Raw genomic sequence first — 918,012 nt, 5'->3', positions numbered from 1 at the left:
AAGTGATGGCATCCGGTCACAGGGCGACCGGGTGCGACCGTGATCCGGGCCCGGCGTCACCGGCTTGGCGTAGCGCCGTGACCGATACGCGCGTTGGGGGCCGGCGAAGGACCGGACGGTGCTACGGGCGGAAGCCGGAGCCGGAGCCGGAGCCGGAGCCGGAGCCGGAACCGGAGCCGGAGCCGGGCATCGGGGTCGGAGGCCAGGGCCAGGGCCGGGGATCGAGGTTCCGTCCGGGCCGGTGCGAGTCGGCGTACCGGCGCCCGGTTAGGGTCCGGGCTCATGGACGTACTCATTCATGTCTTCGTCGCCCTGCACATCATCGGCATCGCCGCCCTGCTGGGCGGCTTCCTCACGCAGATGAAGGCCATGGGCGACGGCACGGCCCGCTTCACCCCCGCCATGCTGCACGGCGCGCTGACCATGCTGGTCACGGGCGCGGTCCTCGTCGGCCTCAACCAGGCCGACGACCAGAGCGTCGACAACATCAAGATCGGCGTGAAGCTGGCCCTGCTGATCGTGATCCTCGGCCTCGTCTACGTGCAGCGCGACGAGGAGAAGATCGACAAGCGCCTGTTCGCCCTCGTGGGCGGACTGACCACGGTGAACATCTTCATCGCCCTGCTCTGGACCTGAACAGGACGATGAGGGCCGGGCACCAGGGGCCGTCCCCCCGGTGCCGGGCGCCGGTGGCCTACGTCGGTCGCACCACGCTGTGGATCGGCATGGAGTGGATCGACTCCTCGCGGACGTACGCGCCCGGCTTCGGGGCGTGGATCATCATGCCGTCGCCGACGCAGATGCCGACGTGGCTGATGTCGTCGTAGAAGAAGACGAGGTCACCGGGGCGGGCGCTGTCCACGGAGACCGCCGTGCCGGTCCCCACCTGGTCCCACGTCGTACGCGGAAGAGTCACGCCGGCGGCCTTCCAGGCGGCCTGGGTGAGCCCGGAGCAGTCGTACGAGCCGGGGCCGCTCGCGCCCCACACGTACGGCTTGCCGATCTGGGCGCGGGCGAAGGCGAGCGCCTCGGCGGCCTTGGCCGCTTTGACCGCCTGCCTCTCCCGCTCGATCGCGGCGAGCCGGGCCTCCTCCTCGGCGGTCAGCCGCGCGAGGATCCCGCGTGCCTCGGCGAGCTTGCGCTGCACGTCCGCCTTGGACGTCTTCAGCGCGTTCTCCGTGGTGGTGAGCGTCTCCAGGCCCTCGGACGCCTGCTGCCGCTTCGTCGTCGTGGCGGCCCGCCGTGTCACGTAGTCGTCGACGGCCTGCTTCTGCCGGGCGGTGAGCCGGTTCATCAGCCGGGTCCGGTCGAAGTAGTCCTGCGGGTTGTCCGCCGCCAGGAGCGCGGCGCTGTCGGGGGCGGCGGCGCCCGTGCGCTTCGCCACGTCGCCGAGGAGGGTGTCGACGCGCCGGCGCTGCCTGGTGGTCCGCTCCTTGGCCGCGTTGTACTTCTCGGTGGCCGTGACCGCCCGCTGGTAGAGGTCGTCGATCTTCTTCCGGACTTCCTCCGTGCTCGGCCGGGTGTTCTCCGCGTCCGGTGCGGGCTCCGCGGCCGGCGAGGCGTCCGCCGTCTGGGAGAGCAGGGCCACCGAGGCCGGTGCGGCGGTGGCGGGAGCCGGCGTCCGCATGCCCAGGGGACCGCTGGACCGCGCTCTGCGGTGTGGCGCCACGAGGGCGTCTCCTTCCGTCATCCGCCTACCGGGTTAGCTGTCGGGTTCGGGCGGGTGCTTCGGAAGGTTTGCCCTACGGCCCTGGTCCCGTGCGGGAGTCGGACCGATTCACCCCGTGATCGGTGGGTCCCCGGTTCCGGTGCCACGAGGGCGCACGGATTCGGCGGAGGGCGCCCGGCCCGGCGTTGTTCGCCGGTGCGGGTCGAGCGACCTGATCGAAAGTTAGCCAATTCGTGTGGCACCTGTGAAGTTTGATGTTCGATATGCCCGATACATTTTCGTGACCTGGGCTCCGAGTGTCGTTCGACGGCGGCGATTTGGCATGGTGTGCGATCGGTTGTCTTGGGTGGTGTGCGTGTGGGGCGTGCGTGTGCGGCGCGCGTACCTGTCCGCGGGTGCGTGGTGGCCGGTCGCGCAGTTCCGCGCGCCCCTTACCGATTTCCTTGGTCGCACAGCGTGGCCGGAGCGTAATTTTCGGTGAGGGTCTGGTGGGTGGGAGCGGGGTGTCGGTGGGGGCGCCTAGACTCGGAGAGCGATGAGCAGCCTCTTTGACGACAGCTTCCTGGCGGACCTCAAGCCCTCCCGGGCCCATGAGGAAGAGCCCCCGCCGCCACCCGAGGACGAGGCGCCGGACCCCGGCGCGGACGACCTGTTCGGCGGGCGCTTCGACGCGCCTCCGCCCAGGGACGGCTACTACCGCGACGGCGCCCCGAGGCCGCTCGTGGACCCGGCCGCGCTCCTGGACGGGCTGAACGAGAACCAGCGCGCGGCGGTGGTCCACCAGGGATCGCCCCTGCTCATCGTCGCCGGCGCCGGTTCCGGCAAGACCAGGGTGCTCACCCACCGCATCGCCCACCTGCTGGGCGAGCGCAAGGTGCACCCCGGCCAGATCCTCGCGATCACCTTCACGAACAAGGCCGCGGGCGAGATGAAGGAGCGCGTCGAGCAGCTCGTCGGCCCGCGGGCGAACGCGATGTGGGTGATGACCTTCCACAGCGCCTGCGTACGGATCCTGCGCCGCGAGAGCAAGAGGCTCGGCTTCACGTCGTCCTTCTCGATCTACGACGCCGCCGACAGCAAGCGCCTCATGGCCCTGGTCTGCCGCGACCTCGACCTCGACCCCAAGCGCTTCCCGCCGAAGTCCTTCAGCGCCAAGATCTCGAACCTGAAGAACGAGCTGATCGACGAGGAGGACTTCGCCGCCCAGGCGGCCGACGGCTTCGAGAAGTCCGTCGCCCAGGCGTACGCGATGTACCAGTCGCGGCTGCGCGAGGCGAACGCACTGGACTTCGACGACCTGATCATGACGACGGTCAACCTCCTGCGCGCCTTCCCGGACGTCGCCGAGCACTACCGCCGCCGCTTCCGGCACGTCCTCGTGGACGAGTACCAGGACACGAACCACGCGCAGTACTCCCTCGTCCGGGAGCTCGTCGGCAGCGCCACGGACCCCGCCGCCGGTTCCGCCGCGCATCCCGGGGACGTACCGCCGGGAGAGGTGCTGCCGGGGGAGGGCGACCTCCCGCCCGCCGAGCTGTGCGTCGTCGGTGACGCCGACCAGTCGATCTACGCCTTCCGCGGCGCGACGATCCGCAACATCCTCCAGTTCGAGGAGGACTACCCGAACGCGACGACGATCCTCCTGGAGCAGAACTACCGCTCCACGCAGACGATCCTCACCGCCGCCAACGCGGTCATCGAGCGCAACGAGTCCCGCCGCCCCAAGAACCTGTGGACCAACGCGGGCGCCGGCGCGCGCATCACGGGCTACGTCGCCGACACCGAGCACGACGAGGCGCAGTTCGTCGCCGACGAGATAGACCGCCTCACCGACGCGGGTGACGCGAAGGCCGGCGACGTCGCCGTCTTCTACCGTACGAACGCGCAGTCCCGTGTCTTCGAAGAGGTCTTCATCCGGGTCGGCCTGCCCTACAAGGTTGTCGGCGGCGTCCGCTTCTACGAGCGCAAGGAGGTCCGCGACGTCCTCGCGTACCTGCGCGTGCTCGCGAACCCCGAGGACTCCGTACCGCTGCGCCGCATCCTGAACGTGCCCAAGCGCGGCATCGGCGACCGCGCCGAGGCGATGATCGACGCGCTCGCCCAGCGCGAGAGGATCAGCTTCCCGCAGGCGCTGCGCCGCGTCGACGAGGCGTACGGCATGGCGGCCCGCTCGACGAATGCCGTCAAGCGGTTCAACACGCTGATGGAGGACCTCCGTACGATCGTCGAGTCCGGCGCGGGCCCGGCGACCGTCGTCGAGGCGATCCTCGAACGCACCGGCTATCTCGCCGAGTTGCAGAGCTCCACCGACCCGCAGGACGAGACCCGCATCGAGAACCTCCAGGAACTCGCCTCCGTCGCGCTGGAGTTCGAGCAGGAGGCGGCCGGCGGCGCTGGTGCGAGCACGGATGAGGGCGAGGACGGCGCGGGCGAAGGCGACGGCGGTGACGGCGAGACGCCGGCCGGGCTCGCCGCCTTCCTGGAGCGGGTGGCCCTGGTCGCCGACTCCGACCAGATCCCCGACGAGGACGAGGACGGCTCGGGTGTCATCACCCTGATGACCCTGCACACCGCCAAGGGCCTCGAGTTCCCGGTCGTCTTCCTGACCGGCCTGGAGGACGGCGTCTTCCCGCACATGCGCGCCCTCGGCCAGACCAAGGAGCTGGAGGAGGAGCGGCGGCTCGCGTACGTCGGCATCACGCGTGCGCGGGAGCGGCTCTACCTGACGCGGGCGTCCATGCGCAGCGCGTGGGGTCAGCCCTCGTACAACCCGCCCTCCCGTTTCCTGGAGGAGATCCCGGACGCGCACCTGGACTGGAAGCGCAGGGGCTCCATGGGATCGGTGGCTTCCGGTCCGGCGGCCGGGGTGGCGGCGTCCCTGTCCTCCTCCCGTTCCCGCTCGGCGGCCTCGGGCGCGTCCGGCTTCGCGACGCGGCGCGGCGCCCCGGACAAGCCGGTGGTGTCGCTGGCGGTCGGGGACCGGGTCACGCACGACCAGTTCGGCCTCGGCACGGTCGTCGGTGTGAAGGGCCTGGGCGCGAACGCGGAGGCGACGGTCGACTTCGGCGCCGAGAAGCCGAAGCGCCTGCTGCTGCGGTACGCGCCGGTGGAGAAGCTCTAGGCGGCTGCCGCTGCCGGCAGCCGGCAGCGGCAGGGAGCAGGACGAGAGCGGTGCGGGGCCGGAAGCCGGGACGGGGCCGCCGCCCGGGCGGCTCCACCGGTCCGTCGGTCGGTTCAGGTGGGGTCGACCGCGTGGCTGCGCAGCCACGGCAGCGGGTCGATCGCCGAACCGCCGCCGGGACGCACCTCGAAGTGGAGGTGCGGGCCGGTGGAGTTGCCGGAGCTCCCGGAGTACGCGATCGGGTCGCCGGCCTTCACGACGGTCCCCGAGGCGACCCGGTACGAGGAGAGGTGGCAGTACCAGGTCTCCGTGCCGTCCTTGGCCGTCACGATGATCATGTTGCCGTAGGCGCTGTTCAGCTGCGTACGGACGGTCCCGTCGGTCGCGGCCATCACCGTCGTGCCGTACGAGACCGGGAAGTCGATCCCGGTGTGCACGGACATCCAGTTGACGCCGGCCTGGCCGTAGTAGGCGCTGAGCCCGTGCCGCGCGACCGGCAGCGCGAACTTCGGGCGCAGCCGCTCCTTGCGGGCCGCGTCCGCCGCCGCCTTCTGCTTCTCGGCGGCCTGCTGGGCCTTGAGGTCGATACGCTCCTGCGTGCGGCTCGCCCGGTCGGCGAAGTCGCCCGCGTCCGCGGAGAGGTTCTCGAGCTGGGTGTCCAGCTTGTTGTTCGCGACGGACGGATGCACGGTGCTCGTGTCGGGCGCGGCGGCGGTCGTACGGGCCTCGGCCCCGCTCTCGCCGCCGGTCACGGACGCGGCGGCGATCCCGGCGACACCCATCACGCACGCCGAGGGCACGGCGATCGTCAGCAGTGCGGAACGCTTGGGCGGGGGGCGGCGGCGCGAGCGGGAGGCCGAACGGCCCGCCGCGCGGGACGCGGTACGCGTGGCCGGGGCGGGAGCGACCTCCTCGACGCCCTCCAACAGCGGGGTCTCGTCGTCGGCGTAGGCGTGGGCGTGGTTCTCGGAGTCCGCGTCGGCGGGGTCGTCGTCGGCCTGATCGGCGTGGCCGAACCCGTCCTGCGCGGTGCCCTGTTCCTCGTACGGAACCTGCTCGAACGTGCTGGTCGCCTGCTGGTCGAACGGGACCTGCCGGTCGTACGACTCGTGCTCCGCCTGCTGCTGCGGCTGCGACTGCGGGTGAGTCTGCGGATGGATCTGCGGGTGGAGTTCGGTGCGGGTCTGCGTCTGGTGCTGGTCGCCGCCGTCGGAGTTCCAGGCGGTGGCGTCGTACGTGCCCGTCTCGAAGGTCTGCGCGGTCCACTGCTGGGTGGGGTCGACCTGTTCGGCCTGCAGCCAGGCGTTCGCGTCCCACTGCCCGGTGCCGTCGTGGCCCGCGGCCTGCCCGGGGATTCCACCGAGCTGCTGGTAACCGTTCTCCTGCCAGACACCGCTCGTGTCGTAGCTGCCGGTCTCGTAGGCGGCGGCGTGGTGCTGGGCCGCGTACGGGTCGTGGTTCAGCGTCTGGTGACTGCCGGTCGCGCCGCCCCAGTTGCCGTCGGTTCCGTTTCCGTTGCCGGGCAGGTCGCCGAAGAGGGGATCGGAGGCGAAGGCGTTCGTCGTGTAGGCGCCGGTCGTGTCGTACGCGCCCGTCGTGTCGTAAGAACCGGTGGCGGCGGTTTCAAAACCGGTGGCGGGGTACGCGTCGTACGTGGTGAAGTCGCCGTACGGGGCCCCCTGCCCGCCATGGGACGCATGGTGCGCCGAGGCGGCCTCGTGGGCCGGAGCCGGGGGAGTAACGGTCCCCGACGGGTGACGGTCGTTCACCAACTTCTCTTTCGCCTCGACAACAGGGGCTGGCAGAGCAGTGCGGCGACTGTACCCGGCGGTATGCGGGCGCGACAATCTTCAGCAGGTTTCCTCCTCTCGGGAAACGGGCATTCGGCCGCCTTTCGGCGGTGCATGGGCACAGCTTTGGCCTGGCGTTCGATGAGTGTTCGAAGAAACGACGCTTCTGGAGCTGGCCGCGGAGGCCCCGAGGTTCCGGTTACGCGGGTTCGCGGCCACACAATCACGCGGTTTCGCGGCCACGCGATCACACAGTTACGTGGTCACTCAGTTGCGTGGTCACGCCACCGTGAGGCCGCCGCCGGTATGGGCGGCGGCACGGGCGGTCTCCTCCTCGGTGTCCAGGGCCTGACGGATGCCGGCCGCGACCGCCGGATGCACCGGCAGGGCGAGATGTCCGATGCCGCTCACCCGTACGTTCTGCACGAGCAGATCCGGGTGCGCGATGCACGCCGTCTCCAACGGGACCATCAACTGGTCGAGGTCGCTCCAGAAACTCACGAACCGCGTGCGGCAGTGCGGGGCCGGCTCGCACAACTCCCGCAGTACGCCGGAGCCCGGACGCATCTGGCGGACGATCGGGTGGGCGTTCGCCAGCGGCACGACGCGGGTGCCCGCGTGCGGTGTGCCCAGGGTGACCAGGGTCCGCACGCGCACATCACCGCCCAGGCGCTGCACGTAGTAGCGCGCGATCAGCCCGCCGAGACTGTGCCCGACGATGTCGACCTCTTGGCGGCCGGTGCGCTCGCAGATCTCCTCTATGTGCCGGCCGAGCAACTCGGCGGCGGTCCGTATGTCGCAGGTCAGTGGTGAGTAGTTGAGCGACTCGATCTGCTGCCGGCCGTGCTGGGCCAGTGAGCGGCGCAGCAGCACGAAGACCGAGCGGTTGTCGATGAAGCCGTGCAGCAGGACCACCGGGGGCCTGGTCGGAGTGGGCAGCCGGGGAGTGTCCGCCATGCCGTTCGCGACGTCGTCCGCGATGCCGTCCGTGGAGCCCGGACCCGGGGCCGGGGTGAGGTCCGCGTCGGGCAGGTGGGCCAGGGACTGGGGTGGGACCGGGGACGGACGGCGCTCCGGGGTCATGCCCGAGGGGTAGAGGACGAGATGGCCGGCGAGGATCGCGATCTCCAGGGCCGTCGCCTTCAGCAGGGTCAGCGAGAGTCCGGCCAGTCTGGTGGGGAGCAGGTGCTGACGGAGTGGAAGAAGGGGCAGCAGTGCCCTGGTGACCTTCATGGCCGACCTCCTGTCGGCGCACGGGAGGAACCCTCTGTCCCCCGTGTGCCCTCGTGGGAAGCCGGTGGGTGAGGAGACTGACGCTGCACGTGCGGCGTGGGTGGCACCGGTGGAGTGACGGGGTGCCCGTCGTCGTACGGTCGCCGACGTGCCGCACCACCCCGTCGCGCGGCTGACGGCGCGGAGGCGCGGATTCCTCGTAACGGTTTCCCTTGCGCTCGTCCCGCCTGCGCACCATGGGCGCGGTGTGCGGGATGAGTGCGCTGCGAATTTGTCCCATCTGTGATGTCCCCCTTGGTCCGCGCCGCGAAACTGCCGGTCGCGGTATGTCGGCGACAACGTGTGTTCATCCGGTGCGGATGTGTGCGAATGCGTGTGGACGCGTACAGATGCGTACGGATGCGTACGGATGCGTACGGATGCGTACGGATCGGGGGCGGCGGACAGGTCCGCGGGGCTGCCACGTCCGCGCGGCGGCCAGGTCCGAAGGCCCGGGTGGCGACGTGCGCGGTCAGGACGGGGTGAGTTCGGACTGCATCGTGGCTCTCAGGCGCAGGGTGGTCAGGAGACGCTGGAAGGATTCGGACCAGTAGCCTCCGGCGCCCGGGGCCGCGTCCTCCGCTTCGTCCGGGACGGCGGTCAGCGCTTCCAGGCGGACGGCCTCCGCCGGATCCAGACAGCGCTCGGCCAGCCCCATGACACCGCTGAAACTCCACGGATAACTCCCCGCGTCACGCGCGATGTTGAGCGCGTCCACCACGGCCCCGCCCAGCGGTCCTGTCCAGGGCACCGCGCACACCCCGAGCAGCTGGAAGGCCTCGGACAGCCCGTGCACGGCGATGAACCCCGCCACCCACCCGGCCCGCTCCGGGGCCTCCAGCGTGCTCAGCAGCTTCGCCCGCTCGGCCAGGGACACCGCGCCCGGCCCGCCCGCCTCCGGCGCCGCCGGTGTCCCCAGCAGCGCCCTGGACCAGGAGGGGTCGCGCTGGCGCACCGCCGCCCGGCACCACGCGGCATGCAGTTCGTCCCGCCAGTCGTCGGCCACGGGCAGCGCCACGATCTCCTCGGGCGTACGTCCCCCGAGCCGCCCCGGCCACGTGCCGAGCGGGGTCGCCTCCACCAACTGGCCCAGCCACCAGGACCGTTCACCCCGGCCGGCCGGGGCCTTGGCCACCACGCCGTCCCGCTCCATGCCGGGATCGCACTCGTGCGGCGTCTCCACCGCTATCGTCGGCGTGCCGTACGTATGGTCGACGGCGACGCACGCCCCCGCCCGCTCCGCCATCCGCCCGGCCAGCGCCGATCCGGGCAGCGCGGACAGCAACTCCGCCGCCGTGGAGCGCACATTGCGGCTCCGGTCCGCCAACGCCCGCTCAAGGAACGGCTCGTCCTCTCCGCACAGTCCGGTCCGCAACGAGTCGAGGAACATCAGCCGGTCCTCGGCCCGCTCCGACGCCCACGTCGTGCTGAGCAGGTCCCGCGCGGCCGCCGCGTCCCGGGCCCGTACGGCGGACAGCAGCGCGACCCGCTCGGCGAACAGCCCCTCCTCCCACAACTCCCGCATCCGCTCCGGCTCCTCGGGTCCGGGCAGGGCCGCACCGCCGCCCGGCGCCGCCCGCAGGGCGAACCGCCAGTCCGTGTTCAGCCGGGCCAGCCACAGGGCGCGCGGTCCCGCGAACGCCAGCACCGCCGGCCGCAGGTCCGTACGGCCCCTGGCCGCGTCCAGCAGGGCCGGCAGTGCCTGTGGGGGAGCCGCGTAACCGTGCCCGTTCGCCGTGGTGAGCCACTGCGGCAGCAGCTCCATGAGGTCGGGGGCCGTGCCCCGGCGGCCGCCGCCGCCGGCTCCCGGCCGGTCGGCCAGCAGCATCGTCAGTCTGCGCGCCGCCGCGGGCGGCAGCGCGGGGCGCGGGTCCCGCGCCGCGGGCTCGATCCGGGCCGCCGCCCGGCCCGCCCGCATCCCGGCCCGGCGCCGCACGGTCTCCACGGCCGCCGCGTCCAGCAGCGCCGTCGGCGCGTCACGGCCGGCCGGGACCCCGGTGGGCACGCGGCGCGCGGTCCCCAGCAGCGCCGCGGTCACGAGCTCCTCCCAGCGGCTCCCGCCGGGCGCCTGTGCGGAAGCGGGGGCGGGGACAGGAGCAGGGACAGGGGTAGGGGCACTGGTCATGAGCATCCCTTCCGGGGGAGGTCGATCCGTGCGGAGCAGATTCGGGCGGGGCCGAAGGAGCCGGAGGGCGGGCGCGTCAGCACAGGGTCACCGCCTCGCCCGGGCCCTGCGGCCAGGCCGTCAGCGGGGAGAAACCGAGGTGGCCGCACTCGCCGAAGACCGTCACCGGCGCGCCGCCCGAGAGCGCGATCAGGCGCCACAGGCCGGCACGGGACCCGGCGGCCGGGGTGAGGGGCAGGGCCAGCTCCCCGTCGGCGTCCGCCAGCTGCCAGCCTTCGCCGTCCGGGACCGGCACCACCCGGCCGAGCGTCACCGGCCGGGACTCCAGCCACGGGTCGTCCCGCAGCGCCTCGCCGTACTCGGCCACCGCCCGCGCCACGTCCACCCCGGGCGGCCGGAACTCCGTGGGCGCCGCGGGCGCGAACCGCTCGCCCAGTGCCGCCCGCGCCTGCCCCGCACCCGGATACGCCGACACCTCCGCGTCGAGCGCCAGTCCGACCGGCAGCGCCAGCTCCGGCGCACGCCCGGCAGCCCCGTAGGAGAGGAGCAGGACCGTGCGCCCCGACCCGGCCCCGTACAACCAGACCCGGCGGGTCGTGAGGCGGCTGTCCGCGGTGTCGTACTGGGCCAGGACCAGCCACTGGTCGCGCACCGGCGGACCGTCCGCCGAGGCGGGCAGCCCGATCCGGGAACGGACCGTCGCGGCCAGACCGTCCGGCAGCCCCTCACGGCGCAGCCACCCCTGGTCGAGGAGATGAAGCAGCGCGCACTCCTCCAGCAGCCGCACCGGCCAGCCGGGACCGGACGACGGTATCGCCCCCAACTCCCGCACCCGCGCGGCGAGACCGGGCGCCTGCGCGTCCACCATGCGGGCCGCCGTCTCCTCCCACAGCCCGTACCCCGCCTGCTCCGCCGAGGCCAGGCCGCTGCGCAGCAGATCCGCCAGGCGCTGCTCCAGCTCCGTCGCCCCCGCCGTGATCCACTCGGCCCGCCGCTCCGCCCTGCGGCGCGCCGCCTCCGGATCACCCGGGGACGGGGAACCGGCCGCGTCCGCCGCACGTTTGTCGTCCGCGCGTTTGCGACGGCCCTCGGTCCACTCCTCCGCCCAGTCCGGCGCCTGCCCCCGCGGCACCGAGCCGTCCTCGCCGGCCCAGAGCAGCAGCAGCCCCAGCGCGTGCTTGCACGGGAACTTGCGGCTCGGGCAACTGCACTTGTACGCGGGCCCGGTGGAGTCCGCGACGTCGATCACCGTCCGGTACGGCTTGCTGCCGCTTCCCCTGCACAGGCCCCACACCGTCCCCTCGTCGGAACTGCCCGCCTCGGACCACGGTCCGGCCGCGCCGAGCTTGCTGCCCGCCTTGCGTGACGCGGTGTCAGGCGCCAGTGCCAGCACCTGCTCCGCGGTCCAGCGCACCCCCTGCTCAGTCATGTGTCCGAAGGTAGGTCCCGCCACTGACAATCGCCTGCGACGGGAGCGTTTGTGCAGGTCAGGGCCGATTGTCAGTGGCGTGGTGCACGGTGGAACCAGATCCGAACCGGCCGAGCCGCAAGGGGGACCGCTCCATGTCCGTGTCCGTCGACCCGAACCACCACCAGTCCGAAGGCGTGCTCACGCCCTCGGTCCCGTCCGTGCCGGACAGGGGCGAGGAGCTGCGGCCGCACGCCGAGGACGCGTTCGCCGCCGAGCTCGCCGCGCTGGCCGCCCAGGACGACCGGCCGCGGCCCGCCCGCTGGCGGATGTCACCGTGGGCCGTGGCGACGTACCTGCTGGGCGGCACGCTCCCGGACGGCACGGTGATCACGCCGAAGTACGTGGGCCCGCGCCGCATCGTCGAGGTGGCCGTCACCACGCTCGCCACCGACCGGGCCCTGCTCCTGCTCGGCGTCCCCGGCACGGCGAAGACCTGGGTGTCCGAGCACCTGGCCGCGGCGGTCAGCGGGGACTCCACCCTCCTCGTGCAGGGCACGGCCGGCACACCGGAGGAGGCGATCCGGTACGGCTGGAACTACGCGCAGCTGCTCGCGCACGGCCCGAGCCGGGACGCGCTGGTGCCCAGCCCGGTGATGCGGGCGATGGCCGAGGGCATGACCGCCCGCGTCGAGGAACTGACCCGTATCCCCGCCGACGTGCAGGACACGCTGATCACGATCCTGTCGGAGAAGACCCTGCCCATACCGGAGCTGGGCTCGGAGGTGCAGGCCGTGCGGGGCTTCAACCTCATCGCGACGGCCAACGACCGAGACCGCGGGGTGAACGACCTCTCCAGCGCCCTGCGCCGCCGCTTCAACACGGTGGTCCTGCCGCTGCCCGCGAGCGCCGACGCCGAGGTGGAGATCGTCTCGCGCCGGGTCGACCAGATCGGCCGCTCCCTGGACCTGCCCGCCGTGCCCGAGGGCATCGAGGAGATCCGCCGCGTCGTCACCGTCTTCCGCGAGCTGCGCGACGGCGTCACCACCGACGGGCGTACGAAGCTCAAGTCGCCCAGCGGCACGCTGTCCACCGCGGAGGCGATCTCCGTCGTCACCAGCGGCCTCGCCCTGGCCGCGCACTTCGGGGACGGCGTCCTGCGCGCGGGCGACATGGCCGCGGGCATCCTCGGTGCCGTCGTCCGCGACCCGGCGGCCGACCGGGTCATCTGGCAGGAGTACCTGGAGGCGGTCGTCCGCGAGCGCGACGGCTGGAAGGACTTCTACCGGGCGTGCAGGGAGGTGAGCGCGTGAACGAGGACGACACGGAGAGCGGGGATGTGGCGATGGGTGGGTCCCGCCGGGCGCCCGGGCCCCTGCTGCTCGGGGTGCGCCACCACGGGCCGGGCTCGGCGCGGGCCGTGCGGGCGGCGCTCGACGCGGCGCGCCCGCGCGTGGTGCTCCTCGAAGGCCCGCCGGAGGCCGACGCGCTGATCGCGCTGGCCGCCGAGGAGGACATGCGGCCGCCCGTCGCGCTCCTCGCGCACGTCGTGGACGAGCCGGGACGGTCGGCGTTCTGGCCGTTCGCCGAGTTCTCACCGGAGTGGGTGGCCATCCGCTGGGCCCTGGAGCACGAGGTGCCGGCCCGTTTCATCGACCTCCCCGCCACGCACACCCTCGCCTGGGGCCGTGGGGAAGAGGAGAACGGGAAGCAGGACGAGAAGGAGGGGGCGCGGGAGGACGCGGAAGAGCCGGACGCTCCCGGCCCCGCCCCCGCCGAGGCCGTACGGATCGACCCGCTCGCCGTGCTCGCCGAGACGGCCGGGTACGACGACCCCGAGCGGTGGTGGGAGGACGTCGTCGAACACCGGGGGACCCACGGAGGGGACGCGTTCGCCCCGTTCGAGGCGCTCGGCGAGGCCATGGAGGCGCTGCGGGAGGTCTACGGGGCGGGGGGACACGACCGGGACCTCGTGCGCGAGGCCCACATGCGCCTGCAGGTGCGGGCGGCGCAGCGGGAGTTCGCGGACGACGTGGCCGTGGTGTGCGGCGCCTGGCACGTGCCCGCGCTGCGGCGGCGCACCACCGTCGCCGCCGACCGCGCCCTGCTCAAGGGACTGCCCAGGGTGAAGACCGACATGACCTGGGTGCCCTGGACCCACCGGCGGCTCTCCCGCTTCAGCGGATACGGGGCGGGCATCGACTCGCCCGGCTGGTACGGGCACCTGTTCGCCGTGGCGGACCGGCCCGTCGAGCGCTGGATGACCAAGGTGGCCGGGCTGCTGCGGGACGAGGACCGCCTCGTCTCGTCCGCGCACGTCATCGAGGCGGTGCGGCTCGCCGACACGCTCGCGGCGATGCGCGGCCGGCCGCTGCCCGGCCTCACCGAGACCACCGACGCCGTACGGGCCGTGATGTGCGAGGGCTCGGACGTCCCGCTCGCCCTCGTGCACGACCGGCTGGTCGTCGGCGACGTCCTGGGCGAGGTGCCCGAGGCGGCGCCCGCGGTGCCCCTGCAGCGCGACCTCACCCGGATCCAGCGACGGCTGCGGCTCAAGCCGGAGGCCTCGGAGCGGGAGCTGGAGCTGGACCTGCGCAAGGAGACCGACGGCGCCCGCAGCCGGCTCCTGCACCGGCTGCGCCTCCTCGGCATCGCGTGGGGGGAACCGGTCGTGTCCCGCGGCAGCACCGGTACGTTCCGCGAGACCTGGCGGCTGCGCTGGGAGCCGGAGCTCGCGGTGCGGGTCGCCGAGGCCGGGGTGTGGGGCACGACCGTGCTCGCCGCCGCGACCGCGAAGGCCGAGTCGGACGCCGTCGGCGCGAGTTCCCTGGCCGACGTCACGGGCCTCGCCGAACGCTGCCTCCTCGCCGAACTCCCGGAAGCCCTCCCCGTGGTGATGCGGATCCTCGCCGACCGCGCCGCCCTGGACACCGACGTGGGCCACCTCGCCCAGGCACTGCCCGCCCTCGTCCGCTCCCTGCGCTACGGCGACGTACGGGGCACGGGGACGCACGCCCTGGCCAAGGTCGCCGCGGGCCTCGCCGAGCGCATCTTCGTCGGGCTGCCCCCGGCGTGCGCCGCGCTCGACGCGGAGGCCGCCGAGGAGATGCGCGGGCACGTCGACGCCGTGCACGGCGCGGTGGGCCTGCTGGCGGAAGGCGGCGAGGACGGCTCCCGCACCGGCATACGCGGCCGGTGGCATTCCGTGCTGGGCACGCTCGGCGGACGGGACACCGTCCCGGGCGTCGTCCGGGGGCGGGCCGTCCGGCTGCTCCTTGACGACGGGGCACTGGAGCAGGACGAGGCGGCCCGGCTCATGGGGCTCGTCCTGTCGCCCGGAACCACACCCGGCGACGCGGCGGCGTGGATCGAGGGGTTCGTCGGCGGGGGATCCGGCGGCGGCATGCTGCTCGTGCACGACGAACGGCTGCTCGCGCTGGTCGACTCCTGGCTGACCGGCGTGCCCCGGGACGCGTTCACCGACGTACTGCCGCTGCTGCGCCGCACCTTCTGCGCGTACGAGCCCGGGGTGCGCCGCACCCTCGGCGAACTGGTCCGGCGCGGACCCGGACCACGCGGGGACGCCGCGGCCACCGTCGCGGGCGGTCCCGGCTTCGCGTCCGGTCTCGACACCGACCGCGCCGACGCCGTCCTGCCGGTGCTGCGCCTGCTGCTGGGGCTGGACGACGCGGACCGGACCGACAACGACCTCGTGGGGGCGAGCCGATGAGTACCGGCGCAGTGGACACGGGGGCCGCCGTGCATACGGGGACGGCCGATCAGGGCGGTGCCGGTGAGGGGGCCGGCGCGGGGGATGCCGCCGACGAGCGGCTGCGGCGCTGGCGGCTCGTGCTCGGCGGGGAGGACGCGGACGGCACCGGCCGCACGCTCACCGGGCGGGACGCCGCGATGGACGGGGCGCTCGACTCGCTGTACGGCAGGGGGCAGGGCGGCAGGGCGCGGGCGGGGCAGGACCGTTCGGCCGGGCTCGGCGCGTCCGCCCCGTCGGTCGCCCGGTGGCTGGGCGACATCCGGACCTACTTCCCGTCCTCCGTCGTCCAGGTCATGCAGCGGGACGCCATCGACCGCCTGGGCCTGTCCGCCCTGCTGCTCGAACCGGAGATGCTGGAGGCCGTGGAGGCCGACGTCCACCTCGTCGGCACCCTGCTGTCGCTGAACAAGGCCATGCCCGAGACGACCAAGGAGACGGCGCGGGCCGTCGTGCGCAAGGTGGTCGACGACCTGGAGAAGCGGCTCGCGACCCGCACCCGGGCGACCCTCACGGGAGCCCTGGACCGCAGCGCGCGGATCAGCCGGCCGCGCCACCACGACATCGACTGGAACCGCACCATCGCGGCCAACCTCAAGCACTACCTGCCGGAATACCGCACGATCGTGCCGGAGCGGCTCATCGGTTACGGACGTGCCTCGCAGTCCGTGAAGAAGGAGGTCGTCCTCTGCATCGACCAGTCGGGCTCGATGGCGGCGTCGGTCGTGTACGCGTCGGTGTTCGGCGCGGTCCTGGCCTCGATGCGGTCGATCGACACGCGCCTCGTCGTCTTCGACACGGCCGTCGTGGACCTCACCGACCAGCTCGACGACCCGGTCGACGTCCTCTTCGGTACGCAGCTCGGCGGCGGCACCGACATCAACAGGGCGCTCGCGTACTGCCAATCGCAGATCACACGCCCCGCCGACACCGTGGTCGTGCTCATCAGCGACCTCTACGAAGGAGGCATCCGCAACGAGATGCTGAAGCGGGTCGCGGCGATGAAGGCGTCGGGGGTGCAGTTCGTGACGCTGCTGGCGCTGTCCGACGAGGGGACTCCCGCGTACGACCGGGAGCATGCGGCGGCCCTCGCGGGGCTGGGCGCACCGGCGTTCGCCTGTACGCCCGACCTCTTCCCGGAGGTCATGGCGGCGGCGATCGAGAAGCGCCCCCTGCCGATACCGGACGCGGACGCGGGGAGCCCCGGGCGGTAGCGGCGATGGAAAAAGCGGACATGCGTATCCATCGGTAACAGGGGGCTTGCGCGACCTCGGGAGTCCCGTGCGAGGATCGGCGGGCTCTCGGGGCGTGCAGCGTCATGGCCGCGCCCCCTTTCGCTCCTCTCCGCCCCGTCCTGCTCTGTCCCGCTCTGTCCCGCCCCTCCGTACGGGAGGTTCCCCGCCTTGGCCCTGTCAGCCGCGTCGCCCGGTGCCGCCACGCGTGTGACGCGCGGGACGGCAGGGCGGCGTGTGCTGCAACTGGCGCTGCTGGTGGGCGGGTTGTTCGTGCTGGGACTCCTCTGCGGGGAGCGGTCCCATGCGGCGGACGGTGCCGCGTCGGCTCCGGTGGTGATCCCACCCGTGACCGGCGGGGTCCATGACATCGTCCGGCCGGTCACGGAACAGGTCGTCCGGCCGGTCACGGAACGGACGGAACAGGTCGTACGGCCCGTCGGTGATCTGGCGGATCAGATCGCCGCAGGGATCACCGGACAGCCCGTCCCGCCGCCGGTCCTGCCGGTCCTGCCGACGCTGCCGCCTCTACCGGCACTGCCCGAGGTACCCGCCCGGACACTGCCGGCCGGTACGGCGGAGCCGCAGCAGCCGGGCGGCGCGGCTGCTGTGCACCAAGCGGCCGGGGAGCGGACGGCCCGGAAGCAGCCGGCCCGGAAGCAGCCGGGCGGGACGCGGGAGGCCGGGAGCCGGCCGGCCGGGAAGCCGTCACGTGGCGCGGGCGGGGCGGTGGTGTTCGGGCCGCGGTCCGCCGGCGGTCCCGGGGCGGCCGGCGACGCCGTGCGCGACCACGCGTACGCGCACACGCACACGCAGACCTCCGCGGTCGCACGGATCGCGCAGGCGCCCGTGCACCGGGTTCCCGACGGTGACCCCTCGGGCGCGTTGCGGAACCGCAGCGCGGTCGACGGCGGATCGCCGAGGCACGGCGACCCGCAGGCCGTGACGCCGAACGAGGGAATCCGGCCGACGTCGGTACCCGCCATCGCCGCGGACCCCGCCACGTCCGCGACCCGGGACCGGCACCGGGACATCCCGGCGTCCCCCGGCTAGACCCTGCCGTCATGTTCCCGCCCGCCCGCGTGAACACCCGCCAGCCCGCCAGCCCGCCCGCCAGCCCGTCCGTCCGACCGTCGCCGTCCATCCGTTCGGTCGGCGAGGCCGCCGGAAACCCGTTCGCGGCATACGTGGCGCGCCGGACGCACCCGGTGACATCCGGCCGTTCCTCGTGAGGCTGGCCGTGGCGTCCGTGGCGTCCGTGGCGTCCGTGGCGGCCGTGGCGGCCGTGGCATCCGGGACGTGACCGGCTCGCCCGTTCCAGGACTCCGCAGGGCGCAGGCCCCGTACGGCCGGAAGCCGTTCGGTCCGTGTGGCCGGGAACCCTGCGGCCGGGGCGGCCGGTCCTCATTGGGGTGAGGACCGGCCGTTCCACGCCCCTGAGGCAGGTCTCAGGGGCTGATCGAGGGCCTCACCAGGCAAACCCCAGCCTGGTGAGGCCCTCAGGGCAACGCCCTGGTGGCTCCGCCACGGGGACCCTTCGGCGCCTTGCGATCGCACGCACCACACCCCGCTCCCCGGCCCGGATCACAACTCCGGACAGGCCCTGCGCCTGGCATTCTGTGACCGTAATCACCGCCCAGGTGTGATCTGCGATTTACGGGCCCGCCGCCTGCGGGGATAACCTGCGAGGCGGACATGCCGCGTGCCGGCCACCGTGCTCACGCCCTCCTTGTGACCGCGCAGTCACGTTGCCCTCGCGGCACGCCCACGCAGACAACGAACCGCGAATTACCTGATAGGGACGGACGCGCGTGGACCTGTTCGAGTACCAGGCGAGGGACCTCTTCGCCAAGCACGGTGTACCGGTGCTGGCCGGTGAAGTCATCGACACGCCTGAAGGAGCGCGCGCGGCGACCGAGCGACTTGGCGGCAAGTCCGTCGTCAAGGCGCAGGTCAAGGTCGGTGGCCGCGGCAAGGCCGGCGGCGTGAAGCTGGCCGCCACCCCGGACGAGGCCGTCGCCCGCGCGACGGACATCCTCGGCATGGACATCAAGGGCCACACGGTCCACAAGGTGATGATCGCCGAGACGGCTCCGGAGATCCTCGAGGAGTACTACGTCTCGTACCTCCTCGACCGCACGAACCGCACCTTCCTCGCCATGGCGTCCGTACAGGGCGGCATGGACATCGAGGAGGTCGCGGAGAAGACCCCCGAGGCCCTCGCGAAGGTCCCGGTCGACGCCGTCGAGGGCGTTTCGATCGAGAAGGCCCGCGAGATCGTGGCCCAGGCGAAGTTCCCGGCCGAGGTGGCCGAGAAGGTCGCCGAGATCCTCGTGACCCTGTGGGAGACCTTCGTCGCCGAGGACGCGCTCCTCCTGGAGGTCAACCCCCTCGCCAAGGTCGCCTCCGGTGACGTCCTGGCGCTGGACGGCAAGGTCTCCCTGGACGAGAACGCCGAGTTCCGCCAGGCGGACCACGCGGCGCTCGAGGACAAGGACGCGGCCAACCCGCTGGAGGCCGCCGCCAAGGCGAAGAACCTCAACTACGTCAAGCTCGACGGCGAGGTCGGCATCATCGGCAACGGCGCGGGTCTCGTCATGAGCACCCTCGACGTCGTCGCGTACGCCGGTGAGGCCCACGGCGGCGTGAAGCCGGCCAACTTCCTCGACATCGGCGGCGGCGCCTCGGCCGCGGTCATGGCGAACGGCCTGGAGATCATCCTCGGGGACCCGGACGTCAAGTCCGTCTTCGTCAACGTCTTCGGTGGCATCACCGCCTGTGACGAGGTCGCCAATGGCATCGTCCAGGCGCTGCAGCTGCTCGCCGACAAGGGCGAGGAAGTCACCAAGCCGCTGGTCGTGCGTCTCGACGGCAACAACGCCGAGCTGGGTCGCAAGATCCTCTCCGACGCCAACCACCCGCTGGTGCAGCGCGTGGACACCATGGACGGCGCGGCCGACAAGGCCGCCGAGCTCGCGGCCGCGAAGTAAGGGACGAGGGACAGAACAGCCATGGCTATCTTCCTCAACAAGGACAGCAAGGTCATCGTCCAGGGCATGACCGGTGCCACGGGCATGAAGCACACCAAGCTGATGCTCGCCGACGGCACCAACATCGTCGGCGGCGTGAACCCGCGCAAGGCCGGCACCTCGGTCGACTTCGACGGCACCGACATCCCCGTCTTCGGCACGGTGGCCGAGGCCATCGAGAAGACGGGCGCCAACGTGTCCGTCCTCTTCGTGCCGCCGGCCTTCTCCAAGGCCGCCGTCGTCGAGGCCATCGACGCCGAGATCCCCCTCGCGGTCGTCATCACCGAGGGCATCGCCGTCCACGACTCCGCCGCCTTCTGGGCGTACGCGAAGTCGAAGGGCAACAAGACCCGCATCATCGGCCCGAACTGCCCCGGTCTCATCACGCCGGGCCAGTCCAACGCCGGCATCATCCCGGGCGACATCACGAAGCCGGGCCGTATCGGCCTGGTCTCGAAGTCCGGCACGCTGACGTACCAGATGATGTACGAGCTGCGGGACATCGGCTTCTCGTCGGCCGTCGGCATCGGTGGCGACCCGGTCATCGGCACGACGCACATCGACGCGCTCGCCGCGTTCGAGGCCGACCCCGACACCGACCTGATCGTCATGATCGGTGAGATCGGCGGCGACGCCGAGGAGCGTGCGGCGGACTACATCGCGAAGAACGTGACCAAGCCGGTCGTCGGCTACGTCGCGGGCTTCACCGCGCCCGAGGGCAAGACCATGGGCCACGCCGGCGCCATCGTCTCCGGCTCCTCCGGCACGGCCGCCGCGAAGAAGGAGGCCCTGGAGGCCGCCGGTGTCAAGGTCGGCAAGACGCCGACCGAGACCGCGAAGCTGGCCCGCGCCATCCTCGCCGGCTGACTCGGCGGCGCCACTGTCCGTGGTTCGCCGTTCGTCGTACGCGGACGGGCCCGCACCCTCACGGGGGTGCGGGCCCGTCCGCGTCGCCGGGCGGTTCTCAGCGCGGTTGCGGCAGGAGCCTCTGCGGCCCCTCGCCGAACATGCCGTTCAGTTTGGCGCGCAGTTGCAGGTCCTGCACCGACAGCGGGGCGGGGCCGGAGCGCGGCGGAACCCCGGGCACCGTCGTGGCCGGCGCCTGCGGGGCCTCGTAGTGGTCGGGCGCGCGGTGCAGCGTGAACGCGGTCGAACCGATGACCAGCACCGTCAGGGCGACGGCCGCGCGGGTCCAGTGGCGGGCCCGGCGTTCGCCGCCCGTGCGCACGACGGCGGGCTTCAGGGCGGTCCGCAGCCGTTCCGTGCCGCCCAGCTCCTCGAGCCGCTTTTGGAGCTCGTCCTTCTCGGCCAGCTCGGGGAGGCGCGCGGCGATGGTGGCGCGCGCGTACAGCAGCCGGTTCGCCGCCGCCGGAGTGCTCGCCTCCGTCTCGGCCGCGGTCTCGGGCAGCCCGAGACCGAGCCCGTCGTGGAGGAGCAGGGTCCGCCGGTACGCGGGCGGCAGACCCGTCAGTACGTTCAGCAGCCGGCGGTCGTCCAGGGCGGCGGGCGGCGGTTCCGGGACCCGGTGGCGCAGCCGCAGCCGGTGCCAGGGGGACATCGCGTACTCGTACGCCGCCGCACGCACCCAGCCCGCCGGGTCACGGTCGACCGCCACCTCGGGCCAGCGCTGCCACGCCAGTTGGAAGGCCCGCTCCACGGACTCCCGCGCCAGCTCGCGCCGCCCGGTGAGGAGATACGCCTGCCGTAGGAGGGCGGGGGCGGCGAACGCGTAGAGGGCGTCGAAGGCCTGAGCGGGCGTCAGCGTGTCGGCGGGCGGCAGCGTGCCGGCGGGTGCCGCGGCGCCGGGCGACGGGTCGGCGGCGCCGGTATCGGCGGGGGCAGCTGTCTGCGTCACCGGACACCCTTCCGTACGTAAAAGCACATAAAACGTATATTGAGCGACACATCCGAGGTTCGCCTGTTACGACGGGAAAGCGCGTGTCGTTGGGAGCATGGCCGGGTGACCCAGATGACGGATCGAAGCCCGGACCGCAGCCCGTCGTTGCCGCCCCGCCTCGCCCGGCTGCGGAAGAGGTCGCCCGGACCGGCCACCGGTCTGCTGGGCGGGGCGCTGGCGGCGGGCCTGGGGCTGGGGGCGTTCGCCGTCCTCGTGACGGTCCTGTGGATCAGCTCCCCCTACCCGGACAGCGGCCCCCACGCGGCGCTGCACCTCGCCGCCGCGCTGTGGCTGCTGGCACACGGCGCCGAACTCGTCCGCAACGACACCTTGTCCGGCGTACCCGCACCCATCGGGGTGACCCCGCTGCTCCTGGTGACGCTGCCGGTGTGGCTGCTGCACCGGGCGGGGCGCGACGCGGCGGACGGCGACGGCACCTCGGTGCCGCCCCCCGCCCGGACGGCGTGGGCCGGTGCCGTCCTGGGCTACCTGGCGGTCGGCGCCGCCGCCGCGGTGTACGCCTCGGGCGGTGAGCCGTGCCCCTCGTGGACGTCCGTCGTCCTGTGGCCGCCGCTGCTCGTGGTGGCCGCGACGGGGGTGGGCGTCTGGACGGCGTACGGGCGGCCGTCCGGGCCGCTGCCGCCGTCCCTGCGCCGGGCCCTCGACGGCCTGCCGCTCGTCCCCCTGACCGCCGGGTCCCGGCTCCCGGCCGCCGCGCGGGCCGCCGCCGCCGGGGCCGCCGCGCTCGTGGGCGGCGGGGCCGTGCTGGTCGGCGCCTCGCTGGTGTGGCACGGGGGTGCGGCGCGGCAGTCGTTCCTGCAGCTCACGGACAGTTGGTCGGGACGGTTCACGGTGCTCCTGCTGGCGCTGGCCCTCGTACCGAACGCGGCGGTGTGGGGGGCCGCCTACGCCCTTGGCCCCGGGTTCACGCTCGGCGCGGGGCACGCGGCGGGGCCGCTCCTGTCGGACCCCGGTTCACGGCTGCCGCCCTTCCCCCTGCTGGCGGCCGTCCCGGACGCCGGCCCCGGCACACCCCTGCACTGGGCGGCAGGAGCCGTGCCGCTGGTGGCCGGGGCGGTGGTGGCGTGGTTCACGGTGGGGGCCGGGGTGAAACCGGGGCCGGCGGCCGGGGAGGAGGCGGCCGCCGCGGCCGCCCGGCGCGCGGCGGCCTGGTCGGGCCGGCGGACCGCCGAGACGCTGGCGCTCGCCGCGCTCCTGTGCGGCCTGGCCCTCGCGGTGCTCGCCGCCCTGGCGGGCGGGCCCCTCGGGGTGGCCGCACTCGCCGACTTCGGCCCCGTCTGGTGGCGGACGGGACCGGCCGCGGCGGGCTGGACCGCGGCGGTGTGCCTGCCGGCGGGCCTGGCCCTGCGCGCGTGGCGCCTGCGCGAGCCGCGGCCTCGGACGCGGAGTGCGACGGCGGCCGGCGCGGAGCCGTCCGGCGTGCGCGGCTTCTGGAGCCGGATGCCGTGGAGGCGCGCCGGTGACGACCAGCCGCCCGGGGAACAGCCGCCCCGAGCACGCGGGTCCTGGGTACGGGGGCCCTGGGCGCGGGGGACCTGGGTACGGGGACTCCGGGACCGGCGGCACAAGGTGCACGGGCGGCCGGGCGCCGGACGGGTGCCCCGGGGCCGGCAGGCCGAGGAGCAGTCGGTCTACGAGTTCCTGTCGGACGGCCCCACGTCCCACGGCCCCATGTCCCACGGGCCTACGTCCCACGGGCCTGTGGGGCGCCGCGCGAGCCCCGCCCCCGCCCCCGGCACCGCTTCCGCGCTCGACCCCGACGAGGCCTCGGACCCCGCCTTCGACCCCGCCTTCGATCCCGCCTTCGACCCCGATTCCGAGCCGTACGACTTCCTGCCGCTCTCCGACCCCGCCGGTTCCCTCTGGTACGACGACCTCTCGCGTGAGACCCGGCAGGAGGCGCTGAAGAAGGCGTCCGAGCCCGTCGACCCGCCGGAGTGACGGTCGGCCCGACGGGTCAGCGCGTCCCCAGCAGGCTCTGCAACTGCTCCGGCAGCAGGTCGTCGCAGGACTTCTCCGCCGTGTGGGTGAGGGAGTCGTTCACACAGGTGTAGTAGTCGCGGTATACGAGCTGCGCCGTGAACGTCGTCGCCACCAGCACGAGCGCGAGGGACGCCGTGACCAGGCCGCTGATCGCCGCGGTCGTCTGGGGCCTCGAACTCTGGGCGGCAGGCGCCGGGACGTCCGGGTCCGGGGAACGCGGCTTGGTGCGCAGGGAGCTGATCGCCCAGTAGAGGGCCAGCGAGCCGAGCAGCAGTGCCACGTACGGCCAGGCGAAGAGGGCGAAGAAGAACGCCCACATGCCGGACAGCAGTGCGTACCTGGCGCGCCGCTGTACGGGGTCGGTCGGGTCCCAGCGCGTACCGGAACCGGGGCCGCCGGGCCCTTCCGGACCACCCTGCCCGCCGGGGCCGCCCGTGGAGCCGGGCTTGTCGCCGAAGCGGCCGCCCTGCGCGGGCCCCGGCTGCCGGTCGCTCCACTGGCTGCCCCAGGAGGAGCCGCCGTCGTGTCGGCCGCTCCCGCCCTCCTGGTCCTGGCCGCCCGTGGGCTGCCGGGGCTGCCACGGCCGGTCGGGGGTGCCCTCCGGGGGCGGGGCGAAGGGGTTGTCGTCCGAGGGGGTCCCCGGCGCCCGGGGCGGCTCGGGGCGCTCCCCGGAAGCCGGCGCATCCGAGCCCTGGCCACCTGCGGAGCCCGGGCCACCCGCGGCGCTCTGGCCACCCGCGGCGTCCTGGCCGCCCGAGGAGCCCTGCCCGCCCTCGGGCACGTCGTCGCTCTCCCGCGGCGGAGTGGGAGAGGGGCGCCGCTCGCGCAGCAGGAGCTGGGGGCGTCGGAGACTTCGGTCCGGCATCAGGTGTGCGTCTTCCCCTTGGTGGTATCCGGCTGGTGGTGTCCGGCGGTGCTGTCCGGCGGTGGCGCTGTCGGTGGCGTCGGTGGTCGTGTGCGGTGCCGTTCGGCGGGCCGCCGTCGACGGAGCGGGTCACGCGTCCGGGGGTCGCTTCCCGGACACGCGTGCCTGTCCAGGTCAACGTCCCGTACGCGAAAGGCGTTCCCCCGCACGGACCGTCTTCCGGGGCGGGTCCTCCCCAGACGCTACCTTCCGGCCACGCCCCCGTCCCGTGGGGGCCGCCCCGTGTGCCGGTATCGTTGCCGGCGGTCGGCCGCTTCGTAGACTTCCCCGTATCCGGGGGCGCGAAGCATTCGTACGACCGTACAAAGGCACTCCCCGAGAAAGGGCCCCGCCGTGGCCAAGGCCAAGCGCCTCGTCGTGCTGGTCTCCGGATCAGGTACGAATCTGCAGGCCCTCCTCGACGCGGTCGCGTCGCAGGGAGCGGCCGCCTACGGGGCCGAGATCGTCGCGGTCGGCGCGGACCGCGAGGGCATCGCCGGCCTGGAGCGCGCCGAGCGCGCCGGGCTGCCGACCTTCGTCCGCCGGGTCAGGGACTACGGGACCCGGGACGAGTGGGACGCGGCACTGGCCGAGGCCACCGCGGCGTACGCGCCGGACCTCGTCGTGTCGGCCGGTTTCATGAAGATCGTGGGCAAGGAGTTCCTGGCCCGCTTCGGCGGCCGGTTCGTCAACACCCATCCCGCCCTGCTGCCCAGTTTCGCGGGGGCGCACGGCGTCCGCGACGCCCTCGCGTACGGCGCGAAGGTCACCGGGTGCACCGTCCACTTCGTCGACGACGGCGTCGACACCGGCCCGATCATCGCCCAGGGCGTGGTCGAGGTCCGGAACGAGGACTACGCGGACGATGGGTCCGCTCTCCATGAGCGCATCAAGGAAGTCGAGCGAAAGCTGCTCGTCGATGTCGTGGGGCGGCTCGCCCGCAACGGCTATCGCATCGAGGGACGAAAGGTAGTTATCCAGTGACCGCCGACAGCACAGGCAGCGCAGGCAGCGCCGGCAGCACAGACACGGCCGAGAGCAGCAAGCGGGTCATCCGGCGCGCGCTCGTCAGCGTGTACGACAAGACCGGGCTCGAGGAGCTCGCCCGCGGTCTGCACGCGGCCGGCGTCGAGCTGGTCTCCACCGGCTCCACCGCCGCGAGGATCGCCGCCGCCGGGGTCCCGGTCACCAAGGTCGAGGAGCTCACCGGCTTCCCCGAGTGCCTGGACGGCCGGGTCAAGACGCTGCATCCGCGCGTGCACGCGGGCATCCTCGCCGACCTGCGGCTGGAGGACCACGTACGGCAGCTGGCCGAGCTGGGCGTGGAACCGTTCCAGCTGGTCGTCGTGAACCTGTACCCCTTCCGGGAGACCGTCGCCTCCGGCGCCACCCCCGACGAGTGCGTCGAGCAGATCGACATCGGCGGTCCCTCGATGGTCCGCGCCGCCGCCAAGAACCACCCGTCCGTCTCCGTGGTCACCAGCCCCGGGCGGTACGCCGACGTGCTCTCCGCGGTCCGGGACGGCGGCTTCGACCTGCACGCCCGCAAGCGGCTCGCGGCCGAGGCGTTCCAGCACACCGCCGCGTACGACGTGGCGGTCGCCTCCTGGTTCGCCGGTTCGTACGCGCCCGCCGACGCGTCGGGCTTCCCCGAGTTCATCGGCTCGACCTTCGAGAAGCGCAGCACCCTGCGCTACGGCGAGAACCCGCACCAGGGCGCCGCGCTGTACGTGGACGCGTCGGGCGGCGGCCTGGCCGACGCCGAGCAGCTGCACGGCAAGGAGATGTCGTACAACAACTACACGGACACGGACGCCGCGCGCCGTGCCGCGTACGACCACGCCGACCCGTGCGTCGCGATCATCAAGCACGCCAACCCGTGCGGCATCGCGGTCGGCGCGGACGTCGCCGAGGCGCACCGCAAGGCGCACGCCTGCGACCCGCTGTCGGCGTTCGGCGGCGTGATCGCCGTCAACCGCCCGGTCTCCAAGGAGATGGCGGAGCAGGTCGCCGAGATCTTCACCGAGGTCATCGTCGCGCCCGCGTACGAGGAGGGCGCGCTGGAGGCCCTCGCCAAGAAGAAGAACATCCGCGTGCTGCGCGCCGACCGGGCTCCGTCCTCGCAGGTCGAGGAGAAGCAGATCGACGGCGGCCGGCTCCTCCAGGTCACCGACCGTCTGCAGGCCGACGGCGACGACCCGTCCTCCTGGACGCTGGCGACCGGCGAGCCCCTCTCGCAGGGCGACCTGGACGAGCTGGCGTTCGCCTGGCGGGCCTGCCGAGCCGTCAAGTCCAACGCGATCCTCCTCGCCAAGGACGGCGCCTCCGTCGGTGTCGGCATGGGCCAGGTCAACCGCGTCGACTCCGCCAAGCTCGCGGTCGAGCGGGCGGGCGCCGAGCGTGCCCGGGGTGCCTTCGCCGCCTCGGACGCCTTCTTCCCCTTCCCCGACGGCCTGGAGATCCTGACCGCGGCCGGCGTCAAGGCAGTGGTCCAGCCCGGTGGTTCGGTCCGTGACGAGCTGGTGGTCGAGGCGGCGAAGAAGGCCGGTGTCACCATGTACTTCACGGGGACGCGGCACTTCTTCCACTAGCGGCACCTCGTCCGGCGGCACCTCGTCGCCGGCGCCGGGGCGAACGCACCAGGGCCGTGTCCCCCTCGCGGGTGGGACACGGCCCTTGGTCCGTACGGACGGCGCTCGTGGAGACGCTACGAAGCTGACGTCCATGAGGCGTACGCCCATGAGGCAGACGCCTGCGGGGTGTCAGCCCTTGACGACGACCGAGCTGCACACCTTGTCGGCGAACGTCTGCTTCTTGGCGTCCCACAGCGGCCACAGCCAGCCGAGGTAGCAGGCGACGCTGTCGAGGAAGTGCGCGAGACGGCGGACGAACGCCATGCCGACGCCGAGCGGCTGACCGTCGGCCTCCCGCAGCAGGCGGATGCCGAGGGCCTTCTTGCCGACGGTCTGGCCGGTCCTGCCCTCCTGGACCAGCATCCAGACGGCCACGCCGATGATGGCGACGAGACTGATCAGGCTGAAGATCACCCTCGACGAGTCGCTGCCGATGGCCGCCCCGATCACCATCGGGACGTAGGCGACCATGAGGACGAGCCCGTCCACCAGCGTCGCGAGGAACCGCAGGCCCCAGTGGGCGTACGGGGGCCTGCCGCCGTACATCTGCTGCTGGGGGTCGGGGTATCCGGGGTACTGCTGGCCGGGCTGCTGCGGATAGCCGTAACCCGCCTGCGGCGGCACACCCTGCGGGGCCTGCTGCGGGTAGCCGTAACCGGGCTGGCCGGGCTGCTGCGGGTAGCCGTACGGCGGCTGTCCCCCCTGCGGCGGCGGCTGCTGCCCGTACGGGCCCTGCGGCGGCTGCTGCCCGTACGGGTTGTTCGGGTCGCCGAAGCTCATGACGGTTCCTCCGTTGGTGGTGCGGGGACGACGCGGCGGTACGGAGGAAAAGGTCGAGCGGCTTGCGGTCCGTCCCCCTGCACTGCCCGCGACACTGCGCGGCTTATGGTCTAAAAGCCCGGCCTCCTTGTCCAGCCGCAGCCTGGAGGAGTTGTGCAAGTGCAACATCGCTGACCACGGCGGACACCGGCGGGAGCGCCCGATCCGGGGCCTGATTGGAACCTGGGGCCGGTCATCCGCGAGGATGGGTCCATGACCGCCCAGATTCTCGATGGCAAGGCCACCGCAGCCGCGATCAAGTCCGATCTGACCGTCCGCGTGGCGGCTCTGAAGGAGAAGGGCGTCACGCCCGGACTCGGCACCGTCCTGGTGGGTGACGACCCCGGCAGCCAGAAGTACGTCGCGGGCAAGCACCGCGACTGCGCCCAGGTCGGCATCGCCTCCATCCAGCGTGAACTGCCCGCGACCGCCACGCAGGAGGAGATCGAGGCGGTCGTCCGTGAACTCAACGAGGACCCGGCCTGCACCGGGTACATCGTCCAGCTGCCGCTGCCCAGGGGCATCGACGAGAACCGCGTCCTCGAACTGATGGACCCGGACAAGGACGCGGACGGGCTCCACCCGATGAACCTCGGCCGTCTCGTCCTGAACGAGCCGGCCCCGCTGCCCTGCACGCCGAACGGCGTCCTCACGCTGCTCCGCCGGTACGGGGTGGAGATCAAGGGTGCCGAGGTCGTGGTCGTGGGCCGCGGTGTGACCATCGGCCGGTCGATGCCGCTGCTGCTCACGCGGCGCTCGGAGAACGCGACGGTGACGCAGTGCCACACCGGTACGCGTGACCTGGCCGCGCACCTGCGGCGGGCCGACATCATCGTGGCCGCGGCGGGCTCCGCGCACCTGATCCGCCCCGAGGACGTGAAGCCGGGAGCGGCCGTCCTCGACGTCGGCGTCTCCCGCGGCGCGGACGGCAAGATCAAGGGCGACGTACATCCCGGTGTGGCCGAGGTCGCCGGATGGATCTCGCCCAACCCGGGCGGGGTGGGCCCGATGACCCGCGCCCAGCTCCTGGTCAACGTGGTCGAGGCGGCGGAACGCAGTGCCGGCTGAGCGGGGGGTGCCCGCGGAGCGGGACGCTGTCGCTCCGGCCGGGGGCGTGGCTTCGGCCGACCCTGAGGCCGATCCTGCGACCGAGGCCGATCCTGCGACCGAGGCCGAGGCCGAGGCCGAGGCCGAGGCCGACGTCGGCGTCGGCGTCGGCGGTGAGGCTGAGACCGAGGTCGTGACCGAGAGGGCTGCGGCTGCGGCCGGGACGGATACCCCGGCCGGGACTGATGCCTCAGCCGGGGCCGACGCCTCAGCCGAGGCCGAAGCCGGTGGCGACGACGGCGGCGATGCCGGCAGTGACGGCGATGCCGGCAGTGGCGCCGGTGGTGGCGAGGACGAGCTCACCGTCCGGGACGCCGTCAGCGCGCCCGGACCCGACGGGCGGCCCCGGCGTGTCACACGGCGCTTCCCGTTGTTCACGCGGGACACCGCGCGGCCCGAGGGCGGCGGCAGGGCGGCCCCCCGTGACGCGCCCGCGCCGGTACGGCAGTGGCCGATCCTCGGGGTCACCGGCCTGGTCGGACTCGGTCTCCTGCTGACCGCGCTGGACGCGTTCAAGGCCGGCACCCTGCTGGTCGGCCTCGCGCTGCTCGCCGGCGCCGCCATGCGGTGGGTGCTCCCGGACGTGGGCATGCTCGCCGTTCGGTCCCGGTTCACGGACCTGGTCACGTACGGGGGCCTCGGGCTGATCATCGCGCTGCTCGCGCTGATGGCGCAGCCCGATCCGTGGCTGGAACTGCCGTTCCTGGACGACACGCTGCACTTCACCATCCGCACGTAGGCGCTCCGCTTCGGTCTCGTACGGGGTGGCCGGTGAAGCCGAGGGGTTCGGGGCCCCCTCGGGGGCCGGGAGCGGCGCCCGTCCAATCCCCCGGATCCGGAGGGGCGCCGCCTGCGTCCAGGGTCCGGGACGCAGGCGGGAGCCTTCAACGGGCGCCGGATGCCTGTGGCACGAAGGTGACGGTTCCGGGACGGCTTGCATGCGGAGAGCGGACTGGCAAGTACGCCGTACACGCCACCCCTTCCGTCGATAACCTGGCGGACCGGTGGCGGTGCGCGGTCGACGATCCGAGCTGCTCCTGGTGTGCGTGTGACCCCCCTGAAGACGCGAGTGACGCACGAGACCGTGCATGTGTTCCCCGCGTATCGATGTATTGACAAGTTCGAGGATGTGCGTCGATCACCCCCGAGACCATCGATATCGTGGCCAATCGGGACGCTCCGGGACGTCCCGCGCACCGACCGGGCCGTCTCGTCGGCCGTGAGGGAAGTCGGTGGGACACTGGACCGCAGACCAGCGGGCGTGCAACGGTGCATGCCCACAGGCCCGAATGCTCCCGCGCGCCCCCATCCCGGGAACTGAGATCCTGACTGGGTGCATCCCTGTAGATGCCCGGATCGGGACTCGGCAGAGGGCTTCACGCGCGGGAAAAGACCAGCACGTACGGGGGGAAGAGGGGGGTAGCAATGCCTCGTTGGAGGGCCTTGCCGGATGAACTCGATCCGCAGGTCAGGGAGTTCGCCAGCCAGCTGCGCCGGCTCGTCGACCGCAGCGGACTGAGCATCGCTGCCGTGTCCGACCGGACCGGGTACAGCAAGACGTCCTGGGAGCGGTATCTGAACGGCCGGCTGCTCGCGCCCAAGGGCGCGATCGTGGCGCTGGCCGAGGTGACCGGGACCAATCCCGTCCATCTGACGACGATGTGGGAGCTTGCCGAGCGGGCCTGGAGCCGTTCGGAGATGCGCCACGACATGACCATGGAGGCGATCCGGATCTCCCAGGCGCGCGCCGCGCTCGGGGAGTTCGGGCCGGCTCCGGCCAAGGGGGGCAAGAGCGGGAAGCAGGCGCGTGCCGGGGACGGCACGACGGCCGCGCCCAGGCCGGGTGTCGCCGGCCCTGCCGGGGTCTCGCCCACGCTGCCTCCGCAGGGTCCGGCGGAGCGGGACGGGCACAGGCCGTCGCACCGGGCCGGCGGGGGAGCCGGGGCCGGCGGTGGCGAGAGCGCCGGTGCGGGTGCGCGGAGTGGCGGCTGGGGAGTCGTCGCCTCGCCGCCCGGTGTGTCCGGTGGGGCCGGCTTCGGTCCGTCCCCGTCGGGGGCCTACGGGCCCACCGGTTCCGCACAGCCGAACGGTCCGGCCGGCCGGACCGGTTCTCCCGGCCCCTCCAGCCCCTCCGGCCCTCCCGGGGGCCCGCAGGACGCGCGTCCGCAGGCCGGCGGGTCGCCCGACGGGCAGCGCAAGCGGCGGCTCACCATGTTCCTGGCCGGGATCGTGGGCGTGCTCGTGCTGATAGCCGTGGCCCTGTACGTCACGACCTCCGGCGGTGGCGGGGAAAAGAACGAGGCCAAGCCGAGTCCGAGCCCGACGGTGAGCAAGAAACTGCCGGCCGGTGTCGAGTGCAGCGGATCGGACTGCACGGGCAAGGACCCGGAGGACATGGGCTGCGGCGGGACGCTGGCGCAGACCGTGGAGAAGGCCGTGGTGGGCACCGCCCAGGTCGAGGTCCGCTACAGCGAGACGTGCGGTGCCGCATGGGCCCGTATCACGGCGGCCGGAGCCGGTGACGCGGTCCGGATATCGTCGGGCTCGGCCGCCGCGCAGAACGCCGAGGTCGGCACGGACACCGATGCCTACACCCCGATGGTCGCCGTGAAGAACTCCACGGCGGCGAAGGCCTGCGCGACACTGCAGTCGGGCGTCAAGGGCTGCACGGAGTGACGGCGCCACGCGGCAACGCGTGACAACGGCGCAGAACGGGCCGTCCCCTCCGGTCCGAACCGTGTGAACGGGCGCCCGGCTCGACCGAGCCGGGCGCCCGTCCGCGTGCGGTACGCCTCACGGATTCCCGCCGCCCCCGGCCCCGTCCCCGGCTCCCCTCCGGTCCCATTTCGGTCCCGCTCCCGGGCCGTCCGCTGCCGGCCGGTGATCGCAGCAGGTCAGCGGTCGGTCGCCCTGGGTGGGAATGGCCGCGGCGCTTCCGGGCAGGCGGACCGTACCCCCACGGGACTCCGGCCCGTCGTCCGGAAGGCGTACGGCCCTCCCCGGCGACCGGAACACCCACCCGGCGGTCGTCGGCCCACTCTCCCGGATCGGCGGCCGCCTTCCCGTGCGTGCGGCCCGGCCCGGCGGCGCGACCGGGGTGCGCGACCGGGATGCGGGACCTGTGGGGTGGGCCACAGCGGACCCGGCCGTACGGGATCCCGGATGCGCGATAGCCTGACCGCTGGATCTCTCTTGACGCCAAGAGATCGATCATCGTGAGCGGTGATCGATCATCACGGCGCCGGGGCAGGGATCCCGCACCCCGGGGCAGGGACGCCCCACCGTCAGCTGCCATACGGAGAACGCCATGACCCGCACTCCCGTGAACGTCACCGTCACCGGCGCGGCCGGCCAGATCGGTTACGCCCTGCTCTTCCGCATCGCCTCCGGCCAGCTGCTCGGCGCGGACGTGCCGGTCAAGCTGCGCCTCCTGGAGATCACGCCGGCGCTGAAGGCCGCCGAGGGCACCGCCATGGAGCTCGACGACTGCGCCTTCCCGCTCCTGCAGGGCATCGACATCACCGACGACCCGAACGTGGCCTTCGACGGCACGAACGTCGGCCTGCTCGTCGGCGCCCGCCCCCGTACCAAGGGCATGGAGCGCGGTGACCTCCTGGAGGCCAACGGCGGCATCTTCAAGCCCCAGGGCAAGGCCATCAACGACAACGCCGCGGACGACGTCAAGATCCTCGTCGTCGGCAACCCGGCCAACACCAACGCCCTCATCGCCCAGGCCGCCGCCCCGGACGTACCGGCCGAGCGCTTCACCGCGATGACCCGCCTGGACCACAACCGCGCGCTCACCCAGCTCGCGAAGAAGACGGGCTCGACGGTCGCGGACATCCAGCGCCTGACCATCTGGGGCAACCACTCCGCCACCCAGTACCCCGACATCTTCCACGCCACGATCGCTGGCAAGAACGCCGCCGAGACCGTGAACGACGAGAAGTGGCTGGCCGACGAGTTCATCCCGACCGTCGCCAAGCGCGGCGCGGCCATCATCGAGGCCCGCGGCGCCTCCTCCGCCGCCTCGGCCGCGAACGCCGCCATCGACCACGTGCACACCTGGGTCAACGGCACGGCGGACGGCAACTGGACCTCGATGGGCATCCCGTCCGACGGTTCGTACGGCGTCCCGGAAGGCCTCATCTCCTCCTTCCCCGTCACCACGAAGGACGGCTCGTACGAGATCGTCCAGGGCCTCGACATCAACGAGTTCTCCCGCGCCCGCATCGACGCGTCGGTGAAGGAGCTCGAGGAGGAGCGCGAGGCGGTCCGCGCCCTCGGCCTCATCTAGGCCCCCGTCCCGTCCCGCCGATCCCCGGGCAACCGCCCGGGGATCGGTGCGTTCCGCCCCCCCCGAGCGGGGCGGCGAATCAGGAAGTCAGGGGATCAGCGGCTTCTCGAACCAGTACCCGGCGTGCGGGTTGGCGCCGTACGCCGGGATCTCCGTGTAGCCGCCCGTGCGGTACAGCGCCGCCGCCTCCTCGAGCACCACGTGCGTGTCCAGGCGTACGGTCCGGTGTCCGCGCCCGGCCGCCGTGCGCTCCAGCTCGGTCAGCAGCCGGCGGCCGAGGCCCAGTCCCCGGGCCTGTGGGCGCACCCACAGATGCCGGATCTCGGCCGTGTCCGTGTCGAGCGCGCACAGCGCCCCGCAGCCGACGGCACGCTCCTCCTCGTACGCGACGAGGAACGCGGCGATCCGCCCGGGCGGTACGAGGTCGGTCACGGCGTACCCCTCGGGGAACCGTTCGTCGAGCTCGGCGGCGTAACCGGCGAGGCAGGCACGTGCGTCGGGCGACGACGCCCCGACGGGCCGTACCGTGATCGCGGCCAGCCGCAGCAGCCGCTCGGCGACCGCGACGGCCTCGGTCAGCCGGCCCCGCTGGGTCTCGCTCAGCCCGCGCAGCAGCCCCTCGGCGAGGCCGTCCGCACGGCGGTTCTGCTCCGCCAGTTCGTCTCGCCCGGCCGCGGTGGGCTCCGCGAGACGCAGTCTGCTGTCCGCCGGGTGCACGGTGACCCGGACGAGCCCCTGCTCCTCCAGCGCGCGCACCATGCGGCTCAGGTATCCGGCGTCCAGGCCGAGCCGGGTCCGCAGCTCCCGCAAGGAGGCACCGGGCCCGATCTCGTACAGCAGCCGGGCCTCGCCGAGCGGCCGGTCCTGCCCGAGGTAGTGATCGTCGAGCGCACCGATCCGGCGGGTGAAGTAACGGTTGAAGCGACGCAGGGTGGTCACGTGCGCCGCGGACACCGACGTCGACTCCGCCTCCGAATCCGACTCCGCCTCCATGGTCTTTGACTTTAGTCAGAGGATGAAGGGGCGTACATGGGCGGGCATGGGCGTCCGGCCGGATCTTCCGTTGCTTTTCGGTGATCCGGAGCACTTCGGTGACCGGGTGCGCATGACATCCGGGCAGGGGGGCAGGTGCTCCCGGCCCCGGGAACGACACGCGTGTGACGGCGGGGTACGGATTTCAGGGACGGAAGGCGGCACCCGTATGTCGGGACACCAGACGCAGCAGACGATCCATGTGGGCGGGGAGTGGCGTGCGGCAGCCTCGGGCGCCACGCGGGACATCCTCGACCCGGCGGACGCGAAGCCGTTCGCGGTGGTCTCCGAGGGTGGCGTGCCGGACGCGGACGCCGCCGTCGAGGCCGCCCGGCACGCCTTCGACCACGGGGTGTGGCCCCGGACGCCCGTCAAGGAACGCGCCGCCCTCCTGCGCCGCGTCGCGGGTCTCCTCGTCCGCGACCGCGAGCTGCTCGGACTCCTGGAGAGCCGCGACGCGGGCAAGACGCTGGAGGAGGGGCGCGTCGACATCGACTGCGTCGCCGACGCCTTCCGGTACTTCGCCGACCTCGTCGTCGCGGAGGGCCGCGGACGGGTCGTCGACGCGGGCTCGGACGATGTCCACAGCGTCGTCGTGCACGAACCGGTCGGCGTCTGCGCGATGATCACACCCTGGAACTATCCACTGCTGCAGGCCAGTTGGAAGATCGCCCCGGCCCTCGCCGCCGGCAACACCTTCGTCGTCAAGCCCAGCGAGATCACCCCGCTGACGACCGTCGCCCTCATCGGGTTGCTGGTCGAGGCCGGGCTGCCCGCCGGGGTCGCCAACCTCGTCACCGGGCCCGGGCACAGCGTCGGCGCCCGTCTCGCCGAGCACCCGGGCGTCGACCTGGTCTCCTTCACCGGCGGGCTCGCCAGCGGCACGAAGGTCGCGCAGGCCGCCGCCGTCACCGTCAAGAAGGTCGCCCTCGAACTCGGCGGCAAGAACCCCAACGTCGTCTTCGCCGACGCCTGCGCCACCGAGGAGGGCTTCGACACGGCCGTCGACCAGGCCCTGAACGCGGCGTTCATCCACAGCGGGCAGGTCTGCTCGGCGGGCTCCCGGCTCATCGTCGAGGAGTCGGTACGCGACCGGTTCGTCGCCGAACTGGTGCGGCGCGCCGAGCGCATCCGGCTCGGCCGGGGCACCGAGCCGGGGGTCGAGTGCGGGCCGCTCGTCTCCGCCGAACAGCGCGAGAAGACGGAGGACTACGTGGCCGCCGCCCTGGCGGAGGGCGCGGTGCTGCGGACCGGCGGCGCCCGCCCCGACCCGTCGGCGGAGCGCCCCGCCACCGGCTTCTTCTACGAGCCGACGATCCTGGACCAGTGCCACCGCGAGATGCGCGTCGTACGGGAAGAGGTGTTCGGGCCGGTCCTGACGGTGGAGACCTTCCGTACGGAGGACGAGGCCGTCGCGCTCGCCAACGACACGGAGTACGGGCTCGCGGGCGGCGTCTGGACCGCCGACGCGGGGCGGGCCCGGCGGGTGGCCGGCCGGCTGCGGCACGGCACCGTCTGGATCAACGACTTCCACCCCTACCTCCCGCAGGCGGAGTGGGGCGGTTTCGGCAAGAGCGGCGTCGGCCGCGAGCTCGGTCCCGCGGGGCTCGCCGAGTACCGGGAGGCGAAGCACGTCTACCAGAACCTCGCGCCGAAGCCGGTCCGCTGGTTCGCGGGCTGACGCCCGGCCCCGCCGCTTCCGCGCAGCCTCGCGACTTCACCACCGCCCGGTGATCTCCCGCGGCGTCGCGTCGGCGTCGCGGCGGCGGCCCGCCCGCCGGGGCGGCCGGCGGAGCAGCCGCCGGCCGTCCCGTCAGTTGTGCCGGCCGGCCGTGTAGTGCCCGGGCGCCAGTCGGCAAGCCACGCCGAACCGGTTCCACGCGTTGATCACGGTGATCGTCGCGAGCAGCTGGGACAGCTCGGTCTCATCGAAGTGCCGGGCGGCGTTCTCGAACACCTCGTCCGGGACGAAGCCGTCCGTCAGGACCGTGACGGCCTCGGTCAGGGCGATCGCCGCGAGCTCCTTCCCGGTGTAGAAGTGCCGCGACTCCTCCCAGGCGCTGAGCTGCACGATCCGCTCCACGCTCTCGCCCGCCGCCAGCGCGTCCTTGGTGTGCATGTCGAGGCAGAACGCGCAGTGGTTGAGCTGCGACGCCCTGATCTTCACCAGCTCCGCCAGAACGGGATCGACACCCTGCGCCGCCGCCGCGGCGAGCTGGACCATGGCCTTGTAGACATCGGGGGCGAACTTGGTCCACTGGAGCCGGGGGGCCTCCTCGGGAGCGTACGAAGAGGTGCCCTGCGCCGCGTCGGCCGTCGCGTCGGCCGTCGTGCTCGTAGTCGTGCTCGTCGTCGTCATGACATCGACCCTACGAGCGAAGCTGCCCAGGGGTATGGTCCATTTCCATGGCCGAATCATGGGCCACTTTCGGAGTGGACCTGCACATCGACATGGCGCGTACCGGCTCCGGTCTGCGCAGGAGCCTCACCGACGCGCTGCGGGAGGCGGTGCGCGGCGGGCGGCTCGCGCCGGGTACGCGGCTGCCCTCGTCCCGGTCCCTCGCCGTCGACCTCGGCATCGCCCGCAACACCGTGGCCGACGCGTACGCCGACCTCGTCGCCGAGGGCTGGCTCACCGCGCGCCAGGGCTCGGGCACGCGGGTGGCACGGCGGACGGTCCCGGTCCCGGCCTCTGCCGCCCGGCCGCCCCGCGCCTCGCGGGGCCCCGCGTACAACCTCGTCCCCGGCACCCCGGACCTCGCCTCCTTCCCGCGCGCCGAGTGGCTCAGGGCCTCCCGCCGGGCCCTCGCGGCGGCCCCGAACGACGCGTTCGGTTACGGGGACCCGCGCGGCCGTGCCGAACTGCGCACCGCGCTCGCGGGCTACCTCGCCCGGGCCCGTGGCGTCCGCGCCGACCCCGAACACATCCTCGTCTGCTCCGGGTTCGTCCACGGGCTGACGCTGCTCGGATCGGTCCTGCGCCGACGGGGCGCGCGCACGCTCGCGGTGGAGTCGTACGGGCTGGACGTGCACTGGGACCTGATCGAGCGGGCCGGCCTGGAGTCGGTGCCGCTGTCCTTCGACGAACTGGGCACGCGAACCGATGAGTTGACGGCCACCGGTCCGGGCGGCGGCCCGGCCGCCGAGGGCCCGGACGGGGCCGTGGGAGCGGTGCTGCTGACGCCCGCCCACCAGTTCCCCATGGGGGTGCCGCTGCACCCCGACCGCCGCGCCGCCGTCGTCGACTGGGCGCGGCGCACGGGCGGGCTGATCCTGGAGGACGACTACGACGGGGAGTTCCGCTACGACCGGCAGCCCGTGGGCGCGCTCCAGGGCCTCGACCCGGACCGCGTGGTCTACTTCGGCACCGCCAGCAAGTCCCTCGCCCCCGGCCTGCGCCTCGGCTGGCTGGCCCTGCCGCCGGACCTGGTGCCCGAGGTCGTCGCGGCCAAGGGCGGCGCGGACTGGTCGTGCGGGGTGCTGGACCAGCTGACACTGGCGGAGTTCATCACCTCCGGCGCGTACGACCGTCATGTGCGGGCCTCCCGCCTCCGTTACCGGCGCCGCCGCGACCAGCTCGTCTCGGCCCTGGCGGCCGGCGCCCCCTCGGTGACGGCCACCGGGATCGCGGCCGGGCTCCACGCGGTGCTGCGCCTCCCGCCCGGCACCGAGCAGGCGGTGGTCCGCGCGGCGGCCTGGCACGGTCTGGCCGTCCAGGGTCTGGCCGGCCACCGCCACCCGGCCGCCACGCCCCCGCCGCTGGACGCCCTGGTCGTCGGCTACGGCACGCCGTCGGACAGCGGCTGGCCGGGAGCGCTGGAGGCACTGTGCGGGGCGCTGTCCTAGGGCGTTTCTTTTGGACCAGGTCGGATCGAGCCGGATCAGGTCGGATCAGGTCGGATCAGGTCGCGGTGTCCGGTGCGGTGCCTCGCGAGGCGGAGCATGATCCGCGTACCGGGCGTACCCGGGTCGTGAGACAACGCCGCGAGGTACCGTGTCGGCCGGGCGCCGCGGACCCGGGCCGATCCGAAAGAAACGCCCTAGGGACCGTGGTGCCGGCCGTCGCGGCCGAGGGTTTCCTCGGGGGTCGCGCCGGGGCGGGTCCACTGCGGCACGGGGCGGCCGGTCGGGCCCCACGTGGGGTTCCCGTCCGCGTCCGAACGCCAGGACCAGCACGCGCTCCGGCCCTCGGGCCAGCCCTCAGGCTTGTCCTCCCACGTCTCGCCGCGGCCGTAGGGGGTCAGGTCGAGCAGGCTGAGGGACCCGTTGACCGGCTCGTTGCCGCGGCCGGTCGTGGAGTAGGTGAGGAACACGCGGTCGCCGTCGCGCAGGAAGCAGGCGAGGTGCCCCATCGCCCCGCCGACCGGCGCGGCCACGTCGCGCACCGAGTACCAGGGCTGGGTGTAGCCCATGAACGCGACGTACGCGGCCACCTCGTCCCACCGGCCGGTGGTCAGGACGGCGAACGAGACGCCGCGGGCGTTGAGGTAGACCGCGTCCCGCAGGTGCCAGGCCGTGGTGGTGCAGCCCTCGCACTGCCCCTGGTGGGGCGTTCCGTCGTACCACATGTGCTGGTAGACCACGAGCTCGTCGCGGCCCTGGAACAGGTCCAGGAACGGTACCGGGCCGTCGGCCCCGACGACCTCGGCCGTCCCGTCGAACTCCACCATCGGCAGCCGGCGGCGGGCCGCGGCGATGGCGTCCCCCTCGCGGGTGTGCGCCTTCTCGCGGACCAGCAGCTCGTCACGCGCGGCCTGCCAGACGGCCGCGTCGACGACGGGCGGCCGCCCGGGCCGCGCGGCGCCCGGATCGCTCGAAGCGGCCGGGTCGTGCGGGGTGGTCGTCATGGTGTCCTCCGTGATGTCCGGTGCCAGGCGGTGTCGTACGGAGCGGCACGAAGCCGTACGACGGTCACCGGGGCAGACTCCCGGTCCGGCCGGAACTCATCGCCGGCCCCGCGCACACCGTGCCGGGCATCGCGAAGTGGCCGTATGGGAGGGCGGGTTCGGGGAAGCCGCATGTACAAGTGCGGTACGTGATCCTTACGCTGTCGGACTGACGGGCCCGCAGGGACGGGCCGGACGGGGGAGAGACATGGCTGAGCAGCGCAGGAGACTACGGTCGAGCACGGTCGTGCTGGGAGGGATGGGCCTCCTGGCGACGGCCCTCACCTCGTGCGGATCCGACCCGGACCGCCGGTGTGTGGACCGCGACAGCTACGAGTACACGGGCGGCTACAAGGTCGTCGCCGACAAGAACTGCTCGTCGGGCTCCGGCTCCGCGACGGGCAAGAACCGCGGCAAGGGCGGCACCGGCAGGAGCGGCACCGGCAAGGGCTCCACGGTCGACGCCGCCTGGTACTACGACGCCGACGTCTCCGCGGGCCGCGCCGACGACGGCACCTTCAGCCGCAGCGAGGCCGTCGACCGGGACGGGTTCGGCTGCTCGGGCTCCGGCAGCGGCGGCGGCTGACCAGGACGGACACCCGGACACCCGAACACACCGACGAACAGACACACGGACACACGGACACGCGATCGTGGAACGCCGCACCCTGGAACCCCGCCCCGACTGGCAGCGGACGGTCGAGGAGCAGGGCCTCATCTACCCCCTCACCCGCCACCCGGACGGCTCCCTGCGCCCGTACTGGGACGAGTCCGCCCACTACGTCTTCTCCCTGCCCGAGGTCGAGGCCCTGGAGGAGGTCGTGGAGGAACTCCACACGATGTGCCTCGCCGCGGCCGGGCACATCGTCACCGGGAACCGTCTCGCGGACCTCGGCATCACCGACCCGCGGGTGGCGGACGCGGTCACCGAGGCCTGGCACCGCCGCGCCGAACTGCCCTCCCTGTACGGCCGTTTCGACCTCCGTTACGACGGCACGGGCCCGGCGAAGCTCCTGGAGTACAACGCCGACACCCCGACCTCGCTCGTCGAGGCCGCCGGGCCGCAGTGGTTCTGGATGGAGGAACGATTCCCCGGCGCCGACCAGTGGAACTCCCTCCACGAACGGCTCGTCGACGCCTGGCGGAAGCAGGCCGGCCTCCTGCCGCCCGGCAGCCCCCTCTACTTCGCGCACTCCGCCGCCGACGAACTCGGCGAGGACCTCATGACGGTCGCCTATCTGAAGGAGACCGCGGAACAGGCGGGTCTCGACACCTCCTGGATCGCGATGGAGGAGATCGGCTGGGACCGCCTCTCCGGCCGCTTCGTCGACAAGCGGCTCCGCTTCATCCGCAGCTGCTTCAAGCTCTACCCCTGGGAATGGCTCACCACCGACCGCTTCGCCCCGCACGTCCTGGCCACCCTCGACAACGGCGGCGGCACGGGGACGACGATGTGGATCGAGCCGGCCTGGAAGATGCTGCTCAGCAACAAGGCCCTCCTCGCGGTCCTCTGGGAGCTGTACCCGGACCACCCGAACCTCCTTCCGGCCCACCTCGACGGCCCGCGCGAACTGGCGGCCGGCCGCGGATACGTCGCCAAGCCGCTCCTCGGCCGTGAGGGCGCCGGCGTCACGGTCCACGAGCCGGGCACGGACCCCGTGGTCCGTGACGAGCCCTGCTGCTACCAGGAGCTGGCCCCCCTGCCGTCCTTCGACGGCAACCGGGTGGTCCTGGGCGCCTGGGTCGTCGGGGACGAGGCGGCGGGCCTCGGCATCCGGGAGTCGGCCGGCCTGATCACGGACGAGTACGCCCGCTTCCTGCCCCACGTCATCCTCTGACCATCCTCCCGACCGCACACGCACACGCACACGCGGTCGGGGAGGGGCGGGGCGGGTGGGCGGTCGCTCGCATGGTGGACGGGAGACCCCCTCCCGCGACCGTGCCCGGTACGCTCGTCCACGGGCCGTGACTGGCGCGCTGGGATGGGATCGACCATCGGGGAGCGGCCCGCAACCGTGTGCCGTGCGCCTGGGCCGAACCGTGAACGCCGAACGCCACGTCCGGAGGCCGTCATGTCAGAATCCCCCGCGCCCCTCTCCACCGAGTCCACCGCCTTCCGCAGCGCCCTCGAAGTGATCCGTGCCGTCGAACCCCGGGTCGCCGACGCCATCGGGCAGGAGATCACCGACCAGCGCGAGATGCTCAAACTGATCGCCTCCGAGAACTACGCCTCCCCGGCCACCCTCCTCGCGATGGGCAACTGGTTCAGCGACAAGTACGCCGAGGGCACCGTCGGCCGCCGCTTCTACGCCGGCTGCCGCAACGTGGACACCGTCGAGGCCCTCGCCGCCGAGCACGCCCGGGAGCTCTTCGGCGCCGAGCACGCCTACGCCCAGCCGCACTCCGGCATCGACGCCAACCTCGTCGCCTTCTGGGCGGTCCTCGGCAAGCGCGTCGAGGTCCCCGCCCTGGAGAAGGCCGGCGTCCGCAACGTCAACGACCTCTCCGACGCGGACTGGGCCGGGCTGCGCCAGGCCTTCGGCAACCAGCGCATGCTCGGCATGTCCCTGGACGCGGGCGGCCACCTCACGCACGGCTTCCGCCCGAACATCTCCGGCAAGATGTTCGACCAGCGCTCCTACGGCACCGACCCCGCCACCGGCCTCATCGACTACGAGGCCCTGCGCGTCTCCGCCCGCGAGTTCAAGCCGCTGATCATCGTCGCCGGCTACTCCGCGTACCCCCGGCTGGTGAACTTCCGGATCATGCGGGAGATCGCCGACGAGGTCGGCGCCACGCTCATGGTGGACATGGCACACTTCGCCGGTCTCGTCGCCGGCAAGGTCCTGACCGGCGACTTCGACCCGGTCCCGCACGCCCAGATCGTCACCACGACCACCCACAAGTCGCTGCGCGGCCCGCGCGGTGGCATGGTCCTGTGCGACGAGTCGCTGGCCGAGCAGGTCGACCGCGGCTGCCCGATGGTCCTCGGCGGCCCTCTCCCGCACGTGATGGCCGCCAAGGCGGTCGCGCTCGCCGAGGCCCGCCGCCCCGAGTTCCGCGACTACGCCCGGGCGGTCGTCGACAACGCCCGCGCCCTCGCCGAGGGGCTGATGCGGCGTGGTGCCACGCTGGTCACCGGTGGCACGGACAACCACCTCAACCTGATCGACGTCGCCTCCTCCTACGGCCTCACCGGCCGCCAGGCCGAGTCCGCCCTGCTCGACTCGGGCATCGTCACCAACCGGAACGCGATCCCCGCCGACCCGAACGGCGCCTGGTACACCTCGGGCATCCGGATCGGCACGCCCGCGCTGACCACCCGGGGCCTCGGCGCGACCGAGATGGACGAGATCGCGGGTCTGATCGACCGCGTCCTGACCACCACGGAGCCGGGCACCACCAAGAAGGGCGCCCCCTCCAAGGCCCAGCACGTCCTCGACCCGAAGATCGCGGACGAGATCTCCCACCGCGCGACCGACCTCCTCACCGGCTTCCCGCTGTACCCGGAGATCGACCTCGGCTGACCGGCCGGCGGACCTTCCCGGCGTGACCCCGCGGCGGCCCGGACCGGTCCGGGCCGCCCCGCTCCGCCCCGGGGCGTACCGCCCGGACGCCCGTGACCGGCGGTGGCTGTCACACCGCCGCAGACGGATCGGACCCCACCTGTTCCCGACCAGTTCCGGACCCGGCCCCGACACCTGAGAGAATGATGAGCATGGCTCTCGACCGTCCCCGCGTGCTCTCCGGAATCCAGCCCACCGCAGGCTCGTTCCATCTCGGCAACTACCTCGGCGCCGTCCGCCAGTGGGTGGCCCTGCAGGAGTCCCACGACGCCTTCTACATGGTCGTGGACCTGCACGCGATCACCCTCCCGCAGGACCCCGCGGACCTGCGCGCCAACACCAGGCTGGCCGCCGCGCAGCTGCTGGCCGCCGGGCTGGACCCCGAGCGCTGCACGCTCTTCGTCCAGAGCCATGTCCCCGAGCACGCCCAGCTCGCGTGGGTGATGAACTGCCTCACCGGCTTCGGCGAGGCCTCCCGCATGACCCAGTTCAAGGACAAGTCCGCGAAGCAGGGTGCCGAGCGCGCCTCGGTCGGCCTCTTCACGTACCCGATCCTGCAGGTCGCGGACATTCTCCTGTACCAGGCGAACGAGGTTCCCGTGGGTGAGGACCAGCGCCAGCACATCGAGCTGACGCGTGACCTCGCCGAGCGGTTCAACGGCCGGTTCGGACCGACGTTCACCGTGCCGAAGCCGTACATCCTCAAGGAGACGGCGAAGATCTTCGACCTGCAGGACCCGACGGTCAAGATGAGCAAGTCGGCGTCGACGCCGAAGGGCCTCATCAACCTGCTCGACGAGCCGAAGGCCACCGCGAAGAAGGTCAGGAGCGCGGTCACCGACACGGACACGGTGGTCAGGTTCGACGTCGAGAACAAGCCGGGCATCAGCAACCTGCTGGGCATCTACTCCAACCTCACCGGGACCGGTATCGCGGAACTGGAGGAGAAGTACGCCGGCAAGGGCTACGGTGCGCTGAAGACGGACCTGGCGGAGGTCATGGTCGACTTCGTGACGCCCTTCAGGGAGCGCACCCGGCAGTACCTGGACGACCCGGAGACGCTCGACTCGATCCTGGCCAAGGGAGCCGAGAAGGCCCGTGCGGTCGCCGCGGAGACGCTTGCGCAGACGTACGGGAGGGTGGGTTTCCTGCCCGCCAAACACTGAGCGCGCGTACGGATCACAAGCGCCGTTCGCGGGTACCGGAGTCCGTACGGCAGCCGGGACGAGACCAGGACAACACCGGCACGGCATCCGGTACGGGGCCGTGCCGCCGTACAGTCGACAGTCGGCGGAAGCCCGCCGCGCGGAACACCGGAACATCACAGCACCGGAACACCGGAACAACGACAGGAGACGACGTGGGGACCGTAACGATCGGTGTGTCGATCGCGGTCCCGGAGCCACACGGCAGCCTGCTCCAGGAGCGGCGCGCGGGCTTCGGCGACCCCGCGGCTTCCGGCATCCCCACCCATGTCACGCTGCTGCCGCCGACGGAGGTCGAGGAGGCGGCGCTGCCCGCGATCGAGGCGCACCTCGTCGAGGTCGCGGCCGCCGGGCGGTCCTTCACGATGCGGCTGAGCGGGACGGGGACGTTCCGTCCGCTGTCCCCCGTCGTGTACGTACAGGTGGCCGAGGGGGCCGAGGCCTGCACCTGGCTGCAGAAGCAGGTCCGGGACGCCTCGGGGCCGGTGGCGCGCGAGCTGCAGTTCCCGTACCACCCCCATGTGACGGTGGCGCACGGCATCGACGACGCGGCGATGGACCGTGCGTTCGAGGAACTGGCGCAGTACGAGGCGCAGTGGTCGTGCACCGGCTTCGCGCTCTACGAGCAGGGGTCCGACGGCGTGTGGCGCAGGCTGCGCGACTACGCCTTCGGGGGCGCGGTCGTGCCGCCCCAGGCGGGGCACGTCGAGCGCGGCCAGCTCCCGGCCTGCTGACCGCGGTCCCGCGGTCATGCCGCCCGGGCGGCGGACGGGGCACCCGCCGGAGCGCCCTACAGCGGCAGGCGGCGGAACACCGCCCGCGGGGCGTGGCGCAGGGCCGACATGACCACGCGCAGCGCCCCGGGCACCCACACCACCTCCGAGCGGCGGCGCAGGCCCGTCTCGATGGCCGTGGCGACCGCCTCGGGGGTCGTCGCGAGCGGGGCCTCCTCCCTCCCCTGCGTCATCTTCGAGCGGACGAACCCGGGACGCACGACCATCACATGGACGCCCGTGCCGTACAGCGCGTCCCCCAGGCCCTGGGCGAACGCGTCGAGGCCCGCCTTGCTGGAGCCGTAGATGAAGTTCGCGCGGCGGGCCCGTTCGCCCGCCACCGAGGAGAGCACCACCAGGGAGCCGTGGCCCTGGGTCTGGAGGGCCTGCGCGCACACCAGCCCCGACGAGACGGCGCCCGTGTAGTTGGTCTGGGCGACCCGGACCGCGGCGCCCGGCTCGTTCTCGTCACGTGCCTGGTCGCCGAGGACGCCGAACGCCAGCAGGACCATGTCGATGTCGCCCTCGGCGAAGACCTTGCCGAGGACCGCCTCGTGGGCGCCGGGGTCGAGTGCGTCGAAATCGACGGTACGGACGTCCGCGCCGAGCTCGCGCAGCCCCGCGGCGGCCGCCTCCAGGCCGGGCGAGGGGCGGCCCGCGAGCCACACCGTACGGGTGCGGCGGGTGATGAGCCGGCGCGCGGTGGCGAGCGCGATCTCGGACGTGCCGCCAAGGACGAGCAGGGACTGCGGGATGCCGAAGGCGTCCTTCATGGGAACCGAACTCCAAGGGGGAGGGGGGACGGGCCGGGTGCGTGGGGCGGCCCGGGTCAGAGGCCGAGGCGCCGGGACAGGTCGGAGGTGAAGACGGACCGCGGGTCCAGCTCCGCGCGCAGCGCCCGGAACGCGCCGAGCCGCGGGTACATCGCCGCGAGCAGTTCGGGCCGCAGCCGGGAGTCCTTGGCGAGGTAGACCCGCCCGTCGGCCGCGGCGACCTCCCCGTCCAGCTCGTCGAGGAAGGCACCGAGCCCCGGCAGGTTCGCGGGGATGTCCAGGGCGAGCGTCCAGCCGGGCATCGGGAAGGACAGCCAGCCCGGGTCGCCCTCGCCGAACCGCTTCAGCACGGCGAGGAAGGAGGGGCAGCGCCGCTGCGAGATGCGGTGCACGATCCGGCGCAGGGCCTCCTCCTGCCCGTACCCGACGGCGAACTGGTACTGCACGAAACCGCCGCGCCCGTAGACGCGGTTCCAGTGCGGTACGCCGTCGAGCGGGTGGAAGAACGTGGACATCCGCTGCAGTTCACCGACCCGCGCGCGGGGCGCCTTGCGGTACCAGAGCTCGTTGAACAGGCCCACCGTCGTACGCCCCAGCAGCCCCTCGGGGACGAAGGAGGGAGCGGCGGGCAGCCGGCCCGGACGGAACTCCAGCGGGGCCCTGCGCGCACGCGTGCCGTCGGCCAGCGCCTCCAGCGGGGCGTGGTCGCCGCGGGTCAGCACCGAGCGCCCCATGGAGGCACCGCGGGCCAGCAGGTCGATCCAGGCGACCGAGTAGCGGTAGCGGTGGTCGGTGGCCGTGAGGCGGGCCATCAGGTCGTCCAGGTCCGTGGCGCGTTCCGTGTCGACGGACATCAGCGACGTCTCGACGGGCTGCAGCCGGACGGTGGCCGTCAGGATGACCCCGGTCAGGCCCATCCCGCCCGCCGTGGCGTCGAAGAGGGGGGTGCCGCTGCTCACCGTGCGGATCCCGCCGTCCGCGGTCAGCAGCTCGAAGGACAGGACGTGCCGCGCGAACGACCCCGACACGTGGTGGTTCTTGCCGTGGATGTCCGCGCCGATCGCCCCGCCGACCGTCACGTAGCGGGTCCCGGGGGTCACCGGCACGAACCAGCCCAGCGGCAGCAGGACCTCCATGAGGCGGTGCAGCGAGACACCGGCGCCGCACAGCACCGTCCCGCCGTCCGCGTCGACCGCGTGCACGCGGTCCAGGCCCGTCATGTCGAACACGGCCCCGCCCGCGTTCTGCGCCGCGTCCCCGTACGCCCGCCCCAGGCCCCGCGCGATGCCCCCGCGGGCCCCGCAGTCCCGGACGGCCGCCACGGCCTCGTCGTACGAACGGGGGCGCACCAGGCGGGCGGTGGTGGGAGCGGTGCGGCCCCACCCCGTGACGGAAACCGTGTCGGTAGGCATGCCGATGACCGTATCGGCAGAAAGTTACGGTTAGTTCTGCAACATCCCTTTCCTCCCCGAAATGGGTGATTAATGGGATGTCGCTCAATATTGCCGGAGGTATCGCCGTGTTGACGTGAACAGTGGGTCCCCATGGACCACCACGACGAGCGCCCCGACCTGGATCACCGCATCCTCACGGCTCTCCACGCGCGGGGCGCCGGCCCACGGGTCGCCGCCGCCGCGCGGACCCTGTCCCTGGCCGGCGAGCACGGCGCGCTGTGGATCGCGGCGGGCCTCGTGGGCGCGGCGGCCGACCCGCGGCGGCGCGGCGCCTGGCTGCGCGGCACGGCCCTGACCGCGGGCGCGCACCTCGCCAGCATGGGCGTGAAGCGGCTCGTGCGCCGGCCGCGGCCCGGCCACGTCGAGCCGCTGGTCCGCACCGCGGGCCGGCACTCCTTCCCCAGCTCGCACGCCACGTCCGCGACGGCGGCCGCCGTCGCCTTCGGCGCGCTCGGCGCGCGCGTGGTGCCCCCGCTGGCCGCCGCGATGTGCCTCTCGCGGCTGGTCGTCGGCGTCCACTACCCCTCGGACGTCGCGGCGGGCGCCGCCCTCGGCGCGGTGACCGCCCGGCTCGGTGCCCGCTGGATGACGGGAGGCCGTGACCATGGCTGACACGGCCCTCCTGGAGCGGACCCGCACGCAGCAGGTCCCGCCGCGCGGACCCGGCCTCCTGAGGGGGCTCCTCAGGACCGCCCGGCCGAAGCAGTGGGTCAAGAACGTCCTCGTCGTCGCCGCCCCGGCCGCGGCGGGCGAGCTCTTCTCGCGGCACGCCCTGATCCAGGTCGGACTCGTCTTCGTCCTGTTCACGGCCTGCGCCGCGAGCGTCTACCTGGTCAACGACGCCCGGGACGCCGACGCCGACCGCGCCCACCCGGTCAAGTGCCACCGGCCGGTCGCCGCCGGGCAGGTGCCCGTCCCGGTCGCCTACGCGGTGGGGTTCGTGCTCGCCGTCGTCGCCCCCGCCGCGGCCGCCCTCCTGTGCTCGCCGTTCACCTCGGCGCTGCTCACCGCCTACCTGGGCCTGCAGTTCGCGTACTGCCTGAGCCTCAAGCACGTCCTGGTCGTCGACCTCGCCGTGATCACCACCGGGTTCCTGATGCGGGCCATGATCGGAGGGTTCGCGCTCGGCATCCCGCTGTCGCGCTGGTTCCTGATCACGACCGGCTTCGGCGCGCTCTTCATGGTGTCCGCCAAGCGCTACTCGGAGGCCGTCCAGATGGCCGGGAAAGCGGGCGCCACCCGCGCGCTGCTCACCGAGTACACGGTCGGCTACCTGCGCTTCGTCTGGCAGCTCGCCGCCTCGGTCGCCGTACTCGGGTACTGCCTGTGGGCCCTGGAGGAGGGCGGGGTGCCGCACACCAGCGTGCTGCCCTGGCGGCAGCTGTCGATGGTCGCCTTCATCCTCGCCGTGCTGCGGTACGCGGTCTTCGCCGACCGGGGCACCGCCGGCGAACCCGAGGACGTCGTTCTGCGCGACCGCGCGCTCGCCGTGATCGGTGTGGCGTGGCTCGCGATGTACGGCCTGGCGGTGGCCGACTGGTGAGAGGGACGCACGGCACGGGAGCGACGCGGGCGGCGGGAGCGACGGGTGCGCCCGGCGCGTCCCGGCCACGGCCGCGGGAGGCTCCCCGGATCCGGACCCGGACCCGCACCCGGTCCCGGTCCCGGCCGCACCTGCGCGAGGTCCTCGGGTTCGCCGCCGCCGGGCTCCTCGCGTACGCCGCCGACCTCGCCCTCTTCCTCTGGCTGCGCGGGCCGGCCGGCCTGGACCCGCTGACCGCCAAGGCGCTGTCGTTCGTGGCCGGCTGCTCGGTCGCGTACGCGGGCAACGCACTCGGCACGTACCGCCACACGCGCGGGGGACCGCGCCGGTACGCCGTCTTCTTCGGGGTGAACGTCGCGGGCGCCCTGGTGCAGTTGCTGTGCATCCTCGTCAGCCACCACGGTCTCGGATTCACCTCCCCGCGCGCGGACGCCGTGTCGGGCGCGGGAATCGGCATGGTGTTCGCTACGGCCCTGCGCTTTTGGGGTACCAGGACATTGGTTTTCCGAGGCGAGGGCAGGGTCGGATCATGGACTGGCTGAAAAAGCTCCCCGGCGTGGGCCCGTGGATCGCCCGGCTGATGGTCACGCACGCCTGGCGCTCGTACGAGCGGCTGGACCGGGTGAAGTGGACACGGCTCGCGGCGGCGATGACCTTCATCAGTTTCCTCGCGCTCTTCCCGCTGATCACGGTGGCCGCCGCGATCGCCGCCGCGACCCTCGACGAGAAGGGGGTCCGAACGCTCGAGGACAAGATCGCCGAGCAGGTGCCCGGCATCTCCGAGCAGCTCGACATCGGCGTCCTCGTCGAGAACGCCGGCACGGTCGGGGTCATCGCGGGCGCGCTGCTGCTGTTCACCGGCATCGGCTGGGTGGGCTCGATGCGCGAGTGCCTGCGCGCGGTCTGGGAGCTGCCGGACGAGGAGGAGAACCCGATCCTGCGCAAGCTCGTGGACGGCGGCGTGCTCCTCGGCCTCGGCGGCGCCGCGCTCGTCACGATCGCCGCGTCCGCCCTGGCGTCGAGCGCGGTGGGCTGGTCGACCCGGCTCCTCGGTATCGAGGAGGGCGGCTGGGGCGGAGTGCTGCTGCAGACGGCCGCCTTCGCGGTGGCCGTCCTCGCCGACTTCCTGCTGCTGCTCTGCCTGTTGACGCTGCTGCCCGGCGTCCAGCCGGAGCGCCGCCGCCTGGTCGTCGCCGCACTGATCGGCGCCGCCGGCTTCGAACTGCTGAAACTGCTGCTCAGCGGCTACATCCAGGGGGTCGCCGCGAAGAGCATGTACGGGGCGTTCGGCGTGCCCGTCGCCCTGCTCCTGTGGATCAACTTCACGTCCAAGCTGCTGCTCTTCTGCGCCGCCTGGACGGCGACGCAGCACAAGACCCCCGCCGAGCAGGCGATCGCGGACGGCACCGCGGACGGCGCGGCGGACGTCAGCGGCGGCGGCGCATCAGCTCCGGCAGCGGCCAGCGGCGGTTGATCACGAAGACACCGGCGGCGAGCAGGACGAGGACGCCGCCGGCGATCGCCAGGGCGGTCCAGGCGCCGTTCGAACCGTCCGCGTGCGCCGACGCCGCGACGGGCTTCGCCGACCCCGAACCGTCGCCCGCGCCCCGGCCCTCGCCCGAACCGCCCGCCTCACCGGAGGCGTCGGCACCCGGCTGCGCGCCCGTGTCCGCGCTCTTCGGCGCCACCAGCTCACCCACCGGGGAGACCTTCCCCGACGCCTTGAAGCCCCAGTCGAGGAGCTTCGCGGTCTCCTTGTAGACCTGGTCGTGCTCCTGCTTCTCCGGGTTCATGACGGTGACGAGCAGCACCTTGCCGTCGCGCTCGGCGACCCCCGTGAACGTCGCGCCCGCGTTCGTGGTGTTGCCGTTCTTCACACCCGCGACGCCCGGGTAGGCGTCCAGTCCGTAATCACCGGTCAGCAGCCGGTTGGTGTTCTGGATCTCGAAGGTCCCGCGGGTGGTCTTGCCCTTCTTGTTCTTCCTGGTCTCGCCGGGGAACTTCGCGCGGACCGTCGAGCAGTACTCCCGGAAGTCCGCGTTCTGCAGCCCCGACCGGGCGAACAGCGTCAGGTCGTACGCCGACGACACCTGGCGCTTCTCGTCGTAGCCGTCCGGGGTGACCACGTTCGTGTCGAGCGCCTGCAGCTCCTCGGCGCGCGCGTTCATGTCCGCGACGGTCCGGTCGACGCCCCCGTTCATCGCGGACAGGACGTGCACGGCGTCGTTGCCGGAGCGAAGGAAGACGCCGAGCCACAGGTCGTGGACCGTGTACGTCTCGTCCTCCTTGACGCCCACCATGCTGGAGCCCGCGCCGATGCCCGCCAGGTCGGACGGCACGACCTTGTGGGTCTGCGTCTTGGGGAACTTGTCGAGCAGGGTGTCGGCGAACAGCATCTTCAGGGTGCTCGCCGGAGGCAGCCGCCAGTGCGCGTTGTGCGCGGCCAGTACGTCACCGGACTCGGCGTCCGCGACGATCCAGGAACGGGCGCTCAGGTCCTTCGGCAGGACCGGCGCGCCGGTGCCGAGGTTCACCCGGGTCCCGGCCAGGCCGAGCTGGGCGCCGCCCACCTTCGACATGCCCGGGGGCGGGGTCGCCGTCGGGCTGCCCGACGGCGAGGCCGAGGACGTCGCCGACGGGGACGGCGACGGCTTGTCGTCCCTGGCCGCGGCCGCGGCGGGCGAGGCGGCGGTCGCCGTGAGGGCGAGCGAGAACGACAACAGGGTGGCGGAGGTGACCAGCAAGGACGGCTTGGCGGTCTTTTTCATGGCGGGCACGGTCGGAAACGTACAGGGCACCGCGTGCGAAGTCGCGAGGGCCTCCCCACCCCGGGCGCCGGCCCCGTCCGGGGGCGGCGATACTGAACCCATGAAGCTCAGCCGTCCCCTCTCCTGGTTCCTGCTCGCCTTCGGAGTGTGGAGCTGGGTCATCTGGATCACTTTCATCAAAAACCTGTGGAAGGACGGCAGCGGGCTCGCCTTCGACGACGCGGGCGATCCGACCGGGTACTTCTGGGTGCACCTGACGCTCGCCGTCGTCTCCTTTCTCTTGGGGACGATCGTCGGGGGCATCGGGTTGCGCGGTGTCCGGGCCTTGCGCGGCACACCGTCGTCATCACGTCATACGTCATAACGGGAGAGCCGCCGCGTGGTCATCGTGTTCCTGGTCCTGGTCCTGGCCGTGTTCGGCGGACTCCACTGGTACCTGTGGCGCCGGCTGGTGCGCGACACGACCGCGCGGCCCGGGACCGCCCGGCGGGCCGGCACGGTCGCGCTGGTGGCGGGACCCGTACTGATGTTCGCGGCGATCACGGCGGAGCGGACGGGTGCGCCGTTCCGGCTGCAGCAGGTGCTGGCCTGGCCCGGCTTCCTGTGGATGGCCCTGACGGTCTACCTGCTGCTGGCGCTGCTGGTCGGCGAGGCGGTACGCCCGCTGCTGCGCAGGGTCTCGGAGCGGCGCTCGGCAGCCACGGCCGGGCGGGCCGCGCCGGCGGAGATATGCGGGTCCGCGCCCGTCGTGCCGGCGGAGGCGTCCGCCGTGCCCGCGGAGGCGCCCGCCGTGCCCGCGGGGGCGCCCGGCCGGAAAGCCGGACGGCCCGCCGAGCCGGAGCCGGAGCTGGAGCCGGAACCTGAGACGGAGCCGGTGCCGGCCCCCGCTCCTCCCCCTGCTCCGGCCCCCGTTTCCAGCCCTTCCCGGCGGCTGTTCGTCTCCCGGGTCGTCGGCGGGGCCGCCGCGGCCGCCGCCGTGGGCACCGTGGGGTACGGGACCTACGGCGTCCTGCGCGGGCCCAGGGTGAAGCGGGTCACCGTGCCGCTCGCCAAGCTTCCGCGCTCCGCGCACGGGTACCGCATCGCCGTCGTCAGCGACATCCACCTCGGGCCGGTGCTGGGGCGCGGCTTCGCCCAGAAGGTCGTCGACACGATCAACTCGACGCAGCCCGACCTGATCGCGGTCGTGGGTGACCTCGTCGACGGCAGCGTGAAGGACCTCGGCCCGGCCGCCGCGCCGCTCGCCCGGCTGAAGGCCCGGCACGGGTCGTTCTTCGTCACCGGCAACCACGAGTACTTCTCCGGCGCCGAGGAGTGGGTCGCGCGCGTACGCGAGCTGGGGCTGCGGCCGCTGGAGAACGCCCGCACCGAGCTGGCCGACTTCGACCTGGCCGGCGTCAACGACGTGGCGGGGGAGGACGAGGGGCAGGGCCCCGACTTCGCGAAGGCCCTCGGCGACCGGGACCGCGACCGGACGTGTGTGCTGCTCGCCCACCAGCCGGTGCAGATCCACGACGCCGTGGACCACGGGGTGGACCTGCAGCTCTCCGGGCACACCCACGGCGGGCAGCTGTGGCCCGGCAACTTCGTCGCGGACCTCGCCAATCCGACCCTGGCCGGTCTGGAGCGCTACGGGGACACCCAGTTGTACGTGTCGCGGGGCGCCGGCGCGTGGGGGCCGCCCACCCGGGTGGGGGCGCCGTCCGACATCACCGTCGTGGAGCTGGCCTCCAGGCAGGCCTGAACGGGGCGCCTCCGGCGGGAGCCCGACGGGTGGGGCTTCGACCGGCCGGCCGACCGACCGGCTGATTCCGGTCAGTCGGCGACGGGCCGGACACCGCCGTACGGCGGCCGGCCTTCACAGCGCTCGGCGGACGGCCGTACGCGAGGCGGTGTCCGGTCCGCCGCGGCGGGCCGCGATCCGGTTGCTGAGCTGCGAGGACGTGGGGGCCGGCCGGGTCCGGCGGACGGCGGTGGGCCTTCCGGTTGTGGAGCCCGGACCGGACCGGGCTCGCGGCGGCTTGACGCGTTCACGTGGGGTTGCAATTGCGGGGGTGACGCGCCGGGTCCGGGCCACGCAGCACCATGTGACGATGGCGTGCACGGGGTGAGGAGCAAACGTGTTGAGACGCAACTCGTTCCGACTGCCCCGGCACCCGGCGTCCGTCGGGCTCGCGCGGCGCCGGGTCCGTGACCACCTCTCGGACTGGGGGCACAGTGCGGGGGAGCAGGCGTTCGAGGACGTGGTGCTGCTCGTGTCCGAACTCGCGACGAACGCGGTGCGGCACGCGCCGCTGCTGGAGCGGGAGTTCGAGGTCGCGGTGACCACGCTGGCGGACGGGTCCTGCCTCATAGAGGTCTCCGACGAGAGCCCGGCGCAGCCGCGGCTGCGGCCGGTCCGGCGCGCGGACGAGGAGTCCGGGCGGGGCCTGCGGCTGGTCGAGAGCCTCACGACGGCGTGGGGCGTGTGGAGCCGGGGCCGGAACGGCAAGACGATCTGGGCCCTGGTCCCGGCCCCGACCGTGCCGTGACCGCACGGCCTGGCCCCCGGCCGCGGACGCGCTGTGACGTGGCGCCCCGGCGGGGGCCGTTCGCGCAGTTCCCCGCGCCCCTGAGGGGCCCTGGCCTGGGGTGCATTGTGACGTGGCGCCCCGGTGGGGGTTGATCGCGCAGTTCCCCGCGCCCCTGAGGGGGTTCCGGCCCGTGGGTGCGTTGTGGTGTGGCGCTCCGGTGGGGGTTGTTCGCGTAGTTCCCCGCGCCCCTGATGGGGCGGGTTCGGGTGCAGCCCGGCTGGTTTAGGGGCGCGGGGAACTGCGCGGCAAGCCCCCACCGGCCCGCAGCCGTGAAGCCACCGGTCGTGTCCCTCCTGGCCGAGGGAGGGGCCAGGAACTCACCCCCCGCACAGCCCGGAGGGCAGTGTGACCGTCACCGCCAGCCCCGCCCCCGGCGCCGTCCGCACCGTCACCTCACCCCCGTGCGCCACGGCCACCCCCTGCACGATCGCCATCCCCAGCCCGCTCCCCGCACCCCCGCCCGCCCGGAAGAACCGGTCGAAGACGCGCGCGGCGTCCTCCTCCGCCAGCCCCGGCCCCTCGTCCGCGACGCACACCCGCACCACCCCGCCGACCCGCTCCAGCCCAAGGGCGACAGCGACATCCGCGGGCGTGTGCGTCCGCACGTTCGCCACGAGATTCCCCAGCACCTGCCGCAGCCCCGACTCGTCGGCCCGTACGAGCAGCGCCCCCTCGGCGCTGACCGTCACCGGCCGCCCGGGCTGCTGCGCCCGCAGATCCTCGGCCGCGTCCCGCACCAGCCGGGCCAGGTCGACGTTGCGGAACCGCAGCTCGGGCCGCTGGTCCAGCCGCGCCAGGGTCAGCAGTTCGTCGACCAGCCGCCCCATCCGGTCGGCCTCCCCGGTCATCCGGTCCCAGGCCCGCTTGCGCTCGGCGGGCTCCCGCAGCATGCCCTTGTCGTACAGCTGGAGGTAGCCGCGTATCGCGGACAGCGGCGTACGCAGCTCGTGCGAGGCGTCCGCGACGAACCGCCGCAGCTGCGCCGCGCTCCGCTCCCGCGTGCGGTACGCCGACTCGACCTGGTGGAGCATCGAGTTGAGGGCGAGCCGCAACTGCTCGACCTCCTGAGTCGGATGGTGGCTGGACGGCACCCGCCGCGCCAGGTCCCCCTCCGCGATGGCCGACGACGTCTCCACCATGTCCTCCAGCGGCCGCATCCGCCGGCTCACACTGAGCGTCGTCAGCACGGCGAGCAGCGCCAGCAGCAGCACCCCGAAGAACAGGTCGAGCTTGAGGGCCTTGGCCATGCCCTTGTGCAGCGCGTCGGTCGACCCGGCGACCAGCACGACCGTGCCGTCGGCGAGCGAGACACCGACGACCCGGAACGCCGAACCGTCCACCGTCACCTCCCGCGGGTCCGCGTCACCGGTGAGCCCCTGCGGATCGCCCACCGCGGCGGCGAGCGCACGCTGGTTCGGGGTCGGCACGAGGGCCCGGAACGTGAGGGGCTCGCCCTTCGCGTCGACCACCGCGAAGAGGGTGTCCGCGTTCGGCGGGCCGAGCGCCTCCGGCACCTTCCCGTCGCGGATGAACGCCAGCGCGCTCAGCGAGTCGATCTGCCGCGCGGTCAGCTGCGTCCCCTGGAAGGAGTCCCGCGTCCTGAACAGTTCCGAGTCGATCTGGTCGAGCAGGTAGTACCGCATGCCCATCAGGCTCACCGCCGTCGCCATGACGATGCCGAGCGCCAGCAGCACCACGTTGGCCAGGGCCAGCTGGCCGCGCAGCGAGTGGACGCCGTGGCTGTGGCCGTGCCAGAGCCGGCGGATCATGCGAGTCCGTATCCGACGCCGCGCCGCGTCGTGATCACCGGGGCGCCGAGGGCGTCGAGCTTGCGCCGCAGATAGCTGATGTACGTCTCCACGACGGTCGACTCCGCCGGATGCTCGTACTGCCAGACGTGCCGCAGGAGCTGCTCCTTGGACACGATCCGCCCGCCGTTGCGCACGAGGAAGCGCAGCAGGGCGTACTCGGTGGGGGTGAGCTCGACCGTACGGCCCGCGCGGTGCACCGAGTAGGTCGTCTCGTCCAGCTCCAGGTCGCCGTAGCGCAGCGGCGGCCGCTCGGGCAGGACGTCGGCCGGGCGGGTGCGGCGCAGGACGGCGGTGATGCGGGCGATCACCTCGTCGATGTTGAACGGCTTGGTGATGTAGTCGTCGCCGAAGGCGAGCGCGCCGACGACCTCCGTGGGCGCGTCCCGCGCGGTCAGGAACACCAGGGCCAGATCGGGCTGTCGGACGCGCAGTTCACGGCCGAGCGCCCGGCCGTCGCCGTCCGGGAGCATCACGTCGAGGAGGGCCGCGTCCGGGCGCGTGCGCTCGGCCAGCGTCAGCGCCTGGCGGACGGTGCCGGCCGTCATCACCTCGAAGCGGTGGAAGCGCAGGGCGATCGTCAGGACGTCCGCGATGCTCGGCTCGTCCTCGACGACCAGCACGGTCGCCCCCTCGTGAGCGGTCATGCCCCCAGTATCGGCGCGGGCACCGGCAACGGGACCGGCCCGCCCTTTGGAGTTCCTTGTGAGTCATGGCCGGAACATGTCCACGGGCCCGCGCCGGCCCGATGCTGAGCCGCAGGACCCGGGGGAACCGACCGATCGACAACTGACGGACGAATAAGGGGCGTTGAGGCGTGACGACATTGGCACGGTGGTGCTACCGGCACCGGCTGGTGGTCCTGATCCTGTGGGTGGGGGCGTTGCTGGGGCTGGGCTTCACGGGTTCTGCCGCCGGCACGAACTACGTGGACACCTTCTCCCTTCCGAACACGGACTCCACACGCGCGTACGACCTGATGGAGAAGGCCTTCCCGGAGCGGTCGGGCGACACCGACACGGTGGTGTGGAAGGTCGACGACGGGACGGTGCGGGACGCGTCCGTACGCTCCCGGATCGAGCCCGCGCTCAAGGAGATCGGGCGCATGAAGGGCGTCGGCGAGGTCAGCAGCCCGTACGCCGGCCGGGGGGCCGCGCAGATCAGCGAGGACGGGCGGATCGCGTACGCCCAGGTCACCTTCAAGGAGCAGGCCAACGGCGTGCCGAAGGCGCTCGTCGAGGACGTCGTCGACACGGCGCAGGACGCCGAACGCGCCGGTCTCCAGGTGGAACTGGGCGGTCAGGCGATCACCCGGACCCAGGAACCGCCCACCGGCATCGCCGAGACGGTCGGCATCCTGGCCGCCGCGGTCGTGCTCTTCCTCGCCTTCGGCTCGCTCTACGCGATGCTGCTGCCCCTCGTCGTCGCGATCGCCGCGCTCGGCACCGGCCTGATGGCGACCGCGCTGCTCAGCCATGTCACCGACGTACCCGAGGTGGCGCCGCTGCTCGGCTCGCTGATCGGCCTGGGCGTCGGCATCGACTACGCCCTGTTCATCGTGACGCGGCACCGCCGGGGCATCCTGCGCGGCATGAAGCCCGAGGAGTCGGCCGTCACGGCCCTCAACACCTCGGGCCGCGCCGTGCTGTTCGCCGGCGGCACCGTGTGCATCGCGCTCGCCGGGATGCTGGTGATGAACATGCGCTTCCTGGACGGCGTGGTCGTCGCGACCTCGCTGACGGTGGTGCTGAGCGTGCTCGCCGCCACCACGCTGCTGCCCGCGCTCCTCGGAATGCTCGGCATGCGCGTGCTCAGCCGCAGGCAGCGCCGCCGGCTCGCCGCCGCGGGACCGGAGCCGGCGGAGGCGAGCGGACCGGCCGCGCGCTGGTCCGTCCTCGTGCAGAAGCGGCCGCGGGCCATCGCCGCCGGAGCCCTGCTCGTGATGACGGTGCTCGCGCTGCCCGTCCTGTCGATCCGCCTCGGCGCCACCGACCAGGGCAACCACCAGGACTCCACGACCACCCGGCAGGCGTACGACCTGCTGGCCGAGGGCTTCGGGCCCGGCTTCAACGGCCCGCTCCAGGTGGTCGTGGACGGCGGCGACGCGGACGCGCTCGTCTCGACGATCCGTTCGACCGACGGGGTCGCCCAGGTCGCCGCCGCGCCGCCCGCCCGGGGCATCACGGTCATCCAGGTCGTGCCCACCACGTCACCGCAGTCCGAGCGGACGGACCAGCTGATCGACCGGCTGCGCGACGACGTGATCCCGCAGTCCGGGGCGACGGCCCACGTGGGCGGGGTGACCGCCGTCTTCAAGGACTTCGCGGCCGTCACGGGGGACCGGCTGCCCTACTTCGTCGCGGCGATCATCTCGCTCGGCTTCCTGCTGCTGATGGTGGCCTTCCGCTCGCTCGTGGTGCCGCTGACGGCCGCCCTGATGAACCTGATCGCGGCAGCCGCGTCCTTCGGGGTGCTCGTCGCCATCTTCCAGTGGGGCTGGGGCACGGAACTCCTCGGCGTCGGCAAGGAAGGGCCCATCACCGCCTTCCTGCCGGTCATCATGCTGTCGCTGCTCTTCGGACTCTCGATGGACTACCAGGTGTTCCTGGTGAGCCGTATGCACGAGGAGTGGGTGCACACCAAGGACAACGCGCGCGCGGTGCGGGTCGGCCTCGCCGAGACCAGCCGGGTCATCAACTGCGCGGCCCTGATCATGATCTGCGTGTTCTCCGCGTTCGTGCTCAGCGGTGACATGGAGGGCGCGATGGCGGGCATCGGGCTCGCGGCGGCGGTCGCGCTGGACGCGTTCATCCTGCGTACGGCACTGGTGCCGGCCGCGATGCACCTGCTCGGCAACTCCAACTGGTGGCTGCCCGCCGGCCTGGAGAAGCGCCTTCCGCACCTGGCGGTGGAGCCCCGCGAGGAGACCGCTGCCGAGCCCCCCGCGGACGTGGCCGCCGACGGCGGCGGTTCCACCGTCATCCACGGCTTCGTCCGCACCCCGGACGGCGCGCCCGTCGAGGGCGCCGCGCTGACCCTGCTCTCCGAGGGCGGCCGCCAACTCGACCGGGTGACGTCCCTGGCCGACGGCTCGTACATCGTCTCGGTCCCGTCCCCGGGCCCGTACCTGCTGGCCGTGACGGCCGAGGAGCACCCGTCCCGGGCCCGCCACGTGCTGGTCGGCGCGGAACCGCTGGTGTACGACGTGGAGCTGGCGGAGGACGAGGTGGACGCGGTGAACTGACCGCGCGCCGCACCGCGAAGGTGCTACTTGCGCTTCGCGGACTTCCTGGTGGGGTCGGGCAGTGCGTTCGTCATCCCCGGCAGGAAGTCCGTGAACAGTCCGTGCACCTCGCGGACCAGCGGCCGCAGGACGCGGAAGCGGGCCAGCGAGACACCGAGCGAGGTGAGGCGGGCGCCGCGCTCGGCGAGGCGGTAGCTGCGCTCGCGGCCTTCCGTGCGGTCGAAGATCCAGTACAGGACCAGGCCCATCTGGGAGAGCCACAGCAGCTCGGGCAGCACCTCCCGCAGTTCCTCCGGGATCTTCGCCTTCGAACCGCTGAGCACCTCGCGGCAGACGCCGATGGCCTCCAGGCGCGCGTGCTCCGACTCCGCCGAGAACGGGCTGAGCGGGCTGTCCGGATCGGCGGCGTTCTTGAAGAACTGCACCGCGAACTCGTGGTACGGCGTCGCCACGTCCAGCCACGCCTTCAGGATCCCGGCGATCCGCGCCTCGAGGTCCTTCTCGTGGTCCAGGATCTCGCGGACCGCCTCCTGGTGCTCGGTGGCGACCCGGTCGTAGAAGCCCTGGATCAGGTGCTCCTTGCCGGCGAAGTAGTAGTACGCGTTGCCGACGGAGACCCCGGCCTCCTTGGCGATGGCCCGCATCGTCGTCTTCTCGTAGCCCCGCTCCCGGAACAGGCGCATCGCCGTCTCCAGGATCAGGGCCCGGGTCTGCTCGCTCTTGGCGGGCGTACGCGCGGAGCCGGAGCCCTCGGACGGTGCGGAGCCCTCGGGCACCGCGGGGCCCTCGGACGCTGCGGGGCCCTCGGGCGTCGCGGGGCCGTCCGGGTCGGAGGCGCTGTCTTTCGCTGCTGCTGGCACGGGACAGAGCCTAACGAGGCGGACAGGTGCCGCCGTCGCAGGCGGGCGGGTGGTAGGTCCAGCCCACGGTCCGGTCGTACGACCATCCGTCGGAGCCGGCGTACGTACTGCCGCCCCAGGCACCCTCCCGGCGGGCCCGCTGTCCCTCGCGCCACTTGGCGGCGGCGAGCACCGCGCCCCGCGCGAGGCGGGCCCCGGCCGGGGTACTGAGGCGGTGGGCCGTCGGGCGGTGGTCGGCGAGCGCCCACAGGGTGACGACCCAGGCGGCGCCGCCCCGGTAGACCTGGCCGGCGTCACCGACCACGGTGATCTCCTCCAGCGTGGCGGCGTGGTCGAGCCCGGGGAAGCGGCGCCCGGCCTCCTCCGACCCGGCGGCCACCAGCTCCAGGGGCACCAACTGGCGCTGCCGTACGAGCCAGTCGCGCAGGAAGGTGCAGAGCGGGCACCGCGCGTCGTACAGGACGGTGAGCCCGCGGACCGGGACGCGCGCGGCGTCCCGGCCCGGGCCTGCGGCGGTGGTCACCGCGGTCACACTCCGGCCGTCGGCGCGACCCAGCCCTGCGGCGGTACGGGCGGCTGCTGCTCGCGGTCCATGACGCCGCGGCGCCGGATCTTGTTGAGGACGTACACGTTGCCCAGGTGCATGGCGCCGAGCACCAGCAGCACCACACCGAGCTTGGTCGACAGGGCCTCGAACACCCCGCGGGCGTCGGCGATCTCGTCGTCCTGGTTCAGGTAGAGCGCCACGAAGCCGAGGTTCACCAGGTAGAAGCCGACCACCAGGAGGTGGTTGACGGCGTCCGCGAGCTTCTCGTTCCCGTGCAGCACATCGGCCAGGAAGATCCGCCCGTTGTGGCTGAGAGTCCGTGCCACCCAGACCGTCAGCGCGACGCTGATCAGCAGGTATATGACATACGCGACGACCGTGAGGTCCATGTCCCCACCCTTTCCCGATTTCTTGAACGCGTTCAAAACGCGCTGTCGAGAGAGAATGTAGACCTGTTTTTGAACACGTTCAAGTCGCGTGCGGAGGGTGTGGGTGTGACGTGCGGCTCAGCCGGTGCGGGCCAGCTCCGGCCGCTTGGTGTAGTCCGTGAAGCCGATGACGTTGCCCCAGGGGTCGGCGACCTCGACGGTCCAGCCGGTGGCCACGGAGAGGGGTGCGTCGAGGGGGCGGACGCCTGCCGCCGCGAGGGTGTCGGCCTTCTCCCTGGCGTCCCGCACCTCGAGCCACACCCGGGGCGTGGCCCAGGCCGGCGGCCGGTGCCCGAGCTCCTCCTCCAGGCGCAGCAGCACCCCGGGCGTCTCCTTGCCGACCTTCAGGACGGCGATCCCGGCCTCGTCGAGCCGGAACCCGACGACGAATCCGGCCCGCCGGTAGAAGTCCACGGCCTCGTCGAGGTTGCCGACGGGCAGGAGGACGTTGTCGAAGCCGAGCAGTTCGTACGACTCATCGTCTGACATGTCGTCAGATTAAGTCCCCGGGCGGGAGTGATGGGGGAAGCGGCGGGGAAGGCGGCGCGACGGTCACCCGTGTGGCGGCTTCCGCCTCGGTCACTCGTTCGGCTGAGCCGGTCGTCGTTGCCCCTGGGTACGCTGAACCCACAGGCGAGACTCCGTCCTATGGGAGCGACGATGAGCGCCGCATTCGAGAACGGGCTCGACGACGAGTCGGCGTACCGCTGGCCGATCCCGCCCCCCGAGGGCTGGACCGCGGACGACCTCGACCGGATTCCGGGCCTCCCGCCCCATACGGAGCTGATCGACGGGAGCCTCGTCTTCATGAGTCCGCGGACTCGATTCCACTCGCGCACAATGCGCCTGCTGGACAACGCCCTCCTGGACCAGGCGCCGGATCACCTGGACGTCGATCGGGAGATGACGATCAGGCTGGATGTGAAAAACCGGCCGGAGCCGGACATCCTGGTCCATGTGGCGGCGGCGGTGACCGGGCCGGATCAGACCTGCTACCGACCGGAGGACGTCCTCCTGGCGGTCGAGGTCGTCTCGCCCGACTCCCGTGAACGGGACCGCGAGGTCAAGCCCCGCAAATACGCGGCGGCCGGGGTGCCGCACTTCTGGCGGGTCGAGAAGGACGACGACAAGGGCTTCCCCGTCGTCTACGTCTACGAACTGGACCCTGCCACGCATGCGTACGGCCTCACCGGCATCTTCCACGACCGCCTCAAGGTGACGGCACCCTTCGACATCGAGATCGACCTGACGACGGTCGACCGACGTTCGGGCGCGTCGGGGGCGCGGCACACGGCTGACCGGGCCGCGGTCTGGCCAGGCGGCCACCGTGCTCAGGCGTCCGGCTTGTCGCCTGCCGCGGATATGCCGTGACGTGTGGCTGTCAGGAGGGCCGCGAGACCGGTGGTACGCAGGGTAAGGACCGCGGCGGGGTCGTCGGACTCGCGGAGGCGGAGGGTTCCGTCGGGGGCGGTGGCGAGTTCGAGGCAGTTGCTGGCCTCACTGCTGAACGAGGATTTCTGCCAGTGGAGTTCGGTCATGGCGGGCCTTTCACGCATCAGCGATGAGTCTGTGGATGAAGTCGCGGGATTTTGCGGCGTCCAGTGAGAGCTGCTCCATGCGGCTCATGATTGTTCGGTATTTCTCCAGCTGGGCGTCCGCGTGCAGGAACTCGGATCCGTGTTCTGTGTCCAGTTGCACGGTGTCCAGTTGTGGGTGCGGCCCTTCGGCGATGACCACCGTCTGGCCGGCTCCCGGGAAGATGCCTGCTGAGAAGGGGAGCGCGAGAACGGTTACGTCTTCACGCTCACTCATCTGCACGATGTGCGCCAACTGTTCGCGCATGACCTTCGAGCCCCCGAACCGCATGCGCAGGGCTGCCTCGTGGATGATCCCGGTGTACTGCGTCGGCTTGTCGCCGTAAAGGATCCCCTGACGCTTGATGCGGTGGGACAGGCGGTGCTCGATCATCGGGGGCGGCAGGGTCGGCACGTTCTGCTGGAAGACCAGACGGGCGTAGTCCGCAGTCTGGAGCAGGCCGGGCAGGTGGGTGAACTGAACCGTGCGCAGTGCCGTGGCGTGCTCCTCCATCTCCGACAGGTCCAGCAGGACCGGTGGGAGCAGATCCCGGTAATCGTCCCACCAGTTGCGGGAGCGTCCGCCCGTCATCGCCGCGAGCGCGTCGATGTAGGGCTCATCGGAACATTCGTACCCGTGGGCGAATGCTCGAACACGATCCGCGCTGACCCCGAACCGCCCGGACTCGATGTTGCTGATCCGGGCCGGATCGATGCCCAGTTTCTGTCCTGCCTCGCGGGAGTTGAGACCGGCGCGCTCGCGTAGTTTGCGCAGCTCGGCGCCCAGGCGCTGTTGCCTGACGGTTGCTGTGGCCCTTGGCGGCATCGCCATTCACTCCAAGAAGTTGCCGTGTTCGGTAGCAGCATTGTATTCATCTGCTCTACCTTGAGTATCCGATGGATCACCCAAGGTGACTGCGGGATTCAGGAAGCGCACCGTACCCACGACAGAGCCACCACCCGCATCACCCGACCTCACCCACCAACCCCTTCCTCACGCAGAGGAGTTACGGTCATGACCGAACTCGCCCTGAAACACCTCTCCGAGTCCCCGCTCGACGGCGACTGGGAGTACGCCCTCCGCATCCCCCACTCGCCCTTCGGACCTGGCATCGTCCGGGCCCACGTGCGGGCCGTGCTCAGCCGCCACCGGGCGAACCCCGCTGTTCTCGACAACGCGCAGCTCGTCGCCTCGGAGCTGGTCACCAACTCCCTCGCGTGTACGCGGGATTCCGTCGCCGTACGACTCGTACGGACCGACGGGCGGCTGCGGCTGAGCGTGTGGGACAGCAGTCCGTATCCGCCACCCCACTGGCCGGGACCCGCGGCTGCGCCGGAACCCGACGCCGAGAGCGGGCGCGGGCTCATGCTGGCGCGGGCCTGCGCCGACGACTGGGGGCACTACCTCCTGGTCAACGGCCGTCGCAACGGCGGCGGCAAGGAGGTCTGGGCGGAGTGGCGTACCCCGGGCGCATAGCCCCCGGCCGCAGGGCGGGGTGTCACGTCCGTTCCGTCGGCGGGGTCTGTTCCCGGTACCGTGTCCGACCCGGTCTCAGGTCGCGGTGGAGGAACCATGCCGTACCTCCTACGACCGCCCCGCAGGCCGTGGGCACGAGCAGCCACGGCAGGCCCGTCCATACGGTGGCCAGCCCCACGGCGACACAGGCGACCCCTGTGACGATGAGCAGCAACTTGCCGTACGGGCGCCAGGTGAAGAGGCCGGGGTCGCGCGGCCTGACCAGGCGCACCGCGCCGAACACCAGCGCCAGCGCCGCCAGCAGCCCCGCGAACGTGCCGATGGCGGCCGGCATCTGGGGCTCGTCGCGAGGCGCGTCGGAGGAGCTCTGCCGAGCGTTCCCCGCGGCGACCACCACGACGGCACCGCGCCAGACGGTACCGGTGACCCGGTCTTCCCGCTGAAGCCCGCTCAGCACGGGACCCGAGTCGCCGAACGGCACGACCACGGTGGGGAAGGGCTCCGGGCCGGTCAGGGTCGCCCGCATCCTCTTGGGAGTGCTTCGGGTGCTCTTCACGGTGAACGCGATCTGCCGCAGGCAGTCCTGCGACCTCGGTGGCACCGCACGGACGGGGCAGGCCCCGGCCCCCTGGTACTCCCGGTACAGGGCGCGGTCCTCGGGCAACCAGACGGCGAAAACGAAGGAGCAGGCCAGGGCGGCGGCCAGGGACAGGATGATCAGCGCGGCACCCGCCGGCCGGCCGCGCGCGGTCCCCGGCAGGGGCGACGAGGGTCTGTCCGTCCTTCGTGCGGTGCCGCCTCTCGTCGTGGACATCGCTTGTCCTTCTCCCTCGCCGTTCGCCCCGCGAATCCGAAGGGCACCAGTCCATCCGGGCGCGACGGAACGGACAAGGAGATCAACCGGCAGCGGAGGTCGCCCGTTCTTGCTCCGTCCGGGCAACGGGCCGCAGGAGACGCGCTTGTCCGCCCGGCCGGACCGGCTTCTCTGTCATGGGGTTTCTGCTGCAAGATGACCTGACTTGATTTCTATCCGTTCGCCTTCCCCTCCCCAGGAGCAGTCACCGTGAGCGAGCAACCGTCGCAGCCGCCGCAGCCCCCGAACCAGCCGCCCGGTTACGGCTATCCGAACTCCGGGGCCACGCCGCCCGGTTACGGCTATCCGAGCCCCGGCGCCACTCCGCCCGGGGGCACTGCGCCCAGTGACGCGAACCCGTACGCGACCGGTCAGCCCGGTTCCGGTCCGCAGCCGGGGCAGGGACCGGGGCAGCCGTACGGGTATCCGCAGGGCGGGTACCAGCAGCCCGGTGGTTATCCGCCGCCCGGCGGGTACCCTCCGCCCGGGGCCGGGGGCTACCCGCCGCCCGGCGCGTTCCCGCCCGGTGCCTACACCGGCGACCCCAACGCCCCGTACGGCTACGACCCTTACGGGCGCCCGTACTCGGACAAGTCGAAGATCATCGCGGGTGTGCTGCAGCTCGTGCTGGGCGGCCTCGGCGTCGGGCGGTTCTACATCGGCAGTGTCGGGATCGGGCTCGCGCAGCTCTTCACCTGCGGCGGGCTGGGGATCTGGGCACTGATCGACGGGATCATGCTGCTGACCGGCCACAACGCCACGGACGCCCAGGGCAGGCCCCTGCGTGGCTGAGCCGGGCCCCGCGGGTGCGGTGCGCAGGAACGCGTTGCGGCACCCGGCGGCGGCACCCCTCGCGGTGCTCGTCGCCGGGAGCGTCGGCGCGGCGTACCTCTACCGCACCGACCCGCACGAATCCGGACACCTCCTGCCCGCATGCCCGTTCCGCTTCCTCACCGGTCTGCTCTGCCCGGCCTGCGGCGGCACCCGCATGACGTACGACCTGATGCACGGCAGGTTCTCCGCCGCCTGGCTCGACAACCGGGCGCTGCTGCTCGTCGCGCCGTTCGCCCTCGCGCTGCTCGCGCGCTGGATGGTGGAGGGCCTGCGCGGACGCCACTGGCGTCCCGAACTCAGCCCGCGTGCCCAGGTGTTGGTGCTGGGGCTGGCGGTCGTGTGGACCGTGGTCCGCAATATCAGGGGCTGACTTCCGGCATACTTGATCACGGGATGGGAACGATAAAAGGTTTACCCTCCCCATACCCCCACGCCGCTCCGTACGCTCACACGGCACAGGGGGGACGGCGTGCGCGCGGTCACGTGATGACGTGATCCGTGGCAGGCCGCTGCACGGGTTCCTCCTGGAGTCTCTCCGGGGCGGTCCGCTCCGGTCTCATTCAGCAACCAGGAGCACGTCTCATGACCGTCCCCACTCCCGCCACCCCGTACGGTGTCGACCCGCAGGGCCGCCCCTACTCCGACAAGTCGAAGATCGTCGCGGGCATCCTGCAGATCTTCCTCGGCTCGCTCGGCATCGGCCGCTTCTACGTCGGCTCCGTCGGCGTGGGTGTCGCGCAGCTCCTGACCTGCGGTGGTCTGGGCATCTGGGCGCTCGTCGACGGCATCCTGTTCCTCACCAGCAACGACCGCACCGACAAGCAGGGCCGTGTGCTGCGCGGCTGACATCTGCCGCGTGACGTGCGAGGGCCCCGCTCCGACCGGAGCGGGGCCCTCGCACGTCACGCCGGGAACTTCAGAAGCGGCGCGTGATCAGCGCCCGCTTGACCTCCTGGATCGCCTTCGTGACCTCGATACCGCGCGGGCAGGCGTCCGTGCAGTTGAACGTCGTGCGGCAACGCCACACGCCGTCCTTGTCGTTGAGGATCTCCAGCCGCTGCTCCCCGGCGTCGTCACGCGAGTCGAAGATGAAGCGGTGGGCGTTCACGATGGCCGCCGGGCCGAAGTACTGGCCGTCGTTCCAGAACACCGGGCAGGAGGACGTGCAGGCGGCGCAGAGGATGCACTTCGTCGTGTCGTCGAAGCGCTCCCGGTCCTCCGCCGTCTGCAGACGCTCGCGCGTCGGCTCGTTCGTCTCCTTCGTGATGAGGAACGGCATCACGTCGCGGTACGCCTGGAAGAACGGCTCCATGTCCACGACCAGGTCCTTCAGCACGGTGAGGCCCTTGATGGGCTCGACCGTGATGGGCTTGGCCGGGTTGATGTCCTTGATCAGCGTCTTGCAGGCCAGCCGGTTCTTGCCGTTGATCCGCATGGCGTCCGAGCCGCAGATGCCGTGCGCGCAGGACCGCCGGAACGTCAGGGTGCCGTCCAGGTCCCACTTGATCTTGTGCAGCGCGTCGAGGACACGCTCCTTGGGATCGATCTCCAGCTGGAAGTCCTCCCACACCGCTTCGCCCGAGACCTCCGGGTTGAAGCGGCGGATGCGGAAGGTGGCCGTGATGTACGGGGAGTCGGCGAAGCCGGGCTCGGGCGTGCCGGCCTCGTCCGCCTTGTCCAGGGTCGGGGTTGCCATCAGTACTTACGCTCCATCGGCTGGTAGCGGGTCTGGACGACCGGCTTGTAGTCGAGACGGATGGACTCGGTGCCGTCGTCGCCGACCTCGCGGTACGCCATCGTGTGGCGCATGAAGTTCACGTCGTCGCGGTTGGGGTAGTCCTCGCGGTAGTGACCGCCGCGCGACTCCTTGCGGGCGAGCGCGGAGACGGCCATCACCTCGGCCAGGTCGAGCAGGTTGCCCAGCTCGACGGCCTCCAGGAGGTCGGTGTTGAACCGCTTGCCCTTGTCCTGGACGGACACGTTCAGGTAGCGCTCGCGCAGCTCGCCGATCTTCTCGACAGCCGTCTTGATCGTCTGCTCGGTGCGGAACACCATGACGTTGGCGTCCATGCACTCCTGCAGCTCGCGGCGGATGTCCGCCACGCGCTCGCTGCCCGTGGACGCCCGCAGCCGCTCGATCTGCCCGACGACCAGCGAGGCCGGGTCCTCGGGCAGCTCGATGTGGTCGACCGTGGCGGAGTACTCCGCCGCCGCGATGCCCGCGCGCTTCCCGAAGACGTTGATGTCGAGCAGCGAGTTCGTGCCCAGCCGGTTCGCCCCGTGGACGGAGACGCACGCGACCTCGCCGGCCGCGTACAGGCCCGGCACGACGCTGGTGTTGTCGCTCAGCACCTCGCCCTGGACGTTCGTCGGGATGCCGCCCATGGCGTAGTGCGCGGTGGGCTGGATCGGGATCGGGTCCGTGTACGGCTCGATACCGAGGTACGTGCGCGCGAACTCGGTGATGTCCGGGAGCTTCGCGTCGAGCTGCTCCGGCGGCAGGTGCGTGAGGTCGAGGTAGACGTGGTCGCCCTCGGGACCGCAGCCGCGGCCTTCACGGATCTCCGTGTAGATGGAGCGCGAGACGACGTCACGGGACGCGAGGTCCTTCATGACCGGCGCGTACTTCTCCATGAAGCGCTCGCCGTCCTTGTTGCGCAGGATGCCGCCCTCACCGCGGGCGCCCTCCGTCAGCAGGATGCCCATGCGCCAGATGCCGGTCGGATGGAACTGGAAGAACTCCATGTCCTCCAGCGGCAGGCCCCGGCGGTAGACCGCGGCCTGGCCGTCACCGGTCAGCGTGTGCGCGTTCGACGTCACCTTGAAGAACTTGCCGGTGCCGCCGGACGCGTAGATCACGGCCTTCGCCTGGAAGACGTGGATCTCACCGGTCGCCAGTTCGTAGGCGACGACGCCGGCCGACCGCTTGACGCCGTCGACCTCCACGAGCAGCTGGTCGAGGACGTAGAACTCGTTGAAGAACTCCACGCCCTCCTTGACGCAGTTCTGGTAGAGCGTCTGGAGGATCATGTGGCCGGTGCGGTCCGCGGCGTAGCAGGACCGGCGGACCGGGGCCTCGCCGTGGTTGCGGGAGTGCCCGCCGAAGCGGCGCTGGTCGATGGTGCCGTCCGGGGTCCGGTTGAACGGCAGGCCCATCTTCTCCAGGTCGAGGACCGCGTCGATGGCCTCCTTCGCCAGGATCTCGGCGGCGTCCTGGTCGACCAGGTAGTCACCGCCCTTGACCGTGTCGAAGGTGTGCCACTCCCAGTTGTCCTCCTCCACGTTGGCGAGCGCGGCGGCCATGCCGCCCTGCGCGGCGCCCGTGTGGGAGCGGGTGGGGTAGAGCTTCGTCAGCACGGCGGTGCGGCTGCGCTTCGTCGACTCGATGGCGGCGCGCATGCCGGCGCCGCCGGCGCCGACGATGACGGTGTCGTACTTGTGGATCTTCATGATTCTCGCAGCCCCGTGCCTAGCGGATGTTCGGGTCGAAGGTGAAGATCACCAGCGTGCCCAGCAGGATGGTGAACACCGTGGCGGTGTAGAGCAGGCCCTTGAGCCACAGCCGGGTGTTCGCACGCTCCGCGTAGTCGTTGATGACCGTGCGCAGACCGTTGGCGCCGTGCAGCATCGCGAGCCACAGCATCAGCAGGTCCCAGACCTGCCAGAACGGGGACGCCCAGCGGCCCGCCACGAAGGCGAAGCCGATCTTGGAGACGCCGCCGTCGAGGACGAGCTGGATGAGCAGGTGGCCGATGACCAGGACGACGAGGACGATGCCGGACAGGCGCATGAAGAGCCAGGCCTGCATCTCGAAGTTGCCCCGGGAGGACTTCGGCGTCTTCCTGGTCCGCTTGCGCGGGGGCTCGATCAGGGGGGCCGGGTTGTCGGCGTCGTAGAGGGACGCGCCCTCCACGGGGCCGATGCCGGATGCGGTCTTCTCGGTGGTGGACATGTGTGTCAGCTCCCGAAGACTTCACGAGCGGCGTGGCCGAGTACGGGGTACAGGGCGCCGATCATCAGCACGACCCAGACGCCGACGACGGTCCAGAGCATCTGCTTCTGGTAGCGCGGGCCCTTCGACCAGAAGTCGACGGCGATCACACGCAGGCCGTTGAGCGCGTGGAAGAGGATGGCGGCGACGAGGCCGTACTCCAGCAGCGCGACGACCGGCGTCTTGTAGGTGGCCACGACCTTGTCGTAGTCCTCGGGAGAGACACGGACGAGAGCGGTGTCCAGCACGTGTACGAACAGGAAGAAGAAGATGAGGACGCCGGTGACTCGATGAGCCACCCAGGACCACATACCTTCCCGGCCGCGGTACAGCGTTCCAGCCGGCACGGAAGAACCCTCCGAAAGCGGGGATTGGGGCCGCGCCGGCTTCTGTGTCGGTCGGGCCCGGCCGGGTACGGTCCACCGGCCCTGGCCATCGTAGCGACGTGTTGTCGGAACGTTTACGGCGGGCCTACCGATGTGATCGAACTGGCAGCCAAACAGGTCCGTACGGGCTATTACGGGCGGGCCGTCGGGGAGGCGAGGCCGGTCGCCCGGTTCCCCGCACCCCTGGGAGGCGCCCCTAGAGGCACGGGACCGCGCCGTTGCCCGTGGTGCCGAGCGATCTGGCCAGGCGGCCCCTGACCAGGCGGCGGAGTTCTTCCGCCGTGTGGGTCCGTTCCTCGTCCGGGTCGTTCGTCAGGCGGGAGCTGATGGCGGTCAGGACCAGGTCGGGGGAGTCCTCCGGGGACGTGTCGTCCAGGCAGATCACGAAGACGTGGCCGAAGCGGCTCTCGTACGCCGCGTGGGCGGCGCTCAGGGCCATGTGGGCGGCGGAGTACGCGCCGTCCGGGAGGAGGGTGAGGGATTCGCAGGCCAGGGCCTCGGCGACGTCCCCCGGAGTCAGGTCGTACGCCGCCTCGTCGGCCGCGGCCAGCAGCGAGTCCAGATCGGGGTAGGGCCGGTGCGCGGCGACCAGGCGGGCCCAGCGGTGGCTGCCGCAGCACGCGAGCAGGGCGCGCCCGGCCTCGTCGGCGGGCAGCGCGTTGAACCGCCTCAGCCCGGCGGGAACCGGTGGTTCGGACTGCTCCGGTGTACCGGAGGCCTGACCGGGGAGGCGGGAGGGGCGGTGCGCGGGCAGCGTGGGTTCCTCGGCGGTCCGGTGGCGCCCGGACGGGCGCCACGCATGGTTCGGCAGGGGATCGGGTGAGAGATGTGTCATCACGCTATCGAGGCTTGACGGAAGCCGTCCGAAGGATGCCCGAACTTCACCCGTAAGGGAGAGTTTGGGTACGGAAGGTGGACGGCGGCACCGGGTGACGGGGCTTAGGTTTCACAGCGGAAGTACAGCGTACGGGGAAGGAACCGGAAGGGTGGGCCCACTGTGGTGAACGGGCGTAGGCGCAAGGCACCGGCGAAGTCCCGCAGGAAGCCCCTGCTGGTCGGCGCGGCGGTCGCGGCGGTCGCGGCGGGCACCGCGCTGACCGTCGGACTCTGGCCGGGCGGCGACCCGGGTGCGCCCGCGGGCGGGCGGTCCTCCGGCCGGGGGGACGCCCTGGCCCCCGAGTCCTCCCCGAGCCCGTCACCGTCACCCGATCGTACGTATCCGATGTCGCGGGCTCCCCGCACGATCCCGGCCGTGCGCGAGCACACCCCCGCCCGCGGACCGGGCTGGCGGCCCGCGAAGGGCGGGCGCGTGGTCGTGGGCGACAAGGAGCTCGCGGACGAGGGGCGGCTCCTGGCGAAGGAGCTGGGACTGTCCTACGCGGGCGACGGGGAGCCGCGCGCCGGGGACGTCGGGCTGAGCCTGACGGACGAGGACGCGAACGCCGAGTCGTACACGCTGACCGTCGGGGACGGGCGGGTGCGGATCAGCGGCGCGCGGGAGGCGGGTGTCTTCTACGGCACGCGCACGCTCAAGCAGGAGGTCCACGGGAACGCCACGGCGCCCGAGGGGGTCGTACGGGACTCGCCGGCGAAGCCGCAGCGCGGGCTGATGCTGGACATCGCGCGCAAGCACTTCACCGCCGGGTGGATCGAGGACCGGATCCGTGAGCTGGGCGACCTGAAGTACAACCAGCTCGGGCTGCACTTCTCCGACGACCAGGGGTTCCGGATCGCCTCCGACTCGCACCCCGAGGTCGTCTCGCAGGAGCACCTCACGAAGGCGCAGGTGCGGCGCATCCTCGCGCTCGCCGCGAGCCGCCACATCACCGTCGTGCCCGAGATCGACTCGCCGGGCCACCTCGGCGCCGTGATCGCCGCGCACCCGGACCTCCAGCTGCGCAACACCCGGGGGGCCGCCACGCGGGGCGCGCTGGACATCTCGAAGCCCGCCGCCGCGAAGATCGTGGACGAACTGCTGGAGGAGTACGCCGGCCTCTTCCCCGGCCGGTACTGGCACCTGGGCGCCGACGAGTACCAGGCGCTGACGGTGGCGGACCCGGAGGCCTCCTATCCGCAGCTGGCCGCCGCGGCGACGAAGGCGTACGGATCCGGGGCCGGGATCGCCGACCTGGCGACCGGGTGGCTCAACGACCGGGCGGACACGATGCGCGGGCACGACCGGACCCTGCGCGCCTGGAACGACGGGATCTTCGCCGGGGGCACCGTCCAGGCCGACGAGGACCTCCAGGTCGCGTACTGGACCGGCAAGGAGATCGGCGCGCGGCAGCCGGCCGAGTACCTGCGGTCCGGGCGCGACCTGCTCAACTACAACGACGAGTACCTCTACTACGTCCTCGGGCAGCCCAACACCTTCGTCTACCCGACCGGGCAGCGCATCTACGAGCAGTGGACGCCCCTCGTCGTGCGCGGCACGGCCCCGGTGTCCCGGGAGTACGACGACCAGATCCTCGGCGCGTCCTTCGCCGTCTGGTGCGACCTCTCGGGCTCCCAGACCCAGGCCCAGGTGGCGGAGGGCATCCGGATGCCGCTGCGCGCGCTGACGCAGAAGCTGTGGGACCCGCGCAAGCCGTCCTCGTCGTGGACGGACTTCAAGGGGCTGGCGGGGAAGCTGGGCTGAGGGCCGCCGGCCGGCTGCGGGGCGGTCGGCTCGTACGGGCGGGCGATTTCGAGTGGACGGGCGGGGCGCCCGAACCGTATGTTCCGGAAGCCGCGCGAGGTCTCTGGGGAGAGGGCACGCCCGGCCTCTGTCCGCGCGCCTTCGGTGCGCCTCGTCACGCACCCCGGGGGACCGCTCACCCATGCTCTGCGCCCACTGCCGTCAGCCCACCGCGACACCGGGCGGCACGCTCTGCCCGAACTGCGCCGGCGCCACGACCCCGCCGGACCGGCCGGCCGGTCCGCCGGGGCCCGCGGGCGGGCCGGGTCCGCTGCCCACGGCCCCGCCCCTCACCGCCGCGGCCGCGTTCGGTCCGGCGCCGGCACAGACACAGACACAGACACAGACGCCGGGAGCGTACGGCGGTGTGCCGGCGCACCTGCCGCACGGGCTCGCCTGGCTGCGTTCGCCCGTCGGGCCCGGGAAGGCGGCCGCCGTGGCGATCGGGGCGGCCGTCGCCACCGACCTCTTCGCGCTCTGGTCCGACTTCCTGACGTACGACGTCGCGGACCGACTGGCGGGCGACGGGTTCGGCGCGGTACCCGAGGCGGACATCGACCGTGCGGACGTGCTCTACGGCGTGGCCGGGGTCGTACAGACGATCGCGGTCGTCGTGGCCGCCGTCCTCTTCCTGGTCTGGTTCCAGCGGGCCCGGGTCAACGCCGAGGTGTTCGACCCGTTCGGGCACCGGATGAAGCGCGGCTGGACCTGCTGGGGCTGGTTCGTGCCGATCGTCAACCTGTGGTTCCCACGCCGGATCATGGAGGACGTCTGGACCGCCAGCAGCCCGGCGGGGCGGGTGCCGCACGGTCTGGTCAACTCCTGGTGGACGCTCTGGATCATCGCGCTGATCGCCGACCGGTTGGGCTCCACCTCCTATCGCCGGGCCGGGACACCCGAGGAGATCCGGGACGCCGTCGGCCAGGTGATGTTCGCGGACGTGACCCACCTGGCCGCCGGTGTCCTCGCCGTCCTCGTGGTCCTGCGCCTCACCCGCATGCAGGACCGGAAGGCCCGCGGCGGCCCCCCTGTCCCAGCCGTGTAAGGGGGGCGGGTTGCGTGTTCCGGTGGCGAACTACCGTGCGTATGTGGTGTATTCGGCGCTGGCCGGAGGACGGTACGGCGGGGGGAGCGGCATGGGCTACTGGGGATATTTCGTCGTGGGCAGGAGCGAGCGGCCGCTCGCCGAACTCGGCGCGCTGGCGGGCGCGTCGGACCTGACCCTGCACGAGACGGCGGGCGACGGCTGGCAGGTGTGGGAGTACCCGAACGCCCCCGGGGGCGCCGCCGGTGACGTGGGGAACATGAACGACCTGGCCGAGGAGACGGGCGCGCCCGCGCTCTTCGGGTACGTCATGGACAGCGACTGCGTGGTCGTCGAGGCGGCCGCGCCCGGCAGCGGCGCCTGGACGGCCTGTCTGGCCCGCGACGCGATGGCCGGCTACCTGGGCGGCAACGAGGACGGGCTGGCCGTCGACGACTTCTTCCTGGAACCGCGGGACGCCGTCGCCCGCGCCCTCGCCTGGGCCGCCGAGTCGGGCCGGTCCGCGTCGGAGGAACGTCTCCTCGACGTGTTCACCTCGGACGCGGAGCCCTCGGCCGAGATGCTTTTCTTCCGGTTCCTGGACCGGCTGGGGGTCGTCCCCCTGTAGATTTCGGCCACCTCGCCGTGCCGAACCGGCCACATCGCAGTGACGGATCGGCCACGGTGCACGCAGTAAGGGGAAGTGCGGGCTCCGCGACCAGCGGCGGCCCCACCGAGGGAGGCGTGATGAGCCTGGTGGAACTGATCGGCCAGGCCGACGAGCTGGGTCTCGCGGCCGGCGGTCTGGCATGCCTGGACAGGTGCGTGCCCTTGTTGGGCGGCGACGACGAGATCCTGCGCCCCCTGTGGGCGAGCCTCGCCGGGGCCGAGTTCGGGTCCGAGCCGGGGGAGGGCGACCGGGACTGGGGCGAGGGAGTCGAGCAGGTGCGCGCCAAGCTGTACGTCTCCGGGGTGGCCGAGGGCGACGCGTCCGCCGGGGGCGACGGGTCGGCCGAGGGGGAGGCCGTCGCCCTGGCGCACCGCATGCTCGGCGCCGCCCCCGTCGAGCGGACCGGCGGCGGTCTGCGCGCGTGGTCCGACGCCTGCTCGGTCGGCGCACTGCGGATCCACCGGCTCCTCGACGGCTCGGCCGGTGCCACCCCGGGTGCCGCGCCCGGTGCCGGACCCGGCGCGGTGCCCTCGGTGACCGCCTGGCGCGAGGACCGTGCGCGGGACATGTCGCCGCTCGTCGCGGCCGAACTGCGGCGCCAGATCGGCGTCCTCGAAGTGGTGTCGGCCCACGGCCCGGCCGGCCTGCGCCAGGCGCGCGAGCTCACCACCGAGGGCCGGCGCGTGCTGCGCGCCGTGGTGTCCCGGCGGGCCCGCGGACGCGTCTGAACACCCGGCACCCCCCTACACACACATACACGGAAGGCCGGGCCCCGTACGGAACAGGGCCCGGCCTTCCGCATGCCGTGCGCGGTACGGGTGCCTACGGGGTCAGGACCTGCCCCAGCCGTGCCCCCGTCGCCGTGCCCAGCTGGGTGACGCCGTAGTACGCCGAGCCGGCGACGGAGACGCCCGAGGCCGTGCTCGGCAGGTGGAGGAGCGTGCCGTTGTACGCGTCCTCGCCCTCGGCGCCGATGAGCAGGTGCGCCCGGCCGTGCCCGGAGACGTCCGTCAGCGAGACGGAGGTGCCGAGCCGGTCGTTCTTCTCGGTGGAGCCCGGCACACCGGCCGTGTCCTGGGAGAAGGAGAGCGAGCCGGTGCCCGTGAGACCGGCCGAGGCGCCCTTGAGCAGCCAGACCGCGCCCGCGTCGGCCCTGTTGGCGCCGCTGCGGGTGATGTCCTCGTTCGGGGCGCCGGTGAGGACGTCCGCGTAACCGTCGGCGTTGAAGTCGCCGGTCGAGACCGACCAGCCCATCGCGTCGCCCGACTCGGCGGCGCCCTCGACGCCCGCGGTGCCCTGGTGGACCGTCGTCATCCCGGTGGTGGTGAAGCCGGTGGAGGTGCCCGGCACCACCGTGACCTGGCCGCCCGCCTTGGCGCCGGACTCGGCGGTGTACGGCTGGCCGATGACGATGTCGTCGTAGCCGTTGCCGTTGACGTCGCCCGCGGCGAGGGAACGGCCGCCCTTCACGGAGAGCGTGGACACCTTCGCCAGGCCGAGGGACCTGGAGCCCTTGAACCAGGTCACCTTGCCGGCGCCGGACTGGTCGAGGTACGTGAGCGCCACGTCCGCGTAGCCGTCCCGGTTGAAGTCGCCGGTGGCGGCGTCCGCGTAGGAGAGGGCGCCGTCGGCGGAGGTGAGGTCGCCGGCGACCTCGTGGCCGTCGTCGAACCGGGCCGCCCAGTTGCCGCCCGTGCCGGTGGCCGCCGTGAAGACGTCCGCCTTGCCGTCGGCGTTGAAGTCGCCGACCGCGACCGTCGCGCCGAACCGCGCGCCGGCCGGCTCGTAGTCGTCGCCCAGCGCCATGGTGTCGGCGCCGAGGTCGAACTTCGGGCCGTACAGGATCGTCACCGCGCCGCGGTCCTTGTGACCGGTCGTGTCGTCCTCGCCGGGGGCGCCGATCGCGATGTCCGCGTAGCCGTCGCCGTTGATGTCGCCCACGGCCGTGGCCGCGCCCCACCGGTCGCCGGACTCGGCGGCTCCGGGCACGTTGGCGGTGCCCTGGTTGAGCTTCACCCTGGCGGCGGACACGGGGCCGTTCAGACCGCCGGGCACGAGGGTGAGCCAGCCGCTGCCCTGCTCGGGCGTGCCGGCGACGAGATCGCTGATGCCGTCACCGTTGAAGTCGGCGGTCGGGACTGCGGAGTTCCTGGCCGGGCTGGAGGCGTACCGGCGGATCTCGCCGAGCTTCGCGTACAGGTTCTTGCCGGGGCACTCGGTGGCGAAGCCGTCGCGGTGGCCGGAGACGGTGTTCAGCGTGGCCTGCTCGCCCGCCTTCCACACGCCGGTGTCGGCGGCGGCGGTCAGCGTGACCTTGCCGCTCGGGTCGCCGCCGTACTGGCCGAGCTTCCACGCGGCGACCCGCGCCACGGACTCCAGGGCGGCCCGGGTCGGCCTGCCCGCGGCCTTCGCCGGGGTGGTGGCGGTCGCCGCGGCGCCCTCGAAGTCGCCGAGGACGGCGATGCCGGCCGAGTCGCCGTTGAAGCCGTACGTGTGGGCACCGCGCACCGGCAGGTCGATGCCGCCCCCGCGGCCCTCGAAGACCCGGCCGCACTTGTCGACCAGGAAGTTGTAGCCGATGTCGTTCCACTGCTCGGCCTGCACGTGGTACGCCATGATGCCGCGCACCAGCGCCGGGGACTCGGCGCAGCTGTAGTCGTTCGTGCCGACCGTGTGGTGCACGAAGACCGCGCTGACCTTCTCGACGTACTCCGGCGGGTCCTTGACCGTCGACTCGTCGGCGCCCCACTGGGCGCGGGGGACGATCACGGGCTGCGTCACGGTGGACGGCGGCGGGGACGGCACCGGGGCGGGCGTCGGGGAGGCCGGGGTGCTCTCCGGCGCGCTCGCCGGGGTGCTGCCCGCCGGCTCCGCCGGAGCGCTGCTCGCCGGCCCGGCGCTCGTCGGCTCCGGCGCGGCCGGGGAGGGGGAGTCGGGGGCCGCGCCCGTCGGATCCGCCGGTTGCGCGGAGCCGGTCGGGTCCTCGGCGACGAAGGCGGCGTTGGTCAGGGAGGCAGCCGTGGAGGCAGCCGCGGCCGTGGGGGTGCCCGCGGACGTGCCCAGCGCCTTGTTCCTCGCCTCGGCCGAGGTCACGCCCGGGTCCACGAGGGCGAGTTCGAGTCCCTCGGGCAGCCCGGAAGAGGCGCCCCCCGCGGCCACGACCCGGGCCTCGACACCGTCGCTCGGGCCGACCCACAGCGGATCGGACGCGCCGCGCGCCTCCTCCGCGCCCGGCTCCGCCTGGTCGACCGGGTGCGGTTCCAGGTCCAGGTTCTGCCAGCCGGTCCACCCGCCCGTGCCGAGGGCCCGGGTCCGGACCTGGGCGGTGCCGTCGAGTTCGGTCTTCGCTCCGGTCCAGGAGATGCCGAGCAGCGAGAACTGCCGCGTGCTCGTCCGCCCGACCTCGCGGCGGCCGGTGCCGGCGCTCTCCATCGTGAGCTCGTGCACCTTCACGGACCGCTTGGTGCGCGCGGCGTCGGCCGACGGACCGTCACTCGGGTTCGCGACGGCGTACGTCACGGCGCCCGCCCCGCCCAGGACCACGGCCCCGATCGTCAGCCACGCCCGCCGCTTCATGCTCAGCGGTTTGTACGCATGGGTCGTCCGGCGACTCAAATACCCCACCCCTAGAAAGACCTCAACTGGAAAGACCTCAACAAAAAACCCACCCGGCACAGGGGTGGCTTCTCATTCAGCGTCATGTCCGCGCCGAACATCACCCGACACAGGTGTGCGGTACATCACCCCAACCAGGACAAGACGCTTCGCGGGGGCGAATGGTTGTACGGGTTCCGGTGTTGTCCCGCATGACCTTTGTCACTGTGCCGACGTGTGATGTCCGGGACGGTCCGTCCGCTTGGTGTTGCGGAGCGGCCGTGGCTCTGGCGGCCGGACGTGACCGGGCAAGGGGGCGTGAGCGGTGGGAAGGACGAGCGCGAAGTCGGACGCGGAACCGGACGCGGAGCCGGAAAAGCGCCCGCGCGCGGTCCGCGGGCTGTCGGCGGACCTGCGGATGCGGCAGCACGCGGCACAGTTCGTACGGGACGTCACGGCGCGCAGCCGGCTGCCGCTGGACTACTCCGTCGCGAGCCTGCGCGTCGTCGACTTCATCGTCGACGGGCTGCGCAGGAGCGGCCGGGACCGCACGGCCGTGGGACACGTGCTGTTCGGACTCGGGGTGTACGCGGGGGAGGTGCTGGTGCGGCGGGCCGGCGCGGCGTGGGTCGAGTTCGACCAGGGGCAGCGGGAGTTGTTCGGGCAGCCGGTGGGCGTACGGATGCCGGACGGGCGGGTGTGGAACCCGCTGGGCAAGGTCGTGAAGCGGTTCGAGGCGGGGGAGCGGGAGTCGTTACGCACCCTCTACCTCCAACTGCACGGGCGGGCGCGGAGCGGGCTCCCCGGATGCGCGCGGACGGACGGCACGCCTGACGGGCTGTGACGTTTCCGCACCGTCAGGCGCAGATGACCTTGAAGGCGTGTGATCACTCGTGGTGTCCGTCGCGGCACCGGGAGTGCGCATTCGGGTCGGCCAGGGAAGGGGGGTCCCGTCGCGTGCGGTCGTCCGACGGGGACCTGGGCGCGGCCGTCGCGCGGGCGCAGCAGGGGGACGAGGCGGCCTTCGCGGTCGCCTACCGGATCGTGCAGCCGGGACTCCTCGGGTACCTGCGGGGGCTGGTCGGCGCCGAGGCGGAGGACGTGGCCTCGGACACCTGGCTGGAGGTGGCCCGGGACCTGGGACGGTTCCGCGGTGACGGGGCGGGGTTCCGCGGCTGGACCGCGACCATCGCCCGGCACCGGGCCCTCGACCACCTGCGGCGGCAGAAGGTGCGGCCGCGGGCCTCCGGGGTCGAACAGGACCTGCTCGGCCTGCCCGCCGCGCACAGCACGGAGGACCAGGCCCTGGAGTCCCTCGGGACGGACCGCGCCCTGGAACTGCTGGCGGGCCTGCCGCGCGACCAGGCGGAGGCCGTGCTGCTGCGGGTCGTCGTGGGCCTCGACGGTCCCACGGCCGCGCGTGTCCTCGGCAAACGCCCCGGCGCGGTACGCACCGCCGCCCACCGGGGCCTCAAGCGCCTGGCCCGGCACCTCGGGGCCGATGCTGTGACGGATGACGTGCCCAGGACGCCGGGGGAGTCGGGATGAAGGACGAGCGGCGCTCGGCCGGCGAGGCGGACTCGGACATGGGTGGACAGCAGGACGACGGCTCCCGCCTCGCCGCACTGCTCGCCGGCGCCGTGCGCGACGGCGCGGTGGACCCCGGAGCCGAGGAACGGGCGCTCGCCGCGTTCCGGCGGGCGCGGGACCGGGGAACGCACGGGGCGGTCCGGACGCGGCGGCGGGACGACTGGCGGCCCGCCGGGGAGCGGCGCCGCGGGTGGCCGGTGCGGACGACGCTGGTCGCACTGGCGGCGGGCGCGGCGCTCGGCGGGGTGGCCTTCGCGGCCATCGGCCCGGGCATCCCGGGCATGGGGGCACACCACGAGGGGGCCGGGCGGGACCGGCCCCGGCCGTCGAGCAGCGCCCCGGCCGGTCCCCGCCCCGGCGCCGGTACCGGTACGCCCGGCCCGTCCGCGCCGGGAACCACCGGCGGTCCCGGCGGTTCCTCCGACCGCCCCGCCGCCGCGCAGGACACCGAGGCGCACTGCCGCGCGTACGAGTCCGCCGGGAAGAACGGCAAGGTCCTCGACCCGGCCGCCTGGCAGCGCCTGATCCGGGCCGCGGGCGGCGCGGACGACGTCGAGGCCTACTGCGCCGCTCAGTTGAAGGAGCCCAAGAAGGCCAAGAAGTCGAAGGAGCCCAAGAAGGCGAAGGCGTCGAACGGCTCGACGGAGAAGAAGGAGAAGAAGGAAAAGGAGAAGAAGGAGAAGAAGGACACCGGCGACATCAAGCCGAGTAAACCGGCCAAAGTTTCGAAGTCCTCCGGCGGCAAGGGAGCCACGAAGGACCCGAAGAACACGTAGGACGCGGCGAGCGGGAGGAGCGCCCGGAGCACAGGCGGCCAAAACCGCGGGGCGGGCGCTCGCGCCGATGGCAACGGCCGCCGATGGCAACGGCCGGAGCCGCCACCCCCCACAGGAGAGGCCCCGGCCGTCGCGCGGCACGGGCCGCGCGGCGGCCCGTACTCTCCTCAGCGCCGACGGTGCGTTTTGTGTCACACCCACGCCGCAACGAGTTAGTTGCACATTGTACGGACGTGGACGCGCCCCGGTTTCAAGCCGTAACGTGCATTTCGCGCCGGATGCGGGGCAGGACCGCAACCGTCGATCGACCGATCGAGAGGCCACGACGCAGAGGGCCCGGTCCGCGAGAGCGGCGCCGGCTGGGCGCAATAAGGGGCGCGGTGCTGGGGGACGACGCGGAGCTGACCGCCGCGGTGCTTGCCGCACAGTACGGGGACGAGACCGCGTTCCGGACTGTGTACCGAGCCGTGCATCCACGGCTCCTGGGGTACGTGAGGACACTGGTCGGCGATCCGGACGCCGAGGACGTGACGTCCGAGGCCTGGCTGCAGATAGCCCGGGACCTGGAGCGGTTCAGCGGGGACGCGGACCGGTTCCGCGGGTGGGCGGCCCGGATAGCCCGCAACCGCGCGCTCGACCACATCCGCATGCGCGGCCGGCGCCCCGCCATAGGCGGCGACGAGACCGAACTCACCGGCAGGGCGGCCGAGTCCGACACCGCGGGCGAGGCCATCGAGGCCCTCGCCACCGGCCGCACCCTCTCCCTCATCGCCCAGCTCCCGCAGGACCAGGCGGAGGCCGTCGTGCTGCGCGTCGTCGTCGGCCTCGACGCGAAGACCGCCGCGGACACCCTCGGCAAACGGCCCGGCGCCGTCCGCACGGCGGCGCACCGCGGTCTCAAACGCCTCGCGGAGCTGCTCGGCGCGGATCCGGAATCTGCGGGCTCGCTGAGTTCGGTCCCCCCGCAGCGACCCTCGCACGAAGAGCCGCGTACCCGCGCGGTGACGTCCGCCGGTGTGACGCGTACGCCGTCGCGGACGCAGAAGGACATGTGATGGCCGACGAGCGCTGCGTCTTCCCGGGGGACGGTCCCCGGGCCCCCGGCCGGTGGCTGGACCGCGACACCGCGGAACGACTGCTGCGCGGAGAGCCGCTCGAAACCGCCGACGCAGGCGTCCGCGCCCAGGCCGACCGGCTCTCCGGAGCATTCGACGCCCTGATCGCGACGACCGCAGGCACCCCGTCCGCCGATACCGAACTCCCCGGTGAGGAGGCTGCGTTGGCCGCCTTCCGCACCGCGCGCACCGGCCGGGACGGCAAGGCGGCAGGGCAGGCCGAGCCGACCGGACAGGCGGGCCGGGCGGGACAGTACGGGCGGACCGGGCAGCCGGACCGTGGACCGCACGCCCGTACGAACACCGTCGCCCTCCCCCGGACCCCGGCACCGGGCACCTCCCTGGACGCGGGCCTGGTCCGGCTCGGCGGCCCCGGCCGGGAGCGCCGCGTCCCGTCGCTCTGGGGCCGCCCGGTGCGATACGGCCTCGCCGCGGCGCTCGCCGCCGGGATGATCGGCGGGGTCGCCGCGGCCGCGACCGCCGGTGTCCTCGCCTTCGGCGGCGAGGAACCGGAATCCGGCGCCTCCGCGACGGCGGCCGTCACCCCGGACCGTCCGTCGCGCACCCCGTCCCCCGCCGGGACCGACGGCGACGACCCGCGGTCCGGCGGCGCCGGCGCGCCGACGGCCGGGGGCGCGGCCCCGAGCGCAGGGGCGGAGGACGACACGGACCCGGGCACGGGCACGCAGCCCGGCTCCGAGGACTCCGGACGGGCCGGCCGGCCGGGTCAGCGGTCGGCCGGGCTCGCCGCCGCCTGCCGCGACCACCGCGACGGCGAGGACCTCGCCCCGGGGCGCAGACGCACCCTGGAGGACGCGGCCCACGGCGCCGCCCAGGTCGACGAGTACTGCAAGGGCCTGCTGAAGAACGGGGACCGCAAGGGCTCCGACGACGACTGGAGCGGCGTCGGGTCCGGGCGCGGCGGCCGAAGCGAGGACGGCGACGGCAGGAACGGCGACGGCGGCCAGGACGGCCAGGGCGGGGGCGCCGGCGGCGGTGCCGGGGCCGGCGCCGGGGGCGACGGCAAGGACCGCGGCGGCGACCGCGGCCACACGGGTCCGGGCACGTTCAAGGGTGACCGGGGCGGCCAGGAGGATCAGGGCGGCCGGGGGCACCGGGCGGGTGTGACGTTTTCAGCCGTCCCGACGCAGTACTGAACGAGCCGACTGGTCATCGGCTGGCGCACGAGCCGGGGTTCCCCCCGTACCCACGGCTCGGTGCACACAGGCGCGGGCGGGACACGTTCCCCCGGTCCCGCCCGCGCCCGCTCACCTCTCCCGCCGAGGGCGCGTCACCAGTAGACGACGACCTTGTCACCGTTCCTCACCTGCGAGAACAGTGCCGAGATCTTTCCCTTGTCGCGGACGTTCACGCAGCCGTGCGAGCCTCCGTAGTAGCCCGTCGCCGCGAAGTTCTCGGAGTAGTGGACCGCCTGGCCGCCGCTGAAGAACATCGCGTACGGCATGGGTGAGTCGTAGAGCGTCGACACGTGATGGCGCGACTTGAAGTAGACGTCGAAGACGCCCTCCCGGGTGGGGGTGTACTCCGTGCCGAAGCGCACCTCCATCGTCGAGACCGTACGGCCGTCGATCATCCAGCGCAGGGTGCGGCTGGTCTTGCTGATGCACATCACCCGGCCCGTCATGCAGCGCGGGTCCGGCCGCGCGGCCGGCTGGCCGCCCGACGCGTACAGGTCCCACTTGCCCGGTTCGCGGGTCATCCCGAGCAGCCGCCGCCAGGTCACCGAGTCCGTCGAGCCGGTCTGCGGCAGGCCCCGTTTGCCCTGGAAGCCCCGTACCGCGGCGGTCGTCGAGGCGTCGTACGTGCCCGTCGGTCCCTGGTAGAGCCACTGGACCTGACGCAGCCGGGCCTGCAGCTCCCGTACCTCCGCGCCCCGGTCGCCCGACGACCACAGGATTCTGGACGCCGGCTGCCCGGCGGGCTCCGGCCGCTTCGAGGGCTTCGCGTCGTCGGGGCCGGCGGGGGAGCGGCCGGCCGGAACCGACGACGTACCGGCCGGTGACCTGCCCGCCTGGTCGGCGGTCTGGATGGTGCAGCCGCTCATGGCCGCGAGCGCGGCCACCGCCGCCACCGCGGTCGTCGCCGCGACCGACATCCTCATGCCCGTTGTACGCATCCGAACTCCCCGCCACTCACCGGACTGGTTCCCCCACGGACCCGATCGCGAACCACGCGGCATTGTGTCGTACCCGAGTGCGACACTGCTTCCCATGCTTGGTGTGACCGACCTCCCCACCTATCTCGTGGGTCTCGTGCTGATCGTGCTGCTGCCGGGACCGAATTCGCTCTATGTGCTGTCCGTCGCCGCGCGCCGGGGCATCAGGACCGGGTACCGGGCCTCCGCGGGCGTCTGGTGCGGCGACGCCGTGCTGATGACCCTGTCGGCGGCCGGTGTCGCGTCGCTGCTGCAGGCCAACTCCCTGCTGTTCGGGATCGTCAAGTACGTGGGCGCCGGATACCTGACCTGGCTGGCGTTCGGGATGCTGCGGGCCGCGTGGCAGATGTGGCGGACCCGGGGCGAGCGGGACGAGGCCGCGCAGGCCGCCGCCCCGGCCGTCGCGGAGGAGCGGCCCTTCCGGCGGGCGCTGGTCATCAGTCTGTTCAACCCGAAGGCGATCCTGTTCTTCGTCGCCTTCTTCGTGCAGTTCGTGGATCCCGGATACGCGTACCCGGCCCTGTCCTTCGTCGTGCTCGGCGTCTTCGCCCAGCTGGCGAGCTTCCTCTACCTGAGCGCGCTGATATTCGGCGGGACGAGGCTGGCGGCGGCCTTCCGGCGGCGCCGGCGGCTCTCCGCGGGAGCCACCTCCGCCGCCGGCGCGCTCTTCCTGGGCTTCGCCGTCAAACTGTCCCTGGCCTCCTCGGTCTAGCCCCGGTCCGCTCCGGGTCCGCTCCCGGTCCGGCCCCTGGCCTCCTCGGTCCGGGCGGAGTTCCCGGCGGGGCCGGGGAGCGCGAGGCCCACGAGTGCCGCGTACCGCGCGAGTTCTCGGGCGGACCCGCCCGCCCAGCCCACGTACCCGTCGGGCCGGACGAGGAACAGCCCGGCCCCGTACGCCTCGTACGCGGGAACGCGGACCGTGCGGGCGCCGGGGAGGTCCGGCACCCCGGTGTCCGTGCCGACCGCGAGCAGCGTCCAGTGCGGGCCCCGGAAGGCGTCGAAGAGGCGGACGCCGCCGCGGATGCCGTCCGGCGCGCGGTCGCCCGCACGCAGGGCCTCCTCCGGCAGGTCGGTGCGCGTCTCCACCGTGAGCGGGGAGCCCCGGTAGCCGAGGCCGAGCTGCTGGGTGGCCGCCCCGCGCCGGACCTCGCCGCGGTGCACGCCGGTGGACAGGCCCAGCATCTGCGCGGCGACGGGCCGCCGCTCCTCCTCGTACGAGTCGAGGAGGGCGGCCGGGGCGTTCCCGCGCAGTACGGCCGCGAACTTCCAGGCCAGGTTGTAGGCGTCCTGGACGCTGGTGTTGAGGCCCTGGCCGCCGGCCGGTGAGTGGATGTGGGCCGCGTCGCCCGCCAGGAACACCCGGCCCTGCCGGAAGCGGTCCGCCAGCGCGGCGCGCGGCCGGAAGTCGGAGGCCCAGCGGACCTCGGTCACGTCGTCCTCGGTGAGATGGGTCCGGGTGGCGACCAGCTTGCGGATGCCGTCGAGGGACAGGTCCGGCTCGGCGGCCGGATCCGCGAAGCCGGCCATCAGCTGGAAGTCCTCGGTGCGGGGGAGGGGGCAGATCGCGAGGAGGCCGGCGTGACCGCCTCCGCTGCCGCCCGTGCCGCCTCCGCCTCCGCCGCCCGCGCCTCCGCCCGCGCCGTCGGTGGGCGGGAAGAAGTGCCAGTTGTCGCGGTCGAGTCCGGTGACGCGGATGTCCGCGACCAGGGCCGGGGCCGGGTCCACCGTCTCGCCGGTCATGCCGATGCCGAGGGCGCGCCGGACCGCGGAGCGGCCGCCGTCCGCGGCGACGGCGTAGCGGGCGCGCACGGGGGCGCCGTCCGTGAAGGTCGCCGTCACGCCGTCGGCGTCCTGGACGAGACCCGCCAGTTCCCGGCCGAAGGCGACGCTCCCGCCCAGCTCCTCCAGCCGGGCGAACAGGATCTCCTGCGTCCGCCACTGCGGCACCATCAGCGCGCTGCCCGCGTACGGTTCGGCCTCCGTCGCCGCCACCTCGTCGAACATCCGGTGCTCGCCCTGCCGTCGGCCGTCCTTCCAGATCATGCCGACGGGGTACTGGCCGCCGCTCGCCCGCAGCGCGTCCAGTACGCCGAAGTCGTCGAAGACCTCCTGCGTGCGCGGCTGGATGCCCTTGCCCCGCGAGCCCGGGAAGAGGGCGGCGGACCGCTCCACGACGAGGGCGCGCACCCCGTGCCGGGCGAGGTCGAGCGCGAGGGCGAGTCCGGTGGGTCCGGCGCCCACGACCAGGACGCCGACCGGTTCCTTAACGCTGTTAAGTTCCATGGGTCGAGGATGTACTTAACGGCGTTAAGTTGTCAAGGGGGGACCGCCGGATAGGGTGCGAGCGTGGCTGTGGGGAAGATCGACCGAGCGCTGGTGGCCGACACGGCGTTGCGTCTGCTGAACGAGGTCGGCCTCGAAGGGCTCAGCCTGCGGGCCATCGCCCGGGAGCTGGACGTCAAGGCGCCGGCCCTCTACTGGCACTTCAAGGACAAGCAGGCGCTGCTGGACGAGATGGCGACGCTCATGTACCGGCGGATGATCGCCGGCACCTCGATCCCGCCGGACGCGGACTGGCGCGAGCGCCTGGTCCTGGCCAACCGGGGCCTGCGCACGGCGCTGCTGGGCTACCGCGACGGGGCCAAGGTGTTCAGCGGCTCCCGCTTCACCGGCACCGAGCACGCCGTGCAGATGGAGGAGAACCTGCGCGCCCTGGTGGACGCCGGTTTCACACTGCGGCAGGCGGTGCACGCCTTCACCACCGTGTACCTGTACACCCTGGGCTTCGTCACCGAGGAGCAGGGCGTGTATCCGCTGCCGGGGGAGCGCCGCGAGGGGTTCGACGTGGCCGCCCGCGCGCGGATGCTCGCGGACTTCCCCCTGTCGGCGGCCGCGGGCACCACGATCTTCGAGGGCTACGACGAGAACTACGAGGAAGGCCTCATGCTGCTGCTGACCGGAATCGGGGCCCGCTATGGCATCGGCTGAACCGGACCGCCCGGACCCGGCCCACCCGGCCCACCCGGCCCACCCGGCCGACCCGCTGGCCGGGTTCGTGCCCGACCCCGCCGCTCGGGCCGAGCTGGCGCGGCGGATGTCCGAACTCGCCGGCCTCGTCGAGGAGGCCGGCGACGCGCTCGGGGAGATCCTGGCGGAGGTTCAGCGCGTGGGCGACGCCGGGGACGCCTCGCGCGGACGGGACAGCGCCGAGCGCAGCCGGGGGGCCAGCCGGTCCTCCACGTAGTGGTTCAGCAGCCACGCCAGGACCAGCATCGTCACCACCGTGAGCGGCGCCGTCGCGTACGACGGGATGCCCAGGCCCTGGTGGTAGGCCCTGATGGCGACCCAGCCCAGGTGCTCGTGGACCAGGTAGAAGGGGTACGTCAGCGCCCCGGCCACCGTCAGCCAGGGCCAGTCGGCCCGGTTCAGCCGGCCCAGCGCGATCGCGGCGACCGCCAGGAAGCCGAGCGTGACGACGAGGATGATCCCGGCCGAGGTCCGGTACGAGAAGAACCGCGGATCCGGCGCGTGCCACAGCTCCGCCACCGCGTAGTGCTGGCCGATCAGCCAGCTGACGCCCACGACGCCCCAGGCGTACGCGTCCCGCCGGTCGCGGTGGACCAGGTAGAGGCCGATGCCGCCGATGAAGAACGGCGCGTACTGGGGCATCAGGACCAGGTCGAGCAGCGGTTCGTGCGCGGCCTGCGCGATCGCCGCTGCGAGCGTCCAGCCCGCGCAGAACAGGATCACGCGCTGCCGGGTCGCCCCCGGCAGGACGACGCACAGCGCGAACAGCGCGTAGAAGCGGACCTCCGCCCACAGCGTCCAGCAGACCCCGAGCACCCGGTCGGCGCCGAGCGGCTGCTGCATGAGCGTGAGGTTCACCAGCGCGTCGCTGGGCGAGACGGCCTCGTACGCGACCACGGGCAGTGCGAAGACGGCCGTGACGAGGACGACCGCCGCCCAGTACGACGGCAGCAGCCGTGAGGCCCGCGAGGCGAAGAACGAGCGCAGGGTCCGCCCCCAGCCGCTCATGCAGATCACGAAGCCGCTGATCACGAAGAAGACCTGCACGCCCAGACAGCCGTACGCGAACCACGTGTGCAGCGTGGGGAACTGCAGCCGCGCCGAGCTGCCCCAGGCCCCGGTCACCTCGCCGCCCCGGCCGCCGTAGTGGTACGCGGCGACCATCAGCGCGGCGATCAGCCGGAGCCCGTCGAGCGCGCGCAGCCGCGGTACGCGCTTCGGCGGGAGTATCCGGGGCGGGACGGGTGGACTGTCGCCGGCCTCGGTCCCGGCGCAGGACGCGGGGGCGGGCGGCGAGTTCACGGTGCTCATCCGAGCGTCGCCCTCTTGAAGGACCGGGCGCGCTTGGCCACCCGCCGTACGGTCGCGTTGCGCGGGATGAAGGCGAGCTGGGCCGGCACCGCGCCGGGGAGGCCCAGCGAGGTGAGGCGCCGCCGCTTGAAGTACCGCCAGGTGTCCGCGTCCAGACGGCGCGTCAGGTAGCGCTCGGCGTCCGGCCGGCTGTCCGGGTAGATCTTGGGCTGCATCGCGAAGCCCACGGCCCGTACCAGCTCGCCCAGTTCGTCCGGGCCCATGCCCGGGCGCTGCCCGGCGACCGCCGCGCGGTCGGTGAGCTCGGGCAGCAGGGCGTCCACGATCGTGACCGGGACGCGGTTGCTGTTCTCGTACGGGGTGAGGCGTTCGAGGAGCGGCTCCGTGCCGATGCGGGCGACGGGCAGGCCGTACAGCGCGGAGGCGGTGAGCAGCGCGGTGGAGAAGCAGCCGACCACCAGCGCGGGACGCATCCGCTGGTAGAGCACCTCGGCGAGGACCGGGGTGTCGAGCACCGTGAGGTCGGCGCCGATCCGCCCGGCCTCCTTCTCCAGGGCGCGCGACCAGCGGGCCGGCGCGCTGGGGTGCGGCTTGAACACCAGGCGCTCGTGGCCGAGCGCGACGGCGCCCTGGAGCATCCGGACGTGCAGGTCCTCCTCCTCCTCGGCGGTGAGGATGCCGAGGGCGGAGAGGTACTGGCCGAGCAGCAGGGCCGGTTCGTCGACGGCGGGCAGTTCGTCGCCCGTCCTGACGAGTTGCGCGAGGACGTCGGTGAAGGCGGCCGTGGGCACGATCTCCGGCCCGACGCCGAACTCCGTGAGCAGCAGCGGGGTGAGCCCCGGCACCAGGTCGAGGTGGAGCAGGCGGTCGATGCGGGTGCCGACCAGCGGGTCGATCTTGCTGCGGGTGGGGCCGTAACTCATCAGGCCGTCCGCGTAGACGGTGACGGGGGCGCCCGTGAAGATCTGCGTCACACCGAGCGCCGGGTTCACCTGGATCGACTCGACGACCAGTTCCACGTCGTCGTCGCCGAGCCCCCAGGCGAGCCGCAGGTGCCGCTCCCACAGGGGTACGTCGTCGGGCCGCGGGGCCCAGCCGCCCGGGTGGAACGGGGAGATGGTCTCGTTCCACGAGACCACGTCGTCGAACCGGCCGCGCAGTTGCGTGAAGCCGGGCATCTCGTCGACGCCGGGTGTCGTCTCGGGCGTCGCGGAGTTGTTGGAGACGAGCAGCACGCGGCGGTCCGCGGGGCGGAAGCAGCCGGCGTCGACGGCCGCGGCGAGCGTCGCCGTGCCGTACAGCGTCGACGCCATGAAGATCTGGGTGCTCACGCGGACACCCCCGCCGCCGCGGGACGGCGGCGCAGCCGGCGCAGCCGCGTCGCGCGCTGCAGGTCCATGGAGTCGAGGGCGTCGTCGAGGACGTCCTGCGGCATACGCCGCAGTGCGACGGCACTCATCGACTTCAGTTTCCGTGCCACGGCCGGCTCGAACCTTTCGATGGATCCCAGGTGATGGGAAATAATTGCACAGTAGGTCCGCACGGCTTTCGGCAGGAGTTTATCGGCGTCCCGGTCCTGCGCGGTTTCGCTTATCACCTGGTCGAACGCCCGAATGAAATCCAGCTGCCGTACGTCACCGATCTGCGTCAGTGAGGAGGCGACACCGCGCCGGTAGAACACACCGAGCAGCCCCACCGTGGCGAACGACTCCGCCTCCCGGTGCAGCTTCCAGATCCACGGCCGGTCCTCGGCCGTGCGCAGTCCGTCGGTGAAGTGCAGCAGGCCCCGGTCGGCCAGCCGGCGGTGGTAGATGCCGGCCCACGCGTACGCGTAGTCGACGGACGTGGAGCGGTCGGCGGGCAGGATCGCCTCGCGCGGATCCAGCACGACACCGCGTCTGCCGTACGGCACGCGGTGGACGCTGCGAGCCCGCGCGGTGCACTGGACATGGTCCGTGCGCACGAAGTCGCAGCCCAAGCCCTCGATGGAGGCGAGCAGTTGACCGTAGTAGCCGGGGGCGAGCCAGTCGTCCCCGTCGAGGAACGTGAGGTACTCGCCACGCGCCGCGTCGATCCCTGTGTTGCGCGCGGTGGCCAGCCCTCCGTTCTTCTCGTGTCGGACGTGCACCGCGCCCGGGAGCTCGCGCTCCGCGCGCGCGAGGATGTCCGGCGTCCCGTCGCGGGAGCAGTCGTCGACGAGGATGAACTCGAAGTCGTCACGTGCGTTGGCACGCAGACTCCTCAGGGTGTCGGGCGCATATTGCTGCACGTTGTAGAACGGCACGATGACGGAGAGCTTGACCACCCGTGTGACGTTAGGCGGCGCCCCGGCATTCGTCTCGACCGGTGGTGGGATACCAGGTGAACGACGCGTGGCGGAATGGTGAACCAGACCTTATTGCGGACGGATCGGGGGCCGTGACGCCATTCGGCGATGTGCTGTTAACCCTTTGTTGTATTCCGGTTGGGCCGGGGATCGAAATAGCTTCCTAGCGTCTTCGGTGTGCCAGCAAGTACCGCGAAACCCCTGCGAGTGGCCGTCCTCGCCGATTCCGACACCCGGTGGAAATGGGGCGCGCTCACCGCGAACCGCATCGCACCGGCCGATGCGGACATCACGCTCGACGGCTACCTCCTGAGGGGCCGTGCCACCCCGACCGCCCGCCAGCTCGACGAGGTCGGCGTCCGCGCGGACTCCCTGCGGGAGGTCACCGCCGTGGAGTTCCTGCGCGAGATGGCCCGCGAGGACGCCGCGTACGACGTCCTCGTGCTCTCCCTGGTGGGCGGCGGCGTCCAGGCGATGCTGCACGGGCTCTCCCACCAGTGGCGGGAGAGCGCGGCGACGGGACGCACGAAGCGGCCCGTGGTCGTCACCGGCTACGTCGGCGTCGTCTACGAGAAGCTCGCCGACGGGCTGCTCCTGCGGCACGGCGCGGACCTCGTCCTCGCCAACTCCCGCCAGGACGCGGACCGGTTCACCGCCGTGTACGAGGGAGTGGGCGCCGACGCCTCCTCGGTGACCGAGGTCGCGCTGCCGTTCCTCGGCGGCGACCCGTACGAGAAGCACGACCCGTACACGGTCGTCTTCGCCGCGCAGCCCTCCGTGCCGGAGAGCCGCAAGGACCGTACGTACCTGCTGAACCGGCTCGTCCGGCACGCCAGGCTGCACCCGGAGCGCGAGGTCCTGCTGAAGCTGCGGTCCAGGCCCGGCGAGCACACCACGCACATCGAGGAGCAGCCCTACCAGCGCCTCGCGGAGCGGATCCCGGGCGGCCCGCCCGCCAACTTCCGCCTCGTGTACGGCCACATGGGCGAGGTCCTCGACCGTACGGACCTCCTGGTCACCGTCAGCTCCACGGCGGCGCTGGAGTCGCTGCACCGCCGCATCCCCACCGTGGTCCTCACCGACCTCGGGGTGCGCGAGTCGCTCGGCAACCACCACTTCGTCGGCTCCGGCTGCCTCGCCTCCTGGGACCGGCTGGACGACGGGCACGTCCCGGCGCCCGACGAGCGGTGGGTCGCCCGGCAGGGCGTCGCCGCCGGCGGTTCTGCCGCGGAGGGCGGCTCGTACGCGACGGCCTTCGACGCGGCCCGCGAGCGCATCGCCGAGCTGCTCGCGGGCGAGCCGCTGCCCGCCCTCGCCCCCTACTACACGCCCGCCACCGCGCCCGGCTACCTGCCCGGCATCCTCGCCCGCCACCACCTCGCGCCGGACGGCAGCCCGCTGCCGGGGGCGCCCGACGCGGACCGGGAGCCGGGGCCCGTCCGGCAGATCGTGCGGCGGGCGGCCCGCGGTGCCTACCGGCACGGGGTGCAGCGGGTGGCCCCGGTCATCCGGCGGATGGGGGAGCTGTGACGGTTCGCTCCGCGGCGGATGCCGTTTCGGACCTGCGGGTGCGCCGTGGCCGGGCGCGCAGTTCCCCGCGCCCCCTTCGGGGCGCCGTACGCCAGCCCCTCATCAAGGAGTACAGCCAATGACCATCTCGGAAGCGGGGCGGCTCACGTCCGTGCCGCGTGTGCTCGCGGTGATCCCGGCGCGGGGCGGGTCCAAGGGCGTTCCCGCCAAGAACCTGCTCCCCGTCGGGGGCATACCACTGGTCGCCCGCGCGGTGCGCGAGTGCCGGGCGGCCCGGCTCGTGACGGACGTCGTGGTCTCCACCGACGACCAGGCGATCGCCGCCGCCGCCCGGCAGGCCGGCGCCGAGGTCGTGCTGCGGCCCGCCGCCATCGCCGGCGACACGGCGACCTCCGAGGCGGCCGTCCTGCACGCCATGGCCGCCCACGAGGCGCTGCACGGCTCCGCCGTCGACGCCGTGCTCCTCGTGCAGTGCACCAGCCCCTTCATCGTCCGCGAGGACATCGACGCGGTGGCGGGCGCGGTCGTGGAGAACGGCGCGGACACCGCGCTGACCGTGGCGCCCTTCCACGGGTTCGTCTGGCGCGACGCCGACGACGACCCGGCCGCGGTGGACACCGGGGCCATCCGGTCCGTGGGCGGCGGCACGGCCGTCGCCGGCGCCACCGCCACCGCCACGGACGGCGGTTACGGGGTCAACCACGACAAGTCCTTCCGGCCGCGCCGCCAGGACCGCCCCCAGGACCTCCTGGAGACCGGCGCCGCGTACGCCATGGACGCGGCCGGCCTGCGCGAGCACAAGCACCGCTTCTTCGGGCGGACGGAACTCGTCCGCACCGACCCCGCGCGGGTCCTGGAGATCGACGACCCGCACGACCTCGCCCGTGCCCGGGCCCTCGCGCCGCTCTTCGACGCGAACAGGCCCGGCACCCTTCCGACCGCGGCCGACATCGACGCGGTCGTCCTCGACTTCGACGGCACCCAGACCGACGACAGGGTGCTGATCGACTCCGACGGAAAGGAGTTCGTCTCCGTGCACCGCGGCGACGGACTCGGCATCGCGGCCCTGCGCAGGAGCGGCCTGTCGATGCTGATCCTCTCCACGGAGCAGAACCCGGTCGTCGCCGCCCGCGCACGCAAGCTCAGGATCCCCGTGCTGCACGGCATCGACCGCAAGGACCTCGCGCTGAAGCAGTGGTGCGAGGAACAGGGCATCGCGCCCGAGCGCGTGCTCTACGTCGGCAACGACGTCAACGACCTCCCGTGCTTCGCCCTCGTGGGCTGGCCCGTGGCGGTCGCGAGCGCCCACGACGTCGTACGCGGCGCCGCGCGCGCGGTCACCACCGTCCCCGGTGGCGACGGCGCGATCCGAGAGATCGCCAGCTGGATCCTCGGCCCCTCTCTCGACTCCCTCGACAAGTAAGGAACGTCTCCACCATGAGCACCAACTCCCGTCTGCGCACCTTCGGTTCGAAGACCGCCGGCCCCGGCCACCCCGTCTACGTCGTCGGCGAGATCGGCATCAACCACAACGGCGAGCTCGAGAACGCCTTCAAGCTGATCGACGCGGCCGCCGAGGCCGGCTGCGACGCCGTGAAGTTCCAGAAGCGCACCCCGGAGATCTGCACCCCGCGCGACCAGTGGGACATCGAGCGCGACACCCCCTGGGGCCGGATGACCTACATCGACTACCGCCACCGCGTGGAGTTCGGCGAGGACGACTACCGCAAGATCGACGAGTACGCCAAGTCGAAGAACATCGACTGGTTCGCCTCGCCGTGGGACACCGAGGCCGTCGCCTTCCTGGAGAAGTTCGACGTCCCGGCCCACAAGGTCGCCTCCGCCTCGCTGACCGACGACGAGCTGCTGCGCTCGCTGCGCGCCACCGGCCGCACGGTCATCCTCTCCACCGGCATGTCGACGCCGAAGCAGATCCGCCACGCGGTCGAGGTCCTCGGCAGCGAGAACATCCTGATGTGCCACGCCACGTCGACGTACCCGGCGCAGGCCGAGGAGCTCAACCTCCGCGTCATCAACACCCTGCAGGCCGAGTACCCGAACGTGCCGATCGGCTACTCCGGCCACGAGACCGGCCTGCAGACCACGCTCGCCGCCGTCGCCCTCGGCGCCGCCTTCGTCGAGCGCCACATCACCCTGGACCGCGCGATGTGGGGCTCCGACCAGGCCGCCTCCGTCGAGCCGCAGGGCCTGACCCGCCTGGTGCGCGACATCCGCACCATCGAGGCCTCCCTCGGCGACGGCGTCAAGAAGGTCTACGAGTCCGAGCTGGGCCCGATGAAGAAGCTGCGCCGCGTGTCGGGCGTCGTCGCGGAGGCCGAGATCGCCGCGGCCGCCGGCGAGCCCGTCGCGGTCTGAACCACCGCCACCCCTTCCGGCTCCCACCCTTCCGATTCCAGGGAAGCGACGGTCGTACGTCGATGAGTCCCCGCGCCGGGTCCACCGGCCCCCAGTCACCCGCCACGCTGGCTTTCGTCGAAAGCCCGGTGCAGCTCCTGAACGTCCTGGAGTGGGCGCACGCGCACGCCCTGAAGGCGGCCGCCGCCAGGAGCACGGGCGAGACCTCCGGACCCCCGGGCCCGGAGCTGGGGGCCGGCCGGCCCGGCACGACCGGCAGGTTCGGCCGCTCCGGCCGGCCGGACACGTCCGGCGACGCCGGAACCCCCGAGGACGGCAGCGGGCTCACCCTGGTCGTCCTGTCGCCCACCGACCCGATGACCCGCGGGCAGCTGCGCCGCATGGCCGAGCTGGCCCGGGACGAGGGCTACGAAGTGCGGTGGGAGGAGGCGAGGGGCGGCACGACCGCTCCCTTCCACACGGTCGGCGGGCTCGCGCCCCTGCTGCGCAGGGCCCGGCGCATCGTGATGGGCGACCCCTTCTCGCGGTACGTGCAGTTGCTGCTGACCATCACCCGCGCCCGCGACCTGGTCGTCGTGGACGACGGGACCGCGACGATGGAGTTCGTCTCCCAGCTGGCGCGCGGTGAACGCCTGGTGCGCTGGCACCGGCGCGGCGGGCGCCCCGGGGCCCGGGACCTGGTCTTCGCACCGGTCTCGGCCCGGGCCCGCCGCCGGCTCACCCCCGGGGCGGGCCGCCGGGTGGAGGTCTTCTCCTCCATGCCGATCGCCGACACGCCCGAGGGCGTCGACATCACGGCGAACGACTTCGCGTGGACGCGGGCCCGGTTCGGCCCGCCCCGCATCACCAAGGGCGCCGACCTGGTCGGCACGTCCCTGGTGGAGACCGGGGTCGTCGACCCCGACCGCTACCTGGAGGCGGTGCAGGGCCTGGCCCGCACCTACGGCGCCACCCGCTACTTCGCCCACCGCCGGGAGAGCCCCGAGAAACTGCACCGGCTGGCCGTCGAGACCGGCCTGGAGATCGTCCGGCCGGACCTCCCTCTCGAACTGATCGCCCGCCGCGGCCCCATCGGCCGCATGATCCTGAGCTTCCCGTCGACGGTGGTCCACACCCTGCCGCTCGCGCTGGCGGGTACGGACGTCAAGGTCGCCGTCTTCGACATCGACCCGGCCTGGCTCACGGAGAACGCCTCCCCCCGGGCCCAGGGCTTCCTCTCGGGCGTCACCGACACGGCCCGGGACGCCCACCGCCTCTCGGCGATCACCGCCACCTGACCATCCGGGGCTCCTCAGGGGTCCCTGAGAGGTCCCTCAGAGGTCCCTCAGGGGCACGGGGGCCTGCCCGGCCGGCCCCTCAGCCGGAGTCCCCGGTGACCGGCGGCTTGCGGGCCAGCAGGAAGGCGCGCGGCAGCTTCTCGTCCTCGTACGGCTGCCGTTCGACGCGGGCCCGCTCGGGCAGCCCCGCCTCCGCCAGCAGCCCGGCCACCGTCTCCGGGCGCCGCCAGTGGCAGTCGAGGGTGACGGCGCGGCCGAACCGCTCGGTGAAGCGGGCGTGCCCGGCGCCCGTCTGGAAGGCCAGCAGGACGTGCCCGCCGGGGGCCGGCACCCGGTGGAACTCCCGGAACACGATCGGGAGTTCGTCGTCCGGGACATGGATCGTGGAGTAGAGCGCCGCGACACCGCCCAGCACGCCGTCCGGCAGGTCCAGGGCCGTCATCGAACCCACCTCGAAGCGGAGTTCCGGGTACGCCTCGCGGGCCAGGGCCACCATGGCCGGGGACAGGTCGATGCCGAACACCGGCACACCGAGACCGCGCAGGTGGGCCGTCACGTGCCCGGGCCCGCAGCCGACGTCGGCCACGGGCGCCACGGGCGCGGCGGGCGCGGGCATGGGGGAGGCCACCGAACCGGCCGGCACCGCCGCCCAGGACGCGGGCCCCTGCGTCCGTACGAGTTCCCCGAACGCGGCGAGAAGCGCCCGGTCCAGGGCCGGCCCGGCGAACCGGGAGGGGAAGGCCCGCGCGTAGTCCGCCGCCACCGTGTCGTAGGAAGCACGCGCGTGCGTGAGGAAGTCGGGTTCGGCCACGGCCGGTGACCATAGCGCCCGGCCCCCGCGCGGCCCGGGCCGGGCTCCACCGCGACCGTGTCCGGAACCGGGACCATGTACGGCACGGGACCGTGTCCGGCAGGTGAACAGAACCGTCCGGGGGTCCGTATGCGTGGTATGCGTAGAGAGCCTGTTCCCGGAGACCCGGGAATGGGCATCGCTGTTCGGCGGTTGTCCCACAAGGAAGACCGCTTGGCGTCCTTCGGCCCAAAAAGCCGGGCGAGTTTACCCAAGCCAGTCGATTCCCATGCGCCGCGCGGTCAATTTTTCTTTCCCAACGGGTTGAAATTTTGTTGATCGTAGGTCGTCGGACCGTCGCGTCGCCCTACCCTTCAGAGGGTGAACCAACTGATGTCCGAAGAGTCCGAGGCCACGCCGTCCGGGGAAGCCCCGTCCGCGCAGGCGCCGCTCGCCGGTGAGCTGTCCGAAGCGCTGCGCGCCGAACTCGTCGCGTTCCGACGTGACTTGCACATGCACCCGGAGCTGGGCAACCAGGAGTTCCGCACCACCGCCGCGATCAAGGAGCGGCTGGAGCGGGCCGGTCTGCGGCCCCGCGTGCTCGACACGGGCACCGGGCTCATCTGCGACATCGGCGTGCCGGACCCCGCCCTCCCGATGCTGGCCCTGCGCGCGGACATCGACGGCCTGCCCATCCCGGACATGAAGACGGGCTGCGCGTACCGCTCGACGGTGCCCGACCGCGCCCACGCCTGCGGGCACGACGTGCACACCACCGTCGTGCTGGGTGCCGCCCTCGTCCTCGCCGACCTGCACGACAAGGGTCTCCTCGACCGGGCCGTCCGCCTGATCTTCCAGCCCGCGGAGGAGGTGCTCCCCGGCGGCGCTCCCCAGGTCATCAAGAACGGCGGCCTGGACGGTGTCGGGCGGATCGTCGCCGTCCACTGCGACCCGAGGGTCGACGCCGGGCGTATCGGCCTGCGGTACGGGCCCATCACCTCCGCCTGCGACCGCGTCGAGATCCACCTGGACGGGCCCGGCGGTCACACCGCCCGGCCGCACCTCACCACCGACCTCGTCACCGCCGCCGCCCGGGTCGCCGTCGACGTGCCGGCGGTCGTCGCCCGGCGGGTCGACGCGCGCTCCGGCCTCTCCCTGACCTGGGGCCGCATCGAGTCGGGCCACGCCTGCAACGTGATCCCGCAGCACGCCGAGCTCTCCGGGACCGTGCGCTGCCTGGACCTCTCGGCCTGGCGGATCGCCCCCGACCTGGTGCACGCCGCCGTCGACGAGGTCGCCACGCTGCACGGGGCCAAGTCGGAGATCAACTACGTACGCGGGGTGCCGCCGGTCGTCAACGAACAGGACACGACCGACCTGCTGCGCGACGCGATGACCGCCCGGCTCGGGGCCCACTCCGTGGAGGACACCGAGCAGAGCCTGGGCGGGGAGGACTTCTCCTGGTACCTGGAGCAGGTGCCCGGCGCCATGGCCCGCCTCGGGGTGCGCACACCGGGCGAGCGGACCGTGCGGGACCTGCACCAGGGCGACTTCGACGCCGACGAGTCGGCCATCAAGGTGGGCGTCGAGCTCTTCACCGCCGCCGCCCTCCTCGACGCCCCGGTCTGACACCGGACCGCACCGTCCGCAGGGGCGAAGGGGTGCCCGGCCGGTCCCCCTTCGTCCGCTTGTGTCACTCGTACGTAACCGGCGGCGGACGTTCGTAACGGGCCGTCGGCACGAATCGGTAACGGCAGTGATGAACCCCGTTCCCCTCCCCTTCTACGCGCGTTACTGTGCGCCGCAGTCAGCGTCGGCAACGGCGCCGTTGGGGAATGTAAGGGGTGCTCTCTCATGCGTCGGATCTCTCGGGTTTCTCGGAGGACAAGGCTTTCCCAAGCCGCTGTCGCCGTCGCGGTCGTCGTCCTCACGGCCGCCGGCTGCGGCGACACCAGCAACGAGTCGTCGGACGGCGACAGCGGGTCCGACTCCGGGTCCGGCTACCAGGGCAAGGGCATCGGCCTCGCCTACGACATCGGCGGCAAGGGTGACCAGTCCTTCAACGACGCCGCCTACGCCGGGTTCGAGAAGGCCCGCAAGGAGTTCAAGATCGGCGGCAACGACATCGAGCCGAGCGACGGCGAGTCGGACGCCGACAAGGTGCAGCGCCTGACGCAGATGGCGAAGGCCGGCTACAACCCCATCGTCGGCGTCGGCTTCATCTACGCGCCGGCGGTCAAGGAGGTCGCCGCCAAGTACCCGAAGATCACCTTCGCCGTCATCGACGACGCCCAGGTCCAGGCGAAGAACGTCGCCGACATGGTGTTCGCCGAGGAGCAGGCCTCCTACCTCGCCGGTGTCGCCGCGGCCAAGGCCAGCAAGAAGGACCACGTCGGCTTCATCGGCGGTGTGGACATCCCGCTGATCCACAAGTTCGAGGCGGGCTTCGTCCAGGGGGTCGAGTCGGTCGACCCGAAGATCAAGATCGAGAAGCGGTACCTCACCGAGAAGCCCGAGGACGGCGGGTTCGCGAACCCGAGCATGGGCAAGGAGGCGGCCAGCGGCCAGATCGAGTCCGGCGCCGACGTGATCTACCACGCGGCCGGCCTGTCGGGCCAGGGCGTCATCCAGGAGGCCGCGTCCGAGAAGGTCTGGGCGATCGGTGTGGACTCGGACCAGTACAAGCAGAAGCCGCTCGCCGCGTCCAAGGACTGGATCCTCGGCTCCGCTCTCAAGGACGTCGGCGGCGCCGTCTACGAGGTCGCCAAGTCCGTCGTCGACGGGAAGCCGCTCTCCGGCGAGCACCGCGGTGACCTGAAGTCGGGCGGCGTGGGCTTCGCCGACTCCAACCCGAAGTACCAGGCGATGACCGACGTCGTCGAGGCCGTGGCGAAGGCGAAGGAAGACATCGTCAGCGGCAAGGTGACGGTCAAGACCGAATAGCGCTGCCGCGGCCGGTCGGCCGACCGGGCGACCGGGCGGGGCGGCGGGGGTGCGCTGTCGGGTGCCGCCCGGTGGGGGTCGCCCGCGCAGTTCCCCGCGCCCCTTGGGCGCCGGGGGTGGCCGCCGACTCGTACGCCTCGGGTGGCCGTCCGGCCTGTACGGACCGGGTGGCCGCCGGCGCGGACACCCGGGCGGGGCGGCGGGGGTGCGCTGTCGGGTGCCGCCCGGTGGGGGTCGCCCGCGCAGTTCCCCGCGCCCCTTGGGCGCCGGGGGTGGCCGCCGACTCGTACGCCCCGGGTGGCCGTCCGGCCCGTACGGTCGGCCGCCCGAGCGATCGCCCGAGCCGCCGCCCGGCCCGCACGGACCGGATGGCCGCCGACGCGGACACCCGGGCGGGCCGTCCGGCTCGCGCTGCCGGTCGTCCGCGGGCGCCGGATCGCCGCCCGGCCCGGCTGCCCGACCGCTACGCCCCGGGCGCCCACCGACACGCGCACCCCGGGCGGCGGCCCGGTGGTCCCGGCGCGCGGTGAGCGGATTCACCGTGGGCGCCCGCGCGTACCCGTCGGTAGCTCCATGAGGAGACAGCTTCCCAGGTCGTACGCCCCTTGCCTCCCGCAAGGGGCGTACGACGTTCCGTAGTCTGTACGGCATCCGCGGCCACAGCTCGATAACGGACCGGACAGAAGGGGTTTTCCGTCTGGTCTACGCGCGTTACGCTGCGGCGGAACCAGCGCCTGGTACGGGCGCTTGCACTAAGGAGTCACGTTCCATGCGCCGGGTGTCCCGAATTGCTGTCGCGGGCGTTGCGACCGCTACCCTCACCGCCGCCCTCGCTGCTTGCGGCGGCACGTCCAACGACGCCGCCGACAGCGGCGACGGCAAGAGCAAGGGCGTAGCCCTCGCGTACGACGTCGGCGGCAAGGGCGACCAGTCCTTCAACGACGCCGCCACCGCCGGCATGGAGAAGGCCGCCGCCGAGTTCAAGTACGGCTCCAAGGCGGTCGAGCCCACCGACGGCGAGTCCGACGCCGACAAGGTGCAGCGCCTGGCGACGCTGGCCAAGGCCGGCTACAACCCGGTGGTGGGCGTCGGCTACGCCTACGCGCCGGCCGTCGCCGAGGCCTCCGAGAAGTTCCCCGACACGACCTTCGGCATCGTCGACGACGAGACGATCAACAAGAAGAACGTCGCGGACATGGTCTTCCACGAGGAGCAGGCCTCCTACCTCGCGGGTGTCACGGCGGCCCTCACCACCAAGTCGAAGACCGTCGGCTTCGTCGGCGGCGTGGACATCCCGCTGATCCACAAGTTCGAGGCCGGCTACAAGCAGGGCGTCGCGGACACGAACCCGAAGATCAAGGTCGTCTCGCAGTTCCTCACCGAGAAGGCCGAGGACGGCGGCTTCGCCAGCCCCGACAAGGGCAGGACCGCCGCCGAGGGCCAGATCGAGGACGGCGCCGACGTGGTCTACCACGCCGCGGGCCTGTCCGGCCAGGGTGTCATCGAGGCCGCCGCCGCCGCCAAGGTGTGGGCGATCGGCGTCGACTCCGACCAGTACAGCCAGGACGCCCTCAAGGCGTACAAGCAGTACATCCTCACCTCGGCCACCAAGGACGTGGCGGGCGCGGTCTACAACCTCGCCAAGTCGGTCCAGGACGGCAAGCCCGAGACCGGTGTGGTGCGTGCCTCCCTCAAGACCGGCGGCGTGGGCCTGGCGGACTCGAACCCCGACTTCAAGGGGAACGCCAAGCTGCAGGAGGCCCTGAAGAAGGCCACCGACGGCATCAACGACGGCACGATCAAGGTGAAGACCTCGTAGTAACCGTGGTCAATCAGGCGCTGTAATGGCAGCGTTACGGTCGCGAAAACGGGGTGTGGGAAGGATGGCCTTCCCGCGCCCCGTTCGCGCGGCGGATGATCCGGGTCTGCCCGGGAGGCATGGATATGCCTGGATGTGCCCGGAACATCCGACTCCGCAGCAGTAGTCGAAGCAGGGGCGCTACGCGCGTAGACAGGCCCCTTTTCCAAGGAGTACGCCATCGACGCGTCCAGCAGCCCCCCGCTCGCCGCACAGCCGGAGTCACAGTCCGCCGTGTCGGTCGAACTGGCGGGGATCACCAAGCGCTTCCCGGGTGTCGTCGCCAACCACGACATCCACCTGTCCGTCCGCAGGGGCACCGTGCACGCCCTCGTCGGCGAGAACGGGGCCGGCAAGTCGACCCTGATGAAAATCCTCTACGGCATGCAGAAGCCGGACGAGGGCACCATCGCGGTCGACGGCGAGCAGGTCGCCTTCACCAGCCCCGCCGACGCCATCACGCGCGGCATCGGCATGGTCCACCAGCACTTCATGCTGGCCGACTACCTCACCGTCCTCGAGAACGTCGTCCTGGGCAGCGAGAAGCTCTACGGCATCGGCGGCGCGGCCCGTCAGAAGATCGGGGAGATCTCCGAGCGGTACGGCCTCGGCGTGCGCCCGGACGCCCTCGTCGAGGACCTCGGGGTCGCCGACCGCCAGCGCGTGGAGATCCTCAAGGTCCTCTACCGCGGCGCCCGCATCCTCATCCTGGACGAGCCCACCGCCGTCCTGGTGCCGCAGGAGGTCGACGCGCTGTTCGACAACCTCCGCGAGCTCAAGGCCGAGGGCCTGTCCGTCATCTTCATCTCCCACAAGCTGGGCGAGGTCCTGTCGGTCGCCGACGAGATCACCGTCATCCGCCGCGGCACGACGGTCGGCACGGCCGTCCCCGCCGAGACCACCTCCCGGCAGCTCGCCGAGATGATGGTCGGCAGCGAACTGCCCACCCCGGAGACCGCCGAGTCGACGGTCACCGACAAGCCCGTCATCCAGGTCGAGGGCCTCACCGTGTACGCGGTCGGCGGCGCCTCGCTCGGCGAGACCGGGACCGTCGGTGACACCCCGGCCGTCGGATCCCTCGCGGGCGACGCGGCCGGCGGCGACGCCAAGCGCGTCCTGGACGACGTCACCTTCACCATCCACGCCGGTGAGGTCATGGGCATCGCCGGCGTCGAGGGCAACGGCCAGACCGAACTGGTCGACGCCCTGATCGGCCTCAAGAACGCCGACTCCGGCACCGTCCGCTTCCTCGGCGAGGAGATCACCTCCTGGCCCACCCGCAGGCGCCGCGAGCAGGGCGTCGGCTACATCCCCGAGGACCGCCACCGCCACGGCCTGCTGCTGGAAGCCCCGCTGTGGGAGAACCGCATCCTGGGCCACGTCACCGAGAAGCCCAACAGCAAGGGCTTCTGGCTGGACCCCAAGGGCGCCCAGGCCGACACCCGCCGCATCGTCGAGGAGTACGACGTCCGTACGCCCGGCATCGACGTCACCGCGGCCTCCCTGTCCGGCGGCAACCAGCAGAAGCTGATCGTCGGCCGCGAGATGAGCCACAAGCCCCGCTTCCTGATCGCCGCCCACCCCACCCGCGGGGTGGACGTCGGCGCGCAGGCCGCGATCTGGGACCAGATCCGCGAGGCCCGCCGCGAGGGTCTCGCGGTGCTGCTGATCTCCGCCGACCTGGACGAGCTGATCGGTCTCTCCGACACTCTCCGGGTGATCTACAACGGCAGGCTCGTCGCGGACGCCGACCCGGCGGCCGTCACCCCGGAGGAACTCGGTTCGGCCATGACCGGCGCCGCCTCCGGACACCTGGAGCACGTCGGGCACGGGCCCGCGGAGCGCGCAGAGCACGCACAGGAAGCCCCGGAGGACGAGGCCCGATGAAGAAGTTCGACAAGGAGCGGGTGCTCCTCGCGGTGGCCGGACCGGTCATCGCGCTCGTGGCGGCCGTGGTGCTGACCTCGTTCGTGCTGATCGCGTCGGGCAAGAGCCCGATCGAGCCGTACACCCTGATGTTCGAGCAGGCCGGATTCGCCGACGTCCAGGTCCTGATCATCAACCAGGCCGGCGTCTACTACCTCGCCGCCCTCGCGGTCGCCGTCGGCTTCCGCATGAACCTCTTCAACATCGGCGTCGACGGCCAGTACCGCCTCGCCGCCATGATGACCGCGGTCGTCGGCGCGCACGTCTCGCTGCCCGCCGCCCTGCAGATCCCGTTCCTGATGCTGATCGCCGTGCTCACCGGTGCCTTCTGGGCCGGTATCGCGGGTGTCCTCAAGGTGACCCGCGGCGTGAGCGAGGTCGTCGCGACGATCATGCTCAACGCGATCGCCACCAGCCTCATCGGCTACCTCACCCTCACCGAGGTCTGGGGGCAGCCGCTCGGCAACAACCAGACCACCGGCGTGATGAAGGAGTCCGGCTGGTTCCCGGGCTTCGACATGGGCGACGCGGGCGAGATCTACGGCTTCACCCTGATCGCCGTCCTCGCGGGCGTCCTGTACTGGCTGGTCCTCAACCGCACCCGCTTCGGCTTCGACCTGCGCGCCACCGGCGCCTCCGAGACCGCGGCCGCCGCCTCCGGCGTGGACGCCAAGCGCATGGTCCTCACCGCGATGCTGATCTCCGGCGGCATGGCCGGCCTCGCGGGCCTGCCGATCCTCCTCGGCGACGCCCACACCTACAGCCTGTCCTTCCCGACCGGCCTCGGCTTCACCGGCATCACCATCGCGCTGCTCGGCCGCAACAACCCGGTCGGCATCGCCTTCGCCGCCCTGCTGGTCGCCTTCCTCGACAAGGCCTCGCCCGCCCTCGACTACGCGACCCCGGTCGCGTACGACAAGGAGATCGCGGTGATCATGCAGGGTCTCATCGTGATCGCGGTCGTCGTCTCCTACGAGGCCGTACGCGTCTGGGGCCTGCGCCGCCAGCAGCGCCGGGTCGGCGCCGAACTGGCCGCTGCCGCCGCCAACGACAACTCCAAGAAGGAGGTGGCTGCCCGATGAGCACCTCGACCGTCGCCAAGCCGCAGGCGCCCAAGCCCGCCCGGGGCCGCCGCCGTATCTCGCTCCCGGTCCTGCTCCTGCTCGTCGCGGGCCTGCTGGTCCTCGTCTCCGTCGTCCGGCTCGTCACCGACGCCAACGGCATCACCTCGACCGGCCAGATGTCCACCGCCCTGCGCCTGGCCGTGCCGATCGGCCTCGCCGGCCTCGGCGGCCTGTGGGCCGAGCGCGCGGGCGTCGTCAACATCGGCCTCGAGGGCATGATGATCCTCGGCACCTGGTTCGGTGCCTGGGCCGGCTTCCAGTGGGGCCCGTGGGCCGGTGTCGCCTTCGGCATCGTCGGCGGCGCCCTCGGCGGCCTGCTGCACGCGGTGGTGACCGTCACCTTCAACGTCAACCACATCGTCTCCGGTGTGGCCATCAACATCCTGGCCCTCGGCGCCACCCGCTACCTGTCGACCTTCGCCTTCGAGGGCGAGGAGGGCGGCACGTCCAAGCAGTCGCCGCCCGTCGAGTCGCTCGGCACCTTCGACATCCCGGGGCTCTCGGACTGGCTGCAGACCCTCAACGGCAAACACTGGTTCCTGGTCTCCGACCTCGCAGGACTCATCGGCGGCATCTTCACCAACCTGTCGCCGCTCACCGTGGTCGCCGTCGCGCTCGTCCCGCTCACCTGGTGGGTGCTGTGGCGCACCTCCTTCGGCCTGCGCCTGCGCTCCTGCGGCGAGAACCCGGTGGCCGCCGAGTCCCTCGGCGTCAACGTCTACAAGTACAAGTACCTCGCCGTGGTCATCTCCGGCGGCTTCGCCGGCCTCGGCGGCGCCTTCCTCTCCCTCGTCGCCTCCAACATCTACCTGGAGGGCCAGACCGGCGGCCGCGGCTACATCGGCCTCGCCGCGATGATCTTCGGCAACTGGATGCCGGGCGGCCTCGCCCTCGGCGCCGGCCTGTTCGGCTACACCGACAGCCTCAAGCTGCGCGGCGGCGGCACCAACGTCCACGCGCTGCTCCTGCTCCTGGCGCTGCTGCTGATCATCGGCGCGGCCTGGTTCGTGTGGAAGAAGCGGTACGTCCACGCGGCGGTCACCGGGGTCCTCGGAGTCCTCGTCTTCCTCTGGTACGCGACCACCAACGAGGTCCCGAACCAGGTCGTCACCGCCACCCCGTACGTCGTCACGCTGCTCGTCCTCGCCCTGTCCGCGCAGCGCCTGCGGATGCCGAAGGCGGACGGCATGCCCTACCGGCGGGGGCAGGGCAAGTGACGGCGTCCGGGTCCGGTACCGCGGCCGTCGACTGGGAGGCCCTGCGGGAGGTGGCGCGCGAGGCGATGTCCCGTGCGTACGCCCCCTACTCGGGCTACCCGGTCGGGGTCGCGGCCCTGGTCGACGACGGCCGGGTGGTCTCCGGGTGCAACGTGGAGAACGCCTCGTACGGGCTCGGCCTGTGCGCCGAGTGCGGCCTGGTCTCGCAGCTGCAGAACACCGGGGGCGGCCGGCTCACGCACTTCACGTGCGTGGACGGCCACGGCGAGATCCTCGTCCCGTGCGGCCGCTGCCGCCAGCTGCTGTACGAGTTCGGCGGCCCCGATCTGATCCTGGAGACCCCGGCCGGTCTCCTCCCGCTCTCCGAGATGCTGCCGCAGGCCTTCGGTCCTGAGCACCTCACCAGGTAATTCATGTGCGGCCCCTCCGTATCGTGTGTCGTCAAGGACACCGGGAGGGGCCGCTGCACTTCTGAAGGGAAGCCACAGCCATGGACGCCATCTCCGTCATCCGCACCAAGCGGGACCGCGGCGAGTTCAGCGACGAGCAGATCGACTGGGTCATCGACGCCTACACGCGCGGTGAGGTCGCCGACTACCAGATGGCCGCCCTCAACATGGCGATCCTGCTCAACGGCATGAACCGCCGGGAGATCTCCACCTGGACGGCCGCGATGATCGCCTCCGGCGAGCGCATGGACTTCTCGTCCCTGTCCCGCCCGACGGCCGACAAGCACTCGACGGGCGGCGTCGGCGACAAGATCACGCTCCCGCTCGCGCCGCTCGTGGCGGCCTGCGGCGCGGCGGTCCCGCAGCTGTCCGGCCGGGGTCTCGGCCACACCGGCGGCACCCTCGACAAGCTGGAGTCGATCCCCGGCTGGCGCGCGCTCCTGTCCAACGAGGAGATGCTCTCCGTCCTGGACGAGGTCGGCGCGGTGATCTGCGCCGCGGGCGACGGCCTGGCCCCGGCGGACAAGAAGCTCTACGCGCTGCGTGACGTGACCGGCACGGTCGAGGCGATCCCGCTGATCGCGTCCTCCATCATGTCGAAGAAGATCGCGGAGGGCACGGGCTCGCTCGTCCTGGACGTGAAGGTCGGCACCGGCGCCTTCATGAAGACGATCGAGGACGCCCGCGAGCTGGCCGCCACGATGGTCGGCCTCGGCACGGACCACGGCGTGCGGACGGTCGCCCTGCTGACGGACATGTCGACCCCGCTCGGCCTGACCGCGGGCAACGCCCTGGAGGTCCGCGAGTCGGTCGAGGTCCTGGCGGGCGGCGGCCCGGCCGACGTCGTCGAGCTGACCCTCGCGCTGGCCCGCGAGATGCTGGAGGCGGCGGGCATCGAGGACGCCGACCCGGCGAAGGCGCTGGCCGACGGCTCGGCGATGGACGCCTGGCGCCGCATGATCTCCGCCCAGGGCGGCGACCCGGACGCCCCGCTGCCCACGTCGAGGGAACAGCACGTGGTGAAGGCGGGGGCCTCGGGCGTCCTGACCCGCCTCGACGCCTACGACATCGGCGTCGCCGCCTGGCGCCTGGGCGCGGGCCGCGCCCGCAAGGAGGACCCGGTGCAGGCCGCCGCGGGCGTCGAGCTCCACGCCAAGCCGGGCGACACGGTGACCGAGGGCCAGCCGCTCCTCACCCTCCACACGGACACCCCCGAGCGCTTCGCGTACGCGCTGGAGGCGGTGACGGGCTCGTACGACGTGGCGGCACCCGGCACGGCGTTCACGGCGGCGCCGGTGGTGCGGGAACGTATCGCCTGACCTGCGGTTTCCTTGTACGGGTGAACGGGATCGGTGGCCGGCCGCCGGTCCCGTTCGGCATGCTGTGATCGGTGACGTGCCCCAGGGTGACGTCTACCGGGTCCTGCACGCCGGAAAGTTCGGCGAACGGATCGCGTTGCCGGAGCCCTTCGACCTCAAGCTCGACACGAGCGCCTTTCCCGTGCACCGAGCGTCCGCCGGGCCGGGCGTCGGCTGAGGGACGTCACCCCAGCAGCGCCGCGATCACCACCAGTACCGGCACCGCCAGCATCGTCGACAGCAGGATCGACTCGCGGGCCAGGACCTCGCCGACCCGGTAGCGCGAGGCGTACGTGTAGAGGTTCTGCGCGGCCGGCAGCGCCGAGGTGACCACCACGTCGAGCAGGGGCTCGCCCCGCAGCCCGAAGACCCCCGCCGCCAGGGCCCAGGCCGCCAGCGGCTGGCCCACCGACTTGAGGGCGACGGAGAGCAGCACGGGCGCCCGGTCGGCCCCGCGGCCCGGCATCGTGCTGCCGCACAGGGAGATGCCGAAGGCGAGGAGCACCGCCGGCACCGACATGTTGCCGATCAGGGTCAGCGGGTCCATGACGGGACCGGGGACGGTGAGCCCGGTCGCCGAGACGGCCACCCCGGACAGCGAGCCGATGGCGATGGGGTTGCGGACGGGAACGGTCACCCGCCGCCAGAGCGACTGCTTCTCGCCCGCGCCCGACAGGTCGAGGACCGTCAGGGCGACCGGGGTCATCACGATCTGCTGGAACAGCAGGACCGGCGCCACGAGCGAGGCGTCCCCGAGGACGTACACGGCGATCGGGATACCGAGATTGCCCGCGTTGACGTAGCTGGAGCAGAGCGCGCCGATCGTCGTACGGCCCACACCCCACCGGCGTACGGCACCGACCGCGACGAAGATCCCGGCCACCGCGAACGTGCTGACCGCCGTGACCAGCAGCCGGCTCGACAGGATCACCGACAGGTCGGCCCGCGCGAGGGTGGTGAAGAGCAGCGCGGGCGTGGCGACATGGAACGCGAGCTTGGTCAGCACCTCCCGCCCGTTGTCGCCGAGATACCCCCGCCGCCCGATCAGGTAGCCGACCCCGATGACGACGGCGATGACCGCGAACCCGTTCAGCACCCCTTGCACGGCACCTCCCGGGGTTCCCGGAGTTCCCGGAGGAGATCTGGGGCCGGTGTTCGCGGTGCGGCGGGCGCCGGTTCGTGGGGCATACACCTAACCCTCCGGGTCAGGACATGCCCAGGTCAATGTGATCTTGCCCGGCCGAGCGATGAGTTCCGGCCGACCGCCCGGTCTACCGCACGTGGACGCCAAGACACCCGCCGTACTCGTACTGCCGGGCCCCGTCGCCAGGGACGAGGTGCCGAGGCTGTGCGAGGCCGTGCGCGCACGGCTGGAGCACACCGGAGCCCGCGTCGTGGTCTGCGACGTGGCCGGTCTCGGACCACCGGGCCTGACGACGGTCGACGCCCTGGCCCGGATGCAGCTCGCCGCCCGCCGCGCCGGAGGGCGTATCAGACTCCGCGCCCCCGACCCCGCGCTACGGGCGCTGCTCGCCCTCGTCGGCCTCCGCTTCGAGACGGAGGGGCAGCCCGAACAGCGGGAACCACCGCTGCGTGTCGAGGAAGCAGTGGAACCCGGTGATGCGCCCCTCTGAGATCTCCAGGACCTGCACGGCCCACGCCGTCCGCCCCCCGGTCTCCGGATCGGGCTTGTACTGGGCGAAGCCCGGCAGGCCGTTCACCGCCACCGGGACCAGGTGGGAGTGGGCGCAGGGCGCGCCGAGCGTCGTCATGAAGCCCGTGATGTCCTCGGGCCCGGTCAGCCACAGGTCGAACGGCGGCATCGTCATGACGGCGTCCTCGTGCAGGAGGGCCGTCAGCGCCGCCATGTCGTACCCCTCGAAGGCGGCCACATAGCGCTCCAGGAGCTTCTGCTGCTCCGCGTCGAGCGGATCGGAGGTGGCGGCCCGGGCGGCCGCACTCCCGCTGCCGCTCTCCGCGAGCGTCGCCCGCGCCCGCTGCAGCGCGCTGTTCACGGAGGCGACCGTGGTACCGAGCAGCTCGGCCACCTCGCTCGCCCGCCACGCCAGGACCTCGCGCAGGATGAGCACGGACCGCTGCTTGGGCGGCAGTTGCTGCAGGGCGGCCATGAAGGCGAGGCGCACCGACTCCTTGGCCACGGCGGCCTCGGCCGGGTCAGCGACCGTCGGCAGCACGCGCGCGTCCGGCATCGGCTCCAGCCAGGTGTTGTCCGCGCGCGGGGTCAGCGCCGCCCGCGCGAGCGGCGTCGACTCCGTCAGATCCATGGGCCGGGCCCGCTTGTTGCCCGCGGTCAGCATGTCCAGGCAGACGTTCGTCGCGATCCGGTACAGCCACGAACGCAGCGAGGAGCGGCCCTCGAACTTGTCGTAGCTGCGCCAGGCGCGCACCAGTGTGTCCTGGACGGCGTCCTCGGCCTCGAAGGACGAGCCGAGCATGCGGTAGCAGTACCCCGTCAGCTCGACCCGGTGCTTCTCCAGCCGGACGTCGAGATCCTCCGCCGTCGCCGTACCGTCGCTCATGGCCAACCCACCCCTGTGGCTCTGTCCGTTGCGCAGGAACCGCCGCATTGCGGCCCGGCACTCCGGAAGCTACCGCAGCCCACTGACAACGGCCCCCGGAGATGAAAAAGGTGCAGGTCAGGACAGTCGCTGTCCTGACCTGCACCCGGGTGTCCGCCGGTTGTCCCCGACGGATCCGCGCCGGCCCCGGTGTGTCAGTGCCGCACGGCCACCAGGTTCCGCCGGCGCTGCGTGCGGGCCGCACGCGTACCGGCCAGCGTGATCCCCGCGACCCCGGCCACCGCCAGCAGGCCGAGCGCCACCGTCCCGGCCCAGCCGCCGGAGTGGTAGGCGACCGCGCCCAGCGTGCCGCCCGCGCTGGAGCCCAGGTAGTAGGCGGACTGGTACAGCGCCGAGGCCTGCGCGCGGCCCTCCTTCGCCGTGTGGCTGACCGCGGAGGACGCCACCGCGTGACCCGCGAAGAAGCCCGCCGTGATGAGGACCAGGCCGAGCAGCACGAGCGGCAGCGAGCCGGACAGCGACACCAGCAGGCCCGAGGCCGTCGTGGCGCCCGCCAGGTACAGGGACCCGCGCCGGCCGAGCCGGTCCACCAGCCTCCCGGCCGTCGACGCCGAGACCGTACCGACCAGGTAGACGAGGAAGACCGAACCGATGATGCCCTGGGGGAGCGAGAACGGGGCGTCGGTGAGGCGGTAACCGATCACCGTGTAGACGGCGCCGAACACCGTCATGAACAGCGCGCCGATCGCGTACAGCCTGCGCAGCAGCGGGTTCGCGAGGTGGCCGCGGACCGTGCGGACCAGCACCGCGGGGCGCAGCGAACCGGCCCGGAAGTGCTTCGGCGCCGGGAGCAGCAGGCGGAAGGCCACCGCGCAGCCCACCGCGATCACCCCGATCGTGCCGACGGCGACCCGCCAGCCCCATTCCTGCGCGACCCAGCCGGTGATGATGCGGCCGCTCATCCCGCCGACGCTGTTGCCCGCGACGAACAGGCCGATGGCGGTGATCAGCGCCTTGGGGCGCACCTCCTCCGCCAGGTAGGCCGTCGCCGAGGCCGGCAGCCCGGCCAGCGCCGCGCCCTGGACGGCCCGCAGCGCGATCAGGGCGCCGACCGAGGGGGCGAAGGGCACGAGCAGCCCGACGGTCACGGCGACCACCAATGACGCCGTCATCAACGTACGCCGGCCGAACCGCTCGGAGAGCGCGCTCAGCGGCAGCACGAACAGGGCCAGCGCGCCGGTCGCCGCCGACACCGTCCAGCTCGCGGTGCTCGCCGTGACCCCGAAGTCGTGCGAGATCAGGGGGAGCAGGGCCTGCGTGGAGTAGAGGAGCGCGAAGGTCGCGACCCCGGCGAGGAAGAGGGCGAAACTCATCCGGCGGTAGCCGGGCCCGCCGGGCGTGAGCCGGCTGTCGACGGCCTCGGCGGGGACGGCCTCGGGGGGAGCGGTGACGGCGGAGGGGGCGACCACGACGGTGGACGCCCCGGTACTGGCGGAAGGCATGCTTCGAACCTAAAGTCCTCCCCGTCATCCGTCCAATGCATGAAACGGCCATAATCGTTCCCATGGCGCATCAGCAGAGGTCAGAGGGACGTCTGTCACCGTCCGGTGACACGGAAGACAGCGTGGGCATGTCGAGGTTGCTCGCCCCGCGCCTGGCGTACTTCGCCGGCGTGGCCCGCACCGAGCACGTCACGCGGGCCGCGCAGGAGATGCAGGTCCCGCAGTCGACGCTGTCCCGGGCGATGGTCCGCCTCGAACAGGACCTCGGTGTCGACCTCTTCGCCCGCCGCGGCCGCACGGTCTCCCTCACCCCCGCCGGGCGCACCTTCCTCGGCTCCGTCGAACGCGCCCTCGCCGAGATCGAACGGGCCGCCGACGAGGTGCGGGCCGACGCCGACCCGGCCACCGGCAAGGTCGCCTTCGGCTTCCTGCACACCATGGGCTCCGAGACCGTCCCGGCCCTGATCCGCGCCTTCCGCGTCGACCACCCCCGGGTGCGCTTCAGCCTCGTCCAGAACTACGGCGAGGCGATGATCGAGCGCCTGCGCTCCGGCGAACTGGACCTGTGCCTCACGTCCCCGGTGCCGGACGCGCCCGACCTGGTGGGCCGCCGCCTGGACGAGCAGAAGCTGCGCCTGGTGGTGCCGGCGGACCACCGGCTGGCCTCCCGCCGCCGCATCCGTCTCGCGGAGGCCGCCGACGAAACCTTCGTCACCCTGGAGCCGGGCTACGGCCTGCGCCGCATCACCGACGACCTCTGCAGCCAGGCGGGCTTCCGCCCCCGGGTCGCCTTCGAGGGCGAGGAGGCGGAGACCCTGCGGGGCCTGGTGGCCGCAGGCCTCGGGGTGGCCCTGCTGCCCCCACCGGCCGTCCCCCGTCCAGGAGTCGTGGAACTGACGGTCACGGCCCCGCGAGCGGCAAGGGAGATCGGGGTGGCCTGGCTGGACGGCCACCCGGACACACCGCCGGTGGCGGCCTTCAAGAAGTTCCTGCTGTCGAAAAGAGGAACGCTGCTCCCGGAGTGACCGTGACGGGGCCGTGTGCTCAGCTCTTGCCGGCGTACGCCACGAAGTCCGCCCAGGCCTGCGGCAGGAGCGCGAGCTGGGGACCGCCTATGTTCTTCGAGTCGCGGACGTGGACGGTGGCGGGGGCGGTGGCGATCTCGACGCAGGAGTCGCCCTCGCTGCCGCTGCTGTAACTGCTCTTGAACCATGAGAGGCCGGAGGCGTACCCGGCCGAGGTGTCGTGGATCATGTTTCCTCCAGCAGGTCCTCGATGAAGGCCACCGACTCACGTGGCGTGAGCGCCTGGGCCCGGATGATGCCGTACCGCAGTTCAAGCATACGGAGTTGCCTGGGCTCGGAGACCTGGAAACCGTTGGCCACGACCGGCGAACGTCCCACCGCCGAGCCGTCTGCGAACTTCAACAGCTGGATCCCGCCGTCCACCCCTGCGTGCTCCTCGCGATCCATCGGCATCACCTGCAGCTCGACGTTCCGCAACTGCGCCGTCATCAGCAGATGTTCGAGCTGACGGCGCAGAACCGCCTTCCCGCCGAGCGGACGCCGAAGCGTCCACTCCTCCACGACGAAACCGATCTCGGGAGCCGGATCGCGTGCGAAAACGGTCTTGCGGGCCACCCGCGCGGCGATGAACTTCTCCACCTCGTCCTGCGTGTACGCGGGGCGCCGCATCAGGAGGAGTCCACGCGCGTACTCCGGCGTCTGCAACAGCCCGTGGATGTTGAGGGGGTCGTACAGCTGGAGTTCGACCGCCCTGGCCTCGCCGTCCGCGATGTCCCGGACCTTCTTGGGATACCGGACCTTGGCCACGTCCTGCTTCATCGCCGCGAGCAGCCCCTCGGCTCCCAGCACCTCGTCCGCACGCTCCAGATACTCCGGCCGGGGAATCCGCATGCCCCTCTCGACCTTGTGGACCAGGTCCTCCCCGTACCCCACCGCCTCTCCGAACTCCGCCGCCCGCAACCCCTTCGCCTCGCGCCGCAGCTTCAGCTGCCGGCCCACGGTCGCGACCACCGCCAGGCCCCAGCCGTCGTCCGGGTCCACCTCCCAACCCGGCTCGTCCGTCTCGTCCTTGAGCTGTCCCGCGCCGCCGTCCACCTGCGTCATCCCGAACCCCTCCGTCGTCCCGCCTCGTCGCGATCACGGTAGGCATGCGCGACCACGCTGAGTGACGGATCCGGGGGAAGACACCCCGACCGTGCGACGCCGTCAGCGCACCAGCGGCAGGAACACCGTGTCGACGATCTCCTCCAGGACCCGGTCGTCCACGGGTGCGAAGGTCGCCAGGATCTCGTGGCGCAGCAGGTCGAAGGGGAGCGATTTGATGCGGTCGGTGAGGTGTTCCGCCGTGATCTCGCCGCGGGCGACGGCGCGGTCGAAGAGCACGTCCGCGGACTTCTCGGGGCCCGTGGGGACCAGGTCGCCGGGGCTGGTGCCCGTCTCCCGGTGATGGGCGGCCAGGTGCACGCTCATGACGGTGATGAGCTGGACCCGGGTCGCGTTGATCTCCCGCATGAGGGTGAGGACGTCCTCCCGCAGGCTCCCCGTGTCGGGAGCGGCGACGCGGTTCTCCCGGAGGACGTGGGCGACGGTCGCGCGGACGAGTGCGTCGCGGTCGGGCCAGCGGCGGTAGAGGACGGGCGGGCTGGTGCCCGCGCGCCGGACGACGGCGTCCATGGTGAATCCGGTGTAGCCGCCGGCCGTGAGCTCCTCCCAGGCCGCGTCCAGCAGCGCCTTCTCCAGTGCCGCTCCGCGGCGTCGCTCGGGCATCCCCGTCTCCCGTCTCTCTTCGATCTGCTAGATAGATTTGCCTATCTTATCTCGGCGCCCTACTCTGACCGCCGTAAGATAGAGTGCTGTATCTTAGGTGGTTGTCCGTGAACCTTTCCCGAAACCCCGGCCCCGGCCCCGGCCCTAGCCCCGACCCCGACCCCGACCGCGTGGACCCGGCCGTGTGGCGCACGGCGTTCACCGTCGTCGTGGGCGCCCTCGCCGTCGTCTTCGACACCACGATCGTCACCGTCGCCCTCGACGACCTGGCGAGAAAGCTCGACGCCCCGCTCGCCACCGTCCAGTGGGTGAGCACCGCCTACCTGCTGGCCGTGTTCGTCACCGTCCCGGTCGCCGGATGGGCCCAGTCCCGGCTGGGCGGCACGCGCCTGTGGATCGCCGCCCTCGGCACCTTCCTGCTCGGCTCGGTCCTGTGCTCACTGGCGTGGAGCGCGGGCAGCCTCATCGCCTTCCGCGTCGTCCAGGGCATCGGCGGCGGCATCATGATGCCGCTCATGGTCACGCTGGTCGTGCAGGCCGCCGGGGGCCGCGGCATCGGCAAGGTCATCGCCGCCGTCACCCTGCCCACCGCGCTCGGTCCGATCCTCGGCCCGGTCCTGGGCGGCGTCGTCCTGCACCTGGCCGACTGGCGCTGGCTGTTCCTCGTCAACATCCCCTTCTGCGCCGTCGGCGCCTGGCTCGCCCGGCGCAACCTGCCCGACGACCGGCCCGCACCGGGCGGCTCCCGGCCCCCGCTCGACGCCGTCGGCCTGCTCCTGCTGTCTCCCGGAGTCGCCGCCGTCGTGTACGGACTCTCCCGGGCCGGGGACAGCGCGGGATTCGTCACCGCCGGGGTCCTGATCCCGCTGGGCGCCGGACTCGTGCTGGTCGGCGGCTTCACCGTCCGGGCGCTGGCCCGCCCCGGCGGTGCCCTGGTCGACCTGCGGCTCCTGCGCCACCGCGCACAGGCCTGCGCCGCCGGTCTCGGCTTCCTGGCCGGCATCACCCTGTACGGGTCGATGCTGCTGCTCCCCCTCTACTTCCAGCAGGTCCGCGGCGAGGACGCCCTCGGCGCCGGGCTGCTCCTCGTCCCGCACGGCGTCGGCGCGCTGCTCGCGCGCACGGTGGCCGGCACGTACACCGACCGCGTCGGCCCCCGCGCGGTCGCCCTCGCCGGATTCGCCGTCGTCGCCGCGGCCACCGTGCCGTTCGCCCTCGTCACCGCCGACAGCGGCACGGTCCCGCTGCTGGCCGCCCTGCTCGTCCGCGGCATCGGCATGGGCGCCGTCATGATCGCGCTGGGCGGCGCGGCCTACGCCGGCCTGGAGCGCGCCGAGATCCCCGACGCCAGCATCGTCACCCGCGTCGCGCAGCAGGTCGGCGGCTCGGTGGGCACCGCCGTCCTCGCCGTCGTCCTCCAGCACGCCGCCGGGGGCACCCGCACCCCGGCCGCCGACGGTTTCGGCACCGCCTTCCGGTGGTCGGTGGCCTTCGCCGCCGCGGCCGTCCCCCTGTGTCTGTTCCTGCCGGGCCGGCCCGGTCCACCCGCTGCCCCTGCCTCCGCCCCCGCCGCCGGGCCGAAGGCGGACCCGCGCCCCGCCGCGACCCGTGCCGACGGCACCGAACGGCCCGGCTAACGGCCCGGCCGACGGCGGGGCGAGCGCCCGAAGCCGGAGGCGAGCGGCATCCGCAGACCCAGCGGCGGCGGAGCCGCCAGCGCGTCCTCCACGGGCCGGGAGAAGGTCCGCCCGAACAGCGCCCCCATCACGAAGTCCTCCGCGAGCGCGTGCACCTCGTCCCGGAACGCGTGCAGCGCGTGCCGGTCCGAGTGCACCTCGAACCGGCAGATGTCCCGGTTCGCCTTCTTCGCCCGCTCCGCGAGCCGGAACGACAACTCGGGGTCGGTGCGCTGGTCGTTGGTGCCGTGCACGAGCAGCACCTGCCGCCCCGCGAGCTGCTTCACCGGTTCGGGTGCCGTCGCGACGTCCTCCTCGGGCAGCCAGGGGGACAGTGCCAGTACGGAGTTGACGGCGTCGTGGCCCCCCGCGTGCAGGGCGGCCCGCCCGCCCATGTCCACCCCGGCGAGGCACACGGGCACGTCCCCGTACCGCCGCACCACCTCGTCCGCGGCCCACGCGGCGTCCCGTGCCAGATGTGCCTCACCGCCGTTCCAGCCGCGGAACCGGTAGTGCACCACGTGCACCGCCAGCCCCTCCGTACGTCCCGCGCGGCTGAGCCGGCGCCCCAACGCCCGTACGGACGCGGCCGCCAGCACCGGCGACGGCCTGCGGGCGGAGGTCTTCTCGCCGGCCGGCAGCAACAGCACCACGCCGCCCACCGCCGTCGGTTCCGTCCCGAACGCCCGTCCCAGCCGTGCCGCGCGAACCGGCGTCGCTTGCTGTGCCATGACAAAACAGTGTCAGAAGCGAGGGTGTATGCCATCGGTCCGCACGGTCACCGTTACATATCGACGGATCCGCACACCAGGATGTCTACGCGCGTAGGCGTTACAGTGCGGAGATGACGAGCCAGACCAAGAACACCCCGAGCTCGGAGCAGATCCGCCGGGCGCCGAAGGTCCTGCTGCACGACCACCTCGACGGAGGGCTGCGCCCCGGGACGGTCGTCGACCTCGCCCGGGACGCGGGCTACCCGGATCTTCCGGAGACGGACGCCGGCAAACTCGGCCTCTGGTTCCGGGAGGCCGCCGACTCCGGTTCCCTGGAGCGGTACCTGGAGACCTTCGCGCACACCTGCGCCGTCATGCAGACCCGTGACGCGCTGGTCCGCGTCGCCGCCGAGTGTGCCGAGGACCTCGCCGAGGACGGCGTCGTCTACGCGGAGGTGCGGTACGCGCCCGAGCAGCACCTCGAAGCCGGGCTCACCCTCGAAGAGGTCGTCGAGGCCGTCAACGAGGGCTTCCGGGAGGGCGAGCGGCGGGCCCGCGAGAACGGTCACCGGATCCGCGTCGGCGCCCTGCTCACCGCCATGCGGCACGCGGCCCGCTCCCTGGAGATCGCCGAACTCGCCAACACCTACCGGGACCTGGGCGTCGTCGGCTTCGACATCGCGGGCGCCGAGGCCGGGTTCCCGCCCACCCGTCACCTGGACGCCTTCGAGTACCTGAAGCGGGAGAACAACCACTTCACGATCCACGCGGGCGAGGCCTTCGGGCTCCCCTCCATCTGGCAGGCGCTGCAGTGGTGCGGCGCCGACCGGCTGGGCCACGGCGTGCGCATCATCGACGACATCCAGGTGCGGGAGGACGGTTCCGTGGAACTGGGCCGCCTGGCCTCGTACGTACGGGACAAGCGGATTCCCCTGGAGCTGTGCCCCAGTTCCAACCTGCAGACGGGCGCCGCCGACTCGTACGCCGAGCACCCCATCGGGCTGCTGCGGCGGCTGCACTTCCGGGCGACCGTGAACACCGACAACCGTCTGATGTCCGGCACGAGCATGAGCCGGGAATTCGAGCACCTTGTCGACGCGTTCGGTTATTCGCTCGACGACATGCAGTGGTTCACAGTCAATGCGATGAAATCAGCATTCATTCCTTTCGATGAACGACTGGCCATGATCAATGACGTGGTCAAGCCCGGTTATGCCGAGCTGAAGTCCGAATGGCTGTTCCAGCAGACCGCTTCCACCAGCGGTTCTGTGCGCGAAGAGAGCTGAGGGAGAAGGACGGGGAGCGGCCGGGTGGTGACGACCCGGCCGCTTTTCGATGTTTGCGGGGCGCGCCCGTACGTGATTACCGTTTCGGACCGCCCGAAATCCCCGTCACAGCATGCAAGGACGAAGATGAAGCAGTCTGCTGCCAAGACCCTCGGTGTCGCCGCTCTCGGTGCCGCCTTCGCCGCCGCCGGTGCCGGTGCCGCCAACGCCGCCCCCGCGGTTCCGGACGCCGCCCCGGCGCTCGGCGCCGCCACCAGTGCGCTGCCGGTGGACGGGCTCACCGACAAGCTGCCCGGCGGCGGCGAAGGGGTCGCCAACGGCCAGCGGGCGCTCGGCACTGCTGTCACCGCCGCCCAGCCGGTCGTCACGGACCTCCTCGCCCAGGGCCCGACCGCGCCCGTCGCCGGTCTGCTCGGCGGCCTGCCCCTCCAGGGCCTGCCCACCCAGGGCCTCCCCGTGAACGGCATCCCGCTGGGCTGACCCCGGCCCCCGTGGTTCCCGTACGCGCCGATGGGGCGCACCCCCGCTCGGGTGCGCCCCGTCGGCGTGCTCGCCGTCACTCACGAGCACGCGGGTCACCAGGCCGTGCGGGCCGCCTTGCCCTCCGAGGGGAAGAGGATCCACAGCGCTATGTAGAGCAGGAACTGCGGGCCCGGCAGCAGGCAGGACACCAGGAAGATCACCCGCATCGTGGTCGCGGAGGTGCCGAAGCGCCGGGCCAGCGCTGCACACACTCCGCCGAGCATCCGGCCGTCGGTGGGGCGGGCGAGGCGGTTCATTCGCGTCTCCTTCGTGAGCGTCGTCGGTGGGTCGGGGCTTTCGGTGAGACCGCCCCGTACGACATCCACGCTACGGACACGAAGGTGGTGCGGGCGTCGCCCTACGGAGCGATCCCGACCCTGGGAATCGTCGGGGTCAGACCCTGAGCCGACTCCTCCGCGGCCTCTCGCCTGCGCAGTGCGGCCGCCCTGTTCCGCGTCTCGGCCCGGCGGCGCAGCGCGGCCCGGGCGGCCGGCACGAAGGCGAGGTGCGCCAGCACCACGCCCACGGTGTTCAGCAGCAGCGAGTCGACGTCCACGACCTGGCCGGGCACCCCGGTCTGCAGCAGCTCGATGCCCATCGACAGCAGCGCACCGGCGGCGACCGTCCGCAGCAGGGACAGCAGCGGGGAGACGAAGAGCCGGCCGCCGGCCATCGGCAGCAGTACTCCGAGCGGGGCGAGCAGCAGCAGCCCCTTGCCGATGGCACGGGCCGCCGCCTCGGGGCCCATCGCCAGATCGGCCCTGATGCCGGCGAACGGACGCAGGTTCGCGGCGCTCACCCAGGGCACGTCCAGGGGCCGCAGCGTGACCCAGGCGACAAGCGCGAGATGTGCGACGAGGAGGAGACCTCCCGCCGCACGGACGCGGATCACGGCGGTTCCGCCGTTAGAGCCTTGACGCTGCACGATCCCCAAGACGCGGGCACCGGCAGGATCGGTTCCGTGTGACGGCGGCGCTTGGTCCGCACGGGTGAGGCGTGCGCCACAGACGGGCCGCGGCCGAGGCCCCGGGAAGGGGGTCAGGCCCCGTCGGTCCGCGTCGACGGCGGCGTCTCGGTGCCCGGCCGGGTGCGCAGGGCTTCCGTGCACTCGTAACGCCGCGGCGCGTCCGTGCCGGGGCCGCCGAGGGTCACCGTGCCGTCGTCGGAGGCGGCCTCGGAGTCGCTGAAGGTGCAGATGACCTGTGTCAGGGCGTACGGGGCCAGCTCCGGGGGCGCCGTGCTCAGGCGCAGCGTGTCACCCGGGTCGGCGGGCCGCGGACCGGTCACCGTCAGGCCCTTCGGGACGGCCGTCGTGTAGTTCGCCTGCTCCTCGGCCTCCGACGGGGGCGCGGCGAGTTCGTCGAGGAGCGCCTGTGCGGCACGCACCCGGTCCGTGTCCGGGGGCCCGGCCCCGATGCGTACGGTCCGGTCGACCGGCGCGAGCTGCGAGGAGCAGACGAGGAAGACCTGGACGAGGATGCCGCGCGAGGACTGCGTACCGATGTCGGGGCCGGTCAGCGCGCACGGCACGCGGGACGGCGCGGGGCCGAAGTCGGTCGGCACCTCCGTCGCCCGGATGCCGCAGCCGCCCAGCGCCACGGCGACGAGCGGCACGGCGAGCGCCAGCCGGGCCGCGCGCGCCACGCGTATGCCCCAGGTGCGCCACGTGCCCCACGTGTTCCGTTCGGACATCAGACGCCTCCCTCGGTGCGGTCGGCACCGCTGCCGGTTCCGGCGCGGCCCGTGTCCCCGGCCCCCGGGCTCCCCGCGTCCTGCGGATCCTCCGGGTCTTCCGGGTCCTTGGGCTCGGAGGCGTCGAGCGGCAGCCGCAGGGTGAAGACCGCGCCGCCCCCGGGCGAGTTCGCGGCCGTGATCTCGCCGCCGTGGATGTGGGCGTTCTCCCGGGCGATGGACAGGCCGAGCCCGCTGCCCTCCGAGCGCGGCCGGGAGGCGCTCGCCTTGTAGAAGCGGTCGAAGACGTGCGGCAGGACGTCCTCGGGGATGCCGGGGCCGTGGTCCTGCACCTCGATCACCAGGTCGGCGCCCTCCGCGCGCACGCGCACCCGCACCGGGGAGCCGCCGTGCTTGAGGGCGTTGCCGATCAGGTTCGCCAGGATGACGTCCAGGCGGCGCGGGTCGATGTGCGCCATGATGCCGCGCGGGGCGTCCAGTTCCACCGCGTCCAGCCAGGCGCGCGCGTCGATGCACGCGGTGATCTGGTCCGCGATGTCGACGGTGTCGGAGACGAGCCGGGCGGTGCCCGCGTCGAAGCGGGTGACCTCCATCAGGTTCTCCACGAGGTTGTTCAGCCGCCGGGTCTCGCTGACGACGAGCCGTACGGCGGGTTCGATCATCGGGTCGACGCTGCCGGTCTCGGCGTCGAGCTCCTCCTCCAGCACCTCGGTCACCGCGGTGATCGCGGTCAGCGGTGTCCGCAGTTCGTGCGACATGTCGGCGACGAACCGCCGGGAGGCCTCGTCACGGGCGCTCATGTCGGCGACGCGTTTCTCCAGCGACTCCGCCGTCCGGTTGAACGTCCGTGACAGGTCGGCCAGTTCGTCGGTGCCCGACACCCGCAGCCGGGTGTCGAGCTTGCCCTCGCCGAGCCGTCGCGCCGCGGTGCCGAGGCGGTGCACCGGCTTCAGCACGGTCGTCGCGGCGGCCTGCGCGAGCAGCGCCGAGCCGATCAGCGCGAGCCCGGTGGCGATCCCCAGCGACCAGGCCAGCGAGTTGAGGTCCTTGGCCTCCGGTTCCAGCGACTTGAGCATGTATCCGGTCGGCCCGCCGCCGATCACCTTCGCGCCGCCCACCAGGTACGGCTTGTCGCCCTGCACGGTGCGCTGCCAGTACAGGTGGTAGGCGTACTTGTTGTTCGAGGAGATCTTCTGTTCCCTGTTCACCGCCTTCTGGAGGGAACGCGGTACGTCCTCCAGCGTGAAGGTGTCCAGGTCGGAGTTGCCGCGGACGGTCCTGCCGTTCTCGTCCTCGGCGATCAGCAGCACGCTGAAGCGCTGGCTGCTGTTCGCCATCTGCCCGGCGGCGCGCTGCAGTTCGCCCTGCGAGGGGTGCTGCCGCAACGTGCTGGCACGGGTCTGCATCGCCTGCTGGAAGTCGCCGAGCACCGCGTCCTGGGTACGGGTGAGGACGGCCTCGCGGTTGAGCCAGTACGCGATCCCGGACGCCGACACGGCGGCGGTCAGCGCGACCAGCCCGAACACCACGACCAGGCGCAACCGCAGACTGGTGAAACGGATTCCCGCCATGACCGTACGGCGGGCGGCGGCCCAGCCGTGGAGCTTGTCCTGCGGTTCGGTCACTGAGGGTTGTCCAGCCGGTAGCCGACGCCGCGCACGGTACGGATCAGGGTCGGCGAGGACGGCACGTCCTCCACCTTCGCGCGCAGCCGCTGCACGCACGCGTCGACGAGCCGCGAGTCGCCGAGGTAGTCGTGCTCCCACACCAGCCGCAGCAACTGCTGCCGCGACAGGGCCTGTCCGGGCCGCCGGCTCAGCTCCAGGAGCAGCCGCAGCTCGGTGGGGGTGAGCTGCAGGTCCTCGCCGTTCTTCGTCACGGTCATCGCGGCGCGGTCGATCACCAGCGAACCGAACGTCGCCGAGTCGTTCGCCTCGCGCTCGCCGCGCCGCAGCACGGCCCGGATCCGGGCGTCCAGCACCCGTCCCTGCACGGGTTTCACCACGTAGTCGTCGGCGCCGGACTCCAGCCCGACCACGACGTCGATGTCGTCGCTGCGCGCGGTCAGCAGGATGATCGGCAACTGGTCCGTCCGCCGGATGCGCCGGCACACCTCGAATCCGTCGATGCCTGGCAGCATCACGTCGAGCACGATCAGATCGGGCCGCTGCTCGCGCAACAGCTTCAGACCGTCCTCGCCGGTGGCAGCGGTGGCCACCCGGTGACCCTGGCGCGTCAAAGAGAGCTCCAGGGCCGTCCGGATGGCGTCGTCGTCCTCGATCAGCAACAGGGAAGGCACGGATGTCATTCTGTCCCATGACGTGGGCGGGTATCGACTGTTGGAGCGCTCCCACACATGTCCCGCGTACGAGTGGGGGCCGGGCGCGTGCCGGGTGTGCCGGATGCGTAGCCGTGCGACGCTTCTGCGTGATCGGCCGGTGATGGGCCGGTGACCGCCCCGTGACCTGCCCGTGAGCCGCCGGGTCCGGGGCCCGCCCGGCCCCTGTGACAGGCCTGTGACAGTCGGCGGACACCGTCATGAAGTGGCCCCGGCAAGCTCTTCGTCACAGGCAGGGAAGCACCACAGCAAGTACCGGACGACCGGAACTCCACGACGGGGGGCGCGAGATGAACACGCTGCACAGCACCAGTACTGGCGCAGTTGTCACGCGGCTCCACGACGTCACGAGGAGCACCGAGAAGTCCGGTGCCGTGAGCGGGCGGGGGTGCGCTCGCGGCACCGGGCGTCAGCACACCGGGTCGTACATGACGGTGGTTGACGCACATGCGGGGGGAAGCGGCACGGGGGCCGCCCACGGGGGAACGGGGGCAGCGTACGGGGAGGGCACGGGGGAGCGCCGTTCGGCGTCGGAGGTGGAGTTCACCACCTACGTCCAGGAGCGCCGCGCCTCCCTGTACGCAACCGCCTACCACCTGACCGGCGACCGCTTCGAGGCCGAGGACCTGCTGCAGAGCGCCCTCTTCTCGACGTACCGGGCGTGGGACCGCATCAGCGACAAGGCCGCGGTCGGGGGCTACCTCCGCCGCACCATGACCAACCTGCACATCAGCGCGTGGCGCCGCCGCAAGCTGAACGAGTACCCGACCGAGGAGCTGCCGGAGACGGCCGGCGACACGGACGCGATGCGCGGCACCGAGCTGCGCGCGGTCCTGTGGCAGGCGCTCGCCCGGCTGCCCGAACTCCAGCGCACGATGCTGGTCCTGCGCTACTACGAGGGCCGCACCGACCCGGAGATCGCGGAGATCCTCGACATCAGTGTCGGCACGGTGAAGTCGAGCATCTGGCGGTCGCTCCGCCGGCTGCGCGAGGACGACGTCCTCAGCTTCGGCCGTGACGAGGAGGAGTCCTTCGGGGAGCTCGTCGCCTGAAGGCTGTGGGGGAGGTGTCCGTCACTTCGGGGGAGGTGGCGGGCGGTAGGGGGAGTCCACCGCTTCGGGGGAGGCGGCGGACGCAACGGGGAAGTCCGCGCACTCCGGGGGGAGGGGGCGGACGACTGCAGGAGAAGTTCGTCGCTTCGGGGGAGGCGGCGAACGGCAGGGGGCGGTCCGTCACTTCGGGGGAGGCGGCGGGCGGCCCGGGGGTTGCGGTACCGGGGGAGACCGACGGGGTCCGGGGGGACCACGGGGGTGCACGAGGAGCGGCGGGGCAGGACGGACCGGGGGGTCCGGCCGGCCCCGTCGCTCTTTTTTGTCCGCGGTCGTCCGCGGTCGTCCGCGGGCGTCTTGTGCGAGCGCCCCTGCAGGGGTGCGGGGAACTGCGCGCTCAGCCCCCACGCACCCGCAGCCGGTCCACGACCTCCGGCGCCGAGCGCCCGGTGGCGGCGGCCTCGAGCCGCCCCAGCGCCTCGTCCCGGTCGCACGCGTACGCGCCGAGCCCCGTCTGCCGGGAGACGATCGACCGCTCGTCGCGCATCAGCCGCCACCCCCGCCGGAGCAGGAACGGCACGGACTTGCGGCCCTCGCGCAGATCCCGCAGGAACCGCCGCCGGAACGTGGTCACGGCCCCCCGGCTGAGACACAGCGCGTCGGCCAGCAGCCCCGCCTCCCGGCACCGCTCCACGATCTCCGCCGCGAAGATGCCCTCGGCGATGAAGACCGGCGCCCCTGCGAAGTCGACGGTCTCGGACCCGGTCCGCGCGCTCAGCGAGATGTCGTACACGGGAACACTCGTACGTCCCGTCCCGCACAGCTGCGCTATCGCCGCGACGGCGGCGTCCGCGTCCCAGGACAGCGGATGGTCCCAGTCGATGTCCGCACTCTCCGCCACCTGCGGCAGCGTCGGGTCGTCGCCCTCCTTGTAGAAGTCGTCGAGCCGCAGCACCGGAAGGCCGGAGCGGGCCGCGAGGAGGGACTTGCCGGAGCCGGAGGGGCCGCACAGCAGGACGACGCGCGCGGTTGCCGCGGAATTCGGGAGATGGGAACTCACGAGACACCAGTGTGCGGCATCATCCGCTCCCGGCCGAGCCCGCGGGTCGTCTTTGGAGTGCGCGTCACACACCAACTACCCTACGTGTCGACCTGATTACTTTACGCGCCACGGCGCGTCAGAACGCACCAGAAGGCGGCAGCAGCCATGGCACGACACCAGGCCTCCCAGAATCCGACCGTCCGGCGCGCCGTGCTGGCCCTCACGACCGCGGGGATCGCGGTGGGCGCGGGCGCGGCCTCGGCCGCCGCGGACACGGACCCCGTGCTGGGCTCGGTCCACACCCGTCCGACCTCGCTGGGCAACATCGACCCGCAGGCCGGACTGCGGTCCGCGACCGGGGCCGTCGGATACATGACCGGGCCGGTCGCGGGGCTGAAGCCCAACCCGCTGGCGGGCACGGGTGTCGACCCGCTCGACAACGGGCTCGGCACGCAGGTGGCCGACTTCCCGCCGCTGGCGACGACCATGCTGACGGCGCCGGTCGCGCAGGCCCAGTCGCTGGGCGCCGTCCCGGTGGTGGGCCAGGCGACGGGCCTGCTGGCCAACTGACCCGTACGGGCGGACCGGCGTACGGGCTGCGGACGTACGCCGCGAGAGAGAGCCGCGCCTCCCCCGGACGGTGGGGAAGCGCGGCTCTCCCGTCCTGGTGGACCGGACCGCCTTCGTGCGGCGCCGGTCCGGCGGGTCCGGCGGGTCTAGTACGACGAGCCGGACACGCCCAGCGCGCCGGTCGGGTGCCAGACCGTCTTCGTCTCCAGGAAGGCCGTGAGGCGCTCGGTGCCCGGCGTGGCGAAGTGGTCCACAGGCTGTGGACGCAGAACCCGCTTGAGGTTGTCCGCGGCCGCGACCTCCAGCTCCTTCGCGAGTGCCTCGCCGGCACCGGCCAGGTCGATCGCGTTGACGTCCTGGTGGGCGGCGAGCGGGGCCGCGATCTCCGCCGTCCCGCCGGTCAGGATGTTGACCACGCCGCCCGGCAGGTCGGAGGTGGCCAGCACCTCGCCCAGCGACAGCGCGGGCAGCGGGGACCGCTCGCTCGCGATCACGACCGCCGTGTTGCCGGTGGCGATCACCGGAGCGACGACCGAGACCAGCCCGAGGAAGGACGACTCCTGGGGGGCGAGGACCGCCACCACGCCCGTCGGCTCGGGGGTCGAGAGGTTGAAGAACGGGCCCGCCACCGGGTTGCCGCCGCCCACCACCTGGGCGATCTTGTCGGTCCAGCCCGCGTACCAGACCCAGCGGTCGATCGTGGCGTCGACCTGCTCGGCGGCCTGCGCCCGCGACAGGCCCTCGGCGTCGGCCACCTCGTGGACGAACTGGCCCCTGCGGCCCTCCAGCATCTCCGCGACGCGGTAGAGGACCTGGCCGCGGTTGTACGCGGTCGCGCCGGACCAGCCGCCGAACGCCTTGCGGGCGGCGACGACCGCGTCACGGGCGTCCTTGCGGCTCGCGCGCGGCGCGTTGGCCAGCCATGTGCCCTTGGAGTCGGTCACCTCGTACACCCGGCCGCTCTCGGAACGCGGGAACTTCCCGCCGACGTACAGCTTGTAGGTCTTGAGGACGCTCAGGCGCCGGTTCCCGCCGCTCTCGCCCCTGTCGTCCTTCTCGCCCTTGTGCGGCTTCTTCGGCTTGTCAGACATCGAGGTAAGCCTCCAGGCCGTGGCGGCCGCCCTCGCGGCCGTGACCCGATTCCTTGTAGCCGCCGAACGGCGAGGTCGGATCGAACTTGTTGAACGTGTTGGACCAGACGACGCCCGCGCGCAGCTTGTTCGCGACCGCCAGGATCCGGGAACCCTTCTCGGTCCAGATGCCCGCGGAGAGGCCGTACTGGGTGTTGTTGGCCTTCGCGACCGCCTCGTCCGGGGTGCGGAAGGTGAGGACGGACAGGACCGGGCCGAAGATCTCGTCGCGGGCGACGGTGTGTGCCTGGGTGACGTTCGTGAAGAGCGTCGGGGCGAACCAGTAGCCCGCGGAGGGCAGTTCGCAGGCCGGGGACCAGCGCTCGGCGCCCTCGGCCTCGCCCTGCTCGACGAGCGAGCCGATGCGCGCGAGCTGCTCGGCGGAGTTGATCGCGCCGATGTCGGTGTTCTTGTCGAGCGGGTCGCCCAGGCGCAGGGTCGAGAGCCTGCGCTTCAGGGAGTCCAGCAGCTCGTCGTGGATCGACTCCTGGACCAGGAGCCGGGAGCCGGCGCAGCAGACCTGGCCCTGGTTGAAGAAGATGCCCGTGACGATGCCCTCGACGGCCTGGTCGATCGGGGCGTCGTCGAAGACGATGTTCGCGCCCTTGCCGCCCAGTTCGAGCGTGACCTTCTTCCTCGTGCCCGCGACCTGGCGCGCGATGGCCTTGCCGACGGCGGTGGAGCCGGTGAAGGCCACCTTGTTCACGTCCGGGTGCGCGACGAGCGCCGCGCCCGTGTCGCCGTAACCGGGAAGGATGTTGACGACACCCCGGGGAAGGCCCGCCTGGCGGCAGATGTCCGCGAAGAACAGGGCCGACAGGGGAGTGGTCTCGGCGGGCTTCAGGACGACCGTGTTGCCGGTCGCGAGCGCCGGGGCGATCTTCCACGCCAGCATGAGCAGCGGGAAGTTCCAGGGGATGACCTGGCCGGCGACGCCCAGCGGGCGCGGGTCCGTCCCGAAGCCGGCGTGGCCGAGCTTGTCCGCCCAGCCCGCGTAGTAGAAGAAGTGCGCGGCCACCAGGGGGAGGTCGGCGTCCCTCGTCTCCTTGATGGGCTTGCCGTTGTCCAGGGTCTCCAGGACGGCCAGTTCGCGGCTGCGTTCCTGGATGATGCGGGCGATGCGGAAGAGGTACTTGGCGCGCTCGGAGCCGGGCAGCGCGGACCACTTCACGAAGGCCCTGCGGGCGGCGCCCACCGCGCGGTCGACGTCCTCGGCGCCCGCCCGGGCGACCTCGGACAGGACCTCCTCGGTGCTCGGGCTGACCGTCTTGAAGACCCTGCCGTCGGCGGCCTCGGTGAACTCGCCGTCGATGAAGAGCCCGTACGACGGGGCGATGTCGACGACGGAGCGGGACTCGGGCGCCGGTGCGTATTCGAATGCGGAAGCCATGTGGATCAGTCCACCGTCACGTAGTCGGGGCCGGAGTAGCGGCCGGTGGCCAGCTTCTGACGCTGCATCAGCAGGTCGTTGAGGAGCGAGGACGCGCCGAAGCGGAACCAGTGGTTGGTCAGCCAGTCCGCGCCCGCGGTCTCGTTGACCAGCACCAGGAACTTGACGGCGTCCTTCGTGGTGCGGATGCCGCCGGCGGGCTTCACGCCGACCTGGACCCCGGTCTGCGCGCGGAAGTCGCGGACGGCCTCCAGCATCAGGAGGGTGTTCGCGGGCGTCGCGTTGACGGCGACCTTGCCCGTCGAGGTCTTGATGAAGTCCGCGCCCGCCAGCATGCCGAGCCAGCTCGCGCGCCGGATGTTGTCGTACGTCGACAGCTCGCCGGTCTCGAAGATGACCTTCAGGCGGGCGGCGCCCGAGGCCTCCTTCACGGCGACGATCTCGTCGTACACCTTCAGGTACCGGCCCGACAGGAACGCCCCGCGGTCGATGACCATGTCGATCTCGTCGGCGCCCGCGGCGACGGCGTCCCGCACGTCGGCCAGCTTCACGTCGAGCGCGGCGCGGCCGGCCGGGAAGGCGGTCGCGACCGAGGCGACCAGCACACCGGAGCCGGCGACGGCCGCCTTCGCGGTGGCCACCATGTCGGGGTAGACGCAGACGGCGGCGGTCGTGGGGGCCGTACGGTCCGTGGGGTCCGGGTGGACGGCCTTCGCGCCGAGCGCCCGGACCTTGCCGGGGGTGTCCGCGCCTTCGAGCGTCGTCAGGTCGACCATCGAGATCGCGAGGTCGATGGCGTACGCCTTCGCGGTCGTCTTGATCGAACGCGTACCGAGCGAGGCGGCACGCGCCTCCAGACCGACCGTGTCGACGCCGGGCAGCCCGTGGAGGAACCGGCGCAACGAGCCGTCTGACGCGGTCACGTCCGTGAGTGCGTGGGCTGCGGAGGATGCAGTGGTGGGCATGGTCACCACCCGAGCATATCTACGCGCGTAGCGGCTGTACACCCCCGGGGTTCGCCTCCGGCGGCCGCGGCGCGTGGCCCCCTGGCCTGCCCCGCCAGGGGCGCGGGGAACTGCGCGCTCGGCCCACACGTGGCCGCACCTGACGACGAATCCGGTCGGGGCGCCCCTTCAGAGGCGCGGGGAACCGCGCGCCCGGCCCTCACGTGGCCGCACCTGACGACGAATCCGGTCGGGGTGCTCCTTCAGGGGTGCGGGGAACTGCGCGCCCGGCCCGCACGGCGCCGCGGACCACAACGAATTCCGCCCGCGGGTCCGCGGGCCCGCGGACCCGCGGAGGCCGGGCACGCAGTTCCCCGCGCCCCCGGTGGGGCCCCGCGGCGCGGCCCGGCCACCCGGTTCGGGCAGAATCGCCACCATGACGACCCCGGACCACCAGCCCCCCTCCCCGGACACCCCGGACCCCCAGTACAAGGACCGCGCCTACCGGTCCCCCTCCGGCGTCGCCGGCGGCGTACTGCTGCTGGCGATCGCCGGCTGGCTCGGCATCGACGCCCTGGTCACGGGCGAGGGCCGGACCCCCTGGGTGTCCCTGGCCACGCTGCTCGTGCTGGTCCCGCTGGTCTCCGCCTTCACCCTCCGCCCCGCCGTCCACGCCAACGAGCGGCGGATGCGCATCCGTAACCCCTTCCGGGTGATCACGATGCCCTGGGGGACGGTCGAGGCGTTCCGGTCCGGCTACTCCAACGAGGTGTTCGACAAGGCCGGCACCAAGTACCAGGTGTGGGCCGTGCCGGTGTCCCTGCGGGCCCGTAAGCGGGCGGCCCGCAAGGAGGCCAGGGCGGACGCGCCGGGCACCCGCCGCGGCCGGTCCCCCCACCCCGCACCGGTCCCCGAGGGCCCCGTACGCGCCCAGGGTGACCAGATCATCGACGAGCTGCGCGAGCTGCTGGAGGCCAGGGCCGGGGATCCGCGCGCCCAGGGCGAGGTCTCGGTGCGGTGGGCGTACGAGGTCATGGCCCCCGCGGCGGCCGGAGCCGTCCTCCTGGCGATCCTCCTGTCCCTGGGCTGACGGAGCACCGGACCGACGAGCCGTCGGACCGACGAGCCGTCGGACCGACGAGCCGTCGGACCGACGCGCCGGACCGACCCGCCGGACCGGCGAAGCGCGCCGTACTTGAGGCGATGGCCCCCGCTGGGCCGTACGAGTGGGAGGCACCCGGTGACCGGGGCCGGGGCGTCCGCCGGTCCGGGCGGGCGTCCCGGTCGCTACTGTCACCACCGGTGCCGGACGCCGGTGTCGGCACCGGTGTCCCACGCGATCCGCGAGCCAGGAGTGCATGTGCCGTACGACGAGCCGCTGCGGCTGCCCGCGGCCGCGATACCCGACGACTGCCGGGACTGGACCGCCGGCCGGGCGGCGGGCTGGTCGGCCGCGCTGCCGCCGCGCTGGACGTTCCCGCGGGTGCGCAGGTCGATCGCCGGCGCGGTGACCACCCTCGCGTTCTGCGCGGGCGCCTGGGCCGCGATGCTCGGCGGACTCCGGCCGTTCGTCGCGGCGGGCTTCGCCGTGTACGCCCTGTGGGTGCTCGCGCGGCCCGAAGCGGTCTGGGCCGGGGCGCCCGCCCTGCTCCTCGGGCTCGCGGTGCAGGCTCCGTCGCTGCCGTGGCCCGTGACGGCCTTCGGGACGCTGGTCGTGGTGGCCTCCTGGGCCGCCGTCGCTGTACGCCTGCGGGCCCGCGGCGCCCAGCTGGAGCGGGCGGCCGAGGCGGCCGGTGACGGTACGGCACGCGTCCCGGACGCGGACGCGCCCGTGCGGCGCGGCCGCTTCCTGTTCCCGCTCGGCCTCGCGGTCCTCGCGCTCGGCGTGCTCACCGGCGCCACCGCGCACCTGTGGGGCACGGCCGACGACCACCGCGGTTCCTGGGTCATGGCCTTCTACCTGGCCGGGCTGGGCATGACCGCCCTGGTCTCGGCGTGGCTCGGCCGCCACCGGGCCCTCGCGCTGCGCCGGACTCCCGCGCCCGTCCTGCGCGTCCTCGTGCGCGACGACGCGCAGGGCACCACCGAGGTGTACGCGGCGGACGACCTCGCGGCACTGCGGCCGCTGTTCACGGTGGAGCTGACGTCGTACGACGACGAGCCCGGGCCGGACGCGGCGGACGCGGACGCGGGCGGGGACGCGGGCGCAGGTGCGGAAAGCCCTGCGGACATCGCCGACGCCGACGCCGAGGCGGAGGCCGCCGAGGAACTGGAGCGGCTCCTCGACGCGGTGGACGACGGCACTCCCGGGCCGGTCCGCGAGGCCGTCCTCTTCGGCGCCCCCTTCGACGGCGCCGAGGTCGTGGTCCTCAGCGCCGACGAGGACCCCGACCAGCCGCCGCTGACGGAGTGGTCGGCGGGACCGGTCCGCCCGCTCTCGCCGAGCGCGGGCATGCGGCGCACCGCCAGGGAGAAGACCCGTGAGGAGCGGAACCGCCAACTGGAGCGGCGGGCCCGGCAGTCGGTCGTGGACCGCGTCCCGGCACCGGTGCGGCGCTGGCGCGCGGGCTGGTTGGACTGGGTGGCCGCCGCACTGCTGGTGCAGTGGGGCGTGTGGCTCACCTGGGCCGGGTTCACCGACTCCGGCCTGTCCCCGTGGAAACTGGGCCTGGTCGCCGCACTCGGCCTCTACGGAGCCGTCCGCGTCGCCGTGAAACTCGCCTGGCGCATCACGGCGGACCGCTCGGGCCTGTGGGTCACCGGGCTGCGCGGCCCCCAGCACGTCCCCTGGGACGACATCCGCTCCGTACGCCGCCGGTCCTTCGAGCTGAAGCTGCGCTGGCGCGACGACAACTGGTCGGTCGCGGCGCCGCGCTGGGCCTGGTTCGAACGACGGCGCGGCCTGGTCCACCCGTACGACGCGCTGGCGGCCGAACTGTCGGCCATGCGCGAGGACCCGGCGCTGCGCCCCACCGGAGAGAGCACGGCCCCCGAACGGGGCCGCCCCCTGTGGCCGCTGGCCGTGCTGCTGGCCCTGGTGTGGGCGGCGGTGCTGGTGATGTGGGGCTGAGGGACGGGCGATGCGCGTCGAGGGACGGTGCGGGCTGCGGGACCGTACGGGCCGAGGGGCGGTGCGGGCCGGCGGGCGCCGAGAGCCGACGGGCGGTGGGACCGCACGGACGCGGGCCCCGTCGGGGCCCCGACGAGCCTGACAGGATCCCGCCTGGTCGGACCGGATCCCACCGGGCCGGACCGGGCCCCACCGGGCCGGACCGGATCCCACCGGGCCCGACCGGATCCCACCGGGCCCGGCGGGCCCGACCGGACCCCACCGGGCCCGACCGGACCCCACCGGGCCCGACCGGATCCCATCGAGCCCGCCGGGCCCGGCGGCCGCCACCGGACCGGCGGCGGCCTCAGATGCCCGCGGCCGCCGACAGGTCGCGCTTGATCGCCGACAGCAGCTCCGCCGCCTTCGTGCGGGCCGCCGGGAGTGCGTCGTGGCCGGACACCGGCACCACGACCTCCAGGTAGCACTTCAGCTTCGGCTCCGTACCGCTGGGGCGGACGACGACCCGGGCGCCGTCCAGCGTGTAGCGCAGGCCGTCCGTGGGCGGGAGCGAGGCCGTGCCCTCCGTCAGGTCCTCGGCCTCGGTGACGGGCAGGTCCGCGAGGCGCGTCGGGGGCCGCTCGCGCAGGCGGCGCATCGCGTCCGCGATCAGGGAGAGGTCGTCCACCCGCACCGAGAGCTGGTCCGTGGCGTGCAGGCCGTGCTCGACGGCCAGGTCGTCCAGGAGGTCCAGGAGCGTGCGGCCCTCCTCCTTGAGCTCCGAGGCCAGCTCCGTGAGGGCGAGGGCCGCCGTGATGCCGTCCTTGTCCCGTACGCCGTCCGGGTCGACGCAGTAGCCCAGCGCCTCCTCGTAGCCGTACCGCAGGCCCTCCACCCTGGCGATCCACTTGAAGCCCGTCAGGGTCTCCTCGTACGCCAGGCCCGCCTTCCGGGCGATGCGGCCGAGGAGCGAGGACGAGACGATCGACTCCGCGAAGGTGCCCCGCGCGCCCCGGCGGACCAGGTGCGCCGCGAGCAGCGCGCCGACCTCGTCGCCGCGCAGCATGCGCCAGTCGCCGGCGGCGTCCTTGACGGCCGCGGCGCAGCGGTCCGCGTCCGGGTCGTTGGCGATGACCAGGTCCGGGTCCGTCTCGCGGGCCTGCGCGAAGGCCAGGTCCATCGCGCCCGGCTCCTCCGGGTTCGGGAACGCGACCGTCGGGAAGTCCGGGTCCGGCTCGGCCTGCCCGGCGACGAGGACGGGGGCGGGGAAGCCGGCCCGGGCGAACGCCGCGAGGAGGGTCTCCTTGCCGACGCCGTGCATCGGCGTGTAGACCGTGCGGGCGGTGCGCGGGGAGCCGGGGGCCAGGACCGCGTCCGTACGCTCCAGATAGGCGTTCAGGACGCCCTCGTCGAGGGTCTCCCAGCCGGAGTCCGGGCGGGGGACGCCGGCGAGGCTCCCGACCGCGGCGATCTCGGCGGCGATCTCCGCGTCCGCCGGCGGGACGATCTGGGAGCCGTCGCCGAGGTACACCTTGTAGCCGTTGTCGCGCGGCGGGTTGTGGCTGGCCGTCACCTCGACGCCGGCCACCGCGCCCAGGTGCCGTATGGCGTACGCCAGGACGGGGGTGGGGAGGGGACGGGGGAGCACGGCGGCGCGCAGGCCCGCGCCCGTCATCACCGCGGCGGTGTCCCGGGCGAAGTCGGTGGACTTGTGGCGGGCGTCGTAGCCGATGACGACGAGGCCGTCGGTCTGACCCTTCGCCTTCAGGTACGCGGCGAGGCCGGCGGCCGCGCGGATGACGACCGAGCGGTTCATGCGCATCGGGCCCGCGCCCAGTTCGCCCCGCAGGCCGGCCGTGCCGAACTGGAGGGTGCCGCTGAAGCGTGCGGTGAGCTCCGCGGTGTCCTCGGCGTCGATGAGCTTGGCGAGTTCCTCGCGGGTCTCCGCGTCGGGGTCCTCGGCCAGCCATGCCTCGGCCCGTGCGATGAGTTCGTCCTGCACGAGGGTCGACCTCTCTTCGTCTCTTCGTCGTCCGTACGTGTTTGTCTACCCCGGTTTCCTCGCCCCCGCCGCCCCTTCCCGTCCCGACCTCGGGGGCTCCGCCCCCGAACCCCCGGTCCTCAAACGCCGGACGGGCTGAAAGCTGACGCCCGGCCCCGCGATGGCGGGGGTCCGGGGGCGGCAGCCCCCAGGGGGGCGGGGAACCTACAGCCGGTCCAGGACCTGGGTGAGGAGCGCTCCCATGTGCGTGGCCGAGTCGCGGCCCGCCTGGAGCACCTCCTCGTGGTTGAGGGGCTCCCCGGTCATCCCGGCGGCCAGGTTGGTCACCAGGGAGATGCCGAGCACCTCCGCCCCGGCCTCCCGCGCGGCGATCGCCTCGAGCGTGGTCGACATGCCGACCAGGTCCGCCCCGATGACCCGGGCCATCCGGATCTCGGCCGGCGTCTCGTAGTGCGGGCCGGGGAACTGCGCGTACACGCCCTCTTCGAGCGTCGGGTCGATCTCCTTGCACAGCGCCCGCAGCCGCGGCGAGTACAGGTCCGTCAGGTCGACGAAGTTCGCGCCGACGATCGGCGACGTGGCCGTCAGGTTGATGTGGTCGCTGATCAGGACCGGCTGCCCGGGCCGCATCCCCTCGCGCAGCCCGCCGCAGCCGTTCGTCAGCACGATCGTCTTGCAGCCGGCGGCCACGGCCGTCCGGACCCCGTGCGCGACGGCGGCGACCCCGCGGCCCTCGTAGTAGTGGGTGCGGCCCAGGAAGACGAGCGCGCGCTTGTCGCCGATCCGGTACGAGCGGACCTTGCTGCCCTGCCCCTCGACCACCGGCGGCGGGAAGCCGGGCAGGTCGGTGACCTGGAACTCGGCGGCGGGCGCGCCGAGGGCATCCACGGCCGGCGCCCAGCCGGAGCCCAGCACGAGGGCGACGTCGTGGGTCTCGGCGCCCGAGTACTCCCGCAGGCGCGCGGCGGCGGCGTCGGCAGCGGCGTACGGGTCGCCCTGGATGTCGTCCGGAAGAAGAGATGCGTTCACGCGCATGAGGGTAGCCGGTTCGGGCCTACGCGCGTAGATGTTGATGGTCACGGGTTCGCGATCGTTGTCTTGTTGTTTCCGCCGAGACCTGTCGAAGCCCGCCCGGGCCCGTCGGCGCCGGGTGCGGGTGCCCGTGTCCCGCGTGGGTCAGCAGGGACGCTTGCGCAGTTCCATCACGTAGTCGTGCGGGGCGCCCGCCGACTCCGCCGCGTCCGCCAGCTCGCCGAGGTAGCGGGCCGAGGGGAGCCCTCCCTCGTAACCGTTGAGGACGTACAGCCACGCCGACTCCTCACCCTCCAGGGTGTGGATCCGTACGCGCATCCGCCGGTAGACGTCGAGACCGACGCCCTCCCAGCGGTCCATGGACTCCTCGTCCGGCGGGGCGATGTCGTACAGCGCCACGAAGACCTGGGAGCGCGGGGCCTCGACGATGGTCGCCAGCGCGCCCTCCCAGCCCATGTGCTCGCCGCCGAACGTCAGCCGCCAGCCGTTGAGCCACCCCGTGGCGCGCAGCGGCGAGTGGGGAGCGCGGCGCGTCATGAGCCGCGGGTCGAGATTGCCGGCGTACGCGGCGTAGAGCGACATGGGACCGAGGGTACGGCAGCGAACCCGTGTGACTCCCCCGTGACCGCGGCCCCGGATCGTGCGCCCCGGGAACGCGCCGCGACGCGCACCCGCGACACCCGGACAGAGCCCCCGGGCGGAAGCACCTTGAAGCGTGCGGGACAATGGAGTACGTGACTCGGATCGTGATCATTGGCGGCGGACCCGGCGGATACGAGGCGGCCCTGGTGGCCGCCCAGCTCGGCGCGGAGGTGACCGTCGTCGACTGCGACGGCCTGGGCGGGGCGTCGGTGCTCACCGACTGCGTCCCGTCCAAGACCCTGATCGCGACGGCCGAGGTGATGACCACCTTCGACTCGTCGTACGAGGAACTGGGGATCATCGTCGCCGACGACACCCCGCACATCGACCGGCCCGCGCGTGTCGTCGGTGTCGACCTCGGCAAGGTCAACCGCCGGGTGAAGCGGCTCGCGCTCGCCCAGTCCCACGACATCACCGCGTCCGTGACGCGTGCCGGGGCGCGGGTGCTGCGGGGCCGCGGACGGCTCGAGGGCATGCAGGGCCTGGACGGCTCCCGCAAGGTCGTCGTACGGGCCGTGGACGGCAGCGAGGAGACGCTCACCGCCGACGCCGTGCTCATCGCGACCGGCGGCCACCCCCGTGAGCTGCCCGACGCGCAGCCGGACGGCGAGCGGATCCTGAACTGGACGCAGGTCTACGACCTGGACGAACTGCCCGCCGAGCTGATCGTGGTCGGCTCCGGTGTCACCGGCGCCGAGTTCGCCGGCGCCTACCAGGCGCTCGGGTCGCGCGTCACGCTGGTCTCCAGCCGCGACCGCGTGCTGCCGGGCGAGGACCCGGACGCGGCGGCCGTCCTGGAGGACGTGTTCCGGCGGCGCGGCATGAACGTCATGGCCCGCTCGCGCGCCGAGTCCGCCAAGCGGGTCGGGGACCGGGTCGAGGTGACGCTCGCCGACGGCCGCGTCATCACCGGCTCGCACTGCCTGATGGCCGTCGGCGCCATCCCGAACAGCGACGGCATGGGCCTGGAGGAGGCCGGGGTCAAGGTCCGGGAGTCCGGGCACATCTGGACCGACAAGGTCTCCAGGACCACCGCCCCCGGCGTGTACGCCGCCGGAGACGTCACCGGGGTCTTCGCGCTCGCCTCGGTGGCCGCGATGCAGGGCCGCATCGCCATGTACCACTTCCTCGGCGACGCGGTCGCCCCGCTCAACCTGAAGGCGGTGTCGTCGAACGTCTTCACCGACCCCGAGATCGCCACGGTGGGTTACACGCAGTCGGACGTCGACGGCGGTGTCATCGACGCGAAGGTCGTGAAACTGCCCCTGCTGCGCAACCCGCGCGCGAAGATGCAGGGCATCCGGGACGGCTTCGTGAAGATCCTCTGCCGTCCGGGCACCGGGATCGTCGTCGGCGGTGTGGTCGTCGCACCGCGCGCCTCGGAGCTCATCCACCCCATCTCGCTCGCGGTCGACAACAACCTGACCGTCGAGCAGATCGCCAACGCCTTCACCGTGTACCCGTCCCTGTCGGGCTCGATCGCCGAGGTGGCGCGGCAGCTGCACACCAGGAAGACCGCGGGCGAGGTCTGAGACGGCGGCGGTTCCCCCGCGGGGCGCGCAGACCGCCGTCCCCGCGGTAACGGCTGACGGCTGCTGACGACTGCTGGCGACTGCTGCTCACGACTGATAACGGCTGGTGAAGGCTTCGGCCGCGGCTCCCGGCGGGGCCGCGGCCACGGAGGGCGTCGACCATTCGCGCGGCATAGTCGGGGTGATTAGGCCCGTATACCACTCCGCAACCGGCCACGCGAACAACTTCTGCTATTCGGCGCAAACTGCTGAAAGCAGATGGTCGTTGGGGTTACTGTCAGTTTCGTGTTCGCTGCAGAACGTCGCCAATTGATCCTCGAAATGGTGCGAGCAAATGGAGCCGTGTCGCTCCGTGAGCTCGCCCGCGTCGTCCAGACCTCCGAAGTGACCGTACGGCGGGACGTGCGCGCACTGGAGGCAGAAGGACTCCTCGACCGCCGGCACGGCGGTGCGGTATTGCCGGGCGGGTTCACGCGGGAGTCCGGCTTTCCGCAGAAATCCCATCTCGCGACCGCCGAGAAGACAGCCATCGCCGACCTCGCCGCGGGTCTCGTCGAAGAGGGCGAGGCCGTCGTGGTGGGGGCGGGAACCACCACGCAGGAGCTGGCCCGCCGGCTCGCGCGGGTGCCGGGGCTGACCGTCGTCACCAACTCCCTCCTGGTGGCCCAGGCACTGGCCCATGCCAACCGGGTGGAAGTCGTGATGACGGGCGGTACCCTCCGTGGTTCCAACTACGCCCTGGTGGGCAGCGGGGCCGAGCAGTCCCTCCAGGGGCTGCGCGTCTCCCGGGCCTTCCTGTCGGGGAGCGGGCTGACCGCCGAGCGCGGCCTGTCCACCTCCAACATGCTGTCGGCTTCCGTGGACCGGGCGCTCGTCCAGGCGGCCGCCGAGGTCGTCGTCCTGGCCGACCACACCAAGCTCGGTACCGACACGATGTTCCAGACGGTGCCGACCGATGTGATCACCCGTCTGGTCACCGACGAACCGCCGGCCCAGGACGACCGCGCGGCCACCGAACTGCAGGCCCTGGCCGACCAGGGCGTACAGATCGCGGTGGCCGGAGCCGGTGGTTCCGGCGGGGATACGGTCCCGGCGGGGCGCCAGCCGTCACGCCGGGACGTACCGCTTCCCGGGCCCCGGCGCGGACAGGCGCCCGGTGCGGGACCGCAGTTGCGCAGTGCCGCGGCGGTTCTGGGGGAACAGCCCCAGAGCGAGCGGGCGCGCGTCGCCGACCTGCGCAGACGCTGACGCGACGACCTGCGGGTCCGCAGGCGCTCAGGCCTTCAGGTCCTCAGGCCTTCAGGCCGCGCACGGTCAGCGTCAGCATGCGGTCGGCCAGCTCCGGGTCACCCGGGGTCTCTTCGGCGGCCAGCGCGATCGCGTTGGTCAGCTGGAGCAGGTCGCCGATCGAGACGCCGGGGCGTACGGCGCCGGCCTCCTGCGCGCGCGTGAGGAGGGCGCTGCCCGCCTCGCGCATCGGGCCGCTGCACCGCGCGAGCGCCGAGGCGTCGTCGTGCGAGGCCGACATGAGCGCGCGTGCCAGCCCGCGGTACTCACTCGCATGAGTGATGACGGCGCGCAGCCACGTCACGAGCGCCGTGCAGGGGCGGGGATCGTCGAGCAGTTCGCGCGAGCGGACGAGCAGGTCGCTCACCGCGTCCGCGAAGACCGCGCTCAGCAGCGCGTGGCGGTTGGGGAAGTGACGGTAGAGGGTGCCGATGCCCACGCCCGCGCGTTTCGCGACGTCCTCCAGGGAGGCGTCGGCCCCGTTCCTCGCGAACGCCGTCCGTGCCTCTGTGACCAGGCGGTCCCGGTTGCGGCGGGCGTCGGCACGCATCCCTGCCGGGGGAGCGGGCATGGTGTGCCTCCCGTCTGCCGTGCGACCGCGGGCCGGTGGGGGCTGATCGCACAGTTCCCCCCGCCCCTGACGGGACGCATGTGACAAAGCGTGTGTGAGAAGGCGTGTGTGACACGGCGCGTGTGACACGGCGCGTGTGACACGGCGCGTGTGAAGGGGCGTGCCTCCGAGAGGCACGCCCCTTCACACGACGGCCGGTGTCAGTCCTTGATCTCGCAGATGACCGCGCCGGACGTGAGCGAGGCGCCCACCTCGACGGCCAGGGCCTTGACGGTGCCCGAGCGGTGCGCGTTGAGGGGCTGTTCCATCTTCATGGCCTCCAGGACGACGATCAGATCGCCCTCCTTGACCTCCTGCCCCTCCTCGACGGCCACCTTCACGATGGTGCCCTGCATGGGTGAGGCGAGGGTGTCGCCGGAGGCGGCCGGGCCGGACTTCTTGGCCGCGCGGCGCTTGGGCCTGGCGCCCGCGGCCAGTCCGGTGCGGGCCAGGGACATGCCCAGCGAGGACGGCAGGGAGACCTCGAGGCGCTTGCCGCCGACCTCGACGACGACCGTCTCGCGGCCCGGCTCGTCGTCCGTGTCGGTGTCCGCGGGAGCGGTGAACGCGGGGATCTCGTTGACGAACTCGGTCTCGATCCAGCGGGTGTGCACCGTGAACGGATCGGTGGAGCCGGTCAGTTCGGGTGCGAAGGCGGGGTCGACGACCACGGCGCGGTGGAAGGGGACGGCGGTCGCCATGCCCTCGACGGTGAACTCCTCCAGCGCGCGGGCGGCCCGCTGCAGCGCCTGCTCGCGGGTGGCGCCGGTGACGATCAGTTTGGCGAGCAGCGAGTCCCAGGCCGGGCCGATCACGCTGCCGCTCTCCACGCCCGCGTCCAGGCGCACCCCCGGTCCCGACGGCGGGGCGAACGTGGTCACGGTGCCGGGGGCGGGCAGGAAGCCGCGGCCCGGGTCCTCGCCGTTGATGCGGAACTCGAAGGAGTGGCCGCGCAGCGGCGGGTCGTCGTACCCCAGTTCCTCGCCGTCGGCGATACGGAACATCTCGCGCACCAGGTCGATGCCGGAGACCTCCTCGGTGACCGGGTGTTCGACCTGCAGGCGGGTGTTGACCTCCAGGAAGGAGATCGTGCCGTCCACGCCGACCAGGAACTCGACCGTGCCCGCGCCGACGTACCCGGCCTCCTTGAGGATCGCTTTGGAGGACGCGTACAGCTCGGCGACCTGCGCGTCGGAGAGGAACGGCGCGGGCGCCTCCTCGACCAGCTTCTGGTGGCGGCGCTGCAGGGAGCAGTCACGGGTGGAGACGACCACCACGTTGCCGTGGCGGTCGGCCAGGCACTGCGTCTCCACGTGGCGGGGCTTGTCGAGGTAGCGCTCCACGAAGCACTCGCCGCGGCCGAAGGCGGCCACCGCCTCGCGCACCGCGGAGTCGAACAGCTCGGGCACCTCTTCGAGGGTGCGGGCCACCTTCAGACCGCGGCCGCCGCCACCGAAGGCGGCCTTGATCGCGATGGGCAGGCCGTGCTCGCGGGCGAAGGCGACGACCTCCTCGGCACCGGCCACCGGGTCCGGCGTACCGGCGACCAGCGGCGCGCCGGCGCGCTGGGCGATGTGACGGGCCGCCACCTTGTCGCCGAGGTCGCGGATCGCCTGCGGCGGCGGACCGATCCAGGTCAGGTCCGCGTCGAGGACGGCCTGGGCGAAGTCGGCGTTCTCGGACAGGAAGCCGTACCCGGGGTGGATCGCGTCCGCTCCGGAGTCCTTGGCGGCCTGGAGCACCTTGGCGATGTCGAGGTAACTGCTCGCGGGGGTGTCACCACCCAGCGCGAACGCCTCGTCGGCGGCGCGCACATGCAGCGCGTCCCGGTCCGGCTCGGCGTACACCGCCACGCTCGCGATGCCCGCGTCCCGGCACGCCCGGGCGACACGGACAGCGATTTCGCCACGATTGGCGATCAACACCTTGCGCACGTTGGCTCCCTCTCCTTGAAACAAGCCGAGTTTAGGGACTGCCGACACGTCGTTTCGACCCGTCCCCGGTGGTGAGCTTGCCCACACGGAGCGTGATACAAGGCCTGCTCGCCCGTGAAATCCCTTGCGGCACCTCGGTACGCAGGGGCCTTGCCATGAACCCTAGCTCTCCGATGTGGGCAAGGTCTCTGTAAGACCGTGCTGCGCGCCACTCCGTTTCTTTGTGGAGACCCTACGAATGGCCCAACGATTCTTTGCCTTACACAGATCCCTTGTCCCAGGCTTTACTCGTTAGTAGCGTGCTGACCGACGTGAACGTACTTGGGGTAACAGCCCTTGCTCGGGTGGCAGTCGAAAGTGGGTGGGGGCCGGTGGTCCGCAGACCGGTGGCATGGGTGACCGCGATCGTGCTCTTCGCCGAGGCGGTGGGCATCGCGTCGGTCAACTGGTTCATGGGGGTCGTGGTCGACCGGCAGGACATGTCCCTGGCGGGGCTCGACCCGGACGTGATGTCCACGTCGTCGAAGGTCGCGGGGCTGGTCTTCGGCCTCTACTTCGCGCTCTGCGGCTTCACCGCCCTGCGCGTCGCCGTGCGCGACCGGGCGCCCGCCGGCCTCGGCCGCATCCTGCTGATCAGCGCGGCGGTGGTGCACGCCCTGCTCGGCGCGTTCACGGTCGGGCTGGTGGGCTGGGGGGCGTTCGCCTTCATGATGGTCGTGCTCGGGCTGATCGTGCTCATCTTCATGACGTACGACCGCCGGGAGGCGGCCCTGTCCGACGCGACGCGGGACGGGGGGCCCGGGTCCGGAGGACCCGGGAATCCCGAGGGGCCCACGGGTCCCGAGGACGCCGCCGGGGGTCCCGGGGGCGGTGTCGCGCCTCCGACCACCGCACCCTCGGCCTCCTGACGCGCACCCTCGGCCTCCTGGCCCGCACCTGATGCGTACCTGACCCGCGGCTGATCCGGCCCGACCCGGCCCGGCCCGGCGGCCGGCTCCCGCGTCACTTCTCGGGCGGGGCCCACAACCCGGTGATGCCAACGCCCAGTTCGGCCAGCAGGCGGCGTAGCAGCGGCAGCGAGAGGCCGATGACGTTGCCGTGGTCGCCGTCGATGCCGTCGACGAACGGGGCCGAGCGGCCGTCCAGCGTGAACGCCCCCGCGACGTGCAGCGGCTCGCCCGTGGCGACGTACGCGGCGATCTCGGCGTCGGTCGGCTCGCCGAAGCGGACCACGGTGGACGCGACCGCCGACGTGTGGCGGCCGGTCGCCGTGTCCCGCACGCAGTGGCCGGTCTGCAGGACGCCCGCCCGGCCGCGCATCGACTTCCAGCGCGCGGTCGCCTCCTCGGCGTCGGCCGGCTTGCCGTACGCCACGCCGTCCAGTTCCAGCACCGAGTCGCAGCCGATCACCAGGGCGCCGGCGACCTCGGGCCGCGCCGCCACCACGGACGCCTTCGCCTCGGCGAGGGCGAGCGCCAGTTCGGCGGGGGTCGGGGCGGTCACGGCGTCCTCGTCGAACCCGCTGACGACGACCTCGGGGTCGAATCCGGCCTGCCGCAGCAGTCCGAGCCGGGCGGGGGACCGGGAGGCGAGAACGAGCCGACGGCGTGGCTGATCAGTCATGCGCCCAGCGTATCGGCGGGGCCGGGGCGGCTCACATCAGGCCGAGGATGACCATGGCGAACACCACGGCCAGCGCGATGAGGACGCCGAGCCGCCGCAACATGTCCTGCATGTCGCGCAGCTCCTTCGGCGGCTCGTTCTCCGGGTCGGACCACAGCATGCTTCCGATCGTGGCTCCGGCACGGCTCCGGACGCCTGAGTACGCGTACTCATCTTGCCGGTCCCGGCCGCGGAGGAACGATCGGAGACGAACGATCGGAGACGAACGATCGCAGACGAACGGCCGGACTGGCCCTGTCGTCCCGTCCGCCGTCCCCGTCAGGATGGGGCGACTGTCCGGTACGAGACCGTCGACGCCCCCGGAGGGCCCATGAGACGCTCGCGCACACCTCTGGCGATCCGCGCCGCGGCCGTGATGGCCGTGGTCACCCCGCTGTGCGGCCCGGCCCCGGCGACCGCAGCCCCTCGCGTGCCCACGGTCCTCGGCGGCACCGTCCTCCACGGTTCCAACGGGGCGCAGTGCGTCGTGGGCTTCAACACCACCGGAGGCGCGGGCCGTCACGCGGTGACGCTGGGGCACTGCGCGGGCACCCCGACCACCCCGACCACCCCCACCACGTGGTTCGCCGACAGCTCACGCACCGTCCAGGTCGGCGTCTCCGCGGGCGGCTCCTTCCCCGTCGACGACTACGGAGTGGTCCGCTACACCACGTCGGCCCTGGTCCTTCCCGGCGAAGTGACCCTGGGCGGGGGAGCCGTCCAGGACGTGACCGGCTCCACGAGTCCCGCCGTCGGGCAGCGGGTCTGTCATGTCGGCCGGACGAGCGGCCTCCGCTGCGGGACGGTGACCGCGGTCAACGCCACGGTCAACTTCGCCGAGGGCGCGGTGCACGGCCTCTTCCGCTCCACCGCCTGCACCGAGGCCGGTGACTCCGGAGGACCGGCGTTCTCCGGCACCCTGGCTGTCGGTCTCGTCGTGGGAGGCAGTGGCAGCTGCGCCTCCGGCGGCGTCACGTACTACCAGCCCGTCGCGGAGGTGCTCGCGCGGTTCGGCCTGAGCGTGTACTGAACCGCCCGGGGGCGGGGCGGGCACCTGCCCGCCCCGCCCGGCTACGCCGGCCAGAAGCTGCGGGTCCAGGCGGTGGGCCCCGGGGCCGGCAGGTGCCTGCCCGCCACCCGGGACGGGTCCGACCAGGCGTCCCCCTCACGGTCCGCGCCGGGCGGGGGCGCTGCCGCCGCCGCGGCGCGGGCCCGGACCACCGCCAGGGCGGCGGCCAGTTCCTCGGGGGTCGGGTTGCCCCGTACAACCTTGATGTTCATGACCGCTCCCGTTCTCGACCGGCGTGCTAGAGGGGGATGTTGCCGTGCTTCTTCGGCGGCAGGGACTCCCGCTTGGTGCGCAGCGCCCGCAGACCGCGTACGACGTGCGAGCGGGTGTCGGACGGCAGGATCACGCCGTCGACGTAGCCGCGCTCGGCCGCCGTGTAGGGGTTGAGGAGCGTGTCCTCGTACTCCTGGATCAGACGGGCCCGGGCGGCTTCCCGCTCGCTCTCGGGGATGGCGGCGATGGTGCGCCGGTGCAGGATGTTCACCGCGCCCTGCGCGCCCATCACGGCGATCTGCGCGGTCGGCCAGGCGAGGTTGAGGTCCGCGCCCAGGTGCTTGGAGCCCATGACGTCGTACGCGCCGCCGAAGGCCTTGCGGGTGATGACCGTGATCAGGGGGACGGTCGCCTCGGCGTACGCGTAGATCAGCTTGGCGCCGCGGCGGATGATGCCGCTGTGCTCCTGGCCGACGCCCGGCAGGAAGCCCGGCACGTCCACGAAGGTGAGGACCGGGACGTTGAAGGCGTCGCAGGTGCGCACGAAGCGCGCGGCCTTCTCGGAGGCGTCGATGTCCAGGCAGCCCGCGAACTGCATCGGCTGGTTGGCGACGACGCCCACCGGACGCCCCTCGATGCGGCCGAAGCCGGTGAGGATGTTCGGCGCGAACAGCGGCTGCGTCTCGAAGAACTCGGCGTCGTCCAGGACGTGTTCGATCACCGTGTGCATGTCGTACGGCTGGTTCGCGCTGTCCGGGATGAGCGTGTCCAGCTCGCGGTCCTCGTCCGTCGGCGTCAGGTCCGCCTCCTCGGGGAAGGCGGGCGGCTCGCTCAGGTTGTTCGACGGGAGGTAGGAGAGAAGCGACTTGACGTACTCGATCGCGTCCTTCTCGTCCCCGGCCATGTGGTGGGCCACGCCGGAGACCGCGTTGTGGGTGCGCGCGCCGCCCAGCTCCTCGAAGCCGACGTCCTCGCCGGTGACCGTCTTGATGACGTCGGGCCCGGTGATGAACATGTGCGAGGTCTGGTCGACCATGACCGTGAAGTCGGTGATGGCGGGGGAGTAGACCGCGCCACCGGCGCACGGGCCGACGACCAGGCTGATCTGCGGGATCACGCCCGAGGCGTGCGTGTTGCGGCGGAAGATCTCGCCGTACATGCCGAGCGCCGCGACGCCCTCCTGGATGCGGGCGCCGCCCGAGTCGTTGATGCCGATGACCGGACAGCCGGTCTTCAGCGCGAAGTCCATCGCCTTCATGATCTTCTGCCCGAAGACCTCGCCGAGCGCGCCGCCGAAGACCGTGAAGTCCTGTGAGAACACGGCGACCGGACGGCCGTCCACCGTGCCGTAGCCGGTCACCACCCCGTCCCCGTACGGGCGGTTGTCCTCCAGCCCGAAGTCCGTCGAGCGGTGCTGCGCGAACTCGTCGAACTCGACGAAGGACCCCTCGTCCATCAGCAGCTCGATCCGCTCACGGGCCGTCAACTTGCCCTTGGCGTGCTGCTTCTCGACGGCGCGTGCCGAGCCGGCGTGCGTCGCCTCGTCGATGCGGCGCCGCAGGTCCGCGAGCTTGCCCGCGGTGGTGTGGATGTCGGTCTCGTGCTGCTGTTCCGGCTCGGACATCGGGATGCGGCTCCCTGCCTGCTCAGTGGGGACGTGAAAGGGGGTGCTCGGAGTGGGGTGCTCGGAGCGGGGCTCGGAGATCGGGTGCTCAGAAGGGGGGATGGCTACTCATCCGTAGCGTAGTGGGGTGCCTACCGTTCGGCAGTGCGGCGTTTACCACACCTAGGGTGGGTTGCATGACGCCGCGAGACGACTCAGACGCGAACAGCAATCGGTGGTCCGACCTGGACCGTCCGCCGCTCAACGGCATGGCGCTGCGCCGCGCGCTCGTGCGGGACGGCGGGCTCTGGTCCGACGTCCAGGTGGTGGCCCGCACCGGTTCCACCAACTCCGACCTCGTCCGCCTCGCCACGGACGGCAAGGCGGAGGAGGGCGCGGTCCTGGTGGCCGAGGAGCAGGACGCCGGACGGGGACGCCTCGACCGGCGGTGGACGGCGCCCGCCCGCTCGGGCCTGTTCTTCTCCGTCCTGCTCAAGCCCGCCGGGGTCCCCGTCGAGCGCTGGGGCTGGCTGCCGCTGCTCACCGGGGTCGCGGTGGCCACGGGGCTGTCGCGCTCGGCCGGAGTGGACACCGCGCTGAAGTGGCCGAACGACCTGCTGGTCACGGTGGAGGGCGCGGAGCGCAAGGCGGGCGGCATCCTCGCCGAGCGCGCCGGGGCCGACGCCGTCGTCGTGGGCGTCGGCATCAACGTCACGCTCCGCGCGGACGAACTGCCCGTGCCGGGCGCCGGGTCGCTCGCCCTCGCGGGAGCGGTGACGACGGACCGCGACACGATCCTGCGCTCCGTCCTGCGTTCACTCGAACAAGAGTTCGTGAAGTGGCGCGACATGCGGGGCGATCCCGCCGCGTCCGGCCTCCAGGACACCTACGCGGCGGGCTGCGCGACGCTCGGGCGCCGGGTGCGGGCGGAGCTGCCCGGCGACAGGTCGATCACCGGGGAGGCGGTGGCCGTCGACGGCGACGGGCGGCTGGTGCTGGCCACCGAGGAGGGTGTGCAGCAGCCGGTGGGGGCGGGCGACATCGTGCACCTGCGCCCGGCGGACGCCTCGCCGGATGCCCCGGCGGACTCTCCGGCGGACTCCCCGGACGGCGAGTGACGGACACCGGGCGGGTGACGGGCGGGTGACGGGCGGGCCCGGCCGGGAGAACCGGGCGCAAAGTGACGGAAGGGCCCAGCGGGGTACGTGGGGGAGGCGTGCCTGTTCGCGCTGGTGGTGAGCGCGGGACGTACCCGGGCCGTACGTCAGGGTGCGGTCCGCCGGAGGCGGGTGTACGGCAGGGGGCCACGGGCCGTCCGGCCCCGGCAGTCGGGAGTGAGCCACAGCACACCTGCCGTAGAGTTGAGCCCGGTCGATACCTGACCGCGGCAGATCGGAAGGGCAGCAGGCGTGACGGTCGACGACAGCGGTTCGGGCACGGGTGACCCCGCCTCCGACGGTGAGCCGGGGCGTACCTCCGGGTCTGTCGCCGACACGGCGGCCGCACGGGTCGACCGGCCCGAAGCACGCGCGCGCGTGGAGCGCGTGGAGAAAGAGGAACAGCACCCAGTGGACGCGCAGGACGGCCGCCCCGACAGTCCCCCCGAGGGCCGTACCGACAGCCGCACGGACGGTCGTACCGACAGCCGCACCGATCAGGCCGGCGCCGAGTCCGACGAGGACGACCCGCTGGCGCTCCGGCTCGAACAGCTGATCCTCGGCGCCGAGCGGCGCTACACCCCCTTCCAGGCGGCCCGCAGCGCCGGCGTCTCCATGGAGCTGGCCTCCCGTTTCTGGCGGGCCATGGGCTTCGCCGACATCGGCCAGGCCAAGGCGCTCACCGAGGCCGACGTGCTGGCCCTGCGGCGGCTGGCCGGTCTGGTGGAGGCCGGGCTGCTCAGCGAGGCGATGGCGGTCCAGGTGGCCCGTTCCACCGGCCAGACCACCGCCCGGCTGGCCGAGTGGCAGATCGACTCGTTCCTGGAGGGCCTCACCGAGCCGCCCGAGCCGGGCATGACGCGCACCGAGGTCACGTATCCCCTCATCGAGCTGCTGCTGCCCGAGCTGGAGGAGTTCCTGATCTACGTCTGGCGGCGCCAGCTCGCCGCCGCGACCGGCCGTGTCGTGCAGGCCGCGGACGACGAGGAGATGGTGGACCGGCGCCTCGCCGTCGGCTTCGCCGACCTCGTCGGTTTCACGCGCCTGACCCGGCGCATGGAGGAGGAGGAGCTCGGCGAGCTCGTCGAGGCCTTCGAGACCACCGCCGCCGACCTGGTCGCCGCGCACGGGGGGCGCCTCATCAAGACTCTCGGCGACGAGGTGCTGTACGCGGCCGACGACGCGAGTGTCGCCGCCGAGATCGCGCTGCGTCTCATCGAGACCATGGCCAACGACGAGACGATGCCCGAACTGCGGGTCGGCATCGCCTTCGGCACGGTCACCACGCGCATGGGTGACGTGTTCGGTACGACCGTGAACCTCGCGTCGCGGCTCACGTCGATAGCGCCGAAGGACGCCGTCCTGGTCGACGGGGCGTTCGCGGAGGAACTGATCCGGACGCAGGACGCGCCCGCGTCCGAGGCCGTGGCGGTCGAGGAGGCCGTCGCGGCGGAGAAGGAGGGCGAGGAGCCGCCGGTGTACCGCTTCGGCCTCCAGCCGATGTGGCAACGGGCGGTCCGCGGCCTGGGCGTGGTCGAACCGTGGCTGATGAGCCGGCGGGGCTGAGCCGGGCGCTCGGCGGGGACCGGCGAGGACCGGTGCGCGGCTGTGGGCCGCCCGTGGCCGGCCGCGCGGTTCCCCGCGCCCCTGAGAAGCGGGGCTGCGCCCCGGCTTTCCGTCCGGGCCGCAGCTCCGCTTCTCAGGGGCGGGAAACTACTCCCCGGGCCACTGCGGCCGCCGCTTCTCGTTGAACGCCGCGACCCCCTCCGCCCGGTCCCCCGAGAACGCCACCGACCGCCACGCCGCGTCCTCGACCTCTAGCCCCGCCCGCAGGTCGAGCCCGTGCCCGAGCCGCAGCGCCCGCTTCGCGGCCCGGAGCCCCACGGGCGAGTTCCCGGCGATGCGCGAGGCGAGCGCGAGCGCGGCCGCCCGGTCCTGGCCGTCGGAGACCAGTTCGTCCACCAGCCCCAGCTCACGCGCCTCCACCGCCCCCACCCGCCGCGCCGAGAAGATCAGCTCGGCGGCCCGCGCCGCCCCCACCCGCCGCGGCAGCAGCTGGGTACCGCCGCCCCCGGGGATGACGCCGACCGACACCTCGGGCAGACCCACCACGGCCGTGCCGTCCGCCACGATCAGGTCGCAGGCGAGGGCCAGCTCGAACCCGCCCCCGAGCGCGAACCCGTGCACGGCGGCCACGGTGGGCATCGCGAGCTCCAGCACGCCGGTGTACGCGGCCCGCGCGACCGGCCGCTGGCGGACCAGCTCGGCGTCCGTGAGGGAGTTGCGCTCCTTGAGGTCGGCGCCGACGCAGAAGGCCCGCTCATGGGTCGAGGTCAGCACCACCACGCGTACGTCCCGGTCGGCGGCCAGCGCCTCGCACGCGGCGGCGATCGAGCGGGCCATCGCGGACGACACGGCGTTCATGGCCTTCGGCCGGTCCAGGGAGAGCTCCGCGACGTACGGGGCGGGGCGCCGCACGGCCACGTACTCGCCGAACCGCCGCTCGGCGCCCGGCCCGCCCTGCCCGTCCGGCCCGCCCTGCTCCTCCGGGCCGTCCGGCCCGCCCTGCTGCGTCATGGCACTCTCCCGGTCCGGTTAACGTGGGTTAACTTCCGGGCCCGATCATTCCAGCCGGCCGTCGCCGGGGGAAGGCCCGCCCTCTGCTCGACGTCTCAAAGTCGTACAAAACTACCTAGCATAGTGTGATGGGTGGTGACGATGTGCGGCTGAGGGCCGTGGTGGCGCTGGCGCAGGGCATGGCCGCCGCGCACGCCCCGCACGAGTCGTGGCGCGCGGCGGCGGACGGCGCCTGCCGGGCGCTGGGCGGGAGCTTCGCCGCGCTGTCCGTGTGGGAGCGGCAGCTGGGGCGGCTGCGGGTCCTGGTGAACACGGGGGAGCGGGCCCCGGGCGAGGAGGAGTTCCCGGAGTCCGAGACGTACCCCGTGCACCGGTTCCCCGAGATCACCGAGTTCCTGCACGAGCGCTGGGTGGGCGGCGGCGAGCCCAACGCCTGGGTCGAGACGGCGGACGGCCCCACCGCGGGACGCGCCGAGTACTGCCACCAGAGGGTGGCCGCGCTCAGACGGCGCGGGCGCGGCTGCTGCGTCGTCGCGCCGATCGTCCTGCACGGCCGCGCCTGGGGGGAGCTGTACGTCGCCCGCCCGGCCGGCGCCCCCGTCTTCGGCCGGGCGGACTCCGACTTCGCGACCGTCCTCGCCTCCGTGGTCGCCGCCGGGATCGCGCAGACCGAACGCCTGGAGGAGGCCCGCCGGCTGGCCTTCACCGACGCGCTCACCGGCCTCGCCAACCGCCGGGCCGTGGACGTGCGGCTGGAGGAGGCCGTCGAGTGCCACCGCGCCCGGGGGGCGGTCGTCAGCCTCGTCGTGTGCGACCTGAACGGGCTCAAGCGCGTCAACGACACCCAGGGGCACGCCGTCGGCGACCGGCTCCTGGAACGCTTCGGGTCGGTGCTGTCCCTGTGCGGCGCCATGCTGCCCGGCACGCTCGCCGCCCGCCTCGGCGGCGACGAGTTCTGCCTGCTGGCGGTGGGCCCCGCCGCCGACGAGGTGGTCCGCGTCGCCGACGAACTGTGCCGCCGCGCCGCCGAGCTGGAACTCGGCGAGGGCGTCGCGTGCGGGGTCGCCTCCACCGGGGACCCGCTCGGGCCCGTCCGCTCGGCCCGCCGCCTCTTCCGCCTCGCCGACGCGGCCCAGTACCGCGCCAAGGCCGTACGCGCCACGAAGCCCGTGGTCGCCGGCCGCGAGGGCCCCGACGACCCCGTCGTACGCCTCGCCGACGCGCCCCCGCCCGCGGCGGCCGACCGCCGGAGGTTTCGCGGTCGGCGGTAAGGGCCCCACCCGGCATTCGCTAGTGACATCGCCGCATTCACTGCGTACGCTCCTGAATATGGATATGCACACTGTGGTGGTGGGGACGGCCGGGGTCACCGCGTCCGACGTGCTGGCCGTGGCGCGCGGGGGCGCCCGGGTCGAGCTCTCCGGCGAGGCGCTGGCGGCGCTCGCCGCGGCCCGCGAGATCGTGGAGGCCCTGGCGGCCAAACCGGAGCCCGTCTACGGCGTCTCCACCGGCTTCGGAGCCCTCGCGACCCGGCACATCAGCCCGGAGCTGCGGGCCCAGCTGCAGCGCAACATCGTGCGCTCGCACGCCGCCGGGATGGGACCGCGCGTCGAGCGCGAGGTCGTCCGGGCCCTGATGTTCCTGCGGCTGAAGACCGTCTGCTCCGGCCGCACCGGCGTACGGCCGTCCGTCGCGCAGGCCATGGCCGACGTCCTCAACGCCGGCATCACCCCGGTCGTCCACGAGTTCGGCTCGCTCGGCTGCTCCGGCGACCTCGCGCCGCTCTCGCACTGCGCCCTGACCCTGATGGGTGAGGGGGACGCCGAGGGCCCGGACGGCGAGGTCCGCCCGGCCGGCGAACTGCTCGCCGCGCACGGCATCGAGCCCGTCGAACTGCGCGAGAAGGAGGGCCTGGCCCTCCTCAACGGCACCGACGGCATGCTCGGCATGCTGCTCATGGCCCTCGCCGACCTCGACACCCTCTACAAGTCCGCCGACATCACGGCCGCCCTCAGCCTGGAGGCGCTCCTCGGGACCGACCGGGTCCTCGCGCCCGAACTGCACGCCATCCGGCCGCACCCCGGCCAGAGCGCCAGCGCCGCCAACATGCTGGCCGTGCTCAAGGGCTCGGAGCTCACCGGTCATCATCAGGACGACGCCCCGCGCGTCCAGGACGCGTACTCGGTGCGCTGCGCCCCGCAGGTCGCGGGGGCCGGCCGCGACACCATGGCCCATGCCCGGCTGGTCGCCGACCGCGAGCTGGCCGCCGCCGTCGACAACCCGGTCGTGCTGCCCGACGGCCGGGTCGAGTCGAACGGCAACTTCCACGGCGCCCCGGTCGCGTACGTGCTGGACTTCCTCGCCGTCGCCGCGGCCGACCTCGCCTCGATCGCGGAGCGCCGCACCGACCGGCTCCTCGACAAGAACCGCTCGCACGGCCTGCCGCCCTTCCTCGCGGACGACGCGGGCGTCGACTCCGGCCTGATGATCGCCCAGTACACGCAGGCCGCCCTGGTCAGCGAGATGAAGCGGCTCGCGGTGCCGGCCTCCGCCGACTCCATCCCGTCCTCCGCGATGCAGGAGGACCACGTCTCGATGGGCTGGTCGGCCGCCCGCAAGCTCCGTACGGCCGTCGACAACCTGGCCCGGGTCATCGCCATCGAGCTGTACGCCGCCTCCCGCGCCGTCGAACTGCGCGCCGGCCTCACCCCGGCGCCGGCCTCGCAGGCCGCCATCGGCGCGGCCCGGGAGGCCGGAGTGGCGGGCCCGGGCCCGGACCGCTTCCTCGCCCCGGACCTCGCCGCCGCGGACGCCTTCGTGCGCGGCGGCCACCTCGTCGCGGCCGTGGAACCCGTGACGGGTCCGCTGGCCTGACGGGAATTCGCTTCGTACGGGCGGGGCTGTCGTGTCTGTCACAGCAGCCCCGCCACATCGTGTGCTAGGGTTCATAGCGAAACGTTTTTGGTACCCATTAACTTGTGCGCCTGAAAGGATTCTCTCTCAGGCGCGTTTTGTTTTTCCGGTCATTTCCGGATGGGAGCCACACCTATCCAAGGAGAAATGACATGGCTACTGGCACCGTGAAGTGGTTCAACAGCGAAAAGGGCTTCGGCTTCATCGAGCAGGACGGCGGCGGCGCCGACGTCTTCGCCCACTACTCCAACATCGCGAGCTCGGGCTTCCGTGAGCTGCAGGAGGGCCAGAAGGTCTCCTTCGACGTCACGCAGGGTCAGAAGGGCCCGCAGGCGGAGAACATCGTCCCCGCCTAATTCAGGGACGCGCAGTACGCGAGCCGGGGCTCGCACCTTCGGGTGCGGGCCCCGGCTTGTGCTGTCCGTGTGTCCCGAGCACGGGGGACCGTGGGAACACGGAAACCGTGAAAGCACGGGGAACCGTGCGGCCCAGGAAGGAATTCCAGATCCAGCATGACTCGATCCGAACGTCCTGAACGACCCTCCGGCGGGCGACCGGTGAATTCCCGGGGTTCCCGCGGCTCTCGTGGCACACGCGGCGCGGGCCCGGCGGCCCCCGCCAACGGCGGCGGCAGGAACGCACGCAAGAAGCCCGTCGCGCAGGCCGCCCCGCCGCGCGAGTTCACCCTGCCGCAGACGCTCACGCCCGCGCTGCCCTCCGTCGAGTCCTTCGACGCGCTGGACATGCCGGCCGCGCTCGGCAAGACCCTCAGCGCCCAGGGCGTCACCGACCCCTTCCCGATCCAGGGCGCGACGCTGCCCAACTCCCTCGCCGGGCGGGACATCCTCGGCCGGGGCCGCACCGGCTCGGGCAAGACCCTCGCGTTCGGCCTCGCGCTGCTCGCCCGCACGGCCGGCCGGCGCGCCGAGCCCAAGGCGCCGCTCGCGCTGGTCCTGGTGCCCACGCGTGAACTCGCGCAGCAGGTCACCGACGCGCTCACGCCGTACGCCACCGCCGTGAACCTGCGGCTCGCGACGGTCGTCGGCGGGCTCTCCATCGGCAAGCAGTCCGCCCTGCTGCGGCGCGGCGCCGAGGTGCTCGTCGCCACGCCCGGACGGCTCAAGGACCTGATAGACCGGGGCGACTGCACCCTCGCGCAGGTCGGGATCACCGTCCTCGACGAGGCCGACCAGATGGCCGACATGGGCTTCATGCCCCAGGTCACGGCGCTCCTCAACCAGGTCGAGCCGGGCGGCCAGCGCATGCTGTTCTCGGCGACCCTGGACAAGAACATCGACAAGCTCGTACGGATGTACCTCACGGACCCCGTCGTGCACTCCGTCGACCCCTCCGCGGGCACGGTGACGACCATGGAGCACCACGTGCTGCACGTCGCCGACGAGACCGACAAGAAGGCCGTCGCGATGCGGATCGCCGCCCGCGACGGACGCGTGATCCTCTTCGTCGACACCAAGCGCTCGGCGGACCGCTTCACCAAGCGGCTGCTCGCCAGCGGCGTACGCGCCTCCGCCCTGCACGGCGGACGCTCCCAGCCGCAGCGCACCCGCACGCTCGACCAGTTCAAGACCGGCCTGGTGACCGCCCTCGTCGCGACCAACGTGGCGGCGCGCGGGATCCACGTCGACGACCTCGACCTCGTCGTGAACGTCGACCCGCCCACCGACCACAAGGACTACCTGCACCGCGGCGGCCGTACCGCCCGCGCGGGGGAGTCCGGCAGCGTGGTCACGCTGGTCCTGCCGGAGCAGAAGCGGGAGATGACCCAGCTGATGGTCAACGCGGGGATCAGCCCGCACACGGCCCGCATCAGGTCCGGCGACGACGAGCTGGTACGGATCACGGGGGCGCGGGAGCCGTCCGGGGTCCCGGTCGTCATCCCGGTCCCGGAACAGGCCGCCGCCCAGCCGTCCCAGGGGAAGCCGCGGGCGCGGCGCGGTGGCGGTGGCGGTGGCCGCGGTGCGGCCACCGGCGGCACGCGGTCCGCGACCGGTACGCGGTCCGCCGGCGGTACCGGCGGGGGCACGCGTGGCCGCGGCGGTGCGGGTGCGGGAACGCGTGCCGGCAGCGCCGGCAACCGCGGGACGCGGGGCGGACAGGGCGGCGGCGGTCGAAGGTCGGCCTAGGAGAGCACCGTCGCCTCGATCGAGAGATCGTCGGTGACGGTGACGGTGACGGTGAAGAGGAAGCGGACCCGCACCGGCCGCACCGCCGGCCGCACCGGGTCCTGCGCCGCGGTCCTCGGCGCTCGGGCGGGGCGGACGAACAGCTCCCGCAGGAACCTGTCCGCACCCTTCGGAGGCGGCCGGCAGGGCGTTCGGTGCTTCAGTACCCGGCCATGCGCTCCCGGCGGATCGAGAACACCACGAACCCCGCCCCCAGGCCCAGGAACAGCGTGCCGCCCGCCACGTACGGGGTCGTGTCGAAGCTTCCCGTGTCGGCCAGTCCGGTGTGCCGGCCGGCCGGGGTGCTGTCGGTCTCGGTCGTGGTCGTGCCGGTGGCGGACCGTGCCGACGCCTGTGACACCTCCGACGTGCCGGACGACGTGTGTGCCGCGGTGCGGACCACCGTGGTCGTCGCCGTCCGTGTTCTGTGCTGCGCGGGCAGGTCGTCCGTCGCCTTGGCGGACGGGACGAACCACAGGGCACCCAGGAGGGTCCCCGCGGCGGTGGCGGTCAGCAACGATCGACGTGCGGACACGGAATATCGATCCCCTTGTGACGCTGGCGAATTGGCCGTGTGGGGTGATGTTAGTGAAAGGTGCGGGTCACGGGAAAGTCACGGCGGCCATGAGTCGTACGATCCGGGGTATGAGCACACCTGAGACAGCACGTTTTGTGCGGTTGAACGTCGAATTGGTCATCGAGATCGACGACGAGAACGCCCTCACCAAGGCCGCACTGGAGCGTATGGCCGGGGACTCCGAGATCCCGGCCGAGGAGCGGGCCGACGCCGAGCGTACGGTGACGGAGGACACGGCCGAGGCGCTCGCGTACCTCGTCGACCCGTTCGACCTGATCGGCGACGTGCCCGGGGTCGAGCTCGCGCAGGCCTCGTGGAGCAGCGAGGAGATCGACTACGACCCCGATTCGCCGGACTGGGACCTGGACGAGGATGATGACGCCTCGGACGGGGAAGTGACGACCGGCTGACACCGCTGGGAAAATCGTGACCCCGGGCGGCAACCGCCACCCGGGGTTCCGTCGTCTCACGGGACGCAGTGACCGACACCCGCACCGGACGTGTCCCCGCGGAGCGACGTGGTGTGCCCCACACCTGTGAAGGATGTGGAACGGGACGAAGCGGTCGTAGCGTTTGAAGGTGTTACGGGGACTCTCGTGTTTTCGGGGATTCGGCAACGATGGAGAAGCGTGTGATGACGGACAGTAAGCGGCGCAGGGGCCTGACGGTCGCGTCCGCACTGCTCGGCGGGGTGCTGGTGCTCTCTGCGTGCAGCGGAGGGAGCGACGAGAACCCCAAGGGCGAAAGCGAAGGTGACGGCTCCTCGCAGTCCAAGGTCGACGAGGCGGCGGCCAAGGAGACCTCCGAGGCCCAGATCAAGATCACGCCCAAGGACGGCTCCGACAACGCCTCCATCAACAGCGCCGCCGCGGTCACCGTGACCAAGGGCACGCTGAGTGAAGTGACCATGAAGACGGCGGCCGGTGCCGCCGTCGCGGGCGAGATATCCGCGGACAAGAAGAGCTGGAAGCCCAGCGGCCAGCTGGAGCGTGCCACCGCCTACAAGATCGCCGCGACGGCCAAGGACTCGGACGGCCGCGCCGCCCACGAGAACGCGTCGTTCACGACGGTCTCCCCGGCCAACAGCTTCATCGGCAACTTCACGCCCGAGGACGGCTCCACCGTCGGCGTCGGCATGCCGGTCTCGATCAACTTCGACAAGGCGATCACGAACAAGGCGGACGTCCAGAAGGCGATCACCGTCTCCTCCACCAGCGGCCAGGAGGTCGTCGGCCACTGGTTCGGCGCCAACCGCCTGGACTTCCGCCCCGAGGAGTACTGGAAGGGCAACTCCACCGTCACCCTGAAGCTGAACCTCGACGGTGTCGAAGGTGCCTCCGGTGTCTACGGCGTGCAGCAGAAGACGGTCACCTTCAAGATCGGCCGCAACCAGGTCTCGATCGTCGACGCCAAGACGAAGACGATGAAGGTCACGCAGGACGGCAAGACCATCAGGACCATCCCGATCTCCGCGGGCGCTCCGGAGAACAAGACGTACGAAGGCCGGATGGTGATCTCCGAGAAGTTCAAGGAGACCCGGATGGACGGCTCGACGGTCGGCTTCACCAAGGAAGACGGCAAGGGCGAGTACGACATCAAGGACGTCCCGCACGCGATGCGCCTGTCGACCTCCGGCACGTTCATCCACGGCAACTACTGGGGCGCCAAGTCCATCTTCGGCAGCGTCAACACCAGCCACGGCTGCGTGGGCCTGTCGGACACCAAGGGTGCCAACGACACGAACTCCCCGGGCGGCTGGTTCTACAGCCACTCGATCGTCGGTGACGTGGTCGACGTGCGGAACACCGGTGACGAGACCATCGCCCCGGACAACGGCCTCAACGGCTGGAACCTGGACTGGGCGGCGTGGAAGGCCGGTTCGGCCGTCTGATCCGAACCCCCGTACGCAGGAGGGCGGTTGCTCGTACCGAGCGGCCGCCCTCCGGCGTTCCCACAGCGTGCTGAGAGCCCGCTTCCGGGGTCCGCACAGCCTTCTCATCCTTCTCTTATGCGGGGCTTATCCCGTCATCACACGCCGTCCCTACCTTGCGGCCATGTTCTTCACCTATCTCAGGCGCGAACTGCGCCGCCGCAGAAAGGCGGCGCTCGTCGTCGCCTCCGGACTCGCCCTGGGCATCGCCCTGGTCATCGTGGTCAGCTCCGTGTCGTCCGGCATGGAGAAGGCGCAGGGCAAGGTCCTCCAGTCGCTGTACGGGCTGGGCACGGACATGACGGTCACCAAGGCGGCCCAGGCACAGTCGGGCACGGGTGAGCGCCCGCGCTTCCAGTTCGACGCCCGGGGCAGCGACTCCGACGAGGAACAGAGCAGCGACCGGGTCATGGTGCAGGGCTTCCAGACCCTGGCGTCCAGCACGGTCTCGAAGGTCGGCACGCAGCAGGGCGTCTCGGACGCCGTCGGCGGGCTCAGCCTCCAGGTCATCAAGGTCAGCGGCCAGTTCCGGCGCGGCGAGTTCCAGCAGGACCAGCAGCAGGGCGGCGGGGGCGGCAACCAGGGCGGCCCCGGTGCCGAGACAGCAGGCCCCGCAGGGCCGGGTCGAGGGCGGCGGCGCCGACTTCGACGTCAACAACTACTCGGTCTACGGCACGGACGTCACCAAGCCCGGCCTGGGCCCGCTGACCTCCTCGAAGATCACCAGCGGCCGTGCCTTCAAGACCTCCGAGACCGACGCGAAGGTCGTCGTCGCCGACAAGTCGTACGCCAAGGAGAAGAAATACACCGTCGGTGACACCGTCACCGTCAAGGGCGTCAAGTACAAGGTCATCGGCATTGCGACGCCCGACAGCGGCGACGCGGCGGCCGACCTCTACCTCCCGCTCAAGCAGGCGCAGACGCTCAGCGACTCCAAGAACAAGGTCACCACGATCTACGTCAAGGCGTCCGACTCGCAGCAGATCGACGCCGTCAAGTCGACCATCCAGAAGAACATCGACGGTACGACGGTGACGACCTCCGCCGACCTCGCGGACACGGTGTCCGGTTCCCTGTCCACCGCTTCCGACCTCGCCTCGAACGTGGGCAAGTGGCTGTCGATCGCGGTGCTCGTGGCCGCGTTCCTGGTCGCGGGTCTGCTCACCTCTTCGGCCGTCTCCCGCCGGGTGCGGGAGTTCGGCACGCTCAAGGCGCTCGGCTGGAAGTCCGGCCGCGTCACCCGGCAGGTCGTCGGGGAGGCCGTCGTCAACGGCCTCGTGGGCGGCGTCCTCGGTATCGCCCTCGGCCTCGGCGGCGCGTACGCCGTCACCGCGATCAGCCCGACGCTCCAGGCCGAACTCGGCTCCGCGGGCGGGGGCACGGGCGGCCCGGGAGGCGGCGGAGGTCCCGGCGGCGGCGGTATGGGCGGCCCGGCCCGCCAGACGGCGTCCAAGGCCCTCGACGTGGCACTCACCGCGCCGGTCGCCCTCGGCACGATCGTCACGGCGGTGGGCCTCGCGGTGGCCGGCGGCCTCATCGCGGGCGCCTTCGGCGGCTGGCGGGCCTCCCGCCTCCGCCCGGCGGACGCGTTGCGCCGGGTCGAGTAGCCGAAACACCCCGCACCCCCCCCGCCCCTTCAGGGGCGCGGGGAACCCGCACTTCCCGCACGGCGCCGACCACCGCGCCCCTGAAGGGGCGCGGGGAACTGCGCGACCAGCCACAGCCGGCCCGCACCCTCCTCACCGCCCGGCAGAGTCGAACCGCGGAGCCAGACCCCAGGAGTCACACCATGTACGAGCTAAAAGGCATCACCAAGCAGTACCGGCGCGGCAAAGAGACCGTGGACGCCCTCGCCGGCATCGACCTGACCATCGCCGACGGCGACCGCCTGGTCATCCAGGGCCCGACGGGCGGCGGCAAATCCACGCTCCTCCAGATGCTCGGCTGCCTGGACCGGCCCACCGCCGGAAGCATCGAACTCGACGGAACGGATCTCGCCGGACTGTCCGAGACGCGGCTCACCAAGGTGCGCAGCGAGAACATCGGGTTCGTCTTCCAGAGCTTCAACCTCATCCCCACCCTCACCGCCCAGGAGAACGTGGAGACCGCCCTCGTCCCCCTGAAGGTGAAGGTGAAGGAACGCCGGGAAAGGGCCGCCGCCGCACTGGAGTCCGTCGGGCTCGCCGAGCGGTTCGGCCACCTGCCGGCCGAACTGTCCGGCGGTCAGCAGCAGCGCGTGGCCATCGCCCGCGCCCTGGTGAAGCAGCCGAAGGTCCTGCTCGCCGACGAACCGACCGGAAACCTCGACGAGTCCATGCGCGACGAGATCATGGACGTACTCGAAACCATGTGGAAGGAGCACGGGCTCACTTTCGTCATGGTCACCCACGATTCCTCGATCGCCAGGAAGGCCCCGCGGGTCGCCACGATCCGCAAGGGGCGGATCACGGTCAAGGAGAACGCCAACTGCTAGGCCAGGCAGCCCTATTGAGCACCTGATCACCCCCCGGCATACTGAGTGTTCCGGGGGGACGCGCACGACCATGCGTACGGGATGACCCCCGGTCGGACGGACCCGGATGGACCCGGACGAACGGGGATTCATCCCGGACCTGCTCTCCAGGGGGAGACTTGCGCAGACAAGTGAAAAGAGCGTGCGCGGCCACGATCGCCACGGCGGCAGCCGTGGCCCTGACGGCGGGCATGACCGGCCCGGCGTCGGCGGAGGCGGAGCGCACGGCGGCGGACCGGACCGGAGGGCTGGCCGCCGGGCCGGCCGGTGGACCGGCCGCGCAGACCGCGCCGAGGCACCGCGTCACCCTGATCACCGGTGACCGGGTGGTCGTCGACGCCAAGGGCCGCGTCATGGCCCTGGAGCGGGCCGAGGGCCGCGAAGGGATACCCGTCCAGATCCGCAAGGCCGACGGGCACACCCTCGTCGTGCCGGCCGACGCCGCCCGGCTCGTCGCCAGCGGCAGGCTGGACCAGCGGCTCTTCGACGTCACCGAGCTGAACCGGGCCGCCAACCGCAAGGCCCAGAAGCAGGGCCTCAAGCTGATCGTCGGCTACAGCGGCACGGCTGCGGCGGCGAAGGCGGACGTCCGGGACGCCGGCGGCACCAAGGTCCGCCGCACCCTCAGGACCCTCAACGCGGACGCCGTCCTGACGCCCAAGGGCGACGCGCCCGACCTGTGGGCCGCCGTCACCGACACGCGCGCCGGCGGCGCGCGGACGGCCTCCGGCATCGCCCACGTGTGGCTCGACGGAATCCGCCGGGCCAGCCTCGACAAGTCCGTCCGGCAGATCGGCGCCGACAAGGCGTGGGCCGCCGGGTTCGACGGCAAGGGCGTCAAGATCGCCGTCCTGGACACCGGTGTCGACGCGACCCACCCCGACCTCAAGGGCCAGGTCGTCGCCGAGAAGAACTTCTCCACCGCCGCCGACGCGACCGACAAGTACGGCCACGGCACGCACGTCGCGTCCACGGCCGCCGGTACCGGCGCGAAGTCCGCCGGCGCGTACAAGGGCGTCGCGCCCGGCGCCGAACTGCTCAACGGCAAGGTCCTCGACGACGACGGCTACGGCGACGACTCCGGCATCCTGGCCGGCATGGACTGGGCGGCCGAGCAGGGCGCCGACATCGTGAACCTCAGCCTCGGCGGCGGGGACACCCCCGCCATCGACCCGCTGGAGGCGCAGGTCAACAGGCTGTCGAAGGAGAAGGGCATCCTCTTCGCGATCGCCGCGGGCAACAGCGGCGAGTTCGGCGAGCAGACGATCGGCTCCCCGGGCAGCGCGGAGGCCGCGCTCACCGTGGGCGCCGTCGACGACAAGGACGAGCTGGCCTCGTTCTCCAGCACCGGCCCCGGCCTCGACGGGCAGATCAAGCCCGACGTGACCGCGCCCGGCGTGGACATCACGGCCGCCTCGGCCCCGGGCAGCGTGCTGGCCCAGGAGGTCGGCGAGAAGCCGGCCGGCTACCTCACCATCTCGGGTACGTCGATGGCGACCCCGCACGTCGCGGGCGCCGCGGCGATCCTGAAGCAGCAGCACCCCGACTGGACGTACGCCGAGCTCAAGGGCGCGCTGACCGGCTCCGCCAAGGGCGGCGCGTACACGCCGTTCCAGCAGGGCGCGGGCCGCATCCAGGTCGACAAGGCCGTCAAGCAGACCGTGGCCGCCGTCCCGTCCTCGGTGAGCTTCGGCCTCCAGCAGTGGCCGCACACCGACGACACCCCGAAGACGGGGAAGGTCACGTACCGGAACCTCGGGACGGCCGACGTCACGCTCAGCCTCACGGTGACGGCCACCGACCCGAAGGGACGGCCCGCGCCGGCCGGTTTCTTCACGCTCGGCACCAGAACGCTGACCGTCCCGGCGGGCGGCACGGCCTCCGCGGACCTCACGGCCGACACGAGGCTCGGCGGCACGCTGGACGGCGCCTACTCCGCGTACGTGACGGCGACCGGCGGCGGCCAGAGCGTACGCACGGCGGCGGCGGTACAGCGCGAGGTGGAGTCGTACGACGTCACGCTCAAGCACCTCGGCCGCGACGGCCGGCCCGCGCCGGGCTACCTCACCGACCTGATCGGTTACGCCGGTCTCGGCAAGGACCGGGGCTTCTCCGCGCCCGAGGGCGAGGGCACGGTGACCCTGCGCGTGCCCAAGGGGACGTACCTGCTGGACTCCTGGATCGCGAAGGACCTCGAAACGTTCGAGGGCGGCCTCGACTGGCTGCTCCAGCCCAAGCTGAACGTCGACAGGAACGTCTCGGTGGTCCTGGACGCGCGTACCGCCGAGTCGGCCGACATCACGGTGCCGGACGCCGGGGCGAAGCCGCTGTCCGCGACGGTCTCCTACTTCTACGGCCCTGCCGGGTTCGGCCTCGGAATGGGCCTCGCGTCGTTCGCCGATCTGCGCGTGGCGGGCGTCGGCGCGGACGTCACCGGTCTCTCCCAGACCTGGAGCGGCCAGTGGACCAAGGGGGCCGACGCCGAGTACGACGTGGCGACCACGGCCGAGGTCAAGCGGTTCCAGGGGGACAAGGTCCGGCATTACCGGGCAGGCGAGTTCGCCACGGTGAAGAACGATCTCGGTGCGTCGGCCGCCGGCAAGACCGGTGCGCTCATCCCGGTCGGCGAGCTGCCCGGGGACTTCACCTCCGGCGCCGCCTTCCCGCAGAAGCTGCCCGGCTCCCGGACGCTGTACCTGTCCACGGGTGAAGAGATCAAGTGGGGGCTGGAGTTCGAACAGTACGGCGCCGGTTCCGAGAACGGTGCCCCGCCCCTGGAGGCCTACTACACGCTGGGCACCCCGCAGACCTTCAAGGCGGGCAGGAGTTACGAGAAGACCTTCAACACCGCTGTCTTCGGGCCGCGCGTCGGTGCCGATTTCGGTGTCTACCGCGAGGGCAACGGCATCTACGGATACCTGCCGCTGTTCGCCGACGGCAAGACCCACGCCGGCTCCTCGCTCCACTCGTCGGTCACCACGAGCCTGTACCGCAACGGCACGAAGGTCGGCACGAACAGCGACCCCCTGACCGGCGGCATCTTCACGGTCCCGGCCGGTGACGCCTCGTACAAGCTGACCACCTCGGTCAAGCGCACCGTCAAGGTCGCCGCGGCCTCCACCCGCGTCGACGCCAGCTGGACCTTCCGCTCCAAGAAGGCCGACCTGGCCGAGCTGCCCGCGTCCTCGGTCCGCTTCGCCGCGGCCGTCGGCCTGGACAGCAGGGTTCCGGCGGACAAGAAGGTCTCCGTCCCGGTGACCGTCCAGGGTTCGGCCGCGGGCGCGAACCTGAAGTCGCTCGCGGTGTACGTGTCCTACGACTACGGCCAGACCTGGAAGAAGCTCACCGTGACCAACGGCAGGATCACGGTGACGAACCCGGCCAAGGGCAAGGGCATCTCGTTCCACGCCAAGATCGCCGACAAGAAGGGCAACAAGTCGACGATCTCGATCTACAACGCGTACTACGGGAAGTGACCGCGAGGTCCACTGATCGCTGATACGCACGAACGGCCCGCCGGAAGCAGTGCTGCCGGCGGGCCGTCCGGGTAGGCGAGGGGTATGACCGCCCACACCGTTGAGTACATCCGGTACCTCATTCCCGAGCAGCAGTCGGCGCAGTTCCTCGCCGCCTACAACCGGGCCGCCGCACACCTCGCGGCGGCTCCCCAGTGCGTCGACTACGAACTGGCCCGCTCGGAGGAGGACTTCGAGCACTTCGTGCTCCGCGTCACCTGGACGTCCACCGAGGACGACGCCGAGGGTTTCCGCGAGTCCGAGCTCTTCGCCGACTTCATCGCCGAGGTGGGCCCCTTCGCGGGGTTCATCGAGGAGATGCGCCACTACAAGCCCACGGCGGTACGGGGCACGGGGGCGGCCGTGCCCACGCTGTACGCCTGGGCCGGGGGCGCCGAGGCCTTCGCCCGGCTCACCGAGGTCTTCTACGGCAAGGTCCTCAAGGACGAGGTCCTCGCCCCCGTCTTCGAGGGCCTCGCCGCGGAGCACGCCGCCCACGTGGCGTCCTGGTTCGGCGAGGTCTTCGGCGGGCCGCCCGCCTACTCCGAGACGCAGGGCGGTCACGGGCACATGGTCGCCAAGCACCTGGGCAAGGGCATCACGGAGGTCCAGCGGCGGCGCTGGGTGAACCTGCTCCAGGACGCGGCGGACGAGGCCGGCCTGCCCACGGACGCCGAGTTCCGCTCGGCGTTCGTCGCGTACGCGGAGTGGGGGACGCGGCTGGCCGTGCACTTCTCGGCGCCGGACGCGACGCCTCCGGCGGAGCAGCCGGTTCCCCGCTGGACGTGGGGCGCGGCCCCGCCGTACCAGGGCTGAGAGGTCCGTCCTCCGGCCGCGGCCCCGGTGGGGGCGGGCCGCGCCGTTCCCCGCGCCCCCTACGGGGCGTGGGGCGACGACGCCGAGCCCGCGCGGGTCGCGTCCGCCCCCCAGCTGGCGAGCAGCCGCAGCGCCTCCGCCGAGGGCGACCCCGGTTCGGCGTGGTACGTCACCAGCGACAGCTCCTCGTCGTCGACCAGCCTGAAGTTCTCGAACGACAGGGACAGCTCACCGACCAGCGGATGATGCAGCCGCTTCACCCCGTGGCTCTTCTCCTTGACGTCGTGCGTCGCCCACAGCCGCCGGAACTCCTCGCTCTTCACGGACAGCTCACCGACCAGCGTGGACAGCCGGGGGTCGTCCGGATGGCACCCCGCGTCCATGCGCAGGAAGCTCACGATGTCGGACGCCTTCTGGTCCCAGTCCACGAACAGCTCGCGGTACCCGGGCTTGAGGAACACCATCCGCGCCCAGTTCCGCTCGGCCTCCGGCAGCTGTGCCCAGTCGCCGAAGACGGCCGCCGCCATCCGGTTCCAGGCGAGGACGTCCGTACGCCGCCCGACGACGTACGCGGGCACGCTGTCGAACGTGTCGATCAGCTGCCGCATCGCCGTCCGCACCTGCTGCGGCCGGGCCGACGGCTTCTTCTTGTGCTGCTTGGGCTTCGCGAGATGCGTGAGGTGCGCGTGCTCGGCCCCGCTCAGCCGCAGGGCGCGCGCGATGGCGTCGAGCACCTCCGCCGACACGTTCCGCCCGTTGCCCTGCTCCAGGCGCGTGTAGTAGGCCACGGACACCCCGGCCAGCTGGGCCAGCTCCTCGCGGCGCAGCCCCGGCACCCGGCGGTGCCGCCCGAAGTCCGGCAGCCCCACGTCCTGCGGCTTCAGCCGGGCCCGGCGGGTGCGCAGGAACTCGCTGAGCTCGGCGCGCCGGTCCAGCGGCCGTCCCGGCTCCCGGCCGATCTGTCCGGTAGGCCCCTGAGAGGGCTGTTCGTCCATACGTCCAGTATTCACGGTCGTACGCACACGAGCCTGCCCCCGTCAGTGGTAGGACCGCTGGACGTACGAAGAAGCGTGGTCTGGGTGGCGGCCGGGATACCGGGCACGCTGGATGCGTACCCGGCCGGAAGGCAGGCCGGGCGCAGGACCGCAGGACCACTCCATAGGAGAACCCCCCGCATGACCACTGTCGCCGCATACGCCGCTCCCGCCGCCAAGGCTCCGCTGGAGCGCACGACCATCGAGCGCCGCCCGGTCGGCGAGCACGACGTCCTCATCGAGATCAAGTTCGCCGGCATCTGCCACTCGGACATCCACCAGGCCCGCGAGGGCTGGGGCGAGGCCATCTTCCCGATGGTCCCCGGCCACGAGATCGCCGGCATCGTCACCGAGGTCGGCTCCGGCGTCACCGGGTTCACCGTCGGCGACCGCGTCGGCGTCGGCTGCATGGTCGACTCCTGCCGCGAGTGCGACAACTGCAAGGCCGGCCTGGAGCAGTACTGCGTCAAGGGCATGACCGGCACGTACAACGCCGTCGACAGGAACGGCGAGCCCACCTACGGCGGCTACTCGACGCACATCGTCGTCGACGAGGCGTACACCGTCCGCATCCCCGAGGGCCTGGCCCTCGACGAGGCCGCGCCGCTGCTGTGCGCCGGCATCACCACGTACTCCCCGCTCCGGCACTGGAACGCCGGCCCCGGCAAGAAGGTCGCCATCCTCGGCATGGGCGGCCTGGGCCACATGGGCGTCAAGATCGCGCACGCGCTCGGTGCCGAGGTGACCGTGCTGTCGCAGTCGCTGCGCAAGAAGGACGACGGCCTGAAGCTGGGCGCCGACCACTACTACGCGACCAGCGACCCGGAGACCTTCGAGGAGCTGCGCGGCACGTTCGACCTGATCCTCTCGACCGTCTCGGCCCCGCTGGACCTGGACAGGTTCCTGTCCCTGCTCCGCGCGGACGGCGCCTTCGTGAACGTGGGCGCGCCCGAGGAGCCGGTCGCCCTGAACCTCTTCTCGGTGATCGGCGGCCGCAAGACCCTCGCCGGGTCGAGCATCGGCGGCATCCGGGAGACCCAGGAGATGCTGGACTTCTGCGCCGAGCACGGCTTCGGCGCGGAGATCGAGCTGATCAGCGCGTCCGAGATCAACGAGGCGTACGAGCGGGTGCTGGCGAGTGACGTGCGGTACCGCTTCGTGATCGACGCCGCGACGATCTAGCTCCACGGGTCGGCCCCGCCGGGGGCGGGGCGGGGCAGAACCGGGCGCGCCGTTCCCCGCGCCCCTTCGGCGCGCCCGTGTACCGGGTGGGGAGGCGGACGCGGGTGACGGGGTGGCTCGCGCTCACCGTCGGCCGGGTCGGTCCGCCGCTCTCTCCTGGGCTTCGAGGAGCTCGTCGCCGTGTTCGACCACCCAGCGTCCGAGCGCCGTCAGAGGCCCCTCGACCAGGCTCTGCCCCAGGCCGGTCAGACCGTACTCGACGCGCGGTGGTGCCTCGGCGTGGGCGCTGCGGTCGACCAGGCCGTCGGCGAGCAGACGGCGCAGGGTGTCGGTGAGGACCTTGTCGCTGATGCCGCCGATCGCGGCGCGCAGCTCGCGGCGCCGGCGCGGTCCCGTGCGAAGAGCCGCCAGTACGACGGGATCCCAGGTGTGCGCGAACAGATCCGTGGCCGCGCGCAGACGGCAGTCGGCGACCAGCTCGTAGCAGTGCACGTGGTGATCAGTCATCTCGTCGCCATCATCGCGCATCGGCCACGCACCGATCGGTGCGTGTCGCGATCCCTAGCGTGGCCTCTCGACCGACCGTTCGTGACGACGGCTTGAGAGGACGCGACGATGCGTATCGGAATTCTGGGGACGGGCACCCTGGCGGCGGCCCTGGGTGAGGGCTGGACGCGCGCGGGGCACGAGGTGGCGATCGGCGGACGCTCACAGGTCAGGGCGGGGAAGCTCGCCGGGCGACTGGGGCACGGGACGCTCGCCGGCACGCCGCGTGAAGCGGCCGTGGGCCGCGACGCGGTGCTGCTCGCCGTGTCGTGGGACGGTGTCGAGGAGATGCTGGACCTGGCGGGCGCGTCCGACGGCGTACTCGACGGGACGCCGCTGATCGATCCGACGAACGCCGTCGCGCACGGTGTCGGTGTCCTGCTCACCGGGAAGGGCGAGCCGATGGCGCTGCGCATCGCCGCACTCGCCCCGGGCGCCCACGTCGTGAAGGCGTTCCATCTCTTCTCCGCCGGCCAGTGGACAGGCCTCCCCGCGGCGGGCCGGCCGCGGGTGACCGTGGCGATGTGCGGCGACGACCCGGCGGCGCTGGACGTCGTCGGCGGGCTGGTGCGCGACGTGGGAGGGACGCCGGCGACCCTCGGCACCCTCGACCGTGTCGCCCAGTTGGAGGAGGTGGCGGGCTTCGTCATCGGTCTGGCGTTCGCCGGCTTCGACCCCAACTCCGCGATACCCACGGTGTCCTGAAACGGCTGTGGTCACGGTGCGGCGACCTGCCGCGCCAACCGCTCGCAGCCGCTCCGAGGGCACGTCGTGCGTCCCCGAGTGCGCGGTGGCGTGACCGTCGAGGTGCCCCCCGGGCCCTCGCCGGGCCGGGCCCGACCGGTGATACTCCCGACCTTGAGGCGTGGTGTTCCGTTCCGGGAGTCCGGGAGTCCAGGAGTCCGGGAGTCCGGAAGTCCGGAAGTCCGGGAGTCCGGGAGTACCGAAAGGTCCGGCCGATCCCGGAATCCGGCGTCACCGCGCCGCGCGCTCGAAGCGGCGGCCCGTCCCGTCGTCCCGCCGACGATTCCGGCACGGCGGAACGGCGCCCGCGTCCGCACCTGTGACCTCGTACAGAATCGTTCTGGAGACACATCCGATGAAGATCGCGAAGCGACTCGTTCTCACCACCACGGCTCTCGCAGCCGCGACCGCCGCCACGCTCTTCGGCGCGACGGCCGGTCAGGCCGCGGCCTCCCCGCCCGTACGCGCCGGCTTCGACGTGCCCGCCGCGCTGAAGGTTCCCGACGGCAACCGGCTCACCGGCGTCTTCTCCGCCGAAGGCGTCCAGACCTACACCTGCACCGACGGTGTCTGGAAGCTGCTGGAGCCCGCCGCCACCCTCTGGGTCAAGGGTGACCGCACCCACCGTGCCGTCGCCCTGCACTCCCGCGGCCCCGTCTGGGTGTCCACGGTGGACGGCAGCGCCGTGAACGCCGCAGCCGTCGCCACCTCGCCCAGGACCGGCACCATCCCCGAGCTCCTCCTCCAGGCGACCGCCACCCGCGGTACCGGTGTCTTCGCCGACGTCTCCTACATCCAGCGCCTCGGCACCGACGGCGGTGTCGCCCCCACCACCGCCTGCACCGGCACCGACCAGGTCAGCGTCCCGTACTCCGCCACCTACACCTTCTACAAGCCCGCCAAGTGAGGCGATGACGAACCGGGGCAGGGGCCTCCGGCCCGCTTCGGGGCCGGTATCCAGCGGCCTCTGCCCTGCGTCGGCCGCGTGTCCCTCCGCGACCCGACCGCTCTCCCGGTGACAGCCGTACTCCGCCGCGACGCGCTGTCGGCCCGTCCGCGCCCCCGAGCCGCCGTCGGCGCGTGGATATGCGAACGGGCCTTTGCTGGTTAGAGTCGTCTGGTTACAGCTGGTTGTGGGGACAACCAGAGCGCCTCGGGGAGGGCCTGCACCACATGAGTCGTCGATCCGCCGGTTTTGTCGGCGTCTGGGCTGAAGTGCAACGACAGCAGCAGCGCCAGTCGGAAGCCGAAGCCAGACAGCAGAGACAGCAAGCGCAGCAGGCACGCGCCTATCAACGGCGCGTCGCCCAGAGCCACCGCGAGTACAGACAGGCGGAGGCACTGCGCCGCACCGAGGAACTCGACGCGCAGGTCGCCTCGTTGCAGGGTCTTCTCGCCTCGGGATGCCGGGTCCGTGCCTTCAGGGCCTCCTCTCTGCTGCGGTCCGAGGAGGTCCAGGCCTTCGCTCCGGGAGCATTGGCGCAGCCCGTGCCCATGCCGGACTGGAACCAGTACCAGGTGCAGAGCGGATGGACCGCCGGTCGCCGGGCCCAGGCCCAGGTCGAGGCACGGGCCCGTTTCGAGCGGGACCGGCAGGCCGCCCGGACGGCGGAGAGCCGGCGGCAGCAGCAACTGGCGGCCTATCAGCGGCAGTACCAGCAGTGGGCCGATGCCCAGCTGGCCGACGTGCGCCGGCACAACGCCGGCATCCTCGAGGTGACCGAGGGTGTGAGGCGCTGCGATCCCGAGTCCGTGGTCGAGTACTTCTCCGGCGCCCTCTACGCCTCGACCGCCTGGCCGGAGGGTTTCCCGCGTCAGGTGGCGGCAGCCTACGACCCGGCGGCACGACAGCTGGTGCTGGACTGGGAGCTGCCCGCCTACGACATCGTCCCCGAGGTCAAGTCCGTCCGGTACATGACGGGGACGGACCAGGACAAGGAGACCCTCCGCCCGGTGGGACAGCGCAGGGCCCTGTACCGGGAGGTCCTCGCCCAGTGCATGCTGCTCGTCCTGCACGAACTCTTCGCGGCGGACGAGCTGGGCGCGCTGGAGTCGGTCACCCTGAACGGGTTCGTGGACGGGCACGATCCCACGACCGGCCGACCGGGCCACATCTGCCTGGCCACGGTGATGGCTTCGAGTTCGACGTTCCGCGAGCTGCACCTGGCTCAGGTGGACGCGGGCAGCTGCCTGGCCGACGCACTGCGCGGGCAGCTGTCGGCCCGGCCCGACCACCTCACGCCGGTACGGCCGAGCCGCCTGCCGCAGGATGTCGGGAACCGCGTCGTCGCGCACGGCAGCGACGAGGAACCCGACCTCTACGACATGGACCCGATCGTCTTCGAGAACCTGGTGGCCGACCTCTTCCGTGCCATGGGGATGCAGGCGGTCACCACGCAGCGTTCCAACGACGGAGGCGTGGACGTCGACGCACTGGATCCGACGCCGATCCGCGGTGGGAAGATCGTCGTGCAGGTGAAGCGCTACCGCAACACGGTGCCGCCCACCGCCGTGCGTGACCTCTACGGGACCGTGCAGGATGCCGGCGCCAACAAGGGCGTCCTCGTGACGACGTCGAGGTTCGGCCCCGGTTCGCACACCTTCGCCAACGGAAAGCCGCTCGAACTGGTCCCGGGCAGCGAACTCGTGGACCTGCTGCACCGTCACGGCCTGCGCGGGCGTCTCGGGGAGGGCGCCCGTCAGGTCCCGGCGCGACCGGCACCGACCGCGCGGGACGACCGGCTGCCCGACGACTACAACGTGCTGGGCATGTCGTGGACCGGAGACGTCGCCCTGGACGTGTGCGCTCTCGTCTGCCGTGGCAACCGCGTCCTGAGCGACGAGCACTTCGTCTTCTTCAACAATCCGCGCACCACGGACGGCTCCGTGCGCGCCCTTCCCCCCACGGCACCCGACAAGGCCGCGATCTGCGTCGCCTTCGACGGTCTGCCGGACGAGGCCGACCGGCTGGTTCTCGTGGCGGCCGTCGACCCGGAGGTGAACCCCGACGCCGACCTCTCCGGTTTCACGCATGCGTGCATCCGCCTGCGTGACCCGGGGCTGGCCGAACTGGGACGGCTCGAAGTCTCCGACGGCAGGCCGGACGAGACCGCTCTGGTACTCGGCTCCTTCCGCCGTCGGCCGAGCGGGGACTGGGACTTCGTCCTGGGCGGCAAGGGCTACACGGGCGGCCTGGAGGAACTCGTCCAGGATTTCGGCATCGAGGTGGAGTAGCCGGGTACGGCCTCGTCGCGTGCCGGTCGGTCGTACCGGGACGACCGGTCGGCAGGGCCGCCGTCGGAACCGGATCGGAAGCGGACGGCGGCTACCCGCGGAAGCGTCGGAAGCGGTCCACTGAAGGCCGGTGAGGTCGGGCGGCGGTGGCGGGCCGACGACCGGTGGACGATGCCGCATAGGGGAGTCGGACGATGCGGAGGAACCCCTCGGCCGGGGGAACGGACGCCCACGGCCGCCCGGCCTCACCTTCGGCCCGCTCCGGCCGGTTCCGCCCGGCTGCCGACGTCATGGCCGCCTACGCCTCACACGGGGCATCCACCCCGACCGCCCGTGCCGTTCCCGCCCGTACCGTTCCCGTCGGTGCCGTTCCGGGTCACTCCACCCGGTCCGGACGTGGGCCGGGCTCCAGGTCCGGCACCAGTTCGTGGAAACGCTGCTCGACCGGCGACAGGTCGGTCCTGGCCAGGTCCTCCGGACGGACCACGATGCGCAGTTCGGGTGTGAGGGCGGGGTGGTGACGGCAGGCCTCCACGAACGAGTCGACGATCAGGTCCACGAGCTGGCTGCGGTCGAGGTCGGTGACACGGGCGAGCCCGGCACCGACGAGGGGGATGGCGACCGGTCTGAACTGGCCGTGCAGCGCCACCGAGGCCCACAGGTTGTCCATGCTCAACCGCAGCTCGTCCCTGCCGGACCGGGCCACCAGGTCGTTGCCGATCCGCGAGTAGGCGGCCGCGAAGACCCGGCGGCCGCCGACCGGGACGACGACGGTCGTGCCCACCGGATAGCGGACCCGCCGGCCGCGCGGCTTGGCCCGCACGCTCTCCGTACCGACGGCCCGCACGGTGCGCAGTCCGGCTTTCAGCTTCTCGTCCAGCACGTGGCGCTGGCCGGCGAAGAGGCGGTCGACGAGCTGACTCTGGACGCTGTCGCGGCTGATGACGATGTCCTGGTCCGTCTCCGTGTCGAAGGTGTCGGTGAAGCCGACCACGAGGTTGCAGTCCGTCTGCTCGAACAGGTCTCCGCGGACGAGGACGACCTCCGCCCGCTGACCTGGCAGGGGAACCTTGTGGCGGAGCAGTTCGGCGCCGTGGCGTGCGCGGAGCGCGGCACGCAGCGCGTCACGGGTGTGCTCGGCGTCGAGGTCGCCGGGATGGTCGCGGACGATCAGTTCCGCGACCGGCAGCGCGAGGTCGGGGCGGCCCAGATCCGCCTGTGCGCGCACCAGTTCACGACGGGCGGAGTCCTGCAGAGCGGTGAGCCGGCGGACGAAGGGTTCCGCGAAACTCTCGCCGTTGACCTCGGCCAGCGGCCGGCCGCGGATCAGGGCCAGCGCCTCGGCGAGCCGGTGGGCGGCGGTGACGGGCGGATCGAGGAGGGCGGTGCTGACGATCGCCGTGAACCGTGTGCTGTCCAGTTCCGAGGGCCGCAGCACCAGGCGGTAGGCGGTCTCGGGGCCGTGCACGGTGACCTGCTGCTCGGTACGCAGGACGCGGGCGGCGGTGCCGTCCTGGCAGGGGTCGAGAGCGCGCCGCAGCTCCAGGACGCGTTTTTGCACCTCGTTGCGGTTGCGCTGGTCCAGATGGCGTGGCTCGTCCGCCAGGCCCCATACGTCGCGGCGCAGTTGCCGTACCGGCACGGCCTCGCCCTCGGCGGCCACCAGACGGATCAGCAGGCGGGTGGTCAGGGGCGTCAGCCTGACAGGAGTTCCGTCGACTTCGAGCTGAACCGGCCCCAGCACTTTCACCTTGATGTGCGCACGTACATCGGCCACCGCGTCGCCCCCGCCGCATCTCTCTGTCACTTTGCGTCACCGAGAAGTGACCAGCAGATTATCATGATGCCTTGGAGGTGCTGTGAGTTCGGGTGATTTCCGCATACGGATCCCGACGCGGCGCCGAGGAAGGTCGCGGGGGCGTTTCCGGACGCGATTTCGGATAGCAGTGCGATTTTCTCGGTTGTACGGGACGGAGCGCGCCCGACGGGTTTTCGCCCACAATGCGGCGCTGGCTTTCGCCGGGATATCCGCGGTTCTGCAGTTCGTCGGGCAATTCTTCCCGCAGAGCTTTACCCGTCCCGGCCTGATCGCCGTGGTGTCGGTGGCGGCCTGTCTGATGTGGGGGCTGGGCCGGGCCCGGCCGGTGCTGCAGGTGGAGCAGGTGTTCCGGCGGCCCCGCATGAAGGTGGTGATCGAGGCGGGAGACGTCTTCGACCAGCCCGCGCATCTCGTCGTCGGGTTCTGCGACACCTTCGACACCGCGTCGGCGGACGGAGCGGTCATCAGCGCCGACAGCGTGCAGGGACAGTTGCCGGCCCGCCGGTACGGTGGCGACGTACGGCGCCTGGACGCGGAACTGACCGCGGCGCTCGCCGGAGTCGCCCCGGTCGTGCGGGAGGACCGGGAGCGTAAGCCGCTGGGCAAACTGGACCGGTATCCGGTCGGCACGGTGGCCGTCCTGGGGGACCGGCCGAGCCTGGTGTTCGCCGTGGCGTACAGCCGTATCGGCAACGACTGCGTGGCCGCCTCCGGTGTGGAGGAGCTCTGGTTCAGCCTCGGCCGTCTGTGGGACGCCCTGCACCGGCACGCCCAACTGGGGCGGGTGGCCATGCCGTTGGTCGGGTCGGGGCTCTCCCGGCTCGACCACCTCGACCAGGACAGCCTGCTGCGGCTGATCCTGATGTCCTTCGTCGCGCGGTCACGGGAGGGCGCGGTCTGCCGGGAACTGCGGATACTCGTACGGCCCGCCGATCTGGAGCACATCGACCTGCGTGAGATGTCCGCCTTCCTGGGCGCTCTCGCCTCGGGGCTGGACCGCGTGTGAGACAGGAGGAGGGACGGGCACCCCCGGGGGCCCGTCCCTCCTCCTTCCCGGCCTCTTCCTCTGCGGCCTTTTCCTCTGCGGCCTTTTCCCTCCGGTTCAGGCGAGACGCCGGTACGCGGACAGATTCCGGAAGTGCCGGGTCTCACGCCATTCGGGCCGGGTGTCGTCGAGTTGGCAGCCGGCCAGTTTCAACCGCGCGACGATCTTCGCGAGGCTCGATTCCGAGCCGTCGAACCGGATGACGTTGATGCCCGCGGTGTCGGCGACATGCCGCAGCCGGCCCACCTCGACGATGACGGTCCGCGCGGGGTAGGCCATCAGCACCATGCCCAGTTCGATCAGCACGTTCTGCCGGGGCTGACCGGTGAGCTGGGTCTCGTCGTCCCGCTCGTGGTTGCCCAGAAGGCGCGGATGGAGTTTGGCGACATCGTCCGGGGTGAGCAGGACCAGGGCCGCCTGCGCCTGCGCCGGCGCGTTCATCACCACGTCACCGAGGAAGGGTGCCGCCTTGCCGGTGGCCCGCACCAGTTCCTCCCACTCCAGCGGGCGCAGGTCGAGCCGGCGCAGCAGCCCGAACATCGTCTGCCGCACCTCTTCGTCCCGGCCGTGCACGACGAAGACGCTGCGGCTGCGACCGTGATCCTGATTCTGGTCCTGATTCTGATCGGCGGGCACCTGTGCGGACGCCCGTGGTCCGGCGGCAGGGGGCGTCGGCGACGCGTGGTAGTTGTAGCCGAAGTTCCTGTTGTCGCCGCCGAGGACGATCTGGCTGTTCTCTCCGAACGTGTGGTTCTCGCTCATGACGACTGCGCTCCTCGGCTGCCGGGCGAGTGGGGATCCGCCGGCTGGTGGTTGTATCCGAAGTTCTCGTTGTGTCCGCCGAAGACCGCCTGGGTATTGTCCCCGAAAAGGATGTTGGTCTGCGCGCGGTCGTGGTCCGCGAGATCCACGTTGTGCTCCTTCAGGAACAGACGGATGTTGTGGAGCAGGCGGCGCTCGACGATCTGCGTGTACTTCAGGGCATCGGATTTCTGGAAGAAATGGTGGAAGGTGTCGCTGGTGGCCATTTCCCGGACGCTCGTCAGCGCGCCGCAGTCCACCGAGTCGTTCGCGTAGCGGCCGAGGCGGAATTCACTGCTGTCGGCCGGCGCGCCCTCGACGGCGAACCGCAGAGCGGTCCGCCCGTCCTGCCCGGGGCGCACCATCGCACGCACCGGCGGCGGCAGGAAGCGTTCGGGGAGCAGGCGCAGCGGCCACAGCGACAGTGCCAGGCACCTGCGTACCCCGGCCGTCAGCGTGTCCCGGGCGACACGCAGGGCCAGGCTGCCGTCGAAGGTGCCCGGCAGCAGGTCCACGAGGTGGAAGTCCCGTACGAGCGGCCCGAGGACATAGGTGTGGAACTCGGTGTGCAGCGTGTCGCCCTTGAGGTCGAACCCGACGAAGACCGAGGTCACCAGCTCCTCGTTCCAGGAGGCGACGCGCACGCACAGGTACTCGCGGGCGGAGTCGTAGTCCTCCCGCCAGTGGATGGCCGGGAGGTCGCCCGCACCGGGCAGCTGGGACCAGCCCGCGCCGACCGTCCGGTCGTTCGTACGGATCGCCGTGGTGTAGCGGCGCTGCTCGACGGTCAGCCCCTCGATGCGTTCGTCCCGGCGCGCCTCGTCGCGCAGTTCCGCCCGCATCCGGGCGGCCACGTGCGCGGTGATGTCGTGGACGGTGAAGGGCAGGACGGATCTGCGCTCCACCTCGTCCAGGCCGGGTCCGGACCCGTCGAAGTCCTGCCGTGCGGCGATGCGCGTCCTGGGCGCGCCGAGCAGCAGCTGGGCGTTCGACCAGTCGCGCAACTGCTCACCGGCGCCGACGAAGGGCCGGAAGCCTCCGTACAGGACGAGGCCGTCCTGGGTGGACTGCTCATGGTCGATCTTCCTGATCAGGTCGTCGGTGAGCTCGCCGGTGGCCGGATAGGAACCGTCGAAGCCCCCGTCGGGGCCGGTCTCCTTCAGGCGGGTCATCAGGATGTGCAGAGTGACGAGACGACGCAGGTAGGCCGAACCCCACAGCACCCAGCACAGCAGTTGCACGCCCATGAAGGGGCCCAGTGTGCCTCTGCTCATCAGCAGGAGGAGCACGAGAGCCGAGCCGGCGGCCACGCCCGACTGGATGCGGTGCAGCCGGCGTGCCGCGAGAGCGTGGGCGAGGACCGACACGGCGTCGTAGCCGTACGACGGCGCGACCACTCTGAAGTGGTGGGTGAACAGTTCCCGTACGACGGCCCGCCGGTAGCCGGGGTCGAGATAGGTGCCCGCGGACAGCAGGCGGGTGGCCTTGGTCCGTGCGTGCGCGCGGGCGGTCGGCGGCTCCCCGGCCGGCCGGCCGGGCGGATGGGGACGCAGCGCCTGTGTGCTCACGATGGTTCAGTGCTCCGCTCGTCGCTCATGTCGGTGTACCTACCGGTCCCGGGCACGCCCGGGACGTCAGTCGGTCGGGGTCGCCTTGCCGCTGGTGATCTCACCGTCGCGGACGGTGTAGACGGCGTCGTACGACTGCGACGAACCGTCCGTCTCCAGGGCGTCGAGGACCAGCCGCACGACCTCCCCCTCCACGGACACGATGCTGATGGTGTCCCGTTGGGTGGTGGCGTAGCCCGAGACGAACGTGTCGTAGTCCTTGTCCAGGTTCTTGCCGCCCAGATCCCAGGCGGTCCGGTAGTCACCGTCGTTGATCGCCGTGAAGTAGGCGGTGACGACCGCTTGCGGCCCGGTGTCCGCGGTGCCGTCCGGGGTGGCCTCGTCCGACGGGGTGGCGGACGCACCTCCGGCGTCCTCGGGCTGCGTCGCCTCGTCGGTGGTGGCCGTGCCGTCGTCGTCGTACGTGCCGCCGTCGTCGTACGTGTCGTACGTGTCCGGTACGGCGGGTTCGGTGTAGGAGGGTGCCGACGAATCCCAGGGCGGGGTCTGCGCTCCGGTGCCGTCCGGGCCGGAGCCGCCGAGCAGTCCCAGGAGCAGGACGAGCGGAAGGGGTGCTCCGACGAGGGCGAGACCCCACGTGCGGGCGGTGCCCGCCGGCGGTATCAGCCCGTCGGCGCGGTAGGGCGACGGCGGGTCCGGCGAGGCGGGGGCGGGCGGCGGTCCGGAGTCGTTCATGGGGCACTCCAACAGTCACGACAGTGCACTGGCTCGCTCACTCCGACTGCTGCACGGCCGGCGCCACTCGCTGCGATCCGGTCCCGGCCCGTCACCCGGTACCGGTGGGCGCGGGCGGCCGGACGGCGGTTCCGGTCCGACGGCCGTCCGGCGGATGCGCGGTACGGACGAGCCGGCCGGAACGAGCGCGAGAGAAAGCTGATTGACACCACGGATGACACCAGCCCCACCGCTTCCGCCACCACGACCGATCCGCTTCCGATCCACTTCCGGGCGCGGAGGGCGGCGACGGGTCCACGAGCACAGGGCCACGAGCACAGGGCCGGGGCCATGTGGGCCGGTACGGAATCGCTGGGGACCCTCACGCGTTGAGAGAGCGGGCAGCGGCCGCCGGTGACGTGCGAGCCGGACGGCCCGAGTATCTGGACCGATGAGTTTTTGGAGGGTCGCGATGGCTGCGCAGACGCAGAGGGCCGTACTGGCGGGCGGATGCTTCTGGGGGATGGAGGACCTGATCCGCCGGCTCCCCGGCGTGACGGCGACCCGGGTCGGATACACCGGCGGGGACGTGCCGAACGCGACGTACCGGAACCACGGCACGCACGCGGAGGCCATCGAGATCCTCTTCGACCCCGAGGTGACCGACTACCGCGCGATCCTGGAGTTCTTCTTCCAGATCCACGACCCGAGCACCAAGAACCGCCAGGGCAACGACATCGGCCTCAGCTACCGCTCGGCGATCTACTACGTCGACGACGAGCAGAAGCGGATCGCCGAGGACACGATCGCGGACGTGGACGCCTCCGGGCTGTGGCCCGGCCGGGTCGTCACCGAGGTGGAGCCGGCCGGCCCCTTCTGGCAGGCCGAGCCCGAGCACCAGGACTACCTGCTGCGCTACCCGGACGGCTACACCTGCCACTTCCCCCGCCCGGGCTGGCGCCTGCCCGCCCGCACGGAGAGCTGACCGCACCCGCATCCGCACGTACCGGCCGGCCGCGTGTGCGGTACCCCGGCACCCAGGGCGCCGCCCACCGGATCACAACCGGTCGGCGGCGCCCGCGGCGTGTCCACCGGCTCCCGCCGCGCAGGACACTCAGCCACCGGCTCCCGCCACACCCACGGGGCACGAGACCCCCGTCCCGTCGATCCCGCAGTACCCCGCCGGGTTCTTGTCCAGGTACTGCTGGTGGTGGGCCTCCGCCGGGTAGAACGGGCGGTCCTGAGCGGGGAGGATCTCCGTCGTGATCGTGCCGCGGCCGGCGTACGTCAGGGCCTTCTGGTACGCCGTGCGGGAGGCCTCCGCCGCGGCGGCCTGGGCCGGGGTGTGGGTGTGGATCGCGGAGCGGTACTGGGTGCCCACGTCGTTGCCCTGGCGGAAGCCCCGCGTCGGGTCGTGGGACTCCCAGAAGAGCTTCAGCAGGCTCTCGTACGGGATCACGGCGGGGTCGTGCACCACACGCACCACCTCGGCGTGGCCCGTCAGGCCCGAGCAGACCTCCTCGTACGCGGGGTGCTCGGTGAAGCCGCCCTGGTAGCCGACCAGGGTCGTGCGGACGCCGGCCGGGAGCTTCCAGAACAGGCGCTCCGCGCCCCAGAAGCAGCCCATGCCGAAGTCGGCGACCTCCAGGCCCGCGGGGTACGGGCCCAGCAGCCGGGTGCCGAGCACGGTGTGCCGCTCGGGAACCGCGTACATCGGCCGGGAGCGGCCGCGCAGCGCCTCCTCGGCGGTGGGCAGCCTCGGTGTACGGCCGTACTGGAACATGGGCCCTCCTCTGCGGTGGCCGGCCAGGACGGCGGCCGGTCACGGCAACGCGGGCACGCGCCCCGGCATTCCGGACGCGGTGCCCGCGGCGCCGCTCAGAGGGACAGCGTCGCCGGACTCCCGCCGTTCGCCTCGTAGCCCGCCACCGCCAGCGCGCGGTACACCGCGTAGTCCGCCGCCGGGTCCCGCGTCAGGGTCCACGGCAGGGCGCCCACGTGACCGTCCACGTGCACCAGCTGGTCCATCGCCTCCGACCAGCGCTCGCCGCGGACCAGGAAGAAAACCAGCAGATGGCGCACGTGGGCGAGCATCGGGTCGTCGGGGCGCGCCGAGTGGACCGCGTAGAGCGCCCCGTGGACCGCCCTGGTCACGACCTCGCTCTGGTGGAAGCCGCTCACGAGGTTCACCTCGGGGAGGTGCTCGAAGACCGCGAACAGCGGCATGGCCGCCAGCAGCGAGCCCTTCGGGGCGCGCGCCGCGGCCGCCTCCGCGAACGAGTACGCCGTCTCCCGCGAGCCGTGCCACTTCTCGCACCAGTAGTGCAGCGCCGCCAGATGCGCTCCCATGTGCGCGGGAGCGCGGTCCAGGATCTTCAGCCAGAGCTTCTCGAACTCCGGCTGCGAGTACGCCAGCCCACGGGCCACCGACAGCTCGATGATGTACGGGATCGGGTCGCCCGGAGCCAGCAGCGCCGCGTCGTCACAGGCCGCCCGCGCCTCCTCCATGATGATCCGGAACTCGTCCGTCCCCGGCGACGACGTACGCCACGCCTGCTGCACCAGGAACTCCGCGTGCACGGCGGCGCCGCCCGCGTCCTTGGCCTGCTCGGCCCGCCACACCCGCAGCCACTGCCCGCCGGGGCTGTCGCTCACGCCGCCGGGACGCTGCTGCAGTTCGAGCGAGGCGGCGCCGGCGAAGGCCTGGACGCGCTGCCAGCGCCGCTCGCCCTCCGTCTCCGTACCGGCGAGGAGCTGTGCGGCCGCGCGGTGGTCCTGGGTGCGCTGCACCAGGTCGAGGACCTCCAGCAGGTCCTGGTCGGGGCCGGGCATGCGGATGTCCAGCTCCTCCTGGCGCAGGAAGCCGTAGTTCGCCGGGTCGGCTCCGTCCGGGTCGCCGGGGGCGACCTGCTGGATACCGACCCGCCTGCGCCTCAGAATCGGCCCCAGGGCGAACCCGATCATGAGCAGGGCCATCAGGACCCAGAGAATCTCCATGCCACAAGCGAACCAGACGGGCCCGACAATTGACCAACCAGGTCCGCGACTCCTGTGGAAAACCTCCGGGACGGCCCCGGTGAGGGCACGTCCGCCGTCACCATGCCCGCGGGCGGACTACCCTCGGTGCCCATGAGCGACAGGCACATCAGCCAGCACTTCGAAACCGTGGCGATCCACGCGGGCAACACCGCCGATCCCCTCACCGGCGCGGTCGTCCCGCCGATCTACCAGGTTTCGACCTATAAGCAGGACGGCGTCGGAGGCCTGCGCGGCGGCTACGAGTACAGCCGCAGCGCCAACCCGACCAGGACGGCCCTGGAGGAGAACCTCGCGGCCCTGGAGGGCGGCCGCCGCGGACTCGCGTTCGCGTCCGGACTGGCGGCCGAGGACTGCCTGTTGCGTACGCTGCTCAGCCCCGGCGACCACGTGGTCATCCCCAACGACGCGTACGGCGGCACGTTCCGTCTGTTCGCGAAGGTCGTCTCGCGGTGGGGGGTGGAGTGGTCGGTCGCCGACACCAGCGACCCCGCGGCCGTACGGGCCGCCATCACCCCGAGGACGAAGGCCGTCTGGGTGGAGACCCCCTCCAACCCGCTCCTCGGCATCACCGACATCGCCGCGCTCTCGCACGTCGCGCGCGAGACCGGCGCGAAGCTGGTCGTCGACAACACCTTCGCCAGCCCCTACCTCCAGCAGCCGCTCGCGCTCGGCGCGGACGTCGTCGTGCACTCGCTGACCAAGTACATGGGCGGCCACTCGGACGTCGTCGGCGGTGCGCTCGTGGTCGCCGACCAGGAGCTCGGCGAGGAGCTCGCCTACCACCAGAACGCCATGGGCGCGGTGGCCGGTCCCATGGACGCCTGGCTGGTGCTGCGCGGCATCAAGACGCTCGCCGTCCGCATGGACCGGCACAGCGAGAACGCCACCCAGGTCGCCGAGATGCTCACCCGGCACGCGCGCGTGACGCGCGTGCTGTACCCGGGCCTGCCGGAGCACCCCGGTCACGAGACCGCCGCCAAGCAGATGCGGTCGTTCGGCGGCATGGTCTCCTTCCGGGTCGAGGGCGGCGAGGAGGCGGCCGTCGAGGTCTGCAACCGCGCCAGGGTGTTCACCCTGGGGGAGTCCCTGGGCGGCGTCGAGTCCCTGATCGAGCACCCGGGACGGATGACGCACGCGTCCGTCGCCGGGTCCCTCCTGGAGGTCCCCGCCGACCTGGTGCGCCTCTCCGTGGGCATCGAGAACGTCGACGACCTCCTCGAGGACCTCAAGCAGGCCCTGGCGTAGAGGACCTGGAGCGGGTCCCGGGGCAGAGGTTCTCCAGCAGGCCCCGGGCCGGCCGGACCACCGGCCCCGCCGGCCTCCCGGCGGTCCGGGCTCACCAGCCCGTCAGCGGTGGAGTCGTCTCCGACGGCGGCTCCACCCACGGCCGGGCGACCGACATCCACACCACGAACGCCACGGCCGCCGCGAGCAGCAGCAGCCACATCAGGCGGCGGGCGGCCGTCCGGCGGCGCAGCATCCGGCCGCCCCTGCGGACCGCCTCCGTGTAGATCTCCGGGGGGACGGACGGCTGCGGCTCGTCCAGGATGCGCCGGGCATCGGCCTCCCAGCGGCTCACCGGGCTCATGACGGCACCACCTTCGCGATTGGCGCGGCGGCTTCCCGCGGCGGGTGCAGCAGCGTCGCCACGGCCCGCGCGCAGATCACCCGTACGCGCTCGGCCGGCAGTCCCAGCAGGGCCGCGGCCTGTTCCTCCGCGACGCCCTCGTACAGCCGCAGCACGAGGATCAGGCGTTCCTGGGGGGTGAGGTGGCGCAGGACGCCGTCGGGGGCCGAGCGGCCGCGCAGGTGTGTCCGGCCCAGCCCCCCGTGCTGGTGCCAGGCCCCGCGCGCGAAGCGCACCGCCATGTACTGCCGGGCCCGGTCGTACGGGTCCTCGCCGTGCAGCCGGTCCCAGACGGCGTACGTGTGGGCCAGGGCCGCGGTGAGCAGGCGCCGCGCGCGCGGATTGCCGGTGCGCGGCTCCGCGGTGAGCAGGGTGGCGGCATGCAGCAGCCGCCCTCCCGCACCCGCGACGAACGCTTCGAACTCCCGGGTACGGCGGGCGTTCCGGGACGCCTGCCGCTTTCGCACCGCGCCTCCCGACCGTGGGGAACCGGGCCCCTGGGGACGTACGCCGAGGACAGCCGCGTACGCCGGGACCCGATCTCATATGAGGCCAGCCGCGGCCCCTGGTCAAGAGGCCGGCGCGAGACGGGGTGCGACGGCACGAGACGGTTACGGGACGACGGGGCGCCGCGACCGGGCGGGACGGCCGGACGGGCGAGGAATCCCGGCACGCGCGCACGCGTACGGGCGTGTGCGGGGCGGTGTGGCCAGGAGCGCGTGCGGGCGGTTCAGGAGGGGGCCGGTGCGTCCACGGACGGTGACGCGGCCATCCGGGTGGAGAGCGCGACGTTGAAGCGGGTGAGCAGCGAGCAGAAGGCCTCGCGCTCCTCGGGCGACCACTCGTCGGTCAGCTCGGCCATCAACTGCCGCCTGGAGGAACGTACTTCGTCCAGCCGGGAGAGCCCGCGCGGCGACAGCTGGAGCACCACGGCACGCCCGTCCTCCGGGTGGGAGGTGCGCTTGACGAGGCCGGTGTCGACCAGCGGGGCCACCTGCCGGGTGACCGTCGACGAGTCGATGCCCATGCTCGCGGCGAGCGCCTTGACGCCCATCGGCCCCTCTTTGTCGAGGCGGTTGAGCAGCAGGTACGCCGCGCGGTCCATGGAGTTGCGCACCTGGCCGACCCCGCCGAGCCGGGTCTGTTCGGCACGGCGGGCGAACACCGCGACCTCGTGCTGCAGCGTTTCGAGAAGACCGGTGTCACCGGCGGTCGTCATGTCCATCGACATTCCAGGTGTTGTGGGCATGGCCGGGGGCTCTATTCATGCGTGGGGCTGGGTTGGGGGACAGAGTACGCGGACGGGGGGCGGGCCGTACGGGCGCTGGGCAAACCGGTCTCGGCCGTTGGTCACGACCGGTGCCGCGCGGTGTGAACTGCGAGACTGGTGGTCATGAGCTATCGCACGGCCGACTCCTTGCCGCCGGTGACCCTCGACGACGTGCGGGGAGCGCAGAAGATGCTCTCGGGCGTGGCGCGGACGACCGCCATGGAGGGCAGCCGGCACCTGTCGCGGCTGGTGGGCGCGCCGGTGCTCCTCAAGTGCGAGAACCTGCAGCGCACGGGTTCGTTCAAGCTGCGCGGCGCGTACGTGCGGATCGCGGGGCTCCTCCCCGAGGAGCGGGCCGCCGGGGTCGTCGCGGCGAGCGCGGGCAACCACGCGCAGGGCGTCGCCCTGGCCTCCTCCCTGCTCGGGGTGCGTTCGACGGTGTTCATGCCGGCGGGCGCGCCGCTGCCGAAGGTCGCGGCGACCCGGCACTACGGCGCCGAGGTGCGCTCGTACGGCACGGTGCTGGACGAGACGCTGGCCGCGGCCCAGGAGTACGCGGCGCGCACGGGCGCGGTCTTCATCCACCCCTTCGACCATCCGGACATCATCGCCGGACAGGGCACGGTCGGGCTGGAGATCCTGGAGCAGTGCCCCGAGGTGCGCACCATCGTCGTGGGGATCGGCGGCGGCGGTCTCGCCGCGGGGATCGCGGTCGCGGTGAAGGCCCTGCGGCCGGACGTGCGGATCGTGGGGGTGCAGGCGGCGGGCGCGGCCGCGTACCCGCCCTCGCTGGCGGCGGGGCGGCCGGTGTCGGTCGAGAACCCGGCGACGATGGCCGACGGGATCAGGGTCGGGCGGCCCGGGGACGTGCCGTTCCGGATCATCGACGACCTGGTGGACGAGGTCCGTACGGTCTCCGAGGACGCGCTCTCCAGTGCGCTGCTGCTCTGCCTGGAGCGGGCCAAGCTGGTCGTCGAGCCCGCCGGGGCGAGCCCGGTCGCGGCGATCATGAGCGAGCCGGGTGCCTTCGAGGGCCCGGTCGTCGCCCTGCTGTCCGGCGGGAACGTGGACCCGCTGCTGATCCAGCGCATCCTGCGCCACGGCATGGCCGCGAACGGCCGCTACCTGGCGGTCACGCTGCGGCTGACGGACCGGCCCGGCGCCCTGGCCACACTTCTCGGGGTGTTGTCGGTGGCGGACGCCAACGTCCTCGACGTGAGCCACGTACGGACCGATCCCCGGCTCGGGCTCACGGAGGTGGAGGTCGAGCTGCACCTGGAGACGAAGGGGCCCGAGCACTGCGCCGAGGTGAACGCGGCGCTGCGGCGGGCGGGCTACACGGTCATCGACTGAGGGCGGTCCGCACCGGCACGGAGAAGCCCCCGGCGCCGCAGGCACCGGGGGCTCGCCAGGGCGACGCGGTGGACGGGGTTACGCGGCGTACGGCTTGGCTTCGAGGACCTTCACCGAGGCGAGCTTGCCGTTCGGCAGCTCGTACTGGGCCTGCTCCCCGATCTTCTTGCCGTTCACGCCGGAGCCCAGCGGGGACTGCGGCGAGTACGTCTCGATGTCGGTGCTCGCGTATTCGCGCGAGGCGAGCAGGAACGTGAGCGTGTCGTCCTCGTCGCCGTCGAAGGCGATGGTCACCACCATGCCGGGCGCCACCGCGCCGTCGGCCGCCGGAGCCTCGCCCACCTTGGCGTTCTCCAGGAGCTGGGTCAGCTGGCGCACCCGGAGCTCCTGCTTGCCCTGCTCCTCCTTGGCGGCGTGGTACCCGCCGTTCTCGCGCAGGTCGCCCTCCTCGCGCGCGGCCGCGATCTTGGCAGTGATCTCCGTGCGCGCAGGACCAGACAGGTACTCCAGCTCGGCCTTGAGCTGGTTGTATGCCTCCTGGGTCAGCCAGGTGACGTTCTCGCTGGTCTGGGTCACAGGTGCTCCTCGTAGGTACTGGGAATACAAAGCATCGCCCTACTCAGAAGAATGTTCCTTCTCCGGTGGGCGAAACCACGAGCCTAACAATTGACGGGCCCCGCGGGGAGGACATAAGGCACCAGAACTACGTCGCCGCAGGTCAGCTGCGAGGAGTCGGAGTGATGCCCGTCAGTGTCGCGGACGCCCCGCCGCAGGCGCCCCGTGCGGTCGCGGGCGCCCCGTGCGTACGCGGTCAGTCCGCGTGACAGCCGAGCAGCTCGGCGGTCGTGCCGGGGGCCGTCGTGCGGAGCGTGAGGACCTTGTCGACGCGGGTCGCGTCCTGGCCGAACCGGAAGTCCGCGCGGCCTACCTCGGCGCCGTCCTCGGCCTGGGAGCGGATCGTGCAGTAGCCCGTGACGCCCGGGTCCTTGCGGACCTCCAGGTGCACCTTCACGGCGGAGTCCGAGGTGTCGAAGCTGATGACCTCGGCGCTGATCCTGTTCCCGGCCACGTAGTGGAAGGCGAAGAATCCGACCAGGGCGAGCAGGGCCACCCCGAGCACGGAACCGATGACCTTGAGCCTGCGGTCGGCGCGCCCGTCCGTGGAGCGGCCGTACCGGCCCTCGGGCAGCTGCACCGTACTCATGGTCGTCCTCTCCGGGGCGGGGGGCGGAGTTCGGGGCCCGGAATTTTTCGCCCGCCGGTTCGGTCACTATAGGAGTGCCGACCGCGCCGTTCCACACGGGGGCGCCGACTTGCTGAGGATTGAGTTTTGACTGACCAGCTGCGACTGATGGCCGTGCACGCCCACCCCGACGACGAGTCGTCGAAGGGCGCGGCCACCATGGCGAAGTACGTGTCCGAGGGGGTGGACGTGCTGGTCGTGACCTGCACGGGCGGGGAGCGCGGCTCCATCCTCAACCCCAAACTGCAGGGCGACAAGTACGTCGAGGAGCACATCCACGAGGTACGCAAGAAGGAGATGGACGAGGCCCGCGAGATCCTGGGCGTCAAGCAGGAGTGGCTCGGTTTCGTGGACTCGGGCCTGCCGGAGGGCGACCCGCTGCCGCCGCTGCCCGAGGGCTGCTTCGCCCTGGAGGACATCGACAAGGCCGCCGGCGAGCTGGTCCGCAGGATCCGCTCCTTCCGTCCGCAGGTGATCACCACCTACGACGAGAACGGCGGGTACCCGCACCCGGACCACATCATGACCCACAAGATCTCGATGGTGGCGTTCGAGGGCGCGGCCGACACCGAGAAGTACCCGGAGTCGGAGTTCGGCCCGGCCTTCCAGGCCCGGAAGCTCTACTACAACCAGGGCTTCAACCGCCCCCGCACCGAGGCGCTGCACCGGGCCCTGCTGGACCGGGGGATGGAGTCGCCGTACGGGGACTGGCTCAAGCGGTGGGACGAGTTCGAGCGCACCGAGCGCACGCTGACGACGCACGTGCCCTGCGCGGACTTCTTCGAGATCCGTGACAAGGCCCTCATCGCGCACGCCACGCAGATCGACCCCGACGGCGGCTGGTTCCGCGTCCCGCTGGAGCTCCAGCGGGAGGTCTGGCCGACGGAGGAGTACGAGCTGGCGAAGTCCCTCGTCGATACGTCCCTCCCCGAGGACGACCTCTTCGCGGGCATCCGGGACAATGCCTGACATGAGCGCAAGCCTGGCACTGACGCACCTCGTCCCTCTCGCCAAGGAGGTCGACGAGAACAAGGTCACCCCCGGTGTCCTCGGATTCATCGTCTTCGCGGTGATGGCCCTGGCGGTATGGGGTCTGATGAAGTCGATGAACCGGCAGCTGGGGAGGGTCGACTTCGAGGAGGACGCCGACTCCGAGGCACCGGCCGCCGCGGGGTCCGCCGGCTCGTCCGGTCCCGGCGGGAAGGCCTCCCCCGCGAAGGGCTGAGCCGGAGCGGGGCCGGCCTCCGCGGAGCGCCGGCCCCGCCGGATCATGTCCGCGGCGCCGGGACCGCCACCCCCATGACCTCACGTGCGTGGCGGTTCGGCACCATGCCCAGGCGCCAGGCCTGCCAGCCCGACTCCAGGTCCGCGCCCCGCTCCAGCAGCAGCTGGTACGCCTCGATGCAGTCGTCCAGTTTCCCGTCGCGGGCCGGGTGGCCGGTGCGGGACAGCTGGGACAGCTCCTCCTGGGCGACGGCCGTGCCGATCTCGACGCCGCCGGGGGAGGCGTACGGCAGGAGTGTGCAGCGCAGGAAGCGGGCCCAGTCCTCGCCCCGGCGGTCGCCGTAGGAGGCGAAGAGCGCGGCGGCCTCGTCGCACAGGGCCAGCGCCGGCTGGGTACGCGCGTTGCCCGCGTCCACCACCGCCAGTTCCAGGCAGGTCCACGCCTCCCCGTGGGCCACGCCGATCCGCTGGAAGTCGGCCCGCGCGTCCACCAGGAGCTGCCGGGCGAAGCCCGAGTTCCGCAGCGAGCCGGTCTGCGCCGCCCGCTGGTCGCGGGTCACCCGTGCCGAGTGGTGACGGGCGCACGCCAGCCCGTACACGTCACGGATCCGGGAGAACATCGTCCGGGAGCGTTCCAGCTCACGGACCGCCTGGTCGAGGCTGCCCGTCTCCTCCAGCGACTGGCCCAGGTAGTACACCGTCCAGGCCTCGCCGCGGGCGTCCTCGTTCTCGCGGTGGCGGACGACCGCCCGGCGCAGGCCGTCCACGGCCGCGGACGGATCGCCGTCGACCATCCTGGCCCGGGCCAGCTGGGTCAGCGCCCAGGCCTCGCCGCGCGCGTCACGGGTACGCCCGTACAGGGCGAGGGCCTCGCGCAGTTCGGACTCGGCGCGCGGTACGTCGCCCATGCGCAGCCCCAGCTGGCCGAGCTGGAAGTGCGCCCACGCCTCGCCGTGCACGGACTCGCCCTCGCGGTGCAGCACCAGGGCCCGGGTGAGGAGGTCCAGTGCCTCGCCCAGCCTGGCCCGGTCCCGCTCGACGGCCGCCAGCGCGTGCATCGTCCAGGCGCGGTCCGCCGCGAGGTCGGGGGACGCCTGGAGGTCCAGGGCCTCCTGCAGCTTCGCCGCCGCCCCGGTGAGGTTGCCCTGGTGGTGGAGGGTGATCCCCAGCGAGCCCAGCGCCCGGGCCGCGCCCGCGTCGTGATGGGCCTCGAAGTAGAGGTCGACCACGGATGTCAGGGTCGTACGGGCCTTGTCGAGTTCGCCGAGCTGGCGGGCCGCGATACCGGTACGCCACTGGACCGAGCGCACCAGCAGTCCCTGGTCGACGGCCTGCGTCAGCTCGCTGATCTCGCCCAGCCGGTAGAGGTCGCCGCGCAGCAGGCAGTAGTCGCACAGGGCGCCCAGGAGGTTCAGCACCGCCTCCTGGTTCACGCCCTCCGCGTGCCGCAGGGCCGCCGTGATGAAGCTCGACTCGTCGTCCAGCCAGCGCAGGGCCGACTCCAGCGAGGAGAACCCGTGCGGGCCGACCGTGCTCGACTGGAAGGAGGTGTCCGCGCGCGTGGACGTCTTGCCGTCGACCAGGCGGATCACCGAGTCGGCGAGCTCCCCGTAGTTCACGATGAGACGTTCCTGCGCGGCCGTGCGCTCGGCCGGTTCCTCCTCGTCGAGCAGGCGGGCCTGCGCGAAGGCCCGTACGAGGTCGTGCAGGCGGTAGCGGCTGCCGCGGACGTGGTCGAGCAGGCCGGCGCGGGAGAGGGCCTCCAGATGACGGACGGCCTCCGGTTCGTCCGCCGCGAGCAGGGCGGCCGCCGCGGCGGCGCCGAGCGAGGCGCGGCCCGCCAGGGCGAGCCGCCGCAGCAGCCGCCGCGCCGTCTGCGACTGGTCGGTGTAGCGCAGCCACAGGGCCCGCTCGACGGGCTCGACCTGGCCGTACGCCGCCAGGTCGGTGGCGAGCCGGCGCGGGGTGCGCGGGCCGAGCGACGAGCCCGCGACGCGCAGCGCCAGCGGAAGCCCGCCGCACAGCTCCCGCACCTCGTCCGAGGCCTCGGCGTCGTACGGGGCCGAGGCGTCCTGCGCGGCGGCCTTCAGCAGCTCCTCGGCGCCCGGCGCGGCCAGCGGCTCCACCGCGAGCTGGTGCACCCAGGCGGGCAGGTCGGCGGGCAGGTCCAGGGGTTTGCGGGCGGTGACGACGACGAGGCTGTCGGAACGCTCCGGCACGAGCGTGCACACCTGCTCCACGTCGGCCGCGTCGTCCAGCACGATCGTCACGGGCAGGCCGGTCAGGTGCTGGTGGTACAGCCCGGCGAGCCGCCGCACCTGCTGGTCCTGCGAGGAGCGCTCCCGGAACAGCAGCTGCTCGCGGGGCGCGCCCAGCCGGTTCAGCAGGTGGAGCAGTGCGTCGCGGGTGGTCAGCGGCGACTCCTCCGGGCTGTCGCCGCGCAGGTCCACCACGCACGCGCCGCGGAACTGGTCCTTGAGCTCGTGGGCGGCGCGGATCGCGAGCGTGCTGCGGCCGGAGCCGGGCGCGCCGTGCAGGACGACCACCGTCGGCCGGGTCTCCGTGCTCGCGCGGGCCGCGTGCACCCACTGCATGATCCGCTGCATCTCCTGGCGCCGTCCGGCGAACAGGCTGCCCGTCTCGGGGAGCTGGCCGAAGGACTGCTCCAGGACGCTCCGCCGGCGGGCCGCCGCGCTCTTGTCCGTACGCCGCAGCTGGGGCGCGCCCTTCTTGGCCCCGGTGGCGGCGTTGTACACGCGCTGCTGGTCGAAGAAGGGCCGGATCCCGCGGACCTCCAGGGCGGTCAGCCAGGCCAGGCGCAGCTGCTCGGGGCCGCCCGGCTGCCCGAGGGCGCCCGCGCGGCGGCTCGCGGCCGGCAGGTGGGAGGCGGTCACCTTCGCCACCGTCGTCGCGGCGCCGACCGCGCCGACGACCGCGCCGGCGCCCACCGCGGCGCCCGTGCCGGTGCCGAGCGCGAGGTCCGCCACGACGGCCGTGAGCGCCGCGACGGCCGCCACCAGCAGGGGAGTTCCGGCGCCCTCGCGCGCGTAGCGCCGCCCGAAGGACAGCCGGCCCGCCTCGGCCTCGTCCAGGGCCTTCGTGTAGGCGGCGTACTCCTCGTCGGCCGTCCGCGCCATGGTGTCCAGCGAGGCCCGTGCCCGCGACAACAGGACGCTCGCGTCGGCCCGGCCGCCCGAACGCCGGACCTCCTCCTCGACGGCCCGCACCAACAGCCGTTCGGCCTCCGCCCGATGGCCGTCCCGCATATCGCGTCCCCCTCCGCCGACAACGGCTTTCCCGGTCGAGTCTCCTGCGGATGAGCGGGGAAGGCGAGAGACCCACCCGCGCAACCCCTGGCATGTGCACGCCCGTCCGAACAGCCCGGACCCAGGACCTACCCGCCCGGAAAGCCGGTGATCCGCCGCAGGCCCCGTGATCCGCGCCGCCCCGTGGGTACTGCGGCAGGATGGACCCCATGCCGAATGCTGAGCGTCGGGTACTCCAGCTGTCACTGGTGCCAGTGCACTTCTTGAACCCGTAAGCGCAGACCAGGTGTGACGCCATAGGGTGCGGCCAAGAGCGCCGATGGTGACGAATGCGATGCGAGGATCGATGTCTGGACGCAGGAGCAGATTGCCACGTCTCCTGCCTGGTCCAAGCAGAAGTGGGACACCATCGTGGCGATCTTGGAGCCGGACGGTTCCTCCTGAGTGCTCCGACGGTAGGCCTGGGATGCGGCCCGGACGGAAGCGGCTTGCGAACTGCGTAGGTGCAAGGTTCTGTCGAGCCGTGTCAGCGCATCAGGTTTCGGAAGGCATCCCCGCCTTACCTGCCCGTTCCCGGTCGAGGTTCGGGTTCGATGCCTGGAGGCAAGCTCCGGATAGCCTGACAGGCCTACAGAGCGGCGCTTGGCGAGTTTGACGTGGCTTCGCCAGGCGCGCTGAGATCAGACAGGAGCCCACATGCCGCTGGAGCGGTTTTCCTTGGAGAACTACCGCTGTTTCAAGGACAGGCAGGAGGTAGAGCTTGGCAGAATCACCGTGGTGCTGGGCAGAAACAATGCTGGAAAAAGCGCTGTTGTGCGGGCTCTTCCGGTGCTGTCCACCGGAATTCGCACTGACTCCTCGTACCCATTGGATCTGGACCCGGCCCAGGGGTTCGCCTCCTCATTTACTGACCTGATTCACGGCTCGTCGCCCCATGGTCGAATTTCTGTGGGATTCTCGTCACGGACGGCGGACGGTCAACTGCTGAACGTCGAAGCCGACATCCAGAATATTGCTGACCAGGGGACTCAACTGGTCTCTGCCCTGAAGATCTGTTGCGGCTCGGAGAGCGAGGAATTCTCCTGGGTCCCTGGTCCTGACGCGTATTCATCGGAGAAGCGCACCTATCGCGTCGGTCAAGATGAGAAACAACTTTCATTCCGCGGTCTCTTGCCTGACGCCTCCGACTGGTCTGACTCCGTTGGTGGAGTTGATGGAATCTCAAGGAGGGTGCGCGAGGAGTTTGATGATATTCGCTATCTAGGCCCGTTCAGGAACGGCCCGGATCGCTTTTTTCGGGCCTCGGCCCGCCCCTCTGGAAGCGTCGGTAGTAGGGGAGAAAAGGCGCTGGCCATACTTGTCGCAGATGAGATGCGCGGCCGAGGGCGTGTTGCGCACGAGCTGAACAATCTGCTGGCACATATGCTGCCCGGTTGGCGCTTCGTAGTCACGGACGTCGGGGCGGGAATATATGTCCCTCGTCTCCATTCAATTCGCGATCCAGAACTTTTTGTTCACCTCGACGATGTCGGCACCGGAGTGGTTCAGTTCCTCCCGTTGCTGATTCAGCGGGCATCAGACAGAGCGGAACCACCGGTCCACCCCGTGATCGAAATCGTGGAAGAGCCGGAGCTTCACCTCCACCCTTCTGCGCATGCAACGATCGCAGATCTGTACATCGATGCTGCGCGAGAATCAAACGTTCGTTTCCTGGTGGAGACGCACAGCGAGAATTTTCTCTTGCGCCTACGCCGACGCGTGGCAGAGAAAAAACTGAGGCCAGAAGATCTCAAAATCTATTTCGTGGAGCAGACAGAGGGCTCTGCATTTCTACACAAGATCGAAGTGGACACGCTCGGGAACATCGACTACTGGCCGACAGGAGTTTTCTCGGAAGACTTTGAAGAAGTACGTGCTCTGGCGGATGCGCAGGCGAATCGGATTGAAGATGCGAGTTGAGATTCCGGTCGAACTTTTCAAGGATCGAGAAGGGAACGAGAATACGGAACTCGTTCTGAAGCTAATTCGATTCTTCAGGGAAGCCAGACACGAATGGGTGCTGTCCCCGCGCGATGTAGATGTCGTCAGAGAGTTCTTCCTACGTCATGTGCCAACCTTCGCCCAGGTTTATACACTTCTCGCACAGAAGACCAGTGGAAAATCGTATGCTTGGGCGCCACGCGGAGTGAGTTCAGGCGTGGTTGGGGTTAGCCGGGAAACGTTGAGGAGTGACGTCCATGATCTGGAGCGCCCGGCTCTGCTTGTTGTCGAGAACGCGTCCTATGACTGGAAAATGATCAAAGCGTTGGCGAGCCTGTTGGGGTGCGAAGACATCGTCCGGGCCGAGGAGGACAACCGCTTGGAGGTGTACAACGGGGGCGGTAAAGATGGCGCCACTCGTCTCGCCGTTGAGCAGCTTGCAAAATTCACGAGAACCAAACGTGTGGTCTTGGTGATCGACAGTGACAGTTTCCATCCCGGAGAGCGGACTGATAACCACGAGAAAGCCAATATAGTGGAGCTTAAAGGTGGGCGTACTCACGTTCTGAGGTTTCGTGAGATGGAGAACTATATTCCCAACCGTGTTCTGGCTCGGCAGGCTAGGAAACCAAGCGCGCAGGCCGGGATGGCAAAGCGATTGGAGTCTCTCAAGAAGCTGTCCGCAGACCAACGAGCTCACTTCGACATGAAGTATGGATTCAGGGCGAAGTCGACTAGGGATTCTGCAGTCTCGGAGAGAAAGCCTCGGCATCGCAAAAAAGTAGGGAAAACCTTCGATGTGCCACCTCGGCACCGTGACCTTTACGCTGATGTGCACGAGCGGGATCTTGTGATTCTCTGCGAAGGGTTCGGAACAGATTTGCCGACACTGCTTTTTCAGGAAGTGCGGGCCGGCGGAATATCCGAGGTCGACCTGGACGGTCTTGGACTCGGAGCGCCGCAAGAGCTGCGATCTATGTTCGATAAGATTCGGAACGTGATTTGACGATGAGGGAAGGCGAAATGGGCAAGGATATCTCAGTCGTACCAGAGGTTCAGTTCCTCGAGCAAGTGTTGGAATGGATTGCTCGTGGTGAACTGCGGGTTCCGAAATTCCAGCGCCCCTTCCTTTGGCGTCCCGAGCAAATGCTGCAGTTGTTCGACAGTATGGAGCGTGGATATCCAGTAGGCAGTCTTCTCATCTGGGAGACTTCCATGCCGCTCGCGAGTCTCGACTCTATCGGCGGGCGTAAAATCCCGCCGGTACCGGAGGGTGGGAAGGTGGCTTATGTGTTGGACGGCCATCAGCGACTTTCGACGCTCTTCGGAGTCCTTCACCGATCCGCCGATGCTCCTTGGTCCGTAAAGCAGGAAGACTGGATGTGGTGGGTATATCGACCGCTGGACCGAGCGGATCATGATGGTGTGCGCTATCGCCACTGGAAAAGTGGGGGAAACGTTCCAGATAATTACTTGCCCATGCGATCGGTTCTGCGGACTCTAGATTTTCTTGAGTATGCGCGTCAACTGTCCGATACTTATCATCGAGATGAGGCCGACCGTCTCACGAATGAAGGTGAACGTATCGCGCAGCGGGTGAAGAATTACAAGGTATCCGTCGTGCGTATGCAGGGGGGTACTCTGCAGCAGGCTGTGGAAGTATTTTCTCGAATTAATAGTAGCGGCCAGAAGATGCGCCCCGATCAAATGGTCTCCGCTTTGACCTATGGAACCACTGGGCCGGAAACCCTGAGCGACAAGATGGAGGAGATTCAGGAACAGATTGCGGCCTCTGGGTTCGGCGAAATCCCGATTATGACGATCTTCCAGATCGTGCTCGCACTGTCTGGCGAGGAGGATGTGCAGAACACCTCCTGGGAAGTGATGGCGCGTAAGGTCCAGGGGCAGCTGATGGGCGCCGTGGAGAAGACCGACCGCACGTTGCATGAGGTGGTGGAATTCCTGAAGACCGAGGTCCAGGTTCCACTCGCCCGGCTGGTCCCGTACAACATTCAGATCATGTTGCTCGCTGTCTTCTTCCACTTCTCGGGGCAGGTGACGGAAGAGCAGCGGAGCAAGCTTCGCAACTGGTTCTGGATCACCTCACTCGCGGGAACCTTCGCCGGGGCCAACACCACACAGGTCCGCAAGTTTATCGAGGAGATGAAAGCCTTCGCGGCGGGATCGAGCGAGCTTAGCTACTCGGGCGAGCGGGCTCGTGCCTTCCCTGAACGATTTGATCTCCGTAGTGCACGCGTGCGTTCTTATCTCCTTTGGGATTTGCAGACCTTCCCTGAGCGTAAGAACCCCGATGGCAGTTCCATCGATGTCGCCGATCAGCTGGCGAAAGCGCATCGTGAAACCTACCGACACATCATCACTCAGAGCAGGGTCCAAGGGGCCTCCAGCCCCGCAAACCGGATCGTCATGGCGACGCCGCCCGGTATGTCGATCCGACAGGCACTCATCAAGCTGGCCGAAGAGGATCGTACCGACATCCTGGATTCACACGGTGTCAGTATTGCGTCGGTTGAAAAGCTGAAGACCGACGACTATGCCGACTTCATCGCAGTGCGTCAGCACGAAGTGGCGGCCCGGGAGAAGCAGTTCATTGAAAGTCTGGGTGTCCTTCCCTCCGAGCAGGAATTTGGTGAGGCTGACATCGACACCGAGTGACCGGTGGAAATGAAGAGGGAGGGGCTGCGCTGACCATCGGGCCCGATCACGGGCTCGGTGGCGGCTCGGCTCGGTCAGGCGTTGCCCGCCGGGCGGCTGGACTTGTGTGTGCTGTCCGGTGGATTAAGGGCCCTGCGGCAGGATGGAACCCATGCCGAACCGACTGGCCAACGAGACGTCCCCCTACCTTCTGCAGCACGCCGACAACCCCGTCGACTGGTGGCCCTGGTCGGAGGAGGCCTTCGAGGAGGCGCGCAGGACCGGCAGGCCCGTCATGCTGAGCGTCGGGTACTCCAGCTGCCACTGGTGTCGGTGAACTCGCGAAACCAGTAGTCGGCGATGCTCACACCTCTCTGGTGGTCACGCGGTTCCCGCAGGGCTTCGACCAGTCATCGCGGTCAAAAGTCAGGACGATCACGGGGCTGGGGCACGGAGCGCGAGTGCGGCGATCGCGTAGTTGTGCCCATGGAGCCCCCTGCGTCCCGAAGCAGCGTTACTGCGGAAAGCGAGCCCTCCTGGTTGACCGGTTCCACCCGCAGCTGAGAGAGCACCCACTTCAGGCACACCAGATCGGTCTTCCCATGCGCGGCTTCGACGATGGTCAGCGCCGAGACGAGGACAGGGACTCCGACCTGCCGGGATGCCTCGAAGCGAGCCGCCATCTTGCGGTCGTTGCGCAGCAAGTGGGGACAGCACCTCGGAGCCGAGCACCAGCGAGCGGGCCGGCTGCTCCTTCACACGGCGCGCCGCTCAGCATCCCTGGCGTTTTCGTCCCCGAACAGCTCGCGACAAGCGGTTTCGATCTCCTACTCCGTGAGCGCGCCGTGCTCTTCCTCGTGGGCCGCGACGATCTTGGCGAACCTGTCCATGGCGAGCTGGTGCCTGACGGCTTCCGTGATGTAGGTGGACAGTCCGCGACGACCGGTTCAAGAGCGGAACTCGGTGACCAGCTCGGCGGGCATGGACACGGACATGTTCTCGGTGGTTCCGGGGCTTCGCCGAACCATATTTCTTGCGACGAGGAGCGTCCGAGGTGCGTCACTCACTGGTTTTCGCACAAGCGGCCGGAGCGCGTCGCCAGGGCATAAGAAGCAATCTGAGGACACACAGAGTGCGAGACGCATGTATGCAACTGTTGTAGGTCGAGGTGGTGACCTCCGTTTTACGGTCGTGAGCTCCGGGCTAGGCTCGACGAATCGCACTTCAATTCGGCACGACAGGTTCTGGGGGACGACGTGGGTGCTGTACGGGCCTGGATGGTACGGGCCGGAGCGGACGGTGACCGGGAGGACGTCTGCATTTCCATGGGCTTGACGATCGCCGGCTGGCCCGAGGTCGGTGACCTCACGAGCTGCATGACGCCGGAAGACCTCAAAGCCGAGCTCGCCAAGGCGTACCCCCGTGAGAACCCACGCGTCCTCGGGAACTGGCGCGGGCAACTGTGGCGTTTTCGCGCCGCCATGTCACCTGGGGATCTGATCGTCCTGCCACGCAAGGCGGGTGACATCGCCATTGGACACCTTACGGGTGACTACCAGTTCGATGCAGAGGCTACTCCGGGACTCCAGCACGTGCGCCCTGTCACCTGGAAGCGCACCGACGTACCGCGCGCGGAGCTTCGCGCCGACCTGCGCGCGACGCTTGGCTCTCTGCTTACAGTGAGCCAGCTGCGCCGCTTCGATGCCGTGAATCGTCTCACCCTGCTTGCGGCGGGTAACTCCGATCCGGGAAATCCTGACGCCCCGGCTGACCTGCGGCTGCTGGAGGGACCTGCCGAGTTGGCCGCCAAGGTCGCCGAAGCCCCGTCTGGCATGCCGGTGAAACTGGCCGTACGCGACCTGCTCAGCATCTGGGACTTCGTGAGTCGCTCGGGCAAGGCGACGGCCACCATTCGCCGGGATCTGGACGAACTCGGTCTCGCAGTTGTCCCTCCTCTCACCGAGGTCCCGTCGATCGATCACATCGTCCGTGTCGTCCCCATCGGCTTGGCTCCGGAAGCCAAACGGCAATCGTTGGGCGAAGAGACCGTCAACCTGGAGCTGGAGCCCGAGGAAGGAGATGAATCCGCGGAGGATCTTCTGGTCAAGGAGGAGGCGGGCTCCCCGGACACTGGCGACATCGGCCTGACCGCTGTCGGAGCCGTGGAGAGTGAGAGTGGCGACGATGACGAAGAGTCAGCTCGTCCGGCGCCTGTGCTGGTGACTGTGGGGAGGCTGTCCTCGGCACGCAGTGAGCTGAAGACCGTCAGGCTCACCGACCCGCTCAGCCGAGCGGTGGAGCTTCTGTCCGAGAACGCGTACGACCAGCTCCCGGTCCTCGACGACGACGGTCACTTGTGTGGCTCCATCACCTGGCGGGAAATCGGTGCGACCAACCGCCCTGCCACCGCGCTGGTCAGAGACGCTGCTGTGCTGAAGGTTCGGTCTATCCGTACCGACGAGCCCATGGTGGACTGCCTGGCCGACGTGGCCGACCACGGCTGCGTTTTCGTGATAAATCCCGACGGTAGCCTCTCTGGGATCGTGACCGGTCACGACTTGGTCCACAGGTTCGAGCAGGAACTGCGCCCCTACGCCCTTATCCAAGAGCTGGAACTCCGCCTGCGCCGAGCGCTCAGGAAGGCTCTGATGCAGGTGAAGGAGACTCGTGGTGAGTATGGCCTCCCCGGCGATCCCACAAAAATCGTCAAGCTCGCTCATCAGGGCATGAACTTCTCCGACTACATCGCATTGCTCAAACGGGATGATGTATGGCAGGCCACAGGTTGGCAGTTCCCGCAACAGAGCTTCGCCGACCGTATGGACCGGGTTCGAAAAATCCGTAACGAGACCATGCACTTCCACACCAGTGACGATGACCGCATCAACGTGGTCAAGGAGATCCAAGTCGCTCTGCAGATGCTCAAGACCGTTCAGCCGCAAGCCTGAGGGCACGGCAGGTCCAGCGCTGCCGCACTCCGGGGCTGCTGTTCCGGGATACCGACGATGTTGATGCAGTCATTCTCCCGTGTCGACTTTTAGCAGTGGAAACGGGTGACACCGGAACATGGAGTGCGACTCGCCCCTGCGGCCAAAGGTGTCATACGTGTGCCTGGCGAGGCCCGGTGCTACCGCTCCGTACGGCGCAGGAACTGCCAGCCCAGTACGGCCAGGGCCAGCGTCTGCCCGACAGAAGCGAGCACGAGCAGGGGCGGAACGACGGGAGAGCACCAGAACGCGGTCGTACAGACCATGGGCAGGACCAGGTACGTGAAGAGGTCCACCGCAGTCTGAAGCCGCTTGCGCACGGTGCGGCCCGCAACGTTGCGGTGGTAGACCTCCCACTCGAACAGCGCACCTTGGGCCGAGGTGAGTTCCCCCAGGCGGGGGCCCAGCCGGTCGCGGACGTAGTAGCCGATCACCGAGATCTTCTCGTCGTTGACCAGGTAGGTCCAGCCCAGGATCAGACAGATCGCGGGGACGCAGAGCAGCAGTCGGGACCGTCCGCTCTGGGCGGTGATGGCCACGACCGCAGTGGCGGCGGCGAGCGTGAAGTAGAGCAAGTTGTCGCGGAACCCTATGCGGGTCTTCTGTTCCTCCTTGAGCCGGTCATACTCGGCCAGCAGGATTTTGCTCTCGGTGACGTCATCCGTGGAAGTCACAGGCGCTCCTCTGCTGAGTCCAGGATCAGTCGGCCATCTGGAAGGGCGCCAGGCTGTCGGGGCCGTGCCGTTCGATCCAGCTCTTCCCGTCCGCCGCTATCCCCTCCAGGAGACGGAAGGTGTGGGTGGAGCCGGCCGCGCTGAGGTTGATCTCGGAGATCTCCCGGGCATTCTCGGTCGGTGCCAGTTGATGGGCGTCGGCGTCCTTGACGCGGATCTTCCTGGCCGGTCCGTTGGCAAGGAGGAGCTCCAGGTCGTAGCCGATGTCGGCGTTCTCCGTCACCTGCACGGAGGTCAGCGCGTCGAACCGGTAGTTGCTCCGCTGCTCGTTCCTGCGCGTTGCGTCGGAGAAGTTGAACTCGGAGCTGATCTCGCGGATGCCGTCCTGGGTGAACAGGAACAGGCGGAAGACGTAGTGCGAGTACCGCCATGGGCCGCCTCGCACCCGGCCCCGTTTGTAGGAAGGAGCGGGGGCCACCAGGATGGTGTGGGTGATCAGGTCGCGCCAGGTGAGCCGGTGGTACCGGAGTGCCTCATCGACGAACGACGTCTTGTCGCAGGTGAGCCAGGTCTCCATCTCCAGTTCGCTGGGACGCGTTTCGTCCAGGAACGACTTCCACCGGTGGTAGGTGATCTGTCGGGCGGTCAGTTGTTCCTGGTACTCCCGGGTCTCCCGGACCAGCCGGTGCTCTTCACGCCGGACCTCCAGCCATCGGGAAGCGGTCGCGTGCCCGGACCAGGCCGCACCGAGCATGGCAAGGAACGCCCACAGCACCCGCGGTTGCCCGGCACCGGAGACCGCCGTGCCGAACGCGGACAGAGCCGCCGCGCCGAGAAGAGCGAGGGCCGCCACGGTCAGGGTCTTCGTCCTAACCGGAGTCTGGGCCTGGCGGTACTGATCGAACAAGGTGCCGTTGTTGTAGCGATTCCGGGCGTCCTCGGCGAGGTACCGGATCAGCCAGTCGACCCGCTCCACGCCGATCCGGCTCTCCCGGTAGAGGTCCGCGATCTCGGCGGCGAGACTGCCGCGGATCTGAACCGTGTGGGCGAGCCAGGCGTCCGAGGTGAAGCCGTGGGGCCTGCGAACACTGAAGTAGTGATCGAACGAATGGCGGACACTCTTGGTGAACCCGCTCTCGGTGGAGGCGGAGGCGGGATCGTGCGGGTCCGGCACGAGGGCCCCGGCCACGAAGCCCGGCCTGGACCGGCCCCACCACCGGACGCCGAAGCGGGCCGCGGTCAGGCCCGCGCCGAGCGCCACCGGTAACTCGACGATCGCCCGGGTTGGATCCGCGACCAGAGCCAGGGCCCAGAGGAACGCACTGCTGACGACGAACAGGACCGCCCGGACAGGGAAGGCCGCCTTTGCGGCGGCAGCGGTGCTCGGTCGGGGCGGAGCGGCCCGCGCCCCGATGGGGGTGGGTGCGAAGTAGGCCCAGACCCGCCGGCTCCGGTCGTTGCTGAAGCGTTCTGCCCTGGCCCGTCCGAGGGTGTCCGCCCACAGGTCGTCCTTCAGCCCTCCGGTGAGCATGAGGTCGAGGTGGCGGAGGATCGCGTCGTGCTGGCGGCGCGGCAGGTCCTGAAGCTGCTTGAGTACGGGGCCGGTCTCGCTGCCGGTGGTGCTGAGTACCGCCAACAGGTCGAAAGTGACGCGCAGGGCTTCCTTCCACCTGTCCTCGGGGTAGGTCCGTACGAGCCTGGAGGTGTAGCGCAGCCGCTGGACCTCTTCGGCGCTCAGGTCGTGGTGGGTGCGTGCGCTGAGCATGGCGAGCACCCAGTGGAAGCGCACCTCCGTGCCGTCGTAGCCGCGGACGATCGCATCAGTGATCATTTCTCGGGCTCGGCTGGGGACGCCGTCCTCCAGGAGCTGTACGCCGACCCGGTACTTCTCCTGCGGCGAGGCGTCCGGGTTGACGATGTAGACGTTGGAGTCGTGCACGGTCTCGGCCTGGATCCCGATGGTGGAGTTGTACGCGGCCGAGCTATATGCGGCATCGTCGTCGGGGCTCATGCCAGATCACCGGCCGCGGCAACAAGGGGAGCCAGCGTAGCCACCAGTGCGGGGCACTCCGCGACCAGTCCGCGCAGCCTCTTGAGCGTCATGACCGTCCGCTTCGACGATCCAGGGGTGCGCTCCCCGGCCGACCGGAGAGCGGAGTCCAGATCGGTCAGGGCCTCCCGGTAGCTGTCCTCGTCGAGGGCGCCCTCGGTGCGGTGCCGCCCCAGCTGTTCGCGGAAACCGTTCAGTTCCGTGACCAGGTCCGTCGGGCCGGATGCCTTCGAGGCCGCGTTCATGTGGACACTGCTGCCCGTGACCGAGTCGGCCATAATGCCGACGGTGCTGTTGTGGACGGTGTTACTCACGCGCCGGTCGAACCGGTCGGCCGAACGGGCCCTGTCGTCCTCGGGCATTGCGGCCTCCTCCTGCTCGCCCACCAGCTCCACTGCCAACCGGATGGCGAACGCCGACGCGTTCGCCGCGGCCCGCGGTTGCCAGTTGCGGTCCTCCGAACTGTTCTTCGTGCCGTCCGCCCGGTCGCTGATCCCCCGGACGATGGCCACCGGCGCACCGCTGAGATGGCCGGCCTGGGCCACACCGGCCGCCTCCATCTCGATGGCGAGCGCGTCGTTGTAGTGCTGTCGGATCCACTTGGCCTCGGCCGAGATCCTCGAATTCTGGACGATCTCACCGGCGGCGATCGCCCCGAAACGCACCTGCGGTCCGTCCTCGTGCCCGGGTGCGGGGTCCGCCCAGTCGTCCGAACGGGCCAGGTGCGAGGCGAGCTGGCTGATGCCGTGCGGCGCTTCCCACGCGCGGGGACGGGCTTTGAGCCCGTCGTCCTCGCTGGTCCCGCCGTGGTAGGCGTACACATGTGACGCCACCACCACGTCACCCAGCCTGGTGGCGTCCCACAAGGCGCCGGCGACTCCGACGAACAGCACGGCAACCGGCGAGAACTCCTGGATCGCGCGTTCTGCGATCACCGCGGCGGAATGGTTCCCCTTATTCGTCAGTCCGAGCGCGACACGGCACGATGTGCCCCGTACGGTGCCCGTTTCGAACCGGGTACCGCGCTCGTGGCGATGCACCTGAAGATCCGTCAGCCGCTGGCGCACGGACTGGTATTCCAGATTGAGGGCGGTGAGGATCACCACCGGGGCTTTCGGCATCTACTCCTCTTCCCCTTTCGCGTTCTCTTCCGTCGCAGCCGACGCGGGTCGGATCAGCGGTGGAAACAGCACGGTGTTCGGACCGGCCCGGTACAACCGTGCGGGCCGCCCTCCCGTGGTCCTGCGGTCCGTGCCGGCGGGCACGATGAATCCCTTCGCGGCTTGGACCTTCCGATAGAAATTGCGGGTGTCGAGCGGGGTTCCCCAGACGGCCTCGTACACCTGCTGCAGCTCCGCGATGGTGAAGCTCTCCCCGCAGAACGCGGTGGCCAGTGCCGAGAATTCAATCTTGGTGCGCGCGCGTTCGATCCCGTCCGCGGCGATGCGCCGGTGGTCGAAGGCAAGGGCGGCCTCGCCGGACAGGACGGCTTCCGCGGGGACCCACGCGGCGTCGGCGGCATCCGTCCCCGCGACAGGGTCGGGCAGCCCCGGTGCGATCGCCAGGTGAGCCACGGAGACGACTCGGCCCCGCGGGTCACGGCCCGAGCTTCCGTACACGCCCAGCTGTTCCAGGTGCACGCAACCGGAGGTCAGGGCCGTTTCCTCACTCAGTTCGCGGTGGGCGGCGTCCAGGATCTCCTCGCCCTCGTGGCTCAGGAATCCTCCGGGCAGCGCGAGCATGCCCTGGAAGGGATCTTCGCCCCGCTCCACCAGGAGGACGTGCAGACGATTCTCCCGCAGCGTCAGGATCACGAGATCGACCGTCAGCAGGACAGGAGGTGGTGACCATGCGTCAACTGGCATGCCATGCACGCTACTTCACTTACTGTCACTTACACAAGAAGGGAGGCGGGGGGAGTTGACGCGCAGTTTCGGAGGGGATGGAGCCGCCCATCACGTGATGGCCCACAAGTGCGGTTCGGCCGAGCGGGGCGGGCTCGTGAGGGTTTCGCCGGTCGCGCCGACCGCTTGAGAAGCTTCTCGTGACAGGCAACGTGCGAACCCAGTGGTCAGCGGTGCTCGTACCTCTTTGATGATCACGCGGTTCCCGCGGGGCTTCGACCAGTCGTCAGGGTCGGAGGTCAGGGCGACGACAGGGGTCGGAACCCTGAGCGCGGGCGCGCGGTGTTGCTCCTCGTGGACCGTCGCGATCTTGCCGAGCCCGTCCATGGCGAGCTGTTCTGCGGTTGCCTGCGGGGCCCTGCCGGGAGATCGGCCGACCGGACCTGGGTGGCCGCCTCGCCTCAACCGCCGTGCTCGCGCAGAAGTTCGATCATGTTGCGGAGCATCGGTATCGCCGAGTCACCGACCTTGTCCTTGTCGTTGAAATGCATCAGCTCGTTGCGGATTTCGCGGAGCTCGTCGAGGCGGGCAATGAAGGACTTGCGGTCCAACGGCCAGCCCAGCTTGTCCCACTGCAGCTGATTGCCCAAGACCTGGTGGTAATCCCCATAGGACAGCTGATCGAAGGCGGCGAGCTTCCGGCGTCCGTCCGGATTGCAGAGCGCGACCACCTCTGCGAGGTCCAGACCTTCCGAGATGACACGGCGCAGGTGCCGGTCGAGGTCGCCGATGAGCAGGAACGGCCGGGCGGTGGCCCCGTATTCTGCGGCCACGTCAGCGATGGTGATGATGCCAGCGATCTGATTCGTCTGGTCCTTGACCAGGAGGAAGCCGAACCGCTCCAGTTCGGGCAGGACGTCGATCAGGTGGTCTGCATAGCTGACCGCGTGAGCGGCGACGATGGCATCGGAGAAGGGAGCCTCGGAGTTCGCGTAGCGCGCTCGGGCGATGGATTCCCAGGTGACGGCGCCTCGCAGATTCCGGGGTCCGCTCAGTACCGGCAGTTGCGAGTACCCGTTGAGCCGCATTTTGGTGAACACCTCCTCGAAGCTCGCCGAGGAGGACACCGACACGACCCCCTTGAGTGCTGAGGGCAGGTTGCCGACCGTCTGACCTTGGATCGGTTCCCCCTTGTCCTCCTCGTTGCCGGAAGGGGCAGCGAGCCTTGGGCTATCGGATTCCCCCGGTTCCTCCTGCCCCGCTACCGGCCCCTGCTCGGTCGTCTCCTCCTCGTCCTCGGTGTCCCCGGAGGTGCCGGTCAGGGTGACCCGGTCGTCAATCCCCACGGCTGCGAAGTCCGGCACTGTGGACAGGCCGTGGTTGGCCAGCTCGGCGGCTACCCGCTCGGTGACCAAGTAGCCGCGCCGGGATGCCCCCCACCAGCCCAGCAGATCGCGGACGGTGAGTGTGACCGGGGCCTTGGCGTCCGCCTGCCTCCGGGCCTCCTTCAGCCGCGTGTGCCGGACGGCGGAGTCTTCCGCCGCGATGTCGCCGGAAGGCGGCAGCTCCGCCGCCGTGTCCAGGAGACTTTGCCTCACCTGGTCCAGCAGGGTGCCGTCGTCCAGTGCCCAGGCGGTCCACCCGTCATATGGGCCTCGCCCGGTGGCGGCAGCTGCGGCCGCCGAGGGGGATCTGAACCGCTGGCCGTCACTCAATTCGATTCTGCCGTCCGCGGATACCTGTGCTCGGTGCTCCTGCCCGAACCGCCGCTGCCGGAAAGTGAGGCGCGCCCCCGGGCTCAGCAGACCGGCGCGGACGAGGTCGGAAACCAGTACTCGCCGCCCTTCGATCAGGTAGGAGGCTCGCCCCAGTGACTCGTCCGCACTGCCGTCTGCCGCGTCATCGGTCACTGGGTTCTCCCGGTCGGCCTGCCTTGGAACGCTGTGATCATCGCAGAGCCGTGTCAGTCATCGGTGCGGATTCAGACGATTGCTTCGCCGGGTGTGGCCTGTCCTTGGCGGCATGTGCACCGTCCAGGTCGCGTACCCATGGGTCGCGAGGAAGGCCGCCTGTGCCGCCCGCTGCCGCGGAGCCCGCTCCGGAGCGGTGGAGGTCGGCCCGGCATCTGGACGACTTTTCCGTTCTCTATATGTCCCCAAGATCGACCGTGATGGAGAAAGGCGCCGTGGCCTTCACCGTGCCGGTGAACATCTCGCCGTCTCTGTAGGCCTTGGTGGCGGGGTCGAGAACATAGGTGTAGATGATTGGGACACCAGTGGCGACCTGCTCGACCCGCCAGTAGAAGGGGATACCGGCCTTGGCGTACTGGTCCACCTTCACGATCCGGTCAGTGGTCTCCGAGCCGGGCGACACGACCTCGACGACCAGGAGCACGTACTCGGGGCGGGTGGGCGTGAAGTCGATGGTCTCTGCCCGGTAGACGGTGACGTCCGGACGGCGGTTGGTGAGCGGAACGTCCTGCAAGCGGACGTCGAAGTCCGTGTCGGCGTTCCAGTCCGGGCCCGCGGCGGCGTCCAGGGCGTTGGCCAGGATCCGGGCCAGCCGGTTGTGGCGCTTGGAGGCGCTCGGGCTCACGAGGACCATCCCGTCCACGATCTCGATGCCGGCGCACTGCTCCTCGGACCAGGAGTCGTACTGCTCCGCGCTGATCTGCGAATGCATCCACGCGGGCGCCACCATCTCGGCGGTCATGGTGTACCTCCTTCGAGGAGCCTCGGCAGGTCCAGCGGCACTGCGCCCAGCCTACTGTTCCGAGGTGTCGGGCCGCCCGACCCGGCAGTGGACGGAGTCGCCCGCCACGTGATGGCACACAGTGCAATTCGGCCAAGTGGGGCGACTCGTCAGGGTTTCACCGGTCGCGCCAGGCGCTGTGAGAGGCTGGGTCGTATGAACCGGTTGGCTGGTGTGACCTCGCCTTATCTGCTTCAGCATGCCGACAATCCGGTCGACTGGTGGCCGTGGACGCCAGAGGCTTTCGAGGAAGCGCGGCGACGTGATGTCCCCGTGCTCCTGTCGGTCGGATACTCGGCGTGCCACTGGTGCCACGTCATGGCCCACGAGTCCTTCGAGGACCAGGAGACCGCCGCCTACCTGAACGCGCACTTCGTCGGTGTCAAGGTGGACCGCGAGGAGCGGCCCGACGTCGACGCGGTCTACATGGAGGCCGTGCAGGCGGCCACCGGGCAGGGCGGCTGGCCCATGACCGTCTTCCTCACGGCCGACGCCGAGCCGTTCTACTTCGGCACCTACTTCCCGCCCGAGCCGCGGCACGGGAGCCCTTCGTTCCGGCAGGTGCTGGAGGGCGTGCACAGCGCGTGGACCGACCGGCGGGACGAGGTCGCCGAGGTCGCCCGGAAGATCGTGCGCGACCTCGCGGGACGCGAGATCGGCTTCGGCGACGCACAGGTGCCGGGCGAGGGCGAACTCGCGCAGGCACTGCTGGGGCTGACCCGCGACTACGACGCGGCGCACGGCGGTTTCGGCGGGGCGCCCAAGTTCCCGCCGTCCATGGCCGTCGAGTTCCTGCTGCGCCACCACGCGCGCACCGGGGCCGAGGGGGCGCTGCAGATGGCCGCCGACACCTGTGAGCGGATGGCCCGCGGCGGCATCTACGACCAGCTCGGCGGCGGGTTCGCGCGCTACTCGGTCGACCGCGCGTGGGTCGTGCCGCACTTCGAGAAGATGCTGTACGACAACGCGCTGCTGTGCCGGGTGTACGCGCACCTGTGGCGGGCCACCGGCTCGGACCTGGCCCGCCGGGTCGCCCTGGAGACGGCCGACTTCATGGTCCGCGAACTGCGCACGGACGAGGGCGGGTTCGCCTCCGCGCTCGACGCCGACAGCGACGACGGCACGGGGAAGCACGTCGAGGGCGCGTACTACGTGTGGACGCCGCAGCAGCTGCGCGAGGTGCTCGGCGACGAGGACGCGCAGCTCGCCGCCGACCACTTCGGCGTGACGGCGGAGGGCACCTTCGAGGAGGGCGCCTCCGTCCTGCAGCTGCCGCAGGCCGAGGGCGTGTTCGACGCGGCCCGCGTCGAGTCGGTGCGGGCGCGGCTGAAGGCGTCGCGGGACGGCCGGCCCGCCCCCGGCCGCGACGACAAGGTGGTCGCCGCCTGGAACGGTCTCGCGATCGCCGCGCTGGCCGAGACCGGCGCGTACTTCGACCGGCCCGACCTGGTCGACGCGGCGCTCGGGGCGGCCGACCTCCTCGTGCGCCTGCACCTGGACGAGCACGCGCGTCTCGCCCGTACCAGCAAGGACGGCCGGGCGGGCGCGCACGCGGGGGTGCTGGAGGACTACGCGGACGTCGCGGAGGGGTTCCTCGCGCTGGCCTCGGTGACCGGCGAGGGTGTCTGGCTGGAATTCGCCGGCTTCCTGCTCGACCACGTCCTGGCGCAGTTCACCGACGAGGAGTCGGGAGCGCTGTACGACACGGCGGCCGACGCCGAGAAGCTCATCCGGCGCCCGCAGGACCCGACCGACAACGCCACCCCCTCCGGCTGGAGCGCCGCCGCGGGAGCCCTGCTGAGCTATGCGGCCCAGACCGGCTCGGAGGCCCACCGCCGCACCGCGGAACGGGCGCTGGGAGTGGTGAAGGCACTCGGCCCGCGCGCCCCGCGTTTCGTCGGCTGGGGCCTGGCCACGGCCGAGGCCCTGCTCGACGGGCCGCGCGAGGTGGCCGTCGTCGGACCGGCGGACGACCCGGCCACCAGGGAGCTCCACCGGGTGGCCCTGCTGGCCACCGCGCCCGGCGCGGTCGTCGCCGTGGGCGCCGCGGACAGCGGTGAGCTCCCGCTGCTCGCGGACCGCTCCCTGGTCGGCGGCGCGCCCACCGCGTACGTCTGCCGCAACTTCACCTGCGACGCCCCGACGACCGACGCCGACCGCCTCCGGGCGGCGCTCGGGGGGTGAGCGGTGGGGTGCTTCGCCGGGTGCGGGGGCGGGGGCGGGTGCGGGTGCGGGCGCGGGTGCGGGTGCGTCGTGGTTGATCGCGCAGTTCCCCGCGCCCCTTAAAAGACTGCGCCGTTCCCCGCGCCCCTGAAAGCAAAAGACTGCGCCGTTCCCTGCGGTCCTGAAAGCGAAAGACTGCGTCGTTCCCCGCGGCCCTGAAAGCGAAAGACTGCGCCGTTCCTCGCGGCCCCGGAGGGATCAGGTCGTGTTCTGGCCGAATTCGGTCAGGGCACGACCGACGATCTCCTCCAGCTGGGCGTGATGCGCCCCGCGCCAGTACGCCCGCCCGCACTCCCCGCACCGCGCGAACACGTCGTACGACCGCCGGGTCCCGCCCGCCAGCTGCCCGGCGACCTCTTCCTTCGAGGCCGGCCGCAGCACCCCGTTGCACGCGGTGCACCGGCTCCACGGCGCGAGCCGCGGGGCGAACCGCTCCAGCACGTCCCGCAGCTGCTCCTCCGGCCGGGTGCTGTACACGAACGCCCCCGCCCACAGCTCCCGCCGCCGCAGCAGCCCCCGGTCCCGGCTGAGCAGCACCCGCCGCTCGGCGGCGGACCGCGCCGCGAGCGCCGGGTCGCCGATGTCCGGCGACTCGTACGCGGTGTCGACGCCGAGCAGCCGCAGCCGGCGCGCCAGCGTGCCGAGGTGGACGTCGAGCAGGAACCGCAGCGGGGCGCCCGGCACCGGCTGGGGCCGCTCGACGGCGCGCACCTCGACGGTCTCGTCCGCCGCGGGCACGTGCGACACGGCCACCGTGCGGCCGTCCACCAGGAGCTCCCCGACCTCGGTCAGCGGAACGCCGAGCGACTCGACGACGTGCCCGAGCGTGGAGGCGCCGTCGGTGGCGACCCGCGTGGCCCCCGCCCGGCGTCCGTGCGGGACGAACACCCGTAGTCCGGGCGCGAATTCGACATGGATCTCCGGTCCGTTCACCGCGTCAGGATGGCACGGGGGACGGACCCGCGGCCTGCGGGTCTCCCGGGGCGAGGCCGTGCCCCACCACGTCCAGGGCCCGGTCGACCAGCGTGCCGAGGTCGTCCTCGTGGTGGTGTTCGGCCCAGTAGAGGGACGCCTCCAGCAGGCCGCCGACCAGCGACATCGTGAGGACGCGCACCTCGAAGCCGTCGGCCGCCCGCCCGGTGCGCTCGGCGACGACCTGGCCGAGCAGCCGGCCGGTGGCGGCCATGCTCTGTGTCATCCGGGACCGTACGGCGGGCACCTCGACCATCAGGCGGGTCCGCAGCCGGGTCACCTCGGGGTCCTCCGCGGTCCCGGAGCCGGCGGCCTTCCGCAGTACGTACCGCAGGGACTCGAACCACGGCTCGTCCGCCGGCCGGGCCCGCAGCTCCGCCGCCAGGGACGGGCCGTGCTCGTCGGTGAGGACGATGTCCTCCTTGGCCGGGAAGTAGCGCAGGACCGTGGACGGCGACACCTCGGCGAGAGCGGCGATCTGCTCGACCGTCGTCGCGTCGTACCCCTGCTCCCGGATCAGCCGGTACGTCGCGGCACGGATCGCCGTCCGCGTCCTGGCCTTCTTCCGCTCGCGGAGCCCCGGCTCCGGACGGTGCTCGGGACGCTGCGGGGGGCGGTCGGCGGAGGGCGGGGTACGGGCGGCCTTCATACAGGCCATTGTCGTTTGTCGACCGCCGCCCACCGCTCCTACGGGCAGCGGACACCGGCCACCCGTACCGGCAGGCCGTACCGGCAGGCCGCGCCGGTCACCCGTACCGGTAGGCCACGATCGAGATGCCGATGTAGTGCGCGATGAACGCGGCGAGCGTGAGCGAGTGGAAGACCTCGTGGAAACCGAACCAGCGCGGCGACGGGTCGGGCCGCTTGAGCGCGTAGATCACGCCGCCGGCGCTGTAGAGCAGCCCGCCCACGATCACCAGGACCAGCACGGCGACGCCGCCGGCCCGCATGAAGTCGGGGAGGAAGAAGACGGCCGCCCAGCCCATCGCGATGTAGCAGGGGGTGTAGAGCCAGCGCGGGGCGCCGATCCAGAAGACCCGGAAGGCGATGCCCGCGACGGCGGCGCCCCAGATGCCCCACAGCAGCCATCTGCCCTTGCTCTCCGGGAGCAACAGCATCGTGAGGGGCGTGTACGAGCCCGCGATGATGAGGAAGATGTTCGCGTGGTCGAGCCTGCGCAGCACGCCGTCCATGCGCGGACTCCACGTGCCGCGGTGGTAGATCGCGCTGACCCCGAACAGCAGGCAGGCCGTCAGCACGAAGACCGCGCAGGCGGCGCGTGCGCGGGTCGAGCCGGCGAGGGCGGTCAGCGCGAGGCCGGAGACGAGGACCACCGGGAACATCCCGGCGTGCAGCCACCCGCGCAGGTGTGGTTTCACCGGATGGGGCAGGGAGAGCGCCTCGGCGACACGGTCGACGACAGGCGTGTCCGTAGAGGCGTCGGAACTGGGCGCAGTCATGGGGCCCATCGTACCTACGGAACCGTAGGTTACGTGTCGGTCCCCGGGTAAGAAGCGCGCCAAGTGGCGGGCGTCTCACCCGTGCGAAGGGCGCGTATCCGGGCCATGGTGCCGGGTGCTCGGGAAGCGGACTCCTTACACCTCCGGTAACAAGTGGTGATGCTCACGCTGCTCAGGTGTGAGGCCCTCTGGACATATGCGCGCACCCGTCGGATGATCAAATGAGTGCGGTCGGCACCGGATGAGCGCCAGGAAGATCGAAATGCACCGGAATGATCGGTGTGGACCGGTCATGTGAAGCATCCGGGTCGCAGCCCCCACGGGGCACAAACACAAAAACCCCTCATCTAGGAGCGATCGTGGCGCGCGACATCGCGGCTCCCCTTCCGACCACCGTCCCCACCACCCATCAGGAACTGGTCTCGTGGGTCAACGAGATCGCCGAACTGACGCAGCCGGACAGCGTGGTCTGGTGCGACGGCTCGGAGGCCGAATACGAGCGACTGAGCGAGGAGCTCGTCCGCAAGGGCACCTTCAGGAAGCTCGACCCGATCAAGCGCCCCAACTCCTACTACGCGGCCTCCGACCCGACCGACGTCGCCCGGGTCGAGGACCGTACGTTCATCTGCTCCGAGAAGGAGGAGGACGCGGGCCCGACCAACCACTGGAAGGACCCCGCGGAGATGCGGGAGGTCTTCCGGGGCAAGGAGGGCGACGGCGGGATCTTCCGCGGCTCGATGCGCGGCCGGACGATGTACGTCGTCCCGTTCTGCATGGGCCCGCTCGGCTCGGACCTGTCCGCCATCGGTGTCGAGATCACCGACTCGGCGTACGTGGCCGTCTCGATGCGCACCATGACCCGGATGGGTCAGCCGGTCCTCGACGAACTCGGCTCCGACGGTTTCTTCGTGCGTGCCGTGCACACGCTCGGGGCGCCGCTGGAGGAGGGCGAGGCGGACGTGCCGTGGCCCTGCAACCCCACGAAGTACATCTCCCACTTCCCGGAGACCCGCGAGATCTGGTCGTACGGCTCCGGCTACGGCGGCAACGCCCTGCTCGGCAAGAAGTGCTACGCGCTGCGCATCGCCTCCGTCATGGCCCGTGACGAGGGCTGGCTGGCCGAGCACATGCTCATCCTGAAGCTCACGCCCCCGCAGGGGGAGTCGAAGTACGTGGCCGCCGCCTTCCCGAGCGCCTGCGGCAAGACGAACCTCGCCATGCTGGAGCCGACGGTCCGCGGCTGGACCGTCGAGACCATCGGCGACGACATCGCCTGGATGCGCTTCGGCGAGGACGGCCGCCTGTACGCCATCAACCCCGAGGCCGGTTTCTTCGGTGTCGCGCCCGGCACCGGCGAACACACCAACGCCAACGCGATGAAGACGCTGTGGGGCAACTCCGTCTTCACGAACGTCGCCCTCACCGACGACAACGACATCTGGTGGGAGGGCATGACGGAGGAGACCCCGGCCCACCTGACGGACTGGAAGGGCAACGACTGGACCCCCGACTCCGGCGTCCCCGCCGCCCACCCGAACGCCCGCTTCACCGTCCCCGCCGCGCAGTGCCCGATCATCGCGCCCGAGTGGGAGGACCCCAGGGGCGTACCGATCTCGGCGATCCTCTTCGGCGGGCGCCGCGCGACGGCCGTTCCGCTGGTGACGGAGTCCTTCGACTGGAACCACGGCGTCTTCCTCGGCGCGAACGTCGCCTCCGAGAAGACCGCCGCCGCCGAGGGCAAGGTCGGTGAGCTGCGCCGGGACCCGTTCGCCATGCTGCCGTTCTGCGGCTACAACATGGGCGACTACATGGGGCACTGGGTCGACGTCGCCAAGGGCAGGGACCAGGCGAAGCTCCCGAAGATCTACTACGTGAACTGGTTCCGCAAGGACGACGCGGGGAAGTTCGTGTGGCCCGGCTTCGGTGAGAACAGCCGGGTCCTGAAGTGGATCGTGGACCGGCTGGACGGGCGGGCCGAGGGCGTCGAGACGCCGATCGGGGTGCTGCCGGCCAAGGGCGCCCTCGACACGGAGGGGCTCGGCCTGTCGGAGGCCGAGCTGGACTTCCTCCTCACCGTCGACAAGGAGGTCTGGCGGGAGGAGGCGGCGCTGGTGCCGGATCACCTGAACACGTTCGGTGACCACACACCGGCCGAGCTGTGGGACGAGTACCGGGCCCTGGTGAAGCGCCTGGGCTAGGCCCGGCCTTTCCCCGCCCCCGCCCCCGCCGCCCCTTCCCGTCCCATCCCTGGGGCTGCGCCCCCAGACCCCCGCAATCGCGCCGGTGCGCTCGTCATCGAGCGCCGGGCGGGCTGAAAAATTCAGCCCGCCCTGCGCTCGAGAATCCCTCACGCCCGGTCCTCCAGGTACCGCGTGTGCGATTCCTGGCGGCGGGCCTCCGTCTCGCGGAGGGTCGCCGCCAGCGACGTCAGCTCGTCGTGCAGCAGACCCAGCTGCCGTTCGAGATGCCGCTCGGGCGACTCGGCGCCCGGCGCCAGCCGCACCCACCACCGCGCCCGCACATACGCGTCGACGGCCTCCGGGACGTCGAGACGCACCGCCCGCGACAGCACGTGCACCCCCTCCGCGTCCCGCGCGAGCACCTGCGCGACCCACCCGGGGTCGAGCAGTCCGCCGAGCAGCTCCGTCAGCTCGGTGAGCCGGCCGGCCGCGGCGGGCGGCAGTCCGACGTCCGCCAGGTAGGTCCGGAGCCGGCCGAAGTCGGTCCGGATTCCGTCCAGCTGGGCGCAGGCGTCCGGGAAGTCCGGCACCGGCGGCCGCTCCGGCGGCGCGAGGAGCGCCCCGGCGCCGTACAGTCCCGCGACGACGACCGGCCAGTACGCCCCCGCGGCCCCCGCGAAGGTCAGCGCCAGGCCCGCGATCGCGCAGGCGCTCCCGGTGAGGTTCTTGCGGGACTCCAGGTGGCCGAGAAACCTACTGGTAGCCACGGATCTCCTCGAAGGCGCCGTCCAGCGAGCCCTTCCGGGCGTCGAAGAGGCGGCCGCCGGTCAGGTCGGCGATGTGTTCCAGCTCGGCGCGGTCGGAGTCGCCGAAGAGGATCGGGAAGACGGGGATCCGCCGCGCGGCCCCGGACAGCCGGCCGTGGAAGTCGTCGAACCGCGCCGGACCCGCGCCCCGCGTGTTCTCGCCGTCCGTCATCAGCACGATCGACGTGAACGTGTCGTCGCCGGCGCCCAGATGCTCGTACGCCTTCCGCAGCGACGTGTAGATCGCGGTGTCGCCCTCCGCGGTGAGCGCCCCGGTGTCGCGGCGGATCGCGTCGAGCCCCGCGCGCGGGTCCTCGGGCCGCACCACATGCGTGCGGACGCTCTTGACGGCCGACCCGAACGGCATCAGCGTCACCTCCTCGCGCTCGCGGAAGTCGCCGGTGAGGCCGGTCAGGGCCTTCTTGAGCCGGCCGAGCCGCCCGTCCTCGCCCATCGAGCCCGAGGTGTCGAGCACGTACACGGTCCGCGAGGGGCGGCGCAGCTCGTTCTCGTAGGAGTCGAGGAGGCCGTCGGCGACGGACCGGCTGCCGGGGAACGGGAGTTCGCGGCGGCGGGCGGTGTCCAGTCCGGCCGCGGGCGGCACGCCGGGCACGACGGGCCGGCGCAGCGTGCGGTCGGTGATCAGCTTCTGGGTCGCCGGAGTGCGCAGGGCCCCGGTGAGGCGGCGGACGTCGGCGCGGGCCTCCCGGCTCGTGTAGGTGAGCGAGGAGAGCGGGTAGTCGGCGGTGACCACGCCGTCGCGCGGGCGGATCACCGTCAGGTCCTTCCTCGACCTCAGCACCGACTCGTAGTTGAGCAGCGCGTCGACGTCACCGCGGCGGTCGTACGCCGCCGCCAGCCAGCCCGAGGACCCGGACGTCAGCTTCTGGCCCTCGAAGAACTCCGCCAGTTCGGGCGTCGCCCGCCGCACGTCCGCGTCCGTGAGCGCCGACTGGGCGCCGGAGAGGGCCGAGGCCACCGAGACGAGCGTGGAGAAGCCGGAGTTGGAGCGCGACGGGTCGGTCATGCCGTACGTCAGCCCGCCGTCCCGGACCGCCTTCTCGATGTCGGTCCAGGTGACGTCCGCCGGCTTCCAGCCCAGCCTCCGTACGGTGGCGGGCCGCACCCCGACGGCCAGCGGGCTGGACATGACCGGGGTCTCGGACACGATCTGCCGTGCGGCGGCGGGATCGAGCCGCAGGTAGGCGCCGGAGGAGAGCCAGACGGCGTCGTACGCGCCCTTCGCCCTGCCCTTCGCGAGGAGGTCGACCGCGTCGAGGGTACCCAGGTAGGTGGGCCGGACCGTGATGCCGGTGTCCTTCCGGACCTGCTCCAGCACACCCTTCATGTCCGAGAGCTCGCTGGAGGCGAGGACGCGCAGGGTGCCGGGGACCGGCCCGTCGCCGGAAGGGCCCGGCTCCCGCGGGGCGGACGTGCATCCGGCCGTCACCAGGGCCAGCGCGACGGCGGCCACCACCGGACGGAGGCGTCTCATGCGAGGCCCCCTTCCGGCGCGCCCTGCGAGCGGCTGCGCTCCAGGTACGACGTGGCGTGCTGGAGCTCCGAGGTCAGGGACTCCACGGTCGCCGCCATGGTCTGCGTGGCCTGGACCTTGTACGTGTCGATGGCGTCGAGCGTCCGGTAGATCTGCTGGAACGCCGAGCGCAGCGTCTGAGCCCCGACGGCGGGGTCGGCGGCGATGCGCTGGATCTCGCCGCTCTGGGTGGCGAGCATCTCCGCGTTGCCGCGGATGAGGTCCTCCGTCGTGCCGCGCAGCGCGTCGACCTGCTCGACGACCTTGCGCTGGTCGTCGAGGGCGGCGGCGAGCATCACGGAGATGCGCAGCGCGGAGACCGTGGTGGTGGCCGCGCGGTCGACCCCCCTGATCAGCTCCTCGTTGTTGCGGCGGACCACGTCCATCGCCAGATAGCCCTGGGCGCACACCGCGAGCTGGGTGAGCAGGTCCTGGTGCTTCTGCCGTACGGGGAAGAGGACGTCGGCGCGGAGTGCGTCCGCCTGGACCGGGTCCTGTGCCTCGACGCCGGTGATGTGGCCCTCGACCGCCGCGTCCAGGGCCTCGGTGAGGACGACGTACTCCTGGAGCCTGCCCATCGAGTCCCAGAGGCGGACGCGTTCGGTCTGCAGCGCGGCGTTGTCGCGGCGCAGTTCGTCCTGGCCGCCGCGCAGCGAGCCCACGATCCTGTTCAGCGTGCCCTGCGCGGAGGCGTACCCGGCCACGTGGTCGCGGAGCCGGTTGCCGCCCGGCAGCCGGGACAGCAGCTTGCGCGCCCTCCCGCCGGGCAGGTCGCGCGGGTCCAGGTCCTCGACGGTGCGCCGCAGTTCGACGAGCGAGGACGAGACGCGGGCCTGGGCGTCCTCGCCGTTCGCGGGCAGGGCGCGGACCGTGCGCTCCAGCATGCGGTTCGACCGGGCGGCGGCGCCGCGTATCTCGCCGGAGCCGAGCGCGACGACCTCGCCGACCTTCCCGGCGAACTCGGGGGAGCGGGCGTCGAGCACGGCGAGCGCGTCGACGTACTCGGCGGCCTTGCGCGCCATGTCGCCGCGGACCGACTCGGCGACCGGCACGAGCGTGCCGGCCTTCTCCTTCGGCACGGCCGCGACCGGCTCGGGAGGGGTGAGGGTGAAGGTGTCTTCGAGATTGCTCACGTGCTGTTCCCCCTACTTCCGGGCCCGGCGGGCCATGTCGTGCAGCACCGTGGAGGCGGGCACGGGCGCCTGCCGGACGCCGGTCAGCTTCTGGTCGAGGTACCTGGTGTGGGCGCCGGTGGCCGCCGTGAACTCGGCGGCGGCGCCCTGCGGCCGGAACCCGTGGCGCACCGCGAGCCGGCGCAGCTCCTTGTCGGTGCCGAGCAGTTCGCCGAGGGCGCGCCCCTCGTCCGTGAGGGGGACGACGGTGTGGTCGCTGTTGGCGGTGGTGTCCGGGTAGAGGACGACCAGGTCGTCGACGCCCCGGCCCTGCGTGAGGAGGGCCGCGACCTGGGACTCGTACACGAGGACCAGCGGGTTTCCGGCACCGCTCACGAAGTCCCGGAACGCCGCGTCCGTGCTGGTCTGCTGGGAGCCCTGGACGCTGATCAGCTTGCGCATCAGGGGCGCCGTGCGGCCGACCGCCGCGGCGCCGTCGGCGACCCGGCCGCCGTCGGCCACGTAGGAGGCGGCGGCGAGGTACAGCGCGCCCGAGCTGGAACTGGTCGGGTCGGTGGTGGAGATGAACAGCGTGCCGCTCAACTCACCGTGCCGGTCAGCCCCCTTGAGCTGCTGCCAGGTCCTGTCGTCCGCGGCGGCGTCGAGGTAGGCCCTCATGCCGAGGGTGCCGTTGCCCTCCTCGTCCGGCGTCGCGAGGCCGTTGGCGGCCAGCACCTCGGCGGCGCCGCGGTGCGCCACGACCACGAGGGGCGAGTAGAAGGGGCGCGGCAACGGCTGCCGTACGCCGTACTTCGCGGCCAGTTCCCCGGCGGGTGCCTGGCTGGACGGGAAGGCGAAGTCGTACCCCTTGAGGTCGAGTCCCTCCATGGCCCAGGAGCCGGAGGTCTCGGTCTCCACGGTGTAGCCCCTGGCAGCCAGGGCCTTCACCACATCCGGGTCGGCGAAGAACTCCGCCTTCTCCGACCCGATCACTCCTCGCACGGTCTTCGTTGCCGTGCTCGTGTCCTGTTCTTCGCGGCCCGCTACGACGGCTGCTGCCACTCCGCCGATCAGGAATACCGCCAGGACGATGGCGATGATTCGTCTCACACCCGGAGCCTGCTCCCGGAATCCGACGTTCCCCGCCGCATCGGATGAACACCGGGTGGCCACCCCATCCCAGTACAAAACCGGACGCCAGGCTTCCGCCGCGGGCCCCGTCAGGGGCGCGGGGAACCGCGCGGCCGGCCCCCGCCGGCCCGCGGGGGACGGTCGACCGGCGTGGGCGGACAGCAGAAGGGCCGCACCCGATGAGGTGCGGCCCTTCCGTCGAGCAGGGCACCCGGCCCGCACGTCGCTGCGGGTGCGCGCGGGCCGGGGCGATCTCAGGGAGTCCGGGAAACCCCGGGCTCAGCGGGCGGTGAGAGCCGGTGTGACGGCCACCGCGTGTACGTCCATGCGCTCGGCGGCCAGGATCGCGGCCGCTGTGTCCGCCCGGGACGCCGCGACGACGAGCGCCCGCCCCGCGAGCGCGTGCGCCCGGCGGTGCAGTCCGCAGGACAGTGCCTCGCGCTCGTCGGTGACCGGTACGGCGGCCGCCGAGCGGACCGGCGGCAGCCCTCCGCGCAGACGGGTGACCTGTTCGGCCAGCCGCGCCGCCGCGGTGTCGAGCTCGGCGGACGGTTCCAGCGCGCGGAGCTCGTCCGTGACCGCGAGCAGGGCCGCCAGATGACCGGCGAGCTGGATGTCCAGCTCCTCCTCGCGCGACCGGTGGGGAAAGTCGGCGGTGCCGGCCATCGTGTGGACCGACTTGGTGCGGATCGGTTCGTACATGGGAGACGGCCTCCTGTGTCTGGCAGGAAACCATCCTAGCTTAGAATTCGTCTAAACTTGACCGAACTCAGAAAAACGGACCGGACGGTCACGCGGGGTGACCGCCCGGTCCGGTGCGGCGGTGCGTCAGTGCTGCCCGTAGCCGTCCAGGAAGGTGCCGATCCGGGTCACCGCGTCCGTGAGGTCCCGCGTGGTCGGCAGGGTGACGACCCGGAAGTGGTCCGGTTCCGGCCAGTTGAAGCCCGTGCCCTGCACCACCATGATCTTCTCGGTGCGCAGCAGGTCCAGCACCATCCGCCGGTCGTCCTTGATCTTGTAGACCTTCGGGTCGAGGCGCGGGAAGAGGTAGAGCGCGCCCTTCGGCTTCACGCAGGTCACGCCGGGGATCTGCGTCAGCAGCGAGTGGGCCGCGTCCCGCTGCTCCCGCAGCCGCCCGCCCGGCAGGACGAGGTCGTTGATGGTCTGCCGGCCGCTGAGGGCGGCGACCACACCGTGCTGGCCGGGCATGTTCGCGCACAGGCGCATGTTGGCGAGGATCGTCAGCCCCTCGATGTACGAGTCGGCGTGCGCCCGCGGGCCCGAGATCGCCATCCACCCGACGCGGTACCCGGCCACGCGGTACGCCTTCGACATGCCGTTGAAGGTGAGGGTGAGCAGGTCGGGGGCGACCTTGGCGGTCGGGGTGTGCACGGCCTCGTCGTACAGGATCTTGTCGTAGATCTCGTCCGAGCAGACCAGCAGGTTGTGGCGGCGGGCGATGTCGGTGAGGCCCTTCAGCACCGCCTCGTCGTAGACCGCGCCGGTCGGGTTGTTCGGGTTGATGATCACGATCGCCTTGGTGCGGTCGGTGACCTTCCGCTCCACGTCGGCGAGATCGGGCATCCAGTCGGACTGCTCGTCGCAGCGGTAGTGCACGGCGGTGCCGCCGGACAGGGAGACGGCCGCGGTCCACAGGGGGTAGTCCGGCGCCGGTACGAGGACCTCGTCGCCGTCGTCCAGCAGGCCCTGCATCGCCATCACGATCAGCTCGGACACGCCGTTGCCGATGAAGACGTGCTCGACGTCCGTCTCTATGCCGAGGGTCTGGTTGTGCATGACCACGGCGCGGCGGGCCGCGAGCAGGCCCTTCGCGTCCCCGTAGCCGTGCGCGGAGGAGACGTTGCGGAGGATGTCCTCCAGGATCTCCGGGGGGCACTCGAAGCCGAACGCCGCCGGGTTGCCGGTGTTGAGCTTGAGGATGCGGTGGCCTGCCGCCTCCAGCCGCATCGCCTCCTCGAGGACCGGGCCCCGGATCTCGTAACAGACGTTGGCGAGTTTGGTCGACTGGATCACCTGCATGGTCGCGAGCTTACGGGCGGGCAGGGGTTCTCGCGCCGTGTTTCCGCCACGTGAGACGTCCGTCCCCGTCGGGGTGCGGGGAACTGCGGACCGGCCCCCGCCGGTCCGCAGCCGTACGCGCGGCCCGCCCCGCCGACGGGCGTGGGCGGCTGGAAACAGGTTCTTGTCGGGGCGGAGGACGGCGCTAAGAATGCGCATGACAAAAACGGGAAGTGGCCGGAAGACCTCCGGCCGCTCACGTCGCAAGAGGGGACCCCCCACATGAAGAAGCCTCTCCTCGCCGCGCTCGGAGCCCTGGTGATCACAGGGACCGGCCTGGCGGCACCGGCCGTCGCCGCCACGGAGACGTCGACCGGCACCGGCACCAGGGCACCCGCGGCGATCCAGGCCGTCACCTTCGCCGGTACCGTCTCGCTCAGCAACTGTTCCGGCTCCGTCGTGCGCCTCCCGGACTCGGAGGACAACGACCCGGCGCTGGTGATGTCGAACGGCCACTGCCTGGAGACCGGCTTCCCGGCGGCCGGCCAGGTCATCGTCGACCGGGCCTCCACCCGCACCTTCGGCCTGCTGAACTCCGCCGGCACCCGTGTCGCCACCCTGCGCGCCAGCAAGATCGCGTACGCCACGATGACCGACACGGACGTCTCGCTCTACCAGCTGACCACCACGTACGGGCAGATCAAGAGCTCGTACGGCATCAGCGCGCTGACGCTCAACGACACGCACCCGGTGGCAGGCCGGGCCATCACGGTCGTCTCCGGCTACTGGAAGCGGACGTACGCCTGCAACGTCGACGGCTTCGCCTACCGCCTGAAGGAGGGCAGCTGGACCTGGAAGGACTCGGTCCGCTACACCTCCGCCTGCCAGACCATCGGCGGCACCTCGGGCTCGCCCGTGATCGACAACGCCACCAACACCGTCGTCGCCGTCAACAACACCGGCAACGAGGACGGCGGACGCTGCACCGACAACAACCCGTGCGAGGTGGACGCGAACGGCACCGTCACCGTCCGCGCCGGCATCAACTACGCGCAGGAGACCTACCAGATCCCCGCCTGCTTCGGCCTCGACAGCAAGCTCGACCTGAGCGCGAGCGGGTGCACCCTGCCCAAGCCGTGACCGGCCGGCGGACGGGCGGTCAGCGAGGAGTCCGGCGGACCGCCCGTCCCGCCAGCACATCCGTCCGGCGGCCGTCCTCGATGACGAACCGGCCGTCGATCAGGACGTGCGGGATGCCGGTCGGGAGCGTCCGGGGGGCGTCGAAGGTCGAACCCGCGGCCACCGTCTTCGGGTCGAAGAGGACCAGGTCGGCCCGGTAGCCCTCGCGGACAAGACCGCGGTCGGGCAGCCGCAGCCGCGCGGCCGGCCGTGACGTCAGATGCGCGACGCACTCCTCCAGGCTCAGGACGCCCAGTTCCCGTACGTACCTGCCGAGGTACTGCGGGAACGTGCCGTACGCCCGCGGGTGCGGCTTGGCGCCGCGCAGGATGCCGTCCGAACCGCCGGTGTGGACGCGGTGGCGCATGATCGCCTGCACGTTCTCCTCATGGCCCACGTGCTGCAGGATCGTCGGGCCGAGGCCGTCGTCGAGGAGCAGCCGGCGGGCGGTCGTCCAGGGAGCCTCGCCGCGCTCGTCCGCCGCCTCCCGGACCGTGCGGCCCACGTAGGACGCGAGCGCCGGATCGGTGACGCCCGAGATCTCGATGGTGTCCCATTCGATGGGCACGCCGTGGCACCCGTCCGAGCCGACGGCCTCCAGGTGGTGGCGGATCCGCCCGGCCGTTCCCTCGTCCCGCAGCCGGGCCAGGGTCGCCTCCGGGCCGCCCTCGTTCGCCCAGCTGGGCAGCAGCGCCACGAGCGTCGTGCAGCCGGGGGTGTACGGATACGTGTCGAGGCTGATGTCCGCCCCGCCGGCCAGCGCCTCGTCGAGGAGCGCCAGCAGGTCCGGCCCCTTCCCCTTGTTGACGCCGAAGTTCATGGTGGCGTGCGCGAGATGGAGCGGGCAGCCCGCCTCGCGGGTCAGGTCCACCATCTCCCGGTACGCGTCGAGGGCGCCGGCGCCGTACGAGCGGTGGTGCGGGCAGTAGTAGCCGCCGTACCCGGCCACCACCCGGCACAGTTCCGTCAGCTCGGCGTCCTTGGCGTACATGCCGGGGGTGTACGTGAGCCCGGACGACATGCCGACCGCGCCCTCGCTCATCGCGTCGGCGACCAGGCGCCGCATCCGGTCCAGTTCCGCGGGCGTCGCCTCCCTGTCGTCCCAGCCGACGGCGAGCATGCGTACCGCGCCCTGCGGGACGAGGTAGGCGGCGTTCACGGCGATGCCCTCGCCGTCGAAGCCGTGGTCGAGGCGGTCCAGGTACTCGCCCACCGAGCGCCAGGTGAAGTCGATGTCGTCGCCGTCGCCGTTCCAGCCGGTGATCGCGCGGCGCACCTCGGCGAGCGTGCGGTCGTCGACGGGCGCGTACGACAGCCCGTCCTGCCCGATGACCTCCAGCGTGACGCCCTGCGCCGCCTTGGCGCTGTGGTCGGGGTCCCGCAGCAGGGCGAGGTCGCTGTGGGCGTGCATGTCGATGAAGCCCGGGGCCAGCACGAGGCCCTCGGCGTCCACCACCCGGCGGGCTACGGGCCGCAGGCACCCGGCGGCGGCCGCCTCCTGCACCACGGTCGTGATCCTGCCGCCCTCGATGCCCACGTCGGCCCGGTAGGAGGGTCCGCCGCTGCCGTCGACGACGTCCACGTCACGGATGACGAGATCCATCATGGCGGGCTCCTAGAAGTAGGTGCGGATGTAGTCGACGACCGTGCCGTCCCGCTCCACCAGCGGGATCAGCTGCCACTTGTCGAACGAGGTGCAGGGGTGCGAGAGCCCCATCCCGATCCAGTCGCCGACCCGCAGCCGGGCCTGCCCGTCCGTACGGATCCAGGCGTGCTGGTCGGAGAGCGAGGTGACGGTGATGCCGTCCGCCGGCCGCTCGCCGTCCTCGTCCCGCACCACCTGCACCTCGGGCAGATCCAGGTCGTACGCCGCGTCGCGCTTGCCCGCGTTGGCGAAGGCCTGCCCGGGGGAGGGGCGCGAGACGACCTGCGCCCAGAGCCGGAAGGCGGGGTGCAGGGCGCCCTCCTCGGGGACCCGGACGAAGGGCGTCACCTCGCGGTAGTGCCCGTCGTCGTGCGAGACGTAGGCACCCGAGCGCAGCAGCTTCAGCACGGGCAGCGACAGTTCGGGCAGGGTGGCGAAGACGTCGGCCACCGCGTCGAACCAGGCGCTGCCGCCCGCGCTGACCACGATCTCGTCCAGCCCGGCCGCGTCGAACCGGCCCGCCTCGTCGAACTCCACGGCCAGGGCGGTCAGCCGTCGCAGCCACGCCCGCACCCGCTCCGGGTCGGCGTCCGGCACCTCGCCCTCGTACCCGGCGACCCCCACCAGCCGCAGCGTGTCCACCCCGGCCACGGCGTCCGCGACGGCGGCGCACTCCGCCTCCGTCCGCACACCGGTCCGGGCCCCTTCGCCCGCGCCCAGCTCGACGACGACGTCCACCGGACGGGAGCCCCCGCGCAGCGCGGCGTCCATCAGCTCGACGCCGCGCACGGAGTCGACGTAACAGACGAACCGGAAGCCGGGGTCGGCGGCGAGCTGGGCGGAGATCCAGGCGAGGGCGGCCGGGTCGACGAGCTCGTTGGCGAGGAAGACGCGCCGGACGCCGAAGGCCCGGGCCACCCGCACCTGGTGCGGCACCGCGAGCGTGATGCCCCAGGCGCCGCGCTCGATCTGCCGCTGGAACAGCTGGGGGGCCATCGAGGTCTTGCCGTGCGGCGCGAAGACCAGGCCGTGCCGGGCGGTGTACGTCTCCATCAGGCGCAGGTTGTGCTCCAGCCGCTCGGCGGAGAGGGCGAGCACGGGCGTGGTGAACCCGCCGCTGAACAGGTTGCGGCGCTCGGCGGCCAGCTCACCGACGGTCAGGCCCTCGGCGTCGGGCGGAAGTCCCTTGAAACGGTGGTCGACACGCTCGTCCGCGAGCGCGGCCAGCCGTTCCGCGGTGGTGTCGGCAGCCATGAGAGCCTCCTGATCAGTACCGTTGCATTCTCCGCAACAGGCATTGCGTATCGCGCTTACTGCTGTCTAACATCTCGGCCAACGCCGGGTCAACGGAGCCGCCTGGACCCGCGTCAGGACGAGGAGCCCCAGCCATCGTGACCCGCACCGGACCGCCCGTCGGCACCGACCACGACGCCACGCGCCCGCCGGCCGCCGTGGAGGTCGTCACCCTCGGCGAGTCCATGGTCACGTTCCTCCCCTCCCGTCCGGGCCGCCTCGCCGACGTGCCGTCCTTCGAGCGGGCGATCGGCGGCGCGGAGTCCAACGTGGCCTGCGTGCTGGCCGCCGCCGGCCACACCGCGCGGTGGGTCAGCCGGGTCGGCGCCGACGGCTTCGGCGACCACCTCCTGGAGACGATCGCCTCCTACGGCGTCGACACCACCGCCGTACGACGGGACGCCTTCCGCCCCACCGGCATCTACTTCCGCACCGCCGGCGACCGGGCCACCGACGCCCACGAGGTGGCGTACTACCGCGCCGGTTCCGCGGCCTCGGCGATGTCCCCCGCCACCGTCGACCCGAAGGCCCTCGACTCGGGCCGCGTCCTGCACCTCTCCGGTATCACGGCGGCCCTCTCGCCGGCCTGCCTGTCGCTCCTCACGGCCCTCACGGCCCCCCGTCCAGGCCGCCCGCTGATCTCGTTCGACGTCAACTACCGGGAGGGCCTGTGGCCGGACCGGGCCGCGGCGGGCCCCACCCTCCTCACCCTGGCCCGCGCCGCGGACCTGGTCTTCGTGGGCGAGGACGAGGCCGAGGCGGCCTGGGGCGTCACCGGCGGCCCGGCCGCGGTCCGCGCCGCACTCCCGGAACCACGCGTGCTGGTGGTCAAGAACGGCAGCCGGGGCGCCACCCTGTTCGAGACGACGACCCCCGCGGCCCCGCACCCGCACACCCCTTCGCGCGGGGACGACGGCACGACGGCGGGGCACCGGCACGACACGGTCACCTCCGCCGCGGCTCTCGGCGTGGACGTGGTCGCCCCCGTCGGCGCGGGCGACGCCTTCGCCGCCGGCTTCCTGTCGGCGACCCTCCGCGGCCTCGCCGCGAAACACCGCCTCCGCCACGGCCACCTCATGGCCGCCGCCGCCCTCACCGTCCCCGGCGACCTGGCCGCACCCCCCTCCCGCGGCCACGCCGACCGCCTCGCCGCCCTGGACGACGACGCGTGGGGGACACTTCGACTCGGCCCCGGCTGGACGAACGCCGCAGACCGGGCCCAGGAGGAGGTACCCACCCCATGAGCCAGACCGTCGACCGCGCGCTGAGCATCCTGCCGCTGCTCGCCGAGGGCCCCGCCGACCTAGGGCAGGTCGCCGACCGGCTCGACGTCCACAAGTCCACCGCCCTGCGGCTGCTGCGCACCCTCCACGAACACGGCCTGGTCTACCGCCAGTCCGACCAGCGCTACCGCCTGGGCGCCCGCCTCTTCGCGCTCGCGCAGGAGGCCGTGGAGAACCTGGACGTCCGCGAGATCGCCCACCCCCACCTCGTACGCCTCAACGAGAGCTGCGGCCACACCGTCCACCTCGCCGTGCACGAGGACGGCGAGGTGCTCTACATCGACAAGGTCGAGAGCCGCTACCCGGTGCGCATGTACTCGCGGATCGGCAAGCCCGTCGCGATCACGGTCGCCGCCGTGGCGAAGCTGCTCCTCGCCGACCTGCCGGAGCCCGAGCGCCGCGCCTTCGCGGAGAAGCTCGACTACCCCATGTACACGTCCCGTTCGACCCCCAGCGCCCCCGCCTTCCTGCGGGAGCTGGACAAGGTCCGCGAACAGGGCTGGGCCACCGACCTCGGCGGCCACGAGGAGTCCATCAACTGCGTCGCGGCCCCCGTGCGGGGCACCGACGGGCGGGTCGTCGCGGCCATGTCCGTCTCCGCCCCGAACGTCGTCGTCACCGCGGACGAACTCCTCACCCTGCTCCCGCTGGTCCGCCGTACCGCGGACGCCGTCAGCGGCGAGTACTCAGGCAAGACCCCTACGAAGGAAACCAGCTCATGACCGAGAAGACCGCCCTCACCCCGAAGACCCACACGACCCCGCCCGCCACGTTCTCGCACGGCGTCAGGAAGGGCAACATCCTGCAGGTCGCGGGCCAGGTCGGCTTCCTGCCCGCGGTGGAGGGACAGCCGCCGACGCCCGCCGGCCCCACCCTGCGCGAGCAGACCCTGCAGACCCTGGCCAACGTGAAGGCCATCCTCGAGGAGGGCGGCGCGTCCTGGGACGACGCGATGATGATCCGCGTCTACCTCACGGACGTCGGCCACTTCGCCGAGATGAACGCGATCTACAACGCGTACTTCGCGGAGCAGAACCTGACCGCGCCCCCCGCGGCCCGCACCACGGTCTACGTCGGCCTGCCCGCCGGCCTCCTCGTCGAGATCGACGTCCTGGCGGTCCTGGACAACTGAGCTCCGCCCCTCCGGGGCCTCCGGGCCCCGGCCTCCCGGCGCCCCCCACACAAACCCCGCACGACGTACGGCGATCCCCCCTGCCCGAAAACACCATGCCCCCTGTGAAGCCCCCGGAAAGAGGACCTCCCCATGTCACCCCTGCTCGCAGCCGCACCACCAGCCCCGGAGACCCCACCCCACACAGGAGGCCTGCTCCTCCTCCTGGACGGCACCGCCGGCCTCCTGACCGTCGCGGCCCTCGGCATCGTCCTTCTGCTGGTCCTGATCATCAAGGTCAGACTCCAGCCCTTTGTCGCCCTGCTGGCCGTCTCCATAGCCGTCGGCCTCTCGGCCGGCCTCTCCGTCACGGAACTCTTCGGCACCGTCCAGCGCTCGGCCTCGGTCTCGATGATCGAGTCGGGCATGGGCGGCATCCTCGGCCACGTCGCGATCATCATCGGCCTCGGCACGATGCTCGGCGCGATCCTCGAGGTGTCGGGCGGCGCGGAGGCCCTCTCGACCCGCCTGCTCAACCTCTTCGGCGAGAAGCGCGCCCCGCTCGCCATGGGCCTCACCGGCCTGATCTTCGGCATCCCGGTCTTCTTCGACGTCGGCATCTTCGTCCTCGCGCCGATCGTGTACGCCGCCGCCAAGCGCTCCGGCAAGTCGATCCTGCTGTACGCCATGCCCCTGCTCGCGGGCCTGTCGATGACCCACGCGTTCCTGCCGCCGCACCCCGGCCCGGTCGCCGCCGCCGGACTGTTCAAGGTCGACCTCGGCTGGGTCATCCTGATGGGCGTCGTCGTCGGCATCCCGGCCGTGCTCGCCGCCTGGGCGTACGCGGCCTGGATCGGCAAGCGCCTCTTCGTCCCCGTACCGCAGGACATGCTGGAGGCGGCGGACGAGGCGAAGGCCGCGGTCGCCGAGGAGCGCGCCGCACGCCGCGCCGCCGCCCGCTCGACGGGCTCCACCGACGGCACCGGCACCGGAAGCGGCACCGGAACCGGCAAGGGTGACGGTGCCGGTACCGGCACCGTCACGGCCACCCGGCCCGAGGACTACGCGGAGCAGCCCGTCCCCCTCGCCACCGTCTTCCTCATCATCGGTACGCCCCTGCTGCTGATCCTCGCCGCGACCTTCTCCTCGATCGCGCTGGACCCCTCGACCTTCCGCTCGGTCGTCGAGTTCTTCGGGCACCCCTTCGTCGCGCTGACGATCGCCCTGCTGATGGCCTACTACCTGCTGGGCATCCGGCGCGGCTGGTCCCGCAAGTCCCTGGAGACGGTCTCCACCTCGTCGCTGAAGCCGGTCGGCAACATCCTGCTGGTGGTCGGCGCCGGCGGTGTCTTCGGCGCCGTGCTCAAGGGCTCGGGCATCGCGGACGCACTCGCGGACACCTTCAACGACGTAGGCCTGCCGGTCATCGTGCTGGCCTACCTGATCTCGGTGGTGCTGCGGGTGGCGCAGGGCTCGGCGACGGTGGCCATCGTCACCACCGCCGGCATCGTCGTCCCGCTGGTCGAGGGCCAGGACCTGCCCCAGGCCCACCTGGCACTGATCATCATGGCGATCTCGGCCGGCTCGATCTTCGCCTCGCACGTCAACGACGGCGGCTTCTGGATCGTCGCCAAGTACTTCGGCATCTCCGAACGGGACACCCTCAAGTCCTGGACGGTCCTGGAGACGGTGCTGTCGGTGGCGGGCTTCGCGATGGCCGCGGTGCTGAGCCTCTTCATATAACGATGTGGCGGGACGAAGCGGAGCCCGACTGTTCCTGACACAGGATCGTCGACCATACTGCCCGCTGTGGAGCAGCGCATAGGACCCAACATCCCGCCCCTGCAAGGTGCCGCGGTCGACCCGGCGTTCGTGCCCGGCATCACGGGCCCGCGCCCCGCCGAGCCCGACGCCGCCGAGCCGAAGGTGACGAAGGAGGAACAGGAACCCGCCGCCGTGAAGGCTCCCGACGACGAGCCTTCCGGCAAGGACTCCCCGGCCGGGGAACCCGGGGAGTCCGAGGAGCACGGTGAACCCGGGCAACCGGAGGAGTCCGGGGAGCCGGAGGAGTCCGGGGACGCCCGGGTCCCGGACGGCGGCCCGGTCTTCGAGGCCTCCGACCGCCGCGCGAAGGTCGTCGCCGACCACCGTGGCGTACGGCTGAGCCTGGACGACCAGGAGGCCGAGTTCCGCTGGGACGAGATCGGCGCCGTCGAGACGGAGTCCCCGCGCTTCGGCAAGCGTTTCACCATCACGGTGCACACGCCCGACCGCCGCTGGTACCCCCTGGAGATCGAGGCGAAGTCGCGCTCCGACTTCAAGGAGTGGGAGGAGGACCTGGACAAGGTCCTGGACACCTACTTCGAAGAGGCGGAAGAGGCCGAGGAAAGCGCCCTTTAGGGGCGCGGGGAACTGCGCGCCCGGCCACGACGGACGCGCAGTTCCCCACCCACCTCAAGTCACCCCGCTCAACTGCAGTACTGCGCCTCCTTGCCGATGGACCGGTACATGCAGTCGGAGTTCTCCAGCAGCTGCAGAACGGCGTCCCGGTTGCGCGAGGTCTCCCGCTCGATGACCTCGTCGGGCGGATAGAACCCGCCTCCGCCACTGGACGACGGATACATCTCGAAGGTGTAGGAGAAGATCTTCTGGCTGCCCCACAGGTAGTCGTCGATCGACCCGTCGGTGATGTACAGATCGCTCGACTGCTCCGCCGTGTACCCGTTGCTGGCGGCCATCTTCTGCCCGACCGCGGCGAAGGCGTTGCGGTCGTCGGCCGTCATCCCGGTCGCGGTGTCCGAGGTGGTGTAGCCGAACGGCCACAGCACCAGCTCGCTGTACGTGTGGAAGTCCACGCCCGCCCTGATCTGCTGCTTGCCGCCGACGACCCGGCTGCGTACGAAGTCGGCGACGACCTTCACCTCGGGCGCCGACTCGGCCGACGCGCCCCGGTAGGTCTCGGACGACGTGGAACCGGACGAGCCGCCGCAGCAGCCCCAGCGGTAGTTCCAGTTGCGGTTCAGGTCCGTGCCGACGGCCGAACTGCCGGTGTTGGGCTGGCGGTTCTTGCGCCACGAGCGGTACGCGCCGGTCGCGATGTCGTACTCGCCGCCGTCCGGGTTGAGGTCCGGGACGATCCAGATCTCGCGGTTGTTCACCATGTTGGTGATCCGGCTGTCGGAGCCGTACCCGGCGCCCAGTTCGCGCAGCAGGTAGAGCGCCATCTCCACGGTGAGGTGCTCGCGCGCGTGCTGGTGGTGGGTGAACAGGACCTCGGGCTCCGCCTCGTCGGTCGCCACGTTGTCGCTGATCTTGACGGCGACGATGTCCCGGCCCTGGTAGGACTTCCCGATCACGCGCTTGCTCATGATGGACGGGTAGGCGGCCAGGCGCTGGTTGATCTCCGTGTTCATCTCGGCGTAGTTGTGGTAGCGCGAGTCCGCGGAGGGGAAGTCGAGGACACCGGCGTCGGCGGCGCCCGACCGGTCGGGCGCCGCGCCGAGGGACGAGACCTCGTACCCGAGCCGCCGCAGTTCCTTCGCCTGGGAGGCGCGGCCCGAGACGACGACGGTCTCCTCGTCGGCCTCGTCGATCGACACCCCGGTCCGCGCGATGGCGGTGCGGGTGGCCGAGGTGCTGCCGTGCAGGTGGATCTCGTACTGGTGGATCTCGTCCGTGTCCGAGACGGGAGCCGCTCCGGGGGCGCCGCTCGCGCTGGTCGTGGCGGCGACGGGGGCCGCGAGCGCCAGGGCGAGGAGCGTGGCGAGGGCGGCGGTGCGCCGGCCGCGTCTGCCGTCTTTGTCGCGCAATCGCATGAGTTCTCCTGTTTTCTCCATGAAATCCGGGATCACCGGAAATGTGGGGATGGGAGCAGGGTGGCTGTGCGGTGTGGCGCTCATCGTGAAGCCATGGCATGTTCGGGTCAAGAGTGAGCAGGGGGCCGGTACCGGACATCAGGCCGAGACCGTGCCGCCGGCATCGTTCGACGAGCGCTCGAACAGGCGGTTCACGCTGTGCACATCGGGTGGGGATCGGCGCACGCCCTCTTGTGTCCCGCATCTCTTTGCGCTTTCTTGATCGGCATGGCGGACACCTCGGGACACGCGGACACCAGGCAGGACTCAGGCCCCCGTAAATCCAGCTGGAAGTACATCGGCCCCGGCATCGTGGTCGCCGCGACCGGGGTGGGCGCGGGCGACCTCGTCGCCACCCTGATCGCGGGCTCGAACTTCGGCTACACCCTTCTGTGGGCCGCCGTCATCGGCTGCCTCGTCAAGATCTCCCTCGCCGAGGCCGCGGGCCGCTGGCACCTGTCCACCGGCCGCACGCTCTTCGACGGCTGGGCGAGCCTGGGCCGCTGGACCTCGTGGTTCTTCGTCGCGTACGTGGTGATCTGGGGCTTCGTCTACGGGGCGGCGGCCATGTCCTCGTCGGGGCTGCCCCTGCAGGCGCTGTTCCCGGACGTGATGGGCCTCAAGTGGTGGGCGATCCTGACCGGCCTGGTCGGTCTGGTCTTCGTCTGGTTCAACAAGTACGCGGTCTTCGAGAAGGTCATGACGGTCCTGGTGGGCGTCATGTTCGTCGTCACGGTCTACCTGGCGGTCCGCGTCACCCCGAACCTGGGCGAGGCGTTCGCGGGACTGCTGCCGGTCCTGCCCGACGAGAAGGACTCGATCCTCAACACGCTCGGCCTGATCGGCGGCGTCGGCGGCACGATCACGCTCGCCGCGTACGGCTACTGGGTCAACGCGAAGGGCTGGACGAACACCGGCTGGATGAAGGTGATGCGGCTCGACAACCGCGTCGCCTACATCACCACGGGCATCTTCGTCGTCGCCATGCTCTTCGTGGGCGCGGAGATCCTGCACTCCTCCGACATCGCGATCGCGAGCGGCGACAAGGGCCTGATCCAGCTCGGCGACATCCTGGAGGACGAGTACGGCACGGCGACCGCCAAGTTCTTCCTCATCGGCTTCTTCGCCACCTCCTTCACCTCGCTCATCGGCGTCTGGCACGGTGTGAGCCTGATGTTCGCGGACTTCGTGGAACGCTTGCGCCGGGACCGGGCCACCTCGGCCGGCACCGGCACGGACACCGGCGGCACGGCCACGGCCACGGCCACGGCCTCGGGCGAGGAGGTGGCGTCCGGCGCCCACGAGAAGTCCTGGCCCTTTCGCGCATACCTCCTCTGGCTGACCTTCCCGCCCATGGTCCTGCTCTTCCAGGGCCAGCCCTTCCGCCTGATCATCCTGTACGGGGTCCTGGGCGCGGCCTTCCTGCCCTTCCTCGCCCTCACCCTGGTCTGGCTCCTCAACTCCTCCCGCACGCCGCCCGAGTGGCGCAACGGCCTCCTGAGCAACGCCATGCTGACGATCGCGGGCCTGCTCTTCGTCGTCCTGTGCGTGAAGCAGGTCTGGGACCAGCCCTGGTCGGAGTTCTTCTGACGCCGTCTGCGCCCCGACCGGGGCCGGTCCGTTCAGGGGATGCCGCGGTGCCCTACGGCAGCGCGTGCACGTGCGGGCCCACCGCGTTCGACCACGCGTTGCCCGACGTGGCGTCCCAGTTCGTCGACCAGGTCATCGCGCCGCGCAGGTCCGGATAGGTCCTGGACGGCTTGAAGGAGCCGCAGTTCGTGGCCTTGGTGAGGCAGTCCAGGGCGTTGTTCACGACGGCCGGGGAGACGTACCCGCTGCCCGCGCCGCGGGTCGACGCCGGGACGCCGAGGCCCACCTGGGACGGGGCGAGGCCGCCTTCCAGCTGGATGCAGGCGAGGGCGGTGAGGAAGTCCACCGAGCCCTGCGAGTACACCTTGCCGTCGCAGCCGAGCATCGAACCGCTGTTGTAGTACTGCATGTTGACGACCGTGAGGATGTCCTTGATGTTCAGGGCCGTCTGGAAGTACGTGTTCGACGTGGACTGCATGTCGATCGTCTGCGGCGCCATCGTGATGATCAGCGAGGAGCCCGCCTTCGACGAGAGCGACCGCAGCGCCTGCGTCATGTAGGTGGCGTTGAGGCCGTTCTCCAGGTCGATGTCGACGCCGTCGAAGCCGTACGTCTGCATCAGGGAGTACACGGAGTTCGCGAAGTTCGCCGCCGAGGCGGAGTCGTTCACCGCGACCGTGCCGCGCTCGCCGCCGATCGAGATGATCACCTTCTTGCCCGCGGCCTTCTTGGCCTGGACGTCCGCCTTGAACTGGTCGACGGTGTAGCCGTTCAGACCGGCCGAGTCGAGGTTGAAGGTGACGGCGCCCGGCGTCGTCGTGGCGTCGGCGAAGGACACCGCGATGATGTCGTACTGGGACGGGACGTCGGAGATCTTCTGGACGGCCGCGCCGTTGTTGAAGTTCTGCCAGTAGCCCGTCACCGCGTGCTTGGGCAGGTTGCCGGTGTTGCCCGAGGACGCCTTGGTCGTCCCGGTGACCGCCGTCGACCTCGCCGACTCACCGGCCGTGTTGGTCGCGGTGACCTGGAAGGAGTACGAGGTGGACGCGGCCAGGCCGGTGACGGTCGCCGAGGTGCCGGTCACCGCCGCGACCTTCGTACCGCTGCGGTAGACGTTGTAGCCGCTCGCGCCCGACACCGGGTTCCAGGCGAGGGAGACCGCGGAGGAGGTCGTGGAGGCCACGTTCAGGCCGGCCGGGGTCGCGGGGACCACCGGGTCGGGGTCGCCGCCCGTACCGCCCCCGTCGGGCCCGAACACGGACACGTCGTCGGCGAAGTAGGCCGCCTGTCCGTACCAGCCGTGTGTGTAGACCGTCACGGACGTGGTGTTCGCACCCGTCGTGAAGGACGTCGTCAGCTGCTTCCAGGAGGAGGAGTCCGGGGTCCACGTTGACACGTCCGTCGTCCCGGTGCCGCTCGCGCCGAGGTACGCGTACCCGCCCTGAACCCACGCGCTCAGCGAGTAGCTGGAGTTGGGCTTCACCGCGACGGTCTGGCTGCACCGGGCGTTGTCCTGCCCGGCCGGCGCGCCCTTCAGCGCGGCCGCGCCCCCGTGCACGGGGGCGGAGACGGCGGAGCCGCTGCCCGCCGAACAGGTCCAGTTGGAGAGTCCCGACTCGAAGCCGGCGTTCTTCGTGTTGTTGACGTCCGCGGCCGAGGCCTGGCCGGCGCCGGCCAGGGAGAGGGCGGACGCGGCGAGTACGGCGGCGAGCGCGCCGGCCCATGTCCGTCTGCGTCTGGGCATGCCTGATACGCGGTCCACTGGGGCCTCCGGTGGGGGAGTGGGGACGAGGAGGGGGTGAGGAGAGGACGAGCACGGTGGCCACCGTCGCCTCTCCAAACTGGTCCAGACCAATCACGTTGTCAAGACCCTTGGTGCCGCCAACGGCCCTGACAGCTGCCGGAGTTGGGCAGACGTGGCTCACTCTGTGTGGATCATGCGCGCACCCCGCGTGAATTGATCCCGGAGATCCGGTGTTGAGCGGCGCGCACCGTGGATAAGGTGCAGTTGCGGAAGGACGCCACAGTGGCAAGGTGTGTCCTCCTGTGAGGCATTCATGGCGACATAGGGGCGATCCGGGACGGCGGTTGACCGCCCCGTGCCGGTGAACGGGGTGGTGTGCAGCGTGCCGACCGCGATAGCCGTCACCAGTTCCGACCTGGTGCTTCCGCCGCACGACCGGCAGACACCGCCCGCCGTCGTCCTCCGGTCCCTGGAAAGCCTTGAGGACTCCACCACCGGCATGCACGCGCTCATCGAGCAGCACGGATACGTGATCGCGCTCTACCCGGCCTCCGCGCCGGCCGGCGTCGGGCGCCGGCTGCACGCCGTGCGGTCCGTCCTGGAGAGCGACCGCATCGCGCTGCTCGGCCTCGACCTGCCCCCGCTCGGTCTCGCCCTGCTCGCCCAGCAGCTGCGCCAGCTCTCCGCCTGCGACTTCAGTCCCGGCGTGCTCGCCTCCTCCGCACGGCTGCTCGCCCACTACATCTACGCGGGCGCCCAGCTGACCTCGGTCGCCAGACTCGACCGGGTGCCGGTGTCGCTCAGGTCGCACGCCAAGTCGTGGGTGCCGGGCGCCCAGTTCGCCGTACTGGCCACGCCGCGCCCCCAGCTGGTGCGGGTCGGCCAGGGCGACCTGACCGGACCCGAGTTCGGGACGCGGATGCTCGTCGCGCCCGGGCAGCTGCCCGCCGACTGGGTCACCGGGACGCTCGCGCCCGCCTGGCGCGTGCAGGGCGTCGCGACCGTGCCGCTGCCCGCCGAGTCGGCCCGCTGGTGGGGCACCGGCAAGCTGGCCGAGTTCGCCGCGGGCCTGCACGATGTGTCCGTCCTGTACCAGCTGGTCTCGTCCGTGCGGCGCGAGGAGTGCCACTGGTGCGGTCTCGAACTCATCGGCGACCGCTGCGGTTTCTGCGCGGCGCCGTTGTCACCGGGCCCGTCGCGGTCGAACGGGCTTCCGAAGGCCGCCGCGCGGGCAGCATCCTCGGTACGCGCCCTGCCCCGCGGGGCCGTGTGAGCCACACACGTGACGCACGGCAGGCACGTACACGTGAATAACGGTAAGTACCCCCTGACAACGGTGAATACCCCTTGAACCCGGTTCCGCCCCCACGAGGTGAGATGTTGTGAACTCGCGCCAGCGCCGCGGCGTCGTCCTGCTGGCCCTGTCGGTCCTGTGCGCCGTCGGTGCCTTCGCCGGAGTGCTGTCGGTGATCCGCGACGTGAACTCGAAGGTCGGGCCCGAGGTGGCGGCGTACCGTCTCAAGAGCGACATCGCGCCCTACCGGACGCTGACGGCCGACCAGTTCGAGAAGGTCTCGATGCCCGAGCGGTGGCTCTCCTCCACCGCGGTCACCAGCCTCTCCCAGGTCCGCGGCAAGATCGCCGTCACACAGCTGAAGAAGGGCTCGCTGCTCCAGACGGACATGATCGTCGACCGGCCCGCGCTCCGGGCCGGCCAGCAGGAGATCGCGATCCTGATCGACGCGGCGACCGGGGTGGCGGGCAAGATCGACCCGGGCTCGCGGGTCAACATCTACGCCACGTTCAAGGACGAGAGCGACAACGGCAAGGACCAGTCGAAGGTCATCGTGCAGAACGCCCGCGTCATCGACGTCGGCAAGCTGACCGCGCTCGACCCCGGCCAGTCCGGCAACGACCGCCGCCGCACCGCGAACGAGGCCGTCCCCATCACGTTCGCCCTCGACACCGCCGACGCCCAGCGCGTCGCGTACGCCGAGTCGTTCGCCGAGCACGTCCGCCTCGCCCTCATCGCGGCGGGCGCCGACGCCACCGTCGCCCCCGGCGACCGCTCGTACACCCTCGACGAGGACAAGTAGGAGGCCGTGATGCGCTCAGCCCCCACGACGTCGTCCCGGGCGAGGACATGCCGATGACCATCCGCATCCTGCCCGCCGTCGGCGACATCGACTCGGCCCGCGCGCTCAGCACGCTCCTGAGCCAGCTCGCCGACGCCGAACCCGCCCCGCCGGTCGCCGACACCACGGCCCTGCTGGACACCCTGGCCCGGCTGGCCGCGGAATCCCTCGACGAACTGCCCGAGGTCGTCCTCGTCCACGAGCGCGTCGGCCCCGTCCCCGCGCTCGACGTCATCCGCGACCTGGTCCTGCGCTTCCCGGCCGTCGGCGTCGTCCTCGTCACCGCCGACGCCAGCACGGGCGTGCTGACCGCCGCCATGGACTCCGGCGCGCGCGGCATCGTCGGCCTCCCGCTGAGCTACGACTCCCTCGCCGAACGCGTCCAGGCGGCCGCCGCCTGGTCCACCGGCATGCGGCGCCACCTGGGCAGCGGCACCCCCGAGCTGTACGCAGGACCGGGCGGCACGGTCGTCACGGTGACCGGCGCGAAGGGCGGCGTCGGCACGACGGTCACGGCCGTCCAGCTCGCCCTGGCCGCCCAGGCCTCGGGCCGCTCGGTGGCCCTGCTGGACCTGGACCTCCAGTCCGGCGACGTGGCCTCCTACCTGGACGTGCAGTTCCGCCGCTCCATCGCCGACCTCGCCGCGATCAGCGACATCAACCCGCGGGTGCTCCAGGACGCCGTCTACACCCACGAGACCGGGCTCGGCCTGCTCCTGGCCCCCGCCGAGGGCGAGCGCGGCGAGGAGATCACCGACCGGGTGGCCCGCCAGGTCCTGGCCGCCGTGCGCTCCCGCTACGACGTCGTGGTCGTCGACTGCGGCGCCCAGCTGAACGCCGCGAACGCCGCCGCCGTCGAACTCGCCGACCAGGCCCTGCTCCTGGTCACCCCCGACGTCGTCGCCGTCCGCGCCGCCAAACGCATGGTCCGCATGTGGGACCGCCTCCAGATCCGCAAGGCCGAGGAGACCCGCACGGTCGTCAACCGCTTCGCCCGCGGTACGGAGATACAGCCGTCCCTGGTCGAACGCGTCACCGGCACCAAGGTCGCCCGCACCACGGTCCCGGCCGCCTTCAAGGAACTCCAGTCCGTCGTGGACGCGGGCCGCATGCAGGACCTGGACGCCCGCTCGACGGTCAAGCAGGCGCTGTGGGCCCTGGCCGGCGAGCTGGGCCTGGTGGCCGAGCAGCCCGCGGGCGGTGGCGGCCGGCGCCGCAGGGCCGCCGCCGACAAGGGGTCCCTCTCGCTGCGCCGCAAGGGCGGCGACCGGGGCGCGGTCACCCTGGAGTTCGCCGGGATGTTCCCGATCCTGCTGGTCGTGATGACGATCCTGTGGCAGTGCGCGCTGTACGGCTACACGTACTCCCTGGCCGGGAACGCGGCGGACGAGGCGGCGCGGGCGGCGACGGCTGCGAACGCGGTCGACGGCGACGTCGCGGGTGCCTGCGCCGCCGCCGGCGGCGAGCACCTGCCGGGCGCCTGGGACGGTGCGGTGATCACCTGCGGCGCGAACGGGACGGTCATGAAGGCCACGATCGAGGCGGAGGTACCGCTCTTCTTCCCGGGCTTCGACGCGGGCTGGAAGGTCAAGGGGACGGCGGGGGCCGCGCTGGAGGGGGACGGCTGATGAAGCGACTTCCGCGACGTCTTCCGACGCGCCTGTGGAGGCGGTTACGGGACGACCGGGGCGTGTCCATGCTGGAGTTCGCCGGGTTCCTGCCCATCCTGCTCGTCGTCGGCATGGCGGCCATCCAGCTCGGCCTGATCGGCTACGGCATCAACCAGGCCGGTACGGCGGCGCGGGCCGCGGCGCGGGCCGCCTCGCAGGGGGACGACGGGGGAGCGGCGGGAGCGGCCTCGGTGAGCGGCTGGCTCGACCCGAACGTGTCGGCCGCCGAGGGCGACGACCTCACGACCGCGACGGTCACGCTCCAGGTCCCCGCCGTCATCCCCCTCCTGCCGAGCGTGACGGTGGAACGCCACGCCACGATGCCCACCGACGACTGACCCACCCACCCACCCACCCACCCACGCCCGCCCGAACGCCCGAACGACCGCCTGACCGAGACGCCGAACGACCGAGACGCCGAACGATCGAGAGACCGAGAGGAGGCGACCCCATGAGCCTGCGAGCCCGTATCGCCGCACCCGAGGAGGGCGGAGCCGGCCGCGAGGACGGACACCTCGTCGCCGTCTACCGCGCCAAGCTGCTGGAGGAGATCGACCTCGCGGAGATGTCGAGCCTCGCGGCGGCCGAGCGCCGCATCCGCCTGGAGCGCGTCCTCGGGCACATCATCAGCCGCGAGGGCCCGGTCCTGTCGACCGCCGAGCGCTCCCAGCTGATCCGCCGGGTCGTCGACGAGGCACTGGGCCTCGGCGTCCTGGAACCCCTCCTCGCCGACCCGTCGATCACCGAGATCATGGTCAACGGCCCGGACTCGATCTTCGTCGAGCGGGCCGGGCGCGTGGAGCAGCTCCCGCTCCGCTTCGCCTCGAACGAGCAGCTGATGCAGACCATCGAGCGCATCGTCTCCACCGTCAACCGCCGCGTGGACGAGTCGAACCCGATGGTCGACGCCCGCCTCCCCACCGGGGAGCGCGTCAACGTCGTCATCCCGCCGCTCGCCCTCACCGGTCCCACCCTCACGATCCGCCGCTTCCCCCGCGCGTACACGCTCCCGGAGCTGATCGGCCTGGGCTCCCTCGACGAGCAGATGCTGATGCTGCTGGCCGCGTTCGTCCGCGCCCGCTTCAACGTCATCGTCAGCGGCGGTACGGGCTCGGGCAAGACCACGCTCCTGAACGCGCTCTCCGGACTCGTCCCCTCCCACGAGCGCATCATCACCATCGAGGACTCCGCGGAACTGCAGCTCCAGCAGGAGCACGTGATCCGCCTGGAGTCCCGCCCGCCGAACGTGGAGGGCAAGGGCCAGATCACCATCCGCGACCTGGTCCGCAACTCCCTGCGCATGCGCCCCGACCGCATCATCGTCGGCGAGGTCCGCGGCGGCGAGACCCTCGACATGCTCCAGGCCATGTCGACGGGCCACGACGGCTCCCTCGCCACCGTCCACTCGAACTCCGCCGAGGACGCCCTGATGCGGCTCCAGACCCTCGGCTCGATGTCCGAGGTGCAGATCCCCTTCGAGGCGCTCAAGGACCAGATCAACTCGGCGGTGGACGTCGTCGTCCAGCTGACCCGGCACGCCGACGGCTCCCGCAAGGTCACCGAGATCGCGCTGCTGGTCTCGCACGGCCGCGAGCAGTTCCGGGTCGTGCCCGTCACCCGCTTCGTTCCGCGCCCCACCGGCCCCGACCGGGTCGTCCACGGCTACTTCGAACACCTTCCGCTGCCCCGCTCGGTGGCGGAGAAGCTGTACGTCGCCAACGAGCCGCTGCCGCCCGCCTTCGGGGTGGCGGAAGCACTCGACGTCCCCGGCACCCGGCAGGCGATCGGATGACACCCACCGCAGTCGTCGCAGACCGCCCGGTCACGAGCGGGAGGAGCGCGTCGTGAACAACGCGGTCCCGCTCGCCCTCGGCGCCACCCTCCTGTGCGGCACGCTCGCCGTCGCGGGCGTGCACACGTACGCGTCCGGCCGCGCCCAGCGCCAGGCCCTGGTCGACCGCCTCTCCGGCGGCGGCCCCCTGCGCACCGCCGCCGGCCGCGCGCGCCGCTTCGCCGCCGTCGACCGCCGGCTGCGCCGCACCCGGCTGGGCCGCACGATCCAGCTGCGGCTCTCGGCGACGGGCCTCGACGTGACGGCGGGCGAGTTCTTCACGTACGGCGCCGCCGTGGTCGTCGCGCTCTGGCTGATCGCGGCCGCCGCCCTCGACCCCGTTCTTCGGCCCCATCGCGGGCCTGGTCGGTGTCTGGAGCGCGGCGATCTTCCTCAACTGGCAGCGCCAGAAGCGCATCGAGGCGTTCATCAACCAGCTGCCGGACGTGGCACGCCTGCTGGCCAACGCGGCAGCCGCGGGCCTGGCCCTGCGCACCGCGCTGGCGATGGCGGCGGAGGAGCTGGAGGCCCCGGCGGGCGAGGAACTGGCCAGGGTCGCGGACCAGCTGACCCTGGGCCGCTCGGTCGACGACGCCCTGAGCGAGCTGGCCGACCGGCTTCCGTCCCGCGAACTGGTCGTCCTGGTCACCACCCTGGTCCTGTCCAACAAGGCGGGCGGCACGGTCGTCAACTCCCTGCGCAACCTCACCAAGACCCTGGAGGACCGCAAGGAGACCCGCCGGGAGGTCCGCACGATGCTCTCCGAGGTCAACGCGACGGCCTTCACGGTCCCGCTCCTCGGCCTCGGCTCGCTCCTCCTCATCAACTCCTCGAACGAGGGCGCCCTGGCCAAGGTGACCGGCTCCCCGCTGGGCCAGACCCTGGTGCTCATCGCGATGGGCCTCTACACGATCGGCTTCTTCGTCATCCGCCGCCTGGGCAAGATCGAAGTATGAGCACACGGGGAACACGGGGAACACGGGGACACGGGGACCTGAGGGCCGAGGGCACAGGGAGGGGAACGGGATGACGGCACTGCTGCTCGCCGCGCTGATGGGCCTGGCCGTCGGAGGCTTCCTCCTCGGTCTGCGCATGTACCGCGCGGAGGCCAAGCTCCCCGGCGACCTGGCCCTGGCGCTGGAGGTGGGCGGGACCCGCGTCTCGAAGGCGGACTCCGCGGTGGACCGCCTGGGCATGCGGTTCGCCCCGGCGGTGCTGCGTCTGATGGGCCCGCGCCGCGTGGACGCCAAGCGCCGCCGTATCGACATGGCGGGCAACCCCGGCGGCCTGACCCTGAACCGGTACGCGGCCCGCCGGGCGGTGTACGGCGTCTTCGGCGTCCTGCTGTTCCTGATCTTCCTGACCAACGGGCAGCTCCTGTTCGCGGTCATGGCCCTGGCGTTCGGCCTGCTGGCCGCGGACGCGCTGATCTGGCAGGCGATCCGTGACCGCAAGGACGTCATCGACCGCACCCTCCCCGACTTCCTGGACGTCCTGGCGGTCGTGGTGTCGGCGGGCCTGGGCTTCCGTCAGGCCCTGGAACGCGTGGCCGATCACTACGAGGGCCCGTGGGCGGACGAGCTGCGCATCACCCTGCGCCAGATGGACATGGGCGTGAGCCGCCGCCAGGCCTTCGACGAGCTGCGCAGGCGCAACTCGTCCGAGCAGGTGGCGCAGTTCGTCTCGGCGCTCCAGCAGGGCGAGGAGCTGGGCTCCCCGATCGCGGACACCCTCATCCAGCTCGCCACGGACATGCGCCGCACGGACGCCCAGAACTCCCGCCGCCGGGCCGCCAAGACGATCCCCAAGGCGACCATGGTCACGCTCGTCTTCATGCTGCCGGCCACGATGATCCTGATCGCGACGGGGATGTTCCTGGGCTCGGGCACGAACTTCGGCTCGGTACTGGGCCGCTGACATGGCAGCCGGAGGGACTCCCGAGGGCGGCCGGGCCGCGCCCCGTCAGGGACGCGGGGAACCGCGCGACGAGCCCCGACGGACCCGCGGGTTCAAGGCGGTCCTGTCCGCCAGGGCCAGGGCGTCCCGCCCGACGGGCTACTTCGCCGACGACGCGGCGGCGCCCGGCAGCGTGCGTCTCCAGCTCAACGCCCTGCAGGCCCTGTGCCGCCAGGCGTTCGCGGTCAGGCTCACGATGATCGCGATCGGCGCCCCCTTCGCCACGGCCAACGCGTCCGACGGCCTCCCCCGCCACGCGGTCGTCACCGCCGCGGTCCTGGCGGTGACGGGCTCGTACGCCATGCTCAGGGACTGGGACAGGTTCGCCCCGAAACTCCTCGCCCACCCCACCCTCATGGCGGTGGACCTGGTCTTCGGCGCGATACTCCTCCTGACGGCGCCCCCCGCCTCCCCCCTCGCGTACGCGGCGGTCTGCACCCCCCTCCTGGCGGGCCTGCTGTACGGCTGGCGCGGCTCGGGAGTCTTCACGGGACTCCAGCTGGTCGTCCTGCTGACGACCTTCAGGGCATGGCAGCACCACCCCGGCACCGGTGCCAGCACCCTCCTCATCGCGGGTTTCTGCATCGCGGCGGGCATCATCGGCGTGACCCTGCGCAACCTGATGTTCCAGTTCGGCACGGCCGGCCAGGCCCTCGCGGAGGCGAACTCCCGCCTGGCCGTCGCGGAGGCCGTCGAATCGGAACGGGCCCGGCTGGCCCGCGAGATGCACGACTCGGTGGCGAAGACCCTGCACGGCCTGGCCCTGTCGGCGGAGGCCCTGGCGGTCGCCGCCGACCACGACACGGACCCCCGCGCCCTGAAGGCCCAGGCCACCGCGGTGGCGGGAGCGGCCCGACGGGCGGCGGCGGAGTCCCGTGAACTGCTGACGGACCTGCGGGCCCACACGGCGATGTCGACCCCGCCGACGGACCTGCTGGCGGACCTGCTGACGGAACTGGCTTCCAGGGTGACCGACTTCGAGTCCCGCACGGGTATGAGGACGACCTTCACCCACGAAACCGTCCCGGCCGCGGCCGTCCCTCTCCGGGCCGTCCCTCCCGAGGCCTCCCGCCACCTGCTGGCGATCGCCTCGGAGGCCCTGGAGAACGCGCACCGCCACGCCTCGCACGCGACCCACGTACACGTGTCCCTCGCCGTCACGCACCCCGCCCCGCACTGCGCCCTGCACCTGACCGTGCGGGACGACGGGGAAGGCACACCCGTGTCCCTCGCCGACATACCGGTCCTGGCGAAAACCGGCCACTTCGGCCTGCTGGGAATGCTGGAACGCGCGGCATCCGTGGGAGCGGACCTCCGACTGCACAGCGCCGAAGGCGGAGGCACGGAGGTCACGCTGAGCCTCCCCCTCGCCCCTCCGCCGTCCGCACCCCCTTCACACACTCCCCAAGAGGAGGCCGCACATGCCTGAGCAGGCACTTCCCGGCCCGCCCCTGCGAGTGCTGGTGGCCGACGACAACCCGGTCGTCCGGGCCGGCCTCGCGGCCCTGCTGAACGCCCACCCGGACATCAGGGCCGTGGCCCAGGCGTCCGACGGCGAGGAAGCGATCGCACTCGCGACCCGCCACCGCCCCGACGTGGTCCTGCTGGACGTGCGCATGCCGGGCACGGACGGCCTGACCGCGCTGCCCCCGCTGGCCCGGCTCGCGCCCGTGATGATGCTGACGTACAGCCGCGAACCTGAGGTGGTGGCACGGGCGTTGTGCCTGGGCGCCGTCGGTTACCTGGTCCACGGCGAGTTCACCGCGGACGAACTGATCACCGCCGTGCGGGACTTGCGCGACGGAACGGCCACTTTCACCGTGTCCGCCGCCGATGTGTCGGATTCGCTCGGAGTTTCGTACGAACCGAACCAAAACTCTTCGCACCTGCAATCGGTTGTGGCACAGTCGTCGCAGGCTCTTCCCGTCCACGCGCCGGGGCTCCTGCGGCGCGGCCGCAACCGTCCGGATCACGACCTGAGTTCACGGGAGGTGGAGGTCATGGATCTCATCGCGGCAGGTATGAGCAACCAGCAGATCGCCGCCACGTGCTTCATCAGCGAGAAGACGGTCAAGAACCACATCAACCGCATCTTCGCGAAGCTGCACAGTTCCACCCGCAGCGAAGCGATCGCCCACTGGCTGGGCACGGCCCACGGGGGGTGGAACCGGTGACTCCGGCCACGGGAAGTTGGGCCCCTGGACCCACCCGCAGTAGGCGGATTATCACGTACGGTGCGCGGGACGGTAGTGGTTTTGGGCGGGAGGGAAGGGATCACTGTGACCAGAAACCTGGAGCCGGAGACGTCCACGGGAACGAAGCGGGCGGTTCGGAAATGGGGCCGCACCGTGGCCTCCCGGATGCGCGGACGGGACCGGGACGCGGGCGCGGGCTTCGTCGAGTACGCAGGGCTCATGATCCTGATCGCCGGGATCTTCACGCTGATCGACGGTCTCGGCCTCGACGGACTGATCTCCGGCGCGATCCTGGACGCGGTCAACCAGGTCATCGGCGGCTGATCCGCGCACGACTGCGCGGCGACCGGGGATCGACTCTCCCCGTCTCCATCTGGCTGACGGCCATCCTGCTCTTCGCCGCGTTCGCGTTCTTCGCGTTCGCCCAGGCGGCGTCCGCCCGGAACGGAGCACAGTCCGCGGCGGACGCCGCCGCTCTGGCAGCCGCTCAGGACGCCAGGGACGAACTGATGGAAGGCCTGGAGGCCGCCGTCGGTGTGGAGGACGACTGGCTGGACTGGCTCGACGGCGACGGGTTCGACGGCGCCGGCGCCGCAGCCGCAGCTGGTGAACTGGCCGCCGAGAACGATGCGTCTGTGACGGCGGTCACGCCCTATGCCGTGGCCGGATTCCCCGGTTTCCAGGTGGAGATCCGGACCGACTACACGGTCGGGGACTCGATCATTCCGGGCACGGAGGGCATGCACGCGACCGCGGAAGCCGCGGCCGTCATCAAGCCTCGCTGCGACTTCGACGTACCCGATGATCCGAAAGATGTCGTCGAACTGGATTGTGACGGCGAACTTGTGGATATCGACCCCGAAGATTTCGATTTGGACGACCTTCCCGACGCGTCCGTGCTGTTCTCTGTGCATCTGGCCGAGTGAAAGGAAGCCGTAGCGATGAACATTCGGCACACCACGAAGGGCCGCACGGTACTGACCGCCGTGGCGATCACGACTGGGCTGGTCCTCACGGTGGCCGGCTGCGGCGGTGGAGACGACGGGGGCTCGGACAAGAAGACGTCCTCGTCCTCACCGGCGAAGGACGACGGGGACGACGGGGGCGACGACGAGCAGGGATCCCAGTCGCCGTCGGCCCAACAGGTCCTGGCCGAAGTGAAGGCGGGCGGCCTGACCGTCGCCGTCACCTCGGCCGACCGTGACGAGGGTGGATTCGTCACCGTCGAGGGGACGGTGACCAACGGCAGCGGCAAGTCGTGGGTGGCTGCGGACTGGCGGGGCGACGAGCGGGAGCTGGCCGGGAACGGCGGATCCATCGCGGGTGCCAGCCTGGTCGATCAGGGGGGCAAGAAGAAATACCTCGTTCTGCGCGACACGGAGGGGCGCTGCCTCTGCACGCGGTTCACCGGCGGCGTCCAGCCGGGCGAGACCACGGAGTGGTTCGCCCAGTTCCCCGCCCCGCCCGAGGGGACCACCGAGGTCTCCTTCCAGGTCGGCTCGATGCCCCCGGCCGCGGTAGAGATCTCCGAGGGTGAGTGACCATGCCGCTCACCCCCCGCGCCACGTCGGTCACCCTCACCGCCCTCGCCGCACTCGTCTTCATGACCCCGCTGACCGCGGCCCACGCGGACGACGCGGACCCGAGTGAACCGCCGGGCAGCGTCACCACGTCCCAGCCGCCGGAGGTCGACGCGAACAGCCCCGGGCTGAAGCTGGCCGACGGCGCGACCCTCGCGGCCGCGCGGGTGCTCGACATCAAGTCGGTCGTCGAGGACCTCGGCGGGGAGGAGCGCCGCGAGGACACGAACGAGGACGTGACGTTCGCGCTCCAGGCGGAGGTCCTCTTCCCGAAGAACAGCTCCAAGCTCAACCCGGAGGCACGTGCCCGTATCGCGACGATCGCGGACGAGATCAAGTCCCAGAAGGCCACGAACGTCCGTGTCTTCGGTTTCACGGACAACCTCGGCTCGTACGCCCATGGCGTCACCCTCTCCAAGGGCCGGGCGGAAGCCGTCCATGAACAGCTCGCGGCGGCCCTCGGCGAGGTGGACGTCACCTTCGTCGTACGCGGCTACAGCGAGGACTACCCCATCGCCGACAACACCTCGGAACAGGGCCGCCGCAAGAACCGCCGCGTGGAGGTCACGTTCCCGAAGGAGGCGTGACGGAGCGCGCCCGGTACTCGTCCAGGAACCCCACCGCGAGCAGCGACAGCATCGCTGCCAGCACGAAGGCGGCGGCCAGGACGTTCAGGAGGGTGTAGGGGCCGTCGGCCGCGACGACCCGGCCGTCGCTCAGCAGGCAGTCGAAGCCCAGCGGCAGGTAGGACGGCCCGTGCCCGGTGAGCTGATCAAGGGTGCCGGGCGGGAGGGAGCGGCAGGGGGCGGCGGGCGCGGACCCCGCGCCGGACTCGGCTTCGCTCGCGTTCCACTGGACCAGGCCGAGCCCGATCGCGTACACGATCACGGCCGCGACAGCCGCCATGCCCGCGCACCACCGCAGCAGGTCCCCGGCCCAGTCCGGTCGCCGCCCGGGCGCGAGGACCGACGCCAGCTTCACCACGACCGCGACGGCCCACAGCGGCACAGCGAGCACGGCGCCGTACATCAGCAGGACGAACATGTTCCAGCCGCCTCCCGCTGTCCCTGCCGCTCCGATGATCCGGTCGTCCTGTGCCAGACGCCAGGTCGCGCCGGCCGGTTCCTTCACGCGACGGCTACCGCGCCCGGCAGGGCGTCCCCGCGAACCAGGACCGGCTCCGCCGTGGTGCGCTCGCAGCGCGCGCACATCCGTACCGCGGGGCGCGTCACCGGGACGCGACCTGTACGTCGCCATCGCCGGCCACGTTGCCGCGCGTATCGCGGCGGGGGAGCTGCGGCCAGGTGCTGCGGGAGCGGCAGCTCATCGTCACCGTCCACGGCAAGGGGACCTTCGTCGCCGATCCGCCGCCGGGGTCGGGCCGGCCGGAGTGATCCGACAAACAGGTTGAACCCCGCCGACCCTCCGGGTAGGAACAGCGCATGACCACACTCGGCGCTGTCTTCCGGCCCCAACTGCCTCCAGAACGCCTGCGAGCTCTGGCCCGCGCGGCGGACGACGCCGGGCTGGAGGAACTCTGGCTCTGGGAGGACTGCTTCCTCGAAGGAGGCGTCTCGGCGGCAGCCGCGGCCCTCGCGTGGACCGACCGGCTCCGCGTAGGAGTCGGCCTCCTCCCCGTGCCGCTGCGCAACGTCGCCGTCACCGCCATGGAGGCCGCCACCCTGCACCGGCTCTTCCCCGGCCGGCCCGTCCTGGGCGTCGGACACGGCGTACAGGACTGGATGGGCCAGGTCGGAGCGCGCGCCGAGTCACCCGTGACGCTCCTGCGCGAGTACCTCACGGCCCTGCGCGCCCTGCTGGCCGGTGAACGCGTCACCACCGACGGCCGGTACGTGAAGCTCGACGACGTCGCCCTCGACTGGCCCCCGCCGACGCCGGTGCCGATCCTCGCCGGAGCCACCGGACCCCGCTCGCTCAAGCTCTCCGGAGAGGCCGCGGACGGCACCGTCCTCACGGCCAACACGTCACCCGGGGGTGTGCGGGAAGCCCGCCGCCTCATCGACGAGGGGCGCGCGTCGGCCTCCCGTACCGGCGACCCGCACACCGTCGTCGTCTACCTCCTCACCGCCACCGGCCCCGACGCCGCCGCCCGCCTCCAGGCCGAGCAGCGCGCCGAAGGTGTGGCGTCGGTGCCGGACCTCGGCGTCGCCGGGGACGCCGGCGACGTCGCGCAGGCCGTGCAGCGTCTCGCGGACGCCGGCGCCGACACCGTCGTCCTGCAGCCCACCGCCGACGAGCCGGACCCCGAGGGCTTCATCCGCTTCACCGCCGAAGAAGTACGCCCTCTCGTCCCCTGAGCCCCGGGCTCCGGTTCCGATCCCGGATCCGGATCCGGGATCGGAACCGGAGCCGGGATCGGAACCGGATCCGTGCCGTCGTCGCCCATGCCAACACCCACGCCCACTGTCAGTGCCCGGTGCCAGACTGCTCCGGCATGAGCGACGACGCGCACGGACAGACCGCCCCGCCCGCCCCACGCGTACGGCTGCGGAACGTACGGGACACCGACCTGCCTGTCCTCTTCGCGTACGAACAGGACCCCGAGGCGACCCGGCGGTCGCGGTTCCCCGCCCGGCCCCGCGACCGCTTCATGACGCACTGGACCACCCGCATCCTCGGCGACCCCACCGTTCTCGTACGGACGGTCGACGTGGACGACGCCCCGGCCGGCAGCATCGTCGCCTGGTGGGAGGCGGACGCGGCGACGGGTGAGGACCGGCGCTTCGTCGGCTACTGGCTCGGCCGCCCCTACTGGGCCAGAGGCATCGGCACCGAAGCCCTCGGCCTCTTCCTCCGCGAGGAGAGGACCCGCCCCCTGTACGCCGACCCCTTCGCGGGGAACACCGCCTCGGTCCGCCTCCTGGAACGGCACGGCTTCCGCAAGGTCGGCACGCTTCAGCACGGCAAGGACGTGCACGACCTCCTCGTACTCGACGGACCCGTATCCGACGGGCCCGCGCCCGACGGACCCGTACCCGACGGACCCGCCGCCCAGGAGTGACCCGCCGGGAAACCTGTCGCGTCCCGCGCCCGCCGCCTGCCACCATCGCCCGATGAGCCAGACCGATCCGACCGGCCCACGCACCCACACCGGTACCGGCACCCACACCCACACCGGCACCGGCACCTTCGAGGAACTTGTCGCCGAGGCCGAGGCCGCCCCCACCGCAGGGTGGGACTTCTCGTGGTTCGAGGGGCGGGCCACCGAGGAACGCCCCTCCTGGGGATACGCACGCGCCATGGGGGAGCGGCTGGCCCGCGCGGACGCCGCGCTCGACATCCAGACCGGCGGCGGTGAGGTCCTCGCCGCCGCGGCCGGGTTGCCCAGGCTCACCGTCGCCACCGAGGGCTGGCCCCCGAACGTGGCCAAGGCCACCGCCCTGCTCCATCCGCGCGGCGCGGTCGTCGTCGCCTCGCCGCAGGACGCGCCGCTGCCGTTCGGCGACGGGGCGTTCGACCTGGTCACGAGCCGGCACCCGGTGACCCCGCACTGGACGGAGATCGCCCGCGTCCTGCGTCCCGGCGGCACGTACTTCGCCCAGCACGTCGGTCCCGCCAGCGCCTTCGAGGTCGTCGAGTACTTCCTCGGGCCGCAGCCCGGCAGTCACCGCGGCCACCGTCACCCGGACCGCGAGCGCGCCGGGGCCGAGGCGGCCGGCCTGGAGATCGTCGACCTGCGGGCGGAGCGGCTGCGGATGGAGTTCCACGACATCGGGGCCGTCGTGCACTTCCTGCGCAAGGTGGTGTGGATGGTGCCGGACTTCACCGTCGAGCGGTACCGGACCCGACTGCTGCGCCTGCACCGGCAGATCGTCGGCGAGGGCCCGTTCGTGGCCCACAGCTCCCGCCACCTCGTCGAGGCCCGTAAGCCCGCAAGCCCGCGAGCCCGTAGGCCGGAGCGCGGCTGTGGCGCTCACGCCTCGTCCCGCAGCCCCAGCCGCAGGTGCTCCACATGGTGCAGCGCCTGCTCCAGCAGCTCCGCCACGTGGTGGTCGTACAGCGCGTACACGATCGACCGCCCGCGCCGCTCCCCGGTGACCAGCCCCAGGTTCCGCAGCAGCCGCAGCTGGTGCGAGCACGCCGACTGCTCCAGGTCCGCCGCCTCGGCGAGTTCGCCGACCGCGCACGGGCCCTCCCGCAGGCGCGCCAGGATGCGCAGCCGGGACGGCGTGGCCAGGGCCTGGAGCGTCGCCGCGACGTCCGCGGCGCCGACGGCGTCCAGCCGCTCGCGGGTGCTGCTCTTCGCATCGACTCCGTGGCCCATCCCGTCATCGTAGCGAGACCGCCACGCCGGCCCCGTACCCATCGGAATGAATGAAGACTTGTTCATGTGTTCCTGTATGGTGGCGCGCATGTCCGCCCCGGCACCCACTCCCACCGCCCTGCCCGCCTCCGCACCCGCACCGGCTTCCGCCCCGGCGCGCGTGCGGCCCGCCCGTACCCGCCTCCTCGCGCTCCCCGAAGCCCGCTGGGCCGCCGCCTCCACCGCGGCCTTCCTGCTCGCGCTGCCGCTCCAGCTGCTCGGCGCGAGCGCGTGGCTGTGGGGGCCGCTGTACGCCGTCGCCTACCTGGCCGGCGGCTGGGAGCCCGCGCTCGAAGGGCTCAGGACGCTGCGCGGGAAGACCCTCGACGTCGACCTGCTGATGATCGTCGCGGCGCTCGGCGCGGCCTCGATCGGCCAGGTCATGGACGGCGCGCTGCTCATCGTCATCTTCGCCACCTCGGGCGCGGTGGAGGCCCTGGCCACCGCCCGCACCGAGGACAGCGTCCGCGGCCTCCTCGGCCTCGCGCCGGCGACAGCCACCCGGCTGCACCCCGGCAGCGGCGCGCAGGAGACGGTCGAGGCCGGCCGGCTCGCCGTCGGGGACGTGATCCTGGTGCGGCCCGGCGAGCGCGTGGCGGCCGACGGCCGGGTCCTGGACGGTACGAGCGACCTCGACCAGGCGACCATCACCGGCGAACCCCTGCCCGTATCGAAGGCGGCGGGCGACGAGGTCTTCGCCGGCACCCTGAACGGCACCGGCGCCCTGCGCGTCCGCGTCGGGCGCGACCCCTCCGACACGGTCATCGCCCGTGTCGTCGCCCTCGTCGAGGAGGCCTCCCGCACGAAGGCCCCGACGCAGCTCTTCGTCGAGCGGATCGAACACCGCTACGCGCTGGGCATGGTGGCCGCGACCGTCCTCGTCTTCGCCGTCCCGCTCGTCTTCGGCGCCGACCTCACCGGGGCACTCCTGCGGGCCATGACCTTCATGATCGTCGCCTCGCCGTGCGCGGTGGTCCTGGCGACGATGCCGCCGCTCCTGTCGGCCATCGCCAACGCGGGCCGCCACGGCGTGCTCATCAAGTCCGCCGTCGTGATGGAACGCCTCGGGCAGGCGGACCGGATCGTCTACGACAAGACCGGCACCCTGACCGAGGGCACGCCCCACCTCACCGGCGTCCTGCCCGAACCGGGCTTCAGCGAGGCCGGGTTGCTGTCCCTCGCGGCCGCCGCCGAGTACCGCAGCGAACACCCCCTGGCCCGCGCGATCGTGGCCGCCGCCCAAGAACTCCCGCACGCGACCCCGCACCCGGAGGAGGCGTACGACTTCCGGTCCGCGCCCGGGTGCGGAGTGACCGCGACCGTGGCCGGGCGCGAGGTGGAGGTCGGTTCCCCGGAGCGGCTCGGCGAACGGGCGGCGGTCCCCGACACCGACGGCACCGCGGTCGTCGTCCGCGTGGACGGCGTCCGCGCGGGCTGGCTGCTCCTCGCCGACCGGCTCCGCCCCGGCGCCCCCGAGGCGGTCGCCGCCCTGAGCGGCCTCACCTCCGCCCCGCCCGTCCTCCTCACCGGCGACAACCGCCGGGCCGCGCACGCGGTGGCCGGACGGACCGGCATCCCCGCCGGCGGCGTACACGCGGCCCTGCTCCCGCACCAGAAGGCCGAGGCCGTACGGGACCTGGGCGGCCGGGTGCTCTTCGTGGGCGACGGGGTCAACGACGCCCCGGCCCTCGCCGCCGCCCACACCGGCGTCGCGATGGGACGGGGCGGCGCGGACCTGGCGCTGGAGACCGCGGACGCCGTACTCGTCCACGACGACCTCACGGCCGTGCCCAGGGCCGTCGCCCTCTCCCGCCGCGCCCGGCGCCTCGTCGTCCAGAACCTGTGCCTCGCCGGGGTGTTCATCACCGTCCTCGTCGTCTGGGACCTGGCGTGGCACCTCCCGCTGCCCCTCGGTGTCGCCGGCCACGAGGGTTCGACGATCCTGGTCGGCCTCAACGGCCTGCGCCTGCTGCGCGAGAGCGCCTGGCGCGAGTAGGCCCCGCGAACCGCCCACCCCCGCGAACCGCCCACCCGCGCGGCCCGGCGCGAGCGGCCCGGCGCGAGCGGGCCGAGACGCCGCGAAAATCCCGGAAACGTACACACGGTTTCCACATCGTTATGCCGGATGGCTCATTCCACCCGTCACCGTCGCGTAGTTTCGTACGAAGGCAATTCGCGCCAGCAAAGCTGCGCGGGACGGCACCGCGCGGTGGAGGGGGCTGCGCGGTGCCGTCCCTGCAGGTCCGTCCCGCGAGGAAGCGGGGCGGACGGCGGACGGGTACCGCCCCGGCGCGGTCACCCTTGGGGCGTACGTCCGAGGGAAACGGCCCAACGCCTCATATCCTCGTGCGAACCCCCTGATTCCCTTCGTATTCTCCTTGATCGCCTTGGAATCCGCTGGGATCCGGCCATGATCTGCCTCGGAATTCACGTCTCCGCATCCACCCGGGCGTTGTCGGGCGACTCCGGAGAGTAGTTTTGGCACGCCGATGCGCGCAGCATCACTTACGAAGGGTTATGGTGGAAACCCCCCCTCGGGCCGGTCCGTCTCCCCCCCACGGACCGGCCCGTTTTTTGTGCGCTCCCGCGCGCACGGCGCACGCACCGGAGCCGCCGTCGCATCGGACGCCCGGCCCCCGCCGGCTCCCCGCCCCGTCTCCCTTACGGCGCAAGGCCTCCCGCCCGGCGGCCAGGAGGCCTTGCACCCCAAGGGGGAGGCGGGCTCCGGCGGCTGTAAGGTGTCGGCCTCGGGGACTGCCATCTGCACGGAGGGGCTGACGGAAACGTGGACCTGCGCGACAACCTGCGCCGTTTGCTGGTCAGGTTCTATGCCCGCAGGGTGGAAGGCCACCTTGACCACGACCAGGTGCCGAAGCACATCGGGGTCATCGTCGACGGGAACCGGCGCTGGGCGAAGGCCGCGGGCAGCACCGCCGCCCAGGGGCACCGGGCCGGAGCGGACAAGATCGAGGAGTTCCTCGGCTGGTGCTCCGAGACCGACGTCGAGGTCGTCACCCTCTGGCTGTTGTCCACGGACAACTTCGACCGGCCCCGCGAAGAGCTCGTACCGCTGCTCGACATCATCGAGAACGTCGTGAGCTCCCTCGCCGCCGACGGCCGCTGGCGCGTGCACCACGTCGGCACGCCGGACATCCTGCCCTCGCAGATGCAGACGACCATCAAGGAGGCCGAGGAGTCCACCGCGCACGTCGACGGCATACTCGTCAACGTCGCCATCGGCTACGGCGGCCGCCAGGAGATCGCCGACGCCGTACGGCTGATGCTCCTCGACCACGCCGACAAGGGCACCTCGCTGGAGGACCTCGCCGAGACCGTCGACGTCGACATGATCGGCAAGCACCTCTACACCAGCGACCAGCCGGACCCCGACCTCGTGATCCGTACGAGCGGTGAGCAGCGGCTGTCCGGATTCATGCTCTGGCAGACGGCCCACTCCGAGTACTACTTCTGCGAGGTCTTCTGGCCGGCCTTCCGCAAGGTCGACTTCCTGCGCGCCCTGCGCGACTACGCGGCCCGCCACCGGCGCTACGGCGGATGACGGACCGCGGCGGTCCCCCGCCGCGGGGACTCGGCGGGGACGCCGCGGGACCACGGGTTGGTCCTCTGGGGTGGAAGTAATGAGGAGTTCACCAGGGCGCCGCCGTGCCTGTCGGCATGGCATGGCTCGTTCGAGGGCATAAAGCCTCCAGGTCGACGCCCGAACCACGGGTGTCGGATCTCAGCGGACGGCACGGGGCCGTCCGCCCGGGAGGCCCTTTGCACCAGCGCGACCGTGCGGTCAGTACGGACGAGGCGAAGGGCCGGTTCACGGCCCGTGCATCGGTGCCAAAAACCGGTCCAGCTCTCCTCCGTCGCTCCCCGACCTCATCCGAGGGGGTACGTCCTTCCGTGGTGACCAGCACAAAGCGCCGTATGCCAGACCGGCGCACCTATGTTCTCGACACCAGCGTCCTGCTGGCCGACCCGCACGCCATGAACCGCTTCGACGAGCACGAAGTAGTGCTGCCGATCGTCGTGGTCACGGAATTGGAGGCCAAGCGGCACCATCCCGAACTCGGCTACTTCGCCCGGCAGGCCCTGCGTCTGCTCGACGAGTTCCGGGTGAAGTACGGCCGTCTCGACGACCCCATCCCCACCGGGGAACTGGGTGGGACGATCCGTGTCGAGCTCAATCACTCGGACCCCAGCGTGCTGCCGAGCGGCTACCGCCTGGGGGACAACGACTCCCGCATCCTCGCGGTCGCCCGCAATCTGCAGGCCGAGGGGTTCGACGTCACGGTCGTGTCGAAGGACCTCCCGCTGCGGATCAAGGCCTCCTCGGTCGGTCTCCTCGCCGAGGAGTACCGCGCGGAACTCGCCATCACGGGCTCTTCCGGCTGGACCGGAATGTCCGAACTGCCCCTCTCCGCCGAACAGGTGGACCTCCTCTTCGAAGAGGACACCCTGTATGTGCCCGAGGCGTCGGACTTCCCGGTCCACACGGGCCTGATGATCCAGTCCGAGCGCGGCAAGGCGCTGGGACGGGTGACGGCCGAGGGGAACGTCCGGCTGGTCCGCGGCGACCGCGAGGCCTTCGGCATCAAGGGCCGCAGCGCGGAGCAGCGCATCGCGCTGGACCTGCTCCTCGACCCGGACATCGGGATCGTGTCGATGGGCGGCCGGGCCGGCACCGGAAAGTCGGCACTCGCCCTGTGCGCGGGCCTGGAGGCCGTGCTCGAGCGGCGCCAGCACAAGAAGGTGATGGTCTTCCGGCCGCTGTACGCGGTCGGCGGGCAGGAGCTCGGCTACCTGCCCGGTTCCGAGTCCGAGAAGATGGGCCCCTGGGCGCAGGCGGTCTTCGACACGCTCTCCGCGGTCACCAGCCGCGAGGTCATCGAGGAGATCACCGCACGCGGGATGCTGGAGGTCCTGCCCCTCACCCACATCCGCGGCCGCTCGCTCCATGACGCGTTCGTGATCGTGGACGAGGCCCAATCCCTGGAACGGAACGTCCTGTTGACCGTTCTGTCCCGGATCGGGGCCAATTCGCGGGTCGTCCTGACCCACGACGTGGCCCAGCGGGACAACCTCAGGGTCGGCCGGTACGACGGTGTCGTGGCCGTCGTGGAGAAGCTGAAGGGCCATCCCCTCTTCGCGCACGTCACGCTCACCAGGTCCGAGCGGTCCCAGATCGCCGCCCTGGTGACCGAGATGCTGGAGGACGGACAGATCTGAGGCCGCCTGTCCCGCCTGTCCCACTTGCCCCGTCCGTCCGGTGAGCGGTCCGGCGGACGGACCGGCGGGTGACCCGACGGGTGACCCAACGGGTGGTGACTGCACGGTAGTTGGCGCCGTCCGGCAAGGCGAAAGAGCCTAGCCGGGCGGCGCCTGTGCGTGCGCCCGTTTCCGGAAAACTCCTGGGGTGAACGAGGTGTGAGCTTTCACACCCGGCACGGAATTGCCTCCTGGCGCCGCGGTACGGCTAGAGTCTCGTTCCTGTCAGGCCCCGCATACGACACACCTGTACCCCCAGCGGCACAGCACAGCAAGAACACCAGAACTCCATACCGCCGTCGTATGCCGCCCGAGCACCATGCGGCGCTCCCTCCCGGGGAGTTGCCCACCGGGCCCGTGCCTCCCGTGACCCCGCAGTTGGGAGGCCAGTGCCAGGGGCACGATTGCGTCCGCGAGGGTCACCTGTAGCGGTCGATGCTGGAAGGAAACCGTGTGAGCCGGATCTCGGTCCGTGGGCTCGCAGTGGCCTCGGCCACCGCAGTCACCGCTGTCGGCGCCGTTACGGGTGTTGCCTCGGGCAGCACCGCACCCTCGGGCGATGAGGCCGAGGCGACGGCGAGCGGCGCGACGCTCCTCGCCGACATCCCCGCGGGTGCTCAGGCGCAGGTGCAGACCGCTTCCCTGACACAGCAGGCCGACTCCCAGGCCATCGCGGCGGACGCGACCGCCAAGAAGGACGCCGAGGCAGCCGCGCGCAAGCAGGCCGCCAAGGACGCGGTCGCCAAGCAGAAGGCCGCCGCCGAGAAGGTGGCGAAGGCGGAGAAGGAAGCCAAGGAAGCCAAGGAACGCAAGGCGGCGGAGAAGGTCGCCAGCCGCTCCGCCACGCGTGACTCGGCCAGCTTCCCCGTGCAGTCCTCGTACACGGCCGCGCAGGTCCAGGAGATGGCGCGCCAGCTGGTCCCGGCGGACCAGTTCCAGTGCTTCAGCCGGATCGTCGACCACGAGTCCAGCTGGAACTACCAGGCGGACAACCCCACCTCGGACGCGTACGGCCTGATGCAGGCGCTGCCGGGTTCGAAGATGTCCTCGGCCGGTGCCGACTGGGCGACCAACCCGGCGACCCAGATCAAGTGGGGCCTGAGCTACATGGACGGCCGGTACGGCAGCCCGTGCGCGGCCTGGAACTTCTGGCAGGCCAACAACTACTACTGAACCGGCCCCGGCCGTCATCGAGCCGGTCCCGGCTCAACCTCGCGGAGCCCTTCACCGTCCTACGGTGAGGGGCTTCTGCCCTGTACGGTCGATGCCGACGACTCCAGGGGGGAGTGGTGGGGAGCAACGGGGGAAGAGGACGGATCATGTCGCGAGTGCCAGGGTGGATCGGCCGAATCGGCGCCGGACTCACCGAAGTGGGGGATCGGCTGGACGCGCGCCGCGCGGCCGCCGAGAAGGACGACGACGCCGACGAGTCCGGCATCGTCGAGGACGGGACGGACGGTACGGACCTCCGCTCCCCGTCCCCGTCCTCCTCCCCGGGCACGGTCCGCCCCGATCCGGCCACCGCCGTCCCCTGGGGCGTGCGGGTCGCCGCCGAGGCCGGCTGGCGGCTGCTCGTCCTCGCGGGCACCGTCTGGGTGCTGATGCGCGTCATCAGCGCCGTCCAGCTCGTCGTCCTCGCCTTCGTCGCCGCGCTCCTCATCACCGCGCTGCTCCAGCCCACGGTCGCCCGGCTGTGCAGGCACGGGGTGCCGCGCGGGCTCGCCACCGCGCTCACCGCCATCCTCGGCTTCGTCGTCATGGGCCTGGTCGGCTGGTTCGTGGTCTGGCAGGTCATGGAGAACATCGACGACCTCTCCAACCAGATCCAGGACGGCATCGACGAGCTGCAGCGCTGGCTGCTGAACAGCCCGTTCCACGTCACCGAGGACCAGATCAAGGACACCGCCAAGAGCCTGCGCGAGGCGGTCGGGGCGAACACCGAGGAGATCACCTCCGCGGGCCTGGAGGGCGTCACCGTCATCGTCGAGGCGCTCACCGGCATCCTCCTCACGATGTTCTCCACGCTCTTCCTCCTCTACGACGGCAAGCGCATCTGGGAGTGGACCCTCAAGCTCGTCCCCGCCGCGGCGCGGCCGGGCGTCGCCGGCGCCGGGCCGCGGGCCTGGCGCACCCTCACCGCCTACGTCCGCGGCACGGTGATAGTCGCCCTGATCGACGCCATCTTCATCGGGCTCGGGATCTTCTTCCTCGACGTCCCGATGGCCGTCCCGCTCGCCGTCTTCATCTTCCTGTTCGCCTTCATCCCGCTGGTCGGCGCGGTCGTCTCCGGGGCGCTGGCGGTGGTGGTCGCGCTGGTGACGCAGGGCGTCTTCACGGCCCTCATGGTGCTGGCCGTGGTGCTGGCCGTGCAGCAGATCGAGGGGCACATCCTGCAGCCGTTCATCCTCGGGCGGGCGGTGCGGGTGCATCCGCTCGCGGTCGTGCTGTCCGTCGCGGCGGGCGGGGTGATCGCCGGGATCGGCGGAGCGGTGGTCGCGGTACCGCTCGTCGCGGTCACCAACACGGTGGTCGGCTATCTGCGCTCGTACTCCCAGGCACCGGCGCTTCGCGGCTCTCCGCCACCCAGAGGGGCGACGGCGATGGGGGCGACAGCGGTGGAGGCACCGCAGGCGGAACAGGCGAAGCCGGTGGAGCAGCCACCCACGGACGCGCCGCCGCCGTCCGGCTGACACCCTGGAGCGACACCCCGCGCTGTACCGAATAGCGGAGAAGCCGACTCCGTCGCCCATACCAGCTGGCAGGCTTCTCGCCATGCTGGTGACGGACGCTTCCGACGACCTCTACATCGCTCTGGTGCTCCTCCTGAGCGCGGCCGGCATCGTGGTCACGCCCTGGCTCGTCACCCGCGCGGTGCGGTTGCTGCGCCGTGACGGCGGCGGACGGGACGCGCAGACCGTGGTCAAGGGCGTCGCCGCTCTGACAGGGGCCTGCGCGGTCGGCCTGTACGGCTGGGGCGTGCTCCATCTCCTGATGCTGGACGAGAGCGGCCAGGCCCTGGCCTGTGAGAAGAGACTGAGGTCCGAGCAGGTCGAGTCCGTCGTGGGATACGAATACTCCTTCCTCCCCCTGCATTTCAGGTGCCGTGTCACAGGCGGGCGGACGTACGACGCCGTCGTGCCCGGATACGTGAATCCCGTGGCAGGGGCCTTCGGAGCCGCCGCCCTCGCTCTGACCTGGGCCGCGCGTCCCACGTACTGGTACGAGGAGACGAAGGGGCGGCTCTGAGCATCCCCGCCGCGCTGCGGATTCGGTCCGGTCAGCGGGTCAGGACCGCCTCCGAGTCCAGGGTGACCCCCACGGCCTGCACCACCGCCGCGATCTTGAACGCCTCCTGGATCGTTTCCCGGTCGACACCCGCCCTGCGGAGCGCCTGCTCGTGCGAGTCGAGACACTGCCCGCATCCGTTCACCGCGGAGACGGCGAGCGACCACAGCTCGTGGTCGACCTTCTCGACCACCGGGTTCCCGATCACGTTCATCCGCAGCCCGGTCCGCAACGTCGCGTACTGCGGGTCGGAGAGCAGATGCCGGGTGCGGTAGAAGACGTTGTTCATCGCCATGACCGCCGCCGCGGCTTTCGCCGCCGTGTAGGCCTGGGGCGAGAGCTTCGCGTTGGCCTCCTCCTCCAGCTCCCGCAGGACGACGGGCGAGCGCGAGGCGATGGCGCAGACGAGCAGCGTGCCCCACAGCTGCTGCTGGGTGAGGGGGGAGTTGCCGATCACCGAATCGAGGTTCAGCCGGAGGTCCTTGGCGTAGTCCGGGAGCGCGGACCTCAGCGTGTCGAGGGACATGGGTCACCCACCGGCCGGCAGCGGGGCCGGGACGGGGTCGCTCCCGGGGGACGTGTCACTGACAGTGAGCATGTGCTCTCCTCGCAGCGAAGCGGGCCCCGTGTCCGGGGGTTTCCTCATGAATTCGGACGCTCTTGATCGTGGCACAGAGTGCGGTGATTGCGGAAACAGGGGGCGCGGGGTGGGGCGCTGCGGGCGCGTCGTGGCCGGCCGCGCAGTTCCCCGCGCCCCTGGAGGACTGTGCCGTTCCCGCGCCCCCGTCGGGGCTACTCCGTGCGGAGGCCGTCCGGGCGCATCAGGCGGAGGAGCGGGGGGACGCTCAGGGCCGTCACCGCCAGGACCACCGCCGCGCCGATCCCCGTCATCGCGAGGACGCTCGTCCAGTCCACCGTCACCGCCGTGTTCGTCATCTTCAGGAGGACCGTACCGAGGGTGAGGCCCACCGCCGCGGCGAGGAGCAGGCCCAGGGCGACCGGGATGGCGGTCTGCCACAGCACCGACAGGCTCAGGGTGCGGCGCCGGGTGCCGAAGGCGACCAGCGCCGACAGCAGCCTCTTGCGCTCGCGCAGTTGCTCCAGCTGCGAGACCAGCAGGCTCGCCCCGATCAGCGCGAGGACACCGGCCGCGCCGACGAACAGACCGGTGCGGATGGAGTCGTACCGCTCGGACCGCTCGGACGCCGTGTACGCCATGGGATTCGCCAGCGGGGAGATCTCCGCCGCGGTGTTGCGCACGAACTCGCCCACGTCCGGGACCGCGGTGTCGAGGCCGAGGTAGACCTCGCCCCGGACGGTCGGGGCCGCCGCGGCGGGCAGCGCCTTCGTCGTGATCAGGAGACCGCCCCGCTCCCAGCCCGTCGGGTCCTTGCGGGGATCGGCCTTCTTGATGCCCCGCGGCACCGTCCAGGGGACCTCCGCGCCCGGCGAGGACTCGTAGGAGGGATCGATGACGAGCTTGCTGCCGGGTTCGGCGAGTTTCGCGGTGGCGATGTCGTAGTCGACGTCGTGCACGGCGAACACATCGCCCTCGCGGCACGAGGGCAGCGTCGCGACCTCGCGCAGGGCCGCGCAGTCGCCGACCGTGAGTCCCACGGACGTCTCGGGCTCCTTCCTGCTCGCGCCCAGCGTGCCGTCGGAGAGCGTGACGGCGCTGCGCACGCCCCGTGTTCCGGCGAGCTTTCGCCGGGCGTCGGCGACGGAGACTCCCGCGGGCACGGAGACCTGCATCTGGGCCCGCGAGAGATCCTGGTCGGTGGACTTCGTGTAGTCGCTCTGGACGCCGGAGAACAGCATCTGCAGGGCGATCGCACCGGCCACCGCCACCGCGATGCCGTTGACCATGCGCGCCGCCGTGCCGCTGCTCAGCTGCAGCCTGCGTACGGCCAGCTGCCAGGAGACCGGGCCCGAGTTCAGCCGGGTCACGACGGCCTCCACGACCCACGGCAGCAGCGCGGTGACGCCGACGAGGAGCAGGACGACACCGCCGGTCACCATGTACTCGTTGAACTCGCCGTTCTCGGTGCCCTTGCCGATCATCGGCGCGAGCAGCCCGAGGCCGCCCAGCGGCAGCAGCAGCCGCCACCACAGCCGGCGCCGCGCGGGCCTGGCCGTGCGCACCACGCCGAGCGGCTCGATCACCACACCGCGCAGGGCCAGCAGTGTCACCGCGACCGCGGCGGCCGGCACCGCGACGGCGATCAGGACGGCGAGCGCGGGCGTCGGGTTCAGGTAGCTCGGGAAGACGCTGAAGCCGAACACTTCGACGGACCCGGCGATCTGGCGCCCGATCAGGAAGAAGCCGGTGCCGAAGAGCAGCCCGAGGACGGCCCCCGAGAGCGCCTCGCCCGCCGCGATCCGGCGGGTCATCCGGCTGTCGGCGCCGACCAGCCGCAGCGCCGCGAGCCTGCGGTCGCGCCGCTCGCCGCCGAAGCGTACGGCCGCGGCGATGAAGACGCCGACCGGCATCAGCAGCACCACGAAGACGGTCAGGACGAGCAGGAGGAGGACCGGGTCCAGCTCCTCCGAGGGGGCCTTCTGCGCGTGGAAGGTCTTGATACGTACGACGTTGGGGCCGCCGACGTACGCGGCCAGGTCCTCGCCGCCGGCGTAGAAGGCGAGTTCGGCCGAGCCGATGAGACCCGGCTCGTCGATCGTGTCGGTGATCCGGTACGGCAGCCGCTCACGCAGCAGCGCCGAATCCCCGGCCGCCAGCAGCTTCTTGAGCGCGGGGGACGCGACCATCTCGCCCGGCCCGGGGAACGTGTGCACCCCCGGCGGCAGCGGCGCCCGCAGCCCCTCGGGCTCCAGCTGACGGCCGCGGATGTCCGAGCCGCGGAACTCCGTGTCGACGTTGGCGACGACCACGGTGTTGTCGCCCTTGGGCGGCTCGGACGAGCCGAAGGTCATGTCCATGCGCGCGTACTCGCGGTCGGAGCGCGCCTGCATCGCGCTCGGCAGAGCGGTGGTGAGGAGCAGCAGCGCCACCCCGAGACCCACGCCGACGCCGGTGAGCAGGACGCGCACCCAGCCCTCACGGCCGCCGGTGAACGCGAACCTGGCGCCCATGGCCAGGTCCCTGGACCACTGCACGACCATGGGGATGTCGCGCGCAGGCTCCGGGCGGGCGGGCGGCCCCGGGGGAGCCCCGGGCGGGGCGGCGGTTTCCTCCCGTGTGGTCATACGGCACGCTCCATGTCCCGGGATTTGCCGTCCCGTACGACGATCTCGCGGTCCGAGTAGGCGGCGACCCGGGTCTCGTGCGTGACGAGGACGACGGCCGCGTTGGCGGACCGGGCCGCGTCCGTGAGCAGTTCCATCACGCGCTCGCCGTTGAGCGAGTCGAGGGCGCCGGTGGGCTCGTCGGCGAACAGCAGGCGTGGACCGGTGACCAGGGCGCGGGCCACGGCGACGCGCTGGCCCTGGCCGCCGGAGACCTCGCCGGGGCGCTTGCCCGACAGGTCGTCGACCTCCAGGCGCTCCATCCACGACAGGGCGGTGCGCTCGGCCTCCTTGCGGGAGACGCCGTTCAGCCGCAGCGGCAGAGCCACGTTTTCGACGCAGGTCAGCTCCGGCACCAACTGGCCGAACTGGAACACGAAGCCGAACTCGGAGCGCCGCAGCGCGCTGCGCCCGGAGTCGTTCATCGTCGCCATCTCGCGGCCGTCGTACGTGATCGAGCCCGAGTCGGGCGTCACGATGCCGGCGAGGCAGTGCAGGAGGGTCGACTTGCCGGAGCCGGAGGGGCCCATCACGGCGACGACCTCGCCCGGGTGGATGGAGAATTCGGCGCCGTCGAGGGCGTTCGTGGGACCGTACGCCTTGCGCAGGTCGTGGGCCACGAGCAGGGAGCCTGCGGGGGTCATCGGGTCACCGCCTCTGCGAGTTTGCCGAGGCGCGCGGCGGTGAGTTCCAGCCACCGCAGGTCCGCCTCGAGATGGAAGAGGGCGTGGTCGCAGATCAGCTGGTCGGCGAGGTCGCCCTTGCGCTTGCGGTCGGTGAGGATGCGCATCATGCGCAGGTGCTCCGAGCGCTGGGTGTCGAGGATGTCGGACGCGTCGCGGTGCGTCAGGAGGGCGAGGACGACCTTCGTGTAGAGGGTCGACTGGAGGTAGGGCTCCGGCTTCTCCGGGGTCGCGAGCCACCGCTGGACGTCGGTGACGCCCGCCTCGGTGATGGCGTACCGCTTCCGCTCGGGACCGTCGCCCGCCTCGATCCCGTCGACCTCCACGAGGCCGTTCTTCAGCAGGCGGGACATCGTCGAATAGACCTGGCCGTAGTGCAGGGGCCGGTCGTGACCGAACTTCTCGTCGAAGGCCCGCTTCAGGTCGTAACCGTGGCGGGGCCCGGACTCCAGGAGCCCTAGGAGTGTGTGACCGATGGACATGCGGAGCACTCTACACAGTGCGTATACACGGTGTGTATACGCACGGTGTGGACCCGTATCCCGACCGTGCGCCTCAGCAGGTCAGGGCCGATTGTCACGGTTCTGCGACCGACCGCGGGGCGGGCCGGTGGGTGGGCGGGCGCGGCGCCGTCGTGGTGGCTCACGCGGTTCCCCGCGCCCCTGGAGCACGGGGCCGCGCCCCGGTCTTTCGCCTTTCAGGGGCGCGGGGAACTGCGTGACCGGCCCCACCGGCCTGCGGTCGACGGCGTCCTACTCGTCCGCCTCCTCGGAGAGGGGCGGTCGCCCCCGCCGGGGCATCGGCCCCGCCCCGCCGGGAAGCCGCCCCGCCTCCCCGAGCGCCCGCCGCAGCAGGAACTCGATCTGCGCGTTGGCGGACCGCAGCTCGTCCCCGGCCCACCGGGCCAGTGCCTCGTACACCAGCGGATCCAGCCGCAGCAGCACCTGCTTGCGCTGCTGCGGCGGCCGACGCCGAGGGGAATCCCCCTCCGGAGGAGAGGCGCTCACTGGTAGAGGGACCCCGTGTTCAGCACGGGCTGCGGCGCCCGGTCCCCGCAGAGCACCACCAGCAGGTTCGACACCATCGCGGCCTTCCGCTCGGAGTCCAGTTCCACGATGTCCCGTTCGGACAGCTGCGTGAGCGCCGCCTCGACCATCCCCACCGCGCCGTCCACGATCTGCCGCCGTGCGGCGACGACCGCACCGGCCTGCTGGCGCTGGAGCATCGCGGAGGCGATCTCGGGCGCGTACGCGAGATGCGTGAAGCGGGACTCGATGATCTGCACGCCGGCGGCCTCCACGCGCGCGTGCAGCTCGACCGCGAGCTTCTCGGTGATCTCCTCCGCGTTGCCGCGCAGCGAGAGGCCCCCCTCGTCATGGGCGTCGTAGGGGTACTCGATGGCGATGTGCCGCACGGCCGCCTCGGTCTGGGTGGCGACGAACTCCAGGAAGTCGTCCACCTCGAAGCTCGCCTGCGCGGTGTCCTCGACCTTCCACACCACGACCGCCGCCAGCTCGATCGGGTTGCCGTAGGCGTCGTTGACCTTGAGGACGGCCGTCTCGTGGTTGCGTACCCGCGTCGAGATCTTCGTACGGGACGTGAGCGGGTTCACCCAGCGCAGCCCGTCCTCGCGGATCGTGCCGCGGTAGCGGCCGAAGAGCTGGACGACGCGGGCCTCGCCGGGGGCGACCATGTTCAGGCCGCACATGGCGACGAAGGACGCGATGCCGATGAGGACGCCGCCCACGATGAGCAGGGCCTTGCCGCCGGTGGACTCCACCGCCGTGGCGCAGACGACCATCGCGACACCCGCCAGCAGTCCGAGGAGCCCGAGCAGCAGCGCGAGCCCGCCGCCGATGCTGCGCGCGGAGAACTCGCGTACGCGCGGAGCGGGCATCTCGGGTACGTCGGCGACGTCCGCGGCCGTGCCTGGAGAGTCGTGCGTGGACATGGGTGTTCCCCCGTTTCGTGGTGCCGCCGCCCGGCGTGCGGGCGCTTGCTTCGCTCTATCTAAGTGATATCACTTTACCCGCCACGGCAACCTTCCATGCCCGTGAATCGTCGGTTCCCATGAGGTGGGTGCTGATTCTCACGTCCGTAAAAGGCCGGATCGGCAGACGTTTGTCCCCGACTGCGGTGTTAGTTTGCTGAGCTGACTCGGGCGACGAACCTGTGAGACACGAGAGACGGAAGCGGAGCGGACGGAGCCATGGGACGAGCGGATGAGAGACGAGCGCGGCAGCGTGGTGGCCACCGCGGCGCGCCGAAACGCTCGTCGAAGGCGGGCGGGAAGAGCGGCATACGCCGTTTCTTCACCTGGAAGAAGATCCTCGGCGCGTTCTTCGGTCTCTGTCTGCTCGGCATGGCCGCGTTCGTCGCGCTCTACCTGCTGATCGACGTCCCCAAGGGGAACGCGGCCGCGGTGCAGCAGAGCAACATCTACAAGTACAGCAACGGTGCGACGCTCGCCCGCGACGGCGAGGTCAACCGTGAGCTGGTCGACCTGGACCAGCTCGACAAGGGTGTGCGGATGACCTTCGTCGCCGCCGAGAACAAGTCCTTCTACAAGGACGCCGGCGTCGACTTCAGGGGCACGGCCCGCGGACTGCTGAACACCTTGTCCGGCAAGGGCAAGCAGGGCGGCTCGACGATCACCCAGCAGTACGTCAAGAACTACTACCTCACGCAGGACCAGACCGTCACGCGCAAGCTGAAGGAACTGGTCATCTCGCTGAAGGTGGACCGCCAGAAGTCCAAGGACGCCATCCTCGCGGGTTACATCAACACCAGCTACTACGGCCGCAACGCCTGGGGCATCCAGGCCGCCGCGCAGGCGTACTACCGTGTCGACGCGAGCGACCTGAACGTCCAGCAGGGCGCGTACCTGGCAGCCCTGCTCCAGGCCCCGAGCCAGTACGACTGGGCGGTCGCCAGCGACACCAGCAAGAAGCTCGTCACCAACCGCTGGAACTACGTCCTGGACAACATGGTCGGCGAGGGCTGGCTGAGTTCCGGGAAGCGCGACGCGATGAAGTTCCCCGTGCCGGAGGACCCGCAGGGCGCGCCCGGCCTGGAGGGCCAGGCCGGCTACCTGGTCGAGGCCGCCAACACGGCCCTCGAGAAGCAGCTCGTCGAGCAGGGCACGGCCGCCGACACGAACGAGGCCGAGACGATGGTCAAGGCGGGCGGCTGGACCATCACCCTGAACATCGACAAGAAGAAGCAGGCCCAGCTGGAGAAGGCCGTCAAGGCCAGGCTGACCGGCAAGCTCGACGGCAAGAAGCGCAAGGTCGACGCCGACGTGCAGGCCGGCGCGGTCTCCGTCGACCCGAAGACCGGCCGGGTCCTCGCGATGTACGGCGGCGTGGACTACGTGAAGCACTACACGAACAACGCGACGCGCCGCGACTACCAGCCTGCCTCCACCTTCAAGCCGGTGATCCTCGCCGCGGCGGTCGACAAGGACGCCACGACCCAGGACGACCAGCCGATCACGGCGAACACGATCTACGACGGCACCAGCAGGCGTCCCGTCCTCGACGACGGGACGAAGGTCGGCTTCTCCCCGCCGAACGAGGACGACGTCGACTACGGCGACGTCACCGTGCAGACCGCGATGAACAAGTCCATCAACTCCGTCTTCGCGCAGATGGGCCTCGACGTCGGCATGGACCAGGTCATGAAGACCGCGGGCGAGCTGGGCATGGACGTCGAGGGCGTCAAGTCGGTGCCCGCGCAGACCCTGGGCACCATGGGCGCCAGCCCGCTGGAGATGGCCGGCGTCTACGCGACCCTCGACAACCACGGCAAGAAGGTGACACCGGCCCTCGTGAAGTCGGTCCAGCACAAGGACCGCAGGGTCGATCTCCCGGACGCGATCGGCGAGCGGGTCGTCAGCCGTGAGGCCGCCGACACGGTCACCTCCGTGCTGACGGGCGTGGTCGACGACGGTACGGCGAGGACGTCGGTACGCGACAACCCGGACCGGGACGGCCAGCAGGTCGCCGGCAAGACGGGTACGTCCGACTTCAACCGGTCGGCCTGGTTCACGGGTTACACCCCGGATCTCGTGACCTCGGTGGGGCTGTTCGGCGAGGACGACAAGCCCCCGCACAAGCAGGTCTCCCTGACGGGTGCCACCGGGCTGCTGCCGGGCAAGGGCCGCGTCAACGGCGGTGGCTACCCGGCGCAGATCTGGGCGGCTTACACCTTCGGCGCGATGGGCGACGTCTCCGAGTTCGACCTGGACACCGACCAGGGCGCGGCCGTGCGGCCGACGCCGACGCCGACGGTGTCCGAGACGCCGACGACCCCGTCCGAGGAGCCGTCCTCCGAGGAACCGACGACGAAGCCCCCGTCGTCCAGCCCCGCGGAGGAGAGCACGCCCGAGGAGACCCCCTCGGACGACACCCCGTCCCCGCCGTCGACGAGCCCGACGTCGTCCCCGCCGGGAGGCATAGAACTTCCCCCGGACCCGGACGACCCCCAGCCGGACGACGACGAGTAGCAGCACCCCGCGCCCCGGAAAAGGGGCGCGGGGAACCGCGCGACAAACCACGGCGGACCCGCGGCGGACGGAACCACCCGCACCACCCCGCGGACCCGGGCCGGTCCGAAGGAAACGCCCTAGCCGTGGTTCAGCTCGAACCACACGACCTTGCCGGTGCTGAGCCGGGTCGCCCCCCAGCGCCGGGCCAGCTTGTTCACCAGATACAGGCCCCGCCCGCCCTCGTCCGTGGCCCGGGCGTTGCGCAGCCGCGGCAGCTGCGGCACGTCGTCCCCCACCTCGCAGCGCAGCACGTCCGTGCGGAGCAACCGCAGGGTGACGGGCCGCGTGGCGTACCGCACCGCGTTGGTGACGACCTCACTGACCAGCAGCTCCACGGAGTCCGTGAGCTCCTCCATGTCCCACCGCGACAGGGCCTTGCGGGCCAGCCGCCGGGCCCGCCCGGGTGCCGAGTCCTCGGGGTCGAGGTGCCAGAGCGCGACATCGCTGGGCGCGATCCCGTCGAAGCGGGCGGCGAGCAGCGCGATGTCGTCGTCCCGGTCGCCCGGGCCGAGCATGTCGAGCACCTCGTCGCACAGCGCCTCCAGCGGCGGCGGGTGGTCGGGGCCGGTCAGCTGCGCGGTCGCGGCGATCCGCTCCCGCAGCTGCTCTATCCCGGTCCACACGTCCCGCAGCCGCGACTCGACGAGCCCGTCGGTGTAGAGCAGCAGCGTGGCGCCCGCGGGCGCGTCCAGCTCGACCGCCTCGAAGTCCACGCCGCCTACGCCGATGGGGGCACCCGGCGGTACGCGCAGGACCTCGGCGCGCCCGCCCAGATGCAGCAGCACCGGCGGCGGATGGCCGGCGTTGGCGATGGTGATGCGGTGCGCGACCGGGTCGTACACCGCGTACAGGCAGGTCGCCATGCGGTCGGTGCCGAGCCGCTGGGCCTGCTCGTCCAGATGGTGCAGGACCTCCTGCGGCGGCAGGTCGAGCCCGGCGAGGGTCTGCGCGGTCGTGCGCAGCTGGCCCATGATCGCCGCCGAGGTCATGGAGTGGCCCATGACGTCGCCGACGACGAGGGCGACCCTGCTGCCGGGCAGCGGGATCGCGTCGTACCAGTCACCGCCCACCCGGGCCGTCTCGGCGGCCGGCAGGTAGCGGGAGGCCAGCCGTACGCCCGTGGGCCGCGGCAGGGTCTCGGGCAGCATGGTGCGCTGCAGCTCGTCCGCGATGTACGCCTCGCGCCCGTACAGCACCGCCTTGTCGATGCCGAGCGCGCTGTGCGTGGCGAGCTGCGCCGCGACCAGCAGGTCGTCGGTCTCGAAGGCGGGCCGGTCGGGGCGGCGCAGGAACAGCGCGGCACCGATCACCCGCCGCCGGCCGCGCAGCGGCGCGAGGATCGCGCGCTGGCCGCCCGGCACGGTCAGGTCGTCACCGATCAGCTCGGGCAGCGCGGCCCGGGCGGCGGGCGCGTCCGCGAAGACGGGCCGCACACCGCGCAGCACCTCGTTCAGCGCGCCACCGGGCCGTACGGTGCACAGCTCGGCGGTGACGCCCACGTCGGGCTCGGGCTGCAGCGCGGGCAGCAGGAAGCCCTCGGTGTCCCGGTCCTCCGGGATCCGGTCCGTGCGCCGCAGCCGCAGCACGACGGGACCGGTCGGCCGCTCGTCGCCCACCGGCAGCGGATCGCGCAGATAGACGAGGATCGCGTCCGAGAAGGTCGGGACCGTCGCCCGGCACAGCCCCATCACGATCTCGTCGAGGTCGATGCCGCGGGCGATCCGCCGGGTGGCGGCGCCCACGAACCGCAGCCGGTCGCCGTCGCGGCGCATCGGCATGGGCGCGCCGGGCGCCGGGCTCTGCCCCGTACGGCGGTCCTTGCCGCTCTGCTGGACGGACGCCTCGGCACCTGGCTGGGTCACGATCGCCTCCGGCACGGGCCGCGGACGGTGCGGGCCGGGCTCCCTCGCGGACGGCTGGGACCGCCCGGGACCGGACCCGGCGGGCGGGTCGGCCGGGCCGTGCCCTCCCGAGGGCGCGGGCGGGCCCTCGCTGCCGGCCGGGGGACCCGACGCGGCGGGCGTGCCGGTGGCGGCGGCCCGGGCGTCCGGGACGGGCATGTCTGTGGCCCCCGGCGGTGCGGGGGTGCCTGCGATCCGTCCCTGCGCGGGTAAACCGGCTGAGCCCGGTACCGGCGGCTCAGGGGTACGCAGGAGCGCCCCGCGAGGGTCCGCGGGGGCCGTGGGCCGGGCAGCGCTCGGCTGCCGGCGCTCATGGGAGGTGGGGTGCTCCGTCACGCGTGTCGAATCCATCCGTCCGGTGCTGCGCGCCCTGCGTGCAGTTCGTCCCGCGAAGAACCCGATACCCGGAATGCGTGCCCCAGGAACGGATTTCCCGCGTGATCAGACAGCCTCTCAGAAGAAGGACCTTCGGACACCGGCGGGAACAACCTGATTCGCCGGCTCCGAGCCGTGCCGCCGTGGCCCTCGTACCCCTCGCTCACGTCCTGCCGCCCCTCGGTGACGTTCGGTCAAGCCCAGCGCATCGTGCGGGAGTTGCCGGATGCACCCGTCCGCCGTCCGGCCACCGCTTCTCAACGACGGTGCCCTGCACCGGCCCTGACGGGCCGTTCTCTTCGCTCTCTTCGTTCTGTTCGTTGCTGTTCGCTGTTGTTCGTTGCGGAGGACGATCCTACGGTTCTACCACGGGGGCGCATCAAGGGTCTCATGTGGACACGTACGCGGGCGTGCGATCCCAGTCGTCCGGCAGGGGCGGTACGGACCAGGCCGGATCGGGGCGCCAGCGCTCCCAGCCGTCCGAGAACGGCGGACCCCAGCGCCGGATCACCTCCACCGCCGCCCGCCCGGCCTCCCTGACGCGCGCCGCCAGCCGCTCGTCCATCAGGCCGTCCCGCTGGGCCTGCGCGAACTCGTCCTCGTCGCGCCAGCCCCAACTGCGGTCCGGGTGCACCGAGATGTCCAGGAAGTGGTCCTCGGAGTCGACCCCGCCGGCCCATCTGGCCAGCGGTTCCTCCAGGTTGACGTACCAGTTCTTGAACTGCCAGCCCGGCTCCCAGAACAGCCACACCGACCAGGGCTGGCCCGGCCGCGCCAGCTTGAGCACGCCCGTGCCGAACCAGCGGTCGCGCTGCACGGTCCGCGGCTTGGTGTAGCGGGACTCCAGCGGCTCCGCGTGCACCGGCGTGCCGTCCGCGAGGACGGGCTTCGTGCACTGCGTCCCCGGGGCCAGCCAGACGGCGAGCAGTTCCTCGTCGTCCCGCACGACGGTCACGGGACGCACGATGTGGAAGCGCTCACCGGCGTTCTCCCGGTACCGCCACAGGATCTGACTCCCGGGGTTCCAGTACGCCGCCGGACCGCCCGATTCCACGTCTGTCACCGCTCCGCCCTCTGCCATGAACAGATATTAGGTGCCCGGGGCATACGACGCCGCGGCCGGCGCCATGGTTCGCCTGCGCGCCGGACGACGTCACGGCCGTGTCATCCGCAGGACATCCAGGGCCTCGTCCAGCTGCTCCCGGGTGAGGTCCCCGCGCTCGACGTAACCGGAGTCCAGGACGACCTCGCGGATGGTCCGCCGCTCGGCCAGCGCCTTCTTGGCGACCTTCGCGGCCTCCTCGTACCCGATGTACTTGTTCAGCGGTGTCACGACCGACGGCGACGACTCGGCGTACTCACGGGCCCGCTCACGGTTGGCGGTGATGCCGTCCACGGTGCGGTCGGCGAGCAGCCGGGAGACGTTCGCGAGCAGCCGGACCGACTCCAGGACGTTCTTGGCGATGACCGGCAGCATGACGTTCAGCTCGAAGTTGCCGGAGGCTCCGGCGGCGGCGATCGTGGCGTCGTTCCCGGTCACCTGGGCCGCCACCATCAGCACGGCCTCGGGGATGACGGGGTTCACCTTGCCGGGCATGATCGACGAACCCGGCTGGAGGTCGGGCAGGTTGATCTCCGCGAGGCCCGTGCGCGGTCCCGACGCCATCCACCGCAGGTCGTTGGCGATCTTCGTGAGCCCCACCGCGACGGTCCGCAGCTGGCCGCTGGTCTCGACGATGCCGTCCCGCGCGCCCTGCGCCTCGAAGTGGTCGCGCGCCTCGGTGAGCGGCAGCCCGGTGGCCCGTGCGACCTCGGCGATCACGGCGCCGGAGAACCCGGGCGGCGTGTTGATGCCGGTCCCGACGGCCGTTCCGCCCAGCGGCAGCTCGGCGAGCCGGGGGAGGGAGGCCTCCAGCCGCTCGATCCCGTACCGCACCTGGGCCGCGTACCCGCCGAACTCCTGGCCGAGCGTCACCGGGGTGGCGTCCATGAGGTGGGTGCGCCCCGACTTCACGACGTCGGCGAACTCCTCGGACTTACGGGTCAGCGAGGCGGCGAGGTGGTCCAGGGCCGGGACGAGGTCGCGGGTGACGGCGGCGGTCGCGGCGATGTGGATCGAGGACGGGAAGACGTCGTTGCTGGACTGGGAGGCGTTCACGTGGTCGTTGGGGTGGACGTCCCGGCCGAGCCGTTCCGTCGCCAGCGTGGCGAGCACCTCGTTGGTGTTCATGTTGGACGACGTGCCCGAACCGGTCTGGAAGACGTCCACGGGGAAGTGCTCGTCCCACTTCCCGTCCGCGACCTCGGCCGCCGCCTCCTGGATGGCCTCCGCGACGTCCTCGTCCAGCACGCCGAGACCCGCGTTCACCTTGGCCGCGGCCGCCTTGATGCGGGCCAGGGCCTCGATGTGGGCGCGTTCCAGGTGCTGCCCGGAAACGGGGAAGTTCTCGACGGCGCGCTGGGTCTGGGCGCGCCACTTCGCGTTCGCGGGGACGCGGACCTCGCCCATGGAGTCGTGTTCGATGCGGTAGTCGGTCATACCGTGTATAGCGCCCCCGCCGCCCCTGCCCATTCCCGCCCCCGGGCCGAAGGGCAGGGGCGCAGCCCCGCCCTTCAGGGGCGCGGGGAACTGCGCGACCGGCCCCCACCGAACCCGCAGCCGAATCCCGCCGCTAGCCCAGCCCGGGCCCCCGCACGGGGATCGACGTGAACGTCGGCGCCGGCGCCGGGTCCTTGAAGAAGTCGTTGCCCTTGTCGTCGACCACGACGAACGCCGGGAAGTCCTCCACCTCGATCCTCCACACGGCCTCCATCCCGAGCTCCTCGTACTCGACGACCTCGACCTTCTTGATGCAGTCCTGGGCCAGCCGCGCGGCCGGCCCGCCGATGGAGCCCAGGTAGAAGCCGCCGTGGGCCTCGCACGCGTCCGTGACCTGCTGCGACCGGTTCCCCTTGGCCAGCATCACCCGGGACCCGCCCGCGGCCTGGAACTGCTCCACGTAGGAGTCCATGCGCCCGGCCGTGGTCGGCCCGAAGGACCCGGACGCGTACCCCTCGGGGGTCTTCGCCGGCCCCGCGTAGTACACCGGGTGGTCCTTCAGGTACTGCGGCATCTCCTCACCCGCGTCCAGCCGCTCCTTGATCTTCGCGTGCGCGATGTCACGGGCCACGACGAGCGGCCCGGAGAGGGACAGCCGGGTCTTGACGGGGTACTTGGTCAGCTCGGCCAGGATGTCGTCCATCGGCTGGTTCAGGTCGATGCGCACGACGTCACCGGCCTCGTCGAGGTGCTCGTCCGTCGTGTCGGGCAGGAACCGCGCAGGGTCCGTCTCCAGCTGCTCCAGGAAGACGCCCTCCGCGGTGATCTTCGCAACGGCCTGGCGGTCGGCCGAGCAGGAGACGGCGATCGCGACCGGGCAGGACGCGCCGTGCCGCGGCAGGCGCACCACGCGCACGTCGTGGCAGAAGTACTTGCCGCCGAACTGCGCGCCGATCCCGATCCGCTGCGTCAGCCCGAAGACCTTCTCCTCCAGGTCCTTGTCCCGGAAGCCGTGCCCGAGCGGCGAACCCTCGGCCGGAATCTCGTCCAGGTAGTGCGCGGACGCGTACTTCGCCGTCTTCAGGGCGTACTCCGCGCTCGTGCCGCCGACGACGATCGCCAGGTGGTACGGCGGGCAGGCGGCCGTGCCGAGCGAGCGGATCTTCTCCTCCAGGAACTTCATCATGGAGGCCTCGTTCAGGACGGCCTTCGTCTCCTGGTAGAGGAACGACTTGTTGGCCGAGCCGCCGCCCTTGGCCATGAAGAGGAACTTGTAGGCGCCGCCGTCGGTCGCGTACAGCTCGATCTGGGCGGGCAGGTTGGAGCCGGTGTTCTTCTCCTCCCACATGGTGAGCGGAGCCATCTGCGAGTAGCGCAGGTTCAGGTTCAGGTACGCGTCGTGGATGCCGTGGGACAGGGCCGCCTCGTCGCCGCCCGCCGTGAGCACGTTCTGGCCGCGCTTGCCCATCACGATCGCCGTGCCGGTGTCCTGGCACATGGGCAGCACACCGGCGGCGGCGATGTTCGCGTTCTTCAGGAGGTCCAGCGCGACGAACTTGTCGTTGCCGGAGGCCTCCGGGTCGTCGATGATGCGCCGCAGCTGCGCGAGGTGCGCGGGCCGCAGGTAGTGCTGGATGTCGTGGATCGCCTCGGCGGCCAGCGTGCGCAGCGCCTCGGGCTCCACCTTGAGGAACGTGCGCCCGTCGGCCTCGAAGGTGGAGACACCCTCGGAGGTCACCAGCCGGTACGGGGTGGTGTCCTCTCCCTGGGGGAGCAGATCGGTGTACTCGAACTCAGGCATCTCGCCAAATCCTTCATCGACAGACAGCGCCGGCCTCCGTTGGCGGCGCGCCCACCAGCGTAGAACCTGTCCCGGACACCGGGCCTGTGAGGTAAGGCTCAGTTCGCCGTCCACACCCCCTAGTCGCGATCTATCGCGTTTGGGTACGCTGCTGCCGTGGACCTTCAGAAGCACACCGAGCCCGACCTTCGCAAGCACACCGACCTCCGCGCCTCCGACGCGGACCGCGACCGGACCGCGGACATCCTGCGCGAGGCCCTGGCGGAGGGCCGGCTCACCGCGGAGGAGCACGCGGAGCGGGTGGAGGAGGTCTTCCGCGCGAAGACCGTGGGCGAGCTGGAACCGCTGGTGCGGGACCTGCCCGCGGGCCACGGGCCCCACTCGTCGGCCGCGTTCGCGGCGGCCCCCAGCCGCCCCGCCCCGGGCGCGATCCCCTCGGTCGCCGACGAGAACGTGGTGGCGGTGTTCAGCGCGGCCGTCCGCAAGGGCCGCTGGCGCGTGGGGCGCCGCACGCACGCGTACGCGATCTTCGGCAGCGTGGAGATAGATCTCAGTGAGGCGATCTTCGAGCATCAGCATGTCGTGATCAAGGCGGTCTCGGTGTTCGGCAGCGTCGAGATCCGCGTCCCGGAGAACGTGTCGATGCGCGGCAGCGGCGGCGGGGTCCTCGGCACCTTCGAGGTGGACACGCTGGACTCCGGTGAACAGGACGCGCCCGTGGTGTACGTGGACGGGCTGGCCGTGCTGGGGAGCATCGAGGCGAAGCCCAGGAGGGGCAAGCTGATCGAGGACATCCTCGACCGCGTCGGCGACCGGTTGAACGCCAAGTTGCGCAGGCACCTGGGGCATTGACGCGTCCGGGGCATCGACGGCCGTGCGTCACGCGGGGTGCGGAAGCCGGGGGTCCGGCGGTGGCGGCCCGGTGCCGGGCGCGATCTACGCGCTTCGGAACTGAGTGCTTAGGCGTGCGCACAGCGGGTAGGCCTTGCTGCATCGTCTCTCGCTCGCGAAGCCGTCGTCAGGAGTAGACCGTGCTGCATCCGCCGCATCAGTCTCTGCAGGTCGCCGCCGTTCCACCCCAGCCGGTGCCGGTGCGCGAGAGGGACCAGGACGCCCCCTGGCACACGGAGGCCGTGTGCCGCCGCGACGAGGCCGGGCTGTTCTTCGCACCTTCGAAAGAACCCACCGCGGCCAGGCTGTCCCGCGAGGATGCCGCGAAGCGGGTCTGCGCGCGCTGTCCCGTGATGGTCGAATGCCGGGAGCACGCGCTGCTGCAACCCGAGCCGTACGGGGTCTGGGGCGGCCTCACCGCCGCCGAGCGCCGCGTGGCCCTGGCCCGGCGCCGCAGGCGCGAGCTGGAACTGCAGCAGACGGCCCGCGCGGCGGGGACGATAGCCGCGGCCGGCTAGCGGACACCGGAAGGGGCGCCCCTGCGCACAGGGGACGCCCCATCGCCGTGCCCCGTCAGGGGCGCGGGGAGCCGCGCGGCAGGCGACGACGGGCCCGCGGTCGGCTAGCGGCCGGTGCGGTCCCGGCCCGCCGGCACGGTCACTTCGCCCGGTCGAAGTCGATCGCGCTGTAGGCGCGGAGCTTCGCCAGCCGGTGCTCGGAGTTGATCTGCCGCACCGTCCCCGACTTCGACCGCATCACGATCGAGTCGGTCGTGGCGGTCTCGGGCCGGTACCGGACCCCCCGCAGCAGTTCGCCGTCGGTGATCCCGGTCGCCACGAAGAACACGTTCTCGCCGGACACCAGGTCGTCGGTGAGCAGCACCCGGTCCAGGTCGTGCCCCGCGTCCACCGCCCGCGCCCGCTCCTCGTCGTCCTTGGGCCACAGCTTGCCCTGGATCGTGCCGCCGAGGCACTTCACGGCGCAGGCCGAGATGATGCCCTCGGGCGTGCCGCCGATGCCGAGCAGCAGGTCGATGCCGGTGCCCTCGCGCAGCGCCAGGATCGAGCCCGCGACGTCGCCGTCGGTGATGAGCTTGATGCGCGCGCCGGTCTCCCGGATCTCCTGGATGATGCCGTCGTGGCGCGGCCGGTCGAGGACGACGACCGTGACGTCCTCGGGCGTGACGCGCTTGGCCTTGGCGACCCGGCGGATGTTCACGGACACCGGGGCGTTGATGTCGACGAAGTCGGCGGCCTCCGGGCCGGTGACCAGCTTGTCCATGTAGAACACCGCGGACGGGTCGAACATGGTGCCGCGGTCGGCGGCGGCCAGCACGGCGATCGCGTTGGTCATGCCCGCCGCGGTGAGCGTGGTCCCGTCGATCGGGTCGACGGCGATGTCGCACTCGGGACCCGTCCCGTCCCCGACGTGCTCTCCGTTGAAGAGCATCGGGGCCTCGTCCTTCTCACCCTCACCGATGACGACGACGCCGTTCATCGAGACGGTGGAGACGAGGGTGCGCATGGCCCGTACCGCGGCGCCGTCGGCGCCGTTCTTGTCGCCGCGGCCGACCCAGCGGCCGGCGGCCATCGCGGCGGCCTCGGTGACCCGGACGAGTTCGAGAGCGAGGTTGCGGTCGGGGGCCTCGGAAGGGACCTCGAGTTCGGACGGCAAGTGATGCTCGGTCATCGGAGCGCACCTTTCTGATACGACGACGGCCGGATGAGGGTTCGGGCCGACTCTATCCTCAGTCCGACAAAATGAGCAGGGGGGCCCACGGATGAGCAGACCAGTACACCTGCGACGATGGGGGCGTGGCAGGTACGAAAGGCAAGCAGTCGGTCCGGGACATGGTGCTGTCCCTGGGCCTGATCGGCATCGTCGCGGGCTTCATCTACGTCTTCATCCCCAAGGACGACTCGGAGCCCCCTCTCGAGCGGGTCGACTACCGCGTGGAACTCCTCACGGCGCGGCGTGCCGCCGCCTATCCGGTGGCGGCGCCCGAAGGGCTGCCCGCGCAGTGGAAGGCGACCTCCGTGCGGTTCCGGGGGGACGACTCCGACGCGTGGCACCTCGGTTTCCACGACCCCGACGGGGAGTACGTGGCGATCGAGCAGTCCACTCAGAAGCCGGTCACGTTCATCGAGCAGGCCAGTCAGGGCGCCGAGGAGACGAACGTCTCGCAGCGCATCGGCGACAAGTCCTGGAAGCGGTACAAGGGCGGGAAGTACGACGCCCTGGTGCTGCGGGAGAAGAACTCCACGACCGTGGTCGCGGGCACCGCCTCGTTCGCGGAGCTGACGAGGATGGCGCAGGCGCTGAAGACGTCGTGAGCGCGGACACGGCGGAGGCCCCCGGCGGTGCGCCGGGGGCCTCCGCCGTGTCCGGCTCCGTACCGGTGGGAATCCCGGTGAGGATCCCGGCGGGGATCAGACCGTCGTGACGACCTGGTCGAACTCCAGGCGCGGGGAGCGCGGGAACCAGGCGTTCTCGGCGGGCCGGCCGATGTTGACCACCATCAGCGGGGTGTGGTCGCCGTCGAGGAACTCCTTCTGCACGCCCGCGGGGTCGTAGCCCGTCATCGGACCGGCGGCCAGGCCGGCGGCGCGGACACCGATGATGAAGTACGCGGCCTGCAGCGCGGCGTTGAGCGTGGCGGCACCCTCACGGGAGGGGCGCTCGGCGAAGAAGAGGTCCTTGGCCTGCGGGAAGTGCGGGAGGAGGTACGGCAGCTCGTCGTGGAACTCGTTGTCCGCGGACAGGATCGCGACGAGCGGGGCGGCGGCCGTCTTCGGCTGGTTGCCCTCGGACATGTGCTGCACCAGGCGCTCACGGGCCTCGGGGGAGCGGACCAGGGTGATGCGCAGCGGCGACTGGTTGAAGGCGGTCGGGCCGTACTTGACCAGGTCGTAGATCGCCTGCACCTGCTCGTCGGTCACCGGCTCGTCGGTGAAGGCGTTGGCGGTACGGGCCTCGCGGAACAGCAGGTCCTGGGCGGCGGGGTCAAGGACGAGAGACATGGAGCAACCTTCTCGGAGCGTGCGTCGGATCCTGAGGGGAATCCCCGGGGATCGGCTGGCACGTCCGACGGTACGCCCGTTAGGTTTAACTTTCAACGAAAACTGGACCGGGGTGATCCGGTTCACAATTGCATGGCCTGCCCACCTATGTCGGCGCCGTCCCCCGCCCTCCTCTCCCGGGCCCTCCCCCTCCCCTTCTCCCGCGTCCCGGTCCTCGCCCCGCGCCTTTACTCCTCGTTCTGCTCCTCGCCCGACTCCGCCTCCTCGGCCAGCGCCGCGTCGAGGCGGGCGCGGGCGCCGTCCAGCCAGCGCCGGCACACCTTCGCCAGTTCCTCGCCCCGCTCCCACAGGGCCAGCGACTCCTCGAGCGTCGTACCGCCCGTCTCCAGGCGGCGTACGACCTCGATGAGCTCGTCCCGCGCCTGTTCGTACCCGAGCGTCTCGTCCGTTGTGCTGGTCATGCGCCCACCCTAGGGTCTGCCTCGGACATCGACCCGTACCGTGAACTCGCCCGTGGCGACCCGCGCCCGCAGGGGCTCGTCCGCCGTCACCTCGTCCGCGGAGCGGACGGCGTGGCCGTCGGACTTCTGCAGGACCGCGTACCCCCGTTCGAGGGTCGCGGCGGGGGAGAGGGCCACCACGCGTGCGTGCGTGTGCGTCAGCTCCGAGTCGGCCCGGTCCAGGAGGTGACCGAGCGTACGGCGGCCGCGGTCCAGGAGCGCGGAGACCTGGTCGGCCCGCTCGTCCACCATCCGGTGAGGGTCCTCCATCGAGGGGCGGGCCAGCGCATGCGCGAGGCCCCGCTCCTCGCGCTCGACGAGGGCCCCGACACACCTGCGGGCCCGGTCCCGCAGGAACCGGACGCGCTCGTACTCCTCGCCGACGTCCGGTACGACCTTCTTCGCGGCGTCGGTGGGGGTGGAGGCGCGCAGGTCGGCCACGTGGTCCAGGAGCGGGTTGTCGGGCTCGTGGCCGATGGCGGACACCACCGGGGTACGGCAGGACGCGACCGCCCGTACGAGCTGCTCGTCCGAGAACGGGAGCAGGTCCTCCACGCTGCCGCCGCCGCGCGCCACGATGATCACGTCGACCTCGTCGAGCGCGTCCAGCTCCTTCACGGCCTGGACGACCTGGGGAACCGCGTGGACTCCCTGCACGGCGACGTTGCGCACCTCGAAGCGGACGGCGGGCCAGCGGCGGCGCGCGTTCTCCAGGACGTCCCGCTCGGCGGCGGAGGCGCGACCGGTGACCAGCCCGACGAGCTGGGGCAGGAACGGCAGCGGCTTCTTGCGCTCGGGTGCGAAGAGCCCCTCCGCGGTGAGGGACTTCTTCAGCTGCTCCAGCCGGGCGAGCAGTTCGCCGACACCCACGGGCTTGATCTCGGTGGCCCGGAGCGACAACTGCCCGCGCGGCGCGTACCACTCGGGCTTCGCCTGGACGACGACCCGGGCGCCCTCGCCCACCACGTCGGCGACGGCGTCGAACACCTGCCGGTAGCAGGTCACGCTCACGGAGATGTCGTGCGACGGATCGCGCAGCGTCAGGAAGACGACTCCGGCGCCCGGGCGCCGTGACAGCTGGGTGATCTGCCCCTCGACCCACACCGCGCCGAGCCGGTCGATCCATCCCCCGATGAGCCGCGACACCTCACCGACGGGCAGGGGGGCGTCGGCGGACGTATTGAGAGCCATGACGCGAGCGTAGCGGCCACCGCCGACAGCGCCGGCGTACCTCGGCGTCATTGCCGGGTGCACGCCGGTGAGGGCTGAGCGCGCGGTTCCCCGCGCCCCTGAAGACGTGCCCGGGCTCCAGCCCCGTCAGGGGCGCGGGGAACTGCGCGACCGGCCCCCACCGGACCCGCACCCGACGGGCGGCCTGCGCTTTTCAGGGGCGCGGGGAACCGCGCGACCGGCCCCCACCGGACCCGCACCCACCCGACACGCCCGGCCACCCCGAAAACCCGGCTCAGCCCGCCGCGGGCGCCCGCCCCCGCTGAACCACCAGCACCACCACCCCCACCACGAACCACACCGCCCCCACCACCTGCGCCGCCCCGGACGCCTCGAGGATCACCAGCACGGTGATCCCCGCTCCCACGACGGGCACCAGCACATGCCGCCACCACACCACGGGCCCGCCCCGCCGCCGCACGGCGAACCACCCCACCACGCTCGCGTGCAGCAGCGTGAAGGCGGTCAGCGCCCCGATGTCGACCACCGACACCAGACGGTCCATCCCGTCGTCCCGCCGCGCGGCCCACACCGCCGCCACCAGGGTGATCACGGCGGCGCAGACCAGCGCGGCCCGCGGCACCCCGGAGTCCGTCCGGGACAGCGCCCGCGGCAGCCGCCGCTCCCGGGACATCGCGAACAGCAGCCGCCCCGCCGCCGCCTGCCCGGCCAGCGCGGCGAACGCCGCCCCGATCGCCTTGCTCACCGCCACCAGGTCGTGCAGCCAGGTACCGACCGAGGCGTCCACGGCGTCGTAGAACGCCGACCCCTGCCCGACCGGATCCGCGGCGAGCTGCGCCGACGACACCGGCTCCAGCAGGGCGATCAGGTACGCCTGCGCGACGAACAGCACACCGGCGAGGGCGAGACAGAACAGCACCGCCCGCGCGACCTTCTCCGAACCACCGGTGACCTCCTCCGCGAAGGAGGCGATCGCGTCGAAACCGAGGTACGACAGCACGGCGATCGACACGCCGCCGAGCACCGCGGACAGGGCGAACGCCCCCTGGGAGCCGTCCCCGGCGAGGGGCGACAGCCACCCCCGCTGCGCCCCGTCGCGCGCGAGGACCACGACCGCCGACACGACGAAGACGAGCAGGACCACGACCTCCAGCGCGAGCACGAGGAAACCGACGCGCGCGGCGGTCCGTACGCCCCACAGGTTCAGCAGCGTCGTGACGACGACCGCGACCGCCGTCCACACCCACCGGGAGACGCCGGGGACCAGGGAGTTCATGGCGATCCCGGAGAAGAGGTACGCCACCGCCGGGATGAGGAGGTAGTCCAGCATCGCCATCCAGCCGGCGACGAACCCCGCCTCCCTGCCGAGCCCCACGCGCGCGTAGGCGAACACCGAGCCCGCCCGGGGGACGACCCGCACCATCTGCGCGTAACTGAAGGCGGTGAACGCCATCGCGACCGTGGCGACGACGTAGACCAGCGCGACCGCCCCGTGGGACTTGGCGTCGAGGGTGCCGAAGACACCGACCGGTGCCATGGGGGCGATGAACAGCAGCCCGTACACGACCAGGTCACGGAAGCCGAGACTGCGCCGCAGTTCTTGTTCCCCGTGCCCCTGTTCCGCGTGCCCCTGTTCCGCGGGGCCCTGTTTCCCGTCGGCCGCGCCGGCCGGTGGTTCCGAGTGGGACATCCGTGCCTCCGAGAGTCGTGCCGTGTCCGCCCCTCCCGCTTCCCGCGCCCAGCTCTCCGTTCTCCGTTCTCCGCTCTCTGCTCTTCGCTCTCCGGTCAGTGTCCCCAAAGAGGTGATCCCCGACCTCCTGGGCGCACCCTTACGATGGGGGCATGACTGCTTCGACCGGCCGCCGCGTCCTGCTCGCCGCCCCCCGTGGCTACTGCGCGGGAGTCGACCGTGCCGTGATCGCCGTCGAGAAGGCCCTGGAGCAGTACGGGGCCCCGATCTACGTCCGCCATGAGATCGTCCACAACAAATACGTCGTGCAGACCCTGGAGAAGAAGGGTGCGATCTTCGTCGAACGGACGGCGGAGGTCCCCGAGGGGTCCATCGTCATGTTCTCGGCGCACGGCGTCGCCCCGGTCGTCCACGACGAGGCCGCGGCCGGCCGGCTCGCCACCATCGACGCGACGTGCCCGCTGGTCACCAAGGTCCACAAGGAAGCCGTCCGGTTCGCGGACGAGGACTACGACATCCTCCTCATCGGCCACGAGGGCCACGAGGAGGTCATCGGCACGTCCGGTGAGGCGCCCGACCACATCACGCTGGTCGACGGCCCCGGCGACGTGGCCAAGGTCGAGGTCCGCGACCCGTCCAGGGTCGTCTGGCTCTCCCAGACGACGCTGTCGGTCGACGAGACCATGGAGACGGTGGACGCCCTCAAGGAGAAGTTCCCGCAGCTCATCTCCCCGCCGAGCGACGACATCTGCTACGCCACGCAGAACCGTCAGCTCGCGGTGAAGCAGATGGGTGAGCAGGCGGACCTCGTCATCGTGGTCGGCTCGCGCAACTCCTCCAACTCCGTACGGCTCGTCGAGGTCGCCAAGCTCGCGGGCGCGCGGGAGGCGTACCTGGTGGACTTCGCCGACGAGATCGACGCGAGCTGGCTGGAGGGCGTCACGACGGTGGGCGTCACCTCCGGTGCCTCGGTGCCGGAGATCCTCGTCGAGCAGGTCCTGGAGTACCTCACCACCCACGGCTTCGAGGACGTCGAACTGGTCAAGGCGGCCGAGGAGTCCATCACGTTCTCGCTGCCCAAGGAGCTGCGCCGCGATCTGCGCGCGGAGGCCGCCGCCCTGGTCGCGGAGCGCACCGGAACCACCCCCTCGGGCGCGTGACGGTCCGTCTCCCGAAGTAACGTGGAGCCATGCAGATCTTCGGCGTGGACATCGGTGGATCAGGGATCAAGGGCGCTCCCGTGGACCTGGACCGGGGCGACCTGGCGGAGGAGCGCTGCAAGGTGCTCACGCCGCACCCGGCGACACCCGACGCGGTGGCGGACGGGGTGAAGGAGGTCGTCGGCCACTTCGGCTGGACGGGCCCGGTCGGGATCACCTTCCCCGGCGTGGTCACCGGCGGCTCCACCATCCGTACCGCGGCCAATGTGGACAAGGCCTGGATCGACACCGACGCGCGCGCCCTGCTCGGCGACCGCCTGGGCGGCCTCCCGGTGACCGTGCTGAACGACGCGGACGCGGCGGGCGTCGCGGAGATGGAGTTCGGCGCCGGCAAGGGCCGCCGGGGCACGGTCTTCCTCCTCACCTTCGGTACGGGGATCGGCAGCGCCCTCTTCGTGGACGGCACCCTCGTTCCGAACACGGAGCTGGGCCACCTCGAGTTGAACGGCCACGACGCGGAGAAGCACGCCTCCACGAAGGCCAAGGAGGACCACGACCTCTCCTGGGAGCACTGGGCGCACCGCGTCCAGAAGTACCTCGCCCACGTGGAGATGCTCTTCTCGCCGGAGCTGTTCATCATCGGCGGCGGTGTCAGCCGCAAGGCGCAGAAGTTCCTGCCGCTGATCGAGGGCATCAAGGCGGAGATCGTGCCGGCCCAGCTGCAGAACAACGCGGGGATCGTGGGCGCGGCGATGCGGGCGGCGCAGACGAAGTAGGTGCTCCGGCCGACGGGCCGGACCAGGTCTGCGGGTGACGACCGGGTCCAGGTCCAGGTCCAGGTCCGAGTCCGGGCCGAGGTCTCCGGATGGATGACCGCCTTCAGGCCGTACGGCGTCGCTGTGCGGCCTTGCGGGTCATCATCCGCGCCTTGCGGACGGTCACGATGACCCCGGCCACCAGCGTTCCCCCGTACAGCCACCCCGCGTGCATCGCGAGAGCGGTGACGAGTCCCATCAGCCGGCCGCCGAAGCCGCCGTCGCTGTCCGCGATCGGCAGGAGGCCGACGGCGAAGGCGATCGGTACGGCGACGACCGCGGTGACCAGGTCGGCCCGCCGCACCCACACCGCGGTCAGCGCGCAGACCGGCAGGAACAGCACTCCGTAGACGACGATCGACGCCCCGAAGAGCAGCTGGACCAGGCAGGCCAGCGTGAACATCGACGCGGTGCAGAACAGCCCGCTGCCCAGCCCGGTGAGCCGGGGGTTCGGGAACCGGCGCACCGCCTGCACGAGCGGTGAGACGGGCGCGCAGGCCCGCGGGACACCGGCCCCGGCCCTGGTCGCGGCCTTGGCCCCGGACCTGGTTCCGGACCGGGCGCCTGCCTGCCGGGCCGTACGGGTGCCGCCGCGTCCGGCCTGCGGGGGGAGGGGAGTGCCGCCGCGTGACGGCCGTGACTGGGGAGGACGCGTTCTGTGTTGCTCCACTGGTCCAACTTAGGTCGGGTTATGTGTGGAATGGGCGTCGGGACACGCGCTTTGGCCGAGCTTGGCCAAGCGTTCGATACGTCGCCGGTGGGAGGTGCCGCACGCCGTAGACTGGTGGATCGGCCCGCGCGTCACGCAGTGGAGGACGCGGGCCCGTCCGAGCCCGGTCCTCGTGGTCCCGGCCCCCGCCCGCCCCCACACCCTCACGTACGGGAAGTCGCAACGTGTCGCTCACGATCGGAATCGTCGGTCTGCCGAATGTCGGCAAGTCGACCCTTTTCAACGCCCTGACCAAGAACGACGTGCTGGCGGCCAACTACCCGTTCGCCACGATCGAGCCGAACGTGGGCGTGGTCGGTGTCCCCGACGCCCGGCTGACCAAGCTCGCGGAGATCTTCGGCTCGCAGAAGATCCTCCCCGCGACCGTGGACTTCGTCGACATCGCGGGCATCGTGAAGGGTGCCTCCGAGGGCGAGGGCCTGGGCAACAAGTTCCTCGCGAACATCCGCGAGTCGGACGCGATCTGCCAGGTCATCCGCGCCTTCAAGGACGAGAACGTCGTGCACGTGGACGGCAAGGTCTCGCCCAAGGACGACATCGAGACGATCAACACCGAGCTGATCCTCGCGGACCTGCAGACCATCGAGAAGGTCCTGCCGCGCCTCCAGCGGGAGTCCCGGATCAAGAAGGACGTCGGCCCGAAGGTCGCGGCGATCGAGGCGGCGCAGGAGATCCTGGAGAAGGGCGACACCCTGTTCTCCGCGGGCATCGTCCAGGGCTCCGGCAACGACGAGCTGCTGCACGACCTGCACCTGCTCACCACGAAGCCGTTCCTCTACGTCTTCAACGTCGACGAGGACGAGCTGGTCGACGACGACTTCAAGGCCGAGCAGCGCGCCCTGGTCGCCCCCGCCGAGGCGATCTTCCTCAACGCCAAGCTGGAGGCGGACCTCGCCGAGCTCGACGAGGAGGACGCCAGGGAGCTCCTGGAGTCGGTCGGCGTCCAGGAACCCGGCATGGCGACCCTCGCGCACGTCGGCTTCAACACCCTCGGCCTGCAGACCTACCTGACGGCCGGCCCGAAGGAATCCCGCGCCTGGACCATCAAGAAGGGCGCCACCGCCCCCGAGGCCGCCGGAGTCATCCACACCGACTTCCAGAAGGGCTTCATCAAGGCGGAGGTCATCTCCTTCGAGGACCTGGTCGAAACGGGCTCGGTCGCCGAGGCCCGCGCCAAGGGCAAGGCCCGCATGGAGGGCAAGGACTACGTGATGCAGGACGGGGACGTGGTGGAGTTCCGCTTCAACGTGTAGCGGCTGATTCCTTGATCGGCCGAAGTGGCTGGTCAGGTCAAGGAAACCCAGGTCAGGGGTCAGGCCTTCGGGTCTGACCCTTGCCTGTTCTCGTCGGAGTGCGTGGCGGTCCCGCGGGTTGCCGGGACGGCCCCGGGGATCCGCTTACGTCACCAGCCCCCGCCGGTACGCGTACACCACCGCCTGGACGCGGTCCCTGAGGTTGAGCTTCGTCAGGATGCGGGAGACGAAGGTCTTCACCGTTTCCGGGCTGATGACCAGGGCCGTGGCTATCTCGCTGTTGGAGAGGCCATTTGCGATCAGGCGCAGGACCTCCAGTTCGCGGGGGGTCAGGGGGATGTCGGAGGGCGTGGTGTCCGTCGGGCGGATGCGGGACGCGTATCTGCCCACCAGGCGGCGCGTGACCTCCGGGTCCAGCAGGGCCGCGCCCGTGCCCACCGTGCGGATGCCGTGCAGGAGCCGGTCCGGCGGGGCGTCCTTCAGCAGGAAGCCGCTCGCGCCCGCGCGCAGCGCCTCGTAGACGTACTCGTCCAGGTTGAACGTGGTCACCACGAGCACCTTGACGGGGTTCGGCACGCCCGCGCCGGCCAGCAGGCGGGTGGCCTCGATGCCGTCGAGCACCGGCATGCGCACGTCCATCACCACCACGTCCGGGTGGACCCGGGCGGCGAGGTCGACCGCCGTCCGCCCGTCGCCGCACTCACCCGCCACCTCCAGGTCGGGCTGGGCGTCGATGATCGTCACCAGGCCGGTGCGGATCAGTACCTGGTCGTCGCAGACCAGGACCCGGATCGGGGCGGTCGGGGACGTCATGAAAGAACTCCGGCCGGGATGCGTGCCCGTACCACGAAGCCGCCGGTCGTCCCCGGTGCCGCGGTGAAGTCGCCGCCCAGGACGTCGACCCGTTCGCGCAGGCCGGCCAGGCCCCGGCCGCTTCCGCCCGGGGACCCGGTCCGTGAGCCGGAGCCGTCGCCGTCCGTGCTGACCTCCACGGTGATCTCCCTGCGGGCGTGCCGCACCCGGACCGAGGTGCGGCTGCCGTGCGCGTACTTGAGGGCGTTGGTGAGGGCTTCCTGTACGACCCGGTAGGCGACGAGTTCGGCGCTGCCGGTCGACTCGGCCGGCGTGCCCTCCTCGGTGAACTCCACCGGCTGCCCGGCCCGGCGCGTCTGCTCGACGAGCGTGAGCAGCCTGCCGGCGGGCGGCGTCCTGGCCTCGCCGCCCTGCTGGACGCCGTGGTCGGGGTTGAGCAGGTCGAGCAGGTGCCGCAGGTCGGTGATGGCCCGGCGGCCGGTGTCGGTGACGGCGGTCAGGCTCTGGTCCAGGCGCTCGGGCGAGGCGGTGAGGTAGCGCGCCGCCTCGGCCTGGACGACCATCGCCGTCACGTGGTGGGTGACGACGTCATGGAGCTCGCGGGCGATCCGGGTGCGTTCGGCGGTGCGGGTGTCCTCCGCGATGCGCAGGCGGCGTTCGGCGTCCGTCACCCGGGTGGAGCGCAGCCACGACCCGATCCCCCACGCGAGGGCCATCGCCAGGTAGAACGTCACGAACTCACTCACCGGTTCGCCCACCCGGAGCCGGTGGAGGGCGACGGCGAAGGGCACGTACGCCAGGGAGAAGAGGACCGCGGCGATACGCCGGTGCCGTTCCAGGTGGGCTCCGGCGCTGAGCAGTGCGATGGGCAGCGCGGTGTTCGCGAACGAGTGGTAGCCGCGGATCTGGTCGACGGCGAAGCCGAGGGACACCAGGGCGAGACAGAGGGCCGGCCACCGCCTGCGCACGGCGAGCGGGAGGCTTTCGAGGGCCACGGTCAGCACGGCCGTCGCGTCGAAGGGACGGCTCGGCACGGTGCCGATCTGCGTCCCGTGGAACGACGGCAGAAGCAGCGTGGCGAGGAACAACAGCCCGAGCGGGAGGTCCCGGACGGTGACGTCGGAACGCCGCCACCGCTCCAGGACCCGACGAAGCCTGGTCACCGGTCCGACCGGCAGTCCGGTCACCAGCTTGGTCACCCATCTGGTTGCCAGTCCGATCATCGGGGGAGTGTAGCGGCGGTGCCGGGCCGCCCGGCGGTGTGTCCACCGCGGGGCACCACGTGGCCGCGCCGGCGGGCCAGCCACATGAACACGACGGTCGCCAGGACGCAGAACAGCACCGAGTACACGCTGCCCTCCGGGCCGAAGTCGCCACCGGTGAGCGGCGTCGGGCCCGAGGTCGTGGAGTCCAGCAGGCCCTGGGGGGTGTCGTTGCCCGAGACCTCGGTGCTGAAGACGCCGCCCGCGGCGTAGTTCCAGCCGAAGTGCAGACCGATCGGCAGCCACAGCTTGCGGGTGGCGACGTACGCGGCGGTGAGCATGCCGCCGGCCTCGATCGCGATGGCGACGGCGCCCCACGCACCGGCGTCGGGGTTGAGCAGGTGGACCAGGCCGAACAGCGTGCCGGTCAGCACGAGCGCGATCCAGGTGCCGGTGCGCTCCTCCGTGATGCGGAACAGGACGCCGCGGAACAGCAGTTCCTCCGTCACCGCGGCGGCGGCCATGAAGCCGACCAGCCCCGCCGCGCCCGGCACCGAGCCGATCCCGTCGACCTCGTAGTACCCGGCGGTGAGGAGGTTGACGACGACGGCCCCGAACAGCGCCGCGCCGATCAGGGTGCCGCGGCCCAGCGCGGCCGGGGCGTCCGCCAGGGCCAGTTCGGTCACCGGGCGGCGCTCGGTCCGTCCCACCACCCACCGGTAGACGAGGACCGCGAGCACGGCTGCCGGTACGCCGACGACCAGCTGCACCCACGGCATGTCCTCCGCCGCGGCCACCGCCTGCCCGCCGACGAAGGCGACCGCCACGACCGCCAGAAGTTGCCAGACCAGCCTCATGAACACTCCCGTACCAGAGCCGCGGTCCGGGCGCCGCGGGCTGAGGAGAAAGCTATGGATCCGGCGGCCGGGAGTCGTCACCGCTCGGTGGACACCTGCGCGTAGCTCTGACGGGGGACAAGGCGGGGAGAGCGCCTCGGTCGGCTGCCTCCGCGCTGTCAGTGGGGCGTGGAAGGATGCCGGTCGATCGGGGTGGGCGGGGTATGAGGGGTTCCATGGTGGAGGACGCGGGCGGGGGCGAGAGGGCGGCCGGAGGAGCCGTGGGTGTGGGGCGGCGGGCCCGGGAGGTGGTCGCCCGGGGGGAGCGGCTCGTCGGGCTCGCGCAAGGGGTCCTCGCCGATCACCGGCGTGCGCTGGAGCAGGTACGGGCCGCCCTCGCGCCGATCCTCGCCGAGCTGGTCGCCCAGGAGCTCGAAGGAATTCCGGTCGCCCGGCTGAAGGACGTCACCGAGGGGCGGCTGCGGCTCGGGGCGCTGGAGAACGCCGGATTCGGCAGCGTACGGCCGGTGTTCGAGGCCGGCCGGCACGAGCTGCGGCAGATACCGGGCGTCGGGGCGCAGACCGCCGACCAGGCGCTCGCCGCCGCCCGGCAGCTCGCCCGGGCCCTTGAGGAGACCGTGTCCGTACGCATCGACGTCGACCATCCGGAGCCGCGGACCACCGCCCTGGTCATCGCGTTGCGGCGGATCGTCGGGGCCGGGCCCGATCTGCGGCGGGCCGTGGACGCCGCCGGGGGACTGGAGCGCAGGCTCACGGCGCTCCTGCCGGTGGCCCGGCCCGCCACCGGCCGGCTGCGCATGGCGCTGCTGGGCAGGGTCGCGCGGGAGAGCGCGCTCGCGGCGGCGGCCGAGATACGGGCACTCGTCGCCGACGCCGTCTCCAAGGGCGTACCGATGCTGCTCACGCAGGCCTCCACCGACCTGCTGCGGGAGTCCGCGTCCGACGCCGAGGCGTGGGTGGACTTCGAGCTGCGGTCCGCGGAGTACTACAGCCAGCTCGCCGAGATCGCCGGCAGCGCGCCCGACGTCGAGGCGTCCGAGGGCTTCCTGCCGGCGGAGGTCGCCGACCGGGTGCACGCCCAGGGACTCGACGACACCCACCGCCGGGTCTCACTGCGCGGCTACCAGTCCTTCGGCGCGCGGTTCGCGCTCGCCCAGCGCCGGGTGGTCCTCGGTGACGAGATGGGGCTCGGCAAGACGATCCAGGCCATCGCGGTCCTCGCGCACCTCGCCGCCGACGGGCACCGGCACTTCCTGGTGGTGTGCCCGGCGAGCGTACTCATCAACTGGACGCGCGAGATCGGGACCCGCAGCACCCTGCGCGCGGTGCCCGTGCACGGCCCCGACCGGCTGGACGCGTACGCCGAGTGGCGCGAGCGCGGCGGGGTCGCCGTCACCACCTTCGACGTGCTGCACAGCCTGCCCGACCCGAGGAAGGCCGAGCGGCATCCGCTGGACGCCCCCGCCGCGCTCGTCGTCGACGAGGCCCACTACGTCAAGAATCCGCAGGCCCGCCGCTCCCGTGCCGTCGCGCGCTGGACCGACCGCTGCGAGCGCGTCCTGTTCCTCACGGGTACGCCGATGGAGAACCGGGTCGAGGAGTTCCGTACGCTCGTCCGCTACCTCCGGCCCGAGCTGGTGCCGAAGATCCAGGGCAGCGACGTCGTCGCGGGGCCGCACACCTTCCGCAGGTCCGTCGCCCCCGCCTACCTGCGGCGCAACCAGCAGGACGTACTCACCGAACTCCCCGCGCTGGTCCAGGTCGACGAGTGGGAGGAGTTCAGCGCCGCCGACCAGGACGCCTACCGGGAGGCCGTCGCCGCGGGGAACTTCATGGCGATGCGCAGGGCCGCGTACGTGCACGCGGAGAAGTCGGCGAAGCTGCAGCGGGTGCGGGAGCTGATCGCGGAGGCCGCCGCCAATGAGGTGAAGGTCGTCGTCTTCTCCTATTTCCGGGATGTGCTCGCCACCGTGCGGGGGGTGCTGGGCGAGGCGGTGGTGGGGCCGGTCGCGGGCGGGGTCCCGGCCGCCCGGCGGCAGCAGATGGTCGACGAGTTCGCGGATGCGCAGGGGCACGCGGTGCTGCTCTGCCAGATCGAGGCCGGCGGGGTGGGGCTGAATCTGCAGGCCGCGTCCGTGGTGATCCTGTGCGAGCCGCAGGTCAAGCCGACGCTGGAGCATCAGGCCGTCGCGCGTGCGCATCGGATGGGGCAGGTCCGGTCGGTCCAGGTGCACCGGATGCTGGCGACGGATTCCGTGGACGACCGGTTGCTGCGGATTCTGGAGAGCAAGGACCGGCTCTTCGATGTGTACGCGCGGCGCAGCGATGTGGCCGAGGCTTCGCCGGACGCGGTGGATGTTTCCGACGGGGCCATCGCTCGGCGGATTGTCGAGGAGGAGCAGGAGCGGTTGGCCTCCGGCGGTTCTTTGGGAGGGTGAGGGGGTGGGAGCGGGGGTTGTTGTGCGGGTGCGGGTGCGGGTGCGGGTGCGTTGGGGCTGGTCGCGCAGTTCCCCGCGCCCCTGAAGGCGAAAAGATTGCGCAGTTCCCCGCGCCCCTGAAGGCGAAAGGATTGCGCCGTTCCCCGCGTCCCTGGAGGCGAAAAGATTGCGCAGTTCCCCGCGCCCCTGAAGGCGAAAAGACTGCGCTGTTCCCCGCGTCCCGGGAGGCGAAAGGATTGTGCTGTTTCCCGCGCCCCTAAAGGCCCCTAAAGAGGTGTCGGCAGGCCTGATTTCAGGCCTGCTCCGCACAGGGGGAGGATCGTCGTGCGGGTGGGCAGGGGGGTTTCGCGGATCGCCGCCCAGCACGCCGCGGCCGTCGATTCCACGTACAGGCCCTGTGAGGCCAGGTCCGTCTGGGCATGGCGGAGCTGGTCCTCCGTCACGGTGAGGAACATGCCGCCGGAGTCGCGGACCGCTCGCAGGATCTGGCGTGCCCTCGGCGGGCGGGGGATCGCGATGCCCTCGGCGTACGTGGGGGCCGCCGGGGTGACCCCGGCCAGGTCGTCCGCGCCCTCCTGCCAGGCGTGGGCCAGCGGGGCGACGGCGGCCGCCTGGACCGCGTACAGGGCGGGTCTGCGGTCGATCAGGCCCGCCGCGTGCAGTTCGGCGACGGCGAGTGCCGCGCCGAGCAGCAGCGTGCCGTTCCCGACGGGGACGACGAGCACCTCCGGGAGCCGTCCGCCCAGCTCCTCCCACACCTCGTGGACGTACGTCTTCGTGCCGTGCAGGAAGTACGGGTTGAAGACGTGCGAGGCGTAGAACGTGCCCTCCTCGTCCGCCGCCGCCCGGGCCGCCGACGCCGCCGCCTCGCGGTCGCCCGGGACGACCTCGACACGAGCCCCGTGCGCCCCGATCTGCTCCAGCTTCTTGGCGGACGTGCCCTCGGGGACGTACACCGTGCACGACAGCCTGGCCCGGGCGCAGTACGCGGCGACGGCCGTGCCCGCGTTGCCGCTGCTGTCCGCGACGACCCGCCGGGGGCGCAGCCGCAGGGCCAGCTCGGCGAGCACGACCGCCCCACGGTCCTTGAAGGAGAGCGTCGGCATCAGGAAGTCCAGCTTGGCCGAGACCCCCTCCCTCAGCTGGACCAGCGGGGTGCGTCCCTCGCCGAGCGACACCGTGGGGGCCGGCAGGGGCAGGCACTCCGTGTACCGCCAGAGTGAGTTCACCCGGCCCGTCAGGGACTTGAGGGGCGCCGGGGTGGGGGCGAAGTCCAGGTCGAGCGGGCCGTGGCAGACCGGGCAGCACCATGCGAGCGAGTCCGTGGGGACGCGCGTGCCGTCCACCGGGCAGAAACAATCCGGCAAGGGAGTCATCTCCGCAGGTTAGACGGCCCGGACCGGCCCGGCCCGGCTGCCGGCGGGTTGTCGTGACACGGTTTTCGCCCCCGCGTTCCGTCCCCGGCCACGCCCTGCTTACCATGCGCTCTGTCGTACATCAGTTCCGTGCGTCAGGATGCACGCCCCCCCCGGACGAGGAGCACGGTACAAGTGGAGATACCCCCGCCCGCCGGCCCCCAGCCGCCGGAGGGCCGGTCGCCGCAGGGTCCGCCTCCGCAGGGCTCGTACGGTCCGTACGGCGCGTATCCGGGGCAGCAGTTCCCTCCCGGGCCCCCCGGGCCGGGGCCGTATCCGCCGCCGCAGGGGCAGGTTCCGTACGGGTACCAGGCCTGGGGGCACGGCTACTCCCCGTACAACGCCCCGGCACCCGTCAACGGGCTCGCCGTCTGCGCGCTGGTGCTCGGGCTGCTGTGCTTCCTGCCGTTCGTCGGGCTGGTCCTCGGGTTCTTCGCGCTGCGGCAGATCGGGAACAAGGGCGAGCGCGGCAAGGGCATGGCCGTCGCCGGGATGGTCCTGTCGGGCATCGGCAGCGGCGTCCTCGTGCTCGCGCTCGTCACCGGGGGCGCGTCCGGGTTCCGGGAGGGGCTCGAGGAGGGCGCGCGTGAGGCGGGTGAGGGCGGCTCCGTCTTCTCCGTGGACACGGGCGAGTGCTTCGACACCCGGGGCGACTCCCTCGAAGGCATGGCCTACGACGTCGACACGGTGCCCTGCGAGGGCGAGCACGACGCCGAGGTGTTCGCCGCCTTCGAGATGGCGGACGGCGCCTACCCGGGTGACGACGCCGTCGTCGAGGCCGCCGACGGCAAGTGCTACACCCTCCAGTACGCGTACGCGATGGACTCCTGGGCCGTCCCGGACGACGTCGACGTCTACTACTTCACGCCCACGCGCGACAGCTGGGACTTCGGCGACCGCGAGATCAGCTGTCTGTTCGGCAACGTGGACGAGAAGGCCGGCCTGACCGGGTCGCTGCGCCAGGACCGGTCGAACCTCGACGCCGACCAGCTCGCCTACCTGAAGGCCGCCCATGTCCTGAACGTGGCGATGGACTCGGCACCGGAGGAGCCGTACGTCGAGGACGACCTGCCCGGTCACAGGAAGTGGGCCACCAGGGTCTCGGACGCCCTCACCGAACAGACCGGCATGCTCCGCGGCCACCAATGGCCCGCCGACGCGAGGAAGCCGGTCGCCACGATCGTCGAGGACCTGGAGGCGGCGAAGGAGGAGTGGGACGCGGCGGCGAAGACCTCCGACGCGAACACCTTCTACGAGCACTACGGCGCCGCGCTCGCCCTCACCGACGGGAAGAAGACGGTCACGGCACGCAAGGCTCTGGGCCTCGCATCCACCCCGCCCGCCGCCTCCTACGACGACGGCGGGGACGGCGGGGACGGCGAGGGCGGCGGGAACGGCAGGGGTGAGGGCGGCGACGGTACGGACGACGGCTCCGGAGACGGCGTCGTCGAGGTGTGACGGAGTGGCCGGAAGGACGTCGCGGGGAGAGGGTGCCGGTCCAAAACCCCTGATGGCCTGACGTCATCACATCGAGTGAATCTTTGGCCTCCGCTTGCCTGGCGCAACCCAGGGTCGTCACTCTGTTGCTGTCTGTACGACCGCAACGGGGAGTGGCCAGTGACATTCGGTGAGCAGCCGGCGTATCTGCGCGTCGCGGGTGATCTTCGCAAGAAGATCGTCGACGGATCACTGCCACCGCACACCCGGCTCCCGTCGCAGGCCCGCATCCGCGCCGAGTACGGGGTCTCGGACACGGTCGCCCTGGAGGCCCGCAAGGTGCTGATGGCCGAGGGGCTGGTCGAGGGCCGCTCCGGGTCCGGTACGTACGTGCGCGAGCGCCCGGTGCCCCGCCGGATCGCCCGCTCCGGGTACCGGTCGGACCACGGTGCGACCCCGTTCCGTCAGGAGCAGGCGGACGCGGCGGCACGCGGTACGTGGGAGTCGAACAGCGCACAGGCCGAGGCGAGCGGGGCCGTCGCCGAGCGGCTCGGCCTCAAGGCCGGCGAGCGGGTGATGTGTACGAAGTACGTGTTCCGGGACGCGGGCGAGGTGATGATGCTCTCCACCTCGTGGGAGCCCCTCGCCGTCACGGGCCGTACCCCGGTGATGCTCCCGGAGGAGGGGCCCCTCGGCGGGATGGGCGTGGTCGAGCGGATGGCCGCCATCGACGTGGTCGTGGACAACGTCACGGAGGAGGTGGGCGCCAGGCCCGGCCTCGCCGAGGAGCTGTCGGCGCTCGGGGGTGTGCCGGGCCACGTCGTGCTGGTCATCCAGCGGACGTACTACGCGTCGGGCCGCCCGGTCGAGACGGCGGACGTGGTCGTACCGGCGGACCGGTACCGGGTCGCGTACCACCTGCCGGTGAAGTGAAGTGGAGTGAAACAGGGGAGCGGAAGGGCGACGGAGGGGCGGAGGGGCGCGCTGGGGGAGCGGCTGTCCGGCGGGGGCGCCGCCGGTTCGGTACACGCGCCGGTGGGATTCGGTCGATTCCGGTGAGGGGCCGTATGCCGTTCCTGTGCTGCTGACGGGACCGACGGGGGATACCAGGGGGTGCATCCGGAAGGATGCGCCCCCTCTGTTCTGGCCGGTTGCCTACCCCGCGCGTGCCTCTTTGTGTAAAGGCGTATTCGCTGCGTGAAGGTAAGGCGTAGGCTCCGGCATATGCGGATTGCGGTTTCCTTATGTGACGGGGCTGGGCGCGAACCGGGGGCGGGCAGTGGAGGGGTGCGATGAACGACGGCACGATCACACTTCCCTGGCTCGTCATACGACAGGACGACAACGGCAATCGCTACCGGGTCGGCAGGTACGCGACCAGGGGTGAGGCGCAGAAGATGGCGGACAGCCTCGATGCCCGCGGCCACAAGCAGCTGTACTGGGTGGAGCGGGTCGCGCAGAACGGCGCCAGGTGAACCGTGCCGGACGAGCCGCGCCGTCCGCGCCGTCCGGGCCGTTCGCGGCATCCGGGCCGTCTGTGCCGTCTGCGCCGGATGAGCGTGCCAGGGGCCCGCGGGGCTGTCGTAGGCTCCCGCGCATGACCGAACGGATCGTGGTGGTGGGGGCCGCCGTGTTGCGCGACGGGTGCCTTCTGGCGGCTCGTCGCAGTGCGCCCGCGGAGCTGGCGGGGCGCTGGGAACTGCCCGGGGGGAAGGTCGAGCCCGGGGAGGGTTCCGAGCAGGCCCTGGTGCGGGAGCTCCGGGAGGAGCTGGGGGTCGAGGCGGAGGCGGTTCGGCGGGTGCCGGGGGAGTTCCCGCTCCGGGAGCCGTATGTGCTGCGGGTCTGGACCGCTCGGTTGCTGGAGGGATCGCCCGAGCCCAAGCCTTTGCAGGACCATGACGAGTTGCGTTGGCTGACGCCTGACGAGGTGTGGGACGTGGAGTGGCTCGATCAGGATGTGGCCGCGGTGCTTGAAGTCGTGCGGGGCGTGTGAGCGGGCTTTTCTCGCCCCCGCCGCCCTTTCCCGTCCCCGCCCCGGGGCTGCGCCCCCGGCCCCCCGCGATCGCGCTGCGCGCTCGCCCTCAAACGCCGGACGGGCTGACTCGGTCGGCCCGTCCGGCGTTTGAGGACCGAGGGGCGCGGCGTGCAGGTGTGACCTTCGCTACTTCGTGTACTCGGGTCCGCGGGGTGCGGTAGGCGCTCCGTACGTGGGACGCTCGGCCGCCAGGGGCGCGTGTGGTGACTGGTGCGAGTCGGAGTACGCCGTTCGTGCCACCACGCACCCGCCCGGACGGTACTCCGTCCGGGATATCGGGTATGTGCCCATTAACCCCATGAAACCGGACAGGGCCCGCTTCTGGCCTGGGAGTGATCTGCGTGATCCACACCGAGGGCGATGTCGCCGAGTGGACCTTTCCGGCGGACCCGGGCGCTGTCAGGACCGCCCGTACCGTCGTCCGGGGGCAGCTGTGCGCCTGGGGCCTCGACGCTCTGACCGATGTGACCGCGCTGCTGGTCAGCGAGCTGGTGACCAACGCCCTGCGGCATGCGACCGGTCCCATCGGAGTGCGGCTCGTACGCCCCTCGGGGCCGGCCGGGACCCTGCTGGTGGAGGTCTCCGACCCGTTGCCCGACCTCCCCAGGGAGCGTGCCGCCCGGCCCGACGACGAGACCGGCCGCGGTCTCCGGCTGGTGGCGGACTCCTCGTACCGCTGGGGCACCAGACCGGGCCGTGAGAAGGGCAAGACGGTGTGGTTCGAGCTGGCCCTCCCCGGCTGATCGCACTCCGTCCGGGGCGGCGCCCGCCCGCCTGGGCCGGTCCGGGAGTCAAGGACACGTCGGACGGTGGTTCGACGGGGTGCCTCGTGGTTAGAAGACTGGGAGTGTTTGTCGCAGCCGGTCCTAAAAGCATCGGGACCGTGCTGTGATCGTGAACACCGTGTTGTGCGGCACCGTAGTGCTGGATACTGCGGGCAGCCGCTGCCGGTGACCGGTGCCGGGCGCGGTGAGCTGGAGGGGACGGTTCGCGTGAGCGAGATACCAGCGAAGGCCACGGAGTCCGAGGACCCGTCGGGCGGCGCGATGGCTGATGCGACGACAGGCGACGGCGCCGTGCCGGACGGAGGGCCGGCCGCAAGGCCGCAAGGCCGCCCGGACGGGGCGCGCGTCGCGATGCCCGGTGGAGCCTCCGGCGAGGTGCGCGGCGGAGCGTCCGGCCGTGCGCCGGGTGATGCGCGCGGTGACGCGCGCGGTGGCGCGGCCGGCCGTACGCCCACCGACGGAGCTGGTCATGGTCACGGGACCGGATCCGTGACCGGGACCGGGACCGTGACCGGTCACGGATCCGGCGACGCGCCCGGTGACGTCGTGTGGCAGAGCAGTCCGCCCGGCTCGATCTACGACTACATCAAGGTCGCCTCGTTCTCGATCGGCCCCGACGGCCTCGTCGACCAGTGGAGCCTGCGCGCCGAGCAGTTGTTCGGCATCAGCGCCGACCGTGCCGTGGGCATGGACCCCGTCGAGGCGTTCCTCGCCGAGGACAGGCGCGACGTCGGGCAGCGGAAGATGGCCGAGGTCCTCGACGGCAGGGAGTGGACCGGTGTGGTCCCCTTCCGGCTGCCCGACCCCGAGGGCACCGGTGCGGACACCGAGGGACTCGCCGAGGTCTACGTCATGCCGACGCGGACCGAGGAGGGCGAACGGGCCGCCGTGTGCATCGTCGTCGACGTCCGCACGCTCCGCAGCATCGAAACGGATCTCGCCGCGTCACAGGCCATTTTCGGCCAATCTCCCTTCGGCTTCCTCCTGATCGACCCGGACCTGCGGATCCGCCGCGCCAACCAGCGGTTCGCCTCGATCTTCGGCGGTACGGTCGACGACCACCGCGGCCGCACCGTCAAGGACTACCTGTCGCCGGGCGAGTCCGAGCGCGTCACGGCGATACTGCACCGGGTCCTGAAGACGGGCGACTCCGTCACCGAGATGCTGGTCACGGGCACCGTGCCCGGTTCCACCGAGCGGCGTCACTGGTCCATCAACCTCTACCGCGTGCACGGCGGTTCGGGCCGTCCGATCGGCATCGCGTGGCTGGGCACCGACATCACCGCCCGTCGCGCCGCCGCCCGCGAGGCCGCGCAGGCCCGGCGCAATCTCGCCCTCCTGAACGAGGCGGGCGCGCGGATAGGGAACTCGCTCGACCTGGAGACCACGGCCCGCGAACTCCTCGACGTGGCCGTCCCCGGCTTCTGCGACCTGGCCTCCGTCGACCTCTACCAGGGCCTGCTCGCCGGTGACGAGACCCCGCCCGGCCTCGCCGACGGCAGTGCGGAACTGCGCCGGGTCGCCTACGCCAGCGCGGTGTCGGACGCCCCCTTCGTCGGCGGCCGCAAGCCCGTGCGGGTCGGCGCGGTTCACCGTTTCGCCTTCAACTCCGTCTGCGCGGACGCCCTGCGCACCGCCAAGCCGCAGACCGTCCCTCCCGAGGAGGGCGACCTGATCCAGTCCACGCTCGCGGTGCCGATGGTCGCCCACGACACGGTGGTCGGCATCGTCCAGTTCTCCCGTACGAAGGGCAGCGAGCCGTTCGGGGAGCGCGACCGGGCGCTGGCGGTCGAGCTGGCCGCCCGGGCCGCCGTCTGCATGGACAACGCCCGCCTGTACCGCCGCGAGCACGAACGCGCCCTCATCCTGCAGCGCTCCCTGCTGCCGCCCGGCGACCCGGAGGCCTCCGGCCTGGACATCGCCTGCCGCTACCTGCCCGGCAACGCGGCCACCGAGGTCGGCGGCGACTGGTTCGACGTCATCGAGCTGCCGGGGCACCGCACGGCGCTGGTCGTCGGCGACGTCATGGGGCGCGGTCTGCGCGCCGCCGTCGCGATGGGCGAACTGCGCACGGCCGTACGCACGCTGGCCCTGCTCGACCTGGAACCGGCCGAGGTGCTCTCCGCGCTGGACGAGATCGCCCGCGGTCTGGGCACGCCGGGCGGCACCCAGCAGTCTACGCGCGGTGCCCGCCAGTCCCGGGACGCCGACCTGTCCGAGGTGTACCTCGCCACCTGCGTGTACGCGGTCTACGACTCCGTCACCCGGCGCTGTACGTTCGCCAACGCCGGCCACCTCCCGCCGGTCCTCGTCGAGCCGGGCGAGAGCGCGCTCATGCTCGACGTACCGCCGGGGATGCCGCTCGGCGTCGGCGGCGAGCCCTTCGAGGAGGTGGAGGTCGAACTGCCCGAGGGGGCCCTCCTGGCGCTCTACACGGACGGCCTGGTCGAATCACGCGACCACCCCCTCGACGAGGGCCTGCAGTCCCTCGTGGGGGCCCTCACGGACCCCTCCGAGCCGCTGGAGGACGTCTGCGACCACGTCCTGAGCACCCTCGACACGCACCACGGCGAGGACGACATCGCGTTGCTGATGGCACGTGTCCAGGGGCTGTCCGCCGAGTCGGTGGGCGACTGGACGCTGCCGCGCGAGCCGCGCAGTGTGGGCCGCGCCCGCGAGTTCGCCCGCAACCAGCTGGTCGGCTGGGACCTGGAGCCGCTCGTCGACACGGCCGAACTGCTCGTCAGTGAGCTGGTCACCAACGCCCTGCGCTACGGCGAGGGGGAGATCAGGCTGCGGCTGCTGCTCGACCGCACCCTGGTCTGCGAGGTCTGGGACGCCGGGCTCGTCCAGCCCCGCCGCCGCCGGGCCCGCGACACGGACGAGGGCGGCCGCGGCCTCCAGCTGGTGGGCCTGCTCAGCGCCGCCTGGGGCTCGCGCCGCACACCGCGCGGGAAGACGGTGTGGTTCGAACTGCCCCTGCCCCACGAGGGGAAGGGCCTCGCGGACCCGGCGGCGGCCCTGCTGAGCCTCTTCTGACCCCGCCCGCTCCCGGGGGCGCTGCCCGCCCCGCCGTCCCGCGCCCGCCGCCTCAGTCCCCCGGGGAGCGCCTCCTGATCTTCGACCCCAGCCAGACCAGCGGGTCGTACTTCCGGTCGACCGCGCGTTCCTTCAGGGGGATCAGCGCGTTGTCGGTGATCTTGATGCCCTCGGGGCAGACCTCCGTGCAGCACTTGGTGATGTTGCAGTATCCGAGCCCGTGCTCGTCCTGGGCGGTCCTCTTGCGGTCCAGGCCGTTGTCCTCGGCCGCGTCCAGCGGGTGCATGTCCAGCTCGGCCACCCGCATCAGGAAGCGCGGACCGGCGAAGGCCGGTTTGTTCTCCTCGTGGTCGCGCACCACATGACAGGTGTCCTGGCACAGGAAGCACTCGATGCACTTGCGGAACTCCTGCGGGCGGTCCACGTCCTCCTGCATCATCCGGTACTCGCCGGGGCCGAGGCCGTCCGGCGGCACGAACGCGGGCACCTCCCGCGCCTTCGCGTAGTTGAAGCCGACGTCGGTGACGAGGTCGCGCACCACCGGGAAGGCCCGCAGCGGGGTGACGGTGATCGTCTCCTCCCGGGTGAACACCGACATGCGGGTCATGCACAGCAGCCGCGGCCGGCCGTTGACCTCCGCCGAGCACGAACCGCACTTGCCCGCCTTGCAGTTCCAGCGCACGGCGAGGTCCGGGGCCCGGGTCGCCTGGATGCGGTGGATGACGTCGAGGACCACCTCGCCGTCGTTCACCTCGACCCCGAAGTCCTCCAGGCCGCCGCCCCCGACGTCTCCGCGCCACACCTTGAAGCGGGCCTCGTAACTGCTCACTCGTGGAGCTCCTCTTCGGCGAGGTACTTGACCAGCTCCTCCTTCTCGAAGAGGGCGAGCAGGTCGGGGCGGATGGGTTCGGCGGTCTCCCGGACGAGGTCGATCTGGCCGTGCACGGGGTCCGTCGCGGCCAGGCTGCCCGTGGGATCGGTCAGTTGGCAGAGCAGGTTGACGCGCCGCCACGCCCGGTCCATCGCCGGATGGTCCTCGCGGGTGTGGCCGCCGCGCGACTCCGTACGCTCCAGCGCGGCCCGTGCCACGCATTCGCTGACGAGCAGCATGTTCCGCAGGTCGAGCGCGAGGTGCCAGCCCGGGTTGAACTGCCGGTGCCCCTCGACCCCGGCCCGCCGCGCCCGCAGCCGCAGGTCCGCGAGCTTTTCCAGGGCCTTCTCCATCTCGGCCCCCCGGCGGATGATGCCGACGAGGTCGTGCATCGCCTGCTGGAGCGCCTGGTGGAGGGTGTACGGGTTCTCCGGCGGCCGGCCGTCCTCCTCGCCGGGCGCGGGCCCCTCGGCGGAGAAGGGCCGCAGTGCCTCCGCGGCGGCCGTGTCGATCTGGACCTCGTCGACGAGGGGGCGGCTCCCGGCGAGCCCGGTGGCGTACCGCGCCGCGTGCAGTCCGGCCCGGCGCCCGAACACCAGCAGGTCGGAGAGCGAGTTCCCGCCGAGCCGGTTGGAGCCGTGCATACCGCCCGCGACCTCACCGGCCGCGAACAGCCCCGGCACCCCGCGCGCCGCCGTGGTGTCCGAGTCGACGGCGATCCCGCCCATCACGTAGTGGCAGGTCGGTCCGACCTCCATCGCCTCGGCGGTGATGTCGACGTCCGCGAGTTCCCTGAACTGGTGGTACATGGACGGCAGCCGGCGCCGGATCACCTCGGCGGGCATCCGGGTGGAGACGTCGAGGAACACACCGCCGTGGGGCGAGCCGCGGCCCGCCTTCACCTCGGAGTTGATGGCCCGCGCCACCTCGTCACGGGGCAGCAGTTCGGGTGGCCGCCGGTTGTGGTCCGGGTCCTCGTACCACCGGTCGCCCTCCTCCTCCGACTGCGCGTACTTCTCCTTGAACACGTCCGGGATGTACTCGAACATGAACCGCTTGCCCTCGGAGTTCCTGAGCACCCCGCCGTCCCCGCGCACCGACTCCGTGACGAGGATCCCCTTCACGGACGGCGGCCAGACCATGCCCGTCGGGTGGAACTGCACGAACTCCATGTTCAGCAGCGGCGCGCCCGCGAGCAGCGCCAGCGCGTGCCCGTCGCCGGTGTACTCCCACGAGTTCGACGTCACCTTGAAGGACTTGCCGATGCCGCCGGTGGCGACCACGACCGAGGGCGCCTCCAGCACGAAGAACCGGCCGGACTCCCGCTCGTAGCAGAAGGTCCCCGAGACCCGGTCGTCCTCCTTGAGGATCCGGGTGACGGTGCACTCCTGGTAGACCTTCAGCCGTGACTCGTAGTCGCCGGTCTCCTTGAAGTCCTCCTGCTGCAGCGACACGATCTTCTGCTGGAGCGTGCGGATCAGTTCGAGGCCCGTACGGTCGCCGACGTGCGCGAGCCGCGGGTACTCGTGCCCGCCGAAGTTGCGCTGGGAGATCCGCCCGTCCGCCGTACGGTCGAAGAGGGCGCCCCAGGTCTCCAGTTCCCACACCCGGTCGGGGGCCTCCTGCGCCTGCAGCTCGGCCATCCGCCACTGGTTGAGGAACTTGCCGCCGCGCAGGGTGTCGCGGAAGTGGACCTGCCAGTTGTCGCGCGAGTTCACGTTGCCCATGGCGGCCGCGATGCCGCCCTCGGCCATCACCGTGTGCGCCTTGCCGAACAGCGACTTGCAGATCACGGCCGTGCGCGCCCCGCGCTCGCGTGCCTCGATCGCCGCGCGCAGGCCGGCTCCTCCGGCACCGACCACGACGACGTCCCACTCCTGGCGGTCGACCACGGACATCAGAAGAACCTCGGATCGTCGAAGGCCCCGGACGCGAGCAGGTACACGTAGAAGTCGGCGAGCGCCACGCTGATCAACGAGGCCCACGCGAGCTGCATGTGACGGGCGTTGAGGCGGCCGACGAGCTGCCAGGTCCGGTAGCGCACCGGGTGCTTGGAGAAGTGCTTGAGCTTGCCGCCGACGATGTGCCGGCACGAGTGGCAGGAGAGGGTGTACGCCCAGATCAGCGTGATGTTGACCAGGAACACGAGCGTGCCGAGCCCCATGTGGCCCCACGCGTAGTCCTCGTCCCGGAAGGCGAGCACCGTGTCGTACGTGAGGATCCCGGCGACCGGCACCGCCGCGTAGAAGAAGTAGCGGTGGATGTTCTGCGCGATCAGCGGGAAGCGGGTCTCGCCGGAGTACTTCCTGTGCGGCTCGGCGACCGCGCAGGCCGGTGGCGACGCCCAGAAGCCGCGGTAGTAGGCCTTGCGGTAGTAGTAGCAGGTCAGCCGGAAGCCGAGCGGGAAGATCAGGACGATCAGGGCGGGGGACAGGCCCCACCAGCTGCCGAGGACCTCCCAGTTGGGCCCGTTCCGCATCGGCACGCAGTTCTCCGCCAGGCACGGGGAGTAGAACGGTGAGACGTAGGGGGCCGCGTAGTAGTCGCTGTTCGCGAACGCCCGCCAGGTCGAGTAGACGACGAAGGCCAGCAGCCCGGCCGCGGTCACGGCGGGCGCCAGCCACCAGCGGTCGGTGCGCAGGTGCGGGGCGCTGATCGCGGCGCGCGTACCACCGCGTACGCCGCCGCTCTTCGGTTGGGGTTCCGTACCAGTGGCCAAGGAGAGCTCCGGTCGGGGGTCAGGGGGTGTGACGGTGGCCCGCGCCGAGACCCTCGTCGTCGGAGTCCGTCCACAGGCTGTTGTCGTACGGGGTGTCGGGGATGGACACGAGGTCGGCGCGCTTCGGCCGGGCGAGGCCCGGTGCGGCCTCGCGGAGCAGCGCCACGCTCTCGCGCAGGTGGTCGGCGTCGGTGCGCACCCTGCGCATCTCCAGGCCGCCCCCGCTCAGCTGCTGTTCCAGGCGCTTCACCGACCGCACGAGGTCGTCGAGGCAGCGCTGGACTGACGTCAGGTCGTCGTGCACGGACATGACTTGCCCTCACTTCCGCGGGCCCACCGGCCCAAGGCGGCAACGTTCATGCGCCTGCGAGTGTGACGTGCCACACGTGCCGGTGTGAAGGGATGTGCAGGGATTGGCCGGGGCGCGTGGGTGCGCGGACCGCTCCGGAGGGGCGGGCAGGGCCGGGCTTCCGGAACGGCGGGCCGGGCGGCGTGGATTTTTCGGGTGCGGACCGGCGGGGGCCGTTCGCGCGGTTCCCCGCGCCCCTGGAAGACGGGGCCGGCGCCCTTCAGGGGCGCGGGGAACCGCGCGGGCGGCCACACGCGACCCGCACCCGGCAGAGAACCTCGAGCCCGGCCCCACCCGTGCGGCGCAACGGCCCCGGCCGTTGCGCCGCACGGGTGGGGTTACCCGGTCCCGTCGCCGTGTCGCCGTCCGGTGCCGAATCCTTTCCTCTTCAGTGGCCGCATAGATCTGATCAACACCAAATACCGCCAGACGTGATCAGACCACCCGTGTTCACCCGTGGAGCGGCCCCCCGGAGGTACCAGTCATGTCCCACGACGGCGTCGGACTGCGCGCGGTGGCGCGCTCGGTCGCGTTCCTCACGGCGGGTGTCCTCGCGGTGCCCGCCCTCGCCGGATGCAGCGAGCAGGACGAGGCGGACCGGCTGTCCGCCGGTCAGGACATCGCGGCCGCGAAGCGCGACCGGATCGCCGACGGCGGCACCCTGCACTGGGCCGTGGACAGCGTCCCGGAGACCCTGAACACCTTCCAGGCGGACGCGGACCCCGCCACCTCCCGGGTGGCCGGCGCCGTACTGCCCGCGCTGTACCGCCTCGACGTGAACGGCCGGCCGCAGCGCAACCCCGACTACCTGGAGTCGGCGAAGGTCGTCGAGCGCGAGCCCCGGCAGGTCGTGCTCTACAAGCTCGCCCAGCAGGCCGTCTGGAGCGACGGCCGCGAGATCGGCGCCGCGGACTTCGCCGCCCAGTGGCGCGCCCTGTCCGGCAGGGACACCGCCTACTGGACGGCCCGCAACGCCGGCTACGACCGCATCGAGAAGATCGAACGCGGCGCGAGCGACCTGGAGGTGCGGGTCACCTTCAAGAAGCCGTACGCGGACTGGCAGTCGCTGTTCACCCCGCTGTACCCGAAGGACGTCATGGGCACGCCGGACACCTTCAACGACAGCGCCCGCCGCGGGCTGAGGGTCACCGCGGGCCCCTTCACCGTCGACGAGGTCGACCGCGCGTCCGGTGACGTCACCCTCAAACGCAACCCCCGCTGGTGGGGCCGTCCCGCCAAGCTCTCCGAGCTGGTCCTGCGGGCCGTGCCCCGGGAGAAGCGCGCCGCCGCGCTGGCCGGCGGCCGGCTCGACCTGGCGGAGATCGACGCGTCCGAGGCACGGCGCATCACGTCCGCCGGCCGGAAGGAGGGGGCGGCCGGGGGCGCTCCGCTCACCCACGGTCCCGGCGCCGCCCTCACCCCGGGCCGGGCACTGCGGTCCTGGGCGATCGCGCACGGCTCCGACGAGGAGGCGGCCGACGAGGAGACCACGGCCCGCAAGAAGCGTGCCAGGGCGGCCCTGAAGTACGCCGGCCAGCAGTCCTCCCTGCGCGGTTTCACGGTCCGTAAATCCCTTGAGCCGTCCTTCACGCAGCTCGCGCTGAACGGCTCCGAGGGCCCGCTCGCCGACGAACGGGTCCGCAGGGCCGTGGCCCGCGCCCTGGACCGCGAGGAGCTCGCCCAGGTCGTGCTGAAGCCGCTGGGCCTGCCCGCCGAGCCGGTCGGCAGCCACCTCGCGCTCGCCGGACAGCACGCGTACGCCGACGGCAGCGGAGCGCTCGGCGGGCAGGACACCGAGGAGGCGCAGGCCCTGCTCTCCGACGCCGGGTGGGTGGCGGGCGGGCCCGTGAAGGAGGAGAAGAAGAAGTCGAGGAAGGCGGCCGGCGCCGAGAGCTCCGAGGACGCGGACGGCACGGCCGACGACGGCACGTACATCGTCGGCGGGACGGACGACAAGCCGCGCGGCGCACCCCGCGCCGCGCGCGACGCCCGGCCCGGCGGAGACGCCGGCTCCGCCGTGCTCGCACCCGCGCCCCTGGTCGAACTGCAGCGGGCCGCGCTCCTCGTCCAGTCGGCGGAACTGGCGGAGCGCCGTGTGGCCGGGAAGGAGCGGGACGGCGGGCAGCGGGAGGAGAACCTCGCCCGAAACAGCGGGAAGCGGCTGGAACCCGGCGCCCTGGGGGCGTACGCGCCGAAGGGCACGGCCGCCCCGGGGCGTGCCGCCGCGGGGCCGCTCGCCAAGAAGGGCAAGCCGCTGTCGCTGCGCTTCGTGCTCCCCTCGGGCCCCGGATCGCAGTCGCTGCGGGCGGTGGGGGAGCGGATCGCCCGGATGCTGGAGCGCGTCGGCATCCGTACGGAGATCTCCAAGGTCGCGGACGACAGTTACTTCAAGGACCACATCGCCTCGGGCCAGTACGACCTGGCGCTGTACTCGTGGCCCGCGTCCGCGTTCCCCGCGACGGACGCCCGCCCCATCTACTCCAAGCCGGTCCCGGCGGCGGACGGCTCCCTGAACGTCGAGCAGAACTTCACGCGCGTCGGCACCGACCAGGTGGACCAGCTGTTCGACCAGGCCATCGCCGAACTGGACCCGGACGAGTCCCGCTCCCTGGTCCGCAAGGCCGACGCCCGCATCTGGGCCGCCGCGGGCTCGATCCCCCTCTACCAGCGACCCCAGCTGGTGGCGGCCCGCACGAATCTCGCGAACGCGGGGGCCTTCGGCTTCCAGACCCCCTTCTACGAGGACATGGGCTTCCTGAAGAAGTCGTAGAACCGGCAGGTGGAGAGCGCGGCCGCGCCCCGTGAGGGGCGCGGGGAACGGCGCGGCCGGCCCCCACCGGCCCGCACTCCGGAAGCCGACCGGTCCAGCCCGCGCGGCCCCCGCGGCGGCGGCCCCGTACCATGGGGTAAGGCCGTGGCACGTTTCAGCCCGGCAGGGCCCCGCGCAGCAGCGGATGGCCGTCACCTCACTCCGGGAGAAGCGCCTCAATATGGCCACGCGCCACGACATCCGCAACGTCGCCATCGTCGCCCACGTCGACCACGGCAAGACCACCCTGGTCGACGCCATGCTCAAGCAGGCCGGTGCCTTCGCCGCGCACGCCGCCGAGTCGCTCGACGACCGCATGATGGACTCGAACGACCTGGAACGTGAGAAGGGCATCACGATCCTGGCCAAGAACACGGCGGTCAAGTACCACCCGAAGGATGGCGGCGACGTCATCACGATCAACATCATCGACACCCCCGGCCACGCCGACTTCGGTGGTGAGGTCGAGCGCGGCCTGTCGATGGTGGACGCGGTCGTCCTCCTCGTCGACGCCTCCGAGGGCCCGCTGCCGCAGACCCGCTTCGTGCTGCGCAAGGCGCTCCAGCAGCGCCTGCCGGTCATCCTGTGCATCAACAAGACGGACCGCCCGGACTCCCGGATCGACGAGGTCGTCAACGAGACCTACGACCTCTTCCTGGACCTGGACGCGGACGAGGAGCAGATCGAGTTCCCCATCGTCTACGCGTGTGCGCGTGACGGTGTGGCTTCGCTCACCAAGCCGGAGGACGGCACCGTCCCGGCCGACAGCGACAGCCTGGAGCCGTTCTTCTCCACGATCCTGTCGCACGTCCCGGCCCCGTCCTACGACGAGGAGGCCCCGCTCCAGGCGCACGTCACCAACCTGGACGCGGACAACTTCCTCGGCCGCATCGCGCTGCTGCGCGTCGAGCAGGGCGAGCTGCGCAAGGGCCAGACCGTCACGTGGATCAAGCGTGACGGCACGATGTCCAACGTGCGCATCACCGAGCTGCTGATGACCGAGGCGCTCACCCGCAAGCCGGCCGAGAAGGCGGGCCCGGGCGACATCTGCGCCGTCGCCGGTATCCCGGAGATCATGATCGGCGAGACCCTGGCCGACCCCGAGAACCCGATCGCGCTGCCGCTCATCACGGTCGACGAGCCGGCCATCTCGATGACCATCGGCACGAACACCTCGCCGCTGGTCGGCCGCGGCGCCACCGGCAAGGGCGCGGACAACAAGGCCGCGGTCAAGGACCGCAAGGTCACCGCCCGCCAGGTCAAGGACCGCCTCGACCGCGAGCTGATCGGCAACGTCTCGCTGCGCGTCCTGGACACCGAGCGCCCCGACGCCTGGGAGGTGCAGGGCCGCGGTGAGCTGGCGCTGGCCATCCTGGTCGAGCAGATGCGCCGCGAGGGCTTCGAGCTGACCATCGGCAAGCCGCAGGTGGTCACCCAGATCATCGACGGCAAGGTGCACGAGCCGGTCGAGCGCATGACGATCGACGTCCCCGAGGAGCACATGGGCGCGGTCACGCAGCTCATGGGCGTCCGCAAGGGCCGGATGGACAACATGTCCAACCACGGCTCGGGCTGGGTGCGCCTGGAGTTCGTCGTCCCGTCCCGCGGCCTCATCGGCTTCCGTACCGAGTTCCTCACCGGTACGCGCGGCACCGGTATCGCGCACTCGATCCACGAGGGCCACGAGCCGTGGTTCGGCACGCTGACGACCCGCAACAACGGTTCGCTGGTCGCCGACCGCGCCGGCGCCGTCACCGCCTTCGCGATGACGAACCTCCAGGAGCGCGGCGTGCTGTTCGTCGACCCCGGCACCGAGGTGTACGAGGGCATGATCGTCGGCGAGAACTCGCGCGCCGACGACATGGACGTGAACATCACCAAGGAGAAGAAGCTCACGAACATGCGGTCGGCCGCGGCCGACTCGTTCGAGGCGATCGTCCCGCCGCGCAAGCTCTCGCTGGAGCAGTCGCTGGAGTTCTGCCGCGACGACGAGTGCGTCGAGGTCACCCCGGAGTCCGTGCGCATCCGCAAGGTCAACCTGGACGCCCGTGAGCGGGGCCGCGCGGCGAGCCGCGCCAAGCACGGCTGACCCGGACCTCCACGGCCCCCGGAGCTCGCTCCGGGGGCCGTGAGGGCCTCCTGCGGGGCTCTCCCGCCGACCGACCGAAGTGCCCGGTTCCCCGCACGGTGGGAGCCGGGCCTTCGGCGTATGCGCGTACGGTGAAAACGGTTCAGTTCGGACAACGGTGGCAACGAAGCGGCGGCGTTCGCATATCGGGCAATGCCCAATCAAGTTTCGGACACGTAAACGAAATTACCTACACAAATGACCGTTTTGACGGGGATGCGTCTCACCTGTCAAGCGCGCGTAGGTGTCATTCTCTGCAATTTTTGCCCAAAATTTCGGCGGTAGGGAGATCCCTATGCCTTCCGCCCTTGACGCGCGTTGACCAACTCGCTGAAAGTTCCCTGAAACCACAGAACCTGCCGGTATCTGTGCTGCGCTCAACTCTCCATCCCCCGGGGGAAGAACAAAGATGACCAGTCCAACCAAGGCCGAGGGCTCCGGGCCGTCAATTGCCTTGGACCCCGAACTCGAGCCGAACGGCACGCCCGTCAAGGGTGTGAAGAAGCTCGAGGGCCGCTCTCCCGGGCAGTTGATGTGGCAGCGCTTCAAGCGTGACCGTACTGGCATGTTCTGCGCCGCGGTAGTGATTTTCTTCTTCGCGGTCGCGCTCCTCGCACCGGTACTGACGGCCATCAGCGGCACCGACCCGTACACGCTGTACGGCCAGGACCCCACCTACGCCGACGCCTCTCCCGTCCTCGACGAGTTCGGGCTGCCGCTCGGCTACCTCGGCGGCGTCTCGGGCGAGCACTGGTTCGGCGTCGAGCCGCAGTACGGCCGCGACCTGTTCGCCATGCTGATGTACGGCATGCGCACCTCGCTGTTCATGGCGCTCGGTGTGACCGTCCTGGTGATGCTCAGCGGTGTCCTCATCGGTCTCGTCGGCGGCTACTTCGGCGGACGCACCGACTACTGGATCGGCCGCGTCACCGACTTCTTCCTCTCGTTCCCGCAGCAGCTGTTCTTCATCGCCTTCATGCCCGTCGTCACAGCGTTCTTTGTGGACCCCCAGGAGGAGACCCCCACGTACTTCCGGGCGGTGGCCATCCTGATCGTGCTGTGGGTGCTGGGCTGGATGGGTATGGCGCGGCTCGTCCGCTCCACCGTCCTGTCCCTGCGCGAACGGGAGTTCGTGGAGGCGGCCAAGGTGTCCGGGGCCTCGCCCTGGCGGATCGTCCGCAAGGAGATCCTGCCGAACGTGGTCTCGCCGATCCTGGTGCAGTTCACGTACCAGCTGCCCAGCACCATCCTCACCATCGCCTTCCTCTCCTTCGCCGGAGTCGGCTTCGTCGAGCCGACCCCCGACTGGGGGCGTCTGTTCGCCGCCGGCGCCCAGTACGCGGAGCAGGACCCGGCCTTCATGTTCTTCCCGGGCGTGGCGTTGGTGATCTTCATCCTGTGCTTCAACCTCCTCGGAGACTCCGTACGGGATGCTTTCGACCCCAAGTCCGGGCGCTGAACCGTCCATTGGTGGGGGGTGACTGCCGCCCCCGCGTCGGCCTACCAGCCGCGTCAGGCAGTACTCATGGATAACAACCGACAGGTAGGTGCTTACACCGATATGAAGTCGCTCACCTCGCGCAGAGCCCGCGCCATAGTGGTCGCCGTCGCGGCCGGATCCCTCGCGCTCACCGGATGCTCCGAGAACAAGGGCAGCAACTCCGGCAAGGACTCGAAGAAGGACCAGAAGGAAGCCTCGACGCAGTCGAAGGCGGTCACCTACGCCGACGCCGCCGCGTCGACCGGTCCCGCCGAGGAGGTCACCGGCGCCAAGAGCGGCGGCACCATCCAGGTCTACCAGGAGGCGGGCCTCTCGCACCTGGACCCGGGCCAGATCTACGTCTCCGACGCCGGCCAGGTCGCCAACCTGCTCTTCCGCGGCCTGACCAACTTCGAGGAGGACGGCAAGGGCAACGTCTCGGTCGTCGGCGACCTCGCCACCGACTCCGGCAAGTCCTCCGAGGGCGGCAAGACCTGGACCTTCACGCTGAAGGACGGGATCGAGGACGAGAACGGCAACGCCATCACCTCGGCCGACATCCGGCACTCGGTGGAGCGCCTGTACGCCGAGTTCATCTTCGACGGCCCGACCTACCTGCAGACCTGGCTGAGCGGTGCCAAGTACCGCGAGGCCCTCCCGGACGGCGGCTTCGGCAAGAAGCACCTGCCGGACTCGGTCCTGGAGACCCCGGACGCGAAGACGGTCGTCTTCCACTTCGACACCGCGCGCCCCGACCTGCCGCAGACGCTCGCCATGCCGGGCTACTCCGTCGTCACGGAGAAGACCGACACGAAGGCGAAGTACGACAAGGCCCCGGTCTCGACCGGACCGTACAAGATCGCCGAGTACAAGGTCGGCAAGACCCTCAAGCTCGTCAAGAACGAGAAGTGGGACCCGAAGACCGACTCCGTGCGCCACCAGTACGTGGACGGCTTCAACTTCGACTTCGGTGTCACCGAGTCGACCCAGACCAAGCGTCTGATCGCGGACCAGGGCGCGGCCAAGAGCGCCATCCAGTTCACCGGCGGCGTCGACGCCACCCAGATCCAGGACGTCATCAGCACGCCCGAGGTGAACAAGCGCACGATCAAGGGCTACCAGCCCTACGTCATGACGCTCACCTTCAACCTGGACCGCGTCAAGAACAAGACGGTCCGTGACGCCGTCACCTACGCGATCAACTCCAAGTCCCTGATCGCCGGTGAGGGCGGCGCCTACGGCGGCGACGTGGCCCCGAACCTGTTCGCCCCGACCCTGCCGGGCTACGAGGCCACGTACGACCCGTACGGCCGCCTCAAGACGCCGTCCGGCAACATCGCGAAGGCCAAGGAGCTCCTGAAGGACGTTCCCGCCTCCGAGAAGAAGCTGGTCTTCGCCTACGGCAACACCGAGCAGGGCCAGAAGCGCAAGGTCGCCATCGAGGACGCGCTGAGCAAGGTCGGCATCGACGTCGTCTCCAAGGAGATCGACTCGGCGAGCTACTACGAGCAGATCGGCAAGCTCAAGAACCCGTACGACATGTACGTCTCGGGCTGGGGCCAGGACTGGCCGTCGCCGGGCACGGTCGTCACGCCCATCTACGACGGTGACCAGGTCGCCGACGGCGCGCCGAACTACTCGCACATCGACGACCCGAAGGTCCAGGAGCTGATCAAGAAGGCTCTCGGCCAGGAGCCGACCGAGGCCGCCGCGACCTGGAAGGAAGCGCAGCACTACATCCTGGAGAAGATCAACCCGGGCGCCCCGCTCTGGTACACGAAGCAGTTCCAGCTCTACGGTTCGAACATCGGCGGTGCCCGCTACAGCACCGAGTCGAGCTACATCGACGTCACCCGCCTGTTCCTGAAGTCGTAACTCTCTACGGCTGATCGCGGGAGTGCGCACCAGGCGGAGCGCACTCCCGCGGTTCCGTGAAACCGCCCACCGCCTCCGCAGAGAGCAGCCTCCCCGCCATGCTTCAGTTCATCTTCCGGCGCTCAGTCGGTGCCGTCGTGACCTTGTTCCTCATCGGCGCCGCCACGTTCCTCCTGTTCGTCGCCGCGCCCTCCGACTACGCCTCCCTGGCCTGTGGCAAGGACTGCTCGCCCGCGAGGCTGGAGGACATCCGCCACGCACTCGGGCTCGACCAGCCCGTCGCCACGCAGTTCTGGGACTTCATGTCCGGGATCGTGGTCGGCCGTGACTTCCCCGACGGCCACTGCGCGGCCCCCTGCCTCGGACAGTCGTTCTACTCGGGCGACTACGTCTGGGACACGATCATGGACCGCTTCCCGCTGACCCTGTCGCTGACCATCGGCTCCATCGTCGTCTTCCTCTTCATCGGTCTCGGCGCGGGCATGCTCGCGGCCTACAAGCGCGGTTCCGTGACGGACAAGGTCGCGACGGGCGCCTCGATGGTGCTCAGCTCGTTCCAGATCTACTTCCTCGGACCGATCGTGCTGACGATCTTCGTCTACAGCACGGGCTGGATGGAGGACCCCAAGTACGTGCCGTTCACCGAGGACCCGGTCGGCTGGCTCGTCGGACTGTCCCTGCCCATGATCGTGATGGCCACCATCTTCACCGCGCAGTACACGCGTATGGCGCGCGCCTCCATGATCGAGCAGCTGCAGGAGGAGCACGTGCGGACCGCCCGCGCCAAGGGCATGTCGAAGAAGTACGTCTTCTTCCGCTACGCCTGGCGCGGCTCCCTCATCCCGATCGTCACGGTCCTCGGCATCGACATCAGCGCCCTGCTCGGCGGTGGTGTGGTCACCGAACTGACCTTCTCCCTCCAGGGCATCGGACGCCTCGCCGTGGACGGCGCGGTCAACAAGGACCTCCCGCTGACGATGGGCGTCATGCTGTTCGGGGCCTTCTTCATCCTGATCCTGAACATCCTCGTCGACATCGTCTACGCGTACGTCGATCCGCGCGTCCGGCTCTCCTAGGAAGAACGAACCACCGTGACCACACTGACCAAGACCGAGGGCTCCCCGGCTCCGACCGGGCCGGAGAGCTTCCTCTCGGTCCGCGATCTGAAGGTGCAGTTCTCCACCGAGGACGGCATCGTCAAGGCGGTCGACGGCCTCTCCTTCGACGTCGAGCGCGGCAGGACCCTGGGCATCGTGGGCGAGTCCGGCTCCGGCAAGTCCGTCACCAACCTGACGATCCTCGGACTGCACAACCCGCTCAGCACGACCGTCGAGGGCGAGATCGTCCTCGACGGCAAGGAGCTCGTCACCGCCCACGAGAAGGAGCTGGAGAAGCTCCGCGGCAACAAGATGGCGATGATCTTCCAGGACCCGCTGACGGCCCTGTCGCCGTACTACACCGTGGGCCGGCAGCTGTCCGAGCCGTACATGAAGCACACCGGCGCCTCCAAGAAGGAGGCGAAGGAGCGGGCCGTCCAGATGCTCGACAAGGTCGGCATCCCGCAGCCCAAGGTACGCTTCGACGACTACCCGCACCACTTCTCCGGCGGTATGCGCCAGCGCGCGATGATCGCCATGGCGCTGATGTGCGACCCCGACCTGCTGATCGCCGACGAGCCGACCACCGCGCTCGACGTGACCGTGCAGGCGCAGATCCTCGACCTCCTGAAGGACCTCCAGCAGGAGTTCGGCACCGCGATCATCTTCATCACCCACGACCTCGGCGTCATCTCGAACATGGCCGACGACCTGCTCGTGATGTACGCGGGCCGGGCCGTGGAGCGCGGCAGCGTCCGCGAGGTGCTGCGCGAGCCCAAGCACCCGTACACCTGGGGTCTGCTCAGCTCCATGCCGCGCCTGGACGGCGACATCCACGAGATGCTCACGCCCATCCCCGGCTCGCCGCCCTCGCTGCTCAACCCGCCCCCGGGCTGCCCCTTCCACCCGCGCTGCGCCTTCAAGGACCAGGTGCCGGGCAACCGGTGCAGCGACGAGCGTCCTTCGCTGGGCGAGGGCCGCGACGCCGCGTGCCACCTCACCGCCGAGCAGAAGCAGACCATCTTCATCGACCAGATCCAGCCCCGGCTGCGATAGGGAGAACCGAGACATGAGCGACAACCTCACCCTCCCCGTTCAGCAGGGTCCCGCCGAGTCGACCAAGGAGACGCTGCTCTCCGTCGAGGGTCTGACGAAGCACTTTCCGATCTACGGCGGCTTCCCGATCAAACGCAAGGTCGGAGCCGTGCAGGCCGTCGACGGGGTCGACCTGACCGTCGGCGTCGGCGAGAGCGTCGGACTGGTCGGCGAGTCCGGCTGCGGCAAGTCGACGACCGGCCGGCTCATCACCCGGCTCCTGGAGCCGACGGCCGGCAAGATCACCTACGCGGGCCAGGACATCTCGCACGCCTCGCGCCGCCAACTGGCGCCCGTGCGGTCCGAGATCCAGATGATCTTCCAGGACCCGTACTCCTCGCTGAACCCGCGGCAGACCGTCGGCACCATCGTCAAGTCGCCGATGGAGGTCAACGGGATCAAGCCGGCCGGCGGTGTCGAGAAGCGCGTCCGTGAGCTGTTGGAGCTGGTCGGTCTCAACCCCGAGCACTACAACCGCTTCCCGCACGAGTTCTCCGGCGGCCAGCGCCAGCGCATCGGCGTCGCCCGGGCCCTCGCCCTGAACCCGAAGCTGATCGTCGCCGACGAGCCGGTCTCGGCCCTCGACGTGTCGATCCAGGCGCAGGTCGTCAACCTGCTGCAGAAGGTCCAGGAGGAGATGGGCATCGCCTTCCTCTTCATCGCCCACGACCTGGCGATCGTGCGGCACTTCACGCAGCGCGTCGCGGTGATGTACCTCGGCAAGGTGGTGGAGGTCGGCGACCGCGACTCCATCTACAACCGGCCGCGTCACCCGTACACCCACGCCCTGCTGTCGGCCGTCCCCGAGGTCGCGCTCGACGGCGAGGTCCACGAACGGGAGCGGATCCGGCTCTCCGGTGACGTCCCCTCGCCGATCCACCCGCCGTCCGGCTGCCGCTTCCGTACGCGCTGCTGGAAGGCGCAGGACAAGTGCGCGACCGAGGAACCCCCGCTGGTGCAGCTCTCCGGCAGCCTCGCCGGCCACCTGACGGCCTGCCACTTCCCGGAGGAGCCGACGACCGAGGCCCGGGCCGAGGACATCGTGCTGGACCCGGCGCTGCGGGCACTGGAGGACGCACCGGCGACACCTCCCGTGAAGGGCTGACGCCTCCGCGAAGACCCGACTCCGGCCGCGGCCGCCGGGGCCGGGACCCCCGCCGGGGGCCGGGCCGGTCCCGGCCGGACCGGGACCGGGGTGGTCTCACTCCGCCCCGGGCGGCACACGGGTGGCCTGGTGGTAGTACATCCGCCAGCCCCCGCCCTCGTCACCGCCGCCCGCGGGCCCGTCGCGCCTGCGCCAGATCGAGCTGTGCCGGGTCCTGACCCCGTCGAGCAGGGTCTCGAACGTCAGGTGCACCAGGCCCGGTGCGAGCAGCACGCCGGAGATGTCCGAGGGTTCGTAGCGGGGACCGTCCGGGGAACTGCCCGGATGGCCGGCCAACCCGTCGAGCATGGCCGCGTACGTCCACCGCCGCCCGGATCCGCCGACCTCCACGAACTCCGGGTCGAGGAGCCGCCCGGCGAGCTCCCGCGAGGAACGCACCCGCGGGTCCATGAGCCGCAGCTCGCCCGCGATCGCCTGCCGCACGTCGTCGGCCGCGTCGTCCTTCGCACCGTCCATGGGGGCATCCCACCGGAGGCCCGGCAGGATGCGCAATCCGATTGAACGGCTGCCACCGCCCGTGCTACTCCTGGCGGCTCGGGAACGCTGATCGTCAGGCATACGGAGGACGGACCGGCATGGTGCTCGGAGACACGGTGGGGCTGCGGGCGATGGAGCCGTCGGAGGCGGAGGCGCTGTGGCGCTGGAACCACGACCCCGAGGTGATGCGCTGGATGAGCGACGGGTACGCCCAGCCGCTGGCCCAGGTGCGCAAGCGGCTGGAGGAACGGCCGCGCAACGCGTACGGCGACGTGCTGTTCGGCATCGAGGTGCTCGCCGACGCGAAGCTCATCGGCCTGGTCCGCCTGCGCGACGCCGAGCCGGAGACCGGCCGCGCCGAACTGGACATCTACCTCGGGGAGAAGGAGTACTGGGGGCGCGGCCACGCCACCGACGCGATGCGGACGGTCTGCCGCTACGGCTTCGAGAAGATGCGCCTGCACAAGATCGCGCTGACCGTCGTCGCCGAGAACCACGCCGCCCACCACGTCTACCGGAAGATCGGCTTCGTCGACGAGGGCCGGCTGCGCCAGGAGTTCCGCCGGGACGGCCGGTGGTACGACATGTTCACGATGGGACTGCTGGAGGGCGAGCTCCGCGCCTGATATTCGCTCGACACCGACCGGCGGCGTCCGCGAGGCTCCCCACCCATGACCCGAACAGACACACCCCCCGCCTGGGACGAACGCACCCAGCTGGCCACCTTCCTCGACTACGCACGGGACACCGCGCGCGCCAAGTGCGAGGACGTGTCCCCGCAGGACGCGCGCAGAGCACCGCTGCCGGACTCCCCGCTGATGACGCTGTGCGGCCTGATCAGCCATCTGCGGTGGGTCGAGCACCACTGGTTCCAGGTGGTGTTCCTGGGCGGGGAGCCGTCCGGCCCGCTGGTCGGGGCGACCGAGGAGGACCCGGACCCCGAGATGCGGCTCGCCGTCGACATCCCGCTGCCCAGGCTCCTCGCCGAGTACGAGGAGCAGAGCGCCCGGCACCGCCGCCTGCTGGCCGAGCACGACCTGGACGAGAAGGCCGGGCGGCCGGTCCGGGACGGGACGTACGTCGACCTGCGCTGGATCGTCCTCCACCTCGTCGAGGAGACGTCCCGCCACAACGGCCACCTCGACATCGTCCGCGAACTGCTCGACGGGCGGACGGGTGCCTGAGGGGACGTACGGCGTGCATCCCGCCCTCCACAGCATCACCTTCGACTGCACGGGGGATCCGTACGACCTCGGGCTGTTCTGGAGCGAGCTGCTCGGACGGCCGCTGGCCGACGACGACAAGCCCGGTGACCCGGAGGCGCTGATCGAGGACCCCGGGGGCGGTCCACGGCTGCTCTTCGTGCGGGTCCCGGAGGGCAAGACGGCCAAGAACCGCATCCACCTCGACCTGCGGCCGACGGGGCGCACCCGGGCGGCGGAGGTCGAACGGGCGATCGCGCTCGGCGCCCGCCTGCTCGCGGACCGGACGCGACCGGACGGCGGCGGCTGGGTCCTCCTGGCGGACCCGGAGGGCAACGAGTTCTGCGTGGAGCGGGGGGAGGCGGACCCCGCCCGCGAGCCCGCCCGGGCCGGGTCCCCGTCGTCCCTGCGCCTGGAGGAGATCACGGCCGACAACGTCGGGGCCGCCCTCGCCCTGAGGGTCCGTCCCGATCAGGAACGGTTCGTGTCCCCGGTGGTGAAGTCCCTCGCCGAGGCGTACGCGCAGCCCCGGACCGCCTGGCCCCGGCTGGTCTACGACGGTGACGAGCCCGTCGGTTTCGTCATGGCCTTCTTCGACGTCCGCTTCGACCCCGACGACCCCGGGGACCGGCTCCGCTCCGGCCTGTGGCGGCTCAACATCGCCGAGGGCAGGCAGGGCCGGGGGTACGGCACGTTCGCCGTGCGCGCGGTCTGCGAGGAGATCCGCCGCCGAGGCCGCTCCCGGCTCGTCACGGTCACCTGGGGCGAGGGCGAGGGCGGCCCCGAGCCGTTCTACCTGCGCCTCGGCTTCCGCCGCACGGGAGAGACACTCGGCGACGAGGTCGTAGGCGAACTGAACCTGGACGCCTGAGAGGCCGGCTCCGCCCCGCCGCGTCACCCGCCCGCATACCGGCTGCCGGCCGGTGAGAGGGCTGACCGCGCAGTTCCCCGCGCCCCCAGGAGGGGCACTGCGTGCCCCGTCAGGGGCGCGGGGAACTGCGCGACAAGCCACATCCGACCCGCAGGCCGAACACACCGTCCCCTCCCCGGCGAAGCGCCAGCGCTACGGCATCCGGAGTGCATCCACACCCATGTGGGTGGACGAATGTGCGCTAAGGGACTTATGCGCAGATATTGGGCGCAAAGGTACCGGCTCCGGCGCCGGAGCCGCAGCGCAGCTAAGAGGAGGCACTCCATGCGTGGAGCCACGCACGCCAGATGGGCCGTGTGCGCGACGGCGGCAGCCCTCGCGGCGACGGCCTGCGGGGGCGGGGGAGACGGAGGCGACAGCGGCGGCGGTGACGGCTCCGGCATCGTCAGCTCCTCGTGGGGCGACCCGCAGAACCCCCTGGAGCCGGCGAACACCAACGAGGTGCAGGGCGGCAAGGTCCTCGACATGGTCTTCCGCGGCCTCAAGCGCTACGACGCGAAGACCGGCGAGGCCAAGGACATGCTGGCCGAGAAGATCGAGACCTCGGACTCGCAGAACTTCACCGTCACCGTCAAGGACGGCTGGACGTTCAGCAACGGCGAGGCCGTCACCGCCAAGTCGTTCGTGGACGCCTGGAACTACGGCGCCAGTCTCAAGAACAACCAGAAGAACGCGTACTTCTTCGGGTACATCGACGGCTACGACAAGGCCCACCCGGAGGACGGCGGCAAGCAGACGGCCGACACCCTCTCCGGCCTGAAGGTCACCGGTGAGCGGACCTTCACCGTCAAGCTCAACCAGAAGTTCTCGACCTTCCCCGACACCCTCGGCTACGCCGCCTTCGCGCCGCTGCCCAAGGCGTTCTTCGACGACCACGCGGCCTGGCTGAAGAAGCCGGTCGGCAACGGCCCGTACACCGTGGACTCGTACGCCAAGGGCTCGGTGATGAAGCTGCGCACATGGGACAAGTACCCGGGGGACGACAAGGCCGAGAACGGCGGGGTGGACCTCAAGGTCTACACCGACAACAACACCGCCTACACGGACCTGATGGCCGGCAACCTCGACCTCGTCGACGACGTGCCCGCCTCGCAGCTGAAGAACGCCAAGAGCGACCTCGGCGACCGGTACATCAACACGCCCGCCGGCATCATCCAGACCCTCGCCTTCCCGTTCTACGACAAGAACTGGGGCAAGGAGGGGATGGAGAAGGTCCGCACCGGCCTGTCCATGGCGATCAACCGCAAGCAGATCACCGAGACCATCTTCCAGAAGACGCGCACCCCCGCCACCGACTGGACCTCGCCCGTCCTCGGCGAGGACGGCGGCTTCAAGGAGGGGCTGTGCGGTGACGCCTGCGAGTACGACCCCGCCAAGGCCAAGAAGATGATCGAGGACGGCGGCGGGCTGCCCGGCGGCCAGGTCAAGATCTCGTACAACGCGGACACCGGCTCCCACAAGGAGTGGGTGGACGCCGTGTGCAACTCGGTCAACAACGCGCTCGGCAACGACAAGGCCTGCGTCGGCAACCCGGTCGGCACCTTCGCCGACTTCCGCAACCAGATCACCCAGTCCAAGATGTCGGGCCCCTTCCGGGCCGGCTGGCAGATGGACTACCCGCTGATCCAGAACTTCCTGCAGCCGCTGTACTACACCAACGCCTCGTCCAACGACGGCAAGTGGACCAGCAAGGAGTTCGACGGCCTCGTCGACAAGGCCAACGCGGAGACCGACCAGGCCAAGGCCGTCGACCTGTTCCAGCAGGCCGAGGAGGTCCTGCGGGACGACATGGGTGCCATCCCGCTCTGGTACCAGAACGGCAGCGCCGGCTACTCGGACCGCATCTCGGACGTGGCGCTGAACCCGTTCAGCCTGCCCGTCTACAACGAGATCAAGGTCAGCTGAGCCACGGGGGCGCGCACTTCGGTGAAACACCAGGCGCGCGCCCCCGCCTACCTCCGGAGCCCTCATGGGACGGTATGTGATCCGGCGCCTGCTGCAGATGATCCCGGTCTTCATCGGCGCCACCCTGTTGATCTTCCTGATGGTGAACGTGATGGGCGACCCCGTCGCGGGCCTGTGCGGCGACCGGCAGTGCGACCCCGCCACCGCGACCCAGCTCCGCAAGGAGTTCGGCCTCGACAAGCCCGTGTGGCAGCAGTACGCGACCTACATGGGCAACGTCTTCACCGGCGACTTCGGCACCGCGTTCAACGGGCAGGAGGTCACCGAGCTGATGTCGAGCGCCTTCCCGGTCACCGTCCGGCTCACGATCGTCGCCATCCTCTTCGAGGTCGTCATCGGCATCCTGCTGGGCGTCGTCACCGGACTGCGCCGCGGCCGGCCCGTCGACACCGGCGTCCTGCTGGTCACCCTCGTCGTCATCTCGGTGCCCACCTTCGTCACCGGCCTGCTGCTCCAGCTGCTCCTCGGCGTCAAATGGGGCTGGATCAGCCCGTCCGTCTCCTCGGAGGCGCCCTTCGGCGAGCTGATCGTGCCGGGCCTGGTCCTCGCGTCCGTCTCCCTCGCCTACGTGACCCGGCTGACCCGGACCTCCATCGCCGAGAACCGGCGCGCCGACTACGTCCGTACGGCCGTCGCTAAGGGACTGCCCCGGCGCCGGGTCATCACCCGGCACCTGCTGCGCAACTCGCTGATCCCGGTGGTCACCTTCATCGGCACCGACATCGGCGCGCTGATGGGCGGCGCGATCGTCACCGAGCGGATCTTCAACATCCACGGCGTCGGCTTCCAGCTCTACCAGGGCATCCTGCGCCAGAACACGCAGACCGTCGTCGGCTTCGTGACCGTCCTCGTCCTCGTCTTCCTGGTGGCCAACCTGCTGGTCGACCTCCTGTACGCCGTACTCGACCCGAGGATCCGCTATGCCTGAGCAGCCGACGCCGCCGGAGCGGCCCCTGCCCTCCATGCCGCCGGGGCCGTACCTGTCCGGCGGCGGCCGCGCCCCCGAGGACGGCGCCATCGCCGCGACCGGCATGGGCGGCGCGATGGACCTCGCCACGGAGGAGGGCGCCTCCCTCCGGAAGGCCCCCGACGGACCCGACGGCAGGGGCCCGCAGGACAAGCCCCGTTCCCTGTGGTCCGACGCCTGGCGCGACCTGCGGCGCAATCCCGTCTTCATCATCTCGGGGCTGGTCATCCTCTTCCTGGTCGTCATCTCCCTGTGGCCCTCGCTGATCGCCTCCGGCAACCCCCTCAAGTGCGACCTCGGCAAATCCCAGGAGGGCTCCCAGCCCGGCCACCCCTTCGGGTACAACGGCCAGGGCTGCGACGTCTACACGCGCACCGTGTACGGGGCCCGGGTCTCCGTCACCGTCGGCGTGTGCGCCACGCTCGGGGTGGCGGTCCTCGGCTCGGTCCTCGGCGGCCTCGCCGGGTTCTTCGGCGGGGCGTGGGACGCGGTCCTCTCCCGTATCACCGACATCTTCTTCGCGATCCCCGTCGTCCTCGGCGGCCTGGTGCTGCTGTCCGTCGTCACCAGCTCCACGATCTGGCCCGTGATCGGCTTCATGGTGCTGCTCGGCTGGCCGCAGATCTCCCGCATCGCCCGCGGGTCGGTCATCACCACCAGGCAGAACGACTACGTCCAGGCCGCCCGGGCGCTCGGCGCCTCCAACTCCCGGATGCTGCTGCGGCACATCACGCCCAACGCGATCGCCCCGGTCATCGTCGTGGCGACCATCGCGCTCGGTACGTACATCTCGCTGGAGGCGACCCTGTCGTTCCTCGGGGTCGGTCTGAAACCGCCCACGGTGAGCTGGGGCATCGACATCTCCTCGGCGTCCCAGTACATCCGCACCGCGCCGCACGCGCTGCTGTGGCCGGCCGGGGCGCTGGCCGTCACCGTCCTCGCGTTCATCATGCTCGGCGACGCGGTGCGCGACGCCCTCGACCCGAAGCTGAGGTGACCGCCGTGCTGCTCGAAGTACGCGATCTGCACGTGGAGTTCAGGATGCGGGACGGCGTGGCCAGAGCCGTCAACGGCGTCACCTACAGCGTGGACGAGGGCGAGACGCTCGCGGTGCTCGGCGAGTCCGGCTCCGGCAAGTCCGTGACCGCGCAGGCCGTGATGGGCATCCTCGACACCCCGCCCGGGAAGATCACCGCGGGCGAGATCCTCTTCAAGGGGCAGGACCTCCTGAAGTTCAAGGAGGAGGAGCGGCGCAAGGTCCGCGGCGCCCAGATGGCGATGATCTTCCAGGACGCGCTGTCGTCCCTGAACCCGGTGCTCAGCGTCGGCGCCCAGCTCGGCGAGATGTTCACGGTCCACCGGGGCCTGTCCCGCAAGGACGCGAAGGCCAGGGCCGTCGAACTGATGGACCGCGTACGCATCCCGGGCGCCGCCTCACGGGTGGGCGACTACCCCCACCAGTTCTCCGGCGGCATGCGCCAGCGCATCATGATCGCGATGGCGCTGGCCCTCGAACCCGCCCTGATCATCGCCGACGAACCCACCACCGCCCTCGACGTCACCGTCCAGGCCCAGGTCATGGACCTGCTCGCCGAGCTGCGGCGCGAGCTCGACATGGGTCTCATCCTCATCACCCACGACCTCGGCGTGGTCGCGGACGTCGCCGACCGGATCGCCGTGATGTACGCGGGCACGATCGTCGAGTCCGCGCCGGTCCACGACATCTACAAGGCCCCGGCGCACCCGTACACCAAGGGCCTCCTGGAGTCGATCCCGCGGCTCGACCAGAAGGGCCGGGAGCTGTACGCGATCAAGGGCCTGCCGCCGAACCTGATGAACATCCCGCCCGGCTGCGCCTTCAACCCGCGCTGCCCCATGGCCCGGGACGTCTGCCGCACCGACGTGCCGCCGCTGTACGAGGTGACCGGGGCGGGCCCGGACCGCAGGAGCGCCTGCCACTTCTGGAGGGAGTGCCTCGATGGCTGAGCCGACGAGCGGTCCGGCGGCCGAGCGCCCGGACACCCCGGTGGCCGACCCGATCCTCCAGGTGCGCGGTCTCGTCAAGCACTACCCGCTCACCCAGGGCATCCTGTTCCGCACACAGGTGGGCGCGGTCAAGGCGGTCGACGGCGTCGACTTCGACCTCGGCGCCGGGGAAACCCTCGGCATCGTCGGCGAGTCCGGCTGCGGCAAGTCGACGGTCGCCAGGATGCTGGTCAACCTGGAGAGACCCACCGCGGGCGAGATCCGCTACAAGGGCGAGGACATCGCCAAACTGTCCGGCCGCGCGCTCAAGGCCGTGCGCCGCAACATCCAGATGGTCTTCCAGGACCCGTACACCTCGCTCAACCCCCGGATGACCGTCGGCGACATCATCGGGGAGCCGTACGAGATCCACCCCGAGGTCGCGCCGAAGGGCGACCGGCGCAAGCACGTCCAGGACCTTCTCGACGTGGTCGGGCTCAACCCCGAGTACATCAACCGCTATCCGCACCAGTTCTCCGGCGGCCAGCGCCAGCGCATCGGCATCGCGCGCGGCCTCGCCCTGCGCCCGGAGATCATCGTCGCGGACGAGCCGGTGTCGGCCCTCGACGTCTCCGTGCAGGCGCAGGTCATCAACCTGATGGACCGGCTCCAGAGCGAGTTCGGCCTGAGTTACGTCTTCATCGCGCACGACCTGTCGATCGTGCGGCACATCTCCGACCGGGTCGGCGTGATGTACCTCGGGCGGATCGTGGAGACCGGCCGGGACGCCGAGATCTACGACCACCCGACGCATCCGTACACCCAGGCGCTGCTGTCCGCGGTGCCCGTCCCGGACCCGGAGGCCCGCGAGTACCGGGAGCGGATCATCCTCACCGGGGACGTGCCCTCACCGGCGAACATCCCCTCCGGCTGCCGCTTCCGCACCCGCTGCTGGAAGGCCCGGGAGCGGTGCGCGCTGGAGGTCCCGCTGCTCGCCGTGCCCGCGGCGTTCCGGTACGAGGGCGGTCCGGCCGCGCACGACTCGGCCTGCCATTTTGCGGAGGAGAAGCAGGTGGTCCCGCCGAAGGAGGCGAAATAACATGACAAATACGCGTCAATTTCGTTAACACGCAGGCAACTTGGCCGACCCGGCACCGATATACGGACGCGGCACGCTGGACAGCGTACGGCCGTGCGGGTGCCGTAGACCGGCCGGGGCGCGCCATGTCGCCCCGGCCGGTCGCCATATACGCGCGGATTCGTACGGCGGTCCGTATGCCGATCCGCACGCCCCTGCCGCTACCGCAGTCCGAGCGACCGCTTGAGGAAGTCCACCTGGAGCAGCAGCAGGTTCTCGGCGACCTGTTCCTGCGGGGTCATGTGCGTGACCCCGGACAGCGGCAGCACCTCGTGCGGGCGACCCGCGGCCAGCAGCGCGGAGGACAGCCGCAGGGAGTGCGCGACCACCACGTTGTCGTCGGCGAGACCGTGCACGATCATCATCGGCCGCGCCGGTTCGGCGGCCAGTACCAGGCCGTCGTCGTCGACCAGCGAGTTGGCGGCGTACACCTCGGGCTGCCGGTTCGGATCGCCCAGGTACCGCTCGGTGTAGTGCGTGTCGTACAGCCGCTGGTCGGTGACGGGCGCGCCCACCACGGCCGCGTGGAAGACGTCGGGGCGGCGCAGCGCTGCGAGCCCGGCGAGATAGCCGCCGAACGACCAGCCGCGGATCGCCACCCGGGTCAGGTCCAGCGGGAAGTCCTCGGCGAGCGCCTGGAGCGCGTGGATCTGGTCATCCACGGTGACGGCCGCCAGATCGTTCTTGACGGCCTTCTCCCAGGCCGGCGAACGGCCCGGCATGCCCCGGCCGTCCGCCACGATCACCGCGAACCCCTGGTCGGCGAACCACTGCGGTGTGAGGTACGCGTTGTGCGCGGCCAGCACGCGCTGCCCGTGCGGCCCGCCGTAGGGGTCCATCAGGACGGGCAGCGGACCGTCGGTGTGACCGGTGGGGAGCACGACGGCGCACGGAATCCGGCGCTCACCGGCTTCCGTGAGGTGCACGCGCGGGCTCATTCGGGGGTCCTCGGCGTACGAGGCCACGGTCAGCGCCTGCGCCCGGCCGTTCCCCGCACTTCGCCGGTCGCGATCGCGCACCACCCTGACCTGGGCTCCGGGCCGGCCGGGCACGGCCGACACGAGCACGGTGACCCCGCCCGCCCGCACCGCCGAGTGCACACCGGGCTCCTGCGAGATCCGCTCCACCCCCAGGTCGTTGACCCGGTGGACGTGCACCTCGCCGATCTCCGCGTCGGCCGCCGTCGCACCGGCCGACGCGGAGATCAGCACGTCGTCGTCCGACACGTCCAGCACGGCCCGTACGTGCAGCTGCGAGCCGGTCAGGACGCGTTCGCCGACCGCCAGCACGCGCGCGCCGCCCTCGTCCGCGATCCGCACGAGCTGCCCGCTGGGGCTCCAGCTCGGCACACCGGGGAAAAGATCAAGCCATTGTGGATCTTCGTCCGCGTGCACCATCCGGGTCGTCCCCGAGACCGGGTCGACGGCCAGGTAGAGCTGGCTTGTCTGGTCCCGCGCCTGCACCAGCAGCAGCGGCGCCCCGGCCGACGACCAGTGCACCCGCGCCAGATACGGGTAACGGGCCCGGTCCCAGAGCACCTCCGTGCGCTCCCCGTCGAGCCCCAGCACGAAGAGCCGTACCTCCGCGTTGTCGGTGCCCGCCGCCGGGTAGGCGACCTGCTGCGGCTCCCGCCCGGGATGCGCCGGATCGGAGATCCACCAGCGGCGTACGGGGGCGTCGTCGGCCCGGGCGACCAGCAGCCGGTCCGACTCCGGGGACCACCAGAAGCCGCGGCTGCGGCCCATCTCCTCCGCCGCGATGAACTCGGCCAGCCCGTAGGTGACCGTCCCCGACTCCGGCTCGGCGAGCGCGCGGTCGTCCTCGCCCTCCGCGCCGACGACCCGCAGGGCGCCCCCGGCGACGTACGCGACCAGCCGTCCGTCGGGGGACGGGCGGGGGTCGATGACCGGCCCGCGAACCCGCAGCTCACGTGCCGTGCCGGCCCTCAGCTCGGCGGTGAACAGGCGCCCCGACAGGGCGAAGGACGCCACCTCCACGGCCGCGTCCGTGGCGTACCCGACGATGCCCGCGCCGCCCTCGCGGCTGCGCTCGCGCCGGGCCCGCTCCGCCGCCGACAGCCGCTCCGAGGAGCCGCCGAGCAGTGCTTCCGGGTCGGCGGCCGGGCGCTCCTTGCCGCTCGCCACGTCGAGGACCCACAGCTGGTTCGCCCGGTCGGTGCCGGACGAGGAGCGCAGGAACGCGACACGCGAACCGTCGGGGGCCACGGTGAACGCACGGGGCGCGCCCAGCGTGAAACGCAGGGTGCGCGCCTGCCGGCGCGGAAAGGAGAGAGGCTCGGTCGTCATGCTCCGACCATATTGGCCATGCGCCCCCTTGTGCGGCCGTGCGCCGATCAATGCGCACGCACGAATAGTTATGATCACTAGCGCTGCGTGGGTATCAACCTGCTGGCTGCTGTACGGATTTACTGCCCCACCCCCCCATCCCCCCGACCCCCGGCCCCCGTGTCCTTGGGATCCTTTGGAGGTGAGCCGCCGTGGCACTTTCGATTTCGGCGGTGGTGCTGCTGGCGATCATCGTCTTCATCCTGGTCAAGAAGTCAGGACTGAAGGCGCCTCACGCCATCGTCTGCATGCTGCTCGGCTTCTACCTCGCGAGCTCGACGATGGCACCGACGATCAACGAGCTGACCACGAACATCGCCGGCATGATCGGGGACATCAAGTTCTGACCCCGGGTCCGTCCCCCGCCGGACCGTGGGCTCCGAGCCGTGCGCGGCCCCGGAGCCCGCTCCCCGGCCGGCGTCTCCGCCGCGGTCAGCCTTCGGACGCGTACGGCACGAAGGCCGACCAGGTGGCGGGGGAGAAGGCCAGCCGGGGGCCGTCCGCGTCCTTGGAGTCGCGGACGTGGACGGTGCCGGGGGTGGTGGCGAGTTCGACGCAGGAATCGCCTTCGTTGCCATCGCTGTAGCTGCTCTTGAACCACGCCAACTCGTAGGCGTCCCGTGCGGAGGCCTTGCGGATCATGTTTCTCCCAGCAGTTGCTCGATGAAGGCCAGCGACTCCCGCGGCGGGAGAGCCTGCGCCCGGATGGTGCCATACCGCAGTTCAAGGATGCGGAGCTGCCTCGGATCGGAGGTCGGCCGACCGCTGAACGCTCCGTCGGCGCGCCCCACCGTCGTGCCGTCCTCGAACTTCAGCAACTCGATCTTGCCGTCCAGGCCCGGGTGAACCTCGCAGAGCGTCGGCATCACTTGCAGCGTGACGTTGCGCAACCGGCTCACCTCCAGCAGACGTTCGAGCTGCTGCCGCCACACCATTGTGCCTCCGAGGGGTCGTCGGAGCGGGGCCTCTTCCAGCACGAAGCTGAGCGAGGGTGCCGGTTGCCTCTGGAAGATGGACTGCCGAGCGATACGCGCGGCCACCATCCGTTCCACCTCGTCCTCCGAGTACGGAGGCTGCCGTGACTCGAACGCGACCCGCGCATGCGCAGCCGTCTGCAGCAGCCCGCTGATGCTGTGGCACACGTACGTACCGATCTCGACCGCTCTGCCCTCCATCTGGGCCAGGTCCCGAACCTTCTTCGGGTACCGGACCTTCTTGACGTCCTCCTTCATCGCCGAGAGCAGCCCGCCCGCCCCCAGCACCTCGTCCGCCCTGTCCAGATACCCGGGCTGAGGGATCCGCTTGCCGCCCTCGATCTTGTAGACCATGTCCTCGCCGTACCCGACGGCCACCCCGAAGTCGGCGGCCCGCATCCCCACCGCCTCCCGCCGCAGCTTCAGCTGCCGCCCCACGGTCGCGACGACCGCCACACCCCAGTCGTCGTCCGGGTCGACCTCCCAACCCGGTTCGTCCGCCTCGGTCTTGAGCCGACCCTCGCCACCGTCCACGTACATAGCGCGCCTCTCCGCCGGTCCTCCACTGCTCAACGCGCCCTGCCCGCACGGGTGGCTCCGACAGTCTGGACATCACTGGACAAGTCTCAGACAGTCACCGTACGTATCGGCGTCGTCACTGTTCACGGTAGGCAGTTGCGGCCACTCTGAGTGACGTGATCCAAGAAACCGCCACCTCCGAGGCCCGGCCCGCACGCCCCGCCCGCACCTTCAGCGTGCAGCTGTCCCCCACGCCACGCGGAGCCCGTCTCGCCCGTCTGCTCGCCACGGAGCAACTGCGCTCATGGGGCTTCCCGTTGGACCCGGCGCGTCACCTCGTCGCCGAGCTCGCCGCCAACGCGGCCACGCACAGCCGGGTTCCCGGCCGGGACTTCAGGCTCGTGCTCCACGTCGTCGCGTCAACCCTGCGCATCGAGGTGACCGACACCTGCGGCGGGGTCCTGCCCCGCCCGTTGGACCCGGCCCCCGACAGCGAGTCCGGTCGGGGCCTCGTCCTCGTCGTGGCGCTCGCCGACCGGTGGGGCGTCACCCGGGGCCCGCATCCCCGCAGGACGGTCTGGGCGGAGCTGAATCCGGCACCGGAACCCGACCGCACGTGCTCCGGTGACAGGGGCGCTCTTCCCAAAGAACCGGGAGAGGGAAAGGACCCCACCGAACCCCACCCCGCCCTCCCGCCCGCGTCGGCCCGCCCTCACCCGGGCGAGTGAACATAACCAACTCGGCTGGCTTTCCGACCCGTTGCCTGCCCTACGCTCAGCCCCACACAACAGCAGACATACGACGGCCCTCGCCGGGACTGCCATCCCAGTGCGAGGGCCTGACCACCAAGGAAGCAGAACCCTTCCCGATGGATACGCAGAACCCTAGCGCGCCCCCGTATGCCCGGTCCCGGTATGCCGCCGACAAACCCCCGAACCGGCGGCGCCCGCACCCCCGCTCGGGCCACGGCGGTCTCACCCACGACAACGCCCGCCACCCCACCCGCTACACGGTGATCGGCAACCACCTCGCCCAGCACACGGAGCTGTCGGGGCTCGCCATCGGGCTCGCCGTGTACATCCAGTCGCTCCCCGAGGGCGTCCGCGTCGACATCAAGACCCTCACCGCGCGCTTTCCCGAGGGGGCGACCCGTATCGCCGCGGCGCTGCGCGAGCTGGAGACCCACGGCTACCTGCGCCGCGAACGGCACCGCATCCCCGGCGGCCGGATCGTCACCCGCACGATCTCCTGCAACCGGCCCGGCCACCGCGACGGCCCGGTCACCGCCGACCCCGCCTCGCCGGAAGGCCCCGAGAGCCCCGAAGGCCCCGAGCGGCCGGACGCCTCGGAGCAGCCGGAGAAGCGCGCACCCGGCGCACCCCGCAAAGCCCTCCCCGCCGTACCGCGCCCCGCCTACCCCGCTCCGGCCCTCCTCCAGGCCGCCACGGACCTCCTGGCGGGCCTGCGGCGCCACGACCCGGGCCTGCTCCTCTCCGCCTGCGACACCGCCCACCTCGCCCCCGGTGTGGCCGCTTGGCTGGAGCGGGACGTCAGCCCGGCCGCCGTACGGCACGCGCTGACCTCCGACCTCCCTGCCGAGGGGTTGCGGCGGCCCGCCGCCCTGCTGGCCCACCGCCTCGTCGCCCAACTGCCGCCCCCGGCCCCGTTCCGCCCGGCCGCTCCGGTGGCACAGCCCGCCCGCCGGTATCCGCTCCACAACTGCGACGGCTGCGACCGCGCCTTCCGCGGCCCCGAGCCGGGCCACTGCCGCGCCTGCCGCACCACGGCCCCCACGCCCGCCTGAACGCGCGAAGAAACACGCAGAATGAGAAACGTAGAGGAACCGCATGGTCAGCCCGCCCCACGAGGCGATGCACCGCATCTTCCAGGAGTACCCGGAACTGTTCACCGGTGTCTCCCGGGTCCTCGGTCTCGATTTCGCGCCACCCACATCCGTCACGGCCATGCCGACCGACCTCACCGAGGCCAGAGCGGTCGAGCGCCGCCGCTCTGCAGGGCGTGCCCGAAGCCGTCGCAGACCCCATCATCGAATTCACCGCACAGGGCTTGAGCACCAACCGCCGAGCCGTGGAACTCTGGAGGAACCTGGTGGCCGTGGATCTTTCCTTCTACAAGTCGTGGATGTCGGAAGAGATTCGTGACGAGGGACGCGCGGAAGCTCGTGTCCAGACCGCCGCCGAGGACATCCTGCTCGTCCTCGAGACGCGCGGCCTCGACGTGCCCGACGAGGTCCGCGAGCGCGTCACCGGGTGCGACGACCCCGCCCTTCTGCGCCGCTGGCTCACCAGCGCCGTCACCGCTCCGTCCGCCGAAGCGATCTTCGCGGACGCGGGACAGGGCACCTGAAAGCCCGCGGAAGCCGTCGGTGTTCGAATTCGCCGCCCGTGACGGCTGTCGCGGGCGGGCGGGCGGTGGTGGGGCGCGTGTGCCTCGTAGGGTGGGTGCATGACGGAACTGTCCCCCCGGCGTCTGCTCCTGGTGCACGCGCATCCGGACGACGAGACGATCAACAACGGCGCGACCATGGCCCGGTACGCGGCCGCGGGCGTCCAGGTCACCCTCGTGACCTGCACCCGGGGCGAACAGGGCGAGGTCATCCCGCCCGCGCTCGCCCACCTGTCGGGCGAGGAGCTGGGGGAGTACCGCCTGACGGAACTCCGCGGGGCGATGCGCGAGCTGGGCGTGCGTGACGTGCGTCTCCTCGGCGGCGCGGGCCGTTACCAGGACTCCGGGATGATGGGCCTGCCGGACAACGACGATCCCCGCAGCTTCTGGGGGGCGGAGGTCGACGAGGCCGCCGGGCACCTGGTCCGCGTGATCCGTGAGGTGCGCCCCCAGGTGCTCGTCACCTACGACCCGGACGGCGGCTACGGCCACCCGGACCACATCCAGGCCCACCGCGTCGCCATGCGGGCCGCCGACCTGGCCGCGGATCCGGACTTCCGGACCGGTGCCGGCAGCGACGCCGGCCCCGGCGAACCGTGGACGATTGCGAAGATCTACTGGAACCGCGTGCCGCGGTCCGTCGCCGAAGAAGGCTTCGCGCGCCTCAAGGGCGTACTCGGCGAACTGCCGTTCCCCGCCGCCGCCACGGTCGACGACGTGCCCGGCGTGGTGGACGACCCGGTGGTCACCACGGAGATCGACGGCACCGCGCAGGCCGCCGCCAAGGCCGCCGCGATGCGGGCGCACGCCACCCAGATCGAGGTCGCCGAACCGTGGTTCGCCCTCTCCAACCGGCTCGCGCAGCCCCTCTTCCCCGTCGAGTACTACGAGTTGGTGCGCGGCGAACGCACCGGGACGGCACGCGAGACCGATCTGTTCGCGGGAATCGCGACAGCAACCACCGAGGGCGGTGCCCGATGAACGCGGCCGGTCGATCGTACGCGGACCGCTCGAACGCGGGCAGCGTGCTCGCCCAGCCCCTGCGACCGCCCTCGGCCGCCCGGATCGCCGCCCACCTGGGGCTCTTCGTGCTCGGCGGCGTGGTCGCGGTGACCGGCGCGCTGGTCCAGTCGGGCTGGTTCCCGGGCGGGCTGCTGCTCGCGCTGGCCGGGGCGGCGGGGCTGTTCCTCGGCGGAATGCGCGCGACCGGTGGCCGGGCCGGGGCCGTCGTGCCCGCCGCGGGCTGGATGATCGCCGTCGTGCTGCTCACCGCCAGCCGCCCCGAGGGCGACTTCCTCTTCGCCGCGGGGGCCGGTTCCTACCTCTTCCTGCTCGGCGGGATGACGGTCGCTGTGATGTGCGCCACCCTTGGCCGGGGGCGGCAACCGGACGGCGTCGCCGCCCGACTTGGCAAATGACGTACCACTTCGCCACAGTGCGCTGGTGCAAGTCCGGTGTGGGTTTCCCCGACGGCCGCAAAATGCGGGAGACGAGTGGCCAGTATGGTGGTGCGCGCCGCCGAGCCGCCCGAATCGAGGTCGAGTACACGGGCGGTGGAGCCAACCAGGAGAACCTGCCTTGAGTCGTGAAACTGACAGTTCGTCCTCCGGGCCCAACGGGCGCGGCGGAACCGCATACCCGTCGGGGACTCCGCCGTACGGAACGCCGATGGCTTCCGACGCCGCGGCCGACGCGGCTCGTACCGCCGGTGACCGGCCGGAACAGCCCAAGACCGAGACCACGCTGACGACCCGGATCCGCATCAACATCCCCGGATCCAGGCCGATCCCGCCGGTCGTCGTGCGCACGCCCGTCGCGAACGCGGGGTCCGACGCGGGCTCCTCCGACGCCACCGGTGCGCCGCGGCCGGCCGGCCCGGACGCCGGAGCGGGCGCCGGACCCGGCACCGCCGCGGGCGGGCCCGTGGACTCCGACACGGGGTCCCACGCCATGCCCGCCCCCGGTGGCGGAGCCGGCGCCGGTGGTCCTGGCGGCCCCGGTGGCCCCGGGGACAAGACGAGCGACTGGTTCGCGCCACGCAAGGGCGCCGCGCCCAAGGGCGGTCCGGCCGGTGGCAACGCCAACGGCGCGGGACTGGCCGCCGGTTCGGGCGCCCAGGGCCCGGCCACGGGCACCGGTGCGGGAGTCGGCCCCTCCGGGGCGCCCGCCGCACGGCCCGGCGGCGCCGGTACGCCCCAGGGCGCCGGCGGTGCCAGGCCCGGCGGCAACGGCGCGGGGCTGCCCGGGGCGGGCGGCACCGGACCGGTGGCGCCCGGCCACGGCGGCGGCACCGGCTCCTTCGACGTGTCCCGTGCGCTGGCCGCCGGACCGCTCGGCTCCGCACCCGGCGAGTCGCCCTATCCGACGAACCCCCCGGCGGGCGACGGCGGCGGCGAACCGCGACGCGACGGACTCCCGTACTTCTCCGACGGCGGACCGGCCGACGGCGGTACGCCACCGGCGGCGCCCGGGAGCCAGGGCGGTCAGGGCGGCCAGGCGTTCCCCGGAGGGCCCGCAGGCCCGGGCGGCCCCGGTGCCCCCGACCCCTCGGCGTTCCCCGGCGGCAAGGGCGCCCAGAGCGGCTCCGCCTTCCCCGGCGGTCCCGCGGGCGCCGGCCGTCCCGGTGGCGGGATGAGCGACGACACCGCGATCCTCACCCCGCAGATCCCGGCGCCCGAGCCGGGCACGCCGGGCTACGGCGGCGCCGGTGAGAACGTCTCCGGACACACCCTCACCAGCGGCATCCCCGTCGTGCCCCCCGCCCCGAACTCGCCGTTCGGACCGGGCGCGCACACCGACGGGCCCCTTCCGCACCAGCCGCCGAAGCTGCCCGAGCCGGTCTCACCGGCCGCGCCCGCGGCCTCGCGGCCCAAGAAGAAGAAGGGCCGCAACAAGCTGGTGCTGCTGGTCACCGGCGTGGTGGTCCTGGGCGGCATGGCGTACGGCGCCGGACTGCTCATGAACCACTCCGACGTGCCCAAGGGCACCACCGTGCTCGGTGTGGACATCGGCGGCGGCACCCGTGACGAGGCCGTCAAGAAGCTCGACGACGCCTTCAAGGAGCGCGCGGCCAAGCCGCTGCAGCTCTCGGTCGAGGGCGACACCGTCGCGCTCAAGCCGGACCAGGCCGGGCTGCAGCTCGACGGCCAGGCCACCGTGCGGGCCGCCGCGGGCAGCGACTACAACCCTGTCTCGGTGATCGGCTCGCTGTTCGGCAACCAGCGGGTCGTCGCCCCCGTGATGCCCGTCGACGAGGAGAAGCTGGCCGCCGCCCTGGAGCGGGCCGCCGGCGGCTCCGGCTCGGCGAGCGAGGGAACGATCAAGTTCCAGTCGGGCAAGGCCGTCGCCGTCTACGGCAAGGCGGGCAAGGGCATCGACGTCGACCGGTCGGCGGAGGCCGTCGAGACGGCGTACCGCACCCAGGTGGAGACCGGGAGGTCGGCCGCCGTGCGGGTGCCCACCACGGCCCGGAAGCCCGAGGTCAGCAAGGCCGAGGTCGACCGCATGATGAAGGAGTTCGCCGAGCCGGCGATGTCCGGTCTCGTGACGGTCAAGGCGGGCACGGCGGTGGTCCAGTTCAGCCCGGAGAACTCCCTGTGGAAGTTCCTCGGCGTCAAGGCCACCCCCGAGGGCAAGCTGGTCGACTACTACGACCTGGACGCGCTGAAAGAGCTGTACGGCGGCGCGTTCGACGGTGTGCTGATCGCCCGGGGCAACGGCAAGAAGACCGCCGTGACCCCGCAGGACGTGGTCGGCGCACTGCGCCCGGCACTCCTCGGCAAGACGGAGGCGGACCGCGTCGGAGTGATCGACACCGACCCCAGCTAGAACCTGCCGGTCAACCCGGAAAGAGGGCACCCGGCACAGCCCGGGTGCCCTCTTCCCGCACCCCACCGGGGGCGCGGGGCCCACGAGACCGGCCAGGACGCGCCCGCACCCGACCACGCCCCGGTACCGAATCCCACCGGGGGCGCGAGGGCCGCGAGGCCGGCCACGACGCGCCCGCACCCGACCACGCCCCGGTACCGAATCCCACCAGGGGCGCGGGGAACTGCGCGACCAGCCCCCACCGGGCCCGCACCCGACGACGGCGTTTCGGTCCCGGCGGCCCCGGCGGCCACGGCGACCTCGGCGACCCCGGCTGTCCCGGCGACCAGGACAACCGGGGCCGCCGGCAAGGCCTCAGTTGAGCATCGCCCGCGCCGCATGCGCCTGACGCCGCACCCGGTCGGCCGCCGGTTCGTCCACGGCGGCCACGACCTCCGCGTACGCGTCCAGCTCGACGGCTCCCGCGAGGAAGTCCCCGCGCTGGACGAGCAGCTGAGCCCGCTCGTAGCGCAGGCGGGCCGGGTGCGAGGGGAGCAGGAGGGAGAGGTCGACCGCCCACAGGGCGACCTCGGAACGCTCCGGCCGGGCCGCGGCCCAGGCCCGGATGTTGTTGAGGATGCGCAGGACGACGTCGAGCGGATCGGCGGGCGAGAGCATCGACGGGTCGAGCGGCGCGCCGGTGGCACCGGCCACCATCAGCGAGGCGTCCGTGCCGGTCAGCACCCGGCCGCCGTCGAAGGGGTCGACGAGGACCTGCTGCTCGGGCGGGCCGAAGCCGACGACGAAGTGACCGGGCAGGGCGACCCCGTAGACGGGTGCCCCGGCCCTCCTCGCCACCTCCATCCACACCACCGAGAGCAGGATGGGCAGTCCGCGGCGGCGCAGCAGCACCTCGTGGAGCAGCGAGGACTGCAGACGCTGGTAGTCGCCCGGCGTACCGCGGAACCCGAGGGTGCCGCCGAGGTGCTCGGCGAGCGCCGTGGCCCAGGACCGGGGCCCGCCCGGCCGGAACGGGAGCTCCCCGGCCAGCCGGTCCAGCTCGATCTGCGCCGCGTCCAGTCCGGTCTCGGTCAGCGCGTCGTCCGCCTGGGCGCCCACCAGCAGGCACAGGACGGACAGGTCGGGGCGTTCGGCCCGTGCCTCGTCGCCGAACCGCCGCCGCCACTCGGCGCTCTGCTCCGGCCCGGGAGGATGAAGTGGACGCATAGGTGCCTCGTGCCCTTTCACGCCGATCGATACCGGTCCGTGGCGTCGCCACCGAATTCCCCGCGGGGGCCGCCCGCACGGTTCCCCGCGCCCCCTTCGGGGCTCGGGGCCGGGGCAGGCGCCGGGGCGCGGTAGTGGTGGTACGTGTGGTGAGGGGCGAAGCCCATCCGGGCGTACAGGGCCCGGGCGCCCGTGTTCTCCGTCTCCACCTGGAGCCAGGCCGCAGAGGCCCCTTCGTCCAGGGCACGGCGGGCCAGCGCCGTCATGACCGTGGTGGCGAGGCCCCGGCGGCGCAGGGCGGGGTCCACCTCCACCGCGGCGAACCCGGCCCAGCGGCCGTCCACCACACAGCGGCCGATCGCCGCCGGCGTGCCGGGCACGTCGCCCGGCACGGTCGCGAACCACACCGAGGGCCCGCTGCCCAGCACTCGCAGCGCCACCTCGCCGACGCCCTTGCGCTGGTAGCGGCCCAGCCATCCCTCGTCCGCCTCGCGCGACAGCGCGACCGTCCGCCCGGGTCCCGGCGGGTCCGGCAGGTCGGCCACCGGCGCGAGTGCCCCGATCCACAGTTCCGCGGAGACCTCCCGCACCCACCCCCGCGACTCGAGTTCCGCGCACAGCAGTTCCTGCGTCCCCGCCGCGCCCGTCGCGGTCTGCGCGTAGGCGGGCAGCCCGCGGGCCGCGTACCACTCCCGTACGCGCGTCAGTGCCTCGTCCAGGGGCACGCCGGGATCGCCGAGGGGCAGCACCGAGTTGGCGCGCCGGGTGAAGCCGGACGCGGCCCGCAGCTCCCACTCGCCGAGCGGTTCGCGCTCGACCGGCTGCCAGGCCCGTGCGGAGATCCGCGCGAGTTCCCCGTACGAGGCCGCGGGGCCCCGCCGCCGGGCCGGCGCGGCAGGTACCACCTTGCCCGCCACCAGCGACGATTCCGGGATACGGACATTTTCCCCGGACCGGCGTGTGATCAGCAGCACACCGTCGTCCCATGATGTGAGAACACCGACCGTGTCGGTGAACTTCTCACTCTCAGGGGCCCCTATTCGCAGCTGCCGTACCGAGATACGTTTTCCCACGTCAGCGGGGGTGACACGGACCTCGAGGCGGAAGTGTGCAGAGAAATCCACAGCTCAGTCCAACCCTCCTGTTCGGATCATGCCCAAGAACGGAGATACTAGGTGCGGGCATCGACGACGCCGCGCTCCCGCGCGCCAGGTGGCGGAGCCTGAAGACGGCTCGCCAGCGCCCTATCGAGGAGGAACGACAGCGTGACCTACGTCATCGCGCAGCCTTGTGTCGACGTCAAGGACAAGGCGTGCATCGAGGAGTGCCCGGTCGACTGCATCTACGAGGGCCAGCGGTCCTTGTACATCCACCCGGACGAATGCGTCGACTGTGGTGCCTGTGAGCCGGTCTGCCCGGTCGAGGCGATCTTCTACGAGGACGACACTCCCGAGGAGTGGAAGGACTACTACAAGGCGAACGTCGAGTTCTTCGACGAGCTCGGCTCGCCCGGTGGTGCCAGCAAGCTGGGACTCATCGAGCGCGACCACCCCTTCGTCGCAGCGCTCCCGCCGCAGAACCAGTAGGCGGTCCGCGCGCAAGCGGCCCCGCCCGGCGACAGCCGGGGGCGCGCCGCCTCGGTCCCGTACGGCCTCGCCGCTGTACGGGACCGCCGTGTTCGCCGCACGCACGCGGCGCGGGTACGCGCCGCAGGTACGTACGGACGTGCCCGTCCGCGCGAGAAAGTGAGCCAGAACCCGTGTCAGCAGTCTCCGACCGGCTCCCCGCCTTCCCCTGGGACAAGCTGGAGCCCTTCAAGGCGACGGCCGCCGCTCACCCGGGCGGCATCGTCGACCTCTCCGTCGGCACCCCGGTCGACCCGGTGCCCGAGCTGGTCCGAAAGGCCCTGGTCTCGGCGGCCGACTCGCCCGGCTATCCCACGGTGTGGGGGACCCCGGAGCTGCGGGACGCGCTGGTCGGCTGGTGCGAGCGGCGGCTGGGCGCGCGGGACTTCACCCACCGCAACGTCCTGCCGGTGGTCGGCTCCAAGGAACTGGTCGCCTGGCTGCCGACCCAGCTGGGTCTCGGCCCCGGGGACAGGGTCGCCCACCCCCGCCTCGCCTACCCGACGTACGAGGTCGGCGCCCGGCTGGCCCGCGCGGAGCCCGTCGCCTACGACGACCCGACCGAGCTGGACCCCGCCGGTCTGAAGCTGCTGTGGCTCAACTCCCCGTCGAACCCCACGGGCCGGGTGCTGTCCCGGCAGGAGCTCACCCGGATCGTCGCGTGGGCGCGCGAGCACGGTGTCCTCGTGTTCGCCGACGAGTGCTACATCGAGCTGGGCTGGGAGGCCGACCCGGTCTCGGTCCTGGACCCCGAAGTGTGCGGCGGCTCGTACGAGGGGATCGTCGCGGTCCACTCGCTGTCGAAGCGGTCGAACCTCGCGGGCTACCGGGCGGCGTTCCTGGCCGGTGATCCCGCGGTCCTGGGCGACCTGCTCCAGATCCGCAAGCACGGCGGCATGATGACGTCGGCGCCCACGCAGGCCGCCACGGTCGCCGCCCTGTCCGACGACACCCACGTCCAGGAGCAGCGCGAGCGGTACGCGGCCCGCCGCCGGTCCCTGCGCGAGGCCCTCGTCCGGCACGGCTTCCGCATCGAGCACAGCGAGGCGAGCCTCTACCTCTGGGCGACCCGCGACGAGCCCTGCTGGGACACGGTGGCCCATCTGGCCGCCCTGGGCGTCCTGGTGGCCCCGGGCGACTTCTACGGCCCCGCGGGCGACCGGTTCGTCCGCGTGGCCCTGACCGCCACGGACGAAAGGGTCCAGGCGGCGGTGGACCGCCTGAAGGCGGCCTGAGGAAGCGCCCCGGAGGGGCAGCCTTCTCAGGGGCGCGAGGAAAACTGCGCGCCCAGCCTCCCCACAGGCGAAGGGGCCCAGAAAACCTCCCTGGACCCCTTCCCCGTACGGACCGGCCGACCGGCCGGCGGTCCGGCGACTAGCCGAGCGGCAGCCCCTGCAGCGGCAGTCCTTCGGCCGGCAGCCCGCCCTTGGAGACGGAGTCGGTCGGCAGACCGTCCTTCGCGGCGGACCCGGCCGTGTCACCGACCACGTCACCCGTGGTCCCGGCGAGGTCCCCGGCGGTCTTCTGCGCGGCGGGCGTCGCGGTCTTGACGGCCTTGCCGCCGGTCCTGCCCGCGGCGGGGACGGCCTTCTTCACGGCCTTGCCACCGGTGTCGCCGGCCGTCTCGGTGGCGTTCTGGGCAGCACCGTCGACGGTCGTGCCGGCGTTGTCCAGCGCGCTCAGACCACCGAGGTCCGGGGTGGCCGGGAGTTCGGCCGCGCTCGCGGAGCCGGCCGCGCCGACCACGGGCGCCGCCCCCGCCGCGATGAGCAGCGCGACACGGGCGATCCGACGGGTCAGGGGGAGGGACATGGTGCTCCTTTGACGGGAAGAGAACGATGAAGTGTTCCGCCGTGCCCGGCAGTTGACCGGCTGGCTGCCGGACGGCTGTCGATCGACCGGCTGTTGATCGTTCCGGGCTCGGACGCAGTGACTACCGCTCGAAGTCCGCGAAGGTTGCGGTGACCCGACGCAAAGAGTTGGTAATGCGTCGCATTATCGGCTGCGGATAAACCCGGGCAAAGAAGGCGCGGGGGAAAGCCTCCGAGATACCCGCAGCCCTTTGCCCGCAAGGGATCCGGCGCCGAAAGGGCCGAGGCGGCGAAGGCGTGCGGAAAACCCGCGAATGCCGTCGGCGCCGCGGGCCGGGCGTACCCCCGACGGGTGAGCGTCCGTACTACTGCCCGGTGACGATCCGGACGTCGCCGATGGCCTTCGGGGAGCCCGGGTCGTCGGTCCGCCACTCGCCGCGGGCGTTCCCGGCGGTCCACACCCGGCCCGCGTACGACACCCGTTCGAGGCGCAGCGCGGACGAGTTGGCCACAGCCCAGTGCGCGAGGGCCCAGCCGCGCTGCCGCTGCCCGCCCCCGGTGGCCGCGGTCTCCGGGACGGGCACGGTCACCGTGCGGCTGCCCGCGGAGCCGCTCGCCCCGGTGGACGGGGCCGCCGGGGCGGACGTGCCCGGCGGAACGGGCGACGGGGTGGCGGCCACCGGGGCGCCCGCCTCCTGGAAGACCCCGCGCCCGAAGTCCCGTACGAGCGCGGCGCGCACCGCCTCCGGGCCGCCGGGCCGCACGTCCGGGCGGCCCTCGCAGGTGAGCGTGGCGGCGGTCCGCCCGGTCAGCGCCGCCGCGAGGAGCGTCGCGTCCGGCTCGTGCTTCGCGTACGCGTCCGGGAAACCGCTGCGCTGGACGCGCTGCGCGGCGACGGTGAGCGGCAGCTCCGTGTAGTGCGCCACCTTCTCCAGGTGCTCGTAGAACTCGCCCGCCGCGTACGTCGGGTCCATGATCTGCGCCTCGGTGCCCCAGCCCTGCGAGGGCCGCTGCTGGAAGAGGCCGAGCGAATCCCGGTCGCCGTGACGGATGTTGCGCAGGCCGGACTCCTGCAGCGCGGTCGCGAGGGCGATCGTGACGGCCCGCTCGGGCATCCCGCGGTTGGTGCCGGCCGCCGTGATCGTCGCCGCGTTCACCGCCTGCTCCGGCGTGAACTCGTACGACGTGCTGTCGCCCCTGCCCGAGACGACCGTGCATCCGGGCGCTCCCGACCCGCCGGTCAGGTACTGCACGGTGAGGTAGCCCGCGACGCCGAGCAGCACGGCCAGGGCCGCTCCGAAGCGCAGGAGGCGGCCGCGGCGCACGCGGGTGGCGGGTGCGCGAGTGACGGGAGTGGGGGACGGCTCAGGCACGCGTACAAGGTACTGGAGAGTACGTTCGGTGATCCTCAGGCCTGTGGACAGGGATCCGCGGGGCTGTGGACGACCCGGCGCCGCGGACCGGGGAGGGCGGACGGTCCGGCGCGTTAGGGTCGACGCCATGGCCGACACCCCGCTTGACCTCACGCTGGACGCCGCCCGGCTCACCGCGCAGCTCGTCGACTTCCCGTCCGAGAGCGGCACCGAGAAGCCCCTCGCGGACGCCGTCGAGACCGCCCTGCGCGCCCTGCCGCACCTCACGGTCGACCGCTACGGCAACAACGTCGTCGCGCGGACGGATCTGGGCCGGGCCGAGCGCGTGGTCCTGGCCGGGCACATCGACACGGTGCCCATCGCGGACAACGTGCCCTCGCGCCTGGACGAGGACGGCGTGCTCTGGGGCTGCGGCACCTGCGACATGAAGTCGGGCGTCGCGGTGCAGCTGCGGATCGCGGCCACGGTGCCGGCCCCCAACCGCGACCTCACCTTCATCTTCTACGACAACGAGGAGGTCGCCGCCGACCTCAACGGCCTCAAGCACGTGGCCGAGGCCCGTCCCGAGTGGCTGGAGGGCGACTTCGCGGTCCTCCTGGAGCCTTCCGACGGACAGGTCGAGGGCGGCTGCCAGGGGACCCTGCGGGTGCTCTTGAGGACCACGGGGGAGCGGGCGCACTCCGCGCGCAGCTGGATGGGCTCCAACGCCATCCACGCCGCCTCCGCGATCCTCGCCCGCCTCGCCTCCTACGAGCCGCGCTACCCCGTCATCGACGGCCTCGAATACCGCGAGGGCCTGAACGCCGTCGGGATCTCGGGCGGGGTGGCGGGCAACGTCATCCCCGACGAGTGCGTGGTGAGCGTCAACTTCCGGTACGCGCCCGACCGCAGCGAGGAGGAGGCGCTCGCCCACGTCCGCGAGGTCTTCGCCGACTGCGGTGTGGACGAGTTCGTCGTCGACGACCACAGCGGCGCGGCCCTGCCCGGCCTGTCCCACCCGGCCGCGGCCGCCTTCATCGAGGCCGTCGGGGGCACGCCGCAGCCCAAGTACGGCTGGACGGACGTCTCCCGCTTCAGCGCGCTCGGCGTCCCGGCGGTCAACTACGGCCCCGGCAATCCGCACTTGGCGCACAAGCGGGACGAACGGGTCGAAACCGCCAAGATCCTGGCGGGTGAGGAGCGGCTGAGGGCCTGGCTGACGGCCTGATCCACGGCGGACATGCCGGCGTCCCCCCTCCGTCACCTCCGCCGATCTACGCTGAGGTGGAACGATCGCCAAGCGGAGGGAGCGGACATGGCTACCGGCAACCCCGAGGGCAGCAAGCAGCCACCGGAGGAGCAGCAGCTGGGCCCCGTGCTGCGCAGGCGGGGACAGGTGCAGGCGAGCACGACGGACCAGCGTCTGCTGGACGCCGGCGGGCCGTCGGACTGGGTGCACACCGATCCCTGGCGCGTGCTGCGCATCCAGTCGGAATTCATCGAGGGCTTCGGCACGCTGGCCGAACTTCCGGCCGCGATCAGCGTGTTCGGCTCGGCGCGGACCCCGGCGGACTCCCCCGAGTACGAGGCGGGGGTCGCGCTCGGCCGCGGTCTGGTCGAAGCGGGCTTCGCGGTGATCACCGGCGGCGGTCCCGGCGCCATGGAGGCCGCCAACAAGGGCGCCTGCGAGGCGAAGGGCGTCTCCGTCGGCCTCGGCATCGAACTGCCCTTCGAGCAGGGGCTCAACGAGTACGTCGACATCGGACTCAACTTCCGCTACTTCTTCGTGCGCAAGATGATGTTCGTCAAGTACGCGCAGGGGTTCGTGGTCCTGCCCGGCGGTCTCGGCACCCTCGACGAACTCTTCGAGGCCCTCACGCTCGTACAGACCCAGAAGGTGACGCGCTTCCCGATCGTGCTCTTCGGCACGGAGTACTGGGGCGGGCTGGTGGACTGGCTCAAGAACACCCTGATCGCCCAGGGCAAGGCCTCGGAGAAGGACCTGCTCCTGTTCCACCTCACGGACGACGTGGACGAGGCGGTGGCACTGGTGTCGAAGGAGGCGGGGAGGTAGCGGGATCCAGCCCGTCCGGCGCTTGAGGACGAGCGCGCCGGCGCGCCGGCGCGACAGGGGGTCCGGGGGCGCGGCCCCCAGGGTCGGGAAGGGGCGGCGGGGGCGGAGAAAGGCTCAGGCCAGCCCCCGCCGGGCGACCGCCGGCGCCCGGTGCCCCGCGATGGACGCCACCATGTCCAGCACCTGCCGCGTCTCGGCGACCTCGTGCACCCGGTACACCTGCGCCCCCAGCCACGCGGACACCGCGGTGGTGGCCAGCGTCCCCACCACCCGCTCCTTGACCGGCCGGTCCAGCGTCTCGCCCACGAAGTCCTTGTTGGACAACGACACCAGCACGGGCCACCCGGTCGACACCATCTCCCCGAGCCGCCGCGTGGCCTCCAGACCGTGCCGCGTGTTCTTGCCGAAGTCGTGGCCGGGATCGATGAGCACGGACTCCCGGGCCACGCCCAGCGACACGGCCCGCTCGGCCAGCCCCAGCGTCACCCGCAGGATGTCGGCCATGACGTCGTCGTAGGCGACGCGGTGCGGACGCGTACGCGGCTGCGCGCCACCCGCGTGCGTGCACACGATCCCCGCCCCGTACCGCCCGGCGACCTCGGCGAGCCGCGGATCGACCCCGCCCCACGCGTCGTTGAGCAGGTCGGCGCCGGCCTCGCACACGGCCTCGCCCACCTCGTGCCGCCAGGTGTCGACGCTGATGACCACGTCGGGGAAGCGCCGCCGCACCTCGGCGACGAAGCCGACGGTCCGCCGCGCCTCCTCCTCGGCGGACACCTCCTCGCCCGGCCCGGCCTTGACCCCGCCGATGTCGATGATCGCGGCGCCCTCGGACACCGCCTGCTCCACGCGCGCGAGCGCGGGCTCGTCGCGGAAGGTGGCCCCCTGGTCGTAGAAGGAGTCCGGGGTCCGGTTCACGATCGCCATGATCACCGGCTCGTGCGCGTCGAACTCGCGCCTGCCCAGCCTGAGCATCCGCTGTGACCTCTCCCAGTAGTCCGGCGGCGGATGCCGTCGTTCCGCCGCCTGCGACCCTAACCGCCGACGCCGCATGGCACGATCGGGGCCTGACACTTTCCGTGCCGGCGCGCCCCGCGCCGGCATCAGAGCGTGGGGACCTCACAGATGTTCATGTTCCTGTTCCTGGTCGTCGCCCTCGTCGTCGTGGTCGGCGCGGTGACCCTCGCCGTGCTCGGCGGAGGCGGTGACGGCAACGGCGGCGCCCTCCCCGAGGTGGCTCCGGAGCGGCTGCGGGACCCCCTTCCCCCGGACCGCCCGGTGCACCGCGGCGACGTGGAGGCACTGCGCTTCCCGCTGACCCTGCGCGGCTACCGCATGGCGGACGTGGACGACGCCCTGAGCCGCGTCGGCGCCGAACTGGCCGAGCGGGACGCCCGTATCGCCGACCTGGAGGCCGCGCTGGCCGGAGCCCGCCCGACCGCGGTCACCTCGCTGCGCAAGCCGGTGGAGGACGACCACCGGTGAGTGACGTCCTGAAGGGCGCCGACGGGGCCCTGCGCTGCCCCTGGGGGCTGTCCACCGAGGACTACGTGGCGTACCACGACGAGGAGTGGGGCCGCCCGGTCCACGGCGACGACGCGCTGTACGAGCGGCTGTGCCTGGAGGCGTTCCAGTCGGGCCTGTCCTGGATCACGATCCTGCGCCGCCGCGAGGGGTTCCGTACCGCCTTCGCCGGCTTCAGGATCGCCGAGGTCGCGGCGTTCACGGACGCCGACGAGGAGCGCCTCCTCGCCGACCCGGGCATCATCCGCAACCGCGCCAAGATCGAGGCGACGGTCGCCAACGCGCGCGTGCTGGCGGACTGGTCCCCGGGCGAGCTCGACGGCCTGATCTGGTCGTACGCGCCGGACGCGGCGACGCGCCCGGTCCCGAAGACCCTCGCCGACGTCCCGGCGGTCACCGACGAGTCGACCGCCCTCTCCAAGGCCCTCAAGAAACGGGGCATCCGCTTCGTCGGCCCCACCACGGCCTACGCCCTGATGCAGGCGTGCGGCCTGGTCGACGACCACCTGGCGGACTGCGTGTCCCGCAAGGGCGGCGCCCCGTAGGGCGCCTTCGCGGGGGCGCGGGGAAGCGGGCGCCCAGCCCTCACCGCCCGACGAACTTCGGCTTCTCCTTGTTGACGAACGCCTGCACGGCGATCACGTGGTCCTCCGAGGACCCGGCCCGCGTCTGCAGTTCGTCCTCCTTCTCCAGCGTCTCCTCCAGGGAGTGGGAGATCCCGAAGGCGAGGGACTCCTTGAGCGCGGCGTACGCCAGCGTCGGACCCGCGGCCAGCGCACGGGCCAGCTTCAGCCCCTCCGCGGCCAGCTCGGCGGACGGCACGACCCGGTTGGCGATCCCCAGCTCGTACGCGTCCTGCGCGCTGATGCTGCGCGGGAAGAGCAGCAGGTCGGCGGCGCGGGAGGGCCCGACGACCCGGGGCAGCGTCCAGGAGATCCCGGAGTCGGCGGTCAGCGCGACCCCGGCGAACGACGTGTTGAAGGAGGCGGTGTCGGCGACGATGCGGTAGTCCGCGGCGAGCGCGAACCCGAAGCCCGCGCCGGCCGCGACGCCGTTGACGGCGGCCACCACCGGCTTCGCGGCCCCGGTCAGCGCCCGCACGATCGGGTTGTAGTGCTCCTGGACCGTGCTCATCACACCCTCGCCGGAGCCCGACTCCCGCGTGGCCAGCAGACTGCCGACGTGCTCCTTGAGGTCCTGGCCCACGCAGAACGCCCGGTCGCCGGCCGCGGTCAGCAGCACGGCCCGTACGGAGTCGTCCGCCGCGGCCGCCTGCGCCGCGTCCCGCAGGGCGACCTTCGTCACGTCGTTCATCGCGTTCATCGCCTCGGGGCGGTTCAGCGTGATGGTCGCGAGTCCGTCGTCCACCTCGTAGAGCACGGTGTCGGCCATGAATGGTCCCCTCCGGTGTCGCGGCTCGTCGTACCCGTCGGTACGTACTGCTTCAGAGGACAGCATGACGGAGATCACGGGGGGCGGCGGGGTCCGTTCATGTGACCTGCGTCAAAGAATTCCGCTGTCCGAAAGTCCATGCGGTGGCGCAGTATCGCAGTCGCACCACCGAATTGAGTGGTTTTGCTCGAGCGCGTTGCGCAAGCGATGCCGACTGATGTTGGTCATCGGGTCCTGAGATGCGGGATAATGGCCTGGAAGCAATGTGTTCGATGCCGGTGACGCGTGTCCGACGGAGGATACGTGCCCTTCTATGGGGGCCGTCGGCGACGATGAGCTGGTTTCAGGAAGGGGAACGAGCATGGCGGCCATGAAGCCGCGAACGGGCGATGGCCCGCTCGAGGTGACCAAGGAGGGGCGGGGCATCGTCATGCGCGTTCCGCTCGAAGGCGGCGGTCGGCTCGTCGTCGAGCTGACCCCCGACGAGGCCGACGCGCTCGGCGACGCTCTCAAGAAGGTCGTCGGCTGACGCGGAACGCGACCATACCCTTCCACTGCCCCGGCATCCACGCGATGCCGGGGCAGTGGTGCGTCCGGGGTGCGCCACCGCGTCCGTGCAGGTCGGAGCGGTTGCCGACGCCGTCCGTGCCGTCCGGTGCCGTGGACCGGCTCAGCGCTTCACGGCGCACAGCAGGCCGTCGCCGACCGGCAGCAGCGAGGGGATCAGCTCCTGGCTCTCGCGGATCGCGCGCAGCAGCTCGCGCAGCCGCAGCACCTCCGTGGGCTGCGGGCCCGACTCCACCGTCCGCCCGTTCGCGAACACGCCCTCGAAGACGACGAGGCCGCCCGACCGCAGCAGGCGCAACGATTCAGCGAGGTAGTCGAGGCACTCGAGCCGGTCGCCGTCGCAGAAGACGAGGTCGTACCCCGCGTCCGCGAGCCGGGGCAGCACGTCCAGCGCGCGGCCCGGGATGAAGCGCGCCCGGTTGCTGGCGAAGCCGGACGCGCGGAAGGCCTGGCGGGCGAACTGCTGGTGCTCCGGCTCCGGGTCGACGGTCGTCAGTACGCCGTCCGGCCGCATCCCGTGCAGCAGATGAATTCCGGAGACTCCGGTTCCGGTACCGATCTCCGCGACCGCCTTGGCGTCCACGGTGGCGGCGAGCAGGCGCAGCGCGGCGCCCGTGCCGGGCGACACCGAGCGCAGTCCTGCTTCCCGGGCCCGGTCCCGGGCCCAGTGCAGCACCTCGTCCTCGGAGACAAAGGCGTCGGCGAACGCCCAGCTCGTCAGCCGGTTGCCGGTAATGGCCCTCTCCTGTCCCCGTGGTTGCCTGGGCGTGACTGTATCCGTTGCCGCCGGGAACCCGCAGATGGGACCGGACGTTTGGAGAGGGTGGGGAACTACACGGGGGTGACGGATGGATCTGGACGGCGAGCAAGTGCTGACGCAGCCCTATGAGCGCGTATCAATTTCTCGTAAAACCGCTTATCCGGAGCTAACGGGCGAGGTGGCTATGGTAGGTGCTCCACTGGACACCACCAGAGCCGACAGGGGAGGTGCGGCTGAACCTGTGGATCGAGGAGGGGTGCTCCGGCGCCTGCTCAGGTCGGCGGGGGAGCCGAAATCCGTGAACAACACTGCTGACCGATCCCGCACTGATTCCGCTCAGACCGCGACCTTCACGTCCGACGCGGACTCGCAGGCGTGGACTCCGCCCACCTGGGAGGAGATCGTCAGCACGCACAGCGGCCGGGTGTACCGGCTCGCCTACCGCCTGACGGGCAACCAGCACGACGCCGAGGACCTGACGCAGGAAGTCTTCGTCCGGGTCTTCCGCTCTTTGTCGACCTACACGCCCGGCACCTTCGAGGGCTGGCTCCACCGCATCACCACCAACCTCTTCCTGGACATGGTCCGCCGCAAGCAGCGCATCCGCTTCGACGCCCTCGGCGACGACGCGGCCGAGCGCCTGCCCAGCCGCGAGCCCTCCCCGCAGCAGGTCTTCAACGACACGCACTTCGACGCGGACGTCCAGCAGGCCCTCGACACGCTGGCGCCGGAGTTCCGCGCCGCGGTCGTCCTGTGCGACATCGAGGGCCTTTCGTACGAGGAGATCGCCGCGACCCTGGGCGTCAAGCTCGGCACGGTCCGCAGCCGCATCCACCGCGGCCGCTCCCAGCTCCGCAAGGCGCTCGCCCACCGTTCCCCCGAGGCCCGTGCCGGGCGCCGCGGTTTCGCGGTCTCCGGTGTGCCCGCTCTGGGAGGAGGGGGCGCGAGCGCGTGACTGGATCACGGCTGAATCCCGCCGACGGCCCCCTCGCCGAGCAGCACCTCGGAGACCGGCTGTCCGCCCTGGTGGACGGCGAGCTCGGCCACGAGGCGCGCGAGCGCGTCCTGGCCCACCTCGCCACGTGCACGAAGTGCAAGGCCGAGGCCGACGAACAGCGACGACTGAAGAACGTGTTCGCGGAGGTCGCCCCGCCGCCCCCTTCGGAGAGCTTCCTGGCCAGACTCCAGGGGTTGCCGGGAGGTGACCCGGACAGCGACAGCCCGCGACTGGGCCGGGGATCGTTCGGAACCTCCGGAGTCTTCGACATGAAGCCGGACTCCTTCGGTTACGTGCCCTCCGGCCCCCACACGGCCGTGCTGCCCGCGGAGCAGCCCGGGTTCCGCATCCATGACATGAACCGGCGCGAGGCCGAGCGGTCGGCCTCCCGGGGCCTGCGCTTCGCGGCCGCCGCGGCCGGTGCCGTCTCGCTCGCCGCGATCGCGCTCGGCGGGGTGTCGACCGGTGTGCCCGCCGACACCACGGACGCACGCGGCGGATCGGGCTCCGGAAGCAACGTGATCCCGGTGCGCACGACGGGCACGAACGGCACGACGGGCTCCGACGCCCAGCGCCGCCGGTCCGTGGCCCCGCTGCTCGCGCAGGGCCAGCGGTCCTTCACCAGGGAGGGCGGCGCGCAGACCGAGCTGTCCGCGCCGCTGCTGCCCGGTGTCCCGGCGTCCGGTGTTCCGGCGTCCGGTACACCCGTGACGGCCGAGCAGGGCACGGGCCCGCTGCACGCGCTGACTGCGCCCGTGATGGTGGGGGCCGCCGCGATGTCCCCGCTGATACGTCCGTTCGCCCCGGCCCCGCCGGTCACGCTGAGCACCTGGCCGTCGGGACCGGAGCTCGAGGCGTCCGTCCTGTCGGCCGTGCCGTCGGTGGGCCCCTCCGCCGGTCCGTCCGCCTCACCCCCGCCTTCCACCTCTTCCTCCCCGGGCTGAACCGGCCCTCTGCGCGGCGGCCCGCGAACCTGGTTGAATCCAGGGATGGGCCGCGCCCGCCGCAGGGATCCGGGCGCGGAGGTCGACGGACCGCGGCGACCGCCGACGTGTCGTGCCGCGGGTCAGGTGTGGGGAGAGCATGGACGAGGGGAAGCCCACGAAGCCGAAGTGGTGGAGCCGGCCACGGACCCATGTGCCGGATCCCGCTCCGGCGGACACGGTTTCCGCGGGGGACGGCGACTTCGAGCTGGAGAAGCCCGCCGGTGCCGGTGCCCGGCAGGCGCCGGACGGGGTGGCCGACGGGGTGAGCGCGCCCGCTCCCGGTGAGCGGCCCAGGCCCCTGCACGACCCGGATCCCTACAGCACCCCGCCGTACGGCGGGCCCGGTCCCTGGGCGCCCGCGCCACCGGTCCGGCACCCCGGCACACCCGCGCACGGGACGGCGACCGGCGACGCCCGGCCCGGACCCGCCCCCGGCGCGGGCGGACCGACCACGACGGCCTTGCCGCCGCCCCCGCGCGTGTCCGGGGCGCAGGGCGCCCCCGGCGCGGAGCTGCCCGCCGGGTACCGGGCCGCGGGAGTCCTCGACGGGGTTCCGCAGCAGGGTGCCCCCGCGTCGGTGACGCATGCCTTCGCGCGGCAGCCCGCCGAGGGGCACGAACCGGTACCGTCCGGTGCGGTATCGCCCGCCCCCGTGGCCGACGGCGCCCCCGCCCGCGCCCCCTGGCAGAACTACGACCCCTGGGCCGCCGCCCCCTTCCGGCACCACGGGGTCGCCGTCGGGTCGCCGGGCGGCCGCCGGGGGCGTACCGGGCGCGCCCTGGTCCTCGGCGCCGTCCTGCTCGCGCTCGCGTCCGGGGGCGTGGGCGGGGCCGTGGGGGCCTATCTGGAGCGCAACGGGGGCATCGACGACGTCCGGCTCCCGCAGGCCGGCGCGGAGCCCCGGGGACGGGCGCCGGACAGCGTGGCCGGTATCGCGGCCAGCGCGCTGCCGAGCGTGGTCACCCTGCACGTGAGCGGCTCCGGGTCGCAGGGCACCGGCACGGGCTTCGTGCTCGACCGGCGCGGCCACATCCTCACCAACAACCACGTCGTCGACCCGGCGGACGGCGGCGGTGGGATAACGGTGACCTTCAGCGGCGGCGAGACCGCCAAGGCCGAGGTGGTGGGCCACGACAGCGGCTACGACCTCGCCGTGGTCAAGGTCACCGGCGTCAGCGGCCTCAGGCCCCTCTCGCTCGGCAACTCCGACAACGTCCAGGTCGGTGACCCCGTCGTCGCCATCGGGGCGCCCTTCGACCTGGAGAACACCGTCACCGCGGGCATCATCAGCGCCAAGGAGCGCCCCATCACGGCGGGCGGCGAGGAGAGCGACGGCAGCGACATCTCGTACGTGGACGCGCTGCAGACGGACGCGCCGATAAACCCCGGCAACTCCGGCGGCCCCCTGGTCGATTCCAGGGCCCGGGTCATCGGCATCAACAGCGCCATCCGCTCCGCCGACAGCGGTTCCGACCTGGAGGGCGGCCAGTCCGGCTCGATCGGCCTGGGCTTCGCCATCCCCATCAACCAGGGCAAGCGCGTCGCCGAGGAGCTCATCAACACCGGCAGGGCGACCCACCCGGTGATCGGGGTGACGCTCGACATGGAGTACGGCGGCGACGGCGCCCGGGTCGGCACCGAGGACGACGACGGCGGTCCGCCGGTCAGCCGGGGCGGCCCCGGCGCCGAGGCGGGCATCAGGGCCGGCGACGTCATCACCGAGGTCGACGGGCAGCGCGTGCGCTCCGGCGAGGAACTCATCGTCAAGACGCGCTCGCACCGGCCCGGCGACCGGCTGGAGCTGACCCTGGAGCGCGACGGCAAGGAGGAGAGGGTCACCCTCGTCCTGGGCTCCGCGGACGGCGGCTGAGCCGGTTCCGCAAGGCAGACATCCCGGAGAACCCCACGTGTACACGCGGTCGGGGGACCCCGGACAGTACCGGTCGGACGGGATCGCCGGGTACCGTGGACCCGGCCCGGACCACGGAGCGACCCGCCGAGCACCGAGGACATCGCAAGGAGCTGCAAGGTGTTCAATGACATAGGACCCCTCGAGCTGGTGACGATCATCGTCCTTGCCGTACTCGTCTTCGGTCCGGAGAAGCTCCCGAAGATGATCCAGGACGTCACGCGCACGATCCGCAAGATCCGTGACTTCTCGGAGAGCGCCAAGGCGGACATCCGCGAGGAGCTGGGACCGGAGTTCAAGGACTTCGAGTTCGAGGACCTCAACCCCAAGACGTTCATCCGCAAGCAGCTGGACAACGACGAGCTGGGGCTCAAGGAGATCCGTAACGGCTTCGACCTGAAGAAGGAGATGGCCGAGGTCACGGACGCCGTGCACGGCCGGGACGCCGAGACCTCCTCGTCCTCCTCGTCCTCGTCGGCGGGTTCCGCCGGCGGCACCGTCGACATGACGAAGAAGCGCGAGAAGCTCGCACCGGACGAGCGCCCGCCCTTCGACGCGGACGCGACCTGAGCCGACCCGGGCGGCGCGCCCGCCGCCCGGAACGCGCCTCGATTTCAGTCGAACGCCGCCCGTCACCCCGTACGCCGCTTGGGTTCCGCGCGTTCGGGATGTGCCGGATCCGGCGCGTATGTGCGCCATGTGCCGACCGGTTTCCCGGCCCGCCGCGCGGCTGTGGCTATCCTGCCTAGTTGTTGTGCGGACCGGAAGGACGCCCGAAGGGGGGCGGGCCGCCCGGTCCGACGAGAGCGAGGAGGCGTCCGGGCAATGGAGACGACAAGTCGGGTGGGCGCGCAGGCGCCGGCTGCGGAGGGTGGACAACAGCTCCCCTCCGCCCGGCGTACGGTCGACGGCTACCTGCTGGCGCCCTTCCCGTGGTACGGCCTCGACGAGGCCTTCACGGGGCCGCGCTGGCTGATGCAGGTCGGTGCCTCGGCCGACGGAACCGTCGAGCACGGCTCGGTCGGACACGGTGACGAGCCGTCGGTGCGGGCCGAGTCCACCGAGGACAAGGAGCGGTTCGCGGTCGTGGTCACCGTCGCGGCGAACCCGGTGCGGCGCAGCGCCGACGGTACGGGGCTGCTGGAGGCCACCTCGGTGTCCTCCGCGGCGTGGCTCGCCGGGGTGGGACTGCTGTCCTTCACCTGGCCCGGGCAGATGGACCACACCCTGCGCGACGACTGGCTCGACCAGCAGACCGAGACGGCGTGGGTCCTCGCGGACGACCTGACGGGGTCGGACTGGTCGCAGCTGTCCCTCCCCGTGGACGGGGTGCCGACGCCGTTCCACTACAGGGAGTCCGAGTTCGGGTGGGTGCTCGCGGGCTCCACGCAGGAAGGGGTCCACGTGGGGGCGTACGGGCGGGGGATGAGCGCGTACGGGCTGGCCTTCGCCATGATCAAGGACATCAGCACGTACGCCTAGGCGGCGGGCCGGGCGAAGGGGGCGCCGTCTTCCCGACGGCGCCCCCTTCGCCGTGCGACCTCCGGCCGCCACGCGCCCGCACAGGCTCACCTGCCCCGGCCGCGGTCGCCCCGGCAGGGCCCCGGCAGGGACCCGGTTAGAACTTGTTCCTCGGGGTGATGCCGAGGGACATGCCCGAAAGACCCCGCTGGCGGCCACCGAGCTTGCCGGCGATGGCACGCAGCGCCGCGCCGGCCGGCGAGTCGGGATCGGTGAGGACGACCGGCCTGCCGTCGTCGCCGCCCTCCCGCAGCCGGACGTCGATCGGGATCGACCCGAGCACGGGAACGGTGGCCCCGGTCGTCCGGGTCAGCCCGTCGGCGACCGACTGCCCCCCGCCCGTACCGAAGATGTCGACCATGTCACCGCAGTGCGGGCAGGGCATGCCCGCCATGTTCTCGACCACACCGACGATCTTCTGGTGGGTCTGCACGGCGATGGACCCGGCCCGCTCGGCCACCTCCGCGGCGGCCTGCTGCGGCGTCGTGACGACCAGGATCTCCGCGTTCGGCACGAGCTGCGCGACCGAGATCGCGATGTCGCCCGTACCCGGCGGGAGGTCCAGGAGCAGGACGTCCAGGTCACCCCAGTAGACGTCCGCGAGGAACTGCTGCAGCGCCCGGTGGAGCATCGGGCCGCGCCACACGACGGGCGCGTTGCCCGGCGTGAACATGCCGATCGAGATGACCTTCACCCCGTGCGCGGACGGCGGCATGATCATGTTCTCGACCTGGGTCGGGTGACCGTCGGCGCCGAGCATGCGCGGCACGGAGTGGCCGTAGATGTCGGCGTCCACGACACCGACCTTCAGGCCGTCCGCGGCCATCGCCGCCGCGAGGTTGACCGTCACGGACGACTTGCCCACGCCGCCCTTGCCGGACGCGACCGCGTACACGCGCGTGAGCGAGCCCGGCTTGGCGAAGGGCACCTCGCGCTCGGCCTGGCCGCCGCGCAGCGCGGACGCCAGGTCCTTGCGCTGCTCGTCGCTCATCACGTCCAGCGTGACGTCGACCCGCGTGACGCCCTCGACGCGCGACACCGCCTCGGTCACGTTGTTGATGATGGTCTCGCGCATGGGGCACCCGGAGACGGTCAGGTACACCGCGACCGCGACCGAACCGTCCGCGCCGATCTCCACCGATTTGACCATCCCCAGCTCGGTGATGGGTCGATGGATCTCGGGGTCGTTCACCGTCGACAGTGCTTCACGCACCGCGTCTTCCGTAGCCATGGGGTCGATGGTACGGCGCCGGGGCCGGGGGCCGAGAGCCCCGTCACCGGTCGTCTACGTCACGCCCCCGCGGGTGTTCCGCCGGGAATACGACCCGGCCGCCGCCGGGCCCGTCCGGACGCCGGGCCTCCAGCTCCTTGAGCAGGTCCTCCAGCTCGGAGCGGATCCAGTCCCGGGTGGCGACCTCGCCCAGGCCCACGCGCAGCGCGGCGATCTCCCGCGTCAGGTACTCGGTGTCCGCGATGGACCGCTCGTTCTGTTTGCGGTCCTGTTCGAGGTTGACCTTGTCCCGGTCGTCCTGCCGGTTCTGCGCGAGCAGGATCAGCGGAGCGGCGTACGAGGCCTGCAGCGAGAGCATCAGGGTCAGGAAGATGAAGGGGTAGTTGTCGAAGCGCAGGTCGCGCGGCGCGGACACGTTCCACACCACCCACATGATGATGACGACCGTCATCCAGACGATGAACCGTCCGGTGCCCAGGAACCGCGCGATCCGCTCGGAGAGCCGTCCGAAGGCCTCCGGGTCGTACTCGGGCAGGAAACGGCGCCGCGGCGGCTGCGGCTGGTCGAGCCGCAGCCGTGCCCGGGTGCCGGCGCCCGTCCCGGCGGTGGCCCGCTCACGGGCCTCACGCTCGCGCTCAGGAGCCATCGGCGGCCTCCTCGGTGTCGTACCGGGCGGTGTCGTACTCGTCGTCACGTCCGGCGGCCTCCTCGGCCTGGTGGAACTCCTTCTCCCGCCAGTCCTCGGGCAGCATGTGGTCGAGGACGTCGTCCACGGTGACCGCGCCGAGCAGCGACCCGCTCTCGTCGACGACGGGCGCCGCGACCATGTCGTACGTCGCGAAGAAGCCGGCCACGACGGGCAGCACGGCCTCCGGGTCCAGCGGCTGCAGGTCGTCGTCGATCATCGAGCCCACGAGCGTGTACGGGGGGTCGCGCAGCAGCCGCTGGAAGTGGACCGTGCCGAGGTACTTGCCGGTCGGTGTCTCGTCGGGCGGACGGCACACGTACACCTGGGCGGCCAGCGCGGGGGAGAGGTCGGGGTTGCGCACCCGGGCGAGCGCGTCCGCGACGGTCGAGTCGGGCCGCAGCACGATCGGCTCGGTCGTCATCAGGCCGCCCGCGGTGCGCTCCTCGTACGACATCAGCCGCCGTACGTCCGCCGCGTCGCCCGGGCGCATCAGCGCCAGCAGCCGCTCCTTGTCGTCCTCCGGCAGCTCGCCGAGCAGGTCGGCCGCGTCGTCGGGGTCCATGGCCTCCAGGACGTCCGCGGCGCGCTCCTCCTTGAGCTTGCCGAGGATCTCGATCTGGTCGTCCTCGGGGAGCTCCTCCAGGACGTCGGCGAGCCGGTCGTCGTCCAGGGCCGCCGCGACCTCGGCGCGCCGCTTCGCGGACAGGTGGTGCAGGACGTTCGCGAGGTCGGCGGGACGCAGCTGCTCGAAGGTGGCGAGCAGGTTCTCGGCGCCCTGCCCGTGCTCCTCCAGCGAGAACCCGGTGACGGCCGACCACTCGACGGTCAGCGTCTCCCCCTTGGCCCGCCGGAACGTGCCGCCCGTCCTCCCCTTCCGTACGAAGACCCGGTCGATCTCCCAGTCGCGGCGGGCGGGCAGCTGCTGGACGGAGACGTCCAGGACGGTGGCCTCCTCGCCGGTCTCGACGAGCGTGACGCGCCGGTCCAGGAGTTCGCCGAGCACGAGCCGTTCGGTGGGGCGCTGCTCGAAACGGCGGACGTTCAGCACACCGGTCGTGATGACCTGGCCGGACTCGATGCCGGTCACCCGGGTCATGGGCAGGAAGATCCGGCGGCGGGTGGACAGCTCGACGACGAGACCGAGCAGCCGCGGGGGCCGCCGCCCCACGCGCAGGATCGCGACCAGGTCGCGCACGCGTCCCACCTGGTCGCCGCTGGGGTCGAAGACGGCGATGCCGGAGAGGTGCGAGACGAAGATCCTGGGGGCGCCTGCCACCATCCCGGCGCCTCCTTCTCTGTACGTGTACGCGTGTGTGTACGTCTGCGGGTTCGGACACGGCTTCGGCCGGGGCCACGGTACGGGGTGCTTTGGATCGTCATGTCCGCCGGGGTGGGCTTCAGGCTAGCCCGTCCCGGTCGGATACGCCCTGGTGGGCGGTCCGTACGGACTGGCTCCGAGTGGCGTGGCGGACCCCGGTACGCTGCGGTACGCCGTTGAGGACGACCGCACGAAAGGCAGCGCCACCTGTGACTGCGATTCCCCGGGGACGTACCCGTAAGGCCGCGTTGGCGAGGGCCGTGTGCGCGCTGGTCGTGGCGGGGACAGGGGTGGCGGGGTGCGGCGGTGAGGATCCGGACGCGGGGACCAACGGGGTCGGGAAACTGCCCCCCGCGAAGATCCAGAGCAGGACCCAGTCGGCCGCGAAGGGCGCCGCGGCGGTGCGGCTGTCCGGAGCGGTGGTCAGCAACAAGCGCACCTACAAGCTGGACATGCAGCTCAAGAAGGACGGCGGCACCGGGTCGGTCACCTCGGAGGAGGCGACGTTCCAGCTGCTGCGGGTCGACGAGCACCTGTTCATCAAGGCGGACGCGGACTTCTGGACCCACCAGGACGGCGGGGACGACGACAGCGCGTCCGACGCGACCGCGGCGGACAAGCTGGAGGGCATGTACGTGAAGGTGCCGAAGGGGGACCCCGCGTACCAGCAGCTCAGTGTCTTCACCGACAAGGACGTCCTGCTCGACGGGCTGCTCGGCCTGCAGGGGAAGCTGGCGACCGACGGCCACCACAAGCTGAACGGGACCCGCACGATCCGGCTCACCGGCGACGAGGGTTCCGGCGGGCAGATCGACGTCTCCCTGGAGGGCCGGCCGTACCCGCTCCTGCTGGTCCGCGCGGGCGACGCGGGGACGATCCGCCTGACGGACTGGGGCAAGGACTTCACCCTGCGGGCACCGGAGAAGGACAAGACGGTGGACTACGGCCAGCAGCTCCCGTCGTCCTGACGCCCGGCGGCCCTGTTTTCAGGGGCGTTTCCAGGGGCGCTTTCAGGGGCGCGGGGAACTGCGCGCCCACCTCCCGCCCGCCCGCACCCGCAATCCGTCCCGGCTTCCCCGGTAACAGGCGCTCCGCGCGGAGCGAGAGCGCCTAACGGCGCTTGCGGCGGCCGAAGAGCAGCCGCGGCACCGCCGCCGGCACCGGCTGACGCGTGGTCGCCGGCGTGGGCACGGGCGCCGCGGCCAGCGACCCGTCCGGCAGCGATCCGTCCGGCAGCGACGCGGTCGCCCCCGTCGGCGTCAGCCGCAGGACCCGGCACTCCCGCGCCCACCGCCGCGTCATCGCCTCGCCGTCGGGCGCGTTCAACCGCTTGCCCTTCAGCTCACCGACCGCCGCCTCCCACGCCTCGGACCCCGCCGCCAGCTCCACGACCGCCGCGGACCAGGAGACGAGCCGCCCGCCCTTGTCCTTGCTGCGGACGGTGACCTCCGCCTCGCGGCCGTCCACGAGCCCCGTCAGCGGCTGCTCGCCGGGACCGTCCCCGACCACGGACACCGCCCCGTCGTGCCACACGTGCCACAGCGCACGGGCCGGCGCGGCCGGGACCCCGGAGTCCAGCGTCGGCACCGAACCGCCCCGCACCCAGATGAGCCCGGACTTCCTGGTGGCTTCCTCCACGAGCGCCCGGTCCATCAGGAGGGACGCCGCGGAGCGGCTCGGGGGGCTGGCCTGATCCGTCATGCCGGCCAGCCTAGCCGGGCCCGGTGGAGCCGGGGCGGGCCCGCGCGGAGCCCTTCAGAGCCAGCCGTTGCGCTTCAGGGTCCGGTGGATGCCGAGGCAGAGGACCACCGTGATGCCCATGATCACGGGATATCCGTACCGCCAGTGCAGTTCCGGCATGTGCTCGAAGTTCATGCCGTACACCCCGCACACCATCGTCGGCACGGCGATGATCGCGGCCCAGGAGGTGATCTTGCGCATGTCCTCGTTCTGCGCGACGGACGCCTGGGCGAGGTTGGCCTGGAGGATCGAGTTCAGCAGTTCGTCGAAGCCGACGACCTGCTCCTGCACCCGCGCCAGGTGGTCGGCGACGTCCCGGAAGTACTTCTGGATGTCGGGGTCGACCAGCCGCATCGGCCGCTCGCTCAGCAGCTGCATGGGCCGCATCAGCGGCGACACCGCCCGCTTGAACTCCAGGATCTCCCGCTTCAGCTGGTAGATCCGGGCCGAGTCGACACCGCGCGACACCCCGCCCCGGCGGCCGGGCGAGAACACCTCGGTCTCCACGTCGTCGATGTCGTCCTGCAGGGCGTCCGCCACCGCGATGTACCCGTCCACGACGTGGTCGGCGATGGAGTGCAGCACGGCGGAGGGGCCCTTGGCGAGCAGCTCGGGATCGTCCTGCAGCCGGTGCCGCAGCGCCCGCAGCGAGCCCTGCCCGCCGTGCCGCACGGTGATGAAGAAGTCCCGCCCGGTGAAGCACATCACCTCGCCGGTCTCCACGACCTCGCTGGTGGCGGTGAGTTCGTCGTGCTCGACGTAGTGGATGGTCTTGAAGACGGCGAACAGGGTGTCGTCGTACCGCTCCAGCTTGGGCCGCTGGTGGGCGTGGACGGCGTCCTCGACGGCCAGCGGGTGCAGCCCGAACTCGGCGGCCACGCCGGAGAACTCGTCCTCCGTAGGTTCGTGCAGGCCGATCCACGCGAACCCTCCGTCGCGCCGCACCTGACGGATCGCCGCATGCGGCGTGAGGCTGTCGTCGCAGGGGAGTCGGACGCCGTCGCGGTAGACCGCGCAGTCCACGACGGCCGAACTCTCCGCGGCCGACCGCGTGGTGTCGTACGCGCCGCCGTCCTTGCGCAGGGAGGGGCGGACCGCGGCACGCAGGTTGTTGATCATCGACATGGCTGGCTCCTTCGCGAACGAAGCCCGCCGGCGACGGCTGGAACTGCCCGGAATGGGGACGTCCTGACTGCGGATGTTTGGCACGTCCACAAAGCGGGGAGCACCGCACCGTCACGGTGGCGGCTTCGCTACTGATACAGATCAGAAAAATTCAGACAGATCAGGAAAAACGAAGTGCTCTTCCGTCGTGCACCGGACCGGCCATGACGCGAGCGCGAGAAGTGCGCGAGAGGTGGCAGCCAGGAGAGCGTGAGCTCTGAGAGCTGAGAGGGACTCAGCAGCCGGAAGAGCGGGTGGTACTACCTGGTCGACTTCGATCCATGGAGCCCCACCTCCTCCGGCCGGTCCCCCGTGGGGGAGATCCATCCCCCGTAGGGGAGTCTCATGCGTCGAGACGTGGGCCGGGACTCGAGAGCGACGCTTCTGCGTGCTGCCCCGACCGGCGGCCCAGGCTATCAGCCGGCTGAAGTGTCAAGCCGTCGCTTTGCCCGCTGCTGACGAGTTCTATGCTCGGCGCATGGCTGATGTTCTTCCTCTGGTGGAGGCCCGGTTGCGTACCGCGCTGGGCGAACCGGACGCCCGCGCCGCGGTGACCTTCCTCGGCACCGACCGCATCGAGGTGCTCCGTTTCACCGTCCCGGACACCGCCGGTGCGGCCGGTACGGGGATCGTCCGGTACGCGACACTCGGTATGTCGGCCCAGCCCATGGCGGACCCCACGGCGGTCGTCGCCGACCCGGTCGCGGGCCCGCGCGCCGAGCTGGTCCTGTCGGTACGGGCCGGCGGCGCCGACACCGACAAGGTGCTCCGCCCCCTCGCCGTACTGGCCGCGTCCCCGCAGGTCGAGGGCCTGGTGGTGGCCCCGGGCGCCTCGCTCGACGTGGGCGCCCCGCTGTGGCCCGGCGCCCCCTTCACCTCGGTCCTGGTCGCCGAGCCGGGCGGTCTGGTCGAGGACCTCGAACTCGACGCGCCCCTGGACCCCGTACGGTTCCTGCCGCTGCTCCCCATGACGCCGAACGAGGCGGCCTGGAAGCGGGTGCACGGCGCGGGCGCCCTCCAGGAGCGCTGGCTCACGAACGGAACGGACCTGCGCGACCCCGCACGCACGTCCGTCTCCCTGGACTGACCGGCCCGCCGACGCGACCGGTCCTCAACGTCCGTGCGCCGGCGGCCGGTTGCCGACGTCACACTCTTCGGGCGGAACCCGGCCGGTCCCGCGCCGGACCTCAGTTCGCGAACACGGTGACGCCGTCCTCGGTCGAGTGCCGCTCCTCCAGCCGCTCCGCCTCGTGCGTGAGGGCGGTGCGGCGGACGAGGACCACGAGCGCGCCCAGCGCCGCCGTGACCGCCGCGACCACGAACGGGACGTGGATGTCGGTCCACTCCTCGATCCGCGGCGCGAAGAACGGGGCCGCCGCCGCCGCGAACCAGCGGACGAAGTTGTAGCCCGCGCTCGCCACCGGGCGCGGCGCGTCCGACACGCCGAGGGCGAGCTCCGTGTAGACGGTGTTGTTCACGCCGATGAAGGCGCCGGAGAGGATCGTGCAGACGACGGCCGTGGTGTGGCTGCCGTACCCGAGGACGAGCACGTCGGCCGCGAGCAGCACCAGGGACCCGCCGAGCACCTTCAGCGAACCGAGGCGGGCCTGCATGCGCGGCGCCACGAGCACCGAGAACACCGCGAGCAGCACACCCCAGGCGAAGAAGACCCCACCGCTCTTGTACGGAGTCATGTCCAGCACGAACGGCGTGAAGGCCAGCACGGTGAAGAACGTGTAGTTGTAGAAGAACGCCGAGGCCGCCACCGAGGCGAGACCGCCGTGGCCCAGTGCCCTGACCGGGTCGAGCAGGCCCGTCCTGCGCGCGGGCTTCGGCTGCTCCTTCAGGAACGCCGTGATGCACAGGAACCCGATCGCCATCAGGAACGCGGTGCCGAAGAACGGGTAGCGCCAGCTGGCGTCACCGAGCAGCGCGCCCAGCAGGGGCCCGCAGGCCATGCCGAGGCCCAGGGCGGACTCGTACAGCAGGATCGCCGCCGCGCTCCCGCCGGCCGCCGCGCCGACGATGACGGCGAGGGCGGTGGAGACGAAGAGGGCGTTGCCGAGTCCCCAGCCGGCCCGGAAGCCGACCAGTTCGCCGACCGAGCCGGAGGTGCCGGACAGCCCGGCGAAGACCACGACCAGCGCGAGGCCGAGGAGCAGGGTGCGGCGGCCGCCGATCCGGCTGGAGACGAAGCCGGTGACCAGCATCGCGAGGGCGGTGATCAGGAAGTACGAGGTGAAGAGGAGGGAGACCTGACCGGCGGTGGCGTCCAGGCCCTTGGCGATGGACGGCAGGATCGGGTCGACGAGGCCGATGCCCATGAAGGCGACGACGGATGCCCCGGCGGTCGCCCAGACCGCCTTCGGCTGACGTAGGAGGCTCGTGGCCCCCGCGTCGAAGGTGTCCCCTTCGGCGGGGCCTCCCGTACTGCTGTTCATGCCCGCTCCTTCACGCTGCTCGCGGAGAGATGGTCGTAGATGGTTGGCGTATACACATAATAAGTTAGTTCGGCTAATGAGTGCAAGCTACATCTAGTTTTGCGCGGTGGGAGGGCGTGGCGAGGAGGTGACGGACGGGCGCCGGACGGGTGATCGTCCTTGACGCGGTGAAGTACGGGGAGGACCGTTGTGCCTCATGAGGGGCGAACCCAGTTGCCCGAAGTGTGGTGGCCGGGTCAGGGCTCCCGGTCTTTTTGCCGACTCCTGGCAGTGCGACGTGCACGGCGTCGTGCATCCGCTGCAGCCCGTGCTCCCGCCCAGCGTCGAGGCTCTCGACGTGGTCGTGCACCGGGCCCGCGTACCGGTGTGGATGCCGTGGCCGCTGCCGGTCGGCTGGCTCTTCACGGGTGCGGCCTTCGCCGGTGACGACCGCAGCGGCGGTCGCGCCACGGCGGTGGCCTGCTCCGGGCCCGGACCGCTCGGCGGCATGGGCGAGCTGATCCTCGTCGCGGAGGAACTGGGCGTAGGCCTGGGCGCGCGGTACGCGGGCATCGACGGACCCGACCCGGGACCGTACCTGGACGTCGAGAAACCCGCCGAGGCGAAGGTGCTGGCCGCGGGCCGGCCGACTCCTCTGTGGCATGTCCCCGGAGTGCCCGACGACCGGGCCGTCTTCGCGGGCGAGGCGCGCGGGCTGTGGCTGTGGGCGGTCGTGTGGCCGGAGCAGTCGGGGCTGCTGATGTACGACGACCTGGTGCTGACCGATCTGCGGGACGCCGGTACGGACTCGGACCTGCTGCCGTGCGGGGCGCTGTCGCCGCGGATCCTGGAGCCGTAGGCTCCCGTCGGCCCGGCGGGCTCCGCCGGCTCCGAAGGGACGGGTGTGCCACCCCAGGGCGGTGTAGGGGGTGACCCCGCACCGCGGGTGTGACAGAGGCTGTTCCTGATCCCGTTATCCTTGAGCGGTTCCCCTCGTCCTGCCCGTGTCTGGAGTCCGCTCGTGCGCATCGACCTGCACTGCCACTCCAAGGCCTCCGACGGTACGGACACCCCGGCCGAGCTGGTGCGCAACGCCGCCGCGGCGGGTCTCGACGTCGTCGCGCTGACCGACCACGACACCACCCGCGGGTACGCCGAGGCCGTCGCGGCCGTGCCCGCCGGGCTGACGCTCGTGACCGGCGCCGAACTGTCCTGCCGTCTCGACGGCGTCGGCCTGCACATGCTGGCGTACCTCTTCGATCCCGAGGAGCCGGAGCTGCTGCGCGAGCGGGAGCTCGTACGCGACGACCGGGTGCCGCGGGCCCAGGCGATGATCGGCAGTCTGCGCGAACTGGGTGTGCCCATCACCTGGGAGCAGGTGGCGCGGATCGCGGCCGGCGGGTCCGTGGGGCGGCCGCACATCGCGACCGCGCTGGTCGAACTGGGCGTGGTGGCGACCGTCTCGGACGCGTTCACGGCCGAGTGGCTCGCGGACGGCGGCCGGGCGCACATCCGGAAGCACGAGTCGGACCCGTTCGAGGTGATCCGGCTGGTCAAGGCCGCGGGCGGGGTGACCGTGTTTGCGCATCCCGCCGCCGCCAAGCGGGGCCGGACCGTGCCGGAGTCCGCGATCGCCGAACTCGCCGCGGCCGGGCTCGACGGCATCGAGGTCGACCACATGGACCACGACGCGGCGACCCGCGCCCGGCTGCGCGGCCTCGCCGGCGAGCTGGGTCTGCTGACGACCGGCTCCAGCGACTACCACGGCAGCCGCAAGGCGTGCGAACTCGGCGAGTACACGACGGACCCCGAGATCTACGGCGAGATCACCCGCCGGGCGACGGGCGCGTTCCCCGTCCCGGGCGCGGGCGGCACGACGACCGCGTAACACCCCGCCCGCCCGTACGCGGGGCGCCCCGGAGGGGCGCGGGGAACTGCGCGACAAGCCGCGACGCACCGGCGGCGGCCTCACGGCCCGCCATCCCCTCACTCACCCTCGACACCCCGCAAGGCCAACCTGCTCATGTTCGACCTCGCCGTTTTCGGCTCCCTCTTCCTCACGCTCTTCGTCATCATGGATCCCCCCGGGATCACCCCGATCTTCCTCGCCCTGACCTCCGGACGACCGGCCAAGGTCCAGAAGCGGATGGCCTTCCAGGCCGTCTGCGTGGCCGGCGGCGTCATCACCGTCTTCGGCCTGCTCGGGCACCGGATCCTGGACTACCTGCACGTGTCGGTCCCCGCCCTGATGATCGCCGGTGGCCTGCTGCTCCTGCTCATCGCGCTCGACCTGCTCACGGGCAAGACCGACGAGCCCAAGCAGACGAAGGACGTCAACGTCGCCCTCGTACCGCTGGGCATGCCCCTGCTCGCCGGTCCGGGCGCGATCGTGTCCGTCATCCTGGCCGTGCAGAAGGCCGACAGCGTGGCGAACCAGGTGTCGGTGTGGACGGCGATCCTGGCCATCCACGTCGTGCTGTGGGTCGTGATGCGGTACTCGCTGCTGATCATCCGCGTCATCAAGGACGGCGGCGTCGTACTCGTGACGCGGCTCGCGGGCATGATGCTCTCCGCGATCGCCGTGCAGCAGATCATCAACGGCGTCACCCAGGTCGTCCGGGGCGGTTGAGCCACGGAACCGCAGCACGGAACCGAAGCACGGAAACCGCAGCACGGAAACGCGGAACCCCCGCCGGCGTCGTACCGGCGGGGGTCCCGAAATCTGTCGGACGAACTACTGCCGCTGTTATGAGGCCGAGGTGTCGGCCGGGCGGATCCAGAGACGCTGCCCGATGGCGGCGGCCTGCTGAACGATCCGGTTGACGGAGGCGGCGTCCACGACGGTGCTGTCCACGGGGGTGCCGTCGACGTCGTCGAGTCGCATGATTTCGAAGCGCATGGGCTTCTCCCTTCGTCTGGTCATCCTCCTGGAGGAGAACTACTGGTGGGTGGGGAGCGGAGCGTCTTCGTCCGCCTTCCCGTAGGAGTCAACGGGATGTTTGTTACGAACATTCCCTACGCTAAAGAAAACTTTCGAACGTCTAATTACTTACGAGTATCCGAACCATCCGTGTTCACACGATGACGTACTGCGACAATGGGACGCATATGAATGACGACTTCGCGGCAGCCGACGACCTCGCCTCCCTCGGTGCACGCATCGACCGCGCGAACGAGCTGCTCCAGCGCGTGCTCGCCGAGGTGGCGAAGACGCCGTCGACCCATGCGATCTTCGTCGACGCCGGCTACCTCTACGCGGCCGCGGGCCGGCTCGTCGCCGGGACGGAGGACCGCCGGGCCTTCGAGCTGGACGCCGAGGGCCTCATCGACGCGCTCATCGACCGGGCGCGCACGATCTTCGCGGACAGCAGGCTGCTGCGCGTCTACTGGTACGACGGGGCGCGGCGCCGTATCCACACCGCGGAGCAGCAGTCCATCGCCGAACTGCCCGACGTCAAGGTCCGGCTGGGCAACCTCAACGCCAACAACCAGCAGAAGGGCGTCGACTCCCTGATCCGTTCCGACCTGGAGTCCCTGGCCCGGCACCGCGCCATCAACGACGCGACGCTCATCGGCGGCGACGAGGACCTGGTCTCGGCGGTCGAGGCGGCGCAGGGGTACGGGGCCCGGGTCCACCTCTGGGGCATCGAGGCGCCGGAGGGCCGCAACCAGGCGGAGCCGCTGCTCTGGGAGGTCGACAGCCAGCGCACCTTCGACCTGGAGTTCTTCAAGCCGTACGTCGTCCGGCGCACCGGCGGCCCGTACGACACGTCGGTGGTGAACAGGCCCGCCCGGGAGGACGTCCGCTTCGTGGGCGCGCAGATCGCCGCGAAGTGGCTGGCCGAGCGGGGGCGGGAGCCACTGGCCGACCTGCTGCCCGGCCACCCGTATCTGCCCGGTCCCGTCGACCAGGAACTGCTCGTGGAGTCCGAGGGACTGCTGCAGTACTCACTGCGGGGCCAGGCCGATCTGCGGCGCGCGCTGCGCGACGGCTTCTGGGAACATCTGCAGGGCCAGTACTAGGCCCCTCCGCCCCTCCGCCCCTCTGGCTCTCTAGCCCACCTGGTCCCAGAACGCGGCGAGTGCCCCGGCCGTCTCCCGGGGGCGGTCGGTGTTGGGCGAGTGCTCCGCGCCGCGCACGACCGTGCGGTGCGCCCCGAGGCGTACGGCCATGTCGTCGAGGAGCGGGACCGGCCAGGTGTCGTCGATCTCGCCCGACAGTACGTGCACGGGCAGCCGCAGGGCCGCCAGCTCGTGCACGCGGTCGGGCTCCTCGCACAGCTGCCGGCCCGCCGCGATGAGCTGGGCCGGGCTGTTGCCGAGCCAGCGCCGCCGCAGGACCTCCAGGTCGTCCAGGCCGGCGTCCAGGCCGGAGTCCAGCTCGCCCTCGGCGTCCTCCGGCGGATCGTCCAGCGCCCGGATCGCCTCCCAGACCTGCGCCATGTCCATCACGGCGAGCGCGTCCCGCAGCAGCTTCACCCGCTGCTGCTGGGAGGGGGAGATCTCCGCGGGCCCGGACGAGACGAGGGTGAGCGAACGGAAACGGGCCGGCTCCAGCAGGACGGCCGCGCGGGCGACCTGGCCGCCGAAGGAGTGGCCCACGAGGTGGAAGCGGTCCTCGGGGCCGGTGGCGAGCGCGTCGAGCTGCGCCAGCACGTCCTGCGCCAACTCGCCCTGCGCGTAGGGCGTTTCGTCGTCCTGCGGGCCCGGTGTCTCGTACTGGCCCCGGCCGTCCACCGCGACGGTCCGGTAGCCCGCCGCGGCCAGGGGTTCGTGCAGCGAGATGAAGTCCTCCTTGCTGCCGGTGAACCCCGGCAGCAGCAGCGCGGTCCCCTTCACGGGACCGCCCGCGTCGATCACGGCGAACTGCCCGCGCGCGGTTTCGAGACGGTACGCGCGGGCCCCGGAGGGCGGGACGAAGGTGACGGGCCTGCTCATGAGGACGAGGCTATCCGGGGAACCCGACGATCCGCAGACCGGGCGACGGCCCGGGTTTCCACACCTGCCCCGACCCGGCCCGCACCCGCCCCGCACCCGTGCCGGACTGGACCGGTGCAGGGTTGCGCCGAGCCCGACCGAGCCCGACCGGGCCCGACCGGGCCGAGCTGAACCGGGCCGTGCCGTGCCGTGCCGGATCGGGCCGGGCCGGGTGCGGACCGCACCCGTGCCGGACTGGACCGGTGCAGGGTTGCGCCGAGCCCGACCGAGCCCAACCGAGCCCGACTGAGCCGAGCCGTGCCGTGCCGGATCGTGCCGTGCCGGACCGTGCCGGATCGGGTCGGTGCCGGACTGGACCGGTGCAGGGTTGTGCCGGGCCTGACCGGGCCCGACCGGGCCGAGCTGAACCGGACGGTGCCGAGCCGAGCTGAACCGTGCCGGACCGGGTCGGACCGAGCCGTGCCGGAACGGACCGGACCCGTGCAGGGTTGTGCCGAGCCGGAATGGACCGAGCCGGACCCGTGCCGGGGAACGCCGACGGCCCGGTCCCCGCCATGGGGACCGGGCCGTCGGGTCTTGAACTCAGCCTTCCGCGGGCTCGGCTGCCGTGGCCTTGCGCGTGCGGCGGCGCGGCTTGGCCTCCGGCGCGGCCTCGGCCGCGTCCGTACCCGCGTCCGTACCCGCTTCCGTGGTCACGGCCTTGGCGGCCGTCTTGCGCGTGCGGCGCGGCTTGGCCGGAGCCTCGGCGGTGTCCGCCGCCGCCTCGCCGGCCTGGGCCGGGATGTCGGCCTCGGCGACCGTGACCTTGCGGGTGCGGCGACGGGGCTTCGTCTCCGTCCCCTCGGCCGTGTCCACCGCGCTCTGCGCGCCCTCGGCCGGCGCGGCGGCGGCCTTGCGGGTGCGGCGCGGCTTGGTGACGGCGGCCGCGGGTGCCTCGAGCGGCGCGCCCTCGGCGGTGTCCACCGCGGTCTCGGCGGCCTTGCGGGCCCGCCGGCGCGGCGCGGCCTCCGCGACGGGCGCCTCCTCCACCGGGGCGACCGCGGCGGCGGGAACCGTCTCGGCCGCCTTACGGGTGCGACGGCGCGGCTTGGCCTCGGGCTCCTCGGTCGTCTGCGCCGGGATACCGGCCTCGGCGACAGCGCTGACCTCGGCTGTCTCGACGGGCGCGGCGGCCTTGCGGGTCCGCCGGCGCGGCTTGGCCTCAGCGGTCTCGGCGGTGTCCAGGGCCGCCTCGGCGGCGTCCGTGGTCGTGGCCTCGGCCGCGGTCCTGCGGGTGCGGCGGGGCTTGGCCTCGACGGCCTCGACCGGGTCCGCCACGGCGTCCACCACGGCTTCGGCGGTCTTACGGGTCCGGCGGCGCGGCTTGGTCTCCGCGACCGGCGGGACCTCCGCGACCGCGGGCACCGCGACGGGCGTGCCCTCGACGCTGTCCACCGCGGGCGCGGCGGTCTTACGGGTGCGGCGGCGCGGCTTGGTCACGACGGCTTCCGCGGCCTCGACGGCGGCGGCCACCTCGCTCGCCCCGACGGTCCCGGTCGGCTCGGCCGCGGGGGCCTCCTCGACGACGACCGTGCCGGGCTGCGCGGCCTCCGCCGGACGGCGCGAGCGCCGGCGGCGTGGCCTGGCCTCCGCGTCCGTCACCGGCTCGGTGGCCGGTACGGGTGCGGGCGCGATGACCTCGACGACCGTGCCCTCGACGACCGTGCTCTCGACGACGGCGTTCTCGACGACGGTGCCCTCGGACGCGGCGACCGCGGTCGCGGCCTGCTCGGGGAAGCCGCCCCCGGTACGCGTACGGCGGCGCCGGCGCGGGGTGCGCGGCTCGGCGGCCGCGGCCGGTCCGGCGCTCTCGGCCGGGGCCTGCGCCGTGGTCTGCGGCTCGGCGGCGTCGAGAGCGGTGCCGTTGCGCGTACGACGACGGCGGCGCGGCGTGCGCTCCGAACGCTCACGGTCCCGGTCCCGGTCCCGCTCACGGTCGGCCACCGGGGCCGGACTCGCGGGACGGCCACCGCGGCCGCCGCGGGCGCCACGCCCGCCGGTCTCGCCGAGATCCTCGACGACCTCCGCGGACAGACCGGCGCGGGTGCGCTCGGCACGCGGCAGGACACCCTTGGTGCCGGCCGGGATCTTCAGCTCCTCGAAGAGGTGCGGGGAGGTGGAGTACGTCTCCGGCGGGTCGTTGAAGCCGAGGTTCAGCGCCTTGTTGATGAGCTGCCAGCGCGGGATGTCGTCCCAGTCGACGAGGGTGATCGCGATGCCCTTGGCGCCCGCGCGGCCCGTACGGCCGATGCGGTGCAGGTACGTCTTCTCGTCCTCGGGGGACTGGTAGTTGATGACGTGCGTGACGCCCTCGACGTCGATGCCGCGCGCGGCCACGTCGGTGCAGACGAGCACGTCGACCTTGCCGTTGCGGAACGCGCGCAGCGCCTGCTCGCGGGCGCCCTGGCCGAGGTCGCCGTGGACCGCGCCGGAGGCGAAGCCGCGCTGCTGCAGCTGGTCGGCGAGGTCCGCCGCCGTCCGCTTCGTGCGGCAGAAGACCATCGCGAGACCGCGGCCGTCGGCCTGCAGTATCCGCGAGACCAACTCGGGCTTGTCCATGTTGTGCGCGCGGTAGATGTGCTGCTTGGTGTTCGCGACCGTCGCGCCCACGTCGTCCGGCTCGGAGGCGCGGATGTGGGTGGGCTGCGACATGTAGCGGCGCGCGAGACCGATGACCGCGCCCGGCATGGTGGCCGAGAACAGCATCGTCTGACGGCGGACCGGCAGCATGTTCATGATCTTCTCGACGTCGGGCAGGAAGCCCAGGTCGAGCATCTCGTCGGCCTCGTCGAGGACGAGGGCGCGTACATGCTTCAGGTTCAGCTTCTTCTGGCCCGCGAGGTCCAGCAGCCGGCCCGGGGTGCCGACGACGACGTCGATGCCCTTCTTGAGGGCCTCGACCTGCGGCTCGTACGCCCGGCCGCCGTAGATGGCGAGAACGCGGACGTTACGGACCTTGCCGGCCGTCAGCAGGTCGTTGGTGACCTGCGTGCACAGCTCGCGCGTCGGGACGACGACGAGGGCCTGCGGGGCGTCGGTGAGCTGCTCGGGCTGGGCCCGGCCCGCCTCGACGTCCGCGGGGACGGTCACGCGCTCGAGGAGCGGGAGGCCGAAGCCGAGCGTCTTGCCGGTGCCCGTCTTGGCCTGGCCGATGACGTCGTTGCCCGCGAGGGCGACGGGGAGCGTCATCTCCTGGATGGGGAAGGGACTCATGATGCCGACGGCCTCGAGGGCCTCGGCAGTCTCGGGAAGGATCCCGAGGTCTCGGAAAGTAGTCAGGGTGCTGCCTCTTCTGTGTACGCGGTGCGAGGCGAGCGCGGGGGTCGTGTCGGGGACCGTGCCGGGGACATCGGCCGCTCTTGACCAGCGGGCCGGGTGGCATGGGACCACTGCCGACGCTCGAGCGTTCGTACCGCTGAGGGTCCCTCCGGATGCCGTACGCGACTGTGCCGTACGGGCGAGGAGGACTGTCGGGTCGGAGCCGATCGGGCCACCGACCGGGCATCCTCATTCGTGCGGCCCGTCGAGTCACATGGATCAACTCAGCGAGCGCATTACCACCATACCCCGGATCCGCGCATATGCGATGGCCGATTTGGTCACGTAGTCGTCGTCACACTGATTCACCAGGGCCTTCCGCCGTGCGGCGGGCGGGCTATTGTGCGCTTCATGACGACGTCTGCCAACTCTTCCGACGCATCCGCCGAACCCACCGGAGTCGCCGCCCAGGACTGGGCCAAGGCCTCCGTCGACCCCCAGTACCGTGCCGCGGTCGTGGATCTGATCGGAGCGCTGGCGTACGGGGAACTGGCCGCGTTCGAGCGGCTCGCGGAGGACGCCAAGCTGGCGCCGACACTCGGCGACAAGGCGGCGCTCGCGAAGATGGCCTCGGCGGAGTTCCACCACTTCGACCAGCTCACGGCCCGGCTGACCGAGATCGGGGCGGAGCCGACACAGGCGATGGAGCCGTTCGTGGCCGCGCTCGACGGGTTCCACAAGCAGACGGCGCCCTCCGACTGGCTGGAGGGGCTCGTCAAGGCGTACGTCGGCGACTCGATCGCCAGTGACTTCTACCGCGAGGTCGCGGCGCGGCTCGACGCCGACACACGCAAGCTGGTGCTGGCCGTCCTCGACGACACCGGGCACGCGTCGTTCGCCGTCGAGAAGGTGCGGGCCGCCATCGACGCGGATCCGCGGCTGGGCGGGCGGCTCGCGCTGTGGGCGCGGCGGTTGATGGGGGAGGCGCTGTCGCAGTCCCAGCGGGTGGTCGCCGACCGGGACGCGTTGTCGACGATGCTCGTCGGCGGCGTCGCGGACGGGTTCGACCTCGCGGAGGTGGGGCGGATGTTCTCGCGGATCACCGAGGCGCACACCAAGCGGATGGCGGCGCTGGGACTGGCGGCCTGAGCCTTCCGGGACCGCCTGACTCAGGGGCTCAGACCGCTGCCGAGTGGTGGCGGTGGAGTCTTCCCGCGGGGCGCAGGAGCAGGGAGACCGAGGCGGCCGCCACCGTGATCGCACCGAGCAGTACCGGCAGGAGGCCCACGGAGCCCAGCGCCGTGTGGGTCAGGAACGCCCCGAAGAGGCCGCCCGCGGCGCCCGTCGACAGCACGAGGCTGCGGGCCGGCAGGCGGTGCGGCAGGCGGCTCAGCGCCACCCAGGCAAGGGCCAGACCGAGGACGGCGGAGCCGAGCGCTTCCATGAACATTTGGGTGGTCCCTCCCGCACGGCTGTGTGCACTTCGGTCGTAGGCCGTCATACCCGTGACCTGCGAAACACAACCCTCCTGTGTGGACGGGTTGTGCTCCGTCTGTGAAGTACGGCGAAGTACGACGAAGCACGGCAACCCGGATGGAGTACCTGCGCACGGGCACGGAAAACACGGACATGAAAAAGGACATGGAAACGGGCATGGAAAAGAGGCCCGGCGGCCGGTGCCGCCGAGCCCCTCTCCTGTGCCCTACAGCGCGCTGAAGCCCACCTTGCGGGTCGTCGGCTCGCCGAGCTCCACGTACGCGAGACGGTCCGCCGGTACCAGGACCTTGCGGCCGTGGTCGTCCACGAGGCTGAGCAGCTGCGACTTGCCCGCCAGGGCATCGGCCACCGCGCGCTCGACCTCTTCCGGACTCTGACCGCTCTCCAGAACGATCTCGCGGGGCGCGTGCTGCACGCCGATCTTGACCTCCACGGCTATGTCCCTCCGACGGTCACTGCTGTGCGCGTTCGTCCGCGCCGTACGCAGCACACATTAGCCCGGTGAGGGGACGTGCACGCTCCGCCCGAGAACGCCAGGAGCGAACACCTCGTGGGAACAAAGTGGCGCCCGTGGCGAACGGCGGCCGGCCGCCGTCAGTGGTTCTCGGTGCCGTGCAGCGGGAATCCCGCGATACCCCGCCACGCCAGCGAGGTCAGCAGCTGCACCGCCTGGTCGCGCGGCACGCTGCGGTCGCTGTGCAGCCAGGAGCGCGCCACCACCTGGGCGAGTCCGCCCAGGCCCGAGGCGAGCAGCATCGACTCGGCCTTCGACAGGCCGGTGTCCTCCGCGATGACCTCGCAGATCGCCTCCGCGCACTGGAACGTCACCCGGTCGACCCGCTCGCGCACCGCAGGCTCGTTCGTCAGATCCGACTCGAAGACCAGCCGGAAGGCGCCGCCGTCGTCCTCCACGTACGCGAAGTAGGCGTCCATGGTGGCCCGTACGCGCAGGCTGTTGTCCGTGGTGGACGCCAGCGCGGTCCGCACGGCCGACAGCAGTGACTCGCAGTGCTGGTCCAGCAGGGCCAGGTAGAGGTCGAGCTTGCCGGGGAAGTGCTGGTAGAGAACCGGCTTGCTGACGCCCGCGCATTCGGCGATGTCGTCCATCGCGGCCGAGTGGTACCCCTGAGCGACGAACACTTCCTGGGCGGCGCCGAGGAGCTGGTTGCGTCGGGCACGGCGCGGCAGGCGTGTGCCCCGCGGGCGTGCTGCCTCTGTCTGCTCGATGGCTGTCACGCAGCCTCCCAAAATCGTCCACATGCGGTGAGCGCCGCGCGGCCATCGTACTTTTCGGTAACCGTGGTGTGCGCGGTGCGAGCGGAGAATTTCACGGACCGGACGCCGCCGGAACCGCGCAGACCGCGCCATAGGGGGACACGGCGGACCCGTGGGGCACCCGGTGCCCGCCCCGGTTCCCGGTCACCGGTAGTCGTCCTCGTCGAGTTCCACGACCCGCGCCTGCTCCACGAGGTCCGCCTCGCTGGCCTTGCCCGGGTCCACGCCGGCCAACGGGTCGTCCCGGCGGGGCGCGAGGTCCTTGTGCTGCTCGGCCGCGTCGGCCTCGGGGGCCTCCACGCCGATCTCGCGCGCGCCGGTGTCGTCCGTGTCCTCGAGTGCCTCGGGGTCGGTGGGGTCGGCAGTCATGTGTCCTCTTCCCGAGCGGTACCGCTGTGCTCTTACGTGTGCGTGTGTGTGCGCAGATGTTCCTGCGCGAGTACGAGTGCCCACGTTCCCGAAGCGTATGAGAGCCGACAGTGGGACGCCATGCGATCCGCCCGCACGGTGGACGCCGGCTGTGCGAATGCCCGTCGTGCGAACACCCGTCGTGCGGACGCCGGTCGCGGGGACGTGGCGCCGGTCCGTGCCTGTGACTGCGAACACACGATCCACTGCGTGATCGTCTCGTAACATTGCCGCATGTCTTCGACCGAACTGCCCTCAGTGCTGGCCGCCTCCGTCACGCCGAAGGTCAGTTCCGTCAGGGTGGCGGCGGGGGAGAGGCTGCGCTCGGTCGGGCTCCCCGGCGTCACGCTGACGGTCCGTTCGAGACCGCCGGCCCGCGAGGGGCTGCCGCCCGCGCTGTACGTGCACGGGCTGGGCGGCTCCTCGCAGAACTGGTCGGCGCTCATGCCGCTCCTCGACGGTCTCGTGGACAGCGAGGCGCTCGATCTGCCGGGCTTCGGCGACTCGCCGCCGCCGGACGACGGCGACTACTCGGTGACCGGGCACGCCCGCGCGGTCATCCGCTACCTCGACGCGAGCGGGCGCGGCCCCGTGCACCTCTTCGGGAACTCGCTGGGCGGCGCCGTCACGACACGCGTCGCCGCGGTACGCCCCGATCTCGTCCGCACGCTCACGCTGGCCTCGCCCGCGCTCCCGGAACTGCGGCCGCAGCGCACCGCGGTGCCGACGGCGCTGCTCGCACTGCCCGGCGTGGCGTCCCTGTTCACCAGGTTCACCAAGGACTGGACCGCCGAGCAGCGGGTGCGGGGCGTCATGGCCCTCTGTTACGGGGACCCCGGCATGGTGACGCCCGAGGGGTTCCGCAACGCGGTCGAGGAGATGGAACGGCGGCTCGCCCTTCCGTACTTCTGGGATGCGATGGCACGCTCGGCACGCGGCATAGTGGACGCGTACACCCTGGGCGGCCAGCACGGACTGTGGCGCCAGGCCGAGCGGGTGCTCGCGCCGACCCTGCTCGTCTACGGGGGCCGCGACCAGCTCGTCTCGTATCGTATGGCTCAGCGTGCGGCGCGTGCTTTCCGGCAGTCCCGGTTGCTGACGTTGCCTGACGCGGGCCATGTGGTGATGATGGAGTACCCGGAGACACTGGCCACGGCCTTCCGCGAACTCCTCGCGGACACAGGTGAGTTGACCGACGCCGGCGCTAACGGCGCGAGGAGCTGAAGCGGGACGTGGGACGTCACAGCCGACGCGGGCCCGCCCCCAAGGGCGGCACCGTCGACCCACCCGTGGTGCCGGCCGCCCGGTCGGAGACGGGAACAGGGACGGGGACAGGGACGGGAACGGGGACGGGAACCACCGGCGCGGCGGCGGGGCGGCGGCGGGCCTCCGCGGGACAGCTCCCGGCCGGGCAACAGCAGCCGCCGCCGTCGGGTGGGGCGCCCGCCCGCGGGGTGCCGCGCCTGCCCGAGGGGTGGGTGCCGCAGGGATCCGGCGGCCGGCCCGAACAGGCGGTACCGCGTCCTGGCGGGCAGACGCCCACGGGCGGCGCTCCCCGGTACGCCGACGGGGCCGCCCGGCAGGGGAACCAGCACCTGGGTCAGCACTCGAACCAATACCCGGACCAGGATCCGGGTCGGCACCCGGGCCGGTACCGGGGTGAACACGCCGACCGGCCCTCGGACCCGTTTCCGAGCCTGCCGGACGGGACGCCCGCCCACGGATTCCCGCAGCTGCCGGACGGCACCCCGGCCCACGGATTCCCCCGGCTGCCCGACGGCACCCCGGCCCATGGTTTTCCCCGGCTGCCCGACGCCGCCTCGGCCCAGGGCGCGCCGCGTCCTGCTGACGGCACCCCCGCGCAGGGCCCGCCCCGTGTCCGCGGTGGGCACCCCGAGCAGCGGGAGGCCGGCGGCGGCTGGGGCGGGACGAGGGCCGATGCCGGGTACGGAGCGCCGCGGACGTCCCCGCAGGGGGCGCCGCAAGGGTCCGCGCAGGGGCGGCCGGCGGGCGCCCCGCGAGGCCCGGCACCGGCGCAGGGCCCGGGTGGGTCCCGGGGCCGTTCCGGAGCCTCGGCCCCGGGCCGGCGGTACGCGTCGGACGCGGCCGGGGCCGGCGGCCCCCGCCAGGCCTACGTCGACGCCTTCGGTACGGACGGCGACAGCTCCGTGCTCCGCTCCGCCCCCGTCGTCGACCGGGACGACGAGGTCGAGCACAAGGCGCCGCCCCGGAAGCCGGGAACGACCAAGACGGCGCCGGATCGGACCGGGGGCGGCAAGGGCCGGGCCTTCACCGGCATCGCGGCGGCCGCCGTCACCACCGTGCTGGCCGTCGTCGTGGCGGGTCAGGTCGCCGACGGAGACACGGACGACACCGCGCGACCGGCGGCGACCGGCGCCGGCCGGGGGGCAGACGACTACGCGTCGCGCACCGACAAGCGCCCCGCGCCCTCCGTACGGCCCGGCGTCGCGACGCTGTCCTACGCCCAGCAGATGGCGGCGAAGTATCCCCTCGCGGCCGGACTCAAGGGCGGCGGGAAATTCGAGGCGGTCCCCGGTCTCGACAAGGCCCCGGGAAAAGGGCAGAAATACACCTATCGCGTCGATGTCGAGAAAGCCCTCGGCCTCGACGGCGGGCTCTTCGCGCAGGCCGTGCAGAAAACCCTGAACGACAAGCGCAGCTGGGCCCACGGCGGCGGCCGCACTTTCGAGCGGGTCTCCTCCGGAAAGCCCGATTTCGTCATTACGCTGGCCAGTCCCGGCACCACCGCGTTCTGGTGCGCCAAGTCCGGTCTCGACACCACCCAGGACAACGTCTCCTGCGACTCGGCCGCCACCGACCGCGTGATGATCAACGCGTACCGCTGGGCCCAGGGTTCCGAGACGTACGGCGACAAGATGTACGCGTACCGTCAGATGCTGATCAACCACGAGGTGGGACACCGGCTCGGATACGGGCACGTCAGCTGCAGTGTCGACGGCGGGCTCGCCCCCGTCATGCAGCAGCAGACCAAGTTCCTCGACCACGACGGGATCAGCTGTCGGCCCAACCCCTGGCCCTTCCCGTCGAGTTGAGCGGGAGCGGCGGGGGGCGGCCGGAGCGGCGGGCGCGCGGTGGCGGGGGGAATCGCCGAGGGGTGGACGGCCCACGTTGACAGCCGGGAAAAGTTCCTTCATATTTTCTGGCATGTCGTCTCGTCACATCCCCGCGCGCGCCGCTCTTGAGCTGGCGCTCTTCGGTGTGACCGCACTCTGCGTGGCCGACATTCACTGTCGCTGACCTCCGCCCCAGGCGCGCGTCGGCGTTCACCCGCTTTCCATCGGCACCGAAATGACGGTGCCGGGCGTTTTCCAGCGTGCCCTCGTGTCCTCGGGGCGATTTCCGCGATTCCTTCCGCCACCGCGTCCTTTTCCCACGCGGTGTTCGCCGAATTCTCCGAGGGGTTTCCTCCCATGCTGCGTCACTCGTCCGTCACAGCGCGCCGTCTGGCCGCCGTATCCGTCAGCCTCGCCGTGGCAGCGGGTGCGGTCGCCTGCGGACCGGAGGACAACGATGCCAAGGCCACGTCCGGCAGCGCGGACGCCAAGCCGGCCAAGGGCGGCACCCTCACGGTCCTGAACTCCGACCCGCAGCAGGACTTCGACCCCGCCCGGCTCTACACCTCGGGCGGCGGCAACGTCCCGTCCCTCGTCTTCCGCACCCTCACCACGCGCAACCGCGAGGACGGGGCCGAGGGCGCGAAGGTCGTGCCCGACCTGGCCACCGACACCGGCAGGCCGAGCAGGAACGCGACCGTGTGGACGTACACCCTGAAGAAGGGCCTCACGTACGAGGACGGCACCGCGATCACCTCGGCCGACATCAAGTACGGCATCGAGCGGTCGTTCGCGGCCGAACTCTCCGGCGGTGCGCCCTACCTGCGGGACTGGCTGATCGGCGGGGCCGACTACCAGGGGCCCTACAAGGACGGGAAGGGCCTCGACTCGATCGAGACGCCCGACGAGCGGACCATCGTCTTCCGCCTGAACAAGCCCGAGGGCGAGTTCCCCTACCTCGCCACGCAGACACAGTTCGCGCCCGTTCCCAAGGCCAAGGACAAGGGCACGAAGTACGAGGAGCACCCGGTCTCGTCCGGCCCGTACAAGGTCGTCTCGAACGAGAACGACGGCGAGCGGCTGGTCCTGGAGCGCAACACGCACTGGTCCGCGACGACGGACGCCGAGCGCAAGGCCTACCCCGACAGGATCGACGTACGGTCCGGGCTCGACCCGTCCGTCATCAACCAGCGGCTCTCCTCCTCGCAGGGCGCCGACGCCGCGGCCGTGACCACCGACACGAACCTCGGACCGGCCGAACTCGCCAAGGTCAGCGGTGACAAGGAACTCGCCGAACGGGTCGGCACCGGGCACTTCGGCTACACGAACTACATCGCCTTCAACCCGAAGGTGAAGCCGTTCGACGACCCGAAGGTGCGCCAGGCGATCTCGTACGCCGTCGACCGCTCGTCCGTGATCAACGCGGCGGGCGGGTCCTCGCTGGCCGAGGCCGCGACCACGTACCTGCCGGACCAGAAGTCCTTCGGCCACACGGCGTACGACCACTTCCCGGCGGGCAGCTCGGGCAACGCGGCCAAGGCCGAGGAGCTGCTGAAGGAGGCAGGGCACGCGAAGGGCCTGACGGTCACGCTCACCCACTCCAACGCCAAGGACTTCGAGACCAGCCCCGAGATAGCCACCTCCATCCAGGACGCCCTCAAGAAGGCGGGCATCACCGTCAAGCTCCAGGGCCTGGAGGACAACGACTACAAGGACAAGATCCACAACGCGAAGACCGAGCCCGGCTTCTTCCTCGCGCACTGGGGTGCCGACTGGCCCTCGGGCGGCCCCTTCCTGGCCCCGATCTTCGACGGCCGGCAGATCGTCGAGAACGGCGCCAACTTCAACACCGGCTTCCTCGACGACAAGTCCGTCAACGCCGAGATCGACGCCATCAACAAGCTGACCGACCTCGACGAGGCCGCCACCCGCTGGGGCGCGCTCGACAAGAAGATCGGCGAGCGGGCGCTGACCGTGCCGCTGTTCCACCCGGTCTACAAGCGGCTGTACGGCAAGGACGTCAAGAACATCGTGATCAGCGACTGGACCGGGGTGCTGGACATCTCGCAGGTCGCGGTGAAGTAGCGCCGTGAGCGACGTACTCCTCGCCTCCCAGGCCCCCGGGACGGACCTGACCGTCCTCCCGGGGGCCTCGGGGGCCCGTCAGTTCTGGCGGCGGCTGCGCGCGCAGCGTGCCGCCCTCGTCGCGGCGGCCGTCGTCGGCGCCCTCGTCCTGGTCGCGCTCGCCGCGCCGCTCCTCACCGCGGTCGAGGGCCAGGACCCCACCACGTACCACCCGGAGCTGATCGACTCCGCGCGCGGCGGTGTGCCCGTCGGAGCGTTCGGCGGCATCGGCGGCGAGCACTGGCTCGGCGTCGAACCGCAGACCGGCCGGGACCTGTTCGCACGGCTGGTGTACGGGGCCCGGGTCTCGCTGGGGGTCGCGCTGGCGGCGACCGTCGTGCAGATCGTCATCGGCGTGGTCGTGGGGATCGCGGCCGCGCTCGGGACCCGCTGGATCGACCAGCTGCTGAGCCGGTTCACCGACATCATCGTCGCCCTGCCGCTGATGGTCATGTCGCTGGCGCTGCTCGCGATCGTGCCGTCGGGTTTCCCGCGGCCCGTGCTGGTCGCCCTCGTCATCGGCCTGATCGCCTGGGGCAACATCGCGAAGATCGTGCGCGCGCAGACGCTCACCCTCAAAGGGCTCGACCACGTCTCCGCCGCGCGGCTCAGCGGCTGGGGCTCCTGGCGGATCGCCCGCCGCGAGCTGCTGCCGGGACTCGCCGCGCCCGTGATCACGTACGCCGCGATCCTCATCCCGCAGAACATCGGCGTCGAGGCCGCCCTGTCCTTCCTGGGTGTCGGCGTGAAGCCGCCGACCCCGTCGTGGGGACAGATGCTCACCGCCGCCGACGTCTGGTACCAGGCGGCACCGCAGTACCTCCTGCTGCCGGCGGGCACGCTCTTCGTGACCGTGCTCGCGCTGACCGTCCTCGGCGACGGGGTGCGCACGGCGCTCGACCCACGGGCGGCCTCACGGCTGCGGGTGGGCACGGGACGGCGGCGGGAGGCGAAGGCGGACGCGGCGGTCGGGGCGACCCGGACGGCCGGGGGCGGGTCCGACGGGTCCGGCAGCCCCGGCAGCCCCGGTGGGTCCGGCGGGTCCGACGGGTCCGGTGAGTCCGGTGAGTCGGTCAAGTCCGACGGGTCGGAGCGGGGTGGCGCGTCGTGAACGGTTTCGTGGGGTTCGTCCTGCGCCGGTCCGTCGGCACGCTGGTTACGCTGTTCGCCATCTCGGTGATCATCTACATCGTCTTCTACGTCACCCCCGGCAACGTCGCCCAGATCACCTGCGGCCCGCGCTGCTCGCCCGCCCAGGTCCAGCAGGTGGCCGGCCAACTGCACCTCGGGGACCCGCTGTACATGCGCTACTGGCACTTCCTGCAGGGGATCGTCGCCGGTCAGGACTACTCGACCGGCACCTCCGTGCAGCACTGCCCGGCGCCCTGCCTCGGGCTGTCGTACCAGAGCGACCAGCAGGTCACCGAGCTGATCCTGACGAAACTGCCGGTCAGCCTGTCGCTCGTGTTCGGCGCGATGGTGATGTGGCTGGTCCTCGGTGTCGGCACCGGCGTGCTCTCGGCGTGGCGGCGCGGCCGGCTCACCGAGCGGGTGCTGACCGGCATCACGCTCGTGGGCGTGGCCACGCCCGTCTTCGTCATCGGTCTCGTCCTGATGATCGTCGTCTGCGGCGAACTGGAACTGCTGCCTTTCCCGCAGTACGTGAAATTCACCGACGACCCCGAACAGTGGGCGTGGAACCTGCTGCTGCCGTGGCTCTCCCTGGCCCTCATCGAGGCCGCCGCGTTCGCCCGGCTGACCAGGGCGTCGATGCTGGAGACGCTGGCGGAGGACCACATCCGCACCTTCCGGGCGTACGGCGTCGGTGAACGCTCGGTCATCGGGCGGCACGCGCTGCGCGGGGCGTTCGCGCCGGTCATCGCGCTGAACGCCAACAACGTCGGGTCGGCCATCGGCGGAGCGGTGCTCACCGAGACGCTCTTCGGCCTGCCCGGCATCGGAAGGGAACTGGTCCACGCCGTCGACGTCGTCGACCTTCCCGTGGTGGTCGGGACGGTCCTGGCCATCGGATTCTTCGTCGTCATCGCCAACGCCGTCGCGGACGTGCTGTACGCGGTGGCCGACCGACGGGTGGTGCTGGCATGAGCCTGGTCGAAGTAACCGATCTCACCGTCGGGTTCGGCGGACTGCGAGCCGTGGACGGGTTGTCCTTCAGCCTGGAGAGGGGTGCCGCGCTCGCCCTGGTCGGGGAGTCCGGCTCGGGCAAGTCCACGGTCGCCTCGGCCCTGCTCGGGCTGCACCGCGGTACGGGAGCGCGCGTCGGCGGCTCGGTGGAGGTCGCCGGAGTCGACGTACAGCGGGCGTCGGAGGACGAACTGCGGCGGCTGCGCGGGGCGCGGGCCGCGATGGTCTTCCAGGACCCGCTGTCGTCGCTCGACCCGTACTACGCGATCGGGGACCAGATCGCCGAGGTGTACCGCGTGCACACGCGGGCGTCCCGGCGGGCGGCACGCGCGCGTGCCGTGGAGGTCCTGGACCGGGTGGGCATCGCGGACGCGGGGCTGCGGTCCCGCTCCCGTCCGCACGAGTTCAGCGGCGGGATGCGCCAGCGCGCCCTGATCGCGATGGCGCTGGCCTGCGAGCCGGACCTGCTGATCGCCGACGAGCCGACGACCGCGCTGGACGTCACCGTCCAGGCCCAGATCCTCGACCTGCTGTACACGCTCCGCGAGGAAACGGGCATGGGCCTCCTCCTCGTCACCCACGACGTGGGCGTCGCCGCGGAGAGCGCCGACGACATCCTGGTCATGCGGCACGGCCGCACGGTCGAACACGGCCCTGTCGCCCGGGTCCTGGGGGAGCCGACGGCCCCCTACACGCGCGCACTGCTGGCGGCGGTACCGCGGGTGGGCGCGCCGCGCCGCGCCGCGGTGCCGGGTGCCGGTGCGGCAGCCCCCGGTGCTGCCGCGGGCGCCGCCCCGGGCGCTGCCGGACCGGGGGCCGGACCGGCCTCCCGGCCGGTGTCCGGCGGCCCGGCGGGCGTTGTCGTGCCGGACGGTGGCGCGGCGGACGCTGTCGTGCCGGACGGTGGCGCGGCGGGCGCTGTCGTGCTGGAGGCCATCGGGCTGCGGCGCGAGTTCGGCCGCGGGAAGCGCGCGTTCGCGGCGGTCGACGACGTGTCGCTGACCGTCCGCCGGGGCGAGACGCTCGGCATCGTCGGGGAGAGCGGCAGCGGCAAGACGACGCTGGGCCGCATGCTGGTCGGCCTGCTGGAACCGACGGCGGGGCGGATCGTCCCCGGCGGCGGCGTCCGCCCCGACGTGCAAATGGTCTTCCAGGATCCCGTCTCCTCCCTCAACCCCCGCCGCAGCGTGGGCGAGACGATCGCCGACCCCCTGCGGGCACGCGCACGCGGCAGGGGAGCGGCTCCGCCCGGGCCCGGCCGGGAACGCGGCAGGGACGAAGCGCACATCCGAGGGCGCGTACGGGAACTGCTGGAGCGGGTGGGGCTCGAAGGGGCGCACTACGACCGCTATCCGCACGAGTTCAGCGGCGGTCAGCGCCAGCGCGTGGGTATCGCGCGGGCCCTCGCCGCCGACCCGCGGGTCATCGTGTGCGACGAGCCGGTCTCGGCGCTCGATGTCACCACCCAGGCCCAGGTGGTCGCCCTCCTCGACGAACTGCGCCGCGAACTCGGCCTCGCCCTGGTCTTCGTGGCCCACGACCTGGCGGTGGTACGCCAGGTGAGCGACAGCGTCGCGGTGATGCGCCGCGGCCGGATTGTCGAGTACGGCCCCGCCGACGAGGTGTACGGGTCACCCCGGGACCCGTACACGAAACAGCTGCTCGCCGCTGTCCCCGCGCTCGATCCGGCGGTCGCCGCCGCCCGTCGCGCGACCCGCCGGACCGCCCGCCGACAACTGACCGCGGTATGACGAAACGTGTTCGCTTGATCTCTTAGCGCGACGGAACGCGACTCGCACCGGAAAGTTACGACCGTTCACCCCTTTTGGTGGTGCGACGGACAACCGTCCGTCGTACCACCGCCATGTCCGCATACGTTCGTCCCGCTGCGAGCCGCCGAGTCAACGGCGGCTCCCCATACGGGAGATCGGGAGTGCGGTCGTGCGCATAGGACTGCTTACGGAGGGTGGCTATCCGTATGTGAGCGGTGAGGCGAGGCTCTGGTGCGACCGGCTCGTACGCGGGCTCGGGCAGCACGAGTTCGACATCTACGCCCTGAGTCGCAGCCAGCAGCAGGAGGACGAGGGCTGGATCCAGCTCCCCTCCCAGGTCAGCCGCGTGCGCACCGCCCCGCTCTGGACGGCGGAGGACGACGGCGTCGGATACGGGCGACGGGCGCGCCGCCGGTTCGCCGACTGCTACGGGGAACTGACCGCCGCCATATGCGCGGGCGACACGCTCGGTGGCGCCGTCGAGCACGGTTCCGGTTCCGGTTCCGGCCCTGGCTCCGGCTCCGGCAAGGGTCCTGTGGGATCCGCCGAAGCCGGGCGGGGGGCCGGGAACGCCCCCGCAGGCGCGGCGGACCGTTTCGGCGACGCGCTCTACGGGCTCGCCGAACTGGCCCGCGACGAGGGCGGCCTGGTCGGCGCCCTGCGCTCCGAGACCGCCGTGCGCGCCCTCGAACGCGCCTGCCGGGCGCCCGGCGCACTGCGTGCCGCGCGCACCGCACGCGTGTCCGACCTGCTCACCGTCGTCGCCCAGGTGGAGCGCACGCTTCGCCCCCTCTCCCTCGACTGGTACGCGGACGACGGGCTCGGCTCGGTCGACCTGTGCCACGCCACGTCCGGCGGAGCGGCCGCCCTGCCGGGACTGCTCGCCCATCACTTCTCGGACGTCCCCCTGTTGGTCACGGAGTACGGGGTGCAACTGCGGGCGCACTACCTGGGCTCGCACGAGGACATGGAGGGGCGTACGGCGTCGGCTCCGGCGCGCGCCCTGCTCGCGGCGTTCCACGGCAGACTGGCCGCGGAGGCGTACCGGCGGGCCGAGGTCATCACGCCCGGCAACACCCACGCCCGCCGCTGGCAGGAGCGCTGCGGAGCCGACCGGGCCAGGATCCGTACCGTCTATCCCGGCATGGAGGCGTCCCGCTTCCCGGAGGTGGGCGAAGGCGCCGAGTGCGCCGACCCGGACACCCTGGTGTGGGTCGGGCGCATCGAACCCGCCAAGGACCTGACCTCGCTGCTGCACGCCTTCGCGGAGATCCGCAAGGAGGAGCCGAAGACGCGGCTGCGCATCGTCGGCGCGCCCGCGGACGGGCCGGAGGGCGCCACGTACCTGGCGCACTGCAGGGCGCTGGCCGCAGAGCTCTTCCCCGACGAGGGCGGTGGCGTGCACGCGGTCGGCGACAACCCCGTCTCCTTCGAGGAGATCGGCGGACCGGAGGTGCCCACCCTTGCGGAGGCCTACGCGTCGGGCGCCCTCGTCGTCCTGTCCAGTGCCGTCGAGGGCTTTCCGATCAGCCTGGTCGAAGCGATGTTCTCCGGCCGCGCCACGGTCTCCACGGACGTCGGCGCGGTCGTCGAGGTCATCGGCGGTACGGGACTCGTGGTCCCGCCAGGTGATCCGCGCGCGCTGGCCGAGGCGTGCGTCACCCTCCTGCGCGACCCGCGCCGCCGCTCGCGGCTGGGCGCCGCGGCCCGCGCCCGGGCGCTCGAGCTGTTCACCGTCGAACAGAACATCATGGCATTTCACGGCATTTACCTCGAGATCGTCTCGCGCTGTCCGGTCCGGCGGGTCGTGGTCGGCGCGTCAGGTGATCCCCTTCCGTTCGCCACACCCGCCGAGGCGCACGTGCCGGGCCGGTGGACGGGGTCCGGAACGCGTCCGGTGGCCGGAAGACCAGGACCGGGATGGGCGGCGGGACCACCGGTACGAGGCGTCCCATGGGGACGCGCCCCGGGCTCCGCCACGGCCGCGTCCGCCGCCTCCTTCACCCCTTCCACCTCGGCCGTCCCGGACGAACCGGTGCGCGCGGGGGAGGGGCCGTGGTGAGCCGACGACGGTTCGAGGACGCCGGCCGGGCGGGTGACGCCGAGGACCAGCGGGACACGGCCGCCGAGGTCGGGGAGACCAGGGTGGTCGACGTCCAGCCGGGCGAGACGCGGGTGGTGGACGTGCAGTTGGGCCAGTCGCGCGTCGCGGACGCCCGAGCGGAGCCGCCGGACCGGCCGGACCGATTGGACCGGCCCGTCGCGGCCCAGGTGCCGCAGGCGCGGCCCGAGCCGTCGGCGACGGCGGCCACCCGGCTCAGGTGGGACGCCGTGACGGTCACGGAGGAGACCTCCGCCACCGTACGGCCGGCTTCCCCCGCCGTACGGGAGACCGCCGCTCCTGACGGTGGCCCCACGGATCGCGGTCCCGTCGACCGGGAGCTCACCGCCTGTGCGCCGCAAGCTCCCGCCGACCACATGCCCGCCGACCACATGCCTGCCGACCGGATGCCCGCCGACCGGATGCCCGCCGACCGTCGTGATATTGCCGACCGTCGCGGTGCCGCCGACCCGGTGAAGGCCCTGATGCACCGTCACCGGGAACTGTGCGAGCGCGCGGTGGACCCCCTGGAGATCGCCGCGGGCCTGGAGGCGCACGGCGTGACCGACCGGACCGCCACGCGCTTCCGGCACCGGGACGTCTTCTCGCTCGCCGAGGAGATGTACGCACGCGTGCCCCGCGCCGGCGACACGGCACCTACGGCCGAGACACCCGGCGCCCCGAGGGCCCGTGCCGACTGGGCCGTACTCGCCCTGCTGCCCGGCGCCCTCTGCGCGGCAGCCGTGGCCGGCCTGCGGTACACCGAGGGACGGCCGCGCCTCGCGGTGACCGTCGTGGGCGTACTCGCGGTGGCCCTCGGCCTGCGCGCGGCCCTCGGCCGCGGCCCCCTGCACGCCGTCCCGGCCTGGTCCCCGACGCCGTCCACCCGCGCGTGGACCTGCTGGCTCCTCGCCTACGCCCTCCTCGGCGACGGCATGCTCACCACGGGCCTGGCGGGCGGCCCCGACGGACCGCCCACCGGCGGCCCCGACAGCCCCTGGCCGATCGCCCTCGCGTCCGTCCTGGCCCTCACCGCCGCCTGCGCCCCCGCGGCCTGGTGCGCACACCTCTTCGCCGTACGCGCCCGGCGCCGACTCGCCACCAGCCGCGCCCTGGACGATTTCGCCGCCTCCGCGCGGCCCCTGCTCCTGGGCGTGTTCGGGCTGTTCCTCTGCGCCCTCGGCGGCCTGCTCGCCCTGAGCGGGGCAGCACTGCACGAGCCCGCCGCCTACGCCGGAGCAGGCGCCCTCGGCGCGCTCCTCCTGCTCGCCCGGCTCCTCACCGTGCACGGATTCACCCACGCCCCCGCCGTCGTCCTCGCGCTCGCGGGTGTGGGCGAGGCGCTGGCAGCGCTGAGCGTCTTCGCGGGCCGACTGCCCGGCTGCGAGGCGCTGGCCGTGCCGGTCGGGACCGTGACCGACGCCTGGGGGGCGGGCGCGGTCCCGGCTCTCGTGTGCGGAGCCGCGGCGCTCGTCCTGCTGCTCCACGCGAGCAGGACCCTCACCCGGGCCTCGGCCCACGCGGTACGCGGCGACGCGCCGTGAACCCCCACCGACTCTCGGCCTTCCGGCCGAGCGCACCCCTTCCCGCGGGGCCGACACCGCGGGCCTTCCGAACGCCCCATGGCAACACCCTGAAGGAGAACACCAGATGATCACCCTCCGCATCGGAGAGTCCGCCCCGGGAGCCGCCCGATGAGGGTGCTGCTGATCGGAGCCAACGGATACCTGGGCCGGTTCGTCGCCGACCGACTCCTCGCCGACCCGGCCGTGCAGCTCACCGCACTCGGCCGGGGCGACGACGCGGACGTGCGCTTCGACCTCGCGAGCGGCAGCCCGGGAGCGCTCACCCGCTTCCTGGACGCGGTGCACCCCGGGGTCGTCGTCAACTGCGCGGGCGCCACCCGTGGCGGCGCCCGCGAACTCACCCGGCACAACACCGTCGCCGTCGCCACCGTCTGCGAGGCCCTGCGCCGCAGCGGTTGCGGGGCACGCCTCGTGCAGATCGGCTGCGGCGCGGAGTACGGCCCCAGCCAGCCCGGTTCCTCCACGGCCGAGGACGCGGTGCCCCGCCCCGGCGGCCCCTACGGCGTCAGCAAGCTCGCCGCCACCGAACTGGTCCTCGGATCCGGCCTGGACGCCGTCGTCCTGCGGGTGTTCTCGCCCTGCGGACCCGGCACCCCGGCGGGCTCGCCCCTCGGACGCCTCGCCGAAGCGATGCGCCGCGCCATGCAGTCCGGTGACGGCGAACTCAAACTCACCGGCCTCGGCGTCCAGCGCGACTTCATCGACGTACGCGACGTCGCCCGTGCCGTCCATGCCGCCTCCCTCTCCGCCGCACAGGGCGTCATCAACATCGGATCCGGTCGCGCGGTACGCCTGCGCGACGCCGCCTCGGTCCTCGCGCGGGTCGCCGGATACGCCGGCGCCCTTCACGAACTCGACGGGCCTCCCGGCCCTGTCAGGCCGTCCATCGGCCACCCCCGCTCCGAAGCGGAGCACATGGCCCCGGCCGCGTACCCCTACCCGGACGGCTGCGGCAGCTGGCAGCAGGCCGACGTGCGCACCGCACGCGACCGGCTCGGCTGGCGGCCCCGGATCAACCTCGAGGAATCCCTCGCCGACATCTGGATGGAGGCCGCATGTCGTATCTGACCAGCACCGCGACCGGCGCCGCCGGCACGGACCTGCGGATCGGCTTCGGTGTCCCCGGCTATGCGCACCCCCTGGTCGCCCCCACCGAATGGGGCGCGCTCACCCGCCGCGGAACCCCTTTGCACTGGGTCGTCCTGAACGTCTCCGGCGGACCCGGCGCCCGCCCCGATCCGCACTGCCTGGAAGCCGCCGGACGCCTGCGCAACGCGGGCACCCGCGTCCTCGGCCATCTGGACGTGACGTACGGCGCACGCTCCTTCGGTGAACTCGTCTCCGACGCGCACCGCTACCTCGACTGGTACCAGGTCGACGGCTTCCTCCTGGACCGCTGTCCCGCGGAGCGGACAGCCCTCCCGGAGGTCCGGCGCACGGTCGGCACCCTGAGGGGACTCCTCGGCGACGCTCACGTCGTCCTCGGCCACGGCACCCATCCGCATCCCGGCTACGCCGAGGCGGCCGACCAGTTGGTGACCTTCTCCGGACCCTGGAGCGACTACCGCTGGTCGCAGGTGGCGGAGTGGACCGCCGAGTATCCGCCCGAGCGCTTCTGTCACTTCGTGCACGGCATGCCGAGGGGGCATCTCGACGAGGCCCTGCGCATCGCGCGCTGGCAGGGAGCCTCGACGATCTACTTCACCGACCGCACCGATCGAGGGGGCACGGCCGACCCCTGGGAGAGCCTGCCCGGCTACTGGGACGAAATCGTCTCGCGCATCGGAACGGGTGTCTCGGAATGAAGAAGGGCGTGGCAGTGTTACGGGGAGAACAATCGTAGTGATCGACCGACCAACGGAGTCCCCGTGTCGCTGCCACCCCTGGTCGAGCCAGCTGCTGAGCTCACCGTAGACGAGGTCCGCAGGTACTCCCGCCACCTGATCATCCCCGACGTGGGCATGGACGGGCAGAAGCGGCTGAAGAACGCCAAGGTGCTCTGTGTGGGCGCCGGCGGCCTGGGTTCGCCGGCGCTGATGTACCTGGCCGCCGCAGGCGTGGGCACGCTCGGCATCGTGGAGTTCGACGAGGTCGACGAGTCCAACCTGCAGCGCCAGATCATCCACAGTCAGGCGGACATCGGCCGTTCCAAGGCCGAGTCGGCGCGCGACAGCGTGGTCGGCATCAACCCCTATGTGAACGTGGTCCTTCACGAAGAGCGGCTCGAGGCCGAGAACGTGATGGAGATCTTCAGCCAGTACGACCTGATCGTCGACGGCACGGACAACTTCGCGACCCGCTACCTGGTCAACGACGCGTGCGTGCTGCTCAACAAGCCGTACGTCTGGGGCTCCATCTACCGCTTCGACGGCCAGGCCTCCGTCTTCTGGTCCGAGCACGGTCCCTGCTACCGCTGCCTGTACCCGGAGCCCCCGCCCCCCGGCATGGTCCCCTCCTGCGCCGAGGGCGGCGTCCTCGGCGTGCTGTGCGCGTCCATCGGCTCCATCCAGGTCAACGAGGCCATCAAGCTCCTCGCGGGCATCGGTGAGCCGCTCGTCGGCCGCCTGATGATCTACGACGCCCTGGAGATGCAGTACCGCCAGGTCAAGGTCCGCAAGGACCCGGACTGCGCGGTCTGCGGCGAGAACCCCACCGTCACCGAACTCATCGACTACGAGGCCTTCTGCGGCGTCGTGTCCGAGGAGGCCCAGGAGGCGGCCGCCGGCTCGACGATCACTCCCAAGCAGCTCAAGGAGTGGATCGACGACGGCGAGAACATCGAGATCATCGACGTCCGCGAGATCAACGAGTACGAGATCGTCTCGATCCCCGGCGCGAAGCTGATCCCGAAGAACGAATTCCTCATGGGCACCGCCCTGGAGACCCTCCCGCAGGACAAGAAGATCGTCCTGCACTGCAAGACGGGTGTCCGCAGCGCGGAGGTCCTCGCGGTCCTCAAGTCGGCCGGATTCTCCGACGCCGTGCACGTGGGCGGCGGCGTGATCGGCTGGGTCCACCAGATCGAGCCGCAGAAGCCGGTCTACTAGACGCAGACCTTCGGTGGAGGGGCTCGGCACCATGTGTGCCGGGCCCCTTTCCGCGCGGGCCGCCCCGGCGGTCGCGGCCGCTAGGAGCCGCAGACCTTGCCGTCCTTCGGGACCGACCCGTCCAGCAGGTAGTCGTCCACCGTGCTGTCGACGCAGTCGCTCCCGCTCCCGTACGCCCCGTGTCCCTCGCCCTTCCAGGTGAGCTGCACACCGACGCCCTTGCCCAGCTCGTCCGCCATCTTGCGCGCACCCTCGTACGGCGTCGCCGGGTCGCCGGTGTTGCCCACGACCAGGACGGGCTCCGCGCCCGGCGCGCTCACCTCCGGCGTCCCGTACTGTCCGGCCACCGGCCAGTCGTGGCACCAGCCGGCCGTGTCCCAGCCCATCGAATCGCCGAACACGGGCGAGATCCTCCGGAACTCGGCCAGCCGTCCCTTCGCCTCCTCGGGCGTCGGCCGCTCCTTGTCGTCCAAGCACGATATGACCCGTTGTGAATGGGTGGTCGTGCCGTAACGGCCGGAAGCGTCACGGTCGTTGTAGCTGTCCGCCTGCGCGAGCAGTTCCGTGCCGTCGCCGTCCTCGGCGGCTTCCAGCGCGCCGGTCAGGGCGGGCCACGACGACTTGCTGTAGAGCGGGTAGACGATGCCTGTGAGAGCCAACTGCTGGGTGAGGTCACGGCCGCTCGAGGTCGGCAGCGGTTTGGAGTCGATCCGCTTCAGCAGCGCCGCGATCTCCCGCGACCCCTCCTTCGGGTCCCGACCGGTCGATTCGAGGTAGTCCTCCAGGGCGCGCTGGAAACCTCTGGCCTGGTTCTCCGCGTGGCCGACCGTGCCCGCGCTCGGGTCGACGACCGCGTCCAGGACCAGCCGCCCCACGTTCTTGGGGAACAGGTGGGCGTACACGCCGCCCAGTTCGGTGCCGTACGAGATGCCGAAGTAGTGCATCTTGCCGTCACCGAGGACATGGCGCATCAGGTCCATGTCCCGGGCCGTGTCGGTCGTCGAGACGTGCCCCAGGAGCTTGCCCGCCGATTTCTCGCAGCCCTTGCCGAAGTCCGCGGCGTCCTCGAAGAACGTGGTCTCCTCGGCCGCCGTGTCCGGTGTGCTGTCGACGGACTCGGCCGCCTGGATCTCCTTGTCGCTGCGACAGCGCACGCCCTCGCTGGCGGCGACGCCGCGCGGGTCCCAGCTGACCAGGTCGTACCGCTTGTGGAGCTTGGAGAACGTCGGCCCGTACGGCGGCAGGTAGTCGACGCCCGAGCCGCCGGGACCGCCGAAGTTGAACAGCAGGGAGCCGATGCGGTCCTTCGAGGATCCGCTCGACTCGCTGCGGATCAGAGCCAGTCCGATGGTCTCGCCCGTCGGCTTCGCCCAGTCCAGCGGCACCTTGAGCGTCGCGCACCGCCACTCCCCGCCCGGCGCGGGACCGGTCTCGGTGGCCTTGCAGTCGTCCCAGCCGAGCTTCTGCGAGGTGAGGGAGGCGGGCAGCCCCGGCACCGTGCCGGAGGAGGGCGCCGCGGCCGGCGGCCTGCCGTCGGCGTCGTTCTTGTCGTCCCCGCCGTCGCTCCCGGACGAGCCGCTGCAGCCGGCCACCAGCAGGGCGGCGGCGGCCAGTGCCGTCCACCGTGCGATACGCGCCATGAACTTCCCCCCTCGCGATGTCGTCCGCCGGATGTCGCGGATGACAGTCAGGCCATAGTAGGCAGATCTCCGCAAGCACCGCGGAGCCCTGTGGATAACCATCTGACCTGCGGCTTCGCGGGTCGCGCTCGATGATTCGAGGTGCGCGGGCCCGCAGACTTCACCCGCGTCGGCCCGGGTGTCACGCGCAGACCCTGCCGCTCGACGGGACCTGGCCCATGCGCAGACCTTGCCGCTCGACGGGACCTGGCCTATGCGCAGACCTTGCCGCTCGACGGGGCCCTGCCGTCCAGCAGATAGCCGTTCACCGCGTCCCGCACGCACTTGTTCCCGCTGTCGTACGCGCCGTGCCCCTGTCCCTTGTACGTCAGCTCGACACCGACCCCCTTGCCCAGCGCGTCCGCCATCTTCCGGGCACCCGCGTAAGGGGTCGCCGGATCGCCGGTGTTGCCGACCACGAGGATCGGCGCCGAGCCGGGTGCGCTCACGTCGGGACGGTCGGCGGCGCCCGCCACGGCCCAGTCGGTGCAGCCGACCATGCCCCAGGCCAGATAGTCACCGAAGACGGGCGAGGCTTCGCGGAACTCCGGAAGCTTCGCGCGCACGTCGTCGACGGTGGGGCGCGCCTTGTCGTCCGCGCAGTTGACGGAGACGTTGGCGGCACTGATGTTGCTGTACCGGCCGTTCTGGTCGCGCCCGTTCATCGAGTCGGACAACAGCATCAGAATCTTGCCGTCGCCGTCGTACGCCTGCTGGAGCCCCTCGGTGAGGTACTCCCAGAACTCCTTCGAGTACAGGGCCTGCGCGATGCCGCCGGTCGCGGCGGTCTGGGTGAGTTCGCGGGGGAAGACGCCCGGGATCGGCTTGCGGTCCAGCTCCTCGAGCAGCTCGGCGATCCGGTCCTTGACGTCCTGTGCGCCGTCGCCGAGCGGGCACTCGTCCGGTTTCGAGGCGCAGTCCTCGGCGAAGTTGTCGAGCGCGAGCTGGAAGCCCTCGGCCTGTCCCAGGGACCCCTGCGCGGAGTCCTGGGTCGGGTCCACGACCGCGTCGAACACGGCCCGCCCCACCTTGCCGGGGAACAGGTGGGCGTACACGCCGCCCAGTTCGGTGCCGTACGAGATGCCGAAGTAGTGCAGTTCGTCGTCGCCCAGGACCTGGCGCATCAGGTCCATGTCCCGGGCCGCGTCCGTGGTGCGGACGTGCGGCAGGACCTTCCCGGAGTTCTTCTCGCAGGCCTCGTTGAACTCCTTCAGGCCGGCCAGGAGGGTCCGCTGCTCCGCGGCGTCGTCCGGGGTGGCGTCCTGCTGGAAGTACGCGTCGAGCTGTTCGTCGTCCTCGCATGTCACACCGGCGCTGCGGCCAACGCCGCGCGGATCGAAGCTGACCAGGTCGTAGCGGGTGCGCAGTTGCTCGTAGTCCTGCCCGAACGCGGGGAGCGTGGTCACGCCCGAGCCGCCCGGACCGCCGAAGTTGAAGAGCAGCGAACCGATGCGCCGGTCCTCGGCGCCGCTCGCCTCGGCGCGGATCAGCGCGAGACCGATGGTGTCCCCCTCGGGCTCGTTCCAGTCGAGGGGTGCCTTCAGGGTCGCGCATTTCCAGGTGCCGCCGTCCGGCAGCGGCGACGGGGCGTCACCGCCGCCCTCGGCGTCGGACGGCTCCGGGCAGTCCTTCCAGCTGAGTTTCTGCGCCGACAGGTCCCCGTTACTGTCCTTGTCCTCGGAGTCGCCGTCGCCGCAGCCGGCGAGGGCCGACAGCAGTACGAGGACGGCGGCGGTCAGAGCGGTGGCACGCAGCGGGGAAGGGTTCGGCATGCTTCCATCCTGGGGTCGCCCAGGACCGGCCGCTCGGGGCGCGGGCCGTGCGGGTGAGGACCGCCGCGCGGGTGAGGACCAGGGAGGCCGGATCCTCTCCCTAGAGCGCGCCCTTGCGTGTCAGGTGGTTGAAGAACAGCCATCCCGGCAGCACGGGCAGCCACAGGGTGAGGAGCCGGTACAGGAGCACGGCGGGCGCCGCGACCTCCTTGGGGAGCCCGACCGCGATCAGACCGACCGTCAGGGTGGCCTCCACCGCGCCTACACCGCCCGGGGTGGGCGCCGCGGAGCCGAGCGCGTTGCCGGCCAGGAAGACGACGGCCACGCTGGCGATGCTGATCGCGGGCATGTCCTCGTTGCCGAACGCCCGGATCGACGCGTCCAGGCACATCACGAAGCAGGCCGTCAGCAGGAGCATGCCGCCGATGCCGGTGATCAGTTTCTGCGGCCGCTGGAGGACGTCCAGCATGCGGGGGATGACACCCGCGAAGAGCGACCGCACGCGCGTGGCGACGAATTTCCGCAGGAACGGCACCGACGTCACCACGAGGACGAGCACCGCGACGGTGAGCAGCCCCGCGATGACCGTCCGGGACGGCGACAGGGAAGGCGTCTTCTCCGTACCCGTCAGGTATCCGAACGACAGCAGCATCAGGATGTGGCAGCCGAGTCCGAACAGCTGCGACGCGCCGACACTGGCCACCGCGAGCCCCGGCCGTACCCCCGCGCGCTGCAGGAACCGCGTGTTGAGGGCGACACCGCCCACCGCCGCGGGCGCCACGATCTTCACGAACGAGCCGGCGACCTGCGCCGCCACGGCCCGCACGAACGGCACCCGCTCGGGCACGAAGCCCAGCAGGCTCATGGCCGCCGCGAAGTAGCTCAGCATCGAGAAGAGCGCGGCGGCCGCCACCCAGCCCCACTCGGCCTGCTCGAAGAGCGTGCCGAACTCGATGTGCGTGAGCTGCGTCAACAGGAAGTACGCGCCGAACGCGCCGGCGATGAAGCTGATCAGTGTGCGCGGCCGGATGCGCTCCAGACGGGCCGGCTCGACCGGTGCCTGCGGTCTGATCAGCAGCACCTGGTGGCGGATCTGGGTGAGCAGATCCTCCTCGCGGGCCTCGTCCAGCGCCTCGTCGATGGCCCGCTTCTCGGCCCGCTGCTCGGCGCGCACGGACTTCTTGTCGGGCTTCTCGAGGACCGGCCGGGCCTCCTCGGGGGTGTTCTCGTGCTCCTCGGCGCGGGCCAGTCTGGTCTGCCTGGAGGCCTCCAGGACGGCCTCGCGCTCACGTTCCGAGCGCTCCCGGGCCAGCTTCCGCAGCGTCGCGCGGTGGGAGCGCGTGAGCGCGATCGGCTGCAGCATGGGCAGGCAGTCGGCGACCGCGTCCGGGCCGAGCACGCCGACGGCTGAGGCCACCGCGCGCTCCGCGCCGACCCGCAGGCCGAGCGTGGTCACCAACTGCGCGACATCCATGCGCAGCATCAGCTCACCGGCCGCGATCTCGCCGTTGCGCAGGTCCGTGAGGATCACCGTGCCGGAACGATCCACCAGAACGGCGTCACCGGCCAGCCTGCGGTGCGCGATGCGCCGCGACTGCAGCGCCTGCACCTGGTGCCAGGTCTCGCGCAGCAGGTCGTCGGTGATGTCCTCGTCGGGCAGCGAGTCCAGGGTGCGCCCGCCGATGTGCTCGTAGATCAGCATCACCGCGTCCGGACCGAGCTCGGAGGTCGCGATCAGCTTCGGCGCGTTGGCCCCGGCCGCGATGGCCGCGTAGGCGAGGAGGGCTTCCTGCTCCAGGGCCTGGCGCAGCGACTGGAGGCTGCGGCGGGTGGTGATGCCGCGCAGCGTCATACGGCGCCATACGCGGTAGAAGAATCCCTGTGCCTGCTGTTCCCTGTCCACCACCGTGACGTCCAGCGGAGGGCCGTCCTGGAGTGTCACGAAGTACCGGCGGCCGCGGTCGCCGTCCGCGGCCTCCGGAACCTCGTCCCGCGCCGCGCTCACCGGATGGAAACCGACGTGCCGCAGGCCCGCCATCAGGGTCCGGCCCGTGGGCCGGACGTTCGGCGAGCCGACCGCGTACAGCGTCCCGTACGCCACGCTCCAGCCGATCAGCACCGTCAGGACGATCGAGAAGGGGGTCGTGTAGCCGGTGACCAGCATGGAGAAGGCGTCGAGCATCAGTACGACCCACAGGACCGCACGCCAGCGCGGCCGTCGCGACATGCCGACGGCCGTCATGTAGGCGATGACCGGCGCGAGATAGCCGTGCACCGGATCGGTCAGGGCGTGGATGTCGCCCGGTGAGGGCTGGGTCAGTGCCTTCTGGATCGAGTCGGGGGCGCCCCTGGCCACCCACAGGTCGGTGGCGAGCGTCACTCCGTGGGCGAGGACCGCGGCCAGTACGCCGTCGGCGATCCGCAGCCCGTCCCGTTTGATCAGCCGCTCGATGGCGAAGGCGACCGGCACCAGGAGGATCGCGATGCTCGACGCGAGCCCGGCGATCTTGATCAGCAGGTCGGGCGCCTCGTCGGTGCCCTTGTTGATGTCCTGCGCCAGGCCCGAGGTCGTGCCGTGGGCGAACGCGGCGATCGACAGCAGTACGGCGATCGCGAGCACGCCCACCAGGAGACGCATCAGGTCGGAAGGACGGTGCACGCGCGCGGGGAGCAGCGGTTCGTCGCCCTCGACCTCTTCGGCCGGGACGCCTTCGGCCGGGGCCTCGCCAGCGACGCCGACGGTCCGTGCTGGTCCGCTCTCCTTGCGCATGTCCTTCTTCCGGGACGTGTCCGGCTGTCGGGACGTGTCCGGACCACGGGACGTCATGGATGTCTCGGACGCTTCGGACGTCTTCGCGAGGCCGTCGTCCGGGCCGCCGTCGGCGTCGGGACGCGACGAGACCTCAGAGGCGCCCTCCGCGTCCTCGGGGTGCACACCCTGCTGTCTCATCTTCTCTTCTTGATCTCGTATCACCAGTAACCGCCCGCACGATGGTGGCATGCCCCGCCGACACGGAGGGGCATCAGGGTGCAGTGCGGGGTCGCACAGTCTGCCCGAAGCGCTGTTCGAGGGCGAGCAGTACACACGGTCGCCGCCCCGTCACGTTGTCGGCGGGGTGGGGCAGGATGGGTCGGATGAGCGAGCAGAGCCTCCCGGCGAACGCCCTTCCGGAGTACGCGGAGCGGGTCCTCGATGTCACCGAGCGGATACCGCCCGGGTGTGTCATGACGTACGGAGACGTCGCGGAGTGGCTGGAGGAGGGCGGCCCGCGACAGGTCGGCCGGGTGATGGCCCTCTACGGAGGAGCCGTGCCGTGGTGGCGGGTCGTCCGCGCGGACGGAGCGCTGCTGCCCGGCCACGAACTGGAGGCGCTGGCGCACTACCGGAGCGAGGGCACGCCCCTCAAGGAGGCGAGCAGGGCCTCCGAGGGCCATCTCCCGCGCATCGACATGAAACGGGCTCGCTGGGACGGCGGTGATCACGCGGAGGGCCACACGTGACAGCTTCCGGCACGGGACCGTCAGGAGGGGGACAGATGGCCCGTACGGGTGAATGCGGGCACATCCGCGAGATGCCGTACGTTCGTGGTGCGAGAGGCGCGGGTGCCGGGAGGGAACACGAGGAAGTGCCGCTTCCCCAGTACCCACCGGCGTAGCGTCGACGGCGCGCATCCCGTTCATCCCGCCCCTCCCGCGGTCACCGTCCGCCCCGGGCCGTCCTCGCACCCGCAGTCCGAGCACGATTCCGCAACGACGGCGTTCCGCGCCGACCGTGACAAGTCCGAGCACACCCACCAGGACCGGCGAACCACGTGAGCACCTCTTCCTCCACCAGGCGCCTGCCGTACCCCCAGGGTCGGCAGGGGACCCGTGGCGCCTACCGGCTGGTGCGGACCCCGCCGGTCCGGACGGCTCCCCCTGTACTGGACGCGGCACAGCGCGCGGTGGTTGACCACGGGGACGGCCCGCTGCTCGTCCTCGCAGGTCCGGGGACCGGCAAGACGACCACGCTTGTCGAGTCCGTGGCGGCCAGGATCACAGCCGGCGCGGACCCGGAGCGGGTCCTGGTGCTGACGTTCAGCCGCAAGGCCGCCGTGGAACTGCGCGACCGCATGGCGCTGCGGATAGGGGCCGCCCGCGCGCCCCGGGCGACCACGTTCCACTCCTTCTGCTACGCCCTGGTCCGGGCCCACCAGGACAGCGATCTGTTCGTGGAGCCGATGCGGCTGCTCTCCGGCCCCGAACAGGACGTGGCGGTACGGGAGCTGCTCGCCGGCCAGCCCGGCCTGGAGCGGCTCGGTCTCGCCCACGTGCGCTGGCCGGACGAACTGCGCGCCTGCCTGACGACGCGCGGCTTCGCCGACGAGGTCCGCGCGGTCCTCGCCCGCAGTCGTGAGCTGGGCCTCGGCCCCGACACCCTGCAGGCTTTCGCGAGGCGCACAGGCCGCCCCGACTGGTTCGCGGCCTCCGCCTTCCTCGCCGAGTACCTCGACGTGCTCGACATGCAGGGAGTGCTCGACTACGCGGAACTGGTGCACCGCGCGGTACTGCTCGCCCGCCGCCCCGGCGTGGCCGAACGGCTCGCCGCGCGGTACGACGCGGTCTTCGTCGACGAGTACCAGGACACCGACCCGTCGCAGTCGCGGCTGCTGGACGCGCTCGCGGGCGGCGGCCGCACCCTGGTGGCGTTCGGCGACCCCGACCAGTCGATCTACGCGTTCCGGGGCGCCGACGTGAACGGCATCCTGGACTTCCCGGACACTTTCCCGCGCGTGGACGGCACCCCGGCGCCGGTCGAGGTCCTGCGGACGTCGCGCCGCTCGGGCGAGGACCTGCTGGCCGCCACCAGACTGCTGACCCGGCGCATGCCCCTGACCCGCCTCCCGGCCGAGAAGGTACGCGCCCACAGGGAACTGACTCCCGTACGGGACGGCGGTCGCGTGGAGGTCCATACGTACCCGACCCCCGGTACGGAGCTGGACAACATCGCGGACATCCTGCGCCGGGCCCACCTGGAGGACGGCGTTCCGTGGCACGAGATGGCCGTCCTGGTACGGGCCGGCGCCCGCACCATCCCGACCGTCCGCCGCACGCTCACCGCGGCCGGCGTCCCCCTCGACGTCGACGGCGACGACCTGCCCCTGCGTCACGAACCGGCGGTGACACCCCTGCTGACGGCGCTCAGGGCCGTGGCCGCGGCGGAGCTGGGGGAAACGGCACCGGAGCGGACGCCGACCGGCGCAGAGGCCGGGGCCGGGGCCGGTCCCGGCCCCGGGGTCGGAGAGGCGGCGGAGGGTGACGAAGCCATAGCCGATCAGGCCGGAACCCGGCCCTCCGACGAGCCGACCGCCGTTGTCGAGGCCGGTGCCGGTGCCGGGACCGGTGCCGACACCGGGCCCGAAGCAGGGGCCGAGGCCGAGGCCGTTGTCGACGCCGAGGGGCACGTCGTCCCGGAGCGGCCGTGGCTCGACGTCGAGACCGCGCTCACCCTCCTCGCGTCCCCCCTCGCCGGCATGGACGCCGCCGATCTGCGCCGCCTGGGCCGAGCCCTGCGCGAGGAGGAGCGCGCCGGGGGCAACCACGTACCACCGCCCTCCGACGAACTGCTGGCACGGGCACTGGCCGAACCGGAACGGCTGGTCGCCCACGACCCCTCGTACGCGCGCGGGGCGCAGCGTCTGGGCGCCCTCCTGCGCAAGGCACGGGAGCGCCTCGCCGGAGGCGGCACGGCCGAGGAGGCGCTCTGGGAACTGTGGGACGGCACGCCCTGGCCGCAGCGCCTGGAGCGGGCCGCCCGCCGCGGCGGCGCGGCCGGGCGCAACGCGGACCGCGACCTCGACGCGGTGTGCGCGCTGTTCGCGACGGCGGCCCGCGCCGAGGAACGCGTCGGCGGCCGCGGCGCCCTCAACTTCCTGGAGGAGGTCGACGCCCAGGACATCGCCGCCGACACGCTCACCCGCAGGGCCGTACGCCCCGACGCCGTCCGCCTGATGACCGCGCACCGCTCCAAGGGGCTGGAGTGGCGTCTCGTCGTCGTCGCGGGTGTCCAGGAGGGCGTATGGCCCGACCTGCGCCGCCGCGGCTCCCTCCTGGAGGCCGACCGCATCGGACGCGACGGCCTCGCGGAGCCGCTCACCCCCGGGGCGCTCCTCACCGAGGAACGGCGCCTGTTCTACGTGGCCGCCACGCGTGCGCGTGAGCGCCTCGTCGTCACCGCCGTGAAGGCCCCCGCCGACGACGGCGACCAGCCCTCCCGCTTCCTCACCGAACTCGGCGTCGAACCGAAGGACATAACGAGCCGCCCCCGCCGCCCCCTGTCCGTCGCGGCGCTCGTCGCCGAACTGCGGGCCACGACGGTCGACCCCCGCGTCTCGGACACCCTCAGGGAGGCCGCGGCCCGCCGCCTCGGCAGGCTCGCCGCGCTCGGCGACGAGGACGGCCGCCCCCTGGTGCCGTCCGCGCACCCCTACCGCTGGTGGGGCATGTACGAACCGACCGAGAGCAAGGTGCCGCTGCGCGACCGCGACCAGCCCGTCGTGCTCTCCGGGAGCGCCCTCGACCAGCTCGCCAACACCTGCACCCTGCAGTGGTTCCTGGGCCGCGAGGTCAAGGCCGACGCCCCCGCGACCGTCGCCCAGGGCTTCGGCAACGTGGTGCACGTCCTGGCCGACGAGGTCGCCTCCGGCCGGACACCCGCCGACCTGGCCGTCCTCATGGAGCGCCTCGACTCCGTGTGGGAGGCGCTCGCCTTCGACGCGCCCTGGAAGTCGGCGCAGGAGAAGGAGCACGCGCGCGTGGCGCTCGAACGCTTCCTGAAGTGGCATGTCATGGACCGGGCCGCGCGGACCCCGGTGGCCAGCGAGCACGACTTCGACGTCACCCTCGGAGCGGGCTCCTACGAAGTCCGCATCCGCGGCTCCATGGACCGCGTCGAACGGGACGCCGACGGCCGCGCCTACGTGGTCGACTTCAAGACCGGCAAACAGGCACCGAGCGCCGCCGACGTGGCTCACCACCCGCAGCTCGCCGTCTACCAGCTCGCCGTCCGCGAGGGTGCCGTGGACGAGGTCTTCGGCGGCGAACGCCCCGACCCCGGCGGCGCCGAACTCGTCCAGCTCCGCCAGGGCGCCCCCAGGAAGGACGGCGGCGAGACCCTGCCCAAGGTGCAGGCGCAGGAGCCGCTGGAGGGGGAGTGGGTCGGCGACCTGCTCGCCACGGCGGCGGGCAAGGTCCTCGACGAACGGTTCACGCCGTCGGCGGGCCAGCACTGCACGCACTGCGCGTTCCGGGCCTCGTGCAGCGCCCGCCCGGAGGGACGCCACGTCGTCGAGTGACGGCCGCGGCACCGGCGGCCCGGTGACCCGGGTGATCCCGGGGCGGCCGTTCGGACGCCGACTCCTCGTACGGCTCGTGCGGCTCGTGCGAGGCGTACGAGGCGTGTGGGGCGCATACGGCGTACGAGGAGTGACAAATGGCACCCCCCGTGCTGACCTGCGCATCCTCCGGCCCCGCCGCCGAATCGGCACCGGCTGTCAGTGAGCACGGCTAGCCTCTCTGACGTGCCAGCCCGTATCTCCGATCCCGAGCAGCTCAAGGAACTCCTGGGCATCCCGTTCACCCCGGAGCAGACGGCCTGCATCACCGCACCACCCGCCCCGCAGGTGATCGTGGCCGGAGCCGGCAGCGGCAAGACGACGGTGATGGCCGCGCGCGTGGTGTGGCTGGTCGGCACCGGGCAGGTCGCCCCCGAGCAGGTCCTCGGCCTGACCTTCACCAACAAGGCGGCGGGCGAGCTCGCCGAGCGCGTACGCAAGGCCCTCGTCAGGGCCGGGGTGACGGACCCGGACGCGATCGACCCGGACAACCCGCCGGGCGAGCCGGTGATCTCGACGTACCACGCCTTCGCCGGCCGTCTGCTGACCGACCACGGGCTGCGCATCGGGCTCGAACCCACCGCGCGCCTCCTCGCCGACGCGACGCGCTACCAGCTCGCCGCACGCGTCCTGCGCGAGGCACCGGGCCCCTATCCCGCGCTCACCCGCTCCTTCCCCGACCTGGTCAGCGACCTCCTGACCCTCGACTCCGAGCTCGCCGAACACCTCGTACGCCCCGAGGAGCTGCGCGCGTACGACGCCCGGCTGCTGAGCGACCTCGAGGGCGCCAAGCTCACCAACGCCGAACTGCGCAAGGTCCCCGAGGCGGCCGCCGCCCGGCGTGAACTGACCGAGCTGGTGAGCCGCTACCGGACGGCCAAACGCGAGCGCGACCTGCTCGACTTCGGTGACCAGATCGCCCTCTCGGCGACCCTGGCCCGTACCCGTCCCGAGGTCGGCGGCATCCTGCGCGACGAGTTCCGGGTGGTCCTCCTCGACGAGTACCAGGACACGTCCGTGGCCCAGCGCATCCTGCTGGCCGGACTGTTCGGAGCCGGCACGGGCCACCCGGTGACCGCCGTCGGAGACCCCTGCCAGGCCATCTACGGCTGGCGCGGCGCATCCGTGGCCAACCTCGACGACTTCCCCGAGCACTTCGCGCACGCCGACGGCCGCCCCGCGGCCCGCCAGTCGCTGAGCGAGAACCGCCGCAGCGGCGGCCGCCTCCTCGACCTCGCCAACGACCTGGCGGAGCCCCTGCGCGCCATGCACGCGGGCGTGGAGGCCCTGCGCCCGGCACCCGGCGCCGAGCGCGAGGGCATGGTGCGCTGCGCCCTGCTGCGCACGCACGCCGAGGAGATGGATTGGCTCGCCGACTCCGTCGCCCATCTCGTACGCACCGGGAAGGCGCCCGGTGAGATCGCCGTCCTGTGCCGTACCGCGGGCGACTTCGCCGAGATCCAGAGCGCGCTCGTCGCCCGTGACGTCCCCGTCGAGGTCGTGGGTCTCGCCGGGCTGCTGCACCTGCCCGAGGTCGCCGACCTGGTCGCCGTCTGCGAGGTCCTCCAGGACCCCGGCGCCAACGCCTCACTGGTCCGGCTGCTCACCGGCCCGCGCTGGCGCATCGGCCCCCGCGACCTCGCCCTCCTGGGCCGCCGGGCCAGGCTGCTCGTGTCACACGCGCGCGTGGGGGCCGACGACGACCCGGACCTGCGGCTCGCCGCGGCCGTCGAGGGGGTCGACCCGGCCGAGGTCATCTCCCTCGCGGACGCGCTCGACACCTTCCTGGAGGCACCGCTCGGCGGCGGCGGGGACGACGACCGGCTGCCGTTCTCGGCCGACGCCCGCGTACGGTTCGCGCGGCTCGCCACCGAACTGCGCGACCTGCGCCGCTCCCTCGCCGACCCGCTCATGGACGTCCTGCACCGGGTGCTGGCCACCACCGGCCTGGAGGTGGAGCTCTCCGCCTCCCCGCATGCCCTGGCCGCCCGCCGCCGCGAGACCCTGTCCAACTTCCTGGACGTCGCCGCCTCCTTCGCCGCCAACGAGGGCGAGGCCAGTCTCCTCGCGTTCCTCGGCTTCCTGCGCACCGCCGCCCAGTACGAGAAGGGCCTCGACAACGCGCTGCCGGGCGGCGAGAACACCGTCAAGGTGCTCACCGCGCACAAGTCCAAGGGCCTGGAGTGGGACGTCGTCGTGGTCCCGGGGCTCGTCACCGGCACGTTCCCCAGCGGCCAGGGACGTGAGAAGTGGACCGCCCAGGGCAAGGTCCTCCCGCACGGATTGCGCGGCGACGCCGACACCCTGCCCGACATCGACGCCTGGGACTCCCGCGGCATGAAGGCCTTCCACGAGGCCATGAAGGACCACCAGCACACCGAGGAACTGCGCCTCGGTTACGTCACCTTCACCCGCCCCCGCTCCCTGCTGCTCGGCTCCGGCCACTGGTGGGGCCCCTCGCAGAAGAAGCCCCGCGGCCCCTCGGACTTCCTGCACGCCCTGTACGGGCACTGCGCGGCCGGGTACGGCGAGATCGAGGCCTGGGCGGACGAACCCGGGGAGGACGAGGAGAACCCCGCACTGCTGGCGGCGGGCGGCGACCACGCCTGGCCGCTCCCGCTCGACGACACGGCGATGGCCCGCCGCCAAGAGGCCGCCCGGACGGTGCTGGCCCACCTCGAGTCCGTCCACTCCCACGAAACGGCCCATCCGTCGGCCGCCGGGGACCCGGGCCCCTACGACGACCCGGACTGGCCGCTCCCGCCGGAACCGGAGGAGGACGAGCCTCCTTACGAAGAGAGTGATCCCACAGCCGGTACCCCGGACGACTGGGACGCGTGGACCCCGGACCGCCCGCGGGTACCGCACCCCGCTCCGGCCCCCGACGCACACCCGCACCCGCCCGGGCGCACACGGCTCACCCCGGAGGAGGCCCGCACCGTCGCCTCCTGGGACCGCGACCTGGACGCCCTCGCCGGAGAGCTGCTGCGTGCCCGCGAGAGCGTCACGGACGTCCCCCTGCCGGCCTCCCTGACCGCATCCCAGGTGCTGCGCCTGGCCCAGGACCCGGACGGGTTCGCGACCGAACTGGCCCGCCCCATGCCGCGCCCGCCCCAGCCGGCCGCCCGCCGCGGCACCCGCTTCCACGCCTGGGTGGAAACCCGCTTCGAGGAGCTGACGCTCCCCATGCTGGAGCCGGAGGACCTGCCCGGCAGCGAGGCCGAGATCGCCGACGAACGCGACCTGGAGGCCCTGAAGAACGCCTTCGAGCGCACCCCCTACGCCCACCGCACGCCCCACCGGGTCGAGGTCCCCTTCCAGCTCGCTATCGCCGGACGCGTCGTACGGGGCCGTATCGACGCCGTCTACAAGGAAGAGCCCGACGCGGGAGGCGACGGGGAGGGCACGACGACGTACGAGATCGTCGACTGGAAGACCAGCCGCACCCGCACCGGCGATCCGCTCCAGCTGGCCCTCTACCGGCTCGCCTGGGCCGAGCAGCAAGGCGTCCCGCTGGAATCCGTCCGGGCGGCCTTCCTCTACGTGCGCAGCGGCGAGGTCGTACGCCCCGAGGCGCTGCCGGACCGGGCCGCGCTGGAACGCCTCCTCCTGGAGGAACCGTCCGAAGGGGTCCGCGACGAACCACCGGACCGGCATACGCGCGTGGACGGCTAGGCTCGTGACCATGAGCAAGACTCCGGACAGCGCCGTCCGCGCGTACATCGAGCAGCACCGCGCCGCCTTCCTCGACGACCTCGCCGAATGGCTGCGCATCCCGTCGGTCTCGGCCCAGCCCGAGCACGCCGCGGACGTCCGGCGCAGCGCCGACTGGCTCGCCGCCAAACTGCGGGAGACGGGCTTCCCGACCTGCGAGGTCTGGGCGACCCCCGGCGCACCCGCGGTCTTCGCCGAATGGCCCTGCGACGACCCGCGGGCCCCCACGGTCCTCGTCTACGGCCACCACGACGTACAGCCCGCCGCCCGCGAGGACGGCTGGGACACCGACCCCTTCGAGCCCGTCGTCCGCGAGGGCCGCCTGCACGCGCGCGGGGCCGCCGACGACAAGGGACAGGTGTTCTTCCACACACTCGGCGTCCGCGCCCACCTCGCCGCCACCGGCCGCACCACACCCGCCGTCCACCTGAAGCTGCTCGTCGAGGGCGAGGAGGAGTCCGGCTCCCCGCACTTCCGCGACCTCGTCGAGACGCACAGGGACCGGCTGGCCGCCGACGCGGTGATCGTCTCCGACACCGGCATGTGGTCCGAGGACACCCCCACGGTGTGCACCGGCATGCGCGGCCTCGCCGAGTGCGAGATCCAGCTGTACGGGCCCGGCCAGGACATCCACTCCGGCTCCTTCGGCGGCGCCGTACCCAATCCGGCCACCGCGGCCGCCCGCCTCGTCGCCGCCCTGCACGACGAGCACGCGCGCGTGGCGGTCCCCGGCTTCTACGAAGGCGTCACCGAGCTCACCGAGCGGGAGCGGGAGCTGTTCGCCGAACTGCCCTTCGACGAGGAGCAGTGGCTGAGCACCGCCCGGTCCACGGCCACCCTGGGAGAGAGCGGCCACACCACCCTGGAGCGCGTCTGGGCCCGCCCGACCGCCGAGGTCAACGGCATCGGCGGCGGCTACCAGGGCCCCGGCAGCAAGACGATCATCCCGTCCTCGGCCATGGTGAAGCTCTCCTTCCGGCTCGTCGCCGGACAGGACCCCGAGCACATAGAGAAGGCCGTCCGCAGCTGGGCCGCCGAGCAGCTGCCGGCCGGGATCCGCCACGAGATCACCTTCGGCGCGGCCACCCGCCCGTGTCTGACACCGCTCGACCACCCGGCCCTGCAGTCCGTCGTCCGCGCCATGGGCCGCGCCTTCGAGCAGGAGATCCGCTTCACCCGCGAAGGGGGGTCGGGGCCCGCCGCGGACCTCCAGGACGTCCTGGCCGCCCCCGTGCTGTTCCTCGGCATCTCGGTGCCGTCCGACGGCTGGCACGCCCCGAACGAGAAAGTCGAGCTCGACCTCCTGCTCAAGGGCGTCGAAACCACCGCCTACCTGTGGGGCGACCTGGCCCTGGACCGGCGAGATGCCCACTGAAGAAGCCCCGCCGCACCGTCCTGCCGTACATCCGGCTGAACAGCCCGCCGAAACAACCGTTTCACCGGGGGAGTTGGAAGCACCCGTGACCACCTGGACCGACCACACCGCCGACCGTCCCATCTCGCTCACCGCCCCGAGCGGCATCGACCGGGCCGCCCACCACCGGCTCGACGAGGCCTGGCTCGCCGCGGCGTGGAGCCACCCCACGACCCGCGCCTTCGTGGTCTCCGGCGGCCAGGTCCTCATCGACGAGACGCCCGACGGCACCACCGAGCTCGTCATGACCCCGTCCTTCGAAGCGCCCCTCACCGAGGCGCACCGGTACTTCCTGGGCACCGACGACGACGGCGTCAGCTACTTCGCCCTGCAGAAGGACAGCCTCCCCGGCCGCATGGACCAGTCCGCGCGGGCGGCGGGTCTGCGCGAGGCCGGCCTGCTCCTGTCGCCGCGCGACGCGGGACTCATGGTGCACGCGGTCGCCCTGGAGAACTGGCAGCGGCTGCACCGCTTCTGCTCCCGCTGCGGTGAACGCACGGTGATCGCCGCGGCCGGCCACATCCGCCGCTGCCCGGCCTGCGGCGCCGAGCACTACCCGCGTACGGACCCCGCGGTGATCATGGCCGTGACGGACAACGAGGACCGCATCCTGCTCGGCCGCCAGGTGCACTGGCCCGAGGGCCGCTTCTCCACGCTCGCCGGTTTCGTCGAGCCGGGCGAGTCCATCGAGCAGTCGGTCCGCCGCGAGGTCTTCGAGGAGGCGGGGATCACCGTCGGCGCGGTCGAGTACGTCGCCAGTCAGCCCTGGCCGTTCCCCTCCAGCCTCATGCTGGGCTTCATGGCCCGCGCCACCTCGGCGGAGATCAACGTCGACGGCGAGGAGATCGAGGAGGCCCGCTGGTTCTCCCGGGAAGACCTGCGGGCCGCTTTCGAGTCCGGGGAGGTCCTGCCTCCGTACGGCATCTCGATCGCGGCCCGTCTGATCGAACTCTGGTACGGCAAGCCCCTGCCGACGCGCAAAGCGGCCGTCTGAGGCCGGCACCGGCCGCCCGAGACGGGTGCCGGGCGCCCGGGGCCCGTACCCCCTAGGCGCCGATCTTCTGCTTGACCTGTGCGAGCGAAGGGTTCGTCAGCGTCGAACCGTCCGGGAAGAGGACGGTGGGGACCGTCTGGTTCCCGCCGTTCGCCTTCTCCACGAACGCCGCGGAGTCCGGGTCCAGCTCGATGTTGACCTCCTCGTACGTGATGCCCTCACGGTCCATCTGGCTCTTCAGCCGACGGCAGTAGCCACACCACGTGGTGCTGTACATCGTCACGGTGCCCGGCATGTCTCTCGTGCTCCTTCGCTGCGGGGAGGTACGCGTTCGCTGTGGGGGGAACGTACGCGACCGGGCCGCCATTCCCGTACACGCCCCGGCGGGAGCATCCGGCGCGGACCCGGTAAGGACCCGGCGCGGACCCGGCGCGGCACCTGACGACTGTCGCATTAGTACGACTGCAAGCGTGCCCCTGTGGACAACCGGCGCACCCGCCTCCGACGACCTGGCAGCATGGCGGGGTGACAGCAGCAACGCATTCCACCCTCTTCCCACAGGACCCGCACGGCTCCCCGTACTCGGCCGCACCGAGCGGAGCCGACGCGGTCCTGGAAGGGCTCGACCCCGAGCAGCGCGAAGTCGCCACCGCTCTGCACGGTCCGGTGTGCGTGCTCGCGGGGGCCGGCACGGGCAAGACCCGCGCCATCACCCACCGCATCGCCTACGGGGTACGGGCCGGGATCCTGCAGCCCTCCAGCGTGCTCGCCGTCACCTTCACCAACCGGGCCGCGGGCGAGATGCGCGGCCGCCTCCGCCAGCTCGGCGCCTCCGGGGTCCAGGCCCGCACCTTCCACTCCGCCGCCCTGCGCCAGCTCCAGTACTTCTGGCCGAAAGCCGTCGGTGGCAGCCTGCCCCGGATCGTCGACCGGAAGATCCAGCTCGTCGCCGACGCGGCGGCCGCCTGCCGTATCCGCCTCGACCGCGGCGAGCTGCGGGACGTCACCGGCGAGATCGAATGGTCCAAGGTCACCCAGACCGTCCCCGCCGACTACGCCGCGGCGGCGGTCAAGGCCGGCCGGGAAGCGCCCCGCGACCGCGCCGAGATCGCCCAGGTCTACTCCGCGTACGAGGACCTCAAGCGCGCCCGCGGCGTCATCGACTTCGAGGACGTCCTGCTGCTGACCGTGGCCATCCTCCAGGACCAGCACGACATCGCCGAAGCGGTCCGCGCCCAGTACCAGCACTTCGTCGTCGACGAGTACCAGGACGTCAGCCCCCTGCAGCAACGTCTGCTGGAGCTGTGGCTCGGCGAGCGCGACAGCCTCTGCGTCGTCGGCGACGCCAGCCAGACCATCTACTCGTTCACCGGCGCGACCCCCGACCACCTCCTCGACTTCCGCACCCGCCACCCCGGCGCCACGGTGGTCAAACTGGTCCGCGACTACCGCTCCACCCCGCAGGTGGTCCACCTCGCCAACGGTCTGCTCGCCCAGGCCCGCGGCCGCGCGGCCGACCACCGGCTGGAACTGATCTCCCAGCGCTCCGCGGGCCCCGAGCCGGCTTACGCCGAGTACACCGACGAGCCCGCCGAGGCCGAGGGCGCCGCCCGCCGTATCCGCGACCTCATCGCCTCCGGCACCCCCGCGAGCGAGATCGCGATCCTCTTCCGTACGAACGCGCAGTCCGAGATCTACGAACAGGCCCTCGCCGACGTCGCAGTGCCCTACCAGCTGCGCGGGGCCGAGCGCTTCTTCGAGCGGCCCGAGGTCAAGCGGGCCATCCACGCCCTGCGCGGGGCGGCCCGCTTCGGGGGCAACGACGCGCTCCTCGACGACGCCCCCGACCTGCCCTCGCAGGTAAGGGCCGTCCTCTCCGGGGACGGCTGGACCCACCAGCCACCGGCGGGCTCCGGCGCGGTCAGGGAGCGCTGGGAGTCCCTCGCCGCCCTCGCGAACCTGGCCCAGGACTTCGCCGCCGCCAGGGCCGACGCCACCCTCGGCGACCTCGTGGCCGAACTGCAGGAGCGCGCCGCGGCCCAGCACGCCCCGACCGTCCAGGGCGTCACCCTCGCCTCCCTGCACTCCGCCAAGGGCCTGGAGTGGGACGTCGTCTTCCTGGTCGGCGTCGCCGAAGGCATGATGCCGATCTCCTACGCCAAGACCGACGACCAGATAGAGGAGGAACGCCGCCTCCTCTACGTCGGCGTCACCCGGGCCAGGGAGCACCTCTGTGTCTCCTGGTCGCAGTCCCGCTCGCCCGGCGGCCGGCCCAACCGGCGGCCCAGCCGGTTCCTCGACGGACTGCGGCCCGGCTCCGTGGCCACCGCGGGCCGCCGGGGCACGACCGGTCCCGGCGGCGTGGGCGGCATCGAGCGCGGAGCGCAGGGCGGTGCCCCCGGCGTGGTCCGCCGGACCAGCCGCACCCCCGCACGCTGCCGGGTCTGCGGCCGCACCCTCAACGACGCCGGCGAGATGAAGCTGATGCGCTGCGAGGACTGCCCCTCCGACATGGACGAAGGGCTCTACGAACGGCTGCGGGAGTGGCGGGCGGTCCAGGCCGAACGCAGCGGACAGCCCGACTTCTGCGTCTTCACGGACAAGACGCTGATGGCCATCGCGGAAGCGGTGCCTTCCACTCCGGTTGAGCTGGCCCGCATCCCGGGCGTCCGCGCCCGCAAGCTCAACCGCTACGGAGCCGACGTACTCGCCATCTGCGCAGGTCAGGAGCTGGAGACCGACCAGGACGAGGAATGATTCAAACTCGTCGAGAAAATAGTTTGCGCATGCCCGGGCAATCCCCATAGGTTCTAAAGCACGGAAACGGCGGCCTTCTCGAAGGCCCCGGTTCCATGCTGTACTTGACGACAACCGAAGGACCGGCCCGCCCGGTCCCAGAGACGCCGAGAGGAGGCGATTCCAGTGATCAGCATCACCACCAGCTCCGCCAAAATGACCGATCGCTCGGTCGTCTCCGCCTGCCTGCCCGGCTTCTCGAACCTGGGCACCGGTCTGTCCGGCATCGCTGCCGTCCGGCCGGCGTCCTCCGTGTCTCTCGCGGCACTCCCTGTCCGTGAGCGCAATGAGCGACCGATGAAGGCACTGGAAACAGTAGAGGCACAGGCCCAGGCCTATGCCTTTGCGGCCACCGGTGCCGGAGCGCACCAGCAGACGCACCACACGATGTGGGCCTTCCGTGGGCCTGACCCCTGGAGTGATCCAGCCTGATCGACGATCAGGCCGGCGCCTTCAGGGCCGCGGAACCCCACCCGGGATCCGCGGCCCTTCTGTTTGTCCCCGACCGGGGGCGGCGGAGCGAAGGGGCCTCGGGACAACAGAAAACCCCGGTACCAGCCGCCAACCGGCCAACCGGCCGGCACGACCAGACGAGGAAAACCAGCCGTGCAACTCGAAGCGCACGCCCCGTCCGTACCGCCTTCCGAAACGATCACCCCGCCCGGTTCCACGGAGGACTCCACCTTGACCCCGCTCACTGCGCTGACCGCGCTCGACGACGCCATCGAGAACCTCGGCGTACCCGTCCCCTGCCGTTCCTACGACCCGGAAGTCTTCTTCGCCGAGTCCCCGGCCGATGTCGAGTACGCCAAGTCCCTCTGCCGCACCTGCCCGCTGATCGAGGCCTGCCTCGCCGGCGCCAAGGAGCGGCGTGAGCCCTGGGGCGTCTGGGGCGGCGAGCTCTTCGTCCAGGGTGTCGTTGTCGCCCGGAAGCGGCCGCGTGGCCGCCCGCGCAAGAACCCGGTTGCGGCATGAACCTCACAGGAACGATCGATCGCCCCCTGACGCACGACCCCAGGAAACAGGCCCCGATGAAGCCGTCCACCGGCGAGCCCACCGGCTCCGCGACCCCAGACTTCACCTCCACCGGCGCGAACGACTCGCGTCAGAACAGGACCCGCGAGATGCAACTCATCCCAGAAGCCCTCGCGCGTGCGCATATGCACGCGCGGATCCACGAGGCCGAGCTGGAACGCCGGGCCATGCGCCTGGTGGTGGCCCGCCGTATGCAGCGCCGCGCCGAGCGCGCGTCGCTGCGCGCCCGCCGCGCTCTGGCCATGGCGGTCATGCAGTAGGAGGCGTGCACCGTCGCCGGGAGGCACAGGTGCAGTCGGCACACCGAGACAGTCGCCGATCGCGGGGGCCGGTCCGAACGGACCGGCCCCCGCGGTGCGTGACTCACGCCCCGGCCGCGGAGTCCTCCTCGTCCGGGCCTTCCTCGCCCGGGTCCTCCGCGTCCAGGTCCTCCGCGTCCGGCAGGAAGCCTGGAAGCCAGTCCTCCAGTTCCTGTCGCAGCCGTACCGTCGCTCCCAGCTGACAGAGCACGCCGATCGTGCTCAGGGTCACCCGGTGGATCAGCAGATACGCCGGAGGCAGGTTGAGCTGCTTGCCCAGCTGGTGCGCGGGGGAGCGGATGTCGGCGATCCGGGCCGCCTGGTTCCGCATCCAGCCCCGGCTGAAGGTGAACTCGTCCACCTGAGCCGGCTCGATGATGGGGAGCAGGTAGTCGAGGACGGCCTCCGGGTCCAGTTCTATGGACTCCTTGATGAAGCCCTCCTCCCGGAGCAGTTCGTGGACGGCCTCCGCCTCGCCGTCCAGGGTCATGCGCAGCGAGGCGCCGATCGTCGGCGGCAGGCCGTCCGGCAGACGGTCCACCGTGCCGAAGTCCAGGACGCCCAGTCGCCAGCGGCTCCTGTCCCCGGAGCTTTCGGCGCCTTCGGAGCCGTCGGGGGCGTCCGGCAGGAGACGGAAGTTCCCCGGATGCGGGTCGGCGTGCAGCAGCCCCGTGCGGGACGGGCCGGAGAAGAGGAAGCGGGCCAGGAGCTGGCCTGCCCGGTCCCGCTCCTCCTGCGTGCCGTCGGTGATGACCTCGGACAGCGGTGTCCCGTCGATCCACTCCGTCACCAGCACCTGCTCGCTCTGGTGGACCACCGCGGGCACGAGCACGTCCGGGTCGTCCGCGAACTCCTCCGCGTGTGCCCGCTGGGCCTGGGCCTCCAGGCCGTAGTCGAGCTCCTCGGACACCCGGTCGCGCATCTCCGCGATGAGCGGCTTGATGTCCATGCCGGGAACGAGCGGTCCCAGCAGCCGGGCGAAACGGCTCAGCTGGTTCAGGTCGGACAGCAGGGCCTCGCCCGCCCCGGGGTACTGGACCTTGACCGCGACCTCCCGGCCGTCGTGCCAGACCGCCCGGTGCACCTGCCCGATGGAGGCCGCCGCGGCCGGTTTGTCCTGGAACTCCAGGAACAGGTCCTGCCAGTCCTCGCCGAGCCGTTCCGTCAGCACGGCGTGCACCGTGCGGGTCGGCATCGGCGGGGCCGCCTCCTGGAGCTTCGTGAGCGCCGCGCGGTACGGGCCGGCGACCTCCTCGGGCAGCGCCGACTCGAAGACGGACATGGCCTGTCCGAACTTCATCGCGCCGCCCTTGAGCTCGCCGAGGACCTTGAACAACTGGTCGGCGGTGCGTTGCTGCAGTTCACGGCCCACGAGCTCCGCGGACTTGCCGCCGATCCGTTTGCCCAGCCCCCAGGTCGCGCGCCCGGCGAAGCCGAGCGGTAGCGCGGCGAGCTTGGCGGTTCGGGTGACCGCCTTCCGGGGAAGATCAGACATGCGCCCTCCAAGTACCGGACAGCCGTGCCGCATGCGGCTGTTGCCCGACCATTGTCTCGTGCGGCCCTTCGTCGTCCGAGGTCTGCTCCCCCTCAGCTTTCTCCCCGGCCCCGCAGGGGCATGCGGGATGCTGCCACACCGGGCGGGCGTGCCAGTCGAGACCTGGCGGCGAAATCTCCCAGCGAGCCCCCGCACTCGACGGTAGCTCCCCGTCGAGGAAGGCCGTCGCGTGCCCCGCGGCCAGCCCCGCGACCGTGACCGCCAGCGTCAGATCGCACGCCGGCACCGGGGGCTGCCGACCGGAGCGCCACTGCGCCAGCAGGCGTGGCCAGGCCGGATCCCGGTCGGCGCGTCCGAGATCCAGACAGCCCGCGCACGCCGTGTCCCCGGGCAGGACCAGTGGGCCGACGACCCCCGTGCCCTCCACGACCCCGGCGAACAGATGCGGCGTACCGGAGTCGATCAGCGGCCGGGAGTCCGCCGGGTCGGGTGCGTGGACGGCGAGACCGTCCCGGGGCGCGAGGATCACCAGGGAGAGTCCCGGGCCGTCCTGTCCGGCGGCGGACCGGGCACCGCCGCGGCGAGGCGGGCGGCCGGGTGCCGCTCCGCGCACCGCGCGCTGGGCCGCCTCCTCCCGGCGCTCGCCGACGGACTCCACGGGCAGCCCGCCCGGCGCCACGTCCCACGGCTCGACGCGGCCACCGTCCTGTACGTCGACCCGGCCCACGCCCGCCCCCGCCAGCGCCGAGGCGAGGACGGTTCCGACCCTGCCCGCACCCCGCACCTGCACATGCAGGGAGCGGCGGGCCGCCAGCCGGCGCATGGCCTCGCCGGGCCCGGGGGCGACGAGGGAGAGCGAGGCGGCGTCCGGCCGCAACCGGTCCAGCTCCGCCGGTTTTCCGCGCAGGGCGTCGGCGGCCGGGCCGCCGCCCGTCGCGTCGTCCAGCAGGCCGGACCGGGACAGCCGCTCCACGAGTCCGTCGACGCGGCCTTCGGGCAGTCCCATGCGGCGGCCCTCGTCGCGCAGCAGGGGCAGTCCGCGTGTCCCGTCGAGCAGAGCCAGAAAACCCCCCGTCGCCGTGTCCAGCGGGCCCAGCACCATCGCGTGCGCCGGCGCCATGCCGAACTGCACGGTGTGCAGATCCCGCCAGCCGCGCCGCAGCGCGGGTTTCACCATCGGATGCATCGAGCCCCCCGTACGTCCCCGTGACGCCGGCGGAGTTCGTCCCACTGCGCCGGTCGAATGCCAGGATGCCCGCATTGCCCGGCGCGTGCCGAAAGTTATCCACAGGCAGTGGATGTTCGTCGTACGAATCAGGCCCTTGGGGGCGCGGTTCGGCATCGATGCGCACCGGAGACGGGACTTCCGCCCTGCGCAACGGGTAACGTCGGGGCGTGCCCGCCGACCCACTGCACCGCGCCGGAAACCCACAGCGCAGCACGACGAGCCAGCCGCCGAGCGGCTCGGGGGTGAGCGCGATCGAGGTCCGCAGGAGCGCCCGGCGGCGCCGGACGGTCTCCGCGTACCGTGAGGGTGATCGCACCATCGTGCTCATTCCCGCCAGGATGTCCGAGGCGGAGGAACAGCGCTGGGTCACGGTCATGCTCGACAAACTCGCCGCCCAGGAGAGCAAGCGGGTGCTCGGCGACACGGAACTGTCCGAGCGCGCCGCCCGGCTCTCCGAGCTGTACTTCGACGGCCGGGCCCGGCCCGCCTCGGTGCGCTGGGTCACCAACCAGAACACCCGGTGGGGCTCGTGCACCCCCGCCGAAGGCAGCATCCGCCTGTCGCACCGCCTGCAGGGCATGCCCGAGTACGTCGTGGACTACGTCCTCGTCCATGAGCTCGCGCATCTGCTCGTACCCGGCCACGGGGCCGATTTCTGGCAGCTCCTCGAGGCCTACCCGCGCACCGAGCGGGCCCGTGGCTACCTCGAAGGAGTGGTCGCCGCCGACAGGCTGCCCCACCTGCCCACGACGCGCGGCGAGTGACGCCGGCCCGACGCCGAAACCCCGTCGGACGTGCGGCGGCACGGATTGTGTACCGGGTCTGTACCGGCTTGGTCCACGGCTGGAATTTGCCGTTAGCCTGACGCGACGCACTTGTTTTCGGGATGGGGGACGGTCGTTACGCATGGCCAGGGAATTCCAACGCGGCCACAAGGCCAGGATCAGTGACCTCACCGCGGGCACCGATCTGTACGTAGGGGTACAGATCACCGGTCCGGGGCTGACCTTCGACATCAGCTGCTTCGGCCTGGACGCCGAGGAACGGCTCTCCGACGACCGGTACTTCGTCTTCTTCAACCAGCCGAAGACCCCCGAGGAGTCGGTCCAGCTCCTCGGCGCGCAGGCGGGCGACACGGAGTCCTTCCGCGTCACCCTCGACAGGATTCCGCCGCAGATCCAGAAGCTGTCGTTCACGGCGACCGTCGACGGCGCGGGCCAGATGTCCCAGATCGCTCCCGGATACCTCCGCATCGTGGCGGGCGGCGAGGAGGTGGCCCGGTACTCCTTCACCGGAGCCGAGTTCTCCACCGAGCGTGCCGTGATGCTGGGCGACTTCTACCTGAAGGACGTCTGGCGGTTCGCCGCGGTCGGGCAGGGTTTCGACGGCGGCCTCGACGCGCTGCTGAAGAACTTCGGCGGCGAGGTCGCCGAGGAGGAGCCCGCCGCCGCCCCCGCGCCGCAGCCGGGCGCCCCGTCGTTCGCGCCGCCTGCCCAGGCCGCCGCGCCGCCCGCCTTCGGCGCCCCCTCGGGCCCCGCCACACCGGCCCCCGCGCCCGCCGCGCCGCAGCCCGCCCAGGGTTTCGCGCCGCCCCCGGCACCCACACCACCCCCGGCGCCCGCACCCCCGGTGCACGCCGCACCGACCATCGTCGCGCCCCTGACCCCGCCCGGCGCCGGCCCCGTACCGCCGACGGCACCTGCTCCCGCGCCCTACGGGCAGCCGGGCCACCAGCCTGCGTACGGTCAGCCGCCCGGCCAGACCGCGCCCCTGCCACCCGGTTACGGACAGCCCCAGGCGCCCGCCCCGCCCCAGGGCTACGGGCAGCCGGCCCCGCCCCCGGGCTACGGTCAGCAGCCGCCCTTCGGCCAGGCGCCGGGTCAGCCCGGCGTGCCCGCCGGGTACGGAGTGCCGCAGGGCGCTCCCCCGGGCGGCGCCGGTGTCACCGCGGCGCTGCAGGCCTACAAGGAGACGCCCACCGGGCAGCGCTGGACCCAGCAGAACAAGAAGATGGTCCGCGTCGACCTCGGCATGGGCGGCGACCAGGCCGTACTGGCCCGCCAGGGCAGCATGGTGCTCTACCAGGGCAAGGTCGACTTCAGCTACAAGGGCGCCGGATTCGCCGGCCGGATGGTGGGCAACGCGACCGGCCAGGAGATGCAGCTCATGCGCTGCTCGGGCCGCGGTCAGGTCTTCCTCGCGGAGAACTCCGCCATGCTGCACCCCATCGAGCTGCAGGGGGACGGGGTCTGCGTCTCCGCGGAGAACGTCCTCGCCTTCGACGAGACGCTGCAGTACGAGGTGCGCCGCATCGAAGGACACGGCATCCCCGGCGGCGCCCTCTTCACGATGCAGTTCCAGGGCACCGGCACGATCGTCGTGAAGACGAGCGGCGTGCCCGTGGTCCTGCCCGTGACACCGACGACGTTCGCCGACTGCAACGCCGTCGTCGCCTGGTCCGCCGCGTCCCAGGTGATCGTCTCCAGCCAGGTGCGGACGCGCCGCAACGCCTACCCCGGTGACACCGGGGAGAGCGTGAACCTTCAGTTCCGCGGCGCGCCCGGCAATTTCATCGTCGTCCAGCCGTACGAGGTCTGAGGGAGCCCGTCCAATGAACCAGCAACTCGCGGGCTTCGCCCCGGCACCCGTCGCCGCGCGCATGGAGAACCACGGCAATCACATGCTCAAGGTCGCCATGCAGACCGGGAACGACCTCCTCGCGCGCGTGGGGTCGATGGTCGCCTACGAGGGCTTCGTCCAGTACGAGCCCAATCCGCCGGCCGTGCGCCAGATCGCCAAGGACTGGATGACCGGCGAGGGCGCCCCGCTGATGAAGTGCTCCGGGGACGGCCTGCTCTACCTCTCCGACTACGGGGCGAACGTCGTCGTCATCAACCTCAACGGCGACGGCATCTCCGTCAACGCCACCAACCTCCTCGCCTTCGACGCCCACCTCACATGGGGCGTCGAGCGGGTCAAGGGGCTGGCGAAATTCGCCGGCCAGGGCCTGTGGAACACCAAGATCTCCGGGCAGGGCTGGGTCGCGCTGACCTCCCGGGGCAAGCCCATCGTCGTCGACTGCGGCGGTGGCGAGGACGAGACGTACGTCGACCCGGACGCGCTCGTCGCCTGGTCCCCGAACCTCAAGGTGAAGGGCAAGCGCAGCTTCAAGGCACAGTCGCTGATCGGGCGGGGCAGCGGCGAGGCCTTCCAGATGGCCTTCTCCGGACAGGGCATCGTCGTCGTCCAGCCCAGCGAGGACAGCACCGACCGTCTCCGGGTCCGGGGCTGAGGGGGAGGACACACCATGCAGAGCCCGCTTTTCGCCTACAACGACCAGCAGTCCCAGGAGCGCTACAGCCTGCAGAACAAGCAGATGCTGCGCGTCCTCCTGCAGGGCCACGACGACGTACTCGCCCGCAAGGGCACCATGGTCGCCTACCAGGGACTCGTGGAGTTCGACGCCGAGTTCCAGAACACCGGCCAGCAGCGTTCCCGCGCCGTCACGGGGGAGGGCCTCGACCTGATGCGCTGCCACGGGCAGGGCACCGTCTACCTGGCCAACCTCGCCCAGCACATCCATGTGGTGGACGTGGACCAGGACGGTCTCACCGTGGACAGCGGTTACGTCCTGGCGATGGACTCCGCGCTGCACCACGAGGTGATCGCCGTGGACAGCCAGTACGGCATCTCCGGCTCCGGCAAGTACCAGCTCAACATCTCCGGACGCGGCAAGGTCGCCCTGATGACGTCGGGCAGTCCGCTGATGCTGCAGGTCACGCCGGACAAGTACGTCAACTGCGACGCCGACGCGATCGTCGCCTGGTCGACGGGGCTGCGGGTCCAGATGCAGGCCCAGACCCATTCCTCCGGGGTGTTCCGCCGCCGCGGCAACACCGGTGAGGGCTGGGAGCTCAGCTTCATGGGACAGGGGTACGCCCTCGTGCAGCCCAGTGAGCTGCTGCCGCCGCAGAACGCGGCGATCGGGGGCGGGATCGCCGCGCAGTACGGGGTGGGGCAGCAGGGTGCCCGCGGGCAGAACCAGGGGAATGTCTGGAGCTGATCGCTCCTGGACTCCGGGCGGCTGCGAGCCCGTCGTGGCTGGGCGCGCAGTTCCCCGAGCCCCTCAAGACGCGGCCCTGAAGAGCGCCCCTGACGGGGCGCGTCTTCAGGGACGCGTCTTCAGAGCCTTGCTCGTGTCGCTTCCAGGAGGCGGACCACCGAGTCGTCGGCGACCTGGGGGACCTCTCCGTAGGCGAACCAGCGCAGGTCCAGGGACTCCTCGCTGATCGTCTGGACGGAGTCCGGCTCCGCCACCACCGCGTACTGGACGTCGAAATGCCAGTGGCAGGGCGGCGGGATGGGGTGGCGGTCGAGCCGGACGGGGCCGCCCGGGAGCAGGGTCAGGCCCGTGATGCCCGACTCCTCCGTGGCCTCACGCAGGGCCGCCGCCTCCAGGGTGGTGTCCCCGGGCTCGCAGTGACCACCCATCTGGAGCCACATCCGCAGCTTCCTGTGGAGCGTCAGCAGGACCCTGCCCCGGCCGGGATCGATCACCAGGGCGCTCGCCGTGACGTGCCCGGCCGTACAGGCTTTCCACAGACCGTCCGGATGGGCCTCCAGATGGTCGAGATAGGCCTGGCGCAGCTCGTCCTGCCCCTCGACGTCCTTCAGGACCAGGACGGCGTCGTCGTACAGGGTCACTTGTCGCTGTCGCCCTTGTCCTCGGTCCCGCCCTCGGCCCTGTTCCCGCCGTCGGTGTCCTCCTTGGTGAGGTTGGGCCGCTCGGGTGAACCGCCCGCGGCCTCGCCCAGCATCTTGTCGAGCTCGGAGAAGTCCAGCTGCTCGCGGTGCACGAAGCCGTCCGGGTCGTCCAGGTCGGAGGCGGTCGGCAGCATGTCCGGGTGCGCCCACAGGCCGTCCCGGCCGTCGACCCCGCGCGCGTCCGTGAGCGAGGCCCACAGGCGCGAGGCGTCCCGCAGCCGGCGCGGACGCAGCTCCAGGCCGATCAGCGTGGCGAAGGTCTGCTCCGCCGGGCCGCCCGTGGCGCGACGGCGGCGCAGTGTCTCCCGCAGCGCGTCCGCGGACGACAGGCGGGGCTTCGCCGCCGAGTGGACCACCGCGTCCACCCAGCCTTCCACCAGGGCGAGCGCCGTCTCCAGGCGGGCCAGCGCCGCCTTCTGCTCCGGCGTGTCCTCGGGCTGGAACATGCCCTGCTGGAGCGCTGCCTGCAGCTCCTCGGGGTTCTGCGGGTCGAACTGGCCGACCACGTCCTCCAGCTTCGCCGTGTCGACCTTGATCCCGCGCGCGTAGCCCTCGACCGCGCCGAACAGGTGCGAGCGCAGCCATGGCACGTGGGCGAAGAGCCGCTGGTGGGCGGCCTCGCGCAGGGCGATGTACAGGCGCACCTCGTCCTGGGCGATCCCCAGGTCCTTGCCGAAGGCCTCGATGTTCAGCGGCAGCAGCGCGGCCTTGCCGGCCGGGCCGAGCGGCAGGCCGACGTCGGACGAACCGACGACCTCGCCCGCGAGCACGCCGACGGCCTGACCGATCTGCGTACCGAACATGGCGCCGCCCATGGAGCGCATCATGCCGAGCAGCGGGCCCGCCATGGCCTGCATCTCCTCGGGCAGGACGTCGCCCATGGCCGCGCCGACGCGCTCGGCGACCGGGTCGACGAGCTCCTTCCACACGGGCAGGGTCGCCTCGACCCACTCCGCGCGGCTCCAGGCCACCGCGGAGGTGGCACCGGACGGCAGCGACGTCGCGTCGTCCAGCCACAGGTCGGCCAGCCGCACGGCGTCCAGGACCGCGGCGCGCTCGGCCGGGCCGACGCTCGCGTCCTTCGTGCCGTCGGCGGTGCCCTGGGACACCGTCTGGCGGGCGATCTGCTTGGCCATGTCCCAGTTCACCGGGCCGCCCTCGTACGAGAGCATCTGGCCCAGCTGCTGGAACGCCGCGCCCAGGTCGTTGGGGTTCAGCGAACCGAACATCGCGGCGAGCGGATTGTCGCCTCCGGGTCCGCCGGGCCCGAAACCGAACGGGTTGGCAGGTCCCTGACCACCACCGCTCTGCTGGTCCTTCTTCTTGCCCTCGTCGCCGTTCTCCGGCTCCTCCGGCGGAAGGCCGAATCCGAATGGGGTGTCACTCACGGGATTCCTCGGCTGTTAAGGCCGCCGGTTCGGTCCGACGGCGGCTGCCCTGCATCACCACCCAGCGTAGACACCACAACCGGTTCGGGCCTCGGTGCGTCGCCGACTCGGCGGCTGCGGCAGGATGGATGCCACCTGGTACGTATGCGCCACTCGCGTTCTTACTGAAGACAACCGCTGGAGACGCCCGGTGAGTTCCCCAGATCCACAGGTTCGCGCAGCGCGAAACCCCTCAACCCCTCCGACGCCCGCAGAGAGCCCTTCGACCTCGGCGGCACGGGCCGGCGGGACCGCGCGGGGCCCCGTCGTCGCCGTCACCGGCGCCGCGGCCGGGATCGGCGCGATGCTGACCGAGCGCCTCGCCGCCAGCGACGAGATCAAGCAGGTCATCGCCATCGACGAGCGGCGGGGCGAGTGCGCGGACGCGCAGTGGCACATCCTGGACGTCCGGGACCCGGCCATCGCGGAGAAGCTGCGCGGGGCGGACGTCGTGGTGCACCTCGCGCTCGACCTCGGCCTCGAGACGGACCCGGCGGCGCGCACGGCGTACAACGTGCGGGGCACCCAGACCGTGCTCACGGCCGCCGCGGCCGCCGGGGTCCACCGGGTCGTGCTGTGCACGTCGGCCATGGTCTACGGAGCGCTGCCCGACAACGAACTGCCCCTGTCCGAGGACGCGGAACTGCGGGCCACCGCCGAGGCCACGGGGGTCGGGGACCTTCTGGAGGTCGAGCGGCTCGCCCGGCGGGCGCCCCGCGCGCACCCCGGCCTCAACGTCACCGTCGTACGGCCCGCCGTGCTCGTCGGAGGCACCGACACCGCACTGACCAGGTACTTCGAGTCACCTCGGCTGCTGGTCGTGGCCGGCTCCCGGCCCGCCTGGCAGTTCTGCCACATCGAGGACCTGTGCGCCGCCCTGGAGTACGCGGCCCTGGAGAAGGTCGAGGGCGAACTGGCCGTCGGGTGCGACGGATGGCTGGAGCAGGAGGAGGTCGAGGAGCTCAGCGGGATCCGCCGGATGGAGCTGCCGTCCGCCGTCGCCCTGGGAGCCGCGGCCCGGCTGCACCGGATCGGGCTCACCCCGTCGCCGGCCGGGGACCTCGCGTACACGATGTACCCCTGGGTGGTCAGCGGCAGCCGGCTGCACGAGGCCGGGTGGCGGCCCCGGTGGACCAACGAGGAGGTCCTCGCCGAGCTCCTGGGGGAGGTCGCCGGGAGGCACACCCTCGCCGGACGCCGGCTCGGACGCAAGGACGCCACCGCGGCGGGTGCCGCCGGAGCGACGGTTGCCCTGCTCGGCACGGCCGCACTGGTGCGGCGGGCGCGCAAGGCCCGGCGGCGGATCTGAGCCGGTGCCCGCTCCGGAGTCCGCCGGACGGGGACCTGAAGGCGGTCGGCGCGGGAGGCTGCGCCCCGTATGCGCGCGCCGGGTCGCGGGAGCTGTTCCGCGGGGCCGACGGGGTGGGGCACGATGGGGGGTATGGCACCCATGAACGATCATCCCGGTGAGCAGGCCGCACAGGATCCGATCAAACTGCTGGCCGTCCGGGAGACCGACCTCTCCCTGGACGAGGTCTTCCGGGCCGTCGGTGACGACGCCTCCGGAGGGACCGCGCTGTTCGTGGGGACCGTGCGCAACCACGACGCGGGAGCGGACGTCGACGCCCTCGGGTACTCCTGTCACCCGAGCGCCGAGGCCGAGATGCGGCGCGTCGCGGAGAAGGTCGTCGCGGAGTACCCCGTGCGGGCGCTCGCCGCGGTGCACCGCATCGGTGACCTGCGGGTGGGCGATCTCGCCGTGATCGTCGCCGTGTCCTGCCCGCACCGCGGCGAGGCCTTCGAGGCCTGCCGGAAGCTGATCGACGACCTGAAGCACGAGGTCCCGATCTGGAAGCACCAGAAGTTCTCCGACGGTACGGAGGAGTGGGTCGGAGCCTGCTGACCGCTCCGGTTGCGTAACCCGACCCCTGCCGTGAGCGTTGAACAAGCGGATGGTTAATCTGCTGATCAGTCAGTTGCGATGGTTCATCGGGGTTGGGAGGTCGGCATGGCGGCGCTCGCCTGGTTGCTGATTCCATTGTTCGCCGCGATAGGTGCCGGAGCCTGGGGCAGTTGGGCCGGACGCAACCGCAAGACCATCGGTGACGGCCACGAGCTCGCCGGCTACACCCGGTTCCGCGAGGCCATGGAGAAGTCCCACTCGGAGGTCTGACCGGCCGCCGTACCCCCGGGACCCCGGACGGACGGCCCCGACGGTCCGTTGACAGTGCTGTCCCGTACTGTCGTTCCATGCCACGCCGCACCGCGACGATGCTCGCCTCCACCCTGATGCTGATCGCGCTCCTGTGCGCGGGAGTCTTCATCAAAGTGCCGTACTCGGAGATGTCGCCGGGTCCGACGGTGAACACCCTCGGCGAGCACGACGGCGAGCCGGTGCTGCAGATCTCCGGTCGCAAGACCTACCCGACGAGCGGTCACCTGAACATGACCACCGTCCGGGTCACGAGCGCCGACTACAACATGAACCTCGTCGAGGCGGTGTACGGCTGGCTGGCCCACGACAACAAGGTGGTCCCGCACGACACGCTCTACCCCAACGGCAAGACGGAGGAGCAGTCGACGCAGGAGAACGCCGAGGAGTTCAGCCAGTCCCAGGAGAGCGCCAAGGTCGCGGCGCTCAAGGAGGTCGGCGTCCCGGTGAAGTCCTGGGTGATCGTCTCCACCGTCGTCAAGGACACCCCCGCCGAGGGCAGGCTGCACGCCGGTGACGTGATCAAGGCCGTCGACGGTACGCCGGTGAAGGCGTACGACGACGTCGCGAAGCTGGTCACCAGGCACAAGGCCGGCGAGAAGGTCGTCTTCACGATCGTGCCGGCCAAGGAGCAGGCCGCCGCCGAGAAGGAGAAGAAGACGGCGACCAGGACCGAGGACGTCACGATCACCACCGCCAAGTCCGACGACGAGGGCGAGGAGCGGGCGATCGTCGGCATCTCGGCCGGGACCGACCACACCTTCCCGTTCACCATCGACATCAAGCTCGCCGACGTCGGCGGCCCCAGCGCCGGTCTGATGTTCGCCCTCGGCATCGTCGACAAGCTGACCCCGGGGAGCCTCACCGGCGGCAAGTTCGTCGCCGGCACGGGCACCATCGACGACGCCGGCAAGGTCGGCCCGATCGGCGGTATCGAGATGAAGACCGTCGGCGCCCGGGCCAAGGGCGCCCAGTACTTCCTGACGCCCGAGGACAACTGCGCGGCCGCCGCCCGTGACGTCCCCGACGGGCTCACGCTCGTCAAGGTCGGCACCATCGGCGACGCGGTCGCCGCCCTCGACGACATCCGCGGCGGAGACACGGCCGGCCTGCCGAAATGCACCCGGAGCTGACACCCCGGCAGGCCGACGGGGTCTCCGCTACTCCTCGAACGTCGCCGTGAGCGCCTCCGCCAGACCCGGGACGAGGTCGGAGCCGGTGAGCACGTCGGTCGCCGAGTCCTTCTCACGCAGCCGCAGCGCCGAATCGCGCTTCCCGTCCCGCAGCACGGCCACGGTCATCCGGACCTCCTGGCGCTCCGGGTGCTCGGCGACCCACTTCGCCAGCCGCGTCTCGTCGAGGCCCTCCGGCACGGACGCCTCCGCGGACGGCGGCAGCATCAGCCGCTCCACGGACAGCGCGCAGCCGACCACGGCGTCCGGCCACGCGATGGTGCCGAGGAACTCGTCCAGCGGACTGCCCGCCGGCAGTTCGTCCTGCTCGATAGGGGTGAGGGTGCCCTCGGGCACGTCCTCGGTCAGACCCAGACGCTCGGCGAGCCCCGGTTCCTGGGAGCGCAGTCGGGTGGTGTCGACCAGAGCGAAGAGCCGGGCGGGCTGGTCCCAGCCGAGCCCGGAGACGTACTCGTCGATTTCGAGGGCGGCGCGGGTGAGAGGCCCGGCCGCCATGGGGGTGCCTGAGGAGGCGGTGTTGGACATGGTCACAATCCTGCCTCGTTCGGCCCCGGAACCGGGAACCGAGTAAAGCATCAGTAAGTTGCATAGATGTGGCCCGGCGTCTGCGGGGCCCTCAGATTCCAACAGCGAACTTCGAGGTGCGCACCTTGGCTTTCCAGATGCCGGACCGCGGCGGAGGCCCGACAGGGCCGCGGATGAGAGTGGGCCGACCGTCCCGGCGCGTCCGGACCCTGCTCATGACACTGGGCGTACTGGCCGTGCTGGCCATGGCCTTCGTCATGTTCGCGGGGTTCTGGACGGACTGGCTCTGGTACCGCTCGGTGCAGTACTCCTCCGTCTTCACGACCACCCTGTGGACCAAGATCGGTCTGTTCTTCGTCTTCGGACTGCTGATGGCCGTGGCCGTCGGGGTGAACATCTGGCTGGCCCACCGGCTGCGGCCGCCGCTCAGCGCCATGTCGATGGAGCAGCAGAGCCTCGACCGGTACCGCATGGGCGTGGCCCCGTACAAGAAGTGGATCCTGCTCGGGATCACCTCCCTGGTCGGGCTCATCGCGGGTGCCTCCGCGGCGGGCCAGTGGCGTACATGGCTCATGTGGGTGAACGGAGTGCCCTTCCACCAGAAGGACCCCCAGTTCCACCTCGACGTCTCCTTCTACGCCTTCGACCTGCCCTGGTACCGCTTCATGCTGGGCTTCGGCTTCGCGGCGGCGATCCTCTCGCTGATCGCCGCGGCGCTGACGCACTACCTGTACGGCGGACTGCGCGTCACCAGCCCCGGAGCGCGTGCCACGGCCGCCGCCACCGGTCATCTGTCGGTGCTGCTGGGCATCTTCGTCGCGCTGAAGGCAGTCGCGTACTGGCTCGACCGGTACGGGCTGGCGGTGAAGTCCAGTGACTTCAAGGCGACCGGCAACTGGACGGGCCTCAGGTACGTCGACGCCAACGCCTACCTGCCGGCCAAGACGATCCTCTTCTGCATCGCGGTCATCTGCGCCCTGCTGTTCTTCGCCACCCTGTGGCGGCGCACCTGGCAGCTGCCGGTCATCGGCTTCGGCCTGATGGTGCTCTCGGCGATCCTCATCGGCGGGCTCTACCCGGCGATCGTCCAGAAGTTCCAGGTCCAGCCGAACGAGCAGGCCAAGGAAGCCCCGTACGTCGAGAAGAACCTCAAGGCGACCCGTGACGCGTACGGCATCACCGGGACCGAGGTCACCGAGTACGCGGGTGCGAGCACGACCAAGGACAAGGCCAAGCTGCGCGACGACGCCGACGGCGCCGCGAGCATCAGGCTCCTGGACCCGAACGTCGTCTCGCCCACGTTCCAGCAGCTCCAGCAGGTCAGGAACTACTACGCGTTCCCGTCGAACCTGGACGTCGACCGCTACAGCAAGGACGGCAAGGACCAGGACACCGTCATCGGTCTGCGCGAGCTGAACCTGCAGGGCATCCCGAAGAGCAACTGGATCAACAACCACTTCCGCTACACGCACGGCTTCGGAGTGGTCGCGGCCAAGGGCACCAACGCCGACGCCGAAGGACGCCCGGAGTTCACCGAGTACGACCTGCCCTCCAAGGGCGACCTCGGCGACTACCAGCAGCGGATCTACTACGGCGAGAAGACCAGCCAGTACTCGATCGTCGGCGGTCCGCAGAAGGAGATCGACTACTCCGACGACACCGGCGAGAAGACGACCAGCTACAAGGGCAAGAGCGGCGTCAACCTCGAGAACCCGGTCAACCGGGCGGCGTACGCGGTGGCGTTCAGCGAGCCGCAGATCCTCTACTCCGGAGCGATCGGCGACGGTTCGCGGATCCTCTACAACCGCACGCCCAAGGAGCGCGTCGAGGCGGTGGCCCCCTGGCTGACCATCGACGGCGACGCCTATCCCGCGGTCGTCGGCGACAAGATCGAGTGGATCGTCGACGCGTACACGACGACCAACGGCTACCCGTACGCCTCGCGCACCACCCTCGGTGACACGACGGCCGACTCGCTGACCGCCGCCAACAACCAGCGGGCGGTGGTGGCCCAGCAGAACCAGGTCAACTACATCCGCAACTCGGTGAAGGCGACCGTCGACGCGTACACCGGCAAGGTCACGCTCTACGAGTGGGACACCAAGGACCCGGTCCTGAAGACCTGGAAGAAGGCCTTCCCCGGGACGGTGGAGCCGAAGTCCGAGATCCCGCAGGCCCTCATGGACCACCTGCGGTACCCGCAGGACCTGTTCAAGGTCCAGCGGGAGCTGCTGACCCGCTACCACGTGAAGGACGCGGAGACGTTCCTCAGCGGCAGTGAGGTGTGGCAGGTGCCGGACGACCCGACCAACAAGTCGGGCAACGCGGTGCCGCCGTACTACCTCAGCATGAAGATGCCGGGTGAGCAGTCCCAGGCGTTCTCCCTGACGACGACGCTCACGCCGAACGGCCGTGACAACCTGAGCGCCTTCATGTCGGTCAACGCCGAAGCCGGCACGAGCGGCTACGGCAAGATCAACATCCTCAAACTGCCCACGGGCAGAACGGTCGACGGACCGAAACGGGTGCAGAGCCAGTTCAACTCCGAACCGTCCATCGCCGAGTCCATCAGGCTCCTCAGAGGTGGTGACTCGGAAGTCGAGTACGGCAACCTGCTGACGGTGCCGCTCGACGGGGGACTGCTCTACGTGGAGCCCGTCTACGTCCGGGGTGGCGGTCTGAAGTACCCGCTGCTGCGCAAGGTGCTGGTGACCTACGGAGGTGCGACCGCCTTCGAGGACACGCTGGAACAGGCGCTCGACAAGGTCTTCGGAGCGGAGGGTTCGACCGCCGAACCTCCGGACGAGGACGAGACGAAGCCGCCGCCGGCCTCCAGCGACCCGACGGTCCAGGAAGCGCTCGACGACGCCCAGAAGGCCTTCGACCAGGGCCAGGAAGCCCTCAAGAAGGGCGACTGGGAGGCGTACGGAACGGCGCAGAAGGACCTGGAGGACGCCCTGGAGCGGGCCGAGGACGCACAGGCCGCGGCGGACAAGGGCGCAGGCGGCGGCGACAAGTCCGGCGACTCCGGTGACAAGGGGTCCGGGGCGAGCGGCAAGCCCAGCAGCAGCCCCAGCAGCACTTCGAGCAGCAGCAAGAGCCCCGACAGCAGCTGAGTCGGGGACCCTCCCCGCGCCGTGGTACGGTTGAAACACAACGGCGCGGGGTGGAGCAGCTCGGTAGCTCGCTGGGCTCATAACCCAGAGGTCGCAGGTTCAAATCCTGTCCCCGCTACTGAAGTTGAAGGACCCGGATCCTCCAAGGATCCGGGTCCTTCTGCGTGTGTGGACCGTCCCCGGGGCGGTCGCCATGGGCGTCAGCGGCCCGTGCGCGTGTGCTCCTCGTTCACCAGTGCTGCCGCCGTGAAGGCCGCGCCGGACACAGGGAGTTGCGCCAATTGTGTTTCACTTGTCTCTCTGTGGGCATGTCGACAAAACGCTGTAGTGACCTCACTGGCTGCGGTATACCAGGTGTACCCAGGTTGCAGGTGGTGCGACGATGGACGTTATGGGGGACAAGGCAACTCTGTTGGATACAGGGCGTTTTGTGCAGCCTTCCGACCGGGACGAAACCGGCGAGGCGGCCGAGGAGGCTCGTCAACGGCTCGCCGCGCAGAAGGGCGACGCCGAGGCGATGAGCGTCCTCGGGGCGATGCTGCTCCGGCGCGGTGATCTCGACGGAGCCGAGCCGCAGCTGCGCGCTGCCACCGCCGCCGGTGACCGGGCCGCCGCCAACAACCTCGGTGTCCTCCTGCACCAGCGCGGCTACGCGGAGGAGGCCGCCGGCTGGTGGCGGATCGCCGCCGTCGCCGGATCCGCGGCCGCCGCACACGCGCTGGGCCGCCACCACCGTGAGCGTGGTGACGAGCCCGCCGCCGAGTACTGGCTGCGGCAGTCCGCCGAGCAGGGCCACGCCCTGGGCGCGTACGCGCTCGCCGATCTCCTGGAGCACCGCGGTGACGCCCGGGCCCGGGACTGGATGCGCGCGGCCGCCGAGCGGGGGCACCGCGAGGCGGCCTACCGGCTCGCGCGGAGCCTCGACCGTACGGCCGCGCAGGCCGCCGGGGCCGGCACCGGTCCGGGCGCCGACCCGGGCGCCGGTCAGGGTGACGCGGAGGTCGCGGGCGAGGCCGCCGAGCAGTGGTACCGGCAGGCGGCGGCGCGTGGTCACCGCCGGGCCGCCCTGCACCTGGGGGCGATCCTGGAGAAGCGCGGCGAGCTGAAGGAGGCGGGGCGCTGGTACCTTACCTCCGCCAAGGAAGGCGAGGCGCGGGCCGCCTGCGCCCTCGGCTTCCTGCTGCGCGACGCCGGTGACACCGAGAGCGCGGCCGTGTGGTGGCTGCGGGCCGCCCAGGACGGTGACGGGAACGCCGCCAACGCGCTGGGCGCGCTGCACGCCGAACGGGGCGAGACGCAGACCGCCGAGCGGTGGTACCGGGCCGCGATGGACGCGGGCGACGTGAACGGCGCGTACAACCTCGGGCTGCTCTGCGCCGAGCAGGCGCGGACCGCCCAGGCCGAGCAGTGGTACCGGCGTGCGGCCTACGCGGGACACCGCGAGGCGGCGAACGCGCTGGCCGTCCTGCTGCTCCAGGTCGGCGACGCGGCCGGGGCCGAGCCGTGGTTCTCCAAGGCCGCGGATGCCGGCAGCGTGGACGCCGCCTTCAACCTCGGCATCCTGCACGCGGGGCGCGGGGCGGACGCGACGGCGCTGCGCTGGTACGAGCGAGCCGCTGCCGCCGGGCACACCGAGGCGGCGCTGCAGGTCGGGATCGCGCGGCTCCGGGACGGCGACGAGCCCGCCGCCGAGCGGCACCTGCGGTGTGCCGCCGGGGGTGGCAGCGCGGAGGGGGCGTACCGGCTGGCCACCGTGCTCGACGCGAGGCGCCCGCCCACGCCCGCGCATGAACTGGGGGAACCGGCCACCGAGAAGAGCGAGTGCGAGGAGTGGTACGAGCGGGCCGCGTCCCAGGGGCACCGGCGGGCGCAGGTGCGGGTGGGAATGCTGGCGTCCGCCCGCGGGGACGTCGTGGAGGCGGCCCGCTGGTACCGCGAGGCCGCGGAGGCGGGGTCGCGCAACGGGGCGTTCAATCTGGGGCTGCTGCTGGCGCGGGAGGGGAGCGAGCCGGAGGCCGCCCTGTGGTGGACCCGGGCGGCCGATGCGGGGCACGGCCGGGCGGCGTTGCGACTGGCGCTTGTCTACGCGCGTCGTGGGGAGCTCGCGGAGGGGCAGCGCTGGGCCGACCGGGCCGTGTCGCTGGGGCCGCAGGAGGTGGCCGAGCGGGCCGCCCGGCTGCGGGACGCGCTGCGGCAGGAGCTGTCGGCGTGAGCCCTGCCGGGCGGGGGACACCCCCATCGGCCCCGGGGGCTGCGCCCCCGGACCCCCTGTCGCGCTCCGCGTTCGTCCTCAAACGCCGGACGGGCTGAAAACGCCGGACGGGCTGAAAACGCCGGACGGGCTGAAACGGACAAGTGATTTGCGCTGGTCGGGGCGGGCGACGTACTGTTCAGTCATCGCCGCGGGGTGGAGCAGCTCGGTAGCTCGCTGGGCTCATAACCCAGAGGTCGCAGGTTCAAATCCTGTCCCCGCTACTGATGAAGACTGAAGGCCCGGAACCGATTCATCGGTTCCGGGCCTTCAGCGTTTTCCGGTGGGGTGGGGTGAGCCGGCGGGCGGGAGCTCTCAGGCCGCCGCGCAGTTCGGGCAGACGCCGCGGTACGTGACCTCCACGCCCGAGACCGAGAAACCGAAGCGCTCGGAGTCGGGGAGGTCCGCCAGCGGGTTGCCGCCCGGGTGCACGTCCTTGATCGTGCCGCACCGGGCGCAGATCAGGTGGTGGTGCGGCCGGTGGGCGTTCGGGTCGTACCGCTTCGCGCGCTTGTCCGTGGCGACCTCCAGCACCTCACCGAGCGAGACCAGCTCGCCCAGGGTGTTGTAGACGGTGGCCCGGGAGATCTCCGGAAGCCGGACGACGGCACGTGCGTGCACCTCGTCGGCCGTCAGGTGGACGTGCTCGCCGTTCAGCACCTCCGCCACGACGCGCCGTTGTGCGGTCATGCGCCAGCCGCGTCCGCGCAGTCGTTCCAGCAGGTCGCTCATGCGGGCCAGTTTAACAGCACAGGACCAGTTTCCGAACAAGTGTGACTTTGGAGCTCTGCTTGACTTAGACATTGTCTAGCGTAGGATCGAGTTCGGCTTCGGCCACTGGTCAGGACCAGCCGGCCAGAATCAGCAAGGAATGACGCAGGAGGCGTACGTGACGCAGGGACCGCTTACGACGGAGGCCGGCGCGCCGGTGGCCGACAACCAGAACAGCGAGACCGCGGGCGTCGGCGGCCCGGTCCTCGTCCAGGACCAGCTCCTGCTCGAGAAGCTCGCCCACTTCAACCGTGAGCGCATCCCGGAGCGTGTCGTGCACGCCCGCGGCGCCGGTGCCTACGGCACGTTCACGCTGACCCGTGACGTCTCGCAGTGGACGCGTGCCAGGTTCCTCTCCGAGGTCGGCAAGCAGACCGAGACCTTCCTGCGCTTCTCCACGGTGGCGGGCAACCTCGGTTCGGCCGACGCGGTGCGTGACCCGCGCGGCTGGGCGCTGAAGTTCTACACCGAGGACGGCAACTACGACCTCGTCGGCAACAACACCCCGGTGTTCTTCATCAAGGACGCCATCAAGTTCCCCGACTTCATCCACACGCAGAAGCGCGACCCGTACACGGGCTCGCAGGAAGCCGACAACGTGTGGGACTTCTGGGGGCTGTCGCCCGAGTCCACCCACCAGGTGACCTGGCTCTTCGGTGACCGCGGCATCCCCGCCTCGTACCGCCACATGGATGGCTTCGGCTCGCACACCTACCAGTGGAACAACGAGGCCGGCGAGGTCTTCTGGGTCAAGTACCACTTCAAGACCGACCAGGGCATCAAGAACCTGACGACCGAGGAGGCCGTGAACGTCTCCGGTCTCGACCCCGACTCGCACCAGCGCGACCTGCGCGAGTCGATCGAGCGCGGCGACTTCCCGTCCTGGACCGTGCAGGTGCAGATCATGCTGGCGGCCGAGGCGGCGACCTACCGCTTCAACCCGTTCGACCTCACCAAGGTGTGGCCGCACGCGGACTACCCGCCGATCGAGATCGGCAAGCTGGAGCTCAACCGCAACCCGGAGAACGTCTTCGCCGAGGTCGAGCAGAGCATCTTCAGCCCCGCGCACTTCGTGCCGGGCATCGGCCCCTCGCCCGACAAGATGCTGCAGGGCCGCCTCTTCGCGTACGGTGACGCCCACCGCTACCGCGTCGGCATCAACGCCGACCACCTGCCGGTGAACCGTCCGCACGCCACCGAGGCGCGTACGCACTCCCGTGACGGCTTCCTGTACGACGGCCGCCACAAGGGTGCGAAGAACTACGAGCCGAACAGCTTCGGCGGCCCGTTCCAGACGGACCGTCCGCTGTGGCAGTCCACCTCCGTCGCCGGGGTCACCGGCAACAGCGAGGCGGCGGTCCACGCCGAGGACGACGACTTCGTGCAGGCCGGGAACCTCTACCGGCTGATGTCCGAGGACGAGAAGGAGCGGTTGGTCGGCAATCTGGCGGGCTTCATCGCCAAGGTCTCGCGCGACGACATCGCCGAGCGCGCGATCGGCAACTTCCGTCGGGCCGACGCGGACTTCGGCAAGCGGCTGGAAGCCGCGGTCCAGGAACTGCGCGGCTGACGCCGGCACTGGAACGCTTGCCGTAGGAGTGGGCCGTCTCCCCCGTACCGGGGAGGCGGCCCATTCGCCTTTCCCCCGCCGGGCGAGGGGTCGTGGTCTCCTCGGGTCGTGGTCCCCCCGGGTCGTGAGCCCCCCGGGCCGGGGCGGCTCTCAGGCCGGGGCGGGCTGCCGCAGCGGGGCCCAGCAGCGGATGATGTCGCGGACCGAGACGATGCCGGCCGGCTCGCCGCGGTCGAGAACGATGAGGTGACGGAAGCCGCCGTGCGCCATGGCCTGCGCGGCCTCCTCGAGGGTCCAGGTCGGGGCGGCGAACACCACGTCGGTGGTCGTGTGGGCCTGTACCCGTTCGGTGTCCGGGTTCTGGCCCAGGCCGACGGAGTTGAGGATGTCGCGCTCGGTGAGGATGCCGATGCCGATGCCGTCGGGATCGAGGACCACGGCTGCGCCGACGCGGCGCACGGACATCAGCGCGGCGGCCTTGCGGAGGGTGTGGGCGGGGCCGATGGTGAGGACCACCGTGCTCATGGCGTCACGGACGAGCATGGACGGAGCCACCTCCTACGAATCCGTTCGTTAACGGATTCACAAGTTCACAAGTGGGGGAGCTCTCAGAGTCGCAGTTAAAGGGAGGGTCAACAAGAGGGCGCGCGCGGCCGGTTCGGGGCGCGCGCCGTGCCGCCCGTGCCCCGGACGACTCCATGTGCCTCAGTAACGCTGGTTCAAGTACCCCAGCAACTCGTCGTGCAGGATGCCGTTCGACGCCGCCGCGTTGCCGCTGTGCGGACCCGGCCGGCCGTCGAGGCCCGTGAAGGAACCGCCCGCCTCGGTCACCACGATCGCGGTCGCCGCCATGTCCCACAGCGACAGCTCGGGCTCCGCGCAGATGTCGACCGAGCCCTCGGCGACCATCATGTACGGCCAGAAGTCACCGTACGCGCGCGTACGCCACACCTCGCGGGTCAGGTCCAGGAACCCGTCCAGCAGGCTGCGCTCCTCCCAGCCGCCCAGCGAGGAGTACGCGAACGAGGCGTCCTGCATGCGGGAGACCTCGGAGACCTTCAGCCGGGTCGCGGACGACAGGCTGCGGCCGCTGAACGCGCCGTGCCCCTTCGCCGCCCACCAGCGGCGGGCCAGGGCGGGGGCGGAGACCACGCCGACGACCGGCTGGAAACCGCCCTCGCCCGCCTCCATCAGCGCGATCAGGGTGGCCCAGACGGGGACGCCGCGTACGTAGTTCTTGGTGCCGTCGATCGGGTCGATCACCCAGCGCCGGGGGCCCGTGCCCTCGACCCCGTACTCCTCGCCGAGGATCGCGTCGCGCGGCCGGGCCCGTCCGAGATGGCCGCGGATCAGCTCCTCGGCGGCCTTGTCGGCCTCGCTCACCGGGGTCATGTCCGGCTTGGTCTCGACCTTGAGGTCGAGCGCCTTGAACCGGTCCATCGTCGCGGCGTCGGCGGCGTCCGCCAGGACGTGGGCGAGGCGCAGGTCATCGCGATAGTCGGGCATGAGCGAACGGTACCGCTCCGTGGGGTTCGGCCACAGAGTCGGGGCTGTGGAGCCCCGCCGCCCCGGAAGTGCGGGGACCGCACGCTCAGCCGGGACGGCGCCGCACCCGTCCACGACGTAGCCCGTCCACGTCCGTCCACGGCCCGTCCGCGGCTCACCCACGTCCCGTCCGCGGCCCGACCCGGCCCGGCCCGAGCGGCAGCGCCCCCGCGCCTCCCCGGCACGCGCCGCCGGCGTCGCGCGCCCCGTAGGCCGTGCGAACCCTTGACAGTGCCTTCGCGCGCGTCAACTCTGAATGCGCAGAACCGGTTGGTTGCCCGAGGGAGGCGACGATGCCTGCAGCGCGGGAATCCCTGCTGGACGCCGCCTACACGGCGCTCGGACGCCGCCCGTGGGCCGCCGTGCGGATGGTCGACGTCGCCGCCGTCGCCGGGGTGTCCCGGCAGACCCTCTACAACGAGTTCGGGAGCAAGGAGGGCCTCGCCCGGGCCCTCGTCCGCCGGGAGGCCGACGCCTACCTCGCCGGGGTGGAACGGGCCCTGGTGAGCCGCCCGGAGCCCCGGGAACGGCTCGCCGCGGCCGCCGAGTGGACGACGTCCGCGGCACGCGGGAACGCGCTGGTGCGGGCGATGCTCACGGGGTGCTGGGGGGAGCGGCTGCCCTCGCCGACCCTGTCCGCCGTGCCGTCGTCCTCGTCCGTGCCGGCGCAGCGGCGGGCCGACGGGCCGCTGCCCTCACCCGGTGACTTCGTGGCGCTGGTGCGCGACCGGGCCGTCGCCTCACTGGCCGCCTCCGGAGGGCCCAGGTCCGAGGCGGCGGAGCTGGCCAGGGCCTGCGAACTGGCGGTGCGGCTGGGGGTCTCGTGCGTGCTGGCCCCGGCGGGGGAGGGAGACACGGCGGGGCTGGTCAGGGACGCGCTGGCCACCGTGCGGTCCGTGGTCTGACGCCCTCGCGGGGGACGTCCGGGTGCGTTCCGGTGCGTCCCGGTGCGTCTCCGCGCGTCCCGGTGCGCCTCAGTGCGCCGAGCCCGACAGCTGCAGGCCGATGACTCCCATGATCACGAACGAGATCGAGACGATCTTCAGCGTGGACACCAGGTCGTCGAGGAAGACCATGCCGTAGATGGCGGTGCCCGCCGCGCCGATGCCCGTCCACACCGCGTAGGCGGGGCCCACGTCGAGCTTCTTCAGGGACAGGGTGAGCAGGCCGAAGCTGCCCAGCGCGAAGACGCAGAAGGCGACCGTCGGCCAGAGTCTCGTGAAGCCGTGGGAGAGCTTGAGGCAGACGGCGAAGCCCGTCTCCAGGAAACCCGCCACGACGACCAGCAGCCACGCCATGTGATGCCCTCCCACGCTCCGTGACTGCTCGTGACTACTCGTGACCGCGCGTGACCTCTTCGTCCCGTCCGAATCCGGTCGTCCTGCTCGGATCCGGCTCGGTGCGATTATGCCTTTACCGTTGCGACAAAGGCGCAAACAACACAGAGGTCACGCGGGGTCACGCGGGGACACTCGGGGATCAGTCGCCCTCGCGGCGCTCCCGGGTCGAGAGCAGCCGGCGCAGCGAGTAGAGGCGGGCCGGGTCCGCGTGCCCCTCGGCGACCCACGCGTCCAGCGCGCAGTCCGGCTCGTCGTGGCTGCACGCGCGCGGACAGCCCTCGGTGCCGGGCTCCAGGTCGGGGAACGCCTTGACGACCCGTGAGGGGTCCACATGGTGCAGTCCGAAGGACCGCACGCCCGGCGTGTCGACGACCCAGCCCTCGTCGTCCGGCAGCGGGATCGCGCGCGCCGAGGTCGTGGTGTGCCGGCCGCGTCCCGTGACCGCGTTGACCACGCCCGTGGACCGCCGCCGCTCGCGCGACACGAGCGCGTTGACCAGCGTCGTCTTGCCGACACCGGAATGCCCGACGAACGCCGTGATCTTGCCGTCCAACTGCTCGCGCACGCGGTCCACGGCCTTGCCGCTCTCCAGCTCCTCGCGGCTCGTGACGACGTACGGGACGCCCAGGGCCCCGTACGACTCCAGGAGTTCGTCGGGGGACGCGAGGTCCGACTTGGTGAGGACGAGGAGCGGGTCGAGACCGCTGTCGTACGCCGCCACCAGGCAGCGGTCGATCAGGCGCGGGCGCGGCTCCGGGTCGGCGAGGGCCGTGACGATGGCCAGCTGGTCGGCGTTGGCGACGACCACCCGCTCGTACGGGTCGTCGTCGTCGGCCGTGCGGCGCAGGACCGAGGTCCGCGGCTCGATGCGGACGATCCGGGCGAGGGTGTCCTTCTTGCCGGTCAGGTCGCCGACGATGGCGACCCGGTCGCCGACCACCGCCGCCTTGCGGCCCAGTTCACGGGCCTTCATGGCGAAGACCACGCGGTCCTCGACCAGGCACGTCAGCCGGCCGCGGTCGACGGTGAGGACCATGCCCGCCGCCGCGTCCTCGTGCTTGGGACGGATGTTGGTCCGCGGCCGGTTGCCCTTGCGGTTCGGGCGCTCGCGGATGTCGTCCTCGTCGGTGTGCTTGCCGTAACGGCGCATGATCCCGGTCCGCCCGTCAGTTCCCGAGCATTCCGGTCCACAGATCGGGGAAGTCCGGCAGGGTCTTCGCCGTCGTCGCCACGTTCTCGATCTGTACGCCGTCGACCGCGAGGCCGATGATCGCGCCCGCCGTCGCCATGCGGTGGTCGTCGTAGGTGTGGAAGATCCCGCCGTGCAGCCGGCGCGGGCGGATGCGGAGGCCGTCGGCCGTCTCGGTGACGTCACCGCCGAGCTCGTTGATCTCCTTGGTCAGCGCGGCCAGCCGATCGGTCTCGTGCAGCCGCAGGTGGGCCACGCCGCGCAAGGTCGAGGGGGAGTCGGCGAGGGCCGCCACCGCGGCGATGCCCGGGGTCAGCTCGCCGACCTCGCCCAGGTCCGCGTCGATGCCGTGGATCGCACCCGATCCGGTGAACCTCAGCCCCCGGTCGGTCAGTTCGCAGGAACCGCCCATCTCGGTGAAGATCTCGCGCAGCCTGTCACCCGGCTGGGTGGTGCGGGCGGGCCAGTCGGGGACGACGACCGTGCCGCCGGTGACCAGGGCGGCCGCCAGGAACGGCTGCGCGTTCGACAGGTCCGGCTCCACCGTCAGGTCGCGGCCCAGCAGCGCGCCCGGGGCGACGCGCCAGACGTTCGGCTCGCCGCCCGACTCCGGGGTGTCCACCTGGGCGCCGACCGAGCGCAGCATGTCCACGGTCATCCGGATGTGCGGCATGGACGGCAGCGTCGAACCGGTGTGCCGTACCTCCACGCCCTGGTTGAAGCGCGGGGCGGACAGCAGCAGCGCCGAGACGAACTGCGAGGACGAGGACGCGTCGATCTCGACCGGACCGCCGTCCAGGGCCCCGCCGCCCTGCACGGTCAGCGGGAGCGCGCCGCGGCCGTCGTCGTCGATCCGGGCGCCGAGGGCGCGCAGGCCGTCGATCACGCCGGTCAGCGGGCGCTCGTACGAACGGGGGTCGCCGTCGAAGCGGATGGGGCCGTCGGCCAGGGTGGCGACCGGCGGCAGGAAGCGCATCACCGTGCCGGCGTTGCCCACGTCGACCGTGGCCGGACCCTGCAGGCCCGAGGGGATGACCCGCCATGCCTCGCCCGAGCCGTCCGGGCCCACGCCCTCCTCGATGCCGACGCCCATCGTCCGCAGGGCACCCGCCATCAGGAGGGTGTCGCGGGACCGGAGGGGACGGCGGAGCCAGCCGGGCTCGGCCGCGAGGGCGGCGAGGACGAGCGCGCGGTTGGTGACCGACTTGGACCCGGGCACGTGGACCGTCGTGTCGACTGCTCCGGTCGCGTGCGGGGCGGGCCAGAGGGCGGTGTGGGCGGGGTTAACGGGCATGCCCTCACTTTAGTGGGGGTTCGCTCCACCGGGTTTGGCCGGGAAGCGGCTGCCGCCGGCTCGGGTACGGGGTGGCTGCCGCCCGGTCGGGTGCGGGGTGCGGGGGCCGGGGCCGGGTGCGGGTGGGTGGGGGTCGGCCACGCGGTTCCCCGCGCCCCTTCGGGCCCTACAGGTTCAGCAACCACCTGGCGCCGCCCAGCACCGCGCACAGCGAGACCACGTGGAAGAAGAACAGCCACAGGCCCGCCGGGGCGCGGGTCAGGCGGAAGAGCTGGTCGGCGTCCGAGTCACCGGCGCCGCCCCGGCCGCGCTTGGCCTGCAGTTCGAAGGCCGGGCGGACCCCGCCGAGCAGGAGGAACCAGACGACGGCGTACGCGAAGGCCGCCTGCACCTGGGGGCCGGTCAGCCAGGACACCGCCACGAACGTGCCGCCGCTGACCAGCACCGTGAGGGCGCCGTACGCGTTGCGGATCATCACCAGCATGGCCACGAGCAGCAGCGTGGCCAGCCAGAGCAGGGCTGTGATGTGGCCGGCGCCCAGCAGCGCGGCGCCGCCCAGACCGAGCAGCGGGGGAGCCGTGTAGCCGGCCGCGGCCGTGAGGATCATGCCGAGCCCGGTCGGCTTGCCGCGGCTGACGGTGAGACCGCTGGTGTCGGAGTGCAGCCGGATGCCGTCGAGGCTGCGGCCCGTGAGCAGCGCGACCAGACCGTGGCCGCCCTCGTGGGCGATGGTGATGGCGTTGCGCGAGAGCCGCCACACCGGGTGCGGGACGATCACGGCCAGCGCGGCCACCAGCGTGGCGACGACGACCCAGGTGTCCGGGTCGGGCTGACTGCCGAAGACCTCGTCCCAGACGGTGGCCAGCGAGGTCGCTGCGGTGCTCTCCATTGTGCTTGGGCTCCCTGGGGCATATGGAATCTGGCAGTCTGGCACGTATGTGCGGACGGTATGCATCGAGTCGTGGGCCCGAGGATCTCGCAGGAATCTTTGAGATCGAGAAATGGGATCCGGAAGAGGCTCTGGACCCCGATTTCAACGTGGCGCCGACCAAGGAGGTCTACGCGGTCCTGGACCGTCCTCTCAAGGACGCCGGAGACCCGGAGCCGGTTCGGCAACTGCGCCGGCTGAAGTGGGGCCTGATCCCCTCCTGGTCGAAGACGCCGGAGGGCGGCGCCCGGATGATCAACGCCCGCGCCGAGACCGTCCACGAGAAGCCCTCGTACCGGCGGGCCTTCACCTCCCGGCGCTGTGTCATCCCGGCCGACGGCTATTACGAGTGGGTGACCGGCACCGCCGAGCGCGAGCTGGAGGTCGAGGGCAGGAAGAAGCGGCCCCGCAAGCAGCCGTACTTCGTGCTCCCGGCCGACGGCTCCGTCTTCGCGATGGCCGGGCTGTACGAGTTCTGGCGGGACAAGACGCTGCCCGACGACCACCCGCGGGCCTGGTGGGTCACCTGCACGGTCATCACCACGGAGGCGGAGACCTCCCCGCTCGCGGTCGCGCCGAAGGAGGGCCCGCGCTCCCTCGCCGACATCCACCCCCGTATGCCGCTGATGCTCACCCCGGACCGCTGGGACGCCTGGCTGGATCCCGCCCGTACGGACGTCGAGGACCTGCGCGGCCTGCTCGCGCCGCCGCCGGAGGGGCGGATGCGGGCGTACCCCGTCTCCACGGCGGTGAGCAACGTCCGCAACAACAGCCCGGAACTGCTGAACGAGCTGGAGGGGCCCGAGGAGGGCACACTCTTCTGAGATGACGCACGACGTGACGCACATGACGCATGTGACGAAGACCACCGGGACGGCAGGGACAGCCGGGACGGCTGAGGCGGCTGAGGCGGCTGAGGCGGCCGAGGGGACCAAGACGGCCGAGACGATCGAGACGGACGCGGGCACCGCTCGGATCACCTGGCACCGCGCGGCGCGGAAGGCACGCCTGGTCCTCGCCGTCGGCCACGGCGCCGGCGGCGGGATCGAGGCACGCGACCTGCGGGCCCTCGCCGCCGAACTGCCCGCGCACGGGGTGACCGTGGCCCTCGTCGAGCAGCCCTGGCGGGTGGCGGGCAAGAAGCTGGCGCCCGCGCCGAGGACACTGGACGTGGGGTGGCGGGGTCTGTGGCCGGCGCTCGCCGCGCCCGGGCTCCCCGTCGTCGCCGGCGGCCGCAGCGCCGGAGCCCGGGTCGCCTGCCGCACGGCGGCCGGGCTGGGCGCCCACGCCGTCCTCGCGCTCAGCTTCCCGCTGCACCCGCCGGGCAGGCCGGAGAGGTCGCGGGCCGCCGAACTGCTGGGGGCCGGGGTGCCCACACTGGTCGTCCAGGGCGGCAACGACCCGTTCGGACGGCCCGACGAGTTCCCCGAGGAGTTCCGGCAAGAGAGCGCGCAGGGCCCGTACGAACTCGTCGAGGTGCCGTACGGCGATCACGGGTTCGCCGTACCGAAGCGGGCGCCGGTCGGCCGGGAACAGACCTTGACGGTCCTCACCGACGGCGTCCTGAAGTGGGTCTCGTCACTCGGCTGAGGCCGGGAATGTTGCGCCCCGGACCGCTGTTGAGCGGATCAGACAGCACGGAACACGTGGTGTGGGATGTCGCACGAGAGGAAGTCCGCCGCATGGGTTCGACCATCTGCCCGAGCCGTGGCAGCAGCGCTGACCTGGAGTGGTCGGTGCTGCACGCGGCGAAGACCGTCCCTGTCCGGGCGGCGGGCGGACCGGATCGGCAAGCCGCCGTGACCGCCGGTCGTCTATTCTCCGATTCAGGTGGGACCGGTTTCGGCCCTGCCCAGACTCTGGAGGAGGTGGGTCCGGTCACAGGGACCGACGCAGGGACCGAAAACGGCCAGGCGGAGCAGCCCGAGGGCACGGGCAGCAGCGAGTCGACCGCCGAGCGCAGCGCGCGCTTCGAGCGGGACGCGCTGGAGTTCCTCGACCAGATGTACTCGGCCGCGCTGCGCATGACGCGGAACCCGGCCGACGCCGAGGACCTGGTGCAGGAGACGTACGCGAAGGCGTACGCGTCCTTCCACCAGTTCCGTGAGGGCACCAACCTCAAGGCGTGGCTGTACAGGATCCTCACGAACACCTTCATCAACTCGTACCGCAAGAAGCAGCGCGAGCCCCAGCGGTCCGCCGCCGAGGAGATCGAGGACTGGCAGCTGGCACGCGCCGAGTCGCACATGTCGACCGGTCTGCGCTCCGCCGAGTCGCAGGCGCTCGACCACCTGCCCGACTCGGACGTCAAGTCGGCCCTCCAGGCGATCCCCGAGGAATTCCGGATCGCGGTCTATCTCGCGGACGTGGAGGGCTTTGCGTACAAGGAGATCGCGGACATCATGGGGACACCCATCGGTACGGTGATGTCCCGGCTGCACAGGGGCCGCCGTCAGCTGCGCGGCATGCTCGAGGACTACGCCAAGGACCGCGGCCTCGTCCCGGCGGGCGCCGGAGAGTCGGACGGAACGAAAGGCTCGGGCTCATGAGCTGCGGAGAGCCGCACGAGACGGACTGCAGTGAAGTACTCGATCATCTCTACGAGTTCCTCGACCACGAGATGCCCGATGCCGACTGCACCAAGTTCGAGGTGCACTTCGAGGAGTGCTCCCCGTGCCTCGAGAAGTACGGCCTGGAGCAGGCCGTGAAGAAGCTCGTCAAGCGGTGCTGCGGCCAGGACGACGTGCCGGCCGACCTGCGGGCGAAGGTCATGGGGCGCATCGATCTGATCCGCTCGGGGCAGGCCGTGCCCGAGCACGAGGTCACCTCCGCGGACGCCCGCGGCGCCGCCGCCGAGAGCTGACGGCTCCCGCCGCGTCCTCCGAGGCACGCGCCTTCTGGGGCACGGCGCCTCCTGGGGTGCCTCAGGTGCCTGGGATGCGGCACTTTCGGAGATTTTCAGAGATACGGCACGCCGAGGCCGGACCGGTTCACCCGGTCCGGCCTCCGGCGCGTCGGCGGGTCCCGGCGACGTCAGATCTCGAGCGTGCTCTCGATCCTCTTCAGGCTGTGCCGGGCCAGCGCCAGGTTGCTGCGGCCCCGGTCGAGCGCGAGGTACAGGAAGAGCGTTCCGCTGCTGGCGGCGAGCGGGCGTATCAGGTGGTACTGCTTGCCCAGCGTGATCAGGATGTCCTCGATGGTGTCGTCCATGGCCAGCGAGGACAGCGTGCGCATCTTCGCGCGCATCACCTCGGTGTTGCCGGCCGACGCGAGTTCCAGGTCCAGCGTCGCTGCGCCGCCGAGCGTGCCGAGCGCCATGCCGCTCTCGTAGTCGACGAGGGAGACGCCGATGGCGCCCTCCACGGACATGGCTTCCTTGAGCGCGGTCTCGATGTTCATGCTGCCCCAATTCCTTGGTGACGCCGCCCGGTCGTTGGCCGTACAACTACGATCGAACACGTGCGGTCAGTGCGTCACAAAATACAAAATATGCTGCCTGTTGCGTAAGTTGAATCTCAAAGTAGTGTGCGAGGTGTCAAAACGTGAAGGGGGAACGGGGAAATGACGACGGCCGTTGATGCCTCCCTGGCCCGGCTCCTGGACTCCCCCGGGATCACCGGCGTCGCCCTGGTCGACGCGGTCACCGGGCTCACCTACGGGGTGGCCGGTGACGCCGACGAGGCCGGGGACGGCGCCGAGTGCGCCGAACTCGCGGCCCTCATCGCCGAGCGGCTGGGGCGGGCGGGCGCCGAGGGGGAGCTGGAGAGCGTGATCATGACCAGCACGCGGCGCCATCAGGTGCTGCTGTCCGTCGGGCGGCCGGCGGGCGATCCGCTGCTGCTGGCCGCTGGCATGGACCGGGAGCGGGCCAATCTCGCGCTCGCCACGCGCAGTCTGCGCGACCGGATCGCCGAGGTGCTCGCGTGACGACGGCCGAGGCGCGCGGAGCCGCGCGCGGCGAGGCGAGTGACGCTGCGCGCGGTGAGGCGCGTGACGCTGCGCGTGGCGATGCGCGCGATGAGGCGCGCAATCTGCCCGCGCTCCTGCAGAGCCTGTACGACGAGGGGTTCAGCGGCACGGTACGGGTGTCCGGATCCCCAGGCGGAACGATTCATCTGCGAAACGGTCTGATCGGCGCGGTCGAGACACCGGGTGCGCCGACCGCCACCTCGGTGCTGCTCACACCGGGCCGCATCGACGACGGGACCTGGCTGGCCGCCTGCGCGGCGGAGCCCGACACGGACCGGCTGGGCGGGTACCTCGTCGCCGCCGGTCTGGTCGGCGCCGCCGAACTGGAGATCGTGTGCACCGGAGCCGTGTTCGACGGGGCCTTCGCCATGGCGATGGGGCCGCCCGGCGGCTGGACGCTCGGCGACCCGGAACCCACGCTGCTGGCCGGGTCCGGTGTGGAGCCGCGGCGTCTCACCGAGGAGACCACACGGCGCATCGCACGGCTGGCCGGACCGTGGAAGGCGCCGGGTGAACTCGCCCGGGTGCGGCCCGTGCCGGTTCCGGACGCGGGACTGCGCCGGGGACTCACGGACCGGCACCGGTCCGTGCTCAGCACGGTCAACGGGCGGCGGACCGCCCGGGACGTGGCCTTCACGCTCGGCCGCGGACTGTACGCGGTCATGCTGGACCTGACCCGCCTGGAGGCCCAGGAACTCGTCCTGTGGGAGGCGGCCGGGGCATCCGGGGGACGGCCCAGCACGGCACCGCGGGTGCTGCCCGGGCAGGACGACGCGTCCGCGGCGCCGGCGGCCGTGGCGGCGCCGCCGGACGCGCCCGCCGCCCCGCTGCCGAGGCGTACGCCCGGCGGGGCGTCGTGGCCCGGCAACGCCCGGGCGCGGCAGAGTCCGCCGTCCGGGCAGGCGCCCGTGGCGGCCGGGGACGTTTTTCCTGCGCGGACTAACGGGGGGCACGGGGGCTTGTGAGTTCCAGCAGACGTCGAGCGGCCCAGCGCCTTCGGCGAAGCACACCGGCTCCGGGGGTCCGCGGCCCGGCCCGGCACCGGGCGCGGGACCAGGAGCCGGGCCGGGACCCTGGCCGAGCTCCGGGTCCGGGTGGGCACGGCGGCCCGGACCGGGGCACCGTCCCCGAGCCGGACACCGACCCGAGGCCGAGTACAGGCCCGAGGCCGAGTGCAGGTCCGAGCCCGCAGACCGGTCCGGGCCCGCAGACCGGCTCCGGCTCGCATCCCGGTCCGGACCCGCACACCGGTCCGGGCTCAGGTACCGGTCAGGCCCCGGGTACCGGTCAGGGCTCAGGTACCGGTCAGGCCCCGGGTACCGGTCAGGGCCCGGGCGCCGCGGACGGCACCGCCGTCCCTCCGCCCCTGCCCGTTCGGGGTGCGCCCTCGGGTGCGCCGCAGTTCTCCCTTCCCGTGCTGTCGGCCGAGGAGCTGGCCGCCGCTCGGCCCTCGACCGACATGTTGCGCCGCGTCCGTCGAGGGCTGAACGCTCTGCCGGAGTCCGACTGATGCCGCTCCGCCCGCACCACGACCCGTCACGCACGCAGCAAGGAGCGCCATGAGCGACACGACGCCGCCCAACCCCCTCACCGAGATCCTGACCTCCCTGCGCGACCGGGTGATGGGGGTCACCGAGAGCGTCCTGTCCACGGCGGACGGCCTCCTCGTCGTCGCCGACACGGACTCCTCGCACGCCGAGTCCGTCGCCGCGCTCGCCGCCGCGACCCTCGGTGTGGGCCGCCGGATGGCCGACCAGGCCGGCGTCGGCGCGCTGCGCGAGGTGGTGGCCAGATGCGGCTCGGGCCACGTCATCGTGCTGGCCGTCGGCGACCGCGCGCTGCTGACCGTCATGGGCGACGACGGCCTCGACCTCGCCGCGCTGCAACGGGAGTCACCCGCCACGGTGGAGCAGCTGAACCAGGTCCTCGCGGCCGACGTGGCCCGCTGAGACGTTCCTCCCGCCTGACACAGGTCCGTACGAGTGCGGCGCACGGCTCACTCGATCGGGCGAATCTCCTCCCGTCGGCCCGGTGAATTCGGTCCATGCCCGCCCCGGGCCGCGCCCCGCCGTCCTATCGTCGGCCGACGGGTCCGGGCCACCGGGAGGGGAGCGCCATGCGGTCGGTTCCGCCGTGGGCGCGGGTCTACGTCGTCTGCACCGCGCTCGCCGCGGTGTCCTGCGCCGTGCCGTCCCCCGGTACGCACGCCCCCCGGGCCGCGGTGGTGCTGCTCGCGGCGCTCTGCGCGGCCTGCGAACTGCTCACCGGCAGCCGTCTCACCGGCAGCCGTCCCGCGGGCGACCGGAAGCCCGACGGCGCCGGCGCACCCGCGGAGGGCGGGGCCTCCCTCGGCTGGCACACCCCGGTGATGCTCGCCGCCGCCTTCCTGCTCCCACCGCCCGCCGCGGCCCTCGTGCCGCTGCCCGGGGCGCTGCTGGCCCGGGCCGGACAGCGGCCGCGCCTGCTGCGCCGGGTGTGGCGGGCCGCGCAGCTCGCGCTCTGCACCTGGACCGCCTCCCGGGTCCACTGGACACTCGGCGGCCGGGACGCGGTCGTCACCTCCGACTTCCCCTACGCCCTGGTGACCGCCGGGGCTGCCGTGGTGGCGTTCTGCCTGGTCCTGACCGTGCTCGACGGAGGCATCCTGGCGCTCGCCGAACGGGTGCCGCCGCGCGCCGCCTGGCGCGGGCTCTTCCTGCGTTCGCTCGCGCCCCTCGCCGTGCACGGGCTCGCCGGGCTGATGATGGCGGTGCTCTGGCGCAGCCCGTACGGGCCCGCCGCCGCGCTGCTGGTCCTGCTGCCGATGTACGTGTCGTGGTGGGTGTTCGCCCAGTACCACCGGGAGCGCGCCGCCCATCAGGCCACCATCCGGGCCCTCGTACAGGCCGTCGACATCAAGGACGGCTACACGCGCGGACACAGCGAACGGGTGGGCCGGGCGTCGATGATGATTGCCCGCGAGCTGGGCATGGACGACGAACGGGCCGAGGCACTCAGGTTCGCCGGCATCCTCCACGACGTGGGCAAGCTCGGCGTCCCCACCCGGCTGCTGCGCAAGGAGGGGCCGCTGACGCCCGAGGAACGCCGGGTCGTCGAGCTGCATCCCGAGTACGGGCACGAGATGGTCCGCGGGATCGGCTTCCTGGAGGAGGCCAGGTCGGCGATCCTGCACCACCACGAACGGCTCGACGGCAGCGGTTATCCGTACGGGCTGAAGGGCTGCCAGATTCCGGAGTTCGCCCGGGTGGTGGCGGTCGCGGACGCCTTCGACGCCATGACGTCCACCCGGTCGTACCGGCGGGCGCGGCCGGTCGCGGTGGCACTGGAGGAGCTGGAGCGCTGTGCCGGGGCGCAGTTCGACCCGCGGATGGTGGAGGCGTTCGTGCGGGCGCTCGTACGGCAGGGGTGGCATCCGGTGGTGACGGCCGACGAGACACCGCCGTGCGGCGGGCCCCGCCCGCCGGGCCCGCCGGCCCCGTACGGCCCCGTCGCCACCGGGCCGGAAGCCGGTCGTAGGACCGCCGGCAGGTCGAGGCCATGAGCACCCCCGTCCGTGCCCCTGCTCCTGCCTCCGTCCGTGCCCCCGTCCCAGTCACCGCCCGTGCTCCTGTCCTTGTCCCTGTCCCTGTCCCTGCGCTTGCCACCGCCGGTGTCATCGCCGCCGTCGCGGGTGCGGTCCGCCGGAGGTGCCCGTGAGCAGGTCCCGCGTCCCGCCCGCCCTCGCGCTCGCCCGGGGCGGCGCCGCGCTGTTCGCCGTCCTCGCCCTCACCGCCACCCTCTGGCACGGCATCGACGAGCGCGGGACCGCCCTCGCCTTCGGGGCGCTCATCACCGTGGGGGAGCTCGCCCGGTGGAGCGGCGCGGAGGAGCGGGAGCCGGCGCCGCTCGCCGCCGCCGGGGCCCTCGCCTACGCGCTCCTCGGGGAGAACGCCGGACACGCCGCCCATGACGGCGTCCCGCAGATCGTCGCCGTGGTCACGGCCGCCTCCCTGCTGGGCTGTGTGCCGCACGTGGCGAAGGGGCGCGGGCCCACCGCCGACCACCTCGCCCGGCGCGTCCTGACCGTCGGGTTCGCCGCCGTGTGCGCCCAGCCGCTCTACGACGGGGACACGGTGGGGGAGTGGGCCGGGGGCGGCCCCGGGTACGCGGCCCTCGTCGTCGCGCTGCTCGTCCTGACCGCGCTGTGGGACGCCGTGCTGGCCGCGGCCCTGGCGCACGCGCGGACCCGCTGGCCGTTCGGACCGCTGTTGCGGGACGAGCTGCGGGGCACCCTCGGCATCGGGCCGGCGGTCTGCGCGACCGGAGCCGTCATCGCGCTCGCGGTCGCCGTCGCCGGTCTGTGGGCGTTGCCCGTCCTCTCGCTGCCGCTGCTGCTCACCCAGCTGTCCTTCCGGCGGTACGCGGCCGTGCGGACCACCTACCGCCAGACGATCGCCTCCCTCGCCCGGGCCACCGAGATCGCGGGCTGCACCCCGGCGGGGCACGCCCGGCGCGTGGCGGCGCTCAGCCGGGCCGTCGGCCGTGAGCTGGGGCTCTCCGGGCCGGACCTGACCGTGCTGGAGTACGCGGCCCTGATGCACGACATCGGCCAGCTCTCCCTCCTCGACCCGGTGCCCGGCGGGGCCACGGCCGGCCTGGCTCCCGAGGACCAGCGGCGCATCGCCCTGCTCGGCGGTGCCGTGGTGCGCCGGACGGGGGTGGCCGCCGAGGTCGCCGTGACGGTGGAACGGCAGGCGGACCCGTACCGCGAGCAGCCGGTCGGCGCCAGGATCGTACGGGCCGTCAACGCATACGAGGAGAAGACCCGGGAAGCCGGTCCCGGCGGCCCCCTCGAAGCACTGGAGGAGCTGCGGCTGGGCACCGCGCGCGACTACCAGCCCGAGGTGGTCGAGTCGCTGGCCAGGGTACTGGCGAGAGACGGTCTTACCTCGCCCCTGGCTGGGTAACCCATGGGTAATGAGCGCCCGTCCGACCGTCCGTGGTTGGATGCGAGGAAGAGGACACAGGGGGCACAGTCCAGCCCGAGGCTGCACGCTCTTCAACGAACTGGCAGGCGGGAATCGTGAGGATCTTCGGCAAGGGACGGCACCGGCCCTCCGCCTCATGGCGGCAGGCCACCGACCGTGCGTTCACACTGATCGGCGACGGCCGGTACGAGGACGCGGGGGCGCTGCTGACGCGCGCGGCGGACCTGGAGCCCTGGCTGTCCGAGTCCTGGTTCAACCTCGCGCTGCTGCACAAGTTCCGGCACGACTGGGAGCAGGCGCGGGCGGCCGGTCTGCGGGCCGTGGCACTGCTCGACCGGGAGACCGGGGCCCCCGATTGGTGGAACGTCGGCATCGCGGCGACCGCGCTGCAGGACTGGCCGCTGGCCCGGCGGGCCTGGCAGGCGTACGGGCTGAAGGTGCCCGGGGGTCCCTCCCGGCCCAAGGCCGGCGCGGGGGCCGCAGCCTCCGGGGAGCCGTTGGGCATGGATCTCGGCAGCGCGGCCGTGCGGCTGTCGCCCGAGGGCGAGGCCGAGGTGGTGTGGGGGCGGCGGCTCGACCCCGCCCGTATCGAGGTCCTCTCCATCCCCCTGCCGTCCTCCGGGCGGCGCTGGGGCGAGGTCGTGCTGCACGACGGGGTGCCGCACGGGGAGCGGACGACGGCGGCGGGGCACGCCTATCCCGTCTTCGACGAGATCGAGCTGTGGGCGCCGTCGCCGGTGCCGACCTGGGTCGTGCTGCTCGAGGCGGAGACCGAGGAGGACCGGGACGCGCTGGAGCGGCTCGCGGCCGACGCCGGGTTCGCCGCCGAGGACTGGTCGTCGTCCGTACGGCTGTTGTGCCGGATGTGTTCCGAGTCGCGGATGCCGTCCGACGAGGGCGACGGGGAGCATCCCGATCCGCACGACCACAGCGAGCCGGGGCATCCCGGGCCGCTCGGGCACGTGACGGACGGGCAGTTGTGGGTGCCCGAGAGGGAGTGCGGCCTGGCGGCCCCGGCCTCCCTGGTACGGGGGCTGCTGGACGGATGGGTCGCCGACAGCCCCGACACGCGGGACTGGCGGGACCTCGAAGAGGTCTGCTAGCGGGCCGGGGCGGGGTCGCGCGGGTCGTTCGCCGGGTGCGGGCACGTCCTGGCTGGTCGCGCAGTTCCCCGCGCCCCGGGGGGCGCCCGCCCCGTACCCTGTACGGGCACAGTGCAACCCCCGTTCCCCAGGAAGGCATACGTCGGTCATGGCGCAGCAGGACACCGATCAGCAGCACGTGGGCGTGCTCCCCGTGGACGACGAGGGTTTCGTCGTCGACACCGAGGACCCGGCGGAGCGCGAGGCGGCCCACCGCGAGCGCGGGACCTCCCGGCCCATCACGGTCGTCGGGAACCCGGTGCTGCACAAGGAGTGCAGGGACGTCACGGAGTTCGGTGACGACCTCGCCCGGCTGGTCGACGACATGTTCGCCAGCCAGCACACCGCCGAGGGCGTGGGGCTGGCCGCCAACCAGGTCGGCGTCGACCTCAAGGTCTTCGTCTACGACTGCCCGGACGACGACGGCAAGCGGCACGTGGGCGCCATCTGCAACCCCGTGCTCGTGGAGCTGCCCGCCGAGCGGCGCCAGCTGGACGAGAGCAACGAGGGCTGCCTCTCGGTGCCGACCGCGTACGCGCCGCTGGCCCGCCCCGACTACGCCGAGGTCACCGGGCAGGACGTGAAGGGCAACCCCGTCAGGGTGCGCGGCACGGGCTACTTCGCGCGCTGCCTCCAGCACGAGACGGACCACCTGTACGGGTACCTCTACATCGACCGGCTCTCCAAGCGCGAGCGCAAGGACGCGCTGCGGCAGATGGCCGAGAACGAACCGCGGTACCCCGTCGTCGCGAACGACTGAGGACCGTCCTGAACGGCTGGGAACGGCCGGGACGGAGAACGACAGACGGGGCGATCGCGTCCCGCTCCCACGGCGCCTGGTCGGAACCCCCTCCGACCGGGCGCCGTTCGTCTGCGCGTCCTGCATTGGATCCTTTGTGCGTCTGCAGTGATCCATATTCAGTCACACATAGGGAGATTCTCGGCACCGTGGGGTAGTGAGAGAAGCAAATCCGTTCCCAGAACGGTCAGTTGTGATGCTGAATGGGAAGTGCGGGGATACGCAACGGCGCACGCCCGGCACAGCGGGAGGGGCGTGTCGTCAACAGGCGGCTGAGAGGGGTTTGTTCGTGCCTGCTTTCGCACAGCGCACCACAACGACGTACACCTCGGCCCTCGTTCCACCGGCGCTCTCTCTGCCGGCGATCGAGGCCGGGTTTCCCCGTCAACTCCATCCGTATTGGCCGAAGCTCCAGGGGAACACCAGGGCCTGGCTCCTGGAAATGCGCCTCATGCCGGCGTCCGCGATTGAGGCATATGCCGACGGGCTTTGCTACACCGACCTCATGGCGGGCTACTACATAGGCGCGCCCGACGAGGTCCTCCAGGCGATAGCGGACTACAGCGCGTGGTTCTTCGCCTGGGACGACCGTCACGACCGCGACGTCGTCCACGGCCGGCCGGCGGCCTGGCGGCGGCTCAGGGTCCAGCTGCACGCGACCCTGGACTCCCCGAAGGAGCACCTGTACCACCAGGACCCCCTGGTGGCCGGGCTCGCGGACAGCATGGTGCGGCTGTACTCGTTCCTGGGCGAAGGATGGAACGCCCGGTTCGCCGAGCACTCGCACGCGGTCATAGACGCGTACGACCAGGAATTCCGCAATCGTACGTCGGGCGTCGTGCCGACCGTCGAGGAATATCTCGAACTGCGCCGGCTGACCTTCGCGCACTGGATATGGCTCGACCTGCTCGAGCCGAGCGCGGAGTACGAACTGCCCGCCGTGGTGCGGGAGAACGCGGCATATCGGCGGGCCGGTCTGCTGTGCCAGGATTTCGCCGCCTGGTACAACGACCTGTGTTCGCTGCCCAAGGAAATGGCGGGCGGTGAACTCCATAATCTCGGCATCAGTCTCATTCGCCACGAGGGAATGCGGCTGGAGGAATCGGTCAAGGAGGTCAGGCGTCGGGTCGAGGAATGCATCACCGGATTTTTGCGCGCCGAGAAGCAGGTGCTGAAATTCGCGGAAAAAATCGACGACGGGTCCGCGCGGGGTGCCGCACTGGCGGCCGCCGTGCGGGCGTGCCTCTCCAACATGCGGAACTGGTTCAGCTCCGTGTACTGGTTCCACCACGAGTCGGGGCGGTACATGGTGGACAGCTGGGACGACCGCTCCACACCCCCGTACGTCAACAACGAAGCGGCAGGTGAGAAATGACCGTCGAGTCCGTAGGGTCCGCTGCACACCGAGCGGCAGAACTGTCCGACCCGCCCCTCGCCGGGGGCGGCGTCCCCGGCCTCGGGCACGGCCTGAAACTGGTCCGCGACCCGCTGGGCTTCCTGACCCGGCTGCGCGACGAGGGCGACGTCGTCCGGCTGAAACTGGGCCCCAAGACGGTGTACGCCGTCACCACGCCGGCCCTCACCGGCGAGCTGGCGCTGAGCCCCGACTTCAAGATCGACGGCCCGCTGTGGGAGTCCCTGGAAGGCCTGCTCGGCAAGGAGGGGGTGGCGACCGCCAACGGACCGCGCCACCGGCGCCAGCGGCGGACGATCCAGCCCGCCTTCCGGCTGGACGCCATCCCCGGCTACGGGCCGGTCATGGAGGAGGAGGCGCACGCCCTCGCGGAGCGCTGGACGCCCGGCGCGACGATCGACTGCACCGCCGAGTCGTTCCGGGTCGCGGTCCGCATCGCCGCCCGCTGCCTGTTGCGCGGCGACTTCATGGACGAGCGGGCCGAGCGCCTGAGTACGGCGCTCGCCACCGTCTTCCGGGGTATGTACCGCCGTATGGTGATCCCGGCGGGACCGCTCTATCGGCTTCCGCTTCCGGCCCATCGCAAATTCGACCGGGCGCTGGCCGATTTACACCTCCTGGTCGACGAGATCGTGGCCGAACGGCGCGCATCCGGTCAAAAGCCGAACGATTTGCTGACGGCATTGCTGGAAGCGAAGGACGAGAATGGCGCGCCCATCGGGGAACAGGAGATCCACGACCAGGTGGTCGCGATACTCACCCCGGGAAGCGAAACCGTCGCCTCCACGATCATGTGGCTCCTGCAGGTGCTCGCCGAACACCCGGAACACGCGGACCGGGTGCGCGAAGAGGTCGAATCGGTGACGGACGGCCGTCCTGTCGCATTCGGCGATGTGCGGAAGCTGACCCACACGAACAATGTCGTCGTCGAAGCCATGCGGCTGCGTCCCGCCGTATGGATATTGACGCGCCGGGCCGTGACCGAAACCGCACTCGGCGGGTATCGCATTCCGGCCGGGGCCGACATCGTCTACAGCCCGTACGCGATCCAGCGTGACGCGCGCTCGTACGACGGGCATCTGGAGTTCGACCCCGACCGCTGGCTCCCGGAACGGGTCGGGGACGTGCCGAAGCACGCGATGAGTCCGTTCAGCGTGGGCAACCGGAAGTGTCCCAGCGACCACTTCTCGATGGCCCAGCTCAGCCTCGTCACGGCCGCGGTCGCCTCACGCTGGCGCCTGGAGCAGGTGCCGGAGTCGAACGACGCGACCCGGGTGGGCATCACGCTGCGTCCGCACCGGCTGCTGCTGAGGGCCGTGCCGAGGTGAGCGCGGCCGTGTCCCGGTGAGCGTACGGCGCGTGTTCAGGCGGCCTGCGAGCCCCTGAACGTGCGCCGGTACGCCTGCGGAGTCGTCCCCAGCGCACGGACGAACTGGTGGCGCAGCGCAGCCGCGGTCCCGAACCCCGTGCGGTCCGCGATGAGGTCCATCGTCTCGTCCGTGCCCTCGAGCAGCTCCTGCGCCAGCAGCACCCGCTGGCGCAGGAGCCAGCGGTACGGGGTGGTCCCCGTCTCCTGCTGGAAGCGCCGGGCGTAGGTGCGCGGGGACATGTGCGCACGGGCGGCTAGCTGTTCGACGGTCACCTCCTCGTCGAGGTGGCGCTCCATCCAGACGAGCGTCTCGCCGACCGTGTCGCACTGGGAGCGCGGCAGCGGCCGCTCGATGTACTGGGCCTGCCCGCCGTCGCGGTGCGGCGGCACGATCATGCGGCGCGCGATGCTGTTGGCGACCTCCGGGCCCTGCTCCTTGCGGACGATGTGCAGGCAGGCGTCGATGCCGGAGGCGGTGCCCGCGGAGGTGATCACCGGGTCCTCGTCCACGTACAGCACGTCCGGTTCCACCTTCGCGCGGGGATGGCGCAGGGCCAGCGTCTCGGCGTGCCGCCAGTGGACCGCGCAGCGCCGCCCGTCGAGCAGTCCGGCCGCGCCGAGCACGAAGACCCCGGAGCAGACGCTGAGCACCTTGGTGCCGCGGTCGGCGGCCCGGCGGAGGGCGTCGAGCAGTTCGGGCGGGTAGGCGCGCCCCATGTAGTGACTGCCGGCCGGTACGACGATCAGGTCGGCCTCCTCCAGCCGGTCGAGACCGTACGGGGTGGAGACCGTGAGCCCCGGGACGTGCGTCTTGAGGTTCGGGCCCTCGGCCGAGGCGACCGCGAAGTCGTACACCGGCAGTCCGTCGTCACTGCGGTCGAGGCCGAACACCTCGCAGACGACGCCGAGTTCGAAGGGATGCGCACCGTCGAGCAGGACGGCGGCCACGTTGGTCAGCATGCCGACAGTGTGCACCTGATCTGGCAGGAAATCGAGGGTGTGCGGCAGTCCTGCCACTCCCGGTAAGGAGCATCAGGCGCGACAGTGGTGTCCATGACCACAACACAGCTGGAAGGCCTGATCGGAATGCTCTTCGTCCTCGGAATCCTGGTCCTGCTCGTCCTCCCCGCCACCTTCGGCATCGTGCGCGACCGGCGCGTCGACCGTCAGCTCAGGGAGGCCGAACAGGGCCCCCGGCAGACCCCGCGGGCCTCACGGATCCCCCGGGATCAGAAGTCCTCGTCGAGGTCGACCGTCCCCTCCACCGCCACCTGGTACGCCGAGGGCCGGCGCTCGAAGAAGTTGGTCAGCTCCTGAACCCCCTGCAGCTCCATGAAGGAGAAGGGATTCTCGGAGCCGTACACCGGGGCGAAGCCGAGGCGCTGCAGGCGCTGGTCGGCGACGCACTCCAGGTACTGCCTCATCGAGTCGGTGTTCATGCCCGGGAGACCGTCACCGCACAGGTCGCGCGCGAACTGCAGCTCGGCCTCGACGGCCTCCCGGAGCATGTCGGTGACCTGCTCCCGCAGCCGGTCGTCGAAGAGCTCCGGCTCCTCCTTGCGGACCGTGTCCACCACCTCGAAGGCGAAGCTCATGTGCATCGTCTCGTCGCGGAACACCCAGTTGGTGCCCGTCGCCAGGCCGTGCAGCAGGCCCCGGCTGCGGAACCAGTAGACGTACGCGAAGGCCCCGTAGAAGAACAGCCCCTCGATGCACGCGGCGAAGCAGATGAGGTTGAGCAGGAAGCGGCGGCGGTCGGCCTTCGTCTCCAGCCGGTCCAGCTTCTCCACCGAGTCCATCCACCGGAAGCAGAACTCGGCCTTCTCGCGGATCGACGGAATGCTCTCGACGGCGTCGAAGGCCGCCGCCCGGTCCGCCGGATCGGGCAGATAGGTGTCGAGCAGCGTCAGGTAGAACTGGACGTGCACGGCCTCCTCGAAGAGCTGGCGGCTCAGGTAGAGCCGCGCCTCCGGGGAGTTGATGTGCTTGTAGAGCGTCAGCACCAGGTTGTTCGACACGATCGAGTCGCCCGTCGCGAAGAACGCGACCAGCCGGCCGATCATGTGCTGCTCGCCCGGTGACAGCTTCGCCAGGTCGGCGACGTCCGAGTGGAGGTCGACCTCCTCGACGGTCCAGGTGTTCTTGATCGCGTCCCGGTAGCGCTCGTAGAAGTCCGGGTAGCGCATGGGACGCAGGGTCAGCTCGAAGCCGGGGTCGAGAAGGTTCTTCTCGGTCTTCCCCGTGGTCTCTTCGGCCTTCTCGGGTGCGGTGGTCATTACTGGCAGGCCTCGCAGGACTCGGGGTTCTCAAGGGAGCAGGCGACCGCGTCGGGGTCGGCGGCCTGCTGGACGGGGACGGTCTTGGCCGCCGGCTGGGCCTGGGCCGCGCGGGCGATGCGGGTCGCCGGGCGCGAACGCAGGTAGTACGTCGTCTTCAGCCCCGACTTCCAGGCGTACGCGTACATCGAGGAGAGCTTGCCGATGGTCGGCGTCTCCAGGAACAGGTTCAGCGACTGGGCCTGGTCCAGGAACGGGGTGCGGGCGGCGGCCATGTCGATGAGGCCGCGCTGCGGGATCTCCCACGCCGTGCGGTACAGCTCGCGCACGTCCTCGGGGACCCAGGTGAAGCCCTGCACCGAGCCGTTGGCCTCGCGCAGCGCCTCCCGGGTCTGCGCGTCCCACACGCCGAGTGCCTTCAGCTCGGCCACCAGGTAGGAGTTGACCTGGAGGAACTCGCCGGACAGCGTCTCGCGCTTGAACAGGTTGGAGACCTGCGGCTCGATGCACTCGTACACGCCGGCGATGGACGCGATGGTGGCGGTCGGGGCGATGGCCAGCAGCAGCGAGTTGCGCATGCCGACGTCGGCGATCCGCTTCCGCAGGGCCGCCCAGCGCTCCGGCCAGTTCAGCTCGACGTCGTAGTGGTCCGGGTGCAGCACACCCTGGGCCGTACGGGTCTTCTCCCAGGCCGGCAGCGGGCCGCTGCGCTCGGCGAGGTCGGCGGACGCCTCGTACGCGGTGAGCATGATCCGCTCGGCGATCCGGGTGGAGAGGGCGCGCGCCCGCGGGGAGTCGAAGGGCAGCCGCAGCTTGAAGAAGACGTCCTGCAGGCCCATGGCGCCGAGGCCCACCGGGCGCCACCTGGAGTTGGAGCGGCCGGCCTGCTCGGTCGGGTAGAAGTTGATGTCGACGACCCGGTCGAGGAAGGTGACGGCGGTCCGGACGGTCTCGTCCAGCCGCTCCCAGTCGATGTCCCGCGCGTCCGCGTCGACGAAGGCGCCCAGGTTGACCGATCCGAGGTTGCAGACCGCGGTCTCCCCGTCGTCCGTGACCTCCAGGATCTCGGTGCACAGGTTCGAGGAGTGGACCGTGTGGCCGGGCAGCGCCGTCTGGTTGGCCGTGCGGTTGGCGGCGTCCTTGAAGGTCATCCAGCCGTTGCCGGTCTGCGCGAGGGTACGCATCATGCGGCCGTACAGCTCACGGGCCGGGATGGTCCTCCTGGCTAGCCCCCGCTCCTCCGCCCCGCGGTACGCGGCGTCGAACTCCGCGCCCCACAGGTCGACCAGCTCGGGCACGTCCGAGGGCGAGAACAGCGACCAGTCGCGGTCCTCGTTCACACGGCGCATGAACTCGTCCGGGATCCAGTGCGCGAGGTTCAGGTTGTGCGTACGGCGGGCGTCCTCACCGGTGTTGTCGCGCAGCTCCAGGAACTCCTCGATGTCGGAGTGCCAGGTCTCCAGGTAGACCGCGGCCGCGCCCTTGCGCCGGCCGCCCTGGTTCACCGCGGCGACCGAGGCGTCGAGGGTCTTCAGGAAGGGGACGATGCCGTTCGAGTGCCCGTTGGTGCCGCGGATCAGCGAACCGCGGGAGCGGATCCGGGAGAACGGCAGGCCGATGCCGCCCGCGTGCTTGGAGAGGCGGGCCACCTGGTGGTAGCGGTCGTAGAGGGAGTCCAGCTCGTCCAGCGGGGAGTCGAGCAGGTAGCAGGACGACATCTGGGGGTGGCGCGTACCGGAGTTGAAGAGGGTGGGGGAGGAGGGGAGGTAGTCGAGGCGGCTCATCAGCCGGTACAGGGAAGCCACTTCGTCCACCGAGCGGTCGCCCGCTTCCGGATCGGGCGCGGTGTCCTCGGCGAGCCCGCTCGCCACCCGCAGCATGAAGTACTGCGGTGTCTCGATGACGGACCGCGTGATCGGGTGCCGCAGCAGATACCGGCTGTGCAGGGTACGCAGGCCGAAGTAGCCGAAGCGGTCGTCGGCGCCCTCGGCGGAAGAGGTGTCCGTCAGCGCGTCGAGCCGGACCGCGTGGCGGCGTACGAACTCGGCCGTGCGGTCGGCGATCAGGCCCTCGCGGTGACCGACGGCGACCGACTCCGAGAAGGAGCGCACGCCCTGCGAGGCGGCCTCCGCGGCGATGGTGACGGTCAGCAGGCGGGCGGCCAGCTTCGAGTAGACCGGGTCCTCGGAGATGAGGCCCGCGGACGCCTCCGTGGCCAGCTCGCGCAGTTCGGGCTCGTCCGCGGCGGCGGACCGGCCGCGCAGCGCGGCGGCGGCGACCCGGCCGGGGTCGGCACCGGGGAGGTCGGCGGTGAAGTCGGTCAGGAGCCGCAGCAGTGCGGTTCCCGGCGCGTCGGCCTCGGCCCTGTCCTGCTGGTCCCGGGTCGCTGCGGCTGTCGCCGTCGCTGTGGCGGAGACCGGATCGGCTGGCGCGATGGTCACGTGGGGCACTCCCTCGCTCGGCACGGGGGCCTGCGGGGAGAGGGGTCGGGGGCACACGGGAGTACCCGCTTCGCGCAGCGGTACGCCGCGTCCACCGGCCCACTCCGCGAGGCCCGGACGTCGTGCGCCCGGGCCGGACGGCCTGGGCGCGCTGTCGGCAGGTCCTCGGACTGACTTTTGTACGACGGTATGCGGGCATACGCGTACAAGTACACCGTTGCGGGACAGTTCCGGATTCGCACCGGATTCCCCTGCGACGACAGCGAGCATGAGCATACATCTGGTGCCGTGTGCCGGAAGCACCCCCCACATGTTGTGTCGCGTCGGCTCCCGGCCGGGCGCCGGAGTATGTCAGAGCGTCAGCTCGTAGGTGAGGAGGAGGAGATCGTCCAGGTGCGGCACGGGGTTCCAGTCGCGGGCCGGAGTACGGGTGAAGCCGAGGCGTTCGTAGATGCGGTGCGCGCTGTGCATGGTGCGCTGGGTGGACAGCGCGATGCCCGTGCAGCCGGCCGTGGCCCGGGCGCGGTCGACGCAGCAGCGGACGAGCGAGGTGCCCACACCGTGGCCGCGGGCCTCCTTCGCGACGGCCAGCATGCGTATCTCGGCCTCGCCGTCGCGTGCGATGTCGGCCATGGGGCCGCCGGCCGGTACGAAGGTCACGGTGCCCAGGAGACGGCCGTCGCCGGCGCCGGTCGCCTCGACGGCGACCAGGACGTCGGCCGAGGCGGCGCGCTTCGCCGTGTCGCGCAGCTCGCCGAGGTAGTCGTCGTCCTCGCCGAAGTCGAGGAGGCCGTCGCCGAGGTACGCCTGCGCGGTGAGCTCGCCGAGGGCCGTGTACTGGGCGGGGAGGGCCCGTCTGATCACGATGTCCATGCGGATCATTTTCGCCCCGCCCCGCCGCCACTCCGCCACCCCCGCCGCCTCCGGGGTCGGGGGCGGGGGCGGGAAGGGGCGGCGGGGGCGAGAACGCTAGTGGCTCGAACCGGCGGTCGCCGGGGGCAGCTCCACCTGGACACCCTTGTCGCCCGCGTCCGCCGTGTAGTCCTCGGCGGAGGTCTCGTCGACACCCTCGGGAGCCTTGAGCGCCCGCAGGACGAACGTCATGACCACCGTCACGATCACGTTCAGCACGATCGCCGTCAGCCCGATGTACCCGATCTCCCCGATCCCGGGGATCTCCTTCGAGGAGCCGCCGAAGTGCTTCTGGGTCGGCGAGGCCACCCCGTAGGCGGCGACCGTGCCGTACAGCATCCCCACCGCCCAGCCCGCGAGCAGCGCCCACCGGTGGAACCAGCGGGTGAACAGGCCGCCGACCAGCGCCGGGAAGGTCTGCAGGATCCAGATCCCGCCGAGCAGCTGGAAGTTGATGGCGACCGTCTTGTCCATGGTCAGGACGAAGACCAGCGCTCCCACCTTCACGAGGAGCGAGACCAGCTTGGAGACCTTGGTCTCCTGGGCGGGCGTCGCGTCGGGCTTGATGAAGTCCTTGTAGATGTTGCGGGTGAACAGGTTCGCCGCCGCGATCGACATGATGGCCGCCGGTACGAGTGCGCCGATCCCGATCGCCGCGAAGGCCACGCCCGCGAACCAGTCGGGGAACATGGTCTCGAACAGCTGCGGGATGGCCAGCTGCCCGTTGTCGACCTTGATGCCGGCCGCGATCGCCATGAAGCCGAGCAGCGCGAGCAGGCCCAGCATCAGCGAGTACAGCGGCAGGATCGTGGTGTTGCGCCGGATCACCTCGCGGCTGCGCGAGGACAGCGTCGCGGTGATCGAGTGCGGGTACATGAACAGGGCCAGCGCGGAGCCGAGCGCGAGGGTCGCGTACGTCCACTGGCCCGCCTCGCCGGGTACCACGGCCCCGCGCGGCGCACCGGTCGCCGGGTTGGTCCGGCCGTAGGCCTCGCCCGCCTTGGCGAAGATCTCGTCGAAGCCGCCCAGTTTGATCGGGATGTAGATGATCGCGACCGCGATGACGATGTAGATCAGCGTGTCCTTGACGAACGCGATCAGCGCGGGCGCGCGCAGTCCGGACGAGTACGTGTACGCGGCCAGCACGCCGAAGGCGATGAGCAGCGGCAGGTCCTTGACGAACCAGTTGGTGTCCTCACCGCCGCCGACGCCCATCACGTCGAGGACGGCCTGGATGCCGACCAGCTGCAGCGCGATGTACGGCATCGTCGCGAGGATGCCGGTGACGGCGACCGCCAGCGAGAGCCCCTTCGAGCCGAAGCGCCCGCGCACGAAGTCCGACGTCGTCACGTACCCGTGCTTGTGCGACACCGACCAGAGCCGGGGCAGGAAGGTGAAGATCAGCGGGTAGACCAGGATCGTGTACGGGACGGCGAAGAAGCCGGCCGCGCCCGCCGCGTAGATCGCCGCCGGGACCGCCACGAACGTGTAAGCCGTGTAGAGGTCGCCGCCGAGCAGGAACCAGGTCACCCAGGTGCCGAACGACCGGCCGCCCAGGCCCCATTCGTCGAGGGTCTGCTCGCCGTCGGAACGGCGCCAGCGCGAGGCCAGGAAGCCCATGACCGTGACGGCCAGGAAGAAGAAGATGAAGACGGCGAGTGCGACGCCGTTCACGCCGTCCTTCATGCGGACGCGCCCCCGTTCTGCGACGTGCGGGCGGACCTGCGGGCGCGCTGGTCACGGTTCCACAGCGTGTACGCGGTCATCGTGAGCGCGGTCGAGACGAGCACCCACAGCATCTGGTACCAGTAGAAGAAGGGGATGCCGATGAAGGTCGGGTCGACCTTCGCGTACGACCCCACCCACAGCATCGCCACGAACGGGGCGATCAGGCAGAGCGCGATCACCACGCGGACCGGCGTTACGACCGGCGGTTTCTCCTCAGGCGCTCCTGGCGCATCCGGTGTTTCCGACATACGGCGGCTCCGTCCCCTCACTGATCACCTGTGCAACGCGCAGGAAATCTAAGGGACGGTTCCGCTTTATGGAACCCCCGTCCGTATAACGGATGTGCCGTGCCGTGTGGCGCCGGCGCCACCCGGGGGAACGACGGCGCCGGCGGCGTCAGCAGCAGCGGAAGCCCTGCCGGGGGTCCGCCTCCTGTCGGTCCGTGCGCATCCGCTCGAACTCCCGCCGCGAGGGCACGTCCGCGCCGGGCCGGTGTGCCCGCAGATGCGCCACGTAACGGTCGTACCCGGACTCGTCGGTGAGTTCCCGTACATACCAGCGCAGGCCCCTGGCCGCCCTAGCCGCGCGGTTCAGCGCCGACCGCATCGCGTGCCTCCTCCTTCTCCCGCCCGGTCGGGATCAGCCCGGCCGGGGCGACGATCTGCGACGCGACGTACGGTGCCTCGCTGAGCGAGGAGAGCGCGGGACGGCGTACGTGCCGGACGCACACCCGCGCCGCGTCCGCGATCACGACGACGACGAGCAGGGCGAGGACCGCCGTCAGGACACCGTCGACCGTGGAGTTCGTGACGATGGTGTGCATGTCGTCCATGCTCTTCGCGGGTGCGACGAGTTCGCCCCGGTCGATGCCGTCCTGGTAGACCGAGCGTTGCTCGAAGAAGCCGACGCGCGGGTCGCCGGAGAACACCTTCTGCCAGCTCGCGGTCAGGGTGACCGTGGCGTCCCAGACGAGCGGGATCCCGGTGATCCAGGCCCACTTGAGGCGGCCGGACTTCACCAGCAGGGTCGTGCAGACGGCGAGGGCGACCGCGGCGAGGAGCTGGTTGGAGATGCCGAAGATCGGGAACAGCTGGTTGATCCCGCCGAGCGGTTCATGGACGCCGACCCACAGGAAGTAGCCCCACAGACCGCAGACGATGCCGCTCGTGATGACCAGGCCGGGCTTCCAGCTCACGTCCCTGAAGGGTTTGTAGAGGTTGCCCAGGGTGTCCTGGAGCATGAAGCGGCCCACCCGGGTGCCCGCGTCGAGCGCGGTCAGGATGAACAGCGCCTCGAACATGATGGCGAAGTGGTACCAGAACGCGCGCAGGCCGCCCCCGGTGACCTCGGAGAAGATCTCCGAGACGCCGACCGCGAGCGTGGGCGCACCGCCGGTCCGCGACAGCAGGGAGGACTCCTCGACGTTCTTCGCCGCGGCGGCCAGGTCCTCGGGGGAGATCTGGTAACCCCAGCCGCCCACCACCTGGGAGGCGCTCTGGACCGTGTCCCCGATGACCCCGGCGGGCGCGTTCATCGCGAAGTACAGGCCCGGGTCGATGACGGACGCCGCGACCAGAGCCATGATCGCCACGGACGACTCCATGAGCATGGAGCCGTAACCGATCAGCCGGATCTGCGTCTCCTTCTGGATCATCTTCGGCGTCGTGCCGGAGGCGATCAGGGAGTGGAAGCCGGAGAGCGCCCCGCAGGCGATGGTGATGAAGACGAACGGGAAGAGCGAGCCCGCGAAGACCGGTCCGTCGCCCTGCGAGGCGAAGTCGGTCACCGGGTCCATCCGCAGGGTCGGCAGCGAGACGACGACCCCGAGCGCGAGCAGCCCGATCGTGCCGATCTTCATGAAGGTGGAGAGGTAGTCGCGCGGCGCCAGCAGCATCCACACCGGCAGGATCGACGCGATGAAGCCGTACGCCACCAGCCAGACGACCAGCGTCGAGGGCGCCAGCGTGAACGTGCCGGCCCAGGACGACTCGGCGACCCAGCGGCCGGCCACCAGCGCGAACAGCAGCAGCGCCACGCCGATCAGCGAGACCTCGGTGACCCGGCCGGGCCGCAGGACCCGCAGGTAGAGGCCCATCAGCAGGGCGATCGGGACCGTCATCGCGATGGAGAAGGTGCCCCACGGCGACTGGGCGAGCGCGTTGACGACGACCAGCGCGAGCACCCCGAGCAGGATGATCATGATGGCGAAGGCGGCGACCAGGGCGGCCGCGCCGCCGAACGGGCCGATCTCCTCGCGCGCCATCTGCCCCAGCGAGCGGCCGTCGCGGCGGGTGGAGAAGAACAGGACGACCATGTCCTGGACGGCGCCGGCGAAGATCACGCCGACGATGATCCAGACGGTGCCGGGCAGGTATCCCATCTGCGCGGCCAGTACGGGCCCCACCAGCGGCCCCGCGCCCGCGATCGCCGCGAAGTGGTGGCCGAGCAGCACGCGCCGGTCGGTGGGGTGGAAGTCGATGCCGTTGTTGAGGCGTTCGGCCGGGGTGGCCCGGGTGCCGTCGACCTTCAGGACCTTGTGGGCGATGAACTTCGCGTAGAAACGGTAGGCGATGGCGTACGAGCCGAGGGCGGCCGCCACCATCCAGGCGGCCGAGACCTCCTCGCCCCGCGAGAGCGCGAGCACGGACCAGCCGGCCGCGCCCACCAGTGCGACGAGCGTCCAGATGACGATGCTGCGGGGACTTGCCTTGCGGGGGCTGTCGATGCGCACAGGTCGTCCTCCCGTCCATGGGTGACGGGAGGACGGTAGACCAGGATCCCACCCGGCGCTACACCACCTGCAACCTCAACTGGTCGGTCACACAAGGAGGTTGCGGGAGGGTGCCGCTTTTTTGGTGTGAGGGGAACTGCACGACCGGCCACGACGGCGCCGCACCCGACGACGCACCCCGGCCACACCATCCCGGCCACCCCGCCCCGGCCACCCTCAGTCCGTGGGCCTCTTCAGCCGCGCGACGAACTTGTACCGGTCCCCCCGGTACACGGACCGCACCCATTCCACCGGCTGGGAGTCCAGATCCACCGAGTGCCGCGACAGCATCAGCATCGGCAGCCCCACATCCGTACCGAGCAGCCCCGCCTCCCGGGGAGTCGCCAGAGACGTCTCGATCGTCTCCTCCGCCTCCGCGAGACGCACGTCGTACACCTCCGCCAACGCCGTGTACAGGGACGTGTACTTCACCAGCGACCGCCGCAGCGCGGGAAACCGCTTCGCGGACAGATGCGTCGTCTCGATCGCCATCGGCTCCCCGCTCGCCAGCCGCAACCGCTCGATCCGCAGCACCCGCCCCCCGGCGGTGATGTCGAGCAGCTCCGCGAGCGTGTCGTCGGCCGTGATGTACCCGATGTCCAGCAACTGCGAGGTCGGCTCCAGCCCCTGCGCCCGCATGTCCTCGGTGTACGAGGTCAGTTGCAGCGCCTGCGAGACCTTCGGCTTCGCGACGAACGTGCCCTTGCCCTGGATCCGCTCCAGGCGCCCCTCGACGACCAGCTCCTGCAGCGCCTGGCGCACGGTCGTGCGCGAGGTGTCGAACTCGGCGGCGAGCGTCCGCTCGGGCGGCACCGGCGTACCCGGCGGCAGCGTGTCCGTCATGTCGAGCAGATGCTTCTTCAGGCGGTAGTACTTGGGCACGCGCGCGGTACGGATGGGGGCCCCACCCTCGTTCTCCGCACTGCTGACGTCGGTGCTCATGTTCTGCCTTCCCGGCTCCGGGTGCCGATGCGGCCGGTGTACGCGCCGGCCACGGCTCACATCGTGGCACGCCCAACCGTACGAGTGTCCTCCCGTACGCTGCGTGATCTCCTCTATATACCGTCGGGGTCCCTTTTGGTCTAGTCCACAGCGTCGGCGGGGGCGGCGCCCGGCGGCCTCACGGCCCGCCCGCGATCCGCGTACGGTCCCGCCCGTTCTGTCGCCCGTGTAGTGAAAGGTCCCTGCATATATAGGTCACGTAACGGACGGTCGGGAGCGGCCTCATCGCCCTTGACACCCCTCTAGGTCTAGTCCAAGCTCCCCGTACTGGTCTAAACCATTGAGGACCAGGTCCCAGCCCCACGGAGCAGTACTCGTCGTAAGTCACGCGGTGGGCAGGGGGGTTGCTGGCATCCCTGAGGAGGATGACGTGAATCGCAAGCTCATCGCGGCCGTCGGTGTCGCGGGCATGTTGATGTCGGTCGCTGCCTGTGGCGGCGACGACGGTGACGACGGCGGCAAGGCGGGCGCCGACGGTTACAAGGGCCAGACCCTGACCGTCTGGGCCATGGACGGCTCCACGCCGGACGGCTGGACCAAGGATGTCACGGCCGCCTTCGAGAAGAAGACGAAGGCCAAGCTGAAGTTCGAGACCCAGCAGTGGAACGGCATCCAGCAGAAGATCACCACCTCGCTCTCCGAGGAGAACCCGCCGGACGTCCTCGAGGTCGGCAACACCCAGACCCCCGCCTACGCGGCCACCGGCGGTCTCGCCGACCTGGGCGATCTCAAGGAGGAGATCGGCGCCGACTGGACCAAGGCCCTCAACGAGTCCTCGGTCTTCGACGGCAAGCAGTACGCCGCCCCCTGGTACTTCGCCAACCGCGTCGTCATCTACAACAAGAAGGTCTGGGCCGACGCCGGCCTCACGGACACCCCGAAGACGCGCGCCGAGTTCTTCGACGCCCTGAAGGCCATCGACAAGAAGACCGACGCCGAGCCCCTCTACCTGCCCGGCCAGAACTGGTACTTCTTCGACGGCCTGACCATCGGCCAGAGCGCCGACCTGGTGAAGAAGGAAGGCGACAAGTACGTCTCCAACCTCGCGGACCCGAAGGTCGGCAAGGCCATGGAGCTCTACAAGCAGTACCAGTCCTACTCCAAGGCCCCCAAGGACAAGGACGAGGCGACCCCGCAGCAGGCCGAGGTCTTCGCCAAGGGCGACGTCGGCGCCTTCATCGGCATGGGCTGGGAGGCCGGCACGGCCATCGCCGCCAACAAGAAGATCGAGAAGGACATCGGCTACTTCACCATCCCCGGTGAGACGGCGTCCGAGCCCGAGGGCGTCTTCCTCGGCGGCTCCAACTTCGCGGTCGCCGCGGGCAGCAAGAAGCAGGAGCTGGCCAAGGAGTTCCTGAAGATCGCCCTCTCCGACAAGTTCGAGGGCGCGCTCGCCAAGGAGAACGGCGTCATCCCCAACAAGGAGGCGCTGCAGGTCAACCTCGTGGGCAACGGCGCCGCCGAGGCCGCCGCCCCGGCCGCGTCCGGCGGTGGCACCACCCCGCTGATCCCCGAGTGGGCGGCCGTGGAGAACGACCCCAACCCGATCAAGTCGTACATGACCGCGGTCCTGAAGGGGAAGTCGCCCGCCGCCGCCGCCAAGCAGGTCGAGGCGGAGATCAACAAGCGGCTCGCGCAGAGCAGCTGATCCCCGCCGTGCCGGGGACGGGCCCGTCCGTCCCCGGCACGCCGGTGCATCCGACTGCGACTTTCGACGCTGGAAGAGATGGCGAGCATGTCAGTGCAGACCGAACGCACGGACACAGGCACAGGCACGGCCGCGGCGCCCGGTGTCCGTAAGACCGACGTACCCCCGCCCGCCGACGACACAGGCACGGGCCCGGCCAGGAGAGGCAGCGGCGCGTACGCCCCGTATCTGCTCCTGATGCCCGCCCTGCTCGCCACGGTGATCCTGCTCGGCTGGCCGCTCATCAAGAACGGCATGCTGTCGTTCCAGAACCTCAACCCGCGCCAGCTGATCCTCCACCTCACCGAGTGGCGGGGGATCGACAACTACACGGACGTCCTGAACAGCGCGGACTTCTGGAAGGTCGTCCAGCGCACGGTCCTGTTCACCGCGGTGAACGTCGTCCTGATCATGGTGCTCGGCACCCTCGTCGGCCTGCTCCTCGCCCGGCTCGGCAAGCGCATGCGGCTGGTGCTGCTGCTCGGTCTGGTGCTGGCCTGGGCCATGCCGGTGATCGCCGCGACCACGGTCTACCAGTGGCTGTTCGCCCAGCGCTTCGGCGTCGTCAACTGGCTGCTCGCCAAGGCCGGCTGGACGTCGATGGCCGACTACAACTGGTTCGGCACCCAGCTCTCCACCTTCTCGGTGATCACGCTGCTGATCGTCTGGCAGTCGATCCCGTTCGTGGCGATCAACCTGTACGCCGCCACGACCACCATCCCCAAGGAGCTGTACGAGGCCGCCTCCATCGACGGCGCCGGGGTGTGGAAGGGCTTCACGCACGTGACCTTCCCGTTCCTGCGGCCGTTCCTGTGGGCGACGACCTTCCTCGAGGTCATCTGGGTCTTCAAGGCGTTCCCGCAGATCTTCGCCATGAACAAGGGCGGGCCCGACCGGCTCACCGAGACCCTGCCGATCTACGCGTTCGTCGAGGGCCCCGGCAACCAGCACTACGGCATGGGCGCGGCGATCTCGTTCCTGACGATCCTCATCCTGCTCGCCCTGACCGCCTACTACCTGCGTACCGTTCTCAAGCAAGAGGAGGACGAGCTGTGAAGCGCTCCCCGATGGCCCGGCTGTGGCCCAACGCGACGGCCCTCGTCCTCTTCGTCGTCTTCGCGTTCCCCGTCTACTGGATGTTCGCGACCTCGCTGAAGCCCACCGGCGACATCATCGCGGACGACCCGGTCTTCGTCCCGACCGACATCACCTTCGACCACTTCGGCAAGGCGCTCGACGCCGACAACTTCTGGACCCTGGTCGGCAACTCGCTGACGGTGACCGTCCTCGCGGTGGTCTTCTCCCTCGTCATCGCGCTGCTCGCGTCCTTCGCACTGGCCCGCATGCGGTTCAAGGGCCGCCGCGGCTTCCTGCTGACCTTCATGATCGCGCAGATGGCCCCCTGGGAGGTCATGGTCATCGCGATCTACATCATCGTGCGCGACGCCGACCTCCTCAACAGCCTCGTCCCGCTCACCGTCTTCTACATGGTCATGGTGCTGCCCTTCACGATCCTGACGCTGCGCGGATACGTCGCCGCCGTGCCGAAGGAGCTGGAGGAGTCGGCCATGGTGGACGGCTGCACCCGCGGGCAGGCCTTCGTGAAGGTCATCTTCCCGCTGCTCGCCCCGGGCCTCATGGCGACCTCGCTCTTCGGCTTCATCACGGCGTGGAACGAGTTCCCGCTGGTCCTGATCCTCAACAAGGACGCCGAGAAGCAGACGCTGCCGCTGTGGCTCTCCAGCTTCGAATCGACGTTCGGCGACGACTGGGGGGCCACCATGGCCGCCGCCTCGCTCTTCGCCATCCCGATCCTGGTCCTCTTCGTCTTCCTCCAGCGCAAGGCCGTCAGTGGACTGACCGCCGGCGCCGTGAAGGGATAACGCCACCCGATGACCACCATCGCCTCCGGCACGGACACGCTGACGCGTGACGCCCTCGCCGTCCTGCAGCCCGGTTTCACCGGGACCGCCGCCCCCTCCTGGCTGCTGCGGCGGCTCGGTGAGGGCCTCACCTCCGTCGGCCTCTTCGGCCGCAACATCGCCTCGGCCGACCAGCTCGCCGCCCTCACCGCCCAGCTGCGCGCGGAACGCGACGACGTCCTGGTCGCCATCGACGAGGAAGGCGGTGACGTCACCCGCCTCGAGGTGCGTACGGGATCCTCGTTCCCCGGCAACCACGCGCTCGGCGCGGTCGACGACGTGGCGCTCACCGAGGCCGTCGCCCACGAACTGGGCCGCCGGCTCGCCGCCTGCGGCGTGAACCTCAACTGGGCGCCGTCCGCCGACATCAACTCCAACCCCTCCAACCCCGTCATCGGCGTACGGTCCTTCGGCGCCGACACCGACCTGGTCGCCCGGCACACCGCCGCGTACGTCCGCGGGCTCCAGGCCGCCGGGGTCGCCGCCTGCACCAAGCACTTCCCGGGCCACGGCGACACGGCGGTCGACTCCCACCACGCGCTGCCGCGCATCGACGCCGATCTGCCGGTCCTGGACTCCCGCGAGCTGGCCCCCTTCCGCGCGGCGATCGCGGCCGGCACCCGGGCCGTGATGAGCGCGCACATCCTGGTGCCGGCCCTCGACCCGGACCGTCCCGCGACCCTCTCCCGCCGCGTCCTCACCGGGCTGCTGCGCGAGGAACTCGGCTTCGACGGGCTGATCGTCACCGACGGCATGGAGATGCAGGCCATCTCCGCCACCTACGGCATCGAACGCGGCAGCGTCCTCGCGATCGCCGCCGGCGCCGACGCGATCTGCGTGGGCGGCGGGCTGGCCGACGAGTCGACGGTCCTGCGACTGCGGGACGCGCTGGTCACGGCGGTCCGCTCGGGCGAACTCCCCGAGGAGCGGCTGGCGGACGCGGCGGCCCGGGTCCGGGCCCTGGCGTCCTGGACCGCCTCGGCCGGCGCCGCGGCACCGGCCGGGTCCCCGGCACCGGCGTCCGCCCCCGACGGCCCCGAGATCGGCCTGGTGGCGGCCCGGCGTGCGCTGACCGTGACCCGCGGCCCGCTCCACACGCCGGTCACCGAGGCGCCGTACGTCGCGGCCCTCACCCCCGTCGCCAACATCGCCGTCGGTGACGAGACCCCCTGGGGCGTCGGCGCCGAGCTGCGCCGCAGGCTGCCCGGCACGGAGACCGGGAGCTTCTCGGGGGAGGGGGCCGGGGCCGAGGTGCTCGCGGCCGCCGGATCGCGCCGGGTGGTCGCCGTCGTGCGCGACGTCCACCGGCACGCGTGGATGGCCGAGGCCCTCCACGCGCTGGTCACCGCCCGGCCGGACACGGTCGTGGTCGAGATGGGGGTGCCCCAGGCGCCGCCCCGGGGCGCGCTCCACATCGCCACGCACGGAGCGGCACGGGTGTGCGGCCTGGCGGCGGCGGAGGCCATCACCGCTCCGTGACCTGCCGCGGTCACGGGACACCGGCTTCGCGGGAGCGGGGAACGGGCGCTTTCAGGGGCGCGGGAACGGGGTTCCAGGGCCGCGGCAACCGGTGCTTTCAGGGGCGCGGGGAACTGCGCGACCAGCCCCCACCGGGCCCGCACCCGGCCATCGCACAGGCGGCAGCAGCGCCGGACGCAAGGCGCCGGACTCCCACGGGGGGAGCCCGGCGCCTTCCGCGTACCGTCCGGAACCGCTGGATGCTAGATCCCCTGCCAGGCCGGCTTGTCGGCATAGGTGTGCCGGAAGTAGTCCGCCAGCTTCAGCTCGGAGGCGGCCGCCTCGTCCACCACGACCGTGGCATGCGGATGCAGCTGCAGCGCGGAGGCCGGGCACACCGCGGCGACCGGTCCCTCGACGGTCGCCGCCACGGCGTCCGCCTTGCCCTCGCCGGTGGCGAGCAGCACCAGGTGCCGGGCCTCCAGGATCGTCCCGATCCCCTGGGTGATCACGTGGTGCGGCACCTGCTCGATGTCGCCCTCGAAGAACCGCGCGTTGTCGATCCGCGTCTGCTCGGTCAGCGTCTTGATCCGTGTGCGGGAGGCCAGCGAGGAGCACGGCTCGTTGAACCCGATGTGCCCGTCGGTCCCGATGCCGAGCAGTTGCAGATCGACCCCGCCCGCCTCGGCGAGCGCCCTGTCGTACGCCTCGCACGCCGCCCGGACGTCCTCGGCGGTCCCGTCCGGCCCCATGAACGCGGCCGGGTCCAGCCCCAGCGGCTCCAGCACCTCACGCCGCAGCACGGACCGGTACGACTCGGGATGCTCGGCCGGCAGCCCCACGTACTCGTCGAGCTGGGCGACCCGCGCCCGTGAGGCGTCCACGGCTCCCGACGCCACCCGCGCCGCCAGCGCCTCGTAGATGGGCAGGGGGGTCGAACCGGTGGCGACGCCGAGCAGGGCGTCGGGCTTGTGCCGGAGCAGCTCCGCCATGGCTCCGGCAATGAGCTCGCCACCCGCCTTGGCGTCCGAAACGATGACAACTTCCACGCTGGGCCTGCCGTTCTGAAGGGGAACTCACCTACACGTGTGGTATAGACCAATCTAGCAGAACGCGCCTCCCCCGTCGGCGGAACTCACCCCGCGCATCCGGCCCCGCCGGTGAACCGCCCGGGGTTAGGCTGCGTGGTGGATGTAGGGCGTGGGTTGCCGGGCGGAGAGACGGCAACAAACATCCGGCGACGCATGGACAGGCGGAGTGGTCTAGTCCAGAATCGTCAGCAAAGCTTGACCATGCAACTGAATGATCAAGTGACCGTACGACCGAGCCATCTGTGTGACCGAACCTCCGTCCTCCCCGCACAGGAGGGCGGATCGAGGACCCGGTGCTCTCTGCCCTGACTGCACCGGATCCTCATCCTTCGGCCGACCGGGACCGCACACCCCGTGGCCGATGTTGCTCCGGGCTGCGGTGCCGGGAGGGCTGAGGGTCCCTCCCAGGCGCCGCGGCCCGCGGGTGTCCCGAACCCCTCGCGAGCGGCCGGTTCCATGCCTTGTCGCACACGGCGGGTACGCTCGCACACGTGCCCTCCATGAACGACCTCGTACGCCAGCACACCGCGCTCGGTGACTCCGACCTCGAGTGGCTGCATCTGCTGGTCTCGGAGTGGCAGCTGCTCTCCGACCTCTCCTTCGCCGACCTCGTCCTGTGGGTCCCCACCCGCGACGGCACCCGCTACGTCTCGGTCGCCCAGATGAGGCCCAACACCGGCCCCACCTCGTACCAGGACGACATGGTCGGCCACCTCGTCCCGCGCGGCCGCCGCCCCATGCTGGACGCCGCCCTGGACGAGGGCCGGATCGTGCGCGAGGGCGACCCGGAATGGCGCGAGGAGGTCCCCGTACGGGTGGAGTCCATCCCCGTGCGCAGGGAGGGCCGCGTCCTCGGCGTCATCGCCCGCAACACCAACCTGCTCACGGTGCGCACGCCCTCGCGGCTCGAACTCACCTACCTGCAGAGCGCGTCCGACCTGGCCCAGATGATCGCGGCCGGCTCCTTCCCGTTCCACGGCCAGCAGGTCGACATGGACGCCTCGCCGCGCGTGGGCGACGGGCTGATCAGGGTGGACGCGGACGGCGTCGTCCAGTACGCGTCCCCGAACGCGCTGTCGGCGTACCACCGGCTGGGCCTGGCCGCCGACCTGGTCGGGCACCACCTCGGACAGACCACCGCCGAACTCGCCCCCTCCCGGGGCCCGGTGGACGAGGCGCTGGCCAAGGTCGCCAGCGGCTGGGCGCCCCGTGAGTTCGAGATCGAGAGCAACGACGGCGTGATCCAGCTGCGCGCGATCCCCCTCAAGCCCAAGGGCACGCGCGTCGGTTCCCTGGTCCTCCTGCGCGACGTGACCGAACTACGCCGCCGTGAGCGCGAGTTGATCACCAAGGACGCGACCATCCGGGAGATCCACCACCGGGTGAAGAACAACCTCCAGACGGTCGCGGCCCTGCTGCGCCTGCAGGCCCGCCGTATCGAGTCCGACCGGGGCCGCGAAGCCCTCGAGGAGGCCGTGCGCCGGGTCGGCTCGATCGCCATCGTGCACGAGACGCTCTCGCAGAACCTCGACGAGCGCGTGGAGTTCGACGAGATCGCCGACCGGGTGCTGACCATGGTCGCCGAGATCTCGCCGGGCAAGGTCGCCGGCCGGCGCACGGGCCGCTTCGGCATACTCGACGCCGAGGTCGCGACCCCGCTCTCCATGGTCCTCACCGAGATCCTGCAGAACGCGCTGGAGCACGGCTTCCGCGAGGGCGAGCGGGGCACGGTGGAGGTCTCCGCGGTCCGCGGCGGCACGTCGAAGGAGAACCGCCTCCTGGTCACGGTCCAGGACGACGGGGCGGGCCTGCCCGAGGGCTTCGACCCGCACCGCTCGGGCAACCTCGGCCTGCAGATCGTCCGGACCCTCGTGGAGGGCGAGCTGGGCGGCACCTTCGACATGCTCCCGGGCCCGGAGCGCGGCACCCAGGTCGTGCTGGACATTCCGGTGCGCACTCCCAAGTAGCCCGTTCGGGTGACGCACCTCATCCACGCCGTACAGGCCGCCTAGGTAATCCAGGCGGCCCGCGACCCCATCCGTCCCACCCGCCCCCCACGTCCCTTCCGCACCATTACTCCACGAACACGCTGCGTAATCTTCACCCGGGAAGTCGGCGGTGGAAAAGGCGCGTGGCGGTGGGTGAGCACGCGATCGCAAACAGCAATGAGCCCCGGACCACTGGGTGGTCCGGGGCTCAGAGTGTCATTCGGTTCTGCGCATCGGGGGTACTGCGCGCTGCGGCTCGGGGGCGGGAGATGCGTACTCGCTGTACGCGCCGCCGGGCTCAGGCTGTTGTGGGGCGGGTTGTCAGGCGGATGCCTGACGGGCCCTGTTGCGAGCGGCGCGGCGCTTCATCGCACGGCGCTCGTCCTCGCTGAGGCCACCCCAGACGCCGGAGTCCTGGCCGGACTCGAGCGCCCACTGCAGACACTGCTCCATGACGGGGCAGCGACGGCAGACGGCCTTGGCTTCCTCGATCTGCAGCAGCGCAGGACCGGTGTTGCCGATGGGGAAGAAGAGCTCGGGGTCTTCCTCGCGGCAAACGGCGTTGTGACGCCAGTCCATGGCTGCTACCTCTCCTTGGTATTACAAGCAGGTTGCTTGTGAATGTGAACGCTTTCACGAATCCCTCAACAAGTGAAGGGCCGACTACCAGACGGACTGGTGTGGTCCTTTGAGTGAGGAGGGGTTCCGGCGCTCTGTGGGGGCGATGTTGCGGCCCGTCCCGAGCGCCACGTAGAGACTCGCAAACCTCAGCGGCGGATACAACCCCTACCGGAAAGTTTTTTTTGATTCCTCGGTGTCGACTAGGTCACAGCCGTACTTCCATGGGGTGGATCCTGGCCTAAACGTTCGAGTGGAAGGACTTTAGCCCGTTCCGCTCACACAATCACACGCAGTGCACGGCGAACGCCTGTGAACGCGACGCTCGTACGCAGTCCGAGGTGGTCGCCGTCCATCTGCAGGGGCAGCGGGACCTTCGAATGCAAGGTGAAGTCGGTCAGGTCGTGCAGGGACACCGCGTGCTTGCCATGGGGTCCGCGGTCGGGGGACGAAGTGAGCAACTGGGTGCCATACCGGGCAACCGCGCCCGTCGACATGCGGCTGAGGCCGAGTACGTCGAGGCCGGTATCGAACGAGGCCTTAGGTGACGCGTACACCGGGCGATTGCCCAGATAAGTCCAGGGGGAGGTGTTGCAGACTATCGAGAGCACCAGATCGTCCACCGGCTCGGCGCCCGCCCGTTCCAGGGTGATGGTGCCGCGGCGCCGGTGGGTCTCCCCGAAGAACTGCCGCATCGCCTGGCGCAGGTACAGCGAGTGCGTGGAGCGCTTGCCGCGTTCGCGGTGCTGTTCGACCCGGCCGACCACACCGGCGTCGAAGCCGAGGCCCGCGTTGAAGGTGAACCAGCGGGCGGGGACGGCCTCGTCCTCGCTGCCCGGGGTGCCCGCGGCGAGACCCAGGCCCACCGTGCGCTCCCGGCCCTCGCGCAGGGCGTCCAGCAGGGCGCCCGTCGCCTCGACGGCGTCGTTGGGCAGGCCGAGGGCGCGGGCGAAGACATTGGTGGAACCGCCGGGGACGACGGCGAACCCCGGCAGCCGGTCGGGGTCGGGACCGCCGTGCAGCAGACCGTTCACGACCTCGTTGACCGTGCCGTCGCCGCCGAGGGCCACGACCAGTTCTATGTCCTTGCTCTCCGCGGCCTGCCGGCCGAGGTCCCTGGCGTGCCCGCGGTACTCGGTGGTGACCGCCTCGAGTTTCATCTCGCTCGCCAGGGCGTGGATCAGAACGTCACGCATGCGTGCGCTGGTGGTGGTTGCTGCCGGATTGACCACGAGAAGTGCACGCATGCGATGCAGCGTACCTACCGCGGGGTACTCGTCCCATACCGAGGTGAGGATCAGGTGGGAGCGGGAGCGCCCGGCGCGGGCCCGCCGGGGCCGTGGGCGGGCAGGGAGCGCCCGGCGGGCGGGAGCTACCCTTCGGATGTGAGCCCTGAGCAGAATCCCACCCCGCAGACCACCGACGCCGGGCCCCGCCCCGGGCGGCTGACCGCGGCGGCCGCACTCGCCGCGCTGGAGGGGGCCGCGCTGGTCGCCGGAGGCGTCTACCTGCTCGTGATGGGCCTCACCGGCCATCCGGACGACCGGGGCCAGGCGGTCACCGGAGGGGTGACGCTGATCGTGCTCGCCCTGCTGCCGCTGCTGGCCGCCCGGGGGCTGCTGCTGCGGCGCGCCTGGAGCCGGGGGCCCGCGATCATCACGCAGATCATGGCGCTGCCCGTCGCGTACAACCTGCTCCAGGCCGACAGTCTCGCCATCCCCGGGGGCATCGCCCTGGCGGTGGTGGCGGTCGCGACCCTGGTGCTGATCCTGAACCCCGAGACGACACGGGCCCTGGGCATCACCGGGCCGGGCGGCGTACGGGAGTAGTCGTCCCGTGGTTCCCGCGCCCCTCACGGGGCGCGAGCGGGCGTACGGGCCGGGGTGCGGGCCGGGGCGCGGCCCGTGGGTGTGCCCTACTCCTCGACCAGGAGCTTCTCGCGGAGCTGGGCCAGTGTCCGGGCCAGCAGCCGGGAGACGTGCATCTGCGAGATGCCGACCTCCTGGGCGATCTGCGACTGGGTCATGTTCGCGAAGAAGCGCAGCAGCAGGATGCGCTTCTCCCGCGGAGGAAGATCCTCCAGGAGCGGTTTGAGGGACTCGCGGTACTCGACACCCTCCAGCGCCTCGTCCTCGGAGCCGAGGGTGTCCGCGACGGCCGGGGACTCGTCGTCCGTGTCGGGGACGTCCAGGGACAGCGTGGAGTACGCGTTGGCCGACTCCAGGCCCTCCAGGACCTCCTCCTCCGAGATGGCCAGCTTCTCGGCCAGCTCGTGCACGGTGGGGGAACGGCCGTGCTGCTGCGACAGCTCCGCGGTCGCCGTGGTCAGCGCGAGCCGCAGCTCCTGAAGCCGGCGCGGCACGCGCACCGCCCAGCCCTTGTCCCGGAAGTGCCGCTTGATCTCGCCGACGACCGTCGGGGTCGCGTACGTCGAGAACTCGACACCGCGCTCCGGGTCGAAGCGGTCGACCGACTTGATCAGGCCGATGGTCGCGACCTGCGTGAGGTCGTCCAGCGGCTCGCCGCGGTTGCGGAACCGGCGCGCGAGGTGCTCCACGAGCGGCAGGTGCATGCGGACCAGCTGATTGCGCAGTTCCGCGTACTCCCGGCTGGTGGCGTCCAGCTCGCGCAGCTCGATGAACTTGGCCCGCGCCCCGCTCCGGTTGTGCGGGTCGTGCGGTGCTCCCGACGCGCCGTTGTCGGCATTTCGTTCGTGCTCGTGCTGCTGCTCGCCCATGATCCCGCCCGTCACCCGCCGCCGCCCTTCCAGGGACGTCCCCCCAGACTCCGTCCGGGGGGACCCCCACTGCGCGGCAACGTCTGGATCGTGTCGCCCGTCACTGCCGGAGGGCGCTTCGCGCCCGTCCTCGTCGATCGGTCCGCCCCGAGAGGCCCCGGCCGCCGGCGGACCGATGTCCTCCGGATGCGGCCGGGCCTGCTGCTCGGGAATGCCGTCGACGCCCTCCGCCAGGTGCCGGGGCCCGCCCGGGCCGCCTTCGCCCCCGGCGGGGAGTTCCCGTGTGCCGCGCTCTTCGTCCCGCACCGGCCCGTCCCCGTTCCTCACGCCGGCCCGGGTCCCGCGCCGCGCTGTTTGTAGAGGCTGATCGAAACGGTTTTGTCGTCGGCCACCGACGAGGAGACCTTGCCGGCGAGGGCCGAGAGCACGGTCCACGCGAAGGTGTCCCGTGCGGGGGCGTGGCCGTCGGTGGTCGGAGCCGAGACGGTCACCTCGAGCGAGTCGTCGATCAGGCGGAAGACACAGCTGAGCACGGAGCCCGGCACCGCCTGTTGCAACAGGATCGCGCACGCCTCGTCCACGGCGATGCGCAAGTCCTCGATCTCGTCGAGGGTGAAGTCCAAACGCGCCGCGAGGCCGGCTGTGGCCGTACGCAGCACCGACAGGTAGGCACCCGCAGCCGGCAGCCGGACTTCGACGAAGTCCTGGGTCGCGGGCTCGCCTGCGAACTGGGACACCCTCACCTCCAAGGTGGTACAAGCTCTTTCGGGGGCCGAGGGTCGCCCCCCGGGGTAACGCGCAACGTGGTTCAGCGGTGACGCTATCGCGCTCTCAGGTGTCCTGTCCCCGGGACCCCAACCCCTTGCTGTCACTCATAGTAAACCTATGTATACGCACAGTGGCTAGAGGTCTGCGGGCCCAATTGGGAAGAGCGCGCGCCGGATTGACGTACCCAGACGTCAGACGCCCGAACCGTCCGGACCCCACGTCACACCAGTACGTGATCGACGAAGCACCAGCGCCAGCTCTCACCGGGCTCGAAGGTCCGCATGATCGGATGGCCGGTGTCCTTGTGGTGCTCGGTGGCGTGCCGCAGCGGTGACGAGTCGCAGCAGCCCACGTGACCGCAGTCGAGGCACAGCCGCAGCTGCACCGGATGCGTGCCCGCCGCCTCGCACTCGAGGCAGGTGTCGCTCAGCGGCGCGGGTTCGGGATGCGGCAGCGCGTCGGCGTGCGTGCACTGTTTCATGATTGCCAGATTACGTCGGGTGTGCGGAAAACCGCGCAGAAACGAAAGCGGGCCTATAGCGATGCATGTGATGCCCCTGCTCCTGCTGATCGCGGGCAGTGCCGCAGTGGCGGGTGCCGCGCGGCGCACCCCGGTGCCCGCGCCGCTGCTGCTCGTCGCGGCGGGCCTGATCGTCTCGTACGTGCCCTGGGTGCCCGAGTACACCCTCGACCCGCACGTGGTGCTGCCGCTGCTGCTGCCTCCGCTGCTCTACACCGCCGCCACGGACAGTTCGTACCTCGACCTGCGGGCGCAGATCCGGCCGGTGGCGCTGCTGTCCGTCGGCTACGTGCTGTTCGCGACGCTCGTCGTCGGCTGGGTCGCGTACGTGCTCGTGCCGGACCTCTCCCTCACCGCGGCGCTGGTACTCGGCGCGGTCGTGGCCCCGCCGGACGCGGTGGCGGCCACCGCGGTGGCCCGGCGGGTCGGACTGCCGTCGCGGGTCACCACGATCCTGCAGGGCGAGTCCCTGGTGAACGACGCGACCGCGATCACCGCCTACAAGGTCGCCCTCGCCGCCGCCGTCGGCGAGGGCGCGACCTGGGCGGGCGGCATCGGCGAGTTCCTGCTCGCGGCGCTCGGCGGCGTCGGCGTCGGTCTCGTCCTGATGGTGCCGATCCACTGGATGCGCACCCACCTGAAGGAGGCGCTGGTGCAGAACTCCCTGTCGCTGCTCACCCCCTTCTTCGCCTACGCGGTCGCCGAGCAACTGCACGCCTCCGGGGTGCTCGCCGTGGTCGTCGTCGCGCTCTACCTGGGCCACCGCAACTGGGAGGTCGACTTCGCCACCCGCCTCCAGGAGGAGGCGGTCTGGAAGATGGTCGCGTTCATCCTGGAGTCGGCGGTCTTCGCACTCATCGGCCTGCAGCTGCCGGTGATCCTGAAGGGCCTGGGCGAGTACGAGGGGGCGAGCGCCGCCTGGTACGCGGTGGCCCTCTTCGCGGTCGTCGTCGTGACCCGCTTCGCCTGGGTCTACCCCGCGACCTTCCTGCCGCGCCTGCTGTCCGCGCGGATCCGCGAACGGGAGGAGAACCCCACCTGGAAGGGATCCTTCGTCATCGGCTGGGCCGGCATGAGAGGTGTGGTGTCGCTCGCCATCGCCTTCTCGATCCCGCTCACCGCGCACGGCGGCGAGGACTTCGACGGCCGCAACATGATCCTCTTCCTGACCTTCACGACGGTCATCGGAACGCTCGTCGTGCAGGGGCTGACGCTGCCGCCGCTCATCCGCGTGCTGAAACTGCCCGGGCGGGACCAGCAGGCCGAGACCCTCGCGGAGGCGAACGCCCAGGCGCAGGCCTCGCGGGCCGCCGAGCGGCGCCTGGAAGAACTCCTCTCCGACGAGCGCAACACGCTTCCGCCGCCCCTCGCCGACCGTCTGCGCACGGTCCTGGAGCGCCGCCGCAACGCCGTCTGGGAACGTCTCGGCCAGGTCAACACCGTCACCGGCGAGACCGCGGACGACACCTACCGGCGGCTGTCCCGGGAGATGATCAGTGCCGAGCGCGGGGTGTTCGTGAAGCTGCGGGACGGCCGTCACATCGACGACGAGATGCTGCGGACCCTGCTGCGACGCCTGGACCTGGAGGAGGCGGCCGCGTTCCGGGAGGCCGCCTAGGAAGTGCCGCTCCCCAGGACGGTTCCCCGGGACGGTCCGGGCGTGCCCGTGATCACGGCCGCGACCGTCGTCCCGCGCGGGAACGCGCCCTCCTCGGCGAGCGTCACGAGTCCGTACAGCGATTTGGCGACATAGAGACGTTCGACGGGCAGGGCGTGACGCCGCCCGAAGTCGGCGGCGAACGCGTCGAGTTCGGCGGGTGTGCGGGCGTAGCCGCCGAAGTGGAACCGGTCGTCCAGCGTCCAGTCGCCGCGCGGGCCGCCGAACGCCTCCTCCTGCAGGGCGCGTATCTCCGCGCCGAGGAAGCCGCCCTTGAGGACCGGGACACCCAGGGCGCGCTGGCCGGGGGAGAGGCCCGCGGCCAGGCCGGCCAGGGTGCCGCCCGTGCCGCAGGCGAGCGCGACGACGTCGGCGTGGCTGCGCAGTTCCTCGCCCAGTGCCACGCAGCCCCGCACGGCGGGAGCGTTGCTGCCGCCCTCCGGAACGACGTACGCGGCCTCGCAGCCGGTCGCCTGCAACAGGGCGGCCAAGGTCTCCGGCTCGCCCTTGCGGCGGTACGTCGACCTGTCGACGAAGTGCAGCCGCATGCCGTCGGCCGCGCACCGGGCGAGGGACGGGTTGAGGGGGCGGCCGGCGAGCTCCTGGCCGCGGACCACACCGACGGTCGACAGCCCCAGGAGGCGGCCGGCCGCGGCGGTGGCCCGCAGGTGGTTCGAGTACGCGCCACCGAAGGTCAGGACCGTGCGGCCGCCCGCCGCCACCAGGTTCGGGACCAGCTTGCGCCACTTGTTGCCGATCAGCTCCGGATGGATCAGATCGTCCCGCTTGAGCAGCAGCCGCACGCCACGTCGCGTGAAGCGCTCGTCCGCGACCTCCCGCAGCGGCGACGGCAGCCGCGGCCGCAGGACGCCGGGGCCGGAGCCATGACCGCAGTCAAGGCCGGGGCCGACGGCTTCAGGGGTGTCGGGGCTGGTCACGTACCCCATTGTCGGACACGCGTCCGAGCGGCACGCGGGGCTGCGCCGATGCCGCCGGAGCCCCGCCCGTCACCCCAGGCGGTCGCGGATGCGGGCCCGCATGGCGGCCATCGTGAAGCCACGCGGATCGATCTTGCCCGGCTGCCATTCGAGATGCCCGATCACCGAGCGCTCCGTCCAGCCGTGGTGGCGGCAGATCGCCGCCGCGGCCCGCTCGATGGCCTCCAGCTGGACCTCCGGCCAGGGATCGTCGCCGTCGCCGAGGTTCTCGCACTCGAAGCCGTAGAAATGGCGGTTGCCGTCGGTGTTCGCCTCATTGTCCGGCGGGAGGGCCCGCTCGGCTATGACCGCGCGCAGGACGTCGTCGTCACCGAGGCCCGCGTGGTTGGCGCGGCCGTGACCCACGAGGTGGACGCGGCCGTCCTTCGTGATGACGCCGTGGCACAACGGGCCCGGCAGTCCGCTGTATCCGTCACGGCAGATCTCGACCGTCCGCTTGCTGCCCGACGTCACCGTGTGATGGATCATCACACCGTTGACCGGGCCCCAGGGGCCCTTGTGGTTGCGGTTGTGGGTCTCCCAGTCGCCGACCTCGACGACGGTGACCCCCTCGGCCTTGAGCCGGCTCAGCATTCTGCTCGCGGACATGGGTGAGGCCACAATTGCCTCCTCACAGTGCGCGACGGCCACCTTTCGCAGCCGCCTCGTACGCTGCTTGTACCCGGAAGTCGCCCTGAGCGACCACCGGTTCGCGCGACACGCGAGCGGCCGCCCGGGCGACCGCGGTCAGGCGCGCAGGAAGCCGTCCCCGTGCGTCGCGATGTGGCTCTCCACCGCCTGCAGTGCCTGCTGGGTGGCCTGCGGGGAGCCGCTGCCGCGCCGCTCCGCGAGGTAGGCCGCGCCGAGGTTCTTCAGCAGATCACCGCCGGCCCGCTGCGCCTGCACCTCGTCGATCTTCTGCTTGCCCTGCGTGAGGCCGCGCTGTGCTTGTTCCTTGGCGCGGTCCAGGAAGCCTGCCATGGCCGTCTCCTCCGTCGATCGTCCGTCCTGCCCGGTGAACGGGCGGCCCGATCTTGGAGTTCCCGGACGAAGATCCGCGAGCCCGGCGATCCCGGATGAACCGGGCGCGCCCGGAAGCGCACGCGATGCCCCGCTTCGCGAAGATCCATTCCCGCTCTTTCGTGTAATAGCACGAGCACGGTACGTGATGGAAGGGTTGTTCCCGCAGCTCGATGCACGATTGGGAAGGACGTCTCATGTCGGTAGGCGAAGAGACTCGCGCGGAGCAGGACCAGCCGCGGAAGAGTCTTGGCACATCCGCGGCGCGGAACCTGGCCACCACCACCAAGACCGCGCCACAGATGCAGGAGATCAGCTCACGATGGCTGCTGCGCATGCTGCCGTGGGTGAACGTGCAGGGCGGCACATACCGGGTGAACCGCAGGCTGAGCTACTCCGTGGGAGACGGCCGCGTCACCTTCGTCAAGACAGGTGACCGCGTCCAGGTCATCCCGGCGGAGCTCGGCGAACTGCCGGCACTGCGCACCTACGACGACCAGGAGGTGCTCGGGGAACTGGCCCAGCGCTGCGAGCAGCGCGAGTTCGGTCCGGGCGACGCCCTCACGTCCTTCGGCAGCCCGGCGGACGAGGTGTTCCTGCTCGCGCACGGCAGGGTCGAGAAGATCGGCACCGGGCCGTACGGCGACGACGCGGCCCTCGGAACGCTCGCCGACGGCGCCTACTTCGGCGACCAGTCGATCCTCGACCCGGACGCCATCTGGGAGTACACGGCCCGCGCGGTCACCGCGTGCACGGTCCTCACCCTGTCCCGCTCGCACTTCGAGCAGATCGCGGAGCGCTCCGACTCCCTGCGCGAGCACCTGGAGCGACTGCGCGCCATCCCGCACCAGCGCGCCAACAAGTACGGTGAGAAGGAGATCGACCTCGCGGCCGGCCACACCGGGGAACCGGCCATCCCGGGGACGTACGTCGACTACGACGCCGCGCCGCGCGAGTACGAACTCAGCGTCGCCCAGACCGTACTGCGCATCCACACGCGCGTGGCCGACCTCTACAACCAGCCGATGAACCAGACCGAGCAGCAGTTGCGGCTCACCGTGGAGGCGCTGAAGGAGCGCCAGGAGCACGAGCTCGTCAACAACCGCGAGTTCGGCCTGCTCCACAACTGCGAGTACGACCAGCGGCTCCAGCCGCACGACGGCGTACCCAGCCCGGACGACCTGGACGAACTGCTCACCAGGCGGCGCGGTACCAAGCTGCTGCTCGCCCACCCCCGGGCGATCTCGGCGTTCGGCCGCGAGCTCAACAAGCGGGGGCTCGTCCCGGAGACCCTGGACGTGGCCGGCCACCGCATCCCCACCTGGCGCGGCGTGCCGATCTACCCGTGCAACAAGATCCCGGTCAGCGAGACCAGGACGACCTCGATCATCGCCATGCGTACGGGCGAGGCCGAGCAGGGGGTCGTCGGGCTCCAGCAGGCGGGCATCCCGGACGAGATCGAGCCGAGCCTGTCCGTGCGGTTCATGGGCATCAGCGAGCAGGCGATCATGTCGTACCTGGTGACGACGTACTACTCGGCCGCGGTCCTCGTGCCGGACGCGCTCGGCGTACTGGAGAACGTCGAGATCGGCCGCTGGCGGTGACCTCCGGCGCGCTGCGGACCGTGTTCCCGCCCACCGGGACGGGTAGACCTCCGGGGTACGCGCCCGGTGCCAGCGGAACCGCCACCGTCCGCGCACCCTTCGAGACGGATCCACGGGTGAGCTCATGACGGAGACGCGGCAGAGCCCTTCACCCGCGAGGGAAGGACCCCGGCCGGACCGGGCACCGGTGCTCGTCAGGCAGCACGGTCCGCCCGACGAGCAGGAGGCGTCCGCGATCCTCGAGCGGGCCCGGACCTCGGTCGACCCCGAACTGCGCCGGGCCGTCGAGTCACTGCCCGCCCCGATGCGGCGGGTCGCGCTCTATCACTTCGGGTGGGAGCACGCGGACGGCACCCCGGCGGCGGGGAACGCGGGCAAGGCCATCCGGCCCGCGCTCGTCCTGGCCGCGACCGGGGCGCTGGGCGGGCACCGGGAGACGGCCGTCCGGGCCGCCGCCGCCGTGGAGTTGGTGCACAACTTCACGCTGCTGCACGACGACGTGATGGACCGGGACACCACCCGCCGGCACCGGCCCACCGCATGGGCGGTGTTCGGCGACGCCGACGCGGTCCTCGCGGGGGACTCCCTGCAGGCGCTGGCCCACCGGCTGCTCGCCGACGATCCGCACCCGGCGTCCTCGGCGGCGGCCGCGCGGCTGGCGAGCTGTGTCGTCGAGCTCTGCGCGGGGCAGCACGCGGACACCGCGATGGAGCGTCGCGGTCCCGGCGACATCACGCTCGCCGAGGTGCTCGCCATGGCCGAGGCCAAGACGGGCGCGCTGCTCGGATGCGCGTGCGCGATCGGGGCGCTGTACGCGGGCGCCGACGACGCGGACGTCGAGGCACTGGACGCGTTCGGGCGCGAGGCCGGGCTCGCCTTCCAGTTCATCGACGACGTGATCGGGATCTGGGGGGACCCGGGGAGCACCGGCAAACCGGCCGGGGCGGATCTCATGGCCCGCAAGAAGTCCCTGCCCGTGGTCGCCGCGCTCGCCTCCGGCACACCGGCGGCGGCCGAGCTCGCCGAGCTGTACCGGGTTCCCTACCGGGACGGTGACCTGGAGCGCACGGTCGTCGCCGTCGAGCGGGCGGGCGGCCGGGACTGGGCCCAGATACAGGCCGCCGACCGGATGGCCACGGCGCTGGACCACCTGTCCCGTGCGGTGCCGGATCCGCAGGCGGCGGAGGGTCTGCTGTCACTGGCGGAGTTCGTGACGCGCCGCAGCGGGTGATGCTGCCGCAGGCCCGAGGAGGGGAAGCCTGCGGCCGGCCCGAGGGGAGCGGGCGGGTGGGGTGACCTGAGGGGGAGGGGCGAGGGGGGAGGGGGGAAGACGGCGGGCGGCGGGGTGGCGGGGCCTTGGCTCACGCCGCCGCCCGGCCTTGCTCGGGTGGCTGTGTGCCGGTGCCCGAGCGCCGAGACACCGGAGTTCCCGCTCTCGTGCGGCACCTGACGGCGCGGCGAGGGGGAGGAGCTCCGGTGACGGTGGGCCCCGCGCATCCCCACGGTGCGCGGGACCCGCCGGTCCGCCCGGCCGGGGGCGCGGTGCGCCGGCCCCGGGGACGGTGCCGTTCGGCCGGCGTCGGGGTTCGGGTTGGCCGACGTCAGGATTCGGGGTGCGGGACGATCGTGGTGACGATGCGTTCCACCAGGCCGTCCGGCACCGTGACGCCCGGCAGGACGCCGTCCAGTACGCCCGGCAGGGTCAGGTGTTCGAGGATCAGGCCGAGCATGGCCAGGTAGAGGATCGTCACGGTCTCGTCGCCGCCCGGGAGGCCCGCCGCGCGGTGGAACTCCATGCCCTGTTCGAGGTCGCCGCGGACGGTCTTCGTGTACGAGGCCCGCAGCTCGGGGCGGCGGGTGGCCTCCAGGCGCATCTCCAGCAGCCCGAGGTAACCGGTGCGGTCCCGCCGGGCGCGGGCCATGAGGTCGTGCATGAAGGCCGTGATCAGGGAGCGGTCCCTCGGAGCCTTCAGGAGTTCCGCCATGACCTCCGGATCCGGAGCCAGCCGCTCGTGGAGGCGGGCGTCGATCTGCCGGAGCAGGTCGTCGCGGCCGGTGAAGTAGTTCGACGCGGTGCCCACCGGCACCCCGGCCTCGCCGTCCACCGCGCGGAAGGTCAGTCCGCGGGCCCCCTCGCGGGCCAGGACCTCCACACCGGCGTCGACCAGGGCGGCCCGGCGCTGCGGGTTGCTCACCATCCGGAACTCCTTCTCCCGCTTCGGTCCCGTACGGGAGGTCCGCGGTAATCGCCTTGCAACCACTACAACTGAAGCACTATGAATGGAGTGGTCAAGGCAGCCTACGGAAAGAGACCGGCTTGCGAAAGCTGACGTATGTCATCGCGTGCTCGATCGACGGCTTCATCGGTGGTCCGGACGGGGACGCGACGTCGATGGTCCGGTTCGTGGACGAGGAGTTCTTCGCGTTCCTCAAGGACGAGTACCCGGAGACGATGCCGACCCACGGCCGGCGTGCGACGGGCATCGACGACCTGGCGAACCGGAAGTACGACACGATCGTCCAGGGCCGCGCCAGCTACGACCTGGCGCTGCAGATCGACGTCACCAGCCCCTACGCCCATCTGCGCGAGTACGTCGCCTCCCGCACGCTCAAGGAGTCACCCGACCCGAACGTCGAGATCGTCGCCGAGGACCTGGTCGGCAGGGTCCGCGAACTCAAGGCGGAGGAAGGCGACTTCGGCATCTACCTGTGCGGCGGTTCGCAGGTCGCGGGCGAGCTGATCGACGAGATCGACGAGCTCGTCGTCAAGACGTACCCCATCGTGCTGGGCAGCGGTATGCCGATGTTCGCCGCCGGGTTCGCGATCACCGAGTTCACGCTCGGTGAGGTGCGCACCTTCAGGAACGGGGCGGTCGTGCGGACGTACAGCCGCAAACGCTGACCGGGGAGGGGGCCGTCGTTCGCCTTTCGGCCCGGCCCGTCCCGCAATATTCTGGGGCCATGACCAGCGATGAGTCCGTCTGTCCGGTCTGCGAGCAGTCCGTCGACACCGTCGTGCGTCGGCACAAGACCCTGGGCGTCTTCGTGCCCGTGTGGGCCCCCGGCCCCTGCCCGAACCCCCGTTGCGCCCGCCACGCGGCGGACGAGGAGAGCGAAGGGGCCGGCGCCGCACCGGCGCCGCCCGGGACATCCCGGACCGGTCCGGAACGGGATCGGTGAGAAAACTTTCCGCGGGTGTGTAGAGAACCGCGGACCCGGTCCGACGTCCCCTCCGAGAACCGCCCACCGCGGGCGGTCCGAGCCGAAGGAGCGGACCCATGAAGTACCTCCTGATGATCCAGGGCACCCAGGCGGACTACCAGGCGCAGAGCGGCAAGGCCACCGGCGACGCGCCCGCCTGGACCGAGCAGGACCTGCGGACGATGTACGCGCACATGGGCGCCATCAACAACGACCTCGCCGAGAGCGGCGAGATCGTCGACGCCAACGGTCTGGCGGAGCCGGCCCGGGCCCGCTTCGTCGAACTGGGCCCGGACGGGAAGACCGTGATCACCGACGGGCCCTACGGCGAGACCAAGGAAGTGCTCGCCGGTTACTGGGTGCTGGACTGCGCCGGCCTGGAGCGGGTCACGGAGATCGCCGCCCGGGTCCTCGAATGCCCGGTCCCCCAGGGAACGAAGCAGTACCCGCTGGTCATCCGGCCGATCTTCGACGTCGGCGGGGACGTGTGAACCGTGTCCCGGGGCACCCGTCCCACGGTATGAGCGAGACCGAGGACCTGCTGCGCCGGCACGCGCCGCAGGTCCTTGGGGCGCTCGTACGGCGGTACGGGCACTTCGACTCCGCCGAGGACGCCGTGCAGGAGGCGCTGCTCGCGGCGGCCGGGCAGTGGCCGGCGGACGGGGTGCCCGACAACCCGCGCGGCTGGCTGATCAAGGTCGCCTCGCGGCGGCTCACCGACGTGCTGCGCAGCGAGGAGGCCCGGCGGCTGCGGGAGGAACGGGTGGCGGCGCTGTCCCCGCGCGACGCGTTCACGGCGCCGCCGCCCGGGGCGGATCGCGCCCCGTCCGAGGACGACACGCTCACCCTGCTCTTCCTCTGCTGCCACCCCGACCTCAGCCCGCCCGCGCGGATCGCGCTCACGCTGCGCGCGGTGGGCGGTCTGACGACCGCCGAGATCGCCCGCGCGCACCTCGTGCCCGAGGCGACCATGGCCCAGCGCATCAGCCGGGCGAAACAGAAGGTCAAGGGCGTGGGCTTCGGCCGTCCCGAGAACGGGGAGGAGCGGCTGCCCGCGGTGCTGCACGTCCTGTACCTGATCTTCAACGAGGGGTACACGGCCACGTCGGGTACGGCGCTGCAGCGGGCCGGACTCGCGGGCGAGGCGATCCGGCTGACCCGTACGGCACACCGTCTGCTGCCCGACGTCCACGAGGTCACCGGGCTGCTCGCGCTGATGCTCCTCACCGACGCCCGCCGGGCCGCGCGCACCGGACCGCACGGCGAGCTGGTCCCGCTCGACGAACAGGACCGGACGCTGTGGGACAAGGCGGCCGTCGAGGAAGGCGTGGCGCTGGTGACCCACGCGCTGACCCGGCGCCGGCCCGGCCCGTACCAGCTGCGGGCCGCGATCGCCGCCGTCCACGACGAGGCCGCCTCGCCCGGCGACACCGACTGGCGGCAGATCCTCGGCCTCTACGACCTCCTGGTGCGGTTCGTGCCCGGCCCCGTCGAGCGCCTCAACCGGGCGGTGGCCGTCGCGATGGTGCACGGGCCGGAGGCGGGACTCGCCGAACTGGCGCCGCTCGAGGCCGAGCTGTCGGCGGGGCACCGGCTCGACGCGGTCCGCGCCCACCTTCTGGAACGCGCCGGTGACACCGCGGCCGCGTACGCCGCCTACGAGTCGGCGGCCGGCAAGACGCTCAGCCGCCCGGAACAGCACTACCTCCGGGCCCGCGCCGCCCGCCTGGGACCGTAGCGAGCGGGCGAGCGAACGGGCGAGCGAACGGGCGGACGGACAGGCGGACGGACGAGCGGGCGGGCGACTGACCGAGCGACCGTGCCGGTGCCGGAGGCGGGGCCTCTCAGACCTTGCGCTGGGTGAAGCGCAGGAGGTTGCCCGCGGGGTCGCGGACCGCGCAGTCGCGGACCCCGTACGGCTGGTCCATCGGCTCCTGGAGGACGTCGGCGTCCGCGGCGAGCAGTCGCTCGTACGTCGCGTCGCAGTCCTCCGTGGTGAAGATGACGCCCCGGAGCAGTCCCTTGGCCAGCAGCTCGGCCACCGCCTGCCGGTCGGCCGCCGCGGCGTTCGGATCGGCCAGCGGCGGCTCCAGGACGATCTCCACGTCCGGCTGGAGCGGGGGCCCGACGGTCACCCAGCGCATGCCCTCGAAACCGACGTCGTTGCGGACCTCCAGGCCCAGCACGTCACGGTAGAAGGCGAGCGCCCGGTCGTGGTCGTCGACCGAGATGAAGCACTGCGAGATTTTGAGGTCCATGACGTCACGCTAGGGGCTGGGACTTCGCCGCGGTACGGCGCACCGGTCGCGTGTACATCTTCGCCACGCACGCCGGGATCGCCGCCCCCGGCTCGTGCGACCGCGCCCGGTACGCGCTCGGCGTCTCCCCGACCAGCTCCGTGAAACGGGAGCTGAACGAACCGAGCGACGTGCACCCCACGGCGAAGCAGACCTCTGTGACACTCAGGTCGCCGCGTCTGAGCAGTGCCTTCGCGCGCTCCATGCGGCGCGTCATGAGATAGCCGTACGGCGTCTCGCCGAAGGCGGCCCGGAAGCTGCGCTGGAAGTGGCCGGGAGACATCAATGCGGTGCGCGCGAGCATGGGCACGTCCAGCGGCCCGGCGTACTCACGGTCCATGCGGTCGCGGGCCCTGCGCAGTCGCACCAAGTCCTCCGTGGTCATGCCCGCAGCATCGCACAGCCCACTGACAGCGCCCTCGGTCCGTGGTCCGAGCGGGAGAACGCTCCACCGCGACCGCGGTCACCCTGCGACCGCGCGGCAGCCGTCAGCGGGCCGGCCGCAGCCGGGGGAAGGGCGGGCTGTCGGCCGGGCTGGCGACGATCAGCGCGGCCAGGTCGGCGAGTTTCATCCGGTTCGTGCGGGCATGGCCGCGCAGGCGGTCGAAGGCCTCCTTGAGGTCGCAGTCGAAGCGTTCGACCAGGATGCCCTTGGCCTGCTCGATGACGATCCGGCTGTTCAGGGCGGTCTGCAGCTGATCGGCCCGGCCCAGGGCGTCGCGCAGCACGTCGCGGTGGCCCAGCCCGACGGCCGTGGCGTCGGCCAGGAGCAGGGCCCAGCGGATGCCGGACGGCCCCAGCCGGCCGTGCTGGTGGTACAGGTCGAGCGCGCCCAGGGTCCGCTCCTGGTGGACGAGCGGCACGGACGTCACGGCGGTGAAGCCCTCGACGAGGGCGCGGCTGGTGAAGTGGGGCCAGCGGGTCCGGTTCTGCGGGTGGGACAGCGGGATGTCGGCCAGGGGTTTCCTGCTCCTGCCGCGCGAGACGTCCGGGCAGGGCCCTTCGCGCAGCTCCGCCTGCAGACGCTCCAGCCGGCGCGCCCGGCCGTCGGACGCGGCCATGGGCCCGGGGGCCCCCGCCGGGCCGAGGAGGCTGCAGGCCGCCTCCTCCACCCCCGGCACGAGGACCGTGACCTGTGCGAGCCGTCGCAGGAGATGTGCCTCGTCCTCGCCCCGGGCCGGTGCGTCGGCGAGGGCGAGCAGGTTCGCGGCCACTTCCTGCGCCCTGCCGGGATCGAGCGGTTCGGTGTTCATCACATATGTCCTGAGGAGCTGGATGGCGAAGCCGAGCCGGAACGCGCGGCTCCTGGGTGCCAGGGCGTCGCACCCGGGCGGGGGCCGCGTCGTTTGTGCACAACAGCCAAGCACAAAGCGCCACAGGTCTACTACCGTGCGTCGGATCCGGTGGTATCTTCCGGCCGCGCCCGTCGGGGCATGACGTCCCGTCACGTGGGCGGCCGTACCGGAGCCCGGAGCCCGGAGCCCGGAGGCGAGGTGCGGCCGGAAGGGACCGGCGGCCGCAAGGGCCGGGGCGTACCGGAAAGGCCGGGACGCGGCGGTGGGGCGACGCGACGGGCGGACGGCGGTCCGCGCGGAGCGCGCCCGTGGGCGATACCGGCGCATCATGCTGCCGGCTGAGCGGCGGGGCGGAGGTGAAGCCGATGCGGCCCGGGAACCGCGACGGCGGGGACGAGATGCCCGGCCGGCCCTCCGAGACGGAGGACCGCCGCCGGATCACGGAGGCCTTCACGCCCCTCTGACCGCGTCCGCCCAGGTGCGGCTGGCACCGGACCTGTTGTGCCGGGCCTGCGTGGACCTGCTTCCGGTCAGCGGCGCCTCGATCTCCATCAGCGGGAACAGCACGGTCCAGGCGCTGTGGTGCGCCGGCGACGACACGGCGGCACGCCTCGCCGAGGCGCAGTACACGCTGGGCGACGGCCCCTGCCGGAGCGCCCTCGTCCGGGCCACCCCGGACCTCATCGGGGGCCGGACGCCCGGCGCTGGCCGGTCTTCGCGCACCAGGCCGTCGATCTCGGGGTCCGGGCGGTCCTCTCGCTGCCGCTCGGCACCGGCGCGCCGGCGCTCGGCACCCTCGACCTCTACCGGGACAGCGCGGGGTCCCTGTCCGTACGGGACCTGCGGATCGCCCTGCTGGTACGGGACGCGGTCACTTTCGCGGTACTGAGCCTCGAAGCGGCGCCCGACGGCTCCGGACCGGCGGACAGCTCGGCGGACGGCCCGGCGGACGGTTCGGACGTGGCGTCATGGGTGGACGCGGCCCAGGCCGACCACGCCGAGGTCCATCAGGCCGTCGGCATGGTCATGGTGCAGACCGGGGCGGATCCTGACCAGGCTTTGGACCGTCTGCGGGCGTACGCCTTCGCGCATGAGTACACGGTCACCGAAGTGGCACAGGAGATCCTGGCCCGGACACTGCGTTTCCGGCGGACGGGTGATGATCAGCTGAAGGGCCGCGGTCGGCTCGGCGACGAAGGAGACGGTGACCGGTCATGATGCGAGAAGAGCAGCTCGCCGACGCGTTCGTCGGGCTGGCCGACACCCTCGCCGAGGGCTTCGACCCGGTGGTCCTGCTGGACCGCCTGGTCGGGTACTGCGTCGGCATCGTCGGAGCCGACACGGCCGGGGTCGTGATGGCCACCGTCCGCGGTGATCTCCGTACGATGTCGGTCTCGGCCGCTCCGGATCCGGCCGGTACGGCCCCGGCCGGACTGATCGGGACGCAGACCGCGGAGGGCCCCGGCCTGGACTGCTACGCGACCCGCCTGCCGGTGGACGCACCCCGTCTGCACGGGCTCGGCGACCGCTGGCCGCGGTTCACGGCACAGGCCCTGGAGGCCGGTTACGGTGCCGCGCACGCGCTGCCCCTGCGGGTCGGCCGCCAGACCGTCGGGTTCGTGAGTCTCCTGCTGACCGCGCCGGACGGCCTCGCGCCGGGCGACCTGCGACTGGCCCAGGCGCTCGCCGACGTGGCCGCCGTGGCCCTGGTCCACTGGAGCCCGGACCCGGCCAGACCCATGGACATCCTCACCCGTGTCCAGGCGGCCGTCGCCGCCAGGGCCACCGTGGAGATGGCGCGGGGCATGCTCGTCGAGCACGGCGGGCTCGACCCCGCACGGGCGATGGAGGCCCTGCGGGTCCACAGCAGCCGCAACGGCAACCGGCTCACCGCGACCGCCCGGGCCCTGGTCCGCCGCACCCTGGAGCCGGCCGAGGTGCTCGCCGCCCTGACGTGACCGCGGCCCGCCGGGCCCGGCGGAGCCGAGCGGTCCGCGGCGGGGAACGACCGCACCCGGACCGCTTCGGACGCCGTGGTGGGCGGCCTGCTGCGGACCGGGTGCGGTCGGGAGGATGCCGGGTCCGGCAGCGCGCGCGAGCGCGCGGACCGGACGGCTCGACGCGGGGTCAGGCCTTCTTGGTCTCCCAGAAGATCTTGTCGATCTGGGCGATGTAGTCCAGCGCCTTCTGGCCCGTGGCCGGGTCCGTCGAGGCCTTCGCGGCCGAGAGGGCCTTGAGGGTGTCGTTGACCAGCTGGTGCAGTTCCGGGTACTTCTCGAAGTGCGGAGGCTTGAAGTAGTCGCTCCACAGCACCGAGACGTGGTGCTTGGCGAGCTCGGCGCGCTGCTCCTTGATGACGGTGGCACGCGTCTGGAAGTGCGCGTCGTCGTTGGCGGCCATCTTTTCCTGGACGGCCTTCACCGACTCCGCCTCGATGCGGGCCTGGGCAGGGTCGTACACGCCGCAGGGCAGGTCGCAGTGTGCGCTGACCTTGACCTTGGGGGCAAACAGGCGGGAAAGCATGGAGCTGTCCTTCCTCGTGATCGTCTTCTCAGGTGGGACATTACTCCGTGAGGGACGGGTTTTCGCGGGTGCCCCCATGGGCTTAGGACAAAAGTCCAGGGTCAGACTGGGACTGGTGGAGGATAGGACCGGGGAGGTGCCGGGGATGCCGGAGCTGTCGCAGGAGACCGAGCGCACGAGGGGCGTCCTGCCCTTCGGGGCCGCCGAGGTGACGGGACCGTCCATGGTGCCCACGCTGCAGCACGGGGACCGCCTCGTGGTGCAGTACGGGGCCAGGGTCCGGCCCGGTGACGTCGTCGTGCTGCGCCATCCGTTCCAGCAGGACCTGCTGGTCGTCAAGCGCGCGGCCGAGCGGCGCGAGGGCGGCTGGTGGGTGCTCGGCGACAACACGTTCGCCGGCGGCGGGGACAGCAGGGACTACGGGACCGTGCCCGGGGAGCTCGTCCTGGGGAAGGTGCGCTTCCGCTACCGGCCGTTGCGCAAGGGTCAGCGCTCGCCGTTCGCGCTCGCGCGCTGGGCGCTGTCGGCCGCCAGGCCGGTGCTCTCCGACCGGTCCGCCTCCTGGCGCTTGCGCGCGCGGTAGGCGGCGACGTTGGCCCGGGTCGCGCAGCGGTCCGAGCAGTAACGCCGGGAGCGGTTCGTCGAGGTGTCGAGATAGGCGTTGCGGCACGGCGCCGCCTCGCACAGGCCCAGGCGGTCGACCCCGTACTCGGTGAGGTGGAAGGCCAGGCCCATGGCAGCGATCGCGGCGTACCCCGCGGTCGCGTTCGAAGGATGGTCCGCGAGGTGCATGTGCCACAGCGGGCGGCCGTCGTCGTCCCGGAAGTCGTGGCCCGAGATCTGCGGGCTGACCGGGAACTCCAGCAGCAGTGAGTTCAGCAGGTCCACGGCGAGCGTCTCGTCGCCGCCGTCCGCCGCCTCGAAGACCGCGCGCAGCCGGGCCCGTACGCCGCGGAAGCGGGTCACGTCCGAGTCGTTGGCGCGGCGGGCCGCCGAGGCGTTGCCCCCGAAGAGGTCGCGGACGGCCTCGACCGAGGTGAGCGTGTCCTTGCCCCGGGCCGGCTCCTCGCTGTTGACGAGACGGACGGCGTAATCCGAGTAATAGGCCAGTTCCACTTGTAGTCCTTACGAGGGCGCTCTATGGTCGTGGTGCGGACACGTAATGGCTGATGGTGCCTCCAGGGTATTACATACTGGAGGGGAAAAGGGGCTCACATGACGACCACCCTCGGTTCCGACTGGCATGCGTGGCAGGAGAGCTGGGACCGGCAGCAGGAGTGGTACCTGCCCGACCGCGAGGAGCGCTTCCGGGTCATGCTCGACATGGTCGGGGCGCTGGTGGGCCCCGAGCCGCGCGTGCTGGACCTCGCGTGTGGTACGGGAAGTATCACGGCCCGGCTCCTCGAAAGGTTCCCGGAGGCGGTCAGTACCGGCGTCGATCTCGATCCGGCGCTCCTGGCCATCGCCGAGGGCACGTTCGCGGGCGACGACCGGGTCACGTTCGTCACGGCCGATCTCAAGGACCCCGACTGGGCGGCGCGGCTGCCGTACGACTCGTACGACGCCGTCCTCACCGCGACCGCGCTGCACTGGCTGCACAGCGAGCCGCTGGCGGTCCTGTACGGCCAGGTCGCCGGGCTCGTGCGGGACGGCGGGGTGTTCATGAACGCGGACCACATGATCGACGAGGCGACCCCGCGGATCAACGCGGCGGACCGGGCGCAGCGGCATGCCCGGATGGACGGGGCGAAGGCCGCGGGCGTCCTGGACTGGGCCGAATGGTGGCAGCTCGCCGCGGCGGATCCGGTGCTCGCGGAGCCGACGGCCCGGCGGTTCGAGATCTACGGGGAGCACGCGGACGGGGACACGCCGTCCGCCGAGTGGCATGCCCGCACCCTTCGCGCGGCCGGCTTCGCGGAGGCCCGCGAGGTCTGGCGCTCCCCGTCGGACGCGCTGGTCCTGGCCCTGAAGTAGCCGGCTGCTCCTCGCCCCCGCCGCCCCTTCCCTCCCCCCATCGCCCCTGGGGGCTGCGCCCTCAGCCCCCCATCGCACAGTTCCCCGCGCCTCCGCGCCCTCGGGCGCGCGGGGAACCGCGCGATCAGCCCCCACCGGGCCCGCAGACGACCGACGACCCGGCGTCGGCCGAGGACGGCGGAGGGGCGGTACGGAAACCCGTACCGCCCCTTCACCACCCGGCCGACCCGCCGGAGGCTAGAGCACCTTCGACAGGAACGACTGCGTCCGCTCGTGCTGCGGATTGGTCAGCACGTCCCGCGGGTGGCCGGACTCGACCACCACACCCTCGTCCATGAAGACCAGCGAGTCGCCGACCTCCCGCGCGAACCCCATCTCGTGCGTGACGACGACCATCGTCATGCCCGACTCGGCGAGGTCACGCATGACGTCGAGGACGTCACCGACGAGCTCCGGGTCGAGCGCCGACGTCGGCTCGTCGAAGAGCATCAGCTTCGGCTCCATCGCCAGCGCCCGCGCGATGGCGACCCGCTGCTGCTGCCCGCCGGACAACTGCGACGGGTAGTTGCCCGCCTTGTCGGCGAGACCGACCCGCTCCAGGAGCTGTCCCGCACGCTCCCGCGCCTGCGCCCGGTTCACGCCCTTGACCTGGACCGGCGCCTCCATGACGTTCTCGAGCGCCGTCATGTGCGGGAACAGGTTGAAGCGCTGGAACACCATGCCGATGTCCCGCCGCTTCAGCGCGACCTCGCTGTCCTTGAGCTCGTAGAGCTTGTCGCCCTTCTGGCGGTAGCCGACCAGCTCCCCGTCCACGTACAGCCGCCCGGCGTTGACCTTCTCCAGGTGGTTGATGCACCGCAGGAACGTCGACTTGCCGGAGCCGGACGGGCCGATGAGGCAGAAGACCTCGCCGGGCCTCACCTCGAGGTCGATGCCCTTGAGGACCTCGACCGGCCCGAAGGACTTGTGGACGCCCTCGGCCTTCACCATCAACGTACCGGCGCCCCTCGGCGTACCGGAGTCCACCTTCGTCACATCGGCGGTCATGCGGTTGCTCCTCCGCCCTTGCGGCTCGACAGGGACAGTACGTTCGCCCTGATCCTCTGGAACGGGGTGGCCGGCAGCGCACGGCTCGAACCGCGGGCGTAGTACCGCTCGACGTAGTACTGCCCGACGCTGAGCACCGAGGTCAGGACCAGGTACCAGGCGGCGGCCAGGAAGTACATCTCCACCGGTGCGCCCGACGACTGCCCGATGTCCTGGGCGTAGCGGAACAGCTCGGCGAACTGGACCACCGACACCAGCGAGGTCGTCTTCAGCATGTTGATGACCTCGTTGCCCGTGGGGGGCACGATCACGCGCATCGCCTGCGGGATCACGATCCGCCGCAGGGTCTTGCCGTGGCTCATGCCCAGGGCGTGCGAGGCCTCGGTCTGGCCCTCGTCGACCGACAGCAGGCCGGCGCGGCAGATCTCCGCCATGTACGCGGCCTCGTTGAGACCGAGCCCGAGGAGCGCCGTCAGCAGCGGCGTCATGAAGCTCGACCACTCGTCCTTGTAGACCGGGCCGAGGTTGATGTACTCGAAGACCAGTCCCAGGTTGAACCAGACGACGAGCTGGACCAGGACCGGGGTGCCCCGGAAGAACCAGATGTAGAACCAGGCGATCGACGAGGTCACCGGGTTCCTCGACAGGCGCATCACCGCGAGGAGGATGCCGCCCACGATGCCGATCAGCATCGACAGGACGGTGAGCAGCATCGTCTGGCCGACGCCCTTGAGGATCCGGTCGTCGAAGAAGTAGTCCGGTACGGCGCCCCAGTTGATCTTGCCCTGGGCGAACGCGTAGACGATCGCCGCGAAGAGCGCGATCGCGACGACCGCCGAGACGTACCGCCCGTAGTGCCGGACCGGGATGGCCTTGATGGCCTCCGGTCCGCCCGGGGGAGTGCTCTCGGGGCCGGCTGTCTTGTCGATGTCAGCAGTCACGGATGTTGCCTTTCAGCGCCGCCGGTCGCGGTCACTTGCCGCCGTTGAGGGTGGCTTCCTTCACGGCACCCGCCCCGACGCCCCACTTCGCGATGACCTTGTCGTACTCGCCGTTCTTGATGATCGCGTCGAGCGCGGCCTGCAGGGCGTCCCGCAGCCCGGTGTTCGACTTGGCGACCGCGATGCCGTACGGGGCGGCCTCGACCTGCTCACCGACGACCACGAAGTCCTTGCCGCCGCCGGAGGTCTTCGCCGCGTACGCCGCCACGGGGAAGTCCGAGGAGCCGGCGTCGGCGCCACCGGCGCGCAGCCGGGTCTGGGCCTGCTGGTCGTTGTCGAAGGCCTCGATGGAGAGCTTCTTGCCCGCCGGACACTTCTTGGCCTGGGCCTTGGCGAGGTCGTTGGAGACCGTGTTGCGCTGCACCACGATCTTCTTGCCGCACAGGTCGTCCCAGGTCTTGATGGACTGCTCGTCGCCCTGCTTGGTGTAGATCGAGACGCCCGCGGTGAAGTAGTCGATGAAGTCGACGCCCTCACCGACCTTCTTGCCGGTCTCGGAGTCGACGCCCTCCTGGCGGTCCTTGGTGTCCGTCATCGCCGACATCGCGATGTCGTACCGCTTGGAGCGCAGGCCGGTGAGCAGCGTGTCGAAGGTGCCGTTCTCGAACTCGAACTTCACGCCGAGCTGCTTGCCCATCGCGTCGGCGAGGTCGGGGTCGATGCCGACCGTCTTGCCGGAGTCGTCCTTGAACTCGACGGGCGCGTACGCGATGTCCGAGCCGACCTTGATGACGCCCTTGTCGCGGACGGCCTTGGGCAGCTTGTCGGCGAGCGGCGCCGAGCTGGAGGCCGAGGTGTCCGAGCTGCCGCCGTCCTTGTCCTCGGTCTGGTCACCGCAGCCGGTGAGCAGCAGGGTGCCTGCGACCGCGATCGCACCGACCGCGGCTATCCGGGACTGCGCGGTGGTCGTACGACGGGTGGAGCGTGCGGTCATGGTGGGTTCCTCCGGCGGGTGGGTGGAGTTGCCGATGGGTCGGCAGGAGCCGATGGGTCGACGAGAACACACACCTTCGGGTGTCGCGACCTCGTGTGATTACGGCATCTTGCCATTCGGACTCACGCCTTCAGGCTTCCTGCCATGTCAAAATCGGATAACGGGTGACCCCCCGACCGGACCCGGTCGGTCCGGCATGACCGGATCTTGTGCGGAAATCCCCCGTAAGGGCCGGAAGATCTACGGTGAACACCGAGGTGCGGACGACCGCTTCCGGGCATTTTGGGCACCATGGTGCTTACCGGCTGCTAATTCCCACCATATGCTTGTTCGACCCATTCGGTCATGACTCATGTCACCGGTATGTGACCTTCGCCCTCCGGTATACGGGTCCGGGCCCCTCGGTCCGCCCTCCGCGGCGGTCCGCGTGTGACCTTCGCTCCATCGACTCGTCCGCGGTGCGGTCCGTCCGGTAAGAAGGTTCCTCACACCCCTCATCCGGGGCTCAGGGCGCGTGTGCGGCGCGCCCGTCGCGCGCGTCCCGTGCCCAACGGTCATCAGGGACGCAACAGTCGTCAGGGACGTGCGCGGTGCCCGCCCGCTCCTCACCCGGAGCGGACCCTCAACCGTTTAAGACTTAAGGGGTAAAACAAAGTGGCAGCGGAGATCGTCAATCCTCGCAGCGACAGCAGTACGGATCAGGACGGCGGGGCCGAGCCCCTCGATTCCTTCGACCCGGTGTTCGCGCTGCACCGCGGCGGCAAGATGGCCGTGCGGGCCACCGTGCCCGTCCGCGACAAGGACGACCTGTCCCTGGCGTACACGCCCGGCGTCGCGAAGGTCTGCACGGCCATCGCGGAGCGGCCGGAACTCGTCCACGACTACACGTGGAAGTCGTCCGTGGTCGCCGTCGTGACGGACGGGACCGCCGTGCTCGGACTCGGCGACATCGGACCCGAGGCCTCGCTCCCCGTCATGGAGGGCAAGGCGATCCTGTTCAAGCAGTTCGGCGGGGTCGACGCCGTGCCGATCGCGCTGGGCTGCACGGGTGTCGACGAGATCGTCGAGACCGTGGTGCGGCTCGCGCCGTCCTTCGGCGGCGTCAACCTGGAGGACATCTCGGCGCCGCGGTGCTTCGAGATCGAACGTCGGTTGCAGGAGCGGCTCGACATTCCCGTCTTCCACGACGACCAGCACGGGACGGCCGTCGTCACGCTGGCGGCCCTGCGGAACGCCGCACGGCTGACCGGGCGGTCGCTCGGACAGCTGCGGGCCGTGATCTCGGGTGCGGGTGCGGCCGGGGTGGCCATCGCCAAGTTCCTGCTGGAGGCGGGGCTCGGCGACGTCGCCGTCGCGGACCGCAAGGGGATCGTGTCGGCCGACCGGGACGATCTGACGCCGGTCAAGCGGGAACTGGCCGTCATGACCAACAAGGCGGGGCTGTCCGGCTCGCTGGAGTCCGCGCTCGCCGGCGCCGACGTCTTCATCGGCGTGTCCGGCGGTACGGTGCCGGAGCCGGCTGTGGCCTCCATGGCCGAGGGCGCGTTCGTGTTCGCCATGGCGAACCCCACTCCCGAGGTGCACCCGGATGTCGCGCACAGGTACGCGGCGGTCGTCGCGACCGGGCGGTCCGACTATCCGAACCAGATCAACAACGTGCTGGCGTTCCCCGGGATCTTCGCGGGGGCGCTGCAGGTGCGGGCCTCCCGGATCACCGAGGGGATGAAGATCGCGGCGGCCGAGGCGCTGGCGTCGGTCGTCGGCGACGATCTTGCCGCTGACTATGTGATTCCGTCACCGTTCGACGAGCGGGTGGCTCCGGCGGTCACCGCGGCGGTCGCGGCGGCGGCCCGGGCGGAGGGTGTCGCTCGCCGCTGACCCGTCCGGCCGGTACCGCCCGGCCGGCCTGGTGGTGTGTCCGGGTCCCGTCCTGGTGGGCGGGGCCCGGATTCGTGTGTGGGGGAGGGGAAAGGGGCCCGGGTCCGAGGGCCAGGGCCGGGTGCGGGGCGCCGGATGCCGGTCCGTTGTGGCTGGTCGCGCAGTTCCCCGCGCCCCTGAGGGGCGGGGCGGATGAGGGTGCTCGCACGGTTGCCGGTGCCCTTGGAGGTGGGCCTTCGCCGGGGTTTTCCAGGGGCGCGGGGAACTGCGCGAGCGGCCTCCGCCGGGCCGCGGACGGCACACGCACCCGGGGCCCGGTGGGGGACGCGTGTCACAGGCGGGTCCGGTTCCGTCGGAGGCGGGTGCCCCCTAGGGTCGGGACATGTTCGCCGCCTACGCCTCCCGCATCGACCGCGACCAGCCGCTCAACGGCCTCGAACTGGGTGAACGCCCCGCCCCCGAGCCCCGGCCCGGCTGGACGACCGTGAACGTCAGGGCCGCCTCCCTCAACCACCACGACCTCTGGTCGTTGCGAGGCGTCGGCCTCGCCGAGGACAAGCTGCCCATGATCCTCGGCTGCGACGCCGCCGGCATCGACGAGGACGGCAACGAAGTCGTACTCCACTCCGTCATCGGACAGACCGGGCACGGCGTCGGCCCGGAGGAACCACGGTCCATCCTCACCGAGCGCTACCAGGGGACCTTCGCGGAACAGGTCTCCGTACCCACCTGGAACGTCCTCCCCAAGCCCGCCGAGCTCTCCTTCGAAGAAGCCGCCTGCCTTCCCACCGCCTGGCTGACGGCCTACCGCATGCTCTTCACCAACGCGGGCGTACGCCCCGGTGACTCCGTCCTCGTCCAGGGCGCCGGCGGCGGCGTCGCCACGGCCGCCATCGCACTCGGCAAGGCCGCGGGACTGCGCGTCTTCGCCACCAGCCGGGACGAGGCCAAGCGCAAGCGGGCCCTCGAACTGGGCGCGGTGGAGGCCCTGGAATCCGGCGCCCGTCTGCCGCACCGCGTGGACGCCGTCATCGAGACCGTCGGCGCCGCCACCTGGTCCCACTCCGTCAAGTCCCTCAAGCCCGGCGGCACCCTGGTCATCTCGGGCGCCACGAGCGGCGACCGCCCTGCGCACGCCGAGCTGACCCGCATCTTCTTCCTCGAACTCAAGGTCGTCGGCTCCACGATGGGCACCAAGGACGAACTCGAGGACCTGCTGTCCTTCTGCGCCGCCACCGGCGTCCGCCCCGTCATCGACGAGATCCTCCCTCTGGACCGGGCCCGCGAGGGCTTTGGGCGCATGGAGTCCGGTGAACTCTTCGGCAAGGTCGTTCTGACCGCCTCATGAACCCTTCCGAACCCTCGATGACCGCTTCCTGACCGCCCCGTGACCACCTCCCTGGCCGTCCCGCACACCCAAGCGTGTCAACTGAGATTGACATGCTTGGGTGTGTCAATCTAAGTTGACATCATGACCGAAGCAACGGATCTCGCCGAGCGTGCCGGCGACCGTGATCCGCGGATCGGGCTGCGAGCCGTCTCCGCCTTGCGGCGGCTGCTGGAGCAGCTCGAAGCGGTACAGGTGCGCAGCGCGCGCAATCAGGGCTGGTCGTGGCAGGAGATCGCCGCGGAACTGGGTGTCAGCAGGCAGGCCGTGCACAAGAAGTACGGGAGGCAGTGATGTTCGAACGGTTCACCAAGGACGCCCGCGCGGTGGTCCTGGGCGCGGTCGGCCACGCCGAGCGGCTGGATGCGGAAACGGTCGAGGAACAGCACCTGCTGCTGGCCCTCCTCGACCGCGAGGCGAGCCGCGCGTCGTTCGCCCTGACGTCCCTGGGGCTCGGCGGGCGCCGGGACTCCGTCGAGCGGGCCCTCGCCGAGGCGCGTCGTCGCGGCGGCCTCTCCCGCGCCGACACGGACGCGCTCTCGGAACTGGGCATCGACGTCTCGGCCATCGTCTCGCGCGTCGAGGAGGCCCATGGCGAAGGCGCGCTGGAGGCCGCGCACGGTGAGGGGAGGGGTGGCGGGAAAGCCGGCGGCAAAGGCGACGGCGGGACCGGTGGACGGAGCCGCGGACGGTGGTCCGGGTTCGTCGGCGGCCGCCGTCCCTTCGCCCGGGGTGCCAAGGACCTCCTCACGGAGTCCCTGCGCGTCGCCCTCGCCCGGCACGACCGGCACATCGGCGACGAACACCTCCTGCTCGCCCTCACCGCCCGCCCCGGCGTCCCCGCGGAGGTCCTGGCCGACCACGGGGTGACCCACGCGTCATTGCGGCGCGTGCTGTACGGCGACGACGGGGGAGAGGCGAAGGCGAGCTGAGGACCGAGGCGGTGCCGGGCCGCCGTTCGGTCAGCCTCTCGGCGTCCGCAGCACCGCACCTATGCGCGCCGCCGCCGCCGACAAGTGGCCTCGTGTGGCACGGAGCTGTTCCTCGGTCACCCCGTGATCGCGGGCCGCGTCGCGGATGTCGTCCCGGAAACGGTCCAGCAGACGGTCCAGATCGCGGGCGGGATCACCCGTCGAGTCCTCATGGGCCCAGGAGGGCTCGTAGTCGGCGGGGAAGTCCTCGGGGGTGGCCGTGCAGTCGGGCTTCTCCGGTCCGGTGCCGGCCCGAGGGCCCGCCTCGTGCCGGCCGAAGCCGAAGTCCTTCCCGAACTCGCTGCCGAAGTTCTTGCCGAAGTCGCCGAACTCCTTGGCCAGATCGGTGAGGCCCTCTCTGACCCCCGTCGGCCAGTCGCCCCGGGTGAAGTGGTCCTGCACCTGGTCCTGGACGCGCTTGGCGATGCGCTGGAGCTCTTCCTGCGCCTGGACCCGGGCCCGCTCCTGGGCCTCCTTGGCCTGGTGACGGGCCCGCTGGGCCTCCTCGCGGGCCCGGCGGCTCTCGTCCTTGGCGCGGCGCGCCTGCTCCTTCCACTCCTGCTTGATGCGGCGCATCTCCTCCTTGGCGACGCGCCACGACTCCTTGTCCCCGAGGTCGCTGAAGTCTCCGCGGGCGCCTTCGCGGCCGGCACCTCCACCGGTGCCGGACCCGGTGGAGCCGCGCTGTGACTCGCTGGCCGCGGCCCGCATCTCGCGGCGCAGGTCTCCCGCGGCGCCGCGCACGTCGGCACGGATCTCCGCGGCGAGCTCGGCGACCGACTCGCGGATCTCCAGTTCCAGATCGGCCAGTTCGCCGCTGCGGTCGGCCAGCTCGGCACGGCCCGCGTCCGTGATCGCGTACACCTTCCGGCCGCCCTCGGTGGTGTGGGTGACCAGGCCCTCGGCCTCCAGCTTGGCCAGCCGGGGGTAGACGGTGCCGGCCGACGGCGCGTACAGCCCCTGGAACCGTTCCTCCAGGAGGCGGATCACCTCGTAACCGTGGCGCGGTGCTTCGTCGAGCAGCTTCAGCAGGTACAGCCGCAGGCGGCCATGGGCAAAGACGGGAGCCATGTCAGAGCCCCTTCTGGTGGTGGGTCGGGCCGTCGGGGGAACCGTCGGTGCCGTCGTGAACGGAGTGCTGTGCGCAGGGGGCGGTGGGAGCGGAGTCGGAGGCCGGGGACGCGGATCCGGTGCCGGACGCCGAAGCGAACCCGGTCCCGGCCCCGGTCCCGGTTCCTGACGGGTCAGGGACCGTGTCCTGTGGTTCATCCTCCCCGACCGCCGCCCCCTTCCCGAAATCGACTCCCGTCTCATCGGCTTCCTCGTCCCATGGCTCGTCCCACGGTTCGTCCTCCGCGGGAGGCCTCCTGAGCAGGGCGATGGAACCGGAGACGGTGGTCGCCTTCAGGCGTCCGTTGCCCGCGCCGAGCCTGCCGGTTATCTTCTTGGCGCCCCAGCCGCCGCAGACCCTGAGGTCTTCGAAGGCGCTGGAGACCGAGCCGCTCGCCGAGTCGACCTCGACCTCCGCGTCCGCCGGGTGCGGCAGACGGACGGCGATCTCTCCCGAGACGCTGGTCAGGCTGAGGTCACTGGCCGGCCCGGCCGGATCGAGGTCGACGATCACGGAGCCGCTGATCGTCTCGGCCCGTACGGAGGGACTCGAGCCTTCGATGACGGTCAGGTCCCCGGAGACGGAGTTGAGGCGGAGGTCGCCGGTGAGGGCCTGGGCTTCCACGTTCCCCGACACGGTGTCCGTGCGGACCGGGCCGGAGAGGCCCACGAGTGCGGTGTCGCCGAAGACGCCTTTCACCACCGCCTGCCCTTCGATGCCGGAGACCATGGCCGTGGCGCCGACCACACCCACCTCGACGCGCGTGCGTGCCGGAACGGCCAGCGAGACCACCGCGCTGCGGCGCCAGCCCTTGCGGTCGAGCCACTTGAGGAAGCCCTTCCAGGGCAGGTCCTCGTAGGCGATCGTGAGTACGCCGTTCTCCTGGGTCACCGTCAGTGGCGGCCCTTCCATCGAAGACACTTCGAGGCGGGCGGAACCCTCGTCGATCCCTACGACGTTCACCGTTCCGTTGACGATGCGCACATGGAGGGACGTCACCGGTTCGTCGAACGTGAGCTTCCTCGGCTCTGCGACGGACCACTCGGACATGGCGCGGACCTCCTCGACTGGACGGGACGCGACACGCAATATCGCGTCTTCCGCTATTCACGATATATCGCGGATCCGGGAAGTCAAGGCACTCTTTCCGGTGATCTGAGCGGCCGCTGTGCGGACGATTGGGAATGATCCGGGCCCATGCCGCCCCTTGAGTCGCAGGTCTCCCACCCGTTTCTCGCCGCCCGGGCCCCGGGCGGCCGGCGCCCTGCCGCTCTGCCGCGCGGAACCGGAAGCGGTCGAAGCCGTCGCCCGGCTGCTTCGGGAGCGCATGCTGCTCGTCCCGGCGGGACGGGAGCGGAGCGTGCCGGTCCTGGAGGGGACGCCCTGGCCGCAGGGTGGTGAACCGGTCGACCGCGTTCTCGCCGACTGGGCGGGCGCGCCACGGGCTTTTTCGGCGCGCGGTGGGTCACGAGTGGCCGGCGAACGGCACGCCTGTGGGGTCTGCTCGCCGTCCTCACGCAGGTGGGGATCATGCTGTCGGCCGGGCTCGGCCCCGGTGATCAGGCCGGCCGCCGCCGTGAGGCGGTCCGCGGCCTGTCCGGTGTCCGGACCGTCGAGTGGCCCGGGCTGGGGCATGCCGTCCGGGCCGAGACCGCCGTCGTGGAGAACGGCCGGCTGGGGCGTGGCTGCCCTCGGCGGGTACCGGCAGGGCGCAGGGGCTCGCACTGGCCCGGGTGGCTGTGGGGCTGCCGCTGATGGTGCGGGGGGCTGCCGTGTCGCGGGCAAGGGTCTCGACGTATCCCCGTGCGGGGGGTGAAGCCGGGGCCCCTCGCTCCTGGGGCTGCGGCCCCCGGACTCCCCTGTCGCGTCGCGCGTTCGTCCTCAGGCGCCGGAGGGGCTGCTGAAGAGGGCGGACCCCGCCTGCCTACTCGTCGTCCTCGTCCGCGTCGTCGTCCAGGCGGGCCAGCCAGGTCGCCAGGCGTTCGACCGGGACCTCGAAGTCCGGGTTCAGGTCGACGAACGTGCGCAGCTGTTCGGCGAGCCACTCGAAAGTGACCTCTTCCTCGCCGCGCCGCTTCTCCAGCTCTTCGATACCGCGGTCGGTGAAGTACATGCGTGGTGCTCCGTCGTTCTCGCTGAAATCCTGTACAGCAGGATAGGCGGAGTGCATCCGGGCTTCTGGCGCACACTGGCTCGATGCCTGCCGCACCGACTGGGTATGTCCTACGGGACGGTAGGGCGTCGAGGGCGGCCCGGCCGCCACCACCGGCCACGGTGTGACGCCGTGGACCGGAAGGAGGGAGTCAGGGGATGGGCGAACAGGACGACGCACAGGGGGCCGAGGAGCCGCTGCCGGATCTTCTCGCGATGGGGCTCGCGGAACTGAGGGCGATCGACCATCCTGTGCTCGCCGAGGTGCTGGCGGAACTCCGGGAGCGGGCGGAGCAGCCGAGCGAGATGCTGTGGGGGTTCAACAACGCCTTCTGAACCGCCGTCCGAAACACCGTCCGAGCCGCGCAGGTCCCGGCCGCACCTGCCGGTTCCGGTCGATCCACCGGCCGAACCGGACAGGTTCGACCGGGTTGCGTTTGTCATGGCAAAGGCAGCGGGAATGGCGCTGCCGAGGTCACTCGCGAGGAGCGGTTGCTGTCGCGGCACCGGGTGCCGCGACAGCAAAGGGCGAGGCGGTACCACGGAGCGTGGCCGCACCACGGGACACGGGGAGAACGGGACGCCGGGAGAGAGCCCGACACTTTGGGGGTGGCGCGGTGGACAGCCAGGGGGTGTCCGCACCGGTATGTGTCTCGGTCGCTCCATTCCGGCAATTCATCGTAAAAGTCCATGGAAGGTGTAATCTCGCCTGCCGCTACTGCTACCTCTACGAGGGTCCCGACCGCACCTACCGGGACCGGCCGGCCGCCACGCCGCCCGACGTGCTGGAGCGGGCCGCGTACCGCATCGGCGAACACGCGGCGGCACACGGACTGACCGCCGTCTCCCTGGTCCTGCACGGCGGTGAACCCCTTCTCGCCGGGGTGGACACGCTCGCCCGTTTCACCACGCGCGTCCGTCGGAGCGTCCCCCGGACCTGCACGGTGCACGCCACCGTCCAGACCAACGCCACCCTCCTGACCGCGCGCCGCGTCGGTGTGCTGGCCCGCCACGGCATAAGCGTCGGCATCAGCCTCGACGGGGGCCTGCCCGCGCACAACGCCCGACGCGTCGACCACTCCGGCCGCCCGTCCTGGCCGGCCGCGGTGCGCGGTGCGCGCCTGCTCGCCGATCACCATCCGGACGCGTACGCCGGAGTGCTGACGGTGGTCGATCCGGTCACGGATCCCGTGGTCGTCTACGAATCCCTGCTCGCCCTGCGCCCGCCGGCCCTCGACCTGTTGCTGCCGCACGGGAACTGGTCGGCTCCGCCGCCCCACATCGAGCCCGAGACGGAGGGGAAGGACGGCCCCCGGCCGGTACGGACGCCGTACGGCGACTGGTTGTGCGCCGTCTTCGACCGGTGGTGGCTCGGGCGGCGGAAGGAGACCCGGGTACGTCTTTTCGAGGAGTGCATCGCCCTGCTCGCGGGGCTGCCCGCGGCCACCGAGTCGCTGGGCCTCGCCCCGTTCGACGCCGTGGTCGTCGAAACCGACGGGAGCATCGAGCAGGTCGACTCGCTCAAGTCCGCCTACGACGGCGCCTCCCGGACGGGTCTCGACGTCTTCCGGCATGGCTTCGACGAGGCGCTGCGCCACCCCGGCGTCGCGGCCCGGCAGGCGGGTGTCGCGGCCCTGGGAGCCCGCTGCCGGGCCTGCCCCCTGCTCGCGGTGTGCGGCGGCGGCCACTACGCCCATCGCTACCGTGCCGGAGAGGGCTTCGCCAACCCTTCTGTCTACTGCCTTGATTTGCAACGCTTCATCCGGCACGTGGCCCGGCGGCTCGCGGCGGCGACGGCAACGGCGGCAACGAGAACCGCGGCGGCGTCGGCATCGGATCGCAGCCCGGCCGGACCGGACGTTCACGGAGGAGACACGCCTTGATCCCGTCGGTGCTGACCGAGCGGGCCTTGAGCGAACTGGGCCGCACGGCAGGCGGGCCCGACACGCTCGCCCTTCTGCAGAGAGACCAGTACCTACGGCGCCTGCTCCTGCTCCGGGCGGTCCTGGACGCCGTCGACGCGGCCGACCCGCAGGTGTGCCCCAGACCGCTGCGCGACCGGCTGAGGGAGGACTGGGCGTTGCTGGAGGAGGCGGACGGCGAGGTCGGGGCGGAAGGCCCGACGCACGATGAGAGGGCCATCGTCCGCCGGTCTTCCGCCCATACCCGGCTCCTCTACCCGCTCGTCGGCCCGTGGGGCCGGACCTGCCTGCGCGCACTTGGCTCGGTACCGGGCTCCCGTGCGGCGCGTCGACAGCAGGCCGACACCGTGCGTCGCGGTCTCGCCCACTTCAGCGCGCTCGCCGCCGCAGCTGCGGTACGGGCCGGGGTGCCCTTCTCCGTACGGCTGACCGCGACCGAAGGCGCGCTGCACCTGCCGTCACTGGGGGCGTTGCGTATGGCTGAGCCGGGGGGAAGGGCTGTGGACGTCGTCCACCGCGACGGTCGTACCGTCCTGAGTCGGCACGGCTGTGCCGATGTCGTGGTGTACGAGGAAGCCGGAACCTGTGTGGTTCCCGGCGTCAGTGCCGCCACGCACTCCGGGGCCGACTCCTGGGTCCCGGCGTACAGCCTGCCGGGCCTGCTGCCCGGCTCCGCCTCCGTTCCCCTCGACGATCTCGATCCCTACCGTTCGGTCCCCTCCGGCCAGCACCATCAAGGGCTGAGCGGGCCGGCGACTCTTGACGGAGCGGGACGTGAGCAATGGCTCCGTTCCTGGTCGGGAGTGCTTCCGTTGCTCCGACTGGGCGGTGAGCACCGGGTTGCGGAGGTCGCCGCGCTCCTGCGCTGTCTGGTGCCGTTGGCCGTACCGGCCGGCCCGGGGGAGCACAGCCGGGCGGGAAGCTGCAGCGGGACCCGGCGAGAAGCCTTCGGCGCTGTGCTCAGCAGCATGCCGCCGACACCCGCCACCTTCGCGGCAACCCTTGTCCACGAGGTCCAGCATGCCAAGCTCGCGGCCCTCAGCGACATGGTGGTGCTGCACCGAGAAGGTCCGCAGGAACGGTACTTCGCGCCGTGGCGGCCGGATCCAAGACCGTACGACGGGCTGTTGCAGGGGGTCTACAGTCACGTGGCGCTCGCGGACTTCTATCAGCGGTGCGCGCTGACCGTTGCCTCCCGTCCCGGACAGCGGGAAGCGGCCTGGCGGGAGCACGCCCGCTACCGGGAGCAGGTGCGAGTGACGCTGCCGGTGATCGCGGGGGCGGACTCCCTCACGTCGTCGGGGCGCCGGCTGGTCGACCAGCTGGCCGGCGAGTGCGAGCGGATGGGTGAGAACCCTCCTCCCCGCGGCGCCCGGATCCGGGCCGAGGCAGCGGTCAATACCGCTCGCGCGCTCTGGCTTCGCTCCCGTGCGCCCTCCGAATGAGCGACAAAGTTGGTGTGTCCAGAAAGGGGTGATGCGTTCTGAAGAGTCACAATCTGTGCGTAATCAGATAGGAAATGATACGCATGGGGCGATGTGGTCAAATTCTGCCACCAAGGGTGCTCGAAATGCCAACTCACGCTGGAAAGCGCCCTGTTGAGCAGCCTCATGCGCGTCTAGACTGCACGCGTTTCGAAACGCGGGGGAGGCCGCTGCATGTCTGAAAGCCGCGTGCCGGCCGGACGGGCGGACAGGCATGCCCGCGAAGACTCCGTCACGATCAGCTTCGCCGGTTACGACCGGGCCTGGGCGGCCTGGATCGGCCACGTGCTTGAGCGCCGCGGACTCCGTGTCGTGTACCAACGCTGGGCGGGGTCTCCGGAGATCGTGCTGGCCGACCACCTGCGGGACCTGAAGCTCGCCCCGGGACGCATCCTCATCGTCCTCAGCAAGTGGTACTTCCAGCTCGGGCCGAGGACTCACGAGGAGTGGAACGCCGCGCTCCGTGAGGTGGTGGCGCCCGACCCGGAACGGTTCGCCGCGGTTCTGGTCACCGCGGAGCCGGTACCGACGGCGACTGCCGTACTCGCCGCGACGGACCTCACCGTCATGGGGTCGGAGGAGGCCGAGCGCCGGGTTTTCGACCGGCTCGACCGGCTCGACCTGCTCCGTCAGCCCTTGGCGGAGGCCCCGGCCGGCACACAGCGGGCGCCGCGCTTCCCGACCGCCTCTCCCGATATCTGGGGGCCGACCGTACCGCGCCGGAACATCCGCTTCACCGGGCGGGAGGAGCTGCTGAACAACGCGTACCAGCTGCTGCAGAACGCCGAGCCGGGTGCGGGTGTCGTGACCTTCCACGGCATGCCCGGGGTGGGCAAGACCCAGCTGGCCGCGGAGTTCGTGTACCGGTTCTGCCTGGAGTACGACGTGGTCTGGTGGGTGGGTGCCGACAAACGGGCCGTCTACCGGCGGACCCTGGCGGAACTCGCGCCGAGGCTCGGACTGTCCACCGGCGCCGACTACGGCGAGAGGCTGCGGGCGGTGCGTGACTCGCTGCGCCGGGGCACCCCTTACGCGAAATGGCTGCTGGTGCTGGACGGTGCCGACGAACCGGAGCAGATCTCGGGTCTCGTGCCGACGGGCACCGGCCACGTCCTGATCACCTCGCGCAACCTGCAGTGGCGGGAACACAACAGCCGGCTGCTGGAGGTGCCGGTGTACGACCGCGCGGAGTCGGTGGCCTTCATCAGCCGCCGTGCCCCGCGGCTGACCAGGGTCGAGGCGAGCCAGCTCGCGGAAGCGCTGGAGGACCTGCCGCTCGTGCTGGACCAGACGGCCGGCTGGCTCAAGGACTCCGACATGTCGGTGGCGCGGTACATCGACCTGCTGGAGGAGAGCATCAATCCGGACGTGGTGACGGTGTCCCCGGATTTCCCGATGCCCTTCCAGCGGGCCTGGTCGATACTCCTGGGCAAGCTGTACGAGGCCGTTCCGGAATCGGTCGACCTGCTGCGGTTGTGCACGTTCTTCGCGCCAGGACTCATTCCGGTGGGTCTGCTGCGGCAGGTGTCGACCGACCGCCTGCCCGAGCGTGTCGCCCGCTTGCTGGACGAGCCGCAACTGTGGCTCAAAGCGGTCGATCAGCTGCAACGCTACTCCGTCATTCCCGAGGAAGTCCGAGCGGACGAGGCGGACGAGGCCGATGAGGCCGTCACCTCGGACGCACCCTTCTATCTGCACCGGATGGTCCACCAGATCGTGCGCCAGAACATGCCGGACGAGGATCGCGACCTCTTCATCGACACGGTGCGGCGGGCGCTCGTGACGGCTGATCCGAAGAATCCTGACAACCGCGCATCATGGGACGCCTACGCGCAGCTCGTGCCGCATCTCAAATACGCGGACGTACTGGGGAGCAAGGACCGCGGGGCGCAGCGCCTCATCCTCAACAGCTTGCGCTACATGTACCGCTCGGGCGAGTACGCGACCGGCCTCAAGCTCGGTGAACGGGCCATGGAGGCATGGCGTGCGCTGCTCGGCGAGAATCATCCGAGGGTCTGGGAAGTGGCCCACCACTACGCCAACCTGCTGCGCGAGGTGGGGGACTACCAGCGCTCCGAAGCCATCATGCGTGCGGGCGTGGAGCACCTGAAGGAGGAGCAGGGAGCCGGGTCGCTGGCGTACCTGCGCATGGTCGGCGGACTGGCGGCGGATCTGCGGGGACTCGCCCGGTACGAGGAAGCCCTGGAACTCTGCGAGCGGCTCGTCCCGATGTGCCGCAGCTCGCTGAGTGAGAACTCCGCAACGACCTTGCGTGCCGAGAACAACGTGGCGGTGGCGCTGCGGCTCCTCGGCCGGTACGAACAGGCACGGGAGCAGGACCGGCGCACGCTGGAGGAGCGGCGGACGATTCTGGGTGCGGGGCACGTGGAGACGCTGCTGTCCGAGAGCTACTACGCGATGGACCTCCGCCTGCTGGGCCAGTACAAGATGGCTGGATCGATCCAGCGGGAGAACGCGCGTGAGCTGAAGAAAGCCATCGGGCCGGACCACGCCAACTCCCTGCTGGCCGAGCACAACCTGGCGCGGTGCCTGTACGACGGCAACGATCGTTCGCAGGGCGGAAGGCTCCTTGCCGACCTGCGGGAACGCGGCGAGCGCGTACTGGGTGAGACGCACCCGTTCACATTGATCTTCACGTCCAGCCACAGCTGCTTCGCCCGTCGCTACGGCGACATCGACGAAGCGCGCGCCGCCAGTGAGTCCGTGCTCGCCCGCTACGAAGTGATGCTGCTCGAACAGCACCCCTACATCGCGGGAGCCCGGGCGAACCACTCACTGGTTCTCCACGACGTGGGAGAGCGCGACCAGGCCCACGCACTGGTCGAGCAGGCATTGGCCGACCTGACGGCGGCCGTGGGGAAGGACCACCCCTGGACGCTGGGCTGCGCCGTCAACGCCGCCGCGGTACGCAAGACCATGGGGAACTTCGACGGAGCCGCCGAACTCAGCGGGGACACCGTCGCCAGGGCGACCGGGACGCTGGGGCGCACCCATCCGCTGACGCTCTGCGCACGTGTCGCTCTGGCGGACGATCTGCGGGGGCTCAGGAGCAGCCGGCAGGCCGACAAGATCGAGCAGGAAGCGCTGACGGATCTGACCGCCACGTTCGGGCCCCAACATCCACAGGTGATGTCCGCCCGCTCCCGCAGACGACCTTTCTGGGACTTTGAACCGTATTCCACCTGAGCCGGGGGAAGTGAGGCCTCGACGTATACCTTCACGCGCACCGGGGAATGAAGCCAGTTCCCGTCCAACGGCAACAGTCGGCACCCGTAGAAAACCGGAGAGTTGAACCGGGGGGACATGTGGTGATTCTGGTGGGCCCCGTACCGGCGGGCGCGGACGGGCCCATCCCCGTCCAGGTCGAGGTGAGCCCCGGTCCGGGCGCCGAGAACGGTCCCGATGACGGTCTCGCGGCCGTCTACGGGGACGAGCAGGTCAGAGGGCGGGCCGCCCAGCGCGTCGTGGAGGTGGCCCACGACGCCTACACGGACGGACTGGAGCTGGCCCGGCGGTGCGCGGTGCAGGCCGTCAGCCGGTTCGGTGAGATCGCCGACGGTCTGCGGCCGGACGAGATCGAGATGCAGTTGTCCATCAAGGTCGACGCGGGAATGGCGGCGCTGGTCACCAGCAAGGCCGAAGCACAGCTGCAGGTCACGTTCCGGTGGCGAACCGCCGCCCGGACCGAGGCGTCACCGGGCAGCGGAGGGGGAACCGACTCGTGAGCCGTACGACCGGAGCCATACGCATCCTTCCCTACAGCCGTGTGGTGGGACAGAACGATCTCAAGCTGGCGCTCGAACTGAACTACGTGGCACCGCGGATCGGCGGTGTGCTGATGGCGGGGGCCCGGGGCACCGCCAAGTCCACGATCGTCCGCGCCTTCGCGCTGATGGCGCACGCGGAGCTGCCTGTCACCCTCCCCATCAACGCCACCGACGACCGGGTGGTGGGGGGCTGGGAGCTGGAGGCGCTGATGCGGGGCGAGGCCCGCCCGCAGCCGGGACTGCTCGAAGAAGCGGCCGGGGAAGGGACTCCTCTACATCGACGAGGTCAATCTGCTCGACGACCACCTCGTCAACGTCATCCTCGACGTCGTCTCCACCGGCGTGCTGTCCGTGCAGCGCGAGGGGCTCGCCACCGCCAGGCAGGTCACCTTCGGCCTGGTGGGCACGATGAATCCCGAAGAGGGCTGGCTGCGGCCCCAGTTGCTCGACCGGTTCGGGCTCATGGTCGCCGCGCAGCAGCAGGACACGGACGCCCGGCACCGGACGATAAGGACCGTGCTGACCTTCGAGGAGGAGCAGCAGAAGGACGAGTCGCCCTGGCTGGCCGAGGCCACGCGGGACAACGCCGCCACCCGCGACCGGCTGCAGCGCGCCAAGGACCGGGTGGGCACGATGCGGGTCCCGGACGACGTGGTCCGCCTGTGCGCCCAGGTGGCCCAGCGGGTGGACGCCGTCGGACAGCGCGGCGAGATCGTGGCGACGCTGGCGGCCCGTGCGCTCGCGGCCCTGGAGGACGCGGACGGCGTGGAACCCGGCCATCTCCGGCAGGTGCTGCCGATGGCCTTCCGGCACCGCCGGCCCGAGACCGCCCACGGTGGCACGTTCGAGTGGGCTCCCGACGACGAGGCCCGTGTCAAGGACCTCTTCGACGCGGGCTGAGACAGACGATGTCCACCGAGCCGCCGAGCGGCGTCGATCCACCCGCCGACACCGGCACCGGCGCGGGCACCGGCACCGGCACCGAACCGGAGCGCGGACCGCGGCACGAGCGGGGCGAACAGCCGGACGACCTCGCGCTGCGCCTGTGCCGGGCCCTCGTCTGCGCCGCGGTCGACCCCGCGCTCTGCAGTGTGCTGCTGTTCGACCTGGAACCCCGGCTGCTGGACCCGGTGGCCCGCCTCTTCCGCCGGATCCTGGCCGGCGCGGGGCGGCCGGAGGCCCCGCCCGTCATGCTGGGCGCCACCAGCCGGGACGAGGACCTGTGGACCAGGGCCGTACTGCGCCAGGAGGCGGACGGCATCGCGTTCCATCTGGAACCGGGCCCGCTCATCCAGGCGGACGACCGGCCCGAAACGCTCCCGCCCGTGGTCGCCGTGCCGGACCTGTGCCGCCTGAGCGTCGCCGGCATGCGCGGCGCCGTCCAGCTGCTGGGCGCCGACGTGGCGGTGGTCGAGCACGCGGGACTGAGCCAGACCGCCCGGCCCCGGGCCCGCTGGCTGGCGGCCTGCGGCTCGGCCGACGCGGGCCGGATCAGCAGCCATCTGCTCGACCGGTTCGCCATCCGGCTGCCCGCCGCCGACCTGCGGCTCCCCGACGTCGAGCGGCTGCTCGGCTCCCTGCCACCGGCCTGGCTCGAGCGCGCCGCCCGGGCCGTCGGCGGGAACGACGCACCCGCCGTCACCGTGACCGACGAGGCGGTCACCCGCGTCGGACGACTCCTGGGCCCCGACACCGGCGTGCGCAGACAACTCGCCCTCGCCCGGCTCGCCCGGGCGCTCGCCGCCCTGGAGGGGGAACACACGACCGGTGTCGCGCACTGCGACGAAGCGGCCCGGCTCATGGGCCTGGCCGTCACCGAGCCGCCCCAGCCCGCGGGACCGGCGGCCGGTCCGGCGCATGCCGCGCCGGTTCCGACCCGCCCGGTGCCGCGGCCGCGTGGTGACACCGTGCGACGCGGACAGGGCGACCAGGCCGAGCGCCGCTGGGCCGAAGCCGGACAGACGCTGCTGGAGACCGAGCCGGCCGAAGGCGTCGGAAGCGCCCCGGGCGGCACACCGGCCGTCTTCGCCACGCCCTACCCGGAGGACCGCGCGGACGTACTGCGCGACTTCGCCCCGCTGCGCAGCCCATGGCAGCGGACGCCGGGGACCGACCCCCAGCGCGGCGTGGTCATCGGCTCACGGCGGGCCCGGGACCTGAACGACCTCGCCTATGTGCGCACCGTGCGCGAGGCCGCGGTGCACCAGCGCGTCCGCCGCACCGAGGGCTTCACGGTCTCCCCCGCCGACCTGCACAGCCACGTCCGGGCCGGCGCTCCGGAGCGCCTCCTCGTCCTGGTCCTGGACCACACGTGCCGCGGGGACTGGGACTGGCAGGACACCCTCACCCCGTACCTCCAGTGGGCCTACACCATGCGCGCCGCCGTCCACGTCGTGGAGATCGGCGGCGCGCGGGCGGCCGACGAACTGAAGGCGGAGTCCTTCGCCCTGCGCAGCGTGCTCGACCCGCGGCTCCTCGCCGCCCTCTACCGGCCGCCGGGCCGCGCGAGCCCGCTCGCCCACGGCATCGAACAGGCGGCGCTGGCCCTGCGCCGTGCCTTCCGGCAGCACGGCAGCGGTCTCGCCGAGGCCTGGCTGGTCGTGGTCACGGACGGGCGCGGCAACGTCCCGCTGCGGGCCAGTCACACGGGACGGCTGGGCGGCCCGGTGGGCGCCGAAGGGGTGGAGGACGCGTTGAACGCCGCGGCGGACGTCAGGAGCATGGACCGCACCCGCTTGCAGACGGTCGTGGTCGACGCGGGACGCGAACCGTACGGGAACCTGCCGGCCGCCCTCGCGGACACGCTGGGCGCCACCGTGGTCGAAGGACGCGGCAGAGGGCGGGACAGCGGCGGCGGCAGGGGTCCGGACACCGGCCGGGGAGGGGACGCCGGTGAGTGGTGAGCCGCCGCGCGGTCCCCGCTGGCTGACGGGCGCGGGCAGCGCGATCCGCCGGGCGCCCCTGCCCCGCCCCATGGACGCCGTACGCCGCGAACTCCCGTCGCTGCTCCACCTGCTGCACCCGCCGGAGGCTCCGGTCGGCATGGGCAGTGTCGACGCCAGGCTCCACGAGCGGCTGGAGGACGGGTACGCGGTGCTCCGCGTCATGCGTGCCGCGGGTGCGGACGGGCGGGACGGCTACCGGTTCCGCGGCTGGTGCGGCGACCTCACGGTCACCTGCGCGCCCGGACCGACCCGGCTCACCGCTCCGGCCGTCGCCCTGGGCAACCTGACGCAGCACGGCCTGTACCCGTCCGAGATCCTGCGCGGGATAGGGCACTGGTCGGACAACCAGGGCGAACTGGCCTCCTGGATCAACGCAGCCCGCGCCAGGCACGGCGACGCGCTGCGCCTCATCGTGTGGGACGACACCGGCTACGAGCTGCCGTGGGAGGCGTTCCGGGTGCCACCGGACCAGGAACACGGCCTGCCGGGCGGCCTGCTGGGCGCCCTGCTCGTCCTGACCCGCTGGACCACCGTGCACGACGGCAGCCAGGATCTTCCGCCGTACCCCACCGGCGAGTGCCACGGCGGTGTCCTGGCCTACCTGCACCGGGACATGGCCGACGACTCCCACGTCTTCGCGCCGTACCTGCACCGGACGCACCGCGGGATGACCTCCTTCCTGCGGGCCCTCGACGCCACGGACCAGGGGGACCCCACCGGCCTGGTCTACATGGGCTGCCACGGCACCTACGGCGACGCCGTCATGAGCCTCACGCTCGCGGAACGCACCTGGGCGGAGTACAACAGCGAGGACATGCGGGTACTGGGCAGGGACGGCTCCCTGGTGTGCCTGAACGCCTGCCACTCGGGACGCTTCGTCAACAACGTCGGACAGGGCGAGAACGCGCTGCGCGGATTCGCCGAACTCTTCCTGCGCAAGGGAGCGGGCGGCTGCATCGTCACCGCCGGGGAGGTCGGGGACCAGGACGCACGCGTGCTGATCCAGCGGCTGATGCGCCAGGTCGCCGGACGGCCGGACCTCCCGGTCCCGGAGAGCTTACGGGCCTTCAGAGCCGGGGTCCTGGAGGACTTCGGCAGCCTGGCGGCCATCCCGACGACGCGCAACGATGACGGTCATGTGGACGCGGTCGGCCAGAAGCGGGTCATGCGGCTGCTGTATGCCTTCACCTTCCAGTACTACGGTCATCCGCTCACCACACTGCGACTCGTCACCGAGAAAGGGCACAGCGCCTGGGGAGAGGGTTCGTGATGAACCTCGACGACCACACCCTCCTGATCGAACCCGTCGTGGCCTGGCCGCGGGAGGCCGAGACGCAGTGCGAGTACCTGGTCACCGTCGACCTGCGGGGCCCGTTGACCGAGGACGGGGACACGGCCGGCCACTGGCCCTACCCCGACGAGGAGTTCACCTTCACCGTCGCTCTGGACGGCTCGCCCTACTTCGTCTGCACCGCCCTCGACGAGCCGAGCGTCGTCCTGCACCGGTTCGGCGGTACGTACGGACCGGTCCGCTTCCGGGTCTCGACCGGGCGCGCGACCGGACACGCGTCGCTGTGGCTGACGGTCAACAACCAGTGGGGCGTACCGGTCCGCAAGGCCGAACTGCTGTCGGAGATCCGGGAGCGCGTGCCCGGCAGCGCGCCCGCCGCCCGACTGGCGGAGGTCATCCGGGAACGGATGTCCGCGGCCGGCCCCCTGCCCGCCCCCAGGTCACCGGAACGGGCCGGTGACCTCTCCCGGACCGGTCACGGCCCGGACCGGGACGGCGACCACCGCGCGGCCGGCCGTCACCGCGCGACCGACCACCACCGTGCGACCGGCCGGCGGAGCGCACCGGAGAGCCTTCCGGAGCTGGTGCCGCCGAGCGGGCCGCGACGGCTGCGCACCGGGCGGCAGACCGTCACGCTCAGCTTCTCGGGCGTCCACCGCGGCTGGGCCGACTGGATCGGGCACCGCCTCGAACGGCACGGCCACCGCGTCGTGCACCAGCGGTGGGGCCCGCCGCCCGGTGTGTCCGTCGAGGAGTCGCTGCGCGACCTCCTGCTGGCGCCGGGACCCGTCCTGCTGCTCCTGAGCGACCAGTTCTTCAGGCTCGGCACCCGCACGGCCCAGGAGTGGGACGCGGCCCTGCGCGGGGTCGTCGTACCGAACGCGCGGCGCATCGCGGCGGTGACCGTGGCCCCCTCGGCCCCGCCCGCCGGGGCGGCCGTGCTCGACGCGGTCACCCTCCACGACGTGGGCGCCGAGGAGGCCGAACGACGCCTCCTGGACCGTCTCGACCTGCCGTCCGATCCGCCCCCCGAGTCGTCCGAGGACACGCGCTCCGGCCCGCCGTTCCCCGTGCACACCCTTCGTGTGTGGGGCCGGGTCCCCGAGCGCAACGACCGCTTCACCGGCCGGCTGCCGCTGCTCAACACGGTGTACGAGGCGCTCCAGCGCGAGAGCCGGGTCACCCTGCACGGGCTGTCGGGTGTGGGCAAGACCCAGCTGGCCGCCGAGTACGCCTACCGCTTCTCCTCCGGCTACCACGTGGTGTGGTGGGTGCACGCGGGCAACCGGGCCGCGTGCCGGCAGGGGCTGGCCGATCTGGCGCCCGAGCTGGGACTGCCGACCGGGACCGAGTACGGCGAGCGGCTGCGCGCGGTGCGTGACGCGCTGGGCCGCGGCGACCCGTACCCGCGGTGGCTGCTCATCCTGGACGGCGCCGACGAGCCGGACGACATCAGGGACCTCGTACCGACCGGCACCGGGCATGTGCTCCTCACCTCCTGCAACCCGGACCGGGGCACGCGGCCCGGCGCCATGGTGGAGGTCTCCGGCTACGACCGCGACGAGTCGGTGGCGTTCATCCGGCGGCGGGCGCCCCGCCTGACGGAGCCGGACTCCCACCAGCTGGCCGAGGCGCTGGGGGACCTGCCGCTGGTCCTCGACCAGACCGCGGGCTGGCTGGAGGAGTCCGGCATGCCGGTCGCCGAGTACCTCCAGCAACTCCTGGTGGGAGGCACGGACCGGGACACCCTGGTCCAGGTGTCGGCCGACTTCCCGATGACCTTCCGGTCCGCCTGGACGTTCCTGCTCGACAAGTTCCGCGAGACCTCGCCGGACGCCGTGCAACTGCTGCGGCTGTGCACGTTCTTCACCCCCGACGCGGTGCCCGTGCGGCTGCTGCGCGGGACGTCGGCCGACGGACTGCCGCCGGCCGTGGCGAGGCTGCTGACGGACGACGTCTGCTGGGGCGCCGCCGTCGAACGGCTGCGGAAGTACTCGGTGGTCCGGGTGGAGCACCCGCCGCAGGACCCGTCGAACGAGTTCCTCACCGTGCACCGGATGGTCCACCGCACCGTCCGGCACGACATGTCCCCGCAGGAGTACGGGGACTGCGCCGAGGTGGCCCGGCGCGTGCTGGTCGGATCGGACCCGGGCAGCCCCGACGACACCGGTGTGTGGCGGCGGTACGCCGAACTGGTCCCGCACCTGGACCATGCGGACCTGCTGTCGCGCACCGATCCGGACGTCCAGGAGTTCGTTCTCCGCTGCCTTCGCTACCTCTACCTCTCGGGCGAGTACGACACGGGCGTCCGGTTCGCCGAACAGGCGCTGGAAGCCTGGCAGGGGCACCAGGACGAGCACTCCGAACGGCTGTGGGACCTCGGCCACCACTACGCCAACCTGCTGCGGGCCATGGGCGCGTACGAGGACAGCGAGATCGTGAACCGCGCGGCGGTCGAGGAGCACCGCGCGACGGGCGGAGTACGGCAGTGGCGGTATCTGCGCGCGGTCGGCGGCCTCGCCGCCGACCTGCGGGCGCTCGGCCGCTACGAGGAGTCGCTGCACCTGTCGGAGGAGGTCTGCGAGGGGTACACGGAACTGCGCGGGGAGGACCACCCCGCCACCCTCGGGGCCCAGAACAACCGGGCCGTCTCGCTCCGGCTGCTCGGCCGCTTCGGGGAAGCCCTGGAGATCGACCGACGAGTGCTGGGTCTGCGCGGCGAGGTGCTGGGCCCGCACCACTTTTTGACTCTGAACAGCGAAACCTGGTGCGCGATCGACCTCCGCCTGCTGGGCCGCTATCAGGAGGCCCTGGAGATGCAGCGGGCGAACAGGGCCCGGCACCGGGAGGTTCTGGGTGACGACAATCCGCAGACCCTGTGGGCCGTCTACAACCTGGCCCAGTGCGTGTACCGCACGGACGACCTGGAGGCGGCGGGAGAGCATTTCACCGCCGCGCGTGTCAAGAGCGAACGGGTCCACGGCAAGCGGCACTCGGTCACCCTGGTCTTCGCGACGGCCCACAGCTGTTTCATGCGCGAACACGGTGACATCGACCGGGCACGCGAGCTCGGCGAGCGCGTGGTCGACCGGTACGAGCGGCTGCTCGGGCCGGACCACCTGTTCGTCGCGGGCGCCCGGAGCAACCAGGCCCTCATCCTGCGCGCCGTCGGCGAACGGACACAGGCCCGCCGTCTCGCCGAGCGGGCACTGACCGACATGACGAGCGCCGTCGGGTCCGACCATCCCTGGGCCCTCGGCTGTGCGATCACCGCCGCGATGACGCTGCACCTCACCGACCGCGTCGAAGCGGCCGTCGAGCTGGGCCGGGACACGGTGGAACGGGCCGGCCGGATCCTGGGCCCGGACCACCCGCTGACCCGGATCGCCCGCCGCGCCCTCGACGCCGACCTGCGCGCCCTGCGCGGCGAGGACGTGCCCACCCCCGAAGAGCGGGCACGCCTGTATTGGAACTTCGAGCCCCAGACGACCTGACACGGCGCCCGCCCCGGCACCACGCCGGAGGGCCCGGCCCCGAGCCGAAGCTCGGGACCGGGCCCTGCGTCCGTACGACTGCGTCCGTACGACCGCCGGTCAGGCGTCGAACACCTCGCGCACCAGCTGCTCCTGCTCCGCCTGGTGGCGCTTGGCCGATCCCACCGCCGGGGACGAGCTCGCCGGGCGGGAGATGCGGCGCAGGCGCTCCCCGTGGGGAACCTCCGCGCCGACCGCCAGGTCCAGGTGGTCGATGAGGTTCAGCGCGATGAACGGCCACGCGCCCTGGTTCGCCGGCTCCTCCTGGGCCCACAGGTACTTCTCGGCGTTCGGGTACTTGGCGATCTCCGCCTGGAGCTCGGCACCCGGGAGGGGGTACAGGCGCTCGATGCGGATGACGGCCGTGTCCGTGATGCCGCGCTTCTTCCGCTCACCGTCGAGGTCGTAGTAGACCTTGCCGGCCGTGAAGACGACCTTCTTGACGGCCGCCGGGTCGACCGAGTCGTCGCCGATGACCGGACGGAAGCCGCCCGTCGTGAACTCCTCCGCCTTCGACGCGGCCGCCTTGAGGCGGAGCATCGACTTCGGGGTGAAGACCACCAGCGGCTTGTGGTGCGGGTTGTGCACCTGCCACCGCAGGAGGTGGAAGTAGTTCGACGGGAGCGTCGGCATGGCGACCGTCATGTTGTTCTGCGCGCACATCTGGAGGAAGCGCTCCGGGCGGGCGGACGAGTGGTCCGGGCCCTGGCCCTCGTAGCCGTGCGGGAGGAGCAGCGTGACGCCGGACGTCTGGCCCCACTTCTGCTCCGCCGACGAGATGAACTCGTCCACCACCGTCTGGGCGCCGTTGACGAAGTCGCCGAACTGCGCCTCCCACATCACGAGGGACTCGGGACGCGCCAGCGAGTAGCCGTACTCGAAGCCCATCGCCGCGTACTCGGACAGGAGCGAGTCGTAGCAGTTGTAGCGGGCCTGCTCGTCCGACAGGTACTGCAGCGGGGTGAAGTCCTCGCCCGTCTCGCGGTCGATGAGCACCGCGTGGCGCTGGCCGAACGTGCCGCGGCGGGAGTCCTGGCCCGAGAGGCGCACCGGGGTGCCCTCCAGGAGCAGGGAGCCGATCGCGAGCGTCTCGCCCATGCCCCAGTCGATCGTGCCGTCCTCGACCATCGACGCGCGGCGCTGCAGCTGGGGCAGCAGGCGCGGGTGGACGGTGACGCGCTCGGGGATGTTGACCTGGGACTCGGCGATCCGCTTGACGACCTCCTGGGAGACGGCCGTGGTGACCGCCACCGGGAACTCGGGCTTCACGTCCGGGGCGTGCGACTCGGACGCCGCCGACGCCGCCTCGCGGACCTCCGTGAAGACCTTCTCCAGCTGGCCCTGGTAGTCCTGCAGCGCCTGCTCGGCCTCCTCCAGCGTGATGTCGCCCCGGCCGATCAGCGACTCGGTGTAGAGCTTGCGCACCGAGCGCTTCTTGTCGATCAGGTCGTACATCAGCGGCTGGGTGAACGCCGGGTTGTCGGACTCGTTGTGACCGCGGCGGCGGTAGCAGATGAGGTCGATGACGACGTCCTTGTTGAACGCCTGCCGGAACTCGAAGGCCAGCCGCGCGACGCGGACGACGGCCTCGGGGTCGTCGCCGTTCACGTGGAAGATCGGCGCCTCGATCATGCGGGCCACGTCGGTGGCGTACATGGAGGAGCGCGACGATTCCGGGGCGGCGGTGAAGCCGACCTGGTTGTTGATGACCACGTGGACCGTACCGCCGGTGCGGTAGCCCCGCAGCTGCGACATGTTCAGGGTCTCGGCCACCACGCCCTGGCCCGCGAAGGCCGCGTCACCGTGCAGGGCGACCGGCAGGACGGTGAAGTCCGTGCCGCCCTTGTTGATGATGTCCTGCTTGGCGCGGGCGATGCCCTCGAGGATCGGGTCGACCGCCTCCAGGTGCGAGGGGTTGGCGGCCAGCGAGACCTTGATCTGCTCGCCGTCCAGGCCCGTGAAGACGCCCTCGGCGCCCAGGTGGTACTTGACGTCGCCGGAGCCGTGCATCGACTTCGGGTCGAGGTTGCCCTCGAACTCCCGGAAGATCTGCGCGTACGACTTGCCGACGATGTTCGCCAGGACGTTCAGGCGGCCGCGGTGGGCCATGCCGACGACGACCTCGTCCAGGCGCGACTCGGCGGCGGAGTCGAGCACCGCGTCGAGCAGCGGGATGACGGACTCGCCGCCCTCCAGGGAGAAGCGCTTCTGGCCGACGTACTTCGTCTGCAGGAAGGTCTCGAACGCCTCCGCCGCGTTCAGCCGGCGCAGGATGCGCAGCTGCTCCTCGCGCTCCGGCTTGCTGTGCGGGCGCTCGATGCGGTCCTGGATCCAGCGGCGCTGCTTCGGGTCCTGGATGTGCATGAACTCGACGCCGGTGGTGCGGCAGTACGAGTCGCGCAGCACGCCGAGGATGTCGCGCAGCTTCATCAGGGACTTGCCCGCGAAACCGCCGACCGCGAACTCGCGCTCCAGGTCCCACAGGGTGAGCCCGTGCTCGGTGATGTCCAGGTCGGGGTGCTTGCGCTGGCGGTACTCCAGCGGGTCGGTGTCGGCCATGACGTGGCCGCGGACCCGGTAGGAGTGGATCAGCTCGAAGACCCGGGCGGCCTTCGTGACGTCGCTGTCGTGCGAGGCGTCGATGTCCTTGAGCCAGCGGACCGGCTCGTAGGGGATGCGCAGGGCCTCGAAGATCTCGTCGTAGAAGCCGTTCTCGCCGAGCAGGTAGTTCGCGACGACGCGCAGGAACTCGCCGGACGCGGCGCCCTGGATGACCCGGTGGTCGTAGGTCGACGTGAGCGTCATGACCTTCGAGATGCCGAGCTTGTTCAGGGTGTCCTGCGAGGTGCCCTGGAACTCCGCGGGGTAGTCCATCGCGCCGACGCCCATGATGACCGACTGACCGGGCATCAGACGCGGCACGGAGTGGACGGTGCCGAGGCCGCCGGGGTTGGTCAGCGAGACGGTGACCCCGGTGAAGTCGTCCATCGTCAGCTTGCCGTCACGGGCGCGGCGGACGATGTCCTCGTAGGCCTGCCAGAACTCGAAGAAGTTCAGCGTCTCGGCCTTCTTGATGCCCGCGACGACCAGCTGGCGGTCGCCGTTGGGCTTCACCAGGTCGATGGCGAGACCGAAGTTGACGTGCTCCGGCTTGACCAGGGTCGGCTTGCCGTCCTTCTCCACGAAGGAGTAATTCATCGACGGCATGGCCTTGATGGCCTGCACCATCGCGTAGCCGATGAGGTGGGTGAAGGAGATCTTCCCGCCCCGGGCACGCTTCAGGTGGTTGTTGATGACGATGCGGTTGTCGAAGAGCAGCTTCACCGGGACCGCGCGCACGGACGTGGCCGTGGGGACCTCGATGGAGGCGTTCATGTTCTTCGCGACCGCGGCGCCCGGACCGCGCAGCGTCACGTACTCGGGGCCCCCGTGGGACTCCGGGGCGGGCGCGGCCTTGGCGGCGGCCGGCCTGGCCGCGGCGGGCTTCGCCGGGGCGGCGGCCGGAGCCGGCGCCTTGGCCGGGGCGGCAGCCGCCGGAGCGGCGGCCGCGGGCTTCGCGGCCGCGGGTGCGGCCTGCGCCGGGGCGGCCGGAGCCTGGACCGGCGCGGCCTGGGCCGGAGCCTTGGCCTGGGCCGGGGGAGCTGCCGGGGCGGACGGAGCGGGGGCGGCGGTGGTTCCCGCGCCCCCCGCGGCCGCGGTACCCGCCTGGGGCGAGGCGGTCGCGCCGCCCGGCTTGTAGTCGGCGAAGAAGTCCCACCAGGCTCGGTCTACCGAATTCGGGTCCTGGAGGTACTGCTGATAGATCTCATCGACGAGCCACTCGTTGGGTCCGAAAGCGGCCGCGGGGTTCTTCCCGGCGGCTTGGTCATCGGTCGAGATGCTCGAGTTACTGGGGGACTGTGGCGACACGGCGGCAACCGCCCTCTTCCGCTTCACAAGGTGATGGACAGCGGGAATAAAGGCTACGCCCCCCGGACCGCCTAGGTCAGGCCGGGCATGGTCATCGTCGCGTAAGTCACATCGAATCGCGTGTTTCGGGGGTGGAAATGGCGGGAAACAAGCGGGGTTCCGATACCGAACGGACGCGCCGGCCCGGGATCACGACCGCGAACGGCCGGTTTCCGTGCGAGGAACGCGCGATGACACGTGTCCTGCTGCCCGATCACGTGGATCTTGGGCTCTCGCTTCGAACCCTACGTCAACCTGTCCGGCGAGGGCACTCCCGGAAGGGTGACCTGGATCCGGCAGCCCCGCTCGGATTCGGCCACGCCGATCCGGCCACCGTGCAGATCCACCGCCCAGCGGGCGATCGCGAGCCCGAGGCCCGTACCGCCGTCGCTGCCCGGGCCGTGCGGCGCGACGACCCCGCCGCGGTTGAACCGCTCGAAGACCCGGTGCCACTCCGAGCGCGGGATGCCGGGGCCCTCGTCCAGGACCTCCAGGTCCAGGGACTCGGGGCCGTCGCCGCGCCGGGCCCGCACCGTGACCCGGCCGTGCGGCGGGCTGTGTTTGACCGCGTTGTCGATGAGGTTGGCGACGACCTGGTGGATCCGTTCCGGGTCCACGTGCGCGGTCAGCTCCGGCGGGGACACGTCGAGGTGCAGGTGGACGTCGGTGCGCGTGTGGCTGCCGGAACCGGAGGCGATGCCCGCGCGCGCGGAGGCCACCATGTTGGCCTCCTTCAGTACGCCGGACAGGTACGGCCACACCTCGAAGCGCCGCTTGCGCAGCGGTACGACGCCGCTGTCCAGGCGGGAGAGGTCGAGCAGCGTCTCCACCAGGCGCCCCAGCCGCTCGGTCTGCTTCAGGGCCGTGCGCATCGTCTCGGGGTCGGCGGCGGACACCCCGTCCACCACGTTCTCCAGGACCGCGCGCAGGCCCGCGATGGGGGTGCGCAGCTCGTGCGAGACGTTCGCCACGAGCTCCTTGCGCTGGCGCTCCTGGGCCTCCAGGTCGTCGGCCATGCGGTTGATCGTCTGGGCCAGGTCGCCCAGCTCGTCCCGGCGGTCGGCGCCCCTGACCCGGCGCGTGTAGTCGCCGTGCGAGATGCCCCGCGCGACGGTGCTCATCTCGTCCAGCGGGGCGGTGATCGAGTGCGCCACGAACTGGGTGATCAGCAGGGTGGCGATCATCGAGAAGACCGTGATGAAGCGCAGCTCGGTCTCGGTGCGCACCGCGATCATCAGCAGGCCCGTGGTGATGAAGACCGAGACGACGACCAGCGTGCCGAGTTTCGTCTTGATGGAGAAGGGCCGTACGTCCCCCCAGGAACCGGAACCGGAGACCGTGCCCGGCGGCGTGCCGGGGGCCGCCGTACCGGTGACCTGGGCCGGACCCGTGCCGGGGGATCCGGTGCCAGAGGACTCCGCGCCGGGGAATCCCGCACCGTCGGCCGGGCCGGTCACCGGCCCCGCGCCCGCCTTGACGCGCCCGCGCAGTACGCCGCGACCCCTCATCACACCAGTCCCCTCGGTCAGGGTGCCCGACTTTAGGGCGTCGGGGTCTCCAGCGCGTAGCCCACGCCGTGCACCGTACGGATCCGTTCGGCGCCGATCTTCCGGCGCAGGGCCTTGATGTGGCTGTCCACGGTCCGGGTGCCGGACGCGTCCGCCCAGTCCCACACCTCGGCCAGCAACTGCTCGCGGGAGAGCACCGCGCGCGGGGTGTTGGCCAGGCAGACCAGCAGGTCGAACTCGGTCGGCGTCAGGTGCACGTCCTCGGAACGCACCCGCACCCGGCGCTGTGCGTGGTCGATCTCCAGCTCACCGAGGCGCAGGATGCCGGAACGGGGCGTGGACGCGGCCAGCGCGGCCCGCTCCACCCGCCGCAACAGAACGTGCACACGCGCGGCCAGCTCACGCATGGAGAACGGTTTCGTCATGTAGTCGTCGGCGCCCACGCCGAGCCCGACCAGCATGTCCGTCTCGTCGTCGCGCGCGGTGAGCATCATGACCGGCACCGGGCGGGCCGCCTGGACGCGCCGGCAGACCTCCAGGCCGTCGAAACCCGGCAGCATGATGTCGAGGATCAACAGGTCGGGCTGCCATGCCTCGGCCGTGTCCACGGCGGCCGGTCCGTCACTCGCTGTTTGCACGAGGAACCCTTCGGCGCGCAGCCGGGCGGCGATGGCGTCGACGATCGTCGGATCGTCCTCGACCACCAGCACCCGGCGTTGAGCGCCCGGCGTGGCCGCCGTGCCGTTGTGCGAGGTGTGTGTCTGCTCCATCGCCCGCCCCTACGTGTGCTTTCCGGAACCAGTGGGGTGATTCCATGACTGCGCTTGACGCTTGAATGATCGGCGTCAGAGCAGCAGGGTACGGGCAGTGACCGCCGCTCGGCTATCCAGGTCTTACCGCGAGATGCACCACGTCCGGAACGCCTCGGGCAACCGGGATCTCTTCGGTACGCACCTGCCGGAACCCGGCATTCTGCAAGGTACTTGCAAAATCAGGCGAAGGTCTGGCCGACCAGACGGCGAGTATCCCGCCGGGCTTCAACACCCGCGCGCACGCGGCGAGTCCGCCACCGGAGTAGAGGCTTTCGTTGCCCTCCGTGACGGTCCACTCGGGTCCGTTGTCGATGTCGAGGCACAGTACGTCGTACGTGTCGGATGTCTCATTGACGTGTGTGACGAGATCCGCCTCGATGATCTCGGTGCGCGGGTCCGCGAGCGCGTTTGCCGACAACTCGGCGAGGGGCCCCGAGCGGTGCCAGTCGATGACCGCCCGTTCCCGCTCGACCACGGCGATGCGGCCCCAGCGGGGCTCGGCCGCCGCGTGGGCGAGGGAGAAGCCGACGCCGAGACCGCCGATCAGTACGTCCGGCGCGGTGCGCCCGTCCAGCGCGCCGAGCGCGGCGTCGACCAGCAGCCGCTCCGAGCGGCCGTCGGAGGTGTCCATGAGGAAGCACCCGTTGGCGATGATCTGCAGCAGCGCGCCGTGCCGCCGCAGCACGATCTCTCCGTACGGTCCCTCGCGGCGGTCGATGACTACGGGACTGTCATGGGGCGCGGCGTACGAGGTGGTCATGGGGCCATCCTGGCAAGTCCGCCCGGGCCGGGCAGCCGGTTTTCGCCGGGCCGGACGGCGCGCCGCGGCAGGAGCGATCGCTCACAGCGAACAGCGTTCGGGGAACATTCACGGGCTCACGTGCATTGAGTCGGCATAGCTCAACTTGAATGCCGAAGGGGTAATCATGGCTTTGACGTCCGAACCGCTCACTCTGCCCGTGCTGCCGCTCGACGACGAGGTCGTGCTGCCCGGCATGGTGGTGCCCCTGGACCTGAACGACGCCGATGTGCGCGCCGCGGTCGAGGCCGCGCAGGCCGCCGCCCGTTCCACCGGTGCCAGCAAGCCGAAGGTGCTGCTTGTTCCGCGGATCGACGGCACGTACGCGAACACGGGCGTGCTCGGCACGGTCGAGCAGGTGGGGCGCCTCGCCGACGGCGACCCCGGCGCCCTGATCCGCGGCCGCGCCCGGGTGCGGGTGGGAGCCGGTACGACCGGTCCCGGCGCCGCCCTGTGGGTGGAGGGCGTCCAGGTCGAGGAGACCGTGCCGGACCCGCTGCCCGGCTCCGTGACCGAGCTGGTCAAGGAGTACAAGGCGCTGGCCACCAACTGGCTGAAGAAGCGTGCCGCCTGGCAGGTCGTGGACCGCGTCCAGCAGATCGACGACGTGGCCGCCCTCGCCGACAACAGCGGCTACTCGCCGTTCCTGACGACCGCCCAGAAGGTCGAGCTGCTGGAGACCACCGACCCGGTGGCCCGGCTGAAGCTCGCCACCGAGCACCTGCGCGAGCACCTCGCCGAGCAGGACGTGGCCGAGTCCATCGCCAAGGACGTACAGGAAGGTGTGGACAAGCAGCAGCGGGAGTTCCTGCTGCGGCGGCAGCTGGAGGCCGTGCGCAAGGAGCTGCGCGAGCTGAACGGCGAGGCCGAGGGCGAGGAGTCCGACGACTACCGGGCCCGCGTCGAGGCCGCCGACCTCCCCGAGAAGGTCCGCGAGGCCGCGCTCAAGGAGGTCGAGAAGCTGGAGCGCTCCAGCGACCAGTCGCCCGAGGGCTCCTGGATCCGCACCTGGCTCGACACCGTGCTCGAACTGCCGTGGAACGAGCGCACCGACGACAGCGCCGCCGGGTACGACATCCGGGCCGCCCGAGCGGTCCTCGACGCCGAGCACGCCGGCCTGGACGACGTGAAGGAGCGGATCACCGAGTACCTGGCGGTCCGCAAGCGCCGCAACGACCGCGGGCTGGGGGTCGTGGGCGGGCGTCGCGGCGGCGCCGTGCTCGCGCTCGTCGGGCCGCCCGGCGTCGGCAAGACCTCTCTCGGCGAGTCCGTCGCGCACGCCATGGGCCGCAAGTTCGTCCGCGTCGCCCTCGGCGGCGTACGGGACGAGGCGGAGATCCGCGGCCACCGGCGTACGTACGTCGGCGCGCTGCCCGGCCGGATCGTGCGCGCCATCAAGGAGGCCGGGTCCATGAACCCGGTGGTCCTGCTCGACGAGATCGACAAGGTGGGCTCCGACTTCCGGGGCGACCCGGCCGCCGCCCTCCTCGAAGTTCTCGACCCGGCCCAGAACCACACCTTCCGGGACCACTACCTGGAGGTCGAGCTCGACCTGAGCGACGTCGTCTTCCTCACCACCGCCAACGTGCTGGAGGCCATCCCGGAGGCGCTGCTCGACCGCATGGAACTGGTGCGGCTCGACGGCTACACCGAGGACGAGAAGGTCGTCATCGCGCGCGACCACCTGCTCCCGCGCCAGCTGGAGCGGGCCGGTCTGGAGCAGGCCGAGGTCACCCTCGACGAGAGCGCGCTGCGCAAACTGGCCGGCGAGTACACCCGTGAGGCGGGCGTACGCAATCTGGAGCGGTCCGTCGCACGGCTGCTCCGCAAGGTCGCGGCGCAGCACGAACTCGGTGAGCGGGAGCTGCCGTTCACGGTCGGCGCGGACGACCTGCGCGCGCTGATCGGCAGGCCGCACCACGTGCCCGAGTCCGCCCAGGACCCGGCCGAGCGCCGCACGGCGGTGCCCGGGGTGGCGACGGGCCTCGCGGTCACCGGCGCGGGCGGTGACGTCCTGTTCGTCGAGGCGTCCCTGGCCGACCCGGAGACGGGCGCGGCGGGCCTGACCCTCACCGGTCAGCTGGGTGACGTGATGAAGGAGTCGGCGCAGATCGCGCTCTCCTTCCTGCGCTCCCACGGCGCCGAGCTGGAACTGCCGGTCGCCGACCTGAAGGACCGGGGTGTGCACATCCACTTCCCGGCGGGCGCGGTGCCGAAGGACGGTCCGAGCGCGGGTGTCACGATGACGACGGCACTGGCCTCACTCCTGTCGGGCCGCCTGGTCCGCACGGACGTGGCCATGACCGGTGAGGTCTCGCTCACCGGCCGGGTGCTGCCGATCGGGGGCGTCAAGCAGAAGCTGCTCGCCGCGCACCGGGCGGGTGTCACCACGGTGATCATCCCCAAGCGCAACGAGGCCGACCTGGACGACGTCCCGGCCGAGGTCCTGGAGAAGCTCGACGTCCACGCGGTGACGGACGTCCGCCAGGTCCTGGAACTGGCGCTCGCGCCGGCGACCAGTGGCGCGGCGACGGAGGTCCCGGTGGCGGCGTGAGCCGCACGGCCGAAGCTCCGGTGGCGCAGTGACGGACGCCACCGGTCGGGTAGGGCCCGGACCCCTCTTCGTGAGGGGCCCGGGCCTTCCGCGTACACGGGGCGCGAGAACGTCAGCCGTCGGCCGGCGCCGCCCGTGGTGTCGGGGGTCGCGAAGTGGTGGGCGCCGCGGGGCAGGACGTCGGCCGCCCGCAGCCGTTCCGGATCTGTGCACGGACATGTGCGTGCCTCCGAAAAGGCGGTGGGGCCCGGTGGGGCCTGGTGGTGGAGTCCGGTGGGATTGGCGTGAGCATGTCATGAGAGTGCTCGGTGGAGGAGCTACGTACCGGGGCGGACGGCGGAAAGAGAGTCCGGAGGCTGCCGCTGGTCTGTTCCTGCGAAATACTGGCCGAGCTGCGGCAATGGCGGTCTTTGGCGGAAACTTTCAGGATCGGGAAACCGGGTCATGGGTGCTGACGTGCACGAGGGCGGTAACGGCGAGGGGCACCGGACGGAATCCGGCGGCCCGGACGGTGGCGTGGACCAGGAGTTCCTGGCGCTCGAACGGGAGTTGACCGTGCTCCTGCGGCGGGCCCGGGCGTCCTCCGGCGAGATGGTCCGTGAGGTCCATCCCGACCTGGAGTCCTCCGCGTACGGGCTCCTCGTGCGGCTGGAGGAGCGGGGGCGGCAGCGGGCCACCGAGCTGGCCGGGTACATCGGGGTCGGCAAGGCCACGATGTCGCGGCAGCTGCGGGCGCTGGAGGAGATCGGGCTGGTCGCCCGGGAGCCGGACCCCGCGGACGGGCGGGCCTGGCTGGTGCACCTCACCGACGTGGGGCGGGAGCGGTTCCGGACCGTGCGGGACGCCCGGCGGGCGCGGTACGTGAGTGAGCTCGCCAACTGGGACCGGGAGGAAGTGGCGGAGCTCGCGCGGCTGCTCCAGCGGTTGAACCGCGGGGTGGAGGGCTAGGTCCTCCGGGGAGGGGAGGGAGTGGGAGTGGAGGGGCGTGGTGGTCGGGTGCCGGTCCGTCGTGGCCGGTCGCGCAGTTCCCCGCGCCCCTGGAAGGGCGGGGCGTGTACCGGGCGCGTGGTGGCCCGTGTCCCTGAAGAGGGCGCCCTCGTGTCGTTCACAGTTCCACGTGTACGACCGTGGCGTCGTCGTGGGTCTTCGAGGTGCCCAGGAGCTTCCTGTCCGTGTCCGCCCGTTCCAGCGCGCGTACCCGGGTGATCAGGGACTCGGCGCCCTCCTTGCGGACCAGGGCGGCCAGGTCCGTCCAGGTGCCCTCGTCGAACTTCTCCACCCAGCGGGCCGCGCCGTCCGTGAGGGCGGTCAGGGTGTGGACCTCGGAGCGGGGAAGGCTGCCCGTGACGGCGAGGGCCGCGACCGCGGGGTCCGCCGCGGCCGTGAAGAAGCCGTCCTCCTTGTTGCGCAGGGTCGAGTCGACCACGGCGTGCGAGGTCAGCAGGGCGCGTGGGACGCGGGCGAGGCGGTCGTCGAGGACGGCGGTCACCGCGCCGGAGGGGGACCCGACGAGGAGCACCGAGTCGGAGAGGACCAGGTACTCGACGGACTCCGGTGACCAGCGGGCCAGCACCACGGTCGCCTGCGGGGTACGCGGGTGAGAAAGGTCACAAGTTGTCCGGTGCGCGTCGGCGGTACGCGTGATGGCGCGGGACAGGATCTCGGCCAGCGTCAGATCCCGCCGTGAAACGGACAGTTCCCCCAGTGCGCCACCGAGTCTGGCGGTGAACCACGGGACGGAATGGAGGCAGTCGGGGTCGCTCGCGGGCGGCGTCACACCGTCCAGGACGACGATCGAACCGCCTTGCCCGGAAGCCGGAAGTCCTACGGACGCGTAGTCCTCGTCGGGGCGGGCGGGGTCACCGGGTACCGAGATCAGTTCCGAGCGCATCCGGTCAGTCTGCACGAGCCCTTCACACGCTTCGCCAAGGGTCGGCGGCCGGCCTCGAATTGACCGGGACCAGCAGGTCAGGCGCCTGTTTTGCGGCGTATTACCGGCTCTGGTGGAACGTGGCGGCGAATCTTGCCACCGGTCCCGGTGGACGTCCAACCGGCCTGCCGTGCAAGGGTGTCGCGTGCGCCGCCGGAACTTGCCCGGCCGCTCGTCGGCGATGTTCACTCCTTCGTGTGGCGGGTCAGGCGATGCGCGACCACTGCCCACCGGCACTGGGAAGGTCGGGAGCCGTACCGGGACGACCAGCGAGTTGACGGTTCGTCACCCGGGCCCATGGGGACACGAGTCAAGAATGCGAGCACCGGTGCAGAAAACGCGGCCTCGGCGCAAGGGCAGGCAGTCGGCCTTGGGTGAAGCCTCCGGGCACACCACGAACACACCGGCACCGCAGAACACCCCGGACCCCGCTGGACGCGGTCGTCCCACACACGTACGCAATCGACTGATCGTCGCCGTCGCCGTGGTGGCGGCCGCGATCGCGGGGGCGGGCGCTCCGTCCGTGATCGCCGCCTCCGGGGAGCTGAACGACTCCCAGAACCTGGTGACGTCGGCCGGGCGGACCCGGGACGCCCTGGCCCTCGCCCACTCGCTGGCCGACGAACGCGACGAGGTCACCTCCTACCTCGCGGCCGGCCGGCCCAAGGGCCAGGGCCCCTCCGAGCGCCGCAGCGCCCGCGTGGACCGCCAGGTGGACGAGCTGCGCGTGGAAGCCGTCGAGGCGGAGGCCCCCGAGTCCTTCGTGGAGACGCTCGACGGCATCGCCGCCGTCCGCAGGGCGGCGCTCACCGGCGAGAGCGGTGCCCTCGAAGCGCACCGGGCGTATTCGGCCGTCCTCACCGAGCTCCACCGGCTCGCCGAGGACCTGGCCGAGGACCTCCCGCCCCGCGCGGGCTCCGGCGCGCACGCCCTCGCCGACCTCGACACCGCCGTCCAGCAGGCCGCCTCGGCCCGCGGCCTGCTCCTCGCGGCGCTGAGCGTGCCCACCAGCACGCAGACCACCACCGACCCGGTCACGGGTCTGCCCACGACCACGACCACGTCGTCGGCCGCCCAGACCAAGGAACGCGACGCGCTCACCGCCGCGGCCCAGCAGGCCAACGTCCGCGAGCAGGCGGCCCTCGCCGACTTCGCCGGCACGGCACCGAAGGCCGACCGCGCCTCGTACGACTCCACGGTCAACGGGCCCGACGTCACGGCCGCCGAGAAGTACCTGGCGAACCTGGCCGACCGGCCGACGCTCTCCGACTCCGAACTGGCCACCAGCACCAAGAAGCTGGACGCGGCGCTCTCCGCCCGGGTCGAGTCGATGCGCGGCGTCGAGGCATCCCTCAACACGCAGCGCGCCAAGGACCTGGCCGCGCTGCGCGACGACGACGTCACCGCACTGGAGATCCGGATCGCGGTCCTCGGCGCGCTGATGCTGCTCGCCGTCGGTGTCGCCACGGGGATGGCCCGGTCGCTCACGCGCCCGCTGTCCGTCCTGCGCCGCGGCTCCGCGCGCCTCGCCGCCGACCCCGGCACCGGGGAGCCGGTCAGGTTCACCGGCCGCAAGGACGAGTTCGCCCAGGTCGTGAACTCCGTCAACGCGCTCCACGCGCACGCCGTCGCGCTGAACGAGCGGTTCGCCACCCTGGAGGGCGACCGCAAGCACCTCATCGCCCAGCGCCAGAAGATGGCCGACGAGCGCGACCGGTTCCGTACCGAGCTCGCCGAGGCCACGACGAACCTGGCGCAGGTCCGGCAGAGCATCCACGGCACCTTCGTCAGCCTCGCCCTGCGCACCCTGGGCCTGGTCGAGCGCCAGCTCGGCGTCATCGAGGGCCTGGAGCAGCGCGAGCAGGACCCCGAGCGCCTCGCGACCCTGTTCCGGCTCGACCACTTCGCCACCGTCATGCGCCGCCACAGCGAGAACCTGCTGGTCCTCGCGGGCGCCGAACACGGCCACCAGCACCCCGGGCCCGTCCCGCTGGTCGACGTCGTCCGCGCGGCCGTCAGCGAGGTCGAGCGGTACGAGCGCGTGCGCATCTCCGCCCTGCCGCCGCACGCGCACCTCGCCGGGTTCGCGGCGGACGACATCAGCCACCTGGTGGCCGAACTCCTCGAGAACGCCTCGTCGTTCTCGCCGCCCGACATCCCCGTGGAGGTCTCGGGCTGGCTCCTGGAGAGCGGCGAGGTGATGCTCTCCGTCCAGGACGAGGGCATCGGCATGACCAGCGAGCGGCTCGAGCGGCTCAACGGCCGCCTGGCGTCCTTCGACCCGGAGGACACGTACGACGAGGAGAGCGGCGAGGGCCTCGGACTCGGCCTGTACGTGGTGGCCCGGCTCGCCCACCGGCACGGCGTACGGGTGCAGTTGCGCGAGCAGAAGCAGGGCGGTGTCACGGCCGTCGTGGTCCTGCCCAAGGGCCTGCTCGCCGCCGCGCCCGCCGTGGCCGTCCCCTCGGAGACCACCGCCCGTACGGCCGGGGGCGCCGCCGCGATGTCCCTTCCCGGGGCGGACGCCGAGGTCAACTCCAACGTCCTGTACGGCCGCCAGGGCCGCGATCCCCTGATCGAGGCGGCGGAGGACACCCTGCGGGAGGCCGACGGGGCGGACGGGGCGGATGAAACGGATGGGGCCGACGGGACGGGCGAGTCCGACGGGACCGGCGTGACCGGTACGCCCGCCGCGGTCGGAGAGCCGGACGGGGCACGCGCCGAGGCGCCGGCCGCCGAGCTCGCCACCGCCGCCGAGCTCGCCGAGCCCTCGGAGTCCGCCGCCGAGGCGCCCGCCGGTCCCGAGACCACCATGGTGCTCATGGCCCCGGTGCCCCCGGCGGACGAGCCCGCCGAATCCGCCGAATCCGCCGGACCGGGCGCCGGACCGACCGTGAGCGGTACCGGAACCGCGGCCGGCCCCGGCGGACCGGGCACCGCGCCGGCGTCGGACACCCCGGCGGTACGGATCCCCGCCCAGGCGGCCTCCGACCCGTACGCCATCGGTCCCGACACGCACGAGCGCGTTCCGGACGGGCCGCAGGACGCAGACGCGACCGCGACCGCGGACGCGCAGGAGCCGGTGGAGCGGGTCACCGACAAGGGGCTGCCCAAGCGGACCCCGAGGATCTCCGCACCCGCGCCGGCCGCCGGCCCGCGCACGACGTCCGTCGACGCCGAGGCACTGCGACGCCGCCTCGGCGGATTCCACCGGGGGGCCAGCGAGGGTCGCCGCGACGTCGAAGCGGAGATCACCGAACAGACGTCGGAGCTGGAGACACCCGCCGCGCATGCCGTAGAAACCAAGGGGGACACAGTCGAGGAGGCAACCAGTTGACCGCGTCCAGTACCTTCGGACTGAGCCATGAGGCCCGTAACCTGCACTGGCTGCTGACGAACCTCGTCGAGGAGGTGCCGGGCCTCCTGTCGGTCGCGGTGGTCTCCTCCGACGGCCTGCTGCTGCTCTCCTCCGACCCCGGAAGGAACGCGCAGGCGCGGCAGGACGACGGGAGACCCGCGGGTCCCCGCGGGTCCGCGGCGGACCTGGCCACCATCGTCTCCGGCATCGGCAGCCTCGCCATCGGCGCCGCCAAGCTGATGGAGGGCGGCACCGTCAAGCAGACGATGGTCGCGATGGAGGAGGGCGGGCTCTTCGTCATGTCGATCAGCGACGGCTCGCTGCTCGGCGTGCACGGCTCCCCGGACTGCGACATGAGCGTCGTGGCGTACCACATGGCGCTCTTCGTGGGCCGTGCCGGACACGTGCTGACTCCCGAACTCCGCAGCGAGCTGCGCCAGTCGCTCGAGGCCACGACGATGGAGACGGCGAAGTGAGCGACGTGGGCGGCACTCCCGGCACGGCCAAACTCCCGGTCCGCGGCGGCGACAGCAAACCCGCCCGCGTACGCCCCTACTCGCTCACCGGCGGCCGTACGCGCTTCGGGCACGTGCTGCTCGTCGAGACCTTCGTGGCGGCACTGGAGGCCCCGGAGGAGCGCCGGGAACTGGAGAATGGTTCACTCTCCACCCGGGTGATGCCGGAGCTGAGGGCCATCGTCGAGCTCTGCCGCCGGATGCGTACGGTGGCCGAGGTCGCGGCCCTTCTGAAGATGCCGCTCGGTGTGGTCCGGGTGCTCCTCAGCGACCTGGCGGACCAGGGCAAGATCCGTGTGTACGGAACAGGTCACGGTCCGGGACAGCCGGACCGTGCTCTGCTGGAAAGGGTGCTGAGTGGACTCCGTCGTCTCTGACGTCTCCCGCGTCTCGGATGTCTCCCGATCGTCCGGCCTGCCCGAAGTGGTGGAGCCCGACGAGGAGTTGAAAGCCTGGCAGAAGGATCGGACCCGCGCGCCGATCGCCACGAAGATCGTGGTGGCGGGTGGCTTCGGGGTGGGCAAGACCACCCTCGTCACCGCCGTCTCCGAGATCACGCCCCTCCAGACGGAGGCGCTGATGACACGGGCGAGCGAGGGCACCGACGACCTCAGCTCGACCCCGGAGAAGACCACCACCACCGTGGCCATGGACTTCGGCCGCATCACGCTCGACGACGACCTGGTGCTGTACCTGTTCGGTACGCCCGGGCAGCAGCGGTTCTGGTTCATGTGGGACGACCTGGTGCGCGGGGCGATAGGCGCCGTGGTCCTCGCCGACACCCGGCGCCTGAAGGACTGCTGGCCGGCGCTCGACTACTTCGAGAGCTGCGGACTGCCGTACGTCGTCGCCGTCAACCACTTCGACGGCAGCGAGCGGTTCGATCCGGACGACGTGCGGGAGGCGCTCACGATCCCCCGCCACATACCCGTCATGATCATGGACGCGCGCCGCAGGATCTCGGTCGTCGAGAGCCTGCTGGCGCTGGTGGGCCACGCACTCGACGTCAGCCCCGAATAGCTCGACAGCCCGACCCGTTCGGCGCCGGCCCCGAAGCAGGATGCACGCACAGTGAGGACCAGCATGCGGAAGATACTCGTCGTCGGAGCCGGCCAGTCCGGGCTCCAGCTCGCCCTCGGACTGCAGTCCAACGGGTACGAGGTCACCCTGATGTCCAACCGGACGGCGGACGAGATCCGTACCGGCCGCGTCATGTCCACCCAGTGCATGTTCGCCACGGCACTGCAGCACGAGCGCGACCTCCAGCTGAACTTCTGGGAGTCCCAGGCCCCCAGGATCGAAGGACTCGGTGTCTCGGTCGCGGCCCCCGGCTCCTTCGACCCGGGCCCCGCGCAGCGCGCCATCGACTGGGTGGGCAGGCTCGACGGGTACGCGCAGTCGGTCGACCAGCGGGTGAAGATGGCCGGCTGGATGGAGACGTTCGCCCAGCGGGGCGGCCAGCTCGTCATCCACGGCGTCGCGGTCTCCGACCTCGACTACTTCGCCCGTACGTACGACCTGGTCCTCGTCTCGGCGGGCAAGGGCGAACTGGTGTCGATGTTCGGCCGCGACGCCTCGCGCTCCCCGTACGCACAGCCGCAGCGCGCGCTGGCCGTCGCGTACGTGCACGGTCTGGGCCCGCGGCCCGAGCACCCGGAGTTCGACGCGGTGCGCTGCAACCTCGTCCCGGGCGTCGGCGAGCTCTTCGTCATGCCGACGTTCACGCTCTCCGGCCGGGCGGACATCCTCTTCTGGGAGGGCATACCCGGCGGTCCGCTGGACGTCTTCCAGGGTGTGAAGGACCCGGCCGAGCACCTCTCCCTGACCCTGGAACTCATGGAGCGGTTCACGCCGTGGGAGTACGCCAGGGCCACCAAGGTCGAACTCACCGACGCGGGCGGCACGCTGGCCGGACGCTACGCGCCGACCGTCCGCAACCCGGTCGGCCGGCTGCCCGGCGGCGGGCTGGTCCTGGGCGTCGCCGACGTGGTCGTGGCGAACGACCCGATCACCGGCCAGGGCTCCAACTCGGCTGCCAAGTGCGCCGCCTCGTACCTCGACTCGATCCTCGGCCACGGGGAGAGGGAGTTCGACGAGGCGTGGATGCGCGGCACCTTCGAGCGCTACTGGGACACCGCCCAGCACGTCACCAAGTGGACGAACGCGATGCTCGGCCCGCCGCCGGAGCACGTCCTGAACCTCATCGGCGCCGCGGGGCAGTTGCAGCCCGTCGCGGACCGCTTCGCCAACGGGTTCGACGATCCGTCGGACTTCGAGAACTTCTTCTACGAGCCGCAGAAGACGGGCGCGTACCTCGCGTCCGTGGCGGGTGGCTGAGGGGGCGTCGTCCGTGCGGCGCCGTCGTGGTCCCCCGGCCCCCGGCCGGGAGGTGCCCCCGGATCGCACAGTTCCCCGCGCCCCTTCGAGGGCGCACCCTTCAGGCTCTACGGGGTGTCGTGGCCCTCGTCCGAGCCGGTCCGCGCGCCCTCCGGGAGCCTCGGCGGTGTGTACCGCCGCAGGGGCTTCCCGGCCGGGTCCGGGCGGACCGCGCCCAGGACCGGGTTGGCCGCGAGCGGGGAGACCTTGATCCTCGCGCCCGGACGGGGGGCCTGGACCACCAGCCCCTCGCCCAGGTACAGCGCCACGTGGGTCGCCTCCGGGAAGTAGACCACCAGGTCGCCGGGGCGCAGGTCGGACAGCGGGACGTGGGGGAGTTGGGCCCACTGCTCCTGGCTGGTACGCGGGACGGGGCGGCCCGCGCTCTTCCACGCCTGCGACGTGAGCCCCGAGCAGTCGTACGCGTCCGGGCCCTCGGCGCCCCACTCGTACGGCTTGCCGATCTGGTCCACGGCGTGGCGCAGGGCCCGCGCGCCCTCCCGCGTGGGCCGGCCCGTGCCGCCGAGCGCGCCCGACGCCACCAGCTCGTCCTGCGCCTCGGCGGCCCCGGCCTCCTCCAGCTCGGCCAGCTGCGAGAGCTGCTCCCCGGTCAGCGAGGCGAGCAGCTCCTCGACGTCGCCCAGCCGCTCCCGTACGCGGTCGCGGTCCTTCTTCTGCCGTTCGGCGAGGGTGAGCTGCCCGTCGAGCGCGGTGCGGGCCCGGCGGGCCAGTTCGCCGGCCCGCCGCTCGCCGCCCGTCAGCCGCTCCACCGTGCCGGCCCGCTCCAGCGCGACCTGCCGGAGCACCTGCCCCTGGTCGAGGGCGTGCTGCGGGTCACGGGCGAACAGCAGCCGCACGTACGGGCCGATCTCGCTCGTGCCCTGGTACTGCTGCCGGGCGAGGCGTCCCGCGGCGCCGCGGCTGTCGTGCAGGGAGAGCCGGGCCTTCGCCAGCCGGTCGTTGAGCTTCGCGACCTGGGCCCGCTGTCTCCTCAGCTTCTCCTCGGTCGCGTTGTACGTCTCGGTGGCCGCCTCCGCCTCCCGGTACAGCCGCTGAAGGTCCGTCAGCAGCTCGGCCGCGGAGCGCTCGCCCGGTCCGGGCGCCGCGGCCGCCGCCGTCACGGGTACCGGTACACATACGGGCGCGAGGACCGCGCCGGCCGCGATCGCCGCCGTACGGACCAGGCGCGGAAGCCTTCCTGACACGTCATCACCTCCGGTGCGGGGCGGCCCTTCCGCTCCTCCGCACCGTGAGCATCGGACGCCCGCGCGCACCGCGCGCGCCGGCCGTGGGCGGTCCGGCCCAACCGTGTCACCCGTGGGTGTCCTCCGGCTTGCCGTCCGGCGTGGCGTCTGGAACCGGGCCCGGCGCGGGGTCCGGTTTCGACCACGGCCACCTGATCCCGCCCGCCCGGCCGGTGGGGTCGTACGCGTACTTCCACCCCTGGTGCAGGCCGATCCGTTTGCTCACGCCCGCCTGCACACGGCGGTAGACCAGGACCGTGGGCGGGCCGCCCGCCCCGTCCGGCACCGGGACCCGGTACACCTTCGGGGGATGCCCGGTCGGGCCGAGCAGGACCGGCAGCACGCGGCCGTCCAGGGGGCCGCCCTCGAAGGGGGTCTCTTCGCTCTTCACGGAGCCAGTGTCACAGCAGGTGTGCCGCGTCGCTCACCACGGGCAGCACCCGGCGGGCCAGGGAGCCCATCGGCCCGTCCGCGGACTCCAGCGTCAGCGCGGCCCGTACGACCGCCGCGGTCTGCCCGTCGCGGGCGGCCGTCGCCACGAGGCACGCCACGAACTGCTCGACGAGCCAGTCGCGCAGCTCGTCCAGCGGCGGTTCCTTCTCCTCGTCCAGCCAGATCAGCGAGGCCGCCTCGACGGCCGTGATCCACATCCGGACGGTCAGCCGCAGCCGGTTGCCCGGCTCCTCCGTGCCCAGGTGGCTGAGGATGTGCTGGGCGGCGGCCCGCCGCACACCGTCCACGATGGCCGTGGTCCGCGACGTCTCGACCACGCTGCCGCCCTGCAGGAGCGCGCTGAAACCGGCGTCGTGCTGGTCCACGAAGGCGAGGTAGCGGTCCAGGGCGTTGGCGAGGCGGCGGGTGAGGGGGCCGTCCGGCGGCTCGGCGAAGCAGAGCTCCAGCTCCTCCGCGGCCGAGCGCAGGGCCGCCTCGTACAGCTGCTGCTTGCCGCCGGGGAAGTAGCGGTACACCAGGGGGCGGGAGACGCCGGCCGCCTCGGCGACCTCGTCCAGGGACACGTCCTCCGGGGCCCGGACCGCGAACAGGGACAGCGCGGCGTCGAGGAGCTGACTGCGCCGCTCCTCGACGCTGAGGCGGCGGTACGCGCGGGTGGGGGCCTGCGGGGTCATGTCCCGCAGCGTAGCCCGCCGGGGACGGGGACGGGGGTGTCGGGTACCGGTCGGCGGGGTGGGGAGGGTGCGGGACCGGCGGGGGCCGGTCGCGCAGTTCCCCGCGCCCCTGGAAGGCGGGGCTGCGCCCCTGCCTTCCACCGGGGACGTCCTGGAAGGCGTCAGGCCAGCAGGCCCGACGACTTCCACAGGCGGCGGCCCGCGCCTCGGAGTACGCCGATGTCGTCCAGGAAGTCCGTCAGACGCTTGGAGCCGGTCTGCATGACCTCGCGGCGGTGGCCGCTCGCCTTCACCTGGGCCAGCGCCTCCCGCTTGTCGAGGCCGATGTTCGTGTAGACGTCGGGGTTGACGAAGGCGACCGAGAAGACGCGGGCGAACTCACCGGAGGTGATCCGGGTGAACTCCTGCGACCAGCGGGGCGCGGTCATCATCTGGCGGCGCAGTTCCTCACGCGCGTACCGGACGTGCCGTGCCTCCTCCACCACGTGGATCCGGGTGACGCCCCGGACCAGGGTCTGCACCCGCTCGTCCGGGAACGTCAGCCGCTGCATCCAGTCGAGCACCTCCTCGCCCAGCAGCGTGGCCGTGAACGAACCGGGCGTCGTGGACACCGTCTTGAAGAAGCGGCCCAGGTTCTGGTGCGCCCGGCTCACCGGGTAGTGCGGCGTCCCGCCCCGGCTGATCAGGCGCGCGAACATCTTCGAGTGCCGGCACTCGTCCTCTATCTCGGTCAGCGCGTAGCGCACGTGCGCGCTCGTCGCCGCCTTGTCGTAGATGTGCCGCACCAGCAGCTGCATCAGGATGATCTCGAACCAGATCCCCAGCGAGGCCAGCGCCGCGGCCTCGTGCTGGGAGAGCAGGATCCGCTGCTCCTCGCTCATCCGCTTCCACAGGGGGGTGTCGTAGAGCGACACCAGCTCCGGCGGCCAGAACCACTTGCCCTCCTCGAAGGGCGCGTCCCAGTCCAGCTCCTTGTCCGGGTCGAAGGAGTGCTTCGCGGAGGATTCGAGCAGCCGCTCGGCCACCTGCTCCCGGTCCTTGAGCAGGCCGAGCGCGTCGCGCAGCACCTCGGCTGCGTTGTCCTCCGTCGTCACGGTCGTCATGGCTGTGCCCACCTCGTCGTACCTCGTCGTACCGAAAGTCATTGGGGTTACCGCCGGTCACGTCTTATGAGACTGCTTGTCAGCAAGCTCGTCAATCCCTTCCGCGCAACTTGTTGACCCTCCGACCGACACATGTGAGCCTGCGAGACATGCCGACCTACGACCTGTACGCCATGGACCCCGGAGCTCCCCTCTGGCAGGTGCCCGCGACCGGCGCGGCACGGTTCAGCTGGGAGTACGACGAAGGACGCGAACGTCTCCTCGCCCTCTACCAGAAGGGCAAGGACAAGCAGTGGGACGCCCAGAAACGCATCGCCTGGGACCTGGAGGTGGACCCCTGCGATCCGCTCGGCACCCCCGACGAGGCCATCTCGCTCTACGGCACGCCGTACTGGGCGAAGATGAACGACCGCGACAAGGGCGAGCTGCGCAAGCACTACGCCTCCTGGCAGTTCAGCCAGTTCCTCCACGGCGAGCAGGGCGCCATGGTCTGCGCCGCCCGGATCGTCGAGTCGGTGCCCGACCTGGACGCCAAGCTCTACTCGGCGACCCAGACGATGGACGAGGCGCGGCACGCGGAGATCTACACCCGCTTCCTCCACGAGAAGATCGGGATGCTCTACCCGGTCAACGACAACCTGCGGGCGCTGCTCGGCGACACCCTGTCCGACTCGCGCTGGGACATGCCCTACCTCGGTATGCAGGTCCTCATCGAAGGGCTGGCCCTCGCCGCGTTCGGCCTGCTCAGGGACACCACGGACAAGCCGCTGCCGAAGCAGATCCTCACGTACGTCATGCAGGACGAGGCCCGCCACGTGGCCTTCGGCCGTATGGCGCTGCGCGACTACTACAAGCAGCTCTCCGACGCCGAGCGGCGCGAGCGCGAGGACTTCGTCATCGAGGGCTGCTACCTGATGCGCGACCGCCTGCGCGGGGTCGAGGTGCTGGAGAACTTCGGCATCCCGACGCCGGAGGCCGAGGAGTACAGCGAGCGGTCCGAGTTCCTCGCCGTCTTCCGCCAGCTGCTGTTCTCCCGCATCGTGCCCTGCGTCAAGGACATAGGCCTGTGGGGCAAGCGCCTCCAGCAGGCCTACGTCGACATGGGCGTCTTCGACATGGGCAACACCAACCTCGACCTCCTGATGACCCAGGACGAGGAGATCGCCGAGCGGCTCGACGCGGAACGCTTCGTGGCGGAGGAGGAGGCGAGGGTCGCCGAGGTGGCCGACGCCATCCGGGCGGGGGCGGAGTCCTAGCTCCTGTCGTGGCCCGGACAGGCGCGGGCGGACGGGCCGGGCCGGGGCGCCGGCCGTCTCAGCGGTCGAGCACGGCCTCCATCACGGCCCGGGCGACCGGCGCCGCGTCCCCGCCGCCGCTGATGTCGCCCCGGTCCGCCGCCGCGTCCTCGACGACGACCGCGACGGCCACCGCCGGTTCCATCGCGTCGTCGGCCTGCGCCCAGGAGATGAACCAGGCATAGGGCGTACCGGAGTTGTGGATGCCGTGCTGGGCCGTGCCGGACTTGCCGCCGACCGTGGCGCCCGGGACGGCCGCGTTCGTGCCGGTGCCCTTCTCCACGACGTCCGTCATCAGCTCGCGCAGCCGTACCGCCGTGGCCGGGTTCATCGCCTGGCGCAGGGTCCGCCGGCCGGCGGCGGACACCGTGTCACCGTCGCCGGTCGTCATCCGCTCCACCAGATGCGGCGTACGCACCGCGCCCTGGTTCGCGACGGCCGCGGCGACCATCGCCATCTGCAGGGGCGTGGCCCGGGTGTTGTACTGGCCGATGGAGGACAGCGCGAGCTGCGCCTCGTCCACCGGGGCGTCGAAGGTGCTGGGGGAGACCCGGAACGGAATCCCCAGCTTCCGGTCGTTGAACCCGAACGCGTCCGCCGTCGTCCTCATCGCGTCCGGGCCCACCCGCACCCCGAGCCCCGCGAAGACCGTGTTGCACGACCACTGGAAGGCGTAGCGCAGCGACGCGTCCGCACACCCGACGACCTCGTTCGTCAGCCGCGTCGAGCTCCCCGGCAGCCGGTACGGGTCCGGGGAGCGCGTCGGCTCGTCCACGTCGCGCACCACGCCCGAGTCCAGGGCCGCCGCGGCGGTCACCACCTTGAAGGTCGACCCCGGCGGATACGTCTGCCGGACCGCCCGGTTCAGCATCGGCCTGTCCGCCGCGCCGTTCAGCCGCGCCCATGCCCCGGCCACCTCCGCGCCCGTTCCGGACAGCTCCCCGGGGTCGTAGGAGGGGGTAGAGACCAGGGCCAGGATCCGGCCGGTGGACGGTTCGAGCGCGGCCACCGCCCCGCGCCGGCCGCCGAGCCCCGCGTACGCCGCCCGCTGCGCTCCCGCGTGGAGGGTCGTGACCACGTGGCCGCCGGGGTCACGGGCCCGGGTGAGGTCGTTGTACAGCGGGAGCGGCGAGAGCGCGGGGTCGGTGCCCGACAGGATGCCGTCCGCGGCGTCCTCCAGCAGGGCCGTCCCGTACACCTGTGAGGCGAAGCCGGTGACGGGCGCGTACAACGGGCCCTCGCGGTACGTGCGTTCGTAGCGGAAGGGCTCCCCGGAGTCCCGCGAGCCGGTGACCGCCCTGCCGCCGACGAGGATGTCGCCGCGCGGCTGCCCGTAACGGGCGATCAGGTGGCGGCGGTTGGCGGGGTTCCCGGCGTACTCCCCGGCCCGGACGATCTGGACGCGGGCGGCGTTCACCAGGAGCGCGAGCAGCAGGAGCGCGCAGAAGGCGGCGGTGTGCCGGATGTACCGGGTCATGGGGCGTCCGTTGCCCGTCACGGCGCCGCCTTCCCGCCGTACGGCCCGTGTCCCTGCCGTTCCGGTTCCGGTTGTGGTTGCGGCTCCGGCTCCTCCTCGGAGCGGCCGCGGGCCGAGTCGCTGAGGCGGATCAGCAGGGCCACGATGATCCAGTTCGTGACGACCGACGAACCGCCCTGCGCGAGGAACGGCATGGCCATACCGGTCAGCGGGATCAGCCCCGTCACCCCGCCCGCGATCACGAAGACCTGGAGCGCGACGATCGAGGCGAGCCCGACCGCGAGCAGCCGCCCGAAGGGGTCGCGCACGGTGAGGCCCGCCCGCAGTCCGCGCTCCACCAGCAGCCCGTACAGGAGGAAGATCGCGCAGAGACCGGCCAGGCCCAGTTCCTCGCCCGCCGTGGCCAGGATGAAGTCGGACTTCACGGCGAAGCCGATGAGGATCGAGTGGCCGGCGCCCAGCCCGGTGCCGAGGAAGCCGCCGGCGGCGAACGCGAAGAGGCACTGGGCGAGTTGGTTCGGGCCACGGCCCGCCTCGATCGACGCGAACGGGTGCAGCCAGTCCTCGACCCTGCTGTGCACGTGCGGTTCCAGCCAGCCCACGGCGAAGGCCCCGCAGGCCGCCAGCAGCAGTCCCACCGCGATCCAGCCGGTGCGGCCCGTGGCGACGTACAGCAGGATCACGAAGAGGCCGAAGAAGAGCAGGGACGTGCCCAGGTCCCGCTCCAGCACCAGCACGCCGACGCTCAGCAGCCAGACCGCGAGGACCGGGCCGAGCACCCGGCCGGTGGGCAGCTGGAGCAGCCAGACGCGCCGGCCCGTGTACGCGAGCGCGTTGCGGTTGGCGGCGAGGCAGCCGGCGAAGAACAGCGCGAGCATGACCTTCGCGAACTCGCCCGGCTGGATGGAGAATCCGGCGACCCTGATCCAGATCCGGGCGCCGTTGACCGCGGGGAACAGGATCGGCAGGGCCAGCAGCACGAGCGCGGCGACGACGGACACGTACGTGTAGCGCTGGAGCACCCGGTGGTCGCGCAGGAGCACCACCACCGCGATGAACAGGCCCACGCCCAGCGTCGACCAGACGAGCTGGGTGGGCGCCGCCCGGTCGGCCGGGGTCTCCAGGTCGAGCCGGTAGATCAGGACCAGGCCCAGGCCGTTGAGCAGGACGGCGATCGGCAGCAGCAGCGGATCGGCGCAGGGGGCGCGCAGGCGCACCGCGAGATGGGCGAGCAGCGCGAGCACGCCCAGCCCGGCGCCGTAGCCTGCGGCGCCGGGCGGGACGGACCCGGTCCTGGCGAGGCCGACCTCGCAGTAGCCGTACACGGAGAGCAGGACGGCCACGGCGATGAGGGTGAACTCGATGCCACGGCGCCGGGGGAGGCGGACAACGGGAGCGGGCGGATCCGCCTGCACGGTCGTTCCGGGCGAGAGCATGTCCGGAAGTTAGCAAGCCGATTGCCCTATGTCCTGTTATGTCGGACGGTCGGGCTGTTCCGGTGCCCCGGTGTTTCCGGGCGGGCGTTCAGCACCAGCGCGGGGACGCGCCGATGTTGTCGATGTAGCGGGCCGATCCCCAGGCCCAGGTGCCGTCCGCGAGCAGGTACCAGACAGGGTTGCCCTGGACCTTCTCGCCGGGCGTCTTGCAGAAGATGGAGACGACCTCGCCGTACTCGGCGAAACCGATGACGGCGCTGCCGCGGGTCGGCTTGTCGCGCAGGTTCAGGCCGCCGGGCGCGCTGATGCGGCCCTTGTAGTACTTCGTGTGCCCGCCGTCGGGGTGATGATCCCAGTCGTCGCCCGCGAGCGCGGGGCTCGCGGCACCGACGACGAGGGCGCCGCCGGCGGCGGCTATGCAGAGGCGGGTGAGAGCGGTGCGCAGGGACATGGCGGGCTCCTCCGGGGTGGTGTGGGGTGACAGGGCGGACCGGTGGACTGCTGAACCAGCAGATCAGCGGACTAGTCGCCACGCTAAGAGGCCGCCTCGTGAACCGCTCGTCACGCTGAGCCATCGGGATGCCGGGTGCCGGGTGCCGGGTGCCGGGCGCGGGGTGTTGGGTGTCGGGCGCGGGGCGCCGGGTGCTTTGTGCTTTGCGGTGAGGGCGGGGGCGGGCTACTCGGTGAGCTCCTCCAGGAGCCGGGCCGTCGCCAGCCCGGTCCGCAGGTACTCCACGAACAGTTCGTTGTGCAGCGCCCACGGCGAACGGCGGACCCGGATCAGCCGTATCGCCTCGTCGGCCGAGTACCCGGCCAGGACCAGGGCGTGCGCGACGACCAGCCCCGAGCGGTTGTAGCCGTGGAAGCAGCGCACCAGTACGCGACGGCCGTCGTCGAGCGCCTCCCCCGCCGTCCGGGCCAGCCGCATCACGCCCGCCAGCTGGGTGCCGTCCAGCGGCCCGTCCGGGATGGGCCACACATGGTGCTCGACGCCGCTGCCGGGCCCGTGGCCGGGCAGCCGCAGCAGGGTCAGCACCAGGTCGAACTCGTCGTGCACGACGGCGGACGCCGGTTCTCCGGCCCGGCCCGCGTACTCGTGCCCGCCCATCCACAGGCCGGGCACTATCTCGCTCCACGGGCTGTCCGGGGCCGGCACATCGGGTTGCTTCCTGCGAGCCCGCAACGGCGCCTCCCCCTCCAACTGCCCCCAAAGGTAACCGCCTTATTGCCCCTGGAGCACCCCGCCTGTTCCCATGGTCGTGGGGTGGTGGTGCATGAAAGGACTGCGCGTCATACCGACCTGGCGGCATGGCCGGGAACGGCTCTACGTCTGCCGCACGGATGGCAGGAACCTCGCCTGGTACGACAGGGAGGCGGCCCGGGTCAACCTGCTCAGCGAGGAGCGCCGCGAGGACGTGCTCGACGTGCTCGGGCCGTTCCTGACCGGAGAGGTGACGGTCGGGCCGCCACCGGTGCCGACGCCCGCCGAACTGGCGAGGCTGTCCCTGCACCCGGACGACGACCTCGCGCCGAACCGGCCCGGCGAGGCCCTGCAGTCCGTGCTCGACCACGAGCCCGGCCCGCAGCGGCGGATGCGGCCGGACCCCCGGCGCCGGGCGCTCGAGGCGGAGATCGCGGTGGGCGGGGCGCTGGACCGTCTCGAGGGTGCCGGGTGGCGCACCCTGCACTCGGTGCCGCTGCCCGGCGGGGACCGCGTCCACCATCTGGTGATCGGCCCGGGAGGGCTGTTCGCCGTGCACACGGTGTACGCCCGCAGGCAGCGGGTCCTCGTCGCCGGCCCGATGGTCACGGTGGGGCGGCGGGAGGCGCTGCCCGCGCTGCGGGACGTCCGCGCCGACGCGGACCGGGCCTCGTACGCGCTCACCGCCGAGGTGCGTCCCGTACTGGCCTTCTTCGCACCCCGGGACGTGTCGGTGACGGGGCCTCTGCGCGGGGCGCGGATCCTGCTGGACACCGATGTGACGTCACTGGCCCGCGCGGGGGGTGTCCTCAAACCGGCGGACGTCGAGGCGCTGCACGCCATGGCCCGCGACCGGGGGACGTGGGTGCGGGTCTGAGGTCGCGCCGGCGCGGTCTTCTTCGGGTTCTTCGGGTTTTCGGGTTCTTCAGGTTGCTCGGTGTGATCTTTCGGCCTGCCGGTTCTGTGATGGGCGTCATATCATATGAATCTCGCGCGATCGTGAGGAAGCGGGCGAAAGGCGAAGGCGACCTGAAGGGTGTCGAACGTGAGATCTATCTGGAACGGTGCCGTCTCCTTCGGTCTGATCAGCATTCCGATCAAGCTGGTGAACGCCACGGAGAACCACTCGGTCGCCTTTCGCCAGATCCACATCGAGGACGGGAGCCGCATCCGCCACCGCAAGGTGTGCGAGGTGGAGGACCGTGAGGTGACGACGGCCGAGATCGGCAGGGCGTACGAGGACGCGGACGGCACGATGATCCCGATCACGGACGAGGATCTGGCCTCGCTGCCGATCCCGACCGCGCGGACGATCGAGATCGTGGCCTTCGTGCCGGCCTACCGGATCGACCCGCTCCAGATGGACGCGGCGTACTACCTGGCGGCGAACGGGGTGCCGGCGGCCAAGCCGTACACCCTGCTGCGGGAGGCGCTGAGGCGCAGCCACAAGGTCGCCGTCGCCAAGTTCGCGCTGCGGGGGCGGGAGCGGCTGGGGATGCTGCGGGTCGTCGACGACGTCATCGTCATGCACGGGCTGCTGTGGCCGGACGAGATCCGCGCGCCCGACGGCGTGGCCCCGGAGGCGGGTGTCACCGTACGGAGCAAGGAGCTGGACCTGGCGGACGTGCTGATGGAGACCTTGGGCGAGGTCGACCTCGCCGATCTCCACGACGACTACCGGGAGGCGGTGGAGGAGCTGGTCGCCGCGAAGGCCTCCGGCGGGGAGGCGCCGTCCGCGCCCGTGGCCGACAGGACGGGCCGCAAGGTCATCGACCTGATGTCGGCGCTGGAGAACAGCGTGCGGCAGGCGCGGGTGGCTCGGGGGGAGGCCGGGAGCGCTGATGTCGGCGCCGACGCCGACGCCGACGTGAAACCCCTTCGCAGGACGGCTGCCCGCAAGCGGTCGGAGGCTGCTTCCGAGCCGCCGCCTTCGAGGAAGAAGCCGGCGAGGAAAACGGCGGCGAAGACGACGGCGGCGGGCGGCGCGGCAAAAAAGACAGCGACGAAGACGGTGGCGAAGAAGGCGGCTTCGGAGGCCAAGAAGTCGGCTCCGCGGAGGAGGGCGTCAGCCTGACGGCCGGGTGGGGGCTGGTCGCGCACGCGTGTGGGGGCGGGGACGGTCCGGGACATTCGACCGCCGCTCTCTGGCCTACAGGTGAACGCATCTTGCCGCGACGCCCGAACATCCCGAACCGCCCCCTCACCACGTCGAGCGCCCGCCCCCCCCGGAGACCCCCGGGTCACCCCAAAAGCCGCAGAGACTTTCCAGGGACGCGGGCAACGCCGCGAGCAACCGACGACGACCGGCACATCCAATCCGGCCGCATCGCGATGCCCCGCAGAGACTTTCCAGGGGCGCGGGGAACGGCGCGAGCAACCCATGGCGGCCCGCACGTGCAATCCGGCCGCATCGCGGTGCCCCGCAGGGGCTTCCGAGGGGCGCGGGGAACGGCGCGAGCAACCGACGACGGCCGGCACATGCAATCCGGCCGAATCGCGATGCCCCGCAGGGGCTTTCAAGGGGCGCGGGGAACGGCGCGAGCAACCCATGGCGACCGGCACATCCAATCCGGCCGCATCGCGATGCCCCGCAGAGACTTTTCAGGGGCGCGGGGAACGCCGCGAGCAACCGACGGCGACCGGCACATCCAATCCGGCCGCATCGCGATGCCCCGCAGAGACTTTTCAGGGGCGCGGGGAACAGCGCGAGCAACCGACGGCGACCGGCACGTGCAATCCGGCCGGACCGCGATGCCCCGCAGGGGCTTTCGGGGGCGTGGGGAACGGCGCGAGCAACCGACGACGACCGGCACATCCAATCCGGCCGAATCGCGATGCCCCGCAGGGGCTTCCGGGGGCGCGGGGAACGGCGCGAGCAACCGACGGCGGCCCGCACGTGCGATACGGCCCAGGCAGACCCCCCGCCCGGCCGGCAGGCCAAACCGTTCCCGCGGAAGGCGAGCCGACCGCTCGGTCCGTTCTAAGATCATGTTCCCCGGTGAGAGGCGGTGGCAGCCGAACCATGCCGAACAACGACGCACCGAGGTGGCTGAGGCCGCTCGGCCCGGCGGTACGGATGCTGCCCGCGGGCGAGTGGTGGGACGCGGTCCGGGTCCCCCTGGCGACGGGCCTGCGCATCCTCGAACACCTGGGCACCCGCACAGGCGCGGTGATCGAGGACGGCTACGGCGGCGTCCTCTACTGGCTCGTCCCGCCCGGCGCGGCCGACACCTGGGACGTACCGGCGGCCCACATCCTGGGCCCCGGCTGCCACGTGGCCGTCCCGCCCCGGCACCGCACGTACGCCCCCGGCCTGCACTGGCGGGTCCCCCCGACCCGGACCCGCCACTGGACGGACCCGACGGCCCTGCACGCCGCCCTCCGCCTCGCGGCCCCCTGACCCCCGCAACCAGGCCCCGCACCACCTGACCCAAGGTGCCCCGACTCCCTCCCGCCGCAATCTTGACGCGTTTGAGTTACCGGTAACATCATGATGCAGACAGCGTTCCCGGACCTCCGACCCGTCCAGCCTCCGAGCCGAGGGGAAGCAGCATCCCGATGCCCGCACTGACCACGTCGTCCGACGGTTTCCGGCTCCGCGGCGAGCCGTTCCGGATCATCTCCGGTGCCATGCACTACTTCCGCATCCACCCCGACCAGTGGACCGACCGGCTTCGCAAGGCCCGGCTGATGGGCCTCAACACGGTGGAGACGTACGTCCCGTGGAACCTCCACCAGCCCGAACCCGGCACCCTGGTCCTCGACGGCATTCTCGACCTGCCCCGTTACCTGCGGCTGGCCCGGGCCGAGGGCCTCAACGTCCTGCTGCGCCCCGGCCCGTACATCTGCGCCGAGTGGGACGGCGGCGGCCTGCCGTCCTGGCTCACCACGGACCCCGGCATCCGGCTGCGTACCGGCGACCCCCGCTTCACCGACGCGCTCGACCGCTACCTCGCCCTGCTGCTGCCCCCGCTCCTGCCGCACCTCGCCGCGTCGGGCGGCCCGGTGATCGCCGTGCAGGTGGAGAACGAGTACGGGGCGTACGGCGACGACACCGCGTACCTCGAACACCTCGCGCAGGCCCTGCGCGCCGGAGGCGTCGGGGAACTGCTCTTCACCTGCGACCAGGCGAACCCCGAGCACCTGGCGGCCGGCAGCCTCCCCGGTGTCCTCGCCACCGGCACCTTCGGCAGCAGGATCGAGCACTCCCTGGAGCAGTTGCGCGCCCACCGGCCCGAAGGGCCCCTGATGTGCGCGGAGTTCTGGATCGGCTGGTTCGACCACTGGGGCGAGCCGCACCACGTGCGCGACGCGGCGGACGCCGCCGCCGACCTCGACCGGCTGCTCTCCGCGGGCGCCTCGGTCAACATCTACATGTTCCACGGCGGCACCAACTTCGGCTTTACCAACGGCGCCAACCACGACCACGCGTACGAGCCCGTCGTGACCTCGTACGACTACGACGCGGCCCTCACCGAGTCCGGCGACCCGGGGCCGAAGTACCACGCCTTCCGCGAGGTGATCGCCCGCCACGCCCCGGTCCCGGACGAGCCCGCCCCGGCACCCGGCCGCAAACTGCCGCCCATGAGCGTCGAGTTGGACCGGCGTGCCCCGCTGCTTCCGCACGTCGGCGTGCTGGCCGAAGCGGTCCGCGTCGACGCCGACCCGGTGACCATGGAGGAGCTGGGCCTGCGGGCGGGCCACGTCCTGTACCGCACGACGGTGCCCGCGGCCGGCGACGGCGTGCTGCACTTCGCGGGTGGTGTCGGCGACCGCGCCCAGGTCTTCGTGGACGGCGCCCCCGTCGGCGTACTGGAACGCGAACGCCACGAGGAGGCGCTGTCCGTGCGCGTTCCGCGGGCCGGCGCCACGCTGGACGTGCTCGTCGAGAACATGGGCGGCGTCAACTACGGCCCGCGCATCGGGTCGCACAAGGGCCTGCTCGGCCCCGTCACCTTCGGTGGCACCGCCCTGCACGGCTGGGACTGCCACCCCCTGCCTCTGGACTGCCTGGACCAGGTGCCCTTCGCGCCGGCGGACCCGGCCGCGGCCGCCGGACCCGCCTTCCATCACGGCACCTTCGAGGTGCGTACGCCCGCCGACACCTTCCTGTCCCTGCCCGGCTGGACCAAGGGCCAGGCCTGGATCAACGGCTTCCACCTCGGCCGCTACTGGAACCGCGGACCGCAGCGCACGCTGTACGTGCCGGGGCCCGTCCTGCGCCCCGGCACCAACGAACTGGTCCTGCTGGAGCTGCAGGCCACGACCGAGCCGCGCGCCCACCTCACGGACACGCCCGACCTCGGCCCGGTGAAGCCCTGATGCCGCCGCTTCGCCTGAAGGTGTCCACGCCGGCCGGGCCACCTCTCACCGGCCACCTCCCCCTGTCCGACGCGCCCGGCGTCCCCGACCCGATCGAGGTCACCAGCCGCTGCCTGACCCGTGGCGGCCGGCCGTGGTTCCCGGTCTCCGGCGAGTTCCACTGCACCCGCTACCCGGCGGGGGAGTGGGAGGAGGAACTGCTGAAGATGAAGGCGGGCGGGGTGACGGCCGTCGCGAGTTACGTCATCTGGATCCACCACGAGGAGGTCGAGGGCCGGATCCGCTTCGACGGCGACCGGGACCTGCGGCGTTTCGCCCGTCTGTGTGCGCGCCACGGCCTGGACTTCATCCCGCGCATCGGCCCCTGGTCCCACGCGGAGGTCCGCAACGGCGGCTTACCCGACTGGCTCCTGGCCCGCGCCTGCACCCCGCGCACCGACGATCCCGCGTACCTGGAACCCGTACGCACCTGGTACGAGGCGATTGCGGGGCAACTGAGCGGACTCGACCGCGCGCACGGCGGCCCGATCGTCGCGATCCAGATCGAGAACGAGCTGTACGACCGGCCCGGCCACCTGCTGACGCTGAAACGCATGGCCCGGGCCGCCGGACTGAACGCCCCGCTGTGGACGTCGACGGCGTGGGGCGGGGTCCGGCTCCCGCCCGACGAACTGCTCCCGCTGTACGGCGGCTACCCGGAGACCTTCTGGACGGAGGCGGACGGCGGCTGGCCCGACACCTGCCGCAAGCACTTCTTCTTCACCCACCAGCGCGACGACGAGGGCATCGGAGCCGACCTGCGCCCCACCGCGGTACGCGGCGCCGGCCCGGCGGACCTCGCGGCCCTGACGGGGCGGTTCCCCTGGGCCACCTGCGAGCTGGGCGGCGGCATGGCGGTCTCGTACCACCGCCGCCCGCGCGTCGAGGCGGCCGACGTCGGCGCCCTCGGCCTCACGAAGATCGGCTGCGGCTCGGTGTGGCAGGGCTACTACATGTTCCACGGCGGTACGAATCCGGTGGGCGAGCGGACGACCCTCCAGGAGTCCCACGCGACGGGCTACCCGAACGACCTCCCCGTCCTGACGTACGACTTCCAGGCCCCGCTGGGCGAGTACGGCCAGTACCGGCCCTCGTACGACGAACTCCGGCTGCAGCACCTGCTGCTGGCGGACTTCGGCCATCTCGTCGCGCCGATGGAGTCCCACCTCCCCGAACGGCGGCCGGCGGGCCAGGGCGACCGGGACACCCTGCGCTGGGCGGTGCGCGGCACGGGGGAGTCCGGCTTCCTGTTCGTCAACAACCATCAGCCGCACGAGGAGTTGCCGGCCCACCGGGACACCACGTTCACGGTGGAGTTCCCGCGGGCGCCCGCGCTCACCCTCCCGAGCACACCGGTGACGGTCCCGACGGGCGCGTACTTCTGCTGGCCGCTCCGCCTGGACGTGGGAGGCCTGCGCCTGGACTGGGCCACCGCGCAGCCCGTGTGCACGGTGGACGACGGGGACGGCCGTACGGTGCTGGTCCTGGCGGCGACGGACGGCGTACCGGTCGAACTGGCTCTGGACACACGGACGCTGACGTCGGTGAAGGTCCCTTCGGGGGAGCGGGTCACGGTCGGTGAGCGCACCTTGGTCACGGGCCTGCGCCCCGGCACCGACGCGCTGGTCGAGGTGGACACGGCGGACGGCGGCCGGGCCGGCCTCCTGGTCCTGGACGCGACGACGGCCCGTACCGCCTACCGGGGTGTCGCCTGGGGGACCGAGCGCCTCGTGCTCTGCGCCGCCGGTGTCGTCTTCGACGAGCACGCGGACGGGGGGCGCGGCGAGGTGCGGGTGCACGGCCCGGCCGCCGACCGGCTCTCCTTCGCGGTGCTGCCCGCGCCGCGGCGGCCCTTGGAGGTGACGGGTGCGGGCGTACGGGAGACCGCGGACGGGGTGTTCACGCGGTACACGGTGCGGGGCGACGAGCAGGACCCGCGCAGGGCGGTGGCGGTGGAGGCGGCGCCCAGGAGGATCCGGGACGCGGGCCCGGCGCCCGAGCCGGTGACGGGCGTGCAGGGCAGGGCGAGCGCCCCCGCCGACGGGTACTACGACACCGCCGCCGCCGAGTACGCCGTCGCCGTCCCGGACGGACTGCCGTTCACCGGGACCCTCCTGCGCGTCCACTGGACCGGGGACGTGGCACGCGCCTACGTGGACGACACGCTGGTGGCGGACCAGTTCCATGCCGGGCGGACCTGGGACATCGCCCTGGACCGGCTCCCGGCGTTCGCGCTGCGCGGGGAGGGACTGCGGCTGAGGATCCTGCCGCGGCACGCGGACGCGCGGGTGTACGTGGCGGCGGGCGCGGGCGCAGGCGGGAGCGAGGAGGCGGCCGGGACCTCCGGGACCGTGGCGGCGGTCGGGCGGGCCGAGTGGGTGATGACCCGTACGTGGGCGATCAGGGCGGGCTGAGCGGGGCGCGCCGCCCGCGGTCGGCGCGGTCGGCGCGGAAGCCCGGCCCGCCCTCCCGCCCGGCGGCGGCCTATCCTGTGGGCCGGCCGGGCGGGACATGACCCCCGCGAGCCGCACACGCCGAACCCTGGCCGAACCTGGCCGAACCCTTAAGGACAGCACCCGCCATGACCCGAAGTGCCGGCGACGGCGCGCCGCCCCAGCACCCGGCTCCCGGACGTCCTGGGGAGGTCTCCCAGGACGCCCCCAGAGGCCGGGGCCGCAGCCGGCGCAACTTCGCGGGGGCGCGCCCGGTGATGGACGACGTGGCGCGGCTGGCCGGTGTCTCCAAGCAGACGGTGTCGCGCGTGCTGAACGACAACCCGGCCGTCCGCCCCGAGACGCGCGAAGTGGTCCTGACGGCCATGCGCACCCTCGGCTACCGCCCGAGCCGCAGCGCCCGCTCGCTGGCGAGCGGCCGGACCCGCATGCTCGGGGTGATCTCCTTCGACGCGGCCCGCTTCGGTCCCGCCTCCATCCTGACCGCGATCAACACGGCGGCACAGGACGCCGGTTACCTGGTCAGTTCCATCGCGCTGGACACGGCGGACCGGGCCACGGTCGTACGGGCCGTGGACACGCTGTCGGCCGAGGGCGCGGACGGGGTGATCGCCATCGCCCCGCAGCGCTGGGTGGGCCGGGCGCTGGCGGAAGCCCGCCTGGACACCCCGCTGACGGTCCTGGAGAACGACCTCGGCAAGGACGCGTCGTTCGTCACGGCGGACAACGCGGCCGGCGCCCGCAAGGCCACCGAGCACCTGCTGGACCTCGGCCACGCGACGGTACGGCACATCGCGGGCCCCACCGGCTGGCTCTCGGCGGACCACCGGGTGGCGGCCTGGCGGACCACCCTGGAGGCGGCGGGAGTGGCGGTCCCCGAGCCCCTGACCGGGGACTGGAGCGCCGACTCGGGCTACGAACTGGGCCGCCGGCTGGCCGCGGACCCCGACGTCACCGCGATCTTCGCCTCCAACGACCAGATGGCGCTGGGTGTGCTGCGCGCGCTGCACGAGTCGGGCCGCCACGTCCCCGGCGACGTCAGCGTGGTGGGCTACGACGACATCCCCGAGGCCGCGCACCTGCTCCCCCCGCTGACCACGGTCCGCACCGACTTCCCCGAGATCGGCACGCGCGCGCTGCGGCTGCTCCTGTCCCAGCTGGACGGTCCACCGGAACCGCCGGTGGACCGGGTGGTTCCGGTCGAACTGATCGTCCGCAGGAGCACGGGCCCGGCGCCGGCCGGCCGCTGACACGTCCGCGCTCCCGGCCGCGCTCCCGGCCGTGCCCCGACTGTGCCCCCGCCGTGTCCCCGGCCTCGGGTCATGGCTGAGGAAAATCTGTGTGGATCAGATGAGTGGGCAGGCACGCCGACGGGATACAAAGGACCCATGCCGGAGCACGAAACCCCTGTCGGGGCCATGGACGACGTCGACGCGGTGACACGGGCGGTGCTGACGGCGTCACGCGTGCTGGTCGCGGTCTCGGCCCGCTCGCTCGCGCAGGTCGAGGAACGGGTGACGCTGCCGCAGGTCAGGATGCTGGTGGTCCTGTCCACCCGGGGGGCCACCAAGCTGGTGACCCTGGCGGAGCTGCTCCAGGTGGCGCCGTCCACGGCGATGCGGATGGTGGACCGCCTGATAGCGGCGGGCCTGGCCGACCGCCGGACGAACCCGGACAACCGCCGGGAGACGCTGCTGCAGCTCACGCGGGAGGGCCGCCGCACGGTGGAGGACGTCACGGCCCGCAGGCGCACGGAGATCGCGGCGATCGTGGAACGCCTGACGCCGGCCCAGCGGACGGCGATCGTGGAGGCGCTGACGGCCTTCAACGAGGCGGGCGGCGAGCCCCCCGTCCCGGACGACACGGAACCGCACCCGCTGGGCTGGGTGGACGCGACGCCGGGGCACGACGCCTGAGCCGCCGGCCCTCCGGCGGCTCACCCGACGGCGGGACTGGGGGTGGGAGCGGGGGAGGGGGAGGTCGTATTGACGTCGAGCCCCTCGGGCTCGTCGAGTACGAGGACGGGTGAGCCGGGCTGGGGCGCGGGCGGGGTCAGCTCGGCCTTGGGGAGCTTGGGCGGGGAGGTCTGCTGGAAGTTGACCTGGTCGTAGTTGACGAGGTCGGTCTTCTCCAGCACGGTGATGTGGTCGAGGACGGTGTCGTTGGCGAGGTCGGCCAGCTGCTGGATCATGGTGTTCTTGGTGTTGGCGCGGATCTTGGCGATGACGGGGAAGATCTGCCCGTGCGTCACGCGCATGATGTTGACCGCGGTCGTGTCGAACTGCTTGCCGCTGCTGCCGTCCACGGTCGCGACGAACTGCTGTTGCTGCGGACTGGCCTGGTTGGGCAGGGTGATCCCCAGCTCGGGGGCGATCTTCCGGCACATCTCGTCGAGCCCGGAGTGCCCGGCGACGAGATGCTTCCCGGCCTCCTTCATGGCGGGGGTGGTACCGCGCTCCATGGCCATCAGCCCGAGCGGATGCTCCCAGAGCCCGGCTGCCCGCACCTTGACGACGAAGTCCCGGTCGGCCTCGGTCAGCGGCCCGTACCGGGTGTTGGCGATGATCCGGTCCTGGCCGGTGGTGGTCTTCTCCACCCCGAGGAGCGCCGGATAGGCAAGCGCGGCAAGCGTCACGACCAGCCCACCGATCACGAATACGGTCCCTGCGGTGCGTTGCGCAACCCGCATGCTGCCTCCTGAGACGAACGACTCGGTCTTGGGGGATACGTACGAGAAGCACAGGGCAATCATTGCGCAGGCTAAATTTTGCATTCTGCGGTGACCGCGGTCCGTGCCCACCGCGGTCCAGGGCCGACTGCGCCCGGACCGGCGCACCACCAGCACGCTGGAAGCGTGACCGCGTACACATCCGGTCCGGTCCGGTCGGGTCCGGGTCCGTGGCCGGAGGTGATCGGTCGGTGGAAACCGTCTCCGGACTCCGGACTCCGCTGCCGCACCGTGCCACGGCGGACGGGCGCACCTTGCCCTTTCGCCGCCGCAGCGTTCGATCCGGCCGGGAACCGGTTCGGGCGGCTCGTCTCAGCGCAGTGAACGGAACGTCGTACGGATCTCCTCGGTCAGGACGGAGGGCTGTTCGAGAGCCGCGAAGTGCCCGCCGCGGTCGAGCCGGCGGTAGTGCAGGACGCTGGTGTACCGCCGTTCGATCCATCGCCGGGAAGCCTGGACGGCCTCGCCGGGGAAGACGCTGAAGCCGGCCGGTACGGGGTTCGGTCCGGACGGGGCGGACAGCTCTCGCCGCGCTTCCCAGTACAGACGCGCCGAGGAGGCTCCGGCGTTGGGCAGCCAATACATCATGATGTCGTCCAGGATCTCGTCGCGGTCGATGACCGATTCGGGACGACCGCCGCTGTCCGTGACGTCCTGGAAGAGCGTGTAGATCCACGCGGCCAGTCCGGAAGGAGAGTCGGCCAGCGAGTAGCCGATGGTCTGCGGCCGGGTGGACTGTTCCTGGAAATAGCCGCTCAGCAGCGTCTGGTAGTTCTGCGCCTTGGCCAGCATGCGCTTCTCGTCCGGTGTCGCCTCGCTGATCTCCTGGGCGGTGGGGAACACCATCGGCAGGTTGACGTGCATGCCGAGGAGCCTCCCGGGGGCCTTGCGGCTGACGGCTTCCACAACGGCCGATCCCCAGTCGCCTCCCTGCGCGACCCACTCGCCGTAGCCGAGGCGGGCCATGAGTTCGATCCAGGCGTCGGCGATCCGGGGGACGCCCCAGCCGGTCGCCGTGGGCTTCTCGGAGAACCCGAAGCCGGGCATCGAGGGGACGACGACATGGAAGGCGTCCTCGGCCCGGCCGCCGTGTGCGACGGGATCGGTCAACGCCCCGATCAGGTGCCGGAATTCGAGGATCGAGCCGGGCCATCCATGGCAGAGCAGGAGCGGGAGCGCCGTCGGCTCGGGCGAACGTACGTGCAGGAAGTGCACGCCGACACCGTCGAGGACGGTCCTGAACGACCCGAGGTCGTTGATCTGCCTCTCGCAGCGCCGCCAGTCGTAGTCGGTGGCCCAGTGTTCGCACAGGGCGCGGATCTGCTCCAGCCGGGGACCCTGGCCCGAGTCGGTCTCCCGGTCCGGCCAGCGCGTGTCGGCGAGTCGGCGGGCGAGATGCTCGAGCTCCTGGTCGGCGACCGCCACGCGGAACGGCTCGACGGTCATGGGGTGAGGCGACATGGGGCATCTCCATGGGCGGGGGGGGTGGGATATCACCGTAACGCAGAAGTGGAATATGAATTCAACTTGAGAATACGGTTTCCACTTGTTACGGTGTGTGCATGGCACAAGCCCCTCTGCGCCGTGATGCGGAGCGCAACCGTCAGCTCCTGCTGGAGACGGCGCACGCCCTGATGGCCCGTGACGGACTGGAAGTGACGTACCAGGAGATCGCCACCGCGGCCGGGACCGGCATGGGTACCGTCTACCGCCGGTTTCCCGACCGGCAGGAGCTCGTGGACCTCTTGTTCGCCGAACACATCGACGCCGTGGTCGAGCTCGCTCGGGAGGCGTGTCGGTTCGACGATCCCTGGGCCGGCCTCACCTGGTTCATGGAGCGGCAGTTCGAGCTGGAGGCGGGCAACCGTGGCCTCGGCCAGCTGCTGCGCGGCGGCCACCAGTCCTCCGAGCTCGTGATCAGGGGACGCGCTCAGATCACGCCGCTCGCGGCGGACCTGCTCGAGCGGGCGATCCGCGCCGGGCGGCTGCCGGCCGGGGTCACGCCGACCGATCTGGTCACGGTCCATCTCATGGTCGGTGCGGTGATGGACGCCGCCCGGGGGATCGACCCGGATCTGTGGCGCCGTGCCCTGACCGTGGCACTCGCCGGACTCCAGCACGCCGAACTGCCCGTCAGCCGGCCGGACGAGGAACTCATCGACCGCCTCTTCGGTGTCCCCCCGACATCGCGAGACAAGAAAGCCACCACCAATGATCCTGCCGAATGACCTGGTCGACGTCCTGCACACACCGGCCCTCTGTTTCGTGACCACCCTCATGCCGGACGGATCCCCGCAGATCACCCAGACGTGGGTCGACACCGACGGTGAGAACATCCTCATCAACACGGTGACCACTCACCAGAAGATGAGGAACATCGCCCGCGACCCACGCGTCGCCGTCGGCGTGGCGGACCCGGCCGAGCCTGCCCGCTACTGGGCGGCCCGTGGCGCCGTCACGTCATCCACGACGCAGGGAGCCGGGGAACACATCGACAAGCTGGCGCACAAGTACCTGGGGCGCCCCTACCCGCAGTTCGGGGGCCGGCCGCAGGAGCGCGTCCTGCTGACGATCCGAGTCGACAACCTGCACACTCCGCGCCGCTGACCACCACCGACAGAAAGCCCTTCTGCTGCACCGTGGTTCGGGAAGACCTCCCGCAACGACTCACCCGTAACTGGCCGTGGAAGCTCAAGCTCCTGGACATCCAGAGCGCGACAGCGGTGGTCCTCTCAACGGGCGGGGCGTACCTGGCTCGTGCCCAGTAGGCGCGCACCGTCAGACCGGATGAGCCACGAGGCGGCGGTGGACTCGACGGAAGGCCGGGCGCTGCCGAGCCGGCGAGACTCCGCCCTCGGCCGCGTAGGGCCTGGGCGGTCCGTTCCAGGCGAACGGTCGATGTTCCTGGTCTGGTTCACGGAGGAGGCCATGGCTGAGGTGGAGAACCTGTTCGTCGCAGACACCCATGAGCGGATCGTCAACCTGCTCAAGGGTGCCAATCGCGCACCTTCGCAACCGGACCTGCCGCACTTCTGAGCCGGCGCCTCGGCGCCACTCGCTGGGTGCGGCTGAGGTCCCCTGGACGCGATGTGGGGCTGCTCGGTGGCGCCAGGCGACCGGCCGTCGTCATGCTGCCCACCCATGGCGCCGGACAACGTGCTGAGCATGTGCCCCATGCCGAATTGCCGACCGGTGCTCAGGAAACCGGGTGAACGCGGCTCCCGGTCCGGAGCCTCGTCGTTTTCCGGGGCCGACCTGCTGCTTCCTGGCCGACGGCCGGCCCACGCATGGTGCACGGCCCTCGGCATACGGCCGCTCCGAGTGGCACACGACTGAAGACACGCGAAGACCCCGTCCTCAGCGAAACCGCTGACGGCGGGGTCTTTAGGCACCTAATACAAGGTGCCCCCGGCAGGATTCGAACCTGCGCACACGGCTCCGGAGGCCGTTGCTCTATCCCCTGAGCTACGGGGGCGTGTCGGGCGCTGTTCTTGCGGCGACGGGTAGAACCCTACCAGCTCTTCCGGGGTCGTCATGAACAGGTTTTGGGGGTGGGGGAGGGAGTGTCGGAAGCGGGTTGGATCTTGAGGGGCGGTGGCGGAAGCAAGGGCTCCGTGTGCCGGAACCCGCCTCTGTCGGCGGTGCCCTGGCGGAGGTCGGCTTCCGCCAGGGCACCGCTCGCCGTCGAAGCGGAGCCGAGCTGTTCGGCGATGCGGCAGCCCCGCCGCCGCCCGCCCCGCCTCCGTCGACCGCGTCCTGAGCGGACGCCCTCCGCCATCCCCCACATGAGGCAGAAGTAGGGAAAAGCCGGACGCGGTACCCCGGGTCGACCTACTCTCGAGTGGTGCCAGGCGCGTCGGGTCGGGTGCTTGTTGTGGACGACAACAAGGTCATCCGGCAACTGATCAGGGTCAACCTCGAACTGGAGGGTTTCGAGGTCGTGACCGCGGCCGATGGTGTCGAGTGCCTGGACGTCATCCACCAGGTCCGGCCCGATGTGGTCACCCTCGATGTGGTCATGCCCCGGCTCGACGGGCTGCGTACCGCCGCCCGGCTCCGGGCCGATCCGCGGACCCGTGACCTCCCCATCGCCGTCATCAGCGCCTGTACCCAGTACGAGGTCGAGAGCGGTCTGGACGTCGGCGTCGACGTCTTCCTCGCCAAGCCCTTCGAGCCCGCCGAACTGGTACGGCTGGTACGCCAGCTGCTGGAGCGGCGGGAGATCGCCGACACCGGTGCCGGCAGTGGGACCGGCCCGTCGTTCGACAGCGTCGAACGTTTCTACGGGCCCGGCGGACCGGGCGGGGCCGAGCGCGCGGGCCACGCCGGCGGCTGAACCGGACTCGGTGAAGGCACGGGGGCCGTCCATATGCCGGACCCTTGCCTAAACCCATTCGTCTGCCCACCCCCCTCCTCCCCTACGCTTGACCCGTGACCCCCGTCGAGCTCTCCAGCACCGTTCTGCGCGCCGTGCGCCGTGCGGTGGACGCCGGTGAGCTGGATGTCGGTGTGCCGGAGCGCGCGCAGGTCGTGCCGCCCGGGCCCGGCGGACGCGGGGACTACGCCACCAATGTCGCCCTGCGGCTGGCCCGGCCCGCCGGTCGGCCACCACGCGAGGTCGCCGCGATCCTGCGGCCGCACCTCAGCGAAGTGGCGGGAGTCAGCCGGGTCGACATCACCGGGCCCGGGTTCCTGAACATCACCGTCGCGGGGCGGGGGCAGGCTCTCGTCGGCGAGATCCTGCGCAGCGGCTCGCGGTACGGCTATGGGATGGGCCCCACCGCTGGGCTCACCGCCGGGCCCACCGCTGGGCTCACCGGCGAGCTCGTCCAGCTGCGCCATCCCTGCGAGGTGCGTGCCGCCGTCACCGGGCAGGTTCTCGCCCGGATCCTGCGGTCCCAGGGCGCCCTCATCCGTACCTCCTGCATCTCCCACACCTCCTGCACCTCCCGCACCTCCTGCGAAGCTGAAACCGAGGTCGAGGCCGAGACCGAGGTCGAGGCCGAAGCTCGGTCCGCCCCCACCCGGGCCGCCTCCCTCGACATCACCCTCCGCCCCCTCCCCGCCGGCCAGGACCCCACCCCCCTCGGCCGTGACGCCGCCCGCTGGGCCCTGCTGTACCCCGCGCCCCACGACCGGCCCCGTATCACCGACGAGCACCTCGTCCAGCGGGAGGGCAACCCCCTCTTCCGGGTCCGTTACGCGTACGCCCGCACCCGGGCCCTCGGCCGTAACGCCGCCCAGCTCGGATTCACCGGTGTCCCCGGAGACGGAGACGGAGACGGAGACAGGGACGGGGACGGAGACGGGGAGACGCAGCAGAACGCTCTCCTCGACGCCCTCGGCACCTACCCCCACGCCCTCGCCGCCGCCGCGCGCCACCGCGCACCCGACCGGCTCGCGCGGCACCTCGTCACCGTCGCCGACGCCCTGCTCGCCTTCCAGCACACCGTGCTCCCGCTGGGGGAGGAGAAACCCTCGGCCGCCCACCGCTCCCGGCTCGCGCTCGCCGAAGCCGCCGGGACGGTGCTGGCCGGCGGCCTGTCCCTGCTCGGCATCGACGCACCAGAACATCTCTGAGAAAGCCCATACAGACATGAGCCGTTCCGCACACCCCGCCGGGCCCCGCCACGCCGACGTCCTCCCCGAGGGCCACTACTCGGCCCCGGCGGACGACCTCAACGCCCTCGACCCGAAGGTCTGGGCGCAGACCGTGACGCGTACCGAGGACGGTTCGGTCAGCGTCGGCGGGATCGACGTGGCGACGCTCGCCGAGCAGTTCGGCACGCCCGCGTACTTCGTCGACGAGACCGACTTCCGCGCGCGGGCGCGCGCCTGGCGCACCGCCTTCGGGCACGACGCCGACGTCTTCTACGCCGGCAAGGCCTTCCTCTCCCGCGCCGTCGTGCGCTGGTTGCACGAGGAGGGCCTCAACCTCGACGTCTGCTCCGGCGGCGAGCTGGCCACCGCCCTCTCCGCCGGGATGCCCGCCGACCGCATCGCCTTCCACGGCAACAACAAGTCCGTCGAAGAGATCACCAAGGCCGTCGAGGCCGGTGTCGGGCGCATCGTCCTCGACTCCTTCCAGGAGATCGTGCGGGTCGCGCACATCGCGCAGAGCCTCGGCAGGCGGCAGCGCGTGCAGATCCGCGTGACCGTGGGGGTCGAGGCCCACACCCACGAGTTCATCGCCACCGCGCACGAGGACCAGAAGTTCGGGATCGCGCTCGCCGACGGACAGGCCGCCGAGGCCGTACGGCGCGCGCTCACCCTCGACGGGCTCGAGGTCATCGGTATCCACTCCCACATCGGGTCGCAGATCTTCGACATGGCGGGTTTCGAGGTGGCCGCGCGGCGTGTCGTGTCCCTGCTCGCGCAGATCCGTGACGAGCACGGGGTCGAGCTGCCCGAGATCGACCTCGGCGGCGGCCTCGGCATCGCCTACACCAGCGATGACGACCCCCGCGAGCCCCACGAGATCGCCAAGGCGCTCGGTGAGATCGTCACGCGGGAGTGCGAGGCCGCGAAGCTGCGGACGCCCCGGATCTCCGTCGAGCCCGGGCGCGCCATCGTCGGGCCGACCGCCTTCACCCTCTACGAGGTCGGCACCATCAAGCCGCTCGAAGGACTGCGCACGTACGTCTCCGTCGACGGCGGCATGTCCGACAACATCCGTACCGCGCTGTACGACGCCGAGTACAGCGTCGCCCTGGTCTCGCGGACGAGTGACGCGGAGCCCATGCTCGTCCGTGTCGTCGGCAAGCACTGCGAGAGCGGCGACATCGTCGTGAAGGACGCCTTCCTGCCCTCCGACCTGGCGCCGGGCGACCTCATCGCGGTGCCCGCCACCGGCGCGTACTGCCGCTCGATGGCCAGCAACTACAACCACGCCCTGCGTCCGCCCGTCGTCGCGGTCCGCGACGGCGAGGCCAGGGTCATCGTCCGCCGCGAGACGGAGGAGGACCTGCTGCGTCTCGACGTCGGCTGACGCCGGCGCACCAGCACACCGGCGCACCAGCACGCCGGCGAACGAGCGCGAATCGAACGAGCGCGGGCGGAAGATCTCCTGTTTCCGGCCCCGCGCAAATGAAATAGACATCTCACGATCCGGACGTGGGGCAGAAACCCCCGTCCGGTGAGTGAGACTGGTCCCACCGTGACGGTAAGAGGAAACGAGGTCGGATGATGCGTACGCGTCCGCTGAAGGTGGCGCTGCTGGGCTGTGGGGTCGTCGGCTCAGAGGTGGCGCGCATCATGACGACGCACGCCGACGACCTCGCCGCGCGCATCGGGGCCCCCGTCGAGCTGGCCGGTGTGGCCGTACGGCGGCCCGGCAAGGTGCGTGAGGGCATCGACCCCGCCCTGGTCACGACCGATGCGACCGCCCTGGTGAAACGGGGCGACATCGACGTGGTCGTCGAGGTCATCGGCGGCATCGAGCCCGCCCGCTCCCTCATCACCACCGCCTTCGAGCACGGCGCCTCCGTCGTCTCCGCGAACAAGGCGCTCCTCGCCCAGGACGGCGCCGCCCTGCACGCGACGGCCGGCGACCACGACGCGGACCTCTACTACGAGGCCGCCGTCGCCGGCGCCATCCCGCTGATCCGCCCGCTGCGCGAGTCGCTCGCCGGCGACAAGGTCAACCGGGTGCTCGGCATCGTCAACGGCACCACCAACTTCATCCTCGACAAGATGGACTCGACGGGCGCCGGCTACCAGGAGGCCCTCGACGAGGCCACCGCCCTCGGGTACGCGGAGGCCGACCCGACCGCCGACGTCGAGGGGTTCGACGCGGCCGCCAAGGCCGCCATCCTCGCCGGCATCGCCTTCCACACGCGCGTGCGCCTCGACGACGTGTACCGCGAGGGCATGACGGAGGTCACCGCCGCCGACTTCGCCTCGGCGCGGGCCATGGGCTGCACCATCAAGCTCCTCGCCATCTGCGAGCGGGCCGCCGACGGGGGCTCGGTCACCGCGCGGGTGCACCCCGCGATGATCCCGCTGAGCCATCCGCTCGCCTCCGTGCGCGGCGCGTACAACGCCGTGTTCGTCGAGTCGGACGCCGCCGGGCAGCTCATGTTCTACGGACCGGGGGCCGGCGGCGCGCCGACCGCCTCCGCCGTCCTCGGCGACCTCGTCGCCGTCTGCCGCAACAAACTCAGCGGCACCACCGGGCCCGGCGACTCGGCGTACGCCCGGCTGCCCGTCTCGTCCATGGGCGAGGTCGTGACCCGCTACCACATCAGCCTCGACGTGGCGGACAAACCGGGCGTTCTCGCCCAGGTGGCGACCGTCTTCGCCGAACACGGAGTGTCGATCGACACCGTTCGCCAGCAAGGGCGGCAGGACGGAGGCGGCGATGCCTCCCTCGTCGTCGTCACGCACCGCGCGTCCGACGCGTCCCTGACGGGGACCGTCGAGGCGCTGCGCAACCTCGACACCGTGCGGGGTGTCGCCAGCATCATGCGGGTTGAAGGAGAGTAACCAGCAATGACCCACCAGTGGCGCGGAATCATCGAGGAGTACCGGGACCGGCTGCCGGTGTCCGGCACCACGCAGGTCGTGTCCCTGCGCGAGGGCGGTACGCCGCTCGTGCCGGCGCAGGTGCTCTCCGAGCGCACGGGCTGCGAGGTCCACCTCAAGGTCGAGGGCGCGAACCCCACCGGGTCCTTCAAGGACCGCGGCATGACCATGGCCATCACGCGGGCCAAGGAGGAGGGCGCGAAGGCCGTCATCTGCGCCTCCACCGGCAACACGTCGGCGTCGGCCGCCGCCTACGCCGTACGGGCCGGGATGGTCTGCGCCGTCCTCGTCCCGCAGGGCAAGATCGCGCTCGGCAAGATGGGCCAGGCCCTCGTGCACGGCGCGAAGATCCTCCAGGTCGACGGGAACTTCGACGACTGCCTCACGCTCGCGCGCAGCCTCTCCGACAACTACCCGGTGGCGCTGGTCAATTCGGTGAACCCGGTGCGTATCGAGGGCCAGAAGACCGCCGCCTTCGAGATCGTGGACATGCTCGGCGACGCCCCCGACATCCACGTCCTCCCGGTGGGCAACGCGGGCAACATCACCGCGTACTGGAAGGGGTACACGGAGTACGCCGCCGACAAGGTCGCCGCGCGCACCCCGCGGATGTGGGGCTTCCAGGCCTCCGGGTCCGCGCCCATCGTGCGCGGCGAGGTCGTGAAGGACCCCTCCACGATCGCCACCGCGATCCGCATCGGCAACCCGGCCTCGTGGAACTTCGCGCTGGCCGCGCGGGACGAGTCGGGCGGTTTCATCGACGAGGTGACGGACCGTGAGATCCTGCGTGCCTACCGGCTGTTGGCGGCGCAGGAGGGTGTCTTCGTCGAGCCGGCCTCCGCGGCCTCCGTCGCCGGTCTGCTCAAGGCCGCCGAGCAGGGCAAGGTCGACCCGGGGCAGCGCATCGTCTGCACGGTGACCGGGAACGGCCTCAAGGACCCCGACTGGGCCGTCGCGGGCGCTCCGCAGCCCGTCACCGTCCCGGTCGACGCGGCCACGGCCGCCGAGCGCCTCGGACTGGCGTAACCGCACCACCCGCCGGGACGCCACCCGCCGGGACGCCGTCCGTCGAAGCACCGTCCGGCGGGCGCCCCTCGGCAGGGCGCTCGCCGGCGAGACGTCACCCGGCAGGGTGCCCCTCGACGGACACCACCTGGTGGGGAGCCCGGGAAGGCGGCCGGCAGGGCAGCCGGCGAGGTCCGACGGGGCAGCCGGCGAAGGCCCCGACAGGGGGTGCACAAGGGGCTTACGACACGCATCGTGCGCCTCTTGTGCGCCCTATGTCGCCACGGAACCTTCCTTCGATAAGCTGTACCGAACCCGCCCGCCGCATATGCCGCGGTGCCGCGCCGTCCCTGCGGCCTCCGGGTCTTCCGCATTCTCCGTACGTCTCGCAGGATTTTCGAGAATCTCGCAGTTCAAGCTCAAGGAGAGTCATCGAGCGATGGCCGGTCCCGCGTTCCGCGCCGCCGCCGTCCGGGTGCGCGTCCCCGCCACCAGCGCCAACCTCGGCCCGGGCTTCGACGCCCTCGGTCTGTCACTGGGGCTGTACGACGACGTGGTCGTCCGGGTGGCCGACTCCGGGCTGAACATCGACATCGCGGGCGAGGGGAGCGAGACCCTCCCGCGTGACGAGCGCCACCTCCTCGTACGCTCCCTGCGCACCGCTTTCGACCTGCTGGGCGGGCAGCCGCGCGGCCTCGAGATCGTCTGCGCGAACCGCATCCCGCACGGCCGCGGCCTCGGCTCCTCGTCCGCCGCGATCTGCGCCGGCATCGTGGCCGCGCGCGCCGTGACCATAGGCGGTGACAGCAGGCTCGACGACACCGCGCTCCTGGAGCTCGCCACCGAGATCGAGGGACACCCCGACAACGTCGCGGCCTGTCTGCTCGGCGGATTCACCCTCTCCTGGCTGGAGAGCGGGGCGGCCCGCGCCATCAGGATGGACCCCGCCCCCTCCGTGGTCCCGGTGGTCTTCGTACCCGGCAAGGCCGTGCTCACGGAGACCGCCCGCGGACTGCTCCCGCGCACCGTCCCGCACGTCGACGCCGCCACCAACGCGGGCCGCGCCGCACTGCTCGTCGAGGCGCTGACCAGGCGCCCCGAGCTGCTGCTGGCCGCCACCGAGGACCGGCTGCACCAGGAGTACCGCGCCCCGGCCATGCCGGAGAGCGCGGCGCTGGTGGAGCGGCTGCGGGCCGACGGGATCCCCGCGGTCATCTCCGGCGCCGGGCCCACCGTGCTCGCGCTCGCCGACGAGGCCGCGGCCGACAAGGTCGCACGACTGGCGGGCGAGGGCTGGGCAGCCAACCGGCTGGCCCTCGACGCCACCGGAGCGAGCGTGCTGCCGCTTGCTCCATGACCCGGTCGCCGACCCGGTCGCCGGATTTCGAGAGGGGGAATGTTTGTTGGATCCGGTAGTGTTAACCTCAAGTCTGCACCCGACCCCACCATGGCGAGGTGCTTCACGTCCCCGTCCGGGACAACCATTCTTCCGGGAGCCCCCCAAACTGCTTTGCGTCACGCATTGGGTGCTATGCGCTGAGCGGTGTTGAGCATGCTCCGGAACCGGCGTGAACGAGCCGATGGACACAGCACCTCAGGTCCATGGCCCCGGGAAACGTCATCCCAGAAATTCCCTCCGCCTTTTGGCGGACCACCGCCCCGGCACGGTCCATACATGACGGACCACTGTCGGACAGCACAACCGGTCGCCGAGCCAGACAGGCCGACGTCCGCTCCAGGGAAGGACCCTTCGTGAGCGACACCACCGATCTGATGGGCGCACGTGTCGAGGAGACCGCTGCCGCGCCCGCCACGGACGCCTCCGCGCCTGCCACCGGTGCCGGCTCCCGTCGGCGCCGCGGTACCGGCCTCGAGGGCATGGTGCTGGCCGAGTTGCAGCAGGTCGCATCCGGCCTCGGCATCAGGGGCACCGCGCGGATGCGCAAGAGCCAGCTGATCGAGGTCATCAAGGAGGCGCAGGGCGGAGGGGGCACTTCGGCCAAGGCCGCGGCCGCCGCCGGGGACGTCACCGAGACGAAGCCCAAGCGCCGCGCCACCTCGAAGGCCCGTACGGGTGACGAGGCCGCCTCTCCCGCCGAGGAGAAGGCGCAGGCCAAGGCCGAGAAGGCCGTCGCCCAGCAGCAGATCGAGATCCCCGGCCAGCCCGCCGGTGCCCCGTCCCGGACGAGCGAGGACGAGGACGCCCCGGCCGAGCGCCGCCGGCGTCGCGCCACCGCCGAGGCGGGCAGCCCCGAGACGGTCACCGCCGAGGTGAGGAGCGAGCCGAGGACCGAGCCGGCCGCGCAGTCCCAGGGCGAGCCCAAGGGCGACGGCCAGGACGGCGGAGCCGAGGGCCGTCAGGGCCGCCGCGACCGCCGTGACCGTGGCGACCGGGGCGACCGGGGCGACCGTGACCGCGGGGGCCGTGACCGCGACCGCCGCGGCGCCAAGGGCGACGAGCCGCAGGGCGGTCAGGGTGGCCAGAGCGGCAGCCAGGGCGGCCAGGGCGCCGGCCAGCAGCGCCAGGACCGGCAGGACCGCCAGGACCGCCAGCAGGGCGGCGGCCGTCAGGACCGCCAGGACCGGCAGCGCGACAACGGCCCGCAGGACGACGACGACTTCGAGGGTGGCCGCCGCGGCCGCCGCGGTCGTTACCGGGACCGCCGCGGCCGCCGTGGGCGCGAGGAGTTCGGCCCCAACGAGCCGCAGGTCGCCGACGACGACGTACTGATCCCCGTCGCGGGCATCCTGGACATCCTGGACAACTACGCGTTCATCCGTACGTCGGGCTACCTGCCCGGCCCGAACGACGTGTACGTGTCACTGGCCCAGGTCCGCAAGAACGGCCTGCGCAAGGGTGACCACGTCACCGGCGCCGTCCGGCAGCCCAAGGACGGCGAGCGCCGCGAGAAGTTCAACGCGCTCGTCCGCCTCGACTCGGCGAACGGCATGGCGGCCGAATCCGGGCGCGGACGCCCGGAGTTCAACAAGCTGACGCCGCTCTACCCGCAGGACCGGCTCCGTCTGGAGACCGACCCGGGCGTGCTGACGACCCGCATCATCGACCTCGTCGCACCCATCGGCAAGGGCCAGCGCGGTCTGATCGTGGCCCCGCCGAAGACCGGCAAGACCATGATCATGCAGGCGATCGCCAACGCGATCACGCACAACAACCCCGAGTGCCACCTGATGGTCGTCCTGGTCGACGAGCGTCCGGAAGAGGTCACCGACATGCAGCGGTCGGTGAAGGGCGAGGTCATCTCCTCGACCTTCGACCGCCCCGCCGAGGACCACACCACGGTCGCCGAGCTCGCCATCGAGCGTGCCAAGCGCCTGGTGGAGCTGGGCCACGACGTCGTCGTGCTGCTCGACTCGATCACGCGTCTGGGCCGTGCGTACAACCTGGCGGCCCCGGCCTCCGGCCGCATCCTGTCCGGTGGTGTCGACTCGACCGCGCTGTACCCGCCGAAGCGCTTCTTCGGTGCCGCGCGCAACATCGAGGACGGCGGTTCGCTGACGATCCTGGCCACCGCGCTGGTCGACACCGGCTCGCGCATGGACGAGGTCATCTTCGAGGAGTTCAAGGGCACCGGCAACGCGGAGCTCAAGCTCGACCGCAAGCTCGCCGACAAGCGCGTCTTCCCGGCGGTGGACGTGGACGCGTCCGGTACCCGTAAGGAAGAGCTCCTGCTCGGCAGCGACGAGCTCGCCATCACCTGGAAACTGCGCCGCGTGCTGCACGCGCTCGACCAGCAGCAGGCGATCGAGCTGCTGCTCGACAAGATGAAGCAGACGAAGTCGAACGCCGAGTTCCTGCTGCAGATCCAGAAGACGACGCCGATGCCGGGCAACGGCAACGACTGACGTCACCGCCGGCGCAGCCGGTACCGCGGAGGGCCGTCCCCATCGGATTTCAGGGGGCGGCCCTCCGCGTTGCCGAGGTGACACGGCGTGCCGTGCAACCCTTTCTCCGGCCGGACCGTCTGAACGGACGGGTCCCGACACGGACGCGACGGCACTGAACATGACGGCACCCGAAGACGACGGCACCCGAACGCGCCTGACCCCGACCGCAGGGGGTAAGCGGGACAACCAGCGAGGACCGAGGAGCACATGTCCGCCGAGAGCACGTCCGAACCCGAGAGCACACCGGAAGCCGGGACCCCGGGCCCCCGCGGGCCGCGCAGCGGACGCCGCAAGGCGCTCCTGGTCACGGCCTGGTCGGCGGCGGGCGTCCTCGCGCTGGGCGGCACCGGTCTCGGGTACATGTACGTCAACCTGAACGACAACATCAAGAGCGTCGACATCGACCAGGCCCTCGGCACCGACCGGCCCCTGGACGTCGACAACGGCTCGCAGGACATCCTCGTACTGGGCTCCGACACCCGCTCCGGCGGCAACAAGAAGCTGGGCGGCGGTGCCGACGACGGCAGTGCCCGCTCGGACACCGCGATGATCGTGCACGTCTACGAGGGCCACAAGAAGGCCGCCGTGGTCTCCATACCCCGCGACACCCTCGTCCCCCGGCCCGAGTGCACCGACAGCGAGGGCGTCACGCACGACGCCTCGTCGTTCGCGATGTTCAACTCGGCGTACACCACGGGCGGCGCCGCCTGCGCGGTGAAGACCGTCGAGTCGATGACCGGCATCCGCATGGACCACTACGTCGAGGTCGACTTCAGCGGTTTCCGGAAGCTGATCGACGACCTCGGCGGCGTCGAGGTCACCACGACGAAGGACATCGAGGACAAGGAGAGCCACCTCGACCTGGAGGCCGGCACACACCGGCTGACCGGCAAGCAGGCGCTCGGCCTGGTCCGTACGCGGCACGGTGTCGGCGACGGCTCCGACCTCGGCCGCATCCAGCTCCAGCAGGCGTTCATCAAGGCCCTGGCCGAGCAGGTCGAGCAGATCGGGCTGCTGAGCAGCCCGAAGAAGCTGTACGACCTGGCCGACACGGCGACGGAGACCGTCACCACCGACTCCGACCTGGCCTCGGTCAAGGAGCTGGCCTCCTTCGCCAACGGGCTCAAGGGGATCGGCTCGTCGCGGATGAACATGGTCACGATGCCGGTCCGGTACGACCCGGCGGACGGCAACCGCGTTCTGATGGAGAAGGACAAGGCCGAAGCGGTCTGGAACGCGCTGAAGGACGACCGTCCGATTCCGGGGTCGGCGACCAAGGACACGGCGACGGGCGATGCGAAGGGCGTCGTCACTTCGTGACGAGCGCCCCTCGGTGAGCCCCCACGGTGGGGCTGCGGCCCGGGGGCGGGTGCCTCGTACCGCGGATGCGGATGCGGGTGCGGGTGCGTCGTGGCTGGTCGCGCAGTTCCCCGCGCCCCTGACGGGGCGCGGTCCCTGGGGCTGACGGGACGCGGTCCCTGCGTCTGACGGGGTGCGGCTCCTGTGCCTGACGGGGGGCGGTTCCGGGGCCGGGAATAGGCGGGGGTCTTCCTCGGTTTGGGGAGATGGCACCAGTCCTGGCAGACTGGACAGTCGGCCCCGGTTCACGCCCCCGCATCCCGCGGCAGCGACCCGGAGCCCTCCCGAAACTAGGAGACACCTTGAAGCGCGACATCCACCCCGAGTACGTCGAGACGCAGGTCAGCTGCACCTGTGGCGCGTCGTTCACCACCCGCAGCACGATCTCCAGCGGCACCGTCCGCGCCGAGGTCTGCTCCGAGTGCCACCCGTTCTACACGGGCAAGCAGAAGATCCTCGACACCGGTGGCCGCGTGGCCCGCTTCGAGGCCCGCTTCGGCAAGGCCGCGGCCGCCAAGAAGTAGCGACCTCACAGCGCCGGTCTCCGTCGCCTCCGACCAGGGGGTGCCGGGACCGGCGCTTTGCGGTGCAGCACTTCCCCGCAGCAGCCCCCTCCCCGGCTCTCGTCTTCGATCGAGCGGGGAACCCCCACGCCGTACCTACGCCCCCGGACCCGCGACGGTGCCGGGCGGCAGTCCATTGGAGCCGGAGATGTTCGAGGCGGTCGAGGAACTGATCGGCGAGCACGCCGATCTGGAGAAGAAGCTCGCTGACCCGTCGGTCCACGCCGACCAGGCCAACGCGCGCAAGCTCAACAAGCGCTATGCGGAGCTGACCCCGATCGTCGCGACGTACCGCTCCTGGAAGCAGACCGGGGACGACATCGGGACGGCGAAGGAGTTCGCCGTCGACGACCCCGACTTCGCCGCGGAGGTCAAGGACCTGGAGAAGCAGCGCGAGGAGCTCACCGAGAAGCTCCGGCTGCTGCTCGTCCCGCGCGACCCCAGCGACGACAAGGACGTCATCCTCGAGGTCAAGGCGGGCGCGGGCGGCGACGAGTCGGCGCTGTTCGCCGGCGACCTGCTGCGCATGTACCTGCGGTACGCCGAGCGCGTCGGCTGGAAGACCGAGATCATCGACGCCACCGAGTCCGAGCTGGGCGGCTACAAGGACGTCCAGGTCGCCGTGAAGACCAAGGGCGGCCAGGGCGCCACCGAGCCCGGCCAGGGCGTCTGGGCGCGCCTGAAGTACGAGGGCGGGGTGCACCGCGTGCAGCGGGTGCCCTCGACCGAGTCGCAGGGCCGTATCCACACCTCCGCCGCCGGTGTGCTGGTCACGCCCGAGGCCGAGGAGGTCGACGTCGAGATCCACGCGAACGACCTGCGGATCGACGTCTACCGTTCCTCCGGGCCGGGCGGCCAGTCCGTCAACACCACCGACTCCGCGGTGCGCATCACCCACGTTCCCACCGGAGTCGTCGCCTCCTGCCAGAACGAGAAGAGCCAGCTGCAGAACAAGGAGCAGGCGATGCGTATCCTGCGCTCCAGGCTCCTCGCCGCGGCGCAGGAGGAGGCGGAGAGCAAGGCCGCGGACGCCCGCCGCAGCCAGGTCCGCACCGTGGACCGCTCCGAGAAGATCCGTACCTACAACTTCCCGGAGAACCGCATCTCGGACCACCGCGTCGGCTTCAAGTCGTACAACCTGGACCAGGTCCTCGACGGTGACCTCGACGCGGTGATCCAGGCATGCGTGGACGCCGACTCGGCGGCCAAGCTCGCCGCGGCCTGAGGCACGTACCCGCACGGCCGTACCACCCATCCGTACGACGGACAACAGCTCAGCCCGGAGGACGCGTGAACCTGCTGCTCGCGGAAGTGGCCCAGGCCACCCAGCGGCTGGCCGACGCCGGCGTGCCCTCGCCGCGCAACGACGCCGAGGAGCTCGCCGCGTTCGTGCACGGCGTGAAACGGGGCGAGCTGCACACCGTCGAGGACACGGACTTCGACGCCCGGTACTGGGAGGTGACCGCGCGCCGCGAGGCGCGCGAGCCGCTCCAGCACATCACCGGACGGGCCTACTTCCGCTACCTGGAACTGCAGGTCGGGCCGGGTGTCTTCGTGCCCCGGCCGGAGACCGAGTCCGTGGTCGGCTGGGCCATAGACGCCGTCCGCGCGATGGACGTCGTGGAGCCGCTCATCGTCGACCTGTGCACCGGCTCGGGCGCCATCGCGCTCGCCCTCGCCCAGGAGGTGCCGCGCTCGCGCGTGCACGCCGTGGAGCTGTCCGAGGACGCCCTGCGGTGGACCCGCAAGAACGTCGAGGGGTCACGGGTCGACCTGCGCCAGGGGAACGCCCTGGACGCCTTCCCGGACCTCGACGGCCAGGTGGACCTCGTCATCACCAACCCGCCGTACATCCCGCTCACGGAATGGGAGTACGTCGCTCCGGAGGCCCGGGACTACGATCCCGAACTCTCCCTGTTCTCGGGGGAGGACGGCCTCGACCTGATCCGCGGTCTGGAGCGCACCGCGCACCGGCTGCTGCGTCCCGGCGGTGTCGTCGTCGTCGAGCACGCCGACACCCAGGGCGGTCAGGTGCCGTGGATCTTCACCGAGGAGCGGGGCTGGGCGGATGCCGCCGACCACCCCGACCTCAACAACCGGCCGCGGTTCGCCACCGCCCGCAGGGCGATGCCATGACCGCGGCGACCCCCCGCGCCGACGTGGACGACGTGGACGACGTAGAAACCGTTAGGCACGCGGCCGACGGGGCCCGTGTGCTCGAGGAGGCTTGCTGACATGGCACGGCGATACGACACCAACGACGCGACCGACCGTACGACGGGTCTGCGCGAGGCCGCGTCCGCCGTGCGCCGGGGCGAGCTCGTCGTGCTGCCGACCGACACCGTGTACGGGATCGGCGCCGACGCGTTCAGCTCGGAGGCCGTGTCCGACCTGCTGGACGCCAAGGGCCGCGGCCGTAACATGCCCACGCCCGTCCTCATCGGCTCCCCGAACACGCTGCACGGCCTGGTCACGGACTTCTCCGAGATGGCCTGGGAGCTCGTCGACGCCTTCTGGCCCGGTGCGCTGACCCTCGTGGCCAAGCACCAGCCGTCCCTCCAGTGGGACCTCGGCGACACCCGCGGCACCGTCGCCGTGCGCATGCCGCTGCACCCGGTCGCCATCGAGCTGCTGACCGAGGTCGGCCCGATGGCCGTCTCCTCCGCGAACCTCACGGGACACCCGTCCCCCGAGGACTGCGACGCCGCCCAGGAGATGCTCGGGGACTCCGTCTCCGTGTACCTGGACGGCGGTCCGACCCCCGGCATCGTCCCGTCCTCGATCGTCGACGTTACGGGCAAGGTGCCGGTGCTGCTGCGGGCGGGGGCACTGTCCGCCGAGGAGCTGCGCAAGGTCGTACCCGACCTCGAGGTGGCGAATTGACAGCCCCTGACGCGGGGCGTGGCATAGGTACGGGTACGGGGAACACGGGAGCTTACGGCGACGGGGCCTTCGGCGACTCCTCCTTTCGCATCCTCCACGTCAGCACCGGCAACGTGTGCCGCTCGCCGATCACCGAGCGGCTGACCCGCCATGCCCTGGCGGACCGGCTCGGCGACCCCCTGTGGGGCGGCCTGATCGTGGAGAGCGCCGGTACCTGGGGGCACGAGGGCGCGCCCATGGAGGCCAACGCGGAGGCGGTCCTCGCGGACTTCGGCGCGGACGCCTCCGGCTTCGTGGGCCGCGAGCTGCTCGACGAGCACGTCATCCGGGCCGACCTGGTCCTCACCGCGACCCGCGACCACCGCGCCCAGGTCATCTCCATGGGCCATTCGGCGGGCCTGCGCACCTTCACGCTGAAGGAGTTCACCCGCCTGGTCCGGGCCATAGACCCCGCGACCCTGCCGCCCCTGGACGACGGCATGGTCGAACGCGCCCGGGCCCTGGTCCGCGCCGCGGCGGCCCTGCGCGGGTGGCTCCTGGCCCCCACGGCGGAGGCGGACGAGGTCTACGACCCGTACGGCGCCCCCCTGCCGTTCTTCCGCTCGGTGGGCGAGGAGATCAGCCAGGCGCTCGACCCGGTGGTTACGGCACTGACCGGGGCCCCGGCACGCACCTGAACGGGGTACGGGGCGCGCGCGGACCGGTGGCGACACCGGGCGCGGCAGGGGAGTCGGTCCTACATTGGATACAGCGTCCCCCCGCCGAGGTCCGGAGTCCGCCATGCCGGTCGCACACACGCTTGAAGGTCCGACGCCGGTCGACGACGTGCTCGGCCGGCAGGATCCCGAACTGGCCGAGATCGTCCTCGCGGAGCGGGAGCGCCAGACGACGACGCTGCAGCTGATCGCCGCCGAGAACTTCACCTCACCGGCCGTGCTGGCCGCGCTGAGCTCGCCGCTCGCCAACAAGTACGCCGAGGGGTACCCCGGCGCCCGGCACCACGGCGGCTGCGAACCGGCCGACGCCGCCGAGCGGCTCGCGGTGCTGCGCGCCAAGACCCTCTTCGGCGCCGAGCACGCCAACGTGCAGTCCCACTCCGGGAGTTCGGCCGTGCTGGCCGCGTACGCCGCCCTGCTGCGCCCCGGTGACACCGTGCTGGCGATGGGCCTGCCGCACGGCGGCCACCTCACCCACGGGTCACCCGCGAACTTCTCGGGGCGCTGGTTCGACTTCGTCGGGTACGGGCTCGACCCGGAGAGCGGCTTCATCGACTACGAGCAGGTCCGGGTGCTGGCCCGCACGCACCGGCCGAAGGCCGTCGTGTGCGGGTCCATCGCGTATCCCCGGCACATCGACCACGCGGTCTTCCGCGAGGTGGCGGACGAGGTCGGCGCGTACCTCATCGCGGACGCCGCCCACCCCATCGGCCTCGTCGCCGGGGGAGCGGCGCCCAGTCCGGTCCCGTACGCCGACATCGTGTGCGCGACCACGCACAAGGTGCTGCGCGGCCCGCGCGGCGGCATGCTGCTGTGCGGGAGCGAGCTGGCCGAGCGGGTGGACCGGGCGGTCTTCCCGTTCACCCAGGGCGGCGCGCAGATGCACACGGTCGCCGCCAAGGCCGTCGCGTTCGGCGAGGCGGCGACACCGGCGTTCGCGGCGTACGCCCATCAGGTGGTCGCCAACGCGCGGATGCTGGCGAAGAGTCTGGCCGCCGACGGGTTCGCGGTCACCACCGGCGGCACCGACACCCACCTGCTGACCGTCGACCCGTCGCCGCTCGGCGTGGACGGACGCGCCGCCCGCGGCCTGCTCGCCGCCGCCGGGATCGTCCTCGACACCTGCGCGCTGCCCCGTCCCGACGCGCGGGGACTGCGCCTGGGCACGGCCGCCGTCACCACGCAGGGCATGGGGGAGGACGAGATGGCGCGGATCGCGGTCCTGCTGGGCACGGCTCTGCGGGACGAGTCCGCGGGACGCCGGGTACGTGAAGAAGTGCGGGAGCTGACCGGGAGATTTCCGCCCTGTTCCGGCCGGTGAGGAGGAGGCGGGTGTAACGGCACGGCCACGCGTGCAACCATCGGCCCTACCCTGAAGTCCCCAACCGTATGCGCACGAAGCTAGGGTGTGGGGCTGAGATGGCCGGCGAGACCTGTGGGGAAGCCCGTGCGTGAATACCTCCTGACGCTCTGCATCACGGCCGCGGTGACGTACCTGCTGACAGGGCCGGTGCGGAAGTTCGCGATCGTGGCCGGAGCGATGCCGGAGATCCGGGCACGTGACGTGCACCGGGAACCCACCCCCCGCCTCGGCGGCATCGCGATGTTCTTCGGACTGTGCGCCGGATTGCTGGTCGCCGACCACCTGACGAACCTCAGCGTGGTCTTCGAGAACTCCAACGAGCCGCGGGCCCTGCTGTCCGGCGCCGCCCTGATCTGGCTGATCGGCGTCCTGGACGACAAGTTCGAGATCGACGCGCTCATCAAGCTCGGCGCCCAGATGATCGCCGCGGGCGTCATGGTCATGCAGGGTCTGACGATCCTGTGGCTGCCCATCCCGGGCGTCGGCTCGGTGTCGCTGACCCAGTGGCAGGGCACGCTGCTGACCGTCGCGCTCGTCGTGATCACCATCAACGCCGTGAACTTCGCCGACGGCCTCGACGGCCTCGCGGCGGGCATGGTGTGCATCGCCGCGACCGCGTTCTTCATGTACGGCTACCGCATCTGGTACGGCTACGGGCTGGAGTCCGCCGCCCCCGCCACCCTCTTCTCCGCGCTGCTGATGGGCATGTGCCTCGGCTTCCTGCCGCACAACATGCACCCGGCGCGCATCTTCATGGGCGACTCGGGGTCGATGCTGATCGGCCTGGTGCTGGCGGCCGGCGCCATCTCCATCACCGGGCAGGTCGACCCGGACGCGATGAACCTGTTCGCCGGGTCCGAGAAGGAGGCGGTGCACCAGACGGTGCCCGTCTACATCCCGCTGCTGCTGCCGCTGACGATCATCGCCGTGCCGGCGGCCGACCTGGTGCTCGCCATCGTGCGGCGCACCTGGCGCGGCCAGTCCCCGTTCGCGGCCGACCGGGGGCACCTGCACCACCGCCTGCTGGAGATCGGGCACTCGCACAGCCGGGCCGTGCTCATCATGTACTTCTGGTCGGCGCTGATCGCCTTCGGAGCCCTCGCCTACTCGGTGAACTCGGGGGCGATGTGGATCGTGCTCGGCATCATGGCGCTCAGCGCGGTGGGCCTGGTCCTGCTCCTGCTGCCGCGCTTCACCCCGCGCGCCCCGCGCTGGGCCGAGCACCTCGTGCCGCCCCGCTACCGCCGGCGCAAGGCGGTGGACCTGCCCGCGGAGGGCGCCGCCCCGTTCGCGGACGCGACGGGCGAGGGACCGCACGAGGGGACCGGGGACGGCGCCGGGGAGGCCGCCCAGGACGCGGGGGACCGCACTCCGGTCACTGTGGGTGTATCGGGAGCCAACGGGGCGACCGCCGTCGGCCGTCGTTGACGCAAGGTAAGAATCGAGCAAGAGCCGCCCCTCGGGCGGCTTTCCGAAAACACCCCATTACCAGACAAGTGGGCTTGGCGGGCGCACAGACGTGCATGTTCACCCTCATGTGTGACGCCGAGCACACCATCGAGGTAAAGACCTCATCAAATAGTTTGTGATACGGTTCACGAGAACCCAGGACAGCACCGAAGGACCGCAATGCGACGGTTCACCGGCGGTGAGGTTCTCTCGCTGTCCGGGACTACGCTCGTCCATGACGACACCTGCCCCCCTTGAGCAAAGCGGAGTTGCCGCCATGCCCTCCAATGACGTCCGGATCATTCTCCAGGCCGCTGTCCCCACAGCTGCCGTCGGCGCGGTCGCCGCCGTCGTCAGCGGTGTGGTCGCCGGTGGCAAGGGAGCGGTCGGGGCGGTCGTGGCGACGCTGGTCGTGCTCCTGTTCATGGGTATCGGGCTGTACGTCCTGCAGCGCGTCGCGGCATCACTCCCGCACCTCTTCCAGGGGATGGGGCTGATGCTCTACACGGCACAGATTCTTCTGCTGTTCATCTTCATGGCGACCTTCAAGAACACCACGCTGTTCAATCCCAGGGCGTTCGCCGCCACGCTTCTCGTCACCACGCTCGCGTGGATCGGCGCCCAGGCGCGTGCCCACATGAAGGCCAAGATCCTTTACGTCGAACCCGACTCCTCGAAGGGCGACGAGCCCGAAAGGACGGGGCACTCGTCGTGAGGGGTAGGGCCGGTATAAAGGCACGTTGGAGACCCTGCTATCGTCCGGTGCCAACTGCGGCATCGCGGGCGCGGGCATCCGAGCTGACGCCTGCCCCAGAGCGAGGCTCGATGCCCTCCTGCCGCCCCCACATCCGTAACACCAGTCCAGTGCCGAACCGCGGCTGTCCGCCGCGCCGACACAACGAGGTTGCCGTACCCATGCGCCACGCTGAAGGAGCCCGCGGTGAGTGCTGACCCGACGCAGGTGCTCGCCTTCGAGACCGACTGCCACATCTTCGACGGCTGTGGATTCCCGGCTCCCGGCCTGCACTCGTTCCTGTTCGAGCCCCTCGTGGGCGACGCGGACAGCAGTGTCTACTTCAACAAGACGATGTTGCTGGCGCTGCTCGGCTCCGTCATCATCATCGGTTTCTTCTGGGCCGCCTTCCGTAAGCCGCAGGTCGTCCCGGGGAAGCTGCAGATGGTGGCCGAGGCGGGCTACGACTTCATCCGACGAGGCGTCGTCTACGAGACGATCGGAAAGAAGGAGGGCGAGAAGTACGTTCCTCTCGTCGTCTCCCTCTTCTTCTTCGTCTGGATGATGAACCTCTGGTCCATCGTCCCGGTCGCCCAGTTCCCGGTGACGTCGATCATCTCGTACCCGCTGGTCCTGGCCCTGATCGTCTACGTGCTGTGGGTCTCGCTGACCTTCAAGCGGCACGGTTTCGTCGGCGCCTTCAAGAACATCACGGGTTACGACAAGTCGCTCGGCCCGGTGCTGCCGCTGGCCATGACCATCGAGTTCTTCTCGAACCTGCTGGTCCGGCCGTTCACCCACGCCGTGCGACTCTTCGCGAACATGTTCGCGGGCCACACCCTGCTCCTGCTCTTCACGATCGCGAGCTGGTACCTGCTCAACGGCGTCGGGATCGCCTACGCCGGCGTCTCGTTCGTGATGGTCATCGTGATGACCGCCTTCGAGCTCTTCATCCAGGCACTGCAGGCCTACGTCTTCGTGCTTCTGACCTGCACCTACATCCAGGGCGCGCTCGCCGAGCACCACTGAGCAGTCCACTCGTAAAACCCCTAAGCGTCCGGTGGCCAACCCCCGCCGGTCCGTACAGAGAAGGAAGAATCAGCATGGCTGCCACTGAGACCCTCGCCGCTGTCTCCGGCTCCCTCGGCTCCATCGGCTACGGCCTCGCCGCCATCGGCCCCGGCGTCGGCGTCGGCATCATCTTCGGCAACGGCACCCAGGCCCTTGCCCGCCAGCCCGAGGCCGCCGGCCTGATCCGCGCCAACCAGATCCTCGGCTTCGCCTTCTGTGAGGCACTCGCCCTCATCGGTCTGGTCATGCCGTTCGTCTACGGCAAGTGATCTGACGATCCACGACCAGCCGACTAGACGAAAGGCACTGACATGAGCCAGCTGCTCATTCTGGCGGCCGAGGAGGCGGAGAATCCTCTCATCCCGCCGATCCCCGAGCTCGTCATCGGCCTGATCGCCTTTGTCATCGTCTTCGGTTTTCTCGCCAAGAAGCTCCTCCCGAACATCAACAAGGTTCTGGAGCAGCGCCGCGAGGCCATCGAGGGCGGTATCGAGAAGGCCGAGGCCGCTCAGACCGAGGCTCAGAGCGTGCTCGAGCAGTACAAGGCTCAGCTCGCCGAAGCCCGGCACGAGGCCGCGCGTCTGCGCCAGGAGGCGCAGGAGCAGGGCGCCACGCTCATCGCCGAGATGCGCGCGGAAGGCCAGCGGCAGCGCGAGGAGATCGTCGCCGCGGGTCACGCCCAGATCGCGGCCGACCGCAAGGCCGCCGCGTCGGCGCTCCGCCAGGACGTGGGCCAGCTGGCCACCGAACTGGCCGGCAAGCTCGTCGGTGAGTCCCTCGAGGACCACGCCCGGCAGAGCCGCACGATCGACCGGTTCCTCGACGGTCTGGACGAAAGCGCTGCGAAGGCCGAGGCCACGCGATGAACGGAGCGAGCCGCGAGGCTTTGGCCGCCGCACGGGAGCGTCTCGACGCGTTGACGGACTCGACGTCCGTGGACGCGGCGCGGCTCGCCGACGAGCTGGCCGCCGTCACCGCGCTGCTCGACCGCGAGGTGTCGTTGCGTCGGGTCCTCACCGACCCGGCGCAGGCCGCCGAGGCGAAGGCCGAACTGGCCGGGCGCCTCCTCAGCGGCCAGGTCAGCGGCACCACCGCCGACCTGGTGGCCGGTCTGGTGCGTTCCCGCTGGTCACGCTCGCGCGACCTGGTCGACTCCGTCGAGGAGCTGGCCGACACCGCCGACCTCACGGCGGCGCAGCGCAGGGGCGCACTCGACGACGTCGAGGACGAGCTGTTCCGGTTCGGCCGGATCGTCTCTTCGAACACCGGACTGCGCGCCGCGCTGACCGACCGCGGCGCCACGACCGCCGCCAAGAGCGAGCTGCTGCGCAGCCTGCTCGGCGGCCGGGCGGACGCCGTCACCGAGCGACTGGTCACGCGCCTCGTGGCCGCGCCCCGGGGACGTAGCCTGGAGTCGGGACTCGAGTCCCTGTCCCAGCTCGCCGCCGGGCGCCGCAACCGCATGGTCGCGGTCGTCACCTCGGCGGTTCCGCTGAGCGACGTGCAGAAGCAGCGCCTCGGCGCCGCCCTCGCGAAGCTCTACGGCCACCCGATGCACCTCAACCTCGACGTGGACCCCGAGGTCCTCGGCGGGATCCGGGTGCAGGTCGGCGACGAGGTCATCAACGGCTCGATCGCGGACCGGCTCGAGGACGTCAGCCGCCGCATGGCGAGCTAGCGACAACACAGGACAACGCAGTACGCGTACAGAACCAAGCAGTACACCGCAGTGCTTACGGCCCTGGTTGGGCCGTGCAGAGGATTCCTGGGGGAACAACCCCAGACCCCCAAGAAAACTTCGGGCCCAACAAGGAGAGCAGGGAACCCAGATGGCGGAGCTCACGATCCGGCCGGAGGAGATCCGGGATGCGCTGGAGACCTTCGTCCAGTCGTACAAGCCGGACGCGGCCTCGCGCGAGGAGGTCGGTACGGTCACCCTTGCCGGCGACGGCATCGCGAAGGTCGAGGGCCTGCCCTCGGCCATGGCCAACGAACTGCTGAGGTTCGAGGACGGGACCCTCGGTCTCGCACTGAACCTGGAGGAGCGCGAGATCGGCGCGGTCGTCCTCGGCGAGTTCAGCGGCATCGAGGAGGGCCAGCCGGTCACCCGCACCGGAGAGGTCCTCTCCGTCGCGGTGGGCGAGGGCTACCTCGGCCGCGTGGTCGACCCGCTCGGCACCCCGATCGACGGTCTCGGCGAGATCGAGACGTCCGGACGCCGCGCGCTCGAACTGCAGGCCCCGGGCGTCATGGCCCGCAAGTCGGTCCACGAGCCGATGGAGACCGGCTACAAGGCCGTCGACGCGATGACCCCGATCGGCCGCGGCCAGCGTCAGCTGATCATCGGTGACCGGCAGACCGGCAAGACCGCTCTGGCCGTCGACACGATCATCAACCAGCGTGACAACTGGCGCACGGGCGACCCGAAGAAGCAGGTCCGCTGCGTCTACGTCGCCATCGGCCAGAAGGGCTCGACCATCGCCTCCGTGCGTGGCGCCCTCGAAGAGGCCGGCGCGCTGGAGTACACGACCATCGTCGCCGCCCCGGCGTCCGACCCGGCCGGCTTCAAGTACCTGGCGCCGTACACCGGTTCGGCCATCGGCCAGCAGTGGATGTACGAGGGCAAGCACGTCCTCATCATCTTCGACGACCTCTCGAAGCAGGCCGACGCCTACCGCGCCGTGTCCCTGCTGCTGCGCCGTCCGCCGGGGCGCGAGGCCTACCCCGGTGACGTCTTCTACCTGCACTCCCGTCTGCTCGAGCGCTGCGCGAAGCTCTCGGACGAGCTGGGCGCGGGCTCGATGACCGGTCTGCCGATCGTCGAGACGAAGGCCAACGACGTCTCGGCGTTCATCCCGACCAACGTCATCTCCATCACCGACGGCCAGTGCTTCCTGGAGTCGGACCTCTTCAACGCCGGTCAGCGCCCCGCGCTGAACGTCGGTATCTCCGTCTCCCGCGTCGGTGGTTCCGCTCAGCACAAGGCGATGAAGCAGGTCTCCGGCCGACTGCGCGTCGACCTCGCCCAGTTCCGTGAGCTGGAGGCGTTCGCCGCCTTCGGTTCCGACCTGGACGCCGCGTCGAAGTCGCAGCTGGACCGCGGTCAGCGGATGGTCGAGCTGCTCAAGCAGGCCCAGTACCAGCCGATGGCCACCGAGGACCAGGTCGTCTCCGTCTGGGCCGGCACCACCGGCAAGATGGACGACGTCCCGGTCAACGACATCCGTCGCTTCGAGAAGGAGCTCCTGGAGTACCTGCACCGCAAGGAGCAGGGCCTCATGACCTCCATCAAGGAGGGCGGCAAGATGTCGGACGACACCCTGCAGGCCATCGCCGACGCGATCACGGACTTCAAGAAGCAGTTCGAGACGTCGGACGGCAAGCTGCTCGGCGAGGACACCCCTGCCGCTGCGGGCAAGTGACGACGGAAGGGACCTGACTCATGGGAGCCCAGCTCCGGGTCTACAAGCGTCGCATCAAATCCGTCACCGCGACCAAGAAGATCACCAAGGCGATGGAGATGATCGCCGCCTCGCGCGTCGTCAAGGCGCAGCGCAAGGTGGCGGCCTCCACGCCGTACGCGACCGAGCTCACCCGCGCGGTCACGGCGGTCGGGACCGGTTCGAACACCCAGCACCCGCTGACCACGGAGGCCGAGACGGCGACCCGTTCCGCGGTGCTGCTCCTCACGAGCGACCGCGGACTGGCCGGCGCCTTCAACTCCAACGCCATCAAGGCGGCGGAGAGGCTGACCGCCCGCCTGGAGGCCGAGGGCAAGGAGGTCGACACGTACATCGTCGGCCGCCGTGGGCTGGCCCACTACAACTTCCGGGAGCGCAAGGTCTCGGAATCGTGGTCGGGCTTCACCGACGAGCCCTCGTACGGGGACGCGAAGAACGTCGCGGTCCCGCTGATCGAGGCCATCGAGAAGAAGACGGCGGAGGGCGGCGTGGACGAGATCCACATCGTCTACACCGAGTTCGTCTCGATGATGACGCAGACGGCGATCGACAGCCGCCTGCTGCCGCTCAGCCTCGACGAGGTGGCGGAGGAGCAGTCCACCAAGGACGAGATCCTTCCGCTGTACGACTTCGAGCCGTCGGCGGAGGACGTCCTGGACGCCCTTCTGCCGCGGTACGTCGAGAGCCGTATCTACAACGCGCTGCTCCAGTCGGCTGCCTCCAAGCACGCCGCCACCCGCCGCGCGATGAAGTCGGCGACCGACAACGCGGGAGACCTGATCACTTCACTCTCCCGATCTGCCAACGCGGCCCGCCAGGCCGAAATCACCCAGGAAATCAGCGAGATCGTCGGTGGCTCCGCAGCCCTCGCCGACGCGACCGCGGGGAGTGACAGGTAATGACGACGACAGTTGAGACGGCCGTTGCCACGGGCCGCGTCGCCCGGGTCATCGGCCCGGTCGTCGACGTGGAATTCCCCGTCGACGCCATGCCGGAGATCTACAACGCCCTTCACGTCGAGGTGGCCGACCCGGCCAACGCCGGCGAGAAGAAGACGCTGACCCTTGAGGTCGCCCAGCACCTGGGCGACGGTCTGGTCCGCACCATCTCCATGCAGCCCACCGACGGTCTGGTCCGCCAGGCCGCGGTGACCGACACGGGCTCGGGCATCTCCGTCCCGGTCGGTGACTTCACCAAGGGCAAGGTGTTCAACACCCTCGGCGAGGTGCTGAACTCCGACGAGGCCTACACGGGCGACCGGTGGACCATCCACCGCAAGGCCCCCGCGTTCGACCAGCTCGAGTCGAAGACCGAGATGTTCGAGACGGGCCTGAAGGTCGTCGACCTGCTGACCCCGTACGTCAAGGGCGGCAAGATCGGTCTGTTCGGTGGTGCCGGTGTCGGCAAGACCGTGCTGATCCAGGAAATGATCATGCGTGTCGCCAACCTCCACGAGGGCGTCTCCGTCTTCGCGGGCGTCGGTGAGCGCACCCGTGAGGGCAACGACCTCATCGCGGAGATGGAGGAGTCCGGCGTTCTGGACAAGACCGCTCTGGTCTTCGGTCAGATGGACGAGCCCCCGGGCACCCGTCTGCGCGTGGCCCTGGCCGGTCTGACCATGGCGGAGTACTTCCGCGATGTGCAGAAGCAGGACGTGCTGTTCTTCATCGACAACATCTTCCGCTTCACCCAGGCCGGTTCCGAGGTCTCCACCCTGCTCGGCCGTATGCCGTCCGCGGTGGGTTACCAGCCGAACCTGGCCGACGAGATGGGTCAGCTGCAGGAGCGCATCACCTCGACGCGTGGTCACTCGATCACGTCGATGCAGGCGATCTACGTCCCCGCGGACGACCTGACCGACCCGGCCCCGGCCACCACGTTCGCCCACCTCGACGCGACGACGGTTCTCTCCCGTCCGATCTCCGAGAAGGGCATCTACCCGGCCGTGGACCCGCTGGACTCCACGTCCCGCATCCTGGACCCGCGCTACATCGCGCAGGAGCACTACGACGCCGCGATGCGCGTCAAGACGGTCCTGCAGAAGTACAAGGACCTCCAGGACATCATCGCCATCCTCGGTATCGACGAGCTGGGCGAGGAGGACAAGCTCGTCGTCCACCGTGCCCGTCGCGTGGAGCGCTTCCTGTCCCAGAACACCCACGCCGCCAAGCAGTTCACCGGCGTCGACGGGTCGGACGTCCCGCTGGAGGAGTCGATCGCGGCCTTCAACTCGATCATCGACGGCGAGTACGACCACTTCCCGGAGCAGGCGTTCTTCATGTGCGGTGGCATCGAGGACCTCAAGGCGAACGCCAAGGAACTCGGCGTCTCCTGAACCCCGTGTTCCGAGTGAGAAGGGCGGGGCCGTGCCTCGCGGGGCGGGTCCCGCCCTTCTCCACACGCCCATTAGACTTTGACCCAACACCCGGCAGCGAACGCCGGGTGGTGACCCGAGGAGCCCACCTTGGCTGCTGAGCTGCACGTCGAGCTCGTCGCCGCGGACCGCAGTGTCTGGTCCGGCGAGGCCACCCTGGTCGTCGCGCGCACCACGTCCGGCGACATCGGCGTCATGCCCGGTCACCAGCCGCTGCTCGGTGTGCTGGAGTCGGGCCCGGTGACCATCCGTACGAGTGATGGTGGAACGGTCGTCGCCGCGGTGCACGGCGGTTTCATCTCATTCGCGGACAACAAGCTGTCGCTGCTGGCCGAGATCGCCGAGCTGTCGGACGAGATTGACGTCCAGCGTGCGGAGCGGGCGCTCGAGCGCGCGCAGTCGGACGCCGACGCGTCCGCCGAGCGTCGCGCGGACGTCCGACTGCGGGCGGTGTCGGCGCACTGAGACCAGCGCGCCGAAGGAAGTGACTCAGCCGCGGCCAGGACCGGAGCTACTCCGGACCGGGTCGCGGCTGAGGCGATGCGGGTGCTTTTTTCCTTTCCGTTACCTAGGAGACGAGGAGGTCGGTGTCGATGGTCCTCGCTCTGACTGTGATCGGGTCGGTAGTCCTGCTGGTGGCCCTCGGACTCTTCGCCTTCGGCCTGCGTCGCAGAGTGATCCAGCGCTCGGGCGGCACCTTCGACTGCAGCCTGCGCTGGAACGTTCCGGAGAAGGGTGACACCAGCGGCAAGGGCTGGGGTTACGGCATCGCCCGCTACAGCGGCGACCGGATCGAGTGGTTCCGCGTCTTCTCGTACGCGCTGAGGCCGCGCCGCACGCTCGAACGCTCGGCGATCGAGGTGGCCGGGCGCCGTGCCCCCGAGGGCGAGGAGGAGCTGGCGCTGCTCTCCGACGCGATCATCCTCGCCTGTGTCCATCGCGGTACGCGGCTTGAGCTCGCGATGAGCGAGGACGCGCTGACCGGTTTCCTCGCCTGGCTGGAAGCCGCGCCGCCCGGGCAGCGAGTGAATGTGGCGTAACCATTCACTCGCTGCCCGGGCGGTTGTGGTTTGGCACCGCTGGGGTCGGTGGGTTGTCTGCGGGCCCGGTGGGGGCCGGTCGCGCAGTTCCCCGAGCCCCTGCGGGGGCGCTCCTTACGGGGCTGCTAGTTCAGGCCGCTGTTGATGGCCGTCACCAGTTCGCCGTTGGTGGTGTCGCCGCTGAACTCCCAGAAGAACGCGCCTCCCAGGCCCTGGTTCTTGGCCCAGGTCATCTTGGAGCCGATGGTGGCCGGGGTGTCGTAGCTCCACCAGTTGGTGCCGCAGTAGGCGTAGGCCGTGCCGGCGATGGTGCCGGTGACCGGGCAGGAACTCTTGAGGACCTTGTAGTCCTCGATGCCCGGCTCGTACGTGCCGGGTGCCGCGCCGGTCGCCGTGCCGCCGGGCGCGGCCTGGGTGACGCCGGTCCAGCCGCGTCCGTAGAAGCCGATGCCGAGCAGCAGCTTCTTCGCCGGTACGCCCTTGCTCTTGAGCTTGGCGATCGCGTCGGCCGAGTTGAAGCCGGCCGCCGGGATGCCGTTGTACGAGGTCAGCGGCGAGTGCGGGGCGGTCGGGCCGGTGGGCGCGAAGGCGCCGAAGTAGTCGTACGTCATCACGTTGTACCAGTCGAGGTGCTGCGAGGCGCCACCGTAGTCGGCGGCGTCGATCTTGCCGCCGGAGGAGCCGTCCGCCGTGATGGCCGCGGTGACCAGGTAGTTCGAGCCGAACTCGGTGCGCAGTGCCTGGGTGAGGGTCTTGAAGGAGCTGAAGCCGGAGGTGTCGCAGCTCAGGCCGCAGGCGTTCGGGTACTCCCAGTCGATGTCGATGCCGTCGAAGACGTCGGCCCAGCGCGGGTCCTCGACCACGGCCTTGCAGGACTTGGCGAACGCGGCCGGGTTCTGCGCGGCCTGGCCGAAGCCGCCGGAGTAGGTCCAGCCGCCGAACGAGTACAGCACCTTGATGTGCGGGTACTTGGCCTTCAGCTGGCGCAGCTGGTTGAAGTTGCCGCGCAGCGGCTGGTCCCAGCTGTCGGCGGTGCCGCTGACGGACTGGTCGGCGGTGTAGGCCTTGTCGTACGCGGCGTAGGTGTCGTCGACGGTGCACTGACCGTTCTTGACGTTGCCGAACGCGTAGTTGATGTGGGTGATCTTCGACGCGGAGCCCGAGGTGACCAGGTTCTTCACGTGGTAGTTGCGCCCGTAGACGCCCCACTCGGTGAAGTAGCCCAGCTTGACCTTGTCGCCGGTGGGCGGCTCGGTGGTGCCGCCGGTGGTGTGCACGGCGGTCGCGGCGCTCACCGGTCCGGTCTGGTCGGCCGTGTCACGGGCCTGGACGGTGTACGAGTAGTCGCTGCCGGCACTCAGGCCGGTGTCGCCGTACGAGGTGCCGGTCACCGTGGCGACCTTGGCGCCGTCGCGCAGGACGTCGTAGTTCTTGACGCCCTTGTCGTCGGTGGCCGCGCTCCAGGCGAGCTTCACCGAGGTGCCGGTGATGTCGGAGGCGGTCGGCTTGCCCGGGGCGGAGGGCGCGTTGTCGCCGGGGACCGAGGGGCCGCCGTCACAGCTGCCGCCGTTGAGCTTGCAGTTGGCGGGGGAGCCGGTGCCCGACCCGTTGAAGCCGAAGGAGAGGGACGCGCCCGGTGCGAGGGTGCCGTTCCAGGACTTGTTCTTGGCGGTCCAGTGGGTGCCGGAGCTGGTGACGTCGGCGTCCCAGGCGGAGGTGACCGAGGTGCCCGAGGGGAAGTCCCACTCGACGGTCCAGGAACTGAGGGCCGTGGTACCGGTGTTCTTGACGGTCCACTTGCCTTCGAAGCCGCTGCCCCAGTCCTGGGTCTTGGCATAGGTGGCGGTCGCCGACGTGGCGGCCGAGGCGGGGCTCGCGAACCCGACCAGGGCGGCGAACGGCAGCAGCAGGGTGGTGAACCCCGCTACGGCTCTGTGTCCGAGTCTGCGTCTGAGGCGCATCCGCGTCTCCTTGGGGGAGTTTGATGAGGTGCGCAGGACAATAGAAAGGTCTGGACCATAGGTCAATAGGTCCAGACCACTGAGGAGGTGCGGTGCGACCAGTTGTTACACGCCCAACTCCTGCGCCAGTACCGCCGCCTGGACCCGGCTGCGCAGCTCCAGCTTGCCCAGCAGACGGCTGACGTGCGTCTTCACGGTGGCTTCCGCCATGTCGAGACGGACCCCGATCTCCGCGTTGGACAGGCCCTCGCCCAGGCAGGACAGGACCTCCCGTTCGCGCCGGGTCAGCGTGTCCAGGACGGCCGGGTCGGCCCTCGGCTCCCGTACGGGCCTCGCGGCGAACTCGGCGATCAGGCGCCGGGTGACCGCGGGGGCGATCAGACCCTCACCGCCCGCCACCGTGCGGACCGCTTCGAGGAGCTGACGGGCCTCGGTGTTCTTCAGCAGGAAGCCGGCGGCGCCCGCGCGCAGGGCGCCGAACACGTACGCGTCGAGGTCGAACGTGGTCAGGACGAGGACGTCGGCGAGGCCCTCGCCGACGACCTGGCGGGTGGCGGAGACGCCGTCCAGACGGGGCATCTGGACGTCCATCAGGACCAGGTCGGGGCGCAGCTCCCTGGCCAGGGCCACCGCCTGCTCGCCGTCCGCGGCCTCGCCGACCACCTCGATGTCGGGGGCGCTGCGCAGGATCAGGACGAGACCGGCGCGTACGGCGGACTGGTCCTCGGCGACGAGCACACGGATCATGCGGTATCTCCTTCGGTGATCGGGAACGTGGCGCGGACGGTCCAGGTCCCGCCGTCCTCCCCGTCTTCGGGACCGGCCTCGAACGTGCCCTGCAGCAGGGCGACCCGCTCGCGCATCCCGATCAGGCCCGCGCCCGACCCGGGGGCCCGCGGGCCGTCGTTCCGGGCGCCGCCGAACGGGCTGGTCACCCGGACGTCCAGGGCGTGCTCGCGCTGTACGAGGGAGACGGTGACCCGGCCGGCGGAGGCGTGCTTGAGGGCGTTGGTCAGGGATTCCTGCACGATCCGGTAGGCGGCCAGCTCGACCGGGGTGGGCAGCGCCGTGTGCGTGCGGTCGAGTGCGACGTCGAGGCCGTTGGCGCGCGCGTGCTCCACCAGCGGACCGAGCCCGTCCAGGGTGGGCGCGGCGGCCGGCTCGGTGTCGCCGCTGCTGTCCCGCAGGATGCCGATGAGGCGGCGCATCTCGGCCAGCCCCTCGACGCTGTTCTCGCGGATGACGCCGAGGGCCTCCTTCGAGGTGTCCGGGTCGTCCAGGGAGAGCGCGGCCGTGGAGTGGATGGCGATCGCCGACAGGTGGTTGGCGACCAGGTCGTGCAGTTCCCGGGCCATCCGGGCGCGTTCGGCGGTGACCGCCTGGGTGCGGTCGATCTCGGCGAGCAGGGCGGTCTGCCCGGCGCGCAGCCGGGCGGCCTCGGCGGCGTCGCGGTGGTTGCGGACGACCCAGCCGGTGGCGCCGGGCATGAACGCCACGACCCCGATGACCACACCGAGCAGCAGCGCCTCCGGCTCCCGCAGGAGGGCGACCGGCACCACCGTGCCGAGCACCGTGAGCAGGCCGCTGATCCACAGGACGCGGCGGGCGGTGGCGGGCGGCCCGTACAGCACGGCGGCGTAGACGAGGTCCGTGAACATCACGACGGTCGCCAGGTTGCCCCGGGTGACGCTGTCGAGGGTCATGGCCGCGACGCCGATCAGCAGAGCGGTGCGCGGGCGGGTGCGCCGCAGCAGCTCGCAGGCCACCGTCACGGCGAGCGGCAGGAGGACCGGCCAGGGGCCGGACCGGAGCACGACCGGGTCGGTGGCGGAGCGCGTGTGGACGCCGGTGCTCCACAGGACGAGCCCGCCGGTCAGTCCCGCCAGCGCGATGCGTACGTCGTCGCGGTGCGGACGCAGGCGTCGTACGGGCATGGCTCCATCCAACACGGTGCGTGCGCCCGTCGCCTGGTCCCGGAGGACGGTCCACGGGTACATCGAAGGATGCAGTGCCGGTTCGTCATCGCCGACGACGCTCTCCGGCTCCGCCCGCGGGAGCCTTGGAGGGTGATCGGGAGGAGTTCGTCGTGGTCGTCACGCTGATCGTCGTCTGCGAGATCGGGTTCTGGGTGCTGCTGGCCGCGGGGCTGGCCTTCCGGTACCTGCTGAGGATGCCCCGCACAGGGCTGGCCCTGCTGCTGTGCGAGCCCCTGCTGGAGGTCGTGCTGCTGGTGGTCACCGCGCTGGACCTGAGGGCCGGGGCCGAGCCGGACTGGACGCACGGGCTGGCCGCGCTGTACATCGGGTACACCGTCGGGCACGGGCACCGGACCGTGACGTGGCTCGACGGTCACGCGGCGCACCGGTTCGGGGGCGCGCCCCCGCCCGCCGGGGCGCCCAGGTACGGGATGGCGCGGGCGCGGCACGAGGGGCGGGTGTGGCTCGGCACGGTGGTGGCCGCGGGGGTCGCGACGGTACTGCTCCAGATCGCGATCCGGTACGTCGACGACCCCGGGCGGGTCGGATCACTGGAGAACTGGCAGTTCGTGGCGTGGCGGGCGGCCGGGATCCACGGGCTGGTGGCGCTGACCTACCTGGTGTGGCCGAAGAAGGCGCCCGCGGCTCCGGTGGAGGCCGGTCGCGCACCCGGGCGCTAGCGTTCGCCGCCCGGGACCCACAGCACGTCCCCCACCTCCTTGTTCGCCGTCCTGGCCAGGATGAACAGGAGGTCCGAGAGGCGGTTGAGGTAGGTCGCCGTCAGGGGGTTCATGACCTCGCCGTGGGACTCCAGGGCCGTCCACGTGGAGCGTTCCGCCCGGCGGACCACCGTGCAGGCCTGGTGGAGGAGGGCCGCGCCGGGGGTGCCGCCGGGGAGGATGAAGGAGCGGAGTTTGTCCAGCTGTTCGTTGAAGCGGTCGCAGTCCGCCTCCAGCTTGTCGATGTAGAACTGCTCGACCCGCAGCGGCGGGAACTCGGGGTTCTCGACGACCGGCGTGGACAGGTCCGCGCCCACGTCGAACAGGTCGTTCTGGACGCGCGAGAGCACCTTGACGATCTCCTCGTCGAGGTTGCCGAGGGCGATCGCCGTGCCGAGGGCCGCGTTCGCCTCGTTGGCGTCGGCGTACGCCGAGATCCGCGGGTCCGTCTTGGCGGTGCGGCTCATGTCGCCGAGGGCCGTGGTGCCCCGGTCGCCGGTCCTGGTGTAGATGCGCGTCAGATTGACCATGCGGCCAGCCTAGTTATGCCCCGGCCGTGCGGAACACGCGTGTGCCCACCGTCACGGCGAGCCCGGCGAAGCCGACGGCCACCAGGACCCCGTACCCCATGGAGGCGGTGGCGTACGAGCCGACGTACGCGTCCCGCATCGCGTCCACCAGATAGCGCAGCGGCATGACGTGCGAGAGGGCGTCCAGCCAGCCGGGCGCCAGCGACATGGGCAGCATGAGGCCGGACAGCAGCATGGACGGCATGGCCACGGCGTTGACCGTCGGGCCGAACGCGTGGGGCGCGGCGGTCCGCATGGCCAGCGCGTACGACAGCGAGGCCAGTGAGACGGTCAGCAGCGCGACGAACGCGAAGCCGATCAGGATGCCGGCGACGGGTGCGCGCAGGCCCATCACCACGGCGGCCAGGACCAGCAGGACCGCCTGGAGGACGAGGACCGCGGTGTCGCGCAGCACCCGGCCCAGCAGGAGCGCCAGCCGGCTGACCGGGGTGACGCGCATCCGCTCCACGACCCCGTGGTTCTTCTCGACGATGATCATGAAACCGGCGAACGCGGCGCCGAACAGGCCGAGCTGCAGCAGCAGTCCGGGGACCAGGACCTGCCAGGAACTCCCGCCGCCGCCCAGCGGCAGATCGGTGAGCAGGGGGCCGAAGAACAGCAGGTACAGCATCGGCATCAGGACGCCGAAGAGCATCGCGAACCGGGAACGCAGGGTCTGGCGGAGGTAGCGCCCGAAGATCAGCGCGGTGTCGTGGAGCAGCATGTCTCTCAAGCCCCCTGCAGGGTCGCGGGAAGGGGGCCGGCCGGTGCGGCGGCACGGCCGGTGATCGCGAGGAAGGTGTCCTGGAGCGTCGCGTCGATCGACCCTCCGTACCGGAGCTTGAGCGCGCCCGGCGTGCCCTCCGCCACCACGACGCCCTCGTCGACGACCACGAGCCGGTCGGCCAGCGCGTCCGCCTCGTCGAGGTAGTGCGTGGTGAGCAGGACCGTGGTGCCGTACGCGTCGCGCAGCCGCCGTACGAGGTCCCAGAGGTCGGCGCGGCTCGCCGGGTCGAGGCCGGTGGTCGGTTCGTCGAGGAACAGCACCTCGGGGCGGTGGGTGAGGCCGAGGGCGATGTCGAGCCGGCGGCGCTGCCCGCCGGAGAGCGCCGAGGTCTTCCGGTCGAGGAGGCCGTCCAGGCCGAGGTCCCGGGCCAGTTCCCCGGCGCGCTCGACGGCCTGTCGCTTCGTCAGGCGGTAGAGGCGCCCCTGGGTGACCAGTTCCTCGCGGACGGAGACCTGCGGATCGACCCCGCCCGACTGCGCCACGTACCCGCACGCGCGGCGGACGCCCGCCGGGTCGGTGGCCAGGTCGTGGCCCGCGACGGTGGCGGCGCCGCCGGTGGGCGGCAGCAGGGTCGTGAGCATCCGGAGCGTGGTCGTCTTGCCGGCCCCGTTCGGGCCGAGGAGGCCGAGGATCTCGCCCGCCGCGACGGTGAGGTCGATGCCGCGGACCGCCTCGACGGGCCCGCGTTTGGTCTGGAAGGTCCGGGCCAGGCCGGCCGTGCTGATGATGGGCATGCGCCAAGAAAAACAGAGGGACTTGAATTTTGCAATGCCACCAAAATTGCATGGAGCCCAAAAAGTCCCGGTCCGGCCTACCATGAGGCCATGGCAGAGGGGCTCAGGGAGCGGAAGAAGCGCGAGACCAGGCAGCGCATCTCGGACATCGCGACGGGGCTGTTCCTGGAGCACGGCTTCGTGACCGTGACGATGGTCGACGTCGCGGACGCCGCCGACGTGTCCGTGAACACCGTCTACAACTACTTCCCGGCCAAGGAGGACCTCTTCTTCGACCGCAGCAAGGGCGTCGTCGACCGGCTCTCGCGCTGGGTGCGGGGCCGACCCGCCGGTGAGTCGGCGGCCGCCGCCGTCCTGCGCGAACTGCGCGAGGAGGTCGAGGCCGTCTCGCCGCACGTCGGCCTGATGGAGGGGTACGACCGCTTCATGCGCGTCATCCACGACGCGCCCGCCCTCCGCTCCCGCCTCTGGAGCCTCCAGCAGGAGGTCCACGACGACCTGGAGGCGACCCTGCGCGCGGAGACGGGCGCGGCGCCGGACGACCCGACACCCGGCCTGATGGCCGGCCAGATCGGCTGGCTCCACCAGACGGTCATGAGCACGGTCGGCCGTGAGATGGTCGGCGGGCGCGCTCCGGCCGAGGTCTCCCGCGAGGTGCTGGTCCTCCTCGACGCCATGGAGGACCTTTTGAGTGAGAAGGTCCTCAACTACGCCGTACGGGGCGCGGAATGAGCCGCCCGGTGTGATGTCCGTCAGATGAGACGTGACGCGCATTACTTACCGGTCACACGGCACCTCACGGACGCTAAGGTCCGCCGGAGAGGCAACCCTGCGGCGTGTCGTGCGGGGCTGTCTCGCGATGTCAACGCCAGTCGTCCCAGCCGGCGGTTCTCCGGCTGGACGCGGGGTCGCGCGGCGGTGGCCGCACCGGGACGCGGCCCCGCGAAGAAGCAGCAGGGGAGTCGGACAGTGGCAGGGAAGCTCGCCGTCATCGGGGCCGGACTCATGGGTTCCGGTATCGCCCAGGTCGCCGCACAGGCCGGCTGGGACGTCGTCCTGCGGGATGTCACCGACGCGGCGCTGACCCGTGGCACCGACGGCATCAAGGCCTCGTACGACAGGTTCGTGAGCAAGGGGAAGCTGGACGCCGACGCGGCCGGACAGGCGCTGGGCCGGATCACCACGACGACCGACCTGGACGCGGTCGCCGACGCCGACATCGTCGTCGAGGCCGTCTTCGAGAAGCTGGAAGTCAAGCACGAGATCTTCCGGGCGCTCGACGGACTGGTGAAGGACGAGGCCGTACTCGCCTCCAACACCTCCGCCATCCCGATCACCAAGATCGCGGCGGCCACCGCGCGTCCGGAGCGGGTCGTCGGCGTGCACTTCTTCTCGCCGGTCCCGATGATGCAGCTGTGCGAACTCGTGCGCGGCTACAAGACGAGCGACGCGACGCTCGCGCGTGCCCGGGAGTTCGCCGAGTCGGTCGGCAAGACCTGCATCGTCGTCAACCGCGACGTGGCCGGCTTCGTGACCACCCGGCTCATCTCGGCACTGGTCGTCGAGGCGGCCAAGCTGTACGAGTCGGGCGTGGCCAGCGCCGAGGACATCGACCTGGCCTGCAAGCTGGGCTTCGGCCACGCCATGGGGCCGCTCGCCACCGCCGACCTCACGGGCGTCGACATCCTGCTGCACGCCACCGGCAACATCTACACCGAGTCCCAGGACGAGAAGTTCGCCCCGCCGGAGCTGATGCGCCGGATGGTCGACGCCGGTGACATCGGGCGCAAGAGCGGGCAGGGCTTCTACACGTACTGATCCGCGTACCGGCTCCGTGACGGTCCGCGGCCTGTCACCCCGTCACTCGTTGGGGTCGACTTCGGTATCGGTTCGCTCACGGAGGGCAACTTCTGCCCCGGTACCGCAGTCAGTCCTGGCACAGGGCACGACGAAGACGACGGGCACGAAACACGCACTCTCGGGGAGCGCATATGCACATCAGGGGCGACCACGCCGAGCTGGTCGTCGGGGGCCGCCTCGACGTCCGCAGCGCGGCGGACGCCCGTACGGTCCTGCACTCGGCCGTCGACGACGGAGCCGGCGACCTGGTGCTCGACCTGTCAGAGCTGGACTCCTGGGACGCCACCGGACTCGGTGTCATCATGGGGGCCCACCGGCGGGCGGGGCGGTGCGGCCGCAGGCTTGTGCTGCGCGGCGTCCCGCCGCAGATGCAGCGCCTGCTGGTGGCCACCCGGCTGCACCGGATCCTGGCCGTCGAGGGCGGGATCGGGGTCGAGTCGCTGCCCCGGGTGTGACACCGGGAGGCGGTGCGGGCCTTCGCCGTACGCGGTCCGCGTCACTGCCGCAAACGGCGAAGACCGGATGGGAAGCGGCGTGCGAAACCCGTACCTCGCGAACAATCCTCACGAAGCTGTGACGTCTCGGACGGCGCGGTACCCCGTGTGTTCGGAGATACTGTGCGAAGGTTTAGGGTTCGGCTGCCCGCGTGTTGATGGACCCGTCAGTGGGCACCGGACCAGAAGCGACAGCGCGGTGTGCGGCAGGCCGGAGGGGGCGCGGCACACGACGCTTTTGGGGGGCTTGGACCTATGGACCCGACGAACCGGGGACCCGAAGAGTACGGCCACGACGACGGCTCGGCGCCACGACAGCGCCCGCCGCGCGAGCCGTTGACGCACACGCCGGGGCAGGGGCAGAAGAGCGCCCAGCACCCGGCCGCCCTGCACACACCCGTGCCGGCCCGCACCGTGCGACTCGTCACGGGCGACCACCTGCTCACCGTCAATCCCGTCGACGGCAGCGAGATCGAGCTCTGCCCGCCGGGCGAGCGGCCGCCGCGGCCCGTGAAGTTCAGCGCGTCCGAGCGGGCCGACCTGGCCCGCGCCGGCCGGCCGACCGTACCGCCCGGGGCCCCGCAGCACAGACTGCCGCTCCTGGAGCGCCAGGAGGAGCGTGAGCGGCTCGTACGGCTGCTCGCGCGCGGCCGCTCCGTCCGGCTCACCGGGCCCTCGGGCTCGGGCCGCACGGCGCTGCTCGACGCCGTCGCCGACGACTGCGCGGACCTCGCGCCCGACGGCGTGGTCCGCCTCAGCGGCCACCGCCGTACCGCCGACGACCTGCTGCACGACCTCTTCGCCGCCGTCCACGACGCCCCGCGGCACCGGCCGGAACAGGACGAACTGCGCGCCCTCGTCCACGACATCGGCGCGGTCGTCGTCCTGGACGACGTGGAGTTCGGCGGCGGCACGCTCGACGACCTGCTCGACGCCACCCCCGAGTGCGCCTGGCTGATCTCCGCGACGCCGCGGACCGCCGCGCCGTCCGCCGACTCACTCCTCGAAGAGGTCTTCCTCGGCGGCCTCGGCCGCGGTGGCGGCCTCGAACTGCTGGAGCGCGCCGTCGGCCGCGTCCTGACCGAGGAGGAGGCCAACTGGGCGGGCGACCTCTGGTTCGAGTCCGAGGGGCTCCCGCTGCGCTTCGTGCAGGCCGGCGCCCTGCTGCGGCAGCGCGACCAGCTGCTCACCGACCCGGAGGCCTTCGGGGACCCGGACGCCTTCGACGGCCCCGACCGCTCCGGTCAGGGCGCGGACGCGCCCGCGGACGCGTCCTTCGGCACCGAGGACGAGCACGACGGCCACGACGCCGGCCACGGCCACGACGTGCCGCTGCCCTCGCTCGCCGAGGGCGCCGCGCCCGCCGCGCTGCTCGCCTCCCGGCTCAGCGAGTCGGCCCACGCCACCCTGCGCTTCGCCGTCGCGCTGAACGGCGAGGTGCCGCACCAGGCCCACCTGCCCGCCCTCGTGGGCCACACCCACGCGGACGCCGCGCTCGCGGAACTGGCCGGCTGCGCGCTCGTCACACCGGTCGGGGCGCACTACCGGCTCGCCGCGGGCGTGCAGACCCAGCTGGAGGCCGCCGGGTACGCGTCCGACGCCGAGGCGACGGCCCGCACCGCCGCCCGGCACTACACCTGGTGGGCGGGGCACCCGTCCGTCACCCCGGAGCGGGTCTGCGCCGAGGCGGACGCCGTGCTCGCCGCCCTGGCCGCCCTGGTGCCGCTCACGGCGGCGCCGGCCGAGGACGAGGAGACCGCGCCCGCGGTGGGGCTGGCTCGGGCGGCCGCGCCCGCGTTCGCCGCGGGACTGCACTGGAGCGCCTGGGAGCGCGCGCTGCGGGCGGGGAGCGAGGCGGCCAAGCTCGCCGGCCAGGTCTCGGACCAGGCCTACTTCCACCACGAGCTGGGCGTTCTCGCGCTCTGCGGCGGGCAGCTCGACCGGGCCCGTGTCGAGCTGGAGGCATCCGTCGGCCTGCGCGGCGCCCTCGCCGACAAGCGCGGCACCGTCGCGGGCCGGCGCGCCCTCGCCCTGGTCGCGGACCGCTCGGGAGACACCCCGTCGGCGGGCATCGGCCCGACGACGGGCGAGGAGGTGCCCGACGCGCGGTCCGAGGAGTCGGCGTCACCGCCCGGCGGTGTACCGGCCGCGTTCGCGGCGGTTCCCTCGCTGCAGGCACCGGGCGAGTCCGCCACACTGATCACCCACCGGACCGGACCCGCCGCCTCGGCGAAGCCCGGCGTGACGGGCGGGGTCAAGGGGCTGGTCAACGGCGGCCGGCGCAATCTGGTCGCCGCCGGCGCGGGCGCCCTGCTCGCCGCCGTGCTCGGCACGGTGGTGACGCTCGGCGCGACCTCCAGCCCGGACGACAACGCCCCGGCGGAGAAGGTCGGCGTCAACCCGACGGCCGGCGTGGGCGACGACGGCAGCGACCTCGGCGCGGACCGGCCGAAGAAGGGCGCCGGTGACGCGGGCTCGACGAACCGTCCGGCCGACCCCGGCGAGGACGGGGTCCTCGGGACCTCGGACGACCCGACGCCGTCCTCGGCCGGCGAGCCGTCGGACGAGCCGAGCGGGTCGAAGGAGCCGAGCCCGAGCGGGTCCGCGACGAAGCCGTCGTCCCCGGCCCCCAAGCCGTCGACCTCACCCCCGAAGCCGCCGGCCAGCCCGACCCCGCCGGCCAGTCCGACGCCGACTCCGACGCCCACCGTGTCCGAGCCCTCCGGGGAGCCCAGCGAGACCCCGCCGTCCACCCCGGAGACCTCCGACTCGGCCGGCGGTCCCGCGTCCACGCCCGCCACGAGCAGTTCCGCGAGCGGCTCGGCGGGCAGCGGCACCCCCGGGTCGCCCGCGGTGATCTGAGCTGTCCGGCACGGCATGACGGTGGGCCGGGTCCTCTCCCAGGACCCGGCCCACCGCCGTGCCGTACGTATGCCCCGCCGCGGTCAGAACAGCCGCAGCTTGTCGTCCTCGATGCCCCGCAGCGCGTTGTAGTCGAGGACCGTGCAGCCGATGCCCCGGTCGGTGGCGAGGACCCGCGCCTGGGGCTTGATCTCCTGGGCCGCGAAGATGCCGCGGACCGGCGCGAGGTGCGGGTCGCGGTTCAACAGGTCCAGGTAGCGCGTCAGTTGCTCCACGCCGTCGATCTCACCGCGCCGCTTGATCTCCACGGCGACGGTCCCGCCGTTCGCGTCGCGGCACAGGATGTCGACCGGGCCGATGGCCGTCATGTACTCGCGGCGGATCAGCGAGTAGCCCTCACCGAGGGTCTCGATGCGGTCGGCGAGGAGCTCCTGCAGGTGCGCCTCCACACCGTCCTTGATCAGGCCGGGGTCGACGCCGAGCTCGTGCGAGGAGTCGTGGAGGACCTCCTCCATGGTGATGATGAGCTTCTCACCGGCCTTGTTGACGACCGTCCAGACGCCTTCGTCGTCCCCCGAACCCTCCTTCAGCGTGCAGGGCGGCGACATCCAGTTGAGGGGCTTGTAGGCCCGGTCGTCCGCATGGATCGAGACACTCCCGTCCGCCTTCACGAGGATCAGGCGAGGGGCCGAGGGGAGATGGGCGGTGAGCCGGCCCGCGTAGTCGACGGAGCAGCGGGCAATGACGAGACGCATGGTCGGCAACGCTACTCGACCGGCACGGGTCGGCGCGATCCGCCCGGGAGGCCCGGCGGCCGCGGCCCGGCCCGTCGTCCCTGTTTCCCCGGATAAGCCCTGTTCGGAAGTGGCCGGTTGTGTGCACGTCGGGTCCTCGCCGTGTGCGCAATGTCCTGGTGCGGCCACGAACAGTTGCCTAACGTATAAACCGGAGGTCGCGACGCATGTACGCAGCGTGGTCGCGTCGCGGTCCCCCTTGCCTGTCCGTCAGCCCCCTCGGCCGAGGGGGTGCGAGAGGAGAACCCATGTCGCTGGACGTCTCACCGGCCCTACTCGAAAAGGCCGAGCGAGGCGAGGTCGACGAAGCGGAATTCGTCGACTGCGTCCGGACCTCCCTGCCCTACGCGTGGGAGATGATCAGCTCCCTGGTGGCCCAGCTGAAGGTGGACGGCGGCAACTTCGCCGACAACCAGACGCCGCCGCCGGACGAGCACGCGCGGGGCCAACTGCTGCGTGCCCTCGCGAGCGACGCGATACGAGGTGCGCTGCAGCGGCACTTCGGGGTGCGGCTGGCCTTCCAGAACTGCCACCGGGTGGCAGTGTTCCCGCTGGACGGCTCGGTGGACGACACCCTGGCCCGCTTCACGTCGGTGCGCAGTCAACTGCTGAACCAGTCGCCGGAGTTCCGGGACTGCTGACGCGTTGACGTCGCACGGCTCGCCGCTCCGTACGCGGGAGGTGTTCTGTACGGGAGCGGCGGGTTTCCCGTGGTCCGGGCCCCAGGGCCCGGACCACGGGTCGGCGGAGCCGGGTCCTCGCGCCCTGGCCGGGGCGCGGGTCCCGCTCACCGCAGGCGTGGCAGTACCTCGCCCCCCAGCCGCCGGACGTTCTCCTCCGTGGCGTCCAGGTCGCCCGAGCCTTCCACGAGGAGGGCGAAGCGGGTGATCCCCGTGCGTTCGGAGGTCGCCGCGAGGCGGTCCGCGCACAGCTGGGGCGTACCCACCGGGTGGAGTCCGCACAGGAGTTCCGTGTAGGCCAGCGGATCGCGCATCGTGCGCTTGCGGCCGTCCACCGTCACATGCGCATCGAGCCCTTGTTTGAGCCATCCCGGCATGGCCTTCTGGAGCGACTCGACGGCGTCCGTCCGCCGGTCCGCGATCTGCGCGACGCCGGCCGACACATGGGAGGCGCCGGCGCCCGCGATCTCGTCGGGGGAGCGCCCCGAGGCGCGCGCGTGCGTACGCCACAGCGCGACCATCTCCGCCTTCTCCTCGTCCCCCACGTGCATGCCGAGCAGCATCGGCAGTCCGCGCTCGGCGGCCGTCCTGACGCTCGACGGCGAGGTGCAGGCGACGATCACCTCGGGACCCTCGCCGCCCGTCAGGGCCTGCGACGGCCTCGGTACGACGGCCACCTCGCGGAAGCCGAAGCGCTCGGAGCCGCCCGCCACGGCCGGCCGGCGCAGCCACCGGACCAGCAGATCGAGTGATTCCGGGAACCCCTTCTCGTACGCCTCGAGTCCCGTCCCGAAGACCTCGAGGTCGACCCAGGGCCCGCCCCGCCCCACGCCGAGCGAGAACCGTCCGCCCGACGTCACGTGCAGCAGCGCGGTCTGCTCGCCGAGTGCCACCGGGTGCACGGTGGGCAGCACACTGACCGCCGTGCCCACCCGGATGCGCCGGGTGCGGCCGAGCAGTAACGCCGCGAGCGTCACGGCCGACGGGCACGTCCCGTACGGCACGAAATGGTGCTCGGCCAGCCACACCGCATCGAGCCCGGCCTCCTCGGCGACCTCCGCGGACCGCACCGCGCGGTGCAGGGCCTCGCCCTGTCCCTGACCGGGAAACTGGGCCGCCAGAACAAAACTTCCTACGCGCATCGCACTCCTGCTTCCTTGGGCCGACGCGGCTCCCCCACCTCGCATAACTGCCTGACACGTGCCAAGGACACGGCTTGGCGTGGAGATTGGCGGATTGTCTGGAGAATGGGCCGTCGGTGCGGGGATTCCGTAGGGTTTGGTGACGTACGCGCACCCCTGGGTGCTCCGCGTAGGCTGGGCGCAGCCCGTGCCGCCCCGCCCCCTGTACAGCTCCGTGAGGTGTCCTGTGTCCCCGCGCCGCAACCGCCCCCGTGCCGATGGCTCCGGCCGGAGCGCGGACGAGGATCCGTCCGGCCGGTACGGGGGCTGGCAGTCCTCGGAGAGCTGGCAGGGCGAGTCCTGGAGCGTACGGCACGTGGCGGGCGCGAGCGCGCAGGGCAAGACGTACCGCTGCCCCGGCTGCGACCAGCAGATCCCCTCCGGCGTCCCGCACGTGGTGGCCTGGCCCGAGCACTCCGGGGTGGACGAGCGCCGCCACTGGCACAAGGCCTGCTGGAACGCGAAGGACCGCCGCACCACGAGGGTGCAGCGGTCCCGGAACGCGCCGAGGTTCTGAGGCCTCGGGCGGCGACGGCACGTTCCTGCTACACGTCGCGCCGCTCCAGGAGCGTGTAGGCGCCCGCGATGGCCGCCGCCGTCACACAGACGAGCAGGAGGAGCTGCGGGCCGCCGGTCCCGTTGTCCGTGTCGAGCTCGAAGATCTTGGCGAGCGCGTTCGGGGCGGCGTAGTCCATCATCTTCTCGCCGAGCGTGCGCATGCTGTCGGAGATCATCAGGAACGCGGGCAGGATCGCCGGGACGAGCACCAGGCCGAGCATCGCGGTGATCGCGCCCGCGGAGTGCCGCAGCATCGACCCCACGGCGAGCGCCAGCACGCCGAGCAGCGACACGTAGAGCGCGCCCTTCAGGACGGTCCCGCCCCACGCGGTGTCCGACGCCCCGCTGTGCAGGCCCGACGTGATGAGGCCGACGAACCCGATGGCGAGGGCCGACACGACGAACGCGACGGCGAAGAAGATCAGCAGCTTCGCGGTGAGCACCCGGTGGCGCTGCGGCGAGGCCGTGAACGTGGTACGGATCATGCCCGTGCCGTACTCGGACGAGACGACGAGCACGCCCAGGGTGATCAGGCAGATCTGCCCGAGGATCAGTCCGAAGAAGGCCGGGATCGTATAGGGGACGTCCCCGTAGTCGTTGTCGCTCGTGTTGGCGGCGACGAGGAGGCCGATCCCCACGACCAGGAGCAGGAAGACGCCGAGCGTCCACACCGTGGAGCGCACCGACTTGATCTTCGTCCACTCCGAGGCGAGCGCGTGTCCGAGATGGGTGCGGACGATCGGGATCGGCGAGGTGTACGAGGTCCCGGGCGCCTGCTGCCAGTTCGGGGCAGGGGCGGCCTGCTGGTGCGTCTGCGGCTGGGGCGTGCTCATCGGGCGTCCTCGGGCTTGGTCAGGTCGGGGGCGGCGGAGGGCTGCGCGGGGGCGGCCGGCGGCTGCACGGGCGCGGGCTGCGCGGGCGCCGGCTGGGCGGGCTGCGCGTAGGGGTTGGGCTCCCCGGCGCCCGGGACGCCCGGAGCGCCGTAGGGGCCCGCGGGCGGCTGCCCCTGGGGCATCGCGAACGGCTGCCCGCCCTGCTGGGGCGACGGCGGCGCGTACCAGCCGGGCTGGCCCTGTCCCGGTACCGGCATCTGCGGCTGCGGCACCATGCCGGGCGGCAGCTGCTGCTGGAGGCCCGCGCGCTGGTCGGTGGTGGAGCGGTAGTCGACGGAGCCCTGTGTCATCCGCATGTACGCCTCCTCCAGCGAGGCCTGGTGCGGGGAGAGCTCCCACAGCCGTACGTCGGCGTCGTGCGCGAGATCGCTGATGCGGGGGAGCGGCAGACCGGTGACACGCAGCCCGCCGTCCTGCTCCGGCATCACCTGGCCGCCGGCCTCCGTGAGGGCGGCCGTCAGCTTCTCGCGCTGGGCGGGATCGGTGCCGGGGGTGCGTACCCGCGCGAAGTCGGCGGAGTTGTGCGAGATGAAGTCGCGCACGCTCATGTCGGCGAGCAGCTGGCCGCGGCCGATCACGATCAGGTGGTCGGCGGTGACGGCCATCTCACTCATCAGGTGCGAGGAGACGAAGACCGTCCGGCCCTCCGCGGCCAGGGACTTCATCAGGTTGCGCACCCAGAGGATGCCCTCGGGGTCGAGCCCGTTGATCGGTTCGTCGAACAGCAGCACCTGCGGGTCGCCGAGCAGCGCGGCCGCGATGCCGAGCCGCTGCCCCATGCCGAGCGAGAAGCCCTTGGAGCGCTTCTTCGCCACGTCCTGGAGCCCCACGACACCGAGCACCTCGTCCACCCGGCGGGCCGGGATGCCCGACAGCTGCGCCAGGCACAGCAGGTGGTTGCGGGCGTGCCGGCCGCCGTGCACGGCCTTGGCGTCGAGCAGCGCGCCGACCTGGCGGGGGGCGTTGGGCAGCCTGCGGTAAGGGTGGCCGCCGATCGTCACCTGCCCGGCGCTGGGGTTGTCGAGCCCCAGGATCATCCGCATGGTCGTCGACTTGCCCGACCCGTTGGGGCCGAGGAAGCCGGTGACGGAGCCCGGCCTGACCTGGAAGGAAAGGTTGTACACGGCCGTCTTGTCGCCGTAGCGCTTCGTCAGGCCGACTGCCTCGATCATTCTCCGCACCCATCGAAAAGGTTCAGGACATCGGGGCACACGCCCCCCGTAAGGGTTAGGAGGATAGCCGGGCGCTGACGGTTCCCTTCAAAGCCAGGTAAAAATCCCGCCCTACGCGTCCCGTCGCTTCAGCATCACGTACCCGCCGGCCACCGCGAGGACCACCCACAGCGCCATGATGCCCAGGCCGCCCCAGGGCCCGTACGGTACGTCGTCGTCGAGCGGGGCGACCACCTGCATGATCTTGCTGCCCGCCTGGTCGGGCAGGAACCGCCCGATCTTCTTCGTGGCGGAGACGTTGCCGAGGACGGCCGAGATCAGGAAGAAGAACGGCATCAGGATGCCGAGGGAGAGCATCGGGCTGCGCAGCATCGTGGCGACGCCCATCGAGAAGACGGCGATGAGGGTCATGTAGAGGCCGCCGCCGATGACCGCGCGCAGCACGCCGGGGTCGCCGATCGACGCCTTGTGGGAGCCGAGCACGGCCTGGCCGAGGAAGAAGGCGGCGAAGCTGGTGACGAGGGCCACGACGAAGGCGAGGCCGGTCGCCACCGCCATCTTGCCGAGGAGGAACGTGCCGCGCCGCGGTACGGCGGCGAGCGAGGTGCGGATCATGCCGGTGCTGTACTCGTTCGACACCACCAGCACGCCGAACACGATCATCGCCAGCTGGCCGAGGCTCATCCCGGCGAAACTGATGTAGGTGGGGTCGAAGGAGAGCCGGTCCTGCGTGCTCATGTCGTCGAACTCGTTCTTGGACAGCAGCGAGATCAGCGCGCCGAGCACGACGGTCACCAGGGCGGCGAGACCCAGCGTCCACACCGTGGACGCCACCGACCGGATCTTGGTCCACTCGGATCTCAGGACCTGGGTCGCGGCCATGGGGTCAGCCCTTCTTCCGGTCGTCGCCCCACGGCTCCCGGCGCGGGGGCGGGGGCACGGCGGTGGGCGGCGGGTCGCCGAGGGACGGGCCGGCGTGCGCGTGGTACTCCACCGACTCCGCCGTGAGCCGCATGAAGGCCTCCTCCAGCGAGGCCTGCTGGGGGCTCAGTTCGTGCAGCACGATCCGGTGCTGCGCGGCCAGCTCACCGATGTCCTGCGGCCGCCGGCCGTCCACCTCCAGCGTCTCGCCGCCCGCCTCGACGGCCGTGATCCCGGCCCGGTGCAGCACGTCGAGCAGCAGCTCCCGCTGGGGCGACCGGATGCGTACGTACGAGCGGGAGTTCTCCCGGATGAAGCCGGCCATGGACGTGTCGGCGAGCAGCCGGCCCTGGCCGATGACGACGAGGTGGTCGGCGGTCAGCGCCATCTCGCTCATCAGGTGCGAGGAGACGAAGACGGTACGGCCCTGGGCGGCGAGGGATTTCATCAGGTTGCGGATCCAGTGGATGCCCTCGGGGTCGAGCCCGTTGACCGGCTCGTCGAACATCAGGATGCGCGGGTCGCCGAGCAGCGCGCCGGCGATGCCGAGCCGCTGCCCCATGCCGAGCGAGAAGCCCTTGGCCTTCTTCCTCGCCACCGCGGTGAGGCCGACGGTGTCGAGGACCTCGTGCACCCGGCCGCGCGGGATGCCGTTGCTCTGCGCGAGGCACAGCAGGTGGTTGAAGGCGCTGCGGCCGCCGTGCACGGCCTTGGCGTCGAGGAGGGCGCCGATGTGCTTGAGCGGGTCGTCGAGGCGGTCGTAGTGCTGCCCGTCGATACGGACGTCCCCCGCGGTCGGCCGGTCGAGCCCGAGCATCATCCGCATGGTCGTGGACTTCCCGGCGCCGTTGGGCCCCAGGAACCCGGTGACGATCCCGGGCCGCACGGCGAACGTCAGACGGTTCACGGCCGTCTTCTCGCCGTACCGCTTGCTGAGCCCCTCGACCTCGATCATGGGCCCACGCTAAAACGCGACAAAGCCCCCTGCCACTTAAAGGCAGGGGGCTCCGAAGGTACGCCCGAAGGGGCGCGGGGAACTGCGCAGCCGGCCACAGCCGGCCTGCAGCTCACCCACGATCCGCACCGTCCCGGTGCCTGCCGGGACGGTGCCGGTGCCTACCGGGACTGCTGGGCCGGCACCCCACGGGTGGCGGGCTCGTCCTCGGGAGCGCCCGCGGCGGCCACGGCCGCCCCCGTGAGCGTCGCCAGCATCTCGCGCACGTTCGTGAGCTGCGCGTTGATCGAGTCGCGCCGGTTGGTGAGAGCCGCGAGTTCCCGCTCGGACTCGGACCGGATGCGGTCGGCCTTGGCGTTCGCGTCGGCCACGATGTCCTCGGCCTGGCGCTGAGCCGTCTCCACCGTCTGACGGGCGCGGCGCTCGGCGTCCGTACGCAGCTTCTCGGCCTCGAGCCGCAGCTGCTCCGCACGGTGCTCGATCTCCGCGAGACGCTTCTCGGCCTTGGCCTGGCGCGAGGCCAGGTCACGCTCGGACTGCTCACGGCGCTTGGCGAGGTTCGTCTCGAAGTCGGCGGCGGCCTGCGCGGCCTTCGCACGGGTCTCCTCGAAGAGGGCGTCCGCCTCCTCACGCTTCGACTGGGCGTCCTTGGTCGCCTCCTGGCGCAGCTGGGAGGCGTCGGACTTGGCCTTCTCGACGATCCGGACGCCCTCGTCCTCCGCCTTGGACTTGCGGTCCGCAGCGAACGATTCTGCGTCGTTGCGCACCTGCTGGGCCGCCGATTCGGCGAGCTCGCGGTGCTGCTCCGACGCTCGGCGGGCCTCCTCGCGCAGGTCCTTGGCCTCCTCCTCGGCGAGGCGGAGGATCTTCTCGACGCGGGCACCGAGGCCGGCGTACGACGGCTCGGCGTCGCTTACCTGGGCCTGGGCGTTCTGCGTTTCGAGATGGAGTTCCTCGATGCGCTTCTCGAGAGCAGTGATACGGGCCAGAGCGCTGTCACGGTCGGAGACGAGCTTCGAAATGCGTTCGTCCACCTGAGCGCGGTCGTACCCACGCCGCACAAGCTCGAAGCCGTAGGGGGAAGTGTCGCTCATGGGGTTCCTGTCGAATGAGACCGGTGAGGTGATAGGTGGAATCCTAGGGGCCAAAACGGTGTGTCATCGAGCAGTAGCCCGATTGATATGGAGAATGACACCCTTTTTGGTGGCTAACGGCCGGAACGCTTGCCAGGGAGCCCCGCTGAAGCCCCCTGCCAAGCACGGAAGTTGCCGGTTTGGCTAGCCTTCCGACGGCTTGCCACCCGAACGGGGCGAACCGACCGCAGCGCCCGCCTTGACGCCACCGTCCTTCCCACTCGACGGCGCCTCAAAGGATTCCAACGCCTCCAGGACGTCCTGGACACGGGAGATCTCGGCATTGATGTCCTGCCGGCGGCGCACCAGCACCTCCAGCTCCCGCTTGCCCTCCTCGACCGCGGCCCGGGCCTCGCGGACCGCCTCGGACCTGATGCCCTCGGCCTCGGCGATGAGCGTGGCCTTCTTCTGCTCGGCCTCCTTCAGGAGCCCCTCCGCCTTGCGGACGGCGGCGATCCGGACCTTGCTCGCCTCGGAGTTGGCCTCCGACACCAGGTCCTTGGCCTTCGCCTCGGCCTCCTTCAGCTGGTCCTCGGCGGCCCTGATCAGCGCGTCGCACCGGTCGCCGGCCGCCTTCATCGTCTCGGCGGACTCGCGGCGGGCCCGCTCGTGCAGGTCCTCGATCTCGCCGGTGATCCGGTCGCGCAGCTCCTCGGCCCGCTCCCTTATGGCCGTCGCGTCCCGGCGCGCGCCGACCAGCAGCTCGTCGGCGTCGGCCCTGGCCCGTTCCACCCGCGTGTTGCCCTCCACGGTCGCCTCGGAGAGCAGCCGCTCCGCCTCGCTGCGCGCCGCGCCCACCATCGTGTCGGCCTGCGTCTCGGCGTCCGCGGTCATCTTGCGCGCGCTCTGCTGGGACTCGGTGAGCAGCTTGTCGGCCTCGGCGGTCGTCTCCGTGATCAGCTTGTCGACCTGCTCGGCCGCCTCGGAACGCCGCTTGTTGGCTTCCTTGCGCGCCTTGTCCAGCGTGTCGTCGGCCTCGTCACGGGCGTTCGACATGAGGCGGTCGGCCTCCGCGGCGGCCTCGGTCTTGACGCGCTGCGCGTCGGACCGGATCCGCTCGGCGTGCTGCTGCGCGGAGCCGACCGTCTCGGCCGCCTCGGCGCGCAGCCGCTCCGCGTCGCCCGTCGCGTCCGAGATGAGCTTCTCGGCCTTCGCCACGGACTCGGCGCGGACGCGCTCCGCCTCCTGGTTCGTCTCCGCGGTGAGCCGCTCGACCTCGGCCGTCGTCTCGGTGATGAGGGTGTCCGCCTGCGCCGCCGCGTCCGACCGGATGCGGTTGGCGTCCTCCCGGGCCTCGGCCCGGGAGCGCGAGGCGTCCTGTTCGGCCGCCGCGATGGCGTCCGAGGCCTCCGTGCGGGCCCGCTGGACGTACTCCGAGGCGTCCGACCGCAGCCGCTCCGACTCGGCGATCGCCTCCGAGACCGTGCGCTCCGCCAGCGACCTCGCGGCCTCCGACTCCTCCTGCGCCTCGCGCCGGATCCGGTTGCCGTCCTCGGCCGCCCGCTCCCGCTCCGCGTGCGCGTCGGCGCGGACCCGGTCGGCCTCCTGCTGCGCCTCGGTGCGCATCCGCTCCGCCACGTGCTCGGCGGCGCTGCGCAGGCCGGTGATCTCCTCCTGGGCCTGCTCGTGCAGCCCGGCCACGGCGTCGCGCACCTGCTGCGCGGTCTGCTCGGCGGCCGACACCATCTCGGTCGCTCGGCGGTCCGCCTCCTCGACCAGCCGGACGGCCTCGGTCTGGGCCTCCTCCACGCGGTTGCGCGCGGAGGCCAGCAGCTCCTCGCTCTGCTCGCGGGCCCGCTCGCGCTCCTGGTCCGCCTCCTGGCGTGCGGCGCCGAGGAGCTCCTCGGCCTCGCGGCGGCGCCTGGCCGCCTCCTCCTGGGCCGCGGACAGCGCCTCGGCGGCCTCCGTGGCGAGCCGCTCGGCGGCCGCCTGCGCCTCAGTCCGTACGCGGTCGGCGGTGTCCTGGGCCTCCGACTTCAGCCGCTCGGCCTCCGCCGCGGCGTCCGACCGCAGCCGTACGGCGACGGACTCGCCCTCGGCCCGCGACGCCGCCGCGTCCGAGGCGGCCTCCGTGCGCAGCCGCTCGGCCTCCGTCTCGGCCTGCGCCTGCAGCGTACGGATCCGCTCGGCGGCCTCCGTGCGCAGCCGGTCGATCTCCTCGGCGGCCTCGCGGCGGATCCGCTCGGCCTCCTCGCGGGCCTCCGTCAGCGCCTGCTCGGCGGAGGCGAGGCGCTCCTCGGCCTCCGTGTGCAGCCGGGCCAGCCCCTCGGCGGCCTCGGCCTGCCGGGCCGCCACGGCCCGCTCGGTGTCCTCGTGCAGCCCGGCGGCGGCCCGCTCGGCCTCGGCCTTGATCTCCTCGGACTGCTCGACGGCCTCCGTGCGGTGCCGCTCGGCCTCCGCGCGGGTGCGCTCCAGCGTCTCCTCGGCCTGCCGGCGCAGCGTCGTGGCGCGCTCGATGGCCTCGGTACGGACCCGCTGGCTCTCCGTGGCGGCGTTGGACCGCAGCTCGTCCGCGTCGGCCTTCGCCTTGGAGAGCAGCTCCTCGGCGGTCCTGGCCGCCTCCTCGATCTGCTGGACGGCCTCGCGCCGGGCCTCGGCGCGGATCTTCTCGCCCTCGGCGTTGGCGTCCGCGCGCAGCTGCTCGGCGTCACCGCGCAGGCGGCGCGCCTCCTCCTGCAGCTCGACCGTCTTGGCGCGGTACTCCTTGGTGTCGTCCTTCGCCGTGCCCTTGAGCTGCTCGGCGATGTCGTGCGCCTCGGCGCGCAGCCGGTCCGCCTCGGCCTCCGCCCCGGCGCGGATCCGCTCGGCCTCCTCGGACGCGGCCCGGGTGGTCGCCTTGGCTTCCTCGGCCGCCTTGTTCAGGACCTCCTCGGCCGTACGGGCGGCCTTGGCGAGCTGGGAGGCGGTCTCCTCGGCGGTGAGGCTGCGGGCGTTCTCCTCGGCCTCGGCGATGATCTTCTCGGCCTTGGCGCGGGCGTCCGCGACGGCCTGCTCGGCCTCCGCCCTGGTGGCCTCGGCCTCCTTGCTGGCCTCGCTGACCAGCCGGGCGACCTGCTCCTTGGCCGTACGGGTGCGCTGTTCGTTCGAGGACTCCGCGCCGGCGAGCGTCTTGGACGCGGCCTCCTTCGCCTCGGCGAGGAGCTTCTCCGCCTCGGCCCGCGCCTCGCGCAGGGCCGTCTCGGCCTCGTTGATGCGCTGCTCGGCGGCGCGGCTCAGCTCACTGGCCTGCCGGCGGGCGTTGTCCGAGTCGGACGCGGTGGAGCTGCGCAGCTGCTCGGCGTGCTCGGTGGCCTCCTGGGCCTGCGTCGAGGCCGCGTTCAGCAGCCGCTCGGCGTCGGTGCGGGCCCGGCGCAGCAGCGCCTCGGCCTCCGCGCGCGCCCGCTCGGCGTCGCTCTGCAGCCGCTGGCGGGCCTCGCCCGCGACCCGCTCGGCCTCCGCGCGGGCGGCGGCCAGGGCCTGCTCGGCCTCGCTGCGCGACTCGTCGATCAGCCGGCGGGCCTGCTGCTCGCTGCGGGCCCGCAGCTGCTCGGCCCACGCCACGTTCTCGTTGACGTGCGACTCGACGCTCTGCCGGCGCTCGGCCAGCTCCTGGTCGAGCTGCTGACGGCGGTTGACCGCCTCCTGGTGCAGCTCCGCCTGCAGGCGGGCGGCCTGCTCGGCGTGCTCCTGGAGGATCCGCTGCGTCTGCGCGCGGGCCTGGCTCAGCTCCCGCTCGGCGTCCTGGCGCAGCTGGTCGGCCTGGACCTGCGCGTTACGGAGCATCTGCTCGGCCTGGTAGCCGATGTCGGCGCTGTCGTAGGCAGGACGGGTCGCCAGAGCGCGCCGCGCCTCGTGCAGCTTGGCGCGCAGCACCTCGACCTGATAGCCGAGGTCCTCGGCGTGCTGGACGGCCTTCTCCCGCTCGGTCTTCAGCCGTTCCATCTCGGCCTCGAACCGAGAGAGGTGGTCGACGTCAGCCGCCGGCTCTCGCTCCTGGCGTTCGTAGCCCCGCACTGCGCGGTCCCATCCGTCCCCTGGTCGCAAGTCTCTCCAAACGAGCACCGTCCATCTGCCGGACGGGGCCCCCGGGGAATGGTGTCAGATCAACGGCGGAGCACGGGCTGCTGCCCCGACGCTCATCCCCCGAAACCTGGACCCCGGCCCTCGGATCCTGACGATGAGGACCCGGACCGCCCCGAAGAGGCGACGGCCGTGCCCAACCCTACCGGCCCAGATATACGGAGGTCAGTGCTCGAGTGACTCAACTGGCGCCGAAGTGACCAGTTCTGTCAGAACACCGTGGCAGTCCTTCGGGTGCAGAAACGTGATCCTGGACCCCATCGAACCCCTGCGCGGCTCGTCGTACAGCACGCGTACGCCCTTGCCCCGGACGGCCGCCGCGTCCGCGTCGACGTCGGCCGTGCCGAAGGCGATGTGATGGACGCCCTCACCGTTCTTGGCCAGCCATTTCCCCACCGCGGAGTCCTCCCGGGTGGGCTCCAGGAGCTGCAGGTAGGAGGCGCCGCCGTCGGACGTCTCATTGATCTTGAGCATGGCCTCGCGCACGCCCTGCTCCTCGTTGACCTCGGAGTGGAACACCTCGAAGCCGTACGTGGCCCGGTAGAACTCGACGGTCGCGTCGAGGTCGAAACAGGCGATCCCGATGTGGTCGATTCGCGTCAGCATGCTGTCAGTGCAGCGCCCGGAAGGCGGTTACGCAACGTGCGCGCGATCACACGACGGGCCGGATGACGACCGGCCTACCGCTCAGTACCTTCTAGGTAAACCCTCGTTCACTCCTCGGCTGTGCAAGCTGGAAGGGGATCGCTCCTCATGTCTGGAACGAACAACACCACCTCCGTCATCGTTGCGGGTGCACGCACCCCGATGGGACGGCTGCTCGGCTCCCTGAAGTCCTTCTCGGGAGCCGACCTCGGTGGCTTCGCGATCAAGGCCGCCCTCGACCGTGCGGGGATCACCGGCGACCAGGTGCAGTACGTGATCATGGGCCAGGTGCTCCAGGCCGGGGCGGGGCAGATCCCGGCGCGCCAGGCCGCCGTCAAGGCCGGCATCCCGATGAGCGTCCCGGCGCTCACGATCAACAAGGTGTGCCTGTCGGGCCTCGACGCCATCGCGCTCGCCGACCAGCTGATCCGCGCCGGCGAGTTCGACGTGGTCGTCGCGGGCGGCCAGGAGTCCATGACCAACGCCCCCCACCTGCTGCCCAAGTCCCGTGAGGGCTACAAGTACGGCGCGATCGAGATGCTCGACGCGATGGCGCACGACGGGCTCACCGACGCCTTCGAGAACATCGCCATGGGCGAGTCCACGGAGAAGCACAACACGCGCCTGGGCATCCTGCGCCCCGAACAGGACGAGATCGCCGCCCTGTCCCACCAGCGGGCCGCCGCCGCGCAGAAGGACGGCACCTTCGAGGCGGAGATCACGCCCGTCGAGATCCCGCAGCGCAAGGGCGACCCCGTCGTGTTCAGCGAGGACGAGGGCATCCGCGCCGGGACGACCTCCGAGTCGCTCGGCACGCTGCGGCCCGCGTTCACGAAGGACGGCACGATCACCGCCGGCTCGGCCTCGCAGATCTCCGACGGGGCGGCCGCCGTGGTCGTCATGAGCAAGGCCAGGGCCCAGGAGCTCGGCCTCGACTGGATCGCGGAGATCGGCGCCCACGGAAACGTCGCGGGACCCGACAACTCTTTGCAGTCGCAGCCGTCGAACGCCATCCGGCACGCGCTCAAGAAGGAGGGCATCGGCGTCGAGGATCTTGACCTGATCGAGATCAACGAGGCCTTCGCGGCCGTCGCGGTCCAGTCGATGAAGGACCTCGGGGTGTCCACGGAAAAGGTGAACGTCAACGGCGGCGCCATCGCGCTGGGCCACCCGATCGGCATGTCCGGGGCCCGGCTCGTCCTCCATCTCGCCCTCGAACTGAAGCGGCGCGGCGGCGGTGTGGGCGCGGCGGCGCTGTGCGGTGGCGGCGGACAGGGTGACGCGCTGATCGTGCGGGTACCGAAGGCCTGACACCAGGGCCGGCCGGTGTGTGACGAACGGAGCTGTGATGCAGGACGTCCCCTCGCTGGTGGCCGCGGCCAGGGAAGGCCGGCCGCGGGCCGTCGCCCGGCTGATCTCCCTGGTCGAGGGGGCGTCCCCGCAGCTCCGCGAGGTGATGACCGCGCTGGCCCCGCTCACCGGCGGCGCGTACGTCGTCGGGCTCACGGGATCACCCGGTGTCGGCAAGTCGACGTCCACGTCGGCCCTCGTCGGCGCCTACCGACGGCAGGGCAGGCGGGTCGGCGTCCTCGCCGTCGACCCGTCCTCGCCGTTCTCCGGCGGGGCCCTGCTGGGCGACCGCGTCCGGATGTCCGACCACGCCTCGGACCCCGGTGTCTACATCCGCTCCATGGCCACCCGCGGGCACCTCGGCGGGCTCGCCCGCTCCGCGCCCCAGGCCATCCGGGTGCTGGACGCGGCCGGCTGCGACGTGGTGCTCGTCGAGACCGTGGGCGTCGGCCAGTCCGAGGTCGAGATCGCCTCCCAGGCCGACACGTCCGTGGTGCTGCTCGCGCCCGGCATGGGCGACGGGATCCAGGCGGCCAAGGCCGGGATCCTGGAGATCGGCGACGTGTACGTGGTCAACAAGGCCGACCGGGACGGGGCCGACGCGACGGCCCGTGAGCTGAACCACATGCTGGGGCTCGGCGAGGCCCGCGGGCCGGGGGACTGGCGGCCGCCCGTCGTGAAGACGGTGGCGTCGCGCGGGGAGGGCGTCGACGAGGTCGTCGAGGCGCTGGAGAAGCACCGGGTGTGGATGGAGGGGCGGGGGGTGCTGGCCGCCCGGCGGCGTGCGCGGGCCGCCCGCGAGGTGGAGACGATCGCCGTCATGGCGTTGCGCGAGCGGATCGGTGACCTGGAGGGCGACCGGCGGCTCGACATGCTCGCCGACCGGATCGTCTCGGGCGACCTGGACCCGTACGGGGCGGCGGACTCCTTGGTGGAGGCCCTGGCTGAGGGCTGAGGGCTGAGTCTGGGACGCCGGACGGGCCGGAGATCCGGCCCGTCCGGCGTCCCAGGCCAGGATCGGGGGTTCGGGGCGGAGCCCCGGGAGACGTACTAGTCGTCCGAGTCGCGGTCCGCGGTCACCGCGGCGGACTTCGCGTCGACCTTCCACTCCTTCTCGGCACCGTTCGCGGCGGTCGTGTCGACGTCCCACGCGGACCCGCGGCCGTCGTCGTCGAGGTCGACGGACGTGACCGTCCCCTTCGCGGCGCCGGCCTTCGCGGCCTCGGCGGCGGTGACGGACGTGCCCTTCAGCGCGGCCTTCGCCTCCGCGGTGTCGTCGGCGTCCTCCTGCTCGGTGTGCGAGTCCAGCACCTTGCCCGTGCCCGGGTCGATCCGCACGCTGTGCCAGGCGCCGCCCGAGGACAGCACGTCCACGTCCCACACCAGGCTGCTGCCCTCGTCGTCCAGGTCGGCCGAGACCGCCGTCCCCGGAATGCTCTTCAGCGCGGCTGTGATCGCGTCGGCGGCGGTGACCTTCGCGGCCTTCGCCTCCGCGGCGTCCTCGGCGTTGTCGCGGGCGGTGTCGTCGCGGTCGCCGTCGGCCGAGTCGTCCTGGTCGTTCCGGTCGTCCTGGTCGTTCCGGTCGTCCTGGTCGTCGCGGTCGTCGCGGTCGTCCTGACGGTCGTCGTCCGAGGTCCGCACACCGGACTGCTTCACCGGCGCGCCGTCGTCACCCGTGACGGCGAGGGCCGTCGCCGTGCCTCCTCCGATGAGGGCGGCGGCCGCGACGGTGGCGATGACGATGTTGCGCTTCATGGGGAATCCTCCGAGATCGTCTGCTTCGACTGGGTGTCGATGTCTTCGGTGCGTTTCGACGTGTCCCAATCTGGCTGAGCGACGCTGAAGCGGACCTGAAGCACCCTGAAGGCTTCTTCAGGTTCGGTTTGCGACTCTTTACGCATGCGCCTGTTGATCGTGGAGGACGAGAAGCGGCTTGCCCTGTCGCTCGCCAAGGGCCTGACGGCCGAGGGGTACGCCGTGGACGTGGTCCACGACGGCCTGGAGGGGCTGCACATGGCCGGCGAGGGCTCGTACGACCTCGTCATCCTCGACATCATGCTGCCCGGGATGAACGGCTACCGGGTGTGCGGCGCCCTGCGGTCCGCCGGGCACGACGTGCCGATCCTGATGCTCACCGCCAAGGACGGCGAGTACGACGAGGCGGAGGGCCTGGACACCGGCGCCGACGACTACCTCACCAAGCCGTTCTCGTACGTCGTCCTGGTGGCCCGGGTGAAGGCGCTGCTGCGGCGGCGCGGTTCCTCGGGCGGGGGCGGGTCGCCCGTGCACGTGCTCGGCGGGCTCAAGGTCGACACCGCCGCCCGGCGCGTCCACCTCGATGAGGACGAGATCGCCCTCACCGCCAAGGAGTTCTCGGTCCTCGAACAGCTCGTCGTGCGGGCCGGCGAGGTGGTCTCCAAGGCGGAGATCCTGGAGCACGTCTGGGACTTCGCGTACGACGGGGACCCGAACATCGTCGAGGTCTACATCAGCACGCTGCGCCGCAAGCTGGGGGCCTCGCTGATCCGGACCGTGCGGGGCGCCGGCTACCGCCTGGAGGCCAGGTGAAACGCCTGTTCGGGTCCGTACGGGCCAGGGCCACGCTCGCCGCGAGTGTCGTGGTGGCCGTCGCGCTCGCCGCCGCGGGCGCCGCGGTCCTGCTGTCGCTGTGGACCAACCTGAGCGAACAGGCGGGCACGGAGGCCGAGCGCACCGCCCGCGCGGTCGCCGGCGACCTGGTGGCCGGGGAGTCCTACGCCGGGCTGTCGCTGGACGACGACGACAAGCCGGTCCAGGTCGTGGACGGGGCCGGGAAACTCGTCGCGGTCACCAAGGACCTGGAGAGGATCAGCGGCACGGGGCTCGACCGGGTCAGGCCCCAGGCCCCCGGCGCCGTCACCGACGACGGGAACACCGGCACCGACGCCGACACCGACAGCGATGACGACGCCGGTGACGCAGGTGACGCCGACGACGACTCGTCCGAGGCCGGCGACATCGGCGACGCCTCCTTCGCCAACGGCTCCGCCACCATCGACGGCGACACGGCGGACTACCGCTTCGCCACCGTGCCCGTGGAGATCGACGGCAGGGGCGGGCTCACCGTCCACGCCGGTGCGCCGCTGACCGCCGAGCAGGAGGCCGTGAGTACGGCGCTGACCGTCATCCTCATCGGGTTCCCGCTGCTGCTGGCCGTCGTGGCCCTGGTGACCTGGCTCGTCACGCGCCGGGCGCTGCGCCCCGTCGAGGACATCCGCGGCGAGATGGCGGCCATCACCGCCTCCGAGGACCTCACCCGGCGGGTCCCCGTGCCGGGCACGCACGACGAGGTCGCGCGGCTGGCCCGGACGACCAACGAGACGCTCGCCGCCCTGGAGCGGTCCGTGGAACGGCAGCGGCGGTTCGTCGCGGACGCCTCGCACGAGCTGCGCAGCCCCATCGCCTCGCTGCGCACCCAGCTCGAGGTGGGCGCCGCGCACCCGGAACTGCTGGACGTGGACGGGGCCGTCGAGGACACCGTGCGGCTGCAGCGGCTGGCCGCCGACCTGTTGCTGCTCGCCCGGCTGGACGCCGGGGAACGGCCGGCGGACGGGCGGTTCGACCTGGCCGCACTCGTCCGCGCGGAGACCGGGCAGCGGGTCGGGGACCGGGTCCCGGTGTCCGTGGCCGCGGACGCCGTCGAGGTGAGCGGCTCACGCGGGCAGCTGGCGCGGATACTCGGCAACCTGCTGGACAACGCGCAGCGGCACACGCGGTCGTCGGTCGCCGTGACGGTGCGGCGCGCGGGGGAGTGGGCGGTCCTGGAGGTCGCCGACGACGGCGCGGGAGTGCCCGCCGCCGAGCGTGAGCGGGTCTTCGAGCGGTTCGTACGCCTCGACGAGGCCCGTACCCGTGACGACGGCGGCGCCGGCCTCGGTCTGGCCATCGCCCGCGACGTGGCCGTGCGGCACGGCGGATCGCTCACCGTCCGGGAGGCGCCGGCGGGCGGAGCCCTGTTCGAGCTCCGCCTGCCTGTCGCCCAGGACGGGTCCTAGCTGTTCGGGAAGGTCCCCCGGGACGTCGTCACGGACGTCCGCGCTGGCCCCGGAGGTGCTCCGCGATCGGGGCCAGGGAGGTGCGCAGTTCCTCCAGCGCCTCCGGTGACAGGAGGTCCATGAAGTGCCGCCGCACGGACCCCACATGATGGGGCGCGACCTTCTGCATGGTCTCCATGCCGTGGTCCGTGAGCACGGCGAACAGTCCGCGGCGGTCGGACTCGCAGTTCTCGCGCCTGACCAGGTCCGCGTTCTCCATGCGGGTGATCTGGTGCGAGAGCCGGCTCTTGGACTGGAGGGTGGCGGACGCGAGGTCGCTCATCCGCATGCGTACGCCCTCCGACTCGGAGAGGTTCACCAGGATCTCGTAGTCGTTCATCGTCAGCCCGAACGGCTGGAGGTCCCTCTCGAGCTGATACGTCAACAGCCTGTTGACCTCCAGGTGGGTGCGCCAGGCGCACTGCTCCGCATCGGTCAGCCAGCGGGTGGCCGTCTCGGTCTCCATGTATGAAGTCTACCTAAAATGTTGAAAGGCGAACTAGTGAGGGTGGCGTGACGGCGCGCACACGTTCGACGTCACACTCCGCAGACTACCGCTCACAGCCCGAAGCGACGCTGGAGGTCCCCGAGCTGTCCGGGAAGACGCGGTGTGCCACCCTGCGGGCCCTGGTGACCTGGCACCCCTCCGCCGCCGGGCACCCCCGGCTCGTTCGGGACCGCGCCCGTCGCCTGCTCGGCCATCAGCGCCTCACTGGACTGCAGCAGCACCGTGCCGGCTCCCACGAACTCGAACTGGTGCTCCTCGCCGGAGACCCCGCCGAGCCCCGTCATCGCACGTAGACCGCCCATCAGGCCCGTCATGTAGGCGTGGTCGTAGTGGTGGCACGGGGAGGGGCAGTCGGCCCAGCCGACCAGGGCCTGCGGGTCGACCCGGATCGGGGGTTCCATGAACACCACGGGGCCGTTCGAGGCGGCGACGAACTTGCCCGTCCCGATGAGCGTCAGGAAGCCGGGCACGATCGACTGCTTGAGGGCCAGACTTGGCTGAAAAGCGAGGAGGTTGCCCGAGCGAATGGTCAGGTTGCCCTCCTCCAGGTCGAAGGAGTTCACGTCGAAGGCCCGGTCGGCGAGGAGCATCTTGCCCGAGCCGGACGCCACCACCCAGTCGCTCGCGTGCAACGGCGAATGGAACGACGTTCGCACCAGACGGTCCAGGCGGCCGTGCCCGATGCCGTTGAACTCCATCGAGCCGTAGTAGGCGATCATCTTGCCCTTCTGCAGGAACCACTCGCTCCCCTTGAGCTCCACGCAGAAGGTGTACGCGTTCACGTTGTCGTCGACCGGCAGGGTCGCCGGGTCGTGGATCACGGGGCCCGTGCCCGGGTGGGTGGTCACAGCTTCTCCTCCGACGCCTGCACGTACACCGCGCCACTGCCGCTGAGCTCCAGCTGGAAGGCCTCGCCCGAGCCGCGGCCCACCAGATCGCGCAGGCCCAGCGCGCTGGACAGTTTGTTGCGCACGTCCCCGTGGTGGGCGACGTACGCCTGCGGGTCCACGTGCACCGGCCGCTGCGGGCTGATGGGGACCTCGATGACCCCGCCGTGCGCCATGACGGCGACGGAGCCGTGGCCCTTGAGGGTCGTGGTGAACAGGCCCTGCCCCGTCACCTGGCCGCGCACCATGCCCATGACCCCGCCCTGCGAGCCCATGAACATCGTGCCCTGCTGCAGGGTGCCGTCGAAGGCCAGCAGCCGGTCCGCCTCCACGTAGAGGGTCTCGCCCGTGAGGGTGATCACCTGGATGTGGTGGCCGCCGTGCCCGAACAGGACCGTGCCCGAACCCTCCACGGTCATCAGGGGCGCCGACTCGCCGGCGGCCCGGCGGCCGATCATCGACATGACCCCGCCCTGGCCGCCCTGCACGTTCGGGGTGAAGGACACCTCGCCCCGGTAGGCGAGCATCGCGCCGCGCTGGCTGAACAGTCGCAGGCCCGGCGCCACCGTCGCCTCGATCATCTTCGAGTTGATCTCACGGAAGGGCATGTCACACGTCTCCCGCGATCGAATTGCGCTCACTGGGCTGCACGTAGACGACTCCGTCGCCCTCGAAGCGGATCTGGAAGGCCTCGCCGCCGCCCTCGCCCATGAACGTGCGGAACGTCACGCCGGACTGGAAGGACTGCCGGAGGTTGCCCTGGTGGGCGATGTACGCGCCCGGGTCGACGGTCAGCGGGTACTGCGAGCTGACCCGCAGCACCACCGCCGGGCCGTCCGACATGATCGCCGCCTGGCCGTGGCCCTCGACGGTCGTCGTGAAGAGCCCGTTGCCCTGCGAGGCACCCCTGAGGCCCGTGAAGGATGTGCCCGTGCGCAGGCCCGCGTCGGTCGCGAGCAGGTTGCTCGACTCGACGAAGAGCTTGTCGCCCTGGAGGTTCACCAGGTTGATCTCACTGGCCCGGTCCGCGAACCAGCACGTCCCTCGGCCCTTCACCTCCATGAGGGTCATCTGCTCGCCGGTGAGCCGGCGCGTCACCATGCCGCGGACGCCCTCGCCGCCGCCGCTGAGCTTCTTGAAGGCCATCTGACCGTCGTACGCGACCATGGAGCCGTTCTTCGCCTTCACGGCGTCCCCGGTCATGTCGACGGCCAGCACCTTGCTGCCTTGGAGTCGGAACATCGCCACGCTGTGACGGTAGCCGCCGGGTGCGGCCGGCGACCACATCCTCCGGGATGATCCGTCCCCGAGCGCACCCCGAACGCACACCCTGGACGAACCCCGAGATGCCCGGATGCTTCAATGGGAATGCTTGTGCGTACGTTCACAAGCCGGTGCCCGCACGATTTTCTTCTCCGTTCCCTCTTCCGTTCCCTCTCCCGAAGGTGACCCGTGGACATCAAGACCGCCTCCGCCCTCCGCCGCCTCCGTCTGGTCTCCGGCCCGGAGGCCGTCTCGTTCCTGGTGCTGCTCGTCTGCTCGGTGCTGAAGCGGACCACGGACTTCAACGCGGTCCCGGTGATGGGCGTGGTCCACGCCGTCCTCTTCATCCTGTACGCGATCTTCTGGGCCGACGCCTGGAACCGGGCGAAGTGGGACCTGAGGACCGCGGCCCTGTACTTCGTCCTGTCCGTGCTGCCGACCGGCGGATTCTTCGCGGAGCGCAAGCTCAAGCGGGAGGCCGAGGACGCGGTCATCGCGTCCCGCGCGCGCAACGAGGGAGTGGTGGGCGCATGATCGTCGCCTTCTCCGTGACCCCGCTGGGGGTCGGTGAGGACGTGGGGGAGTACGTGGCCGACGCCGTGCGGGTGGTCCGTGAGTCGGGGCTGCCGAACCGCACCGACGCGATGTTCACGTCCGTGGAGGGGGAGTGGGACGAGGTCATGGACGTCGTCAAGCGGGCCGTGGCCGCCGTCGAGGCGCGGGCGCCGCGGGTGTCCCTCGTCCTGAAGGCCGACATCCGCCCCGGCGTGACGGACGGACTCACGTCCAAGGTGGAAACGGTGGAGCGCCACCTGTCGCCCTGACCCTCCGGCTCCGGCCGGCTTCACCTGCCCGCGCAGTTCCCCGCGCCCCTTGGAGGGGCACGGGGAACTGCGCGCTCAGCCCCCGCCGACCCGCACCCGGTGAACCTCCGACCGCCGGAGGCGCCCCGTACCCGAGTGGACCCCCTCCGTTCGACACGCCGTCAAAAACACACTTTTGTGTGGGTATCGGCTTGTTCGATCACTGGAGGGCGATGTGCGGCCGGAGAGCTACGACTACGACACCCACAGCCGACTGGCCGGACCGCTCACCGAGCCGTCCGGATCGGCGTACCGGGTGCAGTACACAAAGCTCCTGTCGAGCGAGCCGCACCGAATAAGAGCCGTCCTGCTCATGACGCTCGCCCCGCTGCTCACCGGACTGCTCCTGGTGTACCTGGTGTGGCCCACCCACTGGGTGGAGCGCGAGGGCGGCGCCCGCTGGCTGGTCGGCCTCGACATCACGATGCTCGTGGCGATCGGCCTGATCGAGCTCTTCATGGTCGTCAACGTGGCCTCCATCGCCCACGCGACGATGGTCGCCAGGGACCCGGTCCCCGTCACTGCGGAGAGCGGCACCCGGGTCGCCTTCCTGACCACGTACGTCCCCGGCAAGGAACCCCTGTCGATGGTCCGGGCCACCCTGGAGGGAGCCGTCAGGGTCACCCACACCGGTCCCCTGGACGTCTGGCTCCTCGACGAGGGCGACGACGTACGGGCCAAGGCGCTCTGCGAAGAGCTGGGCGTACGCCACTTCACCCGCCACGGCGTCCCCGAGTGGAACCGGGCCAAGGGCGTCCACAAGGCCCGTACCAAACACGGCAACTACAACGCGTGGATCGCGATGCACGGCGACGCGTACGACTACTTCGCCTCCGTCGACACGGACCACGTCCCGCTCCCGGAGTTCCTGGAACGGATGATGGGCTACTTCCGCGACCCGGACGTCGCCTTTGTCGTCGGCCCGCAGGTGTACGGCAACTACACCGCTCCCGTCACCAAGGCGGCCGAGTCCCAGCAGTTCCTCTTCCACGCCCTGATCCAGCGCGCCGGCAACCGCTACCGCGCGCCCATGTTCGTCGGCACCAACAACGTCGTACGGATCGCCGCCGTCAAGCAGATCGGCGGCCTGTACGACTCCATCACCGAGGACATGGCCACCGGCTTCGAGCTGCACCGGCACAAGAACCCGAGGACCGGTCACCACTGGCAGTCCGTCTACACCCCCGACGTGCTCGCCGTCGGTGAGGGCCCCGCCTCCTGGACGGACTTCTTCACCCAGCAGATGCGCTGGTCGCGCGGCACGTACGAGACGCTGTTCAGGCAGTACTGGAAGGCACCCTTCTCGATGCCGCCCGGCCGGCTCTTCTCGTACACGCTGATGCTCGTCTACTACCCCATGACGGCCGTCAACTGGCTGCTCGGCATCCTCAGCTGCGTCCTGTTCCTGTGCTTCGGCGCGTCCGGCACCCAGGTCTCCGCCTCCATGTGGCTGATGCTCTACAGCGACGCCGCCGCACTCCAGGTCGGCCTGTACCTGTGGAACCGGCGGCACAACGTCTCACCGCACGAACCGGAGGGCAGCGGCGGCCTCGCCGGCATGGGGATGTCGGCCCTCTCCGCGCCCATCTACCTCAAGTCCCTGGGCGCGGCCCTGATCCGCCGCCCCAGCCGCTTCGTCGTCACCCCCAAGGGCGGCGACACCAGCCCCGACCGGCTGCTCACCTTCCGGATCCACCTCTTCTGGGCGGCGGTCCTGGCGTCGTCCCTCGTCGCGTCGTTCGTGCTCGGCCACACCCACGCGGCCATGCGCACCTGGGCGGTCCTCGCGCTGGTCATCTCCCTCGCCCCGGTGGCCGTGTGGGCCGCCACCCGTACCCGGACCCGCGGGGCGGCCCGGCCCGTCGTGCCCACCGTCCTGATCACCGGGGCCGGCGAAGCCACCGAAGCCGGCGAGGCCACCGAAGTCACCGGGGCCACCGAAGTCACCGGGGCCACCGGGGCCGCCGAGCCCGCCCCGGCGCTCGCGGGCAGCTCCGGCGGTCCGGCCACCGGTGCTCCGCTCCCGGCCGGAACGGTCTCCAGCAGTACGACAGGAGGTAGCTAGGCATGGCCCACCGGCCCCTGAAGAGGACGCTCCTGAAGAAGAGGCCCTCGAAGAAGACCCAGAAGCGGCTGCTCGGCGTCGGCGGCGTCGCGCTGCTCGCCGGGCTCAACGCCCCGGCCGCCCTCGGCTTCGCCTCGGAGCAGTACCACGAGTACAAGATCGCCCAGCCCGGCTACCAGGCCAAGTACGGCTCCTGGAAGCAGCTGGACATCCCCGAGGAGTTCCGCACCAACGCCATCCACGCGGCGCTCCTGCACACCGGCAAGGTGCTGATCGTCGCGGGCTCGGGCAACGAGCAGAAGAAGTTCGACAAGGGCTCCTTCGACACCGTCCTGTGGGACCCGAGGACCGACACCTACAAGAAGATCCCGACCCCGGTCGACTTCTTCTGCTCCGGACACGCCCAGCTCCCCAGCGGCCGGATGCTCGTGGCCGGTGGCACGGCCCGCTACGAACTGCTCGACGACGAGGTCGAGCGGGCCGGCGGCGGCATGCGCGTGAAGAACGAGAACCCGGACAGGCCGATCGTCCTCAAGAAGGGCACCCGCTTCCGCTCGCCCTCCGGCGTCGAGTACGTCAGCCGCTTCGACGTCACCGTCCCGAAGGCGAAGCGCACCCAGAAGATCACCTACAACAGGGCCGGTGTCATGCAGCCCTGGAAGACGAAGGTGACGGCCAGCGAGGCCCGGGTCTTCGTCGAGGCCACCGAGGACGGCCCGGCCCCGGTCACGGACAGGCGCGCCCAGTACGAGATCCTCGGCCTCAAGGGCAAGGACGCCGACAACACGTACGGCCTCTCCGAGAAGATCACCATGGAGAAGCAGGACTTCCAGGGGATCAGGGCCGCCTACGAGTTCGACCCCGTGGCGGAGAAGTACGTGCCGGTCGAGCCGATGGACAAGGCCCGCTGGTACCCCACCCTCGTCGGGCTCCAGGACGGGAAGGTGCTCGCGGTCTCCGGACTCGACGACGTCGGCGTGATCGACCCCGGCGACAACGAGATCTACGACCCGAGAAGCAAGAAGTGGACCCCGGGCCCCAAGCGCTACTTCCCCACCTACCCGGCCCTCTTCCTCACCCAGGGCGGCAAGCTCTTCTACCCGGCCTCGAACGCCGGCTACGGACCCGCCGGACTCGGCCGTGACGCGGGTCTGTGGGACCTGCGGACCAACAGGTTCCAGAAGGTGCCCGGCCTGAGCGACCCGGACGAGACCGAGACGTCGGCCTCGCTCCTGCTGCCGCCCGCCCAGGACCAGAAGGTGATGGTCCTCGGCGGCGGAGGCGTCGGCGAGTCGAAGAGGTCGACCTCGCGCACGGCCGTCGTCGACCTCAAGAAGGACAACCCCGTCTTCGAGGACGGCCCCGACCTGCCGCAGGGCACCCGCTACCTGAACAGCGTGATCATGCCGGACGACTCGGTGTTCACGTCCAACGGCGCGAAGGACTACCGGGGGCGCGGCGCCAGCAACATCCACAAGGCGCAGTTCTACGACCCGAAGTCCAACTCCTTCCGCGCGGCCGCCTCGCCGAAGGTCGGCCGCAACTACCACTCCGAGGCGCTCCTGCTGCCCGACGGCCGGATCGCCACCTTCGGCTCCGACCCGCTCTTCGACGACCAGCAGAACACCAAGCTCGGCCACTTCGAGCAGCGCATGGAGGTCTACACCCCGCCCGCCCTGCACAAGAACGCCAAGAAGCGTCCCGCCCTGGGGGACGGGCCGCAGGAGGTCACCGGCGACGGCCGCGCCACCTTTGCCACCCGGCACCCGGAGCGGATCGTGAACGCCCGGCTGATGCGGCCCAGCGCGGTCACCCACACGACGGACGTGGAGCAGCGGTCCATCGCGCTGGGGCTCACCAGGAGCAAGGACTCGGTGACCGTGGAGGTGCCGAAGGACCGGACGCTGGTGCCGCCCGGCTGGTACATGCTGTTCGTGACGGACGCCGACGGAACACCGTCCGAGGCGAAGTGGGTCCAGGTCAGGTGAGCCGCGGGCGGGCGGCCCCCGCCGCCCGCCCGGCCTACCGCGCCCCGGAGTTGCGGGCCAGGCCCAGCGCGTAGTCCGCCCACCACTGTCCCGCCGCGGGGCCGCCGCGGCACCGGCCGTCGGACTCCCCGGGCCGCTTGATCCACAGGTACGCGTCCACGAGCGGGTCGCCGGTGTCCGTGGTGGGCGCCGCGCCCAGCGCCCGGCCCGGCGGGTTGCACCAGGCCTGCGTGCGGTCGCCGTCGCGCAGCGGGCCGTTGCCGTTGCGGCTGGTGTCCATGACGAAGTGCTTGCCGCCGAGGGCCGCGGACAGCCGGCGCCCGTACTCCTTGATGGTGCCGTCCGTCTCGAAGTTGGAGACGTTCAGGGCGAAGCCGTCCGCGTTCGCCACCCCGGCGCGTCCGAGGGGTTCGACCAGTTTCTCCGGCTCCCGGATCCAGGCCGGGTTGCCCGCGTCCAGGTACACCTTCGTGCGCGGCTGCCGCTTCAGCCGCACGATCGCCTCGGCGAGCAACTGCTCGCGCTCCGCGTGGTAGACGCCCGGGGTGCAGCCGTCGACGACGTGGGCGACCGCGTCCGGCTCCAGCACCACCAGCGCGTCACTGTCGCCCAGCGCCCGAGCGAACCGCCCGATCCAGTCCCGGTAGGCGTTCGCGTCCGGCGCCCCGCCCGCCGAGTGCTGCCCGCAGTCGCGGTGCGGGATGTCGTACGCGACGAACACGGCCGTACGCCCTTCGCGGGCCGCCGCCCCGGTCGCCTCCCTGATCTGCGGTTCCGGACGGTCGCCGGCCGGCCACAGCGCGGCCGGCCGGTCGGCGATGCGCCGCAGCAGCCGGGCGTCGTTCCCGCGCCCCTGTCGCTCCCACGCCCGGACCTGCCGGGCGGCGGGGCTCGCCGGATCGATCCAGAACGGGGAGCCGGCGGCGGGGCTCGCCGCCGCGCGGGTCTCGCGCGCGAGGGCGGCCGGGTCGGCCCGGGGCGGGGACGAGCAGCCCGTCGCGAGTCCGAGCGCGGCGAGCGCGACGAGCGCCGCGAAGGTACGGGTACGGGTCGGCCGGAACATCCTGCCCCCTTGGGCGAAGGTGACCTTCGGTGACGGTTCCCGGTCATCGTGACATGGCGCGCCTGCCGGTCGGGGATACGACACCATGAGCCATCGTTGCAGCTCGGAGTAGGTCAGGCCGCGCCCGAGGCCAGTGCGATGCCGAGCGGTGTCCGCTCGTACCGCACCTGGTGGCCGTAGCGGTGCGTGACGAGCAGGCCGGCGTCGCGCAGCGTCGACAGATGCGCGGAGACGGACGAGGGCGCGAGGCCCAGACGGTGTGCGAGGGCCGTGGTGGTGGCCGGTTCCGCCAGCGCGGCCAGTACGGCGGCCCGGCCGCGGCCGAGCAGCCGTACCAGGGCTTGGGACGTGTGCTCCGACGGCTCGGTCCACAGGCCGCCGATGCCGCGCGCGGGGTAGACCAGCGTCGGCTGCCAGGGCGGGTCGAAGCTGCTCACCACGTCCGGCCAGGTGAAGGCGCTGGGCAGCAGCACCAGGCCCCGGCCGCCGAGTTCGCGTACGTGCTCGCCCCGGGAGTCGATCGTGAGGCCGCCCGCGGACCAGGCGACCCGCCGGTCCAGCTCGGGCAGCAGCCCGGCGAGGCCCACCTCGGCCAGGCGGCGCGAGTGGAAGGACACGTCGGCCTCCAGAAGGGCGCGCAGCCGCGGCCAGACCGGTTCGACGAGGGCGTGCCAGACCGTCTCCATCGTGTCCGCGAGCTCCCGGACCGCGCGGGCCGGGTCGTCGAGCATCGCCCGGCCGGCCGGGGACCCGGTGGCGCCGGGCGTGTCCGCGAGCGAACGCGCGATTTCGGCGCGGGCGACCTCGGGGCGGGTGGCGCGCACCGCCGCGATCTCCTCCTCGAACGAGGCCGCGGGCCCGATCGGGGGCGGCATCAGGCAGTCGGGGCTGTTCCCGCGCCGCGGCATCAGCAGCCACAGGGGGCCCAGCTCCAGTTCCGCCGCCGCGCCGCGGATGCGGCGCAGCCACGCCGAGTGGTAGCCGTGGCGCTCCGGGTGCTTGAGCGTGCGCACCGCCGCGTGCGTCTCCCACAGGGGGGACACCGCGAAACGGCAGTTGAGGAGGTCGTCCTCCCGGAAGAGGAGGTGGAACGGCATCGCGCCTCCCGGCGGCGGAAGATTCGGGCTGTGCCGAAACTCTAGGGCGCGGGGCGCACACACGTGACGCTCTGTCCATGCCAGAAGAAACACCGTCCGTGACGGCGGCGCCCGAGGCGCCGGGCGACGCGGGGCGGGGCGGATACCGCGCCGTCTTCGCCGTCGAGGAGTTCCGCGCCGTCTTCGCCGCGCACGCCCTGTCCCTGCTGGGCGTCGTCGTCAGCGAGATCGCCCTGACCGTCCTCGTGTACCGGCTGACGGGATCGCCGCTGCTCAGCGCCCTCGTCTTCGCGCTGGGCTTCCTGCCGTATCTCGTCGGCGGGACACTGCTGTCCGGCGTGGCCGACCGGTTCCCGGCGCGGCGGGTGCTTGTCGTGTGCGACCTCGTGTGCGCCGGGTGCGCGGTGCTGATGGCCCTGCCGGCCACCCCCGTCGCCGCGCTGCTCGCCCTGCGCTGCGTCATCGCGGCCGTCTCCCCGGTGTTCAGCGGCACCCGGACGGCCACGCTGGCCGACATCCTCGGCGGCGGCGACCTGTTCGTGCTCGGCCGTTCCCTGCTGCGGATGGTCTCGCAGAGCGCCGTGCTCCTGGGCTTCGGCCTGGGCGGCGTCCTGCTGGCCTTCGTGCCGCCGCGCGGCGCGCTGGGCATCACGCTCTGCACCTTCCTCGCCTCCGCGCTGCTCCTGCGGTTCGGTACCCGGCGCAGGCCCGCGCGGGGCGGCGGCGGGTCGCTGATGCGGTACTCGCTCGCCGGCGCCCGGCAGGTGCTCGGCGACCGGCGGATCCGGGCGCTGCTGCTGCTCCTGTGGGTGCCGCCGATGTTCGCCGTCGTGCCGGAGGCCGTCGCCGCCGCGTACGCGGACGAGCGCGGGGCCGGCACGGCCTGGATCGGCCTGCTGATGTGCGCGATGCCGGTCGGCACGATCGCGGGGGAGCTGTACGCCGGCGCCGCCCTGTCGCCGGCGGCCCGCTCCGGGATCGTGCTGCCCCTCGCCGGCTGCGGCCTGCTGCCGCTCCTCGCCTACCCCTTCCGCCCGGACCTCGGCTGGATCCTGCTCGCGCTGGCGCTCGCCGGGTCGACGGGCGCGTACAGCCTGGGGCTCGACCGCTGGTTCGTGGACGCGGTGCCGGAGGAACTGCGCGGGCGGGCCATGACCGTGCACACGGCAGGGCTGATGACCGTCCAGGGCGTGGGCATGGCGCTGGCGGGGGCGGCGGCCGAGCTGTGGCCGGTCGGCACGGTCGTGGGCGGGGCCGGCGCGCTCGGCACGCTGTGCTGTGTGCTGCTGGCGGCGGAGGTGCGGCGTACGCGCCGAGCGGACCGGAAGGCGGCCGGACGAGGGTGCGGGAAGGAGACCGGAAAGGGACCGCGTACCGAAACGCGAGACGGGGCTGACCACGATATGACCGGCCGGTAGGGTCTTTGCCGTGCCGAAGCCGCTCAGCCTTGCCTTCGATCCCATCGCCCGAGCCGACGAACTGTGGAAACAGCGCTGGGGGTCCGTGCCGTCCATGGGCGCGATCACCTCGATCATGCGCGCGCACCAGATCCTCCTCGCCGAGGTCGACGCGGTCGTCAAGCCGTACGGGCTGACCTTCGCCCGGTACGAGGCCCTGGTGCTGCTCACCTTCTCCAAGGCCGGCGAGCTGCCGATGTCCAAGATCGGCGAGCGGCTGATGGTGCACCCGACGTCCGTGACGAACACCGTGGACCGGCTCGTGCGGTCGGGGCTCGCCGAGCGGCGGCCCAACCCGAACGACGGGCGCGGCACCCTCGCCTCGATCACGGAGAAGGGCCGCGAGGTCTGCGACGCGGCGACCCGGGAACTGATGGCGATGGACTTCGGGCTCGGGGCGTACGACGCCGAGGAGTGCGAGGAGATCTTCGCCATGCTGCGGCCGCTGCGGGTGGCCGCGCGCGACTTCGACGAGGAGTAGCCCGCCGGACGGCGGGTGCCCGGGGGCGCCCGAAGATCGTGCCAAACCGGTGGTTACGCTCGGAGCCATGAAAAAGAGCGTGCTGACCCGCTACCGCGTCATGGCCTACGTCACCGGCGTCCTGCTGGTCCTGCTGGTCCTCGGCATGATCGGCAAGTACGTGCTCGACCTGGACGGTGCCGCGGACTTCACGCGGGTCGTCAGCGTCGCGCACGGCTGGCTGTACGTCGTCTACCTGGTCTTCGCCTTCGACCTGGGCTCCAAGGCGAAGTGGCCGGTGCCGAAGCTGCTGTGGGTGCTGCTGGCGGGCACGGTGCCGACCGCCGCCTTCTTCGTGGAGCGCAGGGTCAGCCGCGAACTGGAGCCGAAGGCGACGGACGGTCCGGGCGCGGTCGCCCGGGCGTAGGGCGTTTCTTTCGGATCGGCCCGGGTCCGCGGCGCCCGGCACGGTGCCTCGCGGTGTTGTCGCACGACCCGGGTACGCCCGGGTCCGCGGATCGTGCTCCGCCGTGCGACGCACCGCACCGGACACCACGGCCTGATCCGACCTGATCCAAAAGAAACGCCCCAGCCACCGCTCCACCCATCCGGCCCGGCCGGCCCCGGCGGCCCGCTCAGGTGGGCGGGGGCGCGGTCAGGCCGTTCAGCAGGAGGCGGGTGAAGTCGCGGGCCCAGTCGGTGTCGACGGGCTTCGCACTCACCAGGCAGCGGTGCACGACCGCGCCGGCGATCACGTCGAAGATCAGGTCGGTACCGCGGGCGGCCGTCTCCGGGTCGCTCTCCGCCGGCAGCTGTCCGCGGGCCTGCGCGCGGGCGCGCCCCTCCACGACGAGACGTTTCTGCCGGTCGACGATCGACGAGCTGATGCGCTCGCGCAGAGCGGCGTCGTCGGTCGACTCGGCGACCACCGCCATCAGCGCGGTCCGGGCCTCCGGGCGGTCCAGGATCGCCGCGAACTGGAGGACCACCCCTTCGATGTCCTCGGCGAGCGTCCCCCGGTCGGGCAGTTCCAGTTCGTCGAAGAGCGCCGCCACCGCGTCGACGACGAGTTCGTTCTTGCCGGCCCAGCGCCGGTAGAGCGTCGTCTTCGCGACCCCCGCCCGGAGCGCCACGTTCCCCAGGGTCAGCCCGGACCAGCCCAGTTCGACCAGGGCCGCGCGCGTCGCCGCCAGGATCGCCGCGTCGGCCTCGACGCTGCGCGGACGCCCCGTACGGGAGGCGGAGATGCGACGGTGCATGCGGGCGACCATATCCGGACGTTCCGCGGATGGGGATCGTGCGGACGGGTGAGGGAGATCACCGGAACGGGCTTCCCCCGGCCCGCACGGGACAGTTACGCTACGGCTCGTAGCGAAAGCGGCGACCGCACGGCGACGACCACGCGGTGCCGGGTGGGGACCCGGCGTCGGGAACACATATCAGGCCTGCTTTCGGAACGTTTTCACGTAGGCGCGCGGAGGGGGGAGGATAGGCGCATGCAGCCACGGAACATGTCCATGAGCGGAGTCGTCGACCTCGCCGCGGTGAAGGCGGCCCAAGAGGCCAAGGCGAAGGCGGAGCAGGCGCGCGCCGAAGCGGCACGGCAGGGCGGCGGGACCGTTCCCGCGGTGTCCGCGTCGAGCCTCGTCATCGATGTCGACGAGGCGGGATTCGAGCGGGACGTCCTGCAGCGCTCCACCGAAGTGCCGGTCGTCATCGACTTCTGGGCCGAGTGGTGCGAGCCCTGCAAGCAGCTGAGCCCGCTCCTGGAGCGGCTCACCGTCGAGTACAACGGCCGGTTCGTCCTCGCCAAGATCGACGTCGACGCGAATCAGATGCTGATGCAGCAGTTCGGCATCCAGGGGATCCCGGCGGTCTTCGCGGTGGTGGCCGGCCAGGCCCTGCCGCTCTTCCAGGGCGCCGCTCCCGAGGCCCAGATCCGGGGCACCCTGGACCAGCTCGTGCAGGTGGCCGAGGAGCGGTTCGGGCTCACGGGCCTGACCGTGGACCAGGACGCCGCCGCACCGGCGGGCGAGGCGGCGACGGCCCCCGCGGTGCCGGCCGGGCCCTACGACGCGCTGCTGGAGGCCGCGGTGCAGGCCTTGGACGCGGGCGATCTCGGCGGCGCCGTGCAGGCGTACCGGAACGTGCTGAGCGACGACCCGGGCAACAGCGAGGCGAAGCTGGGCCTCGCCCAGGCCGAGCTCCTGCAGCGGGTGCAGGGCGCCGACCCGCAGCAGGTGCGTAAGGACGCCGCGGACAGGCCCGCCGACGTGGGCGCGCAGATCGCCGCCGCCGACCTGGACCTGGTGGGCGGCCATGTGGAGGACGCGCTGGGACGGCTCGTCGACACCGTGGCGCGTACGGCGGGTGACGACCGGGAGGCGGCGCGCGTACGGCTGCTCGAGCTGTTCGAGGTCGTCGGCGCCGACGACCCGCGGGTGACGGCCGCCCGCAGGGCGCTGGCGCGGGCTCTGTTCTGACCAGTCGTTAAACGCCGGAGCCTGTGGTGCCCGGGTGAAGGATTTCGCCGACAGAGACACATTGCGGCCGCGTTTTGCCAAAACTTGGCAATCGCGGCCGCTGTTACTGGGAGTAAGTCGACAGCGTGGGTCTGTCGAAATCCGTCCGGAATTCCACCACTTTGGCCCCTCGTTCGAGGCCACCCTCAGTTGTCGGTGGACACCGACGGGTCGTCGTTCGGTTATCCGCCCGTTACTAGCCAGTAACGAACCCCCTTGTGCGGGCGGCGAGAATGCACCACGATCGGCGACGCTCGGTCCATTTCCCTTCCCCGACAGCCACTCGGGTCAGCGGGTTGTCTTGGGTCCCCACCGGGCAGGGACGGCGGCAGTGGTGCCGTCCCTTGGGCAGGGGGGTCTTCGCCGGTTCCGGCGGAGCCTGTCCGGCAGGTTGTGCGTGAAGTGTTCAGGCGCGACCAGTGGTTGTCGCTCGGGGGTGATCGCCGGTGATCCGGGTGCGTTGCGCGCCTCCGGTTCGGGGCGCTCTCCTTCCCGAGGACGTAGCACTTCTCCCATCCCTGCCCGGCTGAGCCGCCGTCTGGAGGCAGCCAGGGCCGGAGATGTACGTCCGAGAAGGAGGAAATATGGAGTCCCAGGTGCGTGGCGGGACCAGATGGAAGCGCTTCGCTGTGGTCATGGTGCCCAGCGTGGTCGCGACGGCCGCGATAGGTGTCGCCCTGGCTCAGGGCGCTCTCGCCGCGTCGTTCAGTGTGTCGGGTCAGTCGTTCAAGGTGACGGCGGACCGTCTCGACGGTACGGGCTTCTCTCAGTACGGAGCCATCGACCAGGGGTACACACTCAAGGGCGACAAGACGGCGCACCCGGTCGCGGTGTCGGCGTTCGAGAGCGCCACGATCACGAACATGTGCCAGTCCGTGGTCACCCCGAACATCCCGTTGCTCGGTTCCGTCACCCTGACGCTGAACGCGGGCGGCAAGGGGCACGACCCGGTCGAGGCCAAGCAGCTCTACATCGACGTCGAGGACCTCGAGGCGGACGCGACCTTCCGCAACATCGACATCGGTGTCGCGGCCAAGGACGCCAGCAAGGGTCCGGGGATCGCCAAGGGTGACCAGGCGAACCCCTACGGCTTCGCCCAGCAGGCCGACTCGGCCGTGCTGACCGGTGTGAAGCAGACGGCGTGGGCGACCACGGCCGGCACCTTCAAGCTCAGTGGCCTGAAGATGTCGTTCTCCAAGGGTGTCAACGAGTGCTACTGAGCACTCTCCGGGCGGGTGAGGGGGCCTGTGCCGCCTCGCCCGCCCGTCCCCCTACTTCGTAGTACGTGAACCTCTCAACGCAACGCCGTTCCAGGGAGCTGTTTTCCATGAGCGCCGAGACTCCTGCAGGGACTCCTGCCGCGCGCGGTCAAATCACCTACTGGCGGTTGCGGTTCCGTGCCTGGCGGGGTGGCCGTCCGTTCTGGGCCGGCCTGTTCATCCTGCTCGCGGGATTCCCGATCGCGTACTTCCCGTACGCGAACCTCCAGATCGGGCATCTGACGCTGGCCATGGCGACGACCGCGGGTGCCGGCTCGCTCATCATCGGGGTACTCCTGGGTGTTCTCGGACTCAGCCTCTGGTTCCAGAAGCATGTGCGGGTCTTCGCCGGTGTCGCGGCGATCCTGCTCGGGCTGGTCTCCATCCCCGTGTCGAACCTCGGCGGCTTCCTGATCGGTTTCCTGCTGGCCCTGATCGGCGGCGGGATGGCGGTCGCCTGGGTGCCGGGCGACGAGCCGGACGCACACCGGACCGGGACGGACCGTACGGACAAGGGAGGCGCTCCGCAGGCCGTACCGCCGGCCGCCGGGACGACCGAGCCGAACGATCTGTCAGGAACGAGCCCGGTCAACGGGGCGAACGGGAGGCACAGTGCCGGCTGACGAGGTCCACTACGCGGACTCCGCGGGCGAGACCCGTGCGAGAACCGGGCCGCGGCACGCAGCCCCCAGGAAGCCGCTCTTCACCAGGCTGCACGTGCCCGCGGGCAAGGCGATAGCCATCGCGTCGATGCCGACCGCCATCCTCATGGGCATGGGGTTCACGCCGACCCTCGCCTCGGCCGACGACAAGCCGTCGGCGAAGAACCTCACGATCGACGAGTACAAGGACTGCGTCGAGGCGCTGGACGACAGCAAGAAGGACGCCGACGAGGACAAGGACAAGGACACGACGGCGTCGCCGACCCCGTCGCCCTCCGCCTCGACGAGCGCTCCCGCCACCGACGACGGCCAGGACCCGTCCGGCGGCGACTCCGCGGGCGACGGCCCGGCGGGCGACGGCTCTTCCTCGGATTCAGGTTCCGAGGACGAGCCCGAGCCCTCCCCGTCCGCCTCCGCGAGCGCCCCGGCCGGATCCGGGGGCGGCGCGTCCACCCCGGCGCCCACGCCCTCGCAGAGCGGCGGCGGTCTCCTGGAGGGCATCGGCGACGCGCTCGAGGACATCCTCACGCCCGGCGAGAAGGAGTCCGCGACCCCCACCGCGGAGCCGTCCGCCACGCCGAGCGCCTCGGCGACGAAGAGCGCCTCGGAAGCCGCCGAGGACCCGAAGGACACCGCCGGCAAGGCCGATGACCCGGCGGGGGACGCGACCGACGAGGCGACCGGGCCGGCCGCGGACGCCACGGAGAAGGCGGAGGACGCGGCCGACGGGGCCACGGCCTCCCCGACCCCGACCCCGACGCCCAGCCCCTCCGCAAGCTCCACCACGGACCCGGACGACTGCCCGGCCGCCACGGACGACGAGGGCGGCGTCGAGACGGGCATCCCGGCCCTGGCCGACGACCCCTGGATGCTGGAGGCCAGCTCCCTGACGCTCAAGGGCGCCGACTACCAGGGCGTCGTCAAGGTGAAGACCGCCAACGGCTCGGTCAAGGAGGTCCTGAAGTACGTGATCTCCGACGGCACCGACATCGGCGACCTGCACCAGACGGTCGACGACAAGGACGCCGGGGTGCGCTACCACGTCCAGGCGGGCAGCGGCACGACGTCCACCATCAAGGACGGCAAGACGGTCATGTACACGGAGAGCATCTCGGGCAACCTGCTCGGGCTGATCCCGATCACGTTCGACCCGGAGCACCCGCCGCCGCTGAACATCCCGCTGATCTACTTCACGAAGGTGAAGGTCGTGCAGGCCGCCCAGTTCGGCGGCGACCTGACGATCCCCGGGATGCGGCAGTACAACACGCCGCTCGGCTAGACCCCTCGGTCCGGTTCGGGAGCCGCACAGGGCGGCGCCCCGGTTCTCCCGCTCGCGCGGGGGCCGGGGCGCTGCTGTGCTCCGGCCCCCGCACGGTGCAGGTGTTCGACCTGGAGCTCTGTGATGAGCCGTCTTTTCGACGAGCTGGACCGGCTGGACCTCGACGGACACGTGCGCCGCTGGTCGGCGCCGGAGGCCGCGCGAGCCGACGGCGACGTGAACCAGTGGCTGCTCGCGGCCCAGATGTTCGCCGCTCGGCTGCAGCAGGATCCCGTGGAGATGCCCGCCGGGCGGTGGCGCGCGGTCGGAGCGGCGTGGTCGGCTCTGATGGCGGCAGCCGAGCGGTCGGCCGGTCCGCAGGGCGGCGAATGGCTGATGCGTGACCTGTGGCTCAGGGCCTGGCTGCTGACGAACGTGGGGCCGCACCCGGACGTGCCCCTGCTCGACCCGCGGCCGCTGCTCGACCGGGCCCTGGACGCGCTGCCCGTGCGCCGTGAGGAGGCTGCCGAACTCGCCCCGCGCTGGAGGGAGTTGGAGCGCGGACAGATCCTTCGCCTCCGGCAGGCCAAGCGGTTGCTCGCGGTCACGCGTGCCGTGGCTCCCCACGTCGGGGACCATCCCCGGCGGGCCGAGCACGAGGCCTGGCAGCAGCTGGCCGACAACCTGCCGTAAGCGGCGCCGGAACGCACCGGGGCGCCCCCTGTGGTCCAGGAGGCGCCCTCGGTGGCGTACGCGTCGTACGGGGGCGGTTCAGGCGCCCAGGTGGTGCACGCGGACCATGTTGGTGGTGCCGGGGACGCCGGGGGGCGAACCGGCGGTCATCACGACGACGTCGCCCTCGCTGAAGCGGTTGAGCTTGCGCAGTTCGTTGTCGACCAGCTCGACCATCTCGTCGGTGCTGTTCACGAACGGCACGACGTAGGACTCGACGCCCCAGCTCAGCGCGAGCTGGTTGCGGGTGCCCTCCTCCGTGGTGAAGGCCACGATCGGCTGCGCCGCGCGGTAGCGGGACAGGCGGCGCGCGGTGTCACCCGAATCGGTGAAGGCCACCAGGCCCCGGCCGCCGAGGAAGTCGGCGATCTCGCACGCGGCGCGGGCCACCGAACCACCCTGCGTACGCGGCTTCTTGCCCGGCACGAGCGGCTGCAGGCCCTTGGAGAGCAGCTCCTGCTCGGCCGCGACGACGATCTTCGACATCGTCTTCACGGTCTCGATCGGGTACGCGCCGACGCTGGACTCGGCCGACAGCATGACCGCGTCCGCCCCGTCCAGGATCGCGTTGGCCACGTCGGAGGCCTCGGCGCGCGTCGGGCGGGAGTTGGTGATCATCGACTCCATCATCTGGGTCGCGACGATCACCGGCTTGGCGTTGCGCCGGCACAGCTCCACGAGGCGCTTCTGCACCATCGGGACCCGCTCCAGGGGGTACTCGACGGCCAGGTCGCCGCGGGCCACCATGACACCGTCGAAGGCCGCCACGACGGCCTCCATGTTCTCCACCGCCTGCGGCTTCTCCACCTTGGCGATGACGGGGACCCGGCGGCCCTCCTCGTCCATGATCTTGTGCACGTCGTTCACGTCGTGGGCGTCGCGCACGAAGGAGAGCGCGACCAGGTCGCAGCCCATCCGCAGGGCGAAGCGCAGGTCGTCGACGTCCTTCTCGGACAGCGCCGGCACGTTCACGGCCGTACCGGGCAGGTTGATGCCCTTGTGGTCCGAGATGACACCGCCCTCGATGACGATCGTCCTGACGTTCGGGCCCTCGACCTCGACGACCCGCAGCTCGACGTTGCCGTCGTTGATCAGGACCTGGTCGCCCTTGGAGACGTCGCCCGGCAGACCCTTGTACGTGGTGCCGCAGATCGACTTGTCGCCCGGGACGTCCTCGGTCGTGATGGTGAACTCGTCACCGCGCTCCAGCTCCACGGGGCCCTCGGCGAAGGTCTCGAGCCGGATCTTCGGGCCCTGCAGGTCGGCGAGGACGCCGATGGCGCGGCCCGTCTCCTGGGCGGCGGCCCGGACCCGGTCGTACCGGCCCTGGTGCTCGGCGTGCGAGCCGTGGCTGAAGTTGAAACGGGCCACGTTCATGCCGGCCTCGATGAGCGAGACGAGCTGTTCGTGGGAGTCGACGGCGGGGCCGAGTGTGCAGACGATTTTGGAACGGCGCATGGGGGCGATCCTATCGGTTTGTTTCGCTTCGGAATATTCCGGCTGGCGGAAGATACATATGGGCGGACGCGCGCTCAGGCGTGAATCCGACGGGCCATTCCCGGGCCGGTCTTTTCCGCGTTTCCGCTTTTTCCTCCGCTTTTCCACTGTTCATCTCGGCAACCGGCCACGCCCCGTCAGGCGTCGCCCTCCCGTACCAGCGCGTAGGTCTGGTTCGCGATCTCCAGTTCCTCGTCGGTCGGCACGACGGCCACCGCGACCCGCGCGCCCGGCGGCGAGATCAGCCGCGGCCCGCCGGACCGTACGGCGTTCAGCTCGCCGTCGACGGCCAGGCCCAGCCCCTCCAGGCCCGCGATCGCCGCCTCGCGCACGGGGGCGGAGTTCTCCCCGACCCCGGCGGTGAAGACGACCGCGTCGACCCGTCCCAGTACCGCGTAGTACGCGCCGATGTATTTCCTCAGCCGGTGTATGTAGATGTCGAAGGCGAGCCGGGCCGGCGCGGCATCCTCGGCGTCCTCGTCGATGCGCCGGCGGATCTCCCGCATGTCGTTGTCACCGCACAGCCCGATGAGCCCGCTCTTCTTGTTGAGCAGAGTGTCGATCTCGTCCGTGGACATTCCGCCAACGCGCGCCAAATGGAAGATGACCGCGGGATCCACGTCTCCCGAGCGCGTCCCCATCACGAGCCCCTCCAGCGGAGTGAGGCCCATGGAGGTGTCGACGCACCTGCCGCCCTCGACCGCCGACGCCGAGGCGCCGTTGCCCAGGTGCAGCACGATGACGTTCACGTCCTCGGGGGCCCGGCCCAGGAGACGGGCGCTCTCGCGGGACACGTACGCGTGCGAGGTGCCGTGGAAGCCGTACCGGCGCACGCGGTGCCTGTCGGCGGTCTCCACGTCGATCGCGTAGCGGGCCGCGGCCTCCGGCATCGTCGTGTGGAACGCGGTGTCGAAGACGGCGACCTGGGGCAGGTCCGGGCGCAGCGCCTGCGCGGTACGGATGCCGGTGAGGTTGGCCGGGTTGTGCAGCGGCGCCACCGGGATGAGGCGCTCGATCTCGGCGAGGACCGCGTCGTCGACGACGGTGGGCCGCGTGAACCGCTTGCCGCCGTGCACGACCCGGTGCCCGATCGCGGCCAGCTCGGGGGAGTCCAGACCGAGCCCGTCCCCGGACAGCTCCCGCGCGACGGCCTTCAGCGCGGCCTCGTGGTCGGCGATCGGTCCGGTCGTCTCGCGGTCGTCGCCGCCCGACGCCAGCGGGGAGTGCTTGAGCCGGGAGGTCTGCTCGCCGATGCGCTCGACGAGGCCCGCGGCCAGCCGGCTGCCGTCGCCCATGTCGAGCAGCTGGTACTTCACGGACGAGGAGCCGGAGTTGAGGACGAGGACGCGGGTGGCGGTCACTGGGCGGAAGCCTTCGGGGTCGGAGTCGGGGTCGGGGTCGGGGTCGGAGTCGGAGTCGGGTTCGAGTCCGGGGCGCCGGTCGTGGACGGGTCCTGGTGCGCGGGGACGGCCGGGGCCGGGGGCCCGGCCTGGGCCTGGATCGCGGTGATGGCGACCGTGTTCACGATGTCCCCGACCAGCGCGCCGCGGGACAGGTCGTTGACCGGTTTGCGCAGGCCCTGCAGGACCGGTCCGACGGCGATCGCGCCGGCCGAGCGCTGCACGGCCTTGTACGTGTTGTTGCCGGTGTTGAGGTCCGGGAAGATCAGCACGGACGCCTGCCCGGCGACCTCCGACCCCGGCAGCTTGGTCGCCGCGACGGACGGCTCGACGGCCGCGTCGTACTGGATCGGCCCCTCGATCCGCAGGTCGCCGCGGCGGGCGCGGACCAGCTCGGTGGCCGTGCGCACCTTGTCGACGTCCGCGCCCGAACCGGACGTGCCGGTCGAGTACGACAGCATCGCGATCCGCGGCTCCACCCCGAACTGCGCGGCGGTGCCGGCCGACTGGACGGCGATGTCGGCCAGCTGCTCCGCGTCCGGGTCCGGGTTGACCGCGCAGTCGCCGTACACGAGGACCTTGTCGGCGAGGCACATGAAGAACACCGAGGAGACGATGGAGGCCTCCGGCTTCGTCTTGATGATCTCGAAGGCCGGCCGGATGGTGGCCGCGGTCGAGTGCACGGAACCCGACACCATGCCGTCCGCCAGGCCCTCCTGGACCATCAGCGTGCCGAAGTAGTTCACGTCCGAGACGACGTCGTACGCCAGCTCGACCGACACGCCCCGGTGCGCCCGCAGCTCGGCGTACCGCTCGGCGAACCGGTGGCGCAGCTCCGAGGTCTGCGGGTCGATGAGCTGCGCCGCGCCCAGGTCGATGCCGAGGTCGGCCGCCCCCTTGCGGATCCGGTCGACGGGGCCCAGCAGGGTGAGGTCGCAGACACCGCGGCGCAGCAGCACCTCGGCGGCGTGCAGGATGCGTGCCTCGGTGCCCTCGGGCAGCACGATGCGCCGCCTGTCGGAGCGGGCCCGCTCCAGCAGGGTGTGCTCGAACATCATCGGCGTGACGCGGCCGCTGCTGGGCGCCGAGACGCGCTTGAGCAGGTCGGCGGTGTCCACGTACCGCTCGAAGAGGCCGAGCGCCGTCTCCGCCTTGCGGGGCGTGGCCGCGTTCAGCTTGCCCTCCATGGCGAACAGTTCGGACGCCGTGAGGAAGGAGCCGGTCTCCACCGCGACCACCGGGGTGCCGGGGGCGAGGCGGGCGGCCAGGGTGAGGACGAGGTCGCTGGGACGCTCGTTCAGGGTGAGCAGCACGCCCGCGATGGGCGGGGTGCCGGCGCTGTGGGCGGCGAGGGCGCCCACCACCAGGTCGGCGCGGTCGCCGGGCGTCACGACCATGCAGCCGGGGGTCAGCGCGCCCAGGAAGTTCGGCAGCATGGCGCCGCCGAAGACGAAGCCCATCGCGTCGCGGGCGAGCCCCGCGTCGTCGCCGAGCAGCACCTTGCCGCCGAGGGCGTGCGTGACCTGGGCGACCGTGGGCGCGGAGAGCGCGGGCTCGTCCGGCAGCACGTGGCACGGCACGGGCAGGCGGTTGTCGAGCAGCCCGTGGATCTCCCCGCGGTCGGCGGGGGCGACCCGGTTCACCACCATCGCCAGCACGTCGCAGCCCAGGCCGTCGTAGGCACGGAACGCGTTGCGGGTCTCCGCGAGCACCGACTCGGCGGTCTGCCCGCGGCCCCCCACGACCGGGATCACGGAGGCGCCGAACTCGTTGGCCAGGCGGGCGTTGAGCGCGAGCTCGTCCGGGAACTGGGTGTCGGCGTAGTCCGTGCCGAGGACGAGGACGACGTCGTACGCGCGGGCCACCCGCAGGAAGCGGTCCACGAGCTGCGAGACCAGCTCGTCGGTGCCCCGCTCGGCCTGGAGCGTGGACGCCTCGTGGTAGTCCATGCCGTAGACCGTCGCCGGGTCCTGCGCGAGACGGTAACGGGCCCGCAGCAGCTCGAAGAGACGGTCGGGCCCGTCGTGGACCAGTGGCCGGAACACCCCCACCCGGTCCACCTGGCGGGTCAGGAGCTCCATGACTCCCAGCTCGATGACCTGGCGGCCGTCACCCCGGTCGATCCCGGTCACGTACACGCTGCGCGTCACGCGTGCTCTCCGTTTCCTCAGACGTCGGTCGGACCGCGGCCGGGTACCCTCGGCCGAGCCCTCTTGACAGTACCTCCGGGCATGGATAAGGCGCCCGTCAGGCCGGGGGCGCGGAAGGTCACGGAGGGCGCGGACGGCGGTCCCCTGTCGCGCGTGAAACAATCGGACCGGCTCTCACGTACCGAACCGCACGTATCGACAGTACGTAGCGAACAGCGAGCAGGAGACACAGCACGATGCGCATCGGAGTTCTCACCGCAGGCGGCGACTGTCCGGGACTGAACGCCGTGATCCGGTCGGTCGTGCACCGGGCCGTCACCCACTACGGCGCCGAGGTCGTCGGCTTCGAGGACGGCTACGCGGGACTGCTCGAAGGCCGTTACCGCTCCCTCGACCTGGACGCCGTCAGCGGCATCCTGGCCCGCGGCGGCACCATCCTCGGCTCCTCCCGCCTGCAGCGCGACCGGCTGCGCGAGGCGTGCGAGAACGCGCAGGACATGGCGCGCGAGTTCGGTATCGACGTACTGATCCCGATCGGCGGCGAGGGCACGCTCACGGCGGCGCGGATGCTGTCGGACGCCGGCCTGCCGGTGGTCGGGGTGCCCAAGACGATCGACAACGACATCTCGTCGACCGACCGCACCTTCGGCTTCGACACCGCCGTCGGGGTCGCCACGGAGGCGATGGACCGCCTCAAGACGACCGCCGAGTCCCACCAGCGGGTGATGGTCGTCGAGGTCATGGGCCGGCACGCCGGCTGGATCGCGCTGGAGTCCGGCATGGCCGCCGGCGCCCACGGCATCTGCCTGCCCGAGCGGCCCTTCGACCCGACCGACCTGATCAAGATGGTCGAGGAGCGCTTCGCGCGCGGCAAGAAGTTCGCGGTCGTGTGCGTGGCCGAGGGCGCGCACCCCGTAGAGGGCACCATGGACTACGGCCACGGCGCCATCGACCAGTTCGGCCACGAGCGCTTCCAGGGCATCGGGACGGCGCTGGCGTACGAGCTGGAGCGGCGCCTCGGCAAGGAGGCCAAGCCGGTCATCCTCGGCCACATCCAGCGGGGCGGCACGCCGACCGCGTACGACCGGGTGCTCGCGACGCGCTTCGGCTGGCACGCGGTGGAGGCGGCGCACCACGGTGAGTTCGGCCGGATGACGGCGCTGCGCGGCACGGACGTGGTGATGGTCCCGCTGGCCGAGGCGGTGACGGAACTGAAGACGGTCCCGAAGGACCGGATGGACGAGGCCGAGTCGGTCTTCTGAGGACCGGGCCCCCCTCCCCGTCTCCCGCCCGGGGACACGCACCGCCGGGCGGAGCGGGCCGTCAGCGGCCGCTCTCGTGCCGGACCGTCGACCAGAAGTGCTCGACGACGCGGTCCAGGAAGTCCCGGCCCGCGTCCTCGGCGTCGGCGGCCGCCACGTCGCGGCCCCAGCTCAGCGTCGTCACCATCTGCCCCTGGTACGCGGTGTGCATCGCCCGCAGCGCGTGCCCCACGGTCCGCCGCTCCATCGGCAGCAGCCTGGCCACCGGGCGGACGTACGCCTGCCAGCGTGTCGTGACCGCACCGCGCAGCATCCCCGCGAGCTTCGGCCCGAGCCCGGTGACCGTGACGCGGTCGGCCGGCGAGAGGGTGAGCACCTCGGCGAGCGCCGCAGACTGCCGCTCGCTGCCGCGCCACTCGTCCGCCTCCTCCATCCGTATGTACGCGAGGAGTTCGAGCCCCACGGCCCGCGCGACGTCGTCGGCCGCGAGACCCCGTACGACGCGGTGCTCGCGCAGGGTCCTGGGCGCGCCGACGAGTTCACCCGGAGAGCACCACAACACGCCCGCCAGCGCGGTCAGTTCACCGGTGCCCGGACTGGCCGAACCGCGTTCCCAGGCGACGACCAGGTCGGGTGTCACATGGGGCAGTCCGAAAGAGGTCCGCATCCCGTACGCGACGTGCTCGGGCCCCATGCCGAGGGCGGTGCGCAGCGCGCGGGCGGCCGGGGCGTCGAAGGGCAGGGTGGGCCGGGGGGTCGACTCTTGGTGCACGCGCACAACGTACGGGCCCGGGGCTGCGATGACTACGTTCTGTTCGGCCAGGATCACGGATTGTACGAAGCTACGGTTTCGGACGGGCGTCCGGTGGACCCGTGAACCGGCCGACGTGTCCGGATCCGGTGCGGCGTGCGCCGGCGGCCGTGACGTACCGGGCCCGCGGCGCTCCGGCATGCCGCGTGAGCAGCGCCGATGGGCAGGCGCGGGGACGCCCGCCGGCCGCGGGGCGGGCGCTCGCGGCCGGCCGGTGCCGAAGGGGCGTCCCCGTCCGCCCCTTCGGCGTGCGCCCGGCGGTCGCGCGCGGCATCGCGACGCGCGGCGCGAATCAGCCGGTGCCCGGTGCCCGGTGGCGGTGCTCGGTAATGGTCCATCCGGCGAGGGCCCGTGGTTTGGCAAAGTCATGTACATGTCCGTACGGAAGGCCGGAGAGTCTGCGTGACCGTTTCGTCTGATCGGCACACGATCGAAGGGGACGACACATGGCACTCCCGCGTCCGAGACGTTCGGCACGTTCCGTACGTGCAGTCGCCGCCGCCACCGCGGTGGCCTCCTTCTTCGCCGTCGCCGCCGGCTCCGCCCCCACCCCGGGCGCCCCCGGCGTCGGCGACCTGTATTTCCCGCTGCTCGGCAACGGCGGCTTCGACGCCCGCCACTACGCCCTCGACATCGCTTACGACCCCGGCACCGACCGCCTCGACGGGCGCACCACCCTCACCGCGCGCGCCACCATGCGCCTGTCGTCCTTCGACCTCGACCTGCAGCGACTGGAGGTCACGAAGGTCGAGGTGAACGGCAGGCCTGCCGCGTTCACGCGGGACGGCGACGAACTGCGCGTCACCCCGCGGGGCGCGCTCGCCAAGAACCGCGACTTCACGGTCACGGTCACCTACGGCGGCGTCCCCGAACCCCTCACCGGCCCGATCGTGTTCGGCTCGGACTACGGCTGGATGAAGACCGGCGACGGCGTCTTCGTCGCCTGCGAACCCAACGCCGCCTCCACCTGGTTCCCGTCCAGCGACCACCCGTCCGACAAGGCCACCTACGACATCCGCATCAAGGCCCCCAAGGGCCTGACCGGTGTCTCCAACGGCCGGCTCGTCTCGACGTACGACAAGGGCGGTTCGACGTACGCCCACTGGCGTGAGTCCCGGCCCATGGCGACCTACCTGGCGACCGCCACCATCGGGAAGTTCGACGTCAGGACCGGCCGGACCCCGGGCGGCACACCGATCTACGTCGCCGTCGACCCGACGCTGGCCGACAGCAACGCCGTCGACGTGTACGCCGTCACGGCCGCGGCGACCGACTACTGGTCGCAGGTGTTCGGGCCGTACCCGTTCGAGGAGACCGGCGCGATCGTCGACGACATGCCCGCCGCCGGGTTCTCCCTGGAGGTGCAGAGCAAGCCCGTCTACTCGGCCGTGCGCAGCGAGTCGACGATCGTGCACGAGCTGGCCCACCAGTGGTTCGGCGACTCGGTGTCGGTGGAGCGCTGGCAGCACATCTGGCTCAACGAGGGCTTCGCCACCTACGCCCAGTGGCTGTGGGCCGAACACCAGGGCACCCGCTCGGCGCACGACTCCTTCCTCGCCGCCTACGCCGCCCGCCCCGCCGACAGCGCCTTCTGGCAGATCGAGGTCGGCGACCCGCAGCGCGACACCATGTTCGCCTCGGCGGTCTACCAGCGCGGCGCGATGACGCTCCAGGTACTGCGCGAGCGCATCGGGGACACCGCCTTCTTCGAGCTCCTGCCGGCCTGGACGAAGCTGCACCGCTACGGCGACGCGAACACCGCCGACTTCGTCCGCCTCGCCGAGAAGGTCTCCGGACAGCAGCTCGACGACCTGTTCGGGACGTGGCTGTTCACGACGGGCAGGCCCGCTCTGTGACCCGTACCGCCCGTGTCCGTGCCCCGCGGCCCCTGCGGTAGAGGGATAACCCTCGTTCACCCTGCGTGCTGCTGACATGTACAGGTCAGCAGTGCGACCCTTCCCCCAGCCACGGCGCGGGTCCCCCAGCCCGCTCCGTGCCCTTGGGCCCGCACCCCCTGCTCAGCCTGCTCAGCTCGTCCCGGACAGCACATCCCGTCTGTCCGGGCTGTCACCGGCCGCCATCCGCGGCCGTCGCAGTAGGAGTACGAGTGAGACGAATCCCCCGCCGGGCGACCGCGGCCGGAGCCCTGGTGGCCACCGCCGCCCTGCTGGCCGTCGGTGTCCAGACCGGCCCCGCGTCCGCCGAACCCGCCGCCGCCCACCCCTCCCCCCTGCGCACCGGGGGACTGCAGACGAAGCTCAGCCCGGCCCAGCACGCCGCGCTGCTCGCGAGCGCGTCGAAGAAGACCCCCGCGACCGCCGGCGTCCTGGGCCTGGAGGCCAAGGAGAAGCTGGTCGCCAGGGACGTCGTCAAGGACCGGGACGGCACCCTGCACACCCGCTACGAGCGCACCTATGCCGGCCTGCCGGTGCTCGGCGGCGACCTGGTCGTGCACACCCCGCCCGCCGCCGACGCATCCGGCACGGTGAGCACCACCTTCAACAACCGGCGCACCGTCAAGGTCGCCTCCACCACCGCGACGTTCACCAAGACGGCCGCCCAGGGCAAGGCCCTCAAGGCCGCCAGGGCGCTCGACGCGGACGGGGCCACCGCCGACAGCGCCCGCAAGGTGATCTGGGCGGGCAGCGGCGCGCCCGCACTCGCCTGGGAGACCGTGGTCGGCGGCCTCCAGCACGACGGCACGCCCAGCCGGCTGCACGTGATCACCGACGCGAGCACCGGCAAGGAGCTGTACCGGTACGAGGACGTCAAGACCGGCACCGGCAACACCCAGTACAGCGGCACGGTCGCGCTGAGCACCACGCTGTCCGGTTCGACGTACCAGCTGTACGACACCACGCGCGGCGGACACAAGACGTACTCGCTCAACGGCGGCACGTCCGGCACCGGCAGCCTGATGACCGACGCGGACGACGTGTGGGGCAACGGATCCGGCTCCAACACCCAGACCGCCGGAGCGGACGCCGCCTACGGCGCCCAGGCGACCTGGGACTTCTACAAGAACACCTTCGGCCGCAGCGGCATCAAGAACGACGGCGTCGCGGCCTACTCCCGCGTCCACTACAGCTCGGCGTACGTCAACGCCTTCTGGGACGACAGCTGCTTCTGCATGACGTACGGCGACGGCTCGGGCGGCACCCACGCGCTCACCTCGATCGACGTCGCGGGCCACGAGATGAGCCACGGCGTCACCTCCAACACCGCGAACCTGAACTACACCGGTGAGTCGGGCGGGCTGAACGAGGCGACCTCCGACATCTTCGGCACCGGCGTGGAGTTCTACCTGAACAACTCCACCGACGTCGGCGACTACCTCATCGGCGAGAAGATCAACATCAACGGCGACGGCACCCCGCTGCGCTACATGGACGAGCCGGACAAGGACGGCGGCTCCTCCGACAGCTGGTACTCCGGCCTCGGCAACCTGGACGTCCACTACTCCTCGGGCCCGGCGAACCACATGTTCTACCTGCTCTCCGAGGGCAGCGGCAGCAAGACCGTCAACGGCGTCACGTACAACAGCCCGACCTCCGACGGGGTCGCCGTCGCCGGCATCGGCCGCGCCGCGGCCCTGCAGATCTGGTACAAGGCGCTGACGACGTACATGACGTCCAGCACCAACTACGCCGGCGCCCGCACCGCCGCCCTGAACGCCGCGACCTCCCTGTACGGGGCGAACTCCACCCAGTACGCGGGTGTCGCGAACGCCTTCGCCGGCATCAACGTCGGCAGCCACGTCACCCCGCCGACGGGCGGCGTCACCGTCACCAACCCGGGCAGCCAGTCCTCCACCGTCGGCACCGCCGTCAGCCTGCAGGTCTCCGCGAGCAGCAGCAACAGCGGCTCACTGACCTACGCGGCCACCGGCCTGCCCACCGGCCTGTCGATCAGCGGCTCCGGCGCGATCACCGGCACCCCGACCGCCGCCGGGACCTACAGCACCGTCGTCACCGTCACCGACAGCACCGGCGCGAAGGGCACCGCCAGCTTCACCTGGACCGTCAGTCCCACCGGCGGCGGCACCTGCACCCCGGCGCAGCTGCTCGGCAACGCCGGCTTCGAGTCCGGCGCCACCACCTGGACGGCGTCCAGCGGTGTCATCACCAGCTCCACCGGCCAGGCCGCCCACGGCGGTTCGTACAAGGCCTGGCTGGACGGCTACGGCAGCACCCACACCGACACGCTCTCCCAGTCGGTGACCGTCCCGAGCGGCTGCAAGGCCTCCTTCACCTTCTGGCTGCACATCGACAGCGCGGAGACGTCCACCAGCACCGCCTACGACAAGCTGACCGTCACCGCGGGCTCCACCACCCTCGCGACCTACTCGAACCTCAACAAGGCCACGGGGTACGTCCAGAAGACCTTCGACCTGTCCTCGTTCGCGGGGTCCACCGTCGCCCTGAAGTTCAGCGGCGTGGAGGACACCTCCCTGCAGACCAGCTTCGTCGTCGACGACACGGCGGTGACCACCAGCTGACCGACGAGCGGCGTCGGCACCACGGCCGGCGCCGGCCCTGGCGGGGCGGTCAGCCCTTGACCGCCCCGCCCAGCGCGAACCCGCCGCCCAGGCGCCGCGCCACCAGCACGTACAGCAGGATCACCGGCGTCGAGTAGATGATCGAGAACGCGGCGAGCTGCCCGTAGACCACCGTCCCGCGGTTGCCGAAGAAGTCGTTGATGCTCACCGACGCCGGCATCTGGTCCGGTGAGAGCAGCAGCATGAACGGGACGAAGAAGTTCCCCCACATCGCCACGAACGAGAAGACGGTCACCACCGCGATGCCCGGGCCCATCAAGGGCAGCACGATGCGCAGCAGCGACTGCAACGACGAGGCGCCGTCCGTCCAGGCCGCCTCCTCCAGCTCCTTCGGCACACCGTCCATGAAGTTCTTCATCAGCCAGATGGCGAACGGCAGCTGGGACGCGGTGAAGAAGAAGATCGTGCCCTGCATGGTGTCGATCAGGTTCACCTGGACGAACAGCGCGTACACCGGAACCATGATCGCGGTGATCGGCAGGCTCGTCGCGAAGAGGATCGTGAGCAGGAACGGCCGGTTCAGCCGGGACCGGAAGCGCGAGAGCGGGTACGCCGCCAGCGCCGCGCAGACCACCGTCAGCAGGGTCGCGCTGCCGCACAGCAGGAGGCTGTTGAGCAGCGGTGTGAAGGTGATGTCCGGCTTGAGGACCGCGTCGAAGTTGTCGAGCGTGACCCCGTCCGGCACCTTCACCTTCAGCCCGGCGCGCGGGTCGAGGGAGGACAGCACCACCCAGGCCAGCGGCAGGACGAAACCGGCCGCGACGCACAGGAGGCCCGCGTCGGCGGCGAGACGACGGGTGGCGCGGCGGGTGTTGAGTGTCGTACGCGCGGCCATCTCAGACCTCCGTCCGCAGCAGGCGCAGGTAGACCAGCGAGAACAGGGAGCCGACCACCAGCAGCAGCAGGGCGACGGCGGTCCCGTAGCCGATCATGCTCTTCTGGAAGGCCTGCTCGTACATGAAGAGCGGGAGGGTCTGGCTGCGGTTGCCCGGGCCGCCCCTCGTCATGACCCAGATGAGGCCGAAGACCGAGAGCGTCTGCAGGGTGTTGAGCATCAGGTTCGTGCCGATGGACCGGCGGATCATCGGCAGCGTGATGTGCCACATCCGGCGCCAGCCGCCCGCGCCGTCGACCTCCGCGGCCTCGGTGATCTCCTTCGGGATCTCGTTCAGGGCGGCCGAGTAGACCAGCATCGAGAAGGCCGTCCCGCGCCACACGTTCGCGAACGACACCGCCAGGATCGGCAGCGTGAACAGCCAGTTCTGGGACGGCAGATGCAACTGGTCGAGGATCGCGTTCAGCGTGCCCTCGCGGCGGAAGAAGGCGTACAGCAGGAAGCCGGCCACCACCTCCGGGAGCACCCAGGCGGTGACGACGATGCCGCCGGTGAGCGTACGCACCGGCTTCGACGCACGCTGCATCAGCGAGGCCAGGGCGAGGCCCAGCGTGTTCTGCCCGACGATCGAGCTGAGGACCGTGAAGACGAGCGTCAGCCACACCGCGTTGAGGAACGCGTCGTCCTTGAAGGCGGTACGGAAGTTGTCGAAGCCGGTGAAGGACGACTCGGCCTGACCGGTGAGCTGCAGGTCGGTGAAGGCGATGTAGGCGCAGTACGCGATCGGCCCGGCCAGGAAGAGGACGAGGAGGACGAGTGCGGGGGCGACGGGCAGGGCCCGGGTGAGGGTGCGCAGGCGCGGGGAGCGGGCTCCGCCCTCCTTGACCACCGCCGCGCGCCGCCCACCGGGGCCGGCCTTCCGCTGGGTGAGGGTCACGCCGTGCTCACTTCTCGACGACCTGGCCGTCCGTGACCGACTTCAGTTCCTCGTCGTAGTCGCGCGCCGCCTCGGCCACCGAGCTGTCACCGGTCGTCACCCCTTCCATGGCCTCCTGGATCGCCGTGGAGACCTTCGGGTACGCGGGGTACGCGGGACGGTAGTGCGTGCTCGCCACCAGGTCCGTGAAGAACTTGATGCCGGGCTGCGCCTTCACGTACGCCGGGTCCTCGGCCACGTCCGTGCGTACCGCGATGCCGGAGTTGGCGATGTACCACTTCTGCGCGTTCGCCTTCGTCTGCATCGTCTTGACGAACTCGAAGGCCAGGTCGGGGTTGCCGGCCTTGCTCGGGATCGCCCAGGTCCAGCCGCCCGACATGCTCACCTTCTCGGGGGACTGGCCGTGCTGCGTCGGCATGTACGCGAGACCGAGCTTCTCGGACCACTCGGGCCACTCGTGGCCGCTGCCCTTCTGCCAGTCCTGCGGCAGCCAGGAGCCGTCCAGGTTGATGCCGAGCTTGCCCCCGGGCAGGAGGTCACCGCGGACGCTGGTCGCGAAGTTGGGGTCGAGGGCGTCCGAGACGTCCGGGCCGAGCTTCTCCTTGAAGACCGTCTCGACGAACCGCAGCGAGTCCTTGAAGCCCTGGCTGCCCGTGATCCACTTCTTGGACGCGGTGTCGTACAGCGGGCTCTCGGTGGCGCCGGTGGCCGTCCCGTACAGGAGCATCTCGAAGCCCTGCATGGTGGCCGCCTCGCCCGCGGGCTTGCCCGTGTACACGTTCATCGGGGTGACGCCGGGGACCTTCTCCTTGATCGTGCGGGCCGCGTCGAGGATGTCGTCCCAGTTCTTCGGCTGCCAGTCGGCGGGCAGGCCCGCCCGCTTGAAGATGCCCTTGTCGAACCACAGGCCCCGGGTGTCCGTGCCGTCCGGGACGCCGTACGTCTTCCCGTCCTGGGCCTCCGCCGCCGACTTCGCCGTGTCGATGAAGTTGCCCCAGTCCTCCCACTTGCCGAGGTACGGGTCCAGGGGCTTGAGATAGCCGCTGGTGATGTCGGAGTTGATGAGGAAGGTGTCCTCGTAGACCAGGTCGGGTGCCGTCCTCGGCGAGCGGAGCATCTGCTGGAGCTTCGTGTAGTACTCCGAGTCCGGGGCCTTGATCGGGACCAGCTCGACCTTCTTGCCCGGGTTGGCCTTCTCGAACTGCTCCTTGATGTCGGCGAGGTAGTCGTCCATGACCCGGACCGAGTTGTCCGTCGACTGTTTGTAGGAGATCTGCACGGTGTCCGGGTCGCTGCCGGAGTCGCTGCCACAGGCGCTGAGCGCGCAGGCGGTGAGCAGGGTCACGAGGGCAAGGGGGGCGGCGGTGGGACGCACGGGTACGACCTCCTGCTGGCCGACGTCTTTGTGGCCTTGTTCGGTTGCCCGAACGTAGAAGCAGTGGTCGGGTCAGGTCAATGACCTTGCGGGGCGGGCGAGCACTCCCGGTACCGAGTCGTGACCCGGCGTGTCCGTCGTGACCCGTTGCGCGGACTTCGTGACCTGCCGTGCGGACCGCGTGACCCGTCGTGCCGGACCCCCCCCCGTCATCCCTTCACCCACCGGTACTGCAGCTCCGGCCGGCCGACCTGTCCGTACTGGGGACTGCGTCCGGCCCGCCCCGCGTCCACCAGGTGCTCCAGGTACCGCCGGGCCGTGATCCGCGAGATGCCGACCGCCGCCGCCATGCCGGTCGCGGTCAGCCCCTCCGCGCTGCCGCGCAGGGTCCGGGTGACCTTCTCCAGCGTCGGCGCGCTCAGCCCCTTGGGCAGGGCGGCCGGGCCGGGCGCCCTGAGCGTGGCCAGCGCCCGGTCGACCTCGTCCTGGCCGCTGGCCTCACCGGCCGCGGCGTGGAACTCGGCGTAGCGCACGAGCCGGTCCCGGAGGGTGGCGAAGGTGAACGGCTTGAGCACGTACTGCACCACGCCCAGCGACACCCCCTCCCGCACGACGGCCAGGTCGCGCGCGGACGTCACCGCGATGACGTCCGCGTGGTAGCCGGCGGCGCGCAGCGAGCGGGCCAGCTGCAGGCCGTGCACGTCCGGCAGGTGCAGGTCGAGCAGGAGCAGGTCCACGGGCGTGCGGTCCAGAGCCCGTCTCGCCTCCGCCCCGGTGTGTGCCTTGCCGACCGCCCTGAATCCGGGCACCCGCCCCACGTACAGGACGTGCGCGTCCGCCGCGACGGGGTCGTCCTCGACGACCAGGACGCGGATGTCCTGGCGCGGGGGAGACGTGCTCATGGGGTGCCTCCGTGCGGCGTGGGCTCGGGCTCGCGTTCGCGCCCGGACTCGGGTTCGGATTCGGGCGCGGCGTGGATCTCGGTCCCCGCCCCTGCCCCTGCCCCTGCCGAGGGCGGCAGGGGCAGCCGTACCTCGAAGGACGCGCCGCCGCCGGGGGCGGTCGTCACGGTCAGGGCGCCGTCGTGCCGGGCCACCGCCTGCCGTACGAGCGCCAGGCCGAACCCGCGCCCGCCCGGCCCGGCCGGCTTCGTCGACCAGCCGCGCCGGAACACCTCCTCCGCGTGGGCCGGGTCCACCCCCGCCCCGGTGTCGCTGACCCGCAGGACCAGGCCCGCCGCGTCCGCGAGCGCGGTGACGGTGACCCGGGCGCCCGCCGAGCCCTGCGCCGCGTCCACCGCGTTGTCGATCAGGTTGCCGAGGACCGTCACCAGGTCCCGGGCGGTGAGGGACTCCGGGAGCAGGCCGTCGTCGATGCTGCTGTCCTCGGAGACCACCAGTTCGACACCGCGCTCGTTCGCCTGGGCCGTCTTGCCGAGCAGCAGGGCGGCGAGGACCGGCTCGCTGACCGCCGCGACGACCTGGTCCGTCAGGGCCTGCGCCAGTTCCAGCTCGGCCGTGGCGAAGTCGACGGCCTCCTCGGCCCGGCCCAGCTCGATCAGCGAGACGACCGTGTGGAGCCGGTTCGCCGCCTCGTGGGCCTGCGAGCGCAGCGCCGTGGTGAAACCGCGCTCCGAGTCCAGCTCACCCATCAGGGACTGCAGTTCGGTGACGTCGCGCAGGGTCACCACCGTGCCGCGCCGCTCACCGCCCGACACCGGCGAGGTGTTCACGACCAGCACCCGCGACGCCGTGAGGTACACCTCGTCCACCCGCGGCTCCCCCGACAGCAGCGCTCCCGTCAACGGGGCCGGCAGGTCGAGCCGCGCCACCGAGCGGCCCACCACGTCACCGCGCACGCCGAGCAGTTCGCGCCCGCCATCGTTGATCAGCGCCACCCGGTACTGCCCGTCCAGCATCAGCAGCCCCTCGCGCACCGCGTGCAGCGCGGCCTCGTGGTAGTCGTGCATCCGGCTCAGCTCGGCCGCGTTCATCCCGTGGGTGGAGCGGCGCAGCCGGGCGTTGACGACGTACGTGCCGACGGCGCCCAGCGCCAGCGCCGCGGCGGCGACCCCGAACAGGGCTCTGACCTGCTCCTCGACCCGCGCGCTTATCTCGTCGACCTTGATGCCCGCGCTGACGAGGCCGACGATCCTGCCGTCGTCGCGGATCGGTGTGACGGCGCGCACGGACTCACCCAGGGTCCCGGTGTACGTCTCCGTGAAGGACTCGCCGAGCAGCGCCCGGTCCGTGTGCCCCAGGAAGTGCTTGCCGATCAGCTTCTCGTTGGGGTGGGTCCAGCGGATGCCCTCCGGGTCCATGATCGTGACGAAGTCGACCTGCGCGCCGCGCTGCACCGCGACCGCGTACGGCTGGAGCGTCCTCGTCGGGTCCGCGGTGCGGATCGCCTCCCGTACGGAAGGGGAGTCCGCGACCGAGCGGGCCACCCCCATGGCCTGGCGGCCCGCCGCGTCCTCGGCCTGGCTGCGGTCGCTGACGTACGTGAAGAGCGCGCAGCCCGTGACCACGACCGCGACGAGCACCGCCTGCATGGCGAAGAGCTGACCTGCCAGGCTGCGGGGTCGCGGGACGCGGGGAAGGCGCATGGGGACAGTCTGCATGGCCGGAAATGCATGAACGTAATGAACGGAAGGGTGACCGCCCTCACACGCCGGGAGATAGTCACCGACAACCCCCGGACGTGAGCCGCACGCCGGATGATGCCGACGACGTCGTCAAGGAGGGCAGCCGTGACCAGCACACCCGATACGGCACCTGCCGCTCCCGCCGCAAAGCGGGACCGCACGCACTATCTGTACATCGCGGTGATCATCGCCGTGGCCGCCGGTATCGCGGTGGGTCTGATCGCCCCCGATTTCGCGGTGAAGCTGAAGCCGATCGGTACCGGCTTCGTGAACCTGATCAAGATGATGATCTCGCCGATCATCTTCTGCACGATCGTCCTGGGCATCGGCTCGGTACGCAAGGCCGCGAAGGTCGGCGCGGTGGGCGGCATCGCGCTCGGCTACTTCGTGGTCATGTCGTTCGTCGCGCTCGCCATCGGCCTGGTCGTCGGCAACATCCTGGAGCCCGGTACGGGCCTCGCGGTGACCGACGCGATCAAGGACGCGGGCCAGGGGCAGGTCGTCGAGGCGAAGAACACCGAGGAGTTCCTGCTCGGGATCATTCCCACGACGATCGTCTCCGCGTTCACCGGCGGCGAGGTCCTGCAGACCCTGCTCGTCGCGCTGCTCGCCGGCTTCGCGCTCCAGGCCATGGGTTCGACCGGTACGCCGGTCCTGCGGGGCATCGAGCACATCCAGCGCCTCGTCTTCCGCATCCTCGCCATGGTGATGTGGGCGGCGCCCGTCGGTGCGTTCGGCGCGATGGCGGCGGTCGTGGGCTCGGCGGGTGTGGACGCGCTCAAGAGCCTCGCCGTCCTGATGCTCGGCTTCTACACCACCTGTTTCCTCTTCGTCTTCATCGTGCTCGGCGCGATGCTGAGGATCGTCGCGGGCCTGAACATCTTCCTGCTGTTCAAGTACCTGGGCCGCGAGTTCCTGCTGATCCTGTCCACCTCCTCCTCCGAGTCCGCGCTGCCGCGGCTCATCGCGAAGATGGAGCACCTGGGCGTCAGCAAGCCGGTGGTCGGCATCACCGTCCCGACCGGCTACTCCTTCAACCTCGACGGCACCATGATCTACATGACCATGGCCTCGCTGTTCATCGCCGACGCCATGGGTACGCCGATGTCGATCGGTGAGCAGATCCCGCTGCTCCTCTTCCTGCTCGTCGCCTCCAAGGGCGCGGCGGGTGTCACCGGCGCGGGTCTGGCCACCCTGGCGGGCGGTCTCGCGTCCCACAAGCCGGCGCTGGTGGACGGCATCGGCCTGATCGTCGGCATCGACCGCTTCATGAGCGAGGCGCGCGCCCTGACGAACTTCGCGGGCAACGCGGTGGCCACCGTCCTGATCGGTACGTGGACCAAGGAGATCGACCGGCCGCGGGTGGACGAGGTGCTCGCGGGGCGGCTGCCGTTCGACGAGACGACGCTGCTCGACGACGGCCACGGGGGTCGTGCCGACGGCTCCGACTCCGGCTCCGGCTCCGGCTCCGATTCCGGCTCCGGCTCCGCGAATCTGCCGGAGCAGCCCGGTGACAAGGCGCTGGCGAAGGCCTAGCCCGTTCGCGTCCTCGCGCTCCGGGCGGCTGAGCACTTCCCCCTCGCTCAGCCGCCCGGCCCCGCCGGTTCCGGATCGTCGCACGGGTGCGGCTACGCGGTGGCCGAGCGCGCAGTTCCCCGCGCCCCTGAAAAGCGGGGCTGCGCCCCCGCCCCTAAGGGGCGCGGGGAACCGCGCGGCCCGCCGACGGCGGGCCGCGCCCGGCTCAGTGGGGGGTGCCGAGGGTTTCGGTCACCGCGTGGGGGAGCCAGTCCCGCGTCCTCGTGAAGGTGAAGCCGAGGCGCGTGGCGCGGCCGTTGTCCATCCCGTACGAGCGGGTGAAGGCGAAGGGGGAGAGGCCGTCGGCCGGCCCGACACGGAACACGGCCGCTCGGCCACCACCGCCGCCGTCCTCACCACCCGCCACGAGCCCCCCGCTCACCGCCTCGCACAGCTCCTCCAGCCCCAGCACCCCGTGCGACGCCGCGTTCACCGGCCCGGTGAACTCCTCACCCACCGCCCACGCGAGGAAATCGGCGATCTCCTCGACATGGATGTACGTGGCCGGACGGTTCACCGCGGGCACGGCGACCGGCTCGCCGGACCGGATCCGCTCGGCGTAGTGGGCCAGCCGCCCGGTGAAGTCGTCGGCGCCGCCCAGCACATGGGCCACCCGCACGGCCACGTACGGAAACGCCGGTTCCGCCGCGAACACGGCCTCCGCCTGCCGCTTGCCCTCGCCGTAATGGGCGTCACGGAACTCCGGGTCCCCCCACGGGAGCCCGGGATCGACCGGGACCGTACGCGGGTCGACGGCGTCCTCGCCCACCGGGTCCGCCGAGTCCTCGTACTCGTACACCTCGACCGTGGACGTCATGACGTACCGCCGGACACGTCCGGCGAAGACCCGGCGGGCGATCTGCGCCTGCACGGGGGTGTAGCAGACCTGGTCGACCACGACGTCGAAGGCGCGGGATCCGAGCGCCCGCACCAAAGACCCTTCGTCGTCCCGGTCGGCGACCAGGTGGACGGCGCCCGCGGGCGGCGCGGCCGAACCGCGGTTGACGACGGTCACCCGGTCCCCGGCGGAAAGCAGCCGGCCGATCAGCCGCTTTCCGAAATACCGGCTGCCGCCTATGACACACACTTCGCGCACGGCGTCCCTTTCCCCTGAATTCCGGACCGTCCCGGCCGTTCCCCGCGGTCCCCGGCCGCACCGGCCGGATCCGCGGTCATAATTCTCGCGGCGTACGCGTGCGGTCTGAAGGGGGAGACATGGGAGATACGGTCGCGGCACCGAAAGAACCACGGCATACGCGGGCCGGCACCGACGGAACACCGGTCGCCCTCGACGCGGTGGACCGGCAGATCCTGGACCTGCTGCAGAGCGACGGCCGGATCAGGCTCAGCGAGCTGGGCCGCCGGGTCCGGCTGTCCCCGGCGGCCGTCGCCGAACGCGTCCGCCGGCTGGAGTCGGCCGGCGCCGTCACCGGCTACGGCGCCCACGTGTCGCCGAAGCACCTCGGCTACGGCATCCAGGCCTTCGTCCGGGTCGACCCGCACGGCGGCTACACCCTGAAGCACCCCAGGACGCTGGAGCTGCTGGCCCGTCCCGAGATCATGGAGGCCCACCACGTCGTCGGCGAGGACTGCTGGATCCTGAAGGTCGCGGTCGAGGACACGGTCCACCTGGAGGACGTCCTGGAGCAGGCCTCGGCGCTCGGCCGTACGACGACGTCGATCGTCCTGTCGTCCCCGGTGGAGCGCAAGCCGCTGCTGCCGCCCGCCCCCCGCTGACCGCTTGCCTTGACGTCGGCGTCAAGGATTACCGTCACGGCATGCGAATCGGCGAGCTGGCGGCGCGGGCCGGGACCACCACGCGGACGCTCCGGTACTACGAGTCGCGGGGGCTGCTGCCCGCGCGGCGCGGGAGCAACGGGTACCGGGCGTACGACGAGGACGACCTGAAACTGCTGCGGCAGATCAGGACGCTGCAGGACTTCGGGTTCGACCTGGAGGAGACGCGACCCTTCGTGGAGTGCCTGCGGGCCGGCCATCCGCAGGGCGACGCCTGCCCGGCCTCGCTCGCCGTCTACCGGCGCAAGCTGGGTGAGCTGGACGCGCTGATCGACGAGCTGCGGTCCGTACGCGAACAGGTCGGCGGACAGCTGGCGCGGGCCGAGCGGGCGATGGGCGACCTGGCGGCCGAGGCGGCGGTTCCGGGCGGTCCGGAACCGGTATGCGAACTGGGAGGGCGGACACGGTGATCAAGGCGGCAGGAGTGGCCGAGGTGACGGACGCGGACTTCGAGGCGGAGGTGATCGGGGCGGAGCTGCCCGTACTGGTGGAGTTCACCGCGGACTGGTGCCCGCCGTGCCGGCAGATCGCGCCGGTGCTGAGCGCCGTCGCCGCCGAGCACGCCGGCCGGCTCAAGGTGGTGCAGCTGGACGTGGACACGAACCCGGAGACGACGAACGCGTACAGGGTGCTGTCGATGCCCACCCTGATGGTGTTCCGCGGCGGGCGGCCGGTGAAGTCGATGGTGGGCGCCCGGCCCAGGCGGCGGCTGCTGGAGGAGCTCGCGGACGTCCTCTGACGGGCCCGCGGCCCGTACAGAGAAATCCCCCGCAGGAATTGCCTGCGGGGGATTTCTCTGCGTATATTGAATAGTTCGTGACTTACGCAAAACAAGTCACTGATAAGTTCACTGCGCACAGTATATCCGGGCGGGAGCGGAATTGTCAAACAAGGCCTCACACACAGACTCAACCACTGGATTTCCGGACGAGGAATTGCGCCGTGAGCAGGAATTCATCGACGGCCTCCACGCGCGTGTGGACGCGCTGCGCGGCGGCACCGAGGCCTCCGTCGCGGACGCCCTCGCGCAGGGCAGCACCCCGATGCAGGCCCGCCTCGAACGGGACGTCCTCGTCGCCGAACGTTCCGGTCTGCTCGCCGCGCTGAACGCGGTCGACGGCTCGCTCTGCTTCGGCCGGATCGACCTGGCGGACTCCTCCGACCCCACTCATCCCGCCCACCTCACCCACCACATCGGCCGCATCGGCATCCGTGCCGACGACGCCGAGCACACCCCGATCCTGATCGACTGGCGCGCCCCGGTCGCCCGCCCCTTCTACCTCGCCACCGGTCACACCCCCATGGGGCTGCGCCGCCGGCGGCACATCACCACCGAGGGCCGGGCCGTGACCGCGCTGCACGACGAGATCCTCGACCTGGGGGACCAGGTGCGCACCGGGCACGAGGACCCGACCGGGGACGCCGTGCTGCTCTCCGCTCTCAACTCCGCCCGCACCGGCCGCATGAACGACATCGTGCAGACCATCCAGGCCGAGCAGGACCGCATCATCCGCGCCCCGCACCGCGGGATCCTGGTGGTGGAGGGCGGCCCCGGCACCGGCAAGACGGCGGTGGCGCTGCACCGGGCCGCCTACCTCCTCTACGAGCACCGGGAACTGCTCGCCAAGCGGGCCGTCCTGATCGTCGGCCCGAACCCCGCCTTCCTCGGCTACATCGCCGAGGTCCTGCCCTCGCTCGGTGAGACGGGCGTCCTGCTCGCGACCGTCGGCGAGCTGTACCCCGGGGTGCGGGCGAGTGCCACCGACACCGCGGAGGCCGCCGCGGTGAAGGGCGGCGCCGGTATGGCCGACGTCCTCGCCGCCGTCGTGCGCGACCGCCAGGCGCTGCCCGATCCGGTGATCGCCGTCGAGCACGACCGGGACATACTGATGCTCGACGAGGGTCTCGTACGCGTCGCCCGCGACCGCACCCGTGAACTGCGGCTGCCGCACAACGCGGCCCGCGAGCACTTCGAGGGGCACATCCTCAACACCCTCACCGACATGGTGGCCGAGCGGATCGGCACGGACCCCTTCGACGGCACGAACCTGCTGGACCCGAGCGACATCACCCAGATCCGCGACGACCTCGCCGAGAACCCCGAGGTCTGGGCCGCCATCGACCGGTTGTGGCCGCGCGTCACCCCGCGGCGCCTCGTCGCGGACTTCCTCGCCGAGCCCGACGCGTACCTCACCGTGGCGGACGCGGAGGCCGTCCGCCGCCCGGTGACCCGTGCCTGGACGACCGCCGACGTCCCTCTCCTCGACGAGGCCGCCGAACTCCTCGGCGACGACGACCGGACGACACGGGCCGCCGCCGAGCAGGAACGGGACCGGCAGGTCGCGTACGCCCAGGGCGTCCTCGACGTCTCGTACGCGTCCAGGACGTACGAGTTCGAGGACATGGACGTGGAGGACGCGGAGGTCCTGTCGGCGCACGACATCATCGACGCCGAGCGGATGGCCGAGCGCCACGAGGAGGACGACCACCGCAGCGCCGCCGAGCGGGCCGCGGCCGACCGGACCTGGGCGTTCGGGCACATCATCGTCGACGAGGCGCAGGAGTTGTCCCCGATGGCCTGGCGGCTGCTGATGCGCCGCAGCCCCACGCGGTCGATGACGCTCGTGGGCGACCCCGCCCAGACGTCCGAGGCCGGGGGTGTCGGTTCCTGGTCGGACATCCTCCACCCCTATGTCGGGGACCGCTGGGAGCACACCCGGCTCGCGGTCAACTACCGCACACCGTCCGAGATCATGGAGGTCGCGGCGGCCGTCCCGCGGGCCGAGCGGCCGGATTTCGAGCCGCCGGGTTCGGTGCGGTCCACGGGGGTGCGTCCCCTGGTGCGCCCGGACGCCGACCTGCCCGGTGCGGTGGAGAAGGTGGCCGCCGAACTGGCCCCCGCCGAGGGGCGGCTCGCGGTGATCGCGCCGCGCGACCTGCACGGGGTGCTGGCCGCCCGGCTGGACGGGGTGGTGGCGGGGGCGGAGCCGGATCTGACCCGGTCGGTCGTGCTGCTCGATCCCCGGCAGGCGAAGGGGCTCGAGTTCGACGCGGTGGTGGTGGTCGAGCCGGGGCGGTTCGGCACGAGCGACCTGTACGTGGCCCTGACGCGGGCCACGCAGGCGCTGGGCATCGTGCACGCGGCTCCGCTGCCAAAGGCTTTGGCGGCCGCCCTGCCTTAGACGCCTCTTCCGCCCCCGTCGTCCCTGGGGCTGCGCCCCGGCCCCCCCCGGTCGCGCCGCGCGCTCGTCCTCGAACGCCGGACGGGCTGAAGAATTCAGTCCGTCCGGCGTTCGAGGACCGGGGGTCCGGGGCGGAGCCCCCGGGGAAACGTCCTACGCCGGGCGCAGCCACACCGTCGACAGGGGTGGCAGCGTCAGGCGGATGCTGGACGGGTGGCCGTGCCACGGCAGGTCGTCCGGCTTGACGGGATCGACGTTCGAGACGTCGGCCCCGCCGTACCGCCCGGAGTCCGTGTTGAGCACCTCGTGCCACGCGGCCACGTCGTCCGGCACCCCGAGCCGGTACTCGTGCCGCACCACGGGCGAGAAGTTGGACACGGCCAGCAGCGGCGACCCGTCGGCGGCGTACCGCAGGAAGGCGAACACGTTGTCCTCCGCCGCGTCCCCGGCGACCCAGCCGAACCCGGCCGGATCGGTGTCGAGCTCCCAGAGCGCCGGCACATGCCGGTACACCGAGTTGAGGTCGCGGACGAGGTCGCGGACGCCCCGGTGCTCGGCCTCGGCCCCGTACGCCGGGTCGAGGAGCCACCAGTCGGGCCCGTGCGCCTCCGACCACTCGGCGCCCTGCGCGAACTCCTGCCCCATGAAGATGAGCTGCTTGCCGGGATGGGCCCACATGAAGCCCAGGTAGGCGCGCTGGGTGGCGCGCTGCTGCCACCAGTCGCCGGGCATCTTCGACACCAGCGACCGCTTGCCGTGCACCACCTCGTCGTGCGAGATGGGCAGCACGTAGTTCTCGCTGTACGCGTACACCATCGAGAACGTCATCTCGTGGTGGTGGTACTTGCGGTACACCGGCTCGTGCGAGACGTAGTCCAGCGAGTCGTGCATCCACCCCATGTTCCACTTCAGGCCGAAGCCCAGCCCGCCGAAGCCGCCCGGCCCTATGTGGTGGGTCGCCCGGGTGACGCCGTCCCACGCGGTCGACTCCTCGGCGATCGTGACGACCCCGGGCTCGCGCCGGTAGACGGTGGCGTTCATCTCCTGGAGGAAGGCGACCGCGTCGAGGTTCTCCCGGCCGCCGTGGACGTTGGGCGTCCACTGCCCGGCCTCGCGCGAGTAGTCGAGGTAGAGCATGGAGGCGACGGCGTCGACCCGCAGCCCGTCGATGTGGAACTCCTCGCACCAGTACACGGCGTTGGCGACGAGGAAGTTGCGCACCTCGCGCCGCCCGTAGTCGAACTCGAGGGTCCCCCAGTCGGGGTGCGCGGCCCGCAGCGGGTCCTCGTGCTCGTACAGCGGACGCCCGTCGAACTCGGCCAGCGCCCACTCGTCCCGCGGGAAGTGCGCGGGCACCCAGTCCATGATCACGCCGATGCCGGCCCGGTGCAGGGCGTCGACGAGGTACTTGAAGTCGTCCGGGGTGCCGAGACGGGCGGTGGGTGCGTAGAAGCCGGTGACCTGGTAGCCCCAGGAGCCGCCGAAGGGGTGCTCGGCGACCGGCATCAGCTCGACGTGGGTGAAACCGAGGTCGGAGATGTAGGCGGGCAGCTGCTCGGCGAGCTGACGGTACGTCAGGCCGGGCCGCCAGGACGCCAGGTGCAGCTCGTAGACGGAGAACGGGGCCTTGTGCGCGGGCCGGTCGGCCCGGCGTGCCATCCACTCCTCGTCCTGCCACTCGTGCCGCGAGGTGTGGATCACCGAGGACGTGGCGGGCGGCACCTCCGTGCGCCGGGCCATCGGGTCGGCCCGCAGCGTCTTCGACCCGTCGGGCCTGGTGATCTCGAACTTGTACAGCTCGCCCTCGCCGACCCCCGGGGCGAACAGCTCCCACACACCGGACGAGCCCAGCGAGCGCATCGGGAACGCGGTCGCGTCCCAGAAGTTGAAGGTGCCGGCCACCCGGACCCCGCGGGCGTTCGGCGCCCAGACCGAGAAGCGGGTGCCGGTGACGCCCTGGTGCTCCATCGGCTCCGCGCCGAGGACCGTCCACAGCTGTTCGTGCCGGCCCTCCCCGAACAGGTGCAGGTCGAGGTCGCCGAGCGTGGGCAGGAAGCGGTACGCGTCCTCGATGTCCTGGACGGCTCCCTCGTACTCCACCGAGAGCCGGTACTCCGGAACCTCCCGCAGCGGCAGCACGGCGGAGAAGAACCCGTCCCCGTCGTCGTGCAGCTCGGCCCGCAGGTCCTCGGCGACGACGGTCACGGAGAGCGCGTACGGCCGCAGCGCCCGGAAGACCACCCCGCCGTCCACGGGGTGGGCCCCGAGCACGGAGTGCGGGTCGTGGTGCGCGCCCCCGAGGAGCCGTTCCCGGTCGGTACGGTCCAGTACCGCCTGCGACCGTATGTCCTGCTGCGGCCGCACGTCCTGAACGGACTCCGGTTCCGGGTCGGCGACCCGCGCCACCACCGTGTCCGGTGCCGGTGCCGGTGCCGGTGCCGGTGCTGGTGCGGATGCCGGTGCCGGTGCGGATGCGGGGACAGGCGTGGGCGTGGGCTCCGTGGCCTCGGCCCGTACGTCCTGCGCCGCCGGCCGGTCCTTCGCCTGGTCGGCGGCCTTTTCGGCGGCCTTGGCCTTGGCCTTGGCCTTCGAGCTCTTCGGCTTCTTGCCGGGCGGGTTCGGGCGGGGCGTCACGGGCGGAGCCTCCTAGACGGAACGGAATGTCGGTGGTGGTTCGGGTTCTGCGGGGTCAGGACGGGGCGGTGCCGGGGAAGGCCAGGCGGGCGATCGCCGCCATCGGCACCGGCAGCCAGTCCGGCCGGTGCCGTGCCTCGTACACGACCTCGTAGATCGCCTTGTCGGTCTCGTAGGCGCGCAGCAGCACCGGATCCGTGCGCGGATCGCGGCCGCCCGCCTCGGCGTACCCGGAGCAGAAGGCGGCCCGGCACGTGTCGGCCCAGCCGGGCACGGCGGACGGGGGCGGCGGGGGCGTCCCCTCCGCCCGGGCGGCTCCGGGACTCCGGGGGAGCGAGTGCGCGGCGTAGTCGAAGGAGCGGAGCATGCCGGCCACGTCCCGGGCGGTCGGCTGGGGCAGACGCCGCTCGGTGAGCGACTTGGAGGGCTCGCCCTCGAAGTCGATCAGCGACCAGTCCCCGGACGGTGACCGCAGGCACTGCCCCAGATGCAGGTCGCCGTGTATCCGCTGGGCCGTCCACGTCTCGCCCTCGCCCGCCAGATCGGCGAGCGCGTCGAAGGCGGAGCGCAGACCGGGCGCGTACGGCCGCAGGAGGGGCACCGCCTGCACGGCCGCCTCCAGCCGCTCGGTCATGCCGTCCGTGAGCAGTTCCATCTGCCGGTGCCCCAGGGTCACCGCGGGCAGCGCCCGGGCCAGCGCCGTGTGCACCTCGGCCGTGGCGCGGCCGAGCGCCCGGGCCTCCCCGCTGAAGTCCTCGCCCTTGGCGAGCTCGCGCAGGGCGAGCTCCCAGCCGTCCGAGGCACCCTGGAGGAAGGGCTGCAGGACACCCAGGACGTACGGGTCCCCGGGGTGGCCGGCCAGGTCCGCCAGCATCCAGCCGGCCGGCGCCAGAACGCGCGGGCAGCCCTCGCGGGCCAGCGCCAGCGGCAGCTCCAGATCGGGGTTGATCCCCGGCACGATCCTGCGCAGGAGCTTCAGGATGAACGTATCTCCATAGACGAGGGACGAATTCGACTGCTCGGCCGTCACGAGGCGGGGCACCAGGTCGTCCCGGATCTCCTGCTGCCTGTCGCGCTCGAAACGCAGCTCACCGAGGCGCGCCCGTCCCCGCAGGGCCTCCAGCAGGACGCCGGCGGGCCGTGGGTCGTGCAGCGCCTCGTACACGGTGCGCCCGGCCAGCGGGCCCCGCGTCGGGTGGCCGATCAGCGCGGGCGCCAGCCGCGGCGGCAGCGTTTCGCGCACACCGAGCAACAGCTGGTAGCAGTCGCCCGGGTGCGAGGGGGCTCCCTGCGTCGGTACGAGCGGCTGGTGCGCCTGTACGAGCAGGTGGAGCAGTCCCAGCGCGGAGTTCAGCGGCAGGATCTCCGTCGCCGAGACCAGGGAGAACCCGGTGACGGGGCGGCCCTTGCCCGCGAACCACCGCTGCCGTGGGAGCCACTCGCGGAGCAGTGGGTCGAGGGACGCGAGGAGACCGGGGTCCGTCGACGTGGAGGGCACTGAATGAGTGACGGCTTCGGACATGTCGTCGCGTCCTTTACCCGGAGGTCCTTTACCCGGAGTCGGGGTGTTACTACTGCGTGCCCAGGGCGGAGCGGAGGAAACCGCCCCGCCGTCCGTTGTGCCGGTTCCCCGGTCACCGGGACCGGACCGTGTCCTTGCGGAGCCGGAACCAGTAGAAGCCGTGGCCGGCGAGGGTGAGGAGGTAGGGGAGCTCGCCGATGGCGGGGAAGCGGACGCCGCCGATGAGTTCGACGGGGTGGCGTCCGGCGAAGGCCTGGAGGTCGAGTTCGGTGGGCTGGGCGAAGCGGGAGAAGTTGTGGACGCACAGGACGAGGTCGTCCTTGTACTCGCGCAGGAAGGCGATGACGGCGGGGTTGGAGGAGGGGAGTTCGGTGTAGGAGCCGAGGCCGAAGGCGGGGTTCTGTTTGCGGATCTCGATCATGCGTCGGGTCCAGTGGAGCAGGCTGGAGGGGTTGCTCATGGAGGCTTCGACGTTGGTGACCTGGTAGCCGTGGACGGGGTCCATGATGGTGGGCAGGAAGAGGCGTCCGGGGTCGCAGGAGGAGAATCCGGCGTTGCGGTCGGGGGTCCACTGCATGGGGGTGCGTACCGCGTCGCGGTCGCCGAGCCAGATGTTGTCGCCCATGCCGATCTCGTCGCCGTAGTAGAGGATCGGGGAGCCGGGCAGGGACAGCAGGAGTGCGGTGAACAGTTCGATCTGGTTGCGGTCGTTGTCCAGGAGGGTGGCCAGGCGCCGGCGGATGCCGATGTTGGCGCGCATGCGGGGGTCCTTGGCGTATTCCGCATACATGTAGTCGCGTTCTTCGTCGGTGACCATCTCCAGGGTGAGTTCGTCGTGGTTGCGCAGGAAGATGCCCCATTGGCAGCCGGAGGGGATGGCGGGGGTCTTGGCGAGGATTTCGGAGACGGGGTAGCGCGATTCGCGGCGTACGGCCATGAAGATGCGGGGCATGACGGGGAAGTGGAAGGCCATGTGGCATTCGTCGCCGCCGGCGGTGTAGTCGCCGAAGTAGTCGACGACGTCTTCGGGCCATTGGTTGGCTTCGGCGAGCAGGACGGTGTCGGGGTAGTGGGCGTCGATCTCGGCGCGGACGCGTTTGAGGACGTGGTGGGTGGCGGGGAGGTTTTCGCAGTCGGTGCCCTCTTCGGCGAAGAGGTAGGGCACGGCGTCCAGGCGGAAGCCGTCGATGCCCAGGTCGAGCCAGAATTTGAGGGCGGAGATGATTTCTTCGACGACGGCGGGGTTTTCGAAGTTGAGGTCGGGCTGGTGGGAGAAGAAGCGGTGGAAGTAGTACTGCTTGCGGATGGGGTCGAAGGTCCAGTTGGAGACTTCGGTGTCGACGAAGATGATGCGGGCATCGGCGTACTGCTGGTCGTCGTCGGCCCACATGTAGTAGTCGCCGTAGGGGCCGGTGGGGTCGTTGCGGGAGGCCTGGAACCACGGGTGCTGGTCGCTGGTGTGGTTCATGACGAAGTCGATGATGACGCGCATGCCGCGCTGGTGGGCGGCGTCGACGAATTCGACGAAGTCGGCGAGGTCGCCGAATTCGGGCAGGACGGCGGTGTAGTCGGAGACGTCGTAGCCGCCGTCGCGCAGGGGCGACTGGAAGAAGGGGGGCAGCCACAGGCAGTCGACGCCCAGCCATTGCAGGTAGTCGAGTTTGGCGGTGAGGCCTTTGAGGTCGCCGATGCCGTCGCCGTTGCTGTCCTGGAAGGAGCGTACGAGGACTTCGTAGAAGACGGCGCGTTTGAACCATTCGGGGTCGCGGTCCTTGGCGGGGGTGTCTTCGAACTTGTCTTCGACGGGCTCGTTGACGATCATGTGGGTGACCCTCCGGTGGGCGGTGAGGACGGTCGCAGGACGCTCATGACGTGCGCGGGCCGCTCTCCCGGCGTGAGGCGCACGTAGTTGGTCCTGCCCCAGTGGTATGTCTCGCCGGAGAGCTCGTCGCGCACCGGCACCGACGCGTGCCAGTCCAGGCCGAGTCGTGGCATGTCCAACGAGACCGTGGCCTCCTGGGTGTGGTGGGGGTCGAGGTTCACGACCACCAGAACCGTGTTCGATCCGCGTGCGTCCGTGACGGACTTCGAGTACGCGAGCACCGCGTCCTTGTCCGTGTGGTGGAAATGCAGGTCGCGCAGTTGCCGAAGGGCGGGGCTGCGACGTCTGATCGCGTTGAGTTCGGCGATCAGGGGGGCGATGCTACGACCCTCGCGTTCCGCCGCCTCCCAGTCCCGCGGACGCAGTTCGTACTTTTCGGAGTTCAGGTATTCTTCGCTGCCCTCACGCACAGGTGTGCCTTCGCACAGCTCGTATCCGCTGTAGACACCCCAGGTCGGGGAGAGCGTCGCCGCCAGTACCGCGCGCAGTTCGAAAGCGGGCCGCCCGCCGTGCTGCAGGAATTCGTGCAGGATGTCCGGGGTGTTGACGAAGAAATTGGGCCGCATGTAGGCGGCCGCGTCACCGGAGAGCTCGGTGAGGTATTCGGTCAGTTCCTCTTTGGTGTTGCGCCAGGTGAAATAAGTGTACGACTGCTGGAAACCGATCGCACCGAGCGTGTGCATCATCGCGGGGCGGGTGAACGCCTCCGCCAGGAAGATCACGTCCGGGTCGGTGCGGTTGATGTCCGCGATCACCTGCTCCCAGAAGACGACCGGTTTCGTGTGCGGATTGTCCACGCGGAAGATCCGCACCCCGTGCGCCATCCAGAACCGCAGCACCCGCAGCGTCTCCCGCACCAGGCCGGGCATGTCCGCGTCGAAGGCGATCGGATAGATGTCCTGGTACTTCTTCGGCGGGTTCTCCGCGTACGCGATCGTGCCGTCGGAGCGGTGGTGGAACCACTCCGGGTGCTTCTCCACCCACGGGTGGTCGGGCGAGCACTGGAGCGCGAAGTCGAGCGCGATCTCCAGGTTCAGTTCGGCGGCCCGGCGCACGAAGTCGTCGAAGTCGTCGATGGTGCCGAGGTCGGGGTGGACGGCGTCGTGCCCGCCCTCCGCCGAGCCGATCGCCCAGGGGACCCCGACGTCGTCCGGGCCCGGGTCCAGCGTGTTGTTGGGGCCCTTGCGGAAGGTCGTGCCGATGGGGTGGACCGGCGGCAGGTACACCACGTCGAAGCCCATGGCGGCGATCGCGGGCAGCCGTGCCGCCGCGGTCCGGAACGTGCCGCTGACCGGCGGCTTCCCGGGCTCCACCACCGCGCCCTCCGAGCGCGGGAAGAACTCGTACCAGGAGCCGTACAGCGCCCGCTCCCGCTCCACGAGGAGGGGGAGCGGCTCGGCGGACGTGACCAGCTCGCGCAGGGGGTGGCGCGCGAGGACGTGGCGCACGTCGGGGGTGAGCGCGGCGGCCAGCCGGGCGGCGGCGGGACGGCCGGTGTCGCGCAGCGCCCGCACGGCCGCGAGGAGCGTGTCGCGCCGCCCCTTGCTCTGCGGCACGCCGGCCGCGGCCCGCTCGTACAGCAGCGCGCCCTCCTCCAGGACCAGCTCGGTGTCGATCCCCGCCGGGATCTTGATCCCGGCGTGGTGGTGCCAGGTGGAGACGGGGTCGCTCCAGGCCTCCACGGTGTACGTCCACAGACCTGTCTCCGGTACGGAGACGGTGGCGCCCCAGCGGTCCGTGCCGGGCGCGAGCTCGCGCAGGGGCGTCCAGGGTCCCGGGCGCCCCTCGGGGTCACGCAGGACGACGTTCGCGGCGACCGCGTCATGGCCCTCGCGGAAGACCGTCGCGGAGATCTCGAAGGCCTCTCCCGCCACGGCCTTCGCGGGGCGGCGGCCACCCGCGACGAGGGGGCGCACGTCCAGGACGGGGATACGGCCGATCACGGGCGTGTACTGCGGCGCACTCGCGGGCGCGGCCGGCTGCGGTGATCCGGCCGGCTGCGGTGAGCCGGCCGATTTCGCCGGCTCCGCCAATTTCGCCGGCCTGGCGGACTTCGGTGTCTTGGCCTGCTTGGCCTGCTTGCTCGTCCTGGCAGGCTTGGGCGGCTTCGCCGCCCCTGTCGTCCCGGCCGTCCCGGTCCTGGTCGCCGGTGACCGTGGCCGCTCCGCTTCCGCCCCCTGGTCGGGGGGTGGTGTCGTGCCGGGCGTCGGGGGTGGTGACGGCTGATGGTGCATGGCGGGCATGACCGCTCCTGTCCGCGTCAACGAGGGTGGGCGGATGAGAGTGTGAGGAGGTGGTCCTGTGGTGCGTACCGGAGGAGCCTTCCCACCCCTTCCGGGTAGGCAATCCGGCACTTTGTTAACTACTCGCGCGTATGTCCACACACAAGACCGACCTCGCCCGACGAGTATCCGCCAAGGATCCTCCAAGGATCTGCCCCGGATTCGCGAGATGAGACCGGTCTCTTAGTACGCGATGGTCAAGAGTTGTCGGTCTGCGGGGGTCCGGTCGGTGGACCGGGGCCCGCGACGGACCGTCCGCCGGTGGCGGCCGGCTCGGGGAGAGCCCCGCTGACCTGCGCGGAAGCCGCCGTGGAGGAGCCGGTGGGACACCGCCCGGCCGCATCCGCCGCATGGGGTGACGCCATCGGGATACCCGGAGGGATCACTCTGTCGGTGCAGCTCGTGCGGGAGGTGGAGGTGACGTCCACACCGGGGGCGACCAGGTCCGGCCGCGTGCCCCGGTACGGGAGGTCCGGCCGTCCCGCCCGGCGCGCCCGTCCGGCAGGTGTCACCGTCGTGCCGGTCCCCTCCTCGGGCCGGTGCGACCCGGCCGGGGGCGTACGCCCCCGCCCGGGGCCCCCGCACACTTCGCGGGCCCCGGGCGGCCGTGGGAGGCCGTGGCCGGATCGCCACGCGGCGGCCTCTCGTGCGGCGGGAGGTGCCACCAGGCCGCACGGCGGGGCGGAACCGGCCGTACCGCCCGTTCGGCCCACACGCGGCGGCGGCGAAATCGAGCCGCCCGGGCAGGGCGCGGGCCCGGGCGCCCGGGGCCCCTGAGCGGGACGCGACCGGCCGCGGGCGGTCCGGACCGTGGCACCGCGCACCGCGCGGAGCACTTCGCGCCGTAGTTGCACGGGCACCCGCGCCGCTACCGTCGTGGGTGACGGGGGCGCACACCGACGTGTGTCCTCGCGGCCCCGGTCCTGACCGAATCGCCCCGATGCACCGCACCGCCCGACACACCGTCCCGACATATCGCCCCGACACACCGTCCCGACACACCGCTCTGGTACGCCGCCCTGGTACGTCCTCCGTGAAGGTGGAAGCTCGTGAAGGCCATCCGCAGGTTCACCGTGCGTCCCGTACTCCCCGAAGCCCTCCAGCCCCTCAGCGACCTGGCGCGCAACCTGCGCTGGTCCTGGCACGCCGAGACGCGTGACCTCTTCCAGTCCGTGGACCCCGAGCGCTGGGTGTCCTCCGGCTGCGATCCCGTACGCCTCCTCGGGAACGTGTCGTCCGGACGGCTGGCCCAGCTCGCGCAGGACCGGCGGTTCGTCCGGCGGCTGTCCGGCGCCGCCCACGAACTGGACGACTACGTGACAGGGGACCGCTGGTACCAGTCCCAGCCGCCCGGGCTCCCCGACGCCATCGCCTACTTCTCGCCCGAGTTCGGCATCACGGCCGCGCTGCCCCAGTACTCCGGGGGTCTCGGCATCCTCGCCGGGGACCACCTCAAGGCGGCCAGCGACCTCGGTGTGCCCCTGATCGGTGTCGGACTGCTCTACCGGCACGGCTACTTCCGCCAGTCCCTGTCCCGGGACGGCTGGCAGCAGGAGCACTATCCGGTCCTGGACCCCAACGAACTGCCCGTCTCCCTGCTGCGCGAGGCCGACGGCACGCCCTCCCAGGTCTCCCTGGCGCTGCCCGGCGGTACGGCCCTGCACGCGCGTATCTGGCTGGCCCAGGTCGGCCGGGTCCCGCTGCTGCTGCTCGACTCCGACGTCGAGGAGAACGACCTCGGCGAGCGCGGCGTCACCGACCGGCTGTACGGCGGCGGCAGCGAGCACCGGCTGCTGCAGGAGATGCTGCTCGGCATCGGCGGGGTGCGCGCCGTCCGTACGTACTGCAGGCTCACCGGACACGCGCGGCCCGAGGTGTTCCACACGAACGAGGGCCACGCGGGCTTCCTCGGCCTGGAGCGCATCCACGAACTCTCCCAGGAGGACCTCGGCTTCGACGCCGCGCTGGAGGCGGTCAGGGCCGGCACCGTCTTCACGACCCACACCCCCGTACCGGCCGGCATCGACCGCTTCGACCGGGAGCTGGTGGCCCGCCACTTCGGCCCCGCCGCCGAGCTGCCGCGCATCGACGTCGAGCGCATCCTGCGCCTCGGCATGGAGACGTATCCGGGCGGTGAGCCGAACCTCTTCAACATGGCGGTGATGGGCCTGCGGCTCGGCCAGCGGGCGAACGGCGTCTCCCTGCTGCACGGCCAGGTCAGCCGCGAGATGTTCGCGGGGCTGTGGCCGGGCTTCGACCCGGCCGAGGTCCCCATCACCTCGGTGACGAACGGCGTCCACGCCCCCACCTGGGTGGCGCCCGAGGTGCTGCGGCTCGGCGCCCGGCAGATCGGCGCGCAGCGCACCGAGGACGCCCTCACCGTCGGCGGCTCCGACCGCTGGGACGCCGTCGCCGACATCCCCGACCAGGACATCTGGGAGCTGCGGCGCTCCCTGCGCGAGCAACTGGTGACCGAGGTGCGCGAGCGGCTGTACGCGTCCTGGCGGCAGCGGGGCGCGGGGAGCGCGGAGCTGGGCTGGATCGACGGCGTGCTGGACCCGGACGTCCTGACGATCGGCTTCGCGCGCCGCGTGCCGTCGTACAAGCGCCTGACGCTGATGCTGCGCGACCGCGACCGGCTCATGGACCTGCTGCTGCACTCCGAGCGGCCCGTCCAGATCGTGGTGGCGGGCAAGGCCCACCCGGCCGACGACGGCGGCAAGCGCCTCGTCCAGGAGCTGGTGCGCTTCGCCGACGACCCGCGCGTGCGCCACCGCATCGTCTTCCTCCCCGACTACGGCATGGCGATGGCGCAGAAGCTGTACCCCGGCTGCGACATCTGGCTCAACAACCCGCTGCGCCCGCTGGAGGCGTGCGGCACGTCGGGCATGAAGGCGGCGCTGAACGGCTGCCTCAACCTGTCGGTGCTCGACGGCTGGTGGGACGAATGGTTCCGGCCCGACTTCGGCTGGGCGATCCCCACGGCGGACGGCACCGCGGTCGACGACGACCGCCGCGACGAACTGGAGGCCACGGCCCTCTACGACCTGCTGGAACAGCGGGTGGCCCCGCGCTTCTACGAACGGGGGCAGGCCGGCCTGCCCGACCGCTGGATCGAGATGGTCCGCCAGACCCTGACCCATCTGGGCCCGAAGGTCCTGGCGGGCCGCATGGTCCGTGAGTACGTGGAGCGCCTCTACGCCCCGGCGGCGCTGGCCCACCGGGCCATGGACCACTCCTCCGCCAGGGAACTGGCGGTGTGGAAGTCCCGGGTGCGGACGGCTTGGCCGCACGTCACGGTCGACCACGTCGAGACGACCGCGGTGACGGCGACGGCCGAACTGGGCTCGACGCTCTCCCTGCGGGTCCTGGTGGGCCTCGGTGACCTGGCCCCGGACGATGTCGAGGTCCAGGCGGTCTCGGGCCGCGTCGACACGGAGGACCGCATCACGGACGGCACGACGTTCCCGCTGAAACCGGCGGGCGGCCCCGACCAGGACGGCCGCTGGCTGTACGAGGGCCCGCTCTCCCTCGACCGCACGGGCTCCTTCGGCTACACGGTCCGCGTCCTCCCGGCCCACCGGCTCCTGGCGTCCGGCGCGGAACTGGGCCTGGTGGCGGTGCCCGCGGAGGAGCTGGCGGAGGGGGCGGGGGTGCTGCTGCGGTGAGGCGCCGCCCCTGACGCGGTGAGATGCGCGGGCGGCGTCCGTGGCCTCCGGAACACCTCTAGGGCTTGTCGTCCCCCGCGCACATCCGCCGCAGCACCGTCCCGCACCGTCGCGCGTACGCGTGCTGCAGGCCCCGGGTCGCCGCCCCGCCGGCCTTCGCGTACCACTTCGCCGGGCGGCTGAAGGCGGTCACGGTCAGCCAGACCGTGCCGTCGCCCGTGCGGTCGACCACGAAGGCCTCCTCGCCGGACTCCGGATGGCCGGGGAGGGTGCCGTAGGCCCAGCCGGCGCGGCGCGGTTCGTCCAGGGTCCAGACGATGCGGCAGGGAGCCCTGACGAGAGGGCCCAGGCCGACCGTCACGTCCACGCCCGGGGCCGCCTCGGCGGCGTCCGTGGTGATCGTGACGCCGATCGCCCTGTGGAGCTCCCAGGTCAGGACCGCCCGGGCGGCGGTCCTGAAGACCTCGTGGCCCTCGCCTATGCGGGTGCGGACGTGCAGGGGGTGGAAGCCGGGCGGGCACCGGCCGTCGCGGGTCGCGCCCACGTCCTCGTACGTGAAGGGCATGGGAACCAAGAGTAGGGCGGTACCCGGGGATGTCTCGTCCCGGGTACCGCCCACTCACGACTTCCCTGTTGTCAGGCGACGTTCACGCCGGACCAGGCGGCTGCGACCGCCTTGTACTCGGTGCTCGTCGAGCCGTACAGCGCCGACGCCGCGCTCAGCGTCGCCGTACGGGCGCCCGCGTACTTCGTCGTGGACGTCATGTACTCGGTGAGCGCCTTGTACCAGATCTTGATCGCCTTGTCCCGGCCGATGCCGGTGAGCGTCGTGCCGTTCGACGTCGTCGAGTTGTAGCTGACGCCGTTGATGGTCTTGGCGCCGCTGCCCTCCGAGAGGAGGTAGAAGAAGTGGTTCGCCGGGCCCGACGAGTAGTGCACGTCGACCGAGCCGAGGCTCGACGACCAGCTGTCCTTGGACGCGCCGTCCTTGCTCGGCTTGTCCATGTAGCGCAGCGGGGTGCCGTTGCCGTTGATGTTGATCTTCTCGCCGATGAGGTAGTCGCCGACGTCGGTGGAGTTGGCCGCGTAGAACTCGACCGCCGTGCCGAAGATGTCGGAGGTGGCCTCGTTCAGGCCGCCCGACTCACCGCTGTAGTTGAGGCCCGCGGTGTTCGCCGTGACGCCGTGGCTCATCTCGTGGCCCGCGACGTCCAGCGAGGTGAGCGGCTTGACGCTGCCCGAGCCGTCGCCGTACGTCATGCAGAAGCAGGAGTCCTGCCAGAAGGCGTTGACGTACGCCGTGCTGTAGTGGACGCGGGAGTAGGCCGCGACGCCGTTGTTCTTGATGCCCGTGCGGCCGAGCACGTTCTTGTAGAAGTCCCAGGTGACCTGGGCCCCGTAGTGCGCGTCGACGGCCGCCGTCTGGGTGTTGGACGCCGCGCCCGTGCCCCACGTGTCGTCCGCGTCGGTGAAGAGGGTGCCGGTGCCGGACGTGCCCTTGTTTAGGTTGTACGTCTTGTGCGAGCCCCGGGAGGTGTCGTTGAGCTGGTACGTCGAGCCGGAGAGCGAGGTGCCGATGGTGACCTTGCCGGAGTACTGGCTGTTGCCGATACCGGTCTTGACCGCCTCCCACTCGTACAGCTTCTTGCCCGACTCGGCGTCGGTGACGACGTGCAGCTCCTGCGGGGTGCCGTCGTGCTGGAAGCCGCCGACGACCGTCTCGTAGGCCAGGACCGGCTTGCCGTCGGCCGCCCAGACGACCTTGCGGGGCGCCTTGTCGGCGGCGGACTTCTTGCTGCCCTCGGCCTTCGCGGCCGACACGGCCTGCTTCTCGGCGGCGGCCCTGGTGATGTCCGGGGTGACGTCGGAGACCTTGATGGTCGCCTTGGTCGCCTTCGTCACGCCCTGGGTCCGGCCGGCCTCGGTCGCGTGGACGACCAGGTCGCCGCCGAGGACGGGCAGTCCCGCGTAGGTGCGCTCGTAGCGGGTGTGGGTCGTGCCGTCGACGTTCTTGACGACGTCTCTGACGACCAGCTTCTCGTCGGCGCCGAGACCTATCTCGTCCGCGGTCTGCGTGGCGGCCGCGTCGGCCTTCTGGATGAGGCTCGTACGGGCTGCCGGGGTCAGCTGGACCGGCGCCGCGGCGAGGGCCGTGTCGGACTGCTCGGCCGGGGTCTGGGCGGAGGCGGTGGTGAGACCGGTGGTGAGGAGGGCTCCGGCCGCGACAGCGGTGGCGATGGCGAGGGTGGTGCGGTTGCGACGCGCGTAGAGGGGGGTCACACAAGCTCCTTCGTGGGGGGTGTCCGACCGGCATGGGGAAGCGGTCGGGCTGCGGTGAAGTTGCGGTGCGGGGCGTGCCGTTGGTGCGAGGTGAACAGTGCCAGTTGGGTCGCGTACATGTCAGTGGGGCAAATGGAGGTTGGCCGGAAATCGTCCGTTGCCCGAAGATCCGCGTACGCAATGCGGACTCGATCACCCGCAAAGATCCGGCAATGGGACCGGTAACCACAGGTAAGGGAGCGGTAAAACCCAGGTCAAGAGGGTGCCGCCCCGGGAGTCGGCTTCCGGGGTGGCACCTGGTCGTGACGGGCCCGCCCGCCTAGGCCTGCGGGAAGGTGATCTTCCAGCCGTTGATCCTGCCGACGTCCTGCGCCGCCTGGTCCTGGACCCTCAACTGCCAGGTTCCGTTGGCCACTTCGGAGGACGCGTTGACGGTGTAGGGCCCGGTGACGTTGTCCGCCGAGTCCGAGGAGCTGAAGGACTTCAGGCGGTAGGCCGAACCGTCCGGTGCCACCAGGTCGACGACCAGGTCGCCGCGCCAGGTGTGGGTGATGTCCGGCGTCACGACCAGGTTGGAGGGAGCGTTTCCGGCCTGGCCGGAAACTGTTATCGAGGAGGTGACAGCGGCCCCGTTGTCCGGAATCGACACCACGGCCGTGCTCTCGAACGACGTGCCGCCGCCCCCGCCGCCGGGCCGGGTGCCGACGTTGATGCCGGCCCAGGCGTTCTGCACGGCCGTGTACTCGGCGCTCGTGGTGCCGTACAGCTCACCCGCGACCGCGAGCGTGCCGGTGCGGGCCGCCGCGTAGTTGGTCGTGGTCGTGAACTTGGTGGTGAGCGCCTTGAACCAGATCAGCGCGGCCTTGTCGCGGCCGATGCCGGTGACCGGCAGGCCGTCCGAGGTCGGCGAGTCGTACGCGACGCCGTTCACGGTCTTGGCGCCGCTGCCCTCGCTGAGCAGGTAGAAGAAGTGGTTCGCCGGACCCGAGGAGTAGTGCACGTCCACCGAGCCGATGCCCGAGTACCAGCTGTCCTTGGACGCGCCGTCCCTGCTGGGCTTGTCCATGTAGCGCAGCGGGGTGCCGTTGCCGTTGATGTCGATCTTCTCGCCGACCAGGTAGTCGCCGACGTCGGTGGAGTTGGCCGCGTAGAACTCGACCGCCGCCGCGAAGATGTCGGAGGTGGCCTCGTTCAGGCCGCCCGACTCGCCGCTGTAGTTGAGGCCCGCGGTGTTGGCCGTCACGCCGTGCGTCATCTCGTGCGCGGCCACGTCGATCGACGTCAGCGGCTTGGCGTTGCCCGACCCGTCGCCGTACGTCATGCAGAAGCAGGAGTCCTGCCAGAAGGCGTTGACGTAGTTGTTGCCGTAGTGGACGCGGGAGTACGCGCCGACGCCGTCCCCGCGGATACCGGTGCGGCCCTGGACGTTCTTGTAGTAGTCCCAGGTCAGCGCGGCCCCGTAGTGGGCGTCCGCGGCGGCCGTCTCGGTGTTCGAGGCGGCGCCGTTGCCCCACACGTCGTCCGGGCCGGAGAAGAGCGTGCCGGTGCCGGACGTGCCGCGGTTCAGGTTGTTCGTCCTGTGGTTGCCGCGGGTCGTGTCCGTGAGGTTGTACGTCGACCCGGACTGCGCGCTGCCGAGCGTCACCGAGCCGCTGTACTGGGTGTTGCCGGTGCCGTTGTCGACGCCCTGGTACTCGTACAGCTTCTTGCCGGTGGCCGCGTCCGTGACGACGTGCAGCTCGTTCGGGGTGCCGTCGTGCTGGAGCCCGCCGACGACCGTCTCGTACGCGAGAGTCGGTTTGCCGCCCGCCGCCCAGATCACCTTGCGGGCGCCGTCCGCCTCCGTCCGCTTCGAGCCCTCCGCGGCGGCGGCCCTGAGAGCCTGCTTCTCGGCGGTCGCCGGTTTCACGGCGGCGCTGGTGGTGAGGCCCTCCAGCCGGGCCTTCACCGCCCGGGTCACGCCTTCCGTCCTCCCCGACTTCGCGGTGTCGACCACCAGGTCGCCGCCGAGGACCGGGAGCCCGGCGTAGGTGCGCTCGTAGCGGGTGTGGACCGTGCCGTCGGCGTCCTTGACCACGTCACGGACGACGAGCTTCTCCTTGGCACCGAGGCCCAGTTCCGCCGCCGTGTCCGTCTTCGCGGAGTCGGCGTCGCGCAGCAGTGCGGCGCGCTGGGCGGGGGAGAGCTTGACGGCCAGGGACCCCTTGTCGAGCTTGCCCGGGGCGGGCCGGGCGTCGGCGGTCGCCGTGCCCGTCTGGACGGCCGCGGCGAGCAGGGCGGCGACGGCGACGAGCGCGCCCGCGGTGGCCTTGCGGCGGGTGGAGGTGGAGGTGGAGTGCGAGGTCTGTCTGTGGGAGGTGCGTCTCAACACGGACTCCTTCTGCGTGGCCACGGACCGCATGGCCAGAGGGGACCGGACGGCCGGCAGCCGGCCGGGCAGAACAAGACGGAACGCAGAACCACGTGCGTGGGGGGCACCACGCCACGGCGTCGGCAACTGTGGGGTTGCTGTGGAGTGGCTGTGGGAAGAGTGGCAGGCGAACGCCTCTCATGTCAGGTGCGCATCAAGAATTTGGCCGGAAAGGGTTCGTTGTCCGGGATTTCGTGTTCGGTATACGGATCCGCTGTCGTGCGGACGGACGGACAGCGGCGGGGGCGGGCGGGGGCGGGACGGACCGGGTTCAGGAAGGTGTCGGCCGCTCGCCGTGCCACGAGTGCCGGAGCGCCGCGTACGCGCCGTCCGCCGCCGCCCGGGACAGCAGGTACGGCGCCGGCGCCATCAGCACCATCCGGACGGTGGCCGGCAGCGCCCCGCCGCCGGCCGCCCCGGCTGCCGGGTGACCAGCCACCCCAGGTACCGGGCGCCGCCACGGCGGTCGGGTACGCCCGGACCGGCGTACGAGACGTCCGGGCGGGAACCGTCCGCGGACGCGGCCCCGCGCGTGCGCCGCGGTGTCACCGGGCCTGCCCCTGCACGAGGCTGTCCTGCCAGGCCCGGTGCAGGTCCGCGAAGCGGCCCGTGTCCTCGACGAGCCGGGCGGGGCTGCCGTCCTCCACGATGCGGCCGTGCTCCATGACGAGGACCCGGTCGGCGATCTCGACCGTCGACAGGCGGTGCGCGACGACCACCGCCGTACGGCCGTGCAGGACCGTGTCCATGGCCCGCTGGACGGCGCGTTCGCCCGGCACGTCCAGGGAACTGGTGGCCTCGTCGAGGATGAGGACGGCCGGGTCGGCGAGCAGGGCCCGCGCGAACGCCACCAGTTGGCGCTGACCGGCCGAGATGCGCCCGCCCCTCTTGCGTACGTCCGTGTCGTAGCCGTCCGGCAGGGCGCTGATGAAATCGTGGGCGCCGATGGACTTCGCGGCCCGCTCGATGTCCTCGCGGGAGGCGTCCGGGCGGCCGATGGCGATGTTCTCGGCGACCGTGCCGGAGAAGAGGAACGCCTCCTGCGTCACCATCACGACCCCGCGCCGCAGTTCGGGCACCGCCAGCTCACGCAGGTCCACGCCGTCGAGGAGGACCCGGCCGCTCGTGGGGTCGTAGAAGCGGGCCAGGAGTTTGGCGAGCGTCGACTTGCCGGCGCCCGTGGAGCCGACCACGGCGACGGTCTGGCCCGCCGGGATCGTCAGCGAGAAGGACGGCAGCACCTCGCCGCCGGTGCGGTAGGTGAAGCGGACGTCGTCGAACACGACCTCGCGGCCCGGGTGTTCGGAGGCGAGTGGGGGCAGGTCGCGCGGCTGTGCGGGCTCCGGCACCGAGGGGACCTGGGCCAGCAGGCCCGCCACCTTCTCCAGGGAGGCGGCCGCCGACTGGTAGGAGTTGAGGAACATGCCGAGCCGGTCGATCGGGTCGTACAGGCGGCGCAGGTACAGCACCGCGGCGGCCAGCACACCCAGCGCCAGCGAACCCGAGGCGACCCGGTAGGCGCCCCACAGCACGATTCCCGCGACCGCCGTGTTGGCGACCAGGCGGGAGCCGACGACATAGCGGGCCATCTCCAGGAGGGCGTCGCCGTTGCTGCGTTCGTGGCGGCTGTTGAGGGTGTGGAAGGCGGCGTCGTTGACGGCCTCGCGGCGGAAGGCGCGGACCGGCCTGATGCCGTTCATCGTCTCCGCGAACTTCACGATGACGGCGGCGATCGCGGTCGAGCGGACGCTGAACATCCGCCCGGCGCGGCGCCGGTAGAGCCGGATGAGGAGGTACAGCGGCACGAACGACGCCACCGCGACCGCGCCGAGGCCCAGGTCCAGCCAGAGCAGCAGCGCCGAGATGTAGACGAACGACAGGATGACGGTGATGAGTTCCTGCAGGCCCTCGCTGAGCAGTTCGCGCAGCGACTCGACGTCCGTCGTGGAGCGGGAGATGAGCCGGCCCGAGGTGTAGCGGTCGTGGAAGTCGACGCTCAGCGCCTGCGCGTGCCGGAAGATCCTGCCGCGCAGGTCGAGCAGGACGTCCTGGTTGACACGGGCGGAGACGAGGACGAAGCCGTACTGGAGGCCGCCGGCCGCCACCGAGCACAGCGCGTACGCGGCGGCCACCGCGATCAGCGGGCCGCGGTCGTCCGCGCGCAGGGCCGGTACGGCGCGGTCGATGGCGTACGCCACGAGCAGTGGGCCCACCTGCACCGCCGCCTGCTGGAGCAGGAGGAGGACCGCGGCGAGGGCGACGCGGGCCCGCAGGGGGGCGAGCAGTGAGCGCAGGAGGGTGGCCGTGGCATGCGGGGGAGCGGGCAGGGCGTCGCGGTCGAAGGGATCGCCGCCACCGTTGTCGCCGTCGTCCGTCGGCGCGGTGGCCGTGGGCGCCGTCATCGCGTCTCCCTCTCGGTCGTCAGGGTCCTTCCCGACATCAGCCAGGCGTACTCCGCGCTCGTCCGCAGCAGTTCGTGGTGCGTGCCCACCGCGGTGACACGGCCCCCGGAGAGCAGGGCCACGCGGTCGGCGAGCAGGACCGTGGACGGGCGGTGGGCCACGACCAGGGCGGTCGTCCCGGCGAGGACGCGGCGCAGGGCCGCCTCGACGAGGGCCTCCGTGTGGACGTCCAGGGCGGAGAGCGGGTCGTCCAGGACGAGGAAGCGGGGGCTGCCGACGACCGCCCGCGCCAGGGCGAGGCGCTGGCGCTGGCCGCCGGACAGGCTGAGGCCCTGCTCACCGACCTGGGTGTCCGTGCCCTGCGGGAGGGCGTGCGCGAAGTCCGCCTGCGCCACGGCCAGGGCGCGGCGCAGGTCGTCCTCGTCCGCGGTGCCGGCGGCGCCCATCAGGACGTTCTCGCGCACGGCGGCGGAGAAGAGAGTGGGCTCCTCGAAGGCGACCGCCACGAGGGTGCGCAGCTCCTCCCTGGGCATCGCGGTGATGTCGACGCCGTCCAGGGTGATCCGCCCGGACGTGATCTCGTGCAGCCGGGGCACGAGCGCGGTGAGCGTCGTCTTGCCGGAACCCGTGCCGCCGACGAGGGCCATGGTCTCGCCGTGCCGCACGTGCAGGTCGACACGGTCGAGCACGGGAACGCCGCCGGCTTCGGCGTCGGGATACCGGAACCGGACGTTCTCGAACCGCAGCCCGTCCCGGCCGTGGGCACCGGCGCCCGTGGCGGACGCGGCGGCCCGCGGCGCCGCGCCGGCCGGCCGCCCGGCACCGGACTCCGGCGGCGCGTCCATCACCTCGAAGTAGCGTTCCGTCGCCGTCGCCGCCTCCTGGCTCATCGCCAGGAGGAAGCCGATCGACTCCACTGGCCAGCGCAGGGCGAGGGCCGTGGAGAGGAACGCGACCAGCGTGCCGGCCGACAGGTCGCCGTCGGCGACCTGCACCGTGCCGAGCACGAGGGCCGCGCCGATGGCGAGTTCGGGCAGGGTCGTGATGGCGGCGTAGATGCCGGCGAGCAGCCGCGCCTTGGCGAGCTCCGTGCCGCGCAGCGTGCGGGAGAGGTCCCGGAAGGCGAGGGCCTGACTGCGGTGGCGCCCGAACCCCTTGATGATCCGGATGCCGAGCACGCTCTCCTCGACGAGCGTCGTCAGGTCGCCGACCTGGTCCTGCGCCTGCCGCGCCACCCGCGAGTACCGCTTCTCGAAGAGCCAGCAGAAGACCACCACCGGCAGCGCGGGCGCGAGCAGCACGAGTCCCAGGGCCCAGTCCTGGGCCAGCATGATCAGGACGCCCACGAGGATCGTCACCGAGTTGACCAGCAGGAACGTCAGCGGGAACGCGAGGAACATCCGCAGCAGCATCAGGTCGGTCGTGCCCCGCGACAGCAACTGCCCGCTGGGCCAGCGGTCGTGGAACGCGAGGGGCAGCCGCTGCAGGTGCCGGTACAGGTCCGCCCGCATCGTCGCCTCGACCCCGGCCAGCGGTCTGGCCACCAGCCACCGCCGCAGCCCGAACAGCACCGCTTCGGCGACACCGAGCAGCAGGAGGTACAGCGCTCCGAGCCACACACCGCCCGTGTCCCGGTCGGCCACCGGCCCGTCCACGATCCACTTCAGGACCAGCGGGATCACCAGCCCCGTGCAGGAGGCGACGACCGCGATCACGGCGGCGGTCCCGAGCCGGGCGCGCACGGGCCGTACGTACGGCCACAGGCGCAGCAGGCTGCGTACGGCGGAGCGGTGCGCGGCGGGTTCAGTCCCGGCGGCTTCCTCGGCGGGGGCGGGTGTAGTGGGCATCGACCATGAGCCTACGTTTCGGCACCGACAGTGCCCAAGGGGTTTTGGGCCGGTCCGGTTCCGTCGCTGGTCGTAGGACCAGCGACGGAACCGGACCGTGCGCGTTCCCGGACCGTGCGCGTTCCCGGACCGTGCGCGTTCCCGGACCGTGCGCGTTCCCGGGCCGTGCGCGTTCCCGGAGCCTGCGTGCTGCCGGGGCCCGCGCACGGGAGGCCGGCCGTCCGCCGGTGGGGGCTTGTCGCGCAGTTCCCCGCGCCCCCGACGGGCGCGGTCGCGCCCTACGGGACCACCCGGAGCAGCAGGACCGAACGGGGCGGGACCGTGACGGTCGTGCCCGCCCGGTGCACCGGTCCGGGCTCCGCCGACTGGTCCTCCTGCGACGTGTCGACGACCACCTCGTACGACCCGGCCCACGGCGGGCCGGGCAGGGCGAAGCCGGTGGGGCCGTCGCCCGCGTGCAGGACCGCCAGGAAGCTGTCGTCCGTCACGGGGACGCCGCGGGCGTCCCGCCCGGGGATGTCGCGGCCGGACAGGAACATGCCCAGCGTGCCGGCGGGCGCGTACCAGTCCTGCTCGGTCATCTCGGTGCCGCGCGCGGTGAACCATGCCAGGTCCCGCAGCCCGTCCGCCGAATGGGCCCGCCCGGAGAAGAAGGCCCGCCGCCGCAGCACGGGATGGGCGTGGCGCAGCGCGATCAGTCTGGACGTCAGGTCGAACAGCGACCGCCAGCCGGGGTCGTCGAGCAGGCTCCAGTCGAGCCAGCTGATCTCGTTGTCCTGGCAGTAGGCGTTGTTGTTGCCGCCCTGGGTCCGCCCGAGTTCGTCGCCCGCGACCAGCATCGGGACGCCCGTGGAGAGCAGCAGGGTGGTCAGCAGGTTGCGCAGCTGGCGGCGGCGCAGACCGCGTACCCGTTCGTCCTCGGTCTCGCCCTCCACCCCGCAGTTCCACGCCCGGTTGTCCTCGGTGCCGTCCCGGTTGCCCTCGCCGTTGGCCTCGTTGTGCTTGCGCTCGTACGACACCAGGTCCCGCAGGGTGAAACCGTCGTGGGCCGTCACGAAGTTCACCGAGGCGTACGGCCGCCGCCCGCCCCACGCGTACAGGTCGCTCGACCCCGACAGCCGGTAGCCGAGGTCCCGCACGTCCGGCAGCGCGCCCCGCCAGTAGTCCCGTACGGCATCGCGGTAGCGGTCGTTCCACTCCGTCCACAGCGGCGGGAAGGCGCCCACCTGGTAACCGCCGGAGCCGACGTCCCACGGCTCGGCGATCAGCTTCACCCGGCGCAGCACCGGGTCCTGCGCGATGACGGCGAGGAAGGGGGACAGCATGTCGACGTCGTGCATGGACCGGGCCAGCGCGGCCGCCAGGTCGAAGCGGAAGCCGTCGACGCCCATCTCCGTCACCCAGTAGCGCAGCGAGTCCGTGATCAGCCGCAGCACGTGCGGCTGCACCACGTGCAGGGTGTTGCCGCAGCCCGTGTAGTCCGCGTACCGCCGGGCGTCGTTCTGCAGCCGGTAGTAGCCGCGGTTGTCGATCCCGCGCAGCGACAGGGTCGGGCCCAGCTCGCTCGCCTCGGCCGTGTGGTTGTACACCACGTCGAGGATGACCTCGATGCCGGCGGCGTGCAGGGCGCGCACCATGCGCTTGAACTCGCCGACCTGCCGGCCGCCCGTCCCGGAGGCCGCGTACGCCGCGTGCGGGGCGAAGTAGCCGATCGAGTTGTAGCCCCAGTAGTTCTTCATGCCCCGGCGCAGCAGGTGGTCCTCGTGCGCGAACTGGTGCACCGGCAGCAGCTCGACGGCCGTCACCCCGAGCGCCGTCAGGTGCTCGATCGCCGCCGGGTGCGCCAGCCCGGCGTACGTGCCCCGCAGCTCGGGCGGGATCCCCGGGTGCAGCTTGGTGAAACCCTTCACGTGCAGCTCGTAGATGACGGAGTCCGCCCACGGCGTCTTGGGGCGGCGGTCGTCGGTCCACTCGTCGTCGGGCGTGTCGTCGTGGACGACGACGCCCTTGGGGACGTACGGCGCGGAGTCCCGGTCGTCGCGCACGGTGTCCGCGACGTGCTGCTGCGGCCAGTCGCGCACATGCCCGTACACCTGTGGCGGCAGGGCGCCGAACTCGTCCTGCCCGGCGCCGTCCACGGCACGCGCGTACGGGTCGAGGAGCAGCTTGGCCGGATTCCAGCGGGCGCCGGTCCACGGGTCCCAGCGGCCGTGCACCCGGAAGCCGTACCGCTGCCCGGGCCGTACCCCGGGCACGAAGCCGTGCCAGATCCCATGGGTCAGCTCGGTCAGCGGCACCCGGATCTCGGCGCCCCCGCCCTCCCGGGAGGCCGTGTCGCCGGGCGTGCCGAAGAGGCAGAGCTCGACCGCCTCGGCGCCGCCCGCCCAGAGCGCGAAGTTGGTGCCCGAGACACCGTCGGGACCCGTCCGGAAGCGCGCCCCGAGCGGGGTCGGCGCACCCGGCCAGACGGCGACGGCGGGCGCCGTGCGCGCCGCGCCGTTCAGCACGGGGGCGGGCTGCGTGGGCAGCGCGCCCCGGGGCGCACGCCCCTCCTGCACTGCCTCCTGCTCGGCTGCGCTCGACACGTCTGGCCCTCCCGCGGCTCGGTCGGAGCGGCACGAGAGGACCGCGGCGTCCCGGCCGCGGCCCCATGTCGTGTCGTCCTCCCCACTGTTCTGCCCAGAGCGGGGCCCGCACTCACGTTTCCCGAGGCGGGGGCCGAACGGGCGGGGCGCGCCGGGCGCGCCCACTTCCCCGGGGCAGCTGCGTCGTTGGGCCCCACGTGATGCACGCACAGACGCGCACGTGGCGCGCAGGGGCCGCGCTGGCCGCCGTACTGACCTGGACCGGCCTGCTGGCCTCGGCCGCGGGATGCACCTCGCACGGGGTGGACGAGATGCTCGGCAAGCCCCGCGCGCCCGAGGAGGCGATCCGGGTCTCGCCCGACGACGGCAGCAGGGCGGTACGCCCCGGGGAAGGGCTGAAGGTGCGGGTGCCGGCCGGGCGCCTGGAGTCCGTGAAGGTCGTGAGGTCCCAGGACGCGCAGGAGTTCCCGGTCCCCGGCCGGATCGGCGAGGACGGCACGACCTGGCGGCCCGACGCCCCCGCGCTCGCGACGGCCGCCAGGTACACGGTGGACGCGGTCGCGCTCGACGCCCACGGCAGGCGCGTGGCACGGCACACGACCTTCACGACGTACGTCCCCGACGAGCGCTTCATCGGATACGTCACCCCGGAGAACCGCTCGACGGTCGGCACCGGCATGATCGTGTCGCTGGAGTTCAACCGCCCGATCGAGCACCGCGCGGCCGTCGAACGCGCCGTCCGCGTCACCTCCGTACCGAGGACGGAGATCGCCCCGCACTGGTTCGGCGACGACCGTCTGGACCTGCGCCCCCGGACGTACTGGAAGCCCGGCACGAAGGTCACCGTCGCCCTGCGGCTGCGCGACGTCGAGGCGTCCCCCGGCGTGTACGGGCTGCAGCACAGGACCTTCTCCTTCACGGTCGGCCGCAGCCAGACCAGCCTCGTCGACGCCGCCGCCCACACCATGCGGGTGCACCGCGACGGAGAGCTCCTGTCCACCGTGCCGATCACCGCGGGCGCCCCCGGGAACACGACGTACAACGGGAAGATGGTGGTCACCGAGATGCTCGAGACGACCCGGATGAACGGGGCGACCGTCGGCTTCAAACGGTCCGACGGCAAGGGCGAGTACGACATCCCGGACGTCCCGCACGCGATGCGCCTCACCGCCTCGGGGACCTTCCTGCACGGCAACTACTGGGCGAAGGACGTGTTCGGGACGGCCAACGTCAGCCACGGCTGCGTCGGACTGCGCGATGTGAAGGGCGGCAGTTCCGCGACCCCGGCGGGCTGGTTCTTCGACCGCAGCCTCGTCGGTGACGTCGTCGAGGTCGTCCGCAGCAAGGACAGGAAGGTCGCTCCCGACAACGGCCTCGGGGGGTGGAACATGACCTGGAAGGCGTGGAAAAGGGGTTCCGCGGTGAAGTAGGCCGACATAGGGGTACGCACAGGAAAGGCCCCGGTCGCGCTGCCGGCTCCCGTCAGTTGGAACGGAACGGTGACATCCCAGGGAGACCATCTCTCCTGGCAGTGTGATTAATTGGCGCGATGCGTGCGCGGGACGCGCCGTAGTACGGGCCTGACCAGAGGCCGTGCGAGGGGAGAAAGAACGTGGACGGGCGACCGATATCGGGGGCGTCGGTTGGCGCGCGGACACGGAGCGGCAAGGGGGCCCTGGCACTCGTGCTGGGCCTGCTGCTGCTCCTGGTGACCGCGTGCGGCGGAGGAGGGGACTCGGACGCCGGGTCCGGCAAGGGCGGAGAGAAGGATTCGGGCCAGGCCGACACCAAGGTCTCACAGGCCGTCGTGACCATAGCGCCGAAGGACGGCGCGGGCGCCGTGAAGACCAGCGGCGCGCTGAAGGTGACGGCCGCGAAGGGCAAGCTGACCGAGGTCACGGTCGAGGACACCAAGGGCGACCCGGTCGAGGGGAAGATCACCGACGGGGGTGCGAGCTGGACGCCCGCCACCCACCTCGCCGCGTCCACCAAGTACAAGGTCCACGCGGTGGCGAAGGACTCCGCGGGGCGTGAGGCCGCCGAGGAGTCCGCGTTCACCACGCTGACCCCGAAGAACACCTTCGTCGGCATCTTCACGCCGGAGGACGGCTCCAAGGTCGGCGTCGGCATGCCCTTCTCGGTGCGCTTCACCCGGGGCATCACCCACCCGGAGGACGTCGAGAAGGCCATAAAGATCAAGACCGAGCCCGCGGTCGACGTCCGGGGCCACTGGTTCGGCAACGACCGCCTCGACTTCCGCCCCGAGGAGTACTGGAAGTCCGGTACGAAGGTCACCGTCACCCTGGACCTCGACGGCGTCGAGGGCCGGCCGGGCGTCTACGGCGAGCAGGCCAAGAAGGTCGAGTTCACCATAGGCCGCAGCCAGGTCTCCACCGTCGACGCCAAGACGAAGAAGATGACGGTCAGGCGGGACGGCAAGGTCCTGAAGACCATCCCGGTCACGACGGGCGCGGTCGGTTACGAGACCTGGAACGGCCAGATGGTCATCAGCGAGCGCCTGCGGGTGACCCGTATGAACGGCGAGACGGTCGGCTACGGCGGCGAGTACGACATCAAGGACGTGCCGGACGCGATGCGCCTGACCACGTCGGGCACCTTCCTCCACGGCAACTACTGGGGCGGCGACGCCTTCGGCAACCGCAACGCCAGCCACGGCTGCATCGGCCTGCGCGACCAGCGCGGCGGCGGTGACCGCAGCGCCCCGGCCGCCTGGTTCTTCGACCGCTCGATCGTGGGCGACGTGGTGATCGTCAAGAACTCCGACGACCGGACCGTGGCCCCGGACAACGGGCTCAACGGCTGGAACATGTCGTGGGAGAAGTGGACGGCCTGATCCCGCGGGGACCGGGACGCCGTTGACCGCGGCTCCCGCGCCCCCGGCCCGCGACCGTACGGCCCCGGTGCGCTCCGCTGTGACGGAGCACACCGGGGCCGTTCCCGTTAGCCCCCGTTAACCTGCCCTCATGACTGTGCATCTCGAAGTCGCCGAGGGCGTCGGCACGATCCGCCTCGACCGTCCGCCCATGAACGCGCTGGACGTGGCCACACAGGACCGGCTCAGGGAACTCGCCGAGGAGGCCACGCGCCGCGAGGACGTGCGCGCCGTGATCCTCTACGGCGGCGAGAAGGTGTTCGCGGCGGGTGCGGACATCAAGGAGATGCAGGCCATGGACCATGCGGCGATGGTCGTACGCTCCCGGGCCCTGCAGGACTCCTTCACGGCCGTGGCCCGCATCCCGAAACCCGTCGTCGCCGCGGTCACGGGCTACGCCCTGGGCGGCGGCTGCGAGCTGGCGCTCTGCGCGGACTTCAGGATCGCCGCGGACAACGCCAAGCTCGGCCAGCCGGAGATCCTGCTCGGTCTGATCCCCGGCGCGGGCGGCACCCAGCGCCTGTCCCGGCTCGTCGGCCCCTCCCGGGCGAAGGACCTCATCTTCACCGGCCGCATGGTCAGGGCCGACGAGGCGCTGACGCTCGGCCTGGTGGACCGCGTCGTCCCGGCCGCCGACGTGTACACCGAGGCGCGGGCATGGGCCGCCAAGCTCGCGCTGGGGCCGGCGCTCGCGCTGCGCGCCGCCAAGGAGTCGGTCGACGCGGGCCTGGAGACGGACCTCGAGACCGGCCTCGCGATCGAACGCACCTGGTTCGCCGGGCTGTTCGCCACGGAGGACCGGGAGCGGGGGATGCGCAGTTTCGTCGACGAGGGCCCCGGCAAGGCGAAGTTCCTCTGAATCACCCGGATTCACCGTCCGTGCACGTGCTGTTGACGTGACGTCTCCTCCGCGCCTTCCGGGATTCCCTCGAAGGAGCGGTCCCGCCGCCCCTTAAGCGAGCCTTAAGGGTTGTGTGTCGGTAAACACGGGCGGTTGCCCCCGACGCGCCCGTACTCGCAGGTCGGACGGTGTGTGCAAGCCCTTGCGATGCCTCTGTCATATGCCATTCGAATCGTGCGGAACGGGCGGCTCCGGGGGGCGTATTCCTCCGGAACGGCCCCGTGGGAGCGCCTCGGCGGCCATGATGGGGGCATGGCGGGGCTGGAGGGTATCGAACAGCCGCGGCGGCACGGGAGTGCGACCGCGGCGCGCTGGTCGCCTGCTGTCGAGGACGAACACGCGCTGAAGGCACTGGAACTGTTCGGCAACCCCACCGAGGCGGAGGTGCCGCTGCCGTCCCGTCCGGAGTCGGCCGCCACCGCGCGCCGGCTCACCCAGGTCGTGGTGCTCCGCCAGTGGCATCTCTCACCGAAGACGACCGAGGACGCGGTACTGCTCGTCTCGGAACTCGTCGGCAACGCCGTGCGGCACACCGGGGCGCGGGTGTTCGGGCTCCGGATGCGGCGCCGGCGGGGATGGATCCGGATCGAGGTCCGCGATCCCTCGCGGGGGCTTCCCTGTCTGATGCCGGTGCAGGACCTGGACGTCAGTGGCCGGGGCCTGTTCCTGGTCGACACACTCTCGGACCGCTGGGGCGTCGACCTCCTGCCCCGCGGCAAGACGACATGGTTCGAAATGAGGGTGGCGGACCGCTGAGGCTTCTTCGGCCCCCGGACACGCCGCCGTACGAGTGAAGGTCCGCTCCCCATCCGCACCGAGCCGAGATCGTGCTCGCATGACCACAACTCCCCTGCGCCGACGAGCCGTCGCCGTCGCCCTCGCCCTGACGGCCGTCCTCACCACCTCCGCCGCGACCTCCCCCGCGGCCCCCGCCGCTCCCACGAAGGCCGCGCCCGCTGCTCCCACGAAGGCCGCCCCCGCCTGCCCCCAGTTCTACGAGCCCGCCCCCGCCGCGGCCGACCCCCGCGTGGACGTCGACCGCATCACCCCCGAACCGGTCTGGCGCACGAGCTGCGGCACGCTCTACCGCAGCGACGCCCGCGGCCCCGCCGTCGTCTTCGAGCAGGGCTTCCACCCCAGGGACGTGGTGAACGGCCAGTACGACATCGAGCAGTACGTACTGGTCAACCAGCCCTCCCCGTACGTCTCCACGAGCTACGACCACGACCTCTACAAGACGTGGTGGAAGAGCGGCTACAACTACTACATCGACGCCCCGGGCGGCGTGGACGTCAACAGGACCATCGGCGACACCCACCGGTGGGCCGACCAGGTCGAGGTCGCCTTCCCGGGCGGTATCGCGCGCCAGTACATCATCGGCGTCTGCCCGGTCGACAAGAAGACCAAGACCGAGATCATGAGCGACTGCGAGAGCAACCCGCACTACGAGCCCTGGCACTGAGCGGCGCCTCCGCACCCACCGGACGGCAACCGGCCGCCGGGAACGCCCGCGGACCGCGGGCGTTCCCCGGGTGGTCGCCGCGTCGCGTGCCGGGACGGAACGTTAATCTGACCTCGTCAGTGAAGCACCACGAAGGGGCGGGTCCGGTGGCGGACAAAGAGGAAGCACGCAAGGCGTTCGAGCGCATCGACGTGGACGGGGACGGCTACATCACCGCCGCCGAGTTCAAGAAGGCCCTGGCCCAGGGCGGGGACTGGAACGTCACCGAGTCGGTGGCCGAGGCCGTCATCAAGGCCCAGGACCTGAACGGCGACAAGCTGCTCTCGTTCGACGAGTTCTGGGCCCACCTGAACAAGTGACGTGAGCCGGTGAAAGGGGCGCCCCGGCAGCACGGGGCGCCCCTTCTCCCTGTCCGGACCGGGTTGGTCCATCCGGTCGATGTCCGGAATAGCGCGATCCGGCCCGGGGTTGGTACTCCCCGCAGGTACGCACTCCAGGAGTCACCCACCCCCTTCGAAGGGCGAGTCGGACATGAAGATCGGCATCATCGGAGCAGGCAACATCGGCGGCAACCTCACCCGGCGGCTTACCGCGCTCGGACACGACGTGCGCGTCGCCAACTCCCGCGGCCCGCAGACTCTCACCGCGCTGGCGCAGGAGACCGGCGCCACCCCCGTCACCGTGGAGGAGGCCCCGCGGGACGCTGAACTCGTCATCGTCACCATCCCCCTGAAGGCGGTCCCCGACCTGCCGTCCGGGCTGCTGGACCAGGCGGCGGACGGGGTGACCGTCATCGACACCGGCAACTACTACCCGCAGCGGGACGGCAGGATCGCCGCGATCCTGGACGAGGGCCTGACGGAGTCCCGCTGGACGGCCCAGCACCTCGGTCACACCGTCGTCAAGGCCTTCAACGGCACGTACGCCCAGGACATCCTGGACCGCCCCCGCCCGGCCGGCGCCCCCGACCGCATCGCCCTCCCGGTGGCGGCCGACGACGCGACCGCCAAGCAGGTCGTACGCGCCCTCATCGAGGACCTGGGCTTCGACACGGTGGACGCGGGCGGCCTCGACGACTCCTGGCGCCAGCAGCCCGGCACGCCCGTCTACGGCCTGCAGGAGGGCGTCGAAGGAGTGAGGAAGGCCCTGGCCGAGGCGTCACCGGACCGCACACCGGACTTCACGGCGTAGGTCTCCCGGCCCCGCCCTCGGCCCCGTCCCCGTTCCCGTCCCCGCTCAGACGATCTCCAGGGGGTGGTGCGGCCCGCTCGGCAGTTCGACCTCGACCGGGTCGCCGGGCCGCACCACCCCGCCCGCGACGACGACACCCATGATCCCGGACCGGACCCGGACCTTCCCGTCCTCGCCCCGCCCGACGACCTGCTTCATCAGGCCCTTCCGGAAGCCGTCGATCTGCGCACAGGGGTTGCGCAGCCCGGTCACCTCGACCACGGCCTCGCCGCCGAGCCGCAGCAGCGTCCCGGTGGGCAGCCCCAGCAGATCGACGCCCCGCGTGGTGACGTTCTCCCCGAGCTGCCCGGCCGCGACCTCGAACCCGGCTCCCCGGACCTCGTCGAACAACTCCTCATGGATGAGGTGCACCTGCCGCAGATTGGGCTGCGAGGGATCCTTCCGCATCCGGAACCGGTGCTTGACGGTGGCCCCGGCATGCACGTCGCCCGCGACCCCGAGCCCCGCGAGCAGCGTGATGCTCTCCCGGTTCGGCTTGCTGAACGAATACGCCCCGTTGCTGCTCACCGCAGCGACACTCCCGCCCATGCTGTACAGCTCCCCTCGTCCCCGGACTGATCAATCTCCTGTACGAGAGCGTTACGCGTGTTCGGCGGCCTCGTTGATCGGATCGTATGTCAGCTGGACCGATCGGGCGGGGGACGGGACGAGGCACGGTGAAGCGAGCGGCGGAGTGTTCGCTGCTCAATGCGCCGGGAGCTCCGAGACCGTACTGCAAGCCGTGCAATGCCGCACGTGTACGCCTGGGCCACTACCAGGTGACCAGAGGGTTCGCCGGCCTGCTGCCGGCATCTCGGCGGGGCCGTTGTGCCGTGTGCGCCGGACCGCACGCAGGCGGCGCAGCCGTGGACACGGTACGAAGCTCTCCCGCCCGAGCTTCGTACCTTCGGCCTGCTCGACGAGTACCTCGCCGGTCCACCGGCGAAGCGCCTTCGCGCGGAACCGGCCCTGACGGGCGCTTGGGCGCCTCAGGCGTCCCCGGCCCACTCCCGCAGGGCGGCCTTGCTGGAGAAATCGGCGACGTTCTTGTCCAGCGGGTCGTCCGTGTACTGGTGGAAGCGCCACTCGGCCTGGATGCGGGGCTTGCCCGACGTCACGTAGTCCGCGATCCAGAGACCGTCACCCGCGTAAGAGGTGTCGTCCACGTTCAGCCAGTAGTTCCGGTTGCAGTAGAGGACGACCCGGTTGTCCGGGCGCAGTTCCTTGAGCTTGCGGATGAAGCGGTCCTTCTCGGCGTTGCTCGCGTGGGTGCCGTCGCCCGTCGTCTCCCAGTCGACGGCGAGGATGTCGCCCGCCTTCTCCGGGGCCTTGCCGAGGAAGTACTCGGCCTGGGCCGTGAGGTTGCCGGGCCACAGGAAGTGGTAGAAACCCACCACGCAGCCGGCGTCCCTGGCCCGCTTCGTCTGTGCGCTCAGCTTCGGGTTGACGTAGGTGCGGCCTTCGGTGGCCTTCACGAAGACGAAGGACAGGCCTTCGGTGCTGTACGAGGACGACTGGTAGGCGCTTACGTCGATGCCGCGCAGCATGTGCGACTCCTATGGTGCAGGGTGGCCGGAAGCACGGATGCGCTTCCTGGGGCCTGTGGGGGGCAATCTCCTTTGAGGTTCCCGCACTTGGCCCGCCCTACCCTCACGCGGGACATCCCCCTGAAGGCCACGCCGGAGCACGCGCCCCCGGCCCGGGGCGGGCCGTCAGCACTCGATGATGTTCACCGCGAGCCCGCCCCGCGCCGTCTCCTTGTACTTGACGGACATGTCGGCGCCCGTCTCCTTCATCGTCTTGATGACCTTGTCGAGGGACACCTTGTGGGAGCCGTCGCCGCGCATGGCCATCTTCGCCGCCGTGACGGCCTTGACCGCGGCCATGCCGTTGCGCTCGATGCAGGGGATCTGGACGAGGCCGCCGACCGGGTCGCAGGTGAGGCCGAGGTTGTGCTCCATGCCGATCTCGGCGGCGTTCTCGACCTGTTCGGGAGATCCGCCGAGCACCTCCGCCAGCGCGCCCGCCGCCATCGAGCAGGCCGAGCCGACCTCGCCCTGGCAGCCGACCTCGGCGCCGGAGATGGAGGCGTTCTCCTTGAAGAGCATGCCGATGGCGCCCGCGGCGAGCAGGAAGCGTACGACCCCGTCCTCCTTCTCCTCGGCGGAGGAGGACGCGCCCGCGACGAAGTTGACGTAGTAGTGCAGGACCGACGGGATGATGCCCGCGGCGCCGTTGGTGGGGGCCGTCACGACGCGGCCGCCCGCCGCGTTCTCCTCGTTCACCGCCATCGCGTACAGGGTGATCCACTCCATGGCGTGGGCCAGCGGGTCGCCCTCGGCGCGCAGCTGGCGGGCCGACATGGCCGCGCGGCGCCGGACCCGCAGGCCGCCCGGCAGGATGCCCTCGCGGGACATGCCGCGCGACACGCACGCCTGCATGACCCGCCAGATGGCGAGGAGCCCCTCGCGTATCTCCTCCTCGGTGCGCCAGGCCCGCTCGTTCTCCAGCATCAGGGCGGAGATGGACAGGCCCGTCTCCTTCGCCAGCCGCAGCAGCTCGTCGCCCGTGCGGAAGGGGTACTTCAGGACCGTGTCGTCCAGCTTGATGCGGTCCGCGCCCACCGCGTCCTCGTCGACGACGAAGCCGCCGCCCACCGAGTAGTACGTCTTGGACAGCAGCTCGGCGCCCGAGGCGTCGTACGCCCACAGCGTCATGCCGTTCGCGTGGTACGGCAGCGTCCTGCGGCGGTGCAGCACCAGGTCGTCGTCGAAGGAGAAGTCGATCTCGTGCTCGCCGAGCAGGTCGAGGCGGCCCGACGACCTGATCTTCTCGACCCGTTCGTCGGCGCCCTCGACGTCCACCGTGCGGGGCGAGGCGCCCTCCAGGCCGAGCAGCACCGCCTTGGGCGTCCCGTGGCCGTGCCCGGTCGCGCCCAGGGAGCCGTACAGCTCCGCGCGGACCGAGACGACGGGGGCCAGCAGGTCCTCGTTGCGCAGGCGGTGCGCGAACATGCGTGCCGCGCGCATCGGGCCGACCGTGTGGGAGCTGGACGGGCCGATGCCGATCGAGAACAGGTCGAAGACCGAGATGGCCACGGAAACTCCTCAAAGCAGGGTGAAGCGGGGTGGAACGGAACGGGGTACCGCGCACCTTCCAGTGTGCGCGGTACCCCGCGAAACGGAACTACTTGCCCAGACCGGGGTACAGCGGGTGCTTGTCGGCCAGGGCGGTCACCCGGGCCTTGAGCGCCGTCGCGTCGTAGGACGGCTTGAGGGTCTCGGCGATGACGTCCGCGACCTCGGTGAAGTCCTCGGCCGTGAAGCCGCGGGTCGCGAGCGCCGGCGTGCCGATCCGCAGGCCCGAGGTCACCATCGGCGGCCGGGGGTCGTTCGGGACGGCGTTGCGGTTGACCGTGATGCCGACCTCGTGGAGGCGGTCCTCGGCCTGCTGCCCGTCCAGCTCGGAGTCGCGCAGGTCGACCAGGAGCAGGTGCACGTCGGTGCCGCCGGACAGGACGTTCACCCCGGCCTCGCGGGCGTCCGGCGCGGTGAGCCGCTCGGCGAGGATCCGCGCGCCCTCGACGGTACGGGCCTGGCGCTCGCGGAACTCCTCCGTGGCGGCGACCTTGAAGGAGACCGCCTTGGCCGCGATCACGTGCTCCAGGGGGCCGCCCTGGAAGCCCGGGAAGACGGACGAGTTCAGCTTCTTGGCGAAGGCCTTCTTCGCGAGGATGATGCCGCCGCGGGGCCCGCCCAGCGTCTTGTGGGTGGTGGAGGTGACCACGTCCGCGTACTCCACCGGGTTCGGGTGGAGGCCGGCCGCGACCAGGCCCGCGAAGTGCGCCATGTCGACCCACAGGTACGCCTCGACCTCGTCCGCGATGCGGCGGAACTCGGCGAAGTCCAGCTGGCGCGGGTACGCCGACCAGCCCGCGATGATCACCTTGGGGCGGTGCTCCTTGGCCAGCCGCTCGACCTCGGCCATGTCGACCAGGCCGGCGTCGTCCACGTGGTAGGCGACCACGTCGAACTGCTTGCCGGAGAAGTTCAGCCGCATCCCGTGGGTCAGGTGGCCGCCGTGGGCCAGGTCGAGACCGAGGATGGTGTCACCGGGCTGGGCCAGCGCGAAGAGCGCGGCCTGGTTGGCGGAGGCGCCCGAGTGCGGCTGGACGTTGGCGTACTCGGCGCCGAACAGCTCCTTGACCCGGTCGATGGCGATCTGCTCGGTGACGTCGACGTGCTCGCAGCCGCCGTAGTAGCGGCGGCCCGGGTAGCCCTCGGCGTACTTGTTGGTGAGGACCGAGCCCTGGGCCTCCATGACCGCGACCGGAGCGAAGTTCTCCGAGGCGATCATCTCCAGGGTGGACTGCTGGCGGTGCAGCTCGGCGTCGAGGGCGGCGGCGACGTCCGGGTCGAGTTCGTGCAGGGGCGTGTTCAGAAGCGACATCGGTCACAAGTCCTTAGGAGCCGGAGCCGGAGAATTCGGTGTACTCGTCCGCGGAGAGCAGGTCGCCCGGCTCGTCCGCCACCCGCACCCTGAACAGCCAGCCGCCCTCGAAGGGGGCGGTGTTCACGAGCGCGGGGTCGTCCACGACGTCCTGGTTGATCTCGGTGATCTCACCGGTGACGGGGGAGTACAGGTCGCTCACGGACTTGGTCGACTCCAGCTCGCCGCAGGTCTCGCCCGCGGTCACCGTGTCACCGACCTCCGGGAGCTGGACGAACACGACATCGCCGAGCGCGTTGGCCGCGTGCTCCGTGATGCCGACCGTCGAGACGCCGTCCTCGGCGCCCGACAGCCACTCGTGCTCCTTGCTGTAGCGCAGCTGCTGGGGGTTGCTCATGGCTTGAATTCTCCTGTACGCCGGGGAGTGCTGATGCGGTGGGACCGGGATGGACCGGGCGATGTGCCCCAGGTCACCGGGTGGCTCACTTCTGACGCCGGTGGACCGGTGTCACTTCTGGCGCTTGTAGAACGGCAGCGCCACGACCTCGTACGGTTCGTGGGTGCCCCGGATGTCGACGCCGACCCCGGTGCTGCCCGGCGCGCCGTGCGCGGCGTCGACGTACGCCATCGCGATCGGCCTGCCGAGCGTCGGGGAGGGCGCCCCGGAGGTGACCTCGCCGACGACCCGGTCGCCGGCGACGACGGGGTATCCGGCGCGCGGGACCCGGCGGCCCTCGGCGACCAGCCCGACGAGGACGCGCGGGGGCTCGGACTCGGCGCGGGCGGCGGCCTCGGACAGCGCCTGGCGGCCCACGAAGTCGCCGTCCTTCTCGAACTTCACGACCCGGCCGAGCCCCGCGTCGAACGGGGTGAGCGAGGTGGTCAGCTCGTGCCCGTACAGCGGCATGCCGGCCTCCAGGCGCAGCGTGTCGCGGCAGGACAGCCCGCAGGGGGCGAGCCCGGCCGGGGCTCCCGCCTCGGTCAGCGCCTGCCACAGCTTCCCGGCGTCGGCCGGGGCCACGAACAGCTCGAAGCCGTCCTCGCCCGTGTAGCCGGTGCGCGCGATCAGGGCCGGGACCCCGGCGACGGTGCCGGGCAGGCCGGCGTAGTACTTCAGGCCGTCCAGGTCGGCGTCGGTCAGGGACTTCAGGATGCCGGGGGACTCGGGGCCCTGGACGGCGAGCAGGGCGTACGCGTCGCGGTCGTCGCGCACCTCGGCGTCGAAGCCCCCGGCGCGCTCCACGAGGGCGTCCAGGACCACCTGGGCGTTGGAGGCGTTCGCCACGACCAGGTACTCGGTGTCGGCGAGGCGGTAGACGATCAGGTCGTCGAGGATGCCGCCGTCGGCCCGGCAGATCATGGTGTAGCGGGCGCGGCCGGTCTTCACCCCGCCGATGTTGCCGACCAGGGCGAAGTCGAGGAGGGCGGCGGCCTGCGGTCCGCTCACGGTGATCTCGCCCATGTGGGAGAGGTCGAAGAGGCCGGCCCGGGTACGGACGGCGAGGTGCTCGTCGCGCTCGGAGCCGTACCGCAGGGGCATGTCCCAGCCGGCGAAGTCGGTCATCGTCGCGCCGAGCGAGCGGTGCAGGGCATCGAGCGCGGTGCGGCGCGGTTCAACAGAGGCGTTGCTGCTCATCGGCTGGGGCTCCCAAGGCATGACGGCGAGGTCGTTCCTCCCCATCTGTCATCAGAAACCTGAGAGGTTCGCCGTGACCACCATGGACACGGTGGTCACCGACTTGCACCTTGGGTGGGACCGGCGGCCTGGCTGACAGGTGACGGCCCGCTTTTCAGATGTGCCTCGCCCGCGCGGTAACGGGGACCTGAGAGATTCAAGGGAGGGACTTGCTCCTTCGGCGCCCGGGCACTCGTACACCTGCGTGTACATGTACCCGGAACTCTCCCGCGCGGATTCAAGCGGCCGGTATGCAGTTGGCGGGCACATCATTGCACGCCTCTCGAAAACGCACGCCCCCGGCGATCTGTGACGGGGCTGTGGCAGGACGAGAACAGAAATCGGGGGACCGGCGCATTACCTTCTCTTTACACTCGACGGGGGATGGGTCTCCCGACCCCATGGGGAGGACGATCAGGGTGAACAGGACCAGGGCGTACGCGACCGGCTCGGGCATCGCGGTGCCCAAGCAGCCCCCCGCCCCGGCCAGGGAGGCGTGCGGCCCGTTCCCGGTGCCGGTCGTCCGTGACCTGCGGGACCGTGCGGGCCACAGCCCGCACGGTCTGCGGTTCGGGGCGGCCGACCTGGTCGTGGTCACGGGTCTGCCGGGCAGCGGCAAGTCGACCCTGATGCGCCGGGCGGTGACCGGCCGCCGCATCGACTCCCAGGACACCCGCGACCGCTGGGACGCCCGCCTGGCCCGCTTCCTGCCGTACGCGGTCTACCGGCCCCTGGTGCGCGCCGCGCACTACGCGGGCCTGCGCCGGGCCCTGCGCTCCGGCGAGGGCGTCGTCGTGCACGACTGCGGTACGCAGGCCTGGGTGCGCAGCTGGCTCGCCCGCGACGCCCGGCGCCGCGGCGCCGCCCTGCACCTGCTGCTCCTCGACGTCGACCCCGGCACGGCGCTGGACGGCCAGCGCGAGCGCGGCCGCGGCGTCTCGCGGTACGCGTTCGCGCGGCACCGCGGCGCGGTCGCCCGGCTGCTGCGGTCCGTGGAGAAGGGCGAGCTGCCCGACGGCTGCGGTTCCGCGGTGCTCGTCGACCGGGCCGCGGTGGACGTGCTGCGGCGCATCGATTTCGGCGACTAACCTCGTCAACCGCACACGGCGGTACGAGCAGGCGGTGGAGATGGACTTCCCGGCACAGGACATTCCGGCACAGGCGCACCCCCATGCGGGCTGGCCCGGCAACGAGTTGGAGGAGGTGCTCGCCGCCTCCCTGGGGCTCCCGCCGTCACCCTCGACGGGCGCCCGCATCGTCGAGACCGCCGGGCGCGGTTTCCTCTGGGTGCCGCTGCCCGAGGGGGGCGGCCCGCACAGCGGCCCGCTCGACCTGCCCACGATCGAGCTCGGCGGGCAGGCGTACGTGCCGGTCTTCACCTCCGAGCAGCAGTTCCGCCAGGTCGTCGGCGACCACCTGGCGTACACCGTGGCGCCCGCCGTCGAGTTCGCGCGCGGTCTGCCGCCCCAGGTGGGCATCGCGCTCAACCCGGGCGGCACGGTCGGGGTGCCGCTGCCCCCGCCCGCCGTCGCCGAGCTGTGCCGGACGGGCCGCACCGAGCTGGACGGACCCGCGAGCGGCGGCCGGGTACGGCTGTTCCAGCCCGACTGGCAGGACGACCCGCTGGACTTCCTGGCCGCGGCCTCGGCGGAGTTCGACGGGTCCGGCACCGTGCTGAGCGCCCGGCGCTGCCTGGCGAGCATCGAGGGCGGCGACACGGTGATGTTCGTCGGCATCGAGACGGTCCACTGGGACGAGTCCGCCCGCACGCTCCCGCTCGACGCCCTGGGCCGGGCGCTGGGCCGCGCCCCGGTGGCCCACCCGGTGAGCCTGGTCTTCCTGGACGTGGCCCAGGACCCGGTGGCCGACTGGCTCCGGCACCGCGTCCACCCGTTCTACACCCGCACCTTCTGAGCCCTCCCGGAAGGGGTGGCGCCCGGAAGGGGCGCGGGGAACCGCGCGGCCGACCCCCACCGGCCCGCAGTCGACACACCACGGAGCGTCCCGGGCTCTCCACACCAAACCCGGCGGAGCGCAACGGTGCTGTCCGGATCGACACTTAAGCTGGTTTCATGGCTCGTCGGGGTGGTGCGACGTTCAAGCGAACGCGGCACCCCGCCGAAGGGAAACCCGTATGTCGGGGATGTCGCGAAGGGGCGGTAGAAGGTGAGCGCGTCGGGCACGGCCGCGGCCGGGCAGGTCGAGCACATGCTGCGCCAGGTGACGCCCGGGCGTTACGACGCCTACGAGGCGCTCCTGCGCGCCCTCGCGACGCCGTCGTCCGGCCAGGTCTGGATGCTGCTCTGGCACGGCCAGGCCGGCTCCCCGGACGCCCAGTACGGGAACATGGAGGTCGACGGCTTCGGCTACGCCCCCTGTGTGACCTCCGCCCAGGAGCTCTCGGCCAGCGGCTGGAACCGGTCGTACGAGGTCGTCGACGGGCTGGACGTGGCCCGCACCCTCTACCCCGACCACTTCGGCCTCTGGCTGAACCCGCACGCGCCGGGCGGCGGTGTCGGCATCCCCTGGCTGGATCTGCGCCGTATCGCCACCGGTCTGGAGCGGCAGCCCGCCGGCCCGCTGCGGCTGTCCGAGCCGGGCATCGAGATCCCGCAGTTCTACGCCCTGCTCACGCAGAACGCGCACCGGACCACCGCCGTCCGCTCACTGCGCCGCGCCTGGGTGCAGCCCGCGCTCGGGGCGCCGTACCTCGCCATCGGGCTCGACGTGTACGACACCAGCCCGCCCGCGGTGGACTCGGTGCGGGCGATGATGCAGCAGTCCATCGGCGCGGTGCCGGACGGGCTGCCGGTGTCGACCGTCGCGATGTCGGACGCGTACGACCCGGTGGCGCTGTGGCTGCGCGCCAACGCCCGGCCGTTCTACGACCGCGAGGCGCACGCGGCGCCCGTGCAGGCTCCGGCGGCAGGCGGTTACGGAGCACCCGGCGCGTACTGAGATGATCCGGGTGGACGGAGTCCGTCCGGAGGAGTCCAACCAGTGGAGCACCTGCTCCCACACCCGTACCACCGTTGGTCGGAATGTCCCGATCTACGCGGGTAAATGGGTTGCGAGGCACCTTTCGCCCCAAGTGTCATGTGTCCGCCCCCCGTTACCCGGCGTTCGGATAACGGAACCCTCCTGACGGCATCACGGTTGCGCATCCATTCGCCGCCAGGTCTGGCTTCAGATCACCGAGGCGTTGAAGACTCCCCGTCCAGGGGGTTTAAACCTCCAGATGTGTACGACGGACTGATCACGCCGCTACAGCGGCAAGCGTGGGCCGGCTACCGCCGGTTGAGAGGGGTCCCTGCCACGATGACGGCACCATTGCACGAGCCGACGGCCGAAGTCGCGCCGAGCGCGGCCGAGGAGGCGGCGCTCGTTGCCGGCTCCGCCGAGGCGAAGGCGGTACAAGGACGTTCCCTCAGCCGCATCGCCTGGGAGCGCCTGAAGCGCGACAAGCTGGCTCTGGCGGGCGGCATGGTCGTCATCTTGCTGATCCTGGTCGCGGTGTTCGCCCCGCTGATCGCGAGCCTGGTCGGCCAGGACCCCGAGACGCACCACGAGGAGCTGATCGACCCCCTCTTCTCGACCCCCACCGGATCCTTCGGCGGTATGAGCGGCGACCACCTCCTGGGTGTCGAACCCGTCAGCGGCCGCGACATCTTCGCCCGGATCGTCTACGGGGCGCGGATCTCCCTGCTGGTCGGCTTCCTGTCGGCCCTGGTGGCCGTGGTGCTCGGCACGATCCTCGGCGTGCTCGCCGGCTTCTTCGGCGGCTGGGTCGACGCGGCCGTCAGCCGCGTGATGGACGGCCTGCTGGCCTTCCCGCAGCTGCTCTTCATCATCGCGCTGGTCTCGGTCATGCCGAACGAGATGCTGGGTCTGACCGGCACCGGCGTGCGCCTGTTCGTGATGATCCTGGTGATCGGCTTCTTCGGCTGGCCCTACGTCGGCCGCGTGGTGCGCGGCCAGACGCTCTCCCTGCGTGAACGCGAGTACGTGGAGGCCGCGCGCAGTCTCGGAGCCGGACGGTTCTACATCCTGTTCAAGGAGCTGCTGCCCAACCTGGTCGCGCCGATCATCGTCTACACGACGATGATGATCCCGACCAACATCCTCACGGAGGCGGCGCTCAGCTTCCTGGGCGTCGGCGTCAAGCCGCCCACCGCCTCGTGGGGCCAGATGCTCTCCTCTGCGATCGACTACTACGACTCGGACCCGATGTACATGGTCATCCCGGGTGTAGCGATCTTCATCACCGTGCTCTCCTTCAACCTCTTCGGCGACGGCGTACGCGATGCGCTCGACCCGAAGGGCTCCCGCTAACTGCCGTACCCCCATGGGCCTGTCATCTGTCGACGGGCCGCTACATATCGGAGGATCCGAGTGAGTACCCAACGCACCACAGGGCGGCGCAAGCAGGCCGTGGCGGCCGCAGCCGTGGTCGCTGCACTGCTGTCCACGGCGGCGTGCGGCGGTGGCGACGACAACAACGAGGGCGGTTCGAAGAGCGGCGCGGCCGGCTTCGACGCCGCGAACAACAAGGTCGCCCAGGCCTCCCTCGCCAAGAAGGGCGGCACGCTGAAGTTCGCGGCCGCCCAGGACGCCGACTCGTGGGACACCACGCGCGGTTACTACGGCTTCATGTGGAACTTCAGCCGGTACTACAGCCGCCAGCTGGTGACCAACGCGACGGAGCCGGGTGCCAAGGGTGCCGCGGTCACGCCGGACCTCGCCGAGAAGACGGCGAAGATCTCCGACGACGGCAAGACCTACACGTACACGCTGCGTGACGGCGTCACCTGGGAGGATGGCAAGCCCATCACCTCCAAGGACGTCAAGTACGGCATCGAGCGCGCGTGGGCGCAGGACGTGCTCTCCGGCGGTCCGATCTACCTTCAGCAGGTCCTCGACCCGAAGAAGGAGTACAAGGGCCCGTACAAGGACAAGTCCGCGGACAAGCTGGGTCTGAAGGCGATCGAGACGCCGGACGACAAGACGGTCGTCTTCAAGCTGCCCGAGGCGAACTCGGACTTCGAGGAGATGCTCGCGCTGACCTCGGCGTCCCCGGTCCGCCAGGACAAGGACACCAAGTCCAAGTACGGCCTGAAGCCGTTCTCGTCCGGCCCGTACAAGTTCCAGTCGTACACGCCGAACAAGAGCCTGATCCTGGTCCGCAACCCCGAGTGGAAGCAGGCCTCGGACCCGGTCCGCAAGGCGTACCCGGACAAGATCACGGTCAACTTCTTCACCAACGCCAATGACATGGACCAGCGCCTGATCAACGGCGACTACGACCTGGACCTCGGTCAGACCGGTCTCTCCCCGCAGGGCCGCACCAACGCCCTGAAGCAGCACAAGGAGAACCTGGACAACCCGGTCTCCGGCTACATCCGCTACGCGGTCTTCCCGCAGAGCGTCAAGCCGTTCGACAACGAGCACTGCCGCAAGGCCGTGATCTACGGTGCCGACCACGAGTCGCTCCAGACCGCTCGTGGCGGCCCGGTCGCCGGTGGTGACATCGGTACGAACATGCTGCCGCCGTCGGTCCCGGGCTCCGAGGGTCAGAAGTACGACCCGTACGAGTCGGCCACGACGAACAAGAACGGCAACGTCGCCAAGGCCAAGGAAGAGCTCAAGGCCTGCGGCAAGCCGAACGGCTTCAAGACCACCATCGCGGTCCGCAACAACAAGCCCGTCGAGGTCGCCACGGCCGAGTCCCTCCAGGCCTCGCTGAAGAAGGTCGGCATCACCGTCGACATCGACCAGTTCGACGGCGCCCAGACCACCGGCATCATCGGTAGCCCCTCGAACGTGAAGAAGAAGGGCTACGGCATCATCATCATGGGCTGGGGCCCGGACTTCCCGTCCGTCCAGGGCTACGGTCTGCCCCTGTGGAGCAGCGACTACATCCTTGAGAGCGGCAACAACAACTTCGCCCTGATCAAGGACAAGGCCATCGACGGGCTCTTCAAGGACTACACCAAGGAGCTCGACGACACGAAGAAGGCCGCGATCTCCACGGAGATCAACCACAAGGTCATGGAGGGCGGTTACTACCTGCCCTTCGTCTTCGAGAAGTTCATCAACTGGCGCTCCAACCGTCTGGCGAACGTCTACACGACCGACGGTTACAGCGGTCAGTACGACTTCGTCAACCTCGGCCTGAAGAAGTAACACCGACCGGCGCACCCGCCATACGGCACGAAAGGCAGGTGAAGGCCGGCGCGGCGTGACCCGCGGGCCACCGGAAGACCTCCGGTGGCCCGCGGCACCGCCGCCGGGCCGAGAGCAGTGCTCGCATACCTCATCAGGCGGCTCTTCGCCGCCGCAGTGATGCTGGTGGTCATCATTCTGGTGGTCTTCGGCATCTTCTTCCTCGTCCCCCGCTGGGCGGGCGTGGACCCGGCCACGATGTTCGTCGGCAAGCAGGCGGACCCTGCGGCCATCGAGGCCGTGCGGCAGAAGCTCGGTCTGGCAGACCCGATCTTCGCCCAGGTCTGGGAGTTCTTCAAAGGCCTGTTCGTAGGCCGTACGTACTCCGGTGGCGGCGACGTCACGAAGTGCGCGGCCCCCTGCTTCGGCTACTCCTTCCGCAGCGAGCAGGCCATCTGGCCGGTGCTCACCGACCGCTTCCCAGTGACCCTGGCCCTCGCGCTCGGTGCCGCCGTCCTGTGGCTGATCTTCGGTGTCGCGGCGGGTGTGCTGTCCGCGCTCAAGCGCGGTTCCCTCTGGGACCGCGGTGCGATGATCATCGCCCTCGGCGGCGTCTCGCTCCCCATCTACTTCACCGGTCTGCTGTCGCTCGCGATCTTCAGTTACGGGCTGGGCTGGATCGACGCCCAGTACGTGCCCCTCGAAGAGAGCTTCTCCGGCTGGTTCGGCGGCATGATCCTGCCCTGGGTCACGCTCGCCTTCCTGTACGCCGCGATGTACGCCCGCATCACCAGAGCCACCATGCTGGAGGTCCTGGGCGAGGACTACATCCGCACGGCCCGCGCCAAGGGCCTGACCGAACCCGTCGTCATCGGCAAGCACGCGATGCGTTCCACCATGACGCCGATCCTCACGATGCTCGGCATGGACCTCGGTGCGCTCATCGGTGGCGCGATCCTCACCGAGACCACCTTCAGCCTTCCCGGCCTCGGCCAGGCGGTGCTCAAGGCGATCAGCGACAAGGACCTGCCCGTCATCCTGGGCGTCACGCTGATCACCTCGCTCGCGGTGATCATCGCGAACCTGCTGGTGGACCTGCTGTACGCCGTGATCGACCCCCGAGTGAGGCTCTCATGACCGAACTCAGCAAGAGTGGAGCCGCGGTCGGCGAACCCGTCAAGGGTTCGCCCGCCCCCTCCGCCTTCCTCGAAGTCCGCGACCTCAAGGTGCACTTCCCGACCGACGACGGCCTGGTCAAGTCCGTCGACGGACTCAGCTTCTCGCTGGAGAAGGGCAAGACCCTCGGCATCGTGGGCGAGTCGGGTTCGGGCAAGTCGGTGACCTCGCTCGGCATCATGGGCCTGCACACCGCCGGCCAGTACGGCAAGCGCAAGGCCCAGATCTCCGGCGAGATCTGGCTGGACGGCACGGAACTGCTCTCCGCCGACCCCGACCACGTGCGCAAGCTGCGTGGCCGCGAGATGGCGATGATCTTCCAGGACCCGCTGTCGGCGCTGCACCCGTACTACACGATCGGCCACCAGATCGTGGAGGCCTACCGGATCCACCACAAGGTCGACAAGAAGACGGCCCGCAGGCGGGCGGTCGAGATGCTCGACCGCGTCGGCATCCCGCAGCCCGACAAGCGCGTCGACAGCTACCCGCACGAGTTCTCGGGCGGTATGCGTCAGCGCGCGATGATCGCGATGTCGCTGGTCAACAACCCCGAGCTGCTGATCGCGGACGAGCCGACGACCGCCCTGGACGTGACCGTCCAGGCGCAGATCCTCGACCTCATCCGGGACCTGCAGAAGGAGTTCGGCTCCGCGGTCATCGTCATCACCCACGACCTGGGCGTCGTCGCCGAACTCTCCGACGACATCCTGGTGATGTACGGCGGGCGCTGCATCGAGCGGGGTCCGGCCGAGAAGGTCTTCTACGAGCCCAAGCACCCCTACACCTGGGGTCTGCTGGGCTCCATGCCGCGGCTCGACCGTGAGCAGACCGAACGGCTGATCCCGGTCAAGGGCTCCCCGCCCTCGCTGATCAACCTCCCGTCGGGCTGCGCGTTCAACCCGCGCTGCGCGTACGCGGACGTCCCCAAGGACAACGTCACCCGTACGGTCCGCCCCGAGCTGTCCGAGGTCGGCGACCAGCACTGGGCCGCCTGCCACATGACGCAGGCGCAGCGGGAGCGGATCTGGACCGAAGAGATTGCGCCCAAGCTGTGAGCGAGGACAAAGCAGTGACCCCTTCCGCGCAGAGTGGCGGCGCGACCCTCTCCAGGGACGCCGCTCCCGGTGAGACGCTCCTGAAGGTGACGGGGCTGCAGAAGCACTTCCCGATCCGCAAGGGCCTGCTCCAGCGGCAGGTCGGCGCGGTGCGGGCGGTCGACGGCCTCGACTTCGAGGTCAAGTCCGGCGAGACCCTGGGTGTCGTGGGCGAGTCCGGCTGCGGCAAGTCGACGATGGGCCGGCTGATCACGCGGCTGCTCGAACCGACCGCGGGCACCGTGGAGTTCGAGGGCAAGGACATCACGCACCTCGGCGTCGGCGCGATGCGCCCGCTGCGCCGTGACGTCCAGATGATCTTCCAGGACCCGTACTCGTCGCTGAACCCGCGCCACACCATCGGCACGATCGTCAGCGCCCCCTTCAAGCTCCAGGGCGTCACGCCCGAGGGCGGTGTCAAGAAGGAGGTCCAGCGGCTGCTGTCGGTGGTCGGTCTCAGCCCCGAGCACTACAACCGCTACCCGCACGAGTTCTCCGGCGGCCAGCGCCAGCGCATCGGCATCGCCCGCGCGCTCGCGCTCAACCCGAAGATGGTCGTGGCGGACGAGCCGGTCTCCGCGCTCGACGTGTCGATCCAGGCACAGGTGGTGAACCTGCTGGACGACCTCCAGCAGGAGCTCGGCCTCACCTACGTGATCATCGCGCACGACCTGTCCGTCGTGCGTCACGTCTCGGACCGTATCGCCGTGATGTACCTCGGCAAGATCGTCGAGCTGGCCGACCGCGACTCGCTGTACAAGGCGCCGATGCACCCGTACACCAAGGCGCTCATGTCGGCGGTGCCGATCCCGGACCCGCGGCGCAAGTCGGCCAAGAGCGAGCGCATCCTGCTCCAGGGCGACGTGCCCTCGCCGATCTCGCCGCCGAGCGGCTGCCGCTTCCACACGCGGTGCTGGAAGGCCACGCAGATCTGCACCACGACCGAGCCGCCGCTCCTGGAGCTGAAGCCCGGTCAGCAGGTCGCCTGCCACCACCCGGAGAACTTCGAGGACCAGGCGCCGCAGGACACCGTCCTGCTGACCGTCGCGAAGCGGGCGGCGGAGCTGGTGGCCGACGAGGTCCTCGCGGAGTCCGCGGCCACCTCGGCCGCGGTCGCGGCGGAGGTCGCGGAGACCGCCCCGGTGGCGAAGACCCCGGTGGCGGAGGCTCCCGTCAAGGAGACCCCCGTCAAGGAGACTCCCGCCGAGGAGAAGTAAGCGGTAGAGAAGTAAGCAGCACCGAGCCCCCGCCTTGCAATGTAAGGCGGGGGCTCGGTGCTGGGTGAGAATGTCGAGGTGTTCCAGCAACTCTTCACTCCCTCCGTCCAGCACACGCTCGACCTGGTCGGCATCTTCGTCTTCGCGATCTCGGGCGCGCTGCTGGCCGTGCGCAAGAACTTCGACGTGTTCGGCATCGCGGTCCTCGCCGAGGTCACCGCGCTGGGCGGCGGGCTGTTCCGCGACCTGATCATCGGGGCCGTGCCGCCCGCGGCCTTCACCGACCTCGGATACTTCCTCACCCCGCTCCTCGCCACCGTGCTCGTGTTCTTCCTGCACCCGGAGGTGGAGCGGATCCAGCTCGGGGTGAACGTCTTCGACGCGGCCGGCCTCGGCCTCTTCTGCGTCTCCGGCACGACGAAGGCGTACGAGTACGGGCTCGGCCTCACCGCCTCCGCGACCCTGGGCCTGGCCACGGCGGTCGGTGGCGGTGTGCTGCGGGACGTGCTCGCCAACGAGGTGCCGTCGCTGCTGCGCTGGGACCGCGACCTGTACGCGGTGCCGGCCATCGTCGGCGCCACGATGGTCGTCCTGTGCCTCCGCCACGACGTGCTGACCCCCTTCACCTCGGCGCTCGCCGTCGCCACCGCCTTCGCGCTGCGGCTGCTCGCGATGCGGTACCACTGGCGCGCGCCCCGGGCGTGGAACCGGCGCTCGACGGCGGTCGAGGTACCGGACTGAACCGGAGGGCCCGTGTTCCTCGGACTCGTGTTCATGTGAAGGAAACAGAAAAAGCTACTGCTTAGTAATTGCCTGTTGTACCGTGCAGGCATGCCAGAAGCAGCTTCCGCGCACGCGACCCGCGCCAGGATCGGCGACAGCGAGTTCGACCGCGACACCGCGGTCGCCCGACGCGAACCCGGCGTCTACGACATCGACCTGTCCGCCGGGTGGACGATCATCAACGCCGTCAACGGCGGCTACCTCCTCGCCGTCCTGGGCCGCGCGCTCGCGGACGCCCTGCCGCATCCCGACCCGTTCACGATCTCCGCGCACTACCTGACCGCGTCCCAGCCGGGCCCCGCGGTCGTGCGCACCGAGGTCGTGCGCACCGGCCGCACCCTCTCCACCGGCCAGGCGTCCCTGTTCCAGTACGACGACGAGGGCCGCGAGATCGAGCGCATCCGCGTGCTCGCCTCCTACGGGGACCTCGACAGCCTGCCCGACGACGTCCGTACGACCGCGACGCCGCCCGCGATCCCGCCGATGGACCAGTGCTTCGGCGCGGCGGACAGCCCCGGTGGCGCCCCCGTCCCCGGCAGTTCCGCCATCACCGACCGGCTGATGCTCAAGCTCGACCCCGCCACGCTCGGCTGGGCCCTCGGCTCGCCGTCCGGCCGGGGGGAGATGCGGGCCTGGTTCGGTCTCGCCGACGGCCGTGACGCCGACCCCCTCTCCCTGCTCCTCGCGGTGGACGCGCTGCCGCCGACCGCCTTCGAGCTCGGTCTGTCCGGCTGGGTGCCGACCGTCGAGCTGACCGTGCACGTACGTGCCCGTCCGGCGCCGGGCCCCCTGCGGGTCTCCGTCACCACGCGCAACCTGGCCGGGGGCTTCCTGGAGGAGGACGCGGAGGTCTGGGACGGTGCGGACCGGCTCGTCGCCCAGTCCCGCCAGCTGGCCCGCGTACGGCTGAGCCCGCGCAAGGGGAATTGAGCCGCCCTCCACCCGGCCACAGGCGGGGCACACCGGGGCCCGAGCGGGGCGCCGTCGGGGATGCCGTCAGGGGTGCCCGGCGGTGGACCTGGGGGCCCGGGCGGCGGCCGGGGCGGCGGCTGCGGCCCCGGCGGCCGGCAGGGCAGCAGGCCCAGCAGGCGCAGGCGCAGGGCCAGGGCGTAGGGCTGGAGCGCAGGACTCAGGGGCGCGTACGAACTTTCGTACGCGCCCTTCGCGCTGCGTGGGCCGGGCGTCAGTCCAGCCAGTGGCGGCGGCCGATGCTGATCAGCCGCATCCGGCGCCCGGCCACCCGGGCCACCTGTTCCTGTTCCTCCGGGGCCGCCTCCAGGAACGTGCCGGCGGTCATCAGCATCTGGTCGACGTACAGTCCGGCGAGCATCAGCAGATCGCCGTCGCTCCAGCCGGCCGACTCCGGCTGCCCGGCCAGTTCGGCCTTCACCTCGTCGGTGAACCGCTCCATCTGCTCCGCGATCGCGGCCCGTACACCCTGCACGCCGCCGTTGCGCTCACGGGCGACGAACCGGATGTGCGCCGGGTGCTCGCGCACATGACGGGCGATCAGGGCGACGGCGCGGTCTATGCGTTCGTCGCTGTCGCCGGACGCGGACACCGTGCCGGAGATCATCGGGTGCAGGCTGCCCAGCGCCTCCTCGACCAGGGCGACACCGAGGTCCGCGATCGAGTGGAAGTGCCGGTAGAAGGCGGTCGGGGCGACCCCCACGGCCCGGGTGACCTCGCGCAGGCCCAGGCTGCTGAGGCTCTGCTCCTCCAGCAGGCCCAGGGCGGCGTCCAGGAGCGCCTGCCGGGTCTTCTGCTTCTGCGCCTGCCGGACGCCGGGACTGTGACTCATGCCATGCAGTCAACAACTGTTCTCCGGAATGAGGAAGTCGGCGAGCGCGCTAGACTGGGTAGTCAGTGAACAACTGTTACGACAAGCGTTCACCGAATCGTCGAGTGGCAACTCGCCGGACTTCACGGGAGGCATCTCATGCTGTTCCTCGTCGCAGCGCTTCTGCTGCTGGGCGTCGTGCTGGGCACCGTGGCCCACGCCCCGCTCTCCTTCACGCTCGTCGCCGCCGTGGTCATCGGCGTCTGGCTGGCCGTGTTCGCGGTCCGCGAGCGCCACGGCCGCCGCCGCGGGACCTCCGGCTGAGCCGCCGTCGCCCTTCCGACCCGTCCGCGCACCACCGCCCGCCGGGAGCAGACACATGGAACTCACCACCAGCACCACCAGCACCACGCGCACCAGGTCCACCGGCGCCACGCCCGTCGGCGCCACGTCCGCCGCCGTCGCGCCGCGGCGCCGGAACGCCGGACGTGACACCGTCCGCGACGCCGACGGCATGGCCGTCGCGTCGTTCATCCTCGGCCTCGTCGGCCTGCTCGCCCTGAACGTCGTCCTGGGCCCCGTCTCCATCGTCCTGGCCTCGGCGGCCCTCCTGCGGGGCACCGGCCGCCGCGGACGCGCCTTCCTCGGCCTCGGCCTGGGCGTCGCCGACCTCCTGGTCCTGCTCGCCTTCATGTCGGCGGACAACACCCTGTCCTGGAGCTTCTGAGCCCGGCCGCCGGCCCCGGGTCGGGCCCGTACGGCCCCCGCCGGACCGGGTCACCCGGGGGCGGGCCCTAGAATCGGGCACACCATGGCATACCTCGACCACGCCGCGACCACGCCCATGCTCCCGGAGGCGGTCGATGCGATGACCGCCCAGTTCGCCGTCACCGGCAACGCCTCCTCCCTGCACGCCGCCGGCCGTCGCGCCCGCCGGACGGTCGAGGAATCCCGGGAGACCCTGGCGGACGCCCTCGGCGCCCGTCCCAGCGAGGTGGTGTTCACCTCCGGCGGCACCGAGGCCGACAACCTCGCCGTGAAGGGCCTGTACTGGTCCCGCCGCGACGCGGGCCCGGCCCGCACCCGGATCCTGGCCAGCCCCGTCGAGCACCACGCCGTCCTCGACGCCGTCGACTGGCTCGGCGAGCACGAGGGCGCCACGGTCGAGTACCTCCCGGTCGACCGGTACGGCCGCGTCCGTCCCGAGGCCCTGCGCGAGGCCATCGAACGCAACCCCCACGACGTCGCCCTCGCGACCGTCATGTGGGCCAACAACGAGATCGGCACGATCATGCCGATCCGTGAACTCGCCAACGTGGCGGCGGAGTTCGGCGTCCCGCTGCATGCCGACGCGGTCCAGGCCTTCGGACAGGTCCCCGTCGACTTCGGGGCCTCGGGACTTGCCGCGATGACCGTCTCGGGCCACAAGGTCGGCGGCCCGTACGGCATCGGCGCGCTGCTGCTGGGCCGTGCGTACAACCCGGTGCCCGTCCTGCACGGCGGGGGGCAGGAGCGGCACGTGCGCTCCGGCACGCTGGACGTGCCCGCCGTCGCCGCGTTCGCGGTGGCGGGCCGCATCGCCGCCGAGCGGCGGGAGTGGTTCGCCCGCGAGATCGGCGCGCTGCGCGACGGCCTGGTCGACACGGTACGCAGGGCGGTGCCGGACGCGATCCTCGGCGGCGACCCGTCGCAGGGGGGCCGCCTCCCCGCGAACGCCCACTTCACGTTCCCGGGCTGTGAGGGCGACTCGCTGCTCCTGCTGCTCGACGCCCAGGGCATCGAGTGCTCCACGGGCTCCGCGTGCACGGCGGGCGTGGCCCAGCCCAGCCACGTCCTCCTGGCCACCGGCACCGACCCCGACCTGGCCCGCGGCACCCTGCGCTTCTCCCTCGGCCACACCTCGACGCGGGCGGACGTGGAGGCGGTCGGCGAGGCGATCGGCCCGGCGGTGGAACGGGCCAGGACGGCCGGACTCACCTGAGGGCTGTCGTGCGGACGGTCGGCCCGGTGACGGAGCGCGGCCGCGGCACCGGGCCGAGCCGAAATACGTCTCCCCGGCCATGCGGCGAGGGGGGCTGAAAACCCTTGCTGCTGGGACCGTTGACGCCGGCGGACCGTCCGGTCCGGGCGCGAACGGGGGGCACGACATGGCGCGCGCCGACAGGCGATTTCGTATGTTCACCCGCAGGACCGCGGGGGCGTTCGTCGCCTTCGCCCTGGTCCTCGGATCCGCGTCGGGCCTCGGGTGCGCGATCGGCCCCGTGGTGGCCCGTGCGGCGGCGGCCGAGGCGGTGGGATACGTGGCCGAGAACGCGTTCTTCACCGGTGACCTCGGCCACGGCGTCGGCCTCAAGGGGAACCTCACCGACAAGGGCGGCTCGCACCGGGGCAGCGAGCAGGGCCTGTACGGGGGCAGCCGCCGGCTGGACGTCTGTGACACGGGCCTGCTACTGGACTTCCTCCTGACCGTCGGCAACGCCGGGAAGAAGTCGGCCTGGGCCAGGACGCTCGGCATCAGTGCCAGGAACAAGAAGGTGCGGGCGTTCGTCGGGTCCCTCACCGAGGTGGTCCTCGCCAACGACACCCTCGTGGGCAACCACGGCTACAGGAAGGGCAGGGCGAACCGCTACGACGCCGTACTGGAGGCGGGCACCGCCGTACTGGTCGACCTCTTCGGCGTACCGCGTGTGAAGTGCAACTGCGGCAACCCGCTGACCGTCAGCGAGCACGACCCCGGGGACGTCGACATCAAGTTCGGGGGCAGGAACAAGGGCAACAAGAAGTGGAACGTCGACAAGGGCCGCGTCGTACGGGTCGAGAAGGCCGACGAGAGGCAGACCACCCTGGTCGCGGTGGACCTGGACAACCCCGACCGGCAGGTTCCGATCGCGTTGCCCGCGCCGCCCGCCGAGAAGGAGCGGCAGGTCACGGTGCCGGCGGTCAGGGGCATGAGCGAGAGCCGGGCGACAGAGGCGCTGACGGATCTGGGCCTCACCGTGCAGACCGAACGTGTCGACGCGTCCGACGTGGAGACCGGGCTGGCCACCGGTACCGACCCGGTGGACGGCACGGCGGTGGCCGCCGGCTCCACGGTGACCCTGACGGTCTCCGGCACCGCGACGCAGGACCTGGTGGACGTGCCCTCGGTGACCGGAAGGCCGCTGGCCGAGGCGGAGGAGCTGATCCGCCAAGCCGGTCTGGTCCCCGCGGTGGCCCTCCAGGGTGCGCCCGCCGACCAGGTGGGCCTCGTCGTCGGCCAGGACCCGGAGGGCGGCCGGGTGGAGCGTGGCAGCACGGTGGCGCTGACGGTCGGCGAGGGGACCGACGCCACGGACGGGGGTACGGACACCGGCGTGGACGCAGGCACGGACACCGAGGTGGACGGTGGCACGGACGCGGGTGCGGATGCGAACGGCGGAACCGACGCCGGTGTGGACGCGGGGGCCGTCGCCCCGTGAGCCGGACCGGACCGGACCGGGCCCAGTCCGGCCCGACCGGCCTACGCGCCGGCCGTGGGAGTGGGCGTCGGGGGCGAGGTCGGGGTGGGTGTCGGGGAAGCCGCCCGCTTCGCGGCCTCACGCACCAGGGGTATGTACCGGCCCCAGTCCCAGTGCGGGCCGGGGTCGGTGTGGTCGGTCCCCGGGACCTCGACGTGGCCGATGATGTGTTCCCGGTCGACGGGGATGTCGTAGCGGGCGCAGATCCGGGTCGTCAGGCGGGCCGACGCCTCGTACATCTCGTCCGTGAAGTCCTCGGGCCGGTCGACGAACCCCTCGTGCTCGATGCCGACACTGCGCTCGTTGAAATCGCGGTTGCCCGCGTGGAAGGCCACGTCCAGCTCGCGGATCATCTGCGTGATGCGGCCGTCCCGGCCCACGATGTAGTGCGCGGCGGCGCCGTGGCCGGGATCCTGGAAGACCTTCACCGCGCTCTTGAAGCTGCCCTGCGTGACATGGACGATCACGCGGTCTATGCCGAAGTCGTCGGGCCGGTCCGCCCGCCGCCAGTTCGCCGGGGACGCCGCCACCCAGCGCGCGCCGCGGAAGTCGACCTCACCCTCCTTGCGCGGCTTCTCCACGCCCGGTGTGCGCCACCACAGGCGGCCCAGTTCGTCCCGGGCCAGCACGGCGGTGCCCACGGCCGCCGCGGCGCCCCCGATGAGCAGCGCGCGGCGTCCGATGCGCCGGTCCGAGTCGTCGGTCGTCTCCCCCATGTGATCGTCAACGGATACCCGCGGGCTCCGGTTCCCGGGGACCCGTACCCTTGAGGAGTTATGACTGAGACCTCGCAGCGCCCCCGCCCCCTCCGCGTCCTGGCCGCCATGTCCGGTGGCGTGGATTCCGCCGTCGCCGCCGCCCGTGCCGCGGAAGCCGGGCACGACGTGACCGGTGTGCACCTCGCCCTCTCGGCGAACCCGCAGTCGTTCCGTACGGGCGCGCGCGGCTGTTGCACCATCGAGGACTCGCGCGACGCCCGCCGGGCCGCGGACGTCATCGGGATCCCGTTCTACGTGTGGGACCTCGCCGAGCGTTTCCGCGAGGACGTGGTGGACGACTTCGTGGCCGAGTACGAGGCCGGCCGCACCCCGAACCCCTGCCTGCGCTGCAACGAGAAGATCAAGTTCGCGGCCCTGCTCGACAAGGCGCTCGCCCTCGGCTTCGACGCGGTCTGCACCGGCCACTACGCGAAGGTGCTGGTGAACGAGGACGGCACGCGCGAGCTGCACCGCGCCTCCGACATGGCCAAGGACCAGTCGTACGTCCTCGGCGTCCTGGACGACCGCCAGCTCGCCCACGCGCTGTTCCCGCTGGGCGACACGCTCACCACCAAGGACGAGATCCGCGCGGAGGCCGAGCGCCGGGGCCTGGCCGTCGCCAAGAAGCCGGACTCGCACGACATCTGCTTCATCGCCGACGGCGACACCCAGGGCTTCCTGGCCAAGCGCCTCGGCAAGGCGGAGGGCGACATCGTCGACGAGTCCGGCGCGGTCGTCGGCAGCCACGAGGGCGCGTACGGCTTCACGATCGGCCAGCGCAAGGGCCTGCGCATCGGCACGCCGGCGCCCGACGGCAAGCCGCGCTACGTCCTGGACATCTCGCCGGTGGACAACACGGTGACGGTCGGCCCGGTGGCCGCGCTCGACGTCACCGCCCTGACGGCGATCAGGCCCCGCTGGTGCGGCGCGGCCCCGACCGGCCCCGGCACGTACACGGCCCAGCTGCGTGCCCACGGCGGCGAGACGGAGGTCCGCGCCGAGCTGGTGGACGGCGCCCTGGAGGTCGCCTTCACGGAGCCGGTGCGCGGGGTGGCCCCCGGCCAGGCGGTCGTCCTGTACGAGGGCACGCGCGTGGTGGGCTCGGCGACGATCGCGACGACGGAGCGGATCAGGGCCTTGGCCTGAGGCTCCGCACCAGCGCGCGCAGCGCGGCCCGGTCCGTCGTGAGCACGGCGGCCGGGCTGTCGCTCTCGCGAAGCGCTATGGCCTCGGGGCCGGTGGCCGCTATCTCGACGCAGTTGTTGCCGCCGTCCCCGGAAAAGGACGACTTGCGCCAGTGCACCTCGGGCAAGACGCGCTCCCTTCTACAGTTCTTTGGCGATCCGATGGATGAAATCGGTCGACTTTTTGGCAGTCAACGCCACTTGTCCGACCAAGTCCAGCCGCACTCGGAAGTTCTGCAACTGGGTGGGTGAGTCGAAGAACAAGGGGCCTGCCGGTGAGTCCATGTGCACTGTGTCCAGGTGTGGGTTGGCCGCCACCGCGTAAAGGATGGAGTCTCCCGCCATGGGGAAGCCCCCGTTGGCGAAGGGGATGACCAGCAACGTCACGTTGTCGCGCTCGTTCTCGTCCAGCAAGTGCTGAAGCTGCGCTCGCGTCACGTCCCTGCCGCCGAATTGCATTCGCAAGGCCGCTTCGTGGATGACACCGGTGTACGGAGTCGGATCGGTGCCGGTGATCACCGACTGCCGGGCAAGGCGATGGGCGACGCAGAGTTCGATCTGCAGACGGGGCGGTTTCGGCACGACGAGGTCGAACATGGCCCGCGCGTGATCCTCGGTCTGGAACAGTCCCGGCAGATGCGAGGTCTGGACCGTTCGCAGGCGGACCGCGTGATGCTCGATCTCCGAGATGTCGAGCAGGCCGGACGGGATCTTCCCTCGGTAGTCGTCCCACCAACCTGCTCTGCGCCCACCGGTCATGGAGACGAGAGTCTCGATCAGATCCTCGTCGGCGCACTCGTAGATGCTCGCCAGCCTCCGGAGCCGTTCCTCGCCGATGCCGTAGCGGCCTGCCTCGATGTTGGAGATGTTCGTCCGGTCCGTGCCCAGGGAGTTCGCTGCGGCGGGTGCTGACATGCCGGCCGCTTCGCGCAGCCGTCGAAGCTCAAGGCCGAAACGGCGTTGCCGGATTGAGGGGGGATTCGGTGCCATGGGGGCCTCCTTGCTCGCGCACAGTGTGCCGATGCCGGAAGCGCGAGTCCACTCGCATTGGGTATTTAACCCGTTTAGGTTGAAGTAATGGCACGGGTTAAATCGCAGGGCCTATGGTGTGGCTCAGGTCACCGTTCAGGCCCCGCGCCCAGCGGAAGCGCACCGGCATGCCTGCCGACAGGCACACCGTCGTGGCGCGAGGTCCGGAACCGGCGGCCCCGACCACTCTCCACGCGCTCCGCGGAGCGCCCCGCACCCCTGGAGGTGCCGCGTGAGTCCCGCCCTCGACGTCCGGCCCGACGGCCCGCACCCCGAGCCCTTGCCGTTCACGGCTTCCTGGATCTACGAACTCCACTTCCCCTGCGATCCCCGCAGCCCGGGCATCGCCCGACTGACCCTCCGCGCGGTCCTGACCGCGTACCACCTCGCCGAACTGGCGGACCGGGCCGAGCTGTTGACCACCGAGCTCGCGACCAACTCGGTGCGGCACACCAAGGGCCCGGCCTCCGTGCGGCTGCACTGGCTGCACCCCGTGCTGCGTGTCAGCGTGTGGGACATGAGCCCCGACCTGCCTTCGCCGGCGCCGCCTGCGCCGGTGAGCGTGCACGCGGACGGCGGCCGGGGCATGGTCATCCTCGACACCGTGGCCGACCGCTGGGGCGGGTGTGCCATAGGGGAGGGGCCGTACGGGCCGGGCGGCAAGACCATGTGGTTCGAGCTCTCCCTGCCCACAAGGCCGGTACGGGTCACACCGTGAGCTTGAACGCCTCCAGCCAGAGGACGTTGTTGTGGGTGCCGGCGTAGGTGAAGTCGTACCCGGCCTTGGGCTCGTCGCATTCCCGGGCGAGCCAGGCGTCGTTGTGGACGTGGACGACCTGGCAGACCGGGCCGGCGCCGTTGTCGACGTTGAGGGTGAACCCCAGCATGTCCGGGGCGTCCTCCTTGGCGCTGCCGACGTAGTTGTCGGCGCCGTCTGCGGCGTCCGACCACGGGTCGGGGAAGTGCCCCTCGCCGTTGGTCGATCCCGGGTCGTGGACGAAGGCGGCGCCCGCCGTGCCGTTGGTTCCGGCCACGGCGATGTTGACGGCCTTGAGCGGGGTGTTCTTGCCCACGGTGCCGGCCGTCTGGCCGTCGCAGACGGCGTTCGTCCAGCCCTTGCCCTTCACGTAGGCCCGGTAGCAGATGTGCCGTCCGTCCGGGTCGTCCTCGGCCAGCTCCCGGACGGCGGTCGCCGCGGTCCGCTCCGGAGCCTTGGTCTCCTTCTTCTTCTCGGAACCGTCGTCCTTCGCGCCGCCGCCACCCCCCGCGCCGTCTCCGTCCGCGGCCTTCGTCCCGGTCGGGGCCGGGGGCTGCGTGGCCGGGGCGGAGGGGGCCTTCAATGCTCCGGGCGTCGGTGAGGGGGAGGGTGCCAGGGTGCTGACGCCGGCTTCCTGGAGCTTCTCCCGGGCGGCGCTGGTGACTCTGGGCTGGTAGGCGATCCACAGCATCACGAAGGTGATCGCCAGTGCCACGAAGATGCCCAGGAAGGTGGCGAGCCAGCGGGGGAGGAAGCCTCGTTGGACATAGGTGCCCGCCACGTCCAGCGGCTTCACCCCGGAGCGCTGTACGGCCAGGGTGTAGGGCCGGTCCTCCTTCGAGCCGAACCAGATGATCTGCCGTGGCTTGAGCGTCGTTTTCACGAACGCCGCACGCCCCGGCTCGATCTGCACGTTCGACGGATGGATGTCGTACGACAGCTGATCGCCGTTGTCGCTGCCGCCGATCGAGGCCGTCAGCTTCGTGTTGCCGAGGTTGTCCACCGCCAGCTTCGGACGTCCACGGAAACGGCCCTTCACCGTCGGCGGCACCAACTCCGCCCGCAGCTCCGTGAAGGGAGTGATCGTCAAGTTGCCTTCCGGGACGGTGACTGCCTCCGGATGTTCGGTCGGGGTGATCCGCACCGCGTACGGGTTGGGGCCCGCCGTCGCGTCGGGCGTCCGTGGCGGCGTGAACGTCAGGTCCACCGAGCCCGTCGTCCCCGGATACAGACGCAGGACCTGCGGTTCCACCGTCGTCCAGGGCGCCAGATCACCGACCGCCTCGAAGCGGTACTCGTCCACCACGTCGCCGGTGTTGCGCAGACGCAGCCGTACCGTCGTACTGCCACCCGGGTCCACGGTCGCGGAGGCGGGTTCCAGGGAAGTCCAAAGGCTCACTCCCGGACGTTAAACGCCACACAGGTACCAGGGCAGGAAGCCTCGGGGCACGACGGGTGCCCGAAGGGGCGGGACCGGCTGCCCCGGGTGATCGGTCGAGGCGCGGTGGCCGGCCGGGAGCCGAGCCCTGATACGGGGCAGGGCCCGGAGCGCGTGGCGCGCTCCGGGCCCTGCCGTGTGCGGTGCCGCCGCCCCGCGGCGGCGGTGCGTCAGCTCTGTGCTGCGCTGTCGTCGTCCGTCTGCCCGGCGCCCTCGGCCGCCGCCGCCGTCTTCTCACGCATCTTGCGCACCAGCTCCGCCTTCTGGTCGGCCGCGCCCTGGCGGTCGAGGTTGCGGTGCGGGCCGTTGTTCTGCCGTTCGGCGCGGGACTGCTTCTTGCGCTTGCCGCCGCCCTGACCCACGGGGTTGTTGATGTTCTTGCTCACGGTCACGGGTTCTCCCGGTAATGAGATGAAATGATCTACGGATTCGTCGGTGGGGGACGGGCGGCCACGTCGGAGGATGTCAGCGGGGGCCCGTCACGCGCTCACTCGTAAATCGGCGTCTGGAAGAACATGGCAAAGACGTTACCCGGTTCCGCCGGCGCCGCGCACCAACGTTTCCGCCGCCCCGGCGTCACTCGGCGGTGACGGTTTCCACCTCGTAGAAGCAGAAGTGGTCCTTGATCCCGGCGACCTCCGGCTTCGGGTCGGGGTACGCCCAGACGAGGTCCGGGGCGTCCGGGAGCGACCAGTAGGACGCGTCGCCCTTGAAGGGACAGTGGGTGGAGGTTTCCGACGGGGTCAGCAGGTCCACGTGGACGTCCTGCGGCGGGAGGTAGTAGCGGGGCAGGAGGCCCGTCTCGCGCAGCACCAGCGGGCGTGTGCTGTCGGCCAGTACCCGGCCGTTGTGGACCGCCCGGACGTGCTCGGTGCCCTGCTCGACGGTGATGTGATGGCCCTTGGTCACGGTTTCCACTCCTCGGTAGAGGTCGTGCGGCGGTCGCGGGGACGCGGCCACGTCCTGCACAGGTACAGCGTCGGGCGTCCTCGTGTTCTTCCCCCGCGGTGACCCGTAGGTTGAGTCCATGAACATCTGTGTCTTCCTCTCCGCCGCCGACCTGGACGAGCGCTACACCCGGCCCGCCCGCGAGTTCGCCGAACTGCTCGGCAAGGGCGGGCACACGCTCGTGTGGGGCGGATCCGACGTCGGGCTCATGAAGGTCGTCGCCGACGGCGTGCGGGAGGCGGGCGGGCGGCTGGTGGGCGTCTCCGTGGAGTTCCTCGGCGCCAGGGCGCGCAAGGACGCGGACGAGATGGTCGTCGCCCGGGACCTCGCGGAGCGCAAGGCACTGCTCCTGCGGAAGGCGGACGCCGTCGTCATCATGGTCGGCGGGACGGGCACGCTCGACGAGGCGACCGAGATCCTGGAGCTGAAGAAGCACGGGCACACCGACAAGCCGGTCGTCCTGCTCAACACGGCGGGCTTCTACGACGGCCTCAAGGAGCAGTTCCTGCGCATGGAGGCCGAGGGGTTCCTGCCCGTGCCGCTCACCGATCTGGTGTTCTTCGCGGAGGAGGCCGTGGGGGCGCTCGCCTACCTGGAGGAGAGCCGCGGCACGCAGTGAGCACGCGCGCGTGCGGGAGCGCGCGTCGCGCGTGGTCCCCGGTGGGCGCGTACCCAGGCCGAACTGAGTAGGTGCGCTCATGACCGGCGGGACGGTGCACGGCGAGTATCGGTGCAGCGGCGCAGTCCAGGCGCGCCGGTCCGATCCAGCCGAGTCAGTCGCGGAGAACCCCATGTCCCGTCGTGTCGCCCTGTCCGCCGTCGCCGCCGGTGCCGTCCTGCTCGGCGGTGCCGGGGCCTTCGCCCTCGCCCACGCCGGGGAGCAGCCGCCCACCCTGGCGGACAGCGCCGCCCGCTACACCGCTCCCGGCGGCGACCGCGACGGCTCGCTGACCTTCGTCACCGACGTCACGGCGTCCTCCGGGGTCGAGAGCGTGAAGGTGCTCGCGTGGCCGGAGAGCTCGTCCTTCGCCGAGGAGGGGCTGACCACGAAGGACATGGCCGCGGCGGAGCCGGCCGTCTGCGAGCCGTCGCACGGCGACACCGCGCGCTGCACCTACACCATCGCGGTCACCGGCCCCGACGCCGAGTCGTCCCCGCGTGGTGACTGGCACGTCGCCGTCCTGGCCACCGCCGAGAACGGCACCACGACCCTGGACACCGGGGCGGCCGGGTTCACCGTCCGCTGACCGCCGGGCGGGCCGTCCGGCGGGACGGACGGCCCGCCCGGACCCTGGGCCCGGACCCTGGCGTCGGGGCGGACGCGCGGATGCTGCGAGCATGGTCGGCATGGCTACTCATGTGATCACCGGAGCCGGCTCCGGCATCGGCGCGGCCGTCGCCCGCCGCCTCCACGCGCGCGGGGACGACCTCGTGCTGCACGCGCGCGACGCGGGCCGCGCGAAGGAACTGGCCGCCGAGTTCCCCGGCGCGCGCACCCTGGTCGGCGACCTCGCGGACCCGGACCGGCTGTCCTGGGCGTTCTCCCACCAGACGCTGCCCGACCGGGTCGACTCGCTGCTGCACATCGCCGGCGTCATCGACCTCGGCCGGGTCGGCGACCTGACCCCCAGGACCTGGCGCCACCAGCTCGACGTGAACCTGATCTCGCCCGCCGAGCTGACCCGCCACCTCCTGCCGCAACTGCGGCTCACCCAGGGCCACGTCGTCTTCGTCAACTCCGGTTCCGGACTCAACGCGTACGCCGACTGGTCCGCGTACGCCGCGTCCAAGCACGGCCTGAAGGCCCTCGCGGACTCGCTGCGCCACGAGGAGCACGCGAACGGCGTCCGCGTCACCTCGGTCTATCCGGGCCGCACCGCCAGCGCCATGCAGGCCAAGGTCCACCAGCAGGAGGGCAAGGAGTACGACCCCTCGAAGTGGATCGACCCCGAGTCCGTCGCGACGGCCGTCGTCATGGCGCTGGACCTGCCGAGGGACGCCGAGGTCAACGACCTGACGGTGCGTCCGGGACGCTGACGGACCGCCGGGGACGCCGACGGCCCGGCCTTCGTGCCGGCCCTCGTACCCGCCCCGGCCCGTCGACTCCGTAGGCTGCCCGGGTGAGCGAAAACAGCGAGTTCAGGCCCGGCCCCGCCACCGGCGTCGGGTCGATGCCGGGCGGCGACGCCCGGGAGGCCGCCAAGTCCGTGACCGGGACCTTCGAAGGCCCGGAGACGGGCATGCCGTATCTGGCGGAACTGCCCGCCCGGGGCCCCGGCGCGGACATGATCGGCCGGACCGCGGGGATGCTCGTCGAGCTGTACGCGCGCGTGGAGCCCAGCGGCTGGCGGCTGGGGGACCGGCCGGGCCGCGACACCAAGCGCGCCAGGTCCTGGCTCGGCGAGGACCTCGACGCCCTGGAGGAGTTCACCCAGGGGTACGAAGGACCGCTGAAGGTGCAGGCGGTGGGGCCCTGGACGCTCGCGGCCGCCCTGGAGCTGCACAGCGGAGAAGTGGTGCTCTCCGACGCCGGAGCCTGCCGCGACCTCGCCGGCTCGCTCGCCGAGGGCCTGCGCGAGCACCTCGCCGATGTACGCCGGCGCGTCCCCGGTGCCGAGGTCGTCCTGCAGCTCGACGAACCCTCGCTCGTCGACGTACTGCGTGGGCACGTGAGGTCCGCCAGCGGTTACCGCACCCACCGGGCCGTGGACCGGCAGGTCGTCGAGGCCACCCTGCGGGACGTCATCGGGGTGCGGGGCGGCGGCCCGTCCGTCGTCCACTCGTGCGCCCCCGACGTGCCGTTCGCGCTGCTGCGCAGGGCCGGGGCGACCGCCGTCTCCTTCGACCTCGCGCTTCTGACGGAGCGTGACGACGACACGATCGGGGAAGCGGTGGAAGCGGGGACGCGGCTCTTCGCCGGTGTCGTGCCGGGGACGGACGGCCCGTTGTCGGACCCTGCCGGTAGCGTCATGGGTGTCAGGACGCTGTGGCGCAGGCTGGGGCTGAGTCCGGGGCTTCTCGCGGACGCGGTCACGCTCACCCCGTCGTGCGGACTCGCGGGCGCCTCCCCCGAGTACGCGCGCAGGGCGCTCGCCCACTGCGTCCGGGCGGCAAGATCACTCGCGGACAACCCAGAGTAGTCACAGTAACGGGAGGACGACACGGTGGCCGGCGACAAGGACGCACAGACCGCTTCGACTGCGGCGGCGGCTGCGGGGCCCGCGCCCAGCGAGGCACGGGAGAAGCACGCGCAGCTCGCCGAGCAGATCGAGGAGCACCGCTTCCGGTACTACGTGAAGGACGCGCCGGTCGTCAGCGACGCGGACTTCGACAAGCTCCTGCGCGCCCTGGAGGCCGTGGAGCAGGAGTACCCCGAGCTGCGCACCCCGGACTCGCCGACCCAGAAGGTGGCGGGGGCGTACGCGACGGAGTTCACGGCCGTCCGGCACCGGGAGCGCATGCTCTCCCTGGACAACGCCTTCGACGACGAGGAGCTGGCCGCCTGGGCCGACCGCCTCGCCAAGGAGGTCGGCACGTCCGCGTACCACTTCCTGTGCGAGCTGAAGGTCGACGGGCTCGCGGTCAACCTCACGTACGAGCACGGGCGGCTCACGCGCGCGGCGACCCGCGGCGACGGCCGCACGGGCGAGGACATCACACCCAACGTCCGTACGATCGCGGAGATCCCCGACCGCCTGCGGGGCGAGCGCGTCCCCGACCTCGTGGAGATCCGCGGCGAGGTCTACTTCCCGATGGAGAAGTTCGAGGAGCTCAACGCCCGCCTGGTGGAGGCCGGCGACAAGCCCTTCGCCAACCCGCGCAACGCGGCGGCGGGTTCACTGCGCCAGAAGGACCCCCGCGTCACGGCGACCCGACCGCTGCACATGGTCGTGCACGGCATCGGCGCGCGCGAGGGCTTCGACATCGACTGCCTCTCGCACGCGTACGAACTGCTGCACGAGTGGGGCCTGCCGACGACCCGCTACGGCAAGGTCGTCGAAGACCTGGACGGCGTCCGGGAGTTCATCGCGTACTACGGGGAGCACCGCCACTCCGTGGAGCACGAGATCGACGGCGTCGTCGTCAAGCTCGACGAGATCCCCCTCCAGGGCCGCCTCGGCTCGACCTCCCGCGCCCCGCGCTGGGCGATCGCGTGGAAGTACGCGCCCGAGGAGGTCAACACCAAGCTGATCAACATCAAGGTGGGCGTGGGCCGCACCGGCCGCGTCACCCCGTTCGCGCAGGTCGAACCCGTCACGGTGGCCGGTTCCGAGGTCGAGTTCGCGACGCTGCACAACCAGGACGTGGTCAAGGCCAAGGGCGTCCTCATCGGCGACACCGTGGTGCTGCGCAAGGCCGGGGACGTCATCCCGGAGATCCTCGGGCCGGTCGCCGACCTGCGGGACGGCAGCGAGCGGGAGTTCGTGATGCCCGCCGAGTGCCCCGAGTGCGGCACACCGCTGGCACCGGCCAAGGAAGGTGACATCGACCTCCGCTGCCCGAACGGCGCCACCTGCCCGGCCCAGTTGCGCGAGCGCCTCTTCTACCTCGGCGGCCGCAAGTCCCTGGACATCGAGAACTTCGGCTACGTGGCCGCCGCCGCGCTCACCAAGCCCCTGGAGCCGTCGGAGCCGCCGCTGCGGGACGAGGGCGACCTCTTCGACCTCACCATCGAGCAGCTGCTGCCCATCCGGGCGTACGTCCTCGACCAGGACAGCGGACTGCCCAAGCGGGACCCCAGGACCGGCGAGGAGAAGATCGCCACGGTCTTCGCCAACCAGGAGGGCGCGCCCAGGAAGAACGCCGTCGCGATGCTGGAGCACATCGCCGCGGCCAAGGAGCGCCCGCTGGCCCGGATCATCACCGGCCTGTCCATCCGGCACGTGGGCCCGGTCGCCGCCGAGGCACTGGCCCGCGAGTTCCGCTCGATCGACCGCATCGAGCAGGCCACGGAGCAGGAACTCGCCGCCGTCGAGGGGGTCGGGTCCACCATCGCCGCGTCGCTGAAGCAGTGGTTCGCGGTGGAGTGGCACCGGGAGATCCTGCGCAAGTGGAAGGCCGCCGGCGTCCGTATGGAGGAGGAGGACTCCGGCGAGGACGAGGGACCCCGCCCGCTCGCGGGGCTGACCGTCGTGGTCACCGGCACCCTGGAACGTCACACCCGCGACGGGGCGAAAGAGGCACTGCAGAGCCAGGGGGCGAAAGTGACCGGTTCTGTTTCGAAGAAGACGTCTTTCGTTGTTGTGGGTGACAATCCTGGATCGAAGTACGACAAGGCGATGCAGCTGAAGGTGCCGGTTCTGGACGAGGACGGTTTCGCCGTCCTGCTCGGACAAGGACCGGAAGCGGCGGCCGAGGCGGCGCTTCCGGCCGAGACGGCGTCTGCGGCCGAGGAGTAGGGGTTGAAGACCGCCTGTTCGGCGCATATCAGATGCATACGGGTGCCCGGGTCGCATTCGGGCAACCGTGGACGACGGCTGCCCGTGAAGGCCTTCTGCGGCCTACTGTTGAGGTGTGCGCCTGCCGTGCCCAACTGCGGCCGGGGCATCCCCCTGCTCTTCGAGGGCCGGGGGAAGGGTCTCAGGACGCGGTGCCGGTGAGGGACCAGGGGGTTTCCTGTGCCTCCGGCCGGGCATCGGGCCGCGTGGCGTGGGCACCGCCGGCTGTGAGAGGGACGGGAATGGAACCGACCGAGAGCGCCGCCCCGGACTCACGGCTGCGCCCACGCCGGACGACCGGCGCACGGCGGTGGTGGCACCCCTTGCTGGAGCGAAGCCGGGCGTTCGGGGTGAACCTCGGCGTCACCAGGCCCGCGCAGCGGCCGGACGGCCCCGGACACGTGGCAGGACACGCGGCGGCGGGACACACGGCAGAACAGCGCGGCGCGGCGGCCGGGCGCGGCCCGGCCCGCTCCACCGCCGTCCCCGCCGTCCCCGCCGTCCACCGGCACCACGCCTCCCAGTCCGCGGGGCACGAGGCCGACCGGCAGCCGTCGTGGCCCGCGCTGCCCGCGGCGGTCGTCGCGGCCGCCGCCCTCGTGCTGGGCGCGGGTTTCCACCATGCCTTCACCGACCACCACGCACTCTTCCCCTCCGGTTCCGCCGGCTGGGCGCTGGCCGCCCTCGTCGGCGTCATCGTCGGCCACCTGGTCGCCCTCGGCCGGTCCCGCTGGTGGGGCGGTACGGGCTCCGGCACGGCCCTCACCCTCGCCGTCCTGCTGCTCTACGGCTGGGTGCCGGCCGGCATGGTCAGCCTGACCGTCGTCGTGCTCGTCGGCATAGCCAGGCGCCACCGCTGGCGGCAGGGCATCCTGCACGGCGCGGTGGACATCCTCGGCATCGGCGCCGGCGCGCTGGTGCTGACCGTGTTCGGACGGGCACCGTCGGTCGAGACGCCCTGGAAACCGGAGACCTGGACCGTCTACACCGTGCCGCAGGTGGTGCTGGTGGCCGGGGCGTATCTCGCGGTGAGCCGCGCGCTCCTGTGGTACCTCCACGCGCCCCGTACCGGCGGACTGCCGACCGTGGCCCGTACGGCCCTGGTCAGGCACGGCCTGGTCGCCGTGGCGCTGCTCGGCATCGCGCCGCTGATCTGTGTCGTCGCGGTCGCCCTGCCCGCGCTCCTGCCGCTCTTCGCCGTCCCGCTCATCGCGCTCGACTCCACGCTCTGGATGGTGCGCGCCCGGGCCGAGGAGCAACTGCGGGACCCCCTCACCGGACTGCCCAACCGCCAGTGGCTCCTCGAACGGACCTGGCGGGCGCTGGACGACGCCGAACGGATCGGTGCGCGTTCCGCTCTGATGCTGATCGACCTGGACCGCTTCAGGTCCGTGAACGACACGCTCGGGCACCTCGCGGGGGACCGGCTGCTGCTGCAGATAGCGGACCGGCTGCGGGTCGCCCTGCCGCGCGGGGCGGAGGCCGCGCGGCTCGGCGGGGACGAGTTCGCCGTGCTGCTGCCCGTCGTCGACTCCACGACGTCCGCGACGCGGGTCGCCCGCACCCTCGTGACCGCGCTCGGGTCGCCGCTCGACCTCGACGGGCTGACGCTCGTGCTGGAGGCCAGCGCCGGACTCGCCGTCTTCCCCGACCACGCGCTGGACGCGGAGGGGCTGCTGCGGCGGGCGGACGTCGCGATGTACCAGGCGAAGAGGGACCGCACGGGGGTGGAGGTCTACGAGTCCAAGCGGGACTCCAACACCCCCGACCGGCTCGGACTGCTCGGGGACCTGCGCCGCGCGCTCGACGCGGGGGACGTCGAGCTGCACTACCAGCCGAAGGTGCGCTTCGACGGGCAGGTCGCTGGCCTGGAGGCGCTCGTGCGGTGGGTGCATCCCGAGCGCGGGCGGGTGCCGCCGGACGAGTTCATAGCCATCGCCGAGTCGTCCGGTCTCATGCCTCACCTCACGGAGTACGTACTGGAGACCGCGCTCGCCCAGGTCGCCCGCTGGCGGGCCCAGGGGCTCCACGTGCCGGTCGCCGTCAACGTGTCGCCCCGGGACGTGCACACGCCCGGGTTCGCGGGGTCGGTGGCCGCGCGCCTCGCCCGGCACGGGGTGCCCGCGGGGTCGCTCCAGCTGGAGATCACGGAGCACGTGCTGCTGGAGGACCCGCAGCGGGCCGCGGACACCCTGGAGGGGCTGACCGGGCACGGCGTGAAGATGTCGCTCGACGACTTCGGGACCGGGTACTCGTCGCTGGTGCACCTGCGGCGGCTGCCGGTGAGCGAGCTGAAGATCGACCGGTCGTTCGTGGCGCGGCTCGTCGTGGACAACGAGGACGCGGAGATCGTGCGCTGCACCGTCGACCTCGCCCACTCGCTGGGGCTGCTGGTCGTGGCCGAGGGCGTCGAGGACGACGAGACGTGGGAGCGGCTGCGGGACCTGGGGTGCGACGCGGTGCAGGGATGGCTGGTGGCCGCCGCGATGCCTCCGGAGGAGGCCACGGCGTGGCTGCTGGCGCGGGGGTCGCGGGGGTGGCAGCGGCCGAAGGCCGCGTTGCCCGCGGTGGCCGGGGACGAGTGAAAAACCTTTCCCACCCGCCTGCCCGCGACGGGCGTGTCGACGGGTGGGCGTTTCCCGTGGGGGTGACCCGTCGTCGGCGCCCGCCCGCGCCTCGTGCGGCCTACGGGAAACCGATGTACGGGGAAGTTCGCGCGCCCCATAGGATTGGGGCACACCACACGCACTCACCCCTGAGGATCGCTGCATGGCTGGCATCACGCGCGAGGAGGTCGCCCACCTCGCCCGACTGGCGCGTCTGGAGCTGAAAAGCGAAGAGCTCGACCACTTCGCCGGGCAGCTCGACGACATCATCGGCGCGGTCGCCCGCGTCAGCGAGGTCGCCGACCAAGACGTACCGCCGACCTCCCACCCGCTGCCGCTGACGAACGTCATGCGTGCGGACGAGGTCCGTCCGTCGCTCACCCCCGAGCAGGCGCTCTCCGGCGCCCCGGCCCAGGAACAGCAGCGTTTCAAGGTGCCGCAGATCCTGGGGGAGGACTAATCACCATGACGGACAGCAACGTCAACATCATCAAGCTCACCGCCGCCGAGATCGCCGCCGCGATCGCCGCCGGCGAGCTCACCGCCGTCGAGGTCACCGAGGCCCACCTCGCGCGCATCGGGGCCGTCGACGAGAAGGTGCACGCCTTCCTGCACGTCGACCGGGAAGGGGCGCTCGCCCAGGCCCGCGCGGTCGACGAGAAGCGGGCGCGGGGCGAGAAGCTCGGCCCGCTGGCCGGCGTACCCCTCGCCCTCAAGGACATCTTCACCACCAAGGGCATCCCGACCACCGTCGGTTCGAAGATGCTGGAGGGCTGGATCCCGCCCTACGACGCCACGGTCACCGCGCGGCTCAAGGCGGCCGACGTCGTCATCCTCGGCAAGACCAACATGGACGAGTTCGCCATGGGGTCCAGCACCGAGAACAGCGCGTACGGGCACACCGGCAACCCCTGGGACCTGACGCGGATCCCCGGCGGCTCCGGCGGCGGCTCGTCCGCGGCCCTCGCCTCCTACCAGGCACCCCTCGCCATCGGCACGGACACCGGCGGCTCCATCCGCCAGCCCGCCGCCGTCACCGGCACGGTCGGCGTGAAGCCCACGTACGGCGCGGTGTCGCGGTACGGCATGGTGGCGTTCTCGTCCTCCCTCGACCAGGGCGGCCCCTGCGCCCGTACGGTCCTGGACGCGGCCCTGCTGCACGAGGTCATCGCCGGACACGACCCGCTGGACTCGACCTCCGTCGACGAGCCGGTCCCGGCCGTCGTCGAGGCCGCCCGCAACGGCAGCGTGGACGGCATGCGCGTCGGTGTCGTCAAGCAGTTCCGCGGCGAGGGCTACCAGGCCGGTGTCGTGCAGCGCTTCGACGAGTCGGTCGCGCTCCTCAAGGAGCTGGGCGCCGAGATCGTCGAGCTGGACTGCCCCTCCTTCGACCTGGCCCTGTCGGCGTACTACCTCATCGCCCCGTCCGAGTGTTCGAGCAACCTCGCCCGCTTCGACGGCCTGCGCTACGGCCTGCGCGTCGGCGACGACGGCACGCGCTCCGCCGAGGACGTCACCGCCCTCACCCGTGAGGCGGGCTTCGGCGACGAGGTCAAGCGCCGCATCATGCTCGGCACGTACGCGCTCAGCTCCGGCTACTACGACGCGTACTACGGCAGCGCCCAGAAGGTCCGTACGCTCATCACGCGGGACTTCGAGAAGGCGTTCGAGCAGGTCGACGTGATCGTCTCCCCGACGACCCCGACCACCGCCTTCCCGATCGGCGAGCGCGCCGACGACCCGATGGCGATGTACCTCGCGGACCTGTGCACCATCCCGACCAACCTCGCGGGCAACGCCGCGATGTCGCTGCCCTGCGGCCTCGCACCCGAGGACAACCTGCCCGTCGGCCTCCAGATCATCGCGCCGGCCCTCAAGGACGACCGCCTGTACAAGGTGGGAGCCGCCGTCGAGGCCGCTTTCGTGGAACGCTGGGGCCACCCGCTGATCGAGGAGGCTCCGTCCCTGTGAGTGCCATGGCCAAGAAGGCGAAGAACTTCAAGAAGTCGAAGACCGGGCTGTACGTGTCGCTCGGCAGTACCGCGTTCGGCGCGATCAGCGTCGCCAAGCAGATCAAACTGGCCCGCAGCGACGGGGACACCCTGCGGCTGATCGACGCCACCGTGTCCGCCGCCGCCATCGTCACCGGGCTCGCCATCCTCTACCGGGAGCTCAAGCGCCTGGGCGACGAAGACGTCCTGCTGGGCTGAGAGGGAAAGTTTCATCGTGACTGCCACGACTGACCTGGTGTCGTACGAGGACGCGCTCGCGTCGTACGACCCCGTCATGGGCCTCGAGGTCCATGTCGAGCTCGGCACCAGGACCAAGATGTTCTGCGGGTGTTCCACCGAGCTGGGCGCCGAGCCCAACTCGCAGGCCTGCCCGACCTGCCTCGGCATGCCCGGCGCACTGCCGGTCGTCAACGCGATCGGCGTCGAGTCCGCCATCAAGATCGGCCTCGCGCTGCACTGCGAGATCGCCGAGTGGTGCCGCTTCGCCCGGAAGAACTACTTCTATCCGGACATGCCGAAGAACTTCCAGACCTCCCAGTACGACGAGCCGATCGCCTTCAACGGCTACCTCGACGTCCAGCTGGACGACGGCGAGGTCTTCCGCGTGGAGATCGAGCGCGCCCACATGGAGGAGGACACCGGCAAGTCGCTGCACGTCGGTGGCGCGACGGGCCGTATCCACGGCGCCTCGCACTCGCTGCTCGACTACAACCGCGCCGGCATCCCGCTCATCGAGATCGTCACCAAGCCGATCGAGGGCGCGGGCGAGCGTGCCCCCGAGGTCGCCAAGGCGTACGTCGCCGAGCTGCGCGAACTCATCAAGGCGCTCGGTGTCTCGGAAGCCCGGATGGAGCAGGGCCAGATGCGCTGCGACGTGAACCTGTCGCTGCGCCCGCACGGCCGGGAGAAGTTCGGCACGCGCAGCGAGACGAAGAACGTCAACTCGCTGCGCTCCGTCGAGCGTGCGGCCCGCTTCGAGATCCAGCGGCACGCGGCCGTACTGAACGACGGCGGCACGATCATCCAGGAGACCCGTCACTTCCACGAGGACACGGGCTCCACGACCTCGGGCCGGGTCAAGGAGGAGGCGGAGGACTACCGCTACTTCCCCGAGCCCGACCTCGTGCCGGTCGCCCCGTCCCGTGAGTGGGTCGAGGAGCTGCGCGCGGGTCTGCCCGAGCAGCCGCTGGCCCGCCGCAACCGGCTGCGCGAGGAGTGGGGGGTCAACGCCCACGACATGCAGTCGATGCTCAACGCCGGGGCCATCGACCTCATCGTCGCCACGATCTCGGCGGGCGCCGACGCGACGTCCGCCCGCAAGTGGTGGATGGGTGAGCTGGCGCGCACGGCCAACGAGACGGGGGTGTCCCTGGACGCCCTCGCCATCACGCCCGAGCAGGTCGCCCGGGTGACCGCGCTGGTCGGCGAGGGCTCCCTCAACGACAAGCTGGCCCGTCAGGTCATCGAGGGCGTCGTCAAGGGCGAGGGCACGCCGGACGAGGTCGTCGAGAAGCGCGGTCTGAAGGTCGTCTCGGACGAGGGCGCGCTGACGGCCGCCGTCGACGAGGCCATCGCCGGGAACCCGGGCGTCGCGGACAAGATCCGCGGCGGCAAGGTGGCGGCGGTCGGTGCCCTGGTGGGCGCCGTCATGAAGGCCACCCGCGGTCAGGCCGACGCCGCCCGCGTCAAGGAACTGATCCTGGAGAAGCTCGGCGTCGAGGGCTAGCCCCCGGTCTCTCCTGTCCCGAAGGGGCGGCCACCTGTTGTCAGGTGGCCGCCCCTTCGGCGTGCCGCCAGGAATCGGTCGTGCGTCGGGTGCGGGCCGTCGGTGGCTGGTCGCGCAGTTCCCCGCGCCCCTCGGAGAACCCTTCCGCCCCGGCGAGTCTGCGAGGCCGGCGTGGGACGACAGAGTTCATTGGATTGTCGTGTGAACAACCTCGCATTTCTGTGAGGAGAACCACGAATGAGGCCAACAATCACTTTCGGCTGGAAGAGTGACAACACATCGGTCATGCGTTCTTTGCGGGCAAGTACTGATAAAGATCCACAAATCATCCAGGGAGCTCGTCCGTGGCAGCTCTAGCACGGTGGTGCGTCCGGCATCGCCTTGTCGCCCTCCTGCTCTGGCTCCTCGCCCTCGGCGGGACGGCCGCCGCCGCCCTCGCCGCCGGATCGGCGTACTCGAACGACTACCAGGTGCCGGGCACCGAGTCGGGCCGGGCCACCGAACTGCTCCAGGAGAACTTCCCCGGCCTCGGCGGCGACGGAGACATCGTTGTCTGGCACTCCGCCACCGACCCGGTGCGGGCCGCCGACACCGAGCAGACCATGACCCGCGCCCTCGACACGATCGCCGGCCTGCCCGGCGTGGCCTCGGTCGTCAGCCCCTACGAGGGGCACGCCGCGAGCCAGGTCAGCGCGGACGGGCACACCGCCTACGCCACCGTGACCTTCGACGACCCGGCCGAGCACATCGACCGGGGCGAGGCCGCGGCGGTCGTCTCCGCCGCGAAGGCCGCCGAGGCCGACGGACTCCAGGTCGAACTGGGCGGGCAGGCCGTCGCCCTCACCGAGTCCTCCGGCGGGCACCTCGCGGAGATCGTCGGCGTGGCGGTCGCCGCGGTCGTCCTCCTCCTCGCCTTCGGCTCCCTCGCCGCGTCCCTGCTGCCCATCGCCACCGCCCTGGTGAGCGTCGGCACCGCGTACGCCGGCATCGTGCTCCTCGGGCACCTGATGACCGTCGCCGACTTCGCGCCCATGCTCGGCATGCTGATCGGGCTCGGCGTCGGCATCGACTACGCGCTGTTCATAGTGACCAGACACCGCCGTGGCCTGAAACGGGGCCTGCCGGTCGAGGAGGCCGCACGGAACGCGGTGGCCACCACCGGGCGCGCCGTCGTCTTCGCGGGCGCCACCGTCTGCATCGCGCTGCTCGGCATGCTCATCCTGCGGCTCGGCTTCCTCAACGGCGTCGCGATCGCCGCCTCCCTGACCGTGGTCCTGACGGTCGCGGCCTCCGTGACCCTGCTGCCCGCCCTGCTCTCCTTCATCGGCATGCGCGCGCTCAGCCGCCGCGAACGCCGCCGGCTGGCCGGGCACGGACCCGAACCGGAGGTCCCCACCGGGTTCGCCGCCCGCTGGTCCGCCTTCGTCGAACGCCGCCCGAAGCTCCTCGGCGGCGCCGCCCTCGCCGTCATGGCGCTGCTCGCGGTGCCCATGTTCTCGCTGCACCTGGGCACCTCCGACCAGGGCAACAACCCGGGAACGGCCACCACCCGGCAGGCGTACGACCTGATCGCCGACGGTTTCGGGCCCGGTCTCAACGGGCCGCTGATCCTCGTCACCCCCGTCGCCGGCGCCCAGGACCGGCTGGCCCTGGACAACCTCGACGCCACGCTCCGGGAGACCGAGGGCGTGCGGACCGCGACCCCGGTGACGTACGACAGCGACGGGGACACCGCCTACCTCACCGTCGTACCGGAGTCCTCGCCGCAGTCCCGGCCGACCAGCGACCTCGTCGACCGGCTGCGCGAGGAGGTGCTGCCGCGGGCCGCGACCGGCACCACCCTCGACCTGAAGGTCGGCGGCACGACGGCCGGGTACGACGACTTCGCCGATGTCATCGTCGGCAAACTGCCGCTGTTCGTGGGCGTGGTGATCGGTCTCGGCTGCGTCCTGCTGCTGCTGGCCTTCCGGTCCGTCGGCATCCCGCTGAAGGCCGCCGCGATGAACGTCGCCGCCGTCGCCGCCGCCTTCGGGGTCGTCGTCGCGATCTTCCAGTGGGGCTGGGGCAGCGAACTGCTGGGCCTCGGCCGGGCCGGCCCGATCGAGCCCTTCCTGCCCGTGATCATGGTCTCCGTGCTCTTCGGGCTCTCCATGGACTACCAGGTGTTCCTGGTCAGCAGGATGTACGAGGAGTGGCTGGAGACCGGCGACAACCGCCGGGCCGTCCGCGTGGGCCTCGCCGAGACCAGCCGCGTGATCAATTCCGCCGCCGTGATCATGATCGCGGTCTTCCTGGCCTTCGTGCTCAGCGGCGACCGCGTCATCGCGATGTTCGGCGTGGCACTGGCCGCCGCCGTGGCCCTGGACGCCTTCGTGCTGCGTACGCTCCTGGTGCCCGCCCTCATGCACCTGCTGGGCGGAGCCAACTGGTGGCTGCCGGGCTGGCTCGACCGGCGCCTGCCGCGCCTGAGCATCGAGCCGCCGGAAATCCGTACCGCCGGCGCCGGCGGGCGTGCGAGGATCCCCGGGGCGCGCGAGGACGCGCTGCCGGACGTGACGGTGAAGGAGCGACAGCCGGATGTACGCGACATCCCTGGGTGACGACGGCGCGGAACTGCGGCCCCTGGAGCCGTGGCACGCCGAGGAGTTCCTCACCCACCTCGACCGCGGACGCGAGTTCGTCCAGCGGTACATCTCCTTCGGGTCGCGCGCCACGGACGTGGCCTCGGCGCGCAAGCTCCTCCAGTCGTACGCCGACCGCAAGGCCGCCGACACGGGCAGCCTGCACGGCGTGTGGCTGGACGGCCTGCTCGTCGGCGGCGTGCTCTTCCGGACCTTCGACGCGGAGCACGGCACCTGCGAGGTCGGCTGTTGGCTGGAGCCCGCGGCGGCGGGCCGCGGGCTCATCACGCGCGCGATCCGCGTCCTCATCGACTGGGCGGTCGACGAGCGCGGCATGCACCGCGTGGAGTGGCACGCGGCCACCGCCAACGAGCCCAGCCTGAACGTGGCACGACGGCTCGGCATGAGCCGCGAGGGCGTCCTGCGGGAGAGCTGGTCCCACCGGGGCGTACGCCAGGACACGGAGATCTGGTCGGTCCTCGCGCCGGAGTGGCGCGCCATGCGTCACACACAGGAATCCCGATTTCTTTAAGAAATTCTCAGACAGCGTCCGTACGGTGCGGGGCATGGGAACCAAGACAGAGAACGAGGCCGGGATCGAGACCGGCACCGAGGCACGGCGCGACGACGAGAGCGTGGACCTCGCCAAGAACGACGGGACGTCCGCGATCGGTGAGGTCGAGGAGGTCAGGGACGACCCGGAGAGCGCCGGGGGCCAGGACGACGAGCACGCCGACGGGGATGCCGACGGGAACGAGCCGGTCGCGGCCGCGCCGGTCACCGGTGTCGGCCTCGGCGCCGCCGCCGTCGTGTCCGCCGCACTGGGCGTCGTCTCGCTGACGGGCAGCTGGGTCGGTACGGTCGCCCAGGCCCGCGACTCGCTGTACGGCCAGCTGGAGACCGTGCAGGGCGCCCCCGTGGCCACCCAGATCAAGCAGGTGTACGCCGACTCCTGGAACGCCAACGCGCTGGTCGCCGGCCTGTTCGCGCTGGTCGCGCTGATCGTCGGGGTGGTGGTGCTGGTGCGGCCCGCGTTCGGCGACCCGGACCGTATCGCCGTCCGGTCCCCGTGGGTCAAGTCCGTCGCCTGGGCGGGCGTCTCGCTCGGCGTCGTCGGCCTGCTGCTGGCCGTCCTCAAGTACACCGACGTCCTGCTCGGCATGCCCAGCACCGGCTGAGCGCCTACGGGGAACCGCACGTCCTGAGGGGCCTTAGTCCCGCCGCGAGTCACCTGCGGCGGGACTAAGGCCCCTCGCGCGTCCAAGATGCGGAACTCTCCCGATGTGGCGCACCCCCCTCGGAGACGAAGGTGGAGACATCGCGGACGAGCGGAGCAGGCAGTGACCCTCCCGGGTCGCTCTCCGCACGTCGTGATCCACCAGGGGTACGGGATGTTCGAGTACGAGATCCAGCAGATCCGGTCCGCGGAGATGATCCGGGACGCCGACAACTACCGCATGGCCCGCGAGGTCGCCCGCAGCCGCCGGGCCGCCCGCCGCGAGGCCGCGCGATCCGGCCGCGACGACACCGAAGGGCGGGTGAACGGTCACCACGGATCCCGGTTCGCGCGCGCCGCGTGAACGCCGGGGCACGGAAGGGCGGCCGTACGGGGGTCGGCCGCCCCGACCGGGACGAGGACACGGTGACCGCTCCCCCGGTCCCGGGCACGTCCTCGGGGGTCCCGGGCCCGTCCGCCGTCGCGGACGGGCCCGGGACCGTCACCGGGCGCCGGATAACCAGTGCCGCGGTGTCGGACCCCTGTGCGATGCTCGGCGCTGTGGAGACCAGGTCCGTGAGTCCGGTCTTCGTCGGCCGGGCCGACGAACTGGGCGTACTGAACGACGCGCTCGCCCGCGCCGCCGCGGGCGAGCCGCAGGCATTGCTGCTCGGCGGTGAGGCCGGCGTCGGGAAGACCAGGCTCATCGAGGAGTTCGCGGCGGGCGCCTGCCGCGAGGGCGCCGTCGTGGCGGTCGGCGGCTGTGTCGAGATCGGCGCCGACGGACTGCCCTTCGCACCCTTCTCCAGTGCCCTGCGGGCCCTGCGCCGCCACCTGCCCGGGGAACTGGCCGCCGCGTCCGCGGGCCAGGAGGAGGAACTGGCCCGGCTGCTGCCCGAGCTGGGGGAGAGCCCACGCGGCCGGCACGACGAGGACGGCACGGCCCGCCTCTTCGAACTCACCGTCCGCCTGCTGGAGCGCGTCGCCGCCGACCGCCCGGTCGTCGTCCTCCTGGAGGACCTGCACTGGGCGGACGCCTCGACCCGCCACCTCCTCGCCTACCTCTTCCGGACCCTGCGCAGCGGCCGCCTCCTCGTCGTCGCCACCTACCGCGCCGACGACATCCACCGCCGCCACCCGCTGCGTCCCCTGCTCGCCGAACTCGACCGGCTGCGCACCGTGGGACGGATCGAACTCGGCCGCTTCAGCCGCCCCGAGGTCGCCCGCCAGATCGCCGGGATCCTGGCCGCCGAGCCCGGCCCGGCCCAGGTCGACGACATCTTCGCCCGCTCCGACGGGAACGCCTTCTTCGTCGAGGAACTGGCCGTGGCCGCCCGCGACGGCGGCTGCGCCGGCCTCACCGACTCCCTGCGCGACCTGCTCCTCGTCCGGGTCGAGAGCCTGCCCGAGAGCTCCCAGCGGGTGGCCAGGATCGTCGCCGAGGGCGGCTCCACCGTGGAGTACCGGCTGCTCGCCGCCGTGGCCCGGCTCGGCGAGGACGACCTCATCGAGGCGCTGCGGGCCGCCGTCGGCGCCAACATCCTGCTCCCGACGCCCGACGGCGACGGCTACCGCTTCCGGCACTCCCTGGTGCGCGAGGCCGTCGGGGACGACCTGCTGCCGGGGGAGCGCTCCCGCCTCAACCGCCGGTACGCGGAGGTCCTGGAGGCGGACCCCACGCTCGTCCCGGCCGGCGAGCGCGCCGCCCGGCTGGCCAGCCACTGGTACCACGCGCACGACGCCGCCAAGGCGCTGCCCGCCGTCCTCGACGCCTCCGTCGCGGCCCGCCGCCGGCACGCCTACTCGGAGCAACTGCGGCTCCTGGAACGGGCGATGGAGCTGTGGGAGACGGCCCCCGAGGCGGTACGCGCCGAGCTGCGCCCCGTCGACTACACCGAGGTGTACCCTCCGTGCGGCTGCGACCCGGCGACCACCCCGCTGCGCTACCTCGACCTGATGGCCGAGGCCGCCGTCGCGGGCCGCTTCTCCGGGGAGCGCAAACGCGCACTGAAGATCACCAAGCGGGCCCTGCACCTCCTGGAGGACGACGGGGACCCCCTGCGCGCCGCCTGGTTCTGGATCCAGCGCTCCCGCCTGGTCGAGGCGCAGGGCCGCGGCGACGGCTGGGAGGAACTCGCCACCGCCCAGGACCTCGTCCGGGGGCTGCCGCCGTCCGAGGTGCACGCCGACGTCCTCGCCCACGTCGCCAACTGGTCGATGGTGCACCGCCCCGGCCCGGACGCCCTCCAGGCCGCCGAGCGCGCCGTGCAGTACGCGCGCATGGTCGGGGCGCGCGACATCGAGCTGAACGCGCGGCTCACCCTGGGCGGACTCCTCGTCGAGTCGGGCGACATCGACGCCGGACTCGCCGAGGTGCACGAGGTCAAGGAGCGGGCCACGGAACTCGGCGCCGCCTACGTGATGGGCCGCGCCCATGTGAACCTCCCGTCCTTCCTGGAGAGCGTCGGCCGCTCCCTGGAGGCCGTCGACATCCTCCGCGAGGGCGCCGAACTCACCCGCAGACTGGGCCAGCTGGACAACGAGGCCTGGGTCTGGGGCAATCTCTGCGAGTCCCTCTTCTCCCTGGGCCGCTGGGACGAGGCCGTCGAGGCCGGGTACAACGCGGAGCGCGTCGGCCAGAGCGCCAAACCCCGCGGCTTCCGCGCCACGCTCCAGGCCCGGGTCGCGCTCGCCCGGGGCGACCTCGCCGCCGCCGGCGAGCGACTGGCACAGGCACGCGGCCACTTCGGAACCCACGACACCGTGCCGCAGTACGTACTGCCCCTGACCACGATCGCGGTCGAGACCGCCGCCGGACAGGGCCGCCTCCCCGACGCCCGCGCGGAGCTGGCACGGGCGCTGGAGCTCGGCTTCCCGCCGGGCACCCAGCGCTACGGCTGGCCCCTGCTGCTCGCCGCCGCGACCGCGGAGGCCGACGCCCGCGGCCTGCCCGCCACCGAACCCGACCGCGCCGGGTTCGTCGAACGGCTGCGGGCGACCGCCAAGTCCCTCACCACGAACGTGCCCGTCTGGCAGGCGCACGAGCGCTGGGTGCGCGCCGAACTGCTGCGCGCCGAGGACCGCGACACCCCGGACGACTGGTCCGAGGCGGTCGCCGCCTTCGAGCCGCTGGAACGCCCGTACGACCTGGCCCGTGTCCGGTACCGGCTCGCCGGGTCCCTGCTGGGCTCCGGCGGTACGGAGGAGGAGCGGGGCCGTGCCACCGAACTGCTGCGGCTGGCCTGGGCCGCCGCCGATCACTTAGGCGCGCGTCCGCTCGCCGACGCGGTCTCCCTGCTCGGTCGGCGCGCCCGCCTCACCTTCGCGCGGGCGGCCGATCCGGTCTCCCCGGCGCCCGCCGACCCGGCCGAGGCGCTCGGCCTCACCAGCCGCGAGCGCGACGTCCTGCGCCTGGTGGCCGCCGGCCGCAGCAACCGGCAGATCGCCGAGAAGCTCTTCATCTCCCCGAAGACGGCCAGCGTCCACGTCTCGAACATCCTCGCCAAGCTCGGCGTCTCGGGCCGGGGCGAGGCGGCGGCGGTGGCCCACCGGATGCGCCTCTTCCCGCCGGAGCCGGCCGGCGCCCGCCCGGCGGGCCGGGCCGGCTGAGTTCCCGGCGGTGAGGTCTACGCTGGAGGAGACGCCGGGCCGAGGGAGCCACCGTGTTCAACATGATCGAAGATCTCTTCGCACCGGGCCGCAAGCACACCGAGGAGGAACGCAAGCGGCTGGAACTGACCCGGGTGGACCTGAACGACGGCGACCCCGGACGAGGCCCCATAGACCTCGCGTCGGGCAAGGTGACGGTCCGCGTGCCGACGCAGCCCGCGGGGGAGCAGGACGACCGGGACGAGCAGGACACCGGGCGTGAGCAGGACGACCGGGACCGACCGGCGTGAGCAGGACGGTCCGGGAGGTCCCGCCCGGACACCGGGCGGCGCCCGTCACGTCACCTTCAGTTCCAGGATCTTGTCGTCGCCGCGGCCCGGGGTGCCCCGCCCGTCCGTCTCGCTCGTGACCAGCCACAGCTTGCCGCCGCCCGCCGAGACCACCGTGCGCAGCCGCCCGTGCTCGCCCTCCAGGAAGGCCTGCGGGTCCGCCGACTCCTTCGTGCCGTCGAGCGGGATGCGCCACAGCCGCTTCCCGCGCAGCCCCGCCATCCAGAGGGAACCCTCCGCGTAGGCGATGCCGCTCGGGGAGGCCTCGTCGGTGCTCCACTGGTCGACCGGGCTCTCGTACCTGGAGTCGTCCGTCCTGCCCTCCACGTCCGGCCAGCCGTAGTTGCCGCCCGGCTTGATGTGGTTCAGCTCGTCCCAGGTGTCCTGGCCGAACTCCGACGCGAACAGGCGCTGCCTGCCGTCCCAGGCCAGGCCCTGCACATTGCGGTGGCCGTACGAGTAGACCGGTGAGTCGAAGGGGTTGCCCGGCGCCGGTTCGCCCTCCGGGGTCAGGCGCAGGATCTTGCCGCCCGTCGACTTCTTGTCCTGGGCCAGCTCGGTGACGTAGGTCTCGCCCGTGCCCACGTACAGCATCTTGTCCGGACCGAAGGCGATCCGGCCGCCGTTGTGGTTCGTGCCCTTCGGGATGCCCCGGAACACCGTGTCGGGCGCGCCCAGCTGTTCGCCGGTGGGCCTCTTGGCGTCGTACTGCATGCGCACGACGCGGTTGTCGGAGTCCGAGGTGAAGTACGCGTAGACCATGTGGTCCGAGGCGTACGACGGCGAGAGGGCCAGGCCCATCAGGCCGCCCTCGCCGCCGGGGGCGACGCCGGGCACCGAGCCGAGCTCCGTCTTCTTGCCGGTCTTCTCGTCGACCCGGGTGATCGTCCCCTCGTCCCGCGAGGAGACCAGGAGCCCGCCCTCGGGCAGCGGCGCCAGGCCCCAGGGCGTCTTCAGGCCCTCGGTGACGGTCCGCACGACCTTCACCGAGCCCTTGGCCGGCGGGGTCTCCCCGGCCGGCTGCCCGGAGGCCGGGGCCGAGGCGGAGGCGCCCGGCCCGGAACCGTCCGCGGACGTACTTCTGCCGCCGTCCGGCTCCCAGTCGTCCCCCGAGGAGCACCCGGCCGTCACCAGGAGCGCGGCTGCGGCCAACACGGCCGTCACAGCTCGTCGTTGCACGATCAGGATCCCTTCGACGCGGCAGGCTCTCCTTTTCATACACCGCTCGCGCCCCACGAGTTCCCGATCACGCACATCGAATCCCCGGACCCCGCCCGGACCGGGCGCTCCGGTCCCGGTGTCTCAGTCCCAGGAGCCCAGCGCCGCGGGCAGTCCCGCCACCTCGGCGAGGTCCCGGGCCGTCAGCCGCAGCCCGGCCGCCCCCGCGTTCTCCGCGACCCAGCGCTCGCGTTTGGCCCCGGGCACCGGGACGACGTGCCGTCCGCGCGACAGCACCCAGGCGAGCGCCACCTGCGCGGGGGTGACCTCCGCCCCCGGCGCCGCGGCCGAGTGGCGGGCGGCGATGCGGCGCAGTCCGACGACGATCGGCTGGTTCGCGGCCATCATCTCGGCGGTGAAACGAGGATGCCGGGCCCGTAGGTCGTCGCGCTCGAACCCCTCGCCCGGGGTGAGCGTCCCGGTCAGGAAGCCGTTGCCCAGCGGCATCGCCGCGAGGAAACCGACGCCGCGCGCCTCGCACCACGGCAGCAGGGTCTCCAGCGCCTCCGGCGACCACACCGACAGCTCGGCCTGCACCGCGCTCACCGGGAAGACCTGCTGCACCCGCTCCAGCGTCCGGATCGTCCCGTCGTGCAGCCGCGACCCCGGTCCGCGGCCGGAGCGCGCGCCCACCGCGCACAGCCCCAGGGCCCGCACCTTCCCCGCCGAGACGAGCTCCGCCATCGCGCCCCACGTCTCCTCGACCGGCACCTCGGGATCCTCGCGGTGCAGCTGGTAGAGGTCTATGACGTCCGTCTGCAGCCGCCGCAGGGAGGCGTCGCAGGCCCGCTTCACATAGCCGGGACGGCCGTTGGCCACGATGTGCTGCTCACCCACCAGCAGACCGACCTTGGTCGACACGAAGGCCTCCGCGCGCCGCCCCTTCAGCGCGCGCCCCACCAGCAGCTCGTTGGTGAAGGGCCCGTACATGTCGGCGGTGTCCAGGAGCGTCGTGCCCCGGTCGAGGGCGGCGTGCACGGTCCGCAGGGACGCGGCACCCCGCTGCCGCGAACCCGAGTACGCCCAGCTCATCGGCATGCACCCGAGGCCGACAGCCCCCACCTCGAGCGCCGCCGCCCCGATCGTCCTGCGCTCCACCTGGCCGTGCCCTCCCTCTCGCGGCACCCCAAACCAGCCTCTACGTCCACGGGTGCTTCGCATAGCCTCATGACCATGACGTACGAAGTGTGGCTCCCGTTTCACGAGGACGAGATCGACGGCCTCCCCAAGGGCCCCGGCTACCGCCGCTGGAACGGGGAGGACGACTTCCCCGCCGACCCCGCCGACTGCGCCTTCTACGTCGTGCCCTACATGAAGGGCGCCGAGGTCTCGGTGCGCCCCATGGCCGCCATGACCTCCGTGCAGGTCGTGCAGACCCTGTCGGCCGGTATCGACCACGTGCAGTCCGGCCTGCGACTCCTACCCGAGGGGGTGCGGTTGTGCAACGCGCGCGGGGTGCACGACGCCAGCACCGCCGAACTCGCCCTCACCCTGATCCTCGCCTCGCTGCGCGGCATCCCCGACTTCGTCCGCGGACAGGACCGCGAGGAGTGGCGGTCCGGGTTCCGTCCCGCGCTCGCGGACAGGAGCGTCCTGATCGTCGGGTACGGAGCAGTGGGTTCCGCCATCGAGGACCGGCTCGCACCGTTCGAGCTCGCGCGGGTGGCGCGCGTCGCGCGCTCCGCACGTGAGACCGCGCGCGGCCCCGTGCATCCGATGTCCGCCCTGCGCGAGCTCCTTCCGGAAGCCGATGTGGTGGTCCTCGTCACACCCCTCACCGAGCAGACGAAAGGCCTGGCCGGCGCTGATTTCCTGGCCCGGATGAAGGACGGGGCCCTCCTCGTGAACATGGCCCGCGGCGGCGTCGTCGACACCGGGGCGCTCCTCGCCGAGCTGGGGAGCGGCCGCCTCCGGGCCGCCCTGGACGTCACCGACCCCGAACCGCTGCCCCCGGGCCACCCCCTGTGGCATGCGCCGGGCGTGCTGATCAGCCCGCACGTGGGCGGCCCGACCTCGGCGTTCCTCCCACGCGCCCACCGGCTTCTCGCGGACCAGCTGAGCCGGTTCGTGAACCGGGAGCCACTGCGGAACGTGCTCCTTACGACGGGCTCGTAGACCTCCCCCTTCCCGGCCGCGCGCGTACGAAGGACGTTCATGGGTACCCTCCGCAGTCCCTCGGGTGCGCGCCGTGGCCACATCGCCGTTGATCGTCACGGAGCGTAGAGGAACTATGTCCCTGAGTGACGAGACTGGTGTATCGTCCCGACAGGGGCTGCGCCACGCACCATTCGGCGCCGGGGACTGAGAGACAGCAGGAGTGAGGGGGGCGACGGGCGATGCACGGCCTATGGACCAACGATCCGACGCGGCGGGGCCGTCAACGGCGACCCTGGTGTCCGCCCACGCGCAGGAGCGGCCACGGCGGCCGGCACCACCGCCGGCCGGGTGGCCGCAAGAGGCATGCCCAGCCGGCCCACCGGGACCAGAGGGACTCGGGGGCGGCTCGGACCGGGGAAGCGCAGTGAGCTCCCCGGGGGCGCTGCTGTCCCGCGGACCGGCCACCGCGGGCGGTGCGGGTGACGCGGGCGGCGCGGGCGTGGTCCCGCAGCTCGTGCTCGTCCTGCTGTGCGCGGGATACGCCGTGGGCTCCGCGCTCGGCTGGGGTTCGCCCGAACTCGCACTGATCATGGGCGACTTCGGGCTGGGCGCGGCGGCCGCGACCGCCGCCGTCTCCTGCTTCGTCTGCGCCCGCACCCGGCGCAGCCGTTTTCGACCCGCATGGCTCCTCTTCTCGCTCTCCTCCGCGATGGCGGCGGCGGGCAACATCGTCTGGGGCTGGTACGAGGTCGTCCTGGACCGCCCGGTGCCCAGCCCGAGCTACGCAGACCTGTTCTTCCTGTGCTTCGCGCCGCCGGCCATCGTGGGCCTGCTCGTCCTCGCCAAGCGGCCGGTGCGCAGGGCCGGCTGGGTGTGCCTCGGCCTCGACGCCTGGCTGATCGGCGGCTCCCTGCTCACGCTGTCCTGGAGTCTGGCGCTGGCCCAGGCGGCCAAGGCGGAGGGGCCGGGCGTGCCCCACACGGCGCTGTCGCTCGCGTATCCGCTGCTGGACATCGCCCTGGTGAGCATGGTGCTGGCCCTGCACTTCAGGCGCTCGGCGGTGAACCGCTCCGCGGTGAACACCGCGATCGGGGCACTGGCCCTGACGGTGATGTGCGACGCCCTGTTCACCTCGCCGCTGCTGCACAACGACTACCGCTCCGGGCAGTTGCTCGACGCCGGCTGGTTCGCCGGCTCGCTGCTCCTCGCCTACGCCCCCTGGGTGGGGCAATGGCACGGGCGCCCCGAGGAGCAGGGGCACACGCACGTGGTGCACAGCCATGTGCCCGGGTTCCGGCAGGGGCAGCAGACCCACCTCCCCGTCCAGGACGGCGGCCACAGCCGGTACCAGACCGGCCGGCCCCTCACCACTTCGCTGGCGGCCCTCACCCCCTACCTGGCCGCCGCCGTCTGCACGCTGGGGATCCTCTACAACGTGCTCAACGGCCGCAGCGTCGACCGCGTGGTGCTCGTCACCGGAGGCACGGTCGTGCTCGCCCTCGTCGTCCGCCAGGGCATCATGCTCATCGACAACATCACCCTCACCCAGGAACTGGCCCAGAAGGAGAACCACTTCCGCTCCCTGGTGCAGGGCTCCAGCGACGTCATCATGATCGCCGCCCCGAACGGCATCCTCCGGTACGTCAGCCCCGCCGCCGCCGGGGTCTACGGACGCCCCGCCGAGGAACTGGTCGGCTCCGAACTGGCCTCGCTCATCCACCCGGAGGACCTGGGCTGCGTGGTGCACGAGGTGCGCCGCTTCCTCGCCGCCAGCCCCGCCGAGGAACCCACCACGCGCATCGAGTGCCGCTTCCGGTCCGGCGGCGGGAGAGGCTGGCTCAACGTCGAGTCGACCGTCAAGCGCCACCACGGCGGCCTCATCCTCAACAGCCGGGACGTGACCGAGCGGGTGCGCCTGCAGGCGCAGTTACAGCACAACGCCGAACACGACCCGCTCACCGACCTGCCCAACCGCGCCCTGTTCACCAAGCGCGTCGGACAGGCGCTCTCCGGCCGCCGCTCCTCCGACCACGGCACCGCCGTGCTCTTCATCGACCTCGACGGCTTCAAGGCGGTCAACGACACCATCGGCCACCAGGCCGGTGACGAGCTGCTCGTGCAGGCCGCCCGCAGGCTCCAGGACGCGGTCCGCAAGGGGGACACCGCCTCCAGGCTCGGCGGCGACGAGTTCGCGGCCCTGATCGTCGGCGACGGCTCCCGCGACCGCGCCGCGCGCGAGCGCCACATCTTCGAGCTCGCCGACCGGCTCCGTACGACCCTTTCCCAGCCGTACCTCATCGACGGCAACGATGTCCGGGTCGCTGCCTCCATCGGCGTGTCGTTCTCCGAGCCGGGCCTCGGCGCGGGGGAGCTGCTGCGCAACGCCGACCTGGCGATGTACCGCGCCAAAGCGGCGGGCAAGGGCCGCGTCGAGCTGTACGCGCCGCAGATGCAGCAGGACGTCGTCCGTAAGGCGGAGCTGGCCACCCGGCTGCGCGCCGCCCTGCACGACGGCGAGTTCGCGCTGCTGCACCAGCCCGTGGTCTCCCTGGACACCGGCCGGATCACGGCGGTGGCCGCGCAGGCGCGCTGGCGCTCGGCCCAGGGCGTGCTCTTCACCCCTGCCGAGTTCCTGCGCGTCGCCGAGGACAGCGACCGCACCGCCGAGCTGAGCCGCTGGATGCTGGAGGAGGCCGTCGAACAGGCCGCCGAGCGTGCCGCCACCGGGCTCGCCGTGCCCGTCACCGTCCGGATGACCGCCCGCCGGCTCCTCGACCGCTCCATGCCGCTGAGTTCCGTGGAGGCCCTGCTGACCCGGCACGGACTGCCCTCGGGCGGCCTGATCGTCGAACTGGCCGAAACGGACCCGAAGGTCTGCCTGGACGAGCTGGAGCGCCGCCTGAAGACGCTCAGGCGTCTCGGTGTCCGGATCGCCCTGGAAGGCTTCGGCAGCGGCTACGGCACGATCACCGTGCTGCGCCGGCTGCCCCTGGACATACTGAAACTGGACCGCACCCTGGTCGAGGGGATCGTCGAGTCCGCCCGCCTCAACAAGATCACCAGCGGACTGCTGCGCATCGCGGGCGACCTGGGCCTGCAGTCCGTGGCCGACGGCGTGGATCTGCCCGAGCAGGTCGTCGCCCTGCGCTCGATGGGCTGCACCCATGGACAGGGGGCCGCCTTCTCCGGGCCGCTGGACGAGTACAGACTGCGCCGCGCCCTCGCGGTGGGGGTCCACCCGCTGCCCCACGGCCCCGTCGAACCCGTCTTCCTGGGAAGTGGTGCGAGCGGCGTCTACGCAGGTGGGGGCACGAGTGCGTACGCGGCGGGGGCGGCCTCCGGAGGGTACGGAACGGGGACCGCCCTGCGCTCACATAATGAGACTCCCGTCCCACCCGCTTGACACGAACAGTGCGCCGGGAGGAGGGTCTGTGCCATGCGCACCCGAATTCTCGTACTTGGAAAGCGCGTCGGCTGAGCTGGGAAGCACCGGATCGATGAACCGGAACTCCCAGTGACCGCACCCGACGCGCTCCCCTCGCCTGCCTTTCGGCACGAGGGGTTTTTTGTTGCACGAGTGACTGTCGCCCAGTAACCGCACACCGCACAAAACTCGCAAAAACCCTCAGCATCGAGAAGAGAATGCCGATGACCGAGCAGGCCACCGGGGCCCACCACCCGCAGCCGCGGCCCCGTTCCGGAGGACAGCAGTCCGCCCCCGAGCAGGTGACGGGAGCGCAGTCCCTCGTCCGCTCCCTTGAGGAGGTCGGGGCCGAGACGGTATTCGGCATTCCCGGCGGCACCATCCTTCCGGCGTACGACCCGCTGATGGACTCCACGCGGGTGCGGCACGTGCTGGTCCGCCACGAGCAGGGCGCGGGTCACGCGGCCACCGGGTACGCGCAGGCCACCGGCAAGGTCGGGGTGTGCATGGCGACGTCCGGGCCGGGCGCCACCAACCTGGTCACCCCGATCGCGGACGCCCACATGGACTCCGTGCCGCTGGTCGCCATCACCGGGCAGGTCGTCTCCCAGGCGATCGGTACGGACGCCTTCCAGGAGGCGGACATCGTCGGCATCACCATGCCGATCACCAAGCACAGCTTCCTGGTCACCAGGGCGGAGGACATCCCCCAGGCGATCGCGCAGGCGTTCCACATCGCCTCCAGCGGCCGCCCGGGACCGGTCCTGGTCGACATCCCCAAGGACATCCTCCAGGCCAGGACCACCTTCTCCTGGCCGCCGGTCATGGACCTGCCCGGCTACCGCCCGGTGACCAAGCCGCACGCCAAGCAGATCCGCGAGGCGGCCCGGCTGATCACCCAGGCGAAGCGGCCCGTCCTCTACGTCGGCGGCGGCGTCATCAAGGCCGGCGCCACCGCCGAGCTGAAGGTCCTCGCGGAACTCACCGGAGCGCCCGTCACCACCACCCTGATGGCGCTCGGCGCATTCCCCGACAGCCACCCGCTGCACGTGGGGATGCCGGGCATGCACGGTGCGGTCACCGCCGTCACCGCGCTGCAGAAGGCCGACCTGATCGTCGCCCTCGGAGCCCGCTTCGACGACCGCGTCACCGGCAAGCTGGACAGCTTCGCCCCGCACGCGAAGATCGTCCACGCCGACATCGACCCGGCCGAGATCGGCAAGAACCGCGCCGCCGACGTGCCGATCGTCGGAGACGCCCGCGAGGTCGTCGCCGACCTGGTCCAGGCCGTGCAGAAGGAGCACAACGAGGGGCACGTCGGCGACTACACCGCCTGGTGGAAGGACCTCGACCGCTGGCGCGAGACGTACCCGCTGGGCTACGAGCAGCCCGCGAACGGCTCGCTCGCGCCGCAGCAGGTCATCGAGCGCATCGGACAGCTCGCGCCCGAGGGCACGATCTTCGCCGCGGGCGTCGGCCAGCACCAGATGTGGTCCGCGCACTACATCCGGTACGAGCAGCCGGCGACCTGGCTCAACTCCGGCGGCGCCGGGACGATGGGCTACGCGGTGCCCGCCGCGATGGGCGCCAAGGCCCGGCGCACCGGACCGCACGGTCTGGGCGATCGACGGCGACGGCTGTTTCCAGATGACCAACCAGGAACTCACCACCTGCGCCCTGAACAACATCCCGATCAAGGTCGCCATCATCAACAACGGCGCCCTCGGGATGGTCCGCCAGTGGCAGACCCTCTTCTACAACCAGCGCTACTCCAACACCGTGCTGCACAGCGGCCCGGACGCGGACGGCAAGCAGCCGAGCGCCGGCACCCGCGTCCCCGACTTCGTGAAGCTGTCCGAGGCCATGGGCTGCTACGCGATCCGCTGCGAGTCGCCCGACGACCTCGACAAGGTCATCGAAGAGGCGAACTCGGTCAACGACCGTCCCGTCGTGATCGACTTCATCGTCCACGAGGACGCCATGGTGTGGCCGATGGTCGCCGCCGGCACCTCGAACGACGAGATCCTGGCCGCCCGGGACGTCCGCCCCGACTTCGGCGACAACGAAGACGACTGAGAGCCGTAGGTAAAGGAAGCAGACCCATGTCCAAGCACACGCTCTCCGTCCTGGTGGAGAACAAGCCCGGTGTCCTCGCCCGGATCACCGCCCTGTTCTCCCGCCGCGGCTTCAACATCGACTCGCTGGCGGTCGGTGTCACCGAGCACCCCGACATCTCCCGCATCACCATCGTGGTCAACGTGATCGACACACTGCCGCTCGAACAGGTCACGAAGCAGCTCAACAAGCTCGTCAACGTCCTGAAGATCGTCGAACTGGAAGCCGGCGCGGCCGTCCAGCGCGAACTCGTCCTGGTGAAGGTGCGCGCCGACAACGAGACGCGCTCCCAGATCGTCGAGATCGTCCAGCTGTTCCGCGCCAAGACCGTCGACGTCTCCCCGGAGGCCGTCACCGTCGAGGCCACCGGCGGCAGCGACAAGCTGGAGGCCATGCTCAAGATGCTGGAGCCGTTCGGCATCAAGGAGCTCGTCCAGTCCGGCACGATCGCCATCGGCCGCGGCTCCCGCTCGATCACCGACCGGTCGCTGCGCGCGCTGGACCGGTCCGCGTAAGACCCGACAGAGCCGCGCACGACCTGCACGCATGACCGGAAACGGGCGGCCGGCCGCCGTCGGCCGCCCGCATTCCGAGACCCCGGAACCTCCCCCCACCCCACCGGCATACGGTGGGGAGCAATACCGCACACCAAGGAGAGAACCCAAAGTGGCCGAGCTGTTCTACGACGCTGACGCCGACCTTTCCATCATCCAGGGCCGCAAGGTCGCGGTCATCGGTTACGGCAGCCAGGGCCACGCCCACGCGCTGTCGCTCCGTGACTCGGGTGTCGACGTCCGGGTCGGTCTGCACGAGGGCTCCAAGTCCAAGGCGAAGGCCGAGGAGCAGGGCCTGCGCGTGGTGACCCCCTCGGAGGCCGCCGCCGAGGCCGACGTCATCATGATCCTCGTCCCGGACCCGATCCAGGGCCAGGTCTACGAGGAGTCCATCAAGGACAACCTGAAGGACGGCGACGCGCTGTTCTTCGGCCACGGTCTGAACATCCGCTTCGGCTTCATCAAGCCCCCGGCCGGCGTCGACGTCTGCATGGTCGCCCCCAAGGGCCCGGGCCACCTGGTGCGCCGCCAGTACGAGGAGGGCCGCGGCGTCCCGTGTATCGCGGCCGTCGAGCAGGACGCGACCGGCAACGGCTTCGCGCTCGCCCTCTCGTACGCCAAGGGCATCGGCGGCACCCGCGCCGGCGTCATCAAGACGACCTTCACCGAGGAGACCGAGACCGACCTGTTCGGTGAGCAGGCCGTCCTCTGCGGTGGTACGGCCGCGCTGGTCAAGGCGGGCTTCGAGACGCTGACCGAGGCCGGCTACCAGCCGGAGATCGCGTACTTCGAGTGCCTGCACGAGCTGAAGCTCATCGTCGACCTCATGTACGAGGGCGGCCTGGAGAAGATGCGCTGGTCCATCTCCGAGACCGCCGAGTGGGGCGACTACGTCACCGGCCCGCGGATCATCACGGACGCCACCAAGGCCGAGATGAAGAAGATCCTCGCCGAGATCCAGGACGGCACCTTCGCGCAGGCCTGGATGGACGAGTACCACGGCGGTCTGAAGAAGTACAACGAGTACAAGACCCAGGACGAGAACCACCTCCTGGAGACCACGGGCAAGGAGCTGCGCAAGCTCATGTCGTGGGTCAACGACGACGAGTGATTCCACCGGTCCGGCCGTGGCACCGGGGCGCCGCCCCGGTGCCACGGCCGTGCCCGGCTGCGTACCGAACAGCCGGAACGGCTGATACAGGCGTGCTGGATCGTGCGCGCTGATGTGCACGTGCGGGTGATCCTTCTGCGGAGGCGCGTGAACACGGCGCGCCACCACTAGACTGCTCCACTACATACGCGTCGGGCCCACAGCGTCGTGCGTCTAACACGCGGCAACCCTCCACCGCCTGCGGCCGTCGGGACGGCCGTCCGCAATGGACTTGTGAGGACTCACGTGAGCTCGAAACCTGTCGTACTCATCGCTGAAGAACTGTCGCCCGCAACCGTCGACGCCCTGGGCCCGGACTTCGAGATCCGGCACTGCAACGGCGGGGACCGCGCCGAGCTGCTGCCCGCGATCGCCGACGTGGACGCGATCCTGATCCGTTCGGCCACGAAGGTCGACGCGGAGGCCGTCGCCGCCGCGAAGAAGCTGAAGGTCGTCGCACGAGCCGGCGTCGGCCTGGACAATGTCGACGTCTCCGCCGCCACCAAGGCCGGCGTGATGGTCGTCAACGCGCCGACGTCGAACATCGTGACCGCGGCCGAGCTGGCCTGTGGCCTGCTGCTCGCCACCGCGCGCCACATCCCGCAGGCCAACACCGCCCTGAAGAACGGCGAGTGGAAGCGCAGCAAGTACACGGGTGTCGAGCTGGCGGAGAAGACCCTCGGTGTCGTGGGCCTGGGCCGCATCGGCGCGCTCGTCGCCCAGCGCATGTCGGCCTTCGGCATGAAGGTCGTCGCCTACGACCCCTACGTACAGCCCGCGCGAGCCGCGCAGATGGGCGTCAAGGTCCTCTCGCTGGACGAGCTGCTGGAGGTCTCCGACTTCATCACCGTGCACCTGCCGAAGACGCCGGAGACCCTCGGTCTCATCGGCGACGAGGCACTGCACAAGGTCAAGCCGTCGGTGCGGATCGTCAACGCCGCGCGCGGCGGGATCGTCGACGAGGCCGCGCTGTACTCGGCGCTCAAGGAGGGCCGGGTCGCCGGCGCCGGCCTCGACGTCTACGCGAAGGAGCCCTGCACGGACTCCCCGCTCTTCGAGCTCGACCAGGTCGTCTGCACCCCGCACCTCGGCGCCTCCACGGACGAGGCGCAGGAGAAGGCCGGCATCTCCGTCGCCCGCTCGGTGCGCCTCGCGCTCGCCGGTGAGCTGGTCCCGGACGCGGTGAACGTCCAGGGCGGCGTCATCGCCGAGGACGTCAAGCCGGGGCTGCCGCTCGCCGAGAAGCTCGGCCGCATCTTCACCGCGCTCGCGGGCGAGGTCGCGGTCCGCCTCGACGTCGAGGTGTACGGCGAGATCACCCAGCACGACGTCAAGGTGCTGGAGCTGTCCGCCCTCAAGGGTGTCTTCGAGGACGTCGTCGACGAGACGGTGAGTTACGTCAACGCCCCGCTGTTCGCGCAGGAGCGCGGCGTCGAGGTACGGCTGACCACGAGCTCGGAGTCCGCGGACCACCGCAACGTGGTCATCGTGCGCGGCACGCTCAGCGACGGCCAGGAGGTCTCGGTCTCCGGCACGCTCGCCGGTCCCAAGCACCACCAGAAGATCGTGGCCGTCGGCGCGTACGACGTGGACCTGGCGCTCGCCGACCACATGGTCGTCCTCAACTACACCGACCGCCCCGGCGTCGTCGGCACCCTCGGCCGGATCCTCGGCGAGGCCGGCATCAACATCGCCGGTATGCAGGTCGCCCGTGCGGACGTCGGGGGCGAGGCGCTCGCCGTCCTCACCGTGGACGACACGGTTCCGCAGCCGGTCCTGACGGAGCTGGCGGAGGAGATCGGCGCGACGCAGGCCCGGTCGGTCAACCTGGTCTGAGGCCGCCCGACCCGTTCGGGGGCTGCCGCCCCCGAACCCCCCGCCCGGTGCCCGTCCGCGGCCCGGCGGTGCCGGTCGCGCAGTTTCCCGCGCCCCTGAAAACTGCGCTTCCCCGCGTCCCTGTCGGCAGGGGCGCGGGGGCGACAGGGGGCTGTCTCGGTTCCGCGGATCACCGGACCGGTGCCGGGCGGGCCGCGCCCCGCAGGCCACGAACACCCCGGGAACGACTCACCCCATGACCGGCGCAGCCGGTCTCACAGGCGCCGCGCCTTGAGCGCCATGTGCAGCAGCAGCCTGTCCTCGCCGTCGTCCAGGTCCAGGCCCGTCAGCCCCTCCACGCGCGACAGCCGGTAGTACAGGGTTTGGCGGTGGATGCCCAGGGCCGCCGCCGTGCGCGTCGCCTGGCCGGCGCAGTCGAGGTACGTCTCGGCCGTGCGGGCCAGTTCCTGGTGGGTGGCGGAGAGCAGGGGGGCGACCGCCGGATCATGGGTCGCGTCCGGGGGGAGCGCCGTCAGGAGGCGGTACGGGCCGATCGACCGCCATGCCGCGATCGGGCCGAGCCTGGGGTCCGCTCCCACCGCCCGCGCCGCCGCCGACGCCTCCCGCCAGGCCGTTCCCAGCTCCGCGAGACCGCCGCGCGCCGTCGCGACGCCCGCCCCGCCCCGCTCACCCGCCCGCTCCAGCAGCCGGCCCGCCGCTGTCGTCGCCGGCGCCAGGGCGTCGGGCGCGCGCAGGCGGAGCAGCACCGCCAGGGACCGGGCCGACGCCCCCTGCGGCATCGTGCACAGGGCCGCCGCGCCCTGCACCGTCCGTACCGAGGGCGCCTCGGGCGACGGCCAGGGGGCCACGCAGATCAGGGTGTGGGGTGCGTCCGCCCGCGGGCCGAGCGCCGTCCGTAGTTCCGCGATCGCCGTGTCCCGCTGCCAGTCGCGGTCCGCCGTGAGGACGGCCCGGAGCTCCCGGGTCAGGTCCGCGCCGTGCTGTGCCTCGTCCGCCAGCAGCGCGCCGATCCGCGCCGTCACCTCCATGGCCGTGGCCAGCCGGGCGTCCGACGGGCCCGGGTCGTCGTCCAGGAGCCAGACGTAGCCGAGGACCACGCCCCGGTGCCGTACCGGCAGGCAGATCCGGCCCCGGTAGACCCCGGCCTCCGGGGTGGGCGGGATGCGCACCGGCCCCGTCGCCCGCGTGATGCCGAAGCCCTCGAACCACTCCCGGACCGCCGTCGTCGAGCGCCGGGTCAGGATCGAGCGCGTGCGCACGGGGTCCAGCGCCGACGCGTCGAGGTCGCCCTCACTGTCGTACGCGCCGAACACGATCAGTTCGAAATCCCGGTTCTCCAGGGTCGCGGGCGCGCCGAGCAGCTCCGAGACCTCGTCGACGAGGTCCTGGTAGTCACCTTCGTATGCGGCCGTCACCTGGGCATTGTCCCCCGGTTCCGCCCGCCCTCATACATCTGTCTGAGAACTGCGGTGGGATGCGTGACAGCTGTCGATGGTTCACGCTCGGGAGGATCCCTAGGTTTCACGGTGGTTCTCCGTTCACCGGCTTCTGTGGAGGTGCCCCGTGCTGGGTCCCGTGATTCTCGCCGCCTCGCGCAGCGACCGGATGCGTCGTCTCGTCTCGGCGGCCCCGGTGACCAGGCCGGTCGTCGACCGCTTCATCCCCGGGGAGAGCGTCGACCAGATCGTGCCGATCGTCCAGGACCTCACGGACCAGGGCCTGGAACTGACCATGGACGTGGTCGGCGAGGACATCACCACCCCCGAGCAGGCCGCCGCCGCCCGTGACGCCTACCTGGAGCTGGTCGGCCGCCTCGCGGAGCTGGAGCTCGGGACGCGCGCCGAGATGTCGGTGAAGCTGTCCATGTTCGGGCAGGCCCTGGCGGGCGGGCACGAACTGGCGCTGGCCAACGTCCGGCCCGTCGTCGAGGCCGCCGCGGCCATCGGCACGACGGTCACGCTCGACGCCGAGGACCACACCACCCTCGACTCGATGTTCGCCATCCACGAGGAGCTCCGCAAGGACTTCCCGGAGACCGGCTGCGTCATCCAGGCCTACCTCTTCCGCACCGAGGCCGACGCCCGCCGCCTCGCCGCGAACGGCAGCCGCGTACGGCTCGTGAAGGGCGCCTACAAGGAGCCCGCCGAGGTCGCGTACCAGCAGAAGCCGGAGATCGACAAGGCGTACGTCCGGGTCCTGCGCACCCTGATGGAGGGCGACGGGTACCCGATGGTCGGATCGCACGACCCGCGGCTGATCTCCATCGCGCAGGAGCTCGCACGGCGCGCCGGGCGCAAGGTGGACGAGTACGAGTTCCAGATGCTGTACGGGATCCGCAGCGACGAGCACCTGCGGCTCGCCGCCGAGGGTCACCGCATGAGGGTCTACACCGCCTACGGCACCGACTGGTACGGCTACTTCATGCGCCGCCTCGCGGAGAAGCCGGCCAACCTGCTGTTCTTCGCCCGCTCGGTCCTCACCAGGAACTGAGCGGGACCGGGAAGGAACGCGAGACACCGAGAAGGACCGGCACCCCGGCCGTCGACACGGGTGCGGGTCCGGCGACACCCGCTCACTAAGGAGTTACGGAACCCATGGACGCTGTGACCCAGGTCCCCACCCCCGTCAACGAGCCGGTGCACGGCTATGCCCCCGGCTCGGCCGAGCGCGCCCGCCTGGAGGCGAAGCTCAAGGAGCTCGCCGAGAACCCGATCGACCTGCCGATGACCATCGGCGGCGAGAAGCGCATGGGCGGCGGCGAGCCGTTCCAGGTGGTGCAGCCGCACAACCACAAGGCCGTCATCGGCACCCTGCGCAACGCCACCGCCCAGGACGCCCAGGACGCGGTCGACGCGGCCCTCGCCGCCGCGCCCGCCTGGCGCGCGATGTCCTTCGACGACCGCGCCGCGATCATCCTGCGCGCCGCCGAGCTGCTGTCCGGACCGTGGCGCGAGACCCTCGCCGCCTCCACCATGCTGGGCCAGTCCAAGACCGCCCAGCAGGCCGAGATCGACTGTCCCTGCGAGCTCGTGGACTTCTGGCGCTTCAACGTGAAGTACGCCCGTGACCTGCTCGCCGAGCAGCCGCCGGCGAACTCGCCCGGCGTCTGGAACCGCCTCGACCACCGCCCGCTCGAGGGCTTCGTCTACGCGATCACGCCGTTCAACTTCACGGCCATCGCGGGCAACCTGCCCACGGCCCCCGCCCTCATGGGCAACGTCGTCGTGTGGAAGCCGTCCCCGACGCAGACCCACGCCGCCGTGCTGCTCATGCAGCTCCTGGAGGAGGCCGGTCTGCCCAAGGGCGTCATCAACCTCGTCACCGGCGACGGCATCGAGGTCTCGAAGGTCGCCCTCGAACACCGCGACCTCGCCGGCGTCCACTTCACCGGCTCGACCAAGACCTTCCAGTACCTGTGGAAGACGGTCGGCAACAACATCGAGAAGTACCGCACCTACCCGCGCATGGTCGGCGAGACCGGCGGCAAGGACTTCGTCGTCGCGCACCCGAGCGCCGACCGCGCCATCCTGAAGACCGCCCTGACCCGCGGCTCCTTCGAGTACCAGGGCCAGAAGTGCAGCGCCTCCTCGCGCGCGTACGTCCCGGCCTCCATCTGGAACTCCGGCTTCAAGGAGGAGTTCGCGGCCGAGGTCGACGGCATCACCATGGGTGACGTCACCGACCTGTCGAACTTCATCGGCGCCGTCATCGACGAGCGGTCCTTCGCCAAGAACAAGGCCGCGATCGACCGGGCCGCCGCGGACCCGAGCTGCACGATCGTCGCGGGCGGCACGTACGACGACTCGGTGGGCTGGTTCGTGCGCCCGACCGTCGTGGAGTGCTCCGACCCCGCCAACGAGGTCTTCACGACCGAGTACTTCGGACCGTTCCTCGCCGTGCACGTCTACGAGGACGAGAAGTACGACGAGATGCTGGCCCAGATGGAGTCGGTGTCGGACTACGCCCTCACCGGCTCGGTCATCGCCGGTGACCGCGCCGCCGCCGCGTACACGATGGACAAGCTGCGCTACGCCGCGGGCAACTTCTACATCAACGACAAGTCGACCGGTGCCGTCGTCGGGCAGCAGCCCTTCGGTGGCGGCCGCGCGTCGGGTACGAACGACAAGGCTGGCGCCCCGCAGAACCTGATGCGCTGGACGCTGACCCGCGCCATCAAGGAGACGCTGGTCCCGCCGACCGACTACCCGTACCCGCACATGGGCTGAGACCCCTCCGCCCCTCCCCGAACGGGGACGCCCCCGCACCCGGGCCGGCGTCCCACCGAACCGCCCCCGCCCCGGAAGCATCCCCTCCGGGCCGGGGGCGGCGTGCGTGGGCCTGCGGCGGTTGTGCGTTCCTTCGTCCGCGGGCCGGCTGCGGCCGGGCGCGCGGTTCCCCGCGCCCCTGAGTGGTACGGGTCACCGTCCTCATGGAAAGACCAGGTCAGGAGAGTGCGAGCCAATCCGCCGTCTCAGATAGTAGGAAGTCCGACTAACCATGGAGACAGACGCGCGCTCCTCGCCTAGCGTGGAAGCAGCCGAACGTCTCGCTCGACCCAGCGAATGGCGGTCGTGAGCCGGAGCCCCTGGCAGGCAACCCCTGCGGCGCCGCTCCCCGCCCCATCCGGCGTCTCGTAATCCCTCATCGCATGTCCGGCGTCCGCCGCCGGAGGCAAGGAGTCGATTCATCATGGCCGAGACGACCGTCCGCCGAGTCCGCCACGTCTCCCGTACCAGCGAGTCCGACCGCAAGAACGCCGCCGCCGCGCTCCAGCGCGCCCTCGACCGCCGGGACAACGGCGGCTCGACGGGCCACTGAGCCCCGCCGTCGCCGACCGGACACACGAGCCGGGAGCCGCGCCCGCGCGGTGCGGCGCGGGGCCTCACGCCCCGCGCCGCACCTCGAAGTGGTCGATGCGCCTGCCGCTCTCCGCGAGCGCCGACACCTTGAGCCGGGGGGTCGCGCCCGCCTGCGCCTCCACGGAGAGGAAGGAGTAGCCGGTGTACCGCACCCGCGACCACTCCACGGTGTCGGGGTTCTGGTCCTTCGACCGGGTCCAGTGGTAGGTCTCCACGGACTCGCGGTCGGCGACCTTCCCCTCGTGGCTGTCCTCCACCCCTGAGGGGAAGCCGTACAGGCTCTTGCCCGCCCCGCCGGCGGTGACGTACACGATCCCGTCCCGCGTCGGATCGGTCGACGCGCCGACCGGCACGGGCCTGCCCACACCGCCGTTCCTGATGGCGTCCGTCCGCTCGTACACGTGGTTGTGGCCGTTGATCACCAGGTCCACCTGGTGCTTGGTGAACAGCGGCAGCCACGCGTCGCGTACGCCTCCGTCCGAGGCGTGGGTCGACGTCGAGTAGGCGCAGTGGTGGAAGAAGACCACGACGAAGTCGACCTGCCCGCGCAGTTCCCCGAGCCGCCTGTCGAGCCAGGCCGTCTGCCGGCCGCCCGAGTAGCCCTCGTTGGCGGGGATCTCGTACGACACGTCGTTCGCGTCCAGCGCCACGATCCCGACGTTGCCGTACGTGAAGGAGTAGACGCCCGGGGCGTTCTTCGCGTCGAAGCCGTTGTCCGGCAGCGTGAAGCGCGCCGACTGGCCGCCGTAGCCGTTCGGCGAGTACCAGGCCTCCATGTCGTGGTTGCCGGTCGTCACCATCCACGGGACCGTCCTCGCCACGGTCTCCGTCTGCTTGAGGAACAGGTCCCAGGCGGTCGGGTCGTAGATGTCGGACCGCTTGCCGTGGCCCGTCACGTCCGCGTAGCAGATGTCGCCCGCGTGCAGGTGGAAGGCGGGTTCGCGGCCGAGGATCAGCTTGTCGTTGGCGAGCGCGTCGGGGGTGACGCCCTGGTCGCCGAAGGCGGTGAACACGAACGTCTGCGCGCGGGCGGGCGCCGTGGTGAACGACCCGACCGTGGCGCGCCGTTCCCGGGACGCCGGGTCGAACCCCTCGTGCCCGACGCCGTAGTAGTACGTCGTCCCGGGCTGCAGGCCGTCCAGCGCCGCGTGCAGGTAGAACTGGTCGAGGGCGAGCCGTACGCCCTGGAGCCCGGGCGTGTGCAGGTCGCGCACCTCGGCGTCGATCCTCCGGCTCAGCTCCCCGGGCCGCAGCCCCACCCGCACGTACGGCTTCCTGACCGCGAGCGGCACCTGCCAGGAGATCCGCATCTGGGTCTTCGGGTCGGCGCCGAAGGCGAGATGGCGGCCGAAGGGGGTGACGACCGCGCCGTCCACCCGTTCGGTGGGCGTGGAGCCGGCCGTCAGCGGCGAGGCGGAACGGGTCGCCGTGCCGGTGCCGGAACCGGAGCCCGAGCAGCCGGTCAGCAGGCCGCCGGCCACCGCGCCCGCGCTCACCAGGGCGCGGCGGCGGGAGAATTTCGTCCGCAGGTACTCGTACTGCTCCGCCATGCTCATCCGGCGGGCGAGCCGCGGCGGGATGCCGACGTCGGGAACGGGAGGTCCGGGGGGTGTCCCCGGGGGAGGTGCGCTCATGGTGGTGAACTTCCCATCACACACCGACATCAGCCAGGCGTCCGGGTGAACGGCAGCCGACGGATCGATGCGCGCGCCGGTGTCCGCCACCCGCCCTTGTCCGGATGACGGACACCCCATGTCATCCCGTGGGACGAGGGGTAGGGTGCCGACATGTCTCGCAGCATCGATCTCGCAGTGATCCCCGGTGACGGCATCGGCCAGGAAGTCGTGGCCCAAGGCCTCAAGGTCCTCCTCGCCGTCCTGCCGCAGGACGTGAAGCTGGAGACCAGGGAGTTCGACTTCGGCGCCCGTCGCTACCACGCGACCGGTGAGACCCTCACCGAGGCCGACCTGGACGCGCTGAAGCGGCACGACGCCATCCTGCTCGGCGCGATCGGCGACCCGTCGGTCCCGTCCGGTGTCCTGGAGCGCGGCTTCCTGCTCAAACTGCGTTTCGCCTTCGACCACCACGTCAACCTGCGTCCGTCGAAGCTGCTGCCGGGGGTCGCCACCCCGCTCGCCGGCCAGCCGGAGATCGACTTCGTCGTCGTCCGCGAGGGCACCGAGGGCCCGTACACCGGCAACGGCGGCACGATCCGCACGGGCACCCCGCACGAGGTCGCCACCGAGGTCTCCGTGAACACGGCCTTCGGTGTCGAGCGCGTCGTGCGCGACGCGTTCGCCCGTGCCCAGGCCCGCCCCCGCAAGAAGCTCACGCTGGTCCACAAGAACAACGTGCTGACCTTCGCGGGCCACCTGTGGACGAACGTCTTCAACAAGGTGGCCGAGGAGTTCCCCGAGGTCACCACGGACTACATCCACGTGGACGCCGCGACGATCTACCTCGTCACGGACCCCGCCCGCTTCGACGTCATCGTCACCGACAACCTCTTCGGCGACATCATCACCGACCTCGCCGCGGCCGTCTCCGGCGGCATCGGCGTCGCCGCCTCCGGCAACATCAACCCGAGCGGCGAGTTCCCGTCCATGTTCGAGCCGGTGCACGGCTCGGCCCCGGACATCGCGGGCCAGGGCAAGGCCGACCCCAGCGCCACCGTGCTGTCCGTCGCCCTCCTGCTGCGTCACCTCGGCTACGAGACCGAGGCCGCCCGCATCGAGGACGCCGTCTCCGCGGACCTCGCGGAGCGCGGCACCACGACCCGTACGACCGAGGAGATCGGCGACGCGCTCGCCGCCCGAGTATCCGGCTGACCCGCCGGTACCATCCCAGCCGCCGGGTCGCATCCGCACCCGGCGGCTTTTCGTATGCCCCGCCGGGTGTCACCATCGATCCCGGGCCGCATTCACACCCTTTCGCCCCTCGTGACCTTCATGGCACGGGTGGTGCCCCATTCGGCTCACCCCGCGCGATAATCGAACGCGGAGCCGCGGACGAGGGAATGCTCGGACGTCCTCGCACTGGCCACTGGCAGTACGGGCGTGAGCGCGGCCCGTCACACACAACCGGTGAAGGACAAACCACTCATGACGACGCCCACGATCGAGCTCAAGCCCTCGGCGACCCCGCTGTCCGCAGCGGAGCGCGAGGCGATCCTGGCCAGCCCAGGCTTCGGCCGCCACTTCACCGACCACATGGTGACGATCAAGTGGACGGAGGGCCGTGGCTGGCACGACGGACAGCTCACGCCGTACGGACCGCTCTCCCTCGACCCGGCGACCAACGTCCTGCACTACGCGCAGGAGATCTTCGAAGGGCTGAAGGCCTACCGGCAGCCCGACGGGTCGGTCGCCACGTTCCGCCCGGACCGCAACGCCCTGCGCTTCCAGTCCTCCGCCCGGCGCCTGGCCATGCCCGAGCTGCCCGTCGAGACCTTCATCGAGGCCTGCGACGTGCTGGTCCGGCAGGACCAGGCATGGGTGCCGGCGCACGGCGGCGAGGAGTCGCTCTACCTGCGCCCCTTCATGATCGCGACCGAGGTCGGCCTGGGGGTGCGGCCCGCGAACGAGTACCTCTTCATCGTGATCGCGTCTCCCGCCGGCGCCTACTTCCCCGGTGGTGTGAAGCCCGTCTCCATCTGGCTCTCCGAGGACCGGGTGCGCGCCGTCCCGGGCGGGGTGGGCGACGCCAAGACCGGCGGCAACTACGCCGCGTCCCTGCTCGCCCAGGCCGAGGCCGCGGCCAAGGGCTGCGACCAGGTCTGCTACCTCGACGCCGTCGAGCACAAGTGGGTCGAGGAGCTGGGCGGCATGAACCTGTACTTCGTGTACGGGGACAGGATCGTCACGCCCACCCTGAGCGGTTCCATCCTGGAGGGCGTCACCCGCGACTCGCTCCTCACGGTCGCCCGCGACCTCGGTTACGGCTCCGAGCAGGCCCGCATCTCCAGCGACCAGTGGAAGCGCGACGCGGAGAACGGCACCCTCACCGAGGTCTTCGCCTGCGGCACCGCGGCCGTCATCACCCCCGTCGGCACGGTGAAGAGCAACGCCGGCGAGTGGCGGCAGGGCGACGGCGGCCCCGGCGAGGTCACCCTGAAGCTCCGCGAGGCGCTCCTCGACATCCAGCGCGGTGTCGCCGAGGACAAGCACGCCTGGATGCACGACCTGGGCTGACCCGGCCCGCAGGGGCCCCGCGCCCCTCCCGGCCCCGCGCCCCTCAGGGGCGCGGGGAACTGCGCGAGCAACCCAGGACCGCCGACGCGGTACGAGCCGGCCTCGGCACCCCCGGGGCCACGGGGGACGGCCGGACCGGCCGAGCGGCCCGGCGTTCCCGCGGTGATCCACCGAGTGCTCGCATCCTGAGACGGACGGTGAGCGCGCAGGAGGTCTGTGCCAGACTGCCTGCGTGCTCTCGTCCGCCATGATTATTGGCAGCAGGCGCGCCGGTCCGCAGTGACCACCACGTACGACCAGGTACGGGTGGACACCGTCGTCTTCGACCCGCGCGCTAACCTCTCGCACCCGCGAGGGGTTTTTCGCTTTTCTGGCCCACCCCCAGCCGGAGGCGAGAGCGCGAGGGACCATACGAGGACGGTGGAACCGGTCATTCCGGTACCGACCGAGATCCAATCCTCAGGAGCCTTGAGACCCATGACCGAAACCAGCGAGCTCGACGATTCGTTCCACGTCTTCGACACCACCCTGCGCGACGGCGCGCAGCGTGAGGGCATCAACCTCACCGTCGCGGACAAGCTGGCCATCGCACGGCACCTGGACGACTTCGGCGTGGGCTTCATCGAGGGCGGATGGCCCGGTGCGAACCCGCGCGACACCGAGTTCTTCGCCCGCGCCCAGCAGGAGATCGACTTCAGGCACGCCCAGCTCGTCGCCTTCGGGGCCACCCGCCGGGCCGGCGGCAGGGCGAGCGAGGACCCGCAGGTCAAAGCGCTCGTCGCGTCCGGCGCGCCCGTCGTCACCCTCGTCGCCAAGTCCCACGACCGCCATGTCGAACTGGCCCTGCGCACGACCCTCGACGAGAACCTGGAGATGGTCCGCGACACCGTCTCCTACCTGGTCGCGCAGGGCCGCCGGGTCTTCGTCGACTGCGAGCACTTCTTCGACGGCTACCGCGCGAACCCGCAGTACGCGAAGGCCGTCGTCCGGGCCGCCGCGGAGGCCGGCGCCGACGTGGTCGTCCTGTGCGACACCAACGGCGGCATGCTGCCCGCGCAGGTCCAGGCCGTCGTCGCCACCGTCCTCGCCGACACCGGGGCACGCCTGGGCATCCACGCGCAGGACGACACCGGCTGCGCCGTCGCCAACACCCTCGCCGCCGTCGACGCGGGCGCGACCCACGTCCAGTGCACGGCGAACGGCTACGGCGAGCGCGTCGGCAACTCCAACCTGTTCCCCGTCGTCGCCGCCCTGGAGCTCAAGTACGGCAAGAAGGTCCTGCCCGACGGTGCGCTGTCCGAGATGACCCGCATCTCGCACGCCATCGCCGAGGTCGTGAACCTCACCCCGTCCACGCACCAGCCGTACGTCGGTGTCTCGGCCTTCGCCCACAAGGCGGGCCTGCACGCCTCGGCCATCAAGGTCGACCCGGACCTGTACCAGCACATCGACCCCGAGCAGGTCGGCAACACGATGCGGATGCTCGTCTCCGACATGGCGGGCCGCGCCTCCATCGAGCTCAAGGGCAAGGAGCTCGGCGTCGACCTGGGCGGCGACCGCGAGCTGATCGGCCGGGTCGTGGACCGGGTCAAGGAGCGCGAGCTCAGGGGCTACACGTACGAGGCCGCGGACGCCTCCTTCGAGCTGCTGCTGCGGGCGGAGGCCGAGGGGAGGGCCCGCAAGTACTTCGAGGTCGAGTCCTGGCGGGCCATCGTCGAGGACCGGCCCGACGGGAGCCACGCGAACGAGGCCACGGTCAAACTCTTCGCCAAGGGAGAGCGGATCGTCGCCACGGCGGAGGGCAACGGCCCGGTCAACGCGCTCGACCGGGCCCTGCGGGTGGCCCTGGAGAAGCTGTACCCGCAGCTCGCCAAGCTGGGGCTGGTCGACTACAAGGTCCGCATCCTGGAGGGCAAGCACGGGACGCAGTCCACGACGCGGGTGCTCATCTCGACGTCGGACGGGGCGGGGGAGTGGTCGACGGTCGGCGTCGCCGAGAACGTCATCGCGGCGTCGTGGCAGGCGCTGGAGGACGCGTACACGTACGGCCTGCTGCGGGCGGGCGTCGAACCGGCCGCGTAGCCCGCGAGCGCCGGACGGGCCGGGAACTCGGCCCGTCCGGCGCTCGGGGACCGGGGATCGGGGGGCGGGGCCCAGGGGACGGCTAGCGCAACTGCCACTTCTGGTTGGCGGCCCCCGTGCACGACCAGATCTGCGTCCGCGCGCCGTTCGCCGACGCGTTGTCACTCACGTCCAGGCACTTGTCCGCCGCCGCGTTCACGACGTCACCGGTGGACGCGTTGTACGACCACCGCTGCGCCCCCGACCCGTTGCAGTCGTAGAGCTGCACCTTCGCCCCGTCGGACACCGACGCCGACGTGACGTCGAGGCACTTGCCCAGCGCCCGCACCGACCCGTCCGCGCCGACCGTCCAGCTCTGCGCGGCCGAGCCGTTGCAGTCGTACAGCTGCACGGCCGACCCGTTCGCCGCCGAACCGCCCGCCACGTCCAGGCACTTGCCCGCCAGTCCCACGAACGCCCCCGACCGCTCCCCGCCGCCCGACTGCGCGCCGGACCAGGTGAAGGTCGCCGATGTCTTGCCGGGGAGCGAGTACGTGGCGTGCTGCGAACCCCAGTTGACGGTCACCGTCCTGGCCGCGGACGCGTCGTTGTACGCGATCAGCGCCTTCGACCCGTCCGGGTTGCGCCACGCCACGTTCGGCACGGAGGCGCTCGCCGTGGAGGCGATGCGACTGGCGCCGGGCCGCACGAACTTCGTCAGGTGGCCCATCGTGTAGTACTCGATCGTGTAGTCGACCTGCCCGTGCCGGGAGTCCCCGTTGTGCACGGTGACCAGCCCGTCGCAGGTGCCGCAGCCGCCGTTGTGCGGACCGCGGTTCTGGTCCACGGCCAGCGACCACTTGGTGACCGACTTCGCCCAGTTGCGGGTGTAGTCGATGATGTTGCCCATGTCCTCGCGCTGCTGGTTGGCGATCCAGGTGCCGCCGGAGTGCTCGGTGCCGAAGGCGTCCAGCTGCGGGTACTGGTTGTGCACCGTGGTCTGCTTGGCGACGTCGCCGCCGTAGCCGTGCCAGGCGATCCCGCCGAAGTTCGGGTGCGAGCGGACCGCCGCGTCGTCCACCGCCTGGGCGGCGTACGCGTCGTAGGTGTCCCAGTTCCAGTCGTGGGCCAGCACCTTCGTGGACAGGCCCGCGCCCTGCAGTTTGGGCAGCAGTTCACTCTTGGTGAAGTACGCGAGACCGGAGCCGTTCCAGCTCATCGAGGGGTAGCCGGAGCAGCAGGTCGGCTCGTTCTGGGCGCTGACGTAGTCGACGGGCACGCCCTGGTCGCGCCACGCCTGGAGGTACTTCACGAAGTAGTTCGCGTACGCCCCGTAGTTCTCGGCCTTCAGCCAGCCGCCGTTGAGCTGCCCGTTGTCCTTCATCCAGGCCGGCGCGGTCCACGGCGAGGCCATCAGGGTGAGGGCCGGGTTGAGCTGCCTGGCCTGTCTGGTCAGCGGCAGCACGTCCTCGAGGTCGTGCGCGATCGAGAACTCCGAGAGGTCGGCGTCGGTCTGCCCGGCCGGCACGTCGTCGTACGTGTAGCCGAAGCGGGCCAGGTCGGAGCCGCCCATCGGGTTGCGGACGAAGGACAGGCCGATGCCGTCGGCCGGCGAGAACAGCTTGCGCATGGTCGCGTCACGGGTCGCCTGGGAGAGGGCGCCGCTGCCGTCCATCAGCCAGGCCGCGGTGTCCGTGAAGGACGCGCCGCCGCCGGAGAAGGTCTGGTAGCGGGTGTTCTCGTCCACGGTGATGTTCTCGCCGGAGCCGCCGCTGCCGGCCTGGAACGCGAACGGGGTCTGCGCCTGCAGACCCCGCACGACGTGCCGGCCGCCGGAGTCGTCCGTCGTGGTCAGCCAGGCGGTGACCTGCTCGCCCGCGGCCTGGGCCGGCGAGGCGCCGACCGTGGTCAGACCGGCCGTCGTGAGCAGCCCGGCGAGGAGGAGCCGGGCCACCCGGAGGGGTCTTCTGGAGATGCCCATGGTGCGCCGCCCTTCTGGAAGGTGGGGGGATGGGGCGTGCGAGGCGTGAGTAAATGACGGCTTGGGGCCCGCGTCAAGAGGGTGCGCGTTCAGTTTCCGAACGGGCAACGTCCCTGATCCGGCCGTGACTTCGGCTCTGTACCGGCTTCGGTGTGAAGTCTTGACGGCCCGGCGGGGCATGAGTTAACTCACGGCGTGATTTAAGTCCTGCGAGGTCATGCCGTGCCAGGCGCACGCCATGGCGGCCCAGCACGACGTCACGTCATGACAGCTCTACGAGTGCTGAGGGAAGGTCCATGCGAAGAACCGCCCTGCTCGTCTCCGCCGCCCTGCTGACCGGTCTGCTGCCGTTCGCGGCCGCCGGTCCGGCTTCCGGAGCGGACGAACCCGCCCCCGTCCCCGTCGACAGCTTCGAGGGCGAGATCCCGTTCGCGAGCCCGCCCGCCGAGGGGATCTTCACCTGGGGCAGCGACACGGACGACCCGCCCGCGCTGGAACTCGCCGCCCGCGACGACGCCCCGCAGGGCGACAAGGTCCTCGCCGGTACGTACGAGATCAGCGGGTACGGAGGATTCACCCACGACTTCGCCTTCGCCGAACCGGCCCACGACTGGTCGGCGAGCAAAGGCATCCGCTTCTGGTGGGACGGCCGCGGCAACGGCAAGAAGGTGAACTTCGAGCTCAAGGACGGCGGCGCCAACGGCGAGGCCTCCGAGCTGTGGACGACCTCCTTCACCGACGACTTCACCGGCTGGAAACAGCTGGAGATCCCCTTCACCGACTTCACCTACCGTACGGACTACCAGCCCGTCGGCGGCATCGACCAGGTCCTCGGACTCACCGAGATGTGGGGCTACGCGCTCACCCTCCCGGTCGGCGTCAAGGACCGGTTCGCCATGGACGGCGTGGAGCTGTACGGCAAGGCGGACCAGGCGCTGCGGGCCAACGTCGTCACCGACGCCGCCGTGTACCCGGTGAAGGAGGGCCGCCCGGCCGCCGTGAAGGTCACGGTCGCCACCACCGGTTCCGCCCCGATCGAGGAGCCGGTCACCGTCGCGTACGAGACGGCGGGCGGCACCGGCGAGTCCGGCAAGGACTACGCGCCGGTCAAGGGCGAGCTGACCTTCCCGGCCGGCACCGCCTCCGGCACCTCGCGGACCGTCACGGTGGCGACCCTGCGCGACCGGGCGGACGAGAACGCCGAGACCGTCCCGCTGAAGCTGACGGTCACCGGCGCCAAGGCACCCGCCGAGAACCCGCAGATCGTCATCGACGCCCACGGGCTGCCGTACCTCGACGCGAAACTGCCGGTGAAGAAGCGGGTCGCCGACCTGGTCTCGCGGCTGTCCCCCGCCGAGAAGGCCGGCCAGATGACCCAGGCGGAGCGCGGCGCGCTCACCGCGCCGGGTGACATCGCCGCGTACGACCTCGGCTCGCTGCTCTCCGGCGGCGGCTCCACGCCGACCCCGAACACGCCCGAGGCCTGGGCGAAGATGATCGACGGCTTCCAGCTGCGGGCGCAGGCCACCCGCTTCCAGATCCCGCTCATCTACGGTGTGGACGCGGTGCACGGCCACAACAACCTCACCGGCGCCACGATCCTGCCGCACAACATCGGCATCGGCGCCTCGCGCGATCCCCGGGTCGCGTACGACGCCGGCAAGGTGACCGCCGCGGAGGTGCGGGCCACCGGCATCCCGTGGGACTTCGCGCCCTGCCTGTGCGTGGCGCGCGACGAGCGCTGGGGCCGGACCTACGAGTCGTTCGGCGAGGACCCGGCGCTCGTCGAGTCGATGGAGACCGTCATCCAGGGCCTCCAGGGCGCCGCCGACGGCAAGGACCTGAAGCGCGACGACAAGGTCCTCGCCACCGCCAAGCACTTCGTCGGTGACGGCGGCACGGAGTTCGGCTCGTCCACGACCGGCTCGTACACGATCGACCAGGGCGTCACCAAGGTCACCCGGCAGGAGCTGGAGGCCGTCCACCTGGCCCCGTACCAGGACGCGGTGGACCGGGGCATCGGCACGTTCATGCCCTCGTACTCCTCGCTGGACATCCTCGGCGACTCCGAGGGCCCGGTGAAGATGCACGCCAACGCGGCGATGATCAACGGCGTCCTCAAGGACCGCATGGGCTTCGACGGCTTCGTCATCAGCGACTGGCAGGCCATCGACCAGATCCCCGGCGACTACGCGAGCGACGTCCGTACGTCCGTCAACGCGGGCCTGGACATGATCATGGTCCCGTACGCGTACAAGGACTTCCACGCCACCCTCCTCGACGAGGTGCGGGCCGGGCGCGTGAGCGAGAAGCGGATCGACGACGCCGTGTCGCGCATCCTCACGCAGAAGTTCCGGCTGGGCCTCTTCGAGAAGCCGTACGCCGACACGAGCGGGGCCTCGAAGATCGGCTCCGCCGAGCACCGGGCCGTGGCCCGCAGGGCCGCCGCCGAGTCGCAGGTCCTGCTGAAGAACGCGGGCGGGGTGCTGCCGCTGAAGAAGTCGCAGAAGGTGTACGTCGCCGGGTCCAACGCCGACGACATCGGCAACCAGAGCGGTGGCTGGACCGTCACCTGGCAGGGCTCGTCCGGGGACATCACCGACGGGACGACGGTCCTGGAGGGCATCCGCAAGGCCGGCGGCAGCTCGGTCACGTACTCGAAGGACGCGTCGGCACCGACCGGCGGGCACGACGTGGGTGTCGTGGTCGTCGGCGAGACCCCGTACGCGGAAGGCATCGGCGATGTGGGCAACGGACACGACCTGGCCCTCTCCGCCGCCGACCGGGCCGCCGTCGACACGGTGTGCGGTGCCATGAAGTGCGCGGTCCTGGTCGTCTCGGGACGGCCGCAGCTCGTCGGCGACCAGCTCGGCGACATCGACGCGCTGGTCGCGTCCTGGCTGCCGGGCACCGAGGGCGACGGGGTCGCGGACGTGCTTTACGGGAAGCGGGCCTTCACCGGTCAACTGCCCGTGACCTGGCCGAAGTCCGAGGCGCAGTTGCCGATCAACGTCGGCGACGCGTCGTACGACCCGCAGTTCCCGTACGGGTGGGGGCTGACCACGCTCACCAAGGTGCCGTCGGGTGGCAAGGCCACGTTGAAGGCCCTGGCCGTCGCGGCCGCGCTGGCCGAGCGGGCCGGGTCCGAGGAGGCCGGGCGCGCGATCGTCGGCAAGGCGCGGCTGCTCGTCCAGCAGAAGGTCGGGCAGGGGATCACTCCGGCTGTCGCCAAGCCCTTCGCCGACGCGGATCACCTGCTGCTCACGGGGCGCTATGCGCGGGCGGTGGAGAAGCTGACCGCTGCGTACACGGCTGCCTGAACATCCACCGGGCCTGGAGACGTCGTTCGTCTGCGGGCCCGGTGGGGGCTTGCCGCGCAGTTCCCCGCGCCCCTGAAAGCAGGCGGGCGGGGGCTGGAGTAACTTCGAGGTATGAAAGGCGTACTGGTACGAGGGCTGGCCGTCCTGCTGATCGCGTTCACCGGGACGGTGGTGTCCGGTGCCGGGGCTTCGCAGGCCCGGGCCGCCTCGGACGTGTCGACCGTGGCGGACGCCCTGCGCGAGCATCCCGTGTACGTCGATCCGTCCATGACCCGGGTCCTGTCCGACGCCGACGCCGACGCCCTGGCCGCGAAGATCGAGAAGGCGGACAAGCCGGTGTTCGTCGCCGTCCTCCCCGGGGACTTCCCCACCGAGAACCTCTTCCGGGACCTGCGCACCGACACCGGCATCACGGGCCTGTACGCGATCCGGCTCGGTACCCGCTTCGACGCGAAGGCCGACTCCTCCGTCCTGTCGAACGCCGCCGTGCGCAACCTGGTGAGCAGCGTCCGGGGCGAGGACGCGAAGACCCAGCTGAACGACTTCACGGACCGGGCCCTCGCCAACGTCGGCGGCTCCGCGCCCAGCGGCTGGGACGGCGGCGGTGGCGCCGTCGACACGGGCGCGCTGATCGGCGCCGGCGCGGTGGTCGTGGTGGGCGGCGCCGGCGCGTACGCCCTCGTGCGGCGCAACCGCCGCAGGCGGGAGGCGGAGCAGCGGGCCGCGCTGGAGCGGCTGCGCGTCGTCGTGGACGAGGACATCACCGCCTTCGGCGAGGAACTCGACCGGCTCGACTTCCATCCCGCGGAGGCCGGCGCGGACGACGCGATGCGCGCCGACTACGAGCGCTCCCTCGACGCCTACGACAAGGCCAAGACCTTCATGGGCGCGGCCACCCGCCCCGAGGACGTGCGCGCCGTCACCGAGGCCCTGGAGGACGGACGCTTCTCCCTCGCCGTGCTCGCCGCGCGCCGCGAGGGCCGGCCCGTTCCCGAGCGCCGGGCGCCTTGCTTCTTCGACCCGCGCCACGGGCCCTCGGTCGCCGACGCCACCTGGACGCCGGCGGGCGGCGCGCCGCGTGAGGTGCCCGTCTGCGCCGCCGACCGGGTCCGGCTGGCGGAGGGCACCGACCCCGCCGTGCGCGAGGTCGACACGGAGTACGGGCGGCGGCCCTACTGGGACGCGGGTCCGGCGTACGGCCCCTGGGCGGGCGGCTACTTCGGCGGGGGCATCCTGCCCGGCCTCCTCGTCGGCACGATGCTCGGCTCGATGATGACCGGCCCGGCGTACGCGGCCGGCTACGGCGGCGGCTACGGCTACGGTTCCGGGGACTTCGGCGGCGGAGGCGGCGGGTACGAGGGCGGGGACGTGTCCGGTGCCGACTTCAATCCCGACGACTTCGGCGGAGGCTTCGGCGGCGGTGACGTCGGGGGCGGCGGGGACTTCGGAGGTGGCGGGGACTTCGGAGGCGGCGGCGGAGGCGGTGACTTCGGCGGAGGCTTCTGACGCCCCGACCGCCGGCGGGACCTCCGCACACGTCCACGGGCCCGGCGCGACATGGCGCCGGGCCCGCGTGCGGCGTACCGCGTGGTCCGGAGATTCAGAGACCGGAGATTCAGAGACCGGAGATCAGAGAGTGGCCGCCGCCGAGGCGATGGCGGAGGCGAAGGTCGAGACCTCGCTGTAGACGCCGGGCGCGTTGGCGCGGGCGCAGCCTATGCCCCAGCTGACGATGCCGACCTGGATCCAGGCGTTGGCGCTGTCCTTGCGGAACATCGGGCCGCCGGAGTCGCCCTGACAGGTGTCCGTGCCGCCGGCGGCGTAACCGGCACAGATCTCGTCACTCGCGACGAGCCCGCTGTAGCCGCTGTACGTGCGGCAGGTGGCGTCGCTGACGAACGGCACGCTCGCCTTGAGCATGTAGCGCTGCTGGGCGCCGCCCTCGCTGGCCGAACCCCAGCCGGCGATGGTGAAGGTGCCGGAGTTGTACGCCGTGGTCGTCGCGATCTTCAGCGTGGGCAGGTTGACGGGCTGGGCGAGCTTGATGAGCGCCCAGTCCTTGCCGTTGCCGTTGTAGCCGGGGGCCCGGTAGACCTTGGTGGACTTGACCTGGACCCGGCCGGAGGTGGACTGGAGGTCCACGACACCGGCGGTCGCGGTGATGCTCGTGTTGTTGCCGGTGGCGCCCACGCAGTGCGCGGCGGTGAGCACGATCTGCTGGGTGTAGAGCGCGCCGCCGCAGCCCATGGAGAGCCGGACCATGAACGGGAACTCGCCCTGCGCGGCGCGGGTGCCGCCGACGACGGGCGCCGGGGCGGCCTGCGCGGTGGAGAGGGGCTGGAGGCTCATGACCGCGAGGGCCGCGACGCCGGCGACCGCGCATCTCTTGAGCGCCTTGAGGAGGTTCTTCAACGTGATGCCTTCCGTGGGGGGTGGAAGTGACAGGCTCATGTCACATCGAACGAGAAGAAGACGTGTGCTGACTGGCATGAGCCGGTCAATTTCTGTTGAGGGATTATGGGAACGCTGTGAGCGCCGCCACAAGGGGTGGGAACAGGCCGGTCCTATCCGGTCAGCCGGGCCCCGTACGGGCCTCCAGGACGCGCAGGCCCGTACGGGGCGCGCGGGCGGTGCGCCCGCCGTCCGCGGTCAGGGCCGGTCCGGCAGGGCCAGCCACTCCTTCCACGACAGGTCCCGTCCGACGAACCGGGGCTGCTCGAACGGCCACGCCTCGGCGGTCCACCGCGGCACGAAGGCGTCCAGGTCCCGCTCCAGCGGGGTCCCCACCCGGTCGTCGACGACCCACCAGGAGATCTCGGCGTCGGCGCCGGCCTTCTCCGGCGGATCGATGTAGACGCACCCGTACTCGGCGCTCTCCGCCTCGTCGAACAGCACGTAGTTGAAGGACTCGTGCGCCTCGATCTCGGCCGCGTGCCGTTCCAGGTCCGCCCGGTTGGCCTCGTACGTGATGGTGGCGGCGGGCCAGCCCCAGGCCTCCCCGAAGATCGACCAGAGCCGCTCCCGCGACCCCATCACCGCCGGGTAGTCGATCGCGGCGTCCGCCCCGCTGATCGGCCGCAGGTGGTACCCGCCAGGCACGTCGACGCGCAGCGGATGGACGAAGTCAGCGGGCAGCCATGTCATGCCGGGAGGCTAACGCGCGGCCCGCCGGCCCCGCACGGATATATCCGCACGGCCCCCGGGGCCGGCCACCGGCTCCCTCCCGCGCGCGTACCGCTCACCGGCGGCGTGCCACCAGCCGGGCGGCGAGGGCCCGTCGACGCGGGAGGCCGGCTGTCCGGGATGCAGTCCGAGCCGCCACAGGGCGTCCGCCGCCACGTGCACGAGGAACCAACCGCGGGGCCGCCCGCCCTCGTCCCGCCCGCAGGCGAGGTCCCACCGCACCTCGTCCGCGACGACGAACGGCATCCGGTCGATCCCGCGTTCCCGCAGTCAACCCCGCACGGCGGCAAGGGGCTGCGGGCGGCCGGCCCGCCGCGTTTTCGTACGCGGCGATCCTGATCCATGCGTGCGCATCGCGGCCGTTCAGGCGGTCCACGACGCCGGATTCATACGGTCCATGACGCCGGACCTCATGACGACCGGAACGGCGACCGGCCGGGAACCCGTCGCCCCGGACGACCGGCGGCGGCGCCGACGCGGGCCCGGGGCGCGACCGGTCGGACCCGCCCGCACCCGCCTCTACCCACCCGTGCCCGCACAGCCGAGCGCCCGCCGTCCGCTCGCTGGGAGCCGGAGGGCGGGCGCGCTCGACCGGGTGGACACGGGGCGGAACCCGTCCCGGATCAGGCGGCGTTCTTGATCGCCGAGATGTCGAAGGTCAGCTTGATCTTGTCGGAGACGAGCACGCCACCGGTCTCCAGCGCCGCGTTCCAGGTGAGGCCCCAGTCGGAGCGCAGGATCTCGGCCTTGCCCTCGAAGCCGACGCGCTCGTTGCCGAACGGGTCCTTCGCGGCGCCGTTGAACTCCAGGTCTATGGAGAGCGGCTTCGTCGTGCCGAGGATCGTCAGGTCGCCGGTGATGCGGTAGTCGTCGCCGCCGAGGGCCTCCGTCGCGGTGGAGCGGAAGGTCATCGCGGGGAACTCCTCCGTCCTGAAGAAGTCCGCGCTCTTCAGATGGCCGTCACGGTCGGCGGAACCGGTGCTGATGCTGTCCATCGTGACGTCGATGGTCGCCGTCGACAGCGCCGGGTTCGCGCCGTCCAGATGCAGGCTGCCGGTGAACTCCTCGAAGCCGCCCTTGACGTTCGTCACCATGGCGTGGCGCGCGACGAAACCGATCGTCGAGTGGGCCGGGTCGATCGTGTAGTCGCCGGTGAGGGCGGCCAGGTCCGGGCTCACGGCGGCGGGCGCCGCGGTGGTGGTGGTGTCGTTCGTGTCCTTGCGGCCGAAGATGCCCATGACTAGCTCCTTGGGGGACGAGCCCCGGCCCTGTGCCGAAGCTGTTTAACTTTCAACTAGGGCGACCATAGACCTATTCCCTACGGGTTTCAACTGTGCCCGCGACGTGTTGTCCTGATTACGCCAAGTTGTCATTGGTCTACTCCTAAGGTCGTCCGCCGGACCCCTGGTGGACACGTGTAGACCTCGGGCACCATCGCCTTGCTCCGCCTGCACCGCCGTCCGAATCCCCCAGCCGGCACGCCCGTCGCCGGCACGGTCATCCGCAGGAAAGGCCCCGCATGAAGCTCCGCTCCGCCCTGAGCGCCCTCACCCTCCTCCTCGCCGCACCCGCCGCCGTCGTGCTCGGCGGCGCCACGGGAGCCGCCGCCGCGCCCGACGCGGCCGCCGTCACGAAGATCAGCCACGCCACCGCGACCTCGATGTTCAGCCGGTCAGGCATCACCTGGTCGTCCTCCGGCGGCTGCTCGGACCGCAACACCCCCACCTGTACGTCCTTCACACAGCTCAACCTGGCCACCGCCCAGGGCGCCCAGACGCTGAAGAGCGCCACCGGCTGCGCGCTCAACATCACCGGCGGCACCGAGACCGGCCACGCGAGCGGCACCTACTCCCACTGGAACGGCTACAAGCTCGACTACGCCAAGAGCACCTGCGTCACGAACTACGTCAAGAACACGTTCACCTACATCGGCGTGCGCGGCGACGGGGCCCCGCAGTACCAGTCCGGGTCGGGCAACATCTACGCGGACGAGGGCAACCACTGGGACGTCCTGTACTACAACTGCGGCGGCTGCTAGGGCAGCCGGGAGACCCAGGAGATGACTCCCACCCGCCGTACGTTCCTGCTGGCGGCGGCGCTCACCACGGGCGCCCCGCTCCTCGCGACCACCGCCGCCGCACACGCCACCGCCCACGCGGCGGACGACGACCCGTACGACACCCTCCGCCGCCGCTGGCTGGAGATCGCCCTCGGCGCCGGCTACGACCCGGCGGCCCAGCCGTACGCCGACCGCCTCGCCGAGACCGGCGAGCTGGCCCGGGGCTTCGGGGCGTCCATGGCGCCGACGGCGGACTCGCTGTGGCCCGGCCACCCGTACGACCCGCCGGCCGGTATCACCCAGAGTTACGGCAGGCTATGGACGATGACGCAGGCGTACGTCCAGGAGGGCACCGGGTCCACCGGTGACGCCGGGCTGCTCGCGGACGTCCTGCGCGGCCTGGACCACCTCTCGGCGACCGTCTACCACCCCGCCACCACCCGCTACGGCAACTGGTGGGAGTGGCAGATCGGCAGTCCGCGCCTCCTCATGGACATCGTGGCCACCCTGTACGGCCGCCTCACCCAGGCGCAGGTCTCCGCGGCCTGCGCCGCCGTCGACCACTTCGTCCCGGACAGCATGCTCGGCGACTACACCGGCACCTCGACCGGCGCCAACCGCGTCGACCTGTGCCGCTCCGTCGCCCTGCGCGGCATCCTCGGCCGCGCCCCGGAGAAGATCGCCCTCGCCCGGGACGCGCTCTCGCCGGTCTTCCCGTACGTCACGAAGGGCGACGGGCTCTACGCCGACGGGTCGTTCGTCCAGCACACCTGGGTCGCGTACTCGGGGACGTACGGGCAGGTCATGCTCGATGGGCTCGGCCGGCTCTTCGCGCTGCTCGCCGGGTCGCCGTGGGAGGTGACCGACCCCGGCAGACAGATCGTCCTCGACAGCGTGGAGAAGGCCTACGCGCCGCTGATCCACGACGGGCTGATGATGGACAGCGTCAACGGCCGTGCGATCAGCCGGGGTTACCTGAAGAGCGACGACCGGCAGATCATGCGCGGCGACCACTTCCACGGCCAGGCGCTGATCGCCGCGATCGCGCTCCTCGCCCAGGGTGCGAGCGCGCCGGAGCGTGAGCGCTGGCAGGGGCGGATCAAGGGCTGGATCGAGCGGGACACCGTCACCCCAATCCTGACGGCCCGGCAGTTCGGCGTGGCCGACCTGGCCCGGCTGCACGCCGTCGCCGGCTCGGCCCTGCCGGCCGCCCCCGAGCCGCCCGGCCACCACCTCTTCGCCGCCATGGACCGGGCCGTCCACCGTGGTTCAGGCACCGGCACAGGCACCGGCACCGGTTCCGGTACCGGTTCCAGGGGAGACTCCAGGGCCGGCTTCACCGCGAACATCGCCATGGCGAGCGAGCGGATCGCGCACTACGAGTGCGGCAACGGCGAGAACCCGCGCGGCTGGCACACCGGCGCCGGAATGCTCTACTGGTGGGCCGGACGGCGCCGCTCCGACCAGTACACCGACTGGTTCTGGCCGACCGTCGACTGGTACCGGCTCCCCGGCACGACCGTGTCCACCAAGCGGCTCGCGGACCGGGCGGGCGGCGAGTGGGGCGAGCCGAAGCCCGCGGTGCGCTGGGTCGGCGGCACGACCGACGGACGGTACGCGGCTGTCGGGCAGCACCTGTCGGGTCTCGGCTCGACCCTGCAGGCCCGCAAGTCGTGGTTCTGCCTCGACGACGCGATCGTCTGCCTCGGGGCGGGGATCACCGCCACGGACGGCGTCCCGGTCGAGACGATCGTCGACAACAGGAACCTGGGGGAGGGCGGCACCCAGACCTTCGTACGCGGCCCCGGCTGGGCCCATCTGGAGGGCCACGGAGGCTGGGTGGTCCTCGACGGGGCGACCGTGCGCACCCTCCGGGAGGACCGCACCGGCGCCTGGTCCGACATCAACACCACCAGTTCCGCCGAACGCCGCACCCGCCGCTGGCAGACGCTCTGGCTGGACCACGGCACCGACCCGGTGGACGCCACGTACGCCTACGCCGTGCTGCCCGGCGCCTCGCGCCGTACGGCCGCCGCCCGTGCCGCCGGCCGGCACCGGTGGTCGGTCCTGGCCAACGACTCCGGCCGCCAGGCCGTGTCCGTGCCGGCCCTGGGACTGCTCGCGGCCAACTTCTGGCGGCCGGAGACGGCCGGCCCGCTCACCGCCACGGCCGCCGCGAGCGTGCTCGTACGCCGCCGGGACCGCACCGCCACGGTCCACGTGAGTGAACCGCCGCGCACCGGAGAGGCCCTGGAGGTCGTCTGGGACCAGCCCGTGCGCAGGGTCCTGCGGGCCGCACCGGGCGTCGAGGTGCTCGCCACCGGCCGCCGGCTGAGGCTGCGCGTCACTCCGGGGAAGGCATGTGAGACGCTCGGATGTGAGGTGGCTCTCAGCTGACCGTCTTGTCCGACCTCTACAAGCCCCGGCCCTCCTGAGCAGTCGGATCGCCTGCACACGGCCGGGGTTATGTTCGGTGCTACCAGTAAAACGGTCTGGAGACTGTACGGAGTCGACGGACCCGTTTCCTTGGTGGACTTCGTAAGGTCGCTACATGACCGTTTTGGACGAGACCGAATCCTCGACCGGCGAGCCCGCCGACTCCCGCGGGCGTGTGGCCGAGCTGCAGGCGATCCGTGCGGAAGCCCTTCGCGGACCCAGTGACAAGGCGACCGCGGCGCAGCACGCCAAGGGCAAGCTGACCTCGCGGGAGCGGATCGAGCTGCTGCTGGACGAGGGCTCGTTCAACGAGGTCGAGCAGTTGCGCCGGCACCGGGCGACCGGCTTCGGTCTGGAGGCCAAGCGGCCGTACACCGACGGTGTCGTGACCGGCTGGGGCACGGTCGAGGGCCGCACGGTCTTCGTGTACGCGCACGACTTCCGGATCTTCGGCGGCGCGCTGGGCGAGGCCCACGCCACGAAGATCCACAAGATCATGGACATGGCCATCGCGGCCGGGGCGCCGCTGGTGTCCCTCAACGACGGCGCGGGCGCCCGCATCCAGGAGGGCGTCTCCGCGCTCGCCGGCTACGGCGGCATCTTCCAGCGCAACACCCGCGCCTCCGGCGTCATCCCGCAGATCTCGGTGATGCTCGGCCCGTGCGCGGGCGGCGCGGCCTACAGCCCCGCGCTGACCGACTTCGTCTTCATGGTCCGCGAGACCTCGCAGATGTTCATCACCGGCCCCGACGTCGTCAAGGCGGTCACCGGCGAGGAGATCACCCAGAACGGCCTCGGCGGCGCCGACGTCCACGCCGAGACGAGCGGCGTGGCGCACTTCGCGTACGACGACGAGGAGACCTGCATCGCGGAGGTCCGCTACCTGCTGTCGATGCTGCCGCAGAACAACCGCGAGAACCCGCCGGTCGCGCACACCGACGACGAGCCGGACCGCCGCTCGGACGTGTTCCTGGACCTCGTGCCCGCGGACGGCAGCCGCCCGTACGACATGACCAAGGTCATCGAGGAGCTCGTCGACGACGGCGACTACCTGGAGATCCACGAGCGCTGGGCCCGCAACATCATCTGCGCCCTGGCGCGGCTCGACGGCCAGGTCGTCGGCATCGTCGCCAACCAGCCGCAGGCCCTGGCGGGCGTCCTGGACATCGAGGCGTCGGAGAAAGCTGCGCGCTTCGTCCAGATGTGCGACGCTTTCAATATCCCGATCGTGACGCTGCTGGACGTACCGGGCTTCCTGCCCGGTGTCGACCAGGAGCACGGCGGAATCATCCGCCACGGCGCCAAACTGCTCTACGCCTACTGCAACGCCACCGTGCCACGGATCTCCCTGATCCTGCGCAAGGCCTACGGGGGCGCGTACATCGTCATGGACAGCCAGTCCATCGGCGCCGACCTCACCTACGCCTGGCCCACCAACGAGATCGCCGTGATGGGCGCCGAGGGCGCCGCCAACGTCATCTTCCGCCGCCAGATCGCGGACGCGGACGACTCCGAGGCGATGCGCGTGCGCATGGTCAAGGAGTACAAGTCCGAGCTGATGCACCCCTACTACGCGGCCGAGCGCGGCCTGGTCGACGACGTCATCGACCCCGCGGAGACCCGCGAGATCCTGATCCGGTCCCTGGCGATGCTCCGCACGAAGCACGCGGACCTGCCGTCGCGCAAGCACGGCAACCCGCCGCAGTAGCCGCAGCCGTCATACGGCGGACCCGTCACGGCAACCCCACGTACCCCTCTCTCCCGGAGACTGACACCTATGGACATGCCCGACATCCGCGTCGAGAAGGGCCAGGCCGGTCCCGAGGAGGTCGCCGCGGTCACGGCGATCCTGCTGGCCCGCGCCGCCGCCGCCCCGACGGACGCCGCCCCGGCCCACCGTGGCCGCGCCCGCGCCGGCTGGCGCCGCCTGGAGCGCGAGCCCGGCTTCCGCGCCCCGCACAGCTGGCGCTGAGCCCTTTGGAAGGGCCCCCTCCTTCTGGGAGGGGGCCCTTCCGTATGCCCTCGTCCGCGGCCGGGTGGGGGCCGTTCGCGCAGTTCCCCGCGCCCCTGAAGCAGGGCCGACGAGCGCCCGGGGTCTTTTAGGGGCGCGGGGAACTGCGCGGCAAGCCCCCACCGGGCCGCAGCCGACGATGTACGCGGCATGAGGCACGGAAAAGGGGCCCCTCTCCGAGAGAGGGGCCCCTTTTCCAGAGCCGGGCGGCGCCGCAGGCTACCGCAGGCGCGCCATCAGCGCGTGCTCCACCAGCGTGATGAGCGCCGACTTCGCGTCCGCCCGGTGCCGCGCGTCCGTCGTGATGATCGGCGTGTCGGGGCCGATCTGCAGCGCCTCCCGGACCTCGTCCGGGTTGTACGGCTGGCTGCCGTCGAAGCCGTTGAGGGCGATGACGAACGGCAGCCCGCTGTTCTCGAAGTAGTCGACCGCGGGGAAGCAGTCGGCGAGCCGACGCGTGTCGACGAGCACGATCGCGCCGATCGCGCCGCGCACCAGGTCGTCCCACATGAACCAGAAGCGGTCCTGACCCGGCGTACCGAAGAGGTACAGGATCAGGTCCTGGTCCAGGGTGATACGGCCGAAGTCCATGGCCACCGTCGTGGTGGTTTTGTCCCCGGTGTGGGTGAGGTCGTCGATGCCCGCCGAAGCGGACGTCATCACGGCCTCGGTACGCAGCGGGTTGATCTCCGAGACGGCCCCGACGAACGTGGTCTTGCCCACGCCGAAGCCACCCGCCACCACGATTTTCGCGGATGTGGTGGAGCGGGAAGGCCCTCCGCTAGAGCTTGCGAAGTCCACTGAGCACCCTTTCGAGCAAAGTCACGTCTGGCTGACCGCCGGCGCTCTCGTCGCCGCCGGGCTGATGGATGGCGACCAGGCCCGCTTCCGCCAAGTCGGCGACGAGGATTCTGGCCACACCGAGAGGGATCGTCAGCAGGGCCGAGATCTCGGCCACCGACTTGATCTCCCGGCAGAGGTTGCAGATCCGCTGATGCTCGGGCAACTGCCCCTGCATCTGATGCGGCTGCGCGGTGGTGTGCACCAGTGCCTCGATGGCGAGCTGGTACCGCGGCCTGGTACGGCCGCCCGTCATCGCGTAGGGACGTACCAGCGGATTGCCGGCGCTCCCCGCGGGAGACGGTTCGGGCGAGCGCCGCTGCGGCTGCACGGGCTGGATGCGCGGTGCCTGCGGCTGGTCGTAAGGAGAAGGGCCCGGACCCTGGGGAGAGTACGGCTGCTGGCGTCGGGGGCTCGGCGCGGAGGGGAAGTTGTACCGGTTCGGCGAACCGTCGCCGCCCTGGCCCTGGCCGTAGGACCAGTTGCCCGAAGACGAACCGCCTGGGGGTGTCGCCACTTTCTCCTCCTCCGTATGTGCCGGGCCCATCAATATGGAGCCGCGTCCCGAAACCTTACGGGCACGGGACGTCAAAACGTATCGGTTGTCTGTTAGTTGAGAAGGCTCCCCTGGAGCTCGGCACGCAGATCCGGCGTGAGGACGGTACCGGCACGGTCGACCAGAAGGGCCATCTCGTACCCGACGAGACCGATGTCCGCTTCCGGATGTGCGAGAACCGCGAGCGAGGAACCGTCGGAGATGGACATGAGGAAGAGGAATCCCCGCTCCATCTCCACAACCGTCTGATTCACCTGCCCGCCCTCGAAGATGCGGGACGCGCCCGCGGTCAGTGAGGTCAGGCCCGACGCGACGGCCGCCAGCTGGTCGGCACGGTCACGCGGGAACCCTTCGGACATCGCCAGAAGGAGTCCGTCGGCGGAGACCACCACCGTGTGCGACACCCCTGGGGTGTTGTCCACGAAATTGGTGATCAACCAGTTCAGGTTCTGTGCCGCCTGGCTCATCGGGCTCACACTAACGCTCCTGGTTGTAGGTGCTGTCAGGGCCGAGGCCCTGACCGTTCGTATCGCTGCCTGCGTTGCGTCCCCGCTGAACGCCCTTGCGCAGCTTGCTCAGCCTGCCCCGGACGTCCTCGGGAGCGCGGGAGACCTGGGGGCCTCCCTGTGGGGTCGATTCCGCGGTGCCCTCGACCAGATTGGCCTTGGGCACGCGCCGCGGCAGGCCGGAGGGGGTGACCCCGCCCGCCTTGGGCTGCTTCAGCGCTTCGGCCCGGTGCCACATCTGGTCGTTGTTCGACCGCCAGTCGCCCTTGCCGGTACCGCTGCCGCCGCCGTTCGTGCTGTTGTCGTTGTTCGCGAAGGGTGCCGGTGACGCCTGGCCCCCGGACTGCGGGCCGCCCGCGGTGGCTCCGCGGCGGGGGAGTCCGGCGTCGGTGGTTCCGCGGCGCGGAAGCCCGGCGTCGGTCAGCTCGGGGGCCGCTGGAGGGAACCGGTCCCGGAACATCGAAGCCTACGCGGTCCTGCTCGGCCACGTCAGCGGCCTGTGCGGACTCCGCTTCGGGAGCGTACTCGGTCGAATAGCCGTTCTGGTACGTGTTCTGCTGCGGCCAGTCGTCCTGGTAGGACTGCTGCTCGAAGGGCGTGAACCCGTCCTGCCCGGCGGCCTGGACCGGCTGCTGACCCTCCTGGACCGGCTCCGCGTAGGGCTGGTCCTGGTGGATCCCGGTCCCGGCCTGCGGGAAGTACGTCTCGTCGTACGGCGTCTGCTGCTGGCCCTCGTACGGCGTCTGCTGGTCGTACGCGGGAGCCTCGGTGTACGCGGCGGGCGCGCCGTCGAACGCGGCCTGGCCGTTCTCGTACGTCTGGGCGCCGCTGTCGTAGGCCTGCTGGGGGTCGAACTCGCCCTGGAAGGACGGGGCCTCGGCCTCGCCGTCCTGGGTCTGGGCCTCCAGCGCCGCGCGGCGCTCCTCACGGACCAGCGAGCGGCCCACCGGGTCCAGCTCACGTATGTCGTCCGGTACCTCGGGGTTGTAGCGGCTGTCGTCGAAGCCCAGTTCGGCGGCCGTCCGCAGGGGCGGCGGCTGGACGCTCTGGAACTGCTCGCCGCCCTGGAACGGCTGCTGCTGCGGCGGCTGCTGCTGTTGCTCGTGCTCCGGCATGATCTGCGAGACCGTGAAGTCGTCGCGCGGCGTCTGGTGGTCGCCGCCACCGCCGTGGGTGATCGCGTCGGGGAGCATGACGAGCGAGGTGGTGCCGGCCTGCTCGCCCGAGGGGCGCAGCTGGACGCGGATGCCGTGCCGTTCGGACAACCGGCCGACCACGAAGAGGCCCATGCGCTGCGAGATCGCGGCGTCCACGGTCGGCGGGTTGGCCAGCTTGTGGTTGATGTCCGCGAAGTCCTCGGCGGTGAGGCCGATGCCCTTGTCGTGGATCTCGACCATGATGCGGCCGTCCGGCAGCCGGGTCGCGGTGACGCGGACCTTGGTCTGCGGGGAGGAGAACGTGGTGGCGTTCTCCAGCAGCTCGGCGAGCAGGTGCACGAGGTCGGTCACGGCGCGGCCGTGGATCTCGGCCTCCGGGACACCGGACAGCTCGACGCGCTCGTACTGCTCCACCTCGGAGGAGGCGGCGCGCAGCACGTCGACCAGCGGGACCGGCTGGTCCCAGCGGCGGCCCGGCTCCTCACCGGCGAGGACCAGGAGGTTCTCGCCGTTGCGGCGCATACGGGTCGCGAGGTGGTCCAGCCGGAAGAGGCTCTCCAGCTGGTCCGGATCGGCCTCGTTGTTCTCCAGGTCGGTGATCAGGGTCAGCTGGCCCTCGATCAGCGACTGGTTGCGGCGCGACAGGTTGGTGAAGATCGCGTTGATGTTGCCCCGCAGCAGGGCCTGCTCGGCGGCGAGCCGGACGGCCTCACGGTGGACCTGGTCGAAGGCGCGGGCGACCTCGCCGATCTCGTCCGTGGTGGTGATCGGGATGGGCTGGACCCGGGTGTCCACGCGGCCCGGGTCGGTGCGCGAGAGCTGGTCGACCAGCATCGGCAGGCGCTGTTCGGCGACACCGAAGGCCGCGTTGCGCAGCTGGCGCATCGCGCGGCTCATCTGGCGGGCCACCATGCCGGCCAGGATGAAGGCGGCGAGCAGGGCGACGACGACGGCGGCACCGGTGATGAAGGCGTCACGCTTGGCGTCGGAGGCGATGGTCGAGGCCTCGGCCACGGCCTTGTCCGCGAGGTCCGCCTCGATGGTGCGGTAGGCGTTGTACTTGGCGGTGTTGACCGCCCACCAGTTCTCGGCCGTGACACCCCGGCCGGCGAGCGCGACCCGGGCACTGGCGTCGGTCGACGCGAGGGTGCCGAGACCGCTGACCATCGCGGTGGGGTTGGACGGCGGCGGGACGTAGGTCTGGTCGTTGGCCTCGGCGGCCGCGGCCGCCTCCTTGGCCTGCGCGGCGCCCTCGGTCTCGATCCGCTTCTTCGCCTCGTCGAGCTTGGCGGCGTCCGCCTCGGTGCCACCGCCGATGTACTCCTCGACGGCGATGCCCTCGAGGTAGGCGTAGGAGGTGAGGGCGACCCGCTGCTTGCCCAGGCTCTCGTCGGACGGGCCCGGCTTGATCAGCAGGTGCATGCCGATGGAGCGCTGGAGCGAGAGGGCGGCCTTGGAGAGGGAGATCGCGTAGACCGTACGGCCGTAGCTGGTGATGTTTCCGGTACCCAGACCGAGTTCGTTGGCGAACTCCATCAGCGGGTGCTGGATCTCGACGTAGCCCTCTTCGGTCTCCACGCCCTTGAGCTTCGTGGTGTACGCGGCCTGGCGCAGCGCGGCGAGCTTGGGCTCCTGCTGGCGGAAGATGCCGAGGCGGCGTTCGAGGCCGGCCTTCGCGGGCATGCTCTTGACCGCCTCGTTGAAGGCGGCGGCGGCGGTGTCGGTCTCGCGGCGGGCCTTGACGACGGTCGCGTCCTTGTCACCGTCGCCCTGCAGCAGGGGAGCGGCCGTGATGTCGCGCTCGGAGTACAGCTTGTCGCCGTAGGTCAGGGCGGCGCGGACCAGGCGCGCGGTGTTCTGCGCGTCCTCGGCCTCCTGCCAGGTGTCGATCGAGCTCTTCACCTGGAAGCCGCCCATGACGAGGCCGACGACCACGGGTATGAGCAGGATCGCGTTCAGCCTGGTCGGTACACGCCAGTTGCGCGGGGAGAAACGGCCGCCGCTGGGCGGGGGTGGGGCCGTCGGCTCCGAGCCGGGCACATGTGCGGGTACCGCTCCGCGCGGCGGCGGGGTGAAGTTGCCCCGTGCCGACGGCTCGGGACCGTTCTTGCTTCGCCTCACTCGACCAACAACCTCTCGGCTCGGCACCTGCGTCGTGCCGGGTATGTCTTCCGGCCCTTACTACTGGGCAGTTCTGGCATTCCAGCACGTCAGTATGGGCTCTTCCAAACACTCGGAACTCAAGATTCCGGGTGACGTGGGCCGCAGATAAAACGGTCATAAAGAACGAGCCCCGCCAAAAGGCGGGGCTTTTGTTTGCACAGCGGCACCAGGCGACCGCGACGCGTGGCCGCGCCACGCGATATCTCTGTCGAAACGTTATGAACACCGGGGCCGGTCGTGTCAAAGGACACCACCGGCTCCGGTACGGCTACGACAACTTCGGTACGGCTGTGCCGACTTGATCGCCGGGACATCGTCCCTCCAGGCGGGCCCTACCGCAGGCGCGCCATCAGCGCGTGCTCGACCAGGGTGATCAGCGCGCTCTTGGCGTCCGAACGGTGGCGGGCGTCCGTGGTGATGATCGGGGCGTCGGGCCCGATCTGCAATGCCTCGCGGACCTCTTCGGGAGTGTAGGGCTGGTGTCCGTCGAAGCCGTTGAGGGCGATGACGAACGGCAGCCCGCTGTTCTCGAAGTAGTCGACCGCGGGGAAGCAGTCGGCGAGCCTGCGGGTGTCGACCAGGACGACGGCGCCGATCGCGCCGCGCACGAGGTCGTCCCACATGAACCAGAAGCGGTCCTGACCCGGCGTACCGAAGAGGTACAGGATCAGGTCCTGGTCCAGGGTGATGCGGCCGAAGTCCATGGCGACGGTGGTCGTCGTCTTGTCCCCGGTGTGGGTGAGGTCGTCGATGCCGGCCGAGGCGGACGTCATCACGGCCTCGGTGCGCAGCGGGTTGATCTCGGAGACGGCACCCACGAACGTGGTCTTGCCGACGCCGAAGCCACCCGCCACAACGATCTTCGCGGAGGTGGTCGCCCGCCCTCCGTCAGAGCTTGCGAAGTCCACTGAGCACCCTTTCGAGCAGTGTCACGGCCGGGGCGCCACCATTGCTTTCGTCGCCACCCGGCTGGTGGATCGCGACGAGTCCGGCCTCCGCGAGGTCCGCGACGAGAATACGTGCCACACCCAGGGGCATGGACAACAGGGCCGAGACCTCGGCCACCGACTTGACTTCACGGCAGAGGTGGCAGATCCGCTGGTGCTCGGGGAGCAGCCCCATGAGCGCTGCCGGATCGGCCGTCGTGCTGATCAGTGCCTCTATGGCGAGCTGGTAGCGCGGCCGGGTCCGGCCGCCGGTCATCGCGTACGGACGTACCAGCGGCTGGTCGCCCTCGTCCTCGTACGAATGTGCGTACGGATCATGAGAGGCGGTGGGCGGGGTCATGGATCCTCCGGGCGGGACAGCAAGTCGGTCAGTCGTGCCGTCTGACGGGGCCGGTGGGGGGAGGGCGGCCGGACGGTTTTTCCTGTTTTCTGTGGAACCTTGCTAGTGGAGCAGGCTGCCCTGGAGCTCCGCCCGCAGATCCGGTGTGAGCACGGCGCCCGCACGGTCCACGAGCAGAGCCATCTCGTACCCGACGAGGCCGATGTCGCAGTCCGGGTGGGAGAGGACCGCGAGGGACGACCCGTCCGAGATGGACATCAGGAACAGGAATCCCCGTTCCATCTCGACGACGGTCTGGGCCACCGTGCCGCCCTCGAAGATGCGCGAGGCACCGGCGGTCAGGGACGTGAGTCCGGAGGCGACGGCCGCGAGCTGGTCGGCGCGGTCGCGCGGGAAGCCCTCGGACATCGCCAGAAGGAGTCCGTCGGCGGAAACGACGACGGTGTGGGACACCCCGGGGGTGTTGTCAACGAAGTTGGTGATCAACCAGTTGAGGTTCTGTGCCGCCTGGCTCATCTGGCTCAACTAACGCTCCTGCTGGTGAGTGGGGCTGGGGAAGCTGCCGGTCTGGCCGGTACCGGCCTGGCGACCCTGCTGAATGCCCCTGCGAAGATTGGTCAGCCGGCCGCGTACGTCATCGGGCGCACGCGAGACCTGCGGACCGGTTTGGTGCTGTTGCTGCTGAGCCGTCCCGGCGACGAGGTTCGCGCGGGGAACCCGGCGCGGCAGACCCGAGACGGTCACGCCACCCGCGGAGGGCTGGCGCACCTTCTCGGCCTGACGGCCGAGTTCGTCATTGGGGGTGGACCGCCATGAGGAGGCGGCAGCGGCGGCGGGTGCCGGACGCTGGGGCTGGGGTGCCGCGGGAGCCTGTGCGGGCGCCGCCTGCGGGACCTGCTCGTTCTGGGCGCCGTCGCCGCCCTGCGCCTGGTTGAACCAGTTGGTTTCCAGGGTGTCGTACAGCGGCGTGCGCCCGTCACCGGGATTCGTCGCCGGCGGCAGCTCCCAGCCGTCGTTCGGCCCGCGGACCTCGTCGGGCCGCTGCGGGGCACCGCCGGCCGCCGGCTCCTGCGGGAGCGCGGGGCGGCGGCGCTGCGGGCGCTGCTGCGGACGGCTGCCGCCCGTGGGCCGCTCGAACTGCCCGGTCCCACCGCCGTTCTGCCGCTCGCCGTAGCCCTGCGCCGGGAACTGACCGGTGTCCTGCCTGCCCTGGCCCTGGCTCTGACCCTGGTCCTGCGCCTGGTACTGGCCGTGGGAACCGTTGTCGTAGCCGTTGGGGGCGTACTGCGCCGGGTCCTGGCGGTCGTACGGGGCGGGGTCCTGGCGGTTGTACTGCCCGCCGTGCTGCGGGCTCTGCCCCGCGCCGGCGGAGTTCGGCGTGCCGAACACGTCCGGGCGGACGAACTGACCGCCCTGCTGCCCGTCACCCTGCTGCCCGCCGCCCTGCTGCACACCCGTGCCGGGGAACGGGGCGTCGTAGTCGGGGCGCTGGAACTCGGCGGTGGAGGCGGGCCCGTGCTGCCGGTCGTCGATCCTCGGCATCTGCGAGGTGACGTCCGGCTCCTCGTGGCCGCGCATCGCGTCCGGCGCGGACCGCGGCACCGGCGGCTGGGCGTTGTCGTCGCTCCAGCTCGGCACGCGCGGCTGCGGGTTGCCGCCCGGCAGCTCGGCGCGCGGACCGCCGCGGGGCGGCAGCTGCGAAGACTGCTGCTGGGGACGGCGGCCCTGCTCGCCGTTGCCGGCGGGCCGCTGCTGGGACTGCGGCGGGGACCCGGGACGGCGGTTGGCGCCCGTGCTGTCCTGGCGCTGGCCGCCGAACAGGTCCTGGCGGCCGGAGTCGTTGCCGAAGCCGTTGAAGCTCTGCGGAGCACCCGCGCCGGCCGGGGCCGGCCTGTTCTGCGGGGGCTGCTGCGGCTGCTGGGGGGCCTGCGGGTTGCGGCCGCCACCGGGCGCGCCCTGGTTGCCCGGGAAGCCGTTGCCCGCGTCGGGCCTGGGGAGCGCGGCGCGCGGGGCGCTGCCGGCTCCGACCTGGCCGCGCTGCGGCGGCGGGTTCAGTCCGTTGCCGTTGCCGCCGGCCGGACCGCCCGCGCCGAGGGCGGGGCCGCTGCCGGCACCGCCGCGGCGGGCCGCCGCGACACCGGCCGCGGCCTGCGCCGCCGCCGGTCCGGTGACCCCGGGGGCACCCTGGCCCTGCTTGTTGCCCGGAACCTTCTTGCCGCCCTGGGCGACGTCGACCGGCAGCATGACCAGCGCGGTCGTACCACCGGAGTCGGACGGGCGCAGCTGGATGCGGATGCCGTGGCGCTGGGACAGCCGGCCGACCACGAACAGACCCATGCGGCGGGAGACCGAGACGTCCACGGTGGGCGGCGAGGCGAGCCGCTCGTTGATCGCCGCGAGGTCCTCGGGCGAGAGGCCGATGCCGGTGTCGTGGATCTCGATCAGGACGCGGCCGTCGGGCAGCGCGTGACCGGTGACCTTGACCTTGGTCTGCGGGGAGGAGAACGAGGTGGCGTTCTCCAGCAGCTCGGCGAGCAGGTGCACGAGGTCGTTGACCACGCGTCCGGCGACCTCGGTGGTCGGCACGGAGGAGAGTTCGATGCGCTCGTACTGCTCCACCTCGGAGGCGGCGGCGCGCAGCACGTCGACCAGCGGGACCGGACGGGTCCAGCGGCGGCCGGGCTCCTCACCGGCGAGGACCAGGAGGTTCTCACCGTTACGGCGCATGCGGGTCGCGAGGTGGTCGAGCTTGAACAGCGAGGACAGCTGGTCCGGGTCGGCCTCGCGGGACTCCAGTTCGGAGATGAGCGAGAGCTGACGCTGGATGAGGCCCTGGGAGCGGCGCGAGAGGTTGGTGAACATCGCGTTGACGTTGCCTCGCAGCAAGGCCTGCTCGGCGGCCAGTCGGACCGCCTCGCGGTGCACGTCGTCGAAGGCCGCGGCGACCTGGCCGATCTCGTCCCGGGAGTGCACACCGACCGACTCGACGGACGTGTCGACGTCCTGCGGGTCGGACTCGGAGAGCTGCTTGACCAGCTCGGGCAGGCGGTCCTGGGCGACCTTCGTCGCGGTGTCCTGCAGCCGGCGCAGCGAGCGGATCATCGAGCGGGCCACCACGAAGGCGCCGACGAGCGAGACACCGAGCACCAGCAGGATCAGCGCACCGGAGAGGATGGCCTCCTGCTCGGCCTCGTTGCGCAGCTCACGGGCCTTCTGCTCCATCTGGTTGAGGAGCGTGAGCTCGATCTTCGACATCTCCTGGTACCTGGCGGAGTCGGCGTCCACCCAGTCCAGGTACGAGCGCTTGGCCCGCGCCTCCAGGCCGTTGTTGCGCTGGAGCACACGCTGGAGGTAGCCGTCCGCGTCCTTGATGGTCGGGCTCGGGTCGTCGAGGGGCTTGGTGAGCTCGCCCACCTTGCCCTCGTAGATGCTCGCGAAGCTGCTGAGCTCGAAGCCCTGGTTCTCGAAGGCGGAGAGGCCGTACTGCCGGTCGTTCGGGGAGAGCTCACCGAACGTCTTGTCCGTGGGGGGCAGGGCCGCCGCGATGATCGCGCGCTGCATCGACGCGTACTCCTTGGCGGAGGAGAAGGCCGCCAGGGCGCGCGTGCGCTGGATCATTTCCGGGTTGCTGGTCGCCTCGGCCATGTCCTGGGAGAGACCGAGCAGCTGCTCGATGAGCCGGTGGTACGCCTCGACCGACTGGGAGGAGTTCTCCTTCTCCTGGAAGGCGCTGTTGCGGACGTCGCTGAGACCGGTCAGCTGGGTGGCGATGGCCACCACGTTGTCCCGGACGCCGTCGAGGTTCTCGTTGTCGCCCTGGTCGTCGAGCTCGTGGGTGCCTTCCAGGAAGGCGGCACGCTCACGGTCCGTCTTGTCGCGCAGGCCCTTGATGGCGACGTCGCTGGCCTTGCCGCCGTTGGCGAGCGGACCGGCGGACTTGTCGCGCTCCTCCTGGAGCGCGGAGGCGAGCTCGGTCGCCTGCTTGGTCATGTCGGTCAGCAGCTTCATGTTCTCGAGCTGCTGGATCTCGTCCATGGTGTCGCTGATGCGCAGGGCGCCCAGCGAGGTGGCCGCGACCACGGGCAGCGCGAGCAGCGAGACCAGGCGCGTGGAGATGCGCCAGTTCCGCAGGGCTATGCGCGGGCCGGGGCCGGTGGGGCCCTTCGCCTTCGGGGGAGCGACGGGCGGGGTGCCGGGAGCACCGTTCGCCGCGTCGGGACCGTTCTTGCCCTGGGCGCCCTTGGGCGCGCCGGGGCGTGCTGAACGGTCGGCACTGTTGCCGGCCTGCGCCGGTCCCGGGTTCTGGGCGTGCTGGGGCGAGGAGCCGACTGCCCGGGGGCCAGTCCCGCCTTGCGGCTCCGGCTCCGCCGAAGCGCTGCCATCCCTCTTGAAACGTCCCTGCACTAGCGTCGCAACCTCTGGACCAGGCGCCCCTCCGCGTGAACGGCGGGACGGTGTCGGCGTCTTGGGAACGCCCTGAACGCGCTCCCATGGTGGTCGTGAGTGACCGGCGCAGGTTCCCCCTTGTCCCGCCGCCACTCGGCGCTGAGTTGCGCCCCTGCGCGCCGGGTCGTTCCTGCGGCGGTCCGAGGAATTTCAGCACAGTGCCGGATCTCCAACAAGGGCCATGGGCCATGCTGTGACCTCCGTGACAGCTTGTGAGGGGAGCGTCACGAGGCGTGGGAAGTCACCTCATCAATAACGGACACATGGGGACGAGACCTTCATGGGCAAGCGGTGTCCCAGTCGCCATGATCAGGAGCGGAATGATGCCTTCCGTAAGGTAATGCCCGTTTTGACCCCCGACATCAAGGGCCTGAATTGACCGGTTTGCCTGGCAGTAAGTGAGGAAACTCACATGACGATCACGTCGTCTTCACAGCTTCGACGGGGAATCCCATGTTTAGCCTGACGCTTTACAGGGATGGCAAATCCGACAACCCGCGCCTGCGGGGCGGTTCCCGCGACCGCCGGCGCCACGATCGAACAGGGCCTGTAACCCCAGATGAAGACGACGATGATGTTCCGCGACATAGCCAACCCGCGACGCACCACGCTGGCGCACCTCGAGGACGCCGAGGAACTGGGCGCTCCGGAGCAGCGGGAGCACGTCGTCGAGCTCCCCGCCCAGACGGCCAACCCCCGGCGCACGATCCTGATGGACGTCCCCGTCACCGCGACGATCACCGACTAACCCTCCCACGGACTCCTCCGTCCCCTCCCCGCGGCCTCGAAGTGCGCGAGGCGGCCGCCCCTCGCCGCGTTAGCCTGGAGCATCAGACTCCGGCCAGCTCAGTGAGGGGCGCAAGGACACCGTGCGCATCGCCAGGTTCTCCATCGACGGCAACGTCGCGTTCGGTGCGGTCGAGGGCGAGAGCCCTCCTGGATCGACCGACGGCCTCGTGCTCGACATCATCAAGGGCATCCCGTTCGCGGACTTCGAGCTCTCCGGGACCAAGGTCCCGCTGAGCAAGGTCCGCCTCCTGCCGCCCGTGCTCCCCAACAAGGTCGTGGCCTTCGGCCGCAACTACGCGGAGCACGCCAGGGAGCTGGGCAACGAGGTGCCCGACGCGCCGTTCGCCTTCTTCAAGCCGTCCACCTCCGTGATCGGCTCCGGCGACGACATCGCGTACCCCTCCTTCTCCGAGGAGCTGCACCACGAGGCCGAGCTGGCCGTGGTCATCGGCCGCATGTGCCGCGAGGTCCCGCGCGAGCGCGTCAAGGACGTCATCCTCGGCTACACCTGCGCCAACGACGTCACCGCGCGCGACGTCCAGCGGCGCGAGAAGCAGTGGGCCCGGGCCAAGGGCTTCGACACCTCCTGCCCGCTGGGCCCCTGGGTGGAGACGGACCTCGACCCGTCCGACCTCACCATCCAGTGCACGGTCAACGGACAGCAGCGCCAGCTGGGCCGCACCAGCGAGATGATCCACTCCATCGAGGACCTGATCGTCAACATCACCGAGGCCATGACGCTGCTCCCCGGCGACGTCATCCTCACGGGCACCCCGGCAGGGGTGGGCCCGCTCAGTGCCGGCGACGAGGTCGCCGTCACCATCGAAGGCATCGGCACTCTCACCAACAAGGTGATCAAGCGTGGCTAACGGCTCCTCCCCCAAATCCTCGGCTCCGCTCGGACAGGGGGTGCCCCCACGCGTACGTTTCTGTCCGTCCCCGACCGGCAACCCCCACGTGGGCCTGGTCCGCACGGCCCTGTTCAACTGGGCGTACGCCCGCCACACCGGCGGCACGTTCGTCTTCCGCATCGAGGACACCGACGCGGCCCGCGACTCCGAGGAGTCGTACGAGCAGCTCCTGGACTCGCTGCGCTGGCTGGGCTTCGACTGGGACGAGGGCCCCGAGATCGGCGGCCCCCACGCGCCGTACCGCCAGTCGCAGCGCATGGACCTCTACAAGGACGTCGCCCGGAAGCTCCTGGACGCCGGCCGCGCGTACCACTGCTACTGCTCGGCGCCGGAGCTCGACGCCCGCCGCGACGCCGCCCGCGCGGCCGGCCGGCCGTCCGGCTACGACGGCCACTGCCGCGAGCTGACCGCCGAGCAGCGGAGCGCGTACGAGGCGGAGGGCCGCGCGCCCATCGTCCGGTTCCGCATGCCCGACGAGCCGGTCACCTTCACGGACCTGGTCCGCGGCGAGATCACCTACCTCCCGGAGAACGTGCCGGACTACGGCATCGTCCGCGCCAACGGCGCCCCGCTCTACACGCTGGTCAACCCGGTCGACGACGCCCTGATGGAGATCACCCACGTCCTGCGCGGCGAGGACCTGCTCTCCTCCACACCCCGCCAGATCGCCCTCTACAAGGCGCTGACCGAGCTGGGCATCGCCAAGGAGACCCCGGCCTTCGGCCACCTCCCGTACGTGATGGGCGAGGGCAACAAGAAGCTCTCCAAGCGCGACCCCGAGTCCTCGCTGAACCTCTACCGGGAGCGCGGCTTCCTCCCGGAGGGCCTGCTGAACTACCTGTCGCTCCTCGGCTGGTCGCTCTCGGCGGACCGCGACATCTTCACCGTCGAGGAGATGGTCGCCGCCTTCGACGTCTCGGACGTCAACCCCAACCCGGCCCGCTTCGACCTCAAGAAGGCCGAGGCCATCAACGCCGACCACATCCGGCTGCTCGACGTGAAGGAGTTCGCCGAGCGCTGCGCCCCCTGGCTGAAGGCCCCCTTCGCCCCCTGGGCGCCGGAGGACTTCGATGCGGCCAAGTGGGACGCGATCGCCCCGCACGCCCAGACCCGTCTGAAGGTGCTCTCCGAGATCACCGACAACGTCGACTTCCTGTTCCTGCCGGAGCCGGCCGTCGACGAGGCGTCCTGGGCGAAGGCGATGAAGGAGGGCTCCGACGCCCTGCTCGCGACGGCCCGCGAGAAGCTGGAGTCCGCCGACTGGACCTCCGCCGAGTCCCTCAAGGAGGCCGTGCTGGCCGCCGGCGAGGCGCACGGTCTCAAGCTGGGCAAGGCGCAGGCCCCGGTCCGCGTCGCCGTCACCGGCCGCACGGTCGGCCTGCCGCTCTTCGAGTCCCTGGAGATCCTGGGCAGGGAGAAGGCGCTGGCGCGCATCGACGCGGCCCTGGCGCGGCTGACCGCGTAGGCGATACGCACGGGGCACGGCGGGGGCGGCGTCCGGACCGGGCGCCGCCCCCGCCGCGTACCCGTACCCGGCACCACGGTCCGCACCCGTACCCGTACCCGTGCCGGAGGTACCGTCGGGCCATGACGATCCGAGCCGTCGTGTGGGACGTGGACGACACGATCTTCGACTACACCACCGCCGACCGTGCCGGTATGAGCGGGCACCTGGCGGCCGAGGGCCTGCTCGACGGGTACGCCTCCGTGGGACAGGCCCTCGACCGGTGGCGCGAGCTCACGGACCAGCAGTGGGCCAGGTTCGCGGCCGGGGAGGTCGACTGGGCGGCCGGCCGGCGGGACCGGGTGCGGGCCTTCCTGGGGCAGCCCCTGACCGACACCGACGCGGAGGCCTGGTTCGTCCGGTACCTGAGCCACTACGAGACGGCCTGGGCGCTCTTCCCGGACGTGCTGCCCGTCCTCGACCTCCTGGCGGGCAGCCACCGCCACGCCGTGCTCTCCAACTCCAGCCTGCGCGTCCAGGACCACAAACTGCGCGTCCTCGGCGTACGGGAACGCTTCGAAACGGTGCTGTGCGCGGCCGAGCTGGGCGTCTCCAAGCCGGCCGCGGAGGCCTTCCACGCGGCCTGCGACGCCCTGGAGCTGCCACCGCACCAGGTCGCGTACGTCGGGGACCACCCGGAGATCGACGGGCGGGGCGCCGCCGAGGCCGGACTCCTCTCGGTCTGGATCGACCGCACGGGCGCGGGCACCGCGGCGGCCCCGGACCCGGACGCCGCACCGGACCGGCGGGCGGACCAGCGGGTGGACCGGCCGCGCCGGATCGTCTCGCTGGCCGAACTCCCCGCGATCCTCCGGCCCGATACCCGTTTTGGAGCGCCGTCCACCTTCGGGTAATGTTCTTCCTGCGCCGCCGGAGTGCGGGCCGAAAGGCCACAGACCGGGGACGCAAGCTAAAACAAAACTCCCTCGGGGGTTGAGTTTCAGTGGCCTATGGTGTAATTGGCAGCACGACGGTTTCTGGTTCCGTTAGTCTAGGTTCGAGTCCTGGTAGGCCAGCTCGCAGAGCTTATCTGCATCGCAGACACCAGTTCTGCAAGGCCCCCGTTGTGTAGCGGCCTAGCACGCCGCCCTCTCAAGGCGGTAGCGCCGGTTCGAATCCGGTCGGGGGTACAGATCCTTCCCAGGGAAGCAGTCCGGGTCGCACCCGCTGTCTCTCATGCAGGATCGCTAGGGCCCCCGTTGTGTAGCGGCCTAGCACGCTGCCCTCTCACGGCAGTAGCGCCGGTTCGAATCCGGTCGGGGGTACAGGTGGTCCGAACCACCGATGGGCTATGGTGTAATTGGCAACACGACGGTTTCTGGTTCCGTTGTTCTAGGTTCGAGTCCTGGTAGCCCAGCTGGATCACTTGTGATCCTCGCCCCCGTTGTGTAGCGGCCTAGCACGCTGCCCTCTCACGGCAGTAGCGCCGGTTCGAATCCGGTCGGGGGTACAGACAGAAGAAGCCCTTCCCACGCGGGAAGGGCTTCTTTCGTGCTCCGGCGCCGTACAGGACAACTCCGGCCGTTCGCTGCGGCGTTGAAGCGATCGGCCGGGGGGTCCGGACGGGGTCGGTCGGGGGAGTCGGTGACGGTCCTCGGCGGCCCGTGGTGATCGGTGGTGATCGGTGGACGCGCGGTCAGCCGGTGCGGCGCAGCGCCTCGGACAGCCGGCCGGCCGCGTCGATGACCGCCTGGGCGTGCATCCGCCCCGGATGGCGCGTCAGACGCTCGATCGGGCCCGACACCGAGACGGCGGCGACCACGCGGTTCGAGGGACCGCGCACCGGCGCGGAGACGGACGCGACGCCCGGCTCGCGCTCGCCGATCGACTGCGCCCACCCCCGCCGCCGTACCCCCGACAGGGCCGTCGCCGTGAAGCGGGCGCCCTGGAGGCCGCGGTGCAGACGCTCCGGCTCCTCCCAGGCCATCAGGATCTGGGCCGAGGAGCCCGCCTTCATCGTGAGGGTCGAGCCGACCGGGACCGTGTCCCTGAGCCCCGAGAGGCGCTCCGCCGCGGCGACGCAGATGCGCATGTCGCCCTGGCGGCGGTAGAGCTGCGCGCTCTCGCCCGTCAGGTCGCGTACATGGGTCAGCACCGGGCCCGCGGTCGCGAGGAGACGGTCCTCACCCGCGGCCGCCGCCAGCTCGGCGAGCCTCGGGCCGAGAATGAAACGTCCCTGCATGTCACGCGCCACCAGCCGGTGGTGTTCGAGTGCCACGGCGAGGCGATGTGCCGTGGGCCGTGCCAGTCCGGTCGCCGCGACCAGGCCCGCGAGGGTGGCCGGACCGGACTCCAGTGCGCTCAGGACAAGGGCTGCCTTGTCCAGAACGCCGACGCCGCTACTGTTGTCCATGAAACGATACTCGCGTCTCACTCTGTGAAACGCAAGTTCAATTTTCCGTGGAACGCGCCACCCTGATACCTACACGGCCCGCGGACCGACGGGCTCGGCGGAAGACGTCCGGTACCCGGGGGGCACGGGCGCGGCCGCACCGGAAATCTCTAGTTGGGCCGGCGCCGACACGGGCCGGCCGGAGGGAAAGCGATGGGTAGGACACTCGCGGAGAAGGTCTGGGACGACCACGTCGTCCGGCGCGCGGAGGGCGAGCCCGACCTCCTCTTCATCGATCTGCACCTGCTGCACGAGGTGACCAGCCCCCAGGCCTTCGACGGCCTCCGTCAGGCGGGGCGCCCCGTGCGCCGGCTCGACCTCACCATCGCGACCGAGGACCACAACACCCCGACCCTCGACATCGACAAGCCCATCGCGGACCCGGTCTCCCGCGCCCAGCTGGAGACGCTGCGCAAGAACTGCGCCGACTTCGGCGTGCGCCTGCACTCGCTGGGCGACGTCGAGCAGGGTGTCGTCCACGTCGTCGGCCCGCAGCTGGGCCTGACCCAGCCCGGCACCACGGTCGTGTGCGGTGACTCCCACACCTCCACGCACGGCGCGTTCGGCGCGCTGGCGTTCGGTATCGGCACCTCCCAGGTCGAGCACGTGCTGGCCACCCAGACGCTGCCGCTGGCCCGCCCCAGGACCATGGCCATCACGGTCGAGGGCGAACTGCCCGAGGACGTCACGGCCAAGGACCTGATCCTGGCGATCATCACCAGGATCGGCACGGGCGGCGGTCAGGGCTACATCCTGGAGTACCGGGGCTCCGCCATCGAGAAACTCTCGATGGAGGCCCGGATGACCATCTGCAACATGTCGATCGAGGCCGGCGCCCGCGCGGGCATGATCGCCCCCGACGAGACCACCTTCGCGTACATCCAGGGCCGCGACCACGCCCCCGTGGGCGAGGACTGGGACGCCGCCGTCGCGTACTGGAAGACCCTGAAGTCGGACGAGGACGCGGAATTCGACGCGGAGGTCGTCATCGACGCGACCTCCCTCGCGCCGTTCGTCACCTGGGGCACCAATCCCGGCCAGGGCGCCCCGCTTTCGGCGGCCGTCCCCGACCCGGCTTCGTACGAGGACGCCTCGGAGCGCTTCGCCGCCGAAAAGGCCCTGGAGTACATGGGGTTGACCGCCGGACAGCCGCTGCGGGACATCAGGGTCGACACCGTCTTCGTGGGTTCGTGCACCAATGGCCGTATCGAGGACCTGCGCGCCGCCGCGTCGATCGTCGAGGGCCGCAAAGTCGCCGACGGCGTACGGATGCTGGTGGTGCCCGGCTCCGCGCGGGTCGGTCTGCAGGCCGTCTCCGAGGGCCTGGACCTGGTCTTCAAGGAGGCCGGGGCCGAATGGCGGCACGCGGGCTGCTCGATGTGTCTGGGCATGAACCCCGACCAGCTGGCGCCCGGTGAGCGCTCCGCGTCCACCTCCAACCGCAACTTCGAGGGCAGGCAGGGCAAGGGCGGCCGTACGCACCTGGTGTCTCCGCAGGTCGCCGCCGCGACGGCGGTACTGGGCCATCTGGCGTCGCCCGCCGACCTGTCCGACGCCGACGTCCGTACGCCCGCTGGAGTCTGAGAACCATGGAAGCATTCACCACGCACACCGGCCGGGCCGTCCCGCTGCGCCGCAGCAACGTCGACACCGACCAGATCATCCCCGCCCACTGGCTCAAGAAGGTGACCAGGGACGGCTTCGAGGACGGGCTCTTCGAGGCCTGGCGCAAGGACCCGTCCTTCATCCTCAACCAGCCCGAGCGCACGGGCGCCACGGTCCTGGTCGCCGGCCCCGACTTCGGCACCGGCTCCTCGCGCGAGCACGCCGTGTGGGCACTGCAGAACTACGGCTTCAAGGCCGTGATCTCGTCCCGCTTCGCCGACATCTTCCGCGGCAACTCTCTGAAGAACGGCCTGCTCACGGTGGTTCTGGAGCAGACGGTCGTGGACAGGCTGTGGGAGCTCACCGAGCAGGACCCGCAGGCCGGCGTCACGGTCGACCTGGAGGCCCGCGAGGTGCGCGCCGAGGGCATCACGGCCCCCTTCGAGCTCGACGAGAACGCCCGCTGGCGGCTGCTGAACGGGCTGGACGACATCTCCCTCACCCTCCAGCACGAGGCGGACATCTCCGCGTACGAGTCCGGACGGCCCTCCCACAAGCCGCGGACCGTTCAGGTCTGACCGGACCCCGGCCCGCACCGCCGGTTCCAGCCAGGGCGACACACCTCTGTACCCCCAATCGTGGACGGTTGGGGGTACAGCCGTGTCCAGGGCCGGAAGGGCCGTTCCGGCCTTTGTGATTGGCTTCAACTACCCTTGTTTCGGTGCGCCTTGATGGGGTAGCCGAGATGCGGCAGAGCCTTGTGGTGAGGTGCGCGGGAGGCCCTCGGGAGGCGGTAGTTACCCCCTGCGCAGGCGACAACTCGCCCCAGATGGCACAATCTGTGCATGGAACACGACGGCCAACTCGAGCTCTATGCGGCGGTCGCGTCCCAACTCAAGGAAGCGCACACCAGGGTGCGCGCACTGCAAGTCCCGGAGGGCGTACGGATGGCGCTGACCCGGAAGCTGCTGGTCATTACGGCCGTGGCCAAACACGATCTCGCCGATGCGACCAGGCGTCTGGAGCGGTTCACGACGGACCTCGACGAGGGCCGAATCCCCGAAGAGGAACGCTGAGGAACTTGGCGACAGGCCCAGTTCGTTGCGGCACAAGGGTGATTAGGCCGTTTCGTGTTTGATTTGCGGTATATATCTGCCTAACGTGCGAAAAAGCTTGAACAGTTTCGTTCTGGCAATGTCTCCGAAGGGGAAGACGTGAACAAGGCGCAGCTCGTAGAAGCGATTGCCGACAAGGTCGGCGGGCGTCAGCAGGCCGCCGACGCGGTCGACGCCGTACTGGACGCCGTGGTCCGGGCGGTCGTCGGCGGGGACCGGGTCTCGGTCACCGGCTTCGGTTCCTTCGAGAAGGTGGACCGTCCGGCCCGTTACGCCCGCAACCCGCAGACCGGAGAGCGCGTGCGGGTTAAGAAGACCTCGGTGCCGCGCTTCCGTGCCGGCCAGGGCTTCAAGGACCTGGTCAGCGGGTCGAAGAAGCTCCCGAAGAACGACGTCGCGGTCAAGAAGGCCCCCAAGGGCAGCCTGACCGGCGGCGCCTCCGCCACGGTCAAGAAGGCCGCGGCCAAGAAGGCCACCACCGCCAAGAAGGCGACGGGGGCCGCGAAGAAGACCACGTCCGCGGCGACGACCAGGAAGGCGACCGCGGCGAAGAAGACCACCGCCACGGCCGCCAAGAAGACCACCGCCACGGCGAAGAAGGCCCCCGCGAAGAAGACCTCCGCGACGGCGAAGAAGACCTCGTCCTCGGCGGCGAAGAAGACCACCGCCAAGAAGGCGGCGGCGAAGAAGGCCCCCGCGAAGAAGGCGGCCGCCAAGAAGGCCCCGGCCAAGAAGTCCGCGGCCCGCAGCACCACCACCGCCAAGAAGGCCACCGCCCGCAGGTAGATCAGGGGCGTCGGGAAAACGCGCCGGGCCGGGCTCCCCCGGGGGAGCCCGGCCCGCGGCGTTCTCCGAAGACCCGCCGCCGGAAGACCCGCCGCCGGAACACCTGCCGTCAGAAGGTCTGCAGCGTCACCAGGGTGATGCGGCGGTCGTCCCGCTCGCCCTCGGTCTCGATCCGTACGCGCTGGCCCGGACGGAGCAGTCGCAGGCCGCCCCTGTCGAACGCCTCGGCGTCGAAGGGCACGGGAGTCCCGTCGTCCAGCAGCACTTGGCCGGTGCGGGTGTCGTGGTCGTATGTGTACGCGGTCGCCTGCATGGGGGAAGGGTATGGGGTCGGCCGGGGGAAAACGCTTCGGGGGCGCGAAGATCCGCGCGGCCGGCCGGCGGCGACCCGCACTTCACCCGCCGGCCGCAAAGCTCACGCCGCTCGCAGGCGTTCCACGGCCGAAGTCGTGTACGGGCCCACACCCAGCGCCAATGCCGCGCGCAGGTCCGCACCGGTGTCCACGTCCTGGCGTACGGAATCCACCGCTGTCGGCAGGAGTTCCGCGGCGCCCGAGGCGCGGTGACGCGCGCGGGAATCCGTTCCGAAAGCGGGCAGCAATTCACGCCCCGGCGACACGGCCAGGAGAGTGGTGCCGAATCCCGCGGCGTCCGGCAGGAAAGCACGTGGGAATTCCGCGGCCGCGGTGAGCACACGGGCCAATTCCGGCGGACGCAGTGCGGGCAGGTCGGCGTTCAGTGCCGCCAGCGGAGTTCGGGGGTTTTGCATACGTACGGCCCCCGCCCCGTGCCGCAGGGCGGCGTTCAGACCACCGCCCGGCTCGTCCGGGACGATCCGGGCACCCAGGGCGGCCAGCTCCCGTCCGGCCAGCGCATCGCCAGTGACTACTGCCACATCGGCGACTTCCGCGCAGGCCAGTGCGGCGGCCACCGTGTCCTGTGCGAAGGCGAGGGCGAGCCCCGGGCGCAGCCCGTCGGCGGCCGTGTCCGAGAGCCTGCTCTTCGCGAGCGCCAAGGTTTTGAGCGGTACGACCAAGATCCACTGCACGGGTGCTCCGTCCCTCCTCCGTCGCGCCCATTGTCACCCGGAGACCGGGCCGGGCCCGAAGCCGGGGCGTACGGTGTTCTCGACAGACAGGCGGCCCGGGGCGACACTTGTGCGGCCCCCAGGCTCAAGAGGAAGGTGCGCGCGTGTCCCGCCGCAGAATCAGCTTCTGGTACCGCTTCGCGGCGGCCCTCTGCAAACCGCCGCTGATGGTTCTGATCAAGCGGGACTGGCGCGGAATGGAGAACATTCCTGCCGAGGGCGGTTTTATCACCGCGGTGAACCACAATTCACACGCGGATCCGTTCGCGTACGGGCACTTCCAGTACAACACCGGCCGCGTTCCGCGGTTCCTGGCCAAGAGCGCTCTTTTCAAGAGCGGTTTCGTGGGGGCGGCCATGCGGGGGACCGGGCAGATCCCGGTGTACCGCGAGAGCACCGACGCGCTGAGCGCCTACCGTGCCGCGATCGAGGCCGTGGAGCGCGGCGAGTGCGTCGCCTTCTATCCGGAGGCCACCCTCACCCGCGACCCCGACCTGTGGCCGATGACCGGCAAGACCGGGGCCGCACGGGTCGCCCTGCGGACCAGGTGCCCGGTCGTCCCGGTGGCCCAGTGGGGCGCCAACCACCTGCTGGCCCCGTACGCCAAGAAGCCCGACCTGTGGCCGCGCAAGACGCACCACGTGCTCGCGGGCCCGCCCGTGGACCTCTCGCGCTTCTACGACAAGGAGATGACCCCGGACCTCCTGAAGGAAGCGACCGAGGCCATCATGGCCGCGATCACCGCGCAGCTGGAGCTGATCCGCGGCGAGAAGGCCCCCGCCACGCGCTACGACCCGCGCCAGGTGCGCGTCGAGCAGCGCCGCCGCACGCGGGAACAGGAAGAGCGGGCGCACCGGGACGGGCGGGACGGGCATGATGAGGCCGCGGGGGGAAAGACCCTGCGGGACATCACCGAGGCAGAGCACGAAAAGGGGCACGGCAAGTGACGACATCCGGCACACCCGTCAGGGCGGCCGTCTTCGGGGCCGGATCGTGGGGCACGGCCTTCGGCATGGTGCTCGCCGACGCCGGGTGCGACGTGACGCTGTGGGGACGGCGGCCCGAAGTCGCCGAAGCGGTCAACTCCACCCGGACGAACCCCGACTACCTGCCCGGCATCGAGCTGCCCGGGAACCTGCGGGCCACCACCGATGCCGCCGAAGCGGCCCGCGACGCCGACTTCACCGTGCTCACCGTGCCCTCGCAGACCCTGCGCGAGAACCTGGCGGACTGGACGCCGCTGCTCGCGCCCGGCACCGTGCTCGTCTCCCTCATGAAGGGCGTCGAGCTCGGCTCCGCGATGCGGATGAGCGAGGTGATCGGGGACGTCGCGAAGGTCGGCGCCGACCGGATCGCCGTGGTCACCGGGCCCAACCTGGCCCGCGAGATCGCCGCCCGGATGCCGGCCGCCGCCGTGGTCGCCTGCAGTGACGAAGGAGTGGCCAAGAGGCTCCAGGCCGCCTGCCACACGCCGTACTTCCGCCCGTACACCAACACCGACGTGGTCGGCTGCGAGCTGGGCGGCGCGGTCAAGAACGTCATCGGCCTCGCCGTCGGCATCGCGGACGGCATGGGACTCGGCGACAACGCCAAGGGGTCCCTCATCACCCGGGGACTGGCGGAGACCACCCGGCTGGGCCTGGCGATGGGCGCCGACCCGCTGACGTTCTCCGGACTCGCGGGCCTGGGCGACCTGGTGGCGACCTGCTCCTCGCCGCTGTCGCGCAACCACACCTTCGGCACGAACCTCGGCAGGGGCATGACCCTCCAGGAGACCGTCGCGGTCACCCGGCAGACCGCCGAGGGCGTCAAGTCCTGTGAGTCCGTACTGGACTTGGCGCGCCGGCACGGAGTCGACATGCCCATCACGGAGACCGTCGTCGGCATCGTCCACGAGGGCAAGGCACCGGTCGTCGCCCTCAAGGAACTGATGTCGCGCAGCGCCAAGCCCGAACGGCGCTGAACGACCCCGCCACCGGCCGCTGACTCCGTGTCCTGCCACCGGGTACTCTCAACCCGATATGAGCACCGAGAACCTTCCCCAGAACCCTGAGCAGCCGCCTCGCAAGCCGCGCGTGGCCGTCGTCTTCGGCGGGCGCAGCTCCGAACACGGGATCTCCATGGTCACCGCCGGAGCCGTCCTGCGGGCCATCGACCGGACCGCGTACGACGTCCTGCCGATCGGGATCACCCCGGGAGGGCCGCTGGGTGCTCACCGCCGACGACCCCGAGCGCATGACGATCACCGAGCGTCGTACGCCGGACGTCGAGCAGCTCGCCGAGTCGGGCGAGGGCGGCGTGATCCTGCCCGTCGACCCCGCCAGCCGCGAGGTGGTCTACAGCGAGCCCGGCTCGGTCCCGAAGGCGCTCGGCGAGGTCGACGTCGTCTTCCCGGTGCTGCACGGTCCGTACGGTGAGGACGGCACCCTGCAGGGTCTGCTGGAACTCTCCGGTGTCCCGTACGTCGGTTCGGGTGTGCTCGCCTCGGCCGTCGGCCAGGACAAGGAGTACATGAAGCGGGTGTTCACCTCCTTCGGACTGTCGGTCGGCCCGTACGTGGTGATCCGTCCCCGTGAGTGGGAGCAGGACGAGCCGGCCGCCCGCAAGAAGATCATCGATTTGGCGGGGGAGCACGGCTGGCCGCTCTTCGTGAAGCCCGCGCGCGCGGGCTCGTCGATCGGCATCACCAAGGTCGACGACCTGTCCGGCCTCGACGAGGCGATCGCCGAGGCCCGGCGCCACGACCCGAAGTTCCTCGTGGAGGCGCTGCTGCGCGGGCGCGAGATCGAGTGCGGCGTCCTGGAGTTCGAGGACGGGCCCCGGGCGTCCGTGCCGGCCGAGATCCCGCCGGTGCAGTCGCACGCGTACTACGACTTCGAGGCGAAGTACATCGACTCGACCCCCGGCGTCGTGCCCGCGCCGCTGACCCCCGAGCAGACCGCCGAGGTCCGGCGCCTGGCCGTCGAGGCCTTCGAGGCCGCGTCCTGCGAGGGCCTGGTCCGCGCGGACTTCTTCCTCACGGAGGACGGCGGGTTCGTGATCAACGAGATCAACACGATGCCCGGCTTCACCCCCATCTCCATGTACCCCAAGATGTGGGAGGCGACGGGAGTCCCGTACCCGGAACTGGTGAACACCCTGATCCGGGCGGCGCTGCGCAGGCGCACGGGCCTGCGGTAGGCAGTGGCCCCGCGGGGGCGCGGGGAACCACGACGTACCCGCGCCCGCCCCCGGCGGACGGCCGGTCCCGGGGCCTCAGTCCGCGATCCCCTCGGGGACCGCCTTCTTGATGGCGCCGGCCAGATCGACCAGGACGGAAGAGGTGTCCCGCCCCGGCTCCACCGTCACCTCGACGTACACGAGCCGCTGTGCGGAGGTGAAGCGGGTCGATCCGTCGTCCCGCTCCTCCATCAGCCACCCGACCCCGTTCACGCCGCCCCCGATCGCGTCGGGATCACTCCCGTCGGCCACCTTGGGATCGACCATCTTCGCGGGCCGCGACACCCCGCAGCGCAGTATGATCGCCGGGCTTCCCCAGCCCGCGGTCAGCGCCGACCGGGGCTCGGGATCCTCCCGGTCGAGGCCGTCCACCTCGCGTGGCAGCGACTTGTCCAGGTTCCGGCACAGTTTCGTGGCCTTCGCGCCCGGACGGGGAACCGAGGTCGGGGTGTTGTCGTCTGCCGGGGAGCAGCCTGTGGCAGCGATCAGCAGAACGAGGGCTGGCAGCCCGACCGAAGAAGCACGCCGGTGACGGAAGAGGTCCACCGGCCCAGCGTAGACGGGGGCTACAGGTGCACGACCGGGCAGGTCAGGGTACGCGTGATGCCGTCCACTTGCTGGACCTTCGCGACCACCATGCGGCCGAGCGCGTCCACCGTGTCGGCCTGGGCCCGCACGATCACGTCGTACGGTCCTGTCACGTCCTCGGCCTGGATCACCCCCGAAATCTTGCTGATCGTGTCGGCGACGGTCGACGCCTTGCCGACCTCCGTCTGGATCAGGATGTACGCCTGTACCACGGAACCTCCAGGGCGGCCACGAGGATCATGTGGGGAAAAGGAACGCCACGGTATCGCGTCGCCGCGCGTCACGGGGAGACCCGCGGGGGCGGTGGCTTGCGCGTCGGGGTGCACGGCCCGCACGGGTTGACGGCAGTCTCGACCGTACCGGGGTGCGGGACGGCCCGCGACCGGGCACACGCACGAACCGTCCGGCCGCACGCGCGCGTGCACGAACCGGTCGGCCGCACGCACGGACAGAAGGAAACTCGCCTCATGGGCACGAAGGGAACAGGTGAGACTCGGTGAAGGGAACCGTGGGCGAGTTGGGGGAGTTCGGGCTCATCAGGGAGCTCACCTCCCGGCTCACCACCACCCCGGCGGTGCGCGTCGGGCCGGGTGACGACGCGGCCGTGGTGGCCGCCCCCGACCGCAGGGTCGTGGCGAGCACCGACATCCTCCTGGAGGGGCGGCACTTCCGGCGCGACTGGTCCACGGCGTACGACGTCGGGCGCAAGGCGGCCGCGCAGAACCTGGCGGACATCGCCGCCATGGGCGCCGTGCCGACCGCGCTGCTGCTCGGCCTGGTCGTACCGGCCGAACTGCCCGCCACCTGGCCCTCCGAGCTGATGGACGGCCTGCGCGACGAGTGCCAGGTCGCCGGCGCGGCCGTCGTCGGCGGGGACGTCGTACGCGGCGACACGATCACCGTGGCGATCACCGCGCTCGGTGACCTGCGCAACCACGAGCCGGTCACCCGGGCCGGCGCCCGGCCCGGCGACGTGGTGGCCGTGACGGGCTGGCTGGGCTGGTCCGCGGCCGGGCACGCCGTGCTGTCCCGCGGTTTCCGCTCGCCGCGCGCCTTCGTCGAGGCGCACCGGCGCCCGGAACCGCCGTACCACGCGGGCCCCGCGGCCGCCGGGCTCGGCGCGACCTCCATGACGGACGTCAGCGACGGGCTGATCGCCGATCTCGGGCACATCGCCGAGGCCAGCAAGGTACGCATCGACGTCCGCTCCGGCGACGTCGACATCCCCACGCAGATGAACGACATCGGTCAGGCCGTCGGCGTCGACCCGATCCAGTGGGTGCTCACCGGCGGCGAGGACCACGCGATCGTCGCGACGTTCCCGCCGGACGTGAAACTGCCCGCGCGCTGGAAGGTGATCGGCGAGGTCCTCAACCCGTCGGCGCTGCCCCAGGTGACGGTCGACGGGGCGCCCTGGACGAGCAAGGGCGGCTGGGACCACTTCGGGGACATCGAGTCATGAGCACACCGCCTCGGGCGTCCGCGCCGCCCCGTGTGCTGACGGTCGCGGGCTCCGACTCCGGGGGCGGGGCCGGGATCCAGGCCGACCTGAAGACCATGCTCGCGCTCGGGGTGCACGGCATGAGCGTGCTCACCGCCGTCACCGCGCAGAACTCCCTCGGCGTGCAGGGCGTCTGGGAGCTGCCGGTGGAGGCCGTGCGCGCCCAGTACCGCAGTGTGGTCGACGACATCGGGGTCCAGGCGGTCAAGACCGGCATGCTCTCCTCGGCCGAACTCGTCGAGGCCGTCGCCGAGTTGATCGGCGGCACCGACGCGCCCGCCGTCGTCGACCCGGTGGGCGTCTCCAAGCACGGTGACTCCCTGCTCGCCGCGTCCGCGCTGGACTGCGTACGGACGAAGCTGCTGCCGGTGGCCACGGTGGCGACCCCGAACCTCGACGAGGTGGCGCAGCTCACGGGCGTGACGGTCGGGTCGCAGGACGGGATGCGGCGGGCGGCGGCGGCCGTGCTGTCGTACGGGCCGGCCTGGGCGCTGATCAAGGGCGGTCACCTGAGCGGCGACGCCGTGGACTTCCTCACCGACGGCTCCGAGGAGCTGTGGCTGCGCGCGCCCCGGCTCGACAACCGGCACACCCACGGCACGGGGTGCACGCTGGCGAGCGCGATCGCCTCGGAGCTGGCGAAGGGACGGTCGGTGCCGGACGCGGCGGTGGCGGCGAAGGAGTACGTCACCGGGGCGATCGGCGCCGGGTTCGCGCTCGGGGCCGGTATCGGACCGGTGCACCACGGGTGGCGGTCCGTGCGGGGAACGTCCGCCTGAGGAACGTCCGGCCTGAGGAACGTCCGGCCGGAGAACGTCCGCCCGTGAGATGTCTGCCGGTGGAATGCCCGCCCCAGGAACAGCAGAAAGCCGGTCCTCCGTGAGGGGGACCGGCTTCGAGCGGTGGACCAGCAGTGGCTGCGCGCTGTGCAGAGCGTCAGCGTGAGACCTTGCCGGCCTTGATGCACGAGGTGCAAGCGTTGACGCGCTTCGGCGTCCCGCCGACCACGGTACGGACGCGCTGGATGTTCGGGTTCCAGCGACGGGACGTACGGCGGTGCGAGTGCGAGATGCTGTTGCCGAAGCTCGGCCCCTTGCCACAGACGTCGCAGTTGGCAGCCACGGGTCACTCCAAAGACTTCAGATGCTCTTACGGTGGATCCCGGCATGCCGAGATCAGGATCGTAGGATCTGAGTGGCGCTGCCAGGGGGAAGGCCCGATCGGATCGGGCAACCGGAGCAGCATACAACGACTGCGTCCGTACAACGAAACTACCATGTCCCGCGCGGAGTCCGTCCCGGCCCTCTTCCCCGCTCTCCTCCCGCCCTCTTCCGGCACGGACCCCACCTGGGTCTACGCTGCGTCGGACGTCGGGCTGCTCAAGGAGGCGCAGGTGCCGCAGGTGCCGCAGACATTGGACGCATCCGCGGTACGCGCCTGGTGCGCACTCGCGCTGGAGACCCTCGGCCGGGCGCGCGAGGAGATCGACGCGATCAATGTCTATCCCGTCGCGGACGGCGACACCGGCACCAATCTGTATCTGACCGTCGAATCGGCGGCGGCGGCCGTCGAGGCGGTCTTCGCGGCGCACGCCGCCATGTCCGTCGTCGGCGACGGCGCCGGATCCGGCACTCCGCCCGGCGGGCGGGTGATCGAGCCGCCCACGCTCGCGGACGCGGTACGGGCCATGGCGCACGGCGCGCTCATCGGGGCGCGCGGGAACTCCGGGACGATCCTCGCGCAGCTCCTGCGGGGCATGGCCCAGGTGCTCGCCGCGGACACCGGCACCGGGCGGACCGACGGCGAGAGTCTGCGGCTCGCCCTGCGGCACGCGTCCGACGCGGCCCGGCAGGCCGTCGCGCACCCGGTCGAGGGCACGGTCCTCACCGTCGCCTCGGCCGCCGCCGACGCGGCCTCGGGCGCGGAGGGGGACTGCGCGGCGGTCGCGCGGGCCGCGTACGAAGGCGCGCGGGCCGCCCTCGCGGCGACCCCCGGGCAGCTGGCCGTCCTGGAACGGGCCGGGGTGGTCGACGCGGGCGGCCGCGGACTCGTGGCCGTGCTGGCGGCGCTGGTGGAGACGTTCACGGGGCGGACCCCGGCCAGGGCGGCGGTACCGGTCCTCGCCTCCCATGCGCGCGTGGTGGCGGCCGACGCCGGCGCGACGGCCCTGGAGTGCGCGGACGGCGGCGGTCCCGTCGAGACGGAGAACGGCCCCGCGTTCGAGGTGATCTACCTCCTGGAGGCGGAGGACGCGGCCGTGGCCCGGCTGCGCGACCGGCTCGACGCGCTCGGGGACTCGCTCGTCGTGGTCGGCGGGGACGGCCTGTGGAACGTCCACGTGCACGTGGACGACGCCGGCGCGGCCGTCGAGGCGGGCGTCGAGGCCGGTCGGCCGCACCGGATCCGGATCACGCACTTCGGGCCCGCCGACGCGCACACGACGGGCTCGACCGCCCGGCCGGTCCGGGAGCGGGCCCAGCGCGCGGTCGTGGCCGTGGTCCCCGGCGAGGGGCTCGCGCACCTCTACGCCGAGGCCGGGGCCACCACCGTCCTGGCCCGCCCCGGGGAGCCGCCGGCCAGCGGGGAGCTCGTCGAGGCGGTACGGCGGGCGCACGCCCTGGAGGTCGTCCTGCTGCCGAACGACGCCGAGCTGCGCCACACCGCGGCCGCGGCGGCCGAGCAGGCCCGCACCGAGGGCGTACGGGTGGCGCTGATCCCCACCCGCTCGGCGGTGCAGGGGATCGCCGCGCTCGCCGTGCACGAGCCCGAGCGGCGCTTCGACGAGGACGTGGTCGCGATGACCTCGGCCGCGGGCGCGACCCGGTACGCCGAGGTGGAGGTCGCGGAACGCCAGTCCTGGACCATGGCGGGCATCTGCCAGGCCGGCGACATCCTCGGCCTCATCGAGGGCGACGTGGCCGTGATCGGCTCGGACGTCACGGCCACCGCCGAGGCGGTCCTGGACCGCATGCTCGCGGCGGGCGGCGAGATGGTCACCCTGGTCCTCGGCGACGAGGCCCCCGCCACGATCGCGCCCCACCTGGAGACCCGGGTCCGGGAGTCCTACCTGGCGGTGGACACGGTGGTCTACCGAGGCGGCCGCCAGGGATCACTCCTCCTGATCGGCGTCGAATAACCCCCGACGCCCCCGCCCCTCCAGGACCACGCAAAACCCCGGACCCATCCCCGAGACCCCACCCCTCCAGGGGCGTGGGAAACTCCGGTCCGATCCTCGACGACCCCGCCCCTTGAGGGGCGCGGGGAACTGCGCGCCCGACCACGGCGCACCCGCGCTTTCATGACTGCGGGAAACTCCGGTCCGATCCCCGACGGCCCCGCCCCTTGAGGGGCGCGGGGAACTCCGGGCCGATCCCCGATGACCCCGCCCCTTGAGGGGCGCGGGGAACTGCGCGACCAGCCACAGCGGACCCGCGCTTTCATGACCGCGGGAAACTCCGGGCTCATCTGCGACGGCCCCACCCCTTGAGGGGCGCGGGGAACTGCGCGCCCAGCCACAGCGGACCCGCACCCGAGACCCGACGCTCAGCCCCCTCCCACGGCCCGCAACAACCGCTCCGCCTCGGCGACCGCGGCCCACGCCGCGACCGAGTCCGGATGCAGCGACCGCGCGAGCCGGCGGGCCTCGGCGAGGAGCCCGGGCAGATCCGGTCCCGCGTCGGGGGCCGACACGGACCGCACGGAAATGGGGGCAGAAGCGGAGGCGGGGGCGGAGGCGGTGACGGTCCGCGCGGCGTGTATCCCCAGGGGCAGCCGCTCCACCAGCGGCCGCTGGTCCATGCGCCCGCGGACGCGCCCGCTCACCCGCGCCGTCCCGTTGCGCTCGTCGAAGCGCCCGGCCGGCGAAAGGGCCTCCACGCGTGCGTGGACGGCCAGTTCGCCCGCGGTCCAGGCGCGGCAGGCCGGACCCCGCCCGATCCCGGAGTCCTCCCCGCGCAGGGTGCCGTCCCCGGCGTACAGCCGCACCCGGGCGGGCGCGTCCGGCTGCTCGGCGCGCCGGGCGGTGACCGCGTCCACGGCGTTCTGCAGCAGTTCGCGCAGATGGACCCGGGGACTGGAGCAGAGGTGGTGGGAGAGGAGGTCCACCAGGCCGCGCAGGTCGACCTGGAACGAATGAGATGACGGGGAGGCCTGAGAAGGCTGTGAGGTCTGGGAGTCCAGCGTCGCTGCGCCGGTGAGGGACGTGCGACGGCGCGGGGTCGGGCGGTCCCGGATCGAGGCGACCGCGAACAGGGCCGGAGTCCGTCGTCGCCGGAGTCCGTCGTCCTGGAACCCGGACGAGCCGTCCGACCAGCGGATTCCCGGGACGTATACGGCATTGTCAGTGCGGTGGTGTGCAATGGATCCCGTGCCCGCGCTCGAAGAACCACTGAAGAAGGTGCTCGGACCCGCCACCGCGAAGGTGATGGCCGAGCACCTGGGACTGCACACCGTCGGCGACCTGCTGCACCACTATCCCCGCAGGTACGAGGAGCGCGGGCAGCTCACCCACCTCGCCGACCTGCCCCTGGACGAGCACGCGACGGTGGTCGCCCAGGTCGCCGACGCCCGCCTGCACACCTTCGCCTCCTCCAAGGCACCCCGCGGCAAGGGCCAGCGCCTCGAAGTGACCATCACGGACGGCAGCGGCCAGCTCAAGCTGGTCTTCTTCGGCAACGGCGTGCACAAGCCCCACAAGGAGCTCCTGCCCGGCACGCGCGCGCTGTTCGCGGGCAAGGTCTCCGTGTTCAACCGCCGCCTCCAGCTGGCCCACCCGGCGTACGAACTGCTGCGCGGCGAGGACGCGTCCGAGACGGTGGACACCTGGGCCGGAGCGCTGATCCCGCTCTACCCCGCCACCGCCAAGCTGGAGTCCTGGAAGATCGCCAAGGCCGTGCAGACGGTGCTGCCCAGCGCCCAGGAGGCGGTCGACCCGCTGCCCGAGGCGCTCCGGGCCGGCCGGGGCCTGGTCCCCCTGCCGGAAGCCCTGCTGAAGATCCACCGCCCGCACACCAAGGCGGACATCGAGGACGCCCGCGCCCGCCTCAAGTGGGACGAGGCCTTCGTCCTCCAAGTGGCCCTGGCCCGCCGCCGCCACGCGGACTCCCAACTGCCCGCCGTGGCGAGGAAGCCCAAGCAGGACGGCCTGCTGTCCGCCTTCGACGCCAAGCTTCCCTTCACCCTCACCGAGGGGCAGCGGAAGGTCTCCGCGGAGATCTTCGACGACCTCGCCACGGAACATCCGATGCACCGGCTGCTGCAGGGAGAGGTCGGTTCGGGAAAGACGATGGTCGCCCTGCGCGCCATGCTCGCCGTCGTCGACGCGGGCGGGCAGGCCGCGATGCTCGCGCCCACCGAAGTGCTCGCCCAGCAGCACCACCGGTCGATCACCGAGATGATGGGGGAGCTGGCCGAGGGCGGCATGCTCGGCGGGGCCGAGGACTCCACGAAGGTGGTGCTGCTCACCGGCTCCATGGGCGCGGCCGGCCGCCGGCAGGCGCTGCTCGACCTCGTCACCGGCGAGGCGGGGCTCGTCATCGGCACGCATGCGCTGATCGAGGACAAGGTGCAGTTCCACGACCTGGGCCTGGTCGTGGTGGACGAACAGCACCGGTTCGGCGTCGAGCAGCGCGACGCCCTGCGCGGCAAGGGCAAACAGCCGCCGCACCTGCTGGTGATGACTGCCACGCCCATCCCGCGCACGGTCGCCATGACCGTCTTCGGCGACCTCGACACCTCGGTCCTGGACCAGCTGCCCGCCGGGCGCTCGCCCATCGCCAGCCATGTCGTCCCGGCCGCGGACAAGCCCCACTTCCTCGCGCGCGCGTGGGAGCGCGTGCGGGAGGAGGTGTCGAACGGCCATCAGGCGTACGTGGTCTGCCCCCGCATCGGCGACGAGGACGAAGACCCGAAGAAGTCGAAGAAGAAGCCGTCGTCCGAGGACGAGGCCGAGAAGCGCCCGCCCCTCGCCGTCCTGGAGGTCGCCGACCAGCTGGCCAGGGGCCCGCTCCAGGGCCTCGAGGTCGAAGTGCTGCACGGCCGGATGCCCCCGGACGACAAGGACGCGGTGATGCGCCGCTTCACCGCCGGGGAGACGCACGTCCTGGTCGCCACGACGGTCATCGAGGTCGGGGTGAACGTGCCGAACGCGACCGCGATGGTGATCATGGACGCCGACCGCTTCGGGGTCTCCCAGCTCCACCAGCTGCGCGGTCGCGTCGGCCGTGGTTCCGCCGCGGGCCTGTGCCTCTTCGTCACCGAGATGCCGGAGGCGAGCCCGGCCCGGCAGCGGCTGACCTCGGTGGCGTCCACGCTCGACGGCTTCGAGCTCTCCCGCATCGACCTGGAACAGCGCCGCGAGGGCGATGTCCTGGGCCAGGCCCAGTCCGGCGCCCGCACCTCACTGCGGATGCTCACCGTCATCGACGACGAGGAGATCATCGCCGAGGCCCGCGAGGAGGCGACCGCGGTGGTCGCCGCCGACCCGGACCTCGACCGCCTCCCCGGCCTGCGTACGGCCCTGCAGGCTTTGCTGGACGAGGAGAGGGAGCAGTACCTGGACAAGGGCTGAGCACCCCTGACAGGGCGCTTCGCGCGAAGCGGCGCTCCGTCGGGGGCGCCCCCGACGGAGCGCGGGGCCGTGTCGTCGAGCGGCCGCGCCGCGGGGTGCGACCAGCCCCCACCGGACCCGCACCCCCCACGCAAACCGTCCCCCACCTGCCAGACTGGCCCGGTGACCATCCTCACCAGCAAGGACCCGCGATGACCCGTGTGATCGCCGGCACCGCAGGCGGACGACGCCTGGCCGTCCCGCCGGGCACCGGCACGAGACCCACCTCCGGCCGCGCCCGCGAGGGCCTCTTCTCCACCTGGGAGTCCCTGCTCGGCGGCCCCCTGGAGGGCGACCGCGTCCTCGACCTGTACGCCGGCTCGGGCGCCGTGGGCCTGGAGGCGCTGAGCCGCGGCGCGGGACACACCCTCCTCGTGGAGGCCGACGCCCGCGCGGCCCGCACGATCCGCGAGAACGTCAGGACACTGGGCCTGCCCGGCGCCGAGGTCAGGTCCGGCAAAGCGGAACAGATCATCCGTACCGGCGCCCCCGAAGCCCCGTACGACCTGGTGTTCCTGGACCCGCCGTACGCGGTCACGGACGACGATCTTCGCGAGACACTGCTCACACTCCGCTCCGGGGGGTGGCTCGCGGGCGAAGCGCTCGTCACCGTTGAACGCAGCACCAGAGGCGGCGAATTCAGATGGCCGGACGGTTTCGAAGCACTGCGCTCCCGTCGTTACGGCGAGGGAACGTTTTGGTACGGTCGCGCCGCCTCTACGTGCGAAGACGCACGATGACCGGACTGGAGAGCGAGGGATCTGAAGTGCGCCGCGCCGTCTGTCCCGGGTCGTTCGACCCGATCACCAACGGACATCTAGACATCATCGCCAGAGCGTCCAGGCTGTACGACGTGGTGCACGTCGCGGTGATGATCAATCAGTCCAAGAAGGGTCTCTTCGAGATCGAGGAGCGGATCGACCTGATCCGCCAGGTCACCGCCGAGTTCGGGAACGTCGAGGTGGAGTCCTTCCACGGCCTCCTCGTGGACTTCTGCAAGGAGCGCGACATCCCGGCCATCGTCAAGGGCCTGCGCGCGGTCAGCGACTTCGACTACGAGCTGCAGATGGCCCAGATGAACAACGGCCTCTCCGGCGTCGAGACGCTCTTCGTCCCGACCAACCCCACCTACAGCTTCCTCTCCTCCTCCCTGGTCAAGGAAGTCGCGACCTGGGGCGGAGACGTCTCCCACCTGGTCCCGCCGGTGGTCCTCGAAGCGCTCGCCGAACGGCTGAGGAAGGACTGAACGGCCCGGGCACGTCAGGGAGTGCGCCATCCGGTGTCGGGCGGGGCAGGAGTGGTCGTACAGTCGAACCGTCCGTCTCCAACACAGCTGTAGAGAGTGGCGAGCACACGGTGGACGTGCAGAAGAAGCTCGATGAGATCGTCTCGGCGGTCGGCAGCGCCCGCTCCATGCCCATGTCGGCCTCGTGCGTGGTCAACCGCGCCGAGCTCCTCTCGATGCTCGAAGAGGTGCGCCAGGCGCTGCCCGGCTCCCTCGCCCAGGCCCAGGAGCTGATCGGCGGCCGCGAGCAGATGGTGGAGCAGGCCCGTCTGGAGGCCGAGCGGATCATCGAGTCCGCGCACACCGAGCGCGGCTCGCTGATCTCCGACACCGAGGTCGCCCGCCGCTCGCAGAACGAGGCCGACCGGATCCTGGCCGAGGCCCGCAAGGAGGCCGAGGAGGTCCGCGCCGAGGCCGACGAGTACGTCGACTCCAAGCTCGCCAACTTCGAGGTCGTCCTCACCAAGACCCTCGGTTCGGTCGGCCGGGGCCGCGAGAAGCTCCTCGGCACCGGGCCCGGCACCGACGAGCAGGGGTACGAGGACGAGGACGCCCCCGAGCGCAGCCACGACCCGCAGACCCTGCGCCGCAACGCCGACGAATACGTCGACGTCAAGCTCGGCGCCTTCGAGGCCGTCCTCGCCAAGACCCTGGACGCGGTCGGCCGCGGCCGCCAGAAGCTGCACGGCCGGATCGCCAGCGACGACCTGGGTGACCTGGCCGCCTTCGGGGAGGACGGGACGCCGGGGCAGCACACCACCGACGCCGAGTACCTGGACGGCCTGGCGGAGGTCCCCGAGCAGTCCGCCCGGCCCCTCTCCGAGAGGCCCCGGCCCCAGGTGGACCTGCCCCATCAGCAGCAGTACGGACAGCAGGACGCCTACGCCTACCAGCAGCAGGGCGCCGACCCGTACGCCTACCAGCAGCAGTACGGACAGCAGGACGGGTACGGCTACCAGCAGAACGCCGACCCGTACGCCGCGTACCCGCAGCAGGGTTACGACCAGCAGGCCGCGTACGACCAGGGCGGGCAGCAGGCGTACGCCCCGTCCGACCAGCAGTCGCAGCAGTCGCAGCAGTCGCAGCCGTCCCAGCCGCACGAGAACGCGCTCGACGAGACCAGCCTCTTCGACACCGGCATGATCAGCGCGGAGCAGCTGAGGGCGTACGAACAGGGGCGCTGACGGCGTCGCCGACCGGGGCGCCGGCGCCGGATTGGGCCGAGAGCGAAAGGTCCAGTATCCTGGCTCTTCGGTCGTGTGCACGTCCGCGATCCACGCTGCCCGGTGAACGCCGAGGGCAGTGCTCCGAAAGTCAGTACAAGATCGAAAGCAGGAACGGCTCTGAACGCCCGCCTCGACCACCGCAACCCTCTCGTGTTCGACACGCACGAGCTGGGACGGCGTCCCGGTGCGCTGCAGCGCCTGACCCGCGAGATCGACGCTCCCGCGGATTTCGGTATCCAGGGAGTCATCGGAGTGCCGGAAGGCGCGCCGGTGAAGCTCGACCTCCGTCTTGAGTCGGTCATGGAAGGGGTGCTTGTCACAGGCACCGCCCGTGCACTGGCCAAGGGGGAGTGCGTAAGGTGTCTGGAGCCGGTCGAGCAGCAGCTCGAAGCGGATTTCCAGGAGATGTTCTCGTACCCTGACGCCGACGACCGGGGCCGCACCGCGGAGCCGGCCGACGACGCCGAGGACGACGAGGACACGCTCTTCATCGAGGACGGCCTGTTCGACCTCGAACCCGTGCTGCGTGATGCGGTGGTGCTCGCACTTCCGATGCAGCCGGTGTGCCAGGACGACTGCCCCGGCCTGTGCTCCCAGTGCGGAGCCCGGCTCGCGGACGACCCGGACCACCACCATGACGCCGTCGACATCCGTTGGGCGGCACTGCAAGGACTCGCCGGTTCACTCGAAGATGGCGAGAAGGACGAGTTGGCCGGCGGCGCGCTTCCATCAGCGCCCGTCGACGAGAAGCAGGAGAAGTAGCCGTGGCTGTTCCGAAGCGGAAGATGTCGCGCAGCAACACGCGCCACCGCCGGTCGCAGTGGAAGGCTGCGGTCCCCACCCTGGTTGCGTGTGAGCGTTGCCACGAGCCCAAGCTGCAGCACATCGCGTGCCCCGCTTGCGGCACCTACAACAAGCGCCAGGTCCTCGAGGTCTGAGCGGCTGGTGAGAGGCACTGTGTCTAGCCCCGAGAAGGCGGACGACGCCAAGGCGGAAGTCAGCGCCAAGGAAGTCGGCGCCAAGAAAAAGGCGGAGAACACAGCCTCGTCCCACACCCTTCTGGAAGGGCGGCTCGGGTACAAGCTCGAGTCCGCCCTTCTGGTGCGTGCACTGACCCACCGTTCGTATGCGTACGAGAACGGCGGTCTGCCGACCAACGAACGCCTGGAGTTCCTCGGGGACTCCGTGCTCGGCCTCGTGGTCACGGACACGCTGTACACCACCCACCCCGACCTGCCTGAAGGCCAGCTGGCCAAATTGCGGGCCGCGGTGGTCAACTCGCGTGCGCTTGCGGAGGTGAGCCGGGGGCTCGACCTCGGCTCCTTCATCCGGCTCGGCCGGGGCGAAGAGGGCACGGGCGGCCGGGACAAGGCGTCCATCCTCGCCGACACCCTCGAAGCGGTGATCGGCGCTGTCTATCTCGACCAGGGTCTGGATGCGGCGGGCGAGCTCGTCCACCGGCTCTTCGACCCGCTGATCGAGAAATCCTCGAATCTGGGCGCGGGCCTGGACTGGAAGACCAGTCTCCAGGAACTCACGGCGACCGAAGGGCTCGGCGTTCCCGAGTACCTGGTCACCGAGACCGGCCCAGACCACGAGAAGACCTTCACAGCTGCTGCCCGCGTCGGAGGCGTCTCGTACGGCACCGGCACCGGCCGCAGCAAGAAGGAAGCGGAGCAGCAGGCCGCGGAGTCCGCCTGGCGGGCCATCCGCTCCGCCGCGGACGAACGCGCCGAGGCGGCCGCGACCGCCGAGGCACAGGCCCCGGCGGTAGCCGAAGCAGTCGAGGAGGAGACGCCTGACGTCCCCTCACCGGCGGCGTCCGACCCGGCGTCGGCCTGAGCACCAGGTTGTAAGCGATCGCCCGCCCCCGCCCCCTGTGGCCGGGGGCGGGCGAAGCCGTTCGTCCGCGCGGAGAGCGCCCCCTCAGGGGCGCGGGGAACCGCGCGCCCGGCCCCCGCGGACCCGCACCCGACACCAGAGGTACGCTGCGGGCCCGCCCGACACGCCCCACGCCTCCGGAGGAGACACCGTGCCCGAACTGCCCGAGGTCGAGGTCGTACGGCGAGGCCTCGAACGCTGGGTCAGCGGCCGGGTCGTCGCGGACGTCCAGGTGCTGCACCCGCGCGCGGTACGCCGCCACATCGCGGGCGGCGAGGACTTCGGGGCCCGGCTGAAGGGCCACCGCGTCGGACTGGTCCAGCGCCGCGGCAAGTACCTGTGGCTGCCGCTCGCGGACGCGTCCGTCGCCGTGCTCGCGCACCTCGGGATGAGCGGACAGCTCCTCGTCCAGCCGCAGGACGCGGCCGACGAGAAGCACCTGCGCATCCGCGTCCGGTTCGACGACGGCCTCGGCACCGAACTGCGCTTCGTCGACCAGCGCACCTTCGGCGGTCTCTCCCTGCACGAGACGTCCGCAGACGGGCTGCCCGACGTCATCGCGCACATCGCCCGCGACCCCCTGGACCCGCTGTTCGACGACGCCGCGTTCCACGACGCGCTGCGCCGCCGGCGCACGACGATCAAACGCGCCCTGCTGGACCAGTCGTTGATCAGCGGCGTCGGCAACATCTACGCGGACGAGGCCCTTTGGCGCGCGCGGCTCCACTACGAGCGCCCCACGACCGGGTTCACGCGCCCGCGCACGGCCGAACTCCTGGGCCACGTACGGGACGTGATGAACGCGGCCCTCGCCGTCGGCGGAACCAGTTTCGACAGCCTCTACGTCAACGTGAACGGCGAGTCGGGCTACTTCGACCGCTCGCTCGACGCGTACGGCCGCGAGGGTGAGCCGTGCCGGCGCTGCGGCACCGCGATGCGGCGCCGGCCCTGGATGAACCGGTCCAGCTACTTCTGCCCGCGCTGTCAGCGTCCGCCGCGCGTGCTGTCGTAGCGCTCGCGCGCTGCCAGCACGTCGTCCATGCGCCCCTGCACGGCATGGATGAGGGCCAGCAGCCGCTCGGTCACCTCGTGACCCAGCGGCGTCAGTTCGTAGTCCACCCGCGGCGGGTTCGTCGGCTGCGCCTCCCGGTGCACCAGCCCGTCGCGCTCCAGCGCGTGCAGCGTCTGGGAGAGCATCTTCTCGCTCACGCCGTCCACGCGCCGGCGCAGTTCGTTGAAGCGCAGCGAGCTCTCGGACAGCGCTCCCAGCGTGAGCGCGCCCCAGCGACCCGTGACGTGCTCCAGGGTGCCCCGGGACGGGCACGCCCTGGAGAACACGTCGTACGCGAGACCGGACCGATCCGTTACGTCCATGCCCCGAGCGTACTCCTGCACCGCGCCCACTCCCAGGTCGCGCTAACCGGCAGTTAGGGCCGCCGTGCGCTTGCCGGGCACTCACGGCGCACGCGCTCACGGCGCACGCGCCGGTCCGGACACGGCTGTGCCCCGGACCGGAAGCCCGGTCCGGGGCACAGCCGTACGGCGGGGTCAGTAGCCGAAGTCCTGCGTCCACCAGGGGCCGCCCGACGCGAAGTGCGCGCCGACGCCCAGGGTCTTGAAGTCGCAGTTCAGGATGTTCGCGCGGTGGCCGGGGCTGTTCATCCAGGCCTCCATCACCGCGGCGGCGTCGGCCTGGCCGCGGGCGATGTTCTCCCCGCCGAGGTCCGCTATGCCGACCTCCTCCGCCCGGTCCCAGGGAGAGGCCCCGTCCGGGTCCGTGTGGTCGAAGAAGTCCCGCGCGGCCATGTCCTTGCTGAAGGACTCGGCCAGCGTCGCCAGCGGGCCGGACGCGGTCACCGGGCTGCAGCCGGCCTTCGCCCGCTCCTCGTTGACCAGCGTGAGCACCGCGGCCTCGGCCGTGGACGGCGTCGACGCGGCCTCGGACGGCGTGGTCTCGGGCGCCTTCGTGACCGGCGCCTTCGCGACCGGCGGCTCCTCGGTCTTCGACTCCTCGACCGGAGCCTCGGCCGACGGCGTGGCGGAGGGCTTCTTCTCGGCCTTCTTCTCCGGAGCCTTCGTCGGGGAGACGGACGGCGACGGAGAGCGTTCCAGGTCGCGGCTGGTGCCCGGGTCCACGCGGTCGTCCGCGGAGCCGTTCGTGCCGCCCTGGGTCTCCACGTCGCTCGGGGCGTCCTGGGCGCGCACGTTGTCCGCGCCCCCGCCGCCGATGGAGAGACTGTCGCTGCCGGGTATCAGCCCGGAGGCGACGGCGACGGCGCCCATCGCCACCGCGGCGGAGACACCGAGCAGACCGGTGCGTACGGGGGTGACGGCCTTCTTGCGGCGCCGCTGGCCCCGGGCGCCGCGGTCGGGGGCGTAGTCGCCCGACGGGCGGCCGGCGGTCGCGTCCCCCTCGAAGAGGTAGGCGTCGCTCTTCGAGTAGAGGTCGCCCGTCTCATGGATACCGCCCGGCGAGTCGTACAGACCCGCGGTCGAGTAGGGACCACCGGTCAGGTAGTCCCCGGCGGTGCGGTGGTCACCCGCGATGGCGTGGTCACCCAGGTTCGCGTACCCGTTCGCATCGTCCGTCGCGTGGCCGCCCGTGTACGTCTCGTACGTCTGCGTTCCCCCGGGGGCGCGGCCTGTGGCGGCGCGGCCGGCGGCGGAGCGTCGGTGGCGTCCCATCTTTTGGCCTTCCTCATGCTTGCGGTCAACGTTCCTCACCCGAACGAGTGAGGCTCATTGGGTCGGGACGGTACCCCATGGCGCAAGGGGAGGAAGTGCTCCGAGAGCAATTGGCCCGTTAGCGTGCAGCCATGAGTGAGCATAAAAGGCTGGTCGCCTGGGTACGCGGGCGCGTCCAGGGCGTGGGTTTCCGCTGGTACACGCGAGCCAGGGCCCTGGAGATCGGCGGCCTGAGTGGTTTTGCTCTCAATCTGGAGGACGGACGCGTCCAGGTGGTCGCGGAGGGCCCCGCGGACGGGTGCCAGAAGTTGCTGGAGTGGCTCGTGGGAGACGACACGCCGGGCCGGGTCGACGGAGTCACTGAGATCTGGGACACGCCCCGGGGCGGCTACGAGGGCTTCGCCATCCGGTGAGATCCACCGCGCCGTGCCGGTTCCGGCGCCCGCGGCAGGGGGTGCGGGACGTGCGCCCGGACCCTGTCGCGGGGGAGAATCACCAGGTGGTTGCCAAGAAACGCCTCGCCGTGGCAGGCTCCGCCGACAAGGATGATCTCCACGCCCTCGGGGCCCCTGCAGAGAAGCCGCGCCGCCCGTCCGGGCCCGTGCGCCCAGGGTCGCCGCCCAATACGGGGCGTGATCGTGTTGACCGTCAAACTTTTTGGTGAGACGCTGAAAACCCCGCGCACCTTAGCTGTTTGGCATGTGAGAGCGGTAGTGAAACTCAAGATTGCCAAACATCGCGGGTGCGATTCCCTCACGACCCACACCGCTTCGGTCGGTCACTCAGTGTGGAGGACCATCCATCATGGCAAAGGCGCTTCTCGGTTACGTCGGCGGTTCCGACCCGCGACTCATTGCCGAGATGCGACGGCTCCAGCAGCGCGTCCAGGACCTGGAATCAGAGCTCGGACGAATCCAGGCCGAGAACGACGCGCTCGCGGCTGCCGCTTCTCACGACTCGCTTCTCGAGAGCATCGACGTACCCCAGGCGGAGCCTGCGCTCACCTGATCATCGAACATGTCTGATCATCGAACGCAACTGATCACTGAACAGCTCGCTCACCACCGGCGGTGAACACCCACCGGCACCGGTGAACAGGCTGTCGGTGTCAGCCGCTCACAGAGTTGCAAGGGACGCTTCGGCGTCCCTTCTTTCTTGCCCCGCCGACCGCTCCCGCGCGCTGTTCGGCGTTCACCCTCTTCAACGTCTGATGTGCCCTGCGCGTTCATGGGTGAAACCGCGCGTTCATGGAGTGAGACCGCCCCGGCGTTCATGGAGCGTGTCCGACCCGGCAGGTAAAGTCCGGCTGTGTGCACCTCAAGGCCCTGACCCTGCGCGGGTTCAAATCGTTCGCCTCGGCGACCACGCTGCGGTTCGAACCGGGCATCACCTGTGTCGTGGGCCCGAACGGCTCGGGCAAGTCCAACGTCGTGGACGCCCTCAGCTGGGTCATGGGGGAGCAGGGTGCCAAGTCGCTGCGCGGCGGCAAGATGGAGGACGTCATCTTCGCCGGCACCACCGGGCGGCCCCCGCTGGGCCGCGCCGAGGTCTCGCTGACGATCGACAACTCCGACGGCGCGCTGCCCATCGAGTACGCCGAGGTCACCATCACGCGGATCATGTTCCGCAACGGCGGAAGCGAGTACCAGATCAACGGCGACACCTGCCGGCTGCTGGACATCCAGGAGCTGTTGTCCGACTCCGGCATCGGCCGTGAGATGCACGTCATCGTCGGGCAGGGGCAGCTCGACTCCGTCCTGCACGCCGATCCGATGGGCCGCCGCGCCTTCATCGAGGAGGCCGCGGGCGTCCTCAAGCACCGCAAGCGCAAGGAGAAGGCGCTGCGGAAGCTGGACGCGATGCAGGTCAACCTCGCGCGCGTGCAGGACCTCACGGACGAGCTGCGGCGGCAGTTGAAGCCGCTCGGCCGGCAGGCCGCCGTCGCGCGCCGCGCCGCCGTCATCCAGGCCGACCTGCGGGACGCCCGCCTGCGGCTGCTCGCCGACGATCTCGTACGGCTGCGGGGAGCGCTGCGGGCCGAGGTGGCCGACGAGGCCGCGCTCAAGGAGCGCAAGGACGCCACCGAGGCCGAGCTGAAGGGGGCCCTGCGGCGGGAGGCGGCGCTCGAGGACGAGGTCCGGCGGCTCGCCCCGCGCCTGCAGCGGGCCCAGCAGACCTGGTACGAGCTCTCGCAGCTGGCCGAGCGGGTGCGCGGCACGGTCTCACTGGCGGACGCCCGGGTGAAGAGCGCCACCGACCGGCCACCGGAGGAGCGGCGCGGACGCGACCCCGAGGACATGGAGCGCGAGGCCGCCCGGGTGCGCGAGCAGGAGGCCGAACTGGAGGCGGCCCTGGAGTCCGCCGAGCACGCCCTGGAGGACACGGTCGCGCACCGGGCCGACCTGGAGCGGGAACTGGCAGGGGAGGAACGGCGCCTGAAGGACGTGGCGCGGGCCATCGCCGACCGCCGTGAGGGCCTGGCCCGGCTGAACGGCCAGGTCAACGCGGCCCGTTCGCGGGCCGCCGCCGCGCAGTCCGAGATCGACCGGCTGGCCGCCGCCCGTGACGGGGCACAGGACCGCGCGGTCGCCGCCCAGGAGGAGTACGAGCAGCTCAGGGCGGAGGTCGACGGCCTGGACGCGGGCGACGAGGAACTCGCCGCGCGGCACGAGGCGGCCAGGAGCGCCCTCGCCGACGCCGAGTCGGCGCTGACCGAGGCCCGGGAGGCGGCCACCTCCGCCGAGCGCAGGCGCGCGGCCACCCAGGCCCGCCACGAGGCCCTGGCCCTGGGGCTGCGCCGCAAGGACGGCAGCGGGGCGCTGCTCGCGGCGAAGGACCGGCTGTCGGGCCTGCTCGGCCCCGCGGCCGAACTGCTCTCCGTCGCCCCGGGCCACGAGGTCGCGCTGGCCGCCGCCCTCGGCGCCGCGGCGGACGCGATCGCGGTGACCACGCCCGCCTCGGCGGCGGACGCCATCCGCCTCCTGCGCAAAGAGGACGCGGGCCGGGCGGCCCTGCTGCTGACGGGCGTCCCGGAACCTGCGGGCTCCGCCGAAGCCCTCGACGCCGGCGGGCGCACGGGCACGGCCGGCCCTGCCGGAGCCGCCCGCGCAGGGGCCGATGACGCGCACTTCCGGTCGCCGGACGGCGGACCGCCGGCCGCGGCCGAACTCGTACGGGCGCCGGCCGGGCTCGTGCCCGCCGTGCGGCGGCTGCTGCGGGACATCGTCGTGGTCGGGACGTTGGAGGACGCCGAGGACCTGGTCCGCGCGCGGCCGGAGCTGACCGCCGTGACCGCCGAGGGGGACCTGCTCGGGGCGCACTTCGCGCAGGGCGGTTCCGCCGGGGCGCCCAGCCTGCTCGAGGTGCGGGCGTCGGTCGACGAGGCGGCGGCGGAGCTGGAGGAGCTGGGCGTGCGGTGCGAGGAACTGGGCGCGGCCCAGCGGCGCGCCACCGGACTGCGCGAGGAACGGGCCGCCCTCGTCGAGGAACTGGGCGAGCGGCGGCGGACCGGTGAGCGGGAGAGGTCCCAGGTGGCCCAGCAGCTCGGACGGCTGGCCGGGCAGGCACGGGGCGCCGCGGGGGAGGCCGAGCGGAGCACCGCGGCCGCCGCCCGTGCGCAGGAAGCCCTCGACCGGGCCCTGGAGGAGGCGGAGGAGCTGGCCGAACGACTCCTCGTCGCCGAGGAGATGCCGGTCGAGGAGGAACCCGACACCTCCGTACGGGACCGGCTCGCGGCCGACGGGGCCAACGCGCGGCAGACCGAGATGGAGGCCCGTCTCCAGGTGCGTACGCACGAGGAGCGGGTCAAGGGCCTCGCCGGGCGGGCCGACTCGCTCGACCGGGCGGCACGCGCCGAACGCGAGGCCCGCGCCCGCGCCGAGCAGCGCCGGGCACGGCTGCGGCACGAGGCCGCGGTCGCCGGGGCCGTCGCTCTCGGCGCCCGGCAGCTGCTGGCCCATGCCGAGGTCTCGCTGGTCCGGGCGGACGAGGAGCGTACGGCCGCGGAGGGCGCCAGGGCGCGGCGGGAGCAGGACCTCGTGGTCGCCCGCAACCGGGGCCGCGACCTCAAGGCCGAGCTCGACAAGCTGACGGACTCGGTGCACCGCGGTGAGGTGCTGGGGGCCGAGAAGCGGATGCGCATCGAGCAGCTGGAGGCGAAGGCGCTGGAGGAGCTGGGCGTCGAGCCGGAGGGACTGATCGCGGAGTTCGGGCCCGGGCAGCCCGTCCCGCCGTCCCTGCCCGCGGAGGGCGAGGAGCTGCCGGAGGACCCGGAGCACCCGCGCAACCGGCCGCGCCCCTTCCACCGGGCCGAGCAGGAGAAGCGGCTCAGGACGGCCGAGCGGGCCTACCAGCAGCTCGGCAAGGTCAATCCGCTCGCGCTGGAGGAGTTCGCCGCGCTGGAGGAACGCCACAAGTTCCTCAGTGAGCAGCTGGAGGACCTCAAGAAGACCCGGGCGGATCTCCTCCAGGTGGTGAAGGAGGTCGACGAGCGGGTCGAGCAGGTGTTCACCGAGGCCTTCTGGGACACGGCACGGGAGTTCGAGGGCGTCTTCGGCCGGCTGTTCCCGGGCGGCGACGGACGTCTGATCCTGACCGATCCCGACAACATGCTCACCACGGGCGTCGATGTCGAGGCGCGGCCCCCGGGGAAGAAGGTCAAGCGGCTCTCGCTGCTCTCCGGCGGCGAGCGGTCGCTGACGGCCGTCGCGATGCTGGTGTCGATCTTCAAGGCGCGGCCCAGCCCGTTCTACGTGATGGACGAGGTCGAGGCGGCGCTCGACGACACCAACCTGCAGCGGCTGATCCGGATCATGGAGGAGCTGCAGGAGGCGTCGCAGCTGATCGTGATCACGCACCAGAAGCGCACGATGGAGGTCGCCGACGCGCTGTACGGCGTGTCCATGCAGGGCGACGGGGTGTCCAAGGTCATCAGCCAGCGGCTGCGCTGACTTCTCACCCGGACGGCGGTACCGCTCGTACGGGCTGTGCCGGATCGGCCGTGGGTGCGGGGTACCGGTTGCGGCGTTCCCCCGGCCACTTACGGGGTATCCGTAGCTATGCAGCCTCTATCTCTTCAAGACTTGAACACAGGTCCGCCACGTTGAGTGGTTTAGTGGGGTGGTGGTCAATCCATCCCCCCTCTTGACTTCGAAACTTGAAGGCATATTCTCTGCTTCGTTGCTTTTACCTTCAGGTGGTGGGTGGCGTAAACGTGTGCGCCACTGGAGACACCGTCCGGAAGGGCTCGCCCCCACCCCCGGCAGTGAGGCCGGTGGCCCGAGGAGTTACACGTGACCAGCACAGCGCAGCCACCCCCGTCCGGAGCCCAGGCGGCTCACCCCGAGCATCTCGGGCACGTCATCTTCATCGCCGCCGCGGCTGCGATGGGTGGCTTCCTCTTCGGTTACGACAGCGCTGTGATCAACGGCGCCGTCGAGGCCATCCGGGACCGGTACGACGTCGGCTCCGCGGCCCTGGCCCAGGTCATCGCCATCGCCCTGATCGGCTGTGCGATCGGCGCGGCCACCGCGGGCCGGATCGCCGACCGCATCGGCCGCATCCGCTGCATGCAGATCTCGGCCGCGCTCTTCACGGTCAGCGCGGTGGGCTCCGCGCTGCCCTTCGCCCTGTACGACCTGGCCTTCTGGCGGGTCATCGGCGGCTTCGCCATCGGCATGGCCTCGGTCATCGGCCCGGCCTACATCGCCGAGGTCGCCCCGGCCGCTTACCGCGGACGGCTCGGCTCCTTCCAGCAGGCCGCCATCGTCACCGGCATCGCCATCTCGCAGCTCGTCAACTGGGGCATCCTCAACGCCGCGGACGGCGACCAGCGCGGCAAGGTCATGGGGCTGGAGGCCTGGCAGGTCATGCTCGGCGTGATGGTCGTTCCGGCCGTCATCTACGGACTGCTCTCCTTCGCGATCCCCGAGTCGCCCCGCTTCCTGATCTCCGCCGGCCGTGACGGCCGGGCCCGCGAAGTGCTCCGCGAGGTCGAGGGCGACAAGATCGACCTGGACGCCCGCGTCGCCGAGATCGAGCTGGCGATGAGGAGGGAGCACAAGTCGGTCTTCAAGGACCTGCTCGGCGGGACCTTCTTCTTCAAGCCGATCGTCTGGATCGGTATCGGGCTCTCGGTCTTCCAGCAGTTCGTCGGCATCAACGTCGCCTTCTACTACTCCTCGACGCTGTGGCAGTCGGTGGGCGTCGACCCGACGGACTCGTTCCTCTACTCGTTCACCACGTCGATCATCAACATCATCGGCACCGTGATCGCCATGATCTTCGTCGACCGGATCGGCCGCCGGCCGCTCGCGCTCATCGGCTCCGTCGGCATGGTCATCGGGCTCGCGCTGGAGGCCTGGGCCTTCTCCTTCGACCTCGTCGACGGCAAGCTGCCCGCCACCCAGGGCTGGGTCGCCCTGATCGCCGCCCATGTGTTCGTGCTCTTCTTCGCCCTCTCCTGGGGTGTCGTCGTCTGGGTCTTCCTGGGCGAGATGTTCCCGAACCGGATCCGCGCCGCGGCGCTCGGCGTCGCCGCCGCCGCGCAGTGGATCGCCAACTGGGCCATCACCGCGAGCTTCCCGTCGCTGGCCGACTGGAACCTCTCGATGACCTACGTGATCTACACGGTCTTCGCCGCGCTCTCCATCCCGTTCGTGCTCAAGTTCGTGAAGGAGACGAAGGGCAAGACGCTGGAGGAGATGGGCTAGCCCCGCCGGACCCAGGACTCGGGGAGACGGGCCGAGTCCCCGCCGCCCGCCTCCTCGTGCTCGTGAGAAACGTGCTGCCCCGGCTCGACGGCCTACCGGCCCCTGAGCCGGGGCAGCACGTTCTCGCAGAACAGGTGCATGCCGCGCCACCCCTCGTCGACGGGCATCCCGCCGGACAGCGGATGCAGCACGTAGCTGTCGAGGCCCAGTGCCAGGCACTCGTCCGGCGTCACGATCCGGTAGACGCCCTCGGCGCGCAGCTCGTCCACGGTCGTGGCCCCGGACCTCACCGCCGAGCGGATGCCGGAGGACTGCCAGGAGGCGTACGTCCTGGCCTCGTGCAGGAAGTGGCCGCCGTGCTCGGCCCAGGCGCGGTCCGGGTCCTCGGCCAGGTGCAGCAGCGGGGTGACGGCCGCGGGCATCATGGTCCAGCCCCGGGTGCCGTACTCGACGAGCCGCTCCTTGTAGTACGCCTCCAGCTCCGGCAGGTGCGCGCTCGGGAAGAACGGCAGTCCGAGCCGTGCCGCGCGGCGGGCCGCGGCCTCGGAGGACCCGCCCACCAGCAGCAGGGGGTGCGGGTCGGAGAAGGGGCGCGGAGTGATCCGTACCGTACGGCCCCGGTACTCGAACTCCTCGCCGGTCCAGGCCTTCAGCAGGGTCTCCAGGAGCTCGTCCTGCAGCCGGCCGCGCCGTTTCCAGTCCACGTCGAAGAGGGCGTACTCCTCGGGCCGGTAGCCGATCCCCGCCACCGTGACCAGCCGCCCGCCGCTGAGGAGGTCGAGCACGGCGATGTCCTCGGCCAGCCGCAGCGGGTCGTGCAGCGGGCCGATGATCGCCGAGACCGTCACCGCGATCTTCCGGGTCGCGCCGAAGACCGCGCCCGCGAAGGCGAACGGTGAGGGCAGCCAGTTGTTGGCCGCGCCGTGGTGCTCCTCGGTCTGCACGGTGGTCATGCCGCGGTCGTCGGCGTAGGCGGCCATCTCCAGCGCGGCCTTGTAGCGGTCGCTGAGGGAGGCGGGTGTGGCGCCGGGTTCGACGAGATTGAAACGTACGACCGTCACGGGCGCGGACATGGGAAGGTCCCCCTTCGCCGGCGGGTGGGGTGGCGGTGGCTCCGGTGGGCTGACGGTAGCTGACGGTTCGTCAGACCGCCATAGGGGGGGGAGCGGGGTGCGGCGGGACGGGGTGGGTCGCGTCCGCGGCGTGGCTCGGCGGGAGTTTCCCGACCTCGGGGGCCAGCCCCCGAACCCCCGGTCCTCAAACGCCGGACGGGCTGATAATTCAGCCCGTCCGGCGTTTGAGGACGAGCGCGCCGGCGCGACAGGGGGGTCTGGGGGCGCAGCCCTCAGGGTCGGGACGGGAAAGGGCGGCGGGGGCGGAGAAAGGTTTGGGCAGGACCGGTGCAGGGTGGCCGGCCCGCAGGGCGACGGCCGTCGTGGGCAACGGACGACCGGCAGGACGGTCGCGCATACTGGACCCGTTATGGAAATCGTCATCCTTGCTGTAGTCATCGCCGTGGTCGTGATCGGCGCGCTCGGCGGGCTCGTCATCGGCAGCCGCAGGCGCAAACAGCTGCCCCCGCCGCCCCCCGCCGCCCCCGACATCACCGCCCCGCCGGCCGAGCCGCACGTCGGCGACGAGGCCGAGACGCCGCGCGACGAACCGCGCCGCACGATAGAGGAGGTGGATCTTCCGGACACCTCGGCGACCGCCCCGGTCGTCGTGGCCCCCCCGGCCGTCGAGATCCCGGAGCCGGCCGCCGGCCGCCTGGTGCGCCTGCGCGCCCGGCTGTCCCGCTCGCAGAACGCGCTCGGCCAGGGGCTCCTCACGCTCCTCGCGCGCGAGCACCTCGACGAGGACACCTGGGAGGAGATCGAGGACACGCTCCTCACCGCCGATGTCGGTGTGCAGCCCACCCAGGAGCTGGTCGGACGGCTGCGCGAGCGGGTGAAGGTGCTCGGCACCCGGACGCCCGAGGAACTGCGCGGCCTGCTGCGCGAGGAACTGCTCGCGCTGCTGGTGCCCGACTTCGACCGCACCGTGAACACCGAGTCCGGCCTGGACACGCCGGGCATCGTGATGGTCGTCGGCGTCAACGGCACCGGCAAGACCACCACCACCGGCAAGCTCGCGCGCGTCCTGGTCGCCGACGGCAAGCACGTACTGCTGGGCGCGGCCGACACCTTCCGGGCCGCCGCCGCCGACCAGCTGCAGACCTGGGGCGAGCGCGTCGGCGCCCGTACCGTACGCGGGCCCGAGGGCGGTGACCCCGCCTCCATCGCCTTCGACGCCGTGAAGGAGGGCATCCGGCAGGGCGCCGACGTCGTGCTCATCGACACGGCGGGCCGGCTGCACACCAAGACCGGCCTCATGGACGAGCTCGGCAAGGTCAAGCGCGTCGTGGAGAAGCACGCCCCGCTCGACGAGGTGCTGCTCGTCCTGGACGCCACCACCGGCCAGAACGGCCTGGTGCAGGCGCGCGTCTTCGCCGAGGTCGTCGACATCACCGGCATCGTCCTGACCAAGCTCGACGGCACGGCCAAGGGCGGCATCGTCATCGCCGTCCAGCGCGAACTGGGCGTCCCCGTCAAGCTCATCGGCCTGGGCGAGGGCGCGGACGACCTGGCGCCGTTCGAGCCGGAGGCGTTCGTGGATGCCCTTATCGGAGAGTGACGACCCGCGGGACGAGAGCCCGCACGGCACATATGTGCGCGAGGAAGGGCCCCACCCCATGGTGCAGATGGAGTGGGGCCCTTCCGTACGGGGCCCGTGTGCCGTACGGGCCCGTGACGGCGGGCCTACGCGCGGGACCGGTGCGCCACGTACGCCAGCGTGCCCAGCAGCAGCCGCGCGGCCGGCGGTTTCGTCGCCGAGTCGAGGGCGGGGGAGCGCAGCCAGCGGACCGGGCCGAGGCCACCGCGGTCGGACGGCGGAGCCGTGATGTGCGTGCCCGGACCCAGGCCGTGCAGGTCGAGCGCGGCGTCGTCCCAGCCCATGCGGTAGAGCAGTTCGGGCAGCGCGGCCGCCGCCCCGGGAGCCACCAGGAAGTGCGCGCGGCCCTCCGGCGTGACGGTCACGGGGCCCAGCGGCAGACCCATGCGTTCGAGCCGGACCAGCGCCCGGCGGCCGGCCGACTCGGCCACCTCGATGACGTCGAAGGCGCGGCCCACGGGGAGCATCACCGCGGCGCCGGGGAACGCGCTCCAGGCCTCCGTCACCGCGTCCAGGGTCGCGCCCGCCGGGACGACGGGCGCGAAGTCCAGGGGGTGCGCGCCGCGTTCGGTGCAGGCGGCCCGGCCGCACGAGCAGACCCCCGCGGCCGCCCGGGCGCCCGGCACCACGTCCCAGCCCCACAGTCCGGTGAACTCGGCCACGGTGGTGCACTCCGAGGAGCGGCCGCGGCGACGCGAGCCGGACCGGATGTCGCGGATACCGCCGATCGTGAAACCCATGCCCCCTCCAACGGGTCCGGTGCGCCCGTGGTTACGTCACGGATACGACTCGTGACTCTGGGTGCCCAGCGGTGCGCGGTCCATGCGGCGTCCGGTGGTGCGGTGGGTGGTGTGCCGGGCCGCATGCGCCCCGACGTGCATCTCTGCGCCCACTTCCGGCCGTCATGTGTCAAGTGAATCGCGCGGTGGCCGTCACGAGTTCATTCGAAGGGGTGGCGAATGGTGGCGTTTCCGCGATCGCCATGGCTGGGGCAGTGATCGAAGGATTACTGTGAGTGCACGAGTCCTGGGGATGCATGCGCCAGTGGGTATGCCGGAGGCAACCCGTCTTCCCGTTCGACGGGTGAGAACGGGCGGACGGGCGCCCCTGTTTACCGGCATTCTGGTAGGGCTTGGCGCACACAGCGCACAAGTGGGTTCAGGGATGGGGGCGTTCCAGTGGGCGGCAATGGCGGAAGCGCGGGGACCGCGACCGGCACGGACAAGCGCCCCAATGAGTTGTTGGGCTCGTGGTTCGTGCGCAGCGGCTGGTCCAAGGGCGAGCTGGCCCGGCAGGTGAACCGCAGAGCACGCCAGTTGGGCGCCGGCCACATCTCGACCGACACCTCGCGGGTACGCCGCTGGCTCGACGGGGAGAATCCGCGCGAGCCCATCCCGCGCATCCTCTCCGAGCTGTTCTCCGAGCGCTTCGGCTGCGCCGTCGCCGTCGAGGACCTCGGCCTGCGCGTCGCACACCAGGCACCGTCCGTGTCGGGCGTCGACCTGCCCTGGACCGGCCCCCAGACGGTCGCCCTGATCAGCGAGTTCTCGCGCAGCGACCTGATGCTGGCCCGGCGCGGCTTCCTCGGCGCGTCCCTGGTCCTGTCCGCGGGCCCCACGCTCATCGAGCCCATGCAGCGCTGGCTGGTGCCCAGCCCCGGCGCCCCACGCGAGGAGTCCCCGCTCTCCGCCGCCGCCTCCCGCCGGCCCGGCCGGCTCTCCCAGCCCGAGCTGGACCTCCTGGAGTCCACCACCGTCATGTTCCGCCAGTGGGACGCGCAGTGCGGCGGCGGCCTGCGCCGCAAGGCCGTCGTCGGCCAGCTGCACGAGGTGACCGACCTGCTCCAGGAGCCCCAGCCCGAGTCGACCACCAGGCGGCTGTTCAAGGTCGCCGCCGAACTGGCCGAGCTGGCGGGCTGGATGAGCTACGACGTGGGACTGCAGCCCACCGCCCAGAAGTACTTCGTCCTCGCCCTGCACGCCGCCAAGGAAGCCGCCGACCGGCCACTGGGCTCGTACATCCTCTCCAGCATGAGTCGCCAGATGATCCACCTGGGCCGGCCCGACGACGCGCTGGAACTGATCCACCTCGCACAGTACGGCAGCCGTGACTGCGCGAGCCCGCGCACCCAGTCCATGCTGTATGCGATGGAGGCCCGCGCCTACGCCAACATGGGGCAGCCCGGGAAGTGCAAGCGGGCCGTCCGGATGGCCGAGGACACCTTCGGGGACGCGGCGGAGTCCGGCGAGCCCGAGCCCGACTGGATCCGCTTCTTCTCCGAGGCCGAGCTGCACGGCGAGAACTCCCACTCCTACCGCGATCTCGCCTACGTGGCGGGCCGCAGCCCCACGTACGCCTCCCTGGCCGAACCGGTCATGCAGAAGGCCGTCGACCTCTTCGAGAAGGACCTCGAGCACCAGCGGTCGTACGCACTCAACCTCGTCGGCATGGGCACGGTCCACCTGCTCCGGCGCGAGCCCGAGCAGAGCACGGTCCTGGTGCGCAAGGCCCTCACGATCGCCAAGAAGGTGCGCTCCGAGCGGGTCAACACTCGTATCCGAAAAACCGTCGACACGGCCGTCCGCGACTTCGGCGACCTCGCCGCCGTCGTGGAACTGACCGACCAGCTCGCCGTCGACCTGCCCGAGACCGCCGAAGCGGTCTGACCCCCGGAACGCCGGCCGCGACCGCCGTCCATAACAGCCCGACTCGGCTCCCCCATGCCAGGTCATCGGACGGACGGCCGCGGCCGGTCTGCTTTTACGACTGAACCGGCGCCGCTCCCGCGGAGGTGGCTGAGCGCCGTCGGGGTTGCGCAATCGACGGCCTCGGGTCCACGGTCGTCCAGCGTCTCAAGGGCGTCCGGGGAAGGTTGCGCCACGATAACGATCGGAACCGGCGACATCCGGCGGTTCATCGACGCGTAACACGTACGTCCTCTTCGTCACCCGTGCGAAACATTCAGGGGCGCCGGTCGAAACGGCGCTGCGCCAATCTCTGGCACATAACCGGCCCACCCCTCACAACCGCTCATGGCTTCGCCCGCACGGGGCCGTACCAACGACGAGGAGACGCCGATGGCACCAGCCATCACGCTTGCCGCAGACGCTCCCACGCTGTCTGCCGCCAACACCGGGTTCATGCTCATCTGCTCCGCCCTGGTGCTGATCATGACTCCCGGCCTCGCCTTCTTCTACGGAGGCATGGTCCGGGTCAAGAGCACCTTGAACATGCTGATGATGAGCTTCATCAGCATGGGGATCATCACGATCCTGTGGGTGCTCTACGGCTTCTCCATGGCCTTCGGCACCGACTCGGGCAGCATCGTCGGCTGGTCCTCCGACTTCGTGGGTCTCAGCGGTATCGGCAAGGTGGAGCTCTGGGACGGTTACACCATCCCGATCTACGTCTTCGCCGTCTTCCAGCTGATGTTCGCGATCATCACACCCGCCCTGATCAGCGGCGCCCTCGCGGACCGCGTGAAGTTCACGGCCTGGTCGCTGTTCATCGCCCTGTGGGCCACGATCGTGTACTTCCCGGTCGCGCACTGGGTCTGGGGCACCGGCGGCTGGGCCTTCGAGCTCGGCGTCATCGACTTCGCCGGCGGTACGGCGGTCCACATCAACGCGGGTGCCGCGGCGCTCGGTGTGATCCTCGTGATCGGCAAGCGCGTCGGCTTCAAGAAGGACCCGATGCGCCCGCACAGCCTCCCGCTGGTGATGCTCGGCGCCGGTCTGCTGTGGTTCGGCTGGTTCGGGTTCAACGCCGGCTCCTGGCTCGGCAACGACGACGGCGTCGGCGCGCTGATGTTCGTCAACACCCAGGTCGCCACCGCCGCCGCCATGCTGGCCTGGCTCGCCTACGAGAAGATCCGCCACGGCGCGTTCACCACCCTCGGCGCGGCCTCCGGCGCGGTCGCCGGTCTGGTCGCCATCACCCCGTCCGGCGGCGCGGTCTCCCCGCTCGGCGCGATCGCGGTGGGCGCCATCGCCGGTGTGCTCTGCGCCATGGCCGTCGGCCTCAAGTACAAGTTCGGCTACGACGACTCCCTCGACGTCGTCGGGGTCCACCTCGTCGGCGGCATCGCCGGCTCCCTGCTGATCGGCTTCTTCGCCACCGGCGGCGGCCAGTCCGACGTCGCGGGCCTCTTCTACGGCGGCGGCCTCGACCAGTTCTGGAAGCAGTGCGCCGGTGTCTTCGGTGTCCTCGCCTACTCCCTCGTGGCCTCCGCGGTGCTCGCCCTCCTGATCGACAGGACGATAGGGATGCGCGTCCCCGAGGACGTCGAGGTCGCGGGCATCGACCAGGCCGAGCACGCCGAGACCGCATACGACTTCAGCGGCGCCGGCGGCGGCTCCGCACGCACCTCGGCCTCGGGCCCGGTCGCTGAATCCGCGAGCAAGAAGGTGGACGCATGAAGCTCATCACCGCCGTCGTCAAGCCCCACCGGCTCGACGAGATCAAGGAGGCCCTCCAGGCCTTCGGCGTCCACGGCCTCACGGTCACCGAGGCGAGCGGCTACGGTCGTCAGCGGGGCCACACCGAGGTCTACCGCGGTGCCGAGTACACCGTCGACCTCGTTCCCAAGATCCGTATCGAGGTACTGGTCGAGGACGACGACGCCGAGCAGCTGCTCGATGTCATCGTGAAGGCGGCCCGTACGGGCAAGATCGGGGACGGCAAGGTCTGGTCCGTCCCGGTCGAGACGGCGGTCCGGGTCCGGACCGGCGAGCGCGGACCCGACGCGCTGTAGTTCAGCAGACGAACAGGAGCCACTGGGTGACGAGTACGGGCATGCGTACGGAAGCAGAGGACTCGGGACCCAGCGGCTATGCGGCGGCCCGGCTGCGCCTCCTCCAGGAGGGGGCGCAGTCCGGGCCGCCGCGCCGTGCGGCCCTCGCCGGACTGACCGACGACTGGCTCTCCGGCCTGTTCGACGCGGGCGCCGAGAAACTGCGCGGCGTCTCCCTCGTCGCCGTCGGCGGCTACGGGCGCGGTGAACTCTCCCCGCGCAGCGACCTCGACCTGCTGCTCCTGCACGACGGCAGCGCCGACAGCGGGGCGGTGGCCTCCCTCGCCGACCGCATCTGGTACCCGGTCTGGGACCTCGGTCTCGACCTGGACCACTCCGTCCGTACGCCCGCGGAAGCACGCAGGACCGCGGGCGAGGACCTCAAGGTGCAGCTCGGGCTGCTCGACGCCCGCCACCTCGCCGGCGACCTCGGCCTGACCGCCGGACTGCGTACGGCCGTCCTCGCCGACTGGCGCAACCAGGCGCCCAGACGCCTGCCCGAACTCCAGGAGCTGTGCGCCGAGCGGGCCGAACGCCAGGGCGAACTGCAGTACCTGCTGGAACCCGACCTCAAGGAGGCCCGCGGCGGCCTGCGCGACGCCACCGCGCTGCGTGCCGTCGCCGCCTCCTGGCTCGCCGACGCCCCGCGCGAAGGCCTCGCCGACGCCCGCAGGAGCCTCCTCGACGTCCGGGACGCCCTGCACCTCGCCACCGGCCGCGCCACCGACCGCCTCGCCCTCCAGGAACAGGACCAGGTCGCCGCGGAACTGGGCCTGCTGGACGCCGACACCCTGCTCCGCCAGGTGTACGAGGCCGCCCGCGTCGTCTCGTACGCCAGCGACGTCACCTGGCGCGAGGTGGGACGCGTGCTGCGCTCGCGCGCCGTACGACCGCGGCTGCGCGCCATGCTCGGCGGCGGAAAGCCCGCCCCCGAGCGCTCCCCGCTGGCCGAGGGCGTCGTCGAGCAGGACGGTGAGGTCGTCCTCGCCCGCGCCGCCCGCCCCGACCGCGACCCCGTGCTGCCGCTGCGCGCCGCCGCCGCGGCCGCCCAGGCGGGCCTGCCCCTCTCGCTGCACGCGGTGCGCCGGATGGCCGCCGCGGTCCGTCCGCTGCCCACGCCGTGGCCCGCCGAGGCCCGCCAGCAGCTCGTCACGCTGCTCGGCTCGGGTCCCTCGACCATCGAGGTCTGGGAAGCCCTGGAGGCGGAGGGACTGATCACCGGGCTGCTGCCCGACTGGGAGCGCGTGCGCTGCCGGCCGCAGCGCAACGCCGTCCACATCTGGACCGTCGACCGCCACCTGATCGAGACGGCGGTACGCGCGGCGGAGTTCACCCGGCGCGTCCACCGCCCCGACCTCCTGCTGGTCGCCGCCCTGCTGCACGACATCGGCAAGGGCTGGCCAGGCGACCACTCGGTGGCCGGCGAGATCATCGCGCGGGACGTGGCGACCCGCATCGGCTTCGACCGCACGGACGTGGCGACCCTCGCCACGCTCGTACGCCGCCACCTGCTGCTCGTCGAGACGGCGACCCGGCGTGACCTGGAGGACCCGGCGACCGTACGCTCCGTCGCGGACGCGGTCGGCTCGCAGGGCACGCTGGAACTGCTGCACGCGCTCACCGAGGCGGACGCGCTGGCCACCGGGCCCGCCGCCTGGTCCTCCTGGCGTGCGTCGCTCGTCGCGGACCTGGTCAAGCGGGTCGCCGCCGTGCTCGCCGGGGACGACCCGGAGGAGCCCGAGGCCGCGGCGCCCACCGCCGAACAGGAACGGCTCGCCATCGAGGCGTTCCGCACCGGCGGCCCCGTGCTCGCGCTGCGCGCCCAGACCGAACCGCCGGCCGGGGAGCCCCCGGCGGAGCCGTCGGGGGAACCGGAGCCCCTCGGTGTCGAACTGCTCATCGCGGTGCCGGACCAGAAGGGCGTCCTGCCGGCCGTGGCGGGTGTCCTCGCCATGCACCGGCTCACCGTCCGGACGGCCGAACTGCGGGCGCTGGAACTGCCCGACGACGTCCCCGGCTCCGTCCTGCTCCTCGACTGGCGGGTCGCCGCCGAGTACGGGTCCCTGCCGCAGGCGGCCCGGCTGCGCGCCGACCTCGTACGCGCGCTCGACGGGTCCCTCGACATCGCTGGACGCCTCGCCGAGCGGGACGCCGCCTATCCGCGCAGGCGGGGTATCGCCGCACCCGCGGCCCGGGTGAGCGTGGCCGCCGCCGCGTCCCGGCTCGCCACGGTCATCGAGGTACGCGCCCACGACGCACCGGGGCTGCTGCACCGGATCGGACGGGCGCTGGACGACGCGCAGGTGCGGGTGCGCAGTGCGCATGTCTCCACGCTGGGGGCCAACGCGGTGGACGCGTTCTATGTGACGGGGTCCGAAGGGGACCCGCTGCCCGGGGAGCAGGCGGCCTCGCTGGCGCGGGCGCTGGAGGAGACGCTGCGGGAATGAGCGGCGGGTCTCCACCCCGTCACGGGACGGAACCCCGCGACGGGGTGGAGACCCTTCCTGGCGCGGGCGGATACCCTGGAGGGCGGACCTGCCCCCCTGCCCCCTACTTGAGGACTCGCGACCGCCGTGTTCGACACTCTCTCCGATCGCCTCGCAGCGACATTCAAGAACCTTCGCGGCAAGGGGCGCCTGTCCGAGGCGGACATCGACGCCACCGCGCGCGAGATCCGTATCGCCCTGCTGGAAGCGGACGTCGCGCTGCCGGTCGTCCGGGCCTTCATCAAGCAGGTCAAGGAGAGGGCCCTCGGCGTCGAGGTGTCCCAGGCGCTCAACCCCGCCCAGCAGGTCATCAAGATCGTCAACGAGGAGCTCGTCGGCATCCTCGGCGGCGAGACCCGGCGCCTGCGCTTCGCCAAGCAGCCGCCGACCGTGATCATGCTCGCGGGTCTGCAGGGTGCCGGTAAGACCACGCTCGCCGGAAAGCTCGGCAAGTGGCTGCAGGGCCAGGGGCACGCACCGCTGCTCGTCGCCTGCGACCTCCAGCGCCCGAACGCGGTGAACCAGCTCAGCGTCGTCGGCGAGCGCGCGGGTGTCGGCGTCTACGCGCCGCAGCCGGGCAACGGCGTCGGGGACCCGGTCCAGGTCGCCAAGGACTCCATCGAGTACGCGAAGCAGAAGCAGTACGACGTCGTCATCGTCGACACCGCGGGCCGCCTCGGCATCGACACCGAGCTGATGCAGCAGGCCGCCGACATCCGCGACGCGGTCTCGCCCGACGAGATCCTGTTCGTCGTCGACGCCATGGTCGGCCAGGACGCGGTCAACACCGCGGAGGCCTTCCGCGACGGGGTCGGCTTCGACGGCGTGGTCCTGTCCAAGCTCGACGGCGACGCCCGCGGTGGTGCGGCGCTGTCCATCGCGCACGTCACCGGCCGCCAGGTCATGTTCGCCTCCAACGGCGAGAAGCTGGACGACTTCGACGCGTTCCACCCGGACCGCATGGCGTCCCGCATCCTCGGCATGGGCGACGTGCTCACGCTGATCGAGAAGGCCGAGCAGACCTTCTCGCAGCAGGAGGCCGAGGCCATGGCCTCGAAGCTGGCCTCCAAGAAGGGCCAGGACTTCACGCTCGACGACTTCCTGGCCCAGATGGAGCAGGTCAGGAAGATGGGCTCCATCTCCAAGCTGCTCGGCATGCTGCCCGGGATGGGCCAGATCAAGGACCAGATCAACAACCTCGACGAGCGCGACGTCGACCGTACGGCCGCGATCATCAAGTCGATGACCCCGGCCGAGCGCCAGGACGCGACGATCATCAACGGCTCGCGGCGCGCCCGTATCGCCAAGGGTTCCGGTGTCGACGTCAGCGCGGTCAAGGGCCTGGTCGAGCGGTTCTTCGAGGCCCGCAAGATGATGTCCCGGATGGCCCAGGGCGGCGGCATGCCGGGGATGCCCGGGATGCCGGGCATGGGCGGCGGTGCCGGCCGGTCGAAGAAGCAGCCCAAGAAGGCGAAGGGCAAGCAGCGGTCCGGCAACCCGATGAAGCGCAAGCAGCAGGAGGAGGAGGCCGCGGCCCGGCGGGAGGCCGCGGGGCAGGCGGGCGGGGCGCTCGGCCTGCCGGGCGGCCAGCAGCCGCAGAACTTCGAACTCCCCGACGAGTTCAAGAAGTTCATGGGCTAGGGCCCTTTTCACCCCCGACCCCCGGTCCTCAAACGCCGGACGGGCCGACCCGGTCGGCCCGTCCGGCGTTTGAGGACGAGCGCGGCAGCGCGATGGCGAGGGTCCGGGGGCGGCAGCCCCCGGGGTGGGGACGGGCAGGGGCGGCGGGGGCGAAGAACGCCCCGCCGCGAACGCGTCGACTCAGGCCGTCCGGGCGATCAGATAGCGGAAGACGTTCGGCATCCACACCGTCCCGTCCCGCCGCGCATACGGATGCAGAGCCTCCCGCACCTCCTTGTCGACCTGCACCCGGTCCGTGGCGGCGACGGCCGCGTCGAAGAACCCCGTCGACAGCAGCCCCCGCACGGCGTTGTCCGCGTCCGCGTACCCGAAGGGGCACGCGACCCGCCCGGACCCGTCGGGCCGCAGCCCGGCCCGCTCGGCGACCTCCTCCAGGTCGTCCCGCAGGGCCGGACGCCAGTTCCCCGGCCCCCGCAGCCTGTTCGCCAGCTTGCCGGCGACCCGGAGCACCGAGGACGTGGCACACCGCTCCGGAGGTCCCCAGCCCGCCAGGACCACCGGAACCCCTCCGCCGACGAGCGGCGCCGCCGCCGCGAGCGACTCGGCGAGCCCTTCGGAGTCGCCGGCCACGCACCCGACCGGTTCGAAGGCGGTCACCAGGTTGTACGCCGCCGCCGGGCCGCCGACGTCCGCCGGTTCCCCCTCCGTGAGCCGCGCGTCGCCCGGCGCACGCGCGCCGCGCGCTTCGGCCGACAGCCGCTCCCGCGCGAGAGCCAGCCGCTCCGGCGCGTGCGCCTGCAGTCCGGTGACCGAAGCGCCCCGCGCCGCGGCCATCAGCAGCGCCAGACCGGATCCGCAGCCGAGCCCCAGGAGCCTGGTCGACGAGCCCACTTCGAGTCGCTCGTAGACCGCCTCGTAGAGCGGTACGAGCATCCGCTCCTGAATCTCGGCCCAGTCACGCGCGCGTGCCCACTGGTCCACCTGGGGCTTGGCCCCCGAGTGAGGCAGGTGCTGCCGCACGAGCGTAGGTGTCATCGAATGTGCCCCAATCCGCCGAGAGTTGCCTTTGTGACTCGGTTGTCCACCCCCGTGCAGTGCGCTCGCACTCCCCCCGTATGCCAGGAAACTCCGCGCTCGTCGCGGAGTCCAGGGGTTGAGGAGCCCGGTTTGCGTACCATCCGCGCACGCCGTGAAAATTCACATACCGGCAACATGTGCCTCCGCCGGCCGGCCGTCGCGCGGACACCTGTTCGTCGCTCGGGCCCGGCGGGGCGGATGGCCTGAACGCGTCCTGCGGTGATGACAGCGGGTTGCGGACGCACCCCCGCCCCGGCCCGCCCCGGCTCCGTACAGGCGGTGGCCACGGCCGTCGAAGGCGACGATCCGGTTCCGGCCAAGGTCCGCAGGCGCGAGGAGGTCCCGTACCCGGCACGTGCCCGGCGGGCGCGGAGCCGGCGCGCGCGGGGGACCGTACGGCTGCGCCGGGTGGGACCGGGTCGGTGCCCGGGACCGTCCCGCACGCGGTAACGTCGGCACCGTGGCCCGCGCCCACCGGTCCCCGGGATTCCGCCGCGAGAAGGACCGAATCGCCCCTTGCGCACCCGGCGGCCCCGGTCGTCCCGGTGTGCGGACAGCGTCTACGTGGCGCGACGTACGCGTCGCTACGTACCGGCTGAGTGCGAACTGTGAGGCTTCTCCGCAGATCAGCGCACCCGCCCTCGTCAGGACGCATCAGCGGCAACTGACGGGTACGTGCAAAATATTTGGGATGCCCCGGAATAGGAACACAGAGGCACCCCGGCTCGTTGTCATTACGTGAGCACGACACCACCTGTTCTCGCCGCAGAGCTGGCAGGGGCGTGGGCCGACATTCAGCGGCACCACCCCGAGCTGCCCGATCTTGCCGCGCCAGAGTCCCTGATCGGGGAGTCGTCGTCCGCCTGCGGACACGAACTCTCCTTCGAACGACTGCTTCATGAAGCAGTCCACGGCATCGCCGCCGCGCGAGGAGTCCGCGACACCTCCCGCGCCGGCCGGTACCACAACCGCAGATTCCTCGCGATCGCCGAGGAGCTGGGCCTGGACCACCCGGAGGAACCGCATCCCAGCAGCGGTTTCTCCCTGGTCACGCTCAACCCCGAGGCGAAGCGGCGCTACCGCCCGACGACGGAGAGACTGCAGCGCGCCCTCAAGGCGCACACGGTCGCGACCGCCGCCGACACCGCCCGGAGCTTCCGCGGTCCGGCCGCCCGGCACGGCTCGTCCGGCGGGGGTGTGCGGGTGAAGGCGGTCTGCGACTGCGGGCGCAACGTCCGCGTCGTCCCGTCGGTCCTCGCGCAGGCGCCGATCGTGTGCGGAGGGTGCGGCAAGCCGTTCCGCATCCCGGAGGTGGTCGGCGCGGCGGCGGGCTGAGCGGCGGCCGACGCGGCGGCGGGACGTCCTGCCGCGGGGGTGGTGCGGAAGAGCGCGGCGGCACTTCGTGGGTGCCGGCTCGAGAGGCGGCCCGCCCCGACGGCAGTACCCGTGCCGGACCCGGCGGTGCCGCGGTCCGGCCGACGGCCGCCCGGGACCGGGCGGGCCGGTACCTCTGTGTCGATACGCCCGTCAGGGTGTGGCAGAATGGTCAGCTGTACTCGCAGCCGCACAGGACCCCTCTCTCCTCCGGCTGACGCGTCCATCGGGCACTCGGGTACCGCAACCCCACGCGGCAACCTCGCCGTGCCCAACCACGTCAAGACCAGGAGAGACCACTCCCGTGGCAGTCAAGATCAAGCTGAAGCGTCTGGGCAAGATCCGTGCGCCTCACTACCGCATCGTCGTCGCCGACTCCCGTACCCGCCGTGACGGCCGGGCCATCGAGGAGATCGGCCTGTACCACCCGGTGCAGAACCCCTCGCGTATCGAGGTCGACTCCGAGCGTGCGCAGTACTGGCTGGGTGTCGGCGCGCAGCCGACCGAGCCCGTCCTCGCCATTCTCAAGCTGACCGGCGACTGGCAGAAGCACAAGGGCGAGCCCGCCCCGCCCCCGCTGCTCGTCGCCGAGCCGAAGGCCACGCGCCCGCTGTTCGAGGCCCTCGGTGGCGACGACCAGGGCAAGGGTGAGGCCATCACCCAGAAGAAGAAGACTGAGAAGAAGGACGAGGCCGCCGCCGAGTCCGAGTCGACCGAGGCCTGAGCATGCTCGAGGAGGCTCTCGAGCACCTCGTGAAGGGCATCGTCGACAACCCGGACGAGGTACAGGTCGCCTCGCGCGACCTGCGCCGCGGACGCGTCCTCGAGGTCCGGGTCCACCCCGACGACCTCGGCAAGGTGATCGGCCGCAACGGCCGCACCGCGCGCGCCCTGCGCACCGTCGTGGGCGCCATCGGCGGCCGCGGTGTCCGCGTCGACCTCGTCGACGTGGACCACGTCCGCTGACGTACACGCAGCACCGGCTCGGGCCGGGGACGGCCATCGGCCGTCCCCGGCCCGTGGTCGTCCACGCGCCGACGCCGTGGACGCACGAGCCGTGGACACACGACAGGAGAGCAGGCAAGTGCAGCTGGTAGTCGCGCGGGTGGGCCGCGCCCATGGCATCAAGGGCGAGGTCACCGTCGAGGTACGCACCGACGAGCCGGAACTGCGGCTCGCGCCCGGTGCCGTCCTGGCCACGGACCCCGCCTCGGCCGGTCCGCTGACCATCGAGACGGGCCGGGTGCACAGCGGCCGCCTCCTGCTGCGCTTCGCGGGCGTACGCGACCGCAACGGCGCCGAGGCGCTGCGCAACACCCTGCTGATCGCCGAGGTCGACCCCGACCAGGTGCCCGAGGAACCGGACGAGTACTACGACCACCAGCTCATGGACCTGGACGTCGTCCTGAAGGACGGCACCGAGGTCGGCCGGATCACCGAGATCTCCCATCTGCCCTCGCAGGACCTCTTCGTGGTCGAGCGGGCCGACGGGACCGAGCTGCTGATCCCGTTCGTCGAGGAGATCGTCACCGAGATCGACCTGGCGGAGCAGCGAGCCGTCATCGACCCGCCGCCCGGCCTGATCGACGACAGGGCCGAGATCGCCTCCGCGGGGGATGCCTCCGGCGAGGGGACCGGGGACGGCTCCGCCGCGGGGACCGGCCACTGATGCGGCTCGACGTCCTCACGATCTTCCCCGAGTACCTGGAACCGCTGAACGTTTCCCTCGTGGGGAAGGCACGCGCGCGTGGACAGCTCGACGTGCACGTGCACGACCTGCGGGAGTGGACCCACGACCGGCACAACACGGTCGACGACACCCCCTACGGCGGCGGCCCCGGCATGGTCATGAAGACGGACCCCTGGGGCGACGCCCTGGACTCCGTCCTCGCGGACGGCTACGAGACGGGCTCCCGTGGGCCCGTCCTGGTCGTCCCCACGCCCAGCGGCCGTCCCTTCACCCAGGAACTCGCCGTCGAGCTCTCCGAGTGCCCCTGGCTGGTCTTCACGCCCGCCCGCTACGAGGGCATCGACCGCCGGGTCGTCGACGAGTACGCCACCCGCATGCCGGTCCACGAGGTCTCCATCGGTGACTACGTGCTGGCCGGCGGCGAGGCGGCCGTCCTCGTCGTCACGGAGGCCGTAGCCCGGCTGCTGCCGGGCGTCCTCGGCAACGCCGAGTCGCACCGCGACGACTCGTTCGCGCCGGGAGCGATGGCGAACCTCCTGGAGGGGCCCGTCTACACGAAGCCGCCCCGGTGGCGCGGCCGGGAGATCCCGGAGGTGCTGCTCAGCGGCCACCACGGGAAGATCGCCCGCTGGCGCCGGGACGAGGCCCTGCGGCGCACGACCGCCAACCGGCCGGACCTCATCGAGCGCTGCGACCCCGCCGCCTTCGACAAGAAGGACCGCGAGATGCTCTCCATCCTCGGCTGGCAGCCCGGCCCCGACGGCCGATTTGGGCGCAGGCCCGACACCGTGGAAGAATAGGCCGTTGCTGTACGTCGTCCGGCGTGCGCCCCTGCCACAGGGGGACACGACGCCCGCCCCGACGAGAACAGCTCCCTTTCTGGAAGCACCTACTTCCGTCGATGACCTGTGGCATCGGCGAAGAAAGCAGACGATCATGTCCAACCTGCTCGCGTCCGTCGACGCAGCGTCGCTGCGCAGCGACATCCCGGCCTTCCGCCCGGGCGACACCGTCAACGTCCACGTGCGTGTCATCGAGGGCAACCGCTCGCGTGTGCAGCAGTTCAAGGGCGTAGTCATCCGCCGCCAGGGCGCCGGTGTCCGCGAGACCTTCTCCGTCCGCAAGGTCTCCTTCTCCGTCGGCGTCGAGCGCACCTTCCCGGTGCACACCCCGATCGTCGAGAAGATCGAGCTCGTCAGCCGCGGTGCCGTGCGTCGCGCCAAGCTCTACTACCTCCGTGACCTGCGCGGCAAGGCCGCGAAGATCAAGGAGAAGCGCGACAGGTGATCTCGCGCGGAGGCCGTGTGAAGGCCGGATAGCATCTGGCCCACATGGACGCCGAAGCACAGCAGACGGAGCGCGACCGCTCCTCCCAACCCGCCGTACCCGAGGAGACCCCGGGCACCGCAGGGGCGGAGGAGCGGTCGCGTTTCGCGTTGGTGGCCCGGGCCGCGGAGTGGGTTCCGGGCGGACGGATCACCCTGACCGTGCTGTTCTGCCTGGTCTCGCTGCTGCTGCTCACCCGGTTCGTGATCCAGCCGTTCGAGATTCCCAGCGGCTCGATGGAGCCGGGATTGAGGATCGGGGACCGCGTTCTCGTAAATAAGTTGGCGTACCGTTTCGGTGCTGAGCCGAGGCGCGGTGACGTCGTCGTGTTCGACGGCACCGGTTACTTCGGTGACGCCGACTACATCAAACGTGTCGTCGGCGTGGGAGGAGACCACGTGGTCTGCTGCGACAGGCAGGGGAGGATCGAGGTGAACGGCCGTCTCGTCGACGAGTCGACGTTTCTGTACCCGGGGGACGAGCCGTCCGAAGTGCCCTTCGACGTCGTCGTCCCCGACGGCACCCTCTTCGTCCTCGGCGACCACCGCGGCGACTCGAGCGACTCCCGCGACCACCTCGGCTCGCCGGGCGGCGGCATGGTCCCCGTCGGCGGGGTGATCGGCAGAGCCGACTGGATCGCCTGGCCCTCCGGCCACTGGGCCCGTGTCGAACGCGCCGGCGGCTACGCGCGCGTGCCCGCCGCGAGTCCGGTCGCCCGGGGGACGGACGGGCGGACCGCGGACGGTGTCCATGGGTAACCGCGGCAGGCCGCGCGGCACCCACGGCGCCGCCGAGGACCTTCTGCCCACCGGCACCCGGCGTACCGGCGGCCCGGTGCTGCCCGGCCGCGCCGACCGGCGCAAACTGGCCCGGAAGGTCAAGCGGCGCAGACAGCGCTCGGCGGTCAAGGAGATACCGCTCCTGATCGGTGTCGCCCTGCTCATCGCGCTCGTCCTGAAGACGTTCCTCGTGCAGGCCTTCGTGATCCCCTCGGGCTCCATGGAGCAGACGATCCGGATCGGCGACCGCGTGCTGGTCGACAAACTCACGCCCTGGTTCGGTTCGAGGCCCGAGCGCGGTGACGTCGTCGTGTTCAAGGACCCCGGCGGCTGGCTGGAGGACGAGCAGCCGGTGGCGAAGACGGACGACCCCATCGTCGTCAAGCAGGTCAAGGAGGTGCTGACCTTCATCGGCCTGCTGCCCTCCGACAACGAACGGGACCTGATCAAGCGGGTCGTCGCGGTCGGCGGTGACACCGTGAAGTGCTGTGACACCCAGGGGCGCGTGACCGTCAACGGGATGCCGCTCGACGAGCCGTACATCAACCCGGGTGACAAACCCTCCTCGCTCGTGTTCACCGTGAAGGTGCCCGAGGGGCGCCTGTGGGTGATGGGCGACCACCGGTCCAACTCCGCCGACTCCCGCTTCCACCGCAACGAGAAGGGCGGCGGCACCATCTCCGAGGACGTCGTGGGCCGCGCCATGGTCATCGCCTGGCCCATCGGCCACTGGACCCGTCTCGAGGAGCCGGACACGTACGCGTCCGTACCCGACGCGGCGAACGGGGCGGTCACCGCGCTCGGCACGTCGCATAGGGTGGCCACCGGGGATCGATACGGATTGATCCCGCTCCCGACTCCTGCGGAACTCCCGCTCGTTATGGGAGTGGTGGGCCTGCGTCGTATCCGTCGCAGGCGGCGGCACACGGAGTGAGGAGTGGATGTGGGGGATTTGGCGGTCGGCGCACGATCCGGACACGAGGGCCCCGAGGAGCGGCCCGGGCGATCCGAGGAGCGGCCGGGACGATCCGAAGAGCCGGTCCCCCCGGCCGCGGAGGACGACGTGCCCCCCGGAGCCGACTCCGGCTCCGGTGACGACGCAGGCAGGGGCGGGGGCCGGGACGAGCGGGACGACACCGACGGCGCCGCTCCGGCGCCGCGGAAGCAGCGGTCGTTCTGGAAGGAACTCCCGCTGCTCATCGGCATCGCGCTGGTGCTCGCGCTGCTGATCAAGACCTTCCTGGTGCAGGCGTTCTCGATCCCCTCGGACTCGATGCAGAACACCCTTCAGCAGGGTGACCGCGTCCTCGTCGACAAGCTGACCCCGTGGTTCGGCTCGGAGCCCGAGCGCGGCGAAGTGGTCGTCTTCCACGACCCCGCCGAGTGGCTGGCGGGCGAGCCCACGGCGGATCCGAACGTGCTCCAGACGGCCCTCAGCTGGATCGGCCTGATGCCCTCCTCCGAGGAGAAGGACCTCATCAAGCGTGTCGTCGGCGTCGGCGGGGACACCGTCGAGTGCAAGGGCACCGGGCCGCTGAAGGTCAACGGCAAGGCGCTGAACGAGCCGTACGTGTACCCGGGCAACACGCCCTGCACCGTGGACGACGGCGGCGGCCAGTTCAAGGTGAAGGTTCCCGAAGGCAAAATCTGGGTCATGGGTGACCACCGGCAGAACTCGCTGGACTCCCGCTACCACCAGCAGGACAAGCACCAGGGCTTCGTGCCCGTGGGCAACGTCGTGGGCCGCGCCGTCGTCGTCGCCTGGCCGCCCACCCGCTGGTCGACGCTCCCGGTGCCGGACACCTTCGACCAGAACCTGAGCGCCGCCGCTCCGGGCGTGCTCGGACTCGCGGGCGCGGTGCCGCTGGTGCTGTGGCGCAGGCGCCGCCCCACCGTCGGGAACACCAGGGTTTCTGGGTCGCGTACCGCCGGGTAGGGTGCCGTCCCAGACGCCGATCTTCCGTGGCCCGGACCTGGGCCGCGAGGTCGATTCTCCGAGGTGGGGGAGGACTGGGATGAGCGGGACACGCCGTACGGACGAGGGCCACGGACGGCTCGGCAGCAAGCTGTCGGGGCTGGCCGTGGCCCTCGGCTGTGTGCTCTTCCTCGGTGGGTTCGCCTGGGGGGCGGTCGTCTACCAGCCGTACACCGTGCCGACCGACTCGATGTCGCCGACCATCGCGGGCGGCGACCGGGTGCTCGCCGAGCGGATCGACGGCTCCGAGGTCGAGCGCGGTGACGTCGTCGTCTTCAAGCAGGCCAGCTGGGGCGACCTCCCCATGGTGAAGCGGGTCGTCGCCGTCGGCGGGGACACGGTCGCCTGCTGCACGCAGGACAGGCTGACCGTGAACGGCAAGAAGATCGACGAACCGTATCTGCCCGAGGGCAGCGCGGCCGAGTCGTCCACGATCCCCTCCATCGAGGTACCCAGGGGCCGGCTCTTCCTGCTCGGCGACGAGCGCAGCGGCTCACTGGACTCCACCGCCCACCTGACGGAGGCCGGCAACGGCACGGTGCCGCGCAGCGCCGTGAACGCGCGCGTCGACGCGGTGGCCTGGCCCATGAACGGCATGCTGGCCCGCCCCACCGGCTTCGAGGAACTCGGCGGGACCTCCGAGCCCGGTCCCCTGCGACTCGTCCTCGCGGCGATCGTGGTGGGCGCGGTGCTCGTGCTCGGCGGCGCCGCGTACGGGCCGATCGCCAAGCGGGCGGGGCGCCGGCGGGACGGTCGGGGAACGAGGGAGCAGGCTCTTGCCGGCTGAAGGGGCCGCGCCGGCGGGTGACCGGGTGGCCGCGGGGTCCGAGGGCACGGCCTCCAAGGGCACGGGGTCCGAGGGCACGGCGTCCGAGGTCATGGGCAGGCGTCCGGCGCCGACCCCCGACGGGCCGGGCGCGCTTGCGCTGTCCGAGGGGTCGAGCGCGCTTGCGCCGCCCGGCGGCCTCGGTGAGCTGCGCAGGGTCGCCCGAGTGGTGCTGCTGGATCCGCGGGACCGCATCCTGCTGCTGCACGGGCATGAGCCCGACGACCCCTCGGACGACTGGTGGTTCACGCCGGGCGGCGGGGTGGAGGGCGACGAGACGCGTGAGGAGGCCGCGCTGCGGGAGCTGGAGGAGGAGACCGGCATCACCGAGGTGGAGCTGGGCCCGGTGCTGTGGCGGCGCACCTGTTCGTTCCCTTTCGCGGGACGCCGCTGGGACCAGGACGAGTGGTACTACCTGGGGCGTACGACCCGGACGGCGACCGAGCCCAGGGGGCTGACCGAGCTGGAACGGCGCAGTGTCGCCGGAGCGCGCTGGTGGACGTGCCGGGAACTTCACCGGGCACATGAGACGGTGTATCCGACCAGACTCGCCGAGCTGCTGCGCAGGCTGCTCGACGAAGGGCCCCCGGTCAGGCCCGAGACCCTCGACACGGAAATCGTCTAGGGGCTCGCGGGGCTGGCGCACAATAGGGGGACGCACGGCTGAAGGGGAACATGCCATGAGCGCCGAGGACCTCGAGAAGTACGAGACCGAGATGGAGCTGAAGCTCTACCGGGAGTACCGCGATGTCGTCGGTCTGTTCAAATACGTGATCGAGACCGAACGGCGCTTCTACCTCACCAATGACTACGAGATGCAGGTGCACTCGGTCCAGGGCGAGGTGTTTTTCGAGGTGTCCATGGCGGACGCCTGGGTGTGGGACATGTACCGGCCTGCTCGGTTCGTGAAGCAGGTGCGTGTTCTCACGTTCAAGGACGTGAACATCGAGGAGCTGAACAAGAGCGATCTCGAACTGCCGAGCAGCTAGCGGTACGGCAGAGGTGTGACGGCGGCCGCTCGTGCGGGTGACTGAGTTGTCCACAAACGGGTGGCCGTCCACCAAGATCCAATAGCTGGTCGGAACGGGCTCACTGTTGGCGCCGGAGGTGGTGCCGACATGAACACACCCGACAAGGCAGCCACGGCGTCCAAGGCGTCCAGGACATCTACCGCGACCAGGGTGTCCAAGGCCCGCAGCGCACTCGGCAGGTACGGCGAGGACCTGGCCGCACGGCGGCTGACCGACGCCGGCATGAGGATCCTGCAGCGGAACTGGCGCGCGGGCAGGACCGGCGAGATCGACATCGTGGCCCAGGACGGCGACGCCCTGGTCGTCTGCGAGGTCAAGACCCGTCGCGCGGGGTCCTTCGAGCATCCGATGTCCGCCGTGACCCCCGTCAAGGCCCGGCGGCTGCGCGGCCTCGCGGAGCGCTGGCTGCAGGAACACGGAGGGGCTCCACCCGGCGGCGTGCGCATCGACGTCGTGGGGGTGGTGCTGCCCGACCGCGGCGCCCCCGTCGTGGAGCACGTGCGAGGGGCGGCCTGATGGGCTTCGCGCGTACGTGCTCGGTGGCCCTCGTGGGAGTGGACGGCGTCGTCGTCGAGGTCCAGGCGGACCTCGAGCCCGGGGTCGCGGCCTTCACCCTGGTGGGGCTGCCCGACAAGAGCCTGACGGAGAGCAAGGACCGGGTCAGGGCGGCCGTCGTCAACTCGGGCGCCGAGTGGCCGCAGAAAAAGCTCACGGTGGGCCTCAGCCCGGCCTCGGTACCGAAGGGCGGCAGCGGCTTCGACCTGGCCATCGCCTGCGCCGCGCTGGGCGCCTCCGAGCGCATCGACCCGCGCGTGCTCTGCGACATCGTGATGATCGGTGAACTGGGCCTGGACGGACGGGTCCGGCCCGTCCGGGGCGTGCTGCCGGCCGTGCTGGCCGCGGCCGACGCCGGGTACGAGCAGGTGGTGGTGCCCGAGTGCGCCGCCGCCGAGGCGTCACTGGTGCCAGGCGTGTCCGTGCTCGGCGTCCGCAGCCTGCGGCAGCTCATCGCCGTCCTCACGGACGAACCCGTGCCCGATGAGGACCCGGACGAGCAGGGCCGGACCGATCCGCTGGCCGGCCTGCGCCTGCCGGGCACCGGCGCGGCCACCGGTATGCACGGCACGGGAGCCGCGCAGTACGACCACGGACACGACCTCTCCGACGTCGTCGGCCAGCTCTCGGCACGGACCGCGGTCGAGGTCGCCGCGGCCGGCGGACACCACCTGTTCCTGGAGGGCCCGCCGGGCGCAGGCAAGACGATGCTCGCCGAGCGGCTGCCCGCCGTCCTGCCACCGCTCGCCCGCCAGGAGTCCCTGGAGGTCACGGCCGTGCACTCGGTCGCCGGTCTTCTCCCGCCCGGCAAACCCCTGGTCGACGTCGCCCCCTACTGCGCCCCGCACCACTCGGCGACCATGCAGTCCCTGGTCGGGGGCGGCCAGGGAGTGGCACGCCCGGGCGCGGTGTCGCTCGCCCACCGGGGCGTGCTGTTCCTCGACGAGACCCCCGAGTTCAGCAGCCACGCCCTCGACGCGCTGCGCCAGCCCCTGGAGTCGGGACACGTGGTGATCGCGCGCAGCGCCGGGGTCGTGCGCTTCCCGGCACGGTTCCTGATGGTGCTCGCGGCCAACCCCTGCCCCTGCGGCCGCTTCTCGCAGCGGGACACGCTGTGCGAGTGCTCGCCCTCCGCGATCCGCCGCTATCAGGCCCGGCTCTCCGGGCCCCTGCTCGACCGCGTCGACCTGCGGGTCGAGGTGGACCGCGTCACCCGTTCCCAGCTGACGGAGCGGGGTGCGCGGGGCGAGTCCACCGAGACGGTCGCCGACCGGGTCCGGGCGGCCAGGGAACGGGCCGCCGCCCGCCTGGCGGACACTCCCTGGCGCACGAACAGCGAGGTGCCCGGCCGCGAGCTGCGCAGCCGGTGGTACGCGTCCCCGGGCGCCATGGACGACGCGGAGCGCAGCCTGGAGCGCGGTGTGCTCACCGCCCGGGGGCTCGACCGCGTCCTGCGGGTCGCCTGGACCGTCGCGGACCTCGCCGGCCGGGACCGCCCCGGGGCGGCGGACGTGACCCTCGCGCTGCAGTTGCGCACCGGGGTCCCGCGGGGAGTGCCGATGGCGATCGGGGCGTCCTCGTGAGCGGCGTGAGCGGGGACGAGGAGCGGCTCCACCGGGCTTTTCTGGCCCGCGTCGTCGAACCGGGGGACGAGATCTGCGGGCGATGGCTCCGCGAGAGCGGCGCGGCGGAGGTGGTCCGGCGCCTCGCCGGGGACGGAGAGCGGCTGCCCGGCGTGACGGACACCCGATGGGCGGGTCTGCGGGCCCGGGCCGACCGGGCCGACCCACGGCGGGACCTGGCGGTGGCGCGGGACTCCGGCACGCGGTTCGTGTGCCCCGGCGACACCGAGTGGCCCGCGCAACTGGACGACCTGGAGGACGCCAGGCCCGTCGGGTTGTGGGTGCGCGGGCTGCCCAGCCTGCGGATGTGGGCCCTGCGCTCCGTCGCGGTCGTGGGCGCCCGGGCCTGCACCGAGTACGGCGCCCACATGGCCTCCACGCTGGGCGCCGGGCTCGCGGAGCGGGGCTGGGTCGTGGTCTCGGGAGGTGCCTACGGAGTGGACGGGGCCACGCACCGCGGCGCGCTCGCAGCGGGCGGCGCCACCGTCGCCGTGCTCGCCTGCGGCGTCGACCGGCCCTATCCGCCGGGTCATACCCGGTTGATCGACAGGATCGCCGAACAGGGACTGGTGGTCGGTGAGTTGCCACCGGGCGACCATCCGACACCGAGCAGGTTCATCCTGCGCAACCGGGTCATCGCGGCGCTGACGCGCGGCACGGTGGTCGTGGAGGCGGCCCACCGCAGTGGCGCGTTGGTGACCGCCCGGGCCGCGCAGCGGTTGGGCAGATTCACGATGGGGGTACCGGGCCCGGCCACCAGCGGCCTCTCGGCGGGCGTGCACGAACTGCTGCGCGGGGACGCGGTACTGGTCACCGACGCCGCGGAAGTGGCCGAGCTGGTCGGCGACATGGGCGAGCTGGCGCCGGCCAGGCGCGGGCCGGTCCTGCCCCGCGACCTGCTGGACCCGGCGGCCGCGCGGGTGCTGGCCGCGCTGCCGGCCCAGGAGGCGGCGGCGCCGCGGGAGATCGCCAGGGACGCCGGGACGGGCGAGGACGACACGGTCGCGAGACTGTACGAACTCCGCTCACTTGGCTTCGTGGAACGACACGGCGACGGATGGAAGTTGACACGCCAGGCCGTGATGTCCGTCGACACGAAAGGAGGGCACCGCTGACCGAGAGTGTTCGGCCGTCCGGGGGACTCCCCGAAGCCCTTGGAGTTTCCCGTAGTTGACGCTCGGCGGCGGTCACGCACGGCGACGGCCACGACCCCGCGGAACGCCGAGCGGAACGTATCTGCGCACGGTGAGTCCGCCCCTGTTCGCACACTGCGACTCTCCAGTCACGCTACGCTCGCATGGATTCCGACTCAGACAGGCAACTCGACATCAGACCGACAGCTCACGCAGTTACCACCAGTTCACTGCAGAACGGCACAAGGCGACGCATGCCCCAGCACACCTCCGGGTCTGACCGGGCGGCAGTTCCCCCCGCTGCCCGAGGCGGCGGGCGGCCGCCCGCTCCCTCGACGCTCGACGAGCTGTGGAGGTCGTACAAGACCACGGGTGACGGCCGGCTGCGCGAGCAGCTGATCCTGCACTACTCGCCGTTGGTGAAGTACGTGGCGGGCCGGGTGAGTGTGGGGCTGCCGCCCAACGTGGAGCAGGCCGACTTCGTGTCGTCGGGTGTGTTCGGGCTGATCGACGCCATCGAGAAGTTCGACATCGGGCGGGAGATCAAGTTCGAGACGTACGCGATCACCCGGATCCGGGGCGCGATGATCGACGAGCTGCGCGCGCTGGACTGGATCCCCCGGTCCGTGCGGCAGAAGGCCCGTAACGTCGAGCGGGCCTACGCGACACTGGAGGCGCGGCTTCGGCGTACGCCGTCCGAGATCGAGGTGGCCGACGAGATGGGGATCGCGGTCGAGGAGCTGCACGCGGTGTTCGGCCAGTTGTCGCTGGCCAACGTCGTGGCCCTGGAGGAACTGCTGCACGTCGGCGGTGAGGGCGGCAACCGGCTGAGCCTGATGGACACCCTCGAGGACACCGCGGCCGACAACCCCGTGGAGGTCGCCGAGGACCGTGAGCTGCGGCGTTTCCTGGCCCGGGCCATCAACACACTGCCCGAGCGGGAGAAGACGGTGGTCACCCTCTACTACTACGAGGGGCTCACGCTCGCCGAGATCGGCAATGTGCTCGGGGTGACGGAGAGCCGCGTCAGCCAGATCCACACCAAGTCGGTCCTCCAGCTCCGGGCGAAGCTGGCGAGTTTCGGGCGCTGACCCGGCGGGACCGCCGCACCGGGTCGGCGCAGTCGCTCCTCCGGCCCGGCGCAGTCACTCCTTCGGCCTGGTGGAAGCGCTTCTCCGCCGGCGCGGGATCGTTGTGCTCCGGGGCGGCGGACAGGTCCTTCCGGGCCAGAGACTCCCGTCCTGGGCGAGGCGTCCGTAAAGTGGGAGCGTGCCAAGGATTCGAGCGGCCTCCGTGGCCGAGCACCGGTCGATGCAGCGAGCCGCCCTGCTGGACGCGGCACGGTCACTGCTGTCCGAGGGCGGGACGGACGCGCTGACGTTCCCGGCGCTCGCCGAGCGGACCGGCCTCGCGCGGTCCTCCGTGTACGAGTACTTCCGCTCCAGGGCGGCTGTCGTCGAAGAGCTCTGCGAGGTCGACTTCCCGCTCTGGGCCGCCGAGGTCGAGACGGCGATGTCGCTGGCCGGGACGCCCGAGGGGAAGGTCGAGGCGTACGTCCGCAGTCAGCTCACCCTCGTCGGGGACCGGAGGCACCGGGCCGTGGTGGCGATCTCCGCGAGCGAGCTCGACGCGGGCGCGCGCGAGAAGATCCGCGCCGCGCACGGGGGACTCGTCGCGATGATCGTGGAGGCGTTGCGGGACATGGGGCACGAGCAGCCGCGGATGGCCGCGATGCTCCTCCAGGGGATGGCGGACGCGGCGGTCCGCAGGATCGAACTGGGCGCGGCCGAGGAACCCGAGGTCATCACCGAGGCCGCGGTCGCGATGGCTCTGCGCGGCGTACGGGGCTGAGCCGCCGAGGCGGTTGGCTTGTCCGGGTCCGGGTCCGGGTCCGGGTCCGGGGCGCCGGATCGCCGGTGCTTCGGGGCCTGTCCCCGTTCGTAGACGCGCGGGCCGTCTCCTCCGGGGTTCCTCTGATGCTCCTCCGGGGACCGCCTCCCGGACCCGTCCGTCAGAACCATGCGAAGAGTCCGGGTGTCCCGTGGGCGGGACGGGCGGGACGGGCAGTCGCCGGTTCCGATTCGGATTCGGGTGCCGGTGCCGGGTCGAGTTCCTGTTCCGGTACTCCCGTGACCGGCAGCAGGCGTGAGGGGCCCCTGGTCAGCAGCCACGGGGGCAGCAGGGCGAGCGGGTCCAGGTAGGTGTCGCCGCGGCGCAGGCCCCAGTGCAGGCATGACGCCGGGCAGTGGGGGTCCGACGGTTCCAGGATGCCCACCACCTCGCCCGCGGCCACCTCGGCGCCCTTTCTCAGGGTCGCCCGCACCGGTACGTACGTGGTGCGCAGGGGTGGTGTTCCCGTGCCGGTCAGCTCGACCGAGACGGCCCCGCGGCCCGCGACCCGGCCCGCGAAGGAGACGCGGCCGGGGGCGACGGCCCGGACCGGCGTGCCGGGAGCCGCGGTGAGGTCGAGTCCCCGGTGGCCCCGCCCGTAGGCGGTCGCCGGCGGCTCCCAGCCACGTGCCACCGGCGGGCGCGACCTCACCGGCCAGGCGCGGCCGACCGCCGGAACGGGCGGGCCCACGCCGCCACCGGACGCACGGCCGCCACCGGACGCACGGCCGCCACCGGACGCACCGCCGGGACCGCCGTCCCGGGCGGTGGCCGCGGGCCCGCCGAGGACCGGGCCCAGCATCAGCAGGAGGCCGAGTACCGGCACGGCGGCCGCCGTCAGGGCACGCGGCGGCGCCGGCGGCGTACGAAGGAAATGGTCTGCTCGCATGCGAGAACGGTCCCCCGACCGCCCCGAAAAAGTGGATCATGGTCAGGATCTGTGGAGTACCCGTCGGTTGTGGACAACGGCGTCATCCGGCGCCTCGCGGGTCCCGTACACTTCTTGTGGCGATCCGGGTCACCGGGTCGACTTCGCACGCCCCGACATCAGGTCGTCAAACAGCCGGTGTCAGCGCCCCTCGGTCCCTTGTGGCAAGGCGCAACGCGGGCGTCAGGCGCGACCGCCGTCCGGCGGGCGCGGTACAACCGAGCACACCAAGGAGTACGGCCATGGCCGTCGTCACGATGCGGGAGCTGCTGGAAAGCGGCGTCCACTTCGGTCACCAGACCCGTCGTTGGAACCCGAAGATGAAGCGCTTCATCTTCACGGAGCGCAACGGCATCTACATCATCGACCTGCTCCAGTCGCTGTCGTACATCGACCGCGCCTACGAGTTCGTCAAGGAGACCGTCGCCCACGGCGGCACGGTCATGTTCGTCGGCACGAAGAAGCAGGCGCAGGAGGCCATCGCCGAGCAGGCGACCCGCGTCGGCATGCCCTACGTGAACCAGCGCTGGCTGGGCGGCATGCTCACCAACTTCTCGACCGTCTACAAGCGTCTGCAGCGCCTCAAGGAGCTCGAGCAGATCGACTTCGAGGATGTGGCCGCGTCCGGCCTCACCAAGAAGGAGCTGCTCGTCCTCTCCCGCGAGAAGGCCAAGCTGGAGAAGACCCTCGGCGGTATCCGCGAGATGTCCAAGGTGCCCAGCGCCGTCTGGATCGTGGACACCAAGAAGGAGCACATCGCGGTCGGTGAGGCCCGGAAGCTCAACATCCCGGTCGTCGCCATCCTGGACACCAACTGCGACCCCGACGAGGTCGACTACAAGATCCCGGGCAACGACGACGCGATCCGCTCCGTCACCCTGCTCACCCGCGTGATCGCCGACGCCGTCGCCGAGGGCCTCATCTCCCGTTCCGGTGCCGGCAAGGCCGCCGAGGGTGACAAGGCCGCGGGCGAGCCGCTCGCCGCGTGGGAGCGCGACCTGCTCGAGGGCGGCGAGAAGAAGGCCGACGAGACCGCTGCCGAGGCGCCCGCCGCCGACGCTCCGGCCGCCGACGCAGACGCCGAGGCCCCCGCGACCGAGGCTCCGGCCGCCGAGACCGAGGCGCCCGCCGCCGAGGCCGAGGCTCCGGCTGCCGCCGAGGCGCCCGCCGAGGCCGAGGCCGAGAAGCCGGCCGACGCCGAGCAGGCCTGACGACCCAGCGTCACGGTTGAGTGAGGGCGGGCGGCGCCGAGTGCGCCGCCCGCCGTTCACCCCCAGCCCGTAGATCTTCGGTGGACGCCCGCCCGATCAGCGGCGGACGCCGACTGCAGAGACTTCGAACTCCGAGAAGAGATTCACAGATCATGGCGAACTACACCGCCGCCGACGTCAAGAAGCTCCGTGAGCTCACGGGCGCCGGCATGATGGACTGCAAGAAGGCGCTGGACGAGGCCGACGGCAACGTCGACAAGGCCGTCGAGGCGCTGCGCATCAAGGGCCAGAAGGGCGTCGCCAAGCGCGAGGGCCGCTCCGCCGAGAACGGCGCCGTGGTCTCCATCATCGCCGACGACAACACCTCCGGTGTCCTGGTCGAGCTGAAGTGCGAGACGGACTTCGTCGCCAAGGGCGAGAAGTTCCAGGCCGTCGCCAACCAGATCGCCCAGCACGCCGCCGCGACCTCCCCGGCCGACATCCAGGCGCTCCTCGCCTCGGAGATCGAGTCCGGCAAGACGGTCCAGGCGTTCGTCGACGAGGCCAACGCGACGCTGGGCGAGAAGATCGTCCTCGACCGCTTCGCCCAGTTCTCCGGCACCTACGTGACCGCGTACATGCACCGCACCATGCCCGACCTGCCCCCGCAGATCGGTGTCCTGGTCGAGCTGGACAAGGCCGACGCCGGTCTCGCCAAGGGCATCGCGCAGCACATCGCCGCCTTCGCGCCGAAGTACCTCTCCCGTGAGGACGTTCCGGCCGAGGTCGTCGAGTCCGAGCGCCGCGTCGCCGAGGAGACCACCCGCGCCGAGGGCAAGCCCGAGGCCGCGCTCCCGAAGATCGTCGAGGGTCGCGTCAACGGCTTCTTCAAGGAGGCCACCCTCCTCGGCCAGCCGTACGCGCTCGACAACAAGAAGTCCGTCCAGAAGGTCCTGGACGAGGCCGGTGTCACCCTGAAGCGCTTCTCGCGCATCAAGGTCGGCATCTGAGTCCGTACCGCGATCGACGTGCGATCCCGCTAGGGTCGACAGCAGTCGTCCGGGTGGGTCGCGTACCCCGCCGCCCGCGGACGCGCGGACGACAGCAGATCTGACGAGGAGGCCACCGCCGCGCATGGGATGCGAACAACACCCCACCGGCAGTGGCCTCCTTCGTATGTGCGACCCGTATGTGCGACACGTAGAAGAGGCGAGATTGCCATGACCACCACCCAGGCCGACAAGGACGAAAAGGGCGACACCGGCAAGGGCGCCGGCCGCTTCCTGCTGAAGCTCTCCGGTGAGGCCTTCGCCGGTGGCGGGGCACTCGGCGTCGACCCCGACGTGGTGCACAAGATGGCGCGGGAGATCGCCGCGGTGGTCCGCGGCGGCGCCCAGATCGCCGTCGTCATCGGCGGCGGCAACTTCTTCCGCGGCGCCGAACTCCAGCAGCGCGGCATGGACCGGGCCCGCTCGGACTACATGGGCATGCTCGGAACGGTCATGAACTGCCTCGCCCTCCAGGACTTCCTGGAGAAGGAGGGCATCGACTCGCGCGTGCAGACCGCCATCACCATGGGACAGGTCGCCGAGCCGTACATCCCGCTGCGGGCCGTGCGGCACCTGGAGAAGGGCCGTGTGGTCATCTTCGGCGCCGGGATGGGCATGCCGTACTTCTCCACGGACACCACCGCCGCCCAGCGCGCCCTGGAGATCGACGCCGAAGCGCTGCTGATGGGCAAGAACGGCGTGGACGGGGTCTACGACTCCGACCCGAAGACCAACCCCGGAGCGGTCAAGTTCGACGCGCTCAGCTACGGCGAGGTCATCACCCGCGACCTCAAGGTCGCGGACATGACCGCGATCACGCTGTGCCGCGACAACAAGCTCCCCATCCTCGTCTTCGAGCTTCTCGCCGAGGGCAATATCGCCCGGGCGGTCAAGGGTGAGAAGATCGGCACGCTCGTGGGCGACCAGGGCGGCCGGGCCTGACCGGGGGATGGACAATGTCCTGCCGGTCGGGAACCGTGCAGGAACAAGACGCGACGCAGCCGGCCGCCTACCCTCCGAGGAACCGCAGCCGGGCCTACTCAAGACACGCAGGAGCAAGTGGTGATCGAAGAGACCCTCCTCGAGGCCGAGGAGAAGATGGAGAAGGCCGTCGTGGTCGCCAAGGAGGACTTCGCCGCGATCCGCACCGGCCGTGCGCACCCGGCGATGTTCAACAAGATCGTGGCGGACTACTACGGCGCACTGACACCGATCAACCAGCTCGCCTCGTTCTCGGTGCCCGAGCCGCGCATGGCCGTGGTGACCCCGTTCGACAAGAGCGCGATGCGCAACATCGAGCAGGCGATCCGCGACTCCGATCTCGGCGTCAACCCGAGTAACGACGGCAACATCATCCGGGTGGTGTTCCCCGAGCTCACCGAGGAGCGCCGCAAGGACTACATCAAGGTCGCCCGGACCAAGGCCGAGGACTCCAAGATCTCGATCCGTTCCGTCCGCCGCAAGGCCAAGGACGGCATCGACAAGATGGTCAAGGACGGCGAGGTCGGCGAGGACGAGGGCCGCCGCGCGGAGAAGGAGCTCGACGACACCACCACGAAGTACGTCGCCCAGGTGGACGAGCTGCTCAAGCACAAGGAAGCGGAGCTGCTCGAGGTCTGATGAACGACTCTTCCTGGGGGGCGCCGCCACAAGCCGGGTACTGGGGGCCGTCCGACCAGGGGCCTGTCCAGGGGGCTGCCCCGGCGGGTCCCGCGTACGATGCGTACAACGCGCAGCAGACTCGCCCCATGCCCATCGTGCCCGACGTACCCGCGCATGGCGGCGGAGACCAGGATGACGACCGGGGGGCTGCCCGGACGGGCGGCCCCCTGTTCCGCGACGAGACGCCGTCGACGCCGCCCTTCCAGGCCCCGTCGCAGAATCCGGAGCCCATGACCAGCGCCGCACATTCCGCACCCGTGTCTCCGAAGAAGAGCGCGGGCCGCGATCTGGGTGCTGCCATAGGCGTCGGTGTCGGACTCGGCGTCGTGATCGTCGCGTCGTTGTTCGTCGTCAAGGCCGCCTTCGTCGGCGTCATAGCGGTCGCCGTCGTCGTCGGCCTCTGGGAGCTGACGTCGAGGCTCGCCGAACGCAAGAACATCAAGGCCCCGCTGGTGCCGCTGGCGCTCGGCGGTGCGGCGATGGTCGTCGCCGGTTACGTGCGGGGGCCCGAGGGCGCCTGGGTGGCGATGGCGCTCACCGCGCTCGCGGTCCTGGTCTGGCGGATGACGGAACCGCCCGAGGGCTATCTCAAGGACGTCACCGCGGGGGTCTTCGCGGCTTTCTACATCCCGTTCCTGGCCACGTTCGTGGCGATGATGCTCACCGCGGACGACGGCGCGTGGCGGGTCCTCACGTTCCTGCTGCTGGCCGTGGTCAGCGACACGGGGGCGTACGCCGTCGGGTGGCGCTTCGGCAAGCACAAGCTCGCCCCGCGCATCAGCCCCGGCAAGACCCGCGAGGGGCTGCTGGGCGCGGTCGGCTTCGCGATGGTGGCGGGCGCGCTGTGCATGGAGTTCCTGATCGACGACGGCACCTGGTGGCAGGGCCTGCTCCTCGGCCTCGCGGTCGCGGCCAGCGCCACGCTGGGCGACCTGGGCGAGTCGATGATCAAGCGTGACCTGGGCATCAAGGACATGGGCACCTTGCTCCCGGGCCACGGCGGCATCATGGACCGACTGGACTCCTTGCTGCCCACCGCCCCCGTCGTGTGGCTGCTGCTGGTGCTCTTCGTCGGCTCGGGCTGACCGGCGGGCGGACGCGTCGCGCGGACATGAGGACCCCCGGCCGACAGGGCCGGGGGTCCTCGGCGTACAGGACGTCCGAAGGACGCGGGCCGTGGGCCGTGAGCCGAGGGGCCGTCAGTCCGTGCCGTAGTCGTGCGGCCGGCCGCCCTGCCACCGCACCCACCGGGGGTCGTCCAGCAGTTCCTCCGCGTCCGGGAGCCCGGCGCGGCGCAGGAACTCGATCACGTCGGCGTCGCTGTGGGCGAGCCCCGCGGCCTGGGCGCGGATCGACACCCGGCGCCCGTGTCCGCCCGTCGGCCGGTGCACGACGACGGGCGCCGCCGCGCCCGCCCCCTCGTCCTCCGCCGCGCCGCCGTTCACAGCACACCGAGGCCGGGGCGGGGGACGGGCGGACGGCCCGCCCTGCGCATCGCGAGCCGGTGCCCGAAGGCGGGCGACGGCGGCGTGCGGGCCGCACGGGCGGCGGCGACCTCCTGTCTTTCCGGCCCGGCGATGGTGTCGTCGGTACGGCGCGGCTGCCGGCCCAGCCGTTCGCGGACGTGGTGCGGACGATCCAGGCGAGACACTTTTTCGTGCACAAGTTCGATTCTAGGTCCTGAAGTGCCTCCCATGACAGCGGACCACCCGACGGGAGCCAAGAAGCGACCACGGCGGCCGATCCGGCCCGACGGCCGACGGCCCGGGTCACATGATTCGATCTGCGACACTGGACGTGTTATGCCTGCACCCGGAGAACTCACATTCGTCGCCCCCCGCGGAGCCAAGAAGCCGCCGCGGCACCTTGCCGATCTCACGCCCGCCGAGCGTAAAGAGGCTGTCGCCGCGGTCGGTGAGAAGCCGTTCCGTGCCAAGCAGCTCTCTCAGCACTACTTCGGGCGGTTCGCGCACGACCCGGAGCAGTGGACCGACATCCCCGCCGGATCGCGCGCCAAGCTGCAGGAGGCGCTGCTGCCCGAGCTGATGACGGTCGTGCGGCACCTGTCCACCGACGCGGACACCACCCGCAAGACCCTCTGGCGGCTCTTCGACGGCACCCTCGTCGAGTCCGTGCTGATGCGCTACCCGGACCGGGTCACCATGTGCATCAGCTCACAGGCCGGCTGCGGGATGAACTGCCCGTTCTGCGCGACCGGGCAGGCCGGCCTCGACCGGAACCTGTCGACCGGCGAGATCGTGCACCAGATCGTCGACGGCATGCGCGCGCTGCGCGACGGGGAGATCCCCGGCGGCCCGGCGCGGCTGAGCAACATCGTCTTCATGGGCATGGGCGAGCCCCTCGCCAACTACAAGCGGGTCGTCCAGTCCATCCGCGCCCTCACCGACCCGGAGCCGGACGGGCTCGGGCTCTCGCAGCGCGGCATCACCGTGTCGACCGTCGGCCTCGTCCCCGCCATCAACCGGTTCGCCGACGAGGGCTTCAAGTGCCGTCTCGCCATCTCCCTGCACGCGCCGGACGACGAGCTGCGCGACACCCTCGTACCGGTCAACACGCGGTGGAAGGTACGGGAAGTGCTGGACGCCGGCTGGGAGTACGCGGCCAGGTCGGGGCGCCGGCTCTCCATCGAGTACGCGCTCATCCGGGACATCAACGACCAGGCGTGGCGCGGTGACCGGCTCGGGCGGATGCTCAAGGGCAAGCCGGTGCACGTGAACCTGATCCCGCTGAACCCGACACCCGGCTCCAAGTGGACCGCCTCGCGGCCCGAGGACGAGAAGGCGTTCGTCGAGGCGATCGCCGCCCACGGCGTGCCCGTCACCGTCCGGGACACCCGCGGTCAGGAGATCGACGGGGCGTGCGGGCAGCTCGCGGCCACCGAGCGGTAGTCTGGCAGCGTTCGTACAGACATCTTCATATTCCGACAGGGGAGCGCCACAGCGCTGAGAGTGCGGGAGAGCCCGCAGACCCTCTGAACCTCGCCCAGGTCATTCTGGGTAGGAAGTTCGGTCACTACTCAAGCTGTTGCGCCCTGCCCGGGATCCGACCGAGATCCCGGGCAGGGCCGCGTCTCTTCCTGGTCAACCCAGGAGGAATCAGAACCAGTGCGTACCGTGAGCACCATCCACCGGCTCACCGCCGTCGTCGCGACCACCGGGCTCGGCCTCGCCGCGCTCGGCGCGTGCGGGTCGTCCGACTCCGGGGACTCGGGCGACGGGGGATCCGGGTCCAGGACCGTCACCCTCGTCAGCCACGACTCCTTCGCCTACAGCAAGGACGTGCTCAAGGCGTTCGAGGAGGAGTCCGGCTACCAGGTCAGGGTCCTCAAGGACGGCGACGCCGGGCAGGCCGTCAACAAGGCGATCCTCACCAAGGACAACCCGCAGGGCGACGTCTTCTTCGGCGTCGACAACACCCTGCTGTCCCGCGCCCTCGACAACGGGCTGTTCCAGCCGTACGAGGCCAAGGGCTCGGACCTGATCCTGCCCGAGTACCGGGCCGACCAGGACAAGCACCGGGTCACGCCCGTCGACTCCGGTGACGTCTGCGTCAACTACGACAAGGCCTGGTTCAGCGAGCGCAAGCTGGCGCCGCCGGCGTCCTTCGCCGATCTGGCCGAGCCCGCGTACAAGAACCTCCTCGTCACCGAGAACGCCTCCACCTCCTCGCCCGGCCTCGGCTTCCTGCTCGGCACCGCCGCCGCGTACGGGGACACGGGCTGGCAGGACTACTGGAAGAAGCTCAAGGCCAACGGCGTCAAGGTCGTCGACGGCTGGGAGCAGGCCTACAACGAGGAGTTCTCCGGGTCCGCCGGCGGCAGGAAGGCCAAGGGCGACCGGCCGCTCGTCGTCTCGTACGCCTCGTCGCCGCCCGCCGAGGTCATCTACGCCGACCCGAAGCCGAAGACCGCGCCGACCGGTGTCGCGGACGGCACCTGCTTCCGCCAGGTCGAGTACGCGGGCCTGCTGGGCAACGCGAGGAACCCGAAGGGCGGCAAGGCGCTCGTCGACTTCCTGATCAGCAAGAAGTTCCAGGACGACATGCCGCTCAACATGTTCGTGTACCCGGTCCGGAAGGCCGCCCAGGTGCCGCAGGAGTTCGTGAAGTTCGGCCCCGCCGCCGAGGACCCCGAGACCCTGGACCCCGCGAAGATCGCCGACAACCGTGACGAGTGGGTCAAGGCATGGACCTCGCTCGTACTGAAGTAGAGCCGCGCGCCGGGGCGAAGCCGCGCACCCGCCGGCGTACGGGGAACGCGGCGCGCCTGGGCCTCATGGCCCTGCCCGTCGCGTTCTTCGGGGTCTTCTTCGCCTATCCGGTCGCGGCCATCACCGCCCGCGGGCTCAAGACCGACGGGACCTGGCGCTTCGGGCGCATCCTGGACGTCCTCGCGCAGCCCGACATCCGGCACGTCCTGTGGTTCACGACCTGGCAGGCGCTCGCCTCGACCGCGCTCACCCTGCTGATCGCGCTCCCCGGCGCGTACGTCTTCGCGCGCTTCGATTTCAGGGGCAAGCAGGTGCTGCGGGCCGTCGTCACCGTGCCGTTCGTGCTGCCGACGGTCGTCGTGGGCACCGCCTTCCTGGCGCTGCTCGGGCGCGGCGGGCTGCTCGACGAGCTGTGGGGCGTACGCCTGGACACCACCGTGTGGGCCATCCTGCTCGCCCACGTCTTCTTCAACTACGCGGTCGTCGTCCGCACGGTCGGCGGGCTCTGGTCGCAGCTCGACCCACGTCAGGAGGAGGCCGCGCGGATGCTCGGCGCCTCACGGTTCGCGGCCTGGCGCAGGGTGACGCTGCCGGCGCTCGGCCCCGCCGTGGCCGCCGCCGCGCTCATGGTCTTCCTGTTCACCTTCACCTCCTTCGGCGTCGTGCAGATCCTCGGCGGCCCCACCTTCTCGACCCTCGAGGTGGAGATCTACCGGCAGACCTCGGAGATCTTCGACCTCTCGACGGCCGCCGTACTGACGATCATCCAGTTCGTGGCCGTGGGCGCGATCCTCGCCGTCCACGCGTGGACCGTACGGCGCCGGGAGACCGCGCTGCGCCTGGTCGACGCCGCCACGACCGCACGGCGACCGCGCGGGGCGGGGCAGCGGGCGCTGCTCGCCGCCGTCCTCGCCACGATCGCCGTCCTGCTGGTCCTGCCGCTGGCCGTCCTGGTCGAACGCTCCCTCGACGCGCCCGGCTTCGGCTACTACAAGGCGCTGACCAGCGACGAGGGCGGCCTCTTCCTGGTGCCGCCGATCGACGCCGTCGGCAACTCGCTGCGGTACGCCCTCGCCGCCACCGCCGTCGCCCTGGTGATCGGCGGTCTCGCGGCCGCCGCCCTCACCCGCCGGGACGCCGGACGGCTCGTACGGGGCTTCGACGCGCTGCTCATGCTGCCGCTCGGCGTCTCCGCCGTGACCGTCGGCTTCGGCTTCCTCATCGCGCTCGACGAACCGCCGCTGGATCTGCGCAGCAGCTGGATCCTCGTGCCGCTCGCGCAGGCGCTGGTGGGCGTCCCCTTCGTCGTACGGACCATGCTGCCGGTGCTGCGGGCGGTGGACGGCCGCCTGCGCGAGGCGGCGGCGGTGCTCGGGGCCTCGCCCTGGCGGGTGTGGCGCGAGGTCGACCTGCCGATGGTGCGGCGGGCGCTGCTGATCGCCGCCGGGTTCGCCTTCGCCGTGTCGCTGGGCGAGTTCGGCGCGACGGTGTTCATCGCACGGCCCGACAACCCGACGCTGCCGGTCGCCGTGGCGCGACTGCTCGGGCGGGCCGGCGAGCTCAACTACGGCCAGGCCATGGCCCTTTCGACCATCCTGATGGCGGTGTGCGCGGTGGCGCTGCTGATCCTGGAGCGCCTTCGCACCGACCTTCGTTCCGACCGGGCGGGAGAGTTCTGACCATGCTGGAACTGGAGAGGGCGACCGTACGGTTCGGCGGACGGGCCGTGCTCGACGACGTCGGACTCGATGTCGCCGAGCACGAGATCGTGTGCGTCCTCGGGCCCAGCGGCAGCGGCAAATCGACCCTGCTCAGGACCGTCGCCGGGCTCCAGCGGCTGGACGGCGGGCGGGTGTTCCTGGACGGCCGCGACCTCGACGGCGTGCCCGCGCACAAGCGGGGCGTCGGCCTGATGTTCCAGGACCACCAGCTGTTCCCGCAGCGGGACGTCGCCGGCAACGTGGCCTTCGGGCTGCGCATGCACGGTGAGCCCAAGCAGCGGCAGGCCGCGCGCGTACGGGAGTTGCTGACGCTCGTGGGGCTGCCGGACTCCCACCGGCGGGCCGTCGCCTCCCTCTCCGGCGGCGAGCAGCAGCGCGTCGCCCTCGCCCGTGCCCTGGCTCCCCGGCCCCGGCTGCTCATGCTCGACGAGCCGCTGGGCCAGCTGGACCGCTCGCTGCGGGAACGGCTGGTGGTCGAACTGCGCGGACTCTTCGGCGAGCTGGGCACCACCGTGCTCGCCGTCACCCACGACCAGGGCGAGGCCTTCGCGCTCGCCGACCGGGTCGTCGTGATGCGGGACGGGCGGATCGCCCAGTCGGGTACGCCGCTGGAGGTCTGGCAGCGTCCGGCCGACGAGTTCGTGGCCCGGTTCCTGGGCTTCGAGAACGTGGCCGGGGCGACCGTCTCCGGCGAGACCGCGGACACCCCCTGGGGCAAGGTGCCGGTGCCCTCCGGCTCGCAGCAGGGCGAGGTCACGCTGCTCGTCAGGCCCGCGGGTGTGCGGCTCGTACCGGTCGCCGACGGGCTGCCCTGCACCGTGGCCGCACGGACCTTCCGGGGCACCCATGTCGCCGTACAGCTGCAGCCCGGGGGCGCGCCGCGGCTGGAGGCGGCGTGCGCGCTGCGGGACGCGCCGGAGGCCGGGGAAGAGGTCGGGGTGGCCTTCGACGCAGCCGAAATCGTCGTACTCGGCAGGAGCGCCGCCTTCTAGGGTGCGGCCATGACGTCACTGGGGCACGACCGTCACTGCGACGAGGTCGTCGGGCCGACCGCGCTGCTGCGGGCCCACCTGACCGGGGCCGACCTGGGTGCGACCGTGCCGACATGTCCGGACTGGACGCTGCGGCAGCTCGCCGTGCACGTGGGCGAGTCGCACCGCTGAGCCGGGCACATCGTGCGCACGGGTGCGACCGAGGAGGTGTCACCCGGGGACGTGGCGGGCTCTCAGGGGCCCGCGGACAGCGACCCGGCCGCACTCGACGCCTGGCTCGCGGAGGGCGCCGAGCCGGCCGCAGGGGCCTTCCGGGCCGCCGGGGCCGACGCCCCGGCCCGGTCCTGGGCGTAGGAGCGCACGGCCGGGTTCCGGGCGCGGCGGATGGCGCACGAGACGGTGATCCACCGGGCGGACGCGACAGGCACCACCGGAAGGCCGGGGCGCCGTTCGAGGTCGCGCGGGACCTGGCGGCCGATGCGGTCGACGAGTGGCTGGAGATCGTCCGGTTCGGACCGCGGACGGATCCCGACGATCCGCTGCGGGAGCTGCGGGGCGCGGGACGCAGCATCCACCTCCACGTCACGGACGCCGGCGCCGGGACGGGCCCGGAGGCCGAGTGGGTCATCGAGTTCGACGACGAGGGGTTCGACCGGCGCGCGGTCACGAGAAGGCGACGGTGGCCCTGCGGGGGCCGCTGACGGAGGTGCTGCCGGCCTTCTGCCGGCGGCTGCCGGTGGAGGACGGCCGTCTGCAGGTGCTGGGGGAGCGGGAGCTGGTGGACTCCTGGCCGGAGCGGGCGTCGTTCGGCTGAGGGGCTCGCCGGGGGCGTGACGCCGGCCTGCGGGCCCGGCGGGCCGGCCGCGCGGTTCCCCGCACCCCCGACGGGGCCGGGCAGGACTGCGGCCCGCCCCCTCGGTGAGGGGACGGGCCGCAGCGGGTACTGCCGGTGTGACGGGGTGGGGTCAGCGGTTGTTCGCCGCGCCCCGGCGACGCAGGGCGAACATCACGCCGGCGCCGGCCGCCACGAGCGCGGCCGCGATGCCGGCGATCGCACCGGTGTTGGAGCTCGAACCGGTCTCGGCGAGGTTGGAGTCACCGGCGGGCGAGGGGGTGTTGTCCCCGGTCTCCGCGGCGGGGGTGCTCTCCGACTCCGACGGCTCCGAGGACTGCTCCGGCTCCGAGGGCTTCGGCTCCGACGGCTTGGAGGGCTCCTCCGAGGGCGACGGGGTCGCCGGCGGCGTGGACTCGTCCGACGCCTTGCAGGCCTCGGCCGGGGTGACGAGGTTGGGCTTGATGTCCTCGTCGACCTGGTTGCCGGCCTTGACGTGCACGCGGTAGGTCGCGTTCGGCTTCCAGTCCTCGGAGAAGTCGACGGTCACGCCTTCGCGCGTACCTTCGACCACCTGCGGTTCACCGACCTGCTTCTCGTCGGCACCGTTCGACTCGAGGAAGACAGTGATCGTGGCCTTGACGCCCGACGGGTCCTTGTCGGTGACGCTGATGACGCCCTTGGTGCCGTCGCACTTGGCGACGGCCGAGAACTCACTGATGTTGCAGGCGAGCGCGTTGCCGGCCAGGCCGAGCGTGAGCGCGGCCGAGGCGGAGGCAACTCCGAGAATGCGCACGGAACGTGCGGTACGGCGAGATATGGACACGATTGCCCTTCACGGGATGCACAAAAACGAGGGGGGTGGTGGAGGTTGCTGTGAAACAGCAACCCCAGACGCCTCACAGGTTTATTGGGCACCGTCTCCGGTTGTCAATCCGTGTGTCCGTCTTGCCCCTTGGCTTTAGGTTTCATTTACGTGACAGGCGGTCCAGCGCCTCCGGAGCGTCCTCGATCCGGTCCACCAATGTGATGCGGGACTCCATCGGCCGGTCGCGGGCCAGGGCTTGGAGGAGCGGCCACGCCGGCAGGCGTTCCGTCCAATGGACGCGGTCCACCAGGACCATGGGAGCGGGCTCGCCGCGTGACTCGTAGTAGTTGGGGGTCGTGTTGTCGAAGATCTCCTGGACCGTGCCGGCGGCGCCCGGCAGGAAGACCACGCCCGCGTTCGAGCGGGCCAGCAGGCCGTCCTCGCGGGTGGCGTTGGCGAAGTACTTGGCTATGTGCGAGGCGAAGGCGTTCGGCGGCTCGTGCCCGTAGAACCAGGTGGGGATGCCCACCGAGCCGTTGCCCCGCGGCCAGCGCTCGCGCACCTCGAAGGCACCGCGCGCCCAGTCCGTCACCGACGGCACGAACGAGGGCGCCTTGGCGAGCAGTTCGCACGCCTCGTCCAGCATGCCGTCACGGTACGGGGCCGCGTACGCGCCGAGGTTCGCGGCCTCCATCGCGCCGGGGCCGCCGCCGGTGGCGACCGTGAACCCGGCGCGCGCCAGCGCACGGCCGAGCCGGGCCGCGCCCGCGTACGTGTCCGTGCCGCGGGCCATGGCGTGACCGCCCATCACGCCCACCACCCGGTCCCCGCGCAGGAGTTCGTCGAGGGCGTCGGAGACGGCGTCGTCGTGGACGGAGCGCAGCATCGACGCGTAGATGTCCCCGTCGGCCCCGGTCCGCCGGAACCAGTCGTACGCGAGGGCGTCCGGCGTGGCCTCGTACCCCTCGTCGAGGGACGCGAACAGCTCCTCGGGCGTGTAGAGACGGCCGCGGTACGGGTCGAACGGCAGGTCGGGGAGGGGCGGGAAGACCAGGGCGCCGTCGGCGCGGACCTTCGTCGCCGCGTTCTCCCGCATCGGGCAGCCCAGGAAGACGGCGCCCGTGGTGTCGCTGGCGAGCAGCTCTCTCGTACGATCCGTCAGATCGACTGCCTGGACGCGGAATCCGGCGAGGGTGCCGCGGGCCGAGACGGTCGCGTCGAACTCCTCGATCGTCTCGATCTCGCGGTCACCATGGTGGGCCACATGGGCGGGACTGGTCTGCACCCGCCCATGTAAGCACGGCCCGTCCGGACGCGGGCGGGTGATGCGGCCCCGGGGCGGTTCAGCCCTGGACGGCCGCCGGGTCCATCCACATGACCTCCCAGGTGTGGCCGTCCGGGTCGTCGAAGGCACGCCCGTACATGAAGCCGTGGTCCTGGGTCTCGCCGCTGGCCGAGCCGCCCGCCGCGATCGCGCCGTCGACCAGCCGGTCCACCTTCTCGCGGCTCTCGGCGCTGAGACACAGGAGCACCTCGCTGGTCTTCGTCGAGTCCGCGATCTCCTTCTTCGTGAAGTCCGCGTAGCGCTGCTTGTTCAGCAGCATGGCGACGATCGTGTCGCTGATGACGACGGACGCGCAGTTCTCGTCCGAGAACTGCGCGTTGATGGTGTAGCCGAGCTCCGTGAAGAACTTCTTCGACACCTCCACGTCGTTCACGGCCAGGTTCACGAAGATCATCTGCTGGTACATGTGGGGTCCTCCGTCGGGGTGTGTCGCGGTTCGGAGGGGTGGACCGGGGGGCGTGCGGAAAGTCATCGGTCCGCGCGAACTTTCTTCCGTCTTTTCTTCTGTGCTTCTGTGCTTCTGTGCTTCTGTGCTTTTCTCGCGTCTTTGCTCCCGTACGCGGGCCGACGGCTTTCCGCGTGCTCCCGGGCGTGCCGCTCAGCGGGCCAGCGGCAGGGCCGCGAGCTGTGCGATCGCCCAGGTCAGCGGGGTGAGGATGATCAGCAGGGCGCCGGCGCGGAGGGCGGCGGCGATGCGCAGGGGCCCGGCGGGCGCACCGATTCTCACCAGGGCTTCCGTGACGCCGGAGCGTGCGTTCCTCGCCTCGACCGCGGTGGTCAGGAGCGTCGCCACGGTGCACCCGGCGACCAGCAGCGCGCCGAGCGTGGTGAGGGGACCGATGTCGGAGCGCGTGCCGGCGGACAGCACGGCCGTGGCGTACGCGCCCGACGCGACCGCGCACACCACGCCGAGCGGGCGGCCGATACGGGTCGCCTCCTCCATGAGGACGCGCCCGGCGAGCAGGCGCAGGGCGCCGGGCCGTGCGGTCTGCAGCAGCCTGCCGCTCAGGTGGGTGAGCGCCGGGCCGGCGAGCGCCAGCCCGATCGCGGTCAGCACCCAGCCGACGAGCACCCCGAGGCTCCCGCCGGTGAACCCGCCGGGCAGCGCGGGTCCGCCCCCGGCGGGCGCGGTACGCCCCGCGTACGCCGTCTCCACGGCGACCCCGAGGGCGAGCACCGCGGCCCCCCAGGGGAGACCGCCGGGGGCGGGGAGGGGGGCGAGGGGGTGGTGGTGGGGGTCGAGGAGGTGGCGCGCGGAGGTGCCGGCGGCGGCCGGGCGGGCCGGGGGGTCTGCCCGGCCCGCGCGGGCCGGGCCTCCTGTGCTGCCTGCGCCGCCTGTGCCGGTCGCCACAACGGCGCCGTACGGTGCGCCGGAGCCGCCGGAGCCGCCGGAGCCGCCGGAGCCGCCGGAGCCGCCGGAGCCGGCAGGGCCGGCAGGGCCGGCAGGGTGGGAGTGGGGCGTGTGCCGGTCGGTCGCGTCAGCCGTTGCGGCCGGGGGCGGCGGGACGGCCTGGTCACTCGCGTCGGTCGCCGGCAGGTCGTGGGCGTCCGGGTGGGGGGCGGTTCGTACGTCGGCGCGGGCGCCCGCGCGGCGGGGGACGTCCAGCGCGACCACGTCGGCCGGCGCCTGCGGGGTGTGGCGCCCGGCCTGCTCGGGCCGCTCGCCCCGGTCGCCGGGAGCGTCCTGCGCCCCGGCCGCACCGTCACGGCCGGAATGACCGGGACGCTGCGGGTCCCGCCCGGTGTCGTCGCGGTCGGTGCGACCGGCGCCGGGCCGGTCCTCGACGGCTGCGGCTCGGTCGAAGCGGGCGCCCGGGGCCGCATCCGGGCGGGCGCCGAAACGGCCGTACGTGCCGGAGCCGACCCGCTCCGTCGAGCGGCCGTAGCCGCCGAAGCCGGTCAGGCGGCCCGGGCGGCCGCTCGGGGTGGGAGGACGCGGGCCCCGCGCGCGCAGCACCAGCGCGCTGGCCGTCGACGCGGCGACCGGCACCAGGGCCAGCAGCGTGAGCGCGGCGGGCAGCGGCAGCGGCTGGTCCGCGGCCAGGAGCCCCGCCGCCTCGCCGTCGAGGGGGAGGCCGGTCCGACCGCCGCGCAGGTGCAGGAAGAACAGCAGGGCGACCACCGAGCCCAGCGTGCAGGACACGGCGGTGGAGACGGCCGTGAGCACCATCAACTGCCCGGGGCCGAGCCCGATCGCCGCCAGCCCCGCCCGGGGCCGGGTCGCCGGGTCGGTCCGGGCGACGGCCACCGCGAACTGCACGGTGGCCGCGATCGGCACGAGGCACCACGCGAGCCGCAGCACGGCTCCGGCGGACGCGTCCGGATGCCCCAGCGCGTATCCCAGGGTGCACAGCAGCAGGAAGCCGGTGCCGGCGGACGCCGCGGCCACCAGGAGCCTGCGGAACTGGACGGCGGGGCGGGCCCCGCGGACTAGGCGGAGAGCGAGCACGCGGCCCGGCCTCCCCTCTCGGTGGACCCGGTGGACCCGGTGGACCCGGTGGGCGCGGTCGGCCCGGTGGGTCCGGCGACCGGCGGCAGGTGCACGGTGTCCACGCGCCGCCCGTCGAGCAGCGACACCGTACGGTCGGCGAGCGCCGCCGTGTCCGTGTCGTGCGTGGCGAGGACGACGGTGATCCCGTGCGAGCGCGCCGCCGTGGTGAGCGTACGCAGCACCTGGGCGCGGTCCGCGCGGTGCAGCGGCGCGGTGGGCTCGTCGGCGAAGATCACGGTCGGCGCGGGCGCCAGGGCGCGGGCGATGGCCACACGCTGGCGCTCGGCCTGCGTCAGGGCGTACGGGCGTGTGCGGGCGCAGTCGCCGATGTCGAGGCGGTCCAGCCACTCCAGGGCGGTCGTCCTGGCGCGCCGGCGGTCGACACCGCGCAGCATCAGGAGCAGGGCCGTGTTCTCCCAGGCGTTCAGCTCGGGGACGAGGACCGGCGTGGGGTCGATCCAGCCGAAGCGGTCGCGGCGCAGCCGCTCGCGGGCGGACGGTCCCAGGGTGTGCAGGGCCGTGCCGTCGAACCCGACCTCGCCCTCCTGCGCCAGGAGCTGTCCCGACAGGCACCGGAGCAGGGTCGTCTTGCCGCTGCCGCGCGGACCGCCGACGGCGAGGATCTCCCCCTCGCGCACCCCGAGCGAGACGCCGGTGAGCGCGGGTGAACCGTGGTGTCTGACGTGCAGGGCGCGCGCCCAGAGCACCTCGTTGTCCGGCGGAGCCACCATCGCGTACACCTCTTCAGATCTGACGTGCGCTGCCCGCGCGGCCTCGGAAGGCCGCCCGGTCCCCCGGCCGGGGGAACGAAGGCAGGGCCGATCGGTCACTGGGCACGCTAGGGAGTCGGGGCCCGGAGGCCGGACAGCACGCGGCCCCGGGGCGCCCATTCTCACTCGAACGGGCGCCACCGGGGCCGGTGCACATCACAACTTCAGCTCATCGGAACCGGGTCCGGCCGTTCGGCCGAACGGGGCCGGTCCGGGCCGGCCGGGGCCGCCGCGGTCACAGCTTCGCCCAGGCCTCCGTCAGCACCTGGCGCACGATCCCCTCGATCTCGTCGAACGTCGACCGGTCCGAGATCAGCGGCGGCGACAGCTGGATGACCGGGTCGCCGCGGTCGTCGGCGCGGCAGTAGAGCCCGTACTCGAAGAGCTTCTTGGAGACGAAGCCGTAGAGCACGCGCTCCGACTCCTCCTCCGTGAAGGTCTCCTTGGTGGCCTTGTCCTTCACCAGCTCGATGCCGTAGAAGAAGCCGTTGCCGCGGACGTCGCCGACGATCGGCAGGTCGTGCAGCTTCTGGAGGGTGGACAGGAACGCGCCCTCGTTGTCCAGCACGTGCTGGTTGAGGTTCTCGCGCTCGAAGATGTCGAGGTTGGCGAGGCCCACGGCCGCCGACACCGGGTGGCCGCCGAAGGTGTAGCCGTGCAGGAAGGTGTTGTCGCCCTGGTAGAACGGCTCGGCGAGCCGGTCCGAGATGATGCAGGCGCCGATCGGGGAGTAGCCCGAGGTCATGCCCTTGGCGCAGGTGATCATGTCGGGTACGTAGTCGAACTTGTCGCAGGCGAACATCGTGCCGAGCCGGCCGAAGGCGCAGATGACCTCGTCCGACACGAGCAGCACGTCGTACTGGTCGCAGATCTCGCGCACCCGCTGGAAGTAGCCGGGCGGGGGCGGGAAGCAGCCGCCCGCGTTCTGCACCGGCTCCAGGAAGACGGCGGCGACCGTCTCCGGACCCTCCATGAGGATCTGCTCCTCGATCTGGTCGGCGGCCCAGCGGCCGAAGGCCTCGGGGGAGACGCCGGAGCCCTGGTCGAGGAAGGCGGGCGCGCGGTAGATGTTGGTGTTCGCGACCTTGTGGGCGCCGGGGACCAGCGGCTCGAACGGCGCCTTCAGCGCGGGCAGGCCGGTGATGGACAGGGCGCCCTGCGGGGTGCCGTGGTAGGCGACCGCGCGCGAGATGACCTTGTACTTGGTCGGCTTGCCCTGCAGCTTGAAGTACTGCTTGGCGAGCTTCCAGGCGGTCTCGACGGCCTCGCCGCCGCCGGTGGTGAAGAAGACCTTGTTCAGGTCGCCCGGAGCATGGTGCGCGAGGCGCTCGGCCAGCTCGACGGCCTTGGGGTGGGCGTACGACCAGATCGGGAAGAAGGCCAGCTCCTTGGCCTGCCTGGCGGCGGTCTCGGCCAGCTCGGCGCGGCCGTGGCCGGCCTGGACCACGAACAGGCCGGCCAGACCGTCGAGGTAGCGCTTGCCCTTGTCGTCGTAGATGTAGGTGCCCTCGCCCCGCACGATCGTGGGGACGGGCGCGTCCTGGTACGAGGACATGCGGGTGAAGTGCATCCACAGGTGGTCGTACGCGGTACGGCTGAGGTCCTTGGCAGTCACGGCTATCGGGTTCCCCACATGTAGGTCTGCTTCTTGAGCTTCAGGTAGACGAAGCTCTCGGTGGAGCGCACGCCGGGCAGGGCACGGATGCGTTTGTTGATGACGTCCAGCAGGTGGTCGTCGTCCTCGCAGACGATCTCGGCGAGGATGTCGAAGGAGCCCGCGGTCATCACCACGTACTCGACGTCCGGCATGGCCGTCAGCGCGTCGGCCACCGGTTCGAGGTCGCCCTCGACGTTGATGCCCACCATCGCCTGCCTGCGGAAGCCCACGGTGAGCGGGTCCGTGACGGCGACGATCTGCATCACGCCCTGGTCGAGCAGCTTCTGGACGCGCTGGCGCACGGCCGCCTCGGAGAGGCCGACGGCCTTGCCGATCGCGGCGTACGGGCGCCGGCCGTCCTCCTGGAGCTGCTCGATGATGCCGAGGGAGACGGCATCCAGCTGGGGGGTGCCGTTCCTGGACTCGCGGGAGTCCTTGGGGTCTGCGCTTCGACTGGCCACGGGCTCACTGTGCACGAGGGTTCGTCGGTTCCGCAAGGTCTGATCGATGAAATTCGTTGTCTACGAGTTCTCAGCCTGCGGATTTCGCAGTTCTGGGGTCGGTGGGGGTATTGAAAACGTCGGGGTGAGGATTAGGGTGGGAGCCCAGGCGTCTCAGTCAGTGGACAGCTGGGACGTGGAACGGCCGTGAAACCGCGGCAGGGCATTCACAGGACATCCGTAGGACATCCGACAGGAGGGCCGGGCAGTGAGCACCGAGCTGCGTCGTCTGCGCAATTACATCGCCGGAGAGTTCCGCGATGCCGCCGATGGACGGACCACGGAGGTGGTCAACCCCGCGACGGGCGAGGCGTACGCCACCGCGCCGCTGTCCGGCCGGGCCGACGTCGACGCCGCGATGGAAGCCGCCGCCGCGGCCTTCCCCGCCTGGCGCGACCGGACGCCCGCCGAGCGGCAGAAGGCCCTCCTCAGGATCGCGGACGCCTTCGAGGAGCGCGCCGAGGAACTCATCGCGGCCGAGGTCGAGAACACGGGCAAGCCGATCGGGCTGACGCGGTCCGAGGAGATCCCGCCGATGGTCGACCAGATCCGCTTCTTCGCGGGCGCGGCGCGCATGCTGGAGGGCCGGTCGGCCGGCGAGTACATGGAGGGCCTGACCTCGATCGTGCGGCGCGAGCCGGTCGGCGTCTGCGCACAGGTCGCGCCCTGGAACTACCCGATGATGATGGCCGTGTGGAAGTTCGCCCCGGCGCTCGCCGCGGGCAACACGGTCGTGCTCAAGCCGTCCGACACCACCCCCGCCTCCACGGTCCTGATCGCCGAGATCATCGGCTCGATCGTCCCCGAGGGCGTCTTCAACGTCCTCTGCGGCGACCGTGACACCGGCCGCCTGATGGTCGAGCACAAGATCCCGGCCATGGCGTCCATCACCGGTTCCGTACGGGCCGGCATCTCGGTGGCAGAGTCCGCCGCCAAGGACGTCAAGCGGGTCCACCTGGAACTGGGCGGCAAGGCGCCCGTCGTGGTCTTCGAGGACACCGACATCGCCAAGGCCGTCGAGGACATCTCGGTGGCCGGCTTCTTCAACGCCGGCCAGGACTGTACGGCCGCCACGCGCGTCCTCGTCCAGGAGTCGATCCACGACGAGTTCGTGACCGCGCTCGCCAAGGCCGCCGCCGACACGAAGACCGGGCAGCCGGACGACGAGGACGTCCTCTACGGCCCGCTCAACAACCCGAACCAGCTCAAGCAGGTCAGCGGCTTCGTCGAGCGCCTGCCCGCCCACGCGAAGGTCGAGGCGGGCGGCCACCGGGTCGGCGAGAAGGGCTACTTCTACGCCCCGACCGTCGTCTCCGGCCTGAAGCAGGACGACGAGATCATCCAGAACGAGGTCTTCGGCCCGGTCATCACCGTCCAGTCCTTCACGGACGAGGCGCAGGCCGTCGAGTGGGCCAACGGCGTCGAGTACGCCCTGGCCTCCTCCGTCTGGACGAAGGACCACGCGCGCGCGATGCGCATGTCCAAGGTCCTCGACTTCGGCTGCGTGTGGATCAACACGCACATCCCGCTGGTCGCGGAGATGCCGCACGGCGGCTTCAAGCGGTCCGGGTACGGCAAGGACCTGTCGGGCTACGGGTTCGACGACTACACGCGGATCAAGCACGTCATGACGTCGCTGGGCTGAGCGCCCGGCAGGCGGGACGGGGGACGCGCCTCGTGCGCCCCGGGCGGACATCGGCCACCCGGGGCGCACGTGTCTCGGCCGCCGAGGGCGAGGCTCGCGCAGCCCGGGCCGCCGCCCCTGCCCGGCCCGCCTCTGGAGGCCGTGACACCTCCGAAGCCTCCGATGTCTTCCACACCCCCGGCCTTCCGGCACCCTGCAGCCTCTTGTCATACTCAACAATGCGAATAGGCTACTCGGTGTCCATCGAAGGACGACGGTGAAAGGTGGGCACCCCGTGTCCGAGAGCGGATGTCTGCGGTACGTCGCCCTGGGGGACAGCCAGACCGAAGGGCTCGGCGACGGGGACGACGTACTGGGGCTGCGCGGGTGCGCCGACCGGCTGGCGGAGGAGCTCGCCGGGCAGAACCCGGACGTGCTGTACGCCAACCTCGCCGTCCGCGGGCGCCTCGCCGGGCAGGTGCGCGCGGAACAGCTCCCGCCGGCCCTCGCGCTCCGTCCCGACCTGGCCACCGTGGTCGCCGGCATGAACGACCTGCTGCGGCCCCGCTTCGACGCGGACGAGGTGGCGGGACACCTGGAGGCGATGTTCGCCGCGCTGACCGGGCAGGGCGCCCGCGTCGCGACGGTCACCTTTCCGGACATCGGCCGGATCACCCCGCTGGCCCGGCCGCTCGGCCGCCGGGTCCTCGCCCTCAACTCCCGCATCAGGGAAGCGGCCGGACGCCACGGTGTGGCCGTCGCCGACATGTCCGCCCACGCGGTGATGACCGACCCCCGGCTGTGGAGCCCGGACCGGCTGCACGCGAGCCCGCTCGGTCACGCGCGTATCGCCGCCGCGGTCGCCCACGCGTTCGCCCTGCCGGGCAGCGACGACACCTGGACGCTGCCGCCGGCCCCCGACCCGTCGTCGGTACGCACCGGTCTGCGCGCCGTCGGCGCGGAGCTGCGCTGGGCCGGCGGGTTCCTGGGGCCCTGGCTCCTGCGGCGGGTGCGGGGCTGTTCGTCGGGCGACGGACGGCAGGCCAAGCGGCCGGGTCTGCTCCCGCCGGTGCTCCTTTCGCCCGCGCCGGACGGCGGCGGCCCCGGCCGCGGCGATCGCGTCCTCGACCGGCCGAACGGCTGAGCGACGCGGTGTTAGCTTGGGCCCATGGCGTTGCGCAACGCGGTGATGGCCGCACTCCTGGAGGGCGAGGCGTCCGGGTACGACCTCGCGAAGGGCTTCGAGGCCTCGGTCGCCAACTTCTGGATGGCCACCCCCCAGCAGCTCTACCGCGAGCTGGAGCGCATGGAGGGCGAGGGGCTCGTCTCGGCCCGTGTCGTCCAGCAGGAGCGCCGCCCCAACAAACGGCTCTTCTCCCTCACCGGGGCCGGACGCCGGGTCCTGCGCGCGTACGTCGCCGAAGGCCCCGCGAAGCCCCTGGCCATCAGGGACGAGCTGATGGTCAAGGTCCAGTGCGTCGACATCGGGGACGCCGAGGACGTGCGGGCCGTTCTGGCGGCGGTCGCCGAGCGGGTGGAGCGGTCCACCGCCAAACTCGCCCGCTACCGGCGCATGCAGGAACGGATGCTGTCCGGACGCACCGAGGACGAGTACCTCACGACCGCCGAACGGGTCGGCCCCTACCTCACGCTCCAGGGCGGCATCGCCCTGGAGCGGGGGAACATCCAGTGGGGCGAGCTGGCCCTGAAACGCCTCGCGCAGCGCGCCGCGGCACTCAGCGGGGGACCGGCGGCCGTCCACCGCTGACCTGACCGGCGTCGAACGCCGCCCGTACGATGCGCTCGGCCACCGGGTTCATGTCCTCCCCCTTCGCGTCGGTCGCGTTGACCGAGTACACGAGCGTGCGGGACAGGTCACGGGTGGCCGCGACGAGCGTGCCGTACCCGGGGCGCGCGCCCGACTTCAGCCACAGGATCCGGCCGTCCCCCAGGTCGAACCGCTGCAGGCCGGCGCTCATGGTCGCGCCCGGCACGTCGGGAAGGGTGAACATCTCCCGCTCCAGCAGGGGGCGCGGGACCAGCCGGCCGCGGAACAGCGCGTACAGGAGCCGTTCCAGGTCGGCCGTCGTGGAGATCATGTCGCCCGCGGCCCACCGGTCCGACATGTTCCACTCGGTGGCGTCCACCAGCCTGCCGTCCGCCAGCTTCTGGTAGCCGCGGTTGTGCGGTCCGTGGACACGGGGGTCGGGGCCGCCGGGGAAGGACGTGTGCCGCATCCCGGCCGGCCGCAGGACCCGCAGGGCCGCCTGGTGCTCGTACGAGTCCTTGGTGACCTCCTCGACGAGCAGGCCCAGCACGGTGTAGTCGATGTTGCTGTAGGTCTGCCGCTCGCCGGGGGCGGAGGCGGGGCCCTTGGCGGCCGACGCGGCCACGACCTCCTCGGGGGTCAGCGTCTCGTACCGCCGCTCGTAGCCCTCGCCCGCCACGTCCCCGAGTGACGAGCCCGGCTGCAGCCCGCTGGTGAAGGTGAGCAGCTGCCGTACGGTGATGGGCTCGAAGGCTTCCGGGAGGAGGCCGGGAAGGTAGGTCTGGAGGTGTCCGTCCAGGTCCACCCGGCCCTCGGCGGCCAGTTGGAGCACGACGGCCGCGGTGACGACCTTCGTGGTGGAACCGGCCCGGAACCGCCCGTTCTCCACCGCCTCCCGGCCGCTCGGCAGATCGCGCACCCCGGCGCTGCCCCGCCAGGTGCCGTCCGTGCCCGAGACGCGTACCAGCGCGGCCGTCGCGTCGTCGTCCGGGAGCCCTCCGATCGCGGCGCGCAGGGCCCGGGCGGTGTCCGGATCCACCCTCGCCGGCGCGGTGGTCTCCCGCACCGCGGCCGTGGGGGAGGAGGGGGCGGCGAGGGCGGTGCCGGCGAGGGGGAGGGCGGTCAGGCCCAGGACCATCGCGGCGGCACAGGCGGTACGCGTACGGACATGCATCGGTCGGCTCCCGGAGTGATCGGTGGCCTTCATCCTCCGGTCGTGCGCCGCCCCGCGGATCCTCTGCCGGGAGGGTGCCGCCCCTGACTCCGACCCTGACCGACTCCCTTACCGGGCAAGGGTGTTTTCAGGGATCTCCCCTAGGCGTCGCGCAGGGGGGTCAGCAGGTCGATGCGGTTCGTCGTGACGGAGTCGACGCCCGCGCCGAGGAGCCGTCGCATGGACCGGCGGGTGTCGGGCGTCCACACCGAGACCAGGTGGCCGTCACGGTGGACCTTGGCGACGAGTTCGCGGTCCACCAGGGTGAAGCGGTAGTTGAGCCACCGCGGCCGCACCGCGTCGAGCAGTACGGGCCGCGGCGGTGCCAGGCTCGTCCAGGTGAGGGCGATCTCCGCGGCGGGGTCGGCCGCGCGGACGGCGAGCATGGTGTCGGCGGCCGCGCAGTAGTACACGCGCTCCTCGGCGCCGAGGTCGCGGACGACGCCGACGACCCGGCGGACGGCGCGCGCGTCCACCGGACCCGGCAGGTCGATCATGAGCCGGCCCTCGTCCGTCGCCTTGAGGGCCTCCTCCAGCGTGGGGATCCCGCCCGCGGTCAGCCCGCGCACCTCGTCGCAGGAGAGCGAGCGCAGCGGCCTGTCGTGCTCCCACAGCCGCTTCAGCGTGTCGTCGTGCAGCAGCACGGGCACGCCGTCGCGGGTCAGCCGGACGTCCGTCTCGACGGCGTCCGCGCCCTGCCGGAGCGCGGAACGCAGTGAGTCGATCGTGTTCTCACGGACGCGGTAGGGGTCGCCGCGATGGGCCACGGCAGTCACGGTACGCATCGGGCCATTGTGCTGGTGCGCCGGGCTAGGGCGCGAGCCACCCGGCGGTGTACGTGTCGATCTCCGCGCAGAGCGCCGCCTTGCCGGGGGCGTCCAGGAAGGAGACCTCGACGGCGTTCCTGGCGAGCGCGGCCAGGCCCCGCTCGTCCAGGCCGAGGAGGCGGGCGGCGACCGCGTACTCGTTGTTGAGGTCGGTGCCGAACATCGGCGGGTCGTCGGAGTTGACGGTGACGACGACGCCCGCGTCGACGAACGCCTTCAGCGGGTGCTCGTCGAGGGTGCGGACCGCGCGGGTGGCGATGTTGGAGGTGGGGCAGACCTCCAGCGGGATGCGGTGCTCGGCGAGGTGCGCGAGGAGCTTCGGGTCCTGGGCGGAGCTCGTGCCGTGGCCGATGCGCTCGGCGCGCAGGTCCGTCAGCGCGTCCCACACGGTCTGCGGACCCGTGGTCTCGCCCGCGTGCGGCACCGAGTGCAGGCCGGCCGCGATCGCGCGGTCGAAGTACGGCTTGAACTGCGGCCGCGGTACGCCGATCTCGGGCCCGCCGAGCCCGAAGGAGACCAGGCCCGCCGGACGGATCCTGTCGGTGGTGGCGAGCCGGACCGTCTCCTCGGCGGACTCGAGTCCCGCCTCGCCGGGGATGTCGAAGCACCAGCGCAGGAGGGTGCCGAAGTCGGCCTCGGCGGCCGTGCGGGCGTCCTCGATCGCGTCCATGAAGGCGCCCTCGTCGATACCGCGGCGGGTCGACGAGAACGGCGTGATCGTCAGCTCGGCGTAGCGGATCCGCTGCCGGGCCATGTCGCGGGCGACCTCGTACGTCAGGAGGCGTACGTCCTCGGGGGTGCGGATGAGGTCGACGACGGACAGGTACACGTCGATGAAGTGGGCGAAGTCCGTGAACGTGAAGTAGTCGACCAGGGCCTCGGGGTCCGTGGGCACCTTGGAGTCGGGGTGGCGGGCGGCCAGTTCGGAGACGATCCGGGGGGAGGCGGAGCCGACGTGGTGGACGTGCAGTTCGGCCTTGGGCAGTCCGGCGATGAAGGCGTGCAGGTCGGTCAAGGGTTCCTCCCCGGGAACGGCGCCGGGCCGGCGTGCGGCGGGCGCGGATGATCGGCTGATCGGTGGGTCAGGGATCATCGTAGGCGGCGGTCCGGGGCGGGGAGATCCGGGCCGTGGCGCGCCTGCCGCCTTCGGCGGGCACGGACGACGGACACGACAGACGGATACGACAGAGGGGACTCCACGCATGTCCGAGGACGCACCGGATCCGTGGGCCGCGCCCGCGCCGCAGGGGCAGCACGGGCAGGGGTACGGGCAGGGATACGGGCAGCACGGGCAGGGGTACGGGCAGCACGGGTACGGGCATGGCTACGGCTACGGCTATGGCCACGGGTATCCGGGCTATCCGGTGCACGGCGGTCACCGGTGGCCCGTGCTGCCGCTGCCTCCCCGCAACGGGCTGGGTGCGGCGTCGCTCGTGCTCGGGATCGTCGCGGCGATCGGGTTCTGCCTGTGGCCGGTGGCGTTCGTCTGCGGTGTGCTCGCGGTGGTCCTCGGAGTGCTCGGGCGGGGGAAGGCGCGGCGGGGGGAGGCCACGAACGGGGGGTCGGCGTTGGCGGGGATCGTCTGCGGGGCGGTGGGGGTGGCTCTGGCGGTCGCCCTCGTGGTGGTGCTCCTGGTGGTGCCGGACGCCCTCCCGGACGAGGACTCGGGGACGGGTGGGGGCGGCGGGGACGGCTACAACACGTCGCTGACCGTCGTCGACTGAACCGCGGCCCCGGTGGGGGCGGGCCGCGCAGTTCCCCGCGCCCCTGACGGGGCGCGCGGCGCGCTCAGCCCCCACCGGGGCCGCGGTGTACCGGTGCCGGCGTCAAGCGGAGCGCAGGCGCGTCCTGGCCTTCATCAGGGCGAAGCCCAGGAGGTTCGGGCCCCGCCAGCGCGCCGGGTCCGACGCCGCGTCGTCGGACCCGGCGAGGCCGATGCCCCAGACCCGGTCGACGGGACTGGCCTCCACCAGCACCCGGTCCCCGGTGCCCAGCAGGAAACCGAGGAGCGCCCCGTCGGAGGCGAACTTCCGCACGCTCCCCTCGACCACGATCCCGAACCGCTCCCGCTCCCACACCGCCTCGTCGAACCCCCGGACCAGCCGCCCGGCCTTCTTCGCGAGCGCGGGGCCCGACGCGTCCAGTGCGAGCCGCTCCGCCTCCGCGTCACCGAACAGCCGCGCCTTGTGCGCCATCATCCAGTGCTCGGCCGTCCGGTACTCGACCCCGTCCACCGTGAACGGCGACGGCCACCACTGGCTCAGACAGCTCGACCCGATCCGCCCGTCCGCCCGCGGCCGGTGCCCCCAGAAATGCAGGTACTTGACCCTCGCCCCGGCACGGACCGCGCTGACCAGCGCCTCCCGTGAATCGATCTCCGGCGCGGTCCCCGACTCGATCTCCCCCATGCACGCGAGTCTGGCACGCACCACCGACACTCCGTCCTGCCTTTTCCTCAGCGACTCGACACCTGGTCGACAGAATTCGTCGCGTAACCAAAAGGCAACAACGGAATCACTTGTTGGAGCACTATTGCTCTGTCAGGATCGGCACTCAAATCGAGCTGGAGCTACGCCGACCCCCGGGTTGCGGGGCGGGCGGCGGAGGAGAGCGACATGCACAATCCGGGCCATCGCTTCCAGGCGCAGGACCGTTTCGCGGACGGCGCGCAGTACATCGCGGGCGCGCTGAGGCAGGGCACGTCCGGCCGCGGCCACGCGGTCGTCGACCCCGCCACCGGCGACGAGGTCCACACCTACGAGCTGGCCGGCCCGGACGACGTGGACGCGGCGGTCCGGGCCGCGCGGGAGGCGTTCCCCGGCTGGTCCGGCGCCACCCCCGGCGAGCGCTCCGACGCCCTGCACCGCTTCGCCGCCGTGCTCGCCGAGCACGCCGAGGAGTTCGCGCAGGCGGAGTCCCTCCAGTGCGGCAAGCCGATCAAGCTGACCCGGGAGTTCGACGTCCCGGGCACGATCGACAACACCGCCTTCTTCGCCGGCGCGGCCCGTCACCTCCAGGGCCAGTCCGCGGGCGAGTACTCGGGCGACCACACCTCGTACGTACGCCGTGAACCGATCGGTGTGGTCGGTTCCGTCGCGCCCTGGAACTATCCCCTCCAGATGGCGGCCTGGAAGATCCTCCCGGCGATCGCCGCGGGCAACACCGTCGTCCTCAAGCCCGCCGAGCTGACCCCCTTCACCTCGCTGCTGTTCGCCGAGGCGGCGACGCGGGCGGGCATCCCGGACGGTGTCGTCAACATCGTCACCGGGGCCGGCCGGGACGCCGGCGAGCATCTCGTCGGCCATCCCGACGTCGTCATGACCTCCTTCACCGGGTCCACCGCCGTCGGCAGGCGCGTCGCGGAGATCGCCACCGCCACGGTCAAGCGCCTGCATCTGGAACTCGGCGGCAAGGCCCCCTTCGTGGTCTTCGACGACGCGGACCTGGAGGCCGCCGTGCACGGGGCGGTGGCGGGCGCCCTCATCAACACGGGCCAGGACTGCACGGCCGCCACGCGCGCGTACGTGCAGAGGCCCCTCTACGAGGAGTTCGTCTCCCGGACCGCGGAGCTGATGGAGACCGTCCGGCTCGGTGATCCGTTCGCGCCGGACACCGACCTCGGGCCGCTGATCTCGGTCGCCCAGCGCGACCGGGTCGCCGGGTTCGTCGACCGGGCGCGCTCCTACGCGCGCGTGGTCACCGGTGGCGAGATCCCGAAGGGGCTGGAGCGCGGCGCGTACTACCGGCCGACCCTGGTCGCCGACGCCGCGCAGGACAGCGAGATCGTGCAGTCCGAGATCTTCGGTCCGGTCCTGGTGGTCGTGCCCTTCGACAGCGACGACGAAGGCATCCGGCTCGCCAACGACACCCCGTACGGCCTCGCCGCCTCCGCGTGGAGCCGTGACGTGTACCGGGCGAACCGGGCCACGCGGGAGATCAAGGCGGGCTGTGTGTGGGTCAACGACCACATCCCGATCATCAGCGAGATGCCCCACGGCGGCTACAAGGCGTCCGGCTTCGGCAAGGACATGTCCTCGTACTCGTTCGAGGAGTACACGCAGATCAAGCACGTCATGTTCGACAACACCGCGGTGGCCAGGAAGGACTGGCACCGCACGATCTTCGGGGACCGTTAGTCGCCGGTGGCCCGGACCAGGCCGAACCCTCCCGAAAGGGCACCACGAGCATGGAGCAGTACGAGCCCGATCGCCTGTCCCCGGCAAGCCTGGCCGCCCTGCGGCGCAGTCTTCGCGGTGGCAGGGCCTCCCTCAGCCGCCGTTCGCTGCTGCGCGCCTCCACGGGCGGCGCGCTCGCCCTGGGCGGACTCGGGACGCTGAGCGCCTGCGGGATCCCCGCGGCGAAGAACACCGCGGGCGTCTCGTCCGAGGACCACTCGGCCAAGGAGAAGCGGGTCAGTTTCTCCAACTGGACCGAGTACATGGACGTCGACGAGAGCGAGAAGCACCACCCGACGCTCGACGCGTTCGCCGAACGCACCGGCATCAAGGTCAAGTACACCGAGGACATCAACGACAACGTCGAGTTCTTCGGGAAGCTCAAGCCGCAGCTCGCGGCGGGCCAGGACACCGGGCGCGACCTCATCTGCGTCACCGACTGGCTGGCCGCGCGGCTGATCCGGTTCGGCTGGGTGCAGAAACTGGACGCCTCCCACCTGCCGCACGCCTACGCCAACCTCTCCGAGCAGTTCCGCACCCCCGACTGGGACCCGGGACGCGCCTACTCGTACCCCTGGACCGGTATCCCCACCGTCATCGCCTACAACAAGAAGGCGCTCGACGGCGTGGAGGTCAGGTCCGTCTCCGACATGCTCGACAACCCCAGGCTCAAGGGGCGCGTCGCCTTCCTGTCCGAGATGCGCGACAGCATCGGCATGACGCTGCTCGACCTCGGCAAGGACCCGGCGAAGTTCACGGACGACGACTTCGACGCGGCGATCGCCCGCCTGCAAAGGGCCGTCGACAAGGGGCAGATCCGCCGCTTCACCGGCAACGACTACACGGCCGACCTCAGCAAGGGCGACCTCGCGGCCTGTGTCGCCTGGGCCGGTGACGTCGTCCAGCTCAAGGCGGACAGCCCGGACATCGGCTTCGTCATCCCGGACAGCGGCTACATGATCTCCTCGGACAACCTGCTGGTCCCCAACAAGGCACGGCACAAGACCAACGCCGAGCGGCTCATCGACTACTACTACGAGCCCGGTCCGGCCGCGCAGCTGGCCGCGTACATCAACTACGTGTGTCCCGTCGACGGGGTGAAGCCCGAACTGGCGAAGATCGACAAGTCGGCGGCCGACAACCCGCTGATCATTCCCGACGCCGCCATGGCGGGCGCGTCGCACGCCTTCCGCTCCCTGAGCACGAAGGAAGAGACGGCGTACGAAGAGAAGTTCGCAAAGCTGACGGGGGCGTGATCACCGTGACCACCAACAACAGTGCGAAGAACAGCACCGACAGTGCGAAGAACAGCACCGACAGTGCGAAGAACAGCACCGACAGTGCGAAGAACAGCACCGACAGTGCGAAGAACAGCACCGACAGTGCGAGGAACAGCACGACGAACGGTACGGAGACCGGCGGTGACGTCCGCCTGTCGGGCATCAGCAAGACCTACGGCTCCTTCACCGCCGTCCGGCCGCTCGACCTGACCGTGCCCCAGGGTTCCTTCTTCGCCCTCCTCGGAGCGTCGGGCTGCGGCAAGACCACCACGCTGCGCATGATCGCCGGACTGGAGGAACCCTCCTCCGGCACCGTCTTCCTCGGCGAGCAGGACGTGACGAACCTGCCCCCCTACAAGCGGCCCGTGAACACCGTCTTCCAGTCGTACGCCCTCTTCCCGCACCTCGACATCTTCGAGAACGTCGCCTTCGGGCTGCGCCGGCGCGGCATCAGATCGGTGAAGAAGCAGGTCGGGGAGATGCTCGACCTCGTCCAGCTCGGCGAGCAGGCCCGCAAGAAACCGCACCAGCTCTCCGGCGGCCAGCAGCAGCGCGTCGCCGTGGCCCGCGCCCTGATCAACACCCCCAGGGTGCTCCTCCTCGACGAACCCCTCGGCGCCCTCGACCTCAAACTGCGCCGCCAGATGCAGCTGGAGCTCAAGCGCATCCAGACCGAGGTCGGCATCACCTTCGTCCACGTCACGCACGACCAGGAGGAGGCCATGACGATGGCCGACACGGTCGCCGTGATGAACGCGGGCCGCGTCGAGCAGCTCGGCTCGCCCGCCGACCTCTACGAGAACCCGACCACCACGTTCGTCGCCAACTTCCTCGGCACCTCCAACCTCATCGAGGCCGAGGTCGACTCCCGGAGCGGCGACGACATCGTCCTCGGGGCAGGCGGCTGCAAGCTCGTCCTGCCCGGGGCCAGGTGTTCGGCGCCCACGACGACCGGCGGCAAGGTCCTGGTGGGCGTGCGTCCCGAGAAGATCAGCCTCACGCACGCCGACGAGGCGGGCGGGATCCCGGCCGGCCGCAACCGCATCACCGGCACGATCGCCGACTCCAGTTTCATCGGCGTCTCCACGCAGTACGTCGTCGACAGCCCGGTCTGCCCGGAGTTCGAGGTCTACGCCCAGAACATCGACCGCGACCCGCGGCTGGTGCCCGGTGCCGAAGTCGTCCTGCACTGGAACCCCGCGCACACCTTCGGACTGGACGCCGCCCAGGACATCGACGCGGGCATCGAAACGGTCGAGGAAGAGGCGGCCTGATGACGACCGTCACCGACGCGCCACCCCTGGCGCCCACCCCCGCCCCGAAGGAGCGCCCCCCTCGGCGCAGGGGCCGCCTCACCCCGTACTGGCTCCTGCTCCCCGGCCTCCTGTGGCTGGTCGTCTTCTTCGCCCTGCCGATGGTCTACCAGGCCTCCACGTCCGTGCAGACGGGCTCCCTGGAGGAGGGCTACCAGGTCACCTGGCACTTCGCGACGTACTGGGACGCGGTGGCCGACTACTGGCCGCAGTTCCTGCGCTCGATCGCGTACGCCGGTACCGCCACGGTCCTGTGCCTGCTGCTCGGCTACCCGCTCGCGTACCTCATCGCATTCCGCGCGGGGCGCTGGCGCAACCTGATCCTGATCCTGGTCGTCGCGCCCTTCTTCACCAGCTTCCTGATCCGTACGCTCGCCTGGAAGACGATCCTCGCGGACAGCGGCCCGGTCGTCGGCGCCCTCAACACCCTGCACGTCCTGGACGTCACGAGCTGGCTCGGCATCACCGCCGGCGACCGCGTGCTGGCCACGCCGCTCGCGGTGATCTGCGGCCTCACGTACAACTTCCTGCCGTTCATGATCCTGCCGCTCTACACCTCGCTCGAACGCATCGACGGACGGCTGCACGAGGCGGCCGGCGACCTGTACGCGCGGCCCTTCACGACCTTCCGCAAGGTGACGTTCCCGCTGTCGATGCCCGGTGTCGTCTCCGGGACGCTGCTCACGTTCATCCCGGCGAGCGGCGACTACGTGAACGCCGACCTGCTCGGCTCCACCGACACCCGCATGGTCGGAAACGTCATCCAGACGCAGTTCCTGCGCATTCTCGACTATCCGACGGCGGCGGCCCTCTCGTTCATCCTCATGGCGGGCATCCTCGCGATCGTCACGCTCTACATCCGCAAGTCCGGGACGGAGGATCTGGTCTAGATGGCCCTCCTGCGCTGGTTCAAAAGCCGTTTGGTCGTCATCGCGGGTCTGCTGACCCTCGGATATCTGCTGCTGCCGAACATCGTCGTCACGGTGTTCTCCTTCAACAATCCGAAGGGGCGCTTCAACTACGAATGGCAGCAGTTCTCCACGGACGCCTGGACCGATCCCTGCGGGGTCGCGGACCTGTGCGGCTCGCTCTCGCTGAGCCTGCAGATCGCCGCCTGGGCGACACTCGGCGCCACCGCCCTCGGCACGATGATCGCCTTCGCGCTGGTCCGCTACCGCTTCCGCGCGCGCGGCGCCGTGAACTCGCTGATCTTCCTGCCGATGGCGATGCCCGAGGTCGTCATGGCCGCCTCGCTGCTCACCCTCTTCCTCAACCTGGGCGCCCAGCTGGGCTTCTGGACCATCCTGATCGCCCACATCATGTTCTGCCTGAGCTTCGTGGTCACCGCCGTGAAAGCGCGTGTGATGTCGATGGACCCGCGCCTGGAGCAGGCCGCGCAGGACCTGTACGCGGGCCCCGTGCAGACGTTCCTGCGCGTCACGCTGCCGATCGCCGCGCCCGGGATCGCCGCGGGAGCGCTGCTCGCCTTCGCGCTCTCCTTCGACGATTTCATCATCACCAATTTCAACGCGGGCTCGACTGTCACCTTCCCGATGTTCGTCTGGGGTTCGGCGCAACGCGGAACACCCGTCCAGATCAACGTCATCGGTACGGCCATGTTCCTCCTCGCCGTACTGTTCGTACTGGCCGGAATAGTGATGGGGAATCGTCGAAACCGCCAGAAGGCATAACCGCGCAATTTCTGTGGGGAGTTGAAATCATGGCCCCGAGCGCCATGAGCCGTGACAAGAACTGGGCGACGTCGCTTTCCGGGGCCCGGCCGGTCCCGTACTGGCTGGACGACCCGGGCAGGCCCCGTCCCGAGCCCGCGCTGACCACCACCGAGACCTGCGACCTGCTCGTCGTCGGCGGCGGCTACAGCGGACTGTGGACCGCGCTCCTCGCCAAGGAGCGCGACCCCGGGCGCGAGGTCGTCCTGGTCGAGGGCCGCGAGGTGGGCTGGGCCGCCTCGGGCCGCAACGGCGGTTTCTGCGCCGCCTCCCTCACCCACGGCCTGTCCAACGGCCTGGCCCGCTGGCCCGACGAGATCCACACACTGGAGGAACTCGGCGCCCGCAACCTCGACGGCATCGAGGCGGCCGTCGCCCGCTACTCCCTCGACTGCGACTTCGAGCGCAGCGGCGAGATCGACGTGGCCACCGAGCCGTACCAGGCGGCCGAACTGCGCCGGTGGTACGAGGAGCTGAAGGAGCGCGGCCTGGCCGACGGCGTCGAGTACCTGGACGCCGGCGCCGTACGGGAACAGGTCGACTCGCCGACCTTCCTCGCGGGCCTGCACGATCGCCGCGGCGTCGCCATGCTGCACCCGGCCAAACTCGCCTGGGGCCTGAAGCGCGCCTGCGTCGGGCTGGGTGTGCGCGTGTACGAGAACACGCCCGCGCTCACCCTGAAGGCGTACGGCGCCGGAATGGCCGTACGCACGCCGTACGGCGGTGTGCGCGCCCGCCGGGTCGCCCTCGGTACGAACATCTTCCCGAACCTGGTCAAGCGGGTGCGCCCCTACACCGTCCCGGTCTACGACTACGCGCTGATGACCGAGCCGCTGACGGCCGAACAGCTCGCCTCCGTCGGCTGGAGGAACCGGCAGGGACTCGGGGACTCGGCGAACCAGTTCCACTACTTCCGGCTGTCCGCGGACAACCGGATCCTGTGGGGCGGCTACGACGCCGTCTACCCGTACGGCGGCCGGGTGCGCGCCGAGTACGACGACCGGCCGGACACGTACGCGAAGCTCGCCGGGCACTTCTTCACCTGCTTCCCGCAGCTGGAGGGCGTCCGGTTCACCCATGCCTGGGGCGGCGCGATCGACACGTGCTCCCGGTTCTCGGCCTTCTTCGGCACCGCGCACGGGGGCCGGGTCGCCTACGCGGCCGGCTACACGGGCCTCGGCGTCGGCGCGACCCGGTTCGGCGCGGACGTGATGCTCGACCTGCTGGCGGGGGAGCGCACGGAGCGTACGGCGCTGGAGATGGTCCGCAGGAAGCCGCTGCCCTTCCCGCCGGAACCGTTCGCCTGGACGGGCATCGCGCTCACCAAGTGGTCCCTCGCCCGCGCGGACGCGCACGGCGGCCGGCGCAACCTGTGGCTGCGGACGATGGACCGGATGGGCCTCGGCTTCGACAGCTGAGCCGGACGGGCGCCCGTACCGAATTATTTGTTGCCGGAACCCGCGTAATGCCCGGCCCGGACCTCCCTCTCCCTCGTGACGCCACCGGCGTCGACACGAGAGAGGGAGGTTCCGCCATGACAGGGGACACGACAGCGGTCGAGTGGCTGGCATCCGTGGCACCGGATCCCGAGGCCTGCCGGCGGGAGTGGGAGCGCAATCCCCTGGGGGTCGCGCTGCTGCCGGCGGGCCGGGCCTGGGACGTGCTCATCCTGCCGGGCCGGCTCGGCTGCCCGACGCTCGACGTGCTGTCCCGTGTGCTCGACCGGCCCGGGCCGGTGCTCGTCGACTTCGGGGACGCGCGCGCGGGCTTCTTCGTCCCGCCGGGGACGGCCGCGCGCTGGCTGGGCACCGGGATCCGCACGGCGGGCCGCGGTACGTGGATCGTGGTGCCGTATCCCGGCCGGTCGACCGGCGGGGTCCGCTGGCTGGTCTCCCCGGACGGCTCCGGCACGCTCACCGACCCGGGGCTCCTGGAACTGGCCATGCACGAGGCGGCGGCGGGCCTGGCGACCGAGGAGCGCGGATGACGGACAGACGCCGGCACCCTTGACAACCGCATTGGTCTGGACCAAATTGGGCGCGCTCCACCCTCCCATCCCCCCATGCCAGGAGGTACGCGTGGATCGCGTCAGATCCGTCCTCGCCGTCTGCGCGGCGACCGCCCTGGCCGTACCGGGCCTCGTCGCCGTGTCGTCGGCCGCCCGCGCGGCCGACGCGGACCTGGCCCGCAACGGCGGGTTCGAAGCCGGCCTCGACGGCTGGACCTGCACGGCGGGCGCGGCCGTCGACTCGCCGGTCCGCACCGGTGGTTCGGCGCTCCGGGCCACCCCGGCCGGCAGCGACAACGCGCGATGCGCGCAGACCGTGACCGTCCGGCCCGACTCCCAGTACACGCTTGCCGGGTACGTCCGCGGCTCCTACGTCCATCTCGGCGCGAGCGGCACCGGCACCGCCGACGTCTCCGCCTGGACGCAGTCCGCACCGGACTGGCAGCGGCTGGCCACGACCTTCCGCACCGGCCCCTCCACCACCAGCGTCACGCTCTACACGCACGGCTGGTACGGCACCGGCGCCTACCACGCCGACGACATCTCCCTGGTCGGGCCCGGCGGCGACGCGGCGCAGCCACCGGCCGCGCCGGCCGCTCCCACGGTCGGCACGGTCACCTCCACCGGCGTGGGCCTGTCCTGGCCGGCGGTGCCCGGCGCGACGGGTTACGCGGTCCACCGCAACGGGACGAAGGTCCAGACGGCGACCGGGACGTCGGCCACCGTCGGCGGGCTGGCGCCGTCGACCGCGTACTCCTTCCAGGTCACCGCCGTGAACGCGGCCGGCGAGTCCGCGAAGTCCCCGTCCGTCACGGTGACCACCGCGGCGGGCCCGGGCGGCGGCGACCCCGCGGACCTCCCCGCCCACGCCCTGGTCGGCTACCTGCACGCGAGCTTCGCCAACGGGTCCGGGTACACGCGGATGGCCGACGTCCCGGACAGCTGGGACGTCATCGACCTGGCCTTCGGCGAACCGACCTCGGTGACCTCGGGCGACATCCGCTTCGACCGCTGCCCGGCGGCCGAGTGCCCGGGGGTCGAGTCCGACGCCGAGTTCAAGGCCGCGATCAAGGCCAAGCAGGCCGCCGGCAAGAAGGTGCTCATCTCGATCGGCGGGCAGAACGGCCAGGTGCAGCTGACGACCGCGGCGGCGCAGGACATGTTCGTCTCCTCGGTCTCGAAGATCATTGACACGTACGGGCTCGACGGCCTGGACATCGACTTCGAGGGGCACTCGCTCTCCCTGAACGCCGACGACACCGACTTCAAGAACCCGAAGACCCCGGTGATCGTGAACCTCGTCTCGGCGCTGAAGACCCTGAAGGCGAAGTACGGCGGCGACTTCGTGCTGACGATGGCGCCGGAGACGTTCTTCGTCCAGCTCGGCTACCAGTACTACGGAACAGGCAGGTGGGGCGGGCAGGACCCGCGCGCCGGCGCCTACCTCCCGGTCATCCACGCCCTGCGCGACGACCTGTCCCTCCTGCACGTCCAGGACTACAACTCGGGCCCGGTCATGGGTCTCGACAACCAGTACCACTCGATGGGCGGGGCCGACTTCCACACCGCCATGACCGACATGCTCCTCACGGGCTTCCCGGTGGCGGGCGACGCGGCCAACGTCTTCCCGCCCCTGCGCCCCGACCAGGTGGCCATCGGCATGCCGGCGTCGACGAACGCGGGCAACGGGTACGTACCGCCGGGCGAGGTCGCCAAGTCCCTGGACTGCCTGACGAAGAAGACCGGCTGCGGCACGTACACCCCGCACGGTACGTGGCCGGCCCTGCGCGGCCTGATGACGTGGTCGATCAACTGGGACCGCTTCGCGGGCTGGGAGTTCTCGAGGAACTTCGACGGGTATTTCGGCTGAGGGGCCGTCCTCACTCCGGCCGGGCGCCGGCTCCGGGGACGGCCGTGCCGCTGCGGGCCAGGACCGTCGACAGGCCCAGCAGCAGCGCGGCGCCCAGACACCAGCTGCCCGCCACGTCCAGCGGCCAGTGGTAGCCGCGGCGGACCAGGCCGTAGCCCACCGCGGCGACCAGGAGGACGCAGGCGATGGTGAGTTCGCGGCGCAGGTAGCGGTCGGAGAGCCAGGGGAGCAGCAGCAGGACGGCGGCTCCGTAGGCGACGGCGGCCGTGGCGGTGTGGCCCGAGGGGTAGTAGCCGTCGCCCGCCGTGCCGGGGGGACCCGTACGGCCGACCGCCTCCTTCAGCGGGACCACCAGGACCGGTACGAGAGCCATGAGGGCCAGGGCCGCGAGCGGCGGGAGCCACCAGCGGGGAAGGGCAGCGCGCCGGGCCCGCCACGCGACATACGCGGCGACCGCGAGCAGGACCGGGACGGCGACCGCGACGTTGCCGAGGTCCGCGAGGAACTCGGCGGCGCCCTCGGGCAGGCGGCTGTCCGCGACCGTCCGGGCGAGGCGCTCGTCGGCACGGCGCAGCGGTGTGTCGACGGCGGCCTGCCAGGTGAGGAGCGCGAAGAGGGAAAGGAGGCCGAGGGGGAGGGCGAACGGGGCCAGGATCCGGGTCCGGGCCCCCGCGGCGGCCGACGGGCCCTCGGGGTGACCGCTGTCGCCCTTGTCCCTGCCGCTGCCGCTGCCCCTGCCCCTGTCGCCGACGTCGACGCCGTCTCCGTCGCCGTCGCTGTCGGGCGCGGTCGTGTGCGGCGAGGAACGCCGATCCGGAACGCTGGTCATGTCACACAGCGTGCCAGGAGTACGCGACACGGGACGACCGGGGCGCCCCCGCACGGGGCGCGGACGCGCCGAAGGGCTTGCACCAGGGGGGGTAGGTGCAAGCCCTTCGGTGGTACCGGCGCTCCGGGCCGTCCGCTGCGATCCGCTCACGCGGACGTTCACGAAGGGGCGCCGGGGCGGCCTTCCGGACCGGGTCGTCGCGCGCCCCGGGGGGTTTGGGGCGAGCGACTGTCCGATCGGTGAGGAGACCCGGAACACGAGGCTCCGGTTGTGTGCGCGAAGGCACGACCAGGGCGAAGCTGGGGAGGCCCCGTCCTGATGTCACCCACAGTCCCCTGTGGGCGGGGTGTATCTCTCATCTGCCTAGAACCTACGACAGCGCGAGGGCGTCCGACAGGCGGAATCCGTTCCCCCATCCACCTCGCACACCTTCTTCACACGCCCCGCTCCTCGCGTCCCCGGGACCGGAACCGATGAGACGGGCCCCGCTCAGATGCGGGAAAAAGCCTGTTCGATGATGTCCAGGCCCTCGGACAGCAGGTCCTCGCCGATGACCAGGGGCGGCAGGAAACGCAGCACGTTGCCGTAGGTGCCACAGGTCAGGACCAGCAGGCCCTCCTGGTGGCAGGCCCTGGCGAGCGCGGCGGTCGCCTCCGGGTTCGGCTCCTTCGTCGTACGGTCCTCGACCAGCTCGATCGCGATCATCGCGCCCCGGCCGCGGACGTCGCCGATGATGTCGAACTTCTCCGCCATCGCGCCCAGCCGCGCCTTCATCGTCCCCTCGATCGCCTTCGCCCTGGCGTTGAGGTCCAGCTCCTTCATCGTTTCGATCGCGCCGAGCGCGCCGGCGCAGGCGACGGGGTTGCCGCCGTAGGTGCCGCCCAGGCCGCCGGCGTGCGCGGCGTCCATGATCTCGGCGCGGCCGGTCACGGCGGCGAGCGGCAGCCCGCCCGCGATGCCCTTGGCGGTGGTGATCAGGTCCGGGACGATGCCCTCGTCCTCGCAGGCGAACCACTGGCCGGTACGGCAGAACCCGGACTGGATCTCGTCGGCGACGAAGACGATGCCGTTGTCCGAGGCGAACCGGCTGAGCGCCGGCAGGAAGCCCTTCGCGGGTTCGATGAAGCCGCCCTCGCCGAGCACCGGCTCGATGATGATCGCGGCCACGTTGTCCGGGCCGACCTGCTTGGTGATCTCGTCGATGGCCTGTGCGGCGGCCTCGGTGCCCGCGTTCTCGGGGCCGGTCGGCCAGCGGTAGCCGTACGCCACCGGGACGCGGTAGACCTCGGGCGCGAACGGGCCGAAGCCGTGCTTGTACGGCATGTTCTTCGCGGTCAGCGCCATCGTGAGGTTGGTCCGGCCGTGGTAGCCGTGGTCGAAGACGACGACGGCCTGCCGCTTCGTGTAGGCACGGGCGATCTTGACGGCGTTCTCGACGGCCTCGGCGCCGCTGTTGAACAGGGCGCTCTTCTTGGCGTGGTCGCCGGGTGTCAGCTCGGCGAGCGCCTCGGCGACCTCCACGTACCCCTCGTACGGCGTGACCATGAAACAGGTGTGGGTGAAGTCCTGGAGCTGGGCGGCGGCCCGGCGTACGACGGCCTCGGCGGAGGCGCCGACGCTCGTCACCGCGATACCGGAACCGAAGTCGATCAGCCGGTTCCCGTCGACGTCCTCGAGGATGCCGCCGCCGGCGCGGGCGGTGAAGACGGGCAGCACGGACCCCACACCGGCCGCGACCGCGGCGCTGCGGCGGGCCTGCAGCTCCTGCGACTTCGGGCCGGGAATGGCGGTGACGATGCGGCGCTCCTGCGGAACTGCGCTCATGAGGGGCTCCCTGGGGTCGTGCGAACGGCGTGCAAACGGCCGGCTGCCTTCTTCTTCCTTCCTCGCAGGCTAGGGCCGGGGACGGGGGGTGGGCATGCTCCATCCGGGCGTTGTCCGGGGCGCGGCTTGTCCGTCTTGGACATGGCGCGACCGGGGGTGCCGCGTCGGGTACGCGGGGATACGGCGCCGATACGGGTGCCGTATCGGCGCCGTATCCCCGCGTACCCGGCCCGGCAGGCGGGCAACTCCCTTGGGGAGGGCGTTAGATTGACTCGCAACCACGTACGGAGCGGCTGGTCAGGGGTGGCAGAGGCGATGGACAGCGACGGCACGCAGGACGCACGGGGCACCCACGCCGATCGTGTGCCGCGGCCGGCCGGGCCGCCCCAGGTGCCGCCGCGGCCCGCCCGGGCGCCCGGGGTGCCGCCGCTGCCGGACGGCTCCGCCTTCCTGACCTGGCTGCGGACTCCCCGCCCCGAGGCCGCCCCGGGCGTGTGGCGCTTCGGCCACCGGCCCCGCCCCGAGGTGGAACCGGAGGAGATTCCGGCCAGGCAGTTGCTGAGCGGTGCGCTGGTCGCCTTTCTGGTGGGGTGGCTCATCTGGTCCCTCCTCTGGAACGGCTATCTGGGCGGGTATTGGTTGTGGCCCTACTACGCCGTCACCCCTGAGGACTGGAAGACCGCCAAGAGTGACAGCGATGCGGTGATCGGGGACATCGCCGCGCAGCTCTACTACGGTCTGGTCGCCTTCGGGATCATGGTGGGAGCCGGCCGCCTCGGTCGTTGGTCCGAGGTGTGGCGCCGTTACATCGTTCCCGCAGCGCGCCGTGTCGTGTCGACCCGGACCGACCCGGCCACACCCGTGCCCGAGGAGGACCCCGCCCAGTGGAACCCCCTCCGTGCCGCCGGAGCCTTGGACGCGGCGGAGCGGCTCGGGGCCGATGCGCGGGCCGGGCTCATGCGTGACGTGGACCACGCGCGCATCACCCGCGCCTGGCAGGGCGTGCGCAGCGGCCGGCACAGCCTCACCACCTTCACCGGCGCCGTGCTGCGGGAGGGCGCCGCCGCCTGCCCGCACCCCTCCGGCGCGCGGGACCTGCCGGGCCGGCTCGCGCGGCACGACCTGGTCACCGGGCAGGTGCGCCTCGGCACGACCGCCGACGACCCGCGCAACCCGTACGCCTACCGCGGTACCGGCCTCGCGCTCGGCCCCGAACTGCTGGGGACCTCGCTGCTCGCCGTCGGGCCCGCCGGCTCCGGCAAGACCGGCGGAATCGTGTGGCCGCTCACCGAGTCGCTGTGCCTGCACGCGCTCGCCGGCCGGGCCGCCGTGGTCGTCGTCGGAGCCGCCGGGGCGGGCCTCGGCCCGGTGGACGCGTACGACGTCGTGGTGCGGATCGGCAGCCCCGACTCCGTGTACGACCTCGACCTGTACGGCGGGACCACCGACCCGGACGAGGCGGCGGCCGTGCTCGCCGAGGCGCTCGTCGGCGACCTCGCCGATCCGCATCCCGGTGGCGACAGTCGGCGCTCCACCACCGTGCTCGCCCAGCTGCTCGGGCCCTACCGGGCCGTCCACGGACGCTTCCCCTCCGTACCCGAGCTGCGGCAGCTCCTCGACGGCGCGCCCGGTCCGCTCGCCGCGCTCCGCAAGGCGCTCACCGAGGGCGGTCAGGAGTCGCTGCTGCGGGAACTCGACGCGCGGGAGCGGCAGTTGGGACACCCCGGCGATGTGGGCGGAGTGCTCGCGGACCGGGTGGCGCTGCTCGACCGGCCCGCCTTCGCCGGTTTCTTCGACACCTCCGGACAGTCCCGGCCCTTCTCGCTGCGCGCGCTCGACCATCCCGTGCGCGTACGGATCGACCTGCCCCAGCGCGGGCACGCGGACGCCTCGAAGATCCTTTCGCGGCTCGTGCTGGCCCAGTTCGCGGCCAGCGTGACGGTGCGCGAGGACCGGTCCCTGTTCGCCTGTCTCGTGCTCGACGACGCCACCGGGGTCGTCACCCCCGAGGCCGTACGCGGGCTCCAGCGGCTGCGGTCCGCCAACGCCGGGGTCGTGATGACGCTCCGTACGCTCGACGACGCGCCGCGGCCCCTGCGGTCGCCGCTGCTCGGCTCGATCGGGTGCCGGGTGGCGCTGTCCGGGCTCACACCGTGGGACGGGCAGGACTTCGCCGAGGTGTGGGGCAAGGAGTGGACCGAGGCCCGGGACGTCACCGACCGGCAGATCATCGCGGAGACCCCGGCCGGGAAGGCCGTCCACATGCTGCGCCGGGTGATCACCGGGAACGCGCCGACCGCCCGGGCCGTGACCGTGCGCCAGGTCGAACGGGAACGGTGGTCGGCGTCCGAGCTGGCGCACGGGGTGCCGCCGGGGCACGCGGTGCTCTCGCTCACCAGCGTGCGCGGGGAGCACGCACCCCCTCTGCTGGTGGACCTGCGCGACCAGGGGGACCGGGCCGGGCTGTGACCGCGAGGCCGGGCCGGGGTGTGACCGGGAGGCCGGACCGCGCCGTGACCGTGCGGCGGGACGTCCGGACATATGGTCACCGGCCGACCGTACGGTGAGGCAGAATCGGCACAGGTCGTTCATACACCGCGGCCAAAAGATCACACCGTCCGTGGCCGCCGAAGAATCCGTGAAGACCTGAAGGCCCCATGCCTCCCACGCTCGCCTCACTCGTCCACCACTCGGCGCTCAAGCTCACCGTGCGCGCGGGCCGGGACCGGCTGGACACCCCCGTCCGCTGGGTGCACGCCAGCGAGCTCGCCGACCCCGTGCCGTACATGGAGGGCGGGGAGCTGCTGCTCATCACCGCGCTCAAGCTGGACGTCGAGGACGCCGACGCCATGCGCCGGTATGTGAAACGGCTGGTCGGAGCAGGGGTGGCCGGGCTCGGCTTCGCCGTCGGCGTGCACCACGAGCGGGTCCCCGAGACGCTGGCGGACGCGGCGGCCGACGAAGGGCTGCCGCTGCTGGAGGTCCCCCGGCGCACCCCCTTCCTCGCCATCAGCAAGGCGGTGTCCGCGGCCATCGCCGCCGACCAGTACCGCGCGGTGACCGCCGGGTTCGCCGCACAGCGCGAACTGACCAGGCAGGCGCTCAACGACGGCCCCGAAGGACTGCTGTCCGCGCTCGCCTCGCAGGTCGACGGGTGGACCGCGCTGTACGACGCCTCCGGGACCGTCGTCGCCACCGCGCCCGAGTGGGCGGGACGCAGGGCCGCCCGGCTCGTCGGGGACGTGGAGCGGCTGCGGGAGCGGCCCGCGCCCGCGAGCGCCGTCGTGGGCGGGGACCCGGCGGACGGCACGGACGGCGAGGACCGGATCGAACTGCACTCGCTGGGGACCGGGCGACGCGCCCGCGGCGCACTCGCCGTCGGGACCGCGGCGGCGCCCGGTACGGCCGAGCGGTACGCCGTACACTCCGCGATCGCCCTGCTGACGCTCACCACGGAGCGGTCCCGGTCGCTGTACGCCGCCGAGCAGCGGATCGGGGCGGCGGTGCTGCGGATGCTGCTCGCCGGGCAGCCCGACCACGCCCGGGGGGTCGCCGGGGACCTGTACGGAGGGCTGCTGGACGCGCCGTACCGGATGATGCTCGCCGAGGCCGCCTCGGCGTCGGCGGGACGGGCACGGGCCGGGGGGAAAGCCGGGAGCGGAGCCGGCGCCGGTGCCGACGGGACGGGCGCGGCGACCGGGGGCGGGACCGAGGCCGCCGCGGCCGCGGCCGCTCTCGCCGGCGTCGGGGGTGACCTGGTGGGCGGCCTCGTCGAGGTCGTGGAGTTCGCCGCCGCGCGGTCGGGCGAGGCCGTGCTGGTCGTTCCCGACGGGGAGCGGGTCGTGATACTCGCCGCGGACGGGGGCGCGGTGGTCGCCGCCTGCACGCGGTACGCGGAGACGGTCGGGATCGCGCGCAGCGGATCCGAGTCGGGGACGGACGAGGACGAGCTGGTCGTGGGGGTGTCCGCGCCGGCCGGACCCGTCGCCGCCGGAGCCGCCTACAAGCAGGCCGAGCAGGCGCTGTCCGTCGCGCGGCGGCGGGGGCGGGTGCTGGTGGAGCACGAGGAGGTGGCCACCGGGTCCGTGGTGCCGCTGCTCGCGGACGACGCGGTGCGGGCGTTCGCCGACGGGCTGCTGCGGGCGCTGCACGAGCACGACGCCACCGGGCGGGGGGACCTGGTCGCCTCGCTGCGGGCGTGGCTGTCGCGGCACGGGCAGTGGGACGCGGCCGCGGCGGACCTCGGGGTGCACCGGCATACGCTGCGGTACCGGATGCGGCGGGTCGAGGAGATCCTCGGACGGTCCCTCGACGACCCGGACGTGCGGATGGAGCTGTGGCTCGCCCTGAAGGCGACCGCGTCCGCGTCCGCGACGGCCGGGGACCAGGCCCTCTGACGGAGCTCCGCGGCGTACGCCGAAGTGGAGCGGGGCCAGGGGGCAGTGCTCCTCGGTGGACAAGTGGTCCCGGGGCCCCGTAGCCCTACCGTGGGGTGGTCAGCACCCAGACTCAGCAATGGAAGGGCCGGGACCCGATGACTTCTGCCCACGCCTTCTGGCTCGCCGGCCGCCAGGCCACCGGCGAGACCACCTTCGATGTCACGTCGCCCTGGGACGGGCGCCTCGTCGGCAGGGTCGGGGTGCCGAGTGACGCCCAGGTCGAGGAGGCGGTCGCCGCCGCCCACGCCGTGCGGGACGAGTTCGCCGCCACGCCGGCCCACGTACGGGCCGCCGCCCTGGATCACGTGAGCAAGCGGCTGGCGGAGCGGACCGAGGAGATCGCCCGGCTCATCTCCGCCGAGAACGGCAAGCCCGTCAAGTGGGCCCGCGGCGAGGTCGGCCGGGCCGCGTCCGTGTTCCGGTTCGCCGCCGAGGAGGCCCGCCGGTTCAACGGCGGCGAGGCCCAGCGGCTCGACACCGACGCGGGGGGCCAGGGCCGGCTCGCCCTCACCCGGCGCTTCCCGAAGGGCGTCGTGCTCGGCATCGCCCCCTTCAACTTCCCGCTCAACCTGTGCGCCCACAAGATCGCCCCGGCCATCGCGGCGGGCGCGCCCATCATCCTGAAGCCCGCGCCCGCGACCCCGCTGAGCGGCCTGGTCCTCGGCGAACTGCTGGCCGAGACCGAACTGCCGGCCGGCTCCTGGTCCGTGCTGCCGGTCCCCAACGACCGGATGCCCGCGCTGGTGCGGGACGAGCGGCTGCCCGTCATCTCCTTCACCGGGTCCGACAAGGTCGGTTACGCGATCATGGACTCCGTACCGCGCAAGCACCTCACCCTGGAGCTCGGCGGCAACGGGGCGGCCGTCGTGCTCGCCGACTGGGCGAGCGACGAGGACCTGGAGTGGGCCGCCACCCGCATCGCGACGTTCAGCAACTACCAGGGCGGCCAGTCCTGCATCTCCGTGCAGCGGGTCGTCGCGGACGCCTCGGTGTACGACCGGCTGCTGCCCCGCATCGTCGCCGCCGTCGAGGCCCAGGTGACCGGCGACCCCTCCGACGACGCGACCGACGTCGGCCCGCTGGTCGACGAGAACGCCGCCAGGCGGGTCGAGTCGTGGGTCGACGAGGCCGTCGCGGCCGGGGCCGAACTGCTCACCGGTGGCAAGCGCGACGGCGCCTCGTACGCGCCGACCGTGCTGGCCGGCGTGCCGGACGACGTGACGATCTCCTGCGAGGAGGTCTTCGGGCCCGTCCTCACCGTGCAGAGGGCGGACGGGGAGGCCGCCGCCTTCGCAGCCGTCAACGAGTCCAGGTACGGGCTGCAGGCCGGTGTGTTCACCCATGACCTGCAGGCGGCCTTCCGGGCCCACCGGGCGCTGGAGGTGGGCGGCGTGGTGATCGGCGACGTCCCCTCCTACCGGGCCGACCAGATGCCGTACGGCGGCGTGAAGCAGTCCGGCGTCGGCCGGGAGGGCGTGCGGTTCGCCATGGACGACTACACCTACGAGCGCGTGCTGGTCCTCACGGGGCTCGCCCTCTGAGCCCTCAGCCGGCGAAGCCGACGCGCGCGAGCCGCACGGGGCCGCGCAGCGCGGCGCGCAGGTCGTGCACCTCCGCGACCGGGAACCGCAGCGCGGCGGTCACGGACGCGTAGGCGTACGGGCCCGCCGTCGGCCCGATGTCCAGGTGCGCGAGCACCCGGCCGTCCGGCAGGGTCAGTTCGAGACTGCCCCCGCCGGACGCCTCGACCGTGACGGACCGCGCCCCCGGGCCGAAGTCGCAGTCGCGGTAGAGGAGTTCGGCCGTGCCGTCCGGTCCGTCCGGGTGCGCCGGTGTCACCGCGTCGCCCGACCGTTTCGTGCGGTCGACGATCGCGGCGCCCCGCTGCTCGTCGAAGTCCGCCGCGTTCAGGCCGTGTCCGAGGACCGGACGCGGCGCGGCGGGGGCGCCGGCCGGTTCGACCGTCCCGGTCAGGCGGATGTCCTCGCTGGACGCGCCCGCGAGGAGGTCGTACGCACCGGGTTCCAGGCGCCAGGAGCCGTGCGCGACGTCCCAGAACATGAAGGCCCGCAGCGGTAGTTCGAAGGACAGTTCGGTGCGGGCGCCGGGCGCGAGGTGGATCCGCCGGTGGGCCAGCAGGGCGCGGCGCGGGCGCGGCACGGACGGGTCCACCGGGCGGCCGTAGAGCTGCGCCACCTCGTCGGCCGCGGTGTCCCCGGTGTTGGTGACCGTGAAGGCGACCCGCACGGACCCCTCCCCGGCCCGCACCGCCAGGTCCCCGTACGCGAAGGACGCGTACGACAGGCCGTGGCCGAAGGGGAAGAGCGGGGTTCCCTCGAAGTACAGGTACGTCTGGCGGCTGCCGATCACGTCGTAGTCGAGGAGGCCGGGCAGGTCCGCGTCCGAGGCGTACCAGGTCTGGGGCAGCCGGCCCGCCGGTGAGACGTCTCCCGCCAGGACGCGGGCCAGCGCGGTGCCGGCCGCCTGGCCGCCGTGGGCCGTCCAGAGGACGGCGGGGAGGTCCGTGGTGTCGATCGCGTACGGGTACGAGGACGTGACGACCAGGGCCGTGCGCGGGTTGGCGGCCAGGGCCGCGTCCAGCAGCCGTCGCTGGTGGGCGGGGAGGGCGAGGGTGGTGCGGTCCTCCGTCTCGCGCCCGTTGATGTGCGGGTCGTTGCCGACGACCACGAGGACGACGTCGGCCGCGGCGGCCGTGCGGGCGACCGCGTCCTCGCCGCGCTCCGTGCGCTCCAGCCCGAAGACCGTCGGACCCGCGTCGTTCCCGCCACCGGCCCCGCTCCCGTTCCCGCCGTCGTTCCCGTCGGCAACCTTCACGCCGTCGGCGGTGACAGAGACGTAGCGACCCGTGCCGACGTGCTTCAGGAGGTGACCGTTCGAATGGGGACCGCAGGAATCGCAGGAACCGTGCGGCGGGTGGGACGCGTACGGCTCCAGGCGGAACGTCTCCTGGACGACCCAGCCGCCGGGCCGGTCCGCCGAGGCACGCACGAAACCGTCCTCGGCGACCGACAGGTAGCGCCCGTCCGGGGCGCGGAGCGTGAGGACGCCCCCGCCCCAGTCGACCAGCGCCAGCTCGGTGCCCACGGCGTCGGCAGTCAGCGGCGGCAGGTCGGTGCGGCCCGCGAGGAGGGCCGGGTCCAGGGCGCCCCCGGCCCCGCGGACCTCGTCGCCCGCCCCGTCGTCCCGCGGCACGCTCAGATACCTGCCGTCGCAGGTCCGCAGGCGTACGCGGTCCACGCCCTCGGCGAAGTCCACCCGGTCGGCGCCGAAGCGCTCGTACAGGCCCTCCAGCGGGGTGGAGCGGTGGATGAGGGTGCCGCTGTACCAGTCGAGCTTGCACTCGTCCGCGAGCAGGCCGACCACCGCGATGCGGGTGTCATTCCGGGTGAGGGGGAGCAGGCCGTCGTTCTTCAGCAGCACGACGGCCTGTTCCGCCGCCTCCCGGGCCAGGGCCCGGTGCGCGGGGGTGTCGAAGTCCTCGCAGTGCGCGTACGGGTCCGTGTCCGGGTCGAACTCGCCCAGGCGGAACCGGACCGAGAGCTGGCGGCGGACCGCCGTGTCGATGTCGGCCCCGGTCAGCAGGCCCTGCCGCAGTGCCCCGTGCAGGCGTTCGACGATCCGCGAGCTGTCCGTGCCGTGGTCCGTGAAGCTGTCGACGCCCGCGAGCAGCGCCGCGGCCGTCGCCTCCTCGTGCGTGTCGAAGTAGTGCTCGGAGTCGACGAGGTTCGAGGGCGCGCCCGCGTCCGAGCAGACCAGCAGGTCCTGGTCCGTCCAGGTGCGCAGGTGCTCGGCCAGGTACGGCGACACATGGTTGGGGCGGCCGTTGACCAGGTTGTACGCGGGCATCACGCCGGCCACCGTGCCCGCCCGGACCGTGTCCCGGAAGGCGCGCAGGTCGTACTCGTGCAGCACACGGGGCCGCACCGAACCGGACGCGGTGGCCCGGTCCGTCTCGTTGTTGTGCGCGAGCCAGTGCTTCAGGACCGGGGCGGTACGCCAGTACACGGGATGGTCGCCGCGCAGGCCGCGGGTGTACGCGGTGGCGATCGCCGAGGTCAGCCCCGGATCCTCCGAGTAGCCCTCCTCGTTGCGGCCCCACAGCGGGTGGCGCAGCAGGTTCACCGTGGGGGCCCAGACGTTGAGGCCGACGCGGTCGTCGCGCGAGCGCATCGCACGGGTCTCGGCGGAGACCGCCTCGCCCACCCGGCGCACCAGCTCCTCGTTCCAGGTGGCGCCCAGCCCCACCGCCTGCGGGAACACGGTCGCGGGGCCCATCCAGGCCACCCCGTGCAGCGCCTCCTGACCGGTGCGGAACGCGGCGATGCCGAGCCGCCGCACCGCGGGCCCGAACTGGTGCAGCATCGCCACCCGTTCGGACGGCGTGAGCCGTGCCAGAAGATCGTCGACGCGCTTCGCGAACGGCAGCTGCGAGTCGCGGAAAGGCGGCGTTTGTGCAGTCACGCGAGGTCCCTTTGCGGAAGACGGGGAAAAGCGATGGCCAGCTTTCGAAGCGCTTCGATGCTCATTCGACCGATGGCCGGGTGTCAAGACACCTCGGAGCAACAACTCCGGACCGTGCCGGGCGGGACGATCATGTCGGACAACACAAGGGCCGTGGCTGGTCGTTCGAGATCTCCAGGCCTCCGAGGAATGTTGGAATCGGCTCTTGTGCACCCCCAGGTGTTCACTTAACCTCGCAGCAACATCGAAGCGCTTCGACTCTCTTCGACCGTCGAAGATGCCGCTCCCCGTGTGCGGACCTCCGGCGGACTTCCGGCGTACCTCCGGGGTCCGCCTCAGCTCAGCCGGTTCCACCCAAGACACCGCAGCCGACGGTCACACCGCCGGGTGTCCTGCTGCGCGCCACGAAGGGTTGACGCAATGACGCCGAACACCTCCGCCCCCGGCCCCGGCCGGAGAAGCTTCCTCGCCTCCTCGGTGGCCGTCACCGCCGCGGTGGCCGGCGGGATGCCGCTGCTGGCCGCCTGCGGCGGCTCCGACGGCGGCTCGAAGGAGGGGACGACCTCGGGCAAGGACGCGAAGAAGATCCTGCCCGCCTTCGTGGCGCAGAACGTGGTGACGCCGGACATCCCATCGAAGAACGGGTCCTCCCTGGGCTTCACCGGCAGGCTCGTCGCGGCCGACCTGAAGACCTCGGTGTCCGGCAAGCTCGGCAAGGGCAGCACGATCAGGATCATGTCGCCGTTCTGGGGCTCACCGCCGAAGGGCGACAACCCCTACTACCAGGCGATGAACGAGAAGATCGGCGCGAAGGTCGTCTGGCAGAACCAGGACGGCAACACGTACGACGAGAAGCTGGGCGCGGTCCTCGCCTCCGGCGACATGCCGGACGTCGTGGTGATCCCCGGCTGGAACATGGGCGGCAGGATACCCAGCGCCATCATCAGCAAGATGGCGGACCTCGGCCCGTACCTCTCCGGAGACAAGGTCAAGGACTACCCCAACCTCGCCGCGGTCCCGACCGACGCCTGGCAGCGCTCCATCTTCGGTGGCGAACTGCGCGGCCTGCCGATGCCCAGCTCGTACGTGCCCAACATCGTGCCGTACTACCGCAAGGACATCTTCGACGAGAAGGGATACGAACTCCCCGCCTCGGCGGCCGAGTTCCTCGCCCTGGCCAAGGAGATCACCGACGCGAAGGCGAAGGTGTGGGCCTGCGACGACATGAAGTGGACCGCGTTCAACGCCTTCGGGGTGCTGTCCGGCAGCGAGAAGCCGCTCGGCTGGAACCTCGTTGACGGCAAGCTGGTCTACCGCGTCGAGACCGACGAGTACCTCGAGGCGCTGGAGTGGACGCGCAAGCTGTACTCGGCGGGGGTCGTCCACCCGGACGCCAGGGCGCAGAACCAGGGCGACTCCGGTCTGCGCTTCACCTCGGGCGAAGTCCTGTTCTACAACAACGACATCTCCCACTGGTGGGCCAAGACCACCGAACAGGCCTCCCAGAACAAGAAGTTCCGCATCGGCGGCATGGACGTCTTCGGCCACGACGGCGGGGACCCCACGCTGTGGGCCGGTTCACCCGCGGGCATCTTCGCCTTCGTCAACAAGAAGGCGTCCAAGGCGGTGGTCCACGACGTGCTGGCCGCCGCGAACGTCACCGCCGCCCCGTACGGCACCGAGGAGTACATGCTCACCAACTACGGGGTCGAGGGCACGCACTACACGGTCGAGGACGGCACACCCACCAAGAACGACAAGGGCAACCAGGAGGTCCTGAACGCCTTCGTGATGCTCGCGAGCCCTGCCTCGACCATCGCGCACCCCGATCTGCCGGACGTCGCGAGGGCACAGGTGGAATGGCAGCAGCGGATGGGCGCCCGCACCAGGAAGTCCACCTTCTACGGCCTCCAGATCATCGAGCCGGCCCGCTACACCAACCTGTCCAACGACTTCGAGCAGCTGGAGGACGACGTCGTCCGCGGCCGCAAGAAGATCAGCGACGTGCAGCGGGCGGTGTCGGACTGGAAGAGCCAGGGCGGCGACAAGCTGCGGGACTGGTACAAGAAACTGCTGGACGACAGCGGATCCGCGCAGGGGTGACGAGGTGGCACACAGCACCCCTCCGGACACCGCGGCGCCCCCCGCCCGACCGGTCAGGCCGGCCAGGCCCGCCGGCGTCTCCAGGGCCGAGCGGAAGAGCCTGAGGAAGGCCTCGAACGGCGGCACCTTCAAGGTCCGGCTCAAGCGGGACCGCACGCTGGTCCTGATGACCCTGCCGGCCGTCCTGCTGGTCCTGGTCTTCAACTACGTACCGGTCCTGGGCAACGTCGTCGCCTTCCAGGAGTACGACCCGTACGTCGGCGACAACGGCTTCGTCGCCGTCTTCCACAGCCCCTGGGTAGGCCTCGAGCAGTTCTCCCGGCTGTTCGAGGACTCGGCCTTCTGGGACGCAGTCCAGAACACCCTGGTCCTCTTCACGCTGCAGCTCCTGCTCTTCTTCCCCGTCCCGATCCTCCTCGCGCTCCTGGTCAACAGTGTGATCAGGCCCCGGGTGCGGGCGGTGGCGCAGGCGGTCCTCTACCTGCCGCACTTCTTCTCCTGGGTCCTGGTCATCACCGTCTTCCAGCAGATCTTCGGCGGCGCCGGCATCATCGCGCAGACCCTGCGCCGGCACGGCTACGAGGGCTTCGACCTCATGACCGACCCCGGCGTCTTCAAGTTCCTGGTGACGGCGGAGGGCGTCTGGAAGGACGCCGGCTGGGGCGTCATCGTCTTCCTCGCCGCGCTGGCCTCCGTCAGCCCCGACCTGTACGAGGCCTCGGCGATGGACGGGGCCGGGCGGTGGCGCCGCATGTGGCACGTCACACTGCCCGCGCTGCGGCCGGTGATCGCCCTGCTGCTGGTGCTGCGCGTCGGCGACGCGCTCACCGTCGGCTTCGAGCAGATCCTGCTGCAGCGGGACGCGGTGGGGCCGGGCGCGGCGGAGGTCCTCGACACCTATGTGTGGTGGAACGGCGTCCGCAACCAGGACTTCAGTTACGCGGCGGCCGCGGGCCTCATCAAGGGTGTGGTCGGGCTCGGCCTCGTCCTCGCCGCCAACAGGATCGCCCATCTCATGGGCGAGCAGGGGGTGTACAGGAAGTGAGCGCCACGACCGTGACCGGGGAGCGCCCGGAGACGTCCGGCCCGGCGGCACCCGGTCCGGGAGCACCGGGCCCGGACCCGCGGCGGCCCGGCCGCTGGGCGGCCCCGCCGCGGCCCGCCTGGGAGGAGGAGCCCCGCAGGGCCGGGCTCGCGGGCAAGGGCGCCGTGCTGGCCGTCGCCTGTCTGGCCGTCCTGTTCCCGCTGTGGATCGTCGTCGTCACCAGCCTGTCCACGAAGGAGACCATCACCGAGGCCGGCGGTCTGGTGGTGGTCCCCCGGGGCGTCACCTTCATCGCCTACCAGGAGCTGCTGAGCGGCGGCCAGGTCACCCGCGCGACCGTCGTCAGCCTGGGCGTCACCCTCGCCGGCACGCTGTTCTCGATGACGGTGTCCGTCCTGTCCGCGTACGGGCTCTCGCGCATCGGGTCGGTCGGGCACCGCTGGTTCCTGATGCTCCTGCTCGCCACGATGTTCTTCGGCGCCGGTCTCATCCCCACCTACCTGCTGGTGCAGTCGCTGGGCCTCACCGACACGTACCTGGCGCTGATCCTGCCGAGCGCGGTCAGTGTCTTCAACATCCTGGTGCTGCGGGCGTTCTTCATGGGCATCTCGCCGGAGCTCACCGACAGCGCGCGGATCGACGGCGCGGGGGACTGGCGGATCCTCTGGCAGATCGTGCTCCCGCTCTCCCGGGCCGTCGTCGCGGTGATCACGCTCTTCTACGCCGTCGGGTACTGGAGCGCCTGGTTCAACGCGTCGATCTACCTGAGCGACCAGGACATGATGCCGCTGCAGAACGTCATGATCCAGCTGGTCCAGAAGCAGGAACCCCCGGTGGGGCTGGGGCAGGCCGTCAAGACGGGCCGGCTGTCCGCGCTGGCGGTGCAGATGGCCGTGATGGTGCTGGCGCTGCTGCCGGTGGCCTTCCTGTCGCCGTTCGTCCAGAAGCACTTCAGGAAGGGCATGCTGACCGGCGCCGTCAAAGGCTGACCTCGCGCCTTCGGCGCCGGTCGGCCCGGCCGTTCGTCGGCTGCGGGTGCGGCGTGGCCGAGCGCGCAGTCCCCCGCGCCCCGAAGACATCGGGCCGCTCCCCCTTCTCGGAACGAGGTATGTCATGCGCACGCCCCGCCCGGACGGGCACCCCGGTCTCGCCGACGCCACCCGTGGGCGGATCCTCTTCGGCGGTGACTACAACCCCGAGCAGTGGCCCGAGGAGACGTGGCAGGAGGACGTGCGCCTCATGAAGGAGGCGGGCGTCAACTCCGTCACGCTCGGTGTCTTCGCCTGGGCGAAGCTCGAACCGCGCCCGGGCGCACGGGAGTTCGGGTGGCTGGACAGGGTCATGGCGCTCCTGCACGGGAACGGCGTCGGGGTCGTCCTCGCCACCCCGACCTCCTCGCCCCCGCCCTGGCTGGGCCGGCTCCACCCGGACACGCTGCCCCGTGACCAGGACGGCCGCACCGAGTGGTGGGGCGGCCGTCAGCACTTCTCGCACTCCAGCGCCGTCTACCGCCGCCACGCCGCCGCCATCACCGAGGACCTGGCCGCCCGCTACGGGGACCACCCCGCCCTCACGATGTGGCACGTCAACAACGAGTACTGCACCTACGACTGGGGCGACGAGGCGGCCGGCACGTTCCGCCGCTGGCTCCGGGACCGGTACGGAACCCTCGACGCGCTCAACTCGGCCTGGGGAACCGCCTTCTGGAGCCAGGGATACGGCGACTGGGCGGAGGTCCTGCCGCCGCGCCGCGCCCACTACCTGAACAACCCCACCCAGGTGCTCGACTTCAAGCGCTACACCTCCGACATGCTCCTGGAGTGTTACGTCGCCGAGCGCGACATCGTCCGCCGGTACTCGCCCCACGTGCCGGTGACCACCAACTTCATGCCGATGTGGGCGGGCCAGGACGCCTGGAGGTGGGTCCAGGAGGAGGACGTCGTCTCCGTCGACCTCTATCCCGATCCGCGCGACCCCTTCGGCGCGCAGCACGGCGCGCTCGTCCAGGACATGACGCGCTCCCAGGCCCGCGGGCCGTGGATGCTGATGGAGCAGGCGGCCGGCCCGGTGAACTGGCGGGGCGTGAACCACCCCAAGCCGCCCGGCCTCAACCGGCTCTGGTCCTTCCAGGCCGTCGCCCGGGGCGCCGACGCCGTCTGCTACTTCCAGTGGCGGCAGTCCCGGCAGGGCGCGGAGAAGTTCCACTCGGGCATGCTCGGCCACGCGGGCGAGCAGGGCCGCACCTACCAGGAGGTCAGTCGGCTCGGCGCCGAACTCGACCGGGTCGGCGGGGAGATCAGCGGCCGGCACTCGGCCTGCGAGGTCGCCGTCCTGCACGACTGGCACGCCTGGTGGGCGGGGTCGCAGGACGCCCGGCCCTCCCGCGAGGTCGACCCCGCGGAGGTCGTACGGGCCTGGCACCGCGCCCTGTGGGAGGCCCACATCGGCACGGACTTCGCGCACCCCGAGCACGACCTGTCCGGGTACGCGCTGGTCGTCGTCCCGCAGCTCTACCTGCTCACCGACGCCGCGGCCGACAACCTCGTCGCGTACGTACGAGGCGGGGGCACCCTCGTCAGCGGCTTCCTGACCGGGATCGCGGACGAGGAGGACCGGGTGCGGCCCGGCGGCATGGACGTGCGGCTGCGGGAGCTGTTCGGCATCCGCACCCTGCACGAGTGGTGGCCGCTCGACCCGGGGGAGTACGCCGGATGCGACGGCTTCCGGGGCACGCTGTGGTCCGAGGAGATCGAGGCCGGGGACGCCGTCGCGCACTCCCGCTACCAGGGCGGCGAGCTCGACGGACTGCCCGCCGTGCTGCGCAGAGGACGTGCCTGGTACGTCTCCACGCTGCCCGAACCCGACGCGCTGCGCGAACTGGTGGCGGACGTGGCCGCCGCCGCGGGGGTGCGCCCGGTGCTCGACGGGCTACCCGCCGAGGTCGAGGCCGTACGCCGGGGAGACCTGCTCTTCGTCCTCAACCACGGGCGCGACCCGGTCACGGTGGCGGTGCCGGGGACCCACCGGGACCTGCTCGGCCGGCGGCGGGTCACGGACTCCCTGGAACTGGGCCGGTACGGGGTGGCGGTGCTTTCACCATGAGCATCGGTGCCAGTGCCGGTGCCGGTGCCGGTGCCAGTGCCAGTGCCGGTGCCGGTGCCGACGCAGGTGGCGGTGGCGGTGGCGGCGCCCCGCCCCCCTCGCCGCACGGCACCTGGGAGCCGCGCCTGGCCGGCCGGTGGGAGGACGCCTTCCTGAGCGGCAACGGCCGGCACGGCGCCCTGGTGTTCGGTGATCCGGACGACGACCGGGTGATCGTCACCCACCACACCCTCGTCCGGCCCAACGGCGGCGAGCACGCCCGGCCCCCGGAGCTGGCGGCCGCCCTGTCCGCCCTCCAGGACCGGCTGCTCGCGGGCGAGCTCACGGCGGCCGAGGACTTCACGGACGGGCGCCCGCTCCAGTGGGTCCAGCCCTTCCACCCCGCCTTCCAGGTACGGCTGCGGCGGCCGGACGCGCAAGCCGGGGAGCGCGAGTGCCGCCGCTCGGTCGACTTCACCACGGGCGTGGCCGAATCGTCCTGTGCGGGCTGGCGCAGCCGGGTCTTCGTCTCCCGCGCCGACGACGTGATCGTCCAGTACGTGACCTCACCGGGGCCCGTCCTGGACATCACGCTGGACCACCGCCTGCCCGGCGCCCCCGACGGGCTGCGGGTCGGCGAGGGGACGGTCCTCACCCCGGAGGGCGCCGTGCTCACCCTCGGCGCCCGCTACCCCGGCAGCGACCGTGCCTTCACCGGGGTGACGCTGGCCGTGGTCACCGGCGGCCGTACGGCACTGATCCCGCCCGGCATGCGCGTGACGGACGCCGGGTCGGTCCTGCTGCTCACCCGCGTGGAGCGGCACACCGGGGAAACCGACACGATGGCGCGGGCGCGGGCCCTGCGCGCACTGCTGCCGGCCGGCGAGGACGCGTACGCAGCCCTCCTACGGCGCCACCTGCGCCTGCACCGCGCCGCCTACGGCCGCGCCTCGCTCACCCTCGACGCCGACGACGGCGAACGCGCGCTCCCCGGCTCGGAACTGCTCGCGCGCCCCGGGAGCCCGGCCCTCCTGGAACGGCTCTTCGCGGCCGGCCGCTACCACCTGCTGTCCGCCAGCGGGACGCTGCCGCCGCGGCTCACCGGGCTGTGGACCGGCGACTGGGACACGGCGTGGTCCGGCGCCTTCACCACGGACGCCAACCTGAACCTGCAGACCGCCTCGGCCGTCGCGGGCGCCCTGCCCGAGGTCGTGGAGGCCCACGCCGCGCTGGTCCACGGCCAGCTGCCGCACTGGCGGGACAACGCCCGTGCCGTCTTCGGCGCCCGGGGCGCCGTCGCCCCGCCCCACACGGACGGCGAGTCGGGGCACACCTACCACTTCAGCCGTGAGTACCCGCTGCACCTGTGGACCGCGGGCGCCGACTGGCTGCTCAAGCCCCTCGTCGACCACGACGAGGCCCGCGGCGGGCACGACCCCCGGCTGGCCGCCGCCCTGGCCGAGGTCGCGCTGTTCTACGAGGACTTTCTCACCCGCACCGACGAGCACGGCCGGCTCGTCGTCGTCCCCTCCTACTCGCCCGAGAACCGCCCGGCGAACCCGGACGCGAGCTGGGGCGCGGTCAACGCCGCCATGGACCTCTCCGCGGCCCGGCACGCCCTGCTCACGGCCGCCGCGTATCACCCGGGCCCCGACGCCGACCGCTGGCGGGCCCTAGCCGGGCGGCTGCCCCCGCACCGCGTCAACGGCGACGGCGCGCTCGCGGAATGGGCGTGGCCCGGCCTCGACGACACCTACGACCACCGGCACCTCAGCCACCTGTACGGCGTCTGGCCCCTGGACGAGATCAACCCGTACGACACCCCCGAACTCGCGGCGGCCGCGCACCGCGCGCTCGAACTGCGGGGCGCCGGGAACGACTCCGCGCACGGCCATCTCCACCACGCCCTCGTCGCGGCCCGGCTGCGGGACGCCGGGCGGGTCGCCCACGCGCTCGGCCAGGTGCTGGCGGGCGACTTCTTCCACGCCTCCCTGATGAGCGCGCACTACCCCAGCCGCGACGTCTACAACGCGGACGCCGCCCACACCCTGCCCGCCCTGGTCATCGAGGCACTGATCCAGTCGACCCCCGGCCGGCTGATCCTCCTCCCCGCGCTGCCCGCCACCCTCCCGGCCGGTGAACTCCGGGGCGTACGGACGCGGTTCGGCGCCGAGGTCGACCTCGCCTGGGGCCCCCGGGGGGCCCGGGCGGTGGTCCGGCCCACCCGCACGCACCGCATCGACCTCAGAACCCCCTCCGGAGCGCGACAGCTCGACCTGCGCGCCGGGGAGGACCGCGTCCTCACCCTGGGGCCGCGGCAGACGCACCGCAGTTCCATCCCCCACCTCCCCCCACCCATGGAAGGGACACCATGGCACCACGCACGCCGCACACGAGGATGACCGCGCACCGGATCACCAAGGCCCTGCTGGCCCCCGCGCTCGCCCTCGGGGCCACCGTCGGGCTCGCCTCCGCCCCCGCCTCCGCCGCGGTCTGGAACTCCTGCGACCAGTGGGGCAACACGACCCTGAACGGCTACACGCTCTACAACAACATCTGGGGCTCCGGCGCCGGCAGCCAGTGCGTCTGGGCCAACTCCGGCACCAACTGGGGCGTCTGGGCCAACCACCCCAACACCGGCGGCATCAAGTCGTACCCCAACTCCAAGAAGGTGATCAACAAGACGATCACCTCGCTCGGCTCGCTCTCCAGCAGCTACGACGTCACGGTCCCGTCGGCCGGCGCGTACAACACCTCGTACGACATCTGGGACACGGACTACGACTACGAGATCATGCTCTGGGTCAACTACAACGGAGCCGTCGGCCCGCTCGGCACCTCGCAGGGCAACGTCACCCTCGGCGGCCACACCTGGACCGTCTACAAGGGCAGCAACGGCGCCAACGAGGTCTTCTCGTTCCTGCGCACCTCGGACTCGAACGCGGGCAGTGTCAACATGCTGCCGATCCTCAAGTGGATCAAGGACACCAAGGGCTGGATGGGCAACGAGACCATCGGCGACGTCCAGTTCGGCTACGAGATCACGTCCTCGTCCGGCGGCCTGGACTTCCTCACGAACAACCTGACGGTCAGCAGCAGCTGACCGTCACGGACGGCGCGCGGCTACCCCGTCACGGGCAGCCGCGCGCCGTCCCGCAGGAACAGCGGGATGCGGTCCAGCGGGGCGTCCACGGTCACGGCCGCGCCCCCCTGGTACACCTCGCCGGTCCACGCGTCCGTCCAGCGCGCCCCCGCCGGAAGATACGCGGTACGGGCCGTCGCGCCCGCCGTGAGCACCGGCGCGACCAGCAGGTCCCGGCCGAAGAGGTACGCGTCGTCCACCGACCAGGCCGCCTGGTCCCCGGGGAACTCCAGGAACAGCGGCCGCATCACCGGCAGGCCCTCCTCGTGGGCCTCGCGCATGACCTCCAGCACGTACGGCTTCAGGCGCTCGCGCAGGTGCAGGTACTTCTCCAGGATCGCGCCCGCCTCCTCGCCGTACGACCACACCTCGTTCGGGCCGCCGGTCATCTCCGGGCCGAGGGGGGTGCCCGGGTCGCGGAAGCCGTGCAGGCGCATCAGCGGGGACAGCGCGCCGAACTGGAACCAGCGGATCATCACCTCGCGGTACGCCGGGTCGTCCGGGTCGCCGCCGTGGAAGCCGCCGATGTCGGTGTTCCACCACGGGATGCCGGACAGCGAGGTGTTGAGGCCCGCCGCTATCTGGCGGCGCAGGGTCGCGAAGTCGGTGCCGATGTCGCCGGACCACAGGGCGGCGCCGTAGCGCTGACTGCCCGCCCAGGCCGAGCGGTTGAGGGTGACGACCTCGCTCTCGCCGGCCGCCAGCATGCCCTCGTGGAAGGCGCGGGCGTTCTCACGTGGGTACATGTTGCCCACTTCGAGCCCGGGGCCCGCCCAGTAGCGCAGGTTCTCCTGGAAGCCCGGCTTCAGCTCGGGCTCGCAGGCGTCCAGCCAGAACGACGTGATCCCGTACGGCTCCAGGTAGTTGTCCCTGACCTTCGACCAGAGGAACGCACGGGCCTCGGGGTTCGTCGCGTCGTAGAAGGCGACCTGCACCGTGGAGGCGACCCCCTTGTCCGGCCAGTCCGCGTGCGCCATGGGCCCGTACTGCGTGCCGATGAACCAGCCCTGCTGCTCCATGAGCTGGTGGTTCTCGGAGAGCGGGGAGACGGACGGCCAGACGGACACGACGAGCTTGATACCCAGCTCCGCCAGTTCCCGCTGCATCGCCGCCGGGTCCGGCCACTCGGCCGGGTCGAACTTCCAGTCGCCCAGGTGCGTCCAGTGGAAGAAGTCGCAGACGATGACGTCGACGGGCAGTCCCCGGCGCTTGTACTCCCGGGCCACGCCGAGCAGTTCGTCCTGGGTGCGGTAGCGCAGCTTGCACTGCCAGAAGCCCGCCGCCCACTCGGGCAGCATCGGCGTCCGGCCGGTCACCGCGCTGTACCGGCGCTGCGCGTCGGCCGGATCGCCCGCCGTGATCCAGTAGTCGATCTGCCGGGCCGAGTCCGCCACCCAGCGCGTGCCGTTGCCGGCCAGCTCGACGCGGCCGATCGCCGGGCTGTTCCACAGCAGGGTGTAGCCACGGTTGGACGTGAGGACGGGGATGGTCACCTCGGCGTTGCGCTGGACCAGGTCGAGGACGGCGCCCTTCTGGTCGAGCAGCCCGTGCTGGTGCTGTCCCAGTCCGTACAGCTTCTCGCCGTCGTACGCGGCGAAGCGCTGCTCCAGGCGGTGGTGGCCGTTGCCGACGGGCGTGTAGAGGCGCGGTCCGGGCCACCAGAAGTGGGCGCGTTCCTCGGCGAGGAGTTCGGCCCCGTCGCCGGTGCGGACGAAGCGGAGCAGCCCCTCGGCGTCGACCTCGACGGTCAGCGCGCCGACGGTCAGCAGACCCCGGCCGCCCTCGGTCTTGACGGTGGCCACGGCGGCGGGCGGCTCGTCGAGCACGGCGGCGGGCAGACCCTCCAGGACGGGCCCGCCGAGCCTGGCCCGGACCCGGACGGCGTCGGGACCCCACGGCTCGATGCGTACGGTCTCCTGGCGGCCGCTCCATTCCAGCGCGCCGTCGCGTTCGCGGAACGTACCGACGGTGGGGGAGGACTGGGCCAGACTGGCGGACCCCGGGCCGGGCTGTGCCGGCTGTCCGGGGCGGTTCTCGGCAGGCTGATTCATACGGGGTGCTCCTGAAGGAATGAGTGGCGACAGGACCCGGCGGCACACGTGCGGAAGGCGGAGCGGGACGGGACGGGACGGGAAGAAGCGGGAGCGGGACGAGCAGGTGCGGGGCGAGGACGTGCGGGACGAGGCCGTACGAGGTGGAGCGGGGTCGGGTCAGGGAGCGGCCGGGGCCGGGGCGGGGGCCGGGCCCGTGCTCGCCCGGACCGTCAACTCGGGTGCGAGGAGCACGACCTGGTCCTCGCCGCGCCCCGCCAGCTTGGCCACCAGGTGCTCCACCGCGTTGCGGCCCATCTCCTGGGCGGGGATGGCGACCGAGGTCAGCCGCACCGAGGCCTGTACGGCGACCTGGTCCGGGCAGATCGCGACCACCGACACGTCCTCCGGCACGGCCCGCCCCTGCCGGCGCAGCAGCGCGAGCAGCGGCTCGACGGCGGACTCGTTCTGCACGACGAAGCCCGTGGTGCCGGGGCGCTCGTCGAAGACCCGGGCCAGGGTCAGGGACATGGCGTCGAAGCCGCCCTCGCAGGGGCGGTGCAGCACCCGCAGGCCGAGTTCCCGCGCACGGGAGCGCAGTCCGTCGAGCGTGCGCTCGGCGAACCCCGTGTGCCGCTCATACACCGCGGGCGCCTCACCGATGACAGCGATGTCACGATGGCCGAACTTCGCGAGATGTTCGACGCACAGCGCGCCCGTCGCACCGAAGTCGAGGTCCACGCAGGTCAGTCCGCCGGTGTCGGCGGGCAGCCCGATCAGGACGGACGGCTGCCCGGTGCCCCGCAGCAGCGGCAGCCGCTCGTCGTCGAGTTCGACGTCCATCAGGATCATCGCGTCGGCGAGCCCGCTCCCGGTGATCCGGCGCACCGCGTCGGGCCCCTCCTCACCGGTGAGCAGCAGCACGTCGTACCCGTGGGCGCGCGCCGAGGTCGTCACCGCGATGGCGATCTCCATCATCACGGGTACGTACATGTCCGTGCGGAGCGGGATCATCAGCGCGATGATGTTGGACCGGTTGCTTGCCAGCGCGCGGGCGCCCGCGTTGGGGTGGTAACCGAGCTCCTGGATGCTCTCCTCGACCCGCCGGCGGGTGCCCGCGGAGATGGACCGCTTGCCGCTGAGGACATAGCTCACCGTGCTCGCCGAGACTCCGGCATGCTGGGCGACCTCGGCGAGGGTGACCATCCAGCTCTCCAGGTGGTGTGAAGCGCTTCGACAGTGCGCGTCGTGGACAAGAGGTGAAGTGAGGGTGGCTCGACAGTAGCTTGACGCGGGATGGGTGTCCATAGGTCGTCGAAGCGCTTCGACTTCGTCGGTTACCCGGACGCACCACGGGGCGGGTGCGGGTGCGCGAGGGGCGAGCGCGCGGTTCCCCGCGCCCCTGTCGCGCGGTCCTGCGGGCCTGCCCTCCGGTCTTCCGTATGCGCCGAATGACGCGCCGGGGGTGGTGGGTCCGTCCGGAATCAGGTACCAACGAGCGAGTAGAACCGGTGAGTAACGTAACGGACCAAGATCCCTATTCGCGGCGAGGTGAGCCTCTTGTCCGCAACACCCCACCAGCCCGCTGTCACCGAACGCGAGGCCCGGCAGGTCGCCGAGGCCGCCCGGGAGCGGGACTGGCGCAAACCCAGCTTCGCCAAGGAGCTCTTCCTCGGCCGCTTCCGGCTCGACCTGATCCACCCCCACCCCCTGCCCCCCGACGAGGACGCCCGGCGCGGTGAGCAGTTCCTCGCCACGCTGCGCGACTTCTGCGAGACCAAGGTCGACTCCGCGCTCATCGAGCGGGAGGCCCGCATCCCCGACGAGGTGATCAACGGGCTCAAGGAGCTCGGCGCCCTCGGCATGAAGATCGACACGAAGTACGGCGGCCTCGGCCTGACGCAGGTCTACTACAACAAGGCGCTCGCCCTGGTCGGCTCCGCGAACCCGGCGCTCGGCGCGCTGCTCTCGGCGCACCAGTCGATCGGCGTCCCGCAGCCGCTGAAGATCTTCGGCACCCAGGAGCAGAAGGACGCCTTCCTGCCGCGCCTGGCCCGTACCGACATCTCCGCCTTCCTGCTCACCGAGCCGGACGTGGGCTCCGACCCGGCGCGGCTCGCCACCAGCGCCGTACCCGACGGCGAGGACTACGTCCTCGACGGGGTCAAGCTCTGGACGACCAACGGCGTGGTCGCCGACCTGCTGGTCGTGATGGCGCGGGTACCGAGGTCCGAGGGCCACAAGGGCGGCATCACCGCCTTCGTCGTGGAGGCGGCCGCGGAGGGTGTCACCGTCGAGCACCGCAACGCGTTCATGGGGCTGCGCGGCCTGGAGAACGGCGTCACGCGCTTCCACCGGGTCCGGGTGCCCGCCGCGAACCGCATCGGTCCCGAGGGCGCCGGACTCAAGATCGCCCTGGCCACGCTCAACACCGGGCGGCTGTCGCTGCCCGCCATGTGCGTCGGCGCCGGCAAGTGGTGCCTCAAGATCGCCCGCGAGTGGTCCTCCGTGCGCGAGCAGTGGGGCAAGCCGGTCGCCCACCACGAGGCCGTGGGCGCGAAGATCTCCTTCATCGCGGCGACCACGTTCGCCCTGGAGGCCGTCCTCGACCTGTCGTCCCAGATGGCCGACGAGGACCGCAACGACATCCGCATCGAGGCCGCCCTCGCCAAGCTGTACGGGTCCGAGATGGCCTGGCTGATGGCCGACGAACTGGTCCAGATCCGCGGCGGCCGCGGCTTCGAGACCGCCGACTCGCTCGCCGCCCGCGGCGAACGGGCCGTGCCGGCCGAGCAGGTGCTGCGCGACCTGCGCATCAACCGCATCTTCGAGGGCTCGACGGAGATCATGCACCTGCTGATCGCCCGCGAGGCCGTCGACGCCCACCTCTCCGTCGCCGGTGACCTCATCGACCCCGACAAGTCCCTGACCGACAAGGCGAGGGCGGGCGCGAACGCCGGGCTCTTCTACGCCAAGTGGTTCCCCAAGCTGGTCGCGGGCCCCGGGCAGCTCCCGCGCTCGTACGCGGAGTTCCACCCGGCAGGCCACGTCGACCTCTCCGGTCACCTGCGGTACGTGGAACGCTCGGCCCGCAAGCTCGCCCGGTCCACCTTCTACGCCATGTCCCGCTGGCAGGGCCGGATGGAGACCAAGCAGGGCTTCCTCGGCCGGATCGTCGACATCGGCGCCGAACTGTTCGCGATGAGCGCCGTGTGCGTACGCGCCGAACTCCTGCGCACCACCGAGGCGCACGGCCGCGCGGCCTACCAGCTCGCGGACGCCTTCTGCGGTCAGTCCCGCATCCGGGTGGAGGAACTCTTCGGCCGGCTCTGGACCAACACCGACAACCTCGACCACAAGGTCGTCCGGGGCGTCCTCGGCGGCGCCTACACCTGGCTGGAGGACGGCATCGTCGACCCCTCGGGCGAGGGCCCCTGGATCGCCGACGCGACCCCCGGGGCGTCCGAGAAGGAGAACGTCCACCGTCCCGTCCGCTGACCCTTTCCCCAGGAATTCACCGGTGTCCCCGTCGTCATTGCGCCGCTTGCCGCACAGAAGCTGTGCGCCGGCAACGAGCGCAATGGCGAACGGGGGCGACGGGCGGCGGACGGACGGGCTGCGTCTCAGCGCGCCCACCCCGGACACGGCGGAGGGGGTCGTCGAAGGGGACCTCGAGCCGGTGCCTCCGGCGGAGGACGCGGTGGGCGTGAAGCCCCGCCCACGGCGTGCGGGCAAGTCCCGGAGCCGGCGCAAGCGCACAAGGCAGGGGCTGCTGCGGAGCCGGGGACGGTCACCGGCCCGGTGGGGGCTTGTCGCACGGTTCCCCGCGCCTTTGACGCGCTCCTGACGGGACCTTTACGCGGCACTCGTAGGGCGCCCCCGTACCCTCCGCAGTGGCGTTGCGGCGACAATGGGGGGATGAGTGACCGTCCAGCCCCCCTCGCCGACCCGCATCTCGTCTTCGATCCCGTGGACGGAAGCCGGGATGTCGTGATCCTCGGCTCCACCGGATCGATCGGCACGCAGGCCATCGACCTCGTGCTGCGCAACCCCGACCGGTTCCGCGTGACCGGCCTCTCCGCGGCGGGCGGGAGGGTGGAACTGCTGGCGGAGCAGGCGCACCGGCTCCGCGTCAAGGCCGTCGCCGTGGCGCGCGAGGACGCCGTACCGGCCCTGCGCGAGGCCCTGTCCGCGCGGTACGGCCCCGGGGAACCCCTGCCCGAGCTGCTCGCCGGAGCGGACGCGGCCACCCACCTCGCCGCCTCCCCGGGCCACACCGTCCTGAACGGCATCACCGGCTCGATCGGTCTCGCCCCGACCCTCGCCGCCCTGGAGGCGGGCCGCACCCTCGCGCTCGCCAACAAGGAGTCGCTCATCGTCGGCGGCGACCTGGTGAAGGCGCTGGCCGCGCCGGGCCAGATCATCCCGGTCGACTCCGAGCACGCCGCCCTGTTCCAGGCGCTGGCCTCCGGCACCCGGGCAGACGTACGCAAACTCGTCGTCACCGCCTCCGGCGGCCCCTTCAGGGGACGTACGAAGGCCGAGCTGGCCGACGTCACCCCGAAGGACGCCCTCGCACACCCCACCTGGGCCATGGGTCCGGTCATCACCGTCAACTCCGCGACCCTCGTCAACAAGGGGCTCGAAGTCATCGAGGCGCACCTCCTCTACGACATTGCCTTCGAGCACATTGAGGTGGTCGTGCACCCGCAGTCGTATGTCCACTCGATGGTGGAGTTCACGGACGGATCGACGATGGCCCAGGCGACACCCCCCGACATGCGGGGGCCGATCGCCATCGGTCTGGGCTGGCCCGGTCGCGTCCCGGACGCCGCGCCCGCCTTCGACTGGTCCAGGGCGTCGAGCTGGGAGTTCTTCCCCCTCGACAACGACGCGTTTCCGTCGGTGGGGCTCGCCCGGCACGTCGGGGAGCTCGCGGGCACGGCCCCCGCGGTGTTCAATGCCGCCAACGAAGAATGTGTGGACGCGTTCCTGAACGGCACGCTGCCGTTCAACGGGATCATGGAGACCGTCACCGAGGTCGTCGCCGAGCACGGCACGCCCCTGACGGGAACCCCGCTCACCGTGGCGGACGTCCTCGAAGCGGAGACCTGGGCCCGCGCCCGGGCCCGCGAACTGACAGCACAGACAGCAGCTCGGACGACAGCCATGACAACGGCGGAGGCTCGTGCATGACGACCCTGATGATGATCCTCGGCATAGTCGTCTTCGCGGTCGGCCTGCTCTTCTCGATCGCCTGGCACGAGCTGGGACATCTCTCCACGGCCAAGCTCTTCGGCATCCGCGTGCCGCAGTACATGGTCGGCTTCGGCCCGACGATCTTCTCGCGCAGGAAGGGCGACACGGAGTACGGCGTCAAGGCGATCCCGCTCGGCGGCTACATCCGCATGATCGGCATGTTCCCGCCCGGCCCCGACGGCCGGATCGAGGCCCGCTCGACCTCGCCGTGGCGCGGCATGATCGAGGACGCCAGGGCGCAGTCCTTCGAGGAACTGCAGCCGGGTGACGAGGACCGCCTCTTCTACACGCGCAAGCCGTGGAAGCGCGTCATCGTGATGTTCGCCGGCCCTTTCATGAACCTGATCCTGGCCGTCGCGATCTTCCTCGGCGTGATGATGACCTTCGGCGTCCAGACCCAGACCACCACCGTCGGCAAGGTCTCCGACTGCGTCATCGAGCAGAGCGAGTCCCGGTCCGAGTGCCGGAAGAGCGACACGGCCGCGCCCGCCAAGGCCGCCGGTCTCGAGGGCGGTGACAAGATCCTCGCGTTCAACGGCGAGAAGGTCACCGACTGGTCGGCCCTGCAGTCCGACATCCGCGCCAACCCCGGCAAGGACGTCACCCTGACCGTCGAGCGCGACGGCAAGCAGCTCGACCTCTCCGCCCACCTGATCCGCAACCAGGTCAGCCAGACCGACGGCGAGGGCGGCTACGTCGAGGGCAAGTACGTGTACGCCGGCTTCCTCGGCTTCACGCCCGCCTCCGGCATCGTCCAGCAGTCGTTCGGGCAGTCCGTGGACCGCATGGGCGACATGATGCAGAACGGCGTCGAGTCGCTGGTCAACCTGCCGTCCAAGATCCCCGCCCTGTGGGACGCGGCCTTCGGCGACGGCCCGCGCGAGGCGGACTCCCCGATGGGCGTGGTCGGCGCGGCCCGCGTCGGCGGTGAGGTCTTCACGCTGGACATCCCGCCGGAGAACCAGATCGCGATGATGCTGTTCCTCGTCGCGGGCTTCAACCTCTCCCTGTTCCTGTTCAACATGCTCCCGCTGCTGCCGCTCGACGGCGGGCACATCGCGGGCGCCCTGTGGGAGTCGCTGCGGCGCAACGCGGCCAAGGTGCTGCGGCGCCCGGACCCCGGCCCGTTCGACGTGGCGAAGCTGATGCCCGTCGCGTACGTGGTGGCCGGAATCTTCATCTGCTTCACGATCCTGGTCCTGATCGCGGACGTCGTTAACCCGGTGAGAATCTCCTAGCCATACCCAGTTGGTGACGGCCGGACACGACGTGTGTCCGGCCGTCCCTCATCGAGTGGTCCTGCACGGGGAAGGTGCTCCGGTCCGCAAGGGTGACGTAATCTCGGTGACTGGAGCCCGTCAGCTTTCGGGACCGACCGAATCCTTACCTTGGGGTTGCACAGCAGATGACCGCGATTTCACTCGGCATTCCGGACGTTCCCACCAGGCTCGCCGTGCGCCGCAAGAGCCGGAAGATCCAGGTCGGAACCGTGGCCGTGGGTGGGGACGCACCCGTCTCGGTGCAGTCGATGACGACGACGCGTACGTCGGACATCGGCGCCACGCTCCAGCAGATCGCCGAGCTGACCGCGTCCGGCTGCCAGATCGTCCGCGTCGCCTGCCCGACCCAGGACGACGCCGACGCCCTCGCCACCATCGCCCGCAAGTCGCAGATCCCGGTCATCGCGGACATCCATTTCCAGCCGAAGTACGTCTTCGCGGCGATCGACGCCGGCTGCGCCGCGGTGCGCGTGAACCCGGGCAACATCAAGCAGTTCGACGACCAGGTCAAGGAGATCGCGCGGGCCGCCAAGGACACCGGCACGCCGATCCGCATCGGGGTCAACGCCGGTTCCCTCGACAAGCGCCTGCTCCAGAAGTACGGCAAGGCGACGCCCGAGGCGCTCGTCGAGTCCGCGCTGTGGGAGGCGTCGCTCTTCGAGGAGCACGACTTCCGGGACATCAAGATCTCGGTCAAGCACAACGACCCGGTCGTCATGGTCAACGCCTACCGGCAGCTCGCCGCCGCCTGCGACTACCCGCTGCACCTCGGCGTGACCGAGGCGGGCCCGGCCTTCCAGGGCACCATCAAGTCGGCGGTCGCCTTCGGGGCGCTGCTCAGCGAGGGCATCGGCGACACCATCCGCGTCTCCCTCTCGGCCCCGCCGGTCGAGGAGATCAAGGTCGGGATGCAGATCCTGGAGTCGCTGAACCTCAAGCAGCGCCGCCTGGAGATCGTCTCCTGCCCGTCCTGCGGACGCGCCCAGGTCGACGTCTACAAGCTCGCGGAGGAGGTCACCGCGGGCCTGGAGGGCATGGAGGTCCCGCTGCGCGTCGCGGTCATGGGCTGCGTGGTGAACGGCCCGGGCGAGGCCCGCGAGGCCGACCTCGGCGTCGCCTCCGGCAACGGCAAGGGCCAGATCTTCGTCAAGGGCGAGGTCATCAAGACGGTCCCGGAGTCGAAGATCGTGGAGACCCTCATCGAGGAAGCGATGAAGATCGCGGAGCAGATGGAGGCCGACGGAATCCCCTCCGGGGAGCCGTCGGTGTCGGTCGCCGGCTGACGGACCCGGTGCGGGTGCGCGGGGCCGGTCGCGCAGTTCCCCGCGCCCCCGGGCATCTCGGCCCGTCCGGCGTTCGAGGACGAGCGCGCCGGCGGGGCCCGGGGGCGCAGCCCCCAGGGACGGCAAGGGCGGGGCGGCAGGGGCGAGATCCGGCAGGTACAGTGCGGAGACCAGCAGACCTGATGGTGAAGGCCCCGCACGTGTTGACGCAGACGACCACCAGGGTCCTCGGCCCGAGCGACCTGGACGCCGCGCTCGCCGTCCTAGACCGCGAGCCGGTGGCGAACGCCTTCGTGACGTCCCGCGTACAGGTCGCGGGCCTCGACCCCTGGCGCCTCGGCGGCGAGATGTGGGGCTGGTACGAGGACGGCATGCTCACCTCCCTCTGCTACGCCGGCGCCAACCTCGTCCCCATCTGCGCCGGCCCCCGAGCCGTACGCGCCTTCGCGGACCGCGCCCGCAGGGCGGGCCGCCGCTGCTCCTCCATCGTCGGCCCCGTCGAGGCCACCGCCCTGCTCTGGCGCCTTCTCGAACCCAGCTGGGGCCCCGCCCGCGAGGTCAGGCCGCACCAGCCCCTGATGGTCGCCGACCGGCTCCCCGCCGACATCGCCCCGGATCCGTACGTCCGCCGTACCCGCAAGGACGAGATGGAGACGATCATGCCGGCGTGCGTGGCGATGTTCACGGAGGAGGTCGGCATCTCCCCGCTCGCGGGCGACGGGGGCCTGCTCTACCAGGCGCGGGTCGCCGAACTCGTCGGCAGCGGGCGCTCGTTCGTCCACGTCGGCCGGGACGGCCGGGTCGTCTTCAAGGCGGAGATCGGCGCCGCGACCCCGCAGGCCTGCCAGATCCAGGGCGTCTGGGTCGCCCCCGAGTACCGCGGCCAGGGCCTCGCGGCCCCCGGCATGGCGGCCGTCCTGCGCTACGCGCTCGCGGACGTGGCCCCCCTGGTCAGCCTCTACGTCAACGACTACAACACGGCCGCCCGCGCCACCTACCGCAGGGTCGGCTTCCAGGAGACCGGCGCGTTCATGAGCGTCCTGTTCTGAGAGAGGCCCGCGCGCCCCGGCGCCGCCCCCGCGGCGGCACGCCGTCAGGAGAGGGCGGGGGAACCGCGCGACCAGCCACATCCGGCCCGCACCCGACAAGCAGGCCAGGCCCGGCCTACGCGGTGCAGGCGCCCCGGGTAGTCTCCGGGGCATGCTGCGCTTTCCCGGTCAGTCCGGTCAGGGCCCCCTCACGCCGGACGACATCGTGATCGGCCCCCTGGACCTGGCCACCCGCATCGACGAGGCGCTGAACGTCCAGGCCGTCGCCTTCGGGCTCGGCGCGGACGAGATCGCCGTACGGCGCCAGATCGTGCTCCGCCACCTCACCTTCCCCGGCGCCCGCGCACTCGGCGCGACCACCGCCGACGGACGGCTCGCCGGATTCGTCTACGGCATGCCCAACGACCGCACGCACTGGTGGTCCACCGTCGTCGAGCCCTACCTGCGCGGAGAGGGACACGACGAGTGGCTCGACCACTCCTTCGTCATCACCGAACTGCACGTCCACCCGGACTTCCAGAACCGCGGGGCCGGCCGCGCCCTCATCACCACCATCACGGACGGCGCCGCCGAACCGCGCTCGATCCTCTCGGCCATCGACACGGAGAGCCCCGCCCGCGGTCTGTACCGCTCGCTCGGCTACGAGGACCTGGCCGTACAGGTGCTGTTCCCCAGCGCGCCGAAGCCGTACGTGGTGATGGGCGCCCCGCTGCCCCTCAGACGCCGCTGACGGATCCCCCGCGGGATCCCTCCGCCGGATCGGCCGCCCGCCGCCACCGCCGTCCCCGCCGCCGAAACGGATTTCCGGCGACGGCGGCCGCCCGGCTAACCTCCTAGGCACCACCCTTACGCAGCAGGAGTCGAGAACCATGGCCCAGGTCCAGCGCATGTCCCGTTTGATGGTCAAGACACTGCGTGACGACCCGGCGGACGCCGAGGTGCTCAGCCACAAGCTGCTGGTGCGCGCCGGCTACGTCCGCCGGACCGCCGCCGGCCTGTGGTCCTGGCTGCCGCTGGGCAAGAAGGTGCTGGCCAACGTGGAGCGCGTCGTCCGCGAGGAGATGGACGCCATCGGCGCCCAGGAGGTCACGCTGCCCGCCCTGCTGCCGAAGGAGCCCTACGAGGCGACCGGCCGCTGGGAGGAGTACGGCCCCGAGCTGTTCCGCCTCAACGACCGCAAGGGCGGCGACTACCTCCTCGGCCCGACCCACGAGGAGATCTTCACCCTCCTGGTCAAGGACCAGTGCACGTCCTACAAGGACCTGCCCGTGATCCTCTACCAGATCCAGAACAAGTACCGCGACGAGGCCCGCCCGCGCGCCGGCATCCTGCGCGGCCGCGAGTTCCTGATGAAGGACTCGTACTCCTTCGACACGGAGGACGAGGGCCTGGCCCGGTCGTACGCCCTGCACCGCGAGGCGTACCAGAAGATCTTCGCGCGCCTCGGCCTGGACTACCGCATCTGCGCGGCCACCGCGGGCGCCATGGGCGGCTCCAAGTCCGAGGAGTTCCTCGCCCCGGCCGCGGCCGGCGAGGACACCTTCGCCGACTGTCCGAACTGCGACTACGCCGCCAACACCGAGGCGGTCACCCACCCGCTGAAGTCCGTCGACGCGGCCGGGGTCCCCGCCCTGGACGAGATCCCCACCCCCGAGACCCCGACCATCGAGACGCTCGCCGCGTACCTTCAGGTGCCCGCCTCCGCCACCCTGAAGAACCTGCTGGTCAAGGTGGACGGCGAGATCGTGGCGATCGGCGTGCCCGGCGACCGCGAGGTCGACATGGACAAGGTGGAGGCGCACTTCGCCCCCGCCGCCGTCGACCTCGTCACGGCCGAGGACTTCACGGGCCGCGACGACCTCGTGCGCGGCTACGTCGGACCGCAGGGCCTGGAGAAGGTCCGCTACCTCGCCGACCCGCGCGTCGCCCCCGGCACCGCCTGGATCACCGGCGCCAACAAGGAGGGCGTGCACGCGAAGAACGTCGTCGCGGGTCGTGACTTCGAAGTCGACGCGTACGTGGACGCGGTCGTCGTCCGTGAGGGCGATCCCTGCCCCGTCTGCGGCACCGGCCTCACGCTGGACCGCGCCATCGAGATCGGCCACATCTTCCAGCTCGGCCGCAAGTACGCCGACGCCCTCCAGCTCGACGTGCTCGGCAAGCAGGGCAAGCCGGTCCGCGTCACCATGGGCTCGTACGGCATCGGTGTCTCGCGCGCGGTCGCGGCGCTCGCCGAGCAGCACGCCGACGAGCAGGGCCTGGTCTGGCCCGCCGAGATCGCCCCGGCCGACGTCCACGTCGTCGCCGCGGGCAAGGCCCTCCAGACCGAGCTGGCGCTCGACGTCTCCGAGAAGCTGGGCGCGGCGGGCGTACGGGTGCTCGTGGACGACCGGGCGGGCGTCTCGCCCGGTGTGAAGTTCACCGACGCGGAACTCATCGGCGTACCGAAGATCCTGGTGGCCGGCCGGCGCTCGGCCGAAGGCGTCCTGGAGCTGAAGGACCGCCGCACCGGTGAGCGCGAGGAACTGACGGTGGACGAGGCGATCGCCCGCCTCACGGCATAGCACCGCGGAGTCCCGCGCCCCTCGAGGGGCGCGGGGAACCGCGCGCTCAGCCCACGACGGCGCGCGCACGGACAGCCCGCCGCTCCACCGCTCCTACAACCACGCGGCGAACTCCAGCAGCAGTTCGGCGTCCCTGGGCCGGCCCACGCGCCGGGCCCGTACGCCCGACTCCACGGCCCGGAACAGGGTCCAGCCGCGCAGCCGCTCCTGATCCAGGTCCAGGGAGTCCGCGAGCCGTTTCACCCGGCGGCGGGTGGTCGCGGCGCCGGACGCCGAGGCGATCAGGTCCTCGACCCGGTCGCGGACCAGCCGGGCCAGGTCGAAGGCGCACTCGCCGACCACGGGGTCGGGACCGACGGCCAGCCAGGGGCTTCGGTCGCCCGCCAGGACCTTGCTCTGCCGGAAGGTGCCGTGCAGCAGGCGCGCCGGGGGCGCGGACGCCAGCAGTTCCTCGCGCACCGCGAGAGCCGCGTCGACCAGCGGCGCCGACTCGGCGTCGGCACCCGCCCGCATCGCCGCGGCCTGCCGCTCCGTCCGCCCGGCCACGGTCTCGAAGACATGGTCCGCGGGCGGCTCGACCCACAGCCTGCGCAGCGCGCCCGCCGCCTCCAGCATCGACCTGGCCTCCGGCAGCGACCGCACGGACACATCGGGGTGCAGCCGCTCCAGCAGCAGCACACCCTCGGCCCCGGCCGGCTCCAGGAGGCGTACCGCGCCCCGGCCGTCCCAGTGCGCCAGCGCGGCCCGCTCGCTCTCCGGGCGGGCCCGGCGCGGTGCCAGCTTCAGGACGGCGGGGGTGCCGTCCGGCAGCCGGATCAGGACCACCAGACTGCTGCGCCCACCGGGAACCTGCACACGCTCCGCGGCCGACTCGCGCGTCACGACGGCCTGCTCGGCCGCCTGGGGCAGCTTCCCCAGCCAGTCGTCGCCGTCCGGTGCCGTCTCGCCGAGCGCCTTGACCAGACGCGGCGGCGGTTCGAAAGCCATGCGCGAGTCGTTCCCTTCCCTGGGCGTCACGAGGACGGTGCCGCCGGCGCGGTGGCGGAGGCCGACCGCTCGGCGAGACCAGGGAAGGCTACGCTCCCGCCGCGCCAGCGCACCGCGCGCACCGCGGCTTCCCGCAGGGCCTCGGCCGCTGCCCGCCGCCGCTCACCCCCGGCGGCCCGGACGAGGTCGGAGTACACCCCGGCCACCCGGTCCTCCAGCTCCGCGGCCAGCCGCACGGCCGACCCGGAGTCCGTCACCCGGAACGGCAGCGCGTACGCGGCCGCCGCGGGCCCGGGCTTCCCGCCCAGGTCGCGCACCGACCGCGCCAGCTCGTCGCGGCGGGCCCGGTGCGCGTCGTACGCGGCCCGCGCCTCGCCGCGCCGGCCGTCGCCGATCGTGCCGCCCACGACGCCGTAGCCGTACACGGCGGCGTGCTCGGCGGCGAGCGCGGCCTGCGCGGCCCTCAGCTCCGCCGACGCCTTCGCCCGGGCCGCCCCGCCCGCCGCCTGTGCCCTTGCCCCGCCGGAACCGCTCACTTCTCGTCCTCCGTCAGCAAAAACGCGTGCCCCGCGCCGGCCGCGGCCACCGAGGCCAGCAGCCGGGCCAGCTCTCCCGGTACGTCCGCCAGCGCCTTCATCCGCCGGTCCGTCAACGCGCGCTCGGCCGCCGCGAGTTCGGCGAGGGCCGCCTTCCGCGTCGCCGGCACCGCGGGGGAGGGGGACGGCGACGCGCCCGCCGGAGGACCTGTGGAGGAGCCGGCGGAGGAGGGCGCCGGGGCGGAGGCCGACGCCGCGTCCGAGGCGCGCCCGCCGCCCCCGAACGCCTGCGCGTGCCGTACGACCTCCGCCAGCAGCGGTGCCAGCCGGGCGTCCAGCGCGGGATGCGCCGCGAGCACGGCCCGGTACCGCTCCGCGAGCCGTTCGCTGTCGCGGGCCGCACGCGCGCGTGCCCGTGCGGCGGCGGACGAACTCCCGGTGGTACCGGGGGAGGAGTCGGAGGCGGAGCAGCCGGCGAGCAGCGCGGCGCCCGCTCCGGCGGCCCCGGCGAGCAGGCTCCTTCGGCGCGGCCCCGAGGGGGTGCGCGACGGCAGGGTGAACGGCACGGCAGACGTCCTCGTCAGGGCTCGTACGAACGAAAAGGGCAGACCCTTGATCACGGTACCCGCGTACCGTCCCCGCGCCCACCAGCGGCGCCGCCCCGTGGCCCGGCGGACCTCGGTGGACGGCAACACCCCTCGGGACCGGATACCCTTTGACCTGACACGCGCCCTACCCACAACAGCACACGCGGCCGAGGAGTCACCCGGATGAGCACCACCCAGAGCGAGAGGCTGCGAGAGCTCCTGGAACCGCTCGTCAGCTCGCAGGGACTCGATCTCGAGGAGATCGAAGTGGACTCGGTGGGACGCAAGCGTGTGCTGCGGGTCGTCGTCGACTCCGACGAAGGGGCCGACCTCGACGCGGTCGCCGATGTGAGCCGCGCGCTCTCGGCGAAGCTCGACGAGACCGAGGCCATGGGCCAGGGCGAGTACACCCTCGAGGTGGGAACGCCCGGCGCGGAGCGCGAGCTCGGCGAACACCGTCACTACGTACGTGCCACCGGCCGCCTCGTGCGGTTCCGGCTGGAGGACGGCGGCGAACTGGTCGCCCGGATCCTGACGGTGGACGACGAGGGCATCGACGTCGAGGTACCCGGCGTGAAGGGGCGCAGGCCCACCGCCAGGAGGCTCGCCTTCGGGGACGTCGCCAAGGCGCGTGTCCAGGTCGAGTTCAACCGCAAGGCCGAAGGCAAGAACGACGACAAGAACGTCGACACGAAGGAAGAGGAGGAGGCGTAGCCGTGGACATCGACATGAGTGCCCTGCGGGGCCTGGTGCGGGAGAAGGAGATCTCCTTCGACCTGCTGGTCGAGGCGATCGAGTCGGCCCTCCTCATCGCCTACCACCGCACCGAGGGAAGCCGCCGCCACGCGCGCGTGAAGCTCGACCGGGAGACCGGTCATGTGACCGTGTGGGCGAAGGAGGACGCCGCCGACCTGGAGGAGGGGCAGGAGGCCCGCGAGTTCGACGACACCCCGTCGGACTTCGGCCGGATCGCCGCCACCACCGCCAAGCAGGTCATCCTGCAGCGCCTGCGGGACGCGGAGGACGACGCCACGCTCGGCGAGTACGCGGGCCGCGAGGGCGACATCGTCACCGGTGTCGTCCAGCAGGGCCGCGACCCGAAGAACGTGCTCGTCGACATCGGCCGGCTGGAGGCCATCCTGCCCGTGCAGGAGCAGGTCCCCGGCGAGAAGTACCAGCACGGCATGCGGCTGCGGTCGTACGTCGTACGGGTGGCCAAGGGCGTCCGCGGTCCGTCCGTGACGCTCTCCCGCACGCACCCCAGCCTGGTCAAGAAGCTCTTCGCGCTCGAGGTCCCGGAGATCGCCGACGGATCCGTCGAGATCGCCGCCATCGCCCGCGAGGCGGGTCACCGCACGAAGATCGCCGTCCGGTCCACCCGGTCCGGCCTGAACGCCAAGGGCGCCTGCATCGGCCCGATGGGCGGCCGCGTGCGCAACGTGATGGCCGAGCTGAACGGCGAGAAGATCGACATCGTCGACTGGTCGGACGACCCCGCGGACATGGTGGGCAACGCGCTCTCCCCGGCCCGGGTCTCCAAGGTCGAGGTCGTCGACCTCGCGGCCCGCTCCGCGCGCGTGATCGTCCCGGACTACCAGCTGTCGCTGGCGATCGGCAAGGAAGGGCAGAACGCCCGGCTCGCCGCCCGGCTGACCGGCTGGCGCATCGACATCCGCCCGGACACCGAGCAGACGGGTGACCAGGGCGGTGACCGGCCCGGTGACCGCGACGCGGACTGAACCGGGGAATGGATCCCAGCCGCAGGTGGTTTGGATCACGACAGTTTCATGTGCGGCAACTGTTCGATACTTGCCCCAAAGGGGTGAGGTCGGTGCAGGGAGGTAGACTTAAGAGTGTCTGGCCGGACGCATGCCCGCGCATGCCCTGAGCGCACCTGTGTGGGGTGCCGGGAGCGAGCGGCCAGGACCGATCTGCTGCGTGCCGTGGCGGCCGGGGGTGAATGCGTCCCCGATCCTCGCGGTACGCTGCCCGGCCGGGGTGCGTATGTACACCCCGCCCTGGTCTGTCTGGACCTGGCGGTTCGCCGCCGGGCGTTCCCACGGGCGCTGCGTGCCCCGGGCCAGCTCGACACAAAGGCGTTGCGCCGGTACGTCGAGCAGGCGGACAGTTGCTGAGCAGGCAACACCGTAAGGAGAGCCGCGCGGAACCCCGTGCGGCCCTGGTACCCCGCGAGTTGGAAGTAGGTCGAGATTGCGATGAGCACTCGATGAGCACGCGATGAGTACGCCCATGAAGTAGCGACGGTCCGGACGCAACCCGGACCTAAAAGGAGCGAAGTGGCTAAGGTCCGGGTATACGAACTCGCCAAGGAGTTCGGGGTGGAGAGCAAGGTCGTCATGGCCAAGCTCCAAGAACTCGGTGAATTCGTCCGTTCGGCGTCCTCGACGATCGAGGCGCCCGTAGTACGCAAACTGACCGACGCCCTCCAGCAGGGCAACGGCGGCGGCAAGCCCGCCCCGCGCAAGGCCTCGCCCGCCAGGCCCGGCGCGCCTTCACCGGCGCAGGCCGCCCGTCCGGGTCCGGCCGCACCGCGTCCGCCGGCCCCGAAGCCGGCCGCCGAGAAGCCCGCGGCCTCCGCGGCACCGGCGGCTCCGGCCTCCGGCACGCGTCCGACGCCGGGCCCGCGCCCCGCGCCGCGGCCCGCGCCGGTGTCCCCGGCCCCGGCCGCGCCCGAGTTCACGGCGCCGCCCGCGGCTCCCGCCGCTCCGGAGACCCCGGCTCCGGCCCAGGCTCCTGCCCCGGCCGCGAACCAGCGTCCGGCCGGCGCCCGTCCCGGCGCCCCCAAGCCCGGTGTCCGTCCGGCCGGTCCCGCACAGGGCGGCCAGGGTGGTCCCGGTCAGGGCCGTGGCGAGCGCACCGACCGCGGCGACCGCGGTGACCGTCAGGGCGCCCCGCGTCCCGGCGGCCAGGGCACGCGTCCCGGCGGTCGTCCCGCCGGCCCGCGTCCGGGCAACAACCCGTTCACGTCCGGTGGCTCCACCGGCATGGCGCGTCCGCAGTCGCCCCGTCCGGGCGGCGCCCGTCCGGGTCCC

At 71.6% G+C, this 918,012-nt stretch carries 790 protein-coding genes, 8 tRNA genes, 16 pseudogenes and 5 riboswitches (1 of these 819 running past the window's edge); of the genes and pseudogenes, 494 read left to right on the top strand and 320 right to left on the bottom strand.

Going from position 1 to position 918,012, the window contains the following annotated elements:
* Window positions 1–282: 282 nt before the first annotated feature.
* Window positions 283–636: a hypothetical protein gene (locus tag QFZ75_RS15235; protein ID WP_307537347.1), complete on the top strand. Its 354-nt coding sequence runs from the start codon at window positions 283–285 to the stop codon at window positions 634–636.
* 58 nt (window positions 637–694) lie between these two features.
* Here QFZ75_RS15235 and QFZ75_RS15230 read toward each other — a convergent pair whose 3' ends face one another.
* The gene (locus QFZ75_RS15230; protein ID WP_307537346.1) at window positions 695–1,669 is read right to left on the bottom strand and encodes a C40 family peptidase; all 975 of its coding nucleotides are present in this window, start codon (window positions 1,667–1,669) and stop codon (window positions 695–697) included.
* A gap of 6 nt (window positions 1,670–1,675) precedes the next feature.
* Window positions 1,676–1,845: riboswitch (cyclic di-AMP (ydaO/yuaA leader) on the bottom strand.
* Between the two features lie 359 nt (window positions 1,846–2,204).
* On the opposite strand from QFZ75_RS15230, the gene pcrA reads away from it, so the two are divergent.
* Entirely contained in the window at window positions 2,205–4,790 is a 2,586-nt protein-coding gene (pcrA, locus tag QFZ75_RS15225) for a DNA helicase PcrA (protein WP_307537345.1), read from the top strand.
* Between the two features lie 113 nt (window positions 4,791–4,903).
* Here pcrA and QFZ75_RS15220 read toward each other — a convergent pair whose 3' ends face one another.
* The 4 genes from QFZ75_RS15220 to QFZ75_RS15205 all read right to left on the bottom strand — a co-directional run bounded on the left by QFZ75_RS15220 (window position 4,904) and on the right by QFZ75_RS15205 (window position 11,406).
* Window positions 4,904–6,559: a M23 family metallopeptidase gene (locus tag QFZ75_RS15220; protein ID WP_307537344.1), complete on the bottom strand. Its 1,656-nt coding sequence runs from the start codon at window positions 6,557–6,559 to the stop codon at window positions 4,904–4,906.
* A gap of 300 nt (window positions 6,560–6,859) precedes the next feature.
* Window positions 6,860–7,813: an alpha/beta fold hydrolase gene (locus QFZ75_RS15215; RefSeq protein WP_307537342.1), complete on the bottom strand. Its 954-nt coding sequence runs from the start codon at window positions 7,811–7,813 to the stop codon at window positions 6,860–6,862.
* Window positions 7,814–8,324: 511 nt separating this feature from the next.
* Window positions 8,325–9,977: a DUF5691 domain-containing protein gene (locus QFZ75_RS15210; protein ID WP_373465875.1), complete on the bottom strand. Its 1,653-nt coding sequence runs from the start codon at window positions 9,975–9,977 to the stop codon at window positions 8,325–8,327.
* A 76-nt stretch (window positions 9,978–10,053) separates the two neighbouring features.
* Window positions 10,054–11,406 (bottom strand): SWIM zinc finger family protein, encoded by a 1,353-nt coding sequence (locus QFZ75_RS15205; protein ID WP_307537339.1) that lies wholly within the window; start codon window positions 11,404–11,406, stop codon window positions 10,054–10,056.
* 134 nt (window positions 11,407–11,540) lie between these two features.
* On the opposite strand from QFZ75_RS15205, the gene QFZ75_RS15200 reads away from it, so the two are divergent.
* The 6 genes from QFZ75_RS15200 to sucD all read left to right on the top strand — a co-directional run bounded on the left by QFZ75_RS15200 (window position 11,541) and on the right by sucD (window position 20,282).
* Complete coding sequence (locus tag QFZ75_RS15200; protein ID WP_307537337.1) at window positions 11,541–12,698, top strand: AAA family ATPase; 1,158 nt, start codon at window positions 11,541–11,543, stop codon at window positions 12,696–12,698.
* A gap of 32 nt (window positions 12,699–12,730) precedes the next feature.
* Window positions 12,731–15,115 carry a DUF5682 family protein gene (locus QFZ75_RS15195; RefSeq protein WP_307544496.1) on the top strand — a complete coding sequence of 795 codons (2,385 nt, stop codon included), beginning with the start codon at window positions 12,731–12,733 and terminating at the stop codon, window positions 15,113–15,115.
* A complete protein-coding gene (locus QFZ75_RS15190; RefSeq protein ID WP_307537335.1) occupies window positions 15,112–16,368 on the top strand; it encodes a VWA domain-containing protein in 1,257 nt (418 codons plus the stop codon). Before QFZ75_RS15195 ends, QFZ75_RS15190 begins: the two co-directional genes overlap by 4 nt.
* Before the next feature lie 255 nt (window positions 16,369–16,623).
* Entirely contained in the window at window positions 16,624–17,439 is an 816-nt protein-coding gene (locus QFZ75_RS15185; RefSeq protein ID WP_307537333.1) for a hypothetical protein, read from the top strand.
* Between the two features lie 758 nt (window positions 17,440–18,197).
* Window positions 18,198–19,376: an ADP-forming succinate--CoA ligase subunit beta gene (sucC, locus tag QFZ75_RS15180; protein WP_307537331.1), complete on the top strand. Its 1,179-nt coding sequence runs from the start codon at window positions 18,198–18,200 to the stop codon at window positions 19,374–19,376.
* 21 nt (window positions 19,377–19,397) lie between these two features.
* Entirely contained in the window at window positions 19,398–20,282 is an 885-nt protein-coding gene (sucD, locus tag QFZ75_RS15175; protein WP_107015729.1) for a succinate--CoA ligase subunit alpha, read from the top strand.
* A 97-nt stretch (window positions 20,283–20,379) separates the two neighbouring features.
* Here sucD and QFZ75_RS15170 read toward each other — a convergent pair whose 3' ends face one another.
* Window positions 20,380–21,270, bottom strand: coding sequence for an RNA polymerase subunit sigma-70 (locus QFZ75_RS15170; RefSeq protein WP_307537328.1), 891 nt, complete (start codon window positions 21,268–21,270; stop codon window positions 20,380–20,382).
* 114 nt (window positions 21,271–21,384) lie between these two features.
* On the opposite strand from QFZ75_RS15170, the gene QFZ75_RS15165 reads away from it, so the two are divergent.
* A complete protein-coding gene (locus tag QFZ75_RS15165) occupies window positions 21,385–23,274 on the top strand; it encodes a DUF6350 family protein (RefSeq protein WP_307537326.1) in 1,890 nt (629 codons plus the stop codon).
* A gap of 16 nt (window positions 23,275–23,290) precedes the next feature.
* Here the strand turns inward: QFZ75_RS15165 and QFZ75_RS15160 are convergent, their stop codons facing one another.
* Window positions 23,291–24,181 carry a hypothetical protein gene (locus QFZ75_RS15160; protein WP_307537324.1) on the bottom strand — a complete coding sequence of 297 codons (891 nt, stop codon included), beginning with the start codon at window positions 24,179–24,181 and terminating at the stop codon, window positions 23,291–23,293.
* Between the two features lie 393 nt (window positions 24,182–24,574).
* Here QFZ75_RS15160 and purN point away from each other — a divergent pair, with 393 nt between their 5' ends.
* Both purN and purH read left to right on the top strand, forming a co-directional pair.
* Entirely contained in the window at window positions 24,575–25,204 is a 630-nt protein-coding gene (gene purN, locus QFZ75_RS15155) for a phosphoribosylglycinamide formyltransferase (protein WP_307537322.1), read from the top strand.
* Window positions 25,201–26,811 carry a bifunctional phosphoribosylaminoimidazolecarboxamide formyltransferase/IMP cyclohydrolase gene (gene purH, locus QFZ75_RS15150; RefSeq protein ID WP_307537320.1) on the top strand — a complete coding sequence of 537 codons (1,611 nt, stop codon included), beginning with the start codon at window positions 25,201–25,203 and terminating at the stop codon, window positions 26,809–26,811. Before purN ends, purH begins: the two co-directional genes overlap by 4 nt.
* A gap of 171 nt (window positions 26,812–26,982) precedes the next feature.
* Here the strand turns inward: purH and QFZ75_RS15145 are convergent, their stop codons facing one another.
* Window positions 26,983–27,633 (bottom strand): RDD family protein, encoded by a 651-nt coding sequence (locus QFZ75_RS15145; RefSeq protein ID WP_307537318.1) that lies wholly within the window; start codon window positions 27,631–27,633, stop codon window positions 26,983–26,985.
* Window positions 27,634–27,885: 252 nt separating this feature from the next.
* Between QFZ75_RS15145 and QFZ75_RS15140 the strand changes: the two genes are divergently transcribed.
* The 4 genes from QFZ75_RS15140 to QFZ75_RS15125 all read left to right on the top strand — a co-directional run bounded on the left by QFZ75_RS15140 (window position 27,886) and on the right by QFZ75_RS15125 (window position 33,076).
* Entirely contained in the window at window positions 27,886–28,740 is an 855-nt protein-coding gene (locus QFZ75_RS15140) for a bifunctional methylenetetrahydrofolate dehydrogenase/methenyltetrahydrofolate cyclohydrolase (RefSeq protein ID WP_307537316.1), read from the top strand.
* Between the two features lie 46 nt (window positions 28,741–28,786).
* Window positions 28,787–29,518, top strand: a complete 732-nt coding sequence (locus QFZ75_RS15135; protein ID WP_307537315.1) for a DUF3017 domain-containing protein — start codon at window positions 28,787–28,789, stop codon at window positions 29,516–29,518.
* Window positions 29,519–30,204: 686 nt separating this feature from the next.
* On the top strand, window positions 30,205–31,455 hold the full coding sequence (locus QFZ75_RS15130; RefSeq protein ID WP_307537313.1) for a DUF2690 domain-containing protein: 1,251 nt from the start codon (window positions 30,205–30,207) through the stop codon (window positions 31,453–31,455).
* A 631-nt stretch (window positions 31,456–32,086) separates the two neighbouring features.
* Window positions 32,087–33,076 (top strand): malate dehydrogenase, encoded by a 990-nt coding sequence (locus QFZ75_RS15125; protein WP_307537311.1) that lies wholly within the window; start codon window positions 32,087–32,089, stop codon window positions 33,074–33,076.
* Window positions 33,077–33,163: 87 nt separating this feature from the next.
* Here QFZ75_RS15125 and QFZ75_RS15120 read toward each other — a convergent pair whose 3' ends face one another.
* Window positions 33,164–34,069: a GNAT family N-acetyltransferase gene (locus tag QFZ75_RS15120; protein WP_307537309.1), complete on the bottom strand. Its 906-nt coding sequence runs from the start codon at window positions 34,067–34,069 to the stop codon at window positions 33,164–33,166.
* Window positions 34,070–34,277: 208 nt separating this feature from the next.
* Here QFZ75_RS15120 and QFZ75_RS15115 point away from each other — a divergent pair, with 208 nt between their 5' ends.
* Complete coding sequence (locus QFZ75_RS15115) at window positions 34,278–35,789, top strand: aldehyde dehydrogenase family protein (protein WP_307537307.1); 1,512 nt, start codon at window positions 34,278–34,280, stop codon at window positions 35,787–35,789.
* 132 nt (window positions 35,790–35,921) lie between these two features.
* Here QFZ75_RS15115 and QFZ75_RS15110 read toward each other — a convergent pair whose 3' ends face one another.
* Window positions 35,922–36,467 carry a carboxymuconolactone decarboxylase family protein gene (locus QFZ75_RS15110; RefSeq protein ID WP_307537305.1) on the bottom strand — a complete coding sequence of 182 codons (546 nt, stop codon included), beginning with the start codon at window positions 36,465–36,467 and terminating at the stop codon, window positions 35,922–35,924.
* Between the two features lie 47 nt (window positions 36,468–36,514).
* Between QFZ75_RS15110 and QFZ75_RS15105 the strand changes: the two genes are divergently transcribed.
* The gene (locus QFZ75_RS15105) at window positions 36,515–37,954 is read left to right on the top strand and encodes a PLP-dependent aminotransferase family protein (RefSeq protein ID WP_307537304.1); all 1,440 of its coding nucleotides are present in this window, start codon (window positions 36,515–36,517) and stop codon (window positions 37,952–37,954) included.
* Between the two features lie 194 nt (window positions 37,955–38,148).
* Here the strand turns inward: QFZ75_RS15105 and QFZ75_RS15100 are convergent, their stop codons facing one another.
* Window positions 38,149–38,955 (bottom strand): DUF899 family protein, encoded by an 807-nt coding sequence (locus QFZ75_RS15100; protein WP_307537302.1) that lies wholly within the window; start codon window positions 38,953–38,955, stop codon window positions 38,149–38,151.
* Window positions 38,956–39,202: 247 nt separating this feature from the next.
* On the opposite strand from QFZ75_RS15100, the gene QFZ75_RS15095 reads away from it, so the two are divergent.
* From QFZ75_RS15095 to QFZ75_RS15075, 5 genes are all read left to right on the top strand, one after another.
* On the top strand, window positions 39,203–39,580 hold the full coding sequence (locus QFZ75_RS15095) for a hypothetical protein (RefSeq protein WP_307537300.1): 378 nt from the start codon (window positions 39,203–39,205) through the stop codon (window positions 39,578–39,580).
* A 67-nt stretch (window positions 39,581–39,647) separates the two neighbouring features.
* Window positions 39,648–40,832 (top strand): glutathionylspermidine synthase family protein, encoded by a 1,185-nt coding sequence (locus QFZ75_RS15090; protein ID WP_307537298.1) that lies wholly within the window; start codon window positions 39,648–39,650, stop codon window positions 40,830–40,832.
* Window positions 40,833–40,949: 117 nt separating this feature from the next.
* A riboswitch (ZMP/ZTP riboswitch) is annotated at window positions 40,950–41,035 on the top strand.
* A gap of 31 nt (window positions 41,036–41,066) precedes the next feature.
* Entirely contained in the window at window positions 41,067–42,521 is a 1,455-nt protein-coding gene (locus QFZ75_RS15085) for a glycine hydroxymethyltransferase (protein ID WP_307537297.1), read from the top strand.
* Between the two features lie 191 nt (window positions 42,522–42,712).
* Window positions 42,713–43,726: a tryptophan--tRNA ligase gene (gene trpS / locus QFZ75_RS15080; RefSeq protein ID WP_307537295.1), complete on the top strand. Its 1,014-nt coding sequence runs from the start codon at window positions 42,713–42,715 to the stop codon at window positions 43,724–43,726.
* Window positions 43,727–43,920: 194 nt separating this feature from the next.
* Entirely contained in the window at window positions 43,921–44,499 is a 579-nt protein-coding gene (locus QFZ75_RS15075; protein WP_307537293.1) for a 2'-5' RNA ligase family protein, read from the top strand.
* A gap of 56 nt (window positions 44,500–44,555) precedes the next feature.
* Here QFZ75_RS15075 and QFZ75_RS15070 read toward each other — a convergent pair whose 3' ends face one another.
* Together QFZ75_RS15070 and QFZ75_RS15065 are read right to left on the bottom strand one after the other, a co-directional pair.
* Window positions 44,556–45,311, bottom strand: coding sequence for a decaprenylphospho-beta-D-erythro-pentofuranosid-2-ulose 2-reductase (locus tag QFZ75_RS15070; protein ID WP_307537291.1), 756 nt, complete (start codon window positions 45,309–45,311; stop codon window positions 44,556–44,558).
* A 56-nt stretch (window positions 45,312–45,367) separates the two neighbouring features.
* Window positions 45,368–46,723: an FAD-binding oxidoreductase gene (locus QFZ75_RS15065; RefSeq protein ID WP_307537290.1), complete on the bottom strand. Its 1,356-nt coding sequence runs from the start codon at window positions 46,721–46,723 to the stop codon at window positions 45,368–45,370.
* 132 nt (window positions 46,724–46,855) lie between these two features.
* Between QFZ75_RS15065 and QFZ75_RS15060 the strand changes: the two genes are divergently transcribed.
* From QFZ75_RS15060 to QFZ75_RS15045, 4 genes are all read left to right on the top strand, one after another.
* A complete protein-coding gene (locus tag QFZ75_RS15060) occupies window positions 46,856–47,377 on the top strand; it encodes a phosphatase PAP2 family protein (protein WP_307537288.1) in 522 nt (173 codons plus the stop codon).
* Window positions 47,370–48,308: a decaprenyl-phosphate phosphoribosyltransferase gene (locus QFZ75_RS15055; protein ID WP_307537287.1), complete on the top strand. Its 939-nt coding sequence runs from the start codon at window positions 47,370–47,372 to the stop codon at window positions 48,306–48,308. Before QFZ75_RS15060 ends, QFZ75_RS15055 begins: the two co-directional genes overlap by 8 nt.
* Window positions 48,309–48,397: 89 nt before the next feature.
* The gene (locus tag QFZ75_RS15050; protein ID WP_307544494.1) at window positions 48,398–48,850 is read left to right on the top strand and encodes a GtrA family protein; all 453 of its coding nucleotides are present in this window, start codon (window positions 48,398–48,400) and stop codon (window positions 48,848–48,850) included.
* On the top strand, window positions 48,838–49,782 hold the full coding sequence (locus QFZ75_RS15045; RefSeq protein ID WP_307537285.1) for a YihY/virulence factor BrkB family protein: 945 nt from the start codon (window positions 48,838–48,840) through the stop codon (window positions 49,780–49,782). Before QFZ75_RS15050 ends, QFZ75_RS15045 begins: the two co-directional genes overlap by 13 nt.
* Here the strand turns inward: QFZ75_RS15045 and QFZ75_RS15040 are convergent.
* Window positions 49,736–51,085, bottom strand: a complete 1,350-nt coding sequence (locus QFZ75_RS15040; RefSeq protein WP_373465874.1) for a D-alanyl-D-alanine carboxypeptidase family protein — start codon at window positions 51,083–51,085, stop codon at window positions 49,736–49,738. The two genes, QFZ75_RS15045 and QFZ75_RS15040, sit on opposite strands and share 47 nt — an antisense overlap.
* Before the next feature lie 91 nt (window positions 51,086–51,176).
* Here QFZ75_RS15040 and QFZ75_RS15035 point away from each other — a divergent pair, with 91 nt between their 5' ends.
* The 3 genes from QFZ75_RS15035 to QFZ75_RS15025 all read left to right on the top strand — a co-directional run bounded on the left by QFZ75_RS15035 (window position 51,177) and on the right by QFZ75_RS15025 (window position 53,607).
* The gene (locus tag QFZ75_RS15035) at window positions 51,177–51,440 is read left to right on the top strand and encodes an SCO4848 family membrane protein (RefSeq protein WP_307537282.1); all 264 of its coding nucleotides are present in this window, start codon (window positions 51,177–51,179) and stop codon (window positions 51,438–51,440) included.
* Window positions 51,441–51,455: 15 nt separating this feature from the next.
* Window positions 51,456–52,820 carry a metallophosphoesterase gene (locus QFZ75_RS15030; RefSeq protein WP_307537281.1) on the top strand — a complete coding sequence of 455 codons (1,365 nt, stop codon included), beginning with the start codon at window positions 51,456–51,458 and terminating at the stop codon, window positions 52,818–52,820.
* A gap of 376 nt (window positions 52,821–53,196) precedes the next feature.
* Window positions 53,197–53,607, top strand: a complete 411-nt coding sequence (locus QFZ75_RS15025; RefSeq protein ID WP_307537279.1) for an ATP-binding protein — start codon at window positions 53,197–53,199, stop codon at window positions 53,605–53,607.
* Between the two features lie 359 nt (window positions 53,608–53,966).
* On the opposite strand, the gene QFZ75_RS15020 is transcribed toward QFZ75_RS15025, so the two are convergent.
* Both QFZ75_RS15020 and QFZ75_RS15015 read right to left on the bottom strand, forming a co-directional pair.
* Window positions 53,967–55,418: a HAMP domain-containing sensor histidine kinase gene (locus tag QFZ75_RS15020; protein ID WP_307537276.1), complete on the bottom strand. Its 1,452-nt coding sequence runs from the start codon at window positions 55,416–55,418 to the stop codon at window positions 53,967–53,969.
* Window positions 55,415–56,104: a response regulator transcription factor gene (locus tag QFZ75_RS15015; RefSeq protein WP_307537274.1), complete on the bottom strand. Its 690-nt coding sequence runs from the start codon at window positions 56,102–56,104 to the stop codon at window positions 55,415–55,417. Before QFZ75_RS15015 ends, QFZ75_RS15020 begins: the two co-directional genes overlap by 4 nt.
* A 179-nt stretch (window positions 56,105–56,283) precedes the next feature.
* On the opposite strand from QFZ75_RS15015, the gene QFZ75_RS15010 reads away from it, so the two are divergent.
* Window positions 56,284–58,701 carry an MMPL family transporter gene (locus tag QFZ75_RS15010; RefSeq protein ID WP_307544492.1) on the top strand — a complete coding sequence of 806 codons (2,418 nt, stop codon included), beginning with the start codon at window positions 56,284–56,286 and terminating at the stop codon, window positions 58,699–58,701.
* Between the two features lie 23 nt (window positions 58,702–58,724).
* On the opposite strand, the gene QFZ75_RS15005 is transcribed toward QFZ75_RS15010, so the two are convergent.
* The 4 genes from QFZ75_RS15005 to QFZ75_RS14990 all read right to left on the bottom strand — a co-directional run bounded on the left by QFZ75_RS15005 (window position 58,725) and on the right by QFZ75_RS14990 (window position 61,025).
* Complete coding sequence (locus tag QFZ75_RS15005) at window positions 58,725–59,477, bottom strand: TetR/AcrR family transcriptional regulator (RefSeq protein ID WP_307544489.1); 753 nt, start codon at window positions 59,475–59,477, stop codon at window positions 58,725–58,727.
* Window positions 59,478–59,571: 94 nt separating this feature from the next.
* Window positions 59,572–60,093: a thiol-disulfide oxidoreductase DCC family protein gene (locus QFZ75_RS15000; protein ID WP_307537272.1), complete on the bottom strand. Its 522-nt coding sequence runs from the start codon at window positions 60,091–60,093 to the stop codon at window positions 59,572–59,574.
* Complete coding sequence (locus QFZ75_RS14995; protein WP_307537270.1) at window positions 60,090–60,497, bottom strand: hypothetical protein; 408 nt, start codon at window positions 60,495–60,497, stop codon at window positions 60,090–60,092. Before QFZ75_RS14995 ends, QFZ75_RS15000 begins: the two co-directional genes overlap by 4 nt.
* Before the next feature lie 117 nt (window positions 60,498–60,614).
* Window positions 60,615–61,025: a VOC family protein gene (locus QFZ75_RS14990; RefSeq protein WP_307537268.1), complete on the bottom strand. Its 411-nt coding sequence runs from the start codon at window positions 61,023–61,025 to the stop codon at window positions 60,615–60,617.
* A gap of 171 nt (window positions 61,026–61,196) precedes the next feature.
* On the opposite strand from QFZ75_RS14990, the pseudogene QFZ75_RS14985 reads away from it, so the two are divergent.
* A pseudogene (locus QFZ75_RS14985) lies at window positions 61,197–61,802 on the top strand (Uma2 family endonuclease); the annotation flags it as partial.
* A 65-nt stretch (window positions 61,803–61,867) separates the two neighbouring features.
* Here QFZ75_RS14985 and QFZ75_RS14980 read toward each other — a convergent pair.
* Window positions 61,868–62,092: a DUF397 domain-containing protein gene (locus tag QFZ75_RS14980; RefSeq protein ID WP_307537266.1), complete on the bottom strand. Its 225-nt coding sequence runs from the start codon at window positions 62,090–62,092 to the stop codon at window positions 61,868–61,870.
* A complete protein-coding gene (locus QFZ75_RS14975; RefSeq protein ID WP_307544486.1) occupies window positions 62,085–62,936 on the bottom strand; it encodes a helix-turn-helix transcriptional regulator in 852 nt (283 codons plus the stop codon). Before QFZ75_RS14975 ends, QFZ75_RS14980 begins: the two co-directional genes overlap by 8 nt.
* A 189-nt stretch (window positions 62,937–63,125) precedes the next feature.
* On the opposite strand from QFZ75_RS14975, the gene QFZ75_RS14970 reads away from it, so the two are divergent.
* Window positions 63,126–63,587, top strand: coding sequence for an ATP-binding protein (locus QFZ75_RS14970; protein WP_307537265.1), 462 nt, complete (start codon window positions 63,126–63,128; stop codon window positions 63,585–63,587).
* A 22-nt stretch (window positions 63,588–63,609) separates the two neighbouring features.
* Here the strand turns inward: QFZ75_RS14970 and QFZ75_RS14965 are convergent, their stop codons facing one another.
* Window positions 63,610–64,401: a hypothetical protein gene (locus QFZ75_RS14965; protein ID WP_307537264.1), complete on the bottom strand. Its 792-nt coding sequence runs from the start codon at window positions 64,399–64,401 to the stop codon at window positions 63,610–63,612.
* Between the two features lie 249 nt (window positions 64,402–64,650).
* On the opposite strand from QFZ75_RS14965, the gene QFZ75_RS14960 reads away from it, so the two are divergent.
* The 3 genes from QFZ75_RS14960 to QFZ75_RS14950 all read left to right on the top strand — a co-directional run bounded on the left by QFZ75_RS14960 (window position 64,651) and on the right by QFZ75_RS14950 (window position 66,120).
* Window positions 64,651–65,232: a TM2 domain-containing protein gene (locus QFZ75_RS14960; protein ID WP_307537262.1), complete on the top strand. Its 582-nt coding sequence runs from the start codon at window positions 64,651–64,653 to the stop codon at window positions 65,230–65,232.
* Window positions 65,225–65,644: a DUF2752 domain-containing protein gene (locus QFZ75_RS14955; protein WP_307537260.1), complete on the top strand. Its 420-nt coding sequence runs from the start codon at window positions 65,225–65,227 to the stop codon at window positions 65,642–65,644. The genes QFZ75_RS14960 and QFZ75_RS14955 overlap by 8 nt, the downstream gene beginning before the upstream one ends.
* Before the next feature lie 212 nt (window positions 65,645–65,856).
* A complete protein-coding gene (locus QFZ75_RS14950) occupies window positions 65,857–66,120 on the top strand; it encodes a TM2 domain-containing protein (RefSeq protein ID WP_307537259.1) in 264 nt (87 codons plus the stop codon).
* Between the two features lie 70 nt (window positions 66,121–66,190).
* On the opposite strand, the gene QFZ75_RS14945 is transcribed toward QFZ75_RS14950, so the two are convergent.
* From QFZ75_RS14945 to QFZ75_RS14925, 5 genes are all read right to left on the bottom strand, one after another.
* On the bottom strand, window positions 66,191–66,970 hold the full coding sequence (locus QFZ75_RS14945; protein ID WP_307537257.1) for a succinate dehydrogenase iron-sulfur subunit: 780 nt from the start codon (window positions 66,968–66,970) through the stop codon (window positions 66,191–66,193).
* Entirely contained in the window at window positions 66,970–68,724 is a 1,755-nt protein-coding gene (gene sdhA, locus QFZ75_RS14940; protein WP_307537255.1) for a succinate dehydrogenase flavoprotein subunit, read from the bottom strand. The genes QFZ75_RS14945 and sdhA overlap by 1 nt, the downstream gene beginning before the upstream one ends.
* A 19-nt stretch (window positions 68,725–68,743) precedes the next feature.
* Window positions 68,744–69,226 (bottom strand): succinate dehydrogenase hydrophobic membrane anchor subunit, encoded by a 483-nt coding sequence (locus QFZ75_RS14935; RefSeq protein WP_307537252.1) that lies wholly within the window; start codon window positions 69,224–69,226, stop codon window positions 68,744–68,746.
* A 5-nt stretch (window positions 69,227–69,231) separates the two neighbouring features.
* Complete coding sequence (gene sdhC, locus QFZ75_RS14930; RefSeq protein ID WP_307537251.1) at window positions 69,232–69,612, bottom strand: succinate dehydrogenase, cytochrome b556 subunit; 381 nt, start codon at window positions 69,610–69,612, stop codon at window positions 69,232–69,234.
* A 235-nt stretch (window positions 69,613–69,847) separates the two neighbouring features.
* Complete coding sequence (locus QFZ75_RS14925; protein ID WP_307537249.1) at window positions 69,848–70,486, bottom strand: 2-oxo-4-hydroxy-4-carboxy-5-ureidoimidazoline decarboxylase; 639 nt, start codon at window positions 70,484–70,486, stop codon at window positions 69,848–69,850.
* Window positions 70,487–70,651: 165 nt separating this feature from the next.
* On the opposite strand from QFZ75_RS14925, the gene QFZ75_RS14920 reads away from it, so the two are divergent.
* The 4 genes from QFZ75_RS14920 to QFZ75_RS14905 all read left to right on the top strand — a co-directional run bounded on the left by QFZ75_RS14920 (window position 70,652) and on the right by QFZ75_RS14905 (window position 74,750).
* Window positions 70,652–72,289, top strand: coding sequence for a glycoside hydrolase family 20 protein (locus QFZ75_RS14920; protein WP_307537247.1), 1,638 nt, complete (start codon window positions 70,652–70,654; stop codon window positions 72,287–72,289).
* A gap of 406 nt (window positions 72,290–72,695) precedes the next feature.
* Complete coding sequence (locus QFZ75_RS14915; protein WP_307537245.1) at window positions 72,696–73,373, top strand: DUF4328 domain-containing protein; 678 nt, start codon at window positions 72,696–72,698, stop codon at window positions 73,371–73,373.
* A 91-nt stretch (window positions 73,374–73,464) separates the two neighbouring features.
* Window positions 73,465–73,980, top strand: coding sequence for a hypothetical protein (locus QFZ75_RS14910; RefSeq protein WP_307544484.1), 516 nt, complete (start codon window positions 73,465–73,467; stop codon window positions 73,978–73,980).
* 119 nt (window positions 73,981–74,099) lie between these two features.
* A complete protein-coding gene (locus tag QFZ75_RS14905) occupies window positions 74,100–74,750 on the top strand; it encodes a hypothetical protein (RefSeq protein ID WP_307537244.1) in 651 nt (216 codons plus the stop codon).
* A gap of 94 nt (window positions 74,751–74,844) precedes the next feature.
* Here the strand turns inward: QFZ75_RS14905 and QFZ75_RS14900 are convergent, their stop codons facing one another.
* On the bottom strand, window positions 74,845–77,598 hold the full coding sequence (locus tag QFZ75_RS14900; protein ID WP_307537242.1) for an FG-GAP-like repeat-containing protein: 2,754 nt from the start codon (window positions 77,596–77,598) through the stop codon (window positions 74,845–74,847).
* Window positions 77,599–78,034: 436 nt separating this feature from the next.
* On the opposite strand from QFZ75_RS14900, the gene QFZ75_RS14895 reads away from it, so the two are divergent.
* From QFZ75_RS14895 to QFZ75_RS14875, 5 genes are all read left to right on the top strand, one after another.
* Window positions 78,035–78,460: a hypothetical protein gene (locus QFZ75_RS14895; RefSeq protein WP_307544482.1), complete on the top strand. Its 426-nt coding sequence runs from the start codon at window positions 78,035–78,037 to the stop codon at window positions 78,458–78,460.
* Between the two features lie 113 nt (window positions 78,461–78,573).
* Window positions 78,574–79,164 carry an RNA polymerase sigma factor gene (locus QFZ75_RS14890; protein WP_307537240.1) on the top strand — a complete coding sequence of 197 codons (591 nt, stop codon included), beginning with the start codon at window positions 78,574–78,576 and terminating at the stop codon, window positions 79,162–79,164.
* Window positions 79,161–79,982 carry a hypothetical protein gene (locus QFZ75_RS14885; protein ID WP_307537238.1) on the top strand — a complete coding sequence of 274 codons (822 nt, stop codon included), beginning with the start codon at window positions 79,161–79,163 and terminating at the stop codon, window positions 79,980–79,982. Before QFZ75_RS14890 ends, QFZ75_RS14885 begins: the two co-directional genes overlap by 4 nt.
* 380 nt (window positions 79,983–80,362) lie before the next feature.
* On the top strand, window positions 80,363–81,037 hold the full coding sequence (locus tag QFZ75_RS14880; RefSeq protein ID WP_307537236.1) for an RNA polymerase sigma factor: 675 nt from the start codon (window positions 80,363–80,365) through the stop codon (window positions 81,035–81,037).
* Window positions 81,037–82,254: a hypothetical protein gene (locus QFZ75_RS14875; RefSeq protein WP_307537234.1), complete on the top strand. Its 1,218-nt coding sequence runs from the start codon at window positions 81,037–81,039 to the stop codon at window positions 82,252–82,254. Before QFZ75_RS14880 ends, QFZ75_RS14875 begins: the two co-directional genes overlap by 1 nt.
* A gap of 134 nt (window positions 82,255–82,388) precedes the next feature.
* On the opposite strand, the gene QFZ75_RS14870 is transcribed toward QFZ75_RS14875, so the two are convergent.
* Entirely contained in the window at window positions 82,389–83,234 is an 846-nt protein-coding gene (locus QFZ75_RS14870) for a L,D-transpeptidase family protein (protein ID WP_307537233.1), read from the bottom strand.
* A 94-nt stretch (window positions 83,235–83,328) separates the two neighbouring features.
* Between QFZ75_RS14870 and leuE the strand changes: the two genes are divergently transcribed.
* The gene (gene leuE, locus QFZ75_RS14865; RefSeq protein ID WP_307537230.1) at window positions 83,329–83,985 is read left to right on the top strand and encodes a leucine efflux protein LeuE; all 657 of its coding nucleotides are present in this window, start codon (window positions 83,329–83,331) and stop codon (window positions 83,983–83,985) included.
* Here leuE and QFZ75_RS14860 read toward each other — a convergent pair.
* Window positions 83,982–85,556 (bottom strand): FAD-dependent monooxygenase, encoded by a 1,575-nt coding sequence (locus tag QFZ75_RS14860; protein WP_307537229.1) that lies wholly within the window; start codon window positions 85,554–85,556, stop codon window positions 83,982–83,984. The two genes, leuE and QFZ75_RS14860, sit on opposite strands and share 4 nt — an antisense overlap.
* A gap of 63 nt (window positions 85,557–85,619) precedes the next feature.
* On the opposite strand from QFZ75_RS14860, the gene QFZ75_RS14855 reads away from it, so the two are divergent.
* Both QFZ75_RS14855 and QFZ75_RS14850 read left to right on the top strand, forming a co-directional pair.
* Window positions 85,620–86,261: a TetR/AcrR family transcriptional regulator C-terminal domain-containing protein gene (locus tag QFZ75_RS14855; protein ID WP_307537228.1), complete on the top strand. Its 642-nt coding sequence runs from the start codon at window positions 85,620–85,622 to the stop codon at window positions 86,259–86,261.
* Complete coding sequence (locus tag QFZ75_RS14850) at window positions 86,248–86,517, top strand: hypothetical protein (RefSeq protein WP_307537227.1); 270 nt, start codon at window positions 86,248–86,250, stop codon at window positions 86,515–86,517. Before QFZ75_RS14855 ends, QFZ75_RS14850 begins: the two co-directional genes overlap by 14 nt.
* Here the strand turns inward: QFZ75_RS14850 and QFZ75_RS14845 are convergent.
* From QFZ75_RS14845 to QFZ75_RS14835, 3 genes are read right to left on the bottom strand one after another with little or no spacing between them, the layout of a single operon-like run.
* Window positions 86,433–87,611 carry an acyltransferase gene (locus tag QFZ75_RS14845; protein ID WP_307537226.1) on the bottom strand — a complete coding sequence of 393 codons (1,179 nt, stop codon included), beginning with the start codon at window positions 87,609–87,611 and terminating at the stop codon, window positions 86,433–86,435. The two genes, QFZ75_RS14850 and QFZ75_RS14845, sit on opposite strands and share 85 nt — an antisense overlap.
* Complete coding sequence (locus QFZ75_RS14840) at window positions 87,608–88,942, bottom strand: polysialyltransferase family glycosyltransferase (protein WP_307537224.1); 1,335 nt, start codon at window positions 88,940–88,942, stop codon at window positions 87,608–87,610. The genes QFZ75_RS14845 and QFZ75_RS14840 overlap by 4 nt, the downstream gene beginning before the upstream one ends.
* Window positions 88,939–89,916: a glycosyltransferase family 2 protein gene (locus QFZ75_RS14835; protein WP_307537223.1), complete on the bottom strand. Its 978-nt coding sequence runs from the start codon at window positions 89,914–89,916 to the stop codon at window positions 88,939–88,941. Before QFZ75_RS14835 ends, QFZ75_RS14840 begins: the two co-directional genes overlap by 4 nt.
* Before the next feature lie 198 nt (window positions 89,917–90,114).
* On the opposite strand from QFZ75_RS14835, the gene QFZ75_RS14830 reads away from it, so the two are divergent.
* From QFZ75_RS14830 to QFZ75_RS14815, 4 genes are all read left to right on the top strand, one after another.
* Window positions 90,115–91,467, top strand: coding sequence for a DUF6716 putative glycosyltransferase (locus QFZ75_RS14830; RefSeq protein WP_307537222.1), 1,353 nt, complete (start codon window positions 90,115–90,117; stop codon window positions 91,465–91,467).
* Window positions 91,468–91,585: 118 nt separating this feature from the next.
* Entirely contained in the window at window positions 91,586–92,890 is a 1,305-nt protein-coding gene (locus tag QFZ75_RS14825; protein ID WP_307537220.1) for an N-acylneuraminate cytidylyltransferase, read from the top strand.
* Between the two features lie 14 nt (window positions 92,891–92,904).
* A complete protein-coding gene (locus tag QFZ75_RS14820; RefSeq protein ID WP_307537218.1) occupies window positions 92,905–93,843 on the top strand; it encodes an N-acetylneuraminate synthase family protein in 939 nt (312 codons plus the stop codon).
* 62 nt (window positions 93,844–93,905) lie between these two features.
* Complete coding sequence (locus QFZ75_RS14815; RefSeq protein WP_307537216.1) at window positions 93,906–95,120, top strand: hypothetical protein; 1,215 nt, start codon at window positions 93,906–93,908, stop codon at window positions 95,118–95,120.
* A 79-nt stretch (window positions 95,121–95,199) separates the two neighbouring features.
* Here QFZ75_RS14815 and QFZ75_RS14810 read toward each other — a convergent pair whose 3' ends face one another.
* Entirely contained in the window at window positions 95,200–95,931 is a 732-nt protein-coding gene (locus QFZ75_RS14810; RefSeq protein ID WP_307537215.1) for a class I SAM-dependent methyltransferase, read from the bottom strand.
* A gap of 372 nt (window positions 95,932–96,303) precedes the next feature.
* Between QFZ75_RS14810 and QFZ75_RS14805 the strand changes: the two genes are divergently transcribed.
* The 9 genes from QFZ75_RS14805 (at window position 96,304) to QFZ75_RS14765 (ending at window position 106,963) form a co-directional block, all read left to right on the top strand.
* Complete coding sequence (locus QFZ75_RS14805) at window positions 96,304–97,539, top strand: amidohydrolase (protein ID WP_307537213.1); 1,236 nt, start codon at window positions 96,304–96,306, stop codon at window positions 97,537–97,539.
* 225 nt (window positions 97,540–97,764) lie between these two features.
* A complete protein-coding gene (locus QFZ75_RS14800; RefSeq protein WP_307537211.1) occupies window positions 97,765–98,853 on the top strand; it encodes a BMP family protein in 1,089 nt (362 codons plus the stop codon).
* Window positions 98,854–99,622: 769 nt separating this feature from the next.
* Window positions 99,623–100,672, top strand: a complete 1,050-nt coding sequence (locus QFZ75_RS14795) for a BMP family protein (RefSeq protein WP_307537210.1) — start codon at window positions 99,623–99,625, stop codon at window positions 100,670–100,672.
* Window positions 100,673–100,891: 219 nt separating this feature from the next.
* Entirely contained in the window at window positions 100,892–102,598 is a 1,707-nt protein-coding gene (locus QFZ75_RS14790; RefSeq protein ID WP_373466044.1) for an ABC transporter ATP-binding protein, read from the top strand.
* Entirely contained in the window at window positions 102,595–103,719 is a 1,125-nt protein-coding gene (locus QFZ75_RS14785; protein ID WP_307537206.1) for an ABC transporter permease, read from the top strand. The genes QFZ75_RS14790 and QFZ75_RS14785 overlap by 4 nt, the downstream gene beginning before the upstream one ends.
* On the top strand, window positions 103,716–104,978 hold the full coding sequence (locus QFZ75_RS14780; protein WP_307537204.1) for an ABC transporter permease: 1,263 nt from the start codon (window positions 103,716–103,718) through the stop codon (window positions 104,976–104,978). Before QFZ75_RS14785 ends, QFZ75_RS14780 begins: the two co-directional genes overlap by 4 nt.
* Window positions 104,975–105,388: a cytidine deaminase gene (locus QFZ75_RS14775; protein ID WP_307537203.1), complete on the top strand. Its 414-nt coding sequence runs from the start codon at window positions 104,975–104,977 to the stop codon at window positions 105,386–105,388. The genes QFZ75_RS14780 and QFZ75_RS14775 overlap by 4 nt, the downstream gene beginning before the upstream one ends.
* A gap of 80 nt (window positions 105,389–105,468) precedes the next feature.
* Entirely contained in the window at window positions 105,469–106,746 is a 1,278-nt protein-coding gene (locus tag QFZ75_RS14770) for a thymidine phosphorylase (RefSeq protein ID WP_307537202.1), read from the top strand.
* Between the two features lie 76 nt (window positions 106,747–106,822).
* The gene (locus QFZ75_RS14765) at window positions 106,823–106,963 is read left to right on the top strand and encodes a hypothetical protein (protein ID WP_307537200.1); all 141 of its coding nucleotides are present in this window, start codon (window positions 106,823–106,825) and stop codon (window positions 106,961–106,963) included.
* 6 nt (window positions 106,964–106,969) lie between these two features.
* Here QFZ75_RS14765 and QFZ75_RS14760 read toward each other — a convergent pair whose 3' ends face one another.
* Complete coding sequence (locus QFZ75_RS14760; protein WP_307537198.1) at window positions 106,970–107,890, bottom strand: AEC family transporter; 921 nt, start codon at window positions 107,888–107,890, stop codon at window positions 106,970–106,972.
* Between the two features lie 142 nt (window positions 107,891–108,032).
* Between QFZ75_RS14760 and QFZ75_RS14755 the strand changes: the two genes are divergently transcribed.
* A complete protein-coding gene (locus QFZ75_RS14755) occupies window positions 108,033–108,419 on the top strand; it encodes an STAS domain-containing protein (protein ID WP_307537196.1) in 387 nt (128 codons plus the stop codon).
* Here the strand turns inward: QFZ75_RS14755 and QFZ75_RS14750 are convergent.
* Window positions 108,303–109,325 carry a sigma-70 family RNA polymerase sigma factor gene (locus QFZ75_RS14750; protein WP_307537195.1) on the bottom strand — a complete coding sequence of 341 codons (1,023 nt, stop codon included), beginning with the start codon at window positions 109,323–109,325 and terminating at the stop codon, window positions 108,303–108,305. The genes QFZ75_RS14755 and QFZ75_RS14750 overlap by 117 nt on opposite strands.
* Window positions 109,326–109,519: 194 nt before the next feature.
* Entirely contained in the window at window positions 109,520–110,827 is a 1,308-nt protein-coding gene (locus QFZ75_RS14745; protein WP_307537193.1) for an MFS transporter, read from the bottom strand.
* A gap of 62 nt (window positions 110,828–110,889) precedes the next feature.
* Here QFZ75_RS14745 and QFZ75_RS14740 point away from each other — a divergent pair, with 62 nt between their 5' ends.
* Window positions 110,890–111,852, top strand: coding sequence for a LysR family transcriptional regulator (locus QFZ75_RS14740; protein ID WP_307537191.1), 963 nt, complete (start codon window positions 110,890–110,892; stop codon window positions 111,850–111,852).
* 19 nt (window positions 111,853–111,871) lie between these two features.
* Here QFZ75_RS14740 and QFZ75_RS14735 read toward each other — a convergent pair whose 3' ends face one another.
* The 3 genes from QFZ75_RS14735 to QFZ75_RS14725 all read right to left on the bottom strand — a co-directional run bounded on the left by QFZ75_RS14735 (window position 111,872) and on the right by QFZ75_RS14725 (window position 113,619).
* Complete coding sequence (locus tag QFZ75_RS14735) at window positions 111,872–112,081, bottom strand: DUF397 domain-containing protein (protein WP_307537189.1); 210 nt, start codon at window positions 112,079–112,081, stop codon at window positions 111,872–111,874.
* Window positions 112,078–112,956, bottom strand: a complete 879-nt coding sequence (locus QFZ75_RS14730; protein ID WP_307537187.1) for a helix-turn-helix transcriptional regulator — start codon at window positions 112,954–112,956, stop codon at window positions 112,078–112,080. Before QFZ75_RS14730 ends, QFZ75_RS14735 begins: the two co-directional genes overlap by 4 nt.
* A 102-nt stretch (window positions 112,957–113,058) precedes the next feature.
* Window positions 113,059–113,619 (bottom strand): TetR/AcrR family transcriptional regulator, encoded by a 561-nt coding sequence (locus QFZ75_RS14725; RefSeq protein WP_307537186.1) that lies wholly within the window; start codon window positions 113,617–113,619, stop codon window positions 113,059–113,061.
* A gap of 107 nt (window positions 113,620–113,726) precedes the next feature.
* On the opposite strand from QFZ75_RS14725, the gene QFZ75_RS14720 reads away from it, so the two are divergent.
* Window positions 113,727–115,256 carry an MDR family MFS transporter gene (locus QFZ75_RS14720; protein WP_373465873.1) on the top strand — a complete coding sequence of 510 codons (1,530 nt, stop codon included), beginning with the start codon at window positions 113,727–113,729 and terminating at the stop codon, window positions 115,254–115,256.
* Here QFZ75_RS14720 and QFZ75_RS14715 read toward each other — a convergent pair.
* Window positions 115,253–116,026, bottom strand: a complete 774-nt coding sequence (locus tag QFZ75_RS14715; protein ID WP_307537184.1) for an alpha/beta hydrolase — start codon at window positions 116,024–116,026, stop codon at window positions 115,253–115,255. The two genes, QFZ75_RS14720 and QFZ75_RS14715, sit on opposite strands and share 4 nt — an antisense overlap.
* A 113-nt stretch (window positions 116,027–116,139) precedes the next feature.
* Here QFZ75_RS14715 and QFZ75_RS14710 point away from each other — a divergent pair, with 113 nt between their 5' ends.
* Together QFZ75_RS14710 and QFZ75_RS14705 are read left to right on the top strand one after the other, a co-directional pair.
* On the top strand, window positions 116,140–117,294 hold the full coding sequence (locus QFZ75_RS14710) for an adenosine deaminase (protein WP_307537182.1): 1,155 nt from the start codon (window positions 116,140–116,142) through the stop codon (window positions 117,292–117,294).
* Window positions 117,295–117,420: 126 nt separating this feature from the next.
* Window positions 117,421–117,774 carry an ATP-binding protein gene (locus QFZ75_RS14705; RefSeq protein WP_307537180.1) on the top strand — a complete coding sequence of 118 codons (354 nt, stop codon included), beginning with the start codon at window positions 117,421–117,423 and terminating at the stop codon, window positions 117,772–117,774.
* A 95-nt stretch (window positions 117,775–117,869) separates the two neighbouring features.
* Here QFZ75_RS14705 and QFZ75_RS14700 read toward each other — a convergent pair whose 3' ends face one another.
* The 5 genes from QFZ75_RS14700 to afsQ1 all read right to left on the bottom strand — a co-directional run bounded on the left by QFZ75_RS14700 (window position 117,870) and on the right by afsQ1 (window position 121,807).
* Window positions 117,870–118,073: a PspC domain-containing protein gene (locus QFZ75_RS14700; RefSeq protein WP_307537179.1), complete on the bottom strand. Its 204-nt coding sequence runs from the start codon at window positions 118,071–118,073 to the stop codon at window positions 117,870–117,872.
* Between the two features lie 101 nt (window positions 118,074–118,174).
* Window positions 118,175–118,741 (bottom strand): VanZ family protein, encoded by a 567-nt coding sequence (locus QFZ75_RS14695; protein WP_307537177.1) that lies wholly within the window; start codon window positions 118,739–118,741, stop codon window positions 118,175–118,177.
* A 113-nt stretch (window positions 118,742–118,854) separates the two neighbouring features.
* Entirely contained in the window at window positions 118,855–119,508 is a 654-nt protein-coding gene (locus QFZ75_RS14690; protein WP_307537175.1) for a hypothetical protein, read from the bottom strand.
* Complete coding sequence (locus QFZ75_RS14685) at window positions 119,508–121,079, bottom strand: sensor histidine kinase (protein ID WP_373466043.1); 1,572 nt, start codon at window positions 121,077–121,079, stop codon at window positions 119,508–119,510. Before QFZ75_RS14685 ends, QFZ75_RS14690 begins: the two co-directional genes overlap by 1 nt.
* Window positions 121,080–121,129: 50 nt before the next feature.
* Window positions 121,130–121,807 (bottom strand): two-component system response regulator AfsQ1, encoded by a 678-nt coding sequence (gene afsQ1 / locus QFZ75_RS14680; RefSeq protein WP_099505496.1) that lies wholly within the window; start codon window positions 121,805–121,807, stop codon window positions 121,130–121,132.
* Window positions 121,808–122,136: 329 nt separating this feature from the next.
* On the opposite strand from afsQ1, the gene QFZ75_RS14675 reads away from it, so the two are divergent.
* Entirely contained in the window at window positions 122,137–122,898 is a 762-nt protein-coding gene (locus tag QFZ75_RS14675) for a SigE family RNA polymerase sigma factor (protein ID WP_307537170.1), read from the top strand.
* A 394-nt stretch (window positions 122,899–123,292) separates the two neighbouring features.
* On the opposite strand, the gene QFZ75_RS14670 is transcribed toward QFZ75_RS14675, so the two are convergent.
* Window positions 123,293–123,955: a uridine kinase gene (locus QFZ75_RS14670; RefSeq protein ID WP_307537168.1), complete on the bottom strand. Its 663-nt coding sequence runs from the start codon at window positions 123,953–123,955 to the stop codon at window positions 123,293–123,295.
* A 147-nt stretch (window positions 123,956–124,102) separates the two neighbouring features.
* On the opposite strand from QFZ75_RS14670, the gene QFZ75_RS14665 reads away from it, so the two are divergent.
* Window positions 124,103–124,507 carry a hypothetical protein gene (locus QFZ75_RS14665; RefSeq protein WP_307537166.1) on the top strand — a complete coding sequence of 135 codons (405 nt, stop codon included), beginning with the start codon at window positions 124,103–124,105 and terminating at the stop codon, window positions 124,505–124,507.
* 146 nt (window positions 124,508–124,653) lie between these two features.
* Here QFZ75_RS14665 and QFZ75_RS14660 read toward each other — a convergent pair whose 3' ends face one another.
* Genes QFZ75_RS14660 through deoC form a run of 3 tightly spaced genes read right to left on the bottom strand, consistent with a single transcriptional unit; the run spans window position 124,654 to window position 127,992 of the window.
* Entirely contained in the window at window positions 124,654–125,598 is a 945-nt protein-coding gene (locus tag QFZ75_RS14660; RefSeq protein WP_307537164.1) for an aldehyde dehydrogenase, read from the bottom strand.
* Window positions 125,591–127,027 (bottom strand): aldehyde dehydrogenase family protein, encoded by a 1,437-nt coding sequence (locus QFZ75_RS14655; RefSeq protein WP_307537162.1) that lies wholly within the window; start codon window positions 127,025–127,027, stop codon window positions 125,591–125,593. The genes QFZ75_RS14660 and QFZ75_RS14655 overlap by 8 nt, the downstream gene beginning before the upstream one ends.
* Window positions 127,028–127,032: 5 nt before the next feature.
* Entirely contained in the window at window positions 127,033–127,992 is a 960-nt protein-coding gene (gene deoC, locus QFZ75_RS14650; RefSeq protein WP_307537160.1) for a deoxyribose-phosphate aldolase, read from the bottom strand.
* Window positions 127,993–128,407: 415 nt separating this feature from the next.
* Between deoC and QFZ75_RS14645 the strand changes: the two genes are divergently transcribed.
* Window positions 128,408–129,061, top strand: a complete 654-nt coding sequence (locus QFZ75_RS14645) for a PH domain-containing protein (RefSeq protein ID WP_307537159.1) — start codon at window positions 128,408–128,410, stop codon at window positions 129,059–129,061.
* 270 nt (window positions 129,062–129,331) lie between these two features.
* Entirely contained in the window at window positions 129,332–131,041 is a 1,710-nt protein-coding gene (locus QFZ75_RS14640) for a hypothetical protein (protein WP_307537157.1), read from the top strand.
* Between the two features lie 346 nt (window positions 131,042–131,387).
* Here QFZ75_RS14640 and QFZ75_RS14635 read toward each other — a convergent pair whose 3' ends face one another.
* The 3 genes from QFZ75_RS14635 to QFZ75_RS14625 form a co-directional block, all read right to left on the bottom strand.
* Window positions 131,388–133,022, bottom strand: coding sequence for a phospho-sugar mutase (locus QFZ75_RS14635; RefSeq protein ID WP_307537155.1), 1,635 nt, complete (start codon window positions 133,020–133,022; stop codon window positions 131,388–131,390).
* 204 nt (window positions 133,023–133,226) lie between these two features.
* A complete protein-coding gene (locus QFZ75_RS14630; RefSeq protein WP_307537153.1) occupies window positions 133,227–134,051 on the bottom strand; it encodes a purine-nucleoside phosphorylase in 825 nt (274 codons plus the stop codon).
* Between the two features lie 147 nt (window positions 134,052–134,198).
* The gene (locus QFZ75_RS14625; protein WP_221347740.1) at window positions 134,199–134,636 is read right to left on the bottom strand and encodes a gamma-glutamylcyclotransferase; all 438 of its coding nucleotides are present in this window, start codon (window positions 134,634–134,636) and stop codon (window positions 134,199–134,201) included.
* Window positions 134,637–134,779: 143 nt separating this feature from the next.
* On the opposite strand from QFZ75_RS14625, the gene QFZ75_RS14620 reads away from it, so the two are divergent.
* The gene (locus QFZ75_RS14620; protein WP_307537149.1) at window positions 134,780–136,228 is read left to right on the top strand and encodes an NAD(P)H-quinone dehydrogenase; all 1,449 of its coding nucleotides are present in this window, start codon (window positions 134,780–134,782) and stop codon (window positions 136,226–136,228) included.
* 258 nt (window positions 136,229–136,486) lie between these two features.
* Entirely contained in the window at window positions 136,487–137,476 is a 990-nt protein-coding gene (locus QFZ75_RS14615; RefSeq protein WP_307537147.1) for a DeoR/GlpR family DNA-binding transcription regulator, read from the top strand.
* Between the two features lie 43 nt (window positions 137,477–137,519).
* On the opposite strand, the gene QFZ75_RS14610 is transcribed toward QFZ75_RS14615, so the two are convergent.
* Window positions 137,520–138,086: a TetR/AcrR family transcriptional regulator gene (locus tag QFZ75_RS14610; protein ID WP_307537145.1), complete on the bottom strand. Its 567-nt coding sequence runs from the start codon at window positions 138,084–138,086 to the stop codon at window positions 137,520–137,522.
* A 200-nt stretch (window positions 138,087–138,286) separates the two neighbouring features.
* Entirely contained in the window at window positions 138,287–140,059 is a 1,773-nt protein-coding gene (locus QFZ75_RS14605) for a biotin carboxylase N-terminal domain-containing protein (RefSeq protein WP_307537143.1), read from the bottom strand.
* Between the two features lie 371 nt (window positions 140,060–140,430).
* Here QFZ75_RS14605 and QFZ75_RS14600 point away from each other — a divergent pair, with 371 nt between their 5' ends.
* Complete coding sequence (locus QFZ75_RS14600; RefSeq protein WP_307537141.1) at window positions 140,431–140,967, top strand: hypothetical protein; 537 nt, start codon at window positions 140,431–140,433, stop codon at window positions 140,965–140,967.
* 94 nt (window positions 140,968–141,061) lie between these two features.
* Here QFZ75_RS14600 and QFZ75_RS14595 read toward each other — a convergent pair whose 3' ends face one another.
* Complete coding sequence (locus QFZ75_RS14595) at window positions 141,062–141,682, bottom strand: nucleoside triphosphate pyrophosphatase (RefSeq protein ID WP_307537139.1); 621 nt, start codon at window positions 141,680–141,682, stop codon at window positions 141,062–141,064.
* Window positions 141,683–141,713: 31 nt separating this feature from the next.
* Window positions 141,714–141,842: a morphogenic membrane protein MmpB gene (gene mmpB, locus QFZ75_RS14590; RefSeq protein WP_307537137.1), complete on the bottom strand. Its 129-nt coding sequence runs from the start codon at window positions 141,840–141,842 to the stop codon at window positions 141,714–141,716.
* Between the two features lie 210 nt (window positions 141,843–142,052).
* On the opposite strand from mmpB, the gene QFZ75_RS14585 reads away from it, so the two are divergent.
* On the top strand, window positions 142,053–142,751 hold the full coding sequence (locus tag QFZ75_RS14585; RefSeq protein WP_307537136.1) for a S1 family peptidase: 699 nt from the start codon (window positions 142,053–142,055) through the stop codon (window positions 142,749–142,751).
* 41 nt (window positions 142,752–142,792) lie between these two features.
* On the opposite strand, the gene QFZ75_RS14580 is transcribed toward QFZ75_RS14585, so the two are convergent.
* Window positions 142,793–143,002 (bottom strand): acyl-CoA carboxylase epsilon subunit, encoded by a 210-nt coding sequence (locus QFZ75_RS14580; RefSeq protein WP_307537134.1) that lies wholly within the window; start codon window positions 143,000–143,002, stop codon window positions 142,793–142,795.
* A 26-nt stretch (window positions 143,003–143,028) separates the two neighbouring features.
* Window positions 143,029–144,627 (bottom strand): acyl-CoA carboxylase subunit beta, encoded by a 1,599-nt coding sequence (locus QFZ75_RS14575; RefSeq protein ID WP_307537132.1) that lies wholly within the window; start codon window positions 144,625–144,627, stop codon window positions 143,029–143,031.
* 176 nt (window positions 144,628–144,803) lie between these two features.
* Between QFZ75_RS14575 and QFZ75_RS14570 the strand changes: the two genes are divergently transcribed.
* Both QFZ75_RS14570 and QFZ75_RS14565 read left to right on the top strand, forming a co-directional pair.
* Complete coding sequence (locus tag QFZ75_RS14570) at window positions 144,804–145,724, top strand: biotin--[acetyl-CoA-carboxylase] ligase (protein ID WP_307537130.1); 921 nt, start codon at window positions 144,804–144,806, stop codon at window positions 145,722–145,724.
* 291 nt (window positions 145,725–146,015) lie between these two features.
* Entirely contained in the window at window positions 146,016–147,329 is a 1,314-nt protein-coding gene (locus tag QFZ75_RS14565) for an adenylate/guanylate cyclase domain-containing protein (protein ID WP_307537128.1), read from the top strand.
* A gap of 147 nt (window positions 147,330–147,476) precedes the next feature.
* On the opposite strand, the gene QFZ75_RS14560 is transcribed toward QFZ75_RS14565, so the two are convergent.
* Window positions 147,477–148,340, bottom strand: a complete 864-nt coding sequence (locus QFZ75_RS14560; RefSeq protein ID WP_307537127.1) for an enoyl-CoA hydratase/isomerase family protein — start codon at window positions 148,338–148,340, stop codon at window positions 147,477–147,479.
* A 128-nt stretch (window positions 148,341–148,468) separates the two neighbouring features.
* On the opposite strand from QFZ75_RS14560, the gene QFZ75_RS14555 reads away from it, so the two are divergent.
* The 4 genes from QFZ75_RS14555 to QFZ75_RS14540 all read left to right on the top strand — a co-directional run bounded on the left by QFZ75_RS14555 (window position 148,469) and on the right by QFZ75_RS14540 (window position 153,397).
* On the top strand, window positions 148,469–149,611 hold the full coding sequence (locus tag QFZ75_RS14555; protein ID WP_307537125.1) for a sensor domain-containing diguanylate cyclase: 1,143 nt from the start codon (window positions 148,469–148,471) through the stop codon (window positions 149,609–149,611).
* A gap of 64 nt (window positions 149,612–149,675) precedes the next feature.
* On the top strand, window positions 149,676–151,214 hold the full coding sequence (hutH, locus tag QFZ75_RS14550; protein ID WP_307544478.1) for a histidine ammonia-lyase: 1,539 nt from the start codon (window positions 149,676–149,678) through the stop codon (window positions 151,212–151,214).
* A 191-nt stretch (window positions 151,215–151,405) separates the two neighbouring features.
* Entirely contained in the window at window positions 151,406–151,609 is a 204-nt protein-coding gene (locus QFZ75_RS14545; protein ID WP_006126182.1) for a cold-shock protein, read from the top strand.
* 156 nt (window positions 151,610–151,765) lie between these two features.
* Window positions 151,766–153,397 carry a DEAD/DEAH box helicase gene (locus tag QFZ75_RS14540; protein WP_307537124.1) on the top strand — a complete coding sequence of 544 codons (1,632 nt, stop codon included), beginning with the start codon at window positions 151,766–151,768 and terminating at the stop codon, window positions 153,395–153,397.
* Window positions 153,398–153,596: 199 nt separating this feature from the next.
* Here QFZ75_RS14540 and QFZ75_RS14535 read toward each other — a convergent pair whose 3' ends face one another.
* Entirely contained in the window at window positions 153,597–153,971 is a 375-nt protein-coding gene (locus QFZ75_RS14535; protein ID WP_307537122.1) for an LPXTG cell wall anchor domain-containing protein, read from the bottom strand.
* Between the two features lie 110 nt (window positions 153,972–154,081).
* Here QFZ75_RS14535 and QFZ75_RS14530 point away from each other — a divergent pair, with 110 nt between their 5' ends.
* From QFZ75_RS14530 to QFZ75_RS14505, 6 genes and pseudogenes are all read left to right on the top strand, one after another.
* Window positions 154,082–154,423 carry a hypothetical protein gene (locus QFZ75_RS14530; protein WP_307537121.1) on the top strand — a complete coding sequence of 114 codons (342 nt, stop codon included), beginning with the start codon at window positions 154,082–154,084 and terminating at the stop codon, window positions 154,421–154,423.
* Between the two features lie 209 nt (window positions 154,424–154,632).
* Complete coding sequence (locus tag QFZ75_RS14525; protein WP_307537119.1) at window positions 154,633–155,904, top strand: Ig-like domain-containing protein; 1,272 nt, start codon at window positions 154,633–154,635, stop codon at window positions 155,902–155,904.
* Between the two features lie 163 nt (window positions 155,905–156,067).
* Window positions 156,068–157,550: pseudogene (locus tag QFZ75_RS14520) on the top strand (ABC transporter permease).
* Between the two features lie 182 nt (window positions 157,551–157,732).
* Window positions 157,733–158,416 (top strand): ABC transporter ATP-binding protein, encoded by a 684-nt coding sequence (locus tag QFZ75_RS14515; protein WP_307537117.1) that lies wholly within the window; start codon window positions 157,733–157,735, stop codon window positions 158,414–158,416.
* Between the two features lie 170 nt (window positions 158,417–158,586).
* On the top strand, window positions 158,587–161,931 hold the full coding sequence (locus tag QFZ75_RS14510; protein ID WP_307537115.1) for a S8 family serine peptidase: 3,345 nt from the start codon (window positions 158,587–158,589) through the stop codon (window positions 161,929–161,931).
* An 84-nt stretch (window positions 161,932–162,015) separates the two neighbouring features.
* Window positions 162,016–162,786, top strand: coding sequence for a group II truncated hemoglobin (locus QFZ75_RS14505; RefSeq protein WP_307537114.1), 771 nt, complete (start codon window positions 162,016–162,018; stop codon window positions 162,784–162,786).
* Window positions 162,787–162,845: 59 nt separating this feature from the next.
* Here the strand turns inward: QFZ75_RS14505 and QFZ75_RS14500 are convergent, their stop codons facing one another.
* Window positions 162,846–163,781 (bottom strand): helix-turn-helix transcriptional regulator, encoded by a 936-nt coding sequence (locus QFZ75_RS14500; RefSeq protein ID WP_307537113.1) that lies wholly within the window; start codon window positions 163,779–163,781, stop codon window positions 162,846–162,848.
* Between the two features lie 180 nt (window positions 163,782–163,961).
* Here QFZ75_RS14500 and QFZ75_RS14495 point away from each other — a divergent pair, with 180 nt between their 5' ends.
* Entirely contained in the window at window positions 163,962–165,002 is a 1,041-nt protein-coding gene (locus tag QFZ75_RS14495; RefSeq protein WP_307537112.1) for an NAD(P)-dependent alcohol dehydrogenase, read from the top strand.
* Between the two features lie 123 nt (window positions 165,003–165,125).
* Here QFZ75_RS14495 and QFZ75_RS14490 read toward each other — a convergent pair whose 3' ends face one another.
* Window positions 165,126–165,509: a winged helix-turn-helix transcriptional regulator gene (locus QFZ75_RS14490; protein WP_373465872.1), complete on the bottom strand. Its 384-nt coding sequence runs from the start codon at window positions 165,507–165,509 to the stop codon at window positions 165,126–165,128.
* A gap of 108 nt (window positions 165,510–165,617) precedes the next feature.
* Between QFZ75_RS14490 and QFZ75_RS14485 the strand changes: the two genes are divergently transcribed.
* From QFZ75_RS14485 to QFZ75_RS14475, 3 genes are all read left to right on the top strand, one after another.
* On the top strand, window positions 165,618–166,253 hold the full coding sequence (locus tag QFZ75_RS14485; protein WP_307537110.1) for an NADPH-dependent F420 reductase: 636 nt from the start codon (window positions 165,618–165,620) through the stop codon (window positions 166,251–166,253).
* A 394-nt stretch (window positions 166,254–166,647) separates the two neighbouring features.
* Window positions 166,648–167,199: a DUF3455 domain-containing protein gene (locus QFZ75_RS14480; RefSeq protein ID WP_307537108.1), complete on the top strand. Its 552-nt coding sequence runs from the start codon at window positions 166,648–166,650 to the stop codon at window positions 167,197–167,199.
* Window positions 167,200–167,465: 266 nt separating this feature from the next.
* Window positions 167,466–169,526 (top strand): restriction endonuclease, encoded by a 2,061-nt coding sequence (locus QFZ75_RS14475; protein ID WP_307537106.1) that lies wholly within the window; start codon window positions 167,466–167,468, stop codon window positions 169,524–169,526.
* Window positions 169,527–169,902: 376 nt separating this feature from the next.
* Here QFZ75_RS14475 and QFZ75_RS14470 read toward each other — a convergent pair whose 3' ends face one another.
* Window positions 169,903–171,303: a macro domain-containing protein gene (locus QFZ75_RS14470; protein ID WP_307537105.1), complete on the bottom strand. Its 1,401-nt coding sequence runs from the start codon at window positions 171,301–171,303 to the stop codon at window positions 169,903–169,905.
* A 316-nt stretch (window positions 171,304–171,619) separates the two neighbouring features.
* On the opposite strand from QFZ75_RS14470, the gene QFZ75_RS14465 reads away from it, so the two are divergent.
* Window positions 171,620–172,351 carry a macro domain-containing protein gene (locus QFZ75_RS14465; protein WP_307537103.1) on the top strand — a complete coding sequence of 244 codons (732 nt, stop codon included), beginning with the start codon at window positions 171,620–171,622 and terminating at the stop codon, window positions 172,349–172,351.
* Window positions 172,352–172,447: 96 nt separating this feature from the next.
* Here the strand turns inward: QFZ75_RS14465 and QFZ75_RS14460 are convergent, their stop codons facing one another.
* The 3 genes from QFZ75_RS14460 to QFZ75_RS14450 all read right to left on the bottom strand — a co-directional run bounded on the left by QFZ75_RS14460 (window position 172,448) and on the right by QFZ75_RS14450 (window position 175,494).
* The gene (locus tag QFZ75_RS14460) at window positions 172,448–173,152 is read right to left on the bottom strand and encodes a nucleotide-binding protein (RefSeq protein ID WP_307537101.1); all 705 of its coding nucleotides are present in this window, start codon (window positions 173,150–173,152) and stop codon (window positions 172,448–172,450) included.
* A complete protein-coding gene (locus QFZ75_RS14455; RefSeq protein WP_307537100.1) occupies window positions 173,149–174,759 on the bottom strand; it encodes a hypothetical protein in 1,611 nt (536 codons plus the stop codon). Before QFZ75_RS14455 ends, QFZ75_RS14460 begins: the two co-directional genes overlap by 4 nt.
* Window positions 174,760–174,825: 66 nt before the next feature.
* On the bottom strand, window positions 174,826–175,494 hold the full coding sequence (locus QFZ75_RS14450) for a hypothetical protein (RefSeq protein WP_307537099.1): 669 nt from the start codon (window positions 175,492–175,494) through the stop codon (window positions 174,826–174,828).
* Between the two features lie 451 nt (window positions 175,495–175,945).
* Here QFZ75_RS14450 and msrA (QFZ75_RS14445) point away from each other — a divergent pair, with 451 nt between their 5' ends.
* Window positions 175,946–176,458: a peptide-methionine (S)-S-oxide reductase MsrA gene (gene msrA / locus QFZ75_RS14445; protein ID WP_307537097.1), complete on the top strand. Its 513-nt coding sequence runs from the start codon at window positions 175,946–175,948 to the stop codon at window positions 176,456–176,458.
* Window positions 176,459–176,587: 129 nt separating this feature from the next.
* Here the strand turns inward: msrA (QFZ75_RS14445) and msrA (QFZ75_RS14440) are convergent, their stop codons facing one another.
* Together msrA (QFZ75_RS14440) and QFZ75_RS14435 are read right to left on the bottom strand one after the other, a co-directional pair.
* On the bottom strand, window positions 176,588–177,256 hold the full coding sequence (msrA, locus tag QFZ75_RS14440; RefSeq protein ID WP_307537095.1) for a peptide-methionine (S)-S-oxide reductase MsrA: 669 nt from the start codon (window positions 177,254–177,256) through the stop codon (window positions 176,588–176,590).
* A 95-nt stretch (window positions 177,257–177,351) separates the two neighbouring features.
* Window positions 177,352–178,470, bottom strand: coding sequence for a hypothetical protein (locus QFZ75_RS14435; protein ID WP_307537094.1), 1,119 nt, complete (start codon window positions 178,468–178,470; stop codon window positions 177,352–177,354).
* 132 nt (window positions 178,471–178,602) lie between these two features.
* Between QFZ75_RS14435 and QFZ75_RS14430 the strand changes: the two genes are divergently transcribed.
* Complete coding sequence (locus QFZ75_RS14430) at window positions 178,603–179,757, top strand: cystathionine gamma-synthase (protein WP_307537093.1); 1,155 nt, start codon at window positions 178,603–178,605, stop codon at window positions 179,755–179,757.
* Between the two features lie 91 nt (window positions 179,758–179,848).
* On the opposite strand, the gene QFZ75_RS14425 is transcribed toward QFZ75_RS14430, so the two are convergent.
* From QFZ75_RS14425 to QFZ75_RS14415, 3 genes are all read right to left on the bottom strand, one after another.
* The gene (locus QFZ75_RS14425; protein ID WP_307537091.1) at window positions 179,849–180,100 is read right to left on the bottom strand and encodes a hypothetical protein; all 252 of its coding nucleotides are present in this window, start codon (window positions 180,098–180,100) and stop codon (window positions 179,849–179,851) included.
* Window positions 180,097–180,606 (bottom strand): sigma factor-like helix-turn-helix DNA-binding protein, encoded by a 510-nt coding sequence (locus tag QFZ75_RS14420; protein ID WP_307537090.1) that lies wholly within the window; start codon window positions 180,604–180,606, stop codon window positions 180,097–180,099. The genes QFZ75_RS14425 and QFZ75_RS14420 overlap by 4 nt, the downstream gene beginning before the upstream one ends.
* 263 nt (window positions 180,607–180,869) lie before the next feature.
* Window positions 180,870–181,370, bottom strand: a complete 501-nt coding sequence (locus tag QFZ75_RS14415) for a MarR family winged helix-turn-helix transcriptional regulator (protein WP_307544476.1) — start codon at window positions 181,368–181,370, stop codon at window positions 180,870–180,872.
* Between the two features lie 162 nt (window positions 181,371–181,532).
* Between QFZ75_RS14415 and ilvA the strand changes: the two genes are divergently transcribed.
* Window positions 181,533–182,762: a threonine ammonia-lyase gene (gene ilvA, locus QFZ75_RS14410; RefSeq protein WP_307537088.1), complete on the top strand. Its 1,230-nt coding sequence runs from the start codon at window positions 181,533–181,535 to the stop codon at window positions 182,760–182,762.
* 78 nt (window positions 182,763–182,840) lie between these two features.
* On the opposite strand, the gene greA is transcribed toward ilvA, so the two are convergent.
* Both greA and QFZ75_RS14400 read right to left on the bottom strand, forming a co-directional pair.
* Window positions 182,841–183,338 carry a transcription elongation factor GreA gene (gene greA / locus QFZ75_RS14405; protein WP_307537087.1) on the bottom strand — a complete coding sequence of 166 codons (498 nt, stop codon included), beginning with the start codon at window positions 183,336–183,338 and terminating at the stop codon, window positions 182,841–182,843.
* A 235-nt stretch (window positions 183,339–183,573) separates the two neighbouring features.
* The gene (locus tag QFZ75_RS14400; protein ID WP_307537085.1) at window positions 183,574–183,966 is read right to left on the bottom strand and encodes a DUF4307 domain-containing protein; all 393 of its coding nucleotides are present in this window, start codon (window positions 183,964–183,966) and stop codon (window positions 183,574–183,576) included.
* A gap of 126 nt (window positions 183,967–184,092) precedes the next feature.
* Here QFZ75_RS14400 and mca point away from each other — a divergent pair, with 126 nt between their 5' ends.
* Both mca and QFZ75_RS14390 read left to right on the top strand, forming a co-directional pair.
* The gene (mca, locus tag QFZ75_RS14395) at window positions 184,093–184,974 is read left to right on the top strand and encodes a mycothiol conjugate amidase Mca (protein ID WP_307537083.1); all 882 of its coding nucleotides are present in this window, start codon (window positions 184,093–184,095) and stop codon (window positions 184,972–184,974) included.
* A 1-nt stretch (window position 184,975) separates the two neighbouring features.
* On the top strand, window positions 184,976–185,230 hold the full coding sequence (locus QFZ75_RS14390) for a hypothetical protein (protein ID WP_373465871.1): 255 nt from the start codon (window positions 184,976–184,978) through the stop codon (window positions 185,228–185,230).
* Between the two features lie 43 nt (window positions 185,231–185,273).
* On the opposite strand, the gene QFZ75_RS14385 is transcribed toward QFZ75_RS14390, so the two are convergent.
* Window positions 185,274–188,495 (bottom strand): tetratricopeptide repeat protein, encoded by a 3,222-nt coding sequence (locus tag QFZ75_RS14385; protein WP_307537079.1) that lies wholly within the window; start codon window positions 188,493–188,495, stop codon window positions 185,274–185,276.
* Window positions 188,496–189,191: 696 nt separating this feature from the next.
* Here QFZ75_RS14385 and QFZ75_RS14380 point away from each other — a divergent pair.
* The 4 genes and pseudogenes from QFZ75_RS14380 to QFZ75_RS14365 form a co-directional block, all read left to right on the top strand.
* The gene (locus QFZ75_RS14380; protein ID WP_307537077.1) at window positions 189,192–190,454 is read left to right on the top strand and encodes a DUF3696 domain-containing protein; all 1,263 of its coding nucleotides are present in this window, start codon (window positions 189,192–189,194) and stop codon (window positions 190,452–190,454) included.
* Window positions 190,396–191,481 (top strand): hypothetical protein, encoded by a 1,086-nt coding sequence (locus QFZ75_RS14375; RefSeq protein WP_307537076.1) that lies wholly within the window; start codon window positions 190,396–190,398, stop codon window positions 191,479–191,481. Before QFZ75_RS14380 ends, QFZ75_RS14375 begins: the two co-directional genes overlap by 59 nt.
* A 17-nt stretch (window positions 191,482–191,498) precedes the next feature.
* Window positions 191,499–193,151 (top strand): DUF262 domain-containing protein, encoded by a 1,653-nt coding sequence (locus QFZ75_RS14370; RefSeq protein WP_307537074.1) that lies wholly within the window; start codon window positions 191,499–191,501, stop codon window positions 193,149–193,151.
* Between the two features lie 151 nt (window positions 193,152–193,302).
* Window positions 193,303–193,461, top strand: a pseudogene (locus tag QFZ75_RS14365) (DUF255 domain-containing protein); the annotation flags it as partial.
* A gap of 33 nt (window positions 193,462–193,494) precedes the next feature.
* Here the strand turns inward: QFZ75_RS14365 and QFZ75_RS14360 are convergent.
* Both QFZ75_RS14360 and QFZ75_RS41140 read right to left on the bottom strand, forming a co-directional pair.
* Window positions 193,495–193,889, bottom strand: a pseudogene (locus tag QFZ75_RS14360) (DNA-binding protein).
* Window positions 193,886–194,113, bottom strand: a pseudogene (locus tag QFZ75_RS41140) (hypothetical protein). The pseudogenes QFZ75_RS14360 and QFZ75_RS41140 overlap by 4 nt, the downstream one beginning before the upstream one ends.
* A gap of 342 nt (window positions 194,114–194,455) precedes the next feature.
* On the opposite strand from QFZ75_RS41140, the gene QFZ75_RS14355 reads away from it, so the two are divergent.
* The gene (locus tag QFZ75_RS14355; RefSeq protein ID WP_307537073.1) at window positions 194,456–196,078 is read left to right on the top strand and encodes a CBS domain-containing protein; all 1,623 of its coding nucleotides are present in this window, start codon (window positions 194,456–194,458) and stop codon (window positions 196,076–196,078) included.
* Window positions 196,079–196,257: 179 nt separating this feature from the next.
* On the opposite strand, the gene QFZ75_RS14350 is transcribed toward QFZ75_RS14355, so the two are convergent.
* From QFZ75_RS14350 to QFZ75_RS14320, 7 genes and pseudogenes are all read right to left on the bottom strand, one after another.
* Complete coding sequence (locus QFZ75_RS14350; RefSeq protein ID WP_307537071.1) at window positions 196,258–196,791, bottom strand: hypothetical protein; 534 nt, start codon at window positions 196,789–196,791, stop codon at window positions 196,258–196,260.
* Window positions 196,792–196,816: 25 nt separating this feature from the next.
* Window positions 196,817–198,802, bottom strand: a complete 1,986-nt coding sequence (locus tag QFZ75_RS14345; RefSeq protein ID WP_307537070.1) for a hypothetical protein — start codon at window positions 198,800–198,802, stop codon at window positions 196,817–196,819.
* Entirely contained in the window at window positions 198,799–199,962 is a 1,164-nt protein-coding gene (locus QFZ75_RS14340; protein ID WP_307537068.1) for a 5'-methylthioadenosine/S-adenosylhomocysteine nucleosidase, read from the bottom strand. Before QFZ75_RS14340 ends, QFZ75_RS14345 begins: the two co-directional genes overlap by 4 nt.
* Window positions 199,963–200,706: an NUDIX domain-containing protein gene (locus QFZ75_RS14335; protein WP_307537066.1), complete on the bottom strand. Its 744-nt coding sequence runs from the start codon at window positions 200,704–200,706 to the stop codon at window positions 199,963–199,965.
* Between the two features lie 219 nt (window positions 200,707–200,925).
* Window positions 200,926–201,024 (bottom strand): annotated as a pseudogene (locus QFZ75_RS14330) (DNA-binding protein); the annotation flags it as partial.
* Between the two features lie 122 nt (window positions 201,025–201,146).
* Window positions 201,147–202,595, bottom strand: coding sequence for a CBS domain-containing protein (locus QFZ75_RS14325; protein WP_307537064.1), 1,449 nt, complete (start codon window positions 202,593–202,595; stop codon window positions 201,147–201,149).
* Between the two features lie 235 nt (window positions 202,596–202,830).
* Complete coding sequence (locus QFZ75_RS14320; protein WP_307537063.1) at window positions 202,831–203,397, bottom strand: Uma2 family endonuclease; 567 nt, start codon at window positions 203,395–203,397, stop codon at window positions 202,831–202,833.
* Between the two features lie 195 nt (window positions 203,398–203,592).
* Between QFZ75_RS14320 and QFZ75_RS14315 the strand changes: the two genes are divergently transcribed.
* On the top strand, window positions 203,593–205,620 hold the full coding sequence (locus QFZ75_RS14315) for a thioredoxin domain-containing protein (protein WP_307537061.1): 2,028 nt from the start codon (window positions 203,593–203,595) through the stop codon (window positions 205,618–205,620).
* A gap of 237 nt (window positions 205,621–205,857) precedes the next feature.
* Here QFZ75_RS14315 and QFZ75_RS14310 read toward each other — a convergent pair whose 3' ends face one another.
* The 3 genes from QFZ75_RS14310 to QFZ75_RS14300 all read right to left on the bottom strand — a co-directional run bounded on the left by QFZ75_RS14310 (window position 205,858) and on the right by QFZ75_RS14300 (window position 208,091).
* The gene (locus tag QFZ75_RS14310; RefSeq protein WP_307537058.1) at window positions 205,858–206,592 is read right to left on the bottom strand and encodes a Mut7-C RNAse domain-containing protein; all 735 of its coding nucleotides are present in this window, start codon (window positions 206,590–206,592) and stop codon (window positions 205,858–205,860) included.
* Between the two features lie 4 nt (window positions 206,593–206,596).
* Entirely contained in the window at window positions 206,597–207,280 is a 684-nt protein-coding gene (locus QFZ75_RS14305; protein ID WP_373465870.1) for a TetR/AcrR family transcriptional regulator, read from the bottom strand.
* 97 nt (window positions 207,281–207,377) lie between these two features.
* The gene (locus tag QFZ75_RS14300) at window positions 207,378–208,091 is read right to left on the bottom strand and encodes a hemolysin III family protein (RefSeq protein WP_307537054.1); all 714 of its coding nucleotides are present in this window, start codon (window positions 208,089–208,091) and stop codon (window positions 207,378–207,380) included.
* A gap of 359 nt (window positions 208,092–208,450) precedes the next feature.
* On the opposite strand from QFZ75_RS14300, the gene QFZ75_RS14295 reads away from it, so the two are divergent.
* Window positions 208,451–210,289 carry a phosphoenolpyruvate carboxykinase (GTP) gene (locus QFZ75_RS14295; RefSeq protein ID WP_307537053.1) on the top strand — a complete coding sequence of 613 codons (1,839 nt, stop codon included), beginning with the start codon at window positions 208,451–208,453 and terminating at the stop codon, window positions 210,287–210,289.
* Between the two features lie 149 nt (window positions 210,290–210,438).
* Here the strand turns inward: QFZ75_RS14295 and QFZ75_RS14290 are convergent, their stop codons facing one another.
* The 6 genes from QFZ75_RS14290 to QFZ75_RS14265 form a co-directional block, all read right to left on the bottom strand.
* Window positions 210,439–211,038, bottom strand: a complete 600-nt coding sequence (locus QFZ75_RS14290; RefSeq protein ID WP_307537051.1) for a hypothetical protein — start codon at window positions 211,036–211,038, stop codon at window positions 210,439–210,441.
* Window positions 211,025–212,572 carry a VWA domain-containing protein gene (locus QFZ75_RS14285; RefSeq protein WP_307537050.1) on the bottom strand — a complete coding sequence of 516 codons (1,548 nt, stop codon included), beginning with the start codon at window positions 212,570–212,572 and terminating at the stop codon, window positions 211,025–211,027. Before QFZ75_RS14285 ends, QFZ75_RS14290 begins: the two co-directional genes overlap by 14 nt.
* A complete protein-coding gene (locus tag QFZ75_RS14280) occupies window positions 212,569–213,744 on the bottom strand; it encodes a toxic anion resistance protein (RefSeq protein ID WP_307537047.1) in 1,176 nt (391 codons plus the stop codon). The genes QFZ75_RS14285 and QFZ75_RS14280 overlap by 4 nt, the downstream gene beginning before the upstream one ends.
* A gap of 12 nt (window positions 213,745–213,756) precedes the next feature.
* Window positions 213,757–214,833: a hypothetical protein gene (locus tag QFZ75_RS14275; protein ID WP_307537045.1), complete on the bottom strand. Its 1,077-nt coding sequence runs from the start codon at window positions 214,831–214,833 to the stop codon at window positions 213,757–213,759.
* A gap of 300 nt (window positions 214,834–215,133) precedes the next feature.
* Entirely contained in the window at window positions 215,134–215,556 is a 423-nt protein-coding gene (locus QFZ75_RS14270) for a hypothetical protein (RefSeq protein WP_307537043.1), read from the bottom strand.
* A gap of 126 nt (window positions 215,557–215,682) precedes the next feature.
* Complete coding sequence (locus tag QFZ75_RS14265; RefSeq protein ID WP_307537041.1) at window positions 215,683–216,894, bottom strand: pyridoxal phosphate-dependent aminotransferase; 1,212 nt, start codon at window positions 216,892–216,894, stop codon at window positions 215,683–215,685.
* Between the two features lie 261 nt (window positions 216,895–217,155).
* Between QFZ75_RS14265 and QFZ75_RS14260 the strand changes: the two genes are divergently transcribed.
* Window positions 217,156–218,013, top strand: coding sequence for a serine protease (locus tag QFZ75_RS14260; protein ID WP_307537040.1), 858 nt, complete (start codon window positions 217,156–217,158; stop codon window positions 218,011–218,013).
* Window positions 218,014–218,032: 19 nt separating this feature from the next.
* On the opposite strand, the gene QFZ75_RS14255 is transcribed toward QFZ75_RS14260, so the two are convergent.
* Together QFZ75_RS14255 and QFZ75_RS14250 are read right to left on the bottom strand one after the other, a co-directional pair.
* Complete coding sequence (locus QFZ75_RS14255) at window positions 218,033–219,658, bottom strand: amidohydrolase family protein (protein WP_307537038.1); 1,626 nt, start codon at window positions 219,656–219,658, stop codon at window positions 218,033–218,035.
* Window positions 219,659–219,667: 9 nt separating this feature from the next.
* The gene (locus tag QFZ75_RS14250; RefSeq protein ID WP_307537036.1) at window positions 219,668–220,951 is read right to left on the bottom strand and encodes an amino acid deaminase; all 1,284 of its coding nucleotides are present in this window, start codon (window positions 220,949–220,951) and stop codon (window positions 219,668–219,670) included.
* 224 nt (window positions 220,952–221,175) lie between these two features.
* On the opposite strand from QFZ75_RS14250, the gene QFZ75_RS14245 reads away from it, so the two are divergent.
* The 5 genes from QFZ75_RS14245 (at window position 221,176) to QFZ75_RS14225 (ending at window position 225,784) form a co-directional block, all read left to right on the top strand.
* A complete protein-coding gene (locus QFZ75_RS14245; RefSeq protein WP_373466042.1) occupies window positions 221,176–222,234 on the top strand; it encodes a sugar kinase in 1,059 nt (352 codons plus the stop codon).
* Complete coding sequence (locus QFZ75_RS14240) at window positions 222,231–222,995, top strand: IclR family transcriptional regulator (RefSeq protein ID WP_307537033.1); 765 nt, start codon at window positions 222,231–222,233, stop codon at window positions 222,993–222,995. The genes QFZ75_RS14245 and QFZ75_RS14240 overlap by 4 nt, the downstream gene beginning before the upstream one ends.
* A complete protein-coding gene (locus QFZ75_RS14235; RefSeq protein ID WP_307537031.1) occupies window positions 222,992–223,405 on the top strand; it encodes a RidA family protein in 414 nt (137 codons plus the stop codon). Before QFZ75_RS14240 ends, QFZ75_RS14235 begins: the two co-directional genes overlap by 4 nt.
* Window positions 223,406–223,537: 132 nt before the next feature.
* Window positions 223,538–225,127 carry a GntP family permease gene (locus QFZ75_RS14230; protein WP_307537029.1) on the top strand — a complete coding sequence of 530 codons (1,590 nt, stop codon included), beginning with the start codon at window positions 223,538–223,540 and terminating at the stop codon, window positions 225,125–225,127.
* 66 nt (window positions 225,128–225,193) lie between these two features.
* Entirely contained in the window at window positions 225,194–225,784 is a 591-nt protein-coding gene (locus QFZ75_RS14225; protein ID WP_307537027.1) for a hypothetical protein, read from the top strand.
* 68 nt (window positions 225,785–225,852) lie between these two features.
* On the opposite strand, the gene QFZ75_RS14220 is transcribed toward QFZ75_RS14225, so the two are convergent.
* A complete protein-coding gene (locus QFZ75_RS14220; RefSeq protein ID WP_307537026.1) occupies window positions 225,853–227,199 on the bottom strand; it encodes a M14 family metallopeptidase in 1,347 nt (448 codons plus the stop codon).
* Between the two features lie 267 nt (window positions 227,200–227,466).
* On the opposite strand from QFZ75_RS14220, the gene QFZ75_RS14215 reads away from it, so the two are divergent.
* A complete protein-coding gene (locus QFZ75_RS14215) occupies window positions 227,467–228,828 on the top strand; it encodes an Nramp family divalent metal transporter (protein ID WP_307537025.1) in 1,362 nt (453 codons plus the stop codon).
* A gap of 52 nt (window positions 228,829–228,880) precedes the next feature.
* Here the strand turns inward: QFZ75_RS14215 and QFZ75_RS14210 are convergent, their stop codons facing one another.
* Complete coding sequence (locus QFZ75_RS14210) at window positions 228,881–230,572, bottom strand: chitinase (RefSeq protein WP_307537023.1); 1,692 nt, start codon at window positions 230,570–230,572, stop codon at window positions 228,881–228,883.
* Between the two features lie 382 nt (window positions 230,573–230,954).
* Between QFZ75_RS14210 and QFZ75_RS14205 the strand changes: the two genes are divergently transcribed.
* The 13 genes and pseudogenes from QFZ75_RS14205 to QFZ75_RS14145 all read left to right on the top strand — a co-directional run bounded on the left by QFZ75_RS14205 (window position 230,955) and on the right by QFZ75_RS14145 (window position 242,526).
* On the top strand, window positions 230,955–231,845 hold the full coding sequence (locus QFZ75_RS14205; RefSeq protein WP_307537022.1) for a hypothetical protein: 891 nt from the start codon (window positions 230,955–230,957) through the stop codon (window positions 231,843–231,845).
* Window positions 231,846–231,954: 109 nt separating this feature from the next.
* Window positions 231,955–232,668, top strand: a complete 714-nt coding sequence (cpaB, locus tag QFZ75_RS14200; RefSeq protein WP_307537020.1) for a Flp pilus assembly protein CpaB — start codon at window positions 231,955–231,957, stop codon at window positions 232,666–232,668.
* Between the two features lie 53 nt (window positions 232,669–232,721).
* Complete coding sequence (locus QFZ75_RS14195; RefSeq protein WP_307537018.1) at window positions 232,722–234,335, top strand: AAA family ATPase; 1,614 nt, start codon at window positions 232,722–232,724, stop codon at window positions 234,333–234,335.
* A gap of 68 nt (window positions 234,336–234,403) precedes the next feature.
* Window positions 234,404–234,715 (top strand): TadE/TadG family type IV pilus assembly protein, encoded by a 312-nt coding sequence (locus tag QFZ75_RS14190; protein ID WP_307544474.1) that lies wholly within the window; start codon window positions 234,404–234,406, stop codon window positions 234,713–234,715.
* A gap of 113 nt (window positions 234,716–234,828) precedes the next feature.
* Window positions 234,829–236,169, top strand: a complete 1,341-nt coding sequence (locus QFZ75_RS14185; protein WP_307537016.1) for a CpaF family protein — start codon at window positions 234,829–234,831, stop codon at window positions 236,167–236,169.
* A gap of 52 nt (window positions 236,170–236,221) precedes the next feature.
* A pseudogene (locus tag QFZ75_RS14180) lies at window positions 236,222–237,164 on the top strand (type II secretion system F family protein).
* A 70-nt stretch (window positions 237,165–237,234) separates the two neighbouring features.
* On the top strand, window positions 237,235–238,125 hold the full coding sequence (locus QFZ75_RS14175) for a DUF5936 domain-containing protein (protein WP_307537014.1): 891 nt from the start codon (window positions 237,235–237,237) through the stop codon (window positions 238,123–238,125).
* Between the two features lies 1 nt (window position 238,126).
* Window positions 238,127–239,593: a sensor histidine kinase gene (locus QFZ75_RS14170; RefSeq protein ID WP_307537012.1), complete on the top strand. Its 1,467-nt coding sequence runs from the start codon at window positions 238,127–238,129 to the stop codon at window positions 239,591–239,593.
* Entirely contained in the window at window positions 239,586–240,338 is a 753-nt protein-coding gene (locus QFZ75_RS14165) for a response regulator transcription factor (RefSeq protein ID WP_307537011.1), read from the top strand. The genes QFZ75_RS14170 and QFZ75_RS14165 overlap by 8 nt, the downstream gene beginning before the upstream one ends.
* A 105-nt stretch (window positions 240,339–240,443) precedes the next feature.
* Window positions 240,444–240,683 (top strand): hypothetical protein, encoded by a 240-nt coding sequence (locus QFZ75_RS14160; protein ID WP_307545106.1) that lies wholly within the window; start codon window positions 240,444–240,446, stop codon window positions 240,681–240,683.
* A complete protein-coding gene (locus QFZ75_RS14155) occupies window positions 240,680–241,285 on the top strand; it encodes a pilus assembly protein TadG-related protein (protein ID WP_307544472.1) in 606 nt (201 codons plus the stop codon). The genes QFZ75_RS14160 and QFZ75_RS14155 overlap by 4 nt, the downstream gene beginning before the upstream one ends.
* A gap of 15 nt (window positions 241,286–241,300) precedes the next feature.
* Entirely contained in the window at window positions 241,301–241,900 is a 600-nt protein-coding gene (locus QFZ75_RS14150) for a hypothetical protein (protein ID WP_307537009.1), read from the top strand.
* Between the two features lie 2 nt (window positions 241,901–241,902).
* The gene (locus QFZ75_RS14145; protein WP_373465869.1) at window positions 241,903–242,526 is read left to right on the top strand and encodes an OmpA family protein; all 624 of its coding nucleotides are present in this window, start codon (window positions 241,903–241,905) and stop codon (window positions 242,524–242,526) included.
* Here QFZ75_RS14145 and QFZ75_RS14140 read toward each other — a convergent pair.
* Complete coding sequence (locus QFZ75_RS14140) at window positions 242,504–243,070, bottom strand: hypothetical protein (RefSeq protein WP_307537006.1); 567 nt, start codon at window positions 243,068–243,070, stop codon at window positions 242,504–242,506. The two genes, QFZ75_RS14145 and QFZ75_RS14140, sit on opposite strands and share 23 nt — an antisense overlap.
* Before the next feature lie 311 nt (window positions 243,071–243,381).
* Here QFZ75_RS14140 and QFZ75_RS14135 point away from each other — a divergent pair, with 311 nt between their 5' ends.
* From QFZ75_RS14135 to QFZ75_RS14125, 3 genes and pseudogenes are all read left to right on the top strand, one after another.
* Window positions 243,382–244,257 (top strand): LLM class flavin-dependent oxidoreductase, encoded by an 876-nt coding sequence (locus QFZ75_RS14135; protein ID WP_307537004.1) that lies wholly within the window; start codon window positions 243,382–243,384, stop codon window positions 244,255–244,257.
* 137 nt (window positions 244,258–244,394) lie between these two features.
* Window positions 244,395–244,961: a GNAT family N-acetyltransferase gene (locus QFZ75_RS14130; RefSeq protein ID WP_307537003.1), complete on the top strand. Its 567-nt coding sequence runs from the start codon at window positions 244,395–244,397 to the stop codon at window positions 244,959–244,961.
* Window positions 244,962–245,013: 52 nt separating this feature from the next.
* Window positions 245,014–245,835 (top strand): annotated as a pseudogene (locus QFZ75_RS14125) (class I SAM-dependent methyltransferase); the annotation flags it as partial.
* A gap of 38 nt (window positions 245,836–245,873) precedes the next feature.
* Here the strand turns inward: QFZ75_RS14125 and QFZ75_RS14120 are convergent.
* Window positions 245,874–246,224: a metalloregulator ArsR/SmtB family transcription factor gene (locus QFZ75_RS14120; protein WP_307544470.1), complete on the bottom strand. Its 351-nt coding sequence runs from the start codon at window positions 246,222–246,224 to the stop codon at window positions 245,874–245,876.
* 76 nt (window positions 246,225–246,300) lie between these two features.
* Here QFZ75_RS14120 and QFZ75_RS14115 point away from each other — a divergent pair, with 76 nt between their 5' ends.
* The 6 genes from QFZ75_RS14115 to QFZ75_RS14090 all read left to right on the top strand — a co-directional run bounded on the left by QFZ75_RS14115 (window position 246,301) and on the right by QFZ75_RS14090 (window position 254,783).
* Window positions 246,301–248,259: a heavy metal translocating P-type ATPase gene (locus tag QFZ75_RS14115; protein ID WP_373465868.1), complete on the top strand. Its 1,959-nt coding sequence runs from the start codon at window positions 246,301–246,303 to the stop codon at window positions 248,257–248,259.
* 789 nt (window positions 248,260–249,048) lie between these two features.
* Window positions 249,049–249,822, top strand: a complete 774-nt coding sequence (locus QFZ75_RS14110) for an isoprenyl transferase (protein WP_307537000.1) — start codon at window positions 249,049–249,051, stop codon at window positions 249,820–249,822.
* 350 nt (window positions 249,823–250,172) lie between these two features.
* The gene (locus QFZ75_RS14105; protein WP_307536998.1) at window positions 250,173–251,498 is read left to right on the top strand and encodes a PhoH family protein; all 1,326 of its coding nucleotides are present in this window, start codon (window positions 250,173–250,175) and stop codon (window positions 251,496–251,498) included.
* Window positions 251,499–251,972: 474 nt separating this feature from the next.
* Complete coding sequence (locus QFZ75_RS14100) at window positions 251,973–252,710, top strand: transglycosylase SLT domain-containing protein (RefSeq protein ID WP_307536996.1); 738 nt, start codon at window positions 251,973–251,975, stop codon at window positions 252,708–252,710.
* A 146-nt stretch (window positions 252,711–252,856) separates the two neighbouring features.
* Window positions 252,857–254,227, top strand: coding sequence for an AI-2E family transporter (locus QFZ75_RS14095; protein WP_307536994.1), 1,371 nt, complete (start codon window positions 252,857–252,859; stop codon window positions 254,225–254,227).
* Window positions 254,228–254,309: 82 nt separating this feature from the next.
* The gene (locus QFZ75_RS14090; RefSeq protein ID WP_307536992.1) at window positions 254,310–254,783 is read left to right on the top strand and encodes a hypothetical protein; all 474 of its coding nucleotides are present in this window, start codon (window positions 254,310–254,312) and stop codon (window positions 254,781–254,783) included.
* Window positions 254,784–254,814: 31 nt separating this feature from the next.
* Here the strand turns inward: QFZ75_RS14090 and QFZ75_RS14085 are convergent, their stop codons facing one another.
* From QFZ75_RS14085 to QFZ75_RS14060, 6 genes are all read right to left on the bottom strand, one after another.
* Window positions 254,815–255,348: an alkyl hydroperoxide reductase gene (locus tag QFZ75_RS14085; RefSeq protein WP_307536990.1), complete on the bottom strand. Its 534-nt coding sequence runs from the start codon at window positions 255,346–255,348 to the stop codon at window positions 254,815–254,817.
* A gap of 266 nt (window positions 255,349–255,614) precedes the next feature.
* Complete coding sequence (locus QFZ75_RS14080; RefSeq protein WP_307544468.1) at window positions 255,615–257,912, bottom strand: FtsX-like permease family protein; 2,298 nt, start codon at window positions 257,910–257,912, stop codon at window positions 255,615–255,617.
* A 110-nt stretch (window positions 257,913–258,022) separates the two neighbouring features.
* The gene (locus tag QFZ75_RS14075) at window positions 258,023–258,709 is read right to left on the bottom strand and encodes an ABC transporter ATP-binding protein (RefSeq protein ID WP_307536988.1); all 687 of its coding nucleotides are present in this window, start codon (window positions 258,707–258,709) and stop codon (window positions 258,023–258,025) included.
* Complete coding sequence (locus QFZ75_RS14070) at window positions 258,706–259,230, bottom strand: PadR family transcriptional regulator (protein WP_149511736.1); 525 nt, start codon at window positions 259,228–259,230, stop codon at window positions 258,706–258,708. The genes QFZ75_RS14075 and QFZ75_RS14070 overlap by 4 nt, the downstream gene beginning before the upstream one ends.
* Before the next feature lie 270 nt (window positions 259,231–259,500).
* Complete coding sequence (locus tag QFZ75_RS14065; RefSeq protein WP_307536986.1) at window positions 259,501–259,755, bottom strand: hypothetical protein; 255 nt, start codon at window positions 259,753–259,755, stop codon at window positions 259,501–259,503.
* Window positions 259,752–260,699: an SPFH domain-containing protein gene (locus QFZ75_RS14060; protein ID WP_307536984.1), complete on the bottom strand. Its 948-nt coding sequence runs from the start codon at window positions 260,697–260,699 to the stop codon at window positions 259,752–259,754. Before QFZ75_RS14060 ends, QFZ75_RS14065 begins: the two co-directional genes overlap by 4 nt.
* 258 nt (window positions 260,700–260,957) lie before the next feature.
* Between QFZ75_RS14060 and QFZ75_RS14055 the strand changes: the two genes are divergently transcribed.
* Window positions 260,958–263,255: a transglycosylase domain-containing protein gene (locus QFZ75_RS14055; protein WP_307536982.1), complete on the top strand. Its 2,298-nt coding sequence runs from the start codon at window positions 260,958–260,960 to the stop codon at window positions 263,253–263,255.
* 119 nt (window positions 263,256–263,374) lie between these two features.
* Here the strand turns inward: QFZ75_RS14055 and QFZ75_RS14050 are convergent, their stop codons facing one another.
* The 4 genes from QFZ75_RS14050 to QFZ75_RS14035 all read right to left on the bottom strand — a co-directional run bounded on the left by QFZ75_RS14050 (window position 263,375) and on the right by QFZ75_RS14035 (window position 269,913).
* The gene (locus QFZ75_RS14050; RefSeq protein ID WP_307536980.1) at window positions 263,375–265,549 is read right to left on the bottom strand and encodes an ATP-binding SpoIIE family protein phosphatase; all 2,175 of its coding nucleotides are present in this window, start codon (window positions 265,547–265,549) and stop codon (window positions 263,375–263,377) included.
* Between the two features lie 412 nt (window positions 265,550–265,961).
* Complete coding sequence (locus QFZ75_RS14045; RefSeq protein WP_307536978.1) at window positions 265,962–266,654, bottom strand: DUF402 domain-containing protein; 693 nt, start codon at window positions 266,652–266,654, stop codon at window positions 265,962–265,964.
* Between the two features lie 72 nt (window positions 266,655–266,726).
* Window positions 266,727–268,112: an aspartate ammonia-lyase gene (locus QFZ75_RS14040; protein ID WP_307536976.1), complete on the bottom strand. Its 1,386-nt coding sequence runs from the start codon at window positions 268,110–268,112 to the stop codon at window positions 266,727–266,729.
* A 133-nt stretch (window positions 268,113–268,245) separates the two neighbouring features.
* Complete coding sequence (locus QFZ75_RS14035) at window positions 268,246–269,913, bottom strand: fumarate hydratase (RefSeq protein WP_307536974.1); 1,668 nt, start codon at window positions 269,911–269,913, stop codon at window positions 268,246–268,248.
* Between the two features lie 156 nt (window positions 269,914–270,069).
* Between QFZ75_RS14035 and QFZ75_RS14030 the strand changes: the two genes are divergently transcribed.
* Together QFZ75_RS14030 and QFZ75_RS14025 are read left to right on the top strand one after the other, a co-directional pair.
* Window positions 270,070–270,765, top strand: coding sequence for a DUF1707 domain-containing protein (locus QFZ75_RS14030; protein WP_307536972.1), 696 nt, complete (start codon window positions 270,070–270,072; stop codon window positions 270,763–270,765).
* Between the two features lie 179 nt (window positions 270,766–270,944).
* On the top strand, window positions 270,945–271,322 hold the full coding sequence (locus QFZ75_RS14025) for a WhiB family transcriptional regulator (protein ID WP_307536970.1): 378 nt from the start codon (window positions 270,945–270,947) through the stop codon (window positions 271,320–271,322).
* Window positions 271,323–271,461: 139 nt separating this feature from the next.
* Here the strand turns inward: QFZ75_RS14025 and glpX are convergent, their stop codons facing one another.
* Entirely contained in the window at window positions 271,462–272,493 is a 1,032-nt protein-coding gene (gene glpX / locus QFZ75_RS14020) for a class II fructose-bisphosphatase (RefSeq protein WP_307536969.1), read from the bottom strand.
* A 125-nt stretch (window positions 272,494–272,618) separates the two neighbouring features.
* Between glpX and QFZ75_RS14015 the strand changes: the two genes are divergently transcribed.
* The gene (locus QFZ75_RS14015; protein ID WP_307536967.1) at window positions 272,619–273,137 is read left to right on the top strand and encodes a DUF4245 domain-containing protein; all 519 of its coding nucleotides are present in this window, start codon (window positions 272,619–272,621) and stop codon (window positions 273,135–273,137) included.
* Between the two features lie 96 nt (window positions 273,138–273,233).
* On the opposite strand, the gene QFZ75_RS14010 is transcribed toward QFZ75_RS14015, so the two are convergent.
* The 4 genes from QFZ75_RS14010 to QFZ75_RS13995 all read right to left on the bottom strand — a co-directional run bounded on the left by QFZ75_RS14010 (window position 273,234) and on the right by QFZ75_RS13995 (window position 277,205).
* The gene (locus tag QFZ75_RS14010; protein ID WP_307536965.1) at window positions 273,234–273,824 is read right to left on the bottom strand and encodes a malonic semialdehyde reductase; all 591 of its coding nucleotides are present in this window, start codon (window positions 273,822–273,824) and stop codon (window positions 273,234–273,236) included.
* Window positions 273,825–274,051: 227 nt separating this feature from the next.
* Entirely contained in the window at window positions 274,052–274,285 is a 234-nt protein-coding gene (locus tag QFZ75_RS14005) for an exodeoxyribonuclease VII small subunit (RefSeq protein WP_307536963.1), read from the bottom strand.
* 9 nt (window positions 274,286–274,294) lie between these two features.
* Window positions 274,295–275,515, bottom strand: coding sequence for an exodeoxyribonuclease VII large subunit (xseA, locus tag QFZ75_RS14000; protein WP_307536961.1), 1,221 nt, complete (start codon window positions 275,513–275,515; stop codon window positions 274,295–274,297).
* A 274-nt stretch (window positions 275,516–275,789) separates the two neighbouring features.
* Window positions 275,790–277,205, bottom strand: a complete 1,416-nt coding sequence (locus tag QFZ75_RS13995) for an APC family permease (RefSeq protein WP_307536960.1) — start codon at window positions 277,203–277,205, stop codon at window positions 275,790–275,792.
* Between the two features lie 152 nt (window positions 277,206–277,357).
* On the opposite strand from QFZ75_RS13995, the gene QFZ75_RS13990 reads away from it, so the two are divergent.
* Window positions 277,358–278,365 (top strand): 4-hydroxy-3-methylbut-2-enyl diphosphate reductase, encoded by a 1,008-nt coding sequence (locus QFZ75_RS13990; RefSeq protein ID WP_307536959.1) that lies wholly within the window; start codon window positions 277,358–277,360, stop codon window positions 278,363–278,365.
* Between the two features lie 29 nt (window positions 278,366–278,394).
* Window positions 278,395–279,141, top strand: a complete 747-nt coding sequence (gene ppgK / locus QFZ75_RS13985) for a polyphosphate--glucose phosphotransferase (RefSeq protein ID WP_307536957.1) — start codon at window positions 278,395–278,397, stop codon at window positions 279,139–279,141.
* A 103-nt stretch (window positions 279,142–279,244) separates the two neighbouring features.
* Here the strand turns inward: ppgK and QFZ75_RS13980 are convergent, their stop codons facing one another.
* Window positions 279,245–279,850, bottom strand: coding sequence for a DUF6542 domain-containing protein (locus QFZ75_RS13980; protein ID WP_307536955.1), 606 nt, complete (start codon window positions 279,848–279,850; stop codon window positions 279,245–279,247).
* A gap of 224 nt (window positions 279,851–280,074) precedes the next feature.
* Between QFZ75_RS13980 and ychF the strand changes: the two genes are divergently transcribed.
* Window positions 280,075–281,163 (top strand): redox-regulated ATPase YchF, encoded by a 1,089-nt coding sequence (gene ychF / locus QFZ75_RS13975; protein ID WP_307536954.1) that lies wholly within the window; start codon window positions 280,075–280,077, stop codon window positions 281,161–281,163.
* 144 nt (window positions 281,164–281,307) lie between these two features.
* On the opposite strand, the gene QFZ75_RS13970 is transcribed toward ychF, so the two are convergent.
* The 3 genes from QFZ75_RS13970 to QFZ75_RS13960 are packed head-to-tail and all read right to left on the bottom strand — an operon-like array spanning window position 281,308 to window position 284,035.
* Complete coding sequence (locus QFZ75_RS13970; protein WP_307536952.1) at window positions 281,308–281,976, bottom strand: response regulator transcription factor; 669 nt, start codon at window positions 281,974–281,976, stop codon at window positions 281,308–281,310.
* Window positions 281,973–283,139 carry a sensor histidine kinase gene (locus QFZ75_RS13965; RefSeq protein ID WP_307544466.1) on the bottom strand — a complete coding sequence of 389 codons (1,167 nt, stop codon included), beginning with the start codon at window positions 283,137–283,139 and terminating at the stop codon, window positions 281,973–281,975. Before QFZ75_RS13965 ends, QFZ75_RS13970 begins: the two co-directional genes overlap by 4 nt.
* A gap of 56 nt (window positions 283,140–283,195) precedes the next feature.
* Window positions 283,196–284,035: a CPBP family intramembrane glutamic endopeptidase gene (locus QFZ75_RS13960; protein ID WP_307536950.1), complete on the bottom strand. Its 840-nt coding sequence runs from the start codon at window positions 284,033–284,035 to the stop codon at window positions 283,196–283,198.
* 215 nt (window positions 284,036–284,250) lie between these two features.
* Between QFZ75_RS13960 and QFZ75_RS13955 the strand changes: the two genes are divergently transcribed.
* Window positions 284,251–286,473 carry a DEAD/DEAH box helicase gene (locus QFZ75_RS13955; protein WP_307536948.1) on the top strand — a complete coding sequence of 741 codons (2,223 nt, stop codon included), beginning with the start codon at window positions 284,251–284,253 and terminating at the stop codon, window positions 286,471–286,473.
* A gap of 266 nt (window positions 286,474–286,739) precedes the next feature.
* On the opposite strand, the gene QFZ75_RS13950 is transcribed toward QFZ75_RS13955, so the two are convergent.
* Window positions 286,740–287,849 carry a threonine synthase gene (locus tag QFZ75_RS13950; protein WP_307536947.1) on the bottom strand — a complete coding sequence of 370 codons (1,110 nt, stop codon included), beginning with the start codon at window positions 287,847–287,849 and terminating at the stop codon, window positions 286,740–286,742.
* 174 nt (window positions 287,850–288,023) lie between these two features.
* On the opposite strand from QFZ75_RS13950, the gene QFZ75_RS13945 reads away from it, so the two are divergent.
* From QFZ75_RS13945 to QFZ75_RS13920, 6 genes are all read left to right on the top strand, one after another.
* Entirely contained in the window at window positions 288,024–289,346 is a 1,323-nt protein-coding gene (locus tag QFZ75_RS13945) for a DUF4190 domain-containing protein (protein WP_307536945.1), read from the top strand.
* Between the two features lie 159 nt (window positions 289,347–289,505).
* On the top strand, window positions 289,506–290,258 hold the full coding sequence (locus QFZ75_RS13940; protein WP_307536943.1) for a GntR family transcriptional regulator: 753 nt from the start codon (window positions 289,506–289,508) through the stop codon (window positions 290,256–290,258).
* Window positions 290,259–290,617: 359 nt separating this feature from the next.
* Window positions 290,618–290,800, top strand: a complete 183-nt coding sequence (locus tag QFZ75_RS13935) for an SPOR domain-containing protein (protein WP_307536941.1) — start codon at window positions 290,618–290,620, stop codon at window positions 290,798–290,800.
* A 122-nt stretch (window positions 290,801–290,922) separates the two neighbouring features.
* Window positions 290,923–291,318: a (deoxy)nucleoside triphosphate pyrophosphohydrolase gene (locus tag QFZ75_RS13930; RefSeq protein WP_307536938.1), complete on the top strand. Its 396-nt coding sequence runs from the start codon at window positions 290,923–290,925 to the stop codon at window positions 291,316–291,318.
* Between the two features lie 374 nt (window positions 291,319–291,692).
* Entirely contained in the window at window positions 291,693–292,103 is a 411-nt protein-coding gene (locus QFZ75_RS13925) for an ATP-binding protein (protein ID WP_307536936.1), read from the top strand.
* Window positions 292,104–292,310: 207 nt separating this feature from the next.
* A complete protein-coding gene (locus QFZ75_RS13920; protein ID WP_373465867.1) occupies window positions 292,311–295,184 on the top strand; it encodes a SpoIIE family protein phosphatase in 2,874 nt (957 codons plus the stop codon).
* Between the two features lie 52 nt (window positions 295,185–295,236).
* On the opposite strand, the gene QFZ75_RS13915 is transcribed toward QFZ75_RS13920, so the two are convergent.
* From QFZ75_RS13915 to QFZ75_RS13900, 4 genes are read right to left on the bottom strand one after another with little or no spacing between them, the layout of a single operon-like run.
* Complete coding sequence (locus QFZ75_RS13915) at window positions 295,237–296,013, bottom strand: succinate dehydrogenase/fumarate reductase iron-sulfur subunit (protein WP_307536934.1); 777 nt, start codon at window positions 296,011–296,013, stop codon at window positions 295,237–295,239.
* Window positions 296,010–297,953 carry a fumarate reductase/succinate dehydrogenase flavoprotein subunit gene (locus QFZ75_RS13910; protein WP_307536933.1) on the bottom strand — a complete coding sequence of 648 codons (1,944 nt, stop codon included), beginning with the start codon at window positions 297,951–297,953 and terminating at the stop codon, window positions 296,010–296,012. Before QFZ75_RS13910 ends, QFZ75_RS13915 begins: the two co-directional genes overlap by 4 nt.
* Entirely contained in the window at window positions 297,953–298,774 is an 822-nt protein-coding gene (locus QFZ75_RS13905) for a hypothetical protein (protein WP_307536932.1), read from the bottom strand. The genes QFZ75_RS13910 and QFZ75_RS13905 overlap by 1 nt, the downstream gene beginning before the upstream one ends.
* A gap of 19 nt (window positions 298,775–298,793) precedes the next feature.
* Window positions 298,794–299,084: a hypothetical protein gene (locus QFZ75_RS13900; RefSeq protein ID WP_307536930.1), complete on the bottom strand. Its 291-nt coding sequence runs from the start codon at window positions 299,082–299,084 to the stop codon at window positions 298,794–298,796.
* Between the two features lie 523 nt (window positions 299,085–299,607).
* Between QFZ75_RS13900 and QFZ75_RS13895 the strand changes: the two genes are divergently transcribed.
* The 7 genes from QFZ75_RS13895 (at window position 299,608) to QFZ75_RS13865 (ending at window position 310,712) form a co-directional block, all read left to right on the top strand.
* Window positions 299,608–301,893, top strand: coding sequence for an ABC transporter family substrate-binding protein (locus QFZ75_RS13895; protein WP_307536928.1), 2,286 nt, complete (start codon window positions 299,608–299,610; stop codon window positions 301,891–301,893).
* A gap of 220 nt (window positions 301,894–302,113) precedes the next feature.
* Complete coding sequence (gene typA, locus QFZ75_RS13890; protein WP_307536927.1) at window positions 302,114–304,021, top strand: translational GTPase TypA; 1,908 nt, start codon at window positions 302,114–302,116, stop codon at window positions 304,019–304,021.
* A 448-nt stretch (window positions 304,022–304,469) separates the two neighbouring features.
* Window positions 304,470–305,519, top strand: a complete 1,050-nt coding sequence (locus tag QFZ75_RS13885; RefSeq protein WP_307536925.1) for an ABC transporter permease — start codon at window positions 304,470–304,472, stop codon at window positions 305,517–305,519.
* A 102-nt stretch (window positions 305,520–305,621) separates the two neighbouring features.
* On the top strand, window positions 305,622–307,415 hold the full coding sequence (locus QFZ75_RS13880) for an ABC transporter substrate-binding protein (protein WP_307536924.1): 1,794 nt from the start codon (window positions 305,622–305,624) through the stop codon (window positions 307,413–307,415).
* A gap of 98 nt (window positions 307,416–307,513) precedes the next feature.
* The gene (locus tag QFZ75_RS13875) at window positions 307,514–308,491 is read left to right on the top strand and encodes an ABC transporter permease (RefSeq protein WP_307536922.1); all 978 of its coding nucleotides are present in this window, start codon (window positions 307,514–307,516) and stop codon (window positions 308,489–308,491) included.
* Between the two features lie 15 nt (window positions 308,492–308,506).
* Window positions 308,507–309,568 carry an ABC transporter ATP-binding protein gene (locus tag QFZ75_RS13870; protein ID WP_307536920.1) on the top strand — a complete coding sequence of 354 codons (1,062 nt, stop codon included), beginning with the start codon at window positions 308,507–308,509 and terminating at the stop codon, window positions 309,566–309,568.
* Between the two features lie 13 nt (window positions 309,569–309,581).
* Complete coding sequence (locus QFZ75_RS13865) at window positions 309,582–310,712, top strand: ABC transporter ATP-binding protein (RefSeq protein ID WP_307536918.1); 1,131 nt, start codon at window positions 309,582–309,584, stop codon at window positions 310,710–310,712.
* Window positions 310,713–310,808: 96 nt separating this feature from the next.
* Here QFZ75_RS13865 and QFZ75_RS13860 read toward each other — a convergent pair whose 3' ends face one another.
* Window positions 310,809–311,228 carry a nuclear transport factor 2 family protein gene (locus tag QFZ75_RS13860; protein WP_307536916.1) on the bottom strand — a complete coding sequence of 140 codons (420 nt, stop codon included), beginning with the start codon at window positions 311,226–311,228 and terminating at the stop codon, window positions 310,809–310,811.
* Between the two features lie 119 nt (window positions 311,229–311,347).
* Here QFZ75_RS13860 and QFZ75_RS13855 point away from each other — a divergent pair, with 119 nt between their 5' ends.
* The 9 genes and pseudogenes from QFZ75_RS13855 to QFZ75_RS13815 all read left to right on the top strand — a co-directional run bounded on the left by QFZ75_RS13855 (window position 311,348) and on the right by QFZ75_RS13815 (window position 319,378).
* Window positions 311,348–311,875: a GNAT family N-acetyltransferase gene (locus QFZ75_RS13855; protein ID WP_307536913.1), complete on the top strand. Its 528-nt coding sequence runs from the start codon at window positions 311,348–311,350 to the stop codon at window positions 311,873–311,875.
* 45 nt (window positions 311,876–311,920) lie between these two features.
* A complete protein-coding gene (locus QFZ75_RS13850; RefSeq protein WP_307536912.1) occupies window positions 311,921–312,433 on the top strand; it encodes a DinB family protein in 513 nt (170 codons plus the stop codon).
* 13 nt (window positions 312,434–312,446) lie between these two features.
* Window positions 312,447–312,812: pseudogene (locus QFZ75_RS13845) on the top strand (VOC family protein); the annotation flags it as partial.
* Window positions 312,813–312,857: 45 nt separating this feature from the next.
* Window positions 312,858–313,322 (top strand): GNAT family N-acetyltransferase, encoded by a 465-nt coding sequence (locus QFZ75_RS13840; RefSeq protein WP_307544462.1) that lies wholly within the window; start codon window positions 312,858–312,860, stop codon window positions 313,320–313,322.
* Window positions 313,323–313,646: 324 nt separating this feature from the next.
* Window positions 313,647–315,287, top strand: coding sequence for an ABC transporter substrate-binding protein (locus tag QFZ75_RS13835; RefSeq protein WP_307536910.1), 1,641 nt, complete (start codon window positions 313,647–313,649; stop codon window positions 315,285–315,287).
* A gap of 64 nt (window positions 315,288–315,351) precedes the next feature.
* Window positions 315,352–316,275 carry an ABC transporter permease gene (locus tag QFZ75_RS13830; protein WP_307536907.1) on the top strand — a complete coding sequence of 308 codons (924 nt, stop codon included), beginning with the start codon at window positions 315,352–315,354 and terminating at the stop codon, window positions 316,273–316,275.
* Window positions 316,268–317,311, top strand: a complete 1,044-nt coding sequence (locus tag QFZ75_RS13825) for an ABC transporter permease (protein ID WP_373465866.1) — start codon at window positions 316,268–316,270, stop codon at window positions 317,309–317,311. The genes QFZ75_RS13830 and QFZ75_RS13825 overlap by 8 nt, the downstream gene beginning before the upstream one ends.
* A gap of 5 nt (window positions 317,312–317,316) precedes the next feature.
* Window positions 317,317–318,300, top strand: coding sequence for an ABC transporter ATP-binding protein (locus QFZ75_RS13820; RefSeq protein WP_307536905.1), 984 nt, complete (start codon window positions 317,317–317,319; stop codon window positions 318,298–318,300).
* A complete protein-coding gene (locus tag QFZ75_RS13815) occupies window positions 318,293–319,378 on the top strand; it encodes an ABC transporter ATP-binding protein (protein ID WP_307536904.1) in 1,086 nt (361 codons plus the stop codon). Before QFZ75_RS13820 ends, QFZ75_RS13815 begins: the two co-directional genes overlap by 8 nt.
* A 200-nt stretch (window positions 319,379–319,578) precedes the next feature.
* Here QFZ75_RS13815 and QFZ75_RS13810 read toward each other — a convergent pair whose 3' ends face one another.
* Window positions 319,579–321,723, bottom strand: coding sequence for a S9 family peptidase (locus QFZ75_RS13810; protein WP_307536903.1), 2,145 nt, complete (start codon window positions 321,721–321,723; stop codon window positions 319,579–319,581).
* A gap of 191 nt (window positions 321,724–321,914) precedes the next feature.
* Here QFZ75_RS13810 and QFZ75_RS13805 point away from each other — a divergent pair, with 191 nt between their 5' ends.
* Entirely contained in the window at window positions 321,915–322,109 is a 195-nt protein-coding gene (locus QFZ75_RS13805; RefSeq protein WP_149514635.1) for a hypothetical protein, read from the top strand.
* A gap of 85 nt (window positions 322,110–322,194) precedes the next feature.
* Here QFZ75_RS13805 and QFZ75_RS13800 read toward each other — a convergent pair whose 3' ends face one another.
* Window positions 322,195–322,404, bottom strand: a complete 210-nt coding sequence (locus tag QFZ75_RS13800; protein ID WP_307536899.1) for a DUF397 domain-containing protein — start codon at window positions 322,402–322,404, stop codon at window positions 322,195–322,197.
* Window positions 322,401–323,276, bottom strand: coding sequence for a helix-turn-helix transcriptional regulator (locus tag QFZ75_RS13795; protein WP_307536898.1), 876 nt, complete (start codon window positions 323,274–323,276; stop codon window positions 322,401–322,403). The genes QFZ75_RS13800 and QFZ75_RS13795 overlap by 4 nt, the downstream gene beginning before the upstream one ends.
* Window positions 323,277–323,431: 155 nt before the next feature.
* Here QFZ75_RS13795 and QFZ75_RS13790 point away from each other — a divergent pair, with 155 nt between their 5' ends.
* The 6 genes and pseudogenes from QFZ75_RS13790 to QFZ75_RS13765 all read left to right on the top strand — a co-directional run bounded on the left by QFZ75_RS13790 (window position 323,432) and on the right by QFZ75_RS13765 (window position 329,489).
* Window positions 323,432–323,983 (top strand): ATP-binding protein, encoded by a 552-nt coding sequence (locus QFZ75_RS13790; protein ID WP_307536896.1) that lies wholly within the window; start codon window positions 323,432–323,434, stop codon window positions 323,981–323,983.
* 140 nt (window positions 323,984–324,123) lie between these two features.
* Window positions 324,124–325,059 carry a helix-turn-helix domain-containing protein gene (locus tag QFZ75_RS13785; RefSeq protein WP_307536894.1) on the top strand — a complete coding sequence of 312 codons (936 nt, stop codon included), beginning with the start codon at window positions 324,124–324,126 and terminating at the stop codon, window positions 325,057–325,059.
* Window positions 325,060–325,102: 43 nt separating this feature from the next.
* A pseudogene (locus QFZ75_RS13780) lies at window positions 325,103–325,622 on the top strand (hypothetical protein).
* 99 nt (window positions 325,623–325,721) lie between these two features.
* A complete protein-coding gene (gene mshB, locus QFZ75_RS13775; protein ID WP_307536893.1) occupies window positions 325,722–326,642 on the top strand; it encodes an N-acetyl-1-D-myo-inositol-2-amino-2-deoxy-alpha-D-glucopyranoside deacetylase in 921 nt (306 codons plus the stop codon).
* The gene (locus QFZ75_RS13770; protein WP_307536892.1) at window positions 326,639–327,079 is read left to right on the top strand and encodes a DUF6113 family protein; all 441 of its coding nucleotides are present in this window, start codon (window positions 326,639–326,641) and stop codon (window positions 327,077–327,079) included. Before mshB ends, QFZ75_RS13770 begins: the two co-directional genes overlap by 4 nt.
* Before the next feature lie 160 nt (window positions 327,080–327,239).
* Window positions 327,240–329,489: a hypothetical protein gene (locus tag QFZ75_RS13765; protein WP_307536891.1), complete on the top strand. Its 2,250-nt coding sequence runs from the start codon at window positions 327,240–327,242 to the stop codon at window positions 329,487–329,489.
* Between the two features lie 354 nt (window positions 329,490–329,843).
* Here the strand turns inward: QFZ75_RS13765 and QFZ75_RS13760 are convergent, their stop codons facing one another.
* Together QFZ75_RS13760 and QFZ75_RS13755 are read right to left on the bottom strand one after the other, a co-directional pair.
* A complete protein-coding gene (locus QFZ75_RS13760) occupies window positions 329,844–330,695 on the bottom strand; it encodes a transglutaminase-like domain-containing protein (RefSeq protein ID WP_307536889.1) in 852 nt (283 codons plus the stop codon).
* A gap of 17 nt (window positions 330,696–330,712) precedes the next feature.
* Window positions 330,713–331,819: a GNAT family N-acetyltransferase gene (locus tag QFZ75_RS13755; protein ID WP_307536887.1), complete on the bottom strand. Its 1,107-nt coding sequence runs from the start codon at window positions 331,817–331,819 to the stop codon at window positions 330,713–330,715.
* A gap of 141 nt (window positions 331,820–331,960) precedes the next feature.
* Here QFZ75_RS13755 and fdxA point away from each other — a divergent pair, with 141 nt between their 5' ends.
* Complete coding sequence (gene fdxA, locus QFZ75_RS13750) at window positions 331,961–332,281, top strand: ferredoxin (RefSeq protein ID WP_003973842.1); 321 nt, start codon at window positions 331,961–331,963, stop codon at window positions 332,279–332,281.
* A gap of 173 nt (window positions 332,282–332,454) precedes the next feature.
* Window positions 332,455–333,555: a bifunctional succinyldiaminopimelate transaminase/glutamate-prephenate aminotransferase gene (locus QFZ75_RS13745; protein ID WP_307536884.1), complete on the top strand. Its 1,101-nt coding sequence runs from the start codon at window positions 332,455–332,457 to the stop codon at window positions 333,553–333,555.
* Window positions 333,556–333,694: 139 nt separating this feature from the next.
* On the opposite strand, the gene QFZ75_RS13740 is transcribed toward QFZ75_RS13745, so the two are convergent.
* The gene (locus QFZ75_RS13740; protein WP_307536883.1) at window positions 333,695–334,132 is read right to left on the bottom strand and encodes an ATP-binding protein; all 438 of its coding nucleotides are present in this window, start codon (window positions 334,130–334,132) and stop codon (window positions 333,695–333,697) included.
* A gap of 364 nt (window positions 334,133–334,496) precedes the next feature.
* Complete coding sequence (locus tag QFZ75_RS13735) at window positions 334,497–335,504, bottom strand: heavy metal transporter (protein WP_307536881.1); 1,008 nt, start codon at window positions 335,502–335,504, stop codon at window positions 334,497–334,499.
* 127 nt (window positions 335,505–335,631) lie between these two features.
* Here QFZ75_RS13735 and dapE point away from each other — a divergent pair, with 127 nt between their 5' ends.
* Window positions 335,632–336,711, top strand: a complete 1,080-nt coding sequence (gene dapE, locus QFZ75_RS13730) for a succinyl-diaminopimelate desuccinylase (protein ID WP_307536879.1) — start codon at window positions 335,632–335,634, stop codon at window positions 336,709–336,711.
* An 87-nt stretch (window positions 336,712–336,798) separates the two neighbouring features.
* Complete coding sequence (locus QFZ75_RS13725) at window positions 336,799–337,557, top strand: TIGR00730 family Rossman fold protein (protein ID WP_307536877.1); 759 nt, start codon at window positions 336,799–336,801, stop codon at window positions 337,555–337,557.
* Window positions 337,558–337,671: 114 nt separating this feature from the next.
* Here the strand turns inward: QFZ75_RS13725 and folP are convergent, their stop codons facing one another.
* Entirely contained in the window at window positions 337,672–338,532 is an 861-nt protein-coding gene (gene folP, locus QFZ75_RS13720; RefSeq protein WP_307536875.1) for a dihydropteroate synthase, read from the bottom strand.
* A 150-nt stretch (window positions 338,533–338,682) separates the two neighbouring features.
* On the opposite strand from folP, the gene QFZ75_RS13715 reads away from it, so the two are divergent.
* Together QFZ75_RS13715 and QFZ75_RS13710 are read left to right on the top strand one after the other, a co-directional pair.
* Window positions 338,683–339,042, top strand: a complete 360-nt coding sequence (locus QFZ75_RS13715; protein WP_307544459.1) for a DivIVA domain-containing protein — start codon at window positions 338,683–338,685, stop codon at window positions 339,040–339,042.
* Complete coding sequence (locus tag QFZ75_RS13710) at window positions 339,039–339,626, top strand: DNA-3-methyladenine glycosylase I (RefSeq protein WP_307536874.1); 588 nt, start codon at window positions 339,039–339,041, stop codon at window positions 339,624–339,626. The genes QFZ75_RS13715 and QFZ75_RS13710 overlap by 4 nt, the downstream gene beginning before the upstream one ends.
* A gap of 40 nt (window positions 339,627–339,666) precedes the next feature.
* Here the strand turns inward: QFZ75_RS13710 and QFZ75_RS13705 are convergent, their stop codons facing one another.
* The gene (locus QFZ75_RS13705) at window positions 339,667–340,473 is read right to left on the bottom strand and encodes an enoyl-CoA hydratase/isomerase family protein (RefSeq protein ID WP_307536872.1); all 807 of its coding nucleotides are present in this window, start codon (window positions 340,471–340,473) and stop codon (window positions 339,667–339,669) included.
* 361 nt (window positions 340,474–340,834) lie between these two features.
* On the opposite strand from QFZ75_RS13705, the gene QFZ75_RS13700 reads away from it, so the two are divergent.
* Window positions 340,835–341,002 carry a DUF3117 domain-containing protein gene (locus tag QFZ75_RS13700; RefSeq protein ID WP_003966491.1) on the top strand — a complete coding sequence of 56 codons (168 nt, stop codon included), beginning with the start codon at window positions 340,835–340,837 and terminating at the stop codon, window positions 341,000–341,002.
* A 141-nt stretch (window positions 341,003–341,143) separates the two neighbouring features.
* Here the strand turns inward: QFZ75_RS13700 and QFZ75_RS13695 are convergent, their stop codons facing one another.
* Window positions 341,144–341,776, bottom strand: a complete 633-nt coding sequence (locus tag QFZ75_RS13695) for an O-methyltransferase (protein WP_307544457.1) — start codon at window positions 341,774–341,776, stop codon at window positions 341,144–341,146.
* 280 nt (window positions 341,777–342,056) lie between these two features.
* On the opposite strand from QFZ75_RS13695, the gene sigE reads away from it, so the two are divergent.
* From sigE to QFZ75_RS13670, 5 genes are all read left to right on the top strand, one after another.
* Window positions 342,057–342,755, top strand: a complete 699-nt coding sequence (gene sigE / locus QFZ75_RS13690; protein ID WP_307544454.1) for an RNA polymerase sigma factor SigE — start codon at window positions 342,057–342,059, stop codon at window positions 342,753–342,755.
* Window positions 342,752–343,741: an anti-sigma factor gene (locus tag QFZ75_RS13685; RefSeq protein ID WP_307536871.1), complete on the top strand. Its 990-nt coding sequence runs from the start codon at window positions 342,752–342,754 to the stop codon at window positions 343,739–343,741. The genes sigE and QFZ75_RS13685 overlap by 4 nt, the downstream gene beginning before the upstream one ends.
* A 139-nt stretch (window positions 343,742–343,880) precedes the next feature.
* On the top strand, window positions 343,881–345,653 hold the full coding sequence (locus QFZ75_RS13680) for a trypsin-like peptidase domain-containing protein (RefSeq protein ID WP_307536868.1): 1,773 nt from the start codon (window positions 343,881–343,883) through the stop codon (window positions 345,651–345,653).
* Between the two features lie 159 nt (window positions 345,654–345,812).
* Window positions 345,813–346,262: a sec-independent translocase gene (locus QFZ75_RS13675; RefSeq protein ID WP_307536866.1), complete on the top strand. Its 450-nt coding sequence runs from the start codon at window positions 345,813–345,815 to the stop codon at window positions 346,260–346,262.
* Between the two features lie 255 nt (window positions 346,263–346,517).
* Entirely contained in the window at window positions 346,518–347,174 is a 657-nt protein-coding gene (locus tag QFZ75_RS13670) for a hypothetical protein (protein ID WP_307536864.1), read from the top strand.
* A gap of 136 nt (window positions 347,175–347,310) precedes the next feature.
* Here QFZ75_RS13670 and QFZ75_RS13665 read toward each other — a convergent pair whose 3' ends face one another.
* Genes QFZ75_RS13665 through QFZ75_RS13655 form a run of 3 tightly spaced genes read right to left on the bottom strand, consistent with a single transcriptional unit; the run spans window position 347,311 to window position 350,411 of the window.
* Window positions 347,311–348,444, bottom strand: coding sequence for an Mrp/NBP35 family ATP-binding protein (locus QFZ75_RS13665; protein ID WP_307536862.1), 1,134 nt, complete (start codon window positions 348,442–348,444; stop codon window positions 347,311–347,313).
* A 43-nt stretch (window positions 348,445–348,487) separates the two neighbouring features.
* Entirely contained in the window at window positions 348,488–349,090 is a 603-nt protein-coding gene (locus QFZ75_RS13660) for a DUF1003 domain-containing protein (RefSeq protein ID WP_307536861.1), read from the bottom strand.
* Window positions 349,080–350,411, bottom strand: coding sequence for a magnesium transporter MgtE N-terminal domain-containing protein (locus QFZ75_RS13655; RefSeq protein ID WP_307536859.1), 1,332 nt, complete (start codon window positions 350,409–350,411; stop codon window positions 349,080–349,082). The genes QFZ75_RS13660 and QFZ75_RS13655 overlap by 11 nt, the downstream gene beginning before the upstream one ends.
* Window positions 350,412–350,659: 248 nt before the next feature.
* Between QFZ75_RS13655 and QFZ75_RS13650 the strand changes: the two genes are divergently transcribed.
* Complete coding sequence (locus tag QFZ75_RS13650) at window positions 350,660–351,418, top strand: hypothetical protein (protein ID WP_307536857.1); 759 nt, start codon at window positions 350,660–350,662, stop codon at window positions 351,416–351,418.
* 142 nt (window positions 351,419–351,560) lie between these two features.
* On the opposite strand, the gene QFZ75_RS13645 is transcribed toward QFZ75_RS13650, so the two are convergent.
* Together QFZ75_RS13645 and QFZ75_RS13640 are read right to left on the bottom strand one after the other, a co-directional pair.
* A complete protein-coding gene (locus QFZ75_RS13645; protein ID WP_307536856.1) occupies window positions 351,561–352,151 on the bottom strand; it encodes a hypothetical protein in 591 nt (196 codons plus the stop codon).
* Window positions 352,152–352,205: 54 nt separating this feature from the next.
* Window positions 352,206–353,315, bottom strand: a complete 1,110-nt coding sequence (locus QFZ75_RS13640) for a magnesium and cobalt transport protein CorA (protein ID WP_307536855.1) — start codon at window positions 353,313–353,315, stop codon at window positions 352,206–352,208.
* A 517-nt stretch (window positions 353,316–353,832) separates the two neighbouring features.
* Between QFZ75_RS13640 and QFZ75_RS13635 the strand changes: the two genes are divergently transcribed.
* Window positions 353,833–354,441: a suppressor of fused domain protein gene (locus tag QFZ75_RS13635; protein ID WP_307536853.1), complete on the top strand. Its 609-nt coding sequence runs from the start codon at window positions 353,833–353,835 to the stop codon at window positions 354,439–354,441.
* Between the two features lie 100 nt (window positions 354,442–354,541).
* Here the strand turns inward: QFZ75_RS13635 and QFZ75_RS13630 are convergent, their stop codons facing one another.
* On the bottom strand, window positions 354,542–355,795 hold the full coding sequence (locus QFZ75_RS13630; protein WP_307536852.1) for an MFS transporter: 1,254 nt from the start codon (window positions 355,793–355,795) through the stop codon (window positions 354,542–354,544).
* 196 nt (window positions 355,796–355,991) lie between these two features.
* Between QFZ75_RS13630 and QFZ75_RS13625 the strand changes: the two genes are divergently transcribed.
* The 3 genes from QFZ75_RS13625 (at window position 355,992) to QFZ75_RS13615 (ending at window position 358,403) form a co-directional block, all read left to right on the top strand.
* Entirely contained in the window at window positions 355,992–356,633 is a 642-nt protein-coding gene (locus QFZ75_RS13625) for a DUF6758 family protein (RefSeq protein ID WP_307536850.1), read from the top strand.
* 162 nt (window positions 356,634–356,795) lie between these two features.
* A complete protein-coding gene (locus tag QFZ75_RS13620) occupies window positions 356,796–357,662 on the top strand; it encodes a PHP domain-containing protein (protein WP_307536848.1) in 867 nt (288 codons plus the stop codon).
* Window positions 357,663–357,797: 135 nt separating this feature from the next.
* Window positions 357,798–358,403 carry a MarC family protein gene (locus QFZ75_RS13615; protein WP_307536846.1) on the top strand — a complete coding sequence of 202 codons (606 nt, stop codon included), beginning with the start codon at window positions 357,798–357,800 and terminating at the stop codon, window positions 358,401–358,403.
* Window positions 358,404–358,520: 117 nt separating this feature from the next.
* Here the strand turns inward: QFZ75_RS13615 and QFZ75_RS13610 are convergent, their stop codons facing one another.
* Complete coding sequence (locus QFZ75_RS13610; protein WP_007384531.1) at window positions 358,521–358,673, bottom strand: hypothetical protein; 153 nt, start codon at window positions 358,671–358,673, stop codon at window positions 358,521–358,523.
* Window positions 358,674–358,882: 209 nt separating this feature from the next.
* On the opposite strand from QFZ75_RS13610, the gene QFZ75_RS13605 reads away from it, so the two are divergent.
* The gene (locus tag QFZ75_RS13605) at window positions 358,883–359,797 is read left to right on the top strand and encodes an NYN domain-containing protein (protein ID WP_307536845.1); all 915 of its coding nucleotides are present in this window, start codon (window positions 358,883–358,885) and stop codon (window positions 359,795–359,797) included.
* Between the two features lie 30 nt (window positions 359,798–359,827).
* Here the strand turns inward: QFZ75_RS13605 and QFZ75_RS13600 are convergent, their stop codons facing one another.
* Both QFZ75_RS13600 and QFZ75_RS13595 read right to left on the bottom strand, forming a co-directional pair.
* The gene (locus QFZ75_RS13600) at window positions 359,828–360,712 is read right to left on the bottom strand and encodes an alpha/beta fold hydrolase (RefSeq protein WP_307536843.1); all 885 of its coding nucleotides are present in this window, start codon (window positions 360,710–360,712) and stop codon (window positions 359,828–359,830) included.
* Window positions 360,713–361,294: 582 nt separating this feature from the next.
* A complete protein-coding gene (locus QFZ75_RS13595) occupies window positions 361,295–363,964 on the bottom strand; it encodes a DEAD/DEAH box helicase (RefSeq protein ID WP_373465865.1) in 2,670 nt (889 codons plus the stop codon).
* 447 nt (window positions 363,965–364,411) lie between these two features.
* Between QFZ75_RS13595 and QFZ75_RS13590 the strand changes: the two genes are divergently transcribed.
* Window positions 364,412–365,158 (top strand): ferritin-like fold-containing protein, encoded by a 747-nt coding sequence (locus QFZ75_RS13590; protein ID WP_373465864.1) that lies wholly within the window; start codon window positions 364,412–364,414, stop codon window positions 365,156–365,158.
* A 28-nt stretch (window positions 365,159–365,186) separates the two neighbouring features.
* Here QFZ75_RS13590 and QFZ75_RS13585 read toward each other — a convergent pair whose 3' ends face one another.
* From QFZ75_RS13585 to QFZ75_RS13570, 4 genes are all read right to left on the bottom strand, one after another.
* Window positions 365,187–365,459 (bottom strand): hypothetical protein, encoded by a 273-nt coding sequence (locus QFZ75_RS13585; RefSeq protein ID WP_307536840.1) that lies wholly within the window; start codon window positions 365,457–365,459, stop codon window positions 365,187–365,189.
* Window positions 365,460–365,711: 252 nt separating this feature from the next.
* Entirely contained in the window at window positions 365,712–365,939 is a 228-nt protein-coding gene (locus QFZ75_RS13580) for a DUF3107 domain-containing protein (RefSeq protein ID WP_307536838.1), read from the bottom strand.
* A 161-nt stretch (window positions 365,940–366,100) separates the two neighbouring features.
* Window positions 366,101–366,742, bottom strand: a complete 642-nt coding sequence (locus QFZ75_RS13575; RefSeq protein ID WP_307536836.1) for a TetR/AcrR family transcriptional regulator — start codon at window positions 366,740–366,742, stop codon at window positions 366,101–366,103.
* A 183-nt stretch (window positions 366,743–366,925) separates the two neighbouring features.
* Complete coding sequence (locus tag QFZ75_RS13570) at window positions 366,926–367,150, bottom strand: hypothetical protein (protein WP_307536834.1); 225 nt, start codon at window positions 367,148–367,150, stop codon at window positions 366,926–366,928.
* A gap of 273 nt (window positions 367,151–367,423) precedes the next feature.
* Between QFZ75_RS13570 and QFZ75_RS13565 the strand changes: the two genes are divergently transcribed.
* From QFZ75_RS13565 to moeZ, 12 genes are all read left to right on the top strand, one after another.
* Window positions 367,424–368,413 (top strand): alpha/beta fold hydrolase, encoded by a 990-nt coding sequence (locus QFZ75_RS13565; protein ID WP_307536832.1) that lies wholly within the window; start codon window positions 367,424–367,426, stop codon window positions 368,411–368,413.
* Window positions 368,414–368,421: 8 nt separating this feature from the next.
* On the top strand, window positions 368,422–370,263 hold the full coding sequence (locus QFZ75_RS13560) for a DUF3152 domain-containing protein (protein ID WP_307536830.1): 1,842 nt from the start codon (window positions 368,422–368,424) through the stop codon (window positions 370,261–370,263).
* Between the two features lie 112 nt (window positions 370,264–370,375).
* Entirely contained in the window at window positions 370,376–370,468 is a 93-nt protein-coding gene (locus QFZ75_RS41135) for an Ms4533A family Cys-rich leader peptide (protein WP_373465863.1), read from the top strand.
* Window positions 370,469–370,644: 176 nt separating this feature from the next.
* A complete protein-coding gene (locus tag QFZ75_RS13555; RefSeq protein ID WP_307544450.1) occupies window positions 370,645–372,369 on the top strand; it encodes an ABC transporter substrate-binding protein in 1,725 nt (574 codons plus the stop codon).
* A gap of 4 nt (window positions 372,370–372,373) precedes the next feature.
* Window positions 372,374–373,519, top strand: coding sequence for an ABC transporter permease (locus tag QFZ75_RS13550; RefSeq protein WP_307536828.1), 1,146 nt, complete (start codon window positions 372,374–372,376; stop codon window positions 373,517–373,519).
* A complete protein-coding gene (locus QFZ75_RS13545; RefSeq protein ID WP_307536826.1) occupies window positions 373,516–374,514 on the top strand; it encodes an ABC transporter permease in 999 nt (332 codons plus the stop codon). The genes QFZ75_RS13550 and QFZ75_RS13545 overlap by 4 nt, the downstream gene beginning before the upstream one ends.
* Entirely contained in the window at window positions 374,511–376,304 is a 1,794-nt protein-coding gene (locus tag QFZ75_RS13540) for an ABC transporter ATP-binding protein (protein ID WP_307536824.1), read from the top strand. The genes QFZ75_RS13545 and QFZ75_RS13540 overlap by 4 nt, the downstream gene beginning before the upstream one ends.
* A gap of 229 nt (window positions 376,305–376,533) precedes the next feature.
* On the top strand, window positions 376,534–378,387 hold the full coding sequence (locus QFZ75_RS13535; protein WP_373465862.1) for a glycosyltransferase: 1,854 nt from the start codon (window positions 376,534–376,536) through the stop codon (window positions 378,385–378,387).
* A gap of 431 nt (window positions 378,388–378,818) precedes the next feature.
* Window positions 378,819–379,970 carry a hypothetical protein gene (locus tag QFZ75_RS13530; RefSeq protein WP_373466041.1) on the top strand — a complete coding sequence of 384 codons (1,152 nt, stop codon included), beginning with the start codon at window positions 378,819–378,821 and terminating at the stop codon, window positions 379,968–379,970.
* A gap of 150 nt (window positions 379,971–380,120) precedes the next feature.
* Window positions 380,121–381,080: an NAD(P)-dependent oxidoreductase gene (locus tag QFZ75_RS13525; protein ID WP_307536820.1), complete on the top strand. Its 960-nt coding sequence runs from the start codon at window positions 380,121–380,123 to the stop codon at window positions 381,078–381,080.
* Window positions 381,068–381,817, top strand: coding sequence for a spherulation-specific family 4 protein (locus tag QFZ75_RS13520; protein ID WP_307536818.1), 750 nt, complete (start codon window positions 381,068–381,070; stop codon window positions 381,815–381,817). The genes QFZ75_RS13525 and QFZ75_RS13520 overlap by 13 nt, the downstream gene beginning before the upstream one ends.
* A gap of 63 nt (window positions 381,818–381,880) precedes the next feature.
* Window positions 381,881–383,059: an adenylyltransferase/sulfurtransferase MoeZ gene (moeZ, locus tag QFZ75_RS13515; protein WP_307536817.1), complete on the top strand. Its 1,179-nt coding sequence runs from the start codon at window positions 381,881–381,883 to the stop codon at window positions 383,057–383,059.
* 80 nt (window positions 383,060–383,139) lie between these two features.
* On the opposite strand, the gene QFZ75_RS13510 is transcribed toward moeZ, so the two are convergent.
* The 3 genes from QFZ75_RS13510 to QFZ75_RS13500 all read right to left on the bottom strand — a co-directional run bounded on the left by QFZ75_RS13510 (window position 383,140) and on the right by QFZ75_RS13500 (window position 389,460).
* A complete protein-coding gene (locus tag QFZ75_RS13510) occupies window positions 383,140–384,699 on the bottom strand; it encodes an alpha/beta hydrolase (RefSeq protein ID WP_307536815.1) in 1,560 nt (519 codons plus the stop codon).
* Window positions 384,700–384,950: 251 nt separating this feature from the next.
* On the bottom strand, window positions 384,951–386,510 hold the full coding sequence (locus QFZ75_RS13505) for an alpha/beta hydrolase (RefSeq protein ID WP_307536813.1): 1,560 nt from the start codon (window positions 386,508–386,510) through the stop codon (window positions 384,951–384,953).
* A gap of 100 nt (window positions 386,511–386,610) precedes the next feature.
* Entirely contained in the window at window positions 386,611–389,460 is a 2,850-nt protein-coding gene (locus QFZ75_RS13500; protein ID WP_307536812.1) for a lysylphosphatidylglycerol synthase transmembrane domain-containing protein, read from the bottom strand.
* 185 nt (window positions 389,461–389,645) lie between these two features.
* Here QFZ75_RS13500 and QFZ75_RS13495 point away from each other — a divergent pair, with 185 nt between their 5' ends.
* From QFZ75_RS13495 to nudC, 5 genes are all read left to right on the top strand, one after another.
* Window positions 389,646–390,011, top strand: coding sequence for an MGMT family protein (locus QFZ75_RS13495; protein ID WP_307536810.1), 366 nt, complete (start codon window positions 389,646–389,648; stop codon window positions 390,009–390,011).
* 311 nt (window positions 390,012–390,322) lie between these two features.
* Window positions 390,323–393,844 (top strand): ATP-dependent DNA helicase, encoded by a 3,522-nt coding sequence (locus tag QFZ75_RS13490; RefSeq protein WP_307536808.1) that lies wholly within the window; start codon window positions 390,323–390,325, stop codon window positions 393,842–393,844.
* Between the two features lie 225 nt (window positions 393,845–394,069).
* The gene (locus QFZ75_RS13485) at window positions 394,070–397,558 is read left to right on the top strand and encodes an ATP-dependent DNA helicase (protein ID WP_307536806.1); all 3,489 of its coding nucleotides are present in this window, start codon (window positions 394,070–394,072) and stop codon (window positions 397,556–397,558) included.
* Between the two features lie 10 nt (window positions 397,559–397,568).
* The gene (locus tag QFZ75_RS13480) at window positions 397,569–398,972 is read left to right on the top strand and encodes a dipeptidase (protein WP_307536803.1); all 1,404 of its coding nucleotides are present in this window, start codon (window positions 397,569–397,571) and stop codon (window positions 398,970–398,972) included.
* Window positions 398,973–399,057: 85 nt separating this feature from the next.
* Window positions 399,058–400,005 carry an NAD(+) diphosphatase gene (gene nudC / locus QFZ75_RS13475; protein WP_307536801.1) on the top strand — a complete coding sequence of 316 codons (948 nt, stop codon included), beginning with the start codon at window positions 399,058–399,060 and terminating at the stop codon, window positions 400,003–400,005.
* Between the two features lie 52 nt (window positions 400,006–400,057).
* Here the strand turns inward: nudC and QFZ75_RS13470 are convergent, their stop codons facing one another.
* Window positions 400,058–400,300, bottom strand: coding sequence for a mycoredoxin (locus QFZ75_RS13470; RefSeq protein WP_307536799.1), 243 nt, complete (start codon window positions 400,298–400,300; stop codon window positions 400,058–400,060).
* Between the two features lie 230 nt (window positions 400,301–400,530).
* Between QFZ75_RS13470 and QFZ75_RS13465 the strand changes: the two genes are divergently transcribed.
* The 4 genes from QFZ75_RS13465 (at window position 400,531) to QFZ75_RS13450 (ending at window position 404,096) form a co-directional block, all read left to right on the top strand.
* Window positions 400,531–402,762, top strand: a complete 2,232-nt coding sequence (locus QFZ75_RS13465; protein WP_373465861.1) for an ATP-dependent DNA helicase UvrD2 — start codon at window positions 400,531–400,533, stop codon at window positions 402,760–402,762.
* A gap of 165 nt (window positions 402,763–402,927) precedes the next feature.
* A complete protein-coding gene (locus QFZ75_RS13460) occupies window positions 402,928–403,233 on the top strand; it encodes a hypothetical protein (RefSeq protein ID WP_307536797.1) in 306 nt (101 codons plus the stop codon).
* A gap of 174 nt (window positions 403,234–403,407) precedes the next feature.
* Window positions 403,408–403,776, top strand: a complete 369-nt coding sequence (locus QFZ75_RS13455; protein WP_107020143.1) for a WhiB family transcriptional regulator — start codon at window positions 403,408–403,410, stop codon at window positions 403,774–403,776.
* The gene (locus QFZ75_RS13450) at window positions 403,773–404,096 is read left to right on the top strand and encodes a hypothetical protein (RefSeq protein WP_307536796.1); all 324 of its coding nucleotides are present in this window, start codon (window positions 403,773–403,775) and stop codon (window positions 404,094–404,096) included. The genes QFZ75_RS13455 and QFZ75_RS13450 overlap by 4 nt, the downstream gene beginning before the upstream one ends.
* 103 nt (window positions 404,097–404,199) lie before the next feature.
* Here QFZ75_RS13450 and QFZ75_RS13445 read toward each other — a convergent pair whose 3' ends face one another.
* Both QFZ75_RS13445 and QFZ75_RS13440 read right to left on the bottom strand, forming a co-directional pair.
* Window positions 404,200–405,630 (bottom strand): AarF/ABC1/UbiB kinase family protein, encoded by a 1,431-nt coding sequence (locus tag QFZ75_RS13445; protein WP_307536794.1) that lies wholly within the window; start codon window positions 405,628–405,630, stop codon window positions 404,200–404,202.
* A complete protein-coding gene (locus QFZ75_RS13440; protein WP_307536793.1) occupies window positions 405,623–406,816 on the bottom strand; it encodes a TOMM precursor leader peptide-binding protein in 1,194 nt (397 codons plus the stop codon). The genes QFZ75_RS13445 and QFZ75_RS13440 overlap by 8 nt, the downstream gene beginning before the upstream one ends.
* 209 nt (window positions 406,817–407,025) lie before the next feature.
* Between QFZ75_RS13440 and QFZ75_RS13435 the strand changes: the two genes are divergently transcribed.
* The 4 genes from QFZ75_RS13435 (at window position 407,026) to QFZ75_RS13420 (ending at window position 410,921) form a co-directional block, all read left to right on the top strand.
* Window positions 407,026–407,622 (top strand): M48 family metallopeptidase, encoded by a 597-nt coding sequence (locus QFZ75_RS13435; protein WP_307536791.1) that lies wholly within the window; start codon window positions 407,026–407,028, stop codon window positions 407,620–407,622.
* Window positions 407,623–407,764: 142 nt separating this feature from the next.
* On the top strand, window positions 407,765–409,456 hold the full coding sequence (locus QFZ75_RS13430) for a TerD family protein (protein ID WP_307536790.1): 1,692 nt from the start codon (window positions 407,765–407,767) through the stop codon (window positions 409,454–409,456).
* A gap of 13 nt (window positions 409,457–409,469) precedes the next feature.
* Window positions 409,470–410,150, top strand: a complete 681-nt coding sequence (locus QFZ75_RS13425) for an AIM24 family protein (protein WP_266496347.1) — start codon at window positions 409,470–409,472, stop codon at window positions 410,148–410,150.
* A 15-nt stretch (window positions 410,151–410,165) separates the two neighbouring features.
* Window positions 410,166–410,921 carry an AIM24 family protein gene (locus tag QFZ75_RS13420; protein ID WP_307536787.1) on the top strand — a complete coding sequence of 252 codons (756 nt, stop codon included), beginning with the start codon at window positions 410,166–410,168 and terminating at the stop codon, window positions 410,919–410,921.
* Window positions 410,922–411,040: 119 nt separating this feature from the next.
* Here the strand turns inward: QFZ75_RS13420 and QFZ75_RS13415 are convergent, their stop codons facing one another.
* Together QFZ75_RS13415 and QFZ75_RS13410 are read right to left on the bottom strand one after the other, a co-directional pair.
* The gene (locus QFZ75_RS13415) at window positions 411,041–411,562 is read right to left on the bottom strand and encodes an NUDIX hydrolase (RefSeq protein WP_307536786.1); all 522 of its coding nucleotides are present in this window, start codon (window positions 411,560–411,562) and stop codon (window positions 411,041–411,043) included.
* Window positions 411,559–413,010 (bottom strand): zinc-dependent metalloprotease, encoded by a 1,452-nt coding sequence (locus QFZ75_RS13410; RefSeq protein ID WP_307536785.1) that lies wholly within the window; start codon window positions 413,008–413,010, stop codon window positions 411,559–411,561. The genes QFZ75_RS13415 and QFZ75_RS13410 overlap by 4 nt, the downstream gene beginning before the upstream one ends.
* Before the next feature lie 190 nt (window positions 413,011–413,200).
* On the opposite strand from QFZ75_RS13410, the gene QFZ75_RS13405 reads away from it, so the two are divergent.
* The 4 genes from QFZ75_RS13405 to QFZ75_RS13390 all read left to right on the top strand — a co-directional run bounded on the left by QFZ75_RS13405 (window position 413,201) and on the right by QFZ75_RS13390 (window position 416,394).
* Window positions 413,201–414,358: an SDR family oxidoreductase gene (locus QFZ75_RS13405; RefSeq protein ID WP_307536783.1), complete on the top strand. Its 1,158-nt coding sequence runs from the start codon at window positions 413,201–413,203 to the stop codon at window positions 414,356–414,358.
* 132 nt (window positions 414,359–414,490) lie between these two features.
* Window positions 414,491–414,952 carry a molybdenum cofactor biosynthesis protein MoaE gene (locus tag QFZ75_RS13400; RefSeq protein WP_307536782.1) on the top strand — a complete coding sequence of 154 codons (462 nt, stop codon included), beginning with the start codon at window positions 414,491–414,493 and terminating at the stop codon, window positions 414,950–414,952.
* Between the two features lie 78 nt (window positions 414,953–415,030).
* Complete coding sequence (locus QFZ75_RS13395; RefSeq protein ID WP_307545104.1) at window positions 415,031–415,222, top strand: hypothetical protein; 192 nt, start codon at window positions 415,031–415,033, stop codon at window positions 415,220–415,222.
* 77 nt (window positions 415,223–415,299) lie between these two features.
* Window positions 415,300–416,394 (top strand): PDZ domain-containing protein, encoded by a 1,095-nt coding sequence (locus QFZ75_RS13390; RefSeq protein ID WP_307536780.1) that lies wholly within the window; start codon window positions 415,300–415,302, stop codon window positions 416,392–416,394.
* Between the two features lie 27 nt (window positions 416,395–416,421).
* On the opposite strand, the gene QFZ75_RS13385 is transcribed toward QFZ75_RS13390, so the two are convergent.
* Window positions 416,422–416,979 carry a PPA1309 family protein gene (locus tag QFZ75_RS13385; RefSeq protein ID WP_307536778.1) on the bottom strand — a complete coding sequence of 186 codons (558 nt, stop codon included), beginning with the start codon at window positions 416,977–416,979 and terminating at the stop codon, window positions 416,422–416,424.
* Window positions 416,980–417,116: 137 nt separating this feature from the next.
* Between QFZ75_RS13385 and QFZ75_RS13380 the strand changes: the two genes are divergently transcribed.
* From QFZ75_RS13380 to QFZ75_RS13365, 4 genes are all read left to right on the top strand, one after another.
* Window positions 417,117–420,095: a UPF0182 family protein gene (locus QFZ75_RS13380; protein WP_307544444.1), complete on the top strand. Its 2,979-nt coding sequence runs from the start codon at window positions 417,117–417,119 to the stop codon at window positions 420,093–420,095.
* A gap of 44 nt (window positions 420,096–420,139) precedes the next feature.
* Window positions 420,140–420,213, top strand: a tRNA-Met gene (locus tag QFZ75_RS13375).
* 264 nt (window positions 420,214–420,477) lie between these two features.
* Window positions 420,478–422,307: a sel1 repeat family protein gene (locus QFZ75_RS13370; protein ID WP_307536775.1), complete on the top strand. Its 1,830-nt coding sequence runs from the start codon at window positions 420,478–420,480 to the stop codon at window positions 422,305–422,307.
* 189 nt (window positions 422,308–422,496) lie between these two features.
* Window positions 422,497–422,570, top strand: a tRNA-Met gene (locus QFZ75_RS13365).
* Window positions 422,571–422,661: 91 nt separating this feature from the next.
* On the opposite strand, the gene QFZ75_RS13360 is transcribed toward QFZ75_RS13365, so the two are convergent.
* Window positions 422,662–423,078, bottom strand: a complete 417-nt coding sequence (locus QFZ75_RS13360; RefSeq protein ID WP_307536773.1) for a Fur family transcriptional regulator — start codon at window positions 423,076–423,078, stop codon at window positions 422,662–422,664.
* Between the two features lie 139 nt (window positions 423,079–423,217).
* Between QFZ75_RS13360 and QFZ75_RS13355 the strand changes: the two genes are divergently transcribed.
* Window positions 423,218–424,687, top strand: coding sequence for a catalase (locus QFZ75_RS13355; RefSeq protein WP_307536772.1), 1,470 nt, complete (start codon window positions 423,218–423,220; stop codon window positions 424,685–424,687).
* A gap of 150 nt (window positions 424,688–424,837) precedes the next feature.
* Here QFZ75_RS13355 and QFZ75_RS13350 read toward each other — a convergent pair whose 3' ends face one another.
* Window positions 424,838–425,230, bottom strand: a complete 393-nt coding sequence (locus QFZ75_RS13350) for a cyclic nucleotide-binding/CBS domain-containing protein (protein ID WP_307536769.1) — start codon at window positions 425,228–425,230, stop codon at window positions 424,838–424,840.
* 162 nt (window positions 425,231–425,392) lie between these two features.
* Entirely contained in the window at window positions 425,393–426,193 is an 801-nt protein-coding gene (gene hisN / locus QFZ75_RS13345; RefSeq protein ID WP_307536767.1) for a histidinol-phosphatase, read from the bottom strand.
* Between the two features lie 332 nt (window positions 426,194–426,525).
* Between hisN and QFZ75_RS13340 the strand changes: the two genes are divergently transcribed.
* Window positions 426,526–427,137 (top strand): TetR/AcrR family transcriptional regulator, encoded by a 612-nt coding sequence (locus QFZ75_RS13340; protein WP_307536765.1) that lies wholly within the window; start codon window positions 426,526–426,528, stop codon window positions 427,135–427,137.
* A 69-nt stretch (window positions 427,138–427,206) separates the two neighbouring features.
* Here QFZ75_RS13340 and QFZ75_RS13335 read toward each other — a convergent pair whose 3' ends face one another.
* The 4 genes from QFZ75_RS13335 to QFZ75_RS13320 all read right to left on the bottom strand — a co-directional run bounded on the left by QFZ75_RS13335 (window position 427,207) and on the right by QFZ75_RS13320 (window position 430,944).
* Window positions 427,207–427,530 carry a multidrug efflux SMR transporter gene (locus QFZ75_RS13335; protein WP_307536763.1) on the bottom strand — a complete coding sequence of 108 codons (324 nt, stop codon included), beginning with the start codon at window positions 427,528–427,530 and terminating at the stop codon, window positions 427,207–427,209.
* A gap of 181 nt (window positions 427,531–427,711) precedes the next feature.
* Complete coding sequence (gene rsgA, locus QFZ75_RS13330; RefSeq protein ID WP_307536762.1) at window positions 427,712–428,722, bottom strand: ribosome small subunit-dependent GTPase A; 1,011 nt, start codon at window positions 428,720–428,722, stop codon at window positions 427,712–427,714.
* 16 nt (window positions 428,723–428,738) lie between these two features.
* Window positions 428,739–430,055: a 3-phosphoshikimate 1-carboxyvinyltransferase gene (aroA, locus tag QFZ75_RS13325; RefSeq protein WP_307536758.1), complete on the bottom strand. Its 1,317-nt coding sequence runs from the start codon at window positions 430,053–430,055 to the stop codon at window positions 428,739–428,741.
* Window positions 430,056–430,221: 166 nt separating this feature from the next.
* Window positions 430,222–430,944: a M50 family metallopeptidase gene (locus QFZ75_RS13320; RefSeq protein WP_307536757.1), complete on the bottom strand. Its 723-nt coding sequence runs from the start codon at window positions 430,942–430,944 to the stop codon at window positions 430,222–430,224.
* Window positions 430,945–430,991: 47 nt separating this feature from the next.
* Here QFZ75_RS13320 and QFZ75_RS13315 point away from each other — a divergent pair, with 47 nt between their 5' ends.
* The 4 genes from QFZ75_RS13315 to rsrA all read left to right on the top strand — a co-directional run bounded on the left by QFZ75_RS13315 (window position 430,992) and on the right by rsrA (window position 433,846).
* Window positions 430,992–431,807: an SOS response-associated peptidase gene (locus QFZ75_RS13315; protein ID WP_307536755.1), complete on the top strand. Its 816-nt coding sequence runs from the start codon at window positions 430,992–430,994 to the stop codon at window positions 431,805–431,807.
* A gap of 1 nt (window position 431,808) precedes the next feature.
* Window positions 431,809–432,573 (top strand): alpha/beta family hydrolase, encoded by a 765-nt coding sequence (locus QFZ75_RS13310; RefSeq protein WP_307536753.1) that lies wholly within the window; start codon window positions 431,809–431,811, stop codon window positions 432,571–432,573.
* 278 nt (window positions 432,574–432,851) lie between these two features.
* Window positions 432,852–433,532, top strand: coding sequence for an RNA polymerase sigma factor SigR (sigR, locus tag QFZ75_RS13305; protein WP_307544442.1), 681 nt, complete (start codon window positions 432,852–432,854; stop codon window positions 433,530–433,532).
* The gene (gene rsrA, locus QFZ75_RS13300) at window positions 433,529–433,846 is read left to right on the top strand and encodes a mycothiol system anti-sigma-R factor (protein WP_307536751.1); all 318 of its coding nucleotides are present in this window, start codon (window positions 433,529–433,531) and stop codon (window positions 433,844–433,846) included. The genes sigR and rsrA overlap by 4 nt, the downstream gene beginning before the upstream one ends.
* A 170-nt stretch (window positions 433,847–434,016) precedes the next feature.
* Here rsrA and QFZ75_RS13295 read toward each other — a convergent pair whose 3' ends face one another.
* Window positions 434,017–434,382 carry a hypothetical protein gene (locus QFZ75_RS13295; RefSeq protein WP_307536749.1) on the bottom strand — a complete coding sequence of 122 codons (366 nt, stop codon included), beginning with the start codon at window positions 434,380–434,382 and terminating at the stop codon, window positions 434,017–434,019.
* A gap of 162 nt (window positions 434,383–434,544) precedes the next feature.
* Here QFZ75_RS13295 and QFZ75_RS13290 point away from each other — a divergent pair, with 162 nt between their 5' ends.
* The 9 genes from QFZ75_RS13290 (at window position 434,545) to QFZ75_RS13250 (ending at window position 444,602) form a co-directional block, all read left to right on the top strand.
* Entirely contained in the window at window positions 434,545–434,910 is a 366-nt protein-coding gene (locus QFZ75_RS13290; protein ID WP_307536746.1) for a hypothetical protein, read from the top strand.
* Window positions 434,907–435,917, top strand: a complete 1,011-nt coding sequence (locus QFZ75_RS13285) for a hypothetical protein (protein ID WP_307536744.1) — start codon at window positions 434,907–434,909, stop codon at window positions 435,915–435,917. Before QFZ75_RS13290 ends, QFZ75_RS13285 begins: the two co-directional genes overlap by 4 nt.
* A gap of 594 nt (window positions 435,918–436,511) precedes the next feature.
* Entirely contained in the window at window positions 436,512–436,901 is a 390-nt protein-coding gene (locus tag QFZ75_RS13280) for a roadblock/LC7 domain-containing protein (protein WP_307536743.1), read from the top strand.
* 167 nt (window positions 436,902–437,068) lie between these two features.
* Entirely contained in the window at window positions 437,069–438,493 is a 1,425-nt protein-coding gene (locus QFZ75_RS13275) for an HD-GYP domain-containing protein (RefSeq protein ID WP_307536742.1), read from the top strand.
* Between the two features lie 145 nt (window positions 438,494–438,638).
* Window positions 438,639–439,898: an HD-GYP domain-containing protein gene (locus tag QFZ75_RS13270; protein WP_373465860.1), complete on the top strand. Its 1,260-nt coding sequence runs from the start codon at window positions 438,639–438,641 to the stop codon at window positions 439,896–439,898.
* Window positions 439,899–440,014: 116 nt separating this feature from the next.
* Window positions 440,015–441,022, top strand: coding sequence for a hypothetical protein (locus tag QFZ75_RS13265; protein ID WP_307536738.1), 1,008 nt, complete (start codon window positions 440,015–440,017; stop codon window positions 441,020–441,022).
* Between the two features lie 148 nt (window positions 441,023–441,170).
* On the top strand, window positions 441,171–441,821 hold the full coding sequence (gene def, locus QFZ75_RS13260) for a peptide deformylase (RefSeq protein ID WP_307536736.1): 651 nt from the start codon (window positions 441,171–441,173) through the stop codon (window positions 441,819–441,821).
* A gap of 328 nt (window positions 441,822–442,149) precedes the next feature.
* Window positions 442,150–443,235 carry an epi-isozizaene synthase gene (gene cyc1 / locus QFZ75_RS13255; RefSeq protein ID WP_307536732.1) on the top strand — a complete coding sequence of 362 codons (1,086 nt, stop codon included), beginning with the start codon at window positions 442,150–442,152 and terminating at the stop codon, window positions 443,233–443,235.
* A complete protein-coding gene (locus tag QFZ75_RS13250; protein WP_307536730.1) occupies window positions 443,232–444,602 on the top strand; it encodes a cytochrome P450 in 1,371 nt (456 codons plus the stop codon). Before cyc1 ends, QFZ75_RS13250 begins: the two co-directional genes overlap by 4 nt.
* A 35-nt stretch (window positions 444,603–444,637) precedes the next feature.
* Here QFZ75_RS13250 and QFZ75_RS13245 read toward each other — a convergent pair whose 3' ends face one another.
* Window positions 444,638–445,603, bottom strand: a complete 966-nt coding sequence (locus QFZ75_RS13245) for a helix-turn-helix domain-containing protein (protein ID WP_307536728.1) — start codon at window positions 445,601–445,603, stop codon at window positions 444,638–444,640.
* 93 nt (window positions 445,604–445,696) lie between these two features.
* Between QFZ75_RS13245 and QFZ75_RS13240 the strand changes: the two genes are divergently transcribed.
* Window positions 445,697–445,960, top strand: a complete 264-nt coding sequence (locus tag QFZ75_RS13240) for a hypothetical protein (RefSeq protein ID WP_307536726.1) — start codon at window positions 445,697–445,699, stop codon at window positions 445,958–445,960.
* On the opposite strand, the gene QFZ75_RS13235 is transcribed toward QFZ75_RS13240, so the two are convergent.
* From QFZ75_RS13235 to QFZ75_RS13200, 8 genes are all read right to left on the bottom strand, one after another.
* Window positions 445,873–446,919, bottom strand: a complete 1,047-nt coding sequence (locus QFZ75_RS13235) for a ribonucleotide-diphosphate reductase subunit beta (protein ID WP_307536723.1) — start codon at window positions 446,917–446,919, stop codon at window positions 445,873–445,875. The two genes, QFZ75_RS13240 and QFZ75_RS13235, sit on opposite strands and share 88 nt — an antisense overlap.
* Window positions 446,919–449,360, bottom strand: coding sequence for a ribonucleoside-diphosphate reductase subunit alpha (locus tag QFZ75_RS13230; protein WP_307536722.1), 2,442 nt, complete (start codon window positions 449,358–449,360; stop codon window positions 446,919–446,921). The genes QFZ75_RS13235 and QFZ75_RS13230 overlap by 1 nt, the downstream gene beginning before the upstream one ends.
* Before the next feature lie 138 nt (window positions 449,361–449,498).
* A riboswitch (cobalamin riboswitch) is annotated at window positions 449,499–449,653 on the bottom strand.
* Window positions 449,654–449,711: 58 nt separating this feature from the next.
* Window positions 449,712–450,233 (bottom strand): GNAT family N-acetyltransferase, encoded by a 522-nt coding sequence (locus QFZ75_RS13225; protein ID WP_307536721.1) that lies wholly within the window; start codon window positions 450,231–450,233, stop codon window positions 449,712–449,714.
* A gap of 96 nt (window positions 450,234–450,329) precedes the next feature.
* Window positions 450,330–451,958, bottom strand: coding sequence for a monocarboxylate uptake permease MctP (gene mctP / locus QFZ75_RS13220; protein WP_307536718.1), 1,629 nt, complete (start codon window positions 451,956–451,958; stop codon window positions 450,330–450,332).
* Window positions 451,955–452,248 carry a DUF3311 domain-containing protein gene (locus tag QFZ75_RS13215; protein ID WP_307536715.1) on the bottom strand — a complete coding sequence of 98 codons (294 nt, stop codon included), beginning with the start codon at window positions 452,246–452,248 and terminating at the stop codon, window positions 451,955–451,957. Before QFZ75_RS13215 ends, mctP begins: the two co-directional genes overlap by 4 nt.
* Before the next feature lie 148 nt (window positions 452,249–452,396).
* Complete coding sequence (locus tag QFZ75_RS13210) at window positions 452,397–452,606, bottom strand: YbdD/YjiX family protein (RefSeq protein ID WP_307536712.1); 210 nt, start codon at window positions 452,604–452,606, stop codon at window positions 452,397–452,399.
* Entirely contained in the window at window positions 452,578–454,731 is a 2,154-nt protein-coding gene (locus QFZ75_RS13205; protein ID WP_307536710.1) for a carbon starvation CstA family protein, read from the bottom strand. Before QFZ75_RS13205 ends, QFZ75_RS13210 begins: the two co-directional genes overlap by 29 nt.
* A gap of 216 nt (window positions 454,732–454,947) precedes the next feature.
* Entirely contained in the window at window positions 454,948–455,712 is a 765-nt protein-coding gene (locus QFZ75_RS13200) for a GntR family transcriptional regulator (protein WP_307536708.1), read from the bottom strand.
* Between the two features lie 430 nt (window positions 455,713–456,142).
* Between QFZ75_RS13200 and QFZ75_RS13195 the strand changes: the two genes are divergently transcribed.
* From QFZ75_RS13195 to QFZ75_RS13180, 4 genes are all read left to right on the top strand, one after another.
* Window positions 456,143–457,420: an extracellular solute-binding protein gene (locus tag QFZ75_RS13195; RefSeq protein ID WP_307536706.1), complete on the top strand. Its 1,278-nt coding sequence runs from the start codon at window positions 456,143–456,145 to the stop codon at window positions 457,418–457,420.
* An 87-nt stretch (window positions 457,421–457,507) separates the two neighbouring features.
* Window positions 457,508–458,515, top strand: coding sequence for a carbohydrate ABC transporter permease (locus QFZ75_RS13190; RefSeq protein WP_307544440.1), 1,008 nt, complete (start codon window positions 457,508–457,510; stop codon window positions 458,513–458,515).
* Window positions 458,512–459,342 carry a carbohydrate ABC transporter permease gene (locus QFZ75_RS13185; protein ID WP_307536704.1) on the top strand — a complete coding sequence of 277 codons (831 nt, stop codon included), beginning with the start codon at window positions 458,512–458,514 and terminating at the stop codon, window positions 459,340–459,342. Before QFZ75_RS13190 ends, QFZ75_RS13185 begins: the two co-directional genes overlap by 4 nt.
* Before the next feature lie 9 nt (window positions 459,343–459,351).
* Entirely contained in the window at window positions 459,352–460,860 is a 1,509-nt protein-coding gene (locus QFZ75_RS13180; RefSeq protein WP_307536703.1) for a glycoside hydrolase family 3 protein, read from the top strand.
* Between the two features lie 242 nt (window positions 460,861–461,102).
* On the opposite strand, the gene nagB is transcribed toward QFZ75_RS13180, so the two are convergent.
* Window positions 461,103–461,888 carry a glucosamine-6-phosphate deaminase gene (gene nagB / locus QFZ75_RS13175; protein ID WP_307536701.1) on the bottom strand — a complete coding sequence of 262 codons (786 nt, stop codon included), beginning with the start codon at window positions 461,886–461,888 and terminating at the stop codon, window positions 461,103–461,105.
* Window positions 461,889–462,421: 533 nt separating this feature from the next.
* On the opposite strand from nagB, the gene QFZ75_RS13170 reads away from it, so the two are divergent.
* A complete protein-coding gene (locus QFZ75_RS13170; protein ID WP_307536699.1) occupies window positions 462,422–463,897 on the top strand; it encodes a sensor histidine kinase in 1,476 nt (491 codons plus the stop codon).
* 342 nt (window positions 463,898–464,239) lie between these two features.
* Here QFZ75_RS13170 and QFZ75_RS13165 read toward each other — a convergent pair whose 3' ends face one another.
* Both QFZ75_RS13165 and QFZ75_RS13160 read right to left on the bottom strand, forming a co-directional pair.
* Window positions 464,240–464,497: a WhiB family transcriptional regulator gene (locus QFZ75_RS13165; protein WP_016639615.1), complete on the bottom strand. Its 258-nt coding sequence runs from the start codon at window positions 464,495–464,497 to the stop codon at window positions 464,240–464,242.
* Window positions 464,498–464,814: 317 nt separating this feature from the next.
* Window positions 464,815–465,783 (bottom strand): diacylglycerol kinase family protein, encoded by a 969-nt coding sequence (locus QFZ75_RS13160; RefSeq protein WP_307536697.1) that lies wholly within the window; start codon window positions 465,781–465,783, stop codon window positions 464,815–464,817.
* Window positions 465,784–465,921: 138 nt separating this feature from the next.
* Between QFZ75_RS13160 and QFZ75_RS13155 the strand changes: the two genes are divergently transcribed.
* Window positions 465,922–466,365, top strand: a complete 444-nt coding sequence (locus QFZ75_RS13155) for a hypothetical protein (protein ID WP_307536695.1) — start codon at window positions 465,922–465,924, stop codon at window positions 466,363–466,365.
* An 86-nt stretch (window positions 466,366–466,451) separates the two neighbouring features.
* On the opposite strand, the gene QFZ75_RS13150 is transcribed toward QFZ75_RS13155, so the two are convergent.
* The 3 genes from QFZ75_RS13150 to QFZ75_RS13140 all read right to left on the bottom strand — a co-directional run bounded on the left by QFZ75_RS13150 (window position 466,452) and on the right by QFZ75_RS13140 (window position 468,522).
* Entirely contained in the window at window positions 466,452–467,600 is a 1,149-nt protein-coding gene (locus tag QFZ75_RS13150; RefSeq protein ID WP_307536693.1) for an RNA polymerase sigma factor SigF, read from the bottom strand.
* Entirely contained in the window at window positions 467,597–468,010 is a 414-nt protein-coding gene (locus QFZ75_RS13145; protein ID WP_307536691.1) for an anti-sigma regulatory factor, read from the bottom strand. The genes QFZ75_RS13150 and QFZ75_RS13145 overlap by 4 nt, the downstream gene beginning before the upstream one ends.
* Window positions 468,011–468,261: 251 nt before the next feature.
* Window positions 468,262–468,522: a UBP-type zinc finger domain-containing protein gene (locus QFZ75_RS13140; protein ID WP_307536689.1), complete on the bottom strand. Its 261-nt coding sequence runs from the start codon at window positions 468,520–468,522 to the stop codon at window positions 468,262–468,264.
* A gap of 61 nt (window positions 468,523–468,583) precedes the next feature.
* Between QFZ75_RS13140 and QFZ75_RS13135 the strand changes: the two genes are divergently transcribed.
* Window positions 468,584–470,179, top strand: coding sequence for a Na+/H+ antiporter (locus QFZ75_RS13135; RefSeq protein ID WP_307536687.1), 1,596 nt, complete (start codon window positions 468,584–468,586; stop codon window positions 470,177–470,179).
* Here the strand turns inward: QFZ75_RS13135 and QFZ75_RS13130 are convergent.
* The 3 genes from QFZ75_RS13130 to QFZ75_RS13120 form a co-directional block, all read right to left on the bottom strand.
* The gene (locus tag QFZ75_RS13130) at window positions 470,176–471,165 is read right to left on the bottom strand and encodes a 1-aminocyclopropane-1-carboxylate deaminase/D-cysteine desulfhydrase (protein WP_373465859.1); all 990 of its coding nucleotides are present in this window, start codon (window positions 471,163–471,165) and stop codon (window positions 470,176–470,178) included. The genes QFZ75_RS13135 and QFZ75_RS13130 overlap by 4 nt on opposite strands.
* Window positions 471,166–471,225: 60 nt before the next feature.
* Window positions 471,226–471,804, bottom strand: coding sequence for an N-acetylmuramoyl-L-alanine amidase (locus tag QFZ75_RS13125; RefSeq protein ID WP_307536685.1), 579 nt, complete (start codon window positions 471,802–471,804; stop codon window positions 471,226–471,228).
* A 138-nt stretch (window positions 471,805–471,942) separates the two neighbouring features.
* Window positions 471,943–472,176, bottom strand: coding sequence for a hypothetical protein (locus QFZ75_RS13120; protein ID WP_307536683.1), 234 nt, complete (start codon window positions 472,174–472,176; stop codon window positions 471,943–471,945).
* A gap of 236 nt (window positions 472,177–472,412) precedes the next feature.
* On the opposite strand from QFZ75_RS13120, the gene QFZ75_RS13115 reads away from it, so the two are divergent.
* Window positions 472,413–473,819 (top strand): family 2B encapsulin nanocompartment shell protein, encoded by a 1,407-nt coding sequence (locus QFZ75_RS13115; protein ID WP_307536681.1) that lies wholly within the window; start codon window positions 472,413–472,415, stop codon window positions 473,817–473,819.
* Window positions 473,820–473,943: 124 nt separating this feature from the next.
* Window positions 473,944–475,050 carry a family 2 encapsulin nanocompartment cargo protein polyprenyl transferase gene (locus tag QFZ75_RS13110; RefSeq protein WP_307536679.1) on the top strand — a complete coding sequence of 369 codons (1,107 nt, stop codon included), beginning with the start codon at window positions 473,944–473,946 and terminating at the stop codon, window positions 475,048–475,050.
* Window positions 475,051–475,420: 370 nt separating this feature from the next.
* Here QFZ75_RS13110 and QFZ75_RS13105 read toward each other — a convergent pair whose 3' ends face one another.
* A complete protein-coding gene (locus tag QFZ75_RS13105; RefSeq protein WP_307536677.1) occupies window positions 475,421–476,017 on the bottom strand; it encodes a TetR/AcrR family transcriptional regulator in 597 nt (198 codons plus the stop codon).
* 119 nt (window positions 476,018–476,136) lie between these two features.
* Here QFZ75_RS13105 and QFZ75_RS13100 point away from each other — a divergent pair, with 119 nt between their 5' ends.
* The 4 genes from QFZ75_RS13100 (at window position 476,137) to QFZ75_RS13085 (ending at window position 478,758) form a co-directional block, all read left to right on the top strand.
* Window positions 476,137–476,721 (top strand): dihydrofolate reductase family protein, encoded by a 585-nt coding sequence (locus tag QFZ75_RS13100; RefSeq protein ID WP_307536675.1) that lies wholly within the window; start codon window positions 476,137–476,139, stop codon window positions 476,719–476,721.
* Window positions 476,722–476,780: 59 nt separating this feature from the next.
* Window positions 476,781–476,999 carry a hypothetical protein gene (locus QFZ75_RS13095; RefSeq protein WP_307536674.1) on the top strand — a complete coding sequence of 73 codons (219 nt, stop codon included), beginning with the start codon at window positions 476,781–476,783 and terminating at the stop codon, window positions 476,997–476,999.
* Between the two features lie 98 nt (window positions 477,000–477,097).
* Entirely contained in the window at window positions 477,098–477,511 is a 414-nt protein-coding gene (locus QFZ75_RS13090) for a YciI family protein (RefSeq protein WP_307536672.1), read from the top strand.
* A gap of 29 nt (window positions 477,512–477,540) precedes the next feature.
* The gene (locus tag QFZ75_RS13085) at window positions 477,541–478,758 is read left to right on the top strand and encodes an RNA polymerase sigma factor (protein ID WP_307536670.1); all 1,218 of its coding nucleotides are present in this window, start codon (window positions 477,541–477,543) and stop codon (window positions 478,756–478,758) included.
* A gap of 106 nt (window positions 478,759–478,864) precedes the next feature.
* On the opposite strand, the gene QFZ75_RS13080 is transcribed toward QFZ75_RS13085, so the two are convergent.
* The 4 genes from QFZ75_RS13080 to QFZ75_RS13065 all read right to left on the bottom strand — a co-directional run bounded on the left by QFZ75_RS13080 (window position 478,865) and on the right by QFZ75_RS13065 (window position 481,212).
* Window positions 478,865–479,278 (bottom strand): VOC family protein, encoded by a 414-nt coding sequence (locus QFZ75_RS13080; RefSeq protein ID WP_307536669.1) that lies wholly within the window; start codon window positions 479,276–479,278, stop codon window positions 478,865–478,867.
* A gap of 4 nt (window positions 479,279–479,282) precedes the next feature.
* Window positions 479,283–479,702, bottom strand: a complete 420-nt coding sequence (locus tag QFZ75_RS13075) for a helix-turn-helix transcriptional regulator (protein WP_307536667.1) — start codon at window positions 479,700–479,702, stop codon at window positions 479,283–479,285.
* A gap of 103 nt (window positions 479,703–479,805) precedes the next feature.
* A complete protein-coding gene (locus tag QFZ75_RS13070) occupies window positions 479,806–480,570 on the bottom strand; it encodes a GAF and ANTAR domain-containing protein (RefSeq protein ID WP_307536665.1) in 765 nt (254 codons plus the stop codon).
* A 492-nt stretch (window positions 480,571–481,062) separates the two neighbouring features.
* On the bottom strand, window positions 481,063–481,212 hold the full coding sequence (locus QFZ75_RS13065) for a hypothetical protein (RefSeq protein WP_307536663.1): 150 nt from the start codon (window positions 481,210–481,212) through the stop codon (window positions 481,063–481,065).
* On the opposite strand from QFZ75_RS13065, the gene QFZ75_RS13060 reads away from it, so the two are divergent.
* On the top strand, window positions 481,195–481,830 hold the full coding sequence (locus QFZ75_RS13060; protein WP_307536661.1) for an ANTAR domain-containing protein: 636 nt from the start codon (window positions 481,195–481,197) through the stop codon (window positions 481,828–481,830). The two genes, QFZ75_RS13065 and QFZ75_RS13060, sit on opposite strands and share 18 nt — an antisense overlap.
* On the top strand, window positions 481,827–482,570 hold the full coding sequence (locus QFZ75_RS13055) for an ANTAR domain-containing protein (RefSeq protein WP_307536659.1): 744 nt from the start codon (window positions 481,827–481,829) through the stop codon (window positions 482,568–482,570). The genes QFZ75_RS13060 and QFZ75_RS13055 overlap by 4 nt, the downstream gene beginning before the upstream one ends.
* Before the next feature lie 169 nt (window positions 482,571–482,739).
* On the opposite strand, the gene sodN is transcribed toward QFZ75_RS13055, so the two are convergent.
* On the bottom strand, window positions 482,740–483,135 hold the full coding sequence (gene sodN / locus QFZ75_RS13050) for a superoxide dismutase, Ni (protein WP_307536657.1): 396 nt from the start codon (window positions 483,133–483,135) through the stop codon (window positions 482,740–482,742).
* 145 nt (window positions 483,136–483,280) lie between these two features.
* Between sodN and sodX the strand changes: the two genes are divergently transcribed.
* Window positions 483,281–483,718 carry a nickel-type superoxide dismutase maturation protease gene (sodX, locus tag QFZ75_RS13045; RefSeq protein ID WP_307536654.1) on the top strand — a complete coding sequence of 146 codons (438 nt, stop codon included), beginning with the start codon at window positions 483,281–483,283 and terminating at the stop codon, window positions 483,716–483,718.
* Here sodX and QFZ75_RS13040 read toward each other — a convergent pair.
* The gene (locus tag QFZ75_RS13040; RefSeq protein WP_307536652.1) at window positions 483,622–484,251 is read right to left on the bottom strand and encodes a CGNR zinc finger domain-containing protein; all 630 of its coding nucleotides are present in this window, start codon (window positions 484,249–484,251) and stop codon (window positions 483,622–483,624) included. The genes sodX and QFZ75_RS13040 overlap by 97 nt on opposite strands.
* Window positions 484,252–484,350: 99 nt before the next feature.
* Here QFZ75_RS13040 and QFZ75_RS13035 point away from each other — a divergent pair, with 99 nt between their 5' ends.
* Window positions 484,351–485,109: a trans-aconitate 2-methyltransferase gene (locus QFZ75_RS13035; protein WP_307536648.1), complete on the top strand. Its 759-nt coding sequence runs from the start codon at window positions 484,351–484,353 to the stop codon at window positions 485,107–485,109.
* A gap of 237 nt (window positions 485,110–485,346) precedes the next feature.
* Here QFZ75_RS13035 and QFZ75_RS13030 read toward each other — a convergent pair whose 3' ends face one another.
* The 3 genes from QFZ75_RS13030 to QFZ75_RS13020 are packed head-to-tail and all read right to left on the bottom strand — an operon-like array spanning window position 485,347 to window position 488,091.
* On the bottom strand, window positions 485,347–486,156 hold the full coding sequence (locus tag QFZ75_RS13030; RefSeq protein WP_373465858.1) for an amino acid ABC transporter ATP-binding protein: 810 nt from the start codon (window positions 486,154–486,156) through the stop codon (window positions 485,347–485,349).
* Window positions 486,153–487,097 (bottom strand): amino acid ABC transporter permease, encoded by a 945-nt coding sequence (locus tag QFZ75_RS13025; protein WP_307536645.1) that lies wholly within the window; start codon window positions 487,095–487,097, stop codon window positions 486,153–486,155. Before QFZ75_RS13025 ends, QFZ75_RS13030 begins: the two co-directional genes overlap by 4 nt.
* A 31-nt stretch (window positions 487,098–487,128) precedes the next feature.
* Window positions 487,129–488,091, bottom strand: coding sequence for an ABC transporter substrate-binding protein (locus tag QFZ75_RS13020; RefSeq protein WP_307536642.1), 963 nt, complete (start codon window positions 488,089–488,091; stop codon window positions 487,129–487,131).
* 654 nt (window positions 488,092–488,745) lie between these two features.
* On the opposite strand from QFZ75_RS13020, the gene QFZ75_RS13015 reads away from it, so the two are divergent.
* The 4 genes from QFZ75_RS13015 to QFZ75_RS13000 all read left to right on the top strand — a co-directional run bounded on the left by QFZ75_RS13015 (window position 488,746) and on the right by QFZ75_RS13000 (window position 492,288).
* On the top strand, window positions 488,746–489,969 hold the full coding sequence (locus QFZ75_RS13015) for an NADP-dependent malic enzyme (protein ID WP_307536641.1): 1,224 nt from the start codon (window positions 488,746–488,748) through the stop codon (window positions 489,967–489,969).
* Between the two features lie 382 nt (window positions 489,970–490,351).
* Window positions 490,352–491,317 carry a zinc-binding dehydrogenase gene (locus QFZ75_RS13010; protein WP_307536639.1) on the top strand — a complete coding sequence of 322 codons (966 nt, stop codon included), beginning with the start codon at window positions 490,352–490,354 and terminating at the stop codon, window positions 491,315–491,317.
* 123 nt (window positions 491,318–491,440) lie between these two features.
* The gene (locus tag QFZ75_RS13005; RefSeq protein ID WP_010984411.1) at window positions 491,441–491,650 is read left to right on the top strand and encodes a helix-turn-helix domain-containing protein; all 210 of its coding nucleotides are present in this window, start codon (window positions 491,441–491,443) and stop codon (window positions 491,648–491,650) included.
* Window positions 491,650–492,288, top strand: coding sequence for a Clp protease N-terminal domain-containing protein (locus tag QFZ75_RS13000; protein ID WP_307536637.1), 639 nt, complete (start codon window positions 491,650–491,652; stop codon window positions 492,286–492,288). Before QFZ75_RS13005 ends, QFZ75_RS13000 begins: the two co-directional genes overlap by 1 nt.
* 30 nt (window positions 492,289–492,318) lie before the next feature.
* Here the strand turns inward: QFZ75_RS13000 and QFZ75_RS12995 are convergent, their stop codons facing one another.
* The 3 genes from QFZ75_RS12995 to QFZ75_RS12985 form a co-directional block, all read right to left on the bottom strand.
* On the bottom strand, window positions 492,319–493,398 hold the full coding sequence (locus QFZ75_RS12995; RefSeq protein WP_307536636.1) for a PadR family transcriptional regulator: 1,080 nt from the start codon (window positions 493,396–493,398) through the stop codon (window positions 492,319–492,321).
* Window position 493,399: 1 nt separating this feature from the next.
* Entirely contained in the window at window positions 493,400–494,488 is a 1,089-nt protein-coding gene (locus QFZ75_RS12990) for a DUF4097 family beta strand repeat-containing protein (protein WP_307536635.1), read from the bottom strand.
* 874 nt (window positions 494,489–495,362) lie between these two features.
* Entirely contained in the window at window positions 495,363–495,551 is a 189-nt protein-coding gene (locus QFZ75_RS12985) for a DUF6104 family protein (protein ID WP_307536633.1), read from the bottom strand.
* 197 nt (window positions 495,552–495,748) lie between these two features.
* Here QFZ75_RS12985 and fxsA point away from each other — a divergent pair, with 197 nt between their 5' ends.
* The 9 genes from fxsA (at window position 495,749) to fxsT (QFZ75_RS12940) (ending at window position 510,513) form a co-directional block, all read left to right on the top strand.
* Entirely contained in the window at window positions 495,749–495,925 is a 177-nt protein-coding gene (gene fxsA / locus QFZ75_RS12980) for an FxSxx-COOH cyclophane-containing RiPP peptide (protein WP_307536632.1), read from the top strand.
* 281 nt (window positions 495,926–496,206) lie between these two features.
* A complete protein-coding gene (locus QFZ75_RS12975) occupies window positions 496,207–497,472 on the top strand; it encodes an FxsB family cyclophane-forming radical SAM/SPASM peptide maturase (protein WP_307536629.1) in 1,266 nt (421 codons plus the stop codon).
* Window positions 497,469–498,956 (top strand): HEXXH motif-containing putative peptide modification protein, encoded by a 1,488-nt coding sequence (locus tag QFZ75_RS12970; RefSeq protein WP_307536627.1) that lies wholly within the window; start codon window positions 497,469–497,471, stop codon window positions 498,954–498,956. Before QFZ75_RS12975 ends, QFZ75_RS12970 begins: the two co-directional genes overlap by 4 nt.
* 213 nt (window positions 498,957–499,169) lie before the next feature.
* Window positions 499,170–502,202, top strand: coding sequence for an FxSxx-COOH system tetratricopeptide repeat protein (fxsT, locus tag QFZ75_RS12965; protein WP_307536625.1), 3,033 nt, complete (start codon window positions 499,170–499,172; stop codon window positions 502,200–502,202).
* 119 nt (window positions 502,203–502,321) lie between these two features.
* Window positions 502,322–502,741: a CU044_2847 family protein gene (locus QFZ75_RS12960; RefSeq protein ID WP_307536623.1), complete on the top strand. Its 420-nt coding sequence runs from the start codon at window positions 502,322–502,324 to the stop codon at window positions 502,739–502,741.
* Between the two features lie 384 nt (window positions 502,742–503,125).
* Window positions 503,126–503,683 carry a hypothetical protein gene (locus QFZ75_RS12955; RefSeq protein WP_307536621.1) on the top strand — a complete coding sequence of 186 codons (558 nt, stop codon included), beginning with the start codon at window positions 503,126–503,128 and terminating at the stop codon, window positions 503,681–503,683.
* An 8-nt stretch (window positions 503,684–503,691) separates the two neighbouring features.
* Window positions 503,692–505,686: a magnesium chelatase gene (locus QFZ75_RS12950; RefSeq protein ID WP_307536620.1), complete on the top strand. Its 1,995-nt coding sequence runs from the start codon at window positions 503,692–503,694 to the stop codon at window positions 505,684–505,686.
* Window positions 505,676–506,998 (top strand): CHAT domain-containing protein, encoded by a 1,323-nt coding sequence (locus QFZ75_RS12945; protein WP_307536618.1) that lies wholly within the window; start codon window positions 505,676–505,678, stop codon window positions 506,996–506,998. The genes QFZ75_RS12950 and QFZ75_RS12945 overlap by 11 nt, the downstream gene beginning before the upstream one ends.
* A complete protein-coding gene (gene fxsT / locus QFZ75_RS12940) occupies window positions 506,998–510,513 on the top strand; it encodes an FxSxx-COOH system tetratricopeptide repeat protein (RefSeq protein WP_307536616.1) in 3,516 nt (1,171 codons plus the stop codon). The genes QFZ75_RS12945 and fxsT (QFZ75_RS12940) overlap by 1 nt, the downstream gene beginning before the upstream one ends.
* Window positions 510,514–510,612: 99 nt before the next feature.
* Here the strand turns inward: fxsT (QFZ75_RS12940) and QFZ75_RS12935 are convergent, their stop codons facing one another.
* The 4 genes from QFZ75_RS12935 to QFZ75_RS12920 all read right to left on the bottom strand — a co-directional run bounded on the left by QFZ75_RS12935 (window position 510,613) and on the right by QFZ75_RS12920 (window position 517,580).
* On the bottom strand, window positions 510,613–514,461 hold the full coding sequence (locus QFZ75_RS12935; RefSeq protein WP_307536614.1) for a multifunctional oxoglutarate decarboxylase/oxoglutarate dehydrogenase thiamine pyrophosphate-binding subunit/dihydrolipoyllysine-residue succinyltransferase subunit: 3,849 nt from the start codon (window positions 514,459–514,461) through the stop codon (window positions 510,613–510,615).
* 284 nt (window positions 514,462–514,745) lie between these two features.
* Window positions 514,746–516,008 carry an ATP-binding protein gene (locus tag QFZ75_RS12930; protein WP_373466040.1) on the bottom strand — a complete coding sequence of 421 codons (1,263 nt, stop codon included), beginning with the start codon at window positions 516,006–516,008 and terminating at the stop codon, window positions 514,746–514,748.
* A gap of 32 nt (window positions 516,009–516,040) precedes the next feature.
* The gene (locus QFZ75_RS12925) at window positions 516,041–516,778 is read right to left on the bottom strand and encodes a response regulator transcription factor (protein ID WP_307536611.1); all 738 of its coding nucleotides are present in this window, start codon (window positions 516,776–516,778) and stop codon (window positions 516,041–516,043) included.
* Between the two features lie 112 nt (window positions 516,779–516,890).
* The gene (locus QFZ75_RS12920) at window positions 516,891–517,580 is read right to left on the bottom strand and encodes a spermidine synthase (protein ID WP_307536610.1); all 690 of its coding nucleotides are present in this window, start codon (window positions 517,578–517,580) and stop codon (window positions 516,891–516,893) included.
* Window positions 517,581–517,746: 166 nt separating this feature from the next.
* Here QFZ75_RS12920 and lon point away from each other — a divergent pair, with 166 nt between their 5' ends.
* Window positions 517,747–520,173, top strand: a complete 2,427-nt coding sequence (lon, locus tag QFZ75_RS12915; protein WP_307536608.1) for an endopeptidase La — start codon at window positions 517,747–517,749, stop codon at window positions 520,171–520,173.
* A gap of 456 nt (window positions 520,174–520,629) precedes the next feature.
* Complete coding sequence (locus tag QFZ75_RS12910; RefSeq protein WP_307544434.1) at window positions 520,630–521,121, top strand: MarR family winged helix-turn-helix transcriptional regulator; 492 nt, start codon at window positions 520,630–520,632, stop codon at window positions 521,119–521,121.
* A 157-nt stretch (window positions 521,122–521,278) separates the two neighbouring features.
* On the opposite strand, the gene QFZ75_RS12905 is transcribed toward QFZ75_RS12910, so the two are convergent.
* On the bottom strand, window positions 521,279–522,064 hold the full coding sequence (locus QFZ75_RS12905) for a hypothetical protein (protein WP_307536606.1): 786 nt from the start codon (window positions 522,062–522,064) through the stop codon (window positions 521,279–521,281).
* Window positions 522,065–522,419: 355 nt separating this feature from the next.
* Between QFZ75_RS12905 and QFZ75_RS12900 the strand changes: the two genes are divergently transcribed.
* The 5 genes from QFZ75_RS12900 to QFZ75_RS12880 all read left to right on the top strand — a co-directional run bounded on the left by QFZ75_RS12900 (window position 522,420) and on the right by QFZ75_RS12880 (window position 528,313).
* Window positions 522,420–525,440 carry a nitrate- and nitrite sensing domain-containing protein gene (locus QFZ75_RS12900; protein ID WP_307536605.1) on the top strand — a complete coding sequence of 1,007 codons (3,021 nt, stop codon included), beginning with the start codon at window positions 522,420–522,422 and terminating at the stop codon, window positions 525,438–525,440.
* Window positions 525,437–525,937 carry a roadblock/LC7 domain-containing protein gene (locus tag QFZ75_RS12895; RefSeq protein WP_307536603.1) on the top strand — a complete coding sequence of 167 codons (501 nt, stop codon included), beginning with the start codon at window positions 525,437–525,439 and terminating at the stop codon, window positions 525,935–525,937. The genes QFZ75_RS12900 and QFZ75_RS12895 overlap by 4 nt, the downstream gene beginning before the upstream one ends.
* A 5-nt stretch (window positions 525,938–525,942) precedes the next feature.
* Window positions 525,943–526,353: a DUF742 domain-containing protein gene (locus tag QFZ75_RS12890; protein WP_307544431.1), complete on the top strand. Its 411-nt coding sequence runs from the start codon at window positions 525,943–525,945 to the stop codon at window positions 526,351–526,353.
* Complete coding sequence (locus QFZ75_RS12885) at window positions 526,334–526,996, top strand: ATP/GTP-binding protein (protein WP_307536601.1); 663 nt, start codon at window positions 526,334–526,336, stop codon at window positions 526,994–526,996. Before QFZ75_RS12890 ends, QFZ75_RS12885 begins: the two co-directional genes overlap by 20 nt.
* Window positions 526,997–527,059: 63 nt before the next feature.
* Window positions 527,060–528,313: a styrene monooxygenase/indole monooxygenase family protein gene (locus QFZ75_RS12880; RefSeq protein ID WP_307536599.1), complete on the top strand. Its 1,254-nt coding sequence runs from the start codon at window positions 527,060–527,062 to the stop codon at window positions 528,311–528,313.
* Between the two features lie 107 nt (window positions 528,314–528,420).
* Here the strand turns inward: QFZ75_RS12880 and QFZ75_RS12875 are convergent, their stop codons facing one another.
* From QFZ75_RS12875 to QFZ75_RS12860, 4 genes are all read right to left on the bottom strand, one after another.
* On the bottom strand, window positions 528,421–529,557 hold the full coding sequence (locus tag QFZ75_RS12875) for a C40 family peptidase (protein ID WP_307536597.1): 1,137 nt from the start codon (window positions 529,555–529,557) through the stop codon (window positions 528,421–528,423).
* Window positions 529,558–529,663: 106 nt separating this feature from the next.
* Entirely contained in the window at window positions 529,664–529,987 is a 324-nt protein-coding gene (locus QFZ75_RS12870) for a hypothetical protein (RefSeq protein ID WP_307536596.1), read from the bottom strand.
* A gap of 10 nt (window positions 529,988–529,997) precedes the next feature.
* Window positions 529,998–530,723, bottom strand: coding sequence for a TetR/AcrR family transcriptional regulator (locus QFZ75_RS12865; protein ID WP_307536594.1), 726 nt, complete (start codon window positions 530,721–530,723; stop codon window positions 529,998–530,000).
* A 161-nt stretch (window positions 530,724–530,884) separates the two neighbouring features.
* Window positions 530,885–531,826: a diiron oxygenase gene (locus QFZ75_RS12860; protein WP_307536592.1), complete on the bottom strand. Its 942-nt coding sequence runs from the start codon at window positions 531,824–531,826 to the stop codon at window positions 530,885–530,887.
* A gap of 149 nt (window positions 531,827–531,975) precedes the next feature.
* On the opposite strand from QFZ75_RS12860, the gene QFZ75_RS12855 reads away from it, so the two are divergent.
* Window positions 531,976–533,082, top strand: coding sequence for a ferritin-like domain-containing protein (locus QFZ75_RS12855; protein WP_307536590.1), 1,107 nt, complete (start codon window positions 531,976–531,978; stop codon window positions 533,080–533,082).
* Between the two features lie 58 nt (window positions 533,083–533,140).
* On the opposite strand, the gene QFZ75_RS12850 is transcribed toward QFZ75_RS12855, so the two are convergent.
* The 4 genes from QFZ75_RS12850 to QFZ75_RS12835 form a co-directional block, all read right to left on the bottom strand.
* Complete coding sequence (locus QFZ75_RS12850) at window positions 533,141–534,598, bottom strand: penicillin-binding transpeptidase domain-containing protein (RefSeq protein WP_307536588.1); 1,458 nt, start codon at window positions 534,596–534,598, stop codon at window positions 533,141–533,143.
* A 17-nt stretch (window positions 534,599–534,615) separates the two neighbouring features.
* Window positions 534,616–536,034 carry an FtsW/RodA/SpoVE family cell cycle protein gene (locus tag QFZ75_RS12845; RefSeq protein WP_307536586.1) on the bottom strand — a complete coding sequence of 473 codons (1,419 nt, stop codon included), beginning with the start codon at window positions 536,032–536,034 and terminating at the stop codon, window positions 534,616–534,618.
* Between the two features lie 88 nt (window positions 536,035–536,122).
* Entirely contained in the window at window positions 536,123–536,485 is a 363-nt protein-coding gene (locus tag QFZ75_RS12840) for an SH3 domain-containing protein (RefSeq protein WP_307536585.1), read from the bottom strand.
* Window positions 536,486–536,710: 225 nt separating this feature from the next.
* Window positions 536,711–537,217 carry a dual specificity protein phosphatase family protein gene (locus QFZ75_RS12835; RefSeq protein ID WP_307536583.1) on the bottom strand — a complete coding sequence of 169 codons (507 nt, stop codon included), beginning with the start codon at window positions 537,215–537,217 and terminating at the stop codon, window positions 536,711–536,713.
* A 91-nt stretch (window positions 537,218–537,308) separates the two neighbouring features.
* Here QFZ75_RS12835 and QFZ75_RS12830 point away from each other — a divergent pair, with 91 nt between their 5' ends.
* The 7 genes from QFZ75_RS12830 to QFZ75_RS12800 all read left to right on the top strand — a co-directional run bounded on the left by QFZ75_RS12830 (window position 537,309) and on the right by QFZ75_RS12800 (window position 546,965).
* A complete protein-coding gene (locus tag QFZ75_RS12830; protein WP_307536581.1) occupies window positions 537,309–538,112 on the top strand; it encodes a nuclease-related domain-containing protein in 804 nt (267 codons plus the stop codon).
* A 168-nt stretch (window positions 538,113–538,280) separates the two neighbouring features.
* A complete protein-coding gene (locus tag QFZ75_RS12825; RefSeq protein WP_307536580.1) occupies window positions 538,281–539,309 on the top strand; it encodes a Ku protein in 1,029 nt (342 codons plus the stop codon).
* A 948-nt stretch (window positions 539,310–540,257) separates the two neighbouring features.
* Window positions 540,258–540,635, top strand: a complete 378-nt coding sequence (locus QFZ75_RS12820; protein ID WP_307536579.1) for a hypothetical protein — start codon at window positions 540,258–540,260, stop codon at window positions 540,633–540,635.
* A 158-nt stretch (window positions 540,636–540,793) separates the two neighbouring features.
* Complete coding sequence (locus QFZ75_RS12815) at window positions 540,794–542,557, top strand: beta-galactosidase (RefSeq protein ID WP_307536576.1); 1,764 nt, start codon at window positions 540,794–540,796, stop codon at window positions 542,555–542,557.
* Complete coding sequence (locus QFZ75_RS12810) at window positions 542,557–545,010, top strand: beta-galactosidase (protein WP_307536575.1); 2,454 nt, start codon at window positions 542,557–542,559, stop codon at window positions 545,008–545,010. Before QFZ75_RS12815 ends, QFZ75_RS12810 begins: the two co-directional genes overlap by 1 nt.
* 167 nt (window positions 545,011–545,177) lie before the next feature.
* Window positions 545,178–546,299 carry a LacI family DNA-binding transcriptional regulator gene (locus tag QFZ75_RS12805; RefSeq protein WP_373465857.1) on the top strand — a complete coding sequence of 374 codons (1,122 nt, stop codon included), beginning with the start codon at window positions 545,178–545,180 and terminating at the stop codon, window positions 546,297–546,299.
* 138 nt (window positions 546,300–546,437) lie between these two features.
* Window positions 546,438–546,965 carry a MarR family winged helix-turn-helix transcriptional regulator gene (locus QFZ75_RS12800; protein WP_307536573.1) on the top strand — a complete coding sequence of 176 codons (528 nt, stop codon included), beginning with the start codon at window positions 546,438–546,440 and terminating at the stop codon, window positions 546,963–546,965.
* 20 nt (window positions 546,966–546,985) lie between these two features.
* Here QFZ75_RS12800 and QFZ75_RS12795 read toward each other — a convergent pair whose 3' ends face one another.
* Window positions 546,986–547,738, bottom strand: a complete 753-nt coding sequence (locus QFZ75_RS12795; RefSeq protein WP_307536571.1) for a DUF4142 domain-containing protein — start codon at window positions 547,736–547,738, stop codon at window positions 546,986–546,988.
* 351 nt (window positions 547,739–548,089) lie between these two features.
* Window positions 548,090–549,238 (bottom strand): epoxide hydrolase, encoded by a 1,149-nt coding sequence (locus QFZ75_RS12790; RefSeq protein WP_307536569.1) that lies wholly within the window; start codon window positions 549,236–549,238, stop codon window positions 548,090–548,092.
* Window positions 549,239–549,339: 101 nt separating this feature from the next.
* Here QFZ75_RS12790 and QFZ75_RS12785 point away from each other — a divergent pair, with 101 nt between their 5' ends.
* The 3 genes from QFZ75_RS12785 to QFZ75_RS12775 all read left to right on the top strand — a co-directional run bounded on the left by QFZ75_RS12785 (window position 549,340) and on the right by QFZ75_RS12775 (window position 550,813).
* Window positions 549,340–550,005 (top strand): TetR/AcrR family transcriptional regulator, encoded by a 666-nt coding sequence (locus tag QFZ75_RS12785; protein ID WP_307536567.1) that lies wholly within the window; start codon window positions 549,340–549,342, stop codon window positions 550,003–550,005.
* Window positions 549,989–550,384: a PPOX class F420-dependent oxidoreductase gene (locus QFZ75_RS12780; protein ID WP_307536565.1), complete on the top strand. Its 396-nt coding sequence runs from the start codon at window positions 549,989–549,991 to the stop codon at window positions 550,382–550,384. The genes QFZ75_RS12785 and QFZ75_RS12780 overlap by 17 nt, the downstream gene beginning before the upstream one ends.
* 180 nt (window positions 550,385–550,564) lie before the next feature.
* Complete coding sequence (locus tag QFZ75_RS12775) at window positions 550,565–550,813, top strand: hypothetical protein (protein WP_307536563.1); 249 nt, start codon at window positions 550,565–550,567, stop codon at window positions 550,811–550,813.
* A 367-nt stretch (window positions 550,814–551,180) separates the two neighbouring features.
* On the opposite strand, the gene QFZ75_RS12770 is transcribed toward QFZ75_RS12775, so the two are convergent.
* Window positions 551,181–551,252: transfer RNA gene (locus QFZ75_RS12770), tRNA-Arg, on the bottom strand.
* Window positions 551,253–551,642: 390 nt separating this feature from the next.
* Between QFZ75_RS12770 and QFZ75_RS12765 the strand changes: the two genes are divergently transcribed.
* From QFZ75_RS12765 to QFZ75_RS12645, 25 genes are all read left to right on the top strand, one after another.
* Window positions 551,643–552,113, top strand: a complete 471-nt coding sequence (locus QFZ75_RS12765) for a response regulator (RefSeq protein ID WP_373465856.1) — start codon at window positions 551,643–551,645, stop codon at window positions 552,111–552,113.
* A gap of 95 nt (window positions 552,114–552,208) precedes the next feature.
* Entirely contained in the window at window positions 552,209–553,357 is a 1,149-nt protein-coding gene (nrtL, locus tag QFZ75_RS12760; protein WP_307536559.1) for an ArgS-related anticodon-binding protein NrtL, read from the top strand.
* A 16-nt stretch (window positions 553,358–553,373) separates the two neighbouring features.
* Entirely contained in the window at window positions 553,374–554,765 is a 1,392-nt protein-coding gene (gene lysA / locus QFZ75_RS12755; RefSeq protein WP_307536558.1) for a diaminopimelate decarboxylase, read from the top strand.
* A gap of 197 nt (window positions 554,766–554,962) precedes the next feature.
* The gene (locus tag QFZ75_RS12750; protein ID WP_307544426.1) at window positions 554,963–556,261 is read left to right on the top strand and encodes a homoserine dehydrogenase; all 1,299 of its coding nucleotides are present in this window, start codon (window positions 554,963–554,965) and stop codon (window positions 556,259–556,261) included.
* Window positions 556,262–556,267: 6 nt separating this feature from the next.
* Window positions 556,268–557,326 carry a threonine synthase gene (gene thrC / locus QFZ75_RS12745; protein WP_307536556.1) on the top strand — a complete coding sequence of 353 codons (1,059 nt, stop codon included), beginning with the start codon at window positions 556,268–556,270 and terminating at the stop codon, window positions 557,324–557,326.
* A gap of 418 nt (window positions 557,327–557,744) precedes the next feature.
* Window positions 557,745–558,662 carry a homoserine kinase gene (gene thrB, locus QFZ75_RS12740; protein ID WP_307536555.1) on the top strand — a complete coding sequence of 306 codons (918 nt, stop codon included), beginning with the start codon at window positions 557,745–557,747 and terminating at the stop codon, window positions 558,660–558,662.
* A gap of 395 nt (window positions 558,663–559,057) precedes the next feature.
* Entirely contained in the window at window positions 559,058–561,169 is a 2,112-nt protein-coding gene (rho, locus tag QFZ75_RS12735) for a transcription termination factor Rho (protein ID WP_307536553.1), read from the top strand.
* Window positions 561,170–561,418: 249 nt separating this feature from the next.
* Window positions 561,419–562,531, top strand: a complete 1,113-nt coding sequence (locus tag QFZ75_RS12730; protein ID WP_307536552.1) for an LCP family protein — start codon at window positions 561,419–561,421, stop codon at window positions 562,529–562,531.
* A 341-nt stretch (window positions 562,532–562,872) separates the two neighbouring features.
* Window positions 562,873–563,094, top strand: a complete 222-nt coding sequence (rpmE, locus tag QFZ75_RS12725) for a 50S ribosomal protein L31 (RefSeq protein ID WP_010984345.1) — start codon at window positions 562,873–562,875, stop codon at window positions 563,092–563,094.
* A 187-nt stretch (window positions 563,095–563,281) separates the two neighbouring features.
* Window positions 563,282–564,358: a peptide chain release factor 1 gene (prfA, locus tag QFZ75_RS12720; protein WP_307536549.1), complete on the top strand. Its 1,077-nt coding sequence runs from the start codon at window positions 563,282–563,284 to the stop codon at window positions 564,356–564,358.
* Between the two features lie 65 nt (window positions 564,359–564,423).
* The gene (gene prmC / locus QFZ75_RS12715) at window positions 564,424–565,269 is read left to right on the top strand and encodes a peptide chain release factor N(5)-glutamine methyltransferase (protein WP_307536548.1); all 846 of its coding nucleotides are present in this window, start codon (window positions 564,424–564,426) and stop codon (window positions 565,267–565,269) included.
* A gap of 99 nt (window positions 565,270–565,368) precedes the next feature.
* Window positions 565,369–566,016, top strand: coding sequence for an L-threonylcarbamoyladenylate synthase (locus tag QFZ75_RS12710; RefSeq protein ID WP_307536545.1), 648 nt, complete (start codon window positions 565,369–565,371; stop codon window positions 566,014–566,016).
* A complete protein-coding gene (locus QFZ75_RS12705; RefSeq protein WP_373465855.1) occupies window positions 566,013–566,693 on the top strand; it encodes a protein-tyrosine-phosphatase in 681 nt (226 codons plus the stop codon). Before QFZ75_RS12710 ends, QFZ75_RS12705 begins: the two co-directional genes overlap by 4 nt.
* A gap of 103 nt (window positions 566,694–566,796) precedes the next feature.
* A complete protein-coding gene (glyA, locus tag QFZ75_RS12700; RefSeq protein WP_307536544.1) occupies window positions 566,797–568,053 on the top strand; it encodes a serine hydroxymethyltransferase in 1,257 nt (418 codons plus the stop codon).
* Window positions 568,054–568,179: 126 nt separating this feature from the next.
* Window positions 568,180–569,523, top strand: coding sequence for an MraY family glycosyltransferase (locus QFZ75_RS12695; RefSeq protein WP_307536542.1), 1,344 nt, complete (start codon window positions 568,180–568,182; stop codon window positions 569,521–569,523).
* Between the two features lie 298 nt (window positions 569,524–569,821).
* A complete protein-coding gene (locus tag QFZ75_RS12690; RefSeq protein ID WP_307536540.1) occupies window positions 569,822–570,259 on the top strand; it encodes a hypothetical protein in 438 nt (145 codons plus the stop codon).
* A 225-nt stretch (window positions 570,260–570,484) separates the two neighbouring features.
* On the top strand, window positions 570,485–571,306 hold the full coding sequence (atpB, locus tag QFZ75_RS12685; protein WP_307536538.1) for a F0F1 ATP synthase subunit A: 822 nt from the start codon (window positions 570,485–570,487) through the stop codon (window positions 571,304–571,306).
* A 74-nt stretch (window positions 571,307–571,380) separates the two neighbouring features.
* Complete coding sequence (locus QFZ75_RS12680) at window positions 571,381–571,617, top strand: ATP synthase subunit C (protein ID WP_019060721.1); 237 nt, start codon at window positions 571,381–571,383, stop codon at window positions 571,615–571,617.
* Window positions 571,618–571,659: 42 nt separating this feature from the next.
* Complete coding sequence (locus QFZ75_RS12675; RefSeq protein ID WP_307536535.1) at window positions 571,660–572,214, top strand: F0F1 ATP synthase subunit B; 555 nt, start codon at window positions 571,660–571,662, stop codon at window positions 572,212–572,214.
* The gene (locus tag QFZ75_RS12670) at window positions 572,211–573,026 is read left to right on the top strand and encodes a F0F1 ATP synthase subunit delta (protein WP_307536532.1); all 816 of its coding nucleotides are present in this window, start codon (window positions 572,211–572,213) and stop codon (window positions 573,024–573,026) included. Before QFZ75_RS12675 ends, QFZ75_RS12670 begins: the two co-directional genes overlap by 4 nt.
* A 151-nt stretch (window positions 573,027–573,177) precedes the next feature.
* The gene (gene atpA / locus QFZ75_RS12665) at window positions 573,178–574,770 is read left to right on the top strand and encodes a F0F1 ATP synthase subunit alpha (protein ID WP_307536531.1); all 1,593 of its coding nucleotides are present in this window, start codon (window positions 573,178–573,180) and stop codon (window positions 574,768–574,770) included.
* Between the two features lie 20 nt (window positions 574,771–574,790).
* Complete coding sequence (locus QFZ75_RS12660) at window positions 574,791–575,708, top strand: F0F1 ATP synthase subunit gamma (protein ID WP_307536529.1); 918 nt, start codon at window positions 574,791–574,793, stop codon at window positions 575,706–575,708.
* Complete coding sequence (gene atpD / locus QFZ75_RS12655; RefSeq protein WP_307536527.1) at window positions 575,708–577,144, top strand: F0F1 ATP synthase subunit beta; 1,437 nt, start codon at window positions 575,708–575,710, stop codon at window positions 577,142–577,144. The genes QFZ75_RS12660 and atpD overlap by 1 nt, the downstream gene beginning before the upstream one ends.
* 129 nt (window positions 577,145–577,273) lie before the next feature.
* A complete protein-coding gene (locus tag QFZ75_RS12650) occupies window positions 577,274–577,648 on the top strand; it encodes a F0F1 ATP synthase subunit epsilon (RefSeq protein WP_307536525.1) in 375 nt (124 codons plus the stop codon).
* A 128-nt stretch (window positions 577,649–577,776) separates the two neighbouring features.
* Window positions 577,777–578,223: a DUF2550 domain-containing protein gene (locus QFZ75_RS12645; RefSeq protein ID WP_307536524.1), complete on the top strand. Its 447-nt coding sequence runs from the start codon at window positions 577,777–577,779 to the stop codon at window positions 578,221–578,223.
* A gap of 125 nt (window positions 578,224–578,348) precedes the next feature.
* Here the strand turns inward: QFZ75_RS12645 and QFZ75_RS12640 are convergent, their stop codons facing one another.
* From QFZ75_RS12640 to QFZ75_RS12630, 3 genes are all read right to left on the bottom strand, one after another.
* On the bottom strand, window positions 578,349–580,184 hold the full coding sequence (locus QFZ75_RS12640) for a glycoside hydrolase family 18 chitinase (protein ID WP_307536522.1): 1,836 nt from the start codon (window positions 580,182–580,184) through the stop codon (window positions 578,349–578,351).
* A gap of 105 nt (window positions 580,185–580,289) precedes the next feature.
* Window positions 580,290–580,931, bottom strand: a complete 642-nt coding sequence (locus QFZ75_RS12635; RefSeq protein ID WP_307536520.1) for a response regulator transcription factor — start codon at window positions 580,929–580,931, stop codon at window positions 580,290–580,292.
* Complete coding sequence (locus QFZ75_RS12630; RefSeq protein ID WP_307536518.1) at window positions 580,928–582,118, bottom strand: sensor histidine kinase; 1,191 nt, start codon at window positions 582,116–582,118, stop codon at window positions 580,928–580,930. Before QFZ75_RS12630 ends, QFZ75_RS12635 begins: the two co-directional genes overlap by 4 nt.
* A 152-nt stretch (window positions 582,119–582,270) precedes the next feature.
* Here QFZ75_RS12630 and QFZ75_RS12625 point away from each other — a divergent pair, with 152 nt between their 5' ends.
* Window positions 582,271–582,840, top strand: a complete 570-nt coding sequence (locus QFZ75_RS12625; RefSeq protein WP_307544422.1) for a hypothetical protein — start codon at window positions 582,271–582,273, stop codon at window positions 582,838–582,840.
* Here QFZ75_RS12625 and QFZ75_RS12620 read toward each other — a convergent pair.
* The 3 genes from QFZ75_RS12620 to QFZ75_RS12610 are packed head-to-tail and all read right to left on the bottom strand — an operon-like array spanning window position 582,837 to window position 584,969.
* Window positions 582,837–583,409: a cob(I)yrinic acid a,c-diamide adenosyltransferase gene (locus QFZ75_RS12620; protein WP_307536516.1), complete on the bottom strand. Its 573-nt coding sequence runs from the start codon at window positions 583,407–583,409 to the stop codon at window positions 582,837–582,839. The two genes, QFZ75_RS12625 and QFZ75_RS12620, sit on opposite strands and share 4 nt — an antisense overlap.
* A 13-nt stretch (window positions 583,410–583,422) precedes the next feature.
* The gene (locus QFZ75_RS12615) at window positions 583,423–584,172 is read right to left on the bottom strand and encodes an ABC transporter permease (RefSeq protein ID WP_307536514.1); all 750 of its coding nucleotides are present in this window, start codon (window positions 584,170–584,172) and stop codon (window positions 583,423–583,425) included.
* 5 nt (window positions 584,173–584,177) lie between these two features.
* Window positions 584,178–584,969, bottom strand: coding sequence for an ABC transporter ATP-binding protein (locus QFZ75_RS12610; RefSeq protein WP_307536512.1), 792 nt, complete (start codon window positions 584,967–584,969; stop codon window positions 584,178–584,180).
* A gap of 90 nt (window positions 584,970–585,059) precedes the next feature.
* Here QFZ75_RS12610 and QFZ75_RS12605 point away from each other — a divergent pair, with 90 nt between their 5' ends.
* From QFZ75_RS12605 to QFZ75_RS12590, 4 genes are all read left to right on the top strand, one after another.
* A complete protein-coding gene (locus tag QFZ75_RS12605; protein ID WP_307536511.1) occupies window positions 585,060–585,701 on the top strand; it encodes a TetR/AcrR family transcriptional regulator in 642 nt (213 codons plus the stop codon).
* A 237-nt stretch (window positions 585,702–585,938) separates the two neighbouring features.
* Window positions 585,939–586,787, top strand: a complete 849-nt coding sequence (locus QFZ75_RS12600; protein ID WP_307536509.1) for a 3-hydroxyacyl-CoA dehydrogenase family protein — start codon at window positions 585,939–585,941, stop codon at window positions 586,785–586,787.
* A gap of 173 nt (window positions 586,788–586,960) precedes the next feature.
* Window positions 586,961–587,284, top strand: coding sequence for an STAS domain-containing protein (locus QFZ75_RS12595; RefSeq protein WP_307536506.1), 324 nt, complete (start codon window positions 586,961–586,963; stop codon window positions 587,282–587,284).
* A gap of 294 nt (window positions 587,285–587,578) precedes the next feature.
* Window positions 587,579–590,185 (top strand): ATP-binding protein, encoded by a 2,607-nt coding sequence (locus QFZ75_RS12590; RefSeq protein ID WP_307536504.1) that lies wholly within the window; start codon window positions 587,579–587,581, stop codon window positions 590,183–590,185.
* Between the two features lie 83 nt (window positions 590,186–590,268).
* Here the strand turns inward: QFZ75_RS12590 and nucS are convergent, their stop codons facing one another.
* A complete protein-coding gene (nucS, locus tag QFZ75_RS12585) occupies window positions 590,269–590,940 on the bottom strand; it encodes an endonuclease NucS (RefSeq protein ID WP_307536502.1) in 672 nt (223 codons plus the stop codon).
* 287 nt (window positions 590,941–591,227) lie between these two features.
* On the opposite strand from nucS, the gene QFZ75_RS12580 reads away from it, so the two are divergent.
* Window positions 591,228–591,620, top strand: coding sequence for an SCO5389 family protein (locus QFZ75_RS12580; RefSeq protein ID WP_307536500.1), 393 nt, complete (start codon window positions 591,228–591,230; stop codon window positions 591,618–591,620).
* A 146-nt stretch (window positions 591,621–591,766) separates the two neighbouring features.
* Here QFZ75_RS12580 and QFZ75_RS12575 read toward each other — a convergent pair whose 3' ends face one another.
* Window positions 591,767–592,801, bottom strand: a complete 1,035-nt coding sequence (locus QFZ75_RS12575; protein ID WP_307536498.1) for an LLM class flavin-dependent oxidoreductase — start codon at window positions 592,799–592,801, stop codon at window positions 591,767–591,769.
* A gap of 226 nt (window positions 592,802–593,027) precedes the next feature.
* On the opposite strand from QFZ75_RS12575, the gene QFZ75_RS12570 reads away from it, so the two are divergent.
* On the top strand, window positions 593,028–593,357 hold the full coding sequence (locus QFZ75_RS12570) for an ATP/GTP-binding protein (protein ID WP_307536496.1): 330 nt from the start codon (window positions 593,028–593,030) through the stop codon (window positions 593,355–593,357).
* 28 nt (window positions 593,358–593,385) lie between these two features.
* Here QFZ75_RS12570 and QFZ75_RS12565 read toward each other — a convergent pair whose 3' ends face one another.
* The 7 genes from QFZ75_RS12565 to mce all read right to left on the bottom strand — a co-directional run bounded on the left by QFZ75_RS12565 (window position 593,386) and on the right by mce (window position 603,137).
* Window positions 593,386–594,231 (bottom strand): ABC transporter permease subunit, encoded by an 846-nt coding sequence (locus tag QFZ75_RS12565; RefSeq protein WP_307536494.1) that lies wholly within the window; start codon window positions 594,229–594,231, stop codon window positions 593,386–593,388.
* The gene (locus QFZ75_RS12560) at window positions 594,228–595,463 is read right to left on the bottom strand and encodes an ABC transporter ATP-binding protein (protein WP_307536492.1); all 1,236 of its coding nucleotides are present in this window, start codon (window positions 595,461–595,463) and stop codon (window positions 594,228–594,230) included. Before QFZ75_RS12560 ends, QFZ75_RS12565 begins: the two co-directional genes overlap by 4 nt.
* A 111-nt stretch (window positions 595,464–595,574) precedes the next feature.
* Window positions 595,575–596,345: an ABC transporter permease gene (locus QFZ75_RS12555; protein WP_307536491.1), complete on the bottom strand. Its 771-nt coding sequence runs from the start codon at window positions 596,343–596,345 to the stop codon at window positions 595,575–595,577.
* Window positions 596,346–596,349: 4 nt separating this feature from the next.
* On the bottom strand, window positions 596,350–597,339 hold the full coding sequence (locus QFZ75_RS12550; RefSeq protein ID WP_307536489.1) for an ABC transporter ATP-binding protein: 990 nt from the start codon (window positions 597,337–597,339) through the stop codon (window positions 596,350–596,352).
* 161 nt (window positions 597,340–597,500) lie between these two features.
* Entirely contained in the window at window positions 597,501–598,433 is a 933-nt protein-coding gene (locus QFZ75_RS12545; RefSeq protein WP_307536487.1) for a cellulose-binding protein, read from the bottom strand.
* A gap of 183 nt (window positions 598,434–598,616) precedes the next feature.
* Window positions 598,617–602,465 carry a polarized growth protein Scy gene (gene scy / locus QFZ75_RS12540; protein WP_307536485.1) on the bottom strand — a complete coding sequence of 1,283 codons (3,849 nt, stop codon included), beginning with the start codon at window positions 602,463–602,465 and terminating at the stop codon, window positions 598,617–598,619.
* 231 nt (window positions 602,466–602,696) lie between these two features.
* Entirely contained in the window at window positions 602,697–603,137 is a 441-nt protein-coding gene (gene mce / locus QFZ75_RS12535) for a methylmalonyl-CoA epimerase (protein WP_307536483.1), read from the bottom strand.
* Between the two features lie 147 nt (window positions 603,138–603,284).
* Between mce and QFZ75_RS12530 the strand changes: the two genes are divergently transcribed.
* Both QFZ75_RS12530 and meaB read left to right on the top strand, forming a co-directional pair.
* The gene (locus QFZ75_RS12530; RefSeq protein WP_307536482.1) at window positions 603,285–604,487 is read left to right on the top strand and encodes an acetyl-CoA C-acetyltransferase; all 1,203 of its coding nucleotides are present in this window, start codon (window positions 603,285–603,287) and stop codon (window positions 604,485–604,487) included.
* Between the two features lie 37 nt (window positions 604,488–604,524).
* Window positions 604,525–605,481, top strand: a complete 957-nt coding sequence (gene meaB, locus QFZ75_RS12525; RefSeq protein WP_307536481.1) for a methylmalonyl Co-A mutase-associated GTPase MeaB — start codon at window positions 604,525–604,527, stop codon at window positions 605,479–605,481.
* 95 nt (window positions 605,482–605,576) lie between these two features.
* On the opposite strand, the gene QFZ75_RS12520 is transcribed toward meaB, so the two are convergent.
* The gene (locus QFZ75_RS12520; protein ID WP_307536479.1) at window positions 605,577–606,281 is read right to left on the bottom strand and encodes a PepSY domain-containing protein; all 705 of its coding nucleotides are present in this window, start codon (window positions 606,279–606,281) and stop codon (window positions 605,577–605,579) included.
* Window positions 606,282–606,425: 144 nt separating this feature from the next.
* On the opposite strand from QFZ75_RS12520, the gene QFZ75_RS12515 reads away from it, so the two are divergent.
* Both QFZ75_RS12515 and QFZ75_RS12510 read left to right on the top strand, forming a co-directional pair.
* Window positions 606,426–607,094 (top strand): response regulator transcription factor, encoded by a 669-nt coding sequence (locus tag QFZ75_RS12515; RefSeq protein WP_307536477.1) that lies wholly within the window; start codon window positions 606,426–606,428, stop codon window positions 607,092–607,094.
* Window positions 607,091–608,560, top strand: a complete 1,470-nt coding sequence (locus QFZ75_RS12510; protein WP_307536475.1) for a HAMP domain-containing sensor histidine kinase — start codon at window positions 607,091–607,093, stop codon at window positions 608,558–608,560. Before QFZ75_RS12515 ends, QFZ75_RS12510 begins: the two co-directional genes overlap by 4 nt.
* Before the next feature lie 28 nt (window positions 608,561–608,588).
* On the opposite strand, the gene QFZ75_RS12505 is transcribed toward QFZ75_RS12510, so the two are convergent.
* The 4 genes from QFZ75_RS12505 to QFZ75_RS12490 form a co-directional block, all read right to left on the bottom strand.
* Window positions 608,589–609,065, bottom strand: a complete 477-nt coding sequence (locus QFZ75_RS12505) for a MarR family winged helix-turn-helix transcriptional regulator (protein WP_307536473.1) — start codon at window positions 609,063–609,065, stop codon at window positions 608,589–608,591.
* 92 nt (window positions 609,066–609,157) lie between these two features.
* Window positions 609,158–609,955 carry an AIM24 family protein gene (locus QFZ75_RS12500; RefSeq protein WP_307536471.1) on the bottom strand — a complete coding sequence of 266 codons (798 nt, stop codon included), beginning with the start codon at window positions 609,953–609,955 and terminating at the stop codon, window positions 609,158–609,160.
* Window positions 609,952–610,602 carry an AIM24 family protein gene (locus QFZ75_RS12495; protein WP_307536469.1) on the bottom strand — a complete coding sequence of 217 codons (651 nt, stop codon included), beginning with the start codon at window positions 610,600–610,602 and terminating at the stop codon, window positions 609,952–609,954. Before QFZ75_RS12495 ends, QFZ75_RS12500 begins: the two co-directional genes overlap by 4 nt.
* A 1-nt stretch (window position 610,603) precedes the next feature.
* Window positions 610,604–611,236 (bottom strand): AIM24 family protein, encoded by a 633-nt coding sequence (locus QFZ75_RS12490; protein WP_307544420.1) that lies wholly within the window; start codon window positions 611,234–611,236, stop codon window positions 610,604–610,606.
* 210 nt (window positions 611,237–611,446) lie between these two features.
* Between QFZ75_RS12490 and QFZ75_RS12485 the strand changes: the two genes are divergently transcribed.
* The 4 genes from QFZ75_RS12485 to QFZ75_RS12470 all read left to right on the top strand — a co-directional run bounded on the left by QFZ75_RS12485 (window position 611,447) and on the right by QFZ75_RS12470 (window position 616,173).
* Window positions 611,447–611,791 carry a DUF3817 domain-containing protein gene (locus tag QFZ75_RS12485; protein WP_307536467.1) on the top strand — a complete coding sequence of 115 codons (345 nt, stop codon included), beginning with the start codon at window positions 611,447–611,449 and terminating at the stop codon, window positions 611,789–611,791.
* Window positions 611,788–612,081 (top strand): MTH1187 family thiamine-binding protein, encoded by a 294-nt coding sequence (locus QFZ75_RS12480; RefSeq protein ID WP_307536465.1) that lies wholly within the window; start codon window positions 611,788–611,790, stop codon window positions 612,079–612,081. Before QFZ75_RS12485 ends, QFZ75_RS12480 begins: the two co-directional genes overlap by 4 nt.
* Before the next feature lie 214 nt (window positions 612,082–612,295).
* Window positions 612,296–614,185, top strand: a complete 1,890-nt coding sequence (locus QFZ75_RS12475; protein WP_307536463.1) for a cellulose synthase catalytic subunit — start codon at window positions 612,296–612,298, stop codon at window positions 614,183–614,185.
* 2 nt (window positions 614,186–614,187) lie between these two features.
* Window positions 614,188–616,173, top strand: coding sequence for a galactose oxidase-like domain-containing protein (locus QFZ75_RS12470; RefSeq protein ID WP_373465854.1), 1,986 nt, complete (start codon window positions 614,188–614,190; stop codon window positions 616,171–616,173).
* Between the two features lie 34 nt (window positions 616,174–616,207).
* Here QFZ75_RS12470 and QFZ75_RS12465 read toward each other — a convergent pair whose 3' ends face one another.
* Both QFZ75_RS12465 and QFZ75_RS12460 read right to left on the bottom strand, forming a co-directional pair.
* Window positions 616,208–617,236 (bottom strand): glycoside hydrolase family 6 protein, encoded by a 1,029-nt coding sequence (locus QFZ75_RS12465; protein ID WP_307536460.1) that lies wholly within the window; start codon window positions 617,234–617,236, stop codon window positions 616,208–616,210.
* A 113-nt stretch (window positions 617,237–617,349) separates the two neighbouring features.
* On the bottom strand, window positions 617,350–618,333 hold the full coding sequence (locus QFZ75_RS12460) for a DUF5937 family protein (RefSeq protein WP_307536458.1): 984 nt from the start codon (window positions 618,331–618,333) through the stop codon (window positions 617,350–617,352).
* 77 nt (window positions 618,334–618,410) lie between these two features.
* Here QFZ75_RS12460 and QFZ75_RS12455 point away from each other — a divergent pair, with 77 nt between their 5' ends.
* The 3 genes from QFZ75_RS12455 (at window position 618,411) to QFZ75_RS12445 (ending at window position 620,677) form a co-directional block, all read left to right on the top strand.
* A complete protein-coding gene (locus tag QFZ75_RS12455; protein WP_307536456.1) occupies window positions 618,411–619,751 on the top strand; it encodes an MFS transporter in 1,341 nt (446 codons plus the stop codon).
* A 10-nt stretch (window positions 619,752–619,761) separates the two neighbouring features.
* A complete protein-coding gene (locus QFZ75_RS12450) occupies window positions 619,762–620,271 on the top strand; it encodes a MarR family winged helix-turn-helix transcriptional regulator (RefSeq protein WP_307536454.1) in 510 nt (169 codons plus the stop codon).
* 67 nt (window positions 620,272–620,338) lie between these two features.
* On the top strand, window positions 620,339–620,677 hold the full coding sequence (locus tag QFZ75_RS12445) for a DUF3817 domain-containing protein (RefSeq protein WP_307536452.1): 339 nt from the start codon (window positions 620,339–620,341) through the stop codon (window positions 620,675–620,677).
* 208 nt (window positions 620,678–620,885) lie between these two features.
* Here the strand turns inward: QFZ75_RS12445 and QFZ75_RS12440 are convergent, their stop codons facing one another.
* A complete protein-coding gene (locus QFZ75_RS12440) occupies window positions 620,886–621,509 on the bottom strand; it encodes a TetR/AcrR family transcriptional regulator (RefSeq protein WP_307536450.1) in 624 nt (207 codons plus the stop codon).
* A 237-nt stretch (window positions 621,510–621,746) separates the two neighbouring features.
* Here QFZ75_RS12440 and QFZ75_RS12435 point away from each other — a divergent pair, with 237 nt between their 5' ends.
* From QFZ75_RS12435 to QFZ75_RS12415, 5 genes are all read left to right on the top strand, one after another.
* Window positions 621,747–622,733 carry a tetratricopeptide repeat protein gene (locus QFZ75_RS12435; RefSeq protein ID WP_307536449.1) on the top strand — a complete coding sequence of 329 codons (987 nt, stop codon included), beginning with the start codon at window positions 621,747–621,749 and terminating at the stop codon, window positions 622,731–622,733.
* A gap of 623 nt (window positions 622,734–623,356) precedes the next feature.
* Window positions 623,357–623,992 carry a DUF6230 family protein gene (locus QFZ75_RS12430; RefSeq protein WP_307536447.1) on the top strand — a complete coding sequence of 212 codons (636 nt, stop codon included), beginning with the start codon at window positions 623,357–623,359 and terminating at the stop codon, window positions 623,990–623,992.
* 107 nt (window positions 623,993–624,099) lie between these two features.
* Window positions 624,100–624,654 carry a DUF6114 domain-containing protein gene (locus QFZ75_RS12425; protein ID WP_307536445.1) on the top strand — a complete coding sequence of 185 codons (555 nt, stop codon included), beginning with the start codon at window positions 624,100–624,102 and terminating at the stop codon, window positions 624,652–624,654.
* Entirely contained in the window at window positions 624,644–625,972 is a 1,329-nt protein-coding gene (locus QFZ75_RS12420) for a hypothetical protein (RefSeq protein WP_307536444.1), read from the top strand. The genes QFZ75_RS12425 and QFZ75_RS12420 overlap by 11 nt, the downstream gene beginning before the upstream one ends.
* A gap of 123 nt (window positions 625,973–626,095) precedes the next feature.
* A complete protein-coding gene (locus QFZ75_RS12415; RefSeq protein WP_307536443.1) occupies window positions 626,096–626,644 on the top strand; it encodes a hypothetical protein in 549 nt (182 codons plus the stop codon).
* A 78-nt stretch (window positions 626,645–626,722) separates the two neighbouring features.
* Here QFZ75_RS12415 and pyk read toward each other — a convergent pair whose 3' ends face one another.
* The 3 genes from pyk to pta all read right to left on the bottom strand — a co-directional run bounded on the left by pyk (window position 626,723) and on the right by pta (window position 631,730).
* Entirely contained in the window at window positions 626,723–628,141 is a 1,419-nt protein-coding gene (pyk, locus tag QFZ75_RS12410; protein ID WP_307536441.1) for a pyruvate kinase, read from the bottom strand.
* A gap of 176 nt (window positions 628,142–628,317) precedes the next feature.
* On the bottom strand, window positions 628,318–629,541 hold the full coding sequence (locus QFZ75_RS12405) for an acetate kinase (protein ID WP_307536439.1): 1,224 nt from the start codon (window positions 629,539–629,541) through the stop codon (window positions 628,318–628,320).
* Window positions 629,538–631,730, bottom strand: coding sequence for a phosphate acetyltransferase (gene pta, locus QFZ75_RS12400; protein ID WP_307536438.1), 2,193 nt, complete (start codon window positions 631,728–631,730; stop codon window positions 629,538–629,540). Before pta ends, QFZ75_RS12405 begins: the two co-directional genes overlap by 4 nt.
* A 236-nt stretch (window positions 631,731–631,966) precedes the next feature.
* Between pta and QFZ75_RS12395 the strand changes: the two genes are divergently transcribed.
* Window positions 631,967–632,992 (top strand): ATP-dependent 6-phosphofructokinase, encoded by a 1,026-nt coding sequence (locus QFZ75_RS12395; protein ID WP_307536436.1) that lies wholly within the window; start codon window positions 631,967–631,969, stop codon window positions 632,990–632,992.
* 61 nt (window positions 632,993–633,053) lie between these two features.
* Here QFZ75_RS12395 and QFZ75_RS12390 read toward each other — a convergent pair whose 3' ends face one another.
* Window positions 633,054–633,770, bottom strand: a complete 717-nt coding sequence (locus tag QFZ75_RS12390) for a helix-turn-helix domain-containing protein (RefSeq protein ID WP_373465853.1) — start codon at window positions 633,768–633,770, stop codon at window positions 633,054–633,056.
* Between the two features lie 479 nt (window positions 633,771–634,249).
* On the opposite strand from QFZ75_RS12390, the gene QFZ75_RS12385 reads away from it, so the two are divergent.
* Together QFZ75_RS12385 and QFZ75_RS12380 are read left to right on the top strand one after the other, a co-directional pair.
* Entirely contained in the window at window positions 634,250–635,659 is a 1,410-nt protein-coding gene (locus tag QFZ75_RS12385; protein ID WP_307536435.1) for a M1 family metallopeptidase, read from the top strand.
* Window positions 635,660–635,910: 251 nt separating this feature from the next.
* Entirely contained in the window at window positions 635,911–638,301 is a 2,391-nt protein-coding gene (locus tag QFZ75_RS12380) for a M4 family metallopeptidase (protein ID WP_307536434.1), read from the top strand.
* A 49-nt stretch (window positions 638,302–638,350) separates the two neighbouring features.
* Here QFZ75_RS12380 and QFZ75_RS12375 read toward each other — a convergent pair whose 3' ends face one another.
* From QFZ75_RS12375 to QFZ75_RS12355, 5 genes are all read right to left on the bottom strand, one after another.
* Window positions 638,351–639,196, bottom strand: coding sequence for a carbohydrate ABC transporter permease (locus QFZ75_RS12375; RefSeq protein WP_307536433.1), 846 nt, complete (start codon window positions 639,194–639,196; stop codon window positions 638,351–638,353).
* Window position 639,197: 1 nt separating this feature from the next.
* Complete coding sequence (locus tag QFZ75_RS12370; protein ID WP_307544414.1) at window positions 639,198–640,085, bottom strand: carbohydrate ABC transporter permease; 888 nt, start codon at window positions 640,083–640,085, stop codon at window positions 639,198–639,200.
* Between the two features lie 55 nt (window positions 640,086–640,140).
* Complete coding sequence (locus QFZ75_RS12365) at window positions 640,141–641,508, bottom strand: extracellular solute-binding protein (protein ID WP_307536432.1); 1,368 nt, start codon at window positions 641,506–641,508, stop codon at window positions 640,141–640,143.
* A 209-nt stretch (window positions 641,509–641,717) separates the two neighbouring features.
* Entirely contained in the window at window positions 641,718–642,410 is a 693-nt protein-coding gene (locus QFZ75_RS12360) for a response regulator (protein ID WP_307536431.1), read from the bottom strand.
* The gene (locus QFZ75_RS12355; RefSeq protein WP_307536429.1) at window positions 642,407–644,113 is read right to left on the bottom strand and encodes a sensor histidine kinase; all 1,707 of its coding nucleotides are present in this window, start codon (window positions 644,111–644,113) and stop codon (window positions 642,407–642,409) included. The genes QFZ75_RS12360 and QFZ75_RS12355 overlap by 4 nt, the downstream gene beginning before the upstream one ends.
* Before the next feature lie 144 nt (window positions 644,114–644,257).
* Between QFZ75_RS12355 and QFZ75_RS12350 the strand changes: the two genes are divergently transcribed.
* Window positions 644,258–645,688, top strand: a complete 1,431-nt coding sequence (locus QFZ75_RS12350; RefSeq protein WP_307536428.1) for a cation:dicarboxylate symporter family transporter — start codon at window positions 644,258–644,260, stop codon at window positions 645,686–645,688.
* Between the two features lie 205 nt (window positions 645,689–645,893).
* Here the strand turns inward: QFZ75_RS12350 and QFZ75_RS12345 are convergent, their stop codons facing one another.
* Window positions 645,894–646,823, bottom strand: coding sequence for an NAD-dependent epimerase/dehydratase family protein (locus QFZ75_RS12345; protein ID WP_307536426.1), 930 nt, complete (start codon window positions 646,821–646,823; stop codon window positions 645,894–645,896).
* Window positions 646,824–646,942: 119 nt separating this feature from the next.
* Here QFZ75_RS12345 and QFZ75_RS12340 point away from each other — a divergent pair, with 119 nt between their 5' ends.
* From QFZ75_RS12340 to QFZ75_RS12325, 4 genes are all read left to right on the top strand, one after another.
* Window positions 646,943–647,464: an Lrp/AsnC family transcriptional regulator gene (locus QFZ75_RS12340; protein ID WP_307536424.1), complete on the top strand. Its 522-nt coding sequence runs from the start codon at window positions 646,943–646,945 to the stop codon at window positions 647,462–647,464.
* 41 nt (window positions 647,465–647,505) lie between these two features.
* The gene (locus tag QFZ75_RS12335; protein ID WP_307536422.1) at window positions 647,506–647,934 is read left to right on the top strand and encodes a MerR family transcriptional regulator; all 429 of its coding nucleotides are present in this window, start codon (window positions 647,506–647,508) and stop codon (window positions 647,932–647,934) included.
* A complete protein-coding gene (locus QFZ75_RS12330) occupies window positions 647,931–648,263 on the top strand; it encodes a co-chaperone YbbN (protein ID WP_307536420.1) in 333 nt (110 codons plus the stop codon). The genes QFZ75_RS12335 and QFZ75_RS12330 overlap by 4 nt, the downstream gene beginning before the upstream one ends.
* A gap of 196 nt (window positions 648,264–648,459) precedes the next feature.
* Window positions 648,460–650,706 (top strand): ATP-binding domain-containing protein, encoded by a 2,247-nt coding sequence (locus QFZ75_RS12325; protein WP_307536419.1) that lies wholly within the window; start codon window positions 648,460–648,462, stop codon window positions 650,704–650,706.
* A 153-nt stretch (window positions 650,707–650,859) separates the two neighbouring features.
* On the opposite strand, the gene glgB is transcribed toward QFZ75_RS12325, so the two are convergent.
* From glgB to QFZ75_RS12305, 4 genes are all read right to left on the bottom strand, one after another.
* Window positions 650,860–653,340 (bottom strand): 1,4-alpha-glucan branching enzyme, encoded by a 2,481-nt coding sequence (gene glgB, locus QFZ75_RS12320; protein ID WP_307536417.1) that lies wholly within the window; start codon window positions 653,338–653,340, stop codon window positions 650,860–650,862.
* 55 nt (window positions 653,341–653,395) lie between these two features.
* Window positions 653,396–654,862 carry a maltokinase gene (locus QFZ75_RS12315; protein ID WP_307536416.1) on the bottom strand — a complete coding sequence of 489 codons (1,467 nt, stop codon included), beginning with the start codon at window positions 654,860–654,862 and terminating at the stop codon, window positions 653,396–653,398.
* Window positions 654,863–654,974: 112 nt separating this feature from the next.
* Window positions 654,975–656,684 (bottom strand): maltose alpha-D-glucosyltransferase, encoded by a 1,710-nt coding sequence (gene treS / locus QFZ75_RS12310; protein WP_307536413.1) that lies wholly within the window; start codon window positions 656,682–656,684, stop codon window positions 654,975–654,977.
* Window positions 656,681–658,987, bottom strand: coding sequence for an alpha-1,4-glucan--maltose-1-phosphate maltosyltransferase (locus tag QFZ75_RS12305; RefSeq protein ID WP_307536411.1), 2,307 nt, complete (start codon window positions 658,985–658,987; stop codon window positions 656,681–656,683). The genes treS and QFZ75_RS12305 overlap by 4 nt, the downstream gene beginning before the upstream one ends.
* A 1,088-nt stretch (window positions 658,988–660,075) precedes the next feature.
* On the opposite strand from QFZ75_RS12305, the gene QFZ75_RS12300 reads away from it, so the two are divergent.
* Entirely contained in the window at window positions 660,076–662,694 is a 2,619-nt protein-coding gene (locus QFZ75_RS12300) for a glycosyltransferase family 1 protein (protein ID WP_307536410.1), read from the top strand.
* 58 nt (window positions 662,695–662,752) lie between these two features.
* On the opposite strand, the gene QFZ75_RS12295 is transcribed toward QFZ75_RS12300, so the two are convergent.
* From QFZ75_RS12295 to glgX, 7 genes are all read right to left on the bottom strand, one after another.
* Window positions 662,753–663,259, bottom strand: coding sequence for a DUF1990 family protein (locus tag QFZ75_RS12295; RefSeq protein WP_307536408.1), 507 nt, complete (start codon window positions 663,257–663,259; stop codon window positions 662,753–662,755).
* Between the two features lie 71 nt (window positions 663,260–663,330).
* The gene (locus tag QFZ75_RS12290) at window positions 663,331–664,974 is read right to left on the bottom strand and encodes a M4 family metallopeptidase (RefSeq protein ID WP_307536406.1); all 1,644 of its coding nucleotides are present in this window, start codon (window positions 664,972–664,974) and stop codon (window positions 663,331–663,333) included.
* 319 nt (window positions 664,975–665,293) lie between these two features.
* Window positions 665,294–667,375 carry a M4 family metallopeptidase gene (locus QFZ75_RS12285; protein ID WP_373465852.1) on the bottom strand — a complete coding sequence of 694 codons (2,082 nt, stop codon included), beginning with the start codon at window positions 667,373–667,375 and terminating at the stop codon, window positions 665,294–665,296.
* 280 nt (window positions 667,376–667,655) lie between these two features.
* Complete coding sequence (locus QFZ75_RS12280; RefSeq protein ID WP_307536404.1) at window positions 667,656–667,823, bottom strand: hypothetical protein; 168 nt, start codon at window positions 667,821–667,823, stop codon at window positions 667,656–667,658.
* A 106-nt stretch (window positions 667,824–667,929) separates the two neighbouring features.
* Window positions 667,930–669,786: an ABC transporter ATP-binding protein gene (locus QFZ75_RS12275; RefSeq protein ID WP_307536403.1), complete on the bottom strand. Its 1,857-nt coding sequence runs from the start codon at window positions 669,784–669,786 to the stop codon at window positions 667,930–667,932.
* Window positions 669,783–671,633 carry an ABC transporter ATP-binding protein gene (locus QFZ75_RS12270; protein WP_307536401.1) on the bottom strand — a complete coding sequence of 617 codons (1,851 nt, stop codon included), beginning with the start codon at window positions 671,631–671,633 and terminating at the stop codon, window positions 669,783–669,785. Before QFZ75_RS12270 ends, QFZ75_RS12275 begins: the two co-directional genes overlap by 4 nt.
* 278 nt (window positions 671,634–671,911) lie before the next feature.
* The gene (glgX, locus tag QFZ75_RS12265) at window positions 671,912–674,218 is read right to left on the bottom strand and encodes a glycogen debranching protein GlgX (protein ID WP_307536398.1); all 2,307 of its coding nucleotides are present in this window, start codon (window positions 674,216–674,218) and stop codon (window positions 671,912–671,914) included.
* A 197-nt stretch (window positions 674,219–674,415) separates the two neighbouring features.
* Between glgX and QFZ75_RS12260 the strand changes: the two genes are divergently transcribed.
* The 7 genes from QFZ75_RS12260 to QFZ75_RS12230 all read left to right on the top strand — a co-directional run bounded on the left by QFZ75_RS12260 (window position 674,416) and on the right by QFZ75_RS12230 (window position 680,665).
* Window positions 674,416–675,648 (top strand): Ig-like domain-containing protein, encoded by a 1,233-nt coding sequence (locus QFZ75_RS12260; protein ID WP_307536396.1) that lies wholly within the window; start codon window positions 674,416–674,418, stop codon window positions 675,646–675,648.
* 182 nt (window positions 675,649–675,830) lie between these two features.
* Window positions 675,831–677,072: an Ig-like domain-containing protein gene (locus tag QFZ75_RS12255; protein WP_307536394.1), complete on the top strand. Its 1,242-nt coding sequence runs from the start codon at window positions 675,831–675,833 to the stop codon at window positions 677,070–677,072.
* 130 nt (window positions 677,073–677,202) lie between these two features.
* Complete coding sequence (locus QFZ75_RS12250; RefSeq protein ID WP_307536392.1) at window positions 677,203–677,970, top strand: enoyl-CoA hydratase/isomerase family protein; 768 nt, start codon at window positions 677,203–677,205, stop codon at window positions 677,968–677,970.
* A 294-nt stretch (window positions 677,971–678,264) separates the two neighbouring features.
* Window positions 678,265–678,768: an ATP-binding protein gene (locus QFZ75_RS12245; protein ID WP_307536390.1), complete on the top strand. Its 504-nt coding sequence runs from the start codon at window positions 678,265–678,267 to the stop codon at window positions 678,766–678,768.
* A 79-nt stretch (window positions 678,769–678,847) separates the two neighbouring features.
* Entirely contained in the window at window positions 678,848–679,474 is a 627-nt protein-coding gene (locus QFZ75_RS12240) for an ADP-ribosyltransferase (RefSeq protein ID WP_307536388.1), read from the top strand.
* Window positions 679,475–679,620: 146 nt separating this feature from the next.
* Window positions 679,621–679,833, top strand: a complete 213-nt coding sequence (locus QFZ75_RS12235; protein ID WP_307536387.1) for an EF-hand domain-containing protein — start codon at window positions 679,621–679,623, stop codon at window positions 679,831–679,833.
* A gap of 79 nt (window positions 679,834–679,912) precedes the next feature.
* Window positions 679,913–680,665 (top strand): NADPH-dependent F420 reductase, encoded by a 753-nt coding sequence (locus QFZ75_RS12230; protein WP_307536385.1) that lies wholly within the window; start codon window positions 679,913–679,915, stop codon window positions 680,663–680,665.
* A gap of 45 nt (window positions 680,666–680,710) precedes the next feature.
* On the opposite strand, the gene QFZ75_RS12225 is transcribed toward QFZ75_RS12230, so the two are convergent.
* The 6 genes from QFZ75_RS12225 to gcvT all read right to left on the bottom strand — a co-directional run bounded on the left by QFZ75_RS12225 (window position 680,711) and on the right by gcvT (window position 686,789).
* Window positions 680,711–681,253, bottom strand: a complete 543-nt coding sequence (locus tag QFZ75_RS12225) for an MOSC domain-containing protein (protein ID WP_307536383.1) — start codon at window positions 681,251–681,253, stop codon at window positions 680,711–680,713.
* Between the two features lie 440 nt (window positions 681,254–681,693).
* The gene (locus QFZ75_RS12220) at window positions 681,694–682,251 is read right to left on the bottom strand and encodes a glycoside hydrolase family 25 protein (RefSeq protein ID WP_307536382.1); all 558 of its coding nucleotides are present in this window, start codon (window positions 682,249–682,251) and stop codon (window positions 681,694–681,696) included.
* Window positions 682,252–682,416: 165 nt separating this feature from the next.
* Window positions 682,417–683,802 carry an L-serine ammonia-lyase gene (locus QFZ75_RS12215; protein WP_307536379.1) on the bottom strand — a complete coding sequence of 462 codons (1,386 nt, stop codon included), beginning with the start codon at window positions 683,800–683,802 and terminating at the stop codon, window positions 682,417–682,419.
* A gap of 88 nt (window positions 683,803–683,890) precedes the next feature.
* Window positions 683,891–685,153: a serine hydroxymethyltransferase gene (gene glyA / locus QFZ75_RS12210; RefSeq protein ID WP_307536377.1), complete on the bottom strand. Its 1,263-nt coding sequence runs from the start codon at window positions 685,151–685,153 to the stop codon at window positions 683,891–683,893.
* Between the two features lie 13 nt (window positions 685,154–685,166).
* A complete protein-coding gene (gcvH, locus tag QFZ75_RS12205) occupies window positions 685,167–685,550 on the bottom strand; it encodes a glycine cleavage system protein GcvH (protein WP_307536375.1) in 384 nt (127 codons plus the stop codon).
* Between the two features lie 111 nt (window positions 685,551–685,661).
* Entirely contained in the window at window positions 685,662–686,789 is a 1,128-nt protein-coding gene (gcvT, locus tag QFZ75_RS12200) for a glycine cleavage system aminomethyltransferase GcvT (RefSeq protein WP_307536373.1), read from the bottom strand.
* Between the two features lie 164 nt (window positions 686,790–686,953).
* Window positions 686,954–687,069, bottom strand: a riboswitch (glycine riboswitch).
* Window positions 687,070–687,229: 160 nt separating this feature from the next.
* On the opposite strand from gcvT, the gene QFZ75_RS12195 reads away from it, so the two are divergent.
* The 10 genes from QFZ75_RS12195 (at window position 687,230) to QFZ75_RS12150 (ending at window position 698,190) form a co-directional block, all read left to right on the top strand.
* Window positions 687,230–687,916, top strand: coding sequence for an AAA family ATPase (locus tag QFZ75_RS12195; RefSeq protein ID WP_373465851.1), 687 nt, complete (start codon window positions 687,230–687,232; stop codon window positions 687,914–687,916).
* Between the two features lie 40 nt (window positions 687,917–687,956).
* Window positions 687,957–688,742 carry an enhanced serine sensitivity protein SseB gene (locus QFZ75_RS12190; protein ID WP_307536371.1) on the top strand — a complete coding sequence of 262 codons (786 nt, stop codon included), beginning with the start codon at window positions 687,957–687,959 and terminating at the stop codon, window positions 688,740–688,742.
* Between the two features lie 252 nt (window positions 688,743–688,994).
* Complete coding sequence (locus QFZ75_RS12185; protein ID WP_307536370.1) at window positions 688,995–689,786, top strand: enhanced serine sensitivity protein SseB C-terminal domain-containing protein; 792 nt, start codon at window positions 688,995–688,997, stop codon at window positions 689,784–689,786.
* A 360-nt stretch (window positions 689,787–690,146) separates the two neighbouring features.
* Window positions 690,147–691,160, top strand: coding sequence for an ABC transporter permease (locus tag QFZ75_RS12180; RefSeq protein WP_307536368.1), 1,014 nt, complete (start codon window positions 690,147–690,149; stop codon window positions 691,158–691,160).
* Between the two features lie 60 nt (window positions 691,161–691,220).
* Window positions 691,221–693,011 (top strand): ABC transporter substrate-binding protein, encoded by a 1,791-nt coding sequence (locus QFZ75_RS12175; protein ID WP_307536367.1) that lies wholly within the window; start codon window positions 691,221–691,223, stop codon window positions 693,009–693,011.
* A gap of 117 nt (window positions 693,012–693,128) precedes the next feature.
* Window positions 693,129–694,127, top strand: a complete 999-nt coding sequence (locus tag QFZ75_RS12170; protein WP_307544411.1) for an ABC transporter permease — start codon at window positions 693,129–693,131, stop codon at window positions 694,125–694,127.
* Window positions 694,124–695,221, top strand: coding sequence for an ABC transporter ATP-binding protein (locus QFZ75_RS12165; protein ID WP_307536365.1), 1,098 nt, complete (start codon window positions 694,124–694,126; stop codon window positions 695,219–695,221). The genes QFZ75_RS12170 and QFZ75_RS12165 overlap by 4 nt, the downstream gene beginning before the upstream one ends.
* A 14-nt stretch (window positions 695,222–695,235) precedes the next feature.
* Window positions 695,236–696,477, top strand: coding sequence for an ABC transporter ATP-binding protein (locus tag QFZ75_RS12160; RefSeq protein ID WP_307536364.1), 1,242 nt, complete (start codon window positions 695,236–695,238; stop codon window positions 696,475–696,477).
* A 78-nt stretch (window positions 696,478–696,555) separates the two neighbouring features.
* Window positions 696,556–697,218, top strand: a complete 663-nt coding sequence (locus QFZ75_RS12155) for a trimeric intracellular cation channel family protein (protein WP_307544409.1) — start codon at window positions 696,556–696,558, stop codon at window positions 697,216–697,218.
* Window positions 697,219–697,308: 90 nt separating this feature from the next.
* Complete coding sequence (locus QFZ75_RS12150; protein WP_307536363.1) at window positions 697,309–698,190, top strand: thioesterase family protein; 882 nt, start codon at window positions 697,309–697,311, stop codon at window positions 698,188–698,190.
* 253 nt (window positions 698,191–698,443) lie between these two features.
* On the opposite strand, the gene QFZ75_RS12145 is transcribed toward QFZ75_RS12150, so the two are convergent.
* Entirely contained in the window at window positions 698,444–699,061 is a 618-nt protein-coding gene (locus tag QFZ75_RS12145; RefSeq protein ID WP_307536361.1) for a TetR family transcriptional regulator, read from the bottom strand.
* A 138-nt stretch (window positions 699,062–699,199) separates the two neighbouring features.
* On the opposite strand from QFZ75_RS12145, the gene QFZ75_RS12140 reads away from it, so the two are divergent.
* From QFZ75_RS12140 to QFZ75_RS12125, 4 genes are all read left to right on the top strand, one after another.
* Window positions 699,200–699,364, top strand: coding sequence for a hypothetical protein (locus tag QFZ75_RS12140; RefSeq protein WP_307536360.1), 165 nt, complete (start codon window positions 699,200–699,202; stop codon window positions 699,362–699,364).
* Between the two features lie 190 nt (window positions 699,365–699,554).
* Complete coding sequence (locus tag QFZ75_RS12135; protein ID WP_307544407.1) at window positions 699,555–699,767, top strand: DUF4190 domain-containing protein; 213 nt, start codon at window positions 699,555–699,557, stop codon at window positions 699,765–699,767.
* Between the two features lie 84 nt (window positions 699,768–699,851).
* A complete protein-coding gene (locus QFZ75_RS12130; protein ID WP_307536358.1) occupies window positions 699,852–701,021 on the top strand; it encodes a cysteine desulfurase family protein in 1,170 nt (389 codons plus the stop codon).
* A gap of 193 nt (window positions 701,022–701,214) precedes the next feature.
* A complete protein-coding gene (locus QFZ75_RS12125; protein WP_307536356.1) occupies window positions 701,215–702,498 on the top strand; it encodes a DUF6777 domain-containing protein in 1,284 nt (427 codons plus the stop codon).
* Between the two features lie 41 nt (window positions 702,499–702,539).
* Here the strand turns inward: QFZ75_RS12125 and QFZ75_RS12120 are convergent, their stop codons facing one another.
* Window positions 702,540–703,253: an N-acetylmuramoyl-L-alanine amidase gene (locus tag QFZ75_RS12120; protein ID WP_307536355.1), complete on the bottom strand. Its 714-nt coding sequence runs from the start codon at window positions 703,251–703,253 to the stop codon at window positions 702,540–702,542.
* 60 nt (window positions 703,254–703,313) lie between these two features.
* Between QFZ75_RS12120 and mnmA the strand changes: the two genes are divergently transcribed.
* A complete protein-coding gene (gene mnmA / locus QFZ75_RS12115; protein WP_307536354.1) occupies window positions 703,314–704,441 on the top strand; it encodes a tRNA 2-thiouridine(34) synthase MnmA in 1,128 nt (375 codons plus the stop codon).
* On the opposite strand, the gene QFZ75_RS12110 is transcribed toward mnmA, so the two are convergent.
* Window positions 704,425–704,598 (bottom strand): DUF397 domain-containing protein, encoded by a 174-nt coding sequence (locus QFZ75_RS12110; RefSeq protein WP_307544405.1) that lies wholly within the window; start codon window positions 704,596–704,598, stop codon window positions 704,425–704,427. The genes mnmA and QFZ75_RS12110 overlap by 17 nt on opposite strands.
* A 22-nt stretch (window positions 704,599–704,620) precedes the next feature.
* Complete coding sequence (locus QFZ75_RS12105) at window positions 704,621–705,469, bottom strand: Scr1 family TA system antitoxin-like transcriptional regulator (protein WP_307536352.1); 849 nt, start codon at window positions 705,467–705,469, stop codon at window positions 704,621–704,623.
* Window positions 705,470–705,740: 271 nt separating this feature from the next.
* On the opposite strand from QFZ75_RS12105, the gene QFZ75_RS12100 reads away from it, so the two are divergent.
* On the top strand, window positions 705,741–706,226 hold the full coding sequence (locus tag QFZ75_RS12100) for an ATP-binding protein (RefSeq protein WP_307536350.1): 486 nt from the start codon (window positions 705,741–705,743) through the stop codon (window positions 706,224–706,226).
* Here the strand turns inward: QFZ75_RS12100 and QFZ75_RS12095 are convergent.
* The 3 genes from QFZ75_RS12095 to QFZ75_RS12085 all read right to left on the bottom strand — a co-directional run bounded on the left by QFZ75_RS12095 (window position 706,216) and on the right by QFZ75_RS12085 (window position 708,612).
* Entirely contained in the window at window positions 706,216–707,664 is a 1,449-nt protein-coding gene (locus tag QFZ75_RS12095; RefSeq protein ID WP_307536348.1) for a hydrolase, read from the bottom strand. The genes QFZ75_RS12100 and QFZ75_RS12095 overlap by 11 nt on opposite strands.
* A gap of 209 nt (window positions 707,665–707,873) precedes the next feature.
* A complete protein-coding gene (locus QFZ75_RS12090) occupies window positions 707,874–708,095 on the bottom strand; it encodes a DUF6243 family protein (RefSeq protein ID WP_307536346.1) in 222 nt (73 codons plus the stop codon).
* A 184-nt stretch (window positions 708,096–708,279) separates the two neighbouring features.
* A complete protein-coding gene (locus QFZ75_RS12085; RefSeq protein ID WP_373465850.1) occupies window positions 708,280–708,612 on the bottom strand; it encodes a DUF427 domain-containing protein in 333 nt (110 codons plus the stop codon).
* A 118-nt stretch (window positions 708,613–708,730) separates the two neighbouring features.
* Here QFZ75_RS12085 and QFZ75_RS12080 point away from each other — a divergent pair, with 118 nt between their 5' ends.
* From QFZ75_RS12080 to QFZ75_RS12005, 16 genes are all read left to right on the top strand, one after another.
* Window positions 708,731–709,270 (top strand): TIGR00730 family Rossman fold protein, encoded by a 540-nt coding sequence (locus QFZ75_RS12080; RefSeq protein ID WP_307536344.1) that lies wholly within the window; start codon window positions 708,731–708,733, stop codon window positions 709,268–709,270.
* Window positions 709,271–709,442: 172 nt separating this feature from the next.
* Window positions 709,443–709,898 (top strand): DUF5707 domain-containing protein, encoded by a 456-nt coding sequence (locus QFZ75_RS12075; RefSeq protein ID WP_307536343.1) that lies wholly within the window; start codon window positions 709,443–709,445, stop codon window positions 709,896–709,898.
* Window positions 709,899–709,989: 91 nt separating this feature from the next.
* Entirely contained in the window at window positions 709,990–710,688 is a 699-nt protein-coding gene (locus QFZ75_RS12070) for an SDR family oxidoreductase (protein ID WP_307536341.1), read from the top strand.
* 83 nt (window positions 710,689–710,771) lie between these two features.
* On the top strand, window positions 710,772–711,791 hold the full coding sequence (locus QFZ75_RS12065) for a methionine synthase (protein ID WP_307536339.1): 1,020 nt from the start codon (window positions 710,772–710,774) through the stop codon (window positions 711,789–711,791).
* A 24-nt stretch (window positions 711,792–711,815) separates the two neighbouring features.
* A complete protein-coding gene (gene ligA, locus QFZ75_RS12060; RefSeq protein WP_307536337.1) occupies window positions 711,816–714,050 on the top strand; it encodes an NAD-dependent DNA ligase LigA in 2,235 nt (744 codons plus the stop codon).
* A gap of 281 nt (window positions 714,051–714,331) precedes the next feature.
* The gene (locus tag QFZ75_RS12055) at window positions 714,332–716,674 is read left to right on the top strand and encodes a bifunctional diguanylate cyclase/phosphodiesterase (RefSeq protein ID WP_307536335.1); all 2,343 of its coding nucleotides are present in this window, start codon (window positions 714,332–714,334) and stop codon (window positions 716,672–716,674) included.
* Window positions 716,675–716,858: 184 nt separating this feature from the next.
* Window positions 716,859–717,155, top strand: coding sequence for an Asp-tRNA(Asn)/Glu-tRNA(Gln) amidotransferase subunit GatC (gatC, locus tag QFZ75_RS12050; protein WP_149509469.1), 297 nt, complete (start codon window positions 716,859–716,861; stop codon window positions 717,153–717,155).
* Window positions 717,156–717,160: 5 nt separating this feature from the next.
* Entirely contained in the window at window positions 717,161–718,666 is a 1,506-nt protein-coding gene (gatA, locus tag QFZ75_RS12045; RefSeq protein ID WP_307536331.1) for an Asp-tRNA(Asn)/Glu-tRNA(Gln) amidotransferase subunit GatA, read from the top strand.
* Between the two features lie 5 nt (window positions 718,667–718,671).
* Complete coding sequence (locus tag QFZ75_RS12040; protein WP_189776246.1) at window positions 718,672–718,905, top strand: hypothetical protein; 234 nt, start codon at window positions 718,672–718,674, stop codon at window positions 718,903–718,905.
* A gap of 16 nt (window positions 718,906–718,921) precedes the next feature.
* Window positions 718,922–720,433 (top strand): Asp-tRNA(Asn)/Glu-tRNA(Gln) amidotransferase subunit GatB, encoded by a 1,512-nt coding sequence (gene gatB, locus QFZ75_RS12035; protein WP_373465849.1) that lies wholly within the window; start codon window positions 718,922–718,924, stop codon window positions 720,431–720,433.
* Between the two features lie 344 nt (window positions 720,434–720,777).
* Window positions 720,778–723,033 carry an MMPL family transporter gene (locus QFZ75_RS12030; protein ID WP_307536328.1) on the top strand — a complete coding sequence of 752 codons (2,256 nt, stop codon included), beginning with the start codon at window positions 720,778–720,780 and terminating at the stop codon, window positions 723,031–723,033.
* On the top strand, window positions 723,011–723,586 hold the full coding sequence (locus QFZ75_RS12025; RefSeq protein ID WP_307536327.1) for a GNAT family N-acetyltransferase: 576 nt from the start codon (window positions 723,011–723,013) through the stop codon (window positions 723,584–723,586). The genes QFZ75_RS12030 and QFZ75_RS12025 overlap by 23 nt, the downstream gene beginning before the upstream one ends.
* A 34-nt stretch (window positions 723,587–723,620) precedes the next feature.
* Entirely contained in the window at window positions 723,621–724,232 is a 612-nt protein-coding gene (locus QFZ75_RS12020; RefSeq protein ID WP_307536326.1) for a hypothetical protein, read from the top strand.
* A gap of 162 nt (window positions 724,233–724,394) precedes the next feature.
* The gene (locus QFZ75_RS12015) at window positions 724,395–724,634 is read left to right on the top strand and encodes a hypothetical protein (protein ID WP_373465848.1); all 240 of its coding nucleotides are present in this window, start codon (window positions 724,395–724,397) and stop codon (window positions 724,632–724,634) included.
* A gap of 185 nt (window positions 724,635–724,819) precedes the next feature.
* Window positions 724,820–727,879 (top strand): helix-turn-helix transcriptional regulator, encoded by a 3,060-nt coding sequence (locus QFZ75_RS12010; protein ID WP_307544395.1) that lies wholly within the window; start codon window positions 724,820–724,822, stop codon window positions 727,877–727,879.
* Window positions 727,880–727,941: 62 nt separating this feature from the next.
* Entirely contained in the window at window positions 727,942–728,169 is a 228-nt protein-coding gene (locus QFZ75_RS12005; protein ID WP_373465847.1) for a DUF6191 domain-containing protein, read from the top strand.
* Between the two features lie 45 nt (window positions 728,170–728,214).
* On the opposite strand, the gene QFZ75_RS12000 is transcribed toward QFZ75_RS12005, so the two are convergent.
* Both QFZ75_RS12000 and QFZ75_RS11995 read right to left on the bottom strand, forming a co-directional pair.
* A complete protein-coding gene (locus QFZ75_RS12000; protein WP_307544393.1) occupies window positions 728,215–729,393 on the bottom strand; it encodes a sorbosone dehydrogenase family protein in 1,179 nt (392 codons plus the stop codon).
* A gap of 117 nt (window positions 729,394–729,510) precedes the next feature.
* Window positions 729,511–730,524: an aldo/keto reductase gene (locus tag QFZ75_RS11995; protein ID WP_307536324.1), complete on the bottom strand. Its 1,014-nt coding sequence runs from the start codon at window positions 730,522–730,524 to the stop codon at window positions 729,511–729,513.
* A 75-nt stretch (window positions 730,525–730,599) separates the two neighbouring features.
* Between QFZ75_RS11995 and QFZ75_RS11990 the strand changes: the two genes are divergently transcribed.
* The 6 genes and pseudogenes from QFZ75_RS11990 to serA all read left to right on the top strand — a co-directional run bounded on the left by QFZ75_RS11990 (window position 730,600) and on the right by serA (window position 740,602).
* Window positions 730,600–731,541 carry a 2-hydroxyacid dehydrogenase gene (locus QFZ75_RS11990; protein ID WP_307536322.1) on the top strand — a complete coding sequence of 314 codons (942 nt, stop codon included), beginning with the start codon at window positions 730,600–730,602 and terminating at the stop codon, window positions 731,539–731,541.
* Between the two features lie 406 nt (window positions 731,542–731,947).
* Window positions 731,948–734,926, top strand: a complete 2,979-nt coding sequence (locus QFZ75_RS11985; protein ID WP_307536320.1) for a bifunctional diguanylate cyclase/phosphodiesterase — start codon at window positions 731,948–731,950, stop codon at window positions 734,924–734,926.
* Window positions 734,927–735,171: 245 nt separating this feature from the next.
* Window positions 735,172–737,023 (top strand): annotated as a pseudogene (locus tag QFZ75_RS11980) (acetolactate synthase large subunit).
* Between the two features lie 26 nt (window positions 737,024–737,049).
* Window positions 737,050–737,577 carry an acetolactate synthase small subunit gene (gene ilvN / locus QFZ75_RS11975; protein ID WP_307536318.1) on the top strand — a complete coding sequence of 176 codons (528 nt, stop codon included), beginning with the start codon at window positions 737,050–737,052 and terminating at the stop codon, window positions 737,575–737,577.
* Window positions 737,578–737,728: 151 nt separating this feature from the next.
* Complete coding sequence (gene ilvC / locus QFZ75_RS11970; protein ID WP_307536316.1) at window positions 737,729–738,727, top strand: ketol-acid reductoisomerase; 999 nt, start codon at window positions 737,729–737,731, stop codon at window positions 738,725–738,727.
* A 285-nt stretch (window positions 738,728–739,012) separates the two neighbouring features.
* Window positions 739,013–740,602 carry a phosphoglycerate dehydrogenase gene (gene serA / locus QFZ75_RS11965; protein ID WP_307536314.1) on the top strand — a complete coding sequence of 530 codons (1,590 nt, stop codon included), beginning with the start codon at window positions 739,013–739,015 and terminating at the stop codon, window positions 740,600–740,602.
* Between the two features lie 254 nt (window positions 740,603–740,856).
* On the opposite strand, the gene QFZ75_RS11960 is transcribed toward serA, so the two are convergent.
* A complete protein-coding gene (locus QFZ75_RS11960) occupies window positions 740,857–742,017 on the bottom strand; it encodes a CdaR family transcriptional regulator (RefSeq protein ID WP_307536313.1) in 1,161 nt (386 codons plus the stop codon).
* A 148-nt stretch (window positions 742,018–742,165) separates the two neighbouring features.
* Between QFZ75_RS11960 and QFZ75_RS11955 the strand changes: the two genes are divergently transcribed.
* From QFZ75_RS11955 to QFZ75_RS11945, 3 genes are all read left to right on the top strand, one after another.
* Entirely contained in the window at window positions 742,166–743,092 is a 927-nt protein-coding gene (locus tag QFZ75_RS11955; protein WP_307536311.1) for a proline dehydrogenase family protein, read from the top strand.
* Window positions 743,093–743,196: 104 nt separating this feature from the next.
* Complete coding sequence (gene pruA / locus QFZ75_RS11950; protein ID WP_307536309.1) at window positions 743,197–744,828, top strand: L-glutamate gamma-semialdehyde dehydrogenase; 1,632 nt, start codon at window positions 743,197–743,199, stop codon at window positions 744,826–744,828.
* Window positions 744,829–745,291: 463 nt separating this feature from the next.
* Entirely contained in the window at window positions 745,292–745,420 is a 129-nt protein-coding gene (locus tag QFZ75_RS11945) for a hypothetical protein (protein WP_269252186.1), read from the top strand.
* A gap of 64 nt (window positions 745,421–745,484) precedes the next feature.
* Here the strand turns inward: QFZ75_RS11945 and QFZ75_RS11940 are convergent, their stop codons facing one another.
* Entirely contained in the window at window positions 745,485–747,095 is a 1,611-nt protein-coding gene (locus QFZ75_RS11940) for a metallophosphoesterase family protein (protein ID WP_307536306.1), read from the bottom strand.
* Window positions 747,096–747,248: 153 nt separating this feature from the next.
* Here QFZ75_RS11940 and QFZ75_RS11935 point away from each other — a divergent pair, with 153 nt between their 5' ends.
* The 3 genes from QFZ75_RS11935 to cimA all read left to right on the top strand — a co-directional run bounded on the left by QFZ75_RS11935 (window position 747,249) and on the right by cimA (window position 751,733).
* Window positions 747,249–748,289, top strand: coding sequence for a 3-isopropylmalate dehydrogenase (locus tag QFZ75_RS11935; RefSeq protein WP_307536303.1), 1,041 nt, complete (start codon window positions 747,249–747,251; stop codon window positions 748,287–748,289).
* Between the two features lie 273 nt (window positions 748,290–748,562).
* Window positions 748,563–749,651, top strand: a complete 1,089-nt coding sequence (locus QFZ75_RS11930) for a branched-chain amino acid aminotransferase (protein WP_307536302.1) — start codon at window positions 748,563–748,565, stop codon at window positions 749,649–749,651.
* Window positions 749,652–750,128: 477 nt separating this feature from the next.
* The gene (gene cimA, locus QFZ75_RS11925) at window positions 750,129–751,733 is read left to right on the top strand and encodes a citramalate synthase (RefSeq protein ID WP_307536300.1); all 1,605 of its coding nucleotides are present in this window, start codon (window positions 750,129–750,131) and stop codon (window positions 751,731–751,733) included.
* Window positions 751,734–751,815: 82 nt separating this feature from the next.
* On the opposite strand, the gene QFZ75_RS11920 is transcribed toward cimA, so the two are convergent.
* Entirely contained in the window at window positions 751,816–753,693 is a 1,878-nt protein-coding gene (locus QFZ75_RS11920; protein WP_307536298.1) for a ricin-type beta-trefoil lectin domain protein, read from the bottom strand.
* 296 nt (window positions 753,694–753,989) lie between these two features.
* Between QFZ75_RS11920 and QFZ75_RS11915 the strand changes: the two genes are divergently transcribed.
* Both QFZ75_RS11915 and QFZ75_RS11910 read left to right on the top strand, forming a co-directional pair.
* Window positions 753,990–757,013 (top strand): glycoside hydrolase family 3 N-terminal domain-containing protein, encoded by a 3,024-nt coding sequence (locus QFZ75_RS11915; protein ID WP_307536296.1) that lies wholly within the window; start codon window positions 753,990–753,992, stop codon window positions 757,011–757,013.
* A 111-nt stretch (window positions 757,014–757,124) separates the two neighbouring features.
* On the top strand, window positions 757,125–758,519 hold the full coding sequence (locus tag QFZ75_RS11910) for a hypothetical protein (RefSeq protein WP_307536294.1): 1,395 nt from the start codon (window positions 757,125–757,127) through the stop codon (window positions 758,517–758,519).
* Between the two features lie 123 nt (window positions 758,520–758,642).
* On the opposite strand, the gene QFZ75_RS11905 is transcribed toward QFZ75_RS11910, so the two are convergent.
* The 3 genes from QFZ75_RS11905 to QFZ75_RS11895 all read right to left on the bottom strand — a co-directional run bounded on the left by QFZ75_RS11905 (window position 758,643) and on the right by QFZ75_RS11895 (window position 761,434).
* Window positions 758,643–759,425 (bottom strand): serine protease, encoded by a 783-nt coding sequence (locus QFZ75_RS11905; protein ID WP_307536293.1) that lies wholly within the window; start codon window positions 759,423–759,425, stop codon window positions 758,643–758,645.
* Window positions 759,426–759,662: 237 nt separating this feature from the next.
* Complete coding sequence (locus QFZ75_RS11900) at window positions 759,663–760,157, bottom strand: N-acetyltransferase (protein ID WP_307536291.1); 495 nt, start codon at window positions 760,155–760,157, stop codon at window positions 759,663–759,665.
* Window positions 760,158–760,819: 662 nt separating this feature from the next.
* Window positions 760,820–761,434, bottom strand: a complete 615-nt coding sequence (locus QFZ75_RS11895; protein WP_307536288.1) for a YceI family protein — start codon at window positions 761,432–761,434, stop codon at window positions 760,820–760,822.
* A 281-nt stretch (window positions 761,435–761,715) separates the two neighbouring features.
* Here QFZ75_RS11895 and QFZ75_RS11890 point away from each other — a divergent pair, with 281 nt between their 5' ends.
* From QFZ75_RS11890 to QFZ75_RS11875, 4 genes are all read left to right on the top strand, one after another.
* Window positions 761,716–762,234 carry a hypothetical protein gene (locus tag QFZ75_RS11890; protein ID WP_307536285.1) on the top strand — a complete coding sequence of 173 codons (519 nt, stop codon included), beginning with the start codon at window positions 761,716–761,718 and terminating at the stop codon, window positions 762,232–762,234.
* A 21-nt stretch (window positions 762,235–762,255) separates the two neighbouring features.
* Window positions 762,256–764,652, top strand: coding sequence for a polysaccharide lyase 8 family protein (locus QFZ75_RS11885; RefSeq protein ID WP_307536283.1), 2,397 nt, complete (start codon window positions 762,256–762,258; stop codon window positions 764,650–764,652).
* Between the two features lie 154 nt (window positions 764,653–764,806).
* Window positions 764,807–766,399, top strand: coding sequence for an acyl-CoA carboxylase subunit beta (locus tag QFZ75_RS11880; protein ID WP_307536281.1), 1,593 nt, complete (start codon window positions 764,807–764,809; stop codon window positions 766,397–766,399).
* A gap of 69 nt (window positions 766,400–766,468) precedes the next feature.
* On the top strand, window positions 766,469–766,663 hold the full coding sequence (locus tag QFZ75_RS11875) for an acyl-CoA carboxylase subunit epsilon (RefSeq protein ID WP_307536279.1): 195 nt from the start codon (window positions 766,469–766,471) through the stop codon (window positions 766,661–766,663).
* A 258-nt stretch (window positions 766,664–766,921) separates the two neighbouring features.
* Here QFZ75_RS11875 and QFZ75_RS11870 read toward each other — a convergent pair whose 3' ends face one another.
* From QFZ75_RS11870 to QFZ75_RS11835, 8 genes and pseudogenes are all read right to left on the bottom strand, one after another.
* Window positions 766,922–767,503, bottom strand: coding sequence for an ATP/GTP-binding protein (locus tag QFZ75_RS11870; protein ID WP_006375305.1), 582 nt, complete (start codon window positions 767,501–767,503; stop codon window positions 766,922–766,924).
* A complete protein-coding gene (locus QFZ75_RS11865) occupies window positions 767,484–768,059 on the bottom strand; it encodes a DUF742 domain-containing protein (protein WP_307536277.1) in 576 nt (191 codons plus the stop codon). The genes QFZ75_RS11870 and QFZ75_RS11865 overlap by 20 nt, the downstream gene beginning before the upstream one ends.
* A 92-nt stretch (window positions 768,060–768,151) precedes the next feature.
* On the bottom strand, window positions 768,152–768,565 hold the full coding sequence (locus QFZ75_RS11860; RefSeq protein WP_307536275.1) for a roadblock/LC7 domain-containing protein: 414 nt from the start codon (window positions 768,563–768,565) through the stop codon (window positions 768,152–768,154).
* 10 nt (window positions 768,566–768,575) lie between these two features.
* Window positions 768,576–771,882 (bottom strand): annotated as a pseudogene (locus QFZ75_RS11855) (nitrate- and nitrite sensing domain-containing protein).
* A gap of 374 nt (window positions 771,883–772,256) precedes the next feature.
* A complete protein-coding gene (locus QFZ75_RS11850; protein WP_055520027.1) occupies window positions 772,257–772,832 on the bottom strand; it encodes an ATP/GTP-binding protein in 576 nt (191 codons plus the stop codon).
* Window positions 772,813–773,211 (bottom strand): DUF742 domain-containing protein, encoded by a 399-nt coding sequence (locus QFZ75_RS11845; RefSeq protein WP_055520025.1) that lies wholly within the window; start codon window positions 773,209–773,211, stop codon window positions 772,813–772,815. Before QFZ75_RS11845 ends, QFZ75_RS11850 begins: the two co-directional genes overlap by 20 nt.
* A 102-nt stretch (window positions 773,212–773,313) precedes the next feature.
* On the bottom strand, window positions 773,314–773,727 hold the full coding sequence (locus QFZ75_RS11840; protein WP_055520031.1) for a roadblock/LC7 domain-containing protein: 414 nt from the start codon (window positions 773,725–773,727) through the stop codon (window positions 773,314–773,316).
* 9 nt (window positions 773,728–773,736) lie between these two features.
* Entirely contained in the window at window positions 773,737–777,615 is a 3,879-nt protein-coding gene (locus QFZ75_RS11835) for a nitrate- and nitrite sensing domain-containing protein (RefSeq protein WP_307536272.1), read from the bottom strand.
* A 601-nt stretch (window positions 777,616–778,216) separates the two neighbouring features.
* Here QFZ75_RS11835 and QFZ75_RS11830 point away from each other — a divergent pair.
* The 9 genes from QFZ75_RS11830 (at window position 778,217) to QFZ75_RS11790 (ending at window position 782,311) form a co-directional block, all read left to right on the top strand.
* Window positions 778,217–778,405, top strand: a complete 189-nt coding sequence (locus QFZ75_RS11830) for a hypothetical protein (protein WP_307536271.1) — start codon at window positions 778,217–778,219, stop codon at window positions 778,403–778,405.
* Between the two features lie 121 nt (window positions 778,406–778,526).
* Window positions 778,527–779,315, top strand: a complete 789-nt coding sequence (locus tag QFZ75_RS11825) for a fumarylacetoacetate hydrolase family protein (RefSeq protein ID WP_307536270.1) — start codon at window positions 778,527–778,529, stop codon at window positions 779,313–779,315.
* A complete protein-coding gene (gene gltX, locus QFZ75_RS11820; RefSeq protein ID WP_307536268.1) occupies window positions 779,308–780,822 on the top strand; it encodes a glutamate--tRNA ligase in 1,515 nt (504 codons plus the stop codon). The genes QFZ75_RS11825 and gltX overlap by 8 nt, the downstream gene beginning before the upstream one ends.
* Before the next feature lie 122 nt (window positions 780,823–780,944).
* Window positions 780,945–781,715, top strand: a complete 771-nt coding sequence (locus QFZ75_RS11815) for an HAD family hydrolase (RefSeq protein WP_307536267.1) — start codon at window positions 780,945–780,947, stop codon at window positions 781,713–781,715.
* A 90-nt stretch (window positions 781,716–781,805) separates the two neighbouring features.
* Window positions 781,806–781,877: transfer RNA gene (locus tag QFZ75_RS11810), tRNA-Gln, on the top strand.
* A 41-nt stretch (window positions 781,878–781,918) separates the two neighbouring features.
* Window positions 781,919–781,991, top strand: a tRNA-Glu gene (locus QFZ75_RS11805).
* Window positions 781,992–782,053: 62 nt separating this feature from the next.
* A tRNA-Glu gene (locus QFZ75_RS11800) sits at window positions 782,054–782,126 on the top strand.
* Window positions 782,127–782,146: 20 nt separating this feature from the next.
* Window positions 782,147–782,218 (top strand) — tRNA-Gln (locus QFZ75_RS11795).
* A 20-nt stretch (window positions 782,219–782,238) separates the two neighbouring features.
* Window positions 782,239–782,311 (top strand) — tRNA-Glu (locus tag QFZ75_RS11790).
* A gap of 186 nt (window positions 782,312–782,497) precedes the next feature.
* Here the strand turns inward: QFZ75_RS11790 and ndgR are convergent.
* Window positions 782,498–783,214: an IclR family transcriptional regulator NdgR gene (gene ndgR, locus QFZ75_RS11785; protein WP_307536265.1), complete on the bottom strand. Its 717-nt coding sequence runs from the start codon at window positions 783,212–783,214 to the stop codon at window positions 782,498–782,500.
* A gap of 192 nt (window positions 783,215–783,406) precedes the next feature.
* Here ndgR and leuC point away from each other — a divergent pair, with 192 nt between their 5' ends.
* From leuC to QFZ75_RS11765, 4 genes are all read left to right on the top strand, one after another.
* Window positions 783,407–784,837: a 3-isopropylmalate dehydratase large subunit gene (gene leuC, locus QFZ75_RS11780; protein WP_307536263.1), complete on the top strand. Its 1,431-nt coding sequence runs from the start codon at window positions 783,407–783,409 to the stop codon at window positions 784,835–784,837.
* Window positions 784,838–784,842: 5 nt separating this feature from the next.
* Complete coding sequence (leuD, locus tag QFZ75_RS11775; RefSeq protein WP_307536262.1) at window positions 784,843–785,436, top strand: 3-isopropylmalate dehydratase small subunit; 594 nt, start codon at window positions 784,843–784,845, stop codon at window positions 785,434–785,436.
* A gap of 267 nt (window positions 785,437–785,703) precedes the next feature.
* Window positions 785,704–785,934 carry a hypothetical protein gene (locus QFZ75_RS11770; protein ID WP_055614012.1) on the top strand — a complete coding sequence of 77 codons (231 nt, stop codon included), beginning with the start codon at window positions 785,704–785,706 and terminating at the stop codon, window positions 785,932–785,934.
* A gap of 138 nt (window positions 785,935–786,072) precedes the next feature.
* Window positions 786,073–786,759 carry an HU family DNA-binding protein gene (locus tag QFZ75_RS11765; RefSeq protein WP_307536260.1) on the top strand — a complete coding sequence of 229 codons (687 nt, stop codon included), beginning with the start codon at window positions 786,073–786,075 and terminating at the stop codon, window positions 786,757–786,759.
* Between the two features lie 109 nt (window positions 786,760–786,868).
* Here the strand turns inward: QFZ75_RS11765 and QFZ75_RS11760 are convergent, their stop codons facing one another.
* Both QFZ75_RS11760 and cofC read right to left on the bottom strand, forming a co-directional pair.
* Window positions 786,869–787,072, bottom strand: coding sequence for a hypothetical protein (locus QFZ75_RS11760; protein WP_307536258.1), 204 nt, complete (start codon window positions 787,070–787,072; stop codon window positions 786,869–786,871).
* A 102-nt stretch (window positions 787,073–787,174) separates the two neighbouring features.
* Window positions 787,175–787,807, bottom strand: coding sequence for a 2-phospho-L-lactate guanylyltransferase (gene cofC / locus QFZ75_RS11755; RefSeq protein WP_307536256.1), 633 nt, complete (start codon window positions 787,805–787,807; stop codon window positions 787,175–787,177).
* 143 nt (window positions 787,808–787,950) lie between these two features.
* Here cofC and QFZ75_RS11750 point away from each other — a divergent pair, with 143 nt between their 5' ends.
* The 3 genes and pseudogenes from QFZ75_RS11750 to QFZ75_RS11740 all read left to right on the top strand — a co-directional run bounded on the left by QFZ75_RS11750 (window position 787,951) and on the right by QFZ75_RS11740 (window position 791,026).
* Complete coding sequence (locus QFZ75_RS11750; RefSeq protein ID WP_307536254.1) at window positions 787,951–788,793, top strand: 1-acyl-sn-glycerol-3-phosphate acyltransferase; 843 nt, start codon at window positions 787,951–787,953, stop codon at window positions 788,791–788,793.
* Window positions 788,790–789,809 (top strand): NAD(P)H-dependent glycerol-3-phosphate dehydrogenase, encoded by a 1,020-nt coding sequence (locus tag QFZ75_RS11745; RefSeq protein ID WP_307536253.1) that lies wholly within the window; start codon window positions 788,790–788,792, stop codon window positions 789,807–789,809. The genes QFZ75_RS11750 and QFZ75_RS11745 overlap by 4 nt, the downstream gene beginning before the upstream one ends.
* 58 nt (window positions 789,810–789,867) lie before the next feature.
* Window positions 789,868–791,026, top strand: a pseudogene (locus QFZ75_RS11740) (D-alanine--D-alanine ligase family protein).
* A gap of 75 nt (window positions 791,027–791,101) precedes the next feature.
* On the opposite strand, the gene QFZ75_RS11735 reads toward QFZ75_RS11740, so the two are convergent.
* Window positions 791,102–791,611: a DUF3515 domain-containing protein gene (locus QFZ75_RS11735; RefSeq protein WP_307536251.1), complete on the bottom strand. Its 510-nt coding sequence runs from the start codon at window positions 791,609–791,611 to the stop codon at window positions 791,102–791,104.
* A gap of 20 nt (window positions 791,612–791,631) precedes the next feature.
* The gene (locus QFZ75_RS11730) at window positions 791,632–791,865 is read right to left on the bottom strand and encodes an Lrp/AsnC ligand binding domain-containing protein (protein ID WP_307536249.1); all 234 of its coding nucleotides are present in this window, start codon (window positions 791,863–791,865) and stop codon (window positions 791,632–791,634) included.
* Between the two features lie 284 nt (window positions 791,866–792,149).
* On the opposite strand from QFZ75_RS11730, the gene QFZ75_RS11725 reads away from it, so the two are divergent.
* Window positions 792,150–793,115, top strand: a complete 966-nt coding sequence (locus QFZ75_RS11725; RefSeq protein ID WP_307536247.1) for a thiamine-phosphate kinase — start codon at window positions 792,150–792,152, stop codon at window positions 793,113–793,115.
* Window positions 793,112–793,933, top strand: a complete 822-nt coding sequence (thiD, locus tag QFZ75_RS11720) for a bifunctional hydroxymethylpyrimidine kinase/phosphomethylpyrimidine kinase (protein WP_307536246.1) — start codon at window positions 793,112–793,114, stop codon at window positions 793,931–793,933. The genes QFZ75_RS11725 and thiD overlap by 4 nt, the downstream gene beginning before the upstream one ends.
* Before the next feature lie 157 nt (window positions 793,934–794,090).
* Here the strand turns inward: thiD and rpmB are convergent, their stop codons facing one another.
* Window positions 794,091–794,276, bottom strand: a complete 186-nt coding sequence (rpmB, locus tag QFZ75_RS11715) for a 50S ribosomal protein L28 (RefSeq protein ID WP_149515409.1) — start codon at window positions 794,274–794,276, stop codon at window positions 794,091–794,093.
* 271 nt (window positions 794,277–794,547) lie between these two features.
* Here rpmB and QFZ75_RS11710 point away from each other — a divergent pair, with 271 nt between their 5' ends.
* Window positions 794,548–796,290, top strand: a complete 1,743-nt coding sequence (locus tag QFZ75_RS11710) for a DAK2 domain-containing protein (protein ID WP_307544390.1) — start codon at window positions 794,548–794,550, stop codon at window positions 796,288–796,290.
* Window positions 796,291–796,730: 440 nt separating this feature from the next.
* Here QFZ75_RS11710 and QFZ75_RS41130 read toward each other — a convergent pair.
* Both QFZ75_RS41130 and QFZ75_RS41125 read right to left on the bottom strand, forming a co-directional pair.
* Window positions 796,731–797,081 (bottom strand): annotated as a pseudogene (locus QFZ75_RS41130) (tetratricopeptide repeat protein); the annotation flags it as partial.
* A gap of 3 nt (window positions 797,082–797,084) precedes the next feature.
* Window positions 797,085–797,333 (bottom strand): annotated as a pseudogene (locus QFZ75_RS41125) (HSP90 family protein); the annotation flags it as partial.
* 178 nt (window positions 797,334–797,511) lie between these two features.
* On the opposite strand from QFZ75_RS41125, the gene recG reads away from it, so the two are divergent.
* The 8 genes from recG to mutM all read left to right on the top strand — a co-directional run bounded on the left by recG (window position 797,512) and on the right by mutM (window position 805,165).
* Entirely contained in the window at window positions 797,512–799,722 is a 2,211-nt protein-coding gene (recG, locus tag QFZ75_RS11700; protein ID WP_307536243.1) for an ATP-dependent DNA helicase RecG, read from the top strand.
* A gap of 146 nt (window positions 799,723–799,868) precedes the next feature.
* A complete protein-coding gene (gene rsmD / locus QFZ75_RS11695) occupies window positions 799,869–800,501 on the top strand; it encodes a 16S rRNA (guanine(966)-N(2))-methyltransferase RsmD (RefSeq protein ID WP_307544389.1) in 633 nt (210 codons plus the stop codon).
* Window positions 800,502–800,527: 26 nt separating this feature from the next.
* The gene (gene coaD / locus QFZ75_RS11690) at window positions 800,528–801,007 is read left to right on the top strand and encodes a pantetheine-phosphate adenylyltransferase (RefSeq protein WP_307544387.1); all 480 of its coding nucleotides are present in this window, start codon (window positions 800,528–800,530) and stop codon (window positions 801,005–801,007) included.
* A 110-nt stretch (window positions 801,008–801,117) separates the two neighbouring features.
* The gene (locus tag QFZ75_RS11685; protein WP_307536241.1) at window positions 801,118–802,230 is read left to right on the top strand and encodes an ATP synthase F0 subunit B; all 1,113 of its coding nucleotides are present in this window, start codon (window positions 801,118–801,120) and stop codon (window positions 802,228–802,230) included.
* Between the two features lie 102 nt (window positions 802,231–802,332).
* Window positions 802,333–803,034 carry a DUF177 domain-containing protein gene (locus QFZ75_RS11680; protein WP_307536239.1) on the top strand — a complete coding sequence of 234 codons (702 nt, stop codon included), beginning with the start codon at window positions 802,333–802,335 and terminating at the stop codon, window positions 803,032–803,034.
* Between the two features lie 2 nt (window positions 803,035–803,036).
* Window positions 803,037–803,210: a 50S ribosomal protein L32 gene (gene rpmF, locus QFZ75_RS11675; protein WP_006139588.1), complete on the top strand. Its 174-nt coding sequence runs from the start codon at window positions 803,037–803,039 to the stop codon at window positions 803,208–803,210.
* Window positions 803,211–803,217: 7 nt separating this feature from the next.
* Window positions 803,218–804,114, top strand: a complete 897-nt coding sequence (gene rnc, locus QFZ75_RS11670; protein ID WP_307536237.1) for a ribonuclease III — start codon at window positions 803,218–803,220, stop codon at window positions 804,112–804,114.
* A gap of 190 nt (window positions 804,115–804,304) precedes the next feature.
* Window positions 804,305–805,165 carry a bifunctional DNA-formamidopyrimidine glycosylase/DNA-(apurinic or apyrimidinic site) lyase gene (gene mutM / locus QFZ75_RS11665; protein ID WP_307536235.1) on the top strand — a complete coding sequence of 287 codons (861 nt, stop codon included), beginning with the start codon at window positions 804,305–804,307 and terminating at the stop codon, window positions 805,163–805,165.
* Here mutM and QFZ75_RS11660 read toward each other — a convergent pair.
* Together QFZ75_RS11660 and QFZ75_RS11655 are read right to left on the bottom strand one after the other, a co-directional pair.
* On the bottom strand, window positions 805,138–805,527 hold the full coding sequence (locus tag QFZ75_RS11660) for a helix-turn-helix domain-containing protein (RefSeq protein ID WP_307536233.1): 390 nt from the start codon (window positions 805,525–805,527) through the stop codon (window positions 805,138–805,140). The genes mutM and QFZ75_RS11660 overlap by 28 nt on opposite strands.
* 174 nt (window positions 805,528–805,701) lie before the next feature.
* A complete protein-coding gene (locus tag QFZ75_RS11655) occupies window positions 805,702–806,838 on the bottom strand; it encodes a CAP domain-containing protein (protein ID WP_307536231.1) in 1,137 nt (378 codons plus the stop codon).
* A gap of 131 nt (window positions 806,839–806,969) precedes the next feature.
* Between QFZ75_RS11655 and QFZ75_RS11650 the strand changes: the two genes are divergently transcribed.
* From QFZ75_RS11650 to QFZ75_RS11635, 4 genes are all read left to right on the top strand, one after another.
* The gene (locus QFZ75_RS11650; RefSeq protein WP_307536229.1) at window positions 806,970–807,251 is read left to right on the top strand and encodes an acylphosphatase; all 282 of its coding nucleotides are present in this window, start codon (window positions 806,970–806,972) and stop codon (window positions 807,249–807,251) included.
* A 391-nt stretch (window positions 807,252–807,642) separates the two neighbouring features.
* Window positions 807,643–807,846: a hypothetical protein gene (locus QFZ75_RS11645; RefSeq protein WP_107021972.1), complete on the top strand. Its 204-nt coding sequence runs from the start codon at window positions 807,643–807,645 to the stop codon at window positions 807,844–807,846.
* Window positions 807,847–808,148: 302 nt separating this feature from the next.
* Window positions 808,149–811,787 (top strand): chromosome segregation protein SMC, encoded by a 3,639-nt coding sequence (gene smc, locus QFZ75_RS11640; protein ID WP_307536227.1) that lies wholly within the window; start codon window positions 808,149–808,151, stop codon window positions 811,785–811,787.
* Between the two features lie 342 nt (window positions 811,788–812,129).
* Window positions 812,130–813,548, top strand: a complete 1,419-nt coding sequence (locus tag QFZ75_RS11635; protein ID WP_307536226.1) for a sugar porter family MFS transporter — start codon at window positions 812,130–812,132, stop codon at window positions 813,546–813,548.
* 92 nt (window positions 813,549–813,640) lie between these two features.
* Here QFZ75_RS11635 and QFZ75_RS11630 read toward each other — a convergent pair whose 3' ends face one another.
* Window positions 813,641–814,621: an LLM class flavin-dependent oxidoreductase gene (locus QFZ75_RS11630; RefSeq protein ID WP_307536224.1), complete on the bottom strand. Its 981-nt coding sequence runs from the start codon at window positions 814,619–814,621 to the stop codon at window positions 813,641–813,643.
* Window positions 814,622–815,030: 409 nt separating this feature from the next.
* Between QFZ75_RS11630 and ftsY the strand changes: the two genes are divergently transcribed.
* Window positions 815,031–816,221: a signal recognition particle-docking protein FtsY gene (ftsY, locus tag QFZ75_RS11625; protein ID WP_307536222.1), complete on the top strand. Its 1,191-nt coding sequence runs from the start codon at window positions 815,031–815,033 to the stop codon at window positions 816,219–816,221.
* Between the two features lie 125 nt (window positions 816,222–816,346).
* Here ftsY and QFZ75_RS11620 read toward each other — a convergent pair whose 3' ends face one another.
* Window positions 816,347–817,000, bottom strand: coding sequence for a bifunctional DNA primase/polymerase (locus tag QFZ75_RS11620; protein WP_307536220.1), 654 nt, complete (start codon window positions 816,998–817,000; stop codon window positions 816,347–816,349).
* Window positions 817,001–817,438: 438 nt separating this feature from the next.
* On the opposite strand from QFZ75_RS11620, the gene QFZ75_RS11615 reads away from it, so the two are divergent.
* From QFZ75_RS11615 to ffh, 5 genes are all read left to right on the top strand, one after another.
* Window positions 817,439–818,926: a hypothetical protein gene (locus QFZ75_RS11615; protein WP_307536219.1), complete on the top strand. Its 1,488-nt coding sequence runs from the start codon at window positions 817,439–817,441 to the stop codon at window positions 818,924–818,926.
* A 411-nt stretch (window positions 818,927–819,337) separates the two neighbouring features.
* Window positions 819,338–820,678: an ammonium transporter gene (locus QFZ75_RS11610; protein ID WP_307536217.1), complete on the top strand. Its 1,341-nt coding sequence runs from the start codon at window positions 819,338–819,340 to the stop codon at window positions 820,676–820,678.
* Window positions 820,675–821,013 (top strand): P-II family nitrogen regulator, encoded by a 339-nt coding sequence (locus QFZ75_RS11605; protein WP_055510557.1) that lies wholly within the window; start codon window positions 820,675–820,677, stop codon window positions 821,011–821,013. Before QFZ75_RS11610 ends, QFZ75_RS11605 begins: the two co-directional genes overlap by 4 nt.
* Window positions 821,014–821,039: 26 nt before the next feature.
* Entirely contained in the window at window positions 821,040–823,499 is a 2,460-nt protein-coding gene (locus tag QFZ75_RS11600; protein ID WP_307536216.1) for a [protein-PII] uridylyltransferase, read from the top strand.
* 126 nt (window positions 823,500–823,625) lie between these two features.
* A complete protein-coding gene (ffh, locus tag QFZ75_RS11595; RefSeq protein ID WP_307536215.1) occupies window positions 823,626–825,179 on the top strand; it encodes a signal recognition particle protein in 1,554 nt (517 codons plus the stop codon).
* Between the two features lie 180 nt (window positions 825,180–825,359).
* Here ffh and QFZ75_RS11590 read toward each other — a convergent pair whose 3' ends face one another.
* Entirely contained in the window at window positions 825,360–826,214 is an 855-nt protein-coding gene (locus QFZ75_RS11590; protein ID WP_307536213.1) for an SAM-dependent methyltransferase, read from the bottom strand.
* Window positions 826,215–826,994: 780 nt separating this feature from the next.
* On the opposite strand from QFZ75_RS11590, the gene QFZ75_RS11585 reads away from it, so the two are divergent.
* The 17 genes from QFZ75_RS11585 to QFZ75_RS11505 all read left to right on the top strand — a co-directional run bounded on the left by QFZ75_RS11585 (window position 826,995) and on the right by QFZ75_RS11505 (window position 840,418).
* Window positions 826,995–827,591, top strand: a complete 597-nt coding sequence (locus tag QFZ75_RS11585) for a hypothetical protein (protein WP_307536212.1) — start codon at window positions 826,995–826,997, stop codon at window positions 827,589–827,591.
* A gap of 343 nt (window positions 827,592–827,934) precedes the next feature.
* Window positions 827,935–828,354 carry a 30S ribosomal protein S16 gene (gene rpsP / locus QFZ75_RS11580; protein WP_307536210.1) on the top strand — a complete coding sequence of 140 codons (420 nt, stop codon included), beginning with the start codon at window positions 827,935–827,937 and terminating at the stop codon, window positions 828,352–828,354.
* A gap of 2 nt (window positions 828,355–828,356) precedes the next feature.
* A complete protein-coding gene (locus QFZ75_RS11575) occupies window positions 828,357–828,596 on the top strand; it encodes an RNA-binding protein (protein WP_149515387.1) in 240 nt (79 codons plus the stop codon).
* 118 nt (window positions 828,597–828,714) lie between these two features.
* Window positions 828,715–829,299 (top strand): ribosome maturation factor RimM, encoded by a 585-nt coding sequence (gene rimM, locus QFZ75_RS11570; RefSeq protein ID WP_307536208.1) that lies wholly within the window; start codon window positions 828,715–828,717, stop codon window positions 829,297–829,299.
* The gene (gene trmD / locus QFZ75_RS11565) at window positions 829,299–830,120 is read left to right on the top strand and encodes a tRNA (guanosine(37)-N1)-methyltransferase TrmD (RefSeq protein WP_307536207.1); all 822 of its coding nucleotides are present in this window, start codon (window positions 829,299–829,301) and stop codon (window positions 830,118–830,120) included. The genes rimM and trmD overlap by 1 nt, the downstream gene beginning before the upstream one ends.
* A 136-nt stretch (window positions 830,121–830,256) precedes the next feature.
* Window positions 830,257–830,607 (top strand): 50S ribosomal protein L19, encoded by a 351-nt coding sequence (gene rplS / locus QFZ75_RS11560; protein ID WP_307536205.1) that lies wholly within the window; start codon window positions 830,257–830,259, stop codon window positions 830,605–830,607.
* Window positions 830,608–830,651: 44 nt separating this feature from the next.
* Entirely contained in the window at window positions 830,652–831,404 is a 753-nt protein-coding gene (gene lepB, locus QFZ75_RS11555; protein ID WP_307536203.1) for a signal peptidase I, read from the top strand.
* Complete coding sequence (lepB, locus tag QFZ75_RS11550) at window positions 831,397–832,359, top strand: signal peptidase I (RefSeq protein WP_373465846.1); 963 nt, start codon at window positions 831,397–831,399, stop codon at window positions 832,357–832,359. The genes lepB (QFZ75_RS11555) and lepB (QFZ75_RS11550) overlap by 8 nt, the downstream gene beginning before the upstream one ends.
* A gap of 9 nt (window positions 832,360–832,368) precedes the next feature.
* On the top strand, window positions 832,369–833,361 hold the full coding sequence (lepB, locus tag QFZ75_RS11545; protein ID WP_307536202.1) for a signal peptidase I: 993 nt from the start codon (window positions 832,369–832,371) through the stop codon (window positions 833,359–833,361).
* Window positions 833,362–833,440: 79 nt separating this feature from the next.
* Window positions 833,441–834,187 (top strand): signal peptidase I, encoded by a 747-nt coding sequence (gene lepB, locus QFZ75_RS11540; RefSeq protein WP_307536200.1) that lies wholly within the window; start codon window positions 833,441–833,443, stop codon window positions 834,185–834,187.
* Window positions 834,188–834,278: 91 nt separating this feature from the next.
* A complete protein-coding gene (locus tag QFZ75_RS11535) occupies window positions 834,279–834,851 on the top strand; it encodes an NUDIX hydrolase (protein WP_373466039.1) in 573 nt (190 codons plus the stop codon).
* Window positions 834,852–834,906: 55 nt separating this feature from the next.
* Window positions 834,907–835,215 (top strand): DUF2469 domain-containing protein, encoded by a 309-nt coding sequence (locus QFZ75_RS11530; protein WP_055510545.1) that lies wholly within the window; start codon window positions 834,907–834,909, stop codon window positions 835,213–835,215.
* Window positions 835,216–835,344: 129 nt separating this feature from the next.
* Window positions 835,345–835,773 carry a YraN family protein gene (locus QFZ75_RS11525; protein WP_373465845.1) on the top strand — a complete coding sequence of 143 codons (429 nt, stop codon included), beginning with the start codon at window positions 835,345–835,347 and terminating at the stop codon, window positions 835,771–835,773.
* The gene (locus tag QFZ75_RS11520) at window positions 835,773–837,395 is read left to right on the top strand and encodes a YifB family Mg chelatase-like AAA ATPase (protein ID WP_307536198.1); all 1,623 of its coding nucleotides are present in this window, start codon (window positions 835,773–835,775) and stop codon (window positions 837,393–837,395) included. Before QFZ75_RS11525 ends, QFZ75_RS11520 begins: the two co-directional genes overlap by 1 nt.
* On the top strand, window positions 837,392–838,549 hold the full coding sequence (gene dprA, locus QFZ75_RS11515; protein ID WP_307536197.1) for a DNA-processing protein DprA: 1,158 nt from the start codon (window positions 837,392–837,394) through the stop codon (window positions 838,547–838,549). The genes QFZ75_RS11520 and dprA overlap by 4 nt, the downstream gene beginning before the upstream one ends.
* 272 nt (window positions 838,550–838,821) lie before the next feature.
* Window positions 838,822–839,658 (top strand): RNA polymerase sigma factor WhiG, encoded by an 837-nt coding sequence (whiG, locus tag QFZ75_RS11510; protein WP_307536194.1) that lies wholly within the window; start codon window positions 838,822–838,824, stop codon window positions 839,656–839,658.
* A 202-nt stretch (window positions 839,659–839,860) separates the two neighbouring features.
* Window positions 839,861–840,418, top strand: a complete 558-nt coding sequence (locus QFZ75_RS11505) for a TetR/AcrR family transcriptional regulator (RefSeq protein WP_307544381.1) — start codon at window positions 839,861–839,863, stop codon at window positions 840,416–840,418.
* Window positions 840,419–840,578: 160 nt separating this feature from the next.
* On the opposite strand, the gene QFZ75_RS11500 is transcribed toward QFZ75_RS11505, so the two are convergent.
* Window positions 840,579–841,259 carry a peptidoglycan DD-metalloendopeptidase family protein gene (locus QFZ75_RS11500; RefSeq protein WP_373466038.1) on the bottom strand — a complete coding sequence of 227 codons (681 nt, stop codon included), beginning with the start codon at window positions 841,257–841,259 and terminating at the stop codon, window positions 840,579–840,581.
* Between the two features lie 368 nt (window positions 841,260–841,627).
* Between QFZ75_RS11500 and rpsB the strand changes: the two genes are divergently transcribed.
* From rpsB to QFZ75_RS11475, 5 genes are all read left to right on the top strand, one after another.
* The gene (gene rpsB, locus QFZ75_RS11495; RefSeq protein ID WP_307536192.1) at window positions 841,628–842,596 is read left to right on the top strand and encodes a 30S ribosomal protein S2; all 969 of its coding nucleotides are present in this window, start codon (window positions 841,628–841,630) and stop codon (window positions 842,594–842,596) included.
* 152 nt (window positions 842,597–842,748) lie between these two features.
* A complete protein-coding gene (gene tsf / locus QFZ75_RS11490) occupies window positions 842,749–843,585 on the top strand; it encodes a translation elongation factor Ts (protein WP_307536190.1) in 837 nt (278 codons plus the stop codon).
* Window positions 843,586–843,795: 210 nt separating this feature from the next.
* A complete protein-coding gene (pyrH, locus tag QFZ75_RS11485; protein ID WP_307536187.1) occupies window positions 843,796–844,566 on the top strand; it encodes a UMP kinase in 771 nt (256 codons plus the stop codon).
* Window positions 844,567–844,686: 120 nt separating this feature from the next.
* The gene (gene frr, locus QFZ75_RS11480) at window positions 844,687–845,244 is read left to right on the top strand and encodes a ribosome recycling factor (RefSeq protein WP_307536186.1); all 558 of its coding nucleotides are present in this window, start codon (window positions 844,687–844,689) and stop codon (window positions 845,242–845,244) included.
* Window positions 845,244–846,371, top strand: a complete 1,128-nt coding sequence (locus QFZ75_RS11475) for a phosphatidate cytidylyltransferase (protein WP_307536184.1) — start codon at window positions 845,244–845,246, stop codon at window positions 846,369–846,371. Before frr ends, QFZ75_RS11475 begins: the two co-directional genes overlap by 1 nt.
* Window positions 846,372–846,485: 114 nt before the next feature.
* Here QFZ75_RS11475 and QFZ75_RS11470 read toward each other — a convergent pair whose 3' ends face one another.
* On the bottom strand, window positions 846,486–846,731 hold the full coding sequence (locus tag QFZ75_RS11470; RefSeq protein WP_307536183.1) for a hypothetical protein: 246 nt from the start codon (window positions 846,729–846,731) through the stop codon (window positions 846,486–846,488).
* Complete coding sequence (locus QFZ75_RS11465; RefSeq protein ID WP_307536181.1) at window positions 846,728–846,937, bottom strand: hypothetical protein; 210 nt, start codon at window positions 846,935–846,937, stop codon at window positions 846,728–846,730. Before QFZ75_RS11465 ends, QFZ75_RS11470 begins: the two co-directional genes overlap by 4 nt.
* Window positions 846,938–847,088: 151 nt before the next feature.
* On the opposite strand from QFZ75_RS11465, the gene rlmN reads away from it, so the two are divergent.
* The 5 genes and pseudogenes from rlmN (at window position 847,089) to QFZ75_RS11440 (ending at window position 853,042) form a co-directional block, all read left to right on the top strand.
* Complete coding sequence (rlmN, locus tag QFZ75_RS11460) at window positions 847,089–848,195, top strand: 23S rRNA (adenine(2503)-C(2))-methyltransferase RlmN (RefSeq protein WP_307536179.1); 1,107 nt, start codon at window positions 847,089–847,091, stop codon at window positions 848,193–848,195.
* Between the two features lie 27 nt (window positions 848,196–848,222).
* Window positions 848,223–848,328, top strand: a riboswitch (TPP riboswitch).
* 101 nt (window positions 848,329–848,429) lie between these two features.
* Window positions 848,430–849,515, top strand: a complete 1,086-nt coding sequence (locus tag QFZ75_RS11455) for a thiamine ABC transporter substrate binding subunit (RefSeq protein ID WP_373466037.1) — start codon at window positions 848,430–848,432, stop codon at window positions 849,513–849,515.
* Window positions 849,491–851,194, top strand: a complete 1,704-nt coding sequence (locus QFZ75_RS11450) for an iron ABC transporter permease (protein WP_307536177.1) — start codon at window positions 849,491–849,493, stop codon at window positions 851,192–851,194. Before QFZ75_RS11455 ends, QFZ75_RS11450 begins: the two co-directional genes overlap by 25 nt.
* 2 nt (window positions 851,195–851,196) lie before the next feature.
* Window positions 851,197–852,228: an ABC transporter ATP-binding protein gene (locus QFZ75_RS11445; protein WP_307536175.1), complete on the top strand. Its 1,032-nt coding sequence runs from the start codon at window positions 851,197–851,199 to the stop codon at window positions 852,226–852,228.
* 9 nt (window positions 852,229–852,237) lie between these two features.
* Window positions 852,238–853,042: pseudogene (locus tag QFZ75_RS11440) on the top strand (maleylpyruvate isomerase family mycothiol-dependent enzyme).
* Between the two features lie 151 nt (window positions 853,043–853,193).
* On the opposite strand, the gene QFZ75_RS11435 reads toward QFZ75_RS11440, so the two are convergent.
* The 7 genes from QFZ75_RS11435 to QFZ75_RS11405 all read right to left on the bottom strand — a co-directional run bounded on the left by QFZ75_RS11435 (window position 853,194) and on the right by QFZ75_RS11405 (window position 860,607).
* Window positions 853,194–853,856 carry an LAETG motif-containing sortase-dependent surface protein gene (locus tag QFZ75_RS11435; protein WP_373465844.1) on the bottom strand — a complete coding sequence of 221 codons (663 nt, stop codon included), beginning with the start codon at window positions 853,854–853,856 and terminating at the stop codon, window positions 853,194–853,196.
* 172 nt (window positions 853,857–854,028) lie between these two features.
* The gene (locus QFZ75_RS11430; protein WP_307536170.1) at window positions 854,029–855,153 is read right to left on the bottom strand and encodes an LOG family protein; all 1,125 of its coding nucleotides are present in this window, start codon (window positions 855,151–855,153) and stop codon (window positions 854,029–854,031) included.
* A gap of 58 nt (window positions 855,154–855,211) precedes the next feature.
* A complete protein-coding gene (locus tag QFZ75_RS11425; protein WP_307536168.1) occupies window positions 855,212–855,619 on the bottom strand; it encodes a VOC family protein in 408 nt (135 codons plus the stop codon).
* Between the two features lie 192 nt (window positions 855,620–855,811).
* On the bottom strand, window positions 855,812–857,662 hold the full coding sequence (locus tag QFZ75_RS11420) for a hypothetical protein (RefSeq protein ID WP_307536166.1): 1,851 nt from the start codon (window positions 857,660–857,662) through the stop codon (window positions 855,812–855,814).
* Window positions 857,644–858,435 (bottom strand): ABC transporter ATP-binding protein, encoded by a 792-nt coding sequence (locus QFZ75_RS11415; protein WP_307536164.1) that lies wholly within the window; start codon window positions 858,433–858,435, stop codon window positions 857,644–857,646. The genes QFZ75_RS11420 and QFZ75_RS11415 overlap by 19 nt, the downstream gene beginning before the upstream one ends.
* Window positions 858,436–858,709: 274 nt before the next feature.
* On the bottom strand, window positions 858,710–860,107 hold the full coding sequence (locus QFZ75_RS11410; protein WP_307536162.1) for an aspartate aminotransferase family protein: 1,398 nt from the start codon (window positions 860,105–860,107) through the stop codon (window positions 858,710–858,712).
* Window positions 860,092–860,607 (bottom strand): Lrp/AsnC family transcriptional regulator, encoded by a 516-nt coding sequence (locus QFZ75_RS11405; RefSeq protein ID WP_307536160.1) that lies wholly within the window; start codon window positions 860,605–860,607, stop codon window positions 860,092–860,094. The genes QFZ75_RS11410 and QFZ75_RS11405 overlap by 16 nt, the downstream gene beginning before the upstream one ends.
* A gap of 232 nt (window positions 860,608–860,839) precedes the next feature.
* On the opposite strand from QFZ75_RS11405, the gene QFZ75_RS11400 reads away from it, so the two are divergent.
* From QFZ75_RS11400 to QFZ75_RS11390, 3 genes are all read left to right on the top strand, one after another.
* Complete coding sequence (locus tag QFZ75_RS11400; RefSeq protein WP_307536158.1) at window positions 860,840–862,276, top strand: gamma-aminobutyraldehyde dehydrogenase; 1,437 nt, start codon at window positions 860,840–860,842, stop codon at window positions 862,274–862,276.
* Between the two features lie 274 nt (window positions 862,277–862,550).
* Window positions 862,551–863,399, top strand: coding sequence for an SGNH/GDSL hydrolase family protein (locus tag QFZ75_RS11395; RefSeq protein ID WP_307536156.1), 849 nt, complete (start codon window positions 862,551–862,553; stop codon window positions 863,397–863,399).
* A gap of 24 nt (window positions 863,400–863,423) precedes the next feature.
* Complete coding sequence (locus tag QFZ75_RS11390) at window positions 863,424–864,023, top strand: PadR family transcriptional regulator (RefSeq protein WP_307536154.1); 600 nt, start codon at window positions 863,424–863,426, stop codon at window positions 864,021–864,023.
* Here QFZ75_RS11390 and QFZ75_RS11385 read toward each other — a convergent pair.
* The 3 genes from QFZ75_RS11385 to QFZ75_RS11375 all read right to left on the bottom strand — a co-directional run bounded on the left by QFZ75_RS11385 (window position 863,992) and on the right by QFZ75_RS11375 (window position 867,156).
* Window positions 863,992–865,197 carry a serine hydrolase gene (locus QFZ75_RS11385; protein ID WP_307536152.1) on the bottom strand — a complete coding sequence of 402 codons (1,206 nt, stop codon included), beginning with the start codon at window positions 865,195–865,197 and terminating at the stop codon, window positions 863,992–863,994. The genes QFZ75_RS11390 and QFZ75_RS11385 overlap by 32 nt on opposite strands.
* A gap of 140 nt (window positions 865,198–865,337) precedes the next feature.
* Window positions 865,338–866,021 (bottom strand): glycerophosphodiester phosphodiesterase, encoded by a 684-nt coding sequence (locus QFZ75_RS11380; protein WP_307536150.1) that lies wholly within the window; start codon window positions 866,019–866,021, stop codon window positions 865,338–865,340.
* Window positions 866,022–866,046: 25 nt separating this feature from the next.
* On the bottom strand, window positions 866,047–867,156 hold the full coding sequence (locus tag QFZ75_RS11375) for an adenosine deaminase (RefSeq protein ID WP_373465843.1): 1,110 nt from the start codon (window positions 867,154–867,156) through the stop codon (window positions 866,047–866,049).
* Window positions 867,157–867,265: 109 nt separating this feature from the next.
* Here QFZ75_RS11375 and QFZ75_RS11370 point away from each other — a divergent pair, with 109 nt between their 5' ends.
* Window positions 867,266–867,787: a DUF4190 domain-containing protein gene (locus QFZ75_RS11370; RefSeq protein WP_307536148.1), complete on the top strand. Its 522-nt coding sequence runs from the start codon at window positions 867,266–867,268 to the stop codon at window positions 867,785–867,787.
* 102 nt (window positions 867,788–867,889) lie between these two features.
* Here the strand turns inward: QFZ75_RS11370 and QFZ75_RS11365 are convergent, their stop codons facing one another.
* A complete protein-coding gene (locus QFZ75_RS11365) occupies window positions 867,890–868,471 on the bottom strand; it encodes an NADAR family protein (RefSeq protein WP_307536146.1) in 582 nt (193 codons plus the stop codon).
* Between the two features lie 207 nt (window positions 868,472–868,678).
* Here QFZ75_RS11365 and QFZ75_RS11360 point away from each other — a divergent pair, with 207 nt between their 5' ends.
* The 8 genes from QFZ75_RS11360 (at window position 868,679) to QFZ75_RS11325 (ending at window position 878,439) form a co-directional block, all read left to right on the top strand.
* On the top strand, window positions 868,679–870,199 hold the full coding sequence (locus QFZ75_RS11360) for a gamma-aminobutyraldehyde dehydrogenase (RefSeq protein ID WP_307536143.1): 1,521 nt from the start codon (window positions 868,679–868,681) through the stop codon (window positions 870,197–870,199).
* 50 nt (window positions 870,200–870,249) lie between these two features.
* Window positions 870,250–871,494, top strand: a complete 1,245-nt coding sequence (locus tag QFZ75_RS11355) for a spermidine/putrescine ABC transporter substrate-binding protein (RefSeq protein ID WP_307536141.1) — start codon at window positions 870,250–870,252, stop codon at window positions 871,492–871,494.
* A gap of 176 nt (window positions 871,495–871,670) precedes the next feature.
* Window positions 871,671–872,792, top strand: coding sequence for an ABC transporter ATP-binding protein (locus tag QFZ75_RS11350; RefSeq protein ID WP_307544379.1), 1,122 nt, complete (start codon window positions 871,671–871,673; stop codon window positions 872,790–872,792).
* Window positions 872,792–873,721, top strand: coding sequence for an ABC transporter permease (locus QFZ75_RS11345; RefSeq protein WP_307536139.1), 930 nt, complete (start codon window positions 872,792–872,794; stop codon window positions 873,719–873,721). The genes QFZ75_RS11350 and QFZ75_RS11345 overlap by 1 nt, the downstream gene beginning before the upstream one ends.
* Window positions 873,722–874,522, top strand: a complete 801-nt coding sequence (locus QFZ75_RS11340) for an ABC transporter permease (protein WP_307536137.1) — start codon at window positions 873,722–873,724, stop codon at window positions 874,520–874,522. It abuts the gene before it with no gap.
* A gap of 29 nt (window positions 874,523–874,551) precedes the next feature.
* A complete protein-coding gene (locus tag QFZ75_RS11335; RefSeq protein ID WP_307536135.1) occupies window positions 874,552–875,979 on the top strand; it encodes an FAD-binding oxidoreductase in 1,428 nt (475 codons plus the stop codon).
* A 116-nt stretch (window positions 875,980–876,095) separates the two neighbouring features.
* A complete protein-coding gene (locus QFZ75_RS11330; RefSeq protein ID WP_307536133.1) occupies window positions 876,096–876,548 on the top strand; it encodes a hypothetical protein in 453 nt (150 codons plus the stop codon).
* A 91-nt stretch (window positions 876,549–876,639) separates the two neighbouring features.
* A complete protein-coding gene (locus tag QFZ75_RS11325; RefSeq protein ID WP_307536131.1) occupies window positions 876,640–878,439 on the top strand; it encodes a chitinase in 1,800 nt (599 codons plus the stop codon).
* 10 nt (window positions 878,440–878,449) lie between these two features.
* On the opposite strand, the gene QFZ75_RS11320 is transcribed toward QFZ75_RS11325, so the two are convergent.
* Both QFZ75_RS11320 and gabT read right to left on the bottom strand, forming a co-directional pair.
* Entirely contained in the window at window positions 878,450–879,268 is an 819-nt protein-coding gene (locus QFZ75_RS11320; RefSeq protein ID WP_307536129.1) for a phosphatase PAP2 family protein, read from the bottom strand.
* A 489-nt stretch (window positions 879,269–879,757) separates the two neighbouring features.
* Entirely contained in the window at window positions 879,758–881,092 is a 1,335-nt protein-coding gene (gabT, locus tag QFZ75_RS11310) for a 4-aminobutyrate--2-oxoglutarate transaminase (protein ID WP_307536127.1), read from the bottom strand.
* A 315-nt stretch (window positions 881,093–881,407) separates the two neighbouring features.
* Here gabT and QFZ75_RS11305 point away from each other — a divergent pair, with 315 nt between their 5' ends.
* The 3 genes from QFZ75_RS11305 (at window position 881,408) to QFZ75_RS11295 (ending at window position 887,072) form a co-directional block, all read left to right on the top strand.
* Window positions 881,408–883,561, top strand: coding sequence for an ATP-binding protein (locus tag QFZ75_RS11305; protein ID WP_307544377.1), 2,154 nt, complete (start codon window positions 881,408–881,410; stop codon window positions 883,559–883,561).
* 188 nt (window positions 883,562–883,749) lie between these two features.
* Window positions 883,750–885,489, top strand: coding sequence for a PucR family transcriptional regulator (locus QFZ75_RS11300; protein ID WP_307536125.1), 1,740 nt, complete (start codon window positions 883,750–883,752; stop codon window positions 885,487–885,489).
* A 137-nt stretch (window positions 885,490–885,626) separates the two neighbouring features.
* Window positions 885,627–887,072, top strand: a complete 1,446-nt coding sequence (locus tag QFZ75_RS11295) for an aldehyde dehydrogenase family protein (RefSeq protein ID WP_307536124.1) — start codon at window positions 885,627–885,629, stop codon at window positions 887,070–887,072.
* 4 nt (window positions 887,073–887,076) lie between these two features.
* Here QFZ75_RS11295 and QFZ75_RS11290 read toward each other — a convergent pair whose 3' ends face one another.
* Window positions 887,077–890,013 carry a glycoside hydrolase family 3 C-terminal domain-containing protein gene (locus QFZ75_RS11290; RefSeq protein ID WP_307536122.1) on the bottom strand — a complete coding sequence of 979 codons (2,937 nt, stop codon included), beginning with the start codon at window positions 890,011–890,013 and terminating at the stop codon, window positions 887,077–887,079.
* 420 nt (window positions 890,014–890,433) lie between these two features.
* Between QFZ75_RS11290 and QFZ75_RS11285 the strand changes: the two genes are divergently transcribed.
* From QFZ75_RS11285 to QFZ75_RS11260, 6 genes are all read left to right on the top strand, one after another.
* Entirely contained in the window at window positions 890,434–892,116 is a 1,683-nt protein-coding gene (locus tag QFZ75_RS11285; RefSeq protein WP_307536120.1) for an extracellular solute-binding protein, read from the top strand.
* 4 nt (window positions 892,117–892,120) lie between these two features.
* Entirely contained in the window at window positions 892,121–893,161 is a 1,041-nt protein-coding gene (locus QFZ75_RS11280; protein ID WP_307536118.1) for a sugar ABC transporter permease, read from the top strand.
* An 11-nt stretch (window positions 893,162–893,172) separates the two neighbouring features.
* Window positions 893,173–894,150 (top strand): carbohydrate ABC transporter permease, encoded by a 978-nt coding sequence (locus tag QFZ75_RS11275; RefSeq protein WP_373466036.1) that lies wholly within the window; start codon window positions 893,173–893,175, stop codon window positions 894,148–894,150.
* A 124-nt stretch (window positions 894,151–894,274) separates the two neighbouring features.
* Window positions 894,275–896,263 (top strand): beta-galactosidase, encoded by a 1,989-nt coding sequence (locus QFZ75_RS11270; protein WP_307536114.1) that lies wholly within the window; start codon window positions 894,275–894,277, stop codon window positions 896,261–896,263.
* A complete protein-coding gene (locus QFZ75_RS11265) occupies window positions 896,260–898,644 on the top strand; it encodes a glycoside hydrolase N-terminal domain-containing protein (RefSeq protein ID WP_307536112.1) in 2,385 nt (794 codons plus the stop codon). The genes QFZ75_RS11270 and QFZ75_RS11265 overlap by 4 nt, the downstream gene beginning before the upstream one ends.
* On the top strand, window positions 898,614–899,345 hold the full coding sequence (locus QFZ75_RS11260; RefSeq protein ID WP_307536110.1) for a hypothetical protein: 732 nt from the start codon (window positions 898,614–898,616) through the stop codon (window positions 899,343–899,345). The genes QFZ75_RS11265 and QFZ75_RS11260 overlap by 31 nt, the downstream gene beginning before the upstream one ends.
* Window positions 899,346–899,365: 20 nt before the next feature.
* On the opposite strand, the gene QFZ75_RS11255 is transcribed toward QFZ75_RS11260, so the two are convergent.
* Both QFZ75_RS11255 and QFZ75_RS11250 read right to left on the bottom strand, forming a co-directional pair.
* Window positions 899,366–901,435, bottom strand: coding sequence for a glycoside hydrolase family 31 protein (locus tag QFZ75_RS11255; protein WP_307536108.1), 2,070 nt, complete (start codon window positions 901,433–901,435; stop codon window positions 899,366–899,368).
* 159 nt (window positions 901,436–901,594) lie between these two features.
* Window positions 901,595–902,620 carry a LacI family DNA-binding transcriptional regulator gene (locus QFZ75_RS11250; RefSeq protein ID WP_307536106.1) on the bottom strand — a complete coding sequence of 342 codons (1,026 nt, stop codon included), beginning with the start codon at window positions 902,618–902,620 and terminating at the stop codon, window positions 901,595–901,597.
* 345 nt (window positions 902,621–902,965) lie between these two features.
* Here QFZ75_RS11250 and QFZ75_RS11245 point away from each other — a divergent pair, with 345 nt between their 5' ends.
* The 7 genes from QFZ75_RS11245 (at window position 902,966) to QFZ75_RS11215 (ending at window position 912,849) form a co-directional block, all read left to right on the top strand.
* The gene (locus QFZ75_RS11245) at window positions 902,966–904,912 is read left to right on the top strand and encodes an acyl-CoA dehydrogenase family protein (RefSeq protein ID WP_307536104.1); all 1,947 of its coding nucleotides are present in this window, start codon (window positions 902,966–902,968) and stop codon (window positions 904,910–904,912) included.
* A 420-nt stretch (window positions 904,913–905,332) separates the two neighbouring features.
* Complete coding sequence (gene dxr, locus QFZ75_RS11240) at window positions 905,333–906,610, top strand: 1-deoxy-D-xylulose-5-phosphate reductoisomerase (RefSeq protein ID WP_307536102.1); 1,278 nt, start codon at window positions 905,333–905,335, stop codon at window positions 906,608–906,610.
* On the top strand, window positions 906,607–907,911 hold the full coding sequence (locus QFZ75_RS11235) for an RIP metalloprotease (protein ID WP_307536100.1): 1,305 nt from the start codon (window positions 906,607–906,609) through the stop codon (window positions 907,909–907,911). The genes dxr and QFZ75_RS11235 overlap by 4 nt, the downstream gene beginning before the upstream one ends.
* A gap of 167 nt (window positions 907,912–908,078) precedes the next feature.
* Window positions 908,079–909,236 (top strand): flavodoxin-dependent (E)-4-hydroxy-3-methylbut-2-enyl-diphosphate synthase, encoded by a 1,158-nt coding sequence (gene ispG / locus QFZ75_RS11230; RefSeq protein ID WP_307536098.1) that lies wholly within the window; start codon window positions 908,079–908,081, stop codon window positions 909,234–909,236.
* 200 nt (window positions 909,237–909,436) lie between these two features.
* A complete protein-coding gene (locus QFZ75_RS11225; protein ID WP_307536096.1) occupies window positions 909,437–910,285 on the top strand; it encodes a GNAT family N-acetyltransferase in 849 nt (282 codons plus the stop codon).
* A gap of 151 nt (window positions 910,286–910,436) precedes the next feature.
* Window positions 910,437–911,015: a GNAT family N-acetyltransferase gene (locus QFZ75_RS11220; RefSeq protein ID WP_307536094.1), complete on the top strand. Its 579-nt coding sequence runs from the start codon at window positions 910,437–910,439 to the stop codon at window positions 911,013–911,015.
* A gap of 139 nt (window positions 911,016–911,154) precedes the next feature.
* A complete protein-coding gene (locus tag QFZ75_RS11215; protein ID WP_307536092.1) occupies window positions 911,155–912,849 on the top strand; it encodes a proline--tRNA ligase in 1,695 nt (564 codons plus the stop codon).
* A 93-nt stretch (window positions 912,850–912,942) separates the two neighbouring features.
* On the opposite strand, the gene QFZ75_RS11210 is transcribed toward QFZ75_RS11215, so the two are convergent.
* The 3 genes from QFZ75_RS11210 to QFZ75_RS11200 are packed head-to-tail and all read right to left on the bottom strand — an operon-like array spanning window position 912,943 to window position 914,938.
* A complete protein-coding gene (locus tag QFZ75_RS11210; protein WP_307536090.1) occupies window positions 912,943–913,836 on the bottom strand; it encodes an aminoglycoside phosphotransferase family protein in 894 nt (297 codons plus the stop codon).
* A gap of 26 nt (window positions 913,837–913,862) precedes the next feature.
* Window positions 913,863–914,372 carry a ferritin-like domain-containing protein gene (locus tag QFZ75_RS11205; protein ID WP_373465842.1) on the bottom strand — a complete coding sequence of 170 codons (510 nt, stop codon included), beginning with the start codon at window positions 914,370–914,372 and terminating at the stop codon, window positions 913,863–913,865.
* Entirely contained in the window at window positions 914,369–914,938 is a 570-nt protein-coding gene (locus tag QFZ75_RS11200) for a hypothetical protein (RefSeq protein ID WP_307536088.1), read from the bottom strand. The genes QFZ75_RS11205 and QFZ75_RS11200 overlap by 4 nt, the downstream gene beginning before the upstream one ends.
* A 204-nt stretch (window positions 914,939–915,142) precedes the next feature.
* On the opposite strand from QFZ75_RS11200, the gene rimP reads away from it, so the two are divergent.
* From rimP to infB, 4 genes are all read left to right on the top strand, one after another.
* Window positions 915,143–915,673 carry a ribosome maturation factor RimP gene (gene rimP, locus QFZ75_RS11195; RefSeq protein ID WP_307536086.1) on the top strand — a complete coding sequence of 177 codons (531 nt, stop codon included), beginning with the start codon at window positions 915,143–915,145 and terminating at the stop codon, window positions 915,671–915,673.
* 2 nt (window positions 915,674–915,675) lie between these two features.
* Window positions 915,676–916,698 (top strand): transcription termination factor NusA, encoded by a 1,023-nt coding sequence (nusA, locus tag QFZ75_RS11190; RefSeq protein ID WP_307536084.1) that lies wholly within the window; start codon window positions 915,676–915,678, stop codon window positions 916,696–916,698.
* A gap of 114 nt (window positions 916,699–916,812) precedes the next feature.
* Window positions 916,813–917,094, top strand: coding sequence for a YlxR family protein (locus QFZ75_RS11185; RefSeq protein ID WP_307536082.1), 282 nt, complete (start codon window positions 916,813–916,815; stop codon window positions 917,092–917,094).
* A gap of 162 nt (window positions 917,095–917,256) precedes the next feature.
* Window positions 917,257–918,012: the start of a translation initiation factor IF-2 gene (gene infB, locus QFZ75_RS11180; protein WP_307536081.1), read on the top strand. The gene runs 2,442 nt beyond the window's last position; only the first 756 of its 3,198 coding nucleotides appear in the window; it begins with the start codon at window positions 917,257–917,259; its stop codon lies beyond the right edge, outside the window.

Origin of the sequence: Streptomyces sp. V3I8 (assembly GCF_030817535.1) — a bacterium.
Lineage (GTDB): Bacteria > Actinomycetota > Actinomycetes > Streptomycetales > Streptomycetaceae > Streptomyces.
This window is presented reverse-complemented; position numbering and strand designations above follow the sequence as displayed.

Bases quoted from the DNA above. Each gene is read 5' to 3' on its own strand.
- QFZ75_RS15235 (WP_307537347.1), top strand. From the start codon at position 283: ATGGACGTACTCATTCATGTCTTCGTCGCCCTGCACATCATCGGCATC.
- pcrA (WP_307537345.1), top strand. From the start codon at position 2,205: ATGAGCAGCCTCTTTGACGACAGCTTCCTGGCGGACCTCAAGCCCTCC.
- QFZ75_RS15215 (WP_307537342.1), bottom strand. From the start codon at position 7,813: ATGAAGGTCACCAGGGCACTGCTGCCCCTTCTTCCACTCCGTCAGCAC.
- QFZ75_RS15210 (WP_373465875.1), bottom strand. From the start codon at position 9,977: ATGACCAGTGCCCCTACCCCTGTCCCTGCTCCTGTCCCCGCCCCCGCT.
- QFZ75_RS15205 (WP_307537339.1), bottom strand. From the start codon at position 11,406: ATGACTGAGCAGGGGGTGCGCTGGACCGCGGAGCAGGTGCTGGCACTG.
- QFZ75_RS15200 (WP_307537337.1), top strand. From the start codon at position 11,541: ATGTCCGTGTCCGTCGACCCGAACCACCACCAGTCCGAAGGCGTGCTC.
- QFZ75_RS15195 (WP_307544496.1), top strand. From the start codon at position 12,731: ATGGGTGGGTCCCGCCGGGCGCCCGGGCCCCTGCTGCTCGGGGTGCGC.
- QFZ75_RS15190 (WP_307537335.1), top strand. From the start codon at position 15,112: ATGAGTACCGGCGCAGTGGACACGGGGGCCGCCGTGCATACGGGGACG.
- sucD (WP_107015729.1), top strand. From the start codon at position 19,398: ATGGCTATCTTCCTCAACAAGGACAGCAAGGTCATCGTCCAGGGCATG.
- QFZ75_RS15165 (WP_307537326.1), top strand. From the start codon at position 21,385: ATGACGGATCGAAGCCCGGACCGCAGCCCGTCGTTGCCGCCCCGCCTC.
- QFZ75_RS15160 (WP_307537324.1), bottom strand. From the start codon at position 24,181: ATGCCGGACCGAAGTCTCCGACGCCCCCAGCTCCTGCTGCGCGAGCGG.
- QFZ75_RS15145 (WP_307537318.1), bottom strand. From the start codon at position 27,633: ATGAGCTTCGGCGACCCGAACAACCCGTACGGGCAGCAGCCGCCGCAG.
- QFZ75_RS15140 (WP_307537316.1), top strand. From the start codon at position 27,886: ATGACCGCCCAGATTCTCGATGGCAAGGCCACCGCAGCCGCGATCAAG.
- QFZ75_RS15130 (WP_307537313.1), top strand. From the start codon at position 30,205: ATGCCTCGTTGGAGGGCCTTGCCGGATGAACTCGATCCGCAGGTCAGG.
- QFZ75_RS15125 (WP_307537311.1), top strand. From the start codon at position 32,087: ATGACCCGCACTCCCGTGAACGTCACCGTCACCGGCGCGGCCGGCCAG.
- QFZ75_RS15120 (WP_307537309.1), bottom strand. From the start codon at position 34,069: ATGGAGGCGGAGTCGGATTCGGAGGCGGAGTCGACGTCGGTGTCCGCG.
- QFZ75_RS15115 (WP_307537307.1), top strand. From the start codon at position 34,278: ATGTCGGGACACCAGACGCAGCAGACGATCCATGTGGGCGGGGAGTGG.
- QFZ75_RS15110 (WP_307537305.1), bottom strand. From the start codon at position 36,467: ATGACGACGACGAGCACGACTACGAGCACGACGGCCGACGCGACGGCC.
- QFZ75_RS15105 (WP_307537304.1), top strand. From the start codon at position 36,515: ATGGCCGAATCATGGGCCACTTTCGGAGTGGACCTGCACATCGACATG.
- QFZ75_RS15100 (WP_307537302.1), bottom strand. From the start codon at position 38,955: ATGACGACCACCCCGCACGACCCGGCCGCTTCGAGCGATCCGGGCGCC.
- QFZ75_RS15095 (WP_307537300.1), top strand. From the start codon at position 39,203: ATGGCTGAGCAGCGCAGGAGACTACGGTCGAGCACGGTCGTGCTGGGA.
- QFZ75_RS15085 (WP_307537297.1), top strand. From the start codon at position 41,067: ATGTCAGAATCCCCCGCGCCCCTCTCCACCGAGTCCACCGCCTTCCGC.
- trpS (WP_307537295.1), top strand. From the start codon at position 42,713: ATGGCTCTCGACCGTCCCCGCGTGCTCTCCGGAATCCAGCCCACCGCA.
- QFZ75_RS15070 (WP_307537291.1), bottom strand. From the start codon at position 45,311: ATGAAGGACGCCTTCGGCATCCCGCAGTCCCTGCTCGTCCTTGGCGGC.
- QFZ75_RS15065 (WP_307537290.1), bottom strand. From the start codon at position 46,723: ATGCCTACCGACACGGTTTCCGTCACGGGGTGGGGCCGCACCGCTCCC.
- QFZ75_RS15060 (WP_307537288.1), top strand. From the start codon at position 46,856: ATGGACCACCACGACGAGCGCCCCGACCTGGATCACCGCATCCTCACG.
- QFZ75_RS15055 (WP_307537287.1), top strand. From the start codon at position 47,370: ATGGCTGACACGGCCCTCCTGGAGCGGACCCGCACGCAGCAGGTCCCG.
- QFZ75_RS15045 (WP_307537285.1), top strand. From the start codon at position 48,838: ATGGACTGGCTGAAAAAGCTCCCCGGCGTGGGCCCGTGGATCGCCCGG.
- QFZ75_RS15035 (WP_307537282.1), top strand. From the start codon at position 51,177: ATGAAGCTCAGCCGTCCCCTCTCCTGGTTCCTGCTCGCCTTCGGAGTG.
- QFZ75_RS15020 (WP_307537276.1), bottom strand. From the start codon at position 55,418: ATGATCCGCCGGCTCTGGCACGGCCACAGCCACGGCGTCCACTCGCTG.
- QFZ75_RS15015 (WP_307537274.1), bottom strand. From the start codon at position 56,104: ATGACCGCTCACGAGGGGGCGACCGTGCTGGTCGTCGAGGACGAGCCG.
- QFZ75_RS14995 (WP_307537270.1), bottom strand. From the start codon at position 60,497: ATGGACCTCACGGTCGTCGCGTATGTCATATACCTGCTGATCAGCGTC.
- QFZ75_RS14990 (WP_307537268.1), bottom strand. From the start codon at position 61,025: ATGTCAGACGATGAGTCGTACGAACTGCTCGGCTTCGACAACGTCCTC.
- QFZ75_RS14980 (WP_307537266.1), bottom strand. From the start codon at position 62,092: ATGCGTGAAAGGCCCGCCATGACCGAACTCCACTGGCAGAAATCCTCG.
- QFZ75_RS14975 (WP_307544486.1), bottom strand. From the start codon at position 62,936: ATGCCGCCAAGGGCCACAGCAACCGTCAGGCAACAGCGCCTGGGCGCC.
- QFZ75_RS14970 (WP_307537265.1), top strand. From the start codon at position 63,126: ATGACCGAACTCGCCCTGAAACACCTCTCCGAGTCCCCGCTCGACGGC.
- QFZ75_RS14965 (WP_307537264.1), bottom strand. From the start codon at position 64,401: ATGTCCACGACGAGAGGCGGCACCGCACGAAGGACGGACAGACCCTCG.
- QFZ75_RS14950 (WP_307537259.1), top strand. From the start codon at position 65,857: ATGACCGTCCCCACTCCCGCCACCCCGTACGGTGTCGACCCGCAGGGC.
- QFZ75_RS14945 (WP_307537257.1), bottom strand. From the start codon at position 66,970: ATGGCAACCCCGACCCTGGACAAGGCGGACGAGGCCGGCACGCCCGAG.
- sdhA (WP_307537255.1), bottom strand. From the start codon at position 68,724: ATGAAGATCCACAAGTACGACACCGTCATCGTCGGCGCCGGCGGCGCC.
- QFZ75_RS14935 (WP_307537252.1), bottom strand. From the start codon at position 69,226: ATGTCCACCACCGAGAAGACCGCATCCGGCATCGGCCCCGTGGAGGGC.
- QFZ75_RS14925 (WP_307537249.1), bottom strand. From the start codon at position 70,486: ATGACACATCTCTCACCCGATCCCCTGCCGAACCATGCGTGGCGCCCG.
- QFZ75_RS14910 (WP_307544484.1), top strand. From the start codon at position 73,465: ATGGGCTACTGGGGATATTTCGTCGTGGGCAGGAGCGAGCGGCCGCTC.
- QFZ75_RS14905 (WP_307537244.1), top strand. From the start codon at position 74,100: ATGAGCCTGGTGGAACTGATCGGCCAGGCCGACGAGCTGGGTCTCGCG.
- QFZ75_RS14900 (WP_307537242.1), bottom strand. From the start codon at position 77,598: ATGAAGCGGCGGGCGTGGCTGACGATCGGGGCCGTGGTCCTGGGCGGG.
- QFZ75_RS14895 (WP_307544482.1), top strand. From the start codon at position 78,035: ATGCGGCAGCACGCGGCACAGTTCGTACGGGACGTCACGGCGCGCAGC.
- QFZ75_RS14885 (WP_307537238.1), top strand. From the start codon at position 79,161: ATGAAGGACGAGCGGCGCTCGGCCGGCGAGGCGGACTCGGACATGGGT.
- QFZ75_RS14875 (WP_307537234.1), top strand. From the start codon at position 81,037: ATGGCCGACGAGCGCTGCGTCTTCCCGGGGGACGGTCCCCGGGCCCCC.
- QFZ75_RS14870 (WP_307537233.1), bottom strand. From the start codon at position 83,234: ATGCGTACAACGGGCATGAGGATGTCGGTCGCGGCGACGACCGCGGTG.
- leuE (WP_307537230.1), top strand. From the start codon at position 83,329: ATGCTTGGTGTGACCGACCTCCCCACCTATCTCGTGGGTCTCGTGCTG.
- QFZ75_RS14860 (WP_307537229.1), bottom strand. From the start codon at position 85,556: ATGGAACTTAACAGCGTTAAGGAACCGGTCGGCGTCCTGGTCGTGGGC.
- QFZ75_RS14850 (WP_307537227.1), top strand. From the start codon at position 86,248: ATGGCATCGGCTGAACCGGACCGCCCGGACCCGGCCCACCCGGCCCAC.
- QFZ75_RS14845 (WP_307537226.1), bottom strand. From the start codon at position 87,611: ATGAGCACCGTGAACTCGCCGCCCGCCCCCGCGTCCTGCGCCGGGACC.
- QFZ75_RS14825 (WP_307537220.1), top strand. From the start codon at position 91,586: ATGACCATCTCGGAAGCGGGGCGGCTCACGTCCGTGCCGCGTGTGCTC.
- QFZ75_RS14820 (WP_307537218.1), top strand. From the start codon at position 92,905: ATGAGCACCAACTCCCGTCTGCGCACCTTCGGTTCGAAGACCGCCGGC.
- QFZ75_RS14815 (WP_307537216.1), top strand. From the start codon at position 93,906: ATGAGTCCCCGCGCCGGGTCCACCGGCCCCCAGTCACCCGCCACGCTG.
- QFZ75_RS14805 (WP_307537213.1), top strand. From the start codon at position 96,304: ATGTCCGAAGAGTCCGAGGCCACGCCGTCCGGGGAAGCCCCGTCCGCG.
- QFZ75_RS14800 (WP_307537211.1), top strand. From the start codon at position 97,765: ATGCGTCGGATCTCTCGGGTTTCTCGGAGGACAAGGCTTTCCCAAGCC.
- QFZ75_RS14795 (WP_307537210.1), top strand. From the start codon at position 99,623: ATGCGCCGGGTGTCCCGAATTGCTGTCGCGGGCGTTGCGACCGCTACC.
- QFZ75_RS14785 (WP_307537206.1), top strand. From the start codon at position 102,595: ATGAAGAAGTTCGACAAGGAGCGGGTGCTCCTCGCGGTGGCCGGACCG.
- QFZ75_RS14780 (WP_307537204.1), top strand. From the start codon at position 103,716: ATGAGCACCTCGACCGTCGCCAAGCCGCAGGCGCCCAAGCCCGCCCGG.
- QFZ75_RS14770 (WP_307537202.1), top strand. From the start codon at position 105,469: ATGGACGCCATCTCCGTCATCCGCACCAAGCGGGACCGCGGCGAGTTC.
- QFZ75_RS14755 (WP_307537196.1), top strand. From the start codon at position 108,033: ATGAGTTCCGGCCGACCGCCCGGTCTACCGCACGTGGACGCCAAGACA.
- QFZ75_RS14750 (WP_307537195.1), bottom strand. From the start codon at position 109,325: ATGAGCGACGGTACGGCGACGGCGGAGGATCTCGACGTCCGGCTGGAG.
- QFZ75_RS14745 (WP_307537193.1), bottom strand. From the start codon at position 110,827: ATGCCTTCCGCCAGTACCGGGGCGTCCACCGTCGTGGTCGCCCCCTCC.
- QFZ75_RS14740 (WP_307537191.1), top strand. From the start codon at position 110,890: ATGGCGCATCAGCAGAGGTCAGAGGGACGTCTGTCACCGTCCGGTGAC.
- QFZ75_RS14735 (WP_307537189.1), bottom strand. From the start codon at position 112,081: ATGATCCACGACACCTCGGCCGGGTACGCCTCCGGCCTCTCATGGTTC.
- QFZ75_RS14730 (WP_307537187.1), bottom strand. From the start codon at position 112,956: ATGACGCAGGTGGACGGCGGCGCGGGACAGCTCAAGGACGAGACGGAC.
- QFZ75_RS14725 (WP_307537186.1), bottom strand. From the start codon at position 113,619: ATGCCCGAGCGACGCCGCGGAGCGGCACTGGAGAAGGCGCTGCTGGAC.
- QFZ75_RS14715 (WP_307537184.1), bottom strand. From the start codon at position 116,026: ATGGCACAGCAAGCGACGCCGGTTCGCGCGGCACGGCTGGGACGGGCG.
- QFZ75_RS14710 (WP_307537182.1), top strand. From the start codon at position 116,140: ATGACGAGCCAGACCAAGAACACCCCGAGCTCGGAGCAGATCCGCCGG.
- QFZ75_RS14705 (WP_307537180.1), top strand. From the start codon at position 117,421: ATGAAGCAGTCTGCTGCCAAGACCCTCGGTGTCGCCGCTCTCGGTGCC.
- QFZ75_RS14700 (WP_307537179.1), bottom strand. From the start codon at position 118,073: ATGAACCGCCTCGCCCGCCCCACCGACGGCCGGATGCTCGGCGGAGTG.
- QFZ75_RS14690 (WP_307537175.1), bottom strand. From the start codon at position 119,508: ATGTCCGAACGGAACACGTGGGGCACGTGGCGCACCTGGGGCATACGC.
- QFZ75_RS14685 (WP_373466043.1), bottom strand. From the start codon at position 121,079: ATGGCGGGAATCCGTTTCACCAGTCTGCGGTTGCGCCTGGTCGTGGTG.
- QFZ75_RS14675 (WP_307537170.1), top strand. From the start codon at position 122,137: ATGAACACGCTGCACAGCACCAGTACTGGCGCAGTTGTCACGCGGCTC.
- QFZ75_RS14665 (WP_307537166.1), top strand. From the start codon at position 124,103: ATGGCACGACACCAGGCCTCCCAGAATCCGACCGTCCGGCGCGCCGTG.
- QFZ75_RS14660 (WP_307537164.1), bottom strand. From the start codon at position 125,598: ATGTCTGACAAGCCGAAGAAGCCGCACAAGGGCGAGAAGGACGACAGG.
- QFZ75_RS14655 (WP_307537162.1), bottom strand. From the start codon at position 127,027: ATGGCTTCCGCATTCGAATACGCACCGGCGCCCGAGTCCCGCTCCGTC.
- deoC (WP_307537160.1), bottom strand. From the start codon at position 127,992: ATGCCCACCACTGCATCCTCCGCAGCCCACGCACTCACGGACGTGACC.
- QFZ75_RS14645 (WP_307537159.1), top strand. From the start codon at position 128,408: ATGACGACCCCGGACCACCAGCCCCCCTCCCCGGACACCCCGGACCCC.
- QFZ75_RS14625 (WP_221347740.1), bottom strand. From the start codon at position 134,636: ATGTCGCTCTACGCCGCGTACGCCGGCAATCTCGACCCGCGGCTCATG.
- QFZ75_RS14620 (WP_307537149.1), top strand. From the start codon at position 134,780: ATGGAGTACGTGACTCGGATCGTGATCATTGGCGGCGGACCCGGCGGA.
- QFZ75_RS14615 (WP_307537147.1), top strand. From the start codon at position 136,487: ATGGTCGTTGGGGTTACTGTCAGTTTCGTGTTCGCTGCAGAACGTCGC.
- QFZ75_RS14610 (WP_307537145.1), bottom strand. From the start codon at position 138,086: ATGCCCGCTCCCCCGGCAGGGATGCGTGCCGACGCCCGCCGCAACCGG.
- QFZ75_RS14595 (WP_307537139.1), bottom strand. From the start codon at position 141,682: ATGACTGATCAGCCACGCCGTCGGCTCGTTCTCGCCTCCCGGTCCCCC.
- mmpB (WP_307537137.1), bottom strand. From the start codon at position 141,842: ATGCTGTGGTCCGACCCGGAGAACGAGCCGCCGAAGGAGCTGCGCGAC.
- QFZ75_RS14585 (WP_307537136.1), top strand. From the start codon at position 142,053: ATGAGACGCTCGCGCACACCTCTGGCGATCCGCGCCGCGGCCGTGATG.
- QFZ75_RS14580 (WP_307537134.1), bottom strand. From the start codon at position 143,002: ATGAACATCAAGGTTGTACGGGGCAACCCGACCCCCGAGGAACTGGCC.
- QFZ75_RS14575 (WP_307537132.1), bottom strand. From the start codon at position 144,627: ATGTCCGAGCCGGAACAGCAGCACGAGACCGACATCCACACCACCGCG.
- QFZ75_RS14570 (WP_307537130.1), top strand. From the start codon at position 144,804: ATGACGCCGCGAGACGACTCAGACGCGAACAGCAATCGGTGGTCCGAC.
- QFZ75_RS14560 (WP_307537127.1), bottom strand. From the start codon at position 148,340: ATGACGCAGCAGGGCGGGCCGGACGGCCCGGAGGAGCAGGGCGGGCCG.
- QFZ75_RS14555 (WP_307537125.1), top strand. From the start codon at position 148,469: ATGGGTGGTGACGATGTGCGGCTGAGGGCCGTGGTGGCGCTGGCGCAG.
- hutH (WP_307544478.1), top strand. From the start codon at position 149,676: ATGCACACTGTGGTGGTGGGGACGGCCGGGGTCACCGCGTCCGACGTG.
- QFZ75_RS14545 (WP_006126182.1), top strand. From the start codon at position 151,406: ATGGCTACTGGCACCGTGAAGTGGTTCAACAGCGAAAAGGGCTTCGGC.
- QFZ75_RS14540 (WP_307537124.1), top strand. From the start codon at position 151,766: ATGACTCGATCCGAACGTCCTGAACGACCCTCCGGCGGGCGACCGGTG.
- QFZ75_RS14530 (WP_307537121.1), top strand. From the start codon at position 154,082: ATGAGCACACCTGAGACAGCACGTTTTGTGCGGTTGAACGTCGAATTG.
- QFZ75_RS14525 (WP_307537119.1), top strand. From the start codon at position 154,633: ATGGAGAAGCGTGTGATGACGGACAGTAAGCGGCGCAGGGGCCTGACG.
- QFZ75_RS14515 (WP_307537117.1), top strand. From the start codon at position 157,733: ATGTACGAGCTAAAAGGCATCACCAAGCAGTACCGGCGCGGCAAAGAG.
- QFZ75_RS14505 (WP_307537114.1), top strand. From the start codon at position 162,016: ATGACCGCCCACACCGTTGAGTACATCCGGTACCTCATTCCCGAGCAG.
- QFZ75_RS14500 (WP_307537113.1), bottom strand. From the start codon at position 163,781: ATGGACGAACAGCCCTCTCAGGGGCCTACCGGACAGATCGGCCGGGAG.
- QFZ75_RS14495 (WP_307537112.1), top strand. From the start codon at position 163,962: ATGACCACTGTCGCCGCATACGCCGCTCCCGCCGCCAAGGCTCCGCTG.
- QFZ75_RS14490 (WP_373465872.1), bottom strand. From the start codon at position 165,509: ATGACTGATCACCACGTGCACTGCTACGAGCTGGTCGCCGACTGCCGT.
- QFZ75_RS14485 (WP_307537110.1), top strand. From the start codon at position 165,618: ATGCGTATCGGAATTCTGGGGACGGGCACCCTGGCGGCGGCCCTGGGT.
- QFZ75_RS14480 (WP_307537108.1), top strand. From the start codon at position 166,648: ATGAAGATCGCGAAGCGACTCGTTCTCACCACCACGGCTCTCGCAGCC.
- QFZ75_RS14475 (WP_307537106.1), top strand. From the start codon at position 167,466: ATGAGTCGTCGATCCGCCGGTTTTGTCGGCGTCTGGGCTGAAGTGCAA.
- QFZ75_RS14460 (WP_307537101.1), bottom strand. From the start codon at position 173,152: ATGAGCGAGAACCACACGTTCGGAGAGAACAGCCAGATCGTCCTCGGC.
- QFZ75_RS14450 (WP_307537099.1), bottom strand. From the start codon at position 175,494: ATGAACGACTCCGGACCGCCGCCCGCCCCCGCCTCGCCGGACCCGCCG.
- msrA (WP_307537097.1), top strand. From the start codon at position 175,946: ATGGCTGCGCAGACGCAGAGGGCCGTACTGGCGGGCGGATGCTTCTGG.
- msrA (WP_307537095.1), bottom strand. From the start codon at position 177,256: ATGTTCCAGTACGGCCGTACACCGAGGCTGCCCACCGCCGAGGAGGCG.
- QFZ75_RS14435 (WP_307537094.1), bottom strand. From the start codon at position 178,470: ATGGAGATTCTCTGGGTCCTGATGGCCCTGCTCATGATCGGGTTCGCC.
- QFZ75_RS14430 (WP_307537093.1), top strand. From the start codon at position 178,603: ATGAGCGACAGGCACATCAGCCAGCACTTCGAAACCGTGGCGATCCAC.
- QFZ75_RS14425 (WP_307537091.1), bottom strand. From the start codon at position 180,100: ATGAGCCCGGTGAGCCGCTGGGAGGCCGATGCCCGGCGCATCCTGGAC.
- QFZ75_RS14415 (WP_307544476.1), bottom strand. From the start codon at position 181,370: ATGTCGATGGACATGACGACCGCCGGTGACACCGGTCTTCTCGAAACG.
- ilvA (WP_307537088.1), top strand. From the start codon at position 181,533: ATGAGCTATCGCACGGCCGACTCCTTGCCGCCGGTGACCCTCGACGAC.
- QFZ75_RS14400 (WP_307537085.1), bottom strand. From the start codon at position 183,966: ATGAGTACGGTGCAGCTGCCCGAGGGCCGGTACGGCCGCTCCACGGAC.
- QFZ75_RS14390 (WP_373465871.1), top strand. From the start codon at position 184,976: ATGAGCGCAAGCCTGGCACTGACGCACCTCGTCCCTCTCGCCAAGGAG.
- QFZ75_RS14385 (WP_307537079.1), bottom strand. From the start codon at position 188,495: ATGCGGGACGGCCATCGGGCGGAGGCCGAACGGCTGTTGGTGCGGGCC.
- QFZ75_RS14380 (WP_307537077.1), top strand. From the start codon at position 189,192: ATGCCGCTGGAGCGGTTTTCCTTGGAGAACTACCGCTGTTTCAAGGAC.
- QFZ75_RS14370 (WP_307537074.1), top strand. From the start codon at position 191,499: ATGGGCAAGGATATCTCAGTCGTACCAGAGGTTCAGTTCCTCGAGCAA.
- QFZ75_RS14355 (WP_307537073.1), top strand. From the start codon at position 194,456: ATGGGCTTGACGATCGCCGGCTGGCCCGAGGTCGGTGACCTCACGAGC.
- QFZ75_RS14345 (WP_307537070.1), bottom strand. From the start codon at position 198,802: ATGAGCCCCGACGACGATGCCGCATATAGCTCGGCCGCGTACAACTCC.
- QFZ75_RS14340 (WP_307537068.1), bottom strand. From the start codon at position 199,962: ATGCCGAAAGCCCCGGTGGTGATCCTCACCGCCCTCAATCTGGAATAC.
- QFZ75_RS14335 (WP_307537066.1), bottom strand. From the start codon at position 200,706: ATGCCAGTTGACGCATGGTCACCACCTCCTGTCCTGCTGACGGTCGAT.
- QFZ75_RS14320 (WP_307537063.1), bottom strand. From the start codon at position 203,397: ATGACCGCCGAGATGGTGGCGCCCGCGTGGATGCATTCGCAGATCAGC.
- QFZ75_RS14315 (WP_307537061.1), top strand. From the start codon at position 203,593: ATGAACCGGTTGGCTGGTGTGACCTCGCCTTATCTGCTTCAGCATGCC.
- QFZ75_RS14305 (WP_373465870.1), bottom strand. From the start codon at position 207,280: ATGAAGGCCGCCCGTACCCCGCCCTCCGCCGACCGCCCCCCGCAGCGT.
- QFZ75_RS14300 (WP_307537054.1), bottom strand. From the start codon at position 208,091: ATGACTGCGCCCAGTTCCGACGCCTCTACGGACACGCCTGTCGTCGAC.
- QFZ75_RS14285 (WP_307537050.1), bottom strand. From the start codon at position 212,572: ATGAGACGCCTCCGTCCGGTGGTGGCCGCCGTCGCGCTGGCCCTGGTG.
- QFZ75_RS14270 (WP_307537043.1), bottom strand. From the start codon at position 215,556: ATGTACGAACCGATCCGCACCAAGTCGGTCCACACGATGGCCGGCACC.
- QFZ75_RS14265 (WP_307537041.1), bottom strand. From the start codon at position 216,894: ATGCAGGTGATCCAGTCGACCAAACTCGCCAACGTCTGTTACGAGATC.
- QFZ75_RS14260 (WP_307537040.1), top strand. From the start codon at position 217,156: ATGAAGAAGCCTCTCCTCGCCGCGCTCGGAGCCCTGGTGATCACAGGG.
- QFZ75_RS14255 (WP_307537038.1), bottom strand. From the start codon at position 219,658: ATGATGGATCTCGTCATCCGTGACGTGGACGTCGTCGACGGCAGCGGC.
- QFZ75_RS14250 (WP_307537036.1), bottom strand. From the start codon at position 220,951: ATGGCTGCCGACACCACCGCGGAACGGCTGGCCGCGCTCGCGGACGAG.
- QFZ75_RS14245 (WP_373466042.1), top strand. From the start codon at position 221,176: ATGGTCACGTTCCTCCCCTCCCGTCCGGGCCGCCTCGCCGACGTGCCG.
- QFZ75_RS14240 (WP_307537033.1), top strand. From the start codon at position 222,231: ATGAGCCAGACCGTCGACCGCGCGCTGAGCATCCTGCCGCTGCTCGCC.
- QFZ75_RS14235 (WP_307537031.1), top strand. From the start codon at position 222,992: ATGACCGAGAAGACCGCCCTCACCCCGAAGACCCACACGACCCCGCCC.
- QFZ75_RS14230 (WP_307537029.1), top strand. From the start codon at position 223,538: ATGTCACCCCTGCTCGCAGCCGCACCACCAGCCCCGGAGACCCCACCC.
- QFZ75_RS14220 (WP_307537026.1), bottom strand. From the start codon at position 227,199: ATGCGATTGCGCGACAAAGACGGCAGACGCGGCCGGCGCACCGCCGCC.
- QFZ75_RS14215 (WP_307537025.1), top strand. From the start codon at position 227,467: ATGGCGGACACCTCGGGACACGCGGACACCAGGCAGGACTCAGGCCCC.
- QFZ75_RS14210 (WP_307537023.1), bottom strand. From the start codon at position 230,572: ATGCCCAGACGCAGACGGACATGGGCCGGCGCGCTCGCCGCCGTACTC.
- QFZ75_RS14195 (WP_307537018.1), top strand. From the start codon at position 232,722: ATGACCATCCGCATCCTGCCCGCCGTCGGCGACATCGACTCGGCCCGC.
- QFZ75_RS14190 (WP_307544474.1), top strand. From the start codon at position 234,404: ATGCTGGAGTTCGCCGGGTTCCTGCCCATCCTGCTCGTCGTCGGCATG.
- QFZ75_RS14185 (WP_307537016.1), top strand. From the start codon at position 234,829: ATGAGCCTGCGAGCCCGTATCGCCGCACCCGAGGAGGGCGGAGCCGGC.
- QFZ75_RS14175 (WP_307537014.1), top strand. From the start codon at position 237,235: ATGACGGCACTGCTGCTCGCCGCGCTGATGGGCCTGGCCGTCGGAGGC.
- QFZ75_RS14170 (WP_307537012.1), top strand. From the start codon at position 238,127: ATGGCAGCCGGAGGGACTCCCGAGGGCGGCCGGGCCGCGCCCCGTCAG.
- QFZ75_RS14165 (WP_307537011.1), top strand. From the start codon at position 239,586: ATGCCTGAGCAGGCACTTCCCGGCCCGCCCCTGCGAGTGCTGGTGGCC.
- QFZ75_RS14150 (WP_307537009.1), top strand. From the start codon at position 241,301: ATGAACATTCGGCACACCACGAAGGGCCGCACGGTACTGACCGCCGTG.
- QFZ75_RS14145 (WP_373465869.1), top strand. From the start codon at position 241,903: ATGCCGCTCACCCCCCGCGCCACGTCGGTCACCCTCACCGCCCTCGCC.
- QFZ75_RS14135 (WP_307537004.1), top strand. From the start codon at position 243,382: ATGACCACACTCGGCGCTGTCTTCCGGCCCCAACTGCCTCCAGAACGC.
- QFZ75_RS14130 (WP_307537003.1), top strand. From the start codon at position 244,395: ATGAGCGACGACGCGCACGGACAGACCGCCCCGCCCGCCCCACGCGTA.
- QFZ75_RS14120 (WP_307544470.1), bottom strand. From the start codon at position 246,224: ATGGGCCACGGAGTCGATGCGAAGAGCAGCACCCGCGAGCGGCTGGAC.
- QFZ75_RS14115 (WP_373465868.1), top strand. From the start codon at position 246,301: ATGGTGGCGCGCATGTCCGCCCCGGCACCCACTCCCACCGCCCTGCCC.
- QFZ75_RS14100 (WP_307536996.1), top strand. From the start codon at position 251,973: ATGCTGGAAGGAAACCGTGTGAGCCGGATCTCGGTCCGTGGGCTCGCA.
- QFZ75_RS14095 (WP_307536994.1), top strand. From the start codon at position 252,857: ATGTCGCGAGTGCCAGGGTGGATCGGCCGAATCGGCGCCGGACTCACC.
- QFZ75_RS14090 (WP_307536992.1), top strand. From the start codon at position 254,310: ATGCTGGTGACGGACGCTTCCGACGACCTCTACATCGCTCTGGTGCTC.
- QFZ75_RS14085 (WP_307536990.1), bottom strand. From the start codon at position 255,348: ATGTCCCTCGACACGCTGAGGTCCGCGCTCCCGGACTACGCCAAGGAC.
- QFZ75_RS14080 (WP_307544468.1), bottom strand. From the start codon at position 257,912: ATGGGCGCCAGGTTCGCGTTCACCGGCGGCCGTGAGGGCTGGGTGCGC.
- QFZ75_RS14075 (WP_307536988.1), bottom strand. From the start codon at position 258,709: ATGACCCCCGCAGGCTCCCTGCTCGTGGCCCACGACCTGCGCAAGGCG.
- QFZ75_RS14070 (WP_149511736.1), bottom strand. From the start codon at position 259,230: ATGTCCATCGGTCACACACTCCTAGGGCTCCTGGAGTCCGGGCCCCGC.
- QFZ75_RS14060 (WP_307536984.1), bottom strand. From the start codon at position 260,699: ATGTCCACGCACGACTCTCCAGGCACGGCCGCGGACGTCGCCGACGTA.
- QFZ75_RS14055 (WP_307536982.1), top strand. From the start codon at position 260,958: ATGGGACGAGCGGATGAGAGACGAGCGCGGCAGCGTGGTGGCCACCGC.
- QFZ75_RS14050 (WP_307536980.1), bottom strand. From the start codon at position 265,549: ATGGATTCGACACGCGTGACGGAGCACCCCACCTCCCATGAGCGCCGG.
- QFZ75_RS14045 (WP_307536978.1), bottom strand. From the start codon at position 266,654: ATGGCAGAGGGCGGAGCGGTGACAGACGTGGAATCGGGCGGTCCGGCG.
- QFZ75_RS14040 (WP_307536976.1), bottom strand. From the start codon at position 268,112: ATGACCGACTACCGCATCGAACACGACTCCATGGGCGAGGTCCGCGTC.
- QFZ75_RS14035 (WP_307536974.1), bottom strand. From the start codon at position 269,913: ATGCCTGAGTTCGAGTACACCGATCTGCTCCCCCAGGGAGAGGACACC.
- glpX (WP_307536969.1), bottom strand. From the start codon at position 272,493: ATGACCGAGCATCACTTGCCGTCCGAACTCGAGGTCCCTTCCGAGGCC.
- QFZ75_RS14010 (WP_307536965.1), bottom strand. From the start codon at position 273,824: ATGTCTCTCGTCCTTGACCCCGCCGCCCAGGACCTGCTGTTCCGCGAG.
- QFZ75_RS14005 (WP_307536963.1), bottom strand. From the start codon at position 274,285: ATGACCAGCACAACGGACGAGACGCTCGGGTACGAACAGGCGCGGGAC.
- xseA (WP_307536961.1), bottom strand. From the start codon at position 275,515: ATGGCTCTCAATACGTCCGCCGACGCCCCCCTGCCCGTCGGTGAGGTG.
- QFZ75_RS13995 (WP_307536960.1), bottom strand. From the start codon at position 277,205: ATGTCCCACTCGGAACCACCGGCCGGCGCGGCCGACGGGAAACAGGGC.
- QFZ75_RS13990 (WP_307536959.1), top strand. From the start codon at position 277,358: ATGACTGCTTCGACCGGCCGCCGCGTCCTGCTCGCCGCCCCCCGTGGC.
- ppgK (WP_307536957.1), top strand. From the start codon at position 278,395: ATGCAGATCTTCGGCGTGGACATCGGTGGATCAGGGATCAAGGGCGCT.
- QFZ75_RS13970 (WP_307536952.1), bottom strand. From the start codon at position 281,976: ATGACGTCCCCGACCGCCCCGATCCGGGTCCTGGTCTGCGACGACCAG.
- QFZ75_RS13960 (WP_307536950.1), bottom strand. From the start codon at position 284,035: ATGAGGCTGGTCTGGCAACTTCTGGCGGTCGTGGCGGTCGCCTTCGTC.
- QFZ75_RS13955 (WP_307536948.1), top strand. From the start codon at position 284,251: ATGGTGGAGGACGCGGGCGGGGGCGAGAGGGCGGCCGGAGGAGCCGTG.
- QFZ75_RS13950 (WP_307536947.1), bottom strand. From the start codon at position 287,849: ATGACTCCCTTGCCGGATTGTTTCTGCCCGGTGGACGGCACGCGCGTC.
- QFZ75_RS13935 (WP_307536941.1), top strand. From the start codon at position 290,618: ATGAACGACGGCACGATCACACTTCCCTGGCTCGTCATACGACAGGAC.
- QFZ75_RS13930 (WP_307536938.1), top strand. From the start codon at position 290,923: ATGACCGAACGGATCGTGGTGGTGGGGGCCGCCGTGTTGCGCGACGGG.
- QFZ75_RS13910 (WP_307536933.1), bottom strand. From the start codon at position 297,953: ATGTCCGTGGTCGACCGCCAGGAGTGGGACGTCGTCGTGGTCGGTGCC.
- QFZ75_RS13900 (WP_307536930.1), bottom strand. From the start codon at position 299,084: ATGTCCGTGCACGACGACCTGACGTCAGTCCAGCGCTGCCTCGACGAC.
- QFZ75_RS13895 (WP_307536928.1), top strand. From the start codon at position 299,608: ATGTCCCACGACGGCGTCGGACTGCGCGCGGTGGCGCGCTCGGTCGCG.
- typA (WP_307536927.1), top strand. From the start codon at position 302,114: ATGGCCACGCGCCACGACATCCGCAACGTCGCCATCGTCGCCCACGTC.
- QFZ75_RS13885 (WP_307536925.1), top strand. From the start codon at position 304,470: ATGACCAGTCCAACCAAGGCCGAGGGCTCCGGGCCGTCAATTGCCTTG.
- QFZ75_RS13880 (WP_307536924.1), top strand. From the start codon at position 305,622: ATGAAGTCGCTCACCTCGCGCAGAGCCCGCGCCATAGTGGTCGCCGTC.
- QFZ75_RS13875 (WP_307536922.1), top strand. From the start codon at position 307,514: ATGCTTCAGTTCATCTTCCGGCGCTCAGTCGGTGCCGTCGTGACCTTG.
- QFZ75_RS13865 (WP_307536918.1), top strand. From the start codon at position 309,582: ATGAGCGACAACCTCACCCTCCCCGTTCAGCAGGGTCCCGCCGAGTCG.
- QFZ75_RS13860 (WP_307536916.1), bottom strand. From the start codon at position 311,228: ATGGACGGTGCGAAGGACGACGCGGCCGACGACGTGCGGCAGGCGATC.
- QFZ75_RS13855 (WP_307536913.1), top strand. From the start codon at position 311,348: ATGGTGCTCGGAGACACGGTGGGGCTGCGGGCGATGGAGCCGTCGGAG.
- QFZ75_RS13850 (WP_307536912.1), top strand. From the start codon at position 311,921: ATGACCCGAACAGACACACCCCCCGCCTGGGACGAACGCACCCAGCTG.
- QFZ75_RS13835 (WP_307536910.1), top strand. From the start codon at position 313,647: ATGCGTGGAGCCACGCACGCCAGATGGGCCGTGTGCGCGACGGCGGCA.
- QFZ75_RS13830 (WP_307536907.1), top strand. From the start codon at position 315,352: ATGGGACGGTATGTGATCCGGCGCCTGCTGCAGATGATCCCGGTCTTC.
- QFZ75_RS13825 (WP_373465866.1), top strand. From the start codon at position 316,268: ATGCCTGAGCAGCCGACGCCGCCGGAGCGGCCCCTGCCCTCCATGCCG.
- QFZ75_RS13815 (WP_307536904.1), top strand. From the start codon at position 318,293: ATGGCTGAGCCGACGAGCGGTCCGGCGGCCGAGCGCCCGGACACCCCG.
- QFZ75_RS13810 (WP_307536903.1), bottom strand. From the start codon at position 321,723: ATGACGACCGAGCCTCTCTCCTTTCCGCGCCGGCAGGCGCGCACCCTG.
- QFZ75_RS13800 (WP_307536899.1), bottom strand. From the start codon at position 322,404: ATGATCCGCAAGGCCTCCGCACGGGACGCCTACGAGTTGGCGTGGTTC.
- QFZ75_RS13795 (WP_307536898.1), bottom strand. From the start codon at position 323,276: ATGTACGTGGACGGTGGCGAGGGTCGGCTCAAGACCGAGGCGGACGAA.
- QFZ75_RS13785 (WP_307536894.1), top strand. From the start codon at position 324,124: ATGGATACGCAGAACCCTAGCGCGCCCCCGTATGCCCGGTCCCGGTAT.
- mshB (WP_307536893.1), top strand. From the start codon at position 325,722: ATGACGGAACTGTCCCCCCGGCGTCTGCTCCTGGTGCACGCGCATCCG.
- QFZ75_RS13770 (WP_307536892.1), top strand. From the start codon at position 326,639: ATGAACGCGGCCGGTCGATCGTACGCGGACCGCTCGAACGCGGGCAGC.
- QFZ75_RS13760 (WP_307536889.1), bottom strand. From the start codon at position 330,695: ATGCGTCCACTTCATCCTCCCGGGCCGGAGCAGAGCGCCGAGTGGCGG.
- QFZ75_RS13740 (WP_307536883.1), bottom strand. From the start codon at position 334,132: ATGTCCCTCCCCCTGACCCGTCGGATCGCCCGTGTCGCGCTGCTCATC.
- dapE (WP_307536879.1), top strand. From the start codon at position 335,632: ATGGCCGACACCCCGCTTGACCTCACGCTGGACGCCGCCCGGCTCACC.
- QFZ75_RS13725 (WP_307536877.1), top strand. From the start codon at position 336,799: ATGGCTACCGGCAACCCCGAGGGCAGCAAGCAGCCACCGGAGGAGCAG.
- folP (WP_307536875.1), bottom strand. From the start codon at position 338,532: ATGCTCAGGCTGGGCAGGCGCGAGTTCGACGCGCACGAGCCGGTGATC.
- QFZ75_RS13715 (WP_307544459.1), top strand. From the start codon at position 338,683: ATGTTCATGTTCCTGTTCCTGGTCGTCGCCCTCGTCGTCGTGGTCGGC.
- QFZ75_RS13705 (WP_307536872.1), bottom strand. From the start codon at position 340,473: ATGGCCGACACCGTGCTCTACGAGGTGGACGACGGACTCGCGACCATC.
- QFZ75_RS13700 (WP_003966491.1), top strand. From the start codon at position 340,835: ATGGCGGCCATGAAGCCGCGAACGGGCGATGGCCCGCTCGAGGTGACC.
- QFZ75_RS13680 (WP_307536868.1), top strand. From the start codon at position 343,881: ATGGACGAGGGGAAGCCCACGAAGCCGAAGTGGTGGAGCCGGCCACGG.
- QFZ75_RS13670 (WP_307536864.1), top strand. From the start codon at position 346,518: ATGGAGACGACAAGTCGGGTGGGCGCGCAGGCGCCGGCTGCGGAGGGT.
- QFZ75_RS13665 (WP_307536862.1), bottom strand. From the start codon at position 348,444: ATGGCTACGGAAGACGCGGTGCGTGAAGCACTGTCGACGGTGAACGAC.
- QFZ75_RS13660 (WP_307536861.1), bottom strand. From the start codon at position 349,090: ATGGCTCCTGAGCGCGAGCGTGAGGCCCGTGAGCGGGCCACCGCCGGG.
- QFZ75_RS13655 (WP_307536859.1), bottom strand. From the start codon at position 350,411: ATGGTGGCAGGCGCCCCCAGGATCTTCGTCTCGCACCTCTCCGGCATC.
- QFZ75_RS13645 (WP_307536856.1), bottom strand. From the start codon at position 352,151: ATGACGGATCAGGCCAGCCCCCCGAGCCGCTCCGCGGCGTCCCTCCTG.
- QFZ75_RS13640 (WP_307536855.1), bottom strand. From the start codon at position 353,315: ATGTCGATGATCAACAACCTGCGTGCCGCGGTCCGCCCCTCCCTGCGC.
- QFZ75_RS13635 (WP_307536853.1), top strand. From the start codon at position 353,833: ATGGCTGATGTTCTTCCTCTGGTGGAGGCCCGGTTGCGTACCGCGCTG.
- QFZ75_RS13630 (WP_307536852.1), bottom strand. From the start codon at position 355,795: ATGAACAGCAGTACGGGAGGCCCCGCCGAAGGGGACACCTTCGACGCG.
- QFZ75_RS13625 (WP_307536850.1), top strand. From the start codon at position 355,992: ATGAGGGGCGAACCCAGTTGCCCGAAGTGTGGTGGCCGGGTCAGGGCT.
- QFZ75_RS13615 (WP_307536846.1), top strand. From the start codon at position 357,798: ATGTTCGACCTCGCCGTTTTCGGCTCCCTCTTCCTCACGCTCTTCGTC.
- QFZ75_RS13610 (WP_007384531.1), bottom strand. From the start codon at position 358,673: ATGCGCTTCGAAATCATGCGACTCGACGACGTCGACGGCACCCCCGTG.
- QFZ75_RS13605 (WP_307536845.1), top strand. From the start codon at position 358,883: ATGAATGACGACTTCGCGGCAGCCGACGACCTCGCCTCCCTCGGTGCA.
- QFZ75_RS13600 (WP_307536843.1), bottom strand. From the start codon at position 360,712: ATGAGCAGGCCCGTCACCTTCGTCCCGCCCTCCGGGGCCCGCGCGTAC.
- QFZ75_RS13595 (WP_373465865.1), bottom strand. From the start codon at position 363,964: ATGAGTCCCTTCCCCATCCAGGAGATGACGCTCCCCGTCGCCCTCGCG.
- QFZ75_RS13585 (WP_307536840.1), bottom strand. From the start codon at position 365,459: ATGTTCATGGAAGCGCTCGGCTCCGCCGTCCTCGGTCTGGCCCTTGCC.
- QFZ75_RS13570 (WP_307536834.1), bottom strand. From the start codon at position 367,150: ATGACTGCCGACCCCACCGACCCCGAGGCACTCGAGGACACGGACGAC.
- QFZ75_RS13565 (WP_307536832.1), top strand. From the start codon at position 367,424: ATGTCTTCGACCGAACTGCCCTCAGTGCTGGCCGCCTCCGTCACGCCG.
- QFZ75_RS41135 (WP_373465863.1), top strand. From the start codon at position 370,376: ATGTCGTCTCGTCACATCCCCGCGCGCGCCGCTCTTGAGCTGGCGCTC.
- QFZ75_RS13540 (WP_307536824.1), top strand. From the start codon at position 374,511: ATGAGCCTGGTCGAAGTAACCGATCTCACCGTCGGGTTCGGCGGACTG.
- QFZ75_RS13530 (WP_373466041.1), top strand. From the start codon at position 378,819: ATGCCTGCCGACCGGATGCCCGCCGACCGGATGCCCGCCGACCGTCGT.
- QFZ75_RS13525 (WP_307536820.1), top strand. From the start codon at position 380,121: ATGAGGGTGCTGCTGATCGGAGCCAACGGATACCTGGGCCGGTTCGTC.
- QFZ75_RS13520 (WP_307536818.1), top strand. From the start codon at position 381,068: ATGTCGTATCTGACCAGCACCGCGACCGGCGCCGCCGGCACGGACCTG.
- QFZ75_RS13510 (WP_307536815.1), bottom strand. From the start codon at position 384,699: ATGGCGCGTATCGCACGGTGGACGGCACTGGCCGCCGCCGCCCTGCTG.
- QFZ75_RS13505 (WP_307536813.1), bottom strand. From the start codon at position 386,510: ATGCCGAACCCTTCCCCGCTGCGTGCCACCGCTCTGACCGCCGCCGTC.
- QFZ75_RS13500 (WP_307536812.1), bottom strand. From the start codon at position 389,460: ATGAGACAGCAGGGTGTGCACCCCGAGGACGCGGAGGGCGCCTCTGAG.
- QFZ75_RS13495 (WP_307536810.1), top strand. From the start codon at position 389,646: ATGAGCGAGCAGAGCCTCCCGGCGAACGCCCTTCCGGAGTACGCGGAG.
- QFZ75_RS13480 (WP_307536803.1), top strand. From the start codon at position 397,569: ATGAGCAAGACTCCGGACAGCGCCGTCCGCGCGTACATCGAGCAGCAC.
- QFZ75_RS13470 (WP_307536799.1), bottom strand. From the start codon at position 400,300: ATGCCGGGCACCGTGACGATGTACAGCACCACGTGGTGTGGCTACTGC.
- QFZ75_RS13450 (WP_307536796.1), top strand. From the start codon at position 403,773: ATGAACCTCACAGGAACGATCGATCGCCCCCTGACGCACGACCCCAGG.
- QFZ75_RS13445 (WP_307536794.1), bottom strand. From the start codon at position 405,630: ATGTCTGATCTTCCCCGGAAGGCGGTCACCCGAACCGCCAAGCTCGCC.
- QFZ75_RS13440 (WP_307536793.1), bottom strand. From the start codon at position 406,816: ATGCATCCGATGGTGAAACCCGCGCTGCGGCGCGGCTGGCGGGATCTG.
- QFZ75_RS13430 (WP_307536790.1), top strand. From the start codon at position 407,765: ATGGCCAGGGAATTCCAACGCGGCCACAAGGCCAGGATCAGTGACCTC.
- QFZ75_RS13425 (WP_266496347.1), top strand. From the start codon at position 409,470: ATGAACCAGCAACTCGCGGGCTTCGCCCCGGCACCCGTCGCCGCGCGC.
- QFZ75_RS13420 (WP_307536787.1), top strand. From the start codon at position 410,166: ATGCAGAGCCCGCTTTTCGCCTACAACGACCAGCAGTCCCAGGAGCGC.
- QFZ75_RS13400 (WP_307536782.1), top strand. From the start codon at position 414,491: ATGGCACCCATGAACGATCATCCCGGTGAGCAGGCCGCACAGGATCCG.
- QFZ75_RS13395 (WP_307545104.1), top strand. From the start codon at position 415,031: ATGGTTCATCGGGGTTGGGAGGTCGGCATGGCGGCGCTCGCCTGGTTG.
- QFZ75_RS13390 (WP_307536780.1), top strand. From the start codon at position 415,300: ATGCCACGCCGCACCGCGACGATGCTCGCCTCCACCCTGATGCTGATC.
- QFZ75_RS13385 (WP_307536778.1), bottom strand. From the start codon at position 416,979: ATGTCCAACACCGCCTCCTCAGGCACCCCCATGGCGGCCGGGCCTCTC.
- QFZ75_RS13380 (WP_307544444.1), top strand. From the start codon at position 417,117: ATGCCGGACCGCGGCGGAGGCCCGACAGGGCCGCGGATGAGAGTGGGC.
- QFZ75_RS13370 (WP_307536775.1), top strand. From the start codon at position 420,478: ATGGACGTTATGGGGGACAAGGCAACTCTGTTGGATACAGGGCGTTTT.
- QFZ75_RS13360 (WP_307536773.1), bottom strand. From the start codon at position 423,078: ATGAGCGACCTGCTGGAACGACTGCGCGGACGCGGCTGGCGCATGACC.
- QFZ75_RS13355 (WP_307536772.1), top strand. From the start codon at position 423,218: ATGACGCAGGAGGCGTACGTGACGCAGGGACCGCTTACGACGGAGGCC.
- QFZ75_RS13350 (WP_307536769.1), bottom strand. From the start codon at position 425,230: ATGCTCGTCCGTGACGCCATGAGCACGGTGGTCCTCACCATCGGCCCC.
- hisN (WP_307536767.1), bottom strand. From the start codon at position 426,193: ATGCCCGACTATCGCGATGACCTGCGCCTCGCCCACGTCCTGGCGGAC.
- QFZ75_RS13340 (WP_307536765.1), top strand. From the start codon at position 426,526: ATGCCTGCAGCGCGGGAATCCCTGCTGGACGCCGCCTACACGGCGCTC.
- QFZ75_RS13335 (WP_307536763.1), bottom strand. From the start codon at position 427,530: ATGGCGTGGCTGCTGGTCGTCGTGGCGGGTTTCCTGGAGACGGGCTTC.
- rsgA (WP_307536762.1), bottom strand. From the start codon at position 428,722: ATGCGCCGTTACGGCAAGCACACCGACGAGGACGACATCCGCGAGCGC.
- aroA (WP_307536758.1), bottom strand. From the start codon at position 430,055: ATGCCCGTTAACCCCGCCCACACCGCCCTCTGGCCCGCCCCGCACGCG.
- QFZ75_RS13320 (WP_307536757.1), bottom strand. From the start codon at position 430,944: ATGGAGAGCACCGCAGCGACCTCGCTGGCCACCGTCTGGGACGAGGTC.
- QFZ75_RS13315 (WP_307536755.1), top strand. From the start codon at position 430,992: ATGTGCGGACGGTATGCATCGAGTCGTGGGCCCGAGGATCTCGCAGGA.
- QFZ75_RS13310 (WP_307536753.1), top strand. From the start codon at position 431,809: ATGACGCACGACGTGACGCACATGACGCATGTGACGAAGACCACCGGG.
- rsrA (WP_307536751.1), top strand. From the start codon at position 433,529: ATGAGCTGCGGAGAGCCGCACGAGACGGACTGCAGTGAAGTACTCGAT.
- QFZ75_RS13295 (WP_307536749.1), bottom strand. From the start codon at position 434,382: ATGAACATCGAGACCGCGCTCAAGGAAGCCATGTCCGTGGAGGGCGCC.
- QFZ75_RS13290 (WP_307536746.1), top strand. From the start codon at position 434,545: ATGACGACGGCCGTTGATGCCTCCCTGGCCCGGCTCCTGGACTCCCCC.
- QFZ75_RS13280 (WP_307536743.1), top strand. From the start codon at position 436,512: ATGAGCGACACGACGCCGCCCAACCCCCTCACCGAGATCCTGACCTCC.
- QFZ75_RS13275 (WP_307536742.1), top strand. From the start codon at position 437,069: ATGCGGTCGGTTCCGCCGTGGGCGCGGGTCTACGTCGTCTGCACCGCG.
- def (WP_307536736.1), top strand. From the start codon at position 441,171: ATGGCGCAGCAGGACACCGATCAGCAGCACGTGGGCGTGCTCCCCGTG.
- QFZ75_RS13250 (WP_307536730.1), top strand. From the start codon at position 443,232: ATGACCGTCGAGTCCGTAGGGTCCGCTGCACACCGAGCGGCAGAACTG.
- QFZ75_RS13245 (WP_307536728.1), bottom strand. From the start codon at position 445,603: ATGCTGACCAACGTGGCCGCCGTCCTGCTCGACGGTGCGCATCCCTTC.
- QFZ75_RS13240 (WP_307536726.1), top strand. From the start codon at position 445,697: ATGACCACAACACAGCTGGAAGGCCTGATCGGAATGCTCTTCGTCCTC.
- QFZ75_RS13235 (WP_307536723.1), bottom strand. From the start codon at position 446,919: ATGACCACCGCACCCGAGAAGGCCGAAGAGACCACGGGGAAGACCGAG.
- QFZ75_RS13225 (WP_307536721.1), bottom strand. From the start codon at position 450,233: ATGGACATCGTGATCAGACGGGCCCTCCCCGCCCAGTACACGGCCCTC.
- mctP (WP_307536718.1), bottom strand. From the start codon at position 451,958: ATGAAGGACGGCGTGAACGGCGTCGCACTCGCCGTCTTCATCTTCTTC.
- QFZ75_RS13215 (WP_307536715.1), bottom strand. From the start codon at position 452,248: ATGTCGGAAACACCGGATGCGCCAGGAGCGCCTGAGGAGAAACCGCCG.
- QFZ75_RS13210 (WP_307536712.1), bottom strand. From the start codon at position 452,606: ATGCGGTCGGCGCTGAACCGCGCGGCTAGGGCGGCCAGGGGCCTGCGC.
- QFZ75_RS13200 (WP_307536708.1), bottom strand. From the start codon at position 455,712: ATGAGCACCGACGTCAGCAGTGCGGAGAACGAGGGTGGGGCCCCCATC.
- QFZ75_RS13190 (WP_307544440.1), top strand. From the start codon at position 457,508: ATGTCAGTGCAGACCGAACGCACGGACACAGGCACAGGCACGGCCGCG.
- QFZ75_RS13180 (WP_307536703.1), top strand. From the start codon at position 459,352: ATGACCACCATCGCCTCCGGCACGGACACGCTGACGCGTGACGCCCTC.
- QFZ75_RS13165 (WP_016639615.1), bottom strand. From the start codon at position 464,497: ATGGACTGGCGTCACAACGCCGTTTGCCGCGAGGAAGACCCCGAGCTC.
- QFZ75_RS13160 (WP_307536697.1), bottom strand. From the start codon at position 465,783: ATGCGTGCACTTCTCGTGGTCAATCCGGCAGCAACCACCACCAGCGCA.
- QFZ75_RS13140 (WP_307536689.1), bottom strand. From the start codon at position 468,522: ATGAAACAGTGCACGCACGCCGACGCGCTGCCGCATCCCGAACCCGCG.
- QFZ75_RS13135 (WP_307536687.1), top strand. From the start codon at position 468,584: ATGCATGTGATGCCCCTGCTCCTGCTGATCGCGGGCAGTGCCGCAGTG.
- QFZ75_RS13130 (WP_373465859.1), bottom strand. From the start codon at position 471,165: ATGGGGTACGTGACCAGCCCCGACACCCCTGAAGCCGTCGGCCCCGGC.
- QFZ75_RS13125 (WP_307536685.1), bottom strand. From the start codon at position 471,804: ATGTCCGCGAGCAGAATGCTGAGCCGGCTCAAGGCCGAGGGGGTCACC.
- QFZ75_RS13120 (WP_307536683.1), bottom strand. From the start codon at position 472,176: ATGGCAGGCTTCCTGGACCGCGCCAAGGAACAAGCACAGCGCGGCCTC.
- QFZ75_RS13115 (WP_307536681.1), top strand. From the start codon at position 472,413: ATGTCGGTAGGCGAAGAGACTCGCGCGGAGCAGGACCAGCCGCGGAAG.
- QFZ75_RS13110 (WP_307536679.1), top strand. From the start codon at position 473,944: ATGACGGAGACGCGGCAGAGCCCTTCACCCGCGAGGGAAGGACCCCGG.
- QFZ75_RS13105 (WP_307536677.1), bottom strand. From the start codon at position 476,017: ATGGTGAGCAACCCGCAGCGCCGGGCCGCCCTGGTCGACGCCGGTGTG.
- QFZ75_RS13095 (WP_307536674.1), top strand. From the start codon at position 476,781: ATGACCAGCGATGAGTCCGTCTGTCCGGTCTGCGAGCAGTCCGTCGAC.
- QFZ75_RS13090 (WP_307536672.1), top strand. From the start codon at position 477,098: ATGAAGTACCTCCTGATGATCCAGGGCACCCAGGCGGACTACCAGGCG.
- QFZ75_RS13085 (WP_307536670.1), top strand. From the start codon at position 477,541: ATGAGCGAGACCGAGGACCTGCTGCGCCGGCACGCGCCGCAGGTCCTT.
- QFZ75_RS13080 (WP_307536669.1), bottom strand. From the start codon at position 479,278: ATGGACCTCAAAATCTCGCAGTGCTTCATCTCGGTCGACGACCACGAC.
- QFZ75_RS13075 (WP_307536667.1), bottom strand. From the start codon at position 479,702: ATGACCACGGAGGACTTGGTGCGACTGCGCAGGGCCCGCGACCGCATG.
- QFZ75_RS13070 (WP_307536665.1), bottom strand. From the start codon at position 480,570: ATGAACACCGAACCGCTCGATCCCGGCAGGGCGCAGGAAGTGGCCGCG.
- QFZ75_RS13055 (WP_307536659.1), top strand. From the start codon at position 481,827: ATGATGCGAGAAGAGCAGCTCGCCGACGCGTTCGTCGGGCTGGCCGAC.
- sodN (WP_307536657.1), bottom strand. From the start codon at position 483,135: ATGCTTTCCCGCCTGTTTGCCCCCAAGGTCAAGGTCAGCGCACACTGC.
- sodX (WP_307536654.1), top strand. From the start codon at position 483,281: ATGCCGGAGCTGTCGCAGGAGACCGAGCGCACGAGGGGCGTCCTGCCC.
- QFZ75_RS13035 (WP_307536648.1), top strand. From the start codon at position 484,351: ATGACGACCACCCTCGGTTCCGACTGGCATGCGTGGCAGGAGAGCTGG.
- QFZ75_RS13030 (WP_373465858.1), bottom strand. From the start codon at position 486,156: ATGACCGCCGATGTGACGAAGGTGGACTCCGGTACGCCGAGGGGCGCC.
- QFZ75_RS13020 (WP_307536642.1), bottom strand. From the start codon at position 488,091: ATGACCGCACGCTCCACCCGTCGTACGACCACCGCGCAGTCCCGGATA.
- QFZ75_RS13010 (WP_307536639.1), top strand. From the start codon at position 490,352: ATGTTCGCCGCCTACGCCTCCCGCATCGACCGCGACCAGCCGCTCAAC.
- QFZ75_RS13005 (WP_010984411.1), top strand. From the start codon at position 491,441: ATGACCGAAGCAACGGATCTCGCCGAGCGTGCCGGCGACCGTGATCCG.
- QFZ75_RS13000 (WP_307536637.1), top strand. From the start codon at position 491,650: ATGTTCGAACGGTTCACCAAGGACGCCCGCGCGGTGGTCCTGGGCGCG.
- QFZ75_RS12995 (WP_307536636.1), bottom strand. From the start codon at position 493,398: ATGGCTCCCGTCTTTGCCCATGGCCGCCTGCGGCTGTACCTGCTGAAG.
- QFZ75_RS12990 (WP_307536635.1), bottom strand. From the start codon at position 494,488: ATGTCCGAGTGGTCCGTCGCAGAGCCGAGGAAGCTCACGTTCGACGAA.
- QFZ75_RS12985 (WP_307536633.1), bottom strand. From the start codon at position 495,551: ATGTACTTCACCGACCGCGGTATCGAAGAGCTGGAGAAGCGGCGCGGC.
- fxsA (WP_307536632.1), top strand. From the start codon at position 495,749: ATGGGCGAACAGGACGACGCACAGGGGGCCGAGGAGCCGCTGCCGGAT.
- fxsT (WP_307536625.1), top strand. From the start codon at position 499,170: ATGTCTGAAAGCCGCGTGCCGGCCGGACGGGCGGACAGGCATGCCCGC.
- QFZ75_RS12950 (WP_307536620.1), top strand. From the start codon at position 503,692: ATGTCCACCGAGCCGCCGAGCGGCGTCGATCCACCCGCCGACACCGGC.
- fxsT (WP_307536616.1), top strand. From the start codon at position 506,998: ATGAACCTCGACGACCACACCCTCCTGATCGAACCCGTCGTGGCCTGG.
- QFZ75_RS12930 (WP_373466040.1), bottom strand. From the start codon at position 516,008: ATGAGGGGTCGCGGCGTACTGCGCGGGCGCGTCAAGGCGGGCGCGGGG.
- QFZ75_RS12925 (WP_307536611.1), bottom strand. From the start codon at position 516,778: ATGGAGCAGACACACACCTCGCACAACGGCACGGCGGCCACGCCGGGC.
- QFZ75_RS12920 (WP_307536610.1), bottom strand. From the start codon at position 517,580: ATGACCACCTCGTACGCCGCGCCCCATGACAGTCCCGTAGTCATCGAC.
- lon (WP_307536608.1), top strand. From the start codon at position 517,747: ATGGCTTTGACGTCCGAACCGCTCACTCTGCCCGTGCTGCCGCTCGAC.
- QFZ75_RS12905 (WP_307536606.1), bottom strand. From the start codon at position 522,064: ATGCGCTCGGAACTGATCTCGGTACCCGGTGACCCCGCCCGCCCCGAC.
- QFZ75_RS12900 (WP_307536605.1), top strand. From the start codon at position 522,420: ATGCGAGCACCGGTGCAGAAAACGCGGCCTCGGCGCAAGGGCAGGCAG.
- QFZ75_RS12880 (WP_307536599.1), top strand. From the start codon at position 527,060: ATGCGGAAGATACTCGTCGTCGGAGCCGGCCAGTCCGGGCTCCAGCTC.
- QFZ75_RS12865 (WP_307536594.1), bottom strand. From the start codon at position 530,723: ATGACCCCGCAGGCCCCCACCCGCGCGTACCGCCGCCTCAGCGTCGAG.
- QFZ75_RS12860 (WP_307536592.1), bottom strand. From the start codon at position 531,826: ATGACGACCGTGACGACGGAGGACAACGCAGCCGAGGTGCTGCGCGAC.
- QFZ75_RS12855 (WP_307536590.1), top strand. From the start codon at position 531,976: ATGCCGACCTACGACCTGTACGCCATGGACCCCGGAGCTCCCCTCTGG.
- QFZ75_RS12850 (WP_307536588.1), bottom strand. From the start codon at position 534,598: ATGACCCGGTACATCCGGCACACCGCCGCCTTCTGCGCGCTCCTGCTG.
- QFZ75_RS12845 (WP_307536586.1), bottom strand. From the start codon at position 536,034: ATGCTCTCGCCCGGAACGACCGTGCAGGCGGATCCGCCCGCTCCCGTT.
- QFZ75_RS12840 (WP_307536585.1), bottom strand. From the start codon at position 536,485: ATGTCCCTGCGCACCGCTCTCACCCGCCTCTGCATAGCCGCCGCCGGC.
- QFZ75_RS12830 (WP_307536581.1), top strand. From the start codon at position 537,309: ATGAAAGGACTGCGCGTCATACCGACCTGGCGGCATGGCCGGGAACGG.
- QFZ75_RS12820 (WP_307536579.1), top strand. From the start codon at position 540,258: ATGCCGAACAACGACGCACCGAGGTGGCTGAGGCCGCTCGGCCCGGCG.
- QFZ75_RS12815 (WP_307536576.1), top strand. From the start codon at position 540,794: ATGCCCGCACTGACCACGTCGTCCGACGGTTTCCGGCTCCGCGGCGAG.
- QFZ75_RS12810 (WP_307536575.1), top strand. From the start codon at position 542,557: ATGCCGCCGCTTCGCCTGAAGGTGTCCACGCCGGCCGGGCCACCTCTC.
- QFZ75_RS12805 (WP_373465857.1), top strand. From the start codon at position 545,178: ATGACCCGAAGTGCCGGCGACGGCGCGCCGCCCCAGCACCCGGCTCCC.
- QFZ75_RS12800 (WP_307536573.1), top strand. From the start codon at position 546,438: ATGCCGGAGCACGAAACCCCTGTCGGGGCCATGGACGACGTCGACGCG.
- QFZ75_RS12795 (WP_307536571.1), bottom strand. From the start codon at position 547,738: ATGCGGGTTGCGCAACGCACCGCAGGGACCGTATTCGTGATCGGTGGG.
- QFZ75_RS12790 (WP_307536569.1), bottom strand. From the start codon at position 549,238: ATGTCGCCTCACCCCATGACCGTCGAGCCGTTCCGCGTGGCGGTCGCC.
- QFZ75_RS12785 (WP_307536567.1), top strand. From the start codon at position 549,340: ATGGCACAAGCCCCTCTGCGCCGTGATGCGGAGCGCAACCGTCAGCTC.
- QFZ75_RS12780 (WP_307536565.1), top strand. From the start codon at position 549,989: ATGATCCTGCCGAATGACCTGGTCGACGTCCTGCACACACCGGCCCTC.
- QFZ75_RS12775 (WP_307536563.1), top strand. From the start codon at position 550,565: ATGAGCCACGAGGCGGCGGTGGACTCGACGGAAGGCCGGGCGCTGCCG.
- lysA (WP_307536558.1), top strand. From the start codon at position 553,374: ATGAGCCGTTCCGCACACCCCGCCGGGCCCCGCCACGCCGACGTCCTC.
- QFZ75_RS12750 (WP_307544426.1), top strand. From the start codon at position 554,963: ATGCGTACGCGTCCGCTGAAGGTGGCGCTGCTGGGCTGTGGGGTCGTC.
- thrC (WP_307536556.1), top strand. From the start codon at position 556,268: ATGACCCACCAGTGGCGCGGAATCATCGAGGAGTACCGGGACCGGCTG.
- thrB (WP_307536555.1), top strand. From the start codon at position 557,745: ATGGCCGGTCCCGCGTTCCGCGCCGCCGCCGTCCGGGTGCGCGTCCCC.
- QFZ75_RS12730 (WP_307536552.1), top strand. From the start codon at position 561,419: ATGTCCGCCGAGAGCACGTCCGAACCCGAGAGCACACCGGAAGCCGGG.
- prfA (WP_307536549.1), top strand. From the start codon at position 563,282: ATGTTCGAGGCGGTCGAGGAACTGATCGGCGAGCACGCCGATCTGGAG.
- QFZ75_RS12710 (WP_307536545.1), top strand. From the start codon at position 565,369: ATGGCACGGCGATACGACACCAACGACGCGACCGACCGTACGACGGGT.
- glyA (WP_307536544.1), top strand. From the start codon at position 566,797: ATGCCGGTCGCACACACGCTTGAAGGTCCGACGCCGGTCGACGACGTG.
- QFZ75_RS12690 (WP_307536540.1), top strand. From the start codon at position 569,822: ATGCCCTCCAATGACGTCCGGATCATTCTCCAGGCCGCTGTCCCCACA.
- QFZ75_RS12680 (WP_019060721.1), top strand. From the start codon at position 571,381: ATGGCTGCCACTGAGACCCTCGCCGCTGTCTCCGGCTCCCTCGGCTCC.
- QFZ75_RS12675 (WP_307536535.1), top strand. From the start codon at position 571,660: ATGAGCCAGCTGCTCATTCTGGCGGCCGAGGAGGCGGAGAATCCTCTC.
- QFZ75_RS12670 (WP_307536532.1), top strand. From the start codon at position 572,211: ATGAACGGAGCGAGCCGCGAGGCTTTGGCCGCCGCACGGGAGCGTCTC.
- atpA (WP_307536531.1), top strand. From the start codon at position 573,178: ATGGCGGAGCTCACGATCCGGCCGGAGGAGATCCGGGATGCGCTGGAG.
- QFZ75_RS12660 (WP_307536529.1), top strand. From the start codon at position 574,791: ATGGGAGCCCAGCTCCGGGTCTACAAGCGTCGCATCAAATCCGTCACC.
- atpD (WP_307536527.1), top strand. From the start codon at position 575,708: ATGACGACGACAGTTGAGACGGCCGTTGCCACGGGCCGCGTCGCCCGG.
- QFZ75_RS12645 (WP_307536524.1), top strand. From the start codon at position 577,777: ATGGTCCTCGCTCTGACTGTGATCGGGTCGGTAGTCCTGCTGGTGGCC.
- QFZ75_RS12640 (WP_307536522.1), bottom strand. From the start codon at position 580,184: ATGCGCCTCAGACGCAGACTCGGACACAGAGCCGTAGCGGGGTTCACC.
- QFZ75_RS12635 (WP_307536520.1), bottom strand. From the start codon at position 580,931: ATGATCCGTGTGCTCGTCGCCGAGGACCAGTCCGCCGTACGCGCCGGT.
- QFZ75_RS12630 (WP_307536518.1), bottom strand. From the start codon at position 582,118: ATGCCCGTACGACGCCTGCGTCCGCACCGCGACGACGTACGCATCGCG.
- QFZ75_RS12620 (WP_307536516.1), bottom strand. From the start codon at position 583,409: ATGGTCAATCTGACGCGCATCTACACCAGGACCGGCGACCGGGGCACC.
- QFZ75_RS12615 (WP_307536514.1), bottom strand. From the start codon at position 584,172: ATGCTGCTCCACGACACCGCGCTGATCTTCGGGCGCTACCTCCGCCAG.
- QFZ75_RS12610 (WP_307536512.1), bottom strand. From the start codon at position 584,969: ATGCCCATCATCAGCACGGCCGGCCTGGCCCGGACCTTCCAGACCAAA.
- QFZ75_RS12605 (WP_307536511.1), top strand. From the start codon at position 585,060: ATGGCAGAGGGGCTCAGGGAGCGGAAGAAGCGCGAGACCAGGCAGCGC.
- QFZ75_RS12595 (WP_307536506.1), top strand. From the start codon at position 586,961: ATGCACATCAGGGGCGACCACGCCGAGCTGGTCGTCGGGGGCCGCCTC.
- QFZ75_RS12590 (WP_307536504.1), top strand. From the start codon at position 587,579: ATGGACCCGACGAACCGGGGACCCGAAGAGTACGGCCACGACGACGGC.
- nucS (WP_307536502.1), bottom strand. From the start codon at position 590,940: ATGCGTCTCGTCATTGCCCGCTGCTCCGTCGACTACGCGGGCCGGCTC.
- QFZ75_RS12580 (WP_307536500.1), top strand. From the start codon at position 591,228: ATGTCGCTGGACGTCTCACCGGCCCTACTCGAAAAGGCCGAGCGAGGC.
- QFZ75_RS12575 (WP_307536498.1), bottom strand. From the start codon at position 592,801: ATGCGCGTAGGAAGTTTTGTTCTGGCGGCCCAGTTTCCCGGTCAGGGA.
- QFZ75_RS12565 (WP_307536494.1), bottom strand. From the start codon at position 594,231: ATGAGCACGCCCCAGCCGCAGACGCACCAGCAGGCCGCCCCTGCCCCG.
- QFZ75_RS12560 (WP_307536492.1), bottom strand. From the start codon at position 595,463: ATGATCGAGGCAGTCGGCCTGACGAAGCGCTACGGCGACAAGACGGCC.
- QFZ75_RS12555 (WP_307536491.1), bottom strand. From the start codon at position 596,345: ATGGCCGCGACCCAGGTCCTGAGATCCGAGTGGACCAAGATCCGGTCG.
- QFZ75_RS12550 (WP_307536489.1), bottom strand. From the start codon at position 597,339: ATGATCGAGGTCGAGGGGCTCAGCAAGCGGTACGGCGAGAAGACGGCC.
- QFZ75_RS12545 (WP_307536487.1), bottom strand. From the start codon at position 598,433: ATGAGCGACACTTCCCCCTACGGCTTCGAGCTTGTGCGGCGTGGGTAC.
- mce (WP_307536483.1), bottom strand. From the start codon at position 603,137: ATGCTGACGCGAATCGACCACATCGGGATCGCCTGTTTCGACCTCGAC.
- QFZ75_RS12530 (WP_307536482.1), top strand. From the start codon at position 603,285: ATGTCTGGAACGAACAACACCACCTCCGTCATCGTTGCGGGTGCACGC.
- meaB (WP_307536481.1), top strand. From the start codon at position 604,525: ATGCAGGACGTCCCCTCGCTGGTGGCCGCGGCCAGGGAAGGCCGGCCG.
- QFZ75_RS12520 (WP_307536479.1), bottom strand. From the start codon at position 606,281: ATGAAGCGCAACATCGTCATCGCCACCGTCGCGGCCGCCGCCCTCATC.
- QFZ75_RS12515 (WP_307536477.1), top strand. From the start codon at position 606,426: ATGCGCCTGTTGATCGTGGAGGACGAGAAGCGGCTTGCCCTGTCGCTC.
- QFZ75_RS12505 (WP_307536473.1), bottom strand. From the start codon at position 609,065: ATGGAGACCGAGACGGCCACCCGCTGGCTGACCGATGCGGAGCAGTGC.
- QFZ75_RS12495 (WP_307536469.1), bottom strand. From the start codon at position 610,602: ATGCCCTTCCGTGAGATCAACTCGAAGATGATCGAGGCGACGGTGGCG.
- QFZ75_RS12490 (WP_307544420.1), bottom strand. From the start codon at position 611,236: ATGTTCCGACTCCAAGGCAGCAAGGTGCTGGCCGTCGACATGACCGGG.
- QFZ75_RS12480 (WP_307536465.1), top strand. From the start codon at position 611,788: ATGATCGTCGCCTTCTCCGTGACCCCGCTGGGGGTCGGTGAGGACGTG.
- QFZ75_RS12470 (WP_373465854.1), top strand. From the start codon at position 614,188: ATGGCCCACCGGCCCCTGAAGAGGACGCTCCTGAAGAAGAGGCCCTCG.
- QFZ75_RS12465 (WP_307536460.1), bottom strand. From the start codon at position 617,236: ATGTTCCGGCCGACCCGTACCCGTACCTTCGCGGCGCTCGTCGCGCTC.
- QFZ75_RS12460 (WP_307536458.1), bottom strand. From the start codon at position 618,333: ATGCCGTTCCACCTCCTCTTCCGGGAGGACGACCTCCTCAACTGCCGT.
- QFZ75_RS12455 (WP_307536456.1), top strand. From the start codon at position 618,411: ATGCCAGAAGAAACACCGTCCGTGACGGCGGCGCCCGAGGCGCCGGGC.
- QFZ75_RS12445 (WP_307536452.1), top strand. From the start codon at position 620,339: ATGAAAAAGAGCGTGCTGACCCGCTACCGCGTCATGGCCTACGTCACC.
- QFZ75_RS12440 (WP_307536450.1), bottom strand. From the start codon at position 621,509: ATGCACCGTCGCATCTCCGCCTCCCGTACGGGGCGTCCGCGCAGCGTC.
- QFZ75_RS12435 (WP_307536449.1), top strand. From the start codon at position 621,747: ATGCAGCCACGGAACATGTCCATGAGCGGAGTCGTCGACCTCGCCGCG.
- QFZ75_RS12430 (WP_307536447.1), top strand. From the start codon at position 623,357: ATGGAGTCCCAGGTGCGTGGCGGGACCAGATGGAAGCGCTTCGCTGTG.
- QFZ75_RS12425 (WP_307536445.1), top strand. From the start codon at position 624,100: ATGAGCGCCGAGACTCCTGCAGGGACTCCTGCCGCGCGCGGTCAAATC.
- QFZ75_RS12415 (WP_307536443.1), top strand. From the start codon at position 626,096: ATGAGCCGTCTTTTCGACGAGCTGGACCGGCTGGACCTCGACGGACAC.
- pyk (WP_307536441.1), bottom strand. From the start codon at position 628,141: ATGCGCCGTTCCAAAATCGTCTGCACACTCGGCCCCGCCGTCGACTCC.
- QFZ75_RS12395 (WP_307536436.1), top strand. From the start codon at position 631,967: ATGCGCATCGGAGTTCTCACCGCAGGCGGCGACTGTCCGGGACTGAAC.
- QFZ75_RS12385 (WP_307536435.1), top strand. From the start codon at position 634,250: ATGGCACTCCCGCGTCCGAGACGTTCGGCACGTTCCGTACGTGCAGTC.
- QFZ75_RS12375 (WP_307536433.1), bottom strand. From the start codon at position 639,196: ATGGCCGCGCGTACGACACTCAACACCCGCCGCGCCACCCGTCGTCTC.
- QFZ75_RS12360 (WP_307536431.1), bottom strand. From the start codon at position 642,410: ATGAGCACGTCTCCCCCGCGCCAGGACATCCGCGTCCTGGTCGTCGAG.
- QFZ75_RS12355 (WP_307536429.1), bottom strand. From the start codon at position 644,113: ATGCGCCTTCCCCGCGTCCCGCGACCCCGCAGCCTGGCAGGTCAGCTC.
- QFZ75_RS12340 (WP_307536424.1), top strand. From the start codon at position 646,943: ATGGGAGATACGGTCGCGGCACCGAAAGAACCACGGCATACGCGGGCC.
- QFZ75_RS12335 (WP_307536422.1), top strand. From the start codon at position 647,506: ATGCGAATCGGCGAGCTGGCGGCGCGGGCCGGGACCACCACGCGGACG.
- QFZ75_RS12315 (WP_307536416.1), bottom strand. From the start codon at position 654,862: ATGTCCGAAGCCGTCACTCATTCAGTGCCCTCCACGTCGACGGACCCC.
- treS (WP_307536413.1), bottom strand. From the start codon at position 656,684: ATGATCGTCAACGAGCCCGTCGAAGACAAGTTCGAAGACACCCCCGCC.
- QFZ75_RS12305 (WP_307536411.1), bottom strand. From the start codon at position 658,987: ATGCCCGCCATGCACCATCAGCCGTCACCACCCCCGACGCCCGGCACG.
- QFZ75_RS12295 (WP_307536408.1), bottom strand. From the start codon at position 663,259: ATGCCCTTCACGTACGAGGACGTGGGCGCGACCCGCGACGGCCGGTGC.
- QFZ75_RS12285 (WP_373465852.1), bottom strand. From the start codon at position 667,375: ATGCGGTCCGTGGCCACGCAGAAGGAGTCCGTGTTGAGACGCACCTCC.
- QFZ75_RS12275 (WP_307536403.1), bottom strand. From the start codon at position 669,786: ATGACGGCGCCCACGGCCACCGCGCCGACGGACGACGGCGACAACGGT.
- QFZ75_RS12270 (WP_307536401.1), bottom strand. From the start codon at position 671,633: ATGCCCACTACACCCGCCCCCGCCGAGGAAGCCGCCGGGACTGAACCC.
- QFZ75_RS12250 (WP_307536392.1), top strand. From the start codon at position 677,203: ATGACTGTGCATCTCGAAGTCGCCGAGGGCGTCGGCACGATCCGCCTC.
- QFZ75_RS12245 (WP_307536390.1), top strand. From the start codon at position 678,265: ATGGCGGGGCTGGAGGGTATCGAACAGCCGCGGCGGCACGGGAGTGCG.
- QFZ75_RS12240 (WP_307536388.1), top strand. From the start codon at position 678,848: ATGACCACAACTCCCCTGCGCCGACGAGCCGTCGCCGTCGCCCTCGCC.
- QFZ75_RS12230 (WP_307536385.1), top strand. From the start codon at position 679,913: ATGTCCGGAATAGCGCGATCCGGCCCGGGGTTGGTACTCCCCGCAGGT.
- QFZ75_RS12225 (WP_307536383.1), bottom strand. From the start codon at position 681,253: ATGGGCGGGAGTGTCGCTGCGGTGAGCAGCAACGGGGCGTATTCGTTC.
- QFZ75_RS12220 (WP_307536382.1), bottom strand. From the start codon at position 682,251: ATGCTGCGCGGCATCGACGTAAGCGCCTACCAGTCGTCCTCGTACAGC.
- glyA (WP_307536377.1), bottom strand. From the start codon at position 685,153: ATGTCGCTTCTGAACACGCCCCTGCACGAACTCGACCCGGACGTCGCC.
- gcvH (WP_307536375.1), bottom strand. From the start codon at position 685,550: ATGAGCAACCCCCAGCAGCTGCGCTACAGCAAGGAGCACGAGTGGCTG.
- gcvT (WP_307536373.1), bottom strand. From the start codon at position 686,789: ATGAGCAGCAACGCCTCTGTTGAACCGCGCCGCACCGCGCTCGATGCC.
- QFZ75_RS12195 (WP_373465851.1), top strand. From the start codon at position 687,230: ATGGGGAGGACGATCAGGGTGAACAGGACCAGGGCGTACGCGACCGGC.
- QFZ75_RS12190 (WP_307536371.1), top strand. From the start codon at position 687,957: ATGGACTTCCCGGCACAGGACATTCCGGCACAGGCGCACCCCCATGCG.
- QFZ75_RS12180 (WP_307536368.1), top strand. From the start codon at position 690,147: ATGACGGCACCATTGCACGAGCCGACGGCCGAAGTCGCGCCGAGCGCG.
- QFZ75_RS12165 (WP_307536365.1), top strand. From the start codon at position 694,124: ATGACCGAACTCAGCAAGAGTGGAGCCGCGGTCGGCGAACCCGTCAAG.
- QFZ75_RS12150 (WP_307536363.1), top strand. From the start codon at position 697,309: ATGCCAGAAGCAGCTTCCGCGCACGCGACCCGCGCCAGGATCGGCGAC.
- QFZ75_RS12145 (WP_307536361.1), bottom strand. From the start codon at position 699,061: ATGAGTCACAGTCCCGGCGTCCGGCAGGCGCAGAAGCAGAAGACCCGG.
- QFZ75_RS12140 (WP_307536360.1), top strand. From the start codon at position 699,200: ATGCTGTTCCTCGTCGCAGCGCTTCTGCTGCTGGGCGTCGTGCTGGGC.
- QFZ75_RS12135 (WP_307544407.1), top strand. From the start codon at position 699,555: ATGGCCGTCGCGTCGTTCATCCTCGGCCTCGTCGGCCTGCTCGCCCTG.
- QFZ75_RS12130 (WP_307536358.1), top strand. From the start codon at position 699,852: ATGGCATACCTCGACCACGCCGCGACCACGCCCATGCTCCCGGAGGCG.
- QFZ75_RS12125 (WP_307536356.1), top strand. From the start codon at position 701,215: ATGTTCACCCGCAGGACCGCGGGGGCGTTCGTCGCCTTCGCCCTGGTC.
- QFZ75_RS12120 (WP_307536355.1), bottom strand. From the start codon at position 703,253: ATGGGGGAGACGACCGACGACTCGGACCGGCGCATCGGACGCCGCGCG.
- mnmA (WP_307536354.1), top strand. From the start codon at position 703,314: ATGACTGAGACCTCGCAGCGCCCCCGCCCCCTCCGCGTCCTGGCCGCC.
- QFZ75_RS12105 (WP_307536352.1), bottom strand. From the start codon at position 705,469: ATGGCACCGAATCCCCCCTCAATCCGGCAACGCCGTTTCGGCCTTGAG.
- QFZ75_RS12080 (WP_307536344.1), top strand. From the start codon at position 708,731: ATGAACATCTGTGTCTTCCTCTCCGCCGCCGACCTGGACGAGCGCTAC.
- QFZ75_RS12075 (WP_307536343.1), top strand. From the start codon at position 709,443: ATGTCCCGTCGTGTCGCCCTGTCCGCCGTCGCCGCCGGTGCCGTCCTG.
- QFZ75_RS12070 (WP_307536341.1), top strand. From the start codon at position 709,990: ATGGTCGGCATGGCTACTCATGTGATCACCGGAGCCGGCTCCGGCATC.
- QFZ75_RS12055 (WP_307536335.1), top strand. From the start codon at position 714,332: ATGGAACCGACCGAGAGCGCCGCCCCGGACTCACGGCTGCGCCCACGC.
- gatC (WP_149509469.1), top strand. From the start codon at position 716,859: ATGGCTGGCATCACGCGCGAGGAGGTCGCCCACCTCGCCCGACTGGCG.
- gatA (WP_307536331.1), top strand. From the start codon at position 717,161: ATGACGGACAGCAACGTCAACATCATCAAGCTCACCGCCGCCGAGATC.
- QFZ75_RS12040 (WP_189776246.1), top strand. From the start codon at position 718,672: ATGGCCAAGAAGGCGAAGAACTTCAAGAAGTCGAAGACCGGGCTGTAC.
- QFZ75_RS12025 (WP_307536327.1), top strand. From the start codon at position 723,011: ATGTACGCGACATCCCTGGGTGACGACGGCGCGGAACTGCGGCCCCTG.
- QFZ75_RS12020 (WP_307536326.1), top strand. From the start codon at position 723,621: ATGGGAACCAAGACAGAGAACGAGGCCGGGATCGAGACCGGCACCGAG.
- QFZ75_RS12010 (WP_307544395.1), top strand. From the start codon at position 724,820: ATGCTCGGCGCTGTGGAGACCAGGTCCGTGAGTCCGGTCTTCGTCGGC.
- QFZ75_RS12005 (WP_373465847.1), top strand. From the start codon at position 727,942: ATGATCGAAGATCTCTTCGCACCGGGCCGCAAGCACACCGAGGAGGAA.
- QFZ75_RS11990 (WP_307536322.1), top strand. From the start codon at position 730,600: ATGACGTACGAAGTGTGGCTCCCGTTTCACGAGGACGAGATCGACGGC.
- ilvN (WP_307536318.1), top strand. From the start codon at position 737,050: ATGTCCAAGCACACGCTCTCCGTCCTGGTGGAGAACAAGCCCGGTGTC.
- pruA (WP_307536309.1), top strand. From the start codon at position 743,197: ATGGACGCTGTGACCCAGGTCCCCACCCCCGTCAACGAGCCGGTGCAC.
- QFZ75_RS11945 (WP_269252186.1), top strand. From the start codon at position 745,292: ATGGCCGAGACGACCGTCCGCCGAGTCCGCCACGTCTCCCGTACCAGC.
- QFZ75_RS11940 (WP_307536306.1), bottom strand. From the start codon at position 747,095: ATGAGCGCACCTCCCCCGGGGACACCCCCCGGACCTCCCGTTCCCGAC.
- QFZ75_RS11935 (WP_307536303.1), top strand. From the start codon at position 747,249: ATGTCTCGCAGCATCGATCTCGCAGTGATCCCCGGTGACGGCATCGGC.
- QFZ75_RS11930 (WP_307536302.1), top strand. From the start codon at position 748,563: ATGACGACGCCCACGATCGAGCTCAAGCCCTCGGCGACCCCGCTGTCC.
- cimA (WP_307536300.1), top strand. From the start codon at position 750,129: ATGACCGAAACCAGCGAGCTCGACGATTCGTTCCACGTCTTCGACACC.
- QFZ75_RS11920 (WP_307536298.1), bottom strand. From the start codon at position 753,693: ATGGGCATCTCCAGAAGACCCCTCCGGGTGGCCCGGCTCCTCCTCGCC.
- QFZ75_RS11915 (WP_307536296.1), top strand. From the start codon at position 753,990: ATGCGAAGAACCGCCCTGCTCGTCTCCGCCGCCCTGCTGACCGGTCTG.
- QFZ75_RS11910 (WP_307536294.1), top strand. From the start codon at position 757,125: ATGAAAGGCGTACTGGTACGAGGGCTGGCCGTCCTGCTGATCGCGTTC.
- QFZ75_RS11900 (WP_307536291.1), bottom strand. From the start codon at position 760,157: ATGACATGGCTGCCCGCTGACTTCGTCCATCCGCTGCGCGTCGACGTG.
- QFZ75_RS11895 (WP_307536288.1), bottom strand. From the start codon at position 761,434: ATGGGCATCTTCGGCCGCAAGGACACGAACGACACCACCACCACCGCG.
- QFZ75_RS11890 (WP_307536285.1), top strand. From the start codon at position 761,716: ATGAAGCTCCGCTCCGCCCTGAGCGCCCTCACCCTCCTCCTCGCCGCA.
- QFZ75_RS11885 (WP_307536283.1), top strand. From the start codon at position 762,256: ATGACTCCCACCCGCCGTACGTTCCTGCTGGCGGCGGCGCTCACCACG.
- QFZ75_RS11880 (WP_307536281.1), top strand. From the start codon at position 764,807: ATGACCGTTTTGGACGAGACCGAATCCTCGACCGGCGAGCCCGCCGAC.
- QFZ75_RS11875 (WP_307536279.1), top strand. From the start codon at position 766,469: ATGGACATGCCCGACATCCGCGTCGAGAAGGGCCAGGCCGGTCCCGAG.
- QFZ75_RS11860 (WP_307536275.1), bottom strand. From the start codon at position 768,565: ATGAGCCAGGCGGCACAGAACCTGAACTGGTTGATCACCAATTTCGTG.
- QFZ75_RS11845 (WP_055520025.1), bottom strand. From the start codon at position 773,211: ATGACCCCGCCCACCGCCTCTCATGATCCGTACGCACATTCGTACGAG.
- QFZ75_RS11840 (WP_055520031.1), bottom strand. From the start codon at position 773,727: ATGAGCCAGGCGGCACAGAACCTCAACTGGTTGATCACCAACTTCGTT.
- QFZ75_RS11830 (WP_307536271.1), top strand. From the start codon at position 778,217: ATGAAGACGACGATGATGTTCCGCGACATAGCCAACCCGCGACGCACC.
- QFZ75_RS11815 (WP_307536267.1), top strand. From the start codon at position 780,945: ATGACGATCCGAGCCGTCGTGTGGGACGTGGACGACACGATCTTCGAC.
- ndgR (WP_307536265.1), bottom strand. From the start codon at position 783,214: ATGGACAACAGTAGCGGCGTCGGCGTTCTGGACAAGGCAGCCCTTGTC.
- leuC (WP_307536263.1), top strand. From the start codon at position 783,407: ATGGGTAGGACACTCGCGGAGAAGGTCTGGGACGACCACGTCGTCCGG.
- leuD (WP_307536262.1), top strand. From the start codon at position 784,843: ATGGAAGCATTCACCACGCACACCGGCCGGGCCGTCCCGCTGCGCCGC.
- QFZ75_RS11770 (WP_055614012.1), top strand. From the start codon at position 785,704: ATGGAACACGACGGCCAACTCGAGCTCTATGCGGCGGTCGCGTCCCAA.
- QFZ75_RS11760 (WP_307536258.1), bottom strand. From the start codon at position 787,072: ATGCAGGCGACCGCGTACACATACGACCACGACACCCGCACCGGCCAA.
- thiD (WP_307536246.1), top strand. From the start codon at position 793,112: ATGAGCACACCGCCTCGGGCGTCCGCGCCGCCCCGTGTGCTGACGGTC.
- recG (WP_307536243.1), top strand. From the start codon at position 797,512: ATGGATCCCGTGCCCGCGCTCGAAGAACCACTGAAGAAGGTGCTCGGA.
- QFZ75_RS11660 (WP_307536233.1), bottom strand. From the start codon at position 805,527: ATGGACGTAACGGATCGGTCCGGTCTCGCGTACGACGTGTTCTCCAGG.
- QFZ75_RS11655 (WP_307536231.1), bottom strand. From the start codon at position 806,838: ATGGGACGCCACCGACGCTCCGCCGCCGGCCGCGCCGCCACAGGCCGC.
- QFZ75_RS11650 (WP_307536229.1), top strand. From the start codon at position 806,970: ATGAGTGAGCATAAAAGGCTGGTCGCCTGGGTACGCGGGCGCGTCCAG.
- QFZ75_RS11645 (WP_107021972.1), top strand. From the start codon at position 807,643: ATGGCAAAGGCGCTTCTCGGTTACGTCGGCGGTTCCGACCCGCGACTC.
- QFZ75_RS11630 (WP_307536224.1), bottom strand. From the start codon at position 814,621: ATGTCCGCGCCCGTGACGGTCGTACGTTTCAATCTCGTCGAACCCGGC.
- ftsY (WP_307536222.1), top strand. From the start codon at position 815,031: ATGGAAATCGTCATCCTTGCTGTAGTCATCGCCGTGGTCGTGATCGGC.
- QFZ75_RS11620 (WP_307536220.1), bottom strand. From the start codon at position 817,000: ATGGGTTTCACGATCGGCGGTATCCGCGACATCCGGTCCGGCTCGCGT.
- QFZ75_RS11610 (WP_307536217.1), top strand. From the start codon at position 819,338: ATGGCACCAGCCATCACGCTTGCCGCAGACGCTCCCACGCTGTCTGCC.
- QFZ75_RS11605 (WP_055510557.1), top strand. From the start codon at position 820,675: ATGAAGCTCATCACCGCCGTCGTCAAGCCCCACCGGCTCGACGAGATC.
- QFZ75_RS11590 (WP_307536213.1), bottom strand. From the start codon at position 826,214: ATGACACCTACGCTCGTGCGGCAGCACCTGCCTCACTCGGGGGCCAAG.
- QFZ75_RS11575 (WP_149515387.1), top strand. From the start codon at position 828,357: ATGCTCGAGGAGGCTCTCGAGCACCTCGTGAAGGGCATCGTCGACAAC.
- trmD (WP_307536207.1), top strand. From the start codon at position 829,299: ATGCGGCTCGACGTCCTCACGATCTTCCCCGAGTACCTGGAACCGCTG.
- rplS (WP_307536205.1), top strand. From the start codon at position 830,257: ATGTCCAACCTGCTCGCGTCCGTCGACGCAGCGTCGCTGCGCAGCGAC.
- lepB (WP_307536203.1), top strand. From the start codon at position 830,652: ATGGACGCCGAAGCACAGCAGACGGAGCGCGACCGCTCCTCCCAACCC.
- lepB (WP_373465846.1), top strand. From the start codon at position 831,397: ATGGGTAACCGCGGCAGGCCGCGCGGCACCCACGGCGCCGCCGAGGAC.
- lepB (WP_307536200.1), top strand. From the start codon at position 833,441: ATGAGCGGGACACGCCGTACGGACGAGGGCCACGGACGGCTCGGCAGC.
- QFZ75_RS11535 (WP_373466039.1), top strand. From the start codon at position 834,279: ATGGGCAGGCGTCCGGCGCCGACCCCCGACGGGCCGGGCGCGCTTGCG.
- QFZ75_RS11530 (WP_055510545.1), top strand. From the start codon at position 834,907: ATGAGCGCCGAGGACCTCGAGAAGTACGAGACCGAGATGGAGCTGAAG.
- QFZ75_RS11525 (WP_373465845.1), top strand. From the start codon at position 835,345: ATGAACACACCCGACAAGGCAGCCACGGCGTCCAAGGCGTCCAGGACA.
- QFZ75_RS11520 (WP_307536198.1), top strand. From the start codon at position 835,773: ATGGGCTTCGCGCGTACGTGCTCGGTGGCCCTCGTGGGAGTGGACGGC.
- whiG (WP_307536194.1), top strand. From the start codon at position 838,822: ATGCCCCAGCACACCTCCGGGTCTGACCGGGCGGCAGTTCCCCCCGCT.
- QFZ75_RS11500 (WP_373466038.1), bottom strand. From the start codon at position 841,259: ATGCTGGGCCCGGTCCTCGGCGGGCCCGCGGCCACCGCCCGGGACGGC.
- rpsB (WP_307536192.1), top strand. From the start codon at position 841,628: ATGGCCGTCGTCACGATGCGGGAGCTGCTGGAAAGCGGCGTCCACTTC.
- tsf (WP_307536190.1), top strand. From the start codon at position 842,749: ATGGCGAACTACACCGCCGCCGACGTCAAGAAGCTCCGTGAGCTCACG.
- pyrH (WP_307536187.1), top strand. From the start codon at position 843,796: ATGACCACCACCCAGGCCGACAAGGACGAAAAGGGCGACACCGGCAAG.
- QFZ75_RS11475 (WP_307536184.1), top strand. From the start codon at position 845,244: ATGAACGACTCTTCCTGGGGGGCGCCGCCACAAGCCGGGTACTGGGGG.
- rlmN (WP_307536179.1), top strand. From the start codon at position 847,089: ATGCCTGCACCCGGAGAACTCACATTCGTCGCCCCCCGCGGAGCCAAG.
- QFZ75_RS11450 (WP_307536177.1), top strand. From the start codon at position 849,491: ATGGACCTCGCTCGTACTGAAGTAGAGCCGCGCGCCGGGGCGAAGCCG.
- QFZ75_RS11445 (WP_307536175.1), top strand. From the start codon at position 851,197: ATGCTGGAACTGGAGAGGGCGACCGTACGGTTCGGCGGACGGGCCGTG.
- QFZ75_RS11425 (WP_307536168.1), bottom strand. From the start codon at position 855,619: ATGTACCAGCAGATGATCTTCGTGAACCTGGCCGTGAACGACGTGGAG.
- QFZ75_RS11415 (WP_307536164.1), bottom strand. From the start codon at position 858,435: ATGGTGGCTCCGCCGGACAACGAGGTGCTCTGGGCGCGCGCCCTGCAC.
- QFZ75_RS11390 (WP_307536154.1), top strand. From the start codon at position 863,424: ATGGCGTTGCGCAACGCGGTGATGGCCGCACTCCTGGAGGGCGAGGCG.
- QFZ75_RS11385 (WP_307536152.1), bottom strand. From the start codon at position 865,197: ATGCATGTCCGTACGCGTACCGCCTGTGCCGCCGCGATGGTCCTGGGC.
- QFZ75_RS11380 (WP_307536150.1), bottom strand. From the start codon at position 866,021: ATGCGTACCGTGACTGCCGTGGCCCATCGCGGCGACCCCTACCGCGTC.
- QFZ75_RS11375 (WP_373465843.1), bottom strand. From the start codon at position 867,156: ATGATCCCTGACCCACCGATCAGCCGATCATCCGCGCCCGCCGCACGC.
- QFZ75_RS11370 (WP_307536148.1), top strand. From the start codon at position 867,266: ATGTCCGAGGACGCACCGGATCCGTGGGCCGCGCCCGCGCCGCAGGGG.
- QFZ75_RS11365 (WP_307536146.1), bottom strand. From the start codon at position 868,471: ATGGGGGAGATCGAGTCGGGGACCGCGCCGGAGATCGATTCACGGGAG.
- QFZ75_RS11360 (WP_307536143.1), top strand. From the start codon at position 868,679: ATGCACAATCCGGGCCATCGCTTCCAGGCGCAGGACCGTTTCGCGGAC.
- QFZ75_RS11355 (WP_307536141.1), top strand. From the start codon at position 870,250: ATGGAGCAGTACGAGCCCGATCGCCTGTCCCCGGCAAGCCTGGCCGCC.
- QFZ75_RS11345 (WP_307536139.1), top strand. From the start codon at position 872,792: ATGACGACCGTCACCGACGCGCCACCCCTGGCGCCCACCCCCGCCCCG.
- QFZ75_RS11340 (WP_307536137.1), top strand. From the start codon at position 873,722: ATGGCCCTCCTGCGCTGGTTCAAAAGCCGTTTGGTCGTCATCGCGGGT.
- QFZ75_RS11335 (WP_307536135.1), top strand. From the start codon at position 874,552: ATGGCCCCGAGCGCCATGAGCCGTGACAAGAACTGGGCGACGTCGCTT.
- QFZ75_RS11330 (WP_307536133.1), top strand. From the start codon at position 876,096: ATGACAGGGGACACGACAGCGGTCGAGTGGCTGGCATCCGTGGCACCG.
- QFZ75_RS11320 (WP_307536129.1), bottom strand. From the start codon at position 879,268: ATGACCAGCGTTCCGGATCGGCGTTCCTCGCCGCACACGACCGCGCCC.
- gabT (WP_307536127.1), bottom strand. From the start codon at position 881,092: ATGAGCGCAGTTCCGCAGGAGCGCCGCATCGTCACCGCCATTCCCGGC.
- QFZ75_RS11305 (WP_307544377.1), top strand. From the start codon at position 881,408: ATGGACAGCGACGGCACGCAGGACGCACGGGGCACCCACGCCGATCGT.
- QFZ75_RS11300 (WP_307536125.1), top strand. From the start codon at position 883,750: ATGCCTCCCACGCTCGCCTCACTCGTCCACCACTCGGCGCTCAAGCTC.
- QFZ75_RS11295 (WP_307536124.1), top strand. From the start codon at position 885,627: ATGACTTCTGCCCACGCCTTCTGGCTCGCCGGCCGCCAGGCCACCGGC.
- QFZ75_RS11285 (WP_307536120.1), top strand. From the start codon at position 890,434: ATGACGCCGAACACCTCCGCCCCCGGCCCCGGCCGGAGAAGCTTCCTC.
- QFZ75_RS11270 (WP_307536114.1), top strand. From the start codon at position 894,275: ATGCGCACGCCCCGCCCGGACGGGCACCCCGGTCTCGCCGACGCCACC.
- QFZ75_RS11265 (WP_307536112.1), top strand. From the start codon at position 896,260: ATGAGCATCGGTGCCAGTGCCGGTGCCGGTGCCGGTGCCAGTGCCAGT.
- QFZ75_RS11260 (WP_307536110.1), top strand. From the start codon at position 898,614: ATGGCACCACGCACGCCGCACACGAGGATGACCGCGCACCGGATCACC.
- QFZ75_RS11255 (WP_307536108.1), bottom strand. From the start codon at position 901,435: ATGAATCAGCCTGCCGAGAACCGCCCCGGACAGCCGGCACAGCCCGGC.
- QFZ75_RS11250 (WP_307536106.1), bottom strand. From the start codon at position 902,620: ATGGTCACCCTCGCCGAGGTCGCCCAGCATGCCGGAGTCTCGGCGAGC.
- dxr (WP_307536102.1), top strand. From the start codon at position 905,333: ATGAGTGACCGTCCAGCCCCCCTCGCCGACCCGCATCTCGTCTTCGAT.
- QFZ75_RS11235 (WP_307536100.1), top strand. From the start codon at position 906,607: ATGACGACCCTGATGATGATCCTCGGCATAGTCGTCTTCGCGGTCGGC.
- ispG (WP_307536098.1), top strand. From the start codon at position 908,079: ATGACCGCGATTTCACTCGGCATTCCGGACGTTCCCACCAGGCTCGCC.
- QFZ75_RS11220 (WP_307536094.1), top strand. From the start codon at position 910,437: ATGCTGCGCTTTCCCGGTCAGTCCGGTCAGGGCCCCCTCACGCCGGAC.
- QFZ75_RS11215 (WP_307536092.1), top strand. From the start codon at position 911,155: ATGGCCCAGGTCCAGCGCATGTCCCGTTTGATGGTCAAGACACTGCGT.
- QFZ75_RS11210 (WP_307536090.1), bottom strand. From the start codon at position 913,836: ATGGCTTTCGAACCGCCGCCGCGTCTGGTCAAGGCGCTCGGCGAGACG.
- rimP (WP_307536086.1), top strand. From the start codon at position 915,143: ATGAGCACCACCCAGAGCGAGAGGCTGCGAGAGCTCCTGGAACCGCTC.